At 71.5% G+C, this 859,244-nt stretch carries 770 protein-coding genes, 2 tRNA genes, 1 other RNA gene and 11 pseudogenes (1 of these 784 running past the window's edge); 447 read left to right on the top strand and 337 right to left on the bottom strand.

Features of this window, described 5'->3' with window-relative positions; genetic code table 11:
- The first annotated feature begins 189 nt into the window (after nucleotides 1–189).
- Nucleotides 190–543 (top strand): VOC family protein, encoded by a 354-nt coding sequence (locus tag DFJ67_RS42165; RefSeq protein WP_116075389.1) that lies wholly within the window; start codon nucleotides 190–192, stop codon nucleotides 541–543.
- 112 nt (nucleotides 544–655) lie between these two features.
- Nucleotides 656–1,045, top strand: a complete 390-nt coding sequence (locus DFJ67_RS44295) for an excalibur calcium-binding domain-containing protein (RefSeq protein ID WP_239097019.1) — start codon at nucleotides 656–658, stop codon at nucleotides 1,043–1,045.
- 88 nt (nucleotides 1,046–1,133) lie between these two features.
- Here the strand turns inward: DFJ67_RS44295 and DFJ67_RS42155 are convergent, their stop codons facing one another.
- The 3 genes from DFJ67_RS42155 to DFJ67_RS42145 form a co-directional block, all read right to left on the bottom strand.
- Nucleotides 1,134–1,739 (bottom strand): GNAT family N-acetyltransferase, encoded by a 606-nt coding sequence (locus DFJ67_RS42155; protein WP_239097018.1) that lies wholly within the window; start codon nucleotides 1,737–1,739, stop codon nucleotides 1,134–1,136.
- A gap of 79 nt (nucleotides 1,740–1,818) precedes the next feature.
- A complete protein-coding gene (locus tag DFJ67_RS42150; RefSeq protein ID WP_116075387.1) occupies nucleotides 1,819–2,391 on the bottom strand; it encodes a dihydrofolate reductase family protein in 573 nt (190 codons plus the stop codon).
- 13 nt (nucleotides 2,392–2,404) lie between these two features.
- On the bottom strand, nucleotides 2,405–3,031 hold the full coding sequence (locus DFJ67_RS42145; protein ID WP_116075386.1) for a LysE family translocator: 627 nt from the start codon (nucleotides 3,029–3,031) through the stop codon (nucleotides 2,405–2,407).
- A 72-nt stretch (nucleotides 3,032–3,103) separates the two neighbouring features.
- Between DFJ67_RS42145 and DFJ67_RS42140 the strand changes: the two genes are divergently transcribed.
- On the top strand, nucleotides 3,104–3,964 hold the full coding sequence (locus tag DFJ67_RS42140; protein WP_116075384.1) for a LysR family transcriptional regulator: 861 nt from the start codon (nucleotides 3,104–3,106) through the stop codon (nucleotides 3,962–3,964).
- Between the two features lie 5 nt (nucleotides 3,965–3,969).
- Here the strand turns inward: DFJ67_RS42140 and DFJ67_RS42135 are convergent, their stop codons facing one another.
- On the bottom strand, nucleotides 3,970–4,371 hold the full coding sequence (locus DFJ67_RS42135) for a VOC family protein (protein ID WP_116077300.1): 402 nt from the start codon (nucleotides 4,369–4,371) through the stop codon (nucleotides 3,970–3,972).
- 125 nt (nucleotides 4,372–4,496) lie between these two features.
- Between DFJ67_RS42135 and DFJ67_RS42130 the strand changes: the two genes are divergently transcribed.
- Nucleotides 4,497–4,805, top strand: coding sequence for a hypothetical protein (locus DFJ67_RS42130; RefSeq protein ID WP_116075382.1), 309 nt, complete (start codon nucleotides 4,497–4,499; stop codon nucleotides 4,803–4,805).
- A 175-nt stretch (nucleotides 4,806–4,980) separates the two neighbouring features.
- Here the strand turns inward: DFJ67_RS42130 and DFJ67_RS42125 are convergent, their stop codons facing one another.
- Both DFJ67_RS42125 and DFJ67_RS42120 read right to left on the bottom strand, forming a co-directional pair.
- Nucleotides 4,981–5,982, bottom strand: a complete 1,002-nt coding sequence (locus DFJ67_RS42125) for an AraC family transcriptional regulator (RefSeq protein WP_170216190.1) — start codon at nucleotides 5,980–5,982, stop codon at nucleotides 4,981–4,983.
- A gap of 95 nt (nucleotides 5,983–6,077) precedes the next feature.
- A complete protein-coding gene (locus DFJ67_RS42120) occupies nucleotides 6,078–6,512 on the bottom strand; it encodes a hypothetical protein (protein ID WP_116075378.1) in 435 nt (144 codons plus the stop codon).
- A 437-nt stretch (nucleotides 6,513–6,949) separates the two neighbouring features.
- Here DFJ67_RS42120 and DFJ67_RS42115 point away from each other — a divergent pair, with 437 nt between their 5' ends.
- The 3 genes from DFJ67_RS42115 to DFJ67_RS42105 all read left to right on the top strand — a co-directional run bounded on the left by DFJ67_RS42115 (nucleotide 6,950) and on the right by DFJ67_RS42105 (nucleotide 8,600).
- The gene (locus DFJ67_RS42115) at nucleotides 6,950–7,303 is read left to right on the top strand and encodes an STAS domain-containing protein (protein ID WP_116075376.1); all 354 of its coding nucleotides are present in this window, start codon (nucleotides 6,950–6,952) and stop codon (nucleotides 7,301–7,303) included.
- A 74-nt stretch (nucleotides 7,304–7,377) separates the two neighbouring features.
- Nucleotides 7,378–8,148, top strand: coding sequence for a serine/threonine-protein kinase (locus DFJ67_RS42110; protein WP_147315807.1), 771 nt, complete (start codon nucleotides 7,378–7,380; stop codon nucleotides 8,146–8,148).
- Between the two features lie 8 nt (nucleotides 8,149–8,156).
- Nucleotides 8,157–8,600, top strand: a complete 444-nt coding sequence (locus tag DFJ67_RS42105; RefSeq protein ID WP_116075372.1) for an SRPBCC family protein — start codon at nucleotides 8,157–8,159, stop codon at nucleotides 8,598–8,600.
- 54 nt (nucleotides 8,601–8,654) lie between these two features.
- Here the strand turns inward: DFJ67_RS42105 and DFJ67_RS42100 are convergent, their stop codons facing one another.
- Nucleotides 8,655–9,719: a coiled-coil domain-containing protein gene (locus DFJ67_RS42100; protein WP_116077298.1), complete on the bottom strand. Its 1,065-nt coding sequence runs from the start codon at nucleotides 9,717–9,719 to the stop codon at nucleotides 8,655–8,657.
- 221 nt (nucleotides 9,720–9,940) lie between these two features.
- Nucleotides 9,941–10,855 (bottom strand): cation diffusion facilitator family transporter, encoded by a 915-nt coding sequence (locus tag DFJ67_RS42095; RefSeq protein WP_116075370.1) that lies wholly within the window; start codon nucleotides 10,853–10,855, stop codon nucleotides 9,941–9,943.
- A 327-nt stretch (nucleotides 10,856–11,182) separates the two neighbouring features.
- Here DFJ67_RS42095 and DFJ67_RS42090 point away from each other — a divergent pair, with 327 nt between their 5' ends.
- Entirely contained in the window at nucleotides 11,183–13,720 is a 2,538-nt protein-coding gene (locus DFJ67_RS42090; protein ID WP_147315806.1) for an ABC transporter permease, read from the top strand.
- 28 nt (nucleotides 13,721–13,748) lie between these two features.
- Here DFJ67_RS42090 and DFJ67_RS42085 read toward each other — a convergent pair whose 3' ends face one another.
- Nucleotides 13,749–14,177: a hypothetical protein gene (locus tag DFJ67_RS42085; RefSeq protein WP_116075366.1), complete on the bottom strand. Its 429-nt coding sequence runs from the start codon at nucleotides 14,175–14,177 to the stop codon at nucleotides 13,749–13,751.
- Between the two features lie 115 nt (nucleotides 14,178–14,292).
- Entirely contained in the window at nucleotides 14,293–16,278 is a 1,986-nt protein-coding gene (locus DFJ67_RS42080) for a copper-translocating P-type ATPase (RefSeq protein WP_239097017.1), read from the bottom strand.
- A gap of 58 nt (nucleotides 16,279–16,336) precedes the next feature.
- Here DFJ67_RS42080 and DFJ67_RS42075 point away from each other — a divergent pair, with 58 nt between their 5' ends.
- The gene (locus DFJ67_RS42075) at nucleotides 16,337–16,903 is read left to right on the top strand and encodes a YdeI/OmpD-associated family protein (RefSeq protein WP_239097016.1); all 567 of its coding nucleotides are present in this window, start codon (nucleotides 16,337–16,339) and stop codon (nucleotides 16,901–16,903) included.
- A 60-nt stretch (nucleotides 16,904–16,963) separates the two neighbouring features.
- Complete coding sequence (locus tag DFJ67_RS42070) at nucleotides 16,964–17,884, top strand: SMP-30/gluconolactonase/LRE family protein (RefSeq protein WP_116075360.1); 921 nt, start codon at nucleotides 16,964–16,966, stop codon at nucleotides 17,882–17,884.
- Here DFJ67_RS42070 and DFJ67_RS42065 read toward each other — a convergent pair.
- Entirely contained in the window at nucleotides 17,874–19,982 is a 2,109-nt protein-coding gene (locus DFJ67_RS42065) for a HelD family protein (protein ID WP_116075358.1), read from the bottom strand. The two genes, DFJ67_RS42070 and DFJ67_RS42065, sit on opposite strands and share 11 nt — an antisense overlap.
- Before the next feature lie 154 nt (nucleotides 19,983–20,136).
- On the opposite strand from DFJ67_RS42065, the gene DFJ67_RS42060 reads away from it, so the two are divergent.
- Nucleotides 20,137–21,201 (top strand): saccharopine dehydrogenase family protein, encoded by a 1,065-nt coding sequence (locus tag DFJ67_RS42060; protein ID WP_203783242.1) that lies wholly within the window; start codon nucleotides 20,137–20,139, stop codon nucleotides 21,199–21,201.
- A 13-nt stretch (nucleotides 21,202–21,214) separates the two neighbouring features.
- On the opposite strand, the gene DFJ67_RS42055 is transcribed toward DFJ67_RS42060, so the two are convergent.
- On the bottom strand, nucleotides 21,215–22,144 hold the full coding sequence (locus DFJ67_RS42055) for an alpha/beta fold hydrolase (protein WP_116077297.1): 930 nt from the start codon (nucleotides 22,142–22,144) through the stop codon (nucleotides 21,215–21,217).
- Nucleotides 22,145–22,399: 255 nt separating this feature from the next.
- Here DFJ67_RS42055 and DFJ67_RS42050 point away from each other — a divergent pair, with 255 nt between their 5' ends.
- Both DFJ67_RS42050 and menC read left to right on the top strand, forming a co-directional pair.
- Complete coding sequence (locus DFJ67_RS42050; RefSeq protein WP_116075354.1) at nucleotides 22,400–23,251, top strand: GNAT family N-acetyltransferase; 852 nt, start codon at nucleotides 22,400–22,402, stop codon at nucleotides 23,249–23,251.
- An 11-nt stretch (nucleotides 23,252–23,262) separates the two neighbouring features.
- Nucleotides 23,263–24,381, top strand: a complete 1,119-nt coding sequence (menC, locus tag DFJ67_RS42045; protein WP_116075352.1) for an o-succinylbenzoate synthase — start codon at nucleotides 23,263–23,265, stop codon at nucleotides 24,379–24,381.
- Here the strand turns inward: menC and DFJ67_RS42040 are convergent.
- Together DFJ67_RS42040 and DFJ67_RS42035 are read right to left on the bottom strand one after the other, a co-directional pair.
- Nucleotides 24,333–24,545 (bottom strand): hypothetical protein, encoded by a 213-nt coding sequence (locus DFJ67_RS42040; RefSeq protein WP_116075350.1) that lies wholly within the window; start codon nucleotides 24,543–24,545, stop codon nucleotides 24,333–24,335. The two genes, menC and DFJ67_RS42040, sit on opposite strands and share 49 nt — an antisense overlap.
- Before the next feature lie 63 nt (nucleotides 24,546–24,608).
- On the bottom strand, nucleotides 24,609–25,022 hold the full coding sequence (locus DFJ67_RS42035; protein WP_116075348.1) for a winged helix-turn-helix transcriptional regulator: 414 nt from the start codon (nucleotides 25,020–25,022) through the stop codon (nucleotides 24,609–24,611).
- A gap of 104 nt (nucleotides 25,023–25,126) precedes the next feature.
- Here DFJ67_RS42035 and DFJ67_RS42030 point away from each other — a divergent pair, with 104 nt between their 5' ends.
- The gene (locus DFJ67_RS42030; protein WP_116075346.1) at nucleotides 25,127–25,813 is read left to right on the top strand and encodes a DsbA family oxidoreductase; all 687 of its coding nucleotides are present in this window, start codon (nucleotides 25,127–25,129) and stop codon (nucleotides 25,811–25,813) included.
- Nucleotides 25,814–25,957: 144 nt separating this feature from the next.
- On the opposite strand, the gene DFJ67_RS42025 is transcribed toward DFJ67_RS42030, so the two are convergent.
- The gene (locus DFJ67_RS42025) at nucleotides 25,958–26,938 is read right to left on the bottom strand and encodes an Lrp/AsnC family transcriptional regulator (protein WP_116075344.1); all 981 of its coding nucleotides are present in this window, start codon (nucleotides 26,936–26,938) and stop codon (nucleotides 25,958–25,960) included.
- A gap of 85 nt (nucleotides 26,939–27,023) precedes the next feature.
- Between DFJ67_RS42025 and DFJ67_RS42020 the strand changes: the two genes are divergently transcribed.
- The gene (locus DFJ67_RS42020; protein ID WP_116075342.1) at nucleotides 27,024–28,433 is read left to right on the top strand and encodes an MFS transporter; all 1,410 of its coding nucleotides are present in this window, start codon (nucleotides 27,024–27,026) and stop codon (nucleotides 28,431–28,433) included.
- 880 nt (nucleotides 28,434–29,313) lie between these two features.
- On the opposite strand, the gene DFJ67_RS42015 is transcribed toward DFJ67_RS42020, so the two are convergent.
- A complete protein-coding gene (locus DFJ67_RS42015) occupies nucleotides 29,314–29,643 on the bottom strand; it encodes a hypothetical protein (RefSeq protein ID WP_116075340.1) in 330 nt (109 codons plus the stop codon).
- Between the two features lie 215 nt (nucleotides 29,644–29,858).
- On the opposite strand from DFJ67_RS42015, the gene DFJ67_RS42010 reads away from it, so the two are divergent.
- The 7 genes from DFJ67_RS42010 to DFJ67_RS41980 all read left to right on the top strand — a co-directional run bounded on the left by DFJ67_RS42010 (nucleotide 29,859) and on the right by DFJ67_RS41980 (nucleotide 37,733).
- Entirely contained in the window at nucleotides 29,859–30,350 is a 492-nt protein-coding gene (locus tag DFJ67_RS42010; RefSeq protein WP_116075338.1) for a DUF3145 domain-containing protein, read from the top strand.
- A 148-nt stretch (nucleotides 30,351–30,498) separates the two neighbouring features.
- Nucleotides 30,499–32,223 (top strand): glycoside hydrolase family 3 protein, encoded by a 1,725-nt coding sequence (locus DFJ67_RS42005; protein WP_116075336.1) that lies wholly within the window; start codon nucleotides 30,499–30,501, stop codon nucleotides 32,221–32,223.
- Between the two features lie 60 nt (nucleotides 32,224–32,283).
- Complete coding sequence (locus DFJ67_RS42000; RefSeq protein ID WP_116075334.1) at nucleotides 32,284–33,303, top strand: glycosyltransferase family 2 protein; 1,020 nt, start codon at nucleotides 32,284–32,286, stop codon at nucleotides 33,301–33,303.
- Nucleotides 33,300–35,603 (top strand): hypothetical protein, encoded by a 2,304-nt coding sequence (locus DFJ67_RS41995; RefSeq protein ID WP_147315805.1) that lies wholly within the window; start codon nucleotides 33,300–33,302, stop codon nucleotides 35,601–35,603. Before DFJ67_RS42000 ends, DFJ67_RS41995 begins: the two co-directional genes overlap by 4 nt.
- A 42-nt stretch (nucleotides 35,604–35,645) precedes the next feature.
- Complete coding sequence (locus DFJ67_RS41990; protein ID WP_116075330.1) at nucleotides 35,646–36,494, top strand: class I SAM-dependent methyltransferase; 849 nt, start codon at nucleotides 35,646–35,648, stop codon at nucleotides 36,492–36,494.
- Nucleotides 36,495–36,527: 33 nt separating this feature from the next.
- Nucleotides 36,528–37,085: a TetR/AcrR family transcriptional regulator gene (locus tag DFJ67_RS41985; RefSeq protein ID WP_116075328.1), complete on the top strand. Its 558-nt coding sequence runs from the start codon at nucleotides 36,528–36,530 to the stop codon at nucleotides 37,083–37,085.
- Between the two features lie 12 nt (nucleotides 37,086–37,097).
- A complete protein-coding gene (locus DFJ67_RS41980) occupies nucleotides 37,098–37,733 on the top strand; it encodes a DJ-1/PfpI family protein (RefSeq protein WP_116075327.1) in 636 nt (211 codons plus the stop codon).
- Nucleotides 37,734–37,739: 6 nt separating this feature from the next.
- Here the strand turns inward: DFJ67_RS41980 and DFJ67_RS41975 are convergent, their stop codons facing one another.
- On the bottom strand, nucleotides 37,740–39,185 hold the full coding sequence (locus DFJ67_RS41975) for a fascin domain-containing protein (RefSeq protein WP_116075325.1): 1,446 nt from the start codon (nucleotides 39,183–39,185) through the stop codon (nucleotides 37,740–37,742).
- A 62-nt stretch (nucleotides 39,186–39,247) separates the two neighbouring features.
- Between DFJ67_RS41975 and DFJ67_RS41970 the strand changes: the two genes are divergently transcribed.
- The gene (locus DFJ67_RS41970; RefSeq protein ID WP_116075323.1) at nucleotides 39,248–40,147 is read left to right on the top strand and encodes an ion transporter; all 900 of its coding nucleotides are present in this window, start codon (nucleotides 39,248–39,250) and stop codon (nucleotides 40,145–40,147) included.
- Here the strand turns inward: DFJ67_RS41970 and DFJ67_RS41965 are convergent.
- The 3 genes from DFJ67_RS41965 to DFJ67_RS41955 are packed head-to-tail and all read right to left on the bottom strand — an operon-like array spanning nucleotide 40,144 to nucleotide 43,286.
- Nucleotides 40,144–41,922 carry an ATP-binding protein gene (locus tag DFJ67_RS41965; RefSeq protein WP_116075321.1) on the bottom strand — a complete coding sequence of 593 codons (1,779 nt, stop codon included), beginning with the start codon at nucleotides 41,920–41,922 and terminating at the stop codon, nucleotides 40,144–40,146. The two genes, DFJ67_RS41970 and DFJ67_RS41965, sit on opposite strands and share 4 nt — an antisense overlap.
- Nucleotides 41,923–41,926: 4 nt before the next feature.
- Nucleotides 41,927–42,574: a class I SAM-dependent methyltransferase gene (locus DFJ67_RS41960; RefSeq protein WP_147315803.1), complete on the bottom strand. Its 648-nt coding sequence runs from the start codon at nucleotides 42,572–42,574 to the stop codon at nucleotides 41,927–41,929.
- Between the two features lie 13 nt (nucleotides 42,575–42,587).
- The gene (locus DFJ67_RS41955; RefSeq protein WP_116075317.1) at nucleotides 42,588–43,286 is read right to left on the bottom strand and encodes a class I SAM-dependent methyltransferase; all 699 of its coding nucleotides are present in this window, start codon (nucleotides 43,284–43,286) and stop codon (nucleotides 42,588–42,590) included.
- 41 nt (nucleotides 43,287–43,327) lie between these two features.
- On the opposite strand from DFJ67_RS41955, the gene DFJ67_RS41950 reads away from it, so the two are divergent.
- A complete protein-coding gene (locus tag DFJ67_RS41950; protein WP_116075315.1) occupies nucleotides 43,328–43,546 on the top strand; it encodes a hypothetical protein in 219 nt (72 codons plus the stop codon).
- Here the strand turns inward: DFJ67_RS41950 and DFJ67_RS41945 are convergent, their stop codons facing one another.
- The 6 genes from DFJ67_RS41945 to DFJ67_RS41920 form a co-directional block, all read right to left on the bottom strand.
- Nucleotides 43,547–44,968 carry an acyl-CoA carboxylase subunit beta gene (locus DFJ67_RS41945; protein WP_116075313.1) on the bottom strand — a complete coding sequence of 474 codons (1,422 nt, stop codon included), beginning with the start codon at nucleotides 44,966–44,968 and terminating at the stop codon, nucleotides 43,547–43,549. It lies immediately after the preceding gene.
- Between the two features lie 30 nt (nucleotides 44,969–44,998).
- Nucleotides 44,999–46,225, bottom strand: coding sequence for a beta-ketoacyl-ACP synthase II (gene fabF, locus DFJ67_RS41940; RefSeq protein ID WP_116075311.1), 1,227 nt, complete (start codon nucleotides 46,223–46,225; stop codon nucleotides 44,999–45,001).
- A gap of 1 nt (nucleotide 46,226) precedes the next feature.
- A complete protein-coding gene (locus DFJ67_RS41935; protein ID WP_116075309.1) occupies nucleotides 46,227–46,466 on the bottom strand; it encodes an acyl carrier protein in 240 nt (79 codons plus the stop codon).
- A 46-nt stretch (nucleotides 46,467–46,512) separates the two neighbouring features.
- A complete protein-coding gene (locus DFJ67_RS41930; protein WP_116075307.1) occupies nucleotides 46,513–47,457 on the bottom strand; it encodes a beta-ketoacyl-ACP synthase III in 945 nt (314 codons plus the stop codon).
- Nucleotides 47,454–48,623 (bottom strand): acyltransferase domain-containing protein, encoded by a 1,170-nt coding sequence (locus tag DFJ67_RS41925; protein ID WP_116075304.1) that lies wholly within the window; start codon nucleotides 48,621–48,623, stop codon nucleotides 47,454–47,456. The genes DFJ67_RS41930 and DFJ67_RS41925 overlap by 4 nt, the downstream gene beginning before the upstream one ends.
- A 136-nt stretch (nucleotides 48,624–48,759) precedes the next feature.
- Entirely contained in the window at nucleotides 48,760–49,962 is a 1,203-nt protein-coding gene (locus DFJ67_RS41920) for a PucR family transcriptional regulator (protein ID WP_116075303.1), read from the bottom strand.
- A 24-nt stretch (nucleotides 49,963–49,986) separates the two neighbouring features.
- On the opposite strand from DFJ67_RS41920, the gene DFJ67_RS41915 reads away from it, so the two are divergent.
- Nucleotides 49,987–50,640, top strand: a complete 654-nt coding sequence (locus DFJ67_RS41915; RefSeq protein ID WP_116075301.1) for a phosphatase PAP2 family protein — start codon at nucleotides 49,987–49,989, stop codon at nucleotides 50,638–50,640.
- 28 nt (nucleotides 50,641–50,668) lie between these two features.
- Here the strand turns inward: DFJ67_RS41915 and DFJ67_RS41910 are convergent, their stop codons facing one another.
- Nucleotides 50,669–51,847: a sensor histidine kinase gene (locus DFJ67_RS41910; protein WP_116075299.1), complete on the bottom strand. Its 1,179-nt coding sequence runs from the start codon at nucleotides 51,845–51,847 to the stop codon at nucleotides 50,669–50,671.
- 170 nt (nucleotides 51,848–52,017) lie between these two features.
- Here DFJ67_RS41910 and DFJ67_RS41905 point away from each other — a divergent pair, with 170 nt between their 5' ends.
- The 3 genes from DFJ67_RS41905 (at nucleotide 52,018) to DFJ67_RS41895 (ending at nucleotide 53,676) form a co-directional block, all read left to right on the top strand.
- Nucleotides 52,018–52,569 carry a hypothetical protein gene (locus tag DFJ67_RS41905; protein ID WP_116075297.1) on the top strand — a complete coding sequence of 184 codons (552 nt, stop codon included), beginning with the start codon at nucleotides 52,018–52,020 and terminating at the stop codon, nucleotides 52,567–52,569.
- 142 nt (nucleotides 52,570–52,711) lie between these two features.
- Nucleotides 52,712–53,065, top strand: a complete 354-nt coding sequence (locus DFJ67_RS41900) for a hypothetical protein (protein ID WP_116077295.1) — start codon at nucleotides 52,712–52,714, stop codon at nucleotides 53,063–53,065.
- 53 nt (nucleotides 53,066–53,118) lie between these two features.
- A complete protein-coding gene (locus DFJ67_RS41895; RefSeq protein WP_116075295.1) occupies nucleotides 53,119–53,676 on the top strand; it encodes a TetR/AcrR family transcriptional regulator in 558 nt (185 codons plus the stop codon).
- A 2-nt stretch (nucleotides 53,677–53,678) separates the two neighbouring features.
- On the opposite strand, the gene DFJ67_RS41890 is transcribed toward DFJ67_RS41895, so the two are convergent.
- The 4 genes from DFJ67_RS41890 to DFJ67_RS41875 all read right to left on the bottom strand — a co-directional run bounded on the left by DFJ67_RS41890 (nucleotide 53,679) and on the right by DFJ67_RS41875 (nucleotide 58,612).
- A complete protein-coding gene (locus tag DFJ67_RS41890) occupies nucleotides 53,679–54,365 on the bottom strand; it encodes a hypothetical protein (RefSeq protein ID WP_147315802.1) in 687 nt (228 codons plus the stop codon).
- Between the two features lie 201 nt (nucleotides 54,366–54,566).
- Nucleotides 54,567–55,973, bottom strand: coding sequence for a glutamate--tRNA ligase (gene gltX, locus DFJ67_RS41885; RefSeq protein WP_116075291.1), 1,407 nt, complete (start codon nucleotides 55,971–55,973; stop codon nucleotides 54,567–54,569).
- Between the two features lie 58 nt (nucleotides 55,974–56,031).
- The gene (locus DFJ67_RS41880; RefSeq protein ID WP_116075289.1) at nucleotides 56,032–57,309 is read right to left on the bottom strand and encodes an MFS transporter; all 1,278 of its coding nucleotides are present in this window, start codon (nucleotides 57,307–57,309) and stop codon (nucleotides 56,032–56,034) included.
- Nucleotides 57,296–58,612, bottom strand: coding sequence for a GH1 family beta-glucosidase (locus DFJ67_RS41875; protein WP_116075287.1), 1,317 nt, complete (start codon nucleotides 58,610–58,612; stop codon nucleotides 57,296–57,298). The genes DFJ67_RS41880 and DFJ67_RS41875 overlap by 14 nt, the downstream gene beginning before the upstream one ends.
- 198 nt (nucleotides 58,613–58,810) lie before the next feature.
- On the opposite strand from DFJ67_RS41875, the gene DFJ67_RS41870 reads away from it, so the two are divergent.
- Nucleotides 58,811–60,349 carry a pectate lyase family protein gene (locus DFJ67_RS41870; RefSeq protein WP_409362888.1) on the top strand — a complete coding sequence of 513 codons (1,539 nt, stop codon included), beginning with the start codon at nucleotides 58,811–58,813 and terminating at the stop codon, nucleotides 60,347–60,349.
- Between the two features lie 60 nt (nucleotides 60,350–60,409).
- Here the strand turns inward: DFJ67_RS41870 and aceE are convergent, their stop codons facing one another.
- Both aceE and DFJ67_RS41860 read right to left on the bottom strand, forming a co-directional pair.
- Nucleotides 60,410–63,160, bottom strand: coding sequence for a pyruvate dehydrogenase (acetyl-transferring), homodimeric type (aceE, locus tag DFJ67_RS41865; RefSeq protein ID WP_116075284.1), 2,751 nt, complete (start codon nucleotides 63,158–63,160; stop codon nucleotides 60,410–60,412).
- A gap of 153 nt (nucleotides 63,161–63,313) precedes the next feature.
- The gene (locus DFJ67_RS41860; protein WP_116075282.1) at nucleotides 63,314–63,721 is read right to left on the bottom strand and encodes a YjbQ family protein; all 408 of its coding nucleotides are present in this window, start codon (nucleotides 63,719–63,721) and stop codon (nucleotides 63,314–63,316) included.
- 93 nt (nucleotides 63,722–63,814) lie between these two features.
- On the opposite strand from DFJ67_RS41860, the gene DFJ67_RS41855 reads away from it, so the two are divergent.
- From DFJ67_RS41855 to DFJ67_RS41825, 7 genes are all read left to right on the top strand, one after another.
- Nucleotides 63,815–66,064 carry a thiamine pyrophosphate-dependent enzyme gene (locus DFJ67_RS41855; protein ID WP_116075280.1) on the top strand — a complete coding sequence of 750 codons (2,250 nt, stop codon included), beginning with the start codon at nucleotides 63,815–63,817 and terminating at the stop codon, nucleotides 66,062–66,064.
- Between the two features lie 155 nt (nucleotides 66,065–66,219).
- On the top strand, nucleotides 66,220–66,654 hold the full coding sequence (locus DFJ67_RS41850) for a DUF3052 domain-containing protein (RefSeq protein WP_116075278.1): 435 nt from the start codon (nucleotides 66,220–66,222) through the stop codon (nucleotides 66,652–66,654).
- A gap of 5 nt (nucleotides 66,655–66,659) precedes the next feature.
- Nucleotides 66,660–67,124 carry a peroxiredoxin gene (locus tag DFJ67_RS41845; RefSeq protein ID WP_116075276.1) on the top strand — a complete coding sequence of 155 codons (465 nt, stop codon included), beginning with the start codon at nucleotides 66,660–66,662 and terminating at the stop codon, nucleotides 67,122–67,124.
- A gap of 34 nt (nucleotides 67,125–67,158) precedes the next feature.
- Nucleotides 67,159–67,230: transfer RNA gene (locus tag DFJ67_RS41840), tRNA-Val, on the top strand.
- A gap of 144 nt (nucleotides 67,231–67,374) precedes the next feature.
- Nucleotides 67,375–67,902, top strand: coding sequence for a GNAT family N-acetyltransferase (locus DFJ67_RS41835; RefSeq protein WP_116075274.1), 528 nt, complete (start codon nucleotides 67,375–67,377; stop codon nucleotides 67,900–67,902).
- 67 nt (nucleotides 67,903–67,969) lie between these two features.
- Entirely contained in the window at nucleotides 67,970–68,476 is a 507-nt protein-coding gene (locus DFJ67_RS41830) for a SigE family RNA polymerase sigma factor (protein WP_116075272.1), read from the top strand.
- Nucleotides 68,473–69,858, top strand: coding sequence for a hypothetical protein (locus tag DFJ67_RS41825; protein WP_116075270.1), 1,386 nt, complete (start codon nucleotides 68,473–68,475; stop codon nucleotides 69,856–69,858). Before DFJ67_RS41830 ends, DFJ67_RS41825 begins: the two co-directional genes overlap by 4 nt.
- Before the next feature lie 5 nt (nucleotides 69,859–69,863).
- Here DFJ67_RS41825 and DFJ67_RS41820 read toward each other — a convergent pair whose 3' ends face one another.
- The 3 genes from DFJ67_RS41820 to DFJ67_RS41815 form a co-directional block, all read right to left on the bottom strand.
- Nucleotides 69,864–70,223 (bottom strand): hypothetical protein, encoded by a 360-nt coding sequence (locus DFJ67_RS41820; RefSeq protein ID WP_147315801.1) that lies wholly within the window; start codon nucleotides 70,221–70,223, stop codon nucleotides 69,864–69,866.
- Nucleotides 70,224–70,233: 10 nt separating this feature from the next.
- Nucleotides 70,234–70,434: a hypothetical protein gene (locus DFJ67_RS42475; RefSeq protein ID WP_147315800.1), complete on the bottom strand. Its 201-nt coding sequence runs from the start codon at nucleotides 70,432–70,434 to the stop codon at nucleotides 70,234–70,236.
- A gap of 73 nt (nucleotides 70,435–70,507) precedes the next feature.
- On the bottom strand, nucleotides 70,508–71,083 hold the full coding sequence (locus DFJ67_RS41815) for a hypothetical protein (protein ID WP_116075266.1): 576 nt from the start codon (nucleotides 71,081–71,083) through the stop codon (nucleotides 70,508–70,510).
- Nucleotides 71,084–71,172: 89 nt separating this feature from the next.
- Between DFJ67_RS41815 and DFJ67_RS41810 the strand changes: the two genes are divergently transcribed.
- The 4 genes from DFJ67_RS41810 to DFJ67_RS41795 all read left to right on the top strand — a co-directional run bounded on the left by DFJ67_RS41810 (nucleotide 71,173) and on the right by DFJ67_RS41795 (nucleotide 79,475).
- Entirely contained in the window at nucleotides 71,173–71,949 is a 777-nt protein-coding gene (locus DFJ67_RS41810) for an isocitrate lyase/PEP mutase family protein (RefSeq protein WP_116075264.1), read from the top strand.
- A gap of 63 nt (nucleotides 71,950–72,012) precedes the next feature.
- Nucleotides 72,013–72,552, top strand: coding sequence for a TetR/AcrR family transcriptional regulator (locus DFJ67_RS44515; RefSeq protein WP_116075262.1), 540 nt, complete (start codon nucleotides 72,013–72,015; stop codon nucleotides 72,550–72,552).
- A 1-nt stretch (nucleotide 72,553) separates the two neighbouring features.
- On the top strand, nucleotides 72,554–74,725 hold the full coding sequence (locus DFJ67_RS41800) for an MMPL family transporter (RefSeq protein ID WP_116075260.1): 2,172 nt from the start codon (nucleotides 72,554–72,556) through the stop codon (nucleotides 74,723–74,725).
- 427 nt (nucleotides 74,726–75,152) lie between these two features.
- The gene (locus tag DFJ67_RS41795) at nucleotides 75,153–79,475 is read left to right on the top strand and encodes a galactose-binding domain-containing protein (protein WP_239097015.1); all 4,323 of its coding nucleotides are present in this window, start codon (nucleotides 75,153–75,155) and stop codon (nucleotides 79,473–79,475) included.
- A 72-nt stretch (nucleotides 79,476–79,547) separates the two neighbouring features.
- Here DFJ67_RS41795 and DFJ67_RS41790 read toward each other — a convergent pair whose 3' ends face one another.
- From DFJ67_RS41790 to DFJ67_RS41780, 3 genes are all read right to left on the bottom strand, one after another.
- The gene (locus DFJ67_RS41790; protein ID WP_116075258.1) at nucleotides 79,548–80,318 is read right to left on the bottom strand and encodes a nuclease-related domain-containing protein; all 771 of its coding nucleotides are present in this window, start codon (nucleotides 80,316–80,318) and stop codon (nucleotides 79,548–79,550) included.
- Between the two features lie 97 nt (nucleotides 80,319–80,415).
- The gene (locus DFJ67_RS41785) at nucleotides 80,416–81,096 is read right to left on the bottom strand and encodes a DUF305 domain-containing protein (RefSeq protein WP_116075256.1); all 681 of its coding nucleotides are present in this window, start codon (nucleotides 81,094–81,096) and stop codon (nucleotides 80,416–80,418) included.
- 329 nt (nucleotides 81,097–81,425) lie between these two features.
- Nucleotides 81,426–83,411 (bottom strand): LVIVD repeat-containing protein, encoded by a 1,986-nt coding sequence (locus DFJ67_RS41780; RefSeq protein ID WP_170216189.1) that lies wholly within the window; start codon nucleotides 83,409–83,411, stop codon nucleotides 81,426–81,428.
- 265 nt (nucleotides 83,412–83,676) lie between these two features.
- Here DFJ67_RS41780 and DFJ67_RS41775 point away from each other — a divergent pair, with 265 nt between their 5' ends.
- Nucleotides 83,677–84,255 (top strand): Lrp/AsnC family transcriptional regulator, encoded by a 579-nt coding sequence (locus DFJ67_RS41775; RefSeq protein WP_116075252.1) that lies wholly within the window; start codon nucleotides 83,677–83,679, stop codon nucleotides 84,253–84,255.
- Here DFJ67_RS41775 and DFJ67_RS41770 read toward each other — a convergent pair.
- From DFJ67_RS41770 to DFJ67_RS41760, 3 genes are read right to left on the bottom strand one after another with little or no spacing between them, the layout of a single operon-like run.
- The gene (locus tag DFJ67_RS41770) at nucleotides 84,252–85,025 is read right to left on the bottom strand and encodes an SDR family oxidoreductase (protein WP_116075250.1); all 774 of its coding nucleotides are present in this window, start codon (nucleotides 85,023–85,025) and stop codon (nucleotides 84,252–84,254) included. The genes DFJ67_RS41775 and DFJ67_RS41770 overlap by 4 nt on opposite strands.
- A complete protein-coding gene (locus DFJ67_RS43135; protein ID WP_170216188.1) occupies nucleotides 85,022–85,435 on the bottom strand; it encodes a cupin domain-containing protein in 414 nt (137 codons plus the stop codon). The genes DFJ67_RS41770 and DFJ67_RS43135 overlap by 4 nt, the downstream gene beginning before the upstream one ends.
- Entirely contained in the window at nucleotides 85,432–86,622 is a 1,191-nt protein-coding gene (locus DFJ67_RS41760; RefSeq protein WP_170216187.1) for an aminotransferase-like domain-containing protein, read from the bottom strand. The genes DFJ67_RS43135 and DFJ67_RS41760 overlap by 4 nt, the downstream gene beginning before the upstream one ends.
- A 138-nt stretch (nucleotides 86,623–86,760) precedes the next feature.
- Here DFJ67_RS41760 and DFJ67_RS41755 point away from each other — a divergent pair, with 138 nt between their 5' ends.
- The gene (locus DFJ67_RS41755; RefSeq protein WP_116075246.1) at nucleotides 86,761–87,861 is read left to right on the top strand and encodes an L-dopachrome tautomerase-related protein; all 1,101 of its coding nucleotides are present in this window, start codon (nucleotides 86,761–86,763) and stop codon (nucleotides 87,859–87,861) included.
- Here DFJ67_RS41755 and DFJ67_RS41750 read toward each other — a convergent pair.
- Together DFJ67_RS41750 and DFJ67_RS41745 are read right to left on the bottom strand one after the other, a co-directional pair.
- On the bottom strand, nucleotides 87,844–88,683 hold the full coding sequence (locus DFJ67_RS41750) for an alpha/beta fold hydrolase (protein ID WP_116075244.1): 840 nt from the start codon (nucleotides 88,681–88,683) through the stop codon (nucleotides 87,844–87,846). The two genes, DFJ67_RS41755 and DFJ67_RS41750, sit on opposite strands and share 18 nt — an antisense overlap.
- A 63-nt stretch (nucleotides 88,684–88,746) precedes the next feature.
- Complete coding sequence (locus DFJ67_RS41745; RefSeq protein WP_239097021.1) at nucleotides 88,747–89,088, bottom strand: YciI family protein; 342 nt, start codon at nucleotides 89,086–89,088, stop codon at nucleotides 88,747–88,749.
- A gap of 48 nt (nucleotides 89,089–89,136) precedes the next feature.
- Between DFJ67_RS41745 and DFJ67_RS41740 the strand changes: the two genes are divergently transcribed.
- A complete protein-coding gene (locus DFJ67_RS41740; protein WP_116075240.1) occupies nucleotides 89,137–90,009 on the top strand; it encodes an LLM class F420-dependent oxidoreductase in 873 nt (290 codons plus the stop codon).
- 20 nt (nucleotides 90,010–90,029) lie between these two features.
- On the opposite strand, the gene DFJ67_RS41735 is transcribed toward DFJ67_RS41740, so the two are convergent.
- Entirely contained in the window at nucleotides 90,030–91,073 is a 1,044-nt protein-coding gene (locus tag DFJ67_RS41735; protein WP_239097014.1) for a TRM11 family SAM-dependent methyltransferase, read from the bottom strand.
- A gap of 65 nt (nucleotides 91,074–91,138) precedes the next feature.
- Between DFJ67_RS41735 and DFJ67_RS41730 the strand changes: the two genes are divergently transcribed.
- The 3 genes from DFJ67_RS41730 to DFJ67_RS41720 are packed head-to-tail and all read left to right on the top strand — an operon-like array spanning nucleotide 91,139 to nucleotide 93,788.
- Entirely contained in the window at nucleotides 91,139–91,873 is a 735-nt protein-coding gene (locus DFJ67_RS41730) for a class I SAM-dependent methyltransferase (protein WP_147315798.1), read from the top strand.
- 40 nt (nucleotides 91,874–91,913) lie between these two features.
- A complete protein-coding gene (locus tag DFJ67_RS41725) occupies nucleotides 91,914–92,615 on the top strand; it encodes a permease prefix domain 1-containing protein (RefSeq protein WP_147315797.1) in 702 nt (233 codons plus the stop codon).
- Between the two features lie 12 nt (nucleotides 92,616–92,627).
- Entirely contained in the window at nucleotides 92,628–93,788 is a 1,161-nt protein-coding gene (locus DFJ67_RS41720; RefSeq protein ID WP_116075234.1) for a CaiB/BaiF CoA transferase family protein, read from the top strand.
- Here DFJ67_RS41720 and aroQ read toward each other — a convergent pair.
- From aroQ to DFJ67_RS41690, 6 genes are all read right to left on the bottom strand, one after another.
- Complete coding sequence (gene aroQ, locus DFJ67_RS41715; protein WP_116077288.1) at nucleotides 93,762–94,217, bottom strand: type II 3-dehydroquinate dehydratase; 456 nt, start codon at nucleotides 94,215–94,217, stop codon at nucleotides 93,762–93,764. The genes DFJ67_RS41720 and aroQ overlap by 27 nt on opposite strands.
- On the bottom strand, nucleotides 94,217–95,746 hold the full coding sequence (zwf, locus tag DFJ67_RS41710) for a glucose-6-phosphate dehydrogenase (RefSeq protein WP_116075232.1): 1,530 nt from the start codon (nucleotides 95,744–95,746) through the stop codon (nucleotides 94,217–94,219). Before zwf (DFJ67_RS41710) ends, aroQ begins: the two co-directional genes overlap by 1 nt.
- A gap of 171 nt (nucleotides 95,747–95,917) precedes the next feature.
- Nucleotides 95,918–96,391 (bottom strand): aminoacyl-tRNA deacylase, encoded by a 474-nt coding sequence (locus DFJ67_RS41705; RefSeq protein WP_116075230.1) that lies wholly within the window; start codon nucleotides 96,389–96,391, stop codon nucleotides 95,918–95,920.
- 10 nt (nucleotides 96,392–96,401) lie between these two features.
- Nucleotides 96,402–97,154, bottom strand: a complete 753-nt coding sequence (locus DFJ67_RS41700; protein ID WP_116075227.1) for a MerR family transcriptional regulator — start codon at nucleotides 97,152–97,154, stop codon at nucleotides 96,402–96,404.
- 7 nt (nucleotides 97,155–97,161) lie between these two features.
- Nucleotides 97,162–98,058 carry a DMT family transporter gene (locus DFJ67_RS41695; RefSeq protein WP_116075225.1) on the bottom strand — a complete coding sequence of 299 codons (897 nt, stop codon included), beginning with the start codon at nucleotides 98,056–98,058 and terminating at the stop codon, nucleotides 97,162–97,164.
- A 9-nt stretch (nucleotides 98,059–98,067) separates the two neighbouring features.
- A complete protein-coding gene (locus DFJ67_RS41690; RefSeq protein WP_116075222.1) occupies nucleotides 98,068–98,835 on the bottom strand; it encodes a GNAT family N-acetyltransferase in 768 nt (255 codons plus the stop codon).
- Nucleotides 98,836–98,893: 58 nt separating this feature from the next.
- Between DFJ67_RS41690 and DFJ67_RS41685 the strand changes: the two genes are divergently transcribed.
- Entirely contained in the window at nucleotides 98,894–99,388 is a 495-nt protein-coding gene (locus tag DFJ67_RS41685; RefSeq protein WP_170216186.1) for a septum formation family protein, read from the top strand.
- On the opposite strand, the gene DFJ67_RS41680 is transcribed toward DFJ67_RS41685, so the two are convergent.
- Together DFJ67_RS41680 and DFJ67_RS41675 are read right to left on the bottom strand one after the other, a co-directional pair.
- The gene (locus DFJ67_RS41680; RefSeq protein ID WP_203783239.1) at nucleotides 99,378–100,547 is read right to left on the bottom strand and encodes an agmatinase family protein; all 1,170 of its coding nucleotides are present in this window, start codon (nucleotides 100,545–100,547) and stop codon (nucleotides 99,378–99,380) included. The genes DFJ67_RS41685 and DFJ67_RS41680 overlap by 11 nt on opposite strands.
- Before the next feature lie 15 nt (nucleotides 100,548–100,562).
- Nucleotides 100,563–101,207 carry a hypothetical protein gene (locus DFJ67_RS41675; protein WP_116075218.1) on the bottom strand — a complete coding sequence of 215 codons (645 nt, stop codon included), beginning with the start codon at nucleotides 101,205–101,207 and terminating at the stop codon, nucleotides 100,563–100,565.
- Nucleotides 101,208–101,284: 77 nt separating this feature from the next.
- Between DFJ67_RS41675 and DFJ67_RS41670 the strand changes: the two genes are divergently transcribed.
- The 3 genes from DFJ67_RS41670 (at nucleotide 101,285) to DFJ67_RS41660 (ending at nucleotide 104,953) form a co-directional block, all read left to right on the top strand.
- Nucleotides 101,285–102,544, top strand: a complete 1,260-nt coding sequence (locus DFJ67_RS41670; protein ID WP_170216185.1) for an FAD/NAD(P)-binding protein — start codon at nucleotides 101,285–101,287, stop codon at nucleotides 102,542–102,544.
- A 181-nt stretch (nucleotides 102,545–102,725) separates the two neighbouring features.
- Nucleotides 102,726–103,856 (top strand): YeiH family protein, encoded by a 1,131-nt coding sequence (locus DFJ67_RS41665; protein WP_116075214.1) that lies wholly within the window; start codon nucleotides 102,726–102,728, stop codon nucleotides 103,854–103,856.
- 5 nt (nucleotides 103,857–103,861) lie between these two features.
- Entirely contained in the window at nucleotides 103,862–104,953 is a 1,092-nt protein-coding gene (locus DFJ67_RS41660; protein WP_116075212.1) for an LLM class flavin-dependent oxidoreductase, read from the top strand.
- Here DFJ67_RS41660 and DFJ67_RS41655 read toward each other — a convergent pair.
- From DFJ67_RS41655 to DFJ67_RS41640, 4 genes are read right to left on the bottom strand one after another with little or no spacing between them, the layout of a single operon-like run.
- On the bottom strand, nucleotides 104,847–105,338 hold the full coding sequence (locus DFJ67_RS41655; protein ID WP_116075210.1) for an RrF2 family transcriptional regulator: 492 nt from the start codon (nucleotides 105,336–105,338) through the stop codon (nucleotides 104,847–104,849). The two genes, DFJ67_RS41660 and DFJ67_RS41655, sit on opposite strands and share 107 nt — an antisense overlap.
- The gene (locus DFJ67_RS41650) at nucleotides 105,338–106,207 is read right to left on the bottom strand and encodes an ABC transporter permease (protein ID WP_116075208.1); all 870 of its coding nucleotides are present in this window, start codon (nucleotides 106,205–106,207) and stop codon (nucleotides 105,338–105,340) included. Before DFJ67_RS41650 ends, DFJ67_RS41655 begins: the two co-directional genes overlap by 1 nt.
- Entirely contained in the window at nucleotides 106,197–106,991 is a 795-nt protein-coding gene (locus DFJ67_RS41645; protein ID WP_116075206.1) for an ABC transporter ATP-binding protein, read from the bottom strand. Before DFJ67_RS41645 ends, DFJ67_RS41650 begins: the two co-directional genes overlap by 11 nt.
- The gene (locus DFJ67_RS41640; protein WP_116075204.1) at nucleotides 106,988–108,058 is read right to left on the bottom strand and encodes an ABC transporter substrate-binding protein; all 1,071 of its coding nucleotides are present in this window, start codon (nucleotides 108,056–108,058) and stop codon (nucleotides 106,988–106,990) included. Before DFJ67_RS41640 ends, DFJ67_RS41645 begins: the two co-directional genes overlap by 4 nt.
- A 444-nt stretch (nucleotides 108,059–108,502) precedes the next feature.
- Between DFJ67_RS41640 and DFJ67_RS41635 the strand changes: the two genes are divergently transcribed.
- The 5 genes from DFJ67_RS41635 (at nucleotide 108,503) to DFJ67_RS41615 (ending at nucleotide 114,584) form a co-directional block, all read left to right on the top strand.
- Entirely contained in the window at nucleotides 108,503–110,482 is a 1,980-nt protein-coding gene (locus tag DFJ67_RS41635) for a DUF1800 domain-containing protein (RefSeq protein ID WP_116075202.1), read from the top strand.
- Nucleotides 110,483–110,499: 17 nt separating this feature from the next.
- On the top strand, nucleotides 110,500–111,870 hold the full coding sequence (locus DFJ67_RS41630; protein WP_239097013.1) for a DUF1501 domain-containing protein: 1,371 nt from the start codon (nucleotides 110,500–110,502) through the stop codon (nucleotides 111,868–111,870).
- Nucleotides 111,871–111,949: 79 nt separating this feature from the next.
- Nucleotides 111,950–113,290: a ferredoxin reductase family protein gene (locus DFJ67_RS41625; protein WP_116075198.1), complete on the top strand. Its 1,341-nt coding sequence runs from the start codon at nucleotides 111,950–111,952 to the stop codon at nucleotides 113,288–113,290.
- A gap of 9 nt (nucleotides 113,291–113,299) precedes the next feature.
- Nucleotides 113,300–113,854: an FMN-binding protein gene (locus DFJ67_RS41620; protein ID WP_116075196.1), complete on the top strand. Its 555-nt coding sequence runs from the start codon at nucleotides 113,300–113,302 to the stop codon at nucleotides 113,852–113,854.
- Between the two features lie 19 nt (nucleotides 113,855–113,873).
- Entirely contained in the window at nucleotides 113,874–114,584 is a 711-nt protein-coding gene (locus DFJ67_RS41615) for an FAD:protein FMN transferase (RefSeq protein WP_116077284.1), read from the top strand.
- A 347-nt stretch (nucleotides 114,585–114,931) separates the two neighbouring features.
- Here the strand turns inward: DFJ67_RS41615 and DFJ67_RS41610 are convergent, their stop codons facing one another.
- Nucleotides 114,932–115,594 carry a bifunctional DNA primase/polymerase gene (locus DFJ67_RS41610; protein WP_116075194.1) on the bottom strand — a complete coding sequence of 221 codons (663 nt, stop codon included), beginning with the start codon at nucleotides 115,592–115,594 and terminating at the stop codon, nucleotides 114,932–114,934.
- A gap of 244 nt (nucleotides 115,595–115,838) precedes the next feature.
- Between DFJ67_RS41610 and DFJ67_RS41605 the strand changes: the two genes are divergently transcribed.
- From DFJ67_RS41605 to DFJ67_RS41575, 7 genes are all read left to right on the top strand, one after another.
- Nucleotides 115,839–117,068: a helix-turn-helix domain-containing protein gene (locus DFJ67_RS41605; RefSeq protein ID WP_116075192.1), complete on the top strand. Its 1,230-nt coding sequence runs from the start codon at nucleotides 115,839–115,841 to the stop codon at nucleotides 117,066–117,068.
- Between the two features lie 8 nt (nucleotides 117,069–117,076).
- Complete coding sequence (locus DFJ67_RS41600; RefSeq protein ID WP_116075190.1) at nucleotides 117,077–117,673, top strand: flavoprotein; 597 nt, start codon at nucleotides 117,077–117,079, stop codon at nucleotides 117,671–117,673.
- A gap of 11 nt (nucleotides 117,674–117,684) precedes the next feature.
- A complete protein-coding gene (locus DFJ67_RS41595) occupies nucleotides 117,685–118,524 on the top strand; it encodes a Nif3-like dinuclear metal center hexameric protein (protein WP_116075188.1) in 840 nt (279 codons plus the stop codon).
- Entirely contained in the window at nucleotides 118,521–119,261 is a 741-nt protein-coding gene (locus tag DFJ67_RS41590) for a zinc ribbon domain-containing protein (protein ID WP_116075186.1), read from the top strand. The genes DFJ67_RS41595 and DFJ67_RS41590 overlap by 4 nt, the downstream gene beginning before the upstream one ends.
- Nucleotides 119,258–120,361: a bifunctional RNase H/acid phosphatase gene (locus DFJ67_RS41585; RefSeq protein ID WP_116075184.1), complete on the top strand. Its 1,104-nt coding sequence runs from the start codon at nucleotides 119,258–119,260 to the stop codon at nucleotides 120,359–120,361. Before DFJ67_RS41590 ends, DFJ67_RS41585 begins: the two co-directional genes overlap by 4 nt.
- Before the next feature lie 203 nt (nucleotides 120,362–120,564).
- Nucleotides 120,565–126,003, top strand: coding sequence for an ATP-binding protein (locus DFJ67_RS41580; protein ID WP_409362887.1), 5,439 nt, complete (start codon nucleotides 120,565–120,567; stop codon nucleotides 126,001–126,003).
- Between the two features lie 55 nt (nucleotides 126,004–126,058).
- Nucleotides 126,059–126,604 (top strand): hypothetical protein, encoded by a 546-nt coding sequence (locus tag DFJ67_RS41575; protein ID WP_116075180.1) that lies wholly within the window; start codon nucleotides 126,059–126,061, stop codon nucleotides 126,602–126,604.
- Here the strand turns inward: DFJ67_RS41575 and DFJ67_RS41570 are convergent, their stop codons facing one another.
- Nucleotides 126,605–127,216, bottom strand: coding sequence for a TetR family transcriptional regulator (locus DFJ67_RS41570; protein ID WP_116075178.1), 612 nt, complete (start codon nucleotides 127,214–127,216; stop codon nucleotides 126,605–126,607). It abuts the gene before it with no gap.
- Between the two features lie 74 nt (nucleotides 127,217–127,290).
- Between DFJ67_RS41570 and DFJ67_RS41565 the strand changes: the two genes are divergently transcribed.
- On the top strand, nucleotides 127,291–128,241 hold the full coding sequence (locus tag DFJ67_RS41565) for a quinone oxidoreductase family protein (protein WP_116075176.1): 951 nt from the start codon (nucleotides 127,291–127,293) through the stop codon (nucleotides 128,239–128,241).
- Between the two features lie 33 nt (nucleotides 128,242–128,274).
- Here the strand turns inward: DFJ67_RS41565 and DFJ67_RS41560 are convergent, their stop codons facing one another.
- Both DFJ67_RS41560 and rnpB read right to left on the bottom strand, forming a co-directional pair.
- A complete protein-coding gene (locus DFJ67_RS41560; RefSeq protein ID WP_275407636.1) occupies nucleotides 128,275–128,868 on the bottom strand; it encodes a LysE family translocator in 594 nt (197 codons plus the stop codon).
- A gap of 120 nt (nucleotides 128,869–128,988) precedes the next feature.
- Nucleotides 128,989–129,389, bottom strand: an RNA gene (gene rnpB / locus DFJ67_RS41555) — RNase P RNA component class A.
- Between the two features lie 43 nt (nucleotides 129,390–129,432).
- Here rnpB and DFJ67_RS41550 point away from each other — a divergent pair.
- On the top strand, nucleotides 129,433–130,197 hold the full coding sequence (locus DFJ67_RS41550) for a sulfite exporter TauE/SafE family protein (protein ID WP_116075172.1): 765 nt from the start codon (nucleotides 129,433–129,435) through the stop codon (nucleotides 130,195–130,197).
- Between the two features lie 77 nt (nucleotides 130,198–130,274).
- Here DFJ67_RS41550 and DFJ67_RS41545 read toward each other — a convergent pair whose 3' ends face one another.
- The 9 genes from DFJ67_RS41545 to DFJ67_RS41505 form a co-directional block, all read right to left on the bottom strand.
- Nucleotides 130,275–131,474, bottom strand: a complete 1,200-nt coding sequence (locus DFJ67_RS41545) for an MFS transporter (RefSeq protein WP_116075170.1) — start codon at nucleotides 131,472–131,474, stop codon at nucleotides 130,275–130,277.
- 91 nt (nucleotides 131,475–131,565) lie between these two features.
- The gene (locus DFJ67_RS41540; protein WP_116075168.1) at nucleotides 131,566–131,796 is read right to left on the bottom strand and encodes a helix-turn-helix domain-containing protein; all 231 of its coding nucleotides are present in this window, start codon (nucleotides 131,794–131,796) and stop codon (nucleotides 131,566–131,568) included.
- Between the two features lie 4 nt (nucleotides 131,797–131,800).
- Nucleotides 131,801–132,376: a DUF2975 domain-containing protein gene (locus tag DFJ67_RS41535; RefSeq protein WP_116075166.1), complete on the bottom strand. Its 576-nt coding sequence runs from the start codon at nucleotides 132,374–132,376 to the stop codon at nucleotides 131,801–131,803.
- 63 nt (nucleotides 132,377–132,439) lie between these two features.
- Nucleotides 132,440–134,110, bottom strand: a complete 1,671-nt coding sequence (gene mctP / locus DFJ67_RS41530; protein ID WP_116077282.1) for a monocarboxylate uptake permease MctP — start codon at nucleotides 134,108–134,110, stop codon at nucleotides 132,440–132,442.
- Nucleotides 134,111–134,115: 5 nt separating this feature from the next.
- The gene (locus DFJ67_RS41525) at nucleotides 134,116–134,355 is read right to left on the bottom strand and encodes a DUF3311 domain-containing protein (protein WP_116075164.1); all 240 of its coding nucleotides are present in this window, start codon (nucleotides 134,353–134,355) and stop codon (nucleotides 134,116–134,118) included.
- Between the two features lie 182 nt (nucleotides 134,356–134,537).
- Nucleotides 134,538–135,863: a glycoside hydrolase family 18 protein gene (locus DFJ67_RS41520; RefSeq protein ID WP_116075162.1), complete on the bottom strand. Its 1,326-nt coding sequence runs from the start codon at nucleotides 135,861–135,863 to the stop codon at nucleotides 134,538–134,540.
- A gap of 88 nt (nucleotides 135,864–135,951) precedes the next feature.
- On the bottom strand, nucleotides 135,952–139,053 hold the full coding sequence (locus DFJ67_RS41515; protein WP_116075160.1) for a DUF4062 domain-containing protein: 3,102 nt from the start codon (nucleotides 139,051–139,053) through the stop codon (nucleotides 135,952–135,954).
- A 108-nt stretch (nucleotides 139,054–139,161) separates the two neighbouring features.
- Nucleotides 139,162–139,467 carry a hypothetical protein gene (locus tag DFJ67_RS41510; protein ID WP_116075158.1) on the bottom strand — a complete coding sequence of 102 codons (306 nt, stop codon included), beginning with the start codon at nucleotides 139,465–139,467 and terminating at the stop codon, nucleotides 139,162–139,164.
- Between the two features lie 27 nt (nucleotides 139,468–139,494).
- Complete coding sequence (locus DFJ67_RS41505; RefSeq protein ID WP_116075156.1) at nucleotides 139,495–139,959, bottom strand: MarR family winged helix-turn-helix transcriptional regulator; 465 nt, start codon at nucleotides 139,957–139,959, stop codon at nucleotides 139,495–139,497.
- A 170-nt stretch (nucleotides 139,960–140,129) separates the two neighbouring features.
- Between DFJ67_RS41505 and DFJ67_RS41500 the strand changes: the two genes are divergently transcribed.
- The 5 genes from DFJ67_RS41500 to DFJ67_RS41480 all read left to right on the top strand — a co-directional run bounded on the left by DFJ67_RS41500 (nucleotide 140,130) and on the right by DFJ67_RS41480 (nucleotide 144,105).
- On the top strand, nucleotides 140,130–140,333 hold the full coding sequence (locus DFJ67_RS41500; RefSeq protein ID WP_116075154.1) for a hypothetical protein: 204 nt from the start codon (nucleotides 140,130–140,132) through the stop codon (nucleotides 140,331–140,333).
- 87 nt (nucleotides 140,334–140,420) lie between these two features.
- The gene (locus DFJ67_RS41495) at nucleotides 140,421–141,128 is read left to right on the top strand and encodes a histone H1-like repetitive region-containing protein (protein WP_116075149.1); all 708 of its coding nucleotides are present in this window, start codon (nucleotides 140,421–140,423) and stop codon (nucleotides 141,126–141,128) included.
- 78 nt (nucleotides 141,129–141,206) lie between these two features.
- Nucleotides 141,207–142,649 carry an RNB domain-containing ribonuclease gene (locus DFJ67_RS41490; protein ID WP_116075147.1) on the top strand — a complete coding sequence of 481 codons (1,443 nt, stop codon included), beginning with the start codon at nucleotides 141,207–141,209 and terminating at the stop codon, nucleotides 142,647–142,649.
- Nucleotides 142,650–142,669: 20 nt separating this feature from the next.
- On the top strand, nucleotides 142,670–143,362 hold the full coding sequence (gene npdG / locus DFJ67_RS41485) for an NADPH-dependent F420 reductase (protein ID WP_116077279.1): 693 nt from the start codon (nucleotides 142,670–142,672) through the stop codon (nucleotides 143,360–143,362).
- A gap of 26 nt (nucleotides 143,363–143,388) precedes the next feature.
- Nucleotides 143,389–144,105 (top strand): helical backbone metal receptor, encoded by a 717-nt coding sequence (locus DFJ67_RS41480; RefSeq protein WP_116077281.1) that lies wholly within the window; start codon nucleotides 143,389–143,391, stop codon nucleotides 144,103–144,105.
- On the opposite strand, the gene panB is transcribed toward DFJ67_RS41480, so the two are convergent.
- Together panB and DFJ67_RS41470 are read right to left on the bottom strand one after the other, a co-directional pair.
- Entirely contained in the window at nucleotides 144,088–144,918 is an 831-nt protein-coding gene (gene panB, locus DFJ67_RS41475) for a 3-methyl-2-oxobutanoate hydroxymethyltransferase (RefSeq protein WP_116075143.1), read from the bottom strand. The genes DFJ67_RS41480 and panB overlap by 18 nt on opposite strands.
- Before the next feature lie 1,271 nt (nucleotides 144,919–146,189).
- On the bottom strand, nucleotides 146,190–147,980 hold the full coding sequence (locus DFJ67_RS41470) for an NAD+ synthase (protein ID WP_116075140.1): 1,791 nt from the start codon (nucleotides 147,978–147,980) through the stop codon (nucleotides 146,190–146,192).
- Nucleotides 147,981–148,132: 152 nt separating this feature from the next.
- On the opposite strand from DFJ67_RS41470, the gene glnA (DFJ67_RS41465) reads away from it, so the two are divergent.
- The 6 genes from glnA (DFJ67_RS41465) to DFJ67_RS41440 all read left to right on the top strand — a co-directional run bounded on the left by glnA (DFJ67_RS41465) (nucleotide 148,133) and on the right by DFJ67_RS41440 (nucleotide 153,713).
- A complete protein-coding gene (gene glnA, locus DFJ67_RS41465; protein ID WP_116075138.1) occupies nucleotides 148,133–149,485 on the top strand; it encodes a type I glutamate--ammonia ligase in 1,353 nt (450 codons plus the stop codon).
- Nucleotides 149,486–149,561: 76 nt separating this feature from the next.
- Entirely contained in the window at nucleotides 149,562–150,512 is a 951-nt protein-coding gene (locus DFJ67_RS41460; protein ID WP_116075136.1) for an ABC transporter ATP-binding protein, read from the top strand.
- Entirely contained in the window at nucleotides 150,509–151,300 is a 792-nt protein-coding gene (locus DFJ67_RS41455; RefSeq protein WP_116075135.1) for an ABC transporter permease, read from the top strand. The genes DFJ67_RS41460 and DFJ67_RS41455 overlap by 4 nt, the downstream gene beginning before the upstream one ends.
- A 20-nt stretch (nucleotides 151,301–151,320) precedes the next feature.
- A complete protein-coding gene (locus tag DFJ67_RS41450; RefSeq protein WP_116075134.1) occupies nucleotides 151,321–152,559 on the top strand; it encodes a sensor histidine kinase in 1,239 nt (412 codons plus the stop codon).
- Complete coding sequence (locus DFJ67_RS41445; protein WP_203783237.1) at nucleotides 152,556–153,179, top strand: response regulator transcription factor; 624 nt, start codon at nucleotides 152,556–152,558, stop codon at nucleotides 153,177–153,179. The genes DFJ67_RS41450 and DFJ67_RS41445 overlap by 4 nt, the downstream gene beginning before the upstream one ends.
- Nucleotides 153,180–153,287: 108 nt before the next feature.
- Entirely contained in the window at nucleotides 153,288–153,713 is a 426-nt protein-coding gene (locus DFJ67_RS41440) for a DUF350 domain-containing protein (protein WP_116075133.1), read from the top strand.
- On the opposite strand, the gene DFJ67_RS41435 is transcribed toward DFJ67_RS41440, so the two are convergent.
- Both DFJ67_RS41435 and DFJ67_RS41430 read right to left on the bottom strand, forming a co-directional pair.
- On the bottom strand, nucleotides 153,710–154,858 hold the full coding sequence (locus tag DFJ67_RS41435) for a nitrate- and nitrite sensing domain-containing protein (RefSeq protein ID WP_116075132.1): 1,149 nt from the start codon (nucleotides 154,856–154,858) through the stop codon (nucleotides 153,710–153,712). The two genes, DFJ67_RS41440 and DFJ67_RS41435, sit on opposite strands and share 4 nt — an antisense overlap.
- Before the next feature lie 117 nt (nucleotides 154,859–154,975).
- Nucleotides 154,976–155,851 (bottom strand): S66 peptidase family protein, encoded by an 876-nt coding sequence (locus DFJ67_RS41430; protein ID WP_116077276.1) that lies wholly within the window; start codon nucleotides 155,849–155,851, stop codon nucleotides 154,976–154,978.
- Nucleotides 155,852–155,928: 77 nt separating this feature from the next.
- On the opposite strand from DFJ67_RS41430, the gene DFJ67_RS41425 reads away from it, so the two are divergent.
- The 3 genes from DFJ67_RS41425 to DFJ67_RS41415 are packed head-to-tail and all read left to right on the top strand — an operon-like array spanning nucleotide 155,929 to nucleotide 161,037.
- Nucleotides 155,929–156,690, top strand: a complete 762-nt coding sequence (locus tag DFJ67_RS41425; protein ID WP_116075131.1) for a type 1 glutamine amidotransferase — start codon at nucleotides 155,929–155,931, stop codon at nucleotides 156,688–156,690.
- A 4-nt stretch (nucleotides 156,691–156,694) separates the two neighbouring features.
- Nucleotides 156,695–159,637 (top strand): bifunctional [glutamine synthetase] adenylyltransferase/[glutamine synthetase]-adenylyl-L-tyrosine phosphorylase, encoded by a 2,943-nt coding sequence (locus DFJ67_RS41420; RefSeq protein WP_116075130.1) that lies wholly within the window; start codon nucleotides 156,695–156,697, stop codon nucleotides 159,635–159,637.
- Nucleotides 159,637–161,037 carry a pyridoxal phosphate-dependent decarboxylase family protein gene (locus DFJ67_RS41415; protein ID WP_116075129.1) on the top strand — a complete coding sequence of 467 codons (1,401 nt, stop codon included), beginning with the start codon at nucleotides 159,637–159,639 and terminating at the stop codon, nucleotides 161,035–161,037. Before DFJ67_RS41420 ends, DFJ67_RS41415 begins: the two co-directional genes overlap by 1 nt.
- On the opposite strand, the gene DFJ67_RS41410 is transcribed toward DFJ67_RS41415, so the two are convergent.
- The 3 genes from DFJ67_RS41410 to DFJ67_RS41400 form a co-directional block, all read right to left on the bottom strand.
- On the bottom strand, nucleotides 161,034–161,570 hold the full coding sequence (locus tag DFJ67_RS41410) for a hypothetical protein (protein ID WP_116075128.1): 537 nt from the start codon (nucleotides 161,568–161,570) through the stop codon (nucleotides 161,034–161,036). The genes DFJ67_RS41415 and DFJ67_RS41410 overlap by 4 nt on opposite strands.
- An 871-nt stretch (nucleotides 161,571–162,441) precedes the next feature.
- Nucleotides 162,442–163,707 carry an MFS transporter gene (locus DFJ67_RS41405; protein ID WP_203783235.1) on the bottom strand — a complete coding sequence of 422 codons (1,266 nt, stop codon included), beginning with the start codon at nucleotides 163,705–163,707 and terminating at the stop codon, nucleotides 162,442–162,444.
- An 88-nt stretch (nucleotides 163,708–163,795) separates the two neighbouring features.
- Complete coding sequence (locus DFJ67_RS41400) at nucleotides 163,796–164,341, bottom strand: hypothetical protein (protein WP_239097011.1); 546 nt, start codon at nucleotides 164,339–164,341, stop codon at nucleotides 163,796–163,798.
- Between the two features lie 188 nt (nucleotides 164,342–164,529).
- On the opposite strand from DFJ67_RS41400, the gene DFJ67_RS43130 reads away from it, so the two are divergent.
- From DFJ67_RS43130 to DFJ67_RS41365, 8 genes and pseudogenes are all read left to right on the top strand, one after another.
- Nucleotides 164,530–164,700 (top strand): hypothetical protein, encoded by a 171-nt coding sequence (locus tag DFJ67_RS43130; protein WP_170216184.1) that lies wholly within the window; start codon nucleotides 164,530–164,532, stop codon nucleotides 164,698–164,700.
- A 23-nt stretch (nucleotides 164,701–164,723) separates the two neighbouring features.
- A pseudogene (locus DFJ67_RS44285) lies at nucleotides 164,724–165,254 on the top strand (ATP-binding protein); the annotation flags it as partial.
- 1,835 nt (nucleotides 165,255–167,089) lie between these two features.
- Nucleotides 167,090–167,938, top strand: a complete 849-nt coding sequence (locus DFJ67_RS41390; RefSeq protein WP_116077270.1) for a helix-turn-helix transcriptional regulator — start codon at nucleotides 167,090–167,092, stop codon at nucleotides 167,936–167,938.
- A gap of 10 nt (nucleotides 167,939–167,948) precedes the next feature.
- Nucleotides 167,949–168,644: a DUF4191 domain-containing protein gene (locus tag DFJ67_RS41385; protein WP_116075126.1), complete on the top strand. Its 696-nt coding sequence runs from the start codon at nucleotides 167,949–167,951 to the stop codon at nucleotides 168,642–168,644.
- Nucleotides 168,645–168,914: 270 nt separating this feature from the next.
- Nucleotides 168,915–170,339 carry a type I glutamate--ammonia ligase gene (gene glnA / locus DFJ67_RS41380; RefSeq protein WP_116077268.1) on the top strand — a complete coding sequence of 475 codons (1,425 nt, stop codon included), beginning with the start codon at nucleotides 168,915–168,917 and terminating at the stop codon, nucleotides 170,337–170,339.
- A 456-nt stretch (nucleotides 170,340–170,795) separates the two neighbouring features.
- A complete protein-coding gene (locus DFJ67_RS41375; protein WP_116075124.1) occupies nucleotides 170,796–171,092 on the top strand; it encodes a hypothetical protein in 297 nt (98 codons plus the stop codon).
- Between the two features lie 48 nt (nucleotides 171,093–171,140).
- The gene (locus DFJ67_RS41370; protein ID WP_116075121.1) at nucleotides 171,141–171,725 is read left to right on the top strand and encodes a tetratricopeptide repeat protein; all 585 of its coding nucleotides are present in this window, start codon (nucleotides 171,141–171,143) and stop codon (nucleotides 171,723–171,725) included.
- A gap of 39 nt (nucleotides 171,726–171,764) precedes the next feature.
- The gene (locus tag DFJ67_RS41365) at nucleotides 171,765–172,052 is read left to right on the top strand and encodes a HEAT repeat domain-containing protein (RefSeq protein ID WP_116075119.1); all 288 of its coding nucleotides are present in this window, start codon (nucleotides 171,765–171,767) and stop codon (nucleotides 172,050–172,052) included.
- Here DFJ67_RS41365 and lipA read toward each other — a convergent pair.
- On the bottom strand, nucleotides 172,049–172,978 hold the full coding sequence (gene lipA / locus DFJ67_RS41360) for a lipoyl synthase (protein ID WP_116075117.1): 930 nt from the start codon (nucleotides 172,976–172,978) through the stop codon (nucleotides 172,049–172,051). The genes DFJ67_RS41365 and lipA overlap by 4 nt on opposite strands.
- Before the next feature lie 342 nt (nucleotides 172,979–173,320).
- On the opposite strand from lipA, the gene aspS reads away from it, so the two are divergent.
- Nucleotides 173,321–174,580: an aspartate--tRNA(Asn) ligase gene (aspS, locus tag DFJ67_RS41355; protein WP_116075114.1), complete on the top strand. Its 1,260-nt coding sequence runs from the start codon at nucleotides 173,321–173,323 to the stop codon at nucleotides 174,578–174,580.
- A gap of 3 nt (nucleotides 174,581–174,583) precedes the next feature.
- Here aspS and lipB read toward each other — a convergent pair whose 3' ends face one another.
- Complete coding sequence (lipB, locus tag DFJ67_RS41350) at nucleotides 174,584–175,222, bottom strand: lipoyl(octanoyl) transferase LipB (protein ID WP_116075112.1); 639 nt, start codon at nucleotides 175,220–175,222, stop codon at nucleotides 174,584–174,586.
- Between the two features lie 54 nt (nucleotides 175,223–175,276).
- Between lipB and DFJ67_RS41345 the strand changes: the two genes are divergently transcribed.
- On the top strand, nucleotides 175,277–175,705 hold the full coding sequence (locus DFJ67_RS41345; protein WP_203783233.1) for a hypothetical protein: 429 nt from the start codon (nucleotides 175,277–175,279) through the stop codon (nucleotides 175,703–175,705).
- Here the strand turns inward: DFJ67_RS41345 and DFJ67_RS41340 are convergent.
- Complete coding sequence (locus DFJ67_RS41340; RefSeq protein WP_409362886.1) at nucleotides 175,689–177,488, bottom strand: DUF6311 domain-containing protein; 1,800 nt, start codon at nucleotides 177,486–177,488, stop codon at nucleotides 175,689–175,691. The genes DFJ67_RS41345 and DFJ67_RS41340 overlap by 17 nt on opposite strands.
- An 83-nt stretch (nucleotides 177,489–177,571) precedes the next feature.
- Here DFJ67_RS41340 and DFJ67_RS41335 point away from each other — a divergent pair, with 83 nt between their 5' ends.
- The 3 genes from DFJ67_RS41335 (at nucleotide 177,572) to DFJ67_RS41325 (ending at nucleotide 180,217) form a co-directional block, all read left to right on the top strand.
- Nucleotides 177,572–178,528 (top strand): ATP-binding protein, encoded by a 957-nt coding sequence (locus tag DFJ67_RS41335; RefSeq protein ID WP_116075110.1) that lies wholly within the window; start codon nucleotides 177,572–177,574, stop codon nucleotides 178,526–178,528.
- Between the two features lie 10 nt (nucleotides 178,529–178,538).
- Nucleotides 178,539–178,922 carry an SCO5389 family protein gene (locus DFJ67_RS41330; protein WP_116077263.1) on the top strand — a complete coding sequence of 128 codons (384 nt, stop codon included), beginning with the start codon at nucleotides 178,539–178,541 and terminating at the stop codon, nucleotides 178,920–178,922.
- Nucleotides 178,923–179,017: 95 nt separating this feature from the next.
- On the top strand, nucleotides 179,018–180,217 hold the full coding sequence (locus DFJ67_RS41325) for an extracellular catalytic domain type 1 short-chain-length polyhydroxyalkanoate depolymerase (protein WP_116075108.1): 1,200 nt from the start codon (nucleotides 179,018–179,020) through the stop codon (nucleotides 180,215–180,217).
- Here the strand turns inward: DFJ67_RS41325 and DFJ67_RS41320 are convergent.
- Entirely contained in the window at nucleotides 180,214–181,929 is a 1,716-nt protein-coding gene (locus DFJ67_RS41320; RefSeq protein ID WP_116075105.1) for a hypothetical protein, read from the bottom strand. The two genes, DFJ67_RS41325 and DFJ67_RS41320, sit on opposite strands and share 4 nt — an antisense overlap.
- 47 nt (nucleotides 181,930–181,976) lie before the next feature.
- Nucleotides 181,977–182,876 carry a TIGR01777 family oxidoreductase gene (locus DFJ67_RS41315; RefSeq protein ID WP_116075103.1) on the bottom strand — a complete coding sequence of 300 codons (900 nt, stop codon included), beginning with the start codon at nucleotides 182,874–182,876 and terminating at the stop codon, nucleotides 181,977–181,979.
- 161 nt (nucleotides 182,877–183,037) lie between these two features.
- Between DFJ67_RS41315 and DFJ67_RS41310 the strand changes: the two genes are divergently transcribed.
- Nucleotides 183,038–185,785 carry an ATP-binding protein gene (locus DFJ67_RS41310; protein ID WP_239097009.1) on the top strand — a complete coding sequence of 916 codons (2,748 nt, stop codon included), beginning with the start codon at nucleotides 183,038–183,040 and terminating at the stop codon, nucleotides 185,783–185,785.
- On the opposite strand, the gene DFJ67_RS41305 is transcribed toward DFJ67_RS41310, so the two are convergent.
- From DFJ67_RS41305 to lpdA, 7 genes are all read right to left on the bottom strand, one after another.
- The gene (locus tag DFJ67_RS41305; RefSeq protein WP_211333988.1) at nucleotides 185,693–186,352 is read right to left on the bottom strand and encodes a uridine kinase family protein; all 660 of its coding nucleotides are present in this window, start codon (nucleotides 186,350–186,352) and stop codon (nucleotides 185,693–185,695) included. The two genes, DFJ67_RS41310 and DFJ67_RS41305, sit on opposite strands and share 93 nt — an antisense overlap.
- A complete protein-coding gene (locus DFJ67_RS41300; RefSeq protein WP_116075097.1) occupies nucleotides 186,307–189,624 on the bottom strand; it encodes an NACHT domain-containing protein in 3,318 nt (1,105 codons plus the stop codon). The genes DFJ67_RS41305 and DFJ67_RS41300 overlap by 46 nt, the downstream gene beginning before the upstream one ends.
- 7 nt (nucleotides 189,625–189,631) lie before the next feature.
- The gene (locus DFJ67_RS41295; RefSeq protein WP_170216183.1) at nucleotides 189,632–190,798 is read right to left on the bottom strand and encodes an MFS transporter; all 1,167 of its coding nucleotides are present in this window, start codon (nucleotides 190,796–190,798) and stop codon (nucleotides 189,632–189,634) included.
- Nucleotides 190,795–191,967: an MFS transporter gene (locus DFJ67_RS41290; protein ID WP_116075095.1), complete on the bottom strand. Its 1,173-nt coding sequence runs from the start codon at nucleotides 191,965–191,967 to the stop codon at nucleotides 190,795–190,797. The genes DFJ67_RS41295 and DFJ67_RS41290 overlap by 4 nt, the downstream gene beginning before the upstream one ends.
- Nucleotides 191,964–193,139, bottom strand: coding sequence for an MFS transporter (locus DFJ67_RS41285; protein ID WP_116075093.1), 1,176 nt, complete (start codon nucleotides 193,137–193,139; stop codon nucleotides 191,964–191,966). The genes DFJ67_RS41290 and DFJ67_RS41285 overlap by 4 nt, the downstream gene beginning before the upstream one ends.
- 111 nt (nucleotides 193,140–193,250) lie before the next feature.
- Nucleotides 193,251–195,131 (bottom strand): 2-oxoglutarate dehydrogenase, E2 component, dihydrolipoamide succinyltransferase, encoded by a 1,881-nt coding sequence (gene sucB, locus DFJ67_RS41280; protein WP_116075091.1) that lies wholly within the window; start codon nucleotides 195,129–195,131, stop codon nucleotides 193,251–193,253.
- 42 nt (nucleotides 195,132–195,173) lie between these two features.
- Entirely contained in the window at nucleotides 195,174–196,601 is a 1,428-nt protein-coding gene (lpdA, locus tag DFJ67_RS41275) for a dihydrolipoyl dehydrogenase (protein ID WP_203783229.1), read from the bottom strand.
- A gap of 104 nt (nucleotides 196,602–196,705) precedes the next feature.
- Here lpdA and DFJ67_RS41270 point away from each other — a divergent pair, with 104 nt between their 5' ends.
- A complete protein-coding gene (locus DFJ67_RS41270) occupies nucleotides 196,706–197,029 on the top strand; it encodes a hypothetical protein (RefSeq protein ID WP_116075089.1) in 324 nt (107 codons plus the stop codon).
- Nucleotides 197,030–197,082: 53 nt separating this feature from the next.
- On the opposite strand, the gene DFJ67_RS41265 is transcribed toward DFJ67_RS41270, so the two are convergent.
- On the bottom strand, nucleotides 197,083–198,651 hold the full coding sequence (locus tag DFJ67_RS41265; protein WP_116075087.1) for a leucyl aminopeptidase: 1,569 nt from the start codon (nucleotides 198,649–198,651) through the stop codon (nucleotides 197,083–197,085).
- Nucleotides 198,652–198,801: 150 nt separating this feature from the next.
- On the opposite strand from DFJ67_RS41265, the gene gcvT reads away from it, so the two are divergent.
- On the top strand, nucleotides 198,802–199,911 hold the full coding sequence (gene gcvT, locus DFJ67_RS41260; protein WP_239097008.1) for a glycine cleavage system aminomethyltransferase GcvT: 1,110 nt from the start codon (nucleotides 198,802–198,804) through the stop codon (nucleotides 199,909–199,911).
- Here the strand turns inward: gcvT and DFJ67_RS41255 are convergent.
- Both DFJ67_RS41255 and DFJ67_RS41250 read right to left on the bottom strand, forming a co-directional pair.
- On the bottom strand, nucleotides 199,892–200,680 hold the full coding sequence (locus tag DFJ67_RS41255; protein ID WP_409362885.1) for an adenosylcobinamide-GDP ribazoletransferase: 789 nt from the start codon (nucleotides 200,678–200,680) through the stop codon (nucleotides 199,892–199,894). The two genes, gcvT and DFJ67_RS41255, sit on opposite strands and share 20 nt — an antisense overlap.
- Entirely contained in the window at nucleotides 200,640–202,751 is a 2,112-nt protein-coding gene (locus DFJ67_RS41250; RefSeq protein ID WP_116075081.1) for a bifunctional adenosylcobinamide kinase/adenosylcobinamide-phosphate guanylyltransferase, read from the bottom strand. Before DFJ67_RS41250 ends, DFJ67_RS41255 begins: the two co-directional genes overlap by 41 nt.
- A 94-nt stretch (nucleotides 202,752–202,845) precedes the next feature.
- Between DFJ67_RS41250 and DFJ67_RS41245 the strand changes: the two genes are divergently transcribed.
- Both DFJ67_RS41245 and DFJ67_RS41240 read left to right on the top strand, forming a co-directional pair.
- Nucleotides 202,846–203,052: a hypothetical protein gene (locus tag DFJ67_RS41245; RefSeq protein ID WP_116075079.1), complete on the top strand. Its 207-nt coding sequence runs from the start codon at nucleotides 202,846–202,848 to the stop codon at nucleotides 203,050–203,052.
- Nucleotides 203,049–203,840, top strand: coding sequence for a site-2 protease family protein (locus DFJ67_RS41240; protein WP_116075077.1), 792 nt, complete (start codon nucleotides 203,049–203,051; stop codon nucleotides 203,838–203,840). The genes DFJ67_RS41245 and DFJ67_RS41240 overlap by 4 nt, the downstream gene beginning before the upstream one ends.
- 52 nt (nucleotides 203,841–203,892) lie before the next feature.
- Here the strand turns inward: DFJ67_RS41240 and DFJ67_RS41235 are convergent, their stop codons facing one another.
- Together DFJ67_RS41235 and DFJ67_RS44280 are read right to left on the bottom strand one after the other, a co-directional pair.
- Nucleotides 203,893–204,921 (bottom strand): aldo/keto reductase family protein, encoded by a 1,029-nt coding sequence (locus tag DFJ67_RS41235; protein ID WP_116075075.1) that lies wholly within the window; start codon nucleotides 204,919–204,921, stop codon nucleotides 203,893–203,895.
- A 52-nt stretch (nucleotides 204,922–204,973) separates the two neighbouring features.
- Complete coding sequence (locus DFJ67_RS44280) at nucleotides 204,974–208,135, bottom strand: WG repeat-containing protein (protein ID WP_239097007.1); 3,162 nt, start codon at nucleotides 208,133–208,135, stop codon at nucleotides 204,974–204,976.
- A 156-nt stretch (nucleotides 208,136–208,291) separates the two neighbouring features.
- Between DFJ67_RS44280 and DFJ67_RS41225 the strand changes: the two genes are divergently transcribed.
- The 5 genes from DFJ67_RS41225 to DFJ67_RS41210 all read left to right on the top strand — a co-directional run bounded on the left by DFJ67_RS41225 (nucleotide 208,292) and on the right by DFJ67_RS41210 (nucleotide 213,111).
- Complete coding sequence (locus DFJ67_RS41225) at nucleotides 208,292–209,734, top strand: hypothetical protein (protein ID WP_147315795.1); 1,443 nt, start codon at nucleotides 208,292–208,294, stop codon at nucleotides 209,732–209,734.
- 6 nt (nucleotides 209,735–209,740) lie between these two features.
- Nucleotides 209,741–210,076 carry a hypothetical protein gene (locus DFJ67_RS42465; protein ID WP_147315794.1) on the top strand — a complete coding sequence of 112 codons (336 nt, stop codon included), beginning with the start codon at nucleotides 209,741–209,743 and terminating at the stop codon, nucleotides 210,074–210,076.
- Between the two features lie 395 nt (nucleotides 210,077–210,471).
- Nucleotides 210,472–211,329: an ABC transporter permease gene (locus tag DFJ67_RS41220; RefSeq protein WP_239097636.1), complete on the top strand. Its 858-nt coding sequence runs from the start codon at nucleotides 210,472–210,474 to the stop codon at nucleotides 211,327–211,329.
- A 10-nt stretch (nucleotides 211,330–211,339) separates the two neighbouring features.
- Nucleotides 211,340–212,131, top strand: coding sequence for an ABC transporter permease (locus DFJ67_RS41215; RefSeq protein WP_116075069.1), 792 nt, complete (start codon nucleotides 211,340–211,342; stop codon nucleotides 212,129–212,131).
- Between the two features lie 2 nt (nucleotides 212,132–212,133).
- Nucleotides 212,134–213,111: an ABC transporter ATP-binding protein gene (locus tag DFJ67_RS41210; protein ID WP_116075067.1), complete on the top strand. Its 978-nt coding sequence runs from the start codon at nucleotides 212,134–212,136 to the stop codon at nucleotides 213,109–213,111.
- On the opposite strand, the gene DFJ67_RS41205 is transcribed toward DFJ67_RS41210, so the two are convergent.
- On the bottom strand, nucleotides 213,083–213,649 hold the full coding sequence (locus DFJ67_RS41205; protein ID WP_116075065.1) for a helix-turn-helix domain-containing protein: 567 nt from the start codon (nucleotides 213,647–213,649) through the stop codon (nucleotides 213,083–213,085). The genes DFJ67_RS41210 and DFJ67_RS41205 overlap by 29 nt on opposite strands.
- Before the next feature lie 55 nt (nucleotides 213,650–213,704).
- Here DFJ67_RS41205 and DFJ67_RS41200 point away from each other — a divergent pair, with 55 nt between their 5' ends.
- Both DFJ67_RS41200 and DFJ67_RS41195 read left to right on the top strand, forming a co-directional pair.
- Nucleotides 213,705–214,406, top strand: a complete 702-nt coding sequence (locus DFJ67_RS41200) for an AzlC family ABC transporter permease (RefSeq protein WP_116075063.1) — start codon at nucleotides 213,705–213,707, stop codon at nucleotides 214,404–214,406.
- Entirely contained in the window at nucleotides 214,403–214,711 is a 309-nt protein-coding gene (locus DFJ67_RS41195) for an AzlD domain-containing protein (protein WP_116075061.1), read from the top strand. The genes DFJ67_RS41200 and DFJ67_RS41195 overlap by 4 nt, the downstream gene beginning before the upstream one ends.
- Before the next feature lie 931 nt (nucleotides 214,712–215,642).
- Here DFJ67_RS41195 and DFJ67_RS41190 read toward each other — a convergent pair.
- The 3 genes from DFJ67_RS41190 to nadA form a co-directional block, all read right to left on the bottom strand.
- Nucleotides 215,643–216,233 (bottom strand): DUF3043 domain-containing protein, encoded by a 591-nt coding sequence (locus tag DFJ67_RS41190; RefSeq protein ID WP_116075059.1) that lies wholly within the window; start codon nucleotides 216,231–216,233, stop codon nucleotides 215,643–215,645.
- A 106-nt stretch (nucleotides 216,234–216,339) separates the two neighbouring features.
- The gene (gene murA / locus DFJ67_RS41185) at nucleotides 216,340–217,695 is read right to left on the bottom strand and encodes a UDP-N-acetylglucosamine 1-carboxyvinyltransferase (RefSeq protein WP_116075057.1); all 1,356 of its coding nucleotides are present in this window, start codon (nucleotides 217,693–217,695) and stop codon (nucleotides 216,340–216,342) included.
- Nucleotides 217,696–217,882: 187 nt separating this feature from the next.
- Entirely contained in the window at nucleotides 217,883–219,052 is a 1,170-nt protein-coding gene (gene nadA, locus DFJ67_RS41180; protein WP_116075055.1) for a quinolinate synthase NadA, read from the bottom strand.
- A 68-nt stretch (nucleotides 219,053–219,120) separates the two neighbouring features.
- Here nadA and DFJ67_RS41175 point away from each other — a divergent pair, with 68 nt between their 5' ends.
- The 4 genes from DFJ67_RS41175 to DFJ67_RS41160 all read left to right on the top strand — a co-directional run bounded on the left by DFJ67_RS41175 (nucleotide 219,121) and on the right by DFJ67_RS41160 (nucleotide 222,356).
- Nucleotides 219,121–220,245: a glycerate kinase family protein gene (locus DFJ67_RS41175; protein WP_116075053.1), complete on the top strand. Its 1,125-nt coding sequence runs from the start codon at nucleotides 219,121–219,123 to the stop codon at nucleotides 220,243–220,245.
- A gap of 151 nt (nucleotides 220,246–220,396) precedes the next feature.
- Nucleotides 220,397–220,762 carry an iron-sulfur cluster insertion protein ErpA gene (gene erpA, locus DFJ67_RS41170; protein ID WP_116075051.1) on the top strand — a complete coding sequence of 122 codons (366 nt, stop codon included), beginning with the start codon at nucleotides 220,397–220,399 and terminating at the stop codon, nucleotides 220,760–220,762.
- A gap of 116 nt (nucleotides 220,763–220,878) precedes the next feature.
- A complete protein-coding gene (locus DFJ67_RS41165) occupies nucleotides 220,879–221,856 on the top strand; it encodes a carbohydrate kinase family protein (RefSeq protein WP_116075048.1) in 978 nt (325 codons plus the stop codon).
- Nucleotides 221,853–222,356, top strand: a complete 504-nt coding sequence (locus DFJ67_RS41160) for a P-loop nucleotide/nucleoside kinase family protein (RefSeq protein ID WP_116075047.1) — start codon at nucleotides 221,853–221,855, stop codon at nucleotides 222,354–222,356. The genes DFJ67_RS41165 and DFJ67_RS41160 overlap by 4 nt, the downstream gene beginning before the upstream one ends.
- Here DFJ67_RS41160 and DFJ67_RS41155 read toward each other — a convergent pair.
- Nucleotides 222,353–222,565: a sulfurtransferase TusA family protein gene (locus DFJ67_RS41155; protein WP_116077256.1), complete on the bottom strand. Its 213-nt coding sequence runs from the start codon at nucleotides 222,563–222,565 to the stop codon at nucleotides 222,353–222,355. The genes DFJ67_RS41160 and DFJ67_RS41155 overlap by 4 nt on opposite strands.
- A gap of 2 nt (nucleotides 222,566–222,567) precedes the next feature.
- On the bottom strand, nucleotides 222,568–223,707 hold the full coding sequence (locus DFJ67_RS41150) for a cysteine desulfurase family protein (protein WP_116077255.1): 1,140 nt from the start codon (nucleotides 223,705–223,707) through the stop codon (nucleotides 222,568–222,570).
- A 111-nt stretch (nucleotides 223,708–223,818) separates the two neighbouring features.
- Here DFJ67_RS41150 and ctaC point away from each other — a divergent pair, with 111 nt between their 5' ends.
- Nucleotides 223,819–224,742: an aa3-type cytochrome oxidase subunit II gene (ctaC, locus tag DFJ67_RS41145; protein ID WP_116075045.1), complete on the top strand. Its 924-nt coding sequence runs from the start codon at nucleotides 223,819–223,821 to the stop codon at nucleotides 224,740–224,742.
- A 9-nt stretch (nucleotides 224,743–224,751) separates the two neighbouring features.
- Nucleotides 224,752–225,177 carry a cytochrome c oxidase subunit 4 gene (locus DFJ67_RS41140; RefSeq protein ID WP_116075043.1) on the top strand — a complete coding sequence of 142 codons (426 nt, stop codon included), beginning with the start codon at nucleotides 224,752–224,754 and terminating at the stop codon, nucleotides 225,175–225,177.
- Between the two features lie 1,221 nt (nucleotides 225,178–226,398).
- Here DFJ67_RS41140 and trpD read toward each other — a convergent pair.
- Genes trpD through DFJ67_RS41125 form a run of 3 tightly spaced genes read right to left on the bottom strand, consistent with a single transcriptional unit; the run spans nucleotide 226,399 to nucleotide 228,860 of the window.
- A complete protein-coding gene (gene trpD, locus DFJ67_RS41135; RefSeq protein WP_116075041.1) occupies nucleotides 226,399–227,460 on the bottom strand; it encodes an anthranilate phosphoribosyltransferase in 1,062 nt (353 codons plus the stop codon).
- A gap of 41 nt (nucleotides 227,461–227,501) precedes the next feature.
- Nucleotides 227,502–227,918: a response regulator gene (locus tag DFJ67_RS41130; RefSeq protein ID WP_116075039.1), complete on the bottom strand. Its 417-nt coding sequence runs from the start codon at nucleotides 227,916–227,918 to the stop codon at nucleotides 227,502–227,504.
- A gap of 18 nt (nucleotides 227,919–227,936) precedes the next feature.
- Nucleotides 227,937–228,860 carry a cytochrome c oxidase assembly protein gene (locus DFJ67_RS41125; protein WP_116075037.1) on the bottom strand — a complete coding sequence of 308 codons (924 nt, stop codon included), beginning with the start codon at nucleotides 228,858–228,860 and terminating at the stop codon, nucleotides 227,937–227,939.
- A 103-nt stretch (nucleotides 228,861–228,963) separates the two neighbouring features.
- On the opposite strand from DFJ67_RS41125, the gene ctaE reads away from it, so the two are divergent.
- The 5 genes from ctaE (at nucleotide 228,964) to DFJ67_RS41100 (ending at nucleotide 233,563) form a co-directional block, all read left to right on the top strand.
- Nucleotides 228,964–229,563: an aa3-type cytochrome oxidase subunit III gene (gene ctaE / locus DFJ67_RS41120; protein WP_116075035.1), complete on the top strand. Its 600-nt coding sequence runs from the start codon at nucleotides 228,964–228,966 to the stop codon at nucleotides 229,561–229,563.
- A 73-nt stretch (nucleotides 229,564–229,636) separates the two neighbouring features.
- A complete protein-coding gene (gene qcrC, locus DFJ67_RS41115; protein ID WP_116075033.1) occupies nucleotides 229,637–230,467 on the top strand; it encodes a cytochrome bc1 complex diheme cytochrome c subunit in 831 nt (276 codons plus the stop codon).
- Nucleotides 230,464–231,600 carry a cytochrome bc1 complex Rieske iron-sulfur subunit gene (gene qcrA, locus DFJ67_RS41110; RefSeq protein WP_116075031.1) on the top strand — a complete coding sequence of 379 codons (1,137 nt, stop codon included), beginning with the start codon at nucleotides 230,464–230,466 and terminating at the stop codon, nucleotides 231,598–231,600. Before qcrC ends, qcrA begins: the two co-directional genes overlap by 4 nt.
- Nucleotides 231,597–233,213, top strand: coding sequence for a cytochrome bc1 complex cytochrome b subunit (gene qcrB / locus DFJ67_RS41105; protein ID WP_116075029.1), 1,617 nt, complete (start codon nucleotides 231,597–231,599; stop codon nucleotides 233,211–233,213). Before qcrA ends, qcrB begins: the two co-directional genes overlap by 4 nt.
- A 167-nt stretch (nucleotides 233,214–233,380) precedes the next feature.
- Nucleotides 233,381–233,563: a hypothetical protein gene (locus tag DFJ67_RS41100; protein WP_116075027.1), complete on the top strand. Its 183-nt coding sequence runs from the start codon at nucleotides 233,381–233,383 to the stop codon at nucleotides 233,561–233,563.
- 11 nt (nucleotides 233,564–233,574) lie between these two features.
- Here the strand turns inward: DFJ67_RS41100 and DFJ67_RS41095 are convergent, their stop codons facing one another.
- The 7 genes from DFJ67_RS41095 to DFJ67_RS41065 form a co-directional block, all read right to left on the bottom strand.
- Nucleotides 233,575–234,081 (bottom strand): SRPBCC family protein, encoded by a 507-nt coding sequence (locus tag DFJ67_RS41095; RefSeq protein WP_116075025.1) that lies wholly within the window; start codon nucleotides 234,079–234,081, stop codon nucleotides 233,575–233,577.
- Nucleotides 234,082–234,189: 108 nt separating this feature from the next.
- On the bottom strand, nucleotides 234,190–235,011 hold the full coding sequence (locus DFJ67_RS41090; protein ID WP_239097185.1) for an alpha/beta hydrolase family protein: 822 nt from the start codon (nucleotides 235,009–235,011) through the stop codon (nucleotides 234,190–234,192).
- On the bottom strand, nucleotides 234,998–235,285 hold the full coding sequence (locus DFJ67_RS41085; protein WP_116075023.1) for an Lrp/AsnC family transcriptional regulator: 288 nt from the start codon (nucleotides 235,283–235,285) through the stop codon (nucleotides 234,998–235,000). The genes DFJ67_RS41090 and DFJ67_RS41085 overlap by 14 nt, the downstream gene beginning before the upstream one ends.
- A 33-nt stretch (nucleotides 235,286–235,318) precedes the next feature.
- Entirely contained in the window at nucleotides 235,319–236,134 is an 816-nt protein-coding gene (locus DFJ67_RS41080) for a nucleotidyltransferase family protein (RefSeq protein ID WP_116075021.1), read from the bottom strand.
- The gene (locus DFJ67_RS41075; protein WP_116075019.1) at nucleotides 236,127–236,696 is read right to left on the bottom strand and encodes an NUDIX domain-containing protein; all 570 of its coding nucleotides are present in this window, start codon (nucleotides 236,694–236,696) and stop codon (nucleotides 236,127–236,129) included. Before DFJ67_RS41075 ends, DFJ67_RS41080 begins: the two co-directional genes overlap by 8 nt.
- A gap of 65 nt (nucleotides 236,697–236,761) precedes the next feature.
- Nucleotides 236,762–238,540, bottom strand: a complete 1,779-nt coding sequence (locus DFJ67_RS41070) for a RelA/SpoT family protein (RefSeq protein ID WP_116075017.1) — start codon at nucleotides 238,538–238,540, stop codon at nucleotides 236,762–236,764.
- Nucleotides 238,541–238,728: 188 nt separating this feature from the next.
- Nucleotides 238,729–240,444, bottom strand: a complete 1,716-nt coding sequence (locus DFJ67_RS41065) for a DEDD exonuclease domain-containing protein (protein ID WP_116075015.1) — start codon at nucleotides 240,442–240,444, stop codon at nucleotides 238,729–238,731.
- Between the two features lie 127 nt (nucleotides 240,445–240,571).
- Between DFJ67_RS41065 and DFJ67_RS41060 the strand changes: the two genes are divergently transcribed.
- The 4 genes from DFJ67_RS41060 to DFJ67_RS41045 all read left to right on the top strand — a co-directional run bounded on the left by DFJ67_RS41060 (nucleotide 240,572) and on the right by DFJ67_RS41045 (nucleotide 244,668).
- Nucleotides 240,572–241,948, top strand: a complete 1,377-nt coding sequence (locus DFJ67_RS41060; protein ID WP_116075013.1) for an NYN domain-containing protein — start codon at nucleotides 240,572–240,574, stop codon at nucleotides 241,946–241,948.
- A 73-nt stretch (nucleotides 241,949–242,021) separates the two neighbouring features.
- Complete coding sequence (locus DFJ67_RS41055) at nucleotides 242,022–242,243, top strand: hypothetical protein (protein ID WP_116075011.1); 222 nt, start codon at nucleotides 242,022–242,024, stop codon at nucleotides 242,241–242,243.
- A 37-nt stretch (nucleotides 242,244–242,280) separates the two neighbouring features.
- Complete coding sequence (locus tag DFJ67_RS41050) at nucleotides 242,281–243,537, top strand: M48 family metallopeptidase (protein ID WP_116075009.1); 1,257 nt, start codon at nucleotides 242,281–242,283, stop codon at nucleotides 243,535–243,537.
- Between the two features lie 6 nt (nucleotides 243,538–243,543).
- A complete protein-coding gene (locus DFJ67_RS41045) occupies nucleotides 243,544–244,668 on the top strand; it encodes a glycosyltransferase family 4 protein (protein ID WP_116075007.1) in 1,125 nt (374 codons plus the stop codon).
- Nucleotides 244,669–245,157: 489 nt separating this feature from the next.
- Here DFJ67_RS41045 and DFJ67_RS41040 read toward each other — a convergent pair whose 3' ends face one another.
- Nucleotides 245,158–245,811 carry a class I SAM-dependent DNA methyltransferase gene (locus DFJ67_RS41040; RefSeq protein ID WP_116075005.1) on the bottom strand — a complete coding sequence of 218 codons (654 nt, stop codon included), beginning with the start codon at nucleotides 245,809–245,811 and terminating at the stop codon, nucleotides 245,158–245,160.
- Nucleotides 245,812–245,885: 74 nt separating this feature from the next.
- Between DFJ67_RS41040 and DFJ67_RS41035 the strand changes: the two genes are divergently transcribed.
- Nucleotides 245,886–246,407 (top strand): thioredoxin family protein, encoded by a 522-nt coding sequence (locus tag DFJ67_RS41035; protein WP_239097186.1) that lies wholly within the window; start codon nucleotides 245,886–245,888, stop codon nucleotides 246,405–246,407.
- A 109-nt stretch (nucleotides 246,408–246,516) separates the two neighbouring features.
- On the top strand, nucleotides 246,517–246,963 hold the full coding sequence (locus DFJ67_RS41030) for a DUF4395 domain-containing protein (RefSeq protein ID WP_116077251.1): 447 nt from the start codon (nucleotides 246,517–246,519) through the stop codon (nucleotides 246,961–246,963).
- Here the strand turns inward: DFJ67_RS41030 and DFJ67_RS41025 are convergent.
- The 3 genes from DFJ67_RS41025 to DFJ67_RS41015 are packed head-to-tail and all read right to left on the bottom strand — an operon-like array spanning nucleotide 246,960 to nucleotide 251,129.
- On the bottom strand, nucleotides 246,960–247,628 hold the full coding sequence (locus DFJ67_RS41025) for a response regulator transcription factor (RefSeq protein WP_116075000.1): 669 nt from the start codon (nucleotides 247,626–247,628) through the stop codon (nucleotides 246,960–246,962). The genes DFJ67_RS41030 and DFJ67_RS41025 overlap by 4 nt on opposite strands.
- Nucleotides 247,629–247,635: 7 nt before the next feature.
- Nucleotides 247,636–249,339, bottom strand: coding sequence for a sensor histidine kinase (locus DFJ67_RS41020; RefSeq protein ID WP_116074998.1), 1,704 nt, complete (start codon nucleotides 249,337–249,339; stop codon nucleotides 247,636–247,638).
- Nucleotides 249,336–251,129 (bottom strand): AMP-dependent synthetase/ligase, encoded by a 1,794-nt coding sequence (locus tag DFJ67_RS41015; RefSeq protein WP_116074996.1) that lies wholly within the window; start codon nucleotides 251,127–251,129, stop codon nucleotides 249,336–249,338. The genes DFJ67_RS41020 and DFJ67_RS41015 overlap by 4 nt, the downstream gene beginning before the upstream one ends.
- 122 nt (nucleotides 251,130–251,251) lie before the next feature.
- On the opposite strand from DFJ67_RS41015, the gene DFJ67_RS41010 reads away from it, so the two are divergent.
- From DFJ67_RS41010 to DFJ67_RS40985, 6 genes are read left to right on the top strand one after another with little or no spacing between them, the layout of a single operon-like run.
- Nucleotides 251,252–251,707, top strand: coding sequence for an SRPBCC family protein (locus tag DFJ67_RS41010; protein ID WP_116074994.1), 456 nt, complete (start codon nucleotides 251,252–251,254; stop codon nucleotides 251,705–251,707).
- Nucleotides 251,708–251,720: 13 nt separating this feature from the next.
- The gene (locus DFJ67_RS41005; RefSeq protein WP_116074992.1) at nucleotides 251,721–252,338 is read left to right on the top strand and encodes a hypothetical protein; all 618 of its coding nucleotides are present in this window, start codon (nucleotides 251,721–251,723) and stop codon (nucleotides 252,336–252,338) included.
- Between the two features lie 44 nt (nucleotides 252,339–252,382).
- A complete protein-coding gene (locus DFJ67_RS41000; RefSeq protein ID WP_116074990.1) occupies nucleotides 252,383–253,330 on the top strand; it encodes an ROK family glucokinase in 948 nt (315 codons plus the stop codon).
- Nucleotides 253,327–253,995 carry an endonuclease/exonuclease/phosphatase family protein gene (locus DFJ67_RS40995; protein ID WP_116074987.1) on the top strand — a complete coding sequence of 223 codons (669 nt, stop codon included), beginning with the start codon at nucleotides 253,327–253,329 and terminating at the stop codon, nucleotides 253,993–253,995. Before DFJ67_RS41000 ends, DFJ67_RS40995 begins: the two co-directional genes overlap by 4 nt.
- A gap of 33 nt (nucleotides 253,996–254,028) precedes the next feature.
- Nucleotides 254,029–255,453 (top strand): flavin-containing monooxygenase, encoded by a 1,425-nt coding sequence (locus DFJ67_RS40990; protein ID WP_116074985.1) that lies wholly within the window; start codon nucleotides 254,029–254,031, stop codon nucleotides 255,451–255,453.
- Entirely contained in the window at nucleotides 255,450–256,256 is an 807-nt protein-coding gene (locus tag DFJ67_RS40985) for an alpha/beta hydrolase (protein WP_116074983.1), read from the top strand. The genes DFJ67_RS40990 and DFJ67_RS40985 overlap by 4 nt, the downstream gene beginning before the upstream one ends.
- Before the next feature lie 21 nt (nucleotides 256,257–256,277).
- Here the strand turns inward: DFJ67_RS40985 and DFJ67_RS40980 are convergent, their stop codons facing one another.
- On the bottom strand, nucleotides 256,278–259,685 hold the full coding sequence (locus DFJ67_RS40980) for a galactose-binding domain-containing protein (protein WP_116074981.1): 3,408 nt from the start codon (nucleotides 259,683–259,685) through the stop codon (nucleotides 256,278–256,280).
- A 183-nt stretch (nucleotides 259,686–259,868) separates the two neighbouring features.
- Here DFJ67_RS40980 and DFJ67_RS40975 point away from each other — a divergent pair, with 183 nt between their 5' ends.
- On the top strand, nucleotides 259,869–261,218 hold the full coding sequence (locus tag DFJ67_RS40975) for a GH1 family beta-glucosidase (RefSeq protein ID WP_409362914.1): 1,350 nt from the start codon (nucleotides 259,869–259,871) through the stop codon (nucleotides 261,216–261,218).
- Here the strand turns inward: DFJ67_RS40975 and DFJ67_RS40970 are convergent.
- On the bottom strand, nucleotides 261,215–262,627 hold the full coding sequence (locus DFJ67_RS40970; protein WP_116074977.1) for an alpha,alpha-trehalose-phosphate synthase (UDP-forming): 1,413 nt from the start codon (nucleotides 262,625–262,627) through the stop codon (nucleotides 261,215–261,217). The two genes, DFJ67_RS40975 and DFJ67_RS40970, sit on opposite strands and share 4 nt — an antisense overlap.
- A gap of 1,732 nt (nucleotides 262,628–264,359) precedes the next feature.
- A complete protein-coding gene (locus DFJ67_RS40965; protein WP_116074975.1) occupies nucleotides 264,360–265,199 on the bottom strand; it encodes a DUF308 domain-containing protein in 840 nt (279 codons plus the stop codon).
- Between the two features lie 161 nt (nucleotides 265,200–265,360).
- On the opposite strand from DFJ67_RS40965, the gene DFJ67_RS40960 reads away from it, so the two are divergent.
- Nucleotides 265,361–266,080 carry a lysophospholipid acyltransferase family protein gene (locus tag DFJ67_RS40960; protein ID WP_116074972.1) on the top strand — a complete coding sequence of 240 codons (720 nt, stop codon included), beginning with the start codon at nucleotides 265,361–265,363 and terminating at the stop codon, nucleotides 266,078–266,080.
- A gap of 67 nt (nucleotides 266,081–266,147) precedes the next feature.
- Here DFJ67_RS40960 and DFJ67_RS40955 read toward each other — a convergent pair whose 3' ends face one another.
- Entirely contained in the window at nucleotides 266,148–269,687 is a 3,540-nt protein-coding gene (locus tag DFJ67_RS40955) for an ATP-binding protein (RefSeq protein WP_239097187.1), read from the bottom strand.
- A 151-nt stretch (nucleotides 269,688–269,838) separates the two neighbouring features.
- Between DFJ67_RS40955 and DFJ67_RS40950 the strand changes: the two genes are divergently transcribed.
- Entirely contained in the window at nucleotides 269,839–270,147 is a 309-nt protein-coding gene (locus DFJ67_RS40950) for a hypothetical protein (RefSeq protein WP_116074970.1), read from the top strand.
- A 51-nt stretch (nucleotides 270,148–270,198) separates the two neighbouring features.
- Here the strand turns inward: DFJ67_RS40950 and DFJ67_RS40945 are convergent, their stop codons facing one another.
- Nucleotides 270,199–270,891 carry a Crp/Fnr family transcriptional regulator gene (locus tag DFJ67_RS40945; RefSeq protein ID WP_116074968.1) on the bottom strand — a complete coding sequence of 231 codons (693 nt, stop codon included), beginning with the start codon at nucleotides 270,889–270,891 and terminating at the stop codon, nucleotides 270,199–270,201.
- A gap of 298 nt (nucleotides 270,892–271,189) precedes the next feature.
- Here DFJ67_RS40945 and DFJ67_RS40940 point away from each other — a divergent pair, with 298 nt between their 5' ends.
- A complete protein-coding gene (locus DFJ67_RS40940; protein ID WP_116074966.1) occupies nucleotides 271,190–272,062 on the top strand; it encodes a phosphotransferase enzyme family protein in 873 nt (290 codons plus the stop codon).
- On the opposite strand, the gene DFJ67_RS40935 is transcribed toward DFJ67_RS40940, so the two are convergent.
- Nucleotides 272,059–272,889, bottom strand: a complete 831-nt coding sequence (locus DFJ67_RS40935) for a DUF1028 domain-containing protein (protein WP_116074964.1) — start codon at nucleotides 272,887–272,889, stop codon at nucleotides 272,059–272,061. The genes DFJ67_RS40940 and DFJ67_RS40935 overlap by 4 nt on opposite strands.
- Nucleotides 272,890–272,939: 50 nt before the next feature.
- Here DFJ67_RS40935 and DFJ67_RS40930 point away from each other — a divergent pair, with 50 nt between their 5' ends.
- From DFJ67_RS40930 to DFJ67_RS40915, 4 genes are all read left to right on the top strand, one after another.
- On the top strand, nucleotides 272,940–273,446 hold the full coding sequence (locus DFJ67_RS40930; RefSeq protein ID WP_116077248.1) for a polyadenylate-specific 3'-exoribonuclease AS: 507 nt from the start codon (nucleotides 272,940–272,942) through the stop codon (nucleotides 273,444–273,446).
- 174 nt (nucleotides 273,447–273,620) lie between these two features.
- Nucleotides 273,621–274,649: a 6-phosphofructokinase gene (locus tag DFJ67_RS40925; RefSeq protein ID WP_116074963.1), complete on the top strand. Its 1,029-nt coding sequence runs from the start codon at nucleotides 273,621–273,623 to the stop codon at nucleotides 274,647–274,649.
- A gap of 24 nt (nucleotides 274,650–274,673) precedes the next feature.
- Nucleotides 274,674–275,486, top strand: a complete 813-nt coding sequence (gene proC / locus DFJ67_RS40920; RefSeq protein WP_116074960.1) for a pyrroline-5-carboxylate reductase — start codon at nucleotides 274,674–274,676, stop codon at nucleotides 275,484–275,486.
- Nucleotides 275,487–275,594: 108 nt separating this feature from the next.
- Nucleotides 275,595–275,978 (top strand): hypothetical protein, encoded by a 384-nt coding sequence (locus DFJ67_RS40915; protein ID WP_116074958.1) that lies wholly within the window; start codon nucleotides 275,595–275,597, stop codon nucleotides 275,976–275,978.
- A gap of 83 nt (nucleotides 275,979–276,061) precedes the next feature.
- On the opposite strand, the gene DFJ67_RS40910 is transcribed toward DFJ67_RS40915, so the two are convergent.
- The 4 genes from DFJ67_RS40910 to DFJ67_RS40895 form a co-directional block, all read right to left on the bottom strand.
- A complete protein-coding gene (locus tag DFJ67_RS40910; RefSeq protein ID WP_116074956.1) occupies nucleotides 276,062–276,373 on the bottom strand; it encodes a hypothetical protein in 312 nt (103 codons plus the stop codon).
- 33 nt (nucleotides 276,374–276,406) lie between these two features.
- Complete coding sequence (locus DFJ67_RS40905; RefSeq protein WP_239097188.1) at nucleotides 276,407–277,138, bottom strand: class F sortase; 732 nt, start codon at nucleotides 277,136–277,138, stop codon at nucleotides 276,407–276,409.
- Between the two features lie 10 nt (nucleotides 277,139–277,148).
- Entirely contained in the window at nucleotides 277,149–278,018 is an 870-nt protein-coding gene (locus DFJ67_RS40900; protein ID WP_116074954.1) for a DUF4397 domain-containing protein, read from the bottom strand.
- Between the two features lie 184 nt (nucleotides 278,019–278,202).
- Nucleotides 278,203–278,688, bottom strand: coding sequence for a glutathione peroxidase (locus DFJ67_RS40895; protein WP_116074952.1), 486 nt, complete (start codon nucleotides 278,686–278,688; stop codon nucleotides 278,203–278,205).
- Nucleotides 278,689–278,824: 136 nt separating this feature from the next.
- On the opposite strand from DFJ67_RS40895, the gene DFJ67_RS40890 reads away from it, so the two are divergent.
- The 4 genes from DFJ67_RS40890 (at nucleotide 278,825) to tuf (ending at nucleotide 283,754) form a co-directional block, all read left to right on the top strand.
- Entirely contained in the window at nucleotides 278,825–280,462 is a 1,638-nt protein-coding gene (locus DFJ67_RS40890) for a glycosyl hydrolase family 18 protein (RefSeq protein ID WP_116074950.1), read from the top strand.
- A 128-nt stretch (nucleotides 280,463–280,590) separates the two neighbouring features.
- Nucleotides 280,591–281,013 carry a YciI family protein gene (locus DFJ67_RS40885; protein WP_239097189.1) on the top strand — a complete coding sequence of 141 codons (423 nt, stop codon included), beginning with the start codon at nucleotides 280,591–280,593 and terminating at the stop codon, nucleotides 281,011–281,013.
- Entirely contained in the window at nucleotides 281,013–282,224 is a 1,212-nt protein-coding gene (locus DFJ67_RS40880; protein ID WP_116074948.1) for an RNA polymerase sigma factor, read from the top strand. The genes DFJ67_RS40885 and DFJ67_RS40880 overlap by 1 nt, the downstream gene beginning before the upstream one ends.
- Before the next feature lie 345 nt (nucleotides 282,225–282,569).
- Nucleotides 282,570–283,754 (top strand): elongation factor Tu, encoded by a 1,185-nt coding sequence (gene tuf / locus DFJ67_RS40875; protein WP_116074946.1) that lies wholly within the window; start codon nucleotides 282,570–282,572, stop codon nucleotides 283,752–283,754.
- Nucleotides 283,755–283,784: 30 nt separating this feature from the next.
- Here tuf and DFJ67_RS40870 read toward each other — a convergent pair whose 3' ends face one another.
- Entirely contained in the window at nucleotides 283,785–284,432 is a 648-nt protein-coding gene (locus tag DFJ67_RS40870; RefSeq protein ID WP_116074944.1) for a DUF4389 domain-containing protein, read from the bottom strand.
- Nucleotides 284,433–284,545: 113 nt separating this feature from the next.
- On the opposite strand from DFJ67_RS40870, the gene DFJ67_RS40865 reads away from it, so the two are divergent.
- From DFJ67_RS40865 to DFJ67_RS40850, 4 genes are all read left to right on the top strand, one after another.
- The gene (locus DFJ67_RS40865; RefSeq protein WP_116074942.1) at nucleotides 284,546–285,037 is read left to right on the top strand and encodes a hypothetical protein; all 492 of its coding nucleotides are present in this window, start codon (nucleotides 284,546–284,548) and stop codon (nucleotides 285,035–285,037) included.
- 24 nt (nucleotides 285,038–285,061) lie between these two features.
- Nucleotides 285,062–286,468 (top strand): class II 3-deoxy-7-phosphoheptulonate synthase, encoded by a 1,407-nt coding sequence (locus DFJ67_RS40860; RefSeq protein WP_116074940.1) that lies wholly within the window; start codon nucleotides 285,062–285,064, stop codon nucleotides 286,466–286,468.
- A complete protein-coding gene (locus DFJ67_RS40855; protein ID WP_116074938.1) occupies nucleotides 286,461–287,489 on the top strand; it encodes a threonine aldolase family protein in 1,029 nt (342 codons plus the stop codon). The genes DFJ67_RS40860 and DFJ67_RS40855 overlap by 8 nt, the downstream gene beginning before the upstream one ends.
- Before the next feature lie 85 nt (nucleotides 287,490–287,574).
- Nucleotides 287,575–289,101 carry a GGDEF domain-containing protein gene (locus tag DFJ67_RS40850; protein ID WP_147315793.1) on the top strand — a complete coding sequence of 509 codons (1,527 nt, stop codon included), beginning with the start codon at nucleotides 287,575–287,577 and terminating at the stop codon, nucleotides 289,099–289,101.
- Here DFJ67_RS40850 and DFJ67_RS40845 read toward each other — a convergent pair.
- Entirely contained in the window at nucleotides 289,088–290,104 is a 1,017-nt protein-coding gene (locus DFJ67_RS40845) for an ArsR/SmtB family transcription factor (RefSeq protein WP_116074932.1), read from the bottom strand. The genes DFJ67_RS40850 and DFJ67_RS40845 overlap by 14 nt on opposite strands.
- 59 nt (nucleotides 290,105–290,163) lie before the next feature.
- Here DFJ67_RS40845 and DFJ67_RS40840 point away from each other — a divergent pair, with 59 nt between their 5' ends.
- Nucleotides 290,164–291,387, top strand: a complete 1,224-nt coding sequence (locus DFJ67_RS40840; RefSeq protein WP_116074930.1) for an MFS transporter — start codon at nucleotides 290,164–290,166, stop codon at nucleotides 291,385–291,387.
- 111 nt (nucleotides 291,388–291,498) lie between these two features.
- On the opposite strand, the gene DFJ67_RS40835 is transcribed toward DFJ67_RS40840, so the two are convergent.
- From DFJ67_RS40835 to DFJ67_RS40825, 3 genes are all read right to left on the bottom strand, one after another.
- Nucleotides 291,499–292,347, bottom strand: coding sequence for a deoxyribonuclease IV (locus tag DFJ67_RS40835; protein ID WP_116074928.1), 849 nt, complete (start codon nucleotides 292,345–292,347; stop codon nucleotides 291,499–291,501).
- Nucleotides 292,344–294,338 carry a Stk1 family PASTA domain-containing Ser/Thr kinase gene (gene pknB / locus DFJ67_RS40830; RefSeq protein WP_116074926.1) on the bottom strand — a complete coding sequence of 665 codons (1,995 nt, stop codon included), beginning with the start codon at nucleotides 294,336–294,338 and terminating at the stop codon, nucleotides 292,344–292,346. The genes DFJ67_RS40835 and pknB overlap by 4 nt, the downstream gene beginning before the upstream one ends.
- A gap of 73 nt (nucleotides 294,339–294,411) precedes the next feature.
- Nucleotides 294,412–295,098 carry a hypothetical protein gene (locus DFJ67_RS40825; protein ID WP_116074924.1) on the bottom strand — a complete coding sequence of 229 codons (687 nt, stop codon included), beginning with the start codon at nucleotides 295,096–295,098 and terminating at the stop codon, nucleotides 294,412–294,414.
- Between the two features lie 51 nt (nucleotides 295,099–295,149).
- Here DFJ67_RS40825 and DFJ67_RS40820 point away from each other — a divergent pair, with 51 nt between their 5' ends.
- From DFJ67_RS40820 to DFJ67_RS40810, 3 genes are read left to right on the top strand one after another with little or no spacing between them, the layout of a single operon-like run.
- Nucleotides 295,150–295,515: an Rv2175c family DNA-binding protein gene (locus tag DFJ67_RS40820; RefSeq protein ID WP_116074922.1), complete on the top strand. Its 366-nt coding sequence runs from the start codon at nucleotides 295,150–295,152 to the stop codon at nucleotides 295,513–295,515.
- A 2-nt stretch (nucleotides 295,516–295,517) separates the two neighbouring features.
- A complete protein-coding gene (locus DFJ67_RS40815) occupies nucleotides 295,518–295,841 on the top strand; it encodes a lycopene cyclase domain-containing protein (RefSeq protein ID WP_116074920.1) in 324 nt (107 codons plus the stop codon).
- Entirely contained in the window at nucleotides 295,838–296,194 is a 357-nt protein-coding gene (locus DFJ67_RS40810) for a lycopene cyclase domain-containing protein (RefSeq protein WP_116074918.1), read from the top strand. The genes DFJ67_RS40815 and DFJ67_RS40810 overlap by 4 nt, the downstream gene beginning before the upstream one ends.
- On the opposite strand, the gene mptB is transcribed toward DFJ67_RS40810, so the two are convergent.
- The 3 genes from mptB to DFJ67_RS40795 form a co-directional block, all read right to left on the bottom strand.
- On the bottom strand, nucleotides 296,131–298,263 hold the full coding sequence (gene mptB / locus DFJ67_RS40805) for a polyprenol phosphomannose-dependent alpha 1,6 mannosyltransferase MptB (RefSeq protein ID WP_239097190.1): 2,133 nt from the start codon (nucleotides 298,261–298,263) through the stop codon (nucleotides 296,131–296,133). The two genes, DFJ67_RS40810 and mptB, sit on opposite strands and share 64 nt — an antisense overlap.
- 130 nt (nucleotides 298,264–298,393) lie before the next feature.
- Entirely contained in the window at nucleotides 298,394–299,377 is a 984-nt protein-coding gene (locus tag DFJ67_RS40800) for a polyprenyl synthetase family protein (RefSeq protein WP_116077241.1), read from the bottom strand.
- Nucleotides 299,378–299,693: 316 nt separating this feature from the next.
- Nucleotides 299,694–301,082, bottom strand: a complete 1,389-nt coding sequence (locus DFJ67_RS40795; protein WP_239097191.1) for an NsdA family TPR-like regulatory protein — start codon at nucleotides 301,080–301,082, stop codon at nucleotides 299,694–299,696.
- Nucleotides 301,083–301,329: 247 nt separating this feature from the next.
- Between DFJ67_RS40795 and metF the strand changes: the two genes are divergently transcribed.
- Complete coding sequence (metF, locus tag DFJ67_RS40790) at nucleotides 301,330–302,247, top strand: methylenetetrahydrofolate reductase [NAD(P)H] (RefSeq protein ID WP_116074916.1); 918 nt, start codon at nucleotides 301,330–301,332, stop codon at nucleotides 302,245–302,247.
- Nucleotides 302,248–302,277: 30 nt separating this feature from the next.
- On the top strand, nucleotides 302,278–302,955 hold the full coding sequence (locus DFJ67_RS40785; protein ID WP_116074913.1) for a CDP-alcohol phosphatidyltransferase family protein: 678 nt from the start codon (nucleotides 302,278–302,280) through the stop codon (nucleotides 302,953–302,955).
- A gap of 13 nt (nucleotides 302,956–302,968) precedes the next feature.
- On the opposite strand, the gene DFJ67_RS40780 is transcribed toward DFJ67_RS40785, so the two are convergent.
- Nucleotides 302,969–303,559 carry a GrpB family protein gene (locus DFJ67_RS40780; protein WP_116074911.1) on the bottom strand — a complete coding sequence of 197 codons (591 nt, stop codon included), beginning with the start codon at nucleotides 303,557–303,559 and terminating at the stop codon, nucleotides 302,969–302,971.
- Between the two features lie 16 nt (nucleotides 303,560–303,575).
- On the opposite strand from DFJ67_RS40780, the gene DFJ67_RS43125 reads away from it, so the two are divergent.
- A complete protein-coding gene (locus tag DFJ67_RS43125) occupies nucleotides 303,576–303,776 on the top strand; it encodes a hypothetical protein (protein ID WP_170216182.1) in 201 nt (66 codons plus the stop codon).
- Here the strand turns inward: DFJ67_RS43125 and DFJ67_RS40775 are convergent.
- The 6 genes from DFJ67_RS40775 to DFJ67_RS40750 form a co-directional block, all read right to left on the bottom strand.
- On the bottom strand, nucleotides 303,720–305,192 hold the full coding sequence (locus DFJ67_RS40775) for a phytoene desaturase family protein (protein ID WP_116074909.1): 1,473 nt from the start codon (nucleotides 305,190–305,192) through the stop codon (nucleotides 303,720–303,722). The two genes, DFJ67_RS43125 and DFJ67_RS40775, sit on opposite strands and share 57 nt — an antisense overlap.
- A 15-nt stretch (nucleotides 305,193–305,207) precedes the next feature.
- A complete protein-coding gene (locus tag DFJ67_RS40770) occupies nucleotides 305,208–306,320 on the bottom strand; it encodes a glycosyltransferase family 2 protein (protein WP_409362915.1) in 1,113 nt (370 codons plus the stop codon).
- The gene (locus DFJ67_RS40765) at nucleotides 306,317–307,063 is read right to left on the bottom strand and encodes a carotenoid biosynthesis protein (RefSeq protein ID WP_116074905.1); all 747 of its coding nucleotides are present in this window, start codon (nucleotides 307,061–307,063) and stop codon (nucleotides 306,317–306,319) included. Before DFJ67_RS40765 ends, DFJ67_RS40770 begins: the two co-directional genes overlap by 4 nt.
- A complete protein-coding gene (locus DFJ67_RS40760) occupies nucleotides 307,060–307,614 on the bottom strand; it encodes a GNAT family N-acetyltransferase (RefSeq protein ID WP_116074903.1) in 555 nt (184 codons plus the stop codon). The genes DFJ67_RS40765 and DFJ67_RS40760 overlap by 4 nt, the downstream gene beginning before the upstream one ends.
- A complete protein-coding gene (locus DFJ67_RS40755) occupies nucleotides 307,611–308,303 on the bottom strand; it encodes a monooxygenase (RefSeq protein ID WP_116074901.1) in 693 nt (230 codons plus the stop codon). The genes DFJ67_RS40760 and DFJ67_RS40755 overlap by 4 nt, the downstream gene beginning before the upstream one ends.
- A gap of 368 nt (nucleotides 308,304–308,671) precedes the next feature.
- Nucleotides 308,672–309,163: a YbaK/EbsC family protein gene (locus tag DFJ67_RS40750; RefSeq protein ID WP_116074899.1), complete on the bottom strand. Its 492-nt coding sequence runs from the start codon at nucleotides 309,161–309,163 to the stop codon at nucleotides 308,672–308,674.
- Nucleotides 309,164–309,633: 470 nt separating this feature from the next.
- Between DFJ67_RS40750 and DFJ67_RS40745 the strand changes: the two genes are divergently transcribed.
- The 4 genes and pseudogenes from DFJ67_RS40745 to DFJ67_RS40730 all read left to right on the top strand — a co-directional run bounded on the left by DFJ67_RS40745 (nucleotide 309,634) and on the right by DFJ67_RS40730 (nucleotide 316,407).
- Nucleotides 309,634–310,083, top strand: coding sequence for an SAV_6107 family HEPN domain-containing protein (locus DFJ67_RS40745; protein WP_116074896.1), 450 nt, complete (start codon nucleotides 309,634–309,636; stop codon nucleotides 310,081–310,083).
- An 80-nt stretch (nucleotides 310,084–310,163) separates the two neighbouring features.
- Nucleotides 310,164–310,841, top strand: a pseudogene (locus DFJ67_RS40740) (hypothetical protein); the annotation flags it as partial.
- A gap of 491 nt (nucleotides 310,842–311,332) precedes the next feature.
- Nucleotides 311,333–312,916, top strand: coding sequence for a DNA polymerase Y family protein (locus DFJ67_RS40735; RefSeq protein ID WP_239097198.1), 1,584 nt, complete (start codon nucleotides 311,333–311,335; stop codon nucleotides 312,914–312,916).
- Between the two features lie 128 nt (nucleotides 312,917–313,044).
- The gene (locus DFJ67_RS40730) at nucleotides 313,045–316,407 is read left to right on the top strand and encodes an error-prone DNA polymerase (protein ID WP_116074892.1); all 3,363 of its coding nucleotides are present in this window, start codon (nucleotides 313,045–313,047) and stop codon (nucleotides 316,405–316,407) included.
- 9 nt (nucleotides 316,408–316,416) lie between these two features.
- Here DFJ67_RS40730 and DFJ67_RS40725 read toward each other — a convergent pair whose 3' ends face one another.
- Both DFJ67_RS40725 and DFJ67_RS40720 read right to left on the bottom strand, forming a co-directional pair.
- Nucleotides 316,417–317,058, bottom strand: a complete 642-nt coding sequence (locus DFJ67_RS40725; protein ID WP_116074890.1) for a TetR/AcrR family transcriptional regulator — start codon at nucleotides 317,056–317,058, stop codon at nucleotides 316,417–316,419.
- A gap of 5 nt (nucleotides 317,059–317,063) precedes the next feature.
- Entirely contained in the window at nucleotides 317,064–317,516 is a 453-nt protein-coding gene (locus DFJ67_RS40720) for an ester cyclase (RefSeq protein ID WP_116074888.1), read from the bottom strand.
- Between the two features lie 146 nt (nucleotides 317,517–317,662).
- On the opposite strand from DFJ67_RS40720, the gene DFJ67_RS40715 reads away from it, so the two are divergent.
- The 6 genes from DFJ67_RS40715 (at nucleotide 317,663) to DFJ67_RS40695 (ending at nucleotide 322,509) form a co-directional block, all read left to right on the top strand.
- Nucleotides 317,663–318,406 (top strand): methyltransferase domain-containing protein, encoded by a 744-nt coding sequence (locus tag DFJ67_RS40715; RefSeq protein ID WP_116074886.1) that lies wholly within the window; start codon nucleotides 317,663–317,665, stop codon nucleotides 318,404–318,406.
- Complete coding sequence (locus DFJ67_RS40710) at nucleotides 318,403–319,554, top strand: alkaline phosphatase family protein (protein WP_116074884.1); 1,152 nt, start codon at nucleotides 318,403–318,405, stop codon at nucleotides 319,552–319,554. Before DFJ67_RS40715 ends, DFJ67_RS40710 begins: the two co-directional genes overlap by 4 nt.
- A gap of 36 nt (nucleotides 319,555–319,590) precedes the next feature.
- On the top strand, nucleotides 319,591–320,877 hold the full coding sequence (dinB, locus tag DFJ67_RS40705) for a DNA polymerase IV (RefSeq protein WP_116074882.1): 1,287 nt from the start codon (nucleotides 319,591–319,593) through the stop codon (nucleotides 320,875–320,877).
- A gap of 78 nt (nucleotides 320,878–320,955) precedes the next feature.
- On the top strand, nucleotides 320,956–321,339 hold the full coding sequence (locus DFJ67_RS40700; RefSeq protein ID WP_116074880.1) for an SCO2097 family morphological protein: 384 nt from the start codon (nucleotides 320,956–320,958) through the stop codon (nucleotides 321,337–321,339).
- A 61-nt stretch (nucleotides 321,340–321,400) separates the two neighbouring features.
- Nucleotides 321,401–322,279: a hypothetical protein gene (locus DFJ67_RS43550; RefSeq protein ID WP_203783602.1), complete on the top strand. Its 879-nt coding sequence runs from the start codon at nucleotides 321,401–321,403 to the stop codon at nucleotides 322,277–322,279.
- Nucleotides 322,280–322,281: 2 nt separating this feature from the next.
- Nucleotides 322,282–322,509 carry an N-acetyltransferase gene (locus DFJ67_RS40695; protein ID WP_239097192.1) on the top strand — a complete coding sequence of 76 codons (228 nt, stop codon included), beginning with the start codon at nucleotides 322,282–322,284 and terminating at the stop codon, nucleotides 322,507–322,509.
- 582 nt (nucleotides 322,510–323,091) lie between these two features.
- Here the strand turns inward: DFJ67_RS40695 and DFJ67_RS40690 are convergent.
- Genes DFJ67_RS40690 through DFJ67_RS40680 form a run of 3 tightly spaced genes read right to left on the bottom strand, consistent with a single transcriptional unit; the run spans nucleotide 323,092 to nucleotide 327,885 of the window.
- Nucleotides 323,092–325,533: a transglutaminase TgpA family protein gene (locus tag DFJ67_RS40690; protein ID WP_116074878.1), complete on the bottom strand. Its 2,442-nt coding sequence runs from the start codon at nucleotides 325,531–325,533 to the stop codon at nucleotides 323,092–323,094.
- Complete coding sequence (locus DFJ67_RS40685; protein ID WP_116074875.1) at nucleotides 325,530–326,837, bottom strand: DUF58 domain-containing protein; 1,308 nt, start codon at nucleotides 326,835–326,837, stop codon at nucleotides 325,530–325,532. The genes DFJ67_RS40690 and DFJ67_RS40685 overlap by 4 nt, the downstream gene beginning before the upstream one ends.
- 1 nt (nucleotide 326,838) lies before the next feature.
- Nucleotides 326,839–327,885: an AAA family ATPase gene (locus DFJ67_RS40680; RefSeq protein WP_116074873.1), complete on the bottom strand. Its 1,047-nt coding sequence runs from the start codon at nucleotides 327,883–327,885 to the stop codon at nucleotides 326,839–326,841.
- A gap of 298 nt (nucleotides 327,886–328,183) precedes the next feature.
- Between DFJ67_RS40680 and DFJ67_RS40675 the strand changes: the two genes are divergently transcribed.
- The 4 genes from DFJ67_RS40675 (at nucleotide 328,184) to leuS (ending at nucleotide 334,383) form a co-directional block, all read left to right on the top strand.
- Nucleotides 328,184–329,647: an APC family permease gene (locus DFJ67_RS40675; protein WP_116074871.1), complete on the top strand. Its 1,464-nt coding sequence runs from the start codon at nucleotides 328,184–328,186 to the stop codon at nucleotides 329,645–329,647.
- Nucleotides 329,648–329,680: 33 nt separating this feature from the next.
- The gene (locus tag DFJ67_RS40670) at nucleotides 329,681–330,685 is read left to right on the top strand and encodes an acetamidase/formamidase family protein (protein ID WP_116074868.1); all 1,005 of its coding nucleotides are present in this window, start codon (nucleotides 329,681–329,683) and stop codon (nucleotides 330,683–330,685) included.
- A 29-nt stretch (nucleotides 330,686–330,714) separates the two neighbouring features.
- Nucleotides 330,715–331,341, top strand: coding sequence for a GOLPH3/VPS74 family protein (locus DFJ67_RS40665; protein WP_170216181.1), 627 nt, complete (start codon nucleotides 330,715–330,717; stop codon nucleotides 331,339–331,341).
- 180 nt (nucleotides 331,342–331,521) lie between these two features.
- A complete protein-coding gene (gene leuS / locus DFJ67_RS40660) occupies nucleotides 331,522–334,383 on the top strand; it encodes a leucine--tRNA ligase (RefSeq protein ID WP_116077238.1) in 2,862 nt (953 codons plus the stop codon).
- A 40-nt stretch (nucleotides 334,384–334,423) separates the two neighbouring features.
- Here the strand turns inward: leuS and DFJ67_RS40655 are convergent, their stop codons facing one another.
- Together DFJ67_RS40655 and DFJ67_RS43120 are read right to left on the bottom strand one after the other, a co-directional pair.
- Nucleotides 334,424–335,179 carry an SDR family NAD(P)-dependent oxidoreductase gene (locus tag DFJ67_RS40655; RefSeq protein WP_116074863.1) on the bottom strand — a complete coding sequence of 252 codons (756 nt, stop codon included), beginning with the start codon at nucleotides 335,177–335,179 and terminating at the stop codon, nucleotides 334,424–334,426.
- 69 nt (nucleotides 335,180–335,248) lie between these two features.
- Nucleotides 335,249–335,428: a hypothetical protein gene (locus DFJ67_RS43120; protein WP_170216180.1), complete on the bottom strand. Its 180-nt coding sequence runs from the start codon at nucleotides 335,426–335,428 to the stop codon at nucleotides 335,249–335,251.
- A 75-nt stretch (nucleotides 335,429–335,503) separates the two neighbouring features.
- On the opposite strand from DFJ67_RS43120, the gene DFJ67_RS40650 reads away from it, so the two are divergent.
- Nucleotides 335,504–336,274, top strand: a complete 771-nt coding sequence (locus DFJ67_RS40650; RefSeq protein ID WP_170216179.1) for a TetR/AcrR family transcriptional regulator C-terminal domain-containing protein — start codon at nucleotides 335,504–335,506, stop codon at nucleotides 336,272–336,274.
- Here the strand turns inward: DFJ67_RS40650 and DFJ67_RS40645 are convergent.
- The 3 genes from DFJ67_RS40645 to DFJ67_RS40635 are packed head-to-tail and all read right to left on the bottom strand — an operon-like array spanning nucleotide 336,237 to nucleotide 338,852.
- Entirely contained in the window at nucleotides 336,237–336,935 is a 699-nt protein-coding gene (locus tag DFJ67_RS40645; protein ID WP_409362913.1) for a TVP38/TMEM64 family protein, read from the bottom strand. The two genes, DFJ67_RS40650 and DFJ67_RS40645, sit on opposite strands and share 38 nt — an antisense overlap.
- Complete coding sequence (locus tag DFJ67_RS40640) at nucleotides 336,932–337,642, bottom strand: type 1 glutamine amidotransferase (protein WP_116074843.1); 711 nt, start codon at nucleotides 337,640–337,642, stop codon at nucleotides 336,932–336,934. The genes DFJ67_RS40645 and DFJ67_RS40640 overlap by 4 nt, the downstream gene beginning before the upstream one ends.
- A complete protein-coding gene (locus DFJ67_RS40635; protein ID WP_116074841.1) occupies nucleotides 337,632–338,852 on the bottom strand; it encodes a MurT ligase domain-containing protein in 1,221 nt (406 codons plus the stop codon). The genes DFJ67_RS40640 and DFJ67_RS40635 overlap by 11 nt, the downstream gene beginning before the upstream one ends.
- Nucleotides 338,853–339,372: 520 nt before the next feature.
- Between DFJ67_RS40635 and DFJ67_RS40630 the strand changes: the two genes are divergently transcribed.
- The 29 genes from DFJ67_RS40630 to DFJ67_RS40490 all read left to right on the top strand — a co-directional run bounded on the left by DFJ67_RS40630 (nucleotide 339,373) and on the right by DFJ67_RS40490 (nucleotide 374,466).
- Nucleotides 339,373–340,179: a C40 family peptidase gene (locus DFJ67_RS40630; RefSeq protein WP_239097193.1), complete on the top strand. Its 807-nt coding sequence runs from the start codon at nucleotides 339,373–339,375 to the stop codon at nucleotides 340,177–340,179.
- Between the two features lie 358 nt (nucleotides 340,180–340,537).
- Complete coding sequence (gene mraZ / locus DFJ67_RS40625) at nucleotides 340,538–340,969, top strand: division/cell wall cluster transcriptional repressor MraZ (protein WP_116074839.1); 432 nt, start codon at nucleotides 340,538–340,540, stop codon at nucleotides 340,967–340,969.
- A gap of 197 nt (nucleotides 340,970–341,166) precedes the next feature.
- Nucleotides 341,167–342,276: a 16S rRNA (cytosine(1402)-N(4))-methyltransferase RsmH gene (rsmH, locus tag DFJ67_RS40620; RefSeq protein ID WP_116074837.1), complete on the top strand. Its 1,110-nt coding sequence runs from the start codon at nucleotides 341,167–341,169 to the stop codon at nucleotides 342,274–342,276.
- Nucleotides 342,273–342,842 (top strand): cell division protein FtsL, encoded by a 570-nt coding sequence (gene ftsL / locus DFJ67_RS40615; RefSeq protein ID WP_116074835.1) that lies wholly within the window; start codon nucleotides 342,273–342,275, stop codon nucleotides 342,840–342,842. Before rsmH ends, ftsL begins: the two co-directional genes overlap by 4 nt.
- 590 nt (nucleotides 342,843–343,432) lie before the next feature.
- Entirely contained in the window at nucleotides 343,433–345,109 is a 1,677-nt protein-coding gene (locus DFJ67_RS40610; RefSeq protein WP_409362916.1) for a peptidoglycan D,D-transpeptidase FtsI family protein, read from the top strand.
- 12 nt (nucleotides 345,110–345,121) lie between these two features.
- Nucleotides 345,122–346,687: a UDP-N-acetylmuramoyl-L-alanyl-D-glutamate--2,6-diaminopimelate ligase gene (locus tag DFJ67_RS40605; protein WP_116074831.1), complete on the top strand. Its 1,566-nt coding sequence runs from the start codon at nucleotides 345,122–345,124 to the stop codon at nucleotides 346,685–346,687.
- Nucleotides 346,684–348,072 carry a UDP-N-acetylmuramoyl-tripeptide--D-alanyl-D-alanine ligase gene (locus tag DFJ67_RS40600; RefSeq protein ID WP_116074829.1) on the top strand — a complete coding sequence of 463 codons (1,389 nt, stop codon included), beginning with the start codon at nucleotides 346,684–346,686 and terminating at the stop codon, nucleotides 348,070–348,072. The genes DFJ67_RS40605 and DFJ67_RS40600 overlap by 4 nt, the downstream gene beginning before the upstream one ends.
- The gene (mraY, locus tag DFJ67_RS40595) at nucleotides 348,069–349,205 is read left to right on the top strand and encodes a phospho-N-acetylmuramoyl-pentapeptide-transferase (protein ID WP_116074827.1); all 1,137 of its coding nucleotides are present in this window, start codon (nucleotides 348,069–348,071) and stop codon (nucleotides 349,203–349,205) included. Before DFJ67_RS40600 ends, mraY begins: the two co-directional genes overlap by 4 nt.
- A gap of 65 nt (nucleotides 349,206–349,270) precedes the next feature.
- The gene (locus DFJ67_RS40590) at nucleotides 349,271–350,680 is read left to right on the top strand and encodes an FtsW/RodA/SpoVE family cell cycle protein (protein ID WP_239097194.1); all 1,410 of its coding nucleotides are present in this window, start codon (nucleotides 349,271–349,273) and stop codon (nucleotides 350,678–350,680) included.
- A complete protein-coding gene (gene murG, locus DFJ67_RS40585; protein WP_116074825.1) occupies nucleotides 350,680–351,789 on the top strand; it encodes an undecaprenyldiphospho-muramoylpentapeptide beta-N-acetylglucosaminyltransferase in 1,110 nt (369 codons plus the stop codon). The genes DFJ67_RS40590 and murG overlap by 1 nt, the downstream gene beginning before the upstream one ends.
- Nucleotides 351,790–351,814: 25 nt before the next feature.
- Nucleotides 351,815–353,281 carry a UDP-N-acetylmuramate--L-alanine ligase gene (gene murC / locus DFJ67_RS40580; RefSeq protein WP_116074823.1) on the top strand — a complete coding sequence of 489 codons (1,467 nt, stop codon included), beginning with the start codon at nucleotides 351,815–351,817 and terminating at the stop codon, nucleotides 353,279–353,281.
- Complete coding sequence (locus DFJ67_RS40575; protein ID WP_116074821.1) at nucleotides 353,281–354,066, top strand: cell division protein FtsQ/DivIB; 786 nt, start codon at nucleotides 353,281–353,283, stop codon at nucleotides 354,064–354,066. Before murC ends, DFJ67_RS40575 begins: the two co-directional genes overlap by 1 nt.
- A 190-nt stretch (nucleotides 354,067–354,256) precedes the next feature.
- On the top strand, nucleotides 354,257–355,372 hold the full coding sequence (gene ftsZ / locus DFJ67_RS40570; RefSeq protein ID WP_116074819.1) for a cell division protein FtsZ: 1,116 nt from the start codon (nucleotides 354,257–354,259) through the stop codon (nucleotides 355,370–355,372).
- Between the two features lie 12 nt (nucleotides 355,373–355,384).
- Nucleotides 355,385–356,092: a YggS family pyridoxal phosphate-dependent enzyme gene (locus DFJ67_RS40565; protein ID WP_116074817.1), complete on the top strand. Its 708-nt coding sequence runs from the start codon at nucleotides 355,385–355,387 to the stop codon at nucleotides 356,090–356,092.
- A gap of 204 nt (nucleotides 356,093–356,296) precedes the next feature.
- Nucleotides 356,297–357,034: a cell division protein SepF gene (locus tag DFJ67_RS40560; protein WP_116074815.1), complete on the top strand. Its 738-nt coding sequence runs from the start codon at nucleotides 356,297–356,299 to the stop codon at nucleotides 357,032–357,034.
- A gap of 45 nt (nucleotides 357,035–357,079) precedes the next feature.
- Complete coding sequence (locus DFJ67_RS40555; protein ID WP_116074813.1) at nucleotides 357,080–357,373, top strand: YggT family protein; 294 nt, start codon at nucleotides 357,080–357,082, stop codon at nucleotides 357,371–357,373.
- 51 nt (nucleotides 357,374–357,424) lie between these two features.
- Nucleotides 357,425–358,237, top strand: coding sequence for a DivIVA domain-containing protein (locus DFJ67_RS40550; RefSeq protein WP_116074811.1), 813 nt, complete (start codon nucleotides 357,425–357,427; stop codon nucleotides 358,235–358,237).
- A gap of 146 nt (nucleotides 358,238–358,383) precedes the next feature.
- On the top strand, nucleotides 358,384–359,217 hold the full coding sequence (locus DFJ67_RS44870) for a hypothetical protein (RefSeq protein WP_116074809.1): 834 nt from the start codon (nucleotides 358,384–358,386) through the stop codon (nucleotides 359,215–359,217).
- 52 nt (nucleotides 359,218–359,269) lie between these two features.
- Entirely contained in the window at nucleotides 359,270–359,581 is a 312-nt protein-coding gene (locus DFJ67_RS40540) for a DUF167 domain-containing protein (RefSeq protein ID WP_116074807.1), read from the top strand.
- Nucleotides 359,578–361,077: a potassium/proton antiporter gene (locus tag DFJ67_RS40535; RefSeq protein WP_116074805.1), complete on the top strand. Its 1,500-nt coding sequence runs from the start codon at nucleotides 359,578–359,580 to the stop codon at nucleotides 361,075–361,077. The genes DFJ67_RS40540 and DFJ67_RS40535 overlap by 4 nt, the downstream gene beginning before the upstream one ends.
- Nucleotides 361,078–362,842: 1,765 nt before the next feature.
- The gene (locus DFJ67_RS40525; protein ID WP_116074800.1) at nucleotides 362,843–363,262 is read left to right on the top strand and encodes a TraR/DksA family transcriptional regulator; all 420 of its coding nucleotides are present in this window, start codon (nucleotides 362,843–362,845) and stop codon (nucleotides 363,260–363,262) included.
- 138 nt (nucleotides 363,263–363,400) lie between these two features.
- Nucleotides 363,401–363,988: a signal peptidase II gene (gene lspA, locus DFJ67_RS40520; RefSeq protein ID WP_116074798.1), complete on the top strand. Its 588-nt coding sequence runs from the start codon at nucleotides 363,401–363,403 to the stop codon at nucleotides 363,986–363,988.
- A gap of 38 nt (nucleotides 363,989–364,026) precedes the next feature.
- Complete coding sequence (locus DFJ67_RS40515) at nucleotides 364,027–364,908, top strand: RluA family pseudouridine synthase (RefSeq protein WP_116077233.1); 882 nt, start codon at nucleotides 364,027–364,029, stop codon at nucleotides 364,906–364,908.
- A gap of 27 nt (nucleotides 364,909–364,935) precedes the next feature.
- Complete coding sequence (locus DFJ67_RS40510; protein WP_116074796.1) at nucleotides 364,936–365,883, top strand: hypothetical protein; 948 nt, start codon at nucleotides 364,936–364,938, stop codon at nucleotides 365,881–365,883.
- Between the two features lie 157 nt (nucleotides 365,884–366,040).
- On the top strand, nucleotides 366,041–367,456 hold the full coding sequence (locus DFJ67_RS40505; protein WP_116074793.1) for a MinD/ParA family ATP-binding protein: 1,416 nt from the start codon (nucleotides 366,041–366,043) through the stop codon (nucleotides 367,454–367,456).
- Between the two features lie 1,374 nt (nucleotides 367,457–368,830).
- On the top strand, nucleotides 368,831–372,370 hold the full coding sequence (gene dnaE, locus DFJ67_RS40500) for a DNA polymerase III subunit alpha (RefSeq protein ID WP_116074791.1): 3,540 nt from the start codon (nucleotides 368,831–368,833) through the stop codon (nucleotides 372,368–372,370).
- A 137-nt stretch (nucleotides 372,371–372,507) separates the two neighbouring features.
- Nucleotides 372,508–373,575, top strand: a complete 1,068-nt coding sequence (locus tag DFJ67_RS40495; RefSeq protein WP_116074789.1) for a DUF2567 domain-containing protein — start codon at nucleotides 372,508–372,510, stop codon at nucleotides 373,573–373,575.
- A 4-nt stretch (nucleotides 373,576–373,579) separates the two neighbouring features.
- On the top strand, nucleotides 373,580–373,780 hold the full coding sequence (locus DFJ67_RS44275) for a hypothetical protein (RefSeq protein WP_239097195.1): 201 nt from the start codon (nucleotides 373,580–373,582) through the stop codon (nucleotides 373,778–373,780).
- Nucleotides 373,774–374,466 (top strand): phosphotransferase family protein, encoded by a 693-nt coding sequence (locus tag DFJ67_RS40490; RefSeq protein WP_342353857.1) that lies wholly within the window; start codon nucleotides 373,774–373,776, stop codon nucleotides 374,464–374,466. Before DFJ67_RS44275 ends, DFJ67_RS40490 begins: the two co-directional genes overlap by 7 nt.
- Here DFJ67_RS40490 and DFJ67_RS40485 read toward each other — a convergent pair.
- Nucleotides 374,463–375,233 carry an LON peptidase substrate-binding domain-containing protein gene (locus DFJ67_RS40485; protein WP_116074787.1) on the bottom strand — a complete coding sequence of 257 codons (771 nt, stop codon included), beginning with the start codon at nucleotides 375,231–375,233 and terminating at the stop codon, nucleotides 374,463–374,465. The two genes, DFJ67_RS40490 and DFJ67_RS40485, sit on opposite strands and share 4 nt — an antisense overlap.
- 91 nt (nucleotides 375,234–375,324) lie before the next feature.
- Between DFJ67_RS40485 and hisD the strand changes: the two genes are divergently transcribed.
- The 9 genes from hisD to DFJ67_RS40445 are packed head-to-tail and all read left to right on the top strand — an operon-like array spanning nucleotide 375,325 to nucleotide 382,202.
- Entirely contained in the window at nucleotides 375,325–376,644 is a 1,320-nt protein-coding gene (hisD, locus tag DFJ67_RS40480) for a histidinol dehydrogenase (protein ID WP_116074784.1), read from the top strand.
- Nucleotides 376,641–377,711, top strand: coding sequence for a histidinol-phosphate transaminase (locus tag DFJ67_RS40475; protein WP_116074782.1), 1,071 nt, complete (start codon nucleotides 376,641–376,643; stop codon nucleotides 377,709–377,711). The genes hisD and DFJ67_RS40475 overlap by 4 nt, the downstream gene beginning before the upstream one ends.
- Entirely contained in the window at nucleotides 377,708–378,322 is a 615-nt protein-coding gene (gene hisB, locus DFJ67_RS40470) for an imidazoleglycerol-phosphate dehydratase HisB (RefSeq protein ID WP_116074780.1), read from the top strand. Before DFJ67_RS40475 ends, hisB begins: the two co-directional genes overlap by 4 nt.
- Nucleotides 378,319–378,480, top strand: a complete 162-nt coding sequence (locus DFJ67_RS43115; RefSeq protein ID WP_170216178.1) for a CG2302 family histidine operon protein — start codon at nucleotides 378,319–378,321, stop codon at nucleotides 378,478–378,480. Before hisB ends, DFJ67_RS43115 begins: the two co-directional genes overlap by 4 nt.
- The gene (gene hisH / locus DFJ67_RS40465) at nucleotides 378,477–379,094 is read left to right on the top strand and encodes an imidazole glycerol phosphate synthase subunit HisH (protein WP_116074778.1); all 618 of its coding nucleotides are present in this window, start codon (nucleotides 378,477–378,479) and stop codon (nucleotides 379,092–379,094) included. Before DFJ67_RS43115 ends, hisH begins: the two co-directional genes overlap by 4 nt.
- A complete protein-coding gene (locus DFJ67_RS40460; RefSeq protein WP_116074776.1) occupies nucleotides 379,087–379,407 on the top strand; it encodes a hypothetical protein in 321 nt (106 codons plus the stop codon). Before hisH ends, DFJ67_RS40460 begins: the two co-directional genes overlap by 8 nt.
- 22 nt (nucleotides 379,408–379,429) lie before the next feature.
- Nucleotides 379,430–380,152, top strand: coding sequence for a bifunctional 1-(5-phosphoribosyl)-5-((5-phosphoribosylamino)methylideneamino)imidazole-4-carboxamide isomerase/phosphoribosylanthranilate isomerase PriA (gene priA, locus DFJ67_RS40455; protein WP_116074774.1), 723 nt, complete (start codon nucleotides 379,430–379,432; stop codon nucleotides 380,150–380,152).
- Nucleotides 380,149–380,913, top strand: a complete 765-nt coding sequence (gene hisF, locus DFJ67_RS40450; protein WP_116074772.1) for an imidazole glycerol phosphate synthase subunit HisF — start codon at nucleotides 380,149–380,151, stop codon at nucleotides 380,911–380,913. The genes priA and hisF overlap by 4 nt, the downstream gene beginning before the upstream one ends.
- A 35-nt stretch (nucleotides 380,914–380,948) precedes the next feature.
- The gene (locus tag DFJ67_RS40445; protein WP_116074770.1) at nucleotides 380,949–382,202 is read left to right on the top strand and encodes an MFS transporter; all 1,254 of its coding nucleotides are present in this window, start codon (nucleotides 380,949–380,951) and stop codon (nucleotides 382,200–382,202) included.
- Between the two features lie 127 nt (nucleotides 382,203–382,329).
- On the opposite strand, the gene DFJ67_RS40440 is transcribed toward DFJ67_RS40445, so the two are convergent.
- The gene (locus DFJ67_RS40440; RefSeq protein WP_116074768.1) at nucleotides 382,330–382,755 is read right to left on the bottom strand and encodes a hypothetical protein; all 426 of its coding nucleotides are present in this window, start codon (nucleotides 382,753–382,755) and stop codon (nucleotides 382,330–382,332) included.
- Between the two features lie 80 nt (nucleotides 382,756–382,835).
- Nucleotides 382,836–383,510 carry a membrane protein YczE gene (gene yczE, locus DFJ67_RS40435; RefSeq protein WP_116074766.1) on the bottom strand — a complete coding sequence of 225 codons (675 nt, stop codon included), beginning with the start codon at nucleotides 383,508–383,510 and terminating at the stop codon, nucleotides 382,836–382,838.
- Nucleotides 383,511–383,570: 60 nt separating this feature from the next.
- On the opposite strand from yczE, the gene yczR reads away from it, so the two are divergent.
- The gene (yczR, locus tag DFJ67_RS40430) at nucleotides 383,571–385,025 is read left to right on the top strand and encodes a MocR-like transcription factor YczR (protein WP_116074764.1); all 1,455 of its coding nucleotides are present in this window, start codon (nucleotides 383,571–383,573) and stop codon (nucleotides 385,023–385,025) included.
- 603 nt (nucleotides 385,026–385,628) lie between these two features.
- Entirely contained in the window at nucleotides 385,629–385,856 is a 228-nt protein-coding gene (locus tag DFJ67_RS40425) for a hypothetical protein (protein WP_170216177.1), read from the top strand.
- Nucleotides 385,857–386,108: 252 nt separating this feature from the next.
- On the opposite strand, the gene DFJ67_RS40420 is transcribed toward DFJ67_RS40425, so the two are convergent.
- The 3 genes from DFJ67_RS40420 to DFJ67_RS40410 form a co-directional block, all read right to left on the bottom strand.
- The gene (locus DFJ67_RS40420) at nucleotides 386,109–387,929 is read right to left on the bottom strand and encodes an AMP-dependent synthetase/ligase (RefSeq protein WP_116074762.1); all 1,821 of its coding nucleotides are present in this window, start codon (nucleotides 387,927–387,929) and stop codon (nucleotides 386,109–386,111) included.
- A 157-nt stretch (nucleotides 387,930–388,086) separates the two neighbouring features.
- The gene (locus DFJ67_RS40415; RefSeq protein ID WP_116074760.1) at nucleotides 388,087–389,031 is read right to left on the bottom strand and encodes a terpene synthase family protein; all 945 of its coding nucleotides are present in this window, start codon (nucleotides 389,029–389,031) and stop codon (nucleotides 388,087–388,089) included.
- 57 nt (nucleotides 389,032–389,088) lie between these two features.
- Entirely contained in the window at nucleotides 389,089–389,718 is a 630-nt protein-coding gene (locus DFJ67_RS40410) for a TIGR03085 family metal-binding protein (RefSeq protein ID WP_116074758.1), read from the bottom strand.
- A gap of 170 nt (nucleotides 389,719–389,888) precedes the next feature.
- Here DFJ67_RS40410 and DFJ67_RS40405 point away from each other — a divergent pair, with 170 nt between their 5' ends.
- Nucleotides 389,889–391,763, top strand: coding sequence for an ABC transporter ATP-binding protein (locus tag DFJ67_RS40405; RefSeq protein ID WP_239097654.1), 1,875 nt, complete (start codon nucleotides 389,889–389,891; stop codon nucleotides 391,761–391,763).
- Nucleotides 391,760–393,580: an ABC transporter ATP-binding protein gene (locus DFJ67_RS40400; protein WP_116074756.1), complete on the top strand. Its 1,821-nt coding sequence runs from the start codon at nucleotides 391,760–391,762 to the stop codon at nucleotides 393,578–393,580. Before DFJ67_RS40405 ends, DFJ67_RS40400 begins: the two co-directional genes overlap by 4 nt.
- Here the strand turns inward: DFJ67_RS40400 and DFJ67_RS40395 are convergent, their stop codons facing one another.
- The 5 genes from DFJ67_RS40395 to DFJ67_RS40375 all read right to left on the bottom strand — a co-directional run bounded on the left by DFJ67_RS40395 (nucleotide 393,581) and on the right by DFJ67_RS40375 (nucleotide 399,125).
- A complete protein-coding gene (locus tag DFJ67_RS40395; protein ID WP_116074754.1) occupies nucleotides 393,581–394,327 on the bottom strand; it encodes a class I SAM-dependent methyltransferase in 747 nt (248 codons plus the stop codon). It lies immediately after the preceding gene.
- Nucleotides 394,328–394,337: 10 nt separating this feature from the next.
- Nucleotides 394,338–394,949 (bottom strand): TetR/AcrR family transcriptional regulator, encoded by a 612-nt coding sequence (locus tag DFJ67_RS40390; protein WP_116074752.1) that lies wholly within the window; start codon nucleotides 394,947–394,949, stop codon nucleotides 394,338–394,340.
- A 59-nt stretch (nucleotides 394,950–395,008) separates the two neighbouring features.
- The gene (locus DFJ67_RS40385) at nucleotides 395,009–395,746 is read right to left on the bottom strand and encodes an ABC transporter permease (protein WP_116074750.1); all 738 of its coding nucleotides are present in this window, start codon (nucleotides 395,744–395,746) and stop codon (nucleotides 395,009–395,011) included.
- Complete coding sequence (locus DFJ67_RS40380) at nucleotides 395,746–396,468, bottom strand: ABC transporter ATP-binding protein (RefSeq protein ID WP_116074748.1); 723 nt, start codon at nucleotides 396,466–396,468, stop codon at nucleotides 395,746–395,748. The genes DFJ67_RS40385 and DFJ67_RS40380 overlap by 1 nt, the downstream gene beginning before the upstream one ends.
- 125 nt (nucleotides 396,469–396,593) lie before the next feature.
- Nucleotides 396,594–399,125, bottom strand: a complete 2,532-nt coding sequence (locus DFJ67_RS40375; protein WP_116074746.1) for a midas domain-containing protein — start codon at nucleotides 399,123–399,125, stop codon at nucleotides 396,594–396,596.
- A gap of 667 nt (nucleotides 399,126–399,792) precedes the next feature.
- Between DFJ67_RS40375 and hisI the strand changes: the two genes are divergently transcribed.
- Genes hisI through DFJ67_RS40360 form a run of 3 tightly spaced genes read left to right on the top strand, consistent with a single transcriptional unit; the run spans nucleotide 399,793 to nucleotide 402,193 of the window.
- The gene (gene hisI / locus DFJ67_RS40370) at nucleotides 399,793–400,149 is read left to right on the top strand and encodes a phosphoribosyl-AMP cyclohydrolase (RefSeq protein WP_308442582.1); all 357 of its coding nucleotides are present in this window, start codon (nucleotides 399,793–399,795) and stop codon (nucleotides 400,147–400,149) included.
- Nucleotides 400,146–401,690 carry an anthranilate synthase component I gene (locus DFJ67_RS40365; protein ID WP_116074742.1) on the top strand — a complete coding sequence of 515 codons (1,545 nt, stop codon included), beginning with the start codon at nucleotides 400,146–400,148 and terminating at the stop codon, nucleotides 401,688–401,690. The genes hisI and DFJ67_RS40365 overlap by 4 nt, the downstream gene beginning before the upstream one ends.
- Nucleotides 401,687–402,193 (top strand): Trp biosynthesis-associated membrane protein, encoded by a 507-nt coding sequence (locus DFJ67_RS40360; RefSeq protein ID WP_116074740.1) that lies wholly within the window; start codon nucleotides 401,687–401,689, stop codon nucleotides 402,191–402,193. Before DFJ67_RS40365 ends, DFJ67_RS40360 begins: the two co-directional genes overlap by 4 nt.
- On the opposite strand, the gene DFJ67_RS40355 is transcribed toward DFJ67_RS40360, so the two are convergent.
- The gene (locus DFJ67_RS40355; protein WP_409362975.1) at nucleotides 402,186–402,443 is read right to left on the bottom strand and encodes a hypothetical protein; all 258 of its coding nucleotides are present in this window, start codon (nucleotides 402,441–402,443) and stop codon (nucleotides 402,186–402,188) included. The two genes, DFJ67_RS40360 and DFJ67_RS40355, sit on opposite strands and share 8 nt — an antisense overlap.
- Nucleotides 402,444–402,749: 306 nt before the next feature.
- Here DFJ67_RS40355 and trpC point away from each other — a divergent pair, with 306 nt between their 5' ends.
- From trpC to trpA, 3 genes are read left to right on the top strand one after another with little or no spacing between them, the layout of a single operon-like run.
- On the top strand, nucleotides 402,750–403,610 hold the full coding sequence (gene trpC / locus DFJ67_RS40350) for an indole-3-glycerol phosphate synthase TrpC (RefSeq protein WP_239097539.1): 861 nt from the start codon (nucleotides 402,750–402,752) through the stop codon (nucleotides 403,608–403,610).
- Nucleotides 403,607–404,812 (top strand): tryptophan synthase subunit beta, encoded by a 1,206-nt coding sequence (gene trpB / locus DFJ67_RS40345; protein ID WP_116074736.1) that lies wholly within the window; start codon nucleotides 403,607–403,609, stop codon nucleotides 404,810–404,812. The genes trpC and trpB overlap by 4 nt, the downstream gene beginning before the upstream one ends.
- Nucleotides 404,813–405,616, top strand: coding sequence for a tryptophan synthase subunit alpha (trpA, locus tag DFJ67_RS40340; RefSeq protein ID WP_116074733.1), 804 nt, complete (start codon nucleotides 404,813–404,815; stop codon nucleotides 405,614–405,616).
- Nucleotides 405,617–405,638: 22 nt separating this feature from the next.
- Here trpA and DFJ67_RS40335 read toward each other — a convergent pair whose 3' ends face one another.
- Nucleotides 405,639–406,139 (bottom strand): NUDIX hydrolase, encoded by a 501-nt coding sequence (locus DFJ67_RS40335; protein WP_116074730.1) that lies wholly within the window; start codon nucleotides 406,137–406,139, stop codon nucleotides 405,639–405,641.
- Between the two features lie 138 nt (nucleotides 406,140–406,277).
- On the opposite strand from DFJ67_RS40335, the gene lgt reads away from it, so the two are divergent.
- The 3 genes from lgt (at nucleotide 406,278) to DFJ67_RS40320 (ending at nucleotide 411,895) form a co-directional block, all read left to right on the top strand.
- Complete coding sequence (lgt, locus tag DFJ67_RS40330) at nucleotides 406,278–407,396, top strand: prolipoprotein diacylglyceryl transferase (protein ID WP_239097540.1); 1,119 nt, start codon at nucleotides 406,278–406,280, stop codon at nucleotides 407,394–407,396.
- Between the two features lie 30 nt (nucleotides 407,397–407,426).
- A complete protein-coding gene (locus tag DFJ67_RS40325) occupies nucleotides 407,427–408,626 on the top strand; it encodes an FAD-dependent oxidoreductase (RefSeq protein WP_116074728.1) in 1,200 nt (399 codons plus the stop codon).
- 107 nt (nucleotides 408,627–408,733) lie between these two features.
- Nucleotides 408,734–411,895, top strand: a complete 3,162-nt coding sequence (locus DFJ67_RS40320) for an AfsR/SARP family transcriptional regulator (RefSeq protein ID WP_116074726.1) — start codon at nucleotides 408,734–408,736, stop codon at nucleotides 411,893–411,895.
- Here the strand turns inward: DFJ67_RS40320 and DFJ67_RS40315 are convergent.
- A complete protein-coding gene (locus DFJ67_RS40315; RefSeq protein WP_116074724.1) occupies nucleotides 411,882–414,161 on the bottom strand; it encodes a hypothetical protein in 2,280 nt (759 codons plus the stop codon). The genes DFJ67_RS40320 and DFJ67_RS40315 overlap by 14 nt on opposite strands.
- Before the next feature lie 28 nt (nucleotides 414,162–414,189).
- Complete coding sequence (locus DFJ67_RS40310; protein WP_239097541.1) at nucleotides 414,190–415,029, bottom strand: GNAT family N-acetyltransferase; 840 nt, start codon at nucleotides 415,027–415,029, stop codon at nucleotides 414,190–414,192.
- Between the two features lie 149 nt (nucleotides 415,030–415,178).
- Here DFJ67_RS40310 and gltB point away from each other — a divergent pair, with 149 nt between their 5' ends.
- The 5 genes from gltB (at nucleotide 415,179) to DFJ67_RS40285 (ending at nucleotide 424,246) form a co-directional block, all read left to right on the top strand.
- Nucleotides 415,179–419,735 (top strand): glutamate synthase large subunit, encoded by a 4,557-nt coding sequence (gltB, locus tag DFJ67_RS40305; RefSeq protein WP_116074722.1) that lies wholly within the window; start codon nucleotides 415,179–415,181, stop codon nucleotides 419,733–419,735.
- Complete coding sequence (locus DFJ67_RS40300) at nucleotides 419,728–421,203, top strand: glutamate synthase subunit beta (RefSeq protein WP_116074720.1); 1,476 nt, start codon at nucleotides 419,728–419,730, stop codon at nucleotides 421,201–421,203. Before gltB ends, DFJ67_RS40300 begins: the two co-directional genes overlap by 8 nt.
- A 194-nt stretch (nucleotides 421,204–421,397) precedes the next feature.
- Nucleotides 421,398–422,849, top strand: a complete 1,452-nt coding sequence (gene pyk / locus DFJ67_RS40295; RefSeq protein ID WP_116074718.1) for a pyruvate kinase — start codon at nucleotides 421,398–421,400, stop codon at nucleotides 422,847–422,849.
- A gap of 14 nt (nucleotides 422,850–422,863) precedes the next feature.
- On the top strand, nucleotides 422,864–423,745 hold the full coding sequence (locus DFJ67_RS40290; protein WP_116077223.1) for an acyl-CoA thioesterase: 882 nt from the start codon (nucleotides 422,864–422,866) through the stop codon (nucleotides 423,743–423,745).
- Nucleotides 423,746–423,781: 36 nt separating this feature from the next.
- Nucleotides 423,782–424,246: an RrF2 family transcriptional regulator gene (locus DFJ67_RS40285; RefSeq protein WP_116074716.1), complete on the top strand. Its 465-nt coding sequence runs from the start codon at nucleotides 423,782–423,784 to the stop codon at nucleotides 424,244–424,246.
- A gap of 736 nt (nucleotides 424,247–424,982) precedes the next feature.
- Here the strand turns inward: DFJ67_RS40285 and DFJ67_RS40280 are convergent.
- Complete coding sequence (locus DFJ67_RS40280) at nucleotides 424,983–426,419, bottom strand: pyridoxal-dependent decarboxylase (protein WP_239097542.1); 1,437 nt, start codon at nucleotides 426,417–426,419, stop codon at nucleotides 424,983–424,985.
- A gap of 12 nt (nucleotides 426,420–426,431) precedes the next feature.
- A pseudogene (locus DFJ67_RS40275) lies at nucleotides 426,432–427,597 on the bottom strand (epoxide hydrolase family protein).
- Nucleotides 427,598–427,626: 29 nt separating this feature from the next.
- Between DFJ67_RS40275 and DFJ67_RS40270 the strand changes: the two are divergent.
- The 9 genes from DFJ67_RS40270 to DFJ67_RS40230 all read left to right on the top strand — a co-directional run bounded on the left by DFJ67_RS40270 (nucleotide 427,627) and on the right by DFJ67_RS40230 (nucleotide 438,535).
- Nucleotides 427,627–428,109 (top strand): GNAT family N-acetyltransferase, encoded by a 483-nt coding sequence (locus DFJ67_RS40270; RefSeq protein WP_239097544.1) that lies wholly within the window; start codon nucleotides 427,627–427,629, stop codon nucleotides 428,107–428,109.
- Nucleotides 428,106–428,837, top strand: a complete 732-nt coding sequence (locus DFJ67_RS40265; protein ID WP_116074710.1) for an SDR family NAD(P)-dependent oxidoreductase — start codon at nucleotides 428,106–428,108, stop codon at nucleotides 428,835–428,837. Before DFJ67_RS40270 ends, DFJ67_RS40265 begins: the two co-directional genes overlap by 4 nt.
- A gap of 215 nt (nucleotides 428,838–429,052) precedes the next feature.
- Entirely contained in the window at nucleotides 429,053–434,800 is a 5,748-nt protein-coding gene (locus DFJ67_RS40260) for a ThuA domain-containing protein (RefSeq protein WP_239097545.1), read from the top strand.
- A 14-nt stretch (nucleotides 434,801–434,814) separates the two neighbouring features.
- Nucleotides 434,815–435,339 (top strand): hypothetical protein, encoded by a 525-nt coding sequence (locus DFJ67_RS40255; protein WP_147315792.1) that lies wholly within the window; start codon nucleotides 434,815–434,817, stop codon nucleotides 435,337–435,339.
- Between the two features lie 82 nt (nucleotides 435,340–435,421).
- Nucleotides 435,422–435,847 carry a YbaB/EbfC family nucleoid-associated protein gene (locus DFJ67_RS40250; RefSeq protein WP_116074705.1) on the top strand — a complete coding sequence of 142 codons (426 nt, stop codon included), beginning with the start codon at nucleotides 435,422–435,424 and terminating at the stop codon, nucleotides 435,845–435,847.
- A 4-nt stretch (nucleotides 435,848–435,851) separates the two neighbouring features.
- On the top strand, nucleotides 435,852–436,193 hold the full coding sequence (locus DFJ67_RS40245; RefSeq protein ID WP_116074703.1) for a WXG100 family type VII secretion target: 342 nt from the start codon (nucleotides 435,852–435,854) through the stop codon (nucleotides 436,191–436,193).
- The gene (locus DFJ67_RS43545; protein WP_203784264.1) at nucleotides 436,171–437,268 is read left to right on the top strand and encodes an IQM protein middle domain-containing protein; all 1,098 of its coding nucleotides are present in this window, start codon (nucleotides 436,171–436,173) and stop codon (nucleotides 437,266–437,268) included. Before DFJ67_RS40245 ends, DFJ67_RS43545 begins: the two co-directional genes overlap by 23 nt.
- A 14-nt stretch (nucleotides 437,269–437,282) precedes the next feature.
- On the top strand, nucleotides 437,283–437,552 hold the full coding sequence (locus tag DFJ67_RS40235; protein ID WP_116074701.1) for a hypothetical protein: 270 nt from the start codon (nucleotides 437,283–437,285) through the stop codon (nucleotides 437,550–437,552).
- 239 nt (nucleotides 437,553–437,791) lie between these two features.
- On the top strand, nucleotides 437,792–438,535 hold the full coding sequence (locus DFJ67_RS40230) for a hypothetical protein (RefSeq protein ID WP_116074699.1): 744 nt from the start codon (nucleotides 437,792–437,794) through the stop codon (nucleotides 438,533–438,535).
- 413 nt (nucleotides 438,536–438,948) lie between these two features.
- Here the strand turns inward: DFJ67_RS40230 and DFJ67_RS40225 are convergent, their stop codons facing one another.
- The 5 genes from DFJ67_RS40225 to DFJ67_RS40205 form a co-directional block, all read right to left on the bottom strand.
- Nucleotides 438,949–439,185, bottom strand: coding sequence for a hypothetical protein (locus DFJ67_RS40225; RefSeq protein ID WP_116074697.1), 237 nt, complete (start codon nucleotides 439,183–439,185; stop codon nucleotides 438,949–438,951).
- 68 nt (nucleotides 439,186–439,253) lie between these two features.
- Nucleotides 439,254–439,685, bottom strand: a complete 432-nt coding sequence (locus DFJ67_RS40220; protein WP_147315791.1) for a hypothetical protein — start codon at nucleotides 439,683–439,685, stop codon at nucleotides 439,254–439,256.
- A 121-nt stretch (nucleotides 439,686–439,806) separates the two neighbouring features.
- Nucleotides 439,807–440,103: a sigma factor-like helix-turn-helix DNA-binding protein gene (locus tag DFJ67_RS43540; RefSeq protein ID WP_203784266.1), complete on the bottom strand. Its 297-nt coding sequence runs from the start codon at nucleotides 440,101–440,103 to the stop codon at nucleotides 439,807–439,809.
- A gap of 233 nt (nucleotides 440,104–440,336) precedes the next feature.
- Nucleotides 440,337–440,723: a hydroxyphenylacetyl-CoA thioesterase PaaI gene (gene paaI / locus DFJ67_RS40210; RefSeq protein WP_116074693.1), complete on the bottom strand. Its 387-nt coding sequence runs from the start codon at nucleotides 440,721–440,723 to the stop codon at nucleotides 440,337–440,339.
- 536 nt (nucleotides 440,724–441,259) lie between these two features.
- Nucleotides 441,260–442,279: a LacI family DNA-binding transcriptional regulator gene (locus DFJ67_RS40205; protein ID WP_244940456.1), complete on the bottom strand. Its 1,020-nt coding sequence runs from the start codon at nucleotides 442,277–442,279 to the stop codon at nucleotides 441,260–441,262.
- Between the two features lie 143 nt (nucleotides 442,280–442,422).
- Here DFJ67_RS40205 and DFJ67_RS40200 point away from each other — a divergent pair, with 143 nt between their 5' ends.
- From DFJ67_RS40200 to DFJ67_RS40180, 5 genes are all read left to right on the top strand, one after another.
- Nucleotides 442,423–443,700, top strand: coding sequence for an ABC transporter substrate-binding protein (locus tag DFJ67_RS40200; protein ID WP_116074689.1), 1,278 nt, complete (start codon nucleotides 442,423–442,425; stop codon nucleotides 443,698–443,700).
- On the top strand, nucleotides 443,697–444,584 hold the full coding sequence (locus DFJ67_RS40195; protein ID WP_239097616.1) for a carbohydrate ABC transporter permease: 888 nt from the start codon (nucleotides 443,697–443,699) through the stop codon (nucleotides 444,582–444,584). Before DFJ67_RS40200 ends, DFJ67_RS40195 begins: the two co-directional genes overlap by 4 nt.
- A 98-nt stretch (nucleotides 444,585–444,682) precedes the next feature.
- A complete protein-coding gene (locus DFJ67_RS40190; protein ID WP_239097615.1) occupies nucleotides 444,683–445,483 on the top strand; it encodes a carbohydrate ABC transporter permease in 801 nt (266 codons plus the stop codon).
- On the top strand, nucleotides 445,480–448,122 hold the full coding sequence (locus DFJ67_RS40185; protein ID WP_116074683.1) for a laminin G domain-containing protein: 2,643 nt from the start codon (nucleotides 445,480–445,482) through the stop codon (nucleotides 448,120–448,122). The genes DFJ67_RS40190 and DFJ67_RS40185 overlap by 4 nt, the downstream gene beginning before the upstream one ends.
- Nucleotides 448,123–448,133: 11 nt before the next feature.
- Nucleotides 448,134–450,911 (top strand): discoidin domain-containing protein, encoded by a 2,778-nt coding sequence (locus DFJ67_RS40180; protein WP_116074681.1) that lies wholly within the window; start codon nucleotides 448,134–448,136, stop codon nucleotides 450,909–450,911.
- Between the two features lie 107 nt (nucleotides 450,912–451,018).
- Here DFJ67_RS40180 and DFJ67_RS40175 read toward each other — a convergent pair whose 3' ends face one another.
- The 3 genes from DFJ67_RS40175 to DFJ67_RS40165 form a co-directional block, all read right to left on the bottom strand.
- The gene (locus tag DFJ67_RS40175; RefSeq protein ID WP_116074679.1) at nucleotides 451,019–451,936 is read right to left on the bottom strand and encodes an NAD(+)/NADH kinase; all 918 of its coding nucleotides are present in this window, start codon (nucleotides 451,934–451,936) and stop codon (nucleotides 451,019–451,021) included.
- A 5-nt stretch (nucleotides 451,937–451,941) separates the two neighbouring features.
- Nucleotides 451,942–454,905, bottom strand: a complete 2,964-nt coding sequence (locus DFJ67_RS40170; protein ID WP_116074677.1) for a glycine--tRNA ligase — start codon at nucleotides 454,903–454,905, stop codon at nucleotides 451,942–451,944.
- A gap of 93 nt (nucleotides 454,906–454,998) precedes the next feature.
- Nucleotides 454,999–455,074 (bottom strand) — tRNA-Leu (locus tag DFJ67_RS40165).
- A 99-nt stretch (nucleotides 455,075–455,173) separates the two neighbouring features.
- Here DFJ67_RS40165 and DFJ67_RS40160 point away from each other — a divergent pair.
- The 7 genes from DFJ67_RS40160 (at nucleotide 455,174) to DFJ67_RS40130 (ending at nucleotide 462,320) form a co-directional block, all read left to right on the top strand.
- Nucleotides 455,174–455,800 (top strand): ANTAR domain-containing response regulator, encoded by a 627-nt coding sequence (locus tag DFJ67_RS40160; RefSeq protein WP_116074675.1) that lies wholly within the window; start codon nucleotides 455,174–455,176, stop codon nucleotides 455,798–455,800.
- Nucleotides 455,801–455,833: 33 nt separating this feature from the next.
- Nucleotides 455,834–457,039 (top strand): hypothetical protein, encoded by a 1,206-nt coding sequence (locus DFJ67_RS40155; RefSeq protein WP_147315790.1) that lies wholly within the window; start codon nucleotides 455,834–455,836, stop codon nucleotides 457,037–457,039.
- 206 nt (nucleotides 457,040–457,245) lie between these two features.
- Nucleotides 457,246–458,412: a branched-chain amino acid ABC transporter substrate-binding protein gene (locus tag DFJ67_RS40150; protein WP_116074671.1), complete on the top strand. Its 1,167-nt coding sequence runs from the start codon at nucleotides 457,246–457,248 to the stop codon at nucleotides 458,410–458,412.
- 148 nt (nucleotides 458,413–458,560) lie between these two features.
- Nucleotides 458,561–459,511: a branched-chain amino acid ABC transporter permease gene (locus tag DFJ67_RS40145; RefSeq protein WP_116074668.1), complete on the top strand. Its 951-nt coding sequence runs from the start codon at nucleotides 458,561–458,563 to the stop codon at nucleotides 459,509–459,511.
- A complete protein-coding gene (locus DFJ67_RS40140) occupies nucleotides 459,508–460,698 on the top strand; it encodes a branched-chain amino acid ABC transporter permease (RefSeq protein WP_116074666.1) in 1,191 nt (396 codons plus the stop codon). Before DFJ67_RS40145 ends, DFJ67_RS40140 begins: the two co-directional genes overlap by 4 nt.
- Nucleotides 460,699–460,783: 85 nt before the next feature.
- Complete coding sequence (locus DFJ67_RS40135; RefSeq protein WP_116077222.1) at nucleotides 460,784–461,617, top strand: ABC transporter ATP-binding protein; 834 nt, start codon at nucleotides 460,784–460,786, stop codon at nucleotides 461,615–461,617.
- Entirely contained in the window at nucleotides 461,607–462,320 is a 714-nt protein-coding gene (locus DFJ67_RS40130; protein ID WP_116074664.1) for an ABC transporter ATP-binding protein, read from the top strand. The genes DFJ67_RS40135 and DFJ67_RS40130 overlap by 11 nt, the downstream gene beginning before the upstream one ends.
- 46 nt (nucleotides 462,321–462,366) lie before the next feature.
- Here DFJ67_RS40130 and DFJ67_RS40125 read toward each other — a convergent pair whose 3' ends face one another.
- Nucleotides 462,367–463,209 (bottom strand): SDR family oxidoreductase, encoded by an 843-nt coding sequence (locus DFJ67_RS40125; protein WP_116074662.1) that lies wholly within the window; start codon nucleotides 463,207–463,209, stop codon nucleotides 462,367–462,369.
- Nucleotides 463,210–463,301: 92 nt separating this feature from the next.
- Between DFJ67_RS40125 and DFJ67_RS40120 the strand changes: the two genes are divergently transcribed.
- Together DFJ67_RS40120 and polA are read left to right on the top strand one after the other, a co-directional pair.
- Entirely contained in the window at nucleotides 463,302–463,769 is a 468-nt protein-coding gene (locus tag DFJ67_RS40120) for a MarR family winged helix-turn-helix transcriptional regulator (RefSeq protein WP_116074660.1), read from the top strand.
- 1,376 nt (nucleotides 463,770–465,145) lie between these two features.
- The gene (polA, locus tag DFJ67_RS40115) at nucleotides 465,146–467,833 is read left to right on the top strand and encodes a DNA polymerase I (RefSeq protein WP_116074658.1); all 2,688 of its coding nucleotides are present in this window, start codon (nucleotides 465,146–465,148) and stop codon (nucleotides 467,831–467,833) included.
- A 90-nt stretch (nucleotides 467,834–467,923) separates the two neighbouring features.
- On the opposite strand, the gene DFJ67_RS40110 is transcribed toward polA, so the two are convergent.
- The 3 genes from DFJ67_RS40110 to DFJ67_RS40100 are packed head-to-tail and all read right to left on the bottom strand — an operon-like array spanning nucleotide 467,924 to nucleotide 470,536.
- Nucleotides 467,924–468,127, bottom strand: coding sequence for a hypervirulence associated TUDOR domain-containing protein (locus tag DFJ67_RS40110; protein ID WP_116074656.1), 204 nt, complete (start codon nucleotides 468,125–468,127; stop codon nucleotides 467,924–467,926).
- 39 nt (nucleotides 468,128–468,166) lie between these two features.
- Nucleotides 468,167–469,675, bottom strand: a complete 1,509-nt coding sequence (locus DFJ67_RS40105) for an amino acid permease (protein ID WP_116074654.1) — start codon at nucleotides 469,673–469,675, stop codon at nucleotides 468,167–468,169.
- A gap of 57 nt (nucleotides 469,676–469,732) precedes the next feature.
- Nucleotides 469,733–470,536, bottom strand: coding sequence for a class I SAM-dependent methyltransferase (locus tag DFJ67_RS40100; RefSeq protein ID WP_239097637.1), 804 nt, complete (start codon nucleotides 470,534–470,536; stop codon nucleotides 469,733–469,735).
- A gap of 260 nt (nucleotides 470,537–470,796) precedes the next feature.
- Between DFJ67_RS40100 and rpsA the strand changes: the two genes are divergently transcribed.
- Both rpsA and coaE read left to right on the top strand, forming a co-directional pair.
- The gene (gene rpsA / locus DFJ67_RS40095) at nucleotides 470,797–472,290 is read left to right on the top strand and encodes a 30S ribosomal protein S1 (protein ID WP_116074650.1); all 1,494 of its coding nucleotides are present in this window, start codon (nucleotides 470,797–470,799) and stop codon (nucleotides 472,288–472,290) included.
- A 70-nt stretch (nucleotides 472,291–472,360) separates the two neighbouring features.
- On the top strand, nucleotides 472,361–473,278 hold the full coding sequence (gene coaE, locus DFJ67_RS40090) for a dephospho-CoA kinase (protein ID WP_170216176.1): 918 nt from the start codon (nucleotides 472,361–472,363) through the stop codon (nucleotides 473,276–473,278).
- A gap of 69 nt (nucleotides 473,279–473,347) precedes the next feature.
- On the opposite strand, the gene DFJ67_RS40085 is transcribed toward coaE, so the two are convergent.
- Together DFJ67_RS40085 and DFJ67_RS40080 are read right to left on the bottom strand one after the other, a co-directional pair.
- On the bottom strand, nucleotides 473,348–474,097 hold the full coding sequence (locus tag DFJ67_RS40085) for a Stf0 family sulfotransferase (protein ID WP_116074646.1): 750 nt from the start codon (nucleotides 474,095–474,097) through the stop codon (nucleotides 473,348–473,350).
- Between the two features lie 59 nt (nucleotides 474,098–474,156).
- Nucleotides 474,157–475,893, bottom strand: coding sequence for a hypothetical protein (locus tag DFJ67_RS40080; protein ID WP_147315789.1), 1,737 nt, complete (start codon nucleotides 475,891–475,893; stop codon nucleotides 474,157–474,159).
- 341 nt (nucleotides 475,894–476,234) lie between these two features.
- Between DFJ67_RS40080 and uvrB the strand changes: the two genes are divergently transcribed.
- The 3 genes from uvrB (at nucleotide 476,235) to DFJ67_RS40065 (ending at nucleotide 480,367) form a co-directional block, all read left to right on the top strand.
- Nucleotides 476,235–478,355, top strand: a complete 2,121-nt coding sequence (gene uvrB / locus DFJ67_RS40075) for an excinuclease ABC subunit UvrB (protein ID WP_116077220.1) — start codon at nucleotides 476,235–476,237, stop codon at nucleotides 478,353–478,355.
- Complete coding sequence (locus DFJ67_RS40070) at nucleotides 478,352–479,173, top strand: AraC family transcriptional regulator (protein ID WP_116074642.1); 822 nt, start codon at nucleotides 478,352–478,354, stop codon at nucleotides 479,171–479,173. The genes uvrB and DFJ67_RS40070 overlap by 4 nt, the downstream gene beginning before the upstream one ends.
- 351 nt (nucleotides 479,174–479,524) lie before the next feature.
- Nucleotides 479,525–480,367: an SDR family NAD(P)-dependent oxidoreductase gene (locus DFJ67_RS40065; RefSeq protein WP_116074640.1), complete on the top strand. Its 843-nt coding sequence runs from the start codon at nucleotides 479,525–479,527 to the stop codon at nucleotides 480,365–480,367.
- Nucleotides 480,368–480,452: 85 nt separating this feature from the next.
- Here DFJ67_RS40065 and DFJ67_RS40060 read toward each other — a convergent pair whose 3' ends face one another.
- A complete protein-coding gene (locus tag DFJ67_RS40060) occupies nucleotides 480,453–481,214 on the bottom strand; it encodes an SDR family oxidoreductase (RefSeq protein WP_116077218.1) in 762 nt (253 codons plus the stop codon).
- A 53-nt stretch (nucleotides 481,215–481,267) separates the two neighbouring features.
- Between DFJ67_RS40060 and DFJ67_RS40055 the strand changes: the two genes are divergently transcribed.
- Both DFJ67_RS40055 and DFJ67_RS40050 read left to right on the top strand, forming a co-directional pair.
- Nucleotides 481,268–481,771 carry a GNAT family N-acetyltransferase gene (locus DFJ67_RS40055; protein WP_116074638.1) on the top strand — a complete coding sequence of 168 codons (504 nt, stop codon included), beginning with the start codon at nucleotides 481,268–481,270 and terminating at the stop codon, nucleotides 481,769–481,771.
- Nucleotides 481,772–481,895: 124 nt separating this feature from the next.
- The gene (locus DFJ67_RS40050) at nucleotides 481,896–482,978 is read left to right on the top strand and encodes a phosphotransferase family protein (RefSeq protein ID WP_211333986.1); all 1,083 of its coding nucleotides are present in this window, start codon (nucleotides 481,896–481,898) and stop codon (nucleotides 482,976–482,978) included.
- A gap of 6 nt (nucleotides 482,979–482,984) precedes the next feature.
- On the opposite strand, the gene DFJ67_RS40045 is transcribed toward DFJ67_RS40050, so the two are convergent.
- The gene (locus tag DFJ67_RS40045) at nucleotides 482,985–483,284 is read right to left on the bottom strand and encodes an antibiotic biosynthesis monooxygenase family protein (protein WP_116074636.1); all 300 of its coding nucleotides are present in this window, start codon (nucleotides 483,282–483,284) and stop codon (nucleotides 482,985–482,987) included.
- A gap of 340 nt (nucleotides 483,285–483,624) precedes the next feature.
- Between DFJ67_RS40045 and DFJ67_RS40040 the strand changes: the two genes are divergently transcribed.
- The gene (locus DFJ67_RS40040; RefSeq protein WP_116074634.1) at nucleotides 483,625–484,632 is read left to right on the top strand and encodes a TerC family protein; all 1,008 of its coding nucleotides are present in this window, start codon (nucleotides 483,625–483,627) and stop codon (nucleotides 484,630–484,632) included.
- Between the two features lie 199 nt (nucleotides 484,633–484,831).
- Here DFJ67_RS40040 and DFJ67_RS40035 read toward each other — a convergent pair whose 3' ends face one another.
- Both DFJ67_RS40035 and DFJ67_RS40030 read right to left on the bottom strand, forming a co-directional pair.
- The gene (locus DFJ67_RS40035; RefSeq protein WP_239097314.1) at nucleotides 484,832–485,713 is read right to left on the bottom strand and encodes a C40 family peptidase; all 882 of its coding nucleotides are present in this window, start codon (nucleotides 485,711–485,713) and stop codon (nucleotides 484,832–484,834) included.
- 226 nt (nucleotides 485,714–485,939) lie between these two features.
- Nucleotides 485,940–487,037 carry a mandelate racemase/muconate lactonizing enzyme family protein gene (locus tag DFJ67_RS40030; protein ID WP_116074630.1) on the bottom strand — a complete coding sequence of 366 codons (1,098 nt, stop codon included), beginning with the start codon at nucleotides 487,035–487,037 and terminating at the stop codon, nucleotides 485,940–485,942.
- A 47-nt stretch (nucleotides 487,038–487,084) separates the two neighbouring features.
- Between DFJ67_RS40030 and DFJ67_RS40025 the strand changes: the two genes are divergently transcribed.
- Entirely contained in the window at nucleotides 487,085–487,882 is a 798-nt protein-coding gene (locus DFJ67_RS40025; protein ID WP_116074628.1) for a tyrosine-protein phosphatase, read from the top strand.
- Here the strand turns inward: DFJ67_RS40025 and DFJ67_RS40020 are convergent.
- Nucleotides 487,879–488,691, bottom strand: a complete 813-nt coding sequence (locus DFJ67_RS40020; protein ID WP_116074626.1) for a serine hydrolase — start codon at nucleotides 488,689–488,691, stop codon at nucleotides 487,879–487,881. The two genes, DFJ67_RS40025 and DFJ67_RS40020, sit on opposite strands and share 4 nt — an antisense overlap.
- Before the next feature lie 73 nt (nucleotides 488,692–488,764).
- Between DFJ67_RS40020 and DFJ67_RS40015 the strand changes: the two genes are divergently transcribed.
- Nucleotides 488,765–489,433 carry a class I SAM-dependent methyltransferase gene (locus DFJ67_RS40015; RefSeq protein ID WP_116074624.1) on the top strand — a complete coding sequence of 223 codons (669 nt, stop codon included), beginning with the start codon at nucleotides 488,765–488,767 and terminating at the stop codon, nucleotides 489,431–489,433.
- Here DFJ67_RS40015 and DFJ67_RS40010 read toward each other — a convergent pair.
- Entirely contained in the window at nucleotides 489,423–490,280 is an 858-nt protein-coding gene (locus DFJ67_RS40010; RefSeq protein WP_116077214.1) for a lytic transglycosylase domain-containing protein, read from the bottom strand. The two genes, DFJ67_RS40015 and DFJ67_RS40010, sit on opposite strands and share 11 nt — an antisense overlap.
- Before the next feature lie 29 nt (nucleotides 490,281–490,309).
- Nucleotides 490,310–491,872, bottom strand: a complete 1,563-nt coding sequence (locus DFJ67_RS40005) for a DedA family protein (protein ID WP_116074622.1) — start codon at nucleotides 491,870–491,872, stop codon at nucleotides 490,310–490,312.
- Nucleotides 491,873–492,002: 130 nt separating this feature from the next.
- Here DFJ67_RS40005 and typA point away from each other — a divergent pair, with 130 nt between their 5' ends.
- From typA to gsmA, 4 genes are all read left to right on the top strand, one after another.
- Nucleotides 492,003–493,871, top strand: coding sequence for a translational GTPase TypA (gene typA / locus DFJ67_RS40000; RefSeq protein WP_116074620.1), 1,869 nt, complete (start codon nucleotides 492,003–492,005; stop codon nucleotides 493,869–493,871).
- A 168-nt stretch (nucleotides 493,872–494,039) separates the two neighbouring features.
- On the top strand, nucleotides 494,040–495,509 hold the full coding sequence (locus tag DFJ67_RS39995) for a PhoX family protein (RefSeq protein WP_116074618.1): 1,470 nt from the start codon (nucleotides 494,040–494,042) through the stop codon (nucleotides 495,507–495,509).
- A 36-nt stretch (nucleotides 495,510–495,545) separates the two neighbouring features.
- The gene (locus tag DFJ67_RS39990; protein WP_116074616.1) at nucleotides 495,546–497,204 is read left to right on the top strand and encodes a CocE/NonD family hydrolase; all 1,659 of its coding nucleotides are present in this window, start codon (nucleotides 495,546–495,548) and stop codon (nucleotides 497,202–497,204) included.
- Between the two features lie 145 nt (nucleotides 497,205–497,349).
- Nucleotides 497,350–498,444 carry a sporangiospore maturation cell wall hydrolase GsmA gene (gene gsmA / locus DFJ67_RS39985; protein ID WP_170216175.1) on the top strand — a complete coding sequence of 365 codons (1,095 nt, stop codon included), beginning with the start codon at nucleotides 497,350–497,352 and terminating at the stop codon, nucleotides 498,442–498,444.
- Here gsmA and rsgA read toward each other — a convergent pair.
- Nucleotides 498,441–499,502 (bottom strand): ribosome small subunit-dependent GTPase A, encoded by a 1,062-nt coding sequence (gene rsgA, locus DFJ67_RS39980; RefSeq protein WP_116074612.1) that lies wholly within the window; start codon nucleotides 499,500–499,502, stop codon nucleotides 498,441–498,443. The genes gsmA and rsgA overlap by 4 nt on opposite strands.
- Before the next feature lie 111 nt (nucleotides 499,503–499,613).
- On the opposite strand from rsgA, the gene DFJ67_RS39975 reads away from it, so the two are divergent.
- Entirely contained in the window at nucleotides 499,614–500,312 is a 699-nt protein-coding gene (locus DFJ67_RS39975; RefSeq protein WP_116074610.1) for a maleylpyruvate isomerase family mycothiol-dependent enzyme, read from the top strand.
- 21 nt (nucleotides 500,313–500,333) lie between these two features.
- Nucleotides 500,334–500,990 carry an MBL fold metallo-hydrolase gene (locus DFJ67_RS39970; protein ID WP_116074608.1) on the top strand — a complete coding sequence of 219 codons (657 nt, stop codon included), beginning with the start codon at nucleotides 500,334–500,336 and terminating at the stop codon, nucleotides 500,988–500,990.
- A 229-nt stretch (nucleotides 500,991–501,219) separates the two neighbouring features.
- Here the strand turns inward: DFJ67_RS39970 and DFJ67_RS39965 are convergent, their stop codons facing one another.
- From DFJ67_RS39965 to DFJ67_RS39955, 3 genes are read right to left on the bottom strand one after another with little or no spacing between them, the layout of a single operon-like run.
- A complete protein-coding gene (locus DFJ67_RS39965) occupies nucleotides 501,220–501,648 on the bottom strand; it encodes an HD domain-containing protein (RefSeq protein ID WP_116074606.1) in 429 nt (142 codons plus the stop codon).
- 25 nt (nucleotides 501,649–501,673) lie between these two features.
- Nucleotides 501,674–502,765: an epoxide hydrolase family protein gene (locus DFJ67_RS39960; RefSeq protein WP_116074604.1), complete on the bottom strand. Its 1,092-nt coding sequence runs from the start codon at nucleotides 502,763–502,765 to the stop codon at nucleotides 501,674–501,676.
- Nucleotides 502,766–502,770: 5 nt separating this feature from the next.
- Nucleotides 502,771–503,562 (bottom strand): maleylpyruvate isomerase family mycothiol-dependent enzyme, encoded by a 792-nt coding sequence (locus tag DFJ67_RS39955; protein WP_116074602.1) that lies wholly within the window; start codon nucleotides 503,560–503,562, stop codon nucleotides 502,771–502,773.
- A gap of 122 nt (nucleotides 503,563–503,684) precedes the next feature.
- On the opposite strand from DFJ67_RS39955, the gene DFJ67_RS39950 reads away from it, so the two are divergent.
- Nucleotides 503,685–504,083 carry a VOC family protein gene (locus tag DFJ67_RS39950; protein WP_116077212.1) on the top strand — a complete coding sequence of 133 codons (399 nt, stop codon included), beginning with the start codon at nucleotides 503,685–503,687 and terminating at the stop codon, nucleotides 504,081–504,083.
- A 69-nt stretch (nucleotides 504,084–504,152) separates the two neighbouring features.
- Here DFJ67_RS39950 and DFJ67_RS39945 read toward each other — a convergent pair whose 3' ends face one another.
- Nucleotides 504,153–505,250: a glycosyltransferase gene (locus DFJ67_RS39945; protein WP_116074600.1), complete on the bottom strand. Its 1,098-nt coding sequence runs from the start codon at nucleotides 505,248–505,250 to the stop codon at nucleotides 504,153–504,155.
- A gap of 124 nt (nucleotides 505,251–505,374) precedes the next feature.
- On the opposite strand from DFJ67_RS39945, the gene DFJ67_RS39940 reads away from it, so the two are divergent.
- From DFJ67_RS39940 to DFJ67_RS39900, 9 genes are all read left to right on the top strand, one after another.
- The gene (locus DFJ67_RS39940; RefSeq protein ID WP_116074598.1) at nucleotides 505,375–505,932 is read left to right on the top strand and encodes a dihydrofolate reductase family protein; all 558 of its coding nucleotides are present in this window, start codon (nucleotides 505,375–505,377) and stop codon (nucleotides 505,930–505,932) included.
- Nucleotides 505,929–506,657 (top strand): tyrosine-protein phosphatase, encoded by a 729-nt coding sequence (locus DFJ67_RS39935; RefSeq protein WP_116074596.1) that lies wholly within the window; start codon nucleotides 505,929–505,931, stop codon nucleotides 506,655–506,657. Before DFJ67_RS39940 ends, DFJ67_RS39935 begins: the two co-directional genes overlap by 4 nt.
- A gap of 10 nt (nucleotides 506,658–506,667) precedes the next feature.
- Nucleotides 506,668–507,090 carry an RpiB/LacA/LacB family sugar-phosphate isomerase gene (locus DFJ67_RS39930; protein ID WP_116074594.1) on the top strand — a complete coding sequence of 141 codons (423 nt, stop codon included), beginning with the start codon at nucleotides 506,668–506,670 and terminating at the stop codon, nucleotides 507,088–507,090.
- Nucleotides 507,083–507,514: a GNAT family N-acetyltransferase gene (locus DFJ67_RS39925; RefSeq protein ID WP_116074592.1), complete on the top strand. Its 432-nt coding sequence runs from the start codon at nucleotides 507,083–507,085 to the stop codon at nucleotides 507,512–507,514. Before DFJ67_RS39930 ends, DFJ67_RS39925 begins: the two co-directional genes overlap by 8 nt.
- A 77-nt stretch (nucleotides 507,515–507,591) precedes the next feature.
- A complete protein-coding gene (locus tag DFJ67_RS39920; RefSeq protein ID WP_116074590.1) occupies nucleotides 507,592–508,527 on the top strand; it encodes an ABC transporter ATP-binding protein in 936 nt (311 codons plus the stop codon).
- A gap of 5 nt (nucleotides 508,528–508,532) precedes the next feature.
- Nucleotides 508,533–509,294 carry an ABC transporter permease gene (locus DFJ67_RS39915; RefSeq protein WP_170216174.1) on the top strand — a complete coding sequence of 254 codons (762 nt, stop codon included), beginning with the start codon at nucleotides 508,533–508,535 and terminating at the stop codon, nucleotides 509,292–509,294.
- A 6-nt stretch (nucleotides 509,295–509,300) separates the two neighbouring features.
- Nucleotides 509,301–510,416, top strand: coding sequence for a sensor histidine kinase (locus tag DFJ67_RS39910; protein WP_116074586.1), 1,116 nt, complete (start codon nucleotides 509,301–509,303; stop codon nucleotides 510,414–510,416).
- Nucleotides 510,413–511,069, top strand: a complete 657-nt coding sequence (locus DFJ67_RS39905) for a response regulator transcription factor (protein WP_203783825.1) — start codon at nucleotides 510,413–510,415, stop codon at nucleotides 511,067–511,069. The genes DFJ67_RS39910 and DFJ67_RS39905 overlap by 4 nt, the downstream gene beginning before the upstream one ends.
- A gap of 168 nt (nucleotides 511,070–511,237) precedes the next feature.
- Nucleotides 511,238–511,834, top strand: coding sequence for a M50 family metallopeptidase (locus tag DFJ67_RS39900; protein ID WP_116074584.1), 597 nt, complete (start codon nucleotides 511,238–511,240; stop codon nucleotides 511,832–511,834).
- A gap of 79 nt (nucleotides 511,835–511,913) precedes the next feature.
- Here DFJ67_RS39900 and ptsP read toward each other — a convergent pair whose 3' ends face one another.
- From ptsP to DFJ67_RS39850, 9 genes and pseudogenes are all read right to left on the bottom strand, one after another.
- Entirely contained in the window at nucleotides 511,914–513,545 is a 1,632-nt protein-coding gene (ptsP, locus tag DFJ67_RS39895; RefSeq protein ID WP_116074582.1) for a phosphoenolpyruvate--protein phosphotransferase, read from the bottom strand.
- On the bottom strand, nucleotides 513,538–513,813 hold the full coding sequence (locus DFJ67_RS39890; RefSeq protein WP_116074580.1) for an HPr family phosphocarrier protein: 276 nt from the start codon (nucleotides 513,811–513,813) through the stop codon (nucleotides 513,538–513,540). Before DFJ67_RS39890 ends, ptsP begins: the two co-directional genes overlap by 8 nt.
- 12 nt (nucleotides 513,814–513,825) lie before the next feature.
- Complete coding sequence (locus DFJ67_RS39885; RefSeq protein WP_116074578.1) at nucleotides 513,826–514,860, bottom strand: zinc-dependent dehydrogenase; 1,035 nt, start codon at nucleotides 514,858–514,860, stop codon at nucleotides 513,826–513,828.
- Nucleotides 514,857–515,309 (bottom strand): PTS mannitol transporter subunit IIA, encoded by a 453-nt coding sequence (locus DFJ67_RS39880; protein ID WP_116074576.1) that lies wholly within the window; start codon nucleotides 515,307–515,309, stop codon nucleotides 514,857–514,859. The genes DFJ67_RS39885 and DFJ67_RS39880 overlap by 4 nt, the downstream gene beginning before the upstream one ends.
- On the bottom strand, nucleotides 515,302–515,610 hold the full coding sequence (locus DFJ67_RS39875) for a PTS lactose transporter subunit IIB (RefSeq protein ID WP_116074574.1): 309 nt from the start codon (nucleotides 515,608–515,610) through the stop codon (nucleotides 515,302–515,304). The genes DFJ67_RS39880 and DFJ67_RS39875 overlap by 8 nt, the downstream gene beginning before the upstream one ends.
- Nucleotides 515,611–515,701: 91 nt before the next feature.
- Entirely contained in the window at nucleotides 515,702–516,940 is a 1,239-nt protein-coding gene (locus tag DFJ67_RS39870) for a PTS transporter subunit EIIC (protein ID WP_116074572.1), read from the bottom strand.
- Nucleotides 516,941–517,413: 473 nt separating this feature from the next.
- Nucleotides 517,414–518,235 (bottom strand): annotated as a pseudogene (locus tag DFJ67_RS44510) (1-phosphofructokinase family hexose kinase); the annotation flags it as partial.
- Nucleotides 518,232–518,993 carry a DeoR/GlpR family DNA-binding transcription regulator gene (locus tag DFJ67_RS39855; protein ID WP_116074570.1) on the bottom strand — a complete coding sequence of 254 codons (762 nt, stop codon included), beginning with the start codon at nucleotides 518,991–518,993 and terminating at the stop codon, nucleotides 518,232–518,234. The gene DFJ67_RS39855 and the pseudogene DFJ67_RS44510, both read right to left, overlap by 4 nt.
- Before the next feature lie 118 nt (nucleotides 518,994–519,111).
- A complete protein-coding gene (locus DFJ67_RS39850) occupies nucleotides 519,112–519,939 on the bottom strand; it encodes a helix-turn-helix transcriptional regulator (protein WP_116074568.1) in 828 nt (275 codons plus the stop codon).
- A gap of 102 nt (nucleotides 519,940–520,041) precedes the next feature.
- On the opposite strand from DFJ67_RS39850, the gene DFJ67_RS39845 reads away from it, so the two are divergent.
- Nucleotides 520,042–520,917 carry an oxidoreductase gene (locus DFJ67_RS39845; RefSeq protein WP_116074566.1) on the top strand — a complete coding sequence of 292 codons (876 nt, stop codon included), beginning with the start codon at nucleotides 520,042–520,044 and terminating at the stop codon, nucleotides 520,915–520,917.
- Here DFJ67_RS39845 and DFJ67_RS39840 read toward each other — a convergent pair.
- Complete coding sequence (locus DFJ67_RS39840; RefSeq protein ID WP_170216172.1) at nucleotides 520,914–522,182, bottom strand: GGDEF domain-containing phosphodiesterase; 1,269 nt, start codon at nucleotides 522,180–522,182, stop codon at nucleotides 520,914–520,916. The two genes, DFJ67_RS39845 and DFJ67_RS39840, sit on opposite strands and share 4 nt — an antisense overlap.
- A gap of 244 nt (nucleotides 522,183–522,426) precedes the next feature.
- On the opposite strand from DFJ67_RS39840, the pseudogene uvrA reads away from it, so the two are divergent.
- The 11 genes and pseudogenes from uvrA to DFJ67_RS39785 all read left to right on the top strand — a co-directional run.
- A pseudogene (gene uvrA / locus DFJ67_RS39835) lies at nucleotides 522,427–525,381 on the top strand (excinuclease ABC subunit UvrA); the annotation flags it as partial.
- Nucleotides 525,382–526,852: 1,471 nt separating this feature from the next.
- The gene (locus DFJ67_RS39830) at nucleotides 526,853–527,326 is read left to right on the top strand and encodes a Rieske (2Fe-2S) protein (protein ID WP_116074560.1); all 474 of its coding nucleotides are present in this window, start codon (nucleotides 526,853–526,855) and stop codon (nucleotides 527,324–527,326) included.
- Between the two features lie 69 nt (nucleotides 527,327–527,395).
- Nucleotides 527,396–529,369 carry an excinuclease ABC subunit UvrC gene (gene uvrC, locus DFJ67_RS39825; RefSeq protein WP_116074558.1) on the top strand — a complete coding sequence of 658 codons (1,974 nt, stop codon included), beginning with the start codon at nucleotides 527,396–527,398 and terminating at the stop codon, nucleotides 529,367–529,369.
- A gap of 11 nt (nucleotides 529,370–529,380) precedes the next feature.
- A complete protein-coding gene (gene rapZ / locus DFJ67_RS39820; RefSeq protein ID WP_203783829.1) occupies nucleotides 529,381–530,274 on the top strand; it encodes an RNase adapter RapZ in 894 nt (297 codons plus the stop codon).
- A complete protein-coding gene (locus DFJ67_RS39815) occupies nucleotides 530,274–531,239 on the top strand; it encodes a gluconeogenesis factor YvcK family protein (protein WP_116074556.1) in 966 nt (321 codons plus the stop codon). The genes rapZ and DFJ67_RS39815 overlap by 1 nt, the downstream gene beginning before the upstream one ends.
- 57 nt (nucleotides 531,240–531,296) lie before the next feature.
- Complete coding sequence (gene whiA / locus DFJ67_RS39810; protein ID WP_116074554.1) at nucleotides 531,297–532,277, top strand: DNA-binding protein WhiA; 981 nt, start codon at nucleotides 531,297–531,299, stop codon at nucleotides 532,275–532,277.
- Between the two features lie 143 nt (nucleotides 532,278–532,420).
- Nucleotides 532,421–533,425 carry a type I glyceraldehyde-3-phosphate dehydrogenase gene (gap, locus tag DFJ67_RS39805; RefSeq protein WP_116074552.1) on the top strand — a complete coding sequence of 335 codons (1,005 nt, stop codon included), beginning with the start codon at nucleotides 532,421–532,423 and terminating at the stop codon, nucleotides 533,423–533,425.
- 5 nt (nucleotides 533,426–533,430) lie between these two features.
- Complete coding sequence (locus DFJ67_RS39800) at nucleotides 533,431–534,627, top strand: phosphoglycerate kinase (protein ID WP_116074550.1); 1,197 nt, start codon at nucleotides 533,431–533,433, stop codon at nucleotides 534,625–534,627.
- Nucleotides 534,627–535,418, top strand: a complete 792-nt coding sequence (gene tpiA, locus DFJ67_RS39795) for a triose-phosphate isomerase (protein ID WP_116074548.1) — start codon at nucleotides 534,627–534,629, stop codon at nucleotides 535,416–535,418. Before DFJ67_RS39800 ends, tpiA begins: the two co-directional genes overlap by 1 nt.
- A gap of 83 nt (nucleotides 535,419–535,501) precedes the next feature.
- A complete protein-coding gene (gene secG / locus DFJ67_RS39790) occupies nucleotides 535,502–535,756 on the top strand; it encodes a preprotein translocase subunit SecG (RefSeq protein WP_116074546.1) in 255 nt (84 codons plus the stop codon).
- A gap of 158 nt (nucleotides 535,757–535,914) precedes the next feature.
- The gene (locus tag DFJ67_RS39785) at nucleotides 535,915–536,259 is read left to right on the top strand and encodes an RNA polymerase-binding protein RbpA (RefSeq protein WP_116074544.1); all 345 of its coding nucleotides are present in this window, start codon (nucleotides 535,915–535,917) and stop codon (nucleotides 536,257–536,259) included.
- A gap of 7 nt (nucleotides 536,260–536,266) precedes the next feature.
- Here the strand turns inward: DFJ67_RS39785 and pgl are convergent, their stop codons facing one another.
- The 6 genes and pseudogenes from pgl to tkt form a co-directional block, all read right to left on the bottom strand.
- On the bottom strand, nucleotides 536,267–537,040 hold the full coding sequence (pgl, locus tag DFJ67_RS39780) for a 6-phosphogluconolactonase (RefSeq protein WP_116074542.1): 774 nt from the start codon (nucleotides 537,038–537,040) through the stop codon (nucleotides 536,267–536,269).
- Nucleotides 537,041–537,248: 208 nt separating this feature from the next.
- Nucleotides 537,249–538,220 (bottom strand): annotated as a pseudogene (locus tag DFJ67_RS39775) (glucose-6-phosphate dehydrogenase assembly protein OpcA); the annotation flags it as partial.
- A complete protein-coding gene (gene zwf, locus DFJ67_RS39770; protein ID WP_116074538.1) occupies nucleotides 538,217–539,731 on the bottom strand; it encodes a glucose-6-phosphate dehydrogenase in 1,515 nt (504 codons plus the stop codon). The gene zwf (DFJ67_RS39770) and the pseudogene DFJ67_RS39775, both read right to left, overlap by 4 nt.
- A gap of 28 nt (nucleotides 539,732–539,759) precedes the next feature.
- Nucleotides 539,760–541,367, bottom strand: coding sequence for a phosphoglucose isomerase-related protein (locus DFJ67_RS39765; protein ID WP_239097318.1), 1,608 nt, complete (start codon nucleotides 541,365–541,367; stop codon nucleotides 539,760–539,762).
- 89 nt (nucleotides 541,368–541,456) lie between these two features.
- Nucleotides 541,457–542,614: a transaldolase gene (gene tal / locus DFJ67_RS39760; protein ID WP_116074534.1), complete on the bottom strand. Its 1,158-nt coding sequence runs from the start codon at nucleotides 542,612–542,614 to the stop codon at nucleotides 541,457–541,459.
- 14 nt (nucleotides 542,615–542,628) lie between these two features.
- Nucleotides 542,629–544,680 (bottom strand): transketolase, encoded by a 2,052-nt coding sequence (gene tkt / locus DFJ67_RS39755; protein ID WP_239097319.1) that lies wholly within the window; start codon nucleotides 544,678–544,680, stop codon nucleotides 542,629–542,631.
- Nucleotides 544,681–545,005: 325 nt separating this feature from the next.
- On the opposite strand from tkt, the gene DFJ67_RS39750 reads away from it, so the two are divergent.
- Both DFJ67_RS39750 and DFJ67_RS39745 read left to right on the top strand, forming a co-directional pair.
- Nucleotides 545,006–545,944 carry a heme o synthase gene (locus DFJ67_RS39750; RefSeq protein ID WP_409362944.1) on the top strand — a complete coding sequence of 313 codons (939 nt, stop codon included), beginning with the start codon at nucleotides 545,006–545,008 and terminating at the stop codon, nucleotides 545,942–545,944.
- A gap of 233 nt (nucleotides 545,945–546,177) precedes the next feature.
- Complete coding sequence (locus DFJ67_RS39745; protein ID WP_116077207.1) at nucleotides 546,178–546,510, top strand: hypothetical protein; 333 nt, start codon at nucleotides 546,178–546,180, stop codon at nucleotides 546,508–546,510.
- A gap of 731 nt (nucleotides 546,511–547,241) precedes the next feature.
- On the opposite strand, the gene DFJ67_RS39740 is transcribed toward DFJ67_RS39745, so the two are convergent.
- Nucleotides 547,242–548,315 carry a COX15/CtaA family protein gene (locus tag DFJ67_RS39740; RefSeq protein WP_308442552.1) on the bottom strand — a complete coding sequence of 358 codons (1,074 nt, stop codon included), beginning with the start codon at nucleotides 548,313–548,315 and terminating at the stop codon, nucleotides 547,242–547,244.
- A 128-nt stretch (nucleotides 548,316–548,443) separates the two neighbouring features.
- Here DFJ67_RS39740 and DFJ67_RS39735 point away from each other — a divergent pair, with 128 nt between their 5' ends.
- The 8 genes from DFJ67_RS39735 to DFJ67_RS39700 are packed head-to-tail and all read left to right on the top strand — an operon-like array spanning nucleotide 548,444 to nucleotide 555,041.
- Complete coding sequence (locus DFJ67_RS39735) at nucleotides 548,444–549,211, top strand: helix-turn-helix transcriptional regulator (protein ID WP_239097320.1); 768 nt, start codon at nucleotides 548,444–548,446, stop codon at nucleotides 549,209–549,211.
- A 10-nt stretch (nucleotides 549,212–549,221) separates the two neighbouring features.
- On the top strand, nucleotides 549,222–550,655 hold the full coding sequence (gene sufB / locus DFJ67_RS39730; protein WP_116077204.1) for a Fe-S cluster assembly protein SufB: 1,434 nt from the start codon (nucleotides 549,222–549,224) through the stop codon (nucleotides 550,653–550,655).
- The gene (sufD, locus tag DFJ67_RS39725; protein ID WP_116074528.1) at nucleotides 550,656–551,822 is read left to right on the top strand and encodes a Fe-S cluster assembly protein SufD; all 1,167 of its coding nucleotides are present in this window, start codon (nucleotides 550,656–550,658) and stop codon (nucleotides 551,820–551,822) included.
- Entirely contained in the window at nucleotides 551,819–552,154 is a 336-nt protein-coding gene (locus DFJ67_RS39720) for a non-heme iron oxygenase ferredoxin subunit (protein WP_116074526.1), read from the top strand. The genes sufD and DFJ67_RS39720 overlap by 4 nt, the downstream gene beginning before the upstream one ends.
- Complete coding sequence (gene sufC, locus DFJ67_RS39715) at nucleotides 552,151–552,924, top strand: Fe-S cluster assembly ATPase SufC (protein WP_116074524.1); 774 nt, start codon at nucleotides 552,151–552,153, stop codon at nucleotides 552,922–552,924. The genes DFJ67_RS39720 and sufC overlap by 4 nt, the downstream gene beginning before the upstream one ends.
- Nucleotides 552,925–552,949: 25 nt before the next feature.
- Nucleotides 552,950–554,227 carry a cysteine desulfurase gene (locus tag DFJ67_RS39710; protein ID WP_116074522.1) on the top strand — a complete coding sequence of 426 codons (1,278 nt, stop codon included), beginning with the start codon at nucleotides 552,950–552,952 and terminating at the stop codon, nucleotides 554,225–554,227.
- Nucleotides 554,227–554,685 carry a Fe-S cluster assembly sulfur transfer protein SufU gene (sufU, locus tag DFJ67_RS39705; protein ID WP_116074520.1) on the top strand — a complete coding sequence of 153 codons (459 nt, stop codon included), beginning with the start codon at nucleotides 554,227–554,229 and terminating at the stop codon, nucleotides 554,683–554,685. Before DFJ67_RS39710 ends, sufU begins: the two co-directional genes overlap by 1 nt.
- A complete protein-coding gene (locus DFJ67_RS39700) occupies nucleotides 554,682–555,041 on the top strand; it encodes a metal-sulfur cluster assembly factor (protein ID WP_116074518.1) in 360 nt (119 codons plus the stop codon). The genes sufU and DFJ67_RS39700 overlap by 4 nt, the downstream gene beginning before the upstream one ends.
- Here DFJ67_RS39700 and DFJ67_RS39695 read toward each other — a convergent pair.
- The gene (locus DFJ67_RS39695; RefSeq protein ID WP_116074516.1) at nucleotides 555,038–555,760 is read right to left on the bottom strand and encodes a TetR/AcrR family transcriptional regulator C-terminal domain-containing protein; all 723 of its coding nucleotides are present in this window, start codon (nucleotides 555,758–555,760) and stop codon (nucleotides 555,038–555,040) included. The genes DFJ67_RS39700 and DFJ67_RS39695 overlap by 4 nt on opposite strands.
- Nucleotides 555,761–555,847: 87 nt before the next feature.
- Between DFJ67_RS39695 and DFJ67_RS39690 the strand changes: the two genes are divergently transcribed.
- The 3 genes from DFJ67_RS39690 to DFJ67_RS39680 all read left to right on the top strand — a co-directional run bounded on the left by DFJ67_RS39690 (nucleotide 555,848) and on the right by DFJ67_RS39680 (nucleotide 558,857).
- The gene (locus DFJ67_RS39690) at nucleotides 555,848–557,290 is read left to right on the top strand and encodes an MFS transporter (RefSeq protein ID WP_116074514.1); all 1,443 of its coding nucleotides are present in this window, start codon (nucleotides 555,848–555,850) and stop codon (nucleotides 557,288–557,290) included.
- A 9-nt stretch (nucleotides 557,291–557,299) separates the two neighbouring features.
- Complete coding sequence (locus DFJ67_RS39685; RefSeq protein WP_116074512.1) at nucleotides 557,300–558,076, top strand: maleylpyruvate isomerase family mycothiol-dependent enzyme; 777 nt, start codon at nucleotides 557,300–557,302, stop codon at nucleotides 558,074–558,076.
- A gap of 154 nt (nucleotides 558,077–558,230) precedes the next feature.
- The gene (locus tag DFJ67_RS39680; protein WP_116074510.1) at nucleotides 558,231–558,857 is read left to right on the top strand and encodes a LysE family transporter; all 627 of its coding nucleotides are present in this window, start codon (nucleotides 558,231–558,233) and stop codon (nucleotides 558,855–558,857) included.
- On the opposite strand, the gene DFJ67_RS39675 is transcribed toward DFJ67_RS39680, so the two are convergent.
- Nucleotides 558,850–559,956, bottom strand: a complete 1,107-nt coding sequence (locus DFJ67_RS39675) for an NAD(P)/FAD-dependent oxidoreductase (RefSeq protein ID WP_116074508.1) — start codon at nucleotides 559,954–559,956, stop codon at nucleotides 558,850–558,852. The genes DFJ67_RS39680 and DFJ67_RS39675 overlap by 8 nt on opposite strands.
- 89 nt (nucleotides 559,957–560,045) lie before the next feature.
- Between DFJ67_RS39675 and DFJ67_RS39670 the strand changes: the two genes are divergently transcribed.
- Nucleotides 560,046–560,414 carry a winged helix-turn-helix transcriptional regulator gene (locus DFJ67_RS39670; protein ID WP_239097316.1) on the top strand — a complete coding sequence of 123 codons (369 nt, stop codon included), beginning with the start codon at nucleotides 560,046–560,048 and terminating at the stop codon, nucleotides 560,412–560,414.
- On the opposite strand, the gene DFJ67_RS39665 is transcribed toward DFJ67_RS39670, so the two are convergent.
- Complete coding sequence (locus DFJ67_RS39665; protein WP_116074506.1) at nucleotides 560,411–561,076, bottom strand: DNA alkylation repair protein; 666 nt, start codon at nucleotides 561,074–561,076, stop codon at nucleotides 560,411–560,413. The genes DFJ67_RS39670 and DFJ67_RS39665 overlap by 4 nt on opposite strands.
- A gap of 33 nt (nucleotides 561,077–561,109) precedes the next feature.
- Here DFJ67_RS39665 and DFJ67_RS39660 point away from each other — a divergent pair, with 33 nt between their 5' ends.
- Both DFJ67_RS39660 and DFJ67_RS39655 read left to right on the top strand, forming a co-directional pair.
- On the top strand, nucleotides 561,110–561,772 hold the full coding sequence (locus DFJ67_RS39660; protein ID WP_116074504.1) for an acVLRF1 family peptidyl-tRNA hydrolase: 663 nt from the start codon (nucleotides 561,110–561,112) through the stop codon (nucleotides 561,770–561,772).
- 9 nt (nucleotides 561,773–561,781) lie between these two features.
- A complete protein-coding gene (locus DFJ67_RS39655; protein WP_116074502.1) occupies nucleotides 561,782–562,225 on the top strand; it encodes an Rv0361 family membrane protein in 444 nt (147 codons plus the stop codon).
- Between the two features lie 6 nt (nucleotides 562,226–562,231).
- Here DFJ67_RS39655 and ypfJ read toward each other — a convergent pair whose 3' ends face one another.
- The gene (ypfJ, locus tag DFJ67_RS39650) at nucleotides 562,232–563,131 is read right to left on the bottom strand and encodes a KPN_02809 family neutral zinc metallopeptidase (RefSeq protein WP_116074500.1); all 900 of its coding nucleotides are present in this window, start codon (nucleotides 563,129–563,131) and stop codon (nucleotides 562,232–562,234) included.
- Nucleotides 563,132–563,311: 180 nt separating this feature from the next.
- Here ypfJ and DFJ67_RS39645 point away from each other — a divergent pair, with 180 nt between their 5' ends.
- Nucleotides 563,312–564,916 (top strand): ABC-F family ATP-binding cassette domain-containing protein, encoded by a 1,605-nt coding sequence (locus DFJ67_RS39645; RefSeq protein WP_116074498.1) that lies wholly within the window; start codon nucleotides 563,312–563,314, stop codon nucleotides 564,914–564,916.
- A gap of 7 nt (nucleotides 564,917–564,923) precedes the next feature.
- On the opposite strand, the gene DFJ67_RS39640 is transcribed toward DFJ67_RS39645, so the two are convergent.
- The gene (locus DFJ67_RS39640; RefSeq protein WP_116074496.1) at nucleotides 564,924–566,237 is read right to left on the bottom strand and encodes a hypothetical protein; all 1,314 of its coding nucleotides are present in this window, start codon (nucleotides 566,235–566,237) and stop codon (nucleotides 564,924–564,926) included.
- 139 nt (nucleotides 566,238–566,376) lie between these two features.
- On the opposite strand from DFJ67_RS39640, the gene DFJ67_RS39635 reads away from it, so the two are divergent.
- The 3 genes from DFJ67_RS39635 (at nucleotide 566,377) to DFJ67_RS39625 (ending at nucleotide 569,454) form a co-directional block, all read left to right on the top strand.
- The gene (locus DFJ67_RS39635; RefSeq protein ID WP_085066491.1) at nucleotides 566,377–566,604 is read left to right on the top strand and encodes a helix-turn-helix domain-containing protein; all 228 of its coding nucleotides are present in this window, start codon (nucleotides 566,377–566,379) and stop codon (nucleotides 566,602–566,604) included.
- Between the two features lie 46 nt (nucleotides 566,605–566,650).
- Nucleotides 566,651–567,406 carry an enoyl-CoA hydratase/isomerase family protein gene (locus DFJ67_RS39630; RefSeq protein WP_116074494.1) on the top strand — a complete coding sequence of 252 codons (756 nt, stop codon included), beginning with the start codon at nucleotides 566,651–566,653 and terminating at the stop codon, nucleotides 567,404–567,406.
- A gap of 107 nt (nucleotides 567,407–567,513) precedes the next feature.
- Nucleotides 567,514–569,454: an ABC transporter ATP-binding protein gene (locus DFJ67_RS39625; protein WP_116074492.1), complete on the top strand. Its 1,941-nt coding sequence runs from the start codon at nucleotides 567,514–567,516 to the stop codon at nucleotides 569,452–569,454.
- Nucleotides 569,455–570,669: 1,215 nt separating this feature from the next.
- On the opposite strand, the gene DFJ67_RS39620 is transcribed toward DFJ67_RS39625, so the two are convergent.
- Nucleotides 570,670–571,575 carry an alpha/beta fold hydrolase gene (locus DFJ67_RS39620; RefSeq protein ID WP_116074490.1) on the bottom strand — a complete coding sequence of 302 codons (906 nt, stop codon included), beginning with the start codon at nucleotides 571,573–571,575 and terminating at the stop codon, nucleotides 570,670–570,672.
- Nucleotides 571,576–571,628: 53 nt separating this feature from the next.
- Here DFJ67_RS39620 and DFJ67_RS39615 point away from each other — a divergent pair, with 53 nt between their 5' ends.
- The 4 genes from DFJ67_RS39615 to DFJ67_RS39600 all read left to right on the top strand — a co-directional run bounded on the left by DFJ67_RS39615 (nucleotide 571,629) and on the right by DFJ67_RS39600 (nucleotide 574,146).
- A complete protein-coding gene (locus DFJ67_RS39615) occupies nucleotides 571,629–572,159 on the top strand; it encodes a helix-turn-helix domain-containing protein (protein ID WP_116074488.1) in 531 nt (176 codons plus the stop codon).
- Between the two features lie 40 nt (nucleotides 572,160–572,199).
- On the top strand, nucleotides 572,200–572,961 hold the full coding sequence (locus DFJ67_RS39610) for an SDR family oxidoreductase (protein ID WP_116074486.1): 762 nt from the start codon (nucleotides 572,200–572,202) through the stop codon (nucleotides 572,959–572,961).
- Nucleotides 572,962–573,097: 136 nt separating this feature from the next.
- Nucleotides 573,098–573,643 carry a G/U mismatch-specific DNA glycosylase gene (gene mug / locus DFJ67_RS39605; RefSeq protein ID WP_116074484.1) on the top strand — a complete coding sequence of 182 codons (546 nt, stop codon included), beginning with the start codon at nucleotides 573,098–573,100 and terminating at the stop codon, nucleotides 573,641–573,643.
- Nucleotides 573,640–574,146, top strand: coding sequence for an SET domain-containing protein (locus DFJ67_RS39600; protein WP_116074482.1), 507 nt, complete (start codon nucleotides 573,640–573,642; stop codon nucleotides 574,144–574,146). Before mug ends, DFJ67_RS39600 begins: the two co-directional genes overlap by 4 nt.
- Here the strand turns inward: DFJ67_RS39600 and DFJ67_RS39595 are convergent, their stop codons facing one another.
- The 10 genes from DFJ67_RS39595 to DFJ67_RS39550 all read right to left on the bottom strand — a co-directional run bounded on the left by DFJ67_RS39595 (nucleotide 574,147) and on the right by DFJ67_RS39550 (nucleotide 581,723).
- Nucleotides 574,147–574,533: a RidA family protein gene (locus DFJ67_RS39595; protein WP_116077200.1), complete on the bottom strand. Its 387-nt coding sequence runs from the start codon at nucleotides 574,531–574,533 to the stop codon at nucleotides 574,147–574,149. It lies immediately after the preceding gene.
- Between the two features lie 10 nt (nucleotides 574,534–574,543).
- Nucleotides 574,544–574,840, bottom strand: a complete 297-nt coding sequence (locus DFJ67_RS39590; protein ID WP_116074480.1) for a hypothetical protein — start codon at nucleotides 574,838–574,840, stop codon at nucleotides 574,544–574,546.
- The gene (locus tag DFJ67_RS39585; RefSeq protein WP_116074478.1) at nucleotides 574,837–576,246 is read right to left on the bottom strand and encodes a DUF6297 family protein; all 1,410 of its coding nucleotides are present in this window, start codon (nucleotides 576,244–576,246) and stop codon (nucleotides 574,837–574,839) included. The genes DFJ67_RS39590 and DFJ67_RS39585 overlap by 4 nt, the downstream gene beginning before the upstream one ends.
- Complete coding sequence (locus DFJ67_RS39580) at nucleotides 576,243–576,860, bottom strand: ABC transporter ATP-binding protein (RefSeq protein ID WP_116074476.1); 618 nt, start codon at nucleotides 576,858–576,860, stop codon at nucleotides 576,243–576,245. The genes DFJ67_RS39585 and DFJ67_RS39580 overlap by 4 nt, the downstream gene beginning before the upstream one ends.
- The gene (locus tag DFJ67_RS39575; RefSeq protein WP_116074474.1) at nucleotides 576,833–577,273 is read right to left on the bottom strand and encodes an SCO6045 C-terminal-like domain-containing protein; all 441 of its coding nucleotides are present in this window, start codon (nucleotides 577,271–577,273) and stop codon (nucleotides 576,833–576,835) included. The genes DFJ67_RS39580 and DFJ67_RS39575 overlap by 28 nt, the downstream gene beginning before the upstream one ends.
- Before the next feature lie 143 nt (nucleotides 577,274–577,416).
- Nucleotides 577,417–578,232, bottom strand: a complete 816-nt coding sequence (locus DFJ67_RS39570; RefSeq protein WP_116077197.1) for an MbnB/TglH/ChrH family RiPP precursor modification enzyme — start codon at nucleotides 578,230–578,232, stop codon at nucleotides 577,417–577,419.
- Nucleotides 578,229–579,146 carry a TIGR04222 domain-containing membrane protein gene (locus tag DFJ67_RS39565; protein WP_116077198.1) on the bottom strand — a complete coding sequence of 306 codons (918 nt, stop codon included), beginning with the start codon at nucleotides 579,144–579,146 and terminating at the stop codon, nucleotides 578,229–578,231. The genes DFJ67_RS39570 and DFJ67_RS39565 overlap by 4 nt, the downstream gene beginning before the upstream one ends.
- Nucleotides 579,147–579,240: 94 nt before the next feature.
- A complete protein-coding gene (locus DFJ67_RS39560) occupies nucleotides 579,241–580,176 on the bottom strand; it encodes a TIGR04222 domain-containing membrane protein (RefSeq protein ID WP_116074472.1) in 936 nt (311 codons plus the stop codon).
- 94 nt (nucleotides 580,177–580,270) lie between these two features.
- Nucleotides 580,271–580,855 (bottom strand): TetR/AcrR family transcriptional regulator, encoded by a 585-nt coding sequence (locus DFJ67_RS39555; protein WP_116074470.1) that lies wholly within the window; start codon nucleotides 580,853–580,855, stop codon nucleotides 580,271–580,273.
- A 73-nt stretch (nucleotides 580,856–580,928) separates the two neighbouring features.
- Nucleotides 580,929–581,723, bottom strand: a complete 795-nt coding sequence (locus tag DFJ67_RS39550; protein ID WP_116074468.1) for a thioesterase family protein — start codon at nucleotides 581,721–581,723, stop codon at nucleotides 580,929–580,931.
- A gap of 29 nt (nucleotides 581,724–581,752) precedes the next feature.
- Here DFJ67_RS39550 and DFJ67_RS39545 point away from each other — a divergent pair, with 29 nt between their 5' ends.
- The 6 genes from DFJ67_RS39545 to DFJ67_RS39520 all read left to right on the top strand — a co-directional run bounded on the left by DFJ67_RS39545 (nucleotide 581,753) and on the right by DFJ67_RS39520 (nucleotide 586,490).
- Nucleotides 581,753–582,604, top strand: coding sequence for a carbon-nitrogen hydrolase family protein (locus DFJ67_RS39545; protein WP_116074466.1), 852 nt, complete (start codon nucleotides 581,753–581,755; stop codon nucleotides 582,602–582,604).
- 85 nt (nucleotides 582,605–582,689) lie between these two features.
- The gene (locus DFJ67_RS39540) at nucleotides 582,690–583,049 is read left to right on the top strand and encodes a GntR family transcriptional regulator (protein ID WP_116074464.1); all 360 of its coding nucleotides are present in this window, start codon (nucleotides 582,690–582,692) and stop codon (nucleotides 583,047–583,049) included.
- Nucleotides 583,046–583,924: an ABC transporter ATP-binding protein gene (locus tag DFJ67_RS39535; protein ID WP_116074462.1), complete on the top strand. Its 879-nt coding sequence runs from the start codon at nucleotides 583,046–583,048 to the stop codon at nucleotides 583,922–583,924. Before DFJ67_RS39540 ends, DFJ67_RS39535 begins: the two co-directional genes overlap by 4 nt.
- Nucleotides 583,921–584,619: an ABC transporter permease gene (locus tag DFJ67_RS39530; protein ID WP_116074460.1), complete on the top strand. Its 699-nt coding sequence runs from the start codon at nucleotides 583,921–583,923 to the stop codon at nucleotides 584,617–584,619. The genes DFJ67_RS39535 and DFJ67_RS39530 overlap by 4 nt, the downstream gene beginning before the upstream one ends.
- A 121-nt stretch (nucleotides 584,620–584,740) precedes the next feature.
- Nucleotides 584,741–585,385 (top strand): HAD family hydrolase, encoded by a 645-nt coding sequence (locus DFJ67_RS39525; protein ID WP_116074458.1) that lies wholly within the window; start codon nucleotides 584,741–584,743, stop codon nucleotides 585,383–585,385.
- Between the two features lie 175 nt (nucleotides 585,386–585,560).
- Entirely contained in the window at nucleotides 585,561–586,490 is a 930-nt protein-coding gene (locus DFJ67_RS39520; protein WP_116074456.1) for a serine protein kinase RIO, read from the top strand.
- Nucleotides 586,491–586,741: 251 nt separating this feature from the next.
- Here the strand turns inward: DFJ67_RS39520 and DFJ67_RS39515 are convergent, their stop codons facing one another.
- Together DFJ67_RS39515 and DFJ67_RS39510 are read right to left on the bottom strand one after the other, a co-directional pair.
- Nucleotides 586,742–588,004 (bottom strand): alpha/beta fold hydrolase, encoded by a 1,263-nt coding sequence (locus tag DFJ67_RS39515; protein WP_116074454.1) that lies wholly within the window; start codon nucleotides 588,002–588,004, stop codon nucleotides 586,742–586,744.
- A gap of 10 nt (nucleotides 588,005–588,014) precedes the next feature.
- The gene (locus tag DFJ67_RS39510) at nucleotides 588,015–588,677 is read right to left on the bottom strand and encodes a hypothetical protein (protein WP_116074452.1); all 663 of its coding nucleotides are present in this window, start codon (nucleotides 588,675–588,677) and stop codon (nucleotides 588,015–588,017) included.
- 18 nt (nucleotides 588,678–588,695) lie between these two features.
- Between DFJ67_RS39510 and DFJ67_RS43110 the strand changes: the two genes are divergently transcribed.
- Nucleotides 588,696–588,851 carry a hypothetical protein gene (locus tag DFJ67_RS43110; RefSeq protein ID WP_170216171.1) on the top strand — a complete coding sequence of 52 codons (156 nt, stop codon included), beginning with the start codon at nucleotides 588,696–588,698 and terminating at the stop codon, nucleotides 588,849–588,851.
- On the opposite strand, the gene DFJ67_RS39505 is transcribed toward DFJ67_RS43110, so the two are convergent.
- Complete coding sequence (locus tag DFJ67_RS39505) at nucleotides 588,844–589,353, bottom strand: hypothetical protein (RefSeq protein WP_116074450.1); 510 nt, start codon at nucleotides 589,351–589,353, stop codon at nucleotides 588,844–588,846. The genes DFJ67_RS43110 and DFJ67_RS39505 overlap by 8 nt on opposite strands.
- Nucleotides 589,354–589,436: 83 nt before the next feature.
- Between DFJ67_RS39505 and acnA the strand changes: the two genes are divergently transcribed.
- Together acnA and DFJ67_RS39495 are read left to right on the top strand one after the other, a co-directional pair.
- On the top strand, nucleotides 589,437–592,274 hold the full coding sequence (gene acnA / locus DFJ67_RS39500; RefSeq protein WP_147315787.1) for an aconitate hydratase AcnA: 2,838 nt from the start codon (nucleotides 589,437–589,439) through the stop codon (nucleotides 592,272–592,274).
- 55 nt (nucleotides 592,275–592,329) lie between these two features.
- Nucleotides 592,330–592,575, top strand: a complete 246-nt coding sequence (locus tag DFJ67_RS39495; protein ID WP_116074446.1) for a DUF2630 family protein — start codon at nucleotides 592,330–592,332, stop codon at nucleotides 592,573–592,575.
- Nucleotides 592,576–592,578: 3 nt separating this feature from the next.
- Here DFJ67_RS39495 and DFJ67_RS39490 read toward each other — a convergent pair whose 3' ends face one another.
- Nucleotides 592,579–592,992 carry a VOC family protein gene (locus DFJ67_RS39490; protein ID WP_116074444.1) on the bottom strand — a complete coding sequence of 138 codons (414 nt, stop codon included), beginning with the start codon at nucleotides 592,990–592,992 and terminating at the stop codon, nucleotides 592,579–592,581.
- 84 nt (nucleotides 592,993–593,076) lie between these two features.
- Here DFJ67_RS39490 and DFJ67_RS39485 point away from each other — a divergent pair, with 84 nt between their 5' ends.
- Nucleotides 593,077–593,673, top strand: a complete 597-nt coding sequence (locus tag DFJ67_RS39485; protein ID WP_116074442.1) for a TetR/AcrR family transcriptional regulator — start codon at nucleotides 593,077–593,079, stop codon at nucleotides 593,671–593,673.
- Nucleotides 593,674–593,680: 7 nt separating this feature from the next.
- Here the strand turns inward: DFJ67_RS39485 and DFJ67_RS39480 are convergent, their stop codons facing one another.
- A complete protein-coding gene (locus DFJ67_RS39480) occupies nucleotides 593,681–595,306 on the bottom strand; it encodes a thiamine pyrophosphate-binding protein (protein ID WP_116074440.1) in 1,626 nt (541 codons plus the stop codon).
- A gap of 2 nt (nucleotides 595,307–595,308) precedes the next feature.
- On the bottom strand, nucleotides 595,309–596,085 hold the full coding sequence (locus DFJ67_RS39475; protein ID WP_116074438.1) for a cyclase family protein: 777 nt from the start codon (nucleotides 596,083–596,085) through the stop codon (nucleotides 595,309–595,311).
- A gap of 128 nt (nucleotides 596,086–596,213) precedes the next feature.
- Here DFJ67_RS39475 and DFJ67_RS39470 point away from each other — a divergent pair, with 128 nt between their 5' ends.
- Complete coding sequence (locus DFJ67_RS39470; protein WP_147315786.1) at nucleotides 596,214–597,023, top strand: hypothetical protein; 810 nt, start codon at nucleotides 596,214–596,216, stop codon at nucleotides 597,021–597,023.
- Nucleotides 597,024–597,092: 69 nt separating this feature from the next.
- Nucleotides 597,093–597,941, top strand: a complete 849-nt coding sequence (locus tag DFJ67_RS39465; protein WP_116074434.1) for a hypothetical protein — start codon at nucleotides 597,093–597,095, stop codon at nucleotides 597,939–597,941.
- Nucleotides 597,942–597,978: 37 nt separating this feature from the next.
- Here DFJ67_RS39465 and DFJ67_RS39460 read toward each other — a convergent pair whose 3' ends face one another.
- Nucleotides 597,979–599,217 carry a hypothetical protein gene (locus DFJ67_RS39460; RefSeq protein WP_116074432.1) on the bottom strand — a complete coding sequence of 413 codons (1,239 nt, stop codon included), beginning with the start codon at nucleotides 599,215–599,217 and terminating at the stop codon, nucleotides 597,979–597,981.
- A 62-nt stretch (nucleotides 599,218–599,279) separates the two neighbouring features.
- Between DFJ67_RS39460 and DFJ67_RS39455 the strand changes: the two genes are divergently transcribed.
- The 3 genes from DFJ67_RS39455 (at nucleotide 599,280) to DFJ67_RS39445 (ending at nucleotide 603,833) form a co-directional block, all read left to right on the top strand.
- The gene (locus tag DFJ67_RS39455) at nucleotides 599,280–599,669 is read left to right on the top strand and encodes a DUF6841 family protein (RefSeq protein ID WP_116074430.1); all 390 of its coding nucleotides are present in this window, start codon (nucleotides 599,280–599,282) and stop codon (nucleotides 599,667–599,669) included.
- 28 nt (nucleotides 599,670–599,697) lie between these two features.
- Nucleotides 599,698–602,328, top strand: a complete 2,631-nt coding sequence (gene pulA, locus DFJ67_RS39450; RefSeq protein ID WP_116074428.1) for a pullulanase-type alpha-1,6-glucosidase — start codon at nucleotides 599,698–599,700, stop codon at nucleotides 602,326–602,328.
- Between the two features lie 305 nt (nucleotides 602,329–602,633).
- Nucleotides 602,634–603,833, top strand: a complete 1,200-nt coding sequence (locus DFJ67_RS39445; RefSeq protein WP_203783880.1) for a hypothetical protein — start codon at nucleotides 602,634–602,636, stop codon at nucleotides 603,831–603,833.
- Nucleotides 603,834–604,160: 327 nt separating this feature from the next.
- On the opposite strand, the gene DFJ67_RS39440 is transcribed toward DFJ67_RS39445, so the two are convergent.
- From DFJ67_RS39440 to DFJ67_RS39425, 4 genes are all read right to left on the bottom strand, one after another.
- Complete coding sequence (locus DFJ67_RS39440) at nucleotides 604,161–606,047, bottom strand: DUF2207 family protein (RefSeq protein ID WP_116074424.1); 1,887 nt, start codon at nucleotides 606,045–606,047, stop codon at nucleotides 604,161–604,163.
- Nucleotides 606,048–606,052: 5 nt separating this feature from the next.
- The gene (locus DFJ67_RS39435) at nucleotides 606,053–606,631 is read right to left on the bottom strand and encodes a LemA family protein (protein ID WP_116074422.1); all 579 of its coding nucleotides are present in this window, start codon (nucleotides 606,629–606,631) and stop codon (nucleotides 606,053–606,055) included.
- Nucleotides 606,632–606,691: 60 nt separating this feature from the next.
- Entirely contained in the window at nucleotides 606,692–607,162 is a 471-nt protein-coding gene (locus tag DFJ67_RS39430; protein ID WP_116074420.1) for a hypothetical protein, read from the bottom strand.
- A gap of 179 nt (nucleotides 607,163–607,341) precedes the next feature.
- Nucleotides 607,342–609,084, bottom strand: a complete 1,743-nt coding sequence (locus DFJ67_RS39425) for a RyR domain-containing protein (protein ID WP_116074418.1) — start codon at nucleotides 609,082–609,084, stop codon at nucleotides 607,342–607,344.
- A gap of 151 nt (nucleotides 609,085–609,235) precedes the next feature.
- Here DFJ67_RS39425 and DFJ67_RS39420 point away from each other — a divergent pair, with 151 nt between their 5' ends.
- Nucleotides 609,236–609,721 carry a type III secretion system chaperone family protein gene (locus tag DFJ67_RS39420; RefSeq protein WP_116074416.1) on the top strand — a complete coding sequence of 162 codons (486 nt, stop codon included), beginning with the start codon at nucleotides 609,236–609,238 and terminating at the stop codon, nucleotides 609,719–609,721.
- A 12-nt stretch (nucleotides 609,722–609,733) separates the two neighbouring features.
- Here the strand turns inward: DFJ67_RS39420 and asnB are convergent, their stop codons facing one another.
- Nucleotides 609,734–611,677 (bottom strand): asparagine synthase (glutamine-hydrolyzing), encoded by a 1,944-nt coding sequence (gene asnB, locus DFJ67_RS39415; RefSeq protein ID WP_116077195.1) that lies wholly within the window; start codon nucleotides 611,675–611,677, stop codon nucleotides 609,734–609,736.
- A gap of 212 nt (nucleotides 611,678–611,889) precedes the next feature.
- Here asnB and DFJ67_RS39405 point away from each other — a divergent pair, with 212 nt between their 5' ends.
- Complete coding sequence (locus tag DFJ67_RS39405) at nucleotides 611,890–613,371, top strand: aminopeptidase P family protein (RefSeq protein ID WP_116074414.1); 1,482 nt, start codon at nucleotides 611,890–611,892, stop codon at nucleotides 613,369–613,371.
- Between the two features lie 36 nt (nucleotides 613,372–613,407).
- Here DFJ67_RS39405 and DFJ67_RS39400 read toward each other — a convergent pair whose 3' ends face one another.
- Genes DFJ67_RS39400 through DFJ67_RS39385 form a run of 4 tightly spaced genes read right to left on the bottom strand, consistent with a single transcriptional unit; the run spans nucleotide 613,408 to nucleotide 616,761 of the window.
- On the bottom strand, nucleotides 613,408–614,187 hold the full coding sequence (locus DFJ67_RS39400; protein WP_116074412.1) for an HAD-IIA family hydrolase: 780 nt from the start codon (nucleotides 614,185–614,187) through the stop codon (nucleotides 613,408–613,410).
- The gene (locus DFJ67_RS39395; protein ID WP_116074410.1) at nucleotides 614,184–615,224 is read right to left on the bottom strand and encodes a ferrochelatase; all 1,041 of its coding nucleotides are present in this window, start codon (nucleotides 615,222–615,224) and stop codon (nucleotides 614,184–614,186) included. Before DFJ67_RS39395 ends, DFJ67_RS39400 begins: the two co-directional genes overlap by 4 nt.
- A 22-nt stretch (nucleotides 615,225–615,246) precedes the next feature.
- Nucleotides 615,247–616,029: an enoyl-ACP reductase FabI gene (fabI, locus tag DFJ67_RS39390; protein ID WP_116074408.1), complete on the bottom strand. Its 783-nt coding sequence runs from the start codon at nucleotides 616,027–616,029 to the stop codon at nucleotides 615,247–615,249.
- A 27-nt stretch (nucleotides 616,030–616,056) separates the two neighbouring features.
- Nucleotides 616,057–616,761, bottom strand: a complete 705-nt coding sequence (locus DFJ67_RS39385; RefSeq protein WP_116077193.1) for a beta-ketoacyl-ACP reductase — start codon at nucleotides 616,759–616,761, stop codon at nucleotides 616,057–616,059.
- A 169-nt stretch (nucleotides 616,762–616,930) separates the two neighbouring features.
- Here DFJ67_RS39385 and DFJ67_RS39380 point away from each other — a divergent pair, with 169 nt between their 5' ends.
- From DFJ67_RS39380 to DFJ67_RS39365, 4 genes are all read left to right on the top strand, one after another.
- The gene (locus DFJ67_RS39380; RefSeq protein WP_170216170.1) at nucleotides 616,931–618,196 is read left to right on the top strand and encodes a sensor histidine kinase; all 1,266 of its coding nucleotides are present in this window, start codon (nucleotides 616,931–616,933) and stop codon (nucleotides 618,194–618,196) included.
- Complete coding sequence (locus DFJ67_RS39375; RefSeq protein ID WP_116074404.1) at nucleotides 618,193–618,858, top strand: response regulator; 666 nt, start codon at nucleotides 618,193–618,195, stop codon at nucleotides 618,856–618,858. The genes DFJ67_RS39380 and DFJ67_RS39375 overlap by 4 nt, the downstream gene beginning before the upstream one ends.
- A gap of 83 nt (nucleotides 618,859–618,941) precedes the next feature.
- Nucleotides 618,942–619,829, top strand: a complete 888-nt coding sequence (locus tag DFJ67_RS39370) for an alpha/beta hydrolase (RefSeq protein ID WP_116074402.1) — start codon at nucleotides 618,942–618,944, stop codon at nucleotides 619,827–619,829.
- Nucleotides 619,826–621,286: an acyltransferase family protein gene (locus DFJ67_RS39365; protein WP_116074400.1), complete on the top strand. Its 1,461-nt coding sequence runs from the start codon at nucleotides 619,826–619,828 to the stop codon at nucleotides 621,284–621,286. Before DFJ67_RS39370 ends, DFJ67_RS39365 begins: the two co-directional genes overlap by 4 nt.
- Nucleotides 621,287–622,106: 820 nt before the next feature.
- On the opposite strand, the gene DFJ67_RS39360 is transcribed toward DFJ67_RS39365, so the two are convergent.
- The 3 genes from DFJ67_RS39360 to DFJ67_RS39345 all read right to left on the bottom strand — a co-directional run bounded on the left by DFJ67_RS39360 (nucleotide 622,107) and on the right by DFJ67_RS39345 (nucleotide 625,461).
- Nucleotides 622,107–623,057 carry a VWA domain-containing protein gene (locus DFJ67_RS39360; RefSeq protein WP_116074398.1) on the bottom strand — a complete coding sequence of 317 codons (951 nt, stop codon included), beginning with the start codon at nucleotides 623,055–623,057 and terminating at the stop codon, nucleotides 622,107–622,109.
- Complete coding sequence (locus DFJ67_RS39355; RefSeq protein WP_170216252.1) at nucleotides 623,054–623,986, bottom strand: DUF58 domain-containing protein; 933 nt, start codon at nucleotides 623,984–623,986, stop codon at nucleotides 623,054–623,056. Before DFJ67_RS39355 ends, DFJ67_RS39360 begins: the two co-directional genes overlap by 4 nt.
- A 326-nt stretch (nucleotides 623,987–624,312) precedes the next feature.
- A complete protein-coding gene (locus DFJ67_RS39345; RefSeq protein ID WP_116074392.1) occupies nucleotides 624,313–625,461 on the bottom strand; it encodes an AAA family ATPase in 1,149 nt (382 codons plus the stop codon).
- Between the two features lie 290 nt (nucleotides 625,462–625,751).
- Here DFJ67_RS39345 and DFJ67_RS39340 point away from each other — a divergent pair, with 290 nt between their 5' ends.
- The 5 genes from DFJ67_RS39340 to DFJ67_RS39320 all read left to right on the top strand — a co-directional run bounded on the left by DFJ67_RS39340 (nucleotide 625,752) and on the right by DFJ67_RS39320 (nucleotide 629,250).
- Entirely contained in the window at nucleotides 625,752–625,949 is a 198-nt protein-coding gene (locus DFJ67_RS39340; protein ID WP_116074390.1) for a hypothetical protein, read from the top strand.
- A gap of 141 nt (nucleotides 625,950–626,090) precedes the next feature.
- Entirely contained in the window at nucleotides 626,091–626,480 is a 390-nt protein-coding gene (locus tag DFJ67_RS39335; protein WP_409362951.1) for a PH domain-containing protein, read from the top strand.
- Between the two features lie 3 nt (nucleotides 626,481–626,483).
- Nucleotides 626,484–627,935: a PH domain-containing protein gene (locus DFJ67_RS39330; protein ID WP_116074384.1), complete on the top strand. Its 1,452-nt coding sequence runs from the start codon at nucleotides 626,484–626,486 to the stop codon at nucleotides 627,933–627,935.
- Between the two features lie 5 nt (nucleotides 627,936–627,940).
- Nucleotides 627,941–628,360: a thioesterase family protein gene (locus tag DFJ67_RS39325; RefSeq protein ID WP_116074382.1), complete on the top strand. Its 420-nt coding sequence runs from the start codon at nucleotides 627,941–627,943 to the stop codon at nucleotides 628,358–628,360.
- Nucleotides 628,357–629,250 (top strand): MBL fold metallo-hydrolase, encoded by an 894-nt coding sequence (locus tag DFJ67_RS39320; RefSeq protein WP_116074380.1) that lies wholly within the window; start codon nucleotides 628,357–628,359, stop codon nucleotides 629,248–629,250. Before DFJ67_RS39325 ends, DFJ67_RS39320 begins: the two co-directional genes overlap by 4 nt.
- A 35-nt stretch (nucleotides 629,251–629,285) precedes the next feature.
- On the opposite strand, the gene DFJ67_RS39315 is transcribed toward DFJ67_RS39320, so the two are convergent.
- Complete coding sequence (locus tag DFJ67_RS39315) at nucleotides 629,286–630,371, bottom strand: lytic polysaccharide monooxygenase auxiliary activity family 9 protein (protein WP_116074378.1); 1,086 nt, start codon at nucleotides 630,369–630,371, stop codon at nucleotides 629,286–629,288.
- Between the two features lie 227 nt (nucleotides 630,372–630,598).
- Between DFJ67_RS39315 and DFJ67_RS39310 the strand changes: the two genes are divergently transcribed.
- Genes DFJ67_RS39310 through DFJ67_RS39300 form a run of 3 tightly spaced genes read left to right on the top strand, consistent with a single transcriptional unit; the run spans nucleotide 630,599 to nucleotide 632,834 of the window.
- Nucleotides 630,599–631,531: a carbohydrate kinase family protein gene (locus tag DFJ67_RS39310; RefSeq protein WP_116077191.1), complete on the top strand. Its 933-nt coding sequence runs from the start codon at nucleotides 630,599–630,601 to the stop codon at nucleotides 631,529–631,531.
- Complete coding sequence (locus DFJ67_RS39305) at nucleotides 631,528–632,166, top strand: hypothetical protein (RefSeq protein WP_116074375.1); 639 nt, start codon at nucleotides 631,528–631,530, stop codon at nucleotides 632,164–632,166. Before DFJ67_RS39310 ends, DFJ67_RS39305 begins: the two co-directional genes overlap by 4 nt.
- A gap of 50 nt (nucleotides 632,167–632,216) precedes the next feature.
- A complete protein-coding gene (locus DFJ67_RS39300) occupies nucleotides 632,217–632,834 on the top strand; it encodes a hypothetical protein (protein WP_116074373.1) in 618 nt (205 codons plus the stop codon).
- On the opposite strand, the gene DFJ67_RS39295 is transcribed toward DFJ67_RS39300, so the two are convergent.
- Nucleotides 632,831–633,805 (bottom strand): aldo/keto reductase, encoded by a 975-nt coding sequence (locus DFJ67_RS39295; protein ID WP_116077189.1) that lies wholly within the window; start codon nucleotides 633,803–633,805, stop codon nucleotides 632,831–632,833. The two genes, DFJ67_RS39300 and DFJ67_RS39295, sit on opposite strands and share 4 nt — an antisense overlap.
- A gap of 124 nt (nucleotides 633,806–633,929) precedes the next feature.
- Between DFJ67_RS39295 and DFJ67_RS39290 the strand changes: the two genes are divergently transcribed.
- The 5 genes from DFJ67_RS39290 to DFJ67_RS39270 all read left to right on the top strand — a co-directional run bounded on the left by DFJ67_RS39290 (nucleotide 633,930) and on the right by DFJ67_RS39270 (nucleotide 637,166).
- Nucleotides 633,930–634,673: an SDR family NAD(P)-dependent oxidoreductase gene (locus DFJ67_RS39290; protein WP_116074371.1), complete on the top strand. Its 744-nt coding sequence runs from the start codon at nucleotides 633,930–633,932 to the stop codon at nucleotides 634,671–634,673.
- An 86-nt stretch (nucleotides 634,674–634,759) separates the two neighbouring features.
- Entirely contained in the window at nucleotides 634,760–635,188 is a 429-nt protein-coding gene (locus DFJ67_RS39285; RefSeq protein ID WP_116074369.1) for a hypothetical protein, read from the top strand.
- Nucleotides 635,182–635,415 (top strand): helix-turn-helix transcriptional regulator, encoded by a 234-nt coding sequence (locus tag DFJ67_RS39280; protein WP_116074367.1) that lies wholly within the window; start codon nucleotides 635,182–635,184, stop codon nucleotides 635,413–635,415. The genes DFJ67_RS39285 and DFJ67_RS39280 overlap by 7 nt, the downstream gene beginning before the upstream one ends.
- Nucleotides 635,412–636,383 carry an NAD(P)-dependent alcohol dehydrogenase gene (locus DFJ67_RS39275; protein WP_116074365.1) on the top strand — a complete coding sequence of 324 codons (972 nt, stop codon included), beginning with the start codon at nucleotides 635,412–635,414 and terminating at the stop codon, nucleotides 636,381–636,383. The genes DFJ67_RS39280 and DFJ67_RS39275 overlap by 4 nt, the downstream gene beginning before the upstream one ends.
- 42 nt (nucleotides 636,384–636,425) lie before the next feature.
- Complete coding sequence (locus DFJ67_RS39270; RefSeq protein WP_116074363.1) at nucleotides 636,426–637,166, top strand: maleylpyruvate isomerase family mycothiol-dependent enzyme; 741 nt, start codon at nucleotides 636,426–636,428, stop codon at nucleotides 637,164–637,166.
- On the opposite strand, the gene DFJ67_RS39265 is transcribed toward DFJ67_RS39270, so the two are convergent.
- Entirely contained in the window at nucleotides 637,167–637,949 is a 783-nt protein-coding gene (locus tag DFJ67_RS39265; RefSeq protein ID WP_116074361.1) for an Rv1486c family protein, read from the bottom strand.
- Between the two features lie 162 nt (nucleotides 637,950–638,111).
- On the opposite strand from DFJ67_RS39265, the gene DFJ67_RS39260 reads away from it, so the two are divergent.
- Nucleotides 638,112–638,915, top strand: coding sequence for a DUF3097 domain-containing protein (locus DFJ67_RS39260; protein ID WP_116074359.1), 804 nt, complete (start codon nucleotides 638,112–638,114; stop codon nucleotides 638,913–638,915).
- On the opposite strand, the gene DFJ67_RS39255 is transcribed toward DFJ67_RS39260, so the two are convergent.
- Nucleotides 638,912–640,255: a serine hydrolase domain-containing protein gene (locus tag DFJ67_RS39255; RefSeq protein WP_116074357.1), complete on the bottom strand. Its 1,344-nt coding sequence runs from the start codon at nucleotides 640,253–640,255 to the stop codon at nucleotides 638,912–638,914. The two genes, DFJ67_RS39260 and DFJ67_RS39255, sit on opposite strands and share 4 nt — an antisense overlap.
- A gap of 128 nt (nucleotides 640,256–640,383) precedes the next feature.
- On the opposite strand from DFJ67_RS39255, the gene DFJ67_RS39250 reads away from it, so the two are divergent.
- The 3 genes from DFJ67_RS39250 (at nucleotide 640,384) to DFJ67_RS42460 (ending at nucleotide 645,503) form a co-directional block, all read left to right on the top strand.
- Complete coding sequence (locus DFJ67_RS39250) at nucleotides 640,384–640,857, top strand: NfeD family protein (protein WP_116074355.1); 474 nt, start codon at nucleotides 640,384–640,386, stop codon at nucleotides 640,855–640,857.
- 2 nt (nucleotides 640,858–640,859) lie between these two features.
- On the top strand, nucleotides 640,860–641,972 hold the full coding sequence (locus DFJ67_RS39245) for an SPFH domain-containing protein (protein ID WP_116074353.1): 1,113 nt from the start codon (nucleotides 640,860–640,862) through the stop codon (nucleotides 641,970–641,972).
- A 1,851-nt stretch (nucleotides 641,973–643,823) separates the two neighbouring features.
- Nucleotides 643,824–645,503: a hypothetical protein gene (locus DFJ67_RS42460; protein WP_147315784.1), complete on the top strand. Its 1,680-nt coding sequence runs from the start codon at nucleotides 643,824–643,826 to the stop codon at nucleotides 645,501–645,503.
- A gap of 59 nt (nucleotides 645,504–645,562) precedes the next feature.
- Here DFJ67_RS42460 and DFJ67_RS39235 read toward each other — a convergent pair whose 3' ends face one another.
- Together DFJ67_RS39235 and DFJ67_RS39230 are read right to left on the bottom strand one after the other, a co-directional pair.
- A complete protein-coding gene (locus DFJ67_RS39235; protein WP_116074349.1) occupies nucleotides 645,563–646,255 on the bottom strand; it encodes an SDR family NAD(P)-dependent oxidoreductase in 693 nt (230 codons plus the stop codon).
- Nucleotides 646,256–646,267: 12 nt separating this feature from the next.
- Nucleotides 646,268–647,185: an NADP-dependent oxidoreductase gene (locus DFJ67_RS39230; protein ID WP_116074347.1), complete on the bottom strand. Its 918-nt coding sequence runs from the start codon at nucleotides 647,183–647,185 to the stop codon at nucleotides 646,268–646,270.
- 105 nt (nucleotides 647,186–647,290) lie between these two features.
- Here DFJ67_RS39230 and DFJ67_RS39225 point away from each other — a divergent pair, with 105 nt between their 5' ends.
- Together DFJ67_RS39225 and DFJ67_RS39220 are read left to right on the top strand one after the other, a co-directional pair.
- A complete protein-coding gene (locus DFJ67_RS39225) occupies nucleotides 647,291–647,914 on the top strand; it encodes a TetR/AcrR family transcriptional regulator (RefSeq protein WP_116074345.1) in 624 nt (207 codons plus the stop codon).
- Nucleotides 647,915–647,957: 43 nt separating this feature from the next.
- Nucleotides 647,958–648,764 carry a TrmH family RNA methyltransferase gene (locus tag DFJ67_RS39220; protein WP_116077188.1) on the top strand — a complete coding sequence of 269 codons (807 nt, stop codon included), beginning with the start codon at nucleotides 647,958–647,960 and terminating at the stop codon, nucleotides 648,762–648,764.
- Here the strand turns inward: DFJ67_RS39220 and DFJ67_RS39215 are convergent.
- Nucleotides 648,761–650,101, bottom strand: a complete 1,341-nt coding sequence (locus DFJ67_RS39215; protein ID WP_116074343.1) for a MurL-like N-terminal domain-containing — start codon at nucleotides 650,099–650,101, stop codon at nucleotides 648,761–648,763. The genes DFJ67_RS39220 and DFJ67_RS39215 overlap by 4 nt on opposite strands.
- 58 nt (nucleotides 650,102–650,159) lie before the next feature.
- Here DFJ67_RS39215 and murD point away from each other — a divergent pair, with 58 nt between their 5' ends.
- From murD to DFJ67_RS39155, 12 genes are all read left to right on the top strand, one after another.
- Nucleotides 650,160–651,497 (top strand): UDP-N-acetylmuramoyl-L-alanine--D-glutamate ligase, encoded by a 1,338-nt coding sequence (gene murD / locus DFJ67_RS39210; protein ID WP_116074340.1) that lies wholly within the window; start codon nucleotides 650,160–650,162, stop codon nucleotides 651,495–651,497.
- A 36-nt stretch (nucleotides 651,498–651,533) separates the two neighbouring features.
- Nucleotides 651,534–652,826: an aspartate aminotransferase family protein gene (locus DFJ67_RS39205; protein WP_116074338.1), complete on the top strand. Its 1,293-nt coding sequence runs from the start codon at nucleotides 651,534–651,536 to the stop codon at nucleotides 652,824–652,826.
- A gap of 166 nt (nucleotides 652,827–652,992) precedes the next feature.
- Complete coding sequence (locus DFJ67_RS39200) at nucleotides 652,993–653,919, top strand: MurR/RpiR family transcriptional regulator (RefSeq protein WP_116074336.1); 927 nt, start codon at nucleotides 652,993–652,995, stop codon at nucleotides 653,917–653,919.
- On the top strand, nucleotides 653,916–654,668 hold the full coding sequence (locus tag DFJ67_RS39195; RefSeq protein WP_116074334.1) for a sugar isomerase domain-containing protein: 753 nt from the start codon (nucleotides 653,916–653,918) through the stop codon (nucleotides 654,666–654,668). The genes DFJ67_RS39200 and DFJ67_RS39195 overlap by 4 nt, the downstream gene beginning before the upstream one ends.
- Before the next feature lie 30 nt (nucleotides 654,669–654,698).
- A complete protein-coding gene (gene ngcE, locus DFJ67_RS39190; protein WP_116074332.1) occupies nucleotides 654,699–656,126 on the top strand; it encodes an N-acetylglucosamine/diacetylchitobiose ABC transporter substrate-binding protein in 1,428 nt (475 codons plus the stop codon).
- A 14-nt stretch (nucleotides 656,127–656,140) separates the two neighbouring features.
- Nucleotides 656,141–657,082, top strand: a complete 942-nt coding sequence (locus DFJ67_RS39185; RefSeq protein WP_116074330.1) for a carbohydrate ABC transporter permease — start codon at nucleotides 656,141–656,143, stop codon at nucleotides 657,080–657,082.
- An 8-nt stretch (nucleotides 657,083–657,090) separates the two neighbouring features.
- Nucleotides 657,091–658,044, top strand: coding sequence for a carbohydrate ABC transporter permease (locus DFJ67_RS39180; RefSeq protein ID WP_116074328.1), 954 nt, complete (start codon nucleotides 657,091–657,093; stop codon nucleotides 658,042–658,044).
- A 29-nt stretch (nucleotides 658,045–658,073) separates the two neighbouring features.
- Entirely contained in the window at nucleotides 658,074–659,744 is a 1,671-nt protein-coding gene (locus tag DFJ67_RS39175) for a bifunctional 3'-5' exonuclease/DNA polymerase (protein WP_116074326.1), read from the top strand.
- Nucleotides 659,741–659,986 carry a hypothetical protein gene (locus tag DFJ67_RS39170; protein WP_116074324.1) on the top strand — a complete coding sequence of 82 codons (246 nt, stop codon included), beginning with the start codon at nucleotides 659,741–659,743 and terminating at the stop codon, nucleotides 659,984–659,986. The genes DFJ67_RS39175 and DFJ67_RS39170 overlap by 4 nt, the downstream gene beginning before the upstream one ends.
- Nucleotides 659,983–660,678 (top strand): HAD family hydrolase, encoded by a 696-nt coding sequence (locus tag DFJ67_RS39165; RefSeq protein ID WP_116074322.1) that lies wholly within the window; start codon nucleotides 659,983–659,985, stop codon nucleotides 660,676–660,678. Before DFJ67_RS39170 ends, DFJ67_RS39165 begins: the two co-directional genes overlap by 4 nt.
- A 719-nt stretch (nucleotides 660,679–661,397) precedes the next feature.
- Nucleotides 661,398–662,000 carry a nucleotidyltransferase family protein gene (locus tag DFJ67_RS39160; protein WP_239097245.1) on the top strand — a complete coding sequence of 201 codons (603 nt, stop codon included), beginning with the start codon at nucleotides 661,398–661,400 and terminating at the stop codon, nucleotides 661,998–662,000.
- 32 nt (nucleotides 662,001–662,032) lie between these two features.
- The gene (locus DFJ67_RS39155; RefSeq protein ID WP_116074320.1) at nucleotides 662,033–662,254 is read left to right on the top strand and encodes a hypothetical protein; all 222 of its coding nucleotides are present in this window, start codon (nucleotides 662,033–662,035) and stop codon (nucleotides 662,252–662,254) included.
- Here the strand turns inward: DFJ67_RS39155 and DFJ67_RS39150 are convergent.
- Nucleotides 662,251–663,234, bottom strand: coding sequence for an MBL fold metallo-hydrolase (locus tag DFJ67_RS39150; RefSeq protein ID WP_116074318.1), 984 nt, complete (start codon nucleotides 663,232–663,234; stop codon nucleotides 662,251–662,253). The two genes, DFJ67_RS39155 and DFJ67_RS39150, sit on opposite strands and share 4 nt — an antisense overlap.
- A 26-nt stretch (nucleotides 663,235–663,260) precedes the next feature.
- Nucleotides 663,261–665,915: an MGH1-like glycoside hydrolase domain-containing protein gene (locus DFJ67_RS39145; protein ID WP_116074316.1), complete on the bottom strand. Its 2,655-nt coding sequence runs from the start codon at nucleotides 665,913–665,915 to the stop codon at nucleotides 663,261–663,263.
- A gap of 233 nt (nucleotides 665,916–666,148) precedes the next feature.
- Between DFJ67_RS39145 and DFJ67_RS39140 the strand changes: the two genes are divergently transcribed.
- The 6 genes from DFJ67_RS39140 (at nucleotide 666,149) to DFJ67_RS39115 (ending at nucleotide 674,057) form a co-directional block, all read left to right on the top strand.
- Entirely contained in the window at nucleotides 666,149–667,483 is a 1,335-nt protein-coding gene (locus DFJ67_RS39140) for a glycosyltransferase family 4 protein (RefSeq protein ID WP_116074314.1), read from the top strand.
- A gap of 103 nt (nucleotides 667,484–667,586) precedes the next feature.
- The gene (locus DFJ67_RS39135; RefSeq protein ID WP_239097246.1) at nucleotides 667,587–669,248 is read left to right on the top strand and encodes a serine/threonine-protein kinase; all 1,662 of its coding nucleotides are present in this window, start codon (nucleotides 667,587–667,589) and stop codon (nucleotides 669,246–669,248) included.
- Nucleotides 669,248–669,823, top strand: coding sequence for an ASCH domain-containing protein (locus DFJ67_RS39130; protein ID WP_116074312.1), 576 nt, complete (start codon nucleotides 669,248–669,250; stop codon nucleotides 669,821–669,823). Before DFJ67_RS39135 ends, DFJ67_RS39130 begins: the two co-directional genes overlap by 1 nt.
- A 31-nt stretch (nucleotides 669,824–669,854) precedes the next feature.
- Entirely contained in the window at nucleotides 669,855–672,386 is a 2,532-nt protein-coding gene (locus DFJ67_RS39125) for an ATP-binding protein (RefSeq protein WP_116074310.1), read from the top strand.
- 97 nt (nucleotides 672,387–672,483) lie between these two features.
- Nucleotides 672,484–673,356 (top strand): hypothetical protein, encoded by an 873-nt coding sequence (locus DFJ67_RS39120; protein ID WP_116074308.1) that lies wholly within the window; start codon nucleotides 672,484–672,486, stop codon nucleotides 673,354–673,356.
- Entirely contained in the window at nucleotides 673,353–674,057 is a 705-nt protein-coding gene (locus tag DFJ67_RS39115; protein WP_116074306.1) for a hypothetical protein, read from the top strand. Before DFJ67_RS39120 ends, DFJ67_RS39115 begins: the two co-directional genes overlap by 4 nt.
- Nucleotides 674,058–674,064: 7 nt before the next feature.
- Here the strand turns inward: DFJ67_RS39115 and DFJ67_RS39110 are convergent, their stop codons facing one another.
- On the bottom strand, nucleotides 674,065–674,403 hold the full coding sequence (locus tag DFJ67_RS39110; RefSeq protein ID WP_116074304.1) for a hypothetical protein: 339 nt from the start codon (nucleotides 674,401–674,403) through the stop codon (nucleotides 674,065–674,067).
- A 139-nt stretch (nucleotides 674,404–674,542) separates the two neighbouring features.
- Between DFJ67_RS39110 and DFJ67_RS39105 the strand changes: the two genes are divergently transcribed.
- Nucleotides 674,543–675,787 carry an MFS transporter gene (locus DFJ67_RS39105; RefSeq protein ID WP_116074302.1) on the top strand — a complete coding sequence of 415 codons (1,245 nt, stop codon included), beginning with the start codon at nucleotides 674,543–674,545 and terminating at the stop codon, nucleotides 675,785–675,787.
- Here DFJ67_RS39105 and DFJ67_RS39100 read toward each other — a convergent pair.
- Nucleotides 675,784–676,116 (bottom strand): Imm1 family immunity protein, encoded by a 333-nt coding sequence (locus DFJ67_RS39100; protein ID WP_170216169.1) that lies wholly within the window; start codon nucleotides 676,114–676,116, stop codon nucleotides 675,784–675,786. The genes DFJ67_RS39105 and DFJ67_RS39100 overlap by 4 nt on opposite strands.
- A gap of 197 nt (nucleotides 676,117–676,313) precedes the next feature.
- Between DFJ67_RS39100 and rox the strand changes: the two genes are divergently transcribed.
- Complete coding sequence (rox, locus tag DFJ67_RS39095) at nucleotides 676,314–677,735, top strand: rifampin monooxygenase (protein WP_116074298.1); 1,422 nt, start codon at nucleotides 676,314–676,316, stop codon at nucleotides 677,733–677,735.
- Here rox and DFJ67_RS39090 read toward each other — a convergent pair.
- The gene (locus tag DFJ67_RS39090; RefSeq protein WP_116074296.1) at nucleotides 677,732–678,544 is read right to left on the bottom strand and encodes an SDR family oxidoreductase; all 813 of its coding nucleotides are present in this window, start codon (nucleotides 678,542–678,544) and stop codon (nucleotides 677,732–677,734) included. The two genes, rox and DFJ67_RS39090, sit on opposite strands and share 4 nt — an antisense overlap.
- Nucleotides 678,526–679,407, bottom strand: coding sequence for a sigma-70 family RNA polymerase sigma factor (locus DFJ67_RS39085; protein ID WP_116074294.1), 882 nt, complete (start codon nucleotides 679,405–679,407; stop codon nucleotides 678,526–678,528). Before DFJ67_RS39085 ends, DFJ67_RS39090 begins: the two co-directional genes overlap by 19 nt.
- Before the next feature lie 95 nt (nucleotides 679,408–679,502).
- On the opposite strand from DFJ67_RS39085, the gene DFJ67_RS39080 reads away from it, so the two are divergent.
- Entirely contained in the window at nucleotides 679,503–679,940 is a 438-nt protein-coding gene (locus tag DFJ67_RS39080) for a carboxymuconolactone decarboxylase family protein (RefSeq protein WP_409362933.1), read from the top strand.
- Nucleotides 679,941–679,943: 3 nt separating this feature from the next.
- Here DFJ67_RS39080 and DFJ67_RS39075 read toward each other — a convergent pair whose 3' ends face one another.
- On the bottom strand, nucleotides 679,944–680,957 hold the full coding sequence (locus DFJ67_RS39075) for an alcohol dehydrogenase catalytic domain-containing protein (protein ID WP_116077182.1): 1,014 nt from the start codon (nucleotides 680,955–680,957) through the stop codon (nucleotides 679,944–679,946).
- A 36-nt stretch (nucleotides 680,958–680,993) separates the two neighbouring features.
- Nucleotides 680,994–682,106, bottom strand: coding sequence for an erythromycin esterase family protein (locus DFJ67_RS39070; RefSeq protein WP_239097247.1), 1,113 nt, complete (start codon nucleotides 682,104–682,106; stop codon nucleotides 680,994–680,996).
- A 108-nt stretch (nucleotides 682,107–682,214) separates the two neighbouring features.
- Here DFJ67_RS39070 and DFJ67_RS39065 point away from each other — a divergent pair, with 108 nt between their 5' ends.
- Genes DFJ67_RS39065 through DFJ67_RS39055 form a run of 3 tightly spaced genes read left to right on the top strand, consistent with a single transcriptional unit; the run spans nucleotide 682,215 to nucleotide 686,577 of the window.
- On the top strand, nucleotides 682,215–682,856 hold the full coding sequence (locus DFJ67_RS39065) for a TioE family transcriptional regulator (RefSeq protein WP_239097248.1): 642 nt from the start codon (nucleotides 682,215–682,217) through the stop codon (nucleotides 682,854–682,856).
- 44 nt (nucleotides 682,857–682,900) lie between these two features.
- Nucleotides 682,901–685,327, top strand: a complete 2,427-nt coding sequence (locus DFJ67_RS39060) for a DUF6493 family protein (protein ID WP_116074286.1) — start codon at nucleotides 682,901–682,903, stop codon at nucleotides 685,325–685,327.
- Entirely contained in the window at nucleotides 685,324–686,577 is a 1,254-nt protein-coding gene (locus DFJ67_RS39055; protein ID WP_116074284.1) for an SWIM zinc finger family protein, read from the top strand. Before DFJ67_RS39060 ends, DFJ67_RS39055 begins: the two co-directional genes overlap by 4 nt.
- Here the strand turns inward: DFJ67_RS39055 and zwf (DFJ67_RS39050) are convergent.
- The 3 genes from zwf (DFJ67_RS39050) to DFJ67_RS39040 form a co-directional block, all read right to left on the bottom strand.
- On the bottom strand, nucleotides 686,574–687,953 hold the full coding sequence (gene zwf, locus DFJ67_RS39050) for a glucose-6-phosphate dehydrogenase (RefSeq protein ID WP_116074282.1): 1,380 nt from the start codon (nucleotides 687,951–687,953) through the stop codon (nucleotides 686,574–686,576). The genes DFJ67_RS39055 and zwf (DFJ67_RS39050) overlap by 4 nt on opposite strands.
- A 4-nt stretch (nucleotides 687,954–687,957) precedes the next feature.
- Nucleotides 687,958–689,577: a glucose-6-phosphate isomerase gene (pgi, locus tag DFJ67_RS39045; protein ID WP_244940455.1), complete on the bottom strand. Its 1,620-nt coding sequence runs from the start codon at nucleotides 689,575–689,577 to the stop codon at nucleotides 687,958–687,960.
- A gap of 78 nt (nucleotides 689,578–689,655) precedes the next feature.
- Nucleotides 689,656–690,852 carry an MFS transporter gene (locus tag DFJ67_RS39040; protein ID WP_170216168.1) on the bottom strand — a complete coding sequence of 399 codons (1,197 nt, stop codon included), beginning with the start codon at nucleotides 690,850–690,852 and terminating at the stop codon, nucleotides 689,656–689,658.
- A gap of 101 nt (nucleotides 690,853–690,953) precedes the next feature.
- Here DFJ67_RS39040 and DFJ67_RS39035 point away from each other — a divergent pair, with 101 nt between their 5' ends.
- The 3 genes from DFJ67_RS39035 (at nucleotide 690,954) to DFJ67_RS39025 (ending at nucleotide 692,858) form a co-directional block, all read left to right on the top strand.
- On the top strand, nucleotides 690,954–691,400 hold the full coding sequence (locus tag DFJ67_RS39035; protein ID WP_170216167.1) for a MarR family winged helix-turn-helix transcriptional regulator: 447 nt from the start codon (nucleotides 690,954–690,956) through the stop codon (nucleotides 691,398–691,400).
- 20 nt (nucleotides 691,401–691,420) lie between these two features.
- Nucleotides 691,421–692,128, top strand: coding sequence for a type 1 glutamine amidotransferase domain-containing protein (locus DFJ67_RS39030; protein ID WP_116074277.1), 708 nt, complete (start codon nucleotides 691,421–691,423; stop codon nucleotides 692,126–692,128).
- 64 nt (nucleotides 692,129–692,192) lie between these two features.
- On the top strand, nucleotides 692,193–692,858 hold the full coding sequence (locus DFJ67_RS39025) for a tetratricopeptide repeat protein (protein ID WP_116074275.1): 666 nt from the start codon (nucleotides 692,193–692,195) through the stop codon (nucleotides 692,856–692,858).
- Between the two features lie 17 nt (nucleotides 692,859–692,875).
- On the opposite strand, the gene DFJ67_RS44865 is transcribed toward DFJ67_RS39025, so the two are convergent.
- Nucleotides 692,876–693,190, bottom strand: a complete 315-nt coding sequence (locus DFJ67_RS44865; protein ID WP_409362934.1) for a DUF6082 family protein — start codon at nucleotides 693,188–693,190, stop codon at nucleotides 692,876–692,878.
- A 282-nt stretch (nucleotides 693,191–693,472) separates the two neighbouring features.
- Here DFJ67_RS44865 and DFJ67_RS44860 point away from each other — a divergent pair.
- Nucleotides 693,473–694,144, top strand: a pseudogene (locus DFJ67_RS44860) (alpha/beta fold hydrolase); the annotation flags it as partial.
- A 55-nt stretch (nucleotides 694,145–694,199) separates the two neighbouring features.
- Here DFJ67_RS44860 and DFJ67_RS44255 read toward each other — a convergent pair.
- From DFJ67_RS44255 to DFJ67_RS39005, 4 genes are read right to left on the bottom strand one after another with little or no spacing between them, the layout of a single operon-like run.
- Nucleotides 694,200–695,567, bottom strand: a complete 1,368-nt coding sequence (locus DFJ67_RS44255) for a hypothetical protein (RefSeq protein WP_170216166.1) — start codon at nucleotides 695,565–695,567, stop codon at nucleotides 694,200–694,202.
- Complete coding sequence (locus DFJ67_RS39015; protein WP_116074273.1) at nucleotides 695,564–696,064, bottom strand: SigE family RNA polymerase sigma factor; 501 nt, start codon at nucleotides 696,062–696,064, stop codon at nucleotides 695,564–695,566. Before DFJ67_RS39015 ends, DFJ67_RS44255 begins: the two co-directional genes overlap by 4 nt.
- A gap of 54 nt (nucleotides 696,065–696,118) precedes the next feature.
- Entirely contained in the window at nucleotides 696,119–696,727 is a 609-nt protein-coding gene (locus DFJ67_RS39010) for a CatB-related O-acetyltransferase (protein ID WP_116077177.1), read from the bottom strand.
- 23 nt (nucleotides 696,728–696,750) lie between these two features.
- Complete coding sequence (locus DFJ67_RS39005; protein ID WP_147315783.1) at nucleotides 696,751–696,978, bottom strand: putative signal transducing protein; 228 nt, start codon at nucleotides 696,976–696,978, stop codon at nucleotides 696,751–696,753.
- 83 nt (nucleotides 696,979–697,061) lie between these two features.
- Between DFJ67_RS39005 and DFJ67_RS39000 the strand changes: the two genes are divergently transcribed.
- Together DFJ67_RS39000 and DFJ67_RS38995 are read left to right on the top strand one after the other, a co-directional pair.
- The gene (locus DFJ67_RS39000; protein WP_116074269.1) at nucleotides 697,062–697,586 is read left to right on the top strand and encodes a carbonic anhydrase; all 525 of its coding nucleotides are present in this window, start codon (nucleotides 697,062–697,064) and stop codon (nucleotides 697,584–697,586) included.
- 5 nt (nucleotides 697,587–697,591) lie between these two features.
- The gene (locus DFJ67_RS38995) at nucleotides 697,592–698,410 is read left to right on the top strand and encodes an enoyl-CoA hydratase/isomerase family protein (RefSeq protein WP_239097250.1); all 819 of its coding nucleotides are present in this window, start codon (nucleotides 697,592–697,594) and stop codon (nucleotides 698,408–698,410) included.
- Here DFJ67_RS38995 and DFJ67_RS38990 read toward each other — a convergent pair.
- Nucleotides 698,407–699,000: a CGNR zinc finger domain-containing protein gene (locus tag DFJ67_RS38990; RefSeq protein WP_203783665.1), complete on the bottom strand. Its 594-nt coding sequence runs from the start codon at nucleotides 698,998–699,000 to the stop codon at nucleotides 698,407–698,409. The two genes, DFJ67_RS38995 and DFJ67_RS38990, sit on opposite strands and share 4 nt — an antisense overlap.
- A 71-nt stretch (nucleotides 699,001–699,071) precedes the next feature.
- Here DFJ67_RS38990 and DFJ67_RS38985 point away from each other — a divergent pair, with 71 nt between their 5' ends.
- Nucleotides 699,072–699,461, top strand: a complete 390-nt coding sequence (locus tag DFJ67_RS38985; RefSeq protein ID WP_116074265.1) for a RidA family protein — start codon at nucleotides 699,072–699,074, stop codon at nucleotides 699,459–699,461.
- Nucleotides 699,462–699,664: 203 nt separating this feature from the next.
- Nucleotides 699,665–700,594 (top strand): GNAT family N-acetyltransferase, encoded by a 930-nt coding sequence (locus DFJ67_RS38980; RefSeq protein ID WP_116074264.1) that lies wholly within the window; start codon nucleotides 699,665–699,667, stop codon nucleotides 700,592–700,594.
- 3 nt (nucleotides 700,595–700,597) lie between these two features.
- Here the strand turns inward: DFJ67_RS38980 and DFJ67_RS38975 are convergent, their stop codons facing one another.
- From DFJ67_RS38975 to DFJ67_RS44855, 4 genes and pseudogenes are all read right to left on the bottom strand, one after another.
- Nucleotides 700,598–702,217, bottom strand: coding sequence for a sodium:solute symporter family protein (locus tag DFJ67_RS38975; RefSeq protein WP_116074262.1), 1,620 nt, complete (start codon nucleotides 702,215–702,217; stop codon nucleotides 700,598–700,600).
- Complete coding sequence (locus DFJ67_RS38970) at nucleotides 702,208–702,423, bottom strand: DUF3311 domain-containing protein (RefSeq protein WP_116077174.1); 216 nt, start codon at nucleotides 702,421–702,423, stop codon at nucleotides 702,208–702,210. Before DFJ67_RS38970 ends, DFJ67_RS38975 begins: the two co-directional genes overlap by 10 nt.
- A gap of 105 nt (nucleotides 702,424–702,528) precedes the next feature.
- A complete protein-coding gene (locus tag DFJ67_RS38965; RefSeq protein ID WP_170216165.1) occupies nucleotides 702,529–703,407 on the bottom strand; it encodes a LysR family transcriptional regulator in 879 nt (292 codons plus the stop codon).
- A gap of 13 nt (nucleotides 703,408–703,420) precedes the next feature.
- Nucleotides 703,421–704,272 (bottom strand): annotated as a pseudogene (locus DFJ67_RS44855) (LysR family transcriptional regulator); the annotation flags it as partial.
- A 109-nt stretch (nucleotides 704,273–704,381) separates the two neighbouring features.
- Here DFJ67_RS44855 and DFJ67_RS38950 point away from each other — a divergent pair.
- The 4 genes from DFJ67_RS38950 (at nucleotide 704,382) to DFJ67_RS38935 (ending at nucleotide 711,715) form a co-directional block, all read left to right on the top strand.
- On the top strand, nucleotides 704,382–705,668 hold the full coding sequence (locus tag DFJ67_RS38950; protein ID WP_116074259.1) for a hemolysin family protein: 1,287 nt from the start codon (nucleotides 704,382–704,384) through the stop codon (nucleotides 705,666–705,668).
- A 26-nt stretch (nucleotides 705,669–705,694) separates the two neighbouring features.
- The gene (locus tag DFJ67_RS38945) at nucleotides 705,695–706,693 is read left to right on the top strand and encodes a TerC/Alx family metal homeostasis membrane protein (RefSeq protein ID WP_116074257.1); all 999 of its coding nucleotides are present in this window, start codon (nucleotides 705,695–705,697) and stop codon (nucleotides 706,691–706,693) included.
- A 9-nt stretch (nucleotides 706,694–706,702) separates the two neighbouring features.
- Complete coding sequence (fxlM, locus tag DFJ67_RS38940; RefSeq protein WP_116074255.1) at nucleotides 706,703–707,932, top strand: methyltransferase, FxLD system; 1,230 nt, start codon at nucleotides 706,703–706,705, stop codon at nucleotides 707,930–707,932.
- A 486-nt stretch (nucleotides 707,933–708,418) separates the two neighbouring features.
- Nucleotides 708,419–711,715 carry a type ISP restriction/modification enzyme gene (locus DFJ67_RS38935; RefSeq protein WP_170216164.1) on the top strand — a complete coding sequence of 1,099 codons (3,297 nt, stop codon included), beginning with the start codon at nucleotides 708,419–708,421 and terminating at the stop codon, nucleotides 711,713–711,715.
- Between the two features lie 67 nt (nucleotides 711,716–711,782).
- On the opposite strand, the gene DFJ67_RS38930 is transcribed toward DFJ67_RS38935, so the two are convergent.
- Genes DFJ67_RS38930 through DFJ67_RS38915 form a run of 4 tightly spaced genes read right to left on the bottom strand, consistent with a single transcriptional unit; the run spans nucleotide 711,783 to nucleotide 715,940 of the window.
- The gene (locus DFJ67_RS38930) at nucleotides 711,783–712,982 is read right to left on the bottom strand and encodes an ABC transporter ATP-binding protein (protein ID WP_116074252.1); all 1,200 of its coding nucleotides are present in this window, start codon (nucleotides 712,980–712,982) and stop codon (nucleotides 711,783–711,785) included.
- Between the two features lie 11 nt (nucleotides 712,983–712,993).
- Nucleotides 712,994–713,833, bottom strand: coding sequence for a carbohydrate ABC transporter permease (locus DFJ67_RS38925; protein ID WP_116074251.1), 840 nt, complete (start codon nucleotides 713,831–713,833; stop codon nucleotides 712,994–712,996).
- Nucleotides 713,833–714,783: a carbohydrate ABC transporter permease gene (locus DFJ67_RS38920; protein ID WP_116074249.1), complete on the bottom strand. Its 951-nt coding sequence runs from the start codon at nucleotides 714,781–714,783 to the stop codon at nucleotides 713,833–713,835. Before DFJ67_RS38920 ends, DFJ67_RS38925 begins: the two co-directional genes overlap by 1 nt.
- Nucleotides 714,780–715,940, bottom strand: a complete 1,161-nt coding sequence (locus tag DFJ67_RS38915; protein WP_239097251.1) for an ABC transporter substrate-binding protein — start codon at nucleotides 715,938–715,940, stop codon at nucleotides 714,780–714,782. Before DFJ67_RS38915 ends, DFJ67_RS38920 begins: the two co-directional genes overlap by 4 nt.
- Before the next feature lie 308 nt (nucleotides 715,941–716,248).
- On the opposite strand from DFJ67_RS38915, the gene DFJ67_RS38910 reads away from it, so the two are divergent.
- Nucleotides 716,249–716,668: a hypothetical protein gene (locus DFJ67_RS38910; protein WP_116077172.1), complete on the top strand. Its 420-nt coding sequence runs from the start codon at nucleotides 716,249–716,251 to the stop codon at nucleotides 716,666–716,668.
- Nucleotides 716,669–716,697: 29 nt separating this feature from the next.
- Nucleotides 716,698–716,970, top strand: a complete 273-nt coding sequence (locus DFJ67_RS38905) for a hypothetical protein (RefSeq protein WP_116074246.1) — start codon at nucleotides 716,698–716,700, stop codon at nucleotides 716,968–716,970.
- Here DFJ67_RS38905 and DFJ67_RS38900 read toward each other — a convergent pair.
- Genes DFJ67_RS38900 through DFJ67_RS38890 form a run of 3 tightly spaced genes read right to left on the bottom strand, consistent with a single transcriptional unit; the run spans nucleotide 716,961 to nucleotide 718,986 of the window.
- A complete protein-coding gene (locus DFJ67_RS38900) occupies nucleotides 716,961–717,866 on the bottom strand; it encodes an FAD-dependent oxidoreductase (protein ID WP_116074245.1) in 906 nt (301 codons plus the stop codon). The genes DFJ67_RS38905 and DFJ67_RS38900 overlap by 10 nt on opposite strands.
- A gap of 18 nt (nucleotides 717,867–717,884) precedes the next feature.
- A complete protein-coding gene (locus DFJ67_RS38895; RefSeq protein ID WP_116074243.1) occupies nucleotides 717,885–718,265 on the bottom strand; it encodes a YunG family protein in 381 nt (126 codons plus the stop codon).
- A gap of 34 nt (nucleotides 718,266–718,299) precedes the next feature.
- Nucleotides 718,300–718,986, bottom strand: a complete 687-nt coding sequence (locus DFJ67_RS38890) for an AMIN-like domain-containing (lipo)protein (protein ID WP_116074241.1) — start codon at nucleotides 718,984–718,986, stop codon at nucleotides 718,300–718,302.
- A 63-nt stretch (nucleotides 718,987–719,049) separates the two neighbouring features.
- Here DFJ67_RS38890 and DFJ67_RS38885 point away from each other — a divergent pair, with 63 nt between their 5' ends.
- Entirely contained in the window at nucleotides 719,050–719,517 is a 468-nt protein-coding gene (locus tag DFJ67_RS38885) for an SRPBCC family protein (protein ID WP_116074240.1), read from the top strand.
- Here DFJ67_RS38885 and DFJ67_RS38880 read toward each other — a convergent pair.
- A complete protein-coding gene (locus DFJ67_RS38880) occupies nucleotides 719,508–719,759 on the bottom strand; it encodes a hypothetical protein (RefSeq protein WP_116074238.1) in 252 nt (83 codons plus the stop codon). The two genes, DFJ67_RS38885 and DFJ67_RS38880, sit on opposite strands and share 10 nt — an antisense overlap.
- A gap of 19 nt (nucleotides 719,760–719,778) precedes the next feature.
- Complete coding sequence (gene argS, locus DFJ67_RS38875; protein ID WP_116074236.1) at nucleotides 719,779–721,506, bottom strand: arginine--tRNA ligase; 1,728 nt, start codon at nucleotides 721,504–721,506, stop codon at nucleotides 719,779–719,781.
- Nucleotides 721,507–721,715: 209 nt separating this feature from the next.
- Between argS and DFJ67_RS38870 the strand changes: the two genes are divergently transcribed.
- Entirely contained in the window at nucleotides 721,716–722,408 is a 693-nt protein-coding gene (locus DFJ67_RS38870; protein ID WP_239097252.1) for a class I SAM-dependent methyltransferase, read from the top strand.
- A 12-nt stretch (nucleotides 722,409–722,420) separates the two neighbouring features.
- On the opposite strand, the gene DFJ67_RS38865 is transcribed toward DFJ67_RS38870, so the two are convergent.
- Together DFJ67_RS38865 and DFJ67_RS38860 are read right to left on the bottom strand one after the other, a co-directional pair.
- Nucleotides 722,421–723,059 carry a hypothetical protein gene (locus tag DFJ67_RS38865; RefSeq protein WP_116074235.1) on the bottom strand — a complete coding sequence of 213 codons (639 nt, stop codon included), beginning with the start codon at nucleotides 723,057–723,059 and terminating at the stop codon, nucleotides 722,421–722,423.
- Nucleotides 723,052–723,531, bottom strand: coding sequence for an RNA polymerase sigma factor (locus DFJ67_RS38860; protein WP_116074233.1), 480 nt, complete (start codon nucleotides 723,529–723,531; stop codon nucleotides 723,052–723,054). The genes DFJ67_RS38865 and DFJ67_RS38860 overlap by 8 nt, the downstream gene beginning before the upstream one ends.
- Before the next feature lie 167 nt (nucleotides 723,532–723,698).
- Between DFJ67_RS38860 and DFJ67_RS38855 the strand changes: the two genes are divergently transcribed.
- From DFJ67_RS38855 to DFJ67_RS38840, 4 genes are read left to right on the top strand one after another with little or no spacing between them, the layout of a single operon-like run.
- Nucleotides 723,699–724,979 (top strand): cytochrome P450, encoded by a 1,281-nt coding sequence (locus DFJ67_RS38855; RefSeq protein ID WP_116074232.1) that lies wholly within the window; start codon nucleotides 723,699–723,701, stop codon nucleotides 724,977–724,979.
- Nucleotides 724,976–725,869 (top strand): alpha/beta fold hydrolase, encoded by an 894-nt coding sequence (locus tag DFJ67_RS38850; RefSeq protein ID WP_116074230.1) that lies wholly within the window; start codon nucleotides 724,976–724,978, stop codon nucleotides 725,867–725,869. Before DFJ67_RS38855 ends, DFJ67_RS38850 begins: the two co-directional genes overlap by 4 nt.
- On the top strand, nucleotides 725,856–726,680 hold the full coding sequence (locus DFJ67_RS38845) for an SDR family NAD(P)-dependent oxidoreductase (RefSeq protein ID WP_116074229.1): 825 nt from the start codon (nucleotides 725,856–725,858) through the stop codon (nucleotides 726,678–726,680). The genes DFJ67_RS38850 and DFJ67_RS38845 overlap by 14 nt, the downstream gene beginning before the upstream one ends.
- Nucleotides 726,677–727,597, top strand: a complete 921-nt coding sequence (locus tag DFJ67_RS38840) for a transposase (RefSeq protein ID WP_116074227.1) — start codon at nucleotides 726,677–726,679, stop codon at nucleotides 727,595–727,597. Before DFJ67_RS38845 ends, DFJ67_RS38840 begins: the two co-directional genes overlap by 4 nt.
- Here the strand turns inward: DFJ67_RS38840 and DFJ67_RS38835 are convergent.
- The 6 genes from DFJ67_RS38835 to DFJ67_RS38810 all read right to left on the bottom strand — a co-directional run bounded on the left by DFJ67_RS38835 (nucleotide 727,549) and on the right by DFJ67_RS38810 (nucleotide 733,751).
- Nucleotides 727,549–728,397 carry a hypothetical protein gene (locus DFJ67_RS38835; RefSeq protein WP_116074226.1) on the bottom strand — a complete coding sequence of 283 codons (849 nt, stop codon included), beginning with the start codon at nucleotides 728,395–728,397 and terminating at the stop codon, nucleotides 727,549–727,551. The two genes, DFJ67_RS38840 and DFJ67_RS38835, sit on opposite strands and share 49 nt — an antisense overlap.
- Before the next feature lie 36 nt (nucleotides 728,398–728,433).
- On the bottom strand, nucleotides 728,434–729,051 hold the full coding sequence (locus DFJ67_RS38830; RefSeq protein WP_116074224.1) for a response regulator: 618 nt from the start codon (nucleotides 729,049–729,051) through the stop codon (nucleotides 728,434–728,436).
- On the bottom strand, nucleotides 729,048–730,199 hold the full coding sequence (locus tag DFJ67_RS38825; RefSeq protein WP_116074223.1) for a sensor histidine kinase: 1,152 nt from the start codon (nucleotides 730,197–730,199) through the stop codon (nucleotides 729,048–729,050). The genes DFJ67_RS38830 and DFJ67_RS38825 overlap by 4 nt, the downstream gene beginning before the upstream one ends.
- On the bottom strand, nucleotides 730,157–730,954 hold the full coding sequence (locus tag DFJ67_RS38820; protein WP_116074222.1) for an ABC transporter permease: 798 nt from the start codon (nucleotides 730,952–730,954) through the stop codon (nucleotides 730,157–730,159). Before DFJ67_RS38820 ends, DFJ67_RS38825 begins: the two co-directional genes overlap by 43 nt.
- Nucleotides 730,951–731,769: an ABC transporter ATP-binding protein gene (locus DFJ67_RS38815; RefSeq protein WP_116074220.1), complete on the bottom strand. Its 819-nt coding sequence runs from the start codon at nucleotides 731,767–731,769 to the stop codon at nucleotides 730,951–730,953. Before DFJ67_RS38815 ends, DFJ67_RS38820 begins: the two co-directional genes overlap by 4 nt.
- A 158-nt stretch (nucleotides 731,770–731,927) precedes the next feature.
- Nucleotides 731,928–733,751, bottom strand: a complete 1,824-nt coding sequence (locus tag DFJ67_RS38810) for an anthranilate synthase family protein (RefSeq protein WP_116074218.1) — start codon at nucleotides 733,749–733,751, stop codon at nucleotides 731,928–731,930.
- A 205-nt stretch (nucleotides 733,752–733,956) separates the two neighbouring features.
- Here DFJ67_RS38810 and DFJ67_RS38805 point away from each other — a divergent pair, with 205 nt between their 5' ends.
- The 3 genes from DFJ67_RS38805 (at nucleotide 733,957) to DFJ67_RS38795 (ending at nucleotide 738,558) form a co-directional block, all read left to right on the top strand.
- Entirely contained in the window at nucleotides 733,957–735,297 is a 1,341-nt protein-coding gene (locus DFJ67_RS38805; RefSeq protein ID WP_116074216.1) for an FGGY family carbohydrate kinase, read from the top strand.
- A 199-nt stretch (nucleotides 735,298–735,496) separates the two neighbouring features.
- Nucleotides 735,497–738,139, top strand: coding sequence for a sensor histidine kinase (locus DFJ67_RS38800; protein WP_116074214.1), 2,643 nt, complete (start codon nucleotides 735,497–735,499; stop codon nucleotides 738,137–738,139).
- Complete coding sequence (locus tag DFJ67_RS38795) at nucleotides 738,136–738,558, top strand: roadblock/LC7 domain-containing protein (protein WP_116074212.1); 423 nt, start codon at nucleotides 738,136–738,138, stop codon at nucleotides 738,556–738,558. The genes DFJ67_RS38800 and DFJ67_RS38795 overlap by 4 nt, the downstream gene beginning before the upstream one ends.
- On the opposite strand, the gene DFJ67_RS38790 is transcribed toward DFJ67_RS38795, so the two are convergent.
- From DFJ67_RS38790 to DFJ67_RS43525, 3 genes are all read right to left on the bottom strand, one after another.
- The gene (locus DFJ67_RS38790) at nucleotides 738,555–740,060 is read right to left on the bottom strand and encodes a GH1 family beta-glucosidase (protein WP_116074210.1); all 1,506 of its coding nucleotides are present in this window, start codon (nucleotides 740,058–740,060) and stop codon (nucleotides 738,555–738,557) included. The two genes, DFJ67_RS38795 and DFJ67_RS38790, sit on opposite strands and share 4 nt — an antisense overlap.
- Before the next feature lie 436 nt (nucleotides 740,061–740,496).
- Nucleotides 740,497–741,954, bottom strand: coding sequence for a GGDEF domain-containing protein (locus tag DFJ67_RS38785; protein WP_116074208.1), 1,458 nt, complete (start codon nucleotides 741,952–741,954; stop codon nucleotides 740,497–740,499).
- Nucleotides 741,955–741,957: 3 nt separating this feature from the next.
- On the bottom strand, nucleotides 741,958–743,442 hold the full coding sequence (locus tag DFJ67_RS43525) for a GGDEF domain-containing protein (protein ID WP_116074206.1): 1,485 nt from the start codon (nucleotides 743,440–743,442) through the stop codon (nucleotides 741,958–741,960).
- Nucleotides 743,443–743,622: 180 nt separating this feature from the next.
- Here DFJ67_RS43525 and DFJ67_RS38775 point away from each other — a divergent pair, with 180 nt between their 5' ends.
- Nucleotides 743,623–746,538 (top strand): glycoside hydrolase family 48 protein, encoded by a 2,916-nt coding sequence (locus tag DFJ67_RS38775; RefSeq protein ID WP_409362932.1) that lies wholly within the window; start codon nucleotides 743,623–743,625, stop codon nucleotides 746,536–746,538.
- A gap of 142 nt (nucleotides 746,539–746,680) precedes the next feature.
- Here the strand turns inward: DFJ67_RS38775 and DFJ67_RS38770 are convergent, their stop codons facing one another.
- A complete protein-coding gene (locus DFJ67_RS38770) occupies nucleotides 746,681–747,133 on the bottom strand; it encodes a globin domain-containing protein (RefSeq protein ID WP_116074201.1) in 453 nt (150 codons plus the stop codon).
- Nucleotides 747,134–747,353: 220 nt separating this feature from the next.
- Nucleotides 747,354–747,794 (bottom strand): hypothetical protein, encoded by a 441-nt coding sequence (locus DFJ67_RS38765; RefSeq protein ID WP_116074199.1) that lies wholly within the window; start codon nucleotides 747,792–747,794, stop codon nucleotides 747,354–747,356.
- Nucleotides 747,795–747,909: 115 nt separating this feature from the next.
- Here DFJ67_RS38765 and DFJ67_RS38760 point away from each other — a divergent pair, with 115 nt between their 5' ends.
- Nucleotides 747,910–749,898 carry an MFS transporter gene (locus DFJ67_RS38760; protein WP_203783667.1) on the top strand — a complete coding sequence of 663 codons (1,989 nt, stop codon included), beginning with the start codon at nucleotides 747,910–747,912 and terminating at the stop codon, nucleotides 749,896–749,898.
- Nucleotides 749,899–750,811: 913 nt separating this feature from the next.
- On the opposite strand, the gene DFJ67_RS38755 is transcribed toward DFJ67_RS38760, so the two are convergent.
- Together DFJ67_RS38755 and DFJ67_RS38750 are read right to left on the bottom strand one after the other, a co-directional pair.
- Nucleotides 750,812–751,612 (bottom strand): SDR family oxidoreductase, encoded by an 801-nt coding sequence (locus tag DFJ67_RS38755; RefSeq protein WP_116074195.1) that lies wholly within the window; start codon nucleotides 751,610–751,612, stop codon nucleotides 750,812–750,814.
- 4 nt (nucleotides 751,613–751,616) lie between these two features.
- A complete protein-coding gene (locus DFJ67_RS38750; protein ID WP_116074193.1) occupies nucleotides 751,617–752,600 on the bottom strand; it encodes an LLM class F420-dependent oxidoreductase in 984 nt (327 codons plus the stop codon).
- 119 nt (nucleotides 752,601–752,719) lie between these two features.
- Here DFJ67_RS38750 and DFJ67_RS38745 point away from each other — a divergent pair, with 119 nt between their 5' ends.
- Entirely contained in the window at nucleotides 752,720–753,346 is a 627-nt protein-coding gene (locus DFJ67_RS38745) for a DUF3159 domain-containing protein (RefSeq protein WP_116074191.1), read from the top strand.
- On the opposite strand, the gene DFJ67_RS38740 is transcribed toward DFJ67_RS38745, so the two are convergent.
- From DFJ67_RS38740 to DFJ67_RS44505, 6 genes and pseudogenes are all read right to left on the bottom strand, one after another.
- Nucleotides 753,343–753,939, bottom strand: coding sequence for a cysteine hydrolase family protein (locus tag DFJ67_RS38740; RefSeq protein WP_116074189.1), 597 nt, complete (start codon nucleotides 753,937–753,939; stop codon nucleotides 753,343–753,345). The two genes, DFJ67_RS38745 and DFJ67_RS38740, sit on opposite strands and share 4 nt — an antisense overlap.
- Nucleotides 753,940–754,036: 97 nt before the next feature.
- Complete coding sequence (locus DFJ67_RS38735) at nucleotides 754,037–756,487, bottom strand: transglutaminaseTgpA domain-containing protein (protein ID WP_116074187.1); 2,451 nt, start codon at nucleotides 756,485–756,487, stop codon at nucleotides 754,037–754,039.
- The gene (locus DFJ67_RS38730; protein WP_116074185.1) at nucleotides 756,481–757,614 is read right to left on the bottom strand and encodes a DUF58 domain-containing protein; all 1,134 of its coding nucleotides are present in this window, start codon (nucleotides 757,612–757,614) and stop codon (nucleotides 756,481–756,483) included. Before DFJ67_RS38730 ends, DFJ67_RS38735 begins: the two co-directional genes overlap by 7 nt.
- Nucleotides 757,615–758,007: 393 nt before the next feature.
- Nucleotides 758,008–758,961 (bottom strand): annotated as a pseudogene (locus DFJ67_RS38725) (AAA family ATPase); the annotation flags it as partial.
- Between the two features lie 34 nt (nucleotides 758,962–758,995).
- Nucleotides 758,996–761,686, bottom strand: a complete 2,691-nt coding sequence (locus DFJ67_RS38720; protein ID WP_116077169.1) for a fibronectin type III domain-containing protein — start codon at nucleotides 761,684–761,686, stop codon at nucleotides 758,996–758,998.
- Between the two features lie 239 nt (nucleotides 761,687–761,925).
- Entirely contained in the window at nucleotides 761,926–764,442 is a 2,517-nt protein-coding gene (locus tag DFJ67_RS44505) for a tetratricopeptide repeat protein (protein ID WP_147315782.1), read from the bottom strand.
- Between the two features lie 68 nt (nucleotides 764,443–764,510).
- Here DFJ67_RS44505 and DFJ67_RS38710 point away from each other — a divergent pair, with 68 nt between their 5' ends.
- On the top strand, nucleotides 764,511–765,407 hold the full coding sequence (locus tag DFJ67_RS38710) for an aminotransferase class IV (protein ID WP_116074181.1): 897 nt from the start codon (nucleotides 764,511–764,513) through the stop codon (nucleotides 765,405–765,407).
- Here the strand turns inward: DFJ67_RS38710 and DFJ67_RS38705 are convergent.
- From DFJ67_RS38705 to DFJ67_RS38690, 4 genes are all read right to left on the bottom strand, one after another.
- Entirely contained in the window at nucleotides 765,404–766,099 is a 696-nt protein-coding gene (locus tag DFJ67_RS38705) for a sulfotransferase-like domain-containing protein (protein ID WP_239097253.1), read from the bottom strand. The two genes, DFJ67_RS38710 and DFJ67_RS38705, sit on opposite strands and share 4 nt — an antisense overlap.
- A complete protein-coding gene (locus tag DFJ67_RS38700; protein WP_147315781.1) occupies nucleotides 766,096–766,800 on the bottom strand; it encodes a YqeB family protein in 705 nt (234 codons plus the stop codon). The genes DFJ67_RS38705 and DFJ67_RS38700 overlap by 4 nt, the downstream gene beginning before the upstream one ends.
- A gap of 44 nt (nucleotides 766,801–766,844) precedes the next feature.
- The gene (locus DFJ67_RS38695) at nucleotides 766,845–768,272 is read right to left on the bottom strand and encodes a M1 family metallopeptidase (RefSeq protein WP_239097254.1); all 1,428 of its coding nucleotides are present in this window, start codon (nucleotides 768,270–768,272) and stop codon (nucleotides 766,845–766,847) included.
- 76 nt (nucleotides 768,273–768,348) lie between these two features.
- Nucleotides 768,349–769,398 carry an LLM class flavin-dependent oxidoreductase gene (locus DFJ67_RS38690; protein ID WP_116074173.1) on the bottom strand — a complete coding sequence of 350 codons (1,050 nt, stop codon included), beginning with the start codon at nucleotides 769,396–769,398 and terminating at the stop codon, nucleotides 768,349–768,351.
- Between the two features lie 81 nt (nucleotides 769,399–769,479).
- Between DFJ67_RS38690 and DFJ67_RS38685 the strand changes: the two genes are divergently transcribed.
- A complete protein-coding gene (locus DFJ67_RS38685) occupies nucleotides 769,480–770,325 on the top strand; it encodes a helix-turn-helix transcriptional regulator (RefSeq protein WP_116074171.1) in 846 nt (281 codons plus the stop codon).
- Nucleotides 770,326–770,387: 62 nt separating this feature from the next.
- Here DFJ67_RS38685 and DFJ67_RS38680 read toward each other — a convergent pair whose 3' ends face one another.
- Nucleotides 770,388–772,436, bottom strand: coding sequence for an MMPL family transporter (locus tag DFJ67_RS38680; protein WP_116074169.1), 2,049 nt, complete (start codon nucleotides 772,434–772,436; stop codon nucleotides 770,388–770,390).
- A gap of 65 nt (nucleotides 772,437–772,501) precedes the next feature.
- On the opposite strand from DFJ67_RS38680, the gene DFJ67_RS38675 reads away from it, so the two are divergent.
- Nucleotides 772,502–772,924 carry a MarR family winged helix-turn-helix transcriptional regulator gene (locus DFJ67_RS38675; protein ID WP_116074167.1) on the top strand — a complete coding sequence of 141 codons (423 nt, stop codon included), beginning with the start codon at nucleotides 772,502–772,504 and terminating at the stop codon, nucleotides 772,922–772,924.
- A 4-nt stretch (nucleotides 772,925–772,928) separates the two neighbouring features.
- Here the strand turns inward: DFJ67_RS38675 and DFJ67_RS38670 are convergent, their stop codons facing one another.
- Both DFJ67_RS38670 and DFJ67_RS38665 read right to left on the bottom strand, forming a co-directional pair.
- Nucleotides 772,929–773,723 (bottom strand): alpha/beta hydrolase, encoded by a 795-nt coding sequence (locus DFJ67_RS38670; RefSeq protein WP_116074164.1) that lies wholly within the window; start codon nucleotides 773,721–773,723, stop codon nucleotides 772,929–772,931.
- Nucleotides 773,724–773,831: 108 nt separating this feature from the next.
- Nucleotides 773,832–774,245, bottom strand: coding sequence for a MarR family winged helix-turn-helix transcriptional regulator (locus DFJ67_RS38665; RefSeq protein WP_239097255.1), 414 nt, complete (start codon nucleotides 774,243–774,245; stop codon nucleotides 773,832–773,834).
- Nucleotides 774,246–774,326: 81 nt separating this feature from the next.
- Between DFJ67_RS38665 and DFJ67_RS38660 the strand changes: the two genes are divergently transcribed.
- Nucleotides 774,327–776,099 (top strand): ABC transporter ATP-binding protein, encoded by a 1,773-nt coding sequence (locus tag DFJ67_RS38660; RefSeq protein ID WP_275407661.1) that lies wholly within the window; start codon nucleotides 774,327–774,329, stop codon nucleotides 776,097–776,099.
- A gap of 62 nt (nucleotides 776,100–776,161) precedes the next feature.
- Nucleotides 776,162–776,479, top strand: coding sequence for a hypothetical protein (locus tag DFJ67_RS38655; protein ID WP_116074160.1), 318 nt, complete (start codon nucleotides 776,162–776,164; stop codon nucleotides 776,477–776,479).
- Nucleotides 776,480–776,485: 6 nt separating this feature from the next.
- Here the strand turns inward: DFJ67_RS38655 and DFJ67_RS38650 are convergent, their stop codons facing one another.
- From DFJ67_RS38650 to dinB (DFJ67_RS38640), 3 genes are all read right to left on the bottom strand, one after another.
- On the bottom strand, nucleotides 776,486–777,448 hold the full coding sequence (locus tag DFJ67_RS38650; protein ID WP_116074158.1) for a dihydrodipicolinate synthase family protein: 963 nt from the start codon (nucleotides 777,446–777,448) through the stop codon (nucleotides 776,486–776,488).
- Nucleotides 777,449–777,458: 10 nt separating this feature from the next.
- On the bottom strand, nucleotides 777,459–778,298 hold the full coding sequence (locus DFJ67_RS38645) for an isocitrate lyase/phosphoenolpyruvate mutase family protein (RefSeq protein ID WP_275407663.1): 840 nt from the start codon (nucleotides 778,296–778,298) through the stop codon (nucleotides 777,459–777,461).
- A 558-nt stretch (nucleotides 778,299–778,856) separates the two neighbouring features.
- Entirely contained in the window at nucleotides 778,857–780,047 is a 1,191-nt protein-coding gene (gene dinB / locus DFJ67_RS38640; RefSeq protein WP_116074154.1) for a DNA polymerase IV, read from the bottom strand.
- A gap of 89 nt (nucleotides 780,048–780,136) precedes the next feature.
- On the opposite strand from dinB (DFJ67_RS38640), the gene DFJ67_RS38635 reads away from it, so the two are divergent.
- The 3 genes from DFJ67_RS38635 to DFJ67_RS38625 all read left to right on the top strand — a co-directional run bounded on the left by DFJ67_RS38635 (nucleotide 780,137) and on the right by DFJ67_RS38625 (nucleotide 784,715).
- Entirely contained in the window at nucleotides 780,137–780,538 is a 402-nt protein-coding gene (locus DFJ67_RS38635; protein ID WP_239097256.1) for an NUDIX domain-containing protein, read from the top strand.
- A 165-nt stretch (nucleotides 780,539–780,703) separates the two neighbouring features.
- A complete protein-coding gene (locus DFJ67_RS38630) occupies nucleotides 780,704–783,499 on the top strand; it encodes an alpha-amylase family glycosyl hydrolase (RefSeq protein ID WP_203783672.1) in 2,796 nt (931 codons plus the stop codon).
- A gap of 385 nt (nucleotides 783,500–783,884) precedes the next feature.
- Nucleotides 783,885–784,715: a methyltransferase domain-containing protein gene (locus DFJ67_RS38625; RefSeq protein WP_116074148.1), complete on the top strand. Its 831-nt coding sequence runs from the start codon at nucleotides 783,885–783,887 to the stop codon at nucleotides 784,713–784,715.
- 9 nt (nucleotides 784,716–784,724) lie between these two features.
- Here DFJ67_RS38625 and DFJ67_RS44500 read toward each other — a convergent pair whose 3' ends face one another.
- From DFJ67_RS44500 to DFJ67_RS38615, 3 genes are all read right to left on the bottom strand, one after another.
- On the bottom strand, nucleotides 784,725–784,859 hold the full coding sequence (locus DFJ67_RS44500) for a hypothetical protein (RefSeq protein WP_275407662.1): 135 nt from the start codon (nucleotides 784,857–784,859) through the stop codon (nucleotides 784,725–784,727).
- Nucleotides 784,860–785,036: 177 nt separating this feature from the next.
- Nucleotides 785,037–785,921 carry a helix-turn-helix domain-containing protein gene (locus DFJ67_RS38620; RefSeq protein WP_116074146.1) on the bottom strand — a complete coding sequence of 295 codons (885 nt, stop codon included), beginning with the start codon at nucleotides 785,919–785,921 and terminating at the stop codon, nucleotides 785,037–785,039.
- 52 nt (nucleotides 785,922–785,973) lie between these two features.
- A complete protein-coding gene (locus DFJ67_RS38615; RefSeq protein WP_147315779.1) occupies nucleotides 785,974–786,219 on the bottom strand; it encodes a hypothetical protein in 246 nt (81 codons plus the stop codon).
- A 243-nt stretch (nucleotides 786,220–786,462) separates the two neighbouring features.
- Here DFJ67_RS38615 and DFJ67_RS38610 point away from each other — a divergent pair, with 243 nt between their 5' ends.
- From DFJ67_RS38610 to DFJ67_RS38585, 6 genes are all read left to right on the top strand, one after another.
- Nucleotides 786,463–787,320, top strand: a complete 858-nt coding sequence (locus tag DFJ67_RS38610; protein WP_116074142.1) for a helix-turn-helix domain-containing protein — start codon at nucleotides 786,463–786,465, stop codon at nucleotides 787,318–787,320.
- 23 nt (nucleotides 787,321–787,343) lie between these two features.
- Nucleotides 787,344–787,559 (top strand): DUF397 domain-containing protein, encoded by a 216-nt coding sequence (locus tag DFJ67_RS38605; RefSeq protein WP_116074140.1) that lies wholly within the window; start codon nucleotides 787,344–787,346, stop codon nucleotides 787,557–787,559.
- Nucleotides 787,560–787,704: 145 nt separating this feature from the next.
- Nucleotides 787,705–788,052 carry a PadR family transcriptional regulator gene (locus tag DFJ67_RS38600; protein WP_116074138.1) on the top strand — a complete coding sequence of 116 codons (348 nt, stop codon included), beginning with the start codon at nucleotides 787,705–787,707 and terminating at the stop codon, nucleotides 788,050–788,052.
- Between the two features lie 46 nt (nucleotides 788,053–788,098).
- Complete coding sequence (locus DFJ67_RS38595) at nucleotides 788,099–789,148, top strand: hypothetical protein (RefSeq protein ID WP_116074136.1); 1,050 nt, start codon at nucleotides 788,099–788,101, stop codon at nucleotides 789,146–789,148.
- A 299-nt stretch (nucleotides 789,149–789,447) separates the two neighbouring features.
- Entirely contained in the window at nucleotides 789,448–790,113 is a 666-nt protein-coding gene (locus DFJ67_RS38590; protein ID WP_116074134.1) for a ribonuclease FAU-1 family protein, read from the top strand.
- Between the two features lie 43 nt (nucleotides 790,114–790,156).
- Nucleotides 790,157–790,936 carry a maleylpyruvate isomerase N-terminal domain-containing protein gene (locus tag DFJ67_RS38585; RefSeq protein WP_116074132.1) on the top strand — a complete coding sequence of 260 codons (780 nt, stop codon included), beginning with the start codon at nucleotides 790,157–790,159 and terminating at the stop codon, nucleotides 790,934–790,936.
- Here the strand turns inward: DFJ67_RS38585 and DFJ67_RS38580 are convergent.
- From DFJ67_RS38580 to DFJ67_RS38565, 4 genes are all read right to left on the bottom strand, one after another.
- On the bottom strand, nucleotides 790,897–792,747 hold the full coding sequence (locus DFJ67_RS38580; protein WP_116074130.1) for an amylo-alpha-1,6-glucosidase: 1,851 nt from the start codon (nucleotides 792,745–792,747) through the stop codon (nucleotides 790,897–790,899). The two genes, DFJ67_RS38585 and DFJ67_RS38580, sit on opposite strands and share 40 nt — an antisense overlap.
- Nucleotides 792,748–792,808: 61 nt before the next feature.
- A complete protein-coding gene (locus DFJ67_RS38575; RefSeq protein ID WP_239097483.1) occupies nucleotides 792,809–794,161 on the bottom strand; it encodes an MGH1-like glycoside hydrolase domain-containing protein in 1,353 nt (450 codons plus the stop codon).
- Nucleotides 794,158–794,955, bottom strand: coding sequence for a sugar phosphate isomerase/epimerase family protein (locus DFJ67_RS38570; protein WP_116074128.1), 798 nt, complete (start codon nucleotides 794,953–794,955; stop codon nucleotides 794,158–794,160). The genes DFJ67_RS38575 and DFJ67_RS38570 overlap by 4 nt, the downstream gene beginning before the upstream one ends.
- A complete protein-coding gene (locus tag DFJ67_RS38565; RefSeq protein WP_116074126.1) occupies nucleotides 794,952–795,998 on the bottom strand; it encodes a zinc-dependent alcohol dehydrogenase in 1,047 nt (348 codons plus the stop codon). Before DFJ67_RS38565 ends, DFJ67_RS38570 begins: the two co-directional genes overlap by 4 nt.
- Nucleotides 795,999–796,288: 290 nt before the next feature.
- Here DFJ67_RS38565 and DFJ67_RS38560 point away from each other — a divergent pair, with 290 nt between their 5' ends.
- The 4 genes from DFJ67_RS38560 to DFJ67_RS38545 are packed head-to-tail and all read left to right on the top strand — an operon-like array spanning nucleotide 796,289 to nucleotide 800,772.
- Nucleotides 796,289–797,680: an ABC transporter substrate-binding protein gene (locus DFJ67_RS38560; RefSeq protein WP_239097482.1), complete on the top strand. Its 1,392-nt coding sequence runs from the start codon at nucleotides 796,289–796,291 to the stop codon at nucleotides 797,678–797,680.
- On the top strand, nucleotides 797,680–798,663 hold the full coding sequence (locus tag DFJ67_RS38555; protein ID WP_116074122.1) for a carbohydrate ABC transporter permease: 984 nt from the start codon (nucleotides 797,680–797,682) through the stop codon (nucleotides 798,661–798,663). Before DFJ67_RS38560 ends, DFJ67_RS38555 begins: the two co-directional genes overlap by 1 nt.
- Complete coding sequence (locus DFJ67_RS38550; protein WP_116074120.1) at nucleotides 798,660–799,529, top strand: carbohydrate ABC transporter permease; 870 nt, start codon at nucleotides 798,660–798,662, stop codon at nucleotides 799,527–799,529. Before DFJ67_RS38555 ends, DFJ67_RS38550 begins: the two co-directional genes overlap by 4 nt.
- Nucleotides 799,513–800,772 (top strand): ROK family protein, encoded by a 1,260-nt coding sequence (locus DFJ67_RS38545; protein ID WP_116074118.1) that lies wholly within the window; start codon nucleotides 799,513–799,515, stop codon nucleotides 800,770–800,772. Before DFJ67_RS38550 ends, DFJ67_RS38545 begins: the two co-directional genes overlap by 17 nt.
- Here the strand turns inward: DFJ67_RS38545 and DFJ67_RS38540 are convergent.
- A complete protein-coding gene (locus tag DFJ67_RS38540) occupies nucleotides 800,703–801,881 on the bottom strand; it encodes an EamA family transporter (protein ID WP_308442573.1) in 1,179 nt (392 codons plus the stop codon). The two genes, DFJ67_RS38545 and DFJ67_RS38540, sit on opposite strands and share 70 nt — an antisense overlap.
- Before the next feature lie 68 nt (nucleotides 801,882–801,949).
- Here DFJ67_RS38540 and DFJ67_RS38535 point away from each other — a divergent pair, with 68 nt between their 5' ends.
- From DFJ67_RS38535 to DFJ67_RS38525, 3 genes are read left to right on the top strand one after another with little or no spacing between them, the layout of a single operon-like run.
- Nucleotides 801,950–802,822, top strand: coding sequence for a LysR family transcriptional regulator (locus DFJ67_RS38535; protein WP_203784112.1), 873 nt, complete (start codon nucleotides 801,950–801,952; stop codon nucleotides 802,820–802,822).
- A 4-nt stretch (nucleotides 802,823–802,826) separates the two neighbouring features.
- Nucleotides 802,827–803,510 carry a DNA-3-methyladenine glycosylase family protein gene (locus DFJ67_RS38530; RefSeq protein ID WP_116074114.1) on the top strand — a complete coding sequence of 228 codons (684 nt, stop codon included), beginning with the start codon at nucleotides 802,827–802,829 and terminating at the stop codon, nucleotides 803,508–803,510.
- A gap of 15 nt (nucleotides 803,511–803,525) precedes the next feature.
- Nucleotides 803,526–804,398 carry a Gfo/Idh/MocA family protein gene (locus tag DFJ67_RS38525; RefSeq protein ID WP_116074112.1) on the top strand — a complete coding sequence of 291 codons (873 nt, stop codon included), beginning with the start codon at nucleotides 803,526–803,528 and terminating at the stop codon, nucleotides 804,396–804,398.
- On the opposite strand, the gene DFJ67_RS38520 is transcribed toward DFJ67_RS38525, so the two are convergent.
- Nucleotides 804,388–805,062, bottom strand: a complete 675-nt coding sequence (locus DFJ67_RS38520) for a DUF1345 domain-containing protein (protein ID WP_239097485.1) — start codon at nucleotides 805,060–805,062, stop codon at nucleotides 804,388–804,390. The two genes, DFJ67_RS38525 and DFJ67_RS38520, sit on opposite strands and share 11 nt — an antisense overlap.
- Nucleotides 805,063–806,002: 940 nt before the next feature.
- On the opposite strand from DFJ67_RS38520, the gene DFJ67_RS44240 reads away from it, so the two are divergent.
- Nucleotides 806,003–806,782 (top strand): glycosyltransferase family 2 protein, encoded by a 780-nt coding sequence (locus DFJ67_RS44240; protein WP_244940454.1) that lies wholly within the window; start codon nucleotides 806,003–806,005, stop codon nucleotides 806,780–806,782.
- Nucleotides 806,724–807,737 carry a hypothetical protein gene (locus DFJ67_RS38510; protein ID WP_147315778.1) on the top strand — a complete coding sequence of 338 codons (1,014 nt, stop codon included), beginning with the start codon at nucleotides 806,724–806,726 and terminating at the stop codon, nucleotides 807,735–807,737. Before DFJ67_RS44240 ends, DFJ67_RS38510 begins: the two co-directional genes overlap by 59 nt.
- Here the strand turns inward: DFJ67_RS38510 and DFJ67_RS38505 are convergent.
- The 3 genes from DFJ67_RS38505 to DFJ67_RS38495 are packed head-to-tail and all read right to left on the bottom strand — an operon-like array spanning nucleotide 807,714 to nucleotide 809,370.
- The gene (locus DFJ67_RS38505) at nucleotides 807,714–808,199 is read right to left on the bottom strand and encodes a DnaJ family domain-containing protein (protein ID WP_116074104.1); all 486 of its coding nucleotides are present in this window, start codon (nucleotides 808,197–808,199) and stop codon (nucleotides 807,714–807,716) included. The genes DFJ67_RS38510 and DFJ67_RS38505 overlap by 24 nt on opposite strands.
- Before the next feature lie 17 nt (nucleotides 808,200–808,216).
- Nucleotides 808,217–809,182, bottom strand: a complete 966-nt coding sequence (locus tag DFJ67_RS38500) for a golvesin C-terminal-like domain-containing protein (RefSeq protein WP_116074102.1) — start codon at nucleotides 809,180–809,182, stop codon at nucleotides 808,217–808,219.
- Nucleotides 809,182–809,370: a hypothetical protein gene (locus tag DFJ67_RS38495; RefSeq protein ID WP_116074100.1), complete on the bottom strand. Its 189-nt coding sequence runs from the start codon at nucleotides 809,368–809,370 to the stop codon at nucleotides 809,182–809,184. The genes DFJ67_RS38500 and DFJ67_RS38495 overlap by 1 nt, the downstream gene beginning before the upstream one ends.
- Before the next feature lie 134 nt (nucleotides 809,371–809,504).
- Between DFJ67_RS38495 and DFJ67_RS38490 the strand changes: the two genes are divergently transcribed.
- The 5 genes from DFJ67_RS38490 to lon all read left to right on the top strand — a co-directional run bounded on the left by DFJ67_RS38490 (nucleotide 809,505) and on the right by lon (nucleotide 814,646).
- The gene (locus DFJ67_RS38490; RefSeq protein ID WP_116074099.1) at nucleotides 809,505–810,329 is read left to right on the top strand and encodes a TIGR03619 family F420-dependent LLM class oxidoreductase; all 825 of its coding nucleotides are present in this window, start codon (nucleotides 809,505–809,507) and stop codon (nucleotides 810,327–810,329) included.
- Nucleotides 810,326–810,730: a TIGR03668 family PPOX class F420-dependent oxidoreductase gene (locus DFJ67_RS38485; RefSeq protein WP_116074098.1), complete on the top strand. Its 405-nt coding sequence runs from the start codon at nucleotides 810,326–810,328 to the stop codon at nucleotides 810,728–810,730. Before DFJ67_RS38490 ends, DFJ67_RS38485 begins: the two co-directional genes overlap by 4 nt.
- Before the next feature lie 83 nt (nucleotides 810,731–810,813).
- Nucleotides 810,814–811,317 carry a hypothetical protein gene (locus tag DFJ67_RS38480; RefSeq protein ID WP_116074096.1) on the top strand — a complete coding sequence of 168 codons (504 nt, stop codon included), beginning with the start codon at nucleotides 810,814–810,816 and terminating at the stop codon, nucleotides 811,315–811,317.
- Nucleotides 811,318–811,358: 41 nt separating this feature from the next.
- A complete protein-coding gene (locus tag DFJ67_RS38475) occupies nucleotides 811,359–812,249 on the top strand; it encodes a hypothetical protein (protein ID WP_116074094.1) in 891 nt (296 codons plus the stop codon).
- Between the two features lie 78 nt (nucleotides 812,250–812,327).
- Nucleotides 812,328–814,646 (top strand): endopeptidase La, encoded by a 2,319-nt coding sequence (gene lon, locus DFJ67_RS38470; protein ID WP_116074092.1) that lies wholly within the window; start codon nucleotides 812,328–812,330, stop codon nucleotides 814,644–814,646.
- 11 nt (nucleotides 814,647–814,657) lie between these two features.
- On the opposite strand, the gene DFJ67_RS38465 is transcribed toward lon, so the two are convergent.
- The gene (locus tag DFJ67_RS38465; protein WP_239097484.1) at nucleotides 814,658–815,566 is read right to left on the bottom strand and encodes a phosphatase PAP2 family protein; all 909 of its coding nucleotides are present in this window, start codon (nucleotides 815,564–815,566) and stop codon (nucleotides 814,658–814,660) included.
- A 203-nt stretch (nucleotides 815,567–815,769) separates the two neighbouring features.
- On the opposite strand from DFJ67_RS38465, the gene DFJ67_RS44235 reads away from it, so the two are divergent.
- The 8 genes and pseudogenes from DFJ67_RS44235 (at nucleotide 815,770) to DFJ67_RS38425 (ending at nucleotide 824,436) form a co-directional block, all read left to right on the top strand.
- Nucleotides 815,770–815,931 carry a hypothetical protein gene (locus DFJ67_RS44235; protein WP_239097481.1) on the top strand — a complete coding sequence of 54 codons (162 nt, stop codon included), beginning with the start codon at nucleotides 815,770–815,772 and terminating at the stop codon, nucleotides 815,929–815,931.
- A complete protein-coding gene (locus tag DFJ67_RS38460; protein ID WP_239097480.1) occupies nucleotides 815,928–816,719 on the top strand; it encodes an endonuclease domain-containing protein in 792 nt (263 codons plus the stop codon). Before DFJ67_RS44235 ends, DFJ67_RS38460 begins: the two co-directional genes overlap by 4 nt.
- A gap of 76 nt (nucleotides 816,720–816,795) precedes the next feature.
- Nucleotides 816,796–817,332 (top strand): hypothetical protein, encoded by a 537-nt coding sequence (locus DFJ67_RS38455; protein WP_116074088.1) that lies wholly within the window; start codon nucleotides 816,796–816,798, stop codon nucleotides 817,330–817,332.
- A 44-nt stretch (nucleotides 817,333–817,376) separates the two neighbouring features.
- Nucleotides 817,377–820,622, top strand: a pseudogene (gene fdh / locus DFJ67_RS38445) (formate dehydrogenase); the annotation flags it as partial.
- An 11-nt stretch (nucleotides 820,623–820,633) separates the two neighbouring features.
- Nucleotides 820,634–821,563 carry a 4Fe-4S dicluster domain-containing protein gene (locus DFJ67_RS38440; RefSeq protein ID WP_116074082.1) on the top strand — a complete coding sequence of 310 codons (930 nt, stop codon included), beginning with the start codon at nucleotides 820,634–820,636 and terminating at the stop codon, nucleotides 821,561–821,563.
- Nucleotides 821,560–822,555 carry an NrfD/PsrC family molybdoenzyme membrane anchor subunit gene (gene nrfD, locus DFJ67_RS38435; RefSeq protein WP_409362963.1) on the top strand — a complete coding sequence of 332 codons (996 nt, stop codon included), beginning with the start codon at nucleotides 821,560–821,562 and terminating at the stop codon, nucleotides 822,553–822,555. Before DFJ67_RS38440 ends, nrfD begins: the two co-directional genes overlap by 4 nt.
- A 1-nt stretch (nucleotide 822,556) precedes the next feature.
- On the top strand, nucleotides 822,557–823,792 hold the full coding sequence (locus DFJ67_RS38430) for a YibE/F family protein (protein WP_116074080.1): 1,236 nt from the start codon (nucleotides 822,557–822,559) through the stop codon (nucleotides 823,790–823,792).
- A 32-nt stretch (nucleotides 823,793–823,824) separates the two neighbouring features.
- Nucleotides 823,825–824,436 (top strand): DUF6518 family protein, encoded by a 612-nt coding sequence (locus tag DFJ67_RS38425; RefSeq protein WP_116074078.1) that lies wholly within the window; start codon nucleotides 823,825–823,827, stop codon nucleotides 824,434–824,436.
- Here the strand turns inward: DFJ67_RS38425 and DFJ67_RS38420 are convergent.
- Nucleotides 824,386–825,066, bottom strand: a complete 681-nt coding sequence (locus DFJ67_RS38420; protein ID WP_116074076.1) for an NAD(P)-dependent oxidoreductase — start codon at nucleotides 825,064–825,066, stop codon at nucleotides 824,386–824,388. The genes DFJ67_RS38425 and DFJ67_RS38420 overlap by 51 nt on opposite strands.
- A 60-nt stretch (nucleotides 825,067–825,126) precedes the next feature.
- On the opposite strand from DFJ67_RS38420, the gene DFJ67_RS38415 reads away from it, so the two are divergent.
- Nucleotides 825,127–825,486: a winged helix-turn-helix transcriptional regulator gene (locus DFJ67_RS38415; protein WP_239097479.1), complete on the top strand. Its 360-nt coding sequence runs from the start codon at nucleotides 825,127–825,129 to the stop codon at nucleotides 825,484–825,486.
- A 282-nt stretch (nucleotides 825,487–825,768) separates the two neighbouring features.
- On the opposite strand, the gene DFJ67_RS38410 is transcribed toward DFJ67_RS38415, so the two are convergent.
- Complete coding sequence (locus DFJ67_RS38410; RefSeq protein ID WP_203784108.1) at nucleotides 825,769–826,605, bottom strand: class I SAM-dependent methyltransferase; 837 nt, start codon at nucleotides 826,603–826,605, stop codon at nucleotides 825,769–825,771.
- A 53-nt stretch (nucleotides 826,606–826,658) separates the two neighbouring features.
- Complete coding sequence (locus tag DFJ67_RS38405) at nucleotides 826,659–827,813, bottom strand: ankyrin repeat domain-containing protein (protein ID WP_116074074.1); 1,155 nt, start codon at nucleotides 827,811–827,813, stop codon at nucleotides 826,659–826,661.
- A 32-nt stretch (nucleotides 827,814–827,845) separates the two neighbouring features.
- Between DFJ67_RS38405 and DFJ67_RS38400 the strand changes: the two genes are divergently transcribed.
- The gene (locus DFJ67_RS38400; RefSeq protein WP_116074072.1) at nucleotides 827,846–828,781 is read left to right on the top strand and encodes a serine/threonine dehydratase; all 936 of its coding nucleotides are present in this window, start codon (nucleotides 827,846–827,848) and stop codon (nucleotides 828,779–828,781) included.
- On the opposite strand, the gene selD is transcribed toward DFJ67_RS38400, so the two are convergent.
- Nucleotides 828,778–829,776, bottom strand: a complete 999-nt coding sequence (selD, locus tag DFJ67_RS38395; protein ID WP_116077157.1) for a selenide, water dikinase SelD — start codon at nucleotides 829,774–829,776, stop codon at nucleotides 828,778–828,780. The genes DFJ67_RS38400 and selD overlap by 4 nt on opposite strands.
- 36 nt (nucleotides 829,777–829,812) lie before the next feature.
- Between selD and selB the strand changes: the two genes are divergently transcribed.
- Nucleotides 829,813–831,600 (top strand): selenocysteine-specific translation elongation factor, encoded by a 1,788-nt coding sequence (gene selB / locus DFJ67_RS38390; RefSeq protein WP_116074070.1) that lies wholly within the window; start codon nucleotides 829,813–829,815, stop codon nucleotides 831,598–831,600.
- On the opposite strand, the gene DFJ67_RS38385 is transcribed toward selB, so the two are convergent.
- On the bottom strand, nucleotides 831,597–833,111 hold the full coding sequence (locus DFJ67_RS38385; protein WP_116074068.1) for an Nramp family divalent metal transporter: 1,515 nt from the start codon (nucleotides 833,109–833,111) through the stop codon (nucleotides 831,597–831,599). The two genes, selB and DFJ67_RS38385, sit on opposite strands and share 4 nt — an antisense overlap.
- Nucleotides 833,112–833,218: 107 nt before the next feature.
- On the opposite strand from DFJ67_RS38385, the gene DFJ67_RS38380 reads away from it, so the two are divergent.
- From DFJ67_RS38380 to DFJ67_RS38360, 5 genes are all read left to right on the top strand, one after another.
- Entirely contained in the window at nucleotides 833,219–834,670 is a 1,452-nt protein-coding gene (locus tag DFJ67_RS38380; protein ID WP_116074066.1) for an FAD-linked oxidase C-terminal domain-containing protein, read from the top strand.
- Nucleotides 834,670–835,800, top strand: coding sequence for an FAD-binding oxidoreductase (locus DFJ67_RS43520; RefSeq protein ID WP_203784106.1), 1,131 nt, complete (start codon nucleotides 834,670–834,672; stop codon nucleotides 835,798–835,800). Before DFJ67_RS38380 ends, DFJ67_RS43520 begins: the two co-directional genes overlap by 1 nt.
- Nucleotides 835,800–837,083, top strand: a complete 1,284-nt coding sequence (locus tag DFJ67_RS38370; RefSeq protein ID WP_116074064.1) for a (Fe-S)-binding protein — start codon at nucleotides 835,800–835,802, stop codon at nucleotides 837,081–837,083. Before DFJ67_RS43520 ends, DFJ67_RS38370 begins: the two co-directional genes overlap by 1 nt.
- Nucleotides 837,080–838,654, top strand: a complete 1,575-nt coding sequence (gene aceB, locus DFJ67_RS38365) for a malate synthase A (RefSeq protein WP_116074062.1) — start codon at nucleotides 837,080–837,082, stop codon at nucleotides 838,652–838,654. Before DFJ67_RS38370 ends, aceB begins: the two co-directional genes overlap by 4 nt.
- A gap of 84 nt (nucleotides 838,655–838,738) precedes the next feature.
- A complete protein-coding gene (locus DFJ67_RS38360) occupies nucleotides 838,739–838,945 on the top strand; it encodes a hypothetical protein (RefSeq protein ID WP_116077155.1) in 207 nt (68 codons plus the stop codon).
- Here the strand turns inward: DFJ67_RS38360 and DFJ67_RS38355 are convergent.
- Together DFJ67_RS38355 and DFJ67_RS38350 are read right to left on the bottom strand one after the other, a co-directional pair.
- The gene (locus tag DFJ67_RS38355) at nucleotides 838,902–839,183 is read right to left on the bottom strand and encodes a hypothetical protein (protein ID WP_116074060.1); all 282 of its coding nucleotides are present in this window, start codon (nucleotides 839,181–839,183) and stop codon (nucleotides 838,902–838,904) included. The two genes, DFJ67_RS38360 and DFJ67_RS38355, sit on opposite strands and share 44 nt — an antisense overlap.
- Nucleotides 839,184–839,422: 239 nt before the next feature.
- Entirely contained in the window at nucleotides 839,423–840,892 is a 1,470-nt protein-coding gene (locus DFJ67_RS38350) for a serine/threonine-protein kinase (protein WP_116077154.1), read from the bottom strand.
- A gap of 231 nt (nucleotides 840,893–841,123) precedes the next feature.
- On the opposite strand from DFJ67_RS38350, the gene DFJ67_RS38345 reads away from it, so the two are divergent.
- From DFJ67_RS38345 to ppgK, 5 genes and pseudogenes are all read left to right on the top strand, one after another.
- The gene (locus DFJ67_RS38345) at nucleotides 841,124–842,998 is read left to right on the top strand and encodes a M6 family metalloprotease domain-containing protein (protein ID WP_116074058.1); all 1,875 of its coding nucleotides are present in this window, start codon (nucleotides 841,124–841,126) and stop codon (nucleotides 842,996–842,998) included.
- Between the two features lie 97 nt (nucleotides 842,999–843,095).
- A complete protein-coding gene (locus DFJ67_RS38340; protein WP_116074056.1) occupies nucleotides 843,096–843,593 on the top strand; it encodes a hypothetical protein in 498 nt (165 codons plus the stop codon).
- A 68-nt stretch (nucleotides 843,594–843,661) separates the two neighbouring features.
- Nucleotides 843,662–844,348: a CPBP family intramembrane glutamic endopeptidase gene (locus DFJ67_RS38335; RefSeq protein WP_203784104.1), complete on the top strand. Its 687-nt coding sequence runs from the start codon at nucleotides 843,662–843,664 to the stop codon at nucleotides 844,346–844,348.
- A 30-nt stretch (nucleotides 844,349–844,378) separates the two neighbouring features.
- A complete protein-coding gene (locus tag DFJ67_RS38330) occupies nucleotides 844,379–847,300 on the top strand; it encodes a hypothetical protein (RefSeq protein ID WP_147315776.1) in 2,922 nt (973 codons plus the stop codon).
- Between the two features lie 75 nt (nucleotides 847,301–847,375).
- Nucleotides 847,376–848,041: pseudogene (gene ppgK, locus DFJ67_RS44850) on the top strand (polyphosphate--glucose phosphotransferase); the annotation flags it as partial.
- A gap of 1,460 nt (nucleotides 848,042–849,501) precedes the next feature.
- Here ppgK and DFJ67_RS43095 read toward each other — a convergent pair.
- Nucleotides 849,502–849,900, bottom strand: coding sequence for a hypothetical protein (locus DFJ67_RS43095; RefSeq protein ID WP_170215697.1), 399 nt, complete (start codon nucleotides 849,898–849,900; stop codon nucleotides 849,502–849,504).
- A 415-nt stretch (nucleotides 849,901–850,315) separates the two neighbouring features.
- Here DFJ67_RS43095 and DFJ67_RS38320 point away from each other — a divergent pair, with 415 nt between their 5' ends.
- Both DFJ67_RS38320 and DFJ67_RS42455 read left to right on the top strand, forming a co-directional pair.
- The gene (locus tag DFJ67_RS38320; protein ID WP_116074052.1) at nucleotides 850,316–850,645 is read left to right on the top strand and encodes an STAS domain-containing protein; all 330 of its coding nucleotides are present in this window, start codon (nucleotides 850,316–850,318) and stop codon (nucleotides 850,643–850,645) included.
- A 125-nt stretch (nucleotides 850,646–850,770) separates the two neighbouring features.
- Nucleotides 850,771–853,611, top strand: coding sequence for a hypothetical protein (locus DFJ67_RS42455; RefSeq protein ID WP_147315775.1), 2,841 nt, complete (start codon nucleotides 850,771–850,773; stop codon nucleotides 853,609–853,611).
- 75 nt (nucleotides 853,612–853,686) lie between these two features.
- Here the strand turns inward: DFJ67_RS42455 and DFJ67_RS38305 are convergent, their stop codons facing one another.
- Nucleotides 853,687–854,628 carry a hypothetical protein gene (locus DFJ67_RS38305; RefSeq protein ID WP_409362980.1) on the bottom strand — a complete coding sequence of 314 codons (942 nt, stop codon included), beginning with the start codon at nucleotides 854,626–854,628 and terminating at the stop codon, nucleotides 853,687–853,689.
- A 557-nt stretch (nucleotides 854,629–855,185) separates the two neighbouring features.
- Here DFJ67_RS38305 and DFJ67_RS38300 point away from each other — a divergent pair.
- On the top strand, nucleotides 855,186–855,764 hold the full coding sequence (locus DFJ67_RS38300; protein WP_116074044.1) for a hypothetical protein: 579 nt from the start codon (nucleotides 855,186–855,188) through the stop codon (nucleotides 855,762–855,764).
- Between the two features lie 332 nt (nucleotides 855,765–856,096).
- On the opposite strand, the gene DFJ67_RS38295 is transcribed toward DFJ67_RS38300, so the two are convergent.
- The 3 genes in view from DFJ67_RS38295 to DFJ67_RS38285 are tightly spaced (at most 24 nt apart) and all read right to left on the bottom strand, a layout consistent with a single transcriptional unit that may run on beyond the window.
- Nucleotides 856,097–857,461 carry a pentapeptide repeat-containing protein gene (locus DFJ67_RS38295; protein ID WP_147315773.1) on the bottom strand — a complete coding sequence of 455 codons (1,365 nt, stop codon included), beginning with the start codon at nucleotides 857,459–857,461 and terminating at the stop codon, nucleotides 856,097–856,099.
- A 24-nt stretch (nucleotides 857,462–857,485) separates the two neighbouring features.
- Nucleotides 857,486–858,673, bottom strand: coding sequence for a low temperature requirement protein A (locus DFJ67_RS38290; RefSeq protein WP_239097563.1), 1,188 nt, complete (start codon nucleotides 858,671–858,673; stop codon nucleotides 857,486–857,488).
- 13 nt (nucleotides 858,674–858,686) lie between these two features.
- Nucleotides 858,687–859,244 carry the 3' portion of an alpha/beta fold hydrolase gene (locus DFJ67_RS38285; protein ID WP_239097564.1) on the bottom strand. It continues 243 nt past the right edge of the window, so 558 of the gene's 801 nt are visible here — the last part of the coding sequence; the start codon falls outside the window, past its right edge; it ends in the stop codon at nucleotides 858,687–858,689.

Genomic DNA, 859,244 nt, shown 5'->3' with positions numbered 1-859,244 from the left:
GCCGAACGACTTGCGCAGCCCGGTCACCGCGATCGCCGCTCGTGCTGGAGCGCTGGCCATTGCTGGGTTTTCCTCCCGTTACCGCGGCCTCGGTCCGGCCGCGCTTGTAGGGAGGGTGCACGCTCACGGTTTCACGACGGCTTCATCGCCGCTTCCAAACCGTACGTACGTCTTGCTATTGTGAAACCCATGATCCATCACGTGCAGCTGGCCTGCCCCCGAGGCTCCGAGGCCGCCTCCCGGGCGTTCTACTCAGGCGTGCTCGGTCTGGCCGAGAAGCCGAAGCCGCCGGCCCTGGCCGCCCGCGGCGGCTGCTGGTTCACCGGCGGCGAAATCGAGCTCCACCTGGGGGTGGAGGATGACTTCCGGCCGGCCCGCAAGGCCCATCCGGGGCTGCTGTGGCCCGACCTGGACGCGCTGGCGGAGCGACTGACCGCCGCCGGCTATCCGGTGGTCTGGGGCAACGACGAACTGCCCGGCATGCGTCGCTTCCACACGGAAGACGCACACGGCAACCGCCTGGAGTTCCTGGCTCCACTCTGACCGAACGTTGGCGCGGCGCCACCGACCTGAGCCGGGGAACACCGGACGCCCGAGGGAGCGTCCACCGATCCGCCGCTCCTGACCTTGGTCGCCGACCATCCACACTGGCGCGATGCCCCAAAGGAAGTCCAACCCGCTGGCCGGTCTGGTCGGCCTGGCGGTGATCGCGGTCCTGTGCTGCGGCGGCGGCCTCGCTGTCTACAACGGCGTCGACACCTTTACGCGCGACACCGGCCCGGGCGTCCAGGCGCCCGCCGGCAATAGCGACGACCAGCCCGTCGACGACTCTGTCGACGAGTCCGTCGACGAGCCGGAGGCGCCGGCGGCCGATGAGCCCGAGCCCGTCGTCGAGGAGGAGCCCGCCGACGAGCCGGCGGAGGAGGCCTACTACAAGAACTGCGCCGAGGCGCGTGCGGCCGGTGCGGCGCCGCTGCACAGGGGCGACCCCGGCTACCGCGCCGGCCTCGACCGCGACGACGACGGCACCGCCTGCGAGACGTGACCAGGTCGTCGGGAATCCCGCCGCGGTGTCCGGGGCTTCGGCCGCGGCCGGTCGGCGCGGCGTGCCGCGCCGACCTGGCCACCAACGCTTAGCGGGGGTCGCGCCACATCGGGTAGAGCGACGGCCCGCCCGGCAGGTCGATCGTCGAGGACATCCGCGCGAAGCCGAGCCGCTCGTAAAGCCCCGCGTTCCGCAGGTTGCTCGCCTCCAGGTAGGCCGGCCGCCCGGCGGCGTCGAGCTCGGCGAGCCGGTGCTGCAACAACGCCGCCCCGACCCCGGTCCCCTGGTGATCGGGGTGCACCGCGATGAACGGCAGGTAGGCGTGGCTGCGGTCGTGCGGGTGGCCCGCGGCCATCAGGTCGTCGAGCACCGCGAGCCGCTTCAGGGTCTCGCCGTCGATGCCGGCCTCCAGCGCCGCGCCGAAGGTGCCGTCGTCGTCGGGGTCCGCCGCGTCGACGTCCACGTCGAGCCAGAGCGCCAGGCCCTGGTGCCCGTCGAGCGTGTCGGCCCGGCCGGTGGCCATCGCCACGTCGACGTAGCCGCCGAAGAACACGTGGTGGTGGTCGGGGCGGGTGGCCTCGTCGCGGAAGATCCAGTCGGCGATCGGGTCGGCCATGAACGCGGCCGCGATCACCGATTTCAGCGCCGGGACGTCGGTGGCGGTGGCGGTGCGTACACGATGGATCGTCGACACGTGGGCTCCTGTGGTCCGGGGTGGAGGATCTTCCGGCGGCGAAGGCTAATCCGGTCGGCGCGGGAAACGCAAAAGCCCTTCAGCGGCGTACGCGGTAGCGCAAATGGGTGGCTTCGGGCGTGTCGACCACCCGCACGATCTCCAACTCGATCTCGGCCGGCAGCTCGTCGAAGAGCCGGCGGCCGCGGCCCAGCAGCACCGGGATCTGATGGATCCGCAGCTCGTCGAGGACACCGGCCGCCAGCGCCCGCCGCGCCGTGTCGCCGCCGTGCACCAGCACGTCGCGGTCGCCGGCGGCGGCCTTCGCCTGTGCCATCGCGCTGGCTATGCCGTCGCTCACGTAGGTCACCAGCGGATAGTTGGCAACCGACGGGCCGGGCGGCCGGTGGCTCGGCACGAAGATCGGGCGGCCGTGATGGTCGCCACCCCAGTGGTCGACGATCTCCACCGTGCGCCGGCCCGCGACGACGGCGCCGGTCTCGTTGTATTCGGCCAGCATCTCGCCGGCCACGCCCTCGGACCGGAAACCTTCCCGATCCTCCGTCAGGCCCCAGTAGTGCAGGCGGTTGCCGTCGGGGCCGCCGAGCCGGTCGGCCGGGTCGGCGATGAAGCCGTCGAGTGACATTGACATGAAGAGCACGGATGCGGACACTTCACCCTCCCAATCAGACGGTCTGGTGCGCGGTGACCAGGCGTACGGCGAACGCGACCAGCAGCACCCCGGTGACGCGCTCGATGCCCGCTTTGACCCGGGGCCGGCGGAGCAGGCGGCCGAGGCCGTTGACCGCGGTGACATACAGGCCGAACCAGCCCAGGTAGAGCAGCGCGAACACCGCCGACAGCAGCAGCGCGTGCAGCCGGGTCGCGGCGGCGGTGTCGCCGGTGGACAGGAACTGCGGCAGGAACGTCACGAAGAACAGTGCCACCTTCGGGTTGAGCGCGTTGCTCAGGAAACCCTGGCGGATGGCGGTGAGCGGGCGCAGCCGTACCCCCGTGGTCAGGGTTTCGATCTGCTCGCCCCGGGCCGCGGCGCGCAACGTCTGCACGCCGACCCACAGCAGGTAGGCAGCTCCGACGATCTTCAGCACCGTGAACGCGGTCGCCGAGGCGAGCAGCAGGGCCGACAGCCCGACGGCCGCGGCGGTGGCGTGCACGGCCAGCCCGAGCACGCCGCCGGTCATGGTCAGCAGCCCGGCCGCGCGGCCACCGAGCAGCGTGCTGCGGGTCATCAGGGCCTGGTCCGGACCGGGAATCATGATGAGTACGAGCGCCGCGAGCGCGAACGTTTCCATGTGGACAGCCTGCGGCCTAGCATTCATCAGGTCTAATGCCGAATATCGCGGAAACCTATCGACGGAGTGAATGTGTTGGACCTCGTCCGCCTGCGCGTGCTCGCCGCCGTGGCCCGGACCGGCTCGGTCACCGCGGCGGCCAAGGAGCTGCACTATTCGCAGCCCTCGATCAGCCACCACATCGCCCGGCTGGAGGCGGAGACCGGCGCCCGGCTGCTGCAACGGGTCGGCCGCGGCATCCGGCTCACCCCGACCGGCGAGCTGCTGGCCGAACGCGCCATCGAGATCATCGGCCGGGTCGACTCGGCCGCGGCGGAGCTGTCCACCCACGTCGGCCTCGACGCCGGCCGGGTGCGGCTCGCCGGCTTCTCCTCGGTGCTGAGCACGCTGGTGCCGGCTGCCGCCGCGGCGCTGGCCGCCTCGCACCCCGGCCTCGAGCTCAACCTGACCGACACGCACCCGCCGGAGGCGCTGCGGCTGCTGCGCGCCGGGAAGGTCGACGTCGCCGTGGTCTTCCGCTACGCCGAGTCACCGCCGGAGGAGGAGGGCATCCGGCTGCTGCACCTGCTCGACGACCCGACCTACCTGCTCGGCCCACACGAGAACGACACCCTGGCGGCCCACCGCGACGCCCGCTGGGTGGCCGGCTGCGAACGGTGCGGCGGCCACCTTCTCGAACTCTGCGCGCGGGCCGGCTTCACACCGCACATCGCCTACCGCACCGACGACATGGTGGCGATGCAGGCGATGGTCAGCGCGGGGATGGCCGTCACCACGATCCCCGGCCTGGCCCTGCGCGCCCATCGGGCGGCCGGCATTCACGCGACGGAAATCCCAGGATCGACCCGTCACGTGTACGCGGCCACCTACGGCGAGCCCCCCGACCCGCCGGCCACCACGGCGCTGCTGCACGCCCTCCGCGCGGCGGCCTGACAGCCTCAGCTCTGGGTGTAGAGGCAGAACGGGTGGCCGTCGGGGTCGAGCAGGACCCGCACGTCGTGCTGCGGCTGGAAGTCGGCCACGACGGCGCCGAGCTCGACCGCGTGTGCCACCGCTTCGGCCAGGTCGTCGACCTCGAAGTCGAGGTGCAGCATCTGTTGCTGCTGCCCGTCGGCGGGCGGCCAGACCGGCCGGACATATTGCGGTGAGTCCTGGAACGAGAGGTAGGCGACCCCGTCGGGCGGCAGGATCGCCAGGCCCTGAGGCCCGAGCTCCCAGCCGAGCAGCGTTGCGTAGAAGCGGGCGAGCGCCCGCGCGTCGGTGCTGTCGAGCACCACCCCCCAGTAGTCGCTGCGCGCGTCGCGCGGCGTCGAGCCGTCGTCCTGTGTGCGGCCACGCATCATGCCCACACCGTAATGCGACCCCCCGACAGTTCCGCGCGATCCGGATAGCCCCGGCGTGAACTGGATCGACGCGTGGCGATCACGGGCCTACAGTCCGTCGGATCTGGGGGAGGGGCGCATCCATGCAGGACCTCGAAGGTGACATGTTGCGGGCGGTCGCGGCCCTGCGCCGGGCGGTCGACTTCCTACACGAATATGACAAGCTCCAGGCCGCGCTGCGGATCGACGATGGTGGCGGGCACCCGTCGGCGCTGACGGTCTATACGGAAGACGGTCTGGCGGCAGCGCACCGGGTTCTCGACGGGCTCCGCGACCCCGCCGGCCGCGAGCCTGCCGGCCGCTCGCCGAATGGCCGCGTGCCGACGCGGATCGAGCCGCGCATTCCGGCTCAGCGCATCCCGCACGACCGCCACGGCGACCCGGGGGAGTGAGCCAGCGCATCGCGCGCGACCGCCACGGCGACCCGGGAGTGCGACTCAGCGCATCCCGCGCGACCGCCGGAAGTGAGCCGGGGGAGTGAGCCAGCGCATCCCACACCACCGCCACGGCGGCCCGGGCGCGTGAGTCAGCGCATCCCGCGCGACCGGCGGAAGTGGCCGGCGCGGGTCAGTGTCCGCGCAGGGTCGCCGACGGTGACTCGCCGTAGCGTTCGCGGTAGGCGGCCGCGAACCGGCCCAGGTGGCCGAAGCCCCACGCGTGCGCGATCGCGGCCACCGTGTCGCGCCCGGGCACCGGGTGGCGCAGTTCGTCGCGGGCGTAGCCCATCCGCACCTGTTGCAGGTAGGTCATCGGGGAGACGCCGACGTGCCGGCGGAAACCCTCCTGCAACGACCGCGCCGAGACACCCGCGATGCGGCCCAGCTCGGCCGTGGTGAACGGGTGGGTCGGGTCGGCCTCCATCACCTGGATGGCCCGGCGGACGGTGCGCGGCCGGGCCGGCGCCACGTGCGCGGTCAGCGCGTCGGCGAACTGGTGCTCGACCGCGAAGAGCAGCCCGCCGATCAGGCCCTGCGAGTAGCGCTCGGCGATCAGTGGCTGGAGCAGCGCGCTGTGCGGGTTGCCGCTCTCCGACCGGAGCAGATTGATCATGCGGGTCCAGGTGAGGCCTGGGCCGCGGGTGGTGTCGAAGCTGGCGCCGAACCGGATCGGCCCGCGGACCGGGTGGCCGAGCAGCGCCGCGAGTTCGGCCTCCAGCGCCGCCCGGTCGAGGCGGATGCCGAGGCTGCGGCAGTCGGCCGACCAGCGGCCGGCGTGCACTCCGGCACCCGGGCGGTAGACCGCGGCGCGGCGCGGGCTGGCGACCGTGACGGCACCGCGGTGCTCGCTGCCGATGGCGCCGGCGATCGGCAGGTTGACGTGGTAGGCGTCGAGCACGTCGGTGCCGATGGAGACGTCGGCGCCGAAGCTGATGTCGCCGACGGTGACCGGGCCCAGCCGCACCATGTCGGCCGCGAACGCCAGCGGCCGGCTCCCGTCGAGCAGGTCGAGGTCGACCTCGTAGTAGAACTCCGCGCACAACGCGCGGGCCTCGTCGAGGTCGGTGAGGCGGAAGGAGTGCGCTTCGAGGGGGAGCGGACCCACACGCTCGGTGTCCTCCCGGTGACGCATGACAACGAGCATCGCCCGCGCACAGTCACACGTCAATCGGGCGCAAAGCGGGGTTGCCGGTCTCGCACTTCGGCAACCCCGCGCGCTGTTCCTGACTAGCTGTCGAGCGTCGACTTGGCCCGGTCGGCGTCGATGAACTCGATCTCATCGACCCGACCGTTGTCGGCCCGGTCACTCATCCGGGCGATCGCCGCCCGGGACGCGGAGCCGGCGGCCCAGCCGATCGCGGCACCGAGCGCCGCGGCCGCGACCACGAGGGTCCACGGCATCGGCATCCGGCGCCCGGCCAGGGCGTCGTAGGCAAGAGCGGCCCGCCGGCGGGCCTCGTCGGTGGCACCGCCCACGACGCTCGCCGCGCCACCGACCGCACCGACCGCGCCGCTGACGGCGCTGCCGGCATCGCTGGCCAACCCGGCCAGCCCGGTGGTGCGCGACCGCGCCGAGTCGACGAACGTGCGCAGGTGGTCCCACGCGTCGTCGGTGATCCGCTCGGTCCTGCTCCGGCGGTCCATGAGGTTGGTTCCGAACATCCTGCTACCTCCTCGGTCGCCGAACCCGCCACTTCGGACTCGCGTCCGCTCGCGAGCGAGCGCTGTCCGGCGTCTGGACAGTGCCCGCCGGCCGGCCGGCGCAAACCACAGATCGTCACCGTAACGCGACGGAGGTCGTGCCGTTGCCGACTGTGGACAGTCCGCGTCAGCTCACACAGTGTGACGATCGACACGTGGGGTAGGCTGCTAGCGGCCGGAAATCGGCACGCGTGCCCCGTTGGTCGGGTGCACCCGAGTCGAAGGTCACATATCCATAGTTTGGCCGGCTTTGCCGGTTTCGGAATACGAGAAAGGGGAAAGTACGCGGCGGCAAGACTGGCGACCATGTGAAGCATGCGAATACGCTCGGTCGCGGTCCGCGTACTGTCGAAAGGTCCCCTGGATGCGGACCGAGGTTCGAGCTCGGAGGTAGTTGCGTGAGTCTGTCGATCGTGACAACTCGACGTGCCAACGGAGTCCTCGAAATCGCCCCCCGTGGTGAGATCGACGTCGACTCCGCCCACGAGGTCAAAGAGGCCATCGCCGCGGCGCTGACCGATGACCGCCCCACCCGGATTGAGCTCAACCTGCGCCTGGTGAGCTTCATCGACTCCGTCGGCATCAGCGCGATGGTCGCGGGTTTCCAGACCGCTGAGGTCAGCGGCATCAAACTCGTCGTCACCGAGCCCAGCCGCTTCGTCCATCGCCAGCTCTGGGTCACCGGGCTGCTGGGGCTCTTCGGCGCGCCCGAGCCCTACCTCGGCGACCTCAACACCCCAGCCGGCGCGTAAAACCCTTTAAAAGCTGTTAAAGCCCGCCCGGGAACTCTTGTCCGGGCCACGGCGATCCGGAAGAGTGCCGGGTCGTGGCGTGGTTGCGGATGGGCACGACGTTCCTCCGGCGCTACGTCCTGCTGGGCCCGATCGCGCGTGGTGGTGTGTCGACCGTCTACCACGGCTTCGACAGCCACTCCGCGCGCTCGCTGGCCGTGAAGGTCATCACGCCGGCACACGCCGACGCCGCCGGCCGGGAGGCGGCGATCACCGAGCGGCTGCGCCATCCGAGCGTCCCGCGGGTCTACGACCACGGCGCCCAGGCGCTGTCCGACGGCTCGGTCGTGCCCTACGTCGTGCTCGAGCTGCTCGACGGCGTCGCCCTGGCCGGCCGGCTGGTCGGCGGCCCGCTGCCCTGGCCGGAGGCGGTCCGGATCGCCGCGACCGTCGCCGACGTGCTCGCCGTGGCCCACCGCCGGGGCGTGGTGCACCGCGACGTGTCGGCGCGCAACGTGATGCTCACCCGGGCCGGCGCCAAGATGATCGACTTCGGGCTGGCCGGCCCCGCCGGCGCGCCCGGGCTGCCCGCCGACGACGTGTTCGCCCTCGGCCTGCTGCTGCACGAGATGCTGACCGGCCGGGCTGCCGCCGACGCCCGCCCGCGCACCGCACCGGCACCGGTGCTGGCCGTCCCGGGCCTGCCCCGCGCGGTCGCGGAGCTCTGCCGGGCCAGCATGACCCGGACGCCGACCGACCGCCCGAGCAGCGCCGACGTCGCGATCGGCCTCTGGTCGTCGATCATGCCGGCCAGCGCACCCGCACCCCGCGCCCTCCCGGCGCCGGCACTTCACCACCTCAACTAGGGAGCCCCTTGGCCAAGACCGGCACCTTCACCTACTCGCTGCGGCCGAAGTGCGCGGTCGCCGACGCGGTCGCGCTGCTGTCCAACTTCAGCCGGCACACCGAGTTGCACCCGTTCATCATCAAGGTCACCGAGGTGCCCCCGGTCGACGGCGCGGTGCGCAGCTTCGTGATCAACGACCGGTTCAAGCTCGGCCCGGTCGGCTTCACCACGACCTACACGGCCGACGTCATGACGGTGACCGACGACGAGGTGGTCACCGTCGCGCGCCAGCGGCCCGGCACGACGCTGCACAACCACACCCGCCTGCGCCCCGAGCCCGACGGCACCGTGCTGATCGAGGTGACGATCACGCTGACCGCGCCGACCCTGCTCTTCGGCTACGCGTTCAAGCAGGCCCAGACGGCACATCACGCGCTCGCCGAGCGGCTCAAGAACGTCCTGGAAAGCTGAAACATCCGGGGGTACGCCGCGCGGCGTACCCCCGGATGCTTTTTTTCGGGACCCTCAGTAGACGCTCAGGTGCACGTGGTTGGTGTGGTCGCAGGACGGGTCTCCGCAGGCCCCGCTGTAGGACTTCCAACCGCTGCTGGGCAACCAGATCTGCCGGTACCAGATGACGTAGAGCACGGCCAGCCGGTCTGAGTTGCGGATGAAATAGTTGGCCAGGTTGGTGCCGTAGGTCTTCTCGGCACCGGTCGCGTCGCCCTCGAAGCCGCCCTTCGCGGCCGCGAAGTCACACGCCCGGCCCTTGGGATGCTCACCAGAGCCGCCGTTGCGGTGACACGACACATAGTGTGTGAAGCCGGCCTTCTTGGCCTGTTGCAACGCGTGCAGCGTGCGCGGGGTGATGCAGCCGGTGGCCGGCGTCGGGTCGTTGATGCTGCACGACTCGGTCGGCCAACTGCCGTCGCTGTTGCGCTTGGCCGGCGTGGCGGTGGCCCCGCCGGAGCCGCCGGTGTTGCTGCCGCTGCCGCCGGACTGCGACGCCTTCGCCGAGGCCGCCTTCTGCTGGCGGGCGGCCACGTCCAGCGCCCGCTCGGCCTGGTCCTTGCGGGCCTTCATGATGGCGACCTGGCGCTGCTGCTCGCGTACCTCCTGGTTGATCGCCGCCGTCGCGCGGGCGGCGCGTTCCTTGGCGTCTTCCAGGGCGTGCACCTCGCGCTGCTCGTTGGCGGCGACCATGCCGAGGGCGTTGGCCCGCTCGAGGAAGCGTTCCGGCGAGTCGCTGTTGAGCAGTGCGGCCATCGGGCTGAGCCGGCCGGTGCGGTAGGCGGACCGGCCGATGTCGGCCAGCGCCTCGGTGTGCGTGGTCAGGTCTGTCTCGATGAGCCGCAGTGCGTCTTCCTGCGTCCGCTGCTCGCCCTGCGACGTCCGCAGCGCGGCCTGGGCGTCGAGATAGCCCCGGCTGGCCTTGTCGAGTTGGTCGCGGAGTTCGGCCGAGGCGCCCTCGCCGCCGTCGGGGTCGGCCAGGGCCGGTGTCGCCGGGCCGACCAGGCCGAGGGCGAGGCCGAACAGCAGCACGGTGGCGAGGCGGGTCCATCGTCGTCGGTGGTGCGGAGGATCGATCATCGTCGGCATGTCCTTCCGTCAGCGGCTCGCCGTGACGATCAGGCGGCGACCTCCGCGGGGACCGGGGGAGGCGGTCCAGCGAAGATCGATTTGGAGGGTACCGAGGACTGCCTACGCTGCGCGAGGGCCGCTAAATGCGGATAGGCGGAGCTTGCCCGGATTTATCCGGGCAAATGCCCGCTGAAGGTCACGAAAGTTAAGGCCGCGCTAAATACAAAGGGTCACCAACTGGCGGTACGGCAGTCGCCCGTCGACGCGACCGGCTCCACCTGGAGGGTCGCGTGCTCGATGCCGAAGCCGTCGTGCAGCGTCTCCCGGGCGGCGGTCAGCACCGCGCCGACCTCCGCGTCGCCCAGGATGCTGAGGTGGGCCGACGCCACCTCCATGCCCGAGGTCAGCGTCCAGACGTGCAGGTCGTGCACGTCGCACACGCCCGGCACGGCACCCAGCGAGGTGCGCATCGCCGCGACGTCGAGGTGCTCGGGCGCGGCCTGCACCAGGATCCGCACCGCCTCGCGGCCGAGCTTCCAAGTGCGCGGCAGGATGAACAGGCCGACCGCGACGGCCACCAGCGGGTCGACGATGAACCAGCCGGTGCCGGCGATGATCGCCGCGGCGCCCAGCACGCCGACCGAGCCCACCAGGTCGCCGAGCACCTCCAGGTAGGCACCGCGCACGTTGATGCTGTCCTTGGCGCCCTTGCGGAGCAGCACGAAGGCGATGATGTTGGCGACCAGGCCCAGGCCGGCGACCACCAGCATCGGCCCGGTGCTCACTTCGGGCGCGTCACCGAACCTCCGGACGGCCGCGACCAGCACGTAGAGTGCGACGCCGAACAGCAGCACGGCGTTGGCCAGGGCGGCCAGCACCTCCAGCCGGTAGAGGCCGAAGGTCCGTTGCGGGTCGCTGGCCGCGCGCCGGGCCGCGGTGATGGCAGCCAGTGCCATGCCGATGCCGAGAACGTCGGTGAACATGTGGCCGGCGTCGGAGAGCAGGGCCAGCGATCCGGTCGCGAAGGCGGTGACCGCCTCGATCACCATGAAGACGGCGAGCAGGGCGAACGCGGCCCACAGCCGCCCGCGGTGCTGGGCGGCCGCGTCGCGCGTGCCGAAGTCGTGGTCGTGCCCCGCTCCCACGTGCGCCTCCCTCCGCTGCTGCTCTTAGGGGGTCTCTCGTGGATCAGTGCGGCACTCCGCCGGGCCCAGACGACGCCCGGCCGCACGCGGAGACCGGCCAGATACAACACCGGTATCCGACCGGCCTCCGCGCACGCCCGGACGCCGCCTGGACCTCGCCGGAGCACCACCCTGATCCACGAGACACCCCCTAGTCTTATGCAAACATCGCTATGTATGCAAAGGTGACACCGGGAACCATTCCCATTGTCCGCCCGGCGACCCTGTCGTCATGCCGACAGGCGGGGCGCGGCAAGACGCGTGGGGCGGTTGTTCAGACTGGGCGACGTGAAACGGCCTCTGCTCCGCCTCGCCGTCACCGGTTTCCGGGCGCACGCCGTCCGGCTCGTGCTGACCGGTTTCGCGGTGATGGTCGGGGTCGGCTTCCTCGCCGGCACCCTCGTCTACGGTGACACCGCCCGGGCCGCGTTCTACGACGACCTGGCCCGGTCGGCCCGCGGCGTCGACGTGGCGGTCGAGCCGGCCGCCCTGCTGGCCGAGCGCGACACGGTCGACACCATCGCCGCGCTCGACGGGGTCGCGGCCGTCGACGGCCGGATGGCGGCCTGGCTGAGCATGCTCGACCGCGACGGCAAGCTGATGATGGACCACGGTCACGTCGGCTACGGCCTGTCGGTGCCCGACGTACCGTCGATGGCCGCCTATGACCTGCTCTCCGGCCGGCTGCCGCGCGGCCCCGGCGAGCTGGCGGTGGAGAAGGCCACCGTCGAGCGGGCCGGCTTCACCGTCGGCGGCCCGGTCACGGTGCTCGACGCCGCCGGCCAGCCGCGCACGCTGACCCTGGTCGGGGTGCTCGACCTGGGCGTCAACCGGCTCTACGGCGGCTCGACCGTGGCCGCACTCACCGACGCCGAACTGACCGCGCTGACCGGCACCGAACGCTTCGCCGAGGTGGTGGTCGCCGCGAAGCCGGGCGTCTCCGCGACGCTGCTCCGGGACCGGGTCGCCGCGGCGCTCGGGCACGCCTACCCGGTGCTGACCGGCGCCCAACTGCGCCAGAAGCTGGCCGTCGAGGCCGGCAAGTACGTCACCGGCTTCGTCGCCGTCCTGCTCGGCTTCGGCCTCGTCGCGGTCACCGTCTCGGCGTTCGTCATCTACAACACGTTCGCGATCCTGGCCGCACAGCGCGCCCGCGAGTTGGCCCTGCTGCGAGCGATCGGCGCGACCCGCCGGCAGGTCACCGGGACCGTGCTGATCGAGGCACTGCTGCTCGGCCTGGTCGCGTCGGTGGGCGGCCTGGTGATGAGCGTGGTCATCGGGTACGGCCTGATCTGGGGCCGCGAACTGGTCGCCACCGACATCCCCCTGCACACGCCGGTCGTCCGCTGGCCCACCTTCCTGGTCGCGGTCGGCTTCGGCACCTTCGTGGCGGTGGTCTCCGCGCTGGTCCCGGCCATCTCCGCCGGCCGGGTCGCGCCGCTGGCGGCCCTGCGCGACGCGTCCCTGTCCGAGCCGCGCGCGGTGGCCGGTGGCCGCCGCACCGCCCGGCTGGTCGCCTCGGCCCTGCTCGCCGCGCTGGGCCTGCTGGCCGTCGTCGGCGGCGTCCCGCTCGGCTTCCCCGGCCTGCCGTTGGTGCTCGGCGGCGGGATGCTGCTGTTCGTCGCGGCGGTCGTCGCCGGCCCCCTGATCGTGCCGCCGTTGGTCGCGATGGTCGGCTGGGTCCCGGTCCGGCTGTTCGGCACCGTGCCGGCGCTGGCCGTGGCGAACGCCCGCCGCAACCCGCGCCGCGCGGCCGCGACCACGCTCGCGCTGGTCATCGGGGTGGCGCTGATGTCGCTGTTCGCGGTGCTGCTGGCCACCGCGCGCGACCAGAGCGGCAAGGAGCTGACCGAGAACTTCCCGGTCGAGTTCACCCTCAACCGGGCCCGCACCGACGGCACCTTCGAGTCGATGCGCGCCGGCATGCCGCCCGGCCTGGCGCCGGCGCTGCGCAAGCATTCGGCCTTCGCGACCGTCGCCGAGGTGCGCTCGGAGGCGCCGCTGGCCGGCGATCGCACCCGGGTCTCGGCGGTGCCGCCCGACCAGCTGCGCGGCGCGATCCGCCCGGAGGTGACCGCCGGCACGCTGAACGAGCTCGGGCCGGGCACGGTCGCGCTCAACCGCGGGTATGCCGCCGACCAGGGCCTGACGGTCGGCTCGACGGTGCCGTTCGGCACCCTCGGCCCGCTGCGGGTGGTCGCCCTGTTCGACGACTCACCGCTGGACGGCTCGGCCCTGGTCAGTTTCGACACCTTCACCACGGCGTACGGCGACCGCCCGGCCGTGGAGATTCTGGTCGACCTGGCACCGGGGGTATCCACGGAGGACGGTCGCCGGCTGGTCGACGCGGAGCTGCGCGCCTACCCGGTCGTGCAGGTGACCAGCCGCGCCGCTGAGGCCGACGAACTGGCCGCCTCCCTCGACGAGCTGCTCGGCATCTTCGCCGCCCTGCTCGGCATATCGGTGCTGATCTCGCTGTTCGGCATCGGAAACACGCTCTCGCTGTCGGTGGTCGAACGCCGGCGCGAGTCGGCGACAATGCGCGCCTTCGGCCTGTCCCGCCGCCAGCTGGGCGGCATGCTGTTGCTGGAGTCGGGCCTGATCGCGGTCGTCGGCGCGGTGGCGGGCGTGGCCCTCGGCGGTGGCGTGGGCTGGGTGGCGGCGGCCGCCCTGATCGACACCTACGGCCACGGCGTGCCGGTCATCCCGGTCGGCCAGCTCACCCTGGTCGTGCTCGCCGCGGCGGGTGCCGCTCTGCTGGCCGCGGTCCTCCCGGCCCGCCGCGCGGCCCGCCTACCGGTGATCGCCGCCCTGGCCGACGACTGACGTCATGGCCAGCCGCCCCGGGGTCCGTTCACATGAGGATGACGATGTCTCCCGATTCGGGTCCTACCCACTTCTTGGTTTCGCCGTCGTACTGGGTCGCACGGACGGTCAAGTAATAGCCTTCTTTGAAGTCTTTATTGCAGACCGCCCAGTGATCGGCGCCAAGAGAGTTACGGCAGGTCCCCCAGCGGCCGTAACTGGTGTACCAGCGGGCGACCGACGAGGCGTGGTCGGGCCACAGATCTTTCACGAAGATCTTGTCCCCGTACGGCTCGATACACACAAACGTGTTGCTGGTTTCGACGCAGGAGACCTTCGCGTTTCCCGGCGCGCCGCTGGCAACCCCGTCATCCCACTCATACGAGTACGCCGCGCTGGCCGGTGTGGCGGCAGCGACCATGGCGATCGCCGTGCCGATGAGCCCGGCGGCGACACGCTTCACAATTCTGGCGACCATCGTTCTCCGACCTTCCCGTGGCACCGGCGTCCTTTGCCGCGGCCAACCTCGGGTGATCTTCGCGCTGGTGCCTTGCCACGGCCTTGCCACACCACTGAAGGAAGTCGCGGGCGGGCTACGGCTGTTGGGGAGTCAGCCGGACGCGGCGGAGCAACTGAGCGTTGAGCGCAACCAGGACGGTCGACGCCGACATCAGCACCGCGGCGATGGCCGGGCTGAGCGTCACGCCCGCCCAGAAGAGCACGCCCGCCGCCAGCGGGATCGCCACCACGTTGTAGCCGGCGGCCCAGACCAAATTCTGGATCATTTTCCGGTACGCCGCCCGCGACAACCGGATCGTCCCGACGACGCCGCGCGGGTCCGACGAGGCCAGCACCACGCCGGCGGACTCGATCGCCACGTCCGTGCCGGCGCCGATCGCGATGCCGACGTCGGCCCGAGCCAGGGCCGGCGCGTCGTTGACGCCGTCGCCGACCATCGCCACCCGCAGCCCGCGGGCCCTCAGGTCGGCCACCGCGCGGTCCTTGTCGGCCGGCAGCACCTCGGCGAAGACCTCGTCGATCCCGAGTTCGGCGGCGACCGCCTCGGCCACCGCACGCGAATCACCGGTGATCATCGCGATCGTCCGGATCCCCTCGGCCCGCAACTCGTCGACGGCCTCCCGCGCCTCCGGCCGCACCTCGTCCTCGAGGGCGAACGCGCCCAGCACCCGGGCCGGCCCGCCGTCGCCGGCCAACCGCACCAGGTGCAGCACCGCGGCGCCGCGATCGGCCCAACCCGCGCCGAGGCCGGCCGGTGCCTCCAGACGCAACTCGCGGAGCAGGGCCGGGCCGCCGACGGCGTACGCCGTGCCATCGATCGTGGCCCGCACACCCCGCCCGGTCAGCGAGCGAAAATCCGTGGCCGGGGCCGGATCCCCGGCGGCCGTGACGATCGCCTTGGCCAGCGGGTGCTCGCTGTCGGCCTCGACCCCGCCGCCCCAGCGCAGCACCTGCTGCTCGGTCACGCCGTCGACCGCGGCCACGCCGGTGACCGTGTGGGCGCCCTTGGTCAGCGTGCCGGTCTTGTCGAACAGCACCGCGTCGACGACCCGCATCCGCTCCAGCGCGAGCCGGTCCTTCACCAGGATGCCGGCCCGCGCGGACAGCGCCGTCGACAGCGCGACCACCAGCGGGATGGCCAGGCCCAGCGCGTGCGGACAGGCGATCACCAGCACGGTGACCGAGCGCGACACCGACGCGTCGAGGTCGCCGGCCGCCCACCACGCGACGAAGGTGAGCACGCCGACCGTGGTCGCGACGTAGAAAAGCCAGGCGGCGAACCGGTCGGCCAGCGCCTGGGCCCGGCCGCCGGACGCCTGTGCCTGGGCGACGAGCCGCTGGATCCCGGCCAGCGCGGTGTCGGCGCCGACCGCGTCGACCCGCAGCCGCAGCGCCGCGTCGGTGACCACGGTTCCGGCCACCACCCGGTCGTCGGGGCCGCGCGACACCGGCCTGGACTCGCCCGTGATCATCGACTCGTCCACTTCGGCCGCACCCTCGACGACCCGGCCGTCGGCCGGCACCCGGGCGCCGGGACGCACCAGCACGACGTCGCCGAGCGCCAGCGCGGCCACCGGCACGGTCTCCACCCCGGCGGCGGTCACCCGCTCGGCGTCATCGGGCAGCAGGGCGGCCAGCGCGGCCAGCGCGCCGCGGGCCTGGCCGACCGCCTTGAGCTCCTGCCAGTGGCCGAGCAGCATGATGGTCACCAGCGCGGCCAGTTCCCACCAGAAGTCGAGGTCGAACGCGCCGGCCGCGTTGGCCAGCGACGCCGTGTAGGCCACTGTGATCGCCATCGAGATGAGCAGCATCATCCCGGGCGTGCGGTCGCGGAGCTCCCGGACCGCGCCGGCCAGGAACGGCCAGCCGCCGTAGAAGAAGACGATCGAACCCAGCACCGGCGCGACCCACCCGATGCCCGGAAAGTCGATCGAGTAGCCGAACCAGTCCATCACCGAGTCGCTGGTCACCACGATCGGGATGGTCAGGGCCAGCGACAGCCACAGCTTGCGCCGGAACTGGTCGGGATCGTGCCCGGCGTGCTGGTCGTGCTGCCGCATGAGGTCATGGTCTCCCGGCGAGCGGATCCGGCTCGGTAGGGTCGCCGGCATGGAGCCGATGACCTTTCGTTCCGTGGCCGACTGGGAGGCCTGGCTGGCCGACCACCACGAGAGCGCCGGCGAGGCGTGGCTGACGATCGCCAAGAAGGGCGCCGCCACGCCGACGATCTCCGCACACGAGGCCGGCGACGTCGCGATCTGTTTCGGGTGGATCGACAGCCAGCGGCGCGGGCTCGACGCCGCGCATTTCCTCCAGCGCTACTCGCCCCGGCGCAAGGGAGCCCGCTGGTCACAGGTCAATGTGGACCGCGCCGAGGCGCTGGTCGCCGCCGGTCGGATGCGGGCGGCCGGGTTCGCGCAGATCGAGGCGGCCAAGGCCGACGGCCGGTGGGCCGCCGCCTACCCGGCCCAGCGCGACGCCGTTGTTCCGGACGACCTCGCGGCGGCGCTCGCCGGACACACCGCCGCCGAAACGCGGTTCGCCGGGCTCGACAAGACCAGCCGCTACGCGGTCATCCTCAAGCTGACCAGCGCACCCAGCCCGGCCGCCCGGAAGAAGCGGCTGGCCGCCCTGATCGACCTCCTCGCGAGCGGTGCGCCGATCCCGCCGCCGCAGGTCGGCTGAACCCATCCGGGCTGACGTGCGTGAATTTCTGAACGGAGGTCGTCGAGAGGAGAATCCATCGTGCGCCATCGGCTAGCCACCATCGCACTGGGACTGACCGCGGCTCTGACCGCAACCCTGCTTGGACCGGCCAGCACCGCGACCGCACACGAGAAGACCCTGTTCCCGAGCACCATCGCACTGCCCAACGGGTTCCAGCCCGAGGGGATCGCCATCGGCAAGGTCCCCTACGCCTATTTCGGCTCCCGTGCGACGGGCGCCATCTACCGCGCCAGCCTGGTCACCGGCCGGGGGGAGATCATCAACCCGGGCTTCGGCGCCGGGTCGCTCGGCCTCAAGCTCGACCAGCGGGGCCGGCTGTTCGTCGCCGGCGCCGGCAGCGGCGACGGCCGGGTCGCCGACGCCCGCACCGGCGCCACCCTGAAGATCTGGAACTTCACCGACGCGACCAGCTTCGTCAACGACGTGATCCTGACGCCCGACGCGGCCTGGTTCACCGACTCGCAGAACCCCGTGCTCTACCGCGTGTCCACCAAGCGCGACACGTTCACGACCGTCCCGCTGACCGGCGACTTCGTCTTCACCCCGGGAGCCACCAACGCCAACGGCATCGCGCGTACGCCCGACGGCCGCAACCTGCTGATCGTCCAGTCCAACACCGGCCTGCTGTTCGTGGTCGACCCGGACACCGGCGGCACGAAGCAGGTCGACCTCGGCGGCGAGGTGCTGACCAACGGCGACGGGCTCTGGCTCGACGGGCGCACCCTCTACGTGGTGCAGAACCGGCTCAACCAGATCGCCGTCGTCGACCTCAACCGGGCCGGCACCCGGGGCGCCGTGGTCCGCCGGATCACCAGCCCGGGTTTTGACGTGCCGACCACCATCGCCGCGTACGGCAAGCGGCTCTACCTACCCAACGCCCGCTTCACGACCCCACCGGCCGCGGACACGACCTACACGGCGGTCGCCGTCAGGCAGTGACGTCGACGGTCACCAACCGCTGGGTGGCGCGGGACAGGGCGACGTAGAGCGTGCGTACGCCCGCCGCGCCACCCGCCCGGATCTCGTCCGGAGCGACCAGCACGACGCCGTCGTATTCCATGCCCTTGGCCTGGAGACTGGTCACCACCTGGAGCCGCGGGTCGCCGATCTCGGCCAGCCAGCCGGCGACCTCGCCGACCCGGGCCACCGCCGTGATCACGCCGACCGTCCCCTCGACCTCGCCGAGCACGTCGGTGACCGAGGAGCGCACCGCGTCGGGCAGGTCGGCGGCCGGCACCGCGAGCGCGACCGGCGGGACACCGGTCGACCGCACGGCGACCGGCAGCGGCAGGTCGGGCGCGATCGTGCGGATCTCGGCCGCGGCGACCTCGAAGATCTCCGCCGAGTTGCGGTAGTTGGTGGTCAGCGAGTAGGCGTTGCGGGGTCGCGAACCCAGCGCCCGGTCGCGGGCCCGGTCGAGTTCCTCGACGTCGCCGGTCCAGGCCGTCTGCGCCGGGTCGCCGACGATCGTCCACGACGCCAGCCGCCCGCGCCGGCCCAGCATCCGCCACTGCATCGGGGTGACGTCCTGCGACTCGTCGACCACCACGTGGGCGTACTCGCGGTAGTCGTCGGGCCGTTGGGTCGCGGCGGCCCGGGCCGCGCGGGCCCGCTCGCCGGACGTGCTGACCTCGTAGACGCCGCCCGCCACGTGGAACGGGTTGCGCTGGGCCCGGGCCGGCTGCCTGGGCCGGCCGAGCAGCTCGTCGAGCTCGTCGAGCAGGGCGATGTCGGCGATCGTCGGGTTCTCGATGTCGAAGGCGCCGGCCAGCAGGTCGACCTCGGCCGGTGCCAGCAGGCCCTGCCCGTAGCGGCGCAGCCGGGCCGGGTCGGCCAGCCAGGCCAGCACGTGCCGGGGGCGCAGCCGGGGCCACCACTCCTTGATGAACGAGCGGAAGTCTTCGCGCTCGGCCAGGGTGTCCTCGAACTCGGCCCGCTTCGGCAGGCCCGGGATCTTCTGCTCCAGCGCCTGCGCCCAGAGGGCGTCGAAGAGCCCGTCGATGCCGGCGCGGCGCACCTCGTTGCGGCGGGCGCCGCGGGGCAGCGCCCGGGTCCGGATCCGGTCCAGCGCGTTGCGGTCGAGCCGCAGCAGGGTGCCCCGGTAGAGCAGGCGCAGCGAGGTCGGGCCGTCGGGCACCGCGTCGTGGGAGGCCCGCTCGAGCACCCGGCGGATCCGCAGCGAGCCCTTGACCGCCGCGACCGGGCCCGGGTCGGTGCGGGTCGCCGACCAGCCCGGCACCAGCGTGCCGAGCGAGCGCAGCGTCGCCGACTCCTCGCCCAGCGACGGCAGCACCGACGCGATGTATTCGACGAAGACGGTCGACGGGCCGACCACCAGGATGCCGCCGCCGGCGAAGCGGTTGCGGTCGGAGTAGAGCAGGTAGGCGGCGCGGTGCAGGGCCACCGCGGTCTTGCCGGTGCCGGGGCCGCCGGACACGATCGTGACGCCGCCGCCGGGGGACCGGATGGCCTGGTCCTGCTCCTGCTGGATGGTGGCCACGATGTCGCGCATGCCGCGCCCGGTCGCCTTCGACAGCGAGGCGAGCAGCGCGCCGTCGCCGACCACCCGCATCTGCTCGGGCGCCGCGTCGGGGTCGAGCAGGTCGTCTTCGATGCCGGTGACCTTCTCGCCGGACGACTGGATCATGCGCCGCCGGATCACGCCCTGCGGCTCGGCCGCTGTCGCCTGGTAGAACGCCGCCGCCGCGGGTGCCCGCCAGTCGACCACCAGGGTCTCCGCGTTCTCGCCGCGGACGCCGAGCCGGCCGACGTGGAAGCTGGCGCCGCCGAGCAGGTCGAGCCGGCCGAACACCAGCCCTTCGTGTTCGGCGTCGAGCAGGTAGCGCCGCCGGGCGGCGTGGAAAACGAACGCGTCACGTTCGACCAGCGCGCCGAAATTGCCGACCGACGCCTGCCGGTAGCCCTCGCGCTCCGCGCGCGCGGCCTCCGTGCGCAGCTCGGCGACCCGGGCGTAGACCCGGTCGACGTGCTTCTGCTCGGTCGCGATCTCCTGCTGGAGGGTGGTGACGTCGGTCAAGCGGACTGCTCCTCGCGCGATGGAATCGGCCACGGGTCGCGCGGCCAACCCGAACGAGAGTACGGGTCATCGGGACGGGACGAATCGGTAACCGGGTCGATGTGCCCGTCCTCGCACCTCGATAGGATTGTGGTCGAGCCCTTACGGTGGTGCGGTGTCCCATCAACGATGGATGATTTACGGCGCCAACGGCTACACCGGCGACCTCGTCGCCCGGCTGGCCGTCAGCCGCGGCTCCCGCCCGCTGCTCGCGGGCCGCAACGCCGCCGCCGTCCGTGCCCTCGCCGACGAGCTCGGCCTCGACCACGTCGTCTTCGACCTGCGTGACCCCGCCGCGACCCGGCAACACCTCGCCGAGGTCGACGTGGTCGCGCACTGCGCCGGCCCGTTCGTGGCCACCTCCGGCCCGATGGTGCAGGCCTGTCTCGACACCGGCACCCACTATCTCGACGTGACCGGCGAGCATCCGGTGTTCGAGGCCGTGCTGGCCCGTGACGCCGACGCCCGGGCTGCCGGGGTGGTGCTGCTGACCGGGGCCGGTTTCGATGTCGTACCCACGGACTGCCTGGCCAATCTCCTGCACGCGGCGTTGCCCGACGCGACGGCCCTGGAGTTGGCGTTCGCGGCGCCGGGCGGGCTGAGCCGGGGCACCGCGACCACCGGGCTGGCGATGAACGCCAAGGGCGGCTGGCGGCGGATCGCCGGCACCCTGGTGCCCACCCCGATCGGCACCCCGGCCCGCGACGTGCCGTTCCCGTCGAAGGTCCGCCGGGTCGGTTCCGTGCCGTGGGGCGACCTGGTCACTGCGCACCACTCGACCGGGATCGCCGACATCGTCGTCTACACCCGCACCGCCGCGCCCGGCCTGCTCCAGAAGCTGATCCGCTTCGCCCCGGTGCGGGCGCTGGCCGCCCGGGCGATCAAGCGGCAGCCGCCCGGCCCGTCGGCGGAGACCCGCGCGGCGACGAAGTGCGAGGTCTGGGGCGAGGTGCGCAATGCGGCCGGAGAGGTCCGCACGGCGACGCTGACCGGCCCCAACGCCTACGACCTGACCGCCGACGCGATGCACCGGGCGGCCGAGCACCTGCTGGCCGGCACCGGCGGCCGGGCCGGCGGCGCCGTGGAAGCGGGTGCGCACACCCCGGCGACCGCCTTCGGCCACGATTTCGTGAAAAGCCTCGACCGGGTCCTGGTGAGCGAGCCGTCCGGCGGCCGGTAGGTCGGCTGCGCAGTCAGGCGGCCTGAAGGTCGGCCGGGTCCAGATAGTCGCCCTGGGCCGCCCGGACCACCTCGGCCAGGGCGGCCGTGACGATCGCCGGGCGCTCCAGCATCAACATGTGCCCGGCGCCCGGGCAGACGGTGAGCTCGGCGTCGGGCAGCGCGCCGGCGATCGACTCGGCGCACGCCGGGGGAGTGAGCCGGTCGCGGTCGCCGACCAGCGCCGCGGCCGGCAGGTTGCCGAGCGCGGCCAGGGTGGTCAGCCGCTGCTGCTCGCCGACCGACGAGCGGAACGCGCCGATCGCGGTGAGCTGCGCCCGGGCCACCGCGGCGGTGGTGACGATCAGGTCCTCGGAAGCGCACCGGTTGCCGAACAGCAGCCAGCGCAGCGAGGGGGCCAGCGCGCGCAGCAGGTAGCGGTGCACCCGCCAGGAGCCGCCCCGGGCCAGGATGCCGGCGCCGGTGGTCTCGGCGAGGCGGATGATGCGGGTGATCCGCGGCGGCAGCCCGTACGCCGTGTGGGTGTGTCCTTCAGCGGTTGTCGAGATGAAGACCAGTCCCGCCACCCGCTGCGCGAACATCCGCGGGTGCCCGTGGGCGAACTCCATGATCGTCATGCCGCCCAGCGAGTGGCCGGCGAGGACGATGGGGCCGGTGGGAGCGATCGCGGAGATCACCTCGGCCAGGTCGTCGCCGAGTTGGGCGAGGGTCGCGCCCGGCCGGCTGGTGTCGTCGGAGCGGCCGTGGCCGCGGGCGTCGTAGGCGACCAGCCGCACCGGCGTGCCCAGCGCCTCCGGGAGCCCCGTGAGCTGGCGGTGCCAGGTGCGGGTGTCCAGGGTCCAGCCGTGCAACAGGAAGACCGTCACCGGTGCGTCGTCGGCTCCGCTCACCTCGACGTGAAGCCGCACGCCGTCGGGCAGTGTCACTGTGGTCCGCTCCGGCATGGTCACCTCCCGTGCGAGGATTCCCCACCGATGTTCACCATCACACATACCGAGCAGTAACAATCATGCCTTAAGCTGCGTTCAGGCCGCCAGATTAAAGATCCGGTATCACCCGGTATCGACGAAACTACGCCAAATGGGCAGGTCGGCAGGGCGTAGCAACGTAAAGAAAAGCATCAATTACCGACGGTAGCCTCGACACGAGACCGGTTCACCTGTTGAAGTAAGGACTCGGTCTGCACAACGGGAGGCTGGGTGGACGAGCTGATCGCGGAGGCAAAAGAGGTCGCGACCGCCGCCGCGGCCCGGCTGGGCATCAGCGTGCGGGAGTTACGTGATCCCGCGGCGCATGAGGAAGCGGCCCAGTTGTTCGGCAGGATCTGGCGGGCAGACTCACCCAGCCAGCTACTCGACGCGCGGATGATGCGCGCGCTCGCGTACGCCGGCAACTATGTGGTGGGCGCCTTCCGGGAAGACACGCTGATCGGCGCGGCCGTCGCGTTCTTCGGCATCGACCACCTGCACTCGCACATCACGGGTGTCGACCCGGCGACCCAGAGTCGCGGCGCCGGGCACGCCATCAAGCTGCATCAACGCGCCTGGGCACTGGATCGGCGGATCGAGTCGGTGCACTGGACGTTCGACCCGCTGGTCGGCCGCAACGCCTACTTCAACCTGCACAAGCTCGGCGCCCGCGCGGTCAAATACCTGCCCGACTTCTACGGCCGGATGACCGACGGGATCAACGCCGGCGACGCCACCAGCGACCGCCTCTACATCCAGTGGGACGTCGCGTCACCGGAAGCGATCGCCGCCGCCGCGGGCGACACCCGGGAGATCAACATGCAGGCGGTGTACGCCGCCGGCGCGGAAGTGGCCCTCGCCCGCGACGACTTCGGTCGCCCGAGCCCCGGCAAGGCGATCTACGACGGCCGGCCGCTGCTGGTCGCCGTGCCGCTCGACATCGAAGCCATGCGGGGCACCGACCCGCCACTCGCCGTCGCGTGGCGGAGAGAGGTCGGTGACGCGCTGTGCGCGGCATTCGAAGCCGGTTACCGGATCGCGGGGATGGCCCGCGACGGTTGGTACGTCATGGAAGCTGAATAGAGGACGTCTTAGTGAACCTCCGTGGTCTCGAGCTCCGCCGCATCGCGATGCCGCTGGTGAGCCCCTTCCGCACCTCGTTCGGCACCGAGACCGCACGCGACGTGCTGCTGGTTCGCGCGGTCGGCGAGACCGCGGAGGGCTGGGGCGAATGCGTCGCGATGTCCGAACCGCTCTACTCCAGCGAACACGTCGACGGCGCGGCCGAGGTGATCCGCCGCTTCCTGCTGCCCGAGGTGATCGCGCTCGCCAAAGCCGCCGAGCTCACCGTCCCCCGGCTGGAAGCGGCCCTCGACCGGATCAAGGGCCACCCGATGGCCAAGGCCGCCCTGCTGACCGCGCTGCTCGACCTGTCGCTGCGCGACTCCGGCACGTCGTTCGGCGCCTACCTCGGCGCCGTCCGCACCTCGGTGCCGGCCGGCGTCTCGGTCGGCATCATGTCGTCGATCCCCGCCCTGCTCGACGCCGTCGACGGCTACAAGGCGCAGGGCTACGTGCGGATCAAACTCAAGATCGAGCCCGGCTGGGACGTCGAGCCAGTCCGCGCCGTCCGCGAGCGCTTCGGTGACGACCTGCTCCTCCAGGTCGACGCCAACACCGCCTACACCCTGGCCGACGCCCGCCAGCTCGCCCGGCTCGACCCGTTCGACCTGCTGCTGATCGAGCAGCCGCTGCCGGAAGACGACCTGCGCGGCCACGCCGCGCTGGCCCGGCTGATCCGCACGCCCGTCTGCCTCGACGAGTCGATCACCTCGGCCCGGGCCGCGGCCGACGCGATCGCGCTGGGCGCCACCTCGGTGGTCAACGTCAAGCCCGGCCGGGTCGGCGGCTACCTGGAGGCCAGGCGGGTGCACGACGTCTGCGCCGCACACGGCGTGCCGGTCTGGTGCGGCGGGATGCTGGAGACCGGCCTGGGCCGCGCGGCCAACGTGGCACTCGCGGCCCTGCCCAACTTCACCCTGCCCGGCGACACGTCGGCGTCGGACCGCTATTTCGCCCGCGACATCACCGAGCCGTTCGTGCTCGACGGCGGCCGCGTCGCCGTGCCCAGCGGCCCGGGCCTGGGCGTGTCGCTCGACCTCGACTATCTGGCGGAGATCACCACGTCGACGGAATGGCTGCCGCTGTCGTGAGCCGCGCCCGTCTCACCGCGCCCGAGTTCCAGCGCGGCGAGCACGATGCCGGCCAGGCTGATCACGATCGCCAGCGCCGCGATGACAAGCGCCACCGTCACCAGCAGGCTGCGCTGCTCCTCCTGCTGCTGCGCCGAGGCGACCGGTCCGCGCGGATGGTGCACGAACAGACGCTACGTCCCCCTTGGCATGCCTGGTATTCGCCGTTCGAGTGACACCGCCGGGCCTCAACCGGCGCCGTCGTAGGCCCGCTGGTTGCCCCGGATCTCGGCGTGGTGGTCGGCGGACCAGTCGGCCAGCGCCAGCACCGTCGACAGCAACGAGTCACCGAGCGGCGTGAGCCGGTATTCCACCCGCGGCGGCACCTCGGCGAAGGCCCGCCGGCCGACCAGCCCGTGCCGCTGCAACTGCTTGAGGGTCAGCGTGAGCATCCGCTGCGAGACACCGGGAATCGCGGCGGCCAGGTCGGAGTAGCGGACCGGCCCGTCGGCCAGCGTGCCGATGATCAGCACGCTCCACTTGTCGCCGACGAGATCGAGGATCTCGCGGATGAAGGCGGCATCGTCGTCGCCCCACCGCGCACAGGGCCCGGGCACCCGCCGGACGCTGGCGCGCGAGTTGCTGGGCTGTCGGCCAACCATCTCCGCTCCCTTCCGCGCACACCAATGTGCCTTTTGCAGACGTTCCGACACTAACCCATGATGGGCCTACACACAGAAAGTAAGAATCGTAAGGAGCTGCGCCGATGAAGATCGAATTCTGGTCGGACATCATCTGCCCGTTCTGCGGTCTGACCGATCACCGGCTCCGGCGGGCGATCGAGCGCTTCGCACACGGCGCGTCGGTCGAGGTCGTGCACCGGTCGTTCCAACTCCACCCCGACCTGCCGCGGACCGGCGTCACCCAACGCGAGCTGATCACCATGGCCGGCGCGCCGGCCAGCACCGTCGAGCAGGTCCTGCGCCCGATCGAGCGGGCCGCGCACGCCGAGGGCCTGGACCCCTACCGGGCGGTCGACCGCACCCTCGGCCCGACCGACTTCGCCCACGAGTTGCTGGCCTACGCCACCGACCAGGGCCGCGGCGCCGAGACCTGGGCCGCGATGTTCCGCGCGCACTTCGGCACGGCCCGCAAGCTGTGGACCCGCGAGGAGGTGCTCGACTTCGCCGGGGAAATCGGCCTCGACGGAGCCGGCCCGGCCCTGCACGACCGCCGCTACCGGGACCGGGTCGCAGCCGACCAGCACGCGGCCCTGAGCCTCGGTGCCAGCGGCGCCCCGTTCCTGGTCTTCGACGACACCTACGCGGTCCCCGGCGCCCTGGAAACCGACCGCCTCGTCGCCGTGCTGGAGCAGGTCTGGGCGGCGAGTCACCGAGCCCTCCCGGTGATCGCCGCGTCAGGCGACACCTGCGGAGTCGACGGCTGCTACTGAACGTGGCCATACATGTTTTTACATGTACGCACATGCAAAAACATGTACTCCCGAAAAGGACACCGGGACATCGGCGCGACACGCCGACATCGCCAGCGCCCGGGAGAGCAGCGCCCGCAGAGCGCTCACCCCACAGCGCGCGGGCTAGGTGCGGTGCGGCGGAGCCGAGGTGGTGACGGCTCCGGACTGCTTGATGTGGCGGACCAGGGGAGCGGTTTCGACGCGGTCGACGCCGTCCAGCGCGCCGATCTTCTCGGTCAGATAGGTGTAGAGGCCGGTCATGTCGTGGCAGACCACGGTCGCGACCAGGTTGGTTGGGCCTGTTGTCGCCGCCGCGAAGACGATCTCCTCGTGGCCGGCAATCGCGGCGCCTACCGCCGCCACCCGGGACGGTGCCACCGATAGCCAGAGCAGCACCCGGGCGCGGAAGCCGAGCACGTCGGGGTCGACGTCGACGTCGTAGAACAGCGCGCCCGAGCCGGTCAGGTCGTGCAGGCGGCGGCGGACCGTCGTCTCGGCCCAGCCGGTTGCCGCCGCCAACTCCGGGAAGCCCAGCCGGCCGTCGTGGGCCAGTGCGGCCAGCAGCGGGCGGTCGTCGTCGGTCAGGCGGGGCGGCCCGGGCGCGGTGTGCGGAGCCGGCGTCAGTGCGGCGATCTGGGCCGGGGTCAGTGAGTTGTCGCGCTGGTCGGCGCCGACCGCGCCGCCGGCGAAGTGGTGGATCATGCAGTGCGCGCTCACCGAGATCAAGCGCGGCGTGCGGGGGAGCCGGTCCAGCAGGAGGGCGTCGCGGTCGGCGGTCGCCGGTAGCTGCACGTTGGCGGCGATCTCGGTGCCGCCCGAGGTCAGGCTCACCCAGCCGGTGTCGCTGCGCCGGGCCAGCGCCGCCGCGATCGCTCCCGCCGCGTCGGGGGTGGTGCGCAAACGGAGGAGCCACATCTCGTAGCCCAGCGCGATCGGGTTGGGTAGGCCGGCCACCCGCACGCCGGCGCCCTCGCGCAGCCGCCGGTAGCGCCGGGCGACGGTCTGGTCGGAGACACCGAGCACCGCGCCGATCTCGCGGTAGCCGGCCCGCCCGTTGACCCGCAGCGCGTGGATGATCTGGCGGTCGAGCGCGTCGATTTCCACCCCGCAACCCTAGGCCGTTGTCGAGATCCGCCGGAACCTGCCGCAGATGTGGTGCCGGAGAAGCCATTCTCGGCACCGTTCGCCCATGCGCAAATGGTCACCGCTGATCGCGGTCTGCCTCGGCACCTTCCTGCTGCTCGTCGACGTCACCATCGTGGTCGTCGCCCTGCCCGCCATCGCCGGCCAGTTCGACGCCGGGCTGGCCGACCTGCAATGGGTCCTCGACGGGTACGCCCTCGCCCTCGCCGCCCTCGTCCTCGGCGCCGGGTCGCTCGCCGACCGTTACGGGCGGCGCCGGGCCTACCTCGGCGGGCTCGTTCTGTTCGCCACCGCCTCGCTGCTCTGCGCCGTGGCGCCCAACGAGCAGGCACTGGTCGCCGCCCGGGTGTTGCAGGGCGTCGCGGGCGCCGCGATGTTCGCCACCACCGTGGCCATCCTCAACGTCACCTATCGCGGGCGCGACCGCGGTGTCGCGTTCGGCGTCTGGGGCGCGGTCAACGGCGCGGCGGCCGCGGCCGGGCCGATCGTCGGCGGGCTGCTCACCGAGCACCTCGGGTGGCGCTGGATCTTCCTGGTCAACCTGCCGGTGTGCCTGGTCGCGGTCTGGTTCACCCGGCGCGGCGTGATCGAGTCGCGCGGCGCACAGGGCCGGTTCGACCTGGCCGGCACGCTGGCCTTCACGGTCGCCGCCGGCGCGGTCACGCTCGGGCTGATCCAGGGCGGCAGCGCCGGCTGGACCGATCCGTCGACGCTGGTCGCGTTCGCCGTGAGCCTGGTCGCCGCCGTCGTCTTCGTCGCGGTCGAGCGCCGCTCCGACCACCCGATGCTCGACCTGGGCCTGTTCCGCCGGCCGGCGTTCAGCGCCCTGATCGCGGCGGCGCTGTTGACCCAGGCGGCGGCGTTCGCCTACCTGCCGTACACGATGGTCTGGTTGCAACAGGTCCTCGGCAACGGACCGGTCCGCGCGGGTCTGGTCGGCGCGCTCCCGATGGCGGCCGCGGCCCTGCTCGTCGGCGCGTTCGCCGGGCACCGGCTCCAGCGGATCGCGCCCCGGGTCACCGTCGGCGGCGGCCTGCTGCTGATCGCCGCCGGCAACCTGCTCCAGTCCTTTCTCGACTCCGGCAGCACCGGGAGCGCGCTGGTGCCCGGCCTGATCGTCGTCGGCCTCGGCGTCGGCACCGTCCTGCCGGCACTGTCGTCGGCGGTGCTCGCCGCCGTGCCGCGGGAGCGCAGCGGGATGGCCGGCGGCGCGCTCAACACGTTCCGCCAACTCGGGTTCGCGCTAGGCGTGGCCGTCTTCGGCGCGGTGTTCGAGCACCAGGCCGGCGCGGGCGATCCGGTCGGCGGCCTGACCGCGACCGTCACCGTCGCCGCGGCGACCGCGCTGGCCGCCGGCGTGCTGGTGCTGATCCTCGTCCGCGGCCGGACGGGTCCGGACCAGGTAGGCCGCACCGGCGACGAGCAGGCCAACGCCCCACAGCGTGTAGGCGGGTAGCGCCACCGCGAGGAACCAGTCGCCGTCGATGTCGCCGCGGGCCCAGGCCGCTACTCCGCCGATGCCGAAGTAGCCGGTCAGGCCCGCGCCGACGAACAGGGCCGGACCGAGCACCAGCCAGCGCGGGACGCGGCGGCCGGCCAGCAGCGGTACCCAGGCCGGCCAGATCCGGCCCCAGCCGTGCACCAGCGCCAGCGGCAGCAGCGTGCCGGCCAGGGTCAACAGACCGACGAACAGCAGCAGGTACGCCCACGGGGTGTCCGCCGACCGGCTGCGCAGGAATCCGTGCAGCACCTCGGCACCGAGCCGGGCGACGCAACTGGCCACGACGGTGTACGCCGCGGCAAAGGCCCACCAGGGAGTCGCCGCGACCGCCGCCCGGCGGCCCCAGGCCCGCACCGCTACCGCGCCGGTCAGCCAAGCGAGCACCGCGCCCGAGCCCTGGGCCAGCGTGGTGGCCACGTCCCGGCCGGACACCGGTGCGCCGAACAGGGCGCCGCACACCTGGACGAGCATTATCGGAAACATGAACGAGTAGGCGACGGCCGCGGCGGTCACGGCCCAGCCGAGCAGCGCGCTCCACCGGCCGCGCAGGAACACGGCGACGAGGGCTCCAGCGCCGATGGCGACCGGGAGCCAGCCCGTCGGCAGGAACGACTCGCCCGGCGACCGGAAGTCCGGCGGCCCGGTCACCGCCCAGACGGCGTGCACGACGGTGTAGACGGCGGCCCAACCGGCCGCGACGAACGACAAGCGCCTCATGCCGAGAACTCTCGGTGGCGCGCGGGACCGGGTCACCCCACCGGGGTGGGAACCGCCTCCCCCGGCGGGGGGACACGAAAGAGCGCCCCGGCACTGCCGGGGCGCTCTCGTTGGTGACTCAGGCCTCGAAGATGCCCGCGTCGACCAGACGCTTCTCGGTCACGTCCCAACCGTGCGACGGGAAGGCCGCGGCCAGGCCGTTGAGCTCGGCGCGGATCTTCGCGGCGTGACCGGCACCGGCCAGCACCTTGATCTCCTCGACGAACGCGTCGGAGTCGGTGCGCAGGTGGTTGGTCTTGCCGTTGGTCAGGTTGCGGACGTAAACGAACTTCCCGTTGTTGAGCGGGATCAGGTACTTGAACTCGCCGAGCACGCTCAGAGCGCCGCCGGCACCGGCCTGGCCGGCCCGGACGGACGCGCGCGCGGTCTTGGAGGTGTTGCTCGCCACGGGGGACTCCTTGCAAGGTGCGCGGTACAGGGATTTGGACCGGAGGGGCCCAGTGAAGGGTACACCAGCGGGTGGATCGGCCATCCGGACCAATCGTCCCAACCAGTTTTCCGATTCCCTGGCGCAACATCGGCCCCAGGCGTCATCATGATTGCTGACCACTCGCGGATCGAGGTCGTAGGGGAAGACGCACCTCGGGTCTTCGGGAGGTCACCGTGCCAACGCGTGGCGTCGTTTACGTCCACTCGACCCCGCTCGCCGTGTGCCCACACGTCGAGTGGGCGATCGCGCGCGTCCTCACCGCGCCGGTCACACTGCACTGGAGCGCGCAGCCCGTCGATCCGGGCGCCCGCCGCACCGAGTGCAGCTGGACCGGGCGCGCGGGGACCGGCGCCGAGCTGGCTGCTGCCCTCCGGCAGTGGCCCATGATCCGTTTCGAGATCACCGAAGAGCCCAGCCCGGGCTGTGACGGTGAACGCTTCATGTTCGTGCCCGGCCGCGGCCTGTTCCGGGCCACCGCCGGTGTCGCGGGCGACATCCAGCTCGGCGAAGACCGGCTCCGGGCCATCATGGCGAGCTCGCGCGCCCCCGAGGCGCTCCAGCACGCCCTCGACAAGGCGCTCGGCACGGCCTGGGACGGCGAACTCGAGCCCTACCGCTACGCCGGCGACGGGGCACCGGTGACGCTGCTCACCCGCGTGGGCTGATCGCCCTTGCCGTCCCCGAAGGGACGACCTCGAAACCGCCCACCGCGCACCACCGCCGACCAGGGGCTGCTGCTTCGTGCGAATTCCGGACCGACCGTATTGCCCGGTTGACTTGCTCATTTCGCAACGGTCTGGCCATCATTGCTCGATGGCCTCCCCCCGGAGCCGCCTCGCGTTACTTCTCGCCGCGGTTGTGGCCGCGATCCTTGTGGCCATCACCGCATGCGGCAAGCCGGCGCCCCGCGCGGCAGCACCGTCCTCGTCCCCGCCCTCCGCGGCGGCGACGGCGCCCGCCCCGAGCCCGAGCACCGGCAGCGATCCCGCCAGCCGCGCGGCCGCACTGGTCAAGACACTCTCCGACGAGCAGCTCGCCGGCCAGGTGCTGATGCCCTACGCCTACGGCAGCTCGGCGACCGACGTGAGCGCGGCCTCCGCGGCCGGCAACCAGAAGCTCGGCAAGGTCGACACCCCCGCGCAGATGGTGCAGAAATATCACCTGGGCGGGCTGATCCTGGTCGGCTTCTCCGCCGACGACCCCACGTCGACCAACCAGGCCACCACCAACGTCGACAACCCGAAGCAGATCACCGCCCTGACCGGCGGCGTGCAGCAGGCGGCCGGCGGCCAGGCGCCCATCCTCATCGGCACCGACCAGGAGTTCGGCACGGTCACCCGGATCAAGACCGGCGTAACGGTGCTGCCCAGCGCGATGGCGCTCGGCGCGGCCAACCAGCCCAAGGCGACACAGCAGGGTTGGTCGGTGGCCGGCGACGAGCTGCGCGCGATGGGGCTCAACGTCGACTTCGCCCCCGACTCCGACGTGCTCAGCACCGCCGACGGCGGCGTGATCGGGTCGCGCTCGTTCGGTGGCGACCCGAAGGCGGTCGGCGACCAGGTCGCCGCCTCGGTCAAGGGCCTCCAGTCGGCCGGCGTCGCCGCCACGCTCAAGCACTTCCCCGGGCACGGCAGCACCGCCTCCGACTCGCACACCGCCCTGCCGGTGATCAGCAAGAGCAAGGCCGACCTCGACAAGACCGACCTGGTGCCGTTCAAGTCCGGCATCGACGCCGGGGCGCAGCTCGTGATGAGCGGTCACCTCGACGTGAAGTCGATCGAGCCGGGCGTGCCCGCCTCGTTCTCGCACAAGGCGCTCGTCGACGTGCTCCGCGGCCAGCTCGGGTTCAAGGGCGTCGTGGTCACCGACGCGCTCAACATGGAGCCGGCCGAGCAGTGGCCGGCCGGCGAGGCCGCCGTCCGGGCCCTCAACGCCGGCAACGACCTGCTGCTGATGCCGCCGAGCGTCGACGGTGCCTACAACGGCCTGCTCAACGGGCTGCACGACGGCTCGCTGAAGAAGGACCGGCTGGTCGAGGCGGCGACGCGCGACCTGACCCTGCGCTTCTCACTCGCCGACGCCCAGGCCGGCCCCGACCACAACGTGCTCGCCGCCCAGTCGCACCTCAGCGTCGCCAGCGGCCTGGCCGGCGCGGCGGTCACCCAGCTCCGTGGCCAGTGCGCGGCACCGGTCAAGGGCCCGGTCTCGGTGACCACCTCGGGCGGTCGCGCCACCAGCAAGGCAACCCTGGAGAAGGCGCTGAAGAGCGCCGGCGTCCAGGTCGTGCCGAGCGGCGGCCGGGTGGTGCACCTCGTCGGTTACGGCGACGGCCCGGGCGACCTCAACCCGAAGGCCGACGTGACGGTCGCGATGGACACGCCCTACATCCTCGGTAGCGCCACGTCGCCGACGCTGGTGGCCACCTACTCGTCGACGCCCGACTCGCTGAAGGCCCTCGCCCAGGTGCTTGCCGGAAAGCAGAAGCCGACGGGAAAGTCGCCCGTGCCAGTGCCCGGTTTGCCCCGTAGCGTGTGCTGATTTAACCCTCCGCAACTGATACGGTTCCCCCGTTCGGAGCGCGGAGGGAGCACAGGCGCGATGGGTCAGCAGGATCCGGCACTCTCCGTTGTGGTGCCGATGTTCAACGAGGAAGGCGTGCTGCCGCTGCTCGCGGAGCGGTTGCGCACGGTCCTCGACGGGCTGGCCGAGCCCTACGAGGTGGTCGCCGTCGACGACGGGAGCACCGACGCCACCGCGGCGGGGTTGCACGGGCTCCGGGCCCGCTGGCCGCAACTGCGGGTGATCCGCCTGCGCCGCAACAGCGGCCACCAGGCGGCGCTGATCGCGGGCCTGATGCGGGCCCGCGGCAGCTATGTGGTCAGCATCGACGCTGACCTCCAGGACCCGCCGGAGACCATCGCGGAGATGCTCGCCCTGGCCCGGTCGGAAAACCTCGACATCGTCTATGGCGTACGCGCCGACCGCAGCTCCGACACCGCGTTCAAGCGGCTCACCGCCGGCGCCTACTACCGGATGATGCGCCGCCTCGTCGGCAAGCAGGTGCCCGCGCAGGCCGGCGACTTCCGGTTGCTCAGCCGGGTCGCCGTGGAAGCGCTGCGTGACCTGCCCGAGCGCACCCCGGTGCTGCGCCTGGTGGTGCCCTGGCTCGGCTTCCCGAGCGGCGAGGTGCGCTTCCTGCGCGCCGAGCGGGCCGCGGGCCGCACCAAATATCCGTTCTCCCGGATGCTCGCCCTGGCCGCCGACAGCGTGACCAGCTTCTCGGCGGCGCCGCTGCGGGTGGCGACCTGGCTGGGCCTGGTCGGTGTCGCGGTCTGCGGGCTGCTGGTGATCGCGGTGCTGGCCGCGTTCGTCTCCGGCCGCACGGTCTCCGGCTGGCCGTCGATCCTGGTCGCCGTGCTGTTCCTCGGGGCCGTCCAGTTGCTCTGCCTCGGCCTGCTCGGCGAATACGTGGCCCGGATCTACACGGCGGTGCAGGCCCGGCCGGCCTACTTCGTGGCCACCGACAGCGATCCCGGCGACGCCGGCGACCCTGGTGCCGCACCGGAACAGCGTCGCACCGGCGACGATCCGGCCGTGCTGGCGGACAGCCTGCGGTGACCGCTCCACCCGACCACCCCACGTCCCCGCCGGCACAGCAGAGCGTGCCCGCCCCCGCCGGCTCGGGCTCCTCCGCTGCCGGCGAGGCCGGTCGCGCGTATCCCCTCCTGCGTTTCCTGCCCTTCGTGGCGACGGTGCTCTACGTCGCGGCGGTCCTGATCGCCGCGGACACCGCCGTTCTCGACCTGGTCAAATACGCGCTCTACCTGGCGCTCGCGCTGATGCTGCCGGGCACGCTGGTCTACCGGGCGCTGCGCCGCACGCCGCACTCGCTGATCGACGACCTCGCGATGGGCACGGCCGTCGGCCTCGTGCTGGAACTGCCGGCCTGGACGCTGGTCTCGGTGCTCGACATCCGCGGCGTGCTGTGGGCCTGGCCGCTGGTCGTGGTCGCGCTGTTCGCGGCGGTGCCCCGGCTGCGGCGGCACTTCCTGGTGCGCGACGGCTACACCCTGGCGCCGCTGGGCTTCTCGTGGGCGGTGGGGGGCGCGGTCGCGTTCTTCACGACCTATCTGTCGTCGACGTTCCTCGAGCGCAACCCGATCCTGCCGACCTCCGAGGACACCCGGCAGTATCTCGACCTGGCCTACCAGTTGTCGCTGGCGGGCGAGGCGAAATACCAGTTCCCGCTGCACGTGCCGCAGGTCGCCGGCGAGCCGCTGTTCTACCACTGGTTCGGCTACGCGCACATGGCGTCGACCAGCATGATCGCCGGGATCGACCTGCCCGTGGTCGCGCTGCGGCTGGCGATCCCGTTCCTGTGCGCGCTGGCGATCCTGCTGACCGCGGTGGTCGGCTGGCGGATCAGCGGCCGGGCACTGGTCGGCGCGGTCGCGGCGGCGCTGTTCTTCGTCATCGGCGAAACCAACTTCACCGACCCGGTCACGATGCCGTTCGGCACCCAGAGTTCGTTCGTCATCTGGCACGGCATGTCGATGATCTACTCCTGGGTGCTGCTGATCGCGCTGATCGGCGTGATCTGCGGGCTGATCACCGGGGTCCTGGGCCGGGGCGGTTTCGTGCTCGCGTTCCTGCTGCTGCTCGCCTCCAGCGGCGCGAAGGCCAGCTCGCTGCCGGTGGTGGCGGTCGCCCTGCTGGTGACCTTCGTCGTCGTGCTGGCGGTGCGCCGCCGGGTCCCGTGGACGCTGCTGATCCTCGGCGTGTTGACCGGCGCCGCCCAGCTCTTCGCCCTGGCGGTGCTGTTCCGGTTCCAGTCCTACGGCGTGACGCCCGAGCCGTTCTGGAGCTTCGAGCGGTTCTGGACCCCGGCCGACGGCCCGACCTGGCTCGCGGTGCTCTCGGTGGTGTTCGCGTTCCTGGTCAACATGCAACTGCGCGCGGTCGGCATCGTGCCGCTGCTCTGGCTGCGCCGCGGCCGCCTCGACCCGACCCAGGTGTTCCTGCTCGCGGGCGGCATCGGCGGCCCGCTGATCTACCTGATGGTCAAGCAGCCCGGCGACGGCAACCAATACTTCACCCGCTCCGGCTTCACCTTCGCGGTGCTGCTCTCCGCGTGGGGCTACGCGATGGTCTACGACCGCGCCAAGCTCTCCCGCGCCGGCCGGACCCTGCTGGCCGTCGAGACGCTCGCGTTCGCGATCGTGCTGGTGGTCGCCCAGTTCAAGCTGGCCGGCCCGGCCGAGGCGTCGGTGCCGCCGCAGGCGATCGACCCGCTGACGCCGCTGCTGCGCTGGTCGCTGGTGCTCGCCGCGGCCGGTCTGGTGGTGGCGGCGCTCTGGCCGGCGCTGAGCCGTTGGCAGCCCGCGCTGCGCGGCACCGGCGGCGTGGTCGCGCTGACGGCCATCCTGGTCGTCGGTGCGCCCGGCCTGATCATGGACATGCGCAAGTCGGAACGGTTCTCCAACGGCGGCGCCTACGCCACCGTCTCGCTGCCGAAGTCGCGCGTCGACGCGGCCCGCTGGCTGCGCGACCACAGCGCGCCGACCGACGTGGTGGCCACCAACGCGCACTGCATCAACGCGCCGACCGACGGCTACTGCGACCCTCGGTCGTTCTGGCTCTCGGCCTACGCGGAGCGCCGGGTGCTGGTCGAGGGCTGGGCGTTCGCGCCGCGGGTCTCCTCGTCAGGCTCGTGGGCGTTCTGGGACCCGGCCCTGCTGGCCCGCAACGACGCCGCGTTCACCACGCCCACGGCGGCGTCGCTGACCTCGTTGGCCAACGACGACAAGGTGCACTGGCTGGTCGCCGACCGCCAGGTCGCCATGGAGTCACCGGAACTGCGGATCCTGGCCAACCTGCGCTACGACAACGGCCGGATCTTCATCTACGAACTGCGCTGAAATCCGTTCGCGGCTTTGTGGCGCGCGCTCTAGCGTGCCGTCATGGCGTATCGACACCCGGCCGCGTTCCTGCTCGGCATGGAAGGGCTCGCGCTGCACCGGGCGTTCGCGGGGGAGTTCGACGCCGCGTTCGTCGAAGCCCGGCTCGCCGAGGTGCGGGCCATCCTGGCGGCCGACGAGCGTGGCTCGCTCGGCGCCGGCGATCACGTCGGTGAGACGGACACGGTCGCGGGCTACCGGATCTGGGCGCGCACCTACGACGAGCCCGGCAACCCGCTGATCGACGTCGAGGAGCCCGTCGTGCGCGAGTTGCTGGCCGGGCTGGCACCGGGCCGCGCGGTCGACGCGGCGTGCGGCACCGGGCGGCACGCCTTTTCGTTGGCGGCCGCCGGGCACGCCGTCGTCGGTGTCGACAGTTCCCCCGACATGCTGGCCGTGGCGCGGCGCACCGTGCCGGGGGCGCTGTTCGTGCGCGGCGACGCGCGCCGGCTGCCGGTCGCCGACGGTTCCGTCGACCTGGTCACCTGCGCGCTGGCGCTGACCCATCTGCCGGCGCTGGAGCCGGCGTTCGCCGAGTTCGCCCGGGTGCTGCGCCCCGGCGGGCACCTGGTCACCTCCGACATCCACTGGCAGTCGCTCTACCTGGGCGGCATCGCGTCCACGGTGGACGATTCCGGCGTCGAGTCGCGAATGCCGGCGAGCCGGTTCCGCCCTTCTGACTACGTCACCGCCGCGCTGGGTGCCGGGCTCACGGTGCGGGCCTGCCGCGAGCCGCGCTGGCCGCGCAGCGCCGAGGGCGGCGGGCCGTTCCTGCGCGCCTGGGCGGCCGAGGCGGTCGACGCCGCCTACGAGAACACGCCCGCCGCGATCATCTGGAAGTTCCAGCGGTAGACAGTGTCTACGGCGCTCTGGTAGACACTGTCTATGAGCGATGACGGTTTGCGCGACAAGCTCGTCCGGGTCGGCGTCGAGCTGCTCGCCCGCGAAGGGCTTGCGGCGCTGACGTTGCGCGAGATCGCCCGCCAGGCCGGCGTGTCACACGGCGCCCCCCGCCGCTATTTCCCCACCCACCTGGAACTGCTCTCGGCGATCGCCCGGGAGGGCTTCGCCGACCTGACCGCGCAGGTCGAGGGCGCGCCTGACGGGCCGCCACGGGACCAGTTGATCGCCCTCGGCCGGGCCTACCTGGCCTTCGCCCGGGCCAATCCCGGCATGTTCGAGCTGATGTTCCGGCACGACCTGCTGGCCAGCGGCCACCTCGGCCTGCGCGACACCAGCCTGCCCCTGTTCGCCCGCCTCGCCGACCTGGTGCGGCAGGCCGGCCCGAGGTCGGCGGCACCGGCCCGGGTGGTGGCCGGCGCATTGTGGGCCAACCTGCACGGGATCGCGCAGCTCTGGGCCTGGGGGAGCCTGCAACTCGCCACCGGCGCCGACGACCCGGAGCCACTGCTGCGCGCCACGCTCGACGCCCATCTGACCTGAAGGAGAAACCCGGTGCAGATCGCCATCCTGTTGTACGACCGGTTCACCGCGCTCGACGTCGTCGGCCCCTACGACGTGCTCAGCCACCTGCCCGGCGCCGAGGTGGTGTTCGTCGCCGAGCAGCCCGGGCCGGTGGTCAACGAGGTCGGCAGCCTGCACCTGGTCGCCGGCGCCGCCCTCGCCGACGTCACCCGCCCCGACGTGGTCGTGGTGCCCGGCGGCCCGGGCCAGAACGCACACATGGCCGACGGCCCGGTGCGGCGCTGGATCCAGGCGGTCGACGCGCACAGCACCTGGACGGCTTCGGTCTGCTCCGGCTCGTTGTTGCTCGCCGCCGCCGGCCTGCTGACGGGCCGCCCGGCGACCAGTCACTGGCTGGTGCGCGACGCGCTGGCCGACCACGGCGCCATCCCGATCGCCGACCGGGTCGTCTTCAACGGCAAATACGTCACCGCGGCCGGGGTGTCGGCCGGGCTCGACATGGCGTTCGCGCTCGCGGGCCGGATCGCCGGTGACGCGGTGGCCCAGGCGATCCAGCTCGCGCACGAATATGACCCGCGGCCGCCCTACCGCTCCGGCAACCCAGATACCGCGCCCCGGGCGATCGCGGATGCGGTCCTCGCCCGGCGCGCGTCCATCGTGTCCTGAGCCGGCTCAGAACGGCTCGTGGAACTTCTCCCAGGGGCCGATCGTCGCCCGGTTGGCGATGAGCGGTTTCGTGCCGGCCGACTCGGCCGTCACGTACTTGTTGTTGATGGTCGCCTGGAAACTGATCGACAGGTCGGCGTTGGTGACGAGCCGGAAGGTCTCCCAGGGACCGACGGTGGCCCGGTTGGCGATCAGCGGTTTGGTGCCGGCGCCGTCGGCACACACGTATTTGCCGTTGACCAGGGCCTTGAGCGCCACCAGACCGGCGCCCAGGTCTTCGATCTGGAACTGCTCCCAGTGGCCGACGACCTCGCGGTTGGCGATCAGCGGCTTGGTGCCGGCCGAGTCGGCCGTCACGTAGCGGCCGTTGATCAGCGAGAGCAGCGGGCCCGGCCCGGTCAGCGGCGCGTAGCGCGTGAACTTCTCGGTCACCCCGATGGCATCCTTGCTGGCGACCAGCGGCGCGCCGGTGGGGTCGGCGGTGAGGTATTTCGCATTGGCCTTGGCCCGCAGGCTCACCGTGCCGTCGGCGTTGGTGGTGATCCGGAACTTCTCGTTGTCGCCAAGGATCCGCAGGCTGTTGGGCTCGACCGCACCGGTTTCGGCGGAGACGGTCAGGAAGCGGTTGCGGTCGGTCGCGCGGATGGCGACGTCGCCCGCGCCGGCGTCGTAGAACTCGAAGGTCGTGTCGGCCTCGTGCCCGCCCATCGCCGCCGCGGTCAGCGTGTGCTCGGTGGTCGCCCGGACATAGCGGTAGTTGGCCGGCGCGAACAGTTGGTAGGAGCCGACCGACGGCGGCAGGCAGGTCGCCGGGTTGGTCCAGTTGGCCGTCGCGAGTTGTGTGACGGCGCGGATGTTGACCGTGACGGGATTGGCCTCCTGCCACGGCACCGCGACGGACTGGGCCGGCGCACCGGGCTGCAGTTGCAGGGTGCTGGAGAACAGGCCGCTGCCGGACACCTCGACGTTGACCGGGTAGCCGCCGGCGGGCAGCGCCACCGTGGCGAGCAGGTCGTCGCAGCGGGACTGGAGCGTGACCGTCGGCCGGATGGGGTTGCCGCAGACGCTCGGCAGGTTCACCGTGCCGGCGACGCTGGTCGCGAATCCGCCGCTGCGGAACTTGAGGAGGAGGACGACCTTGCTCGCGGCGTAGCTGTGCACGATGGACGTCGCGATCAGCGGGCCCGCCGACTTCGGCGGAATGAGGTCACCGGAGGCGATGCCGGTCAACGTGCTGACCGGCGCCCCGGGGGTGAGGACGACCTGGTCGATGGGGGTCGGGGTCTCGTCCTGGTTGAGAACGTTCCAGGTCACGGTCCAGTTGCTCGCGACGGCGTCGCAGACGGCGGTGCCGGTGACGGTCGGTATCGCGGCGGCCGCGGGTGACGCGACGGCGACGGTGCCGACCACACCGACCAGGAGGGCGAGGAGGGTGGCGATCTTGCGGTTCATACGCACGAACGCACCGTAGGCGGTCGATGGTCCGCGCGCTGCCCCACGTCTAGGATCCATTGATGATCAAGCCTGCTGTGCCCGCACAGCGTGCGAGTCCCGCGCGGCTCTCGCCGTTCGCCGCCCGGTGCGCGCGGATCGTCGACTCGCGGGCGTTCGACGTGGTCATCGTGGTCGCGATCGGGGCCAACGCGGTGGTGCTCGGCGTCGAGACCTACCCGCACCTGGGCGGGGCCAGGCCGCTGCTGCACGTGCTGGAATGGATGTTCCGGGCCGTCTTCGTCGTCGAGATCGCGGTGCGGATCGGCACGCACGGCCGCCGGCCGCAGGACTTCTTCCGGCACGGGTGGAACATCTTCGACTTCGCGGTCATCGCGGCCGCCTTCATCCCCGGCCTGCACGGCGACTCGACCGCCCTGCGGATCGTGCGGATCGCGCGCGTACTCCGGCTGGTCCGGTTCTCTCCTGGTCTTCGCACGATCGTCACCGCGCTGCTGCGCAGCCTCCCCGGCGTCGGCGGCTTCCTCGCGCTGGCCCTGGTGACCCTCTACGTCTACGGCATGGCCGGCTGGCTGATCTTCGGCGAACGCTTCCCCGACCAGTACGGCTCGCTCGGCCAGGCCGTGCTGACCCTCTTCGTGCTGCTCTCCCAGGAGACCCTGCCGGGCCTGATCGAGCAGGGCCTGACCGTCTCGCCGTGGACGCTGGTCTACTACGTCAGCTACGTGTTGATCACGGCGAACCTGCTGCTCAACATCCTGATCGCGGTCATCGTCAACTCGATGGAGGAGGCCCGTCGGCTGGAGATGACCGAGGGGCTGGCGCCGGGCTACGACAGCGACGGCGACGGGGAGCCCGACGAGGTCGACCGGATCGCCATCGCGCAACGGATCGACGACCTACGCCTCGCTCTGTCCGAACTGGAGCGTGAGCTGCGCATCGACCGCGAGCGGCCAGGCTAGCTCGGGTCGGCCATGCTGTCCTGGTAGAAGCGCACCCGGTCGGCGCACTCGTGGACCACCTCGGACCAGCTCCGGGCCCAGACCCGCACCCGGTTGCCGCCCTCGACCCGGTCCTGCACGCATCCCGGCGGGCGGTCCGGATGGCGGGCCTCCAGCCGGGCTTCGCTGTCGACCTCGGAGCCCACCAGCCACACGTCCCAGTCGACCCGCCGGCCCCGCAACCCGCCGTCGCCGGCGATGGCGTCGGCATACGCGGTCACCCGGGCCAGCTCCTTCAACCCGACCGTCGGCGCGGCGACCACGACCAGGTTCTGGCGGCCTTCGTGCTCGCGGCGGGCCAGCGCCAGCAGCACCTCGACCTCGGCGTGCCGCACCAGCAGCCCGTCGAGGGTGCGGTCGCCGGCCAGCAGGCCGTGCCGCTCGCCGAACACCCACGACTCGTCGGCCAGCAGGGCGCGGAGCGCGGCCGGATCCTCGGCGCGCTCGTCGAGCGCCAGCCGGCGCAGCGCCGCGATGACGCCCAGCCGGTCGGCGACCGTCGTCGCGGCCCGGATCACCCGCGGCGCGGCGGTCCGGCGCAGTGCCTGGTCGAGCTGGCCGCGCTCGTCGTCGGACAGCTTGAAGATGTCGTCGAGCAGGTCGGCGACCCGGTCGGGCTGTGACCGCAGCACCTCGCACAGCAGCCGCAGCGTGCCGCGCCGCTGGTTGCCGCGGCCCGGGAGATGCCGGTGGACGGTGGTGGCCACCAGGTCGAACGTCTCCCGCTCGACCCGCGCGGGCTCGCCGGCCGGTGCGCCGTCGTAGGGGTAGCTGCCCTCCGCCCGCCAGCCCTCGACCAGCTCCCGCCGCCGGTCGTCGGCCCGGCTCCGGAAGTGGGCCCGGAGCTGCTCGCGGGCGACGGCGACCAGGGCGGTGACCTGGCTGTCGTGCGCGTCGCCGAGGTGCACGTCGCCCACGTTGTCGGCCATCGCGTGCCACAGCACGTAGGCCGTGAAGTCGAACCCCGGCGCCCGGATGCCGGCGTCGACCGAGCCGACCGGGATGCCGTGCTGGTCGCACAGGTGCAGCTCGCGGTCGACCGCAGCCGACCACTCGATGACCTTGAGCTGGGCGGTCTCGGCGCCGAAAGCCAGCGGGTAGACCGCCGTCCGCCGGATCGAGGTGCCCGGGTCGACGGGTGTGCCGTCGTAGACGACGGTGACCTCCGGGTAGGCGGTCAGGTAGGGCGCCAGCTCGGTGGTCAGCCGCCGGTGGTTGGCCCGCAACGGCAGCCGGTCGAGCCGCGGCGACTGCTTGCCCCAGGCCTCGACGAGGGTGCCGGTCGGGTCGGTGGTCGGCCGGCTGTCACCGATCAGGAAGTCGTTGCGGGTGGCGGCGTGCGCCGACACCTCGGTGCGGGACCGGCCGCCACCGCCGTCGGCCACTGTCGTCCACCGGATGTGGTCGCCGAGCGCGTACGCCCGCAACCGGCCCTGTCCGTTGCTCCCGTGCAGCGTGCGCTGCTTGAGCAGGGTGCCCGAGGTCCACTTCTTCCACGACCCGCCGATCCGGTCGAACGCGGCGGCCAGCGCCTCGGGCGCCATCCCGGTGCCGTCGTCGTGCACGGTCACCCGTTCGACGGCACCGAGCGGCGAGCGGTGCAACACCACGTCGACCCGGGTCGCGTCGGCGTCGAGCGCGTTCCAGATCAGCTCTTTGACCGCACCCAGCGGGTCGCTCTCACGCGCCAGCCGCTGGACATGATCTTCCGCGGCTTCCAGGTGGACTCGGCGCATGGGTTCAGCCGGCGGTCTCCGACGGCGACGCGGCGACCGCGAGCGGGCTGGCCATCCGCATCAGCCAGAAGCTGGAGGGCACCCGGGTGGCGTCGTCGACCACCTCGCCGGACACGTCGGCGAACGACTCGCGCGCCAGCGCCTCGAACGCGGCCGGCTCGCGGACGTGCTCGCCCCGGTCGTTGTCGCTCATCCACTTGGACACGCGGCCCTGGCCCGGCGCGTAGCAGGTGTCGACGGCGATCACCTTGCCGCCGGGCGCCAGCGCCCGCGACGCGACCCGCAGCAGCGACCGGGAGTCTTCGTCGGAGAGGTGGTGCAGCAGGCCGAGCAGCAGCACCGCGTTGGCCGGTGGGAGCACGCCCAGGTGCTGCTCGCCGAAGATCTCGGTGGAGAACGTCGCCCGCTCCGAGCCGAACCGCGCCGACGCGTGTGCGATGTAACGCTCCGACGTGTCGAAGCCGAAGTAGGTCACCTTCGGCAGCCGGTCGAAGTAGTAGGCCGGCCCGCAGCCCACGTCGATCACCGTGTCACCGTCGTGCAGGTCGAGTTCGGCCAGGCAGCGGTAGCGCAGCCGGTCGGAGCCGAGCGCCTTCTGCAGCGCCACATACATCGTGACGTTGCTGAGCATGTTCTTCAGGGGTGCCAACACGGGAACTGGACTCCTAAGCCGGACGGTGGGCCCGCATCATCAGCGAGACGCCGGGCAATGATTTCACCGGAAGATAGCGTTCGGCGGCGATCACCGCGCGCAGGCCGAGGTTGACGGGGGTGGCGAGGTCGTCGAGGTCGCTGCCGGTGGATTTGCGGCGGCGCCACGCGGCGACCGGGCGGAGCAGCACGTTCCAGCTCCACAGCTCGTCGACCACGAGGCCGGCCTTCTCGACCAGGTCGAGCAGACCCGCCCGGTCGTAACGCCGCACGTGCCCGACCGCTTCGTCGTGCGCCGACCACAACTTCATGTCAGCGGGTACGGCGATCAGCACCGTGCCACCCGGCCGCAGGACCCGCCGGATCTCCGCCGCGGCCTCGTGGTCCTCGTCGATGTGCTCGAGCACGTCGAACGCGGTGACCAGGTCGAGCCGCGCGGCCGGCACGGGCAGGTGCCGGGCGTCGGCGCGGATCACCGACAGGCCGCGCTCGCGGGCCACCGAGGCACCCTCTTCGCCGTATTCGAGCGCGACCGGCTGCCAGCCGTGAGCCCGCAGCACCCGCGTGTTGCCGCCGCCCGCGGCGCCGATGTCGAGCGCCGCACCGGGGGTGCCGAGCTTGCGCAGCGCTCGGGCCAGGAGCACGCGGCGCTCGTAGTACCACCAGTGGCGGTCTTCCAGCGCGGCGAGTTTGCGGATCTCGGTCGCTTCCACGGGCACCACCCTATCGACAGGTCGCCGGTAGGCTGCCCGGCATGCCCGCCCCCCATGGATTCGCCTATGAGGAACGCTCCGACGGGTCTGTCGTGATCACCCACCACGGCCGCCCGGCGACGACGTTGCGGGGCCCGCGGGCCCAGGAGTTCCTGGCCGAGGTCGACGACGACCCGCAGGGCGTGATGGCCCGCTGGACCGGCAACTACCGGCACGGCAACGAGCGCACGGCCAGGAACCACCCGCGCAACCGGCGCTAGCTAGAGCGGGATGTTGCCGTGCGCACCGCGTGCGGCCGGCGCGGCGGCCAGCGCCTCCGCGATCCGCCGGCGGGTCTCGCCGGGCTGGATCACGTCGTCGACGACGCCGATCTCCAGTGCCCGCTGCACGCCGCCGGCCGTCTTCACCTGCTCCTCGATGAGCCGGGCGCGCAGTTCTTCGCGCTCCTCGTGCGGCGCGGCGGCGAGCTTCTTGCGGTGCAGCACGTTGACCGCGGCCGAGGCACCCATCACGGCGATCTCCGCGGCCGGCCAGGCGAACACCGCGGTGGCGCCGAGCGACCGGGAGTTCATCGCGATGTAGGCACCGCCGTAGGCCTTGCGGGTCACCAGCGTCACCCGGGGCACCACCGCTTCGGCGAACGCGTGCAGCAGCTTGGCACCGCGGCGCACCACGCCGTCCCACTCCTGGCCGAGGCCGGGCAGGTAGCCGGGCACGTCGACGAGCACGATCAGCGGCACGCCGAGCGCGTCGCACATCCGCACGAACCGGGCCGCCTTCTCGGCGCTGGCCGCGTCGAGGCAGCCGCCGAGGCGCAGCGGGTTGTTGGCGATCACGCCGACCGTGCGGCCGCCGAACCGGCCGAGCGTGGTGACGATGTTACGCGCCCACTTGGCGTGCAACTCCACGCCGGGCTCGTCGAGCAGCGCCTCGACCACCGGCTTCACGTCGTAGGCCCGGTTGGCCGCCTCCGGCATCGTGCCGGTGAGGTCGTGTTCCGTGTCGTCGGTGCGGATGTCGGCCGGCGAGAGCCGACCCTGGTGGCCCAGCATGGCCGCCAGCCGGCGCGACTCGACCAGCGCCGACGCGTCGTCAGGGGTGGTCACGTGCACCACGCCGGAGCGCCGGCCGTGCGGCTCGGGGCCGCCGAGCCGCTCCATGTCGACCTGCTCGCCGGTGACGCTGCGGACCACCTCGGGGCCGGTCACGAAGATCCGGCCGGCGCCGCTCATCACCACGATGTCGGTCAGCGCCGGCCCGTAGGCGGCACCGCCGGCCGCGGGGCCGAGCACCACCGAGATCTGCGGCACCCGCCCCGACGCCCGCACCATGGCCGCGAAGACCAGGCCGACCGCGTCGAGCGCGACCACGCCCTCGGCCAGCCGTGCACCACCGGAATGCCACAGACCCAGCACGGGTACGCGGTCGCGGACGGCGATGTCGATCGCGTTGACGATGTGCTGGCAGCCCTCGGTGCCCATCGCACCACCCATCCGGGTGGCGTCGGTCGCGTAGGCGACCGCGGGCGTGCCCTCGATCTCACCGCGGGCACAGAGCACACCAGAGCCATCGCGCGGAGCGAGCAGGCGCAGCGAGCCGTCGTCGAAGAGGGCGCGCAGGCGCACCTCAGGATCTCGATGGTCCACGGCCGCCTGTTCGTCCGGCGCGATGGTGCTGGTCATAGTGCTTCTTCCGTCAGGACCGGGTAACTGTCAGGCCCGGGTGAACACGAGTGCCACGTTGTGCCCGCCGAAGCCGAACGAGTTGTTGAGCGCGGCCGGGATGTCGAGCGGCCGCGTCTTGTTGGCGGCCACGTCGAGATCGAGCTTCTCGTCGGGGTCGTCGAGGTTGATCGTTGGCGGCACCACGCTGTCGCGGATCGCCAGGATCGCCGCGATCGACTCCAGCGCGCCGGCCGCACCGAGCAGGTGCCCGGTCATCGACTTCGTGGCGGTCACCACGGGGTGCCCACCGAGCGCGGCGTGCAACGCGACGATCTCGGCCAGGTCGCCGACCGGCGTCGAGGTCGCGTGGGCGTTGACGTGCACGATGTCGGACTTGGCGACGTCGGCGTCGGCGATCGCCTTGGCGATCGCGCGGATCGCACCGCGCCCCTCCGGGTGCGGCTGCACGATGTCGTAGCCGTCGGAGGTCAGGCCGGCACCGGCGACCCGGGCGTAGACCCGGGCACCCCGCGCGGCGGCGTGGTCGGCGCGCTCGAGCACCAGCACACCGGCGCCCTCACCGAGCACGAAGCCGTCGCGGCCCTTGTCCCACGGCCGGGACGCCTTCTCGGGGTCGTCGTTGCGGGTCGACATGGCCCGCATCGACGCGAAGCCGGCGATCGGCAGCGGGTGGATGACCGCTTCGGTGCCGCCGGCCACGACCACGTCGGCCCGGCCGGCGCGGATCATGTCGAGGCCGAGCGCGATCGCCTCGGCGCCGGTCGCACAGGCGCTGGCGACCGAGTGGACGCCGGCCTGCGCGCCGAGCTCGAGGCCGACCCAGGCGGCCGGGCCGTTGGGCATCAGCATCGGCACGGTGTGCGGGGAGACCCGCCGCGGGCCGGAGGCTTCCAGGATGTCGTCCTGGGCGAGCAGCGTCGTGGCGCCGCCGATGCCCGAGCCGATGCTGACCGCGAGCCGCTCCGGGTCGAGCCCGGAGTCGGCCAGGCCGGCGTCGGCCCACGCCTCGTAGGCGGCGATCAGCGCGATCGCCTCGGAACGGTCGAGCCGGCGCAGCTTGACCCGGTCGATCTTCTCGGAGGGTTCGACGGCGAGTTGCGCCGCGATCCGGACCGGCAGTTGGCCGGCCCACTCCTGGGTGAGCGGACCCACCCCGGAGCGGCCGGCCAGCATGGCGTCCCAGGTCGACGCGACGTCCCCGCCCAGCGGGGTCGTCGCTCCGAGCCCGGTGACGACGACGTCGGGGCGACTCATGTCAGGCGTTCGACTCGATGTAGGTGACGGCGTCGCCGACGGTCTTGAGGTTCTGCACCTCGTTGTCGGGGATCTTGACGCCGAACTTCTCCTCGGCCGCGACGACAACCTCGACCATGGACAGCGAGTCGACGTCGAGGTCGTCGGTGAACGACTTCTCCTCGGCCACGTCGTCGGGGTTGACGCCGGCAACCTCTTCCAGGATCTCGGCCAGGCCGGACGTGATCTCGTCACGGGTCATTGCGGTTGTTTCCTCTCGGGTGTGGTGTGGTGATGCTTGTTGCGCGCTACGGGCAGCGAACAACCTGCCCGGCGTACGTTAGACCGCCGCCGAAGCCGAACAGCAGCACCGGTGCACCGGACGGCACCTCGCGTCGCTCGATCAGCTTCGACAGCGCCAGCGGCACGCTGGCCGCCGACGTGTTGCCGGACTCGACGATGTCTTTGGCGACGACCGCCTGCGGCATGCCGAGCCGCTTGGCGATGCCGTCGATGATGCGGCCGTTGGCCTGGTGCGGCACGAACGCGGCGATCTCCTCGGGGGCGATGCCGGCGCGCTCGCAGGCCTGCAGGGCCAGCGGGGCCAGGGCGGTGGTCGCCCACCGGAAGACCTGCTGCCCCTCCTGCTGGATGTAGGGCCGCCAGCCCTCGATCCGGACCGCGTCGGACTTCTCCGGCACCGAGCCCCAGATCACCGGGCCGATGCCGGGCGCCTCGCCCTCGGCCGCGGCGGTGACCACCGCGGCACCGGCGCCGTCGCCGAAGATGATGCAGGTCGAGCGGTCGGTCCAGTCGGTGAAGTCGGAGAGCTTCTCGGCGCCGATGACCAGCGCGTTGCGGGCCGCTCCGGCGCGGATCGCGTGGTCGACGGTGCCCAGCGCGTAGGAAAAGCCCGAGCACGCGGTGTTGATGTCGTAGGCGCCCGGCGCGTTGATGCCCAGCTTGGCGGCGACCCGGCAGGCCACGTTGGGGCTGCGGTCGACGGAGCTACAGGTGGCGACCACGACCAGGTCGATCTCGGCGGGCGTGAGGCCGGCGTTGGCGAGGGCCTTCTCGGCCGCGAAGCCGGCCATGTCGGCGACCGTCTCGCTGTCGGCGATCCGGCGGGTGGCGATGCCGACCCGGTCGCGGATCCACTCGTCGTTGGTGTCGACGATCTGGGCCAGGTCGTCGTTGGTGAGCACCCGCGACGGCTGATAGTGGCCGAAAGCGAGGATGCGGGAGCCTGTCATGCGGGTTGTCCTCCGATGCGCGCGAGCGGCTGGCCCGGTGCGACCGGGTCGTCGTGGTGGGCGAGCCATTCAGTCAGCAGGCCGTCGCTGTGCGCGGCCACGTCGACCGGGCCCTGCCGGGTGATGACGTGCCCGATGACCTGGCCGGTCCGCACGACGTCGCCTTCGGCGAGCCCGTCCGACGGAGCGAACATACCCGCCCCACCAGCGACGACGACGCGGAACTGGGGTGCCGGCTCGTGGCTGGGCGCCACGCCGTGCCGGGCGACGAGGTCACGCGCGGCGGGCAGGTCGTCGGGAGTGTTGAGGGTCACGATCTCGATGCCGTTGGCCTTGAGCTCGCGCTTGACCAGACCGGCCAGCGTGCCGGCGGGCGGCAGCTCGATCACCGCGGTGACGCCCAGGTCGGCCAGCGTGCGCATGCACAGGTCCCAGCGGACCGGCGCGGTGACCTGGCGGACCAGGCGGGTCAGCAGTTCGCGGCCGTGGGTGACCGCGTTGCCGTCAAGGTTGGACAGCAGGATCCGGGTCGGGTCGGCGGGGGTGATGCCGGCCGCGACGGACGCCAGCGCCTGTTCGGCGGGTGCCATGAACGGGGTGTGGAACGCGCCGGCAACCTGGAGCGCGATGACCCGCGCCTTGGCCGGCGGTTCGGCGGCGAGCTTGGCCAGCGCGTCGATCGCACCGGCCGCCACGACCTGACCCGCACCGTTGCGGTTGGCCGGGAAGAGCCCGTGCGCCTCGATGGCGGCGAGCACCTCGTCGGGATCGCCACCGAGCACGGCGGACATGCCGGTCGGCTCGAGCGCGCAGGCGGCGGCCATCTCGCGGCCGCGGACGCCGGCCAGGGTCACGGCCGCCTCGGCCGAGAGCACCCCGGCGAGGGTCGCGGCACCGAGCTCGCCGACGCTGTGGCCGGCGACCAGGGCGACGTCGTGCATCGGCAGCCGCTCGGCGGCGAGCAGCGCGGCGGCGACCAGGAGTGGCTGGGTGCGCGCCGTGTCCTTGATCTCGTCGGCGCCGGCCTCCGTGCCGAGCTGCACGAGGTCGACTCCGGAGAGTGCCGACCACCAGCGGAGTCGGGCCTCGGCACCGGGAAGTTCGAGCCACGGAGCGAGGAAACCGGGCTTCTGCGAGCCCTGGCCAGGAGAGAGTACGGCGAGCACGTTTACGACTCTGCGGGATACTCGTGGGTCATGTGGTTGCCGGCAGGCACCAAACCACACTATTGGTTTTGTAGGTTTTCTACAACGAGTGGCGGCGATCACGTGCGGTATGGAGGGGTTTTTACCAAACGAGCGTTCAGGCGTCTCCCGGAGCCACCGGCGACGCCCCGCCGCGCGGGTCCAGCCGGCCCACCGTCAATGCGATCCGCAGCGCGAACAGGTCGCGCGGCGAGAGCGGCGAGAACCCGGTGACGTCGCCGATCCGCCGCAGCCGGTAACGGACGGTGTTGGGGTGCACGAAGAGCGAGCGGGCCGCGCTCTCCAGCACGCCGCCCGCCGCGAAGAACGCGTCCAGCGTCTCGATCAGCTCGCCGCCGGCCCGCACCAGCGCGCCGTAGACGTCGCGGCGCAGCGCCCGGCGGGCCGCCGCGTCGCCGGCCAGCGCCCGCTCCGGCAGCAGCGCCGCCGCGGCGACCGGCCGCGGCGCGTCGGGCCACGCGGGTGCGGCCCGGAACCCGGCCAGCGCCGCCCGCGCCGACTCGGTGGCCTCGTCGAGGCTGGCCACCGCTGGCCCGACCACGACCGGCCCGGTGCCGAACCCCTCGAGCAGCTTCTCGGTCGCGTTGAGCGGGTCGGCCGCGCCGCCCAGCACCACGACCAGGCGGTCACCGTGCACGCCGCTGATCACCTCGACGCCGATCCGCCGGGCGTGCCGGTAGACCGTGTGCAATACCGGCGCCACCTCGCCGCCGGGGGAGCGCCCGACGGCCACCGCGACCGGCGGTGCGTCGGCCCAGCCCAACGCCGCGGCCCGGCTGGCCAGCACGTCGGTGGAGTCGCCGCGGAGCAGCGCGTCGACCAGCAGCGCCTGGAGCCGGGCGTCCCAGGAGCCGCGCGACTCGGCCGCCCGCGCGTAGACCCGGGCGGCCGAGAAGGCGATCTCCCGGGAGAAGCGCAGCACCTCCTCGCGCAGGTCACGCTCCTCGCCCGGCGCGGCCAGATGGGCCGCCTGCTCCTCGACGACGTCGATGGTGACCTGGATCAGCGCCACCGTCTGCTGGAGGTTGATGCTGCGGGCCAACGCCCGGGGCGCGGCCGCGAACACCTCGTCGGAGACCTCACGGGGCCGGCTCTTCGGGCCCGCGCGCATGAACTCGACCAGCGACCGCACGCCGGCCTGGGCCACCAGCATCACCCACGACCGCTGGTCGGCCGGTAGCTGGCGGAACCAGACCAGGGTCTCGTCCATCCGCGCCACGCTGGCCGTCGCGAGCGCGCCCGCCGACCGCTCGATCCGGCGCAACGTCGCCGCGAGACTGTCTGCTGGCTGGTCGTCCACGCCCTACACCATAGGCTGGGCCGGATGCACCGCCTTCCCGCGCGCCCGCCGGCCGCCCTGCCTGTCGCCGCGTTGGCCGCTTTCGGGGTGCTGCTCGGCCTGGTCGCCGCGGCGTGGCCGCCACTGGTCCGCTGGGACGACGACGTCAGCGCGACGCTGCGGTCCTACGGCCTGGCCCACCCGGTGCTGATCGACTGGCTGCGCGCCCTGACCAGCGTCGCCGCCACGATCCCGTTCATCGCCGTCGGTGCCGCCGCGACCCTGCTGTTCGCCCTCCGCCGGGAGGTGCGCACGGCGCTGTTCTGCGCGCTGGTCACCGCGGTCGTGCCGATCGCCTGGGGCCTGCTGCACTGGCTCCTGCACAAGCCGCGGCCGGTCGACGGCTTCGTCGCGGTGGCGAGTTCGGGCTTCCCGAGCGGCCACACCAGCAACGCGGCGGCGTTCGCCCTCGCGGTGGTGCTGCTGGCCTGGCCCCGGTCCAGCGCGGCCACCCGGGCGGCCGTCTGCTTGGTGTTGGCGGTCTTCGTCGCGTTCATCGGCTACACCCGGGTGGCGCTGCTGGCGCACTGGCCCAGCGACGTCCTCGGCGGGCTGCTGCTGGCCCTTGCGGTGGTCCCCTTCGCCGCCCGCGTCGTCACCCGAACGCGTGTCACCCATTCGGCGGCGAGCCGCCCATAAGCCGCCCCTGGCGCTGCCGGCCGCGACGTCAGATGGCGTCGACCGGGAGAGCCGCGACCACCCGCCACCGGGCGTCCGCGGCCGGGCCCGCGTCGAGCCGCCCGCGCAGCAGCGCCGCCCGCTCGCGCATCCCGATCAGGCCGGCGCCGGCGCCGAGGTGGTCGAGCGGTCCCGGGTCGGCGACCGGGTTGTGCACGGTCAGCCGCACCTCGTCGGTGCCGTAGTCGACCGTGACGCTCGCCGTACCCGTGCCGTGTTTCAAGGCGTTGGTCAGCGACTCCTGGACGATCCGGTAGCCGGCCAGCTCGACACCCACCGGCAGGGCCCGCGGTGAGCCCGTCGTGGTCAGCTCCACCGCCAGCCCGGCCGCCCGCGCCCCGGTCACCAGCCGCTCGACCTCGCCCAGCCCCGGTGCGACCGGGTCGTCGCCCGGCTGCGCCTCCGGGCCGCGCAGCACGTCGATCATCTGCCGCATCTCCGCCAGGCCCTGGACGCTGTTCTCCCGGATCACCCGCAGCGACTCCTCGACCTGGGCCGCCGACAGGTTCGGCACGGTCAGCGCCGCGGTCGCGTGGATCGCCATCACGCTCAGGTGGTTGGCGACCATGTCGTGCAACTCGCGTGCCATCCGGGTGCGCTCGGCGGACACCGCCTGCCGCCGGTCGAGTTCGGCGACCCGCGCGGTCTGCTCGGCCCGGGACCGTTCCAGGGCCGCCTGGTCGCGGTATTGCCGGACGCTGAGCCCGGTCAGGATCGGCAGCACCAGCAGCAGCACGGCCGGGATGCCCAACGCCAGCCCGCGCACCGAGCCCATGGAGACGACGCCGATGATCGCCGTCGCCGCGACCACCGCGATCGCGACCTCCAGCGCCCGCCGCCAGAGCCGGGCCGGGCCGAAGACGCACGCGTCGTAGAGCACCTGGGTGTAGATCAGCAACGTGCCGATCGAACCGCCCATCGTCAGGTCGGCGGCCAGCGCCACGGTGCCGATCGCGAGGCCGGTCAGCGGCGCCCGGCGGCGCAGCGCCACGGCTCCGCTGGCGGCCACCATCGGCAGGTAGATCAACCATTCCGGGCCGTCACCCAGCAGGGCCGGCTGGAAGGTCAGGTAGGCGCCGGAAACGATGATCAGCGTCCCGCCCACCAGCGCGACGGCGGCGAGCGCCAGGTCGCGGGCGAGCGACCCGCGCGGGGGGATGCGGACCATGCCACCGATGGAATCACGGCCCGCGCGCGGCGGCGTCCGCCTGCGAGAGGAGACGCCTCCGCCGCGAGGAGGAGACCGGGTTCGTCAGCGGCGGTGACGCCGTTCCGCACAAACCAGGAAAACCTTGATCTGGTACGCGCGGCCGGGCCCCGCGACCGGGAGGAGAAGACATGATCGTGGCGCTGATCGTGGCCAGCGAGGTCGGTTTCTGGGTGCTGCTCGGCGCCGGCCTGCTCGCCCGCTACCTGCTGCGGTTGCGCCGGCTCAGCGTCGTACTCCTGCTCGGTTCGCCGGTCCTGGATCTGGTGTTGCTCGTCGCCACCACTGTCGACCTGCGCCGCGGCGGCACGGCCGGCCCGATGCACGGACTCGCCGCGATCTACCTCGGTTTCTCGATCATGTTCGGCCACGCCATGATCCGCTGGGCCGACCAGCGTTTCGCCCACCGGTTCGCCGGTGGACCGCCGCCGTGGAAACCGTCGAAGGGCGGCTGGGCGCGGGCCCGCCACGAATGGCGCGAGTGGGGCAAGGCGGTCGTCGCGTGCGGCATCGCGGCGGCTCTGCTGGGCGCCGGCATTCTGATGGTCGGCGACGCGGACCGCGCGGCCGGCCTCGTCGGGTGGTTGCAGAAGTTGCCCGCCGTCGTGGTGATCTGGTTCATCGTCGGCCCCGCGTGGGCGACACTCTTCCCGGGACGGGCCAAAGAGGACGCGGTCCGTTGACGGAGCGGATTGCTGCAATATGCAGGCAGTTACGCCGGCCCCGCGGGCGGGATTTCTGCTGCTCAGCCCATTAGGGTGTGAAGGCCTGATGGGTCATCCGGTGGCGGCCGGGTGGCGGAACGGCGCAGAACAGGAGGCCGTGATGGCGCACGGGGAGGCCGATTCCGGCTGCGCCGACGCGGAGAGCCAACCGCACGATCCGGACGAACTGCTCCCGGCCTCGGCCGGCCGGCCGGTGCGCCGGATCTGTGCCGGCCAGACGGCGGAACGCGTCCGCGCCGACCGTGCCGACGACCCGGCCGACGATGACGACCCGGGCGACTGCCACATCGGCGACCACGTCGCCGACACCGCGTCCGGCCCGATGCTGGGCGGCGGCCGCGCACCGGCCTGCCGCAGCGAGCGCCCGGGCTGGGCCGGCGCCCACCGGCACGGAGCGGTCCGCCCCCGACGCCGCGCCTCCCGCCGCGAACGGCCACCAGACCGCTGGTGTTAGGCCGGGCCGCTTTGCGACCAGGCCCCGACCGCGTCCTGTAGGTTTTGTCCGATATGGACGACAAGCAGCGGCAGATCATCGACCAGGCGATCGTGATCGCCGATGAGCAGGGCATCGCCGCTGTCTCGATGCGCGCGGTCGGCCAGCGGCTCGGGCTGAGCCCGATGGCGATCTACCCCTATGTGGGCAGCAAGGACGCCCTGCTCGACGGGGTTGTTGAGCGGCTGCTCGGTGAGTTGCTGACGGCGGCACCCGGCGCGGGCGGTTGGCAGGACCGGTTGCGGGCCGTGTCGGCCGCGGTGCGGGCGCTGGCGCGGCGGCATCCGGGCGCGTACCCGCTGATCATGGCGCGGCCCGGCGCCACCGCGGAGACCCGCCGGCTCGACGACCTGATCTCCGACATCCTCGGCGGGGCCGGTGTGCCGGCAGCCGAGGTGCCCCGGCTCGAGCGGCTGCTCTCGACGCTGCTGCTCGGCTTCGCCAACTCCGAGGTCAACGGCCGGTTCGGCGCGGGGCCGGCGGCCGGCGACTGGGACGCCGAGTTTGCCGCCGACCTCGATGACGAGATCCGCTTGATCGAGCAGATCATCGACCGCGCGGGGCCGACCTGAGGTCAGCGGGTGCGGTGTCGGATGATCAGTGCGACGCCGGCGAGCATGAACAGCACGACCAGCACCACGCCGCCGTTGAGCAGCATCAGCCGGCGCAACTCGGCCAGCAGCGAGTCGAAGTCGCGGCCGGTGGGCAGCGAGTCTTCGGGAATGACCCGGGTGCCGCCACCGATGCCGCCGCTCATCACGTCGGGCTTCTCCGGGATCGGCGCGCCGGCGATGCGCAGCGCCTCCGACATCGTCATCCGGCCGAGGTACCAGGCGGCGCTGGTCTTCTTCTTGTCCGGCTGCGCCGCCGGGCGGAACGCCTTGGGACCGCCGTTGGCCATCGGGTAGAGGTCGTAGGTGAAGCGCGGCTTGTTGTCGTATTGGATGTTGACGGTGAACTTGCGGCCCAGCGACGCCGGCTTGGGCGCCGCGATCTGGCCGCCGGGCTCACTCAGGAAGCTGACCTCTTTGAGCAGGTCGGCGAAGAGCCGCGGCTTCTCGGCTGCGGTCACCGTGATGTCGGCCATGCCCTCGCTCTTGATGGTGAGCGCGGTGGGCTTGGGCGGCTTGGGCGCCTGACCGACCACTGTGGCCGGCGCACCCGCGCCCGCGGCCAGGGCCGGCGTCGCGACGCCGGACGTGCTGAGTAGGAAGCCGGCGGCAACCACCAGCAACAAGCGTCTGACAAACGATCGCCCCACCACCGTCCTCCTCGCCCCGTTCCGATGGCTGGCTGGTGCTTACTGCATAGACTCCGCGCACGGCCCGTTGGTTGCACTTAACCGTCGGGTTATTTGCAGCTTCTGCCATCACGGTGACCCTTGCGAGGGACCCCGATCGTGATCAAAGGCAGGCCGGCATCGTAACCGGCGAGAGCAATTCGGTGGGGGGCGGGGAGCCCGTCAGAGGCGGGCGCGGGCCGCGCGGATCCGGGCCAGCGTGCGCTCCCGACCCAACACCGCCAACGACTCGAAGAGCGGCAGGCCAACCGAGCGGCCGGTGACCGCGACCCGGACCGGCGCCTGTGCCTTGCCCAGCTTGAGCCCGCGCGCGGCACCGACCTCTTCGAGCGTGTTCTTCAGCGCCTCGGCACTCCAGTCGGTCTGCGCCTCGTATGCCCGGGCCGCGTCGTCGAGCAGGTCAGCGGCACCGTCCTTCATCGCCTTGGCCCAGGCCGCCTCGTCGAACGCCGGCTCGTCGAGGAACAGGAAGTCCACATTGGGCACGATCTCGCTGAGCACCGCGACTCGGGTCTGCGCGAACGGCGCCACGGCCGCGAACAGGGCCGGGTCGAACTGCTCGGGCCGCCACGGCGGCGGCGCGATCGTCGCGGTGCCGGTCAGCCACGGCTGGCAGGCCTCGATGAACCCGTCGACGCTGAGCGCGCGGATGTATTCGCCGTTGAACGCGCGCAACTTCTTCTCGTCGAAGAACGCCGGCGACGGGTTGACGTTCTCGAGGCGGAACTCGTCTTCGATGACCGACCAGGGCACGATCTCCCGGTCGTTGGCCGGCGCCCAGCCGAGCAGCATCAGATAGTTGCGCATCGCGTCGCGCAGGTAGCCCTCGTCGCGGTAGGCCTCCAGGGCCACCTTGTCGCGCCGTTTCGACAGCTTCTGCCGCTTCTCGTTGACCACCACCGGCACGTGGGCCCAGACCGGCGGCTTGACACCGAGCGCGTCCCAGAGCAACTGCTGCTTGGGCGTGTTGGGCAGGTGCTCCTCGGCCCGGATCACGTGGGTGATGCCCATGGTGATGTCGTCGACGACGTTGGCCAGCAGGAACACCGGCGACCCGTCGGCCCGGGCGATCACGAAGTCTTCGATCTTGGCGTTTTCGAAGGTCGGCTCGCCGCGGACCAGGTCGATGACCTTCGTCTCGCCCTCGTCGGGCGTGCGGAACCGCAGTGCCCGGCCCTCGCCCGGCCCGAGGTTGCGGTCACGGCAGAAACCGTCATATCCGGTGTAGGAGTTGCCGGTGCGGGCCTGCACCATCTCCCGCGTGCAGTCGCAGTAGTAGGCCCGGCCGGCGTCGTAGAGCCGGCCGGCGGCGGCGCGCTGCTCGTCGGCGTTGGCCGACTGGAAATAGGGGCCCTCGTAGCTGCCCCGCTCGATGCCGAGCCAGTCGAGCGCCGAGAGGATGCCCTCGGTCCATTCGGGGCGGTTGCGCGCGGCGTCGGTGTCTTCCACCCGCAGCACGAACACACCGCCGTGCTGCTTGGCGTAGATCCAGTCCTGCAGCGCCGTCCGGGCGCCGCCGACATGGAACATTCCCGTCGGGGAGGGGGCGAATCGCACGCGTACCGTCACGCGGTCCAGCCTACGGTTGCCCCCGGGGTGGGCCGCCACCAGGTTTAATGTCCGGTTCTTACGGTACCGAGCGGATCTTCCGGACCAGCACGCTGCCCAGCAGGGTGATCACCGCGGTCGCGGCGAACAGGGTCGGGTAGCCGCCCAGGTAGACCACGATCCAGGCGGCCGCGAACGGCCCGAGCGCCTGCGGTGCCGAGTTGGCGATGTTGATCACGCCGAGGTCCTTGCCCCGGGTGGTCGCCGCCGGCAGCACCTGGGTGATCAGCGCCGCGTCGACGGCCAGGTAGGCCCCGTAGCCCGCGCCGAGCAGCACCGCCGCGACGACGGCCGCCATCCAGACCGGCCAGATCGCCAGGATCAGCGCGGCCACCGCCATGATGATGCCCGACCAGATCACGAACACCTTGCGCTTGCCGGACCGGTCCGACATCCGCCCGGCGACCACGGCCGTGGCCATCATGCCGGCCGTGTAGAGCAGGATCAGGATCAGCAGCCCGCCCTCGGGGTCGGCGTAGTGCACCCCGTCTTCGAGGAAATAGAGCAGGTAGAGGGTGCCGAGCGCGTTGCCGACCTGCACCAGGAACCGGGTGCCCCAGGCCCAGGCGAAGTCCGGGTGCTGCTTCGGGCTGATCCACATGCCGCGCACCAGCGTGCGCAGCGAGAACGGTGGCCGGTGCTCGCGCGGCAGCGGGTCGTCGCCGGTGAAGAACGCGAACGGCAGACCCAGCAGGAGTACGGCGACCGCGACGGCCACGTAGCCCGAGGCGTTGCCGGTGAACAGCGTGGTCACCAGCACCGCGCCGATCACCAGGCCGAGCGCCTGCGGGATGCCGGCCCACCCGGACACCCGGCCCCGCTGGTCGACCGGCACCCGGTCGGGCAGCGCGGCGGTCAGGGCGGCCAGCATGGCGTTGAAGGCGGCCTGCGCGGCGACCCAGGCGAGCGTGACACCGAGGATCGTGTGCTGCTGGGCCAGCAACAGCAGCGACAGCGACCCGAAGACGGCGCCGGCGACGGTCCAGACGTGCCGGCGGCCGAGCACCCGCCCGCCGATGGTCAGGCAGGTGCGGTCGGAGAACGCGCCGGCTAGCGGGTTGGCGACGATCGCCGCCAGCGCGCCGAAGCCCATCGCCCAGGCCAGCGCCGTCTCCTTGTGGTCCGGCGCGATCGCGGCGACCTGGTTGGGCAGCAGGATCTGGATCGGCGTGAAGAATGCCATCCAGACGCCCAGGTTGGCCGAGAACAGCAGCGCGATCCAGCCCCGCCGGACCCGGACCGTCGGCTCGGCCAGCGCCGCCGGTAGGGCGGACGCCTCCGGGTCAACGGTGGTCACGGATGCGCTCCCGCAACCAGGCGAAGGAGCTCTTGGGGGTACGCGTCTGCGTGTCGAAGTCGACGTGCACCAGCCCGAACCGCTTGGTGAATCCCTCGGCCCACTCCCAGTTGTCGAGCAGCGACCAGACGAAGTAGCCGCGCACGTCGACCCCGTCGGCCTGCGCGTCGGCCAGCGCGGCCAGATGCGCGTCGAGGTAGGCGATCCGCTCCGGGTCGGCGCACGAACCGTCGGGACCGACCACGTCGTCGTAGGCGCAGCCGCTCTCGGTGATGTAGATCGGCGGCAGCGCGGCACCGTAGCGCCCGTGCAGTTGCACCAGCAGCTCGCGCAGCCCGTCGGGGGCGACCGGCCAGCCGAAGGCCGTGGTCGGGTAGCCGTCCAGCGGCACGATCTCGAACGGCAGGGGACTCCCGTCCTCGGGACCGCGTACCCCCGTCGGGTTGTAGTAGTTGACCCCCAGCGCGTCGATCGGCGCCGCGATCACGTCGAGGTCGCCCTCGCGGACCACCGACAGGTCGGCGGCGCCCTCGGGGTAGCCCAGGCCGAAGAGCGGGTCGGTGAACACCCGGTTCTGCAGCGCGTCATAGGCCGCGGCGGCCGCCAGATCGGCGGGGTCGTGGCTCGCCGGCCGCGCGGGGGAGTAGTTGTTGGCGATCGTGACCGGGCTGTTGGAGTGGTCGCGCAGCGCGGCGACGGCGAGCCCGTGCCCGAGGAGCTGGTGGTGCGCCACCGGGAAGGCGCCGAAGAGCAACTGCTCGCCCGGCGCGTGGGTGCCCAGCGCGTAGCCGAGCGACATGTGCACGAACGGCTCGTTCAGCGTGATCCACATCCGCACCCGGTCGCCGAGCCGGCCGGCGACCAGGGCCGCGTACTCGCCGAAGCGGTGTGCGGTCTCCCGGGACAGCCAGCCGCCGCGGTCCTGGAGCGCCTGCGGCAGGTCCCAGTGGAACAGGGTGGCGACGGGCGCGATGCCGGCGTCGAGCAGCGCGTCGACCAGCCGCTCGTAGTGATCGAGCCCGGCGGCGTTGGCCGGACCGGTGCCGTCGGGCTGGATCCGCGGCCACGCCACGGAGAACCGGTAGGCGCCGACACCGAGCTCGCGCATCAGCGCGACGTCGTCGGCGTAGCGGTGGTAGGAGTCGGTCGCGATCGCGCCGGTGGTCCCGTCGACGATACGGCCGGGTGTCGCGCTGAAGGTGTCCCAGACCGACGCGCCACGCCCGCCGGCGTGCACCGCGCCCTCGATCTGGTAGGCGGAGGTGGACACCCCCCACAGGAATCCGCCAGGCAGCTCCGGCATCAGCTTCCGCGCCCCCTCAGGTCGTTACCGGCCGGTAAGCCGAGACTGGCTCGGACTTTAACCCCGGATGATCCGCACGTCGAGAGGCACTGCAACAAACCTGCACATGCCAGCTCTTGTGCGTCAGGTAAGCGCTTTCCTAACGTTGACATCGTCAATTTTCGATCCCTTACCCCCGTGTTACGAAGGTGGACGATGATGAGACGAGTCCTGGTGCCACTGGCCGCGACGGCCGCGGCGGCCGTGGTCGGAGCGTTGGTCCTGGCGATCCCCGAGGCGTCGGCGGCGGTCGGCGGCGTGACCGGCTATGCGACGCAGAACGGCGGCACGACCGGCGGCGCGGGCGGGCAGACGGTGCGGGCCACGACCGGCACGGCCATCCACGCGGCCCTGTGCGGCCGGGCCAGCAGCAGCACCCCGATCGTCATCCAGGTCGAGGGCACCATCAACCACGGCAACACGACCAAGGTCTCCGGCGCGAGCTGCAACACCGCCGCAGGGGTGATCGAGCTCAAGCAGATCAGCAACGTCACGATCGTCGGCGTCGGCAGCGGCGCGGTCTTCGACCAGTTGGGCATCCACATCCGCGAGGCCAGCAACATCATCATCCAGAACGTGACGGTCCAGAACGTCAAGAAGTCAGGCTCGCCCACGTCAAACGGCGGCGACGCGATCGGCATGGAGAGCACCGTCCGCAACGTCTGGGTCGACCACGTCAACCTGCTCGCGTCGGGTGGTGAGGACGCCGGCTTCGACGGCCTCTTCGACATGAAGGACAACACGCAGTATGTGACGCTGTCCTACAGCACGCTGCGCAACTCGGGCCGCGGCGGCCTGATCGGGTCGAGCGAGAGCGACCGCAGCAACGGCTTCGTGACGTTCCACCACAACCTTTACGAGAACATCGACTCGCGTACGCCCCTGCTGCGCGGCGGCATCGCGCACATCTACAACAACTACTACGTGAGCCTGCACGAGTCGGGCATCAACTCGCGGGCCGGCGCCCGCGCCCGGGTCGACAACAACTACTTCAAGAACTCGAAGGACGTGCTGGGCACGTTCTACACGAGCGAGGCCGGCACCTGGCAGGTCAACGGCAACATCTTCGACAACGTGACCTGGTCGGCGCCGGGTTCGGACAACAACCCGGCGGGCCCGAACGTCACCTCGAACACGACGGTGAGCATCCCTTATGCGTTCACGTTGGACGGCGCCTCCTGTGTGCCCAGCGTGGTCGCCGCGACGGCGGGCGCGAACCGCGGCTTGCAGGTCTCCAACGGCAGTTGCTCGCCAACCACGCCGCCGACCGGCAACCCGACGCAGAACCCGACCACCCCGCCACCCACGCAGGGCCCGACCAATCCGCCCAGTGGCACGAACCTGAGCATCGGCGCGGGCGCCGACGGCTCGAGCAAGGCCAGCGGCACGAGCTACGGCAACGTCCGCGACGGCGACCTGGCGACCTACTGGTCCCCGGCGGGCGCGACCGGTTCGATCTCCATCAAGTGGAGCGCGGCCACGTCGGTGTCCCGGATCAACATCCGGGAGGCCTCCGGCGCGACGGGCGCGATCGGCAACTGGCGGGTGCTGAACGGCGACACGGGCGCGGTGCTGGCCACCGGCAGCCGGGCCGGGGTCATCACCTTCGCGCGCACGTCGGCGAAGAAGATCACCTTCGACATCACCAGCTCGACCGCCACCCCAAGGGTCGCCGAGTTCGAGACCTACGCCAGCTGACCGGGAACGGAAAGGGCGCCTCGCAAGCAGAAGCGGGGCGCCCTTTTCGAACGAACAGACCTACGAGTCGCCGCCGGTCTCGCCCACGGGTGCGGCGTTGACGTCGTCGATCGCGTACTTGCGGGCCGCCTCGACCGGGATCGCCGGGGCGATCTCGCCGCGGAGGGCCAGCTGCCGCAGGGTCGCCACGGCCACCGACTCGGCGTCGACGTGGAAGTGGCGGCGCAGGGCGTGCCGGGTGTCGGACAGGCCGAAGCCGTCGGTGCCCAGCGACGTGTAGTCGCCCGGGACCCAGCGCGAGATCAGGTCGGGCACCGCGCGCATGAAGTCGCTGACCGCGACCACCGGGCCGTCGGCACCCGCCAGCTTGCGGCGGATGTAGGGGACCCGCGGCTCGCTGCCCGGGTGCATCAGGTTGTATTCCTCGGTCTGCACCGCGTCGCGGCGTAGCTCGGTCCACGACGTGACCGACCAGACGTCGGCCGCGACGCCCCAGTCCTGGGCCAGCAGCTGCTGTGCCTTGAGCGCCCACTGCATGGCCGTGCCTGACGCCAGGACGTTGGCCTTGATGCCGCCGCCCTCGACCGCCGGTGCGGGCGAGTAGCGGTAGATGCCCTTCAGCAGGCCTTCCACGTCGACGTCGACCGGCTCGGCGGGCTGGAGGATCGGCTCGTTGTAGAGGGTGAGGTAGTAGAAGACGTTCTCCGGGTCCTCGCCGTACATCCGGTGCAGGCCGCGCTCGACGATGTGCGCGATCTCGAACGCGAACGCCGGGTCCCAGCCGACGACGGCCGGGTTGGTGGCCGCGAGCAGGTGGGAGTGGCCGTCTTCGTGCTGGAGGCCCTCTCCGTTCAAAGTCGTCCTGCCAGCCGTGGCGCCGAGCACGAAGCCCCGCGTCATCTGGTCGGCCGCGGCCCAGAAGCCGTCGCCGGTGCGCTGGAAGCCGAACATCGAATAGAAGATGTAGAGCGGGATCATCGGCTCGCCATGCGTGGCGTAAGAAGACCCGGCCGCGGTGAACGAGGCCACCGAACCCGCCTCGTTGATGCCCTCGTGCAGGATCTGCCCGCCGAGCGCCTCCTTGTAGGACAGGAACAGCTCCCGGTCGACCGGGGTGTAGTTCTGCCCGTGCGGCGAGTAGATCTTCTTCGTCGGGAACAGCGAGTCCATGCCGAAGGTGCGGGCCTCGTCCGGGATGATCGGCACCCACCGGTCACCGAACGCGCGGTCCTTCATGATGTCCTTGAGCAGGCGTACGAAGGCCATGGTGGTGGCGATCTTCTGCTTGCCGGAACCCCGCTTGACGTCGCCGAACCGCTCGCTGCCCGGGATCTGGAGCGGGATCACCTTGGTGTTGCGCGACGGCAGGTAACCGCCCAGCGCGCGCCGCCGCTCGTGCAGGTATTCCATCTCGTCGGACTTGTCCTCCGGCCGGATGTAAGGCGGCAGGTAGGGGTTGTCCTCGAGCTGCTTGTCAGAGATATCCAGGTAGAGGCGGTCGCGGAACGTCTTCAGGTCGTCGAGCGTCAGCTTCTTCATCTGGTGGGTCGCGTTGCGGCCCTCGAACGACGAGCCCAGGGTCCAGCCCTTGATCGTCTTCGCCAGGATGACCGTCGGCTGGCCGGTGTGCTCCGTCGCCGCCTTGTAGGCCGCGTAGATCTTCCGGTAGTCGTGCCCGCCGCGCTTGAGGTTCCAGATCTCGTCGTCGGAGAAGTTCTCGACCATCTTGCGGGTCCGCGGGTCACGACCGAAGAAGTGCTCGCGGACGTACGCGCCGGACTCGGCCTTGTAGGTCTGGTAGTCGCCGTCGGGCGTGCTGTTCATCAGGTTGACCAGCGCGCCGTCGGAGTCGGCGGCCAGCAGCGGGTCCCACTCGCGGCCCCAGACGACCTTGATGACGTTCCAGCCGGCGCCGCGGAAGTAGGACTCCAGCTCCTGGATGACCTTGCCGTTGCCGCGGACCGGGCCGTCGAGGCGCTGCAGGTTGCAGTTGATCACGAAGGTCAGGTTGTCGAGCTCTTCGCGGGCCGCCAGGCCGATCGCGCCGAGCGACTCCGGCTCGTCCATCTCGCCGTCGCCGAGGAACGCCCATACGTGCTGGTCGGACGTGTCCTTGATGCCCCGGTGCTGGAGGTAGCGGTTGAACCGGGCCTGGTAGATCGCGTTGAGCCCGCCGAGGCCCATCGAGACCGTCGGGAACTCCCAGAAGTCGGGCATGAGCCGCGGGTGCGGGTAGGACGGCAGGCCGCCGCCGAGCCCGGCGTGCGAGAGCTCCTGGCGGAAGCCGTCGAGGCGCTCCTCGGAGAGGCGACCCTCCATGAACGCGCGGGCGTACATGCCCGGGGACGCGTGGCCCTGGTAGTAGATCTGGTCGCCACCGCCGGGGTGGTTGCGGCCGCGGAAGAAGTGGTTGAAGCCGACCTCGTAGAGCGCCGCGGCGCTGGCGTAGGTCGAGATGTGCCCGCCGACGCCGATCTCGGGGCGCTGCGCGCGGTGCACCAGCATCGCGGCGTTCCACCGGATGTAGGCGCGGATCCGCCGCTCGACGAACTCGTCACCGGGGAACCAGGGCTCTCGCTCCGGCGGAATCGTGTTGATGTAGTCGGTGGTGGTCAGCGGGGGGACGCCGATATTGCGCTCGCGCGCCCGCTCCAGCAACCGCAACATCACATATCGGGCGCGCTTGGCGCCGCCCGCGTCGATGACTCCGTCGAGAGACTCGACCCATTCGGCGGTTTCCTCAGGGTCGATGTCCGGAAGCTGGCTCGGCAGGCCGTCACTGATCACCGGGCGCTTGCGTTCCGTAGCCACAGGCATTCCTCAGATTGTGGGGACGACTGACATTTCGGAGCCAAGTGTCCCGGGTGTGGGATTCGTCTCCAACGCCATCCTGCCCCGTTTCACGCCCTGGCGTCACGTCGCGTACTACAGACGCGACACTCGACACAGCTACTGTCCGGTAACTCACCCCGGAAGGAACGAAAACCGGACCTGACGGACAGCGTTGTCACCGTTGGTGTCGACCAGGCAGATGGACTGCCAGGTGCCCAGGGCCAACCGACCACCAAGAACCGGGATCGACGCGTACGGGGCGACGAAGGCCGGAACCACGTGGTCACGGCCGTGCCCGCGGGCGCCGTGCCGGTGGCGCCAGCGGTCGTCGGCGGGCAGGAAACCGTCAATCGCCGTCATCAGATCGGGGTCGTCGGAGCCGGCCCCGCTCTCGATGATCGCGATGCCGGCCGTGGCGTGCGGGACGAACACGTGCAACAGGCCGTCACCCTCGCCGGCGACGAACTGCTGCGCTTCCGCCGTCACATCGCGCACGGCGGGGCGCCGCCCCGTCTCGACGGTGATCACCTGACTCCGCATCCGGACAAGTCTAGAGATCATCGGGCAGTTGCGTGTGCGGGTCCCGCGTGGCGGATGGGGCAGGTGACTGGCCGTGGGTGGCGTGCGTCGGTAATGCTTTTCGGCGTGACCACGCCGCAAGATCTCGACGAACGGTTCCGGACGGCCGTCGGCGCGCTGGTGCCGGGCACCGCCGACCTCACCGACGGGATGACCGCCGAGCTGGCCCGTGCCCTGTTCGACGCCCAGTTGACCAGCCGCCACCTCGACCTGGCCGCCCGCTGGCTGCGCAGCTTCGGCGAGGGTTACTACACGATCGGTTCGGCCGGCCACGAGAGCAACGCGGTGGTCGCCGCCGCGCTCCGGCACACCGACCCGGCCCTGCTGCACTACCGCTCAGGCGCGTTCTACGCCGCCCGGGTCGCCCAGGCCGGCGGTGCCGATCCGGTCGGCGACGCGGCCCGTGACGTGCTGCGCGGGGTCGTCGCCTCGACCCTGGAGCCGATCGCCGGCGGCCGGCACAAGGTCTTCGGCAACGCGGCGCACCACGTCGTGCCGACCACCTCGACGATCGCCTCACACCTGCCCCGTGCGGTCGGCGCCGCGTTCGCGATCGAGCGGCTCCGCAAGGTCAACGGGACCGAGACCTCCGAGGCGCCCTGGCCGCCGGACGCGATCGTGGTGTGCTCGTTCGGCGACGCGTCGGTCAACCACGCCACCGCCACCGCCGCGCTCAACACGGCCGGCTGGATCGACCACACCGGGCTGCGCCTGCCGTTGCTGCTGGTCTGCGAGGACAACGGCATCGGGATCAGCGTGAAGTCGCCGCAGGGCTGGGTGGAGGCGACGCTGTCGGCGCGGCCGGGCCTGCGTTACTTCGCGGCCGACGGCGACGACCCGGCCGGCGCCTACGGGACCGCGGTGCGGGCCGCCGAGCACGTGCGCAGGACCCGGCGGCCGGCCGTGCTGCACCTGAAGACGGTGCGGTTCATGGGGCACGCCGGCGCCGACGCCGAGGTGGCCTACCGGCCGGCCGCCGACCTCGAGCGCGACCTGGCCCGTGACCCGGTCGTGGCGACCGCCCGGATGCTGGTGGAGGCCGGGCTGGCCGTCCCGGAGGAGGTCGTCGCCCGCTACGACGAGGTCGGCTGGCTGGTCCGCAAGGTCGCCGAGGAGGTGCTGGGCGAGCCCAAGCTGACCAACCCCGCCGACGTGGTCGCCACGCTCGCGCCGCGGCATCCGGTGCGGGTCGCCCGTACCCTGGCTGATTTGTCGGTTCTATCGGCTGCCGACCGCTCTGCCGCGTTCGGCGAACGGCTCCCCGAGGACGTCGGCCCGCTGACCCTGGCCCAGACGATCAACGCGGCGCTCGCCGACGGGATGCTCGCCAACCCCAAGATGGCGATCTTCGGCGAGGACGTGGCGATCAAGGGCGGCGTGTACGGGGTGACCAAGGGCCTGCGCGACAAGTTCGGCGCCACCCGGGTCTTCGACACGCTCCTGGACGAGACCTCGATCCTGGGCCTCGCGCTCGGCTCCGGGCTGGCCGGGATGCTGCCCGTTCCGGAGATCCAATACCTGGCCTACCTGCACAACGCCGAGGACCAACTGCGTGGCGAGGCGGCCAGCATGCAGTTCTTCTCGGGCGGCGCCTACCGCAACCCGATGGTGGTGCGGCTGGCCGGCCTGGGCTACCAGGAGGGCTTCGGCGGGCACTTCCACAACGACAACTCGGTCGCGGTGCTGCGCGACATCCCGGGCCTGGTGGTGGCCGTGCCGGCGCGGGCCGACGACGCCGCGCCGCTGCTGCGCACCTGCCTCACGTCGGCGGCGGTCGACGGCAGCGTCTGCGTGTTCCTGGAGCCGATCGCCCTCTACCACACCCGCGACCTTTACGAAGAGGGCGACAACGAGTGGCTGGCGCCCTACCTGGGCCCCGCGTCCTGGTCCGACGCGCACGTGCCGATCGGCCGGGCGCGGGTCTACAACGTGGGCACGGCCGACGATCTGACGATCATCACCTTCGGCAACGGGGTACGGATGTCGCTGCGGGTCGCCGCCCGCCTGGTCGACGAGGGCATCGGGGCCCGGGTGGTCGATCTGCGCTGGCTCGCGCCGCTCCCGGTCGCCGATGTGATCCGGGAGTCGTCGGCGACCGGGCGGGTCCTTGTCGTGGACGAGACACGTCGTTCCGGGGGTGTTGGCGAGGGAGTTCTGGCCGCCCTGGTTGACGCCGGATATGTCGGTTCTGTTAGCCGGATCGCGTCCGTCGACTCCTTCGTCCCGCTCGGTCCGGCGGCCAAGGAAGTGCTGGTCGCGGAGGATGCGATCACTCAGGGTGCCCGAGCGCTCCTGGCACGGTAAGTTTCCCGAGGGGCCCGAAAAGTCCGTGTCAGTAGGCACCTTCGACCCGGCTGGCCGGAAAATCGAGCCGGGATCGGTCGGTGCGCCACTTGCGCGTGAGCGTCTGACTGTGTGGACTTTGCGGGAATCGCAACGAACGAGGGAGGCACGTAACAGTGAGCGCGACCGCTGGTCAGGCCGCCGACGGCGTACGCAGCCTGGCGGACCGGTTCGGGATCGAGCCGGGGATGGTCGTCATGGAGATGGGGTACGACGACGACGTCGACCAGGATCTCCGCGACGCCCTGACCGACCGCTCCGGAGAGTTGGTCGACGAAGACACCGACGAGGTGGTCGACGCGGTGCTGCTCTGGTACCGCGACGGCGACGGCGACCTCTTCGAGATGCTCGTCGACGCACTCGGCCCGCTGGCCGCCAACGGCGTCGTCTGGCTTCTGACGCCCAAGGCCGGCCGCGACGGGCACGTGGAGCCGAGCGAGATCACCGAGTTGGCGCCGACGGCTGGCCTACAGCAGACGTCGACGGTCAACGCCGGCAAGGACTGGAGCGGAGCACGGCTCGTGGTGCCGCGCGGATCCCGCAAGAAGTAGCCACGATGCTCGAGGTCGGCACGCCGGCACCGGACTTCACGCTCAAGGACCAGAACAACCAGGCGGTACGACTGTCGTCGTACCGCGATTCGAGCGCGGTCCTGTTGGTCTTCTACCCGCTGGCGTTCACCGGCACCTGCGGCGGCGAGATGGCCGCCCTCCAGGAGGCGCTGCCGGCGTTCGCCGCCGCGGGCGTCGAGGTGCTGACGGTGAGCGTCGACTCGGCCTACGCGCACAAGATCTGGCTGGGCCGCGAGTCCTGGACGATGCGGATGCTGGCCGACTTCTGGCCACACGGAGCGGTGGCGCAGTCATACGGCGTCTTCAACGAGTCGAAGGGCTACGCCAACCGCGGCACCTTCCTGATCGACCGCTCCGGCGTGATCAGGTGGGCCGAATGCCACGAGCCGAGCGAGTCCCGCGACACGACCGTGTGGCTGGCGGCCGTGGCCAACCTGGACGACGGCTGACCCAGGCCGGGTCGGGTAAGCTTCGCCCGGTCCGGGGCGCGTAGCTCAGCGGAAGAGCACTCGCCTTACAAGCGAGGGGTCGCAGGTTCGAACCCTGCCGCGCCCACAAATGGCTTCCTGGTCCGTGACCGCTTCGCGGGCATGGACCAGGAAGCCATTTGTCATTCCGATTCCGGGGGCGACCCCCGGAGACCCCGCGGTCCGGTGGGCGCGGTCCGCGGGACGGCCCACCCCGGAGGATGCCCCACCCATGCGAACCCACGACGGCCTGGTCACGGAGCGAATTCTGCTGCGCCGCTGGCACGACGACGATCTGGACGCGTTCGCCGAGGTCACCGGTGACCCCGAGGTGATGCGCTGGATCGGCGACGGCCGCGCGTTGGACCGGGAAGCCACCGCGGCGCGGCTCGACGTCTACCGGCGGCACTGGGAAGAACACGGCTTCGGGCTCTATGCCCTCGTCCTGCGGCAGACCGGTGAGCTGGCCGGGTTCACCGGCCTCGCGGTGCCGACGTTCCTGCCCGAGATCCTGCCGGCCGTCGAGATCGGCTGGCGGCTCGGCCAGCGCCACTGGGGACAGGGCCTGGCCACCGAGGCGGCCCGGGCCGTGGTCGCGCACGCGCGCGCCGATCTCGGCCTCGACCGCCTGGTCAGCATCCACCAGGTCGGCAACGACGCCTCCGCCAACGTGATGATCAAGCTCGGCATGCACCTCGACCGCGAGACGCTCGAGCCCGGCTCCGGGCGCGCGGTCCGCGTCTACGCGCTGGACCTCTGACTCAACCTCCCGGCACCCAACCGGCGTCTAACCCCGCGTCCGATGAAGAGGATGACGGGGAGGTGGCGTGGAATCCGGCGATGAACGCTTCCGGCTTTTCGTGCGGGAGCAATGGGGTCCGCTGACCCGGACGGCCTACCTGCTGACGGGCGACCGGGGCACGGCCGAAGACCTGGTGCAGTCGGCACTGGAGAAGACACACCGGCGCTGGGGGCGGGTCGAGTTCCCCGAGGTCTACGTACGCCGGGTGATGGTCAACACCGCCACCTCCTGGTGGCGGCGCCGCCGGCCGATCGAGGTGCCGCTGCTCGCCTCGGACGCGGAGCACACGCCGGACGCCTACGACCGGGTGGAGCAGCGCCAGCAGCTTCTCGCGGCGTTGCGCCAGTTGCCGCCGCGGACCCAGGCGGTCCTGGTGCTCCGCTACTTCGAAGACCTCAGTGAGGCCGACACCGCCCGCGTGCTCGGCTGCTCCATCGGCTCGGTGAAGAGCCAGGCATCGCGCGGCTTGGCCCGGTTGCGGGTCGACTTCGCCGCGCACCCACCCGTGCGACTCCAGGGGGACCCGACATGACGCTGCTCAGTGACACGCTGCGCGAGGCCGCCGCGACGATCGACCCGCCGCAGGACCCGTGGCCGGGATTCGCCCGGCGCGAGCGCGCACACCGCCGCGCGCGCCGGGTCCGCCGGGTGGCGCTCGCCGCCGTGGTCGCCGCCGCCGTCGGGGCGCAGACCAACGTCATCCCGCTGCCCGGCTGGGCACCCGGCATCGCGGTCGCGTCGTCGCCCTGGTCGGCGCTGGCCGGGGAACCACCCCGCGGCTCGCTGACCGCCGACGCGACGTGGTTGGCGGCGTTCCGCGACCGGGTCACCGGCATCCAGAACCCGGACGGTTTCTGGGCGGTGGCCGGCCGCGACCGGATCAAGGTGCTCTACGCCAGCGACGCACCCGGCCGCCGCCTCGCGCTGGTGCTCGTACCGCTGCGGCTCGGCTTCATCACGAGCTGGGAGCTCATCTGGTACGAGGGCCCGGCCGGCGCCGCTCCCGAGCAGATGACCCAGGGCGGCAACGAGGACGCGGGCAACCCGGTCGTGACGCTGACCCAGACCGACGCCGACCACGGCGGCTACGCGCTGGTGATCGGTCCCCGCGACACGACGGTCACGATCAGCGGCGACGCACACTACGCGGCTCGCGGCGTGGTGGAGCGGCGGCAACTCGCGGCCTCCGACGGCACGGGGGTGGGTGTCGCACTCCTGCCGCCGACGCCGCTGCCGCCGGGCCTCGACGCCCGCGTCACCCGCGGCGCGCAGGTGATCTACGAAGGAGCCTTCTCGGGCGGCTGGGGTTCATCGGCCGGTGACCCGTGGCAGCCGAGCACGGCCCAGGTCGCCAGGGCCGTGCACGGCAGCCGCGGTCCCGCGCCGGATCCCGCGATCCTGACCAGCTTCGTGGCGCTGGCCCTCGCCGACAGTCACCTGCCGGCGGCCGGGACGACGGTGCGGCTGCGCTGGTCGGGAACGGTGAACGGGCAGACCGCCGCGCTGCTCACGGTGCAACCGCCGGGCGGCGGCGTGATCGCCTACGCGATGCACGGTGACGCCACGGTCAGCCGCACCGACCTGCGGTTGCTGCTGCCCGCTGACGGCGCCGACCAGCGACCGCTCGGCTGGCGGCTCCGGGCCGAGGGCGGCGACGGCCGCACCGACCAGGTGCGGGTGGCCACGCCGCCGGGCACGGCCACCGCGACGGTGACGATCGCCGGCGGGCCGGCGGTGCCGGTGGCGCTGGACGCGTCGGGCGCCGGCACGGTCGCCATCCCACCGGACCAGCCGGCGACGGTGACCGCGTACGCGCCCGATGGGTCGACCCTGGGCAGCACACCCGTGCCACCCTTCGAGAACGACTCCTCGCGCCTACCCGGCGACACACCGGGCACCCGCATCGTCCCGTGAGTGGCTCAGGCCTGTTCCGGTGGCAGCGCGAAGAGGTCGCCGGTGCGCAGGCAGTCGTAGCCGGGGCGCAACGGTTCGGGCTCGTTGACGGTGATCTGTGAGCGCCAGCCGGCAAGCTCCAGGCCGGGCGTGACCAGCTCGGCGTCGACGGCGTCGCCGACGATCCCGGCGTGCTGCAGGATCGTGTAGATCGCGTCGGCGGCGCAGGTCACCGCCGCCTCGGCGTCGGCGCCCGGCTGCAGTTCGCGATGCAGCCGGCGCGCCTCGGCCAGCAGCCGGGCCGCGTCGGCCACGACGAAGTCGCGGCGGTAGCGCAACGAGATGGTCATGCCGTCGACGAGCGGCTCATCTCCGAGGATGTCCACGGTGGGCACCCTAGCGCTGGTCGCGGTGGGCCCGACACAGCCCGCCGCCGGTGGCGACCGCGCAGCGGGCGCCGTTTCGCTTGGTGCCGCCGCATTGCACGGCGGGGTCGTGCACATGGCACAGGCCGGAGGGGCGCGGCCCGATCGGGCACTGGTAGCCGCGGCGGGTGATCGCCATACAGCGGGCGCGGGTGCGGTGTGGACGGTCCATACGGACGACGCTAGGAACGAGCGGCCGAGACCGAAGCCGGTGCACGGAAAGACGGCCCTACCGACCGGAACCGTTACCGTTCAGCAACCCGGTTCACGTCGCGCTGGACCGGAGCGAGTTTCCCTTCCGCCAACCAGGGCGACTGGGCCACGCTTCCGCCACCCACGGTCAGGCTCGCGCGGGCCGCGACGTAGAACCGGTCCCGGGCGTCATCCACGTCGCGCACCGCGCTGTCCCAGCGCTCCCAGTCGTCGGTGACCCCCAGCGCGAAGAACTCGAGCTGACGCACCGCCTCCCGCCACTCCCGGGCGGCCGCGACGGCGGCCTCGTCGCCCAGCATCAGCACCTTCTCCCACGCCTTCGTGCGTGCCGCGTCGGCGTCGGCCAGCAGGGCCAGGCCCGTCTCGCGGTCGATCCGGTGTGCGAGCGACCCCGGCCGGTCGGCCGCGGTGATCCGGAACAGCAGGGCGTGGATCTCCTTGACCGCCGACGCGTAAGCGACGTACGCGTCCAGGCGGCGCTCGTCCCAGCGCACCGCCAGCGTCCGCCGCCAGCGGGTTCGGTCCGTCAGCGTCGTGGTCAGGATCGTGGCCAGGGTGCCGACGACGACGCCGATCAGGGCCGGAAGCTGAGCGACCAACGTGTCCACACAAGCGAGCGTCGCAGATCACGCCAACCGCGGACGGTCGGGTCCGAAAGCCGCCAGACCCGGGCGGCGGCCGGCGGTTGGCTTGCGGCATGACGAAAACGCATTTCCGTTCGCTGCACCACACCGGACAGCCCCTGGTGCTACCCAACGCCTGGGACGCCGGGAGCGCCCGGTTGATCGAGCAGGCCGGTGCGGCCGCCATCGCCACCACGAGTGCCGGGGTCGCCTGGAGCCTGGGCGCCGGTGATGGCGGTGCGATCGGCCGGCGCGCGGCGGTCGACCTCGTCGCGCGGGTCGTGGCCACCGTCAACGTGCCGGTCACGGCCGACATCGAGGACGGCTACGGCGACGTCGGCGCCACCGTGCGCGGCGTGCTCGACGCGGGCGCGGTCGGGGTCAACCTCGAAGACGGCCTGGCCTCGCCGGCGGAGCACGAGGAACGGATCAGGGCGGCGCGCCGGGTGGGTGACCTGTTCCTGAACGCCCGGGTCGACACCTACCTGCGCGGGCTCGGCGATCCCGCGACCAGGTTGCGGGACACCCTCGATCGGGCGGCCGCCTACGTCGCCGCCGGCGCCGACGGCATCTTCGTTCCCGGCGTGACCGACCGCGAGACGATCGCCGCGCTCGCCGAGCAACTGCCGGCGCCGCTCAACGTGATGGTCGGGCCCGGGTCGCCGACCGTCGACGAACTCGCCGACCTCGGCGTCGCCCGGGTCAGCGTCGGGCCCGCGATCACCTTGGCCGCCTACGCCGCCGCGCGGCGGGCCGCCCGTGAGTTGCTGACCGCCGGCACCTACGACGCGCTCGACGTTGACCTGGGGTTCGCCGAGACGGAGGCGCTGCTGGGTCACCCACACGGGTGACTTGGGTCACTAAACCTGACCGCTCGGTCAGATCCTGACCGAGCGGTCAGGGAGAATGCGTCTGTGGTTCGCATCCGGACACGTGACGAGATCCTTCGGGTCGCGGCGGAGTTGTTCACCCGCTACGGCTTCAAGGGCACGTCGCTGCACGACATCGCCGCCGAGGTGGGGTGTTCCAAAGCGACGCTGCTCTACCACTTCGCGCACAAGGACGCGATCCTGCTGGCTCTGGTCGAGCCGGCCCGGCAGTCGTTGATCGACCTCGTCGCGCGGCTCGCCGGCGTCGACGACAAGGGCATCCGGGTCGCGGCCATCGAAGGGTTCATCGACCTGGTGCTGCGCTACCGGCGCGAGGTCACGTTGATCTACGACGTCACGCCGCAGTTCATGCAGGAGCCGCGGTTCGCCGCGATGCGCGAGTTGACCGACGCGCTGCGCGCCGGGTTCGCCGGGCGCAGTTCCGACCCGGCCGACCAGATCGCCGCGGACGTGCTGCTGGGCGGCATCGCCTCGGTGGCCATCGACGACAAGCGCGACGAGGTGGAACTGCGGCCGGCACTGATCGCGGTGGCCCGGCGCGCTCTCATCCCCGGGAAGGACTGACATGGCAACGCTGCTCTACCGGCTGGGCCGGGCCTCGTTCCGCAGGCGCAAGCTGGTCGTGGTGCTCTGGCTGGTGTTGCTCGCCGCGGTCGGCGGCGCGGCGGTCGCCTTCAAGGGGCCGACCTCGAGCAACTTCACCATGCCGGGCACCGAGTCGCAGCGGGCCATCGACTCGCTCCAGCACGAGTTCCCGGAGGCCAGCGGCGCGGTCGGGGTGATCGTGGTGGCCGCGCCCGACGGGCGCACGCTCGCCGACCCGGCCCTCAAGGCCGCCGTGACAGACCTGGTCACCGAGGCCAAGGGCCTGCCGGGAGTGGTCGGCGCCGTCGACCCGTTCGCCGCGAAGGCGGTCTCGGAAGACGGGCGCTACGGGCTCGTCCAGGTGCAGTTCAACAGCCGGGCAGACGAACTGACCGATGCACAGCGCACGGCGTACGAGCAGACCGGCGCGGGTGCCGAGGCGGCCGGGCTGCGGGTCGGGCACGGCGGTGAGGTGATGAACTCGCCTCCCGAGGTCGGCGGCACCGAGGGCATCGGCGTCGCCATCGCGCTGGTGGTGCTGCTGGTGACGTTCGGGTCGCTGGTCGCCGCCGGCATGACGATGCTCAACGCGCTGATCGGCGTCGGCGCCGGCATGGCCGGGCTGTTCGCGCTGAGCAGCGTCGTCTCGCTCACCAGCGTGACGCCGGTGCTGGCGCTCATGCTCGGCCTCGCGGTCGGCATCGACTATTCGCTGTTCATCACCTCCCGGCACCGCCAGCACCTGGCCGAAGGGCTCGACCCGGAGGACGCGGCGGCCCGCGCGGTCGGCACGGCCGGCTCCGCGGTGGTCTTCGCCGGCATCACGGTGGTCATCGCGCTGGCCGGGCTCGCCGTGGTCGGCATCCCGTTCCTGAGCGCGATGGGCCTGGCCGCGGCCGGCACCGTCGCCGTGGCCGTCCTGGTCGCCATCACGCTGCTGCCCGCGCTGCTCGGGTTCGCCGGCGCGAAGGTGCTGCCGCGCCGCCAGCGGGGTGCGGCGCCGCACGCGCACAAGGAGGGCTTCGGCTTCCGCTGGGCGCGGCTGGTCACCCGGGCCCGGATCCCCGTGCTCGTGATCGGCATCCTCGGTCTCGGCGCGCTCGCGCTGCCGGCCGCCGACATGCGGCTGGCCCTGCCCGATGCCGGCTCGGGTCCGGTCGGCACTCCCGCCCGGGAGGCGGCCGACCTCGTCAAGGAGGGCTTCGGCCCGGGCTTCAACGGCCGCCTGACGCTGGTGGTCTCGAGCCCGTCGGCGGAACAGACCGCCGCGGCGGTCGACAAGGTCGCGCCGGCCCTCGGCGGCACGCCCAACCTGGTCACCATCACGCCGGCGACGTTGAGCGGCGACAAGCGGACCGCCCTGCTGGGCATCATCCCGAAGGAAGGCCCGACCGCGGCGAGCACCGAGACGCTGGTGCACGACGTGCGGGCCAAGACACACGGGCTCGGTGGTGCCGACGTCGCGGTGACCGGGCAGACCGCGGTCGGCGTCGACGTCTCGGAGAAGCTCTCCGACGCGCTCCCGGTCTATCTGCTGATCGTCGTCGGGCTCTCCGTACTCCTGCTGATGGTGGTCTTCCGCTCCCTGCTCGTGCCCTTGAAGGCGGCGCTCGGCTTCCTGCTCACCGTCGGCGCGACCTTCGGCATCACCGTCTGGATCTTCCAGGACGGGCACCTGGCCAGCCTGGTCGGCGTCAGCACGCCCGGGCCGCTGATCAGCTTCCTGCCGATCCTGCTGGTGGGCATCCTGTTCGGACTGGCGATGGACTACGAGGTGTTCCTCGTCTCCCGGATGCGTGAAGACCACGTGCACGGCGCCGGTGCGCAGGAGGCGACGATCTCGGGGATGGGCCACGGTGCGCGGGTGGTGACCGCGGCCGCCCTGATCATGACGAGCGTCTTCGCCGGCTTCGTGCTGATCGACGATCCGATCATCAAGTCGATCGGGTTCGCGCTGGCGATCGGCGTGATGATCGACGCGTTCGTGGTGCGGATGACGATCGTGCCGGCGGTCATGTCACTGCTCGGCCGGGGCGCCTGGTGGTTGCCGCGCTGGCTCAACCGGGCGCTGCCCAACGTCGACATCGAGGGCGAGAAGCTCCGCGCGGAGCTGGACGCCCCGGTCGAGGAGCGGGTGCCGGTCGGAGTCTGAGGGGTCGCCGACCGGACCCGCTCCACGGCCTCAACGGCCGAGCGAAAACAGATCGGTGGGTACGCCCAGGCCGCGGATGATCGTGTCGACGACCCGCGCGGCCTGGGCGTCCACCATGTACGGCCACTCCGCCCCCGGACGGGGCGACCCGCGCGACCACGCCGGGGCCCGCCGCGGGGTCTTTTACCGCCAGGCGAAGCCGGCGGGCATCGATTGTCGTGGACATGTTGACGGTCCCGTAGCACGTCGGTAACCTTTGGCCAACTTGCCGCAAGATTGCGACAAAGCTCTGCAAGCTTTGTCGCGCAGCTCTGGAATTTTCGCGCAGCGCACCGCTCCAAGCCGTTCCACCGGCTCCGTGCCGACTTCCGCCCCTCCCCGGACGCCGTGCGCCCGGGGAGAAGTCCCCACTGCGAAAAGGACAGCGATGAGACCATCCAGACTCCGGGTGGTGGTGGCGACCGCGGTCGCCGCTGCCCTGGTCACCATGGGTTGGCAGGTGCCGGCCGCCGCGGCCGGCGGGCCCAACCTCGCCCTGGGCAAGACCGCCTCGGCCAGCTCGACCAACAACGGCTTCGTGCCCGGCAACCTCAACGACGGCAACGCCGGCAGCTACTGGGAGAGCTCCGGCGCGCTGCCGCAATGGGCGCAGATCGACCTCGGCGCCAGCACCAGCGTCGACCAGGTGGTGCTCAAGCTGCCCGGCGGTTGGGGTGCCCGCAACCAGACCGTCACGCTCCAGGGCAGCACCGACGGCAGCACGTTCAGCACCGTCGTCGGATCGGCCTCCTACGCGTTCAACCCGGCCAGCGGCAACGCGGTGACGATCAACTTCACCGCGACCAGCATCCGGTACGTGCGGGCCAGCATCGGGGCCAACACCGGTTGGGGCGCGGCGCAGCTCTCCGAGTTCGAGGTCTACGGCGCCGGCGGGACCGGCACCGGCAACCTGGCGCAGGGCAAGTCCACGGCCGAGAGCGGACACTCCGACGTGTACGGCTCCGGCAACGTCGTCGACGGCAACCAGGGCAGCTACTGGGAGAGCGTCAACAACTCGTTCCCGGAGTGGGTGCAGGTCGACCTCGGCTCCACCCAGGCGGTCAACCGCGTGGTGCTCAAGCTGCCCACCTCCGGCTGGGGCACCCGCACCCAGACGCTGAGCGTGCAGGGCAGCACCAACGGCACGTCGTTCACCGACCTGGCCGGCTCGCAGACCTACACGTTCAACCCCGCCGTGGCCGGCAACTCGGTGACCATCACGTTCACCCAGGCCAACACCCGCTACGTGCGGATCAACATCACCGCCAACAGCGCCTGGCCCGCGGGCCAGCTTTCCGAGGTCGAGGTGTACGGGCCGACCGGCACCCCGACCGACACCACGCCACCGAGCGTGCCGGGCACCCTGTCCTACTCGGTCTCGGGCACGACGGTCACGCTGAACTGGGGCGCGTCCACCGACAACTCGGGCGGCAGCGGCCTGGCCGGCTACAACGTCTACCGCGACGGCGCGCTGATCGCGTCGGCCGGCACCGGCACGTCCTACCAGGACAGCCAGCCGGCGACCGCCACCGTGTCCTATTTCGTGCGGGCAAGGGACAACGCCGGAAACCTGTCGGGCAACAGCAACACGGTGACCCGCACCGGCACCGCGCCCGGTGACACCACGCCGCCGAGCGTGCCGGGGACGCTGTCCTACTCGGTCTCGGGCACGACGATCACGCTCAACTGGGGCGCCTCGACCGACAACTCCGGTGGCAGCGGGCTCGCGGGCTACAACGTCTACCGCAACGGTGCGCAGATCGCGACGGCCGGCACCGGCACGTCCTATCAGGACAGCCAGCCGGCGACGGCCACCGTCTCCTACTTCGTGCGGGCCCGGGACAACGCGGGCAACCTGTCGGGCAACAGCAACACCGTCACCCGCACCGGCACGCAGCCGCCCGGCTGCACCAACGTGTCCGCGGGCAAGACGATGTCGGCGACCGGCTCGACCTTCACCTTCACCCCGGACAAGGCCAACGACGGTCAGCTCGCCACCTACTGGGAGGGCGCGGCCGCCTATCCGCAGGACCTGACCGTGGCGCTGGGCGCCAACCACGTCATCACCGGCGTCAACGTCAAGCTCAACCCGGACGCGTCCTGGGGCACCCGTACCCAGAACATCCAGGTCCTCGGTCGTGACCAGGCCGGCTCGACGTTCACCAGCCTGGTGGCGGCGGCCAACTACCAGTTCGTCCAGGGCAACAACGTCGTCGCGATCCCGGTCTCGGCGACCACCGCTGACGTGCGGCTGCGCTTCACCTCCAACACCGGTGCCCCGTCGGGACAGGTCGCGGAGTTCGAGGTCTGCGGCACCCCGGCGCCCAACCCCGACCTGGTGGTCAGCTCGGTGAGCTGGACGCCAACCTCGCCCAACGAGACCAGCGCGATCACGCTGTCGGCCACGGTGCAGAACGCGGGCACCGCGGCGGCCGGCGCGACCACCGTCAACTTCAGCCTCGGCGGCCTGGTCGTCGGCTCGGCCAACGTCGGCGCCCTGGCGGCCGGCGCGGCACAGACCGTCACGTTCAACGCCGGCACCCGCGCCCAGGGCAGCTACGCGGTGACGGCGGTCGTCGACCCGACCAACACGGTCGTCGAGCAGAACGACACCAACAACAGCACGACGGCGTCGGCGCAACTCGTCGTCGCCCAGGCGCCGGGCCCGGACCTACAGGTCACCGGGATCACCACGAACCCGGCCAACCCCGCGGTCGGCGCGCAGGTCAGCTTCACGGTGTCGGTCAACAACCGCGGCACCTCCGCGGCGGCCGCGTCGGTGACCCGGGTGACCGTCGGCTCGACCACGCTCAACACCAACACCGGCTCGATCGCGGCCGGCAGCACCGCCACCGTGGCGGTCACCGGCACCTGGACCGCGACCAGCGGTGGGGCGACCATCACGGCGACGGCCGACGCGACCAACGTGGTGGCGGAGACCAACGAGGGCAACAACACGCGTACCCAGGCGATCGTGGTCGGTCGTGGCGCCGCGACGCCGTTCACCTCCTACGAGGCGGAAAACGGCCAATACACCGGCACGCTGATCGAAGCCGACGCGTTGCGCACGTTCGGGCACACCAACTTCGGCACCGAGTCGTCGGGCCGCAAGTCGGTGCGGCTGACCAGCCAGGGCCAGTACGTGCAGTTCACCTCGACCGTGCCGACCAACTCGATCGTGGTGCGCAACTCGATCCCGGACAGCGCGGGCGGCGGCGGCACCACGGCGACGATCAGCCTCTACGCCAACGACCAGTTCGTGCAGAAGCTGACGCTCTCGTCGCGCAACAGTTGGCTCTACGGGCTGACCGACGACACCGAGAGCCTGTCCAACACCCCGCAGGCCAACGCGCGCCGGCTCTTCGACGAGTCGCACGCGCTGCTGGCGCAGTCCTACCCGGCCGGCACCCGGTTCAAGCTCCAGAAGGACAACGGTGACGACGCGGCGTTCTACTACCTCGACCTGGTCGACCTCGAGCAGGTCGCGCCGCCGCTGAGCCAGCCGGCGGGCTGCACCTCGATCACGTCCTACGGCGCGGTGCCGAACGACAACGTCGACGACTCGGGCGCGATCCAGCGCGCGGTCACCGACGACGAGAACGGCGTGATCAGCTGCGTCTGGATTCCCGCCGGGCAGTGGCGGCAGGAGCAGAAGATCCTGTCGCCGGACCCGACCCGCGGGCAATACAACCAGAAGGGCATCCGCAACGCCGTGATCCGCGGCGCCGGCATGTGGCACACGGTGCTCTACACCAACACCGAGCCGCAGAACGTGGTCGGCAACATCAACCACCCGCACGAAGGCAACGTCGGGTTCGACATCGACGACAACACCCAGATCTCCGACCTGGCCATCTTCGGGATGACCACCAACCGGGCCAACCGCGGCCACGGCATCAACGGCCGGCTGGGCAAGAACACGAAGATCAGCAACGTCTGGATCGAGCACGTCAACGTCGGCGCCTGGGTCGGCCGCGACTACTCGGACACGCCGGCCTACTGGAACCCCGGCGACGGGCTCGACTTCTCGGGGATGCGGATCCGCGACACCTACGCCGACGGCATCAACTTCGCCAACAGCACGCGCAACTCGCGGGTCTTCAACTCCTCGTTCCGCACCACCGGCGACGACTCGCTGGCAGTCTGGTCGAGCACCTATGTCAAGGACCAGTCCGTCGACATCGGCCACGACAACCACTTCACGAACAACACGGTGGCGCTCCCGTGGCGGGCCAACGGCATCGCCATCTACGGCGGCTACGGCAACACCATCGAGAACAACCTGGTGTACGACACGATGAACTACCCCGGCATCATGCTGGCGACCGACCACTCGCCGCAGCCGTTCAGCGGCACGACGACGATCGCCAACAACGGGATCTTCCGCTCCGGCGGCGCGTTCTGGAGTGAGGCGCAGAAGTTCGGCGCGATCACCCTGTTCGCACCGGGCCAGCCAATCCCCGGGGTCATCATCCGCGACACGGAGATCGTCGACTCGACCTACGACGGCATCCAGTTCAAGACCGGCGGCGGGCGAGTCACCGCCACGATCACCAACGTCCGGATAGACAAGTCCAACAACGGAGCCGGCATCCTCGCGATGAGCGGCGCCCAGGGCACCGCCACCCTGTCCAACGTCACCATCACCAACTCGGCAACCGGCGACATCGTCCGGGAGCCCGGCACCCAGTTCACCATCACCACGCAGTAGCTCTGCTCCACGGAACGGCGCGCGCCCCGGTGGACGGCACCGGGGCGCGCGTCTGTCTCCGGCGGGCGATGGCTACAGGCGGCGGTCGCGGCGGCGTTGGTGGAAGGCGTGGTCGCGGCGGACCAGGTCGGCGATCTCGGGCGCGGCCAGCGGCGCCGCGTAGCGGGCCAGCGCTTCCAGCAGATGGGTCGGCTCGGTGCCGACCAGGCTGACCGTCGGGTCCTGGCACCGCCCCAGCTGGGCCTGCTCGTGCAGCAGCACGACCGCGGTGCGCACCTGCACGTCGTGGCGGTTGCGGCGCAGCCAGGCCGCGAGGTCGTCGGCGATGTCGTTGACCTGGCGGGCCCAACTCCGCCCGCCGTCGACGGCCCAGCCGGTCTCGATGCTGCGGCCGCGGGCGTCGAGTTTCTCCCACCACCACCGGTCACCGACGGCGTGCAGCCGGATCCGCCGCCGCTTGACCGCCACCGCCCAGATGCCCTGCGGCCCGACCAGCACGTGGTCGGTCTCGCCGCGCCGGTTGCGGTAGCCGCGCAGCATCACCCACTCGTCGGGCAGCACGCCGAGCGCGGCGGTCAGCGGATCCTCGCCCCACCCGGCGCCCGCACGATCCTCCCGGGCGAGCAGGACCTCCTGCCAGCTTCCGCCGGGCGACCCGGGCCGCTCGCCGGCGGGCGCGGCGCCGCGCACCCGCTGCCAGAGCGACTTCGCCCGATGCACGGCCCGCAGATGCGCCCAGGCTTGCTGGTATTCGAGCTGCCACCCCGCGACGGCGCCGCGCAACCGGTCGCGGGATCCCCGCAACAACGCGCCGCCGTGGTCGGAGAGCATCTCGACGCGCATCGGGGCACTCCCTCCGCATCGACGAATCCACGTATTTCTATCACCTTGGGTGGCCAGATCGCTACCCAACGTGACGGATTCGATGCGGAGCGGGGGTTCAGCCAAGCATGTCCTGCATCCGGCGGATCTCGATGGACTGGTCGGCGGTGACCTCGCGGGCCACCCGGTCACTGGCCGACTCGACGCCGCCACCGGCCTGGTAGAGCTGGTTGACCATGGTCAGCGCGCCCTCGTGGTGGCGGATCATCAACTGGAGGAACAGCGTGTCGAAGGCCGGCCCATTGGCCGCCGCCAGCCGGTCGAGGTCGGTGGCGTCGAGCATGCCGGGCATCAGCCCGCCGTGGCCGACGTGGTTCTGGTGCGGCTCGGGAAGCGCCTCGCCGCGGTCGACGAGCCACTGCTGGAGCTGGGCGATCTCGTCCTTCTGCGACACCTCGATCCGCTTGGCGAGCTGCGGGATGTCGGCGCTCGCGCTGCGGCCGGAGACCAGCGCGGTCAACTCCAGGGCCTGGAGGTGGTGCGTGATCATCTTCTGCATGAAGTCGGTGTCGGCCGGCGCGTGCGGCGGCGCGGAGATCCGCGCGACCTCGTCGGGCGACAGGGTGCGCGAGGACGCGCCGGGCGCACCGGGCTGAACCACCCGGACCGGCGGCCCGGCGGCGGGACTGGCGGCGGGGGAGTCATCGCGGGTGACCGCGATCGCGACACCGACGCCCGCGGCGACAACGGCGACGGCGATGAACGAGACGACGGTACGGCGGCTGAGCGGTTGCGGCATGGATCCTCGAACTGTTCCGGAGTGCACGGGCAGGACGGCCTTCACGAGGCTTTGCTCTGCACCCCCGTGGGAAGCGCCCGAGCGCTCGCGCGCTTCCTGCAAGGGTGCAGAGCACTTGCTCTGCACCCTTGCAGGAAGCGGACGAGCGCTCGGATGCTGCCTACAGGGGTGCAGAGCAAAGGTCGGGGCGCCCACCCCGCGGGGGGAGCGGAGCGGGCGCCCCGACCTGGTGCGGACGTCGCTGCGCGGTCCGGGGGGATGGCCCGCGCGGTGCGGCGTCCGCCGCCCACCGGTCGCGGCGCCCCGAGGGAGCGCCGCGACCGGGTGACCTAGTCCAGGCTGGCGCACTGGCCGGCGGCCAGCCCACGCACCGTGTTCCGGGAGCCGACGTTGATCGGCGCCGGGGTGTTGCCGGAGCAGGACAGGATGCCGTTGACCTCGTTGCCGGCGATGACCGGCTCGACGCCCGGCGTGCGGGCGCCGCTCAGCGAGACCGCGCCCCGGATCGTCGAGTCGACGACCGCCAGGCTGCCGGTCGTGCCGCTGACCGAGACGGCACCGTTGACCGACGTGTCGTAGAGGTGCAGCGCCGACGCCGAGGCCGACGAGAGCGCGCCGCTGATCGACGAGTTGATCGACAGCAGCGAGGCACCCGGCCGCACCGTGATCGCGCCGCGGACGGTGGCACCGTCGAGGCAGGTCACTCCGTCGACCACCAGCGCGCCGTTGCGGTTGCCGGTGATCGTCGAGGTGCAGGTGCGGGCGAGCTGGTCGTAGCGGGCCCGTGCGGTCGCCAGGCTCGGCGTCCAGGTGATCTTCTGCTGGTGTTGCGCGTTGACCCGCGGCACCTGCACCTCGCGCGCGGCCTGCACCTCGGCGGCGGTCAGCTCGCCGCTCGGCTTGAGGCCGAAGGTGTCGAAGCCACGGGCGATCTCACTGCCGTAGATCTGGCCGTTGTACCAGTAGGCCGACCAGAAACCCGCGAGCGAGAGCTGGTTGGGGTTGAGCGGCCCACGGTCGAAGAAGGCGATCTCCTTCGGGTGTGCCGAGTCGGTGAAGTCCATCAGCGACAGACCACCCTGGTACCACGCCTGGACCATGATGTCGCGGCCCGGGACGGGAACCAGCGACCCGTTGTGTGCCACGCAGTTCTCCTGCACCGTCTGCGGCACCGGCAGCTTGTAGTAGCTGCGGAACTGCATCTTCCCGTCGACGATGTCGAAGATGGCGTCGGCGCCCCACTCCGGCAGGTCGGTGTCTCGGCACCGGGCACCGGTGCCACCGCCCCACTCGTCGGTGAAGACGACCTTGGTGCCGTCGTTGTTGATCGTCGCCGAGTGCCAGTAGGCGAAGTTCGGGTCGGCGACCTCGTCGAGCCGCTTCGGGTTGGCGGGGTCGGAGATGTCGATCAGGATGCCGTTGCCCTCACAGGCGCCGGCCGCGAGGCCCAGTGCCGGGTAGGACGTGATGTCGTGGCAGGCGTCGGTGACCGGCGACGGGCTCCAGTTGCTGCCCGACGGGTGGCGCGGCGCCGGCGGCTGGTTCTGCAGGCCGTCGACCGCCCCGGTGGTCTCGTCGGCGAACAGCCGCGGGTTGTTGACCACGGCCGCCGTCTCGGGAGCCGCGATCGGCACCTTGATGACGTCGATCCGCCAGCGCGACGGGTTGTCGCCGGCCGCCGGGTTGTTGTTGCAGCCGGCCAGGCCGTCGCCGCGGACACCGGCGGTGCCGGACACGTACACGTAGACGTTTGACGCGTCCTTGGGGTCGGTGACCAACGAGTGCGTGTGCGAGCCACGGCAGAGCTGGACGGCCGCCACCTGCTGCGGGTTGGCGATGTCGCTGATGTCGAAGACGCGGACACCCTGGAAGCGCTGGCCGACGGTCGCGTCGGTGCCGCAGTCGACCCGGCCGCGGGTCTCCTCGACCGACATGAAGAGCAGGTCACCGTAAACGGAGACGTCGCCCTGACCACCCGGGCAGATCACGTTGGAGACGATGGACGGCGCGGACGGGTTCGACACGTCGTAGACGGTGAAGCCGTTGTAGCCGCCCATGAACGCGTGGTTGCCGCTGAACGCCAGGTCGGAGGCGACGTAGGAGAAGTTGGACGGGTTGGCCGGGTCGAAACTACCGGCCGGCTTGTCGACGTGGGCGAGGTGCTCGATGTTGCTCGCCGCCTCTTGGGCATCGAGCCAGCCTCCGCCAAGACCGATCCGTGGATCGGGGTCGGCGGCGGCGACGCCCGGCATCAACGCCAGGGCGAGCAGGGCCGCCGCGGTAACGGCGAAGCCCTTTCTAAGGGAAGGAGCCATGCGGAGCCTCTCGGGGCAGGGGGACCCAACAGTCGCGGTCGCGGTAACGACCGCCTCGCTCCGGGACACGTTATATCGAACAGTGGGCATTCGATAATGCCTACGGGGTAACTTCCTCGGGTTTTGGCACACGTACGCCAGCCGGCAAGCCCGACACTCCGTACAACCGCCAACGAATAACCGCCCCGGGCGCACGCATGATCAGGCCACCGGCCACAAGAGACAGCGGGGCCATCGGGGCGCCGGCCGAAAAGCCTTCTTTGACATGGTCGCGGCGGTGTTATTGGATTCCGGCGTGACGGAAGACGCGCGTAAAAAGCGCAGCCCGCTGGCCGCGATCGCGGATGTGGTGAGCACGCCGGTTCCACCGGCCGCGCTTGACGCCATCGACCTTCGCCTCCTGGAGCTGCTCGTCCAGGATGCCCGCACGAGCCAGCGCGGCCTGGCCCGTGAGCTGCAGATGTCGCCGCCCGCGGTGGGTGACCGGATCGCGCGGCTGGAGCGGCTCGGGGTGATCCGCGGCTATCGCGCCGATATCGACTGGGGCGCGCTCGGCTTTCCGATGCAGGTTTTCCTCTCCGTTATCGCGGCCACCGACCAGGCCGCGATAATTCGCGCGCTGCATGCCATTCCCGAGGTCGAAGAAGTCAGCGTGGTGACCGGCTCGATCGACCTGCTGGCCCGGCTGCGGGTGCGCGACCAGGCCCACCTGCGCGCGATCCTGCTCGAAGGGATCTGGCAGATCCCCGGCGTCTCCCGCACCGAGACGCTGCTCAGCCTCGCCGAGACACCGCGCAAAGACTTCGTCAACGGCCTGATCGCGGAGCTTCGCGAAAACCCCTAGGAATACTTGCCCATGCCGCCCGCGACGTCGATCGAGGTGCCGGTGATGTAGCTCGCCCGGTCGCTGGCCAGGAAGGCGACCAGGCCGGAGACCTCGTCGACGGCGCCGAAGCGGCCCAGGGGCACTTCTTCGGCGGCCAGTTTCGCGAAGAACTCGTCGGGGGTCAGTGAGGGTGCGCGGCGGGCGCGGATGTTCTCCCACTGCGGCGTGACCACGAAGCCGATGTTGACGCTGTTGACCAGGATCTGCTCCGGGCCGTACTGCTGGGCCAGGACCTTGGTCAGGTTGTGGCACGCCGCCCGGTTGACCGAGGTGGCGAAGAACGCCGGGTCGGGATAGCGGGCGTACACCGCGTTGATGTTGATCACCCGGGGAGCGGCGCTGCGCCGCAGGTGGGGCAGGGCCGCGCGGGTGCAGCGGATCTGGGAGAACAGCTTCACGTCGAGGTCGCGCTTCCAGTCCTCGTCGGTCAGGTCCTCGAAGCCGCCGGGATGGGCGCCGCCGGCGTTGTTGACCAGGATGTCGATGCCACCGCGTTCGGCGGCCGCCGCGGCGACCAACGCTTCGACGGCGGCCGGGTCGGTGACATCGCAGACGTGACCCGAGACGGCACCGTCGAGCGACTTGGCAGCAGCAGCAACCTCATCGGGGGTACGCGCGCAGATCGTCACCGCCGCCCCCTCGGCCAGCAACTCCGCCGCTATCGCGTAGCCGATGCCCTTGCTGCCACCGGTGACCAGCGCGTGCCGGCCGGACAGGCCGAGCTTCACGAGTCGCCCTTCTCGATGGCGGCGCGGGCCTGGTCGAGCAGCGTCGCGCGGGGCGGGGTGAAGAAGTCAACCTCCAGGCACGGCGTGCCGGTGGTGCGGGCGCCGTGTGGCACCCACGGCGGGATCACCGCGACATCTCCGGGCGTCAGGATCCGGACCTCGCCGTCGATCTCGAACTCGATCTCCCCTTCCAGGACGAGGACGACCTGCTCCTCCTCGTGGGTGTGCCGGGGTGCTTCGGCGTGCGCGTCGAAGGTGACGAAGTTGAGCAGGCTCTTCTCACCCAACACCGGCTGGAAGTTGAGCCCGGGCAGGATCTCGTAGGGGTCGATCTTGGTGCGGTCGACGAAGCGGCCGGGCGTGGTGGGGGTGCCGCCCTCGCTGCCGAAGTGCGATTCCGCGTTGCTCACAAGGATCCTCCAGAAGACGACAACAACAGGCCGAGCCGCCGGGTGCCTTCGGCGATCTCGTCGGGGGTGGTGGCGCTGAACGCCAACCGCAACGCGTGATGCGTGGAACGGCCGGCGTAGAACGGGGCGCCGGGCACGAACGCGACACCAAGGTCGCGGGCCCGGGGCAGCAAAGCCGCGGTGTCCAAACCAACCGGCCCGGTCACCCAGGCGAAGAACCCACCGCGCGGAGAGGTCCACGAGAACCCCGGCGGCAGGTGCGCGGACAGGCCCGCGTCCATCGCCGCCCACCGCGCCGCATAGGTCCGCCGGGCCAACGGCAACTGCGTGTCGAGGCCACCATCTTGCAGGAACGCTTCGGCCAGCCACTGGCCGAACCCGCTCGCGCACTGGTCGGAGTTCTGCTTCGCCCGCACGAGATGCGGGATCAACGCCGCCGGCCCGGCCGCCCAGCCCAGCCGTACCCCCGGAAAAAGGATCTTCGAGAAGGTCCCGACCTGCACCACGACATCGGGCGCGAGCGACCACAACGACGGCCGCTGCTCGTCGGTGAAACCCAACTCCCGGTAGGCGACGTCTTCGACCACCAACAGGCCATGCTGACGAGCCAGCTCGACCAGGGCATGCCGCCGTTCCGTCGACAACCAGGCACCGGTCGGGTTCTGGAAGTCCGGGATCACGTAGAGCAGCTTCGGCACCGGCCCGGAAGCCAGCGCCGCGGCCAACGCGGCAGGGTCGAGCCCGTCCTCGTCAGCGGCCACCACATCGATCTGGGCCTCGAAACCGCTGAACGCGGTGATCGCGCCCAGGTAGGTCGGCGACTCGACCAACACCCGGTCACCGGGGTCGAGCAGCGTGCGGCAGATCAGCTGAAGCGCCTCGATGCCGCCGCTGGTCACCATCAGCGCGTCCGGGGCGGCGCCCTGGGACGCCTTGATCCAGGACGCCAGCGCCGTGCGGAACGAGGCCAGCCCCTCGGTCGGCGTGTATTGCAGCGCGACCCCGGCCGAACCGCCGAGCTCTTCGAGGACGAGGTCACGCACGAACGACGACGGGAAGATCTCCGGTGCCGGGAAGCCGCCGGAGAACGTGATCAGGCCGGGCGCGTTGACCAGTGACAGAATCGCGCTCAGCTCGTCGCCGCTGCCGGCGGCCCGGCGGGCCAGGCGTAGGTCGAGATCGGTCACGGCGGCCTCCGGAGGAGCAAGCGTTCGGTCGGTGACCGTAACATCGGGCCAACCGAAAGACCAAGAGCCAATACTGCCTTACAGGCAATCAGCAAATTCGCTGGTTACCGCACCCCCGCCAACGGGTAGGCGACGGTGATGGCCAGCGCTGATCAGCCCACCGGCAACCTCGAGCTGGTTGCCACCATCGAACCCCCGATGCCGACCGGTGTCACTGTCTCGCACACCGGCCGCATCTTCGTCAACCACCCACTCTGGGGCGACGACGTCGCGGCCACCGTGGTCGAGCTGCGCGGCGGCGCCCGGGTGCCCTTCCCGGACGCGGCGTGGAACCGGCCCGACGCCGACGACGACCGGCACGCCTTCGTCTCGGTGCAGTGCGTCGTCGTCGACCCGATCGACCGGCTGTGGGTGGTCGACACCGGTGCGCCGATGCTCCAGCCGACAAAGCCCGGCGGCCCGAAGCTGGTCCGGGTCGACCTCGACACCGACACGGTCGGTCAGGTGATCACGTTTCCGACCGGGGTCGCCCTGCCGTCGACCTACCTCAACGATGTGCGGTTCGACCTGCGCCGCGGCGACCAGGGCATGGCCTTCGTGACCGACTCGGCCAACCAGGGTCCCAACGGGATCATCGTCGTGGACCTGGCCACCGGACAGTCGTGGCGGCGGCTGCACGACCACCCGTCGACCAAGGCCCCGTCGCTGCACACCAGCCGACCGGTGGTCGAGGGCCGCTACTTCCTGAGCCGGCCGGGCGACGCGGAACCGGCCCCGCTCACGTTCGGCAGCGACGGGATCGCCATCTCCGCCGACGGCAGCCGACTGTTCTACTGCCCGCTGATGTCCCGGCGGTTCTACAGCGTCTCGGTGGACGCGCTCTGCGACCGGTCGCTCGACGACGCCGGCGTCGCCGCGACCGTCGTCGACGAGGGCGACAAGGGCAGCTGCGCAGACGGCCTGGAGACCGACGACGCCGGGCGTCTCTACATCACGGCGTACGAGCAGAACGCCATCTTCCGGCGGACGGCGGAGGGCGATTTCGAGACTCTGGTACACGACCCGCGGCTGCTGTGGCCGGACACCCTGTCACTGGCGACCGACGGCTACCTCTACGTGACCGCCAACCAGTTGCACCGGGGTGCCGCCTACAACGACGGAAAGGACCTGCGCCAACCGCCCTACGCACTGTTCCGGGTCGCGATCGACGCCGGGCCGGTGCTACTGCGCCGCCCGTAGCAGCTCGTCGAGCCGGGCGGCGAAGGCCGGCACCTGCTGGCCGAAGCCGCCGTGGTCGCCGGGCACCGACGCGGCCGCCGTGCCGAGACGCTCTCCGAGCGCTAACGCCGCCCGGTACGGCGGCTGCCCGATCGAGGCCTCGCCGGCCGCGGGCACGATGCCGGCGCCGCTCAGGGCCGCGTAGTCCGGGACGTAGCGGCTGAACGGCGGAACCTCGTACCCGATGAAGAATCCGAAGTTGTGCTCCAAGCGGCCGAACATGGCCAGCGTCTCCGGGTCGGGTGTCTCGGCCGGGCCACCGCCCGGAGCCCGCTCGTCGTCGGCCGAGTCGGCGGGCCCCATGTCGAGGCCCCGTTGCAGCACCGCGTTGGCGGCGACCGGTCCTTCGGCGGCGAAGGTTTTCTCGACCTCGTCGACCATCGCCATCAGCTCGTCGTGCTCGGGGAGCAGGTCGAACAGCGGCGGCTCGTGCGCGACCAGCCGGCGCACCCGGTCGGGATAGCGCGCGGCCAGGTCGAGGCCGATGATCGCGCCGGAGCTGTTGCCGAACACGTAGGCGGGCCCGGCGGCGGCCACGTCGAGCAGCGCGGCCGCATCGTCGGCGTGCTCGGGCAGCGACTGCGGCCCGTCGGGACCGTCGAGCGGGCTGCGCGAGTTGCCGCGCCGGTCATAGGTGATCACCGTGTAGCGGTCGGCCAGCGCCCGGGCCAGCCCGGCATAGCCGGCCGCGTCATAGACCCCGCCGCAGATCAGCAGGAGGGCCGGGCCGGTGCCCCGCACCTCGTAATACAGCGTGGCACCGGGAACCTTGAGCGTCGTCATCTTTCCTCCATCGGGTGAACTCTCACCCGGGACGTCGGAGCCGCTGGCCACGCTTCGACAGGGTCAGCCCTCGGAACCGCCGAGAATCTCGCGGACCTCCATCGCGCCCCAGCGGGCGTCGGGCCAGCGGGCGGCGATCTCCACGGCCCGCTCGGGCGTCGCCACGTCGACGGCGATATAGCCCGCGAACTGCTCTTTCGCCTCGACGAACGGCCCGTCGGTGGTCGCCACGACACCACCACGCAGGCGTACGGTCTTCGCCTGCGCGGCCAGCCCTTCGCCCCGGATCATCTCGCCCGACGCGGTCAGCTCGGCCATGATCGTGTCGACCTCGGCGAACAGCCCGGTGCGCTCCTGCTCGGACATCGCCTCGATGGCGGCGGGGTTGTTGTAGATCAGCAACATGTACTTCACGGCCGCCAACCCTATCGGCCGGAGGAGCATGATGAGGGCATGCTTGCTGGAATCCACTTCATCAACTTCACCCTCCCCGGGAGTCCGGACTCGCTCGCACCGACCCTCGCCGCGACCGCCCGGGCGGCCGACGAGGGCAACTGCGCGACCTTCACCCTGATGGACCACTGGTTCCAGATGGAGGGCTTCGCCACCGCGCACGACCCGATGCTGGAGGGCTACACGGCGCTCGGCTTCCTGGCCGGGCAGACCAGCCGGATCAACCTCGGCCTGATGGTGACCGGCGTGACCTACCGGCACCCGGGCCTGCTCGCCAAGACGGTCACCACGCTCGACGTGCTCTCCGGCGGGCGGGCCACGCTGGGGATCGGTGCCGCCTGGTACGAGCGCGAGCACCGCGCGCTCGGCGTGCCCTACCCGCCGACCGCCGAGCGGTTCGAGCGGCTCGAGGAGGCGCTGCGGATCTGCCTACAGATGTGGTCGCCCGACGAGGGGCCGTTCGAGGGGAAGCACTATCAGCTCGCCGAGACGATCTGCCAGCCGCAGCCGATCTCGCGGCCGCACCCGCGGATCCTGGTCGGCGGCATGGGCGAGCGCAAGACGCTGCGCCTGGTCGCGCAGTATGCCGACGCGTGCAACCTGTTCGCCCGTGACGTCGAGCAGGTGACACACAAGCTGCGGGTGCTCGACGAGCACTGCGCCGCCGTCGGTCGTGACCCGGCGGAGATCCAGCGCACCATCATCGGCAGCGGCGACCCGATCGACAACCCCGACCAGTTCCTGTCCGACATGGAGGGTTACGCCAAGCTCGGCATCGACCTGGTCGAGATGGTGCCCACCGGGCCCGACCCGGAGGCGTGGGTGTCGGCGTTCTGCGCGAAGGTCGTCCCGCGCCTGGCCGAGATCGGCTAGACCGGCTTGCGCGCGCTCTGCTACCGGTCGCCCGGTTTCCGGGCGATCAACACGTCGCGGCGGATGGCCTGGTCGACGCGGTGCGCGAGGCGGCGGTGGGCTTGCGAGTCGACCACCTCGAGGCCCGCGTCGGCCAGCACCTCCGCCGCGGCGTCGCGGTCGGCCACGTTGGTGTTCCACGACAGGCCGAGCGCGCCGCCGCGGCGCAGCGCGCCGGCCCACACCGGCGCCGCGGCCCGCAGCAGCTCGATCGGGCTGCGGGTCAGGCCGGTCTCCTGGGTACGGCTGCCGTGCTGCACGCCGTAGGGCGCGTCGGCCACGACCAGGTCGACCGAGCCGGCCTTCCAGAACTCCAGCGTCCGGGTGGTGTCGGAGTTGACCATGTCGATCCGCTGGGTGTCGCCGGCCCGGTAGGACTCCTTGTCGGCGGCCAGCGTGATCTGCAGCCGGCGGCCGACCACCTTGTGGTTGCGCCGCACCGGCCCGTTCTCGGCCCGGTGCTTGATCCGCTTCTCCTTGAGCCAGCGCTGGATGAACGTGCTGTAGGCCTCGTAGTCCTTCTGGTCCCGGTCGACGCCGAGCGCGTCGAAGCCATACATCATCGCCTGGTTGAGGGTCGTGCCCCGGCCGGCGAGCGGGTCGAGCACGCTGAACCGCCGGTCGAGCATCCGGTCGGCGAACGCCGAGCCCATCAGGGTCGCGTTCAGCAGCAGCTTGGTGAACTGCTCGTTGGTCTTCCCGGAATACTTCGGGATGGTGATCAGGTCGTCGTCGAAGCGGTCGAGCGGGTGCAGCGGCACCGGGCGCAGCAACCCGCCGTTCTCGACGGCGAACAGCGCGTAGATCGACGACAGGTTGGCCAGGAAGCCGACCGCCCGTTCGTCGAGCGCCGTGGATTCGAAGGTGACATAGGGCACGCCGCCGATCCGCTCGGGTGCGACGTCGGCGAGGTCGCCGCCGAGCACCGCGCCGGCGAAGATCTCCAGCTCGGCGGCGGTCAGGTCAACGGAGGACTCGGCATAGACCCGGTTGGCCGAGGGCAGGATCAGCATCGCGTAGCGCATGGTCCGCCGATTCTAGGTGGCCTACCGGAGTGCGCTCGCGGCGGTCGGGATGATAGGTACGACGGGTGACAGAAGTGCCAGAGCGGATGCGCCGCGCCGGTTCCTACGACCGGCTCCGTCTCGGCTACCCCGACCAGCTCGTCGACGACGTCGTCGAATACGCCCGGCTCGAGGGCCGGCCCGCGGTCGAGGTCGGCGCCGGCACCGGTCGGGCCACCCTCAAGTTCGTCGCCCGCGGCGTGGCCGTCACCGCGATCGAGCCCAACCCCCGCAGCGCCGCGGTGCTCACCCGCAAGGTGGCCGGCGCGGCGGTCCGGGTGTCGGTCGGCACCTTCGAGGACTACGCGCCGGAGCGGACGTTCGGCCTGCTGTTCAGCGCGCAGGCCTGGCACCGGGTCGACCCCGCGGTCCGCTGGCGCAAGGCGGCCGAGGTGCTCGGCCCGAGCGGGGTGATCGCGCTGTTCTGGAACCGCGACCGCACCGCCGACCCCGCCGTGACCGCCGAGGTGCAGGCCGCGCACCGGGTGCACACGCCGGCGATCCGGTTCGACACCGCGATGTTGCCCGACGAGCGGCCCTGGCCGGGGATCCACGGCCTGGTGCACCGCCAGTCGAAGGTCTACCGCTGGCAGGTCACGATGCCCACGGTCGACTTCGTCGCCACCCTGGCCAATAGGTCCGTCTACGCCGCGCTGCCGTCGCCGATCCGCGCCGCGCTGTTCGCCGACATCCTCGCCCGCCTCGGCGACGAGGTCCGGGTGGCCGTCGACACCGAGCTCTACCAGGCCCGTACCCGCTGAAACTGGTCCGCGGCACCGGCGGGCCGGCACAATGGAGCGCGTGACCGCGATCGACAGCTACGTCAGTGAGCTCGACCGCCGGCTGCACGGGCCGCGCCGGCGCAAGGCCGACATGATCGTCGAGGTGCGCGACGGGCTGCACGACGCCGCCGAGGCCGTGCGGGCGGATTCGCCCGAGGTCGACCCGGCCGAGGCCGAGCGGCGCGCGGTCGCCGAGTTCGGCCCGCTGCGCGCGGTCGCGCCGGAGTTCCAGGCCGAGCTCGCGGTCGCGCAGGCGTGGCGCACCGCCTGGGTCTTCGCGGTCGCGCTGCCGCTGGTGATGACGCTGTCGACGCTGCTGTGGCGGTCGACGAGCACCGGCGTCGCACCCACCCCGGGCTACCACGAGCTGGCCCACGCCAACGACCTGTTCCTGGTCGCGGCCAGCGTCGGCTTCGCCGTGGCGCTGCTGCTGATGCACGTGCTGGCCCGGCGCGCCGCCTCGCCGGTGGCGCTGGTGCGGGTCGTCGGCGTCGGCGCCGTGGTCACCGTGCTGGCGATGATGGGCGCCGGCATCGTGCTCGCGATGGGCGCGCCCGGCCGCGGCACGTCGCTGTGGGGTGCGCTGCTCGGTGGCCTGCCCACGCTGCCCGGCTATGGCCTGCTGCTCTATCTCGGGGTGCGCTGCCTGCGGCTGACCCGCCCGCGTGGGCCTGGGGCCGGACGCCCGTCCCGACGCCCGGCCCCAGTCCCTTCAGCTTAAGGCCATCCGCGCATGTCCAGGGGTCCGCTCACCGGCCTGAGTGTCGTGGAACTCACGGGGGTCGGTCCGGCGCCCTACGCCGTGATGCTGCTGGCCGACATGGGCGCCGACGTGATCCGGGTCGACCGGATCGGCGGGCCGCCCGACGAATACCCGCTCAACCCGGTGATCGACCGGGGCCGGCGCTCGATCGCGCTCGATCTCAAGACGCCCGCCGGGGTCGAGCTGCTGCTGCGCCTGGTGGCCCGGGCCGACGTGCTGGTGGAGAGCTTCCGGCCGGGGGTGGCCGAGCGGCTCGGCATCGGGCCGGTGCCCTGCCTCGCGGTGCGACCTGGCCTGGTCTACGCCCGGATGAGCGGCTGGGGGCAGTCCGGCCCGCTGGCCGGCGCGGCCGGGCACGACATCAACTACATCAGCCTGACCGGCGCGCTGGCCACGATCGGCCGGGCCGGCGGGCCGCCGCAGCCGCCGCTCAACCTGGTCGGCGACTTCGGCGGCGGCGCGATGTTCCTGGTCTACGGCGTCATGTGCGCGCTGTGGGCCGGCGGCGGCCGGGTGGTCGACGCCAACGTGCACGACGGCACCACGTCGCTGCTCGCGATGCTCCAGGGGCTACGCGCGAGCGGGCTCTGGTCCGACCGGCGGGGCACCAACCTGATCGACACCGGCTGCCCCTACTACGACGTCTACCGCTGCGCCGACGGCGGCTACGTGGCGGTCGGCTCGATCGAGCGCCGGTTCTACCTCAACCTGCTCGCCGGCCTCGGTCTCGACGGCGACGAGGACCTGGTGGGCGCCCACCGCGACCCGTCCCGCTGGCCGGCGCTGCGCACGGCGCTGACCGCGGCGTTCGCGACCGCGACCCGCGATGAGTGGGCGGAGCTGTTCGCCGACGCCGACGCGTGCGTGACGCCGGTGCTGGAGCCGGGGGAGGCACCGCACACGGCGCAGGCGACCGCCCGCGGGCTCTACGCGCCGGTGGCCGAGCACGCCGGCGCGGCCCAGGTGACCCCGACGCCCCGGTTCGCGACCGACCCCGCCGAGGTGCCGGCGGCGCCGCCGATGCCGTCGACGGCGCCGGCCCCCGGTGAGCACACGAAGGCGATCCTGGCCGAGCTGGGCGTGCCCGACGAGGAGACCGCGGCGCTACGCGCGGCCGGCGTGGTCGACTAGGCCCTGCAGGGCCAGCAGGTAACCGCGCACGCCGAAGCCGACCACGACGCCGCGGGCGACCGGCGAGATGAACGACGGGTGGCGGAACTCCTCGCGGGCGTACACGTTGGAGATGTGCACTTCGATCACCGGCAGGCTGGCGCCCTCGATCGCGTCGTGCAACGCGATCGACGTGTGGGTGTAGGCACCGGCGTTGAGCACCGCGCCGATGCACTCACCGGCGGCGACCCGGGCACCGGCCTCCTGCACCCAGTCGACCAGTTGACCCTCGTGGTTGGACTGGAGGAACTCGAGTTCGAGCCCGAGCTTGCCGGCCTCTTCCCGGCAGAGGTCCTCGACGTCGGCCAGCGTCGCGGTGCCGTAGACCTCGGGGCGGCGCAGGCCGAGCAGGTTGAGGTTGGGTCCGTTGAGCACGTAGACCGATGTCATCAGCGGCCACCGGGGTTGTGCCACGAGCGGCCGTCGCGGGCGAGGAGCTGGTCGGCCTCGTCGGGGCCCCAGGACGCCGCCTCGTAGAGCGGGATCCGGCCGCGGCTGTTGGCCCAGTGCTCGATGATCGGGTCGACGATCCGCCAGCTCTGCAACACCTCGTCGGAGCGGATGAACAGCGTCGGGTCGCCGACCAGCGCGTCGAGCAGCAGCCGCTCGTAGGCCTCCGGCGACTCCTCGCGGAACGTCGACTCGTAGGAGAACTCCATGGTCGCCGTGCGGACCCGGAACGAGTGGCCGGGCACCTTGGCGCCGAATCGCAGCGTGATGCCCTCGTCGGGCTGGATGCGCAGGATCAGCGCGTCGGGCTGGAGCCCGGTCACCTGGGCCGCGCTGATCGGCAGGTGGGGCGGGCGGGTGAACTGGAGCACGACCTCGGTGACCCGGCGCGGCAGCCGCTTGCCGGTGCGCACGTAGAACGGCACGCCGGCCCAGCGCCAGTTGTCGACGTCGAGCCGCATCGCCGCGTAGGTCTCCGTCCGCGACAGCGGGTCGACGCCCTGCTCGTCGCGGTAGCCGGGCATCAGGTCGCCGCTGGTGCCGCCGCGGGTGTATTGCCCGCGCACCGCGATCTTGTCGATGTCGCCGTCGGCCGGGTGCCGGATCGACTGGAGCAGCTTGACCTTCTCGTTGCGCAGCGCCTCCGGCGCGAACGAGGCCGGCGGCTCCATCAGGGCCAGCGCGAGCACCTGGAGCACGTGGTTCTGCACGATGTCGCGCATCGCGCCGGCGTGCTCGTAGAAGCCGCCCCGGCTGCCGACGCCGAGCGTCTCGGCGACCGTGATCTGCACCTGGTCGATCCAGGTGCGGTTCCAGATCGGCTGGAAGATCGTGTTGGCGAAGCGCAGGGCCATCACGTTCTGCACGGTGTCTTTGCCGAGGTAGTGGTCGATCCGGAAGACCTGGTCCTCTTCGAACCCGGCGTGGATCCGGTGGTCGAGGTCGCGCGCGCTGGCCTCGTCGTGGCCGTAGGGCTTCTCGATCACCAGGCGGGCCGAGCCGTTGGGCGTGCCGGGCTGGTTGAGCCCCGCCGCGGTCAGGTTCTCGATTATGGGTACGAACGCCTGCGGCGGGGTGGCCAGGTAGAACAGCCGGTTGCCGGCCGTGCCGGCGTCGCGGTCGAAGCTGTCGAGCAGGTCACGCAGCCGGTGGAAGGTGTCCGGGTTGTCGTAGTCGCCGCTCAGGTAGCGCATGTTCTCCACCAGCCCCGGCGCCTCGGCGGCCGGCCCGGCGGGGAAGCGCTGCCGGAACTCGTCGTCGGACAGGTGGCTGCGGGCGACGCCGACGAGCCGGAACTCGTCGGGCAGGCGCTTGTATTGGGCGAGCCGGGCCAGCGCCGGCATCAGCTTGCGCTCGGTGAGGTCACCGGACGCCCCGAAGATCACCACGACCCCGGGCGGCGCCTTGCGATCGCCGTCGCCGTCTCCGTTGATCCGGATCTCGCTGGTCGGGCCAAGGTCGCCGTTCATGCGTACCCCTCGGTGTTCAGGCGTGGTCGGTGTCGCGTCGGTGTCGCCGCCGTCGGCGCCCCGCAGAACGCTACCGGCCCGGCCGCCCGAGACGGAGCGGCGCGCGCCGATGTGGGACGGACGCCTCTTCCGACCGTATCGCTTCCGCCTGAACTCTCCGGAAACGGTGGGTTATCGCTCTGTTTGTTCCGGATCGGAGACGTCAGCAATCCTCGCATCGAGCGCGCGCAGGGCGGTGTCGGCATCGACCGCGACGGCGACGCCGTGCTCGCCCGCACCCAGCGTGATCTCCCGCCCGGCCATCCGCTCGTCGGCGACCACCGGCCAGGGGACCAGCGAGCCGAACGGCGTGATCGTGCCGCGCTCGTAGCCGGTCGCGTCGAACGCGGTCGCCGCGTCGGGCATCGACAGCCGGCTCACCCCGAGCAGGGCGCGCAGCTTGGGCCAGGAGATCACCCGGTCGCCCGGCACGAGCACGAAGACGTAGTCGCCCTCGCCGCGCCGCACCACGATCGTCTTCACGACGTCGGGGATCGCGACACCGCGGGCCGCGGCGGCCTCGGCGAGGCTGCGCACCGGGCCGTGGCTGACGACCCGGTGCGCGACTCCGGCGTTCTCCAGCGCTTCGACGGCGCGACCAGTCATGCGGCCAAGGTTAGGACCTGGCCACCGCGTTGGCGTGGATCGCCTCGTTGAGGAACCGCGCCATTCCCGGCTTGATCTTCTCGTAGGTCGCGGTGAACCGCGGGTCGTTCACATACATGTCGGCGAGCCCGGTGTGGAGCTCGTACGAGCATTCGTAGAACCAGCGGCCGATCTGCTGCCGGTGCTCCTCGGCGAGGTCCATCGCCGCGCTCCCGGTGGCCGGCTGCCCGGCGTCCATCACGGCGGCGAGCCGGCGGCCCCAGTCGTCGCTCTCGGTGCGGAACCGCTGCCAGTCGGCCTTGCTGTAGCGGCTGGTGCGGCGCTGCGACTCGGCGTAGGCGTCCGTGTCGCCCCAGCGTTCCCGTGCCTCGTCGGCGTGGTCGTCGGGCTCGAAGTCACCGAAGACCTCGAACCGCTCCTCCGGCGTCAGGTTGACACCCACTTTCTGTGCCTCCATTGCGAACTCGATGGCGGTGACCATCTCGGCCAGTTTCTTGATCCGCTCGGTCAGCAACCGGTGCTGGCGGCGGAAGTGCTCCCGTGGATCGGCGGTGTCGAGCAGCGTGGCGATCTCGTCGAGACCGAAGCCCAACTCGCGGTAGAAGCGGATCTGCTGCAACCGCTCCAGGTCGGCGTCTGTGTAGATCCGGTAGCCGGCCGACGTCCGGTCGCTCGGCACCAGCAGCCCGATCTCGTCGTAGTGGTGCAGGGTCCGCACCGTCACGCCGGCCAGCCCGGCGACCCGGCTCACCGAGTAGCTCATCGCCCGCTCACCCCCTTTCCGTCCGCCACGAAACACCCTGCCGTGGCGTGAGGGTCAAGCGCTTTGACCGGGTGGCCGCGACACCGGCCAGGCAGAGCAGACCGCCGCCGAGCGCGAGCGCCGCCGGCACCTCGCCGAGCAGCGCCCACGCCAGCAGCACCACCAGCGGGGGTACGAGGTAGGTCGTGGCGCCCAGCCGGCCGGCACCGGTGCGGGCCAGCGCGTACGCCCAGGTGGTGAACGCCAGCGCGGTCGGCCCGGCGCCGAGGTAGACCAGCCAGCCGGCGGCGGCCGGATGCGCGGCGACGTCGGTCACGAGTTGGCCGGCGAAGGGCAGGCAGCAGACGGTGGCCACCAGCGTGGCCAGGAAGGTGACCGGCAGCGCGTCGGCCCCGGCCAGCAGCGGCTTCTGCGCGACCACCCCGACCGCGTAGCCGACCGCGGCGACCAGGCACAGCACCACGCCCCACGGGTCGGCCCGGGCGTCGCCGGCCGCGGCGACGCCGATCAGCACGGTCCCGGCGAATGCGGTGGCCAGCCCGAGCAGCAGGGTCCGCGGGAAGCCCTCGCCCAGGAACAGCCCGGCGAGGGCCGCGATCAGCACCGGCCCGAGGTTGACCACCATGGCCGCGGTGCCGGCGTCGACCCGCCGCTCGGCCGCGTTGAGCGCGACGTTGTAGACGCCGAGCCAGGCGACGCCGCAGAGCACCAGGCGCGGCCAGGCGCGGCGGTCCGGCCAGCGCGGTCGGCGGACCGCGACCAGCGCGCCGAGCACGGCCGCGGCGACGAGCAGCCGGCCGAGGGCGAGCGCGCCCGGGCGCACGTCGGCACCGACGTGGCGGATGGCGACGAACGCCGAGGCCCAGAGGAAGACGGTGGTGGCGATGGCGGCAGCGGTTTTCACGCCGTCAACCTAGGTGCGGGACCTTTCGGCGCCGGTCGAAACAAAGGTGGCCTCTTCGTAGTCGCCGGCGATCGTGAAACCGATCCGCTCGTAGGCGGCGATGGCGGCGGCGTTGTCGGCCTTGACGTTGAGGGTGACCACGTCGGTGGTCTCGCGCAGCCGGTGGCACAGCGCGGCGGTGACCCGCTGGGCCAGCCCCTGGCCGCGGTGCTCCGGGTGCACGGTGACGTTGCCGATCGCGCTGACCCGGTAGGCCGGCGACCAGACGTGCACGCCGGCGACCGCGACGACCCGGCCGTCGCGCCGGACGCCGACGTACTGGCCGGTCTCCAGCATTCGGCGATCGAACCAGTTTCCCGGGTACGCCGCCGCGTAGAGCGCTTCCAGCTCACCGGCGTCGCCAGGCCCGAGCGGCTCGCCCTCCGCCGGGCCGCGGATGTCGCCCAGGACCATCTTGTGGTGCGGCCCGCCGTAGCCGCGGCGAAACGCCGGCGCCAGGGTGTCGCCGGCGCCGGGGGACAGGTGCGCGTAGAACGTGCGCGGCAGCAGCGGCAGCAGCCGGGTCAGCAGCGCGCGCAGCGGCTCGTCCGGGCCGAACGCGAGCAGGGTGGGCGTCGCCAGCCCGTGGTAGATCAGCGCGACCGTCTCGCCGTGGCGGTACCAGGTCGTGTAGGGCCAGAAGAAGTCGTCCAGGTCGCCCAACTCGTAGGCGTGCAGAGCGGCGTCCTTGCGGAGCAACGCGGCAAGCTCGGCCCGGTCGTGGACGCTGCGCAACATGGCCGCGATCGTGTCACAAGGCTCGCCCGGCCCGGCCCACGGTGCTACTTTCCCGCGCGTGGATTCGGCCCAGTCGCCCCCGCCCGCCCCGGCGCGTGGCCTGCTCGTCTTCGGCCTGCTCTTCGCGGTGGTGATCGTGGTGGCGGCAGTGGTCGGCGCGGCCGTCGCGCTCGGCGGATCGGGCGGCTCGTCGTCCGGCGGCGAGGTGTCGGCGGCCAAACTCGCCGTCGGCCACTGCGTCGACGACCTGCGCGAGAGCGACGACCTCGAGGGGTTGCCGGTGCTGCCCTGCGAGCAGCCGCACGAGGGCGAGGTCTTCGCGATCTTCCAGTTGCCCGCCGGCCCGTTCCCCGGCGACGAGGAACTCGGCCGGCAGGCTCAGCAGGAATGCCTGAAGCAGTTCGAGAACTACGCGCCCTCGTCCGTCGCCGACGACAAGGTCGAGCTGTTCTACCTGCACCCGAGCCAGCTCTCCTGGACCAACGGCGACCGGGGCGTCACCTGCGTCGCGACCGACCCGACGACCAAGCGCACCGGCTCGCTCAAGGGGTGACCGCGGGACCCCAGGCGTGCCGGTCCGTGGCGGCGGCCCGGCGGCCGAGCCGGCCCTCGCGCACCAGCACCGCGAGCGAGTCGAGCACCACTCGGGAACTCAGCAGCGCGGTCTGCTCGGCCCAGTCGTAGGGCGGCGCGCACTCGACCACCTCAAGCCCGGCGAGCCCGGGCGCGGCGATCCGGCGGACGAGGTTGAGCGCCTCGCGCGGCAGCAGCCCGCCGGGCTCGGGCCAGCCCGTGCCCGGGACGAAGCCGGCGTCGATCACGTCGATGTCGAACGACAGGTAGACCGCCTTGGCGCCCTTCCAGGCCGTCTCCAGCGCCACCTCGGCGACCTTCTCGATGCCGACCCGCTCGACGTCGCCGACCGTGATGATCGTGGTGCCCCGTTCCCGGCCGACCTTGACGCCGGCCCGCGGCGACTGCCAGCCGCCAATGCCGACCTGGACCAGGTTGGTCGCCGGCGCGTTGGCGAGGTTGGTCGCGTGGAACCACGGCGTCGTGTGCATCCGCTCGTCGAGGTCGGTCTCCTGGGTGTCGACGTGCCGGTCGAAGTGGATGATGCCGATGTTCCCGTCGACGTGTGGCGCGATGCCCCGGATCGTCGGGTAGCCGATCGAGTGGTCGCCGCCCAGCACGACCGGGAACACGCCGCGGGCGTACACATGGGAGATCGCCTGGCTGATCTGGTCGAACGACTTCTCCAGGTTGCCCGGGATGGTGAACACGTCGCCGATGTCGACCATGTTGAGCTGCTCGCGCAGGTCGACACCCAACTCGTAGCAGTAGGTGCCGAACAGGTTCGTCGAGCGCCGGATGCCCTGCGGGCCGAACCGCGCACCCGGCCGGTAGGTGGCACCCGAGTCCAGCGGCGCGCCGAAGACCGCGACCTCGGCGTCGGCGACGGCGTTGACGTCTTCCAGGTAGGGGCAGTTGAGGAAGGTGCCGCGCTCGCCCGCGAAGTGCGGCAGTTCGCCCCTGGAGAACGTCGGGATGGTCCGGTCGACCAGCGTGGGCGAGCCCGGCAGGCCGAAGGCCAGGCCCCGCTCGATCTCCTCGTCGTGGCGGAACAGCGACAGCCGCTCCTCGGCGAGTTGCGCCCACCGGCCTTCCTGGGTCGCGAACGCGTCGCTGTGCGAGTGGTCGTTCTGCGTCACTTATCCATCTTGTCGCTAAATGGTGAGCGCCACCGCCGCCGCGCCGGAGCCGATCAGCGCCACCGCCCAGACCAGGTCGAGGTTGACCCAGGCCCGCCGCAGCGCGTCGAGCCCGAGCACCCGGTAGACCAGCAGGCCGATCGCGCCCGCCACCGCGACCATCGCGACGGTGTGCACCGCGGTCGCGGCGAGTCCCTGCCAGAGCAGCGCTCCCGGATCCGCCGGGGCGTGCAGCGCGTGGTCGTGGTGCAGGCCCGGCGGGGGATTGGCCACGAGGACGGGCACCAACATCAGACCCGCACCGTGTACGGACGACATCAGGAACGACCAGCCGGTGAGCTGCCACGGCGTCAGGCGCATGCCGGCCCAGGTGAAGTGCCGCTTGGACAGTGCCCGCCACAGTCCGAACCCGACCATCACCAGCCCGCCGGCGATCGCGACCACCCGGGTGGCCAGCACCGACCGCAGTCCTTCGACCAGCGCGGCGACGGCGAGCACCGACAACGCGTGGCCGGCGGCGATCGGCACGAGGGCGCGGAGCACCGCGAGGGCCGAGCGCTCCTGCACCCCGATCGCCACCGCGAACAGCCAACCCATGCCGGGGTTGAGGCCGTGGAACGCGCCGAGGCCGGCGAGCGTCGCGATTTCCAGCCAACTCACGGGAAGCAGTATGAGTCCTTGGTGTGCCTTCGCCGATAACCTACAATGCAGATGGGATTTGAAGGGTGGCGATGGCGATGGACACCGTGATCATCGGTGGCGGCCCCGCCGGGGCGCTGACGGCACTGGCTCTGGGTCGCGCGGCGACCATCGTGGATCCGGCCGCGCGGCTGGGTCCGGGCTCGGCCTACGCGACGCGGGAGCCCCGCCACCTGCTCAACTCGCGGGCCGGGTCGATGTCGGTCGACCCCGCCGACCCCGGTGATTTCGCCACCTGGGCCCGATGTCGACCCGACGCGTTCCTTCCCCGCGGCACCTATGGTGCCTACCTCGCCGACCGCCTAGGAGCGGTGCGGCACCTCGCCCGGCGTGCGGTGCGGGTCCGTCCGGCGGGATCGGCCTGGGCCGTCGAGCTCAGTGACGGCACGACCCGCCCGGCGTCCGCGGTGGTGCTGGCCCTGGGCCCGCCACCGCCGGTCTTCCCCTCGGCCGCGACGGTCGGCGTGCGGCGCGCGCCCGGCTACGTTCCGGTGCCCTGGTCGCCGGGAGCCCTCGACCGGGTGCGGCCCGCGGATCGGGTGCTGTTGCTCGGCACCGGCCTGACCGCCGTCGACGCGGTGCTCACCCTGCTCTCCCGGGGCCACACCGGCCAGATCGTCGCCGTCTCCCGGCACGGCCTGCTGCCCCGCGCGCACACCGACCTGCCCACGCCGGCTCCGGTCCGGGCCTGGGAGAGCGCCCCGCCCGGGCTGCGCGGTTTGCTGCGCGAGGTGCGCGGCAGCGCCGACTGGCGGGCCACGGTGGACGCCCTCCGGCCGCGGGTCGACCAGGTGTGGGCCGGCCTGACCCTGCAGGAACAGCAGCGGTTCCTGCGCCACCTCGCCCGCTACTGGGAGGTGCACCGGCACCGCTGCGCACCCGAGGTGGCGGCCACCATCGCGGCCGCGCGGGAGGCTCGCGCGCTGGTCGTGGCGGCCGGCCGGGTGAGCGAGATCCGGTCCGTCCCGCCCGGCTTCGAGGTGGGGCTGGCCGGTGGCCGGTGGACCTTCGACGCCGTGGTCAACTGCACCGGACCGGGCCACCCGGCCGGCCTTCCGCTGGTCCGCTCGCTGGTCGCCGACGGGCTGGCGCGGGCCGACCCGCTGGCCCTGGGCATCGATGTCGACGCCGCCGGCCGCCCGGTTGGCCGGCACAGCCTCCCGACCGAGGGCCTCTACGTGGTGGGCAGCCTGCGCCGCGGCCGCTGGTGGGAGACCACGGCGATCCCCGAGATCCGCGACCAGGCCTACGCCATCGGCGGTCGGTTGGCCGCCGTGCCGGCACATCACGCCGCCTGAGGACCGAAATCGGGATTGCCCCAGGCATCGATCCATCGTTACCCTATCAATCCGATAGGATAAGAGGGAGAGGCGCCATGAGTAGACCCACGCGCATCAGCGAAGACTGGGCGGCGACCGTCGTCGGCCTCGTGTTGCTGGTGCTGATCCTGACCGGCGTGATCAGCCAGGGAATCCTGCAATGACCACCGTCAACGAGACCGAGGCGCTGGCGCCGGTCGAGACGGACGAGCGAAACGTCAACTGGGCGTGGGTGGGCGCCGGTCTGGTGCTGGTGCTCGCCCTGGCCTGGCTGACCAAATACCTCGACAAGAACGTGTCGGTCTGGCTCGCCGACACCAGCCTCAAGCGGATCGCGAAGTCGGTCGAATACCCGGTCTACGCGATCGTCATCGGCCTGCTCGGCAACGCGGTGCTGAGCGCCACCGGCGTCCGCGACCGGCTGGCACCGGCGTTCCGCACCGAGTTCTTCATCAAGACCGGCCTGGTCCTGCTCGGCGTCTCGATCAACCTCTCGCTGCTGGTCACCGCGGCCGGCCCGGCGATCGTCCAGGCGCTGCTGCTGATCTCCGGGGTCTTCCTGTTCACCTGGTGGCTCGGCGGGAAACTCGGCCTCGACGACAAGCTCCGCGCCCTGCTCGCCTCGGCGGTCTCGATCTGCGGTGTCAGCGCGGCGATCGCGGCGGCCGGCGCGGTGCGGGCCAAGCGCGAGCAACTCGCGTACGCCGCGAGCCTGGTCATCCTGTTCGCCCTGCCCTCGATCTTCCTGCTGCCCTGGCTGGCCGACGTGTTCGGGCTCTCCGACGCGGTGGCCGGCGCCTGGATCGGCGGCAACATCGACACCACCGCGGCGGTGACCGCAGCCGGCACGCTGGCCGGCGAAGACGCGCTGAAGATCGCGACGATCGTCAAGGTCACCCAGAACGCGCTGATCGGCATCGTGGCCGTCGCGCTGACCGCGTGGTTCGCGTTCAAGGTCGAACGCACCGAAGACGCGGCCCGCCCCGGCGCGATCGAACTCTGGCGCCGGTTCCCCAAGTTCGTGCTCGGCTTCGTCGCCGCGTCGGTGATCGGCACCTGGTTCGCCAACTCCGTCAGCGCCGCCGACAACACGGCCGCGCAGGCGGTCGCGACCAACTTCCGCACCTGGTTCCTGATCCTGGCGTTCGTCAGCATCGGCCTGGAGTTCCGGCTGACCGCCCTGCGCGAGGCCGGCTGGCGCCCGATCGCGGTCTTCGCCAGCGCGACCGTGGTCAACATCGGCCTGGCCCTCGCCCTGGCCGCCCTCCTCTTCGCCGACTTCACGGTCTGAGCGGCATGCGCTTCCACTGGTTTCTGCCCACCAGGGGCGACGGCCATCAGGTGCGGCCGGCCACGACCACGACCGGGGCCGACCCCGGTCGTGGGCCGGACCGGCCGGCCACCCTCGGCTATCTGACCCAGGTCGCCCGCGCCGCCGAGGACAGCGGGTTCGGTGCCCTGCTCACCCCGGTCGGCGACGGGTGCCCGGACCCGCTCGTGGTCTGCACCGCGGTCGCACAGCACACCGACCGGATCAAGCTGCTGGTCGCGTTCCGGCCCGGCTTCACCGTGCCCACCCTGTTCGCGCAGCAGACGCAGGCGTTCCAGGCTGTTAGCGGCAACCGATTGCTGCTCAACGCCGTCACCGGAGGAGACCCCAAGGAGCAACGGGGGTACGGCGACTTCCTCGACCACGACCAGCGCTATGACCGCACCGCCGAATTCCTGGACGTGCTCCGTCGCTCGTGGGCCGGCGCACCGTTCGACTTCACCGGCGACCACTACCGGGTCGAGGGTGGCGGCCTGGTGACGCCGCTGACCGACCCACCGCCGATCTACTTCGGCGGCGCCTCACCGGCGGCCGAGCGGGTCGCCGCCGCGCACGCCGACGTCTACCTGATGTGGGGCGAGCCGCCGGCCGCGATCGCCGAGCGGGTCTCCCGGATCAAGGCGGCCAGGGAAAACCTGCGGCTGGGCATCCGGCTGCACGTGATCGCCCGGGAGACCGCCGAGGAGGCTTGGGGCGAGGCCGACCGGTTGCTGGCGGGGATGCAGCCGGCGCAGATCGCGGCGGCGCAGGCCCGCTTCGCCCGGATGGACTCGGTCGGCCAGCGGCGGATGGCCGGCCTCCACAACGGACGGTCGACCGATCTGGAGATCGCACCGAACCTGTGGGCCGGTGTCGGCCTGGTCCGCGAGGGCGCGGGCACCGCGCTGGTGGGCAGCTACGCCGACGTCGAGGAGCGGATCCGCGAGTATGCCGCCCTCGGCATCGACGAGTTCATCCTGTCGGGCTGGCCGCACCTGGAAGAGGCCTACCGGGTGGGTGAGTTCCTGCTGCCCCGGCTGGCCGCGGACCGGCGGGCGGCCCGGCCGGTGCCGGCCTGAGCAGGTCGGCGAGCGTGGTCCGGTCGACGATGTCGGCGATCCGGTCGTGCACGGCCAGCCAGACGTCGCGCAGCCCGGCGGCCGACGCGGGGTAGCCGGCGGTCTCGGTCGGCAGGCCACGCACGGTGGTCAGCGCGCCGTTCACCGCGCGCACCACGTCGCCGACCGAGATCTCGGCGGCGGGGCGGGTCAGCGCATACCCGCCCTCGCCGCCGCGCTGGCCGTGCAGCAGCCCGGCCCGGCGCAGGTCGACCAGGATGCTCTGGAGGAACGCCGGCGGCATCTGCTGGGCGCGGGCCAGCGCGGCCGCGGTGACCCGGCCCGGTGCGTCGGCCACCGCGAGCATCGCGCGCACCGCGTAGTCGGTGCGGGCCGAGACCTGCATCAGTGCCGGTCCAGCAGACCCCAGCGACGCCGGATCGCTTGGTCGGCCTTGGTGAACACCAGGTCGACGACGAGACCGAGGATCAGGATGAGGATCATCACGCTGATCACCCGCGGCGCGTCGGAGAAGTCGCGCGCGAAGGTCAGTTGCACGCCGATCGACGTCGACTTGGAGATGATCACGAGCAGCTCACCGGCCATCAGGCTGCGCCAGGCGAACGCCCAACCCTGCTTGAGCCCGGCCACGATGGCCGGCAGCGCGGCCGGTGCGATGACATAGCGGTAGAGGCTGAACCCGCGGGCACCCAGGTTGCGGCCGGCCCGCACCAGCAACGGTGGCACGTAGTCGACGCCATGGATCACGCCGTTGGCGATCGACGGCGCCGCGCCCAGCACGACGACGAAGAAGATCGCCTGCTCGTTGAGCTGGAAGAGCAGGATCGCCAGCGGGAACCAGGCGATCGACGGCATGGTCTGCAGCGCGGTGATCATCGAGCCGAGCGCGGCCCGCAGCACCTTGATCCGCGCGACCGCGGAGCCGAGCACCAGCCCGACGACGACCGAGGCACCGAAACCGTAGGCGGCGCGCCGCAAGGTGATGAGCAGACCTTCCCAGAGCGCTGAGGTGTTGGCCCACGCCCAGAAGTCCTGCGCGACGGTGAGGGGGGCCGGCAACGCATACTCCGGCCGCCACTCCGCCCAGACCAGCGCCTGCCAAACCGCCAGCACGAGCGCCAGCGCGGTGAGCTTCGGCCAGGTCAGCGACCAGATCCGGGCCGCCCGGCCGGGCACCTTCTGGCGGGTGGCGGTCTCGAGCGCGTCGAGACCGGAGATGGTCTCGTTCTGGGCGACGAGATTGTCAGTGGCCATGGCGTCCCACCTCCGCGCGGAGCCGGTCGGTCACCTCGGCGGCGATGGTCGCCACTTCGGCGGAGTCGATGCGCCGCGGGCGGGCGATCTCGACGTCGGTCTCGTAGATGACCCGGCCCGGCCGGCTGGACAGCAGCACGATGCGGTCAGCGAGCCGGGCCGCCTCGCGCACGTTGTGGGTCACGAACAGCACCGTCAGCGGGCGTCCCGCGGCTTTGCGCGAGGTCCACAACCGTTCGAGCTCGTCGTGCAGGATGTCGCGGGTCATCGCGTCGAGCGCGCCGAACGGCTCGTCCATCAGCAGCACCGGGGTGTCCAGGGCCAGCGTGCGGGCCAGCGCCACCCGCTGCCGCATGCCGCCGGAGAGCTGGTGCGGCCGGCGCTTGCCGAACTCGCCCAGGTGCACGGTGTCGAGCAGCTCCGCGACCCGGGCCTTGCGCTGCGCCGACGGGACGCCGCGCAGCTTGAGGGGCAGCTCGACGTTGGCGTTGACGGTCAGCCACGGGAACAGCGCCGGCTCCTGGAACATCAGCCCGGGCGACGCGTCGCCGGCCACCCGGATGCCGCCGCCGCTGACCGTGTCGAGGCCCGCGACGAGGTTGAGCAGCGTGCTCTTGCCGCAGCCCGATGCGCCGACGAGACAGACGAACTCGCCCGGCGCCACGTCGAGGGAAACCCGATCGAGCGCCACGACGGCGTCCGCGCCCGCGCCGTACACCTTGGTCACGCCCGAGAGCGCGACCGCGGCGGTCGCGCTCCCGGGGGTGGTCGTCGTGCTGGTCATGGCAGGGGGACCTCGGCCTGGCCGTCGGCCTTGAGCGCCTCGTTGAGGTAGCTCAGGTCGTAGAGCCCGGCCAGGTCGACCGGCTCGGTGAGGCCGACGGCGACCGCGTGGTCGAGCCCGGTCTTGAGCGACGACGCGATCGGGTCGTCGGTGAACTTCAGGGTCGGCCAGGCCTGCTTGATCAGCTTGAGGTCCAGCGGCTTGCCGGTGATCTTGCCGATGTGGTCGGAGATCGCCTGCTGCGCCTCGTCGGGCTTCTGGTTGACGAAGTCGTTGGCCGCGACCTGGCCCGCGACGAGGTTCTTGACGACGTCGGGGTGTTCCTTGAGGAACTTCGTGCTGACGATCAGGTTGGTGATCACGAACTGGCCGCCCGGCCACAGGTCGCGCTCGTCGACCAGCACCTTGCCGCCGGCGTTGACGAGCTGGGAGACGAACGGCTCGGGCACCCAGGCGCCGTCGATCGCGCCGCTGCGGAAGGTCTCCAGGGTCTGCGAGTTGGCCTGCGGCACGATGCTGACGTCGCCGCCGCCCTCCTTCGTCGTGGTCAGGCCCTTCTCCTTGAGCCAGTAGCGCACCGCGACGTCCTGCGTGTTGCCGAGCTGGGGTGTCGCGATCTTCTTGCCGCGCAGGCCCTCGACCGAGGTGATGTCGGGCTTGACCACCAGCGCGACGCCGCCGGACGCGGCACCGGAGACCACCCGGACGGCCTCGCCCTTCGACTTGGAGTGCGCGTTGACCGTCGGGTTCGGACCGATGTAGGTGGCGTCCAGGGCGCCGGAGAAGATCGCCTCGACCGCCTCCGGGCCGGCGTTGAAGGTCTTGGTCTCCAACGTGACGTTGCTGCCGAGCTTGTCGGCGAAGATGCCCTTCTCCACGCCGACGATGGCCGGCGCGTGCGTGATGTTCGGGAAGTAGCCGAGCCGGAGCGTCACCGGTTTCCCGGTGGAGGCGCCGTCGCCGCTGTCGTCGCCACTGCCGCAGGCGGCGGCGGTCCCGAGCGTCGCGGCGGCCACGATCGCGACGGTGGCCAGCGTGCCGAGCCGGTGCAGGGGGAGACGTCTCATCGCGCCATCCAATCCATGGTTTTCCTACTTGATTGATAGGAAGGATGGGATACCGCGACGGCCGCGTCAAGGTGACGTCCATCATCTGAGAGGGATCGACGCCGAAGAGTTACTTGCCGCGCGACATTGTTAGCGCTTAGCCGGTCCTTAAGTTTTCCTGTGCCGGTTGCTTAGGCCCGTGGCCTGCCGGGTTGTCGCGCCGGCCCGGCCGGACCGGTCCCGCACGCATCGAGGCAGCGTGCTGCCCTTACCTGCCGGCGCCGGCCGCCGGTTGATCGACTAAGCCGGCCTTAAGTCACCCGATCCGGGCCGCGAAGACTGCCCTTGAGCAGGTCAGGGGGCGTGCCTTAGCTTCCGTGACGACCCTCGACATCAACCGCCGTCGAGGTCGGCCCGCGGCAGCGCGGCCGGCAACGGCGCACTCGCGAGAACCGGGATCCGCACATGGCCAACCGGAACGTGCCGCCACAATGGCCGGGTGACGACGGCCGCTGGGACAGCCGGCCGCACCCCACCACGGACAGGTACCGTGAGCGGCCGGTGCAGCAGCGCGGCCCGCGCTGGGTTGGTCCGGACGGCGGCGTCGAGATCGACTCGGTCGCCGGCCTGCCCGAGATCTATGAGGACGACGACGAAGACGAGGGTCCCGACAAGGGCCGCCGCCGCGCGCTGATCGCCCTCGGCGGTGCCGTCGCGGCGGTCGCCGGCGGTGCCGCCCTCACCCTCACCTCGCAGGGCCGCGGCCTGCTCGACAAGCTGACCGGCAAGGACGGCGTCGACACCACGGCCGCCGATCTCAACAACGCGATCTCCAACGCGCCGGCGCAGCAGCAGCCGAGCACGGTGCGCACCTACACCGAGCAGAACGAGTCCTACATGGGCTCGCGGGCCGGCAACGAGTTGCGCAAGAACACCCCGGCCACCGGCAAGCTCTACCCGACGCCGAGTGCCGCCGCGGCCAACACCAAGGTGACCGTCAAGACCGTCCTCGCCAAGGACCCGATCCGCCACCTGGCCAGCCGCGCCACGTTCGGGCCCAACCAGAAGGTGCTCAACGACATCCGCCGGATGGGCATCGACGAGTGGCTCCGGATCCAGCTCCAGCCGGAGAAGGTCGCGCCGACGGCGGGTGAGCTCAAGCTGGCCGAGCTGTCCACGCTCAAGATGGACATCCCGCAGTTGCGCGCCGCCCGCGACGCCAACAACCAGAAGGGCATCCAGGCCGACCAGGAGGTCATCGACGCCGCGGTCGGTCGGATGATCTTCTCGGAGCGCCAGCTCTTCGAGGTGATGGTCGACTTCTGGAACGACTTCCTGCACGTCGGGCCGTTCTTCGACGGCTCCGACACGGTGCGCTCGAGCTTCGACCGGGACGTGATCCGCAAGCACGCGCTCGGCCGCTACCCGGAGATGCTGGTCGCCGCCAACCGGCACCCGGCGTTGCTGATCTACCTCAACCAGAACCAGTCGTCGAAGGACAACGTCAACGAGAACCTGGCCCGGGAGAACCTGGAGCTCTACTCGGTCGGCGTCGACGGCGGCTACACCGAGAAAGACGTCAAGCAGGCCGCGCTGCTACAGACCGGCCGGGGCGTGCGCGACGACCAGTACGTCTACCAGCCCGAGCGGCACCACGTCGGGCCCATCAAGATCATGGGCTTCAAGCACCCGAACTCGACCGCCGAGGGTGGTGAGGCGGCCAGCGACGCCTACTTCCGCTTCCTCGGCACGCACCCGTCGACCGCGCGCTACGTCGCGATGAACCTGGCCACCCGGTTCGTCTCGGACACCCCGCCGAAGTCGCTGATCGACCGGCTGGCGAAGACCTACCTCGCCAACGCCGGTGCGATCAAGCCGGTGCTGATGACGCTGTTCTGCTCGTCGGAGTTCTGGGCCTCGGTCGGCCAGAAGGTCCGCCGCCCGATGGAATACCTGACCGCGACCTACCGCACGCTGGGCGTCGGGCCGACCCCCAGCCCGGGTTTCCAGCAGGGCAACCAGAACCGGACCCCGTTCGCCGAGGGGCTGCGCCAGATCCGCAACAAGATGGAGGAGCTCGGCCAGTTCCCGACCGGCCAGGCGACGCCCAACGGCTACCCCGACATCTTCGTCGCGTGGACCTCGGCCGGCACGATGATCAACGGCTGGAACGAGGCGCTCGACGTCGTCAACGGCAACCGGCGGATGTTCTCCTACGTCAAGCCCGAGCAGCTCGCCGGCTCGAAGCCGCCGGCCACCGCGGGCGCCTACGTCGACGCGCTGGCCAAGCGCCTGCTGCACCAGACGCTGAGCGCCAAGGAGAAGGCCGCGATCCTCGCCCTCGCCGGCGTGGGCGCCAACACCAAGGTCGACGCGTCGTTCAACGGCGCGCTGACATCCGTCGTGCGGGCGCTGCTCGCATCCCCGCAGCACCACCTCCGGTGAGTCCCTTGGAGAGCAGCGTGTCCTCTTTCCCGATCCACCCCGACTGCCCCGACCTGGCGCGGCTCGCCGACGACCCGGTCGACGCCGCGCTGCGCGCCGAGGCGCTGGCCGTCGAGGCCGAGAACGCGGCCGAGCGCGACCGTTTCAACCAGCTCAACGCGCTCGAGGAGGCACAGCAGGAGGGCCGCGGGGTGACCCGCCGCACCTTCGTCACGGGTGCCGCGGCTACCGCGACGGCGCTGGCCACCACCCAGTTCATCTCGACCCGGGCGTCGTTCGCGGCGACCAAGACCGGCACGCTCGTGCACGTCTTCCTCTTCGGCGGGCTCGACGGCCTGTCCATGGTGGCGCCGGCCGACGACCCGGTGCTGAGCAAGGTGCGCCCCGACCTGCTCATCGCGGAAAACAGCGGTATCGCGCTGCAGCGCGGCTTCCGGCTCAGCGGATCGTTCGCGCCGCTGCGCAAATACCTGGCCGCCGGCCAACTCGGCTTCATCCCGGCGGTCACCGATCCGCGGCTGTCGCTGAGCCACTTCCAGGCCGCCGACGCGTGCAATCTCGGCGGGCTGCCGGCGGAGACCGGCGGTCGGGGGTGGCTCGACAGCCTGGTCGACGCGCTCGGCCCGGGCACCGCCTTCCGCAGCGTCGGCATCGGCAACACGCTGCCCCGCTCGCTGGTCGGCAACAACCCCGCGATCGCGCTGAACAGCGTCGGCTCCTTCAACCTCAACGGGGACCAGCGCTTCAAGGCGGGCACCGCCAAGGCCATCAAGACGCTGTTCACCGGCATCAACCACCCGGTGCAGGACTCGGTCCAGGAAGGGCTCGCGGCGCTGAGCCTGGCGCAGAAGCTGGCCGCCGACGGCTACAAGCCGGCCGCCGGGGTGGAATACCAGGGGATCGGCTTCGCCTTCCAGCAGCTCGCCCACCTGATCAAGGGTGGCGCCAACGTGCGCGTGGCGACCATCGGCATGGGCGGCTGGGACACCCACGAGCAACAGGGCACCCAGGACGGCGGCTACCTGTTCAACCACATGGGCGAGCTGGCCAAGGCGATGGCCGACTTCTTCGACGACCTGGGCCCGGCCGCCGCGGACGTGACCGTGATGGTGTCCAGCGAGTTCGGTCGCCGGGTCAGCCAGAACAACAGTGGCAGCGACCACGGGCACGGTGGCACGGTCGCGCTGCTGTCCGGCAAGAAGCTCGCCGGCAATCTGCTGGGCCGCTGGGACGGCCTGGCCAAGTTGGACGGCGGCAACGTCCCCGAATACAACAACATGTTCAACGTCTACGGCGCCGTCGCACAGGGCAGGTTCGGTCTGACCAACACCGAGGTGGACAAGATCTTCCCCCGACAGAAGTACGCCCCGGTGAAGCTCTTTGCGTGACTACCCCACGGGCGTCGTAGTAGCGGGCCACCGTCGGGCCGGGGACCCCCCGCTCCGGTCCGACGGACGGCCCGCCGCCATGCCCGTCAACGTTCCCGCGCGCCGCGGTGGCACCGGCCGCCGCGTGCTGCTGCTGCTCTTCTGGGTGGGCCTGGTGCTCGCCGTGCTGCCCTGGTGGCTGACCACGCCGGCCGGTTCGCTGGTCGACACCGGCGCGGTGATGCTCGCCGCCGGCCGGATCGTCGGCCTGGTCGCCGGCTACACGATGCTCGTCCAGGTCGTGCTGATGAGCCGGTTGCGGCTGCTCGACCGGCTCGCCGGCGAGGAGCTGATGACCCGCTGGCACCGCGACATCGGCGGTGCGCTGATCGTCGCGGTGCTCGGCCACATGGCGCTGATCCTGGTCGGCTACGGCGCGCTCGACGGGTTCAACCCGCTGGTCGAGGCGAAGGTGCTGATCTCCGGCACGCCCGACATGCTGACCGCGTTCCTGTCCGCCGGCATCCTCACCGCGGTCGGCCTGTTCTCCATCCGGGCCGTCCGCAACGCCATGTCCTACGAGCTGTGGCGCTGGCTGCACATGTCCACCTACCTGGTGCTCTATTTGGCTTTCGGCCACCAGTTCTCGCTCGGCCAGCAGCTGTTCCGGCCGGGCATCGTGCGCACCGGCTGGCTCGCCGCCTACGTCGGTGTGGTGGTCGTGCTCGCGTACGGCCGGGTGATCGCGCCCTTGATCTTCAACCTGCGGTACGCCCTGCGGGTGGCCGACGTGATCGCCGAGAGCCCGGACACCGTCTCGATCTACCTGACCGGCCGCAAGCTCGACCGGCTCAAGGTCCTGGGTGGGCAGTGGTTCCGCTTCCGGTTCCTGTCGCACGGGCTGTGGTGGCAGTCGCACCCGTTCTCGGTCTCCGCCGCGAAGAACGGCCGCTGGCTGCGGCTGACCATCAAGGTGGTCGGTGCCTACACCCGTGAGCTGCGCGAACTCGACGCCGGCTCGCGGGTCTGGGCGATCGGCCCGCGCGGCAACTTCACCGCCGCACAACGCACCGCGGCACGTTCGCTGCTGATCGCCGGCGGCATCGGCATCACCCCGATCCGGGCGATGCTGGAGGAACTGCCGCCCGGCGCGACGCTGATCTACCGGGCCAGCACGCCGGCGGAGGTGGTGCTGCAACGCGAGATCGACTGGCTGGCGCGGGCCCGCGACGTCGACGTCTGGTATGTGATCGGCGCCCGCACCGACCCCGGGCCGCGCCAGGTGATGAGCCCCAACGGCCTGCGCCAGCTCGTGCCCGACCTGGCCCGCCGCGACGTCTACCTGTGCGGGCCGCCGGGCTTCGTCGAGGCGGCGCAGAAGACGGTGCGCAAGGCCGGCGTACCCCGTTCAAAGATCCACCTTGCCGCCTTCGAGCTGTAGGAGAATCTCGTGCGCCGTGCTGTCCTGGCCGTAGCCGGGCTCGCCGCCGGCACCTCGCTGCTGGTCGTGGTCAAGGGCGGCGCGGGCGCGGCCCCGGACACCGTGGCGGCGGCCAACGCCGGACCGACCCCGTCGGCGGGCGCCGGCTCGCCGGACCCGTCGGCGCCGGCGTCGCCGGGTGGGAAGAAGCCCGCGGCGACGCCGTCTGGAACCAAGAAGACCACGAAGCCGAAGCCCGGGAAGACCACCGCCGCACCGCCGCCGGCCGCGCCGAAGTCCAACAAGGTGGTCGGGCCGCGGGTGGAGAACCCGTACGGTGCCGTGCAGGTGGTCATCGAGCTGTCCGGCACCCGCATCACGAACGTGCGCACGCTGGAGATGCCCGACCTGGAGGCGCGCTCCGACCAGCTCAGCTCGCTGGCCGAGCCGCAGCTTCGCGACGAGGCGATCCGGGAGCAGGGCGCCAACCTCGACACCGTGTCCGGTGCGACCGAGACCAGCGAGAGCTACAAGGAGTCGCTGCGGGTCGCCATCGAGCGGATGAAGAAGGGCGAGCGTGACTGAGTTCCGTGCCGAGGAGTGCATGGGCACGGTGATCAGCGTCGAGATCGCGTCGGGCGGGTCGCCGGAACTCCTCGACGCGGCCTTCGCCTGGTTCCACGAGGTCGATGCCCGGTTCAGCACCTACCGCGAAAACAGTGAGGTGAGCCGGTTCGACCGCGGTGAGTTGCTGCTCTCCGAAGCCTCCGACGACCTGCGGCTGGTGCTGGCCCGCTGTGCCGACCTGTGGGGCGAGACCGACGGCTACTTCGACGGTTACGCGACCGGCCGGTTCGACCCGTCCGGGTTCGTCAAGGGCTGGTCCGCGGAGGTCGCCTCCGACCGCCTGCTGGCCGCGGGCGCGACCGACCACTGTGTCAACGCCGGCGGCGACGTGCGGCTGCGGGGTCACTCGCCGGCGGGTCGACCCTGGCGGGTGGGCATCCGCCATCCGTGGAACGCGCAGGCCACCTGCCATGTGGTCGAGGGCACCGACCTGGCCGTGGCCACGTCGGGCGTCTACGAGCGGGGGCACCACGTGGTCGACCCGCGGCGCGGGCGGCCGCCGGAGGGGCTGCGGTCGGTCACCGTGGTCGGTGCCGACCTGGGCGTTGCCGACGCGTACGCGACGGCGGCGCTGGCGATGGGCCGCTCCGGCGCCCGCTGGCTGAACCGGCTCGACGGCTTCGGCTGCGTCGTGGTCACCGACGAGGGGCGGAAGCTGAGCTCCGCGGCACTACCGTCGGCGGCTTAAGACTACTACCATGGTAACTCGTGTATGGTCAGCGCCGAACAGGACGGTGCGTGCCGGCGGGTCGTGAGCCCGTCGGCCGCGAACCGGTGGGACGCGAACCCGAAGGACGGGTTCCGGCCCACCTTTGGCATCGATGTCCGCCGTTCAGGGGGTCGACCTCGGCGGGCCTCGCAGTTACCTTGTCACCTAGCATGTATGCCCCTCGTCGCCGCGCGCCCAAGTGGGCCGCCACCTGCATCAACGACCGGTCCGCGGCCCGGACGTGCGACTCTGCGCGTCCTGTTGACGGGATCATGCCCGGTCTCGTTGGTGGGATCGCCGATTCGCGCAATCCAGCACTGGGCGGGTTATGCGGCCCGGCGGGCCGTGGACAGTTGACGGGGCAGGTGCGGCATGCCGCTCGGCCGGGTGAACACCGAATCGACGATCATGCGCTGCACGGCGTAGGAGTCGGGCAGGGTCCAGGCGACCTCTTCCGGCGCCACCACCCAGCGCACCAGGCCCTCGGGCAGTCGGGTCGGCGGGGCCGGCACCCACGAGCCGGTGCCGTGGCGCACCACGTCGAGCGAGTTCTCCAACTCGGGCCGCAGCGGGTCGCCGGGGCGCACCAGAAACATCCAGCGCCCGAGCGGCGTGGCCGCGACCGGGCCGCGCACCTGGAGCCGGCCGGGGCCGAGCACGCCGGCGTGCATCCGCGCCGCGGCGAGCACCCGGCCGCCCAGCGTGTTGGGCACCTCGAGCACGTCGAAGGCGTGCCCGGTGGCCAGCAGCACCGCGTGCGGTCGCTGCCGCCACCACTTCTCCACCGTGGACGGATCGGTGCTGGCGCGGCGCTCCCAGCCCTCGAGCGCCGGATGGCAGCTCGTCGTCGGGCAGCCCGGGCGCTCGCACGCGAACCTGCTGCCGTCGAGCCACGCGCCGGGCATGACTTCCCAGCGATGATCGGCGTAGCGCATAGCCGAGCGGCGCAGTGTCACTCGTGCGAATGGTGGTCGGATATTCCACCGCATGGTCAGAAACTCCCTACGTCTGGGTCCGACTCGCCCTAGCAGGCCGTCGGCGCCGTATCTCGGATCGACACGCGGTCGTTGCGTTTGACAGATAGCTGAATGCAACTTGCAATCGAAAACTACGAGCGCAGGTGTGACGGACAACGCACTCGATGTGCGATCGGCACAAACGGGTGATAAGAGCAAGACCGCCCAGCAAGCCCCGAATCAGACAGCCCCTGAACGAGCAGGGGGGAGGACGGACATGGACGAGCTCCCCATCGGCCGCCGCGTCGCTTACTGGCGCGCCCGTCGCCGGATGTCCCAGCAGGTTTTCGCCGACCGCTTGGGCAAGTCGAAGAGCTGGGTCGACAAGGTCGAGAGGGGTGTTCGCCGGCTAGACAAGTTCTCGGTCGTCTACGAGATCGCCGACGTGCTCCAACTCGACGTGCAACTGCTGCTGGGCAAAGACCCGGAGCGCCGGCCCGACGCGATCAACTGCATCGACCAGGTCGAGGTCGAGGAGATCCGCGCCGCGCTGGAGCGCTACGACTCGATCAGCGCGTTCTTCGACACCCAGCCCAACCCGCAGCCGCTGACCGAGATGCGCAAGGCGGTCAGCCACGCCTGGCTGACCTTCCAGCACGCGAAATACGGTGTGCTGGCCCGGGCGCTGCCCAAGCTGCTGCGCGACGCACAGGCCGCCGACACGGCGTACGCCGCGAGCACCGACGCACACGACGCGGCGCACCTGCTCGGGCAGGTCTACCAGATCGCCTCGTCGTCGCTGCGCAAGCTGGGTGAGCACGAGCTGGCCTGGCTCGCCGCCGACCGCTCGATCGCCGTCTCGCAACGGGCGGGTGACCCGCTGCTCGCCGGCATCGCCACCCACCGGGTGGGCAGCGCGCTGCTCGCGCTCGGCCGGGCCCGACCGGCCCTCGAGGTCAACGTCAACATCGCCAACCGGCTGGCGCCCGGTGGGGGCAACGAGAGCACACCCGAACGGCTCTCGGTGTACGGGATGCTGCTGCTCCAGGGCGCGATGGCGTCCGCCCGGATCGGCGACGGCGCCACCGTGCGCGACCTGCTCAGCGGTGCCGAAGAGGCGGCCAACGCGATCGGCGACGACCACAACCACTACTGGACCTGCTTCGGCCCGACCAACGTCAAGCTGCACCGGGCCGCCGCCGCGGTCGAGCTCGGCGAGGGGCGCGCGGCGGTCGAGGTGCACGAGGCGATCGACCAGGAGGGCTTCAACAGCCTGCTGCCGGAGCGCCGGGCCCACCACATGCTCGACATCGCCCGCGGCTTCGCCCAGATGGGCGACGTCGAGAAGGCCAGCGAGATGCTCCTCGAAGGCGACCGGCTCGCCCCGTCGGAGATCCGTTGCCGGCCGATCGCCCACGAGGTGATGTCCGACGTCCTGCGCCGCACCCGCGGCACACCGCCACCCGCGGTCGCGGAACTGGCGGAGCACATGGGCGTCGGAGTTTAGTGGCAGGTATGAAAGGGGTTCTCTACGCGATCTGCTGCGGTTCACCCATTTCCCGCGGAGTCGGCCGCCTGGTCGACCTCGCGAAGCAGCGCGGCTGGGACGTCTGCGTCGTCACCACGCCCGACGGCCGCAAGTTCGTCGACGTGCCCGCGCTCGCCGGCCTGACCGGCCACCCGGTCCGCAGCCACTACAAGAACCCGGGCGACCCCGACGTGCTACCCCCGCCGGACGCGATCATCGTCGCGCCGGCCACCGTCAACACGGTCAACAAGTGGGCCGTCGGGATCGCCGACACGCTCGCCCTCGGCCTGGTCGTCGAGGGACAGGGCAAGGGCCTGCCGATCGTCGCGATGCCGTTCACCAACGCGCCGATGGGTGCCCACCCGGCGTTCCGCGAGGCCATGGAACGGCTCCGCTCCTGGGGCATCACCGTGCTGTTCGGCGACGACGTGCTGCCGCTGCGCCCACCCGGCGCGGCCGGCGACCTGGTCGACTCGTTCCCCTGGCAACTCGCGCTCGACGCGCTCGACGCCCGGCTCGGCGACGACCACCGGGTCGCCGCGATCGTCGACACCGTCACGGTCGAAGACACCCCCCGGCGGTAAGATCTGCGCCAATGAGCACGACTGTGGCCGCTGCCGTCGCGGCCCTCGACGAGCGCTATCCGCCCGTCTGGGCGGAAGAGTGGGACCGGGTCGGCCTGGTCGTCGGTGACCCCGTCTGGCCGGTTGCCCGCATCCTCTGTGTGGTCGACTGCGTGCCGGAGACGGTCGCCGAGGCGATCGCCGCCGACGCCGACCTGATCGTGGCCCACCACCCGCTGCTGATGCGCGGTGTCTCCTCGGTGGCCGCGACCAGCTACAAAGGACGGATCGTCCAGAACCTGATCAAGAACGACGTGGCGCTGTTCACCGCGCACACCAACGCCGACGTCGCCAACCCCGGGGTCTCCGACGCCCTGGCCGCCCGGCTGGGCCTGGTCGACCTGCGCCCGCTGGAGCCGGCGGGGGACGATCCTGGCCGCGGCGTCGGCCGGATCGGCCGGCTCCCGGTGCCCCGGCCGCTCTCGGCGCTGACCGCACAGGCCGCCTCCGTCCTGCCCCGCACCGCCTGGGGAGTCCGCGCCGCCGGCGACCCCGACCGGGTGATCACCACGGTCGCCGTCTGCGGCGGCGCCGGCGACTCCTTCCTGGCCACAGCCGCCGCGGCCGGCGTCGACGCCTACCTCACCGCCGACCTGCGCCACCACCCCGTCAGTGAGGCGGTCGCCGGAGGTGGCCCCGCGCTCCTGGACGCGGCACACTGGGCCACCGAGCGTCCATGGCTCGACGACCTCGCGGCCTACCTGCGTGCCAGGCTCGAGGTGGATGTGGTGGTTTCCGACCTCGACACCGACCCATGGACGCTGCACGCCGCATCACCACTTTTCACCCCGTCGAAGGAGTCGCTTCCGTGAAGGCCGAACCACAGGCGCAGCGCCGGCTGCTCGACCTCCAGAAGATCGACACCTCGCTGGCCCAGATCGCACACCGGCGCCGCACCCTGCCCGAAAACGCCGAGCTCGAGGCCCTGGCCCGCGAGCTCTCGGCGCTCGAAGACGAGCGGGTCCGGGCCCAGGTCGCGGTCGACGATCTTGATCGCGACATCGCCCGGATGGAGAAAGACGTCGACCAGGTACGCGCCCGCAAGGACCGCGACCAGGCCCGACTGACCATGGGCAGCGGCCCGGCCCGGGAGCTGGAGGCGATCCAGCACGAGCTGGTGTCGCTGACCCGGCGGCAGTCCGAGCTCGAAGACGCCGAGCTGGAGCTGATGGAGAGCCGGGAGACCGCGCAGGGCGGCCTCGACGAGGTGCTCGGCCGGCTGACCGCGACCCGCGACCGCCGCGGCGACACCGAGGCCCGCCGCGACCAGCTCCTCGCCGAGATCGAGTCCGACGAGCAGGGCCGGATCGCGGCCCGCGGCCCGGCCGCCGCCGAGGTGCCGACCGACCTGCTGACCCTCTACGACAAGATCCGCGAGTCGTCCGGCGGCCTCGGCGCGGCGCTGCTGACGGCCGGCCGCTGCGGCGGTTGCCGGATCGAGTTCTCGGGTGCCGAGCTGGCCCGGATCAAGGCCGCCCCGACCGACGAGGTGCTCCGTTGTGAGGAGTGCCGCCGGATCATGGTCCGCACGTCGGAGTCCGGCCTGTGAGTCGGCCGACCCGGGTCGTCATCGAGGCCGACGGCGGCGCGCGCGGCAACCCCGGCCCGGCCGGTTACGGCGCGGTCGTGCGTACCCCCGCTGGTGAGGTCCTGGTCGAAAGGTCCGAGGCGATCGGCATCACGACCAACAACGTCGCCGAATACCGCGGCCTGATCGCGGGCCTGCAGGCCGCGGTCGACCTGGGCGCCGCCGAGGCCGACATCCGGATGGACTCGAAGCTGGTCGTCGAGCAGATGTCGGGCCGCTGGCAGATCAAGAACGCCGGTTTGCGCCCGCTCGCGGCCGAGGCGGCGGGCCTGGTCAACCGCCTCGACCGGGTGAGCTTCATCTGGGTGCCCCGCGACCGCAACACGCACGCCGACGCCCTGGCCAACGCCGCGATGGACGCGGCGGCCGGCATCGCGCCGGTCTCCTCGGCCGAGCCCGCGGCGGCGTCCGCGCCCCGCTCGTGGGAGCCAAGGCCCACCGATGCCGCGACCCGCGTGCTGCTGGTCCGACACGGCGCGACGGCGATGACCGCACAGGGCCGCTACTCGGGCCGCGGCGACGTGCCGCTGTCGACGATCGGCGAGGCCCAGGCCACGGCGGCCGGGGTGCTGGTGGCGGCCCGGGTGCCCGACGCGGTCGCGGTGGTCACCTCACCGCTGGCGCGCTGCGTGTCGACCGCCCAGGCCATCGCCGAAGAACTCGGTGGCGTCCCGGTCCGGATCGACGAAGACCTGATCGAGTGCGACTTCGGCGACTGGGAGGGGCTGACCTTCGCGGAGGTCCGCTCCCGGTGGGCCACAGAGCTTGACGCCTGGCTGGCCGACCCGTCGGTGGCGCCGCCGGGCGGCGAGTCCTTCACGGCCGTGGCCACCCGGGCCCGCCGGGCCACGTCGGCGCTGCTGTCCGCCTACCCGTCGAGCGCCGTGGTGGCCGTCTCACACGTCTCGCCGATCAAGCTGATCCTCCAGGACGCGCTGGCCGGCGGCCCAGGCTTCCTGCACCGCCTCTACCTGGACCCGGCCGGCGCCTCGACAGTCGACTACTGGCCCGACGGCGGCGTCGCCGTCCGCACCGTCAACGACACCTCGCACCTACGCTGAGTCACGGCCGTCGCATCACTTTTGTGGGGTCTCCACAATGACCGGGGTTTGCCATGCGCGGTGCGGGAGATTGGTGTACCCGGCGGTAATCGAGCAGGGTATGCACAGGTGCAGACGGCGGTCCGAGACCCGGACCTCGTCTTCTATGGGAGGCTCAGCCGGTGTTCAGTCGTGTCGCCATCGTCAACCGTGGAGAGTCCGCCATGCGGCTCATCCACGCGGTCCGGGATCTTTCGGCGGAAACCGGGGCGCGGATCGAGACGGTCGCGCTCTACACCGACGCCGACCGCACCGCGACCTTCGTCCGTGAGGCCGACGTCGCCTACCCGCTCGGTCCCGCCTCGGCGCGCCCCTACCTCGACCACGCGGTTCTCGAACGCGCGCTGATGGAGACCCGGGCCGACGCCGCCTGGGTCGGTTGGGGGTTCGTCGCCGAAGACCCGGCCTTCGCCGAGTTGTGCGAGAAGCTCGGCGTCACGTTCGTCGGCCCCAGCGCCGAGGCGATGCGCAAGCTCGGCGACAAGATCGGCGCCAAGCTGATCGCCGAAGAGGTCGGTGTGCCGGTCGCGCCGTGGAGCCGCGGCGAGGTGGCCACCCTCGACGACGCGCTGCGTGCCGGTGACGAGATCGGCTACCCGTTGATGCTCAAGGCGACCGCCGGCGGTGGCGGGCGCGGCATCCGGATGGTCGCCTCGGCCGAGGAGCTGACCGACGCCTACGTGCGCACCAGCCAGGAGGCGCTGCGCGCGTTCGGCTCCGGTGTGGTCTTCCTGGAGCGCCTGGTCACCGGCGCCCGGCACGTCGAGGTCCAGGTCATCGCCGACGGGCAGGGCACCGCCTGGGCGCTGGGCGTCCGCGACTGCTCGGTGCAGCGGCGCAACCAGAAGATCATCGAGGAGTCGTCCTCGCCGGTCCTGTCGAGCGAGCAGACCGCCGAGCTGAAGGCGTCGGCCGAGCGGCTGGCCATCGCCGTCGGCTACCGGGGTGCCTGCACCGTCGAGTTCCTCTACCACCCCGGCGACAAGCTCTTCGCGTTCCTCGAGGTCAACACCCGGCTCCAGGTCGAGCACCCGATCACCGAGCTGACCACCGGCACCGACCTGGTCAGGCTGCAACTGCACGTGGCCAACGGCGGCAGCCTCACCGGCCCGCAGCCGCCCGAGGCCGGGCACGCCGTCGAGGCGCGGCTCAACGCCGAAGACCCCGATCGCGACTTCGCTCCCGCGCCCGGCCGGATCGCCCGGCTGGTGCTGCCCGCCGGTCCCGGCATCCGGGTCGACACCGGGGTCAGCGAGGGCGACACGATCCCCGCCGACTTCGACTCGATGATTGCCAAGATCATCGCGTACGGGCAGGACCGCGCCCAGGCGCTCGGCCGCCTCCGCCGGGCGATGGCCGAGACCACGGTGATCATCGAGGGTGGCGCCACCAACAAGAGCTTCGTGCTCGACCTGCTCGACCAGCCCGAGGTGGTCGACGCCAGTGCCGACACCGGTTGGATCGATCGCGTCCGCGCCGAGGGCCGCCTGGTCAACCACAAGCACTCGGCGATCGCCCTGGCCGCCGCCGCGATCGAGGCCTACCAGGACGAAGAGGAGATCAGCCGACAGCGGCTGCTCTCCACCGCCCATGGCGGCCGCCCGCAGGTGCACCACGACCCGGGCCGACCGCTCGACCTCAAGCTGCGCGGCGCCGGCTACCGGGTCAGCGTGGCCCGGGTCGGCCAGCGCCGGTTCCGGGTCGACATCTCCGGTGCCGCCACCGCCGATGTCGAGATCGACCGCTACGACGAGCACACCGGCCAGATCGTCGTCAACGGCCGCCGCTTCCGGCTCGTGTCGGCCACCCACGGCCCGATCCACCTGGTCGAGGTCGACGGCGTCACCCACCGGATCAGCCGCGACGAGGGCGGCGTCGTCCGCTCGCCGGCCCCCGCGCTGGTGGTCGCCACCCCGGTGTCGGTCGGCGACGAGGTCGAGTCGGGCGCCCCGATCCTCGTCCTCGAAAGCATGAAAATGGAGACGGTGCTGCGGGCGCCGTTCCGGGCCCGGGTGCGCGAGTGCCCGGTGTCGGTTGGCAGCCAGGTCGAGACCGGCGCGCCGCTGATGCGGCTCGAGCCGCTGGCCGACCAGGGCGCCGACGCGCCCGCTGCCGAGGCCGCCGCGGCCGTCGAGATCGACCTGCCCGCACAGCCCGTGGAGTCGCCGGCCGAGCGCGTCGAGCGCGGCCTGCAAGACCTGCGCGGCCTGCTGCTCGGCTTCGACATCGACCCCAACGGCCACCAGCGGGTGCTGACGGGCTACCTGACCGCCCGCGCCGCGCTCGGCGAGCGACCGCTGGCCGGCGAGCTCGACCTGCTCACCGTCTTCGCCGACCTGTCCGAGCTGAGCCGCAACAAGCCGGGCGGCGAGCTCGACGTCGAGTCCGAGAGCCACGTGCACAGCCCGCGCGAGTCGTTCCACAGCTACCTCCAGAGCCTCGACGTGGAGCGCGCCGGCGTCCCGGAGAGCTTCCAGGCCCGGCTCACCAAGGTGCTCGGCCACTACGGCGTGACCAGCCTCGACCGCACCCCCGAGCTCGAGGCCGCGGTCTTCCGGATCTTCCTGGCCCAGCAGCAGATGAGCCGCAACGTCGCGATCGTCTCCGAGCTGCTGCGGCAGTGGATCGGCGGCGCCCCGCCGGTCGAGGCGCTCCGCGAGCGGGCCGGGCTCACCCTCGAACACCTCGTCGAGGCCACCCAGGTGCGCTTCCCGACTGTGTCCGACCTGTCGCGCGGCGTCGTGTTCCGCTGGTTCGCCCAGCCGCTGCTGCGCCGCAACCGGGCCAACGTCTACGCCGCCGTCCGCGCCGACCTGCGCCACCTCGACCGCAACCCCGACGCGCCCGACCGCGCCGAGCGGATCCAGGCCATGGTCGCCAGCGCCGAGCCGCTGGTCCGGCTGATCGGCCAGCGGATCGGCCGGCCCGGCCGCGACCACGCGCCGCTGCTGGAGGTGCTGACCCGCCGCTACTACGGCAACCGGGGCCTGTCGTCGGTCACCGAGCAGGAGATCGCCGGCTGCCGGTTCGTCACCGCCGAGCACACCGGCGTCCGCGGGGTGACCCGCCTCGTCACGACGGCCGTCGACATCGCCACCCTGCCCGCCGCGATCGGCGCGGTCGGCCGGTTCGCCGCCGACGTCGCCGACCGCGCGCTGGTCGCCGACCTCTACGTCACCTGGGACAACCAGCCCGACGCCGACGCGGTGGCCGTGCGGCTCGGCGAGATCCTGGCCGCGAGCCCGCTGCCGGCGGGCGTCCGCCGGATCACCACGACGATCGCCGGCACCACCGGCGCGGTGATGCACCACCACTTCACCTTCCGCCCCGACGGCGACGGTTCTGCTTTCGTCGAAGACCGGCTGATCCGCGGCCTGCACCCGCAGATCGCGCAGCGCCTCCAGTTGCACCGGCTCCGCGAGTTCGACCTGACGCGGCTCCCGTCCGCCGACGAGGAGATCTACCTGTTCAAGGCGGTCGCGCGGAGCAACCCGGCCGACGAGCGGCTGGTCGCGATGGGCCAGGTCCGCGACCTGACCCCGCTGCGCGAGGCCGACGGCCGGTTGGTCGCGCTGCCCGCGCTGGAAGACGCGATCACCGCGGGCCTCGACGCGATCCGCAACATCCAGGCGCAACGGCCACAGAACAAGCGCTACGACACCAACCGCCTGATGATGTACGTCTGGCCCGCCACCGAACTGTCCGCCGACGAGCTCAACGCCCTGGTCCAGCGCATCCTGCCGACCACCGCCGGCGCCGGGCTCGAAGAGGTGCAGTTCATCGCCCGCCAGCGCAACGCCGCCGGCGAGTTGGCCGAGGTCGCCGTGCGGATCACCCTCGACCCGGGCAACGGCGCGCGGGTGCACGTCGACAAGCCGTCGATGGAGCCGGTGCGGCCGCTCGACGACTATCGCCAGAAGGTGCTGCGGGCGGCCCGGCGCGGCAACGTCTACCCCTACGAGCTCACCGACCTGCTGGCCGGGCGGTCCGGCACCTTCGTCGAGCACGACCTCTCCGCTGATGGCGTGCTCGTGCCGGTTGACCGACCGAAGGGGCGCAACACGGCGGCGATCGTGGCCGGCGTCGTCACGACCCCGACCGGGCGGCATCCCGAGGGCGTCACCCGGGTGGTCTTGCTGGGCGACCCGACCAAGGCGCTCGGTGCGCTGTCGGAGCCGGAGTGCGCGCGGGTGATCGCCGCACTCGACCTGGCCGCGCGGATGCGCGTACCCCTGGAGTGGTTCGCTCTGTCTGCTGGTGCCCGCATCTCGATGAGCTCGGGCACCGAGAACATGGACTGGGTCGCGGCCGCCCTCAAGCGGATCGTCACCTTCACCCAGGACGGCGGCGAGATCAACATCGTCGTCGCCGGCATCACGGTCGGCGCCCAGCCCTACTGGAACGCCGAAGCGACCATGCTGATGCACACCAAGGGCATCCTGGTGATGACCCCCGATTCGGCGATGGTGCTGACCGGCAAGCAGTCGCTCGACTTCTCCGGCGGCGTGTCGGCCGAAGACAACTTCGGCATCGGCGGCTACGACCGGGTGATGGGCCCCAACGGGCAGGCGCAATATTGGGCGCCCAACCTGCCGGCCGCGCGCGACGTGCTGATGGCGCACTATGACCACACCTACGTGGTGCCCGGCGAGGCGGGGCCGCGGCGGGCCGTCACCTCGGACCCGGTTTCCCGCGACGTCTCGTCGTTCCCGCACGAGCTCGCCGGCAGCGACTTCAGCACGGTCGGCGAGATCTTCTCTTCGACACACAACCCCGATCGCAAGAAGCCGTTCGACATCCGCACGGTGATGCGCGCACTGTCCGATCAGGACCATGTTGTGCTGGAACGCTGGGCCGGCATGGCCGACGCGGAAACCTCGGCGGTGCAAGACGTGCACATCGGCGGCTGGCCGGTCTGCCTGATCGGCATCGAGTCGCGATCCGTGCCGCGGCGCGGCTTCCCGCCCACCGACGGGCCCGACACCTACACGGCCGGCACGCTGTTCCCGCGCTCGTCGAAGAAGACCGCGCGGGCCATCAACGCCGCGTCGGGCAACCGCCCGCTGGTCGTGTTGGCCAACCTCTCCGGCTTTGATGGTTCGCCGGAGTCGATGCGCAAGCTCCAGCTCGAATACGGAGCCGAGATCGGCCGGGCGATCGTCAACTTCCAGGGCCCGATCGTCTTCTGCGTCATCTCGCGCTACCACGGCGGGGCGTTCGTGGTCTTCTCGAAGGCGCTGAACCCCAACATGACCGTGCTGGCCTTGGAGGGCTCGTTCGCGTCGGTCCTGGGCGGTGCGCCGGCCGCGGCCGTGGTCTTCTCGGGCGACGTCAACAACCGCACGGCGACCGACCCTCGGGTGACCGAGCTCCAGCGTCTGGTGTCGTCCGCGAGCGGGGCCGAGCGGGCGGCGCTGAACGCGCAACTGGCCGAGGTCACGTCGTCGGTCCGCGCGGAGAAGCTGGGTGAGGTGGCGTCGGAGTTCGACCGGGTGCACAGCATCCAGCGCGCGGTCGAGGTCGGCTCGGTCGACGCCATCATCAGCGCGGCCGAGCTTCGTCCCCGGATCATCGAGGCGATCGAGCGTGGCATGACGCACTGATCGCTGAGTATCCGTGCTCTGCCGGGGTGGCTGTCCGACCGGGACGATCCCCACTGTGGACCAGATTCCTGTTCGGCGGCTCGGTGACCTGGCGCCGATCGTCGGCGGGCTCAGCGCGGTCGTGGGCCTGGTCGTGATCGCGCTTGTCGTGGACAGATCCGGTTGCGGCGGCGGCGAGTTCGACTGCCTGGAGAGATCGATCTACGCCGGGACGATCGCGCTCATCCCGGGCGGGCTCGTGGCCCTCGGTGTGCTCTGGGTCGCCGCCCTCACGCCAACCACCGGCGGCAGCGCGCGGCGTTCGCCGTGGCTGGCGTTGGTGTTCGGCGCCGTCGCCGCCAGCGCGTGGGTCCTCCTGCTGACCCCGCTGGGCTTTTTCCTCCTGTTGGGCGGCGGCGGCGCGATACCGCAGGGCGTAGAACCGATCCGCGCCGATGCGTTGGCGATCTCGGCCATCGTCGTCGGTGCCGTGGTGACGCTGACCGGCAGCATCGCGGCGCGGGCGGCGCGCCGTGGCCCGAAGGCGCTCGGGTGGCTCATGCTCGCCGGCTTCGTCGTCCCGTGCGGTGGCTACCTCGTGCTCCGGTGGTGGCTCGGCTGACTACCGCGTCTCGTCGGGCAGATTCAGCACGAGCCGGGCGATGTCGCGGTAGAGATCGTCAGCGGTGTGGCCGGCGGTGAAGTATTCGGTGATCGCCCGGGTGGCCACCGGGAAGCGGGCCTGGAGCGCCGCGATGTCGACGTCGGGAGCGTCGGGGGCGGGGCTCTGCTCTTCGAGGACGAACCCGACGGTGTAGCGCTCGCCCGCGAGCACCAGCAGCCGGGCATGGTGCAGGTCGGTGCCGCGGTCGACGAGGGTGGCCATGGCCAGTTCGGAGAAGTCGGCGCGGCGCATCGAGTAGCGGGCACCGGAGACGATGCGGGCGCCGTCGCGGTGGCGCAGCATCGCCGCCCGCAACTGGCTGAGGGCGGCGAGCAGCCACTCCCGGCCGTCGCCGTCTTGTGCGGGCGCCGGGATCGCGGCGATGGCCTCGTCCATGATCGCGTCGGCGAGCGCATCGAGCAGCGCGGCCTTGTTCTTGACGTGCCAATACAGCGTCGGTGCCTGGACACCCAAGCGGGCGGCGAGCGCGCGCAGGGTCAGCGCGTCGAGGCCCTCGTCGTCGAGCAGCCGCATCGCCTCGTGCAGAACCTGATCGCGGTTGACCGGCACCCGACTACTCCTTGCGCGACGTCTCGAACAGTGTTAGAGATAGTACCTCTCTAACACTGTTCGAGGAGGCTGGCATGAAGGCAGCGGTGGTCGACCGGCAAGGTGGCGTCCCGGCGTATCGGGACGTCCCGGATCCGCAGGTGGGTGACGGCGAGGTGCTGGTGACCGTGGCGGCGGTCGCCGTGGAGAACGTGGACAAGGCGATCGTGGCCGGCACCCACTACACGGCGGCGGCGTTCCAGTCCGCGCTACCTGCGATTCCCTGTTTCGACGGCATCGGCCACCTCCCGGACGGCACGACGGTAGGTTTCGGCGGCCTGAAACCACCACACGGGGCGCTCGCCGAGCACGTGGTCGTCCCGGCGGCGTACACCGTCCCGATCCCCGACGGGATCGAGCCACCAACCGCGGCGGCCCTGTCGTCGGCGATCACCGCCATGTGCATGCGGACCGCCGGTGGTCTCACGGCCGGCGAGACGGTGCTGGTGCAGGGCGCGACCGGCGTCGCCGGCCGCCTGGCCGTCCAGGTCGCGCGGCTTCTGGGCGCCGGCCGCATCGTTGCCACCGGACGCGACGACGCCGCGCTGAAGGAGGTCGGCGCCGACGCGGTCATCAACACCGCCGTCGACGACGAGCAGCTGGTGCGCGCTTTCCGCGAGAACGCGGGCGAGGGCTACGACGTCGTCGTCGACTACCTGTGGGGCCGCCCGACCGAGTTGCTCGCCCGCGCCCTCGTCCCGGACACGTTCGCCTTCGCCAAGCCCACCCGCCTGGTGCAGATCGGCGAGTCCGCCGGCGCGGACATCCGGCTCACCGGCGACGCCCTGCGCACCTCCGGCCTGGAGATCTATGGCGGCGCCCGCAACGCCGCGACGACCATGCCCGCCGCCTATCAACAGGTCGTCGATTGGGTACGCGCGGGCGCCCTCACCATCCCGATCACCACCATGCCGCTGAGCCAGATCACCGAGGCCTGGAGCCGCACCGACCTACGCGGCCGCCGCCTGGTCATCGTCCCGGACTGAGCCTGGTCCGACATCGTCCCCTGGCGGTTCGCGCTAATCCTTTCGGCCGCTGACAGCCAGACCGACGCCGAGCCCGACCATCGTGAGACCCGCCGCGCCGCCGACCAGGTCCAAGCGCCGCGCCGAGCTTGCGAACCAGGACCGGACCGCGCCCGCGGCGAAGCCCCACACGGAGTCCATCGCCAGGGCGATCGCGGCGAACACCGCGCCCAGGACCAGCATCTGAACGGTGGCATGCCCAGCGGACGGGTCGACGAACTGCGGGAGGATGGCCGCGAAGAACACCACCGTCTTCGGGTTCGTCACGCCCACGATGAACCCTTGCATCAGCGTGCGCCCGCCACCGATCGGGGCGGCCTGGGCTTCGAATGCCTGCCGCAGTCCCCGACGGTGTCGGATCGCCTGAACGCCGAGGTAGATGAGGTAGGCCGCACCAGCGAGCTTGATCGCGGTGTAGATCGTCGCGGAGGTCTGCACGACGGCGCCTATGCCAACAGCGACGGCCGTGGCCGCGGTGAGGCTGCCAACCGCCCCACCGACGACGGTCGTGAGCGCGGCCCGTCGGCCGTATGGCAAGGCACGGCTGATCGCGAAGAGCACTGCGGGACCCGGAATGACAACCAGCACGAACGACGCGAGCGCGAAGGCGGCCAGACGATCAGTTGATGGCACATGGCCACGCTAGACGACCTTGAGGAGGCCGTGAAGACCGGCGGAGGGAACGACCCGCCACAGCAAGGAGGGTGACGGACGAGTCGGCCTGTACGCCGGATTCTGTTCCCGCCGCCTCGCGGCGGTGGGTGGCGGCCATCCATCTAGGCCTGCCGTTGCCGGCAGGCTCGAGCGGCCTACCCGCAGGCTCGGGCGGGCAGCCCTCGAACGCCTGCGCAGATCGTCCTCGCGGACGATCCTTTTGGCCTTGCTCCGGGTGGGGTTTACCGAGCCGCTCCGGTCGCCCGGTGCGCTGGTGGGCTCTTACCCCACCGTTTCACCCTTACCTGGTCCTAGGGACCTGGCGGTTTGTTTTCTGTGGCACTTTCCCGCGGGTCACCCCGGGTTGCCGTTAACAACCACCCTGCCCTGCGGAGTCCGGACGTTCCTCGGCGACGACCCCGGAGGGTCGCCGACGCGACCGCCCAGCCGACTCGTCCGTCGGCAACCATCCTACCGGGGGGCTATTCTGCATCTCCGATGGATCTCACCCATGCCGTTCTGCTGCTCGCCGCCGGGCTGGCTGCCGGGCTGATGAACGCGATCGCCGGTGGTGGGTCGCTGATCACCTTCCCGGCGCTGCTCGGGGTCGGTCTGGCCCCCGTGCCGGCCAACGTCAGCAACAGCGTCGCGGTGTGTCCGGGCTACTTCGCCAGCGTGTACGGGAGCCGCCGCGACCTGCGTGGTCAGGAGCGGCGGACCCTCGCGCTGCTGCCGACCGCGGTGGCCGGAGCGATCGCCGGATGTGTGCTGCTGCTGATCACCCCGGAGGCGGCGTTCGACATCGTCGTGCCGTTCCTGGTGCTCGGCGCCACCGCCGTCCTGGCGTTCCAGGACCAGCTCCGCAAGGTGGTCGGGCATCCGGCGCGGATCAGCGTCGGACGGCAGCGGCTGATGCTGCACGGCATGGTGGCGATCGGCAGTGTCTACGGTGGATACTTCGGCGCCGCGCTCGGCGTGATGTTCGTCGCCGGGCTGGCGTTGGTGCTCGACGAGACGTTGGCCCGGGTCACCGCTGTCAAGAACCTCCTCTCCGCCACCGTTGGGCTGACCACCGTCGTGGTGTTCGCCCTCTTCGGGCCGGTCAACTGGGCGACCGTCGCGGTCCTTGCGCCCGCGACGATCGTCGGCGGTTACTTCGGCGCGCGGCTGGCCCGCCGCCTGCGCAGCGACGTGCTCAAGGTGGTCATCGTCGTGTTCGGCACCGGCATCGGCATCTACCTACTGATCCACGCCTTCATGTGACCGCACCGACGCGGCGACTCACAGAGCCGCCGCGTCGGCCTGGCGACCGACCAGAGCCGCCGCGTCGGCCACGCGACCTAGAGAGCGGTGACCCGCCGACCCGACGGCACGAGCACCCCCGCCGCCGTCAGCAGCAACGGCAGCGCCGCCACGGCGAAACACACCGGCAGTGGCGCGCGGCCGATCAGCAGCCCGATCGCCGCCGTCCCGCCCGACGAACCGGCGTTGAACGCGCTGTTCACCCAGGTGCCGGCCCGGGTCCGGGCAGCCGCCGGCACGGCACCGTCGACCAACAGGTAGGCCGTGGTCAAAGCCGGCGCCACGAACAGCCCAGCGAGCGCCGCCGCGGCCGCCAGCGCGACCACTCCCGGCGCGAAGCCCGCGGTGACCAGCACGGCCGCCAGCGCGAGCGTCAGCAGCGGCAACTGGGTGCGCTGCGACAGCGCCCAGGTGCGCGCGCCGTAGGCGATGCCGCCGATCGCACTACCCGCCGCCAGCGCCGCCTCGACCCAGGCCACCGCCGTCAACTGATCGTGCCGCACCGCGAACGCGACGATCAGCAGGCCGAGCGAGCCCAGCGCCAGGCCCAGGCCGCCGACCACGATCACCGGTTCCCACAAGGCCCGCCCGCCACGCAGCGGGGGAGCGACGGCGGGCGGCGCCGGCCACGCGCGGGCGGCCGGTGACGAGACCATCGCCAGCGTGCCGACCAGCACCAGGACGGCGCTGGTGGCGACGCCGAGGGCGGGCCTGCCGATCGCGATGAACAGCCCGGCCAGCACCGGGCCGGTCACGTACAGCAGTTCCTCGACGACCGTGTCCAGCGCGAACGCCCGCTGCCGGCGGGCCGGGTCGGGGAGCAAATTGCTCCACAACGTACGCATGACCGGTCCGAGGGGTGGTGAACAGACCCCGGCCGAAGCGGTCAGCAGCAGCAACACCCAGCCGGGGGCCGCGCCGGGTCGCCAGGTCGCGAAGGCCAGTGCGGCCAGCAGCGCCGCATAGGCGATGGCCATCGGGGGTAGGGAAAGGCGCGGCCCGTGCCGGTCGATCAGCCCGGCGCGCAACGGCGCGACGAGCACGGCACCGGCGCCGAACAGCGCGATCGCCGCCCCGGCCAGGGAGTAGGAGCCGGTCGCGCTGGTGAGGGCGACCATCAGCGAGACGAAGACGACACCGTAGGAGAGGCGGCCGACGAGGGCCGCGGAGAAGGTCCGCAGCGCATGCGGAGTGGTGAGGACGGCGCGGTAGGACGCCGCCCGCGTGGGCGTGGACATGGGGGATTTCCTCAGGGTGGTAGGGACGCCAAGGCCAGCTAGGGGAGCGGCGGCGTCGTCCTACGCACGGGGGAGGAACATGGGCGTGATCTTAACAGTGCGGCTCGCGAACGGTGAACAGGTCGCCGGGCTGGCAGTCGAGCACTGTGCACAAGGCGCTCAGCGTCGAGAAGCGCACCGCGCGGGCCCGGCCGTTCTTGAGGATCGACAGGTTGGCCAGCGTCAGGCCGACCCGGTCGGCGAGCTCGGTCAGGGTCATGCCGCGTGCGGCCAGCAGCTTGTCGATGTGCACCTCGACCCGGTGCTCCTCGTCCGGCGGCACGGCGTCAGATGACCGTGTCGAGCTCGGCCCGCAGCGCGACGCCGCGGTTGACGATCTCGGCGATGGCCGCCAGGCCGAGGCCCACGACGAGCCAGGCCCAGACGGGCGCGTTGCTCGGGTGGAAGCCGCCTTCGACGAAGCTGGCGGCCAACGCGTCGGCGGCGACCATCTGCGCGACTGCCGCCGCCCCGCCGGCCAGCAGCACGAACACGGTGAGCCGGCGCAGCCGCCGCACCGTGACCGCGGTGAACGGGTCGCTCCGGCGGGCGTCTCTCACGATCCGCCAGAGCAGTGCCGCGGCGACCATGATGACCAGCGGCCACAGGCCCTCCACGAGGAAGGCGTAGACCGACTGGGCGCCGCTCGGCGACTCGGTGCAGACGGAGACGGTGGCGCCGGCGGTGGCGCCGGCGCGCAGGCCGGGAACCGCGACGACCGGCTCCGCGCCGAGCACCTCGGTGCAGACGGCGTTGCCGCCGAGAAGGTAGACCAGCGAACCGACCCCGAACACGGCGAACACCAGGGCGAACGCCGCCAGCGTGAGCTGGAGTTGCCCCAACCAGTCCCGACCGCGGATCATGGCGCCTCCTTATCGAAAGTCGATACATCGATATTCGATAAGGAGGCGCCGGCTGTCAAGCGGTCAAACCTTCGGGGACGGCGCCGGGTCGAGGTCGGGGTCGGTGCTGGTCGCCTGCGCCGGCACCGAGACCCGCGGGTCGCCCTCGTCGGCGAAGTAGTCGTCGGGGTTGGTGTCGTCGCCGCCGTCGGGCACCTTGCCGGCCCGCAGCGCCAGCGTGACCAGAGCCGCGACCGCCAGGTTGACGGCGACGGCGACCAGGCCGACGTAGACGGTGGTCTTCGAGTCGATGAAGGCGAACTTCTCGAGCGGGAACGCCGAGCCGCCGAAGTGCGCGCGCCCGGTGGCCGCGTTGGGGATCTGGTAGAGCATCCAGAAGCCCAGCGCCATGCCGGCGAACCAGCCGGCGATCAGGCCGCCGCGGTGGAACCAGCGGGTGTAGATGCCCAGCGCCACCGCCGGCAGCGTCTGGAGGATGATCACGCCGCCGATGAGTTGCAGGTCGATGGAGAACTGCGGGTCGAGGAAGACGATGCAGGCGACCGCGCCGACCTTCACCACCAGCGAGGTGATCTTCGAGACGCTGGCCTCCTGGGCCGGTGTCGCGTCGCGTTTCAGGTATTCCTTGTAGATGTTGCGGGTGAACAGGTTGGCCGCGGCGATCGACATGATCGCGGCCGGCACCAGCGCGCCGATGCCGATCGCGGCGAACGCGACGCCCGCGAACCAACTCGGGAAGTGCAGGTCGAACAGCAGCGGCACCACGGTGTTGCTGTCGGTCGAACCCGCCTTGGCGCCGGGCAGCGGCTTGACCCCGGCCGCGATGGCCATGAAGCCGAGCAGCGCGATCAGGCCGAGCAGCAGGCTGTAGGCCGGCAGCGCGGACATGTTGCGCTTGATCACGTCGCGGTTCTTGCTGGCCAGCACGCCGGTGATGCTGTGCGGGTAGAGGAACAGGGCGAGCGCGGACCCCAACGCCAGCGTGATGTATTGCCACTGGTTGGCGGCGGTCAGCACGATGCCGTCGTTGGGGTTGGGTGTGCCGTCGAACTTCTTCTGGGCCGCGTCGAAGATCGAGCCCCAGCCGCCCAACTTGTAGGGCAGGTAGATGATCGCCACCAGGATCACGATGTAGATCAGCGTGTCCTTGACGAATGCGATCAGCGCCGGCGCCCGCAGCCCCGACTGGTAGGTGTAGGCGGCCAGGATCGCGAACGCGATGATGATCGGCAAGTGCCGGGCGATCGCGCTGTCGCCGGTCACGCCCATCGTCTTGAGGACGGCCTCGATGCCGACGAGTTGCAGCGCGATGTAGGGCATCGTGGCGACGATGCCGGTGATCGCGATCAGCAGCGCCAGCGTCGGCGACTGGAAGCGCGACCGCACGAAGTCGGCCGGCGTCACGAACCCGTGCCGGTGCGAGACCGACCAGAGCCGCACCAGAACCAGGAAGACCAGGGGATAGATGATGATGGTGTACGGCACGGCGAAGAAGCCGGCGGCACCCGCACCGAACAGCAGGGCCGGCACGGCGACGAACGTGTAGGCCGTGTAGAGGTCGCCGCCGACCAGGAACCAGGTGATCCAGCCGCCGAAGCTGCGCCCGCCCAGGCCCCACTCGTCGAGGTGGCCCATGTCGTTGGGCGCGCGCCACCGGGCTGCGAAGAAGCCGATGCCGCTGACCAGCAGGAACAGGACGGTGAAGACGACGATCTCGGTTACGTGGTCGCCCATCGTGCTCACCGCCGCTTCTTGGTCATCTGGTAGACGACGGTGGTCGTCGTTACGCCGAGGACGATGAACAGCAGTTGCAGCCAGTAGAACATCGGGAAGCCGCCGACCCGCGGCGAGTCATGATTGAACAGCGGGGTCAGCAGCGGGACGACGATCGGCAGGAACAGCAACCAGTTCCACGGACTCTTGTCCTTCGCGCGGGCCACCGCCGGGGCGGCCTCAGCGCGCACTTCCGGATCACTCATGACAAACCTCCGGCCGTCATGGATGCTGGATTATTCAGCGTCCTCAGCCATCGCGAGGCAGGCCTCGCGATGCCTTGCGGTCCTAGACGGCCGGAGGTTATCCGTTCGGTGCGACAGTTCTCGACGTTCTACGGAGCCGACGCGCCGAACGGCGAGTCACTTGCGCCGAGCGGCTGTGCAGGTCAGGGGGTCCACAGTCCCAGGTGGAGCGTGCGGGTCAGGGTGGCGTTGTCGTCGTCGCCGTCGAGCGACCAGACCATCGCGCCGCCGAGCCGCTCACTGCGGATCCACAGCGCCTTCTGCAGCAGCACCGCCGGGTCGTCGTACGTCCAGAAGGTGGTGCCGTTGTAAAGCCATGCCGTGCCGGCCCGCAGGTCGCGGTAGACCTGGTAGCCGTCGGTGCCGGCGAGGTTCTTGAGCACCTTGTAATCCTCGGTGCCGGCGTCGAACGTGGCCGGCGCGGCGCCGCCGGTCGAGGTGCCGAACAGGCCGTTGCGCCCGCCCGTCACACCGGTCCAGCCGTGGCCGTAGTAGGGGATGCCGACCACCAACTTGTCGCGCGGCGCGCCCCGGTCGAGCCACGCCTTGGTCGTGTCGGCCAGCGAGAAGTCGGGCAGGGTGGCGCCCTGCGGGATGCGCAACGCCGACTGCTGGTTGGCGGTCGCTTCCCAGGTGCCGTGGAAGTCGTACCCCTGGATGGTCGCGAAGTCCAGGTTCTTCATGACCTTGGGAACCTCGAAGCCGGCGTCGATGTTCGCCGGGTTGGCCGGGAGGAACGCGGTCAATTCGAAATGCTTCTTCTGGGTACGCCCGTACGCGTCGAGTTGCTTGCGGAATTCGGCGACCAGCTTGGTGAAGTTCTGCTTGTCTTCGGGTCGGTAGACGTTGTCGACGTCACCGGGCATCGCCGGCCACTCCCAGTCGAGGTCGACGCCGTCGAACACGCCCTTGAGCGTGCCCGGCCCGCCCGCGCTGCCGTCGGGGTTGGGCAGGTTGCCCTTGAGGTAGAGGTCGATGCAGGACGCGACGAACTTCTTGCGGGACGCGTCGGTGAGGGCCGCGTCGGAGAAGTGGTTGGACCAGGACCAGCCGCCGAGCGAGATCAGCACCTTGAGGTCGGGGTGCTTGACCTTGAGCTTCTGCAACTGGCCGAAGTTGCCGTTGAGCGGTTCGCCCCAGTTGTCGGCGACGCCGTCGACACTCTCCTCGGCGGGCACCGTCCGCTGGTAGTCGGCCCACGAGTCACCCTCGGGCGCCGCACCGTCGACATAGCACCGGCCGTCGGGGCTGACGTTGCCGAACGCGTAGTTGATGTGCGTCAGCCGCGCGGCCGCGCCGGAGGTGTCGAGCTTCTTGACCGGGAAGGCCCGGCCGTAGATGCCCCACTGGGTGAAATAGCCGACCTGCCGGAAACTCTGCCCCTGACGATCGTGCGCCGAGGCGGGCGCCGCGCCGAGGGCGGTGACGAGGAGCGTTGCTACCGCCGCCACGGCGACAATTCTGCGCATCTGGACTCCTGTCGGGAAGAAACAGTAAGGCTTCTTTCCTGTTGCGTGCGCAAAACGTAGGCTGTCGATCCGTAGCCCGTCAAGCACGTCAGGTGTCGGTCCCGCGTCGCCGTTGAAGCTCTTCGATGGCTCGGTCGATCTCCGCCGTCCACGGCAGCTCCGGATCCTGGACCTGGTCGTAGGGCGGCAGCGACGGCGCCTTGATGTTGAGCGTCGTCAACAGCGCCGTGGCGCGGTCCAGTTCGAACCGTCGGACATACGGCTCGCCGTCGGCCCAGGCCCATCTGTATGCCTCCAATGCGTGCGCGGTCGCCCGTTCCGGGTCGCGCAATGCGTGCCACAGCTCCGCCAGCGGGAGGTGCGGCGGACGGAGCTGGGCGGAGATGCGGGCGGCGGCGTCACGCGCGTCCGCGGATTGTCCGAGGTGGACGGATGCCAGCGCCAGCCACGCCTCGGCTTCCGGAGCGGCCAATGTGGTCTCACGTTCCATCTGCAGCGCGTCGCTGAACGTGTCTGCCGCCTCCGCGTAGCGGCCCTGGTCGAGCAGCCAGCGGCCCCGAAGAGTGTGCAGGGCGCGTCGGTCAGGGCGGTTGCGGCCACCGCGGGCGAGTTCCTCGGCCGAGGCGAGATCCGACTCGGCGAGCAGACCGCGGTGGTACTGAAGGGTCGCGTACGACGTTTCGATGGCGCCGGGCCGCTGGATGCCGAGGTATGACGGCAGGTTCATCGCGCTGATGCTCCGCCACAACTCTTCCGCCTCGGTCAACCGTCCGGTGATGATGGCGACGTCCAGCAGGTTGATCCGCGTGTAGAACATGTGTTCCCGGTCGCCCAGTTCGTCGCCGAGCCGTTGCGCGATCAGCAGATAGCGTCGAGTGGCGGCCAGTCGATTCGTCGCCTCGAAAGCGATCGCCGTGTTGATCAACGTCTTTGTCGCGCGCGACCACTGACCCTGGGCCAGGTTGACCGACAGCGTCGCCGCGTAGATCTCCAGGGCGAGGGATGGCTCGAAGCCGAGAGACAACACGGTCGCGACGTGTGACCTGAGGCTGACGAAGTCGTCGTCACCCAGTTCCGGTGACGGCGAGTTCCAGGACGAGCCGAAGAACGGCCGAACCAGGGACAGAATCTCCGCGTAGGCCTCCAGGTTGAAGAGCAGTGCGTCGCGCAGTTCGCCGCCATAAGCGGCGGCGGCCTGGCGCACCCGGCCCATCCTCAGCAGGGTGCGGATCACTGTGAGCGGAGCGCTGAGGTCATCCAGGGTCTCGGCGCGATCGTAGGGATGGCCGCGTTTCCCGGAGAAGTGGTCTATCACCCGCTGTCCCAGCCGGTCCCGGTCCGAGCCACGTAGGTCAGCGGACGCGATCGCCCGCACGACCGGATGGAGGTCGTAACGCCAGGCCGACCGGTCGAACTGCAAGAGGCCCCGTTGCTCCAGGTCGCGAATGGTGCGGGCCAGAGCGGCCTTTTCCGGCCCGCGGTCGCGTGCCTCCCAGGCCTGTCGCGTCCGGGCCGCCGCGGCATGGTCCGCGCGGATCAGTTGTCGCTCCTTCTCCCTGCGCGAGTCCTGGGCTCCTGTCGCCGGTAGCGGTAGCGGTGTCGGTGTCCGCGGCTCGGCCGGCAGGTGCGGGCTGAGAGCCTCCAGCGTCCGGAAGTCGACGGCCTCGGGCAGCAGCGCCAGCGTCGACAGCAATTGCCGGCTGTTCGTGGAGAGCGACGCGAGGGCCGCGGCGAGGATGTGGTTGCGCTTCTGCGCGAGGTCGAGGTCGGCGAGGTCAAGGCGCCCGCCATGAGCGGTGTCGGCGGCCCACGCGTCGAAGTTGCCGCGGTCCGGTAGGTAGTCGTTGACCAGGCCGGCGACGACGCCACTGACCAGCGGATGACAGTCGCAGTGGCGGCGCAGAAAGTCCTGCATCCGCGCGGAATCACCACGGACCGCGCAGGTCCGCAGCAGGGACTCGGCGTCGGCCGGACGCAGACCGGGCAACCGTTCGTGCAGCACACCCGGGATTGCCTGGCTCGCGGCATTGAGCAGCACCCGGGGCACGAGCCGCGACGTGACGAGCACCTTTGACGGGGCGGCGCCGGCCAGGAGGCGCAGCAGGTCATCGTCGGCCGGCCGGATGGCCGTGCACGGGTCGCGTTCGGCGATCTCGTCCGTGCGCCCGGCTTCCTCGTCGGCAAGCTGGGCGGCGTCGTAGCGGTGGTAGGCCACCAGCACCCGTTCGAGCCCGTCGAGGATCACCAGCCAAGGTCGGGCCCGGAGTTGGCGCACCAGCTGATCGGTCAGCTCGCGCTGGCGCTTCTGGCGCAGGACGTCGAGCGGTTGGCCGGTCATGTAGGCGAGGGCGCAGCGGCAGAAGTCCGCCATCACGGCGCCCTTCTCGTAGAACGAGTACCAGAAGACGCCGGCCCAGTCAGTGCGTACCTTTGGCGCGTGCTGGGTGGTCCATTCCCAGGTCAGCATGCTTTTGCCGGAGCCGCCGATGGCCTCGAACAGGAGCAGCGGGTGCGGGTCGGCCGTCGCGGCCCAGTCGGTGAGCGTGTCGAGTTGGGCGGCCCGGCCGACAAACCGGTGTGACCCGATGTAGTGCGGCTCGGCGTAGAGCTTCGGCGGGGTCGGTATCCCGTCCGAGGGCCTCGGTGCCACCGCCGGCGTGTCCAACAGCCGGCGGAGTTCGGCGACCGACTGGGTCGCGGCGACCTCGAACTCGCCCAGGCTGTTGAAGACCTTGTAGATCCGGTGCACCGGCGAGTCGGGATCGACGCGCTTCGCGTCTTCGCGGAACGCCGCCAGCTTGGCCAGCTTCGCGGCGTCGATCTCCACGGCGCTCGGCTTCACCTCGTGGTCCGGGCCCATCACGAAGAGCAGGATCGGCCGGCCCAGGCGGCGCGCTTCGCGGAACTCCATTTCGGTCAGCGACAGGCCGGCAGGATTGAGGTCGGCCGAATCGGGCACGTTCCCGTAGCGATGACCGATGATCCCGACGTACGCCGCCGCGTCTCGGACCTTCTCCAAAGAGGAGTCGATGACGGTGCCGGCCGGGCGGGCGCTGTCCTGCTCCATGGCGACCGGATGGAGTCCCTGGCCGGCGATCACCCGGATCAGCACCTCGCGGTGCGCGACGAAGTCCTGGAAGGTGCTGGACACCATCACGCCGGGATAGTGGCGCGGTGCGAACGCGGTCATCAGATCGCCAGGCTAGCGAACCCTGGGTGTCGGGAGGACAGCCGAACGTCCACCAAGGACCGAAATCAGTCGAACGGGCACGGACGGGACGGCCGGGTGGATACCTACCTACAGCCTGACCCGGGCCCAGGTGAAGCGCGAGATCCAGTCCGGGTCCTGCCGCGCGTACGCCTGGAACGCCTCGATTATCTCGTCGATCGTCGCGACCTCGGCGCCCACGTGTGTCTCGTCGCCGCCGGCCCGCCGTTCCAGCGCGAACCAGTCCGGCTTGACCGCCACCTGCATGAAGGTGTCGTCATTCTCCTCGAGGATGACGAACCAGTTCTCGATGGTCAGCGCCCGCAGCGCCGTCGCGATCGTGGCGGGATCGGGATCCTCGGTCCGGGCGCCGTCCGCGGCGATCAGCGTCATCATGCCGGGCAGTATGCCCCGCGTGGAGGGTCAGGAGCGCGGGCGGGACTGGCTGCGCGCCGACAGGGCCTCGTTGAGGCGCTTCAACAGCGTCGCGAGCTCGGTGCGGTCGCGGTCGGACCACTCCTTGAGCATGTCGTCATAGAGGACGGCGCGGGCCTCCCGGACCACGCCCATCCGGCGCAGCCCGGCCGGGGTCGCCGAGACCAGGGTGCCGCGGCCGTCGCTGGGGTCCTGTTCGCGGGCGATCAGGCCGTCGCGCTCCATCGCGCTCACCTGACGGGTGACCGTCGAGCCGTCGAGGTTGAGGCGGGCGGCGAGCGCGGACACGTTGGAGGGGCCGGCCTCGTCGAGGTGTCGCAGGATCACGTAGGCCGCGCGGTCCAACGAACGGTGTGCCTCGACCGGGGTGGCCCGCCGGGTCGCTTCGCCGAAGCGCATGAGGAGCGCCACTTCGGTTTCGATCCGGCCGATGACGGAGTCGTCCGCGTTCATGACTGTATGTTACAGCCGAAAAATCGGACAGAATCAGCGCCCTTCACGCGGTAGGGACACGCCACGCGCGATTCAGTCCCTTCCCGACGTAGCCGGTCTACAGTGGATGGGACCCCCTCTTTTTGTGTGAAACGGTGGCGCTTGGCCGTTTTGCGGTGCACAGTGATCCCATGAGCGACAGCGGACGTGGGACGGAGTACTTCTGGTGCACCCGTCATCACAGGGTCGAGACCGATAAAGACGTATGCCCCGCGGTGTACGTGCTCGGTCCCTACCGGTCCAAGGCCGATGCCGAGAACGCCCTGCAATCCGTGCAGGAGCGCAACGAGGCGTGGGACGAAGAGGACCGCCGCTGGGCAGGGGAGGAGAGGTAGGCGCCGCGGCACTCGTCACGGCGAGCAACTCCGCGGTCTCCGCGACGGAGCCGGACCCGACGCACGTCTCGCAAGGAGGAAACCGACATGGCCGAAGCGTTGAAGGCCAAGACACCGAGGGCCGCGAAACGCGCGGCGGGCAAGAAGACCACCGCGGCCAAGCGGTCGAGCGCGTCCCGCGCCTCGGGCACCGCCAGGAAGACCGTTTCCGCGCAGACACCCGCGCGTAAGACGGTGACCACCAGGGCAACCGCCAAGAAGGCGCCCGCGAAACGGGCGACGGCGAAGAAGACGACGGCGAAGAAGACCGCCGCCAAGCGGACCACGGCCACCCGCACCGCTGCGAAGCGCACGGTGGCCAAGCGCACCACGGCGAAGCGGACCACCGCCAAGAAGACCACCGCGCGCAAGACGACGACGGCCAGGAAGGCGACGGCGAAGAAGACGACGCGCCCCACGGCGCGTAAGGCGGCCACCAAGGCCCCCGCGAAGCGGGCCACCACCGCCAAGAAGACCGCCGCGAAGAAGACGACGGCCAGGAAGACCACGGCGAAGAAGACCAGCGCCGCGCGCAAGACGGCCACCAAGCGGGCCACCACCGCCAAGACGGCCGCCAAGCGGGCACCGGCGAAGCGGACTACCGCGAAGAAGGCACCCGCCAAGCGGGCCACCACCGCCAAGAAGACCACGACCGCCCGTAAGACGGCGGCCAAGCGGACCACCACGGCCCGCAAGACCACGGTCCGCAAGGCGGCCAGCCCGCGCAAGACGACCGCCCGCAAGTCCGCTCGATAGTCAGAGTTAGCAGCCGGTCCGCAGGAGCGGACCACGATCAGCACGAAGCGGGGCGCTCGCGACTGGTATGAAGTACCGGTGGTGACCCGACGAGTCCGAGCGCCCCACTTCGACTTCGCCGCGCTGCGTCGCGAGCTGGACCTGCCCGACAGGTTCCCGCCCGAGGCGCAGCGCGAGGCGGAAGACGCCGCCGCGGCACCGCTGCCGGACCGGCCCGACCGCACCGACATCCCGTTCGTCACGATCGACCCGGTCGGGTCCCGCGACCTCGACCAGGCGATGTGCCTGACCCGCCGCCCGGGCGGCTATCGCGTCCACTACGCGATCGCCGACGTGGCGGCGTTCGTGCGTCCGGGTGGCGCGCTCGAGGCGGAGACCTGGCGCCGCGGCCAGACCATCTACCTGCCCGACGGCAACATCCCGCTGCACCCGGTCGCGCTCAGCGAGGGCGCCGCGAGCCTGCTGCCGGAGCGCACCCGCGCCGCCGTGCTGTGGACCATCGACCTCGACGCCGACGGCGGCACCACCGGCGTCACGCTGGAGCGGGCCCTGGTGCGCAGCCGCCAGCAGCTCGACTACGACACCGTGCAGGGCCAGTTCGCCGCCGGCACCGCGGCCGAGCCGATCGCCCTGCTGCCCGAGATCGGCGCCCTGCTCACCGAGCGCGGCCTCGACCGGGGCGCGATCAACCTGCCGCTGCCCGAACAGGAGATCGAACCCGACGGTGACGGCTACCGGCTGGTGCTCCGCGCCCCGCTGCCGAGCGAGGGCCACAACGCGCAGATCTCGCTGCTGACCGGGGTGGCCGCCGCGGGCATCATGCTCGCCGGCCGGATCGGCCTGCTCCGCACGATGCCGGCGCCGGATCCCGAGGCCGTCGGCCGCCTGCGCACCGCGGCAGACGCGCTGGGCATCCCGTGGCCCGACGGCGCGGCGGTGGGCCGGGTGATCGCCGGCGTCGACGCGGCCGACCCGCGCGGCGCCGCCTTCCTCGACCAGGCGGCCGAGCTCATGCGCGGTGCCGGCTACACCGCGTTCGATGGCGCCCCGCCGGAGCAGCCCGGGCACGGCGGCGTAGGGGCGCCGTACGCCCACGTGACGGCCCCGCTGCGCCGGCTGGCCGACCGCTATGCCACGGAGGTCTGTCTGGCCCTCACCGCCGGCGTCAGAGTGCCAGAGTGGGCCCGGGAGGCGCTGCCGAAGCTGCCGAAGACGATGACCGGCACCGACCGGGTGTCGAACGCGGCCGCCCGGGGCGCCGTCGACCTGACGGAGGCCGTGTTGCTGCGGGACCGGGTCGGCGAGACGTTCGACGCCGCGGTGACCGACGTCGACAGCCCGCGCCGCACCGCGCCCGCCCCGGCCGCGCCGAACGGCCGCGAGCCGGGCGGCACCGTCGCGCTCGACGACCCGCCGGTCCGCGCCCGCTGCACCGGCGACCTCCCGCTCGGCGAGCGGGTCCGGGTGACCCTGGTCACCGCCGACCCGGTGAAACGGACGGTGCTGTTCACCCGGAAGTGATCTTTTGGGACGATGCCAGCATGGCCTACGACCCCAGCGCGCTGCCCGACGTTTCCGCCTTGTCGGTCGCCATCATCGGCGGCACCGGCGACCAGGGCAGGGGCCTGGCCTACCGGCTCGCGTGTGCGGGTCAGCGGGTGCTGATCGGCTCCCGCCAGGCGGCCCGGGCGACCGCCTCGGCCGAGGAGATCTCCGCGCTGCCGGGCGTCACCCGCCCGGTCGAGGGCGGCGCCAACGCCGACGTGGCCGCCGCCGCCGACCTCACGATCATCGCGGTGCCGTGGGCCGGCCACCGCGACACCGTGTCCGCGCTGCGCAAGCCGCTGGCCGGCAAGCTGGTCGTCGACTGCGTCAACCCGATCGGCTTCGACAGCCACGGCCCGTTCCCGCTGCTGGTCGACGAGGGCAGCGCCGTCCAGCAGGCGGCCGCGCTGCTGCCCGAGTCGACGGTCGCGGCCGCGTTCAACCACGTGAGCGCGCCGCTGCTGGCCGACCCGGCGGTCGAGTCGATGGACCTCGACGTGATGATCTGCACCGAAGACCGGCACCTGGCCGGCGTCGTCGCGGCGCTGGCGGCGCGGATCCCCGGGATGCGCGGCATCTACGCCGGCCGGTTGCGCAACGCGCACCAGGTCGAGGCGCTGACCGCCAACCTGATCGCGATCAACCGGCGCTACAAGGCGCACGCCGGGTTCCGGGTGACCGACGTCTGAACGACGACCTGGGCACGCCCGTCGAGCTGACGCGGCCGCCGCGCCGGGTGGTCTCGCTGGTGCCGTCGCTCACCGAGGCGGTCGCCCTGACCGTGCCAGACGTGCTGGTGGGCGCCACCGACTGGTGTGTGGAGCCGGCCGGCCTCGACGTGCTCCGGGTCGGCGGCACGAAATATCCGGACCTCTCCCAGGTCAGGGCCGCCGTACCCGATCTCGTGTTGGCCAATGCCGAGGAGAACCGCCGGGAAGACGTCGAGGCCCTGCGGGCGTCGGGCGTGCCGGTCTGGGTGACCTATCCGAGGACCCTGGACGCGGCGCTGTCCTCGCTGGCGCGGTTGCTGGCGGCCTTGGGCGGGGCCGACCCGCCGTGGTTGCGGTCCGCGCGAGAGGCCTGGTCAGAGCCTTTCACGGGGGTACGCCGCCGCGCGCTCATCCCGGTCTGGCGGCGCCCCTGGGTGGTGCTCGGCGCCGACACGTTCGCCGGCGACGTGCTCGCCCGGCTCGGCGTCGACAACGTCTACGCGACGGCGCCGGAGCGGTATCCGCGCCCGCCGCTGGCCGAGTTGCGGGCGGCGGGCGCGGACCTACTGGTGCTGCCGGACGAGCCCTACGCGTTCAGCGCCTCGGACGGGCCATCGGCGTTTCCGGGCCTTCCGTACGCGCTGATCAGCGGTCGGCACCTGACCTGGTATGGACCATCGCTGGCCTCGGCGCGCGCGGTGCTGTCAGAAGCTCTGCTCTGAGGTCGGGAACTGCCCGCCGCGCACCTCGTCGCCGAACTGCGCCGCGGCGTCGCGCAGCACGCCGTGCAGGTCGGCGTAGCGCTTCACGAAGCGCGGCAGCTTGCCGGTGCGCATCCCGGCCATGTCCTGCCAGACCAGCACCTGGGCGTCGGTCTCGGGCCCCGCACCGATGCCGATGGTCGGCACGGCGATCTCGTTGGTGATCCGCTTGGCGACGTGTGCCGGCACCATCTCCAGCACGATGGCGAACGCCCCGGCCTCGGCGACCGCGTGCGCGTCGGCGATCACCTCGTCGGCCGCGTCACCCCGGCCCTGGACCCGGTAGCCGCCGATCGCGTGCTCGCTCTGCGGCGTGAACCCGATGTGCGCCATCACGGGGATGCCGGCCGAGGTGATCGCCTCGATCTGCGCCGCGGTGCGCCGCCCGCCCTCGAGCTTGACGGCGTGGCAGCCGCCTTCCTTCATGAACCGCACGGCGGTGCGCAGGGCCTGGGTCGGCCCTTCCTCGTAGGAGCCGAAGGGCAGGTCACCCACGACGAGAGCGCGCTTTGTGGCCCGCACCACGGCCCGGACGAGAGGCAGCAGCTCCTCAGCGGTCACCGGCACGGTGGTCTCGTAGCCGAACACGTTGTTGGCGGCCGAGTCACCGACGAGCAGCACCGGAATGCCCACCTCATCGAAGATCGCCGCGGTGTATTGGTCGTAGGCGGTCAGCATGGGCCACTTCTCGCCACGCTCTTTGGCGGCGATCAGCTCACGCGTGCGAACCCGGCGGTTGGGGGGCCCGCCGTAGAGGGACGGTTGCTCAGACATCGCGGCTCTCCTCTCGCCTCAAGGCCGCTCCGGTGCGGTCCCTGGGCACCCTCCGATGGTCCCACCGCCAGCCCCCGGGGGAGAGACGAGCGTGGAATCTTTCACACCAGAGGTCAGTGGCGCGCCCTCCTCGATGCGTCGCACCCGCCGGGCCTCCTTTGTGCTCTCTGCAATTTCGGCATGCTCGAACATCAATGGAGGGCACTAATTTGTCGGTGGGCTGGGGGACAATTATCGCATGCGGCAGTTACAGTTGTTCACCTCGGCCGAATTGGCTGGAATGCGTGACCAGACTGCCGCACGTAACTATTCGCCCGCGGGGGTCGAGTTCCGCCGCGAGCACGAGCGCCACCGCGCGTGGGGGCTGATCAAACGCCATAACGAGCGACTACGCCGCCTCCGTCGCGATTCCTCTGCCAAAGGCGAGAATACGCAGAAAAACTGCCGCCAAGAGACCGCCAACAAAGACGACGACCACCCGGCGTCACCCCCCGACAGCCCATCCCAGGCAGCGCCCCCGGCCCCGACCCAGATTCCAACCTCAGCCCCGGCCCTGGCGGCGGTCCCGGCTCCGGCCCAGATTCCAACCTCAGCCCCGGCCCTGGCGGCGGTCCCGGCTCCGGCCCAGATTCCAACCTCAGCCCCGGCCCTGGCGGCGGTCCCGGCTCCGGCCCAGATTCCAACCTCAGCCCCGGCCCTGGCGGCGGTCCCGGCTCCGGCCCAGATTCCAACCTCAGCCCCGGCCCTGGCGGCGGTCCCGGCTCCGGCCCAGATTCCAACCTCAGCCCCGGCCCTGGCGGCGGTCCCGGCTCCGGCCCAGATTCCAACCTCAGCCCCGGCCCTGGCGGCGGTCCCGGCTCCGGCCCAGATTCCAACCTCAGCCCCGGCCCTGGCGGCGGTCCCGGCCTCGGCCCGGATTCCAGCCGCAGCTCCGGCCCTGGTCCCAGCCCCGGCCTCGGCCTCGACTCCAACCTCAGCCCCGGCCCTGATCTCAGCCCCGACTCCAACCTCAGCCCCGCCCCCGGTTCCAACCCCGGCCCCGGCGTTCGCTGCTGCCGCGGTTCCGATTCCGGTTCCGGCGCGCTCGCGGCCTTGGTTTACCCACCATCCCGGAACCTATTTGAGACCACGGCCGGCGAGGCCGCCCATGAGAATGGCAATCCACCGCCAGACGGCGGCCCGACAAAGGGCGGACTCGCGCTTCGCCGTGGGTTTCCAACGCCTGGGGTCGTTGGTGCGAAGGCACGCGAAGCGTGCCCGCGCACCGGCGGTCAGCCGGTTTCGCGCCAGCGGTTGGTGATGGGGAGGCGGCGGTCGCGGCCGAAGGCCTTGATGGAGATCTTGGTGCCGGGTGCCGACTGGCGGCGTTTGTATTCGGCCAGGTCGACCAGGTGTAGGACGCGGTCGACGACCTCTGGTTCGTGGCCCGCCGCCACCAGGTCGGCGCGGCCCTGGTCGCCGTCGACGTAGGACAGCAGCATCGAGTCGAGTTCGTCGTAGTCGGGCAGCGAGTCGCTGTCGAGCTGACCGGGGCGTAGCTCCGCGCTCGGCGGCTTCTCTATCGAACGCTCGGGGATCGGTGGTTCCTCGCCCGTGCGCAGGGCCTCGTCGTTGCGCCACCGGGCGAGTTTCCAGACCAGCGTCTTCGGCACGTCCTTGAGCGGGTTGAAGCCGCCAACCGAGTCGCCGTAGAGGGTGGAGTAGCCGACCGCCAGCTCGCTCTTGTTGCCGGTGGTCAGGACCAGCGGGCCCTCCTGGTTGGAGATCGACATCAGGATCACGCCGCGGACGCGGGCTTGCAGGTTTTCCAGGGCCAGGCCCGAGAGTGACATCCCGGTCAGGAACGTGTCGACCATCGGCTGGATCTCGTGGACGCGGTATTCCAGGCCGGTGCGCTTCGCCAGCTCGGCCGCGTCTTCGCGGGAGTGTGCCGACGAGTGTTGGCTGGGCATCGAGACGCCGATCACCGCGTCGGGGCCGATCGCGTCGACCGCGATCGCCGCCACCACCGACGAGTCGATGCCGCCCGAGAGGCCGAGCGCGACCTGCCGGAAGCCGTTCTTGCGCACGTAGTCGCCCAGGCCCAGCACCAGGGCATTCCAGACCTCGGCCTCGTCGGAGAGTCGCCCGGCTAGGCCGCCCTGGAGCGGGGTCGCCGGTAGCGCCGGGTGCGGGTCGGAGACGTGCACCCGCTCGATGCCCATCTCGTCGCCGACCAGCTCGGCCTTGCTGTGCGCGGCCAGCGCCGGCGTCGACGGTGGCGGCGGGAGCAGGCCGAGCGGCAGGTCGAGGTCGTGGATGAGCAGGTGCTCGGCGAGTTGCGGCGCGCGGGCCAGCACCTCGCCGCCGGGGGCGACGATCATGGAGTCGCCGTCGAAGACCAGCTCGTCCTGGCCGCCGACCATGTTGAGGTAGGCGATCGTCGCGTCGGCCTCGGCCGCCCGGCGGCGGACCAGGGCCAGCCGGGTGTCGTCCTTGTGCAGCTCGAACGGGCTGCCGTTGACGGTGAGCACCAGGCCCACCCCGGCCCGCCGGGCGGCCGCGAACGGGCCGCCGACCTGCCACATGTCCTCGCAGATGGTCAGCGCCACGTCGATGCCGTCGATCCGGACCACGACCAGGGTGTTGCCGGGCACGAAGTAGCGGTCTTCGTCGAAGACGCCGTAGTTGGGCAGGTGGTGCTTGAAGTAGCGGGCCACGACCCGGCCCCGGTGCAGGACCGCGAGCGCGTTGCGGGCGCCGGCCGACGGGTCGGTCGGCGAGTTGACCGCGGGCGGGCCGTCGGCGTCGAGGAAGCCCACCGCGACGGGGGTATCGCCCAGCCCGTCGCCGTCGAGATCGGCTGCCAGCCGCTCCAGCGCGGCCCGGGAGGCGGCGACGAACGACTGGCGGAAGACCAGATCCTCGACCGGGTAGCCGGTGAGCATCATCTCCGGGAACACCACGAGACGCGCGCCGGCGTCGCGGGCGGCGCGGGTCGTGGACCGGACGATGCCGGCGTTGCCGGTGAGGTCGCCGACGGTCGGATTGACCTGGGCGAGCGCTATGCGCAGCGTGGGCATGCCTCAATCCTCCCATCCGCGAGCACGGCCGTCCGGACCCGCAAACCCGTAGAGGGCTGTGCATCGGCGGGCATCGTCCTACCGTAACGTTGGCGTAACGAGACCGAGCAACACTGGTCGGCTAGCACACATGCAGCTCAGAGGGGTTGACCGTGGATCGTCAGCAGGAGTTCGTGCTCCGTACGCTGGAGGAGCGCGACATCCGGTTTGTCCGGTTGTGGTTCACCGACGTGCTCGGCACCCTCAAGAGCGTCTCGGTCGCGCCGGCTGAGCTCGAATCCGCTTTCGACGAGGGCATCGGGTTCGACGGCTCCGCGATCGAGGGCTTCGCCCGGGTCTTCGAGTCCGACATGATCGCGATGCCCGACCCCACGACCTTCCAGGTCTTCCCCTTCGAGGGCGGCGTCAGCGGTGAGAGCGCCCGGATGTTCTGCGACGTGCTGCTGCCCGACCGCACCCCGTCCTGGGCCGACCCGCGCCACGTGCTGCGGCGGGCGCTGTCCCGGGCGGCGGAGAAGGGCTTCACCTTCTACACCCACCCCGAGATCGAGTTCTTCCTGCTCGAAGACGGCCCCAACGACGGCTCGGTGCCGGTCCCGGTCGACGCCGGCGGTTATTTCGATCACACCACCCACGCGGTCGCCCGCGACTTCCGCCGCCAGGCGGTGCTGGCGCTGGAGCGGATCGGCATCTCGGTCGAGTTCAGCCACCACGAGGTCGCGCCCGGGCAGCAGGAGATCGACCTGCGCTACGCCGACGCGCTGACCACCGCCGACAACGTGATGACGTTCCGCCACGTGGTCAAGGAGGTGGCGCTCAGCCACGGCGTCCAGGCCACCTTCATGCCCAAGCCGTTCACCGACCAGCCCGGCAGCGGGATGCACACGCACCTGTCGCTCTTCGAGGGCGAGCGCAACGCGTTCCACGACGCCAGCGACCCGATGAAGCTGTCCAAGGTGGCCCGCGCGTTCATCGCCGGCCTGCTGGTGCACGCCCGCGAATACACCGCCGTGACCAACCAGTGGGTCAACTCCTACAAGCGGCTGTTCCCGCAGGCACTGCCAGACCGGATCACCGAATCACCGGCGTACGTGTGCTGGGGTCACCTCAACCGCTCCGCGCTGGTCCGGGTCCCGGCCTACGGCAAGCCCAACTCGGCCCGGGTCGAGGTGCGGTCGATCGACTCGGCGGCCAACCCCTACCTGGCCTTCGCGATCATGCTGGGCGCCGGCCTCAAGGGCATCGAAGAGGGCTACGAGCTGCCGCCGGGCGCCGAAGACGATGTGTGGGCACTGTCCAACGCGGAGCGCCGCGCGGCCGGCTACGAGACGCTGCCGGAAAACCTGTCCGAGGCGATCGACGTGATGGCCGGCTCGGAGTTGGTGGCCGAAGTGCTCGGCGAGCACGTCTTCGACTACTTCCTGCGCAACAAGCGGGCCGAGTGGGAGCAATACCGCCGCGAGGTCACCCCCTACGAGCGGGAGCGCTACCTCGGCGCCCTCTAGATCACTGACATTTGTCACGGTGGCATCGTGACGCGCGGCCCGAGCCCCAAGCGGTGCCACCGACAACAGTGATCTCATGCAAACGCAAACGCTGGCGGCGAGCCAGTCCACGGGGACCCGCGCTCCGGCCGTACTCCTGCGGGGGTTGACCAAGAAGTTCGGCGCGGTGACCGCCGTCAACCAGCTCGATCTGCGGATCGAGCAGGGCGAGGTGGTCGCGTTTCTCGGCCCGAACGGGGCCGGCAAGACCACGACGATCGACATGATGCTCGGCCTGGCCCGCCCCACCGAGGGCACGGTCGAGGTCTACGGGCACACGCCGACCGAGGCGATCAACCGCGGCAAGATCGCGGCCGTGATGCAGACCGGCGGCCTGCTCAAGGACGTCACGGTCGAGGAGATCGTCCGGATGACCGCGTCCTTCTTCAGCACCTCCCGGCCGGTGGCCGAGGTCCTGGAGCGGGCCGGCATCGCCGACATCGCCGACCGCCGGGTGGCCAAGTGCTCCGGCGGCCAGCAGCAACGGCTCCGGTTCGCGCTGGCGCTGCTGCCCGATCCGGACCTGATGGTGCTGGACGAGCCGACCACGGGGATGGACGTCGAGGGGCGGCGCGACTTCTGGAACGCCATCCGCGCCGACGCCCAGGCCGGCCGCACGGTGCTGTTCGCGACCCACTATCTGGAAGAGGCGGACGCGTACGCCGACCGGATCGTGCTGATCCGCAAGGGCCAGGTGGTCGCGGACGGCACCGCCAGCGAGGTCAAGGCGCTGGCCGCCGGCCGCCAGGTGCGGGCGACCCTGCCCGACGCCGACGAGGTGCGGCTGGCCGCGCTGCCCGGCGTCGACCGCGCCGAGGTGCGTGGCGACACGGTGCTGCTGCACACCAGCGACTCCGACGGGGTCGCCCGCTACCTGCTCACCCAGACGCCGGCCCGCGATCTGGAGATCACCTCGCGCAACCTCGAGGACGCCTTCCTGGCCCTGACCAGCGGCGAAGACGTCGACCTGGAAGGGAAAGCCCGATGACCGCCGCCACCCTGACCCGCACGGATGTCGACCGGCGCCCGCCGATGGGTGGGTTCTCGCTGACCTACCTGGCCCTGGAGATCCGCCGGGTGCTGCGTAACCGTCGCAGCCTCTTCTTCATCCTGGTCATGCCGGCCGTGTTCTTCCTGCTCTTCGGCCTGCCGCAGAAGGGCCAGAACATCGACCAGGCCAACAGCGCCGCGGCGATCGCGTACATCATGATCAGTTTGGCCGTGTACGGCGCGATGACCGCCTCGACGGCGACCGGTGGCGCGGTGGCCGTGGAGCGGGCCCAGGGCTGGAGCCGCCAGCTCCGGTTGACCCCGCTGCGCCCGCCGGCATACGTGGCCACCAAGGTCCTCTCCGCGCTCTCGCTGAGCCTGCTCTCGGTGGTCGTCGAGTTCATCGTCGGCGGGATCGGCGGCGTGCGGATGCCCGCACACGTCTGGCTGCTGGCGGGCCTCGGCGCCTGGCTCGGCTCCCTGGTCTTCGCCGCCCTCGGGCTCTTCGTGGGCTATCTGGCCCCGGCGGAGAACGTGATGCAATTCATGGGCCCGATCCTCGCGCTGCTCGCGCTTTTCGGCGGCCTGTTCGTGCCGCTCGAGGTGTTGCCACACGTGATGCAGACGATCGCCAAGTTCACTCCGGTGTACGGCGTCGGCTCGATCGCCCGCAGCCCCCTCACGCACGACTTCAGCTGGGTGGCGGTGCTCAACGTGGTGCTCTGGACGGCCGGCTTCGGCCTCGGCGCCGCGCTGCTGTTCCGCCGGGATACCGCGCGGGTCTGAGCGGAGCTAGCGTGTCTGGCATGACTGCGACGTCCCCGACGACCGGCCCGGCTCCTGCCGGGCCGGCGTCGGCGCGTCCGGACGAGGACGACGAGCGGCGGCTGCGGCCGGCCGAGGTCCCCGGGATGCACACCTACGGCCCTCGGGTGCCGCTGCCGAGCCCGTTCTTCCAGCGCGGCTTCGGCTGGGTGCTCGGCGGCATCTGGCTGTTCTACCTCAGCCAGCCTCTGGGCACGATCCTGCGCCACCCCGACGGGTTCGCGAAGTGGTTCAGCCTGGGCGCGGAGGTGGCGTTCGGCCTGAGCTACATCCTGGTGTTCCTCTGGATGCGCCGGATGCGGCTCGAACAGCGCGACGGCGGGCTGCGCAAGGCGCTGGCCTGGCTGGCGGTGATGTTCGCGCTGGCGCTCGCGACGATCCCGGCCGCCGGCGGCGACTGGATGGTGGGCCTGGTCTACATCGCGGCCGCGTCGATCATGGTGTTGCCGCCCCGCGCGGCGGTGGCGGTAGTCGGCGGGTGCGCCGCCCTGCCGCTGGTGCTGCCCGAGCTGGTGCCGGCCTGGAAGCCGGAGAACGCGCTGTTCTTCTCGATCGTGCTGGCCGCGTTCGCGATGTTCGGCGTGACCCGGATGATCGACCACAACCAGCGGCTGACCGCGGCCAACCGGGAGATCGCCCGGCTCGCCGTCGCGGAGGAGCGCGCCCGCGCCGCCCGCGACCTGCACGACATCCTCGGCCACTCGCTGACTGTCATCACCATCAAGGCCGAGCTCGCCGGCCGGCTGTTGCCAGTCGCCCCGGAGCGCGCCGAGGCCGAGATCAACGACCTGGAGAAGCTGGCCCGGCAGGCGCTGGCCGACATCCGCCGCACGGTCGGCGCCTACCGCGAGGTGTGCCTCGAGGAGGAGCTGGCCAGCGCCCGGTCGGCCCTGTCCGCGGCCGGCATCGACGCGAAGCTCCCGCGCTCGGTCGCCGACGTCCCGGAGCCGCGCGGCACGCTGTTCAGTTGGGCGGTCCGCGAGGGCGTCACCAACGTGGTGCGGCACAGCGGCGCGACCCGCTGCGTGATCAGCGTCCGCCCCGACCGGGTGGAGATCTCCGACAACGGCCGCGGTCCGAGCGAAGAGGGCGAGCACGGCGGCTCCGGGCTGCGCGGCCTGCGCGAGCGGGCCGAGGCGTGCGGCGCCCAGCTCTCCGTCGGTCGCGCCGCCGACGGGTCCGGCTCCGGTTTCGTGCTGCGTGTGAGCGTGCCCGCGTGACCGACCGCGAGGCACCCATCCGGGTGCTGATCGCCGACGACCAGGCCCTGGTCCGCGGCGCCCTGGCCGCTTTGCTGTCGCTCGAACCCGACCTGGAGGTCGTCGCCGAGGTGGGCCGCGGCGACGAGGTGGTCGACGCCGCCCGGCGCACCGCACCCGACGTGGCCCTGCTCGACGTGGAGATGCCCGGTGGCGACGGGATCGCCGCGGCGGCGGAGTTGGCCGGCGCGGTGCCCAGCTGCCGGGTGCTGGTGGTCACCACGTTCGGGCGACCCGGCTACCTCCGGCGGGCGATGGAGGCCGGCGCCAGCGGCTTCGTCGTCAAGGACACCCCGGCCCGGCAGCTGGCCGAGGCGGTCCGCCGGGTGCACGCCGGCCTGCGCGTGGTCGACCCGTCGCTGGCCGCGGAGACCCTGGTCGCCGGTCGCAGCCCGCTCACCGCACGGGAAACCGACGTGTTGCGGGCCGCGCGCGACGGTGGCACGGTCGCCGACCTGGCCGGTGTCGTGCATCTGTCCGAGGGCACCGTGCGCAACCATCTCTCGGCGGCGATCGGCAAGACCGGCTCGCGTACCCGGGCCGAAGCCGTGCGGATCGCGGAGCAGAACGGCTGGTTGTGACGGCCCGGTCGGGCATTTCCTGACTTGCATGATCGCGCTATCGTCCCTTCGACGCCACGTCGGTGGCATCGACGGCCCTGGTTTCGCTGACCGGAGAGGACGCGCACCATGTGGGAGGACCTGTTCACCGGCGCTTGGCACAGCATCGTCTACGGCATGGTCGGGATCGGCCTGATGGCGGCCGGCTTCATGCTGGTCGACATGCTCACCCCGGGCAAGCTGCGCGAGCTGATCTGGCTACAGCGCAACAGCAACGCGTCGCTGCTGCTCGCCGCCAACCAGCTCGGCATCGCGGTGATCGTGTTCACCGCGATCATCACCAGCTACACCGACTTCGGCCAGGGCCTCGCCTCGACCGTCCTCTTCGGAATCCTGGGTATCGTCCTGATGGGCGTCGCGTTCCTGGTGCTCGACATGCTGACGCCGGGCAACCTCGGCGAGATCATCTGTGACGAGCAGCCGCACCCGGCGGCCAAGGTCAGCGCGGCCAGCCACTTCGGCGTCGCGCTGATCGTCGCCGCCTGCATCGCCTAGCCGCGGTTGCTGGACGCCGTCGTGGCCAACGGGCGGTCCGGGTCGACCGGGCCGTCCGCGACGACGGCGCCGTCGCTCGGGTCGCGCCGCGACCGGGTCATCGACCGGGCGACGAACACGGCGAGCAGGATGGCCAGCAGCAGGATCGCCAGCGGCACGCCGGCCTCGACCAGCGCCTGGCGTTTCCCGTCGTCGCGGGCCGTGGCCGCGCCGTCGACGACCGCGCTGTCGAGCTGCCGCTCGACCTGACGGACCAGCGTGCCGTTGTTGAACAGCGCGCTGTCCCAGATGTCGATGTTGAACGGCGCACCGGACAGATCGCCGCTGGCCGGCATGCTGGCGGCGACCCAGCCGGCGAACGCGGCCGCCTCGCGCAGCTTGGACCCGGTGACGGTGTCCTTGAACTGGTTCATCTCGTCTTCGGTGGCGTTCGCGGAGAACGCCTCCATCGCCTGTGTCCAGCCCGTCTGCGCGGCGATGAACCGGGTCTTGAGGTTGGGGTTCAACAGGCCGGCGGAGTAGTAGCCCTGCAGGACGGTCACCCGTTCCTGCGAGAGGTGTTCCTTGCCGCGCGCGATGGCGGCCGCCGCCCGCATCCGCTGGTTGAGCGCGGGGTCGACAGCCACCTGGGCCGCTCTGTCGCGAAGCCGCAGCAGGTTCTCGACGATGGCGTCGTAGCCGCGGGTGGCGTCGGTGAAGGCGACCTTGGACGTGGCGATGGCTGTGCGCAGGTCGGGCAGGGTGCGCAGCCCGCTGTCGATCCGGTCGAGCGTGATCAGCAGGTCGGCGGGCACCTCGCCGACCGCGGTGCGCCGGGCCGTGTAGTCAGCGGCCGCCGTGGTGACGGCGGAGCGCGCCTCGTCGTAGGCGCCCTCGGCGCGGGTCTGCCCGGCCGACGGCGACGCGAGCAGCAGGGCCGCCTTCGCACGCTCGTCCTGCAGGCCCTCGACGAGCTGACCGGACGCCTGCACCACCGGCGCGAGCCGGGCGGCCTGGTCGGCCTGCTTCGCGGTGTCGGCGTGGTCGAGCAGCCCGTTGGTGACCAGCACCGCCGTCGCGGCGACCGGCAGGACCATGACCAGGCCCACCTTCGCCCAGATGGATGCCCGCGACGGCGAACCCGTCGTTGTCGGCCGCTCGCTCATGCCGTTGCCTTCCCGTTCGGGCGCTCGCGGGCACCGCGAATCGGGCCCCGGGCATTCCACCACGTCGATCAAGGACGTGGGGACCCGTCCGTTTACGCGCGGGACGATAAGGGCCGTTCAGCCGACCGCGGCCTCGACCGTCAGCACACCCGCGGTGGCGTCCACCGTGGCCAGTGCGCCGACCGGAACGCTGAGCTGGCCGGGGCCGTGGCCGATCGGCAACCCACCGAGCACCGGCACGCCCAGGTCGCCCAGCCGGTCGAGCAGCATCGGGACCAGCCCGGTGCCCCAGTCGTCGGAGCAGTCGGTGAACTGGCCGAGCGCGACGCCGGCGAGGCCGTCGAGCGCGCCGGACCGGCGCAGGTGGGTGAACATCCGGTCGATCTTGTAGAGCGGTTCCTGTACCTCCTCGACCAGCAGCACCGCGCCGGTCAGGTCGGGCAGGTCCGCTGTGCCGATCGACGAGGTGATCAGGCAGAGGTTGCCGCCGAGCAGCGGGCCGGCGGCGATGCCGGGCACCCGTACCCCCGCCGTGTCTTCCGTTTCAATGGTCTTGACCGTCACCGGGTCGGTGGTCATCAGCGCCGCGCGCAGCGACTCCGCCGACGCGGCCGGCGTGCGCTCGTCGTTCCAGGCGAGACCGGGGCCGTGCACCGCGGCGAGCCGGGCGCCGCGCCAGAGCGCGAACTGGAGCGCGGTGATGTCGGAGAAGCCGGCGACGACCTTGGGGTCGCGGCGGACGGCGGCCATGTCGATCGCGTCGACCATCCGCTGGGCGCCGTAGCCGCCCCGGGTGCACAGCACACCCCGGATTTCCGGGTCCGCGAACGCGGCGTTGAGGTCGGCCGCGCGGTCCGCGTCACTGCCGGCGAGATAACCATCGCGGGCGTACGCGTGTGGCCCGGGCACCGCCCGCAGCCCCCAGCCGGCCAGCAGTTCGAGCCCCCGGTCGAGCCGTTCCGGGCGGGTCGGGCCCGACGGTGAGACCAGCATCACGGCGTCGCCGGGTTGCAGGGCAGGTGCCTTGATCGCGTGCACGAGCGGAGCCTAGCTCCCGATAAGGTCGAGCTGTGGCTACCGCGCTCGTGATCGAAAATGACCCCACCGACGACCTGCGCCGGCTGGGCGACTGGTTCACCGAGGGCGGCCTGGAGCAGGTGGTGCTCCGCCCCTACGACGACGACCAGCTGCCCGACGACCTGAGCGGCTACGACGCGTTCGTGGTCATGGGCGGCGAGCAGCGGGCCTACCCCGACGACGACGGGGGCTACGACGGCTGGTGGCTGCCCAAGGTCGAGGGCCTGCTGCGCAAGGCGGTCCGCACCGGGCTGCCGACGCTCGGCGTCTGCCTGGGCGCCCAGCTCCTCGCGACCGCGCACGCCGGCACGGTCGAGCGCAGCGCCTCCGGCCCCGAGATCGGCCCGGCCCTGGTCGCCAAACGCGACGCGGCCGACCGTGACCCGCTGTTCCGCTTCGTGCCGATCGCGCCCGACGTGCTCCAGTGGCACAGCGACGAAGTCACCGAGCTGCCCCGCGGCGCGACCCTGCTGGCCGCCTCGACCTACTACCCCAACCAGGCGTTCCGGCTGGGGGAGCGGGCCTGGGGCCTCCAGTTCCACATCGAGTGCGACGAGGCGATGATCGCCGACTGGGCGGCCGGCTCCACCGAGCTGGCCGAGCTGGGGCTGTCCGAGGAGGCGGTGGTCGGCGCCTGCGCGTCGGTGCTGCCCGACCTCGAAGACGTCTGGCAACCGTTCGCCATCCGGTTCGCGTCGCTGGCGCAGGGTGACCTCGACCTGCCCCGGGCGACGCTGCCGCTGCTGGGACGCTGACGCCGTGGGCCGGCCGACCGGTGAGCGCACGAACCGGCTGGCCCGGTTCGGGTTCGGCGACCGCGCCGTCGAGCAGCTCGGCCCGGGCGGGCTGGGGCTCTGGGACCCGGCTACGGGTGAGCCGGTCGGGGAGCCGGCGGCCGAGCTGATCGGCGCACTGTCCCGGGCCGGCGATCCCGACCTGGCGCTGCGTCAGTTGCACCGGTTGGTCGAGTCGCTCAACCGCACCGACTCCGGCTCCCTGCTTCTTGATGCGCTGTTCGACGACGACGGCCTGCGGCGGCGGTTGGTCGCGGTGCTGGGCGCGTCGTCAGCGCTCGGCGACCACCTGGTCGCCAACCCGGCCCAGTGGCTGGCGCTGCGGACTGTCAACGGGCAGGCGCCGGGCGCGACCGGGGTGCTGGAGGCGGTCGACGCGCCCAACGCGGTGGCTTCGCTGCGGCTGGCGTACCGCCTCGCCCTGTTGAAGATCGCTGCGGCGGATCTGACCGGTGGTCGCGGCCTGGAGCAGACGATGGCCGCCCTGTCGGCGCTGGCCGACGGGACGCTGCGGGCCGCCTACGCGATCGCCGCGTCCGAGGTGGGTGCCGAGCCGCGGCTTGGCGTGGTCGCGCTCGGCAAGTGCGGCGGCAACGAGCTCAACTACGTCTCCGACGTCGACGTCATCTTCGTCGCCGCGACCGACGACGACCTGCCCGCCGCCACCGGCATCGCCACCCGGCTGATCGAGATCTGCGGGCTGGTCGCCTGGCCGGTCGACGCCGCGCTGCGCCCGGAGGGCAGTCGTGGCCCGCTGGTCCGCACGCTGGCCAGCCACCAGGCCTACTACCAGCGTTGGGCCCGCACGTGGGAGTTCCAGGCGCTGCTCAAGGCCCGCCCGGCCGCGGGCGACACCGCGCTGGCCCAGGAGTGGATCGACCTGCTGGCGCCGCTGGTCTGGCACGCCGCGGAGCGCCCCGAGGCGGTCGACGACGTGCGGGCGATGCGCCGGCGGATCGTCGACAACGTGCCGGCCCGCGAGCTCGAGCGGGAGATCAAGCGTGGGCCGGGCGGGCTGCGCGACATCGAGTTCGCGGTGCAGCTCCTGCAACTCGTGCACGGGCGGGTCGACGAGACACTGCGGGTCACCGGCACGATGCCGGCCCTGCGGGCGCTGGTCGGCGGTGGCTACGTCGGGCGGGCCGACGGCGAGACGCTGCTGCGTGGTTACCGCTTCCTGCGTACGGTCGAGCACCGCCTTCAGCTCCAGGCCCTGCGCCGGACCCACACGGTGCCGGCCGACCCGGCCGGGCTGCGCTGGCTGGCCGCGGCCCTGGGCTACACCGCACTGCCGGGCCGCGACGCCGTCGAGTCGTTCCGGGCCGACTGGGTGGCGCACGCCAGCGAGGTCCGCCGGCTACACGTCAAGCTGCTCTACCGGCCGCTGCTGGAGGCGGTCGCCCGGGTGCCGGCCGAGGCGCTGCGGCTCACTCCGGAGGCGGCGCGCCGCCAGCTCGAGGTGCTCGGCTTCGCCGACCCCACCGGCGCGCTGCGTCACCTGGAGGCGCTGACCGGCGGCGTCACCCGGACCGCCGCGATCCAGCGCACCCTGCTCCCGGTGCTGCTCCAGGAGTTCGCCGACGCCGCCGAGCCCGACCGCGGCCTGCTCAGCTATCGCCAGGTCTCCGACAAGCTCGGCGCCACACCCTGGTATCTGCGGCTGCTCCGCGACGAGGGCCCGGTGGCCCGCCGGCTGGCCCGGGTGCTCGGCCTGTCCCGCTACGCCGCCGACCTGCTCGCCCGCGACCCGGAGGCGCTGCGGCTGCTGGCCGAGGACGCCGAGCTGACCCCGCGCCCCGGCGACGTGCTCCGCGACGGCTTCGGCGCCGCGGCCGACCGCCACGAGGACCCGGGCGAGGCGATCCGCGCGGTCCGCGGCCTGCGCCGCCGGGAGCTGTTCCGGATCGCCTGCGCCGACGCGCTCAGCCACGGCTCGCTGGCCCCGTCGCCGGTGCTCGACGTGCGCGGCGTCGGCACCGCACTGTCCGATGTGGCCGACGCGACGCTGGGGGCGGCGCTGCGGTCGGCGGCCCGGGCCTATCCGCTGCCGGCCGGGCTGACCTTCGCCATCATCGGGATGGGCCGGCTGGGCGGCGCGGAGATGGGCTTCTCGTCCGACGCCGACGTGCTGTTCGTCTACGACCCACCGCCGGGGCACCCGGATGGCGATTCCAGCGCGGCGGCGCACGCGGTCGCCGAGGAGTTGCGGCGACTGCTCGGCATGCCGGCGCCCGACCCGCCGCTCGGCGTCGACGCCGACCTGCGCCCCGAGGGGCGGCAGGGTCCGCTGGTGCGCAGCCTGGCCGCGTACGCGCAGTACTACGCCCGCTGGTCACACGTCTGGGAAGCGCAGGCGCTGCTGCGGGCCCGGCCGGTGGCCGGCGACATCGACCTGGGCGAGCGGTTCGTGACGATGGCCGACAGCTACCGCTACCCGGCGGCCGGGCTCAGCCAGACGCAGCACGTGGAGATCCGCCGGATCAAGGCGCGGGTGGAGAACGAGCGGCTGCCCCGCGGCGCCGACCCGGCCACTCACGTGAAGCTCGGCCGCGGCGGGCTGTCCGACGTCGAGTGGGCGGCCCAGGTGCTGCAACTGCGGCACGCGGGCGCGCATCCTTCGCTGCGGACCACACGTACCGTCGACGCTCTTGCCGCCGCCGAGGAGGCCGGCCTGCTCGACCCGGCCGACGCCACCGCGCTGGCCGCGGGTTGGCGGCAGGCGGCCCGCGTGCGCAACGCGCTGATGCTCGTCCGCGGCCGCCCCGGCGACCAACTGCCCCGGCACGGCGTCGAGCTGGCGGCGGTGGTCCGGCTGCTCGGCCGCGACGACGCCGGGGAGTTCATCGACGAATATCTCCGCACCGCGCGCCGGGCGCGGGCGGCCATGGAGCGCGTCCTGGAGGGCTGATGGATCCCTTGCACGACGACGGCACCGAGCACGCGCTGCGCGCGGTGTTCGACGCGGCCGGTCCCTACCTCGCGTCGCTCGCCGACCGGCCGGTCTACTCCGGCTCGTCGGAGGTCAAGTCGCTGGGCGGCGAGCTGCCCGCTGTTGGTTCGGGTGCGGCGTCCGTTGTGGACAAGCTGTTGTCCGTGGGTACGTCGTCCGCCACCCACTCGGCCGGGCCGCGCTTCTTCCATTTCGTCACCGGGGGCGTGACACCGGCGGCGCTGGCCGCTGACTGGACCGTCTCGTTGCTCGACCAGAACGCGTTCTCGCGGGCGGCCTCGGAGTTCGCCACGTCCGTGGAGACGGTCGCGTTGTCCTGGCTGACGTCGCTGTTCGGGCTGCCGTCGTCGTTCGGCGGCGCGCTGGTGGGCAGCGCGACGTTCGCCAACTTCACCGCGCTGGGCGCGGCGACGCACTGGTGGGCGTCGCGCCACGGGGTCGACGTGGCGGCCGCGGGACTGGCCGGGTTGCCGCGGATGCCGGTGTTCTCGGGTGGGTATGTGCACGCGTCCGCGCGCAAGGCGTTGCAGATGCTCGGGCACGGGCGGGAGTCGGTGTCGGTGCACGGTTCCGGCCGGGTGGACCTGTCCTCGTTGGACCGTGCGTTGGCGTCGTCGGGCCCCGCTGTGGTGATCGCGAACGCGGGCGAGGTCAATGCGGGCGACTTCGACCCGCTTGCGGATCTGGCCGCCCTGGTTTCCCGGCACGACGCGTGGCTGCACGTCGACGGGGCGTTCGGGCTGTTCGCGGCCTTGTCGCCGCGCACGGCGCACCTGGTGGCGGGCCTCGCGCAGGCCGACTCGATCGCGTGCGACGGGCACAAGTGGCTCAACGTGCCTTACGAGAGCGGGTTCGCGTTCCTGCGGGAACCGGCGCGGCTGGGGGCGGCGTTCGGGATGCCGGGCGCGCCGTACCTCCCCGGCGCCGACTCGCCGCGCGGCGGCTATGGCCTACTGGGGCCGGAGTCGTCGCGGCGGGCCCGGTCACTGCCGATCTGGGCGACGCTGGCGGCGTATGGGCGGTCGGGCTATCAGGCGATGGTGGAGCGGCACCTCGACCTGGCGCAGGAGCTGGCGTCGTTGGTCGATGCCGCGCCCGACCTGGAGCGGCTGGCGGAGGTGCCGCTGTGCATCGTCTGTTTCCGGGTGCGGCCACCCGGGGTGCCGGAGTCGCAGCTAGACGACCTCAACAGGCGCGTCGGTGAGGCGCTCCTCGACGACGGCCGGGTCTTCGCGGGGACCACGGTCTACGAGGGTCGGGTCGCTCTGCGGCCGGCGATCGTCAACTGGCGTACGACATCGCGGGATGTGCAATTGTTCGTGTCGGTGGTGCGCGAGCTGGCGGCGGCGCTGCGTTAGAGGTCGTCGCGGTTGATTGTGATGAGGTTGTCTTCGCTGACCGGGCGGTAGGTGCCGTCCTGCGCGACCTCGTATTGCGCCTGGGTGGGGTTGAGCAGGGAGGCGGCCGCGTCGGGGTAGGTCTCCAGGAAGAGCAGGTAGGTCGTGCCCTCGCGAAGCGGCACGCCGCCGGCCTCCTCGTAGACCACGCCGTCGAGCTGCCCGCCTGTCTGCTTCACGGCGACCACGTCGCCGGGTTTGCTCGATCCCTTGTGGACGGCCTTGACGCTGGCGGACCAGACGGTGATGACGATGCCGGTGTCGTCGTTGGGCTCGGTGCCGTCGTCGCGTGAGGCGTAGAGCTTGTCGACCCGCGGCCCGGAGACCGTCGCCTCGATGATCAGGGTCGCCTTCTCCGTCAGTTCCGCAAGGCTCTGGTAGGAGGGGTAGTCGCCCTGGTAAACAACCCGACCGCCGAACGCCTTACCGCACCCGCCGACGGCCAAAAGCGCGGCGACGGCGATCACCGTCAGCCGACTGATCCGCAAGCCCATGAGAAGTAGACGCTCCAGTGCCCCGCCTCGTTCCGTCGAACCCGGCGACCCCCACCGCTAGCCCGCGCCGCGGCGACTATGTCGCTGGCGTTGCATGGCGTCGGGTTGTTGGGGCAACCCGACGAGAGTCGTCGCGTGGCGCAGCTCCGGGTTGTGCCGCGCGGCCCCGACGAGCGGTCGCCGCTTGGTGTGGCTTCGGCGGCTCGAGTCTGGTCCGGCGCGGCGCAGCGCCGGGTGTCGACGCGGCGATGCCGACCACACCTTCGGCCGTCAGTCGGCCATCGAGGTCGCCGTGCGCTGCCAGCCGGGGTCGGTGATCGTGTGCGCCCGGTAGGCGCCAGCGAGCTCTCGAGTTCGTTGGCCTTCGTCGCCGGTTGCGGCTGGCCGCGTTTCGACTTGGTCTGATGTGCGGATCGGTGATCGTTTGTGCCTGGTCGACATCGGTGACCGCGATCTGCTCGATCGTTTGCAGCCCATCGACAATCGCTGCGGTGTGTCGTGCAGGTCTGGCACACATGATCATGGTGGAGGTCGGGGATCTTGCTGATCTGCTGCACATGATCATGGGCATGGGCGGATCCAGAGGCGTTGCCTGCCGCCGCGCGTGCGGCAGACCGGAACACCCGCCGTGGAACGGGATCGGGTCTAGCCGCGTCCGGCGGCGGGCCTGGCAGGGACGGGCCCCCTCGGGCCCGGCCCGGTCCCCGGCGGGAGCGGCGGTCGTGCCCACGACGGACCCGGGACCGCAGTGCCTCTAGTTTTCGGCGGGAGCGGCGGTCACGCCCCAGGACGGACCCGGGGCCGCAGTGGCTCTAGTTTCCGGCTGGAAGCGGCGGTCGCGCCTCACGACGGGCTCGGGACCGCAGTGGATCTACGCGGTTGCGCCTGAATGTGCGGGCCGTGCTTCACCCGGTGCGGCCTCGGTCGCGGATTCCGTGCGGCGGACGCGGTGGATGGCGGGGAGGGCGAGTAGGAGTGATGCCGAGATGATCTGCCACGCGACGCCGATGAGCAGGATGGTGGGGATGCTCGTCGCGGTGGCGGCGGGGCCGGCCAGGGCGAGGCCGATCGGGCCTACCGAGAAGGAGCCGAAGACCACATAGGAGTTGACTCGCGACATCGCCTCGGTGGGGACGCGTTGGTGGATCGTGGTCATCCACAAGGTGCCGACGATGCCGGCCAGCAGGGCTCCCGCGCAGACCAGCGCGAGTGGGGCCTGGGCGGCGAGCGCGGCCGAGGGGGACGCCCAGAGGATCGTGGCGGCGGTGGCCACCAGGAGCGGGCGCGTCGGCTTCCAGGCGAGCATCACGACGCCCCCGAGGATGGCGCCGGCCCCGTAGACCGCGCTGATCGCGCCCCAGGCTGCGGCGCCGCCGTAGAAGCGGTTGGCGGAGATCGGGCCCAGGACCAGGTAGGGCGCCCAGAGCAGCAGGTTGAAGAGGGTGAACTGGAGGGTGATGGTCCATAGCCACGGTAGGGCCGCGAAGACGCGCCAGCCCTCGCGCATCTCGCGGAGCATTGACGTGTGGCCGGCGCGGGGCGGGTCGGGGACGCGCAGCCAGAGCAGGGCCAGGATGCTCGGCACGTAGGTGATCGCGTCGATGAGGAGGACGGTCGCGGGTGAGGTGGCTACGACCAGGACGGCGGCCAGGGCCGGGCCGGCCACGGTGGCGATCGACTGGATCAGGCCGACGAAGGTATTGGCCTCGTGGCGGCGGTCGGCGGGGACCAGTTGCGGCACCAGGCCGTCGAAGGACGGGCGGAAGGTGGCCTCGCCCAGGCCGCTGAGCGCTGCCAGGGTGAGCAGCAGCCAGAGATCGGGCGTGCCGGCGAAGAACAGCACGGCGATCGCGGCTTGGGCGGCGGCGCGCAGGCAGTCGGCGCTGAGCATCACGAACCGGCGGGGGAGTCGGTCGCCCAGCACGCCGGCCAGGGGTAGGACGAGGACCATCGGGACGATGCGGGCGGCGAGTACGTAGCTGAGGGTCGCCGGGGAGCCGCCGCTGTCGAGGACCGCGAAGACCAGAGCTACGCCGGCCATCTGGGTGCCGAGGGTGGAGGTCGCGTGGCCCGCGACGAAGATGCGGAAATCGCGCAGTCGCAACACCGCGAACCGCGCACTTATCGGGTACGCCACCCGTCCTCCCCAGGACCTTGAGTCGTTGTGGCTCAGATCCTGTGGGACGGGTGTGGGTGGTGTCAACCCATGATTGAGTTCTCGGGGCTCAACTCAGGGCGGTGCGTAGGTCGTCGGCGGCCTTTTGAATCGGCTCCGGGAGGTGCGCCGGTCCCAGGTCGTCGATCACGCTGGTGGCCAGGGAAAACAGGGCGCCTGGGGGAGCGTCCGCGGCGAGTTTGAGGGTGTCGTGGGCCAGGGTGGCGCGGGGGAAGCGGTCGGGCCAGGCCGCGTCCGCCTCGATTCGGCGGAGGAGGGTGCGGGCGGTGGCGCGGAGGTGGGCGATGGCTGGGCCATGCTGAGTGTCAACGGAGCGCTGACGTTGGCGGGTCTGGCGGGTGGGCCGGACGTCGCGGGACTGGTCGCCGGTCAGGCGCAGGTATCGCTGCTCGGCCGCCTGGCGAGTGGCCAGGCCCAGGGCGCCGGCGATGGTGGCCCAGCTCGCGCCGCCTAGGCGGGCCGACTCGATCAGGGCGCTTTCGGTGGCGTCGATCCGGTCGCGGATGGTGCGCAGCAGGGGCAGGGCGTCGAGAGCCGCTCCCGGGTCGTCGCCGGCGGCCAGCAGGGTGCGTACGTCCTGCTCGAGCTTGTCCACGCCGGTCATGGTGCGGGGCGGTTGGACAGGTTGTCAACGGATCATTGACGGCTGAGGTACCTTACCTGCCTCAGCGGCGGGCTGAGCCTCGGTAAGGCAGGCGGGATTAGGGCGGGCGACGGGTGCGCGGCGGGTACCTGCGCGCGAATCGTCAACGTCGACAGCAAAACGACGGCCGAGGAGCCACAGTGATCAACGACCCGTACCTGACCCTGGAACTGCACCGCGCCCACGTCGAATCGCTGACCGCCGATGCCCGTGGCGGCCGGCTGGCCCGTGCGTTGCGTCGCCACGCGTCCTCGACGGACGCCACGGAAGGGACGCCGGCACGGCGGGCACTGCGCCGGCGGTCGGCCTGAGCGCGGGAAATCTCGGCGGCGTCATGTCGTACCCGCATGGCATTCTCGATGGCGTGACCACTCGTGCCCGCAACACCGCGTTCGTCGGCCGTGACGCCGAGATCGCCGGGCTGCGCGAAGCACTCAAACGGGTCCGCACCGACGAGCCGGCGATGGTGCTGGTCGGCGGCGAGGCGGGCGTCGGCAAGACGCGGTTGATCGAGGAGTTCCGCCGCCACGGGGGCGGCGCGAGGTTCCTCACCGGCCAGTGCCTCGAGCTCGGCGAGGAAGGCCTGCCCTACGCGCCGTTCGCCGGCATCCTGCGCGAGCTGGTCCGTGCCGAGGGCGTCGCGGTCCTCGACGGTCACGAGGCCGAGTTCGCCCGGCTCCTGCCGGAGCTGGGCGCCGTCTCGCACGACGCCGACCGCGGCGTGCTCTTCGACCGGGTCGCGACGCTGCTGACCCGGCTGGCCGCCGACCGGCCGCTGGTCGTCGTGCTCGAAGATCTGCACTGGGCCGACCGGTCCACCCGCGACCTCATCGAGTTCCTGGTCCGCGGCGCCCGCACCGCGCGGGTGCTGATGATCTGCACCTACCGCACCGACGAGCTGCACCGCGGCCACCCGCTGCGGGCGTTCGTGGCCGAGCTCGACCGGGCCCGCGGCGTCGAGCGCCTCGATCTCGGCCGGCTCGACCGCGACGGCACCGCCGAGATCCTGGCCAGCATCTTCGGCGGCGAGCCGGCCCAGCGGTCGATCGACAAGGTGCACATGCGGGCACAGGGCAACCCGTTCTTCGTCGAGGAGCTGGCCGCGTCCGGCGACCCGATGGCCTGCGCAGACATCCCGGAGAGCCTGCGCGACCTGCTGCTCGCCCGGGTCGACCGGCTGCCCGAGTCGGCTCAGCCGGTGCTGCGCATCGCGGCCGCCGGTGGCAACCGCATCGGGCACGACCTGCTCGCCACCGTCGCCGGCCTGCCGGAGACCGCGCTCGACACGGCGTTGCGCGCCGCGGTGGCCGCCCAGTTGCTGGTGGCCGACTCCGACGGCGGCTATGAGTTCCGGCACGCGCTGGTCCGCGAGGCGGTGCACGACGACCTGTTGCCCGGCGAGCACGCGCGCCTCCACGCCCGCTATGCCGCCGCCATCGAGGCCGACCCGACGCTGGTCGCCGCCGGGCGCGCACCAGCAGAGACAGCCCATCATTGGTACGCGGCCCACGACCACCCCCGCGCCCTCGTCACCTCCCGGGCGGCGGCGGTCGCGGCGGGTGAGCGCTACGCGCACGCCGAGCAGGCCCGGTTGCTGGAGCGGGTGCTCGACCTGTGGGAGCAGATCCCCGACGCCGGCGAGCGGCTCGGCCTCGACCACCTCACGCTGCTCGAAGAGACGATGGTCGCCACCTACACGGCGGGCGACTTCAAGCGGTCGCTGAGCCTCAACCGGGCCGCGCTGGCCGCCGTCGACCAGTCGGTCGAGCCGCTGCGCGCCGCACGGCTGCTGACCCGGCGCGGCAAGCTGCTCGGTTCGTTGGGCAAGAGCGACGGCACGCACGAGCTGCGGGAGGCCGTCGTCCTCGCCGAGACGGCAACCGACGACGCGGCCCGGGCCCAGCTCCTGGCCGACATCGCCTATCAGATCAGCCGGATCGACCGCGCCGAAGGGGCGCGGATCGCTTCGCTGGCACGGGCCGCGGCCGAGTCGCTGGGCGATGTCGCCGCCGCGGTCAACGCCACGCTGACGCTGGGTCGGGTGTGCAGCCGCCTGGTCGCGGGCGAGATCGGCCTGGCCGAGCTGCGCGAGGCAGAGGAGCGCGCCAGGTCCATCGGCGACGTCGAGCAACTGGTGCACGCCCAGGTCAACATCTCCGACGCGTTGTTCGAGGTCGGCGACTACGCGGGCTCCGCGAAGACCGCGGCCGCCGGAACCAGAGACGCCGCCAAGGTCGGCGTCGACCGGTCGAGCGGCGCGTTCCTGCGCTCCAACCACGCCGAGGCGCTGGTCGCCCTTGGTCGCTGGGACGAGGCCGAGGCGATCTGCGCCGAGTCCGCCCGCTTCGACCCGCCCGGCCATCTCGGCCTGCACTGGCTCCAGATCCGGGCCAACCTCCGCCTCGCCCGCGGCGATGCTTCGGCGCCTGAGGTGATCGGGCGGGCGCTGGCCTTCCTCCGGCGGCCCTACGTCAGCGCCCAGCACCGCCTGCCCCTGCTGGTGCTCCAGGTGGAGGCCGCGCTGTCCGTCGGCGACGCGGCCGCTGCGGCTTCGGCCGCCCATGGCGGCCTCTCCGCTTCGGATCTGATCGGCAACCCGCGCTACACCTGGCCGCTGCTCGCCGTCTCGGCCCGCGCCGCGGTGGCGGCCGACGACGCCGGGTTGCGGTCGTCGATCGAGGCGCTCGCCGCGGAGCTCGAATGCCTATACCCCGCAGACCGCGCCTACGCCGCACAGACCCACGCCAGCTTCGCCGCGGCCCCGCCCGGCTCCGCGGTCGCGGGGGCACGCGCGGCCGGCTCCGCCGTCGAAGTTCCGGGTGGCTCGTTGGGTGCGGGTTCGGCGGCGCCGGGTGGCTCGTTGGGTGCGGGTTCGACCGCGCTGGGGTGGGCTCGTTGGGTGCGGGTTCGACCGCGCCAGGTGGCTCGTTGGGTGCGGGTTCGGCCGTGGCAGCGCCGGGCGCCGCAGGCGCCGCGGGCGTGGGGGCGGCGGCTGGCGCCGCGTCGGGATCTCGTGTCGCTGGGTCCGCGGTGCCAGGCCAGCGCGGCGCACCGGAGACGGCAGCCGCCGCGCGGCGGAGTTGGGCGACCGCGGTTGAGGCGTGGCGGACCGACGGCCAGCCCTACGCGCTCGCTCGCGCGCTGGTGGCGTTCGCCGAGGCGCTGGCCGCGGTGGGCGACCGGGCGGCCGCGGGCGAGGCGCTCGAAGAGGCCGGCGCGCTGGCGGCCGACCTCGACGCCCGGCCGCTGCGTGACGAGGTGGCCCGGCTGGCCCGCCGGGTCGGGCTGCGCGGGGCCGTGGGAGCCGGGCCCGACGTGCTCACCGCCCGCGAGCGCGAGGTGTTGCGGCTGGTGGCGGTGGGGCACAGCAACAGCCGGATCGCCACCGAGCTCTACCTATCGCCGAAAACGGTCAGCGTGCACGTCTCCCGCATCATCGCCAAGCTCGAGGTCACGAATCGGATCGAAGCGGCAGCAGTCGCCCACCGGCTCGGGCTGCTCGGCGCCGACATGATTGCCGGCGGACAGACACCGGCATCCGGACCGTAGACTGCGTGCCATGGCCAAGGCAGAAGAGAAGGTGTCGTTCTTTGGACGCCTGAAGCAGATCGGGATGGTGTTCTCGTTCACCGCCAAACAGGACAAGATGTTTGTCCCGTTGGCGGTCGGCGCGGTTATGATCCCTTTGCTGCTCGCCGCGCTCGCGGTCGTCGTCGGTCTGGGCTTGATCTTCATCCCGATCGGCATCCTGATCGCCCTGCTCGCGCTGCTGATCGTGCTCAACCTGCGGTCCAACCGGGCGATGATGAACGCGGCCGAAGGGCAACCGGGCGCCGCCGCCTCGATCATCGAGAACATGCGCGGTGACTGGCGGGTCCGCCCGGCGGTGAGCTCCACGACGGCGATGGACATGGTCCACCTGGTCGTCGGCAAGCCCGGCGTGATCCTGCTCGCCGAGGGCAACCCGCAGCGGGTCCGCAGCCTGCTCGGCCAGGAGAAGCGCCGCCTCGCGAAGGTGATCGGCAACGCGCCGCTGCACGACTACGTGATCGGCAACGGCGACGACGAGGTGCCGATCCGCAAGCTGCGGATGACGCTGACCAAGCTCCCGCGCGCGCTGACCGGCAAAGACGTCAACGCCCTCGACAAGCGCCTGACGGCGTTGTCCGCGGCCCGTCCGCAGATGCCCAAGGGCGCCATCCCCAAGAACATGCGCCCCTCCAAGGGCGCGTTCCGCCAGACCCGCGGCCGCTGAGCCGAGCACCTCACGAGAAGCCGAGACCAGGGCCTGGTCTCGGCTTTCTCGTTGCCCGGCGAGTCCGTACAACGTGCCGGTCTTGGGGTATATGTTCGGTTTTGGTCGGTAGGAGCGCCGGCCAATCGGGCATTCCTGGCGGCCCGAGGGTGACGTAACACGGCAGAAACTTTTGCGACACGCTCGGGCAACGGCTCAGCCATACCGTCGCTGCCAGCCTTGCTTGAGAGATAACCGCAAGCCATGAAAGCGACGTGCCAGGAGGACGTGTTGTTCGCCAATCCCGAGGAACTCCTGCGATACCTCAAAGACGAGGACGTGAAGTTCGTCGACGTCCGGTTCTGCGACCTGCCCGGCGTGATGCAGCACTTCAACGCCCCGGTCGAGTCGATCGACGACGACATCTTCACCACCGGCCTCGCGTTCGACGGTTCGTCGATCCGTGGTTTCCAGCAGATCCACGAGTCCGACATGCTGCTGCTGCCGGACGTGGCTTCCGCGTTCATCGACCCGTTCCGGGCGCAGAAGACCCTCGCCCTCAACTTCTTCATCCACGACCCGTTCACGCGTGAGGCCTACTCCCGTGACCCGCGCAACGTGGCGAAGAAGGCCGAGGCCTACCTGGCGGCGAGCGGCATCGCCGACACCGCCTACTTCGGGCCCGAGGCCGAGTTCTACATCTTCGACTCGATCCGCCACGAGACGAGCTCCAACCAGGCGTTCTACTACATCGACTCGGTCGAGGGCTGGTGGAACACGGGCAAGGAGGAGCCGGGCGGCAACCGCGGCTACAAGACCGCCTACAAGGGTGGCTACTTCCCGGTGCCGCCGGTCGACCACTACGCCGACCTGCGCGACAGCATCGTCCGCAACCTGATCGACTCGGGCTTCACCGTCGAGCGCTCGCACCACGAGGTCGGCACCGCCGGCCAGGCCGAGATCAACTACAAGTTCTCGACCCTGCTGCACGCCGGCGACCAGCTCCAGCTCTTCAAATACATCGTCAAGAACACCGCCTGGGCCGCGGGCAAGACCGCGACGTTCATGCCCAAGCCGCTGTTCGGTGACAACGGCTCCGGCATGCACACCCACCAGAGCCTCTGGCTCAACGGCGAGCCGCTGTTCTACGACGAGACCGGCTACGCCGGGCTGTCCGACATGGCCCGCTGGTACATCGGCGGCCTGCTGCACCACGCCCCGTCGCTGCTGGCGTTCACCAACCCGACGGTCAACTCCTACCGTCGTCTGGTGCCCGGTTTCGAGGCCCCGGTCAACCTGGTCTACTCGCAGCGCAACCGCTCCGCCTGCACCCGCATCCCGGTGACGGGCAGCAACGCGAAGGCCAAGCGCGTCGAGTTCCGCGTGCCGGACCCGTCGGCCAACGTCTACCTCGCCTTCTCGGCGATGCTGATGGCCGGCCTCGACGGCATCAAGAGCAAGATCGAGCCGCCGGAGCCGATCGACAAGGACCTCTACGACCTGCCGCCGGAGGAATACAACTCGGTCAAGCAGGTCCCGGGCTCGCTGCCCGAGGTTCTCGACTCGCTCGAAGCCGACCACGACTACCTGCTCGAGGGCGGCGTCTTCACGCCGGACCTGATCTCGACGTGGGTCGACTACAAGCGCGAGAACGAGGTCGACCCGGTCCGCCTGCGGCCGACCCCGCACGAGTTCGCCATGTACTACGACGTCTGACAGTTACGCGCACCAGCGACCAGGGCCGCCTCCGTGGCGGTCCTGGTCGCTTCGTCTTCGCCTACGGCCAGAAGCCCAAGCCATAGGCGCAGCCGGCCGTGTAGACAATCACGCACGCGACGACCACGAAGCCGACGAGCACCCCGGAAGACGAATCATCTACAACCGGCGGGTCAATAACCGGTCCTGGGGCCTCGGCACCTGGCGCACCTACACCGGCACCTCGCGGCGCACCGAACACGTGCACGTCAACACCCGCCCATCTCACGAGAACAGCGCCAAGCCTTGGCTCTCGGACACCAACACCAGGACCAACAGGGCGAAGGCCACTCGGGTTGCGCCGGCGGGTGTGCCGTCCTGGACCGAAGTTGTCGAACCGGTCAAATCGCCCACGCGAACCGGTCGTAAGCGGGAAACTGTGGACGCCAACAGAGGCTCCACAACGGGGGAACCGCGATGCGCATGCTCATGACCGTCCAGATGGATACCGAGGCGACCACTCGGGCCATCCATGACGGCACCATGTCCACGTTGGTGGAATCGACAATGGAGCGGTTCCGCCCCGAGGCCGTCTACTTCTCCACCCACCACGGGAACCGGACCATCTACATCGTCTTCGACCTCGACGCCGAGGTGCGGATGATCGAGATCGCCGAGCCGTTCTTCAGTGGGCTGAACGCCAAGATTGACTTCGCCCCCGCCATGACGCCCGATGATGTGCGGCAGGGGTTGGGTCGACTGCCGCAGGCGTAGCGGCGTGGCCCACCGCTATGTTTCAACCGTGAGATCGAAGGCGGAGACATGACCGGTGCGGAGCGGTGGTACCGGCGCGCCGCGGAAGCCGGCGACAGCGACGCGATGGCCGCTGTCGGGCAGATCCTGCAGGACCGGTGGGACCTGGCCGAGGCGGAGGAGTGGTACCAGCGCGCGGCCGACGCCGGGCATACCGGTGCCATGGTCAACCTCGGCGTGCTGCTCACCATGCGCGGTGACGTGGCCAACGCCGAGCTCTGGTATCAGCAGGCGGCCGAGGCCGGCGACACCGACGCGATGCTCAACCTCGCCGGCCTCCAGGCCGAGCGCGAAGATCGGGTCAGTGCCGAGCACTGGTTGCGGCTGGCCGCCGAGGCCGGTGAGACCGACGCGCTGGTCAGTCTCGGTGTGCTGGCCCAGACCGACGGCGACCCGGCCGCGGCCCGGCGCTGGTTCCAGCAGGCGGCCGACGCCGGCAACGCGACGGGCATGTTCAGTCTCGGCGTCCTGGCCGAGGAACTCGGCGACGTGACCGCGGCGGAGCAGTGGTATCAACGCGCCGCCGATGCCGGTGACCACCATGCGCTGATCAACCTCGGCAGCCTCCGCGGCCAACGCGGCGACTCGAACTAACTCTCGCCTAGCGGGCCCGTCGGGGTCTAGCCTGCGACGATGGCGGACGAGTTCGCGCGGGCCCTGCGGCTGATGCGGCGCCGTGACCCGCAGTTGGCCGAAGACGGTTTCCAGCGGCTGCGTGGCATCGCGGCCGAGCATGTCGACGCGTTGATCGATGAGTTCCGGCGCGAGACCGACCACGGTGTCCGCTGCTGGCTGCTCGAGCTGATCGCCGAGGCCCGCTCGCCGCGCGCGCACGACCTGCTGACCGCCCAGGCGCGCAGCGACGACGAATCGTTGCGTGACTGCGCGACGCAGGGCCTGAAACTGCTGAATCAAACCTAGGCGGGCGTACGCGCGGCCAGTGCCTGCTGGTAGAGCCGGCCCGCCCGGTAGCTGGACCGGACCAGCGGGCCGCTCATCACGCCGGCGAAGCCGATCTCCTCGGCCTCCTTCGCCAGCTCGACGAACTCCTCCGGCTTGACCCAGCGCTCCACCGGGTGGTGCCGCGGCGACGGGCGCAGATACTGCGTGATCGTCACCAGCTCGCACCCGGCCGCGTGCAGGTCGCGCAGCGCCTGCGAGATCTCGGCGCGCTCCTCGCCCATGCCCAGGATCAGGTTGGACTTGGTCACCAGGCCGAAAGTGCGCGCCTGCGTGATGACATCCAGCGACCGGTCGTAGCGGAACCCCGGCCGGATCCGCTTGAAGATCCGCGGCACGGTCTCGACGTTGTGCGCCAGCACCTCGGGGCGCGACTCGAAGACCTCGCGCAGCAGCGCGGGGGTGCCGTTGAAGTCGGGGATGAGCAGCTCGACGCCGCAGCCCTCCTGGAGGGCGTGGATCTGGCGGACCGTCTCGGCGTAGAGCCAGGCGCCGCCGTCGGGCAGGTCGTCGCGGGCCACGCCGGTGACCGTCGCGTAGCGCAGGCCCATCGTGGCGACCGACTCGGCGACCCGGCGGGGCTCGTCGGCGTCGAACTCGGCCGGCTTGCCGGTGTCGATCTGGCAGAAGTCGCAGCGCCGGGTGCACTGGTCGCCGCCGATCAGGAAGGTGGCTTCGCGGTCTTCCCAACACTCGTAGATGTTGGGACAGCCAGCCTCCTGGCACACGGTGTGCAAGCCTTCGCGCTGAACCAGACCGTGGAGCGAGGTGAACTCAGGGCCCATCTTGGCCTTGACCTTGATCCACGGCGGCTTGCGCTCGATCGGCGTCTCGGCATTCCGCGCCTCGACGCGCAGGAGCCGGCGGCCTTCTGGAGCGATCGTCACGAATCCGAGCGTATCCCGGTGTTCATCCTTCCTACATACAGGGCGACGGGGTTCACATGTGCGCGGCGTCTGTGAACCCGCTCACGATCGCCTTCCGCCGGCGGGATCCGGTAATCTCGGCCGCAACGGCGCAGACGGAACCAAGTAGCGATCGACCCTGCCGGCCGAGAGAGCCACCAGTTGCTGTGATGGTGGCCCGGCACCGGTCGCGAAGACACTCCCGAGCCGCAGCGCGACCAATGAGGCCCCGGTCAGCCGGGGTGAAGGTGTGGTGGCACCGCGAGGAACCCGCTCGCCCACACCTCCCGGGGATCGCGTTGCGACCGACGAGGAGGTCCACCAATGCAACGCATCCTGTCCAGCCAGCTGCCCGCCCATCCCGGCAGCACCGTCACCGTCGCCGGCTGGGTCCATCGCCGGCGCGTGCTCAAGGCCGTCGCCTTCCTGATCCTGCGCGACCGGGCCGGCCTGGTCCAGGTCGTCATCACCGACCCGCAGGTGCGCGAGCAGCTCGAGGAGCTGACCGAGGAGACCGTCGTCGAGGTCACCGGCCTGGTGACGATCAACAGCGGAGCACCCCTGGGCGTGGAGATAACCGAGCCGGTCGTACGCAAACTGAGCGCGCCGGCCGCACCGCCCCCGTTCGACCTCTACCGGCCGCTGCTCACCGCCACCCTGCCCACGCAGCTCGACCACGCGTCGGTGGCCCTGCGGCACGCGACCCGGCGCCGTGCGGTCACGGCGGCCGCGGCCGCCGCCGAGGGGTTCCGGGCGACGCTCGACGACCGGGGCTTCACCGAGATCTTCACGCCGAAGATCGTCGCCTCGGCCACCGAGAGCGGCGCCAACGTGTTCGGCATCGACTATTTCGGCAGCCGGGCCTACCTGGCCCAGAGCCCGCAGTTCTACAAGCAGCTCATGGTCGGCGTCTTCGAGCAGGTCTACGAGGTCGGCCCGGTGTTCCGCGCCGAGCCGCACGACACCGCCCGGCACCTGGCCCAATACACGTCGCTCGACGTCGAGCTGGGCTTCATCGAGGACCACCGCGACGTGATGGCGGTGCTGCGCGACGTCGTGGCCGGCATGACCGACACGGTCGCCGAGCGGCTGCCGGGCGTCAAGATGCCGGACGTGCCCGCCGAGATCCCGGCGATCCACTTCACGACCGCGCTGGAGATCGCCGGCGCGCCGGCCGACGAGCCCGACCTGGCACCCGCGCACGAGCGGGCGCTGGGCGAGTGGGCCGTCCGCGAGCACGGCTCGGACTTCCTCTTCGTGACCGGCTACCCGATGCGCAAGAGGCCGTTCTACACGCATCCCGAGCCGGGCCGCCCGACCCACTCCAACTCGTTCGACCTGCTGTTCCGCGGCCTGGAGATGGTCACCGGCGGGCAGCGGCTGCACGAGTACGCCGACTACGTCGCCGCGCTCAAGGGTGACCTGACCGGCGTCGAGACGTATGTCGAGGCGTTCCGGCACGGCATGCCGCCGCACGGCGGTTTCGCCATCGGCCTGGAGCGCTTCGTGGCCCGCCTGCTCGGCGCGACCAACGTGCGCGAGGTCGCGGTGTTCCCCCGCGACCTGCACCGGCTTACGCCGTAGAGATCAACCCAGCAGGGTCGGCAGGCGCCGCTCGACGATCGGCAACACGTCGTCGACGGTGACCTGCCGGCCCAGTTCGGCCGTCAGCGAGGTCGTCCCGGCGTCACGGATGCCGCAGGCGATGATGTGGTCGTAGGCGCCCAGGTCGCAGTTGGCGTTGATCGCGAAGCCGTGCTGGGTCACGCCCCGGGAGACCCGGATGCCGATCGCGGCGACCTTGCGGGCCGGCCCGCGGTCGTCGTCGGGCACCCAGACCCCGCTGCGCCCCTCGATGCGGGTCGTCGACAGCCCCACCTCGGCGCAGGTGTCGATCAGCAACTGCTCGGTGCGCCGCACGTAGGCGACCACGTCGATCGGGGCCGGCAGCCGCAGGATCGGGTAGCCGACGAGCTGACCCGGCCCGTGCCAGGTGATCTTGCCGCCGCGGTCGACGGCGATCACCGGGGTGCCGTCGGTCGGCCGGTCGGACTCTTCGGTGCGCTTGCCGGCGGTGTAGACGGAGGGGTGCTCGAGGAGCAGCACGGTGTCGGGAGTGACACCGTCGGCGACCTCTTCGTGGAGGCGGCGCTGCTCGTCCCAGGCCGCCTGGTAGTCGATCATGCCGAGGCGGCGGGCGGTGAGCTTGGGAAGCACGCTGGTCACGCCCAAAAGCGTAGCCCTCGCGGCGCGAACCGACCCGGTGACATGATGCGCGTCATGGTGACCCGGGCGCTGGTCCTCGTGCACGCCGGTGTCGCCGCGCTCTGGCTCGGATCGATGGCCTACAGCCTGTTCACGGTGCAGCCGAAGCTGGCCGCGATGGTCGGGCGGGACGACACCGAAGACGCCCAGCGGATCTTGGCGCACGGCAACCGCTGGCGGGTGGTCGCCCTGATCACCGTGCTCTGGGTCACCGGCACCGCGCTCGCCGTCAGGGAGCCGGGACACCTGGGCCCAACAAGCGTCAAAGCGGCCCTGCTCGCCGCCGCCACCGCCCTCTTCTGGTGGATCTCGTGGCGCGCCTGGCCCAGAAGGGTCTTCGCCCTCCCGGCGGAGATCCCGGCACTCCAGCGCCAGTTCCGGGCCGTCGCGCTCGCGATGTTCGGCCTGGTCGGCGCCGCCTTCGTGATCAGCTACCTCTGGTGACCCGCCAGACCCAGACGTCATCGATCCGCTCGCCCGGCCCGAGCAACTGCCGGGTCGCGGTGAGCAGCGCGTCGTGCTGCACGGGCCACTTGGCGCCGTGGATCCGGTCGGCCAGCACCACCGCGTCGACCCGCCAGTAGGCCAGGTCGGCGCGCGCCGCGGCCTGCTCCGCCGGCCCGATCGCCGGGATGACCCCGGTCTTGGCGACGTCGTAGAGCATCCCGTCCATATAACGCGGAACGGGCCCGATCCGGCCGCGCCCGTCCGGCCCGCCAGGGCCGAGATAGAACCCGGACACCAGCGAGAACTCGCCCTGGCCGTGCGTCCACGCGTACGCCTGCCAGCGTTGCCCGTCCGGAACCGTGTCGAGGGTGAACGGGACGGTCGCGATGACCCCGCCGGCCGGCACCACCGACGCCCAGTCGTCGGACGTGATGAACGTCGGGATCGGCTCGCGCGCCACCGTCAGCAGGTTGACCGGCAACAGCGGCACCAGGGCGACGGCGAACGCGACGGGCCAGACCCGGCCCCGCGGCCGCGCGTCGACCAGGAACGCCAGCAGCAGCCCGACGATCGGGGTGACAACCAGGGCCAGCCGCTGCGGCAGCGCCGCGTTGAAGACCGGAAGCGGATTGAGCAGCGCGTACGGCAGCGGCACGTCGGTGTAGTTCTTGAAGATCTTCACCGCCGGCCCCCAGGACAGCACGGTGAACACCAGCGCGGTGATGCCGAGCGCGCGCAGCGTGGCCCGCCGCCCCGGCGTGGCGACCCGCCACAGATACCAGAACGAGGCCACCGCCAGCAGCACGAGCGGGAGACCGAAGAACGAGTTCTCCTCCGTCTCGTTAGGCGCCAGTGACGTGTCCAACCCGGCGATCCCGGCCAGCGAGCGCTGCGGGAACGCGAAATAGCCGGCGACGTCCTCGCTGTGCACGCGCGCGTCGAAACCGGTGCCGGCGAATCGCTGCGGACCGAAGAAATGCATCCAGATGGGGTACGACAGCAGCGCGAACGCGACGACCGCGGTGACACCGAGGCCGCGCAGCATGGCCGGCAGCGCGGCCCGCGCCTCGGCCCGGGTGACCTTGGCCGCCGACCAGGTGGCGAGGAAGACCAGGCAGGCCAGGGCGATGAAGAACAGGCCCTCGGCGGCGATCGAGAAGGTGATCGCCACCAGCACGCCGAGCAGTGCGCCGTCGCGCAGCCAGCGCCCGTCGCGCAGCCGGATCACCCGCCAGACCACCAGCGGCGCCAGCCAGCCCGCCGTCCAGTTCAGGTGCGCGTTGGCGTGCGAGACCATGCTCGGCGCGAACGCGATGAACAGCGCGCCGGTCGCCGCGGCCAGGCGCGAGCTCACCAGGTGCCGGGAGAGCAGCCAGAACCAGGCATACGCGGTGGCGACCAGGTTCAGCGTCAGGATCACCGCGAACGTGACCGGGGCGCCGAGCAGGAAGGTCAGCGGCGCGAACACCACGGCGTACACCGTGATCGAGGTGTTGACGGCGAGGTTGGCACCGTCGGGGAAGCCGATCAGGTGGGTGAAGAACGGGTTCTCGCCGTGGGTGATCGCCCGCGCGCCGTAGGACAGCAACCACTCGAACAGGGCCTGGTCGCTGGAGTTGACCTTGATGGCCCGCCCGTTCGGGTCGATCCAGAGCCCGCTGGTCACCCACAGCGCGAGCAGCAGCGCGACGCCGGTGACCAGCAGGTCGGCCCGCCAGCGGGAGGCCCGTGCGGGCGGCTCCGCGGCGACGGTCGGGGGAGCGGTTGACGCGATCGACACGGGCGGAGGCTACCAATGGGGACGACACGCCCAGAAGGCGCCTGTTGTTTGCACTCTTATTGGAAATGACTTCCAATACCAGTATGAAAATAGCCTTCGTCGGGAAGGGCGGCAGCGGCAAGACGACTCTGGCCGCCCTGCTCGCCCGCCACCTGGCCGCCGCGCCCGACCGGCCGTCGCTGCTCGCCGTCGACGCCGACATCAACCAGCACCTGGCCGCCGCGCTCGGTGCCGACGAGCGGTCGACGCGGCCCGCGCTGGGCGACCACCTGGCGGAGATCAAGGACTACCTGCGCGGCGACAACCCGCGGATCTCGTCGGCCGCTGCGATGGTCAAGACCACCCCGCCGGGTCGCGGCTCGCGGCTGCTCACCGTGGCCGGACCCAATCCGGTGTACGACCTCGCGGTGCGCGAGGTGGGCGGCGTCCGGCTGGCCGTGACCGGGCCCTTCGCCGAGCGGGATCTCGGTGTCGCCTGCTACCACAGCAAGGTCGGCGCGGTCGAGTTGCTGCTCAACCACCTGGTCGACGGCCCGGGGGAGTACGCCCTGGTGGACATGACGGCCGGCGCCGACTCGTTCGCGTCCGGGCTGTTCACCCGCTTCGACGTGACGTTCCTGGTCTGCGAGCCGACCGTGCGCAGCGTCGGCGTCTACCGGCAGTACCTCGGCTACGCCCGCGACCACGACGTGCGGGTGCACGTGGTCGGCAACAAGATCGTCGACGAGTCCGACGTCGACTTCCTGCGGTCGCATGTCGGCGCCGACCTGCTCACCTGGTTCGGCCGCTCCGACTGGGTCCGGGCCGCCGAGCGCGGTCAGGTGCTCCCGCTGGACGCGCTCGAGCCAGCCAACCACGCGGCCCTGCGGCTGCTGCGGTCTTCCGTGGATAGCACGGAGAAGGACTGGCAGCGCTACGCCCGGCAGGCCGCCGAGTTCCACCGGCGCAACGCCACGGCGTGGGCCAACGACCGCACCGGCGAGGACCTCGCCGCCCAGATCGACCCGGGCTTCGTCCTGGGTGACCAACTCGTTCACTGAGGAGATCAACATGTCCCTGACCGTTCCCGCCGACCTGCTCGCCCGCGCCGAGCAGGGCGCCGTCGACGACGCCGAGTTCGTCGAGTGCGTCCGCACCTCCCTCCCGTACGCCTGGGACGTGGTCTCCGACGTCGCCTCCCGGGCCGGTGACCTGTTCGCCGAGCACGCGGTGCCGCCGCCCAGCGAGACCGAGCGGGGGCAGCTGTTGCGCGCGCTGGCCAGCGACTCGATCCGCGGTGCCCTGGAGCGCCACTTCGGCGTCAAGCTCGCGTTCCAGAACTGCCACCGGGTCGCGGCGTTCGCTCCGGCCACCGTGGACGGCGACGTCTACCGCGAGTTCGTCTCGCCGCTGGCGCAGATCCGCAACCAGACCCCGGAGCTCGTGGACTGCTGAGCCACACTCCCGGTCGTCGATATGTGGTATCGCCGACCATGTCAGATAGATAGTCGCCGATCGTAACCTCACGGAAACCCCGCGAGGAGGTCGCGATGCGACGGTCCATATCCCTACTCGCCGCCGGGGCGGCGCTGGTCATCGCGGCTGTGCTCGCGCTGGCCGCGCCCGCCCAGGCGGCGCAGCTCAGCCCGGTCAGCGGCTTCGGGTCCAACCCCGGGAACCTGGCGATGTACGCCTACCGGCCCGACGGCCTGCCCAGCGGCGCGCCGGCCGTGGTGCTGCTGCACGGCTGCAGCCAGGACGCCACCGGCTACTTCACCAACAGCGGCTGGCGTACGTTCGCCGACCGCTGGCGGTTCGCGCTGATCATCCCGCAGCAGAGCAGTAGCAACAACGCGACGTCGTGCTTCAACTTCTTCGAGACCGGCGACACCACCCGAGGGCAGGGCGAGGCCGCGTCGATCCGGTCGATGGTCGGGTACGCGGTGAGCAACTACGGCACCGCGGCCGACCGGGTCTACGTCAGCGGGCTCTCGGCCGGTGGCGCGATGAGCGCGGTCATGCTGGCCACCTACCCGGACGTGTTCGCCGCCGGTTCGGTCGTCGCCGGGATCGCCTACCGCTGCGCCACCAGCATGGTCAACGCGTTCACCTGCATGAACCCGGGCGTCGACAAGACACCGGCGCAGTGGGGCGACCTGGTGCGGGGTGCGTTCCCCGGTTACACCGGCGCCCGGCCCAAGGTGGCGATCTGGCACGGCACCGCCGACTACACGGTCGCCACGGCCAACGCCAACGAATCGCGCGACCAGTGGACCAATGTGTTGGGTATTTCCGCGAGCCCGACCAGCACCTCCTCGCTGCCGGGCGGGACCACCCAGGAGCGCTACGGCAACGACCAGGTGCGGGTCTACCGGGTGTCCGGGATGGGGCACGGCACGCCGGTCGATCCGGGCAGCGCGGCCGACCAGTGCGGCACGGCGGCGGCGTACTTCCTCGACACGATCTGCTCGGCCTACTACGACGCGACGTTCTTCGGGCTGAACACGGGCGGGCCGACCACCCCGCCGACCTCGGCGCCGCCGACGACGGCACCGCCGACCACCAACCCGCCGACCACCGGGCCTTGTGTGACGGCGACCAACTACGCGCACGTCGTGGCGGGACGGGCCTATCAACAACTCGGCTACGTCTACGCGCGCGGTTCGAACCAGGCCATGGGTCTCTACAACGTGTTCCAGACCAACGGGTTGCGCCAGACCGGCCCGGACTACTGGGTGGTCGGCTGTTAGGCCGCCCGGTCCCGGTCACGCGTGCCGGGGCCGCCGAAGCGGCTGCCGTAGGGCCGGCCCGCTGCCTCCTCCGGAGCGTGCACGATGCCGCCGAGCAACACGGCCTCGAACCCGTCGACCGCCGGTGACCAACGCTCCACGTCGGCGCGCGCCGCGGCCAGTGCCTGGCTACCCAGGGACTGCGCGGCGCGCGCTGCGGCCAGCGCCTCGACCGGCTCGGCCTCGGTGGCCACGGCGGCCTGGCCCAGCTCGCAGCGGGCCGCGAAGAGCCGCGTACGGGCCCGGGCGGCGACCGCGCCGCGCCGGTTGAGCACGAACGCCGCCGCCGCGTCGATCGTCGCGCGGGCCGAGAACATCGCCTGGTCGAGCTGCTCGCGGGCGTGCGCCACCCGGGACGACGGGTCACGCACGGCGCCCAGCGACTCGCCCAGCGGCCCGGAGACCTCCTCCAGCCGGCGCAGCCCGGCGACCGGGTCCGGCCGGGCCACCGCGAGCGTGGTGGCCAGCTCGGTGGCGGCCTCGTCGGCCCGGTGGACGTCGGCGGCCAGGCCCACCTTGTCGCCGCGGGCGTTGCCCGGCGGGCGGCCGGCCATCGCCAGCACCGCCTTGCCGGCGGCGACCTCGGCGTGCAGGTCGGCGAGCAACTCGGCGGCCGCGTCCTCGGCGGTGGCCAGGTCGGCGGCGAAGAGGTCGAGCGCGTCGAGCAGGGCCTCGGCCTGGCCGAGCGCCTGCTGCGCGGTGCGCAGGCCGGTCCGGCGGCCGTCCTGCTCGATCTCGGCACTGGCGAACTCGATCCGGGCGCCGGCCTGGGCGAGGTTGTCGATGACCGGGGCGAGGGCGCTGTCCGCGTACGCCGCGGTCAGTTCCTTCCAGCTCGTTCCCGCCACCGCCAGCCGCGCGCGGGCCTCGTCGCGGCGCACGGTGAGCCGGCTGGCCAGCCGGGCCTCCTCGCTCGCCCGCAGCAGTTCGAACGGCTCGGCCCGGGCGTCGAGGCGGTGGCTCGCGGCGGCGCAGTGCTCGACGATCGCCCGCAGCACCCGCCGCCGGCTGAACTCGTCTTCCGGCTCGTGGTCGTCGAGGTGCTGGCGCACCCGGAAGGCCTCCGAGAGGTCGGCGCGGGCCGCGGTGACCGCCTCGACGAAGGTCACCGTCGCGTCCCGGCCGTGCTGGGCCTGGGCGAACGAGAGTTCCTGCTCGCTCGTGCAGAGGGCGTTGTCGGCGGCGACCAGAGCCGCGTCGGCCTGCGCGAGCAGCCGGGCGGTGGACAGGTCGCCGCCGAGATCGAGGGTGTCGGCGTCGCGGTCCGGGACCGGCGATGGTCCGGCGCGTTCGGCCGGGCCCGCCGGGCTGGCGGTGCGGGGCGGCTTGGTCAGGGCCGGGCCGATTTGGTCCGGCGGCGCCCACGCGGACGCCGGCGGCTCGTCGAGGGCGGCTTCGGCCAGGGTCTCCTCGACCGTCCGGCTGGGTGCCGTCGGCTCGGGCCGGACCCGCTTGCTCTTGCTCTTGTCGGCCACGGGCCGGTTGCGCCGGAAGGGGTTCCTGCGGCGGCGGCGACCGGTGTGGCCGGCGTCCGGTTCGAGGCGGTGCCGGGGCGCGGAACGGTCGGCCGCCCGGCGGCGGGCGACCGCCAGCACGACCACCACCACTCCCACGACGAACAGCACGCACGCCAACAGCGACAGTGCGTTGTTGTCGCCCGATGCCGCCGACATGAGGTGAGGCTATTCGCGAGCGGTCTTTCAGTCTGCCGAATCGGCAGTCACCGATCTTCGAGCGCGTCCTTGAGTGCTGTGCTCACGTCGTTGTGGCGGAAGGGGAACCCGGCCCGGCTCAGCACGGCGGGAACCGCTCGGGTGCTCATCACCGCGAGTTCGGCCACGCCACCGACCGCCGCCCGGACGCCGAACTCCGGGATGGGCAGCACGGCCGGACGGTGCAGGGCGGCACCGAACGCCTTGGTGAACGCGGCGTTGGTGACCGGCACCGGGCTGGTCACGTTGACCGGGCCGGCGAGATCGGTGCGCTCCTGGAGCAGGAAGCCGACGGCGCTGAGCCAATCGTCGAGCGAGATCCACGGCACCCATTGCCGGCCGCCGGCGATCGGGCCGCCGACGCCGAGCCGGAAGGGGAGCATCTGCGGCTTGAGAAAACCTTCGTCCTTTTCCAGGGGTACGCCGCTGCGCAGCAGAACCACCCGCACCCCCGCCTCCTCGGCCGGCCGGGTCGCCGCCTCCCAGACCCGGCAGAGGTCCGGGAAGAAGCCCTCGCCCGGGGTGTCGGTCTCGTCGACGACCCGGTCGCCGGTGTCGCCGTAGATGTTGATGCCGCTCGCGCTGATGAAGGTCGCGGGCCGCGGCGTGCCGTGCTTGGCGATCGCCTCGGCCAGGGTGCGGGTGGGCTCGACCCGGCTGTCCCGCAACAGCCGCCGGAAGGCCGGGGTCCAGCGCTGGTCGCCGATGTTGGCGCCGGACAGGTTGATCACCGCGTCGACGCCGTCGAGCGCTTCGGGGTCGAGCTGGCCGGAGGCCGGGGTCCAGCGGATCTCGTCGGGGCCCTTGGGCGCCCGGCGGACCAGACGGACGATCTCGTGGCCGCGCAGCGGGCCGGTGATGAGCCGGTTGCCGAGAAAGCCGGACGCGCCGGCCATGAGAATCCGCATGGCTCCATTCTCAGGCCTGCCGGCGCCGCGTGGGTGTTCGGCTGGGCCGGTGTTCTGCGGCGCCGGCATTCCGCAGGCCTGGCGTTTCCGCGGTGCCGGCGTCCGCAGGGCCGGCGTTCTGCGGGTCCGGTGTTGTCGGTGGTCGCGGGTAGCCTGTGCGCGTGCGGACGACGCGGGGAGGCGCCAGCCCGGTGATGATTGGGCGCGATCGCGAGCTGCGCCAGCTCAGGAAGCTGGTCGCGGCCCGCCGGTCCGGCGTGGCGATGGTCGCCGGCGAGCCCGGGGTCGGCAAGACCCGGCTGGTCCGCGAGCTGCTGTCCACGCTCGACGCCGACACGGTCGTGCTGGTCGGCCAGGCCGAGCCGGGTTCGCTGTCCCGGCCCTACGAGGTGCTGATGGATGCGCTCGACGGCCGCGACGGGGTCGATCCCGCGCTGCTGGCCGAGCTCGGCGACTCCGCCCGCAGCCCGGTCGAGCGGCTGCACAGCGGCGTCCGGCTGGTGACCGAGCTGATCGCCGGGCGGCCGGCCGTGATCGTCTTCGAAGACCTGCACTGGGCCGACTCCGAGAGCGCCGCGCTCTTCGAGCGGATCGCCGACATCGAGGGCCCGCAGGTGTTGATCGGCTCCTACCGGCCGGCCGAGGTGACCGGCCGCGACCCGGTCACCGCTCTGCTCGCCCGGCTGGGCCGCCGCCACTCGCTGTCCCGGCTCGACCTGCACCCGTTCGACGAGGCCGACACCGCGACCCTGCTGGCCGCCGTGACCGGCCGCCCGGCGCCGCCGCGGGCCGTGGCAGCGCTGCACCAGCGCACCGGCGGCAACCCGTTCTTCCTCGAAGAGCTGCTCCGCGGCCACGAGGGCGACGACCTCGCCGCGGTCTACGAGCAGCCCCTGCCCTGGAGCCTCGCCGAGGTGCTCCGCCGCCAGGTCGACGACCTCGAGCCCGAGCAACGCCGCATCGTCGAGGCCGCCTCGGTGCTCGGCCACCGGGTGCACTTCGACCTGCTGGCCGCGGTGACCACCGCCGGCGAAGACGAGCTGATCCGCGCCCTGGGCGCCCTGGTCGCCCGCGACGTGCTGGTCGAGACCGGCGAAGACGAGTTCAGCTTCCGCCACGCGCTGCTCCGCGAGGCGATCGCCGGCCACCTGATCGGCCGGCAGCGCCGCCGCCTGCACGAGGCCGCGCTCGAAGCGCTGCTCGCCGACACCGAGGGCCGGCTGCCCCACGACCCGGCGATGGTCGCCCACCACGCCCAGGCGGCCGGCCGCTACGACGACATGCTCACGGCGGCCCGCCGCGGCGTCGCGCTCTACCTGTCGATCGGCTCCGCCTACCAGGCGCTCGAGCTGGCCGAGATGGGCCTGGCCGAAGACGCCGAAGACCCGTCCCTGCTGGCCGGCGCCGCCCGCGCGGCCTGGCTGGCCGGCCTGCTGCCCGACGCGATCGGCTACGCCCGCCGCTGGCGCGACCGGGCCCGCTCGGCGACCGACCGCAACGACGCGCTCTACCTGATGATCCGGCTCGCCTGGGAGGCCGACGAGCTCGCCGAGATGGATGAGCTGACCCACGAGGTCGAGCTGCTGATCGCCGAGCTGCCACCGGGCGCCGACCAGGCCCTGGCGATGACCGCGGTGGCCCAGTCGTCGATGCTGCGCGACGAGACCGCCGAGGCGATCGCCTGGGCCGACCGCGCGCTGGCCCTCGCCGACGAGCTCGACCTGCCCCGCACCCGGCTCGCCGCCCTGGTCGAGAAGGGCCTGGCGATGACCGAGTGGCCGTCGACGGCGGCCGAGGGCCAGGCCATCCTGTCGGGCCTCATCGACGAGGCGGAAAAGGCGGGCGAGTGGGTGCTCGCCGCGCGCGCGCTCAACGAGCTGGTCCAGGGCGTGCCACCCAACTCGCCGGCCGAGCACACCGAGCTGCTCGAGCGCATGCGGGTCGATGCCGAGCGGGCCGGCTTCGAGTCCCTCGCGGTGGCGGCCTACTTCCAGGGCCGGGCCCGCATCGCGATGCGCGAGGGCGACCTGAAGACCGCGATCGCCGCGCTGGAGCAGGGCCGCGACCGCGACCGCAGCTACCTGCGCCGCGGCCGCTGGGCCGACTACCACGCGGTCTTCCTGGCGGGCCTCTACCTGGAGTCCGCCGACTACGACGGCGTCGCCGACATCATCGAGTCGCTCCGCTCCGGCCCCAACATCGAGCCGCTGACCGTGCCGGGCCTGGCCTTCCACCTGGCCTGCCGGCGCCCGGGCTACGGCGACGTCGAGACCCTGCTCGGTGAGGTGCTGGTCGCGGTCGCCGACCAGAGCTGGCGCAGCGGCTCACAGGCCCACGACCTGCTGGGCGCGGCCATCGAGGCCGGCCTGCCGGAAGAGCGCCTGATCGAGCTGACCCGGTCCTTGGTCGACGACAACGTCTGGGACGACTACCGCACCCTGGTCGACTCCCAGCTCGCCGAGGTCGGCGGCCGGCTGGCCGAGGCGCTGGCCGGCTACCAGGCGGTGTGCGGCTCGCAGATCCTGTTCCCGTCGGTGCGCGGCACGGCCGCGGTGGGCGCGGCCCGCTGCGCGCTCGCCCTCGGCCACACCGAAGCTGCCGCCGCCGAGGCCAACCGGGCCACCGAGCTGCTGTCCCGTTGGGGCGGCTGGCGGGTGGCCGCGCTGGACCGGGTCCGAGACCAGTTGGGCCTGACCCCGCGCGAAGGCGACCGTTCCGTGACGGGCACGGCGGCACTGACGCCCCGCGAACGCGAGGTGGCGCTGCTGATCGCCGACGGCCTCACCAACGCAGAACTGGCCCGCCGCCTCTACATCTCACCCAAGACGGCGGCCGTGCACGTGAGCAACATCCTCCACAAGCTCGGCGTCTCCTCGCGCACCCAGGTCGCCTCGGTTGTGGGGCGATAGTTCGTCGATCGCGCGCCGCAGCTGATCGACGGGGAGCAGCCCGTCGACAACCAGGTCGCAGCGCTCCCGAGCGGGTTCCACGTGCCGCTCGTGCGCGGCCCGCCGATGGTCGACGTAGTTGGCCAGCAACACCGCGACCGGAAAGTCGCCGACGACACACTTCCGATGGATCTTCCGAGCGAGGCGCAGGTCCGCCGCGAGGTCAACGAAGACGTCGAGGCGCTGGCACGGCTCGGACGGCCGCACGTCGATGGCGAACAGGCCCTCGACCACGACCACGGCCGAGTCGGTCAACGCCTTGTCCACCGCGGCATTGAGGCCGACGAAGTCGATCGACCGCGGGTCGCCCACGTCCAACCGCGGCGTGCCGTTCTCATCCGGAATCCACACGCCCCGACCGCTATCCGCGCAGTGGTAGAAATCGTCGAGATGCACCACGGTGTCGGCGAGCGCGCGAGCAAGCGTCGTCTTCCCCGCGCCCGCCCCACCGGTCAACGTGACCAGAACCGCCGGTCCGCTGGTCATGACGGTGGGGCCGTTGCGGTCTCGATGTTCAGGGCCGTCCACCGGCGGGTGAGGTCTGGACGCTTGGCGAGCGTGCGTTCCACCGCTGGTTGTGTCCACGCCGGCGTCCCCTTGCCGAATATCGGTAGGCCGAGCTCGTGGCATCGAATAATCGCCTCGACCGCGAGATGAGGGTCGGCCGACTCGGCCAGCGACTCCTCGAGGACTTCCTCGAGCACGGCACGCAGCAGCTGGTCGGTTTCGCGATCCCGGCCGAGGAAGAGCAGCAGGCATTTGACGAATCGGTTGGGCAACTCCAACGCGAAATCGATGCCGCGGGCGTTGATCAGGTTCTTCATCAGCTCAGCGGCCAGCACCGGCGGCACCTGGTCGTCGGTCGCGAGGAGGTCGAGAACAAGGCTGGCGAAGGCGACTCGTTCCTGGTGATTCCACTGCGGCCATTCGTTGGCGGCGGCTCTGACCACGCGCTCGTAGACCTCGCGCCGTTCGCCCGGGTCAGGGCGTCTCGTGGGGGCGAGCCAGGCGTCCAGCAGCACGTGCGCGGCGGACGAGGTGATGTCGGGCCGCCCGGCGGCGAAGGTGTTCATGCTGGAGCCGAGGGTGCGGGCCAGCGGTTCGATCGCGTGGCCGATGACGTCGTCGACCCTCTCGCATTCGAAGTTCGCCCGATACAGAAACGCCTCAGGAGCGTCGCCCGAGTCGGCGAAGCCGTGGCCTTCGCGGTTGGGGTCGGGCGGGAGGTTGTAGGTCCAGTTGAGATCGGTGGGCGGATAGTCGAAGTGGGCCGTGCCCCACGTGAGCCGGATCGAGCGCGTTCCCTCGCTCCAGCCGCGTTCCACCCGGATTACCGAGACCAACCCGACCCAAGGGTCGACCGGCAGTTGGGACCGCCACAACAGCGTCTGCCGGCGCCACGCGTCGACGACGTCGTCGGTGCCGGCGCACAGGTCGGAGTAGAACACCTCCCTGGTCGCGCAGAGGGTGAGGAGCAGGAGGTTGGCGCTGTAGGCGGCGAACCGGGCCGCGTCTCGCAGCCGCTGGGGTCGGTAGCCGCCGAAACGCCGCGCGGCGGGTGCTTCCCCCGCGGCCTTGTAGAGCCTGGTCGTGAGGCGGGCGACCTCATCCTGGCCGCCCATCGCGAGTCTCTCCTCGATGAAGCCGGGGATGGCGGTCGAGAACGTCAACGGCGAGTAGGAGAGCAGGGCGTGCAGCAGGTCGTCGTCGACCGGGGCGGCGGCCAACGACGTCATCGTCACCTGCTCGCGGGCCGCCATGTCGTGCAGCACCTGGCAGGTGAGCCGGGCGACCAGGAACTCGCCGAACGTCGCGTGCAGGAACTCGTAGGTTTCCCGGCGGTCGTCGGTGCCGGTGGTAGCGCCGGCGCGGTGGACGAAGAAGAACCGGCCGATCATCAGTTCGGCGGCGCGCAGCGGCACCCGCATGTCGGTGCCCGCCGCCGGAGCGCGGGGGATCCCGAACAGCGCCGGGAGATCGGCCTCGAGTTGCTCTTCGGTGATCCACAGAGTGCCGCGGTTGTGCATCGCGAAGCCGACCACCGACAGCGTCCGCAGTTCCTCCTCGACCGCGTGCGCCAAGGCCGCGTCGGACAACCCCTGCCGGTGTTTCTGGATCTCGCGGCGGGCGAACGTGGTGAGGAGGCGTTCGTAGAGCTCGTATTGGCCGATGCCCGCGCCGAGCTTCTGCAACGCGTTGCCGTCGGCGTCGTAGATCGCGAGCATCAACAGGAGCAGGGGTTGCTCGGCGAGCGCGCGTTGGGCCAATACGACTTCGGCCGACAGCGGCGCCACACCCGCCGCCTTGAACGGGGCCGCGTTGGCGTCGTTCCAGATTCGCAGCCAGGCTTCGATCCGGGGCTTGTCGAACGGTTCCAGCCGGAGCACGACGGTGCCGGACGGCGCGTACGCCCGGTCGGCGACCGCCGTGCGGCTGGTCACCACGACCGCGATCGGGCGGCCCTGCACCGCCTCACGGCGCTGGAACTCCGCCACCTTCTGGAGGTAGTCGGTGTGGCTCACGCCGACGGCTTGGAGCAACTCGTCGAAACCGTCGAGCAGCACGACCGGGAGGGCGTCGCCGGCCGAGGCCGCCAGGGTCGGCCATTCCAGCCGTTCGCCGGTCGCTTTCCGGATCGCCTGTTCCACCTGTTCCTGGAGATCGGCGGCGGCGTGCACTTCGCGCAGCGGCACCCGGACCGGCAGGAAGTCGGCCGCCGGTAGCCGGGCCGCCAGCACCTTGGTGAGCACCGATTTTCCGGAGCCGGGCTGGCCGAGCACGAGCAACGGAGCGTCGAGGGCGACACTCGACGTCAGATGGCCGACCAGGAACTCGTCGAGGTCGTCGCGGACCTCCCGCCCGGCCCACCAACCCTCGTCGTTGGGCTTCTCCGACCCGAAGAGGTCACCGACCCGGAAGCGTGGCGCCAGGTAGGCGGCGCCGAGTGTCGGCACGCGGAGCCCGTCGGGCACCTCACCGCCGCTGACCACCGGAAGATCCAGCTCCGCCCGGTAGGCGCTGGCCAGCCCGCGGCGGCGGGTGTCGGGAGCGTGACCGGCCGAGCTCCGCGCGAGCGCTTCTTCGAGCCGCGAGAGACCGGTTCCCAGCGCGCGTACCTCGGTGCGGGTCGCCGCGTGCTCGCCCAGATTGACCCAGAATCCGACCTCCGGGAACTCCACGGCGAGTTGGCGCAGCAGTTCGGAGTAGCGGCGAATGGCCGGGTCCACACACGAGTCGAGCTGACCGAGGAACCGGCGCTGCGCACCCGCGGACATCAGGTCGGTTACGGCCAACCCGCGGATGAAGTCGCGCACGTCCTCGCACATGTCGTCGTAGAAGTTCTCCAACGCCCGGAGCATGCTGTCCTGACCAACGTGGGCCAGGGGAACCGGCGGCGTGGCCGCGAACAGATCACGCAACGGATCTGTCATCGCCGTGCCGGTCGCGATGGTGAGCTGCTCAGCCGGTGTCAGTTCGAGCTCGGCGAACTGGAACGGAAGAGCGGCCGCCTCGATCGCCTCGAAGAACGCCACGACCACGATGACGGTGTGGGCGGCTTCGAACCGCTGCGTGCGGTCGTAACGGGACAGGCCGCTGCGCCGTTCCGACACACCGCGGATCAACTCGTGCGACAACCTGATGAACTCGGCCTTGGCGTCGAACCAGCTCAGCACCCCTGGAATCGCGATCGACAGCCCGAGCATCAGGCCGCCGGTCGCCTTGTCGAGTGCGTTGATCAGAGGGCTTTCGCCGCCGCCGAGAAGCCGAGCCGCGTCCGCGTAGCCGAGCCTGCGTGCCATCCGTCGACTATGGACCACCCGGCGCCGGGCGATAAGCCCTCGGTCGGATGGTTGCCCAGACCGCCAGCGCCACGCAGCTCAGCACGATGCCGGTCGTGGTGATGGCGGGCCAGCCACCCGAAGGCCAGAGGGTGGTCGCGAGGGCCGAGCCAAGAGCGGCCCCGGTGAAGCTGGCCACGACGAAGGCCGTGTTGAGCCGGCTGCGAGCCGCATGCGACGTGGCCAGGATCCGAGTCTGGTTGAGGATCGCGGTCGTCTGGAACGCGACGTCGAGCAGCACGATCGCCACCACCAGCAGGATGACCGATCCGCCCGCGACCGCGGCCGTGCCAAAGGCGAGCGCGATGACCAGCCACGCCATGCCAGTGGCCGGGATCGACCGGCCAGCGTCGTGCAACCGGCCCGCGTTCCGCGCGGCGACCGCGCCGGCCAGGCCAACCAGCCCGAACAGGCCGATCACCGAGACGGAGAAGGAGAACGGCGGGGCGCTCAACAGGAACGTCAGCGAGGTCCAGAACATGCTGAAGACGGCGAAGCCGAGCGTCGTCAACGCCAGCGTCCGCCGGACCACCCGATCGCGGAAGGCCAGCGCGGGCAAAGAGCCGATCAGCGCGGGATAGCCGATGGAAGCCTTGGGCGGCAGGGACGGCAGGGCGCGGTGCAGCACCGCCGCGAGGACACCCGTGACGACGGCCGCGGCCGCGAACACCGCCCGCCAGCCGGCCGCGTCGGCCAGCAGGCCACTGACCGTGCGGGACCCGAGGATGCCGATCAGCAGACCGGAGGCGACCGTGCCGACCACCCGACCCCGGTGCGCGTCGGAAGCCAGGTCGCCGGCCAGCGGCATCAGGATCGGGCCCGCGACCGTGGTGAGCCCCAACGCCGTCGTGGCGACCAGCAGAACCCCGATCGTCGGCGCCAGCGCGCAACCCAGCAGGGCCACCGCGCAGCACAGCAGCATGCCCGAGAGGAGCGTGCGCCGGTCGCGCACGTCGCCAAGCGGGACGATCAGCAGCACGCCGACGGCATAGCCGAGCTGCGTCGTAGTCACCACCCAACCAGCGGACGCACCCAGGTCACCGGCGATCAGCCCGAGCAGCGGCTGGGCCCAGTAGAGGTTGCCCACCGCCACCCCGGCGGTGACCGCGAACAGCAGCGTCAGGCGGCGGTTCACAGCGGCGCGGCCACGACCAGGGCGCCCCGCCGGCCCACGGCCCAGACGCCGAGGGCGAACACGCTCAACACCACACCGGCCGCGGAGACAGCCGCCCAGTGGCCCAAGGACCACAGCGTCGTCGCGGCCGCCGAGCCGAGGGCGGCGCCGATGAAGTTGCTGAACACGTACGCCGTGTTGAGTCTGCTTCTGGCCTCGTGTGAGACCGCGAAGATGCGCATGCGGTTGAGCAGGGCCACCGCCTGCAACGCCACGTCGAGGGTGACGATGGCGATCAGCAGCAGCGCGATCGACCGACCGGCGAGCCCAGCGAGCACAAAGGACAGCAGGACGACCATCCAGCCGACGCCCGTGGCCGGCATGGACCAGCCGCGATCGTGCAACTGACCGGAGCGTTGCGCGGCCACCGCACCGGCGAGGCCGGCGAGACCGAACAGACCGATGACCGAGACGGGGTACGAGAACGGCGGCGCGCTGAGCCGGAACGTCAACGCCGTCCAGAACATCGCGAACGCCGCGAAGCCGCTGGCGCCCAGCACCAGCGTCCAGCGGACCGAGCGTTCGCGCAGCGCCATCACCGGCACCGAGGCGATCAGCGCCGGGTAGGGCATGCGGGTCTTGGGCGGCAACGGCGGAAGAGCCCGGAACAGCAGCACGGCGAGGGTCACGGCGAGCGCGGCGGCGGCCAGAAAGATGGCGCGCCACCCGGCGGCATACGCCACCAGACCGCTGATCGCTCGCGACGCCAGGATCCCGGTGAGGATTCCCGAGCCCACGGTGCCCACCACCTGCCCACGGTGCTCCGCAGCGGCGAGGTCCCCGGCCAGCGGCGTCAGAAGCTGGCCCGCGACGGTGGTCAGCCCGAGCACGGCCACCGCGCCGAGCAGCACCCCGATCGTCGGTGCGGCCGCACACAGCAGCAGCGCGGGCGCGGAACACAGCAACATCCCCGGCACCAGCCGGCGCCGGTCGACGACATCGCCGAGCGGCACGATCAGCAGCACCCCGGCCGCATAGCCGACCTGTGTGGCGGTGACCAGCAAGCCCGCGGACGACGTCGACGTCCGGAGGTCGCGGGCGATCAGATCGAGCAGCGGCTGCGCGAGGTAGAGGTTGCCGATGGCCGCACCGGCGGCGAGCGCGAAGAGGAACGTCAACCGCCGGGTCATGTGCCGGAGGTGGCGACGACGAGGGCGCTGCGCCGCCCGGTCGCCCAGATGGCCAGGCCGACGCAGCTCAGCACGATGCCCGTCGTCGTCACCGCCGGCCAGCCGCCGTGGGACCAGAGCGTTGTCGCGGCCGCCGATCCCAACGCCGCGCCGACGAAGTTGCAGACCACGAACGCCGTGTTGATCCGGCTCCGGGCCTCGCGGGAGACGGCGAAGACGCGGATCTGGTTGAGGATCATCAGGCCCTGCAACGCCACGTCCAACAGCACGACCGCGACCAGCAGCACCGCGACCGAACCGTCGGCGAGCCCGGCCACGACGAATGACACCAGGACGGCCAGCCACGCGATGCCGGTGGCGGGCAGCGACCAGCCGCGGTCGTGCAGCCGGCCGGCCCGCTGTGCGGCGAGCGCGCCGGCCAGCCCCGCGAGACCGAACAAACCGATGACCGAGACGGGGTACGAGTAGGGCGGCGCACTCAGCAGAAACGTCAACGATGTCCAGAACATCGTGAACGTGGCGAACCCGGTCGCGCCCAGCACCAGCGTCCAGCGCACGGTGCGTTCCCGCAGGGCCAGCACGGCCACCGAGGCGATCAGCGCGCGATAGGGCAGCCGGGTCTTCGGCAGGAGCGGGGGGAGCGCCCGGTAGAGCAACACGGCCAGCGCCGCGGCACCAACCGCCGCCACCGCGAAGATGGCCCGCCACCCGGCCACGTCGGCGACCAGACCGCTGATGGTGCGCGAGGTCAGGATGCCGGTCAGGATCCCGGACGCCACCGTGCCCACGACGCGGCCCCGGCGCGCGTCATCGGCGAGGTCGCCGGCGAGTGGGGTGAGGATCTGACCGGAGACCGTGGTGAGGCCGAGCAGGCTCACCGCGACCAGCAACGCCCCGATCGTCGGCGCCACCGCACAGAACGCCAGCGCCGCCGCAGAGCACAGCAACATGCCGGGCACCAGCCTCCGCCGGTCGACCACGTCGCCGAGCGGCACGATCAGCAACACGCCGGCGGCATAGCCGACCTGGGTCGCCGTGATCAACCACCCGGCGCTGGTGGCGGACGCCCCGAGATCCCGGCCGATCAAGTCGAGCAGCGGTTGGGCCAGGTAGAGGTTGCCGACGGCGACCCCGGCAGCGAGGGCGAACAGGAACGTCAGTCGACGATCCATGGCGGGAGGTCCGGCAGCGGGCACCCCGACATGCTCGCCCGGAAACGGCGAACGCGATAGAGCGAAGGGCCCGGCGCGAACGCGCCGGGCCCTTCAACGAAACAACAACCGTCAGGCGAGGCCGAGGTCAGCCTCGAAGTTGCCGGCCTCGAGCCGCTCCTTGATCGCGGTCAGGAACCGGGCGGCGTCGGCACCGTCGACGATCCGGTGGTCGTAGGACAGCGACAGGTAGACCATCGAGCGGGGCACGATGACCTCGCCCAGGTCGGGGTCGTTGATGACGACCGCGCGCTTGACGACCGCGCCGGTGCCCAGGATCGCGACCTGGGGCTGGTTGATGATCGGCGTGTCGATCAGCGCGCCCCGGCTGCCGGTGTTGGTCAGCGTGAACGTGCCGCCGGACAACTCGTCGGGGCTGATCTTGTTGCTCCGGGTGCGCTCGGCCACGTCGGCGATCCGCCGGGCCAGGCCCGCCAGGTTGAGGTCGCCGGCGTCCTTGATGACCGGAACGACCAGGCCCTTCTCGGTGTCGACCGCGATGGCCAGGTGCTCGGCGTCGTAGTAGGTGACCTCGCCGGCCTCCATGTCGATCTTCGAGTTGACCGACGGGTGGGTGCGCAGGGCCTCCACCGACGCCAGCGCGAAGAACGGCAGGAACGACAGCTTGACGCCGTGCTGCTGCTGGAAGTCGTTCTTGGCCCGCTGGCGCAACTGCGCGATGCGGGTCACGTCGACCTCGACCACGGTGGTGAGCTGAGCCGACACCTGGAGCGACTCGACCATGCGGGTCGCGATCGTGCGGCGGATGCGGGTCAGCTTTTCCACCCGGCCGCGCAGCGGGCTCGGCGCGGCTGCGGCCTTCGGCGCGGCGGCGGGCGCGGCCGGTGCTGCCGGAGCGGCGGCACGGGCGGCCGCCTCCTCCTTGGCCTTGGCCGCGGCGTCGAGCACGTCCTGCTTGCGGATCCGGCCGCCGACGCCGGTGCCGCTCAGCGTCGACAGGTCGACACCCTGGTCGTTGGCCAGCTTGCGGACCAGCGGGGTGACGTAGCCGTTGCTCTCGTCGCCGCCGGGCGCGGCCGACTGCGCTGGGCGGGCCGGCGCGGCCGCGGCGGCTGCCGGGGCCGGCTCACGGGCCGGTGCCTGGCGCGGCGCGGGTGCCTTGGCCGGCTGCGCCTGCGCGGGCTCGGGGGCCGGAGCTTCCTGCTTCGTCTCGGCGGGCTTGGCCTCGGCGGGCTTGGCCTCGGCGGGCTTGGCCTCGGCAGGCTCCGCCTTGGCCGGCGCGGCCGCCTCGGTCGGGGCGGGCGCCGGCGCGGACGAGCCGCCGGTAGCACCACCGGCCGCGCCGATCACGGCGAGCGCCGCGCCGACGTCAGCGGTCTCGTCCTGCGGAACCCTGATCTCCAGCAGCGTGCCGGCGACCGGCGACGGGATCTCCGTGTCGACCTTGTCGGTGGAGACCTCGAGCAGCGGCTCGTCGACCTCGACGGTGTCGCCGACCTCCTTGAGCCAGCGGGTGACCGTGCCCTCGGTGACGCTCTCGCCGAGTGCCGGCATGGCGACCACAGTGGACTCGCCGCCACCCGACTCGCCGCCACCGGACTCGGCGGCCTGGGCCACGGGGGCCGGCTCCGGCTCCGCGGCGGGCTCGGGCTCAGCGGCCTCGGCCTCGGCGTCAGCTTCGGTCTCCGCCTCGGCCGACGGCACCGCGGCCTCGGCGGGCGCGGACTCCGCCGCGGGCGCACCGCCACCGGAGCCTTCCCCGTCGATCACCGCGAGCTCGCTGCCGACCTCGGCCGTCTCGTCTTCGTGGACGACGATGCGGCTGAGCACACCGGCGGCCGGCGACGGGATCTCCGTGTCGACCTTGTCGGTGGAGACCTCCAGCAACGGCTCATCGACCTCGACGGTGTCACCCTCCTGCTTCAACCAGCGGGTGATCGTGCCCTCGGTGACGCTCTCGCCGAGGCGAGGCATGGTGACCGATACCGGCATCTCTCTCAGGACTCCTTTGTCGTGCGACCGGGGACGGGTCGGCTAGGCGTGCGCGTGCAGCGGCTTGCCGGCGAGGGCGAGGTGTGCCTCGCCGAGCGCCTCCGACTGCGTCGGGTGCGGATGGATGAGCTGGGCGACCTCGGCCGGGTAGGCCTCCCAGTTGTAGATCAGCTGGGCCTCGGCGATCAACTCGCCGACCCGTGCGCCGACCATGTGAATCCCGACAACCGGCCCGTCGTCGACCCGGACGACCTTGATGAAGCCCGCGGTCTTGAGGATCTGGCTGCGGCCGTTGCCGCCGAGGTTGTAGTTGTAGGCGGTGACCTTCTCGGCGCCGTAGCGCTCCTTGGCCTTGGCCTCGGTGAGGCCGACCGACGCCAGCTCGGGGTCGGAGTAGGTGACCCGCGGGATGCCGGCCTCGTCGATGACGGCCGGGTTGAGCCCGGCGATCTCCTCGGCGACGAAGATGCCCTGCTGGAAGCCGCGGTGGGCGAGCTGGAGGCCGGGCACGATGTCGCCGACGGCGAAGACGTTGGGCACCGAGGTGCGCAGCCGCTCGTCGGTGATCACGAAGCCGCGGTCGAGCGTGACGCCCTGCTCCTCGTAGCCGAGGTTGGCGGTCGTCGGGCCGCGGCCGACGGCGACCAGCATGATCTCCGCCTCGACGGTCTCGCCGCCGGCGAGGGTCGCGCGCACGCCGTTTTCGGTGCGCTCGACCTTCTCGAACGGCTTGCCGACCTTGAAGTTGATGCCGCGCTTGCGGTAGGCCCGCTCCAACGCCTTCGACAGGTCTTCGTCTTCGGCGGCGACCAGCCGGGGCAGTGCCTCGAGGATGGTCACGTCGGCGCCGAACGACTTCCAGGCGCTCGCGAACTCGACGCCGATGACGCCGCCGCCGAGCACGATCGCGGAGGTGGGCACCCGGTCGAGCTGGAGCGCGTGCTCGCTCGCGATGACCCGCTCGCCGTCGATCTCGAGGCCGGGCAGGCTGCGCGAGTAGGAGCCGCTGGCCAGGATGACGTTGCGGCCGGTGTAGCGGGTGCCGTCGACCTCGACGGCGTTGGGGGCCACGAGCGTGCCGTGCCCCTCGACGTACGTGATCAGCTTGGCGCTCTTCACCAGGCCCTGGAGGCCCTTGTAAAGGCGGCCGACGACGCCGTCCTTGTAGGTGTTGACGCCGGCCATGTCGACGCCGAGCAGCTCGGCCTTGACGCCGAACGACTCGGCCTCGCGGGTCTGGTCGGCGATCTCGCCGGCGTGCAGCAGCGCCTTGGTCGGGATGCAGCCGCGGTGCAGGCAGGTGCCACCGAGCTTGTCCTTCTCGATCAGCGCAACGGACAGATCGAGTTGCGCGGCGCGCAGCGCTGCCGCGTAGCCGCCGCTGCCACCTCCGAGGATCACGACGTCGAAGGTTGCGTCGTTCGGCTGGCTCACAGTCATCTCCCAGGTCGCACGGGCTACCTGGGCCATCTTGTCACTTGTGGAGCCTGGCCGCGTAACGAGGTACCCGCCGATGTTGCGTATGGTCGTACGCTTGCCGCAGTCTTCGATGTCCGTTTCGTAGGGGAGGGTCGGTGTCCTGGTTCCGGCGCCGGAGAACAACCACCGGTCGACAAGGTGAAAGGCCGGCGGCGCAGGCCGATCTCGACCACCTTGAGGGGTTTGTCCGTTCTCGTCGCGGCGTCGAAGCGTTCATCGAGCCGAAGACGACCGTCACGGAGACCACAGTGATGCTGATCGCACACGACGGCGAGTGGACCCGGCGGCGGATCGACGGCCCCGACGGCGCCCGCCGGTTCGCCCACAAGCTGGCGATCCCGATCTACGACGTGCGACTGGTCGGCTACCCGCAGCGGATGCGCGACTACAACGAGCGACGCAAACGCGCCGCCAACTGAAACAGAAAGAGCCCCATCTCGTACGCGATGGGGCTCTTTCGTTTTTGCAAGGCCTATTCGGCCGCGATCCGGTCGACCAGTTCCAGCAGGGTACGGACCGGCACACCGGTGCCGCCCTTGGTCCAGTGCCCGGTCGGCTCGCCGGAGTGGTAGCTCGGCCCGGCGATGTCGATGTGCGCCCACGGCACGCCATCCGCGACGAACTCGCGCAGGAACACGCCGCCCTGGAGCATGTGCCCGGCCCGGTCCATCCCGGCGTTGACCTGCGAGATGTCGGCAACGTCGGAATCCATGCCGGTGCGCACGTCGTCGGGCAGCGGCATCGGCCACGCCTGCTCGCCGACCGCGTCGCCGGCGTCGCGGACCCGCTCGCACATCTCCGCCGAGCCCATCACGCCGGCGATCCGCTTGCCCAGCGCGATCACCTGGCCGCCGGTCAGCGTCGAGGTCTCGAACAGGTAGTCGCACCCGTCGGCGCAGGCCCGCGCGATCGCGTCACCCAGGATCATCCGGCCCTCGGCGTCGGTGTTGAGCACCTCGACCTTCTTGCCGTTGAACATGGTCACCACGTCGCCGGGCCGGTAGGCGGTGGCCGACGGCATGTTCTCCGCCATCGGCAGGTAGCCGGTCACCTCGACGTCGGGCTTGAGCTGTGCGACGGCGAGCAGCGTCGCGGCCACCGCGGCCGCGCCGGCCATGTCGCTCTTCATCTCCCACATGCCCTGCGCGGGCTTGATGGAGACGCCGCCGGTGTCGAACGTGATGCCCTTGCCGATCAGGGCGACCCGCTTGTGCGGCCCGTCACCCGCCGGCTTGTAGCTCAGCTTCACCAGCCGCGGCGGTGCCGCCGAGCCGAGGCCGACCGCGAGGATGCCGCCGTAGCCGCCCTCGCGGAGCTGCTCCTCGTCGAGGACCTCGATCTCCAGGCCGGCCGCGCCGGCGGCGGCGGTGACCGCGTCGGCGAAGTCCGGCGGGCGCAAGTCGTTGGGCGCGGTGTTGACCCAGTCGCGGGTCAGGCCGACCACGCCGGCCACCACCAGCGCTCGCGTGACCTCGTCGAGCGCGGTCTTGTCGGCGGCGTCCGGCACGTGCACGGCGATCTCGCCGACCGGCAGCCGGAGGGCCGGCTTGGTCTTGTAGCCCTTGAACTTGTAGGCGCCCAGCAGCGCGCCCTCGGCGACCGCCCGCAGCGCGGCCGGCGCGTCCTCGTCGTCGGGCAGCGGCAGCGCGACGGCCACCGAGGCGTTGCCGGCGAGGGCCCGGATCGCGGCGGCGGCACCGCGGCGCAAGGTCTCCGGCGCGGGCGCGGCGCCCGTCGGCTCGGGGCCGAGACCGACCACGGCCACCACCGGCGCGGCCACGGTGCCCAGCGTCGCGACCTTGGTCACCTCGCCCGGTGCGCCGGACGCGCCCAGCCGGGCCAGCGTCTCGGTCAGCTTGCCGTCGAAGGCCGCGGCGATGCTCTCCGCGCCGCTGGCCAGCAGCAGGGTGCCGGCGAGCCCGGGCGGCCCGTCTCCGCCGTTGTCGGCGACGCTGTGCACACCGATGACGATCGCGTCGGTGGTCAGTTCGGCCGGGTCGGTGTCGACGAGGCTCAGGGCGGTGGTCTGGGGCGCGGTCACGCGGCGGCTCCGGGCTGGGCTGCGGGTCGGTCGCTCGTAACGGCCGGCCGATCAAAGGGTGGACTTCTTCCGGCCGAAAACCTACCGACCAGGAGACGGGTTGTCCCGCCGATGCTAACCATCGTTGCCGGTCCCGGTAAGTTGCCACCCATGACCGACGCCGTACCGCGCCTTTCTCCGATCCACGACCGGCATGTCGCGCTCGGTGCGAAGTTCGCGCCGTTCGGCGGCTGGGAGATGCCGCTCGAATACCCCGGCGGCGGCGTGATCCGTGAGCACACCGCTGTGCGTACAGCGGTGGGGATCTTCGATGTGTCACACCTCGGCAAGGCCCGGGTGCGCGGTGATGGCGCGGCCGCGTTCGTCAACGCCTGCCTGGCCAACGACCTCGACCGGATCGGCGCCGGTCAGGCGCAATACACGCTGGCGTGCGAGCCGGCGACCGGCGGCGTGGTCGACGACATCATCGCCTACCGCTACGCCGACGACCATGTCTTCCTGATCCCCAACGCGGCCAACACCGCCGAGGTCGTCCGCCGCCTCCGCGCGGTGGCCCCGCCCGCGTTGACGGTGACCGACGAGCACCCGGACTACGCGATCTTCGCGGTGCAGGGCCCGTCGTCGGCGGCCGTGCTCGCGGCGCTGGGCCTGCCCACCGAGCACGGCTACATGAGCTTCGAGCAAGCCACGCTCGAGGGCGTCGACCTGGTCGTCTGCCGCACCGGCTACACCGGCGAGCACGGCTACGAGTTGGTTGTGCCGGCCGCCGGCGCGGGCGTGGTCTGGGACGCGGTGCTCACGGCCGGCGACTCCGCCGGCATCCTGCCCTGTGGCCTCGGCGCCCGCGACACACTGCGGACCGAGATGGGGTACGCCCTGCACGGCCAGGACCTGAGCCCCGACATCACCCCGGTGCAGGGTCGGGTCGGCTGGGCGGTCGGCTGGAACAAGCCCGAGTTCTGGGGCCGCGAGCCGCTGCTGGCCGAGAAGGCCGCCGGCCCGCGCCGCACGCTGCGCGGCCTGGAGGCGGTCGGCCGGGCAATCCCACGCCCACACATGACGGTGTACGCCGGTGACCAGGCGATCGGCGAGGTGACCAGCGGCACGTTCTCGCCGACGAAGAAGGTCGGCATCGCGCTGGCCCTGATCGACACAGCGGCCGGCGTCAAGGACGGCGACGTCATCGAGGTCGACATCCGCGGCCGGCGCGCCGAGATGAAGGTGGTCAAGCCGCCGTTCGTCACGCCTTCGGTGCGCTGACCAGCACCACCAGGGCCACCGTGGTGGCGATCTCGACCGCGGCGCCGAGCACGTCGCCGGTGATCCCGCCGAGGCGGCGCACCGCGTGGCGCACCAGGAGGGCGCTGGCCAGCAGGCCGGCGGCCACCGCCAGCGGGCCCTGCCACGGCCGGCCGGGCACGGCGGGCACCGCGACGGCGCCGACCAGCAGGGTGCCGAGGATCAACGCCGGGGCCCGGACGGTGCCGGCGACCAGCGCGCCCAGGCCGTCGGGGCGGGCCGGTGGCACGCCCCGTCGGCAGGCCCAGGTCACCGCGAGCCGGCCGGTGGCAAGGGCGGCAACCCCGGCGAGGACCGCGTTGGTGCTGGCGAGGCCACCTAGTGAGCCCGCCTGGAGCAGCAGGACGACGACCAGCGCCACGACGCCGAACGGGCCGATGTCGGGGCGCTTCATGATCTCCAGCGCGGCCGGGCCCGAACGGTAGGAGCCCAGGCCATCGACCGTGTCGGCGAGGCCGTCGAGATGCAGGCCGCGGGTTAGCAGGGCGACCAGCCCGATCCCCGCCGCACCGCCCACCAGGCCGGGCGCGCCGGCCGCGTGCAGCAGTGCGGCGGTGCCGCCGGCCGCTGCGCCTAAGCCGGCGCCGACCAGCGGGGCCAGGCCCATCGCCGTCGCGGCGCTGGACCGGTCGACCCGGCCGGCGCGGACCGGCAGGACGGTGAAGGTGGTCAGCGCCAGCCGCAGGCCGTCAGGCACCGCGGGCGGGCTCGTCCTTGTCGCTGTCGTCACGGGCGGGCTTCGGCTGGAACCAGGCGTCCAGCGCCGACGGCTCCGGGTCGGGCTGCCAGGCCAGCGCCGTGCCGTTGTCAGCGGCATCCCGCGGCCCGGGAACCGCATCCGGCGCCGAGGCGTCGTGGGGCAGCGCCGGCTCGGGCGCCGTGCCGTCAACGGTCCCGGCCGATTCCGGCTCGGTCGGTGCGGGGTCGGTGGGCTCGGACCATGCGGGCGCGGTCTCCGCCGGCTCGGTCCAGGTCGTGGTCTCCGCGTCGGCGTCGGCGTCGTCGGACCAACCGGCCGCCGGCACCGTGGCCGGGTCCTCCGGCTCGTCGAGCGAGTCGTGTGCGGCCAGCGTCTCGTCGTCGGGTGCCACCGCCGGGTGCACCGGCAGCGTGGCCGCCAGCGCGATTGCCGACCGGAGCAGCGGCAGGGTGGCCAGGGCCGTCGCGCCCTCGCCCAGGCCGAGCTTCAGGTTGAGCACGGGGGTGAGGCCGAGCACGTCGGCGCCGAGCTTCACGGCCGGGTCCTGGCCGTGGTCGGGCAGCAGGCACCAGTGCCGGGCCTGGCCGGCCAGGTCGCGGGTGACCAGGGCGGCGGCGACGCCGACCGGGCCGTCGATCAGGACCGGCAGGCGGCGCGCGGTGGCGCCCAGGATCAGGCCGGTGGCCACGGCGATGTCGCCGCCGCCCACGTCGGCCAGGACCTGCTTGGCGCTGCGGGCGCTGCGCCGGACCCGGTGCATCGCGTCGCGGACGGCCGCGGTGCGGATCATCCAGGCGTCGTCGTCGATCTCGCTGCCGGGCACGATCACCCGGCCGAGCGCGGCGGCCGGCTCGGCGCCCGTGGTGGCGGCCAGCACCGCCGCGGCGGCGGCCTCGGAGCCGCTGCCGCAGGCGCCGATCACCAGCAGGTCGACGCCGGCGTCGGAGGCCTCTTCGGCGAGCCGCCAGCCATAGCGCAGCGCCGCCTCGACCTCCTCCTGGCTCAGCACCGCGCGCTCTTCCATCGCCGCGCAGGCCGGTGCGTCGACCACCTGGAGGGTGGCGCCCGCGTCGGCGGCGAGCCGGGCGATCGGGCCCTCGCCCGCCCGGGCCTGGTCGGCCCGGCGCCGGGACTCGCCCGGCAGCGTGCCGGCGGCCGCGCCGCCGTTGTGGTCGCCGCGGATCAACACCACGCGGGGTGCGCGCCACGGCTGCGGGGTCGTGCTTGCCTGGGTGGCGGCGGCGAACTCGACGACCGACTGGAGCCCGCCGAAGCCGGCGCCGCCCAGGTCGAGGGTGAGTAGCCGGTCGCGAACCTGCGCCGGGGTGAACTCGTCGGGCATCGGCAGCGCCATGCCCTGCTGGATGACCAGGCCCGTGGCGATCGCCGGCAGCATCGTGGTCGGTGCCGACCAGGCCGGCTGGTCGACCACGCCCGCCGGGGCGGCGTGGGCGTCGGCGGCCGGGGCCGGGGTGAGCACCTCTGGCGACGTCGCGGGCACGACCACTGCCGGCGAAACACGATCAGTCGCCGGCGCGACCGAGACCGCGACCGCCTCCTTGAGCCACACCGTCTGGCCCGCCACGATCAGCGCCACGCCGTCGGCGACCTCGGCGACCGCCTGGTTGGTGGCGCCCAGCGCGTCGGTGTAGACCCGCCCGACCGCACTCAGCGGCACCAGCGAGAGCCCGACCTCGGAGCTGACCAGGATCAGCCGGGCGCTGCTCTCCCGGATCGCGGTGGCCAGGTCGGCGATCGTCGCGAGATCGTCGGCCGGCTGCCGCTCGGGGTCGACCAGCCCGGTGACCCAGCCGCCGAGGTCGTCGACCAGCAGCGTCTCGCCGTCTTTGGCGCTGGAGATCAGCTCGAGCAGCCGGTTGGGGTCGTCGCCGACCTCTTCGGTCGGCCAGGTGGTCGGCCGGCGCTCGCGGTGCGCGGCTATCCGCTCGTCCCAGTCGGGGTCGTCGCCGGCCGTGCCGGACGGCCCAGTTGCGACATAACGGACAGGGCCGCCCTCGCCAACCAGGGATTCTGCAAACTCGGACTTACCAGACCGGATCCCGCCGAGGACGAGAACGGAGCGCCAGCCGCTTACGGACATGCCCCGTACCTTACGGGCGCGAGCTATGGCTCGGGGTAGCGGTGGTGGCCCGACTAGGCTGTGTGGGGTCCAGATCGCGAGGGGAGCAGACACGATGCCGTGGAGCTGGCGGTACGAGGGAGCGGACGGCAAGCCGGTGACCGGCCCTGCCGAGACGTTCGGCAGCCAGGCCGATGCCGAGTCTTGGATCGGTCAGACCTGGCGCGACCTCGCCGGAGCCGGCGTGGCCACCGTGGTCCTCGCCGAAGATGACCGGGTCGAATACCGCATGCCGTTGGCGCCGGCACCGGCGACCGAATGAGCGACTGGGGCCGCGACTATCGGCTGGTGATGGGCGTGCCCAGGGAGGCGTTCCGACCGAGCCCGATCTTCCTGGGCCTGGTGGGGCTGTTCGCCCTGAGCGGCTTCATGGCATGGCACCAGGTCACGCCGCGGTTCGCGGTCTTCCTGTTCGTCGTGGCGGGCTGGCTGGTGTCGCTGTGCCTGCACGAATACGCGCACGCGCTGGTCGCCTACCGGTCAGGTGACCGTGATGTCGCTCACCGTGGCTACCTGACGCTCAACCCGCTCAAATACAGCAACGTGCTGCTGTCGGTCGTCCTGCCGGTGATCGTGTTGCTGCTCGGCGGCATCGGCCTGCCCGGCGGCGCGGTCTGGGTCGACCACGCCTCGATCCGCGGCCGGCTGCGCAAGTCGCTGATCAGCCTGGCCGGCCCCGGCACCAACCTGCTGTTCACGCTGCTGCTGGTGATCCCGTTCGCGTTCGAGCCCAACGTGTTCGCGCACATCGAGTTCTGGTGCGGCGTGGCGCTGCTGGCGTTCCTCCAGCTCACCGCGACGGTGCTCAACCTGCTCCCGGTGCCCGGGCTCGACGGCGGCAACATGATCCAGCCGTGGCTCAAGCCCAACACCCAGAAGGTCTACAGCACGCTGGCGCCCTACGGCTTCATCCTGCTGTTCGCCCTGCTCTGGCAGCCCACGATCAACCGCTACTTCTTCGACGCGGTGTTCTGGGTCGGCGACGGGCTGGGGCTGCCCCAGCAGCTCTACGCGATCGGCTACGAGCTCATCCGCTTCTGGGAGCGCTAGATCCAGACGACAGCGGCGCGGCCCGGGTGGGCCGCGCCGCTATCGGGTGACATCAGGAGCGGATGTCGCGCGGCGACTCGGTCTTGGCCGGGTCGCGCTCGACCAGCCCGCCGATCGCCTCGTCGATCTGCTTGAGGAGGCTCTCCTCGAGCTTCACGCCGGCCGCCTTGACGTTGTCGTGCACCTGCTCGGGGCGGGTCGCGCCGACGATCGCCGAAGCCACGTTGGGGTTCTGGAGCACCCACGCGACGGCGAGCTGGGCCATTGTCAGCCCGGCCTCGTCGGCCAGCGGCTTGAGCTTCTGCACCGCGGTCAGCACCTCGTCGGTCATGAACCGGGAGATGAAGTTGGCGCCCGACTTCTCGTCGGTCGCCCGCGAGCCGGCCGGCGGCGGCTGGCCCGGCAGGTACTTACCGGTCAGCACGCCCTGGGCGATCGGCGACCAGACGATCTGGCTGATGCCCAGGTCCTCGGACGCCGGCACCACCTCGGTCTCGATGACCCGCCACAGCATCGAATACTGCGGCTGGTTGGAGACGAGCGGGATGTGCAGCTCACGGGCCAGCTTGTGGGCCGCGCGCAGCTCCTCGGCCCGCCACTCGGAGACACCGATGTAGTGCGCCTTGCCGGCGTGGACGACGTCGGCGAAGGCCTCCATCGTCTCTTCCAGCGGCGTGCCGTAGTCGAACCGGTGGGCCTGGTAGAGGTCGACGTAGTCGGTCTGCAACCGGCGCAGTGAGCCGTCGATCGACGCCATGATGTGCTTGCGGGACAGGCCGCGGTCGTTGCGGCCGGGGGTGGCGGTGCTGTCCGGGCCCGTGGGGACGGTCGGCCAGTACACCTTGGTGAAGATCTCCAGGCCCTCGCGGCGCTGACCCTTCAGCGCACGACCGAGGACGGCCTCCGCGCGGGTGCCGGCGTACACGTCGGCGGTGTCGAACGTCGTGATGCCCGCGTCGAGCGCGGCCTGGACGCACGCGACGGCGGCGTCCTCCTCGACCTGGGAACCGTGGGTGATCCAGTTCCCGTACGAGATCTCGCTGACCAACAGGCCGGATCGGCCTAGGTGACGGAATTCCATGTGGGACACATTAACCAGACGCGAGAGTGTCACTCATCGGCGGCCGATCTTGTCACAGCACCGGCTTGGTGTCGGCGAGCAACCGGTCGATCTCCTCGGTCACCGCGGCCCGGCTGCCGTGCACGATGTCGATCAGCGGTTCGCCGCGCCGGTCGAGCGCGCCCCACAGCCCCTGACCACCGCCGACGAGGAATGCGACGGGGTGGATGACCAGCGCGGGGAAGCGCGGCGGCACGAGCACCCGGCCGTTGCGGTCGACCACACCCTTGCGCCCGCCGGAGTCCACGACGGCCAGTCCCTCGTCGGTGAACCCGTCGACATACCGCCCGTCGGTGAGCGCGGTCGAGAACCCGCTGTATTGCGGCGGCAACACAGTGCGACCGTTCTTGTCGATCGCGCCCCAGGCACCGCGCTTGACGGCGGCGACCCCGCCGCGGAACGGCCGTACGTCCTCGAAGCCGATGTTGATCGCGACCTCGCCGGACTTCTCGATCGCGAGCCAGTTGCCCCGCCCGTTGTGCGAGACCCAGGCCAGTCCGTCGTGGAACGACCCGACACCGAGATAGCCCAGCGAGGCGAAGATCAGCACCTCACCGGACTCGTCGATCAGCTCCCACGGCTCGGTCTCCGGCCGCCGCACCCAGGCGACACCTTCCTTGAACGGCTGCACCTCGGCGTAGCTCGGCGCGATCGCCCAGTCGAACTCCGCGTCCACGTACCCCCAGCGCTGCACTTTCTCGCTGAAGTGTGGTTTTGGCGGTTTGTGCAGTTGAAGGATCTCGTCTTCGTCGCGCGGGTAGGGACCGAGACCGTTCGTCGCCACCTTGGCCAGCACCGCGTCGAGCGCCTGCTCGGTCCGCGCGATCAGCTCCGGGTCGTCGACCTTGCGCAGGTCGAGCGCCTTCTCGAAGTGGTTGCAGGCCTCGATGTAGCGCCCCTGGTCGTAGCAGGACCGCCCGGCGTGCTCGTGCATCGTGGCCCGCAGCCGATCGGGCAACTCGGGCGAGTTGGCGAGCGCGTTGAGCCGGTCAGCCTCGGCGTAGTCACCGCGCCACTGCAACACGTGCGCCAACCGGGCCTGGGCGATCGAGATCCGGCGCAGCTCACCGGTCGCCTCGGCGTGCGCCAGCGCGAGCTTGCCATCGGACAACGCCTTGCCAAGATCGCCGAGAATCCGCGAGACGACCGCGCGCAGACTGAGTAACCGCGCCCGAGCGGCGTTGTCGGTGGCGACGTCGACCTTGGCCGTGAGCTGGTCACGGATCGACCGCAACTCGTCGGGATCCTCGACCAGTTCGCGCAACGTCTCGTGATGGAACCGCCACTGGTAGGCCGCCAGCACCTGCTCAGGGTCCTTAGGCTGTTCCGGCTTCTCCTCGTCGGGCTCCGGCGTGGCGACGACCGGGTGCAGCATCGTCGGCGCCCGCAGGGCGGTCGCGGCCCCCGCCGCGGTGCCTTCCGGCACCGGCAGCACGGTGTCCGCGGAAGCGATCTCATCGGGCTCTTCGGTGGTTTCGGTTTCATCAGGGGATACGGGCGACGGTGCGGGACTGGTCTCCTCGGCCGCACTGTCGGCCGGGGCGGCGTCCACGATCTCGGCCGTGTCCTTGACGGGCTCGGATGCTGCCGGCTCGGCCTTAGCAGCGGCGACGGGCTCTGCTTCGACCGCCCCCGGGTCCACCTCGTCGGCGCTCGTGGCGACGGACTCGGCAGCCGGCTCCGGTGCCGGTGCTGCTGCCGGTGCCGCTGCCGGCTCCGCCGGCGGGGTGGAGACCGGGCGGGTGGCCTCGTGCAGGTCGAGCCGCAGGCCGTCGACCACTGGCGGCTTCGGCTTGGCCGGCTGGTCCTTCGCGGCTGGCACGGGCTCGACGGGTTCCGCAGCCTTCTCGACCGGGTCGGCCGGCGCGGCCGCTTCGGGTTCCTCGGCCGGCACCGGTTCCTGGGCGACCTCGACCGGCACCTCTGCCGGCGGTGGCTCGACCGGTGCGGCTGCCTTGGGTGGCTCGACCGGTGCGGCCGCCTTGTTTGGCTCGACCGGTGCGGCCGTTTTGGGTGGCTCGACCGGCTGGGCTGCCTTGGGTGGCTCGACTGGCCGGGCCGCTTTGGGTGGCTCGACCAACTGGGCAGCCTTGGGCGGCTCGACCGGCTCGGCCGTTTTGGGTGGCTCAACCGGCTCGGCCACCTTGGGTGGCTCAACCGGCTCGGCCACCTTGGGCGGCTCGACCGGCTGGGCCGCTTTGGGTGGCTCGACCGGCTGGGCAGCCTTGGGCGGCTCCGCGATCTCGGTCGGCTGCTGCGGCTCGGCCGCGGCTGCCGGCTCGACCGGCGCGGCGGCCTCTTCGGCCACCGCTGCCGGCTCGGTCTTCGCGGCGGCCTCTGCTGCCACGACAGGCGACTCGTGCGGCGCGGTCGTCGCCGCGACCTCGTCGGCCGCGGCGGCGAACCAGCCGACGTCGTCGCGGGACGCCGCGGGCTCCGCGGCCGACGACTCATCGCCGACCGAGGCCGCGTGCAGTTCGTCGTCGGCCAGCCGCCGCGGGTAGGCCGGTGCCGAGTCCCCACTGCGCGGTGCCGGAACCCGCACGGCGGCGGTAGCCTCCGCCGCCCCGCTGTCCTCGACCGGCGGCAGGACGTCGCGCTCGACGGCCGGCTCAGGCGCGAACGGCGGCGGCGGTGTCGCGAGCCACGGTTCGGGCGTGCCACCGTCCCGCTCGGGCCGGCGCGGCGGAGGCGGCGACAGCGGCGCGGTCGGCAACTCGTCGACGTGCGCGGGCGGCGGAGCGATCCGTTCGCCCTGGAACGCGGCCGGTCGCCGCTCGCGGCGCGGCCCATCGGGCACGTCGACGACCGGCGGCTGCACCGGCTCCCGGAACGGCACGGGCCGTTCGTCGGCGGGCCGCACCGGCTCCCGGAACGCGGCCGGCCGCTCCTCGGCGTAGCGCGGCGGCACCGGCCGCTCGTCCCGGCGCTCCTCTGGACGCGGCGGCGCGGGCTGCTGGAAGGCGGCCGGCTGCTCCTCGCGGTAGGTCCGGCGCTCCGGCTCCGGAAAACGCTCGCGGACCGGCGGCTCCCCCCGACGCGGTCCATCCGGGTAGGCCGGCGAAACGGGCTCGACCGGCCGCTCCCGGAAGGCGGGCGAAACGGGCTCGGCCGGCCGCTCCCGGTAGGCGGGCGACCCCGGCTCGTCCCGGTAGGCAGGCGAAACGGGCTCCACCGGCCGCTCCCGGTAGCGCGGATCGCGCGGCGGTGGCCCAGCGGCCGTGCCACGCCGTTCTTCCCAGCCGCCCGGCCGATCGGCCCGCCGCGGTCCATCGCGGTCGTCGTAGGGCCCAACTCGCTCGTCGTAGCCCCGCCGGGGCCGCGTCTCGTCATGCAACGCGGCAGGCCGATCCACCTGACGCGGCGGTCCAGCCGGACGCCGTCCCGGCGCGCGCTCGTCGGGGAACGGCGGCGGCGCGTCGCGCGGGTCGACATCGCGCGGGTCGACGTCGCGGGGGTACCCAGGCGACACCGGCCCGGCCGCAACCCGCCGACCCTGCTCCCAAGGCGGCGGCCCGGACCGGTCGTCGAACGCCGGCCCACGCCCGCGTTCGTCGGCAGGACCGCGTCCCCGCTCGTCGAGGAACGCGGCCTCGCGCCCGCGGTCATCGGTGGCCCCGCGTCCGCGGTCGTCGGCCGGTCCGCGTCCGCGCTCGTCGTGGAATGCCGCTTCGCGCCCACGGTCATCGGCTGGTCCGCGTCCGCGCTCGTCGTGGAAGGCGGCTTCGCGCCCACGGTCGTCTGCTGGCCGACTCCGCCGATCATCAACGAACGCCGCTTCACGGCCACGATCGTCGGCTGGTCCGCGGCCGCGCTCGTCCTGGAAGGCGGCTTCGCGCCCACGTTCGTCCGCTGGCCCGCGTCCGCGGTCGTCGTGGAACGCCGCTTCGCGCCCGCGGTCGTCGGCTGGTCCGCGCCGGCGCTCGTCCTGGAAGGCGGCTTCGCGCCCACGTTCGTCCGCCGCTCCGCGTCCGCGGTCGTCGAGGAAGGCGGCCTCGCGGCCACGGTCGTTCGCCGACCCACGGCCGCGCTCGTCGGCACGTCCGCGTCGGCGGTCGTCAAGGAAGGTGACCTCGCGTCCGCGGTCGTCGGCGGGTCCGCGGCCGCGCTCGTCCTGGAAGGCGGCTTCGCGCCCGCGCTCGTCCGTCGGCCCACGCCCGCGGCCGTCGGCGGGCCCGCGCACTCGGTCATCCGCCGTGCCGCGGCCGCGCTCGTCGTGGAACGTGGCTTCGCGTCCGCGGTCGTCGGCGGATCCGCGTCCGCGGTCGCCCGCCGTGCCTCGGCCGCGCTCGTCGTGGAATGCGGCTTCGCGTCCGCGGTCGTCGGCGGGCCCGCGTCCGCGGTCATCCGCCGTGCCTCGGCCGCGCTCGTCGTGGAATGCGGCTTCGCGTCCGCGGTCGTCGGCGGGCCCGCGTCCGCGGTCGCCCGCCGCGCCTCGGCCGCGCTCGTCGTGGAATGCGGCTTCGCGTCCGCGCTCGTCGTGGAACGCCGCCTCGCGCGGCACGATCCGCCGCGTCGGCCCCGCCGGCGACTGCGGCCGGTCGTCCCAGCCGGGACCCGCGGGCGACTGTGGCCGATCATCCCAGCCAGGCCCGGCGGGCGACTGCGGCCGGCCGGCCCACTCCGGCCCGGGCCCCGACGGACGCCCGCCCCGGCTCCCAGGCCGCTCGTCGTAGGCCGGCCCGCGCTCGTCGAGGAACGCCGCCTCCCGCCCGCGGCGAGCGGGTGCGTCGGGAACGCGCCCACGACCTCGCCCGACGCCGTCGACCGGTGAGATCGGGTGTGGCGCGAACGGGTCGGGCATGTGTGGGTCGGTGCTGCTCGGGTCGGCCAGGCGCGGGTCGGCGTTGTAGCCCTCGTCGTCGGCCGGCTCGGGCGCCGCGCCGGCCCGGCCGCGGACCACGGCACGGCCCGCTGGGCGGCCGCCGCGCTGGGGCTTGTCACCCGGGTAGCGCTCGCCGCCGGAGGCCGACCATTCGTCGGTGCGCTCGCGTACCCAGGAAGGTTCGCCCGGCGCACTTCGCTGCGGGCCGCGGGGACCGAAACCTGGTGCTTCCGCCGGGTCGTCGACCCAGCCTGGCCCGCCGGGGCCGGGTGGCACACCGCCGGTGGGTGACCAGCCGGGTGCGGGCGGGCGGTCCTTCGCCCAGGCCCAGGGGTCGTTGGGGTCCTTGTAGCCGCTGCCGCCGCCGGAGCCCGCGTCGTTGCTGCGGCCGAGCTCGCGGAGCCAGCCGTCATCGTCGCCCCATCCGGCGTCTGGCCGGGCCTCTTCGCCGCCGCGCCGGCTGCGGCCGCGGCCGCCGTCGCGGCGCCGGCGCTCGGCGTTTTCGTTGCTCATCCGCGCCGGCCGTTCCGCCCTGCGATCCACGCGCGCGACCCGCAGTAGCGCGGTTCGCGTCGATCAATCACGGCGGGTCACCTCGTCGGAATTTGTGTCGCGCGGCATGCGCCGGCACCCCGATACTGTCATGCGGCCCGATACGGCGTATGTCGCGGATGGAGGGTAACGGCGTGGACTCGCTCACCGCCACTGTCCCTCGCACGCGTTATGCGAATGCCGCTGCTGAAACCCGCACATTCTGGGCATTAACGGTCGCCGGATTCCGCCGATACTCCACCTATCGGCAGGCCACCGTCGCCGGGGCGTTCACCAACACCGTGTTCGGCTTCCTCCGCTGCTACGTGCTCCTGGCCGTCGCGGCCGGCGCCGGCACGGCGACCGTCGCCGGCTACGACCCCGCACGCCTGGCCACCTTCGTCTGGTTCGGCCAGGGACTGCTCACCGTCGTGGCGCTCTGGGGGTGGACCGACCTCGCCCAACGGATCAGCACCGGCGACGTCGTCGCCGACCTGCTCCGCCCGATCAACCCGGTGACCAACTACCTCGCCACCGACGTCGGCCGGGCCGGGCACGCGGTGCTCACCCGCCTGCTGCCGCCGGTGCTGATCGGCCCGCTGTTCTTCCCGATCTACCTGCCGCATCGCTGGTCGACGTGGCCGCTGTTCGTCCTGTCGGTCGTGCTGGCCACCGTGCTCTGCTTCGGTTGCCGGTTCCTGGTCAACGCGAGCGCCTACTGGCTGCTCGACATCCGCGGCCCGATGATCCTGTGGACGCTGCTCTCCGGGGTGCTCGGCGGCCTCTACTTCCCGCTGCGCTTCCTGCCCGACTGGCTCATCGGCCCGCTGTGGCTGCTCACCCCGCTGCCCAGCCTGTTCCAGACGCCGCTCGACGTGCTGGTCGAGGTCGACCCGACGCCGCGCCAACTCGGCCTGATCGCGATCCAGGCCGCCTGGGCGGTCGGCCTGCTGCTGCTCTGCCGGCTGGTGCAGCGGCGGGCCGAGCGCAAGCTGGTGGTGCAAGGTGGCTGAACCCGGGGCGATGCGGGCCTACTGGGCACTGCTGCGTGGCCAGGCCAGCAGCCAGTTCTCCTACCGGGCGTCGTTCGCCGTCGACCTGGTGGCCAACGTCTGGTCCACGGCGCTCGACGTGGTCACGATCCTGGTGCTCTTCGGCGTGACCCGCACCCTCGGCGGCCTCGACCTGCACCAGGCGCTGGTGATCACCGGCATGTCGGCGTGCGCGTTCGCCACCGCCGACATGCTGGTCGGCAACGTCGAGCGGATCACCCTCTACGTCCGCACCGGCCGGTTCGACACCGTCCTCGTCCGCCCGTTGCGCGCTCTGCCCCAACTGCTGCTGCTCGACCTGCCGCTGCGCAAGCTGTCCCGCGCGGCGCTCGGCGCGGGCGTCTACCTGTTCGCGCTCGGCACCGCCGGGATCACCTGGACCCCGGCCCGGGTGCTGCTCGCCATCGTGGCGCCGGTGGCCGGCGTGGTGTTCTTCGGCGCCATGTTCGTGATCACCGCCTCGGTCGCCTTCTGGTGGACCGAGTCGGGCGAGTTCGGCAACGCCTTCACCTACGGCGGCCGCGACTTCACCAGCTATCCGGTCAGCGTCTACAGCGGGTGGTTCCGCACCGCGTTCGCGTACACCCTTGGCTTCGCCTTCGTCTCCTACTACCCGGCCCTGGCGCTGCTCGGCGTGCCCGACCCGATCGGCCTGCCGGGCTGGACCGGTTGGTGCGCGCCGCTGGTCGCGCTCGCGGCGACCGCCCTGGCCACGCTGATCTGGCGGCTGGGTCTTCGGCACTACACGAGCACGGGGTCTTGACGATGACGGTGATCGCGGCGCGCGGGTTGCGCAAGGATTTCGAGGTGAAGGTCCGGGCCGGGTGGCTGCGGCGGACCCGGCGCACGGTGGCCGCGGTCGACGGCGTCGACATCACGGTCGAGCGCGGCGAGATGGTCGGCTACATCGGGCCCAACGGCGCCGGGAAGTCGACCACGCTGAAGATGCTGACCGGGGTGCTGACGCCGAGCGGGGGAGAGGTGAGCGTCTGCGGGCTGTCGCCGGTGCGCCAGCGCACCCGGTTGGCCCGGCGGATCGGGGTGGTCTTCGGCCAGCGTTCGCAACTCTGGTGGGACCTGCCGCTGGCGGCGTCGTTCGACCTGCTGCGCCACGTCTACCGGGTGCCGCCGGCCGAGCACGCCGCCCGGCTGCGCCGCTGCCGCTCGCTGCTCGACCTCGACGCGTTCCTCGACACCCCGGTCCGCCAACTCTCGCTGGGCCAGCGGATGCGCGGCGAGTTGACCTCGGCGCTGCTGCACGGCCCCGAGGTGCTGTTCCTCGACGAGCCGACGATCGGCCTCGACGTGGTCAGCAAGCAGGCGGTCCGCGGTTTCCTGGCCGAGCTGGGCGCCGGCGGCGACGTGACGCTGATGCTCACCACCCACGACCTGGCCGACATCGAGCGGCTGTGCCGGCGATTGCTGGTCATCGACCACGGCCGGGTGGTGCACGACGGCACGATCGAGGCGCTGCACGCCCGTTACGGGTCGCGCCGGCGGGTGGTGGTCGAGCTGGACGAGCCGTTGGCGCTGCCACCCGAGGTGCCGGGCGCGACGCTGGTCGGGATAACCCCACTGCGCATCGAGTACGACCTGGAGACGGCCACCGCCGGCGAGTTGCTGGCCCGCCTGGCCGGGCTGGCGCTGCGTGAAGTGTCCATCGTGGAGCCCGACATCGAAGACGTGGTGGCCAGGCTCTACACGCGGGAGGCGGTCACGGGTGCTCCATCACCAACACCGTGAACGTGCCCGGCTCGAGCGCCTCGTAGCTGTGCGGCACGTCGCCCGCGAACATCGCGTAGTCGCCGGGTTCGAGGTCGACGGTTTCGCCGGCCGGCCCGGTCCGCAGCCGGCCCCGGGCGACCACGATGTGCTCGACGCTGCCGGGGGTGTGCGCCTCGGCAGCGCGTACGGCGCCAGGCTCGATGGTCATGATGTAGATGTCCCGGCGTGCCGCGCGGGAGCCGGCCGCGACCAGGGTGCCCGTGTAGTCGAGTTGGTCCGACTTGATCCGCGGGCCATCGCCGGCGCGGATCACCCTGAGCGCCGGGGCGGGCGGCTCGACCAGCCGGCTGAACGGCACGTCGAGCGCGACCCCGAGCGACCAGAGCGTCTCGACGCTCGGATTGCCGACGCCGTTCTCCAGTTGCGAGAGCGTCGACTTGGCGATGCCCGCGCGGCGGGCCAGTTCGGTGAGCGAGACCCCAGCCCGCTCCCGCTCGCGGCGCAAAGCGGAAGCGATGGTCGCGGCGATCGTCGGCTCGGTCACTGTTCGCTCCATCGGTCTAATCGTTCGACTTGACGAACACTAGCAGCGCCCGGCACGATCGGTAACCATGACCGCCGCCGTGCGCTCCATCCTTAGCGACCGGTCGTTGGTGCGCGACGTCGGCGCGCTGGGCCTGGCCGTGTTCGCGGTGAGCATCTCGTTCGGCGCGATCGCCGTCGCCGCCGGCATCCCCGCCGGGCTCACCATCCTGATGTCGCTGCTGGTCTTCGCGGGCGGCTCGCAGTTCCTGGCCGTCGGCCTGATAGCGGCCGGCAACCCGTTCGCCGCGATCTTCGCGGGCCTGCTGCTCAACGCTCGACACCTCCCGTTCGGCCTGGCGATCGGCGACGTGATCGGCACCCGCTGGTGGCAGCGCCTGCTCGGCGCACACCTGCTGATCGACGAGTCGGTCGCGTTTGCGCTGGCGCAGCAGGACCCGGAGCGCCGCCGCCGGGCCTACTGGGCAACCGGCTGCACCCTCTTCATCCTGTGGAACATCGGCGCGGTGCTCGGCGTCCTGCTCGGCAACGCGGGTGACCCCAACCGGCTGGGCCTGGACGCCGCGTTCCCGGCGGGCCTGTTCGCGCTGTTGCTGCCGACCTTGAAGGACCCGACGACTCGCCTGGTGGCCTTGACCGGTGCCCTGGTGGCGGTGGTCACGACCCCGATCCTGCCGGCGGGGTTGCCGGTGCTGATGGCGTTGAGCGGCCTGCTGCTGGTGGCCGTGCGCCGCCGCCGGGGCCCGCGTTCTTCGGAGGTGCCGTCATGATCCTTGCGGTGATCGTCGGGCTGGCCATCGGGACCTACGCGTTCCGCCTGGCCGGGGTGGTGCTGCGGGAACGGGTCGCCCTGCCGACCCGGGTCCAGGTCCTGCTGCCGATGGCGGCGGCCACTTTGTTGGCGGCGCTGGCGGCCACCGCCACCTTCACGGACTCCGGGGTGTTCGCCGGCGTGGCCCGGCCCGTCGGGGTGGCGGTCGGGGCGGTGCTGGCCTGGCGCCGCGCACCGTTCGTGCTCGTGGTGGTCGCCGCAGCCGCCACCGCCGCTCTGCTCCGCCTCGCCGGCGTGGAGTAGACGGGCGCTGCGCCCGGGTGGCGCGGCGCCCGGGTGGCGCTGCCTCGGCGGTGTCCTGAGGGGGCTGCCCGGAGTGGTGTTGCCTCCGAGCGGCGGTGCCCCGAGCGGGGTTGCGCCCGAGCGGCGGTGCCCCGAGCTAGCTGCCCCGAGTGGTGTTGCCGCCGACCGGCGGTGCCCCGAGCTAGCTGCCCCGAGTGGTGCTGCCTCCGAGCGGCGGTGCCCCGAGCGCGCCCGGCCCGCTTCCTCCTCGCGCTCGCCGACGGCTCGCTGCTGGTCCACCGCCCGAGGGCGGTAGAGATCGCACGGGTGCCGTCCGTCGGCGGCGAACCGACCACATTCCTATCGGGGCTCGATCGACCGCACGACATGGTGCTGCCCACGTCGGCGCGGGCGGTGCCCGGCGCGACGTCCCAGGCGGCATCGCCCGGGCGCCATCGCCCCGAGCGGGCGTGCGGCGCCGCCACGCCGTCCACGACCTACTTGAGAGGGAGATCTAGGTAAATAAATGCAGCTATAGCAGCAACTTTTTACCTAGATCTCTGGATCGGCAGTAGCCGCGCGGCGCCGTGGGGGCTCAAGGTGCCGGCTGGACCGCGGACATCGGCGGGCTTGATCGTTTGCAGCGGATCTGCACGACGGGAAGACGCGCGCATGATCATGTGTGTGGGATCTGCGCGACACGCCGCGCCAGGTGCTGATGAGCTACAGACGATCAAGCACACCCGGCCGGACGGTGCCGGCCAGGTGCAAACGATCACCGGCAGATCCGGCACGTGCGCGCCGGACTCGGCGCGGCCACCACGCTGGGGGGGTCGGCGGCGCAAGGAAGCCGGATTTGATCTCCCCTTGCTCTGCACCCCAATAGGCACCACTTGAACGCTGGTTCAGGTGGTGCGTATGTGAGGAGAGCAGTGGAGGGGGCGAGCGAGGATCAGACCTTCTCGCCGATCTTGACCGCCGGCTTGGGGACGCGCATGCGGCGGAAGGTGATCGACCGCATGATGGCGTACATGTAGAGCGACCCCATCCGCTGCTCCGTCTTCGGATAGCGCTCCCGAACCAGCCGCTTGATCTTGCGGGCGATCAGGATCGCGTCCAGGACCACGGCGATCAGCAGCACGCCCCACAGCGAGGTGGCGACGGTGCGGACCAGGTCGGGCATCGCCCCGTTGGAGCCGATCAGCACGATCAGCGCGCCGCCGAAGAAATAGGTGCCCGCCGTGCGCCGCGAGTCGACCACGTTGCGGGCCAGCTGGCGCTCCGGGCCGCGGTCGCGCGGGCCGCCCTCGGCCCGATACTCCGCCGCCGCCTCCTGGCGCAGCGTGCGCTTGCGCTCCCGGGCCTCTTCCTTGGTCAGCGCCTTCGCGCTGCCAGCGGGCTGGCGCGACGCGCCGGGGCGCTTCGGGGTCTCCCGGCCCTTGGCCGGCGTGTAGTTCTTGGGACGCGCGGAATCCGACGTCTCGGGAGTCCCAGTGGACTCCTCGGTCACGTCAGTGGACTTGCGGCGAAACAGCGACTGCACGGGATGCCCTTCTGCGGCGCGGTGCTTACCAGAAGGTTAACCAAGCCGAAGCCGGCGCGACGAGCCGACCCCAAGATCAGCTCGCCGTGCGTCAATCAATAAAACGTCAAGGCCGCTCGACGTGCGCGCCCAAAGCCGACAGCTTGCTCTCGAAGTCTTCGTAGCCCCGGTTGATCAGGTCGACCCCGTAGACCCGGGAGGTGCCCTCGGCCGCCAGCGCGGCGATCAGGTGGCTGAAACCGGCCCGCAGGTCGGGGATCACCAGGTCGGCCGCGTGCAGCTTGGACGGGCCGGCGATCACCGCGGAGTGCTTGAAGTTGCGCCGGCCGAACCGGCACGGGGTGCCGCCCAGGCAGTCGCGGTAGACCTGGATCGTCGCGCCCATCGTGTTGAGGGCCTCGGTGTAGCCCAGGCGCTGCTCGTACACCGTCTCGTGGACGATCGAAAGGCCCCTCGCCTGGGTCAGCGCGACCACCAGCGGCTGCTGCCAGTCGGTCATGAAACCAGGGTGTACGTCGGTCTCGAGCGCCACCGCGCGCAGCTCGCCGCCCGGGTGCCAGAACCGGATGCCGCCCTCGGTGCCCGGCGAGCCGGCCCGCGGGGGCAGGGTGTCGGTCACCTTGTATTCGCCGCCGATCGAGCGGAAGACGTTGAGGAACGTCATCATGTCGACCTGCTGGGCGCCGAGCACCTCGATCTCGCCCCGGGTGGCCAGCGCGGCCGCGGCCCAGGACGCCGCCTCGATGCGGTCGGGGATCGGCCGGTGGGTGTAGCCGCTCAGCCGCGGCACGCCCTCGATCTCGATCACCCGGTCGGTGTGCACCGTGATGATCGCGCCCATCTTCTGCAGGACGCAGATCAGGTCGATGATCTCGGGCTCGACCGCCGCGTTGCGCAGTTCGGTGACGCCGTTGGCGAGCACCGCGGTCAGCAGCACCTGCTCGGTCGCGCCGACGCTGGGGTAGGGCAGCTCGAACTTGGTGCCGTGCAGGCCCGCGGGCGCGGTCAGGTGCATGCCCTCGGGGGTCTTGTCGACGACCGCGCCGAACTCGCGCAGCGCCTGGATGTGGAAGTCGATCGGGCGCGGGCCGATGTGGCAGCCGCCCAGGTCGGGGATGAACGCGTGGCCCAGCCGGTGCAGCAGCGGGCCGCAGAACAGGATCGGGATGCGGCTCGAACCGGCGTGCACGTTGATCTCGTCGGTCGACGCGCGCTCGACGTTGGCCGGGTCGAGGATGAGCTCGCCGTCTTCGGCGCCGTCGGTCACCTTGACGCCGTGCACGCCCAGCAGGCCGCGCACCACCTCGACGTCGCGGATCCGGGGCACGTCGAACAACCGGCTCGGCTCGTCACCGAGCAGCGCCGCCACCATCGCCTTGGAGACGAGGTTCTTGGCTCCGCGTACCCGGATCTGACCGTGCAGGGGCGTGCCGCCGTGTACGACCAGGACGTCATCGGGCAAGGCAACCTCCGGGGGCAGGCTGCGATCCGACGGAGGGCCGTAACCCTGACGCGGTATCGCGGGTTGATCGGGAGTGGCGCCCGGGCAGCATAGCGCTCGGTGATGGGCGTGGGGCCACACACACCGGGTTGTCTGGCACGAAATCAGGACGACTGTGGCACCCGGTAATGCCGGGCGCCACTGACAGTTATGGCAGGGCGAGCATCTGGTCCAACGCGGACCGGGCCTCGGCGGCGGTCTTCGGATCGACCGTGATCTGGTTGACCAGCCGGCCCTCGGCGAGCTCCTCCAGCGCCCACACGAGGTGGGGCAGGTCGATGCGGTTCATCGTGGAGCAGTAGCAGACCGTGCGGTCGAGGAACATGATCTGCTTGTCGGGGTGCGCGAGCCCGAGCCGGCGAACCAGGTTGAGCTCGGTGCCGATCGCCCACGCCGAACCGGCCGGGGCGTTCTCGATCGTCTTGATGATGTATTCGGTCGAGCCGACGTAGTCGGCCGCCGTCACCACGTCGTAGCGGCACTCGGGGTGGACCAGCACGTTGACGCCCGGCACCCGCATCCGCACCTCGTCGACGGACGACTTGGTGAACCGGCCGTGCACCGAGCAGTGCCCGCGCCAGAGCAGCATCTTGGCCTCGCCGAGCTGCGCCTGGGTCAGGCCGCCCTGTGGCTTGTGCGGGTCGTAGAGCAGGCAGTCGTCGGCGTCGAAGCCCATCTCCAGCACGCCGGTGTTGCGGCCGAGGTGCTGGTCGGGCAGGAAGAGCACCCGCTGGCCGCGCTCGAACGCCCAGGTCAGCGCCGTCTTGGCGTTGGACGACGTGCAGACCACGCCGCCGTGGCGACCGACGAAGCCCTTGATGTCGGCCGACGAGTTCATGTAGGTGACCGGCACCGTCGAGTCGGCGACACCGGCGTCGACGAGCGCCTCCCAGGCCGCCTCGACCTGCTGGAGCTGCGCCATGTCGGCCATCGAACAACCGGCGGCGAGGTCGGGCAGGATCACCTTCTGCGCGTCGGTGGTGAGGATGTCGGCGGACTCGGCCATGAAGTGCACGCCGCAGAACACGATGAACTCGGCGTCGGGCCGGGCCGCGGCCTCGCGGGCCAGCTTGAACGAGTCGCCGGTCACGTCGGCGAACTGGATGACCTCGTCACGCTGATAGTGGTGGCCGAGGACGAAAACCTTCGACCCGAGCTTCGCCTTGGCGGCGGTGGCACGGGCCACGAGATCGGGGTCGCTCGGCGCGGGCAGCTCGCCCGGGCAGTCGACACCCTTCTCCGACGACGGGTCGGCGCCACGCCCGAGCAGCAGCAGGGCGGTCGCCGTGTTGGCGGGTTCGGTCCAGGTCGACGTCACCGATCAATCTTCCCACCGCGACGCCCGCCCTCGGTGGGCCGGCCGCTGTGGGCTGTCACACTGCCTCAATGCGGATTCTGGTCTGCCCCGACAAGTTCGCCGGCACGCTCGGCGCGCCCGCGGTGGCGGAGGCGGTCGTCGCCGGCTGGCGGGAGCAGGCGCCGGCCGACGAGCTGACCGTTCGTCCTCTTTCCGACGGCGGCCCGGGGTTCGTCGAGGTGCTGGCCGGGCCGGTCGGCGGCACCCTGCTCCCGGTGCGCACCACCGACCCGCTGGGCCGCCCGGTCGAGGCGCAAATACTGATAAGCCCGGACAAGCAGACGGCGTACGTGGAGAGCGCGCAAGCGTGCGGGCTGCACCTTGTCGAGGGCGCGGAGCGCGATCCCAAGGTGACGACCTCCTACGGCCTGGGCGTGCTGATCCTGGCCGCCGTCGAGGCCGGGGCCAGGACGGTCGTGATCGGCCTCGGCGGCTCGGCCACCAACGACGGTGGAGCCGGCATGCTGGCCGCCCTGGGCGCCGCGCCGCTGGACGAGACCGGTGCCGCCCTGCCCTATGGCGGTGCCGCGCTGGCCCACGCCGACCGGCTCGGCGGCCTGCCGATGATCCGCGGCGCCATCTTGGTCGCGGCCACCGACGTCGACAACCCGCTGATCGGGCTGCACGGCGCGTCCAGCGTCTACGGCCCGCAGAAGGGCGCCGACCGCGCCGACGTGCTGTTGCTCGACGCCGCGCTCGAGCGCTTCGCCGGCGTACTCGTGAAGGATCTGCCGAACTGCCCACCCGACCTGGCCGCGCTGCCGGGTGCCGGTGCGGCCGGTGGCCTCGGCGCGGCGGTGCTCGCGCTCGGCGGCCGCTGCGAATCGGGCATCGGGCTGGTGACCAGGATGATCGGGCTGGAATCGGCCCTCGACGCCGCCGACCTGGTGATCACCGGTGAGGGCTCCTTCGACCACCAGTCGCTGCGCGGCAAGGTGGTCGCCGGGGTGGCCGGCGGCGCCCGCGACCGGGGCCTGCCCTGCGTCGTGCTGGCCGGCCGGGTCAGCACCGGGCGCCGGGAGGCGGCCAACGCCGGTGTGACCGAGACCTACAGCCTGGTCGAGCACTTCGGCGACGAGGCGGAGGCGATGGCCCGCCCGGCTGATGGCCTGCGTGAACTCGCTTCGCGACTCGCCCGCCAATGGTCCAGGTAGTGACATTGACCTCATCCGGCCCAGGAACGGCCCCGGCGGTAAGATTTGGTGGCGACCCTGATGGGGAATGCCCGGCCAACGGGCTAGCGTTGGTCACAGAGACCACGTTGGTCCGAGGGACCGGCGATCGCAGCGAGCAGGGAGATCCCACGTGACCACTTCAGCGCAGACCGGGTCGGCCGAGACCACGGCTACGACCGTCGTCCTCACCGACTTCGCGGCGGTGAAGGTGAAGGCCCTGATCGAGCAAGAGGGCCGCGACGACCTGCGGCTCCGCGTGGCCGTGCAGCCCGGTGGCTGCTCCGGCCTTCGTTACCAGCTCTTCTTCGACGAGCGCTCGCTCGACGGTGACGTCGTCAGCGACTTCGGCGGTGTCGAGGTCGTCGTCGACCGGATGAGCGCGCCCTACCTGGCCGGCGCCACCATCGACTTCGCCGACCGGATCGACGCGCAGGGCTTCACGATCGACAACCCCAACGCGTCCAACTCGTGCGCGTGCGGCGACTCGTTCCACTAAGTCGCACCAACCTCCAAACGAACGGGGCCGCCTTCTTCGGCGGTCCCGTTCGTCGTGTCTGACCGGCCGGTAAGCTACCCCGCGCTGTGACTCGTCCACTGACCCCGAGGGCCCACATGAAGATCGCCGTTAGCGGCTCGATCGCCACCGACCACCTCATGCATTTCCCCGGTCGGTTCGCCGACCAGCTGCTCGCCGACCAGCTCCACAAGGTGTCGCTCTCGTTCCTGATCGACGACCTGGTGGTGCGGCGCGGCGGGGTGGCGGCCAACATCGCCTTCGGGATGGCCCGGCTCGGCCTGCGTCCGGTGCTGGTCGGCGCGGTGGGCACCGACTTCGACGACTACCGGGCCTGGCTCGAGCGGCACGGCGTCGACTGCGACTCGGTGCACGTCTCCGACGTGCTGCACACCGCGCGCTTCGTCTGCACCACCGACGAGGACATGTGCCAGATCGCGTCGTTCTACGCCGGCGCGATGAGTGAGGCCCGCAACATCGAGCTGGCACCGGCCAACGACCGGGTCGGCGGCTTCGACCTGGTGCTGATCAGCGCCGACGACCCCGCGGGCATGGTCCGCCACTCGCAGGAGTGCCGCTCCCTCGGCTACCGCTTCGCGGCCGACCCGTCGCAGCAGCTCGCCCGGATGGGCGGCGACGACATCCTCCAGCTCATCGACGGTGCCGCCTACCTGCTCACCAACGACTACGAGAAGTCGCTGCTGGAGAGCAAGACCGGCCTCACCGACGCCGAGGTGCTCGACCGGGTCGAGGTGCGGGTGACCACGCTGGGCAAGAACGGCGTGGAGATCACCGGTAGGCACATGGAGCGCATCCATGTGCCGATCGCCCGCGACGTGCAGCCGGTCGACCCGACCGGCGTCGGCGACGGCTTCCGGGCCGGTTTCTTCGCCGGCCTGTCCTGGGGCCTCGACCTCGAGCGCTCGGCACAGATCGGCTCGCTGCTCGCCGGGCTCGTCCTCGAGGGCGCCGGCGGCCAGGAATACGAGCTGCGCCCCGAGATCTTCCTCAAGCGGCTGGGCGACTCCTACGGGCCCGAGGCCGCCGACGACGTACGACCGCACCTCCAGGGGTGAACCCCCGGCTGGTCGTCTTCGCCGGCCTGCCCGGGGTCGGCAAGAGCACCCTCGCGGCGCGGGTCGGCTCCGTGCTGCCCGCGCCCGTGCTCGCCGTCGACGCGGTCGACCGGGTGCTGCGCGGGCACGAGATCGTCGAGAAGCGCCCGGGCGTCGCGGCCTACGGCGTGGTCGCCGCCCTGGCCGAGGCGCAACTGACGCTGGGCCTCGACGTCGTCGTCGACGCGGTCAACGGCGTCGCCGCGGCCCGCGAGAACTGGCCGGCGCTCTGCGAGCGGACCGGCGCGGCGCTGCGGATCGTCGAGGTCTGGTGCGCCGACATGGAGGAGCACCGGCGGCGGGTCGAGGCCCGGCACGCGGCGGCGCCGGTCAACCCCGACTGGGAGCAGGTCGTGCTGCGGATGGCCGACTACGAGCCCTACATCGGCCGCCGCCTGGTGGTCGACACCTCGTCCCCGGGCGACCCCTTGGACGGCACGCTTTCCTGGATCCGCGACTAGCTCTCCCGGCGCACGTCGAAGGCGTGCGGCTCGGGGGAGCCCGCGTAGTGCTGGCCGCGCATCCGGCACCAGGCCGGGATGTCGGAAGCCGCGGCCGGGTCGTCGGCCAGCACCCGCAGCGTGGCGCCGACCGGCAGCTCCGGCAGCCGGCGGGCCAGCGCGATCACCGGCAGCGGGCAGCGCTGCCCACGGCAGTCGAGCGTTTCCAAGATCACAGATTCCCCACCCCCGCCTCGGCGCGCAGGTCGGCGACGACGCCCGGCAACTCGGCCAGGAAGCGGTCGACCTCGGCATCCGTGCTGTCCCGGTGCAGCGAGATCCGTACGTTGCCGTGCGACAGCACACCCATCGCGACCAGCACGTGGCTCGGCGTCAGCGTCGAGCTCGTGCACGAAGAGCCGGAGGAGACGGCGAAGCCGCGCCGGTCGAGCGCGTGCAGCAGCGCCTCGCCGTCGACGTAGAGACAGGAGAACGTCACCAGGTGTGGCAGCCGGTCGACCGGATCGCCGACCACCTCCACATCGGGCACCGTGGCGGCCACCGTGGACCGGATCCGGTCGACCAGCGCCCGGTGCCGCTCCGCCAGCGCGGCCGCCTCCGTGGTCGCCGCCCGCAGCGAGGCTGCGGCCGCCACGATCGCCGGCAGGTCGGCGGTGCGGTCGGTGCGGTCGTCGGTCGGGCCCGGCAGCAGAAAACGAGTGCCCTTGCGCACAACCAACAGCCCGACCCCGGGCGGTCCGCCCCATTTGTGGGCACTCGCGGTGAGCAGCGACCAACCCTCCGGCACCGGCACCCGGCCGACCGACTGCGCGGCGTCCACATAGAGCGGCACACCGTGCTGGCCACACGCCTCAGCCGCTGCCGCGACCGGCTGCACGGTGCCGACCTCATGGCTGGCAGTGATCAGCGCGGCGAGCGCGGTGCCGGGTCGTGCGACGGCCGCCGTGAACGCCTCGAGGTCGATCCGGCCGGACCGGTCGACACCGACCTCGTGCACGCGGCCGCCCGCGGCGACGTGCTGCTCAGCGGCGTGCAGCACGGCCGAATGCTCGATCGCGGAGTGCGCGAAACCGCTGCCCACGCGGGCCCGGCCGGCCAGTCCGCCGAGCACGGCCGCGTGCGCCGCCGCGGTGCCGCCGGCGGTGAACGACAGCTCGTCCGGGCGTACCCCCAGCGCATCTGCCGTTGCCCCTCTGGCCGCGTCGAGCAACTGGCGGGCCCGCCGGGCGCGGGAATAGAGCCGGGCCGGATCGGCCCAGCCGTCGTCGAGCGCCGCCGCGAATGCCTGCCGTGCGGCCGGGTGCAGCGGTGCCGCGCTCGCGGTGTCGAAGTAGGCCTCGGTAACCCCCACGATCAAACGTTATCCCCGGCGCCGCGCCGACCCCCGGAGCGCTATGCGGACCTTGGTCGAGTAATCTGCGACCGTCGGTGACGGCAGGTACGAGAGGGGCAGGACCACAAGGTGTCCGCTAAGCGTTCGAAAGCGCGGCCGGCAGTCGTCCGGTTGGCCGCCTTCGCCGTCACCGGTGCGGTGCTGGTGCTGCTGTCCGGTTGCGACGTCGGCAGTCACGTCGACGGTTTCGGTTGGCCGCAGAATGGCATCACCGAGCAGTCCAAGCGGATGTACGACCTGTGGATCGGCTCGGTTGTCGCGGCGCTGATCGTCGGTGTCTTCGTCTGGGGCCTGATCTTCTGGTGCGTGATCCGCTACCGCAAGCGTGGCGAGAAGCTGCCGGTGCAGACCCGGTTCAACATGCCGATGGAGTTCCTCTACACCATCGCTCCGGTGCTGGTCGTGTCGGTGCTCTTCTACTACACGGCGATCGTGCAGACCGACATCAACCGCACGACCACCAACCCGGCCGTGACCGTCGAGGTCGAGGCGTTCAAGTGGAACTGGCAGTTCAACTACCAGGACGGCCCGACCGAGGGCAGCCGGGTTGGCAAGACCGTCACGTCCACCCTGGGCACCACCGAGATCATCCCGGTGCTGGTGCTGCCGACCGGCCGCACGATCCGGTTCGAGGAGACCAGCCGCGACGTCATCCACTCGTTCTGGGTGCCCGAGCTGCTGTTCAAGCGAGACGTGTTCCCGGGCAACGTGCGCAACGTCTTCGAGGTCACGATCGACCAGACGGGCGCCTACGTCGGCCGCTGCGCGGAACTCTGCGGCACCTACCACTCGATGATGAACTTCGAGCTGCGCGCCGTCTCCGGCGCCGACTACGACAAGTTCCTCGCGGCGAAGCAGGCCGGCCAGAGCACCCAGCAGGCCCTCCAGTCGATCGGCCAGGACCCGCTGGCGTCGACTACGTCGCCCTTCCCGACGCGACGTGACCAGTCGAACTTCAACCCGGGCGGCACCGCCGCCGGCACGGGGAGCTGAGAGGCCGCCATGCGCACCGAATGGAAACTGTTCAGCGTCATCTCGGCGTTCCTGTTCGCCGCCACGTTCGTGTACGCGTTCTGGACCAACGCACAGACCCAGGGCATCGACTGGGTGGGCACGGTCGCGCTGGCGCTGAGCTTCCTGCTCACAACGATGTGCGGCGGCTTCTTCTGGTTCGTCAGCCGCCGCATCGAGCCGCGCCCGGAAGACCGCTCCGACGGCGAGATCGCCGACGGCGCGGGCGAGATCGGCTTCTTCAGCCCGGGCAGCTACTGGCCGTTCGGGATCGCCCTGGCCGCCACGATCGCGGGCCTCGGCCTGGTGTTCTGGCAGGTGTGGCTCCTGGCCATCGGCCTGATCTCCGTCATCATGACCGCCTGCGGCCTGATCTTCGAGTACTACACCGGCACCCGCCGCACCGCGGAGCACTGAGCTTCTTCTTAAAGGCCGGCCCCTTATCGGGCCGGCCTTTTTCTTTGCCCGGGTCCGCTTCGGTCCGGACCGCTGCTCCCGCCGGGGATCGCTTCGCTTGCCTGGTCCGCGGTTTGATGCGGGGCTTCGCCCCGGACCCCACCGGGGCGCTGCCCCGGCCCCGGCCGCTCGAAGAAGATGCCAGCCCGTGGGGGCGGATCTCCTCGTCGGGCTTCGCTTAGGGCACCAGGATCTGCGGATGGGGACAAGGTCGTTCGTCCAGTAGGGCGCTCCACCTTGTCCCCATCCGCAGATCCTGGTTTGTGGGCTGCGCCCGACGAGGAGATCCGCCCTACAGTGCGGGTTGGTGTGTGGTTCTGCTTGACGCTGCCGGCGGGGTGCGACGAAATGTGCGGCGTCTGCCGCGACTCACCGCCACCCGCCACGACCTCGCGTTCGCATTGCCGCTGGGCTGCCTCGCGCGGCCTGCGCCCGAGCGGGCGGCACGACGAGCCGCTTGCCTCGAGCGCCACCGCCCCGCGCGGCTGCGTCGGGCGAGCCGCACACACGAACCGCGGGCTCGCGCCCGCCGGCTCGCGCCTTGCGCGGCTGCGTCGGGCGACCCGCACACACGGAGACGGCTCGCGCCTCGCGCGCCGCCGCCTCCGTGCGGCTGCGTCGGGCGAGCCGCAAGCACGAACCGCCGGCTCGCGCTTTGCTCGGCTGCGTCGGGCGATCCCCAAACACGAGCCGCCGGCTTGCGCCCGCCGGCTTGCGCCCGCCGCTTCGCGCGCGGCCCCGTGCTTAGCGGCTCGCTCCGAGCGGCGTGCCCGGAGCATGCCGCACTGTGCAGCCGCGGGCTTCGCGCGCCGCTGACTTCGCGTGGCCTGGGCACCAGCGCCGGCTATAACGGCGTGGCGGAATCGACACGCCGGGCCTACACGAGATCTAGGAAAATGGATGTAGCTATAGCTACATCCATTTTCCTAGATCTGCAGAATCGGCCGCCGCGGCCCGCTGTGATTGGCGTCCAACACGATTCGCCACGTGTTCTTGATCATGTGTGTCGGGTCTGGGTGGTCCAGGGACTCTGTCGTGATCAGGTGTGCCCGATCTGCGCGAGACGCCGGGCTGGGTGTTGATGAGCTGCAAATGATCATGCGGAGGCGACGTTCCGGCGCTGATCGGATGCAAACGATCACCGACCGTCAGGCCGAGCCGGCCGCCGCCAGGCCCCGCGGGCTACAGGCCTTCGGCGCGGGCAACCTTCGCGACCGACACCCAGTGGTCCAGGAGGGTCGCTGCCGCGCCGGTGTCGACTGCCGTGGCCACGCGGTCCAATGCGGCTGCCAGAGCCGGCTCCAGGTCGCTGGTGGCGCCGGCGTGTGCGACCAGCGCGGCCGCGGCGTTGATCAGGGTGGCGTCGCGGACCGGGCCCTTTTCGCCGGCGAATACGCGGCGGGCCGCGTCGGCGTTGAAGGTGGCGTCGCCGCCGCGTAGGTCGCCGGGCTCTGAGCGGGGGAGACCCAGGTCGACCGTGTCCAGGCGGGTCTCGTGGACCGCGCCCTCGCGGGCCACCCACACCCGGGTGGGCGCTGCCGTGCTGATCTCGTCGAGGCCGTCTTCGCCGCGGACCACCAGCACCGAGTCGCCGCGGGCCGCGAACACCGCGGCCATTACCGGCGCCATCCGGTCGTCGAAGCAGCCGACCAGGCCGGAGCGCGGCCGCGCCGGGTTGCTCAGGGGGCCCAGGAAGTTGAAGGCGGTGGGTACGCCGATCTCGCGCCGGGTCGGGCCGGCGTGCCGCATGCCCGGGTGGAAGCGGGCCGCGAAGCAGAAGCCGATGCCTGCCTCAGTCACGGTGCGGGCCACCCCGGCCGGGCCCAGCTCGAGTGGGATGCCGAAGTGTTCGAGCAGGTCGGCGGTGCCGCACAGGGACGACGCGGCGCGGTTGCCGTGTTTGACGACCCGGACGCCGGCCGAAGCGGCCACGATCGCCGCCATCGTCGAGATGTTGACCGTGTGGGCCCGGTCGCCGCCGGTGCCGACCACGTCGACCGCGTCGGCGCGGATCTCCTCGGGCAGGTCGACGGTGACCGAGGCGGCGAGCATCGCCTCGACCAGGCCGGCCACCTCGCCCGGCGTCTCGCCCTTGGCCCGCAGCGCCATCACGAACGCGGCGATCTGGGCCGGGGTGGCCGCGCCGGCCATGATCTCGCCCATCGCCCAGGCGGTGTCGGGCGTCGCTAGCTCCTCGCCGCGCAGCAGCGCGGTGAGCAGGTGGGGCCAGGTCCGATCGCCCATGCCGGGCCTCCCGTGGCGGGCCAGAGGTGTCGGGTGAAAGGTCAGGCGGCGGTGACCGGGCCGCCGGCCGCGTAGGAACGCAGCATCGCCGCGACGGTGCGGCCGGTCTCGATCGGGTCGAGCGGGAACATCAGGGTGCCCTCGACCTGGGCGTAGGCGGCCAGCCAGCGGTCGGCGGCCCGCGCGATCACCACGCACACGGGCGGGGAGGCGTTGGGGCGGTCGTCCTTGATCTGCCGGGCCAGGCCCAGGCCGCCGGCCGGGGTCGCCTCGCCGTCGAGCAGCATCAGGTCGATCTCGTAGTCGTCGACCAGGCGGACGCAGGCGTCGTAGTCGTCGGCCTCGACGAACTCGACCTGCAGGTCAGCAGCGGGTCGGGTGCCCACGGCCAGGCGCATGCGGTCGCGCACCTTGGGGTCGTCGCTGTAGAGCAGGACGGTGTACGTGCGGTCGGTCATCGAAAGGCTCCCACGTGTTTAGTCGCGCGCCGCCGATCGTACCGTCGCGTCGTTTTGATCTTGAGCCCGCTCCCGGGCCTCCTGGCGATCGAGCTCCCGGTCGACCCGGCGGGCCTCCCGCTCGGAGGCTTTGATCCACTGCACCACCAGCACCGCGATCATCGTCACACTGACGAACTCGCCGCCCGCCCAGAGGATGCCGCCGGCCGCTTTCTGGTCGTCGAACGGGTTGACCCAGTCCAGGTGCAGTGACGGGTAGTAGTCGCCGCCGAGCAGCGTGGTGCTCTGCATGATGGTCAGGCCGAGCACCGTGTGGAACGGCACCGAGAGCAGCATCAGCAGCGCGCGGGCCGGGTAGGGCCAGCGGCCGGGCAGCGGGTCGAGGCCGAGCAGCGGCCAGAAGAACAGGCAGCCGACGAGGATGAAGTGCGCGTGGGTCAGCTCGTGCAGCCAGGTGTGCCGCAGGGTCTGCTCGTAGAGGCCGGTGAAGTAGAGCGCGAACGGCGTGGCGATGAACAGGCCGAACGCCACCAGCGGGAAGGTGAACACCTTGGCGACCCGGCTGTGCACCACGGCGAGCAGCCGGCGACGCGGCGCGCCGTGCAGCGTGCGCAGGGCCAGCGTCATCGGCGCGCCCAGCGCGAGGAAGATCGGCGCGACCATGGAGAGCACCATGTGCTGCACCATGTGGACGGAGAGCAACGTCTCGTCATAGGCGTGCAGGCCACTGACCGTAACCGAGGCGATACCGCCAAGGCCGGGAAACAGGAAGAAAAGCGTGCGCGAGACCGGCCAGCGGTCGCCGCGCGTCCGCAGCTTGTGCACACCGTAGAGGTAGACGCCGGCCGCCACGACCAGCACGACCGCGATCCAGCTATTGAGCCGGATCTCCGTGAAGACCTCCGCCACGCTGAATGGCGGCGGCGTTTCTGCCAGGACCACGTCGTCAGGCTAGTCCGGGGTGGCTTGCGGCAATTTGCCGGGCCGCGACGCGCCGGGCGCACCCCCGCGATCGTCTTCGCTCGTAGGGCGCAATAATGACCGCGTGACTGCGGCCCCAGCGATCGACAAGAGCCGGATCCATTCCCTGACTAGACCAAACATGGTCAGCGTGGGAACCATCGTCTGGCTCTCCAGCGAACTGATGTTCTTCGCGGCTCTGTTCGCGATGTACTTCTCGATCCGCGCCGCGGCGCCACAGCTCTGGGCGGAACATACGCCCGAGTTGAACGTGCCCTACGCGACGACGTTCACGGTCATCCTGGTGCTCTCGTCGATCACCTGCCAGATGGGCGTGTTCGCGGCCGAGCGCGGTGACGTCTTCAAGCTGCGGCAGTGGTTCACCCTGACGTTCCTGATGGGTCTGACCTTCCTGTGCGGCCAGCTCTTCGAATACCACAAGCTGGTCGGCGAAGGCATTAAGATCAACACGGACGGTTACGGCTCCATGTTCTACCTGACCACCGGCTTCCACGGGCTCCACGTGGCCGGCGGTCTCATCGCCTTCATCATCTACATGATCCGGACGACGATGGGGCGCTTCACCCCGGCGCAGGCCACGTCCGCCATCGTCGTGTCCTACTACTGGCACTTCGTCGACGTCGTCTGGATCGGACTCTTCCTCATGATCTACGGTCTCCAGTGATCATGAGCGTCACGTTTCCGACCCCCGCGTCGTCCCAGGGACAAGGTCGCACACCCGTGAAGGACAAAGCCTGATGACATCTCCGCACCGGTCCGGCGGTCTGCTCGCCCGGATGCGCAGTCGGCGCGCCGTGCCGCGGAGCCGGGCCCGCCGCCGGGTGGGTTCGGCCCTCCGGTTGATCGCGGCCCTCGCGCTGGCCGGCGGCCTCTACACCGCGTTCGCACCGGCGATCTCCGCCCAGGACGCGCCGCTGTCGCCGGCCGCCATGGAGGGCAAGGCGCTGTTCGACAACAGCTGCATCAGCTGCCATGGCATGAACGGCCAGGGCATCGAGGGTCGCGGCCCGAGCCTGATCGGCGTCGGCGCCGCCTCGGTCGAATTCCAGGTCGGCACCGGCCGCATGCCGCTCGGCTCGCAGAACGCGCAGGCGCTCGAGAAGCCCCCCGTCTTCGACGAGGAGCAGACCCGGCAGATCGCGCAATACGTGCAGGAGCTCGGCGGTGGCCCGGCGCTTCCGGACGGTGACAACCTGCACTCGGGCGGTGACGTCGCGGCGGGTGGCCAGATCTTCCGGCTCAACTGCTCGTCGTGCCATGCCTTCGGTGGCGGTGGCGGCGCGCTGTCGTCGGGCAAGTTCGCGCCCCGGCTCAGCGACACCACCGACCGGGTCATCTGGGCCGCGATGCTCTCCGGCCCGCAGAACATGCCGGTCTTCGGCGACAACCAGCTCACTCCGGAGCAGAAGCGCGACGTGGTCGCCTATGTGCAGGAGACGCTGAAGGACCGCGACCCGGGCGGCTTCAACCTCGGCCGGCTCGGCCCGACGACGGAGGGCCTGGCGGTCTTCGTCGTAGGCATGACCGCGCTGATCTTCACGGCACTGTGGATTGCGGGGAAGTCATGAGTGTCCAGACCACCGGGTCCAACGGCAACGGCCACGGGTCGTCCGTTCCGGAGGAGATCGATTACGACGACCCGCGTACGACGCGCTTCGAGAAGGTCAAGGCGGCCGCCCGCCAGGACGGCGTCGAGATCGTGCACTACGAGCCGCAATACCCCGAGAAGGGTTCCCGGCTCGAGCGCCGGATGAACCGCACGGTCTCGCTGTTCTTCCTGCTCACCGGCCTGTTCGGCACCGCCTTCGTGGTGCTCTACATCGTCTGGCCCTGGCGCTACAAGACCGGCGACTCGCTTTACAAGCTCTACACGCCGCTGCTCGGCGTGACGCTCGGCCTGATGTTCCTGTTCATCGCGTTCGGCATCCTGACCTGGGGCAAGAAGCTGCTGCCCAAGGAGGTCTCGATCCAGGACCGGCACGACGGCGGCGCCCCCGAGAGCGACCGCCGGGCGGTCGGCCAGACGCTGACCTACATGGTCGAGGAGCTCGGCGTGAAGCGGCGCCCGCTGCTCGGGCTCGCGGCCGCCGCCGGTCTCGCACCGGTCGCGGTGGTGATCGCCGCCCCGATCATCGGTGGCCTGATCAAGAACCCACACGCCGACAACCAGATGTTCACCACCGGTTGGGCGCCGATCAAGGAGCCCAACGGCGGCACCCGGCTGGTCCGGATGACCCGCGACGACGGCACCCCGATCCGCCCGGCCGACGTGAGCGTCGGCGGTCAGATGACGGTCTTCCCCGGCATCCCCGAGGGCGCGACGAACGCACACGCCGACTCGCCGACGCTGCTGATCCACCTGCGGCCCGACGACGCCGCGGTGGCCCGGGCCAGCAACGCGCAGGGCCTGCCGCACGACAGCTACAACCGCACCGGCTTCATGTACGGCGACTTCATCGCGTTCTCGAAGATCTGCACCCACGCGGGTTGCCCGGCGAGCCTCTTCGAGCAGCAGACCAACCGCCTGCTCTGCCCGTGCCACCAGTCGCAGTTCCAAATCACCGAGAACGCCAAGCCCGTGTTCGGCCCCGCGAGCCGGAGCCTTCCGCAGCTTCCGCTCGGGGTGGATGACGAGGGATACTTCGTGGCGAGGTCGGACTACCTGGCTACCGTCGGACCTGACTTCTGGGAGCGGCCGTGAAGCGCCGAAAGATTGACCTGAAGACCCTGCCGGCGAAGGCCGGCAACGAGGTCGAGGACCGGCTCGGCGTAGCCACCCCGCTGCGCGGCATCATCAACAAGGTCTTCCCCGACCACTGGTCGTTCCTGCTGGGCGAGATCGCGCTCTTCTCGTTCATCGTCCTGCTGCTGACCGGCACGTTCCTGACGCTCTTCTTCGAGCCTTCGCTCAAGGAGGTCGTCTACGACGGCAGCTACGCACCGCTGCGCGGCGTGCACATGTCCGCCGCTTACGCGTCGTCGCTCGACCTGTCGTTCGACGTCCGCGGCGGTCTGGTCATGCGCCAGATGCACCACTGGGCCGCGCTGGTCTTCATGGCCGCGATCATCGTGCACATGCTGCGCATCTTCTTCACCGGTGCGTTCCGCAAGCCGCGCGAGATCAACTGGATCATCGGCTCGCTGCTGTTCTGGATCGGCTTCCTCGCCGGCTTCACCGGCTACTCGCTCCCCGACGACGCGCTGTCCGGCACGGGCCTGCGGATCGCCTCGGCGATCCTGCTGTCCATCCCGCTGATCGGCACTTGGGCGACCTCGTCGATCTTCAACGGCGAGTTCCCGGGCGACATCATCATCAGCCGGTTCTTCATCGTCCACGTGCTGCTGATTCCGGCGATCCTGCTGGCGTTGATCACCGTCCACCTGGCGCTGGTGTTCAAGCAGAAGCACACCCAGTGGCCCGGCCCCGGCCGCACCAACACCAACGTGGTCGGCGAGCGGTTCTTCCCGCGCTACACGATCAAGCAGGCCGGCTTCTTCATGGCCGTGGCCGGTGTGATCGCGGTCCTCGCGGGTGTCCTGCAGATCAACCCGATCTGGCTCTTCGGGCCCTACGAGGCCGGTGTCGTCTCGGCGGCGTCCCAGCCCGACTGGTATGTCATGTTCCTCGACGGCTCGACCCGTCTGATGCCGGCCTGGCAGATAAACATCGGCATACCCATCGGCGGCGGCCACGGCTACGTCATTCCACCGATCTTCTGGCCGACGGTGGTGCTGCCTGGAATCTTGACCACGCTGCCGATGATGTATCCGTTCATCGAGGCGCGGCTCAACCGGGACAACAAGATCCACAACCTGCTCCAGCGCCCCCGCGACGTGCCTCAGCGCACCGCACTCGGCGTCATGGCGGTCGTGTTCTTCCTGGTCCTGGTGCTCTCCGGTGGCAACGACGTGATCGCCGACAAGTTCAACATCAGCTTGAACGCGATGACCTGGGCCGGCCGCATCGGCCTGCTGATCCTGCCGCCGCTGTTCTACTGGGTCACCTACCGGATCTGCCTTGGCCTCCAGCAGCACGACCGTGAGGTGCTGGCACACGGCGTCGAGACCGGCATCATCCGCCGCGCTCCCGACGGCCGCTTCTACGAGGTGCACCAGCCGCTCAGCAGCGACCACAAGGAACTGGATTACGCCGGCTGGGTCGTCCCCAAGAAGATGAACCGGCTCGGTGCCCTTGGCCCGTCGCTCAAGGGCTTCTTCCGCCCGCTCGAGCGTCCCGCCGAGGCACCCGTCTCGCCCGGCCACCCGCCGGTCGAGGGTGCGCCGGAGCGGCGCGAGATCGAGGCGAAGCACTAGTTCTCAACCGACGAAAGGCGAGGATCCCCGGCGGATCCTCGCCTTTCGTGCATAAGCGACACGCCGACGCGGTTCCCACGGTGTGGCGTACCCGCGTGGCAGCGTGACCACTGAGCGGTGATGATGGCCGCTCGCGTTCCGGGTTCCGCTCTTCGAAAGGAGACGCCATGCGTGGCGAAGAGGAACTCACCTGTGCCGTGTGCGGCACCGATTTACCGCTCGCGCCTTCCGGCGACGACGACCTGGTCTGCGAAGGCTGCGGCGCCGCACTGGTCATCGCGCCGATGACGGTGTGGCTGAGATCGAGCCGAAAAGGCGGGGTCGCGCCGGAACAGCGGCGCGCGGCCTAGACCGGGCTGGCTCAGGCGGCGGTGGCGGCCTGGGCGAGGCGCTCGACGGCCTGCTGAAACTGCTTGTTCCAGCGGTTGGCGACGAGCGGGCGCACCAGGCCGATGGTGGTGCCGGTGAAGGTCTCGACGTTGCTGATCTGGGTGCCGCCGGTGGCCAGCGGCGTGAACTGCCACGAGTGGCACGACTTCAGGCCGCTCTTGTCGCCGGACCAGCTCACCTGGCGCAGCGTCTCGACATCGTCGAGGGTGACCAGTTGCGTGCTCGTGCCGGCCGGGAACCCCAGCGCCAGCGTCTGGCTGAACTGCGCGTCCTTGACGAAGCCCGGCCGGCTGACCCAGGCGGTCGCCCGGTGCAGCGGTGACCAGCGCGGCCAGGTGGCCAGGTCGCTCCAGACGGCCCAGACCTGCTCCGGAGTGGCCCGGGTGGTGACCGATCCCGCGACGACCAACGTGGACCACCCGGGCCGGGACGCGCCGATGCGGTCGAGACAGAACTGCACGTTGTTGGCCCTCTGCATGATCCAAAGCGTATAGCCGCTGGTCGGACCGGGGATCCGCCGAAATGATCTTCCCCGGCCACGGTCAGGTGGATCTTGCCGGTGTTCGTCGGGCGAAGTCGACGCCCGCTAGCGCAGGGCGGCGAACCAGTCGGCGATCAGGGCGGTGACCGGCTCGGGTGCGCGTACCCACGCGAAATGGGCCGGACGGCCCTCGGCCTCGATCCGCGCGATGCGCTCGCGCCGGACGGTGGCGGCGCGCAGCTTGCCGACCGTGTGGTCGACGGCCGCGTGCGGCGTGTAGATGTCGTGGTCGATGCTGACCGCCAGCACCGGGATGGTCAGCCCGGCGAGCGCGGTGTCGGCGCCCGGGAAGCGACCGGTCCGCGCGGAGCGGGCCCAGTCGAACATCACCCGGCGGGCCTGGCGGCCGCCGAACGACCAACCCGGCCAGACCCGCAGCAGTGCGGCCACCGCGGCGATCCACTGGGTGTAGACGAGGATGGCCAGACCTTGCCGGGGGTACGCGCGCCAGTAGGGCACCGCGGCCGCCACCAGCGCGATGCCGGCGACCGGTGCGTCCGGTGCGGTCGCGAGGTGCAGCAGGCCGGCCTGGCCGCCGAGCGAGTGGCCGACCAGCACGACCGGGCGGTCGGCGTAGTCGGCCTTGAGCGCGTCGACGACCGCGCCCACGTCGTCGGCCAGGTCGGCGTAGCTGTAGCTGGACGCGCGGCTCGGTGGCGGCGTGCTGTCGCCGGTGCCGCGCAGGTCGGCGACCACCACGGCGAAGCCGGCGGCGCCGAGCGACTCGGCCAGCGGCCGGTAGAACCGCCCGGCCGCGCCCATCGCGGGCAGGATCAGCGCGACCGGGGCGGTCGACGACGGCGGCGGGTAGAACCGCAGGGCCAGCCGGTCGGTGCCCCGGTCGACGAACCGGTCAGTCGGACTCACGAAGGCCGATCGCGAAGGCCTCTTCGAGGTCGTGCTGCGAGTAGGCCCGGAAGGCGATGTGCGAGTCGGTGCTGAGCACACCGTCGACCTTGGAGATGCGACCCGCGATCACGTCGGCGATCTGGTCGAACTCGCGGACCCGGACGATGGCGATGAGGTCGACGCCGCCGGCGACGGAGTAGACCTCGCTGACCCCGTCGAGATCGGCGAGCTTCTCGGCCACCTCGGGGATCGAGTCGGCGGCGCAGTCGATCAGGACGATCGCGGTGATCACCGATGGGCTCCTCTCGTCATGCCTGGACGAATGCTAGCGGCCCGCGACGGTCAGGGAACGGCCCGCCCTGATCGCGTGGTCGAGCCGCTCGCCGGCCGCGACGACCGCGCCGGGCCACACGACGCTGTCGGTGACGTCGCCGGCGACCGTCGCGCCCGCGCCGACCACCGACCGGACGCAGCGGCCGGTGACCTCACCCGCGACGAGGTTGCCGCCACCGGCCGCGTGCAGGTTGGCGGCCAGGTAGTCGCGCGGCGTACCCGTGTCGAAGAAGACGCCGTCGAAGGCGACCACCTCCAACTCGCCGGCGGCCTCGGCCGGTCGCCAGACGGTGTGCACGAGTTCGGTCGGGGTCGGTGCGAGGTCGCGTACCCGGCGCCAGGGGAGCAGCGAGAAGCCGACGAACCGGTGCCCGCCGAACAGGCCGGGCCGGCTCTTGTCGGCCACGGGCTGGCCGAGCAGCCGCACGGTCTCGCCATCCCAACCGTCGAGCAGCGTCTGCGGGTCATCGCCGTCCAGGTAGGCGTCGGCGTTGCCGACCAGCACGCCGCGGCCACCGATCCAGTCGCGCAGGTTGCCCAGGCCGCCCGAGGTGCCGAGCGGGTGGTCTGGCTCGACCGAGAGGTGGGCGCGTTCGCCGGTGTGCGCGACCACCTGCGCGCCGAGGTAGCTGGCGTTGACCGCCACGTCGGCGGGACCGGTCAGCCCGAACCCGGCGACCCGCTCCAGCGCGAGATCGAGCAGCGGCGTGTTGCCGACCGGGCAGAGCGCCTTGGGCAGCAGGCTGGTCAGCGGTCGCAGCCGTTGCCCCTCACCGGCCGCGAGCACCACCGCGCACAGGTCAGCCATCGCGCGCTCCCTCTTGCCGCGGCGCGCTGGGCCGCTCCATGCTGGTCGGGTCGTCGGGCGCCACCAGCGGGCCGATGCCGTAGTAGGCGAGCAGCCGCGCGGTCGCCGTGGTCAGCCGCGGCAGGTCGTCGAGCGGGTAGAAGGCGGCCTCGTAGACCTCGGCACCGTCGACCTCGAGCGTGGTCGTCGACGCCGGCACGGACACCTCGAAGACCATGTCGACCCAACCCTTCGCGTGGACGACGGCGTTGGGCGACGCGGGCGTGAGCGCGTGTGGGTCGAGCCGGATGCCGGACTCCTCGGCCAGTTCCCGCGCCGCGCCGACGATGGGCGCCTCGCCGCGCCGCAGCAGGCCGGCCGGCAGCCCCCAGGCCCGCCCCGGCGGCTGGCGCAGCAGCAGCAACCGCCCCGGTGCCGGCGCTTCGGAGTCGCGGACCAGCGTCACCCCGCCCACGATGTATTTGGGTACGAAGGCCCGGACGAGCCGGCGGCGCACCGGGTGGGGCAGCCGGTAGAAAACTCCGTACACGAGGGCGCGCAACGCGCGGGGGCGGGAATCCACGCAACAAGGCTAGAGGCAGTCCACCGAACAGGACTCACGGACCGCCCACACAGGCTGGTCGGGCCCTATTCGCGGCGGTCGACGAGGGCGACCAGGCGGTCGACGACGGTCTCCGGGGTCAGGGCCCGGTCGAAGACGGCGACCAGGAGGGTCTCCAGGTCGGGGTAGCCCATCTCGTCGGCGAGTTGGCGCAGCGGGCGGTCGCTGGCCAGGCCGCGGTCGTGGCGGCGCAGGGCCAGGCCGATCGTCGCGCGGCCGAGGCGGACCTTGTCGGGGATGCTGATGCCGGGCTCGTCGTGGTCGGCGAACCAGCGGTTGATCTGCATCTGCGCCTGCGGCGACTTGACGAAGCCGAGCCACTCCTTGCGCGGCCCGCCCGGGACGGGGACACCCGGCGTCTCGTTTTCGGTGAAGATCTCGATCACGTCGCCGTCGTTGAGCTCGGACGACAGTGGGGCCAGGCGGCCGTTGATGGTGGCGGCGAGGCAGTGGTCGCCGCGTTCGGTTGCCAACTCGTAGGCCAGGTCGACCGGCGTGGAGCCGGACGGCAGGACGATCTGGCGGCCCTCGGCGAACACCTGGATCTGTGCCTCGGCGAGGTCGCAGCGCAGCGACTCGAGGAACTGGCCGGCGTCGGAGGTGGCCTGCTCCCAGTCGAGCACCCGGCGCAGCCAGGTGAGCTGCTCGATGCGGGCCTCGGCCATCGCGACCGGCGTCTTCGGGTAGCGGAACTGCGCGGCGATGCCGTATTCGGCGAGTTGGTGCATCTCCTCGGTGCGGATCAGCACCTCGACCGAGCGGTCGTCGGGGCCGATCACCGTGGTGTGCAGGGAGCGGTAGAGGTTGTTCTTCGGTGAGGCGATGAAGTCTTTGAACCGGCCCGCGACCGGCCGCCAACAGCCGTGTATCGCGCCCAGCGCGGCGTAGCAGTCGGTCTCGTTGCCGTCGACGACGACCGCGATCCGGGGCAGGTCGTGCGGCACCCGGTAGCCGGCCTCGATGGTGTCTTTCCAGATCGAGTAGTAGTGCCGGGGCCGGGAGGAGACGTTGGCGGTCACCCGGTTGCGGCGCAGCGTGGTCTTGGCGCGCAGGGCGACCTCGGTGACGTATTCGTCCCAGCCGGTGCGGGTCTGCACATGCTCGTCGACCGTGGCGTAGCCGTCGGGCTCGAGATGGAAGAGCACCACGTCGTCGAGCTCGCGCTTGAGCAACTGGATGCCCAGCCGGTCACAGAGCGGCACCAGCACGTCGAGGGTCGCCCGGGCGATGCGGGCCCGGGACGCGGGGGAGCGGGCGTCGAGGGTGCGCATGTTGTGCAGCCGGTCGGCCAGCTTGATGATCAGAACGCGGACGTCCTTGCCGGCCGCGACCAGCATCTTGCGGATCGTCTCGGCCTCGGCGGCCTTGCCGTAGAACGCCTTGTCGAACTTGGTGACGCCGTCGACCAGGTGGGCCACCTCGGGGCCGAAGTCGCCGTCGAGCGCCTGGAGCGTGTAGCGGGTGTCTTCGACCGTGTCGTGCAGCAGCGCTGCGACCAGCGTGGTCGTGTCCATGCCCAGCTCAGCGAGGATCTGCGCGACCGCGAGCGGGTGGGTGATGAACGGCTCGCCGCTCTTGCGGAACTGGCCGCGGTGCATGCTCTCGGCGATGCCGTAGGCGCGGCGCAGCATGCCGGCGTCGCCGGCGTGCACCTCGCGATGCGTGCGAACCAGGCGGTTGACCGGGTCGTCGTCGGAGCCTGGCCAGGACAGGAATGTCCGTAGCCGGCGGGAGATGGGCAGGTCGCTTGATTGGACAGGCACCACACGACCCAGCGCGGCGCCGTGACCGGCGTCGACATCCACGCCCGCACACCTCCTGACGAGGCCGGCACCCGAGAATCGTGCCTTCGCCCGGGAAATCGGGCGAGACAGTCACGAGTGCATTTCTCTACCAGACTAAGTCACGCACCGTAGTCCGAATGGTCAGTTGCTTCTGGGCGAACGGGTGAGTCTCGTCGGGATCGTCGGCCGCGAGCGGGGTTACGCAGTGATTAGCCCTGTGCTTCCGCCTTTCGGAGCAACTCCCGGTAGCGCGCCGCACCACGGACGGGCGACGCCCAACCGGTTGAGGCTTCCACCAGGCGGGTGTCTGGGCGTTCCAGCCAGGACAGGATCCGCTCGGTCTCCTCGGCCGTCGCGCTCGGCACCGGGCCGTGGCCCGGCAGCACCGTCTCGGCCGTGGCGCGGAGCACGTTGATGGTCGCCCGTGGATGCACCCGGGGCGGCGAGTTGCCGGCCGCCGCCAGCCGGCCCTGCCGGACGATCGCCAGCTCCCAGCCGCCGTCGCCGGCCCGCCGCGCCGCCACCAGCTCGGCGATCGTGGTCAGCCCGAACAGCCGCTGCATCCGGACGGCCGCCCGGAGCACGGCGGCCAGCCGGCCGCGGACCGTCGCCGCGTCTTCGTAGCGGTGCGCGTCGGACAGCACGGAGATGCGGCCCATCAGCGCGTCGACGACGACACCCGGGTCGCCGGTGGTCGCCGCCCGGAACGGGGCCGCCGCGGTCTCCTCATAAGCCTCCTGACTGATCTTGTGCTCGCAGGGCGCGGCGCATTTGCCCAGCTCAGCCAGGGCACACGCGGGCGTCGTGGTCTTGGTGGAGAGGCGCAGCGTGCACTGCCGGAGCGGGATCGCGTCGTGCACCGCCGCGGCCGCCAGCTCGGCCGCCCGCCGGGACTTGAACGGCCCGAGATAGGCGGTGTCGCCCTCGGCCAGCGCGCGGACCACCGACAGCCGGGGGTAGGCCTCGTCGGTGAGCTTGAGCCAGACCACCCGCTCCGGAAACTTCGACCGCCGGTTGTAGGGCGGGGCGTGCGCCGCGATCAGCCGCAGCTCGCGGATCTCGGCCTCGAGCCCGTGTGCGCACTCGACCGCGTCGACCTTCTCCGCGGCGTTGAGCATCTCGGAGATCCGGGCGCGCTTCTCCGCCGCCGTGAAATAGCTGCGCACCCGGGTCGCGATGTCGACCGAGGTGCCGACATAGAGCGGGCGGCCGTCGGCGGCGCGGAAGATGTAGACCCCCGGGACATGCGGCAGCCCCTCGGCCAGGTGCCGCTTGCGCCGCTGGGTCGGCGTGACCGCCTTGGCGAACTCGATCGCGTCGTCGATCGTGGTCACGTTGTGGCTGCCCAGCCGGCCGATCATCGCGTGCAGCACGTCGACGGTGGCCAGCGCGTCGTCGAGCGCCCGGTGGGTCGGCTGGCGGGGGGTGCGGAAATGCGCGGCCAGGGTGCCGAGCTTGCGGTTGGGCACCTCGTCGCGGATCAGCACCCGGCGGGCCAGCGCGGCCGTGTCGAGCACCCGCGGGTTGGGCCAGGTGTAGCCGAACTTGGCACACGCCGCCTTGAGGAAGCCGACGTCGTAGGGCGCGTTGTGTGCCACCAGCACCGCGCCCTTGAGGAACTCGAGGAACGGCGGCAGCACCTCTTCGATCGGCGGCGCCGGCACCACCATCGCCTCGGTGATGCCGGTCAGCACCGTGATGAACGGCGGGATCGGCTGGCCCGGGTTGACCAGGGTGGCCAGGATGCCCAGCTCCTCGCCGCCGCGCACCCGCACGGCGCCGATCTCGGTGATGCCGCCCCCGTCGGGGGCACCGCCGGTGGTCTCCAGGTCGACCACCACGAAGGTCGTGTCGACGAGACTGGACACCTCGCCGGCCGCCAGGAGGCCGTCGAGAGTGCCCTGGACGAAGAGCTGATCCACCACGGCGAGGACGTTAGAACGCCGGTACGACACTTCTGCCACGCGGGTCGCACGCGCTCCGCCGTACCCGTGGGAAAAGATCGACTACATCGACGGGCGCCGGAGTGGCCGGCGGTGGGAGACTTGCTCCATGTCCGAGCCCGAATCGCGCGACGGCCGCCTTCCCGAGGAAGCGGTCACGCCGTCGTCCGCGGGTTCGGAGCCGGAGATCGAGCCTCTTCTGCCCGAGCCGGTGCGCCTGCGGGTGGTCGCGCTGGCCGCCTCCACGCTGCCCGGCCTGCCGTTCGACGAGCAGCCCGTGCCGCTGCGCCGGGTCGCCAAGTTCGCACCCAACCGCCGGGCCCGGCTCGGCGGTGCCGCCATCGCCGCGCAGCTCGCCGGCGACTCGCTGTTCCGCCAGCGGATCTCGGCGCGGGTGATCACCGAGGCCGGCGACCTGGGCACCGCGGTCACCGAGGGCATCAACCCGGCCGCCGCCGACCCGGTCGAGGTCGCCGCCCTGGCCTACCTGGCCCGCCCGGCCGGCTGGCGCGACCTGGTCGAGGCGGCCGGCGACGCGGTGCGTGCCGAGGCCGACAGCGCCGCCATCGCCGGCCTGGTCCGCGACGCCGAGCAGCGCACCGCCCGGGCCGAGCACGAGCGCGCGGTGGCCCGCAGCGAGGCCGACAAGCTGCGCGACGAGCTGAGCCGGGTCAGCGCCGAGCTCGGCCAGCTCCGTGAAGAGCTGCGGGTGCAGGCGCGCCAGCTCCGCGAGTTGCAGACCCGCGAGCGCAAGGCGACCGAGATGCTGGCCACCGAGAAGGGTCGGGCCGCCCGCGCCACCGCCGACCACGACGCCGAGTTGCGCCGGCTCAAGGCCCGGCTCGCCGAGGCGGAGACCGTGGCCGGCAGCGCGCGGCAGAGCGCCAAGGAGGCCCGTTCGGTCGACGACGCGCGGCTGTGGCTGCTGCTGGAGACGATCGGGCAGGCCGCCGTCGGGCTCCGCCGCGAGCTCGCCCTCGAACCCACCGATCGGCGCCCCGCTGACTATGTCGCCGAAGCGCACGGTGACCAGCCCGGTGCCCCCGCGTCCGCCGCGCGGGCGCTCGACGCCGACGACCCGGCGCGCCTCGACCAGCTGCTCGCCCTGCCGCGCGCGCACCTGGTGGTCGACGGATACAACGTCACCAAACGGGGGTACGGCGAGATGTCGCTCGAACAGCAGCGCAAGCGGCTGATCACGGGTCTGGGCGGCATCGCGGCACAGACCGGCGACGAGGTGACCGTGGTCTTCGACGGTGCCGAGCGGGTGCACGGCCTGCCACCGGCGCCGCGCGGCGTGCGGGTGCTCTTCTCCCGCAAGGGCGAGACCGCCGACGAGCTGATCCGCCGGCTGGTCCGCGCCGAGCCGTCCGGGCGGCCGGTCGTGGTGGTGAGTTCAGACCGTGAGGTCGCAGATGGCGTACGCCGTCATGGTGCTTATCCGCTAGGCGCGGATTCCCTGGTCAGACGCCTGTCGCGGAGCTGAGCCGGGATTTTTGTCAGACCCGCTCGCTAGCGTTTGCGTCACGGAGGGTGTCTTCCTGAGTGAGGAGCCAGTGATGCTCATCGACTGCGACAGCTGCGCGGTGCGCGGCGCGGCGTGCCAGGGGTGCCTCGTGACGGCCCTCTTCGAGGCGCCGGTCGAGGGTCTCGACCCCGACGAGGCGCGCGCGATCGAGGTGTTCGCCCGGGCCGGGTTCGAGGTCGAGGTGCTCAGCCAGCAACCGGCCGCGTTGCGGATGGTCCGGCGCCCGTCGCGATCCGGGTTCCGGGTCGCCTGACCTTTACTATGGTCCGACGCCAGGGGAGGTGCCGGGGATGACGCCACGGATGTGGGCGGTGGTCGCCTTCGGCGTGCTCGCGGTCGCCCTGGCAGTGACCGTCGTGGTGCTGGTGCCCTGGCACCGCCCGCCGGCGCCCCGGGCCGACCAGCTCGCGGCGCTCCGCACGCTGCCGGCCGACCGGGTCGCCGAGGGCCGGGCGTTCCACTCGGCGTTGCGCCCCGCCGGCTACGGCAGCCTGCTGGTCGGCCTGGTCATCGCCCTGGTGCTGGGCCTGACCCCGCTCGGCGCCCGGCTGATCGAGGCGGTCGGCCGGCCGTTCGGCGGCAACTGGGTCGCACAGGCGATCGTCGGCGGCATCGTCGTGGTCCTCGTCGCCGACCTGCTCACCCTGCCGTTCGCCGCGTGGCGGCACACGATCCTGGTCCGCTACGAGCTGTCCACCCAGGGTTGGGGCGGCTGGCTGGTCGACCTGCTCAAGGGCTTCGCGGTGTCGGCCGTGATCGGCGTGGTGGCCCTGCTCGGCTTCTACACGATCACCCACTTCGCGCCCCGCTGGTGGTGGGCCTGGGGCGCGGCCGGCGCCGCCACGCTGGTGGTGCTCATGTCGTTCGTGCTGCCGGTGCTGGTCGAGCCGGTCTTCAACCGCTTCACCCCGATGGCCGACGGCCCGCTGCGCACCGAGCTGATCCAGCTCGCCCGCACCGACGGCGTCCCGGTCCGCGACGTGCTGGTGGCCGACGCGTCCCGGCGCACCCGCCAGGTCAACGCCTACGTGTCGGGCCTCGGCCCGACCCGCCGGATCGTCGTCTACGACACGCTGCTGACCGAAGCGACCCCGCCCGAGGTGGTCAGCGTGGTCGCACACGAGCTCGGCCACGCGAAAGACCGCGACGTGTTCACCGGCACGCTGATCGGCGCCTTGGGCGCGGCGCTCGCGGTGGTCGCCCTGTTCCTGCTGGGCGGCTGGAGCAGCCTGCTCCGCGTGGCCGGCGTGACCTCGATCGCCGAGCCACGGGCCTTCGCCCTGCTGCTCGCGGTGGCGGCGGTCGCGGGTGTCGTCTCGTCACCGGCGCAGGGCCTGGTGTCCCGGCACACCGAGGCCCGGGCCGACGCCCACGCGCTGGCCCTGACCCAGGACCCGACGACGTTCGAGGCGATGCAGGCCCGGCTGTCGTCGGTCAACCTGGGCGACCCCGACCCACCGCGCTGGGAATACCTCTACGCCGCGTCACATCCGTCCACGGTGGAGCGGATGGCGGCGGCCCGCGCCTACGCCCGCGGCGAGAGGTAGGGGCCGATGACCCGCACGCTGCTCGTCACCAACGACTTCCCGCCCCGCCCCGGCGGCATCCAGAAGTTCGTCCACCAACTGGCGGTCCGCCAGCCCCCGGGCTCGATCGTGGTCTACGCGTCGAGCTGGCGCGGTGCCGACAAGTTCGACGCCGACCAGCCCTTCGAGGTGATCCGCGAGTCGACCGGCGTCCTGCTGCCCACGCCGGGGGTCGCCCGCCGGGCCGCCGAGCTGGCCAGGGCCCACGAGTGCGACACGGTCTGGTTCGGCGCGGCCGCCCCGCTGGGCCTGCTGGCCGAGGGCCTGCGCCGGCGCGCGGGGGTGGAGCGCGTGGTCGCCCTGACCCACGGCCACGAGGTCGGCTGGGCGGCGTTGCCCGGCGCCCGCGGCCTGCTCCGCCGCATCGCCCGGGGCGCCGACGTGGTGACCTACCTGACCGACTACCAGCGCACGAGGCTCGAGCGCGCCCTGCACGGCCTGACCGACCTGCGCCGCCTGGCGCCCGGCGTCGACGTCGACCTGTTCCACCCGGGCGTCGACGGCAGCGCGATCCGCGCTCGCCACGGCATCGGCGACCGCCGGGTCATCGTCTGCGTCTCCCGCCTGGTCCACCGCAAGGGCCAGGACGCCCTGATCCGCGCCCTGCCGGCGATCCGCGAGCAGATCCCCGACGCCCTGCTCCTGCTCGTCGGCGGCGGCCCCAACCACGCCCGCCTGCGCCGCCTGGCCACCGCACTGGGCGTGGCCGACCACGTGGTCATCACCCGCGGCGTCCCCTGGGAGGAGCTACCGGCCCACTACGCGGCCGGCGACGTCTTCGCCATGCCGTGCCGCACCCGCAACCACGGGTTAGACGTCGAGGGCCTGGGCATCGTCTATTTGGAGGCCTCAGCGACCGGCCTCCCCGTCGTGGCCGGCGACTCGGGCGGCGCCCCCGACGCGGTCCGCGACGGCGAAACCGGCTACGTCGTCGACGGCCGCGACCTGACCCAGCTCGCCGACCGCCTGACCACGTTGCTGGCCGACGCCGACCTGGCCCACCGCATGGGCCAGGCCGGCCGAGCCTGGGTAGAACGCGACTGGCGCTGGCAAACCCAGGCCACCCGCATGCGCGCCCTCCTGACCCCCTGACGAGGGCGACGCTCGTCCAAACAGGACGACTTCAGCCCGGATCCCGACGCCGGCGCCCGCACGCCGCGAGATCGCGGCCATCGGGCCTGGCGTGCGGGCGCGGTGGGCTTGGATCGCGAGGCGTGCGCTGGGCTGCTGGCGGTGGGATCGCGGCGGCTTTGGCCGCCGGTCAGCGGAGCAGCCTCCACATCAATCGGCACCGTGAGCCCGGTTCCGGCGCCGCCGCGTGGAGTTGGTTCGCCGCCGTCCGGCAGCGGGGCCGCGAGTGCCCTGAGCGGCGTCACGGACGCCTGCTGAGTGCTTCCCCTGCAGATCCCCCCGCGCGACCGCGGATCGCGCCGCCATTTCGGCGGCGATCCGCGGCTCAGCGTTCCGGTGGCACAGCGCGTCGCGTGGGCTCCGCCCAGTGGTGGGTGCGAATCCGCGTACATGTTTTGGCATGTAGGTACATAAGAAAACATGTAGCTCGCGGGAGACAGCCCCTGCCGGTCAGAGGAGGTCGGAGTCCGGGCGTTTGCGGGCCAGCAGGGTGGCGAAGCTGGTCAGCTCTTCGGGTTCGGGTTCGCGCACGATGGTGGCCCGCACGTCGAAACCGGCCGCTAACAGCAGCTTCGCCACCTGGTCCGGCTGGCGGCGGCGGAAGACCAGGTCGACCTCGTGGCCCCAGGCGTCGGTCATGATGCGCGGCTCGTCGCCGACCTGGAAGGCCACCCACAGGTAGCCGCCCGGGCGCAGGACGCGGTGGAAACCGGCCAGGACCTCTGGCAGCCTCTCGTCGGGGATGTGGATCAGCGAGTAGTTGGCCAGCAGGCCCGCGAAGGTGCCGGGCGGGTCGGGGAGCGCCAGCATCGAGCCCTCGTCGAAGCGGATGCCGGGGTTTTCGGCGCGGGCGATGGTCAGGAACTCGGGGGAGAGGTCCAAGCCGGCGATGTCGACGCCCAGCGCGTGCAGGAAGCCCGCCGTGCGGCCGGGGCCGCAGCCGACGTCGAGGACCGGGCCGTCGCCGACCAGTTCGGCGAACCAGGTGAGCAGGGCGCGTTCCAGCGGGCGCTGCTGCAGATCGGAGGCGAACCTTTCGGCGTAGTCGGCCGCCAGCGTGTTGTAGGACGCTCGGGTGGTGGTGACGAAGTCCGGTTCGATCATGACCGAGCACCTTACGCCGTGAGACGTGGGCCACGTCATGGCGCTGGTTCGGGTGATCGTGGCACCTTAGATCGGTGGGCTCCGCTGTGACCGGGATCGTCGTGGCCGTCGCCGTGCTTGTCGTGGCGACCGTCTTCGGCGTGTGGCATAACCGCCGCGACGGTCGGCTGCGGACCGTCGCCGACGGAGGTACCGGTCAGATGGACGCGGATTCGCACGGTGGCACGCTGCCCAGCGACAACGGGCCGGCGACGCTGGCCGCCGATGACCATGCCGCTGGCGATCAGACGTTGCGGGACCTCGGCGTCGACCCCGCCACACCGGTCACCCTCGTGCAGTTCTCGTCGGCCTTCTGTGCCCCGTGCCGGGCCACTCGCCGCGTGCTCGGCGACGTCGCCGGGATGGTCGACGGGGTCACCCACCTCGAGGTCGACGCCGAGAGTCACCTCGACGCCGTGCGGGCGCTGGACATCTGGCGTACCCCGACGACCTTGGTCGTCGCCAACGGGCGGATCGTGCAGCGGGCCAGCGGTGTCCCGGCCAAGGCCCAGGTGCTCGCCGCCATCGCGCCGATGCTGGAGAACGCCGCGCGATGAACGACAAGCTCACCCGCCGCCGCATCGTCGATCACGGCCGCCTGGCCGCCAGCCTCTGTCGCTGACGAAGACCCAGGCCCGGACCGACGAAACCCCCAAGGTGGGAATGATGCTGCTCGACCCCCGTGGCCCGCGCTTCGCCGCCGGCCTGACCGCGATCGTCTTTGTCCTGATCCTGGTGACCGGCGCCTGGTGGCTCGCCCTCGCCCAGGCCGTCGTCTTCGCCATCACCGCGATCGACCCGCGCAAGGGTCCCTACTCGCTGATCTACCGCACCGTCGTCGCGCCCAGGCTCGCGCCGCCCACCGAGAGAGAGCCGGCCGAGCCGGTCCGGTTCGCCCAGGCGCTCGGCGGCGTGTTCGCGATCACCGCGGCCATCGCCTTCGGTGCGGGTGGCACCGCCGGGACCGCGGTGGGCATCGTCGCCGCCGCGTTCGGGTTGGCCGCCGCGTTTCTCAACAGTGTGTTCGGGCTCTGCCTCGGGTGCGAGCTCTACCTCGCGGCACGCCGGATGACCGGACGGCCGATGGCCGCCCGGATCCAGACGAACGATTAGAACTTCGGGGCGTCGGGGGCTTCGAGCAGGCCCAGCCGCAGCGCGGTCATCAGGGCCTGGGCCCGGTTGGCGGCGCCCAGCTTCTCGTAGAGCTTCGAGATGTGGGTCTTCGCCGTCGACTCGCTGACGAAGAGCTGCTTCGCGATGCCGGCGACCGACATGCCGTCGGCGAGCAGGCGCAGCACCTGGCCCTCGCGGGGGGACAGCTGCGGGCCCGACGGGGCGAGCCGGCGCTTCATCGCCTCGGCCAGGTCGGCCGCGGTGAACGCCGACGGCGACGACGCCGCGTGCCGGGCGGCGGCCACGACCTCGTCGGCCGGCGCGGTCTTCGGGACGAACGCGCTCGCGCCCGCCTCGAGCGCGCCGAAGAGCTGGTCGTCGCCCGCGTACATGGTCAGCACGACGATGCCCATCGTGCTGCTCGACTTGCGCAGCGCGCGGGTGGCTTCGAGGCCGCTGCCGTCGGGCAGGCGCAGGTCCATGATCACGACATCGGGCTGCAGCGCACCAGCCTGGCGGACGCCCTCGGCGGCGGTGGCAGCCTCACCCACGACCTCGAACTGGCGGTCGCGCTCGAACGCGTGCCGAAGTCCCTTGCGGATCAGGTCGTGATCATCCACAAGGAGAACCTTGGTGCGCGTGGTCGGCGATGGGCTGGTCGTCATGCTCGGGTTACTCCCCTTCTGATGCGGTGACGCTATCGCGCACGCTATCGCGCCGCGGTGACGTCCCGACTACCACCGCCACGGTCGTGCCGGACGGACTCCGCGGACTGATCTCCAACCGGCCTCGGATACGTTCCGCTCTCTCCGCCATGATCGCAAGGCCGTAGCGCCCGTCCGGACGCTGGTCGGCGATGCCCTGACCGTCGTCGGAGACTTCGATCTGGGCGTAGGGCGGATCGATGGAACACGAGACCCACAGGTTAGTGGCTCCGGCGTGCTTTCGGGCGTTCGTGATCGCTTCCTGTGCTATCCGGAGCAACTCGGCCTCCGTGGCGGCGGGCAGCCGCGCGGTCGAGTCGTCCAGTGTGACGTGCACCCGCAGGCCACCGGAGGCGCCGATGGTGCGGGCGTATTCGGAGATCGCGGCGGCCAGGCCGCCCTGCCGGTCGACCTCGGAGCGCAGCTCGAAGAGTGACAGCCGTAGCTCGGTGATCACCCGGGTGACCTCGCCGCGCAGCGTACGCAGCTCCTCGGCGGTCTCCTTGGCGTCGTCGGGCAGCGTGGCGAGCGCGTTGTCGATCCCGTAGCCGACCATGACCAGTTCCTGCGCGACCCCGTCGTGGATCTCGCGGGCCAACCGCTGCCGTTCCTCGTTGGTCGCGAGTGACCGGACCTCGTCGAAGAGCAGCGCCGCCTCCAGCCGCAGCGCGGCGGGGCCGGTGAGCGCGGTCACCCGCTGGACCACGGCGGGCGGGTAGAGGCCGGCGGCGTCGGCCTCGATGATCACCAATCCGATGGTGCGGACGCCGGCCACCAACGGCACCACCAGGGCCGAAACCTCACCCCGGCGGTGGGAGCGGGCCTGTGACCGGCTCGCGGTGTAGGGCTGCTGGCTGGCCCACGCCTCGGCGATCGCCGAGTCGGCATCGAGGCTGGTCTCCCAGTCGACCCGGTCGACGCCCGCCTGGGCGAGCACCACCAGCCGGCCCCCGCCGCTGGCCGAGAGCACCGCGGCGCGGTCGGCGCGGGTCACTGCGCGCAGCTCCTCGACCAGGTGCTCGGAGATGCCGCCCGGGTCGAGCGTGGCGCCGGGAAGCTGGCGGGCGACGCTGCGCAACTGGGTCAGCAGCCGGGTCGCCTCCGCGTAGGGCTGTGGTCGCCCGGCCTTCTCGCGCTGCTGCATGATCCGCTGGAGCGTCGAGGCCGCGAGGGTGCCGAGCGAGGCCAGGATCAGCCACTGCGCGGCGACGACCAGGTAGACCGGCTCGGCGATCAGCGGATTGCCGTCGCTGGAGCTGATCACCCCGCCCAGGACCAGTGCCAGGGCGGCCACGCTGAGCAGCGCGGCGCTCTCCCGGGACAGCCGGCGCAGCGCGGTCACGGTCAGCGGCACCGACAGGTAGGGCAGCAGCGCGGCCGCACCGACGCCCTGGCCGATCGAGGTGTTGGCGGTGTGCTCAGCGACCTGTGCGGCGCCGAGGCCGACGATGATCACCTCGGCGAACCGGCCGAGCGGGGCCAGCACCGGGTGCCGGGGCACGATCACGGCCGGCACGCCGGCGATGATCAGCAGCCCGATCCACCAGAGCTGCGCGAGTTGCTGGGTGGTGAGCAGCACGAGGACGGCGACGAGCGCGAGCATCACGATCCGCGCGGCCACGGCGAGCGGGTGGGCGCGGATGGGGGTAGGTGCGGTCGCGTCCGACGTCATCGGCGATAGATCTCGTCAATCTCGGCCTGGTTTGCCTTGATCACGACACCGCGCTTGACCTTGAGGGACGGGGTCAGTTCCCCGGTCGCCTCGGTGAAGTCGGCGGGCAGGATGCGGAACTCCTTTATCGCCTCGGCGTGCGAGACGGCCTTGTTGGCGTCGTCGATCGCGGCCTGGATCTCGGCGCGCAGCTTCTCGTCGGTGCGCAGGTCGGCCACCGAGGTGCCGGCCGGCAGACCCTGGGTCTCCAGCCAGCGGGGCAGCGCCTCGGGGTCGATGGTCACCAGGGCGGCGATGAACGGCTGCCGGTCGCCGATCACTAACGCCTGGCTGACCAGCGTATGCGCGCGGATCCGGTCTTCGAGCACGGCCGGGGCGACGTTCTTGCCGGCCGCGGTGACGATGATCTCCTTCTTGCGACCGGTGATCGTCAGGTAGCCGTCGTCGTCGAGCTCGCCCAGGTCGCCACTGCGGAACCAGCCGTCGCTGTCGAGCACGTCGGCGGTCGCCTCGGGGTTGCGCCAGTATTCCTTGAACACCAGCGGGCCCTTGACCAGGATCTCGCCGTCGTCGGCGACCCGAACGGTCACGCCGGGCAGCGGCCGGCCGACGGTGCCGATCCGGGTGGCGCTCTCCAGGTTGACCGCGACCGCGGGGGAGGTCTCGGTGAGGCCGTAACCCTCGTAGACCGTGACGCCGATGCCGCGGAAGAAGTGCGCGAGCCGGGCGCCCAGCGGCGCGCCGCCGGAGATGGCCCGGGTGCAGTGGCCACCCAGCGCGGCGCGCAGCTTGCCGTAGACCAGCTTGTCGTAGAGGGCGTGCTGCATCCGCAGGCCGAGGCCCGGGCCGTCGCCCTCGAGCGCGGTCGAGTAGGCGATCGCCACCTGCTCGGCCTTGTCGAAGATGCCGCCCTTGCCGTCGGCCGCGGCGCGCTGCTTGGCCGCGGTGTGCACCTTCTCGAACACCCGGGGCACCGAGAGCAGGAACGTCGGCTGGAACACCTTGAGGTCGTCGACCAGCGTCTTGGTGTCGGGCAGGTGCCCCATCGTGGCGCGGGCCTGCACCATGCCGATCTGGATCAGCCGGGCGAACGAGTGGGCCAGCGGCAGGAACAGCAGGGTCGAGGCGCCCTCGTGGAACAGGTCGGGCAGCACCGGCACCGCGTTGGTGATGTCGGAGAGCAGGTTGCGGTGGGTCAGCACGCAACCTTTGGGGCGGCCGGTCGTGCCGCTGGTGTAGATGATCGTGGCGACGTCGTTGGCGGTCGAGGTGCGCCGCTGCTCGTCGATCACCGCGGCGTCGACCGTCGCGCCCTGCTCGCGGAGCAGGTCGAGGTCGCCGCCGTCGATGTGCCACACCTCGGTGAGGGCGCTCAGGTCTTCGCGGACGCCGGCGACCAGCAGCGCGTGGGCCTCGGTCTCGACGAACACGGCGACGGCGCCCGAGTCTTCGAGGATCCAGCGCACCTGCTCGGCGCTGGACGTCTCGTAAACGGGCACGGTGACGGCGCCCACTGACCAGATCGCGTAGTCGATCAGCGTCCACTCGTAGCGCGTGCGGCTCATCAGCCCCACCCGCGCACCGGGTTGGACGCCGGCCGCGACCAGCCCACGGGCCAGCGCGACGACCTCGTCGCGGAACTGGCCGCAGGTGACGTCGGCCCAGGCACCGTCCCGGCGCCGCCGGAACTGCACCGTGTCGGGCGCCACCACGGCGTTGTCCCACACCGGATCGGTCAGGTTGGCCGCGTCCCCGATCGTCACGACCGGGGGTACGGAGAATTCGCGCACCTGGCCTCCTAGCAGAACGCGATCAGCTAAATGCAACCTACCCGTATCGACATCGAGTCCGATCCCCGGGACCAGCGAGCCGTCAGCCGGTCGGGCGGGCGCAAAGGGGTAGCCTGCCCCACATGGCGGACTCCTCCACCCAGTCGATCCAGATCGACGCCACCCCGGCGCAGGTCGCGGCGGTGATTTGCGACTTCGCGCGCTACCCGCAGTGGACGACGGCAATGCAGTCGGCCGAGGTGGTCGAGGAATACGAAGACGGCTACGCCAGCCAGGTGCGCTTCGTGATCGACGCCGGCGTGCTGATGGACGAATACACCCTCCAATACGAGTACGCCGAGGACATCTCGCGCATCGAATGGCATCTGGTCGCCCCCTCGAAGATGCAGAAGACGCAGAACGGCTCCTACGACATCGAACCGGTCGGCGACGGCGCGAGCGAGGTCACTTACACGCTCGAGGTCGACCTCGCCGTGGGCATGCTTGGCATGTTCCGCAAGAAAGCCGAAAAGATGATCATGGATGCCGCGCTGAAGCAGCTCAAGGGACGGGTGGAGTCGCTCTACCCGCGCGACTGACAGGAACACAGAGATGGCACCGCAACCCGACCCATCGTCCGCCCGCGGCGAGGCCGAGCGCCTCGTCGCGACCGCGCTCGCCATGGCCCGCCGGGCCGCCAACGACGGGCCGGGCCTCGCCGCCGGCCTGGGCGCCCTCGGCTCGCTCACCGATGTGCTCTCCAGCGCCTTCGGACAGGACCATCACCCATCCGGGGGTACGCGCACGGCTGGCCCGAAGGTCGCCACCGGTGACCCCGAGTGCTGCGTCTGTCCCATCTGCCGGGTGATCGTCGCGTTGCGGGATCCGAGTCCGGAGTTCGCCGAGCGGCTGGCGACCGGCGCCGGCGACTTCGCGGCCGGTGTCGCCAGCCTGTTGCGGGCGGTCAACAGCTCCAGCGCGGTCCGCGAGCAGCCGCCGCCGGCACCGGCCCCGCGCTTCTCCGACGACGAGATCTGGCGCGCGGCCACCCGTACCCGCGATGATGTTGGACCGGCCCCCACGGCCGGAGACGTCTGGGCGGAGGCCACCGCCGCGGGCCGGGCAGCCGACGACGAGGTCGAGACCCCACCCAAACCGGCCAAACCGATGGCCCGCAAGGCCGTCAAGCGAACGGCGCCGCCGGCGCCACGGTCCGACGACGACGCCTGAGCGCGTCGCCGGACAGCAAAGCACAGCAGAGGGGAGCGGCAGCGGTGACGCTGACCATCGGAGTCGACGTCGGGGGCACCAAGGTCGCCGGCGGGGTGGTCGACGAGAACGGCACGATCGTGGCGACCACCCGGCGGGACACGCCCGCCGATGACGTCGCGCGCACCCGCGACACGATCGTCGAGGTCGCCGCCGAACTCGCCGCCGGCCACCCGGCCGTCGCGGTCGGCATCGGCGCGGCCGGCTGGATCGACGCGTCCCGCTCGACCGTGCTGTTCGCACCCAACATCGCCTGGCGCGACGAGCCGCTGCGCGACTACGTCAGCGACAAGGTCGGGCTGCCGGTCATCGTGGAGAACGACGGCAACGCGGCGGCCTGGGCCGAGTTCCGGCACGGCGCCGCGCACGACGCCGAGGACTCGATGGTGATGTTCACGATCGGCACCGGGGTCGGCGGCGCGATCGTGCTCGGCGGCGAACTGGTCCGCGGCACCAACGGCATCGCCGCCGAACTGGGTCACATGGGCCTGGTGCCGGGCGGCCACAAGTGCGGTTGCGGCCGGCTCGGCTGCATCGAGCAATACGCGAGCGGCAACGCCCTGGTCCGGTTCGCCCGGGCCGGCGCGCGCCAGGAACCGCAGCGGGCGGAGCGGCTGCTCGGGCTGGCCGGCGGCGACCCCGACCGGATCAACGGCCCGATGGTCACCGCCGCCGCCCGCGACGGCGACGCCGTGTCCCGCGAGGCGTTCGCGCAGATCGGCAGTTGGCTGGGCATGGGTCTGGCCGACATGGTGCAGGTGCTCGACCCGCAGGTGCTGGTCGTCGGCGGCGGCGTGGTCGACGCCGGTGAGCTGCTGATGGGACCCGCGCGCGAGTCCTACCAGGAGTCGCTGGCCCAGCGCGGCCGCTGGCCGGTCGCCGACCTGCGGGTCGCCAAGCTGGGCAACAGCGCCGGCATGGTGGGCGCCGCCGACCTGGCCCGGCGTCGATGACAGCCCGCGTAAGGGTCGTTTCGTACAACATCCACAGCTTCAAGGACGACCTCGGCGCGCTCGCCGCCGTCGTCGCCGACCTCGCGCCCGACGTGCTGATCGTGCAGGAGGGCGCCCGCCGGTTCCGCTGGCGGCAGAAGAACGCGTCCCTGGCCGACCGGCTGCGCATGGTGGTCGGCGGCGGCGGGCTGTGGTCGCTGGGCAACCTCGTGCTGACCACGCTGCGGGTCCGGGTGCTGGAGACGCACGACGTGCGGTTCCCACTGGTGCCCGGGCACCACCTGCGCGGCGCGGTGTTCGCGACCTGCGAGGTGCCGGGCGCCCGGTTCGTGGTCACCGGCTCGCACCTGTCCACCGACCCCTCGATCCGGCCCACGCAGGGAGCGGCCTGGCGGGCGGCGATCGGCACCCACGACCTGCCGGTGATCGCGGCCGGCGACCTCAACGCCGAGCCCGGCGAGTCGACCTGGGGAGTGGTGGCCGACGGCCTGCACGTGGCCGGCATGGCGCCGACCCATCCGGCGTCCGGCCCGAACCGGCAGATCGACGGCGTCTTCGTCGACAAGCGGATCGAGGTGACCAGCTTCCGCGTGGTCGACACGCCAACCGCCCGCCGCGCCAGTGACCATCTGCCTATAGCCGTCGATCTGGTGATACCGGACTAGACAGAACCGGCCGGGAGTCGGAAGGATCGCACGGTGTCCTCCCCCTCCACGGCCAACCAGCGCTTCGACCCTTCCACCACGCTCTGGCGTGACGGCCGCCCGGTCTACGACCGCCGCGACACCGTCTGCGTCATCGGTGCCGGCGCCAGCGGGCTCGCCGCCGTCAAGAACCTGCGCGAGCACGGGTTCGGCGTCGACTGCTACGAGCGGGAGACCAGCGTCGGTGGGGCGTGGAACTGGCGGCACGACCGCAGCCCGGTCTACGCCAGCACCCACCTGATCTCGTCGAAGCCGTTCACCCAGTTCCCCGACTTCCCGATGCCGGACACCTGGCCGGACTACCCGCACCACAGCCAGTTGCTGTCCTACCTGGAGCGCTACGCCGACCACTTCGACCTCAAGCCGCACGTCTGGTTCGGCACCGAGGTGGTCAAGGTCGAGCCGGCCGACGACTCGACCTGGGACGTGACCACCCGTAGCAGCGGCGGCTACGGCTCCGAGCGCACCCACCGCTACCTGGCCGTGGTGGTGGCCAACGGGCACAACTGGGCGCCCAAGGTGCCGACCTACGAGGGCATCGACGAGTTCCGCGGCCAGACCATGCACGCGTCGGCACACAAAGACGCCAAAAAGTTCCCTGGCCGCAAGGTGCTGGTGGTCGGCGGCGGCAACACCGGCTGCGACATCGCGGTCGAGGCGGCCACGGCCGCGAGCCAGACCTGGCACTCGACCCGGCGCGGCTACTGGTACCTGCCGAAATACCTGCTCGGCCGCCCCACCGACCAGGTCAACGACCGGATGCTGGCGGCCGGCCTGCCGCTCGGGATGCGGCAGTGGCTGGCCGCCCGCACGCTGCGGCTGACCGTCGGCGACCAGACCCGGTTCGGGCTGCCCAAGCCCGACCACAAGGTCTTCGAGACCCACCCGATCGCCAACAGCCAGCTGATCTACCACCTCGGCCACGGCACGATCACGCCCGTGCCCGACATCCGCCGCTTCCACCGCGGCTCGGTCGAGCTCACCGACGGCCGGCACATCGAGCCCGACGTGGTCGTGTTCGCCACCGGCTACCTGCCCCGCTTCGAGTTCCTCGCACCGGAGATCCTCGGCGCCGACGAGCACGGCCGGCCCACCCTCTACCTGCACGCGTTCCCCCGCGAGCACCCGACCCTCGCGGTCGCCGGCCTGCTGCAACCCGACTCGGGGCTGTTCCCGCTGGTGCACTGGCAGACCGTGCTGATCGCCAGCTGGCTGCGGCTGCGCGACCGCGACCTTGAACGGGCGGCGGCGTTCTGGTCGCGGGCCTCGGCCGACGTGGGCAAGCGCTGGAATCGGGCCCGGGTCAAGGACTCCACCCGGCACTGGTTCGAGATCAACCATCTCGACTACCTGAAGGCGCTGCAAGGTGCCCTCGACGAGCTGACCCCGGCGACCGCGACGGCAAGGAGCGGGCGATGAGCGTGCGGATCATCCGAACCCAGGACTGGGCCGACCCGGTCCCGCCGGCCCGCCGTGAGGTGCGCACCGCGACGCCGGAACTGCCCGACGACACCAAGCCGCCGGTGCTGTTCGTCCCCGGCTTCGGGCACGGCGCGTGGGCCTACGCCGAGCACTGGATGGAGCACGCCGCCGGGCGCGGTTTCGCGGTGCACGCGGTCAGCCCGCGCGGCCACGGCGGCAGCGAGCCGGCGCCGCGCGCGACGCTGCGGGCCTACGCCCACGACGTGGTCCAGGTCGCGGCCGCCCTGCCGCACCAGGCGGTGCTGGTCGGCCACGGCGCCGGCGCGCTGGTGGTGGCGCACGCGCTGGCCCGCTACCCGGCGCGGGCCGGTGTGCTGGCCGCCCCGGTGTTCGGCGGCTGGGCGACGCTCGGCCTGGCGCTGCGCCGCAACCTGTTCGGCACGCTCCCGGCGGCGTTCGGTGGCCGGCTGCGGCTGACCCGGCGGCAGCTCTTCAGCCGCGACCTGCCGGACCCGGCCGCACGCGGCTACCTGGGCCGGATCGGCCACGCCTCGGCCCGCGCCCAGTGGGAGTTGTTGCGCGCCCGCCCGCCGGAGCAGCCGGTCGGTGACCCGCCGGTGCTGGTGGTGGGCACGCCCGACGACCGGGTCGTGCCGCGCACCGCCCTCGACAACGTGGCCCGCCGTTACGGCGGCGCGCCGCTGCTGTTCCCCGGCATGGGCCACGACCTGATGCTCGACGCCCGCTGGCAGGAACCGCTCGACGCGATCCTCGACTGGCTGGAGAAGGGCGACCACTGAGGCCGCCCTTCCCCGAGAACGTCACCGATAGATGCCGAACTCCCAGAGCGAGTAGCCGTACGCGGTGGCGCGCGTCTGCCCGTTCATCCGGACATACCGCCCGGTCCCGTTGACCACGAGGTCGTCGAAACCGCCGTTGCCCGACGTTGTCGCGTACACCGTGGTCCAGTTTGTCCCGTCGTTGGAGGTCTGCAGCTGATAGCCGGAGGCGTAGGCCGCCTCCCACGCCAACTGCACGCGGTTGAAGGACTGCACCGAGCCGAGGTCGACCTGCACCCACGCCGTCGGCACCCACTCGCTGGCCCAGCGGGTGTTGTAGTCGCCGTCGACGGCGTACGCCGGCAGCTGTGGTCCGTTTGTTCCTGTCGGTTGGTAGGTCGAGGCGGTCACCGGCCGGCCGCGGGCGATATTGGTGCCCGGGACCGTCGGCGGCACGACCTTGAACGAGCGCTGCTCGATGCCCACGTTGCCCTGGCCGTCGAACGCGTAGACGTAGACCTTCCAGACGCCGAGTTGCTCGGGCGCGCGGACCGAGAACTGGCCGTTGCCGGTCTCGGTGAACGTGACGTTGGAGAAGCCAGTGCCCCCGGTGACGTACTTGTTGCTGAACATCAGGTTGTAGCGGATCAGGTCGCCCTGCGGGTCGGTCGCCGCGACCGAGACCGGGAACGTGCCACCCGCCGGCACCGCCGTCTGCGAGCCGACCGTCATGGTGCTGATCTCCGGTGGCGTGTTGGCCGACGGCTGGCCGGTGTAGGCCTGCCGCAACGCGTGGAAGCCGAGCCGCCGCCAGCCGCCGGTCGTCACGTTGAGCCAGACGCCGCCGAAGTCGTTCTCCAGTCCATAGTGGAACTCGGTGGCGCCGAGCGCGACGCCCGGATGCGACTTGATGGCCGCCCAACTCGCCGTGTAGCCGGCGCGCTTGGCCAGGTCGCTGGGCTCGTTGGGCACCCCGTTGACGTCGTTGGGCACCTCCCACTCGCCGTCGGGCCCGGCCTCGGTGACGATGTAGGGCTTGGTGTAGCCGCCCGCGATCCAGTCGCCCTTGACGCCACCGATGGCGCCGTAGGAGTTGACCGCGAGCAGGTCCAGGGCCGGCGAGTAGGGCTTGTAGTAGGTCCAGGCGTGCGTGTAGGCGTCGGTCGAGGTGACCGGGTGGTTCGGGTCAGCGGCATGGATCGCCACGGCGACCTCGTTGACGAATTTCGCGTACGCCACCCGCCGCGCCTCGACCACGTCGGCCGCGAGGCCGTGGTCCTGCATGGTCAGGATCACCTCGTTGCCGACGTCCCACATCAGCACGCCCGGCTTGCCCTTGAGCGCGTTGACCCGGGCCACGATCTCGGCCTTGACCGAGTTCTTGTACGCCGTGTCGTTGACATAGTCGGCGCCCTGGTTGAGCCAGTGCCCGACGATCACCTTGACCCCGTGCCGGGCGGCCGTGTCGAGCAGCACCGGCGTCTGCGCGTCGTCGACACCCCAGGTCCGGATGGTGTTGACGCCCGCGTTGGCGAGGTCGCGCAGGTAGCCGTCGGCGGCACCCTGCGGCGGGCCGTAGGTGAGCCCGCGCACCTCCCACAGCGCACCGTTGACCTGGAGTTGCCAGTTGCCCTGGGTGCCGGTGACCCGCACGACGCTCGGCCCGGCCGGGATCGCCGGGTCGGTCATCGCCGGCGGCGTCGTGCCGGTGGCCCGGGCGACGGTGACCGAGTCGACGCTGAGCACGCCGCCCGAGGTGGTGTCCGGCGTCGGGACGGTGATGCCGGCGATGCCACTGGGGTAGAGCCCGCCGATGGCCAGGTCAAACCGCAGATAGAAGCCATGGTGTACGGCGGCATTCCAGGCCGTGACACCCACCTGGCTCTCCCGCACGACCCAGGTCTGCCGCCCGTCGAGGTAGAACCGGATCTCCTCGTCGGTCTTCGTGCGGTCGATCACCTGGCTGTATTCGTGGTAGCCGGTCTGGCAGCCGGAGCACGACGCCAGCCCGCTGGTGCGGCCGTTGTATTCGGCGCAGGGGCCGTCGGGCGCGGTGCCGCAGTGCAGCGTCTGCGACAACTGGTTGCGGCCGTTGACGCCGCTCATGATGTCGGTCTCGCCGATGCCCGGCCAGTTGGTGAAGTTGCCCCGGAACGCGGCACCGGTGGCCCGGAACGCCGGCCAGTAGCCGAGCCCGTTGGCCACATCGGGCTGCTTGAGCACGGCGCTGAACCGGGTGAGCTGGCCCGCCTGCGGCGCGAAGTCGGCCCGCTGGGTCTCGATCCGGCCGGAGGTCCAGTTGCCGGCGCCGTCCTTCGTGGCCCGGATCGAGAGCCGGCCTGCGCCGTCGAGGCCGACGTTGCTGGTGGACGCGCTGGCCGTCTCGACCGAGCCGGTGCCCCAGTTGGCCGCGCCGCCGGGATACTGCGTGCCGGTGCGCAGCAGCCAGTTGGCGGCCGACGGCGAGGTGTTGGCGGCGCCGGTGAAGTCGTCGCTCCAGACCGTCTGCCAGGTGCCGGGGTCGGGGTCCGGTGGTGGCGTGGTGCCGCCGGTGGTAAAGACCTTGAGCTCCCACAGCGAGTAGCCGTAGCCGGACCCGCGCGCGGTGCCGTACATCCGGAGGTAGCGCCCGGTGCCGGTCACGTTGAGCGTCTGCGTGCCGCCGGCGCCGGTCGTCGTCGTGTAGATGTCGGTCCAGGCGTTTCCGTCGGGCGAGGTCTGTAGCTGGAACGCGCGACCGTAGGCGCCTTCCCACTGCAACACGACCTGGCAGATGCTCTGGCTGGAGCCGAGGTCGACCCGGATCCACTGTGGATCGGCGAAGAGGCTCGACCAGCGGGTGCCGGCGTCGCCGTCGACGGCCATGCTCGCCGCGACCCCGGCGCCCTCGACGGAGGAGGCGGTCGCCGGGCGGCCCTGCGCGGCGTTGGCGGTGCCGCAGTTTTGTGGCGGCGGGTTGCTGCCGCCGAAGGTGCCGTGCACCTGGAACTCCCACAGGGAGTAGCCGTAGCCGCTGTTGCGGACGGTGCCGTACATCCGGACGTAGCGGCCCGATCCGGTGACCGGCAGCGTCTGGACGCCGCCCGGCCCGGTCGTGGTGGTGTAGATGTCGGTCCAGGTGGTGCCGTTGGCCGAGGTCTGGAGCTGGAACGCCTTGGCCGAGGCGCCCTCCCAGTTGAGGGTGATCTGGGTGATGGTGGCGGTCGCGCCGAGGTCGACCTGGATCCACTGGGGATCCGACCAGGCCGAGCCCCAGCGGGTGCCGGCGTTGCCGTCGACGGCGGCCGCGGCGGACAGGTCGGCGCCCTGCGCGGACGACGCCGTAGCGGGTTTGCCCTGGGAGATGACGGCGTCGGCGGCGCTGGCCGGCGACGCGACGACCGCCACCGAGGCGATGACGAGCGCGCCGGCCGCGACGGCCGCGAACAGGCGGGACGGGCGGGGGTTCACAGGTGCCCTGCCTTTCGGAGTGGGGACGGGACTCCGTTGGAGAGCGCTCTCCAGACGTTGGCAGTGTTGCGCCACCGTTTCATCGATGTCAAGCCATGTGTTGCTTGACAGGCGTACTTGGCGTGCCGGAACCTGGATGCGGTTGGAGAGCGCTCTCCAGAGAGGTGGTCCGGTTTGGACACGATCGCGGTGCCCGCGGCGCAGGCCGAGGTCGGATTGCGGTTCCCGCCCACGTTCTGGTGGGGAGCGGCCACGGCCGCCTACCAGATCGAGGGCGCCGTGACCGAAGACGGCCGGGTGCCGTCGATCTGGGACACCTTCGCGGCCCGGCCCGGTGCGATCGCCAACGGCGACACCGGCGAGCGGGCGACCGACCACTACCACCGGTGGGCCGACGACGTGGCCCTGATGGGTTCCCTCGGGCTCAACGCCTACCGGTTCTCGGTGGCCTGGCCGCGCGCCGCCAACCTCGACTTCTACGACCGCCTCGTCGACGCGCTGCTGGCCCGGGGCATCCGCCCGGTCGCCACGCTCTACCACTGGGACCTGCCGCAGTGGGTGGAAGACGCCGGCGGCTGGGCCAACCGCGACACCGCCTACCGGTTCGCCGAGCACGCCGGTCTCGTCGGTGCCCGCCTCGGCGACCGGGTCGCGATGTGGAACACGCTCAACGAGCCGTGGTGCTCGGCGTTCCTCGGGCACGGCATCGGCGTGCACGCGCCCGGCCGCCGCGACGACCCCTTCGTCGCCGCACACCACCTGCTGCTGGCGCACGGGCTCGCGGTGCCGGTGCTGCGCGGTGCGTCACCCGGTGCGACGGTCGGCATCGCGCTCAACGCCGGCACGGTGCGGCCGGTGACCGACGCCGACGCCGATGTCGACGCGGCCCGGCGGATCGACGGCCTGCTCAACCGGATCTTCTTCGACCCGCTGTTGCGCGGCAGCTATCCCGCCGACGTCGTGGCCGACACGTCGCCGTTCACCGACTGGGGCTTCGTCCAGGCCGACGACCTCGCGACGATCAGCGCGCCGATCGACGCGATCGGGGTCAACTACTACCAGCCCGACCTGGTCGGCGCCGCCGCGTCGCCGGTCGACGACGGCAGCCCGTATCCGACCGGTGGGCAGGTGGTGCATCACCCCGTGCCCAGCCCGGTGACCGACATGGGCTGGCCGATCGACCCGACCGGGCTGCGCGACATGCTGGTGCGGGTGACCACCGACTACGGACCGATTCCGTTGTACGTGACGGAGAACGGCGCGGCCTTCACCGACACGGTGGTCGACGGGCGGGTGGCCGACCCGGCGCGGATCGACTATCTGCGTGGCCACCTGACCGCCGCGCACGAGGCGATCGCGGCCGGAGTCGACCTGCGCGGCTATTTCGCCTGGTCGCTGCTCGACAACTTCGAGTGGGCGTTCGGCTATGGCAAGCGCTTCGGGCTCGTACACGTCGATTATCGGAATTTTGCCCGGACGCCGAAGGACAGCGCCCTCTGGTATCGCGACGTGATCCGCCGCGGTGGCCTCTAGGTCGTCAGCCGGGCGGCCAGGCCGCCGGTGCGGTCGAGGGCGAGCAGGTAGCTGCGGGCCCAGGCCCGGATGTCGTGCACCCGCAGGTGTTCGCGCATCGCCCGCATGCGTTCCTCGACGTCGTCGGGGGCGGCCTTCATCGCGTCCATCAGCACCGCTTTGAGCCCGTCGAGGTCGTGCGGGTTGCACAGGTAGGCCTGCGGAAACTCGGCCGCGGCGCCGGCGAACTCGCTGAGCACCAGCGCGCCGGTGTCGTCGACCCGGGACGCGACATATTCCTTGGCGACCAGATTCATCCCGTCGCGCAGCGGGGTGACCGCCATGATGTTGGCGACCCGGTAGAGCGCGGCCAACTCGGCCCGGTCGAACGGCTGGTTGAGATAGTGGATGGCCGGCTCGCCGACCCGCCCGTATTCCCCGTTGATCCGGCCGACCTCGCGCTCGACCCGCTCGCGCAGCGCCTTGTATTGCTCGACCCGCTCCCGGCTCGGCACGGCCACCTGCACCATCACCGCGTCGCGGACCTTGATCTGGCCACTGTCGAGCAGCTCGCTGTAGGCCTTCAACCGCTGCTCGATGCCCTTGGTGTAATCCATCCGGTCGACGGACAGAATCACGTGCTTCGGGTCGCCGAGGTCGGCGCGCAGCCGCCGGGCCCGGGCGACGACCGCCGGGCTCGCCGCGAGCGACTCCATGTCGGCGGTGTCGATCGAGACGGGGAACGCACCGACCCGCACGATCCGGTCGTCGATCGCGATCCGCCGGTCGCTGGCCTGCAACCCGAGCACCTTGACGCAGAGCTGGGCGAAGTTGTGCGCGGCCTGCGCCCGCTGGAACCCGACCAGGTCGGCGCCGAGCATCCCGCGCAGCAACTCGGCCCGGCGGGGGAGCTGCATGAACAGCTCCGGCGGCGGGAACGGCACGTGCATGAAGAACCCGATGGTCAGGTCGGGCCGCAGTTCACGCAGGATCCCCGGAACGAGCTGCAGGTGGTAATCCTGAACCCAGACCACGGCGCCCGGCTCGGCCAACGCGGCGGCGGCCTCGGCGTAGCGCTGGTTGATCAGCTGGTAGGCCTCCCACCAGCGCCGGTGGTAGACGGGCTGCTCGACCGCGTCGTGGTAGAGCGGCCACAGCGTGGCGTTGGCGAACCCTTCGTAGTGCTCGGCGATGTCTTCGGTGCTCAGCGGCACCGAGTGCATGTGGACGCCGTCGATGTCAGGGACCTGGCGCGCCGGCCCGGTCTGCCCGGCCCACCCGACCCAGGTCGCGGGACTGCGGCGCAGGATCGGATGCAGGGCACTGACCAGCCCACCCGGCGACCGCCGCCACTCACAGGCGCCATCGGGCGCGATGCTGTCATCGACGGGCAGGCGATGTGCGACGACGACGAAGGCGCTTCTACGCATGGGGCAGCAGGCTCCGCTCAGCGGTGGCGAGGGGTTTCGTCACCATTCCTACTGACGCCACGTTACGCGACGATTACCAACGGGCGTGTCGCGGGTGACCTGAGTGTCCTATTTGTACAGGATGGAGGATTTGGCTTCGGTTGGGTCGTCTGCTTTCGCTTGTTTTTTGGTTGCGGTTGAGGTCCGGGGAGGGTGTCATGCGCTGGAGCTACGGGCTGGGGGTGAGCGCTTTTACGCTCCAGCGCATGACACCCTCCCCGGACCTGACCTACTCACCGGGCGCTTCCGCGATCACGGTTCGGGGGACACAGTCCACTGGGTGATGTCCGCTGTGGGATATCCGCGGTGGCTCAGCCCGGTGGGCACGCCACCCGCCGAACTCCCCGGCGGCGTGGGTGCGATTGGTTCAGCACGCACCTGTTCGCTCGAGTTGAGTGCTGTGGGCCGGGGGTGTGTCGTGGAGGGTGGGCGACAAGTCCGAAATAACGGATGTGCGCTTCGGTCGTCCGAGATCTAGGAAAATTAGTGTTGCTATAGCAGCACTAATTTTCCTAGATCTAAAAGGCTCGCTGACAAAACGGGCAACTCCGCCCGCTATCGGCTCACCACGGGTTGGCCGACACCATCGCTTCGCGGGCCGTCGGGAGCAGGCGCGCTCCGCACACACGGCGACCAGTTCGGCCACACCGCTGCACGCAGACGGCGGCCGTCCACGCGACGCGGGAAGCCCACCGGCTGATCAGTTCGACCAAAGCGCCGCCAAGGCCAACAGCCTCAGTGGCAATGGGGTGCCCCGCGGCGCACTGGCGGCTCGCATGCCTCCGATGCGTCGCTGGAGCTCCGCCAGCGCAGCGGACCGGCACCAGGCGATCCGAGGCGGATGTCGCGCGCGCGTGGGGCAGGGTGGCGAGCGTCGCCATGCGTTGACGAGGTCGGGCGAGCGGCGTGGCGCATCGGGCAGCGCGTCGGATGCCCCGTGGGCCCGGTGCGGCCCAGTCGGCCAGTGCCGCCCAGCCAGCCACGACGGATGCTTCGCCGCGCGCACGGTGCGGTTTACGGCTGTCTCGACTGGGCTCGCGAGGTCGGCTGGGCCGATGGGGCCCGTCGTGCGGTGCGGTTGGCGGCGCGGTTGGCCGGGCTCGCGAGGTCGGCTGGGCCGATGCGGTCCGGGCTGCGGTGCGGTTGGCGGCTGTGTCGACGGGGCTCGCGCGGCCGGCCGGGCCGATGCGGCCCCACGTGCTGTGCGGTTGGCGGCGCGGTTGGCTGGGCTCGCGAGGTCGGCTGGGCCGATGCGGTCTGGGCTGCGGTGCGGTTGGCGGCTGTGTCGACGGGGCTCGCGCGGCAGGCCGGGGCCGATGCGGCCCGTCGTGCGGTGCGGTTGGCGGGGCTCGCGAGGTCGGCTGGGCCGATGCGGCCCGTTGTGCGGCGCGGTTGGTAACTGGCTCGACGGCGCTTGCGCCGTCGGCGGGGGCCGATGCGCGGCTGGCCCACCGGGCTCAGCCACCGCGGAGGTCCCACAGCGGAGGCCGACCAATGGACTGTGTCCCCCGGACCGTGATCGTGATCGCGGCCGGTGAGTGGGTCAGGTCCGGGGAGGGGGTCGTGTGCTGGAGCGTAAAAGCGCTCTCCCCCAGCCCGTAGCTCCAGCGCACGACCCCCTCCCCGGACCCAAACCGCAACCAACGACGGCCGAAGCCAGCAAACGCGGAGCCGGACCGATAGTGCGGATGGGTTAGACCCGAGCCCCGTCATCAGGGTCGAAGTCGTCGTCGCCACCATGACGGAGGCGGGAGACCAACGTGATGAAGCCGGCCAGGATGGCAAGGAAGCCGAATACCGTGACGACGGCGCGGTCGATCGGGATCAGCTCCGGGAACAGGAAGAGCACTAGGCCGCCGATGATGCCGAGCAGGCCGGCCACCGCGTATTTGGAGATGCGGGGGAGCGGCGGGGGTGGAGGCGGGGTGTAGCCCTCGTCGTCGGTGGCCTCGCCGGGCAGATCGTTGCCGAACGTATCGAGGCCGTCGAGCAGGCTCGGCCCGTCGTCGGTGCGGGGGCTGAGCGAAACGCCGGAGAAGTCGGCGGCCGACGGGCGGCGGGTCGGCGACGGCGGCAGGTCGGCGGGCCGGGTGGGGTCGGCCTGGATGGTCAGGGTGCCTGCGGTCGGGTCGGGGAGGTTCTCCGCGGCGGGCCAGGGCTGGGCCGCCGCGGGCTCGGGCTCCTTGTCGTAGCCGGCGATGATCTTGGCCCAGGCGGCCTCTACGTCGGGGTCGTGCCCGTTTGTCCGTTGCGGGGGTTCTTCCTCGGACGCCAGCTTGGCCAGGTAGCCACGGGCGGTCTCGAGGTGGGTGCTGTCGACGTAGAGCCGGTCGACCGGCCGGGGCGGCATGGTCGTGGTGCGGGTCACCGGGTTGAGGTCGGACGACGGTTGGAGATAGGCGGCGATGCCGCCGGCGCCGAGCACGTCGAGGAGGTGCTCACCGATTCTCGGGTCGACGTCGCCGGCAACGGCGAAGTCGGCCGCGTCGAGACCGTTGTCCCGCCGACCACGACGGGCGCCACCCGCAGACACCGCATCCCCTCCTCGCTGCGCGCGGGGATCGCCCACGCGCGTGCCGCCAATCGTGACACGCGCGCCGCCGGTTCCAGTAGTCCGTTGTGGCATGGCGTACGCGCTTCGTAGGCTCAATGTCGTAGCGTCAGGTCGGCGAGGTCGAGGTGGAAGGACATCGGTTGCTGTACTGGCTGCTGAAGTACGTGATCCTCGGCCCGTGGCTGCGACTGGTTTTCCGCCCGGTGGTCGAGGGTCGTGACAACGTGCCGGCGACCGGTGCCGCGATCATCGCCAGCAACCACCTGTCGTTCTCCGACTCGATCTTCATGCCGTTGATGGTTCGGCGAAAAGTCACCTTCGTGGCGAAAGCCGAGTATTTCACCGGCAAAGGGATCAAGGGTTGGCTGGTCAAGATGTTCTTCGTCGGCACCGGCACGATCCCGGTCGACCGGGCCGGCGGGCGGGCCGCGCAGGCCGCGCTCGACACCCAGCTCCGGGTGCTGCGCGCCGGCAATCTGGCGGGCATCTATCCCGAGGGCACCCGTTCGCCCGACGGTCGCCTCTACCGGGGCAAGACCGGTGTGGCGCGGCTCGCACTGCTCAGCGGTGCCCCGGTGGTGCCGGTTGTGATGCTCAACGCAGACGAGATCCAGCCGCCGGGCAAGGTCATTCCCAAGATCAAGCGGGTACGCATCCGGTTCGGCGAGCCGATCGACTTCTCCCGCTACGCGGGCATGTCCGGTGACCGGTTCGTCGAGCGGGCCGTGACCGACGAGATCATGTATGAGCTGATGGAGCTCTCCGGCCGCGAATACGTCGACATCTACGCGCAGAAGGCGAAGAACCTCGCCGCCCGGGTGCCGGCCCCGGCCGAGCCCCCGACAGCAGTAGCGGCCTAACTCGCGAGCGTCGCCTCCGGCGTGGGGGCGCCGGTCAGCCGGAGCAGTCCGGGCGCCCGGTTGCGGCCTAACTCGCCAGGGTCGCCTCGGGCGTCGGTGCCCCGGTCAGCCGGAGCAGCCCGGGCGCCCGGTTGCGGTTGGCGAACGCGCGCACCTCGGTCAGCGCCACCTCAGCCGCCGCGCTCTCGTCGGCGACCAGGAAGCTGCGGGCGGCCAGCGCGAGGGCCAGCATCCGGTCGGTGACGTCGGGAATCTGACCGTAGATGCCGGCCGCCGCGGCGTAGAGCTGGCCGGCCCGGCCGGCGTCGTCGTCGGCCGCAGCCAATGCCGCGCTGACGATCCGCAGCGCCGCCTCGGCCCACGGGGTGCGGTGGTTGACCCGGTCGAGCATGCCGCGCACCCGCACGGCCGCGGCCCGGCCGGTCAGCGCCGCCCCGAACGCCGCCGCCGAGACCCACTCGCCGCTGGCCAGTGCCGGCACCGCCGACCATGACTCGGCCAGCTCGTCGAGCAGTTCGCCGGCCTCGCCGGTGCGGCCCTGGAGGGCGCGGACCTGGGCGGTCAGCCCGAGCGTGGTCCAGCGGGGCCGGTAGAACCCGCCGGTGCGCGCGGTCGCCAGCGCGTCGCCCACGTCGTCGTTGTCGCCGACGGTCAGCACCGGCTGGTCGCGCAGCACCCGCAGGCAGGCCCGCAGGCCGCGGACCTGGATGTCCCAGCGCCCGTCGGGGGTGTCGACGAACGCGTCGGCGGCGGCCAGCAGCTTGTCGAACTCGCCGGCGAAGTAGGCCCGCATCGCCTCGCCGGAGTAGCCGGTGTTGAGCGTGTGGCCGCCCTGCACGGCGCTGGCGGCCTCGGAGAGCAGCTCCTTGGAGCGGATCCAGTCGCCCTCTTCGCTCAGCGCGTAGGCCAGGTTCTGGATCGCCCGGTTGAGTGCCAGCAGGCCGTGTGTCCGGCAGAACTCGGTCACCGCGTAGAGCTCGGCCAGCGCGCCGCGGTCGCCGGCCTGGTAGAGCGACATCGCGACGGTGATCCGGGCGTTGGTGCGGGTCTCCACGCTGCCCAGCCGCTCGGCGATGTCGGCGGCCGCGCCGGCCGCGGCGATCGCCGGGTCGCGCTCGTAGTTGAGCATGTGCAGCCGGCCCAACTCGGCGTAGGCGTCGGCCTTCTCGGTGCTGTCCGGAACGCCGTCGAACAGCTCGACCGCGCGGTCCAGGCAGGACAGGGCCGCCCGGCGGTCGGTGCGCAGCCAGGCGGCCTGGCCGAGCAGGGTCCAGGCCCGGGCCGCGCTGGCCGCGTCGTCGTGGGCGTAGAGCCGGTCGGCCAGCGTGACGAGCTGGTCGGGGCCGCCACCGGTGAGGAAGTCGGTGCGGTCGCGGTAGAACGTGATCTCGGTGCGCAGCAGCTCGAGTTGCAGCCGGCTGACCGGGTCGGACTGGTCGGCCAGGACGAGCGCGCGTTCGACGTGGTTGGCGGCCGCGTCGAGGGCGTGCAGGGCGTAGGCCCGGCGGGCGGCCCGGTGCAGCGCCTCGCGGGCCGGCGGTGCGAACGGGCTCGGGTCGACGCCGAGCGTGCGGGCGATCTCGTGAGCGGCCCAGCGGTGGTGGGCGAGCACCTCGGCCAGGTCGGTGTCGCGGCTGCGGGACAGCGCGTCGAGCCACTCGGCGGTGCGCTCGTGCCGGGCCACCCGCTCGGTGCGCGGCAGCCGCTGGTAGCAGACGTCGCGGACCAGCACGTGGCCGAACCGGAACTCCGCCTGACCGGCCATCGTGGACGCGGCCTGCTCGTGGACGAAGTCGCGCTGCTCGAGCCGGCGCAGCGACCGCTCGACCGACTCGACGTTGCGGCCCAGCGCCGCGGCGACCGCGCCCGGCCAGAACACCATGCCGACCACCGAGGCGGCGAACAGGACCGTGCGGTCCTTGGGGTCGAGCAGGTCGACGCGGTTGGCGATGACCGCGTGCACGCTGTCGGGCATCGGCAGGTCGAGCCGCTTCTCCAGCGACCAGCCCCGGCCGGACTGCCGCAGCGCGCCCTGCTCGATCAGCATCCGCACGTATTCGTGTGCGTAGAGCGGGTTGCCGTCGGCGAGCTCGACCAGCGGGCTGAGCATGTCGGCGGAGAACGCGGCCTGCCCGAACATGTGCGCGTAGAGGGTGGCGATGCCGGTCGCCCGCAGCGGCGGCAGGGTGATCGTCAGCGAGCCGCCCAGCGACCCCGCCCAGCCCGGGTCGCGGTCGGCGAGTTCAGGACGTGCGGTGCAGAGGATCAGCAGGGGTACGTCGCGGGCGGACGCGCCGAGCAGCTCGACGAACCGCAGCATGCTCTCGTCGGCCCAGTGCAGGTCTTCGAAGACCAGCACGGTCGGCCGGCGCGCGGCGAGCGCCACCAGGAACCGTCGCCAGGCGGACTCGGCCTCCTCGGCGGCGAGGCGGTTGGCCGGCAGCCCGACCAGCGGGCGCAGCGCGTCGATCAGCCGCTCGGCCTCGCCCGGCCCGACCAGCTCGGAGACGGTCTTGGTGAGCCGCTGCGCGGCGGCCGCGGCCGGGTCGGTGTCGAGGATGCCGGCCTCGGCCTTGACGATGTCGGCCAGCGCCGCGAACGCGACGTTTTCCCCGAACGGCGGGCAGCGCCCGGTGCGCCAGGTGACCGGGTCGTCGATCAGCCGCTCGGCGTGCTTGAGCAGCTCGCGGACCAGCCGGCTCTTGCCGATGCCGGCCCGGCCGAACACGGTGACCACCTGTGGCAGCTTGTCGCGCAGCGACCGGTGCAGCGCGTTGACCAGCAGGCCGAGCTCGTGCTCGCGGTCGACCAGCGGGGTGGAGTCGGGCTCCCGGTCGACGTGTGGCCGGCGGCGCGGCGCGACCGCCAGCCAGACCTCGGTCGGCGTCGAGCGGCCGCGCAGGGTGACCGCGGGCTGGTCCTGGTAGCGGACCGCGTCTTTGGTCAGCGCGTAGGTGTTGCCGCAGACCAGCACGCCGCCGGGCGGTGCGGCCGACTGCAGCCGGGACGCGGTGTTGACCACGTCGCCGGCGACGATCGCCTGCCCGCCGTCGCGGGCCGCGGCCACGTCGACCAGCGCCTCGCCGGTCGCGACGCCGACCCGGAAGCGCATGCCGCCCGCGTCGGCACCGTCGGGTGCGAAGCGGGCCAACACCCGTTGCAGCTCGAGGCCGGCGCGGACGCAGCGCAGCGGGTCGGTCTCGGTGGCGACGGGGGCGCCGAACAGCGCCATCACCGCGTCGCCGATGTATTTCTCCACCACGCCGCCGTATTGGCCGACGACCCGGCGCGCGGCCGAGAAGAAGCCGTTCTGCATCGCCCGGACCTGCTCCGGGTCGGCGCGCTCGGCGTAGGGCGTGAAGTCGATCAGGTCGACGAACAGCACGCTGACCCGGCGCCGGTCTTCCTGCTGCTCGGTGCGCGCCTCGCCGCGCGGGCCGCCGTCGCGGGCGGTGCCGCAGTTGGTGCAGAACGAGGCGTCGGCGCCGATCGGCCGGCCGCACTGACGGCAGGGTGGAGCCAGCTCCGCACCACAACCGCCACAGAACCGGTCGTTCTCGGCGGGGGTCCGGCCGCACCGGGCGCAGGCAGCGGAGATGGCGGACACTCCCTTTGCGAATCCCCATCGGTCAAGGGCTCGCAGCTTATCCAGTCAGCCGACTGTCAGGAACTGTCCTGTTGGCTAGTGGACAGTCCATAACGGCTGGCCGTGGGTAGAGTCGGCCGCGGCCGAGATCGACTCATGAAGGAGTGCTGCGATGGTTTTCGTCCGGCTTGAGAAAGACTGGACCGACGGTTCCGGTGTCGAGCACGCCGCGGGGGCGAGCGTCGACGTCGACGCCGCCACCCTGGCGCAACTACAGGCCAAGGGGATCGTGGGTGACGGTGCCGAGGCCCAGGGCTGGGTCGGCCCGACGTCGTCGCCGGAAGACGTGAAGGCGCAGGGCTGGGTCGGCCCGACGTCGTCGCCGGAAGACGTGAAGGCACAGGGGTGGGTGGGCCCGACGGCGCCGCCGAAGGACACCAAGCCGCAGGGCTGGGTCGGCCCCACGAGCACCGAGCCCTAACTCGACCGCTTTTCGTGAGGCCCCTGGCGGAAGCCGGGGGCCTCGCGCGTTTCAGCGGTCGGGCATCCCGGCGCGCCGGCGCAGGGCGGCCACGTCGGTCACGACGATCCGCCGGCCCTCGGTGCGCAGCCAGCCGCGGTTGGCGAACGAGCCGATCGCCTGGTTGACGCTCTGCCGCGAGCCGCCGGCCATCTCGGCGAGCTGGCTCTGGTTGAGCTCGATGGTGATCATCGGCGCCTGGCTCTCGCCGGCCAGCCGGACCAGCGTCTTGGCCACCCGACCGGGCAGGTCGAGGAAGACGTGGTCGGCATTCTGCTCGGTGAGGCGGCGGATCAGCGCGCCCAGCGAGCGCATCACCGCGTCGAGGATCCGCGGGTTGGAGTGCACCAGCTCCATGAACGCCGAACGCGACAGCGCGAGCGCGGTGCAGTCTTCGATGGCCTCGGCCGAGGTCGACCGGGTCGAGGCGTCCAACAGCGACACCTCGCCGAGCGTCCCGGGTGGACGGACGACGGAGAGCACGGCCCGCTCGCCGGTGGGCGCGGTGACGAACACCGCGACAGCGCCCCGGCGCAGGATGATCAGCGACTCGCCCGGGTCGTTTTCGACGAACAGCAACTGACCCTTGCGGTAGGTGCGGGGAACGGCGGCCGCGATCACCCGCTGCCGCACTTCAGGCTCAAGCCCGGCGAACAGCTCGACCCCCGTCAGAGCGTCGCCAGGATCTGGCAGGCGACCCTCCACGACCCGACCCCTCCCTAGGACACATCCCACTGACCGACCCATTAGCCGGCAACACATCAGATCATGTCGTTCCTGTCGCGTGCTGTACACCCCTCAAATCGCTTCCGTGACAGTCCCGTGTTGTCCGTTCGGGCAGGCTGAGTGCCAGACCCGCTGCTGGTAGGGGCCAATACGGGGGAACGGCGGGCCGGCAGGGGGTGGGGGCGGACCGGTCGGAAGAGATCACTGGGGGGTGTCTCTTCCGACCGTTCGCTCATTTCCGGGACGCGCACCCACCAGCGGCGGATAATTCCGCTCCGTGGCAGACGACGACTCGGTCGCGCTCGCGGCCCTGCGCGGTGGATGGCAGCACGTGCCGTCCCGCCTCGATCCCGTCTCGCTCGGCGGCACCGCGGCGACCACCTGGGTGGCCACCATCGACGGCGCGTGCCACCTGGTGACCCGGGTGCCGCTCGGCAAGCGGCTGCGGCTCGAGGCCGGGCTCACCGCCGTGCGCCATCTCGTCGAGCGCGGGCTGCCGGCCGGCGAGCCGGTCCGCACGCTGTCCGGCGCGCTGGTCGCCGACCACGATGGCGCGGCGTACGCCATGGTCCGTTGCCCTCCCGGCCGACCGCTGGTCCCGCGCGACCCGATCGACCAGCAGTGGTGGGGCGACGCGCTGGCCCGGCTGCACGCCGGAATGGACGGTTTCGCGCACGCCGGCCTGGCACCGTGGCACCGGGTCCGCGCCGACGCGCCGCATCTCGACGCCGAGCCGTGGTTGCGCCCGGCCGTCGCGAGCGCCTGCGCCGCGCTGACCCGGCTGACCGTCACCGACCGGCTCAGCTACGGGGTGCTGCACGGTCGGCCGCGCGCCGCCGCGTTCCGTCTCGATCCGGCGACGGGCCGCACCGCGGTGATCTGCTGGGGGCCGGCGGCGACCGGGCCGCTGGTCGCCGACCTCGCCGCCGCGGTCACCCACGCGCACGACGAGCCGACCGCCGAACTGGTCGAGGGCTACGCCGCCGCGGGCGCGGTGCCGCGCGACGAGATCGACGCGGCGCTGCCGGTGCTGCTCCGCTTCCACTGGGCGACCCGGGCCGACGCGGCCGCCCGCCGCCTGGCCGCCGTGCCCACCGACGAGGCCGCGCGGGCGACCTTGACAGCCGCCCGCGAGCCCCTGACGAGCTAGTCGGCCTTGCGCAGGTGCGCGAGCACCAGCGGGTCGATCTTGCCAGGCACGATGCGTTCCTCGAGGTTCTCGACGCCGGCCCAGCTCGCCAGCGCGTCGTCGAGGGTGGCGCCTTCGTGGCCGGCGGCGACCAACCGGCCGCGCACCTCCGCGGCCAGCGGGCCGTCGAGGGCGAGCAGCGTGGCCGGGTCGGGCTTGCCGAACAGCAACTCGTGCATGTGCAGCAGCCGGGCCAGCTCCGGCACCGGCTCCGCGTGATCATCGACCCGCAGGTCGACGACCACGTCGCTGGTGCCGCCGTAGCCCTCGCCCCGGGCCACCACCAGCAGCGCCGCGCTCTGCCGGCCGCGCTTGTCGCCGCCCGCCTCGTCGCCGGCCCGCAGCGCCGCGAGCAGCCGCCGGGCCAGCGGCGCGGCCGGGTCGGAGCCGAGCCAGGCCGCCTTCATCTCGTCGACCACCTCGGGACCGACCAGGATGTTGCCCTGGATGGCGAAGCCGTCGCCGGCCACACCGCCGGCCCAGTCGTGGCAGTCGGCCCCGGTGTAGGTGGCGCCGGCGCCGGTCGCACCGACCACGCCGACCTGCCGCTGCGTGCGGCCCTCGTCGGCGGCGGTCAGCCCGGCGACGACGCCGGCCGCGTCGACCCCGGTCCGCAGCAGCGCCAGCGCCTGCGGCCGGTAGGCCAGGTTGGCGTAGGACTGGGTGGCCACGGCGCCGATCTCGGCCTCGGCGGCGGGTACGGCCGCGCCGACCGCGAGGAACTTGCTGGCGACAGCGATGCCGTGGGAGTGCCCGTCGGCCGACCGCGCCACGATCGAAAACGTCATGACCGGGCACGGTAACGAATCTCCGGGTGGATGGGCCAGGATGGATGCCGATGACCTACCGCTACTTCTACGACTGTGAGTTCATCGAGGACGGCCTTACGGTCGACCTCGTGTCGATCGGTGTTGTCGATGAGCACGGCCGCGAGTTCTACGCCGTGTCCACCGAGTTCGACGACTCGCGGGCCGTGCCCTGGGTACGCCGCAACGTGCTGGACAAGTTGCCGTCCCCCTCCGACCAGGCCTGGCGCTCGCGCGAGCGGATCCGCGACGACCTCTACGAGTTCCTCGTCGCCCCGCTGCGGGCCACCTCCGGCGAGACGCTGGAGCTCTGGGCCTGGTACGCCGCCTACGACCATGTGGTGCTGGCCCAGCTCTGGGGCGCGATGCCGGCGCTGCCGCGGGCGATACCGCGGTTCACCAAGGAACTCCGGCAGCTCTGGGACGATCTGGGCAAACCGCCCTTGCCGCCGGCCGGCGCCGACCAGCACGACGCGCTCGCCGACGCCCGGCACAACCTGGCCCGCTGGAACGCCATGCGGGCACCCGCCGGACCCTGACAGTTCACCGGGTGGTGGGTGGGTCGCGCTGGTCGGCCCTCCACCCGGCGACTACAGTGCGCAGTTGGCGGCCCGCCCCGGGCCGGCAATGACGCCGATGATCGATCCTGGGGCTTTCTGGCCATGTGTGCGCCCCTTTGGGGCAAGGATCGCAATCAGGAGGATGAGCAGATCATGCGAATCGGCGTGCTTACCGGCGGCGGTGACTGTCCCGGTCTGAACGCGGTGATCCGGGCGGTCGTCCGCAAGGGCGTCTCCACGTACGGCCACGATTTCGTGGGTTTCCGTGACGGTTGGCGCGGTCCGCTGGAGGGCCTGACCATGCCCCTGGGCATCCCCGAGGTCCGCGGCATCCTGCCGCGCGGCGGCACCATCCTCGGCTCCTCCCGCACCAACCCGTTCAAGATCGAAAATGGCGTCGAGCAGATCAAGAACAACCTGCAGGCGATGAACGTCGACGCGCTGGTCGCGATCGGTGGCGAGGACACCCTCGGTGTCGCCACCAAGCTCGGCGAGCTGGGCGTGCACGTCGTCGGCGTGCCGAAGACGATCGACAACGACCTCAACGCCACCGACTACACCTTCGGCTTCGACACCGCGGTCAACATCGCGATGGAGGCCATCGACCGGCTGCACACCACTGCGGAGAGTCACCACCGCACGCTCGTCGTCGAGGTGATGGGCCGGCACGCCGGCTGGATCGCCCTGCACGCGGGCCTCGCCGGTGGCGCCAACGTGATCCTGCTGCCGGAGCGCAACTTCGACGTCGAGCAGGTCGCGGGCTACGTCGAGAAGCGCTTCCAGCACCAGTACGCGCCGATCGTCGTGGTCGCCGAGGGCGCGCAGCCGCTCGACGGCCAGATGGTGCTGCACAACCAGGAGCTCGACTCGTTCGGCCACGTCCGGCTCGGTGGCATCGGCCAGTGGCTGGCCGAGCAGCTCGAGGCGAAGACCGGCAAGGAGGCCCGCACGGTCGTCCTCGGTCACATCCAGCGCGGCGGCACGCCCACCGCGTTCGACCGGGTCCTCGCCACCCGCCTGGGCCTGCACGCGATCGACGCGGTGCACGACGGCGACTGGGGCAAGATGGTCGCCCTCCAGGGCACCGACGTCGTCCGGGTGCCGCTGATCGAGGCGACCAAGGAGCTCAAGACGGTTCCGCTGGAGCGCTACACCGAAGCGGAAGTGTTCTTCGGCAGCTGATCCACAGACGAGGGGCGGGCAGCCATGAACGACAAGACGGTCGCCGTGATCGGCGCGGGCAAGATCGGTGAGCTGATGCTCTCCGGCCTGTTGCGCGCCGGCTGGCCCGTCGACCGGCTGCTCGCCACCTCGCGCCGCCCGGAACGAGCGGAAGAACTGCGCCAGCGCTATGGCGTACGCGTGGTCGACAACCTCACCGCGGTCGCCGAGGCCGACGTGCTGGCGATCTCGGTCAAGCCGCAGGACGCCGCCACCCTGCTGGCCGACATCGGCCCCAAGGTGCCCCGCGACAAGCTGGTCATCTCGCTCTGCGCCGGCCTGCCGACCAGCTTCTTCGCCAAGCGACTGCAAGACGGCGTGCCGATCGTCAGGGTGATGACCAACACCCCGGCGCTGGTCGACGAGGCGATGACGGCCATCTCCGCCGGCCCGCACGCGACCGCTGCCCACCTGAGCCTCGCCGAAGAGATGTTCAAGCCGCTCGGCGTGACGCTGCGGGTGCCCGAGTCGCAGCAGGACGCGGTGACCGCCCTGTCCGGCTCCGGCCCGGCCTACTTTTATTTGCTGGTCGAGGCGATGGTCGACGCCGGCATCCTGCTCGGCCTGCCCCGGCAGGTGGCACACGACCTGATCGTGCAGACCGCGATCGGCTCGGCGGTGATGCTGCGCGACTCCGGGGAGCACCCGGTCAAGCTCCGCGAAGCGGTCACGTCGCCGGCCGGCACGACGATCTCGGCGATCCGCGAGTTGGAGAACCACGGCGTCCGCGCGGCCCTGCTCGCGGCCCTCGAAGCCGCCCGCGATCGGGCGCGTGAACTGGCTGAACAGAACGCCTGAACACCCTTTCGTGGAGATTCATTCACGCCGTCGAGCCTTTCGCGCTCCTGCGGGCGGGCCTTACCTTCATTACAGATGGTGAAGCCCCGACTGCAAGGAGGTACGGCCATGCGACGTCTCGCCACCGTTCTCGCCGTGACCGCCGCGGCTCTGTGGGTCGCCGCACCCGCCTCCGCATTCGCTCACGCCAACGTCGCCAACCCCTACGCACACGCCGCGCTCGACGTGCTCACCCTGGCCGTCGTGACCGCGCCGCTGTGGACCGCCTACCTGTGGACCGGTCGCCGCCTCGCCCTGCTCGGGCTGGTCGCGATCGTCCAGCTGCCGGCGGCCGTGCTCGGGTTCGCGCCGATCCCGGACCCCCGCTGGCACGCGGCCGGCCTGGTCCTTTCGCTCACCCTGACGTTGTTCTCGCTCGTCACCGTGCGGCGGCTCGCCACCGCCCACGCGGGCCCGACCGCCGCGGAACCCGCCGCCGCGCCGGTCGACTAGCCCGGGCCCGGGACCGGTGCCCTGCCGGGGAACGCCGGCGCCACGATCGGGGATTCGCGGTCTCCGAGCCGACACACGTGGCGTCAGCGGGGATCGGGCACCGGCCCCAGGGTGGCCAACAGGTCGCGCACCGCGTCGACGGAGGGGCAGCCCCGGCGCGGTGCGCCCCACCCATGCTCATCGGCGTACGCCGTGAACCGGCAGTGCGCTTCGTCCGCGTACCCCCAGGCCATGAAGATCTCGATGCCGGCGTAGCGGTAGACGCCGACGGACTCGGTGCGCGACCCGGCCGGGCGGCGGTGGAACGTCGCGTGCAGGCCGGGCATCGGCGTGCCGTCGAGGTCGACGTCGGCGGCCTCCCGGTGCATCTCGAAGCGCGACAGGTCGGGCAGCACGCCTGGTCAACGATCACGGTCGGGCCGGCGTCACTACCAGCTCGTCGGCCCGTCGCCCTTCGTCTCGGGTAGCGAGAGCTGGCGCGCGTCGACCGCGTAGACCACCACGTTGTCGCGGTAGGAGCGCTTGCTGTGGTCGAACTCGCCGCCGCAGGTGATCAGCCGCAGCTCGGCTCCGGGTGTGGCGCCGTAGACCCGCGAGGTGGGGAACTTGTTCTTCGGGTAGTGGCCGGTGGCGACCACCCGGAACGGTAGCCACTCGTCGCCGCGGCGCACCTCGACGGTGTCGCCGGGGCGCAGCTCGCGCAGCCGGTAGAAGACCGCCGGGCCCTTGTGCGAGTCGACGTGGCCGGCGATCACCGCGGGGCCGGGCTCGCCGGGCAGGGTGCCCTGCTCATACCAGCCGGCCTTGGCGAAGTCGGCCGGCGCCTCGAGCTCGCCGGCGCTGTCGAGATCGAGACCCACCAGGCTGGACCGGATGTCGACCCGCGGGATGCGCACCTCGGACGGTGGCGGCAGGGCGGCGAGCGGGTCGACGACCTCGGTCAGCTCGACCGGCCGGGCGCAGGTGGTGAGGCAGCCGACGTGCCAGCGCAGTGCGGTCTGTGGCGCCGCCGCGTTGCCGGCCGCGAAGCCGAGCGTCGTGCCGGCCGCCGTGCACAGCGCCAGGGCCGCCGCGGTGAGGCCGACCGTGGTCCGGCGCGTCGGCCAGCCCCAGCGGTGCCGGATCACCGCTGAGGCCGGCCGCTCGTCGCGTGCGCTCAATCCCGCCTGCCTACCAGGTGCGGCGCGCCCTGCGGCGCAGGCCGAACGCGCCGACGCCGACCAGCGCGGCCAGCACGACCAGGCTCAGGCCAGCGATCAGCGCGATGCTGGTGCCACTCGTGCTGCCGCCGGCACCGGTCTCGACGCCGCCGACCGGGGTGATCTCGCCGGCCTTGGCGTCGACCTTGAGATCGGTGGTCAGCCCGTCCTTGCCGTCGAGCACGAACAGCGAGTAGGTGGTGCCGCCGGCCAGCTTGCAGCTCGCCTTGGTGGCCGAGCCGCCCTGCGGCGTCATGTCGATCGTCCAGTTGCCCGGCTTGACGTCGCGGTAGTTGCTCGTGGTGGCGAACTTGAGCCCGGCGCCGATCTCCTGGCCGCCGGTGGTCTTGATGTCGAGCACCGGGGCCTTGACCGACGCCTGGAGCACCCGCACCTTGGCCTGGTCGGCCGGCGGCGCGGAGATGTCGTCGTCGATGACGGACAGGCCGAGGTCGGCGAACCGGCCGGTGCCGGCGACCGTGTGGGCGCTGCCCTCGGTCACCTTGACCTCTTCGGTCAGCACGGGCGGCGACTTGGCGTCGGCGCCCACCTTGCGCATCGACACCGCGTAGGTGCCGGGTTTCATGGACAGGTAGTCGGACACGACGCCGTAGGGCACGGCGTCCAACTTGATGCCCTTGGTCTTTCCGCCCAGGTCGTCGACGTAGACGTCGACCGGCGGGGTGTCGGGGGACAGGTGGGCGAGGCGCACGTAGCCGACTCCGGCCTCGGCGGAGGCAGGGGCGGCGATCGCGGCGGTCAGGCCGGCGCCGATCAGGATGGCACCGGCGGCACCGGCCAACCGGCGAAGCGCGTGGGGGGCAGGACGCGCAGAGGTCATCGAATCTCCTCCTGCGGACGAGGATCGCAGCACGCGAACAGAGTCCCGTCAGTCGGACCGGACCGCAAGGCCTGAAAGGTGGAAAAAATCTGACAATGCACAGATCATGTCCGGTTGGACAGCCGGGCCGTCCCCCGTCGGCCCGACCGCCCGCCCGAACGGTGTCCCCCGAGCGGACCTCGCGTCAGGCGAGGTGCTGCTCGATCGCCGCGACCACCTCGGGTGCCTCCGGCGTGACCTGCGGGCCGAACCGCGCGGCGACCGTGCCGTCCGGCGCGATCAGGAACTTCTCGAAGTTCCAGCGGATGTCGCCGGTGTAGCCGTCGGCGTCGGGCGCGTCCACCAGCGCGGCGTAGAGCGGGTGCCGGCCGGCGCCGTTGACCTCGACCTTGGCGGTCAGCGGGAACGTGACGCCGTAGTTGACCGAGCAGAACTCGGCGATCTCCTCGGCGCTGCCCGGCTCCTGGCCGTGGAACTGGTTGCACGGCACGCCGAGCACGACCAGGCCCCGGTCGCCGTAGGTGTCGTAGAGGTTCTGGAGGCCCTCGTACTGCGGGGTGAGACCGCACTTCGAGGCCACGTTGACGACGAGCACGGTGCTGCCCGCGTATTGCTTGAGGTCGGCGGGCCCGCCGGCGAGGGAATCGATGTCGGTGTCGAGCACTGTCATGCGCGCGACGTTACCTCCTGCGGGTGAAATGATCATCCTCAAGAAATCGATACATGCACATCTTGACGAGGTGTTGAGGTGATGAGTAGCGTCTCCTCAACTATTTGGAAACTTTCCTAACTATAGGGAGCGTCCTATGAGAACCTCGGTGCGCCGGGCCCTCTGGGCCGGCGTCGCGGCGGTGGTGGTCGGTGCCGCTGTCCCGGTCGCCGCCGCGTTCGGCGCCGGCACGGTCACCACGACATTCGCCGCGAGTTCCGACTGGGGCAGCGGCCACGAGGCGCGGGTGACCGTGGCCAACGGCTCCACCGCGACGCTGTCCACCTGGCGGATCGAGTTCGACCTGCCCGCCGGCACGACGATGAGCAGCTTCTGGGACGCCGACGTGGTGCGCACCAACAACCACTACGTCGCGACGCCGAAGAGCTGGATGGGCCCGCTCGCCGCGGGCGCGTCGGTGAGCTGGGGCTACGTCGGCACCGGGGCCTACAAGGCGCCGCTGAACTGCACGATCAACGGCGCGTCCTGTTCCGGCGGCACCACGCCGACGAACCCGCCGACCGGCAACCCGACGAACCCGCCGACGGGCAACCCGACCAACCCGCCCACCGGCAACCCGACGAACCCGCCGACCAACCCGCCCACGAACCCGCCGACCGGCGGCAAGAAGCTGATCGGCTACTTCGCGGACTGGGGCGTCTACGCCCGCAACTACCACGTCAAGAACATCGCCACGAGCGGCTCGGCGGCGAAGCTGACGCACATCCTCTACGCGTTCGGCAACACCACCGGCGGCCGGTGCTCGATCGGTGACTCCTACGCCGACTACGACAAGGCCTACACCGCCGCGGACAGCGTCGACGGCGTCGCGGACACCTGGGACCAGCCGCTGCGCGGCAACTTCAACCAACTGCGCAAGCTCAAGCGGATGTACCCGCACCTCAAGGTGATCTACTCGATCGGCGGCTGGACCTGGTCGGGCGGCTTCACCCAGGCGGCACAGAACCCGGCGGCGTTCGCCGAGTCCTGCTACCAGATGATCGAGGACCCGCGCTGGGCCGACGTCTTCGACGGCATCGACATCGACTGGGAATACCCCAACGCCTGCGGCCTGTCCTGTGACGCCAGCGGACCCAACGCGTTCAAGAACCTGATGGCCGCGCTGCGCACCCGGTTCGGCTCGTCGGCCCTGGTCACCGCCGCGATCACCGCGGACGGCAGCGCCAACGGCAAGATCGACGCCACGGACTACGCCGGCGCCGCCAACAGCGTCAACTGGTACATGCCGATGACCTACGACTTCTTCGGCGCCTTCGCGGCGCAGGGCCCGACGGCTCCACACTCGCCGCTGACGTCGTACACCGGAATCCCGACCCAGGGCTTCAACTCCGACGCGGCGATCCAGAAGCTCAAGAGCAAGGGCGTCCCGGCCAGCAAGCTGCTGCTCGGCATCGGCTTCTACGGCCGCGGCTGGACCGGGGTGACCCAGGAGGCGCCGGGCGGCAGCGCGACCGGCGCGGCACCGGGCACCTACGAAGCGGGCATCGAGGACTACAAGGTGCTCAAGAACACCTGCCCGGCAAACCGGACGATCGCCGGCACGGCGTACGCCAAGTGCGGCAGCAACTGGTGGAGCTACGACACCCCGGGCACGATCGCCGGCAAGATGTCGTACGCCAATGGCCAGGGTCTCGGTGGCAGTTTCTTCTGGGAGCTGTCCGGCGACACCACCAACGGCGAGCTGATCTCGGCGATGAAGAACGGCCTGGGGTAACCCCTCAGCCGACGCAACACCCCACGAGGAGCGGAGGGCCGGTCGACGGCCCTCCGCTTCTTTCTTTCTGTTGGAAGATGTCCGGAGGAGCTTCTCCGCGCCGACGTTCCAGGTGAAGGGAGATGGTGATGATGAAATACATGATCATGTTGGCGGGCTCGCAGCGTGACTTCGACATGCTGACCGGCAACACCACCGACGGCACCGCCTGGACCCCGGACGACCTGGCGGCCCTGCACGATTTCATGACCAAGTGGAACAACGAGCTCGTCGAGTCGGGCGAGTTCGTCGACGGGCAGGGCCTGGCCCCGCCGGTGCACACCCGCCGGGTGTCGCTGCGCGACGGTGTCCCGGTGGTCACCGACGGCCCCTACGCGGAGACCCAGGAGGTGCTCGCCGGCTACACGATCGTCGAGTGCGCGAGCTTCGACCGGGCCACCGAGATCGCCGCGAAGCTGGCCGACACCCCGCACCCGGCCGGCGCCCAACTCGCCAACGAGTGGCACGTCGACGTGCGCCCCATCGCCGGAGCGCCCGAATTCGGCGAGTAGTGCCGGGGTCGAGCTCGGGGGAGGACCTGCTGCGCGAGTTGGCGCCGCAGGTCCTCGGCGCGCTGGTGCGTCGCTACGGCCACTTCGACACGGCGGAGGACGCGGTCCAGGCGGCGCTGCTGGCGGCGGCGCAGCAGTGGCCGGTGGACGGGACGCCGGACAACCCGCGGGCGTGGCTCATCCGGGTCGCCGCCCGCCGCCTGACCGACCTGCTCCGCGCCGACCAGGCCCGCCGCCGCCGCGAGGACACGGTGGCCGCGTGGCCGGTCCCGTCACCCGGCGCGGCGACCGACGACTCGCTGGTCCTGCTGTTCATGTGCTGCCACCCGGCACTGTCGGCGGCATCGCAGATCGCACTGACCCTGCGCGCCGTGGGTGGCCTGACCACCGCCGAGGTGGCCCGGGCGTTCCTGGTCCCGGAAGACACGATGACCCGCCGCATCACGAGGGCCAAGCGGACCATCAAGGACAGCGGCGTCCCGTTCGGCCTACCCCCGGCCGCCGACCGGGCGGCCCGCCAGGCCGCGGTCCTGCACGTGCTCTACCTGATCTTCAACGAGGGCTACGTCGGCACGGCCGGCCCGTCGTTGCAGCGCGTCGAACTCTCCACCGAGGCGATCCGCCTGGCCCGACTGGTGCACCGCCTGCTGCCCGACGACACCGAGGCGACGGGCCTGCTCGCTTTGATGCTGCTGACGGACGCGCGGAGGGCGGCCCGCACCGCCCGCGACGGCACCCCGGTGCCGATGGCCGAGCAGGACCGCACACTGTGGAACCGCGACCAGATCGCCGAGGGCGTGGCGTTGATCTCGTCGGCCCTGCCCCGCGGTCACGCCGGCCCCTACCAGATCCAGGCGGCGATCGCGGCGCTGCACGACGAGGCCGCGCGCCCCGAGGACACCGACTGGCCCCAGATCAAGCTGTTGTACGAGGTGTTGCTCGGCCTGGCCGACAACCCGGTGGTGGCCCTGAACCACGCGGTGGCCGTGGCGATGGTGCACGGCTTGGAGGCCGGCCTGACCCTGCTCGACCCGCTGGGCAAGGACGACCGCCTGGCGGCCGACCACCGCTGGCACACGGCCCGGGCCCATCTGCTGGAACTGGCCGGCGACCGCGAGGCCGCGCGCGCCGCCTACCTGACAGCGGCGACCAAGACGATGACCCAACCCCAGCAGCGCTACCTCCACACCCGAGCCGCCCGGCTGGCCTAGCGGAATACGTTCGACGGGGGCGGCGTTGCTCCGTACCGTGATGGTCATGTTCTTCAGCAGCCCCGTGCGGCCCGCAGGTTTCTTCCTGCGTTGCGCCGCCGACGGCGCTGATCTCTGACCCCTTCCCGCAGCAGCAGAACCCGCGGGGAGGGGTTGGTCCCGGCCCGGTTCTGGCGCGGAGTCTTCTGTCATCACGGCCTGCTAACGCGGCCCCGACGCGGGGTGGCGCCCGCCCGCGCACGATCACGGCCCGAAGGGCCGAGGGTTCTCCATGCCGACTGATAGTCCAGGCATCGGTAGCAGCCCTGCCCTCCTTTCATCCAGTTCAGGAGGACTGAAACCACCATGGCGAAGACGCAGTACCTGCGCACCAAGCCACACCTCAACATCGGCACGATGGGGCACGTCGACCACGGGAAGACGACCCTGACCGCCGCGATCACCAAGGTCCTCGCCGAGGCCGACCCGGTAACCAACCGGTTCGTCGCCTTCGACGGGATCGACCGGGCTCCCGAGGAGATCGTCCGGGGCATCACCATCAACATCGCGCACGTCGAGTACGAGACCGCGACCCGGCACTACGCGCACGTCGACATGCCCGGCCACGCCGACTACGTGAAGAACATGATCACGGGCGCGGCTCAGGTCGACGGTGCGATCCTGGTCGTCTCCGCCCTCGACGGTGCGATGCCGCAGACCCGTGAGCACGTCCTGCTCGCGCGCCGGGTCGGGGTGCCGCACCTCGTCGTGGCCCTCAACAAGGCCGACGCGGTCGACGACCCCGAGCTGCTCGACCTGGTCGAGCTCGAGATCGCCGACCTGCTCGCCGAGTACGGCTTTCCGGCCGACACACCTGTCGTGCGGGTGTCCGCGCTCAAGGCGCTGGAGGGCGACCCGCGGTGGACCGCGTCCATCGTGGAGTTGCTCGACACCGTCGACCGGTATGTGCCGGTGCCGCCGCGGGCGGTCGACGAGCCGTTCCTGATGCCGATCGAGAACGTGCTGACCATCTCGGGTCGGGGGACCGTGGTCACCGGCGCGATCGAGCGCGGCACGCTGCGGGTCGGTGAGCAGGTCGAGGTCGTGGGCCTGGGCGACACGCTGACCACCGTGGCGACCGGGCTGGAGACGTTCGGCAAGTCGCTGCCGTCGGCGCAGGCCGGCGACAACGCGGCGATCCTGCTCCGCGGCGTCAAGCGCGACCAGGTGCAGCGCGGCCAGGTCGTGGCGGCGCCCGGTTCGGTGACACCGCACCGGCGGTTCACGGCGCGGCTGCACGCGCTGAGCGCCGACGAGGGCGGGCGGCACACGCCGTTCGTCGCCAACTACCGGCCCCAGTTCTACTTCCGGACCACCGACGTGGCCGGGTCGATCGAGCTGGGTGACGGCGTCGACATGGTCATGCCCGGTGACACGGTCGACGTGACCGTCGAGCTGGCGCGGCCGGTCGCGATGCACGTGGGCCTCGGCTTCGCCGTCCGCGAGGGCGGCCGGACCGTCGCCGCAGGCACGATCACCGAGCTGCGCTGAGAGACCGCCGTTCCGGCTGGACCGAGAAAACTACGGGTCCAGCCGGAACGGCGGGTAGCGGTCGGTGACCAGCGTGAACGCGTACGCGATGACCCGGTTGTGCCAGCGCAGCACGCCCTCGACGAAATCGAACAGCGGGCGCGGGTAGCGGCCCGTGAACAGGATCGCGAACCAGGTGATGATCACGCACACCACGCTGGCGATGTGCAGGAAGAACAGCACGATGTAGTGCGGGATCGCGAGCAGCCATTTGACGATCGGCAGGAAGCGGTTGAGCGTCCCACCGGGGTAGGCGTAGTCGAGCCGCACCGACTGGTGGTCGTCGGTCGACGGGTAGCGGTCGTCCATCAGCACGAAGTAGGCGGTCACCCGGTTGGCGAACCGCTGGAGTTCCAGGTTCCAGTCGAACCACCAGCGCGGGTATTTCTTCCGGAACAGGATCATCAGCAGCGGCCCGAAGAACAGCACCCCGCCGAAGCCGGCCGCCACGTCGGTGGCGTGGCCGCCGTCGTCGCCGCCCCAGCGGCCCCAGTCCGCGCCGCCGCTGTAGACGGTGCCGAGCACGATCGCGATCGGGATCGTGGTGAAGAGGCGGAAGAAGCTGGTGAGCCGGTTGAGTGGCCGGTCGGGATAATCGATGGCGAAGTTGACGGGGTACGCCGGACCGGTCGGTTGCATCGGCTCGTCCCTCCGTACGCTGAAAATCCCATTTTGCGGGTTTTGCCGGGCTCAGGGGTCCGAATCGGCACGGGAGAGCGCGCCGGTTCGAACATGTGCCAGACTCACGAACCGTGTTGTTCCGACGTCGCGCACTGGCCGTCGCGGCCCTGACCGTCGCCCTCGTGGCGCCGCTGGGTGGCTGCTCGATCGCCGACAAGATCGTCGGGGAAGACCCGAAGCCGATCGACGAGAGCCCGCAGAAGGCGCGCGAGAAGGTCGAGGCCTACCTGGCCGCGATGACCAAGCGCGACGCGGCCGCCGGGCGCAAGCAACTCTGCCCGACGCTGGCCGGCACGTTCGACAAGACCGCAAGCGGGGTCGACGGCGACTTCTACAAGAAGACCAAGGTGTCCGGTGCGGTGGTGACCGACGTCCGGGCCGAGGCCACCGGGCAGAAGGTGACCACCGCGATGCTGGTCACCTTCTCCGGCAAGAAGCCGGTGCCGCTCGGGGTCAGCTTCCTGGTGACCAACATCGATACGGGCTGGTGCATCGCCGGCGAGGACCCGGCCGTAGTGCTCCCGTCGATGCCGTCCACCACAAGCCCCACGCCTTCCCAGTGACCGGACAGCCGTAGTCTTGCGGGCATGCGCCAAGAGTGGCATCAGCTGAGCTACCCGGGGGTAGCGACCCTCGGCCCACAGACCTCCAGACCGGCCGCCGACTCGGCCGAAGACCAGGCGCTCGGTCTCGACCGGTGGCGTGAGCTGCCGCGCGACCAGATGCCGCCCTGGCCCGACCCGAAGGTCGTCACCGAGGTCTGCCAGGTGCTCGACAACGTGCCCTCGGTGGTCGCGCCCTACGAGGTCGACCAGCTCCGCGAGCGGCTCGCCCTGGTCTGCGACGGCCAGGCGTTCCTGCTCCAGGGCGGTGACTGCGCCGAGACGTTCGACGCCAACACCGAGAGCCACCTGCTGGCCAACGCCCGCACGCTGCTCCAGATGGCGGTCGTGCTGACCTACGGCGCCTCGCTGCCGGTGGTCAAGGTGGCCCGGGTCGCCGGGCAATACACCAAGCCCCGCTCGTCGGCGACCGACGCGCTCGGGCTGCCGACCTACCGCGGCGACATGATCAACTCGCTGGAGACCACGCCCGAGGCGCGGATCGCCGACCCGCAGCGGATGATCCGGGCCTACGCCAACTCCGCGGCCGCGATGAACATGCTCCGGGCCTACCTGGCCGGTGGGCTCGCCGATCTGCACGCCGTCCACGACTGGAACAAGGGTTTCGTCCGTGACTCGCCGGCCGGTGAGCGTTACGAGGCGATCGCCCGCGAGATCGACCGGGCGCTGGCGTTCATCCGGGCCTGCGGGATGACCGACGACGAGGCGCTCCGCACGGTCACCCTCTACTGCTCGCACGAGGCGCTCGCGCTGGAATACGACCGCGCGCTGACCCGGGTCTCCGACGGCAAGGCCTACGGACTTTCTGGGCATTTCCTGTGGATCGGGGAGCGCACCCGCCGCCTCGACGGCGCCCACGTCGACTTCCTGTCCCGGGTGGTCAACCCGATCGGCGTCAAGCTCGGCCCGACCACCACCCCCGAGCAGGCGATCGAGCTGTGCGAGAAGCTCAACCCCGGCAACGTGCCGGGCCGTCTGACGCTGGTCTCCCGGATGGGCAATCATCGGGTACGCGACGCGCTGGCGCCCATCGTCGAGAAGGTCACCGCGGCCGGCGCCCGGGTGGTCTGGCAGTGCGACCCGATGCACGGCAACACCCACGAGTCGTCCAACGGCTACAAGACCCGCCACTTCGACCGGATCGTCGACGAGGTGCTCGGCTATTTCGAGGTGCACCGCGGGCTCGGCACCCACCCCGGCGGCATGCACGTCGAGTTGACCGGCGAAGACGTGACCGAATGCCTGGGCGGTGCCCAGGGCATCGAAGATCTCGACCTGCCCGGCCGCTACGAGACGGCCTGTGACCCCCGGCTCAACACCCAGCAGTCGCTGGAGTTGGCCTTCCTCGTTGCGGAGATGCTGCGTGGCTGAGTTCGTGGACCTGCGGTCCGACACCGTTACCCAACCGACCGAGGGCATGCGTGCCGCGATGCTGGCGGCACCGCTCGGCGACGACGTCTACGGCGAAGACCCGACGGTCAACGCCCTCGAGGCGTCGGTCGCCGCGCTGTTCGGCCACGAGGCGGCGATGTTCGCGCCGTCCGGGTCGATGGCCAACCAGATCGCCATCCAGCTCTCGGTGCCGCCCGGCGAGGAGTTGCTCTGCGACGCCGACGCGCACGTGGTGACCTACGAGGTCGGCGCCGCGGCGGCGATCGGCGGCGTGTCGACCCGCACCTGGGCTCCGGTCGGCGCCGACATCGACCCCGACGTGGTGGTCGACATGATCCGCCCGGCGGGCTACCACGCGGTGCCCACCCGGGCGGTCGCCGTCGAACAGACCCACAACCGGGGCGGTGGCGGAGTTATCCCGTTGTCCACTCTGGAGGGCTTGCGGGCGGCGACCACGTCGGCCGGTGTGGCGTTGCACTGCGATGGTGCCCGGATCTGGCACGCGCACGTGGCCGACGGGGTGCCACTGGCCACCTATGGCGCGCTCTTCGACACCATGTCGGTCTGCCTGTCCAAGGGGCTCGGTGCCCCGGTCGGCTCGTTGGTGGTCTCCTCTTTTGAGAAGATCGAGCGGGCCCGGGTGCTCCGCAAGCGGATGGGTGGCGGCATGCGCCAGGCCGGCATCCTGGCCGCGGCGGGCGCCTACGCCCTGGAGCACCACATCTCCCGGTTGGCCGACGACCACGCGAAGGCGGCCCGGCTGGCCGAGGCGCTGGCGCCGTTCGGCGTGGTGGCCGGCGCGGTCCGCACCAACCTCGTGCCGCTCGACCTGCGCAAGTCGCCGATCGACGCGCACGCCCTGGCGGCGGCCGCCCGCGAGCGCGGCGTGCTGGTCTCGGTGCTCGGCCCGCGGGTCGCCCGTCTGGTGACACACATGGATGTCGACGACGCCGCGATCGACCGCGCGGTCAGCGTCCTCCCAGAAATCTTTCGCCGCTGACAGGTTCGCGTGCTTTGCTGAATAGTTGAGCCCCGACCGGCTGGCCGGCCGGAACGGGGAGTGCGACTGGTCAGCGGGGGTTGTGATGACCGCCACAGGCCCCCGGCGTTGGCCGGCGTGGGCCTTTCTCGTGGCCGGGGGCGCGCTGGTTGGCACCGCCGCGCTCCTGGCGGCACCCGTCTACACCGCGGTGGTGGCGGTCGTGGCCTTCTTGGTCGCCGTCGTCATGCTGGTGGTCCGCCGCCCAGCCCGGCTAGCGGCGTGGTCGACGCTCACTCTCACCTCGGCCTCGATCGCCGTCTCCCGGGTGTGGGCCGCCGTCGCCGGCCGCCCGGTGGTCGCCGACCGCGGCCTGGCCACCGGCGACATCCGGGCGATTGTGCTCTATCCGACGCTCGCGGTGGGGCTGGTGTTGCTGGGCGGCACCGGCAAGGTGGCCCACCTCGCCGACAGTCTCGACGCCGCGGTGGTCACCCTCGGCGTCTTCGTCCTCCTCTGGCTCTTCCTGCTGCACGGCCACATGGCACCGTCCGGATCCCGCCTGGTGCTCGCGTCGCTGCGCCCGATCGGCGTGGCGGTGGTGGTCGGGATGCTGCTGCGGCTGCTGTTCATGGTCGGCCCGCGGGCGCCCACCATCCGGTTCGTGACCGCCGGCGTGACGACCGCGATGCTCGGCGCGCTGGCGCTGGTCGGCCACTCGGTCGGCTACCCGGTCGACGGCCGGGTCAACGGCACGGGCGTGTTCTTCACCGGGTACGCCCTCCTGCTCGCCACCGCCCTGCTGCATCCGTCCGCCGGTGAGCCGCTGCCGGTCCGGGACCGCGGGGCCCCGTCGGGCCGGTTGAGCCGTGGCCGGGCCGCCATGTTCGTCGGACTCACGCTGCTGGGCCCGCTGGCCTGGCTGCTCGCGGCCACCATCGGCCGCTTCAACCCCGGTTCCCCGACCGACTTCGGCCTGGTCGTCCTGGCCGGTGGCCTGATCTCGCTGTTGCTCCTCTGGCGCCTGTCACTGGTCGCCCGGGTGGCTGATCGCCGGGCCGGCCAGCTCGGGGAGGCGGTCGGGGAGCTTCAGGTTCTCCAGACGGAGTTCGCCTACCGGGCCGCGCACGATCCACTGACCGGGCTGGCCAACCGGTCGGTCCTGGACGAGCGGTTGTCGTCGCTGCCGCACGACCGGCCCTACGCGCTGCTGCTGATCGACCTGGACGGCTTCAAGGAGATCAACGACTCGCTCGGCCATCCCACCGGCGACGAGTTGCTGGTGGCGATCGGGCGACGGCTGACGTCACTGGCGCCGGCCGGCAGCACCTTGGTCCGGCTCGGCGGGGACGAGTTCGCGGTCCTGCTTCCGGAGGCCGGGCAACAGGAGGCGATGGCGCTCGGTAGCGCCGTGTGCGAGGAGCTGCGGCTGCCCTATCCGTCGGCGGTCGGTTCGCTGACGATCAGCGCGAGTGTCGGGGTCACGGCGCGGGCACGGGCGGCTCGCGGGCCGGGGGAGGTGCTGCGGGAGGCCGATCTGGCGCTCTACGCGGCCAAGGCGGCGGGGAAGGACCGGGTGGCGGCTTATCGCACGGGTCTGGCGCCGCGGGGCCGGCGCGTCAGGCCGGCCTGAGCTCGTCGAGGTCCGGTTCCTCGTCGGGGTCCGGGTCCAGGAGTGCCAGGAGGTCGGTGCCTCGTTCGGTCAGGCGGTAGACCACCGCCCGGCCGACGCGGGCGCCGGCCACGATTCCCGCTTCGCGCAGCACCGCCAGATGGGTGCTGACCGTGCCGAGGGAGATGTCGAGGGCGTACCCGAGTTGGGTGCTGGTCGCCGCCAGGCGTAGTTCGCGGACCACCCGCGCCCGGCCCGGACCGAGCAGCGTGGCGAGCGGGTCGCCTTGTGGCGCGGTGATCGGCGCGGCCGGGCCGCGGACCGGGTAGACCAGCGCGTAGAGCGGCGGCCGCTCGCAGGTCCACGAACCGATCGGGCCGGTCTTCGGCACGAAGACCAGGCCCTCATCGGTGATCCAGCGGTCGGGATAGTCCTGGTCGCTGAAGCGGATCGCGTCGTCACCGACCCATTCGGAGCGTGGGGTCATGGTGCGGACCGCTTCTTTCCAGCCGTACGCGGCGAGCAGCCCCGCGCGGTGCATGATGTCCCGCTCCATCAGCGCCCGGCGCCTCGGCCAGTCCGGTGCGACATAGCGCCGCCAGCCCTCGGCGAGCACGGCGGCGATCTTCCCGGCCAGGTCGGTGGTGGCGAGCCACTCTGTCGTCTGCGGTTGCCAGCTCGCCGCGACCGCGAGGGCGATGGTCGACCGGGTCTCGGTGTCGGAGAACCCGGCGACCACCGCGAGCTCGTCGGCCAGCCTCGTGTCGGTGCCGCCGGCCGGCGGGACGGCGACCAGATCGGGCAGCCACTTCGTGGCGGCCACGAGTGACATCAGCCCGGCGGCGACCGGGTCGCGGGCCAGCCAGGCCCGGTAGTCGGCGTGGTGCCGGTCGTGCCAGGCCCGCACCCACGGTTCGGGCGCCGGTCGTTGCAGGGTGATCAGCGCGCTGAGCGTCTCGGCGAGCGGGGAGATCGCGAAGCGGCAGCGGGACAGAGCGGTGGGGGTCAGCCGCAGCAGGGTCATGGTTACGCCTTTCGCCGCAAGGTTAGCGGGCGGCGCCCGCGAGCCGGCAGGCTCCCCGCGTGCTCCTCGTCCCGCCGTTCCGCGCCTTCTACCTCGGCCGCCTGGTCTCGCTCGCCGGCAGTGCGATGACCCCGGTCGCGCTGGCGTTCGCGATCCTCGACGCCAGCGGCCGCCCGGGCGATCTCGGCGTCGTCCTGGCCTGCCAGATCGTGCCGCACCTCGCGCTGCTCCTGGTCGGCGGCGCGGTCGCCGACCGGTTGCCACGCCGGCTGGTGCTCGTCGTGGCCAACCTCGGCGCGGGCCTGACCCAGGGCGCGATCGCGGTGGTGCTGATCGCCGGCGCCTACCGGCTCCCGCTGGTGGCGGGCCTGGCGCTGGCCGCGGGCGCGCTGGAGGCGTTCACTTCGCCGGCACTGCGCGGGATCGTCCCGGAACTGGTCGCCGGCGACGACCTCCAACGGGCCAACTCGCTGCTCTCGGCAACCAGCAGCGCCGTGAAGATCATCGGGCCGACCGTGGCCGGCGTGCTGGTCGTCGCCGTCGGCGGCGGTTGGGCGATCGCCGTCGACGCGGTCAGCTTCGTCCTGGCCGCCGTTTTCCTGATCCGGTTGCCGCGGGTCAGCCCGGCGCCGGCCGTCCGGGCCGGCCTGCTGCGCGAAATCCACGACGGCGGGCGGGCGTTCCTCGCGATCCCGTGGGTGTGGCCGGTGGCACTGGCGTACGCCGTGATCAATCTGGTCAATGTCGGGCCGTGGCAGATTCTCGGGCCCTCGTTGACCCGCGACCGCTCGGGCGAGGCCGTCTGGGGCCTGGTGCTCAGCGTGCGCGCCGTCGGGCTGCTGATGATGAGCGTGCTGATGTACCGGCTGTCGCTGCGCCGGCCCCTCCGCTTCGGGCGGCTGGTCGGCGCGCTCGGTGCTTGCTCGCTGATCGCGCTCGGCCTCGGGTTCGACCCGTTCTGGCTCGCGGCCTGCGCGTTCCTGGGCGGGGTGGGCTTCGCAGCGTCCGGGATCACCTGGGACAGCGCGCTGCAACGACACGTCGGCGCGACCCACCTCGGCCGGGTGTCCTCGATCGACGAACTGCTGTCGTTCGCGGCGATCCCGATCGGCCAGCTTCTGGTCGGCCCGGCCGCGGCGGCGTGGGGTGGCGAGAGGGTGGCGTTGGCCTGCGGGATCGCGTTCGCGGTCGCGGCGCTGGTGCCGCTGACCGCCCGCGCGGTGCGCTCCCTGCCCGGCGCGCCGCGTCCGGCCGCCGAGCCCGCGCCGGTCGCCGCGCCCTGACCCGCCGCGGGCTGGCCCCGCACGGCGGTTCAGCTGGAACCGGCACGCGGTCCGGCTGACCTGGCGGCGGCCGGTCCGTCGGGCACTGCGTCGCGTCCGCGAGCGGCGCGGTCAGGCGAGCAGGCCGCGCAGGGTCGCGATGTCGGCGGCGTGGCCCTCGTGGGCCTTGCCCGACGGGGTTTCCACGATCACCGGCAGGCCGGCGGTGGACGGATGCCGGAGCAATTCGGCGAACGCGGCCGTGCCGATGGTGCCCTTGCCGATTGTCTCGTGGCGGTCGCGCAGTGAGCCGCAGGTGTCCTTGGAGTCGTTGGCGTGCACGAGCTTGAGCCGGCCCGCGCCGACCGTCGCCGTCAGCAGGTCCAGCGTCGCCGTCATGCCGCCCGGGGTGGCCAGGTCGTGGCCGGCGGCCCAGGCGTGGCAGGTGTCGAAGCAGACGCCGAGCCGCGGGTGCCAGTCGACCGCCTCGAAGTAGGCCGCCAGGTGCTCGACCTTCGACGCCAGGGAGCGGCCGCCGCCGGCGCTCGGCTCGACCAGTAGCAAGGGGCCGTCGCGGTCGAGCAGCGGGAGCAATGCCTCGCGGACCTGCTTGAGCGCGGCGTCGTAGTGGGTCGGGTCGACCGCGCTGCCCGCGTGGAAGACCACCGCGGTGGCGCCGATCGCTGTGCCGCGGGTCAGCGAATGGGCCAACGTCGCCGTCGAGCGGTCGACCGTTTCCGGGGTCGGGGAGCCGAGGTTGACCAGCAGCGAGGAGTGCACGTACACCGGGATGGCCCGGTCTGAACAGCCCTCCCGGAACAGCGCGTCCTGCGCCGGGTCACCCGGCGGCAGGGCCCAGCCGCGCGAGTTCGAGACGTAGACCTGGGTCGCACCGGACCCGGCCGCGTCGATGTAGGGCAGCGCGGTCTTCGCGATGCCCCCGGCGGTCGGCGTGTGCGAGCCAAGCGGGCGGTCGGTCACTGGCAATAGAGGACGACCTGGCTCTGCGGTGCCACCGGCGTGTTCTCGTTGGGGTTCTGCGCGAACACCGTGCCGTTGGGGTTGAGCTGCGGGTTGGCCTGGAGGTTCATGCCCTGGAGCTGCTGCACCGCCTGCTGGCAGGGCAGGCCGATCAGCCGGGGCACGACCACCTGCGGCGGGCCCTCGCTGACCTCGAGTTCGACCTTGGCGCCCTTCTCGACACCGGCGCCGTCTTCGGGGGTCTGCTTGGTCACCGTGTCGCGCGGCTGGTCAGAAGCCTTGTAGGCGATCAGCGGCTCGAGACCGAGCCCGATCAGCTCGTTGCGGGCCTCGTTGACGTTCTTGCCGACCACCCGCGGCACGGTCAGCGGCGCCTTGCCCTTGCTGACGAAGACGGTCGCCTTGTCGCCGGGCTTGGTCTCGGTGCCGACCGGCGGGTCGACCGCGATCACGACGCCCTTGGGCAGGTTGTCGTCGTAGCGGTCGGGGCCCTTGGTCACCTGAAGCTTCGCGTCTTCGAGCTGGACCGTGGCGAGGTCGAGCGTCATGCCGGTCACGTCGGGCACGGTGTAGCGCTCGGCGCCCAGCGAGAGCACCAGCGTGATTTTGCCGCCCTTGAGGATCCGCCCGGCCGCCGGCGGGTCCTGGGTGAGCACGACGTCCTTGTCGATCTTCTCGTCGTAGCGCCCTGGACCGAAGGTCACCGTGAAGCCGCCCCGGGTCGCCTGCTCCTGTGCGGCGGCCTTGGTCATCGCGGTGAGCTGCGGCGCGACCGTGTAGCGGCCCATCCCGAACCACCAGCCGCCGATCGCGGCGACCAGACCGATCACCACGATCGCGGCGGCCACCGCCATCCGGCCGTTGGGGTGGGCCATCACCATGCGGTAGCGGTCGCCGATCGCCGAACCCCGACGGTCGGGGCCGTCGTCGTCATAGTCGTCGTAGGCGGGCTCGGGGGCCCGGCGCCGGCCGGACGGTGCCGGCGGCTCGGCCTGGCCGGGCAGGCGCGCCCACGACGGCCGCGCCGGCTCCGCGGTGGTGGCGGAAATGCGGGGGATGACTTCGGTACGCGGGGAGACCTGCCGCAGCACGGCGGTGTTGGCGTTGGCCGCGCCGAGGTCGTCGCGGGCGTTCTGGACCTCGGAGAGGAACGCGCCGGCGTCGGTCGGGCGGGACTGCGGGTCGCGCCGGGTGGCCCGGGCGACCAACTCGTCGACCACCGGCGGGATGCCGGGCACCAGCGACGAGGGCGCCGGGACGTCGCGGTCGACGTGTTGCCAGGCGACCTCGACCGGCTGCGCGCCGTCGTAGGGGACCCGGCCGGTGAGCATCTCGAACAGCACGATGCCGGCCGAGTAGACGTCGCTGCGCGGGTCGGCGCGGCCCTCGGTGACCAGTTCCGGCGCGACGTAGGCGACGGTCGCCATCAACTGGCCGCCGTCGGCGTCGGTGGCGCTGGCCTCGACCGCGCGGGCCAGGCCGAAGTCGGCCACCTTGACCACGCTGTCGACCAGGTTGCCGGGGCCGCCGCTGGGCGCCTCGGCGACCAGCACGTTCTCCGGCTTGACGTCGCGGTGGACCAGGCCGGCGCGGTGGGCGCCGAAGATCGCCGCGAGCATCTGCTCGAGGATCGCGAGCGCCTCGCCCGGGTTGAGCCGCCGCCGCTGGGCCAGCACGTCGCGCAGCGTGTGGCCGCGTACGTATTCCATGACCAGGTAGGGCAGCCCGTTGTGGTGGCCCTGGTCGTAGACCGCGACCACGTTGGGGTGGGTCAGCCGGGCGATCGTCTTGGCCTCGTCGGTGAACCGCTCGAGGAACTGCGGATCACGGGCCTGCGCCGGGTGAATGATCTTGAGGGCAACGGTGCGCTCGAGGCGTTCGTCGGTCGCCGTATATACGGTCGCCATGCCGCCACGGGCCACCCGGCCACGGATGCGGTAACGCCCGTCGACCAGGGTGCCCAAGAGCGAGTCAGCGACCTGGATGTCCATCGGCAGGCAGTCTATGTGGCCATCCGGTGACTGCGACACAGCCGTGCCGGCAACTTCGTCGATAACCCCGCATTCAGGCGCCTTCGTCCTGGTCAGGGCGGTGGTGTCGGTGCCGGCGCCGCCCCTCGTCGTGGCCGTCGTCACCGTTCGGGTCGGCCGAGACGGACGGGTCGGGGCTCGATGTCGCGCTCGGTGACTCCGTGGGGTCGGTCGTCGGGGTGGGCGTCGGCGGTTGGGTGGGCGGGTTGCCGGGCGGTTCTTCGGACTCTTCGGGTACGGCTCCGCCCGGGTGCCGCACCGGTCCCGGAGGGCCGCCGAGGTCGCCCGGGACACCGCCGCGCGTATCCGATGAACCCGCTCCACCGGCTCCGGCCTGGCGGCCGGCGACGGTGAGTGGCCCACCCTGGCGGGCGATCCGGACCGTTGGTTTCTCGTCCGCGTCCGGCGACGAGCGCTGTCCGGTGCCCGCGGCGCCGGCTATCACCGGTTTGGGTGATTCCGCGGCGCTGGCGTCGGTCTCCAGGAGCGCGCCGAGGCCGCTGACGACCGCGAAATAGGTGGCGGCCGCGCCGGCCAGGCTGGCCACGGCGAAGGCCCCGGTCGCGGCCAGGCGGCGCGGCGGGCGGGCGTGCTCGGGGAAGATGAGTTCCGTGGTCTCCTCGCCGTCTGAGCGGCGGCGTGGCCGGAGGCGGGCGAGGTCGTACTGGACCGAACGCCACGCGCCCACGAGTTCCTTGCGCAGACCTCGCCAGGTGGTCACGGTGCAGATCCCTTCGATACCCCATACCGGGTGGTTAAGTGGTGTCACGCCATGCCGGCGTGGCAATGTGAGCGGGTGACCGAAACCGTTCCCGCTCAGTGGCTGCCGTTGCCCGACGTGGCGGAGCGCCTTGAGCTGACGATCAGCAAGGTGCGCCAGATGGTGCGCGACGGCTCGCTTCTCGCGGTCCGGCGCGAAGGCGTCCTGCGGGTGCCGGCTGAGCTCGTTGCCAACAAGACCGTGCTCAAGCACCTGCCGGGCGTCATCACGTTGCTGCACGACGCTGGGTACAACGACGAAGAGTGCCTGCGGTGGCTCTACGAGCCCGACGAGACGCTCCCCGGCCTGCCGGCGGTGGCACTCGGCGGCGACCAGGCCACCGAGGTGAAGCGCCGCGCGCAGGCGCTGGGCTTCTAGGCTTGAGGTTCGTCTACCTGGCGGTCCTGCTGGGCTGCCTGGCCGGTGCGCTGTGGCTGGAGCCCGCGCTGCGGGTCAACGTCCTGCGCCGGTGGCGTCGCCTGCTGCTCACCATCGTGCCGGTGATGGCGATCTTCGCGCTGTGGGACATCGCGGCGATCGCGGCCGGCCACTGGTCGTTCGACCCGATGCAGACCACGGGCATCCTGCTGCCCGGCCGCCTGCCGCTCGACGAACTGCTGTTCTTCCTGGTCGTGCCACTGTGCGCGATCCTCGGCTTCGAGGCGGTCCGCGCCGTGCTGCGCCTGCCGGCGGGAGACGAGTGACCTACACAACGGCGGCGTTGCTGGGCGCGATCGGCGCGCTCGGCGTCGACCTGTTCGTGCTGCGCACCCGGCTCGTGCTGCGGCCGGTCTTCTGGGCCACGTACCCGATCATCCTGTTCTTCCAGCTCCTGGCCAACGGGGTGCTGACGGGCCGGAACATCGTCCGCTACGACCCGGGGGCGATCATCGGACTGCGTCTGGTGTACGCGCCCGTCGAGGACCTGGTCTTCGGGTTCGCGTTGGTGTTGTTGACGTTGTCGCTGTGGGTGTTCTGGGGGCGGGCAGGGGTTCAGCGCTCGCCGGCGGCCGGGACTGGGTCGTCCTGGCTGCTGCGGTGGCTACGGAAGCGGTAGATGAGCGCGGCGACGATCGCGACGTCCAGGAACGCGCCCGGGAGTTTGGTCAGGACGGCGAGGCCCAGGCCGTTCGGGATGATCAGCGCGGTGATCGCGATGGCCGTTGCCGCGAGGGCGGTTCGGGTTCTGCCTGGTGGGGTCGCGCAGGCCAGGACGGCCAGCGGGGCGATCGCGTACCAGGGGTAGAAGACCGGCAGCAGGATCGCGGCGGCGGCGAGCGTCCAGCCCGCGGCGGCGATCACCTGGCGGCGGTGGGCGGTGGCGTTCGCTTGATCGTGGGTGGCGGCGGGTTTTGGTTGGTCGTAGCTCGCCAGGGCGGCCTGGTGGGGTCGGTCGTGGCCGGCTGTCGAGACGTCCGTGGCGCGGACCGGTGTGGGGCCTGGGTCGGCGAGCGGGATCGCCACGGATGGTGCGATGACCTCGTCGTTCCCGGCGGGTGCGGTGTCAGCTGACGTGGCCGCTCGGTCCGGGGGTTCGTTGTCCCTCAGGCCGCGGAGAGTTGCCTGGAGTGCCCGCCAACCGAGGGCAGCGGCGATTACGGCCAGGGCTACTACGCCGCAGATGCGGGCTGCGTAGACCGCGGTGTCTGCGGCGCCCGGCCAGCCCGCTGCCCTTAGGAGGTAGCCGACCGCCATGCCGATGCCGGTCGGCAGGGAGGTCCATTGCACCAGGCTGCCGGTGTCGGAGAGGGCGCCGAACCAGCCGAGGTCGAGGCCGGTGGCCAGGCTGGCGGCGGCGAAGACGAGCGCTCCCGTCGCGGTGACGGTGATCGCGGCGGCGGTGATGGCGGTGGTGGGGCGGCGCTTCGTCCGCCAGCCGGCTACCAGCAGGATGACGAAGGGGAGCGCGATGATCGCGGTGACTTTGACCGCGACGGCGAGGCCGATGAAGGTCCCGGCCGCGATCGCTGCCCGCCACGGCGGTCCTTCCGCCAGCCCCAGGGGTCGCGAGCCCTGCGCGGGGCCGTGCGATGGCAGGCCTTCTACTCGGCCGTGCGATGGCGGGTCTATTACGAGGCTTTGCGATTGCGGGCCTACCGCGGCGTCCCGCGACGGCGGGCCTGCTGCGAGGCCTTGCGATTGCGGGCCTACCGCCACGTCTTGCGACGGCGGGTCTGCTGCGAGGCCTTGCGATTGCGGGCCTATCACGGCGTCCTGCGACGGCGGGCCTATTACGAGGCCTTGCGATCGGAGGCCTGCTACGAGACCTTCCGATCGCGCGCCTGCCGCGGCGTCGTGCGACGGCGGGCCGGAGGAGCCGTCCTCGATTGGTGCCGGATGGTCGGTTGGGGACTGCCCCCCGTTTGTTCGGCGGCTCGCGTTCGCGCTGGTCGCGACCGCCAGTGCCGCCACGGTCAGACCGGCGGTGAGCGCGTCGTTGTGTGCTCCCGAGACCAGATGGACTGCGACTAGTGGCGAGAGCAGTGCGAGCCAACGTGCGGCGGTCGGTGCGATCCCGGCGGCGGTGGCGAGCCGCCCGGCGTAGATCGCGATCAGCACACCGCCGATGAGGGCGACGATCCGGAGGACGGTGACCGCCGCGAGCAGTTGATGCCCGGCCGGCCCGCCGACGGCCCGACCGACCGCGGCGGCGGCGCCGGACAGCGCGACCCCGACCGGCCCGTAGGGCGCCGGCGTGTGCAGCCACAGGTCGGGCACCGAGCCGGCCCAGGAGCAACCGCCGTCGGCGGCACCGACCGCGTAGGGGTCGAGGCCGGAGTTCCAGATCTGGCCCTGGCAGGCGTAGGAGTAGACGTCGCGGCTGGCCAGCGGTGGTGCGAGCAGCAGGGGCAGCGCCCAGAGCGCACCCGTGCCGATCAGCCAGCGGCTGCTGACGGCGCTGAGCCGCTTGCCGAGTCGCCACCAGGCGGTGGACAGGATCGTGAGCCCGACCACCCATCCGGCCAGCCCGAGCCAGAAGCCGACGCCCGGAGTGCCGGCACCACGCAGCCCCGCGCCGGGATCTCTCCCCGGCAACGCCCCCGCTCCGTACGCCCCAGCGGCGACAACCGCGACCCCGACAAGCCCGGTGACGCGCAGACCCCACGGGCTGTCCAGGCCACGCACGTCGTCGATGATCCCACGCCGGCCACCGCCACCCCACCGCCGCCGGCGGGCGCCGGGACGCGGGGGTCAGTCGGTGCGGGTGGTGGCCAGGTGGGCGAGGCCGGTGAGGGCGATGCGGGCCGGGCCTGGCTCAGTCGGTGCGGGTGGTGGCCGCGTGGGCGAGGTCGATCAGGGCGCCGCGGGCTTCCGGGTCGATCGGTGCCGATTCGATCGCCGACAGGGCCGAGGTCAGCAGCGCGTCGATCCGCTGCTCGGTGCGGTCGGCGGCGCCGCTGGCCACGATGATCTCGCGGAGGTGGGCGATGCCGACCGCGTCGAGGTCGCGGGAGCCGAGCAGGCGGCGGAGGTCGCCGCGGCCGGCCTCGTCGGCCGTTTCGAACGCGGCCGCGACCAGGAATGTGCGTTTGCCCTCACGGAGGTCGTCGCCCGCCGGTTTGCCGGTCTGCGCCGGGTCGCCGAACACGCCCAACATGTCGTCGCGGAGCTGGAACGCCTCGCCGAGCGGCAGCCCGTAGCTCGAGTAGGCCGCGCCGACCTCCGCCGGCGCCGCCGCGAGCGCTGCGCCGAGCAGCAGGGGTCGCTCGACCGTGTATTTCGCCGACTTCAGGCGCGCGACCTTGCCGGCGCGCTCGACGGAGGTGTCGCCGGTCGCCTGGGTGAGGACGTCGAGGTATTGGCCGATGGTCACCTCCGTGCGCATCTCGTCGAAGACCGGGCGGGCCCGGGACAGCGCTGCGGGGTCGAGCCCGCCGGCGTGCAGCAACTCGTCGGACCAGACCAGGCACAGGTCGCCGAGCAGGACCGCGGCCGAGTCGCCGAAGCCGTCGGCGTCGCCGGACCAGCCGTGGGCGCGGTGCCGGCCCGCGAAGCGGCGGTGCACCGCGGGCTCGCCGCGCCGGGTGTCGGAACGGTCGATGAGGTCGTCGTGGATGAGGGCGCTCGCCTGGACGAGCTCGAGCGCCGCGAGCGCGGTAACCACCTGGTCGGAGTCGTGGCCGCCGGCCCCGCGGAAGCCCCAGTAGCCGAACGCCGGCCGTAACCGCTTGCCGCCGCGCAGGACGAAGGCCTCGATCGCGTCGGCGACCGGCGCCAGCGCGCTGTCGACCTGTGCCATCCAGGCCCGCCGGTCGGCCAGGAACCAGGCCAGCGACTTGTCGACGCGCTGCCGCAGCCCGACCCGGTCGGTGATGGGAAGGCCGGCACCGGCGATCGGGCGGACGGTGTCGGAAGGGTCCGGGCCGGCGGCGTCGGAAGGGCTGGTCGGCTCGGTCACGCCACGACGCTAGGGTCAATCGGCGCGAACGACAACCGGGCCGGTAACGGCCGGGTCCGCCCACCGCCACGGACGGTCGCGGCACCCCACGGCGGGCGGCGCGCGACCGCGGGCCGCCCGGACCATGCCGGAGCGGCACCCCCATCGACGCCCCTCACTAGTCATCGCCTGCCACCCGATCACCGGCGGACCGCTCGTCGCGCACCGGGCGGGGCAGGTAGGGCCGGGCCGCCACCAGCAGGTCGGCGTAGTCGCGTGCGGCGGGCAGCCGGGCGTGTGGAGCGAGCCGGTCACCGAACGTGGTCAGCACGTCGAGCGCCCGCGTCGACCCGGACCGGATCGTGTCGAGCAAAGCGCCGCTGGCCGCCAGCAACGCACCGTCGGCCTCGCCGGCACCGAGCCGGGCATGGGCCAGCCAGGCCTGGTCGAGCGCGGCGGTGCGTGGCTGGCCGGAGCGCGCCGCCGCCCGGGAGAGCAGTGGCAGCGCCCGGGCCGACCGGCCGAGGGCGGCCAGGCACCGGCCGGCCAGCGCGTCGAACTCGCCATCGTCGAGCCAGTAGAGCCACGGCGGGTCATGCTCGGCGGCCCGACGCTCGGTCGCGCGCTGCGCGGCCGTAAGTGCGGCCTCGGCGGCGCCGCGCAGCCCGGCCGACGCGGCCGCGAACGCGATCCGGTGCAACAGCAACGCCCGCCCGGAGGCCGACAGCGCCCGCCGCGAGCCCGCATAGGCGGTGCGGGCCAGCAGCAGCGCGGGCGCCGGATCGCCCGAGCCGGCCAGCAGGTGGCTGGCCGAGCCGAGCACGTGGCCGGCCAGCGGCCGGTCGCCGGCGACCGCCGCCGCGCCCAACGCCGTGCGGTAGGCGGACAGCGCACCGACCGCGTCACCGGCGTCGCCGAGGGTCCAGCCGCGGAGCTGGGCCACCTCGGCCCGTAGCCGCGCCGCCTTGCGGGTCGGCGTCGTGCCGGGCGGCGAGGTCGTGGCGTGCGCCGCGGCAGCCGCCAGCCCGTGCACCGTGGCCGCCAGGTCGGCGCCACCGATCACGTCGTCGAGCCGGCGGGCGGCGACCAACCGGGCGGTCACCTCGGCCACGGACGGCCGCTCGGGTCGTGCCGCGCCCGATGGTGCGACCGGCGCCGGACCGATCAGCGCCGTCTCGTCGCTGGTCAGCCAGGTGTGCGCGAGGCCGAGCAGGTCGAGCCCGACCCGGTCGCGGGTCTCCCGCCGGCCCGGACCGGCGCGGCCGGGTGGCGCGACCAGCCGGTGGCGGACCCGGCTGCGCTCGGCGGCGGCGGCCAGGCCGTCGGCGGGCGCGTCGAGCACCGCAGCGAGCCAACCCAGCCAGAAGTCGGCCGGCAGGCGCTCCTCGCGCTCCCAGCGACTGACCTCGTGGCGGGTCACCGTCGAGCTGCCCGAGGCGGCGCAGAGCTGCTCCGCCAGGCGTAGTTGGCTCCAACCCCGGCGTAGCCGGAGCTGGGCCAGATAGGCACCGAATGGTGGGCGCGGACCCGCCGCGTCGAACGGGTGTGGTGGCAGGGCGGACATCATGGAACCTCCCCGAGCAGCGGTGCGGCGGTGCACGCCTGCGGCCCCCGGACGCCGTGGCACGGCATCCCCGCGCGCCGACCAGTGGACCGTGGGGGCGGCCCGCGGCGCGTAGAACATATGTACCCCACAGGCCCGACGTTTTCCCGTACCCATCCCGCCGCCAACCCCGTCACCAGCGCGAACCCGCGTTATCCACAGGCGCTCGGTGCGCCGCCCCGCCAACACCCCCAGCCGGTACGCTCGACCCGTGGCGCTAGGACTCCCTTCGATCCTTCCGGGATCGCAACCGTCGATCGGCGACCTCGTTCGCGACGAGGCCCCGACCTTCTCTTTCGAGTTCTTCCCGCCCAAAACCCCCGAAGGCGAGGTGCAGCTGTGGCGGGCGATCCGCGAGCTCGAGCCGCTCCAGCCGTCCTTCGTCTCGATCACCTACGGCGCCGGCGGCACCACCCGTGACACCACGGTCGCGGTGACCGAGCGGGTCGCGACCGAGACCACGCTGCTCCCGATGGCCCACCTGACGGCCGTCAACCACTCCGTTGCCGAGCTGCGCAACGTGATCGGCCGGCTGGCCGGTGCCGGCATCCGCAACATCCTCGCCGTCCGCGGCGACCCGCCCGGCAACCCCAACGGCGAGTGGGTCCGCCACCCCGAGGGCGTCGACTACGCCGAAGACCTCGTCCGGATCATCCGCGAGTCGGGCGACTTCTGCGTCGGCGTGGCCGCCTTTCCTTATAAGCACCCGCGGTCGCCCGACATAGCGAGCGACACCGAGCACTTCATCCGCAAGTGCCGCTCCGGCGCCGACTTCGCGATCACCCAGATGTTCTTCGACGGCGACGACTACCTGCGGCTCCGCGACCGGGTGGCCGCCTCCGGCTGCGACACCCCGATCCTGCCCGGCGTGATGCCGGTGACCAGGCTGAGCACGATCGCCCGGTCCGAGCAGCTCTCCGGCGCGCCGTTCCCGGCGGCGCTGGCCGAGCAGTTCGCCCGGGTGGCCGACGACGACGAAGCGGTCCGCAAGCTCGGCATCGAGCAGGCCAGCCGGATGTGCCAGCGGCTGATCGACGAGGGCGTGCCCGGCATCCACTTCATCACCCTCAACCGCTCGACGGCGACCCGCGACGTGTGGCAAAACCTCCGGGTCGAAGCCCGCGTGTGACCTCGACCGCCGACAGACGGTTGAGCTGACGTGGGCACACGGCTGGGTTGGAACGAATACGCGTCCAGGTGGGCGGCGTTGCACGGCGGCTTCGACCCGCGGCAGGCGGGCACGGCCGTCCGCGGCTGGGTCCGACTGTCCTATGAGATCGGTTCGCGCCTGGGCCGCCTCGGGATCACCCCGACCCCGGTCACGGTGGTCGGCCTGCTGCTCTGCGCGCTGGTCCCGATCGCCGCGACCCGCGCCCCGTCGGGCCTGTTCGCGGCCGCGATCCTGGTCCTGCTGGCCGCGGTGGCCGACAGCGTCGACGGCGCCGTCGCGGTGGCCACCGACCGGGCCACCCGCCTGGGCTACGTCTACGACTCGGTGGCCGACCGCCTCGGCGAGATCTGCTGGCTGGTGGCCTTCTGGGTGGCCGGCGCGCCCGCACCCCTCGTCTTCACCGCCGGCGCGCTGTCCTGGCTGCACGAATACATCCGCGCCCGGGCCACCGCGGCCGGCATGACCGAGATCGGCACGGTCACGGTCGGCGAACGCCCGAGCCGGGTCAGCGTCACCGTCGTGGCCTTCGTCGTCGCGGCAGCGGCCGGCGGCCTCGACAAAGACCTGACGCCGGGCACCCTGACCGTCTTCCTGGCCATCTGGGTCCTGCTCGCCGCCTTCGGCCTGACCCAACTCTTCCGCGCGGTCCGCCGCCTGCTCCGCTGACGCGTGCGCGCCTCTAGCGCAGCCCGGCGCGGTGCAGGACGTCGATGATGACGGTGGACTTCAGGGCCGCGTATTCGGCCATGTAGGTCAGATTCGCGGCGGCGATGCGGCGTTTCTCGGCCGCGTAGCGGTCGCGGTCTTCCGGGTGGGCCCGGAGCCAGTCCCGGAAGATCAGGTGGCGGAGGTGTTCGTCGCAGTCGGGGCCGAAGACGTGCACGTTCGCCATGGGGGAGAAGCCGTGCAGGCAGCGGTGGTCATACCAGTCCGGTTCGCGCACCCGCAGCACGTAGCCGGCCGACTCCAGCGCCGGTAGGTAGGCGGGCTCGTCGCGCGGGTCGGCGACGATCACGTCGATGTCCAGACGCGCCTTGGCCGCCAGACCGGGCACCGACGTCGACCCGACGTGCTCGATAGCCAGCGCCGCTGGGCCGAGTGCTGAGCGGATGGTGGCGGCGTGCTTCTCATACAGCGTCGGCCAGGCGGGGTCGTAGGGCACGATCTCGATGGGCCCGGGCAATCTGGTCACGTTGTCGTCCACGTGCCGCTCGCGCAGCCACTCCTCGGTAACCGGCGGCGACGGCTCAGGCAACGGCGGCAAACGCATCCCGCGACCCTAACGGGTGCCGGCCCTGCGCGGTGGCGGCCGTGCGCGGTCGCAGTCCTGCGCGGTGCCGGCCCTGGCGTTGGCCCGCACGGCGTTGGCCCGCACGGCGTTGGCCCGCACGGTGCTGGGCCTCGCGGCGCTGCGCCTCGCGGTGCCGGCCCTAACGGGTCCCGACCTGGCGCGCCGGCCCGACGGACTCGGCGACGATCTTGGCTGAGAGGGCTACCATCGGCAGCCCGCCACCCGGATGCGCGGACCCACCGACCAGAAACAGCCCCCGCACCGGCCCACGGTTAGCCGGCCGCAACAACCCGCCGGCCGTCCCGTAGATCGCCCCACCCGGCGCCCCCGCGCTGCGTTCCAGCGAAGCCGGCGTCAGCACCTCCCGAAACAGCACCCGATCGCGAACGTCAAACCCCCGCGCCGCGAGCACCGACAGCACCCGATCTGCATAGGCATCGGCCAACCCCGGCCGGTCCCAGTCAACGGCCCCCGGACCGATCCCGTGTCGCGGCGCGTTGACCAGCACGAACCACGCCTCGTGCCCCTCCGGCCGGACCAGCGGATCGTCAGCCACGGTCACGAACACGGTCGGATCCGCGGCGGGCCGGGCCGGCGCGCCGAAGATCGCGTCGAACTCCGCGTCATAGTCAGTGGGAAAGAGAACCGTGTGGTGGGCCAGCCCGGGCGTCCGCCCTCGCAACCCCAACAGCACGACGAACCCCGCGAGGCTGCGGTCGGCCAGCCGCCCGAGCCGTCGCGGCGCCGGCAACAGGTCGCGATACAACGTCAGCGCATCCACATTGGACACCACCACGTCGGCGGGCACGAACGCCGAACCCACCCGCACCCCGTTGACCCGCCCGCCGGCGGCCGAGATCCGGGTCACCGCCGCCCCGGTCCGCACGGAAACGCCCAGCGCCTCGCACCGCGACAGCAGCGCGTCGGCCAGCGTCGCCAGGCCGCCGGGAAGATACCAACCACCGAAGGACAGCTCCGCGTACGGCACCGCCACCAGCGCGGCCGGCGCCCGCCGGGGGTCCGCTCCCGTATAGGTCGCGTAGCGGTCCAGCAGCATCCGCAGCCGCGGATCACCCAGGTGCCGCCGGCCCAGCCCGCGCAACGACATGCCGGGCGCCACCGCAGCCAGGTCGCCGAACCGCCACGCCAGCCCGGCCAGCGCCGCCGGCGAGTCGAGCGGCCGCCGCAGAATGTCCCGCCACGACGCCGTCCAGACCCGACCGGCCCGCCGCCACAACGTCGCCCAGTCAGCTGCCGCATCCGACCCGAAAGCCGCGTCGATCCGATCAAGAAACACCCCGGGATCAGCCGACGAGTCCAGCACCGTCCCGTCCGGGAACACGTGCCGCACCACCGGATCCAGCGGCACCAGCTCCGGCGCGCCGCCGCCGAGGTCGGCGAACAGCTCGTCGAAGACCTGCGGCAACGTCAGCAGGCTCGGCCCGGTGTCGAACCGGTAGGTGCCCTCCGGCCGCTCCACCACGAGCCGCCCGAGCTTGCCACCGACCACCGTGGACCGCTCGTACACCGTGACCCGATGCCCGCCCGCCGCGAGCCGTGCCGCACAGGCCAGCCCACCCACGCCCGCGCCGATCACCACGACCTCAGCCATGCCCGCCTCCACCCGTCACCACGGCACCACCGGCCGGTCCCGCCAGCGCAGCACCCCGGCCCGGCGGAGCCGGTAGGAACGCGCGACCAGCCACCCGAACAACAGCACTGACACCGGCTGCCCCAGCGGGTCGGGCCACCGCCGCCCGCCGGTCGCCGCCGCGCTGATCACCCGGCCGAACACCCCGAGCAGGTAGCCGACCAGCCCGGCCAGCACCAGGCGCGGCGAGCCGGCAACGACCCCACCGAGGAACAGCGGCACGGGCACGACGTACACCAGGCACAACAGCAGGACCACCGCCGCCGCACCGACCCGGGACCCGAAGGACGCCCACAGCGACTTCGTATACCCGTCGACGAGCGAGTGCCACGACTCGTACATCCGGCACGACGCGATCCGCGATCCGTCGGCCAGCGCGATCCGCCCGCCGGCCCGCTTCACCGCGCGCGCCAGGGCGATGTCCTCGAGCACCGAGCCGCGTACCCCCGCATGCCCGCCTGCCGCCCGATAGGCCGACCGGTCCGCGACCAGAAACTGCCCACCGGCCGCGGCCAACGACGGGCGCGCCGAGCGCTCCATCGCCCGCAGCGGCAGGAACGTCAGCCACGACCACTGCAACAGCGGCTGCACCAGCCGCTCACCCCACGACCCCACGACAATCCGGGGGTACGCGCTGAGCAGCCCGACCTTCGACGACCGGAGCAGCGCGGCGGCACCCGCGACCGCGTCCGGTGCCAGCACGACGTCGGCGTCGACGAAGACGAGCACGTCGGCGTCGGTCGCGTCCGCGAGTTGCTGGCAGGCGTGCGGCTTGCCGAGCCAACCCGCCGGCAGCGGCGCACCGGTCAGCAGCCGCACGCGCGGGTCGTCGCCGGCCAGCGCGCGCACCAGGTCTGCGGTGCCGTCGGTCGAGTCGTCGTCGAGGACCAGGATGGACAGTCCGGGTACGCCGCGCTGTGCGAGCAGCGACCGCAGGCACGGACCGACCCGGGCCTCCTCGTCGCGCACCGGGAGCAGCACGGCCACCGGGTCGGTGAACGACGCCGCGACCGGCCGGCGCAGGAGCCGGGCGTTGACGAGCGCGTGCAGGGTCAGCAGGCCGGCCAGCGTCGCCGGCAGCCAGATCAGCGTGGCCATGCGCGTACCCGAAAAGTCAATGGCACTGCGACCAGGCCCATGGCCAGCGCGCCCCAACCCGCAGACGCGGGCAGGCCCAGGAACGCGGCGTGCGCGAGGATGCTGGAGTAGTAGGTCCAGAGATAGAGGGCATACATCGGCGCGTCGCGGCCGGGGGAGGTCGGGCCGGCGAGCCCGGCGAACAGCGCCATCATCAGGACCGCGACGACCAGCCAGCCGGCGTAGTTGCCCAGCGGCACGTCAGGCACCCCCGGCAGGCTCGGCGACGGGTCGGACCAGGTCCAATAGCCCTCGGCGACCATCTGCGGGTCGAGGAAGAGGTCCCAGGCGGCGAGGCCGACGCCGGCGACCAGGATTCGCGCGGCCGGGTGGCGGACCAGCCGGACCGCCGCGAGCCAGGCCGGCCAGGCCATCCAGGTCCAGGCGAGCGGGATCACCACGGGCACACCGGCGATCTTCGGGCCGAGGGCGTCCGAATACGCGTAGTCACCGAACGGGAAGCCGCTGGACACGCCCGCCGCTTCGACCAGGAGCCCGCCGCCGGTGGTGACCAGCACCAACGCGGTGGCGACGCGGGGGCCGCGGGTGAGCGCGGCGTGCGAGACCGACAGCAGGTAACCGAGCGCGACCGTGGTGATGGTGAGCGCCGCCCGTGCGCCGCCGCCGGTCAGCGGGTAGCAGATCTGGGCCAGGATCAGCAGGCCCAGCCCGAGCCAGGGCAGCCCGCGGGTCATTCCCCGGACGGCGCGGCCAGCGGCAGGTCGCGGCCGAGCACCGCGAAGGCCCGCTCGTCGCCGGGGAAGCGGAAGTGGCGCAGCACGTCGACGAACCCGAAGCTGCGGTAGAGCCGCCAGGCGCGCGACTTCTGCTCGTCGGCCTCCGGGGTGGACAGCAGGGTGGTCGCACCCGGCGCCATCCCGAGCAGGGCGCGCAATTGGCGGGCGCCGACCCCGTGCCCCTGCGCGGCCGGGCGCACGTGCAACTCGACGACCTCGAAGCAGTCGGTCAGCCAGCGCTTGCGATGCTCCTCGCTCAGCGCGGACCGGACCTGGTCGTGCCACCACTGCCCGGCGCCGGAGACATAGCCGTAGCCGAAACCGGCGAGCTGACCCTCGGTGGTCAGCGTGGCGACGGCACGGAACCCGGACCGGCGCACGTGCGTGGCGATGATGCCGCGCCGGGCCTCCATCAGCTCCGGCCGGTAACCCATCGCCTCGCCGTAGACGGCCACCACGTCGTCGAGCCGACGTGCCAGGTCGTCCGGCTTCCACGGCACCAGCCTCATGCCGGATCGCTCCTTGTCATCTCTGCCCAGCCGAGCACCTCGCGGTCACCCATGATGCCGCACACCGCGAACCGGGCGAAAAGCTCCTCGGAATACCAGCCAACCTGAGTCGTCCGGGCGATGGCGGCGCGATGCTCGGGCCGACGGTACGCGAAGGCCACCAGATCTGCCGCGTTTCGCCACACGGTGACGGTGCCCTGCCAGCCGATCGGCGCCTCGCCGATGCCGAACCGGGCGAGCAGGCCGGGTGCGTCTCTCAGGGCTGCCGCCACCGGGGGGATGGCCCGCCAGAAGGTCGCGGTCCGCGCCGGCTTGAGCCGGGCCCGGGTCAGAGCGAGGACCATTCCGGGTGTACGGGCGGTGCCCGCGAACGGCTCCCGCCCACTCCAGGTGCCCCGGCTGGAGATCGGGGCGAGGTCGATCCGGGCGTACCCGATGCTCCGCCTGGTCCAGCCGGCGATGGCCGGCGGTTCCGATGCTTCCCGGTCGTGCACGAGCAGCGCCGCCCAGCGGGTCGCGTCGACGTCGCCCGGGCCGAAGCCGGTGCCGGTACCCGTGCCGAGAAGCTTGGCGAACCGAACGCCGGGGTGCCGCCGGAGACGGCGCCGGTCGATGGCCATGCGGGCGAGCACCTCCGGGAGGGCCCGCCTCGGCATCCGCCAGACGTGCAGGGTAACGACCGTGTCCATCGGGTCCCAGTCTCCACCCAGCGTGCTCGGCCCGGGTGTTCAGGCGGCCCGTTCGGGCGGGCCGTTCGGGCGGCCCGTTCGGGCGGGCCATCGGTGGCCGGTTCGGGCGGGTCGTTGGGCAGCCGGTTTGGGTGGTCGTTGGGCGGCCGGTTTGGGCGGGTCGTTGGTGGCCGGTTCGGGCGGCCGGTTCGGACGGATCGTTGGTGACCGGTTCGGGCGGGTCTTGGAGCGGACGGGGGGTCTTGGAGCGGCCGGGCGGGTTGTCGAGCGACCGGGTCGCGTCGTCGGGCGGCCGAGCGGGTCGTTGGGTGCCTCGTTCGGGCGAGCCGTTGGACGGCCGGTTCCCGGCCCGCCGTTGAGCGGGCCGGTCAGGCGACGTCGGTGACCGTGCCGCCGGTGAGGCGTTCGAGTTCGGCCGGGGTGATCGGGAAGACCGCGTGCGGGATGCCGCCGGCGGCCCAGACCTCGTCGAAGGCGAAGAGCGCGGTGTCGACGAGCGTGCGCATGGCCGGCAGGCCGGGGTGGATCGGTGCGACGCCGCCGATCACCTGGCCGGTGTGTGCCCGGACGAAGTCGGGCGAGGCCCGCTTGACCTTCTCGATTCCGTGCTCCTTGGCGACCCGGGCGGTGTCGACCCGGTGCGCGCCGCTGGTGAGCACCAGCAGCGGCGCGCCGTCAGCGTCGAAGACCAGTGAGTTGGCGATCGCGCCGACCTCGACGCCGACCTGGGCGGCGGCCGCGGCGGCGGTGGGTGCGGCGTCTTCGAGGATGCGGACCTGGCTGGGCTGGCCGGCGGCGTCGCGGGCACCGGCGGCGTCGAGCGCGTCCTGGACGGCGCGGACGTTGGCGTGCGGTTGCATCTGGACACGTTCTCACGCCGGGCCCGATGGGCGCGCCTGGGTTTCTGCTCGGGGTGTTCACGCTGGTGGGAGCCGTTTTCCGGCCCCCGCGAAACATCAGCGGATGTCACCTCGCGTCGCGTTGCTTTTTTGTCGGACCCAAGGTGTACTCTTCTTGTAGTTAGAACGCGTGTTCGATTAGCTCGCACACTCGTTCTGGCGATCCGGGAGACCCACGATTCGCGGCGTGGCTCCCGGGAGGTGCGGCTTCGCGGGCCGCACATCAGGCAGGACCGTCGTCCGCCGCCCTCGACCCCCGGGCGGCGGACGACGGACCAGCCGACCCTTGCCGGTCGGGTGTGGTGTGGGGAAGCGTCACGCCCGACCGGCAACTCGGAAACACCGCTGCGTCTTCCTCCGCGGCGGGCAACGTCCCGCGGGTCCTCCGGGCCCGTGCGCAGGCTTTGCATACGCGGAGGAGACGAAGTTCCATGACGACCAGCCCGGCCCAGGCGCCGACCGTGCCGGCCCACGTGCTGCCGCACCGCACGCCGGCCCAGCTGCTCGCGATCGCCCGGCACGGCCTCGCGGAGGCGGCACAGACCCGCCCCGACGGCCTGCGCTACGCCGCCGCCCACCTCGCCGCCCTGCGCGCCGCGGCGGCGATGCTCGCCGCCCGGGCCCGTCCCTCGCCGACCCGGCGCAACCGGATCACCAGCGTCTGGGCACTGCTGGTGATGGTGGCGCCCGAGCTCGACGAGTGGGCCACCTACTTCGCCGCCGGGGCCACGAAGCGCGCCGCCGCCGAGGCGGGCATCCCCCGGGTGGTGACCGCCCGCGAGGCCGACGACCTGCTCCGCGCCGCCGAGCAGTTCGTGGCCGTGGTCGAGGTCGCGCTCGGCATCGCACACCAGCCGTCGCTCGACGGTCTGGCCGCCTGACACCGCCACCTCGCACGGCCGGCAAGCAGCACAACCAGCAACCAGCACAACCAGCACGAAGGCACGACGGGGGTGAGCGCATGGCCGGTCAGATGACGCTGGGATCAGCAGCACTGTCAGGTCTGGTCCGCCCGGCCAGCGCCGCTCCCGACGACGCCCACCGCACCCTGCCGGTGCCGGCCGAGCTGCGTGGCCTGCTGCCCGGCCGCGGCCTGCGCCGGGGCAGCACCGTGGCGGTGGGCACCGGGCCGCGGTCACCCAGCGGCGGCACCTCTCTGGTCTACGCCCTCATCGCCGAGGCGTCCCGGGCCGGCTCCTGGTGCGCGGTGGTCGGCGTCCCCGCGTTCGGCGCGGTCGCGGCCGCCGACGGCGGCGTCGCCCTCGACCGCTTGGCGCTGGTGCCCAACCCGGGCCCTGAGTGGGCCACGGTGGTCGCCGCCCTGATCGACGGCGTCGACGTCGTGGTCCTCGCGGTCCCCGGCCCGGGCGCCATCTCCGGCCCGGTCACCGCCCGCCTGGCGGCCCGCGCCCGGCAACGCGGCAGTGTCCTGGTCCCTTACGGCCACTGGGACGGCGCCGACCTCACCTTGCGCGTCACCCGCGGCCGCTGGGAGGGCCTGTCCGACGGCCGTGGCCGCCTCCGCCGCCGCGAGGTCACCGTCGTCGCACAGGGCCGCGGCGCGGCCACCCAACCCCGCGAGATCACCGTCTGGATGCCGGGCTTCCGCCCGCTGACCGGCACCGTCGCGATCGCGCCTCTCGAGCCCATCGCCCTACCCGCCCTACACCCGGTCCCCGACCCCGCTACCTCGGCGGCCACCACACCCGACACCGGCCGGGCAAAGGACGCCCAGCCAACTCCGGCCGGCGAAGGCCGGTCGAAGCCGTCCCGGTCCGCGGGCGGCGACCCGCGATCCAACGACGAGCCCGCGGTCGATGCCGCGGAGCCCGTCGACCCATGGGCAGTCGTCACCGACGGCCTGACCGACGGTCAGGAGCAGCAGCGACCACGACTCACCCTGGTCGCGGGAGGCGTCGGATGACCAGAAGCCGGCGTGCCACCACTGCGGGAAACACGAACGGGGATCCGCATGGCGAGAGCGAAGACCTGGGCGGGGGGCGTCGTGGCCTTAGCCGCGCAGCCGGCGACTCAGACCGTGTAACCGACGCTCGCCGCGCGAGCGGCGACCCAGGTCGGGCGGCCGGGGACCGCCGTGCGGCCGGCGATCCGGGCCACGGGCAGGGCAGCATCGCTGGCCGGGCTGGCCAGGAGGGCGCGGTCGCGCGTACCGCCGTGCTCTGGTGTCCGGATTGGCCGGTCATCGCGGCCGAGATCGTTGACGGGGTGCCGGCCACCGGGGCGGTCGCGGTCATGCACGCCAACCGGGTGGTGGCGGCGTCCGAGTCGGCGCGGGTCGACGGGGTGCGGCGGGGGCTGCGCAAGCGGGAGGCGCAGAGCCGGTGCCCCGGCCTGGTCGTTGTCGACCATGATCCGGCCCGTGACGCGCGGGCGTTCGAGCCCGTCGTCGCCGCGGTCGAGGAGATGGTCGCGGGCGTCGAGGTGGTGCGGCCCGGTGTGTGTGGGTTCGCCGCGCGGGGGCCGGCCCGCTACTTCGGCGGTGAGGAGGCTGCGGCCGAGCGGATCGTCGAGCATGTCGCGCAGAGCTGTGCCGTGGAGAGCCAGGTCGGGGTCGCCGACGGTGGGTTCGCCGCCGCGCTCGCCGCCCGCGAAGGGGTGATCGTGCCGAGCGGCCAGACGGTCGCGTTCCTGGCCAGGCGGCCCGTCGAGGCCCTCGCCCGGCCACAGCTCACCGAGTTGCTCCGCCGGCTCGGCATCAGCACCCTCGGCGCGTTCGCCGGGCTGGCGCGTGGTGACGTGTTGGCCCGGTTCGGGTTCGACGCCGCGCTGGCGCATCGGCTGGCCTCGGGCGGCGACGAGCGGCCGCTCGCGGTTCGGCGGCCGCCACCTGACCTCGAGGTCAGCGAAGACTACGGCGACGATCCGCTGGAGCGGGTCGACACGGCCGCGTTCGCCGCGCGGATGCTCGCCGAGCGGCTGCACGAGCGGCTGGCCGGCTACGGGCTGGCCTGCACCCGGCTTTCCATCGGAGCGGTCACCGCGCACGGCCAGGAACTGCACCGGGTCTGGCGGCACGACGGGCTGCTGACCACCGCCGCGATCGCTGACCGGGTGCGCTGGCAGCTCGACGGCTGGCTGTCCGGCACCACCCGCCCGGGCGCCCGAACGGCACCGGCCAAGCCGACCGCCGGGATCATCCGGCTGCGCCTGGTGCCGGAGGGGGTGCTGCCGCACGCCGGCCTCCAACCAGGACTGTGGGGTGAGACGGGGGAGGAGAAGGAGCGGGCGCACCGGGCGTTCAACCGGATCCAGGGCATCCTCGGTCCCGAGTCGGTGGTCACCGCCGTGCTCGGGGGTGGGCGCTCGCCGGCCGACCAGGTACGCCTGGTGCCCTGGGGTGACGAGCTGACCCCGACCCGGCCGACCGCGCCCTGGCCCGGTCGGATGCCGGCGCCGGCGCCCGCGTTGGTCCTGCCGGCGCCGCTGGCGGCCACCGTGCGCGATGCGGCCGGGGAGCCGGTCGGTGTTTCCGCCCGGCTGCTGGTCACCGCCGCCCCGGCCCGGCTCACGATCGGCACCGGTCAGCCCGTCGAGATCGTCGGCTGGACCGGGCCCTGGCCGGTCGACGAGCGCTGGTGGGCGCCGGCCGAGGCCCGCCGCCGGGCCCGGTTCCAGGTCGCCCTGGCCGACGGGAGCGCCTTCCTGCTGTCCTTGGCCGCTGGGCAGTGGTCGGTGGAGGCCATCTATGACTAGCCAGAACCGATCCGCAAGGTCATCTCGATGTAATGGGTGTGATGGCGCGGAGCTGGCAGCGGAGCGGAGCGAGCGGTCCCCGGCGGGAGCGACGGTCCGGACCACCACGGACCCGGGAGAGGCTTCTAATGGGCTTCAATAATCCCGGGATTCCGTGGTCGCAGCTCGAGGGGACCCTGTCCGGGCGGCGCCACCTGCATGTCGTCGACCCGCTCGCGGTCGACGCCGACGGTGGCGACTCGCCGGCCTGGACCCGCAAGCGGCCCCAATATGAGGCGCCGCCAGAGCCGCCGCAGCCCGAGCAGGACACGGTTCCCTATGCCGAGCTGCACTGCCACTCCAATTTCAGCTTCCTCGACGGGGCCAGCCACCCCGAGGAGCTGGCCGAGGAGGCGCGGCGGCTCGGGCTGACCGCGCTGGCCATGACCGACCACGACGGCTTCTACGGCGTCGTGCGCTTCTCCGAGGCGGCCCGGGCGCTCAAGCTGAAGACCATCTTCGGCGCGGAAATGTCACTTTCCGAGGGGGTACGCGGCAAGGACACCGTGATCCGCTCCGGTGAGCCCGATCCGCACGGCCGGCACCTGCTGGCGCTGGCCCACGGCACCGAGGGCTACGCCCGGCTGTCGTCGGTCATCGGGCAGGCCCAGCTCGATGGCGGGGAGAAGGGCCGGCCGGCCTATGGCTCCTTGGAAGACGTCGCGGAGCAGCTGCGTGACCACGTGCTCGTGCTCACCGGGTGTCGCAAGGGGACGGTGCCGGCGGCGCTGCTCACCGAAGGGGTCGACGCGGCGGCGCGCGAGCTCGACCGGCTGGCGCGGCTGTTCGGGCCCGACAACGTGGCGGTCGAGCTGACCGACCACGGCGACCCGACCGACGGCGACCGCAACGACGCGCTGGCCGCGCTCGCCGCCCAGCGTGGGCTGCCGACCGTCGCGACCAACAACGTCCACTACGCGACGCCGGCGCGGCGGCGGCTCGCGACCGCGGTCGCGGCGGTCCGGGCCCGGCGCAGCCTCGACGACATCGACCCGTGGCTGCCCGCCGCGGCCACTGCCCACCTGCGCTCCGGCGCCGAGATGGCGCAGCGGTTCGCGGCCTACCCGGGCTCGGTGGCGCGGGCCGCGGAATACGGGCAGGACCTGGGCTTCGACATCCAGCTCGTGGCGCCGAAGCTGCCCGACTACCCGGTCGACCCGGGCGAGTCCGAGATGGACCACCTGCGCAAGCTGACCATGGCGGGCGCGCTGGTGCGCTACGGGCCGCGGGAGGCCCACCCCGACGCCTACCGGCAGCTCGACTACGAGTTGAACATGATCGGGCAGCTCGGCTTCGCGGGCTACTTCCTGGTCGTCTACGACATCGTCAAGTTCTGCCGGGACAACAGGATCTACTGCCAGGGCCGCGGCTCCGCCGCCAACTCCGCCGTCTGTTACGCGCTGTGGATCACCAACGTCGACGCCGTCCAGCACGGGCTGCTCTTCGAGCGCTTCCTCGCCCCGGAGCGTGACGGGCCGCCCGACATCGACGTCGACATCGAGTCCGACCAGCGGGAAAAGGTCATTCAGCACGTCTACGAGAAATACGGCCGGCGGCACACGGCCCAGGTGGCCAACGTTATCTCCTACCGGCCGCGGTCGGCCGTACGCGACATCGCCAAAGCATTTGGCTTCTCGCCCGGGCAGCAGGACGCGTGGAGCAAGCAGATCGACCGGTGGGGTTCGGTGGCCAAGGTCGACGTCGACGACATCCCGGAGCACGTCGTCGACTTCGCCAACGAGCTGCAGACGTTCCCGCGGCACCTGGGCATCCACTCCGGCGGCATGGTGATCTGCGACCGGCCGATCATCGAGGTCTGCCCGGTCGAGTGGGGCCGGATGCCGGGCCGCACGGTGCTTCAGTGGGACAAGGACGACTGCGCCGCCATCGACCTGGTCAAGTTCGACCTGCTCGGGCTCGGGATGCTGTCGGCGCTGCGCTACGCGTACGAGATGATCGAAGATGACCTTGATATCAGCACCATGCCGCTCGACGATCCCGAGATCTACGACATGTTGTGCCGGGCCGACTCGGTCGGGGTGTTCCAGGTGGAGAGCCGGGCCCAGATGGCGACGCTGCCGCGGCTGAAGCCCCGCGTGTTCTACGACCTGGTGGTCGAGGTCGCGCTGATCCGGCCGGGCCCGATCCAGGGTGGCTCGGTGCACCCCTACATCCGGCGCAAGAACGGCCAGGAGACGTGGCAGCACGACCATCCGCTGATGGCGAAGGCGCTCGACAAAACGCTCGGCGTGCCGCTGTTCCAGGAGCAGCTGATGCAGCTCGCCATCGACGTCGCCGGCTTCGACGCGTCCGGCGCCGACCAGCTCCGCCGGGCGATGGGTTCCAAGCGGTCGACCGAGCGGATGGCCGAGATCCGCGACCGGCTCTACGCCGGCATGGCCGAGCGGGGCATCAGCGGCGCCCTGGCCGACGACATCTTCCTCAAACTGTCGGCGTTCGCGAGCTACGGCTTCCCGGAAAGCCACGCGATGAGCTTCGCCTATTTGGTGTACGCGAGCTCCTGGCTCAAGCGCTACCACCCCGCGGCGTTCCTCGCCGCCCTGCTCAACGCCCAGCCGATGGGCTTCTACTCGCCGCAGACCCTGGTCGACGACGCCCGCCGGCACGGTGTCGAGGTGCGCCGCCCCGACATCAACGCCAGCAACGCCCAGGCGGTCCTGGAGTCCACGAAGGACACCCGCTGGGGCAGCGGGCCCAACGAACCGCCACACCAGTGGGGCCTGGGCGGTCCCGCGGTCCGGGTCGGCCTGGCCGGCGTCCGCACGATCGGCGCCGACCTGGCCGAGAAGATCGAGCAGGAGCGGGTGGCGACCGGCCCCTACCGCGACATGTCCGACCTGGCCCGCCGGGTGGGCCTCACCACCGCCAACATGGAGGCCCTCGCGACCGCCGACGCGTTCGCCTGCTTCGGGCTGAGCCGTCGCGAGGCGCTCTGGGCGGCCGGCGCCGCCGCACAGGAACGCCCGGGCCGCCTCCCCGGCACGACCGCCGCGACCCAGGCGCCGCTGCTGCCCGGCATGGACCAGGTCGACCGCCTGGTCGCCGACGTCTGGGCCACCGGCCTGTCACCCGACAGCCATCCCGCCCAGTTCATCCGCCCGCAACTGGAGATGATCGGCGCGGTCCCGATCGCCCGCCTGGGCCGCTGCGAAAACGGCCAGCGGGTCCGCGTCGGCGGCATCGTCACCCACCGCCAACGGCCCGCGACGGCCGGCGGGGTCACCTTCATCAACCTCGAAGACGAGACCGGGATGCTCAACGTCACCTGCTCGCCGGGGCTGTGGCAGCGCTACCGGCGGGTGGCCCGCACCAGCGCGGCCCTGGTCGTCCGGGGCCGCCTGGAGATGGCCGAGGGGGTGATCAACCTGCGCGCCGACCGCCTCGACGGGATCACGCCCCCGGTCACCTCGGCGTCCCGCGACTTCCGCTGACGTTCGATCTCAGGCCGGGCCGAGCAGCGTGTCGGCCATCGTCTCGCCGAGCCAGTGCTCGAACCGGTCGAGGGTCCACCGGCGCCGGCGGACCAGGCGGTGCACGACGTCCGGCGCGGTCAGCGTCCACAGCACGTCGGCGGCCTCCTCGACCGACAACCCGGCCCGCAGCCCGAACCGCTCGGCGACGTGCCGGGCGACCCCCGCCGTGCCGATCGCCCGCTCGTTCTCGATCGCGTCGATGAACCCGCGAACCTCCCGGTCTCCCGCCGCCCCCTCGGTCAGCAGGATCGGCACCAGCGGCCCGATCCGTTCGTGGATCTCGCGGCCCATCCGGGCATACAGCGCCAGGCACTCGCGGGCGTCGTCGGTGGCCAGCATCGCCCGGGCCGTCGGCCGCTCGATCATCGGGATGGGCTCGGTGTCGCCGGCGATCGTGGCGTCGTACACCGCCTTGAGCACCGCCGCCTTGCCGCCGACCGTGTTGTAGACGGTCTGCACACTCACCTGCGCGCGGGCCGCGATCGCCTCGACGGTCGTGCCGGTGTAGCCGCGGCGGATGAACAGCGCGCGGGCCGCGTCGAGCACCCGCTGCCGGGTGGCGCGGGCCTGCTCGGCGCGGACCGTGCTCTGATACCGCCGGGTGGTCACGCCCGTCAGTCTCCCAGCGGCGCGCCGGCGGGCAGCCCGAAGCCGGTCGGGCGCGGCGGCGTCAACGCGCCCACCTGCCAGAGCACGCCGAGCTCGTCGCGGATGCCCCAGTGCTCGACCAGCACACCGCCGGACTCCCGGTAGAGATGCATGGTGTGCATCGCGTAGGGCTTGCCGGTCGGCGCGAACCCCAACGTGTCGACCGTGTTGACACCGTGCGCGGTGGCCCGGATCGCCACCTTGTCGCCGGCGGCCACGATGTCGTGCACCTCGTAGCTGATCTGGAGCGCCTGCGTCACGTACCCCAGGATCTGGAGATATCCGCTCCGCCCCTGTGGCGCCCACGGCGGCGCGCCATGGTCGACGAAGTCCTCGGCCACCAGCGGGCCGATCGCCTCGACGTCGCCGGCGTTCATCGCGTCGAGCACTCCGCGGGCGAGCTTCTCCGCGAGCGTCATGATGGTCTTCCTTTCGATGGAATGAGGTTCAAATCGATAGAACAACCATCCAGCGAATGTACGGCGGTCCGCAACGAAACTGGAGTGATCCGCGCCCGGCTTCCACCGAACCGGCCTGGCCGGCGCGCGACCGTTAGGCTCGGCCCGTGGAGCGAACAACGGTCCGTCCCGGCCCCCGCACCGCGGTCGTCTGGCAGGTGCTACGCCGCGAGCTCGACCGCGCGCCCGAGGGCGGGTTCACCATCCTCGACGTGGGCGGCGGCACCGGCGGCTTCGCCGTCCCGCTGGCCGAAGCCGGCCATCGCGTGACCGTCGTCGACGCCAGCCCCGACGCGCTCGCGGCCCTCAACCGCCGCGCCAACGAGGCCGGCGTCGCGCCCCGGGTCCGCGCGGTCCAGGGCGACGGCGACGCGCTCGCCGGCCTGGTCACCCCCGGGACCGTCGACCTGGTGCTCTGCCACGCCGTGCTCGAGGTGGTCGACGACCCGGCCGGCGTCGTCGCCGCCATCGCCGCCGCGCTGCGCCCCGGCGGTGCCGCCTCGGTGCTGGTCGCCTCCCGCGCCGCCGCGGTGCTGGCCCGCGCCACCGGGGGCCATCTCGCGGCCGCGGCCGCGCTGCTCGCCGACCCCGACGGCCGCACCGGGCCGCGCGACCTGCTGCGCCGCCGCTACGACGCCGACGGCGCCACCGACCTGCTGCGCGGCGCGGGGCTGACGGTCGAGGGCATCCACGGCGTACGCGTCGTCGCTGACCTGGTCCCCGCCGCCGCGGCCGACGCCGACCCGCGCACGCTGCTCGACCTCGAACTGGCCGCCGCGGCCCGCCCGCCCTACCGCGACATCGCCGCCCAGCTCCACCTGCTCGCCCGCAGGCCCGCCGACCTCGCATGAGCGAGCGCGACCAGGTGCTGCCGCGGTACGGCGCCGACAGCCTGATGGATGTGTTGCCCAGCGCCCTCGCGACGCTCGGCGTTCCCGGTTTCGACGACATCCTCGGGCTGCGGCTCGACGGGGTCCGGCGGATCGCGGTCCTGTTGATCGACGGCCTCGGCTGGCACCAGATCCCGACCGCGGCGCCGTTCGCGCCGAACCTGGCCGACCTCGCCGCCCGGGCTCCTCGGATGATCACGACGGGCTTCCCGTCGACGACACCGACCAGCCTGGTCTCCCTCGGCACCGGGGCCAGCCCGGGCACCCACGGCGTGCTCGGCTTCCGGGTCGCCATCCCCGGCACCGACACGGTCCTGACCCACACTCACTGGCGGCACGACCCGGACCCCGCGACGTGGCAGCCGGTGCCCACCCTCTTCGAGCGCGCCGCCGCCACCGGGCTGGCGGTCTCCGTGGCCAACCGCCCCGAGTTCACCCACAGCGGCCTGACCATGGCGGCCAACCGGGGTGCCGACTACCGGCCCGCCTCCGACGTCGACGAACTCGCCGCGGGCGTGCTGGCCGGCCTCGGCCATGCCGGCGGGCCACCGGCCCTGTCCTACGGCTACTTTCCGGACCTCGACCGCTACGGCCATGTCTTCGGCGTCGACTCGGAGCCCTGGCGGGCGGCCGCGGTCCAGGTCGACGCGCTGCTCGACCGGGTGCTCGACGGGCTGCCGGCCGACGCCGCGCTGCTGGTGACCGCCGATCATGGCCAGCTCGACGTGCCGGCCGAGCACCGCTTCGACTTCGACGCTGACCCGCGACTACAGGCCGGCGTACGCGTCGTCGCCGGCGAGCCCCGCGTCCGCTACCTGCACACCCGGCCCGGCGCGACGCAGGACGTGCTGGCCACCTGGACGGAGATCCTCGGCGACGCGGCCTGGGTGGCCCACCGCGAGGAAGTCATCGCCCAGGGCTGGTTCGGACCGGTGCCGGAACGCAACCTGGAGCGCATCGGCGAGGTGGTCGCGATCTGCCACGGCACCCACGCGGTCGTCGCGCCGACCTCGGAACACGCGATCAAGGCGATGCTGATCGCCTACCACGGTTCCTACTCGGCGGTGGAGATGGAAATCCCGCTGCTCGTCTCCCGCGCCCGCGGGTAGCGCCGTTTCGTCGTACCCCCTCGTTAGCCTCTGTCCGTGGGACGTAGTCAGGTGGTGCCGCGCGGCGGTGACGCGCGGTTCGGGGCGGGTGCCGATGACACCGGCTGCACGATCCTGCATGTCGACATGGACGCGTTCTACGCGTCGGTCGAGGTGCGCAAGCGGCCCGACCTGGCCGGGCGGCCCGTCGTGGTGGGCGGCATCGGGCCGCGCGGGGTGGTGAGTTCGGCCAGCTACGAAGCCCGGACCTATGGCGTACGCAGCGCGATGCCGACCGGTCGGGCCCGCGCGCTGTGCCCGGGTGCGGTGTTCCTCCCGGTCGACATGGCCGCTTACGCGGAGGCGTCGAGGGCCGTCATGGCGATCTTCAACGATGTGACGCCGCTGGTCGAGCCGCTCTCGGTCGACGAGGCCTTCCTCGACGTGGCGGGCGCGGCGCGGTTGCTCGGCCCGCCGGCGTCGATCGCGGCGTTGATCCGCCGGCGGGTGTCCGAGGAGCAGGGGCTGAGCTGCTCGGTGGGGGTCGCGTCGACCAAGTTCGTGGCCAAGCTCGGCTCGACGCGGGCCAAACCCGACGGCGTGATCGTGGTGCCGCGCGACCAGGTGCTCGACTTCCTGCACCCGTTGCCGGTCGACGCGCTGTGGGGCGTGGGCGAGAAAGCATCCGAGACGTTGCGCCGGCTGGGGCTCGCGACCGTGGGCGCGGTGGCCGAGGCACCGGTCGGAATGCTGCGGTCCGCGCTGGGCGAAGCGGCCGCCGCGCACCTGCACGAGCTGTCCTGGGGGCGCGATCCCCGGCAGGTTTCCGTCGAACACGTGGAAAAATCGATCGGCGCTGAGGTTACTTTCGACACTGACGTCGCCGATGTCGAAGTGATCAAGCGGGCGTTGCTCGATCTGTCGACCAAGGTCGGTGCCCGGCTCCGCCGGGCCGACCAGGCGGGTCGCACGGTGTCCATCAAGGTCCGATTGGCCGACTTCCGCACCGTCAACCGCTCCCGCACCCTGGGCACCGCGACCGACGTCGCGCACGAGATCTTTGCCACCGCTTGGGCGCTCTACCAGGCACTTCGTCCCGGTGACCGGATCCGCCTGGTGGGTGTCCGGGTCGAGGGTCTGGCGGTCGCGTCCGGTTCGGCCCGGCAGCCCGAGTTGGGTGCGCCGGAGCACGGGTGGCGAGAGGCAGAAGCGGCGGCTGATGCCGCTGCTGCCCGATTCGGGCGCTCTGTCGTCCGCCCGGCCAGCCTCCTCACGGGCGAACGGATGGAAATTCGACCCCGGCCGTCGGTCGTCCCGCTTTCCGACCCGCGAAGCCCCTCGTAGACTTGCGGGTAAGCAGTCGGTTGACTGTCACGGTCTGTCGGCCCGCCCGGGTCGACCGCACGACCGGGGAGGAGTGCCGTGCCGCTCTCGGAGCACGAGCAGCGGCTGTTCGAGCAGATCGAGCGGTCGCTTGCCGAGGATCCCAAGTTCGCCTCGGCCGTGCGCGCCAGCGACCCGCGTTTCCACGCGCGGCGTCGTCTGCTCTTGGCCGCCGCCGTGATCATCGCTGGCCTGGCCCTGGTTGTCTTCGGCACGGTGAACAAGACACCGCTGCTCGGCGTGGCGGGTTTCGTCATCATGCTGGGTGCCGCGGCGTTCGCCATGCAGTCGCACCGCAAGGGCCAACAGCCCGACCTGCACGTCGTCGGTGGCACCGCCAGCCGCCGCACCCGCGCGCGCAGATCAGGCCTGCTCGACCGTCTCGAAGAGCGCTGGAAGCAGCGCCCAGAGGGACACCGCTGACAATCCGCTGCGGCGGCACCCGGGCCGCCACATCGGGCCATATCTCTGGTGGCGTCGGACCATGCGTCCGACGCCTTTTTGCGTCCATTCCCCGGCGCGCGCCGTGCTCTTCAGACCGGCGCTGACCAGCGACGCGGCGGCCGTGGCCGCCCTACACGCGGCCAGCTGGCGCCGCTACTACCGAGGCGCCTACGCGGACGCCTACCTCGACGGCGACATCGACGCCGACCGCTTGGCGGTCTGGACCGCCCGCCTGGCCGCGACCGACCCCCGCCGCGTGACGATCGTGGCCGAGGCCGACTCGGTCGCCCAGGCCAGCGCGGGTCCAGCACCCGCCGGCGCCGGGCCGGTGACCGTTGTGGCGACGATCGATGCGGTCGCAGGCGACCATCGGCCGCAGGTCAACACGCTCCCTGTTGCTGACGAAGTGGAGGTGCCCTTCCACCGCCTGCCGCAGGTCAGCACGCGCCCTGCTTGCGGCGAAGCGGTGGTGCCCTTCCACCGCCTGCCGCAGGTCAGCACGCGCCCTGTTGCCGGCCAAGCGGTGGTGCCCGACCACCACTTGCCGCAGGTCAGCACGCGCCCTGTTGCCGACGAAGTCGCGGCGCCCTACCACCACGTGCCCCGGGCTCGAGACGGCGCCGTGCCGACCGGGGGAGAGACGCGGCGGTGTGGTGCGGCTGGCGATCATGACCCGCCGCTGACGGCCGTGGGCGACTTAGCCACGCCGGGCGATGACCGATTGGTCGCGATCACTAGCGATACGGCGTGGCGGACCGGCGCGGCGGGTGAGTCCGATACCCGACACATGGCCGCGGCGGCATCGACGCTCGTCGGATTCGTCCACCTTGTCGTTGATGACGATCCGCGCTGGGGCTCCTTGATCGACAACCTCATGTCGCCACCGACCGGCACCGCGGTGGGGTCGGTTCGCGACTGATCATGCGCGCCGCCGCGGTAGCGGCCGAGCGTGGCGCCACCCCGGCGCTTTACCTGTGGGTGCAGGAGCAGAACACCGCGGCCCAGGCGTTCTACGCCGCCCACGGCGGCCAGGTCGTGGAGCACGCGCTGATCTCCGCCCCCGGCGGCATCCCGGGCCGGCTCAACGGCAATCCCCGCAAGCTCCGCGTCGCCTGGCCGGATGCCCGAGCCATCGCCCAGCCGGGCTGACCCCCGACCGCCAGCCGGACCGCTCGAAGCGCGCGCCGCGCGCGACCACCGCGGACTGCGCGTCGTGGGCGACCACCGCGAAAGGCGGGCGACCACCGCGGACGGCGCGCGACCGCCGCGGGCCGCGCGACCATCGCGCGTCGTGGGCGACCGCCGCGGGCGACGCGCGACCGCCGCGGGCCGCGCGACCACCGCGGACGGCGGGCGACCACCGCGGGCCGCGACTATCGCGCTTCGTGGGCGACCACCGCGGGCGGCGCCCGACCACCGCGGGCGGCGCCCGACCGCCGCGGGCCGCGCGACCACCGTGCGTCGTGGGCGACCACCGCTGGCGACCACCGCGCGCCGCACGACCACCGCAGACCGCTACAGCCCGGCCGGCTGAGAGGCAGCGCTTGCCTGGGCGCGTGGATGGCCGCTGCACCGCTCGCCGGTCGCTGGGAAGGAGCCAACGGCCACCGCGCCGATGCCGCTGCGGGTCGCCCTGCCGCGCCTACCGCGACCGCGTGGATGGCGGCACTCACCCCTGCCAGACGAAAGGCCGCGCCACCAGAAACGGTGGCGCGGCCTCATGAACCGCCGTCAGCGGGCCCGGTTGGTCAGCAACCGCCGCGGGCTGAGCCGCCCCAGTCGCTCGCGCAGCCGGGACACCGTGGTCACCGCCGACGTCGACACGTCGACCACCGCACCCCGCCAGCGGGCCACGACCGACGGCGGGAAGAGCGCCGCCACCACGCGGACCCGTCGGGTCGCCCGGCCGGACAGGCCGCGGCGGACCGAGCGGACCGCCTCGGTCAGGCCCGGCCCGGTCAGCGGGCTGCGGGCGTAGCGCGCCCGTTCCTCCGCCTGCCCCAGCAGTCGCACGCCGTCGATCGCGCCCGTCGCGTCGCCGCGCAGCTCTGCCACTGCCAGGCGTTCGGCCGTTGCCCGAGGGGTTTCGGTCAGGTCGATCGGGACCCGGTAGTCGACCAGCGTGTCGATCAGTTCGTCCCACGCCGCGTGGGCGTGGGCCCGGCTTCTTCGGGCCTCGTCGCTCGTCGGGAGGACCGTCGCTGCTCCTGGTTGTAGCTCGGCCGTGGCGCTCGCCGTGGCCAGGATGCGACGCCGGCGGCGCAGGGTGGACCGGCGGAACGCCGGTGCGCCCAGGAAGATCAGCGCCAGCAGCACGCCGGCGCCCGTGTAGAACGGCCACATCGGCATCGTCGGTGCTGGGCCCGATGGCAGGGCCTCGTTGCCGCCCGGGTCTTCCTTGCCCGGCAGGTCGCTCGGGTCGTCGCTGCCCGCGCCCGCCGCTGACGACGGGGTCGCCGACGGGGTCACCCGCACCTGGTCGGGGTCGGGTGCGTAGTCAGGGCGCAGCGCGCCGGGCACGCCGGTGCGCGGGGTCGCGTCGAACGGCACCCAGCCGTATTCGGGGCCGAAGTAGACCTCGGTCCAGGCGTGCAGGTTGTAGTTCGTCAGGACCATCGCGTCGCCGTCGCGGGAGGTGCCGTTGGTGAAGCCGAAGGCCACCCTCGCCGGGATGCCGGCCTGGCGGACCATCCAGGCCATCGTCGCCGCGTATTGCTGGCAGTAGCCCTTCTTGTTGGTCAGGAAGTTGACGATGTCCTCACCGGAGGTGCCGCCCTCGGTCTGCAACTCGTAGCGGAAGCCGTTGGCCGACGAGAAGTAGCGGTAGATCGCCATCACCCGGTCGTAGGTGTTGGTCTTGCCGACGATCAGCTCGTTGACCTTGGTGCGCACCTGTTGGACCTGGGGCACCTGGGTGAAGCGCTTGACCTCGAGGCTGTCGGGGTCGGGCGCGTCGGCGGCCCGCAGCGCGTCTTCGGTGAAGTTGGCCCGGACGAAGTCGAACCGGTAGTCCTTGTCGCGCGCGGTCGCGCGGTTGGAGAAGATGACCTGCTGGTTGGTGTCGTAGAGCCACTGGTTGTCGAGGCCCTCGGTGCCGATCGGCACGCCGTAGACCGGTGCGAACTGCATCTGGTAGTCGGTCGACATCTCGACCTGCGCCGAATACTGCTCGTAGCTGACCCCGGCGCGGGGCGCCGCTCGCGGGTCTTCGAGCTGGCGCAGGCTGCGGCCCTGCGGCGAGCGGCTGCGGAAGCCCTCGGAGGTGACGTCGTCGGCGACCGCGAAGCGCAGGTAGAACGGGTCGGGGTCGGTGGTCGTCACGCGCGCGAAGGTGATCACCTTGTTCTGCCGGAGCTGGCCCTGCAACGCCGCGAACAGGTTGATCCGCCCGGGGCGGCCGGAGCCGTCGCCGAGGCCGGCGCCGTCGCCGGAGCCGTTGTTGAAGCGCGACAGCAGGCCCGAGGTCATGCCGGGGATGGCGACCGGCAGCGCGACCGCCAGGATCACGCCGACCACCGCGAGCCGGCGGCCGGCCGCGGCCAGTGGTGACGGCTCCCAGACGTCGACGTCACGCCCGTCGCCGGTGAACCGGCGGCCGAAGCGGCGCACGCCGTCGACCTTGTCGGCGACCAGCAGCCAGAGGAAGCCCATCGCGCCGACCACGAAGGGCAGGAACGAGACGCTGTCGGCGTAGACCGCGACGGGCACCGAGTAGATGGCCAGCATCGGCAGGCCGGCCAGTGCCGGGCGGCGCAGGCCGACCACCGCCAGGTCGACGATCACCGCGACCGAGCCGATGCCCAGCACGGTGACGAACAGCAGCGGGTCGCTGTCGGGCACCAGGACGGCGAAGGTGCGCATGTCTTCGCCGGACTGGGCGAGCAGCGCGCCGAAGTGTTCGAGCGTGCCGGTCCACGGCAGGATCCCGAGGATCTCCTGGCCGCTGGGGAACAGCCAGGTCAGCGCCAGCAGCAGGGTCACCGCCATCGCGATGAACTGGGCCCACACCGGTGCCCGCGCGGTGCGGGCCAGGGTGGCCGCGCCGGCGATCAGCGCGACCGCGATGGTGCACTGGATCAGCCAGGTCCACTGCTCGAAGATGGTGCTCAGGGGAGCCGCGGCCATCAGCGTGGCGACCGCCGCCACCAGCCCCATGTGCCGCCGGCTCCTCATCGCGCCACTCCCAACGTTCCGGCGACCGTCTCGGCCATGGTGGCCCGGTAGGCGAAGCCCTGCGAACCGCGCGCGGCCTGCGGCCACAGCGCCGGCAGCTTGGCGCCGTGTGCGGCACCGACCACCCGCCAGCCGCTGCTGAGCAGGCCGAGCGCGGCGGCCTCCTGGGCCGCGTCGGCTTCGGCCCGGGCCTCGGGTGCGAGGTTGAGCCAGGTCGACGTGTCGACCAACACCGCGATGCAGGTGGCGTTGTTGCCGCGCAGGGCGGCCAGCAACTCGGTCTCGCCGGGTTCGAGGCCGCCGAGGACCGCGATCACCAGACCGCCGTCGGAGCGCCGGCGGACCCGCTCGACCAGCAGCCCCACGTCGCCGCGCGGGGTCAGCTTGACGTCGGCGAGGTGGTCGAGGAGCGTGCCCTCGCCGCCCGCCTCACCCGCGTCGACGTCGACGCCGGCGTCGGTGACCAGCCGCAGCTTGTAGCCCGCCGCGCGCAGGTGCACCGCGATCGAGGCGGCGGCCGAGACCGCCCACTCGAAGCTCGACGTCGGGCCCTCGCCCCGGTGCCCGTATTGCCGGGTGTCGAGAACGACGGTGGCCCGGCTCTCCCAAGGCTGCTCCTCGCGGCGGACCATCAGCTCGCCGACCCGCGCGGTCGACTTCCAGTGGACCCGCCGCAGGTCGTCGCCGCGCCGGTATTCGCGGGTCGCCGCGTCGTCTTCGCCGTGCACGGCGACCGAGCGGGCCCGGCTGTCGCCGGTGCCGTTGAACTCGCCGACCAGGCGCACCGGCGGGAGCGGCACCACCTGTGGGATGACGGTGAGCCGGTCGACCGAGGGGAACGACCGGGACAGCTCGCACAGCCCGAACGGGTCGGTCAGCCGGACCACCAGCGGGCCGACCTCGTAGCGGCCGCGGACGTCGGCCCGCACCGTGTAGGCCACGGAGCTGGCCTGGTGCGCGCCGAGCCGTTCGAGCACCACCCGGGGCCGGCTGCCGAGCGCGTAGGGCAGCCGGTCTTCGAGCAGCAGGGTGCCGGTCGGCAGCCGGGACAGGTTCTGCAACCGCAGGATCACCCGCGAGCTGGCGCCGACCTGCACCCGGTGCGGGTCGAGCGACCGGCTGCAGGCCAGCTTGTAGCGGCTGCGCCCGACGTAGGCCGCGGCGAGCAGCGGCAGGACCGCCAGCAGCACCGCGACCCGGAGCAGGTCTTTCTCACCAAGGATCAACGCCGACAGGGCGGCCGCGCCGCCCGCGGCGAGGAACGAGCGACCGCGCGTGGTCAGCCCGCGCAGCGCCTCGCGCACGTCACATCCTCCGGTAGTCGCCGCGGCCGTCGGTCTGCGGTGCCCTGGTGTCGTAGGGGGACTGGCCGCGGTGGTGGGGGAGCGGCAGCCGGTGCACGATGTCGGCGACGATCGCGTCGGTCGTGCGCCGGGCGAGCTGGGCGTCGGCCGTCGGGATGATGCGGTGCGCGAGCACCGGCACGGCCAGCGCCTGTAGGTCGTCGGGGAGCACGTAGTCGCGGCCCTCCAGCGCGGCGACCGCGCGAGCGGTGCGGATGAGCTGGAGCGCCGCGCGAGGTGACGCGCCCAGCCGCAGGTCGGGCGCCTCGCGGGTGGCGGTGACCAGGTCGACCGCGTATTGCTTGACCGCCTCGGCGACGTGCACGTCGCGAACGGTCGCGATCAGCCGGCGCACCGTGACGGCGTCGGAGACCGCGCGCAGGCCGTAGATCGGGTCGTGCGCGCCGTGCGCGTCGAGCATCTTGAGCTCTGAGGCCTGGTCGGGGTAGCCCATCGCGATCCGGGCGGTGAACCGGTCGCGCTGCGCCTCCGGCAGCGGGTAGGTCCCCTCCATCTCGATCGGGTTCTGGGTCGCGATCACCATGAACGGCGTCTGCAGCTCATAGGTGGTGCCGTCGACGGTGACCTGATGTTCTTCCATGCACTCGAGCAGCGCCGACTGGGTCTTCGGCGACGCACGGTTGATCTCGTCGCCGACCACCAGGTTGGCGAACACCGCGCCCGGCTTGAACTCGAAGTCGTGGTTCTCCTGGTTGTAGACGCTCACCCCGGTGACGTCGCTGGGCAGCAGGTCGGGGGTGAACTGGATGCGTCGCACCGAACAGTCGATGGACCGCGCCAGCGCCTTGGCCAGCTTGGTCTTGCCGACGCCGGGCACATCTTCGATCAGGAGGTGGCCCTCGGCGAGCAGGACGGCGAGCGCGAGCCGCACCGTGGCCGTCTTGCCCTCGATGACCTGCTCGATGTTGGTCACGATGGCATCGCTGGCGGCTCGGAACTCGGGACCGGGCAGCGGTGCGCCCAACTCGTCCCAGGTTTGTTGTGTCACGGGCCTCCTCCTCGGGGGTGCTGCGGCTTCATACTCAAGAGCGTCTGGGCCCGTGGTTTGGTTCACCCGGTGCGGGGGGAATTCGGCAAGCCGCCGCAACACCGCCGGCCCCACCCGTCCCATCAGGCTATCTGGATTTTTCGGCGGCGCCGACCCGCGTGCCTCCGCTGTCCAGGTTGGGTGAAATGACCGTGCGGTGGGCCCTTGAGCGGATAACTGAAAACAACGACAAACCGCGCCATGAAATGGCGGATCGATATCTTTCATAAACGATCATCGACCACTATCGTGACGCCTCATGGCTTCCCCTCAGGCGGACGTGAGTCCGCAACCGGCAGAGGGACCGGCATCCCTCGAAAACTTCGGCTATCGCCAAGAGCTTCGGCGGGAGCTCCGCTTCATCGACATGCTGGCCTACGGCCTCGTGTTCATGGTGCCGATCGCCCCCTTCGCCATCTTCGGCTCGGTGTTCCAGGTGTCCGGCGGCATGGTCGCGCTGACCTATGTCGTGGCACTGGTGGCGATGCTGTTCTCGGCGAACTCCTACGCGCAGATGGTGAAGGCCTTCCCGATGGCCGGATCGGTCTACAACTACGCGAGTCGCGGAATCGCACCGCCGGTCGGATTCGTCGCGGGCTGGGCGATCCTGCTCGACTACATCCTCGTGCCGAGCCTGCTCTACGTGGTCGCGGCATTCTCGATGAACGCCATCATCTCCGCCATTCCCACCTGGCTCTGGCTGGTGCTGTTCGTTCTCGTCAACACCCTCGTCAACTACCTCGGCATCAAGATCACGGCGACGGTCACGCGCTGGTTCCTGATCGCCGAGCTGATCGTGCTGGCCCTGGTCGTCGTCGTCTTCCTGATCGCGCTGGGTCAGGGCAAGGGCAACGGGCTCTCCGCCGGCACCGCGCTGTTCAACGGTGACCTGTTCGGCTGGTCGCTCATCTTCGCCGCGGTCGGCGTAGCCATGCTCTCCTTCCTCGGCTTCGACGGCATCTCGATGCTGGCCGAGGAGAACCGCGAGGAGGCCAGCAAGATCGGTCGTGCGATGGCCGGCGCGCTGATCGTCGCGGGCGTGCTGTTCGTCCTGCAGACCTGGCTCGCCTCGATGCTCGTGCCCGGCGCCGACGGCCTGCTCAGCGGCGGCGCGGTGGTCGGCGACGAGTTCGCGCAGGCGGCCGAGGCGGCCAGCGGGCACTGGATGTATGTGCTGACCTCGCTCGCCACCGCTCTGGCCTGGGGCATCGCCAACGCGATGGTCGCGCAGGGCGCCACGTCGCGGCTGCTCTTCGCGATGGCCCGCGACAAGCAGTTGCCGGCGTTCCTGGCCAAGGTCTCGCCGAAGCACGCGGTGCCGACCAACGCGGTCTTCCTGGTCGCCGCCCTGTCGCTGGTGCTCGGCCTGACGCTGTGGTTCACCCGCGAGGCGCAGGCGATCACCGACCTCGGCCGGCTGGTCAACTTCGGCGCGCTGATCGCGTTCATCGTGCTGCACGTGACCGTGTTCTGGTGGTACGTGATCCGCAACGGCAGCCGCGACTGGCTGCGGCACCTGATCCTGCCGGCCCTGGGCCTGGCGATGCTGGTCTACGTGGTGATCAACCAGAAGATCTTCGCGCAGCTCATCGGCGGGATCTGGGTCCTGATCGGCATCGTGGTGGTCAGCGTCCTGGTCGCGACCAAGCGCACCCCGATGCTCTCGGGCCTGTCCGAGGAGACGACGGTGGACCCCGACGACAACCTCACCGCGGCTCCCTAAGATCACGAGCACCAACATCCGGAAGGCGGAAGCGTGACCGACGTCCTCCGCTACCGGCCGACGGCCGCCGAACTGAGCTACACGTTCGGCGGCCGCGAGCCGGTGGCCCGCATCAAGCCCGGCGACATCCTGGAGACCTACACCGAAGACTGCTTCGGTGGAGCCGTCCGCGGTGTCGGCGACCTGCCCTCGCAGGTCTGCGAGTTCCCTTTCCTCAATCCGGTCAGCGGGCCGTTCCACGTGGAGGGCGCCGAACCCGGCGACACGCTCGCGCTGCACTTCATCTCGATCACCCCGGCCCGTGACTGGGCCATCTCATCGACGTTCCCGCACTTCGGCGCGCTGACCACGACGCACAACACGGCGATGCTGCACGAGCCGTTGGAAGAGCGGGTCTGGGTGTACGAGGTCGACAAGGCCAACTCGCTGGTCCGCTACACGGCGCGCAACAGTGACTTCACCGTCGATCTGCCGCTGGACCCGATGCACGGCACGGTCGGCGTGGCGCCGGGCGCGTTCGAGTCGCGGATGACGATCGTGCCCGACGCGCACGGCGGCAACATGGACACCCCGGAGCTGCGCGCCGGCAGCACCGTCTACTTCGGCGTCAATGTGCCCGGCGCGCTGTTCGCGCTCGGCGACGGGCACGCCCGCCAGGGCCAGGGCGAGGTGAGCGGCGTCGCGGTCGAGGCGGCGATGGACACCGTCGTCGCGGTCGAGCTGATCAAGGGGGTGGCCACGCCGTGGCCGCGGCTCGAGACCGACGACCATCTCATGTCGACCGGTTCGGCCCGGCCGCTCGAAGACGCGTTCCGGATCAGCCAGCACGACCTGGTCACCTGGGTGGCCGACGCGGGCAAGCTGGACGTGCTCGATTCCTATCAACTGATCAGCCAGGCGGGCGAGGCACCGGTGGGCAACGTGGTCGACGCCAACTACACGATGGTCGCGAAGGTGGCCAAGCGCTACCTTCCCTCCGTCGACATGTATCAGGGCGCCCACGCCCGACTACGCGCCCTCGCCGACAGCTATCGCTGAGCGCCCGTCGAGGGGGAGGGACGGACGCGGTGCGGCTGCGCGAAGAGCTGTTCCTGCTCGGCTACGACAACGCCGGGCGGCCAGCCGTACACGCTGACAGTCTTGATATCGGTGTCGCCGGGGCCCGGCTGATCGAGCTCGTGCTGGCCGGCCGGGTCGGCGTCGCCGCCGGCCGGCTCAGCGCGGTCGACACGCCGGCCACCGGCGACGCCGAGGCCGACGGGCTGCTCACCGCGATCGCCCGGTCGCCGCAGCCGCCGCCGCTGGCCGGCGCCCTCTCGCAACTGCGCACCGGGGCCATCGACGCGGTGAGGGCCGAGCTGCTGGCCGAGGGCGTGCTGACCAAGGCCGTGCAGCGCCGGCTCGGCCTGGTGCCGGTGACCCGTTACCCGGCCGACGAGGCGGTGGTCCGCACGATCACCGTCCGGCTCTGGTACGCGGCGCACGGCCGCTCGCAGCCAGACGAGCCGACCGCCGCCCTGTGTGGCCTGGTGCACGCCGTGCTGCTGCACGAGCACGTGTTCACCACGATGCCGATGGCCGGCCTGGAGCCGCGGCTGCGCGACATCCGTTCCCACCTGGCCCCGCCGGTGCGGGAGATCGTCGATGGCGTCGGCACGCTGGTGAGCAGCGCCGCGTTCGCGATCTATCGCTGATCCGGGTACACTGCGGTCATGGCCAGGGCCTTCCTGCTCCTTATCGAGCCGTGCTGACGCGCTGACGCGTCGCACGGCTACCCCTCCTGTGTGAGGGGCTTTTTTATGCCCTGATGACCCCTGAAGACCCCCGCGCGCCACACCCCTGGCCCTGACGATGAAAATACCGAGGTGGCGAAGATGAGCGAGGCAGCCGAGCGTCCCGAGCACGACGTTCCGCCGTTCCGATACACGGCCGCGCTGGCCGGCGACATCGAGCAGCGGTGGCAGGACTACTGGGAGGCCCGTGGCACGTTCCGGGCGCCCAACCCGGTCGGCGAGCTGGCCGACCCCGAGCACCCGCGGGCCGGCGCCCCCAAGATCTACGTGCACGACATGTTCCCCTACCCGTCCGGCGAGGGCCTGCACGTCGGTCACCCGCTGGGCTACATCGGCACCGACGTCTACACCCGCTTCAAGCGGATGACCGGCTTCAACGTGCTGCACCCGATGGGCTTCGACGCGTTCGGCCTGCCCGCCGAGCAATACGCCGTGCAGACCGGCACCCACCCGCGGATCACCACCGAGCGCAACATGGTCCGCTTCTGGGCCCAGCTGCGCCGCCTGGGCATGGGCTACGACGAGCGCCGCAAGATCGCGACCAGCGAGCCCGAGTTCTTCCGCTGGACCCAGTGGATCTTCCTGCAGATCTTCAACTCGTGGTACGACACCGACGCTGGCAGAGCGCGTCCCATCGACGAGCTGGTCGACCAGTTCGCCGCCGGCACCCGCCCGACGCCCGACGGCCGCCCGTGGTCCGAGCTGTCCGGGGTGGAGCGGCGCGCGGTGCTGGACGAGCACCGGCTGGCCTACGTCTCCGAGGCACCGGTCAACTGGTGCCCGGGTCTGGGCACCGTGCTGGCCAACGAGGAGGTCACCCCCGACGGCCGCAGCGAGCGGGGCAACTTCCCGGTGTTCAAGCGCCGGCTGAAGCAGTGGATGATGCGGATCACGGCGTACGCCGATCGCCTGGTCGACGACCTGGACACGCTGGACTGGCCGGAGCCGGTCAAGCTGATGCAGCGCAACTGGATCGGCCGCTCGACCGGCGCGCACGTCGACTTCCCGTTCGAGACCGCGGCCGGCGCCGAGGGCGAGATCACCGTCTTCACCACCCGCCCCGACACGCTGTTCGGCGCCACCTACATGGTGGTCGCGCCGGAGCACCCGATCGTCGACACACTGACCGCCCGGCACTGGCCCGAGGGCACCCACGAGCCGTGGAAGGGCGGCTACGCGACGCCGGTCCAGGCCGTCGCCGAATACCGGCGCGCCGCCGCCCGCAAGACCGAGGTCGAGCGGGCCGCCGAGACGCGTGACAAGACCGGCGTCTTCACCGGCACCTACGCGGTCAACCCGGTCAACGGCGCGCGGGTCCCGGTGTTCATCGCCGACTACGTGCTGGCCGGCTACGGCACCGGCGCGATCATGGCGGTGCCCGGCCAGGACGAGCGCGACTGGGAGTTCGCCGAGGTCTTCGAGCTGCCGATCATCCGCACGGTGCGGCCGACCGACGGGTTCGACGGCAAGGCCTTCACCGGCGACGGTCCGGCCATCAACTCCGCCGCACCCGACCGCGGCCTGGTTCTGGACGGCCTGGGCGTGGTCGAGGCGAAGGCCACCATGATCGCCTGGCTGGAGGCGCACGGCGCCGGCACGGGCGCGACCACCTACCGGCTGCGCGACTGGCTGTTCAGCCGGCAGCGCTACTGGGGCGAGCCGTTCCCGATCGTCTACGACGAGACCGGCCTGCCGGTCGCGCTGCCCGACTCGATGCTGCCGGTGTCGCTGCCCGAGGTCGACGACTTCGCGCCGCGCACCTTCGACCCCGACGACGCCGACAGCAACCCCGAGACGCCGCTGTCCCGGGCCCGCGAGTGGGTCGACGTCGAGCTGGACCTGGGTGACGGGCCCAAGCGCTACATCCGCGACACCAACACGATGCCCAACTGGGCCGGGTCGTGCTGGTACGAGCTGCGCTATCTGGACCCGCGCAACGACAAGCAGCCGGTCGACCCCGAGAACGAGGCCTACTGGATGGGCCCGCGGCACGAGGGCGACCCCGGCGGCGTCGATCTGTATGTCGGGGGCGTCGAACATGCCGTCCTGCACCTGCTGTATGCCCGGTTCTGGCACAAGATCCTGTTCGACCTGGGTTACGTCTCGTCGGTCGAACCGTTCCGCCGCCTGTTCAACCAGGGCTACATCCAGGCGTACGCGTTCCGCGACGCGCGCGGCATCATCGTCCCGGCCGAAGAGGTCGAGGAGCGCGACGGCGCCTGGTTCCACGAGGGCGTCGAGGTCAAGCGCGAATACGGCAAGATGGGCAAGTCGCTGAAGAACGTGGTGACGCCCGACGAGATGTGCGAGGCCTACGGGGCCGACACATTCCGCGTCTACGAGATGGCGATGGGTCCGCTGGACGTCTCCCGGCCGTGGGAGACCCGGGCGGTGGTGGGTGCGCAGCGCTTCCTGCAGCGCGTCTGGCGCCTGGTGGTCGACGAGGAGACCGGTGCGACCCGGGTCAGCTCCGAGCCGGCCGACGAGCCGACCCGCCGGCTGCTGCACCGCATCATCGACGGCGTCCGCGGCGACCTGGACGAACTGCGCTTCAACACCGGCGTGGCCAAGCTGATCGAGCTGACCAACGGCCTGACCGCGCTGGGCGGCCCGGCGCCGCGGGAGATCGTCGAGCCCCTGGTCCTGATGACGGCGCCGTTCGCACCGCACGTGGCCGAGGAACTGTGGCAGCGGCTGGGCCACCCGTCGTCGCTGGCCTACGCCGACTTCCCGGTCGCCGACCCGGCCCTGCTGGTGGCCGAGGAGGTCACCTACCCGGTCCAGGTCAACGGCAAGGTGCGGGGACGCGTCTCCGTTTCCGCCGACGCGGCCGACGACGAGGTCCGGTCCGCGGCCCTGTCAGAGGTGGCCGACGTCCTGGGCGGCAAGGACCCGAAGAAGGTCATCGTCGTGAAGGGACGCATGGTCAGCGTCGTGGTGTGACATTCCCCGGGCCGCGACCACGGTCGCCGGCCCGGGGCCGTCACGCGGTGGCGCCGCCGTCGACGACCACGTCGTGGCCCACCACGAAGCTGGACTCGTCGGAAGCCAGCCAGAGCACGACCGCCGCGACCTCGGCGGGGTCGCTGACCCGGCCGGCGGGGACGGCGGTGCGCACCCGGGCGTCGCGGTCGGCCCTGCTTTCGCCGGGCCGGTAGGACATCGGAGTGTCGCTGGCGCCGGGGCTGACCGCTTTGATGCGGACGCCGTCGGCGATGTGGTCGCGCGCCGCGGCGCGGGTCAGGGCGCTCACGGCGGCCTTGGTGGCCGCATAGGCGGCCAGGCCCGGTCGGCGCCCGTGTGCGCCGATGTTCGACGCGATGTTGACGATCACCCCGCCCCCGTTGGCGCGCATATGCGCGATTTCGTGCTTCATCGCCAGGAAGACGCCGGTCAGGTTCACGTCGACGTGCCGGGCCCAGTCGGCCTCGTCGAGGTCGGCGAGCGGCACCGGGGCGGTGAAGACACCCGCGCTGTTGACCGCCACGTGCAGCCCGCCGTGCCGGCCGACGACCTCGACGACCAGGCCGGCGACCTGCCGGCTGTCGGTCACGTCGGCCGCGATCCAGTCGACCTTGCCGCCGCCACCACCGATGCGCTCCGCCGCCGCGGCGAGGTTGCCGGCGTCGCGGCCGGCCAGCACGACGGTCGCGCCCTCGTCGGCGAACGCCCGTCCGGTGGCGCCGGCGATGGCGCCGGCCCCACCGGTGATCAGCACAACCCGGCCGTCAAATCTCATGGACCAAGTCCTACCGCGTCGTGCCGGGCCGCCCTCCGCCGATCACGCCCGGGGTGAGCAGCGTCTCGGTCAGACCCGCTGGCCGAACAGCGCGGCGATGCGTCGTTGCCAGGCGGCCAGGACGCGGGGCGGCCGGCCGGGTGAGTGGTTCCACGATGGACCGCGCAGCGCCGGCTCGGAGCCTTGATGACCCGGCTGCTTGTCCTCGTGCGGCGGGACCAACGGGATCCGGTGGGTGAGTTTGTGCATCTCGAACCTCCACACGTACGGCATACGTCCTTACGTACGATGTACGTCCTTGAGGTTAGAAGTACGGTGTACGTCATGTCAAGGGATACCGCCGGCGGGCCGATCTGGGCGCGGCCGGAGCCCCGCGGGCGCGGTCCGCGGTTCAGCCGCGCGCAGATCGCCGACGCCGCGCTGGCCATCGCCGACGCCGACGGCATCGACGCGGTGTCCATGCGCAACGTCGCGACCCGGCTGGGCGCGGGAACCATGACGCTCTACAACTACGTCCGGACCAAGGACGAACTCGTCGCGCTGATGGACGACGCGCTGATGGCCGAGGTGCTCGTCCCGGCCCGCGAACTGCCCGGCGACTGGCGCGAGGCGGTCGCCACCATCGCGCGCCGCACCTGGGCCGTGCTGCTGCGCCACCCCTGGGCGGTCGCGACCGGCCGCGGCGGAGCGTCGCTGGGTCCCAACGCGATGCGCCACTTCGAGCAGTACCTGGCCGTGCTGGCCGGCACCGGGTTGGACAGCGCCGCCACGTTCGACCTGCTCGCCGTGGTCGACTCCTATGTGTTCGGCAGCGTGCTGCGCGCCGGCGAGAGCCGGCGGAGCGCCACGGGCCAGGATCCCGAGACGGTCGCCGCGATCATCGACTACGGGCTGGCCCAGTTGCGTACGGGCGAGTTCCCGCACACCGCGGCGTTGCTCGGCGACCGCGACCCCAGAGACCCCGACGCGCCGCGCCCGCCGATCGACGAGCAGGGCCTGGTGGATCAGTTCGAGCGGGGTCTCCAGGCGATTCTCGACGGCGCGGCGGCCCGGTTCGTCACGCCCGGGATGCCGAACGACGCCAGCGCCAGATGATGATCGCGGTGGCGAAGAGGCCGAACGACGCCGGTGCCACGGCGAGCCAGTTGACCGAGCCGGGTGAGACCACCGCCGACCCGATCGCGGCGTAGCCGAAGGCCGACGGGATCGACGCGATCACGCTGCCCAGCAGGTAGGGGAGCAGGCGTGCGCCGGTCGTGCCGTAGCCGTAGCTGACCAGGCCGAAGCCGCCGATCGGCAGCAGCCGCACGGTGATGACGCCGAACACCGACTGGCGGGTGAACCAGCCGTCGAGGCGGGCCAGCCGGCCGCGCAGCCGCTCCGCGACGAAGTCGCGGCCGAGCCAACGGCCGACGGCGAAACCCAGCAGCGCGGCCAGAAAGGCCGCCGCGAGCGTGTAGCCGGCGCCGCCCAGCGGGCCGAACAGCGCGCCCCACGCCACCGTGATCAGCGTCCGCGGCACGAGCACGACCAGCAACGCGGCACCGACGCCGACCGCCGCCACCGGTGCCAGCGGGCCGAGCTGGTCGACCGCGTCCGGGATGGCGCGCAGGTCGGGCGGCGCGAGCAGCAGGAGCAGGCCGAAGGCACCCAGGAGGGCGACCAGGATCGCGAACCGCAGGGCCGGGTGCCACCGGGCCTTCGATGGCGGCGCGGGCGGTGCCGGCGGGCCGGCGATCGCCCGCTGCCCGGTCACGGCTGGACGGCGAGCTCGCGCTCGTGGCGCAGCCGCTCGGCCCAGGTGTCGTCGAGCGGTGGCAGGTAGCCGGCACCGGTCGCCCAGCGCAGCAGTAGGTCGGCCAGGGCCGGATTGCGGGACAGCGCCGGGCCGTGCGAGTAGGTGCCGAGCAGGTTGCCCCGCCAGGCGCCCTCGCTGGTGCCGTCGTTGCCGATGCCGGTGGTCACCTGGGCCAGCGGCGAGACGCCCGGGCCGAGGTGGGTGCGGCCGCCGTGGTTTTCGAAGCCGGACAGCGGCGGCAGGCCCAGCCGCGGGTCGATCGCGCCGTGCAGCTCGCCGACGGCCCGCGACGGGCCGCGGTCGGAGTTGAGGTCGAGCAGGTTGAGGCCCGGGTATTTGGCGCCCTTGGCGAAGAACGAGCCGCCGAGCAGCTGATAGCCGGCGCAGACCGCGAACACGACCGAACCGCGGGCCACCGCCCGGTGCAGGCCGCCGTCGGCGTTGAGCCGTTGCGCGGCCAGCGCCTGGGGGCCGTCTTCGCCGCCGCCGAGCAGGTAGAGGTCGGCCGAGTCGGGCAGGGCCTGGTCGGAGCGGACCTCGATGGTCTCGACCGGGATGCCGCGGGCCTGCGCCCGGGCGGCCAGGATCAGCATGTTGCCGCGGTCGCCGTAGGTCGACAACAGGTCCGGGTAGATCCAGACGATCCGCAGGTCTTCAGTTGACACGGTCAAGCTCCGCTCGGATGTCCTGGAAGGCGGTGTAGTTGGCGATCACTTCGAGCCGGCCCGGCGGCACCGCCGCCACGGCGTCGGCGAACGAGGTCACATGTTCGAAGTAGACCCCGTTGACCTGGAGGCGCACCGCCAGGTCGAAGGCCCGGTCGCCGGTGATCAGCACCCGCCGGCCGCGCAGGGGCGCGAAGTCGACGTCGAACAGCCACGACGTGTCGAGGCCGTCGGGGTCGCGGGCGTTGATGGACAGCAGTGTCGGCGCGGCCTCGGCCATGTCGAACGCCTCCAGCCAGCTCGCCGGGTTCTTCGCGAGCAGCAGCCGGATCAGCCGGCCGTCGCGCTCGACCTGGGCGTAGCGGCCGGCGACCGAGGTGACCGCGCCGAGCCGCTTGACGGCGTCGGCGGGGCGGACGCCGAAGTGGGCGGCGACGGCGAGCGCGGTGGCCGCGTTGCCCACGTTGACGGTGCCCGGAAGCTGGAGGTGGACCTGGTGCCACGCGCCGGTCGGGTCGATGACGCCGTCTTCCTCGACCACCCAGTCGGGCTTGGGGCGGCGCAGCGGGCAGTTGGTGCACCGCCAGTCGCCGTTGGCCCGCTCGATCGCGCCGCCGCACTCGGGGCAGACCCAGGAGTCGTCGTGCCAGCGCTGGCCCGCGCTGAACCAGGTGACCGCGGGGGAGCCCAGGGCGGCCCAGGTGACCATCGGGTCGTCGGCGTTGGCGACGATCTGCACGCCGGGATGCGCGGCGAGGGCGGTGCGCCACATCTGCGCCATCATCGCCACCTCCTTGGCCCGGTCGAGCTGGTCGCGGGAGAGGTTGAGCAGCGCGACCACCCGCGGCTGGGTCTCGTCGAGGACCCGGGCGAGGTAGTGCTCGTCGACCTCGAGCACCGCGTAGGGCGTGGTGCCGGCCTTGGCCAGCGCGGAGGTGTGGCCGGTCGGCATGTTGGCGCCGAACGCGTTGGTGGCCACCCGGCCGAGCGATTCGAGGGCCGCGACCGTGAGCTTGGTGGTCGTCGTCTTGCCGTTGGTGCCCGAGACCAGCGCCACCGACCGGCCGGCGGCGAGGTGGGTGAGAAGCTCGGGGTCGATTTTGAGGCCGATCCAACCGCCGATCACCGAACCGTCGCCGCGCCCGGCGGCACGGGACAGCGCCGCTGCGGTGCGCGACACCGAGCTGGCCACCTTTGCCCGCAGGGGCATTTTCGCGTCAGTCACGCGAGCGAGGTTACCGGACAGGACATAGCACGTGACCGGTCGCGCGCGGGCGCGGGGGCCACCAAAAATGCCCGATTCGTCCCTTCACCACGAACGAGTTGTGTGCGCATCGTCACTGATCGTTATTACGCACGGCAGACCGGACAGTCACTCACTGTCGGTCATGAATCGGGCACGCGTCGTCGTACGGGGCGAGACGGCGCGTGCCAACTTCAATACGTAGTCGGGTGACTCCAGCGGGTATAACGCGTGATCGGCTACAAATCGATGGCGGTCGCGCAGCGTTGCGTGACCACCGCGCCGCGTGGGACACGTCGAACCCCGCTCATCCCCGTGGCGTCGTCCCTGATGCCTACCTACGGCAAACCAGAGCGGGGATGGGGGGACCAGCTTCGCCACGCCGCGGCCAGCGGCAGGGGCGACGCCGGGTGTCGAACGGTGCGGCGAGAGCCGCGCCAGCACACCGGGCGGCTCCTCCCGCAGGCGTGCCGGAGGGATTTCGTTCGTGCTCGAACTCCGTTCACGCCGGCCCGGGCGGTCCACTGCCCGTGCCGGAAGGATCGCCGCGACCACCGCCGCCGCGTGCCTGTGCGCCGGCCAACTGATCGGCATGTCGCCGGCGCAGGCGGCCGAGGCCGCCGCGGCCGCCGCGCCACGGCCGGTGATCACGGCAACCAACACCCGGCCCAAACTGCCCTGGGGCGCGACCGGCAATTTGCGGATCTTCGCCAAGGACCCGCAGACGGGCAAGCCGGCCGGCGCGGGGACGGTGGTGGCGCTCGAGGAATACACCGCCGCCTCGCGGTCCTGGAAGACCCGGGCAACCAAGAAGTTGTACGCCAACGGCTACAACTGGTTCGCGGTCAAGCCGGGTGCCACCACCTCCTACCGCTTCGTGTTCCGCGGCGGTGGTGGCTACGCGCGTTACTGGTCGCAGGTCATGCGGGTCACCGTCACGCCGAGTGGCGCGAAGGTGCTCGCCGAGGCCAAGCGGCACGTCGGGAAGCCGTATCGATACGCGGCAGCGGGACCGTCCGCGTTCGACTGTTCCGGCTACACGATGTACGTCTACCGCAAGGCCGCCGGTAAGAAGCTGCCGCACAAGGCGAACAGCCAGCAGCGCTACGGCCGCCAGGTGTCGAAGTCGGCCGCCCGTCCGGGCGACCTGATCATCGTCCGCAGCGGTTCCTATGGAACACACGCCGGCGTCTATGCCGGTGGCGGCTACATGTACGACGCACCGCATCCGGGAACCCGGGTCGGCAAGCACAAGATCTGGGCCCGGAACTACGTGGTCCGCCGGCTCGTCTGACCAACGCGCGAAGTCCGGGGCACGGCGGAGCCACCGCCGTGCCCCGAACCATCTCCACTTCCCTCCACCGCCTGCCCGTTTTCCGCAACGGGAGTGGCTAACGAGGCGATTGAGCAAATCGTTACGCGCCTGAATGGAGCTTGTCGGCATTTGGACAAGCACCCCGGCCGCTTCGCCCTCCACCCCGCCCCACCCCCTTTGACGTGCGGTTTTACCCGCGATGCGGCGGGATGTGAAGGCGGATTCTGGTTGCGGGTGGAGGGAAGTGGAGTAGAGTGGGGATCAATGGCGGGGCCGAGAGGGTCCGCCGGCCTCGGGTGGACCGCGAATCCGCCCGCCGCGCGAGGGGGTGGGCCGAATGTTTCTCGGCACGCATACCCCACGCCTGGACGAAAAGGGCCGGTTGATCCTGCCGGCGAAGTTCCGGGACGAGCTGGCGGGAGGTGTCGTGATCACCAAAGGGCAGGAGCGCTGTCTCTATGTCTTCCCGACGCCCGAGTTCCAGCGGATCGCCGGGCAGTTGCGCGAGCAGCCGATGACCCACAAGGCCGCACGGGCCTATGGCCGGGTCTTCTTCGCCAGCGCGCATGACGAGGTGCCTGACAAACAAGGTCGGGTCACCATCCCGGCACACCTGCGGGAATACGCGGGTCTTTCCAGGGAGCTGGTCGTGATCGGCGCCAGCACCCGGGTCGAGATCTGGGACAAGCAGGCCTGGGACACCTACCTCGCGGAGAGCGAAGACGACTTCGCCGACATCGAGGAGGGGGTGCTGCCCGGCGGACTGTAGGGCGACGTCGCACCGGGTTCCGCGAAAACCCGGAACGACCGCCGTTCGCCCGTCGTACCGCGAGATCTCCACCCGCTCCCGTCCCTGGCGTCCCTTCCCCGGTGCCAGGCATGGCGGCGGATGGGGATCTGGCGGTACGGCGAGCGATGCAGCCGCCTGGCACGGCGGAAGACGGCGGGTCACTGGGGGGACAACCGATGCAGGAGCCACGCGGCACGCATGTGCCGGTGCTGCTCGAGCGGACGCTCGAGCTCCTCGCTCCGGCGCTCGGCCGTCCAGCCGGAGAAGGTCCGCGGATCCACGTCGACCTCACCCTCGGTCTCGGTGGGCACGCCGAGGCGGTGCTGACCGCCTTTCCCGACGTCATCCTGATCGGGCTCGATCGCGACACCGAGGCGCTGGCGGCGTCCCGGCAGCGGCTGGCCCGGTTCGACAAGCGGGTGCGGCTGGTGCACTCCGTCTACGACGAGCTGCCCGAGGTGCTCGACGACCTGGGCATCGCGACGGTCGACGGGGTGCTGATGGACCTCGGCGTCTCCTCACTTCAGCTCGACGTGCCGGACCGGGGCTTCTCCTACGCCCAGGACGCACCGCTGGACATGCGGATGGACCAGACCCGCGGCAACACGGCGGAGACGGTCGTCAACACCTACAGCGCGAGCGAGCTGACCCGGGTGCTCCGGGTCTACGGCGAGGAGAAGTTCGCCAACCGGATCGCGGCGGCGATCGTGCGGGAGCGGACGAAGCAACCGATCACCTCGTCGGCGCGGCTGGCCGAGCTGGTCCGGGACGCGATCCCGGCGGCGGCCCGGCGCACCGGCGGACACCCCGCCAAGCGCAGCTTCCAGGCGTTGCGGATCGAGGTCAACGGCGAGCTCGAGACGCTCGAACGCGCGGTGCCGGCCGCGCTCGACGCGCTCGGCCTGGGCGGCCGGATCGTGGTGCTCTCCTACCACTCCCTGGAAGACCGGATCACCAAGCGGGCGATGGCGCCCCGGTCCAAGTCGTCCGGGCCGATCGACCTGCCCGTCGAGCTGCCCGGCACCGGGCCGACGCTGCGGCTGCTCACGCGCGGCGCCGAGTTGCCGACGGAAGACGAGGTGACCGCCAACCCGCGGGCCGCATCGGTGCGGCTGCGCGCGGCGGAACGGATCGATCCCGACGCGGTCGTGCGCACCGACCGGCCACGCCGGGTCAAGGCATTGCACCAACCCGCCGCGCGAACGGCGGGCCGGTCCAGGGGCGGAGACCGCCGCACCCAGGCCGAGCAGTCCCACGAGGACGAGCACAAGGGGGAGGGAACATGACAGATCAGAAGCGCGCACCGCGATCGGGGGGCCGGACCGCGGAGCGCCAGATCGGCCGGAGCACCCGACCGCACCGCAGCGACCCGCGACCGCGCGATGGGGGTCGCGCGGCGGCCGCCGCACGGGAGTTTCCCACGGAAGGCACCGCCGCCCTGCGCCTGAAGGAGCGGTCGACCAAGCCGGCGGCTGGCGGGCCGCGGCTGAAGGTCGCACCGCCACCGCCGGTGACCGGGCCGCGGGTGCCGTTCGTGGCACTGCTCCTGGCGCTGGTGATCGGCGGCGTCCTGGGCATCCTGGTGGTCAACACCAAGATCGCCGAGAACGCGTTCCGGATCGAGCGGCTAAAGCAGAACGGCGCCGCGCTCGACATCCAGCAGCAGGAATTGCAGCGGGAGATCGCCCAGGCCGAGGCGCCGGGCAACCTCACCGCGGCGGCTCGGAAGCTGGGCATGGTGGCCGGCGGCAACCCGGCCTACATCCGGCTACAGGACGGCAAGATCATCGGAATCCCGAAGCCGGGTGATGGCGCGCCGTCGGTGACGAGCGACCAGATCCCGGGGCGGTAACCGTGCCGCCGCGGACGCCGGACCCCCGGCGCACTCCGCCCCGCAGTGGTCGCCCGTCCACCGAAGACGCTTCCGCCCCGGCCCGCAGTGGCCGGGGCGGGATCTTCGAGGCGCAGGCCTACACGCCGCGCGGCCGGACGGTGCGCGAGCAGGCGCGCGGACGGGCCCGCGAGACGCCGGAACCGCCACCGCCCGCGCTGCGGGTGGTCGACGGCGGCCGGGCCGACGAGCCACGCACCTCGCGCACGGCGGCCGCGACGGCGGGCACCGCGGCGAAGAAGAAGACGGCGGCGCCGGGCCGGCCGCGGTCACCCCGCGACGACGACGACGTTGACGCCGCACCCCGCCGTCGCACGCCCGCCAGGGCAGCGGCCGCGCCGACCCGCACCCGATCCACCGCCGCGCCGACCCGCGGCCGATCCACTGCCACGCCGACCCGCGGCCGGTCCACCGGTGCGCCGGCCCGGTCCGGCGGTGCCGCGAAGGGGCGGCCGACCGCGCCACGCCCGCTGCGCCGCAAGCCACGGCCGCGGCCGAAGCTGGCCGACCCCAACCGGCGGTTGCGGCTCGGCGCGTTCCTCGCCCTGGCCATGTTCGCCTGCATCGGCATCCGGCTGGTGACGCTCCAGATGCTGCCGACTCCGGCCTACGCCGACGGCGGGGTCAACGACCGGCTGCGTACCGTCACGCTGTTCGCCTCCCGGGGTGGCATCTACGACCGGTCCGGCGTCCCGCTGACGCACAGCGTCGAGGCCCGCTACGTCTTCGCCGACCCGACGCTGGTGAAGGACCCGAAGGCCGCGGCGGCCAAGCTGTCGCCGCTGCTCGGCGTCGCCCGTTCCGACCTGGAAGCCCGGATGGCGAAGCGCAACCTGCCCGGCGGCACCCCGTCGCGGTTCGAGTGGCTGGCCCGCGGCGTGCCGATCGAGAAGGCCAACCAGGTGATGGCGCTCAACATCCTGGGCATCGGTGTCGACCACGACGAGCGCCGGGAGATCCCGGGCGCCGACCTGGCCGCCAACCTGATCGGCATCACCGGCGAGGACCTCACCGGCCTGGAAGGGCTGGAGATGCGCTACGACGACGTGCTGCGCGGCACCAACGGCAAGCACCGGTTCGAATACGGCAAGAACGACCTCAACGCCCCGATCCCGGGCGGCTACAGCCAGGTGGTGCCGGCCAAGCCGGGCAGTTCGCTGACGCTGACCATCGACCGCGACCTGCAATACGAGATCCAGCGGTCGCTGAGCGCCAACGCCAAGGAGCACAAGGCCAGCATGGCCGCGGCCGTCGTGCTGGACATCAAGACCGGTGAGGTGCTGGCCCAGGCCAGCCAGCCGACCTTCAACGCGGCCGACTGGGAGGACTATCCGCCGGTCGATCGGGAGGACGCGGCGACCTCGTTCGTCGTCGACCCGGGCTCGGTGCACAAGGCGATCATCTTCGGCGCCGGCCTGGAGGAAGGCGTGATCACCCCGAAGACGGTCTGGAAGATCCCGTCGACGATCACCAAGGCCGACGTCACCTACGCCGACACGCACCCGGCCAACAACCAGAAGATGTCGATGGCCGGCGCGCTCGCCTACTCGTCGAACGTCACGACGATCAAGATCGCGGACAAGCTCGGACCCCAGAAGGTGTACGACTACCAGCTCAAGTTCGGCCTCGGCAAGCCGACCGGCGAGGGCATGCCGGGCGAGGCGTCGGGGCACGTGCTGCCGCCGGACGAGTGGAACGGCTCGTCGCCGGGCTCGATCCCGATCGGGCACAGCGTCGACGTGACGCCGTTGCAGATGGCGGCCGTCTACGCGGCGATCGCCAACGACGGCAAGTGGGTCCAGCCGCACCTGATCAAGGACACGGTCAACGCCGACGGCAGCCACGTGGCACCGCCCGCGCCGGAGACCCGCCAGGTGATCAGCCCGCAGCACGCCGCGGACCTGCGTTACCTGATGGAGGCGGTCACCACGATCCCGGGCGCGACCGGCGTCAACGGCCGGATCAAGGGCTACCGGGTGGCCGGCAAGACGGGCACCGGCAAGCGGGTGGTCAACGGCGAGTACGCGCCCGGTGACGTCGCGTCGTTCATCGGCATGGCGCCGGCCGAGAACCCGCGGTATGTGGTCGCGGTGTTCGCGTACACCCCGGGCGGGGGTGGCGGCGACGTCACGGCGCCGGCGTTCCGCGAGATGATGCAGTACACGCTGCAGCATTACCGCGTGCCGCCGAGCACCAAGGCCGCACCCAAATACACGGCCTTTCCGTAGATCAGCGTGGGTATGCGGAAGCCGGGCGCGGACCGGGTAGGGTCTGACGCCGTGCCCGGCAATCCGCGCCCTCGCGCCGTCGTTCCCGTCCGGCTCGCCGAGCTGGCGACCCTGGTCGGAGCCGCTTTGACCGCGCCCGATGTCGAGGTGACCGGGATCACCCACGCGAGTGGTGAGGTGCGTCCCGGCGATCTCTACGCGGCGTTGCCCGGCGCCCGCCGGCACGGTGCCGAGTTCATCCCGGCCGTCGCCGCGGCCGGCGCGGTCGCGGTGCTGACCGACCCGGCCGGCGCACCGGCCGCCGTCGCGGCGGGCCTGCCGGCGATCGTGGTCGACGATCCTCGCGAGGCCCTGGGTCCGGTGGCCGCGGCCGTCTACGGCGACCCCACGGCCGATCTGGTGGTCATCGGGCTCACCGGCACGGCGGGCAAGACGTCGACCGCCTACCTGGTCGAGTCGGGCCTGCGGGCCGCCGGCCACGTCACCGGGCTGATCGGCACCGTGGAGACCCGCCTCGGCGACTTCGTGGTCGAGAGCGTGCGCACCACGCCGGAGGCCACCGACCTGCACGCGCTGCTGGCCGCGGCCCGCGAGCGCGGCGTCACCGCGGTGGTCATGGAGGTCTCCAGCCACGCCCTGGCGATGGGCCGGGTCGGCGGCGTGCACTTCGCGGTCGGCGGCTACACCAACTTCGGCCAGGACCACCTCGACTTCCACGCCGACCGCGACGACTACTTCGCCGCCAAGGCCAAGCTCTTCGACGGCCGTTGCCGGGTCGAGATCCTCAACCTCGACGAGCCGGCCCTGGTGCCCCTGCGCAAGCCCACGACGGTCACCTACTCGGCCGCCGGCGACCACGCCGCGACCTGGTGGGCCGACGGGGTCGCCGACGCGGGCTACGGCCAGGTGTTCGTCGCGCACGGGCCCGAGGGCACCACCGTCGGCGCCGGTATCGCCCTGCCCGGCCTGCACAACGTCGCCAACGCGCTGCTCGCCCTGGCGTCCCTGGTCGCCGTCGGGGTCGACCCGGCCACCGCCGCCCGGGGCATCGCCGACTGCGCCGGCGTGCCCGGGCGCCTCGAGGTGGTCACCGCGCCCGGCCCGGTGCTCGGCGTGGTCGACTACGCGCACAAGCCCGACGCGATCGTCGCGGCGCTGCGCGCCCTGCGGGCCAGCGCCACCTCCCGTGGCGGCCGGCTGATCTGCGTGATCGGCGCGGGCGGCGACCGCGACCGGGGCAAGCGCCCGCTGATGGGTGCCGCCGCGGCCGAGGGTGCCGACCTGGTGCTGGTCACCGAGGACAACCCGCGCACCGAAGACCCGGCTTCGATCCGGGCCGAGGTGCTGGCGGGAGCCCGGGCGACCGGGCCGGCGGTGGTGGAGGAGATCACCGGCGGCCGGCGGGCGGCCATCGACGAGGCGGTGCGCCGGGCCGGCGCCGACGACGTGATCGCGGTGCTCGGCAAGGGGCACGAACGAGGGCAGGAGGTGGCCGGCGTGACGCACCCGTTCGACGACCGGGTCGAGCTCGCGGCCGCACTGCGGGCCCGGTTCGGCCACCTGGTGGGCCAGCGATGATCAAGATGCGCCTCGACGAGGTCGCGGCGGCGGCCGGCGGCCGGCTGGCCGGCGCCGACCCCGCGGCCGTGCTGACCGGCGACGTCGAATACGACTCCCGCAAGGTCGCGCCCGGCGGGCTGTTCGTCGCGTTCGCCGGCGAGAAGGTCGACGGCCACGACTTCGCCGCCGGGGCGGTGGCCGCCGGTGCGGTCGCCGTGCTGGGCAGCCGGCCGGTCGAGGGCGTGCCGATGGTGCTGGTCGACGACCCGCTCGCGGCGCTGGCCGGGCTGGCCCGCACGGTCGTGTCGCGGCTGCCCGACCTGTCGGTGATCGGGCTGACCGGCTCGTCCGGCAAGACCACCACCAAGGACCTGGTCGCACAGCTCGCCGTCCGGCTCGGCCCGACGGTGGCGCCGGCCGGCAGCCTCAACAACGAGCTCGGCTACCCGCACACGGTGCTGCGGTCCGACGAGGCGACCCGCTTCCTGGTGCTGGAGATGGGCGCCCGGGGTGCCGGGCACATCAGCTACCTCGCCGACATCGCCCGGCCCCGGGTCGGCGTGGTGCTCAACGTGGGCACCGCGCACATCGGCGAGTTCGGGTCGGTCGAGGGGATCGCCGCCGCGAAGGGCGAGCTGGCCGAGGCCGTACCCGTGGATGGGGTCGCGGTCCTCAACGCCGACGACGAGCGGGTCCGCAAGATGGCCGTGCGCACCCGCGGCAAGGTCGTGCTGTTCGGCGAGTCGCCCGACGCCGACGTGCGCGCCGACGACGTGACCCTCGACGAGCGCGGCCGGGCCTCCTACACGCTGCGGGTGGCCCGGGGCAGCGTGCCGGTGCGGCTGCGGGTGCCCGGGCGGCACCAGGTCGGCAACAGCCTCGCCGCCGCCGCGGTGGCCCGCGAGCTGGGCATGCCGCTGCGCGAGCTGGGCGAGGCGCTGGGCGAGCTGGAGCTGCGCTCGGCCCGCCGGATGGACCTGTTCGACCGGCCCGACGGGGTGACCGTCATCGACGACTCCTACAACGCCAACCCGGCGTCGACGGCGGCGGCGTTGCGGGCGCTGGCGGCGGTCGGCGAGGGGCGGCGTACCGTCGCGGTGCTCGGCTACATGGCCGAGCTCGGCGAGTTCGAACGGTCCGGCCACGAAGAGGTCGGGCGGCTGGCCGCGGAGCTGGGCGTCGACCGGTTGGTCGTGGTCAGCGAGGCGGCCGGGCCGATCCACGACGGCGCGACTGCCCATCCGGGCTGGGAAGGTAGGTCGGTGGTGGTGGGCGACCAGGCGGCGGCGATCGACATGCTCCGGGCCGAGCTTCGGCCGGGCGACGTGGTGCTGGTCAAGGGCTCCCGCTACCGCACCTGGGACGTGGTCGACGCTCTGCGCGCAGACGGGCACGCCGCGTGAGGGCGGTCATCGTCGCCATGGCGGTGGCGTTCCTCGTCTCGCTGTTCGGCACGCCGCTCGCGATCAAGGTGTTCACCAAGCTCAAGGCCGGCCAGCCGATCCGCGCCGACGGCCCGCAGATGCACATGGGCAAGAAGGGCACGCCGACGATGGGCGGCGTGGTCTTCATCGTGGCCACGATCATCGCCTACGTCGCCGGCCACATCGCCCTGACCACCCTGCCCAGCCAGCAGATCTTCCAGGTCGGCCCGACGATCACCGCGCTGGTGCTGCTCGGCCTGCTGGTGTTCTGTGGCGCGGTCGGCTTCATCGACGACTTCCTGAAGGTGCGCCGGCGGCACAGCGGCGGCCTCAACAAGCGCGGCAAGCTGCTCGGCCAGCTCCTGGTCGGCGCGACCTTCGGCGTCATCGCGCTCTACTTCCCGAGCACCATGCTCGACAGCACCGGCGGCCGCACCAACTCGGAGACCGTCGGCAGCACCACGATCTCGTTCATCCGCGAGGTGAGCTGGCTCGACATCGGCAAGGTCGGCTCGGTCATCCTGTTCGTCGCGGTGGTGCTCAGCGCGACCAACGGCGTCAACCTGACCGACGGCCTCGACGGCCTCGCGACCGGCGCCTCGACGATGGTGCTCGGCGCGTACGCCCTGATCGCGTTCTGGCAGTACCGCCACTGGTGCGCCGACCCGAGCTACGTCAAGGCCGGTGCCAACACCTACTGCTACGCCGTCCGCGATCCCTTGGAGATAGCCCTGATAGCCGGGGCCGCCGCCGGGGCGTGTGTCGGCTTCCTGTGGTGGAACACGTCCCCGGCGCGGATCTTCATGGGTGACACCGGCGCGCTGGCGCTGGGCGGCCTGATCGCCGGCATGGCGATGTCGACCCGCACGATCCTGCTGCTGCCGATCATCGGCGGGCTCTTCGTGATCATCACGATGTCGGTGGTCATCCAGATCATCTCGTTCCGGACCACGGGTAAACGGGTGTTCCGGATGTCGCCACTGCAACACCACTTCGAACTCGCGGGGTGGAGCGAGGTCAACATCGTGGTCCGCTTCTGGATCATCGCCGGGATCGGCGTCGCGATGGCCCTCGGCCTCTTCTACAGCGACTTCCTGGCCGCCGTAACCTGAGGGTTTAACCGACACGCCGAGGTTTTCTCCGGTGTGTGGGCGCGGCGAGCGTCGATGATGGGCCGGTGGGGGAGGAAGCGAAACCGGCCAAGGCCGCCGCGCAGGCGCGCCGCTCGCTGTTCGACGGCGGGCTGGCGGCGCTGCGCGGGTTGCTCGCACGCCCGCTGGCCTCCTACTACCTGCTGATCTCGAGCGCCGGCCTGCTGCTGGTCATCGGCCTCACCATGGTCTTCTCCGCGACCGGCCCGCGCGACATCGCCGACGACGGCAACGCGTTCGCCGCGCTGGCCAAGCAGGGCATGTTCGCCGCGATCGGGCTGGTGGCGTTCTGGGTCTGCCAGCGGTTGCCGGCGAGCACCTTCCGGGCGCTGGCCCGGCCGGTCCTGGGCATCTCCATCGCGGTGCTGCTGTTCCTCAACGGGCTCAACGCGCTGGCCGCGGTCCGGGGTGTCACGGTGGTGCACCTCGGCCCGATCCAGAACGACAAGCTGTGGCTGCACATCGGCTCGATCCAGGTGCAGCCCTCCGAGTTCCTCAAGCTCGGCCTGATCCTCTGGGCGGCCGACGTGATCGCCCGCAAGGGCCCGACGCTCAACCAGTGGCGCGAGCTGGCCATGCCGCTGTTCCCGGTCGTCGCGCTGCTGTTCCTGCTGGTCGGCTACGAAGACCTGGGCACCATGCTGATCCTGCTGGCCATCGTGGTCGGCCTGCTGTGGGCGGCCGGCGTGCGGATGCGGGTCTTCGCCAGCCTGTCGCTGGTCGGCCTGGTCGGCATCGGCGGCCTGATCGCGGCGGCGTCCGGCACGGGTTCGGAAGGGGAGGGCGGCAACTACCGCTTCGCCCGGTTGCTGACCTTCTTCAACCCACCGACCAACTGCGCCGACAGCGGCTGCTACCAGGGCATCCAGGCCCGTTACGCGATCGACAACGGCGGCTGGTTCGGGGTCGGGCTGGGTGAGGGCCGGCTCAAGTGGAACTGGCTGCCGGCGGCCGACAACGACTTCATCTTCGCCGTGATCGCCGAAGAACTCGGCGTGATGGGCTGCGTGGTGGTGCTCGCCCTGTTCGGCGTGATCGCCTACACCGGCCTGCGGATCGCCCGCCGGATCAACGACCCGTTCCGCCGCCTCGTCGCGGCCGCGCTCACCACCTGGCTGGTCGCACAGGCGCTGGTCAACATCGGTGGCGTGGTCGGCCTGATCCCGATCACCGGCGTGCCGCTGCCGTTCATCTCCGACGGCGGCAGCGCGCTCGTGGCCAACCTCGCCGGCGTCGGCATCCTGGCGTCGTTCGCCCGCGCCGAACCCGATGCCGCCCGTGCCCTGCATGCCCGCCCGCCGGCCCGGTGGGTCCGGCTACTCTGGGCCCCGCTGCCTCCGATGCCCTCGGCACCGGCGGCGAGCCGTCCGGCGGTGCCCGCCGCCGGGCGTGCCACGCGGGAACGCGCTGGCGTGAGCGGCGAGAGGAGACGGTGATGGGTCCGCTGCGGTCGGTCGTGCTGGCTGGTGGAGGGACGGGTGGCCACATCTATCCGTTGCTCGCCTTCGCCGACTGTCTCCGGCGGCACGATCCATCGGTCCGGATCACCTGCCTCGGCACGCCCAAGGGCCTGGAAAACGAGCTCATCCCGCCGCACGGCTACGACCTGCGGCAGATCCCGGCGTTCCAGCTCCCCCGGTCGATCAACATGGCGCTGCTGCGTACCCCTGACCGGATGTTGAGCTCTTCCCGCGCGGCCGGCAAGGTCCTCGACGAGGTCCGCGCCGACGTGGTGGTCGGTTTCGGCGGTTACGTCTCGGTGCCCGGCTACCTGGCCGCGTGGCGCCGCGAGGTGCCGATCGTGATCCACGAGGTCAACGTGCCGCCGGGGGTCGCCAACCGGATGGGCATGCGGTTCACCAAGCACGTCGCGGTCGGCTTCCCGCACCAGCCCAAGCAGGCCGACTCGCTGAAGGACGCCCGGGTGGTCGGCGTGCCGCTGCGCACCTCGATCTCCCACCTCGACCGGCGGACCGCGTCGGCCGCCGCCCGGGCCCACTTCGGCCTGCGGCCCGACCTGCCGGTGCTGTTCGTCTCCGGCGGCTCACAGGGCGCCCGGTCGATCAACCTCGCCGTCGCCGGTGCCGCCAAGGAGCTGTCCCGGGCCGGCGTGCAGGTGCTGCACGTGATCGGCGCGCGCAACGAGCCGGTCTCGGTGCCCAACGACCTGCCGGTGCCCTACGTGACCGTGCCCTACCTGAGCGAGATGGAGCTCGGGTACGCGGCCGCCGACCTGATGCTGAGCCGGGGCGGCGCGATGACCGTGGCCGAGGTGTGCGCGATCGGCCTGCCGACCATCTACGTGCCCTACCCCTACAGCAACCAGGAGCAGAGCCGCAACGCGCAGCCCGTGGTCGACGCGGGCGGCGGGCTGCTGGTCGAAGACGGCGAGATGACGCCGGCCTGGGTCGAGCGCACCATCATCCCGTTGCTGCGCGACCCGCACCGGCTGGCCGCCATGGGCCACGCCGCCGCGGGCTACGGCCGGCGCGACGGTGACGAGGCACTGCTCGACTTCGTTTACGAAGCGGCGACGCACGGCTGAGAGTGACTGACGAGAGCGAGGCACGGTGGCAGGGCTCAACATCGCGGACTTCACCCCGGCAGGCACCCTGGCCGCGGAAGACCTGGGCAGGGTGCACCTGATCGGCGTGGGCGGTGTCGGCATGAGCGGGCTGGCCCGGCTGCTGCTGACGCGGGGCATCCCGACGTCCGGCAGCGAGCTGCGCGAGTGGCCGGCGCTGGCCGGGCTGCGGGCCCTGGGCGGCACCATCCACATGCGGCACGTGCCGGAAAACCTCGACGACGTCGACACCGTGGTCTACTCGACCGCGATCCCGCAGGACCACCTCGAGCTCGAAGAGGCGCGCCGGCGCGGGCTGCGGATCATGCACCGCTCCGAGGCGCTCGCCGCGGCGATGACCGGGCGGCGCACCGTCGCGGTGGCCGGCACCCACGGCAAGACCACCACCACCTCGATGATCACGCTGATCCTCCAGCACGCCGGGTTCGACCCGTCGTTCGTGATCGGCGGCGAGATCTCCGAGGTCGGCTCCAACGCACACCACGGCAGCGGCGACCTGTTCGTGGCCGAGGCCGACGAGAGCGACCGGTCGTTCCTGCTCTACCGGCCGTTCGTCTCGATCATCACCAACATCGACGCCGACCACCTCAACACCTACGGCGACCTGGCCGGGCTCGAGGCCGCCTTCCTGGAGTTCGCCCGGCTGACCGACCCGGCCGGCTTCGTGGTGCTGTGCGCCGACAACGACGGCACCCGGCGGCTGGCCGAGACGCTGCGCGCCGAGGGCCGCAAGGTGCTCACCTACGGCACCGCCGACGACGCCGACCTGCGGCTGTCCGACATCTCCTCGTCGGTGCTCGGCGTGCGCTACCAGGCCGCCCTGCACGGCCGGCCGGTCGGCGAGGTCCGGCTGCCGGTGCCCGGCGGGCACTTCGGGCTCAACAGCGCGGCCGCCGTGCTGGCCGCGGTCGAGCTGGGCGTGTCGCTGCCGGTCACGGTGGAGGCCCTGGCCGTGTTCCCCGGCGTACGCCGCCGGTTCGAACGCCGGGGCGTTGCCAACGGCGTCGTCGTCTACGACGAATACGCCTACCACCCGGTGTCGGTGACGGCGGCGCTGGAGACGCTGCGCGAGGTCGCCGCTGGTGGCCGCCTCGTGGTGGTCTTCCAGCCCTACCGGGTCTACCGCACCCGCGACATGGAGACCGAGCTCGCCGCGGCCCTCGCGCTGGCCGACGAGGCGATCATCCTCGAGGTCTTCGGCCCGGGCGAGACCCGCGGCCCGGGGGAGGGTGGCGTCGCGCTGACCGCGGCGATCGGCCTGCCACCCGCACACAAGGTGTTCGTGCCCGACTGGGACGCCGTGCCGGGCGAGGTGGTCCGCCGGGCACACCCCGGCGACCTGGTGGTGACGATGGGCGCACCGCCCAGCTCGCTGCTCGGTGACGAGTTGCTCGCCGCCCTGACGGCGGCCGACCCGGCCGTGGGCGGTTCGGTGTCGCCGGTCGCCGGCTGATGACCGTCCGGCCCGGCGGCGGCGCGCCCGAGCGGCGCCGCTGGACCCTGGTCCGGGCCGGCAGCGACGCGATGCCGTCGTCGGTGCGCCGGTTCATGCGCCGGGCCCGGCGCCGGCGGGTGCGTGCCGCGCTGCCCTGGGCGGTGGGCGCGGCCAGCCTCGCCGTGCTCGGCCTGCTGGCCTGGGCGATCTTCGGCTCCAGCCTGCTCGGCGTCCGCGCGATCGCGGTCGACGGCACGTCGCTGGTCGCTCCCGACGAGGTGCGGGCCGCGGCGGCCGTCCGCTCCGGCGCACCGCTGGCCCGACTCGATCTCGACGCGGTCGCCGCACGGGTGGGCGCGCTGCCGGCCGTGGAGAAGGCGACCGTCACCCGCGACTGGCCCGGCGGGCTGACCATCGTCGTGCTGGAGCGCACGGCCGAGGCGGTGGTGCCGCAGGGCAAGCGGTTCCTGGTGGTCGACCGCTTCGGCGTGGTGTTCCAGGACCTCAACCGCCGGCCGGCCCACCTGCCGCTGCTGCGGCTGGCCGACCCGCGGGGCAACCCCGACGCGGTCAAGGGTGCGGTGGCCGTGATCGCGGCGCTGTCGCCGGCCGTCCGCCGTCAGTTGGTCGACGTGAGCGTGGCCGGGCCGGCGCAGATCAGCCTCAAGCTGGCCGGCGGACGCACCGTGGTTTGGGGCGACGCGAGCCGCAACGCCGACAAGGCGACGGTGACCACGGCGTTGCTGCAACGCGACGGAAAGACGATTGACGTCAGCGATCCCGAGGTCGTCACGATCCGCTGAAGAAATACCGCGTGGCGACACGCCGTAGCTGGTCCTTGGATCACGGTCGTGTCCCGCTTACGTTGCCCCAGAGGCCGAGCAGTTGACATAACTCTAAGCCTCTAGTAGAGGGTGAGGGTTTCCTCCCTTGCCCTTCGCGTAGCGGCGGCATGCCGCGTCCGGCCGCACACGGGAAGGGAAGGCACCCCCGATGACACCTCCGCACAACTACCTGGCGGTCATCAAGGTCGTCGGCATCGGTGGCGGTGGCGTCAACGCCGTCAACCGGATGATCGAGGTCGGCCTCAAGGGCGTCGAGTTCATCGCCATCAACACCGACGCGCAGGCGCTGCTGATGAGCGACGCCGACGTCAAGCTCGACGTCGGCCGCGAGTTGACCCGGGGCCTCGGCGCCGGCGCCAACCCCGACGTCGGTAAGAGCGCCGCCGAAGACCACCGCGACGAGATCGAAGAGGTGCTCAAGGGCGCCGACATGGTGTTCGTGACCTGTGGCGAGGGCGGCGGCACCGGCACCGGCGGTGCCCCGGTGGTGGCCAACATCGCCCGCAAGCTCGGCGCGCTGACCATCGGCGTGGTGACCCGGCCGTTCTCCTTCGAGGGCAAGCGCCGCCAGGTGCAGGCCGAGGCCGGCATCGACGAGCTGCGCAACCAGTGCGACACGCTGATCGTGATTCCCAACGACCGGCTGCTGGCGCTCGGCGACCGCGGCATCAGCATGATGGACGCGTTCCGCCAGGCCGACCAGGTGCTGCTCTCCGGTGTCCAGGGGATCACCGACCTGATCACCACGCCCGGCCTGATCAACCTCGACTTCGCCGACGTGAAGAGCGTCATGAGCGGTGCCGGCAGCGCCCTGATGGGCATCGGCAGCGCGCGCGGCGACAACCGCGCCGTCGAGGCCGCCGAGGCCGCCATCTCCAGCCCGCTGCTGGAGCAGAGCATGGACGGCGCGCGCGGCGTGCTGCTCTCCATCGCCGGCGGGTCCGACCTGGGCCTGTTCGAGATCAACGACGCGGCACAGCTGGTCACCGACGCGGCCCACCCCGACGCCAACATCATCTTCGGCGCGGTCATCGACGACGCGCTCGGCGACGAGGTGCGGGTCACCGTCATCGCGGCGGGCTTCGACGGCGGCACGCCCGCCTACAAGCCGGCCGAGCAGGTGCGCAAGACCAGCCAGCCGCAGCCGGTGGTGACCAGCACGGTCACCGAGTCGGTGCCGCCGCCGGTGACCCCGGCCCAGCCGGCCCGCCGGGTGCTCTTCGACGACGTGGATGTCCCTGACTTCCTGAAGAACGGCTCTTAATAGCCTGTCAGGGTGAGTGCAGACGACATCCGGCGCGCCGAGCTGGCGGCCAACCTGGCGCGCGTGCGCGCCCGGATCGACGCCGCCCGCTCGACGGCCGGACGGACCGACGAGGTCACCCTGGTCGCGGTGACGAAGACCTACCCGGCCAGCGACGTCGCGTTGCTCGCCGACCTCGGCGTCACGGAGGTCGGCGAGAACCGTGACCAGGAGGCGGCGCCCAAGGCCGCCGAGATCGGTGACCGGGTCCGCTGGCACTTCGTCGGCCAGCTACAGCGCAACAAGGTCAAATCAGTCAGCGGGTACGCCGACGTCGTGCAGTCCGTCGACAGCGTCCGGCTGGCGACGGCGCTCGACCGCGCCGCCGCCGCGCACGGCCGGATCGTCGACGTGCTGCTCCAGGTGAGCCTCGACGCAGACGCGCACCGGGGCGGCGCGGTGCCCGGCGACGCCGACCCGGACCGGGGGCTCGACCCGACCGCGGCGGCCGTGGCCGACGCCGGCGCGCTGCGCCTCGCGGGCCTGATGGCGGTCGCGCCACTGGGTGTGCCGCCGGAGAAAGCGTTCTCCCGGCTGGCCGAGATCGCGGCCGCGTTCCATGTCGATCATCCGACAGCCACGGTCCTGTCGGCGGGAATGTCCGATGACCTGGAAAGCGCCGTTTCATACGGCGCGACACATGTGCGGATCGGTAGCGCGTTGCTCGGTAAGCGTCACTAGCTGGGGTAGCCTGGCGGCGGACACCAAACTACATCGGTGTTGTTTCCAAGCTGACCTTCGCAGCGCCGGGGGGCGTGCCGTCAACCGGGAGGATGACGGCGCAGGAGGGTCGGCCTGGTGCCGATGCATAGGCGGAGTCCACGCGCGTGACAGTGGCTCGAGCAGGGGGGCGCGTGCCACACGGCGGACGGAGGGGCGCGGCACATGGGAGCGTTGCGAAAGGCGGGCGTCTGGCTCGGGCTGGTCGAAGAGGAAGACGACGACCGGGGCTATGACGACGGCTACGAGGGCCGGTCCGGCGGAAGCCGGTCCGGTGATGCCGGCTACCGCGAATCACGCTACCGGTCCAACCGGTACGCCGACGAGTTCGCCGATGAGGAAGAAGAGGCCGACGACGTGCCGGCGGTGCCGCGGGCGCGGTCGACCCGGCACAGCGACCGCACGCCGAGCCGCCTCGAGGCGGCCGAGGCCGAGCTGGCCGAGACGCGCGACGCCCGGGAGGCCCGCGCCGAGCGGGCGCTCGAGCGGTCCAGCGTGCGTTCGATCACCCGGTCACCGGCTCCGGAGAGCGCGGCGCCGGTGAGTTACCCCACCCGCGACAACCTCGCGCTGGCACCGCAGGTGCAGCTACGTGAACGCGCTGTAGTCGCCGACGACGAGCAGCGTTACCAGATCACGACGTTGCACCCGACCACCTATCGCGAAGCCCGCACTATCGGCGAGCATTTCCGGGACGGCGTTCCGGTGATCATCAACCTCACCGAAATGGATGAGTCGGATGCCCGCCGTCTGGTGGATTTTGCGGCGGGGTTGGCGTTCGGTCTGAGGGGTACCATCGAGCGCGTCACCAACCGGGTGTTCCTGCTTTCACCGGCCAACGTCCAGGTCACAGCCGAGGACAAGGCGAAGATCGCTGAAGGCGGTTTCTTCACCCTGCCATAGCCCTTGAGCAGGGCAGAGTCGGCCAGACGGAGGGTCCTGCGAGCCGTGATCTCGATTGTGTTCCAGGTTCTCTACCTGCTGTTGTACTTCTTCCTGATCACTCTGCTCGCACGATTCGTATTGAGCGCGGTGCTCCAATACGGCCGTCGTTGGCAACCAAGTCGAGGTGCGGCCGCCGGACTCGAAGTGGTGTGGAGCGTCACCGATCCGCCCCTCAAGGCGTTGAGGCGTGTGATCCCACCACTGCGGATCGGTAACCTGAGCATCGACCTCGCTTCCCTTGTGCTCTTGGTTATTCTGTTCGTGCTGATGACGTTCGTGGTGGAGCGCTGGATCTGACACCGTGTCTGACCAGGAGCTACGCGGCCGCAACTGACCCGAGGAGTTTCGATGCCGCTTACCCCGGCCGACGTGCATAACGTCGCCTTCAAGAAACCCCCGATCGGCAAACGGGGGTACGACGAGGAGGAGGTCGACGCATTCCTCGATGAGGTCGAGCGCGAGCTCGCCCGGCTGATCGAGGAGAACAACGAGCTGCGCGCCCAGGTCGAGCGTGGCGGACCCCGAGGCGGCGCGCCAGCCGGCCCGGGTGCCGACCCGCGACTGGCGGCGGAGCTCAACGACCTCAAGGCCCAGCTCGACCGGATCCAGCGTGACAAGGCCGCCGCTGAGCAGGCCGCCCGTGCCATGCAGGGCGAGCTCGAGCAGATGCGCGCCCAGGGCGCCCCGGTTGTGGGTGGCGATGGCGAGCAGCAGGCCCTCCGGGTCCTGATGATGGCCCAGCGCACGGCAGACGACCACGTGTCCGACGCCCGGCGCGAGGCCGACAAGCTGCTCTCCGACGCGCGCACCAAGGCCGAAGAGGTCACTCGCGAGGCGCGGGCCAAGGCCGACGCGCTCGAGCGTGACGCGCGGCAGCGGCACCAAGAGGCCATGGGCGGTCTCGACGCCAAGCGCACGGCGCTGCAGAAGCACATCGAAGAGCTCAAGCAGTTCGAACGGGAGTACCGCACCCGGCTCAAGGCCTACCTGGAGAGCCAGCTCCGCGACCTCGACGGTCGTGGGCAGGGGCTCGAGGCCGAGATGACCCGGACCGACGGCAATCGGTCTGTGGCGTCCGGCGCACCTGGTCTGGCCACCGCCGGTCTCGCGGGCTCCTACGGCGGCGCGGGACGCTCCGGCTCCCTCGAAGCCGGCCGCTAGGGCTCTTCGAACCGACAACGGTTCCGTAAGCCCAACCGGGGGCGGGCATGCGTCCCCCGGACGGTGCCGTGTCTCCGGCGTTCCCGGGTCCCCCCGGGGGCACGCCGGACCCACGACATCTATACAGAAAGCGGCGGGGGTGAGCCGTGATCGTTGCAAGTTTGGTGCTCATCCTCGGTGCTGTCACGCTGCTCGTGCTCGGACTCGCAGGTGGTTCGAGCGTGTTGTTGGTCCTGTCGATCGCGGCGAGTCTGCTCGCCGCCGTCGCGCTCGTCGTCGGCGCCCGCCAGGCAGCCGCCGCCCGCGCACAGACGCAGACCAGCTACACCGATGACGAGCGCTTTCCGCGTGCCGGCGACGAGGATGACGCGAGAGTGTTCCACCACCGCTCGACGGTCCGGGGCGACGAGCCCCGCCGCCGGCGGGCGACCGCATGGGGGGCAGACGAGACGTCTGTCGCGGTCGCTGACCCCGTCGCTCCACCGAGCGTGCCCACCCAGGGCACCTACCGGTCGGGCGAGGGCACCGAATACGGTCGGCGCAGAGCGGCGACTTCGACAGTCGACGAGCCGGGGGGCCTTGTCGACGATCGGACCGGTCAATACGACCAGGGTTTCGCCGACCTCCGCGCCGCACCGGCGGCACCGGGATGGCCCGGCCAGCAGCAGCAGGTTTCCCCGCAGCAGGCCTACGCCCCACCCGGGCTCGACGACGACGATGACGATGACGACGACGAGGATCCACCGGACGAGCCGGCGGCCCAGTTCGTCTCGGCCGCTGACGCGGCCCGGGTGGCGCGGATGTCCGCGCCGGTCCTGGTGATCGACGGACGCCCGCGATACCACATCACGGGTTGCGTGCACCTGCTCGGCCGCGAGAGCGAGCCGTTGCCGGTCAGCGAGGCGGCGGATCTCGGCTTCACGCCGTGCAGCCTCTGCGAGCCCGACAGCGCTCTGCTCGCCGGAGCGCGCCGGGTCTGATGCGATAAGAAGGGCACCCGCCTGGCGGGTGCCCTTCTTGGCACAATGAGGCATGGTCAGCAGGTCTGTCGTGGTAGCCGTCCGGGTGAAGCCGGGGGCTTCGCGTGCCCGGGTCGGGGGACGCCACGACGGTCCACATGGGCCGGCCCTGGTGGTGGCGGTGACCGCGCGGGCGGTCGACGGCGCGGCGACCTCGGCGGCGTGCCGGGCGGTGGCCGAGGCGCTCGGGCTACGTGACCGGGCCGTGTCGCTCAAGACCGGCGCGGCGAGCCGCGACAAGCTGTTCACCGTCGAACTCCCCGACGGCGCGCCCGGTGACACGGCGCTGCACCGGGTGGCGCTGCTCCGTCAGACGGAGACGTGACCGAGGATCTGAACCTCGCCCTGCTCCTCGGGGCGGGGGTGCTGCTCGTGGCGGTGGCCGCGGTGCGGCTGTCGACCCGGCTCGGCCTGCCCAGCCTCCTGGTCTACCTGGGGCTCGGCCTGCTGATCGGCGAGTCCGGGCTGGGCATCCAGTTCGAAGACGTGTCGCTGACCCGCACCCTCGGCTTCGCCGCCCTGATCGTGATCATCGCCGAGGGCGGCCTGACCGCGCGCTGGTCGACCCTGCGCCCGGTGCTCGGCGTCTCGCTCACCCTGGCCACGGTCGGCGTCGCGGTGAGCATCGCGGTGGTCGGGCTCGCCGTACACCTGCTGCTCGGTCTGGGTTGGCAGTTGTCCCTGCTCTATGGGGCGGTGGTCGCGTCGACCGACGCCGCGGCGGTGTTCGCGACGCTGCGCAAGCTGCGCCTGCCGGCGCGCCTGGTGGCCACCGTCGAGGCCGAGTCCGGCATCAACGACGCGCCGGTCGTGCTGGTCGTCGTGCTGCTGTCCACCGTCGGGCCGTTCGTCCACCCGTGGTGGTGGGAAGTCCTCGTGATCATCTACGAGCTGGTGGCCGGCGGGGCGATCGGTTTCGTGGTCGGCATCGGCGGGCGCTGGGTGCTGCGCCGCGCGGCCCTGCCGTCGTCGGGCCTCTACCCGATCGCGGTGATCGGGCTCACGGTGCTGGCCTACGCGGCCGGTTCGGTCGCGCACGCGTCCGGCTTCCTGGCCGTCTACGTCGCCGGCGTGGTGCTCGGCAACGCCCGGCTGCCACACCGGCAGGCCATCCTGGGCTTCGCCGACGGTCTGGCGTGGCTCGCTCAGATCGGCCTGTTCGTGCTGCTCGGCCTGCTCGCCTCGCCCGCCCGGCTCGACAACGTGCTGATCCCGGCGCTGGTGGTCGGCGTCGCGCTGGTCTTCTTCGCACGGCCGCTGTCGGTGCTGGTCTCGGCGATCCCGTTCGGCGTGCCGCTGCGCGCCCAGGCCTTCCTGGCCTGGGCCGGCCTGCGCGGTGCGGTCCCGGTCGTGTTGGCGACCATCCCGCTGTCGGCCAACTACCCGGGGGCGGAACGGCTGTTCGACGTGGTCTTCGTGCTGGTGTTGATCTTCACCGCGCTCCAGGCGACGACGATCGCTCCGGTCGCCCGGGCGCTGCGGGTGATGGCGCCGGGGGAGGCCGCGGAGCTGTCGGTGGAGACGGCGCCGCTGGAGCGGATGGGTGCTGACCTGCTCCAGCTGGAGGTGCCGCAGGGCTCGATGCTGGCCGGGGTGCACCTCGACGAGCTGCGCCTGCCGGTCGGCGCCTCGGTGACCCTGGTGCTCCGCGACGGCACGGGCATCGTGCCGGGCCCCGACTTCCGCCTGAAGGTCGGCGACAGCATGTTGATCGTGGCGACCGCCGCCGTGCGCGACGCGGCGGAGCGCCGCCTGCGGGCAGTGAGCCGGCGCGGACGATTGGCTCGCTGGTTTGCCGAGTACGGGGAGGAAAGGCGCTAACCATCAGTTAAGGTTCCTTTTGCCCCGATTAACGGCCAATCAGTGGCGGAACTGTCGGAATCGGTGCGGCATGTTGTCGGACGTCTTCACGTTCCGTATTCTTGCCAACCTCCGGAGTGCGCGGCGGCCCGCCGCGCGCCCGTTTTGCACGTGGGGGAACGTGATGGCCGACCGCGCGAGCATGACCCGGAAAGCACCGGCCGCAGCCGGCGCGCCGGGCAAGCGCGCCGCCGGACCCAACACCGACCCGACCCGCGACCGCACCCGCCGCCGGGCCGAAACCGGCCGCGCCGGGCGTGTCGCCGGTCCCGTCCAGAAGACCGCAACCACGTCCAACCGCAAGGCTTCGGGATCGAGCCGCGCCGCTACGAACTCGCCGCGCGCCGTCGGACCGGTGGGCGGCGGCGAGCGCCGGAACCGGTCGGCTTCTTCGCCGCGGGCCGAGTCGGCCCGGCCCGACCGCGTCGCCGACGGCGTGGGCTCGGCTCCGCCCGAAACGCCGGCGAAGACGGTCGCCACCGCGCGGATCGATCCCGAGCCCAGCTCGGCCCGGCGGTCCGGAGCTGGCCGCAAGAGCGTGATCGCGGCCCAGTCCGGATCGGGTCGTAAGGCGGTCTCGACGGCCAAGACTGGCGCTGCTAAGAAGGCGAGTCCGCCGAAGCGAAGCGCCGCTAAGAGGGCTGGGCCACCGGAGACCGAGCCCGCGGCGGCCGGAGAGGCGGCGTTGAACGGCCGCAGGGCGGCCGCGCGGAAGGCCAAGGCCGGTGCTCCCGCTGAGGACCGGTCCGCTGCCGCGGAGGCGGCGCCCGCGACCAAGGCCACCTCGGTCAAGAAGGCCAGCACGGCCCAGACCACATCCGCCGAAGACGCGGCGAAGGCCGCGCCTGCGAGGAGTGCGGCCAAGGCCGCGAAGAGTGCGTCGAAGACCGCGCCCACGAAGGCTGCCGGCCAGGCCGCGTCGGCCAAGACCGCGAGTAAATCTGCGAAGGCGGCGCCCGCGAAGGCGGCGCCCGCGAAGGCGGCGCCCGCGAAGGCGGCGGGCGAGACTGCGTCTGGCCGGAGCGCGGCGAAGGCTGCGCCCGCGAAGGCGGCGGGCGAAGCTCCGCCGGCCAAGAAGGCGACCAAGGCCGCGCGTGCGAAGAGTGCGGCTCCGGCGGCGCCCGCGGAAGGCGCGGCCGCGGAGGGCGCGGCCCAGGATGCGCCCGGGAAGCGTCCGCCTGGCAAGGCCGCGAAGAAGGCTGCGCCAGCCAAGACCGCCAAGAAGGCCGCGCCGGCCAAGAAGGCGGCTGCCAAGGCGACTGCGCGGAAGGCGAGTAAGGCGACCGCGGCGGAAACCCGCCCAAGCGCAGGCGCTTCCGAGGGGCCGGCGGCGAAGGCGGCGTCCGCGAAGAAGGCGCCCGCGAAGAAGGCTGGCAGTCCCGTAGCCGGGACTGAGGCGGCGCACGAAGGTGTCGTCGCCAAGAAAGGCGGCCGGCGGGCCGTGGAGGCCGAACCGGCCCCCGCGCGGCCGGCGGCACGGAAGAAGGCCGCGCCAACGGCGGCGCCGGCGTCGGGGCGCGGAAGTGGCCGCAAGGCCGCCGGTGCCTCGAAGGCAGGGTCGTCGACCCGCGCCACCAGGTCGGAGGTGGGCGCGCCGAGCGCGCCAGCCGGAGCCGACACCTCGATCCAGACCGGGTCTGCCGACCCGGTCGCGTCGCGGAGGAAGCGTTCCTCCTCCGCGGCGGCAGCACAAACCGCCGCGGGGGCCGCGGCTGAGGGAGAAGCCATGGTGAAGCCAGCCGACACGAAGACCGCCGCCAGCAGGAAGGCGCCGAGGGGCACCCGGTCCGCCGCGGAGACGGAGAAGATCCGTGCGGCCCTCTCGTCACGGCGGGATGAACTGACGATCGAGCACAGCCAGACGCTGACCGAGATCACCGTCTTGCAGCGCGACCGGTTCACCGACTCGGCGGGCGACGACCAGGCCGACACCGGCACCAAGACCTTCGAGCGTGAGCAGGAGATCTCCCTCGCCAACAGCATCCTCGACCGGATCAGCCAGGTCGAGCGGGCGCTGGAACGCCTGGACGAGGGCGGCTACGGCTGGTGCGAGCGGTGCGGCAACCCGATCCCGGTGGAACGGCTGGCCGCGTTCCCCTCGGCGACCCTGTGCGTGACCTGCAAGCAGTTGGAGGAGCGCCGGTAGCCGCGGCGCGCCGGCGTTCGCGTAGAGTTGCCCGGCCGGGCCGTGCCAGCACGGTCCGACCGGGCACTGCCTTATGGCACCCGGCGAACCCAGCCGACGAGGAAGCAGGCCGAGCTGAACGCCGCCGAAGAGGGACAGATGACCGCGACCACGCCTGCGGACCAGACCCCGGCGCCGCCCACGCGCGCCCGCCGCGCGGCCGTCTGGATCCTGGTCGGCGTCGCCGCCTTCATCATCCTGCTCGACCAGCTCACCAAGCACTGGGCCCTCCAGGAGCTCACCGACCGCGGGCCGGTCCGGATCCTCGGCGGGGCGGTCTACCTCAGCCTGATCCGCAACGGCGGCGCCGCGTTCAGCCTGGCCAGCGGCCACACCTGGATCTTCCCGCTGGTCGCCCTCGGCGTGGTCAGCTGGATCACCTGGATGGCGTTCAAGCTGCGCTCGATGCCCTGGGCGATAGCCCTCGGCCTGGTCGCCGGCGGTGCGCTCGGCAACGTCACCGACCGGCTGTTCCGCGCGCCCGGCCCGTTCGAGGGCCACGTCGTCGACATGATCAGCCTGTTCGCGCCCTACGGCGAGCGGTTCGCCGTCTTCAACATCGCCGACAGCGCGCTGACCTGTGGCGTCGTGCTGGCGATCATCCTGGAGTTCACCGGCCGGCAGCGCGACGGCTCGCGGGTGCCGCTGCGTAAGGCCAAAGCCAAGACCGACGCGGGCGACAAGTGACCTCCCGCGCCCTGCCCGTCCCCGACGGGCTCGACGGTATGCGCCTCGACCAGGCGATCTCCCGGCTGTTCGGGCTGTCCCGCACCGCCGCCGCCGCGATCGTCGAGGCCGGTGACGCGGTCGTCGACGGCACGCCGCGGCCCAAGTCCGACAAGGTCGCCGCCGGCGCGTGGCTCGAGGTGCGGCTGCCCGAGCCGCAGGCACCGACCGACGCGATCGTCCCGCAGGCCGTCCCCGGGCTGCTGGTCGTCTACGCCGACGACGACATCGTCGTGGTCGACAAGCCGGTCGGCGTCGCCGCACACCCGAGTCCGGGGTGGACGGGGCCGACCGTGGTCGCCGGGCTGGCCGCCATCGGGCACCGGATCTCCACCAGCGGCGCCGCCGAGCGGCAGGGTGTCGTGCACCGGCTCGACGTCGGCACCAGCGGGCTGATGGTGGTGGCCAAGAGCGAGCGGGCCTACACCGGGCTGAAGCGGGCGTTCAAGGTGCGCGAGGTCGACAAGCGCTACAGCGCCGTCGTGCAGGGCCACCTCGATCCCCTGCGCGGGACCATCGACGCGCCGATCGACCGGCACCCGCACCACGACTACCGGTGGGCGGTGGTCTCCGGCGGCAAGCCGAGCGTGACCCACTACGACACGGTCGAGGCGTTCCCGGCCGCGAGCCTGGTCGACGTGCGGCTGGAGACCGGGCGTACCCACCAGATTCGCGTGCATTTCTCGGCTTTGCGGCATCCGTGCGTGGGTGACCTGACCTACGGCGCCGACCCCACGCTCTCCGCCCGAATCGGGCTGAGCCGACAGTGGCTGCACGCCCGCGCGCTCTCGTTCGTCCACCCTGGCACGGGCGACGAGGTGCTCTTCGAGAGCGGCTACCCTGACGACCTGCAGCACGCGCTGGACGTGCTGCGCGACTGAGCCGCGACGGGTGGTGGGGGAGGGATCGTGCGCGTCGACGACCTGTTCCGCCGCCTCGACCAGGCCGTCGTGCCGCCGCTGGGTCGCCTGCTCGACCGGCTGCGCCGGCCCACCGGCCACACCGGCCTGCTCACCGCGGTCGCGCTGGCCTCGGTCACCGCGGTGCTGGTGACCGCGGTCTGGGTCGCGGAACGCCCGCGCGACACGCCGGCTGACACCGAAGTGGTCCGGGTCGGTGTCCCCGACGGCGAGTCGGTGCCGAGCTATCTCGCCGAATCCCGCCGCGAACTCGACCAGCTCCCCGCGAAGGCGTCGGGCGACGGGTCACCGTACGCCCTCGTGATGTTCTCGGCCTATCTCGCTCCTGACCGGCTGCCCACAGTGCTCGACGGCGCACCGGTCGCCGAGGTCTTCACCCGGGTGCCGCTGCCGGGGATGCAGACCCAGATCGCCCGGATGCCGGTGCACAAGGTTCCCGACGACGTGGTCGCCGGCATGCTGCTGTTCGCCGAGCGCAAGGAGCGCGAGGCGCACGACTACCAGGAGCGCGCCGTCGAGGTCACCGGGACCAAGGACGAAGAGCGACTGCGTCCTGTGTACGAGACCGCCGCGCAAGTGGCGATCGCCGAGGCGACGGCATACCGTACCCATTGCTCATGTGTCTACGCGGCGGTCCTGCGCGCGGCGGCCCCCGATCTCAAGCGGCTGGCCGCCCGCCCCGGCGTGCGCGCGGTCGACCCGGCGCCCGAGGTGCGCGCCCTGGACCGGGCGGTGTTCCTGCCGCCGCTGCCGGAGCCGCACCCGGCGGCCAACCCGGTCGCCGCCGACCCCACGCCGACCGGGCAACCGGCCGCGCCGACGGCGTCGGCACCACCGCCCGAGCCGCCGACGCCGGAGCCCGTCGGTCCGACCGGCGAGCCGCCGACCGCCGCGCCGACCGAGGCCGCGCCAACCGGTTCACCGGAGCCGGGGTAATCGTGTGGTGGCCCACATCCGGTGACCGGTCCGGCACGTTGGACCAGTCTGACGGTGTGCCATGTGCACAGTGGGGATATGCGTGCTGGTGCGGGCCGCATAGGGTTGCGTCGTAGCCGGATCTGTCGAGCGGGAGTACGCGTCGGGAGGGCGAGGCGTGGAGGGCACCGAAACCGGATGGGGTCGACCGGCTGAGCCGGCCCCACGGTGGCGAGCACTCCTCGACCGCGCGCTGCTCGGGGGTCGCACCGGCGAAAACCATGAAGTCCGGGAAGCCAGAGTTGCCGCGCCGCGGGCGCCGGTGGAGCGTCAGGAGCAGCCGATCGCGCCGGTCAACGGGTTCCAGGGCCGCGCTGTCGCGCCGGTTGCCTACCCGCCCGAGCGGCGCTACCCGCCCGCGCAGGAGAGCTTCCCGCCGCCGGTGCCGGAGAGCTTCCCGCCCGCGCAGCCGCCGGTTCGGGAGCCCTTCCCGCCCGCCCAGCCACCCGCTCCGGAGCCCTACGAGCCCGGCGCCTACCGCTCCGGCGCCTACTACAGCGGCGAGCCTGACTACGCCTACGGCGCCGGTTACACCGACGACCGCTACACGGGCGACAAGTTCGACGGTGGCGACTACACCGAGGGCTACGCCGGCGGCGGTTACAACGGGTTCGCCCGCACCGAGCCCCGGCTGGTCGAGCCGCCCCCGCCGCCACCTCCGCCACCGCTTGCCGCGCCGCCCGACCCGGGTGGCCTGGAGTGGCGGGCGCCGGCGGCCGCCAACCTCGAGGTCGAGCGGGCCGTCGGGGTGCTCCGTCGCGAGCTCGGCGGCTCGCGGGTGGTGGCGTTCGCCAACCCCAAGGGCGGCGTGCACAAGACCACCGCGACCGTGCTGGCCGCCGCGACCGTCGGCAGCGTCCGCGGGCAGGGCGTGCTGGCCTGGGACGACAACGAGCTGCGGGGCACGCTCGGCCTGCGCGCCGGCAGCGCCCGGCACGCCCGCACCATAAGGCACCTGATCGCCGATCTGGCCGAGGTCGAGTCGCAGCACGGCTACGGGCTGACCGAGGTGCTCGACGCCTACCTGCGGCACGCCTCCGACGGCACCTACGACGTGCTGGCCGGCGAGGAGAGCCCGCGGTTCGCCCAGCGCCTCGACCAATACACCGTCCGGCGGGTGATCGAGCTGCTGCGCCGCACCCACGACGTGATCTGCGTCGACACCGGCAACAACGTGGAGAGCGCCAACTGGCAGACCGTCCTCCAGGCGGCCGACCAGCTCGTGATCACCACCGTGCCGCGCGAAGACGCCGCGTTCACCGCCGACTGGATGCTCGACCTGCTCTACGACGTGGGCATGGGCGACCTGGCGACCAACGCGGTGACGCTGCTGTCCTGCCCGACGCCGGGCAAGTCGCCGCTGCTCGACGACTTCGCCGCGCACTTCGCGACCCGCACCCGGGCCGTCGCCGTGGTGCCCTACGACCCGGCTCTGGAGACCGGCTCGTCGATCGAATACCAGCAACTCCAGCCGGAGACCAGGGACGCCTGGCTCAAGGCCGCCAGCATCATGCTGGAGCCCTTCGCCCGCTGATCTCCGGTGCGCTTCCTGATGTTTCCGCGAAGGTCGTGGTCGGCGGCACCGCGCCCGGTGCGGGCGTTGTCAGGGTTTGGCCGGCGAGCATGGTGGAGCTGGGTGATTGCGCGGAGGCCGCCACCTCGGCCGCAGTGGGACCGGGCGCTGGGGTAGTTGTCGACCAGTCGAAGCTCGGCCAGACCGCCACATTGCGGAGACCTCGCGCCGTTGGACCGTCGTGACCCGCGACGGGATCGTTGTCGACGAGGCGGAGCAGCTCGGTCGGGTCGCGCACCTTCGAGACCTCGTGCCGCCGGATCGTGCGCTCCCTTGACGCAGCGACGACCGACCTGCTCTTCGCCCCGCGCGGGAGGTCATCGGGGCCGGGCTGAATCCCGGACCACCGTCTCTGAATGCGCCGCGGCTCCGTTCGTGACGGGGCTTTGTCCTAGGATGCTTTAGGGAGTGTGTCCTGCGGACCGGGCAGCGGAGCAATCGTCGGCGGGACGACCGGGCCGGGTGGGAGCGGATCCGCTGAACGCCGGCACGGGTGGGTGGCTTACCCACCTTGCGAGCCGGCTCGGAGTCTTTCTTGCTCGGCTGGGGCGCCTGCTCGTCGGCTTGTGGTGGGCCGCGGTGGGCGGTCCTGGTGCCGCTCGGAGGGCGTCGAGTCTTACTCGGGGCATCGGTCTGTGGTGGGCCAGGGCGGGCGGACCCAGGGAAGGGGCCCGGAACGCGTCGAGTCTTGCTGGGCTGGGGCGGTCGGTCTGTGGTGGGCCGGGGCGGGCGGTTTCTGGATCTGGTGGGGGGCCGGCCCGTGTTGAGGGCCAGCGAGCCGTCTCCGGAACCGCTGGACAGGTGTTGTGAGGATTGGATTCGGGTCGTCCCGCAGGCCTGGCGTGCACCTACTGCCGGTGGCCGGTCGCGGCGACAGGATGGTGATCGTGTGCGTCTGGTTGAGACGGGCGAGCCGGTTGTCCTTGATCGTGTGTGTCCATCGACCGTCGTCGCGGCGTGTCGTTCAGACGTGGCACACATGATCATGGTTTAGGCCTGGAATCGAGCTGACCTGATGCAGACGATCAAGGAACTCGCCGGCCGAGACCAGCAAGGGTTACCGCGGCGCCGGGGCCTCCGGGCCAGCGGGTGGCCGGCGGGCCCGCGGGCAAGCGAAGCAGAAACCACCGAGGTTGGGGCGGCGCGGGGCGAAGGCCCTGATCCCACCGCGGACCTGGCAAGCGGAGCGATCCCCGGCGGGAGCATCTGTCCGGTCCACCGCGGACCGGGGAATGCCAAATGAATTTGATCTTAAACTCACCGGGCGTCGGCGGGTGCTTCTCGTCGTATCCCCGGACTAGGGTGGTCGCGGCGCTTGGGTGAAGGGGGTCTTGGGTGTCCGACTCTTTCGTGCATCTGCATGTGCACACGGAATACTCGATGCTCGACGGTGCCGCCCGGCTCAAGGAGCTGTTCGCCGAGGCCAACCGGTTGGGCATGCCGGCGCTGGCGATGACCGACCACGGCAACATGTACGGCGCCTACGACTTCTTCAAGCAGGCCACCGGCGCCGGGATCAAGCCGATCATCGGGGTTGAGTCCTACGTCACGCCCAACACGGCCCGGCAGGACCGGGTCCGGGTGCGCTGGGCCGACGGTGGCGAGAACGACGTCTCCGGCGGTGGCGCCTACACCCACATGACCATGCTCGCCGCCGACGCCGACGGGTTGCGCAACCTCTTCCGGATGCAGTCGCGGTCGTCACTGGAGGGTTACTACTTCAAGCCGCGGGCCGACCGTGAGCTGCTGCACGAGCACGGCAAGGGGATCATCGCGACCACCGGGTGCCCCTCTGGCGAGGTGCAGACCTGGCTGCGGATCGGCGACTTCGAGAAGGCCTGCGCGTCGGCCGCCGAGTTCGCCGACATCTTCGGCAAGGACAACTTCTACCTCGAGCTGATGGACCACGGGCTCGGCATCGAGACCCGGGTCCGGCAGGACCTGCTGCGCCTCGGCAAGCGGCTCGACCTCAAGCCGGTGGCCACCAACGACCTGCACTACACCTACGCGAAAGACGCCGACGCGCACGAGGTTCTGCTCTGCGTGCAGTCGGGTTCCACGATGGCCGATCCCAAGCGCTTCAAGTTCGACGCGCGCGACTTCTACCTGAAGTCCGCCGACGAGATGCGCGCCGTGTGGGAGGCCGAGGTGCCCGGCGCCTGCGCCAACACGCTGGAGATCGCCGAGAAGATCGGCGACTACTCGTCGGTGTTCGCCTCGCGCAACCTGATGCCCTCGTTCCCGGTGCCCGACGGCTACACCGAGGAGTCGTGGCTGCGCGCCGAGGTGCACCGCGGGCTGCGCGAGCGGTTCCCCAACGGGGTGCCCGACGACCGGCTGCGGCAGGCCGACTACGAGCTCGACGTCATCTGCAAGATGGGCTTCCCGGGCTACTTCCTGGTCACCGCCGACCTCTGCGAATACGCCCGCAAGGAGAAGATCCGGGTCGGTCCCGGTCGTGGTTCGGCGGCCGGCGCGCTGATCGCCTACGCGCTGAAGATCACCGAGCTCGACCCGATGGACCACGGCTTGCTGTTCGAGCGGTTCCTCAACCCCGACCGCATCTCGATGCCCGACATCGACATGGACTTCGACGAGCGCCGGCGCGGCGACATGATCCGCTACGCGACGGAGCGCTGGGGCGAGGAGCGGGTCGCCCAGATCGTCACCTACGGCAAGATCAAGGCGAAGGCGGCGGTCAAGGACGCGGCCCGGGTGCTGGGTTACCCGTTCGCGGTCGGCGACAAGATCACCAAGGCGATGCCGCCGCCGGTGATGGGCAAGGACATGCCGCTCGCCGGCATCTTCGACCCGTCGCACAACCGCTATGCCGAGGCCGCCGAGTTCCGCACGCTCTACGAGACCGACCCCGACACCAAGAAGGTCGTCGACACCGCCAAGGGCATCGAGGGCCTGATCCGCCAGCCCGGCGTGCACGCGGCCGGCGTGATCCTGTCCGGCGAGCCGCTGATGGACGTGCTGCCGATCTGGCGGCGCGACAACGACGGCGCCATCATCACGCAGTGGGACATGGGCGCCTGCGAGTCCATCGGCCTGCTCAAGATGGACTTCCTGGGCCTGCGCAACCTCACGATCATGGACGACTGCCTCGACGGCATCGCCGACAACCGGGGCGAGACGGTCGTCCTGGAGAAGCTGCCGCTGGCCGACAAGCCGACCTACGAGTTGCTGGCGCGCGGCGACACCCTGGGCGTCTTCCAGCTCGACGGCGGCCCGATGCGCTCGCTGCTGCGCTCGATGATCCCCGACAACTTCGAAGACATCTCCGCGGTGCTCGCGCTCTACCGGCCCGGCCCGATGGGCGCCAACGCACACAACGAATACGCCGACCGCAAGAACGGCCGCAAGCCGGTCGTGCCGATCCATCCTGAGCTTGCCAACGATCTGGAAGACATTCTGGGCGACACCTACGGGCTGATCGTTTACCAGGAGCAGGTCATGGCGATCGCGCAGAAGCTCGCCGGCTACACGCTCGGCGCGGCGGATCTGCTTCGCCGGGCGATGGGCAAGAAGAAGAAAGAGATCCTCGACAAGGAGTACGTCCCGTTCTCGCAGGGGATGCGGGACAAGGGGTTCTCCGAGGCGGCGATCAAGACGTTGTGGGACATCCTGGTCCCGTTCTCCGACTACGCCTTCAACAAGGCGCACACCGCCGGCTACGGGCTGGTCTCGTTCTGGACCGCCTACCTCAAGGCCAACTACCCGGCCGAATACATGGCCGCCCTGCTCACCTCGGTCGGCGACGACAAGGACAAGGCCGCGATCTACCTCGCCGAGTGCCGCCGGATGGGCATCAAGGTCCTGCCGCCCGACGTCAACGAGTCGGTGGCCCGGTTCGGCGCCGTCGGCACCGACATCCGGTTCGGCATGGCCGCCGTCCGCAACGTCGGCGTCAACGTGGTCGAGGCGATCGTGCGGGCCCGCAAGCAGCACGGCGCCTACACCGACTTCTACGACTTCCTCCGCAAGGTCGACGCGGTCGCCTGCAACAAGCGCACCATCGAGTCTTTGATCAAGGCAGGCGCGTTCGACTCGCTCGGCCACAGCCGCAAGGGCCTCCTGGCCATCCACGCCGACGCGATCGACGCGTTCATGGGCGTGAAGAAAAACGAGGCGGTCGGGCAATACGACCTGTTCGGCTCCGCGTTCGGCGACGCGGCCGAACCGTCGATGATCGTCTCGCCGCCGATCCCCGACGGCGAGTGGGACAAGCCCGACAAGCTGTCCTTCGAGCGCGAGATGCTCGGCCTCTACGTCTCCGACCACCCGCTGTCGGGCCTCGACCGGGCGTTGTCGGCGGCGGCTGACACGTCGATCGCGGCTCTGGCCGAGGAGGGCGCGGTCGCCGACGGTGCGGTGATCACGCTGGCCGGCATCCTGACCGGCGTGCAGCGGCGGATCACCAAGCAGGGCCGCCCCTGGGCGTCGGCCTCGATCGAAGACATCACCAGCGGCGTCGAGGTGCTGTTCTTCCCCAACACCTACGAGCTGGTCGGCCAATACATCGCGGAAGACGCCATCGTGGTGGTGAAGGGCCGCGTCGACCGCCGCGACGACCAGGCCCGCATCATGGCCATGGACATGTCCATCCCCGACATCTCGGCGGCCGGCGCCGACGGCAACCAGCCGGTGGTCATGAACATCGCCACCAACCGCGTCACGCCGCCCCTGGTCGAACGCCTCCGCGAAATCCTCAACACCCATCCCGGGCCGTCCGAGGTGCATGTCCGGTTGGTCAACGGCTCCAAGGCCACCGTGTTGCGGCTGAGCCCGTTGCGGGTGGCGCCCACGACGGCGCTGATGGCTGATCTCAAGGCCCTGCTCGGGCCGTCGGCGGTCGAGTTGGCGCGCTGATCCGGCATGGCGGCGTGACGGAGTTCATCGCCGCATGCCGTTGAGGCTGGGGCTGGTGTGGTCGGTGGGTTGGGTGGCTTGATCGATTGTGGCGGGGTGCGGTAGGCGTTGGGCGGTTCGCCTGAGAGGATCGGGCGGTGACCGCCGCCAGCCCAGAACCGACCGACGGGCCGTGGACGGCGCCCGCCGCGTCCGGCGCAAACCCCGCCTCAGGCGACGGAACGTGGGCGCCGCCACCCAACCCGCCGACCGGTGGCGCGGTCCCGCCGCCCAACCCGCCGACCGCTGGCGCGGTCCCGCCGACCAACCCGCCGACCGCTGGCGCGGTCCCGTCAGGCGACGCTCCTCACGCGGGCGGGGCCTGGACGACGCCCGACCCGCTGACGGCGGGAGAATCGCGGGCGAGCTGGCCCACCGGCGGGTCCGACCAGAAGCCGGGCCACCCCGCAACCGATGGGATGTCCGCGCCGGCGGGCGCCGATCCGGCGGTGGTCGACGGAACGTTCACGCCGGCTGAGATCGACTCCTACGGGCCGTTCGTGCCTGAGGCGCCGCCGGTGCCGTTGAAGCAGCGGCTCGCGGCCGCGGTGCTGACGGCGGCCGTCGTCGCGGTGATCGGGGCTCCGCTTGGCCTGCTCTGGTCGGTGGTCGCGCCCGGAGTGCCCATCATCAAGACCGATGACGGTGCCGTGTTCGCGACGCCGAGTCCGGAGGAGTTCATCGCCTCCGACGGGTGGTTCACCATCCTGCTGTTCTCGCTCGGGCTCCTCGCCGCCCTGGTCACCTGGGTCTTCTTCAAGCGCTTCCGTGGGCCGTGGACCCTGGCCGGCCTCGTGGTCGGCACCGTCGGCGCGAGCATCCTGGCCTGGCAGGTCGGGCGGCGGATCGGGATCGGCGCCTTCCACGACGCGGTGGCGGCCGCGCACTCGGGCGACCTGATCATCCGGCCGCCGGATCTGCGGGCCGGTGGCTTCACCAAGCTCTGGGACGTCATCCCGTTCGTGCACGGCGACCTGCTGATGGCCACCTTCGGCGCGGTGATCATGTATACGTTGCTCGCCGGCTGGTCGCGCACGCCGAGCCTGCGGCCGGAGCCGGCGGCACAACCGCAGCCCGCCGTGGTCAACCCGTTCTACACCCTCGGCGAGGTGCAGGGTCCGCAGGCGCCGCCCCCGGCGGGAGAGCTGGCCGACCCGGGACGCTAGCGCCGTGCCCCTCGAGCCCGGCACCCTCGCCTGGCTGGCGACCACCCTCGGCCCCGGCCACGAGGTGCGGGCCAGCACCGCCCTGCGGGGTGGCTGGACCTCGCGGATGCGCCGGCTCGACATCGACGGCCCCGACGGGTCGTACGCCCTGGTCCTCCGCTCGTTCCAGAGCCCTTCTTCAGGAAACACGCCCCCGGCCTGCTGACCCGCGAGGCCGACATCCTGCGCCTGCTGGCCGGCACCGACGTTCCCGCCGCGCGCCTTCACGCCGTCGACGCCACCGCGGCACACTGCGCGCACCCGTCGCTGCTGATGTCGCTGCTGCCCGGCGAGGTCCGCCTCGCCGACGACCTGTCGCAACCGCTGGCCCGGCAACTGGTCGACATCCACCGCCTGGCCGTGCCGGAGCATGCCCGGCCGCGGGTCTACCAGGCCTGGACGAGCCCCGACCGGGTCCCGGCGCCCACCGCTCTCTGGCGGCGGGCCGTCGACGTCATCCGCCGCGATCCGCCGCCCTACACCGGCACGTTCCTGCACCGCGACTTCCACCCCGGGAACGTGCTCTTCGAGCGCGAGACGATCACCGGCGTCGTCGACTGGGTCGAGACCTCCTGGGGTCCCGCGGACCTCGACGTCGCACACTGCGCCACCGCGACCGCCCTGCTGCACGGCCCGGACGCCGGCCTGAGGTTTCCCGAGCACTACCGCGAAGCCGGCGGCCGGCTCGCCGAGGACCCGGAGGATCGCCGCTACTGGTGCCTGCTCGACGCCCTGGGATTCGCCCCCGACGCGGAGAAGGTCGCCGGGCCCTGGCGGGAACTCGGCCGCAGCGACCTGACCCCGGGCCTGTTGACCCGGCGGCTGACCGACTACGTGGCGGCGCTGGCCTAGTTGGGGCTCGCCGGCACGGCCAGCTCCCGCAGCGGCACCGGCACCGCCCGCACCTGGCGCAGCAGCGCGGCCTCGCGGCTCAGCAACCGCAGCTCCGCACCGAGCCGCCCGGCCGTGTCGACCGTGGCGAGCAGCCGCTGGCGGTCTTCCAGCGTCAACGCCGCCGTTGCCGCCACGAGGTGGGACAGCACCGTCGGGTCCTCCGGGAGCTGCTCGGTCAGCTCCTGGTCGTCGTCGCGGATCAGCGTCAGGTATTGCCGGAACACCGCCAGCACCCGCGGCGCCAGCAGGTCGGCGAGTTCTTCCTGGCCGTCGGGCTCGGGCAGCCACTCGACCTCGGCCATCAGGTAGGGCTCGGACGACCGGTCGATTGACACGACCCGGAAGCGCCGCCGGCCCACCGTCACGATGTCGTAGCGGCCGTCGGGCAGCTCGGTCACCTGCCTCAGCTCGGCCGTGCAGCCCACCTCGTGCAGGGCCACGTCGTCGGGCACCGCCACGGGCACCGACGGCGGGGACACCGGCGTGGTCGGGACGGGGCCCAGCCGCGGCGGCGTCGACGGGAACGGGCCCGGCGCCGGTGTGGTGGGCAGAGTTTCCGCGTCCTGCCGGATCGCCACGACTCCGAACTCGCGCGGATCACCGTCGGGCCGGCTCAGCAGATGCTTCACCAGATCGCGGTAGCGCTCCTCGAAGATGTGCAACGGCAGCACCAGGCCTGGAAAAAGCACCGCTCCGAGGGGGAAAACGGGCAGCCGCGACGTCACCCGCCGAGCCTAGCGCCTGACCGGGCACCCGTACCCGAACCGTGCGAACGGCGCCGGAATCCCGATTGCTGGGACGCCTAGACTTTGCAGGGTGTTGAACCGGATCGACCTGCGCGGAGTCGACACCGACCCGCGCGGTCTGTTGCCCCGTGCCCGGCTCGATGTGTCGCAGGCCGTCGAGACCATCCGCCCGCTCGTCGAGGCGGTGCGCGAGCATGGGTTCACCGCGGTCCGCGACGCCACCGCGCGGTTCGACGGCGTCGAGATCGACGAGCTTCGCGTCCCGATCGAGACGATCAAGGCCGCCGAGCACAGCCTCGACCCCGACGTGCGCGCCGCGCTGCTGGAGGCGATCAGTCGCGCCCGCACAGTGCACGAAGATCAAAAACGACACGACACCACCACCCAGGTGGTACGCGGCGGCACGGTCACCGAGCGCTGGGTTCCCGTCGAGCGGGTCGGCCTCTACGTGCCCGGCGGCCTCGCCATGTACCCGTCGACCGTGGTCATGAACGTGGTGCCCGCCCAGGTCGCCGGCGTCGAGGCCCTGGTGGTCGTCAGCCCGCCGCAGAAGGACAACGACGGCCTGCCCGACCAGCGGGTGCTGGCCGCCTGCGCGCTGCTCGGCGTCGACGAGGTCTACGCGGTCGGCGGCGCACAGGCGATCGCCCTGCTCGGCTACGGCGGCACCACCAACGCGGAGGGCACCGGCTACTGCCGTCCGGTCGACATCATCACCGGGCCCGGCAACGTCTGGGTCACCGCGGCCAAGCGGCTGCTGCGCAGCGGCGGCGCCGTCGGCATCGACGCCGAGGCCGGCCCCACCGAGATCGCCGTGCTGGCCGACGACACCGCCGACCCCGGCCACGTCGCCGCCGACCTGATCAGCCAGGCCGAGCACGACCCGCTGGCGGCCAGCGTGCTCGTCACCCCGTCGAAAGACCTCGCCGACGCGGTCGACGCCGAGCTGAAGGCGCGCGTGGGCCGGACCAAGCACACCGAGCGGATCGCCACCGCCCTGTCCGGGGAGCAGTCCGGCACGGTGCTGGTCGACGACCTCGAGCAGGGGCTGCGGGTCGTCAACGCCTACGCCGCCGAGCACCTGGAGATCCAGACCAGAGATGCCAGGGAGATCGCCATGCGGGTACGCAACGCCGGCGCCATCTTCGTCGGCCCCTACGCGCCGGTCTCGCTGGGCGACTACTGCGCCGGCTCCAACCACGTGCTGCCGACCGGCGGCTGCGCCCGGCACTCCAGCGGCCTGTCGGTGCAGTCGTTCCTGCGCGGCATCCACATCATCGAATACGACGAGCCGGCGCTGCGCGAGGCCGCGCCGCACGTGGTCACGCTTGCCAATGTCGAAGACCTGCCGGCACACGGCGAGGCGGTCACGGCGAGGTTCCCGGCATGACCCACCTCGACGACCTCCCGCTGCGGGCCGACCTGCGCGGGCTGACCCCCTACGGCGCGCCGCAGCTCGACGTGCCGGTGCGGCTCAACACCAACGAGAACTCCTACCCCGTACCCGATGATGTGGTCGAAGCGATCGGCAAGGCTCTTCAGGACGAGCTCCGTGACCTCAACCGCTACCCCGACCGCGACGCCGTGGCGCTGCGGTCCGACCTCGCGGCCTACCTCGGGCACGGGCTGACCGGCGCCAACGTGTGGGCGGCCAACGGCTCCAACGAGATCCAGCAGCAGCTCCTCCAGGCGTTCGGCGGCCCGGGGCGCACCGCGCTCGGCTTCACGCCCGCCTATTCGATGCACCCACTGCTCGCGGTCGGCACCGGCACCGCGTGGGTCGACGGCCACCGCGGCGCCGACTTCACGCTGACCGCCGCCGACGTCGCGGCCCAGGTGCGGGCGCACGCGCCGGATCTGGTCTTCCTCTGTTCACCCAACAATCCGACGGGTACGGCGCTGCCGCCCGACGTGGTGACCGCGGTGCTCGACGTGGCGCCGGGCATGGTCGTGGTCGACGAGGCCTACGCCGAGTTCGCCCGGCCCGGCACCCCGAGCGCGCTGACCGTGCTGCCCGGCCACCCGCGGCTGGTCGTGACCCGCACGATGAGCAAGGCGTTCGGCTTCGCCGGCGGCCGGCTGGGCTACCTGGCCGCCGACCCGGCCGTGGTCGACGCCGTGCAACTCGTGCGGTTGCCCTATCACCTGAGCGCGCTGACCCAGGCCGCCGCCCGCGCGGCCGTGGCACACCGCGACAGCCTGCTGGTCACCGTCGAGGCGATCAAGCGGCAGCGCGACCGCATCGTCGACACCCTGCGCGCCCGCGGCCTGACCGTGGCCGACAGCGACGCCAACTTCGTGCTCTTCGAGGTGGGCGGCGACCAGAAGGCGGTCTGGCGGGCGCTGCTCGACCGCGGCGTGCTGGTCCGCGACGTCGGCCTGCCCGGCTGGCTCCGGGTCACCGCCGGCACTCCCGCCGAGACCGACGCCTTCCTTGCCGCCCTGGAGGACCTGTGAGCAACCGCGTTGCCCGTGTCGAACGCACGACCAACGAGACCAAGGTCAGCGTCGAGATCGACCTCGACGGCACCGGCCGGGGCGAGATCTCGACCGGCGTCGGCTTCTACGACCACATGCTCAACCAGATCGCCCGGCACGGCGGCTTCGACCTGACCGTGCAGACCGTCGGCGACCTGGAGATCGACGCCCACCACACGATGGAGGACACGGCGATCGCATTGGGCACGGCGTTCGCCGAGGCGCTCGGCGACAAGGCCGGCATCCGCCGTTACGGCAGCGCCACCGTGCCGATGGACGAGGTGCTGGTCCGGGCCGCGGTCGACCTGTCCGGTCGGGCCTACGTGGTGCACGACGAGCCGCCGCTGGCGCCCTACATCGGGCCGGTCTACCCGACCAGCATGACCCGGCACATCTTCGAGTCGTTCGGCCTCGCGGCGCGGGTCACCCTGCACGTCGACGTGCTCCGGGCGGCCCGACCGGGCGGCAACCCCGACGCCCACCACGTGGTCGAGGCGCAGTTCAAGGCCGTCAGCCGGGCCCTGCGCGAGGCGGTCGCGATCGACCCCCGCGCCGGCGGCGCCGTACCGTCCACAAAGGGTGCCTTGTGAGTTCGATCGTCCCCATTCTGCTGCTGGCGCTCGCCGGAATCCTGAGCGGCGGCGCGTTCTCGCTCTTCAAGCAGGGCGCCAAGCTGCCCGGTGGCGTCGTCGCGGTGCTGGCGGCGTTCGCGCTGTTGGGCGGGATCCTCTGGCTGGTGCCGTCGTGACCGCGCGTTCGGTCGTGGTGCTCGACTACGGCTCCGGCAACCTGCGCTCCGCGCAGCGCGCGCTCGAGCGGGTCGGCGCCACCGTCACCGTCACCCCTGACCTGGCCGCGGCGGCCGCGGCCGACGGCCTGGTGGTGCCCGGCGTCGGCGCCTATGCGGCCTGCATGGCCGGGATCGACGCGCTGCCCGGCTCGGCCGGCCGGGTGATCGCCGAGCGGGTCGCCGCCGGCCGCCCGGTGCTCGGCATCTGCGTCGGCATGCAGGTGCTGTTCGAGGCCGGCGAGGAGCACGGCGTGGTGACCAAGGGGCTGGGCCTGCTGCCCGGCACGGTCAGCCGGCTCGCCGCCCGCCGGGTCCCGCACATGGGCTGGAACACGGTCACCCCGCCGGCCGACTCGGTGCTGTTCGCCGGGCTGCCGGCCGGCACCCGGTTCTACTTCGTCCACTCCTACGCCGCGCACGACCCGATCCCTGGCGCGACCACCTGCGTCCACGACGCGCCGTTCGTGGCCGCCGTCGAGCGCGGGCCGCTGTCGGCGACCCAGTTCCACCCGGAGAAGTCCGGTGACGCGGGGGCAACCCTGCTCGGCAACTGGCTGGCCACCCTTGGCTAAGGAACGCGCCCTGCGCCGGGCCGCCCGCGAGGCCGAGGCGGCCAAGCTGCGTGCCAAGCGGGCCCGCACGGTCGCCCGCCGGCAGCGCCGCCGGGCCGTCGTCGCGAAGCTGAGGCCCAAGCAGCGCCGCACCGGCCGGCTGTTCGCGCGGCGCAGCCGCGGCGAGCGGGCCGGGATCGTGGTCATCACGATCGTGCTGCTCGCGCTCGTCTGGTTCCTGGTCGACGACCCGGGCCTGAAGATCGTGTTGACCCTGTTGACCGTGCTCTGCCTGCCCGCCCTGGTTATCGTCGCCCTGGGCCGCCGGACCTGAAGAAGCATCTGAGGAGACCACCGTGACGCTCACCCTGCTGCCGGCCGTCGACGTCGCCGACGGCCAGGCCGTCCGCCTCGTGCAGGGCGCCGCCGGCACCGAGACCGGCTACGGCGACCCGCTGGAGGCGGCGCTCGCCTGGCAGCACGACGGGGCCGAGTGGGTGCATCTGGTCGACCTCGACGCCGCCTTCGGCCGCGGCTCCAACGCGGCGCTGCTCGCCGACGTGGTCGGCCGCCTCGACGTCAAGGTCGAGCTGTCCGGGGGCATCCGCGACGACGCCTCGCTGCGGGCCGCGCTGGCCACGGGTGCGGCCCGGGTCAACATCGGCACGGCCGCGCTCGAGGATCCCGAGTGGTGCGACCGGGTCTGCGGTGAATTCGGCGAGCGGGTGGCGATCGGGCTCGACGTGCGCGGCCGTACCCTCTCGGCCCGGGGCTGGACCCGCGACGGCGGCGACCTCTTCGAGGTGCTGGAGCGGCTCGACAAGGCCGGCGCGGCCCGCTACGTGGTCACCGACATCACCAAGGACGGCACGATGCGCGGGCCCAACCTCGACCTGCTGCGCGAGGTCTGCGACCGCACGCCGGCGCCGGTGATCGCCTCCGGCGGGGTGTCCACCCTCGACGACCTGCGCGCGCTGGCCACCCTGGAGAGCGCCGGCGTCGAGGGCGTGATCGCCGGCAAGGCGCTCTACGCCGGCGCGTTCACCGTGCGCGAGGCGCTGGCGGTGCTGTCGTCGTGAGCGTCGCCGTCCGGGTGATCCCGTGTCTCGACGTCGACGCGGGGCGGGTGGTCAAGGGCGTCAACTTCGTCGACCTCCGCGACGCCGGCGACCCGGTCGAGCTGGCCGCCGCCTACGACGCGGCCGGCGCCGACGAACTGACCTTCCTCGACGTGACCGCGTCCTCCGACGACCGGGGGACGATGCTCGACGTGGTCCGGCGTACCGCCGAATCGGTCTTCATCCCGCTGACCGTCGGCGGCGGCGTGCGGTCGGTGTCCGACGTGGACACCCTGCTGCGGGCCGGGGCCGACAAGGTCGGCGTCAACACGGCGGCCATCGCGCGGCCGGAACTGGTCCGCGAGATCGCCCAGCGGTTCGGCAACCAGGTGCTGGTGCTCTCCCTCGACGTGCGGCGATCGGCGTCGTCGGCGTCGTCGGGCTTCGAGGTGACCACCCACGGCGGCCGTCGTGGGACCGGGCTCGACGCGGTCGAGTGGGCGCGGCAGGTCGCCGAGCTCGGCGCGGGCGAGATCCTGCTCAACTCGATGGACGCCGACGGCACCAAGGCCGGCTTCGACCTGGAGCTGATCCGGGCGGTCCGGGCGGTCGTCGACATCCCGGTGATCGCGAGTGGCGGTGCCGGCGCGACTTCCGACTTCCCGCCGGCGGTCGACGCCGGTGCTGACGCGGTGCTCGCGGCCAGCGTGTTCCACTTCGGCGAGTTGGCGATCGGCGACGTGAAGACCGCCCTGCGGCAGGCGGACTACCCGGTGCGCTGAAACGGGGTCGAAAGATCAACCGCTGACGTGGTGGGATGCCTGTCATGGGCGTGCGGGAGAACCTGGTGCCTCCGGCGGGCCTACCCCGGGCGTACGCCCTCGTCAGCTTGATTTTCGGGGTTGGCATCGGGACCTTCAGCACGGGCAGCGCGGTGTTCTTCACCCGGGTGGTCGGCCTCGCGCCGCACGAGATCGGCATCGGCCTGTCGGCGGCGGCAGGCGCGGTGCTGGTCTGCTCGGTGCCGCTGAGCGCGCTGGCCGACCGCTGGGGGCCGCGCACCGCCTGGCTGGTCGGCGTGGCCGGCAGCGCCGCTGGCTTCCTGCTGTGGCCGTTCGCGCGCGGGTTCGTCAGCTTCCTCGCGATGATCGTCTTCTTCGAACTGGTCAACGGCATCGGGCAGGCCGGCCGCAACGTCTACCTGATCGAGGCGGTCGAGCCGGAGACCCGGGTACGCACCCAGGCGTTCGCCCGCTCCTGGCTCAACGTCGGCTGGTCGGTCGGCGCCGGCCTGGCCGCCCTGGCCCTCGCCATCGACACCCACGCCGCCTACCTGGCGCTGCCGCTGGCCAACGCGGTCGTGCTGCTGGTCAACCTGCTGCTGATCCTGCGCCTCCCGGCCGGTCCGGCGGGCCGGGCCCGGCAGCAACGCCCGGCCGGCCAACGGCACGTGTTCACCGACCGGCCGTTCCTGGCGGTGACGGTGCTGTGCGCGGTGCTGCTGGCCTACGGGACGATCGAGCTCGAGGTCGCTCCACCGTGGCTGCTCACGCACACCGACGCGCCGAAGTGGTGGATCGGCGTGCTGACGCTGGTCAACACCCTGATGGCGACGACGCTTCAGGTGGCGATGACCCGCGGCGCGCACACGGTCGACGGCGCCGCCCGGGCGTTGCGGCTCGGTGGGCTGGCGGCCGCGCTCGGCTGCCCGGTCTTCTACCTGGCCGGCGCGACCTCGGGCGTGACCACGATGCTGGTCTTCGTCGTGGCGACGGTGCTGTTCACACTCTCCGAGATGTGGCAGTCGGCGGGCTCGTGGACGCTGGCCGCGGAGCTACCCCCGGCGGAGCGGCGCGGCGAATATTTTGGCGCCTTCCGGATGGGCAACTCGGCGATCCAGATGGTCGCGCCGGCGTCGCTGATCGCGCTGGCGGTGACCACCGGCGGGTGGGGCTGGCTGCTCATCGGCGGCCTGTTCCTGGCGGCCGCGGCCGTGACGGTGCCGCTGGTCGGCTGGGCCGCCCGGCACCGCGCGGCGCTGCCGGCCGAGCCGACGCCGGTGCTGACCTGACGATCCGCGTCCGCGCCCGAGGGCAGGAACCCCTTGCTCGCCGCGGCCCAGGTCCTTGCTCTGCACCCCGGTAGGAAGCCACCGCGGCCTGGGGCGCTGCGCACGTACCCCTGGGAGCGGTTTTTGATCAGTCTTCGGTGGGTTCGACGCGGCCCGCGTATTCGAGGATCGCGGCCGCGTGGTCGGCGTCGTCGAGGGTCCAGTCGGCGTCGACCGGCAGCGGGCGGCGTTGCAGCCGGGCGAACAGGCTGTCGACCGCGCCCATCCCGACCGGCCGGGCGCGCCACAGCACCTCGCCGGCCGGGGTGACGCGGAACCAGCCGTCGCCCACAGTGATCAGGCCGGCCCCGGTGAGCCGCCGGACGGCTTCCTCGACCTCGCGCCGGTCGGGTAGGGACTGGCGGAGGTGGTCGGCCATCGAGAGCACGTCAGCGAGCCGCACGCCCTCGGGCCGCCGGGTAGTCGCCGAGCGCATGTGTCGCCCCGCGCCGTTGGCCATCACCACCGCGACGAAGATCCAGGCGTCGGATCTCCGCCAGCCGTCCTGCCCCATGACCCCAATGATGCCAACGTCAACGGCCCATGAACATTGGCGTGATCTTTCGTTTACCTGAAACCTTCTTCGTCGATGCGTCAGGTCGCGGGATCCGGCAGCGGCTCCGGGCCGAGCCGCGGACCCGACGGACGCACCGCGAACAGCAGGATGAACAGGTGGTTCAACGGTCCGATGAGGAGGGCGTACGCCACCGTGCCCACGCCGATCGTGCCCCCGAGCAGCACCCCCGCGCCGAGCACGGTGAGTTCGATCACTGTGCGGGTGACCCGGATCGAGCGGCCCGGCCGGCGGGCCACCCAGCCCGTCATCAGCCCGTCGCGCGGTCCCGGTCCGAGCCGGGCGCCGATGTAGAGCCCGCCGGCGACCCCGTTCAGCAGGATGCCGAGCACCAGGAAGGTGATCCGCACCGGCAGCGCGTCGGGCGTCGGCAGCAGGAACAGGGTCGCGTCGACCGCGAGACCGATGAGGACGATGTTGCTGACGGTGCCGATGCCCGGTTTCTGCCGCAGCGGGATCCACAGCAGCAACACCACCGCACCCACGATGATCACGATGGTGCCGAACGAGAGCCCGGTCTTCTCCGCGAGACCCTGGTGGAACACGTCCCAGGGGTCCAGTCCCAGGGTGGCCTCGATCTGCAGGGCCATGCTCGCGCCGTAGAGGACCAGCCCGAAGAAGAGCTGGACCAGCCGCCGAGGTAGCCGGTCACGCAGGTCGAGGTGGGAGTGCGGATGGTTGCTCTCAGACGCCATGCATGCCACTCTGAATGCCAATTGGTTCGGTGCTGAAGAGCCAATTCGCGAGGAGTGGATATGACAAGCCTGGTCCGCGGAAGCCAACTCGCCCGCCTGCTCGGCCACTGGCACGCCTTGCCGGGTCGCCGCCGCAACCCCGACTACGCGGCTCTGGCCGGCGCGGTCCGCGGCCTGCTCGCCGACGGCCGCCTCCCGCTGGGCATCCGGCTCCCGGCCGAGCGCGAGCTTGCCGAGGCGCTCAAGGTCAGCCGCACCACGGTGACGGCGGCCTACCGCGAGCTGCGCGAGAGCGGCCACCTGACCAGCCGGCGCGGCGCCGGAAGCTGGACCACGCTGCCCGGCGGCCACCGAGTGGCCAGCACCGGCCTGTGGACCCCACTCAACGACCTCGACATGATCGACCTCGGCTGCGCCGCCCTGGCCGCGCCGCCCGAGCTGATCCCCGCAGCCCGCGCCGCCGCCGATGAGCTGCCGCGCTATCTGGGCGACGCGGGCTACCACCCGACCGGCCTGGTCGAGCTGCGCGAGGCGGTCGCCCGCGGCTTCACCGACCGCGGCCTGCCGACCAGCCCCGACCAGATCATGGTGACCAGCGGCACCCAGCAGGCACTCGACCTGGTGCTGCGGCTGACGGTGCAGGCCGGCAACGGCGTACTCATGGAATCGCCCACCTATCCCAACGCGCTGGCGGCGCTGTCCGCGCGGCGCGCCCGCATCACCACGCACGGCCTCGACACCGACGCCGGCTGGGACGGCGAGCTGCTGCTCGGAGCGTTGAGGCAGAGCACACCCCGCCTGGCGTACGTGATTCCCGAGTTCCACAACCCCACCGGCCACCTGATGCCGGCCGACCTACGCGAGCGGATGGTCGCGACGGCCCACTCGACCGGCACCGACCTGGTCGTCGACGAGTCCTTCGTGGACCTACCTCTGGACGGCGTGGAGATGCCACCGCCGGTCGCGTTGTTCGACCGCCACTCCCGAGTGATCACCATCGGCGGCATGAGCAAGCCCTACTGGGGCGGCCTGCGAATCGGCTGGGTCCGCGCGTCGGCGCCGACGGTGCAACGCCTGGCCGCCCTGCGCGTCGGCGTCGACATGGCCAGCCCGGTGCTCGACCAGTTGGTGGCGGCACAGCTCCTCGACCGCGCCGACACGATCGTCCCGGCCCGCCGGCTGCAACTCGCCGCCCAGCGCGACGCGCTGCTGGCGGCGCTCGCCGAACACCTGCCCGAGTGGCGGGTCCGCCCGCCACAGGGCGGCGTGACGCTGTGGGCGGAGCTGGACGGCCCGATCTCCAGCGCCCTGGCCCGGGCCGCGGAGGAGGTTGGCGTGCGCCTCGCACCGGGGCCGCGGTTCGGCTTGGACGGGACGCTGGAGCGGTTCCTACGGCTGCCCTACACCCTGCCGGCGGGCGAACTGGTCGACGCGGTCAAGCGGATCGCGACGGTCCGCTACGACCTCGACCACACCCCCCACCCCGGCTGGCGTAAGCCAGTGGTCATCGCCTAGGAGCGCGACCGATCCGCGCGGCTCGGTCGACGGTGTCTTGCCGGCCGTCGTCTGGCATCAGCGCGCCGCGCGTGGGCGAGCCCTACGTCAGCTACCTGGACCCGCGCTAAGCGCAACCGCGGCCTGGCCACCCCTCCTGCTCGACCGCCTGGCCACCCCTCCTGCTCGACCGCTTGGTCGACCAGCCGATCGAGGCCGGAGCGACCGAGATCCGCCTCGGGGCGATCCGCGGCAACGTGCGCGGCGCTCCTGTTCTACCCGTGCCCGCGGCTCCGAGGTGACCGAGACGGTCAAGGCGTTCGCCTCGCTTCCCGATGAGGACCCTCGGCGTGGCCCGTCCCGCGAGATCTAGGTAAATGGATGTAGCTATAGCTACATCCATTTACCTAGATCTGGTCGAAGGCGGCGTGGCGAATGCGCCGCGCCGGCGGAAACCGCGGCCGGGCTCGTCCCGGCCTGCCTGCCGGCGCGGCGAAGGCGCGAGATTGGCGAGCCAGGTTCAGGGAATCCGGACCGGCGTGCGGCCTTGACGGGCGTGCGGCCTTGACGGGCGTGCGGCCTTGACGGGCGGGCGGCCTTGACTGGGCGGGCGGCCTGGACCGGGTGGGCGGCCTGGACCGGGTGGGCGGCCTGGACCGGGTGGGCGGCCTGGACCGGGTGGGCGGCCTGGACCGGGTGGGCGGCCTGGACCGGGTGGGCGGCCTGGACCGGGTGGGCGGCCTGGACCGGGTGGGCGGCCTGGACCGGGTGGGCGGCCTGGACCGGGTGGGCGGCCTGGACCGGGCGTGCGGCCTGGACCGGGCGTGCGGCCTAGACGGGCGGGCGGCCTAGACGGGCGGGCGGCCTTGGCGGGCGGGGCGGCCTACACCGGGCGTGCGGCCTAGACGGGCGGGCGGCCTTGACGGGCGGGCGGCCTGGACCGGGCGTGCGGCCTAGACCGGCGTCCGACACGGACCGGCGTGCCGCCCAGGCCCCCGCCGCCGAGGGCGGCCGGAGCGACCGAACCTGCGGAACCACGCGATCGAAAGAGACGGCCCGTCGGGAGCGAGGGATCGCTCCCGACGGGCCGGCTGAAGCTGGCGGTCAGATCTCCGCGAGAGTCCCCTCGTACATCTTGTTGATCTCGCTCTGGAAGTTGGCCTCGACGCCGCGGCGCTTGATCTTCATGGACGGGGTCATTTCGCCGTCTTCGATGGTCAGGTCACGGGGGAGGATGGTGAACTTCTTGATGGTTTCCCAGCGGTTGAGTTTCGCGTTGAGCTCGGCCACATAGCCCGCGACCATCGCCTCCGCCTGGGTCGACGCGACGATTTCCGTGTAGGAGCGGCCGGCAAGCTCGCCGCCCGCGGCCCATGCCGTCACCGCGTCGGGGTCGAGGGTGATCAGCATGGTGCAGAAGTTGCGGGCCTGGCCGATCACGATCGCCTGGGAGGTCAGCGGGCAGATGGCCTTGAACAGGCCCTCGATGTGTGACGGCGCGATGTATTTGCCACCCGACGTCTTGACCAGGTCTTTCTTGCGGTCGGTGATCTTCAGGTAGCGGTCTTCGGCCAGCTCGCCGATGTCGCCCGTGCGGAAGAAGCCGTCTTCCGTGAAGGCGGCCGCGGTCTCTTCCGGCAGGTTGTGGTAGCCGCGCATCACCGGGGCGCCGCGGAGCAGGACCTCGCCGTCGGCGTCGATCTTGCACTCGAGGTCGCCCAAGGGCTGGCCGACCGTGCCGATCCGCAGGCCGCCGGGGCGGTTGACGAAGTTGCCGGCGCTGGTTTCGGTGAGTCCGTAGCCTTCCGAGATCGGCAGGCCCGCGGCCGCGAAGAACTCGGAGATGTCGACGCTCAGCGGCGCCGCGCCGGAGACCAGCGTGCGGATGTTGCCGCCCAGGCGGGCCTGGAGCTTGCTGAAGACCAGCTTGGTGGCGATCGCGTATTGCACCTTGAGGCCCGCGGGCACCGGCTGGTCGGCCTGCTCCAGCGTGACCTTGCGCTTGCCGGTCGCCACGGCCCAGGTGAAGATCTTGGCCTTGGCCCCGCCGGCCGAGGTGCCGTTGGTGATCGCGGCGTTGTAGACCTTCTCGAAGATCCGGGGTGCGCCGCACATCAGCGTCGGCTTGACCACACCGAGTTGGTTGACCAGCACGTCGATGCGGCCGTCGACATAGGTCGGCAGGCCGACGTGGATGATGCCGCAGAGCAGCGTCTTGCCGAACGAGTGCGACAGCGGCAGCCACAGGTATTGCAGGTCGTCGGAGCGCAGGATGCCCAGGTCGGCCTGTGCCACCGCCTCCCAGCACCAGCCCGCGTGCAGCAACTCGACGCCCTTGGGGCGGCCGGTGGTGCCCGAGGTGTAGATCAGCGTGGCCAGGTGGTCGGGCGCGATGTCGGCGACCAGCCGCTCGATCAGCCCGGGCTCGCCGGCCAGCGCCGCGGCTCCTTGCTTCTCGAGGTCGGCGAGGGTGAGCTGCGGCGGGCTCGCGGCCGGGTCGGCGTCGCCGTCGATCAGCACGACGTGGCTGACGTCGGGGAGCGTGGCGCCGCTGAGCTTGCCGGCCTGCATCGGGTTTTCCGCGATGACCACCTTGGAGCCCGAGTCGGCGATGATGAACGTCGCGTCTTCCGGCTCGGTGGTCGGGTAGACGGTGGTGGTGGCCGCGCCCGCGCACATGATGCCGAGGTCGGCGATGACCCAGTCGAGCCGCGTGTTGGCCAGGATGGCGACCCGCTCCTCGGCGCCGACGCCCAGGCCGTGCAGGCCCGCCGCGACCGCCTTGGCCCGCTCGCCCACCTGCTGCCAGGTCATCCACTGTGGGCCGGCATCGCCCGGGTAACCGAAGGCGCGGGCGTCGGGCGACGCGGTGACACGCTTGAGGAACATGTCGGGGATCGACCGGTAAGGGACATCGAGCGACATATCCGGAAACCCACCTTTAATTGGTCGTGTGATCGCGGTCACCTCAGCGCTTGCTACCGAAGAGTATGGCGAAGAACCGCGCGGATGCCAGCCCCCGCGTGCACGTGTCGATCATGGGACTGACCAGGGTCTTTAACCAAGACTCAGGGGGTACGGGTCAGGAATAGCGAAGAGCGCCGAGCGACCAGTCGTACGTGCCGCGCAGCCACCGCCGCCGGGCCAGCAACATCCTGGTCAGCCGGCCGTCGGCAGCAAGGAGCACCTCGGCCTCCAGCGTGCCGTAGGCGGCCAGCCCCGCGTTGTAGCGCGCCGCCGCCTCGGCCAGCGCCGCGCGTTCCGGCCAGCCCAGCTCGTATGCGATGACTGTCGCAAGATTTTGACCGTCGTGCAGTCGCTCCTTGCCATAGGAGAAGACGTCGTTGCACCAGCAGACGAGATCGGCGGCGAGCAGCTCGAGCCGGACCACCCGCGGGTCGATCCGGTCGACCGTGCCGGCCAGCCCGTCGGTGGCCAGGTCGGTGAGGGCGAAGCTGGGCAGCACCGCGCCGGTGTGCCGGCGCATCTGCACATACTCGGCGAACCGGGGCACCCTTCGTAACTGCCGGTTGGTCGCTTCCCAGAGCAGCGCGAACAGGTACTCCCGCATGGCGGCCGAGAAACGGAGCAGCCCGCCGGGCTGGCCCAGTGCCCGGACCCGCCGGCACAGGTCGTGCAGCGCGGCCGCGGTCGGCCCTGCCGGTTGATAGTCGGTGTGCGCGGCGGTGCCGAACCGGTCGACCACCTCGAGCAGCGGCGCCAGCGCCGGTGCCAGCCGGCCCGGGTTGGTGCCCAGCTCGTCTTCGTCGCACCGGTCGTCGAAGGCGAACAGCCAGGTGATCAGGTCAGCCAGCAGCCGGACCGCGCTGACCGAGACCTCGGGGCAGGCCCGCGCGGCGAGCTCGGCGGCGTTGGCCCGGGACAGCCGGGCCCGGGCCGCCGGCGTCGGTGCCAGCCCGAACGCGTCGGCCCAGTCGGCGGAGTGGGCGGTGACCTCGTCGACCGCCTCGTGGACGAGGGCCTCGTAAGGCGGCGCGATCAGCGCCGCCACGGCGAACGTCCGCATCCCATCGATGATGCGGGCCGCGAAGGGGCCGGGGGAACCAGTGGTTCGGCTACGGACTCAGATCTTCAGCGGCGTGCCGCGCAGCCGATCGGCCAGCGCCGGCGGCCCGTCGATCTGGACCCGGGTGGCCCGCTGCCGGCCGGACAGGAAATAGGCCAGCTCACCGGGTGCGCCGACCAGCCGGAGCCGCTCGCCACCGGCGCCGGTGGTCACCTCGCCGAAGCCGGGCGCTTGCACCAGCAGCGCGGCCGGGAACTTGCGCAGCCGCAGCCGGGCGGTCAGCGACGCCTGCTTCCAGAGCGCCGTCTGGTCTTCCTTGGGCAGGTCGCGCGGGTGCCAGTCGGGCTGGGCCCGGCGGACGTCCTCGTGGTGCACGAAGAACTCGAGCGTGTTGGTCAGCCCCTCGGTCAGCGGGTTGCTGACCGGGCTCCACAGCGGTGGGTTGCGCACCAACTCGACCAGGTCGGGGTAGGGCCGGGCGGCGAACGCGCGCTGGGTGGCCTTGGCATGCGGGCGCAGGGGAGGGAGGAACATGCCCAGGCTCGCGTCGGGCCGGCGCTCCCGCAGGACCAGGTGGGCGGCGAGGTCGCGGGCGGCCCAACCGGTGCACATCGTCGGCGCTTCCGGACCGACGGTGACGAAAAGGTCGGCCAGTTTCTGCCGTTCGGAGCGTACGAACCGGGACATGGCGAGAATCGTACGCATGGTGTCTGAAACGTCCCTGTGAGCGTGGACACAGGGAATACCCGCTCGCACACAGGGCTTGGTTCGGTAAGGATAAGTGTGAATTCCGTGGCTTACCCCAGGTCCGCGCGGGGAGCCATCGAGCTGAGTCGACAAGCTAAAGGGGCACCAACGTGGCGAGCGTGACCAGCCGGGACGTGCTCGCCCGGGGTTTCCGCGTGCTCGGCCGGGCGATCCGCGACGAACCGCGGATCTTCACTTTCGCCGTCGGCGGCAGCGTCCTGTTCGGCGGGCTGGTCGTCGGCAGCGCCTACGTGATCGGCCACATCGTCGGCAAGATCATCGTGCCGGCCCTGGAAACCGGCGAGGTCAACGACGCACTGCTCTGGCTCGGCGCGGCCGCGCTCCTCGCGATCAGCGCGTTCCGGGTGGTCGGCATCTTCGGCCGCCGGCTCGGCGCCGGCTACATGCAGTTCCGGCTCCAGGCCCGCTACCGGCGGCTGGTCACCGGCCGCTACCTCGACCTGCCGCTGTCCTGGCACCACCGGCACGCGACCGGCACCTTGCTGTCCAACGCCAACTCCGACGTCGAGGCCGCCTGGTTCCCGATCGCGCCGCTGCCGTTCGCAGTCGGCACGATGGTGATGCTGTTCGGCGCCGTCGGCTCGCTCTTCTTCACCGACTGGGTGCTGGCTCTGGTCGGTGTGGCCACGTTCGTCGGCCTGGCCCTGATCAACGTCTTCTACTCGCGCCGGATGGCGCCGCGGCAGGCCCGCGCCCAGTTGATGCGGGGCGAGGTCAGCGCGATCGCGCACGAGAGCTTCGACGGCGCGCTGGTGGTCAAGACGATGGGCCGCGAGGGCACGGAGACCGACCGCTTCGCCGCGCACGCCCGCGAACTGCGCGACGCGCTGATCTCGGTGGGCCGGCTGCGCGGCCTCTTCGATCCGTTGATGGAGACGCTGCCCAGCCTCGGCACGCTGGCCGTGCTGGTGGTCGGCACGCTGCGCCTGCGGGCCGGCGACATCACCGTCACCGACCTGGTCAGTGTCGCGTTCCTGTTCACCGTGCTGGCGTTCCCGGTGCGGGCGATCGGCTGGGTGCTGGCCGAGTTGCCGCGCAGCGTGGCCGGCTGGGACCGGCTCCAGCACGTGCTGACGGCGACGGGCGAGATGCGTTACGGCACGATAAATCCGGAAAAATCGGACGAGCCCGCGCGGCTCGCCTTCGACGGCGTCGACTACGCCTACCCGGCCGGCGCCGACACCGCCAACGACGACATGGTCGCCACCGCCACCGCCGAGGAGCAGGGCCCGACCGTCCTGCACGACATCAGCCTGGTCGTCCCCGAGGGCCGCACGGTCGCCCTGGTCGGCCCGACCGGCTCCGGCAAGTCGACGATCGCGTCGCTCGCCGTGCGCCTGGTCGACCCCGACAAAGGTCGCGTCATCGTCGACGAGCACCACCTGCGCGACCTGACCGCCGCCGCGCTGGCCGGCACGACCGCGCTGGTCGCGCAGATCCCGTTCATCTTCGACGACACGGTCCGGGCCAACGTGGCCCTCGACCGCGAGGGCGTCGACGACGAGGTGGTCTGGGCGGCACTGCGCCTGGCCCAGGCCGACGGTTTCATCCGCAGCCTGCCCGAGGGGCTCGACACGATGGTCGGCGAGCGCGGCACCTCGCTCTCCGGCGGCCAGCGCCAGCGCCTCACGCTGGCCCGGGCTCTGGCCGGCAAACCCCGGCTGCTGATCCTCGACGACGCCACCAGCGCGGTCGACCCGCGGGTCGAGGCGGCCATCCTGGCCGGCCTGCGCGGCGGCGAACAGCCCACGTCGATCCTGGTGGTCGCCTACCGGCGGGCCACGATCGCGCTCGCCGACGAGGTCGTCTACCTGGAGCACGGCCGGGTGGTCGCCGCCGGCACCCACCAGGAGCTGCTGGCCAGCACACCGGGCTACGCCGACCTGGTCACCGCCTACGAGCGCGCCGAGGCCGACCGCGAGCGCGAGCACGTCTACGAAGACGAAGGGGCGGTGACCGCATGACGACCGCCGCCGCGACGGCCGAGAAGGCCGCGACCGAGCCGGCCGAGGCCACCACGCCCGAGCCTGTCGCCAAGACCTGGGCCACCATCCGGCGTGGGCTATCCCTCTCACCCGAACTGCGCACCGGCCTGGCCGGCACGCTGTTCTTCGCCATCGTCTCGATGGTCGGCCGGGCCGCCGTGCCGGTCGCCATCCAGCAGGGCATCGACAAGGGCATCGCCGGATCCAACGGCCTCGACGTCGGCTTCGTCTCCACCGTCGTGGCGATCACCGCGGGCGTCCTGGCCATCACCACGCTCTGCGGCTATCTGATGATGCGCCGCCTCTTCACGGTCAGCGAGACCGCGCTGGCCAACGTGCGGGTGCGCACCTTCCGCCACATCCACGATCTGTCGATGCTGCACCAGCAGTCGGAACGGCGCGGCTCGCTGGTCTCCCGGGTCACCAGCGACATCGACCAGATCACCCAGTTCCTCCAGTGGGGCGGCGTGATCCTGCTGATCAGCGCCGGCCAGGTGCTGGTGACGACCGCCGTGATGGCCTACTACTCGTGGCAGCTCACGATCGTCGTGCTGGTCGCCTTCGCCCCCGCCGTGTTCGTGATCCGGGCCTTCCAGAAGCGGCTCGCCGTCACCTACGGCACGGTCCGGCGGCGGATGGGCACGCTGCTCGCGGCGGTCTCGGAGAGCGTCGTCGGCGCGCCGGTGATCCGGGCCTACGGGGTCTCCGACCGCACCCGCGCGCGGCTCAACACGGCGATCGACGACTACCGGGTGGCACAGATGCGCGCCCTGCGCACCAGCGTCACCGGCTTCTCCAGCGGCGAGCTGGCCGCGGGCCTGGCCACGGCCGCCGTGGTCGTGGTCGGCGTGCAGCTCGGTATCGGCGGCACGCTGTCGATCGGGCAGCTCACCGCCTACCTCTTCCTGGTCACGCTCTTCATCCAGCCGGTGCAGATCGCCACCGAGGTGCTCAACGAGGCGCAGAACGCCGTGGCCGGCTGGCGCCGCGTGCTCGACGTGCTCGACGTCAGTCCCGACGTGGCCGACCCGGGTGAGCAGGGGCTGGTGCTGCCCGACGGACCGATCGACATCAAATTCCAGGACGTCTCCTTCTCGTACGGTGGCCCGATCGTCCTCGACGACGTCAACCTCGACATCCCGGCGAAGACCCGGGTCGCGGTGGTCGGCGAGACCGGCAGTGGCAAGACGACGTTCGCGAAGCTGCTGACCCGGCTGATGGACCCGACCACCGGCTCCGTGAAGCTCTCCGGGGTGCCGCTCGACCGGATCCGCTTCGACTCGCTGCGGTCCCGGGTCGTGATGGTTCCGCAGGACGGGTTCCTGTTCGACGCCACGGTCGCCGACAACGTCCGGTTCGCCCGCCCCGACCTGACCGACAAGGACCTGGAACTGGCGTTCACCGAGCTGGGCCTGATCGACTGGGCCGAGGCCCTGCCCAACGGGCTGCAGACCCGGGTGGGCGAGCGCGGCGAGGCGCTCAGCGTGGGCGAGCGGCAGCTTGTCGCGCTGGCCCGGGCCTACGTCGCCGATCCCGACCTGCTGGTGCTCGACGAGGCGACCAGTGCCGTCGACCCGGCAACCGAGGTGCGGCTCCAGCGCACGCTCGACGCGGTGACCCGCGGCCGCACCACGGTCGCCATCGCCCACCGCCTCTCCACGGCACAGGGCGCCGACGAGGTGATCGTGGTCGACAAGGGCCGCGTCGTGCAGCGCGGCCCGCACGAGGAACTGCTGCGCTCGCCGGATTCGATCTACGCCAAGCTCTACGCGAGCTGGCTCGAGCAGACGCGCTAGCTAGGGCCGTTCGAACACGGATAGCTGGAAGGTCAGCGGGCGGTCGCGCGGGTCGTCGGGGTCGGGGAGATCGCGCAGACCTCGCACGACCGGCATGACCGTGCTGGCCCAGACCGCGCCGTCGACGTTCCAGAGGTTCGACCAGGCGCGGGTCTCGATGATCTCGGCGAGCCGGTTCGGTGACTCGGTCAGGCTGCCTACGGTGACCTGGCGTCCCTCGATGGCCCGCAGCCCGGCTGCCGTGGCGGCGGCGAGCACCGCCTCGGGGTTGTCCAGCCGGTCGCTGCCAGGTAGCCCGGCCAACAGCGGCGCGAACTCGTCGCGGCGGTCGCGGGCGGGTGGCGCCGACAGCACCACGACCCGGCCGCCGGTGCGGACCACCCGGTGCGCCTCGGTGAACGCCGCCGCCAGGTCGACGATGGCGTGGAGCGCGGCGACGAACAGCGCGTTGTCGACGCTCGCGTCGCGCACCGGCAGCGACCGGGCGTCGCCGACCGCCACCCGGGCCCCCAGCCGGGCATGGGCCCGGGTCAGCATCGCGGGGGAGAGGTCGACGCCGACGGCGGGCACGCCGTGTTGCTTGACCAGCGCCGCGGAAACCAGGCCGGTGCCGACGCCGATTTCCAGCGACCGGCCGGGCACCAGGTGCGGCGCGAGCACGGCGGCGACCTCCCGGCCGCGCTTCTCGCCACCGCGGGTCTGGTCGTAGCGATCGGCGACGCGGTCGAACGGCAGCGACTCGGGCATGCGCGCCAGACTAGCTGTCGGGCCAGACACCGGGCAGATCGCCGAACACGTAGCGCTGGATGGTCGGGCCGATCGCCGCGACCAGCACCTCGGGCGGCGCGGACGCGAGCGGCTCCACCTTGATCACATAGCGGGCCATGGCCAGCCCGGCGAGCTGGCTGGCCACCAGGCTGACCCGCATCTGGGCCTCTTCGGGCCGCAGCGGCACGACGGCCCGCACCCGGCGCAGCACCTGGCTGACCACGAACTCGCGGAACAGCCGGGCCGTCCACTCGCTGCTCACCGCCGAGCGCAGCATCGCTACGCCGGCCTTGCCCGCGGGCGAGTCCCAGATGCCGAGGAAGAACCGGACCAGCCGCTCGCCGACGAGGTCGGGATCGCCGGCGAGCGCCTCCGGGATGACCACGCTGGGGTCGATCGGCGAGTTCATCGCGGCCAGGAAGAGCTTGTCCTTGGTGCCGAAATAGTGGTGCACGAGCGCCGGGTCGACGCCCGCGACGGTCGCGATGTGGCGGATGGAGGCGCCGTCGAAACCCTTCTCCGCGAACGCGGTGCGGGCGGCACCGAGGATCGCGTCACGGGTGTCGGGGTTGCCCGGGCGGCGGCCGGTCCGTCGTACCATTGCGAGCCTTTCTTTCGGGTCGGGCGCCTCTAGCTTGCGACGCCCGACCCCAGGGTGGGTCAGGCCGTGCGGCGGCGCAGGGTGGTGGCGCCGAGGACGAGCGCGAGGATGATCGCGCCGATCACGATGCCAAGGTCACGCCACATCGTGCCGGTCGGGTCGGCATGGGCGCCGACCTCGGTGAGCGCCTCGACCGAATAGGACAGCGGCAGCACGTCGCTGATCGTCTGAAGCCAGCCGGCCATCGAGTCGCGGGCGACGAACAGGCCGCAGAGCAGGATCTGCGGGATCGCGACCACCGGCATGAACTGCACCGCCTGGAACTCGGTGCGGGCGAACGCGCTGCACAGCAGCCCGAGCGCGACACCGAGCACCGCGTTGGCCACCGCGATCACGATGACCAGCCAGAGACTGCCGGCGGTGTCCAGATCGAACAGCCAGTAGGCCAGGCCGGACGCGACCGCCGCCTGGAGCGTGGCGACCAGGCCGAACGCGATGCCGTAGCCGAACAGCAGGTCGAGCTTGCCGACCGGGGTGGTGAAGAGCCGCTCGAGCGTGCCGCTGGTGCGCTCCCGCAGCATCGCGATGCTGGTGATCAGGAACATGATGATGAACGGGAAGATGCCGAGCATGACCAGCGCGATCTTGTCGAACATCAGCGGCTGCTCGTCGAACATGAAATAGAGCAGGGTCAGAAGCAGCAGGGGTACGACGATGATGAGCCCGACCGTGCGCCGGTCGTGCCGCAGTTGCCGGACGATCCGGCCGATCGTGCTGGCGAGGATGTGCGGAGACATCACGCGGCCGCCTTCTCCTGTTGACGGATGATGCGCAGGAACGCCTCGTCGAGGTCGTCGGTGCCGGCCGTGGCCTTGATCGCGGCCGGGGTGTCGTCGCCGATCAGGTAGCCGTCGCGGATCAGCAGCAGCCGGTCACAGCGGTTGGCCTCGTCCATCACGTGGCTGGAGACCAGGATGGTGGCGCCGTCGGCGGCCAGGGCGCGGAACTGGGCCCAGAGGTCGTCGCGGAGCACCGGGTCCTGCCCGACGGTGGGCTCGTCGAGCACGAGCACCTCGGGCCGGCCGACGATCGCGCAGGCCAGCGAGGCCCGGCTGCGCTGGCCACCGGAGAGGTTGCCGACGAGCTGGTGCGCGGCACCGGAGAGCCCGACCCCGTCGAGGGCGGCGTCGGCGTCGGCGGCGCCGAGGTCGTAGAGCGAGGCGAAGTAGCGGGCGTTCTCCCGGACCGTGAGGTCGTCGTAGACGCTCGGCGCCTGCGTCAGATAGCCGATCTTGCGTCGCAGCGGTGGGGATCCGGCCGGCTCACCGAGGACGGTGACCCGCCCGGATTTCACGACCTGCACGCCGACGACGGCCCGCATGAGGGTGGTCTTGCCGCTGCCGCTGGGCCCGAGCAGCCCGGTGATGCTGCCGCGCGGGATGGCGCAGGTGAAACCGTGCAGCACCTCCCGCTTGCCGCGGTTGATCACGAGGTCGGTGACCTCGATCGCGGTCTCCATCAGTCCTCCGTCTCTGAAATTCAACGCTTGTTGAACTCAACGGTAGATGAAATAGACGGGTGTACGCAAGCAGCAGCCCCGGCCCCCCAACGTTCGGGGGACCGGGGCTGCCGGTTTTGTTTGCTTTAGAGAGCCAGGATCCGATCGAGGAAGTCGCGGTAGCGGCGCATGGCCACCCGCATCGCCTCAGTGTCGGGGGCTTCCTCTTCGCGGCGCGGGTCGAGTTCGACCTGCTCGGCGAGGAGCGTCTCGGCCAGCTGCTGCACGGCACGGGCCACCACGGCCTGCGCGTGGTCGAGGGCCTCGGCCGGCTCGTCGACGAACTGCGCCTTCACCTCGTGCCACTCGGCCCGCAACGCGTCAGCCGACTCGGCACTCCAGACGGCGATCCGCGTCTCCGGCACATCACCGGGCCGCAGCGGCGGCCCACTGACCGGCCGCACGTCGGCGGCCGGCGACCCGATGTCAGCGAGCGTCGGCGCGGCGACCACGGCGGCCGCCATCTCGTAGGAGCTAGGCGGGAACTCGACCGTGTCCCCGCTCTCCTCTTCCTCGCTCACCGCCCGCGGCGCCTCGGCGGTCTCGACCAACCCCTCGTCGTCGGCAGCTTCCTCAGCCGGCGGCGCGTCAACGGCCACGGTCTCGACCAGGTCGGCCTCGGGCTCTTCCGCGGCTTCGTCCTCCGCGTCAGCCGCAACCTCGGCGACAGGCTCGTCGTCGGAGGCCTCTTCGACCTCAGCGACGGGCTCTTCCTCGGCTTCGTCCTCTGCGTCAGCCGCAACCTCGGCGACAGGCTCGTCGTCGGAGGCCTCTTCGACCTCAGCGACGGGCTCTTCCTCGGCAACGTCTGCCGCGGCTTCGTCGTCGGCGACATCCTCGGCCACGTCGGCTTCGGCAGCGGCCTCTTCCGCGGCCTCGGCCGCCGGTTCGTCGGCGCTTACCTCGGCCTCGGCCGCCGGCTCGTCCGCCGCGACCTCGTCGGCCTCGGCGGTCGGCTCGTCTTCCCCAGCCTCGTCGGCTTCCGCGGCGGGTTCGTCCTCAACCACCTCGGCAGCTTCCGCCGTGGGCTCCTCCTCGGCGGCTGGTTCGTCCTCGGCAACCTCAGTGGCTTCCGCCGCCGGCTCGTCCTCGGTGACTTCGTCGACGTCGGCCGTCGGTTCGCCTTCGGTGACTTCGTCGACCTCGGCGGTCGGCTCGTCCTCGGTGACTTCGGCGGCGGGTTCGTCGTCGGCGGCATCTTCGGCCTCCGCGGCGGGCTCCTCTTCGACGACTCCGACAGCCTCGGCGGTCGGCGCGTCCTCGCTGACTTCGGCCTCCGCCTCGTCTTCGGCGGCTTCGCCGACCTCGGCTTCTGCCACCGGCTCATCGGCGGCGTCGCCGTCGGCTGCCGCGGCTTCGTCCTCGACTGCTTCCTCGCCATCGGCGGCGAGCGCTGCTTCGGTGACTTCGTCGGCCTCTGCCGTGGGCTCGTCTTCGACGGTGTCCTCGGTCTCTGCCGTGGGCTCGTCTTCGACGGTGTCTTCGGCTTCGGCCGTGGGCTCGTCTTCGACGGTGTCCTCGGTCTCTGCCGTGGGCTCGTCTTCGACGGTGTCGTCGGCTTCGGCCGTGGGCTCGTCTTCGACGGTGTCTTCGGCTTCGGCCGTGGGCTCGTCTTCGACGGTGTCGTCGGCTTCGGCCGTGGGCTCGTGTTCGACGGTGTCCTCGGTCTCTGCCGTGGGCTCGTCTTCGACGGTGTCTTCGGCTTCGGCCGTGGGCTCGTCTTCGACGGTGTCCTCGGCTTCCGCCGTCGGCTCGTCGTCGGCGGCCTCGCCGGTCTCTGCCGCGGGCTCGTCCTCGGCGACCTCCGTGATCGCCGTCGGCTCGTCTTCGGCAGTCTCCTCGGCCTCTGCAGTGGGCTCGTCTTCGACGGTGTCTTCGGCTTCGGCCGTGGGCTCGTCTTCGACGGTGTCCTCGGCTTCCGCCGTGGGCTCGTCTTCGACGGTGTCCTCGGCTTCCGCCGCGGGCTCGTCTTCGACGGTGTCCCCGGCTTCCGCCGTCGGCTCGTCTTCGATGGCCTCGTCGGTTTCTGCGGCGGGCTCGGCTTCGAGGACCTCGGCTTCCGCCGTCGGTTCGTCTTCGGCGGTCTCGTCGGTTTCTGCGGCGGGCTCGGCTTCGAGGACCTCGGTGGTCGCCGTCGGCTCGTCTTCGGCGCCCTCGTCGGTCTCTGCCGCGGATTCGTCTTCGACGACCTCCGTGACCGCTGTCGGCTCGTCTTCGGCGGCCTCTGCGGCGGGCTCGTCTTCGACGACCTCCGCGATCGCCGACGGAGCTTCGTCGGTTTCGGCGTCGACCGCTTCCGCGGCGGCCTCGGGCTGTTCGTCGGTCTCGACGTCCACTGTGGCGGCGGCGGTGGGTTCGGCGATGGCGGCTTCCTCGGCGAGGAGGGCCTGCCACTCCTTCTCGAACTCCGGGTCGTCGGCCGCCGCGGCCGCGGCAGCCGCCTCCGGCGCCTCGGTGCCCACTTCGGCGCCCTCGACCTCGTCGGTCTCCAGCGCCGCCGCGTCGGCGTCGGCGACCGCCTCGGCCTCGGCCTCGTCGAGCGCCACGTCTTCAGCCGCCACGTCTTCAGCCACGTCGTCAGCCGCCACGTCTGCAACGGCCTCGTCTTCGACCGCCACGTCTTCGACCGCCTCCGGTGCGTCGGCGGCGGTGTCCGGCGCGGACTCCGCGGGGACGGACGGCGCGGTCGCCCAGGGCGACAACGGCGACAGCGGCGCGGTGCTGCTCAGGAACTGGCTCGCCAGCGGCGGGATCGGTTGCGTCGCCGCCGATTCACCCGGATGGATGACGGGGTTTTCGATCGTTGTTTCGGTCAGCGCGGCAGAGATCGGGGCCGACTCGATGGGCTCGGCCGTCGCCTGTGCCGCGGCGAGGGCGTCGAGCGCCGATCCCGGCACCTCGTCGCCAGGGGGGCGCTGCCCTGGCACGGCGAATGCGGGCTCGCTCTGGTCGGGCTGGGGTTGGGGCTGCATGCGGTGTCCTCCGTCCGCTCCGTAACGACACCCGGCCGGGCGATGCCAGGATGGGGCGCGCCGGACGGGTGGGGGAGACGGGACGCGACTGCCGGAACGGAACGCGTCGGACCCGTGCGCCGGCGCAGAAAGTGAGCCGGGGACGGGTGTCGGCACGGACGCGCGGGGATAAGGCAGGGAAGCGCCCCGCCGGTGAGGAAAACCCGGGCGGCGCACGCACAAACTACCGCCCACGGCGCCCGAGCACAGCCCCCGATTTCGCTCAGATATCCCCCGGAACGTCGCCGGGCGCGGGTGAGGAAGAATTGTCCGGGTGGCCGCAACCGAAGACCGTCTCGACCCGGCGATCGCCGCCCGCTTGAAGCGCACCGCCGACGGGCTGGTGCCGGCTGTCGTGCGCCGGCACGACGACGGTGAGGTGCTGATGCTCGCCTGGATGAACGACGAGGCCCTGCACCGCACGCTCACCACCGGCCGGGCCACCTACTGGTCGCGCAGCCGCAACGAGCTCTGGGTCAAGGGCGCCACCTCCGGCAACCACCAGTTCGTCAAGGCCGCCTCCCTCGACTGCGACGGCGACACCATCCTGCTGACCGTCGAGCAGGTCGGCCCGGCCTGCCACACGGGCACGCCCACCTGCTTCTCCGACGAGTTGCCGGTGCGGGCATGACCACCGGCGCGGTCACACCGACCCTGGCGGAGTTCGCCGACCAGGCCCGCTCGGGCCGGGTCGTCCCGGTCACCCGGCGGCTGCTGGCCGACGGCGAGACCCCGGTCGGCGTCTACCGCAAGCTGGCCGGCGGCCCGGGCACCTTCCTGCTGGAGTCGGCCGAGCAGGGCGCCGGCAGCGCCGGCACGGCCTGGTCCCGCTATTCGTTCATCGGCGTCCGCAGCGCGGCCACGCTGGTCGAGCGCGGCGGCCGGGCCGAGTGGCTGGGCAGCCCGCCCGAGGGCGTGCCGACCACCGGCGACCCGGTCGACGTGCTGCGGGCGACGGTCGACGCGCTCACCGGCCGGCGGCACGACCCCGACGGCCCGCCGCTGACCGGTGGCATGGTCGGCTACCTGGCCTACGACCTGGTGCGCCGCTTCGAGAAGCTGCCTGAGCTGGCCGACGACGACCTCGGCGTCCCCGAGCTGGGCATGATGCTGGCGACCGACCTGGTGGTGCTCGACCACTACGCCGGCTCCGCGATCCTGGTCGCCAACGCGATCCTGCCCCCGGAAGGCCCGGGAGGCCCGGAAGCCGATGAGAAGGCGGTCGCCGCCGCCTACCACCACGCGGTGGGCCGGCTCGACGCGATGACCTCGGCGCTGTCCCGGCCAACCCCGCCGATGATCTCCACGATCGATCGCCCGCCGGCCGAGCCCCGGCTGGAGAGCCGCACGCCGGAGGGCGGCTACCCCAAGGCGGTGGAGCTGGCCAAGGAGGCGATCCGGGCCGGCGAGTGCTTCCAGATCGTCGTCTCGCAGCGCTTCGAGCGCCGCACCAACGCCGACCCGCTCGACGTCTACCGGGTGTTGCGCACCACCAACCCCAGCCCTTACATGTATCTGCTGCGCTTCGACGACTTCGACATCGTCGGCTCGTCGCCGGAGGCGCACCTCAAGGTCAGCGACGGCCGGGCGCTGCTGCACCCGATCGCCGGCACCCGGCCGCGCGGGCGCGACCCGCAGCACGACGGGCAGCTCGCGACCGAGTTGCTGGGCGACCCCAAGGAGCGGGCCGAGCACGTGATGCTGGTCGATCTCGGCCGCAACGACCTGGGCCGGGTCTGCGTGCCGGGCACGGTCGAGGTGCCGGAGTTCGCCACCATCGAGCGCTACAGCCACGTCATGCACATCGTCTCGACCGTGGTCGGGCAACTCCGCGACGACCAGAGCGCGTTCGACGCTCTGGCGGCCACGTTCCCGGCGGGCACGCTGTCGGGCGCGCCGAAGGTCCGGGCGATGGAGATCATCGAGGAGCTCGAGCCGACCCGGCGCGGTGTCTACGGCGGGACCGTGGGCTATCTGGGCTTCGGCGGCGACCTCGACATGGCGATCGCGATCCGCACCGCGCTGATCCGCGACGGCCGCGCCTACGTGCAGGCGGGCGCCGGCATCGTCGCCGACTCCGACCCGGCCGCCGAGGAGCGCGAGACCCAGAACAAGGCCGCCGCGGTGCTGGCCGCCATCACCGCCGCCGAGACCCTTCGGGCCGCGCGATGAAGAACCCCCGGCGGCAGCTCACGATGGCGGTGCTGTTCTGCGTGGTCGGCGCTGGGCTCGCGTTCATCGCGGCGGGCCGCACCTGGGAGACCGGCTACACGCACAGCGTGTCGCCGCTGCCACCGTCGAGCTTCAACCAGTCCGGCGGCGACCTGATCCCCGGCCTGTCGGCGCTGGCGATCGTGGGGCTGGCCGGCGCCGGCGCGCTGCTCGCCACCCGCGGGCTGGGTCGCGGCGCCGTCGGCGTACTCGTGCTGCTTGTCGGTGTGGCCCTGGTGGGTCTCGCGCTCGACCGGGCGTTCGACGCCAGCACCGCGTGGCCGGCCCTGACCGTGGTCGGCGGGGTGCTGGTGGTGGTCGGTGGGCTGGCCGCCGTCGTGGCCGGGCACCGCTGGCCGGGCATGGGCGCGCGCTACGACCGGTCGCCGGACAAGAGCTCTACCGGGGGTACGACCGACGCCTGGAACGCCCTCGACCGCGGTGAGGACCCGACGGTCAGGTGAGCGAGCGGGCCGTGGCCTTCCGGCGCGGCGGCATCGTCACGATCATCGCTACGTGACGTCGGACCTCGTCGCGCTGATCGGCCCGCGCCCGGTCGGCGCAGATCGCCTCCCAGGCGTTGCCCCGCGCCGTGCGCATGCGCTCGCCGACGACGACCCGCTGCGCGGTGTCGATGACGCCGAATGCCGCCGAGAGGACAGCCCGCGGAAGGTCCGCGATCCCGCCTTGCTGCCGTGACAGTGTGTCGTCCATGCCCCGCCCCGATGAACAAGTCCCCTGTGGTCGGTGCGCTAATGGCACCGTCGACCAGTTTGCCCGACCACATCCTCCCGGAGGGCTGTTTCGCCAGAGTGTCCGCCCCGTGGCGAATGCGGCCTGCGTCACCGGGGTGAGCAGCCGGCGGAGCACCACGTAACCAGGCCCCCGGGGGCCCACGCCGGGACGGGCCGGGCATTATGCCCGACCACGCGGCGTGAGACGGCCCATACCCCGGACGCCGTCCGCGGTCCGGCGGGCCATAGCATCGGGCGCATGACACCCGGAAAGGGGAGTCCGTTGGTGAGTGCTGATCAACCGCAGGGTGACGACGGCGCCAACCCGGCGACGCCGGTGAGTGTCCTCGACGAAATCATCGCGGGCGTGCGCGAAGACGTCGAAAGTCGGCAGCAGCAGGTCCCGCTCGACGAGGTCAAACGCCTCGCCGCGGCCGCGCCGCCGGCCCGTGACGCCCATGCCGCGCTGCGCCGCCCCGGCGTCGCGGTGATCGCCGAGGTCAAGCGCGCCTCGCCGTCCCGTGGGCAGCTCGCCGACATCCCGGACCCCGCCGACCTGGCCAGTGAATACGCGGGCGGTGGCGCCCGCTGCATCAGCGTGCTGACCGAGGGCCGCTGGTTCGGTGGCTCCCTCGAAGACCTGGCCGCCGTGCGGGCCGCCGTCAACGTGCCGGTGCTCCGCAAGGACTTCGTCGTCTCCAGTTATCAGGTGCACGAGGCGCGGGCGCACGGCGCCGACATGGTGCTGCTGATCGTCGCCGCGCTCGAGCAGAACGTGCTGACCGGTCTGCTGGAGCGGATCGAGTCGCTCGGCATGACCGCCCTGGTCGAGGTGCACGACGAGGAAGAGGCCGACCGGGCTCTCGAGGCCGGCGCGCGGGTGATCGGGGTCAACGCCCGTGACCTGCGCACTCTCGAGGTCGACCGGTCGGTGTTCGAGCGGATCGCCCCTGGGCTGCCCAACAACGTCGTCAAGATCGCTGAATCGGGCGTACGCGGACCGCACGACCTCATCCGCTACGCCTCCGCCGGCGCCGACGCGGTGCTGGTCGGCGAGGGCCTGGTGACCCAGAAGAGCCCCCGCGACGCGGTCGCCGAGCTGGTCAACGCCGGCAACCACCCCGCGACTCCGAGGCCGGTGCGATGACTGACCTGTTGCTGCCCGACGCCACCGGGCACTTCGGGCCCTTCGGCGGCCGGTTCATCCCGGAGGCGCTGGTCGCCGCGCTCGACGAGCTCGACGCCGCCTACCGCAGCGCCAAGGCCGACCCCGAGTTCGTGGCCGAGTTCGACCGGCTGCTCCGCGAATACGCGGGCGCTCCGTCGATGCTCTACGAGGCCGGCCGGTTGAGCGCTCACGTGGGCGCGCGGATCCTGCTCAAGCGCGAAGACCTGCTGCACACCGGCGCGCACAAGGTGCGCAACGTGCTCGGCCAGGCGCTGCTCACCAAGCGGATGGGCAAGCGCCGGGTGATCGCCGAGACCGGCGCCGGCCAGCACGGGGTGGCCGCCGCGACCGCCGCCGCCTATCTCGACCTCGAGTGCGTGGTCTACATGGGCGAGCTCGACACCGAGCGGCAGGCGCTCAACGTCGCCCGGATGCGGATGCTGGGCGCCACGGTCATCCCGGTGACCAACGGTTCCCGCACCCTCAAGGACGCGCTCAACGAGGCCCTTCGCGACTGGGTCGCCTCGGTCGACGAAACCCACTACCTCCTGGGTACGGCGGCCGGCCCGCACCCGTTCCCGGAGCTCGTCCGCGACTTCGTCTCCGGCATCGGCCGGGAGGCCCGCGCGCAGTCGCTCGAAACGCTCGGCGGGCTGCCCGACGCGGTCACCGCCTGCGTCGGCGGCGGCTCCAACGCGATCGGCATCTTCCACGCGTTCGTCCCCGACGAGTCGGTCCGGCTCTACGGCTTCGAGGCCGGCGGCGACGGGGTGGCCACCGGCCGCACCGCGGCGTCGATCACGGCGGGCTCGAAGGGCGTGCTGCACGGCGCCCGCACCTACGTGCTCCAGGACGCCGACGGGCAGACCCTGGAGTCGCACTCGATCTCGGCCGGCCTCGACTACCCGGCCGTCGGCCCGGAGCACGCCTGGCTGCACGACACCGGGCGGGCGACCTACCTGCCGGTCGACGACGCCGAGGCGATGAGCGCGTTCCAGCTCCTCTGCCGCACCGAGGGGATCATCCCGGCGATCGAGAGCGCCCACGCGCTGGCCGGCACGCTGCGGATCATCCCGGAGCTGACCGAGACCCTCGGCCGCCAGCCGACCATCGTGGTCAACCTGTCCGGCCGCGGCGACAAAGACGTGCACACCGCCGGCAACTACTTCGGGATCTTGTAAATGAGCATTGCTGTCGCGTTCGAGAAGGCCCGCGCCGAAGGCCGGGCGGTGCTGGTCGGCTGCATGCCGATCGGTTTCCCCACCGTCGACGGCAGCATCGCCGCGATGAAGGCGATGGTCGAGTCCGGCGTCGACGTCATCGAGTTGGAGATCCCCTACAGCGACCCGGTGATGGACGGCCCGGTGATCCAGAAGGCCAGCGACATCGCACTGGCCGGCGGAGTCCGGGTGGCCGACACGATGCGGGTCGTCGAGGCCGTCGCCGCCACGGGCGCACCGGTGGTCACGATGACCTACTGGAACCCCATCGAGCAATACGGTGTCGACCGGTTCGCGCGCGACTACGCCGCCGCCGGTGGCACCGGGCTGATCACGCCCGACCTGATCCCCGACGAGGCGCACGACTGGCTGGCCGCCTCCGACGCGCACGGGCTCGACCGCACGTTCCTGGTCTCGCCCTCGTCGACCGACGCCCGACTGGCGATGACCGTGGCGCACTGCCGCGGCTTCGTCTACGCCACCGCGCTGATGGGCGTCACCGGCGCCCGCGAGCAGACCTCGACGGCCGCACCGGCCCTGGTCGCGCGGATCCGCGCGGTCAACTCCGAGCTGCCGGTCGGTGTCGGGCTCGGCGTCCGCGACGGTGCGCAGGCCGCCGAGGTCGGCTCGTTCGCCGACGGGGTGATCGTCGGCAGCGCGCTGGTCCGCTGCGTGCTCGACGCCGACGACGAGGCGTCGGGCCTGGCATCGCTGCGGCAGTTGTCGGCGGAACTGGCCGCCGGGGTGCGTGGGGTCAACCGCTGAGGGATCAGCCGGCCAGACCGACTCAGCCGGCCAGACCGACCACGACGTCCTGGCTGGCCTGGTCGGCCGTGTCGCCGGCGTCGGGATAGTCGGGCTCGGGATCGCGCTCGACCCGCGACAGCACGCCGGCCCGGCCGGCAACCGCGTCGGCGATCGCCATGCGGGTGGTCGGCGTCATCGGCTGTGGCAGGTCGTCGGTGTCGTGCCAGCTCAGCCGACAGATCCGCTGCGGCGTGTGTAACAGGGCCTCGCCGCGGGCGTCGTGACACCGGAACACGTGCACCACGAGTTCGGGCAGATCCTGCCCGCACAACTCGTAGATGCCGACCAGGTCGATGATCTCGACATCCGTGCCGATCTCCTCGCGTACGTCGCGACCGATGGCATGGATGGGACTCTCGTTCTCACGGACCTTCCCGCCCGGCAGCCCCCACCGGCGGTGTCCCTGGCTCTGCTGGCAGAGCAGCACGCGGCCGGCGTCGTCGGTGACGATCGCGGCGACCGCGGATGTGAGGGAGTTCATACCCTTGGACCGTACGCCGCGAGCGCGCGAACGTCAGCCGTCGTGCCGGCTCATCGCTCGATGCGTGCGGTGTCCGGATAGATCCGGGACGAACCCGGGGTGCCGCTTGCACCATGCGCGACGGTACCGTGTTGTCCCGTGACCCTCGCCGCGATTCCGAGCCCCACTCACGCCGTGTGGCAGATCGGCCCGGTTCCGATCCGGGCATATGCCCTCTGCATCATCCTGGGCATCATCGCCGCCGCCGTCGTGGCCGAATACCGGCTCCGCCAGCGCGGCGCGCACAAGTGGGCGATCCTCGACATCGCGGTGTGGGCGGTGCCGTTCGGCATCATCGGCGCCCGGATCTATCACGTGATCACTTCGCCCGGCGCCTACTTCGGCGAGGGCGGTGACCCGCTCGAGGCCCTCCAGATCTGGAAGGGTGGCCTGGGCATCTGGGGTGCGGTGGCCGGCGGCGGCGTCGGCGCGTGGCTGGGTGCCCGCCAGCTCGGCCTGCCGCTGACCGTGGTCGCCGACGCGCTCGCGCCCGGGCTCCCGCTGGCCCAGGGCATCGGCCGGCTCGGCAACTGGTTCAACAACGAGCTCTACGGCCGGCAGACGACCCTGCCGTGGGGCCTCGAGGTGCACGAGATGGACTCGGCCGGCCGGCCCACGCTGGTCGACGGCGAGCCGGTGCTGCGCCCTGGGCTCTACCAGCCGACGTTCCTCTACGAGCTGGTCTGGGACGTGCTCATCGCCGGCGTGGTGATCGCCCTCGACCGCAAGTTCAAGTTCGGCAAGGGGCGCGCCTTCGCGGTGTACGTGATGGGCTACACCCTCGGCCGGTTCTTCATCGAGATCCTCCGCGACGACACGGCGACACACATCGCCGGTGTGCGGATCAACGTCTTCGTCGCCGCGATCGTGTTCGTCGGCGCGCTGATCTACTTCCTGCGGGTCAAGGGCCCGCGCGAATACGTCATCCCGACCGGTCTCGACGTGCCCACCCCGGCGCCGGCCGCCGGCGACATCTCCACCGTCGACGTCTCGTCGAAGCCAACCGCCGCGGCGATCCCGACCGGCTACCGGGTGGTCAGCGAAGAGCAGTTCCGGGCCTACCAGGAGACCGGCGCGGTGCCCGACGATGACCCGGACGGGGTCGTCGTGGCCGCGACGGACGGCGAGTCCGCCGACGCCGGCACCGACGACCCGGATGATGAGCACGACAGCGACACCACGGCCGCCGGCGCGGGCAGCCGCGCCGACGACCGCTGATCCGACCAACCACCCCGGAGAGGCGGTGCCATGCGTACGGCCGTGGTGGTGGGCGCTGGCATCGGCGGCCTGGCGGCGGCCGGGGCGCTGGCCCGGTCAGGTTGGCAGGTCACCCTCCTCGAGCAGGCCGACCGGGTGCGCCCGGGCCGCACCGCGCTGGTGCTCTGGCCCAACGGCATCCGGGCCCTGCGCGCCCTCGGGCTCGGTGACGGCCTCGACGCGATCGGCACCCCGCTCGGCGAGACCGGCGTCCGGCGCCCCGACGGCCACTGGCTGGTGCAGCCGCGGCCCGTCGCGGCCCACCGCGCGCCGGTCGTCGTGCACCGCGAAGACCTCCACGACGCGCTGATCGCCGGGCTCGGCGACCGCATCGACATCCGCACCGGCATCCAGGTCGGCGACGTGCGCATCGGCGACAGCGAGCGGCCCGTGGTCACCGCCGGCCGGCAGCCGTTCGCGGCCGACCTGGTGGTCGCCGCCGACGGCATCGACAGCGCGGTCCGGTCCCGCCTCGCGCCGGAGTCGGCCGTGGTCAGCTCCGGCTGCACGGCCTGGCGCGCGGTCATCCCGTGGTACCGGGCACCGAAGAGCCTCGCCGGCCGCCCGGTCGGTGGCGAGACGCTGGGCGCCGGCTACCGGTTCGTGGCCGCGTCGCTGGGCGAGCGCGGCTCCTCGGGCGGCTCCACCCGCGGTGGCGTCTACTGGGTCGCCACCGCCGCCGGTGCGCCCCGCCCCGAGCCGCCGCCGACCCAACTCGGCCTGCTCCGCCGGTGGTATGCCGGCTGGCCCGAGCCGATCGCCGACCTGCTCGAGGCGACCGAGCCCGACGACCTGGTGCAGCAGGAGGTGCGCGAGTTGCGCCCGCTGCCGCGCTCCTACTCGTTCGCGTCCGGGCCGGGCGGCGTGGTGCTGCTCGGCGACGCCGCCCACGCCATGCCCCATCACCTCGGCCAGGGCGCCTGCCTCGCGTTCGAAGACGCGGCCACGCTCGCGGGCGCGGTCCGCGACGCGACGCCGGGCCTCGCGCTGCGCCGGGCCATCGAGGGCTACGACCGGGAGCGCCGGCCGCGCGCCGCGACGATGGTGCGGCAGACCCGGCGGATGTCGGCGGTGCTACAGACCCGCGGCCGGCTCGCCCTGCGGGCCCGCGACGCGGCGCTCGGCCAGATCACCCCGCGCCTGATGGGCAGCGCCGCGACCACCGCCGCACAGTGGCGGCCCCCCGCGTGACCGATCAGTAAGCGGCCGAGCAACCCGGCCCAGGGGGGCCGAACGTGCCATAACCCCACGGTCGCCGGGCGGGCAGACTACCGGCTACCGAAACAGGGGGTTCGTGCGTGGAAGACGGCGGGGCAGGGGCGGCGGTCGACGGGCAACGCCCGGTCCGCGCCGAAGCCTGTCTGCTCGGCCCGGTGCGGCTGCTGGCGGACGGCGTCGACGTGCCCCTCCCGGCGGCCGCGCGCGACCTGCTCGGTGTGCTCGCGCTCCGTCCAGGTGAGACGGTCCCGGCCGACCAGCTCGGCAGCGCACTGTGGACGGTGCCACGGCAACGCGGTGCCGGCGCCGGCGACCGGCTCGACGCCGCCGCGGCCGCGCTCACCGAGGCGCTGACCGACGCGGGCCTGCCGGAGCTGCTCGGTCGCGTGCCCGACGGCTACGTGCTCCGGCTGCCCGGCCGGGCCGTCGACGCCAGCCGCTTCACCCACCTGCTGCGCCGCGCCCGCGAGCTGATGACCGACGGCGACCTGGCCGGCGCGTCCGCCCGGTTCGCCACCGGGCTGCGGCTCTGGCAGGTCGACCTCGACGGCGACCCGCTGGCCGGCAGCGCGGTCAACCCGCTCGGCTGGGTCCAGGCCGAGCGCACCCGGCTGGTGCAGATGCGCGCCGCCGCGATCGAAGACCGCTGGGAGTGCCTGCTGCGCCGGGTGGCCGCCGCGCTGACCGCGGCCGGCGCGCCCGCCGCCGACCCCGAGACGGTGGCCGCCGGCACGGCCGCGATCACCGCCGCCGAGGAGGCGGTCGCCGGCCTCGAACACGCGCTCGACCGGCACCCGCTGCGCGAGCGGCTCTGGGAGCTGTTGCTGACCGCGACCGCGTTCGCCCGCGGCCGGCGCGCGGCGGCCGCGGTCTACGACCGGGCGGTGCTCGCCGTCGCCGACAACCTCGGCGTCGAGCCGGGCCGTCGGCTCGGCGAGATCGCCGCCCTGGTCCGGTCCGGTGGGCTGGCGAGCTGGTGGGAGCAACCCGAGCCGTGCCCCGAGCCGGCGCCGGTCGTGGCCGCGCCGTCCCGCACCGGGCTGCCGGTGCCGCTGACCCCGCTGATCGGGCGCGACCGGCTGGCCGGGCAGGTCAACGGCCGGCTGGCCGACGAGCGGCTGGTCACCCTGACCGGGCCGGGCGGCAGTGGCAAGACCCGGCTCGCGGTCGCGGTCGCCGCCGACCGGGCACCGGTCTGGTTCGTCGACCTGAGCGTGGTCGACGAGCCGGCGCGGGTGGCCGTCGCGGTCGCGGCGGCGCTGGGCGTACGCGACGAGCCGGGCCGGCCGATCGCCGACACGCTGGCCAACGCGCTGGGCACCGGCGACGGGCTGCTGCTGCTCGACAACTGCGAACACGTCGTGGCCGGCGCCGCCGAACTCGCCGGCATCCTGCTCGACCGGTGCCCGTTGCTGCGCATCCTGGCCACCAGCCGGATCGCGCTGCGGCTGCCGACCGAGGTGACCGTGCCGGTGCCGCCGCTGGCCGGCCCGGCGCCCGAGGGCAACCACACGATCGCCGGGCTGGCCGCCCATCCCGCGAGCCGGCTCTTCCTGGAGCGCGCCCGGGCCCGGGCCGGCCGCCCGGTGCCCGAGTCCGACGCCGACGCGGTGGCCCGGCTCTGCGCCGAGCTCGACGGGCTGCCGCTGGCGATCGAGCTCGCCGCCGCGCGTACCCCCGTGTTGTCGGTGTCGGAGATCGTCGCCCGGCTGTTGGCCGACCACAGCGTGCTGCGCAGCCCCGACCCGACCGCCCCGGCCCGGCACCGCACCCTGGCGGCCGCCGTCGAGTCCAGTGTGGACCAGCTCGACCCGCCCGCCCGCGCGCTCTTCGACCGGCTCGCGGTGTTCGCCGGCGGCTTCGACGCGGAAGCGGCCGTGGCGGTCGCCGGCCCGGCCGCGGCCGAAGGGCTGGTCGCGCTCGTCGAGGCGTCGCTGGTCGAGGCGCAGCGGCCCGGTGCCGACGCGCGCTACCGGATGCTGATGCCGATCCACTGGCACGCCCTGGCCCGGCTGCGCGGCGCGGGGGAGGAGGGCGCGGCCCGGCGGGCACACGCCCGGCACTTCCTGGCGCTGGCCGAGCGCGCCGGTGGCGGGCTGCGCGGCTCGGCGCAGGGCTGGTGGCTCGGCCGGCTGCGCCGCGAGGCGGCCAACCTGCGCGCCGCGATGGTCTGGCTGGCCGGCCCCGGTGCCGCCGTCGAGCCGCACGGCGACCTGCGGCTGGCCGGCGCGCTGGCCAACTACTGCCGGCTGGAGGGCTACTACCGTGACGGCCGCGGCTGGCTGGTCGACGCGCTGGCCCGGCACCCCGACGCACCGGCCGCGCTACGCGCCCAGGCCCTCGCCGGCGCCGCGATGCTCTCGATGCTGCTGTGCGACTACCCGGGCGCGGCCACGCACGCGGCGGCGGCCCGCACCGCCTGCCGCGCGGCCGGCGACCCGCTGGGGGAGGCCCGGGTCGAGCTCACCCTCGGTTCGGTGGCCCGCGAGCGCGCCGAATACAAGGTCTCCGCCGCTCACCTCGACGCGGCCGCGCGGCTGTTCGCGGTGCACGGCGACGCGTGGGGGATCGCCCAGTCGGCGCTGCTGCGCGGCTTCACCGCCTGGCTCGGCACCGACCTCGACCGCGCGGAGGCGAAGCTGCGCGCCAGCCTCGACGGCTTCGAACGGCTCGGCGACCCCGAGGCGGCGGCGACCGCACTGATGAACCTCGGCGCGGTCGCGCTCTACCAGGGCGACGCCGACCGGGCCGCGTCGCTGCTCGACAGCGCCCTCGAACGCTTCTCCGCGCTGGCCTTCCCGGAGGGCCTGGGCTGGGCACACAACCTGCGCGGCCTGGTCGAGCTGCGGGCCGGCCGCACCGGCCGGGCGGTCTCCCACCTGACCCGCAGCCTGGCGACGCACCGCCAGGTCGGCGACCGCTGGCGCACCGCGAGCGTGCTGGAAGCCCTGGCCGAGGCGGCCCGGGTGGTCGGCGTGGCCGAGCGCGGGGCCGCGCTGCTCGGCGCGGCCGCGACGATCCGCACCGAGCTGGGCACCCCGGTGCCGGCCTGCGAGCTGCACGAGTTGGCCGCGACCGCGGCCGGGCTGCGGGCGCTGCTCGGCGAAGACGCCTACGCGGCGGCACACCAGGCCGGCCGGGTCGCCAACATCGACACCCTGGTCACCACCTCGGCCGAGCCGTCGGTGGTGGCCCTGCCCCGGGCCGCGACGGCCGATCCCGGTCGGTTCACTCCCAGCTGAGCGCCGGCTCGTCGGTCAGCGTCAGCCGGACCGTCGCGCTGGATCCGTTGCCGCAGGCGGGGCAGTCGCCGGTGAGCGTGGCGGCGAACCACCGCTCCACCCGCCCGTAGCCGTCGTCGTCGACGTGGGTCGACGGGACCGGACCCTGCACGGTCAGGTCGCCGCCGCAGTGCGCGCAGCGCACCGACCGGCCCGCCCGTTCCGGCCACGCCCGGCTGGTCATCAAGACCGGCCGGCCCGGCGTCAGCGGGACGAGCGCGCCGTTGGACAGCCGCACCAGGTCGCCCGGCTCGTCCAGCGGACGGGCCGGGTCCAGCAGGTCCGGGCCGAACGGCTCCGTCCGGGCCGGTGGTTCCCCGGCCAGGGCGGCACGCGCGACCTCGCGGTGCCAGTGCGCCACCCGTTCCTCGGCGATCAGCCGGAACAGCCGCTCGAGGTCGGTGTCATCGCGGCGCCGGCGGAGCAGGTCGTCGGCCGCGCCGGGCCGGATCGGGCCGGTCGGGCGGCCGTCGCGCAGCCAGACCGCGGCCCGGTCCACCGCGTAGGCCCGGGCGGCCGGGCCGAGGGGCGCCGGCGCGGTCCTGCCGGCCACACCGGAGAACCGCAGCGGCGCCCGGCCGTCCACGACCAGCGCCGCCAGCCAGGCGCGGACGGCGTCGCCCGCATGCTCGACCAGCCGCCGCACGGCGGTGGCCCCCAGGTCGGGGTCGTCGGCGCCCAGGCCCGCGGCGGCGGCCAGGACCCGGCGATAGGCCGCGTCCTCGTCGGGGCGCATGCCGAGTGACAACCGGGCGGGACTGTCGTCGGGTCCGAGCGTCTCGCGGAACGCCTCGACCAGGTCCTCACCCGCGCGGACCAGGTCGACCAGCGGCCCGGGTGCCGGTGGGTCGACGCCGGCGGCCAGGAGCACGGCGAGCAGCCGGTGTGCCAGTTCGGCGAGCGCGGTGGCCCGTGCGGCGGCGACGAGCGGGCCGCGGGCCGGATCCTGCCCGCGGGCGGTCGCGTCGAGGCGGCCCTGCTCGGCGGCGGCCGCCAGACCGATCCGCCGGGCCCAGGCGAGGTCGGTGGCGCGCGCGGCACCCGCGATGTCCCAGACGGGCGTGAGCTTGGCCGCGTGCGGGTCGGTGTGCCAGAGGTTCTCCTCGGCCAGCGACACCCGCCGGAGCAGGTCGTCGTCGCCGCCGGCGAGCCAGATCCGGATCAGTTCCCGGGCATCGGCCTCGCCGTAGTCGTAGCTGGCGGCGACCACCGGCTCCAGCATCGCGACCGCCCAGCGCAAGACCGGGCGGAGCAGCCCCGCCGGATCCGTGACCGGAGCCGGTGCCGCCGCCTCCGGCGTGGCCAGCGCCCGGCCGAGCGACCAGTGCTCGCCGTCGTTGACCGGGGTGCGGGCCCACCGGGTGAGCACGTCGCGCAGTTCCGGCACGTGGGTCAGCAGCCGCTGGTGTGCGAGCAGCGCCGACCGGGCACTGCGATCGGGCTCGACCAGCAGCCGCAGCCCGATCGCGGCCGCCGCCACCGGATCGTCCACGTCGGACAGTGCCTGGGCGGCGTCGCGGCGCAGGTAGGCGGCCGGCTCGGCGAGGAAGCCGACGATGGCGGCGACGTTGGCGCGGTCGTGCCGGCGGCGGGCCAGGCAGGACAGCAGCATCGCCCGGGCGGCCGGGTCGCGCTCCACCAGGGCGGCGGCCGCGAACGGCTCGCTGCCGACCTGCGGCGCGAACCGCAGCTCGCGGGCCGCCACCAGGCGCACTTCCGGCGAGGGATCGTCGCGCAGCAGGCGCAGGCAGGTGTCCCGGTCGGGGCGCGGCCCGCGCAACCCCTCCACCCGGATCGCCGCCGACGGGTCCGCCAGGAGCCGTGCGCTCAGCTCCGGGCGGCGCTCGGTGGACAGCACGGCGCGGACGGCACGCAGCCGCAGCCGCCCTTCGGGCTGCTCCAGCAACTCCCGGCGGAGCGGCTCGTAGGGCGTACCCAGGTAATAGAGCAAGGTGGCGACCCGGTCGTCGTCGTGTGCGAGGTCGAACGCGACCGCCCGCACCCGCGGGTCGACCCCGCTGCGCCGGCGCAGGATCCGGCCCAGCGCCTCGGCGGCGGCGTCGCCGACGTGCTCGTAAACCTCGGCCAGCCCGCCCTCGGTGCGCACCTCGCTGGTGTCGTGCAACGCCAGGTCGAGCAGGTCGTCGAACAGCCCGACCTCGCCCGAGGTGGCGGCCCGACGGATCGCCGCCAGCCGGACGGCGTCGTCCGCGTCGCGCAACGACATGCCGCCACGATAAGAGAGCTGTCCAGCTTTACGGAGCCTCGACCGCCGCGGGCTCGGCGATGCAGGCGGTGCCGACCCGCCGGAAGCCGACCTTCAAGTAGACCCGGGCCACGTCGAGGCTGCTGGCCGACAGGAACACCACGCCGGCACCCGAGTCGAGGGCCTGCCGGGCCAGCGCCAGGGTCAGCGCGGCTCCGAGCCCCCGGCGGCGGAACGCGGGCAGCGTCGCCACCCCGGCGATCTCCACCACGTCGCCGGCCCGCATGCCGATGCCGCTGGCGACCGGGCCGGTGTCGGGCAGTTCCGCCACGGCGGTGAACCGGCGCCCGGCCGCGATCGCCCGGCGCTCCTCCTCGACCGCTCCGGCGTCGAGCTCGATCCGGGTCGCGTCGCGCTCCGCGACACCGCCGGCGCCCGTTTCCGTGCCGGGTGTGCCGAATCCCACTGCCGCCACCGCGCGGGACAACTCGGTGTCCGCGGCGAAGGTGGTCGACGCCGGGTCGAGCAACCGGACGCCCGGCGGCGTCACGTCGGGCAGCTTGGCCGGGTCGAGCACCATCAGCGGGGCCTCGAGCACGGCCAGCCCGGCCGAGCGGGCGACCGCGAGCAGGTCAGGGGTGGTCTCGTGGACCCATTCGAAGGCCTCTGGCAGGCCCAACTCGCGCTGCCGGGCCCGGGCGGCCATCACGTCGGCGGCCGAGGGAGGCTCGTCACCGCCGAGGCGCGGACGGGCATAGAACGGCCAGCCGGCACCGTCCCGGACGAACAGGACGAGGCCGCCGAACTCCTCCGCATGCGCGGTGAACCGGGGCAGGCCGTCGTAGAAGGCCTCTAGCCGGTGCAGGAGTGCAGGATCGGGGATGGTCACCGCGCGAGAGTACACATCTCAGATCCTGGGCGTGTGATCAATACGTCCTGGCGGATGAGGGCCGCTATTCACGTAAACTCAGAAGACCCAGCAGGGCCGACGTCGTCCCGAACCTGAAATCTGTGTGACCAGACGACCGTGGAGGCCCGGTGGCATTCCCGCATCCCCAGGGTTTATACGACCCGGAGAACGAGCGTGACTCCTGTGGTGTCGCGTTCGTCGCCGACCTCGCCGGCCGCCGCTCCCACGATGTCGTGGCGAAGGGGCTTTCGGCGCTGTGCCGGCTCGACCACCGGGGTGCCCGAGGCGCGGAACCCAACACCGGCGACGGCGCCGGCATCATGATCCAGGTGCCCGACGAGTTCCTCCGGGCCAGCGTCGACTTCACCCTCCCGCCGGCCGGCTTCTACGCCACCGGCCTGGTGTTCCTGCCCACCGAAGACGTCGAGGCCGCCCAGGCGGTCACCGTCGTGGAGAAATACGCGATCGTCGAGGGCGCCGAGGTGCTCGGCTGGCGTGACGTGCCCGTCGAGCCCGACGGCCTGGGCACCACTGCCGAGCTGGTCCGGCCGCGCATCCGGCAGGTCTTCCTGGCCGCGCACCGGCTGCACGACGGCCCGGAGGGCCCGGCCGGCACCCCGATCAGCGGCCTCGACCTCGACCGGGTCGCCTTCTGCGTGCGCAAGCAGGCCGAGCGCGAGACGGCCGAGCGCGGAATACCGGCCTACTTCCCGAGCCTGTCCGCCCGCACCCTGGTCTACAAGGGCATGCTCACCCCCGACCAGTTGCCCGCGTTCTTCCCGGACCTGACCAACCGCCGGGTCCGCAGCGCGATCGCCCTGGTCCACTCCCGGTTCTCGACGAACACGTTCCCGTCGTGGCCGCTGGCCCACCCCTACCGCTTCATCGCGCACAACGGCGAGATCAACACCATCCGGGGCAACAAGAACTGGATGAACGCCCGCGAGGCGCTGCTCGCCTCGGCGAAGCTGCCGGGCAACATCCGCCGGCTGTTCCCGGTCTGCACGCCGGCCGCGTCCGACTCGGCCAACTTCGACGAGGTGCTCGAGCTGCTCCACCTCGCCGGCCGCGACCTGCCGCACGCCGTGCTGATGATGATCCCGGAGGCCTGGGAGAACGACACCGCGATGGACCCGGCCCGCCGGGCCTTCTACCGCTTCCACGCCAGCCTGATGGAGCCCTGGGACGGCCCGGCCTCCGTGGCGTTCAGCGACGGCACCCTGGTCGGCGCCGTGCTCGACCGCAACGGGCTGCGCCCCGGCCGCTGGTGGCGCACCGAAGACGGCCTGGTCGTGCTCGGCAGCGAGGCCGGCGTCATCGACCTCGACCCGGCCACGGTGGTCGCGAAGGGCCGGCTCCAGCCCGGCCGGATGTTCCTGGTCGACACCGCCGAGGGCCGGATCGTCGAAGACGACGAGATCAAGGCCGAGCTGGCCGCCAGCAACCCCTACGACGACTGGCTGCACGCCGGGCTGATCGACCTCGAAGACCTGCCGGCCCGCGACCACATCGTCTACACGCACGACTCGGTGCAGCGCCGGCAGCAGACGTTCGGCTACACCGAGGAAGAGCTCAAGATCCTGGTCGGCCCGATGGCGCGGTCGGGTGCCGAGCCGCTCGGCTCGATGGGCACCGACACCCCGATCGCGCCGCTGTCCACCCGGCCGCGGCTGCTCTACGACTACTTCCACCAGCTCTTCGCCCAGGTGACCAACCCGCCGCTCGACGCGATCCGCGAAGAGCTGGTGACCAGCCTGTCGTCGACCATCGGCCCGGAGGGCAACCTGCTCGACCCGGGCCCGGCGAGTTGCCGGCAGATCGTGCTGCCCCGGCCGGTGCTCGACAACGACGAGCTGGCCAAGCTGCTGTCCGTCGACGACGACGGCGACCTGCCCGGCTTCAAGGCGGTCCGGGTCTCCGGCCTCTACCCGCTGCGCAACGGCGCCGCCGGCATCAAGGCCCGGCTCACCGAGATCTGCCGGCACGTCTCCGAGGCGATCGAAGACGGCGTCCGCGTGCTGGTCCTCTCCGACCGCGACTCGACCGCCGACCTGGCGCCGATTCCGTCGCTGCTGCTCACCGCGGCCGTCCACCAGCACCTGGTGCGCGAGCAGACCCGCACCCAGGTCGCGCTGGTGGTCGAGTCCGGTGACTGTCGCGAGGTGCACCATGCGGCACTGCTCATCGGGTACGGCGCGGCGGCGCTCAACCCCTACCTCGCGTTCGAGTCGGCCGAGGACCTGATCGCGACCGGCGCGCTGACGGGGGTCGCGCCGGCCGACGCGATCCGCAACTACGTCAAGGCGCTCAGCAAGGGCGTACTCAAAATCATGTCCAAAATGGGCATCTCCACCGTCTCCTCGTACTGTGGCGCCCAGGTCTTCGAAGCCGTTGGCCTCGACGACCGGCTGGTCCAGCGCTACTTCGCCGGCACGCCCGGCCGGATCGGCGGCGCCCGGCTGGCCGACATCCACGCCGAGATCGCCGCCCGGCACGCCCGCGCCTACCCGGCCAACGAGGCCGAGCGCAGCCACCGCCGGCTCGACGTCGGCGGCGAATACCAGTGGCGCCGCGAGGGCGAGCTGCACCTGTTCAACCCGGAGACGGTGTTCCTGCTCCAGCACGCCACCCGCAGCCGGCGCGACGACATCTTCGCCCGCTACACCGCGACCGTCGACGGGCTGGCCGAGAAGGCCGGCTCGCTGCGCGGCCTGTTCCGGCTGCGCACCGGCGACCGCCCGGCGGTGCCGATCGACGAGGTCGAGCCGGTCAGCACGATCGTCAAGCGGTTCGCCACCGGCGCGATGTCCTACGGCTCGATCTCCGCGGAGGCGCACGAGACCCTCGCGGTCGCGATGAACCGCCTGGGCGGCAAGTCCAACACCGGCGAGGGCGGCGAAGACGTCGAGCGCCTCTACGACCCCGAGCGCCGCTCCGCGGTCAAGCAGGTCGCCAGCGGCCGGTTCGGCGTCACCACCGAATACCTCGTCAACGCCGACGACCTCCAGATCAAGATGGCGCAGGGCGCGAAGCCGGGCGAGGGCGGGCAGCTGCCCGGCAACAAGGTGTGGCCGTGGATCGCCAAGACCCGGCACGCCACCCCCGGCGTCGGGCTGATCTCGCCGCCGCCGCACCACGACATCTACTCGATCGAAGACCTGGCGCAGCTCGTGCACGACCTCAAGATGGTCAACCCGGCCGCCCGGGTGCACGTCAAGCTGGTCTCCGAGGTCGGGGTCGGCACCGTCGCGGCCGGCGTCGCCAAGCTCAAGGCCGACGTCATCTTGATCTCGGGCCATGACGGGGGTACGGGCGCCAGCCCGCTCAACTCGCTCAAGCACGCCGGCACCCCGTGGGAGCTGGGCCTGGCCGAGACACAGCAGACGCTGCTGCTCAACGGCCTGCGTGACCGGGTCACCGTGCAGGTCGACGGCCAGCTCAAGACCGGGCGCGACGTGATCGTCGCGGCGCTGCTCGGCGCCGAGGAGTTCGGCTTCGCCACCGCGCCGCTGATCGTGTCCGGCTGCGTGATGATGCGGGTCTGCCACCTCGACACGTGTCCGGTCGGCATCGCCACCCAGAACCCGAAGCTGCGGGAGAAGTTCACCGGCAAGCCCGAGTTCGTCGAGACGTTCTTCGAGTTCCTGGCCGAAGAGGTCCGCGGCTACCTGGCCCAGCTCGGCTTCCGCACCATCGACGAGGCCGTCGGTCACGCCGAGCTGCTCGACCTGGTGCCGGCGATCGACCACTGGAAGGCCAACGGGCTCGACCTGTCGCCGGTCCTGCACGTGCCCGACCTGCCGGCGGGCGCGGCCCGGCGGCGGATCCAGGCGCAGGACCACGGCCTGGCCAAGGCGCTCGACAACGAGCTGCTGAAGCTGGCCGAGCCGGCGCTGAAAGACGGCACGCCGGTGCGGGCCACCGTCGCGGTCCGCAACGACCAGCGCAGCGTCGGCGCGATGCTGGGCGGCGCGGTCGCCCGGCGGTTCGGCGGCGACGGGCTGCCCGACGACACGATCGAGCTCGACCTGGTCGGCACCGGCGGCCAGTCGTTCGGGGCGTTCCTGCCGCGCGGCGTGACCATCCGGCTGCACGGCGACGCCAACGACTACGTCGGCAAGGGCCTGTCCGGCGGCCGGGTCATCGTGCGCCCGCACGTCGACGCGCCGTTCGAGGCGGAGACCCAGATCATCGCCGGCAACACCATCCTCTACGGCGCGACCGGCGGCGAGCTGTTCCTGCGGGGCCGGGTCGGCGAGCGGTTCGCGGTGCGCAACTCCGGCGCCACCGCTGTGGTCGAGGGCGTCGGCGACCACGGCTGCGAATACATGACCGGCGGCACCGTCGTCGTGCTCGGCCCGACCGGGCGCAACTTCGCCGCCGGCATGTCCGGTGGCACCGCCTACCTGTGGCAGGCCGACACGACCCGGGTCAACCCGGAGCTGGTCGAGCTGACCCCGCTCACCGACGACGAGCAGGTCACCCTCCAGGAGCTGGTGCAGCGGCACTTCGAGGAGACCGACTCGGCCGTCGCCGAAGACCTGCTCAAGCGCTGGCCGGAAGCGGCCCGCGAGTTCACCGCCGTCGTGCCGCGCGACTACAAGCGCGTCATGTCGGTCATTCGGGCCGCCGAGGCTGCCGGCCATGACGTCGACGCGGCTGTCATGGAGGTAGCACGTGCCTGATCCGCAAGGTTTCCTGCACCACGACCGTCAGCTCCCCGCGCGGCGGCCGGTGCCGGTCCGCATCCAGGACTGGCGCGAGGTCTACCCGTCGGCCGACGACGGGCTGATCCGCGAGCAGGCCACCCGCTGCATGGACTGCGGCATCCCGTTCTGCCACCACGGCTGCCCGCTGGGCAACCGCATCCCGGACTGGAACGACCTGGTCCGCACCGGGCAGTGGGCGGGTGCGGCCGAGTCGCTGCACGCGACCAACAACTTCCCGGAGTTCACCGGCCGGCTCTGCCCCGCGCCGTGCGAGGCCTCCTGCGTGCTCAGCATCGCCGGCGGCGCGGCGGTGACGATCAAGCAGGTCGAGGTGGAGATCGCCAACCGGGCGTTCGAGCTCGGCCTGGTGACGCCGCAGCCGGCCGGGCACGCGTCCGGCAAGCGGGTCGCGGTGGTCGGCTCGGGCCCGGCGGGCCTGGCCGCGGCACAGCAGCTCGCCCGCGCCGGGCACGCCGTCACGGTCTTCGAGCGCGACGACCGGGTCGGCGGCCTGATGCGCTTCGGCATCCCCGACTTCAAGCTGGAGAAGGAGCACATCGACCGGCGGCTCGAGCAGCTCGTCGCCGAGGGCGTGGTCTTCGAGACCGGCGTCAACGTCGGTGTCGACGTCACCGCCGACCAGCTCCGCGCCGAATACGACGCGGTGCTGCTGGCCTGTGGCGCGCTGCTGAGCCGCGACACGCCGGCGACACCGGGGCGCGGCCTGCGCGGCGTACACCTGGCAATGGATCATCTCGTGCCCGCCAATCGGGTGGCCGCCGGGCTCCAGCAGACCACGCCGATCGACGCCGCCGGCAAGCACGTCGTGATCATCGGTGGCGGCGACACCGCGGCCGACTGCCTCGGCGTCGCCCACCGGCAGGGCGCCGCGGCGGTCTACCAGCTCGACCTCTACCCGGAGCCGCCCGCGGTCCGCGACGAGGCCCGCGACCCGTGGCCGACCTGGCCGTGGATCCTGCGCAACTACCCGGCACACGAAGAGGGCGGCGAGCGCGACTTCGCGGTCGGCGTGCAGGAGTTCGTGCACGACGGCACCGGCGCGGTGCGGGCGGTGCGGATCGCCGAGGTGTCGGTGACCAAGGTCGACGGTCACCGCCGCATCCACATCGTCCCGGGGACCGAGCGCGAGCTGCCGGCCGACCTGGTGCTGCTGGCCATCGGTTTCGACGGCACCGAGCCGCAGCCGCTGCTCGACCAGTTCGGGCTCGACCGCAACCAGCGCGGCGCGATCGACGCCCGCCCCGACTGGCAGACCGGCACCGACGGTGTGTTCGTCGCGGGCGACATGCACCGCGGCGCCTCGCTGATCGTGTGGGCGATCGCGGAGGGCCGCGCGGCCGCGTCGGCGATCCACTCCTACCTGGGCGGCGAGGGCGAGCTGCCGACGCCGGTGGACCCGGCCGCGGAGCCCCTCGCGGCCTGATCCACTGTCATTAAGTGAATACGCTACGTGATCGGATTTGGACCTTCGGCACGGATCACCCGAGGTGCCGTCGGCGGGGCTGCGCGAGTAGGCTCGCTGACGGTCACCGGCGGTAGATGACGGCGGTGACGGCAACTGTTCGGATTCCCGACAGAAGCCGGTTACGAGGACGATCCGGGAAAGAGACTAGCCTCATGGGCGTGACACGCCGCGCGAAAATTGTCTGCACGCTTGGGCCCGCAGTCGCATCACCAGAGCGGATTCGCGGTCTCGTAGACGCCGGGATGGACGTGGCACGGCTCAACTTCAGCCACGGCGACCACGCCGACCACGAAGCGGTCTACAAGCTCGTGCGCGAGGCCGCCGACGCGGCCGGCCGCGCGGTCGCGATCCTCGCCGACCTGCAAGGCCCGAAGATCCGCCTCGGCCGCTTCGCCGACGGCCCGCACATCTGGCGCACCGGCGACTCCGTCGTGATCACCAGCGACGACGTCGAGGGCACCGCCGACCGGGTCTCCTGCACCTACAAGAAGCTGCCGCAGGAGGTCAAGCCCGGCGACCGGTTGCTGATCGACGACGGCAAGGTCGCGGTCGAGGTCACCGAGGTCACCGGCAACGACATCCGGGTGCTCGTGATCGAGGGCGGCCCGGTCTCCAACAACAAGGGCGTCTCGCTGCCCAACGTCGCGGTGAGCGTGCCGGCGATGTCCGAGAAGGACACCGAAGACCTGCGCTTCGCGCTGCGCCTCGGCTGTGACCTGGTGGCGCTGTCGTTCGTCCGCTCGCCCGACGACGTCAAGCTGGTCCACCACATCATGGACGAGGTCGGCGTGCGCCGCCCGGTGCTGGCCAAGGTGGAGAAGCCCGAGGCCGTCGAGCGGCTCGAAGAGATCGTCGACGCGTTCGACGGCGTCATGGTCGCCCGCGGCGACCTGGGCGTCGAGCTTCCGCTCGACCAGGTTCCGCTGGTGCAGAAGCGCGCCGTGCAGATGTGCCGCGAAGACGCCAAGCCGGTCATCGTCGCCACCCAGATGCTCGACTCGATGATCGAAAACGCCCGCCCGACCCGCGCCGAGGCCTCCGACGTCGCCAACGCGGTGCTCGACGGCGCCGACGCGCTGATGCTCTCCGGCGAGACCAGCGTCGGCAAATACCCGGTGCTCGCGGTCAGCACGATGGCGAAGATCATCTCGACCACCGAGGGCGGCGGCATGCCGGTGCCCCGGCTCCAGCACGACCCGCGCACCCACGGCGGCGCGCTCACCATCGCGGCCTCCAACGTGGCCCGCGCGGTCGGCGCCAAGGCCATGGTCGCGTTCTCGCAGACCGGCGACACGGTCCGCCGCCTCGCCCGGCTGCACTGCGAGCTGCCGCTGCTGGCCTTCACCCCGGTCTCCGAGGTGCGTGCCCAGCTCGCGCTGTGCTGGGGTGTGGAAACCTTCCACATGCCGTTCGTGCAGCACACCGACGACATGTTCCGCCAGGTCGACCAGGCGCTGCTGGGCCTCGGCCGGGCCGAGCCGGGCGACTACGTGGTGGTCGTCGCCGGCAGCCCGCCCGGCACTCCCGGCTCGACCAACACGCTGCGCGTCCACCTGATCGGCTCGCTCGTCGACCCCGCCACCGTGGCCCGCCACACCCCGTGACCGGAGACGTCCCCATGCCCGATGGCGTGGCCTCCGGGCAGGCGGCCGTCGACTACCTGATCAGCCTGCTCGACCTGGAACGGCGCGACGACCACACGTTCGTCGGCATCACCCCGGTCGTCGGGCTCCAACGGGTCTACGGCGGCCACGTGGCCGCCCAGGCCCTGGTGGCCGCCGGCCGCACGGTCGACCCGAGCCGCACGGTGCACTCGCTGCACGGCTACTTCGTGCGGCCGGGCGAGTCGGGCCAGCCGATCGAATACCAGGTCGAGAACATCCGCGACGGCCGCTCGTTCTCGGTCCGCCGCTCGGTCGCGGTCCAGAACGGCAAGACCATCTTTTTCATGTCGGCGTCCTTCCACCGGCACGAAGAAGGCCTGGACCACCAGGCGCCGGCGCCGCTCGCGGTGCCCGGCCCCGAGGAACTGCCGACGATGCGGGAGAAGCTGGCCCGCTACCCGGAGCGGCTCGGCATCTGGACCGCGGCCCCTTGGCCGCTCGACGTCCGCTACGTCGGCGAGCCCGGCTGGGTGCCACCCGGCGACCGCCTGCCCGATCCGCACCAGCGGGTCTGGATGCGGATCGACGGCAAACTGCCCGACGACCCGCTGCTGCACGCCTGCGCGCTGGCCTACGCCTCCGACATGACGCTGCTCGACTCGGTCCTGTCGGTGCACGGCGAGGTCTGGGGCCCGGGCGGCGTGATCGGGGCCAGCCTCGACCACGCGCTGTGGTTCCACCGCCCGTTCCGGGCCGACGAATGGTTCCTCTACGACTGCTGGAGCCCCTCCGCCTCCGGCGGCCGCGGCCTGGCAACGGGCCGCATGTTCACGGTCGAGGGCGCCAACATAGCGACGGCGGTCCAGGAGGGCCTGCTCCGCCGCGTGGGTGCATGATCCTTTCGTTTCTATCCACCCGATAGGCTTAGTGCCATGCGATTGTCCGCACGGGTCGACTACGCGCTACGCGCGATGGCGGAACTGGCCGCGAGCGCGGACCGGAACGACGGCCCCACGCCGATGACGGCGGAGCAGGTGGCGAAGGCACAGGACATCCCACCCAAGTTCCTGGAGAGCATCCTGTTGCAGACCCGCCGGGCGGGGCTGGTGCACGCCCAGCGGGGCCCTGAGGGTGGCTATTGGCTGGCCCGGCCGGCCCGCGAGATCACGCTGGGGCAGGTGATAAGGGCGATCGACGGCCCGCTGGCCAACGTCCGCGGCCAGCGCCCGGAAGACCTGGGCTACCGGGGCGCCGCGGCGGCGCTCCAGGAGGTCTGGATCGCCCTGCGGGCCAGCGAGCGCGAGATCCTCGACCTGGTCTCGATCCACGACGTGGCAAACGGCAAACTGCCCGACCGCGTACGCGACCTGACGGCCGACCCGGCCGCCTGGGCCTGATCTTTTCGACCGTTCTGTCCGGGGCTGGGTCGGTGGTGGTGGCGGTCTGGGCTTGATCCCGACTGTTCGGTCCGGGCCTCGGCCGGCGGTCCTGGCCTTTCGGTCTGATGCCGCCCGCTCGGTCGGTGGCCCGGGTCCGCGGTCCTGGCTGCCTCGGCCCGATTTCGCCCCTGGTTGGAGGCCCGGGCCGGCGGTCCTGGCGGTTGCCGTTGCTTTGCAACGAGGCTGGGTGGCCTTGCATTGGCCCGCGGCGGTGCCGACCCTCTTGTCGCGGCCTACATGACAAATCATGTGGCTACATGTTTTGTTATGTAGGGCCTGCGCGGACATGCCCTACCGCGGCGAGATCGGCCGCGGGTCGCAGGCCGGGCTCCACCGAGCGCGCCAGTCCGCGTCGGCGGCTCATTTGCTGCTCGACCTGGCCGCGCAGCAAATAGGGCCACGGCAATCGCGATCGGAGACCGGCGCAGGGGCTGCCGTCGCCGGGCACTCAAGGGCCGGAAGTTGGCCCACGACGGTCCGGAGGTCGCATCTCGGACCGCCGCGGGTACGGACATCGAACCATCTCCGGCCCGGCTCCGATCCCGATTGACCGGTTGCGTCTGATCGACGGTTCCGTGCCCAACGTCCCCGCCGTCCCTTTCGGCCCTGCTGAGCGGCCCGCCGCCCAGGTCTCTCGCTCTGCTGCCAAATAGGCGACACCTCCTCCCGGGGGTGAGGCCTAGCTGGCAACGGCCTACTGCGCCAGGATCTCGGTCGCGGTGCTGGCGAGCAGGTCCCACACGGCGTCCACATGGGACTCCTCGGTTTGTGGCGCCCCGATCGCGAGGCGCAGGACGTAGGCGCCGTTGACCTTGGTGTGGGTCAGGTAGAAGCGGCCCGTCGCGTTGACCCGCTCGAGCAGGGCCTCCGATGCCTCGTCGCCGGCGCGTAGCCGGAAGCAGACCAGCGAGAACGGGTGCGGCGCCACGATTTCGAAGCGGTCGTCGGCGGCCACCGACGCCGCGAACCGCTGTGCCAGCGAAACCCCGGATCGGATGTGGTCGCGCAGGCCGGCGGCGCCGTACCAGCGCAGCACGAACCAGAGCTTGAGCGACCGGAAACGGCGGCCGAGCGGCACGCTCCAGTCGCGGTAGTCGATCACCGCGCCGGTCTCCGTGGCCGCGTTGCGCAGGTATTCCGGCATCACCGTGAGGGCGGAGACCAGGGCCTCGCGGTCGGCTACCCAGAAGGCGTCGCAGTCGAAGCCGGTCAGCAGCCACTTGTGCGGGTCGAAGCAGTAGGAGTCGGCGTATTCCAGGCCAGCGTGGCTCCACCGCAACTCCGGGCAGACCGCGGCCGCGCCCGCGTAGGCGGCGTCGACGTGCAGCCAGACGCCGAACTCCTGGCAGATCCGGCCGATCTCCGGCAGCGGGTCGACCGCGGTGGTCGACGTGGTGCCGATTGTCGCCACGACGACCGCCGGCCGGGCGCCCGCGGCCACGTCGGCCGACAGCGCGGCGCGCAGTGCCGCCGGGTCCATCGCCAGCGTGGCCTGGTCGACCGCGATCTGCCGGACGGCCGCGGAACCGATCCCGGCGATCCGGGCCGCCTTCTCGATCGACGAGTGCCCCTGGGTCGAGGTGTAGACCGTGTAGCGCGCCGAGCCGATCCCGTCGGTGCGCCACGCACCGCCGCCGGCGCGGTGCAGCCCGGCCAGGGTCGCGACCAGCGCCGCCGACGACGCCGAGTCCTGGATCACGCCGCCGCCGGTCGAGGTCGACCGGAACCGCGCCGGCAGGTCGAGCAGCGTGGCCAGCCAGTCGAGCATCACCGTCTCGACCTCGGTCGCGGCCGGCCCGGTGGCCCAGAGCATGCCCTGCACCCCGAGGCCGGCGCCGACCAGGTCGCCCAGCACGCTCGGCCCCGACGTGTTGGCCGGGAAGTAGGCGAAGAACCCCGGGTGCTGCCAGTGCGTCATCCCGGGCAGCACCACCCGGTCGAGGTCGGCGCGCAGCCCGGCGAAGCCGTCACCCTCCGAGGGCGGGTCGGAGGGCAGCCGCGCGGCCACCGCACCCGGTGGGTCGGTCGGCCGGACCGGGAGCGAACCCACCGACTCCCAGTAGTCGGCCACCCAGTCGACCAGGTCGTGCCCGTGCCGGCGGAACTCGTCGGCGGTCATGTGCCCTGCCATGGGTTGAGTCGATCAAGCATCACCCCCGTCGCGCAACACGGTCGCGAAGAACGCCGCTATGTCTCCCGCCACCAGGTCGGGCTCCTCGACCGCGGCGAGTGCCCGCCGCGCGGGAACACCGTGCGGCGGCGGACCTCGTAGAGCCGGGACGACCACGACGGCGGCGGCAGCCCCTCGGGCACGAACTCGTTGGCGAACGCCGCGATCGCGGTCGGGACGGCCACCCGCGTGCCCGGCCCGACGGATGGGCCGTGCCAGCGGTTGTCGTAGTAGTCGCGGATCGACGTGGTGATCGACCCGGTCGCCCAGTAGATCGTGAGCAGCGTGAGCAGGAAGTCGCGGCCGAACCGGCCCGAGACGTCGCCGCCGGTGTCGCCCCAGGACCGCCACTTCTCCACGATCCAGGCGGCCAGCCCGGCGGGGGAGTCGGTCAGCCCGTAGCCCAGCGTCTGCGGCCGGGTGCTCTGGATCGCCGAGTAGCCCCGCTCGGTGCTGTCCCACGCCGCCACCTGGTCGGCATAGGCCCGCTCAGCCTCGCTCAGCGGCGCCGAACCCGGCCCGAGGTAGGGCGAGACCTCCGGCGTGGTCAGATGGATGCCAGTGACCCGCTCAGGCTCGGTGAGCGCCATCCAGGTCGCCACCCCGGCACCGAAGTCGCCGCCGTGCGCGCCGTAGCGGGGATAGCCCAGCGTGGCCATCAGCCCGTGCCACAGCCCGGCGACGTCGCGTGTGGTGACGGCGTGGCCGGCGGGACGCGGCGTGAAGCCGTAGCCCGGCAGCGACGGCACCACGACGTCGAACGCCGGCCCGGCGATGCCGTGCGCCACCGGATCGGTCAGCCGTGACACCAGCGGCAGCAACTCGACGAAGGCGCTCGGCCAGCCGTGGGTCAGCACCAGCGGCACCCCACCGCCGCCGACCGCCCGTTGGTGGACGAAATGGATCTCGACCCCCGAAACCGAGGCGACGAACTGGGGGTATGCGTTCAAGCGGCGTTCGGCGTCGCGCCACGAGAACCCGGACGCCCAGTAGTCGAGCAGATCGCGCAGGTAGCCCAGATCGGTGCCCTGCTCCCAGGGCGCCCCGGGCGCGGGCGGCGGCCAGCGCGTGGCCCGGATCCGGGCCCGCAGGTCGTCGAGCACGGCGTCGGGGACATCGACGAGAAATGGCCGCGTCATGCACCGAACGCTAGTTCTAAGGTGTGACAGTGCAGCTGACTCCGCTCGACGACGCCCTCACCGAGCGCTTACTGGCGGTGGCCGTCGCCGAGGCCACGCCCGAAGAGGTCATCCCGCCGGTCGAGGGCCCACCGGGCTGGACCGGCTCCCGCCAGGAGTTCTTCCGGGCGTTCCACCGCGAGCGCCAACCCGGCCTTGCCGGCCCGTTGCGCACGGTGATGTTCGCGATCGACGTCGACAGCACGATCGTCGGCATGATCCGGCTGACCCTCGACGACGACGGTCACACCGCCGAGACCGGCATGTGGCTGGCCCGCTCGGCCCGCGGGCAGGGGCTGGGCACCAAAGCCCTCACAGCCCTCCTCGACGAGGCCCGGCGCGCCGGCGCGCGTACCGTCAGAGCCGACACGACGCCCGCGAACCGGGCCGCGCAGGCGGTGCTGAGCCGCGCGGGCGCGGCGCTCGAACCGCGCGGCGACAAGGTTTACGCACGGTTGGAGCTCGGCTCATGAAGGTCACCATCGTCACCGGCGGATCCCGCGGCATCGGGGCGGCCACCGCCCGCAGGCTCGCGGAGGCCGGCCATGCCGTGGCGGTCGGTTACCGCAGCGACGCGGGCGCCGCGAAGACAGTGGTCGACCAGATCACCGGAAACGGCGGCCGGGCACGCGCGATCGCCGTCGAGACCGCCGACGCCGCACAGGTCGAGAAGCTCTTCGCCGAGGCGGCCGAGACGCTCGGCCCGGTCACCGGCCTGGTCAACAACGCCGGCGTCGGCAGCCGGATCGGCCGCTTCGCCGATCTCGACGAGGCCGACCTGCGCCGGGTCGTCGAGGTCAACGTCGTCGGCGCCATCCTCTGCGCCCGCGAGGCCGCCCGCCAGCTCAAGAGCGGCGGCGCGATCGTCAACGTCTCCTCGGCGGCCGCGACGCTCGGCAGCCCGTTCGAATATCCGCACTACGCCGCCAGCAAGGCGGCCCTCGACGCGCTCACGCTGGGCCTGTCCAAGGAGCTCGGTCCCGAGGGGATCCGGGTCAACACGGTGTCACCGGGAATCATCGACACGGACTTCCACGGGAGCCAGAGCGGCGAGCCCGGGCGGGCCGACCGGCTGGGCCCGAACGCCCCGCTCGGCCGCGCCGGCCAGCCCGACGAGGTCGCCGCGGCCATCGCGTGGCTGCTCAGCGACGAAGCGTCCTATGTGACCGGTGCGACGATCCGGGTCGCTGGCGGACGGTGACGTTACTCAAACGTTACATGGAAATACATCGTTGGAGACTTGTCTTCACCTTGATCTACAAGGGTTAATCGACGGGCAGCAACCCTTCAACCCGGGAATTCGGTCTTCGGCGAGCCGAGCATCCGGGCCATCACCGCATACGGAGGAGCGCCTTCGTGCCCGTCATTCGCCGATCTTTCAGACCTCTGATCAGCCTCGCAGCCAGCCTCGCCCTGGTGCTCGGCGTGCTTGTCGCGGGCCCCGCGCCCGCCCGCGCCGCAGCCGCACCCGGTGAGCCCTACAACGTGCTGGTCTTCTCGAAGACCGCGGGCTTCCGGCACGACTCGATCCCGGCGGGCATCGCCGCGATCCAGCAGCTCGGTGCTGAGCACAACTTCTCCGTGACGGCCACCGAGGACGCGGCGGCCTTCACCGACGCCAACCTCGCCACCTTCGCCACCGTCGTCTGGCTCTCCACCACCGGCGACGTGCTCAACGCCGACCAACAGGCGGCCTTCGAGCGCTACATCCGGGCCGGTGGCGGCTACGTCGGCGTGCACGCGGCCTCCGACACCGAATACGACTGGGCCTGGTACGGCCAGCTCGTCGGTGCCTACTTCTCGGCGCACCCGAGCAACCAGAACGCCACCATCAAGGTCGAGGACCCGGCGCACCCGTCGACCGCGGGCCTGCCGCAGAAGTGGAACCGCTTCGACGAATGGTACAACTTCCGCACCAACCCGCGGGGCACCGTACACGTGCTGGCCAGCCTTGATGAGACCAGCTACGCACCCGGTTCCGGCGCGATGGGCGCCGACCACCCGACCGCGTGGTGTCAGGACTTCGACGGTGGCCGTTCCTGGTATACGGGCAGCGGGCACACCATCGAGTCCTACTCGGAGCCCAACTATCTCAACCACCTGCTCGGTGGCATCGAGACCACCGCGGGCGTGGTCGACGCCGACTGCTCGGCCAGCAAGACCAGCAGCTTCGAGAAGGTCACGCTGGACAGCAACACGCAGAACCCGATGGAGCTCGACGTGGCGCCCGACGGCCGGGTGTTCTACGCCGAGCGCGACGGGCGGCTCCAGGTCATCTCGCCGACCACCGGCCTGACCACGACCGCGGCCACGCTCGACGTGTTCACCGGCAACGAAGACGGCCTGATCGGCGTACGCCTGGATCCAGATTTCGCCACCAACAACTGGATCTATCTTTACTACGCGCCGGACGGCGGGGCGCCGCGCAACTACGTGTCGCGCTTCACCGTCAGTGGCAACACCGTCGACCTGGCCACGGAGAAGGTGATCCTCCAGGTCGACACGCAGCGCAACACCTGTTGCCACGCGGGCGGCAGCATGGTCTTCGACAGCGCCGGCAACCTCTACCTGGCCACCGGTGACAACACCAACCCGTTCGAGTCCAACTCGTTCAACCCGATCGACGAGCGGCCGGGTCGGCAGGACTTCGACGCGCAGCGGTCCGCGGGCAACACCAACGACCTGCGCGGCAAGGTGATCCGGATCCACCCGGAAGACGACGGGACCTACACGATCCCGGCGGGCAACCTGTTCCCGGTGGGCACCGCGCAGACCCGTCCCGAGATCTTCGCGATGGGCTTCCGCAACCCGTTCCGGCTCGGCATGGACCCGAAGACCGACACGCTGGTCCTCGGTGACTACGGCCCGGACGCCGGCGCCGCCGACCCCAACCGGGGTCCGGAGGGGACGGTCGAGTGGAACATCGTGGCGCAGCCCGGTTTCTACGGCTGGCCCTACTGCCACGGCAACAACTACGCCTACAACGACTACACGTTCCCGAGCGGCCCGAGCGGCGCGAAGTTCAACTGCGCGGCGATCGTCAACGACTCGCCCAACAACACCGGCCTGCGTAACCTGCCGCCGGCGATCGCACCGACCATCGACTACGACTACAGCGGCAACCCGCTGTTCCCGGAGATCGGTGGCGGCGGCGCGCCGATGGGTGGCCCGGTCTACCGCTACGACGCGGCGAGCACGTCCGACCGCAAGTGGCCGGCCTACTACGACGGCAAGGCCATGTTCGGTGAGTGGAACCAGAACAAGATGTACACGTTCCAGCTCTCCGACGACGCACACTCCGTGGTCGACATCAACCAGTTGCTGACCGGGATGTCGTTCCTGCGGCCGATGGACTTCGAGTTCGGCACCGACGGCGCGCTCTACATGATCGAGTGGGGCACCGGGTTCGGCGGCAACAACGACGACTCCGGCATCTACCGGATCGACTACGTCGCCGGCGACCGGGCACCGATCGCCGTCGCGTCCGGGACACCCACGTCCGGGCCGAGCCCGCTGACCGTCCAGTTCTCCAGCGCCGGGTCGCGTGACCCGGACGAGGAGGAGATCACCTACGCCTGGACCTTCGGTGACGGGGGCACGTCAACCGAACCCAACCCGTCGCACACGTACGCGGCACCCGGCGACTACACCGCACAGCTCACGGTCACCGACCCCGGCGGCCGCACCGCGGTGGCCAACGTGCCGGTCACGGTGGGCAACACGGCACCGACCGTGTCGATCACGTTCCCGCCCGACGGTGGCTTCTTCAACTGGGGCGACCAGGTCGAATACACGGTCACCGTGACCGACCCGGAAGACGGCACGATCGACTGTGCCCGGGTGAAGCTCCAGTACTACCTGGGTCACGACGAGCACGCCCACCCGTTGCAGAGCCAGATGGGCTGCACCGGCACGATCCAGACGGCGCTCGCCTCCGGCCACGGTGCCGACGCCAACGTGTTCGGCGTGTTCGAGGCGACCTACACCGACAACGGCGGTGTCGGCGGCTCCAGCCCGCTCACCGGTCGCGACCTCGAGCAGCTCCAGCCCAAGCGCAAGCAGGCGGAGTATTTCGCGGAGACCGGCCGGGCACCCAACGGCATCGGCGGCGGCGACCCGGGCGTGCAACGGGAGACCACCGCCGACAGCCAGGGCGGCTTCCAGAACATCGGCTTCATCGAAGACGGTGACTACTGGACGTTCGACCCGGCCAACCTGACCGGCATCACCAGCCTGCGGTTCCGCACCGCGTCGGCGGTCAACGGCGGCCGGATCGAGGTCAGGTCGGGAGCGGTCGACGGCACGCTGGTCGGCACCGTCGCGGTGCCGGGCACGGGCGGTTGGCAGTCCTACGTGGACACGACGCTGGCCCTGACCGACCCGCCGACCACCAGCGGGCCGCTGTTCTTCATCGCCCGCAACCCCGAGGGCGACACGGGCCAGGGTTCCGTGTTCAACGTCAACTGGGTCGACTTCCTCGGCCGCGGCGTGACCGACAACGCGCCGCCGGTGATCACCGCGTCCGGCAACCCGACGACCGGCACCACGCCGTTGGTCGTCGAGTTCAGTGGCACGGCCACCGACGAGGAGGGCGACAACCCGCTGACGTACGCGTGGGACTTCGGTGACGGCGGCACGGCCAACACGGCCAACGCCTCGCACACCTACACCACGCCCGGCACGTTCACGGCGACCCTCACCGTGACCGACAGCCGCGGCGCCAACGCGTACGCCACGGTTCCGGTCCGGGTCGAAGCGCCGAACACGTCCTGCTTCGGGGCGCGCTCGGACAACTTCGACGGCACCACGCTCGACCGTGACCGGTGGAGCACGATCGTCCGGGAGACCCAGGCCTACTCCGTCTCCGGTGGCGCGTTGCGGCTGCCGACCCAGGCGGCCGACCTCTACGGCACCCGGGCCGACGCCGGCAACATCGTGTTGCAGCCGACCCCCGGCGGTGCCTGGCAGGCCACCACCAAGGTGACCCTGCCGCTCACCGCCAACTACCAGCAGGCCGGGCTGATCCTCTACGGCGACGACGCCAACTTCGCCAAGCTCGACTTCCTGTTCGCCGATTACAAGCGGGTGGAGTTCATCCGCCAGACGGCCAGCGTGCCGCGCAACGAGGCGGCCGACAGCGCGCCGACCCCGACCGACATCACCACCGTGTTCCTGCGGCTGACGTCCGACGGCACCAACCTGACGGGTGCGTTCTCGACCGACGGCGTGACCTACACGCCGGCCGGCCGCTCCGCTTCGCTCGCCGGGATCAACAACCCCAAGATCGGGCTGTACGCGGTCAACGGCGGCACCGCCGCGCCGGTGACCGACGCCCAGTTCGACTGGTTCCAGATCTCGCCGGACGAGCTCGGTGAAGACGCCGACCCGAACGACGAGTTCGACGGCAGCGCACTCGACAAGTGCCGCTGGGACGCGGTCGTCCGCGAAGACGCCACCGCCTACCAGGTCGGCGGTGGGCAGCTCACGATCAACGTGCCCAACGGCGACATCTACACCGGCAACAACACCGGGCCGACCAACTTCATCCTGCAGGGCGCGCCCGCCGGAGACTGGACGCTGGAGACCAAGGTCGACGGCAGCCAGCTCAGCGAGCAATACCAGCAGGGCGGATTGATCGTGTACGGCGACGACGACAACTACATCAAGTTCGACTTCATCGCCGACAACACGGTCGGCCAGCCGGTCGCGCGGCGGATCGAGTTCCGCAGCGAGATCGCCGCTGTGGTGCAGAACCCGCAACCGCAGGTCACCAACCTGACCAACGCGGTGTGGTATCTGCGGCTGGCCAAGGTGGGCGACACCTATACGGCGTCCTACTCCGCGGACGGCACCACCTGGACCACGTTCCCGGAGACGCTGACCAACGCGGCGGTGGCGGGCGCGCCGAAGATCGGTGTGTTCAGCCTCGGTGCGGCGCAGACCGCGTCGAAGCCCATCTCGTTCGACTACTTCCACGTCTCGACGGGCGCTGAAGAGCCCGACGACACCACCGCCCCGGTGACGACGGCCGCGGTGTCGGGCACGGCGACCGCGGGCTGGTACACCGGTCCGGCGACGGTCACGCTGACGGCGGCTGACGAAGCCGGCGGCAGTGGGGTGGCCAGCACCGAATACCAGCTCGACGGGGCGACAACCTGGACGGCGTACGCCGGTCCGGTGGTCGTGTCCGGCGATGGTGCGCACGAGGTGCGGTTCCGCTCCACCGACGTGGCGGGCAATGTGGAGGCCGGCAAGTCGGTCGCGGTGAAGATCGACAGCACCGCACCGGTGACCGCGGCGACCTTCGCTCCGGCGACCGACGACGGCTGGCACAACGGTGCCGTCCCGGTCACGCTGACGTCGACCGACGCCGGCTCCGGAGTGGCTTCCATCCAATACGCCTTGGACGGTGGCGCCTGGACGCCGTACACCGTGCCGGTTGATGTCTCTGGTGACGGCTCACACGAGTTGCTCTACCGGGCCACCGACACGGCCGGCAACGTGGAGACGCTCAAATCGGCGATCATCAAGATCGACGGCGTTCGCCCGACGGTCATCATCGGTGGCCTGGCCGACGGCCAGCTCTACGGTGACAGCCAGGACGTGCGGGTCACCTACCAGGCGGTCGACCCGACGTCGGGGCTGAAGAGCGTGGTCGGCACGCTCGACGGCGCGGCTTACCCGGCCAACAAGCTGCAGGCCATGTTCGAGCTTCCGCTCGGCCTGCACGACCTGACCGTGACCGCGACCGACAAGGCCGGCAACGTCACCACGTCGACCGTGCGGTTCTACGTCGCCACGTCGTTCCGCGACATGCAGTTCCTGCTCGACCGCTTCAAGGCGACCAGTTGGCTCACGCAGAAGGCGCACAAGCAGCTCGGGGCCAAGCTCCAGGCGGCGCGCGACGCCGAGGCCAACGGCAACGACAACAAGGCGATCAAGCAGTTGGTGGCGTTCCGGGAGCTCGCGTCGGACACGTCGCTGGTGCCCAACGCGGAGGTGCGGGCCGTCCTGGTCCGCGACGCCGACGCGATGATCGTGCGGCTGGGCGGCACGCCGCCCAACGGTGCGGGCAAGAAGGCCAACGGCGGCAAGTCGCTGGCCGGCACCGGTCGCGTCGACGGTGATCCGGCCCGGCAGGTCGCCGGCGGACCGCTGAAGTAGTGAGGAGGCCCGGGATGAGGGTGTTACGACTCGCCGCCGCCGCCGCCGTTGTGGTGGCCGCACTGATGGCCCTCGTCCCGGGCCTGCCCGCTTACGCGCACGACGGACCCGTCACGCTCGACGTCGCCGGCGACGGCGCGGGGGGCGTGACGGTCCGGGCGCTCTACACGCAGGACAAGCATCCGGTCGAGACGGGCGTCCGGCTGGTGTTGACCGCGACCGGCGAGGGCGGCCGGACGGTCGGGCCGATCCAGCTCAACCCGTCGGCCGAGGGGCGTGGTTTCTACACCAGCGGCGCGGTGCTGACGCCGGGTTCGTGGAACGTGGCGGTGACCGCGCCGGCGCCACACGCCGGCAAGGCATCGGCCAAAATCGAGGCCCGGGTCGCGCAGCAGATGCCGCCGGTGCCGCCGGCCGAACGCAAGGCGAGTTCCGCGCTGACCGGCCGTTTTGGCTGGTTGTGGTGGCTGGGCGGGGTTGTCCTCGTGGTTCTCGTCCTCGGCGCGATCGCACAGTCCCGCACGCGGCGGCGGGTTTAGGCGTCGTTAGCCGTGCCGGCCGTGATCAGTCCACTGTCGGCCATTGATAGTCTCCTTCCCGTCATCGGGGGAGGGTGAGCCAATGAGCATGCCGGGCATCGATCCGTCCGGGCTGGGCCGGTCGCTGGAAGAAGCGATGCGGCTGTTGAACCAAGCCAGTGGCGGGGGTACGCCGCCGGCTGATGCGCCACCACTCGAGCTCTTCGGGCACGGCTCGGCCGCCGACGGCCAGGTGGAGGCGGAGGTGTCGGCCTTCGGCCGGCTCGAGTCGCTCGTCATCGACCCGCGGCTGTTGCGTGCGGGTGGTGCCGACGTCGCGGAGTTCGTCGTGGAGGCCGTGCGGGCGGCGCAGGACGACGAACGGACCCGACGGACCGCGGCAGTGGGCACACCCGACACCGCGGCCCTGACCAAGCAGCTCGAGCGCGTCTCCGAAGACGCCTACCGCGGCTTCAACAAGATGATCGGCGACCTCGACGCCATCACGCGACGGATGGACCGGGGCTGACGCGATGTCCGACGGGATCCGGGTCGACATCATGGCGCTGCGCTCCGCGGCCGGCTCGCTCGGTGCGACCGGCCAGCAACTCGGCACGTCGGTGACCGGCCTCGACGGCACCGTCACCGGCTCCGGCAACCCCTGGGGCTCCGACGAGGCCGGCTCCATCTTCGGCGCGGTCTACGTCGAGGTGCTGACCCACGCCCTCGACTGCTACCGCTCGATGGCCGACCAGTTGCTCGAGGCGTCGGAGAACCTCAACTACGAGGCCGACTCCTACGAGCAGGTCGAGACCGAGAACACCGACCTCTTCACCAGGATGGAGCTGCCCAGTGGGCCTGCAGCTGCCATCTGAGCTCGCCGAGGCGCTGGGCTGGGTCGGCTTCACCTGGCCCACCGCCGACGAGGAGCTGTTGTTCCAGGCGTCGCAGATGTGGATGACGTTCGCCGGCCAGTTGCGGGCTTCCGCCGGTCAGGCGGACGCGGGCGCGGCCCAGGTGTTCAGCACCAACAGCGGCGACGACGTCACGGCCTTCTCGGACCTGTGGCGGGGCGAAGAGGGCGCGCCTCGCCGCATCGCGGACGGCGCCGAGGCCGCCGAGCTCATCGGCATGGCGCTGCTGGTGATGGCGATCATCACGCTGACCCAGAAGATCCTGGTCATCGTCCAACTGACCATCCTGGTGGTCCAGGTGGCGATCGCGGTGGCGGCCGCGGTGCCGACGCTGGGCGCGTCGATGGCCGAGGTCCCGATCTCGATCGGCATCGCGCGGGCCGCGATCCAGCGCATCACCAAGGAGGTCGTCGAGAAGGTCACCAAGGAGATCATCCCGCGGCTCCTGAAGCGCGCGAAGACGTTGCTGCGCCGCTTCACCCGCAAGGGCAAGGGCCCCGGCGGCCGCGTGCCGCGCCCGCGCGGCGGCGTGCCCGGCCCGCACACCACGCCCCGCTACCACAACACCAAGCCGATGCTCGACAAATACAAGAACGAGCACCTGCCCGGCGGAGGCCCGTTCGCGACGCCGGTGCGCCGCCTCAGCCCCGAGGAGCTGGAGCAGCACCGCGTCTTCATCGACGACAACGGCATCATGCGAAGCGCCAAGGACGGCAAGCCGTTCGACACGCAGAACTCGAACACCGCCTTCAGCGGCAACAACCAGGCGATCTTCGTGATGGACAAGAACGGCAACATGTACGCGTCGACCTACCAGAAGGTCGGCGACTTCCACCACTCGACCCTGGGCGGCGGCCAGCCGGTTGCGTCCGCGGGAGAGCTGGTGGTCAAGGACGGTAAGGTCATCGAGGCGACGGCTCGCAGTGGCCACTACCAGCCCGACCCGAGCCACATGGCCAACCTCGACGCCGAGTTCAAACGCAACGGCCTCACCAACGTCCCGATCAAAGGCTGGGACGGCGGCCGGCTCTTCTAGGAGGAACCCGCACCATGACCACCGGCGCCTGGAAGGGCCACATCAACGGCATCCTCTACGGCATCCAGTTCGACCCGGCCCTCGACGACACGGTCGTGAACCGCGTCGCGGACGGGGTGGTGGGTGGCATGTATCCCGGCGACCGGGCCGTGACGCTGGACGCCGTCAACGAGGCGCTGCGCTCGTCGGGGCCGCTCAACGACGTCATGGAAACGCCGCACTCGGAGGAGAGCATCCGCGACTTCCTCGGCAAGCTCGCCGCGGCGCTCGCGGCCCGCGCCTGAGAGAGCAGGTGCGTTTGCGTCCTAGGGCACAGGCTGGGTGGCCTTGGCGCAGCAGTATCGCCCACTCCCTAACCATCAACCCCTGCAACGTAGGTCGATGATCGGATCCGGGAGAGCGAAATCGAAGTCACATCTGCTCTCTGGCCAGCGTGATCGACGAAGTAGTCACTTGAGAAGGTGAACGCCACTCCGTATCCTTCGTTCGTCCAAGATGGAACGACGGGAAAGAGGCTCGCGGCGTGGCCACGGTCGTGACGGCAGACGAAGGGCCGTTCACCTATGTCGGGGTGGCGGCATATGGAGGGTTTATTGAGCTGGCATCGGAAATCTCTGCTGCGCAGTATCTCTCTTTTGCGCGCGCCGACTATGCCTCGGGCCTGGAACAGGGATTGGTCAACGCGCTAGGCAACGCCAAGCGATCGTTTCATCTGATGATCGACACAGTTCTGCACAACTACGGGCTGCTTGCGTGCAACAAGCGCTTAAGCTTCGCCGCCAAACTCCAGTTGTTGGACTCTTGCGATCTCATCTCGCTCCGGATCCTTCGAAAGTTGAACGTCGAGCGCAACATCATGGAGCACGAGTACAGGCTGCCTCCTTCGGAGGTCGTAAGCGACGCCATCGATGTGTGCCAGCTGCTCCACCTTGCCATCGACAGGCTTTGCGAGATTGTGCCCCTCGACGCTACGGTCGGCATGCGTGACTCAGGCATCCACGCTGTGTTTCACCTCGATCAGACGGCTGGGAGAATCACGGTTACGGAATTGTTGAGTCCGAACCTGATGAAATCACGTGACGGGCAGTCCGACTACGTAATGCCGCTCGTGTCTGCAGGCGAGCTCCGTGCTTCCCAGGGGACTCTGGCAAGGGAGCCACTGATCGATTTGCCGCTGAAATCTAGAACCGTTAACGAGTGGCTGCCGTACTTGCGTGCTGTCCGCGAATGCGGAGCCTTTCTTTCTAGTCGTTGGCACGGTAGGTGAGTTGGTGAACCGGCGCTAGCACAACACCCATGGCTAGCCCATCGCTGAATGTCCGAGGCGGAAGGCGAGAAGACGTTGGTGCCGCTCAACACATGCGGCTAGCCAGAAAGCGTGCGGCTCTGGCCGAGGAACTCGCCCACAGGCGATTCGCGCAGCGAACGGTGCCGTCGTCGAGGTATTCCATCCACAGCGTGCCTTCGGCGTTCCAGCTATGTTGCACGATCGCGCGACGGTGAAGTCCAGCTCCCGCAACGAACCCGGGTGAGCCGCGAGGCGGCCGGTTCGCCGCCGTTACCTCATTGCGCGTGTCGGTCGAGCCGTCCCACCGCGGGGCAGTCCTTGGCACCGCAACGCTTCCACCATCCCGCAGGCAAAGGCCACGTTGGTCCGGCCCAGCTCGAGAAACGCGACGCTCAGCCGGTCGCTGTCGGTGGCGCCGGCCAGTCATTCTGCGCGGCGAGGTGCTCGGCGAACAGAGCGTCCGTCGCATCCCACACCGTCCGGGCGATGGCCTTCTCGTCGACGGTGCCGCCGTCGCTCCGGATCCCGTCGGTCAGGCAGTCCACGCCGACCCACACCACGACGTCGAACGGCTCCCGGGCAAGGGCCACCTGCGTTCGCAGGACCTCGACGACGCCGTAGTCGGTCACTATTGCGGACACCCTAACCAGGCGGCGCCGCCCGCCAGTCAACGGAGGCGGCGCCGCGCCGTGGCCGGCTAGGCGGTTAGCGTCATCCGGTCCGGCCACGCCAGGCCGAACGCGATCGGGCGGTCGGATGACGGGTGGCGGTAGCCGATGGCCACCACCGCGCCCTTCGGGATGGCCGCAGGACTGATCACCAATGCCCGTCCACTGCTGGAGAACACCCGATCCTGCCCGGCCGGGGCAGGCACGGAGAAGCAGGCCGAGCCGATCCTCACGTCGGCCGGCACGCCGGCCGCGGTCAGCGCCTCGCGGACCGCGCCCGGGTCGGCGAGTTGCTCGCGCGACAGCTCGAGGGTCACCGTGCCGTTCGCGTTGCTGACCACGGAGAACGCGGCCAGCTCCACCGGGGCCGCACTGCCCGGCTGGGCCGCGATCGGCGCCGCGGTGGGTGCGGAGCCACCCAGCGCCGGAATCGCCACGGCCAGCCCTGCGGCGAGCGACACCCAGGCCCCGGCAACCGCCGCCGGCGCCGCGAGGTGCCCGCGGCGATGATCTCCTCTGACGGAGTGTGCAGGTCGAGGCCGGACAGGTCGTCGGACACTACTTGAAGGACGTCTTCGTCTCTCACCGCTCGATCTCCTGGGTCTTCGCCGGTACGAGATGGTCGCGCAGCGTCGCGACGGCCCGGGACAGGTGAGCAGTGACGGTGCCCGAGGCGATCCCGAGCACCTGCGCGGTCGTCTCGGTGTCCAGGTCCAGGAACGTCCGCAGCGCGATCACCTCGTGTTGCCGGGCTGGCAGCCGCCGCAGCATCTCCAGCGGGGTCGCGTCGACGCCGCCGATGTCCAGGCCGGCCGCCACGTCGTGGTCGTCGGCCAGCGCGACCTCGCGCCGGCGCCGCCGCCACGTCGAAACCCGCACGTTCAGGGCCGTGCGGGACCACCCACGCCTGCGGGGCCGGGTGCCGGCTGACTTTCCGCCAGGACATCCAGGCTCTGGTGAACGCCTCGGCGACCAGATCCTCTGCACCCTGGCGGTCACGCGTGCCGGCCACCACCGCCTTTACACAGGCGGCGCGGTGGGCGCGGTAGAACTCTGCGAACTGCGCCTGCTCACTTCTCACATCCCGTACACGCCTAAGATCCGCGAGCCACTTACGCGGCCAGCGTGCGGCTCAGGCCGCGGAACTCGGCCACCAGCCGTTCGCCGCAGCGGACCGTGACGTCGTAGATCCCGGACCGGCCGGCGCGATGGCGTTCGACCGCCGTGGCGGTCAGGCGTTCGCCCTCGCGGGCGGGTGATACGAACACGATCTCCGCTGACGCCGCCACGGTGACCGCGCCCGGGTAGTTGCAGGCGCCCGCGAACGCGGAGTCCGCGAGCAGGAAGATGAACCCGCCGTGGGCGATGCCGTGGCCGTTGACCATCAGGTCCGTCACGGTCATCTCCAGGACCGCGCGGCCCGGCTCCAGCTTCACGACCGACATCCCGAGCGACTCTGACGCCCGGTCGCGTGCGAACATCTCGGCGGCACCGTCCATCACCGCACCCTATGCGCATTCCGGCATCCCGCACAGCAGGGATAACGTTATCGCGCGTTCAGCTCAGGACGGTCCGCCGAAGCCGCATGCGACGAGCCCGGCCCGGCACGTTTCGCCGTCGACACGGCGCCGGCACCTCTGCCGCAGCCGGCGGTGACGGGCTCGGGCCGCCCGCCTCGGGCCAGCAGGTTGCCACGACCGCCGGTGATGGGCTCGAGCGCCGCCGGCGCTGCGCGGCCGGGCGTGTCGCGGAGGGGGCGGACCACGTCGTCGCGGCGTACATAACAAAACATGTAGCCACATGTTTTGTTGTGTACGCCCGCGCGGACCTACCCGCCCGCGGCGCGACACGCCCGGTGGTAGGCACGTGCCCCATCCGCCGAGGTCGCCCGCCGTGTGGCGCGGTTCGGGGCCAGGACGGCGCAGGCATCTCGCCCGACCGGCGAGCGATGAGTCTGGGGGCGCGCCTGGGGATCAGGATGGCGCTGGCAGTTCGCCCGAGCCGCGGGCGATGAGTCTGGGGGCGCGCCTGGGGATCAGGATGGCGCTGGCAGTTCGCCCGAGCCGCGGGCGATGAGCTCGACCGGCACCGTCACCGTCTGCACGGGCCGGGCCGGGTCCGCGGCCCGCGCGACCAGGAGGTCGATCGCCGTCCGGCCGATCACCGCCGTGTCCTGCGCGACCACCGTCAACCCGGGCCGCAGGATGTCAGCCAGCGGAAAGTCGTCGAACCCGACCAGCGCCAACCGCCCCGCATCGGCCCCGAGATAGCGCAGCGCCTCAATGGTCGTAGCCACGTTCCCGGTGATCAGCGCCGTCGCCGGCGACGCACCCGACAACACCGACGCCAACGCCGAAGCGACCCGCGCGGTCGTCACCACCCCCGGATGCACCATCCCGGTCAACGGCCCACCGCTGGCCGCGACACAGGCACGGAAGGCAGCCGCCCGCTCGCGCCCCGTGAAGATCCGCTCGTCGTCGCCGATGTAGGCGATCCGGCGATGCCCGTGCACCGAGAGCTGCCGATAAGCCATCCCTATCCCCGCGGCGTTGTCGGACAGCACCGCATCGGCCTCGACGCCGGCGCAGGGCCGGTCGACCGCGACCACCGCCAAACCCCCCGCCACCTCGGCGGACAGGTAGTCGTGACTAGGCCCTATCGGCTCGATGACGATCCCGTCCACCCGCCGCCGGCACATGGACATGACCGCCTCGCGCTCGCGGGCCTCGTCATCCTCCGTCGACATGGCCAGGACGCCGAGACCGCGCGCCCGCGCCGCGTTGTCGACCGCGGACAGCACCGGGTGCGCGTCGGCCAGATTGCGGACCGCGGCCCCGATCGTCCCGGACGTGCCCCGGCGGAGCTGCTGCGCCCGCTCGTCGGGCGCGTAATCCAGCGCGGTGATCGCCGCCTGGACGCGGCTGACCAGGTGCGCACCCACCGTCGGATCAGCGTTGACGACGCGGGACACGGTGCGCAGCGCGACGCCGGCCTCGCGGGCCACGTCCCGCATGGTCGGGCGCTTTCTGCGTACGCCGCTAACCCGATCGGTCATCGCCTGATCCTCCTCTTCGGACGCTCGCCAGAGCGACCCGACAACACTCTTGACACGTGAGTGAAACTTCCTATGCTTCGGGATAACGTTATCCCGGACTGATCAACTTGACTAGACCCAAACCCAGTCCCCAGGAGGACCCCTTGATACGGAAGCCGCTGCTAGCGGCGTGCGTCGCCGGTCTCCTCGCCCTCACCGCCGCATGTGGAAGCGGCGACGGCGGAGGGAACGAAAGCGGCGAGACCGCTCTGACCTACCTTGTCTTCGAAACGCCCAGCCTCGACGCGAAGTTCTGGGACGCCTCGATCGCCGCCGCCACCGCGCAGACCCCCGGCGTGAAGATCAACAAGATCGTCGCACCCAGCACCGACCGCGATGGCTACGCCAAGCAGCTCCAGCAGTCCGGTCAGTTCCCGGACCTGCTTCAGTCGATCACCCCGTCCAACTTCGTCGGCGCCGGGCTGCTCAAGCCCTACGACAAGACGTGGATCGACGCCAACTTCCTGCTGCCCTCGGCCAACTCGCTCAAGGGCGAGGTCTACATCCCGCCGACGAACTCGCAGATCGTGCCGCAGGTCTACTACAACAAGAAGCTGTTCGCGCAGGCCGGCATCGCCGCGGCGCCGAAGACCTGGGCCGAGTTCCTCGACGCCTGCGCCAAGCTCAAGGCCAAGAACATCAATCCGATCGAACTCGGTGGCGCCGACCCGTTCGCCGCGAGCATGCCCCTGGTCGGCATCATCTCCGCCGACATCCTCGGCAAGAACAAGAACTGGCTGCAGGACCGCTACGCCGACAAGGTGAAGTTCGCCGATCAAGACGTCGTCACGGCAGTGCAGAAGTACCGCACGCTCGTCTCCAGCGGCTACTTCGACAAGGGTGCCCTCGGCGTCAAATACGCCGACTCCATCACGCGATTCACCAGCGGCAAGTCGGCCATGTACCCGATGGGTAGCTGGTTCCTCGGCTCTGTACCCAAGGACACCGCCGACGACTTCGGCTCCTTCCCGTGGCCGACCGACGACGGCAGCGTCGTCGTCCCGTTCGTCGGCGGCGGCTCGATGGCCATCTCCGCGAAGGCCAAGGACACCGCGCTCGCCGAGAAGTTCGGCCAGGCCTGGTCGCTCAACCCGGCCAACCTCAAGGCGCTGATCGAGACCGACGGCGCGTTCCCGATGCTCAAGGGCAAGACCCTCGACGACTACGGCGTCACGGTGACCCAGGTCTTCAAGGACTCCTACGCCTACGTCGGCCAGGACAACAACAAGGTCAACGCGATCGGTTGGGCGACCAACGACGACGCGCTGCCGCCGGGTCTCAACGACGCGTTCTACGCCGCCGCGCAGGCCCTGTTCAGCAAGGACGACGTCGCGGGTGAGATGAAGAAGCTCGACGACGCATGGAAGACCGCCGTTCAGTGAGAAAGAAGCACCTCAAGGCCGGCGAGCGGGGCCTGACCCTGCTCGCCGCCCTCGCCCTCCTGCTCTACCTGGTCTTCCTGGTGCTGCCGCTGCTGCTCAGCCTGCGCAGCAGCTTCACCAACGAAAACCCGCTCAAGGCGACCAACGACTTCGTCGGCTTCGCCAACTACACCGAGATGGCCAGCGACGACGCGCTCAAGGCCAGCCTCACCTTCACGCTGATCCTCGCGTTCGGCGTGACCGTCGCCGCCAACGCGCTCGGGGTCGGCTTCGCGATGCTGCTCAACCGCACGAGCCTGAGCTACCGCGTGATGCGTACCCTCGCATTCCTTCCCCAGGTTCTTTCCGGGGTGATCGTCGGGTTCGTCTGGCAGACCATCCTGACCCAGAACGGCCTGCTCAACACCGCGCTGCTGAAGGTCGGCATCCTCGACGAGCCCTACCCGTGGCTGGGCAGCCCGCACGCCGCGTTGTTCTCCATCGGCCTGGTGGTCACCTGGGTGATGAGCGGCTTCACCACCGTCGTATACCTCGCCGCGCTCCAGAGCATCCCGCTCGAGCTCAACGACATGGCCTCCCTCGACGGCGTCCGCGGCACCCAACGCTTCCGCAAGATCACCTGGCCGATGCTGGCGCCGGGCACCACGATCAGCGTGACCATCTCGCTGATCACCGTGCTGAAGCTCTACGACATCATCACCGTGCTCACCGGCGGCGGCCCGGCCAACTCCACCCAGTCGACCGCGCTCTACATCGTCAAGCTGGCGTTCACCAGCGACCGCGTCGGCTACGCCAGCGCCGTCGCGATGCTCCTGCTGGCGATCTCCGCGGTGGTCGCCCTCGTCGTGACCGGCGCGCTCCGCCGCCGGGAGGTCTCCCTATGACAACCCTTTCCAGGGATACGCGCGACCGTGCGGCCGCCGGCGGGAGGAGCACGGTGGAACCGGGGCGGAAAACACCCCGGCGCAGCGGCAGATTCCGGGTGCTGGCAGCCGCCGCCGTCACGCTGGTCTTCGTCGCGCCGATCTACCTGATGCTGGTCAACGCGTTCAAGCCGCAGGACAAGATCCTGGCCAACCCGGTCTCGCTGCCCTGGCCGCCGACGCTGGACAACCTCAAAGAGGCGCTCACCCGCCCCGACAACCTGATCCCGCTCGGCCTGCGCAACTCGCTGATCGTCGCGGTCATCTCGGTGGCGCTGATCATCCCGCTCGGCTCGGCGTTCAGTTTCTACATCGCGAGGCGCAGCGGTAAGGCCAAGGCGGCGATCCTGCTCGCGCTGAGCGCCGGCCTGATGATCCCGCCGCAGGTGACGCTGCTGCCGACGATCCGGATTCTCACCTGGATCGGCCTCGACCACAGCTACCCGGGCCTGATCCTGGCCAACCTCGGCGGCGGCTACCTCTCGTTCGCCGTCTTCGTCTACGTCGGCTTCATGCGCTCGGTGCCCGACGAGATCATCCAGGCGGCCCGCCTCGACGGCGCCAGCGGCCTGCGGATCTGGTGGCAGATCGTGATGCCGCTGGTGCGGCCGGCCACCGCCACCGTGGCGATCTTCCTGACCCTGTGGATCTGGAACGACTTCCTCAACCCGCTGTTCATCCTCGGCCCGTTGCAGGGCCAGACCATCACCACCGGCCTTTACCTGACGATCGGACAGTACTCAGTGGACTACGGCCAACTCTTCGGCATCATGTTCCTTGCCGGAGTCCTGCCGGTGATCGGCTATCTCACGGTGCAGAAGCAGTTCGTCGCCGGCCTGACGTCGGGCGCGACCAAGTGACCCACGAAGCAACCGGGGTGCCCGACCTCGACGACGTCGCGGGGGAGTGGGTTGCCGCGGGCGACCTGGGCCACCTGCCGTCGTTGCGCAACCAGCGCGGCCAGGCCCACGTCAACCACGACCTCACCAGCGTGTCCTGGCTGGCCGCGCCACCGTTCGCCGGCGGCTACCACACCGGGGTGCTGCGGGTCGACGGCGTCGTGCCCGGCGTGCAGCACTACCGCTGGAAGCCGTGGGGCACCCGCCGCACCTACCGCGACGCCCATGTCAACATCGCCACGGACACCAGCCTGGCGTACGACGCCGACCGGCTGCTGTGGCGGATCGAGGTGACCAACACCCGCCCGCACAACGCCACCGTCGAGCTGACCCAGGACCTGTTCGCGCCGGTCGGCCACGCCGAGACCGGTTGGGGTTGGCTGCACACGGTGCCGTGGAACGCGTCCGGCGAGCACGACTACCACGCCCTCGAGCGGATCCGGGAGACCACCCGGCCCGGTGCGCAGGGCGCGCCCTACCTGCTCGGCCCGGGCCCGCGCCGGCTGCGGCTGGGCCGGCCGCGCCCGCCGGGCATCCAGCGCGACGAGGACAGCGCGCCGATGCTGCTCGAATACGAGCTGCCCCGGCACGTCAGCACCGACTGGGTCTACCCGCACACCAGCGCCGCCCGCGGCACCGTCCGCGCGCTGACGGTCAGCACCGGCCTCACCTTCGCCGGCCCGCTCCTGCTCGACGACGGCGTCGAGGTGGCGCTCGACGCGTTCGAGCTGACCCCCGGCAGCTCGCTCGAGCTGGAGTTCCGCACCGACGACCCCGGCCACGACGGCGTGCTGCTGACCCACGGCAACCACCCCGACTCGCTCCAGCTCGGCATCGAAGGAACAAGGCTCTGGCTGGGCATCTGCGGCGAGCGGGAAATCGCTGGCGAGCCGCTGGAACCCGGCCGCTGGCACCGCATCCGGGTCGAGGTCGACGCACACGAGGCCCGCCTCATCAACAGCGGGAAAGAGGTGGCCCGCACCGGCCACTGGACCCGCCCGGTCCGCTGGCGGTCCACCGTGGACGACGGGCTCGTCGCGATCACCGACACCGCCTCACCGGCCCGCGCCGCCTACGCGTTCGCCGTACCCCCGGATGAACTGGCACCGCACGGTGCCGGCGCCCGCGCCACCTGGCGGCTCGACCTGGCACCCGGCGCGACTGCCGTCGTCGGCTTCGCCCTCGCGTTCGGCACAGACGCGGTCGAGACCGCCGCCCAAAATGCCGCGCACCGCCTCGACAACGAGCTGAGCGACACCGCCGACGCGTGGCGACGCCTCTGGGCGCACGCGTTCACGCCCGGCAACCCCGACTTCAGCGGCCACCTGCCGACCCTGCGAACGGAGGACCGCGAGCTGGCCCGCGCCTACTACATGGGCGCCCTGCTGGTCGTCTACATGCGCAACATCCGGGTCGGGCGGACCGGCCCGGTGTTCCTCACCGGCGGCCCGCGGCTCGGCGCGACCACCACGTTCTACTGGGACCACACCGAGTGGAGCCGGATGTACGCGATGCTCGACCCGGCCGGCCTGCGCGCCTGGCTGCTGGCCGGCCTCGCGAGCCCCTACCACGAGAGCTTCGGCTACGACGTGCGCGGCGGCGGACCGCTCGGCAACTACTACATCTCCAACGAGTACGCGCTGTTCCGCCTGATCGAGCACTACGTCGGCGTGACCGGTGACGTGGCGTTACTGTCCGAGCCGGCCGGCGGGCGGACGGTCCTCGAGCACGTCGAGGGCCTCGCCTACGGGGTCGCCGGCCGGACCGGCACCGGCGTGCTCGCCGACTTCGGCCCCGACGCCTGGCGGGTGCTGGAGTGCGTGCCCAACTACGTCGACGCGATGGCCTCCTTCAACGCGGCGTACGTCGGCATGCTCCGCTCCTATTCCGCCCTGTTGCGTTTCCTGGGCCGGGACGCCGACGCGGACCGCACCGACACCGACGCCGAGGCGCTCGCCGCAGCCGTCCTCGACCTCTACGCCGGCGCCGGCCGCTGGCACATCCAGCACCCGCACGGCCGCGACACGATCGGCCACGTCCTCGACTTCGGCCTGGTCGCCGCCGAACTGGCCGACGACCTGACCGCCGACCAGCGCGCCGAGCTGGTCGCGTTCGTCGAGGAGAAGCTGCTGGCCGGCCCGTGGATGCGGGCGCTGGCGGCCGACGACCCGATCGCGCCGTTCTCCGACCGGCCCGACCACGGTGCCGGCGGCGCGTTCGGCGCCTGGCCCGGCGTCACCGCCTACGGGCTGGCCAAACTCGGCCGCCCCGACCTCGCGGCCGGCGTGCTCAGACGGACCCCGCGCGCCGCCTCCGGCGGCCTGTGGGGCCAGGCGATGGAGATCCTCCCCGAAACGGGCGACGGGCAGGTCCGGGTGCGCGTCGCCGGCCGCGGCGTCGCCAACCGGGACTCCATCGCCGGCGCGGCCATCGCCGAAGCGGTCATCTCCGGCCTCTTCGGCGTGGAGCCCGGTTTCACCGCACTGCGTTCCACCAGCCCCCGCACCGATGTGGTCACCGCCCCCGACCTCGGCACGCTGGAGAACCTCAACCTGCGTCCGGCTCCCGAGCCAGTGGGAACGGTGTCCCTACCGCACTAGAAAGGACACCCGTGGCAACCCGACCGTCCCGCCGGGTCAGCGCCGCAGCTCTCGCTGCCTCGATCGTCGTCGCCGGGCTGGGCTTCGCCGCCAGCCCGGCACAGGCCGCGACACCCACCCCCGACCAGCAGTGGGCGGCGATCCAGTCGCTGCTCGCCACCATCAAAGGCCGCTGGACCGACCAGTCCTATGTGAACTCCATCGTCAACGGCATGCCGAGCACCGCCCTGCTGGGCAACGGCGACATCGGCATCACCTCGTCGGGCAGCGCCGGCGTCAAGACGTTCCTCGTCTCCAAGGGGAACTTCTGGCGCGGCAACCCCGGCCCGGCCGTCGCACCGGTCGGCGGCGTGACGCTGGCCGCCGCCAGTGGCGGCACCGGCTCGACCAACCTCGCCCTCGGCGCGACCGCCACCGCGACCAGTTCGCACCCGTCGTTCCCGCCGTCGCGTGCGGTCAGCGGCCAGTGGGGCTCCGGCTACGAGGGCTGGGTCTCCGACATCGGCAAGCCGCAGACGCTGACCCTCGACCTCGGCACCGCGAAGACCTTCACCCGCTATCTGGTGCGACACGACAGCGCGGCCCGGCCGGCCGAGACGGCCAACAACACGAAGAACTTCCAGGTGCAGACCTCGACCGACAACCAGAACTGGTCGACCTGGGACACCGTCACCAACAACACGGCCGCCGTCACCGACCGGACGCTCGGGTCGCGTACCGCGCGCTGGGTAAGGCTCGTCGCCAGCGAACCGACCCAGGGCACGACGGCCGACTCGCAGCAGAACCCAAGGGCCAGGATCGGACAGTTCGAGTTGTACGGCGCGGGCGGCGGCCCCGGTAGCCCGAGTGGCACGTTCCTCGAGGAGCAGAACATCCTGCGCGGCGAGGTCGACACCACGATGAGCCTCGGCGGGCAACCGCTGGTGCTCAAGACCTGGGTCGCCGCCAACGACAACCTGCTGGTCACCCAGATCCGGTCGACCGGCACGGCCGCGGTCCGGCTGGAGGCCCGCACCTGGTCCGGCGCGACCTCGCCGATGGGCGGGTTCGCACAGACCTCCGGTGTCTCCGGCAACACCACCTGGGCCGCCCGCACCACGCCGAGCGGCTCCCGCTGGGTGTCGCGGGCGGCGCTGGCCAGCCGGCTGGTCGGTGCCAACCCGGTCGCGGCACCGACCGCGTCGGGCAACACGGCGCGGTTCCAGTTCGACCTGGTTCCGGGCCAGACGCTGCGGCTGGTGACGGCCGTGGCCGGCGGCGGCGCCAACAACGCCGACCCGGCACCGGGCGCCCGCTCGCTGGCCGAGGCGCAGACCGGGTCGGGGCTCGACGGCCTCTACACCGGACATCTCGACTGGTGGCAGCAGTACTGGATGCGGTCCTACGTGGACCTCAACGACGACGTGCTGGAGCGCTACTACTACGCCGCCCAATACTTCCTTGGCTCGGCGTCGCGCAACGGCAAGACGGCGCCCGGGCTCTACGGGCTGTGGATCACCAAGGACGATCCCTACTTCAACGGCGACTACCACCTCAACTACAACTTCGTCGCCAACTTCTACGGCGCCTACTCGTCGAACCGGGCCGACCTGGCGCTGCCGATGATCGACGCGGTCATCTCCTACCTGCCGGAGGCCCGCCGCCGGTCCACCCAGGAGCTCCAGCAGGTCAAGTCCGACTACGTGACGCCGCGCTTCGGCACCGGCGGCATCAGCGGCGGCGTGCTGTTCCCGGTCGGGATCAGCCCGTTCGGCGGCACCCCCGACGGCAACTACTGGCAGCAGGTCGGCAACTCGCTGTTCAACGTCACCCAGTTCATCGCCTACTGGGACTACACGCGGGACCGGAGCTATCTCCAGACGAAGGCGTACCCCTTCATGAAGGAAGTGGCGACGTTCTTCAGCCGCTGGATGGAGTACGACGCGTCGACCGGCCGCTACACCACCTGGGGCGGCCCGCACGAGGGCACCTGGGCGCGCAACCCCAGCCTCGACGTGGGGATGCTGCGCTATCTGCTGACCTCGCTGCTGGCCGCGAGCAACGAGTTGGGCGCTGACACCGGCTCGCGTCCGCTGTGGCAGCAGATGCTCAACGGCCTGCCGCCGATCGCGACCACGACGGTCAACGGCAAGTCGGTGTACGCGTTGGGCGACCCGGGCACGGTCTCCGACGGTCGGGCCATCCGGCCCGGCGACAACACCGTCAACCTGGAGTTCATCCACCCGGGCGAGGGCCTCGGCCTGAACTCCTCGGCCACCGACCGCCAGCGGGCGATCGACACGCTGGACGCGATGAACTCGTGGGGCCAGGACAACAGCTTCCCGAAGGTGTTCACCCAGGCGGCCCGGGTCGGCTATCCCGCGCAGAGCCTGATCGACAAGCTGAAGGCCCAGATCACCGCGAAGAGCGACGCCAACCTGCGGATCCGCGACGAGTTCCACGGTTTGGAGAAGTCGGGCGCCACCGAGGCGGTCAACAACCTGCTCCTCCAGAGCGACGACGGCATCGTCCGGGTCTTCCCGGTCTGGCCGGCGACCCGTGACGCCAGTTTCGTCAAGCTTCGCGAGAAGGACGCGTTCCTGGTCTCCAGCGCGCTGTCCGGCGGTCGGGTGTCCTACGTCGACGTCACCAGCGAGCAGGGCCGGCAACTGCGCCTGCTCAACCCGTGGCCCGGCCGCCCGGTCGTGGTCACCCGCGTCGGCGGCGGAGCCGTCACCCCCACGGTGACCGGCGACGTCATCTCGTTCGCGACCGCGGCGGGCGCGACCTACACCGTCACCTCGCCCTAGGCCCCCTGGGTAGGGGAAGGCCGCCGGCCCGGGTCGTTCCGGGCCGGCGGCCGCTGGCTAGAACCCCGCGAAGTAGTCGCGAAGGTGGCTGATCCGGCCGTCGCGGATCACATCTGCCGGCCATCCGGTCCGTCGATGGCCGCGGCCACGTTGCGGCGCAGTTCGAGCGGGATCAGCTCGAGCAACTGGTCCGGGCGCAGCGGCAGGTCGAGCAGGCTGAGCCGGACCCGCCGGCGGCTCGCGTAGTCGCTGGCGGACAGGCGCACGACCTGCGCCGCGTCGGCCAGCAGCGCGACGCCCAGGGTGGCGCCGGCGGCCAGCGGCGTCGCGCCGGTGCCGTCGGCCTCCACCGTCAGGGCACCCTCGGCCTGGAACGAGATCCGGTCGCCGCCGCCGAGCACCACCGGCCGGCCGATGCCGGACATCGAGGCGACCGGGGTGACCACCATCGCGTTCGACGACGGCGACAGCACCGGCCCGCCGGCGGAATAGTTGTAGGCGGTCGAACCGGTCGGGGTGGCCACGATGACCGCGTCGGCGCGGTAGTAGCCGTAGTGCACGTCGTTGACCGTCAGGTCGACGGACATCGTCCGCCCCGCCTCGGTCCGGCCGAGCACCACGTCGTTGAAGGCCACCCGGTCGCCGTCGTCGGTGCGCAGGGTGAGCCCCGCGTGCTGCTCGATCGTGTAGTCGCCGGCCGCGAGCCTGGCCAGCGCGGCGGGCAGGCCGGCCGGGGTGACCTCCGTCAGGAACCCGAGGTTGCCGTGGTTGACGCCCAGGATCGGCACGGGCCGCTCGACCATCAGCCGCATCGCCCCGAGCATGGTGCCGTCGCCGCCGAGCGCGACCACGCCGTCGACCGCCTGGAACTCCTCGTCGGAGACGATGTCGACGCCGGCCGGGACGCGGCCGCGGTCGAGCTCGCGGGCGACGATCCGCACCGGATCGCCGGTCGAGCCGACGATCACGGCCAACGACTGGTCGACTGGCTTCGTCGGGTGCAGCACCAGACCGACGGAGATCATTGAGCTCACATCCGGAGGTGGTCCCAGTCGAGGATGCCGTCGCCCAGGTCGCGGACCGTGGCCAGCAGGCCGAGGCGGGCCTTGCGCAGCTCCGGCTCCTCGGCCATCACGAAGACCTCGTCGAAGAACGTGTTGACCGGCTCGGTGACCTTGCCGGCCGCCGCGAGGAACGCGGTCAGGTCGGTGCCGGGCACCTCGATTCCGCGGACCACCTCGTCGAGGCGGCGCTCGGCCGGCTCGACCAGGGCCGCCGCGTCGTATTCCGCCGGGGTGCCGGCCGGGACGATCCGCCGGGCCCGCTGGATCGCCTCGACCAGCGCCCGGAAGCGCTCGTCCTTGACCAGCTCGTCGAGCTGGTGCAGCAGCCGGTCGGCCAGCGCCGGGCGGGCGGCGTGCGGGAGGACCGCGCGTACGCGATCGATCGGGTGCCCTTCTTCGACCAGCACCTGCTCGAGCCGGCGGGTCAGGAACTCGCCCGAGTCGGCCAGCACCTTCGGCGAGACCTCGACGGGCTGGAGCGCGGCCGCCTCGGCCAGCGCCTCGGTCAGGCTGACCGGCACCAGGCCGGTGCGGTGCACGGCGAGCAGGCCGAGCACCGCGCGGCGCACCGCGAACGGGTCGCTGCTGCCGGTCGGCAGGCCGACCGTCGCCGCGAGGCCGGCGACCAGGTCGAGGCGGTCGGCCAGGGACAGCAGGGCGCCGGGGACGTGGGTGGGCACGGCGTCGCCGGTGTTGCGCGGCAACTCGCTCTCGAAGACCGCCTCGGCCACGGCGGCCGGCTCGCCGGCGTGCGCGGCGTAGTCGCGCGCCATCACGCCGGCCAGGCTGGTCATCTCGGTGACGAGCTGGGCGCCCAGGTCGAACTTGACCAGCTCCGCGGCGCGGCCCAGGGTGTCGCGTTCGGCGCCGCTCAACCCGATGGAGCTGGCCAGGGTGCGGGCCAGCGTGCTGATCCGGGCCGCCCGGTCGGCCATCGACCCGAGCTTGTCGGTGAACGTGAGCCGCTCCAGCCGGGCGCGCATCGCGTCGAGCGGGGTGTCCCGGTCGGCGCGGTAGAAGAAGGCCGCGTCCTCGTAGCGGGCCCGCAGCACCGCCTCGTTGCCGGCGCGGACCAGGTCTTCGTCGATGTCGCCGTTGGCCACCGCGACGAAGCAGGGCAGCAGCGCGCCGTCGGCGCCGCGCACCGGCAGGTAGCGCTGGTGCTTGCGCATCACGTTGGCCAGCACCGCCTCGGGCAGCCGCAGGTAGCTCTCGTCGAACCGGCCGAGCAGCGGCGTCGGGGTCTCGACCAGGTAGCTGATCTGGTCGATCAGCGCCCGCTCGCCGTCGACGTCGACCTGGCCGCCGGCGCCCGCGGCGAGCCGTTCGGCCGCCGCGACGATCTGCGCGCGACGCTCGTCAGGGTCGGCCACGATGCCGTGCGCGGCCAGCGTGTCGAGGTGCGTCTCGGCGCTGTTGACGGTGACCACCGGCGTCGCGGCCTTGCGGTGCACCCGGGTCTCGCGGCCGGAAGCCAGCGCCGAGACGGCGAACGGCACGACCTCGTCGCCGCGCAGGGCGAGCAGCCAGCGGACCGGGCGGGTGAACGACAGGGCCGGGTCGTTCCAGCGCATGTTCTTCGCCGACCGCAGCGCGGCGACGACCTTGGCCAGCACGTCGGCCAGCACCTCGGCGGCGGGCCGGCCGGCCTCGTGCTTCACGACCGTCACGTGCGCGGTGCCGTTGACGTCCTGCTCCTGGAGGTCGGCCACGTCGACGCCCTGGCCGCGGGCGAAACCCTGGACGGCCTTGGTGGGCTCGCCGGCCGCGTCGTAGGCCGCCGAGACCTTCGGGCCGCGGACCGTGCGGACGTGGTCCTGCTCGCGGTCGGCGACGCCGTCGACGATCGCGACGAGCCGGCGCGGGGTGGCCAGCACCCGGATGTCACCGTGCGCCAGCCGGGTCGCGGCCAGCCGCTCGGTCAGCTCGCGGCGCACCTGCTCGCGCGCGGTGCGGGCCTCGGCCGGCGGCATCTCCTCGGTGCCGATCTCGAAGACCAACTGCCGGCTGCCGGTGGACGCCTCGGTCTCGGTGGGTGCGGTCGCGGCCGGCGTCGGCGGGACCACGCCCAGCGGGTGCCCGAGCTCCTCGCGGCGGGCCATCCAGAGCTGAGAGACCTCGCCGGCCAGCCGGCGCATCCGGCCGAACTCGGCGGCCCGGTCCGATGTGGAGACGGCGCCGCGGGCGTCGAGCACGTTGAAGGCGTGCGAGCTCTTCAGCACGTAGGTGTGCGCGGGGACCGGCAGCCCGGCGTCGACCATCCGCTGCGCCTCGGCGGCGTAGAGGTCGAGGAGCACCCGGTTGGTCTCGACATCGGCGTCGTCGAGGTAGTAACGGGACATCTCGTATTCACCCTGGCCGAAGACCTCGCCGTAGCTGACGCCCGGTGCGTACGCGATCTCCTTGAAGTGCCGGACGCCCTGAAGCGCCATCAGGATGCGCTCGATGCCGTAGGTGATCTCCACCGAGGGCGGGTCGAGGGTCACCCCGCCGGCCTGCTGGAAATAGGTGAACTGGGTGATCTCCAGCCCGTCGAGCCAGACCTCCCAGCCCAGGCCCCAGGCGCCGACGCCCGGCGCGGCCCAGTTGTCCTCGACGAACCGCACGTCGTGTGCCGCGACGTCGATGCCGAGGGCGGCGAGGCTGTTGAGGTAGAGCTCCTGCGCGTTGCCCGGCTCGGGCTTGAGGATGACCTGCACCTGGGTGTGCGTCTGGATCCGGTTGGGGTTCTCGCCGTAGCGCGAGTCGTCGGGGCGCACGGAGGGCTCGACGTAGACGACCCGCCACGGCTCCGGCCCGAGCACCCGCAGGAACGTCGCGGGGTTGAGCGTGCCGGCGCCGACCTCGGTGTTCATCGGTTGGACCGTGAGGCAACCCTGGTCGACCCAGTAGGCGGTGAGCCGCGACAGGGCGTCCTGCATGGTCAGCATCGATGACTCCTTGGTGGGGATTTGTCCCGTCAAGCCTACGCAGGTGGCGGGCGAGCCCTTTCGGGCGGCGACACCTGGGGCCAATGGGGCCAGTGGTGCCCCCGGTCGGATTCGAACCGACACTGTCGGAGGTTTGAGCTCCGTGCCTCTGCCATTGGGCTACGGGGACCGACACCGCGCGGGTGAAGTGCGTTCAGACTACCCACTACGCTAAGGGGCGCGACACCGGACAGGCCGGTCGCGGATTGCACACCTGGGGAGAGGCTTCGTGGGCGAGTCGCAGACTGCCGAACGTCGGCGCGTGCTGATCGCCGAGGACGAGGCGCTCATCCGGCTCGACCTGGCGGAGATGCTCGTCGAAGAGGGCTATGACGTGGTCGGCGAGGCCGCCGACGGCGAGACCGCGGTGCGGTTGGCCGAGGACCTCAAGCCCGATCTGGTCATCCTCGACATCAAGATGCCGATCATGGATGGGCTCGCCGCCGCCGAGCGGATCGCCGGCGGCCGGATCGCGCCGGTCATCATCCTGACCGCGTTCAGCCAGCGCGACCTGGTCGAGCGGGCGCGCGCCGCGGGCGCGATGGCCTACCTGGTCAAGCCGTTCCAGAAGAGCGACCTGGTGCCGGCGATCGAGATCGCGCTGTCCCGCTACTCCGAGATCTCCTCGCTCGAGTCGGAGGTCGCGGGTCTGGCCGACCGGCTGGAGACCCGCAAGAGCGTCGAGCGGGCCAAGGGCGCGTTGATGACGACCTACGGGATGACCGAGCCACAGGCCTTCAAGTGGATCCAGCGCACCGCGATGGACCACCGGATGACCATGCGCGAGGTCGCCGACCGCATCGTGGCCGAGGGCGCCGGCGGCCCGGCCGCGGAGACCCCGACCGACGCGGGGTAGCCCGTCGCCGCGTCCGGCGGCATGCTGTGATCCATGCCCGGCTCCTCCCGGCCACGTCGGTTCGTGGCGATCGCGCTGCTGCTCCTGCTGGCCGCCTGCGACTCGGGCGGCACCGCGCCGGCCCCGCCGGAGCCCGTGCATCCACAGTGGAAACAGCTGACGCTGCCCGCGCCGCCCGGCGCCGCGGGCCGCAACCTGGTCCGCGACACGATCAGGTGCGGATCCAGGTGGTACGTCGCCGGCGGCGTCGCCACCCCCGCGGGTGACACCCGGCCGGCGCTCTGGTCCACCACCGACGCGGCCGCCGCGACCGGCTGGGCCCCGGTGCCGATCGACACCGTCTCCGACTACTACGCGATCCGCAGCGTGCTCTACGCGCTCGGCTGCTTCGACGGGCGGCTCGCCGCGATCGGCGCGAAGACCGGGGGCGCGCACGGCAACCCGCGGGTGCGCACCTTCTACTCCAGGGCCGACGGCACGCTGGTCGCCGTACCCTCCACCGATTTCGAGCTCTACGGCGGCGGGCGCCAGGTCAGCACCAACCGGATCGCCGGCGGCGGGCCGGGCGGCTGGCTGCTGGCCGGCAACCGGGCGGGCGGCGCGACGGTCTGGACCTCGCCCGACGCGACCCTGTTCACCATCCACGAAGACGTGGCCCCGCTGGCCAGCACCCCGGAGTTGGGCACCTCCGCGCAGGACGCCGTCGCGGTGCCGGCCGGGTGGGTGGTTGTGGGTGGCGGCCGGCCGAAGGGGCGGATCGACCGCGATCCGTTCGTGTGGACCTCGGCCGACGCGCGCGCCTGGACCCGCGTCCCACTTCCTGGGACGCCCGACGACGAAGAGGCGCAGCGGGTGGTCCGTACCCCCGATGGGATCGTCGCCGTCGGCGTTGCTGGCAGCGCTTTCGCGGCCTGGCGCGGCGACGCGGCCGGCGCGGGCGGCTGGTCCGGCGCGAGCCGGTTCGGTGCCACCGGTGCTGGCGTCATTTCGGGCATCGATGCTGTTACCGTGCTCGATGGGGCGTCCCGGCTGGTCGCGGCCACCACGGGAGCTGACGGCCATCGGTTGTGGACAGCGGATCTTGGCGGTAAGGAGTGGCAGAGCGTGGCCACCCCTGTCCAAGTCGGACCGGGCGGCACGACGGCCACGGCGGTCGGTGGTTCTGGCCAGACTTTGGTGCTGCTGGCCGACGACGGCACCGCCAGCACCGCCTGGGTGAGCCAGTTTCCTCGGCCGTGACCTCGGCCGACGACCGTCGACTGTGACACCACGCGGGCCAATTCCGACACCCTAAGTAACGGTTGCGTCAACGCGCCTAGTGAGGCCTTACGTTGGTCGCTGTAGTGGGATAACGTCCCGGCCCAGACCGGGTGAACGGTCCGGTTCGTCGTTGCAACCTCCTGGCCCGCGACGGCGGGCTGATGGATGGAGAAGGGGCTTCAGCCTTGAGGCAGATTTTCGTACGCGCTATCGGCGGGGTCGCGCTTGCGGCACTCGTCATGGGCGGCGCGGCCGCATGTAAGCAGGACGAGGGCGGATCCGGCAGCACCGAGGCCGGCAAGGTGTGCGACCTCAAGATCGGCTTCTTCGGCGCGCTTTCCGCCGCTGACTCCGGTCTGGTGCTCCCTGGCAAGCAGGCCGCCGACATGGCGGTGAAGCAATACAACGCGAAGCACGCTGACTGCAAGGTCTCGATCCAGCCCTATGACTCGCAGGGCAAGCCGGAGCTCGCCGGCGGTCTGGCCACCAGCGCGGTCGGCGACACCAAGGTCGTGGCGATGGTCGGCCCGGCGTTCTCCGGTGAGTCGGAGACCGCCAACCCGATCTTCCAGCAGGCTGGCCTGCCGGTCATCACCCAGTCCGCGACCCGGCCGAGCCTGGCCGACAACAGCTGGACCATCTTCCACCGCGGCGTCGGCAACGACTTCTCGCAGGGCCCGGCGGCGGCGGCCTACATCAAGGGCCTCAACGCCCAGAAGGTGTTCGTCGTCGACGACCAGTCGGCCTACGGTGCCGGCCTGGCCGACGAGGTCAAGAAGGCGCTCGGCCCGCTGGTGACGGCGACCGACAAGGCGACCGACAACCAGCAGGACTTCAGCGCCATCGTCACCAAGGTGACCTCGAGCGGTGCCACCGCGCTCTTCTACGGCGGTTACACCGAGGAGGCCAGCCCGTTCCTCAAGCAGCTTCGGGCCGCTGGCTACAAGGGCACCTTCGTTGGTGGCGACGGCATCTACGACGCCAACATGCTGTCGGTGACCGGTAAGGCCGACGTGGAGGGTGCGGTCGCTACTTGCCCGTGCGCCCCGGCGACCACCGCCAAGGGCACCTTCGTGCAGGACTTCCAGGCGGAATACAACGCCGCTCCGGGTGTCTACGCCGACGTTGCCTACGACCTCACCAACATCTTCCTCGAGGCCATCGGCGAGGGTAAGTCGACCCGCGCCGACATCCAGGCCTTCCTGACGAGCTACAACAAGGCCGGCTCGGCCACCGGTGTCACCTACAAGTGGGACGCCAAGGGCGAGCTCGACCCGACCCAGGTTCGCGTCTGGGCCTACGTCGCCAAGGACGGCGCCTGGGCGCCGGACAAGGAGATCCCGAAGGCCTGATCCATGGTTGAGCCGGCTCGGCAGCACCCCTTCCCGAGCCGGCTCTTCTCATCAGGCAAGACGGTCGCGTCAACCCATTGCCGGTGCGGCCGGGCGCGCAAGCCCCGGCCGCATCTGCCTTGACTGAAGGATCTCCCGGGAGAACCTGTTGCAATTCAATGACTTGATCCATGGTTTCCCGGTGCTGACGATCACCGGGTTGACCCAGGGCGCGATCTACGCACTCGTCGCGCTCGGATACACGCTCGTCTACGGCGTGCTGCGCCTGATCAACTTCGCGCACTCCGACGTCTTCATGATCGGCACCTTCGGTGCCATCTGGACCTGGTCGGCGTTCGGTTTCGACGCCAACTCGGCCCGACCGTCCCTCGGTGAGGCACTCGGTCTGATCGCCCTCGCGATCGTGGTGGCCGCGATCCTCTGTGGAATGTTCGCGATGCTCGTCGAGGTGACCGCCTACCGGCCACTGCGGGCGCGCAACGCACCACCCCTCGCCTTCCTGATCACCGCCATCGGCGCGTCCTTCGTGCTCTCCGAGGGCATGGGCGCGTTCACCAACCGCCGCCAGTTCGGCGTGCCGGCCATGCTGCCGACCGACCCGGTCATCAACCTGGGTGGGTGGTCGCTGACCCCGCTCCAGATCTCGACGCTGGCCGTCGCGATCCTCGCGATGATCGGGCTCGACTGGTTCGTGCAGCACACCCGCTTCGGGCGTGGCATCCGGGCCGTGGCGCAAGACGGCAACACGGCCGCCCTGATGGGTGTCAACAAGAACCGCGTGATCCTCCTGGTCTTCCTCATCGGCGGCCTGATGGCCGGCGTCGCGGCGGTGATGTCCGACATGAAGGCGGCCAGCACCCGCTTCAACGTCGGCTTCCTGATCGGCCTCAAGGCGTTCGCGGCCGCCGTGCTCGGCGGCATCGGCAACCTGCGTGGCGCCGCCCTCGGCGGGATCCTGCTCGGCCTGGTCGAAAACTACGGCTCGGCGGTGTTCGGCACGAACTTCCGTGACTTCATCGGGTTCCTCGTGCTGATCCTGCTTCTGATGTTCCGCCCGACCGGCCTGTTGGGCGAGTCGCTCGGGAGGGCCCGCGCATGACCGACCTTCGTACCCGGTGGCGCGGCTTCCGCAGCGGCATGAGCCAGCGTTGGGACCGCCTGCCGAAGGCCAGCAAGATCGGCCTGATCGTGGTCTTCATCGTGTTCCTCTACGCCCTGCCCAACAAGGGTTTCTACGAATACCTGGGCCTGCCGCTCGGCGAATACATCCCTCTCTACACCACGCGCAACGACATGGCGACGGTGCTGTTCCAGTGCGGCTACTACATCCTGCTGGCGCTGGGCCTCAACATCGTCGTCGGCTACGCCGGCCTGCTCGACCTCGGCTTCTTCGGCTTCTTCGCCGTCGGCGCCTACACGGTCGCGACGCTGACCTCGCCCACGAGCAAGATCTTCACGGAATACAACTGGCTCGACAGCCCGTGGCCGTGGCTGGTGGCGCTGCCACTGGCGATCGCCCTGTCGCTGCTGGCCGGCGTCATCCTCGGCTGGCCCGTGCTGAGATTGCGCGGTGACTATCTGGCGATCGTGACACTTGGCTTCGCCGAGATGATCCGGATCGTGGCGCAACAGAACGACTGGATCTTCAACGGCGACCGGGGCATCACCCAGATCGCCCACCCGCCGGGCTCCAGCGGCGGCAAGCCGATCTTCGCGTTCGACGCCAAGCCCTATTACTGGCTGGTGCTGACCGTGATCATCGGCATGGTTTTCCTGATCCGCAACCTGGTCCGCAGCCGGGTCGGCCGCGCCTGGGTCGCGATCCGGGAAGACGAGGACGCGGCCGAGCTGATGGGCGTGCCGACCTACAAGTTCAAGATCTGGGCGTTCGCGATGGGCGCCGGCATCGGCGGCTTCTCCGGAGCGCTGTGGGCCGGCCAGGCCAACTTCGTCAACTCGTCGACGTTCCGGCTGGAGCAGTCGATCCTGGTGCTCGCCGCAGTGCTGCTCGGCGGCGCCGGCAACATCTTCGGCGCGATCCTGGGCGGCTTCCTGGTCATCTACGTGCCGGAGTGGCTCCGTTCGATCGGTGACGTGTTCGGTCTGCCGGAGCAGGTGCGCATCGCCGGCGAGCCCTACGACGTCAGCGCGACCAACCTGCGTTATCTGTTCTTCGGCATCATCCTCATCGTGGTCATGATCTTCCGACCACAGGGGTTGTGGCCCAACCGGCGGCGTGCCGCCGAAATCAAGGATCGCGAGAAGGAGGCGATGGTCGGTGCCTGAGACGCCTCCGGAGCCGCAGGACGCCAGCGAGCGCGACGTCACCAGCGAACGCGACGCGGCGCCCGACGCCCGCACCACGGTCGGCGTGCCGGCCGAGCCGCCGACCGGCGACTCGACCGCGCACCCGGCACCGACCGACCTGGCGGGGCGCAAGGCCCTGCTCGAGGTCGACAACGTGACGCTCCGCTTCGGCGGCGTCGTCGCGCTCGACCAGGTCAACTTCAACCTCTACGAGGGCGAGATCCTCGGTCTGATCGGCCCCAACGGCGCCGGCAAGACCACCTGCTTCAACGCCATGACCGGCGTCTACGCCCCGACCTCGGGCGAGATCCGGTTCCAGGGCAAGAAGCTGAGCGGCCGCGCCCGCTACAAGATCACCCAGCTGGGCATCGCCCGCACGTTCCAGAACATCCGGTTGTTCCCCGAGATGACCGCGCTGGAAAACGTGATGGTGGGCGCCGACGCGCACCACAAGACGAGCGTGCCCAGTGCCCTGCTGCGGCTGCCGCGTTACTGGCAGGAGGAGCGCAGCGGTCGGGAGCGGTCACACGAGCTGCTCGACTTCGTCGGCATCCGCCGGCACGGCGAGGCGGCCCGCAACCTCTCCTACGGTGAGCAGCGGCGGCTGGAGATCGCCCGCGCGCTGGCGACCAGCCCGGCCTTGCTCTGCCTCGACGAGCCGGCGGCCGGCTTCAACCCGGCCGAGAAAGACTCGCTGCTCCAGCTGATCCGCGACATCCGCGGCACCGGCGTCACCGTGCTGCTCATCGAGCACGACATGCGCCTGGTCATGGGCGTCACCGACCGGATCGTGGTGCTCGAGTTCGGCAAGAAGATCGCCGAGGGTTCGCCGGCCGAGGTCCGCGACAACCCGAAGGTGATCGCCGCCTATCTGGGGGTGCCAGCAGATGCTGCTTGAGGTCGACAACATCACCCTGCTCTACGGGCGGATCCAGGCGCTGCACGGCATCTCCGTGACCGTCGACCAGGGCGAGATCGTGGCCCTGATCGGTGCCAACGGTGCCGGCAAGACAACCACCATGCGGGCGATCTCGGGCCTGCACGCGGTGGCGTCGGGCCGCATCCGGTTCAACGGCACCGACATCACCCGGATGCGCGCCGACCTGCGGGTCATCCAGGGCATCTGCCAGTCGCCGGAAGGCCGGGGCGTCTTCCCGGGCATGTCGGTGAAGGACAACCTGGAGATGGGTGCCTACACCCGTCGCGACACGGCCAACATCGCCAAGGACATCCAACATGTCCTGGAGCTGTTCCCGCGGCTGCGCGAGCGCTTCAAGCAGCCGGGCGGCACCCTGTCCGGCGGTGAGCAGCAGATGCTGGCGGTCGGCCGGGCCCTGATGAGCCGGCCGAAGCTGCTCCTGCTCGACGAGCCGTCGATGGGCCTGGCCCCGATGCTGATCCAGCAGATCTTCGAGATCATCACGGAGATCAACGAGCGCGACGGCACGACCATCCTGCTCGTGGAGCAAAACGCCCAGCAGGCGCTGTCCCGCGCCCACCGGGCCTACGTGCTCGAGACCGGAAAGATCGTGAAGGAAGGCTCGGGTCGCGAGCTGCTCAACGACCCGGCGGTCAAGGACGCCTACCTCGGCGTCGCCTGACGGGCGCTTCGGAGGCCCGGCCCACCGGGCCGGGCCTCTGGCGTATTTAGCTCTCTAGCCGGTCGCGGTGGTCGCGGATGAAGTCGGCGAGGCTGTGTGGCTCCCGCCCGACAACGGTGGCGACGTGGTCGTTGGTGAAGTCGCCCCACCCGGAGCCATAGGCGGCCCGGTATTCGGTCAGCGCCGCCGCCATCCACTCGTCGAGGCCGGCGTCCCGCAGCGCGGCGTGGGTCTCCTCCGGACTCTGTGGCACGTAGCGCACGGGCTTGCCGAGCGCCCGCCCGATCTCCTCCGCGGCGTCGTGCAGCGAAACGCTGGCCGGGCCGGTAGGCGTGTAGATCTTCCCGGCGTGCGGCTTCGGGTTGGCGAGCACCTCGGCGGCGACAGCGGCTATGTCCCGCACGTCGACCACACCCACCCGGCCGTCACCGAACACGCCGTAGAGCTCGTTGCCGTTGACCGCGCCGAACAGGTTCTGCATGAAGTTGCTGGGCCGCAGGATCGTCCAGGGGATGCCCGACTGCTGCAACTCGGCGTCGGAGAGTGCGTGCAGCCGCCCGTTGCGAGTGGGCGCGTCGTGCGCCGCGCCGATAGCGGAGAGCCGCACGATGTGCTCGACCCCGGCCTGCCGGGCGGCCCAGAGCGCGTTCATGCTCTGCGCCGGTGCGTGGGCACCCATCGGCGTCAGCAGGAACAGCTTGTCGACGCCGTCGAACGCCTTCGCGAGGGTGTCGGGCCGGTCCAGGTCGCCGACGACGAACTCGACGCCGTCGAGGTCGGGCGCACGCGACTTGTCGCGCACCAGGGCCCGCACGGGCTCCCTGCCGGCGAGCGCGCGAAGCACCTCCCTCGAGACGGTGCCGTTCGCTCCGGTCACCAGAATGGTCATGGCTGTTCCTCCCAGTTCCGCGGACCTCCACACGGCCGCGCAGCACCGAAGATATAGTCCAAGAGTGTGACCGTCCAATGAATGGACCAAATATGAAGCGCAGCACACGCAAGGAGCAGGACCCGGACCTCGGCATCCTGGCGGTCCAGCTCTCGGCGCGCGTCCAGCGCGAGATCTTCGCGCGGGCGGCGGCACAGGGATTCAGCGACGCCCGCCCCCGACACGGCGCGGTGCTGGCTTTTCTGGACGAGGAAGGCACCCGCCCGAGCGAGCTGGCCCGTCTGGCTGGTCGCAACAAACAGACAATGGGCGCGATCATCGACGAACTGGAACGCCTGGGGTACGTCCGCCGCGAGCCCGACCCCGCCGACCGCCGGGCAAAACTGATCGTCCCGACCGAGCGCGGTCTGCGTTTCATGAACCTGACCGACGACTTCGTAAGCCAAATCGAGCAGGGCCTGGCCTCGCTGCTCGGTGCCGATCCTTACCGCTCGTTCCGCGCGGCTCTGGGCCAGGCCACGACGAGCCTCCCGGCGGCCGGCCCCGACACCGAGGGCTAGCCCGGGGCAGATCTTAGATCTCCCACGGCCTGGTCCAGGACCGGCGTGGCGCCGTCGACTCGCCGGCGGATGGCGGCGCCGGGTTCTGATCGGCGATCGTTTGCATCTGGTCGATACCGCCCGGTCGGCCGCGCTTGATCGTGTGCGCCCCATCGACACCTGGCGCGGCGTGTCGTGCAGATCCGACACACATGATCATGCCGCAGGGCCCGAATCGTGCAGCTCCGCTGCAAACGATCATGGGTGTCCGGCGTCGACACCGGCGCGAGCCCTCGGACCGGGCGGCCCGCTGCCCGCGGCGCCCGCGCCGGGCAGCGGCGGACCGTCAGCGGCGGCGCGGGCAGTTGCCACCCCGTGAGGTGCGGCTGGGTGAACGCCGCCCGCACCGGGGAGCATTCCAGCAGGCGCGAGGCCTACGGCGCCGGTCTTTCCGCGATGGCTTCATCAGACGCCATCGCCGGCCGCGCGGGACCTCTGCCGCCTCCGGCGGTCGTGACCTGCTGCCTCGGGCGGTCGTGACCTGCTGCCTCGGGCGGTCGTGACCTGCTGCCTCGGGCGGTCGTGACCTGCTGCCTCTGGCGGTCGGACCTGGTGCCTTCGGCGGTCGGTCGTGACCTGCTGCCTTCGGCAGTCGTGACCTGCTGCCTCTGGCGGTCGGACCTGGTGCCTTCGACGGTCGGTCGTGACCTGCTGCCTTCGACGGTCGTGACCTGCTGCCTTCGACGGTCGTGACCTGCTGCCTTCGACGGTCGTGACCTGCTGCCTTCGGCGGTCGGACCGGGTGCCTTCGGCGGTCGGTCGGGACTTCTGCTCTCTTCGGCGGTCGTGACCTGCTGCCTCTGGCGGTCGTGACTTAGTGCCTCCGGGGGTCGGTCGGGACCTGCTGCCTCTGGCGGTCGGACCTGCTGCCTTTGACGGTCGGGTGGGACCTCTGCTGCCTTCGGCGGTCGTGACCTGCTCCCTCCGGCGTCGGACCTGGTGCCGGGCGGTCGGGCGGGACATGCTGCCTTCGGCGGTCGGACCTTTGCCGCATTCGGCGGTCGGGACCTCTGTCGCCATCGCTGGCCGTGCGGGACCTCCGCCGGCAATGCCCGCACGTCCCAGCCCGGCCACCGACGCCCGCTCGCTGTTGCCTGGCGCCCAGGACACTCGGCCAGCACCCCACGCGGCGCGCCGGCCACGATATTGAGGGCTGACAGGAGAGGAAGCGTTCGTGTCGCGGGCCTGGCAGCGACGCGTAGCGAGCGGTCCCCGGCGGGAGCGACGGTCCGGACCGGGACGGACCCGGGCCAGCAATCCCTTGATCTGGACATCGCGGACGAAACTGCGCGGGACCGCCGGACAACTTGTCGTACCCGGCGACTAGCATCGCTCGGGTGAGCGACCAACCCCGGATCCTGCTGCTCGATGGCCACTCGCTGGCCTACCGCGCGTTTCATGCCCTGCCGGTGGAGAACTTCTCCACCGCGACCGGGCAGGCGACCAACGCGGTGTTCGGGTTCACGTCGATGCTGATCAACATGCTGCGCGACGAGAAGCCGACGCACATCATCGTGTCGTTTGACGTGTCGCGGCAGTCGTTCCGCACCGAGCGTTACGCGGAATACAAGGCCGGGCGGTCCGAGACGCCCAAGCCGTTCCAGGGGCAGGTCAGCCTCGTCAAAGAGGTGCTCGCCGCGCTGCGCATCCCGGTGGTGGAGAAGGCCGGCTACGAGGCCGACGACGTGATCGGCACGCTGACCAAGCGGTCGCGCGACGCCGGCATGGAGGTGATCATCAGCTCCGGTGACCGCGACGCGTTCCAGCTGGTCGATGAGCACGTGACCGTGCTCTATCCGGTGCGGGGGGTGTCCGAGGTCTGGCGGATGAATCCCGAGGCGGTCGAGGCCAAATACTTCGTGCCGCCGGAGCGCTACCGCGACAAGGCCGCGCTGGTCGGCGAGACCAGTGACAACCTGCCGGGCGTGCCCGGGGTCGGCGACAAGACCGCGGCTAAGTGGATCAAGGAGTATGGCGGCCTCGACGGGGTGATCGCCAATGCCGACAAGATCAAGGGCAAGGCCGGCGAGAGTCTGCGGGCCAACCTCGCCAACGTGATCCGCAACTACGAGCTCAACGCGCTCGTCTGCGACCTCGAGCTGTCGATGGGTCCCGAAGACGCGCGCTGGCACGGGTGGGATCGCGAGGCCGTGCACCAGGTCTTCGACGCCCTCGAGTTCCGGGTGTTGCGCGAGCGGCTCTATCAATACCTCGACGCCGTCGAGCCTGAGGCCGAGTCCGGGTTCGACCTGTTCGGCGAGGTCCTCGCCGCCGGTGCGGTCGGGCCCTGGCTGGCCGAGCACGTGCGGCCCGGCGTGCCGACCGGCGTGGCCGTCGCGGGGCACTTCGGGCGGGGCACCGGCGAGCTGACCGGCATCGCGCTGGCCACCGCCGACGGGCCGGCCGCCTGGTTCGACCCGACCCAGCTCGAGCCCGGCGACGAGAACGCGGTCGCGGCGTGGCTCGTCTCCGAGGAGCACCCCAAGGTGCTGCACGACAGCAAGCCCGCCCGGCTGGCCTTCGCCGCCCGCGGCTGGGAGCTGCGCGGCGTCGCCCGTGACACGGCCATCGCCGCTTATCTGGCCCGGCCCGACCAGCGCACCTACGACCTGGCCGATCTCGCGCTGCGCTATCTGCACCGCGAGCTGCGGGTCGACACGCCGGAGACCGGCCAGCTCACCATCGACGGCCTGGGCGCCGACGAGGGCATCGTCGAGCAAAACCTGATGCTGCACGCCCGCGCCACGCTCGACCTGGCCGAGGCGATCGACGCCGAGCTGTCCCGCGACGGTGAGCTCTCCATCCGCCTCATGGCCGACGTCGAGCTGCCGCTGTCTGAGGTGCTCGCCCGCATGGAGCAGGTCGGCATAGCGGCCGACACCCACTACCTCTCCGACATCGAGGCGCACTTCGCGGCCGAGGTGAAGGCGGCGGCCCAGGCGGCCTACGCGGTGCACGGGCGCGAGTTCAACCTGGGCTCTCCGAAGCAGTTGCAGGAGATCCTGTTCACCGAGCGCGAGCTGCCGAAGACACGGCGGATCAAGTCGGGCTACACCACCGACGCCGACGCGTTGCAGGGGCTGTTCGCGCAGACCGGCGACCCGCTGCTCGAGCACCTGCTGCGGCACCGCGACGTCGCCAAGCTCAAGTCCACTGTCGACGGGCTGCTCAAGTCGGTGTCCGACGACGGCCGCATCCACACGACCTATTTCCAGACCGTCGCCGCTACCGGCCGGCTCTCGTCGACCGACCCCAACCTCCAGAACATCCCGATCCGCACGGAGGAAGGCCGTCGCATCCGGCGGGCGTTCGTGGTCGGCGAGGGGTTCGAGACGCTGCTGACGGCTGACTACAGCCAGATCGAAATGCGCATCATGGCCGACATGTCGAAAGACGAGGCCCTGATCGACGCGTTCAACTCGGGCGCCGACTTCCACGCGGCCACGGCGTCATCGGTCTTCACGCTTCCGCTCGCGGAGGTCACCGCCGACCACCGGCGCAAGATCAAGGCCATGAACTACGGCCTGGCGTACGGGCTGAGCGTCTACGGCCTGTCCCAGCAACTCGGCATCGGCGCCGACGAGGCGCGCGGCCTGATGGACGAATACTTCGACCGCTTCGGTGGCGTCCGCGACTACCTGCGGGCCGTCGTCGACCGGGCCCGTCAGGACGGCTACACCGAGACCATCCTCGGCCGCCGCCGTTACCTGCCCGACCTGATCAGCGACAACCGCCAACGCCGCGAGATGGCCGAGCGGATGGCGCTCAACGCACCCATCCAGGGCTCCGCCGCCGACATCATCAAGGTCGCGATGCTCCGCGTCGACGCGGCGATCAAGGAGGCCGGCCTCGGCTCCCGGATGCTCCTCCAGGTCCACGACGAGCTGGTGTTCGAGGTCGCGCCGGGGGAGCGCGAGCAACTCGAGGCGATCGTCCGCGAGGCCATGGGCGGCGCCTACCCGCTGGCGGTGCCGCTCGAGGTCTCGGTCGGCCTGGGCCGCGACTGGAACAGCGCCGACCACTGACGGGTGCGGCTGCCTGGTAGGGGTCGACCGGAGCGGGCGGCCCGTCGAACACGACGGGCCGCCCGCGGCTGGATTTCGCCAGCGCCGGGGTTACTCGCGGTGCAGAGCGTCCTCGGTGTGCACGGCGTCCTGACCCGTGTGGACGCTGCGCACGCGATACTGCGGCTCGTCCTCCGACGCGTCCACTGTCCGGCCGGCCGCCGAGGTGCGCTTGGTGATCTTCTCTTCGACCGTGCCCATGACCTGCTGGCCGTGGCTCTTCCAGCTGACCTTGTCGCCCTTCTGGAGTCCCATGTGCAGCCGGATACCCGGGGAAGAACCCGCCAAACCGCCTCACACCCGGTCGTGCGGTTCGGGAGCGGGGGAGACCGCCGTCGGCTCCTCCGCCTCCGCCTCCGCCGCGCGCCGGCGGCCGGCGGCGTGCATGCCGTAGGCGAAGTAGAGGACGAAGCCGATCGCCATCCAGACCACGAACCGGATCCACGTATCGACCGGCAGATTGATCATCAGCCAGAGGCACGCGATGACCGCGACGATCGGCAGCACCGGCACCCACGGGGTGCGGAAGGCGCGGGGCAGGTCGGGCCGGGTGCGGCGCAGCACCACCACGCCGATCGCGACGACGACGAACGCGAACAGCGTGCCAATCGACGTCAGCTCCGACAGCTTCGACAGGGGAACAAACCCGGACACGAGCGCCACGAGTACGCCCGTCCCGATCGTGATCAGCCACGGCGTGCCGAACCGCGGGTGCACCCGCGCCACCGCTGGCGGCAGCAGGTGGTCGCGCGACATCGCGAACAGCACCCGCGACTGGCCGAGCAGCAGCACCAGGATCACCGTGGTGATGCCGCAGACGGCGCCAACCGAGATCACCTTCGACGCCCAGTCGACGCCGACGTCGGTGAACGCCTTCGCCAGCGGGGCGCCGGTGTCCAGCGACGAGTATTTCGACATCCCGGTCACCACGAAAGCGACCGCCATGTAGAGCACGGCGCAGATGCCGAGCGACCACAGGATCCCGCGGGGCACGTCGCGTTGCGGGTTGCGGGTCTCCTCGGCCGTGGTGGCGACGACATCGAAGCCGATGTAGGCGAAGAAGACGATCGACGCCGCCGCCACGATGCCGAAGACGCCGAACTGCTGCGGCACCACGCCGAGCAGCGCCTGGAGCAGCGGCTCCTCGCCACCGGAGACACCGGGCGCGGGCTGGCCCGGCGGCACGAACGGGCTCCAGTTGTCGGACGTGATGTAGAACAGCCCCAGGCCGATCACGAACAGCACCACCGCGACCTTGATCGCGACCAGGATGCCGGTGACCCGCCCGGACAGCTTCGTGCCGACCACGCCGACGACGGTCAGCAGGGCCACGATGAAGATCGCACCCCAGTCCGGGATGGCGTCGTCACCGGCCAGCCAGGTGGGCAGACCGAAGAGCGTCTGGAGGTACGCGCTCCAGCCGCGCGCCACCACCGCCGCGCCGAGGCCGAGTTCCAGCACCAGGTCCCAGCCGATGATCCAGGCGACCAGCTCGCCGAGCGTGGCGTAGCCGAACGTGTAGGCGCTCCCCGCCACCGGCACCGTCGACGCGAACTCCGCGTAGCAGAGCGCGGCGAGCGCGCAGACCACCGCGGCGAGCAGGAACGAGATGACGATGGCCGGGCCGGCGTTGCGGGCCGCCTGCTGGCCGGTCAGCACGAAGATGCCGGTACCTACGATCACGCCCACGCCGAAGACGGTCAGGTCCAGGGCGCTCAACTCGCGCTTGAGCTTGTGCCCGGGCTCGTCCGTCTCCTGAATGGACCGCTCGATGCTCTTGGTGCGGAAGACAGGGAGGGCCATGAATGTGATTCTCGACCCGCACGCGCCGCGCCGCAGCGCGAGCGGGCGGCGGTGGCGCTAGGGCCTGGCGGCGACGAAGATCGCGGTCCCAGGGAAGAGGCGGCCGCGCAGCGGGCTCCACTGGCCCCAGATCTGGGTGTGCCCCTCGGGCCATTCCGGCTCGATCAGGTCTTCGAGCACGAACCCGGCGGCCACCAGTTCGCGGATGCGGTCGCCGAGCGTGCGGTGCTGCTCGACGTAGGTCGGCGCCCCGCCGGCGGCGGTCTCGACGTAGGGACGGCGGTCGAAGTAGGAGTGGACGGCCACCAGGCCGCCCTCGCCCGGGTCGTCCAGGAAGATCCACCGCATCGGGTGGGTCACCGCGAACACCCACCGCCCGCCCGGTCGCACCACCCGGAACACCTCGCGCATCAGTGCGCCGGAGTCGGCCACGAACGGCACGGCGCCGAAGGCGGTGAACGCGATGTCGAACGCCTCGGTCCGGAACGGCAGCGCCAGCGCGTCGGCCTGGACCAGCGGCAGCCGTACACCCGATGCTGTGTTCTGGGTCACAGCGTGCCGGAGCATGCCGCCGGAGAGATCGGTGGCAACGACCTGCGCACCCTGCGTGGCGAGCCAGCGCGCGGCGGCCGCGGCGCCGGCACCGACCTCGATGATCCGCCGCCCCGCGATCGGGCCGAGCAGGTGGGCGTCGGCCTCCCGCAAACCCTCCGGGCACCAGCGGAAATCCACCTCGCCGAGGAAGCCACCGTGCTCGGCCTGGTAGGCGTCGGCATCCTTGTCCCACCAGCCCCGGCTGGCCCGGCGGGCTTCGGCGTCGGTCACCGTGCGTCGGCCCACCCCGGGATCGTCGTCAGACACCACTTAACCCCATCACGCGGTACGAACCCGGCGCGGCTTGGGGAGGGCTTGCACGCTGTGGTAATGCGCACGGTAAGCTAGTCGATGCGCACGCGGATTGTGTGCCTCGGCAGGGAGCAGGCGTCCGCGGTCAACGGACACCATCAATGATCATGGGCGATCGTTGCGGTGTGCCCGACGACCAATTCGTGGGCGCACACAGGTCATTAGCTACCCGCATCGCAGCTGTGACACACCATCCGACCGGAGCAACCGCCCACATGACGAGCAGCATCGAGGCCACCTCGAGCGCCAACAAGGTCACCATCGACGACCTCGGTTCCGAGGAGGCATTCCTCGCCGCGATCGATGAGACCATCAAGTACTTCAACGACGGCGACATTGTCGAAGGCACCGTCGTCAAGGTCGATCGGGACGAGGTCCTGCTCGACATCGGCTACAAGACCGAGGGGGTCATCCCCTCTCGTGAGTTGTCGATCAAGCACGACGTCGACCCCGCCGAGGTGGTGTCGGTCGGTGACCACATCGAGGCCCTGGTCCTCCAGAAGGAGGACAAGGAAGGTCGCCTGATCCTCTCGAAGAAGCGCGCGCAATACGAGCGGGCGTGGGGCACCATCGAGAAGATCAAGGAAGAAGACGGCGTCGTCCGCGGCTCCGTCATCGAGGTGGTCAAGGGTGGTCTGATTCTCGACATCGGTCTCCGGGGCTTCCTGCCCGCCTCCCTTGTTGAGATGCGGCGGGTCCGTGACCTTCAGCCCTACGTGGGCCGTGAGCTCGAGGCCAAGATCATAGAGCTCGACAAGAACCGCAACAACGTGGTTCTGTCGCGCCGGGCCTGGCTCGAGCAGACCCAGTCCGAGGTGCGCACCGAGTTCCTCAACAAGCTCCAGAAGGGCCAGGTCCGCAAGGGCGTGGTCTCGTCGATCGTCAACTTCGGCGCGTTCGTCGACCTGGGCGGCGTCGACGGTCTGGTGCACGTCTCCGAGCTCTCCTGGAAGCACATCGACCACCCGTCCGAGGTTGTCGAGGTCGGCCAGGAGGTCGAGGTCGAGGTTCTCGACGTCGATCTCGACCGCGAGCGGGTGTCCCTGTCGCTCAAGGCGACCCAGGAAGACCCGTGGCGCCAGTTCGCCCGCACCCACGCGATCCAGCAGATCGTGCCGGGCAAGGTCACGAAGCTGGTTCCGTTCGGTGCGTTCGTGCGGGTCGACGACGGCATCGAGGGCCTGGTCCACATCTCCGAGCTGGCCGAGCGCCACGTGGAGATCCCGGAGCAGGTCGTCCAGGTCGGTTCCGACGTCATGGTCAAGGTCATCGACATCGACCTCGAGCGCCGGCGGATCTCGCTGTCGCTCAAGCAGGCCAACGAGGGCTTCGTCGAGGGTGAAGAGCACTTCGACCCGACCCTCTACGGCATGGCCGCGACCTACGACAACGAGGGCAACTACATCTACCCCGAGGGCTTCGACCCGGAGACGGGTGAGTGGCTCGAGGGTTACGACAAGCAGCGCGAAACCTGGGAGACGCAATACGCCGAGGCGCGCCAGCGGTGGGAGGCGCACACCAAGCAGGTTGTGTCGTCCCGCGCCGCCGACGCCGAGGCCGCCGCGGCTCCGCCCGCGCCGGCGGGCCAGAGTGGTGGCGGGGCTTCCTCCTCGTCCTCCACGCCGACCCGTCCGGCCGAGGAGCCGGCCGGCACGCTGGCGACCGACGAAGCGCTCGCCGCGCTTCGGGAGAAGCTGGCCGGCAAGTAAGCACGGCACGTCCAACGAACGGCCCCGCACCGCAAGGTGCGGGGCCGTTCGGCTTGTTAGCCTGGCGCGCGTGTTACGAGTGGGGCTGACGGGCGGCATCGGGGCGGGCAAGAGCGCGGCGGCCGCGCGGTTCGCCGCCAACGGCGCGGTGGTGATCGACTCCGACCGGCTGGCGCGTGAGGTGGTCGAGCCCGGCACGCCCGGGCTGGCCGAGGTGGTCGCCGCCTTCGGGTCGGGGGTGCTGCGCGACGACGGCGCGCTGGACCGGCCCGCACTCGGCCGGATCGTGTTCGGCGACGCGGCCGCCCGCAAGCGGCTCGAAGGCATCCTGCACCCGCTGATCCAGCGGCGTAGCGCAGCCCTGGCGTCCGCCGCACCAGCGGGCGCGATCATCGTCAACGACATCCCGCTGCTGGTCGAGGGCGGGGTAGCGGCGGCCTACCACCTGGTCGTGGTGGTCGACGCCGCGCCCGCGGTGCGGGTCGAGCGGCTGGTCCGCGACCGGGGGATGACCACCGACGACGCGTCGGCCCGGATCGCCGCCCAGATCGACGACGCCACCCGCCGCGCGGCCGCCGACGTAGTGCTCGACAACAGCGGCGCACCGTCGGCATTGGACTCGGCCGCCGATGCCCTCTGGGCCGACCGGCTGGTGCCGTTCGCGCGCAACCTCGCCGAGGATCGACCGGCTGCCTGGGCGCCCGACGTCGTCGCTTACGACCCGGCCTGGCCGGCGCAGTTCGAGCGGCTCGCGGCGCGGATCCGGCACCGGGTCGGCGACCGCCCGATCGCGCACGTCGGGCCTACCGCCATCGTCGGCGCGGCCGCGCCGGACGTCATCGGCATGTCGCTGACGGCTGGGTCGGCCTCGCAGGTCGACGATTTGCGGTCGCCGCTGGGTGCCGCCGGGTTCCTGCCGTCGGCCGGCGGCACGTATGCCAACGCCGACCCGGGGCGGCCGGCCGAGGTGCGCGTGCTGGTCGGTTAACGGTCCTGGCCGGCTAGCACCTAGTAGCGCCGACCGGGGCCGGGCGGCCGAGGTGGCCGTGCTGGTCGGTTAGAGGTGCTGGCCGGCGAGCGCGTGGTAGCGGCTGACCCAGTCGCGGTTGAGCTGGTCGGCCTGCCTGCGGTGCCGCGGGACGAACGCGTGCCCGGCCGGGAGATCGAGCCCGAGGAAGCCGATGATTCCGCTGGTGACGCCATCGATGTCGGTGGTCAGGTCTTCATAGCGCACGCTGTGCGGCTGGATGTCGTAGGTCGTGAACCAGGTGCGCCAGGCGTCGTTGTGTTGGCGGATGGTCCGGACGAGGGTGTCGATCTGCGCGAAGTCGAAGCGGGGCTCACGGTCGGGCAGGGCGACGTCGTCGTGCTGCCAGAACTGGGTCTGCTCGGCGCGCGCCCAGGACACGGCCTGCGCCACCGTGTCGTCACGCCAGCAATGCACGAAGCGGAGCCGGCCGAAGGCGCGGGTGAGCAGGTCGAGGTCGGTGTGTGTCGAGCCGTGCGCGGCGGCGAGCTTGGCGACCAGCTCGTCGAGCGTTCCCCACATCACCCGGGCAGCGAAGATGCCGTTGGGAGTGCTGCCCTCCGCGATCGCCGCTCGGACGTAGTCGCGGTAGTCGAACGATCCGGTTTCGTCGTGGGGCAGGCGCCAGCGATCGACCCACAACTCCTCGCCCGGCACCCGGAAGTAGGACTCCGGCCGGCCGGCGACCCCGGTGTCGCGGAGCAGCCCGCACAGCAGCGTGCTCCCGGTCCGCGGTGTGCCGCAGAGCAGGTAGGCGTCGATGCCTTCGCCGGTAGCCATGGCCGACAGTCAACCAGCGGTGCCGCCGGCACCGCACCAGGATTTCCCGGTAGCGGCCGCTAGCCGAGCGGTGCGGTGGGCAGGGTCGGCACGGTGTCGTCGGTCAGGTCGAGCTGGGCCCACGTGCCGGAGCGGGTGCGCGCCTCCAGCCGGCGGACCGCGCCGGTCTTGTCCAGCCAGTAGCGCATCCGGGCCTGGCCGCGGCCGATGATGCCCTGCTCGGCCGGCTTGGCGATCTCGAAGACGGTCATGCCGGCCCCGTCGATCTTGTCCTTGCGCAGGAAAGAGGCGTGATCGATGAAGTACGACGCGCTGTCCTTGCTGGTGGCAGCCGACGCGAGCGCCTCGCCGAGCAGCAGGTCGATGTCGAGGCTGCCGCGCGCGTCGGTGCGCTGGGCCCAGGCCTGGAACTGCCAGCCGTTGTCCGGCGCCGGCAGCGGCGGGGTGTCCATCGCCTTACCGGACTTCGTCTGATAGGCCACGCCGGCCGCGTTGGCCCGCAGGAACGCCACGTCGGTCGGCTTCGCGGTGTCGGAAACGGCCAGGTAGGCCACCGTCGAGGTCCAGTCCACCCAGCCGCCGCCGCGCAGGTTGGCCGTCGGCACCGTCGGGACGGCGATGGTGAGCCGGGCCCCGCCGCGCTCCAGGCTGCGCTGGCGCATCTTGGCCAGCAGGGCGGCCTCCGACTTGCTCGGGGCGCGCGGCGTGATCGGGGCACCGCCGAACGCGGCGACGGCCGTGAGGTCGGGGCGGTTCTCGCGGTCGAGGTCGGCGCGTACGGACAGGTTGCCCGGCAGCAGCGCCTCGAAGCGGCGGAGCTTGGCGCCGCTGTCGAGCCAATAGCGAACGGTGCCGCCGAGTTCGCTGAGGGCGGTCGGCGGGGCGGTGCGCGCCGGGCTCGGGCTCGCCGTGGCCGTCGCCGGAGCGGCGCTCTCGGTGGCCTTCGCGCGTTCCGGCTGGCGGGTGGTGTCGTCCGTGGCCTGGTCGGCGGCGGTCGGCTGGCCGCCGTTCGGCGCGTCGCCGTTCGGCTGGTCGGTGGTCGACCCGTTCGTGCTCGGCTCGGCGGAGCTCGGCTGGGACTTCTTCGGCTTGGCGGCCGGCGGGGTGGCGGTCGGGAACGGCTGGGGTGGCACTGCCGGGCCGAGGAGCACGTCGACCGTCGTACCCCCGATGCGTTCCTGGCCCATCCACCGCGATTCGGTCTTTGCCAGCAGGTCCGCGGGGTCGGGCTTGGTGCTGGCCATGACGAACACGAGCGACAGGAACGCGTCCAGTGGCTTGGCCGTCTTGCCCGACGCTGACCAGGTCCGGACCTGCCAGCCGTCGGCCGGCGGGGTGGCGGGCGGCTCGGCCACCGGCGGCGCCGGCTTGGTGGCGTCCGTCGACTGCGCGGGGTTGGCCTCCTCGGCCGCTTCACCGGGCGTCGCGGAACGGGTCGCCACCACACCGGGTACGGACTGGAGCAGCCCCCGCATGTCGCCGGCCCCGGGCCCACCGACCCGCAGGTAGGACAGCCCCTTCTTCCAGTCGACCCAGCCGGCGACGCGGACCTGGGCGTCGCCGTCGCCCCAGGTGGCGTGCAGGCCGGCGCGCTCGTCGCGGTAGTTGGTGACCCGCATGTCGCCGAGGCGGCTGGCCTCGCTCGCGGACAGCGGCCGGGCCTGCACGGCCTGCTTCTCCGGTGCGCAGGAGACCATGCCGCCGACCAGGCCGGCGATCGAGCCGAGGGAGAGGCAGGAGAGCACGACCAACGCGACAACGCGGCGCCGTTCGGCTGGACGACGGGAAAGGGTCACGCGTGGTTGAACGGCTGAAAGTGGCAGAGGTGACGTATATCGGGAGTGTTGGCAGCGCCCTTTGCGACTGGTGAGGTCAGGGCGCTCGCGGCGGCCGGTCTGCGCATCGCGCGACCGCGTCGGGTGCGCACGCCGACGATGTGCCGGGGCTGCAACCACAGCGCCGGGGATGACCGGCCGGTGTGGAGGCCCGGTCATTGCTCCCGGTCGGCCGCCGCGAGCGGCCTACGCTCAAACGGTAGCGCGGTGACCTATCCCACACAATGACAATATTGAAGCCGATCACCTACGGGGAGTTGGCGCGTGGGAACATGTCGTACCCCCGACGTAGTTTTATGGGCATGACGCTGGACATCCCCCGCACCGACGGCCGGTTCGAGGTCGTCAGCGATTACAAGCCGGCCGGCGACCAGCCGGCTGCCATCGACGATCTTGAGCGTCGGGTGCGTCAGGGCGACCGGCACACGGTGCTGCTCGGCGCGACCGGCACCGGCAAGAGCGCGACGACGGCCTGGCTGATCGAGCGCCTGCAACGGCCGGCCCTCGTGATCGCACCCAACAAGACCCTGTGCGCCCAGCTCGCCAAGGAGTTCCGCGAGCTGCTGCCCAATAACGCCGTCGAATATTTCGTCTCTTACTACGACTACTACCAGCCCGAGGCCTACATTCCGCAGACCGACACCTACATCGAGAAGGACTCGTCGGTCAACGAAGAGGTCGAGCGGCTGCGCCACTCGGCGACGATGTCGCTGCTGACCCGCCGCGACGTGGTGGTGGTCGCGACCGTCTCGGCGATCTACGGTCTGGGCACCCCGCAGGAATACCTCGACCAGTCGGTGCACCTCAAGCGCGGTGCCGAGATCGACCGCGACAAGGTGCTGCGCCGGCTCGTCGACATCCAATACACCCGCAACGACATGTCGTTCACCCGCGGCACGTTCCGGGTCCGGGGCGACACGCTGGAGATCATCCCGGCCTACGAGGAGCTCGCCGTCCGGGTCGAGCTGTGGGGCGACACGATCGAAAACCTCTACTACCTGCACCCGCTGACCGGCGACGTGATCCGCGAGGTCGACGAGCTGATGATCTTCCCGGCGTCGCACTACGCGGCCGGCGCCGAGCGGATGGAGCGGGCGATCGGGCGGATCGAGAGCGAGCTGGCCGAGCGGCTGACCGAGCTCGACGGGCAGAACAAGCTGCTCGAAGCGCAGCGGCTGCGGATGCGCACGACCTACGACATCGAGATGATGCGGCAGGTCGGCTTCTGCAACGGCATCGAGAACTACTCGATGCACATCGACGGGCGCACCTTCGGCGACCCGCCCTACTGCCTGCTCGACTACTTCCCCGACGACTTCGTGACGGTCATCGACGAGTCACACGTGACGGTGCCCCAGATCGGCGCGATGTATGAAGGCGACGCGTCCCGCAAGCGGCTCCTGATCGAGCACGGTTTCCGGCTGCCGAGCGCGGCCGACAACCGGCCGTTGCGGTTCGACGAGGTCCTCGACCGGGTCGGCCAGATGGTCTTCCTCTCCGCGACCCCCGGGCCGTGGGAGATGCGCGAGGCCGGCGGCGAGTTCGTCGAGCAGGTCATCCGGCCCACCGGCCTGATCGACCCCGAGGTCGTGGTCAAGCCGACCAAGGGCCAGATCGACGACCTGATGCACGAGATCAAGGTGCGCGCCGACCGCGACGAACGCGTCCTGGTCACCACGCTGACCAAGAAGATGTCCGAAGACCTGACCGACTACCTGCTCGAGCACGGCATCCGGGTGCGCTACCTGCACTCCGAGGTCGACACGCTGCGCCGGGTCGAGCTGCTGCGCGAGCTGCGCAAGGGCGACTACGACGTGCTGGTCGGCATCAACCTGCTGCGCGAGGGTCTCGACCTGCCCGAGGTGTCGCTGGTGTCGATCCTCGACGCCGACAAGGAGGGCTTCCTGCGCAGCGGCCGGTCGCTGGTGCAGACCATCGGCCGCGCGGCGCGAAACGTCTCCGGCCAGGTGCACATGTATGCCGACAAGATGACCCCGTCGATGGCCGAGGCGATCGACGAGACCAACCGCCGGCGGGCGAAGCAGGTGGCGCACAACGAGGCCAACGGCATCTCACCCGAGCCGCTCCGCAAGAAGATCCACGACATCCTCGACGACATCTACCGCGAGGCCGCCGACACCGAGGGCGCCCTCGGCCCGGCGACCGTCGGCGGTGGTGGCCGGCAGATGTCGAGGGGCAAGGGCCCGGTGCCGGAGACCCGCTCGAGGGGCAAGGCCGCGGAGGCCCGTCCGTCCCGCGAGGGCATGGCCCGCCACGACCTGGCTCGGCTCATCCAGGACCTCAACGACCAGATGCTGGCCGCGGCCCGCGAGCTCCAGTTCGAGCTCGCCGCCCGGATCCGCGACGAGGTCCACGAGCTCAAGAAGGAACTCCGCGGCATGGACGTGGCCGGGGTCAAATGACCGCCTACACCGTCGGAGCGCCAGGTGCCGCGCTCCGACGGGCCGTCGGCCCCTACGTCGGCTACGCCGAGCGGGCCACGGCACCGCTCGCCCGCCGCGAGGTGGCGGTCTCCCGCTGCGTCCTGGTGATCGGCTGGGGCGCCTCGCTCGACGTGCACGACCCACGCGGCCCGGCCGGCGGCGCGACCTCGGTCGCGTCCTTCGCGGCGGGCCTGGCCGACACCTACGTCGACACGGTCACCGCACCCGGCCAGGCCGAGGGCGTCCAGGTGATGCTCGACCCGCTGGTCGCCGCCCGCATCCTGGGCCGCCCGTTCGGCGAGGTCGCCAACCGGGTCGTCGCCCTCTCCGACCTCGACGGCGCCGCGCTGCGCGACCTGCGCGCCCTGCCCGCTCGGCTGGGCGCCGCGGCTGGCTGGGGCGAGCGGTTCGCACTCCTCGACCAGGCCTTCGGCGCCCGCCTGTCGGCGACGCCACCACCAGACCCGCGGCTGGCCGGCGCCTGGCGTCAGCTGCGCACGACGGGCGGCGCCGTCCCGGTCGAGGCTTTGGCCGCGGCCACCGGTTGGAGCCGCCGCCATCTGGGGGCGATGTTCCGTCGGGAGCTAGGCCTGCCGCCCAAGGTGCTGGCCCGGCTGGTGCGCTTCGAGCGCGCCCACGCCCAGGCCGCCCGGGCGTCGTCGGTCGGCTGGGCCACGGTCGCGGCCGACGCGGGCTACTACGACCAGGCCCATCTGATCCGCGACTTCCGCGCCTTCGCCGGCGCGACCCCCGCCCGGGTCCCCGCCCTTGGCCCAGCGCTGACGGCCGCGACCTGACGGCGGCTGCGCTGCGCCGGTCGCCGGTGGTGACTGCCGCGATCTGACGGCGACTTCTCCGCGCCGTTTCCGGCTGTGACCGCTGTGCTGACGGCGACTTCGCGCCGGTCCGGCGCTGACCGCTCCGATCTGACGGCGACCCCTGCGCCGTTCCCGGTGCTGACCGCGGCGATCTGACGGCGACGCCCCCTCGTCGTTTCCGGCGGTGACCGCAATGGTGACGGCGACTTCGCGCCGGTCCGGCGCTGACCGCTCCGATCCGACGGCGACTACCTCCGTGTGGATGTTGGCCCGTCGCCGGGCGGTGGGTGCGATGGTGGGTCGTGGCGTGTTGATGGATCGGGGGATCTGATGGCTGGCAATGCAACGCGGGTCTGGCTGGTGACCGGGGCGACCTCCGGGTTCGGCCGGGCGATCGCGGAGGAGGCGGCGGCTCGCGGCGACACCGTGGTGGGTGCCGCCCGCACCACCGACCGCCTCGACGATCTCGCGGCCGCTCACCCGGGCCGGGTGCACGCCGTCGCGCTCGACGTCACCGACACAACCCGGTGCGCGGCGGTCGTCGACGAGGTGGCCGACCGGTTCGGCCGGATCGACGTGCTGGTCAACAACGCCGGCCGTACGCAGGTGGGCGCGCTGGAGGAGACCACCGACGACGAGTTGCGCTACCTGTTCGAGCTGCACTTCTTCGGCCCGGCGGCGCTGACCCGGGCGGTGCTGCCGCACATGCGCCACGCCGGCGGGGGCACGGTGGTGCAGATGTCGAGCGTGGGCGGGAAATACAGCGGACCCGGCTTCGGCGCCTACTCGGCCACGAAGTTCGCGCTGGAAGGTCTCACCGAGGCGTTGCGGCAGGAGGTCGACTTCGGGGTGCGGTTCCTGATCGTCGAGCCGGGCTCTTTCCGCACGGGCCTGTTCGGTCCGGACGCCGCCTACGTCTCCGAGCCACACCCGGCCTACGCGGCCACCGTCGGCCCTACCCGCGAATATCTGGGCACCCACGGCAGCCAACCCGGCGACCCGGCCAAGGCGGCCCGCGCGATCCTGGCCGTCCTCGACGCACCGGATCCACCGCTCCGCCTGGCCCTGGGCGCCGACGCCGTCGAATCGATCGGTGCCGTGCTGGCCGAACAGACCGCGGAGCTGGCGAAGTGGGCGGACCTCAGCCGCGCCACCGCCATCGACGGGAGCTGACGGGCCCTCAGCCGCGGCACCGCCATCGACGGGAGCTGACGGGCCCTCAGCCGCGGCACCGCCATCGACGGGAGCTGACGGGCCCTCAGCCGTAGCGGTTGAAGCCGCCCTCGGAGTCGATCACCTGGCCGGTGACCCAGCCGGCGTCGGGGGAGCAGAGCCAGGCGACGAGGCGGGCCGCGTCGTCGGGGGTGCCCCAGCGCCCGCCGGGGAACAGCTCGGCGACGGCGGTCTGCGTGTCGGCCGACGCCCAGCCGGTCTCGGTCGGTCCCGGGTTGACGCAGTTGATCGTGATGCCGCGGCGCATCAGGGTCGTGCCGAGTTGCTGGGTCAGGCTTTCCACGGCGGCCTTGCTGACCGCGTAGGGCAGTTCGCCGATCATCGGACCCAGCCGCTGACCGCTGGAGAACAGCACCACCCGCCCGGCGCCGGCCTCGTGTGCTGCCGCGAACGCCTCGACCAGCAACATCGTGGCGCGGATGTTGACGACCAGGTGCCGGTCGATCTCCGCGGCGTCGAGTGCACCGAAGGTGTTGCCGGTCGAATAGGTGTGCACGGCGACCAGGGTGTCGACCCGACCGAAGCGCTCGACCGCGTCCTGGACCAGTGCGCCGGGCGCGTCGGGGTCGGTCAGGTCCGCGGGGGCGTAGTGATGCGGTCCCGCGCCCAACTCCGCCATGATCGCCGCGATGCCGTCGGGATCGCCGCCATAGGGCTGCTCGTCGTCATAGGAGGGCAACCCGCTCAACAGCAGGCGATGCTCACTGGCGGCCAGCCGCCGGGCGACCGCCGCGCCGATGCCGATGCGCCGACTCACCCCGGTCACGAGCGCCACCCGTTGCGTCACGCCGGACACCTAATCACATATCGGCGAACGCCGGTCACCTTTACGATGGCGCGATGCCCGAGCTTCAGCGCCTCGACGCGGGCCACGCCACTGCCCTGCTGCGCTTCGAGCGCGAGAACCGCGCCTACTTCGCGCGCTTCATCTCCGACCGGGGCGACGACTACTTCGCCGAGTTCGACGCCCGCCACGCGACCCTGCTCGCCGAGCAGGCGGCCGGCGAGCACCACCTCCACGTTTTGGTCGACGAAGCCGGCGACGTGCTCGGTCGCTTCAACCTGTTCGACGTCGCCGACGGCACGGCCGAACTCGGCTTCCGGCTCGCCGAGCACGCGACCGGCCGCGGCGTCGCGACAGCCGCGGTCGGCCAGGTCTGCGAACTGGCCCGCGACAGCTACGGGCTGCACCGCCTGACCGCCGTCGCGGCCCTGACGAACGCCGGCTCGCTCGGGGTGCTCCGCCGCAACGACTTCACCCCCACCGGCGAGGTCCACATGCACGGCAAGCCCTGCCTGCGGCACATCCGCGACCTCGTCTCACCCGCCGCTGCTGTTGCCTGAGGCCGCCGATACGCGTGAAGAGAGAGACGCCAACTCGGAGGTGGGATGCTCCGATGCCGCGCCCGAGCAACCTCGCCGGAGATATCCCAGGCGCGTGCGGCCGTTCCCATGATGAGGTGGCACGGTGACCGACCAGGATGAGGCGGCGGCTGTCCTGCCGTTGACGGTGGCTTGGGTGAACCGGCACCTGGAGGTCGGCGAACGGATCGTCAGGACCGAAGTGCTGCACGGCGGCATCACCGCCGACGTGCGGAAGCTGACCGTCGGCAGGCACGACGAAAGCACGCGCGACGGAAGCCCGCGCGACGGAAGCCCGCGCGACGGAAGCCCGCGCGACGGAAGCCCGCGCGACGGAAGCACCCGTGACGGAAGCACGCGCCACGGAAGCACGCGCGACGCAAGCACGCGCGACGCAAGCACGCGCGACCTGGTGCTGCGGAGCTACGTCGACCCGTTCTACCTGGGCTACGCCGAGGATCTGCTGACCCGCGAGTCCGGCGCCCTGTCCCTGCTCCCGGGCACCGGCGTGCCGGCTCCGGCACTCGTCGCGGTCGACCCCACAGCCGAGCATTGCGAGTATCCGTCGCTGCTGATGACCCATCTGCCCGGCCGGACGGTCCTCGACGACGAGGGGTTGGCGACGCGGGTCCCGCTGCTGGCCCGTCAACTCGTGGCGATACACGCGTTGCGACCTGCCGAGCGGCCCAGGAAATACGTGACCCTGACGACCGCCGACACCGTCGTGACTCCGCAGGGCGCCGACGCGGCCACCTGGGCCGCCGCGATCGACGTGATCCGCAGCCCCGCGCCGCGCTACCAAGGGCGATTCCTGCACCGAGACTTCCAACCCGGCAACGTGCTGTTCGACGCCGAAGGGTCGCAGCAGGTTCGGATCACCGGCGTCGTCGACTGGGCAGGCACCTCCTGGGGCCCGGCAGACCTCGACGTGGCGCACACCTCCACCAATCTCGCGCTCCTGCACGGCCCGACCTGGGGCCTGGCCTTCGCCGCGGCCTACGAGGAGGCCGGCGGAGTCCTGGCCGAAGCCAAGAGCGAGCGGCTCTACTGGCTGGTCCGCGACGCGCTGGCCTTCTCCGAGGAGCTGGAGTTCGTGGCGCGGCCATGGCGCAAGGCAGGCAGGACCGATCTGACGACCCGAGCCGTGGAGGAACGGCTGGACGCCTACGTCACCACCCTGATGGGCTAAACCACGTCAGGCGTCGGTCGAGATGTCGGTGAAGTGCTCGACGACCGGGGGAGAGGCGAAGTAGGGCCCGATGTGGCCGCGCCACTGGGTGAAGCGGTCCGTCTCCCGGAAGTTCTCCAGATGCGCTTCGACCGTGTCCCACTCGACGAGCAGGACGAACCGTGACGGCGACTCCACGCCGCGGGTCATCCGGATGGAACGGAAGCCCGGCGTGCCCCTGACCAGGGTGTGTGCGGTCCGGTAGGCGGCGGTGAACGCCTCCTCCTCGCCCGGCCGGATGTCGATCAGCGCAACCTCGAGGATCATGCGAGAGAGCCTCCCATGATCGGCCAGGAGGCACCGAAACATCCTAGGATGCACTACGCGGTGTGTCATGTTCACCAAGATCACGGGTGACTTGTGCTGGTCGATGTGTCAAATCGGCATGTGATGGGTGACAATGGTGCGCAGAGGAGGGGAGTATTCCCCCGCGGCGTTGTCGTCAACACGGCAGTCGTCCAGCGTCAGCTGGGCGTCCACCCGGCAGCGTCGGTCACCAAGGCCTTGGGCCCGGTGGTGGAAGAGACCTCCCGACAGTCACCACCCTGCACGTCGCCTGACGGCGATAGTCGTGTGCCTGCCGGAGGTCTATTTGAACGCGCCTGCTTTGCACGTGTCCCCGCTCGTCTGGGCCATCACCTTGATCGTGATGGTCGCGGTCCTACTGGCCGACCTGTTCATCATCGGTCGCCGACCCCACGAGCCGAGCATCAAAGAGTCGACGATCTGGGTATCGATCTATGTAGGGCTCGCCCTGCTGTTCGGTCTCGGCTTGTGGCTCACCTCAGGCGGCGTGTTCGCCGGCGAGTTCTATGCCGGCTGGCTGACCGAATACAGCCTCTCCGTCGACAACCTGTTCGTCTTCGTGATCATCATGACCAGGTTCGTGGTGCCGCGGCATCTGCAACAGGAGGTGCTGCTCGTCGGCATCATCCTGGCGCTGGTGATGCGTGGCGCCTTCATCGCCGCGGGTTCGGCGCTGATCAGCCAGTTCTCCTGGGTCTTCTACATCTTCGGCGCGTTCCTGGTCTACACGGCGATCAACTTCGCGCGTCAGGGCGAGCCGAGCGAAGAAGAGTTCAAGGAAAACATCGTGATCCGGTGGGTACGGCGAGCCGTGCCCTTCTCTCGCGACTTCGACGGAGCGAAGATCACCACCCGGGACAGCATGGGTAAGCGGCTGTTCACCCCGATGCTGGTCGTGATGATCGCGATCGGCACCACGGATCTGATCTTCGCGCTCGACTCGATCCCGGCCATCTTCGGCGTGACCAAGGAGCCCTACCTGGTCTTCACCGCCAACGTGTTCGCGCTGATGGGCCTGCGCCAGCTCTACTTCCTGCTCGGCGGCCTGCTCGACCGGCTGGTCTACCTCAACATCGGCCTGGCCGTGGTGCTGGCGTTCATCGGCGTGAAGCTGGTGCTCGAGGCGCTGGCCGACAACAACCTGCCGTTCCTCAACGGCGGCGAGCACATCAGCTGGGCACCGCACATCCCGATCTGGCTGTCGCTCTCGGTCATCCTCGGAACCCTGCTGATAGCGACGGTGGCGAGCTTGGCCAAATCGGCCCGGGACAAACGCAAAGAGCGCGAGCTGACCAGCGTGGGCAGCTAGCGCAGAAACAGAAACGCCGCTCCGGCAGCTATGCCGGGGCGGCGTTCTCATGTCGGTGTGCAGGTCGCCTCTCGGCGAGTGGCGCGACGCGGCTCCAGCCGAACGGTATTCCGCGAAGGCAATTTAGGTGAGGCCCGGGGACACTGAACACACCGACAAATACGTCAACCACGGACCCCCGCCGGGCATTCCCGGGAGCTCAGCCAACCCGGTGCGCCGCGACCAGGGTCGCCGCCCGCGCTTCCGACATCGGCTCCTCGACCACCCGCCGCTGGGTGTAGCAGGCGTGCAGCATCCGCCCCGGCTGACCGGTCACGATGCCGACGTGGTGGATGCGACGGCCGGGACGCGCGAAAAAGTAGAGGTCACCGGCCCGCTCGGAGCCCAGCGGCACGGACCGGGTCGCCGCGGCCTGGTCGGCGGCGTCGCGGGGGAGGGTCACCCCGAACCGGCGCCAGGACAGATGGACCAGACCGGAACAGTCGATCCCGTACGCCGAGAGCCCGCCCCAGACATAGGGCACCCCTTGCAGCCGTGACGCCACATCGAGCGCGGCGGCCGGCTGCCCACCGTCGCCGTCGAACGTCACCACGTCGGCGGCCGCGACCCAGTGCGGCTCGTCGCCATCGACCGCGCGCACCGGCAGCCAGCCGGAGACGGCGACACCCGTGAGCACCAGCCGGGTGCCCAGCACCACGTTGGCCACGGCCACCGGCCCACCCGGTGAGACCCGCAGGTCGGTCGAGGTCGCGTCGACGACAAGGGTGGTGTCGTCGACCGAAGGGGGAGCCGGTGCCGGAGCGAGTTGCGCATCCGGGATCCACCCCGGGTAGCCACGCCGGTCACGGACGCCGGGCTGCTGAAGCGCCACGACGCGGGCCCAGCCGTCATCGCGGACCTCGTCGACCCGGACCCGCTCGCCCAGCAGCAACTGGCTCAGCACGCCCTCGCCGATCTGCTGCTCGACGGACATCGACGCCACCCAGGAGGGGATGTCGGCGGTGCGCCCGAGCGCGCGGCTGTCGATCGGACGGACCGCGTCGGGTGTGGACCACAGGGTCGCGACGGCCACTCGCACCATCGCGTCACTGCCTGCCCGCACCGCCCGTTGCCTGTCCGCTCGCATCGTCGCCCGCCCCCCGTCCGCACCGCCGACGGGGTCCCCACCCCTTCAGCCAGGCTACGAAACTCTTCGCCGGTGCTCAATCACCCGCTGGAACTCTCCTTCATTCTGACCGCTCGGCCGACCCCGACGGGCCGACCGTCCAGATCCTCGGCCGCAAACCCCATTGACCGATTTCGGACGATCAGCGTGGGGCGGCGCCGTTGGCCGACGGGGGCAGCGTGAGGCCGAGGCCCGGCGCGTCTGGCAGCACGACCGTCGATGCCTCATAGGTCAGGCCGCCGATCACCGGCGACGACGCCAGCCACCAGGCGGCGTCGAGGTCCGGGACCGCGGTGGTGCCGCAGGCGGCGACCAGGCTGGCGGCGGCGCCGACGCCGACCGCGCTCTCCATCATCGTGCCGACGATCGTGCCCATGTCGTGCGCCTCGGCCAGCGCCAGCAGCGTGCGGGCGGGCGCGAGGCCGCCGCACTTGGCCAGCTTCACGTTGACCATGTCGGCCGCCCGGTTGCGGATCACCGTGACCAGGTCGCGGACCCCGTAGACCGACTCGTCGGCGAGGATCGGCACGTCGACCCGGTCGGTGACCCAGCGCAGGCCCTCGATGTCGCGATGGTCCACCGGCTGCTCGACCAGCTCCAGATCGGCACCGGCGTCCTGGGCGCTGCGGATGATCCGTACCGCCTCCTTCGCGGTCCAGCCCTGGTTGGCGTCGAGCCGGATGCGCGTCGCGGCGCCGGCGGCGGCGCGGACGTCGCGGATCCGGGCCAGGTCGGTCGCCGGGTCGGCGCCGACCTTGACCTTGAGCACGGTGAAGCCCTCGGCGACCCGGAAGCGCGCCGAGTCGGCGACGCTGACCTCGTCGGCCGCGGTCAGCGTCACGTCCGTGGGCACCCGCCGGGTGCTGCCGCCGAGCAACCGCGCCAGGGGTACGCCGAGCCGGCGCGCCGCCAGGTCGTGCAGCGCGACGTCGACCGCGGCCTTGGCGGTCTCGTTGCCCGCGACGGCGCCCGCGGTCGCCCGGCAGAGGGCGACCAGGTCGTCCGGGTCGCGCCCGATCAGCAGCGGCCGCAGCATCGTCATGACGCACGCCTCGGAACCGGCCAGCGACGCCCCGGTGACCTGCCAGACCTGCGGCGCCTCGCCGAAACCGGACCGGCCGTCGCCGTCGACGATCTCGACGATCAGCGTCTCCACGGAGGTCGCCCGGCGCAGCGCCGTCACGAAAGGCGTGTGCAGTGGCGCGCGTACCCGGTGGGTCCTCACATCCTCGATCGTCATGTGCGGCACCCTATCCGGAGGACCTGTGGGCGGCGGAAGGCGAAGGTATGACGGCGGAGTGGTCGTTGACGGGCGCGCCGAACGCCCGTGACCTGGGCGGATTCGTGGGTGCCGAGGGGCGCTTGGTGCGGGCCGGTGCCCTGATCCGGGCCAGCGGGCTGGGCCGGCTGGTCGACGACGACCTGCCGACGCTGGGCAAGCTCGGCATCGCCTGCGTGGTCGACCTGCGGGCGGCGTCGGAGATCGAGGTCGCGCCGCCGGACCGGCTGGTCGGCGAGCCGCGGGTGGTGCACATCCCGGTGCACGACCCGGCGCACCCGGTCTTCACCTACGTCTCGGCCGTGATGCTCGGGCACGACCTGGCCGCCTACGAGGCGCTGGCCCGGGAGGGCACCACCGGCGCGATGGAGGCGATCTACCGCTGGTTCGTCGCGTCACCGGTCGCGACCGAGGCGTTCACCCGGGCGGTGCGCGAGGTGGCCGAGCCCGGCAACCTGCCGCTGCTCTACCACTGCAGCGCCGGCAAGGACCGCACCGGCTGGCTCTCGGTGATCCTGCTGACCGCCCTGGGCGTCGACAAGGACGCGATCCGCGCCGACTATTTGCGCACCAATGACCTGGCCGACGGCGTCAACGAGTCGATCATGGGGGCGATGCTGGTCCGCCGGCCGGGCCTCGACCTCGACGCGATCCGGCCGGTGCTGGAGGCCCGCGGTTCCTACCTGGACGCGGCCTACGACGAGGTCGCCAAGCGGCACGGCGACATGGACAGCTACCTGCGCGACGCTCTCGGCATCGACGACGCCATGGTCACCTCACTGCGCGAGCGACTGCTGGAGGCCTAACGCGCTCGCCAGGCCGCCGCCGAGACGCCCGCGACCAGCGCGCACGCCGCGTCGTCGGTCAGGGTGGTCGAGGTGCAGACCACCACGGTGTACGGCGGCGCGTCGGCCGGGAACACGACGCCGGCGCCGTGCCGTACCCCCGTGATCCAGCCGTTCTTGTGTGCCACCCGGGTGCCCTCGGGCAGGCCGGCGACCAGGTCGTCGCGGTGTTCGTTGGCCTCCAGCAGCGCGAGCACCTCGGCGCGGGCGCCGGCCGGGACCAGGTCGCCGGCGACGATCGCGCCGAACAGGGCGGCGAGGTCGCCCGCGGTGACCAGGTTGCTGATCCCGGCGCGGCGGGCGGCGTCGTCCTCGATGCCGCGCGCGGTGACGCTGTGGGTCGCGCCCGCGAGCCGCCACACCTCCTGCGCCGCGGGCAGGCCGACCGCGCCCAGGCACAGGTTGGTCGCCAGGTTGCCGGAGCGCACGATCATCTGCCGGGCCAGTGCCCGCGCCGTGCTGGTGCCGCCGAGCAGCGCCCAGGTGGTCGCGTCGGCGTCTTCGGCCGGATCGTTGCCGTAGGGCTCTGCGTTCGGCGCGGCCGAGGGATGTCTGTTGTGGACGGTGATCGGTGCGTCGAGGTCGAGGTGGCCGGCCGCGGCGGCCCGGTGCAGGGCGACCAGCACGCCGACTTTCATCGTGCTGGCGGCGTAGTGGGTGGCGTCGGCGAGCCGGGCGTAGGCGGGCGGCCCGCCGACCGGGCCGATCCACGCGGACGCGACACCCGGCGCGGCGGCCAGCGCGCGGTCGACGTCGGTAAGGCTGTCCATCGGGCTCGACCATAGTGTGCGCTGTCCGCGAACAGCGCCCCGACCACCCTTCGCGTGGGGTTAGCGTGCCCGGATGACGGCACCGGCCTATGACGCGTACGCCGACTGGTACGAGACCTACACCCATGGCGTCTCGGGCTTCATGGACCGGGTCCGCGAGCACCTCGCCGACCTGCTCGGCCCGGGCCGCGGCCGCTGCCTCGACCTGTGCTGCGGCGGGGGAGCGCACGCCACGACGATCCGCGACCTGGGCTGGACACCGCTCGGCGTCGACCTGTCCCAGGGCCAGCTCCGCTGGGCCAGCGGGCGGCTGCCGGTGGCGGCCGGCGACGCGACGCGGTTGCCGCTGGCCGACGCCGCCGTGCCCGCGGTGGCCTGCGTGCTCGCGCACACCGACCTGCCGGACTGGGCGGCGGTGCTGCGCGAGGCGGCGCGGGTGCTGGCGCCCGGCGGCCGGCTGGTGCACGTCGGGGTGCACCCGTGCTTCGTGGGGGCGTTCGCCGACCGCTCCGACGCCGCGCGGATCACGATCGACACCCGTTACGCGGACCGGTCGCACACTTTCCACGCCTGGGCGCCGCACGGCGTGCGGGCCCGGGTCGGCGCGTGGCACGTGCCGCTGGCCGACATGCTCAACGCCGTCACCGCCGCCGGCCTGCGGATCGAGCGGGTGGCCGAGTCGGGCGCGAACGGCATCCCCGACGTCTTCGCCTTCCTCGCCCGGAAACCGGCTACCAGTTGAGGCAGACGCAGTTGGTCATCAGCGACCGCACGTTGTCGACGTATTGCGGGTTGGGGATCTTCAGGCCGGCGTCGGTGTCGACCGCGCCCGGGCCGAAGTTGTAGGCCGCGATCACCGCGTTGAGCAGGCACAGGTCGCTGTGGTCGGCGCAGTCGTCGGGGTCGACCGAATAGTCGCCCTCGAAGTAGACGTCGCCGAAGTATTTGATCAGCCAGGCCAGGTAGTTGGCGCCGAGGGCGGCATTGTCCTGGTATTTGTCGATGTCATAGCTCTGGTCGAACCGGTTGTTGACGAACGTCGCGGTGTCTTTCATGACCTGCATCAGCCCGACCCCGCCGTCGCAGGCGACGATGTTGGACTGCCAGCCGCTCTCCTGGTAGGCGGTGGCCTTGACCAGGTCGAGCGGCACCCGCAGGCTCGGCGCGCTGCTCGGCCAGTAGGTGCGGCCCGCGGCGTCGGTCAGCGCGGCCTTGGCGTCGGCCCGGCTCGCCTGCGTGCCGACGTAGCGCGGCTTGGTGCACCCGGCCGCCGGCTTCGGCGGGGCCGGCGGCAGCTTCTCGGTGGTCGAGTGGCGCGGCGGGCTCTTCTTCTTGGGGGTCTTGCGGGGCGTCGGCGCCTTGGTGGTGGTCGGCGGCTTCGTCGGCGCGGCGCCGAGGCCGACCGCGGCGTCGGCGGCCGCTTCGTCTTCCGGCGCGTCGGGCGACTCGACCACGTCGGACGTGTCGCTGCCGGCCTGGGCGCTGGTGGTCTGGCCGCTGCCGGCGTCGGCCGGCTGGCCGCACCCGCCGGCGAGCAACAGAGTGCCGACCGCGCAGAGCGCGACCAGATGGCGGGCGTAGCGGACCATCGCACCTCCCCGTGACGGGAGGGACGTTATCAGCCGGCCCGGTTTCCTACTGTCCCGCTTTCGGCGGACCGCGGCGCGGCGGGATCGGCCTCGACGGCCGGCGCGGCCAGTTCCGCCGCCTGTGCGGTGGCAGGCGCGGCCGCTCCCCCAGGCACTGCGGCGGCCGGCGCGGCCGGTCCTGCCGGTAGTGCGGCGGCCGGCGCGGGCGCTTCTGCCGGCACTGCGGCGGCCGGCTCCTCGCTCGTGGCGTCGCCGCGGCTGGCCCAGGCGACCATGAAGAAGAGCGTCCACATCCCGCCCACCAACACCGAGGTGGCGGTCTCGCTGGAGGTGCTCCAGCCCAGGTAGAGCCGGGCCCCGCTGAGACTCGCGATCGCCGCGGCCGCCACGGTCCACAGCGCCACCCGCAAGGGCCAGTGCCGCCGCCGGGACAGCAGCCAGGCCAGCGTGCAGAACCCGGCCGTCAGCACCGCGTTCTGGCTGGGGAACAGGCCGGAGACCGAGGCGCTGGCCGGAGTGATCTTGCCGGCCAGGGTCACGTCGGTGATCACCGCGAGGACCACCAGCGGCACGAACGCGCCGGCCGTGCTGACCAGGGTGACCAGGTCGCCCCGCCAGGACCGGTGCCGCCAGGCCAGCAGCAGCGCGACCAGCGCGACCACCAGGATCAGCAGCGAGCCGCGCAGGACGCCGAGGGTGTCGCGGGCGAGGTCGACGACGTGGTCGGTGCGGCGCGGGGCGAACCAGCCGGCGATGTTGTCGTCGATGACGCTCAGCCCGCTCTGGTCGACCGCCCACTTCATCACGAAGGCGAGCCCGAAGCCGATGCCGAACAGCAGGGCCACGCCCGCCACCAGGTTGGCGACCAGCGCCCAGCGGCGGCCGACGCGCATCGTCATCAGGAAGAACAGCACCCCGAAGTGCTGGTTGAACCAGCGCAGCGGCGGCAGGGCGCCGGCCCGCGCGACCAGCGCCCGCCACGGGTCGGGGTTGCGGCCGAGCCAGCGGCCGACCAGGACGATCGCGATGATCGTGGCGACCAGGATCAGCACGGCGCCGGTGGCCTTGCCGAAGTATTCGGAGACCGTCTCGTATGACTCGCCGGCGGCGTAGCCGACCAGCACCGAGGCGCCGACGAACAGCACCACGCCGGGGGCGTTCCAGACCGCGAAGCGCCGGTAGGGCATCTCGGCGGCACCGGCCAGGCGCGGCACGAGCGTACGCGCAAAAGCGACAAATCGGGCAACTAGCACGCCGCGGCCACCGAGGCGGTGCAGCAGGCCCTCGGCCTTGGCCCAGCGTTCGGGGCCGACCCGCGCTCCCCACCGCCCCTCGCGCAGCCGAGCGCCGTAGCGGCGGCCCGCGCGGAACGCCAGCGAGTCGCCGATCAGCCCGGCGACGACCATCAAACCGATCGTCAACGGCAGGTCGAGCGTTCCCCGGAATGCGAGAAAGCCCACTAGCAGTAACGTCGCCTCGGCCGGAAACACCAGCCCCAGCAACACCGCGGTTTCACCCGCGATCAAGATGAATGCGACCACGTAGATCACGGCGGGTGGCAGATCTGCCAGCCGTGTCAGTAGATCGACCATTGCGTCCCCCGGCCCACGGGACCAGCATGCCAGTGCGGTGCTGCACTAAAACAGGCAATAAGCAGAGATCCGGGCCACCTCCGGGATACCCCGACGGGGTTCGAGTTGGTGCAACCTGGAGGATGGAGACATGCCGACCCGTTCCGATCTCCGCAACGTCGCCATCGTGGCCCACGTCGACCACGGCAAGACAACTCTTGTCGACGCGATGCTGCGCCAGGGCGGCCAGTTCCATGCCCGCAACGAGCTCACCACCGACCGCATGATGGACTCGATGGACCTTGAGCGCGAGAAGGGCATCACCATTCTCGCCAAGAACACCGCCATCAGCTATGCGCCCGCCGACGGCCAACCGGTGGTCATCAACATCATCGACACCCCGGGCCACGCCGACTTCGGTGGCGAGGTCGAGCGCGGCCTGACCATGGTCGACGGCGTCGTGTTGCTGGTCGACGCCAGTGAGGGCCCGCTGCCGCAGACCCGGTTCGTGCTGCGCAAGGCGCTCAAGGCCCGGCTGCCGATCATCCTGGTGATCAACAAGGTCGACCGGCCCGACGCCCGGATCAAAGAGGTCGTCGACGACACCTACGAGCTGTTCCTCGACCTCGACGCCGACGACGCCCAGATCGACTTCCCCATCGTGTACGCGTGCGCCCGCGACGGCATCGCCTCGCTGACCCAGCCCGCCGACGGCACGGTGCCGGCCGACAGCGACTCGTTGCAGCCCCTGTTCCAGACGCTGCTCGACACCATCCCGGCGCCGTCATACGAGGAGGGCGCCCCGCTCCAGGCGCACGTCACCAACCTGGACGCGTCGCCGTTCCTCGGCCGCCTGGCGCTGTGCCGGGTGCGGGAGGGCACGATCCGCAAGGGTCAGACGGTCACCTGGTGCAAGATCGACGGCAGCACCGAGAAGGTCCGGATCTCCGAGCTGCTGATGACCGAGGGCCTGGAGCGCAAGCCGGCCGAGTCCGCCGGCCCCGGCGACATCATGGCCGTCGCCGGCATCCCGGAGATCATGATCGGCGAGACGCTGGCCGACGCCGACGACCCCCGCCCGCTCCCGCTGATCACCGTCGACGAGCCGGCGATCTCGATGACCATCGGCACCAACACCTCGCCGCTGGTCGGCCGGGTCAAGGGCGCCAAGGTCACCGCGCGGATGGTCAAGGACCGGCTCGAGCGCGAACTGGTCGGCAACGTGTCGCTGCGGGTGCTGCCCACCGATCGCCCCGACGCGTGGGAGGTGCAGGGCCGCGGCGAGCTGGCGCTGGCCATCCTGGTCGAGCAGATGCGCCGCGAGCAGTACGAGCTGACGGTCGGCAAGCCCCAGGTGGTGACCCGGGAGATCGACGGCAAGATCTGCGAGCCGGTCGAGCGGCTCACGATCGACGCCCCCGAGGAATACCTGGGCGCGATCACCCAGCTCCTGGCGACCCGTAAGGGTCGGATGGAGCAGCTGGTCAACCACGGCACCGGCTGGATCCGGATGGAGTGGCTGGTCCCGGCGCGCGGCCTGATCGGCTTCCGCACCGAGTTCCTGACCGACACCCGCGGCACCGGCATCCTGCACCACGTGTTCGAAAACTACGAGCCGTGGTTCGGCGAGCTGCGCACCCGCGGCAACGGCTCGCTGGTCGCCGACCGCACGGGCGCGGTGACCGGGTTCGCGATGATCAACCTCCAGGAGCGCGGCTCACTGTTCGTCGAGCCGGGCACCGAGGTCTACGAGGGCATGATCGTGGGTGAGAACTCCCGCTCCGACGACATGGACGTCAACATCACCAAGGAAAAGAAGCTGACGAACATGCGGCAGTCGACGTCGGACGAGACGGAGAAGGTCATCCCGCCGCGCAAGCTCTCGCTGGAGCAGGCCCTCGAGTTCTGCCGCGAAGACGAGTGCGTCGAGGTCACCCCGGCCGCGGTGCGCATCCGCAAGGTCATCCTCGACCAGACCACCCGCGGCCGCCAGGCCGCCCGCCGCAAGCACGCCGGCTGACCCGGCTCGCACAGCGCCGACGACGTGCCCGACTCCAACCCGGAGCCGGGCGCGTCGTCGTCTGTCCTGGTTCGGTAGGTGGACGGCAGGTTAACTCAGGGCCAATGGACGGTTGCGCGGGTCGCTAGGCGCGATGAGGATCGATGGATTCCCGACAAAGGAGTCTCGATGTCTGATCTCGATCGCCGGACGGTGTTGCGGGGTGCGGCCGCCGCGGCCGGTGGCGCCGTGCTCGGTGGGCCGTTCCTCGGCTTCGTCAACCGTGACACCGCCGCCGCGCACGGCAGTCAGCGCGCGCCGCTCGTCGACACCGTGGCCGACCTGCGTGACGGCAAGGTCCGGCTGCACGTGCCGGCGGGGTTCCACTATCGCTCCTTCCACGACACCGAGGCGCCGGTCGTGCTCGACGACGGCACGGCGCTGCCCGGCCGGCACGACGGCATGGGCGCCTTCCGTGACCGCGGCGACGATGTCGTGCTGGTCCGCAACCACGAGGTCAACAACCCGGGACCCGCCTTCGGCCCGCGTACGCCCTACGACGCGCAGGCCCGCGGCGGCACCACGACCGTGCACGTCAGCCGGACCGGGGAGGTGCGCCGGGCCTACACCAGCATCAACGGCACGATGATGAACTGCTCCGGCGGGCGGATGCCGTGGGGTTCGTGGGTGACCTGCGAGGAGACCGTCAACGGGCCCGACGTCGGCCCCGACTTCACCAACGCGTCCAACGTGCCGCTGACCCAGCCGCACGGGTTCGTCTTCGAGGTGCCGGTGCGCGGCGAGGCCAGCGGTGAGCCGATCACCGCCGCCGGGCGGTTCACCCACGAGGCGGTCGCCTACGACCCGCACTCCGGCTATCTCTACCTGACCGAGGACAGCTTCGAGTTCCCGTCGGGTTTCTACCGCTACAAGCCGCGCCGCGATCCGATGAAGCTCGGCTACCTCGACAACCGGGGCCGCCTGCAGATGCTCGCCGTCCGCAAGCGCCCCAACATCCATCTCGAGGGCAACCAGCGGCGCGGAGACACGTACGACGTGAAATGGGTCGATATCGATGATCCGGCGCCCCGCTTCCCCTACACGCCCGGGGAAACGGCACCGACCACGAACGACGATGCGACGGTGTACGTGCCGAAGCAGGGTTGGGAGCAGGGCGCGGCCTACTTCTCCCGGTTGGAGGGCGCGGTCTACGACGACGGCGTCATCTACTTCACCTCCACCCAGGGCGGCGGTGAGGCGGAGACCGAGCTCGGCCCGCACGCGACCGGCGGCTACGGCAACGGGTCCGGCCAGATCTGGGCCTACTACCCGAAGCACCAGGTGCTGCGCGCGATCTACCAGTCGCCGGGTCCGGACACGTTGGACTTCCCCGACAACGTCACCACCAGCCCGCGCGGCACGCTGGTGGTCTGCGAGGACAACACCAACGACAACTACCTGCGCGGGCTGACCCGGCAGGGCGAACTGTTTGACATCGCGCTCAACCGGCTCACCTCGAGCACCGGCACGTCGCGGTTCAACGACGAGTTCGCCGGTTCGACGTTCAGCCCCGACGGGCACACGCTGTTCGTCAACATCCAGGCCGGCGCCGGGATGACGTTCGCGATCTGGGGCGACTGGCGCAAGATCGGCGTCTGAGGCGCGCGACGGGCGGCGGCTGGGTACGGTGGGTGCGTGCTCGCCCAGGTCGCGACCTTCGCCGCCGCCCGCGCTCTGCGCCTTCCGCCGGCCGTCGCCGGCAAGGTCAGCTACCGGCGGCACCAGCGGGTGCGGGCGCGTGACGGCGTCGTGCTGATGACCGACCACTACGCCACCGACGTGCCCGACGCCGGCACCGTGCTGATCCGCACGCCCTACGGGCGGGGCGGGCCGATCACCCTCTTCGGGCGGCTGATCGCCCAGCGCGGGCTGCACACGGTGATCCAGTCGTGCCGCGGCACCTACGGGTCCGGCGGCACCTTCGATCCCATGCTGCACGAGCGCATCGACGGCATCGACACGATCGACTGGCTTCGCCGGCAGCCCTGGTACAACGGCAACCTGGCGATGTTCGGGTCCAGCTACCAGGGCTTCGCGCAGTGGGCGGTGGCGCCCTACGTCGGCGACGAGTTGCGGGCGATGGTGCTGGTCTGCACCACCTCGTCGGCCCGCGACTCGACCTACGCCGGCGAAGCGTTCTCCCTCGACACGGTGCTGACCTGGGCCGAGTTGCTCAGCGCCGAGGGGCAGCCGTTCTTCACCCGGCAGCGCGAGCTCAAGCGCGGGCAGCCCAAGCTGCTGCGCGGCCTGGCGACACTGCCGCTGGAGACGGCCGACCGGGTCGCCGTCGGCGCGCCGGTGCCGTTCTACCAGGACTGGCTGCGCGAGGTGGAGCCCGAAGCCACCTACTGGGCCGACCGCCGCTTCGACGACGGCGTCCCGACGGTGCGCGCGCCGATCGCGATGATCACCGGCTGGCACGACATCTTCCTGACCGCCCAGCTCCGCGACTACGCGGCGCTGACCGCGGCCGGGGCGTCGCCCTACCTGATGATCGGCCCGTGGACGCACGGCAGCCCCGGCCTGTTCGCCGCCTGGATGCGCGAAGGGCTGGCGTTCCTCTGCGACCGGATGCCGGGCGGCACCGACGCCGCGGCCGCGTTGCGCAACTCGGCGACGGCGCCCCGCGCCGGTGGCGTGCACCTACACGTGGCCAACGACGGGTGGCGCGAGTTTCCGAGTTGGCCGCCGCCCGGCACGCCCGGCGAGGTGTTCCTGCACCCCGACGGCGGGCTGGGTGCGGGTCCTGGAACCGGGGAGCCGTCCACGTTCTACTACGACCCCGCCGACCCGACGCCGTCGTTGGGCGGTGCGGTGCTGGCGGCCAACAAGGCCGGCCGGGTCGACAACCGGCCCGTCGAGGCGCGGTCCGACGTGCTGGTCTTCACCGGCGAGCCGGTGGAGACGCCGCTCGACCTGGTCGGTGAGGTGTCCGCGACCATCCACGTGCACGGCGAGCCCGAGTTCTTCGACGTGTTCGTGCGGCTCTGCGACGTCGACCCGAAGGGTCGCTCGTGGAACGTCTGCGACGGGCTGGTCCGGGTGGTGCCGGGCCGCTTCCCGCGGGACGCCGACGGGGTGACCCGGGTGACCGTGCCGATGTTTCCGACCGCACACCGGTTCGCGCCCGGGCACCGGATGCGGGTCCAGGTGACCGGCGGTGCGCACCCGCGGTGGGCCCGCAATCCGGGCACGGGCGAGCCGCTGGGCAGTGCGGTCGCCCTGCGCGGCGGCCGGCGGTGGGTCTTCCACGACGAGGCACGGCCGTCGTCGGTGCGCTTCACGGTCGCCTAGCTCGACCCAACCGGACAAACCGGATTAACGCGACGATGTTTCGCGCCTTTCTCACTTTTCCCACGAGTCCCATTTACGGCAAATAGCCTGAATCCGGCCGATGGCGTCGGGATCGTCGGCGGTTGGTCGGAAGGGGGACCGGACGGTGAAGTCTGCTCTGACCCGCGCGCTCGTCACCGGTGTGCTGGCCGGCGCCGCGGCGGTCGCCCTGCTGCCCGGGGTGGCCATGGCCGCACCGACCGCCACGGTCTCCGCCGGCGGACCGCTCAACCTGCGCGCCGGACCGTCCACGGCCGACAGCCGCACCGGCTCGGTCGCCGACGGCAGCAAGGTCACGGCCGCCTGCCAGGAGTTCGGCGAGCAGATCAAGGGCACCCAGCGGACCAGCCCGTACTGGGACAAGCTGAGCAACGGCAGCTATGTCGCGGACGCCTACCTGCGCTGGTCGCCGTCGCGTCCCGCCCTGCCCTGGTGTTCGGCCAAGGGCGCCAGCGTCGCCACCGTCAGCAGCGGCGGCGGGCCGGCCAACATCCGGGCCGGCGCCAGCACCGGGACCGCCCGGATCGGCACGCTGGCCAACGGTAGGACGCTCGCGGTCAACTGCCAGGTGTGGGGCGAGAAGGTGGTCGGCCACGTGCGCACCACCAACGCCTGGGACCGGCTGACCGACGGGCGATTTATCTCCGACGCCCTGGTCGCGTACAGCAAAGGCATGCCGGTGTTGCCGTGGTGTGGCCAGGTGCCGCCGGTGGTGCCGCCGGCGGGCTCGGCGCAGTTCCTCGCGCGGGTGGCCGAGCCGGCCAAGGCGGGCTTCACGAAATACCGCGTCCCGGCGTCGGTGACCATCGCGCAGTCGATCCTGGAGTCCGGCTGGGGCCGGTCCTACCTGTCGCGGCGCGACCACAACTATTTCGGCATCAAGTGCTTCGGCGATCCGGGCACGATCGCGCTGGGCTGCCGCTCCTACGCGACCCGCGAGTGCGAGGGCTCGAAGTGCTACGACACGACGGCGACCTTCCGGGCCTACAAGAACGTGACCGCGTCGTTCGCCGACCACGGCTATTTCCTGACCGTCAACGACCGCTACGCCAACGCCTTCAAATACAGCACCAACCCGAACCAGTTCGCCAAGGAGATCGCCAAGGCGGGGTATGCGACGACCCCGTCGTATGCGACCGACCTGATCGACCTGATGAAGGAGTACGACCTCTACCGGTATGACCCGGCGGCGCGCTCCTAGAGGTGGCGGCTGGTGTCGCGGACGCGGTGCTGTTTGAGCCTGGCCCGCTCGACGGCCGCCTGGCGGGCCTCGCGGCGCCGGGTCTCGTAGGCGACTTCGCGGTTCAGCCGCTGCCAGCTCTCCCAGCGCCGCGGGCTGAGGTCGCCGGACTCCAGCGCCGCGCGGACCGCGCACGCCGGCTCGGCCTGGTGGGTGCAGTCGGCGAACCGGCAGGCCGCGATCATCTCGGCCACGTCGGCGAACGCCCGGTCGAGGCCGACGGCGCCGTCGAGCAGGCCGACCTGGCGCATGCCCGGCGTGTCGAGCACCGCGCCGCCGCCGGGGATCGGGATCAGCGCCCGGTAGGTGGTCATGTGGCGGCCCTTGCCGTCGGTCTCGCGGACCGCTCGGGTGCCCATCACCTCTGCCCCGGCGAGCGCGTTGACCAGCGTCGACTTGCCGGCGCCGGACGGGCCGAGCAGGCCGAGCGTGCGGCCGGGCGCCACCAGCGGGCGGACCTGGTCGAGGCCGGTGCCCAGCCGGGCGCTGACGGTCAGCACCTCGACGCCGGGCGTCGCGCGGGCCAGGTCGGCGGCCACCGCCGCGGGGTCGCGCACGGCGTCGCTCTTGGTGAACACGACCAGCGGGCGGGCGCCGGAGTCCCAGGCCAGGGCCAGCAGCCGCTCCACGCGGCCGATGTCGGGCGACGGGTCGAGCGGCTCGACCACGGCGGCGACGTCGAGGTTGGCCGCCAGCACCTGGCCGGACGAGTCCTTGTCGGCGGTGCGCCGGACGATCGCGGTGCGCCGGGGCAGCACCGCCTCGATCGTGACCCGGTCGTCGGGCCAGGTGCGCACCAGCACCCAGTCGCCCGCGCAGGGCAGCCGCACCGCGTCGCGGGACGCGGCGGCGAGCACGGCGCCGGCCAGGCTGGCGCGGACCGGGCCGTCGGCGGACAGCACCGTGCAGACGCCGCGGTCGACCCGGGCCACCCGGCCCGGGACCACGTCGGCGTCGAGCACCGGCAGGTCGGCGGAGAACGCGGCGTCCCAACCGAGGGACGCGAGATCAAAGGTCATGGGTGCCTTTCGTTGTTGGCATCGACGGTAGGCCGCCCTCGGTGGGGCCGAAACCGAATTCTGGTGGGGCCAACGGCTAGGGTGGTGCTGCGCGTCGTTAAGGGGGCTTTCGTGAGCACGGATCCGCTGTCACTCATGGCGGAGGTCAACCGCGCGACCGAGCGGTTGATCGCCACAGCGGAGGGATTCGACGACGCTGCCGTGGCGGCACCGTCCGCGCTGCCCGGCTGGACCCGCGGCCACGTGCTGGCCCACGTCGCCCGCAACGCCGACGGCATGCGCAACCTGCTGACCTGGGCCCGCACCGGTGTGGTGACCCCGCAATACCAGCCCGGCCAGCGCGAGGCCGACATCGCCGCCGACGCCGACCGGCCGGCCGCGGTGCACCTGGCCGACATCCGCGAGTCGGCGCTGGCCTACGCGGCGGCCGCGGACGCGCTCACCCCTGAGCAGTGGGCGACCATCCTCGACATCCCCGGCCAGCCGCAGGCGGCCGTGTTCGGCGTCTGGCGCCGGCTGCGCGAGGTCGAGGTGCATCACGTCGACCTGGCGGCCGGCTACGGCCACGACGACTGGCCCGACTGGTTCGGCCACCGGCTGCTGCACGAGGTGACCAGCGGGCTCGGCGACACGCCCCCGCTCGTGCTCCGGCCGCTCGGCGCCGGCCACCCGCTCGAGGTCGGCACCGGCGGCCCGGTGGTGTCGGGCTCGGCCTGCGCGCTCGCGGCCTGGGTCACCGGCCGCTCCGACGGCGCCGGCCTCACCGTCTCGCCCGACGGTCCGCTGCCCACCCCGCCCGCCTGGATCTAACCGCTTCTTGGGAGACCCGCCATGTCCTCGTACACCGGAAACGTCGAAACCGGCGGTGCGCCGGCCGTCCGCGAACTGCCCGGCCTGCGCATCACCAAGGTCTCGGTCGGCCCGATGTCCAACAACGCCTACCTGCTGGAATGCCTGGGCACCGGCGACCTGCTGCTGATCGACGCGGCCAACGAGGCGCCGCGCCTGCTCGAACTCGTCGGTGGCCGCCCGCTCTCCGCGGTGGTGACCACCCACCAGCACATGGACCACTGGGTGGCGCTGGAGGAGGTCGTGGCCGCGACCGGCGCCCGCGCGCTGGCCCACCCCGACGACGCCGAGGGCCTGCCGATCTCGACGTCGCCGGTGGCCGAGGGCGACCGCATCCCGGTCGGCGACTGCGAGCTCGAGGTCATCCACCTGGTCGGCCACACGCCGGGCTCGATCGCCCTGGTCTACCGCGACCCGTCGGGCACGCCACACCTCTTCACCGGCGACAGCCTGTTCCCGGGCGGCGTCGGCAACACCCACGACGACCCGGTGGCGTTCGCGTCGTTGATCGACGACGTCGAGCACAAGCTCTTCGACGCGCTCCCCGACGAGACCTGGTTCTACCCGGGCCACGGCAACGACTCCACGTTGGGCGCCGAGCGCGGTTCGATCCCCGAGTGGCGGGCTCGCGGCTGGTGATGCCGCTCGGCGATCTCGTGCAGTGCTCCTCCGTGATGGCGAACCCATCGTAGGCCGATTGCTGGAACCCGCCCTGTCCGAGATGAAGGCAGAGCCCGCGATCCTCGATGGCGATCGGGGCTTCTACGAACGGCTCGGGGCCAGGAACGAGACCGAATCCGAGGCGTGGACCGACTACTTCGCGGGACGCGGACTGCGGCCTGGCTAGCGGCACCTCCCATGACCGCTGCTAGGCGAGCAGCACGGCTCGCGCCTCCGCGTATTTCGTCCGCAGCCGGTCCGCCGTCGCCGCGTCGAGCAGGGCCAACCGCTCCTCATCGCTGTTGGTCGCGTTGTCCGACAGCTTGACGAGCCGGCCCAACGGATCGGCTGCCGCACGGCGGACCGCGTCCAGATAGGACTCGCCGGCACGGTGCGTCACAGAATCCACCGCCGAGACCACCCGCTCCGGGTAGCCCATCGCCCGCAGCTCGTCGAGGGTCACGCCGCAGTCCTCGACGACGTCGTGGAGCAGCCCGGCCATGACCGCCTCGTCGCCGTGTTCGACCAGGGCCGCCGCGACCGCGCGCGGGTGCGCGATGTAGGGCAGCCCGGCCTTGTCGACCTGGCCTTCGTGGCAGCGCGCGGCGAACGCGTCGGTCTCCTCAACGGTCGGCATCCCGGTGGGCCCTTCATCCGTGGTCTCAGAGGCGCCCGGCGAAGGCCTTCAGCTCCTCGACGAACAGCTCAGGCTGCTCCCAGGCGCCGAAGTGGCCCCCGCGGAGTGGCTCTCCCCAGTGGACGATATTGGGGAAGCGGCGCTCCGCCCAGCGGCGCGACGGGCGGGGCACCTCCTTGGGGAAGATCGTGCAACCGGTCGGCACGCGTACGACATCGTCGGTTGACGTTGTGAACCAGCGCGACACCTCGGCGATGCTCTCCCAATAGAGGCGGGCCGATGACGCACCGGTCCCCGTCAGCCAGTAGAGCGTGACGTTGTCGAGGACCTGGTCGCGGGTGAGCACGGTGGCCAGATCGCCGTCGTGGTCGGACCAGGCCCAGATCTTCTCGACGATCCAGGCGCACAGGCCGGCGGGGGAGTCCACAAGGGAATAGCCGAGCGTCTGCGGCCGGGTGGCGTGCACGGCCGAATAGCCGGAGCCGTCCCGTTCCCGGTCGGCCAGGTCGGCCAGGGCGCTGGCCTCCGCCGGTGTCAGGTCAGTGCGGATGGGCGCCACCAACGGGGGTACGAGGTGGATGCCCAGCAACCGCTCCGGCGCCTGCAGCGCGAGGCTGGTCGAGATGCTGGTGCCCCAGTCGCCGCCGGCCGCGATGAAGCGGGGATAGCCGAGCGCGGTCATCAGCTCGGCCCACGCCCGCGCGATCCGGTGGATGTCCCACCCCGGTGCGGTGGGTTGCCCGCTGAAGCCGTAGCCGGGCAGCGACGGCACCACCACGTCGAAGCCGGCTTTGGCCAGGGGTTCGACCACGGCCTCGTACTCGAAGAATGATCCGGGCCAGCCGTGCGTGAGGATGATCGGCAGGGTGCCGGTCGAGCGCCGGTGCAGGAGGTGGATCTCCAGGCCGTCGACGGTGATGCGGCGCTGCTCGATCTGGTCGACCCGGGTCTGCGTCGCCCGCCAGTCATGGTCGTCGGCCCAATAGGCGACAAGATCTTGAAGATATTCCAGGGGTACGCCCTGGTCCCAGCCGTCGACCGCCGCCGGCTCCGGCCATCTCGTGGCGCGGAGCCGGCGGCGCAGGTCGTCGAGCGCCGCCGGCGGCGTTGCGATCATGGCGATCAGAAGCCGGGGAACACCCGGCGCAGCTCGTCGAGGCTCAGCGGACCGTCGATCTTGGCCGTCGACGCAGCGAACTCCGGCTTGAGCCGGCCGCTGACCAGCCGCAGCCAGGTCTCCGCCGGCAGCCGCAGGGTGCCGTCGGGGTCGGCCGGGGCCTCGGCCAGCGAGATCTCCGGGCCGAGCACCAGGCCGAACGACTCGGGGACGTCGGTCAGCTCGACGGCCAGCGTCGCGGTCTTGCCCTCGAGGTGCTCGGGCTTGGCGACCCAGGCGAACATGTGGGCCATCTGGCCGAGCAGCAGCGGCGCCGCGTCGGCCGCGACGGTCGCCGCCGGGTCGAAGGCGACCGCGACGTCCCAGGCGTGCAGCGCGAACTCGGAGAGCCGCATCGTCGCGGAGGCGGCGACGTCGACCGGTGCCGGCATCCAGGCGTAGCTGACCCGGACCGACTCGCGCTCCGAGTCACTGAGCGACTCGTAGCGCTTGACCAGGGCCTCGTTGGCCGTGACGACCCACTCGGCGCGCTCCTCGCGGGACGCGTTGTCCCACTTGGCCCAGACGCTCTTGTTGAACTCGCCGTCGGGCGCGGCGCCGCCGGTGATGCCGGCCTCCAGCGTGGCCAGGTTGATCTCGGCGCCGCTGCCGAGGTGGCTGAGCACCTGCGAGACGTCCCACTCGCTGGCGCCGGAGGGGCGGGCGAGGTCGACGGGGGTGAACCGGGCGACCTGGGCGACGAGGTCGTCGTGGCCGGTACGCAGCACCGCGATGACGCGGTCAGCGGAGGATGCCATGCGGATTGCTCCAAACACGAGGGGTGCGTTCGCGATCGAGACTATGCCGCCGCCGCGCCGACCCGGAAATGTCAGAGGTCGCCGATAGCGTCGGCATTGACACCGACGAAAGGAGTGGGGCCATGTTCCGGGGGATCGCGACGGTCAACTACTGGACCGACGACCTGGCCGCGGCAAAGAAGTGGTACTCCGAGGTGCTCGGGATCGAGCCTTATTTCGAAGTGCCGGGTGGTTACGCCGAGTTCCGGCTCGGTGACTATCAGCAGGAGCTCGGCCTGATCGACCGCGCGTTCGCGCCCGACGACGCGGCGACCAGGTCCGGCGGGGTGGTCGCCTACTGGCACGTCGACGACATCGACGCCGCCCTCGACCGGCTGACCAGCCTCGGCGCGACGGTCCGCGAGCAGCCCCGCGACCGCGGCAAGGGCTTCATCACGGCCACGGTCACCGACCCGTTCGACAACATCCTGGGCATCATGTTCAACCCGCACTACGTGGATGTTCTGGGCGGCAAGAGTTAGGCCGCGTTCTGCCGATCGTCGCGGCCCGCGACGGGCGGTCTCGGCTCACGATGATCGGCAGGACCCGGCCTAGCCGAGCTTGGCGAAGACGATCGCGACGATCTCCTCGGGCGCCGGCATGGCCGCGATCTCGGTCGACACCTCGACCGCCGCGGCGCGCATCGCGGCGTCGTCGACCAGGCGGTTGAGGACTGCGGCGTCGATCTTCTTGACCGCGACGGCCAGCCCGGCGCCGCGGGCGGCGATCACCTCGCCGTTGTGGGCGCGGTCGCCCGGGCCCGGGGTCATGAGCTGCGGCACGCCGGCCGCCAGCGCGGCGAAGATCGTGCCGGCGCCACCGTGGTGCACGATCGCGCTGGCCGTCTCCAGCGCCTCCGGCAGGGGCGCCCAGCCGGTCGCCCGCACGTTCGGCGGCAGGGTCCGGCCGCTGAGCCGGTCGGCGGCCCGCAGCAGCACAAACTCGGCGTCGACGGCGGGCGCCAGCCGCACGATGCGGTCCAGCACCGCGGTCGACCCGGGCCCGGCGATGGTGCTGTGGCTGACCAGGATCCGGGGGCGTTTCCCCGGCTCGCGCAACAACGAAGGGAGGCTCGCGCCGCCGCCATACCCGACCGGTCGCATGGGCTGAGCGTCCACGCCGGGCACCAGGCTGCCGGGGCAGATCCGCAACACCGCGGCGCTGGCCGGCACCTCGGGCCGCGGCCGCATCTTGTCGGTCGTCACGGCCAGCAGCAGCGCGTCGTCGAAGAGCGTGTTGCCGTGCAGCACGGCCGGCACGCCGTGCCGCGCCGCGGCCACCGCGCCGGCGCCGGCCAGCGGCTCGTGCACGACCACGTCCGGGCGCCAGCGGGCGATCAACTCCGACGTGGCGCCGACGAGTTGGTCGTTGACCGCGCCGAAGATGTGCCCGACCGCGCTGGTGCCGGCCTTGCCGACGATCTCCTTGGCCATCACCCGCGGGTGCCGGAGCATGGCCCCGATGGCGATCCGCCCGAAGTTGAAGGGCCCGGCGACATCCTCGACCGGGAAACCGGCCGGCGGCCGGGTCGCGGCGTCGCCGCCGGAGGCCACCAACACCTCGTGCCCGGCGCCGCGCAGGGCCTCGGCGAGCGGGATCATCGGATAGAGGTGACCGATCAACGGGGCTGCCACGAACAGGATCCGCACGGATGGTCCTCTTCTCCATATGGGCCGGGCTCCTTCCCAATATTGCCCCTCGATCGCCAGCCGGCCGGCGACGAGGTGGGTGAACAACCGGGTGCCCCACGACCGCGCTGGTAGGTTCGAGCCCATGGCCAGGGTGATCTTCGGAATGACCATGTCGATCGACGGCTACGTGGCCGACACCGAGGGCAGCGCCGCGGCGCTCTACCCCGACCTGGCCGAGTTGCGCCCGACCCACTACATGACCGAGATGATCGACGAAACCGGCGCGGTGCTGATGGGCCGGCACACGTTCGCGATGGGCGACCCCGACAGCTACGCCGGCCGCTACGAGTTCCAGGTGCCCATCGTCGTCGTGACCCACGAGCCGCCGCCGGTCCACCCGCGCGAGTCCGACAAGCTGACCTTCACGTTCGTCACCGACGGCGTCGAGGCCGCGGTCAGCGCGGCGAAGAGCAGCGCGGGCGACCGCGACGTCACCTGCGTCGGCGGCGTCGACCTCGGCCGCCAGTTGCTGACCAAAGGCCTGGTCGACGAGTTGCGCCTCGACGTGATGCCCGTGCTCCTCGGCGCCGGCCAGCGCCTCTTCGAACCCGACGCCGACCTGGCCGCCCTCGGGCTGCGCAAGAAGTCGGTGCTCGAGGTCGGCCCCCGCACGTCGCTGCGGTTCACGGTGACCCGATGAGGCACATCGCCTTCGACCGGCTGCACAACTTCCGCGACGTCGGCGGCTATTCCACATCGGACGGCCGCACGGTCCAGTGGCGCCGGCTCTACCGCTCCGACGGGCTGGGCAAGCTGGCCGGCGCCGACTGGGCGAAGTTCCAGACGCTGGGCGTCAAGACGGTGATCGACCTGCGCTACCCGGAGGAGATCGTCCGCCGGGGCCGGGTCCCCGACTATCCGGGCCTGACCTACCACAACCTGTCGATCGAGCACCGCCCCTACAAGCAGGCCACCATCGCCCCCGACGTCGAGCCGGTCCGCTTCCTCGCCGACCGCAACGCCGAGGTCCTGGATGACGGCGTGGTCGAGCTCGGCCAGGCCCTGGCGGCCATCGCCGGCGCCGACAGCACCCCTGTGGTGATCCACTGTGCGGCCGGCAAGGACCGCACCGGCCTGCTCGCCGCGCTCGTGCTGGCCCTGGTCGGCGTCGACGACGAGGACATCATCGCCGACTACGCCCTGACCGAGTTGGCGGCGCACAAGTTCGTCGCCGACTGGCAGGCCAACCCGGCCAACCCACCGATCACCTGGCCGGCCTACGGCCGTTCCCCGGCCGAGTCGATGCGCCTGACGCTCAAGGAACTGGCGGCCACGCACGGCTCGGCCCACGACTACGCCCGCGACCGGCTCGGCGCCGACGACGCCCTGCTGGCCGCGCTGAGGGCCCGACTGCTCGACCCGTAGGGTGGGCGGTATGCGGGTGGCGTACGGAGCCGACGACGCGAACGAGACCACACGGGCGGTGCGGCAGGCGCTCGCCGACCGGGGCATCGAGGTCGTCGACGTGACCGCCGACCAGGCGTGGCCCGACATCGGCGCCGCCGTCGGCCGCGCCGTGGTCACCGGCGAAGCCGACCTCGGTGTGGTGCTCTGCTGGACCGGCACCGGCACGGCCATCGCCGCCAACAAGATCCCCGGCGCCCGCGCCGCGCTCGCCTGGGACCCCTGGATCGCCGCCGGCGCGCGCAGGTGGAACGACGCCAACGTGCTGGCGATGAGCCTCAAACGGCTGGCCCCCGACGTGGCCGTCGAGGTGCTGTCGGCCTTCCTCGACACCACCGCGCCCGACCCCGACGAGGCCGCCAACATCGCCCGGCTCGGTGCCCTCGATGCCTGAACTACGCCGCGCCACCCCGACCGACCTGGCCGCCATCCTCGCCGACCTCCCCGCCTACTGGGGCGACCGCGACGTCCGCCACCTGCACCACCCGATGTTCGTCCGCGAGTTCGGCGACACGGCGTTCGTCGCGGGCACGGTCGACGGCTACCTGTTCGGCTTCGTCGCCCCGGCCCACATCGGCTACATCCACGCGGTGGCTGTCCACCAACGCCAACGCGGCACCGGCCTGGGCCGCCACCTGCACGCGGCGTTCGCCGACGCGGCCCGCGCCCGCGGCGCCACCCGGCTCAAGGCGATCACCGGCCCGGCCAACACGGAATCGATCCGCTTCCACGAACGCCTCGGCTTCACCGCCTGCCTGATCCCCGACTACAGCGGCCCCGGCCACGACCGCGTCGTCCTGACCCGCGACCTCCCATAGCGTCCCCCCGTGGGCACACCCCGGGTTCTGCCCGTGGGTAGATGTGCCGGCGGAGCGTTCCGCGAAGGATTGGCGTCATGGACGGATCCGAAGTGCTGACCGTGCGCGGTCTGCGGAAGGTCTACGGCGACCGGGTCGTCGTAGACGGTTTGGACCTCACGGTCGAGGCGGGCGAGATCGTCGGCCTGCTCGGCGCGAATGGCGCGGGAAAGACGACGACCGTCGAGTGCGTCCAGGGCCTGCGCCGGCCCGACGGCGGGTCGGTGCGGGTGCTCGGCCTCGATCCGGCCCGCCAGGCCGACCGGCTGCGTCCGCAGCTCGGCAGCCAGTTGCAGGACTCCGCGCTGCCGGACCGGCTCCGGGTCGGTGAGGCCATCGCGTTGTTCGCCAACGATCGGGCCCGGGACGCTGGGCCGCTGCTGGCCCAGTTCGGCCTGACCCACCTGCGCCGGTCGGCGTTCGCCGGGCTCAGCGGGGGTGAGCAGCAACGCCTCTTCCTGGTGTTGGCGCTGCTCAACCGGCCCAGGTTGGTCATTCTCGACGAGCTGACGCAGGGCCTGGACCCCGCCGCCCGCCGCGACGTGTGGTCGGCCATCGCGCGACTTCGCGACTCGGGGACGACCGTGCTGCTGGTGACACACGAGATGGGCGAGGCGGAGGTGCTGTGCGACCGGGTCGTGGTGCTGCGGGCCGGGCGGGTGCTGGACGCGGGGACGCCCCACGAGGTGGTCGCCCGGCACGCCGGCGGCGCGACCGTCCGGTTCAGCTGGCCGGGGGTGGAGCGGGACGCGATGATGGCCGGCCTGCGGTCGCTGCCCGGGGTCCGGACCGTGTCCGACAGCGGTGGAACCCTGAGCGTGCAGGGCGATCGGCAGGCCATCGCGCACGTCGGCGCCGCGCTGGTCTCCCGTGGCCACATTCCGGCCGACCTCACCGTCGAGATCCCCAACCTCGAGACCGCGATGCTCGGTCTGTTGAGTGATGAGCGCGTCCTGATCGGAGCGTCACGATGACAACGATGACGATCGAGGGGTCGCGGCGGTCGCTCTCGCCGGTCGCCCGGCTGATCCGCTCCGAACTCGTGCTCATGGTCCGGGATCCGTTGACGCTGACGTTCGTCTTCGCCTTCCCCGTGGTGACCATGCTGATCATCGGCGGGTCGTTCGGCACCACACCCGACGCGGCGTTCGAGAACACCAACCCGGCACATTGGTACGTCGCCTCCTACCTCAGCGTGGTGATCGCGGCCACCGGCCTGGTGACGCTCCCCGTGCACATGGCCGCCTACCGCGAACGCGGGGTGTTGCGGCGCTTCGCCGCCGCCGGCTTCCCGCGCTGGTCGTTCGCGCTCGCGCAACTGGTGCTCGGGCTGACGACGATCCTGCTGTCGGTCGCGCTGCTCCTCGCGGTCGCGGCGCCCGTCTACGGCATCCCGCCGGTCGCACACCTCGGGCCGGCGCTGCTCGGCTTCGCGTTCGGCGCGGTCGGCTTCGTCAGCGTCGGTGTGCTGCTCGGGTCACTCCTGCCGTCGGCACGGTCGGCCCAGGCCGTCGGACTGCTGCTGTTCTTCCCGTCCTTCCTGCTCGGCGCGGGCGGTCCGCCGCCCAACGTGATGGGATCGGCGCTGCAGCGGATCGCCGACGTGCTGCCGTTGACCCTGGTCACCAACTCCATCCGGGTGCCCTGGCTCGACCTGGGCAGCGCGACGGGCACGCTCGCCACCGTGATCGGGCTGTCCGTGGTGGCCTGTGTGGTCGCCGCACGGCGGGCAAGGCTCTAAGACCAGATGACCGCATTGGTACGCCACCTGCCGCCCACCCACCTCGTGCGGTGGGCGGCGCGGGCCGTCGTGACGCTGTTCGCGCTGGCCGCCGCCGTCCAGCCGGTGCGCCAGAGCCCGCTCGTGACCGGGTGCGCCCTGGCGGTGACCGTCGCCGCGGCCCTGCTGATCGCCGAGGGCCGGCGCGGCCTGCTGGCCTTCTTCGTCGTCTCGGGGGCTGGAGTGGTGGTGCTCGGCAACGGCACCCCGTCGAAGGTCGGCTGGTTCGGGCTGTGCGTTCTCGTCGGCTGGTGCGCGCTCGTCGGAACGACCCGCGCGACGGTCGCGCTCTGGGCGGCCACCGTCGGCACGCTCGCCGTCGAGTGGGCTGTCACGGTCGGCGACGCCGGCTGGGGGGCGTGGATCGCCGGCACCACCTTCTCCGCGTTCGGCTGTCTGCTCGCGCGGCGGGAGCGGGACCTGGTCAAGCGCCTGCGGATCGCGCAGGAAGGGCTGGCCGACCGCGTACGCGCCGAGGAACGTGACCGCATCGCCCGCGAACTGCACGACGTGATCGCCCACTCGCTGACCATCTCGCTGTTGCACGTCTCGAGTGCGCGGCTGGCGCTCGACGAGGACCCCGTGGAAGCCGACCGCGCGATGCGGGAAGCCGAGCGCCTCGGCCGCCAGTGCCTCACCGAGGTGCGCCAGGTCGTCGGCCTGCTCCGCCACGACGAGGCCGGCACGATGGCGCCCCTACCCGGCGCGGCCCAGCTCAGCACGCTCGTCGACCAGTTCCGCCGGGCAGGTGCCGACGTCGCCCTCACCACCGACGGCGACGTGTCCGTGCTGCCCAACACCCTCGGGCTCGCCCTCTACCGGATCCTCCAGGAGTCGCTGACCAACGCGGCCCGCCATGCACCCGCGGCGCGGACCGCGGCTCTCCTGGCCGTCACCTCGACGGGCGCCGTGCTGGTCGTGGACACTGCGGGGGTGGGCGGAAGCGTCGTCGGCGCGGGCTCCGGGCTGCTGAGCATGCGGGAACGAGCCCAGATGCTCGGCGGCACCTGCGTCGCCGGGCCGGTCGACGGCGGCTGGCAGGTCCGGGCCGAGCTTCCCCTGCGACCCGGGACGCACCCGTGATCCGCGTCCTGCTGGTCGACGACCAGGAGCTCATCCGGGCCGGGTTGCGCGGCATCCTGCGTACCCGATTCGGGTTCGAGATCGTCGGCGAGTGTGCCGACGGGCGTGACGTGCCGGCGGCCGTGGCCCGGCTCAAACCCGACATCGTCCTGATGGACGTGCGGATGCCGGTCGTCGACGGAGTCGCTGCGACCGCCGCGTTGCGCCGGTCCGACAACGCGCCACCGGTCCTCATGCTGACCACGTTCGACGACGACGAGGCCCTCGCGGGCGCGCTGCACGCCGGCGCGTCCGGCTTCCTGCTCAAGGGCGTTCCGGCAGACGATCTCCAGCGGGCCGTGCGCGCGGTCGCCGACGGCGGCGCCTGGCTCGACCCGCTCGTTACCGGACGGGTGCTGTCCGCTTATCGCCGGACGCCGCCTACGGTCCGGGCGGAGGCGGCGGTCAGCGCCCTCACGCCCCGGGAGCGCGAGATCCTCACCCTGATCGGCCGGGGGCTGACCAACGGCGAGATCGCGGCCGCGCTCGTGGTCGGCGAGGGAACCATCAAGACGCACATCGGCCGCGTCTTCGCCAAGCTGCACCTACGCGACCGGGCGGCCGCGATCGTCTTCGCCTTCGACCACGGCCTGGTCACACCCGAGCCGCGCTGACATCGTTACTCCGCCGGAGCTCTGCCATTGCCGTCGAGCCGCGCGACACGTCGCGGGTGACCGTGCCGCGTTCCTCGGCCGTGACCTCGCGGGCTGGCTCGGCGTGCCACCCGAGGACGACCTTCCGTAACCCGTTGACGGGGTTCAATCGCGTCCTATGCTGCCCAAATGGGCCAGCCATCGACTACGTTCGTTGTCCTGACACTCTTCCTTGGCCTGCTGTGTTCGCTCTTCTGGCCGGCGACCAAGCATTTGATCACCATGGCCCACGAGGGCTCACACGCGATCGCCGGGTCGGCAACCGGGGGCAAGGTCGTGTCCGTGCGGATGCGACCCAATGGCAGCGGAGAAACCGAAACCATTGGTGCGAGCCCGTTTCTCACGGCCCTCGTCGGCTATGTCGGCCCATCCGTCTTCGGTATCAGCAGCGCGACAGCGCTGTCCAACGGCCTGGATCCGAGCGCCATCCTCTGGGTGACCGTGGTGATGATGGCAGTCGTCCTCCTGCGGGTCAGAAATCTCTTCGGCCGGCTGGTCATCCTCGTGGCCGGGTCCCTGTTCGTCCTGGTCGCACTCAAGGGCTCACCGACCACACGGCAGGTGTTCGTCTACACCTGGACGTGGTTTCTGTTGCTCGGCGGCTTCGTCCACACTGTCGAGACCAACGTGAAGAGTGTCGGGTGGTCCGGCGACGCCAACTCGTTGCGAGAGCTCACGAAGTTGCCGCGCGGCATCTGGGTGGTCTGTGGTGGCTGGCGACCATAGCCGCACTGGTCTACGGGGGTGGGGTCCTGGCCGGCGTGATCGATCCCCCGATCGGCACGCACCTTCGGTAACGCCGCCGTCAGGTGGCCGCCGCGCGGGCCGTCAGGGGGTCTTCGGCCGCCAGCACTGCCGTGGCCAGGCGCTCGCAATCCGCCCGCGTGTGTGCGGCCAGCGCGTCGCGGACCGCCGGGATCGCCCGTGCCGGCATCGACAGGCTGCTGATGCCCAGACCGGCGAAGACCGGCGCCAGCCCCGGATCGGCCGCCGCCTCGCCGCAGATGCCGACCGGCTTCCCGGCCGCACGGCCCGCGCGGGCGCAGGCCGCCACCAGGTCGAGCAACGCCGGCTGCCACGGGTCGAGGAGCTCCGCCAGCTCCCCGCACATGCGGTCGGCCGCGAACGCGTACTGGCTCAGGTCGTTGGTGCCGATGCTGACGAAGTCGACCTCGCGCAGCAACGCGCGGATCCGCAGCGCGGCGGCCGGGACCTCGACCATCACCCCCGCCGACGCCAGGCCGGCGGCGCGGGCTCGGGCCACGAAGTCGCGGGCCTCGGCCGGGGTCGCGATCATCGGTGCCATCACCCAGGCGGTCGCGCCGGTGCGGGCGGCCGCCGCGGCGATCGCCGACAACTGACCGTCGAGCAGGGCCGGGTCGCGGCGGGCCAGGCGGACGCCGCGGACGCCCAGCGCCGGGTTGGGTTCGCCGGCCTGGTCGAGGAAGGGGAGTGGCTTGTCGGCGCCGGCGTCCAGCGTGCGAACCACGACCTTGCGGCCGCCCAGGGCGGCGAAGACCGCCGCGTAAGCCTCCACCTGCTCGTCGTGGCCGGGTGCCTTCTCCCGGTCGAGGTAGAGCAACTCCGTGCGGAACAGGCCGACGCCCTCGGCGCCGGTCACCAGATCGGCGGCGGAGCCCACATTGGCGAGCAACTCGACCGCCCAGCCGTCGGCGGTGCGGCCGGGGCCGGTCGACGCGGCCGCCCGGGCCCGGCGTTCCTGCTCGCGGCGGCGGGTGTCGGCGACAGTGGCCTCGTCGACACCGACCCGCACGGCGCCGGCGGTGCCGTCGACGGCGACGACCACCCCGTCGGAAAGGTTGGCCGCCTCCGCGCACCGCACCACGGCCGGGATGCCCAGTGAGCGGGCCAGGATCGCGGTGTGGCTGGTCGGGCCGCCGGCCACCGTCACCAGCGCGAGCACCTGCTCGGGGTCGAGGCCCGCCGTGTCGGCCGGGGCCAGGTCGGTCGCGACCAGCACGAACGGGTGGCCCGGCGACGGGATGCCGGGCATCGGTGCGCCGCTCGACACGGCCACCGCGCGGTCGCGCAGGTCGTCGAGGTCGGCCACCCGCTCGGCGAGGTAGCCGCCGGCCTCCAGGAAGGCCTGCCGGTGCACGGCGAACGCGGCGTCGATCGCGTGCGGTGCGTCGGAACCGGCCCGGATCGCGTCGGCCACCGCCTCGTCGAGCACCGGGTCCTCGGCCATCATCACCTGGGCGCGCAGGATCTCGGCGGCGGTGGCGTCGGGCGTCGCCTCCGCGCGGCGGGCCAGTTCGGCGGCCACGGCGCGCAACGCGTCGGCGGCCAGCGCCAGCTCGGCGTCGACATCGGACACCGCTCGCGGTGAGGGCAACTGCGGCGCGGCGCCGGCGCGGCAGACCGGGCCCGCCGCGAAGCCGGGGGAGACGCCGATCCCGTGCAGTGGCTCAGCCATCGGACGCGTCGAGGTCGCGGGCCAGCAGCGCGGCCAGGTCGTCGAGCACCGTGTCGGCGCCGTCGCCCTCGGCCGTGATGGTGACGGCGGTGCCGCACTTGGCGCCGAGGGACAGGACCGAGAGCATGCTGTTGGCGGGTACGGGTTTGCGGCCCTCGACGTTGATCTTCACGGGCAGCGGGGCGGCGGTGGCCGCGGCGACGAACAGGGCCGCCGGGCGGGCGTGCAGGCCGCTGGTCGAGCCGACGGTCACGGTGCGGGACGGCATGGGTCAACCCCCTCAGGGCTCGATGGTGACCTTGATGGCGGCGCCACGCGCGACGATGTCGAAGGCGTCCAGCGCCGCCGTCACGGGCAGCCGGTGAGTGATCAGGTCGGCGACCGGCACCGCGCCCGAGGCGATCAGCTCGAGCGCCTGCTTGTTGTGTGCCGGGCTGGAGCCGTTGGCGCCGACGATGGTCAGCTCCTGGTAGTGCACGACGTTGCTGTCGACCCGGATCACCGGATCGTCCTTGGGCAGGCCGCCGAAGAAGCTGATCCGGGCCTGCCGCGCGGCGAGGGCGAACGCCTGCTCCTGCGCCGCCTTCGCCGCCGCGGCGGTGATCACCACGTCGGCACCACGGCCGTCGGTGAGCTTGCGCACCTCGTCGACCACGTCGGTGTTGGCGCCGCAGATCGCGGCGTCCGGCTGGACCCGGTCGGCCGACAACGCGAGCCGGTCGGGGTTGAGGTCGACCAGGAACACCCGCTGTGCGCCCCTGGCCCGGGCCAGCCGCACGTGCAGGCAGCCGATCGGGCCGGCGCCCATCACGACCACGTCGTCACCTTCGCCGACCCGGGCCAGGTTCTGCCCGTTGAGCACGCAGGCGAGAGGTTCGGCGACGGACGCTTCGGCGTACCCGATGCCGTCCGGGATCTTGTTCAGGCCGTCGACGGCGAGGACCTTCGCGGGTACGAGCATCAGTTCCGCGAAACCGCCGTCGTAGTGGTAGCCCATCGACTCCTGGTTGGGGCAGACCGTCATCCGGCCGCGCCGGCACTCGCCGCACTGTCCACAGGGGATGGCGGCGATCACCTGGACGCGGTCGCCCGCGCGCCAGCCCGTGTCGCCGCCGTCGACGACCTCGCCGGCGATCTCGTGGCCCATCACCCGGGGCGGCCGGATGTGGTGGTGCCCGAACTTGAAGATCTTCACGTCGGTGCCGCAGGTGGAGCAGTTGTGCACCCGGATCAACACGTCGCCGCCGGTGCGGGTGGGTTCGGGAGCGTCTTCGACGCGAACGTCGCCGGGCGCGTGGAAGCGCACGACCTTCATGCGGTCTCCTCGATCGGGGTCAACAGGTCGTAGACCGTCGCACTGTCGGTGGCCGCGCGCAGCGCCGCGGCCCGGTCGGGGTCGAGCAGGATCTGGGCGAGCTCGCCGAGCACCTCGACGTGCCCGTCGCCGCGGGCCGCGATGGCGACGCAGACGGCGACCGGCTGGCCGCCCCAGTCGACGCCGTCGGGGAAGCGCACGACCGCCAGCGCGTCGCGCAGCACGGTCTCCTTGCCGGCGAGGGTGCCGTGCGGGATGGCCACACCCTCGCCGACGTAGGTGGAGATCGACTGCTCGCGGGCCAGCATCGCGTCGACGTACGCCGGTGCGACCGCGCCGACGTCGACCAGCACCTCGCCGCAGCGGCGGATGGCGGCGTCGCGGTCGGCCGCGACCTCGGTGAGCCGGATGGCCCGCGGGTCGAGCAGCGCGCCGAGCCCCTCAGCCATTGAGCTCGCCGCCGGACTCGACGACCTTCACCAGCTTGGTGATGGCCGGGTCGCCGATGAACACCTGCACCGGCACGATGACCTTGTCGGGCGCGCTGCCCCGGGCGCGGCTGGCCAGGCCGGCGTGGCAGACCACCACGTCGGCGTCGGCCGGGATCGAGTTGACCGGGGTGTGCTCGACGGTGACCTGGTGCTTCTTGAGCTGCCGCCGGAGCTGGCTGGCGAGCATGACGCTGCTGCCCATACCGGCGTCGCAGGCCACGACGACCTTGTGGATGTCGCTGCCCTTGATGGTGGCCATGTCGTCAACCTTTCGGGGGTGGGGGTTAAGGAAGGGCCCCTTGTCAACGCTTTCTGCATAGGAAGGGCCCCTTCCTAACGCGGTGCCGGGTTCAGGGGTTGGCGGTGCGTTGCTCGGGGACGCTGCCGGCGACCGCGGGCTCGCGCTCGCGGGCGGGCTCCGGCTGGGTGCCGGGCTGGGGGTCGGCGTCGGGCGCGATGACGGCGGCGTCGCCGTCGGCGGCCAGCGGGTTTTCCTTGGGTTCGAGGCGACCGAAGCCGAGCAGGGCCGCGGCGACCGCGAACGTCACGCCGGCCGCGATCACCACGCCGAGGATCATCGGGATGTAGCCGCCCCGCGGCGTGACCGCGAAGTAGGCGAAGATGCTGCCCGGCGACGGCGTCGCGGTCAGCCCGGCGCCGGTGATCATGAAGGTGCCGACGCCGGCCGCGCCACCAGCGATCATCGCGATGACCAGGCGGGGCTTCATCAGCACGTAGGGGAAGTAGATCTCGTGGATGCCGCCGAGGAACTGGATGATCATGGCGGCCGGGGTGCTGGCGCGCAGATTGCGCGGTCCGAAGAAGAAGAACGCCAGGAGCAGGCCGAGGCCGGGCCCCGGGTTGGACTCGATCATGAACAGGACGGACTTGCCGGTCTCCGCGGCCTCAGCGACACCGAGCGGGCCGAACACGCCGTGGTTGATGGCGTTGTTGAGGAACAGCACCTTGGCCGGTTCGACCAGCACCGATGCCAGCGGCAGCAGGTTGCGGTCGACCAGCCAGCTCACCCAGTCGCCGGCCGTGTTGGTGACGGTCCGCATGACGGGGCCTATCGCCCAGGCGCCGATGAGCGCCATGCCGCCGCCGATGATGCCGGCGGAGAAGTTGTTGACCAGCATCTCGAAACCGGGCCGGATGCGGTCTTCGACCAGCGCGTCGAACTGCTTGAGCAACCAGGCGGTCGCCGGCCCGATGATCATCGCGCCGAGGAACATCGGCGACGCGTTGTTGAGTTCGGTGCCCATCACGGCGCCGGCACCGACCGCGATGCCCACGGTCGCGACGGCGCCGACCACGGCACCGCGCTGCCCGTGCACGAGCCGGCCGCCGGTGTAACCGATCAGGATCGGCAGCAGGAAGAAGATCATCGGGTTGACGAGCTGCCCGAAGTCTTCGTTGGGTATCCAGCCGGTCGGGATGAACAGCGCGGTGATGAGGCCCCAGGCGATGAACGCGCCGATGTTGGGCATCACCATCGCGGCCAGGTTGCCACCGAACCGCTGCACGGTGGCGCGGAATCCGGTGCCCTGCACCGGAGGCGTGTAGCTGGTTTCCTCGGTCGTTGTCACCGAACGCTCCCTTCGGGGGTGGGGGAGGGCATCCGTCAGCCGGGCTGAGCCAGGCTCCGGACGAGATCGGAATCGGAATCGGGATGGATCACGACGGCGTCCCGCCGCAGGTCGGACGGGCCCGGCATACGGCTGCCCGGCAGGCTCACCGCCGCCGCACCCCACGCCAGCCCTTCGGCCAACGCCGCGACCAACTCGGCCCGCCAACTCTCGGACCGGCCGTCACCGCCGCTGTCGCCGGCTGTGCCGGCTGGGCCTGAGGTTCCGGCCGTGCCGGCGTCGCCGCTGTCTCCGGCTCCGCCGGCTGGGCTGGACCGGGCCACGCTGGCTTCGCCGTTGGTTTCGGCTGTGCCGGTTGGGCCGGGGCCGGTCATGCCGGCTTCGCCGTTGCGTCCGGCTGTGCCGGTTTGGCCGGTGGTAGCGGTCTGGCCGCGGATGGCACCAGGTTTGGTTGGTGCCTGGTTCGTGGTGCCGCTCAGATTCGCGGTCCGGGCGAGGCCGGACCGGGTCAATGCGGCCAGGAAGCCCGCGAGCAGGGCGTCGCCGGCGCCTACGGAGCTGCGGGGGTGGGTGACGGGTGCGGTGCCGCTGACGACGGTGTCGGCGGTGACCAGGATGGCGCCGTCGGCGCCGAGGCTGGCGAGGACGGCGCCGGCGCCCCACGTGCGGACCCGGTTGGCGGCCTCGACCACGTCGGTGCGGGCGGTGAGCCCGCCGCCGACCACTTCGGACAGTTCTTCGCGGTTGGGCTTGACCAGGTGTGCGCCGGCCTCGGCGGCTGCCCGCAGCGCCGGGCCGCTGGTGTCGACGGCCAGCTTGACGCCGGCCGCCACGATGCGCCGGCAGAGCCGGCCGAACGCCTCGGTCGTGACGCCCGGTGGCAGGCTGCCGCAGACCACCACCCAGCCGGCGCTGCCCGCCGCGGCCAGGGCCTGGCCGGTCACCGCGTCGAACTCGACCGCCGACAGGGTCGGACCGGGTTCGTTGACCTTGGTGACCGTGCCGTCGGGCTCGGCCAGGGTGATGTTGGAGCGGGTGCGGCCGCCGATCGGCACGGCGACCAGGTCGACGCCCTCGGCCGCGAGCAGGCGGACGAGTTGGCCGCCCTCGTCGCCGCCGCACGGCAGCACCGCCCGGGACGCGACGCCGTTGGCGAGCAGCGCCCGGGAGACGTTGACGCCCTTGCCGCCCGGGTCGAGATGGCCCGAGCGGGCGCGGATCACGTCACCCCGGGCCAGGCCGTCGATCTCGATCGCCCGGTCGAGGCTCGGGTTGAGTGTGACGGTGACGATCATGCGCGGACCACCCTCACCCCGGCGGCCTCGACGTCGCCCGCCAACTCGGCGTCGACGCCGGTGTCGGTGATCAGCACGTCGAGGTCGTCAAGCGCGCCGAACCGGGCCAGGTAGTCGTTTCCGATCTTCGTGTGGTCGGCGAGCAGGACCACCCGGCGGGCCGCGGCGATCATCGCCCGCTTGACCGTCGCCTCGGCCGGGTCCGGTGTGGTCAGTCCGCGTTCGACCGAGCAGCCGTTGGTGCCCATGAACGCGACGTCGACATACATGTCGGCGAGCGGGCGCAGCGCCCAGTCGTCGACGGTGGCCAGCGTCTTGCCCCGGACCCGCCCGCCGAGCAGCAGCACCGTGAGGTTGGCCCGGGTGCCGAGCACGGTGGCCAGGACCGGCGAGTTGACCACGACGAACAGCTCGCGGTCGGCGGGCAGCGCCTGCGCCAGCCGGGCCGTGGTGCTGCCGGCGTCGAGGATCACCGCACCCTCGTCGGGCAACTCGGCCAGGGCCGCCTTGGCGATCCGCTCCTTCTCGGTGATCAGCACCGAGTCGCGGGCCGCCAGCGCCGGCTCGAAACCGATCCGCTCGACCGGGATCGCGCCGCCGTGCACCCGGCGGAGCACGCCGGCCCGCTCCAGGACGGTCAGGTCGCGGCGGATGGTCTCGGCGGTGACCCGGAAGTCGTCGGCCAGCGCGGTCACGTCGACCCGCCCCTGTGCCCGGGCGACCCGCAGGATCTCCTCTTGCCGCTCCTCCGCGTACATGTTGCTTTGCCTCCGCATCATTTTGTTTCGCTTCTGTTTACGCTTGACTATGTGGGAAGTCAAGACATGGAAATGCCCCGACCTGGGGTACGGGCCGGGGCAGCGGAAGCGAACGGGGCTAAGTGGACGCGGCGAGCGAGCCGAGCAGTGCGAGCGAGCGGGCCGACTCGCTGCCGGGCTCGGCGTGGTAGACGTTGAGCACCAGCCCGTCGGTGCCGCCGATGGTCAGCTTGTCGCCGAACAGGTCGAGGTCGCCCACCTCGGGATGGCGCATCAGGCTGAACCGGCCCTCCGGTCGGCGCACGTCGTGTCGCGCCCAGAGCTGCCGGAACTCCTCGCTCTTGAGCGACAGCTCACCGACCAATGTGGCCAGTTGCGGGTCGTCGCCGTGCCCGATCGCGTCGGCACGCAGGCCGGCGACCGCGCGGGCGACCGCTTCCGGCCAGTCGCGGTGGAACGCGCGCTCGGCCGGGTCGAGGAACGCCGCGCGCAGCCGGTTGGTGCCGGGTGCGAGGTTGGGCGACAGCGCGAGCGCCATCCGGTTGGCGGCCAGCACGTCGAGCCAGCGGGTCTGCACGATCGCGGGCGAGATCAGCTCGTCGAGCAGGTGCCGCACGCTCTCCGGGACGGTGGTCGCGGTGGCCGCCGGGCGCGTGGCGGTGCGGGAGGAGGGCTGACTGAGACTGATCATGTACGCCGTCGCGTCGGCGTCCAGCCGCAGCACCCGGGCCAGCGCGTCGAGCACCTGCACCGACGGACGCCGGTCGCGCCCCTGCTCCAGCCGCAGGTAGTAGTCGGAGCTGATGCCCGCGAGCATCGCGACCTCCTCGCGGCGCAGGCCGGGCACCCGCCGCACGCCGACGCCCTTGCCCAGGCCGACCTCCTCGGGCGTGATCTGCTCGCGGTGGGCGCGCAGGAACTCACCGAGCGCGTTGCGGGTCTCCACAAAACCGACGATAGGCGGACCCGGCGCGCCGCGGGTGGTCCCCGCACACCCAGGAACAGCGGGACTCTGCCTGGCCGGCCGGGTCGGGCGCACGGTGGAGACATGACGACGACATCGATCTCCGGAGGCGTGCTGCGCCTCGCTGACGGACTCACCATCACCCGCATGGGCTACGGCGCGATGCAACTGGCCGGACCGCAGGCGTTCGGCCCGCCGCGCGACCACGACGAGGCCCTCGCCGTGCTGCGGGAGGCGGTCGACCGCGGCGTCACCCACATCGACACGAGTGACTATTACGGACCCGTAGTGGTCAACCGGCTGATCCGCGAAGCTCTGCACCCGTACCCGGACAATCTGGTTATCGCCACCAAGGTGGGGTCGCGCCGCCTTCCGAACGGCGCCTGGATGCAGTCGCTGCACCCCGAAGATCTCAAGGCTCAGGTGTACGACAATCTGCGCAACCTTGGCGTCGACGCGCTCGACCTGGTCAATCTGCGGGTCGGCGGCGTCGAGGAGACCCGCGACGATCCGCTGGCCGCGCCGTTCGGCGCCCTGGCCGAGTTGCGCGCGCAGGGCCTGATCCGGCACCTCGGGCTCAGCGGCGTCACGATCGGCCAACTCCGCGAGGCGCAGTCGATCGCGCCGGTCGTTGCGGTGCAGAACCTCTACAACCTCGCGAAGCGGTCAGACGACGCACTGGTCGACACGGTCGCCGCGGAGAACATCGCGTTCCTCGGATATTTCCCGCTGGGCGGCTTCTCGCCGCTCCAGTCGACCACCCTGCACTACGTGGCCGGCCGGCTGGGCGCCACGTCGCAGCAGGTCGCGCTGGCCTGGCTGCTCCAGCGGTCGCCGACGATGGCGCTGATCCCCGGCACCTCGTCGGTGGCGCACCTGCGCGACAACCTGGCCGCGGCCGACCTGGTGCTTCCGGCCGACGCGGTCGCCGAGCTGGACGGGTTCGCCGCGGAGGGCTAGTTGACGCTGGCCGGGGCGAGCGGCCAGCGCAGGGCGCGCGAGGCCGGTGCCGGGCGACCCAGGTGGAAGCCCTGCGCGTAGGGCATGCCGAGGGCGGCGAGGGTGCGCACCTCGAGGGCGCTCTCCACGCCCTCGGCGATGATGTCGGTGACCCCGGCGCCGGCCGCGAGCAGGCGGACCGCGCGTACGACGGTGGGGTCTGGCAGTCCTGGCTCTTCGTCGTGGAGCAGTTCGCGGGAGATCTTTATGCCGTCGATCGGCAGCCGCCGCACGCTGGCCAGCGACGAGAAGCCGGTGCCGAAGTCGTCGACGAGCACCCTGATGCCGGCCCGGCGCAGCTCGATCAGCTGGGCGCGGGACCGGGCCGAGGCGAGCAGGGCCGACTCGGTGACCTCGATCCGCAGCTGCTCCCCACTCATGCCCTCGTCGGCCATCGCGCGCAGCACCTGGTCGGCGAACGTGTCGTCGTCGAGCTGGACGACGCTCACGTTGACCGACAGCCAGGTGTCGAAGCTGCCGCCGTAGCGCCGCTTGTCGCGCAGGGCCTGCCGGAGCACCCGCAGGCCGATGTCGCTGATCAGGCCGTTGCGTTCGGCGGCCGGGATGAAGGCGTCCGGCGAGACCCAGCCGCGCTCCTGGTCGGGCCAGCGGGCGAGGGCCTCGTAGCCGACGATCCGGCCGCCGTCGAGCGCCACCACCGGCTGGTAGTGCACGGTGAGCCGGTCGGCCTCCACGGCTCGGCGCAGGTCGATGTCGAGGGAGACCCGCTGCTGCGCGGTGGCCATCATGGGGGAGCTACATACGGTGACGGCGCCGGGCGCGCGCCGGCTGGCTTCCTCGAGGGCGAGGCTGGCCCGGGACAGCACGGTCTCGCCGTCTTCGCCCGGGCGGGCCGCGGCGGCGCCGGCGCTGAGCTGCCCGTATACCGCTGAGGTCCAGCCGCTGCCGCGGGCAACGAGTTCGCGTAGGCGCTGGTCGAGGTGGTCGGTGTGGTCGAGGACGATGAGCAGGTCGCCGTCGGGGAGCACCGAGACCGCGTCGCGCTCGTCGAGGCAGTCGGCGATCCGGGCGCTGATCCGGTCGAGCAGTTCGGTGGCCACAGCGGGGCCGAGCGAGCTGCGGATCTCGCGATAGTCGTAGATGCCGAGGCGGGCGACGGCGAAACCGGTCCGTCGCTCGCGGGCCAGCGTAGCGACGTGATCACACAGAGTAGCCGGCTCGACGAAAGTGCCGGCAGGCACGCACGTCGTCAGGTCCGCTGTCACATTTCCCCCTGAGCACGCGGGACCGCCCCAGCCGACGATCCCGGCGCACTTGTGATGGCCGGACGCCCAACGGTACGGGATAGGTCGGGCAAATCGCGTACCCGGAATGACCGAAATCACCCGCATCCAACATCTCCCCTGTTTGGGGGAATGCGCCGGGCCCAAAACTTGTCATACCCCGCGGCTAGAGTTGCCGAGGCAGAGATTCTGCAGGTCTTCCATCATGTCAGGAGTGGGCTGGGCAGTGGCCGACCGACTGATCGTCCGCGGTGCGCGGGAGCACAACCTGCGCGACGTCAACCTGGATTTGCCCCGTGACGCCATGATCGTCTTCACTGGGTTGTCGGGCTCCGGCAAGTCGAGTCTCGCGTTCGACACGATCTTCGCAGAGGGCCAGCGTCGTTACGTAGAGTCACTTTCTTCGTACGCGCGGCAGTTCCTCGGCCAGATGGACAAGCCCGACGTCGACTTCATCGAGGGCCTGAGCCCGGCGGTGTCGATCGACCAGAAGTCGACCTCGCGCAACCCGCGCTCGACGGTCGGCACGATCACCGAGGTCTATGACTACCTGCGGCTGCTCTACGCCCGCGTCGGCGAGCCGCACTGTCCGGTCTGTGGTGAGCCGATCGCCCGGCAGAGCCCGCAGCAGATCGTCGACCGGGTGCTGAGCATGCCCGAGGGCACCCGCTTCCAGGTGCTCGCCCCTGTGGTCCGCGGTCGCAAGGGCGAATATGTCGACCTCTTCGCCGAGTTGCAGTCCAAGGGCTTCGCGCGGGCCCGGGTCGACGGCGTCGTGCACCCGCTGACCGAGCCGCCCAAGCTCAAGAAGCAGGAGAAGCACACCATCGAGGTGGTCGTCGACCGGCTCGCGGTGAAGGCTTCGGCCAAGCAGCGGATGACCGACTCGATCGAGACCGCCCTGCGGCTGGCGGCCGGCGTGGTGCTGATCGAGTTCGTCGACGAGCCCGACGACTCGCCGACCCGTGAGCGGGTCTTCTCCGAGCACCTGGCCTGCCCCAACGACCACCCGCTCGCGATCGAAGACCTCGAGCCCCGGGTGTTCTCGTTCAACTCGCCCTACGGCGCCTGCCCGGAGTGCACGGGCATCGGCACCAAGAAAGAGGTCGACCCCGAGCTGGTGATCCCCGACCCGGAGCGCACCCTGCGCGAGGGCGCGATCCAGCCGTGGTCGACCAACCAGACACTCGAATACTTCCTGCGGCTGCTCCAGGCCCTCGGCGACGCCGAGCACTTCGACCTCGACACACCGTGGCGGGCGCTGTCCAACCGGGCGCAGAAGACGATCCTCTACGGCTCCAACGACCAGGTGCACGTGCGCTACCGCAACAAATACGGTCGCGAGCGCTCCTACTACACGGGCTTCGAGGGCGCGATCCAGTGGATCGAGCGGCGCCACGGTGACACCGAGTCCGAGTGGTCGCGCGACAAATACGAGGGCTACATGCGCGACGTGCCGTGCCCGGTCTGCGGCGGCGCGCGGCTCAAGCCCGAGGTGCTGGCGGTCACCATCGACGGCAAGAACATCGCCGAGGTCACCGGCATGTCCGTCGGCGACTGCGCCGACCTGCTCGGCGGCATGGTGCTCAACGACCGGCAGAAGCTGATCGCCGAGCGGGTGCTCAAAGAGATCAACGCCCGGCTGCGGTTCCTGGTCGACGTGGGCCTCGACTACCTCTCGCTCGACCGGCCGGCCGGCACCCTCTCCGGCGGCGAGGCACAGCGCATCCGGCTCGCCACCCAGATCGGCTCCGGCCTGGTCGGCGTGCTCTACGTGCTCGACGAGCCGTCGATCGGCCTGCACCAGCGCGACAACCACCGGCTGATCGAGACGCTGGTCCGGTTGCGCCGGCTGGGCAACACGCTGATCGTGGTCGAGCACGACGAAGACACCATCCGCACCGCCGACTGGGTCGTCGACATCGGCCCGGGCGCGGGCGAGCACGGCGGCGAGATCGTCCACAGTGGCTCCTTCGACGACCTGCTGAAGAGCAAGGAGTCGATCACCGGCGCCTACCTGTCCGGCCGCCGGCAGATCCCGACGCCGATGATCCGCCGGCCCGCGACCCCGGGCCGCGAGCTGGTCGTGCAGGGTGCCCGCGAGCACAACCTGAAGAACCTGACCGTGCCGTTCCCGCTCGGCCAGTTCATCGCGGTCACCGGGGTCAGTGGCTCGGGCAAGTCCACCCTGGTCAACGACATCCTCTACACGGTGCTGGCCAACCAGCTCAACGGCGCGCGCCTGGTGCCGGGCCGACACCTGCGGGTCACCGGCCTCGACGACCTCGACAAGGTCGTCGGCGTCGACCAGTCACCGATCGGCCGCACCCCGCGCTCCAACCCGGCCACCTACACGGGCGTCTTCGACAACATCCGCAAGCTGTTCGCGGAGACCACCGAGGCCAAGGTCCGCGGCTACGGCCCAGGCCGCTTCTCGTTCAACGTCAAGGGCGGCCGCTGCGAAAACTGCGCGGGCGACGGCACGATCAAGATCGAGATGAACTTCCTCCCCGACGTCTACGTGCCGTGCGAGGTCTGCAAGGGCGCCCGCTACAACCGCGAGACGCTCGAGGTCCACTACAAGGGCCGCACGATCTCCGAGGTGCTGGAGATGCCGATCGAGGAGGCGTCCACCTTCTTCGAGGCGATCCCGGCGATCCACCGCCACCTCAGCACGCTGGTCGACGTCGGCCTGGGCTACGTCCGGCTGGGCCAGCCCGCACCCACCTTGTCCGGCGGCGAGGCCCAGCGCGTCAAGCTGGCGTCCGAGCTACAGAAGCGGTCGACCGGCCGCACGGTCTACGTCCTCGACGAGCCCACCACGGGCCTGCACTTCGAAGACATCCGCAAGCTGCTCAAGGTCCTGGAGAGCCTGGTCGACAAGGGCAACACGGTCATCGTCATCGAGCACAACCTCGACGTCATCAAGACCGCCGACTGGATCATCGACATGGGCCCGTCCGGCGGCCACCGAGGCGGCCTACTGATCGCGGCCGGCACCCCGGAGGAGATCGCCGAGGTCCCGGAGAGCGCGACCGGCGAGTTCCTGCGCCACACGCTCGGCCTGACCGGCCCACCGAAGGGCTCCGACAAGGCACTCGCCCGGGCGGCCAAGGCCAACGGCAACGGCAAGACCAACGGAAACGCCAAGGCCGCGGCGGCCAAGGCCGCGGTTGCCGAGCCCGAGCCAGCCGCCGCCGGCAACGGCAGGGCGGGTTCGACGCGGGCGAAGACGCTCGCGGCGGCGAAGGCCGCGCCGGCGCGCAAGACCACCGCGGCCGCCAAGGCAACGCCAGCGAAGAAGGCGACCCCGGCCACCAAGCCGGCGGCGACCAAGACGACGACGGCGGCCAAGACGACGACGGCGGCCAAGACGACGACGGCGGCCAAGACGACGACGGCCAAGGCCACGACGGCCAAGGCGACATCGAGCGGCACCCGGTCTAAGGCGGCCGCAGGCGCCGAGGAGAAGCCGGCGGCGAAGACCGCACCCCAAGCCCGCAAGGCGTCGAAGACCGCCACCCGGGCTCGCGGCTGACGTGCCGGCGTCCGGCCGCAGGCGCGGAGGAGACGCCGGCGGCGAAGGCCGCATCCCGGGCGCGTAGGGCGTCGAAGGCCGCCGCCCGGGCTGGCGGCTGACCTGCCGGGCGCGGCGGCTGGCGTCGAGGAGTAGCCGGCGGCGAAGGCCGCATCCCGGGCGCGTAGGGCGTCGAAGCCCGCCGTCCGGGCTCGGGGCTGACCTGCTGGCCTCGGCCGCTGGCGTCGAGGAGTAGCCGGTGGCGAGGACCGCATCCCGGGCGCGCGAGGCGTCGAAGGCCGCCAGCCGGGCTCGGGGCTGACCTGCCGGCCTCGGCCGCTGGCGCCGAGGAGAAGCCGGCGGCGAAGACCGCGCCCCAGGCCCGCGAGGCGTCGAAGGCCGCCACCCGGGCTCGCGGCTGACCTGCCGGCCTCGGCCGCCGACAACGGCCCGGGCCGGGTGGGTGCTTGTCGGGGCGTACATGTTTTGTCATGTAGCTACATGACAAAACATGTACGCGCGAACGGACACCCCCGCCGCCAGCCGTCCCTCGGCAGCGCGGAATTTCGGCGGCGCTGAACCGGCCGCACGGCCCTGGGGGCAGGGGTGCGTGCCGAGCTTCGCCGTCCGGACCGCAGGTTGCGGCGGCGGGCGTCTTTGGTCGTCGTGGCCGTGGCCGTGGCCGTGGCCGTGGCCGTGGCCGTGGCCGTGGCCTGTTGCGTGTCGCGGTTGCCAGACCGGCCCGATCGGGACATGTTGGACAGCATCGAGGTTGCGGGGTATCGCGGGTCGGTGACGACCACACGCGGGACGGGAACTCACCGCGCCGCTTCTGGATCGGCTCTGCCGCCGCCGTCACCCTCGACGGCCGGCCGCTCGACCTGGTGCGGCACCCAGGCATCGACCCCACCGCGCGACCCCACCGCGGCTCGCTGGTCGAGGCCGTGGTCGTTGCTGGCGGCGACGCGGATCTCTTTCAAAGAGGGGCCACAGCAGGTCACAAGCTCGGCTCAGTATGGTGCCGGAACGAAATGTCCGACCCGCGCCGGCTGAACCGGGGGCGGCAAGTGTTCGTGTGACTTGGCGGGGAAGTCAAACATTCAACTGACCGTGCGGCCGAGGAGAGGCATAGCGGATGAGTAAGGAAGAGACGGTGACGAGCCGGCGCACGCTGCTGGCGGGCGTAGGAGCGGTGGGGGCAGTGACCGTTCTGACCGCCTGTGGCGCCGACAGCGACGCCGGGTCGGGAGCGACCTCGGGGCAGACCGCGGGGCCGGCCGATCCGACCGACGAGCCGACCGGCGATGCCAACGAAGGCGGCGGCGAGGTTCTCGGCAAGGTCGCGGACGTGCCGGTCGGTGGCGGCGCGATCTTCGCGGCCTCCCAGATGGTCGTGACGCAGCCGACCGAGGGCCAGTTTCACGGGTTCCGGGCGGTGTGCACCCACCAGGGCTGCCCGATCGCCAGCGTCGACAGCGGCACGATCAACTGCAGTTGCCACGGCAGCAAGTTCGCGCTCGACAGTGGTGAGCCGCGCAACGGGCCGGCGACCCGGGCCCTGACCGCCCGCGAGGTCACGGTCAAGGGCGACGACATCGTCCTGGCCTAGACGTAGGGCCGGCGGGTCGGCCACCAAGATCAACCGATCTTGACGGAGGTGAGCGTTACGCTTGCCGCCGTGGCTGACCCGTCGACCTACCGCCCCCCATCGGGCTCGATTCCGGAGCTTCCGGGCGTCTACCGGTTCCGTGATGCGACCGGCCGGGTCATCTATGTCGGCAAGGCCAAGAGCCTGCGCAGCCGGCTCAACTCCTACTTCGCCGATCCCTACGGCCTGCACCAGCGCACCCGCCAGATGGTCACCACGGCGGCGTCCGTCGACTGGATCACCGTCGGCACCGAGGTCGAGGCGCTCCAGCAGGAATACACCTGGATCAAGGAATACGACCCGCGGTTCAACGTCCGCTACCGCGACGACAAGTCTTATCCCTATTTGGCCGTCACCCTCGACGAGGAGTTCCCGCGGCTCCAGGTGATGCGCGGCGCCAAGCGTAAGGGCGTCCGCTACTTCGGTCCTTATTCACACGCCTGGGCCATCCGCGAGACGCTCGACCTGCTGCTGCGTGTCTTCCCGGCGCGCACCTGCTCCAAGGGCGTCTTCAAGCGCGCCGGCCAGATCGGCCGTCCTTGTTTGTTGGGCTACATCGGCAAGTGCTCGGCGCCCTGCGTCGGCTCGGTGTCCGCGGCCGAGCACCGGCAGATCGTCAATGATTTCGTCGACTTCATGGCCGGCAAGACCGACACCCTGATCCGCCGGCTCGACCGCGAGATGATGGCCGCCAGCGAGGAGCTCGAGTTCGAGCGCGCGGCCCGGCTGCGCGACGACCTGGCCGCCCTGCGCCGGGCGATGGAGAAGCAGACCGTCGTGCTGGGCGACGGCACCGACGCCGACGTGGTCGCCTTCGCCGAAGACCCGCTGGAGGCCGCGGTGCAGGTCTTCCACGTGCGCGGCGGCCGGGTGCGGGGCCAGCGCGGCTGGGTGGTCGAGAAGACCGAAGACCTCAGCACCGGCGACCTGGTGCACCACTTCTGCTCCCAGGTCTACGGCGGCGAGCAGGGCGAGACCGACGTGCCGCGCGAGCTGCTGGTCCCGGCGCTGCCGCCCGACGACGACGCCCTCGCCGACTGGCTCAGCCAACACCGGGGGAGCCGGGTGAGCCTGCGGGTGCCGCAGCGCGGCGACAAGAAGGCGCTGCTCGAGACCGTCGCCCGCAACGCGCACGAGGCTCTGGCCCGCCACAAGCTCAAGCGGTCGGCCGACCTGACCACCCGCAGCCAGGCGCTCGAGGAGATCGCCGAGGCGCTCGGCATGGAGACCGCACCGCTGCGCATCGAGTGTTACGACATTTCGCAGATCCAGGGCACCGACGTGGTCGCCAGCATGGTCGTCTTCGAAGACGGGTTAGCCCGCAAGAGTGAATATCGCCGCTTTGTGATCAGAGGCGCGACCGACGACCTGTCCGCGATCTCCGAGGTGCTGCGCCGCCGGTTCGCCCGCTACCTCGACGCGCGCGCCGAAACCGGCGAGCTCGGTGACGAGATGGAGATAGATCCAGACCGACCCGGAATCGATCCGCGTACGGGTAAGCCGCGCCGGTTCGCGTACGCACCGCAACTGGTCGTGGTCGATGGCGGTGAGCCACAGGTGCGCGCGGCCGCCGCGGTGCTGCGCGACCTCGGCATAGACGACATCGCGCTGTGCGGCCTGGCCAAGCGGCTCGAAGAGGTGTGGATCCCCGACGACCAGTTCCCGGTCATCATGCCGCGCACCTCCGAGGGCCTCTACCTGCTGCAACGCGCCCGCGACGAGGCGCACCGGTTCGCCATCACGTTCCACCGCGAGCGACGCTCGAAGCGGATGACGGCGTCGCAGCTCGACGGCATCCCGGGGCTCGGCGAGATCCGGCGCAAGGTGCTGCTGCGCCACTTCGGTTCGGTCAAGCGGCTGACCGCGGCGACCGTCGAGGAGATCGCCTCCGTGCCCGGATTCGGCCTGCGCACGGCCGAAGCGATCAAGGCCGCGCTCGGTGGCGAGCCGGTCCCGACAGCGACAGAAGAGGGCGATGAGTCCGATGTTTCCCGCGATGCCTAGGATTTCGCGTCGTGGGTGAGCGGGAGAACGACGAGCTGGACAGGTCCGACACCACGCTCGTGATCGTCACTGGCGTCTCGGGCGGTGGTCGGAGCACGGTCGCGCGCGCCCTGGAGAACGTCGGCTTCTACGTCGTCGACAACCTGCCGCAGACGCTGATGCTGGAGATGGCCGAGCTGGCCTACGCGGCGGGCGGGCCGGCGCGGCTCACCGCGATGGTGCTCGACGTGCGCAGCCGGGCCTTCTCCGCCGACCTCACCGGCGCGGTGCACGCGCTGAAGAAGCGCGGCTTCAACCCGCACGTGGTGTTCCTCGACGCCGACGACGACGTGCTGATCCGGCGCTTCGAGAGCGTCCGCCGGTCCCACCCCCTCCAGGGCGACGGCCGGCTCGCCGACGGCATCGCGGCCGAGCGCAAGCTGCTCGAAGACTCGCGCGACCAGGCCGACGTGATCATCGACACCAGCCACCTCAACGTCAACCAGCTCCGCCGCCGGATCGAAGAGATGTTCGGCGGTGAAGACGCCCGCCGGCTCAAGGTGACCGTGCTCAGCTTCGGCTTCAAATACGGCCTGCCGCCCGACGCCGACTTCGTGCTCGACGCCCGCTTCCTGCCCAACCCGTTCTGGGTGCCGGAGCTGCGCGACCTGACCGGGCGCGATGAGGCGGTCAGCGGCTACGTGCTCGGCCAGCACGGCGCGGTCCCGTTCGTGGAGACCTACTCGCGGCTGATCGTCGGCACCGCGCCCGGCTTCGAGCGCGAGGGCAAGCGCTACCTGACGGTGGCCGTCGGCTGCACCGGCGGCAAGCACCGCAGCGTCGCCATCGCCGAGGAGCTGGCGACCCGGCTGCGCGAGGCCCGGGTCTCCGCGTCGGCGCAACACCGCGACCTGGGGCGTGAGTGATGCGGGTTGTCGCGTTCGGAGGCGGCCACGGCCTGTCCGCCTCGCTGCGCGCCCTGCGTGGCCTCAGCACCGACCTGGGCACCGACCTCGACATCACGGCGGTCGTGACGGTCGCCGACGACGGCGGCTCGAGCGGCCGGCTGCGCGCCGAGCGGGCCGCGCTGCCGCCGGGCGACCTGCGCCAGGCGCTGGCCGCGCTGGCCGCCGAACGGCCCGACACGCAGGCCACGGCCGAGCTGTTCCAGCACCGGTTCACCCCCGACGGACGCGACCACAGTCCACTCGACGGGCACACTGTCGGAAATCTGGTACTCGTCGGGCTGATGGAACAGCTCGGCGATCCGGTGTCCGCTTTGGATCACGCGGCCCGGATGGTCGACGCCGCCGGCCGGGTGCTGCCGATGGCGGTCAAGGCGGTCGGCATCGAAGCCGACATCCGGGGCGCCGACCCACGCCGGCCGCAGACCCTGTTGACGGTGGAGGGCCAGCACGCGGTGGCGGTCGCGCCCGGTCACGTGGAGGCGGTCCGGCTCACGCCGGCCGACCCGCCCGCGTGCCCGGAGGCGGTGGCCGCGGTCGAGCGGGCCGACTGGCTGATCTTCGGGCCGGGCAGTTGGTACACGAGCGTGATCCCGCACCTGCTGGTGCCCGATCTGGCCGCCGCGATCGTGGCCAGCGCGGCGCGCCGGTTGGTGACCCTCAATCTGGCGGCCGAGCCCGAAACCTGGGGACTGTCGGCTGCTGATCACCTGGCCGCGCTGCATTGGTACCTGCCCGGCCTGAAAGTTGACACCGTTCTCGCCGACGGGACCGCCGTCGGTGACCCCGAACCGGTCCGTCGTGCGGCAGAATCGCTGGGTGCGCGGCTCGTCCTCGCACCAGTGGCGGTGGCAGACGGCAGTCCGAGGCATGATCCTGCTGCTCTCGGGGCGGCCCTGGTGCCTGTCCTGGGCGCCAGTCGTTAAGCACGTGAGACCCACCGGCTCCGGGCCGGAGACCAGCACGCGAGGTGACGAAGAGTTATGGCGATGACCGCCGCGGTCAAGGACGAGCTGAGTCGGGTCGACGTGCCCAAGCCGTGCTGTCGGCGGGCCGAGATGGCGGCGCTGCTGCGCTTCGCCGGCGGCCTGCATATCGTCTCGGGCCGGGTGGTGGTCGAGGCCGAGCTCGACACCGGCGCGGTCGCGCGCCGGCTGCGCCGGGAGATCGCCGAGGTCTACGGCTACCCGAGCGAGATCCACGTGCTGGCGTCCGGCGGCCTGCGCAAGGCCAGCCACTACATCGTTCGGGTGGTCAAGGACGGCGAGATCCTGGCCCGCCAGACCGGCCTGCTCGACGTTCGCGGCCGTCCGGTGCGCGGCCTGCCGCAGCACGTCGTTTCCGGCAACGTCTGCTGCTCGGTGGCGGCCTGGCGGGGGGCGTTCATGGCACACGGCTCGCTGACCGAGCCCGGCCGCTCCAGCGCGCTCGAGATCACCTGCCCGGGCCCGGAGTCGGCGCTCGCGCTGGTCGGCGCCGCCCGCCGGATCGGCATCACCGCCAAGGCGCGCGAGGTCCGCGGCGTCGACCGGGTCGTGGTGAAAGACGGCGACGCGATCTCCGCGCTGCTCACCCGGATCGGCGCGCACAGCAGCGTGCTGGCCTGGGAGGAGCGCCGGGTCCGCCGCGAGGTGCGGGCGACCGCCAACCGGCTGGCCAACTTCGACGACGCCAACCTGCGCCGTTCGGCGCGCGCGGCGGTGGCGGCCGCGGCCCGGGTGACCCGGGCCCTGGAGATCCTCGCCGACGACGCGCCGACGCACCTGACCTCGGCCGGCAAGCTGCGTCTCGACCACCGACAGGCGTCCCTCGAAGAACTCGGTGCGCTCGCCGATCCGCCGCTGACCAAGGACGCGATCGCCGGCCGGATCCGCCGGCTGCTGGCGCTGGCCGACAAGCGGGCGCGTGATCTGGGCATTCCCGACACTGAGGCCGCTGTGACGCCCGACATGCTTGTGGTCTGACACCCCACCTGCCGCGCAGGTAAAGCACGCACTCAGATAGTGTCGTTGAGTACGGCGACGGGGCCGGCAACCGGTTCTAACACCGGCCGGCGTACGCGATATTCGCGGCGGCCGGCAATCTCATCATCGAGGAGATGAAACCTGTGACCATCCGGGTTGGCATCAACGGGTTCGGCCGCATCGGCCGCAACTTCTTCCGGGCCGTCCTCGCTTCCGGGGCGGACATCCAGCTGGTCGGCGCCAACGACCTCACCGACAACGCCACCCTGGCACACCTGCTGAAATACGACTCGATCCTCGGCCGGCTGCCGTTCGAGGTCAAGGCCACGGCCGACGAGATCTCGGTCGGCGGGCAGTCGTTCAAGGTGTTCGCCGAGCGCGACCCGGGCAAGCTGCCCTGGGGCGACCTGGGCGCCGACGTCGTGATCGAGTCGACGGGCCTGTTCACCGACGCCACCAAGGCGCGGGCACACGTCGACGGCGGTGCGAAGAAGGTCATCATCTCCGCGCCGGCCAAGCACGAAGACTTCACCGTGGTCATGGGTGTCAACGACAACCTTTACGACCCGGCGAAGCACACGATCATCTCGAACGCGTCGTGCACCACCAACTGCCTCGCTCCGATGGCAAAGGTGCTCAACGACACGTTCACGATCGAGCACGGTCTGATGACCACGATCCACGCCTACACGCAGGACCAGAACCTCCAGGACGGTCCGCACAAGGACCTGCGCCGGGCCCGCGCGGCGGCACTCAACATCGTGCCGACCTCGACCGGTGCCGCCAAGGCGATCGGCCTCGTGCTGCCCGAGCTCAAGGGCAAGCTCGACGGCTACGCGCTGCGGGTGCCGATCCCGACCGGCTCGGCGACCGACCTGACCGTCAACGTCGCCCGTGAGACCTCGGTCGAAGAGGTCAACAACGCGATGAAGGAAGCGGCGGCGGGTGCGCTCAAGGGCTACCTGACCTACACCGAAGACGAGATCGTCTCGACCGACATCGTCACCGACCCGTCGTCGTGCATCTTCGACTCGGGCCTGACCAAGGTGATCGGCAACCAGGTCAAGGTCGTCGGCTGGTACGACAACGAGTGGGGCTACTCCAACCGCCTGGCCGACCTGGTCAAGCTCGTCGGGACCTCGCTCTGACCATCATGAAGACGCTTGACGATCTCCTCGCGGAGGGAGTCGCGGGTCGGCGCGTCCTGGTGCGCGCCGACCTGAACGTCCCCTTCGCCAAGGACCAGCCCGGTCTGATCACCGACGACGGTCGGATCCGGGCGGTCCTGCCCACCATCAAGGCGCTCCGCGACGCGGGCGCCGCGGTGATCGTGATGTCCCACCTGGGCCGCCCCAAGGGCGCGCCCGACCCCAAATACACGCTGGCTCCGGTCGCCACCCGGCTCGGCGAGCTGCTCGACGGCCCGATCGTCTTCGCGGAAGACACGGTCGGCCCGTCGGCACAGCAGAGCGTCGACGCCCTGGCCGGCGGCCAGGTGCTGCTGCTGGAGAACCTGCGCTTCAACGCCGGCGAGACCAGCAAGGACGACGCCGAGCGGGGCGCGTTCGCCGACCAGCTCGCGGCGTTCGCCGAGGCCTACGTCGACGACGCGTTCGGCGCGGTGCACCGCAAGCACGCCAGCGTCTTCGACGTGCCCGCGCGGCTGCCGCATTTCGCGGGCGGCCTGGTGCTCCGCGAGCTCGAGGTGCTCGACCGGCTGACCACCGACCCCGACCGCCCCTACGTGGTGGTGCTCGGCGGTGCCAAGGTCTCCGACAAGCTCGCGGTCATCGAGGCGCTGCTGCCCAAGGTCGACCGGCTGCTCGTCGGCGGCGGCATGTGCTTCACCTTCCTCAAGGCCCAGGGCCACGGGATCGGCAAGTCGCTGCTCGAAGACGAGATGGTCGACACCTGCCGCGACCTGCTCGCCCGCGGCGGCGACAAGATCGTGCTGCCGACCGACGTGGTGGCCGCCACCGCGTTCGCGGCCGACGCCGACCACGAGGTCGTTGGCGTCGACGCGATCCCGGCCGACCGGCTCGGGCTCGACATCGGCCCCACCAGCGTGGCCGCGTTCGCAGGCGCTCTCGCCGACGCGCACACGGTCTTCTGGAACGGCCCGATGGGCGTCTTCGAGCTGGCGCCGTTCGCGGCCGGCACCCGGGGCGTCGCTGAGGCGATCATGAAGGTCGACGGCCTGACCGTCGTCGGCGGCGGCGACTCCGCGGCCGCGGTCCGCGCGCTCGGGCTCGACGACGACGCGTTCGGCCACATCTCCACCGGCGGGGGAGCCTCGCTGGAATACCTGGAGGGCAAGAGCCTTCCGGGCATCGCCGCTCTGGAGTCCTGATGGCGCCGCACGCACGCCGGCCGTTGATGGCCGGCAACTGGAAGATGAACCTCAACCACCTCGAGGCCATCGGTCTGGTCCAGAAGCTGGCGTTCAGCCTCAACGAGCAGCAGCTCACCGACGTCGAGACGGTGGTGATCCCGCCGTTCACCGACCTGCGCAGCGTGCAGACCCTGGTCGACGGCGACAAACTGCTCATCGGGTACGGCGCGCAGGACCTCTCGCCGCACAAGGGTGGCGCCTACACGGGCGACATCTCCGGCCCGATGCTCGCCAAGCTCGGCTGCTCCTACGTCGTGGTCGGGCACTCCGAGCGCCGGCAATACCACCACGAAGACGACCAGGTGGTGAACGCCAAGGTGCAGGCGGCGCTGGCCAACGAGCTCACGCCGATCTTCTGCATCGGCGAGGGTCTCGACGTGCGCGAGGCGGCCGAGCAGGTGGCGCACTGCACCTCGCAGCTCGACGCCGGGCTCGACGGGCTCAAGGCCGAGCAGGTCCGCAAGGTCGTCATCGCCTACGAGCCGGTCTGGGCGATCGGCACCGGCAAGACGGCGACGCCGGAAGACGCGCAGGAGGTCTGCGGCGCGGTCCGCAGCCGGCTGGCGGAGCGGTTCGACACCGAGACGGCCGAGGTCACCCGCATCCTCTACGGCGGCTCGGTCAAGGCCAACAACGTGGCCGGGATCATGGCCCAGCCCGACGTCGATGGTGCTCTGGTCGGTGGCGCCAGCATCGACGCCGACGAGTTCGTGCAGATCGTCCGGTTCCCGGAGCACATCAAGAAGTAGTAGGGCACCGGCCGGGTCCGCACTCCGCGGACCCGGCCGCTATCCTTGCTGAGTTGCGCCCCCACGAGAGGATCACGACCGCCATGCCGATCGCATTCGCCTACACGTTGATCGTGTTGCTGATCATCACGAGCGTGCTACTGACGATGCTGATCCTGCTGCACCGCGGCAAGGGTGGCGGCCTGTCCAGCATGTTCGGCGGCGGCGTGAGCACCAACCTCGCCGGCTCTTCGATCGCTGAGAAAAACCTCGACCGCTACACCCTCCTGGTGGGAGTCGTGTGGTTCGCGTGCATCGTGGGTCTGGGCCTCTGGCTCAAACTCGCCGTCGGCAGCTGACCCCGATTTCGGCCAAACAGTCGTAAACTCGTGCGCGGTCCGGGACGGTTGTTCCGGGCCGCGCACTGTTTTTCCAGCTCAGGTTAGTTCCGCTTCACCGCGTCAGGAAAGCCGCATCCCCCGCGGCCGACACCGCACGACGACAGGAGCGAGATACCGTGCCAAGCGGCAGCGCAATCCGAGGCACCCGCGTCGGTTCCGGCCCGATCCGACCGACTGAGCGGTGCGAGCCCGCACCCCGTCACCCGGTGACCTACTGGTGCGCCAACTCCCACCCCACCGAGGTCTCCCTCGCGGCCGACGTCACCCCACCGGTGACCTGGGACTGCCCCCGCTGCGGGCAGCCGGGCGGCCTCGACGCGGCCAACCCACCCGGGCGGCCGCGCGCCGAGCCTTACAAGACCCACCTGGCCTACGTGAAAGAACGGCGCAGCGACGCCGACGGCGCCGCGATCCTCGCCGAGGCGCTGGCCAACCTGCGCCAGCGCCGCGGCGAAAACTAGCCGCCGGTCAGGTCCGCACGCTGCGGAAGGTGCGGCGCACCTGGGTGGCGGCAGCGCTGTCGAGCTGCCAGATCGTGCGGTTGACGCCGCGCACGCCCGCCGCCGGTAGCTGCACCGGGCCCGCGCCGGCCAGGGCCATGCCCACCGCGCCCGCCTTGTCTGGGCCGGCCGCGACCAGCCAGACCTCGTCGGCGGTGTTGATCGTCGGCAGGGTCAGGGTGATCCGCACCGGTGGCGGCTTCGGGCTGCCCCGCACCGCGCTGACCGGGCGGGTCTCGTAGGCGACCGGGTGCTCCGGGAACACCGAGGCCACGTGGCCGTCTTCGCCCACGCCGAGCATCAGCACGTCGAAGTGGGGGAGCGGCGCCGTGCCCGGGCGGGCCGCCCGGGCCAGTTCCTGCGCGTAGCGGGCCGCCGCCGCCTCCGGGTCGTTGCCGTCAGGCCCGTCGGACGGCGGCATGGCGTGCACCCGGGCCGCGGGCACCTTCAGCGCGTCGAGGATCTGCTCGCGCGCCTGGGTCTCGTTGCGGTCGGGGTGGCCGGCAGGCAGGAACCGCTCGTCGCCCCACCAGCAGTCGACCCGCGACCAGTCGACCGCGTCGCTGGCCGGCAGGTCGCGCACGGCCCGGTGCACCGCGCCCGCGATCCGGCCACCGGTCAGCACCCACGACGCCGCACCACGCTCGGCCTGCGCGTCGATCAGCGCCACCACCAACCGTGCCGCCACCGCGTGCGCCAGCACGTCAGCGTCCGAATGAACGATGACGCTCGTTTCGCTCACGCTGATGCCTCGCTTCGCTCAGCGCCGGATGACCGAGACCCGCTGAGCGGGCTCACGAGTCGGCACCCGGCGACGGAGTGGTCGGTGCGGAGCCCTGTGCGGTGCCGGCGCCGGCGGAGGCCGGGGTGACCCGGTCGCCGGTGCGCGGGGGCATGTCTTCCACCTGGGTGGGTGGGCCGCCGCCGACGATGCCGGGGCCCATGCCGGGTGCGTGGCCGGCGGTCACCGGGTCTTTCCAGACGTGCACCCGGTGTGCCGGACGCGTGTCGAGGCCGGTCTCGCCGGACATCGCGCTCAGCGCCTCGGCGTAGACCTGGTCGGGGTCGAGCCGGCGCAACTCCTCGGCCAACTCCTCGCCGAGCGGCCGGCGGACCAGCGGCAGCAGCCGCTCGACCTGGTGTGTCCGGGTGAAGACGGCCAGGTCCTGGTCGCGCACGAGTTTGACCTCGTCGTTGTTGGCCGCCACCATCGCGACCGACCGCATGATCCGGTAGTCGTTGGTGGTCTCCCAGCGCGGCTCGATCTTGAGCCGGGCGGCCAGCCAGCCCGACATCAGCGCCGCGGTCGGGTCGTGCTCGGGTGCCTCGACCGTCGCGCCGACGAGTTGGGCCTCGGTGGTGTCGAACGCCGACGCGACCAGCGTGCGCCACGGGGTGATCCGGGTCCAGGCCAGGTCGGTGTCGCCGGGTGCGTAGTCCTTGGCCCGCTGCCGCAGCGCGGTCACCGGGTCGGGGGTCTGTGCCACGTCGGTGATCCGGCGGTCGGCGACCACACCGAGGAAGTCGTTGGCGATCCGGTCCGGCGGCTCGCCGTGCCACCAGGTGACCACCGGCACGTCGGGGACGAGCAGCGGCATCACCACCGACTCGGCGTGCAGGGCCAGCCGGCCGTACATCCGCATCACGACCGCTTCGCACGGGCCGAGCCGGCCGCCGACGACCACCTCGGCGTCGAGGCGGTTGCTGGGGCGCTCGACGTCGGCGCGGACCACGATCAGCAGCCGGCACGGGTGCATCGCCGCGGCGATCGTGGCCGCCGCCTCCGCCTCCCGAACCCGCTTCTCGTCGACCACGACGATCAGGGTCAGCGCCATGCCGCTGGCCACGCCGCCAGCCGACCGGCGTTCGGTCGCCAGCGCCTTGACCACCTCGTTGCCGGTGGTGTCCCAGAGCCCGATCATGCCCGCCTCCAGTGCCGGCCGTCGCGCCGCAGCAGCTCGTCGGCCGCGTGCGGTCCCCATTCGCCGGCCCGGTAGGGCTCGGGTGCGGTGCCGGCCCAGGCCTCTTCCAGCGGGTCGATCACCCGCCAGCTCTGCTCGACCTCGGCCGCATCGGGGAACAGGGTGCGGTCGCCGATCAGCACGTCGCGGACGAGCCGCTCGTAGGCCTCGGGGCTGGACTCGGTGAACGCGGCGCCGTATTCGAAGTCCATCGCGATGTCGCGGACCTCCATCGTGGTGCCGGGCACCTTGGAGCCGAACTTGAGCACCACGCCCTCGTCGGGCTGGACCCGGATGACGAGTTGGTTGGCACCCAGCATCTCGATGTCGTAGGGGTTGAACGGCAGGTGCGGCGCCTTCTTGAAGATGATCGCCAGCTCGGTGACCCGGCGCGGCAGCCGCTTGCCACAGCGCAGGTAGAACGGCACCCCGGCCCAGCGGCGGTTCTGCACGCCCAGCTTCACCGCGACGTAGGTCTCGGTGGTGGAGTCGGACGGCACGTCCTTCTCCTCGAGATAGCCGACCGCGCGCTCGCCGCCGACCCAGCCGGGCAGGTATTGCCCGCGGACCGTCTCGCCGCGTACGTCGTGCGGCACCTTTATCGCCCGCAGCACCTTGAGCTTCTCGGTGCGGATCTCCGACGCGTCGAAGCTGGTCGGCTCCTCCATCGCGATGAGCGTCATCAGCTGGAGGAGGTGGTTCTGCAACACGTCTCTCGCCGCGCCGGCGGCGTCGTAGAAACCGGCCCGGGCACCGATGCCTACGTCTTCAGCCATGGTTATCTGCACCGAGTCGACGTATTTGCTGTTCCACAGCGGCTCGAACAGGTTGTTGGCGAACCGCAGGGCCAGGATGTTCTGGACCGTCTCCTTGCCCAGGTAGTGGTCGATGCGGAAGACGTCGTCGCGGGTGAACACGTCGTCGACCAGGTCGTTGAGCGACTTGGCCGAGGGCAGGTCGTTGCCGAACGGCTTCTCCACCACGACCCGCCGCCAGCCGCCGGACTTGCGGTTGTCGGCCATCCCGGTGCGGGCGAGCTGCTTGAGCACTATCGGGAACGCCGGTGGCGGGATCGCGAAGTAGAACGCGGCGTTGCCGGCGATGCCGTGCGTGTCACGCAGTTCGTCGAGGGTCGACGCGAGCGTGTCGAACGCCTCGTCGTCGTCGAACGCGCCCGGCACGAACTTGATGTTGCCGACGAGCCGGGCCCAGACCTCTTCCCGCCATGGGGTACGCGCACCGCGCCGCGCCGCCTCCATCGCCAGGGACTCGAAGTCGCCGTCGCCCCAGTCGCGCCGGGCGAAGCCGAGCACCACGAAGCCGGGTGGCAGCAGCCCCCGGTTGGCGAGGTCGTAGATGGCCGGCAGCAGCTTCTTGCGAGACAGGTCGCCGGTCACGCCGAAGATCACCAGAGCACAGGGCTCGGGGATCCGCGGCAACCGGCGGTCCTGCGGATCACGCAGCGGGTTCACTCATACCACCTAGGATTTCGCACTGCCTCTAGTCTCGGTCCTGCCGGGCGGGCAGGCCCGACAACGCGCGCAGCAACTCGTCGACCCCGGTCGCGCGGTCGGTGAGGTGCAACCGGACAACCGGCCGGCCCCGGTCGATCATCGCTTTCCGGTCGCCGGCCGCCTGTGCGGCCTGGAGCTCGGCGAACGAGTAGGGCTTGCCCGGCACCGCCAGGTCGTCGACGACCGCGCCGGTGACCTGGAGGAACGAGCCGACCTGGGGCCCGCCCTTGTGGTATTGCCCGGTCGAGTGCAGGTAGCGCGGCCCCCAGCCGAACGTCACGGGACGCCCGGCCGCGGTGGCCAGCAGTGCCCGCGCCTGCTCGGCCCGGGCGTCGGTGAGCCGGTCGAGGAACGCCAGCACGGCCAGGTAGCCGTGCGGGTCGATGCCGTCGACCAGCGCACCGAGGACGGCCGCCAGGCTGTCGCCGCTGCCGCCGTACACCTCGATCGCGCCCTCGGTGAATGACGGTGTCTCGGCGGGCAGCCCCTCGGCCAGGATCCGGGTCGTGTTGTTCTTCGACTCGGTCACGTTGGGCTGGTTGAACGGGTCGATGCCGATCGCCCGGCCGGCGATCGCGGTCGCGAACTCCCAGACCAGGAACTGCCCGCCGAGCGGGCCGTTGACGGCCACGTCGGGCCGGACGCCGCCGCCCGGGACGCCGTGCGGCGGCTGCGCGCCGCCGACCGTCACGGTGAGCACGTCGCGGCCGTGCGCGCCGGGGCTGTCCGGCGTCTCGATGACAACCGGCAGGATGCCCTTGCCGTCTTTGCCGGTCGACTCGGCGATGAGCTGCTCGGCCCAGTCGCCGAGGCCGACGATGCCGGTGCCGTCGGAGATCAGCGCCACCTTGTCGCGACCGCCGGCGACCGCCGCACCGAGCGCGGCGCCCAGCGCGAGGCCGGGGTTGCCACTCTCCTCCGACAGCGCCGGCAACAGGTCTTCGGCCTGGTCGAGCAGCTCGGCGACGTCGACGCCGGCGAGCGCCGACGGCACGACCCCGAACGCGGTCAGCGCCGAGTAGCGGCCGCCGACCTCGGAGTCGGCCAGGAAGACCTGGGCGCCCAGCTCGTTGCCGGTGGTCTCCAGCGGCGAGCCCGGGTCGGTGACCACCACGAAGTGGCGGGCCGCCTCGGACTCGCTCATGCCGGCGTCGAGGAACGCCTGCCAGTAGGCCCGCCGGTGGCTGTCGGTCTCGACGGTGCCGCCGGACTTGCTGGACACCACGAGCAGCGTGCGCTCGAGGCGGTCGGCCAGCGCGGCCCGGATCTGGCCGGGGTCGGTGGTGTCGAGCACGGTCAGCTCGACACCCAGGGTTCGGGTGATCACCTCGGGTGCCAGCGACGAGCCGCCCATGCCGGCGAGCACGACGTGGTCGAGGTCGGCCAGCTCGGTGCGCAGCTCGGCCAGCCGGACCAGCAGCTCCCGGCTCTGCCGGAAGGTGTCGACCCAGCCGAGCCGGATCTTCGCCTCGGCCTCCGCGTCGGGACCCCACAGCGTGGCGTCCTTGGCGACCAGCTTGGCCGGGACGTCGGCGCCGACCAGCGACGAACGGATCTCCGCCGCCTCGGTGCTGCCGGCGCCGTAGACCGCGATGCCGGCCGCGGCGACGACGCCGTCGGCGAATGCCGGACCGGCGTCGTCGTCGTTGGCCGGAACCCCGTCGGACCCGAACCCGTACGTGCTCACCTGCTACCCACGCTCCCCTTCGCGGCGTCGGTCGGCTTCGACGACCCCTCGCTCGCCGCCTTCAGCGACTTGTCGACGCCGTCGATCAGTTCCTGCCAGCTCGCCGCGAACTTCTCGACGCCCTCGTTCTCGAGCGTGTCGAACACGTCGTCGAGGTCGATGCCCACCCGGGTCAGGTCGGCCATCACCTGCCGCGCGTCGGCGTAGTTGGGCGTGACCGTGTCGGCCTGCGTCTCACCGTGGTCGGCCCACGCGTGGATCAACGACTCCGGCATGGTGTTGACGATGCCCGGGGCGATGAGGTCGGAAACGTAGAGCGTGTCCGGGTAGTCGGGGTTCTTCGTCGAGGTCGACGCCCAGAGCGGCCGCTGCGGCTTGGCGCCGGCGTCGGCCAGGGCCTGCCAGCGCTCGCCGGCGAACACCTCGGAGTAGCGCTCGTAGGCCAGCCGCGCGTTGGCGACCGCACCCTTGCCGCGCATCGCCTTGGCCTCGTCGCTGCCGATCTTCTCCAGCCGCTTGTCGATCTCGGTGTCGAAGCGGGAGACGAAGAACGACGCGACCGACGCGAGGTTGGTCAGGTCGTGGCCGTTGGCCTTGGCCTGCTCCATGCCGGCCAGGTAGGCGTCCATCACCTGGCTGTAGCGGTCGAGCGAGAAGATCAGCGTGACGTTGACGCTGATGCCGGCGGCGAGCACCGCGGTGATCGCCGGCAGCCCCGCCTCGGTGGCGGGGATCTTGATGAACGCGTTGGGCCGGTCGATCAGCCACCAGAGGCCCTTGGCCTCGGCGATGGTCTTCTCGGTCTCGTTGGCGAGCCGCGGGTCGACCTCGAGCGAGACCCGCCCGTCGACACCGTCGGAGGCGTCGAAGGCCGGGCGCAGCACATCACAGGCCCAGCGCACGTCGTACGACGTGAGCATGCGCACGGCCTCTTCGGTGGAGACACCGCGGGTGGCCAGGTCCTGGACCTGACCGTCGTAGGCGGTGGCGTCGGAGAGGGCCTTGGCGAAGATGGTCGGGTTGGTGGTCACGCCGACGACGTGCTGCTCGCGACGCAACTGGTCAAGGGTGCCGGTGCTCAGCCGTACGCGGGAAAGGTCGTCGAGCCAGATGGCGACGCCCGCGGCGGCGAGCTCGGCCAGGCGGTCGGTCATTATCCTTCGCTCCCTCAGTTGCCCGTGGTGGTGCCGGTGATGGCGCCGACCCGCGCGAGCGAGGCGTGTGCCTTCGCGACGACGTTGTCGGCGGTGAATCCGAACTGTTCGAAGAGCACCGTGTGGGGCGCGCTGGCGCCGTAGTGCTCGATGCTGACGCTTTCGCCCTGGTCGCCGACGAGGTCGCGCCAGGACATGGCGATGCCGGCCTCGACGCTGACGCGGGCCTTGACCGAGTTGGGCAGCACGGTCTGGCGGTATTCCTCGTCCTGCGCCCGGAACCACTCCTGGCAGGGCATCGACACCACCCGGGTGGGCGTGCCGTCGGCCTCGAGCCGCTCCCGGGCGGCGAGGCAGAGCTGCACCTCGGAACCGGTCCCGATGAGGATCACGTGGGGCTGTGCGTCGGACGCCTCGGCCAGGATGTAGCCGCCGCGGGCCACGCCGTCAGCCGGGGCGTAGCGCTCGCGGTCGATGGTCGGCAGCGCCTGGCGGGTCAGGGCCAGCGCGGTCGGCCGGTCGGTGTGCTCCATCGCCAGCCGCCACGCCCACGCCGTCTCGTTGGCGTCGCCCGGCCGCACCACGTCGAGGCCCGGGATGGCCCGCAGCGCGGTGAGGTGCTCGATCGGCTGGTGGGTCGGGCCGTCTTCGCCGAGGCCGATGGAGTCGTGCGTCCAGACGTAGGTGACCGGCAGTTTCATCAGCGCGGCCAGCCGCACCGACGGTCGCATGTAGTCACTGAACACGAGGAACGTGCCGCCGTAGGGGCGGGTCGCGCCGTGCAGCACGATGCCGTTGAGGATCGCGCCCATGCCGTGCTCGCGGATCCCGAAGTGCAGCGTGCGGCCGAATTCGTCGCCCGGGAACTCCTTGGTCGCGTGCTCGGCGGGCACGAACGACGGCTCGCCCTTCATCGTGGTGTTGTTGCTCTCGGCGAGGTCGGCCGAGCCGCCCCACAGCTCCGGCAGCACCGGCGCCAGCGCCTCGAGGACCTTGCCGGACGCGGCCCGGGTGGCGATGCCCTTCGGGTCGGCCGGCCAGACCGGCAGCGCGTCGGTCCAGCCCGCCGGCAGGGCGCGGGAGGTCAGCCGGTCGAACAGCGCCCGGCGGTCGGGGTTGTTGGTCGACCAGGTGCCGAAGGCCTTGTCCCACTCGGCGTGCTCGGCCTGGCCGCGGGCGACCGCCGCGCGGGTGTGCTCGAGCACCTCGGTGGAGACGTCGAAGCTCTTGCCCGGGTCGAAGCCGAGCACCTTCTTGGTCGCGGCGACCTCGTCGGCACCGAGCGCCGAGCCGTGGATCTTGCCCGTGTTCTGCTTGTTGGGCGCCGGCCAACCGATGATCGTGCGCAGCGCGATGAACGACGGCCTGTCGGTCACCGCGTTCGCCGCCTCGATCGCGCGCCAGAGCGCCTCGGGGTCTTCGCGGTAGTCGCCCTCGTCGGCGTGGCCGGTGCGGAAGTCGACCGTCTGCACGTGCCAGCCGTAGGCGGCGTAGCGGGCGGCCACGTCTTCGCTCTTGGCGATCCGGGTGTCGTCTTCGATCGAGATCTCGTTGTCGTCCCAGATCGCGGTCAGGTTGCCCAGCCGCTGGTGCCCGGCGAGCGAGCTCACCTCGTGGCTGATGCCCTCTTCGATGTCACCGTCGGAGACGATCGTGTAGACGTTGTGGTCGAACAGTGACCCGGCGGAGCCGTCGGCGTCGAACAGGCCCTTCTCGCGGCGGGCGGCCATCGCCATCCCGACCGCGTTGCCGATGCCCTGCCCGAGCGGGCCGGTGGTGGTCTCGACGCCCTTGGTGTGCCCGTGCTCCGGGTGGCCCGGCGTCAGCGAGCCCCACTGCCGCAGCGACCGCAGGTCATCCAGACCGAGGCCGTAGCCGGTCAGGTAGAGCTGGATGTAGAGGGTCAGGCTGCTGTGCCCCGCGGAGAGCACGAACCGGTCACGGCCCGGCCAGTGCGGATCGGTCGGGTCGTGCCGCATCACCTTGTTGAACAGCAGGTAAGCGGCCGGGGCGAGGCTCATGGCGGTGCCCGGGTGTCCGTTGCCGGCCTTCTCGACCGCGTCCATCGCGAGGACGCGGATCGTGTCGACCGCCTTGCGGTCCAGCTCGGACCAGTTGAATGAGGCTTGCTCTGAGTTGCTGGCAGGCACGATGTATGCGCTCCTCGGCGAGTGTTTCCGGTCCCTCCCCTCTGACCCTAGCGACCCGTGCTAAACGCGTGCCGCCGGATCTGGCCCTCGGCGTTGCGATGTGGGCGGAGAGACACCGGCCGAGTGGTTCCGGCCGCACCGCGTCGGGTCGACGATCAGCGCGGATACGCGCCGCGTACGCTGTCGATCGGCCTGTTGACCGTCGCCGGTCTGCGGTCCGACGAGAAAGGTGGACACGGCCTTGAGCATGGTCACGGAACGCCCGACGCCGACCCTGGAGCCGGGTCCGGTTCCGGTGCCAGCCCGGCGCGACCCCCGTGCCGTCGTCGGTGCCTATGTGGCCCTGACCAAGCCGCGCATCATCGAGTTGCTGCTGATCACCACCGTGCCGGCGATGCTGTTGGCCGCCAAGGGCATCCCGTCGGTCTGGACGATGGTGGTGGTGCTGGTCGGCGGTTCGCTCGCGGCCGGCGCGGCCAACGCGCTCAACTGCTACATCGACCGCGACATCGACCAGTTGATGCGGCGCACCAAGCGGCGCCCGCTGCCCACCCACGCCCTGGCGCCGCGCAGCGTGCTGGTGTTCGGGCTGGTGCTGGCGGTGGTCTCGGTCGGCCTGATGGCCGGCTTCACCAACTGGCTCGCGGCCGCACTGACCGCCGGCGCGATCGCCTACTACGACCTCGTCTACACACTGTGGCTCAAGCGCACCACGCCGCAGAACACGTTCTGGGGCGGCGCCTGCGGCGCGGCGCCGGTGCTGATCGGCTGGGCGGCCGTCACCGGCGGGCTCTCGCCGCTGGCCTGGGCGCTGTTCGCGGTGGTCTTCTTCTGGCAGATGCCGCACTTCTATGCGCTGGCCATCAAATACAAAGACGACTACGCCCGCGCCGGCATCCCGATGCTGCCCGTGGTGCGCTCGGCGACCCGGGTCAACCGGGAAATTGTGATCTTCACCTGGCTGACCGTGGCGGCGTCGTTGGCGGCCTGGCCGCTCGGCCTGGGCCCGCTCTACGGCATCACCGCGGTCGTCAGCGGCGCGGTGTTCCTCAGCGAGTCGCACAAGCTGGTCGGCCGGTCTAAGGCCGGACAGCCGCTCAAGCCGATGCGGCTGTTCCACTGGTCGATCACCTATCTGACGATCGTGTCGCTCGCGGTCGCCCTCGACGCGCTGCTCTGAGCGCTTGTCGGAGATGAGCGTTTCACCCCAGAAACGCGGAATTTCTCGGCGGCGACAGGCCGCCACGGACGAGGGACGCCAGTTGTCCGAGATGTCATCCGGAATTAACCGGAAATGTCTAACTTTCGCCTCTCAAACTTCCTGTGGCCTGTCTTAAATCAGCCGATGACAGGAGTCACAAAACACGATCGGATGGCACGCGGAATCCGGTAGGCGTGCTTACGCTCTCGGGCATGGCAGATGGTTCCGATACGACGCTGACGACCGAGCAGCCCGAAAAGGAGACCCCCGCGGGTCTCGTGACCGGGATCCGGTCGTTCGCCGCCGACCACGGCGGCGCCAGGGCGGTCATCGAGTACGTCGGCAAGCGTGGGGCCCGGATCGTCCTTGTCGGCACGGACGGCACCTGGGCAGACCAGTTCGCGGATGGCACCGACGTGGCCCGGGCGGCCTGTGTGAGCGCGGGTGTCACCGTCGAAAACGAGTGGGAGCGGGAGCTGATGGACCAGATGCGGCCGAGCAACGACCTGTGGCGGTCGATGGCCCGGCGCACGCTATCCCGCTGACCTCGGCTTCGGCAGAAAGCGACACCTTGCCCTCCACCACATCCACGCACGAGCAGGCGGCGACCCGGGAGACATCCCGGGTCGCTCTTGTTACCTGCGATCAAATTCCTGACCTCGAAGACGACGACCGCCTCGTGCTGGCACCGCTGGCCGCGCACGGCGTCGCCGGCGAGCCGGTGGTCTGGGACGACCCGACCGTCGACTGGGCCGGCTACGACCTCGTGGTGCTCCGGTCGCCCTGGGACTACGCGCCCCGCCGGGCCGAGTTCGTCGCGTGGGCTTCCCAGGTGGGCAACCTGGCCAACCCGGCCGACGTGGTCACCTGGAACACCGACAAGCGCTATCTGACCGAGCTGGCGGAGGCGGGCGTCCCGATCATCCCGACGACGGTCGTCGAGCCCGGCGCCTCGCTCGACGGCGACCTGCCACCGGACGTCGTCCTCAAGCCCGCGATCGGCGCCGGAAGTGTCGATGCGGGCCGCTATCGCCTGGGCGACGACGCCGACGCCTTTGCCGCGCACCTGAAGCGGCTCAGCGACGCCGGCCGCGCGGCGCTGCTCCAGCCGTTCCTCGGCGGGATCGAAACGGCGGGGGAGACCGCGCTGGTCTACCTCAACGCCGGCGCCGGGCTGCGGTTCAGCCACGCGGCCCGCAAGGGCGCCATGCTCAGCGGCCCCGACGAGGGCGTCAGCGGGCTCTACAAGGAGGAGCGGATCGACCCGGCCGCCGCGTCAGCGGCCGAGCTGGCCGTCGCCGAGCGGGCTCTCGACGCCGTTCCGGGTGGCCGCGACCGGCTCCTCTACGCGCGGGTCGACCTGGTGCCCGACGACAGCGGTGCGCCCACCCTGATCGAGCTGGAGCTCACCGAGCCCTCGCTCTTCCTGGGCATGGCCGCCGGCGCCGCGCAGCGGCTCGCTGACGCCATCGCCGCCGCCACTCGCGCGGGTTGACCAGAGCACGGCCAGCGTGGCCAGCCAGACCAGGCAGGCTCCGAGCATGTGGAAGCCGACCAGCACCTCGGGCAGCCCGGTGAAGTATTGGATGAAGCCGATCAGGCCCTGCGACAGCTCGACCACGACCAGCACGAGCGCGGCCCGGGCGGTGCGCCGGGCGCCCAGCGCGCGGGCGGTGAACCAGACCGCGACGGACAGCCCGATCAGCAGGAACACGATGTCGGCGTGCACCTGGGAGATGGTCTCCGGGTTCAGGCCGGTGCGGTGCGCGTCGACGTCGCCGGCGTGCGGCCCGCTGCCGGTGACGACCACGCCGAGCGCGATGACCGCCAGCGAAACGCCGGTCAGCACGGCGACGAGCTGCCGGACCGGCCCCGCCGCGGCCGCCCGGCGGGGGGCGCCGCCGTCGACGGTGCGCCGCCAGAGGGCGTAGGAGGCGGCCAGCACGCCGATCGAGGCGAGGAAGTGCAGGCCGACCACCCACGGGTTGAGGTCGGTCAGCACGGTGATCCCGCCCACCACGCCCTGTGCCGGGATGCCCAGGAACACGCCGAGCGCCAGCAGCCTCAACCGGCGCGCCTCAGGCGTGCTGGTGCGCCGGAAATGCAGGAAGGCGGCGACCAGCACCGCGAACGCGACCGCGCCGACCACCCAGCCGAGCATCCGGTTGCTGAACTCGATCACCCCATGGATGCCCATTTCGCCGTTCGGCGTGTAGGACGCATCGGTGCATTTGGGCCAGGTCGGGCAGCCGAGGCCGGACCCGGTCAGCCGGACCGCCCCGCCGGTGACCACGATGGCGACGTTCGCGATGATGTTGGCCAGCGCCAGGCGGCGGAGCAGGGGGATCACGCGCGAGATCCTACGGACCGTAGGAGAGAGATCCGTCTCCGGCCCCACACGGTGATGTCGATCACTGGTGTGCCGGTTTGCTCCGGCCGGTGGAATTACGTAACGTTGTGGTAGTGAAATACGTCGCGATGCTGCCTCCGCAGGTGGAGACGCCCGGTTCCCCGGTCGTCCCCGCGGATCGGCGCACCCGCGACCGGGTCCTCGCGCTCCTGCTGGAGCGGGGCACCGCCACCGCCGCCGAACTCGGCGCCGCGCTGCAGCTCAGCTCCGCCGCCATCCGGAAGCACCTCGACGCCCTGCTCACCGAGGGCGACGTGGTCGCCCGGCAGCGCCCCGTGCGCGCCGGCCGCGGCCGGGGCCGGCCGGCCAAGGTGTTCACGCTGACCGATGCCGCCCGGCTGCGTTGCGGCCGGCACACCTACGACAACATGGCCAACGCCGCCCTGCGCTGGATCGCCGCCAACGGCGGCGACGGTGCGGTCGGCGCGTTCGCTGCCGAGCAGGTCGCCGCGCTGGAGAGCCGCTGCCAGGAGGCCATGGCCGGGGCCGGGGAAGACCCGATCGCCCGGGCCGAGGCACTCGCCGGCGCGCTCACCGCCGAGGGCTACGCTGCCAACGCGTCCACGATCGCCACGGGCGGGCAGCTGTGTCAGCACCACTGCCCGGTGGCGCACGTGGCGGCCGAGTTCCCCGAGCTGTGCGAGGCCGAGACGGCGGTCATCTCCCGCCTGGTCGGCACGCATGTTCAGCGACTGGCCACCATCGCACACGGTGACGGGGTATGCACAACACACATCCCGGCACAGCAAGCTGGCTCTCGAGGGCACGGGATCTCCGTGCCGACCGAAGGTCCAGGCATCGGAAGCCAGCACAGCCAGAACCGACAGGAACTGTGAGGACAGATATATGACCGAGCAGATCGTCCAGCCCGTCACGACCCAGGAGGAGCACCTCGCCGCCCTGGGCAGCTACCAATACGGGTGGGCCGACTCCGACACCGCTGGCGCCGCGGCGCAGCGTGGGCTCAGTGAGGCGGTGGTGCGCGACATCTCCGCCAAGAAGAACGAGCCCGAGTGGATGCTCGACCTGCGCCTCAAGGGCCTGCGGCTGTTCGGCCGCAAGCCGATGCCCAACTGGGGTGCCGATCTCAGCGGGATCGACTTCGACAACATCAAATACTTCGTGCGTTCGACCGAGAAGCAGGCGGCGAGCTGGGAAGACCTGCCGGCCGACATCAAGAACACCTACGACAAGCTGGGCATCCCGGAGGCCGAGAAGCAGCGGCTGATCTCGGGCGTCGCGGCGCAATACGAGTCCGAGGTCGTCTACCACAAGATTCGTGAAGACCTCGAAGAGCAGGGCGTCATCTTCCTCGACACCGACACCGCCCTGCGCGAGCACCCGGAGCTGTTCAAGGAATACTTCGGCTCGGTGATCCCGGTCGGCGACAACAAGTTCGCCGCGCTCAACACCTCGGTGTGGTCCGGTGGCTCCTTCATCTACGTCCCGCCAGGCGTCAACGTGGAGATCCCGCTCCAGGCCTACTTCCGGATCAACACGGAAAACATGGGCCAGTTCGAGCGGACGCTGATCATCGTCGACGAGGGTGCCTACGTGCACTACGTCGAGGGCTGCACCGCGCCGATCTACTCGTCCGACTCGCTGCACAGCGCGGTCGTCGAGATCATCGTGAAGAAGAACGCCCGCTGCCGTTACACGACCATCCAGAACTGGTCCAACAACGTCTACAACCTGGTCACCAAGCGCGCTGTGGCGCACGAGGGCGCGACCATGGAGTGGATCGACGGCAACATCGGCTCCAAGGTCACGATGAAATACCCCGCCGTCTGGATGATGGGCGAGCACGCCAAGGGCGAGGTGCTCTCGGTCGCGATGGCCGGCGAGGGCCAGCACCAGGACGCCGGCGCCAAGATGGTGCACGCCGCGCCGCACACCAGCAGCACGATCATCTCCAAGTCGATCGCGCGTGGCGGTGGCCGCACCTCCTACCGCGGCCTGGTGCAGGTGCTGGAGGGCTCGTCGCACTCCAAGAGCACCGTCAAGTGCGACGCGCTCCTGGTCGACACGATCTCCCGCTCCGACACCTACCCCTACGTCGACATCCGTGAAGACGACGTGTCGATGGGTCACGAGGCGACCGTCTCCAAGGTCAGCGAAGACCAGCTCTTCTACCTGATGAGCCGGGGCATGACCGAAGACGAGGCGATGGCGATGATCGTGCGCGGCTTCATCGAGCCGATCGCCAAGGAACTCCCGATGGAATACGCCCTGGAGCTCAACCGGCTCATCGAACTTCAGATGGAAGGGGCCGTCGGCTAAATGCCCACGGAAACCGAGGTGGCACTGACGCCGCCCAACACGTCGAGCCTGCCCAAGACCAAGGCGCAGAGCCTGCGCTCGACCGATGTCGCCGACTTCCCGGCCCTCACGGGCCTGGAGGAGGAGTGGCGCTTCACGCCGCTCAAGCGGCTGCGCGGCCTGGCCACGGCGACCCCTTCGGCCGAGACCGCCCTGCGCTACGAGCACGGGGTCCTGCCGACCGGCGTGACCGTGTCGACGCTGGCCAAGGGCGACCCGCGGATCGGCCGCGTGCTGGTCCCGTTCGACCGGGTCAGCGCGCTCGGCTTCGGCAACGCCGACGGCGCGACGCTGATCGCGGTCGCGCCGGAGGCGGAGGTCGCCGAGCCGGTTTCGGTCCAGGTGATCGGTGGCGGTGCGGGCGTCGCCTACGCGCACACCGTCATCGAGGTCGGCCGGTTCGGCAAGGCCACGCTGGTGGTCGAGCAGGTCGGTTCGACCACGCTGGCCGACAACGTCGAGGTCGACATCGCCGACGGCGCCCAGCTCACCCTGGTCACCGTCGCCGACTGGGCGTCCGACACGGTGCAGGCCCAGCACGTGAAGTTCCGCCTCGGCCGCGACGCCAAGGTGACCCACGTGCAGGTCAGCCTCGGCGGCGACCTGGTCCGCCAGTTCACCAGCGTCGAATACACCGGCCGCGGTGGCGACGCCGAGCTGTTCGGGCTCTACTTCGCCGACGGCGACCAGCACCTCGAGCACCGCCAGTTGGTCGACCACAGCGTTCCCGACTGCCGCAGCTACGTCGGCTACCGCGGCGCGCTTCAGGGCGCCGGCGCGCACACCGTCTGGGTCGGCGACGTGCTGATCCAGGTGGCCGCGACCGGCACCGACACCTACGAGATCAACCGCAACCTGGTGCTCAGCGACGGCGCGCGGGCCGACTCGATCCCCAACCTGGAGATCGAGACCGGCGAGGTGGCCGGGGCCGGCCACGCCAGCGCGACCGGCCGGTTCGACGACGAGCAGCTGTTCTACCTGATGGCGCGGGGCATCACCGAGCACGAGGCGCGCAAGCTCGTGGTCCGTGGCTTCTTCGCCGAGCTGTTGCAGAAGATCCCGCTGGAGTCGCTGCGCGACCGTCTCGGCGACGCCATCGAGGCCCGGCTGGCGAAGGGCGACCAGTGAACTTCGTCCGTCTGTGCTCCGTCGAGGACGTGCCGAAGGGCACGGCGATCCGGGCCGTCACCGACGACCTGGAGCTCGCGATCGTGCACGGCCAGGACGACAACTTCTACGCCGTCTACGACGAGTGCTCGCACGCCGCCGTGGCGCTGTCCGAGGGCGAGGTCGACGGCTGCACGCTCGAGTGCTGGCTGCACGGGTCGCGTTTCGACCTGCGCACCGGCGAGCCCACGGGCCTGCCGGCGACCGAACCCGTACCCGTTTATCCCGTCGAAGTCCGCGACGGCGACGTCTACGTCGCCCTCACGCCTAGCAATGGAGTCATGCCCGCATGAGCACCCTGGAGATCCGCGACCTGAGGGTCTCGGTCAAGCTGCCCGACGGCCAGCTCAAGCCGATCCTGGCGGGCGTCGACCTCACTGTCCGCGCCGGGGAGACCCACGCCATCATGGGCCCCAACGGGTCGGGCAAGTCGACCCTGGCCTACTCGATCGCCGGCCACCCGAAATACCAGATCACCGGCGGCTCGGTCACCCTCGACGGCGTCGACGTGCTGTCGATGACCGTCGACGAGCGGGCCCGGGCCGGGCTCTTCCTCGCGATGCAATACCCGGTCGAGGTGCCCGGCGTCTCGGTCGCCAACTTCCTGCGCACCGCGAAGACCGCCATCGACGGCGAGGCGCCCAAGCTGCGCACCTGGGCCGGCGAGCTGCGCGGCGCCATGGAGCGGCTCCAGATGGACCCGGCGATGGCACAGCGCAACGTCAACGAGGGCTTCTCCGGCGGTGAGAAGAAGCGGCACGAGATCGTCCAGCTCGAGCTGCTCAAGCCGAAGATCGCGATCCTCGACGAGACCGACTCCGGCCTCGACATCGACGCGCTGCGCGTCGTCAGCGAGGGCGTCAACCGGGTCGGCGCGACCGGCGAGACGGGCCTGCTGCTGATCACCCACTACACCCGCATCCTGCGCTACATCACGCCCGACTTCGTGCACGTCTTCGCCCGCGGCCGGATCGTCGAAGAGGGCGGCCCGGAGCTGGCGGAGAAGCTCGAGGCCGAGGGTTACGAGCGCTACCTGGCGGAAACCGGTCCGGCTACGGCCTGATCCACGCACGAAGGGCTGCCCAGTCATGACGTCTCTCGCGATCCCGTCGACGTTCGACGTCGCCGCGCTCCGCGCTGACTTCCCGATCCTCGGTCGGGAGATCAACGGCCACCCGCTGGTCTATCTGGACAGCGCCAACACGTCGCAGAAACCACGCCAGGTGCTCGACGTCATGCGTACGCACCACGAGTGGCACAACGGCAACGTGTCGCGCTCGGTGCACACGCTGGGCACCGAGGCGACCCTCGCCTACGAGGGCGCCCGGGAGAAGGTGGCCGCGTTCATCAACGCGCCGGCGGCGTCCGAGGTGGTGTTCGGCAAGAACTCCACCGAGGCGATCAACCTGCTGGCGTACGCCTTCTCCAACGCCTCGGCGACCCCCGGCAGTGACCCGCGCTTCCGGATCGGCCCCGGCGACGAGGTGGTGATCTCCGAGATGGAGCACCACTCCAACATCGTCCCGTGGCAGTTGCTGTGTGAGCGCACCGGCGCGACCCTGCGCTGGTTCAGCCTCACCGAGGAGGGCCGGCTCGACGAGTCGGCGCTGGACACGTTGGTCAACGAGCGCACCAAGCTGGTGTCGCTGGTGCACATGTCCAACATCCTCGGCACCATCAACGACCCGGCCCGGATCATCGCGCGGGCACACCAGGTCGGCGCGCTGGTCCTGCTCGACTGCTCGCAGTCGGTGCCGCACCTGCCGGTCGATGTCCAGGCGCTCGGCGCCGACTTCATCGCCTTCACCGGCCACAAGATGCTCGGCCCGACCGGCATCGGCGTGCTCTGGGGCCGCGCCGAGCTGCTCGAGGCGATGCCTCCGGTGCTCGGCGGCGGCTCGATGATCGAGACCGTGACGATGGAGAAGTCGACGTTCGCGCCGGCACCGGCCCGCTTCGAGGCCGGCACGCCGCCGATCGTCGAGGCGGTCGGGCTGGGTGCCGCGATCGACTACCTCGACGGGGTCGGCATGGCCGCGGTCCAGGCACACGAGCAGGAGATCACGGCGTACGCGCTGGAAGTGCTCTCGTCCGTGCCCACCCTGCGGATCTTCGGGCCAACGACGCCGGAGGGCCGCGGCGGCACCATCTCGTTCGCCCTGGAGGGCATCCACCCCCACGACGTGGGCCAGGTGCTCGACGACGAGGGTGTCGAGGTGCGGGTCGGTCACCACTGCGCGCGGCCGGTCTGCGTGCGTTACGGGGTGCCGGCGACCACGCGTGCCTCGTTCTACGTCTACACGACGACCGAGGAGGTCGACGCCCTCGTGCGAGGGCTCGAGCGGGTCCGAAAGGTGTTCGGCTGATGCAGTTCGACCAGCTATACCAGGACATCATCCTGGAGCATTACAAGCGGCCGCACGGCCGTGGGCTGCGGGAGCCGTTCGGCGGCGAGGCGCACCACGTCAACCCGACCTGCGGCGACGAGGTGACCATCCGGGTCGCGGTGGCCGGCGAGAAGCTCGCCGACGTGTCCTACGAGGGGATGGGCTGCTCGATCAGCCAGGCCTCGGCGAGCGTGCTGCACGACCTGCTCGCCGACCTGCCCGTCGGCGAGGCGCTCAAGGTGCACGACGCGTTCGTCGAGCTGATGCAGGGCCGCGGCCAGGTCGAGCCGGACGAGGAATTGTTGGGCGACGGCGTGGCGTTCTCCGGAGTGGCGCGCTATCCGGCGCGCGTGAAGTGCGCCCTGCTGCCGTGGATGGCGTTCAAGGACGCGGCCGTACGCGCCGGCGTCACGGTCGGACCCGAGGTGAAGGCATGAGTGAGGAAACTGTGAGCACACCCGCTCCGTCGAAGGCGACGATCGACGAGGTCGAAGAGGCGATGAAGGATGTCGTCGACCCCGAGCTCGGCATCAACGTGGTCGACCTCGGCCTGGTCTACGGCGTCCACGTCGACGAGGAGAACGTCGCGACGCTCGACATGACGCTGACGTCGGCGGCCTGCCCGCTGACCGACGTGATCGAGGACCAGACCCGGGCGGCGCTGACCACCGGCCCCGGCGGCGGCATCGTCACCGACTTCCGGATCAACTGGGTCTGGCTGCCGCCATGGGGCCCCGACAAGATCACCGACGAGGGCCGCGACCAGCTCCGCTCGCTCGGCTTCAACGTCTAGCTTTCGGTGTAGGTCGCCAAGCTTCGGATGAGCATGTCCAGGCCGAACGCGAAGCGTTCGTCGCTGTCGGCCTGGATCAGCTCGTCGACGTGTGTCGTCAGCGACGGGAACTTGTCGCGCGGCAGCGTCCGGTAATACTCGTGGATCTCTTTCAAGCGGGCCTGGAAGCGCTCGCTGGCGTCGGCCGCGTCGAGGCCGTGGCGCGACACGATCAGCGCCCCCTCGTAGGAGTCGGCCGCGACGTAGAGGGCGATCCGGTCGGTGGCCAGGGCCGCCACGTTCGGCGGCACGCCGCCGGCGAGCATGATCGCGAGCAGCCCCTCGCCCATCCGCAACGCGTGATAACCCACCGGAATCGTGCCCAGGCTCAGCCGGGCGATGTCGCGGTGGTTGGCGTATGCCCGCTGGATCTCCGACGCCACCTCGCGTAGCTGCTGCTGCCAGCGCGCCGGGTCGGGCTCGGGCAACTGGATCTCGCTGAGCACCCGCTCGCGGATCAGTTCGAGCAACTCCTCCTTGTTGGCGACGTGCGCGTAGAGCGACGCCGCGCCGGTGTTGAGCTCGTCGGCGACCCGCCGCATGCTCACCGCGTCGAGCCCCTCGGCATCGAGCACCTTGAAGGCCGCGTCGACGATCTTGTCAGCGCTGAGCGGCTCCCGCGCGGGCGACGGTGCGCGGCGGGGCTTCTTCCACGGCGGCGGCGGCAGAACATCGGTCACCCGAACATCGTACTTGACGCGAACGGCGTTCGAGCGTAGAACAGTGTTCGTAAGCAATCGAACGCCGTTCGTCAGGAGCCCTCTCGGATGTCTGTGACCACCGCCCCCGAAGCCACCACCACGAGCGATCCACCCGCCTTCCGATGGCGCTGGGTCGCCCTGTTCGTGATCCTGATCGCCGAGGTCATGGACCTGCTCGACGCGCTGGTCACGACGATCGCCGGGCCTACCATCCGCGCCGACCTGGGCGCGCCCGAGAGCACGATCCAATGGCTCGCCGCCGGCTACACGCTGGCCATGGCGGTCGGCCTGGTCACCGGCGGCCGCCTCGGCGACCTCTACGGGCGCCGCCGGATGTTCCTGATCGGCACGGCCGGCTTCGTCGCCGCGTCCCTGCTCTGCGCGCTGGCACAGGGCGAGACCACGCTGGTCACCGCGCGGGTGCTCCAGGGCCTGTTCGGCGCCGTACTCCTGCCACAGGGTTTTGGTCTGATCAAGGAGATGTTCCCGCCCCGCCAGGTGGGCTCCGCGTTCGGCTTCTTCGGCCCGATCATGGGCCTGTCCGCGGTCGGCGGCCCGATCCTCGCCGGCTGGCTGGTCGACGCCGACCTCTTCGGCCTGGGCTGGCGGATGATCTTCCTGGTCAACCTGCCCCTCGGCCTGCTCGGCCTGTTCGGCGCGCTGCGCTTCCTGCCCGAGTCGCGCTCTCCCGGAGCGCCCCGCCTCGACCTCGGCGGTGTCGGCCTGATCTCGGCCGCCATGTTCCTGCTGGTCTTCCCGATCGTGCAGGGCCGGGAACTGGGCTGGCCGTCGTGGACGTTCGCGTCGATGGCCGTGGCCCTGGCGCTGTTCGGCGTGTTCGGCTGGTTCGAGGCCCGCCGCCAGCGCCGCGGTCTCGACCCGCTGGTGGTGCCGACCCTCTTCCGCAAGCGGGCGTTCACCGGCGGCCTGGTCGCGGGCACCGCCTACTTCGCCAGCATGCTGGGCTTCTCCCTGACGCTGAGCCTCTACCTCCAGCTCGGCCTGCATTTCTCGCCGCTGCGCACGGGCCTTACCACGGTGCCGCAGGCGGTCGGCGTGATCGCCGGTTTCGGCCTGTCGGCCGTCGGCGGCCTGGCACACAAGCACGGCCGGGCGGTCCTACAGGGCGGCATCGTCGTGATGGCGTTGTCGGTGCTCGGCTTCGTCCTCACCGTGCACGGCACGTCGACGGTGACCTCGTGGCAGCTCGCACCGGTCCTGGGCCTGTTCGGCCTGGGCATGGGCTTCGCGATGGCGCCGTTCTTCGACATCATCCTGGCGGGCGTCTCGCCGGAGGAGAGCGGTTCGGCGTCGGGTGCGCTGAACGCCGCGCAGCAGTTCGCGGGCGCCCTCGGCGTGGCGACGCTGGGCACACTGTTCTTCAACCGCGCGGCCGGCGGTGCTGGCGTGACCGGCGCCATCGAGACGGTGCTGTGGGCGGTGGCCGGGCTGCTCGCGCTGACCTTCGCCCTGACCTTCCTGCTGCCGAGGGTGGCCAGGTCCGAATAGGGTGCAGCGATGGAGACGTCCGCGTATCTGAATGGTGTCGTCGAACAGACCAGCACGTTCGCCGGCTGGGTGGACGGCGCGGATGCGAAGGCACCGGTGCCGACCTGTCCGCAATGGACGCTGGCGGATCTGGTCGACCATGTCGGCTCGACACAGCGCATGGTGGCCATGCTCGTGAGCGAGCGGATGAGCGACCCGGGCGAGGCGTTCGCCCGCTACGTTCCGGCCCCGAGCGACCCGACCCGGTGGGCCGCCTGGCTGACCGACGGCGCGTCCGAGGCGAAGCAGGCGTTCGAGTCGGCCGCCGACGACACTCCGGTGTGGGATCCGTCCGGCGGTGCCGCGGGCGTGCCGTTCTGGTCGCGCCGGCTGTTCGGCGAGGCCAGCGTGCACCGCGCGGACGCGGCCGCGACGCTCGGCGTGCCCTACGCGCTGGCGCCGGAGTATGGAGTCGCGGCCATCGAGGACTGGCTGGACACGATGACGTCCGAGGGCTACTGGGAGAACCGGCCCGACTTCGCCGACGCGATGCGTGGCGACGGCCAGACGCTGCATTTCCACGCGACCGACGCGCCCGGGGAGTGGGTGGCCCGCCGGGAACCGGACATGGTCGTCCTCGACCGCACGCACACCAAGGCCGATGTCGCGGTGCGCGGCCCGGCCGCCGATCTCCTGCTCGCGCTCAGCCGGCGGCGCCCGGTGGATGCGCTTCCCGAGCTGGAGATCCACGGCGATCGGGCCCTGCTGGACCACTGGATCGGGCACATGGACTGGGTCACCGGCTGACCCGCGCGAAAAACCCGATGCGGGCACGCGACCCCGTACCCGATGATGTGCGGGTGATCGAACTGACTCGGACCCAGGTTTCTGTCGCGACGGCCATAGCCGGCCGCCGACAGCAGCGTGGCTCCGGGTCGGCGTCGATCCCACCCGATCCGCGATGAGCGACGCCTTCCTCGCCGGCCTGGTCGCCGGCTACGGCGTCGCGATCCCGGTCGGCGCCATCGCGATTCTGATCATGGGGCTCGCCGCCCGCACCTCGTTCAAGGTCGGCGCGTCCGCCGCGCTCGGCGTGGCCACCGCCGACGGGCTCTACGCCGCGGTCGCGGTGCTCGGCGGTGCCGCCCTGGCCGGCGTCATCGAGCCGGTCGCCACGCCGCTGCGCTGGGTCGCCGTTGTCGTGCTGCTGGTGCTCGCTGCCCACACCGCGTGGTCCGCGCTGCGCCACCACCGCGATCCGGCCCGGGCCGCGCGTTCGGGTGCCGGTTTGGCGACCCCGATGCGGGCCTACGGCGGCATCCTGGCCCTGACCCTGCTCAACCCGATGACGATCGTCTACTTCGCCGCGCTGGTGCTCGGGCGGCAGGCCAGCGACGGGCTGACCGCCGGCGGCGAGGTGCTGTTCGTGTTCGCCGCGTTCCTCGCCTCGGCGAGCTGGCAGTTGCTGATCGCATCCGGCGGCTCGCTGGTCGGTCGGTTGCTGACCGGGCCGCGAGGGCGGCTCTACACCGCCCTCGCGTCCAGCCTGCTGATCGTCGTCCTGGCGATCAACCTGGTGGTCAGCTAGCCCGCTCCGGCGCGTCGAAGTGCACCGAATACATGTCGACCAGCATCGAACCGCCCTTGATCGACGAGGCCTGCTCCGCGCCGCCGATGCCGGTGGGGAGCATGGTCGCGCCACCCTCCGGGCCGAGCGGGACGACGATCATCACCGGGCCGGCCTCGTAGGCCTGCGGTGCGCCCTCCCCGGTGATGTCGGCCTTGATGTTGGTCACGACCACCTCGGCCTGGCGGCCGGCGGCACCCGCGGTGTCCCGGTCGGCGGTGGAGATGTCGCCCAGGGCGTACACCCCGTCGCCGCCCTTGACCCGAAGCTGCTCGTCGACGGCCACGTAGCCCTGCTCGTCGACCGCGGAGGCCAGCGCGCCGCGCAGGTAGCCGGTCGCCGGCCGCACGCCGAACGCGCGGAACCAGATGTCGGCCTCCACGGTCTCGCCGGCCTCGGTGGTCACCGAGATCGGTGCCACCGTCGCCGGTTCGGCGGACGGCAGCGCGTGCAGCGGGCTGCCGAGCACCAGCCGGACGCCCATCTTGTCGAGCTGGCGGCGGAGCTCCTCGCGCAGCTCCTGGTCGAACGGCCCGTGCAAAATGTCCGGGTTGACGTCGACGACGGTCACGTCCTTCTCCGGGAAGTAGGCCTTGATCTCGCCGGCGAGCTCGAGCCCGGCCGGGCCGGCACCGACGATCAGCGCGCGCCCGGCGCCGAGCAGCGCGTCGTGCGCGGCCTGAAGCTGGGCCTTGGCCCGGCCCTGGTCGGACTCGGCGGCCTTGGCCGGGAACGGATAGGACGAGCCGGTCGCCAGCACCAGGTAGTCGGGTGCCAACTCGGCCCCGGACTCGAGCGTGACCGTGCGGCCGTCGACGGCGACGGCCCGGTCGCGCACATAGCGGCCATGGTGCAGGAGCCGGTTGAGTGGCATGAAGATGCGGTCGATCCAGGCCGGCTCGACCAGCGCCCGCCAGGCGGCGACGTTGTGCTGGAACGCGTCGGACGGGTCGACGAGCGTGACGTCCGCGACGTCATCGAGCGCCTTGGCAGTGCGAAGACCGCCATAGCCACCGCCGAGTACGACGACAGAAGGGCGCTTGACCTCGGTGTCGGTCACCAGTGTTACCTCCGTTAAAGGGCTAGCCGCACTCAGATGGCTAGCTGCTTCGGAAATACTAGCGACCTCGATCGCGCTAGCATGGCACCGTGGGGGATAGTTCGGAAAGTCACACGGAAGATCTGCGCGAGCGGTGCTCGCGGGGCGACATCGCGCTGGCCCGTGCCTTCAGCATCCTGGGCAAGCGGTGGACCGGGCTCGTCGTCGGCAGCCTGACCGTGGGCCCGGTGGGGTTCCGCGAGCTGTCCCGCGCGATCGGTGGCGTGAGCGATTCGGTGCTTTCCGACCGGCTGGCCGAGTTGTGCGAGCAGGGGATGGTGGAGCGCCTGGTCAACCCGGGGCCGCCGGTGACGGTCTCCTACTCGTTGACCGAGGCCGGCGAGGGCCTCATCCCGGCGCTCACCCTGATCGCCGAGTGGGCCGACAAGTTCATGCCCGAGCCGCCGACCGCCTGCTAGAGGTTCTTGCTCGCCTCGCGCCGGGAGAGCCCCGAGAGCGACGAGGTCGCCGCCACATACGCGCGTACCCGATCCGGATCGGTCTTGGCGTATTCGCGCAGCGCCCAACCGATCGCCTTGCGGATGAAGAAGTCGGTGTGCCCCGCCTGCCGGGTGCAATAGCCGAACAGCCGCTCCGCGTCGGTGTCGCTCTTGTAGAAGAGCTGGTGCAGCAGCGCCGTCCGGATCACCCAGATGTCGTCGTCGGCGATCCAGCCGTCCATCGCCGCGCCCAGGCCGTGCTGCCTGACCATCGGCCCGACCACCCGGCCGGCCAGCACGTCGATGGTGTCCCACCAGGGCTTCGTGGTGATCAGGCGGCGCACCGCGGGCAGCGCGGCCGGCGTCAGCACCGCGACGTGCCGGCGGAGGTAGCCGCAGGCGAAGTACTGGTATTCGCGCTCGTCGCGGGCCCAGCACGCGTCGGCCAGGGCGAGCAGGTCGGCCTCGGTCGGCCGGGCGGCGCCCGCGGTCGCCGCGCGTGCCAACTCCCGCTGGCGCGGCGCCATGATGCCCAGAAACCCGAACTGATCACGCATGTACGCGCGCATCGCCGCCGCTCTCGCGGGGTCACGGTCGGCCTCGAACAGCGTGGTCAGGCGGGCCAGCACCGGCTCGGTCATCCCGCCATTCTGGCGTGCCGTAGCGTCCGGGGAATGACCACCAGCCGGCCGGCCGCGGGCGGCGGGCGCTGGGTCGACGTCGACCCCGACCGCCTGACCCGCTGGGTCGACGGTTTCCGCGAGCGGCACGGCGACTACGCGCAGCGGCCCACCGAAGACGGCGTGCTGCTCGCGGCGTTCGACGGTGCGACCGCCACGCTGCACCCGCCACCGGGCGCGCCGCCCGCCACCGACCTGGCCGACCTCGTCGAGGCCGCCCGCACGCCTCGCCGGATCGGCCTGCTGCTGGCCCGCAAGTCGGCCGTCGCGGTCGGCGTGGCCGCCGGCGCCAAGCTGCAATCGTCCAAGGTGGACAGCTCCTATGTGCAGGGCCGCACCGCCGCCGGTGGCTGGTCGCAGCACCGGTTCGCCCGGCGCCGCGACAACCAGGCCAAGGCGGCCGCGCGGGAGGCGTCCGACCTCGCGGTGCGGATCCTGCTGCCGGAGGCCGGCATGCTGGCCGCCCTGGTCTGTGGCGGCGACCGGCGGGCCGTCGACGCCGTGCTCGCCGACCCGCGGCTGGCGCCGCTGCTGCCGCTGCGCGCCGACCGGCTGCTCGAGGTGCCCGAGCCGCGGCACGCCGTGCTGGTCGAGGCGATCGCGGCCGCCCGGGCCGTATCGATCCTCGTGCGCGACCCCACGCCGCCGCCGGTGTAGCCTCCCGCCATGGTTTCGCGGTGGACCGTCGACGACACCCTGCGCCAGCCGTTGCGGCGGGCCGGCGTGCTCGCGGCCGTGCTGGTCGTCGCCGGCCTGGTGGTCGGCGGCTTCTTCCTCTTCCGCGGGCAGCGGGCGCCCGAGCAGGGCGCCCGGCTCGCGGCCGACGCGTTCCTCACCCGGCTCGCGGCCGGCAACATCGCCGGCGCCTACGACCAGCTCTGCAACGACACCCGGAGCCGGGTCGAGCGGGAAGACTTCGTCGCCGGGATCGGCGGCCGGCCGGCGGTGCGCAGCTACCGCATCGACGGCGTGGCCGCCACCGGCCCGCACGACGCCACGGTCAGCGCCGCGCTGCTCGACCCGACGGGGGCGAGCAGCGCGTACGAGATGCGGGTGACCGTCGACCGGGGCACCTGGCGGGTCTGCGGCAACCCGCTCGATGCCGGCTGAGCTGCCTTACTTGGCGAACGTGTCGCAGGCCTTCGGGTCGCCGCCGTCGTAGCCGGTGCGGAACCACTGCTGCCGCTGCGCCGACGTGCCGTGCGTGAAGGCGTCCGGGTTGACCTGCTGCCCGGCCTGCTTCTGCAGGGTGTCGTCGCCGATCGCGGCGGCCGTGTCCAGGCCTTCCTTGATGTCCTGGTCGGTGATGCTCTTGAAGATCGGGTCACCGTCGGCGTCGGCGGTGCCGGTCGCGTTCTTGGCCCAGGCGCCGGCGTAGCAGTCGGCCTGTAGCTCCAGCTTGACCGACAGCTCGTTGGCGTCGCCCGGGTCGCGCTCCTGCTGGCGGCGCATCGTCGCCTCGGTGCCGATCAGCGACTGGATGTGGTGCCCGTATTCGTGTGCCAGCACGTAGGGCTGCGCGAACTCGCCCTTGGCACCGAGCTGGTCGGCGAGCACCTGGTAGAAGGTCAGGTCGATGTAGACCTTGTGGTCGGCCGGGCAGTAGAACGGCCCGACGCCGGAGTCGGCCGCGCCGCAGCCGGTGTTGACCTGCTGGTCGAAGAACACCGTTGGCGCGGGCTGGTATTGCTCGCCGAAGCTCTCCGGCAGGCGCTTGGTCCACCACGCCTGGATCGAGTTGACGTAGAGCGTGTTGCGGCAGTCCAGCTGCTCCAGCTTGTCGGCCGCGTCACAGTGCTGCTGGATCGCGCCATTGTCGGCCGGCTCGTCGCTGGTGATGGCGTTCACACCGAACCCACCGCCGACCAGCACCGCGATCAACGTCACGATCAGGCCGACGATGCCGCCGCCGCTGGTGGGGATGGGGAAGCGGCCGCCGCCACCACCTCCTCCGCCGGAGCCGCGCCGGTCCTCGATCTGGCTGGTGTCGACATCGGCTCTCTCGTTCAGTTCCACGGGCGTGGATGTACCCGATGATCTTCGCGGTTAATCCGGTGGGGATTCGCGCCAGTCAACCGGTACACTTCCACCGTGCTGCTCTGCGAAGACTGACCTGCCCCGGCGCCGACGGGATTCCACCCGATCGGCGCTCTTGCGTGCCCAGAGTCAGCCTTCCTCACAGAGAGAGCGTTCCTGATGATCACTGCCACCGGGCTGGAACTTCGCGCCGGTTCGCGGATCCTGCTGTCCGACACCACCCTGCGGGTGCAGCCCGGCGACCGGATCGGCCTGGTCGGTCGCAACGGCGCGGGCAAGACCACCACCCTGAAGGTCCTGGCCGGCGAGGGCACCCCCTACACGGGCGCGGTCGAGCGCACCAGCGTCGTCGGGTATCTGCCGCAGGACCCGCGTACCGGAGACCTCGAGGTCACCGCCCGCGACCGGGTCCTGTCCGCCCGCGGCCTGGACGCCCTGCTGTCCGAGATGAACGCCGTCGAGGCCAAGCTCGCCGAGGACCCGACCGACGCCCTGGTCCGCCGCTACGGCTCACTCGAGGAGCGGTTCGCGTCGCTCGGTGGCTACGCGGCCGAGGCCGAGGCCGCCCGGATCTGCGCCAACCTCGGCCTGCCCGACCGGGTGCTGGCCCAGACCATCGGCACCCTCTCCGGTGGCCAGCGCCGCCGGATCGAACTCGCCCGCATCCTCTTCCAGGACGCGGGGGAGGAGGGCACCGGCATCCTGCTCCTCGACGAGCCCACCAACCACCTCGACGCCGACTCGATCGTCTGGCTGCGCGGTTACATGGCCGCGCACAAGGGCGGCCTGATCGTGATCAGCCACGATGTCTCGCTGCTCGACGCGGTGGTCAACAAGGTCTGGTACCTCGACGCCAACCGATCAGTGGTCGACAGCTACAACGTCGGCTGGAAGACCTACCTGGAGCAGCGCGAGACCGACGAGCGGCGGCGCCGCCGGGAGCGGGCCAACGCCGAGAAGAAGGCCGGCGCGCTCAAGGCCCAGGCCGACAAGATGCGGGCCAAGGCGACGAAGGCGGTCGCCGCGCAGAACATGGCGAAGCGGGCCGAGAAGCTGCTCTCCGGCCTCGAAGACCAGCGGGTCAACGACCGGGTCGCCAAGGTGCGCTTCCCGGAGCCGGCGCCCTGCGGGCGTACCCCCTTGACGGCTGCTGGTTTGTCCAAGTCTTACGGGTCGCTGGAGATCTTCACCGATGTTGACGTGGCCGTCGACAAGGGCTCCCGGGTCGCCATCCTCGGCCTCAACGGTGCCGGCAAGACCACCCTGCTGCGGATGCTGGCCGGCATCCTCACTCCCGACACCGGCGAGGTGGTCGCCGGGCACGGGCTGCGGCTGGGCTACTACGCCCAGGAGCACGAGACGCTCGACGTCGACCGCACCGTGCTCGAGCACATGCGCTCGGCGGCGGCCGACCAGACCGACGGCGACCTGCGCCGGATCCTCGGCGCGTTCCTGTTCAGCGGCGACGACGTGAGCAAGCCGGCGGGCGTGCTCTCCGGTGGCGAGAAGACCCGGCTGGCGCTGGCCACGCTGGTCTGTTCCGGCGCCAACGTGCTGCTGCTCGACGAGCCGACCAACAACCTCGACCCGATCAGCCGGGAGCAGGTGCTCGACGCGATCGCCCGCTACCCGGGTGCGATCGTGCTGGTCACCCACGACCCGGGCGCGGTGCTGGCCCTCAAGCCCGACCGGGCGATCCTGCTACCCGACGGCGACGAAGACGCCTGGAGCGACGACCTGCTGGAGCTCGTCGAGCTCGCCTAGCTTTTCGCTAGATCAAGATCGCTTTGATGATGATCGCGGTCACGGCGCCGGTCGCCACGAGAAGCAAGGGCGTCGGTATCGTCTCGCCGCCCTGGTGGCGAGGTGCCACCGACGCCATCGTCAGCCAGGGGAAGAACGGCAGCCACGACGTCTCCGCGCCGCCCCGGGCGAGGCCGGTCACCAGCGTGAAGAGCACCGCGATGCCGGCCGCCACCAGGAACGGCCAGCCCGGCGTATTGCGCGACTTGCGCAAACTGGCATAGAGCGCAGGTCCGGCCGCCAGCAGCAGCACGACCAGGCTGATCCCGCTCCACCAGAGCACCGAGCGGTGCGGCTCGACCCGCACCGCGAAGTCGTGCCGCGCGTCCATCACGCCGTCGAACCAGTTGAAGCCGAGCCGCTCGGCGACCACCACCGGGATCAGCGCGGCCAGGCCGGTGAACAGGTTGAGGGCCGCGCGCCGCCGGGCGAAGTAGAGGAACGCCGCGGCCAGGCCGAGCCAGGGTGCACCGTAGGCGAACAGGGCCGCGACGCCCAGGAGCAGGCCCGACACGCTGGCCCAGATGCCGGCCCGGACCCCGGTGCGGCGCTCGTCGGAGGCGTGCACGCCGGCCGCGATCAGCGCCGCGCCGAGCACCGCCACCACCCCTTCGACCCCGGCGGCGAGCCAGACCGCGTAAGGAGCGAGGGCCAGCACCGGCAGATAGCGGCGGGCCGCCAGATCACCGCAAACACCCCGGACAGCGAACAGCACCAGGGGTACGACGGCCGCACCCACCGCGGTCAGCAGGAGGCCAAGTCCGATACGTTCCGTGATACCGATGCGCATCAACGCCCAGAGCAGAAGGATCGGTCCCGGTGGATGCCCTCGGGCGACCACGGAAGGGATCATCCCTTCGGTGGTGTAACCCCGCAGATAGTGAAGAGGATCGTCACCCACTCGGGTGGCGTCGGCGAGGTAGTCATCGGGGATCGTCAATGCGTTCGCGAGGTCGTGGTGGCCCTGCACGAGGGCCAGCGAGAGGGTCCAGAAGACCGCGACCAGCCACCCGGAAAGCAGCACGAGCGGCCATTTCATGCGCTCCCACCAGCCCCGGTAGGCCCCCGCGACGACCGCCGCGGCGACCGTCGGCGCAAGCACGCTGGCCAGCGAGATCGTCAGCGTGTAGGAGCCGAGGAAGGGCGCTCCGGCGGTGCCGAGCCGGGCACCGCCGCGCACCGCGAGCCACGTCGCGAGGGCGCCGACAGCGGCCAGGACGAGCCACCCGACAAGGTCGGTCCGCTCGTCCCGATGGGCGGCTCGGGCCTCCTCAGGCGTCACGGGCCAACACGGTATCGGGTTGCCGACAGTACCGTGCGTGTCGGTTGGCGAAGAGTTGATATCTAGCGCATGATCGTCCGAGGCGGTCTAATAGGTGGGACCGCATGAAACCGCACAGTCTGGGACGTGAGGAATCAACATGGCAGCCACCGGCACAGCCACCAGCACTGAGAAGGGTCGCCGAATCGTCGGGGCCGAGCGGCAGACGCTGGCCAAGGACCTGGTCAAGCGGTACACCTCCGGTGAGAGCATCCGCGCGCTCGCGGCCTCGACCGGTCGTTCCTACGGTTTCGTCCACCGGGTGCTTACGGAGTCGGGCGTTCAGCTTCGCCAGCGCGGCGGCGCTCGCCGTCGCAAGAAGGCCTGATCCCCGTCCCACCCGGTTTTCCGCCGCCCGTGGAGCACGGCCCTCGATGACCACCAGTGGGGTAGATGTCAGCCACGCCGGGCCGGTCGCGACGGTGACGTTGCGCCGGCCCGACGTGCTCAACGCACAGACCCCGGCGACCTGGATGGCGCTGCGCGACATTGGTCGCGAGCTGCCCGGCGACGTGCGGGTCGTCATCGTGCGAGGCGAAGGCCGGGCATTCTCGGCCGGCCTCGACATCTCCGGTGGCACCGGCGCGGGCTTCCTGGCCGAGATCGGCCGGTTGAGTCCCGAGGCCGCCGCCGATCGGGTCCGCGAATACCAAGAGGGCTTCACCTGGCTGCACCGGCCCGACATCGTCTCGGTGGCCGCGGTGCAGGGGCACGCGATCGGCGCGGGGTTCCAACTCGCGCTCGCCTGTGACCTGCGGGTGCTGGCCGATGACGCGAAGCTGACGATGGCCGAGGTCACCCTCGGGCTGGTGCCCGACCTGGCCGGCACGAAGCGGCTCGTCGAGCTGGTCGGATACGCCCGGGCCCTGGAGATCTGCCTGACCGGCCGGCGCGTCGGCGCCGACGAGGCGTTGGGGCTCGGTCTCGCGACGGTGGTCGTCCCCCGTGATGATCTCGATTCGGCGGTTTCCGACCTGGTCGCCGCGTTGCTCGCCGCGCCCCGCGACGCCGTCGTCGAGACGAAGGCCCTGCTCACCGGCGCGGTCGCGCGCTCGTGGGAAGAGCAGCTCCGGGCCGAGCGCGAGGCGCAGGTGCGCCGGCTGCGCGACCTGGCCGGCCTGGGAGAGTAAGGAGCCCTCGGGAAGATCCCGTTTACTCCCAATGTTGTCGTACCCGTCAGGGAGACTTCCCCTGTCGAAACACGGCACGGAGGTGCGGGGTGACTTCTCCCGGTGGGATGAACGCGTGGACCATGCTCCGCGCGGAGCGTGATCGCGAGTCCATTCGTGCCCACCGACTGGCCAGCGGCACCTGGCGGCGCATCATGCGGTTCGCCCGGCCCTACCGGGTCGACATGACGATCTTCCTGATCACGGTCGTGATCGGCGCGGCGATCGGCGTCGCGACCCCGATCCTGGCCGGCCGGGTGGTCAACACGATCACCGGTGGCGCCTCGGGCGCGGCCACCGAGGTGATCCGGATCGCGGTGCTGATCGGCATCCTGGCGGTCGCCGACGCGCTGCTCTCGCTCGCACAGCGGTGGTATTCGGCACGCATCGGCGAGGGCATCATCCTCGACCTGCGCACCCGGGTCTACGACCACGTCCAACGCATGCCCCTGGCGTTCTTCACCCGCACCCAGACCGGCGCGCTGGTCAGCCGGCTCAACAACGACGTGCTGGGCGCGCAGCGCGCGTTCACCTCCACGCTCTCCGGCGTGGTCAGCAACACGATCCAACTGGTGCTCACCGCGGTCGTGATGTTCACCCTCTCCTGGCAGATCACCCTGCTGTCGTTGGCCCTGCTTCCGCTGTTCATCATCCCGGCCCGCCGGGTCGGGCGGAAGTTGGCCACGATCACCAAGGAGTCCTACAACCTCGACGCCAAGATGAACGCCACGATGACCGAGCGGTTCGGCGTCGCCGGCGCGATGCTGGTCAAGCTGTTCGGCAGCCCCGAGCTCGAGGCCAAGCGGTTCGGCGAGCGGGCCGAGCGGGTCCGCGACATCGGCATCCAGCAGGCCATGTTCTCCCGCACCTTCTTCGTCGCCATGCTGCTGGTGGCGTCGCTGGCCCAGGCGCTGACCTATGGCCTGGGCGGCTACTTCGCGGTGACCGGCGCGGTCAGTGCCGGCACGGTGGTCACGCTGGCGCTGCTGCTGACCCGGCTCTACGGCCCGCTGACCGCGCTGTCCAACGTGCGGGTCGACGTGATGGGCGCGCTGGTCTCCTTCGACCGGGTCTTCGAGGTGCTCGACCTGACCCCGGCGATCACCGAGAAGCCCGACGCGGTCACCATCCCGCGCGGCGCCGGCTCGGTCGAGTTCCGCGACGTGACCTTCCGCTACCCGTCGGCCGCCGAGGTCTCGCTGGCCTCCCTCGAAGACGTGGCCACCCTCGACCGCACGGTCTCCGAGCCGGTCCTGCACGGCATCTCGTTCGCCGTGCGGCCCGGCGAGATGGTCGCGCTGGTCGGCCCGTCCGGCGCCGGCAAGTCGACCACGTCGATGCTGGTCTCCCGGGTCTACGAGGCGACCGGCGGAGCGGTCCTGGTCGGCGGCGTCGACGTCCGTGACGCGACGCTCGCCTCGCTGCGCGACACGATCGGCGTCGTCACGCAAGACGCCCACCTGTTCCACGAGACGATCGCCGAAAACCTGCGCTACGCCAAGCCCGACGCCACCGACGACGAGATCTGGGCGGCCCTGGCCGGAGCCCAGATCGGCGACCTGGTCCGCGAGCTGCCCGACGGCTTGGAGACGATGGTCGGCGAGCGCGGCTACCGCTTCTCCGGCGGCGAGAAGCAGCGCATCGCCATCGCCCGCCTGCTGCTCAAGGCCCCGTCGGTAGTCATCCTCGACGAGGCCACCGCCCACCTCGACTCGGAGTCCGAGGCCGCGGTGCAGCGCGCGCTGGCCACGGCCCTGGCGGGCCGCACTGCCCTGGTCATCGCCCACCGCCTGTCAACGGTCCGCGACGCCGACCAGATCCTGGTCCTAGACCACGGCCGCATCGTCGAGCGCGGCCGCCACGAGGACCTGGTCGCGGCCGACGGGCTTTACGCCGAGCTCTACCGCACCCAGTTCGCGGTAGCCGACTCGCCAACCCCCTACGTCGAGGCCGCCCTCGACGCAGCCGAGGTCATCACGGTCCCCGACACCGCCTCAGCCCGCGACTAGCTCCAGCCCCCAGCCCATCCCGTCCAGCCCGACCGGACTGGTCCGGCCCGGTCGCGCCCACGCTGGGCCGAGCCGGGGCTCGGCCCAGCCTGGTCCGGCCCAGTCCCCTGCAGCCCAACCGAACCGCGGCCCGGCGCGGCCCGGCTCGGCCCGGCCCGGTCCCGCGCAGCCCGACCGAGCCGCGGCCCGGCCCGGCCTGGTCCGACCCGGCCCGGCCCGGCCTGGTCCGACCCGGTCCGGCGCAGCCGAATCGAGCCGCGGCTCGGCTCGGCTCGGCCCGGCCTGGTCCGACCCGGTCCCGCGCAGCCGAATCGAGCCGCGGCCTGGCTCGGCTCGGCCCGGCGTGGTCCGACCCGGTCCCGCGCAGCCCGCCGAGCCGGGGCTCGGGTCGGCCTGGCTCGGCTCGGCCCGGCGTGGTCCGACCCGGTCCCGCGCAGCCCGCCGAGCCGGGGCTCGGGTCGGCCTGGCTCGGCTCGGCCCGGCGTGGTCCGACCCGGTCCCGCGCAGCCCGCCGAGCCGGGGCTCGGGTCGGCCTGGCTCGGCTCGGCCCGGCGTGGTCCGACCCGGTCCCGCGCAGCCCGCCGAGCCGGGGCTCGGCTCGGCCTGGCTCGGCTCGGCCCGGCGTGGTCCGACCCGGTCCCGCGCAGCCCGCCGAGCCGGGGCTCGGCTCGGCCTGGCTCAGCTCGGCCCGGCCTGGTCCGACCCGGTCCCGCGCAGCCGAACCGAATCGCGGCTGGGCTCGGCCCGGCTCGGGCTGGTCCGACCCGGTCCCGCGCAGCCCAACCGAGCCGCGCCTCGGCTGGGCTCGGCCGGGTCCGGCCCAGTCCCGCCCAGCCCGGCTGAGCGGCGGCTCGGCCAAGCCCCAGCCAGCGGTCGCTGCGTTGGGCAGTTGTCGCTTTGGGCACGGCCGTCGGCCTGGGTCGGTGAGGCGGTCAGGTCCGAGGCGCTCAAGGCCTCGCACGTTGGCCCGTCCGCCACGATCGCGGGCGGCGGATCCGGGGGAAACGAAGACCAAAATCAGACGTGGCCGCGGATTGCCGGATCTTGCAGCGCGCGACTCGGCGATCTGGGGCGGCAGATCAGTAAGTTTGATCTTTGTTTCAGCAGATCTGGCGCCCCAGATCGCCTCGAACCATGCTTCGGGGTCCCACGCGGGAGGAGTCGCGGCTGATGGCGCGGCCCGGTTCGCCGTTGCGAGCGCTCCTCATCGTGCGGTCACGGACGCGGACCAGATCCCGCGTCGCGCCCCGTGGTGGCCCGTCCGCGAAGGGTCTCGACGGCGTCGGCGATCTCGGGCGCCTGCCGCATGGGCAGGAAACCGTGCGCCGCGTCGGGCACGACCCGGTGCTCGCCGCGCGGCACGGCGGCGGCCATCGCCGCGTGCATGGCGTCGATGCCCCGGTGCGCGCGGGTGACCAGGTCCGCGTCGGCGAAGTGCGACCAGAAGGGGTTGCGGGCGCCGGCGGTCAGCACGATCAGCGGCACGTCCGGCAGTGGGCCGCCGCCGCGCAGCTCGGCGTAGATCTCCGTGTCGAAGTTGCGGGTCTCCTCGATCGCCGTGCGCCAGTGGTCGAGGTGATAGTCGATCAGCGCCGCTCTTTCTTCCGGGGGCCAGGCGGCGTAGAGCTGCGCGTACTGGCCGCGGGCCGCCGTCAGTTGGTCTTCCGTCAGGTCTGGCATCGCGTCGGTGTGCCGCTTCATCTCCTCGTCGAGCGCCTTCGCCTCGGGCGGTAGGAAGTCGAGGATGTCCTCGTGGCCGGGGTCGAGCAGGAGCAGCGCGGCGACCTCGGTGGGGAAGAGTTGGGCGTAGCGGCGGGCGTAGAAGGCGCCGAGCGAGTGGCCGGCGAGGATGACGGGGCCGGTCACGTGCGCGGCTTCTAGCAGCGTGTGAAGTTCCTCGGCGACCGCGGCCGCGCTGCGCGGCAGGGCGGCCGGGTCGCTCCATCCGGTGCCGGCGCGGTCGTAGATCACGGCGGCGCTCGTCGCGGTCTGCGCGGCCAGGAAGTCGAGGCCGACCAGGCCGGCTCCGGGGAGGAAGACGACCGGTAGGCCCGCGCCGGCTGTGCGGTGCAGCCAGAGTGCACGGTTGCCGAGGTCGTAGCGCTGCCCGAGGGTGGTCATGCGACCAATGTTCGCACGGATGCGAACAGTGTCAAGTGTGAGACAATTCGCGAATGGACACGGTCGAGCTGTTGGTGCATCCCGTACGGCTGCGGATCGTGCACGCCCTGTCCGGCGGCCGGGTGGTGACCACGGGCCAACTCGTCGCGCGGATGCCCGACGTCTCGAAGGCCACCGTCTACCGCCACGTGGGCGTGCTGGCCGACGCCGGGATCATCGAGGTCGCCGGCGAGCAGCGGATCCGCGGCTTCGTCGAACGCAGCTACCGCCTGCACCGCGACCGCGCCACCATCCCGGCCGACCGGGTGGCCGCGGCGACCCCTGCCGAACTGCGCGCGGCCTTCGCCGCCGCGATGGCGACGCTGATCGCCGAGTTCGACGCCTATCTCGACGGCGCGGCCGCCGACCCGGTCGCCGACCTGGTCGGCTTCCGCCAGCACGCGATCTGGCTCTCTGACGACGAACGCGCGGACCTGGTCGAGGCCATGCGCGCGGCGCTGGTCACCCGGATCGGCAACCCACCCGCGCCCGACCGCCGACCCCACCTGCTGAGCCCGATCCTGTTCCCCATCACCGGCGACTGACCGTTTGTCGGGTGCCGCGGGGTGGGGCAGGATCAACGACATGGATCTGGGCCTGGCCGACCGCGTGTACGTGCTCACCGGCGCCACCCGCGGCCTCGGCTTCGCCACGGCCCGCTGCCTGGTCGCCGATGGCGCTCGGGTGGTCGTCTCGTCCCGCCACCCCGCCCACGTCGAAACGGCGATCGCCGAACTCGGCGGCGTCGGCAAGGTCCAGGGTGTGGTCGCCGACCTGGCCCACGACGAAACCCCGGCCCGCCTGGTCTCGGCGGCCCAGGAGGCCTTCGGCCGGCTGGACGGCGCTCTCGTCTCCGTCGGCGGCCCACCACGCGGCACGGCCCTTGACGTCTCCGACGCCGACTGGCGCACGTCCTTCGAGACGGTCTTCCTCGGCGCGGTTCGCACCGCCCGGGTGATCGCCGCGGCCCTCCCGCCCGGCGGCGCGATCGCGCTCGTGCTCTCGTCGTCGGCCCGCAACCCGATCCAGAACCTGGGCATCTCCAACGGCTTCCGCCCGGGCCTGGTCGGCGTGGCCAAGGACATGGCCGACGAACTCGGCCCGCGCGGCGTGCGGGTGCTCAGCCTGCTGCCGGGCCGCATCCTGACCGACCGCACCAGGGACGCCTACGGCGACCCGGCCGACCCGACCAGGCCCCGCGCCGACGTCGCCGAAGACGTCCCACTGCGTCGCATCGGCGACCCGGCCGAGTTCGGCCGCACGGCCGCCTTCCTGCTGTCACCGGCAGCGTCCTACGTGACCGGTTCGTCGATCGCCATCGACGGCGGCCTGATCCGCGCGCTGTGACCGCCCCCGACGGCCCACGGGCGATGGCGGCGAGCGTCCCGGCGACCAGGATCGGCCCGGGCGGCAGCCGGGCAAGGCCGTTGTTGCTCGCGGCAGCGGCCACGATGCTGGCGGTCGGCAGGGCGGCCGTGGCACCGTGACCCGCCCGACCAAAGCCGACCTGGCCGCCGCGGCCGACCTGCTCCTGCCCGACGTGATCGGGCCTGACCTGCGGGTGCTCTTCGTCGGCATCAACCCTGGCCTGTACTCCGCGGCGACCGGCCACCACTTCGCCCGCCCGGGCAACCGCTTCTGGCCGGCCCTGCATCGCTCCGGCTTCACCGACCACCTCTTCGAACCTGCCGAGCAACTGTCCCTTCTGGACCTCGGCCTGGGCATCACCAACATGGTCGACCGGGCCAGCGCCCGCGCCGACGAGCTCACCGCGGCCGAGTTGGTGGCCGGGGGAGAGGCGCTGGCGGCGAAAGCGGCACGCTGGCGCCCCCGCTGGGTCGCGGTGGTCGGGATGACCGCCTATCGGACCGCCTACCGCCGTCCGAAGGCCACCGTCGGTCCGCAGGACCACCGCCTCGGCCCGTCGCGGGTCTGGGTGCTGCCCAACCCGAGCGGCCTGAACGCCCACTACACGCCGGTCACGCTCGCGGCCGCCTTCGCCGAGTTGCGGGTGGCAGCCGAGCGATGACGGTCGCACCCGAGCCTGACTGTTGGCTGCACCCAGACGTCGCGGTGCGCGACTCGTCGATCGCTGGCCGCGGCCTGTTCGCCACGGCGGCCATCCCGGCCGGGACGGTGGTCTCACGGCTCGGCGGCCGCCTCGTCTCAGACCAGGAGCTGCGCGACCTTTTCGCGGCGGCCACCGGCTACGTCGACACCATCACGGTGGACACCGACCTACACCTGGTGCTGCCACCACGACGCCCCAACGGCTTTGGCAACCACAGTTGCGACCCGAACCTCTGGTGGGTCGGCGCCTACGAACTGGCCGCCCGCACCACCATCGCGCCCGGCGACGAGTTGACCAACGACTACGCCACCAGCACCGCGGACCCGGACTTCACCATGACCTGCGCGTGTCGCTCACCGCTCTGCCGCGGAACGGTCACCGGCAACGACTGGCGCCGCGCCGACCTGCGCGAGCGCTACGGCACCCACTGGGTGCCAGCCCTGGCGTCGCGCGCGGTTTGATCAGGCGGCGGCGATGGCCTCGATCTCGACGAGCCAGGCGCTGTCGAGGGTCTGCGCGACGACCGCGGTTGTCGGCACCGCACGGCCACCCAGGGCGGCCACTCGGGCCGCGGCGTTGGCCTCCGCGTAGGCCGGATCGCGCAGATAGCTGGTCAGCCGCACGATGTTGTCGACGGTCATGCCGGCCGAGGCCAGGATGGTGCGGATGTTGTGCCAGATCAGGTCGAGCTGCTCGGCGAGCGTCGCGCCAGGCTTCCCGGAGGCGTCCAGGCCCATCGTGCCCGCGATGAACAGCATCCGGGAGGCACCGCGCACCTCGATGGCGTGGACGTAGTCGTCGCTGGCCGGATAGATACCCGACCGGGGATTGTGCGAGATACTCTCCACTTTGGTCACTCTACTGTCGGTGCCGGCCAAGGCGTTCGCGGACCAGCTGCCCGAAGACGCCGTTGGGCTGGCCGCAGGACAGGCAGGTGAACGTCTCGTCGAGCCGGCCCGTCACGCACTGGTCGCAGGCGCCGTGGTCGCGCGGGTCGTGATAGGACCGCAGCGCCGCCACCAGAGCCGCTGCGGCCGCCGGGCTCAGCGACGCCGACACCGCCACCGGCACCGGCAGGCCGCCGGAATCCGGCGCCAGGGCGTCGATCCGGGAGGCGAACTCCGCCAGTGCCGCCGAAACCTCGGCGGCCGTCATCGGACCAGGATCTGCACGGCGATCAGGATCGCCAGCACGTCGGGGCCGCGGACCACCTGGCGGATCAGGTCGACCGGCATCGAGCCCATCGGGGATTCAGCCACCGAGCCACCGTAGATCATCGGGCCGCGGGTCGAGGTCCGGTATACGGCCGCGGCGACGCCGACGATCAAAAGCACGGTCAGCCAGCCCGGGCCGGCGCCGACCGCGGGCACGGTCGCGAGCCAGAACAGGATCGCGGCCAGCGTGGGTACGAGCAGGTGGGTCATCTTCAGGCTGGCGTCGGTGCCGCCGATCGCGCGGCGTAGGCCGGCCGAGCGGGCGATCCCGCGCAGGCCGCCGGCGAACCGGTCGGCGGCCAGGAACGCGGCGATCACCTGCACCGACGGGGCGACGGCGGGGAGGGCGACCTGCACGGCGTACACCGCCAGGACGAGAACCGCCCACCAGGCGGACGCGGCCGGATTGCGGCCGATCCGGCGGAGGTCGGCCTGGAGCAGCACCCACCATTGCGGGCCCGACCGGAAGCGGCCCGTGCGGACCCGGCCGACCGCGCGCCAGCGCTGGTTCTCGACGACCGCGGCCAGCATCGACGGGTCCAGCAGGAGCAGCGCCGACGACGCGGCCGACGCGAAGCGGGCGCCCGTCGACAGCGTCGAACGGTCGATCCGCGGCAGCGCGCGCACGGCCAGGACCAGGAAAATCATCGCGGGTACGACGCCCGCCAGCGCGACCACCGGCAGCACCGCGACCGGTGGCTGGGCCGGCGCGTGGCTGAACAGGCCGTGGTCGAGCACCACCCCGAGCACCAGCAGCCCGCCCACCCCCGCCAGCACCACGGCCGGCCAGCGGGTCCGGCGGCCGAAGAACGCCTGTGCCGTCACCGCGCCGGCGGCGAACGCGGTGCCCCAGGTCAGGCCCGCCACCGCCGCCCACACGTAGCCGCCGGAGCGGCCGATCGCCGCGGCCACCGCGGCCAGCACCGCCGCACCGCCGGCCGCGGCCAGGGCCAGGCCGGCGAACCGCGGCGCCAGCACGGCCCGGCGGGAGATCGGGGTGCTCGCCAGCCAGCTCTGCACGGCCGGGCCGACCTGGAGTGGGCCGACCGCCGTGAGGCCCTGCCAGACGAAACCGGACAGCGCGATGCCGGCGCCGACGCCGATCCAGTAGCGGGCGGCGGGATCGGCGGGGGAGGCCTCCACCTGGCGGTGCAGGAAGTCGCTGAACGAGTCGATGCCGGCCCAGCCGTAGATCGCGATCAGGAACGCGATCATGTAGAGGTCGGTGAGCAGGTCGCCGATCGAGCGGTCGCGATGCTGGCGGCGGGCGCGGCGCAGTCGGGCCTTCAGCTCGCCGGCCGGTGGGGGTGCCGCGCCGGGTGGCGGCATCAGCGCGGTGGTGGTCACCCGCCGATGCCGATCCGGACGTCGGCGACCGCGTCGATGAGCTCCGCGTCGTGGGAGGCCATCAGCACCGCCGTGCCGGCCGCCTTCTCGCGGCGCAGCCGGTCGGTCAGCCAGGCCCGGCCGTCGACGTCGAGGCGCTGCTCGGGCTCGTCGAGCACCAGCACCCGGCGCGGGCGGACCAGGCAGGACGCGAGCGCGAGGCGGCGCCGCTGGCCGCTGGACAGGGTGATCGGCAGTTGGTCGCGGGCCGACTCCAGGCCCAACTCGCTGAGCACCTCGTCGACGGGGTCGCCGCCACCGCCGTGCGCGTAGGCCAGCAGCCCGAGGTGCTCGGCCACCGACAGATCCGGGAAGAAGTCGATGTCGTCGAGCGCCGCCGCCATGATCGAGCGGGCCCAGGCGTCGGTCTCGTAGATCCGGCGCCCGCCCACCGTCACCACGCCCTCGTCGGGGCGGTCGGCGCCGATCACGCAGCGCAGCAGGGTGGTCTTGCCCGAGCCGTTGGCGCCGAGCACGGCACCGACCTGGCCGGGTTCGACGGTGAAGGTGACGGCGTCGAGCACCACGAGGTTGCCGAACCGGCGGGTCAGCCCTTCGGCCTTAAGCGCGTCCACAACCCGCCACTCTCCCAGAGCGACCCTGAGCGGACGCTGCGGGCCCAGCCGGACAGCCGGCCGCGGGCGACCGGGGCGGACCCGCCGTCGTAGCGCCAGGCCGCCTCCCGCGCCGCCAACTCGGCCCCGGCGGGCCCGGTCAGCGGGGCCAGCGAGCGCGCCAGGTCCCACCCGTCACGCAGGGAGCCGTTGGTGGGCCGGGCGGCGGCCCACTCGATGAACACGGCCGGCCACCGGTCGCCCTGGGCGGTCGCGAGCATCGGCCACGCCCGGGCGACCTCACCGGCCCGCTTGCGCAACAGCGCGTCCTGGGCCATGCCGACCAACCGCGGATCGAAGCCGGGCGGCACGGCCGCACCGGAAGTCAGCGCCGCGACCAGCGCCGCCTGCCGGGCCGCGAGGTCGCCGGTCACGTGACCGCCCGCGGGTCGAACCCCGCCCTCACGGCCGCCGGTCACGTGACCGCCCGCGGGTCGAACCCCGCCCTCACGGCCGCCGGTCAGGTGACCGCCCGCGGGTCGAGCCTCGGCCTCACGGCCGCGGGCGTGGTCGCCGGTCATGTGACCGCCGGATAGCCGGACGCCGTCGCGATCGCGTCGAGTTCGGCCCGCAGGGTGTCGGCGGCCGGGTAGTCGCCGTCGCGCTCCAACAGCAGTGCCGGTGGTCGGCGCCGCGCGCAGAGGGCCGAGACCAGGTCGAGCACCGGCTCCGGCACCGGGTGGGTGTGCGTGTCGTGGTAGATCCCGCCGGCTTCCGCACCCCCCGCGACGTGGCAGTAGGCGACCCGGTCCAGCGGCAGCGCGTCGAGCAGCTCGAGCGGGTCGGTGCCGCGGTTGCGGGCGTTGGCGTACACGTTGGCGATGTCGAGCAACAGCAGCGCGTCGGTGCGCTCGAGGATCTCGGTCAGGAAGTCGGCCTCGGTGAGGTCGTCGTCGGGCCAGTCGAAGATCGCGGCGATCGGCTCCAAAGCGATCGGGACCGGAAGATCGGCTTGGGTACGCGCGACGTTGGCCACGACCGCGTCGACCGCCTCGCGGCTGCGCGGCAGCGGCAGCAGGTGCCCGGCCTCGACCCCTCCGGCCCGGACGAACGCGATGTGCTCGCTGACCAGCGGCGCGTCGAGCAGCTCGGCGACGGCGGCGAGGTGCCTGACCCGGTCGGCGTCGACCGGCTCGGCGCCGCCCAGCGAGAGCCGCACGCCGTGCGGGATGACGGCCACGTCGCGGGCCCGCAGCGCGGCCAGGCCGGGTGGCACCGGCGCGTCGGCGTGCACCGACTCGGCGACCACCTCGACGAAGCGCAGCCCGGGCAGCTCGGCGACGAACCCGGCGATCTCGGGCCGCCAGCCGATGCCGACGCCGTAGGACGTCATCCGCCGCACCCGCCGCCGCCTCCACAGCCGCCACCGCCGCCGCAGGAACTGCCGCCGCTGCACGAACTGCCGCTGCTGCCACCGCCGCACGAGGTGCCGCTGCTGGTGCCGGCCGAGCCGCTGACCGCCCGGTTGATCTCGGCCTCGGCGGCGAACGCCGGGTCGACCATGTAGAGCGTCGAGGCGCCCCACAGCGCGATGCCCATCGCGGCCGCTCCCGCGCCGTAGGTCGCGTAGCTCGGCGACTGTCCGGGTGACAGGTGGTTGTGCTCGATCCGCAGGCCCACCAGCGCGGTGTCGCCGGCCTTCGTCCGGGTCTTCGCCCGGGCGAGGCTGATCAGCATCCAGACGACGGTGACGATCACCAGGATGGTGAGGAAGTCGACCGGCCGGTCGTTGGCCATGCCGGCCGAGATCCGCGCGCCGCCGAGCACAGCCACCGGCAGGAGCAGCAGCGCGGCCAGGTGGGACTGCCGGCGTTGCCCGTGGGACAGCAACAGCCCGCTGCGTTCGAGGTAGGCCCGGATGTCGTCGAGGGCGCTCGCCACCCACGGGTCGCCAGTCAGGTCGCGGGTCCGCAGCCGCTTGCCTGCGGCGTTGTAGACCGCCGTGTCCAGCGGCGTCGACCCGGCCGGCAGCGGCCCGGTCGGCAGCAGCGTGCGGTCGGGGTTGGCGCCGATCGCCCCGGCCCGGCGCAACCCGCCGAGCGCGCTGTAGGTGGTGAGCTGCCGGCCGCCGTTGAGGAACGCGACCTGCTCCGGGGTGAGCCGCTGCCACGGTTCGGTGTGGCCGCGCGCGAGCCGCGATCGCACGATCGCCGTGGCGACGATGGCGAGCACCGCCAGCGCCAGGTAGATGCCGAGGAAGCCGGGGCCGGAGATGCCCCAGGTGTCGCCGGGTGCGGCCAGTGTCATCGTGGACTCCCGTTTTCGCAGGGCGCTTGCGCCCATTGTGGATTGACCCCGCCATCGGGGCCGAATTCGGTCGCGATCCCGACGCCGCGGCGGGTCATCCTCCGCACCCGCCTCCGCCACAGCCGCCACCGCCGCCGGATCCGCCGCCGGACCCGTAGCCGGCGGCTCCGGTGCCGGAGCCCGTGGCGAACGGGCCCGGCGGGTAGCCGGCCGCACCGGACACGAGGGCGTCCGACGCGGCGGTCCAGGGTGCCTCCGCCGCGACGGCGAAACTGGGATCGAGCAGGAACAGCGCGGAGGCGCCGAAGAGCGCGACCCCCATCGCGGCCTTGGCCGGGTCGTAGGTCCGGTAGCTCGGGTGATGAGCGGGGGCGAGGTGACCGTAGCGGGCCCGGAGCCGAAGCACCGCCGTGTCGCCGGCCTTGGTGCGCCACGGCGCCGACGCCAGCAGGCTGGCGATCAGCCAACAGGCCGACGCGACGAGCAGGAGGATGAGGATGCCGGCCGGTCGGTTGGCGCGAGCACCGGCGGCGACTCGCACGCCGCCCAACACGATCACCGGCAGCAGGATGAGCGCCGCCGCACGGTAGCCCCAGGAGCTCGTGCGAGAGACCAGGAGCCGGCCGCGCTCCAGTTCCACGCGCAGGTCGTCGAGTGCCCGCTGGACGGACGGGTCGCCACTGAGCCGCGCCACCCGCGTGCCGTCACCTGCCGCGGCGTGCACGGCGCGGTCCAGGTCTCCGGCGCCGGCCGGCAGCGGCCCGGTCGTCCGCGGTCCGCGGCCCGGACGCGGTCCGACGGCGCCGGCCCGGTGCAGCGCGGCCAGCGCGGCGTACACCGCGAGCCGGCGGCCACCCGCGAGGAATGCCACCTGCCGCGGGTCGAGCTTGTCCACGTCAGGGTTGGCATCGCCGCGCCTGATCGCCACCCGCAGGAGCCACGTGACCAGGACGGCGGCGGCGGCCAGCACCAGGTAGATCACCAGGAAGGCAGGGCCGGGAATCCCCCAGGTGGACGAGGCGATCGTCATCGGGGCTCCTCCCCGTCGGCGCCGTTTCGCCCATTGTGGAGTCGCCGGGCCACCGTCCGTAAGGCCGTCCGGAGCCGTTATAGGTAACGGTGAGCTATGGCGTGCGGCCGGCGCGGCGGACCGCTTCCTCGACCAGGTCGAGCACCCGGCCGAGGTCGCCGGCCGGGCGGCCCATGGCCAGGTGCAGCACCAGGCCGTCGTAGGCCAGCTCGAGGAACTGGGCCAGCACGTCGAGGTCGACGTCGTCGCGCAGCACGCCGGCGGCGCGCTGGCGGGCGAGGCGGTCGCGGGTGGCCTCGGCGATCGCCGCGGAGTGCATGGCCCAGCGCTTGGCGAACTCCGGGTCGGTGCGCAGCCGGCGGGAGACCTCGAGCTGGCTGCCCAGCCAGCCGGTGGTGTCGGGCGAGGCGGCCTGGTCGAGCAGGTCGCGCATCACCTGGACGAGACCGTTGCGGGCGACCGTGGCGACCATCGCGGCGGCGTCGTCTTCCGCCACGGCGAGAAACAGGGAGTCCTTGTCACGGAAATGGTGGAAGATCGCGCCCCGGGACAGCCCGGTTTCCTCTTCCAGGCGCCGCACCGTGGCACCCTCATAGCCATAGCGCGCGAACGCGGCGCGCGCCGCCGTCAGAATCTCGTGGCGGCGGGCGTCGAGCTGGTTCTGGCTCACGCGGGGCACGTGTCGATCGTGTCAGGTGGCCCTCCGTCATGCAATCCGTACGTACGGCTTGCGTGTCACGGTCAAACCAACGTCACGGCCGCGGCCCCACCAGCAACGCCTGCGCCCCCTGCCCGACCGGCCCGTGTTCGTCGTAGAGCAGGGTCGTCGCCAGCCCGGTGCCGCCCTCGGACAGCGTGGTGCGGGCCCGCACGCACATCCAGTCGCCCACCGGCGGGCGGTGCAGGTGCACGGTCAGCTCGGTGTTGATGAACCACCAGGTGGCCATGTCGAGCACCCGGCTCAGCCCGTTGCCCGAGTCGGCCAGGGCCACCAGCCGCTGCGCCGGCGACATCTTCTCGCCCGCCACCAGCGGGATCCGCGGCCGGGCCCAGACCAGCGCCGGGCCGGGCTTCTCGAAGTGCCCGGAGATGAACCGCCACTCGACGGCGCCGAGGTAGCCGATCCGCCAGGCCGGGTCGGCGAACGCGGTGGCCACCGACGGCCGCATCGGCGCCGGGTCGTGGTGTGGCCGCGCCGGTCGGGGCAGGTCGAGCTCGGTGCGCCGGATCCGCCAGCCGCGGGCGACCATCACCGCACGGCCGCCGGCCGACGCGGTCGCCTCGACCAGCTCGACTGAGCGGCCGGGCCGCAGCACCTCGGCGGTAACGGTCAGCTCCGCGACCGGCACCGCGCCGAGGATGTCGACGGTCAGCCGGGCCAGGTGTGCCTCGCCGGTCACGGTGCTGGGCAGCGCCTCGATGGCCCGGACCAGCAGTGCCGACGGCGGGCCGGCGTGCTGGAGCCCCGGACCCCAGGGCCCCTGGGTGTGCTGGGTCGACTCGAACCGGGACGGGTCGCCGGTCGGCCGGTAGAACGAGTCATCCACGGCACCGATTCTCGCCGTAGGATGCCGCCGTGGACACCCCGCCGGCGACTCCGTTGCCGGTTGCCGCTGCCCAGGCGACTCCGGCGCCCGGCGATATCGCACACAACGCGTCGCTCGCGGCCCGCCTGGTCGGGCAGGCCGCCGACGCCGGCGCCCGGCTCGTCGTCCTCCCCGAACTGTTCCTCTGCGCCTACCACCCGCCGACCCTGCACGCCGATCCCGCCGCCACCGACCTGGCGGCGGGGGAGGCCGGCGAGATCGACGACGGCCGCCTTGACCCGCTGCGGGTCGCGGCGCGCGAGCGCTCCGTCGTGGTCGTCGTCGGCGCGTCCGTGCGCCACGGCGACGGCCGGCGCACCTGCTCGGCGGTGCTGGTGGAGCGGACCGGCAAGACCGTCACGGCGTACGACAAGCAGCTGCTCTGGGGTCCTGAGGAGAACGCGCTGTTCACCCCCGGGACCAGCGGTGCCACGCTGCTGGTCGACGGCTGGCGGCTGGGGCTGGGCATCTGTTACGACGGCTGTTTCCCGGAGCATGGCCGGGCCGCCGCCGACGACGGTGCGCACGGCTACCTGGTGCCCAGCGGCTACGTGGTCGGCTCGGCGCACCGGCGCGACGTCTACTACGCCGCCCGGGCCCTCGACAACACGATGTACGTGGTCTTCGCCAACTCGGTCGGCGGCGATCCGGACTGGTCGTTCAACGGCGGTGCGGCGGTCTACGACCCGGAGGGCCGGCCCCTCGTCCGGGCCGCCGACGAGGGTGAGTCGGTCGTCGTCGCGACCCTCGACCCGGCCGAACTGGCTCGCGTGCGGGCCGCCCACACGATGCTCCGCGACCGCCGTGAGCTGGGCGAACGCCGCATTCTGTCAGCCAACTGACGCATCTCTGTTACAGGCACCACTTGACTTCCTGGCTTCGTCGGTTGCATGGTTAGTTACATGAGTAATGAACCAACGAGGCCAGATGGATGACGACCGCCCGATCTTCGTCCAGATCGCGGAGCTGATCGAGAACTCGATCATCGACGGGACGCTCGCGGAGGAGACCCAGGTGCCGTCCACCAACGAGCTGGCGGCGTTCCACCGGATCAATCCGGCGACCGCCGCCAAGGGGATCAACCGCCTGGTCGATGACGGAATTCTCTACAAACGCCGGGGAATCGGAATGTTCGTGGCAACGGGGGCTCGCGAAACGCTCCGGGAGCGTCGCCGGCTCGACTTCTCCACCCAGTACGTGCGTCCGCTCATCGAGGAGGCCCGCAAGTTGGGCATCGGCACCGATGAGCTCAAGAAACTGATCGAAACGTGGGAGGACGTCCGATGACCGTGGTGACGGCATCCGGCCTGACCAAGCGGTACGGCGACGTGACCGCGCTCGACGACGTGAGCTTCACGCTGACGGAGAACGTCATCTACGGTCTGCTCGGCCGCAACGGCGCGGGCAAGACCACCCTGATGCAGCTGATCACCGGTCAGAACTCGGCGACCTCGGGGGAGCTGCGGCTCTTCGGCGAGCACCCCTACGAGAACGAGCGCGCCCTGCAGCAGGTGGTCTTCGTCAAGGAGAGCCAGAAATACCCGCAGGCCTACAAGGTCTGGCACGTGCTGAGCCTGGCCAGCCACCTGTTCCCCAACTGGGACAAGGACTTCGCGGAGTCCCTTGTAGACGACTTCAAGCTGCCCCGCAAGCGCGACGTGCGCAAGCTGTCCCGCGGCATGCTCTCCGCGCTGGGTGTCACGGTCGGCCTCGCCGCACGGGCGCCGCTGACCTTCTTCGACGAGCCCTACCTGGGCCTCGACGCGGTGGCCCGGCAGTTGTTCTACGACCGGCTGCTGGCCGACTACGCCGAGCACCCGCGCACGGTCGTGCTCTCCACCCACCTCATCGACGAGGTCGCCGACCTGATCGAGCACGTGCTGCTGCTCGACGGCGGCAAGCTGGTGCTCGACGCCGACACCGAGGAACTGCGCGGCGAGGTGATGGACGCGACCGGCCCGGCCGGGGCGATCGACGAGCTGGTCACCGGGCGCGACGTGCTGCACCGGCAGCAACTCGGCGGCACGGTCCGGGTCACGGTCCGCGGCGCGTTCGACAACGCCGAGCGGTTGCGCGCCAAGAAACTCGGCATCGACCTGGAGCCCGTCTCGCTCCAGCAGGCCGTCGTGCGCCTGACGATGGAAAGGACCGCCGCGCGATGAACCGCATCCTGGAAGCGACCCGGCTGCACACGATCGTCTGGAAGCAGACGATGCTGTGGCCCTGGGCGATCATGGGCATCTCGTTCCTCGTCAACATCCTGATCTTCGCCTCGATCGGCGACGTGAACCGCTCGGGTGGCAACACCACCGGCGGGCTGGCCAGCATCTACTCGGTCGTGGCGATCGTGGGGGCGATCGTGATCAACCAGGTGTTCCCGTTCGCGCTCGGCATGGGCATCACCCGGCGCACCTTCTACCTCGCCACGGCGCTGGTGATGGTGGTGCAGGCATTCGCGTACGCCATCGTGCTCTATTTCTTGAAGCTCATCGAGGGTGCGACCGACGGCTTCGGAGTCGACCTGCGGTTCTTCCGGGTGCCGTTCGTCGACGTCCACAACGGATTCCTACAGATCCTGGTGTACGCCGTTCCGTTCCTGTTCGTCAGCTTCCTGGCCATGTTCGCGGCCACCACGATCGTGCGTTGGGGCAACAACGGCTTCTTCGCCGCCGGTGCGGCCGCGCTGCTGGTCCTGGGCCTGCTCGCCGCGCTGATCACCTGGCAGGGCTGGTGGCTCGCGATCTGGCACTGGCTGACCGACCAGTCGGCCGCCAGCCTGCTGGTGGGCTGGCCCGCGTTGATCGCCGGAATCGCCGCTCTCGGGGGGTTGGCGGTGATCCGTCGGGCCAATGCCTGACGCCCGCCGCCACGGCGATCGCCGGTCCGCCAACCGCGGCCGGCGATCGTCTGTAGCCAGCCCAAGATTGTTTACATTGCGGGGGTTTTGAGAGATCGGCGCTGTCCCGTACTGTGCGCGAGTGCCCCTCATGTTCCTCGACCTGGACAACACTGTTCTGGACCGCACAGGTGCCTTCCGCACCTGGGCCGAGGGGTTCCTGACCGGGATCGGGGCGCCGCCACCCGACGTCGACTGGCTGATGTCGGTCGACGCCGACGGGCTGACCGACCGGTGGGACATCGCCGACCAGATCCGCGACCGCTACCGGCTGAGCACTTCGTCGGTCGAGTTGGTCGACGAGATGCGCGAGGGCGTCGTGGCCAACAGCCGGCTCGACCCGCTGGTCGCGTGCGCGCTGCGGATCGCCGACGACGCGGGCTGGGTGCCGGTGCTGGTGACCAACGGGGCGACCCGGCAGGAAGACACCACCATCCGGCGTACGGGCCTCGACCGCTACGTCGCCGACTGGGTGATCTCCGAAGAGGTCGGCGTCAGCAAACCCAATCCGCGCATCTTCGCGCTCGCCGCGGAGCGGGTCCGGATGCGGATGCGCGGCGCGTGGGTGGTCGGCGACAGCCCGGAGACCGACATCGGCGCGGCGGCCGAGATGGGCCTGCCCAGCGTCTGGCTGCACCGCGGTCGCCGCTGGATGGAGTCGCGCTTCGAGCCGACCGCCACGGCCGGCGGGTTCCTGCCCGCGATGGCCGCCGTCCTCGCCGGATAATTCGGTTGCGTCGCCGGCTCCGTGCCGGGAGACTCCCGAGCTAGTTGGAACCAGACCAGCCCGCGCCTGACCCGCGCCGGCCGGTCATCGAGATGGAAGGGGTGAGTCCTGTGGCTGTCGTTGTCGCTCGCTTCTCGCTGCCTTCCTCTTCCTTCTCGATCCAGGAGTTCCTCCGTTGCGTGAGCACGAATTCGAGCCGGCACCGCGTGGCCGTTCCGGCAAGCGTCGTTTCGACGACGACGATCCGCAGTTCCTGAAGCGCGCGCGTCACCAGACGCCCGTCGCCTTCGACACCAACGCCGACACCGACACTCCCGAGACCGGCGACGCCTGGTCGACCTGGGACGACGCCCTGCACGGCCCGAAGCCCCGCCCTGACTGGGTGGTCACCGAGCTGGCGGCGATCGATGTCGAGCTGGGCATCCTGAAGACGGGCAAGGAAGCCGACGTCTTCCTGGTGCGGCGCGGCATCCCCGACACCGATCGCAGTTGCCTGCTCGCGGCCAAGCGCTACCGCGAGCCGGAACACCGGATGTTCCACCGCGACGCCGGCTACCTCGAGGGCCGCCGGATGCGGCGGTCCAGGGAAAACCGGGCCATGGCCGGGCGTACGTCGTTCGGCCGGCAGCTCATCGCCGGCCAGTGGGCGGCGGCCGAGTTCGACGCGCTGTCCCGCCTATGGGAGGTCGCCACCAGCTACGGCGCGATCTCCGTGCCGTATCCCGTGCAACTCCGCGGCACCGAGCTGATGCTGGAGTTCATCGGCGACGCCGCGGAAGGCCTGGCCGCGCCGCGGCTGGCCCAACTGCGCCCGGAGCCGGCCGAGCTCAAGTCGCTGTGGGATCAGCTGATGGACGCGCTGACGGTGCTGGCCCGCACCGGTTTCGCCCACGGCGACCTGTCGCCCTACAACCTGCTGGTCAACGACGGCCGGCTGGTGGTGATCGACCTACCGCAGGTGATCGACGTGATCGCCAACCCCAACGGGCCGGCGTTGCTGGCCCGCGACGTCAAGAACGTGACGAACTGGTTCGCCGCCCGCGGCCTACCCCAGGACCACGACGAGATCACCCGCCGCCTGCTCGACGAGGCCGGCGTCCGTTGACGGCCGGCACCGGTGCGGCCGCTTCCCGCACAACCGGGAAGCGGCCCGCGCCGCGCCCACTGCGATCCGGCCGCCGGCCCGGGCTAGCCTGGCCAGGCCGCTGCTGGTGATCGCGACGCTGTCGAGGAGGAACCGATGGGCGCCATCCGCCCCTGGCACCTGGTCGTCCTGTCGTTCTGCTGCCTCGGCTCCACCGCGATCATCGCCGCCGCGGTCCTCCTGGTCGTCCGCCGCCGCAAATAGCAGGATCGTCAGATCCGGCCGGCGGCCATGTCCATCAGGCGGGCCAGGACGCGGCCGCGGGAGACGGCGCTGCCGTCGTGTTCGTACTCGTTGGTGACCCAGACCTTGGTGTTGCCGACCTCCCGGGCCGTTTCCAGTGAGAGGTCCGCGTCGACGTACATGTCGTCGAAGTAGACGACCGCCGCCACGGGGACCTCGTTGGCCGCCAAGCGCGCCGGGTCGTAGAGGTCCGGCCAGTCGTTGGCCTCGGCCAGCAGGTCGGCGGCGCCGGCGAACGGGCGGAGCGCGGCGATGTCGCGGAACATCCAGGGATACATCATCTCGCCGGTGAAGAGCAGCGGCGTGGCGTCGGCGGCGAACTCGTCGCGGTCGCGGATCAGGCGGTCGGCGGCCCAGCGGGTCGGGCGGCCCGACTGGGCGTAGCAATACTCCTGCAGCGCGTAGAGCGGCGAGTCGATGAAGCCCGTGCGAGTCATCACCTCGTGCCGGAACAGGTCCGACAGCGAGTCGCCGTGCCAGGCGTCGTCCAGCAGCCAGTGCAGCCGCTCGTAGCCGTCGCCCATGCCGAAGGCGCTGCCCAGGAAGCGGAAGCGGTCGACCGTCAGCCGGTCGCCGTCGGGCAGGCGCACGTCGGTGTCCCGGAGCACGTCGGCGACACGGCGGATCGCCGCCACGTCGTCGGGATAGCGGGCGTAATAAGCCGCGTTCTTCGCCGCCACGCGCGGGTAGGTCCGGGCGTACACGTCGTCGGCCGTCGCGTGCAGGCCAGCCAGGCCGCCGGTGACGTAGCAGGCCCGCAACCCCTCCGGCGCCAGGCTGAGATAGGTCAGCGTGACGAAACCGCCGTAGCTCTGGCCGAGCGACTCCCACTGGCCGTCGCCGAGGAGGCGGTGTCGGATCAGCTCCGCGTCACGCACGATGCTGTCGGCCCGGAACAGGCGCAGGTAGTCGGCCAGCGCGCGGTCGGTCATCCCGGCGACCGTGCGGGCGCTGATCGGGGTGCTGCGGCCGGTGCCGCGCTGGTCGAGCAGCAGCACCCGGTGGGTCTTCAGCGCGCGGCCCAGCCAGCGCTCGTCAGCAGCCGACGGCCGGGGTGACTTGCTGCCCGGGCCGCCCTGGAAGAAGACCAGCCAGGGCAGGTCGTCGCCGGCCCGGTCGGCTGCCACCACCTCGCGGGCGAAGACCTCGATCGTGGGGCCGCCGGGCGAGGCGTGGTCGAGCGGCACCGTGAACGTGTGGTCGGTCAGCGCGAGACCGGGGATGCGGATCACCGAGCCAACGCTACGGGATCTCCACCGCGATCTCCTCGCCCAGCTCGGCCCCGCCCTCTAGGCGCAGCTCGTCGCCGCTCCAGAAGCGGCCCGGGTCGTACCAGTTGGGTCGCTTCCCATCCGGCAGCAGGCCCATCGCCTCGTAGGTGACCGCGACGACCTCGGCGCAGTAGGCGGTCTCCAGCCGCGCGTCGCGTTCGGGGGATGGGGAGCTGACCTGCTTGTCGCCCGCGAAGAAGCCCGTGCGCAGGTCGGGCACCCGGCCGCGGGCCCAGCGCCAGGCCAGCCGGGCGGTCGACGGGAACGGGGTGCCGTCGAGCCGGGCCACCGTGCGCAGCACCGCGTTCTCCATGTCGGCGGTGACCGGCGTCTGCAACTGGCGCAGCCAGGCCCGCTGGCCGTAGCGGCGGCCCCAGAGCAGCACCGCGGCGCGCAGGTCGTGCAGTTGGACGCCGCGCTGGAAGCTGCCCGTCCAGTGGTCGCGCAGCGACTTGCCCAGCTCGGCGTGCCACATCAGGGCCGGCAGGTCTTCGATCACCACCGACATGCCGACGTGGTTGACCGGGCTGTTGGTGGCGATCCGGATCGCGCGGTCGGGGACGGAGCTGCCGCGAAAGAGCCACACGTCGCCCGTGCGCGCCAGCTCCACCGCCGCATCGAGGGTGATGGCCATGCCATTACCCTATGTGGAATGCGGTGGTGGAAGGTGCTGGGCGTGGCGGGGCTCGTCGGAGTAGCGGCGACGGGCGTGGTGGTGGCGCGCGCCGAACGGAAGCGGCGGGCCTACACGCCCGACGAGGTCCGCGACCGGCTGCGCCAGAAGCTCGCGGAGACCGAGGTCAGCTGATCGCCGGCACGCCCTCGACGTCGTCGACCAGGTCGTCTTCGTCGACGGCGCCCTTGCGCTTGAGCGCGATCGGGTCGCAGACCACCGTCACGCGGTAGGACAGCGCGACGTTGGAGAGGATCTCGCCGCGGATCCACAGGCAGATGCCGACGCCGTCCTCACCCTCGGGGTGGTCGTAGAACTCGACCTCGGGGCTGGTCAGCGCGCCGAGCAGGCCCTGGGTGCGGCGATCGGTGAGAGCGACCTGGAGAATGCCGGCCGTGACCTGCACCTCGACGCTGTCGAGCTCGTCGGCGTCATACCAGTGGGTGTCCGGGAGAAAGAGCCGGGTGTCGACCTGCCGGCGGGAGTATTCGCCGCCCATCAGGCCGGTCTCCGGGTCGGGCTGGTCGCCGATCCAGGCCACGCCGACATAGTCGGTGCGCAGTCGCCGATCCTCGGTTTCGAAGTCCGTCACCAGGACGTCGATACGCGGCTGCGGCTGAAGATGCACGTCGGTCACGCGCCGCACGATAGCACCGGCCCCGGGTTGACCGGAAAACAAGACGGACGTACGGTTTAAATGAATGCGGTTAGCCGAACCTAATGCCGGCCCGCGGAGCCAGTTGCGAAACACTGGGGCATACACAGGCGGAGAAGGAGTACGACGTGGCGAGCCTCGACACCTTCGGTGCGAAGAGCCAGCTACGCGTCAACGACGCGAGCTACGAGATTTTCAAGATCACGACGGTCGAGGGGCACGAGCGGTTGCCCTACAGCCTCAAGATCCTGCTGGAGAACCTGCTCCGGACCGAAGACGGCGCCAACATCACCGCCGACCACATCCGGGCGCTGGCCGGCTGGGACGCCGACGCTGACCCGAGCGTGGAGATCCAGTTCACCCCGGCCCGGGTGCTGATGCAGGACTTCACCGGCGTGCCCTGCGTGGTCGACCTGGCCACCATGCGCGAGGCGGTCCGCGAGCTCGGCGGCGACGCGACCAAGGTCAACCCGTTGGCGCCGGCCGAGCTGGTCATCGACCACTCGGTGATCGCCGACCTGTTCGGCCGGGAAGACGCGTTCGCGCGCAACGTGGAGCTGGAATACCAGCGCAACCGCGAGCGCTACCAGTTCCTCCGCTGGGGCCAGACCGCGTTCAACGAGTTCAAGGTCGTGCCGCCCGGCACGGGCATCGTGCACCAGGTCAACATCGAATACCTGGCTCGCACGATCATGGAGCGCAACGGCCAGGCCTACCCGGACACGGTCGTCGGCACCGACTCGCACACCACGATGGTCAACGGCCTGGGCGTCGTCGGCTGGGGCGTGGGTGGCATCGAGGCCGAGGCCGCGATGCTGGGCCAGCCGGTGTCGATGCTGATCCCGCGGGTGGTCGGCTTCAAGCTCTCCGGCGAGATGCCGGCCGGCACCACGGCGACCGACCTGGTGCTGACCATCACCGAGATGCTGCGTAAGCACGGCGTGGTCGGCAAGTTCGTCGAGTTCTACGGCCCCGGCGTGGCCGCGGTGCCGCTGGCCAACCGGGCCACCATCGGCAACATGAGCCCGGAATACGGCTCGACCATCGCGATCTTCCCGATCGACGCCGAGACGATCAAATACCTGACGCTGACCGGCCGCGAGGCCCAGCAGATCGAGCTCGTCGAGGCCTACGCCAAGGAGCAGGGCCTCTGGCACGACCCCGAGCGTGAGCCGGCCTACTCGGAGCGCCTCGAGCTCGACCTCGGCACCATCGAGCCGTCGCTCGCCGGCCCGAAGCGCCCGCAGGACCGCGTACCCCTGGCCAGTGCGAAGCCGATCTTCCGCTCGGTGTTGACCGACTACGTCAGCCAGTCCGGTCCGGCCGACGAGGCCTCGGAAGAGTCCTTCCCGGCCAGCGACCCGCCGGCCAACGAGGTCGACGACCCGGCCGACCAGCCGACCGACTACGAGTCGGCCGCGCGCGGCGCCAACGGGCGGGCCTCGAAGCCGGTGCGGGTCACCGGCGACGACGGCACGGAATACGAGCTCGACCACGGTGCCGTCGTGATCGCCGCGATCACCTCCTGCACCAACACGTCCAACCCGCAGGTGATGATCGGCGCCGCACTGCTCGCCCGCAATGCCGTCGACAAGGGGCTCAACCGCAAGCCGTGGGTGAAGACCACGCTGGCGCCGGGCTCCAAGGTCGTCATGGACTATTACGAGCGGGCCGGCCTCACGCCCTACCTCGAGAAGCTCGGCTTCCACCTGGTCGGCTACGGCTGCACGACGTGCATCGGCAACTCCGGCCCGCTGCCGGAGACGATCTCGGCCGCCGTCGCCGAGCACGACCTGTCGGTGGTCTCGGTGCTGTCCGGCAACCGCAACTTCGAGGGCCGGATCAACCCCGACGTCAAGATGAACTACCTGGCGTCGCCGCCGCTGGTGGTCGCCTACGCGCTCGCCGGCTCGATGGACGTCGACCTGGTCAACGAGCCGATCGGCGTCGGTGCCGACGGTAAGGACGTCTACCTCAGCGAGATCTGGCCGTCGGCCGCCGAGATCGAAGAGGTCATCGGCCGGGCGATCGCGAGCGAGATGTTCACTCGCGACTACGCCGACGTGTTCGCCGGCGACGAGAAGTGGCAGAGCCTGCCGACCCCGAGTGGCGACACGTTCGCCTGGGACGGCGAGTCGACCTACGTGCGCAAGCCCCCCTACTTCGAGGGCATGGCGCGCGACCCGCAGCCGGTGGTCGACATCCACGGCGCCCGGGTGCTGGCCAAGCTCGGCGACTCGGTGACGACCGACCACATCTCGCCGGCCGGCTCGATCAAGGCCGACTCGCCCGCGGGCGAATACCTGGCCGCCCACGGCGTGGCCCGGCACGAGTTCAACTCCTACGGCTCGCGGCGCGGCAACCACGAGGTGATGATCCGCGGCACGTTCGCCAACATCCGGCTGCGCAACCAGCTCGTGCCCGGTGTCGAGGGCGGCGCTACGGTCAACCACCTCGACGGCTCACAAACAACGATCTATGACGCTTCTGTGGCGTACGCCGAAGCGGGTGTGCCGTTGGTCGTTCTCGCCGGCAAGGAGTACGGCTCGGGCTCGTCCCGTGACTGGGCCGCGAAGGGCACGATGCTGCTCGGCGTGCGCGCGGTGATCGCCGAGTCCTACGAGCGGATCCACCGCTCCAACCTGATCGGCATGGGCGTGCTGCCGTTGCAGTTCCCGCAGGGCCAGACCGCCGAGTCGCTCGGCCTGACCGGCACGGAGACGTTCGAGTTCACCGGCGTCGAGGCGCTCAACGACGGCTCGACGCCGCGCACGGTCAAGGTGACCACCGACACCGGCGTCTCTTTCGACGCGGTCGTCCGGATCGACACACCGGGCGAGGCCGACTACTACCGGCACGGTGGCATCCTGCAGTTCGTGTTGCGCAAGATGCTGGAGAGCTGACGGCTTAGGGCCCCCTGGATCACAGGGGGCCCTTCGCTGTGCAAGGCTCGATGCTATGGACGACAAGACCGTGATGAGCCGGATCAACGACTTGGTAACCGAGGAGCACCAGCTCCGCACCCAGGTGCAGTCCGGCCAGATCTCCTCCGACGACGAGCGCCAGCGCCTGCGCGACCTCGAAGAGTCCCTGGACCAGTGCTGGGACCTGCTACGCCGCCGCCGGGCCGCCCGCGCGGCCGGTGCCGACCCCGACGCCGTGAACGCGGAGCCGATCTCCGAGGTCGAGGGCTACCTCCAGTAGCGGTTATGCCGCCGGTGCGGGCTGGATGAGTTCGAGCAGATTGCCCTCCGGGTCCTTCACGTAGGCGAACTTCATCCCAGCCCGCACCGCGTCGGCGGGCGCCGAGACCTCCCGGGCGCCGGCGTCGAGCACGGTCGCGAACGCCGCGTCGAGGTCGTCGACGTAGACGGCCCAGTGGAAATACCCCTGGGTTCCGGCGCCGTCGTAGGGATCGGCGAACTCCTGCGCTGCCGAACCCCCGCGCTCGATCAGCTCGATCTTCAATCCGTTTTCGGCGCGCAGGATCGCCGTGCGGATGTGTGCGGCGGGCATCTCGACGGTTTCCTCGACCTCGGTGAGGCCGAGCGCGGCGGCGTAGAAGCGGCGCTGGCGGTCGAGGTCGGCTACGGAGAGCCCGACGTGGTCGAAGACCGGCATGGTGCCTCCCTCGTGTGGTTAATGACGCTAACCAGGTTAGCGCCATTAACCATGCCCGCCAAGTGAATGACGTTAACCTTGGGCATGCCCAGCACACGGCCGTCCGGCCAGCATCACGGTGACCTGCGCAACGCCCTCCTGGCGGCGGCCCTGGACCTGGTGGCCGAGCGGGGCGCTCAGGGTTTCACGCTGGCCGAGACGAGCCGCCGGGCGGGCGTCAGCGTCGCGGCGCCTTACAAGCACTTCGCCGACAAGGACGCGCTGTTGGCCGAGTTGGCCCGGCTTGGCTACGAGCAGCAGCACACGCGCTTCGCCGCCGCCATGGCCGGCTCGGACGACCCTGCCGAGCAGCTGGCCGCGTTCGCCGCCGCCTACGTGCAGTTCGCTTCGGACAGCCGGGCGCTGTTCGAGATCACCTTCGCTGGCGGGCTGGACAAGGCCGCCTATCCCGACCTGGCACTCGCCGGAGACCGGGTGCTGGCGCTGCTGCGGGAGCCGGCCGCGCGGCTGGCCCCCGATCCGGATGAGGCGCTCGACCTCGTGCTCGCGGTGGGCGCGACTGCGCACGGGTTCGCGGCCTTTCTCGCCGAGGGCGTCTTCGGCGACCCGACGTCGTCACTAGAGTCGGCCAAACGCCGCGCCCGCGCCGCGGCGCTCCGACTCGTCGTCAGCGACGCCTGACAGCTCCTTAGTGGCCCTTGAACGCCTCGGCGAGCCACCATGAGCCGCCGTCCGAGACGATTTTCGCGTCGACGACGAGCGGGCGGTTGGGCTTCGATTCCAGCCAGGTGGTGATGCCGCGCAGGTCCGCGGTGGTCCGGACCGTCAGGCCCTGCGCGCCGAAGCCCGTCGCCAGGGCAGCTATGTCGGTGTCCGGGAACGTGACCGTGCCTAGGTCGGCGTCTGGGCCGAAGTGGTGCACCTCGGCGCCGTAGGCCGCGTCGTTGTAGATGACGCAGAGCAGCGGGAGGCCCAGGCGCACGGCGGTCTCGAGTTCGGCGATCGACATCAGGAAGCCGCCGTCGCCCGAGGCCAGCACCGGCAGCCGGTCGGGTCGGGCCAGCGCCGCGCCGATCGCGGTCGACAGACCCAGCCCGATCGACTGGAACGCCTGGGTGAAGCAGAAGCCGAACTCGTCGGGCACCCGCAGATAGGCACTTGGATAGCCCATGAAGTTGCCGGAGTCGATCGAGACGATCCGCTCGGCCGGCAGCAGCGCGTCCAACTCGCGGCTGAGCGTGCGCGGGTCGATCCGGTCGCCGGTCGAGAGGTCGTCCGTCGGCTCGTCGTTCCAGCGTCCGGTGCTGGCGATGCGGTCGGCGATCTCCTGGGTGCGGTAGCCGCCGCGGCCTTCCAGGACCGCGATCAGCGCCTCGGCGGTCGCGGCGCTGTCGCCGACCACGCCCAGGTCGATCGGGCGGTGCACGCCGAGCGCGGCGCCGTCGAGGTCGACCTGGGCGACGGTCGCGTCGTCGGCGATCAGGCGGCCGTGGCGCATCGTCCACATGTTGAGGGCGCAGCCGAAGCCGACGATCAGGTCGGCCTGGGAGATCAGGGTCGCCGCGGTGGGCGAGGCGAAACCGCCGGAGATGCCCAGCGCGTAGGGGTCGCCCTGGAACAGGCCGTTGGCCACCGCCGACGTGGCCAGCAGCGAACCGGTGAGCTCACCAAGGCGGCGGAGTTGCGGCCCCGCGCCGCGGGCACCCCGGCCGGCCACGATGACGGGCCGCCGGGCCTGCTGGAAGAGAGCGGCGAGCGCGGCGACGGCTTCCGTCGTGGGCTGGACCGGTGCGAGACCTGGCCCTGCCTGCCGCGGTTGCCCGCCGGCTTCCTGAGCCTGCACGTTGAGCGGCAGGTTGAGCACCACGGTGCGGCGCTCGTCGCGGGCCCGCCGCCAGGCCCGGACCGTGTCCTCGACGGCGGACTCACCACTGTGGACCCGCTCGGCGATGGCACCGAGGCTCTGCGCGAACCCGGACTGGTCCATCGCGAAGTTGGACGTGGCGCCGGCCGCTTCCGCGGCCAGCACCACCAGCGGGGTGCGGCTCTTGGCCGCCTCGCAGATCCCGGTCGCGGCGTTGGTGAGGCCGCAACCCTGGTGCACGGAGAGCAGGGCGACCTGACCCGACATCCGGGCGTACGCGTCGGCCATCGTCGCGGCCCCCGCCTCGTGCCGGGTCGCGGTGAATGGGACACCGGCCGCCCGCAGGGCGTTGGTCACCCGGAAGTTGCCGCTGCCGACGACGCCGAAGCAGTGCCCGACGCCGAGCGTGGCCAGCGTCTGGCCGACCACGTCGGCAACGGTGCCGGCCATGGCTAACGACCGTCCACAAGGGCCAGCACGCGGGTCGGGCTGCCGGTGCCGCCGACGATCGGCAACGGTGCGACGACGAGCAGCGCGCCCGTGGCCGGCAACTGTGCGAGGTTTTGCAGCGAGGTGATGCCGTATTTGTCGTTGCCGAGCAGGTGGAAGTGGGCCGGGAACGGCGGCTCGAGCCCACCCGCGTTGCCCGCGTCGATGCCGACGGTCTCCACGCCGAAGCCGGAGATCGGGGTGTTCTTCGCCAGCCACTCGGCGCAGGCCGCGGTCATGCCGGGCGTGTGCGAGCCGTTCTCGTCGACGTTGAGGAACTGGTCCTGGTCGTGCGCGTATTGGTCCCAACCGGTGCGGTAGAGCAGCCAGGTGCCCTCGGCGAGCGCGCCGTGCTCGGCGATCCACGCCTCGACGTGGTGCACGTCGAGCAGGAAGTCGGGGTCGGCCGACGCTTCCGCGCTGAAGTCCATCACCGCGGCCGGGCCGACGAGCCGCGACGGCGGGATCTGCGAGACATCGTGGCCGTCGCGGCCGGTGACCCAGTGGACGGGCGCGTCGAGGTGCGTACCAATGTGCTCACCGGTCGTGATGTTGTGGTGTTTCCAGAACGGCCCGGGCGCGTCATAAGCGCTGACCTGCTCGAGGCTGAAATCGACCAGGTTGGCGAACGGCTCCGGCAGGCGCAGCGTCGGCGTGCTCGCCGACAGCGGGTTGGTGAGGTCGACGACCCGGATCGTGCCGGATCCGAGCGCGGCGACCAGATCTGCGACAGAGGTCATGGCAGGCGCCCTTCGATGATCTTTCTGGCCATGGGCGACATCCTGCCACCACCCGCCGACATAACCACCCCCAAGAACGGCGAATGTCTTGATACATTCGCCGTTCTCGCTGAACGGAAGGAATGCGGATGACCAGCACGGGGGATGAGTCGGAAGCTGAGCCAACGGATCCGGACAATGGGTGGGGCGCACTGTCGAGCGCCTTCGACGAGCAACCTCCACCGCCGGGTCGCAGCCGCACCGGCGTGATCGCCGGGGTGATCGTGGGCGTGCTGGTGCTCGGCGCGGCCGCCGGCGTGGCCGGCACGGCCTTCGTGCTGCGCTCCGACGACACCAGCGCGTCGGCGTCCGGCCCGACGTCACCTCCGGCGACGGGCGGCCGCAGCGCGACCGCGAAGCCGACGCCGACCGAGGAGCCGCCGCAGGAAGGGCCGCAGGCCAGCGCTTATCCCGCCGAGGAGATCCACGATCTCAACCGGGTGTGCGACGAGGACGTCTACTATCCACAGTCGCCGAAACGCGCGGGCAAGGCCCCGCACCCGATCGTGCTGCTCACGTCGGACAATCCTGGCTTGCGCTCGCAGGACGGGACCTACTACCTCGACGAGGGCACGTCCAGCAAAGCCGAGCAGACCTGGGCGGCCGACCACCCCAAGAAGGTGCAACTCGTCGCCTGCCTCGATCGGGTCAGCACCGGCTCGAAGATCCGCACCTGCAAGTTCGACGACCCGAAGCCCGACACGCTGACCCTGTTCCGGTCTTCGTGGCGGCTGCGCGTCTACGAGGTGGCAACCCGCCGCCGGCTGCTGGACAAGCGCATGACCGGCGACGACCAGGCCTGCCCCTTCGTCACCCTCTACGGCCCGGACAAGAAGATCTACGCCAAGGTCAGCGACCGAGCGGCAATCCGCGCCCTGCGTGGCTTTGTCAACAAGTGACGAAGCGACGCCGAGGGGAAGACGAGTGTCCTGCTACATTCGCGCTTCGCTTCAATGGGAGGAACGCGGATGACAGGCACGGGGGCCGAATCCGAGGCAGGACAACCGGATCCGACGCCGGATCACACGCCGGATCACACGCCGGGGTGGCCGCCACCGGCCGACCCCGGCTGGGCCGGCATGTCGGCGGGCTTCGACGGGCCACCCGCGGAACCCCGGCGCAGCCGCGTCGGCCTGATCGCGGCGGTGATCGTCGGCGTGTTGGTGCTAGGTGTGGGCGCCGGCGTGGCCGGCACGATGGTCCTGCTCAGGTCAAACGAGACGGCCGCGGCCGACGCGTCCCCACGACCGGCGATCGGTCGCGGCCCGTCCACAGAGCCCACCCCCACCGAAGAGGCGGCCCAAGAGGGGCCGGTGGCCAGCGAATATCCGGCGACCAAGGTCGATGATCTCAACCGGGTGTGCGACGAAGAGGTCTTCTATCCACAGTCGCCGAAGCGCTCCGGCAAGGCACCGCATCCGATCGTGCTGCTCGTCTCGGACACCCCGCACGTGCGTTCCCAGGACCAGGGCTATTACTACGACGAGGGCCTTTCCACCAAGGACAAGCAGACCTGGGCAGCGCAGGACGCCAAGAAGGTGCAGCTGGTCGCCTGTCTCGACCGGGTCAGCACCGGGTCGAAGATTCGCGCCTGCAAGTTCGACAACCCGAAGCCGGACACGCTGACGCTGGCCCGAGCGACGTGGCGCCTCCGCGTCTACGAGGTGGCGACCCGCCGCCAGCTCCTCGACAAGCGCATGAGCGGCGACGACCAGGCCTGCCCGTTCGTCGCGCTCTACGGTGCCGACAAGAAGATCTACGCCCCGGTCAGCGCCCGCGCGATGCTCAACACCCTGCGCGGCCTCGTCACCAAGTGACCGCCGTCGAGGGTGCGGCCGACGTCCTTCGCCGCGTCTACTCCGCCGCCTCGGTCGGCTCGGCGATCCAGGCGGAGAAGACCGGGAGCGAGAGCCAGGCCGCGCCCTCGGTGATGTCGGGCTGCCAGCCGTCGCGCCATGGGCGGTCGGCCAGTGCCACCACCGCGTAGGGGTGGCCGAAGCGCAGCTCCGCCGTCCGCCGGACGCCGTCCTGCGGGATCGGCATGCTGACCCCGGCCATCATCGCCGAGATGGCCGCCGCCTCGAAGCCCAGTCGCGTGTAGCGGGCCATCGCCACCTGCCGAGCCTCGTGCCACCCGTCGGGAATGCCCAGCGCGTGTTTGGCCGCGGCCGCCGCGGCGGGGATGCCCAGATCAGCGCGGTTGAGGTCGTGCCGGCTGAAGACCGACCACGCCGGCAGCACCGCCTGGTGGAGTTCCTCGCGACCGCCCGGCGCCGCCGTCTGCACCCGCTCCTCGGTGATCGTCCACAGCGGACCTTCGCCGAGCGGCAGGTCGAACAGCGAGCGCCGGTCGACCGCGCCGCGGGTGGCGGAAGCGACGGCCAACTCGTAGGCGGCCGCGATCACCTCGACCGGCGGCGTCCCAGGCTGCGCGATCACCGACGTCACCCGCAGCCCCTCGGTGGCATACCCGGTGTGCACCGCCACGTCGCCGATTCCCGGCACCCGGGCGACGTACGCGTCGTGCCCATGTGAAGGGGTTTCCAACACCTGGCCGACGGCCTCGCGCCATGGCGACGTCGCGCCGAGGCGGGTGGCCGGGACCAGCGTGAACGGGCGGGCCCAGGAGACCCGGGTGGCCAGTGCGGTCACCAGCAGGAGCAGCGTCTCCGGGCGGATCTGGAGCGGCATCTCCTTGATCAGGCCGAGCGTGTGCTCATGGGCCCAGGAGTCGGCCTCGGCCTGCGTCGGCAGCGGCCCGGTCTCGACCGTCGCCGGCAGTTCCGCGATCCACTCGTCGACCGCGGGGATCGGCGGGCCGGCCAGCCACAACGCCGCGGCGGACAGGACCGCCGGGTGCGGGTCGTCGAGCAGCGCCGTCGCCAACTCGCGGGCGGTGATCAGCTCGACGCCCAGGGCCCGCTCCAGGTCTTCGGCGACCTGGCCGCCGACCGTGGCCGCGGCCGGTGCGCACAGCGCACCCAGCAGCCAGGCACCGAGCGGCGAGGCGACGTGGTGCCGGTCGCCGGCGGGAGCGTGCAGCAGCGTCGCGTAGCGGGCCAGCGGCGCGCGCAGGTCGACGGCGGTGGTCATGTCGTCCACTCTGCCAGGCTCCGCGGGTTTGCGCGGGCGTCGCAGCGGCAACTTATCGGACCGTGAACGCCAAGACCGACCTTGACGTCCTGTCCGACTTCTTCGACCGGTACGGCTCCGCCCTGACCACGGGCGACCTGGCCGCGCTCGCGGGCTGCTACGCGCTGCCGGGGAGCGTGGTGGCTGACGCGTACACCTTCACCTTCTCCTCGCCCGCCTCGGTCGCGCTCTCCTTCATCGGCGCGGCGCCCGACTACCAGGAGCGCGAGCTCATCGCGGCGCATGCCGGCATCGATGACGTGCACCGGCTGAGCCCGGCGCTGATGCTGGTCACCGTCGAGTGGGAGTTCCTCGACAGCCAGGGCCGCTCGGTGCCCGGCGAGCGCTACGTCTACCTCGTCCGGATCACTTCGGCCGGCCCCGCCATCTGCACGGTCATCCACGCCGCTTGAACGGCCCCGCGGGTGAGAGGATCTTCGGATGGATCTGACCCGGCAGCGGGCTCATTGGATCGACCGGTCCACGCTGGTCTGGCGCTTCGAAGGGCCGGTCGGCGACCGCCGCTGCGACCTGGTCTGGTCGCCCGACGCCGCGTTGGAGATCATCGACGGAGCGCTGGTCGGGCCGCATGAGACGCTGCCGCTGCGGGTCCGGCCCGGGGGCCTGAGCACCGAGCAGCGCAGCCGGTGGCCGCACCTCGCCGACCACACCGCGTTCACCGTCGAGGCCGACGTCGACACGATCAAGACGGCGCTGCGCGGCCAGGTCGCGGTCACCGCGCGCGACGAGGGCGGCTGGCTGCTCGTCGCCACCGGGGCACAACTACCAGGCGTTCTTGACGATGTGTACGCCGACGCGGTGCACGCCGACCTCGGCTGCCGTTTCCACGACGACGGCGGCGTCACGATCTCGGTCTGGGCGCCGACGGCACACTGGGTGGCCCTCGAGTGGTGGCCGCCGGACGGCACCGACGGCGACCCCGAGGTGCTCGGCATGTGGCGCGACGACCGCACCGGCGTCTGGCGGGTCGACGGCGACTGGGGCTGGACAGGGCGGCGCTACCGCTTCCGGGTCGAGGTCTACCACCCGGCGACCCAGCGGATCGAGACGATGAGCGTCACCGACCCGTACTCGATCGCCTTGACCGCCAACTCGACACACAGCATCGTCGCCAACCTGCTCGACCCGCTGCTGATCCCGGCCGACTGGACGGCACTGCGCAAGCCGCGCGCGGTGACACCAGCCAGGGCCCAGGTGTACGAGGTATCCGTCCGCGACTTCTCCAGCTACGACCGCAGCGTGCCGGAGCCGCGGCGCGGCACGTTCGCGGCGTTCGCCACGCCCAACAGCGCCGGGATGCGGCACCTGCGCCGGCTCGCCGACGCCGGCACCACCCACCTGCACCTGCTGCCGGCGTTCGACTTCGCGACCGTGCCGGAGCTGCGCGCCGAGCAGGCGGAGCCGTCGGGCGACCTGACCGCGTTGCCGCCGGACTCCGCCGACCAGCAGGCGAGGATCGCCGAGATCCGCGACCGCGACGGCTACAACTGGGGCTACGACCCGCTGCACTACTCGGTCCCCGAGGGCAGTTACTCGACGGACCCCGACGGCCCGCGACGGATCACCGAGTTCCGCGAGATGGTCGCCGCGCTCAACGGGGTGGGCCTGCGGGTGGTGATGGACGTGGTCTACAACCACACCGTCGCCGGTGGGGTCAACCACCACTCGGTGCTGGACCGGATCGTGCCGGGCTACTACCACCGCTTGCTGGCCGACGGCCGCGTCGCCGACTCGACCTGCTGCGCCAACACCGCGCCGGAGCACGCGATGATGGGCAAGCTGGTCGTCGACTCGGTGCTGCGCTGGGCGGTCGACTACAAGGTCGACGGGTTCCGCTTCGACCTGATGGGCCACCATCCAAAAGCCAACATCCTCGCCGTACGCGCCGCGCTCGACCGCCTGACCCCACAGCAGGACGGCGTCGACGGCCGGGCGGTGCTCATCTACGGCGAGGGTTGGGACTTCGGCGAGGTGGCCGGCAACCAGCGTTTCGTGCAGGCCAGCCAGCACCAGTTGGCCGGCACCGGCGTCGGCACCTTCAACGATCGCCTGCGCGACGCGGTGCGCGGCGGACAGGCATTCGAGAACAACCCCCGATCACAGGGGTACGCCACGGGCCTGTTCACCGACCCCAACGGCGATGATGTGAATGGCCCGCCGGACCACCAGCGGGCCCGCCTGCTGTTCCAGCACGACCTCATCAAAATCGGCCTGACCGGCAATTTGGCGTCCTACCGTTTCGTGGCGAGCAGCGGCCAGTCGGTGACGGGCGGGTCGTATTACTACAACGGCTCACCGGCCGGCTATTGCGCGTCGCCGGGGGAGTGCGTCTCCTATGTGGACGCCCACGACAACGAGATCCTGTTCGACACGCTGGCCTTCAAGCTGCCGCCGTCGTTGGCTCCGCTGGAGCGGGCCCGCATGCAACTCCTGGCCCTGTCATTCACGGTCCTGGGCCAGGGCATGGGCTTCGTGGCGGCCGGCTCAGAGCGCTTGCGGTCAAAGTCATTGGACCGCAACTCGTTCGACTCAGGCGACTGGTTCAACGCGATCCGCTGGGATCCTACGGAAGGCAATGGTTTCGGCCTCGGGTTGCCGCCGGCCTGGGACAACCAGGACAAGTGGTCGTTCGCGGGCCCGCTGCTGGCGGATCCGCTCTTGGTCCCCGATCCGGACGTGATCGAGTGGACGGTCGCGCGCTATTTGGAGTTGCTGCGGATCCGCCGCGACTCGCCATTGTTCGGCCTGGACACCGCGGTCGAGGTGCAGGACCGGGTGTCCTTCCCGCTCTCGGGCCCAGCCGAAACCCCCGGCGTCATCACCATGCGCCTGTCCGGGGTGGAGGACGTGGTCGTCGTCTTCAACGCGGTGCCGGCCACGGTCACGCAGAAGCTCCCGCGCCTGCGCGGCGGCGCCTTCGACCTGCACCCCCACCAGAAGGCGGGCGGCGACGAACGCCTCTCCCAGTCAGCCTTCGACCCGGCCACCGGCATCTTCACAGTGCCGGCCCGCTCGGTCGCGGTCTTCACCGGCACGTCGCTCCGGGGATAAGCGCCTGCCGAGCTGCTGCGGGGTTAGAGGTGGCTTACCACCTCGGACTCCGTCGGGAGAACGCGCTGAATCTCCTCGGTGATCACACCATCGCGCGGAGGAATGAAGACACGCGGCGAAGCCTCAATCGGGTTTGCAGCTGCCAGAACGTGAAACCGTATGTATGCGACATCGGCGTCCGAATTGGATGACCCGGCACCTTAATCAATGCCCTAGTCGGCATGTCGCCGTGCCTGGCTGGACGTGCAGTCCTACGGTGCCATTCGGACACGTCCATCGAACAAAAGATCGCGCAGGAGCGACCCATGACCGACCCGCAGCCGGATGCCACTAACCCGGACCGAATCGACGTCGCTTCCGAGACAACTAACGAGGTACCCCGACAGCGAGCCGAGCCGAAGAAAGCGCCGCCGACGAAGCGGTCTCCCGCGAAGAAGACTCCCGCGAAGAAAGCTCGGATCAAGAAGGTCGCGGCAAAGAAGTCCGCGTCAGGCAAGCGGGTGGCGAGCGCCGCGGCGGCTCACACGATCAAGTACCCGAGGCACAGTGTTGAACAGGCCCTGCGCATCCCGCGGGCCATATATCAACAGAACGCTGGGCGGCCAGCCACGCCGAGTGAGGCCGTGACCTATGCCGGGGGTGGCACGCTAAATGGCCAGTGGAACGTCGAAATCAGTTCGGGCAAGAAGTACGGGTTCCTCGCCACTGATGGCGGTCGCCTCGTCCTGACTGAACGAGCCCGTCGCGCGCTCGCGCCGCAGTCTGCCGTGGATCGAGTGACCGCCCTACAAGAGGCGGTGTTGGCGGCACCCGACATCTCGGATGTCTATAACCACTACCGTGGTGAATATCTGCCGGCGAACACTCAGTTCTTTGTCAACGCGTTGGTAGATCGCTTCAAGATTCCGCCGGACAAGGTAGACGACTTCATCAAAATCTTCATGGAGTCGATGAGGTCGGCAGAGTTGCTTGACGACCACGACGACCAGACGCGCCTCATCGACGCAGGCCGCGATGAGGCGCATCGACCGGCCGATGGAAAGCCCGCACCGAAAGCGAAGGTGGCCGCCGGCACGAGGTGCTTCGTCATGCAGCCGTTCGCGGCGCCACTCGGCACCTATTATGAAACGATCTATAAGCCTGCGATTGAACAGGCTGGCCTTGAGCCCGTACGCGCTGACGACAGCATTTTCGGAGCAGGTAAGATCATTGATCAAATTTGGCGAGGTATTCGCGGAGCGAAGGTGCTCATCGCCGAGCTAACGACGAAGAATCCCAACGTCTTCTATGAGCTAGGGTTGGCGCACGCACTACAGAAGCCGGTAATCCTGGTCTCATCCAACGACGACGATGTACCATTCGACCTTCGGCATCTGCGCTACATCAAGTACGACAAGGAAGATCCCTTCTGGGGACCTAAGCTCATCGACAAGATCGCCGACAACATCAAGTTGGCCATCGCCGATCCCGAGGAAGCAATTTTTCCGTTGGACGAATCTGCTTAGTTTCCTGGACGAACTCCAGCGCTGGTAGCAGATGCCTAGGTTAGGTTTGCCCGCCGCTACGACGAGCTGAAGCCCTTGACTGCCGACTTTGACCAACGCGGGCGCCAGCACGCAGTTGGCGACGAACGCATCTCGCAGTCGGCTTTCGGCCCGGCCACCGGCATCTTCACGGTGCCGGCCCGGCACAGTGGTGGTCTTCACCGGTGCGTCCCTACTGTGGCAGGTGCCTTTCGGCGCGTACATGAAAGAACATGTACCTACATGTTCTTTCATGTACGCCCACGAACATCACCTCACCTCGAGGCGACACGCCCGAGCGCTGGAACTTCAAAGCCGCGTGGCGACCTGGCCCATCAGCCAGGGCAGGTGGGGTGCCGCCGCGCGGCCGCCGCGGTGTAGCACCAGGATCACCACTGCGTCGCCCTTGCGGACGGCCGCGCCTGTTTCGCTCAAATAGGCCTCGTCGCCCAGGCCCGGTAGTGGGGTGCCGCGTTTCGCGGCCGCCCACCAGAGCTTCGCCATCGGGCCGCGTTGCATTTGGATCATCGCTACCGGCTTTCCGGCGGCCGTTGTCTCGTAGAGGCCGTTGATGGGGCCCAGTTCGCGGACCCGGACCGGCTCGCCGACCGCTCGGGCGACCTCCTCGGCCGTGAGCACCGTCGAGGCCACCGCGGTGCGTAGCGAGATCGGGGCGTTCTTGCGCTCGCCCAGCGCCTCCGCCACCAGGTTCTCCGTGTTGTCGTCCGTGTCGAAGCCGCGGTGCAACGAGTGGCCGCCGCCTTCCCGGAGGACCTTGATCGCGACGACCCGGCGGGTCCAGCGGCGCACGCTGATCTGCACCAGGTCGCCCGGTGACGAGCGGCTCGACCACTCCGACGGGAGGCCCCAGGCCACCGTGCGGTCGGTTGTGCCGTCGTCGACCGCCAGGTGGTGGAGCCAGGGGATCGACGGGCTGTCTTCGCCCTGCGACGCGCTCTTCCAGACCGAGATCCAGAGCACCTCGCCGGTGATCTCGACAGGGGTGTGGTGGTCCACCGTCGCGCGGACGATCCGGTAGAGGCCCGAGACGATCAGCAGGGTTGCCAGCAGCGCGGTTACCAGGCGGGTCGGTGAGGTGAACATGGAGATGTCGTTGCCGGCCCAACTGCTGTCCAGCGAGCCGACCTTGTCCGGGACCGCGTCGGGCAGGGTGCGGCTGATCAGCGCGAGGCCGAAGCCCAGGACCAGCCGCCACACGCCGCCCTTGACCAGGGCGCTGGTCTGCCGGCCGTAGCGGTCGAAGAAGCGTGGGTAGCGGACCTTGACCCGGCGCCAGCTTCCGCCGTAGGACGACCAGACCAGGTATTTCGAGCCCATGCCGAGGTCGAGGGCCGCGGTGGCGGCGTGTGCGGCGTGCAGGGCGGCTCCGTACCCCAGATAGCGGTCCCAGACCATGACCGCGGCCGGCGGCAGGTCGGCGAACGCGTCGTGGCCGGCCAGCCAGCCACGGACGCCGAGCCAGCGGGCGGCGGCCGCGCGGCCCTCCGGAGTGGACCGTTCGCCGCGGTAGCGGCCGGCGATGTAGGCGAAGATCGAGATGAAGATGGGGATGGTCGCGACCATCGAGGCGTAGCCGCCGCCCTTGTCGTCGGCGTCGGCGTTGCGCTCGATCCCCATGGCCACCGCCAGCGCGATCGCGACGCCCGGCACTGTGGCGGCCACCGACAGCAGCGAGATCTGGCCCTTGCTGATCCGGCGGCGGGAGACACCCAGGCGGCGGGCGTGGGCGACCACCTCGGCGTTGAACCGTCTGGCCCAGCCCTTCGCCTGGTCGGCGTCGCGGAACGTGAGGGCGGTCAGCGGCACCACGCCGCCGACGGCGGCGGCCCGGATCCGGGACAGCAGGCGTTGCTCGAAGGGGAGCAGGTCGGGGCCGGCGGGCGGGTTGGGGTTGAGGTGGATGGTGCTGTGCACGGGGTCGTCGGACGCCTGCCGGATCTCGTAGTAACGCCGGCCGGCCAGGTCGAGCAGGGTCGCCTCGGCGGCGTCCTCGTCGGGGCGATACCAGCGGTTGGCGAGGAGGTTGACCACGGCCGGCGGCTCGGGGCCGAGGTCCATGGTGGCCGGAGCCGGCTCGGGGAAGGACGAGCGGGTGATCAGCAGGACCAGGCCGAAGAGGGCGGCCCAGGCCGCCGTCGCCAGGACGGCGACGGCGATGACTACGGTGAGCGACATGGAGGTCAGAAACGGACCTGGACCGGGGCCTGCTCGGCACCGGACGCCTGGAAGTAGCCGGCTGGCCTGATGCCGGCGATCGAGGCGACGAACATGCTCGGGAACGAGTGCGCGGTGTTGTCGAGCGTCTGGACGGCCGTGTTGTAGAACTGGCGGGCGTACGCGATCTTGTCTTCGGTGTTGGCCAGTTCGCTCTGTAGGTGCAGGAAGTTCTGGTTGGCCTTGAGGTCCGGGTAGGCCTCGGCGAGCGCGAACAGCCGGCCCAGGCTCTGCGTCAGCATGCCCTCCGCGGCGGAGCGCTGCTCGACCGACGGGCTCGCACCGGCCGCCATCGCGCCGGCCCGCGCCGCCACCACCGCGTCGAGCGTCGCGCGCTCGTGGCCGGCGTACCCCTTGACGGTTTCGACCAGGTTTGGCACCAGGTCGTGGCGGCGCTTGAGCTGCACGTCGATCTGGGCCCAGGACGCCCGGACCTGGTTGCGCTGGCGGATCAGGACGTTGAATGTGCGCACCGCCCAGAACAGGACCAGAACGGCGATGACGGCGATCACGATGATCGCGATAACCAGGGGACTGAGGCTCATGGCGCATGGTGAACCGGGATTCATGAACAAGGGGCAAACCTGTCAGGCAACTGACAGAAGCTAGGCGCGCCGTGCACCCGCCGGCCAGAGCACAGTCACCGGGAGGCCACGCTCCTGGGCGGTGCGCACCACGTTGGCGGTGCTGCTGACCACGTCGGACGGTGCGCCGTCCCAGACCGCGATCAGGTGGTCGACCCGGCCGAGCAACTCGGCGCTGGCGGCGAAATAGGCCGCCGGCCCCGCCTCGGGATAGGGCAGGTAGTCGACCCGGATCGCCTTGCCGAGCAGGTCGTCGAAGGCCTTGGGGTCGGCGACCAGGTTGCGATAGTCGGCGGCGGGCAACACGACCTCGTAGGTGCCGCCGAGTTCGGCGACCGCGCGGGCGAAGAGCTGGTCGGCGCCGTCGGCGAGGCAGGTGACCCCGTGCAGCGGCGAGTCGTGCGCGGCGAGGGCGGCGGTCAGGCCGGCATAGACCAACTCGGCGGTGCCAGCCGCGAGGCGCACGTGCCCAGTGACCCCGATGCGGGGCATGCCCGTCCCCTCCTTTTAGGCCCTATCCGGCGGATCAGCGCGGCCTGCGACGGGCCCAGCCGCCGCCTGGCGGCGTCCCGGGATCACCGACATACAACACCGGTATGCCGACAATCCCGGGCCACCACCAGACGACACCTGGACTCCGTCTCGGCTCGCACTGATCCACCGGATAGGGCCTACGTCCGCAGCCGGACTATGCGGAAGCCGGCATCCGCGAGAATAGCCGGCAACTGGCGGATTTCATCGAGATTGCGGTTACGCATCTCGTCGCGGAGCGCGGGCCAGCCGGCCATCGCGGGATGCAGCTTGTGCTCGTCGTCGCGGACCGCCGCGAAGCGCCAGCCGTGTGCCGCGCGGTCCTTCCGCCAGCGCTCGTGTTCCATGATGGCCAGCCGCTCGACCTCGTCGTCTTCCAGCGAGTGCTCGCGGCCGGGGCCGACCCGGGGGGAGAGCGTGCAGCCGATCGCGCGCAGCTTGCGGCCGATGTCGTCGGCCTGCGCCCGGTTGGTCAGCCGCAGCCGGTCGGGCAGCTCGTGCCAGGGCAGCAGGGCCGGGTTGTCGTCGGGCCGGGCGCCGCGGCGGATCAGGTCGAGCACGTAGCGTTCGTGGATCACCCGGGCCAGCCGCTCGACCAGGTCGTCGCCGATCAGAGCCGGATCACACGCCGCGTGTACGACGCCGAAGAGGCGCAGCGTGCCCGACAGCTCGTCGAGCACCCGGTCGCCGCCGTCGAACGCCTCGCGCAGGCTGGCCAGCCGGTCGAGCCGGACCACCACCGAGCCGGGCTCGCCGGGCCACACCTGCTCGGCGGTCAGGGCGGCCTTGAGTGCCTGCTGCTCGTCGTCGTAACAGATGAACACCCGGTCCGGCACCGGCCCGTCGGACGGCGTGGCCAGCAAGCGGTCGAAGCCGAAGTCGTGCGGCGTGATCTTGCAGACCCGGGTCAGGAACGGGTAGCGGTCGGTCAGGTGGGTCACCGCCGCGGTCGCTTCCGGGTCAACGATCTCGATCGGCAGCGGTGCGGCGTCGGGGTCGCGGATGCGCCACTGCCGGGCCAACTCGACCAGCACGGCACGGCCGAACGCGGTGCCGCCGAGGATCGCGACGGTCGGCGGGCGCGCGCCGGGCAGCGCCAGCGGCTCGCGGGACACCAGGTGTCGGGCGGCGAGATCGTCGATGTTGAAGAAGTCGAGCCGGGTGCCTTGCCTGGTCGGCGCGCTCAGCAGCCGAGCCTGTAGGGCGGCGCACACTTCCGGGTCGGCGACCTGCGCGTAGACGGCGAGGGTGTCGCCGTTGCGCCGCGGCCGGGCGGCGGCCAGCGCGATCGCGGTGTTGGCGGCGCTGTCGTCGGTGCAGGCGTAGACCGCTTTGGCCCGGCCGACGCTGGCGGCCCGCAGGATGTCGGGGTCGCGCGCGGCGCCGGCGACCCGTGGGGCCGGCCCGGTCTCGGCGACCCCGCTGGGCACGGTCACCACCTGATGGCCGGCCTGCCGCAGCCGCCGCGCGAGCGTGGTGGCGACCAGCGTGTCGCCGACGACGATGACATGGCCGCGGGCGGTGCGGGCCTTGAGTCGCCGGATCTCCGCGGCGAAGAGCAGCCGAGAGGCTTCGATCAGGGCGTACGCGGTGACGGTCGGCGCCGCGAACCGCGCGAAGTCGAGGATCGCCGGGAACGGCCCGCCCGCGTCGAGCGGCGGCGAGCCGAGCACGAAGAGTTGCAGCGCGTAGTAGAGGACGTCGAGCGGCTGGCCGCTGTAGCCGAGGTCGGGGTTCTCGCGGAGGTATTGCTCGAGCCCGATCAGGCCGCAGCCGAACGAGATGACCGCGAGGATCGCGAAGGCCAGCCAGAGCACCGGCGCGACCGGCGGCCGAGGCGAGTCACTCAGCCCGCCGGTGCCGCTCCCGCTCCGGCCCGCCATGGGGCCATGCTATCGGCCACAGTAGATGTTGATCGCATTCACTCAATGCCGCCGCTTCGTCGACCGGGCGTGACCCGTCCGGCGGATGGCGATCAACGCGGGCCGCTGGTGAGAATTTGATCTCCGCTGGGACTCCCCATGAGGAGAGGCGATGAACCTCGACGAGGGCGTGGAGTTCGCGCGCCTGCTGGCCGAAAGCCATCACGAGGGCCGCTGGCAGGCGCTGGCGACGGGCCAGGCCAACGCCTACGCGATCGTCGGGAGCTCGGCGATCTGCGTACTCGCGCCGCGGTGGGGTTCGCAGCCCGACCCGTTTCTCTCGCTGGTCTGCGGCCTGGCGACCGCGGTGCAGGTGACCCCGAAGGCCCATGAGCTGGTCAACGGGCTCAACAAGGAGGCCTACTTCGGCACGTGCCACATCGAGGCCGACGACCGTGGCCGGGGCTCGATCCTGGCCCGGCTGCTGATCCCGCTGGAGCCGATCACCTGGGACAACCCGCCGTCGACCCGGTGGGCGGCGACCATGGTCAACACCGTGGTCGCCGCCGCCGAGCGTGCCTCACCGTCGATCGTCAGCCAACTCGGAGGCCAGCACTTTGCCCCGAACGCGATCAACGCGCTCTGGTCGATGAGCTGACCAGCGCGCGGCCTAGGCCACCATCGAGCCGACGACCGGCTTGGTCAGCAGGGCCGACTGGTTGCGCTGGATGCCCGGGTCGAGCGTGCGGGCCACGTAGATCGCGTGCCAGATGCAGAAGACCAGCACCGTCCACACCTTGCGGGAGTAGTCGACGTCGCCCTTCTTGTGCTCGTCGAGCAGGCGCAGCGCGTAGTTGAGGTCGATCAGGTCGCCGGCGCCCGAGGTGGCGATGATGTGGCGGGCCCATTCATACATCTCGCCGGCCAGCCAGACCCGGGTCGGGGTCGGGAAGCCCAGCTTCCTGCGGTTGACGATGGCCGGCGGGACGACGCCCTGCAACGCCTGGCGCATCGCCCACTTCGTGGCGTCGGAGCGGGGCGGAAGCTTCAGGTCGACCGGCAGGCGGGCGGCCACGTCGAAGACCTCGCGGTCGAGGAACGGGACCCGCACCTCCAGCGAGTGGGCCATCGAGATGCGGTCGGCCTTGACCAGGATGTCGCCGCGCAGCCAGGTGTAGAGGTCGATGTATTGCATCTTCGTGACGTCGTCGAGGTCGGCGGCCTCGGCGTAGAACGGCGCGGTGACGTCGGTGTAGCGCACCGACGGGTCGTAGCGTCGGAGCAGGCTCTGCTTCTCTTCCTCGGTGAACATCCGCGCGTTGCCGTAGTAGCGCTCCTCGATCGGGGTCGTGCCCCGCTCCAGGAAGCTCTTGCCCTTCACGCCCTGCGGGATGACCTTGGAGACGGCCCGCAGGCCCTTCTGCATCGGGTCGGGCAGCGAGTTGACCGCGTTGAGCGACAGCGGCTCGCGGTAGATCGTGTAACCGCCGAAGAACTCGTCGGCGCCCTCGCCGGACAGCACCACCGTGACGTGCTCGGCGGCCTTGCGGGCCACGAAGTAGAGCGGCACCAGCGCCGGGTCGGCCACCGGGTCGTCGAGGTGCCAGATGATCCGCGGCAGGGCCTCCATCATGTCCTGCGGCCCGATCTTGGTCGGGATCGTGGTCACGTCGAGGTGCCGCGCCGAGTCCTGGGCGACCTCGATCTCGGAGTAGCCGGGGACGTCGTACCCCACGGTGAAGGTCAGGATGTTGGGGTTGAACTCTCGTGCGAGCGCGACAACCGCGGTGCTGTCGATGCCGCTGGACAGGAACGAGCCGACCGGCACGTCGGAGCGCATGTGTAGGCGCACGCTCTCGCGGAGCGTCTCGCGGATCTCGGTGAACACCCGCTCCTGGTCGGTGACCGGGGTGGGGTTGAAGACCGGGCGGTACCAGCGGCGGACCTCGGGCTGGTAGCCGGGCGTCCAGTTGAGGTATTCACCCGAGCCGATCCGCGAGATGCCCTGGTGCAGCGTGCCGGGCTCGGGCACGTATTGCAGGGTCAGGTAGTGCGAGAGGCTGGCGGTGTCGACGCCCGCGTCGCCGGCGTGCGCGGCGGGGGCGAAGGGGAGCAGGGCCTTCTTCTCGGAGGCGAGGTAGACCCCGTCGACCGTCTGTAGGTAGTGCAGCGGCTTGATGCCGAAGTAGTCACGGGCGGCGAACGCGCGGCGCTCCTGGCGGTCCCAGATCACGAACGCGAACATGCCGCGCAGGCGGGTGAGCACCTTCTCGCCCCAGAAGTGGTAGCCGGCGACGATCACCTCGCCGTCACCCTGGGTCGCGAAGGTCGCGCCGTAGTCGCGGGCCAACTCCTCGCGCAGCTCGATGTAGTTGTAGATCTCGCCGTTGAAGGTCAGCAGGTAGCGCCCGCCCGCGTAGGGCAGCGGCTCGTGACTGAACGCCACATCGATGATCGAGAGCCGCTTGTGGGCGAACACCGCGTCGTTGCCGATGACCTCGATGCCGGTCTCGTCAGGGCCACGGTGGTGCACGCACTCCAACGCGTCGGCGATCGCGTCGCGGTGGGCGCCGGCCGCGCCGTGCGCGCTGAAGAAGGCCAGGATTCCGCACATGGCGGCCATCTTTTCATGGGTGGCCCAGCGGGCGGTCGCCTCCCATCGGATTGGGGTGGCGTGGCGGGGTAGCTTGTCTGCGGAAGCGCGATCAATGGGGAGGCGTGATGGGTGAGTCTGCGGCGGCGGCTGCGGGTTCCGGTGCGGGTTCGGCTGCGGGTTCGGCCGCGGCTTCGGGTGCGGCTTCGGGTGCGGAACCGACCGAGCCGGTCATGAGCGAGAGCACCGCCAAGGTGGAGGCACACGACCCGGCCTTCCCGGCGAAGTTCCTCGAGTTCATGCGCACCGGCTGGGCCGAAGACTCGCTGGCGGTCAAGCCGTCGCCGGGCACCCCCCGTTACGCCGAGCGCCGGGCGGCCCTGTCGGCGCAGTTCCCCGGTGAGACGTTGATCATCCCGACCGGTCGCGAGAAGGCCCGGGCCAACGACACCGACTACCCGTTCCGCGCGGGCAGCGACTTCGCCTACCTGACCGGCGACCTCGACCCCGACAGCGTGCTCGTCTTCCACCCGGTCGGCGACGGCCATGACCCGGTGCTCTACACGAAGCCCCGCAACTCGCGCGAGACCGACGATTTCTTCCGCAGCCGCGACGGCGAGCTGTGGGTGGGCCGCCGGGCGACGCTGACGGAGAAGTCGGCGTCGCTGGGCGTCGAGACGACGGTGATCACCGATCTGGAGCGGGTGCTGGCTGACTGCGCGCCGCGCCGCACCCGGGTCCTGCGCGGTTTCGACCCGGAGGTCGACGCCGCTGTCCGGCCGTGGACAGAAAAGGACGAGAAGGACCAAAAGGCACGAGATGGGCGTACGCGGGATCAGGAGCTCGCGATCGCCATCTCGGAGCTGAAGCTGGTCAAGGACCCGTGGGAGATCGAGCAGCTCCAGGACGCGATCGACGCGACCGTGCGGGGCTTCGAAGACGTGGCCCGGATGCTGCCGGCCGACCGCGGCGTCCGGGAGCGGCTGATCGAGGGCGTCTTCGGGCTGCGGGCCCGGTATGAGGGCAACGACGTGGGCTACAGCTCGATCGTCGGGGCCGGGCGGCACGCGACGACGCTGCACTGGATCCGCAACGACGGTGTCACCGTGCCCGGTGAGCTGTTGCTGATGGACATGGGCGTGGAGAACCAGAACCTTTACACCGCTGACGTCACGCGTACGGTCCCGGTGTCAGGGGTCTTCTCGTCGTTGCAGCGCGACGTCTACGACATCGTGTATCGCTCGCAGCAGGCGGGCATCGACTTCATCAAGCCGGGCGTCAAGTTCGAAGACATCCACCTGACCTGCATGCGGGTCCTCGCTGAAGGTCTCTTTGATCTGGGCGTGCTGCCGGTGAGCGTCGACGAGGCGATGGACAAGGAATCGACGATCTACCGGCGGTGGACGCTGCACAGCTTCGGCCACATGCTCGGCATCGACGTGCACGACTGCTCGAACGCCCGGAAAGAAAACTACCGCGACGGTGTGGTCGGCGAGAACTATGTGCTGACCGTCGAGCCGGGGCTCTATTTCCAGGCTGAGGACGAGCTGGTGCCGGCGGAGCTGCGCGGGATCGGGGTCCGGATCGAGGACGACGTCCTGGTGACGGCGACCGGCACGCGGGTCATGTCTGATGGGCTGCCGCGGTCGTCGGCCCAGGTCGAGGAGTGGATGGCGGCCCAGCGCGCCGCCGGCCCGCGCCTGCCGGGCGCCTAGTCGGTTGTTGGGCCGGCGAACTCGCCGGCCCAACTCCTAGAGTTCGTCGATCAGGTCGGCGACCGAGTCGACGATGCGGCTCGGGCGGTAGGGGTAGCGCTCCGCCTCGACGCGGTTGCTGATGCCGGTCAGGACCAGGATCGTCTCCAGGCCGGCTTCGAGCCCGCAGAGGATGTCGGTGTCCATGCGGTCGCCGATCATGGCCGTGCTTTCCGAGTGGCCGGCGATCGTGTTCAGGGCCGACCGCATCATCATCGGGTTGGGCTTGCCGACGAAATAGGGCGCCTTGCCGGTGGCCTTCTCGATCATCGCGGCCACCGACCCCGCCGCGGGCAGCGCGCCCTCGGTCGACGGGCCCGTCGGGTCCGGGTTGGTGCAGATGAAGCGGGCGCCGTCGTTGATCAGGCGGACGGCCTTGGTGATGGCCTCGAAGCTGTAGGTGCGGGTCTCGCCGAGCACCACGTAGTCCGGCGCGTAGTCGGACAGCACGTAGCCGACCGCGTGCATCGCCGTGGTCAGGCCGGCCTCGCCGATCACGTAGGCCGAGCCGCCCGGGCGCTGGTCGCTCAGGAACTGGGCCGTGGCCAGGGCCGCGGTCCAGATCGACTCCTCGGCCAGGTGCAGGTCCATCCGGGCCAGGCGGGCCTGGAGGTCGCGCGGGGTGTAGATCGAGTTGTTGGTCAGCACCAGGAACGGCTTGCCGCTCGCGCGCATCCTGCGCAGGAACTCGGGCGCGCCGGGGACCGGCTGACCCTCGTGGATGAGCACGCCGTCCATGTCGGTCAGCCAGCTCTCGATCGCCTTGCGCTCGGTCATGACGGTCTCCTGGCTGGTGGCGTGCAGCAGTCGGCGGGACAGGTGTCCCAGAACGGAAGGCTACCGAGCCGTCGTTGCGTCTCGGTGTCTTCGACCCGCTCGAGCACCAGCTCGCGGACCATCGCGACGAATCGGGGGTCGGTGCCGGGTGTGGCGGCCCTCACGAAGTCCAGGTTTCGGCTCTTCGCGGTCGCCGCGGCCTCGTTGTCGAGGTCCCAGATCACCTCCAGGTGGTCGGAGACGAAGCCGATCGGGCTGACCACCACCCCGGTCACCCCGGTGTCGGCCAGCGCGGCCAGGTGGTCGTTGACGTCGGGCTCCAGCCACGGCACCTGGGGCGGGCCGGAGCGGCTCTGCCAGACCAGGTCCCACGGGAGGTCGGGTGCGGCGGCCGCGGCGACCAGGGCGGCCGTCTCGCGCAGCTGGGCGACGTAGCGGCCGGGCGGCGTCACCGGCGGCGGGCCGGCTGTCACGGCCATCCCGGTCGGGATCGAGTGCGCCGTGAACACCAGGCGGGTCGTTGCCCGCCGGGCCGGGTCGAGCGTGCCCAGCGCGGCCCGGACCGCGTCGGCGTGCGGCTCCACGAAGCCGGGATGGTCGGCGAAGTGCCGCAGCTTCTCGATCACGGGGGCGTCCGGCCCGACCGCCGCGCGGGCCTTGGCGATGTCGTCCTGGTATTGCCGGCACGACGAGAAGCCGCCGTAGGCGCTCGTCACGAACGCCAGGGCGTGCTGGACGCCGTCGGCCTTCATGGTCGCCACGGTGTCGGTCAGCATCGGGTCCCAGTTGCGGTTGCCCCAGTAGACCGGCAGGTCGAGGCCGTTGGCCGCGAAATCGCCCTCGATCGCGGCCAGCAGCTCTCGGCATTGCTGGTTGATCGGGGAGACCCCGCCGAAGTGGTAGTAGTGCTCGGCGACCGCGGCGAGGCGTTCCGGAGGCACGCCCCGGCCCCGGGTGACGTTCTCCAGAAATGGAATCACGTCTTCCGGGCGTTCCGGGCCGCCGAACGAAACCAGGACCAATGCGTCGTACGGCATCAGACGATTGTGCCTTGTTGGTCTAGACCGGTGCGCTCTCGGCACCCAGGGCGTGATATCCGCCATCGACGTGGATGATCTCGCCCGTGGTTGCCGGGAACCAGTCGCTGATCAGCGCCAATACGGCCTTGGCGGCCGGCTCCTGATCCTGCAGGTCCCAGCCCAGCGGAGCGCGCCGGGTCCAGGCGTCTTCGAACTGCTCGAAGCCGGGGATGGACCGCGCCGCCATCGTGCGCAGCGGCCCCGCCGACACCAGGTTGCTCCGGATGCCCTGCTTGCCCAGGTGTAGCGCGAGGTAACGGGACGCCGACTCGAGCCCGGCCTTGGCCACGCCCATCCAGTCGTAGACCGGCCACGCCTTGGTCGCGTCGAAGGTCAGGCCGACCACCGAGGAGCCCCGCTGCATCAGCGGCAGCGCCGCCATCGCGAGCGACTTGTAGGAGAACGTCGAGACGTGCAGCGCGGTGGCCACGTCTTCCCACTTGGTCTCCAGGAACTGGCCGCCGAGCGCGGTCGCGGGGGCGAACCCGATCGAGTGCACCAGGCCGTCGACGCCGTCGAGGTGCTTGCCGACCTTCTCGGCGAGCGTGTCGAGGTGCTCCTGGTTGGTCACGTCGAGCTCGATCACCGGCGCCTCGGCGGGCAGCCGCTTGGCGATCCGCTCGACCAGCGACATCCGGCCGAAACCGGTCAGCACCACGGTGGCGCCGTTTTCCTGGGCCAGCTTGGCCACCGAGAACGCGATCGACTGGTCGGTGATCACGCCGGTGATCAGGAGTCGCTTGCCCTCCAGCAGTCCTGCCACGGTGCAGCCTTTCTGTTCGTTAGAAGATCAGTGACCCATGCCGAGGCCGCCGTCGACCGGGATCACGGCGCCCGAGATGTAGCCCGCGTGGTCGCTGGCCAGGAAGGTGACCGCCGCGGCGATGTCGTCGGTCGAGCCGAAGCGACCGGCCGGGATCGACTCGACGTATTTCTTCTTGAGGTCGTCGGGCAGGTTCTCGGTCATGTCGGTGGTGACGTAACCGGGCGCGACCACGTTGGCGGTGATGTTGCGGGTGCCCAGCTCACGGGTGATCGACCGGGCGATGCCGACCAGCCCGGCCTTGCTGGCCGCGTAGTTGACCTGGCCCGGGTTGCCGGACAGGCCGACCACCGAGGAAATGAAGATCATGCGGCCGAAGCGGGCGCGCAGCATCGTCTTCGAGGCGCGCTTGGCGACCCGGAACGCGCCGGCCAGGTTGGTGTCGACGACGCTGGTGAACTGCTCCTCGGTCATCCGCAGCAGCAGCGTGTCAGCGGTGATGCCGGCGTTGGCGACCAGCACCTCGACCGGGCCCAGCTCCTGCTCGACCTGCGCGAAGGCCTCGTCGACCGAGTTGGAGTCGGTGATGTCGCATTTGACGCCGAGGACCCCTTCGGGCGCGCCCGTGCCACGGTGCGTCACCGCCACCTTGTCGCCCTGCGCGGCGAAGGCCAGCGCGATGGCCTTGCCGATGCCGCGGTTTCCGCCGGTCACCAGCACCGTGCGCGCCATTTTTGATCTCCCAACTGCCCAGCCCTGCAATCGGAATGGACATTACGGCCTACTGAGCGGTACTGCGAAACCGCCATGCCCAGCTGTGATTCTCATACCCGGGTATGACACTCGGGATGGCTCCGCAGGGGCACGCGTCCTGTCGTACCCGCCGCGTAGCGTCCTGATGGTGAACGAGAGCCTCCCCCAGGGCAGCCTGCGGGACCTGCGCCGGGTGCTGATCGGGAAAGACTTCCCGCCGACGCCCGGGCGTCGGCCGCTCTCGCCCCGGCTCGACCGGTGGTGGCAGCGCTGGCGCTCGCTGGTCGTGCCGCTGGCCCTTCTCGCCGTGCTCGGCCTGGGCGTGGCGGCCACGCAATATCTGATCGGCGCCCGCCACATCCAGGGCCAGGTCGCCGGTCTGCTCGGCTTCGCCAGCACCCTGCCGATCCTGCTGGCCTACCACCGCCCGCTCTGGGCCTGGCGGCTGTCGTTCGTGATGCTGTTCTTCGGCACGATGCAGGCTCCGTCGACCGACGCCTGGCCGTGGAATCCGGTGCAGATCGTCTTCTTCCTGATCGTGCTGTTCGCCCTGGCGCTGCGCGCCAACTCCGGCGTCGTCGCCTGGGCCGGGCTGCTCACGCTCGCCCCGGTCTTCTTCTACGTCAACGCCGCCAACGCATGGGGCGTCTCGATCCTGTTCCTGCTCGTGCTCATCGTCGGCGACCAGATCCGCCGGCAGCGCGAACGCGCCCGCGCGCTGACCGCACAGCTCGCCGACCAGGAGGAGCAGTCCGAGCTGGAGAAGGCCCGCCGGGCGGTGCTCGAGGAGCGCACCCGGATCGCCCGCGAGATGCACGACGTGGTCGCACACCACATGTCGATGATCGCCGTGCAGGCCGAGACCGCGCCGTTCCGGCTGCCGGGCATGGATGACCCGGTGCGGCAGGAGTTCGGGTCGATCGCCGGCTCGGCCCGCGCCGCCATGACCGACATGCGCCGCCTGCTCGGCGTGCTGCGCAGCGAGGCGGCGCCCGCCCTGACCGCGCCCCAGCCTGGCCTGGCCGACATCACCGAGCTGGTGGAGACCGCCCGCCGCGCCGGCGTGCCGATCACCCTGCACGGCTCGGTGCCCGACGAGGAGGGCCCGGTCGCGCTGGCCGCCTACCGGATCGTGCAGGAGGCCCTGGCCAACGCGGCCCGGCACGCGCCCGGCGCCGCGGTCCGGGTGGCGGTCACCCGCGACGCCGACGCCGTGGCGGTGCGGGTGGAAAACGACCCGCCGGCGACGCCGACCGAGCCGGGCGACGGGCACGGGATCGCCGGCATGCACGAACGCGCCACGCTGCTGGGCGGCACGTTCGACGCCGGGCCTACGGTGTTCGGTGGGTTCGCGGTGGCGGCGACGCTGCCGGCCGCGGCGCGCGAGGTGATACCGGAAGGGCAGGACGCGTGATCAAAGTCCTCATCGCCGACGACCAGGCGATGGTCCGCGAGGGCTTCGGCGCGCTGCTCGCGGCCCAGACCGACATGGTGGTGGTCGGCGCGGCCGCCGACGGGGCACAGGCGGTCGCCGAAAGCCGCCGCCTCGACCCCGACGTGGTGCTGATGGACATTCGGATGCCGGTGCTCGACGGCCTGGAGGCGACCCGCCGGCTGCTCGCCGGCCGGCCAGCCGACGCGCCGCCCAGGGTGCTCGTGCTGACCACCTTCGACCTCGACGACTACGTCTACGAGGCGCTGCGGGCCGGCGCCAGCGGCTTCCTGCTCAAGGACGCGCCCGCCGCCGACCTGGTCAACGCCGTGCGGGTGGTCGCCGGCGGCGAGGCGCTGCTGGCACCCTCGGTGACCCGCCGGCTGATCGCCGAGTTCACCGCCCGCCCGGGCCCGGCCCGGCCGCGGCCGACCGCGCTGTCGTCCCTGACCCCGCGGGAGACCGAGGTGCTGCGGCTGATCGCCCGCGGCCGGTCCAATCAGGAGATCGCCGCCGACCTCGTCGTCGCCGAGCAGACGGTGAAGACCCACGTCGGCCGCATCCTGGCCAAGCTGGCCCTGCGCGACCGCGCCCAGGCGGTCGTCCTCGCCTACGAGACGGGCCTCGTCGCCGCGGGGGAGTAGCCCCCGTAATCCTGAGGTAGCACAACCAAGACCACGCTCCGGTACGACGATTCACCACCGTTCACACCGGCATCGTTCGCCGCATGAAACGACGGACACTCCTCTTCGGCGGCCTCGCCGCGACGCTCGGCGCCGGCCTGCTGGTCCCCAGTTCCACCCCGGCCGTGGCCGCGCCCGCAGCAGGTGCGACGCCCGCGGCGGCCTACCCGGCGGCAGCGGCGGCGATGCGGGCGGCCGGTGGCGCGTACGCCGGTTGGGTCGGCTCCGGTCGCCGGTTCCTCGAGTTCGACCCGCGCGGCGACGGCACGGCGGTCGAGGTGGTCGGCGACCTGGCCACCGCCGACCGGATCGCGGTCGTGGTGCCCGGCGTCGATACCACACTGGCGACGTTCACCAGCGGCCTCGGCGGCGTCGAGCGGCGGGCACCGGCGACCCAGGCCCGCGAGGTCTACTCCGCGGCCGCCGCCGCCGACCCGGAGGCGAAGATCGCGGTCGTCGCCTGGCTCGGCTACGACCCGCCGGAGGGCATCGGCCTGGAGGCGGCCCGCGAGGTCCGCGCGCACGCCGGAGCCCGCAACCTGGACGCGTTCACCCGCTGGCTGGCCGACCGCCGGCCGGACGCCCGGATCACCCTGATCGGCCACAGCTACGGCGCCGTGGTGGTCGGCCTCGCCGCGCCCGCGCTGCCGCCGCAGGTGACCGCGCTGGTCGCGCTGGGCGCGCCGGGCATGGGCGCCGACGACGTGGCCGACCTGCACACGCGAGCGGCCGTCTACAGCGCGCTGGCGCCCACCGACTGGATCCGCCGCATACCCCAGGTGCGCCTGCTCGGCCTGGGCCTGGGCACCCGCCCGTCGAGCGACTCGTTCGGCGCCACCGCGCTGCCCACCGGGGGAGTGCAGGGACATGATTTCTACTTCTCACCGGGTACGGCCAGCCTGGCCGCCATCGCCGCCGTGGTGACCAAATGACCGCCCGCCGGGACGCCGGAATCGACGCCGTGCGGGCAATCGCCATCGCCGGCGTGGTGCTCGGGCACTGGCTGGTCACCGCACTCGTGCTCGGCGACGACGGCGCCCTGCATGTGAACAGCCCACTGGCCGCGCTACCCGCGCTCCAGCCGGTGAGTTGGCTGTTCCAGACGCTGGGCCTGTTCTTCCTGGCCGGCGGATACGCCGCCGCGGCGTCGGCGGCCCGCCCACGCCCGGCGCCGGCGGCCGGTGTTGGTGCGCCGGTGCGTTGGCGGTTGCCGCGCCGGCTGCGCGTCCTGGCGGTGCCGGTCGCCGCCCTGCTGGGTCTGCTGGGCCTCGCCCTGACCGCCGGCGCGCTGGCCGGGGTGCCCGAGGCGACCCTGCGTACCGTCGGCAAGCTGGTCCTGAGTCCATTGTGGTTCCTGTTGCCGTTCCTGGTGCTGACCGCGTTGGTCGGCCCGATCGCCCGGCTGGTCCGCCGGTGCGGCCCGGTCCCGCTCGTCGTGGCGGCGGCCGCGGTCGTGCTCGCCGCCGACCTCGGCTACGGCTTCCTGCCCACGACGCTGGTCGCCGCCTGGTCGGTGCCGTTCGTGCTCGGCGTGGCGCTGGCGTCCGGGCGGCTGGCCGGCCGGCGTACCGGCTGGGCGTTGCTGGCCGGCGGCGCGCTCGCGGTGGTCGCGCTGGTGATGTTCGCCGGCTACCCGGCCAGCGCCGTCGGGGTACCCGGCGCGGGACGCTCCAACCTGGACCCGCCCTCGCTGGCCGCACTGGCGCTCGCGTTCGCGCAGACCGGCGCGGTGGTCCTGCTGCTGCCCTGGCTGCGGCGGGTCGGCACCTGGCGCCCGGTGCGCGCCCTGAACGCCGCCGCGCTGCCGGTCTATCTGTGGCACCAGGCCACCATGATCTCCGTCACGGTCGCCGTCGCCTGGCTCGGCGGCCGCCTGCCCGGGCTGCTCGCCGCGCCGGATGGATACGCGTGGGCCGCCGCCCGGTTCGCCTGGCTTCCGCTGTTCGCGGCCGCCCTCGTGCTGGTCGTCCGGCTCGCGACAATGGCGCCGGATCGCGGCGCGGATCGCGGTCAGCCGCGCCGCGTGGCCGCGCTCGGTGCGGTCGCCTGGCTCAGCGCGATGGCGGCGGATCGCGGCCGGCTGCTTCGCCTGGCCGCGCTCGCCCTGGTCGCCTGGCTTGCCGCGGTCGGGTCGGGCGCTCGGGCCACCACCAGTCGGTTGCCGCGGCCCGCGACAGCGGCCGCCAGCGTGGCGGAGCGTCCGGCGGGCGGCCGACCGCGGCGACCATATCGGACGGTGCCCGGCCAACCTTCCGGCCTATGGCACGGTGGCGGCGGGCACAGGATAGAATCACGGATGGTTCGTGTGCCCGGCCGACGTATGGAGGTGATCGCCGTGCGAGACAGCGATCCTCCGAGTCGCAGCCGGGCCGCCGTCCGGTCCCGCTAACAGCTGCGACCGACGACAGCCAGAAATCCCTGCCGGCACCCCGCCGCGCCGCGCCCGCTTCGGGCCCGGCCTCGGCGTGACGCCGTCCGGCTGCGACTCTCCTCCGCCGCGATTCCCTGCACTCCCAGTCCCACCGTCGCATCGGAGAGCCGTGATGAACCGTCGTCTGATGGCACCACTGGGTTTCACCCTCGCCGCCGTCTGGGTTGTCGTCGTCGTGATGCTGGTCAACAACGCGAGTTGACCGGCATCCGCCGTCAGCGCGGCCCACGCCACCCGTCGCCTGCCGGCGCCGCGGGATCACCGGGACACCACGCGGGCATCGACGCAAGCCCGACCTCGGGTGCGGCGCAGGCCGGCCAATCCGAGGCCGCCGGCCGCGAGGCCGGCATCGGGCTTGGCTCCGCCCGTGGGGCGCGAGGCCGGTACCCGGCTTGGCTCCGCCCGTGGGGCGCGAGGCCGGTACCCGGCTTGGCTCCCCCCGCCGGCGTGCGGCCCGCATCTGGCTAGGCCCCAATGGCCGGTTGTGACGCAGGTACCCGGCTTGGCCTCGTCGCCGGCCCTCAAGCCGGCATCCGGCTTGGCCCGCCCCGGCCTCCGGTCGGGCTGCCGGCGTGCAGCTTGGCCCGGTCGCTGGCCGTGAGGCGGGCATCCGGCTTGCCGGTCGCCAGTATCTGGCCATCCCGGGCCGCCGGCTACTGCGCCGCTATTCGGCTAACCCCAGCCCCGGTCGGTACCCCATGGCCGGCTCAGTTTCACCCTCCGCTGGATAGGTCCACCGACTCGCAGGACCAAGCGGGCGGAGTGCCGGCTGGCCCGGTCAGGGCAGTCGCGACGACCAGATCAGGCTGAGACCGGCCGCGATCAGGCCGAAGAGAAGTGCGAAACCCGCATACCAGTGGGTGACCTCGCGGGGCTCCACCCGATGGCCGATCGAGCTGCCCATATCTTCATAGACCCGCTTGAGCTCAGCCGCGCTGGCCGCCTCGTAGAAGAACCCACTCGTCGACTCAGCGAGCTGCGCCAGCGCGAGCCGGTCGACCGGCACCCGCTGTAGCTGACCCCCGATGTCGACCGTGCCATTGTCAGTGCCGAACGCGATCGTCGACACCGGCACGTTGGCCGCCTGCGCGGCCCCGGCCGCTTCCTCCATCGGGCGCCCGGCGGTGCGGAAGCCGTCGGAGAGCAGCACGATGCGGGCCGGTGGCGCGCCGTCGGCGCCGTCGGCGGGCACCGTGCGGATCGCGTCGAGGCAGGTGAAGACCGCCTCGCCCGTCGCGGTTGCCTCGGCCAGGGTCAGCCCGTCGATGGCCGCGGTGATCGCGGAGCGGTCCTTGGTCGGCGCGACCAGCACGTTGGCCGACTTGGCGAACGAGACCAGCCCCAGGTTGTAGGTCGCCGGCAGTTCCTCGACGAACTGTTTCGCGGCCACCTGCGCTGCCTCGAGGCGAGTCGGCGCTACGTCGCTGGCCTCCATCGACAGCGACACGTCGATGGCCAGCATGATCGTCGCGCGCTCCAGCGGTAGCTCGCGGTCGACCGACGGGCGGGCCATCGCCAGCGCCAGAGCGAGCAGGCTGAGCAGCAGGGCGCCGGCCGAGACGTGCTTGCGCCAGCCCAAGCCGCGCGGCGCGAGCGACCGGAGCAGCTCGACGTTGGTGAACCGCATCGCGTAGTCCTTGCGGCGCAACTGCCGCCAGACGTACGCGGCGGCGACGAGGACGACCGGCACAAGGGCCAGCAGCCACCACGGTTGCAGGAAACGGATCATCGTGTCGTACCCCGGGTGCGTGCGTGTCGCTGTGCGGCGACGAACCTGACGATGTCGAGGAGCCAGTCGGAGTCGGTGCGCAGCCGCAGGTGTTGGGCGCCGGCGGCGCGTAGTTCGTAGGCGATCGCGGAGCGCTGCGCGGCGGCGCCGGCGGCGTATCGGGCGCGCAGTTTCGCGTCGCCGGTGTAGACCTCGTGCAGCGCGCCGGTCTCCGGGTCGGCCAGCACGAGCACGCCGACGTCGGGCAGTTCGAGCTCGCGCGGGTCGACCACCTCGATCGCGAGCACGTCGTGCCGGACGCCGAGCTTGCGCAGCGGCCGGCCCCAATCGGCCGGCGGCGCCATGAAATCGGAGATCACCACGGCCATACCCCGGCGGCGCGGTGGGCGGTTGAGCATGTCGATCAAGGCGCCCAGGTCGGTGCGGCCCGGTTTTATGGGGGTACGCGCGACCGCGCGCAACAAACCCTGCGCCTCCTTGCGGCCGGGGCGGGCCGGCAGTCGGGAGGTGTAGCCGCCGCCGGTGCCGACCACGGCACCGATCCGGTTGCCGCCGCGGACCGTCAGATGGGTGACCGCCGCGGCCGCCGCCACCACCAGGTCGCTCTTGAGCATCTGGGCCGTGCCGAACGAGAGGCTCGCCGACAGGTCGATCGCCAGCCAGGTCTCGAGCTCGCGGTCGGACACTGTCTGCCGGGTGTGCGGGACCGTGGTGCGCGCGGTGACCGGCCAGTCCATCCGCCGCACGTCGTCGCCCGGCCGGTATTCGCGGGACTCGCCCGGCTCCGTGCCCGGGCCCGGCAGCAGCCCGATGTAATCGCCCTGGAGCAGCCCGTCGAGCTTGCGGGTGATCAGCAGTTGCAGCCGCGAGAGCACCTGCTCGGCCCGTGCCGTCGCCACGCCGCCGCTGGCCGCGGCCCCGGCATGCAGCCCGGCCGTGTCGGCGATCCGGTCGGCCCTGGTGCGCCCGGACCCGGACCGCCCCGGCTCCGCGCCGGGCCGCAACGGCTCCGCGCCAGACCGCGCCGCATCCGCGCCAGAGGCCGCGCCGGACCGCGCCGCATCCGCGCCAGAGGCCGCGCCGGACCGCGCCGGCTCCGCGCCAGGGGCCGCGCCGGACCGCGCCGGCTCCGCGCTGGGGGCCGCACCGTGCTGCCACGGACCCGAGCCAGACGCTCCGGACGCGGCGCCCGGGTGTGGCGGTGTGCCGGCGGGGCCGGACGTGTCCGGCCGGCGCCCAGGCTCCGCGGGTGCGGTCACGGCAGGCGGCCCGGCCAGGCGCCGGCGGGCTGCGCGGGTGGCTGGGGTTGCGGGCCCGCAGTGGCGTGCTGCCGGGGTGCGACCGAGGGCATCGGGACCGCGTGCATCAGCCGGGCCACGATCTGGTCGGCCGGCACGTCGTCGGCGAGTGCGTCGTAGCTGAGCACCAGGCGGTGCCGCAGGATGTCGGGTGCGATGTCCTGCACGTCCTGCGGCAGCACGTAGTCGCGGCCGCGGAGCAGGGCCAGCGCCCGGGCCGCCCGGACGATGCCGAGCGAGGCGCGCGGGCTGGCGCCGTATTGGATGAGCTGCGCGACGTCGGGCACGCCCGACTCGGTCGGGTTGCGGGTGGCCAGCACCAGCCGCACCGTGTAGTCGACCAGCGCGTTGTGCACGAACACGCCGTCGGCCTTGGCCTGGAGCGCGACCAGGTCGGCCGGGCTGAACACGACCGCCGGCTCCGGCGGCTTGACGCCCATCCGGTAGACGATCTCGCGCTCTTCGGCGTCGGACGGGTAGCCGACCAGGATCTTCATCAGGAAACGGTCGCGCTGTGCCTCGGGCAGGGGGTAGACGCCCTCCTGCTCGATCGGGTTCTGGGTGGCCATCACCAGGAACGGGTTGGGCACCCGGTGTGTCACGCCGCCGATCGAGACCTGCTGCTCCGACATCACCTCGAGCAGCGCCGACTGCACCTTGGCCGGCGCCCGGTTGATCTCGTCGGCGAGCAGGAAGTTGACGAACACCGGGCCGAGTTCGACGTCGAACTTCTCGCTCGACTGCCGGTAGATCCGGGTGCCGATCAGGTCGGCCGGCACCAGGTCGGGGGTGAACTGGACCCGGGCGAAGGTGCCACCGACCACCGTGGCGAGCGTCTCGACGGCGAGCGTCTTGGCCACGCCGGGCACGCCTTCGAGCAGGCAGTGGCCGCGGGCGAGGAGCGCGACGAACATCCGCTCGACCATCCGGTCCTGGCCGACGATCACCCGCTTGACCTCGAAGAGCGCGCGTTCGAGCAGCGTCGCGTCTTGCGCGGGAGTGGTCGCCGGCGGATCTCCGGGCTGCCCACCGGTCGGCATGACCGGGCCCGCGCCGTTGGGAGCGGCTTCGGGTTGCGGGGAGTCGGGTGCGGTCGGCTGGGCCACGGGTCCTCCACAGACGCGTTGCGTGGGTCGGCGGCGGCGCCCCCAGCGGGTCGCCACACCAGAGTCTGGCGGTCGAACCTGGGAACGCCGCAACAAGCCTTGCATGCCGGCCGGCGCGGCGTGCGCGCAGAACCGGATTCGCGTCGGGAATGCCGCTCCGCGACTCTCTGCAAACATGGGTAGACAAGCAGGGGAACGTCGCGTGTACGATTCCTCCACGCCGGGCGACTTCCCCCGTGGTCGCCCGGCCCTTAACTCTCTCGATGCCGTGCCGCCGTAGACTTCGGTGAGTGGAACCCGAGATCGAGCCGATCTGCTCGGCCAAGGGCTGTCGTCAGCCGGCCGTCCACGAGATCCGCTGGAACAATCCCCGGATCCATCCGCCCGAGCGGCGCAAGGTCTGGTTGGCCTGCGAAGACCATCGGGAGAGCCTCGCCGACTTCCTCGACCGCCGCGGCTTTCTCCGCGAGGTGGCGCCGTTCCGGTGATCGCCTACCCTCATAGAGGTGGATATCGCCGCGGCCGAGCCGAGCAGCCCCCTGGAACCGTGGCCCGACACCGTCGAGTGGCAGCCGGTCTCGCGTGACCTGATCTGGGTCGAGCTGATCCGGTGGGGTGCGTCCGCGGCGATGCTGCTGCTCCCGCTCGGCATCCTGTGGGCCATCTTCGGCATCTGGCCGCTCGGCCTGGCGTTCGTCGTCGTGTTGGTGCTGATGCTCTGGCGGTTCTGGGCGATCTTCCGGGCGGTGCGGGCCTGGGGCTACGCGGAACGCGACCACGACCTGCTGGTGCGGCACGGCCTGCTGGTCCGCCGGCTGTCGATCGTGCCCTACGCGCGGATGCAGTTCGTCGACGTCAGCGCCGGCCCGCTGGAGCGCGCGTTCAACCTGTCCACGGTGCAGCTGCACACCGCCGCCGCGGCCAGCGACGCCCGGGTGCCCGGTTTGCGGCCGGCCGAGGCGTCGCGGCTGCGTGACCGCCTGACCGCGCTCGGCGAAGACCGCGCCGAAGGCCTCTGAGCGATGACAAGCCCGCCCGCAGAGACTCCGCCCGCAGAGACTGCGCCCGCAGTGACCCCGCCGATAGCGACCACGGGAGAAGAACCGCGCCGCCGCCTGCATCCGCTCAGCCCGCTGCTGCACGGCGCCCGGGCCCTCGTGCTGATCGTCGCCGCGCTGTCCTGGCAGGCCCTCCGCGAGGTCGGCGTGGGCTGGTTCGCGCTGATGGTGCTCGTGCTGGTGTTCGGCGCGACGATCTGGTCGGTGATCACCTGGGCCAACACCGGCTATCACATCGTCGGTCACGAGCTTCGGGTGTACGAAGGCCTGCTCTGGCGCCGCACCCGCGCGATCCCGCTGGAGCGACTCCAGTCGGTCGAGGTCGTGCGCCCACTGTTGGCGCAGCTCACCGGCCTGGCCGAGCTGCGACTGGAGGTGGTCGGCGGCGGCAAGACCGAGGCACCGCTGGCGTTCCTGTCGGTCGCTGACGCGGCGGCCCTGCGCGACCGGCTGCTCGCCATCGCGGGCCGGTCGGCGCCCAGCCCCGAGGCCGCACCGGGCGACAGCCCCTCCTTGGTCGAAGGCGCCGCACCGCCGCGCGTATCCGATGAGCTTCTGGTGGTTAAAAACCGGGATCTGGTGATCAGTCAGCTCCTCACCCCGCAGGCGATCTCGCTGCCGATCGGTGTGGCCATCGTGGTGCTCCAGTTCGGCTACAACCCGTCGTGGTCGTTCATCGGCGTGGCGAGCACGATGACCGCGATCGCCGGCGTGCTGCTGCAGCCGGTGCGGCGGGTGCTCAGCGACTGGAACTTCCGGCTGTGGCGTGACGCCACCGCGCTGCGGCTGCGGTTCGGGCTGGTGGAGACCCGCGCGCAGACCGTGCCGGTCGACCGGGTGCAGGGCGTGACGGCGACCTGGCCGCTGCTCTGGCGGACCCACGGCTGGCTGCGGCTGACCCTCGATGTCGCCGGTGTCGCCGGGCAGGAGGGCGGCAACCGCGCGGAGACCGATCGGTTGCTCCCGGTGGGTACGCCCGACGTGGCCGACCGGGTAGCCGCCGCGGTGCTGCCCGGCGTGGTGGTGAGCGCGCTGGCCTTCGCGCCGCCGCCGCCGCGGACCCGGTGGTTCCACCCGCTGGCCCGGCCGAAGCTCGGTGTCGCACTGACCGACCGGATCGTCGCCACGCGGGAGGGGCTGCTGACGCGAACCGTGCTGATGCTGCCGTATGCCCGGATCCAGAGCGTCCGGGTCGTTCAGGGCCCGTTGCAACGCCTGCTCGGTGTCGCCACCGTTTACGCCGACACGGCCCGGGGGCGGTCGGCCGCGCTGCGCGACCGCGACCTGGCGGAGGCCTGGTGGCTCGCCGCCGAGCTGGCCGAGCGCGGCCGGGCGGCCCGGCTGGCCGCGCCCGACCGCGGCTATCCACAGGTGGGCGGGGCTCGTAGCTTGAGCGTGGTCGAGCGCCTACCCTGAGAGTCATGGAGCAGCAAGCGGAAGCGCCCTTCGCGCCGGGCTTGAGTGCACGGGTGGAGCTGACGGTCACCGACTCCGACACCGCACAGGCGCTCGGCTCCGGCGACGTGCCGGTGCTGGCCACGCCGAGGGTGTTGGCGCTGGTCGAGGCCGCGACGGTCGCCGCGACGGCGACCCGCATGCCGACCGGCATGACCACCGTTGGCACCCGGGTCGAGCTCGACCACAAGCTGCCGACGCCGATCGGCCGCACCGTCTACGCGGTGGCCAAGCTGGCCAAAGTCGACGGTCGCAAGCTCCTCTTCGAGGTCACCGTCGCTGACGGCCCCGGCGGTGAGTCCGCGGCCGTGGTCGCCGAGGGTCGGGTCGAGCGGATGTTCGTCGACCGGCACCGGTTCGTCGAGCGCGCCGTCGGCGGGTCATGACCCGGTCGTCCGAGCCCGGCTTCGTCGAGATCGCCGACCGGGTCTACCTGCTGCGTTATCCGGTCTACGACGTCAACGTGACGCTGATCGTCGGCGACGAGGCCGCCGTCGTGGTCGACACGCTCTCGACCCCGACCCAGGCCGCCGAGCTGCTCACCCTGGCCCGGCGGGTGACCGGTGCGCCCTGGGCCATCGTCAACACCCACCACCACTTCGACCACGCGTTCGGCAACGCCACGCTGGCGCGGCAACTGCCGCCGCCGGCCGAGCAGTTCCCGGTGTTCGGCGACCCGGGCGCGCAGGCGGCGGCCGAGACCCGGATCTGGGCCCACGAGGAGACCGCTCGGCTGCTCGGTCACGAGGAGACCGCCCGCCGGGAGGCCTGGGAAGCCGTGCAGGCCGGTTCGCGGCCCGAGCTGGCCGACGAGGTGGCCAAGACCGAGCTGTTGCCGCCCAACGAGATCGTGCTGACCGACGCGACCCTCGACGTCGGCGGCCGGCTGGTCGTGCTGGCGCATTACGGCCGCGGCCACACCGGCGGTGACCTGGTGGTGCACGTGCCCGACGCCGACGTGGTGATCGCCGGTGACCTGGTCGAGGAGAGCGGCCCGCCCGCGTTCGGCGACTCGTTCCCGCTGGAATGGCCGGGCACGGTGGCGGCGATGTTGCGGCTGACGACGCCGCAGACGCTGGTGGTGCCGGGCCACGGCGCCCCGGTCGGCCAGGGCTTCGTGACCGGCCAGCACGAGGAGCTGACCGAGCTCGAGTGGCTGATCCGCAACGGCCACGCCGAGCGGGTCCGGGTCGACGACCTGGCCCGGCGGGCCCCGTTCGGCGAGGCCGCCCACGTCGCGATCAAGCGGGCCTACACGCTCCTCGACGGGGAGTGAGCGGGCCCCGGCGACGCCGGGACCCGCCCGATCCTTTACGAGCCGACGCAGCTGACCACCGGGATGCCGTTGGTGGCGCCGGTGTAGGTGCCGAGGAACCCGAACGACGCCGTGCCCTCCGGCGCGATCGTGCCGTTCCAGGCGGCGTTGCGCACGGTCACATTCGTTCCCGAGCCGCCAGAGGTGCCGTTCCAGACCTGCGCCAGGCTCTGCCCGGACGGCCAGGCCCACGAGGCGGTCCAACCCCCGTACGCCCGGCTGCTGTGGTTCATGATCGTCACTTCGCCCTGGAAGCCGCCGCTCCACGCGCCGACCACTCGGTAGACCGCCATGCAGTCGCCGCTGCCGCTCGGCGGTGGTGTGGTCGGGTTGCTGGTCGGCCCGGTCGTGGGCCCTGTCGTCGGGCTCGGGCCGCCGGGATCGGTCGGGTTCTCGCTGCCCGGACCGACCCCGGTCACCGCGCCGTTGCCGCCGTCGAAGACCACGTCGGAGCAGCCGAAGAAGTTCTCGTTGCTGTCGGAGCGGACCCAGCGCGAGTAGATCAGGTGCCGCCCGCTCTTGCCGGCCGGCAGGTTGCCGCTGAAGTAGTAGTGCCCCTCGTTGGTGCCCGGCCCACCGTTCTGCGGCGGGTTGGTCACCGTCAGGAACGGCTGCGTCTCCAGGTCGGCCCAGGCCAGCGCCCGGGTCGGGCTCCAACTGTCGCGGGTCACATAGAAGTAGAACGTGCCGGGATGGTGGGCCCAGTTGCTGTATTTGAAATCGAACCGGGCGCCTGAGGTCAGGTGGGTCAGTGGCCAGTCGTTGCGGGCCTGGTTGTAGGCGGCGAAGGTCGGGTTGCCGCCGCCGCACAGCTCACCGTCGTTGATGAAACCGACGGTGCGGCCCGCGGCGTCGGAGCGCAGCACGCTGAACCAGTTGTAGAGCGGGTTGGTGCCGCCCTGCTGGACCGCGGCCGCGCAGGCCGGGTTGTGCGGCTGGATGTCGCCCTGTTGCGACAGCCCGTCCTTCCAGCACAGGTAGGTGCGGCTACCCGGTGCGATCGGGGTGCCGTGCCCTTCGGCGGGCAGTTGGCTGACCACGGTGACCACGCCGGCGGCGAGGATGGCAGCGGCGCCGAACATGGCGGCCCTGCGGATGAGTCTCACGATGGCTCCTCGGGTTGGGCACGCCGATGGGCGCGCCGTTGTCGACTCGGGGAGCGCGGGCTCGCGGGCATGCCGCGGCGCGCGCGTGACCCACCTGTGCCTCCACCTGGTGGGCGGCGCCAATCGCGAAAAATTGCCCGGCTTCGATATCGCACCACGACCGGGTGCGCGCCGGCAAGAGCCGCGCTGACAAGATGCTCCCCATGTCATACGCGGTGGTCCTCGGTGAGGCGTTGATCGACCTGCTCGACGGCGAGTGCGCCGGCGACCGGGTGTTCCGGCAGGTGATCGGCGGCGGCCCGCTCAACGTCTCGGTCGGCGTCGCCCGGCTCGGTGGCGACGTGTCGTTCGCGGGCTCGATCGGCGACGACGCGCTCGGCACCCGAATCGTCGATTTCCTCACCAGCGCCGGTGTCGACGACCGGGCGGTGGTACGCGCACCGGTGCCGACGACGCTCGCGGTGGTCACCTTCGCGGGTGCCGACCCGGAGTTCCGCTTCTACGGCACGCCGCCGTCCTACTCGCTGCTGACCGAGGTGCCGCGCGACCTGGTGGCCGGCTCGGCGGTTGTCTACTGTGGATCAATCGTGCTGCTGCACGCCGAGTTCCTGGCCGCCGCCCGGTCGGCCTGGTCGGCGGCCGGCGGCCTGCGCGTGTTCGACCCCAACGTGCGCCCGTCGCTGCTGCCCTCGGCCACAGACGTTGACCACCTGCGTACCGTCGTCGAGGAGTTCTGCGCCACGGCCGACCTGGTCAAGCTCAGCCACGCCGACGCGGCCGTGCTCTATCCGGGCCTGTCGCTGTCGTCGATGGCCGGTGATCTGCTCTCGCTCGGTGCCGGCGCGGTCGTGGTGACCCGCGGCGCCGCGGGCGCGCTGGTCGCGGTCGGCGACGAGCGGGTCGAACTGCCGGCGCCGGTGGTCGAGGCGGTCGACGCGACCGGCGCCGGCGACTCGGTGATGGCGGCATTGATCGCGGGCCTGCTCGCCGAGGGCCGGCCGGACGACGCCGAAGGGTGGTCCCGGCACGTGTCGTTCGCGCTGCGGGTGGCCGGGCTGGTCTGCGAGCGGCCCGGGGGAGCGGTGGCGATGCCGACCCGCGCCGAGGTGGCCGCGCGCTACGGTTCGGCGGTATGAACCAGTCGTTCTTCTCGGATCCCGGCAAGCACGCGGCTCTCCTCGACGACCTGCCCGAAGACTTCGCAGCGCAAGGCGACGGACCTGACTGGCACCGGGTCGCCGACCTGCTCGACGCCGACCAGCGGCGCCACCCGGGCCGCCCGCTGTCCGCACCGCGCGCCCACCCGTTCGGCGCGTCGACCCGCGCTGCGAGCCTGCTGGTGGTCGCGGCGCTGCGCCGGCGCGGCGTGCCGGCCCGCTGCCGGGTCGGTTTCGCACCCCGCCGTGGCTACGCGCCGCAGGTGATCGCCACCCCGGGCGGCCGGGCCGACGACGGCTTCGTGCTCGCCGGCGAGGTCTGGCTGGCCTACCGGGACGGCGTGGTCGACGCGTCCCGCTACGGCGGCGGCGCCGCCGTCCGCGACGCCGTCCTGCGCGACCTGGCCCACGCCAACGCCGACGAGGTGCCGCTGGCCGAGACCTGGGGCCCGATGGGCCCGGACCTGGTCGGCGACCTCGACGTGATCGACGACCTCGCGGCCCTGCTGGTGGCCACCTTCCTGGGCGACGAGGTGGCCGAACGGGAACTGGCCGAGCGCTACGCCACCGACCACCGCATCCGCCCACCCCACGCGCTGGCCAGGGCGGCTTAGGCCCGAACGGCGGACGCGGCCCGTCAGCGCATCAGCGAGGATCGGTTTCCGTGGGGCTCTTCTGCCGGCTGGGCTGGCACGGTTGGACCGGCGCCGACGGGCAGGTCGCGTGCGGGCGTTGCCGTTCGGTCGCCGTCGCGGCGCGGCCGGTCCAGGTGCGGATCGTCTGGTGGTCGCTGGTCGGCATCATCGTCGTGTCGCTCGCCCGGGCGGCGGCGGCGCTGGCCGTGCGGGCCGACGTCGAGGCGTTCGCGGCGGTGTGGTGGCCGCGGCACATCTACCGGGCGCAGATCGCCGACACGCGGTCGGTCGTCTCCTACAGCGTGTTCGTCGGCGTGATCCTCGCCGTCGTGCTGGTGCCGCTCGTGGTCGCGCTGCGCGGGCCGCTCGCCCGGGCCCACTGGATCACGTTCGGCGTGCTGTGCGCGTCGCTGCTCACGCAGGTGGTCTACATCAGCAACGACGTGGCGCAGGTCGTGCCCGGCTGGTATCCGCTCACCCAGCAGTTGCTCGAACTCGTCCTGCTGGTCGCCTCGGGTGCCGTGCTCGTGCTGCTGCTCCACTCGGCCAGCGGGCTCTACTTCGACGAGGGCGTGGGGCGGCGCGACGCGTCCGACGACGACTTCGACCGTGCGGTGGCGGCCATCCGCAAGAGCAGGGAGCTCTAGAGCGGCCCCTCCGGTGTGGACCCCAGCACCGGCACGGCGCCGGCGGTGATCTTGTCGATCTCGACCAGGTCGTCGTCGGTCAAGGTGAGGTCGGCGGCCTCGGCCGCGGTCTGGATGTTCTTCGGGCGGCGGGCGCCGACGATCGCCACGTTCACGCCCTCCTGCGCCAGCACCCAGGCGACCGCGAGCTGGGCGACCGTCATCGACCGGCGCGCCGCGAACGCCGCCAGGTCGTCGACGATCGCCAGGTTGCGGGTGAAGGTGTCGCCGGTGAACGCGCTCGCGCCGGCCCGCCAGTCGGGGTCGGTGAAGCGGGTCGTCGGCTCCAGCGCGCCGCTGAGCATGCCGCTGCCCAGTGGGCTGTAGGCGAGGAAGCCGAGGTCGAGGCGGCGGGCGTACGGCAGGATCTCGTCCTGGACCTCCCGCTGGAACAGGTGCAGCGGCGACTGGAGCGTCTCCACCGGCCGCACCGCCTCGAACGCCGCGAGTTCGGCGACGTCGTAGTTGGACACCCCGACGTGGCGGATCTTGCCCTCGTCGACCAGCTCCTGGAGCGCGGTCGCGGTCTCCTCGGCCGGCGTCGCCGGATCCGGCCAATGCACCTGGTAGAGGTCGATGTAGTCGACACCGAGGGCGCGCAGGCTCGCCTCGACGCCGGCCCGCAGATAAGGAGCGCGCGCGTCGCGGGTGCGGTCGCTGCCCGGGTTGATGCCGCCCTTGGTGGCCAGCACCACCGACTCCCGGTCGGTGTCCAGTGTCGACCGCAGCGCCCGGCCGAGCAGCTCCTCGGCGCTGCCGAAGCCGTAGCCCTGTGCGGAGTCGAACAGGTTGATCCCGAGCTCGTGCGCGCTCCGGATCGCCGTCAGGACGGCGGACTCGTCGACGTCGCCCCAGTCGCCGCCGAGCTGCCAGGTGCCGTAGGCGATCCGGGAGACCTCCAGCCCCGACCGTCCGAGTGTCGTGGTCCGCATAGATCCAGCCCACACCCGGGCCGAGCGGCCGGTGACCCGTTCGGCGGTATTGAGAAGCAGATCACCGAACGCGACGTCCGATCGCCGCCAGACGCGTCGGCCGTACCCGATCAAGCTCTTGACCATGGAAAACACACTTGATGGCAAGGTGGCCCTCGTTACCGGCGGTGGCCGCGGGATCGGCGCGGCGGTGGCGCTGCGGCTGGCGCGAGAGGGCGCGGCGGTGGCGCTGACCTTCCAGCGCGACGAGGTGCGGGCCGACCAGGTCGTGCGCGACATCGCCGCGGCCGGTGGGCGGGCCGTCGCGGTGCGGGTCGACAGCGCGGACCCGATCGCGCTGGTGGCGGCCGTCGACCGGGTCGCGGCGGAGTTCGGCCGGCTGGACATCCTGGTCAACAACGCCGGCGCGTTCCTGCTGGGCCCGCTGGAGGAGCTGAGCCTGGCCCAGTTCGACCAGACCGTGGCCGTCAACGTGCGGGCGCCGTTCGTGGCGTCGCAGGCGGCGGCCCGGCACATGGCGGCCGGCGGCCGGATCATCAACATCGGCAGCAACGCGGCCGAGCGGGCGGTCTTCCCGGGCTTCGCGCTCTACTCGCTGAGCAAGACCGCCCTGATCGGACTGACCAAGGCGCTCGGGCGCGAGCTGGGCCCGCGGGCGATCACGGTCAACCTGGTCAACCCCGGCCCGACCGACACCGAGCTGAACCCGGCCGACGGCCCCAACGCGGCCGTGATCAACGGGTTCACCGCCCTGGGCCACTACGCCGAACCGGCGGACGTGGCCGCGGCGGTCGCGTTCCTGGCCGGCGGAGGGGGCCGCTACATCACCGGCGCGACCGTCAACGTCGACGGCGGTTTCACCATCTGAGTCGATGTAAAACATTCTCGACATGAGGTCAAAGATTTGCTACCTTCGTGTTGTCAAAAATTCTTAACACACGAAGGAGTACGTCGATGACTCTCGAACAGCGACGGGCCTGGGTCAGGTTGGTGGTGGCGCTCCCGGCCTACGCCGCCTACCTGGTCGTCGTGCTGGGCGGGCTCGACGGCCGGCCACTGGCCGAGGCGTCCTACGCGGGCCCGCTGTTGTGGACGGTCGGCGGGGCCATCGTCGCCGCGATCGTCGCCGAGGTCGTGGTGGCGGCGGCCAACCCGAAGGCGAGCCAGGTCAAGGACGACCGCGACCGCGAGATCGGCCGCCTCGGCGACCAGGTCGGCCAGCCGTTCGTGGTGATCGGCGCGGTCGCGGCGATGCTCATGGCGGTCGCCGACTGGTCGCCGTTCTGGATCGCCAACGTGATCTACCTGGGCTTCGTGCTCTCCGCGGTCGTGGGCGGCGTGGCCAAGGTCGTCGTCTACCGCGGGGGCGTCCCGCAATGGTGAAGGCGACCCGGGTCACCAACCGCATCCGCGCGCTGCGCTTCGCCAACGCCGAGATGACCCAGGCCGACCTGGCCGACCGGATCGGCGTGACCCGGCAGACCGTCATCGCCATCGAGCAGGGGCGCTATTCACCGTCGCTGGAGATGGCCTTCCGCATCGCCCACGTGTTCAAGGTTCCGCTCGACGACGTCTTCCAATACCCCGATCAGGAAGAGGAAGCCCGATGAAGGCGATCACCCAGACGGTGTACGGCTCAGCCGACGTCCTCGAACTACGCGAGGTGGCCCAACCGGCGATCGGTGCCGGCGAGGTGCTGGTCGAGGTCCGCGCGGCCGGCGTCGACCCGGGCGTGTGGGTCGCGATGACCGGCCGGCCGTGGGGCGTCCGGGTCGCGTTCGGGCTGACCCGGCCGAGGGTCCAGGTGCGCGGCCGGGCGCTGGCCGGCGTGGTCGCGGCGGTCGGCGCCGACGTCACCGGCTTCAAGCCCGGCGACGAGGTCTACGGCACTTCCACCGGCGGCACGTTCGCCGAATACGCCGCAGCCAGCCCGCGCAAGCTGGCCCGCAAGCCGGTGCGCCTGACCTTCGCACAGGCCGCCGCGGTGCCGATCTCGGCGGTGACCGCGCTCGAGTCGGTCCGCGCCGGCCGGGTCCAACCTGGACAGAGGGTGATGGTGATCGGCGCGGCCGGCGGCATCGGCGCCTACGCGGTGCAGCTCGCGAAGTCCTGCGGCGCCACGGTGACCGGCGTCTGCGGCGCCGACAAGGTGGCGCTGGTCCGCTCGCTCGGCGCCGACGACGTCATCGACTACACCACGGCCGAGGTCGACCGCGACGGCGGTGTCTACGACGTCATCATCGACACCGCCGGCTGCCGGCCGCTGTCGCTGCTGCGGCGCGCGCTCACCCCGCGCGGCACCCTCGTCATCGCCGGCGGCGGCCACGACCTCCCGGGCCCGGTCGGCGGCTTCACCCGGCAGCTGCGGGCGCCGTTCGTGTCGATGTTCGTCAGCCAGCGGTTGCACGGGCTCACGTCGAGGGAGCGGGCGGCCGAACTCGACGACCTGACCCGCCTGATCGACGACGGTGCGCTCACCCCCGTGATCGACCGCACCTACCCGCTCGCGTCGGCGCCCGACGCGATCCGCTATCTCGCCCAGGGGCACCCCGCCGGCAAGGTCGTCGTGACGGTCTGACGGGGCCTCCGGTTTCGCGGTCGGCGGCGAATAATGCGGCGCATGGAGAACTCCCGCTATCTCGACTGCCTGGCCGCCGACTTCGAGCGGCTCCGCGCGGTCGCGGGGATCGATCCCGCGGCGCCGGTGCCGAGCTGTCCGGGTTGGGCGGTCGCCGACCTGACCCGGCACGTCGGCGAGGTCTACCTGCACAAGACGCTCGCCATCCGCGACGGCGCCGAGCCTGAGCAGTGGCCGCCGGCCGAGCTGGCCGCCGAGGCGCCGATCGCGTTGCTCGACCGGGCCTACGCGGCGCTGCGCGGCGAGCTCGAGTCGCGCGCGCCGGGCGACCCGGCCGGCTCCTGGTATGCACCGGGCCAGACAGTCGGCTTCTGGATCCGCCGGATGGCGCAGGAGACGGTCATCCACCGCGTCGACGCCGAGCTGGGCACGGGTCAGCCCGTCGCACCGATCCCGACCGACCTGGCCATCGACGGCGTCGACGAGCTGCTGAAGGTTTTCGTCGCATACTGCGTCGGCGAGTGGACGAGCGACTTCAAGGAGATCCTCGACCGCTCGCCCGGCCGCACCTACGCGCTGCGCACCGACGGCGCCGCGTGGCGGGTGCGCACCGGCCCTGACACGTTCGTGGTGGAAGACGGTGCCACCGACCACGCCGACGTGACGATCAGCGGGCCGCCCGCGGCGCTGTTGCGCTGGGTCTGGCACCGGCTGCCGGAAGGTGTCACGGTCGACGGCCCGACCGACGAGCTGAACGCCTGCATCACCAAGGCGACCCAGTAGCTAGATGAGCGGGGCGTTGCAGGCGGCGACCAACGCGCCTCGGCACGCCGCCGCCAGCGGGCGCAGGGCCGCGTCACGGGCCTGTGCCTCGAAGCCGTTGACCGCGCCGCCCGGCGCGACCTCGTCGGCCAGCGCCAGCACGTGGTCGAGCACGTTGGCCCGGGCGAAGAGCCGGCGCGACCGCGGGTCGAACCCGGGCGGCAGCTCGTTGGCGCTGTCGGGCCGGCGGATCGCGGCCAGTGCGCCGGCCAGCTCCGGCCGCCACTGTGCGATGTCGAGCCGGGCGAGGGTGTTGGTCGCCTCGGCCAGCATCAGGTTGAGCTCACCCTCGGCCTCGCTGACCGTGATCGGCACCGGCGGCGCCGTCTCGGCCGGCAGCGGGAAGACCCGCCACAGCACCGTCTCGAAGGTCATGCCGGATCCCGACGTGTGCGTGCGTACCTCGGGAATCAGGCCCAGCTCGCCGGCGATCACGGCCTCGCCCGCGAGCAGCGCCGCGCCGGTGAAGTCACCCGGGCCGGGCAGGCCGCGCGGGTCGCCGGGCGCCGGCAGCACGAGCCGGATCTGGTCGGGGGTCAGTTTGGAGAACGCCGTCAGGCCCTCGCGCAGCGGGACATCGGTCCACGCGCCGGGCGCATCGGCGACGAGGTGCTCCTCGTCGCGGGCGACTTCTTCGGCGACCTCGTCATAGGGGACCAGGCCGGCGCGCCACGAACGCACCCAGGCCACGAGCCGGCTCGACCGGCGCGTCGCGAGGGTGGTGGCACCCGCTGCGGTGGACATGCAGGAAAGGGTACGTGCTGACCGCGTCGCTGTCTCGATCGTGCGACGTGCGGTACCCGCGAGGAACACCACACCAGGCCGACCTGGACACCTCCCACGGAACCGGTCGATCCGGCGCGTCGGGTGAGGACGGTGCCGGACGGGCGGCTAACGTCCGGACACATGTATGGGGAGGATGTGCTGGCGGGCGACTGGCGCCGCCGCAAGGTGACACCCGAGGTCGACGCCGAGCCCGACCTGGTCGTCGAAGACGCCGATTCCGGCTTCTGCGGCGCGGTGGTGGGCTTCGAGATGGGCGCGGTCGTGCTGGAGGACCGGTTCGGCAAGCGCCGCAACTTCCCGCTGCTGCCGGCCGCGTTCCTGCTCGACGGCCAGCCGGTGACCCTGCGGAAACCGGCCGTGGCCGCCGGCCCGCCGAAGCAGACCCGCACGGCCAGCGGCTCGGTCGCGGTCGCCGGCGTCACCGCGCGGGTGGCCCGGGCGAGCCGGATCTGGGTCGAGGGCATCCACGACGCCGCGCTGGTCGAGCGGGTCTGGGGCGACGACCTGCGGATCGAGGGCGTGGTCGTGGAACCGCTCGACGGGATCGACGCCCTGGCCGCCGAGGTCGCCGCGTTCCGGCCCAGCACGTCGCGCAAGCTCGGCGTGCTGGTCGACCACCTGGTACCCGGCTCCAAGGAGAGCCGCATCGTCGCCGGGGTCACCTCACCGCACGTGCTGGTGACCGGGCATCCCTACGTCGACATCTGGCAGGCCGTGAAGCCGGCGGCGGTGGGCATCCGGGAATGGCCCGTGGTGCCGCCGGGACAGCCGTGGAAGGAGGGCATCTGCGCCGCCCTCGGTGTCGCCGAACCGGCCGACATGTGGCGGCGGATCCTGCGCACGGTCCGCTCCTACAAAGACGTCGAAACGCCCTTGATCAACTCGATGGAGCGGCTGATCGATTTCGTGACCGTGGAGGGTTAGGGCCCCAGCCGGTCCGGGTGGCGGGTGAAGATGAAGGTGGCGATCTCCAGCGCCGCCGGCACGCCGTGCTCGTCGCGCCGCACGGTCAGCACCTCGCCGTCGTTGGGGCCGCCGCGGCCACGCCAGCGGTCGGTCGCCTCGGCCGTGAACCGGGTCGGCTTCGGCGCGCCGGTGCGCAGCTGCGACAGCACGAACTCGCTGGTCGCGTCGTGCCACGCCAGGTCGTATTCGATGCCCATCCACCACCAGCGGCCGGTCAGCGGCGCGAGCGGCGGCGGTGGCGCGCCGGCCGGGCGCCAGGCCTCCGGCAGGTCCGGCTCGCGGTCGAGCACATCGGTCAGCACCGCCCGGCCGAGCTCGCTGATCGAGCCCTGCCGGAAGCTGTAGGCGTTGGCGAAGCCGACCACTCCGGTGCGCGACCTGCGGTGCACCGCGAGGCAGGCCAGATAGCCGGGCATCGAGCCGCCGTGTCCGACGTAGACCCGTTCGCCGACGCGGTAGAGCTCCAGCCCCAGGCCGTGCCCGCCGGTCCACGCCTCCAGGTCGCTGATCACCACCGGCGCCGACATCTCGGTCATCGTGTCGTTCGCCAGCACCTCCGGCTTGGGCGCCGCCAGGAAGGCGGCCCATTTGGCCAGGTCGGTCACGGTCGACCAGAGCTGGCCGGCGGGCGCCATCGCGCCGGTGTCGGTCCGCGGTTCTTCACGCAGGGTCGACGACCACGGGTGTACGACGTAGCCGCGCGCGAACGGCTCGACCGGGTGGTAGGTCGTGGCGCGCATCCCCAGTGGATCGAAGAGCCGCTTGCCCAGCAGCGTCGTCCAGTCTTCACCGGTCGCCCGGCGCAGCACCGCACCGAGCAGCCCGTACGCCAGATTGGAGTAATGGTAGGTGCGGTGTGGTGGGAATGCGATCTTGTCGGGCGTCAGGCCCGCGAGCAGCGCGTCGATGTCGTCGCCCTCGTGCCGCTCCCACCACTTGCCCTCCGGCTCGCGTTGCAGGCCGGCGGCGTGCCCGAGGAGTTGGCGCAGCGTCACGCTGCCGACCGGCGTGCCCGGCAGGTGCCGGTAGAGCAGGTCGTCGAGCGCCAGCCGGCCCTCGTCGCGGAGCTGGAGGACCAGCGTCGCGGTCATCGTCTTGGAGATCGAGCCGATCCGGTAGCGGGTGTCCGGGCCGGGCGGTGCGTCGCCCGGTGTGGCGGGCCCGCCGGCGGTCGCGACGTGCACGAGCTCGCCGTCGCGGACGACGCCTAGGGAGATCGACGGGACCCGGCCGGCGGCCTGGGCGTGTGCGACGGCGGCGTCGACCGAGCGGGCGGTCTCCGGCAGCAACGACGTCATCTCGGGTGGGCTCCTCGGGCTGGCGGCGGGGCGGTTCCGGAGGGTCAACTGATGCTTTCGTCCCGACGTTACCGTCGCGGGACCGTCGCGCTGTCGCAATGGGTGCGCCGCCGTGACACGCTAGATGTGTGGATGTGGTTCTCTGGGTCGTTCTGGGAGTGGTGCTCGCGGTGGCGGAGATGTTCACCGCGACCCTTTTCCTCCTGATGATCTCGGTGGGTGCGCTAGCGGCGGGTGCCGCGGCGGCACTGGGCGCGCCCGCGATCGTGCAGGCGATTGTTTTCGCCGCCGTTTCGGGACTGACCGTTTTCGCGGTCCGCCCGATCATCCAACGACACCGGCTTTCGGCATCGGAGACCCATACGGCGCCGATCGGCCTCGAGGCAATGGAAGGTTCGAGCGCGTTGGTGCTCGAGCAGGTCGACGCCGAGCAGGGCGTCGTCAAGATCGACGGAGAGACGTGGCGCGCCCGGTCATACGATTCGCTTCAGGTGTTCGCGCCAGGAGAGCGCGTACGCGTGATCGAAGTGAAGGGTGCTACCGCCATGGTGTGGCGGGATGAGGTGCCACACGGGGACAACACCGGAGAAAAGGTGAACTGAGGATGGAAATTGCCATTGCGATCGTGGTAGCGGCGATTGTGCTCGTCGCGATCATCACGGTCGTGCGCTCGGTGCGAATCGTGCCGCAGCAGCGGATGGACGTCATGGAGCGGCTCGGCAAATACAAGCGGACGCTGTCGCCGGGGCTCAACCTCCTGGTGCCGTTCGTCGACGCGGTGCGCACCAAGGTCGACATGCGGGAGCAGGTGGTCAGCTTCCCGCCCCAGCCGGTGATCACGTCCGACAACCTGGTCGTCTCCATCGACACCGTGCTCTACTTCCGGGTCGTCGACCCGGTCCGCGCCACCTACGAGATCGCCAACTTCCTCCAGGCGATCGAGCAGCTCACCGTGACCACGCTCCGCAACGTGATCGGCTCGCTCGACCTGGAGAAGGCGCTGACCAGCCGCGAGGAGATCAACCGCCACCTGTCCGGCGTGCTCGACGAGACCACCGGCCGCTGGGGCATCAAGGTCACTCGGGTCGAGATCAAGGCCATCGAGCCGCCGCCGAGCATCCGCGACTCCATGGAGAAGCAGATGCGGGCCGAGCGCGACCGGCGGGCCGCGATCCTCAACGCCGAAGGCCACAAGCAGGCGGCGATCCTCACCGCCGAGGGCGAGAAGCAGTCCCTCGTGCTCCGCGCCGACGGTGACCGGCAGTCCCGGATCCTCCAGGCCGAGGGACAGGCGAAGGCGATCCGCACCGTCTTCGACGCGATCCACACCGCCAACCCGAGCCAGAAGGTGCTGGCCTACCAATACCTGCAGGCGCTGCCGCAGATCGCCAACGGCACGGCCAACAAGGTCTGGATCATCCCGACCGAGCTGACCAAGGCGCTCGAAGGCATGGGCGGCGCGCTCGGCGGGCTGGCCGGCATGGTCGGCGACCAGCCGACGCAGTCGGTCGACGCGAGCGCCGTCCAGCGCGAGGCCGACGAGGCGGCACAGGCCGCCGCGGAGGCCGCGGCCGCCGTCAACCAGGAGGTACGCGACGCGGAGCAGCAGGTTTCCGGCTCGCCCGGTCTCCCGCCGCAGACGCCCGGCATCACCGCCGGCGACCCGGTGCCACCGTCCACGGTGCTCGGCGAGGAACGCGACCGCGAACGCGGTTAGCCCATCTGAGGAAGGGCCCCTTCTGGTATGGAAGGGGCCCTTTCTGGCGTCCGGTGAAAGTTCCTCACGGTTTCTCCGATCCAACGCGAAAGCCCCTCGCAAGCTGTCACGATTCGCGTAGGTAACGCACGGTCACCCTATGGTCACGCGTTCCATCACCTGGGTTGATCGTGGTCCGTTCCGCCGAGAATCGAGGTGACGGCGATGGGTCACGTGGCGAAGCACTCCGCCGGCGCGGGTTCCAACAGGGACCGCTCCGAGCCGGCGAGCCAGCCGGGCGAACCCGCGGAGACACCGGCCGAGCCGGTCGCGGTCAAGCCGGGCGAGAGGGCGGCCGATCCGGCCGAGTCCGTCGTGGTCGAACCGATGGACGAGCCCGCTGCGCCGCAGCGCCCATCCCGCCGCGACGACCCACCGCCGGCCCGCCCTGGGCGTGGGGGTATGGGTGAGACGCCGATGGGCCGCCCCATGCGCGGAGCCGCGGCGGACACGCCGGGCCACTCTGCGCGCGGGGCCGGGGCGGACATGCCGGGCCACTCTGCGCGCGGGGCCGGGGCGGAGGCGCCGGGTCGCCGTGAGCGCGGGGCCGGGGCCGACATGCCGGGTCACCGTGAGGGCGGGGCCGGGGCCGACATGCCGGGTCACCGTGAGGGCGGGGCCGGGGCGGAGGCGCCGGGTCACCGCGAGCGTGGAGCCGCGGCAGATATGCCTGGCCACCGTGAGCGCGGAGCCGCTGCGGGGGCGCCGATGGGCCGCCGCGAGCGCGGCGAGGCGCCGGTGGGCCGCTCTGGCTCTGAGCGGCCGGCGGGCGCGGAGACGCCGGTGGTCCGCCCGATCATGCCCGACCGCAGCGGCCGCCGCTGGTGGCGCCTCGGGCGCGGCGACGACCAGCAGCGGCCGGTGTCGCACGCCGCCGGGGCGAAGTCGCGCGCCAAGCCGGACGACCGCCGTCCCACCGATCGTGACCTGGCACCGGGCGTGTCGGGCGACCGTCCTGATGAGCAGCAGTCCCGCCGCCCGGCTTCGGGCGCTGGCTCCGGCCGCATGGGCTGGGAACGCGGCCCGGACGCCGCAGGTGGCCCCGCCGCCGAACCGGACGCCTCGGCCTGGAGCCGCTCCGGCTCGCGCGGTGCCGGCTCGCGTAGTCCGGCCACGCCGACGGCGGGCGCCGCCCGGTCGACCGCGGACCGCTCCGCGGCCGCTGAGCCGGCGCGCGGCCACAGCGCAGCAGGCGAGCCGCCGCGCGGCGGCAACGGCGACCGCCCGTCGCGCGGCGATCGTTCCGACTCGGCCAAAGGCGGGCTGGAAACCTTCCGCGGTGATTCCCACCGGCCGGAGAGCGCCCGTTCCGACTCCGCGGCCGAACGCCTCGACGCGGTGAGCGGCGATCGAGAGGCCGGCCCCACCGGCGGAAGCCTCGACGCGCTACGCGGCGGGGATCAAACAGGCGGCGACCGCTCGGGCGGAGGCTTGGGCGCGGTCCGTCGGGATCAGTCGGGCAGTGACGGCTCGGGCGGAAGCTTGGGCGCATTGCAGGCGGATCAAGCGGGCGATGACCGCGCTGGCGCGTTGCGTGGGGATCGCGAGGTCGGCGCTGTTGGCGGCGGCCTTGACCTCTCACGCGGGGATCGAGCGGGCAGTGCCGGGTCGTCTCCGTCGCATGGGGATCGGGCGCGGTCGGATGGTGCCGGGTCTGGCTGGCCCAGGGGTGCGGCGATCGGCCCGGAGCCGGCGCCGTCCTGGAATCGGGTTGGCTCGGTCGACGGCCGGTCGACCGAAGTTGACGCGGTCGCGAGCGGTGCGGGATCGAACATCCCTGGTCTCGACGCCGACACGGCGGAGCACGTCCTCGTGGCCACTGGGCCGGCGGGCCTGACCGACCACGACGGCGGCTTCGACGTGGACGAGCCCAGGTCGTCGCTGCGGCCGACGGTGCCGCTGGGGACGCCTACCTACGAGGGGACGTCCGCCGACGACACGGCGCAACTGCCGCGGATCGGGCACGCGATCCAGGCCGAGCGGATCTGGACCACCCGGCCGGAGGCCGACGCGGAGAACAAGCCGAACGAGGCCCAGACCGAGACCAAGAAGGCCAACGACGGCAAGAATGCTAAGCACGCCAAGAAGATCGACGTGACCAGCTTGACCGACGTCGGCATGAAACTGCTGCCGGAGATCGAGCCGGGGGCGCCGGACGGACCCGTGACCAACGCCCGTTGGGCGGCTCTCGTGCGCGCTGTCTCGCGCCGGCTGACCTGGACCCTGCCGGCCGCGGGTGTGATCGCGGCCGCGGCGTCGATCGGTGCGATGGTTCGTGGTGGGCCGGCGCACTACCTGACCGGTGCCGAGCCGTTCCGGCTCTTCGCCTGGGTGACCAGTGTCTGGCTCGGCGTCGTGGCGATGGCCTGCCTGGTGGGGCTGCTCGCCGCGGTACGCAGCCGCGGCACCGCGTTCACCGGCCTCATGCTCGGCATCCTGGGTGGCGTCTCGATGCTGATGTTCGCCGCCGTGCCACCAGCCACCCCGCTCTGGGGGCTCAGCGCGAAGACCCTCGCGCTGACCTGCGGTGGCATCTACAGCGCCGGCTGGATGGCGATGGGGTGGGCGGTCTTCCGGTCGCGGATGTTCAGCCGTGGCGACGGGTTGCTGCTCGTGCTGTGCGGGCCGATGGTCGGGTTCGCCGGCCTGTGGATGTCGCCCTTCCACACCGCGGGCGCCCTGCTGATGATCGCCGCTGGGCTGGGCATCGCCTGGAAGTCCAACAGCACCCTGCGGGCCGTTCGCGCCGGGCGGGCGGAAGACGCGGAGGACGTGCGCCTGGACGACGTGGTCACCAGCCGCCGGCGCGAGCGGGAGCGGGACGCGAAGGAACGGGCGGCGCAGAACAAGGACGTGAAGGGTCGGGGCGCGAAGAAGCGGGGCAACCGGAAACGCGGCGCCCAGGAGGACCTGACCGCGAAGAGCCAGGAGGCTGAGCGGCTGGAGGCGAAGTACCGCAGCCCCCAGGACCTCGACGCGAAGGCCCGGGAAGCGAACGGCTGGAATCGCGCCGCCCGCGATCCGAACCTGAAGGACCCGAACGCGAAGGACCCGAACGCCAACAGCTGGGACGGTCGCAACCGCGACACCCACGAGCCGAACGCGAACGGCTGGGACGGGAAGAACCGCGGCGACACCCACGAGCCGAACGCGAGTGGCTGGGACGGGAAGATCCGCGACACCCACGACCCGAATGCGAAGGACCGCGGCACCGCGGCCGTCCGCGACGGCCGGAAGCCGGAGGCCACGAACGACCGGGACGAGAAGGCGGGGCGCCGTCGACGCTTCGGCTGGGGCCGGAAGCCGGAGGCGGCCAAGCAGCCGGAAAAGCCCAAGCCCACCACGCCGGCCAAGCCCGCGAGCCCGTCCCAGTCCGCGACACCAAAGGACAAGGACGAGAAGCAACCCCGGCGCCCGGGCAAGCGCCGGCTCCGGATCGGCGCCGTGACCGAGGAACCGACCACATCGGACAAGAAGCAGCCGAAGCGCTGACACCCTAAAGACCCGGGCACAGCCGGCACCGCCCACCCGGCGCCGGCTGTGCCCGCTTTCTACGACTCTTCGGTGCGGGGCGCGGCGCGCAGGACGTCGCCCGACAGCAGGTGCTCGGCGCCTTCGCCCCGGGTGTGCAGGTTCCAGTAATGGGGTGCGATCGTCTCCGGGTCGGCCTCGTCGGCGGAGAGGGAAAGCGGCACGTGTGCGGCGTACACCCCTTTGCTCGCCAGGGTGTCGTGCAGGTTGAGCACCCAGTTGCGCAACGCCGCGCAGGCGATGCCGACGTTGCCCATCGCCGGTGACGGCTCCACCGAGGACGGGCCGGTGGTGAAGAGCAGCGTGCCGGTGCCGCGTTCGATCATGTCGGGCAGCACCTGGCCAGTGGCCGTGATCGCGCCGTGCACGTAGAAGTCGATGTGCGGCTGCACGTTTGCCACGCTCACGTCGAGCGGCCCCGCCAGCACCAGCCCGGGCTGCGGGCCGCGCGGCGCGGGGGAGAACTCCAGCACCTCGACCGGGCTGTGGTTGGCCGCGATGTCCTTGAACGCCTGCACCAGGCTGGCCCGGTCCATGATGTCGGCCTGGTAGCCGCCCGCCGGGATCTCGAGTTCACCGAGCCGCCCGACCATGTCGTCCAACGTGGACCGCCGGCGGGCGATCAGCGCGACCTCGAAGCCCTGCTGGCCGAACACCTTGCCGATGGAGAAGCCGAGGCCCGGCCCGGCGCCGACGATCGCGATGGTCGCCATGGCGACAACCCCTCAGCGCCGCGTGTCGACCACAAGCTTGCCCAGCTTGTGGCCGCGGAAGTCGGCGAGCGCGCGGGGCGCCTCGGACATCGGGTAGGTGTGCGTGATCGGCACCTGGAGGGCGCCGGAGGCGATCGCGTCCAGGATGCCGCCCACCGTCGCGGGCGTCGCGGTCGAGGTCACCGGCGTCACGGTGATGTCGGTGCGGCCGACGGCCTCGGCGGTGGCGCCGTTGGCCGACGCGAAGCGGCCGCCGGCCGGCAACAGCGCGGCCAGCGCGGCCGCGTCACCGGCGGCGTGCACGATGGCGGTCAGTCCGGGCGGGGCCGCGATGCCATCGGTGTAGTCGACCGTGCCGGCGGCGCCCAGCGCGCGGATGAACTCCTCGGGCTCGCCGGGGCGGGCGGTGGCATACACGGTCGCGCCCGTGGCGCGCGCGAGTTGCACGGCGAAGACCCCGACGCCGCCCGTCGCGCCGGCGATCAGGACGGTGTCGGAGGAGCTCAGCGCCAGCACGTCGACCAGCGCCTTCGCGGTGACGGCGGCGAGGCCCGCTCCGGCCGCCTGTTCCTCGCTGATGCCGGGCGGCAACGGTGCGACACCGCGGGCGTCGAAGATGATCGTGTCGGTCAGCGCGCCCCGGGCCAGCGAAGTCCCGGTGATCACGCCGGCGACCCGGTCGCGGGGCCGGATGGTGGCGACGCCGGGGCCGACCCGTTCGACGGTGCCGGCGAAGTCGCGGCCGAGCACGACGGGGAAGTTGTGCGGTACGGAGTCCCAGAGCAGGCCCGCGCCGGTCGCGGCGTCGATTCCGTTGAGCGAGGCGGCTTCCACCGCTACCCGGATCTGCCCCGGTCCCGGGTTGGGCACGGACACGTCCATGACCGTCGGGTTCTGGTCGCGGGCGGCGACCGCCAGTGCTCGTGCCATCGCGAGACCACCTCACCTAACCGGGGGATTGTCCCTGCTTAGCTCCTTCTGCGACGCTAGCACGACTGGGGATCAACCCCCGGTTACCGCCGTAAGGTATCTGCCATGTCTCCCGGGAGCCTGCGGGCCGACGCCGAGCGCAACCGCCGCCAACTGGTCGACGCCGCCCGGTCGGTGTTCGCCGCACGCGGCCTCGACGCACCACTGGACGACATCGCGCGCCACGCCCGGGTCGGCAACGCCACCCTCTACCGGCGTTTCCCGCGCCGCCGCGACCTGGTGGGCGCGGTCTTCGTCGAGCCGTTGCGCCAGGTGGTCGCGGCGGCCAGGCTGGCGCTCGACGACCCAGACCCGTGGTCGGCCTTCGCCGGCCACCTGACCTATCTGTGCGAGTTGCAGGCCGGCAACCGCGCGCTGGCCGAGTTGCTCACCGCCCGGATGTCCGAAGTGGACGAGCTCGACGACCTGCGCGACATCGCGTTCGACTATCTGACCGCGCTGATCGACCGGGCCCGGGAAGCCGGTGCCGTGCGCGCCGAGGTCACCCACGCCGACGTGGTGCTGATCCTGATGGCCAACGCCGGGCTGGTCGAGCGCACCGTCGCGACCGCGCCCGACGCGTGGCGGCGGCACCTGGCCTACGTGCTCGACGGCCTCCGGGCGACCGGCGGGTTGGCGGCGCCGCCCCCACCGCGCCACTACGCCGACGCCGAACCTCTGGCCGGCTGACCCGGGGAAACACCGCCCGGCGGGGCAGCGGAGAATGGCCGGCGTGCCGGTCACCATGATCACCGAGCCCGGAGACGAGCGGCTCGCCGACTACCGGGCGTTGACCGACCTCGAGCTGCGCACCCGCTGGGAGCCGCCGCACGGCCTGTTCATCGCCGAGGGTGAACTCGTGCTGCGCCGCGCCCTGCGGGCCGGCTACCGCCCGCGGTCGTTCCTGGTCGACGAGAAGCGCATCGACCAGTTCAAAGATCTGATCGAGACCGCTCCGGTGTACGCCGCCGGCCAGGCCGTTTTGGAGCAGGTCACCGGTTTCCACGTGCACCGCGGCGTGCTGGCCAGCTTCCACCGCCGCCCGCTGCCGGAGTTGGCCAGCCTGCTGGCCGATGCCCGGAGGCTGGCCATCCTCGAAGACGTCAACAACCACACCAACATCGGTGCCGTGTTCCGGGGTGCCGCCGCCCTCGGTGTCGACGCCGTGCTGCTCTCGCCGACGTGCGCCGACCCGCTCTACCGCCGCAGCGTGCGGGTCAGCATGGGCGAGGTGTTCGCGGTGCCCTACGCGACCCTGGCGCCCTGGCCCACCGCGCTCGCCCAGGTGCGGGAGGCCGGCTTCACCGTGCTCGCGATGACCCCGGCACCCGACGCGGTCCCGCTGCAACGGCTCACCGACCAACAGCGGGGCAAGGCCGCCCTGCTGCTCGGCGCCGAGGGGCCGGGCATCACCCCGGCCGCGATCGAGGCCAGCGACGTGCGGGTCGCCATCCCGATGCGCAAGGGCGTCGACTCGCTCAACGTGGCCGCGGCCGCCGCCGTCGCCTTCTGGGAGCTGGGCCGCGGAGACGAGCTCTAAGGCAGCAGCTTGGCGTAGGGCGCCGGCACGAAGTGTGGGCCGCCCGGGGTGAACACCTCGGAGTCGGACGCCGCCGCCCACGCCTCCTGCGGGACGGCGCCGACCAGCGCCATCACCACCGGTGCACCGGCCCAGGCCGGCTGGCGGGACAGCAGGCCGAGCGCGACCAGCGACTCTTCGACCTCGCCGACGCACTCGAACGGCTTGTGCCCGTCGATGCCGAGGATCTCCAGGTAGCCCGGGATCTGCGCCGGGTCGGCGAACAGGTCGGTGCCGAAGATCCGGACCAGCCGCTCCGGCGACATGAACGGCGCCATGGCCAGGAACACGAACCGGCACTTCGGGCAGTGGCCGCACCAGCGGGTGGTCGCGTTGCTCAGCTTGAACGCCTGGTTGCAGCTCGTCACCACGTCGTCGTAGCCGGTGAACCCGGCGAACAGCTTCGCGATGTGCAGCTCGGAGAGCGTGCGCAGCAGCGAGAAGTAGGGGTCGACCAGCCCGGCGTGCGCGGCCAGCGCGTCGCGCAGCAGCCCCTCGGCCTCGACGCCCTTCGACCACTGGTGGTTGATCTCGTGACCGTTCCAGATCAGGTTGGGGTCGGACGCCGAGCGCTCGTTGGACATCACCACCGGCCCGAGCCCGCGAAGCACCGCGGTGGCCACCGCGATCAGCGAGTTGATCGCCGTGACCGGGATGTGGCCGTTGCGCGCGCCTTCGGCGTTGAGCTCCAGCAGCAGCGGGTCGAGCCGGCGCCGGGCGGCCAGCGCCGGCGCCCCGGAGGCCTCGTTGACCGCCGTGATGATCGGGTTGGGGTTGACCGAGAACGGCACCGGGTCGAACCCGCCGCCCCGCAGCGTCTCCAGCGTGACGATCGAGTCCTTGCCGCCGCCGACCGCCGACAGCGGCCGTCCCTCGGTCAGCTCCGGCACCGCCGGGACCGGCTCGGCCGTGCCGGGCACGGCCGGGACCAGGGACAGCACGTGTGGCAGGTCGTTGCGGTAGGCGTACTCCGCGAGCCCCTTGGTGTAGATCGCCGTGATGTAGTCGACCACCGCGGTGGCGACCGGCGCGGGCAGCTCGAGCCGCGGCGGCGCGGCCGCCTTGTAGTAGCTGACGCCGGCGACCAGGTGCAGCAGCGACAGCACCCGGTGGAAGGCATCGAGCCGGGCCGCGGTGGGCGCCACCGCCGGCATCGGGAACGTGACGGTCTCCGTGAACGTGAGCGTTCCGGTCGGGCCGTCGAGCTCATAGTCGAACGAGGCGACACCGGTGGTCGGGTCGAACGACGAGGACGGGAACCGGAAGGTCGCCATCTGGCCGAGCTGGTCGTTGCGCACAGGCCATACTAGGTCGGCGTCCGCCACCGGGCGGCTCGACACCACGAGGAGCACCAGTATGAGGCTCGCCGACCTGCGGGGACGCCGGGTTGCCGTGTGGGGCACCGGGCGTGAGGGGCGGGCCGCCGTGCTGGCCGTCGCCGCTCACCAGCCGGCCGACCTGGTCGCCGTCGACGACAGCGGCAACTTCCTCAGCCTGCCCTGGGAAGGCCCGCTCGCCGCTGCCGCGCCGCTCACCGACCGTTACGAGGCGCTCGCCGCCGCCGACGTCGTGGTCCGCTCGCCCGGCATCCCGCAGACCCATCCGTGGATGCGCGAACTGCGCGCGGCCGGCGTTCCGGTCACCCAGGGCACCGCGCTGTGGATGGCCGACCACGCCGACCGCACCGTCGGCGTCACTGGCAGTAAGGGCAAGAGCACCACGTCGAGCCTGATCAGCCACCTGCTCACGGCGGTCGGCCGGCCCAACGTCTACGGCGGCAACATCGGCGTGCCCCTGCTCGACCTGCCCGGCGACGCCGAGCGCTACGTGCTGGAGCTGTCCAGCTACCAGTGCAGCGACCTGACCGACTCGCCGGAGATCGCGGTGCTCACCGCCCTGTTCCCGGAGCACCTCGACGCGCACGGCGGCGAAGAGAACTACTACCGCGACAAGCTCAACCTGATCGCTCACGGACCGAAAGCGATCATCTATAACGCGGCCGACGCACGCCTGGCCAAGCGGGTGCGGGACCGGCCCGGCGCGATCCCGGCCAACGATCCAGCCGGCTTCCACCTCGACGGCGACGACGTGGTCGCGCCCGACGGCACGGTGCTGTTCCCGCGGTCCGCGCTCAACCTGCCCGGCCGGCACAACGCCGGCAACCTCTGCGTCGCCCTCGCGGTGCTGACCTCGCTCGGCATCGACTGCGTCGAACGAGCTGACGACCTGCGGGAGGCGGCAAGAGACTTCGAGCCGTTGCCGCACCGGTTGGCCGAGATCGCCGACCCGTCCGGCCTCACCTTCGTCGACGACACGCTGGCGACCAGCCCACACGCGACAACCCATGCGATCGACGCGTACGAAGGCAAGCCGTTGACCGTGATCGTCGGTGGCAACGACCGGGGCGTCGACTACACGGTCCTGCGCGACCACCTCGAACGGCTCGACGCGATCACCGTGCTCGGCATCCCCGACAGCGGCCCGCGCATCGTCGACGCCCTCAAGGGCCTCGACCACGTGCACGCCGAGGTGGTCGACGACCTCGCGGCGGCGGTCCGCCGGGCCCGGGAGCTGACCCCGGCGGGCGGCGTCGTGCTGCTCTCGCCGGGAGCGCCCAGCTACGGCCAGTTCCGCAACTTCGAGCACCGCAGCGCCGTCTACGTCGAGGCGATCAGGGAATCCGCGCCTTCCTGAGTCCCGTCCCAGGTCGCGGTGTGCTAGACCGTGAGGATGACCGACGACCTGTTGGCCCGGCACCGCGCCGTGATGCCGAGCTGGATGCCGATTTACTACGCCGAGCCGCTCGAGATCGTGTCCGGTTCCGGGCGGCGGGTGACCTGCTCCGACGGCCGCACCTACCTCGACTTCTTCGGCGGCGTGCTGACCACCATGGTCGGCTACGACATCCCCGAGATCCGGGATGCGGTCGAACGGCAGCTCCGCACCGGCGTCGCGCACACCTCGACGCTCTACCTGATCCGTTCGCAGGTCGAGCTGGCCGAGAAGATCGCCCGGGTGTCCGGCATTCCGGACGCGCGGGTCTTCTTCACCAACTCGGGCACCGAGGCCAACGAGGCCGCGCTGCTGATGGCCACCAACCACCGGCGGTCCAACCAGATCCTGGCGGTGCGCAACAGCTACCACGGTCGGTCCTACGCGGCCATGGGCATCACCGGCCACCGGAGCTGGTCGTCGAGCTCGCTCAACCCGCTCCAGGTGAGCTGGCTGCACAGCGGTGACAAGCTGCGCGGGCTGATGTCCCGGCTCGGCACCGACGACCAGGTCGACGCGGCCGTTGACGACCTGCGCGAGGTGCTCGCGACGCAGACCGCGGGCGACGTGGCGGCGCTGATCGCCGAGCCGGTGCAGGGCGTCGGTGGCTTCGTGTCGGGGCCCGACGGGCTCTTCGGCGCGCTCAAGAAGGTGCTCGACGAAACCGGCATCCTGCTCATCTCCGACGAGGTGCAGACCGGCTGGGGCCGCACCGGCGACCACTTCTGGGGCTATCAGGCCCATGGCGTGGTGCCCGATCTGCTCACGTTCGCGAAGGGCATCGGCAACGGCTTCGCGCTCGCCGGCGTGGTCGGCCGGGCCGAGGTGGTCAACCAGGTGCCGGCGATCTCGTTCTCCACCTTCGGTGGCAACCCGATCTCCACGGCGGCCGGCAACGCGACCCTCGACTACGTGCTCGACCACGACCTTCAGGGCAACGCGGCGCGGGTCGGCGCGATCCTGCGCGAGGGCCTCCAGGCCGCCGTCGGTGACAGCCCGATCGTCGGCGAGATCCGCGGCCGGGGCCTGATGCTGGCCATCGAGTTCGTCCAACCGGGCACCACGGAGCCCGACGTGGCGGCGACCGTCCGGGTTTTCGAGGAGTGCCGCAAGGGCGGGCTGCTGGTCGGCAAGGGCGGGCTCTACAACAACGTGCTGCGGATGGGCCCACCGCTGACGCTGACCGAGGAAGAGGCCCGCGAGGCCCTGAACATCCTGGTCAACGCGATTGAGGTGGCAGCCGCCGCGTAACCGTTACCGCATCGAGAACCCCGCCGGAGAGCATCTCCGGCGGGGTTTCGTGTCCGTGTCGGCGCGTAACAGTTTGAAAACTTCACCCAAAGTCTTGACACGAAGGGGGGTTCAGTAAGAACTTTTACCACTAACAGTAAAGACTCCTTTTTGAAAGGCGGGACCCATGCTGGAGCGCGAGGCCGACTCGACCGCCACAGCGGTCGTCGATGCCTCGCCCGCCGATGGGGTCCTGCTCCGGGTGCGTGCGGGTCTTCCGGAGTTCACCGGCGCGTTGCAACGGGTGGCCGAGCAGGTGCTCGCCGACCCGGCCGCCGCCGCCCGCGCGACGATCGTCGAGCTGGCCGAGCGCAGCGGCACGTCGCCCGCCACGATCACCCGGTTCTGCCGGGCGCTGGGCTTCGACGGCTACGCCGACCTGCGGCTCGGGATCGCCGCCGAGACCGGGCGGGCCCGCTCGGCGGGCTGGACCTACGACATCGGCCGGGAAATCCAGCCGACCGACCCGCTCGACCGGGTGCTCGGGCAGATCATGGCCGCCGACACCCGGGCCATGCACGACACCGCCGCGCTGCTCGACCTGGCCGAGGTCGAGCGGGCCGCCGACTCGATCGCCGCCGCCACCCGGGTCGACATCTTCGGCGCCAGCGGCAGCGCCCTGGTCGGCGAGGAGATGCAGTTCAGCCTGCACCGCATCGGCGTGGCCGCGTGGGCCTGGACCGACGTGCACAACGGGCTGGCCAGCGCCGCGCTGCTGCGCGCCGGCGACGTCGCCCTCGGAGTCAGCCACAGCGGCGGCACCCGGGAGACCATCGAGATGCTGGCCGAGGCGGGCAGCCGGGGCGCGACGACGATCGCGCTGACCAGCTTCCCGCGCTCGCCGCTGGCCGAACTCGCCGACATCGTGCTGCTGACCGCGGCGCAGGCGACGACGTTCCGGCCCGACGCGCTCTCCGCCCGGCACCCACAGTTGGTGGTGCTCGACCTGCTCTACATCGCGGTCGCGCAGCGCACCCACGACCGGGCGCACGCCTCCTTCCAGCGCACCGCGCAAGCGGTCGAGGGCCACAAGACGGCCAAGGGGGCGGCGTGACCATCTCCGCCCGCGGCTACGCCGACGCCGTACTCCCTCTGCTTGATGGGCTGCTCGACGCGCAGGCCGACGAGCTCGCGCGGGCCGCGGACCTGATCGCGGAGAGCCTGCGGGCCGGGGGAGTGCTCCAGGCGTTCGGCGCCGGCCACTCCGCCGCGTTCGCCGCCGACCTGGTCGGCCGGGCCGGCGGCCTGGTGCCGACCAACCGGCTCGACATCCACGACCTGGTCCTGCACGGCGACGCGCACCGCGACGTGCTCGGCGACCCCAAGCTCGAACGCGACCCGGGCATCGCGCACCAGATCTACGCGCTGGCCCGGCCGCAACCCAATGACGTGTTCGTGGTGGCCTCGCAATCCGGGATCAACGGCTCGGTCGTCGAGCTGGCGGCCCTGGTGAAGGAGCGCGGTCACCACCTGATCGCGGTCACCTCGGTGGCGCACACGACACGGGTGGCACCACGCCATCCGTCCGGTCGGCGGCTGGCCGACCTCGCTGACGTCGTGCTGGACAACGGCGCGCCGTATGGCGACGCACTGCTGCCGACGCACGACGGCGGCACGGTCTGTGCGGTCTCGTCGGTCACCGCTGCGCTGCTGGCGCAGTTGTTGACGGCCGAGGTCGTACGACGGTTCCACCAACTCGGAGAGGTTCCCCCTATCTACCTCTCCGCCAACGTCCCCGGTGGGGACGCGCACAACCACGCCCTCGAATCGCGATATGCCGGGCGCCTCCGGCGTACCGCTTGACCCCGATCTCTAATGAATCGAGGAGACAAGATGTCGCAACTCCCCGACAGCACGTCGGACCTCAGTCGCCGTTCGCTGTTGCGCGGTACGGCGGCCGCCGGTCTGCTCGCCACCCCCGCCGTCGCACTGCTCTCCGCATGCGCCGGTAGTTCAAGCGGGGACGACAAGGCCGACACCGGGGCCAAGACCGACGACAACCCGCTCGGCGTCGCCGACAGCGGCAAGGTCGACGTGGTCGTCTTCAACGGCGGTCTCGGCGACGCGTACGCCAAGTTCGACGTCACGGTGTTCAACAAGAAGCACGCGGGCGTCACGGTCAACCTGAGCTCGACGCAGAAGATCAAGACCGAGCAGCAGCCGAAGTTCAGCACCACCCCCGCCGACCTGATCAACAACGCCGGCGCCGACATCATGGCGCTCGACACCCTGGTCAACGAGGGCGCGCTGACCGAGCTCACGCCGCTGCTGGACGCGCCGAGCTGGGACGACCCCAGCAAGAAGGTGCGCGACACCCTGCTGCCGGGCACCGTCAACGACGGCACGTTCGACGGCAAGGTGTTCGTTCTCAACTACGCCTACACCGTGTTCGGCATGTGGTACAACCAGGCGCTCTTCGACAAGAACGGCTGGACCGCCCCGACGACCTTCGACGAGTTCTTCGCGCTCGCGCCGAAGATCAAGGCGGCCGGCACCGCGCCGTTCGCGTTCGCGGGCAAATACCCGTACTACATGCGCTGGGCCATCATGTCCTGGATCTGGATGTCCGGTGGCAAGCAGACGGTGGTCGACATCGACAACCTGAAGCCCGGCTGCTGGAAGACCCCCGAGGTCATGGCCGCCCTCGAGGCGACCGAGAAGCTGGTCAAGGACGGTTACACGCTGACCGGCAGCGCGACCCTGAGCCACACCGAGTCGCAGCAGGCGTGGCTCGATGGCAAGGCCGCACTCCTGCCGTGTGGCACCTGGCTGGAAAACGAGATGCGCCAGACCATCCCGTCCGGCTTCCAGATGAAGCTGGCCAACTTCTGGGGCGTCAGCGCCAACGACAAGGCCAAGGGTGCGGTGTACGCCGGTTCGGGCGAGAACTGGATCGTCCCGAAGAAGGCGGCCAACGCGGCGGCCGGCATGGAGTTCCTCCGTGCCATGCTCTCCGTCGAAGGTGCCGGCAAGTTCGCCGAGCTCACCAGCTCGCTCTCCTCGCGGGCCGGCTCGGGCGACAAGGTCACCAACTCGACCGCGCTGGTTTCGGCCGGTGAGGTCATGAAGAAGGCCAGCGGTGACCTGATCTCCTTCAAGCACCCCGACTGGTACGCCGACATCGACAAGGCGGAGCAGAACGCGATCGGCGAGCTCATGGCCGGCCGTATGACCGCGGCGAAGTTCGCCGATACGCTCCAGGCGGCCACGGACAAGGTGGCCAAGGACAGCTCCATCAAGAAGTTCACCCGCGACGCCTAGAACGGACCATCGAGATGCGGCACGGTAAAGCCCGCTTCGTCGCGAGTTTCCTGGCAGTGCCAGTGGTCCTGTACGCGTATTACGTGCTGTGGCCCTACATCCAGGACATCTTCTACTCGCTCACGAACTGGGGCGGCTACTCCGACACACAGGAGTTCGTCGGGCTGGACAACTACGTCCGGCTGATCCACGACGAGCTGATCCGCAAAGCCTTCTGGCATAGCGTGTTCTTCCTGGTCACCGTGCCGGTCTTCACGATCGCGCTGGCCCTGCTCTTCGCGTTCCTCCTCAATGTGGGAGGGCGCGGGAGCAGGGCCGGGGTCCGCGGCGTCTGGGGCTCCAACGTCTACAAGGTGATCTTCTTCTTCCCGCAGGTGCTCTCGCTGGTCCTGATCGCCATCATGTGGGGGGCCATCTACCGGGGTGACGGCCAGGGCCTGCTCAACGGGCTGCTGATCAAGATCGGCCTGGTCGACGCCGACAAGCCGTTGGCGTTCGTCGCCGACCCGACACCGTTCCTCGGCGTACCCGCGGTGCTCTGGTGGTTGCTTTTGATCGCGGTCTGGGGTGGCACCGGTTTCTACATGGTGCTGTTCTCGGCAGCGATGCAGTCCATCCCGAAGGACATCTTCGAGGCCGCGACGCTCGACGGCGCCTCCCGGGTGAAGACCTTCTTCCGGGTCACGCTGCCCCTGCTGCGCGACTCGGTCTCGGTCGCCTGGGTCTATCTGGGTTTCATCGCGCTCGACATGTACGCGCTGGTCTACGTGATGACGCCCAACCAGGGTGGGCCTGACAACGCGAGCGAGGTGTTCGCCTCGGTCATCAACTTCACCGCGTTCAGCAAGGGCCAGTTCGGCTACGCCTGCGCGATCGCCGTCGCCCTCGGCATCTTCACCCTGCTGCTGGCCGCCGTGCAGCTACGGGTCACCCGTCGCGAGCGGATCGAGTACTAGGAGTCGGCATGAGTACCGTCACCACGCCTCCCACGTCCGGCGTCGCCGGCGTGAAGCCGGCACCGGCCGGCAAGCCCCGCCCCACCGGCGGTCGCGCCTCGGCCGGCGACGTGGCCCTCAGCGGTTTCTCGCACCTGTTCCTGCTGGTGTGGGGCGCCATGGTGGTGCTGCCGCTGCTGTGGGTGGTCATGTCGTCGCTGAAGTCCGACGCCGAGATCATCAAGAACCCGCTGTCGCTGATCCCCGACTCGCTGCACTGGGACAACTTCACCCGGGCCTGGACCAAGGGCGGCTTCTCCGGCGTCTTCCTCGACACGGTCATCATCGTGGGCGGCGGCGTGCTGCTCACCATGCTGCTCGGTTCGATGGCGGCGTACGTGCTGGCCCGCTACGAGTTCCCCGGCAACCGGGTCATCTACTACCTGTTCCTGGCCGGCTTGACGCTGCCCGTCTACATGGCCGCGGTGCCGCTCTTCAAGGGCACCGAGCTGCTCGGCAACTCGATCCCGTTCCTCGGCTACAACCAGTACGTGATGCTGATCCTGGTCTACACGGCCTGGTCGCTGTCGTTCACGATCTTCTTCATGCACTCGTTCTTCCGCACGCTGCCCACGACAGTGGCGGAGGCGGCCCTGGTCGACGGCGCTTCGCACACCTCGCTGTTCTTCCGGGTCATGCTGCCGATGGCCAAGCCCGGCCTGATCAGCATCGGCATCTTCAACGTGATCGGCCAGTGGAACCAGTGGTATCTGCCGGTCCTGCTGATGCAGCCCGCCGGCGGCGAGGAGAAGCACGCGCCGATCGCGCAGGCCCTGATCGGCCTGTCGGTCAACCAGGGCTACAAGTCAGACTGGTCGGGCATGTTCGCCGGCATCACGATGGCGATGCTCCCGGTGCTCGCGGTCTACATCATCTTCCAGCGCCAGGTCCAGGCGGGCCTGACCGGAAGCATCACCAAGTAGTTGTCATACCGGTCGGGTTGAATAGGCCCGTGCTGGTAGCGGCGGTTCCGGGGGAGGGCGGGTCGGGTCGGCTTCTGCCGCTCGACGACGGGGGCCGCCCAGCCGGGGCCGCCGCGACCGTGCCATCCCTGGCCGCGGCGGTCGCGTCCTGGGAAGCGGCCGAAAAGCCGCGCTGGATCTGGCCGTCGACCATGGCGGTCTACCCGCCGCTGCTCGCCGCCGGGGTGCGGGTCGAGCGCTGCCACGACGTCGAGCTGACCGAGGCCCTCCTGCTCGGCTCCGAGGGCACCTGGGGCGCACCCCGCTCGGTGGCCGCCGCGCTCGCCCGGTTGCGCGGCACGCCGGTGCCGCCCGACCCACCACCGGTCACCGCCGAGCCACCCGGCGGCGGTCAGGACGCGCTGTTCGCGGCGCCCGCGGCCACCCCGTCGGTCACTCTCGAAGATCTCCTCATGGCATACGCGGACCAGCGCGCCAGAATGTCCGCCGTCCCGTCATCGCCGGGCCGCTTCCGCCTGCTGGTGGCCGCCGAGTCGGCGGGCGCCCTGGTCGCGGCCGAGATGGGCGCGGCCGGCCTCCCGTGGCGTGCCGACGTGCACGACGCTCTCCTGCGCGAGCTGCTCGGCCCCCCGTCGGCGGTCGGCGGCCCACCGGCCCGCCTGGTCAGCCTGGCCGCCGAGATCGCGGCGGCCTTCGGCGTCCGCCACCTGCACCCGGAGTCACCCGGCGAGCTGCTCAAGGCCTTCCACCGCGCCGGGGTCGACGTGCCCAACACCAGGTCCTGGACGCTGCAAAAGGTCGACCACCCGGCCGTCCCACCGCTGCTGGCCTATAAGGAGCTCTTCCGCATCTGGACGGCACACGGCTGGGCCTGGCGCGACGCGTGGATCCAGAACGGCCGCTTCCGCCCGGAGTATGTCCCCGGTGGCGTGGTCTCCGGCCGCTGGGCCAGCCGCGGCGGCGGAGCGCTCCAGATCCCCAAGGTGGTCCGCCGAGCGGTGATCGCCGATCCCGGTTGGTGCCTGGTGGTGGCCGACGCGGCCCAGCTGGAGCCGCGCGTGCTGGCGGCCGTGTCCGGCGATGCCCGCCTGGCCGCCGCAGGCCAGGCCGGCGACCTCTACGCCGCACTGGCGACCGACGCCTTCGCCGGCGACCGCGCGAAGGCCAAGGTCGCCCTGCTGGGCGCGATGTACGGCCAGACCGGCGGCGCCGCGATCCCGGCCCTGGCGGTGCTGCGCAGCAACTACCCGACGGCTTTCGACTACGTCGAGAGCGCGGCCCGCACCGGCGAGGGCGGCGGCCTGGTCCGCTCGTGGCTGGGCCGCACCTGCCCACCGTCGTCGGTGTCGGTCTCCCTGGCCGATGCCGGCTACGAGTCCGGCGACGGCGGCGCGCCGGACAGCGGCCGCTCCCGCGCCCGCGGCCGCTTCACCCGCAACTTCGTCATCCAGGCCACCGCGGCCGAGTGGGCCCTGGCGCTGCTGGCAACGCTGCGCACGGCGCTGGCCGGCACGCCGGCCGAGCTGGTCCTGTTCCAACACGACGAGGTGCTCGTGCACTGCCCGGCAGACCAGGCCGACTCGGTCATCGAGGCGGTCCACGCGGCAGGCATCAAGGCGACCGCGGCCTTGTTCGGCGACACCGAGGTCCGCTTCCCCATGGAGGCCTCGGCGGTCGAGTGCTACGCGGAGGCCAAATGACAGCTTCCGTTAGCTCGCGCGACGGCACGACCGTCGCCTTCACCAGCTCCGGCGCAGGCCCGCCGCTGGTGCTGGTCGGCGGCGGCCTCGACGACGGCACCGAAAACGCGTTCTTCACCCCGGCGGCCGACGCGCTGGCCGCGGCCCTGCCGACGGCGCGGCGGCTGGTCCTCGACCACCCCGGCCACGTGGCTGACCCGGCGATCCTGGCTCCCGCGCTGCGTCGCTTCTATCTGTCATGACGCCCTTCGCAGCCGTGGTCTTCGACTTCGACGGCCTCCTGATGGACACCGAGACCACGCTGGTCGAGGCATGGCGTGCCGAGTGGGCCTTCCACGGGCTGAGCCTCGACCTGACCGACACCTTCTGGCCCGGCCACGGCGGCGACATCACCCAGCACCGCCTCGACCGCCTGGGTGCCCTGGTCGGCCCTGGCTTCGACCGCGCCGCCAGCCACGCCCGTTTCCTGGCGCACCGGGAGCGTCTGCACCGCACGCTCGCGCTACGCCCAGGCATCGCGGCCTGGCTGACCGAGGCCCGCGCGGCCGGCCTGACCTGCGCGGTGGCCAGCAGCTCACCCCTGACCTGGGTCCAGGGCCACCTGTCCCGGGCCGGCGTCTTCGACACATTCAAGGCGGTCGCCACCGGCGACGAAGTGGCAGCACACAAGCCCGACCCGGCGATCTACCGCCTGGTCCTCGACCGACTCGGCCTACCACCAGCATCCGCCGTGGCCATCGAGGACACCCCACACGGCATCGCGGCCGCGCGGGCAGCGGGCATACCGGCGGTCGCCATCCCCAACCCCTTCGTCAAGGCCGCCGACTGCGCCGGAGCCAGCCTCGTGCTGTCCACCGCCGCGGACCTGCCGCTGAGCGAGATGCTCGCGTGCTTGGCCAGGACCGCAAGCGCTCCGCCTGCGCAGCCTCGGTAGCGGGCCGCTAGCGCGGCGCTCGCTGCGGGGCCGCCCCGGTTGCGCGGCGTGGGTCGCGGTGGTTAGCGCGGGGCTGCTTCGGGCCGCGTGTTTGTGCGGTCTCGGGGGTTGGGGGTGGTTGGCGCGGCGTCCGCTCGGGCCGAGCGCGGTTGGCGCGGCGTCCGCTCGGGCCGAGCGCGGTTGCGCGGCGTCCGCTCGGGCCGAGCGTGGTTGCGCGGCGTTCGCTCGGGCCGAGCGCGGTTGCGCGGCGTTCGCTCGGGCCGAGCGTGGTTGCGCGGCGTTCGCTCGGGCCGAGCGCGGTTGCGCGGCGTTCGCTCGGGCCGAGCGTGGTTGCGCGGCGTTCGCTCGGGCCGAGCGCGGTTGCGCGGCGTTCGCTCGGGCCGAGCGCGGTTGCGCGGCGTCGGTCGCGGCCGCTGCGCGGCGCTTGGTCCGCGCCGCCGAGCAGGTTGCGGGTTGCCCGCGGCAGCCACGCGGGGTCGGCGGCACCGCCGCCCGGGCGTGTCGCCTTGCCGGCGGGTGGTGTTGTCGCGCGCTACATGTTCTGGCATGTGCGTACATAACAAAACATGTAGGCGCGGACGACATCCCTCACCTCTGGTCCGACACGCCCGGGATGCGGGCTGAGCTGGCGTCAGATAGGCGACTGGCGGGGTGTGTGGGGCGGGTGGGTGTGGTGAGACTGGCGTTGTATCGATTCTGCTCGCCGTGCGGAGGCTGGCGTGGCTCGGATCGCAGGACTTGTCATTGCCGCCAGTGGCGGTCGGCGCATTGGCGGACCGGAGGCGTTGCTGCGGCGCGGCAACGCTCTGCTGGTCGACGCCGTGTGCGACGTCGCCCGTGAAGTTGGGTGTGCGCCGCTCGTTGTGGTGCTCGGCGCCGCCGCCAATCAGGTGCGCGGCACTGCCGCGCTCACCGGGGCGACCGTCGTCGTCGACAAGGCGTGGGGGACCGGCCTTGGCTCCAGTCTGCGGGTCGGGCTGGAGGCAGTCGAGGCGCTCAACGCTGACGCCGTTCTCGTGCTGACCGTCGACATGCCGGGGGTGACCGTCGAGGCGGCCCGGCGGGTCGCGTTGCTCCCGCATCCGGGTGCGCTGGTCTGCGCCACCTACGACGGGTTGCGCAGCTATCCGATGCTGCTCGGCCGCCAGCACTGGGCCGGTGTCAACACGCTGGCCAAGTCTGATGTCGGGGCGCGGCCCTACCTGCTCGCGCACAAGGACGAGATCGTCGACATCGCCTGTGACTCGATCGCCGACGGCAACCGGCTCGACAACCCGGAGCTGGTGGCCGCGTTCGGGCTCACCCGGCCCGCGGGGGAATGATTTCCGCCGCTGACCGGGGGTAAGCAGGTCAGATGGGTCAGAACGACACAGCAGACGAGCCGGAAGAGCCCAACGAGCCGAACGAGTTCGGGTTTGCCGGCGCCGGCACCGGGCCCGAGCCGAATCTCGCCCCGGAGGACAAGGCCGCCGAGGAGGGTGACGAGATCGCCGTCCCGGCCGGGGACATCACCGGGGCCATCGTGAGCGCGATCGAGGGCGATCGGGAAGCCGGCGACGACGACGAGAACGGCTAGAGCTCGAAGCGGGTGCCGACCGTGTTGGGCCGGGTTGCCGCGGGCATCGCGGTGGCCAGGGCGTGCTGTGCCTGCCACGACGTGCAGTGGGAGGGCACCAGCAGGGTCGGCGACTCCAGAGCCAGGGCGGCGACCGTTTCGTCGACCACCGGGCCGGCGCGGAGGTGGAAGCCGCCGAGGACGGCGTACACCTGGGTGATTCCGGTCAGTTTTTTCGCGTAGCGGACGATGTTGACCACGCCGGCGTGGCCGCAGCCGGTCAGGATGACCAGGCCCTTGCCGGCGACGTGGAGGATCATCGCCTGGTCGTCGTGGATCAGTGGGTCCGGCTGCCATGTGCCGTCGACGAACGCCTGGTGGTTGGGGATGCCCTGCTCGAACGGGACCGTGCGGTCGACCTCGCCGGTGATCAGGAGCATGCCGTCGAGGAGGTAGGACGGCTGCCGGCCCTCGATGATCTCGAAGCCGACGCCCTCAATCGCGGCGCGTGACGGTACCGGCAGCTCGAAGGCGCGGTCCGGGCCGGAGACCAGTCGGCGCTGGCGCCAGAAGTCGGGGTGCAGATAGACCGGCATGTTTGTCGAGCCCAAGCGGCGGGCGACCCCGTCGAGGCCCATCACGTGGTCGAAATGCCCGTGGCTGAAGACGATCGACTCGAACGAGTCCGGGCGCAGTTCCAGCCGGTCGAGGTTGCCGATCAGGCCGTCCGGGGTCACGCCCGCGTCGAACAGGATGCGCCGCGCGGCGCCGTCGACGCGGAGTTCGACCAGCGCGGAGAAGCCGTGTTCCGCCCGCAGGCCGTCGACGGCCTGGCCGGTCACCGAGATCGAGTCGGGCACCGGTGCGGCGCGGCCGCCGCTGCCGGCGGCACCCCAGCGGCGGATCGGGCCCTCGTCGGGCAGCAGCACGTCGGTGTAGTTGTCGATCAATGTCGTGACGTGCACGCCGTCGATCGGACGTAACGCGACGGACGCCTCCATCCAGCCATCATGCCGGAAATATGAGCTTATGGCCGGCGTACGGTGAGGATCAGGTCGGCCACCAGCGCGGTCCAGCCGGTCTGGTGCCAGGCGCCCAGGCCGGCCCCGTTGTCGCCGTGGAAATACTCGGGGAACGAGATCAGGTCGCGCCAGTCCGGGTGGGTCTGGAAGAGGTCGCAAGCGCCGTAGATCGGCCGCCGGCCGGTGCGGTCGCGGGTGAACAGGCTGATCAGGCGCCGGGACAGGTCGTCGGCGATGGTGTGCAGCGGCAGCTTCACGCCCGAGCCGGTCGGGTATTCGACCAGCAGGTCTTCGCCGAAGAACGCGCCGAACTCGCGGAGCGCGCCGATCAGCAGATAGTTGGTCGGCAGCCAGATCGGGCCGCGCCAGTTGGAGTTCCCGCCGAACAGGCCGCTGGTCGACTCGGCCGGCTCGTAGCCGACGGTGAACTCCTGCCCGCCGAGCGAGACCGTGAACGGCTTGTCGAGGTGCTGCCGGGACAGCGTGCGCAGCCCGTAGGGCGACAGGAACTCGGTCTCGTCGAACATCCGGGCCAGCATGCGTACGAGCTGTTCCGGCGCGACCATTGACAGCAGCCGCTGCTGCCGGCCGTCACCGGAGCGGCGCCGGCTGCCGACCACCAGGCCGTACTCGGGGCGGTTGTGCAGGAACCAGCGCAGCCGCAGCGAGAGTTCGGGCAGCCGGTTGATCGTCATGGCCGACAGCGAGGCCGTCGCGGCCAGCGGCAGCAGGCCGACCACCGAGCGCACCTTCAGCGGCACCCGCGAACCGTCGGGCAGCCGCAGCACGTCGTAGAAGAACGCGTCCTCGGTGTCCCACAACCCCTGCTCGTAGGCCCCCGCGGCGATGTAGGCGAAGTGCTCGAAGAACTTCGTGGCGATGTCCTCGTAGGCGGGCTCCTTGACCGCGAGCGTCAGCGCCATGTCGAGCAGGTTGAGCGCGTACATGCCCATCCAGCCGGTGCCGTCGGACTGCTCGAGCACGCCGGCGACCGGCAGCGCCGCGGAACGGTCGAACGGGCCCACGTTGTCGAGGCCGAGGAAGCCGCCCTCGAAGACGTTGTTGCCGGTGACGTCCTTCCGGTTGACCCACCAGGTGAAGTTGAGCAGCAGCTTGTGCATCACCCGGGCCAGGAAGTCGACGTCGCGGCCACCGTCGATCTCGAAGATGCGCAGCGCCGCCCAGGCGTGCACGGGCGGGTTGACGTCGCCGAACGCCCACTCGTACGCCGGGATCTGGCCGTTGGGGTGCATGTACCACTCGCGGAGCAGCAGGAGCAGTTGCTGCTTGGCGAAGGCCGGGTCGACCCGGGCCAGGGTGACGCAGTGGAACGCCAGGTCCCAGGCCGCGAACCAGGGGTATTCCCACGGGTCCGGCATCGAGATCACGTCGAAGTTGGTCATGTGCCGCCAGGCGCTGTTGCGTCCGTGCCGGCGGCCTGGCGGCGGTGCCGGCGAGCCCGGGTCGCCGTCGAGCCATTGCCGCACGTCGAAGTGATAGAACTGCTTGCCCCACATCAGCCCGGCGATCGCCTGCCGGAGCACCGCCGCCTCGTCGGCCGAGGCGCCGCGCGGGGTCAGCGTCGAGAAGTAGGCGTCGGCCTCGGTGCGCCGGTCGGTGAACACCGCGTCGTGCTCGGCGCCCAGCGCGAGGGCCGGCGCGCGGCGCTTGGGCCCGCCGGGCGGCCCGGTCGCGCACAGCCGCAGCCGGATGGTGACCGCCGACCGGGCCGGCACGTCGAGCACGTAGTGCAGCGCGCCCTTGGTGCCGGTGCCGCTCGGGTTGACCGTCGGCGCGCCCTGCACGACGTGGTCGTTGATGCCGTCCTTGGGGTATCGCGTGCCGCCGGGCAGGCCCCAGAGCCGCTTGGCGTTGGACTCGTTGTCGCAGAGCAGCGGGACCGGCGAGCCGTCGCCCTCGAGCACCAGGTCGCCGAGCACCCAATGGCTGCCGACCAGCCGGTTGTGGCCGTCGGCGGCCAGCGTCGGCACCGCGTCGCGCCCGGGCAGCCCCCACGACCAGGTGTTGCGGAACCATAGCGTGGGCAGCAGGTGCAGGATCGCCGGGTCGGGGCCGCGGTTGGCGGCGGTGATCCGCACGCACATGTCGGTCGGGCCGGCCTTGGCGTATTCGACGGTCACCGCCCAGAACCGGTCGTCGGCGAAGACGCCGGTGTCGACCAACTCGTATTCGGGCTCGTCGCGGCGGCGCAGCGCGTTGACGGCGACCAGCCGGTCATAGGGGAACGGGGCCTGCGGATAGTGGTAGCGCCAGCGCATCGTGGAGTGGGTGGGCGTGGACTCCTCGTACCACCAGTATTCCTTGACGTCTTCGCCGTGGTTGCCGCCGTCGCCGCCGAGCCCGAACATCCGTTCCTTGAGGATCGGGTCGACGCCGTTCCACAGCGAGAGCGCGAAGCAGAACGTCTGCCGGTCGTCGCAGATCCCGGCCATCCCGTCGTCGTTCCAGCGGTAGGCGCGGGACCGGGCGTGGTCGTGCGGGAAGTAGTCCCAGGCGGTGCCGTGCTCGCTGTAGTCCTCGCGGACCGTGCCCCAGGCGCGTTCGGCCAGGTAGGGGCCCCAGGAACGCCACGGCCGCGCACCACTGTCGGCCTCTGCCAGCCGTGCCTGTTCGGCCAGCACCTTGGCGTTCACCTCCATGTCACTGATCTTCCCTGATCATTCTGCGACGCCCGTGTTACGACCCGAGTCCACCCGAGTCCACTAGGGACCGCATCTTGCCCGATGGCGCGCCGGTAAACGACATATTTCGCGGCATTGAGGCGCATTTCGATCAGATTGCCCTAGGCTCCCAAACGACCCACTTGGCGCGCCGGCACCCGCTCGGGTGCCTATTGCCGTATGTCCAGGGTTGACCGCGAGGGGGCCGGGCCATGAAACGCACCGCCGACGTTCTCGACAACGGACCGGTCACCGGTCCGGGCATCAGGCGCGTCCTGATGCTGTCCTGGGAATACCCGCCGGTGGTGGTCGGCGGCCTCGGCCGGCACGTGCACTCGCTCGCCACCTCGCTCGCCGCGGCGGGACACGAGGTCACCGTGGTCACCCGGCACGCGGCCGGCGCGCCACTGGAGGAATACATGGAAGGGGTACGGGTGGTCCGCGCGCCCGAGGACCCGCCCAACTTCCCCCTCGCGACGCCCTCGCTGCTGGCCTGGACGATGGCCTTCAACCACACCCTGACCCGGGCCGCGCTGCGGGCCACCGAGACCGGCGAGTACGACGTCATCCACGCCCATGACTGGCTGGTCACGCACACCGCGGTCACTCTCAAGGAACACCTCGACCTGCCGCTGGTCGCCACCATCCACGCCACCGAGGCCGGCCGGCACCAGGGCTGGCTGCCCGACGAGATGAACCGCTGCATCCACAGCGTCGAGTGGTGGCTGGCCCGCGAGGCGTGCCGGATCCTGGTCTGTTCGTCCTACATGAAGTGGGAGGTGTCCCGGCTGCTGGAGTTGCCGGCCGAGCGGGTCGAGGTGATCCCCAACGGGGTCAACGACCGGGTCTGGCGGGCCGGCCCGCGGGCGGTCGCGACCGCACGCAAGCAGTTCGCCGGCGAGGGACCACTGGTCGGTTTCGCCGGGCGCCTGGTGTACGAGAAGGGCGTCCAGCACATCATCCGGGCCGTGCCGCGGCTGGCGTCGCAGCACCCGGGCCTGCGCGTGGTGATCGCCGGTGACGGCCCGTTCCGCGGCGAACTCGAGTCCGAGACGCACCGCCTCGGCATCCCCGACAAGGTCAGCTTCGTCGGCTTCCAGAGCGAGGCGACCCTGCCCGCGCTGCTCGCCGCGACCGACACGACCGTGGTGCCGAGCCTCTACGAGCCGTTCGGCATGGTGGCCCTGGAGGCGGCGGCCGCGGGTGCGCCGCTGGCCGTGGCGGCCACCGGCGGGCTCGCCGAGATCGTCGAGTCCGGCGTCACCGGCGTGACCTTCCCGCACAGCGACCCGGACGCGCTGGCCGGCGCGGTCGACTCGCTGCTCGGTGACGCGGTGTTCGCCCGCAAGGTGGCCAAGAAGGCGCGCACGATGGTGACCAAGCGATACGGCTGGTCCACGATCGCGGCCCGCACGGCGGCGGCCTACAGCAGCGCGATCCGCCAGTCACCGTCGTTCCTCACCCAGGAAGCCGCCGCGCGGATGGCGTACGGGCAGCCCAAGTTGGTCGTACCCGCGGGTAACTTGCTCGGTCTCGACGTGGCATAGCGGCTCGGTCCCATCCGCGGGACAATCACTCCATCGACCGGGGCTTCATCAACTCGGCTACGGTCACTATGGTTGATTCGCGGACCAACAGGGATCGGACGGTGTGCACCGGCTACTGATCGCCGAGCGTTACCGGCTGCTTGAATCGGTGGGCAGCGGGGGGATGGGTCGTGTCTGGCTCGCCCGCGATGAGATGCTGCATCGCGACGTTGCGGTCAAAGAGGTCCAACCACCCGAGTGGATGAGCGCCACGGAGCGTGAGGAACTCGGCCAGCGCACCCTCCGCGAGGCGCGCACCGCGGCCCGGCTCAGCCACCCCAACGTGGTGCAGATCTACGACGTGGTCTACGCCGAGGGCAGCCCCTGGATCGTGATGGAGTATGTCCGGTCCCGCTCGCTGCACCAGGTGATCGAGAGCGAGGGGCCGCTGGCGCCGGCCCGGGTGGCCGAGATCGGCCTCAAGATCCTCGACGCGCTCTGCGCCGCACACGCCCGCGGGGTGCTGCACCGCGACGTCAAGCCGCACAACGTGCTGATCAGCGACGACGGCCGGGTGGTGCTGACCGACTTCGGGCTGGCCACGTTCGACGGCGACAGCGCGGTCACCCGGGCCGGCCTGGTGATGGGCTCGCCGCAGTATGTGGCTCCCGAACGCGCCAGCGACGGCACCTCGACCGCCGAGGCCGACATGTGGTCGCTCGGCGCCACGCTCTACGCCGCCGTCGAAGGGCGTTCGCCGTTCTTCCGGCGCACCACGCTCGGCACCTTGACCGCGCTGGCCACCAGCCCGCCCGACCCGGCCAAGCTGGCCGGCCCGCTGCGCCCGGTGCTGACCGGCCTGCTGCGCAAGGATCCCCGGCACCGGCTCACCGCCGACGAGGTCGACCGCCAACTCCGCCGGGTGATCGACCCGAGCGTCAAGCCGCGACCGCGCCGGCTGCCCCGGCCCCGCCGCCCCGAGGGCGCCCCGGAGGTCGAGCCGTCGTCGGCACCGACCGTGGCGCTCGACCCTGACGGGCGGCCCCGGGCGGCCGCCTGGTTCGGCCGCGGCGTGACCGAGCACCTCGGCACCGGCCGGCGCGGCCGCAAGCGGGTCGCGGTGATCGGGGCGGGCCTGGTGGTCGCCCTCCTGGCCGCCGGTGCCGCCTGGGCGATGAACCGGCCCGACAACGACACGGTGGCCGGCGGAGCCACGCCCTCGCCCAGCGCGACCGTGCCCGCCGGCGGCGTCGGTGGTGGCCTGATGCCCTGCCAGAACCCCGGGAACGCGGTGACCAACCCGGTCGCGCCGGAGCCGGTGCCGGCGGGGGAGTTGGCCCTGAACGATGGCTTCACCTGGTATACCGGCTCGCCGGCCGGCTACCGCTTCGCGGCCGTGATCGGCTGGCGGGTCTACACCGAGGGCCTGACCACCACGTGCCTCTACAGCGGCGACTTCGAGCGGATGATGAGCGTGGAGGAACTGGTCGTGCGACCGAAGGACCCGGTCGCCTACTGGAAGACGATGGCGCGGCAGGCGCGGCTGCCCAACTACCACGAGGTCACGATCGAGCCGTTCGACGTGCTCGAGGGCGGCGCCGAGTGGCAGTTCGACTTCACCCAGGACAACGCGCCCCTCAAGGCCGCCCGCTTCCTCTACAACGACGGCGACCGGGCCTACATCGTCACCTGGATCTGCCCGGCCATCGACTGGAACGCGCGGCTGCTCCCGACGATCAAGCTCAGCTTCCGCCCGCCGGGCTTCGAGGCCCGGATCGCCGACTGATGCGCTTCGAGCAGCGGTTACGCGACGGGATCTCCGACGGCACGATCACCGTCGCGCTGCGCCGCTGGCGCCGGCCGCAGGTGGTCGCGGGCGGCCACTACCGCACCGGCCAGGGCATGGTGGAGATGCTCTCCGTCGAGCCGGTCGCCGCGTCGAAGCTGCGCGCCGCCGACGCCCACGCGGCCGGCTTCCCGACGCTCGCCGCGTTCCTGGCCGACGTGCCCGCCGGCGAAGGCCGGCTCTACCTGCTGCGCTTCCGCCGCCTCGACACGCCCGACCCGCGCAGTGTGCTGGCCGCCGACGCCGACCTCGACGACGCGGCCCGGGCCGCCCTCGACGCCCGCCTGGCCCGGCTCGACAAGGCCAGCCCGCACGGCCCCTGGACGGCCACCACGCTCGGCCTGGTCCGCGATCACCCGGGCGTACGCGCACCCGACCTCGCCGCGTCGGTCGGCCGCGACACCCTGCCGTTCAAGATCGACGTGCGCAAGCTCAAAGCCCTCGGCCTGACCGAGAGCCTGCTCGTCGGCTACCGGTTGTCGCCACGCGGCCGCGCCTACCTCGAAGCGGGCTAGGGCCAACCTCGGAGCGGGCTAGCCTCGAAGCGTGACGGGGGCAAATCACATCAGAACGCCCGATGACCGACTTCGGGTGTTCATCAGCTCCACGCTCCAGGAGCTGGCCCCCGAGCGCCGGGCCGTGCGCGACGCGGTGCTGGGGCTACGGCTGATCCCGGTGATGTTCGAGAGTGCCGCCCGACCCCACGCGCGCCGCGATCTCGTCGAGGCCTACGTGGCCGAGAGCCACCTCTTCGTCGGCGTCTACTGGCAGAGTCACGGGTCCACGCCTGGCGAACGCGACGGCGTCGAGGCGGAGTTCGACCTGGCCGGCGAGCTGCCGAAGCTGGTCTACGTCAAGGAGCCGGCGCCGGACCGGGAACCGCGGCTGGCCGCGATGCTCGACCGGATCCGCCGCGACGGGCGGATCTCCTACCGGACCTTCGCCACGCCGGGCGACCTGCGCCAGCTCGTCCGCGACGACATCGCCCTGCTGCTCAGCGAGCGGTTCGAGGCCGACGCGGGCGAACCGGCCGTCGAGCAGGCGTCGGTGCCCGCCCCGGCCACCCCGATCCTCGGCCGCGACGCCGAGATCGAGCAGGTCGGGACCCTGCTCACCGATCCGGGGGTACGCCTGGTCACGCTCACCGGACCCGGCGGGGTCGGCAAGACCCGGCTCGCCACCGAGCTGGCGACGACGCTGGCCGGCGCGTACCCGGACGGGGTCCGGTTCGTGGCGCTGTCCACCGTGACCACACCGGACCTGGTCGGCGCCATGATGGCCCAGGCGCTGGGGTTGCGCACCACCGCCGGCCGGCCGCCGATCGACGACGTCCAGGCCTATTTGCGCACCCGCGCCCTGCTCCTGGTCATCGACAACTTCGAGCAGGTCGCCTCGGCCGCACCGATGATCAGCACGCTGCTCGCGGCGGCTCCCCGGGTCACCGCCCTGGTGACCAGCCGGGCGCCGTTGCGGCTCACCGGCGAGCACACCGCCGAGGTGCCACCGCTGCCGCTGCCCGATCCGGAGAGCGACTACAGCGACGCGCGTACCGGCGCGGTCGGGCTCTTCGTCGAGCGGGCCCGCGCGGCCCGGCAGGACTTCGCGCTGACGCCGGAGACCACCCCGGCGGTGATCGAGATCTGCCGCCGGCTCGACGGTCTCCCGCTGGCCATCGAACTGGCGGCGGCGAAGGTTCGGGTCCTGTCGCCGCAGACGCTGCTGGCCCGGCTCCGCGAAGGCGTCAGCACGCTCGGCGGCGGCGCCCGCGACCTGCCGGTCCGGCAGCGCACCCTGCGCAACACCATCGCCTGGAGCTACGACCTGCTGGCCGACCCGGAGCGGGTGCTGTTCTGCCGCCTCGGCGTGTTCGCGGGCGGCGTCGACTTGGCCGCGGTCGAGGCCCTCCCGGACTCCGACGGCCTCGAAATGCTCGACGTCCTGGTCTCCAACAGCCTGGTCAAGCAGGAGCTACGGGAGGACCAGGCACGGTTCCGGATGCTGGACAGCATCCGCGAGTACGCACTGGGTCGGCTACGGGACATCGGTCGCTGGCACGAGGCGCACGCCGCGTACGCCGACTATTTCCTCGATCTGGCTCAGCGGCTCGAACCGCTGCTGGGCCGCGAGACGTCGGCGATCGCGCGGCTGGAGACCGAGCACGAGAACCTCAAGGCGGCGATGAACTGGTTCCTCGACGAGCGCGAGTGGGAGAAGGCGATCAGTTTCGGCTTCGCGCTCTGGGGATTCTGGTGGCTGCACGGCCACGTCGAGGAGAGCGCCCGATATATGAACCAGGTGGCCGACGAGGCTCGGGGGCTCTCCGAGGAGGCGACCGCGCGCCTGCGGGTCGGCACCGGCGCGACCGCCTTCGTCAGCGGCGACATCGACCGGGCGGAGTCCGACCTGGCGGCGGCGCGGGTGGCGCTGCGCGCACTCGGCGACGAGCAGAACGCGGCCCTGGCCGCCGGCATGCTTGGCATGATCGCCATGCGGCGCCAGCACTTCGCCCGCGCCCGCGAACTGCTCGAGGAGACCCGGCGGCTCGGCGAGCGCACCGGCGCCGACTGGGTGCGCTCGCTCTACTACAGCCAGCTCGGGCTGATCGCGCTCCGGGGCGGCGACACCCTGACAGCCGCACGGATCTTCCGGGACGGTCTGGAGACCGCCCTGCGTTCGCACGACCGGCTCGGCACCGTCACCAACCTCTACAGCCTCGCGGCCACGGTGCTGATCGACGGCGACCTGGACGCGGCCGAGCGCCATCTGCGCGAGGGGATGACCTTCGCCGCGGAGGCCGGCGACCGGGGAAGCGTGACGGTCTACCTGGCGGCGCTCGCCGACCTCGGCGCGCGGAGGGGCGAATACGCCCGCGCGGTCCGGTTGACTGCCGCCAGGCGAGCGCTGCGCACCTCGTCGGCGGCCTGGCTGGAGACCTATGTGCCGGACTGGCCCCGGGGCCTCGACGGCCTGCGGGCGCTACGTGAAAAACTCGGAGATCAGGAGTTCACGGCGGCCTGGGCCCGGGGCAGCGCGGACGATCTCCGTTCGGCCGTTGATTTCGCGATGGCTGGCCCCTGATTTCGGGGCAAACCGGACGAACGGCCAAGAGCAGGTCCGATGACTGGCCCCCGGGTTACGGTCGATGAAGCTAGGCGCCCCGGGGGGAGGACGCGCCATGTCCGATGTGGAGAGTCACGGCCCGGCGTTGTCGGGTCAGGAGACCGAACAGGTCCGGACCCGCGTACGCCTGTTGATCGAGCTCACGTCCCGAACGAACGAGTATCGCCGTGGCCTGAGCGCGGCGGCGCGCCGGCTCAGTCCGGAGGAAGCCGCGGTCCTGGTCGACCTCGAGAAGCACGGCATGCAGGTGCCACAGCTACACGACGTGCTGTGCGGCGGCCACGTGCTGGTCGACAACCCGCAGCTCTACGAAGACTGGCGGCACGCCAAGGGCGCCCGCGAGCGGATCTCCAGCCACCACAAGCAGATCGACAAGAAGCGCTGGCCCGACATCGGCATGCGCGGCTCGGTGGTGCGCGAGAAGCTGCACGGCCGGACCGCCGCGGGCACCTGGGTGCAGTTGGAGAAGACGCCGGCCGCGTTCGGCAAGAAGAAGCTGCCGAGCCTCGACGACCTGCGGCACCTGGTCGACTATTTCACTTACAAGATCACCAGGTCCAACGTCGGCCCGTGGGGCCTGTCCCGCAAGACCGAACGCCGGCCGATGTATCTCTCGCCCGACATCGCGATGCCGCAGAGCCTGCCCCCGGCGATCGCCGACTCGCTCGGCAACGCTCTCAAGAAGCTCGAGGAGGGCGACGACACGACGGCGGTCTCGGAGGACCTGGCCCGGCTGTTCCCGCCGCCCGAACGCGAGGACCCGACCGACGAGCTCGGCCGGTCGATGGCCAACGGCGCCGGCCGTGGGCTGTTCGGAAACTCCAACGTCTGGATCTCCGAAACCAGATCCGGTACGGCAGCCGCGATCCGCGGCCGAGATGGCGGGCACGAGTCACAGTCGGTGCTCGCGGAGATGGGGTTGTCGTGAGCAAAGCCGCAGAGGTTCCCGGAAATCTGGTCTCCTCCGTCGTCGACCTGGTCGACACCGGCCCGGTCCTGCTGGGCGCCTACACGTCGGCCGAGCTGACCGCCGTCGACGCGGTGGTCGACTTCCTGGAGGCCCGCCCGTCCGACGACGTGCTGGCCGAGGCGGTCCGCTCACTGGCGGCCCGCGAGCTGCTGGTGGCCAGCGACGGCGACGAGCAACTCCAGGTCCGCGGCGACCTGGGCATCGCGGTCGCGTTCCAGCAGCGGGCCCGGCAGGTCCTCGACGCGCGGGTCACCGGCACCGAGCCGGGCGAGCCGTGGCGGATGCTGATCCTGCCGCAGCCCGAGCTGATCACGCTGCTGATCCGGATCGACGCGCTCGGCGTACACGATCTCGGTCTGTTCCCGGCCGATGACGCCCTCGACCAGCTCGTCGAGTGGTTGCCGCGCGGCGACTACGAGAAGGGCGGCGACGCGGCCGAGGTGCTGGCGGCGAGCTCGCGGTCGGCGCTGGTGACGGTCACCGACTACACCTCGGAGGGTTCGGCCGAGACGGCGGGGGAGAGCGAAGACCTGGTGCTGGCCCGGCGCGGCGGCGACCTCTACGCGTTCGGCCGCGACGAAGCCGACCGCAGCCACCTGGTGCCGCGCCGGCTCGAGGACAACAAGGTCGACGACACGATCAAGGCGATGCTGGCCTGATCCCGTTTCATCGACGCGGGCGCCGGACCGGCGCCCGCGTCGGCGTGCGCGGCAGCGGCGGCATGGGTAGCTGTTCCTGGCGCCGCTTCAGCAGCCCGTTGAGGTAGAGCAGGGCCAGACCGAGCACGCCCATGTCGTCGAGGTAGATCGGGTCGGGCAGCAGGTCGACGGGGAAGATCGTGAAGATCAGCGCGCCGTAGAAGGCGACCTTGCCGCCGAAGCCCAGTGCGCCGAGTTGGTTGCGCACCTTCACCAGGCGGATCGCGAGCACGATGGTGCCGATCAGCGCCGCGATCAGGATGAGGCCGCCGACCACGATCACGGCAATCCACGCCTCACGCGACATAGCGCCACGGTAGCCCCCGCCGCCCGTTGGCGCGCGTCGATCAACCGCGGGTTGTGGCTCGCCCGTCATGGAGTTGTTTGCTCCCGCTGCCGCCGCGTTGCTTTGATCAACTCTCGGTTGTTCGAACGGGGGAGGCGCCGTGGCTCGACGGTCGTTGGGGCGGGGGTTCGGCTGGCTCTGGGCGGCGTACGCCGTGAGTGCCTATGGCTCGGGGTTGGGTTTCGGCGCTTTCCCGCTGATCGCGGTGCTGGTGCTGCACGCCAGCCCTGCGCAGGTGTCCGCGCTGGCGGCGGTCGGGCCGGCGGTGGGTGCGCTGATCGCGCTGCCGCTGGGCCCGTGGGTCGAGTTCCGCCGGAAGCGCCCGGTGATGATCGCGACGGATCTGGTCCGGTTCGCGGTGATGATGAGCATCCCGCTGTCTTACGCTCTCGGCCGGCTCAGCTTCGCCCAGTTGCTGGTCGTCTCGGCCGTGGTCGCGGCGGGCAAGATCGCGTTCAACGCGGCGAGCGGCGCCTACCTCAAGTCGCTGGTCCCACCCGCCGACCTGCTGGTGGCCAATGCGCGGTTCGAGTCGACGACGTGGAGTTCGATCGCGGTCGGGCCACCGTTGGGCGGTGCGGCGATCGGCCTGTTCGGCCCGGTGACCACTGTGGTCGGTGACGCGGTCAGCTACCTGCTGTCGGCGCTGGGCATCACCGCGATCGGCGGTCGCGAGGAACCGTCGCGGCGCACCGGATCGGGCCGGCTCCGGGCCGGCGACCTGCTCGACGGCTGGCGGCACATCCTGGCCCAGCCCGGGCTGCGCGCACTCTTCCTCAACCAGCTGCTCGTCAGTGGACTGATCATGGCCACCGAGCCGCTGCTGGCCGTGCTCCTGGTGGGCGAACTCGGTTTCGCACCCTGGCAGTACGGCCTCGCCTTCGCGGCGCCCTGCGTCGGCGGGCTGATCGGCTCGCGCCTCGCCCGGCGGGTGGTGGCGCGGTATGGCCAACACCGGATCCTGCGGGTGGTCGGCACGTTGCGCGCGGTCTGGCTGATCGGGCTGGCCTTCGTCGGCCCCGGCACGACCGGCCTCGTCACGGTGATGGTGGTCGAGTTGGCGATCATCATCAGCATGAGCCTGTTCAGCCCGGTGCTGGCGACCTATCGGCTCGAACACACGCCGACGGACCGCGTCGCCCGCACGCTGACGGCCTGGTCGATCAGCAGCAGCGCCAGCATCGCGCTGCTCGCTCTGCTGGCCGGCGTGCTGGCCAGCGCCACGAGCCCACGCACGGCGATCGCGGTCGCGGGGGTGCTGATCCTCGCGAGCCCGCTGCTGTTGCCGCGCCGCGAGCCGGCGGCCCCGGTCGCTGAGACCCTTGCCACGACCCACGCGCGCTAGAAGGACTCCCACCGCACGCGTGGTGTCAGCTCCCCGGTGGCCACGTAGTGCCGGATCGCGTGTCGAGCCAGGGCCACGTCGATCCACAGTCGCCGGGGGACTTCGCTGACCTGACCGCCACCGGCGAACTGGACGACGCCGTCGTCATCTGCACTGCTGACCTGGCAATCCCAAGGCTCGTCGCGCGTCCACTGCACGACGGCCGCGGGTCCGCCGATGACGATGCTCATCGAGGTGCCGTCGCCCGGGTCGACGCTTACGTCGAAGGGGTCCTGGGCCTGCGCGGTCAGCGCGTCGAGCAGCTGATCGAGGTCGTCGACCGAGGCCACGGCTGCGGTCTCCAGCCGGTCGGTGGACCCGGCGAACCACTGCGCATGGCAAAGGCAGGGAGCGTCTGCATTCCCTGCCACTACCAACATATAGCGCATTGGGGGGCTTGCGGCAAGGGCGGGGGCATGGCGCAGAATCTCCGGCGGATGCCAGAACCTGGGGAAATCAGGGATTCGCGCGCTTTCGGGGGTTTTCGATGTTTGACGTGATCATTGCTGGTGGCGGACCGACCGGCTTGATGCTGGCCGGCGAGGTGCGGCTGCACGGGCTGCGGGTGGTCGTGCTGGAGAAGGACGCCGAGCCGACCCCGGTGGTCCGCTCGCTGGGCCTGCACATGCGCAGCGTCGAGATCATGGACCAGCGCGGCCTGCTGGAGCGCTTCCTCGCGCACGGCACGCAGTTCCGGGTCGGTGGCTTCTTCGCCGGCCTCACCAAGCCGTGGCCCGACCGCCTGGACACCGCGCACGCCTACACGCTCGGCATTCCGCAGACGATCACCGACCGCCTGCTGGCCGAGCACGCCGTCGAGGTCGGTGTCGAGATTCGCCGCGGCGCCGAACTGGTCGGCCTCGGCCAGGACGACGACGGCGTGACCGCCGAACTGGCCGACGGCCAATCGGTGCGCGGGCGCTACCTCGTCGGCTGCGACGGTGGCCGCAGCACCGTGCGCAAGCTGCTCGGCGTCGGCTTCCCCGGCGAGCCGAGCCGGGTCGAGACGCTGATCGGCGAGATGGAGCTCGGCGTTCCACTGGAGACGATGACCGCGGTGGTGACCGAGGTTCGCAAGACCCACCTGCGGTTCGGCGCGATGCCCCTCGGCGACGACCTTTACCGGGTCATCGTGCCCGCCGACGGCGTGTCCGACGACCGTGCGACCCCGACGCTCGATGATTTCAAGCGGCAGCTCGTCGCGTTGTCCGGCACCGACTTCGGAGTGCACTCGCCGCGCTGGCTGTCGCGGTTCGGCGACGCCACCCGGCTGGCCGAGCGCTACCGGACCGGGCGGGTGTTCCTCGCCGGCGACGCCGCGCACATCCACCCGCCGACCGGCGGGCAGGGGCTCAACCTCGGCGTGCAGGACTCGGTCAACCTCGGCTGGAAGCTGGCCGCCGCGACCGCGGGGTGGGCGCCGGAAGGGCTGCTGGACAGTTACCACACCGAGCGGCATCCGGTCGCCGCCGCCGTGCTCGACAACACCCGCGCGCAGATCGAGCTGATGTCCGTCGAGCCCGGTGCGCAGGCGGTGCGCCGGCTGCTGTCGGAGCTGATGGACTTCGAGGACGTCAACCGCTACCTCATCGAGAAGATCACCGCGATCGGGATCCGCTACGACTTCGGCGACGGGCCCGACCTGCTCGGCCGGCGGATGCGCGACCTCACGCTGAAGCGGGGCCGACTCTACGAGCTGATGCGCGGCGGCCGCGGGTTGCTTCTCGACCAGACCGGCCGGCTGAGCGTGGCGGGTTGGGCCGACCGGGTCGACCACGTCGTCGACGTCAGCGAGGAACTCGACGTGCCCGCGGTGCTGCTGCGTCCCGACGGCCACGTGGCCTGGATCGGCGACGACCAGCGGGACCTGACCGACCACCTGCCACGGTGGTTCGGCGCCGCTGCCTAGAGGTCGGCGGTCGCGGCCGTCTCCCGCTGGGCCTCGACGTCGGCGAGGCGTTGGCGCAGCGCGCCGGTCATCAACGTCCACGCGTCCGACCCGAGCACCAGCCGGCGGGGCGGCTCGGGGGAGTCGGCCGCGGCGATGATCGCCGCCACCGTCTTCTCCATGCTGTCGGTCAGCTGCTCCACCGGCACCGGTGGCCGGTCGGCCGGGCCGCCCCGGTAGGGCCCACTGACCGGCACCCGGGTGGCGGCGTCGAAGAAGCCGGTGCGCACCATCCCGGGCTCGATCAAGGTGGTCGCGATGCCGAACGCCGCCACCTCGGTGGCCAGCGCCTCGTAGAAGCCCTCGATGCCCCACTTCGCCACGTGGTAGATCGAGAACGCCGGGAACGCGATCTGCCCACCCATGCTCGACATCTGCATCAGCCGCCCGCCGCCCTGCGCCCGCAGGCCCGGCACCACCGCCCGGGCCAGCTGGATCGACGCGGTCAGGTTGGTCGCGATCATCTGGTCGATCTGCTCGTCGGTCAGATCCTCGGCGACGCCGAACACGCCATATCCGGCGTTGGAGACGACCACGTCGATCCGCTCGTGTTCCGCGAAGGCCGCATTCAGCACGGTACGCAGCTCCGCCGTGTCCGTGACGTCGAGCGCCCGGCGCCAGAGCCGCTCTCCGTGCCGCGCCGCGAGATCGTCGAGTTGACCGGGTTGCCGCAGTGTCGCCGCGACCCGGTCACCGCGTTCCAGGGCCTGCTCGACCAACTCCCGCCCCATTCCGCGGGACGCACCGGTGATCAGCCAGGTCTTCGCCATGTGCTGTCTCTACCCCTGCCGGCCCAGTCCATCCGCGCGAGCGTGGCCGGGTCGGCCACACCCTCGATCTCGGTGATCCGGCCTTCGACGACGGTGAACATCAGCAGCGCGACCGGCGAGCCGTCCGGCCCCCAGGAGACGATCGCCGGCCGGCCGTTGACGAGCGCCTCCCGGCCCCGGGTCGCCGCGGCGGCCGCCAACCGCGCGCCCGCGGCCACCTTGGTGGCGCCGAGGACGACGACCGCCCCGCCGGGGGTGTCCACGGTCAGTTTCACCTCGGGGTCGAGCACCCGCAGCAACCCCTCGAAGTCGCCGCCCCGGGCCGCCGCGAGGAAGGCCTGGACCACCGCCCGCTGCTCCGGCCCGGCGCCGGCGGGTGGGTCGGTCGCGCGTACCTTCCGGCGCGCGCGGCTGGCGAGCATCTTGGTGGCCGCGGTCGACTTGCCGAGGATCTGGCCGATCTCGTCGAACCGCACGCCGAACAGGTCGTGCAGCACGAACGCCAGCCGCTCGCTGGGCCCGAGCGACTCGAGCACGACCAGCAGCGCGAGCCCGACCGAGTCGGCGAGCGCCGCGTCGTCGTCGGGGGCCTGGCCGTCGTCGAGCGTCACCACGTACTCCGGCAGGTTTGTCTCCGGGTGGGCCTTTCGCGAGCGCAGCACGTCGAGGCTGATCCGCCCGACCACGGTCGTCAGCCAGCCGCCGAGGTTGGCGATGGTCTCCGGGTCCTGGCGGGAGAGCCGCAGCCAGGCCTCCTGAACGACGTCTTCGGCGTCGGCGTGCGACCCCAGCATGCGGTAGGCGACCGCGCGCAGCCGGTCCCGCTGGGCCTCGAACGCCTCGACCACCGGGTCTGTCGACATCTGGTTACCTTCCCTGGAGCCGCTCCGTCATGGGTGATGACGAGCCGAACGGGGCTCGGGTAACCGATGAAGGAGCAGTTCCGATGGAAGCACGGATGAAGAGCGCGGCGAACCCCGACGTGTTCACCGCGATCAAGCATCTGCACAAGGCGATCGCCGCCGGGGGAGTCGACGAGCGACTGCTGTCGCTGGTGCACCTGCGGGCCAGCCAGATCAACGGCTGCGCGCCGTGCGTGTTCGCCAGCATCGCCAGTGCCAGGAAGGCCGGCGAGACCGAGGACCGGCTGCACCACGTGGCCGCGTGGCGCGAGACACCGTTCTTCACCGACGAGGAGCGGGCGGCGCTCGCCCTGACCGAGGCGGCGACCCGACTCCAGGACGGCGCGGCGGGCGTGACCGACGAGATCTGGGACGCGGCCGCCGACCAGTTCACCGAGGAGCAGTTGTCGGCGATCATCCTGGAGATCGCCACGACGAACTTCTTCAACCGGATCAACCGTACGATCCGGGAGCAGGCCGGCAAGACCTGGTGAGCCTCAGGCGAAGGTGATGATCGACCGCTTGCTGGACTGGCCATGTGCCATGGCGTCGAGCGCGGCGTTGGCGTCGCGCAGGCCGATCGGCGTGAAGTCGGGCAGGATGCCGTGCGCGGCCGAGAACGCCAGCGTTTCGCGGGCGTTGTGCGGCGAGCCGGACGGGTTGCCAAGGGCGTGCAGGCGGTTGAGGACCAGCGGATCGGTGGCCAGGCTCAACGGCTCCGGGCTGTAGCCGCACAGCACCAGGGTGCCGTCAGGCGCCAGGCCGCCGAACGCCGCTGAAGCGGCCGCGGTGGACGGTGCGGCGTTGAGGATGATGTCCGCACCGCCCTCCCAGGCCTTGAGCGCGTCGGCCGGGTCGGCGTTCTGGGTGGCGATGAACCGCTCGGCGCCGACCTCCCGGGCCGCCGCCTCGCCCCTGTTCGACCGGCCGACCGCGGCGACCCGCGCGCCCATCGCCACGGCGTAGCGGATGGCCAGCGTGCCGAGCGTGCCGCTGCCGCCGATGACCGCGACGCGCGAGGTGGGCCTGATCCCGGCCTGCCGCAGCCCGTTGAACGCGGTCAGCCCCGCGCACATCAGCGGAGCCGCGCCGACCGGGTCGAGCGCGTCCGGCAGCGGCGAGACGAAGCCGGCCTTGAGCACGGCGTACTCGGCGTAGCCGCCGTCGAAGTCGATGCCGGTGAAACGCTTTCGCAGGCAGAGGATCTGTTCACCGCGTACGCAGTAGTCGCAGTGACCGCACGAGTCGCCGAGGATCTGCGCGCCGACCGGAGTGCCGACGGGCGGCCACGCGACGCCAGGACCCGTGGCCGCCACGACGCCGGTGATCTCGTGGCCGGGGATGTTCGGGAAACGGGCGTGGGGCCAGTGACCGCGGAGCACGTCGAGGTCGGTGTAGCAGACGCCGCAGGCCGTGATTTTGACGAGCACCTCGCCCAACCCGGGCTCTGGCACTTCCCGCTCGGCGAACGCGAGCGGCTCGTTGACCCCCGTGGCGATGGCCGTCTGCATGAGCGCCATCACCGGTTGTACCCCGGCCGGCGGTGACTACGCGTCCTTCACGAATACGATCCCGTCGGTGTTGGTTACCTGGGCCGGGTCCAGCGGGGCGTAGCCGAACCAGGGGGAGACGCGCGGAAGCAGAGTGTCGAAGCCGCCGGCGTCGACGATGAAGCGGTCGTCGGGAAGCGCGTACAGCCGGCCTTCGATCGTGTCCGGGGGTGGGGTGTCCACGCCCTGGTCGCGGAACGTGCCGAGGGCCGTGGCCAGGAAGCGATAGCCGTCGCCGAGGTGGGCGTTGACGATCGCGCCGGCGCTCCACCAGCGCGGCCGTAGGTCGCCCATCCGCATGCTGCTCCGGTTGCGCTGGAAGTGCGCGTTGTGGCCGTTCGCCAGCACCGGGCCGCGGTCAGCGAGGGCTAGCAGGTTGGCCGCCATCATCGAGTCGCGCACGCTCAGCAGCCGTGCCATGCGGTTCGGCGACGGGTCGGCCATCCAGCGGTGGTAACGCAGCAGGCCGGTGGCCGTACGCGCGTGGAGCCGTGCCTCCGCCATCCCGGCCGAGTCGGGCGTCTCGGCGTCGAGGAGAGTGACCAGGTCGTCGGCGAGCAGTCGCAACTGGTTGGCCTCGGCCGTGCGCCCCACGGACTGCGACGGGTCCATCATCGCGGCGGGGTTGGTCCAGCGGTCGTCGGCGCCGAGCAGGTCGTCGAGGGCATCCGCGGTGTGCGGCGGATCGGCGAGGTAACCGTGCAGCGCCATCAGGGACTGCCGCGGGCTGGCCGCGGCGTGGATCTCGAGCGGGCCGTCGAACCCGGCGAAGCGCACCTGCTCTTCCGCCGGCCGGGCATCGTTGTGTGCGCGCATCCACCGCACCAGGGAACGGTTGCCGGGGAAGGCGCCCCACTCGTGGCTGAAGCCGCGCGCCAGGACGTCGTCGAGGACGCCCGCGCCCGAGGTCACGTAGTCGTCCACGATCCGGCCCATCAGGCAGTCGCTCTCGATCGCGATCGTCCGGTAGCCCTCCTGCTCGACCAGGTGCCGGAACAGGTCGTTACGCAGTTCGAGCAGCACGTCCGAGCCGTGGGTGGGCTCACCCAGGGCGAGCAGCCGTGGCCGGGCCGGGAACAGGTTCAGCACTCCGGTGATTCCAACAGTCATACCCATCAACGGTATCGTTGAACTGACGGTTGAGACTTCTCGGCGATGGTGAGCGCAGGGGTGACGCCAAACCTTCAAAGGCCCGTAGACCTGGCTCGCGCGCACGGCGTGTCGACCCAGGCGGTCCGCAACTACGAGGCGGCCGGGATCCTGCCGCCGGCCGACCGCACCCCGAGCGGCTACCGCACCTACACCCAACGGCACGCCTTGGCCCTGACCGCGTTCCTCGCGCTCGTGCCCGGCCACGGCCATCAAACGGCAACGGCGATCATGGCGGCCATCAACGGGTACGCGATCGAAGAGGCGCTGACGCTCATCGACCGCAGCCATGCCCAGTTGGTCGACGATCGCCGCACCCTGCACGCCGTCGAGGCCGCCCTGCGCGACCTCGCGCCTGTCACCCCGGAGCCGGCCGGCGACACGTTCGTCGGCCCGCTGGCCCGGCGGCTCACCATCCGGCCGGCGACCCTGCGCAAGTGGGAACGCGCCGGCCTGGTCCAGCCGCGCCGCGACGCGCACACGGGCTACCGGGTCTTCAGCGCGGCCGACGTACGCGACGCGCTGCTGGTCCACCAACTCAGGCGGGGTGGCTACCGGCTCGACCAGATCGCCCCGCTGATCGCCCAGGTCCGCTCGGCCGGCGGCGTCGCACCGCTCGAGTCGGCGCTGCGCGACTGGCACGCCCGCCTCTCGGCCCGGGGCCGCGCCATGCTCGCCGGCGCCGCCGCCCTGGACGCCTATCTGGGCTGACGTCGGGGGTGTCGGCGGCTCTGCGGCGCTGGCACACTCCCGGTGTGCTGCCACTGGATCAGCTCCTGAACGAACTGCGGGACCTCCCGGCGAAGGCCCGGCCGCCGGTGTGGGTGCTGCGCAGGTTCTTCGAGCTCGGCGAGGTCAGCGAGCCGCCGACGGTGGAACCTCCACGCTGGTTGCGACCGGCCGTCGTCGAGGCGCTGGAATCCGTCGCGGAAGGCTGGCCGCAGAGCGACTTCTTCGGCGCCGTGCGGATGCTCGAGCGCTTCGGCCTGGTCACGCTGGAGCACGACGACACCTACGTGCTCGCCATGGTGTCGTGCCTCGGCGATCCGTGGGAAGGCAGTGTCCGGGCGGACGCGCTGCGCCGCGACCCCGAGCTGCGCGACCTGGTGTGGCGGGTGTTCGAGGTCGAAGGCGGCGGCGAGGTCAGTCTGGCCAATGTGGACAAATTTAGTGCGCCCGACGCGTCCTGGACACAGACCTTCCTCACGCTCGTCGCCGACGGCACGCTCCCGCGCGACCGAGTGCTGCGGAGCTGCCTCCAGGCGCTCGGCCGCGACTTCAGCGCCTACCGGGCAGGCTGGTTCTCCGGCACCTACCGGGGCCTCGAGCCGACGGCGGCCGAGTGCGTCGCGGACCAACCGCTGCTGCTGCGGCTGCTCCACTCGACGGTGCCGGCGACGGTGTCGTTCGCGGTTCGCCACCTGACGGTCGTCGCCAAGGCCGGTGCCCTCGACGACGAGGACTACGTGGCCGAGTGCGCCGCCGCCATGGTGGTCCCGGCCAAGTCCACGGCCCTCGGCGCCATCAACCTGGCGGCCGCGGTGGCCGGACGACGGCCCGACCTCGCGCCCGCCGTCGCGGAGGCGATCGGCGCGGGACTCGGGCACGCCCACCGCGACGTGCAGTCCCGGGCGTTGGCGGTGCTGCGATCGCTGGCCGCGAACAAGATCGTCGAGGCCCGGCTCGACGAGTTGGAGCCCAGCGTGCGCCGCGCCGCCGCGGAGTGGCTCGACGTGCCGGCCGCGCCCAGCCCGCCGGTCGAAACCGCCGCGGCCGTGTCCCCGGCCGGCCCGGCAGCGGCCGCGACAGTGGCCGAGCGCGGCGCGCGGCTGCTCGCGGGCCACCTCGACGCGATGGACGTCGAGATGTTCCTGGCCGCGTTGGCCGTCAACGACACCGCGGGGCTCGACGCCTTGCACAAGCAGGCCGCGAAGATCCTCTCCGACCCGCGGTGGCAGGGGAGCCTGCGGCAACACCTCGCCGGGCTGATAGCCGCGAAACCGGTCACCGGTCCGGACACCTTCCTCCGCCGCCGGCTCGCCGAGGTCGGCCACGTGCTGAAGGGCCGGCGGGCACCGGCCCCGCTGCTGGCCACGCCGACCGACCCGGCCGGCTGGCTGGATCCGCGCGTCTTCGTCGACCGGCTCGCCGCCAACCCCGACCCGCCGCCCTTCGACCTGGCCGCCGCGTTGCTGCGCCTGGCGCCCGAGGGCCGAGCGGACGCGCTCCGGTCGGCCCGCACGCTGCCGGGCGAGCCGGGTGCCGTGGCCCGCTACGCCCTCGGTGGCGAGCCGGCCGAGCTGACGACCCCGGCGCTGTGGGTCGCGGCGGCCCGCGCGCGTGCGCCGCTGGCCGACGACCCACACCTGCTCGCCGCTGGACTCGACCAGGCGGGCCAGGGCCGGCCCGCGACCTACGGGTTGCTGTTCGAACCGGAGCATTACCAATACGAGGGCCGGGCCCGCACCTACTACCGCCCCTCGCTGGAGGTGACCCCACCGGGCGCTGTCGAACAAGCCGACCAACCGACCGTCGTCGCCGTCTGGGTGAGCGGGCCCGGCACGTCCAGCGTGTGGCAGGACCTGGATCCCGACTGGATCCCGTGGCACGCGCACATCTGGCCGCACGACGCCGAGCCGTTCTTCGCGGTGCGCCTCGACGAGGTTCTGCGGGCCTCGACGTCCTATCCGATGGTCACCTACGGGACCACCGAGACCCTCGACGCCCTGGTGACGCACCCCGGCCGCCTCGGCCCGATGGCGGCGGCGACCCTGGCGGCCAGCCTGTCGGCGTCGGAGGTGCGGCACCGGGTGCTGGCCGCCGAGGCGTGCGCGCGGCTCGTGCCGGCCGCCCGCATCACGGCCGCCGAGTTGGCGACCGCGATGGCCGGGCTGGCCAGGCACTGCACCGCCACCCGCTGGGCCACCACCCTGCGCGACGCGGCGCGGATCGGCCCCGACGCGGGGTCGGCTGTCATCGACGTGCTCGACGACCTGCTCCCGCGGCTCGGCGCTGACCAGCCCGGCCTGCACGCGCTGCTGGAGACCCGCTACGAGGAGGCCGTGCGGCTGGGCCGGCGAACCGTGAGCGGTCCCGCCACGACGTGGCTACAGGCTCTTGCCGGCAGTTCCAAGGCGGCCCGCACCGCCCGGCTCATCCTGGCCGAGGCGACAGCGACATGAGCGACGACATCGCGTACGCGTACGCCTATCGCCACGAGTCCACGGTGAGCCGCTCGTCGGTGCTGCTCGCCACCTCCGGCGGCGCGGCGCCGCATCCCTACTTCTTCGACGGGTTCGTCGAGCGGGCTGAGATCGTCGCGGTGGCCCTGCTCGTCGTCGCCCGGGTCGCCCGCACCCGCTTCTACACGCCGCCGGGCATGCTCGCCGCCGTCCTGCGCTCGGCCGACCCGGTGGTGACCAGCGACGGTGAGCGGTTGCGGTTCGAGAGCTTCTCGGCGTGCTGCGGTGTCTACTGCCGGCTCGACCTGCTGCCCGACGGGCTCGACCGGCCGCCGCTGGCGTCCGGCACGACCAATGTCGACTTCAACCCGCCGATGCGCGACGCCCTGGCCGGCGTCGGCGGGATCGACCCGGTCCGCGTCGCCGTTGGCGCCGACGAGGTGCGGGTCACCACGCTCGACGCGTCGGTGGTGGAGCGGCGCGTTCCGCTGCCGGCCCGCTGGGTCAACGGCTTCGGGGAGGTGCAGGCGGTGGCGGCCGGGATGCGCCCGCGGCTGGCCACCTCCGGCGTCGCGCTGCGCCGGTTCCTCCAGGCGCTGCCGCGTACCCCACAACGCGGTGTGCTCTTCGCCGTGCCGTCGGCGGGTGGGCTGCGGCTCGCGTCGCGGCCGTCGACCGACGCCGTGCCGGTCTCGGCCGTCGAGCGGTTGCGGGTGGTCGAGCCGCTGCTGCGCCACGCGTCGGCCGTGCGCGTCTACGCGCCACCGGGTGCCGGGGAGGCGGCCAGCGCCTGGCAGGTCGACCTGCCGGGAGCCCGGATCACGGTCACCCTGAGCCCGAGCGCGAGCCGCGGCTTCTCCGGCGAGGGCGGGCTGCTGACCGACCTCGCCGACGCCACCGCCGCCGAGGAAGCCGCGACCACACTGGCGGGGGCGAGCGGGCCCGCGCTGACCTATCTGGCGGCCGCCGGCCGGGTCGGCTTCGACCTCGCCACCGGCACGTATTTCCACCGGGAGTTGCCGTTCCGCCCGGCCACCCTCCAGGCCCGGCACCCGCGGCTGCGCGATGCCCGGGCCCTGGTCGAAGGCGGCCACGTCGACCTGCGCAGTGCCGACGCCCTGGTCAACACCACCTACGTCGTGCGGTCCGCACCGGACGGCGACCGCTGCACGTGCCAGTGGTTCGCCACCCACGGCTCGAGCCGCGGGCCGTGCAAGCACATCCTCGCCGTTCGGATCGCCCGCGGTTAGCTAGTCGAGGCCACCGGGTCGTGCCAGCCGCCGTGGCTGGCGGCCAGGCGTTGTGCCTCTTCCGGGCCCCAGGTGCCGGGGGCGTAGCGGTGCGGCGCCGTCGTGTCTTCGAGCACCGGGTCGACGACCGCCCAGGAGGCTTCCACGCCCTGCTCCGTCGCGAACAGCGAGGCGTCACCCACCAACGCGTCGCCCAGGAGTCGTTGGTAGGGCGGCAGGTCGAAGTGGGACGGACGCTCCACGGCCGCTAGTTCGACGTCGTTGGCGTGCATCGATTCGCCCGGCGCCTTCACGGTCACGCCGAACGCGATCCCGCCGTCTGGGCTCAGCCTGAACCGCACGTAGTTGGGCGGGTGGCCACGATCTGTCCCGGCCAGCGCCGCCGGCGGCCGGCGCAGGCGGATCACCGCCTCGGTGGCCGTCACGGGCAGCTTCTTGCCGGCCCGGATGAAGAACGGCACCCCGGCCCAGCGCCAGTTGTCGATGTGGGCGCGCAACGCCACAAACGTTTCCACTGTGGAGTCAGCGGCGACGCCGTCTTCGTCGAGGTAGCCGGCGAACTGCCCGCGGACCACGTCGTTGGGACGCAGCGGCGGCATGGCCCGCAGCACCTTGGCCTTCTCCGGCCGGATGTCCTGATGGCCATACCCGCCCGGCGGTTCCATCGCGAGCAGGCTCAGCACCTGGAGGAGGTGGTTCTGCACCACGTCGCGGATCACGCCGGTCTTGTCGTAGAACGCGCCTCGGCCGGCGACCCCGAACGTCTCCGCCATGGTGATCTGCACGGAGTCGATGTAGAAGCGGTTCCAGAACGTCTCGGGGAAGGCGTTGGCGAAGCGGAAGTAGAGCAGGCCCAGCACGGCTTCTTTGCCGAGGAAGTGGTCGACGCGGTAGATCGCGTCTTCGGGGAAGATCTGGTGCAGCAGGGCGTTGAGCTCCTGCGCCGACGCCAGGTCGTGGCCGAACGGCTTCTCCACGACGACCCGGCCGCCCTTGGCGAAGCCGGCGTCGCCGAGCGCCTTCGCGACCGTGCCGAACAGCGCCGGCGGGATCGCGAGGTAGAACAGCGGTGCCTTCGCGGATCCCAACTGTTCGCGGAGCTTCTGGAAGGTGGCGGGGTCGCGGTAGTCGCCGTCGACGTAGCGCAGCGCGGCGACCAGCGGGCCGACCGTCGCCTCGTCGGTGATGCCCTGCTCCGCCAGGCTTTCCCGGGCCCGCTGGCCCAACTGTTCGTCGTTCCAGCCGGCCTTGGCGACCCCGATCACCGGCATGTTGAGGCGGCCGTCGGCGATCAGGCCGGCGAGGGCTGGGAAGATCTGCTTGTAGGCCAGGTCGCCGGTCGCGCCGAAGAACACCAGTGCGTCGGAGTTGCTCACCCGGTCAGCCCTTCAAGGCGCGGTAGCGACGGATCAGTGCCGCGGTCGAGGAGTCGAGGTCGGCCGACACGTCGCCGGTGCCGGTCAGCTCTGGAGTGATCTGCACGGCGAGGACCTTGCCGAGCTCGACGCCCCACTGGTCGAACGAGTCGATGCCCCAGATCGTGCCCTGGGTGAAGACGCTGTGCTCGTAGAGCGCGATCAGGGCGCCGAGCAGCCGCGGGCTGAGCCGCTCCGCCAGCAGCACGTTACTGGGCCGGTTGCCCTCCATGACCCGGTGCGGCACGACATCGGCGGCGGTGCCCTCAGCGCGTACCTCCTCCTCGGTCTTGCCGAACGCCAGCGCCTGCGCCTGTGCGAACACGTTGGAGCTGAGAATGTCGTGGTGCTCGCCCAGCGGGTTGAGGGTCTTGCCGAACCCGATCAGGTCGACCGGGATGAGCCGGGTGCCCTGGTGGAGCAGTTGGTAGAAGCTGTGTTGCCCGTTGGTGCCCGGCTCGCCCCAGTAGACCGGCCCGGTGTCGTAGTCGACCTGGCGCCCGTCGATGGTGACGTGTTTGCCGTTGGACTCCATCGTGAGCTGTTGCAGGTAGGCCGGGAACCGCTTCAGGTATTGCTCGTAGGGCATCACGCCGACGCTCTGCACGCCGAAGAAGTTGACATACCAGACCGTGAGCAGGCCCATCAGCGCCGGCAGGTTTTTCTCCAGCGGCGTCTCGCGGAAGTGCTCGTCCATCTCATGGAACCCGGCCAGCAGGTCGGCGAAGCCCGCCGGACCGACCGCCAGCATGGTGGACAGGCCGATGGCGGAGTCCATCGAGTAGCGGCCGCCGACCCAGTCCCAGAAACCGAACATGTTGGCGGTGTCGATGCCGAACTCGGCGACCCGCTCGGCGTTGGTGGACACCGCGACGAAGTGTTTGGCGACCGCGGCCTCGTCGCCGAGTTGGCCGACCACCCAGTCGCGTGCGGAGTGGGCGTTGGTCAGCGTCTCCAGCGTGCCGAAGGTCTTCGAGGAGATGATGAACAGCGTCTCCTCGGCGGACAGGTCGCGGGTCGCCTCCACGAAGTCGGTCGAGTCCACGTTGGACACGAACCGGAACGTCAGGTCGCGGTTGGTGTAGTGGCGCAGTGCCTCGTACGCCATCACCGGTCCGAGGTCTGATCCGCCGATGCCCACGTTGACGATGGCGCGGATCGGCTTGCCGGTGTGGCCGCGCCAGTCACCGGACCTGACGCGGTCGGCGAACGCGGCCATCCGGTCGAGCACCTCGTGCACCTGCGCCACCACGTCGACGCCGTCGACCACGAGCGAGGTGCCCTTCGGCATCCGCAACGCGACGTGCAACACCGAGCGATGCTCGGAGGTGTTGATCGGCGCACCGGAGAACATCAGATCGCGGCGTTGCTCGACCTCGCACTCGCGGGCCAACCCGATGAGCAGCCGCAGCGTCTCGTCGGTGATCCGGTTCTTCGAGTAGTCGAGGTAGAGGCCCGCCGCCTCGGCCCGCAGCCGCTCGCCGCGCCCCGGATCGTCGGCGAAGAACTCCCGCAGGTGTCGACCGCCGATCTCCGCGTGGTGCGCGGCCAGCGCTTTCCAGGCAGGACGCTCGCGGAGCGGCATCGTCGACATCGTTCCCCCGATCGGGTCGGACGGCTGCGTCGGTGGGTGGGGTCACCCCGGAGCGAGCCCCGCCCGATGTTACCGGCGCGCCACAGCGCTGCTGGCGGTTCGCCACGCCGACGGAGCGCGTGCGACAACCATCACCACGATGCCCACGGCGGCCAGCGCGATCGAGAAGACGACGATCGCTCCCGGTAGCCCCCACGCGGTGGCGGCCAGGCCGGCAAGGGTGGCGACCAGGCCCTGGCCCAGGTAGCCGACCAGGTAGAACGAGGAGATCAGGGCGGCCCGGTGATGCGCCGGTGCCTCCCGCTGGATCAGGCCGATCCCACCGAGCAGGGCGAAGCCCATGGCGGCACCGCCGAGGATCTGCGACGCGAGGTAGAGCGGCAACGAGTGGTCGAGGCTGGACGGCACGAGGGCGGCCAGCGCCAGCACGCCACTCGCGCCGCCGAGCATGATCGACGTCCGTGGTGGCAGCGAGCGGAACAGCAACGCCACGAGCCCGATGACTCCCGACGAGATGCCCAGCAGCAGCCCCTGGACCAGCACGTTGTGCGTGTGGATGAGGTCTCGGGAGATCTGCGCGCCGAGCGACAGGATGATCGATCCGAGGCCCAGGCCGCTGAAGATCGAGAGAGCCGCGGCGGCGAACGCGGCGCGGGTCCCGGCCGGCACGGCGATCGGGCGCGGTCGCCAGCGGACGCCGGCTGTCCGGCGCTGTCCCGGCCCGAGGGCCACCCAACCACCGACCAACAGCGACAAGATCAACATGACGAGGTACGGCAGTCGGGTCGGCCCTGGCGCGTACTGCACGAGCGCGCCGCTGACGATCGAGGCGCCGAGCAGCCCGACCGAACTGCCGATCGTGTTGACCGCGCTCGCCCGGGCCGGCGATTTCGAGCGGTTGAACTCCACCAGGGCCGCGCTGGCGGCGCCGACGGAGATGCCGGTGCCCGCCCCGGAGATCCCGCGGCCGACGTAGAGCCAGAGCTCGGACGGTGCGAACGTGAACACGATGGCGCCGAGGCCGATCAGGGCGGCACCGGTGAGCATCGCGAAGCGCCGCCCGAGCACGTCGGAGACGCTGCCGAAGATCAGCAACGCGATCACGAGCAGGGTGGGGTAGACCGCGAAGATCGTCGTCGTCGTGACCGGCGAGAGGTGCCATCGGGCCCCGTACACCGGATAGAGCACTGATGGTGCGGTCCCACCCCATTGACCCAGGGCGATCACGCTTCCGGCCGCCCAGAACGGCGCACGTCGCATTCGCATCGGCCCACCATCTCCGGGTAGGGGCATATTCCCCTAGTGATTACGGGCACATGCCCCTAATTCTCGGCATGGTCGTGCCCCGGCGGTGGTTGGCTGTTCACGTGGAGCTGCGCGAAGAGACGACCCGGAAGTGCTACGCCACGGCGCTGCGCATGGCGTCGCGCCGCCTGACCTCGCTGTATGACGAGGTGATGGCGCCGGCCGGCCTGCGGTCGACGCAGTTCGCGATCCTCGGCGAGCTGGCCCGCGGCGACGGGATGACGATCAACGAGCTGGCCCGCGCGCTCGTGCTGGACCGCTCGGGGGCCGGGCACTCGTTGCGGCCGCTCGAGCGCGACGGCCTGGTCAGCATGACCAAGGGCACCGCCGACAAACGCAGCGTACGCATCACCCTCACCGACGAGGGTCGCCGGCGCTACGAGCAGGCGACGGTGCTGTGGCACTCGGCTCAGGACCAGGTCGCCGAGGTGCTCGGAACGGCGGTGGCCGACGAGCTCCGCGCCCAGCTCAGCGACATCGCACAGGACGACCGGCTCACCACCCGGTGAGCCCTGGGAAGGACATGTCAATGGCAAACGTACTGATCGTGCTCAGCGGTGCCCGGGTCTGGACCCAGACCGACGGCACCCAGCACCCGACCGGCTTCTGGGGCGAGGAGTTCACGGCGCCGCACCGGGTCCTCTCGGACGCCGGCGTCGCGATCACCATCGCCACCCCCGGTGGCCGGGTCCCGGTCGTCGACGCCCGGAGCCTGACGGTCGAGGCCAACTTCGGCGACGCGGAGAAGGCGGCCGAGGTCGCCGACTACCTAGAGGCGACCAGTCACCTGCTGGCCGCACCGGTCCGCCTGGAAGACGTGAACCCGGCCGACTTCGACGCCGTGCTGGTCCCCGGCGGCCACGGCCCGATGCAGGACCTCGCCGTCAACCCCGACATGGGCCGGGTCCTGGCGACGCTGCTACCCGACCCGACCAAGGTCGTCGCGGCGCTCTGCCACGGCCAGGCCAGCTTCCTGTCCGCCGGAAACCCGGACGGCAGTTGGCTTTTCAAGGGCCGCACGCTGACGGGCTTCAGCGACGACGAGGAGCGGCAGGCCGGGCTGGCCGACAACGCGCCCTGGCTGCTGGAGAGCCGGTTGCGCGCCGGCGGGGCGGCCTACGAGTCGGGCCCGGCGTGGGGCACCTACGTCGTCGTCGACGGCAACCTGATCACCGGCCAGAACCCGGCGTCAGGCGAGGCGGTCGCCGAGGCCGTCGTGAAGGCGCTCGCGAGCTGACCAAAGACTCCGTGCTGGCCGCGGCTGCCCCCCACCGCGGCCAGCACGGTCGTACGCTGCGGCGGTGAGCGCCGACGATCGGTTCGCCCGCGTCACGACGGCCTACGACCAGACGGTGTTCGGCGGCGACGCCAGCGGTCTGGCCGAGGCCGAACGCGGCCTCGACGCGGTGGAGGCCGACGCCGCGCTCGCCCGCGGCCGCATCCTGCACGCGCGATTTCTCGACGAGCGGGCCCGCTCGTCACCGTCTGAGGACCCGGCGGAGCTGCCGCTGTTCGAGCGCGCCGCCAAGCTCTACCAGGCGTTGGGCGACGTACGCGGCGAGGCCGAGGCGTTGTTCTGGATCGGCTGCCTGCACCAGGTCATCCGGCGTGACAACGAGACCGCGGTCCCGCGACTGGAGCGATCCCGCCAGTTGGCCGCGCAGGCCGGCGATTCGCTGACCGAGTCCGAGGCGTTGCGGCACCTGGGTGTCGCGGCACACCAGGCCGGTCGTCTCGACGAGGCGCGGGAGCGGCTGGAGGAATCGTCCCGGCTGCGGCGCGCAGCCGGGTCGCTGCCGTTCGTGGCCGCCAACCTGGTCGGGCTGGCTTACGTCGCCGCCGCACAGCACCGCTCCGCGGACGCGGCAGCGATCCTCGACGAGGCCGACGCGATCGCCCGGGCCCACGCTGCCCACGCCATCGTCCGGCAGATCGATCAGGCCAGAACCGAGATTGCCGCTGAGTGAGGTGGCCGCGCGTCGGCTCACTCACTAGGGCGATCACCCGTCCGGCTCGCTGCGGAGCTGTCGTCAGCCAGATATGTGGATCGCGCGGCGGCCCAGAAGGCCCGCGTCCGGGGGTTTGTGAAGATCGCCGGCGTAGCGGCTCTGAGCTCCTGCTCCGCGAGACCACCGACAACGAGAGCCATCTTCAGGTACGCAAAGATCATGCTGATGTAGGCGACGACGCGGGCCTCGTCGCCGCGACCTGCGTTTGCAGGCGTTGTAGCCGCAACGACGACAGCACTCCGAAGAGGGCGATCGCGGCGAGCAGCCGATGTTGCTGAGCTTTTCGAGATCGTCCGCCTCGGCCGTGGCTAGCCACAATGTGAGGGCTAGGGAAGCGACGAGCGCTACCGACGTGGCGGCTACCCGCCTGACGGTTCGGGAAGATCGCCATGGACCATTCACTGGGAACTCCAAGGATGTGACTGGCTGACTCCAGAAGAACACCGCCGGTCAATGAAGGCTTCGTCGGAGGGGTGGAGTCCGTGACCGCGACCTTGGTCGAGCTGGATGACGGTGTGCGGCTGCGCACCTGGACAGTGGGCGACCCGACCGCGCAGCGGGCGCCGGTGGTCATGATTCACGGCGGTCCTGGGGTGCCCGACTATCTCGCACCCGTCGCCGACCTCATCACCGACCTGTGTCTGGTGCATCGCTATGACCAGCGCGGCACCGGCGGGTCGCGCTGGGAAGGCGAGCACACGATCGCCCGCCACGTCGCGGATCTGGTGCGGTTGCTCGACGTGTGGGGGCACGAAAAGGTCGTTCTGGTCGGGCATTCGTTCGGCACCAATATCGCCAGCTATTTCTTGCTCGCCCATCCCGAGCGGGTCGCCGGGCTCGTGCTGATCGCCGGCCCGTTCCTCGACCCCTGGCGCGAAGCGGACCTGGCGGCGCAGCGCGCGCGCCGCACCGATCGGCAGCGGGCCAGGCTCGACGAACTCGGCGCGATCCAGGCCCGCACCGACGCCGAGGAGATCGAGTTTCTCGCGCTGTCCTGGTGCACCGACCACGCCGACCGCACCCGGGCGTGGGATTGGGCGCTCGCCTCGGCCCGGACCCTGCGGCCCGTCAACTATGCGATGAACAGCCAGCTCAACGCCGCGAAACGGACCGACCCGCTGGAGTCGCGGGTGGACGACCTTCGCGAGCGCCTACCGCCCGGCACGGTGATCATCGGTGGCGCCGGCGACAGCCGGCCGGTGGCCGCGCTGCGGCGGCTCGGTGCCCGCCTCGGGTGCGAGGTCGTCATCATTCCGGACGCGGGGCACAACCCATGGCTCGAGGCGCCGGAGCTCTTCGCTACAGCGCTGCGCGACCGCGTCGGTGCCCGATCCGCCGCCACAGCAGCCAGGCCGTGCCGAGGAGGGCGATGGCCGCGAGCGCGGTCAGCAGCGTGGGCCAGGGGCCGCCGCGTTGTGGGCGGCCGGCGTCGCGGACCGCCAGGTCGGGCAGCAGGCCGGTGGCGAGGTGCAGGTCGAAGAGCTGGCAGGTCTGGGTGTGCAGCTCGCAGCTGTGACCGGTGTCGAAGCGGGACAGCGTGCGGCGGGCGCCGGTGTCGCGGTGCACCTCGACGATCGCCGCGTGGCCCACTGCGTCGATGGTCGCGACGATCACCATCTGCGGCGTACGCCAGCCAAGCAGTTGAACGACGTCTTTGACTGCCGTCGGCGGTGGTGTGCCGTCGGCGGTGAGGGGCACGAAGGCGAGGTCGCCGTTCTTCCACAGGAAGGTGCCGTGCCCGGTGTCGCCACCGCTCCTGCCGTTGAAGGGCCCTTCCGCGAGCCAGGGCACGGTGGCGAGGAACTGGCCGTCGGGGGACCAGCCGACCTCCGCGGCGAGTTCCCGGCCGGCCGGGATGTCGACAGTGGCCTGCTCAGCGCCGCTGAGGTCGATCAGGTGTGCCCGCTGGCCGACCTGCACGGCGACGCTGCGGCTGTCCGGTGCGAACGCCGCCGTCCACGCCGGTTGCAGGGTCGGCACCTCGGTGCTGCGCCCGGTCTCCACGTCGAGAATCCGCAGCGTGCCGGTCCGGGCGACCTCGGCTTCGACGACGTTGACGGTGCCGAACTCGCCGGTGTTGCGGAGGGGTGCGGCGCTGTAGGCGACGTAGCGGCCGTCGGGCGACCAGGCCAGCAGCCGCACGCCGACCGGCGCGCCCAGCGGGATCGACCGGCGCTCCCCGGTGCCCAGGTCGACGAGAAGCAGGTCATCGGTCGCGCCGCGGTCGTCGCCGAGCAGGACCTTGGTGCCGTCCGGGGCGAGCAGCGCGGACGGGCGGTCGCGCTCCTCCATCGCGTCGACCCGCCGGTAGGTGTCGCGGTCGGCGCCGACGACCAGCGACTGGAACATGTTGAACAGCTCGCCGTTGCCGTAGCCGTAGAGGGCGATCGCACGGCCCGGCGGCGCCTTCGCGACGGTGCTGGTGAGGGTCGAGTACCCGGCGAGGGTGTCGGGCAGGCTCGGCGTCGTGGCCGGTGCGGCGGTCTGAAACGGGACCACGGAGGTAGCGAGGCTGGCGAGGAGCAGCACCGCGAGCGCCGCCAGCGCGGTGGTGCCCAACCGCCGGCGACGAACCGAGCGGCGCCCCCGGGCGAGGGCGGTCTCCAGGTAGCCGGGCGGCAACGGCGGCGTCGGCTCGTCGGGCAACGTCGCGAACAGTTCTCTCATGCCGTGTCCGCATCCTCGGGCTCGTGGTTCGGCAGCAGGCGACGCAGCGCTTTGATGGCGTACGAGGTCTGGCTCTTGACGGTCCCGGTCGAGCAACCGAGGATCGCCGCGGTCTGCGCGACGTCGAGGTCTTCCCAGTAGCGCAGCACGAGCACGGCCCGCTGCCCACGGGAGAGCCGGTCGAGCGCGGCCCGCAGGTCGATCCGGTCTTCCGCACCGGCCAGCGGCACGGTCGCGCGTTCGATCACCTCGGCCACGGGCTGGAGGCGGCGCGACCGTTTCCGCTCCGCCAGGAAGGCGTGCACCAGCATCGCCCGGACGTAGGCGTCGAGCGAGTCCGCGGCGGCCGCCCTACGCCAATGCACATAGAGCGCGACGAGGGTGTCCTGCACGAGGTCGTCAGCGGCCGGCCACTGCCCACACAGCCGGTAGGCGAGTTGGCGCAGGCGCCCGATCCGCGCCCGCACGTACTCGACGTAGTCCTGTTCATTCCGCAACCCGGCCTCCCACCCCAATAGGAGTGGTAGCGACCCCGTTTCGGTTGTGCCCGGCTACGGACGTGTTGGTGCGGCGGCTTCGAGGTCGTCGACCGTGCCGGACATGATCGTGCGGAGGTGCTCGGTGATGTGCTCGGTCGGCCAGTCCCACCAGGCCAGGGCCAGCAGGCGGGTCACGGTCTCGTCGCTGTAGCGCCGGCGGATCAGTCGCGCGGGGTTGCCACCGACGATGCCGTAGTCCGGGACATCGTCGACGACCACCGAGCCCGAGGCGATGATCGCGCCGCTGCCGATGCGTACACCTGGCATGACCATGGCTTGATAGCCGAACCAGACGTCGTGGCCGACCACCGTGTCGCCCCGGCCGGGCAGGCCGGTGATGAGATCGAAGTGGTCGGCCCACGAGCCACCCATGATGGGGAAGGGAAACGTCGACGGGCCGTCCATGCGGTGGTTGGCGCCGTTCATGATGAAGCGGACGCCCTCGCCCAGGGCACAGAACTTGCCGATGACCAGCCGCTCGGGACCAAAGTGGTAGAGCACGTTCCGGGTCTCGAAGGCCGTCGGATCGTTGGGGTCGTCGTAGTAGGAGAACTCGCCGACCTCGATCAGCGGCGACGTGACCAGGGGTTTGAGCAACACCACGCGTGGCTGGTCGGGCATGGGATGCAGGACGGTCGGATCGATCACTCGGGCCCCGGGTCGTCGAGGTCCGCGAGGATGCGCCGGGCGGTGGCTTCGTCTTCCGGTGCGACGATGACGCGTACGCCGTCCTGTTGCAGCTGCGGCTCCTGCCCACCGACATCGTCCGCGATGAAGGCCGCCCGCAGGCCCTGGCTGCGCAGCAGGCCTACCGCCAGTTCGGCCTCGATGCGGCTCCTGACGATCGCCACGGTGACCGGCCCACTATCCACGCCATCGACACTAGGCCGGCACGGCGCCGGACCCAAGCGAGATCAACGCAAAATCTGGGCAAAGCGGGCGTACGATCGGGATTGTGATCGACACCGACGAGTTGGCTCGGCGCAACGCTGAGTTCGTCGCCAGCGGGGTGTTCGCCGATCTGCCGCTCCAGTCCACCGGCAACCTGCGGGTGATCGGCTGCGTCGACCCGCGGGTCGACCCGAGCATTGTGCTGGGTCTGACGTTCGGCGACGCCGTGGTGATGCGCAACATCGGTGGGCGGGTGACGCCGGCGACCCTGCGTTCGTGGGTGATGCTGGCCAAGGTCGCACAGGCGCGCAGGCCGGGACCGCCCCAGCCGGGAGGGCACCTGGTCGTCCTGCACCACACCGACTGCGGCATCAGGGATCTCGCGGCCTACCCCGAGCAGCTGGCCGAGTATTTCGAGATCCCGGTCGCCGAACTCGAAGGCAAAGCCGTGATGGACCCGCGGGCCTCCGTCGCAATGGACGTCGAACTCATCAAACGGGCGCTCCCGCCGGGGCTTCCCGTGTCCGGACTGGTCTACGACGTCCACACCGGACTCGTGGAAACCGTTGTCGCACCCACGGGGCGGTGACCGGCGTGGCACAGCTCAACGTCAGTAAGGAGTCGCCGTCGTTCTGGCGCGTCTCGTTCGACAACCCGCCGGTCAACCTGTTCGACGCCCAGACGATCATCGAGACGCGCGCTCTGATCGACGCGGCCGAGAAGGATCCCGCGCTGACCGTCATCGTGTTCGAGAGCGCCAACCCCGACTACTTCATCGCGCACTGGGATCTCAACGAAGACCTCGCGCGCCTGGCCGACCAGCCGCCGCCGGTCACCGGGCAGCACCCGTTCATCGACATCCTGGTGCGGCTGAGCAAGCTACCGGTGCTGACGATCAGCAAGATCCGCGGCCGGGCCCGCGGCGCCGGGAGCGAGTTCCTGCTGGCGACCGACGTTCGCTTCGCCAGCCGCGAGCGCACCCTGATCGGTCAGTTCGAGATGGGCGCGGGCAGCGTGCCGCCCGGCGGCGGGGCTCCGGCCCGGTTGCCGCGCCTGGTCGGGCGCGGTCGGGCTCTGGAGATCCTCGCGGGTGCCGACGACTTCGACGGCGACCTCGCCGAGCGCTACGGCTATGTCAACCGCGCCGTTCCGGACGCCGAACTCGACGACTTCGTGACCGCGTTCGCCAACCGGGTCGCGCGCGCCGACCGCGCCACGTTGGCCGAGCTGAAGGCCTGGGTGGACGCCCTCACGCTGCCCGACGAACGCGAATACCCGCCGCAGGCCGCGGCCTTCGCGGCCCGGCTCGCCACCCCGCGGGTCCAAAGCTGGGCGGCGGCGACCTTCGCGGCCGGCCTGCAACAACCCGGCGACCTCGAAGAACGCCTCGGCACTCGCGCTTTCGAGTTCTAGGCGCGCCGGGCCCGGAGGGCACGGAGCTTGTGGCGATTGCCGCACCGTTCCATGGCGCACCAGCGGCGGGCGTTGGGGCGCGAGGAGTCGACGAACACCAGCGGGCAGTTGTCGCTCGCGCACTCGCGGATGCGCTCGGCGAGCGGCCCCGATAACAGCTCGATCATCTCGCGGGCCAGGGTGGACAGTGCCTGCGTCGCGCTCACCGGCGACGCCCACTCCGCGGTCGTGCCGTCAGCCGCCAGCGCGGGCAGCAACGGCGCGGGCGTCGCGGCCTGGTTGATGGTCGCGACGGCCGTGGCCGTCAGGGGCCGACCCGCCGCCCGGTCGTGCGCCACCTCCCAGATCGCCTGACGCAACGTCTTGGCTGCGGTCAGCTCGCCGGCCGAGACCGGGACCGAGACGACCACGCCCAGCGGTGGCGCGGCCAACCATTCGCCGAGGTCAGCGGGCCGGTGAAGGCTCTCGAACACCGCGTATTGCCCCTCGCCGCCGGTGTGCGCGAAGTCGAGACAGATGGCGCCGGCATCGAACCAGAACGAGCCCCCCTTGGGGTCGTTCAACAGCCGTCCGGTTGCGCTCCCTCGCATGACACCACTATAACTAGTGTTGTTGGGTAACCGCTATTACCGGTGTCAGCCATCGATCAGGAGGCAAGGCAATGGGTGTACGGCACATCAACCCCGAAGGACTCCACCGCAGCCCCGCGTTCAGCCAGGCGGTCGTGGTCGAGCAGCCGACGAAGACCATCTACATCAGCGGTCAGAACGGCGTCGACTCCGACGGCAAGGTCGTCGGGCCGACCGTGGGGGAGCAGTCCAAGCAGGCGTTCCTCAACCTCGCCACAATCCTGGAGAGCGAGGGCGCGACCCTGGCCAACATCGTGCACTGGCGGATCGCCACGGTGGCCGGCCAGTCGTTCGACGACGGCGTGGCCGCGTTCCAGGAGGTCTGGAACCGGGAAGACCCGCCCCCGGCCATCACCGTCCACGTCGTCGCCGATCTCGGACCGGGCTTTCTCGTCGAGATCGACGCCGTCGCCGTCGTCTGACCGCGGGCCGGGAAAACCGGGTTGCGGCGCGGTCGTCTGGTCCGGTATCTCTGTGCGTCGAACGGTTCCGTGCGTGCGGGCCGCAGGAAACGAGAGGAGGGACGAGCAGATGAACGCCATCGTCGTGCCCGTGCCTTCGCTCGCGTCGCCGACGCGCTGACGCGAGATCCGGAGACGGGCACACCCGAGCAAGGAATGTGCCCATGACAACAGTCCTGCGCCCGATCACCGGGCCAGACGAACTGCCCCTGTTCTGCCAACTCCGCTATAAACTCGACCAGGAACTCGCCCGCGACCTCGCCGAGGGCCGCCGCCGGCCGCAATGGCTGTGGGTGGCACTGCGCGACGACCAGGTGGTCGCCCGGGTCGGCTGGTGGACCTGGCGCGAGGGCGAAGACCCCTACGCGCTGGATTTCTTCGATTTCGACGACTCGCCCGGCAGCGTCGACGTTGCCCTGAAGCTGTTCGAGGCGGCCACGGCCGCGGTCTTCCCGGAGGGCGCGACCCTGCCGCAATACATCAGGTTCACCCCACTCGACTGGCTCGACGACCCGGCGGCCAACCGGGTGGTCACCGAGCGGGTCGCCGCGCTCGAACGCACCGGCGCGAAGCTGCTGGTCGAGCGGCTCCGGCTCGAGTGGCTGCCAGAGCGCGGCGTTCCTGAAGTCGACAACCGGCGCCTGACCTTCCGGCCGGTCGCCGACCGCGCCGACCTGGTCGCCCTGATGACCGATGTGCTCGACGGCACGCTCGACGCGCACAGCCAGGCCGAACTCACGCGGATGAGTGCGGCCGAGCAGGCCAACCAGCAATACGACGAGGAACTGCTCGGCTACCAGTCACCGCGCGAGTGGTGGCGGATCGGCGTGCTCGACGACGGGACACCGGTCGGTTTCGTCATCCCGGCCCGCAACTCCTACAACCCGATCATCGCCTATATCGGCGTCGTGCCCGCCCACCGCGGCAACGGCTATATCGCCGAACTGCTGGCCGAGGGCACCCGCCTGCTCGCGGCGGAGGGTGTCCCGCGCATCCGCGCGGCCACCGACGTCGGCAACATCCCGATGGCGAAGGCGTTCGCCCGGGCGGGCTACGAGGTCTTCGAACGACAGGTCGACATGACCTGGGAGTGACGCTCAGCCCGGTCGGCGTGCGTGGGCGCCGACCGGTCTGGTCGGCAGGCCGTCGAGGATCTCGTCGAGTCGCTTGATGGTCGGGTCGTCGACGTCGGCGACGTAGTCCTCCGGGCGGGTCGCGTCCACGCCCCGCGGCACCCGCATCAGCCGCAGCAGCAGGGTCAGCACGATCACGACGAGCAGGTTGACCGCCAGCGCGACGATGCCGACGTAGATGGTCGCGCCCGTGTCGCCGACCGGCATCGTCGAGCCGCCGAAGTGGGCCTTGACGACGGTGCCGCCGGGGCCGAGTTGCTGGATGTCCCACAGCAGGGCGATGCTCGCGACCAGGCCCGTCACCAGCCCGCCGATCAGGGCGCGCCAGTCGAACCACGCCGTTGCCAGGCCGAGGAAGACGGCCGGGATGGTCTGCAGGATGATCACGCCGCCGATGAGTTGGAGGTCTACGGCGTACGACGGTTGCAGTGCCAGAATGAATGCCACCGCACCGAATTTGACCACCAGTGACGCCCAGCGGCTGACCCTTGCCTCCTCGCCGGGTGACGCGTCGGGGCGCAGGTAGGTGCGGTAGATCGAGCGCGTGAACGCGTTCGCCGCGGAGATCGACATGACCGCCGCCGGGATGAGGGCGGCCACGCCCAGCGCCGCCAGTGCGATTCCGGCCGACCAGGCCGGGAAGAGTTGGTGGAACATCTGCGGCATCACCGTGTTGAGGTCACCGTTCACCGGCCGCACGCCCTCCGACAGGGCGAAGAAACCCAACAGCGCCATCAACGCGAGTACGAGGCAGTAGATCGGCGACGCGGCGATGTTGCGGCGGATCGTCGAGCGGTCCTTGGCCGCCAGCATGCCGGTCAGCGCGTGCGGATAGGCGAAGATCGACAGCACCGAGCCCAGGATCAGCGTGACGAAGCCGAGTTGGCCCGTCGGCGCGAGCAGCAGGCCATCGCCCGGCGACGGGGTGCTGGCGAAATAGCCGCCGGCCCGCTGGAAGATCTGCTGCCAGCCGCTCGACATCGTCACGACCAGCAGCGCCGACACCACGACCCAGGCCAGCAGGATGTCCTTCGCGATCGACAGCAGCGCCGGCGCGCGCAGACCCGACCGGAACGTGCTGAGCGACACGACCAGGACCGCGATCAGCAGCGGCCATTCGCCGGTCACGCCGACCGTGCTGAGGACCGCTTTCAGCGCCAGCAACTGCACGGCCACGTAGGGCATCGTCGCGATGATGCCAGTCACCGCGATCAGCGCGCCCAGGCCCGGCGAACCGAACCGGGCGCGGGCGAACTCGCCGGGCGTCAGCAGGCCGTGCCGGTGTGCCACCGACCAGATCCGCGCCGTGAACACGAATGCCAACGGCGTCGTGATGATGGCGAACGGCACCGCGAAGAACCCGATCGCGCCGGCGCCATAGGTCAGAGCCGGAACAGCGACAAAGGTGTACGCGGAATACATGGTCCCGCCGAGCAGGAACCAGGTGACCCAGTTGCCGAACGCCCGGCCGCCGACGCCCCATTCCTCGAGGCTGTGGATGTCATGCGGGCGGCGCCAACTCGCCGCCGCGAAGCCGAGCACCAGCATGGCGCCCAGCAACGCGATGAAAACCGTTACTTCCATGCCGGCCCCCGCTCACGGGTGGCGAGGTGCACCACGGTGAGCAGGACCATCGAGAGGACCGCGCACATCAACTGCCACCAATAGAAGAACGGCAGTCCCCACAGCGTCGGTTCCAACCTGTTGTAGAGCGGCGTGAGCAGGGGAGCGACCGTCGGCGGAACCAATAGCAGATACCAGATGCGGGATGGACGAGCGCGCCGCGTCATCGGCTCCTCCTCGATGTCAACCGACGGGACGCGGTTGATCACAAACCGTGTGCACCGAGAAAGCAAAGACGAATTGTCACTGTCCCCATAGGCGGGTTACATGCATCAATGCCCGCGGACCATCAGGTCGACCAACAGCCGCGCGGCCGGCGACAGCCCACCCTCGCGGAACAGCAGCCCGAAGGTGATGTCGATCGGCGGGTCGAGCCGGCGGACCACCGCACCCGCCGCGGCCGCCTCCTGGGCATACCGGTCGGACACGAACGCCACGCCGGCGCCGCCGAGCACCAGCGGCACGATCGCCTCCCGATGTGCGCTGCGCACCGCCGGCCGCATGACCACGCCGTGCGCGACCAGCGCGGCCCGGATCGCGGTGCGGGCCGCGGAGAATTCCTTCAACGTGTCGACGACGGTCATCCCGGAGAGGGCGGCGAGCGGTAGCGGGTCGGGATAGGCGGCGCCGCTCGCGGGCAGGGCCAGGCTGACCGACCGCGTGCGCAACGGCCGGCTGCGCAGGTCGGGATGCCGCACCGGGAGATAGGTCAGCCCGACCTCGCAGTGCCCCTCGACGAGCACCCGGACGAGATCGTCTTCGTCGCTCGGCGCGAACAGCCGGACCGCCATGTCGGGCCGCGCCCGCCGGAAGTCGGCGAGGGCTTCGGTCAGATCCAATGCCAGCACGTCGTGTACGGCCAGGTTGAGCACACCGAGCGTGGACAGATCCGGACCGCGTACGGCGGCCCGCGCGGCATCGGCGTCGTCGAGCACCCGCCGCGCGGGGTCGAGCAGCGCCTTCCCGTCGGCCGTCAGCGTGAGCCCGCGGTGCTGCCGCTCGAACAGCGTCACCCCGAGTTCGCGCTCCAGCGCCCGGATCGACTGCGACAGCGATGGCTGCGCCACCCGCAACGCCGCCGCGGCCCCGCTCACGCTGCCGTGCTCGACCACGGCCACGAAGTAGGCCAGGCGGCGGATGTCCACGGTCACCGCGCACGTGCTCGACGAACGCCGCCGCGATCGCGGTGAGCTCGACCGGCCGGTGCACCAGCCCGTACGCGATGTGCAGTGGCGGGTCGACCGCCCGCACGACCGCACCGCGCGCGGCGACGGCCGCCGCGGCGGCGTCGGGCAGGAACGTGGCGCCCACCCCGGCGAGCACCAACGCGGTCGACAGGTCACGCTGACCGTTCTCGACCACGAGGTGCGGCCGCACGCCGGAGGTGTTGAGGGCCGCCTTGATCACCCGGCGCTGGCTCGACCCGGGCGGCACGCTGATCAGCGGCCGGCCGTCGAGCACGCTCAGCGGCACCTGCCGGTCGGGCAGCCGGGTGCCGGGCGGGAACGCCAGCACGAACGCGTGCCGGCCGAGTTCGATCGCGCGCAGATCGTCGAGCGGCGCGGGCAGGTAGGCCAGGCCGACTTCGCTCACGCCGTCGCGGATCCTCGTGACGACCGGGTCGTCGTCGGCCGACCGGTCCGGTGCCCGGTCGAGGTGCACCCGCACGTCGGGATGCGCCGCGACGAACGAGCTGACCAGCCCCGCGCCGGGATGGGTGGCCAGCGGCGCCCCGGCGACCAGCTTCAGCACCGGCTGCTCGTGGCCGCCGACCGACGCGCCGAGCCGGGCGATGTCGTGCATGAGCTGCCGGGCCGGCCCGACGAGCCGGCGCCCGGCCCCGGACGGCACGACACCGTGCGACGCGCGGCGGAACAAGGCGACGCCGAGTTCGCGCTCCAACGCCTTGACCGACTGCGACAGCGTCGGCTGCGCGAGACCGAGCGCGGTGGCGGCCCGACCGAACCCGCCGTGCTCGACCACGGCGAGGAAGTTGCGCACCTGCCGCGGGTCCATTGCGACAGTGTTACGCCCACGGGTCCGGCACGGAAGGCCCGGCGTTTGCCGCGGCGCGGGTCGGGCATGGGAGTCTACTGTCGTTGGGCCGGACGGTGGAGGGGACGCTGTGGGGGGTTACGGGCTGCAGGTCGCCCTCGTACTCGTGCTGGTTCTGCTCAATGCGGTCTTCGCGGGCAGCGAAATGGCGCTCGTGTCGCTGCGGGAGAGCCAGATCCGTCGCCTTGAGCGCACCTCGCGGGCGGGCCGGGTGCTGGCTCGCCTGGCCGGCGACCCCAACCGCTTCCTGGCCACCATCCAGATCGGCATCACCCTCGCCGGCTTCCTCGCCTCCGCCGCCGCGGCCGTCTCGCTCGCCCAGCCGCTGATCAAGCCGCTCGGCTTCCTCGGCAACGGCGCCGAACCCGCCGCGATCGTCGTGGTCACCATCGTGCTGACCTTCGTGACGCTGGTCTTCGGGGAGTTGGCGCCCAAGCGGGTGGCCATGCAGCGGGCCGAGGGCTGGGCGCTCGTGGTGGCCCGGCCGCTCGATGTCCTGTCGACGGTTTCCCGGCCGCTGGTCTGGCTGCTCGGCAAGACCGGCAACCTGGTGGTCCGGCTGGCCGGGGGAGACCCCGACGCGGGCCGCGAGGAGGTCAGCACCGAGGAACTGCGCGACATGGTCGAGGCGCAGCAGACCATCCCGGCCGACCAACGCATGATCATCAGCGGCGCGTTCGAGGTGGCCGACCGGGTGCTGCGCGAGGTGCTGACCCCGCGCGGCCACGTCTTCACGCTGCCGGCGGGCACCCCGGCCGACGCGGCGCTGCGGCTGATCGCCGGCGCGGGTCAGTCCCGGGCGCCGGTGGTCGGTCCGGACGGCCTCGACGACGTGCTCGGCACGGTGCACATCCGCGACCTGGTCGACGCCGACGGCACGGTCGCCCAGCACGCCCGCCCCGCGCTCTTCCTGCCCGAGACCCTCAAGGTCACCGACGCGATCCGGCAACTGCGCCAGCAGCGCCAGCAACTCGCGGTCGTGGTCGACGAGCGCGGCGCGGTCGACGGGATCATCACCATGGAAGACCTGGTCGAGGAGATCGTCGGCGAGATCTACGACGAGACCGACCGCGACGTTCAGGCGGTCGTCCGAAACGCCGACGGGGAAATGCTGCTCGTCGGCACGTACCCCATCCATGATCTGCCTGATATCGGTGTTGACCTGGGCGACGACGAGCCGCGTGACTACATCACGGTGGCCGGTCTCCTGCTCGCCCGGCTGGGGCACATCCCGAAGGCGCCGGGGGAGACGGTGGAGTTGCCGGGCTTCACGGCGGAGGTCGCCGAAGTGACCGGCCGGGCCATCACCCGGGTCCGCCTCCGGCCGAGAGTGGACGCGGTAGGGCAAGCTAGCTGATCAAAGGCGACGGAGGAGAGGACCGAATGCTGGAGGTCAGCGCCCTCGGGTGGACGATCACGATCCTGGTCATCCTCGCGCTGCTGGCGCTGGACCTGATCATCGGCACGCTCAAGCCCCACGCGGTCGGCTTCAAGGAGGCGGTCGCCTGGTCGGTCTTCTACATCGGCGTGGCCGTCGTCTTCGGCGTCGTGTTCGCGTCGATCTCGGGCTGGGAGTTCGGCACCCAGTATTTCGCCGGCTGGCTCGTCGAGAAGAGCCTCTCGGTCGACAACCTCTTCGTCTTCGTGATCATCATGACCACGTTCGCGGTGCCGGCGGCCCATCAGCAGCGGGTGCTGACGTTCGGCATCGTCCTCGCCCTGGCGTTCCGGGTGGTCTTCATCCTGCTGGGCGCCGCGCTGCTGTCGCTCTTCTCGGTCATGTTCCTGATCTTCGGCCTGATCCTGATCTACACGGCGGTCCAGCTCTACCGACACCGGGACCAGGACCCAGACGCCGACAACGCATTGGTACGCGCGACCCGGCGCATCGTCCCGATCACCGACGACTACCGCGACGGCAAGCTCTTCACACGCGAGAACGGCAAACGCGTCGCGACGCCGTTGTTCGTGGTGCTGGTAGCGATCGGCAGCACCGACCTGCTGTTCGCCCTCGACTCCATCCCGGCGGTGTTCGGGGTGACCTCGGAGACCTTCATCGTCTTCGCGGCCAACGCGTTCGCGCTGCTCGGCCTCCGAGCGTTGTTCTTCCTTGTGCAGGGTTTGCTGGATCGGCTGATCTACCTGTCGACCGGGCTGGCGCTGATTCTCGGGTTCATCGGCGTCAAGTTGGCGCTGCACTGGGCGCATGAGGACATCTCCAAGAGCGTCTGGGAGATCTCGACGAACCTCTCGCTGGTGGTGATCGCCGTCGTCCTGACGGTCACGACGGTTGCCAGCCTGATCGCGGTGAAGCGGGATCCGAGCAAGAAGGCACACGCGGGTTCGCTCCGCGGCCCTCGCGAGCCGCACGAGCCGGAGTAGGCAGCTTCGGTGGACGCGCTACGCGAGCAGCTCGTGACGGTGCTCAAGCAGAACGGCCACCTTCGTTCGACCGCCGTCGAGCGCGCGTTTCAGGCGGTGCCCCGCGAGCGGTTCCTCCCAGGCGTCGAGCCGGAGACCGTCTACCGATGCCGCCAGATCGTCGTCAAGCGCGACCCTGGCGGTGCGGCACTGTCGTCGGCGTCGAACCCCGCCCTCGTCGCGGACATGCTCGAACAGCTCGACCCCCAGCCCGGCCACCGCGTACTGGAGATCGGCGCGGCCACGGGCATCAACGCGGCCCTGCTCGCGGAGCTGGTCGGCCCCGTGGGTGGTGTGGTCACCGTCGAGTTCGATCAGGACCTCGCCGACTCGGCCCGCGCTCGGCTCGCCGGCTACCGCAATGTCGAGGTGATCCGCGGTGACGGCGCCCTCGGCCATCGCCAGGCGGTGCCCTACGACCGGATCATCGTCACCGCCGGCGCGTGGGACATCTCGGCCGCGTGGTGGGACCAACTCGCCGCCGATGGGCGCATCGTCGTCCCGTTGCGCGTGCACGAGAGCGGGCTGACCCGATGCTTCGCGTTCGACCGCATCGCCCCGCACCACCTGGTCAGCACCACGGCGCCACTGGTCTGCGGCTTCGTTCCCATGCGGGGGATCGCGCGGCACGCCGACGAGCGGGTCGGCCTCGGTGCCGGGGTGGTCCTCAACCTGGACGCCGCCGACGAACCTGACAGCGCGGCCCTCAGCCGCGCCATGCGGCATCCGCGGCACGAACGCTGGACCGGCATCCAGGTCGATGACACGGACCCGGTCGGCCATCTTGACCTGTGGCTGCTCGCGCACGCCGACAAGCCTTTCGGTCGTCTCGACCCGGGGGAGAGCGATCTGGTTTCCCCCGCCTACCGCTGGGCGGGTGCCGCCCTTTATGACGGCGGCACCATCGCCTACGTCGCTTTCCGGCCGGTCGGCGACAGCCGCCACGAGATCGGCGCCGTCGCGCACGGACCGGACGCCGACCAGCTCGCCGCCGAATTGGCGGGTCTCCTCGAGCGCTGGGAAAGAGCCGGCCGTCCCAACCAAACCGCCGTCGCTGCCTACCGAGCGGGAACCCGACCGGTCCAGCCGGGCGACATCGCCCGGCCCGACACGATCCTTACGATCGCCCTGTCTCCAATGTCGTCTGGTTTGGAGACAGATCGGCTATCCGCGGCGGCGCGTCAGGCAGGTTCACGGTGAAGCTGAGCCAGCGGTGCTGCCAGTGCTGGAAGCGCGCGATCAGAACCTTGGCCCAGCCAAGTAGCGCTCGCCGGCGTCCGCGGCACAGGTCGAGCCAGGCCACTGATTGGCGGTCGGGCAGCCGTTGCAGGAGGCGATAAAAGGGGGTCGAAGCGGACCTCGCAAGCGTAGCTGTTGGGTCTGGCCAACTGCCGCTCACGGTTCATCGCGGAGTTGGCCACGACCGCCGAGGCGGCAGCGTCGTCTCGTCCGGCAACCCATCCACCCCGCGAGGCTGCCAGGGGAGGATGTCGGATGTTTGCCCTTCGGGTGGCCCAACCTCACAACTATACGATCCACAATCACGGATGGCTATCGTTCGATTGCGCGTTGTATCGATGGACGCGTAGCGCTCATTCTGAGGAACCAGAGCTCGCGGCCGCAGGGGGTTCCATGGCGCACCCCGCCCGTCGTCCACCGCCAGGTCAGCGCCGCTCTACCCTGCGCGTGGTTGGCGACCCTGTCGCTGACATCGTGGCGCAGTTTGGTGCGAGCGTTGCCGAGAAGCTCGGCCGGGGCGGTGAGGACGAGGATCAGCTCCGAGCACCATTCGAAAGGTTGCTGCGAGACATGGCCCGCAACATGGGTCTGCGTGCGGTGCCCTATGGAGAGGTCCGACTCAAGTCAGTCCGCGCACGACCTGATTTCGCGGTCGACATGGCGGGTGGCCGTGTCGGCTATATCGAGCTGAAGGCGCCGGGGCATGGCACTCCATCAACGTGGCGCCGAGCGCGCCGGTCCGATCGCGACCAATGGGAGAAGCTCAAGGCCCTACCCAACCTGCTGTACTCGGATGGAATCACATGGGCCCGCTACTCCTATGGGGAGCTGGCTTCACCCGTGGTTGAGCTTGAAGGGGACCTGCGCGACCGACGTCGGCGTCTGGAGATGTCCGGGACGGCCTTCGAAACTCTGATAACCGACTTCCTCACCTGGAAGCCGGATCAACCGCGAAGCCTTACCCAGCTCATCGGCATCGTGGCGGGACTGTGCCGATTACTCCGTGATGAAGTAGCGGCGATCCTTACAGATCCTGCCCGGGATCTAGCGCATGAAGAGCTGACGCTACTTGCCGATGACTGGCGCGACCTGCTGTTTCCTGACCTTGACGACATCGGCTTCGCCGATGCCTACGCCCAGACAGTGACCTTCGCGCTCCTGCTCGCACGCATCGACGGCGTCTCGTTCGACGAGACTCCGTTGCACGAGATCGCACGACTGCTCGGCAAGAAGCACTCCCTCATGGGGCGCGCCCTCGCTGTGCTCACCGACAGCGAGGCCACCGACGAACTCCGGATGCTCACGACGCTCATCCGGGTCATCGGCCGGGTGGATTGGGCGCTGCTCGAGGGCAATACCGACGTACACGCGGACCTCTACGAGCGGTTCCTCGCCTCGTACGATCCTGACCTGCGTCGACGAAGCGGTTCGTACTACACGCCTCAACCAGTTGCGGGTGCGGTCGTAAACTTTGTCGATGACGTTCTGCGAACTCGCTTCGACCGATCGTGGGGGTTCGCAGCAGACGACGTCGTTGTCGTCGATCCAGCCATGGGAACTGGAACATTTCTCGTAGAAGTATTGCGGCGGGTTGCCGAAGCCGCAGAGGCGAAACAGGGGCGGGGTGCTCGAGCCGCGCGGGTCCGCCAGTTCTTTCGAGAGCGTCTTGTCGGTTTCGAGATCCAGGCCGGACCTTACGCGGTCGCGGAACTTCGCCTGCACGAAGCGATGAGAACGGAGTTCCGAACCGAGCTACCTCCGTCGGAACTTCGCTTCCTTACCGATGCGCTGGAAGACCCCGTGCGCCAGCAAGGCAGATTACGAGCCGGATACCGGGTGATCGAACGGGCACGACAAGAAGCGAACCGGATCAAGCGTGACGTCCCTGTGATGGTCGTGGTGGGCAATCCGCCTCACGTAGAGAACACCAGAGGCCGAGCACCCTGGATCGAGAGCCGCCGAAAGATCCCCGTACAGCCCGGAGAGTTTCCGCAGCGACCTTCGTTGGACGAATTCCGAACGCCTGGCGGTGGTCGTTACGAGTCGGACCTCTACGGCTTACCTTGGTGCTTCTGGCGATGGGCGTTGTGGAAAGCCTTCGAAGCACATCCCGACCACCCGCAAGGCGTAGTCGCCTTCATCACGCCGTCCAGCTTCATCAAGGGCAAGTCCTTTGAGGGGATGCGTGAGTACCTTCGCCGCACGTGCGACGAAGGCTGGATCATCGAGCTGTCCCCGGAGGGCAACCGGCCACCGCAGGACACGAGGCTCTTCGGGCCCGATGTCGGCCGGCAACTGTGTGTCGCTGTGTTCGCTCGATACAGTGCAGGGGACCCAACCGCAGCGGCGACGGTCCATCGTGTCGCGCTTACCGGGTCTCGTGAAGCAAAGCTCGCTCAGCTCGAAAGCCTGCGACCGCGCGACGAGAGGTGGGTTAGTTGTCGTGCGGACTGGAAGGCGCCCTTCCTCGCCGGAGGTGAGACCGCATGGGACAGCTATCCCGGTCTCAAGGATCTCTTTCCGGAGTCATCGCGTGGCGTGACGACAGGCCGCACGTGGGTGTATGCACCGGACAGGGAAACCCTTGAGCGTCGCTGGCGAACCTTCACCCGGGCCCGCACCGGCGATCGCCGACGGATGCTGCCCGAGTCACGCGATCGCACGGTGGCAACAGTCGTTGGACCACTTCCGGGCTTCCCAGCATCTGAACGCACGCTGGCCGACGATGTCGGCCCCCCGCTGACGCCGGTTCGAGTTGCCTACCGGGCGTTCGACCGCCAATGGCTGATCCCCGACAGCCGGCTGATGGTCATGCCGCGGCCCCCGTTATGGGCGGTCCGTTCCGCTGAACAGATTTATCTCACCGAGCAGAACAGCCAAGCGATAGACAGTGGCCCCGGAGTTGTTTTCACCCAACTGATTCCTGATCTGCACCACTACAACGGGCGAAGTGGCCGGGTGTTCCCGCTGTATTGCAGCGCCACTAGGACGTCGCCGAACGTCACTCCGGGCCTTGACGACATTCTCCTGAACGCACACGGAAGCAGACCGAGCGCGGCCGACTTGTTCGCGTACGTCGCTGCTGTCGTGGCACACCCGTCGTACACCAGGAGATTTGCGACGCAACTACAGAACCCCGGTGTGCGGGTTCCGCTTACCGCGGACGCCGGGCTCTGGCGAGAGGCGGTGGCGCTCGGCAACGACATCCTCTGGCTCCAAACCTTCGGCGAGAGCAGAACCGACCCGGAAACGGCAAGACCCCCTTTCCGATCGTTCGTCGACGCGCACACACCCAAGGTCGTAGCAGAGATTCCTGATGCCGAGGGAAACCTGCCCATGGATATCAGTTATGACCTCGCGAGCAGGACGTTGGTTGTCGGCACGGGTAGGATCCATCCTGTTAGCCCAGAGGTGTGGGACTACGACGTTGGCGGCATGCGGATCGTCAGACACTGGTTCAACTACCGCAGCGCCGACCAACGCTACCGGCGACGATCATCGGTCCTTGACGACGACACCAGTCAGTCGTGGAGCGCCGAACTTACCAACGAGCTGCTCGAGATCATCACTGTCCTTGAACAATTGGTCGCCCTTGAGTCGAGACAGTCAGTCATTCTCAATCGAGTCTGCGCTGGTCCTCTGATTTCGTTTGCTGCCCTTACGGAAGCTGCCGTCCTCCCCGTCTCGCCCCGAGCGCACAAGCTCACCGCGACTGTCGACAAGCAACCTCCCGGCTTGTTCTGATCAGCTTGCACATACGCACCACCTGAACCTGGGTTCAAGTGGTGCGTATATGGGTGCAGAGCAAGGACTAGGCGGTCACGCCCGAGGACTTGCCCTCGTGCAGGGTGATGTTGCGCCCGGTCGACGGGTCGAACAGGTGGATCTTGTCGAGGTTGATCCAGACGCGGGCGGTGTCGCCTTCCTTCACCCGGGACTCCGCCGAGAAGCGGCACACCAGGTTGGAGCCGCTCGCCGGCAGGTCGCTGCTGCCTACATCGGCCGCCAGTTCCTCGAGCTCCGCCGCGCTGGCCTTCTCGCCCTCGACAGTGAAGTAGACATACTTGTCCGACCCCATCGACTCGACGAGGTCGGCGGGCGCCTCGAACTCCACGCCGCGCTGGCGGATCGAGTCTTCGATCAGCGTCGCGTCTTCGAAGTGCTCCGGCCGGATCCCGACGATCAGGTCCCCGGATTCCGAATCGAGTGCACCCCGCATCCGCTCCCCCAGCGGAAAGTCACCGAGCGCCGTCCGCAACCGACCATCGGCAACCGACGCGACCAGGAAGTTCATCGACGGCGAGCCGATGAAGCCGGCCACGAACAGGTTGTTGGGGTGGTCGTAGAGATGCTGCGGCTCCCCGACCTGCTGGATCGCCCCGGCCCGCATGATCACGACCCGGTCGCCGAGGGTCATCGCCTCGGTCTGGTCGTGGGTCACGTAGACCGTGGTCGTGCCCAGCTTCTTCTGCAGCCGCGACACCACGGTGCGCATCTGCACCCGCAGCTTGGCGTCCAGATTGGACAGCGGCTCGTCCATCAGGAAGGCCTTCGGCGACCGCACGATCGCCCGACCCATCGCGACCCGCTGGCGTTGACCACCGGAGAGGTTCGCCGGCTTGCGGTCCAACAGCGCCGTCAATTCCAGGACCTTCGCCGCCTCGTCGACCTTCCGGTCGATTTCCTCCTTCGACATCTTCGCCAGCTTCAGCGGGAACGCCATGTTCTCGCGCACCGTCATGTTCGGATACAGCGCATACGACTGGAAGACCATGGCGATGTCGCGGTCGCGCGGTGCCTTGTCGTTGACCACCTGGCCGTCGATACGCAGCTCGCCCGAGGTGATGTCCTCCAGGCCGGCGATCATGTTGAGGGTTGTCGACTTGCCGCAACCCGAGGGGCCGACGAGGATCACGAACTCCCCGTCGGCGATTTCCAGGTTGAACTCCTGGACCGCGAGCGTGCCGTCGGGGAACGCCTTGGTCACTTTGTCCAGAACGATGTCAGCCACGTGATACGCCCCTAACCCTTCACTGCGCCGGAGGTCAGGCCGGAGACGATGCGGCGCTGGAAGAACAGCACGAACAGGATGATCGGGATGGTGATGACCGCGGCGGCCGCGCAGATCGCGCCGGTCGGGTCTTCGAACTGTGAGGCGCCCTGGAAGAACGACAGCGCGGCCGGGACCGTGCGGGAGCGTTCGGTCGAGGTCAGCGAGATCGCGAACAGGAAGTCGTTCCAGCAGAAGATGAAGACCAGGATCGCGGTGGTGAAGATGCCGGGCATGGCCAGCGGGGCGATCACCCGGCGGAACGCCTGGCCCTGCGTGGCGCCGTCCATCTTGGCCGCCTTCTCCAGGTCCCACGGGATCTGGCGGAAGAACGCGGACAGGGTGTAGATCGCCAGCGGCAGGCCGAACGTGATGTAGGGCAGGATCAGGCCGGGCCAGGTGTCGAACAGGCCGATGCTCCGCTCGATCTCGAACAGCGGCGACACCAGCGACACCTGCGGGAACATCGCGATCAGCAGCGAGATGCCGATCAAGAGTCCCTTACCGGGAAAATCGAGACGGGCGATCGCGTACGCGGCCATCGTGCCCAGCACCACGGCCACCAGGGTCGAGATCAGCCCGATGCCGATCGAGTTGATCAGTGCGCGTACAAACTGGTCGGTGTTGAAAATGTTCCGGTAGTTCTCCAGCGTCCATTCCCGCGGGATGAAGTTGCCGTCGGTGATCGTCGCGGGGGTCTTGAACGACAGCGACGCGATCCACAGCACCGGGATCAGCGCGAAGACGACCACGACGAGATCAAGAAACCCCCAGCGCCACTTCGCTGCTGCGGATTGGCCGATGGCCGTCATCAGCGCCTCCCTTCGTCGGAGCTGCCGGGTGCGGCGGTGCCGAAGAGCTTCACGAAGATGAACGCGATGATGGCGACCGAGATGAAGATCAGCACCGACATGGTCGACCCGATGCCGAGGTTGAGCCCGCGGATCAGGTTGTTGTAGGCCAGCATCGACACCGACGAGGTGTTGTTGGAGCCGGCGGTCAACACATAGATGTTGTCGAACACCCGGAAGGCGTCGAGGGTACGGAACAGCAGCGCGACCAGGATCGCCGGCTTCATCACCGGCAGCATCACCTTGGTGAACCGCTGCCAGCCGGAGGCACCGTCCATCGACGCGGCCTTGAGCAGGTCGTCGGGCACCAGGGCCAGGCCGGCCATCAGCAGCAGCGCCATGAACGGCGTGGTCTTCCAGATCTCGGCCAGCATGATGATCGCCAGCGAACTGGCCCGCTCGGTCAGCGGCGCGCCGTCGGTGAACAGCTTGGCGAGATAGCCGGTGTCGGGCGTCCACGCGTATTTCCAGGAGAACGCGGCGACCACCGTCACGATGCCGTAGGGGATCAGCGCCGCGGTGCGCACCAGCCCCCGGGCGACCAGCGTGCGGAACATGATCCAGGCCAGCCCCATGCCGAGCACAAGCTCGACCGCGACCGTGACCACGGTGATCAGCACGGTGACGCCGAACGCGGTCCACCAGTATTGGTTGCTCAACACGGTGATGTAGTTGCCCAACCCGATGAACTCGCGCTGGTCGGGAAACTTGAGGTCGAAGCGCTGGAAGGAGAGCCAGACCGAATAGATGATGGGGTACGCGGTGACCGCGAGCATCACGATCGCCGCCGGCGCGCAGAGCAGCCAACCGAGCTTCCGTTCGGCCTTCTTGCCCTCGCTCAGATGCGCTTTGGCTTTCTTCTCCGCACGTACCCGATGGGTAGTGGGTTTTTCGGCAGTCCCAGCGGTCACGGCAGGACACCCTTCGACTCGAGCGCGTCCTGGATCGAGCCGCGCAGATCCTTGGCGTCCTGTTCCGGCCGGATGTCGGCGGGTGGCGACAGCGTCGCCGAGAGCACCGTGGACACGTTCTGGTAGGCCGGGGTGATCGGCCGGTTGGCGCCGTCCTTGACCTGGGCCAGGATGTCGGCCTTGAACGGGTAGGCCTTGTCCATCTGCGGGTCGGAGTAGACCGACTCGATGGTCGGCGGCACGCCGTCGTTGATCGCCGAGAAGAGTTGGTGCTCGGGCGAGCGCAGGCACAGCGCCGCGGCGAAGGACTCTTCAGGATGCTTCGTGTACGCCGAGACGGCCAGGTTGTAACCGCCGATCGTCACCTTGCTCGGCGTGTTGGCGTCGATGCCCGGGTAACGCGCCCACTTGACCTTGTCTTTCAGGTCGGGCGCGCCCTCCTGCAGCGCCGGCCAGACGAACGGGTAGTTGAGCTGGAACGCGCCGCTGCCGCCCTGGAACTGGAGGCGCGCGTCGTCTTCCTGGGTGTTGGTGAACGACGGGTTGGTCACGCCGGCCGACGCGAACTTCTGGAGCGTGGCGAGCGCCTTGACGGCGCCGTCGTCGAACTCGACCTTGTTGCCGTCGTCGTTGAGGATCTTGCCGCCGTCGCTGGCGACCATGTTGTTGTAGAGCACCACGAGGCCCTCGTACTGCGCGCCCATGGTGTCGATCTCATAGGGCTTGCCCTGGCTCTTGAGGTCCTGCGACATCTTGATCATCTCGTCCCACGTCTTGGGTGGGTTCGGGACGAGGTCGCTGCGATACCAGAGAAGCTGGGTGTTGGTGTTCTTCGGCGCGGCGTAGAGCTTGCCCTCGTAGGTCGCCGACTCGAGCGGCTGCTCCAGGGTGCCCTTGGACGCCTCGTCCTTCTCCGCGCCGGTCCACTCCTTGATCCATTTAGCACTGGCGAACTCGGCGGTCCAGGTCACGTCGAGCCCGAGCACATCCATGCCGTCGTCCTCGGCGGCCAGCCGGCGCACCATCTGCACCCGCTGGTCATCGGCGCCGCGCGGCAACACCTGGTAGTCGATCCGGTATTTCCCCTGGGCTTCCTGGTTGCAGTCGTCGACGACCTTCTGGAAGTTCTCCTCGGGCGCGTAATAGACATTGATCACTGGTACGCCGCCGTCATCACTCCCGCTGCACGCCGCGGCCGTCGGTGCCAGGAGCGTGAACGCCGCGAGCGCCGCCACCCCTCGCCGTCGCCGCCGTCCAGGTCCTCGAGATCGTTCCGCCATATCCGACCTCCGTTCCCGCATCATCGCGGTCTGGTGCCGGTCGCTGCCTGGCACCGATCACGGACCATGCCCAACGTGCGGGAAAAACAAACGTGGACCTCACGTACACCTCGTGGACGGGCGCGCGACACGGTACGGTCGCTTTACGTAGCGTCGCCCCCGCCCGACCCGCGGAGGTAGTGCCCGTGCACGACATCACTTCGGCGCTGAGCGTCACCTTCGAGGTGCGCGGTCACCCGCCACAGAAGACCGAGACCCTGTCGATCCTGTCCGCCGGCCACCGTCAGGCCGAACGGGTCCGCACCCTGCTGCTGGCCGCCCTCGGCGCCGCACAGCAGACCGGCTGGACCCCGTTGCGCGCGGCGGTCGCCCTCGACATCGTGGTCCGCGGCCCGGAGCAACACGTGGGCTCCGCACCCAGATTCCTGGCCGGCGTCGCCGACGTGCTCAGCGACAAGCGCGGCCGGCTGACCGGCACCCACCTGGGCGTGCTCGCCGACGTCACGCTCTTCGCCGACGAGCGACAGATCCGATCGATGAGCTACCGCGAGGAACTCGGCGACGAGCCGTCCTACCTGGTCCGCGTCACCGCGCTGGGCGTGTAGCCGCCGGCGGCGTGGGGTACTGCCCGGCCATGGCCGAACCGCACGTCACGCTGGAGCCCGACCCCGACGACCCGGTGCAACGCAAACTACAGGGCCCGCTGGAGGACCAACTCACCTCCGCACTACAGGCCGCCACTGATCGGGTCCGGTCGTCCTATCGGGGTGAACCGGTCGACGTCGTCTGCCAACAGCTGCTCGACGAGACGAAGGCCGGCCTGCACCCGGACATCGCGGCGGGCTTCGACCCGGACATGGACGAGATGTCCCGGCTGGCGGTGGCCATCGTGCGCGGTCAGGCCTGAGCTGCCACCTCGGCGGCGGTACCCCAGCAGAGGGTCATGCCGGCGCCGCTGTGCCCGTACGCGTGGATGATCTTCATGGGGTCGCGCTCTTCTTTCTCGACGCGCGGGCCGCCGTGGCGGGCCGGTCTCAGCCCGACGAGATGCCGGCGAACCGTGGCGCCCGCGAGGCGGGGCTCGACCTGGGTGGTGCGGGCGATGATGGCTTCCGCGGTGGCCGGGCGGACTTCGGGGCTGGCGTCGCCGACCTCGAACGTGCCGCCGAGCACGACGTCGCGGCTACGGGGGTGGATGTAGACCGGACCGAGCGGATGGTCCTCGTCGCGGATCGACGTGGTCAGGCCCGGGTTGTCGACGATGACCACCTGGCCCCGGATCGGGTAGAGACGGTCGTCGCCGGTGAGCGCCCGCGCGGCCAGCCCGGTGGCGTTGACGACCACGCGGACGTCGAGCTCCTCGAAGCGCCGCACCCGCCGCCGCTCGAACGCGCCGCCGTTGGCGCGGAAGCGGTCGAGCAGGTGCGCCATGTAGGGCACCATCTCGACCGCCGGCACGGTGAACCGCCACTCATCGTCGACCGCGGCGAAATCCGGAACGGCTGAGGCCCACCACGGCGGCTCGTCGACGGGATGCCGGACGATCATCCGGGTCGGGCGCATGGTCACGCCCGGGACGCCGTCACCAGCCTCGCGGGCGAAGATCTCGAAGGTCCGCGCACCCCAGCCGAGCACGCGCGGGTCGGCGTCTATCCGGGTGGGGTACCAGACGGCGGCGGCGACGGCCGAGACCGTCTCGCCCGGCTCGTCGGCCGCGACGATCGTGACCTCGGCGCCGTCGGCCTGCAGCTCGAGGGCGGCGGCCAGCCCGATGATCCCGGCTCCCAGCACGACGACATCCACCCCACCATCGTGCCCCGGTCAGCCGAGCCGGGCGTCGACACGTTGCCGCAGCAGCTCGTATTCCGCGTAGCGCCGTTTCGGTCGCCCGACCGGCCGCGGCACCGGCCGGGCACCGCTGATCACCTGTCCGAGCCGGAACTGCGAACGGGTCAGGTCGATCTCGATCCCGCCGGCCAGCCTGTTCCACCAGTGGTAGCCGTGCTGTATGCCGTCGAGGTGCACCTCGCCCAGCATTAGGTCACCGCCGAAGACGTCGCTGACCAGCAGCGCGGTGATGTCGCAGTGGCCCCAGGCCGGATTGTCGGGTGTCCAGGCGGCGCGGGCCACGTCGTCGGGCGAGCAGGTGTCGGCGGCCCAGCTCGCCCGCACGGCGCGTTCGATGTCGCTCAGGGTCAGCATGGCGCCGATCCTGGGCCCTCGACCTGGTTGAGGCTCAAGCCCGCCGCACGTCGACCGCCACCACATAGGTGCCGTCGGCGCGGACCAGCTCGCCGACCCGGATCGGGAGCGCCTGGTCGCTGCCCGGTGCCGCCTGGATGCCCAGGCCGTAGGTGACGTGGCCTTCGAAGTCGCCGGCTACGGCGTACCCCTTGAGGGTTGGAAAGCCCAGTTTTGTGCCAGGTCGTTTGGTGGTGCGGCCCTGGTCGTCGTGGGCCTGCGCCTGGGTGAAGGTGATCCGCAGGACGCTGTTGCCGGGCAGCGACACCGGGTCGCCGCTGCCGTCCTGGGTCAGCGACCGCTCATAGGCGACCTCATAAGAAGGCCAGGCCCCTTCAAAGGCGAAGGTCACCCGGGTGTACGCCGGCGCGTCGCCCGGATGGTCGCCGACCTCGACCCGGGCCAGGAAGGGCAGGGGTGCCGCGGGTGGCGGCTGCACGGGCACGTCGAACCGGTGCGCGACCGTGGCGGGCCGCGCCGGCACCGCCCAGCCGTAGGTGACCCGGTAGGCCCGCGCCGGCCCGCTCTTGGTGGCGACCGGCGCACCATGCGTGGCCGGACTAGAAGCCGCGGGCGCGGAGGGCGGGGCGGTGCCGATGCCGCTGGCGGTCGCGCCGGGCGCGCACCCGCCCGCGCCAAGAGCGGCAAGCAGAGCCAGCAGGGGTACGAAGGAGCGCCTCATACGGATTCGACGCGCCAGACCCCGATCCGGTTTACCCCGATCGCGAGGCTAACGTGGGGAGCCATGTACTCCACGCGAGTTCTGCAACACATCAACGCACCGCGGTCGGCCGTCTACGCGGCGCTGCTCGACCCCGACGCGATCGCGCGGTGGCGGGTGCCGGCCGGGATGACCAGCGAGGTGCACAGCTTCGAGGCGCGCGAGGGCGGCACGTTCCGGGTGTCGCTGACCTACGACGACCCGGGCAGCGCGGGCAAGTCCGGGTCGCACACCGACACCTATCACGGCCATTTCGCCCGGCTGGTGCCCGACGAGCAGGTGGTCGAGGTGTTCGAGTTCGAGACCGACACGGCGGCCCTGCACGGCGAGATGACGATGACCACCACCCTGACCGACGCCGAGGGCGGCACCGACGTCCTGATCGTCCACGAGGGACTGCCCGACGACGTGCCGGCAGAAGACAACGAAACCGGCACCCGGATGGCCCTGGCCAACCTCGCCCGCCTGGTGGAGAGCAACGCTCAGTTCTGACACATGATGATGAAGGCGCCGGTCGAGACGTCGACCTGCACGAGCTGATCGATCGGCACGTCGGTCTCCACCGCCTCGCACACCGGCACGGGGGTGACGGGCACCGGCGTCGCCCGGTAGGGCTCGCCCGGCACGGCCAGCACGAGACCGACCGCGACCAGCACCGCCAGCTTCCGCATCAGGGCGACTGCGGCCGAGCCGGCCGGCGTTGGCGGCGGGCTGTCGAGATCGATCAACGCCATCGGTCCACTTTAGTGGCGTCTACATGCGGGCCGGTGTCGTGATGCCCAGCAGCGCCAGTCCTTGCTCGATCACCCGGCCGGTCAGGGCGCAGAGTGCGAGTCGGCTCGCGCGGGTTTCGTCGTCGGCCGCCTTCAGCACCGGGCACTGGTCGTAGAAGGTCGTGAACGCACCCGCGAGGCCCTGCAGGTAGCCGGTCAGCGTGTGGAACAGCAGCGTCTCGGCCACCTCGTCGATGACCGCTGGGAAGGCGAGGAGCTCCAACGCGAGCGCGTGCTCGGCCGGCTCCACCACCCGGATGGCCCCGCCGCCGCTTTCGGGCGTCATCCCGCCCTTGCGGAAGATCGACTGGATGCGGGCGTACGTGTATTGCAGGTAGGCGGCGGTGTCCCCAGTGGTGGCCAGCATCCGGTCCCACGCGAAGACGTAGTCCTTGATCCAGTCGCTGGACAGGTCCGCGTACTTGATCGCGCCGGTGCCCACCGCCCTTGCGACCGCCGCCCGGGTCGGCTCGTCGAGGTTGGGGTTCTTCTCCGTGATGATCGCCGCGGCCCGGCTGATCGCCTCGTCGAGGAGGTCGGCGAGTTTGACCGTGTCGCCGGCCCTAGACGCGAACTTCTTGCCGTCGGCACCCAGCACCTGGCCGAAGCCGACGTGGGTCGCCCGGGCCGGCGGGGTGAGCCAGCCGGCCTCCCGCGCCGTCTGGTAGACCATTTCCAGGTGTTGGTGCTGCGGTGCGCCGACCACGTAGAGCAGCCGGGTCGCTTTGAGGTCCTGGGTGCGGTAGCGGATCGTGGCAAGATCCGTCGCCCCGTAGCCGTAGCCGCCGTCACGCTTGCGCACGATCAGCGCCATCGGCTCGCCGTCGCGACCGGTGAACCCGGCGGGGAAGACGACCTTCGCTCCGTCGCTCTCGTGGAGCAATCCCAGCCGATCGAGTTCGTCGACAACCGGGGCCAGCATCGGGTTGTAGAAGCTCTCCCCGAAGAAGTCGGCACCGGTCAACATGACGTCGAGGCTGTCGTAGACGGCCAGGAAGTATTTCTCGCTCTCACCCACCAGCAGCTTCCACAACCGCAGCGTCGTCGGGTCACCGGACTGCAACGCCCCGACCCGGGCCCGCGACCGGTCGGCGAAGCCGGGATCGGCGTCGAACTTGACCCGGGCCGCCCGGTAGAAACCGTTGAGATCCCCGACCGACAGCTCGTGGGCGGCCGTGGTCTCGCCGAGATCGAGGAGGTGCTCGATGAGCATGCCGAACGGCGTACCCCAGTCTCCGATGTGGTTCGCCCGGTGCACGTCGTGACCCAGCCAGGTCAGCAAGCGGGTGACGGCGTCGCCGATCACCGTCGAGCGCAGGTGCCCGACGTGCATTTCCTTCGCGACGTTGGGCGCCGAATAGTCGACGACCACCGTCTCCGGCGCTGCCGCCACGGGCACACCGAGCCGGTCGTCGGCCTGCATCTCCGTCAGGAAGCCCGCGAGCGCGGTCGCCTCGATCGTGACGTTGATGAAGCCGGGCCCGGAGATGGTCGCCGACTCGGCCAGGCCGGCCAGGTCGACGCGGGCGAGCACATCGGTCGCGATCTCCCGAGGGGAGCGGCCCAGCTTTCGGGCGAGCGGCAACGCACCGTCGGCCTGGAAGTCGGCGTGCTGCGACCGTCGCACGACCGGGTCCACCCGCTCACCGGCAACCGCCGCGAAGGCGACCGCGAACCGCTCAACGAGAAGCTTTTCCAGGTTGGCCACGACTAACTACTTTCTGGGGGTACGCGAAATGCTGACAGCGCTGGCTCAGCGAGCTGCCCAAAATCGTCGTCGCGTTACGGAGCCCGCCCGGAGCCGCACAAGCGAAACGCCGGACGGGCGTTCGAGGGGCATCACGGGCATGGACATCGGGGTGAAGCCTACCGGTTCAAGGGCGCCGGCCGGTCCTGGTTTTCTGGCAGGCTCGCCGGGTGGATCGGTTGCTGGACGACACGACGCTGGCCGCCTCGGCGGTCGTGGCCAACTCCGCGATGAACCGGGAGCGGCAGCTGGCCGGGCCCAACAGCTACGCCCGCGAGCTTGGCTTCGACCCCCTCGACCGCCTCCTGCAACGGCTGCCCGCACAGGAATCGGTGGCCTGGCTCGATCTGTGCTGCGGGCGCGGGCGGGCGCTGTTGCAAGCCGGCGCCCAGGTCGAGGCCCGCGGCCTCGAAGACCGTGTCGAGCTGATCGGCGTCGACCTGGTCGACTACTTCGATCCGGCGACCACCGCAGTCACCCTGATCTGCGCGCCGGCCACGACCTGGGATCCATACCGCCGCTTCGACCTGATTACCGTGGTGCACGGGCTGCACTACGTCGGCGACAAGCTCGGCCTCCTGCAAAGAGCCGCGAGCTGGCTGACCGACGACGGCCACCTGATCGCCGACCTCGACACGAACAGCATCCGCCGCAACGACGGCGAACCGCTCGGCCGCGGCCTGACCACGCACCTGAAGAAGGCAGGCTTCGCCTACGACGGGCGGCGAAAACGGATCACCAAGACCGGACCGACCCACGAACGGCTGCCCTACGACTACCGCGGCGCCGACGACCGGGCCGGGCCCAACTACACCGGCCAGCCCGCCGTCCATTCCTACTACGCGCTCGCCGGCAGAGACTGATTGCGCTAGCGCCTATTCGTCGATGATGTCGTTGGTGATCAGCCAGGCGTCGCCGTTGACGTCGTTTCGCATGACGGTGCCGGCGTCCCACGCGACGTAGACGTTCACCGTCTGCTTGCCGGCCGGGACCTTGAGGTCGACGGTTGAGGTGATTGGCGGGACTCCGCAGGCGACCTTGCCGGCCGCGTCTGTCCCGTCGGGCTTGGTGTAGGTGCCCGGCGATACGTCGAGCCGCAGTTCTCCGGTGCCGGTTCCCCGGCAGGTGACCCCGAACCGATAGGTGCCCGCGCGCTCGACGGCCGTCGCCATTTTGAACGGCATGTCCGCCGACGCGGCCGCGCCGACCACCCAGGCGTTGTTGGGCATGTCCTTCCTCAACGGGGAGTCGGTGGGCTGCGGCGTCGCCTCGCCGCTTTGCTGGATCGCGGGCACCGGGGCCTTCGCGCCGACGATGGCGGCGGCACCGACCGTGAGGCCGACGAGCGAGGCCGCCGTGACGACCATGGCAACCTGGCGGCGTCGGCGTAGCGCGCGTCGGGCAGTCGCGGCGCCGCGGGGCCGTAGGTCGGCCAGAATCGACTGGCGCAGTTCACCGAACGCCGCGTGGATCTCGTCGTCGGTCAGGTCTTCGTCGCGGAAAGTCTCAGGCATGGTTTACCTCCGCTTTGAGTCGGGCGGCGAGCGCGATGCGCCCCCGGTGCAGCCAGGAGCGGACCGTCGCTTCCGGTACGCCTTCCCGCGCGGCGATCTCGGCGATGGGAAGGTCCACGAGATACCGCAGGGCCATCGCGCGGCGCACCCGGTGTGGCAGGGTCGCGAGTGCTTCGACGATGGCCAGGCGTTCGGCCCCGGGTGGTTCGATCACCGGCTCGTCGCGTTGCGACTGCAAGAACGCGTGCGCCGTACGCAACCGGCGCCAGCGGCTCGCGGCCAGGTTGAACGCCACGCGGCGGACCCACGCGGCCGGATCGTCGTAGGAGTCCAGGCGCTGCCAGCGTGCCAGCGCCCGGACGAACGCCTCCTGGGCGACGTCTTCCGCGTCCTGGCGATCACCGTAGGCGGCGAAGACCTGCACCACGATCTCGGCGTAGTGCGCGGCGTAGAAGTCATCGAAGTCATGCATCGGCGACTACACGCCTGGACTCACCGAAATGTTGCGCCGGAACCCGGAGAGACGCTGTCTCCAAACCCACCGCTATTGGAGACATAGATCAACCCTTGTGCGTTCAAATGCGCCGGGGCTACCGTGCTTGCGTCGGGTACTGGACGGTACTCCCGTAAGGAGGCCATATGGGCCCTCCCGTCGTGCGCCTTCCCAGAGCGGCGCAGACCCTCGGCATGGTGTTGGTTCGGCGCCGGTTTCTGATGTCGCTGCGCGACCGCCACGGTTCCGCCTTCGTGCTCGACGTGCCGCCCTTCGGCAAGACCCTGGTGATCAGCGACCCGGCCATGCTCAAGCAGCTCTTCACCGCCGGCCCCGACGTCGCCGGGACGCCGCAGCCCAACCTTGGGCGGATGCTCGGCTCCGGCTCGATTTTCGGGCTCGACGGTGAGGAACATCGGCAACGGCGCAAGCTGCTGGTGCCGCCCTTCCACGGCCGCCGGATGCAGGCGTACGCCGGGCTGATCGAAGAAGAGTTCCGCAAAGAGGCCAGCACCTGGCCGATCGACAAGGAGTTCGAAACCCTCACCCCGTTCATGCGGATCACCCTCAACGTGATCCTGCGCGCGGTGTTCGGGGCCGAGGGCGACGAGTTCCGTGCCCTGCGCGAGATGCTCCCCGTGTTCGTCACCTACGGCTCGCGGCTGACCGTGTTGCCGGTCAGCGACCGGGGAATCGGCCCGTGGAACCCCTGGCGCAAGTTCCGCGAATATCGCGACCGCTATGACCGCACCGTTCAGACGATCATCGACCGGGCCCGCAGCGACGAAGAGCAAGGCGACGACATCCTCTCGATGCTGTTGCAGAGCCACTACGACGACGGCGCCCCGATGTCGGACAAGCACATCAAGGACGAACTGCTGACGCTGCTCGCCGCCGGGCACGAGACGACCGCGACCACGCTGGCCTGGGCGGTCGAGCGGCTGAGCCGGCACCCGGCTTTGCTGAAAAGGCTGAGCGACGACCTCGATGAGGAACTGCTCCAGGCCACCATCCTGGAGATCCAGCGGACCCGGCCGGTGGTGATCAACACCGCTCGGAAGGTACGCGGTGATGGCCTGCTGATCGGCGACTGGCCCGTCCCTCGTGGCTGGACGGTGCTGGCCGGCATCGACCTCGCGCACACCGACGACACCGTGTTCGACCGCGCGAGCACGTTCGATCCGGACCGGTTCGTCGGCGTCAAACCGGCCACCTACGCCTGGATTCCGTTCGGTGGCGGCACCCGGCGTTGTGTCGGCGCCGCCTTCGCCAACCTGGAGATGACCGTGGTGTTGCGCACCCTGCTGCGCGAGTTCGACATCCGCCCGACCGACGCGCCGCCCGAGAAGTGGCACTCCCGGGGCGTCGCCTACGCGCCCGGCAAACGTGGCCGGGTGGTTCTGCGACGAAGGGAGACGGCCGCATGACCGAGGAGCTTTTCGCCGACGTCGGCCGGGGTATCGAGCTGTGCTACACGGAGACCGGTGACCCCGCCGGCCGCCCGCTGCTGCTCGTCATGGGGCTCGGCCAGCAGCTGATCGCCTGGCCGGACGGCTTCGTCGACCTGCTCGCCAGCCGCGGTTTCCGGGTGATCACCTTTGACAACCGCGACGCGGGGCGCTCGACCCACGCCGGCTACCGCCCGCCGCCGCTGATGGCGATCCTCCGCAACCGGATCCCGGCCGACGCCTACAACCTGGGCGACCTGGGCCAGGACACGGTCGGCCTGCTCGATGCGCTCGGCCTGGAGAGCGTGCACATCGCGGGCGTGTCGATGGGCGGGATGATCGCGCAGACGGTGGCCGCCCGGTTCCCGCAGCGGGTCCGCACGTTGACGTCGATCATGTCGACCACCGGGGCCCGTAAAGTCGGCCGCCCGGCGCTGTCGACGTGGATCAAGATGGGCGGCCAACCGCCGCGAAGCCGCGACGAGGCCGTGGCCCGGGCCGTGCGGATGTTCCGGCACATCGGCTCGCACGGCTTCCCGTTCGACGAGGAGAGCCTGCGGGCCCGGGCGGGCGCGGCCTGGGACCGGGATCGATCACCGGCCGGGCTGGGGCGGCAGCTCACCGCGATCTTCGCGTCCGGCGACCGCACCGATGAGGTACGCCGGATCACGGTGCCGACTCTCGTCGTGCACGGTGATCGTGACCGGATGGTGCACCCGAGCGGCGGGCGGGTGACCCATCAGGCGATCGCCGGCTCCCGGCTGGTCACCATCCCGGGCCTCGGCCACGACTGCCCGGCCGGCGTGTGGCCGCGCCTGGTCGACCTGATCGACGAGCACGCGCAGGACAGCACCCATGCCCCGGCCTGAGCCGCTGGCCGGCCGCACGGCGGTGATCACCGGGGCCGCGTCCGGGATCGGCCGTGCGCTGGCCCAGCGGCTGTCCGCCGCCGGCTGCCCGGTCGCGGTCGCCGACATCGACGAGAGCGGACTGAAGGAGCAGTTCAACGGCCCCGTGCTGCGCCGGGTGCTCGACGTGCGCGACGCCGCGGCCGTCAAGGAGTTCGCGGGTGAGGTGCGGTCGTGGGCGCCGGGCCGGATCGGCGCGGTGTTCAACAACGCGGGCGTCGCGATCGGCTCGACGGTGCTCGGTGCGGTCGCCGAAGACGACGACTGGCTGCACTCGATCAACTTCCAGGGCGTGGTCAACGGCGTGCGGGCGTTCCTGCCGATCCTGGTGGCCCAGGACAGCGGGGCGATGGTCAACACCTCCAGCGTGTACGGGCTGATCGGCGTACCCAACCAGAGCGCCTACTGCGCCGCCAAGTTCGCCGTCCGCGGCTTCACCGAGGCCCTCCGGCAGGAGTTGCGCGGCACCGGGGTGCGGGCGGTGACCATCCATCCGGGCGGGGTGAAGACCAACATCGCCCGCAACGCCCGGTTCCGGGCCGACCCCGAGGGGCGCGGGCGCACCCACGAGCAGATCGCCGCGGAGTTCGACGCGATCGCCCGCACCACACCCGAGCGCGCCGCCGAGATCATCCACAAGGGAGTCGACCGGGGCAAGGCGCGCATCCTGGTGGGTCCCGACGCCTACCTGGTCGACGCCCTCGCCCGGCTGGCGCCGACCCACTATTTCGACATCATCGCCCGGCTGCGGCCGCGCAAAGCAAGCCCGTGACGGCGGTGGCCGCCCCGACCGACCCCGTGCGGGACCGGCTGCTCAAGGGGCTCCACCGGGCGATCGAGGAGCGCGGCTACCGGGAGACCACGGTCGCCGACATCGTGCGGCACGCCCGCGCCTCGCGGAGCACCTTCTACCAGGTGTTCGCGACCAAGGACGAGTGCCTGCTGGCGCTGATGGAGGCGGCCAACCGGTCGCTGATGCGCCGGATCAGCGCGGCCGTCGACCCGGCGGCGCCCTGGCCGGCACAGACCCGGCAGGCCGTGACGGCCTACATCGACCACGTCGCCGCCAGCCCGGCGCTGTCGCTGTGCTGGATCCGCGAGTTCCCGTCGCTCGGTCCGATCGCCGGGCAGGTCCGCCGCGAGTCGATGAACGCCCTCGCCGACCTGGTGCAGCGGCTCAGCGCCAACGAGCCGTTCCGCCGCGCCGGCCGGGCGCCGCTCAGCCGCGAGTTGGCCCTGGTCATCCTCGGCGGCCTGCGCGAGCTGACCGCGACCGCGGTGGAGGAGGGCGCCGACGTGCGGGAGCTGACCGAAACCGGGGTCGCGGCCGCGGTGGCCTTCCTGGGCGCCGCGCCGCCGGCACCGGTCGCGGCCCGACCCGCACCGCGCGGCGGACTGCTGCTTACCGACGAGCAATGGGCCCGGGTGCGACCGCTGCTGCCGCCGGCCAGGGCAGCGGTCGGCCGCCCGCCGGCACCGCAGCGCCAGGTGGTCGAGGCGATCGTCTACCGCGACCAGGCCGGCATACCGTGGCGCGACCTGCCGCCGCGGTTCGGCGCCTGGCAGACCGCCTGGAAACGGCACCGCCGCTGGTCGGAAGACGGCACCTGGGACCGCATCCGCGAGGCGATCGGGGAGGACTACACCGGCTCCAGGAAGCCGGTGAGCACCACGGTGTCCGGGCCGTAGCGGGCCGCGAGTTCCTGCCGACGGGCCTCGGTGGCGACGTAGACCTCGGCGGTCACCTGATTGGCCAGCGTGTCGATCCCGGTGCTCAAGACGCCCGGTAGGGCGGCCAGTTCGGCCTGCACCCGGGTCAGCTCCGCCGTCGTGCGGGTCGCCGACGACACGCAGAGGGCGCCGCCCCACAACGAACGCAGCCGCGCCTCGTGGCCGGGCAGGTCATCGGTGAACCGGGCGTTGAGGACCAGCTTCTTCGGGTCGTTCTCGCCACCGTTCTGGTCGATCCAGACGCCGGCCCCGGCCGGCAACGACGAGGCCAGCGAAATGGCCGCCTTTAGCGCGTCGTCGGTGGCCGTCGCGTCGTCGACGACCTGCCAGCCACCCGCCGGCTCCGGGCAGGCGCTGCGGAACTGGTCGGGTGGAGCCGGCCTTCGCACCGTCGGCGGCGCGGGCGGCTCGGTGAGGGTGAAGCGCTTGCCGTCATACGTTCCGACCAGCTCGAACGAGCCGTAGCGGACGTCGCCGGCCGAGCTGTGCTCGAGCCCGTCCCAGCTCCAGCCGACGATGTCGGGCCCGCCGCACGTCGGCGGCAGCGACATCGCGACGGTGTGGCAGAGCTGTGGCCCGTGTGAGGCGTTTTCCAGCACCAGCCCCGACGCCCGGAACACGCCGGGATAGGTCTCGGGAGCGAACGGCTCGGGCTCGACCGGATCGGTGCCGACCGGCGTGCCGTCGGGGTCGGCGCAACCGGCGAGCGGGGTGAAGAAGAGCCCGGCGAGAACGAGGGCGAGCAGACGAGGTTTCACCTCCAATGCGACGCGGCCGCCGCCGTGCCGGTTCCGTCACAACAGATCGGCCGCCATCGCTGTCGTGACGGCAGCCGTGCGGTCGTTGACGCCCAGCTTCGCGAACGTACGCAACAGATGGGTCTTCACCGTCGCCTCGCTGATGTGCAGCGACGTCGCGATCTCGGCGTTGGACAGCCCACGGGCGACCAGCCGCAGCACCTCGGCCTCCCGGGCGGACAGGCCGGCGAGCCGCGGCTGCCGCACCCGGTGCAGCAACCGGGTCGCCACCGACGGGCTCAGCACCGTCTCGCCGCGGGCCGCCGCCCGCACCGCGGCCAGCAGGTCGGCGCGGGAGGCGTCCTTCAGCAGGTAGCCGGCCGCACCGGCCTCGACGGCGCGCAGGATGTCGCCGTCGGTCTCATAGGTGGTCAGCACGACGACGCGGGTGGCCGGCAGTTCGTCCAGGATGCGGGCCGTCGCACCGACCCCGTCGAGCCCGGGCAGCCGCAGGTCCATCAGCACCACCGACGGGCGCAACGCCCGGGCGGCCGTCAGCGCCTCGGGCCCGGACGCGGCCTCGCCGACCACGGCGAGGTCGGGTTCGCCGGCCAGCAGGCCGCGCACGCCCGCCCGGACCACCGGATGGTCGTCGACCAGCAGCACCGTGATCATGCCGGCACCTCGACCCGCACCGACGTGCCGGCACCCGGCGCGGAGGTCACCGTCAGCGTGCCACCGACCTGGGCGACCCGCGCGCGCATGCCGGCCAGCCCGTAACCGGCCGGGACGGCCGCCGGGTCGAAGCCGGGACCGGCGTCGCACACCGACAGGGTGACGGCCGCGGCACCGTAGTCGAGCAACACGTCGCCCGCCGCGGCGGCGTGCTTGCGCGCGTTGGTCAGCGCCTCCTGCGCGGCCCGCAACAACACCACGTCGACACCGGTCGACAATGGACGGACGGTGCCGCGGACCGCGGTCGACGGTGCCAGGCGGCGGATCGCGTCGACCAGCGAGCGGCCGTCGAGCAGCGCCGGCGTCAGGGCCGCGACCAGCGCACGGGCCTCGTCGAGGTTGTCGCGCGCCGTGTCGAGCGCCAGCGTCAGGTGCCCGTCGGCGCGCGCCGGGTCGGGCTCGGCCCGGGCCGCCTGGATCAGCAGCACCACGCTGGACAGGCCCTGCGCGATGGTGTCGTGGATGTCGCCGGCCAGCCGCTGCCGCTCGGCGAGCGTGCTGAGCCGGGCGACCTCCGCGCGGGACGCGTCGAGCGCGCGGATCAGCTCGGCCCGCTCCTGGCTCTGCTCGAGGATTCGCTGCGACCAGGTGCCGAAGATCGTCGACATGACTACGATCACCACCGCGGTCGGCAGCAGGTCGCCGAGCAGGATCGACAGGTCACCGTCACGGATCCAGAAGACCACCAGGTGTGCGCCGGTGAACGCGATCGTGGGAAGAACGGCGGCGGGGGACGGCAGCACCATGAAGCACTGTGGACAGAGGGCGAACAGCGCGAACGAGGCCCCGCTGACCAACCAGACCGCCGCCGCGTAGCAGGCGAACGTCAGGACCAGGTAGGTCACGCCCCGCCAGCCGGTCTCCTCGTCGCGCATGAACCGCCGGCCGATCAGCACGTAGAGGAGCGCGATCGCGACCAGGAGGCCGGCGGCGCCGAGCCCGGCGGACCGAGATTGCGCGCTGCGCAGCACGAACGCGATCACGCCGAGCCCGACGACCGCGTAGTAGGCGTCGAACCAGTGGAACCGGGTCACCCACGCCGAGCTCAGCGCGTCTGCCGGCCGCGCCAGCGGAACGTGGTCAGGCATAGCACCAGTCCTCCGATGCACCAGGCGGCGAGCACGAGAGCGGTGCGCCCATGCTCCCACGACGGCACGACCTCGTAGGGAAGGATCGTGTCCGGCAGGAACGCCGAGCGGAAGCCCTGCGCCATCCACTTGAGCGGAAAGAGCGAGCCGCCCTGGATCACCCAGTGCGGCAGCGCGCCGACCGGCGAGAAGTAGATGCCGGAGACGAAACACAGCACGACGTAGGGCAGGTTCAGCACCGCGGCCGCGCTGCGCGACGAGCGCGCGAGCGTGCTGGCGACGACCCCGAGCAGCGCGCAGGCGACCGTGCCGAGCAGGAACACCCAGCCGAACGTCAGCCAGCGCGCCGGATCCCGCGGCAGGTCGACGGAGAACAGCCCGACACCGATCGCGACCAGCACCAGGACCTCGGCCAAGGTCACGGCCACGACCAACAGGATCTTTCCGATGAGGTACGCCAGCGGCGGCATCGGCAGCCCGCGGAGGCGCTTGAGCGTGCCGTCGTCGCGGTCGGTCGCGATCCCGATGCCGAGGTTGACGAACGTCGTCGACGCCACCCCGGCCGCGATCATGCTGGGCACCAGGTATTGGGCGGGGGTCACCGTACTGCCGTCGTAGACGCCGCTGAACAGCGAGCCGAGCAGCGTGAGCAGCACCGCCGGCAGCGCGAAGGTGAACACCACGGCGTCGCGCTCCCGCCAGAACTGGCGCAGTTCGACGCCGGCCCGGGCCGCGCCGAGGGCCAGGGTGCTCATCGGTCGGCTCCGATCAGGTCGAGGTAGACGTCTTCCAGCGACGGCCGGGTGATCTCCAGTCCCGGCACGGCACCGCTGTAGACCGCGGTGAGCCGGGCGACCAGCGCCGCCGGGTCGGCGGTCCGTTCCCGGCCGTCGCGCCAGGTGACCGTGGCGAGGTCGCGCGCGCCGAGCGTGGCCGGATCGCCCTCGGCGAGCACCCGGCCGGCGTCGATCACGGTGACCCGGTCGGCCAGCGCCGCCGCCTCGTCGAGATAGTGGGTGGTGAGCAGGATCGTGGTGTCCAGCCCGCGCACCGTCGACCAGAACTGCCGCCGCGCGACCGGGTCGAAGCCGGTCGTCGGCTCGTCGAGGAACAGCAGCCGGGGCCGGCCGACGATGCCGAGCGCGACGTCGAGCCGCCGCCGCTGCCCGCCGGAGAGGCGCCGCACCCGGCTGTCGCGTTTCTCGGCGAGCCCGACCAGGTCAAGGGTCTCGTCGAGCGACCGCGGCCGCGGGAAGTAGCGGGCGACGTGCCGGATCGTCTCGGCCACGGTCAACTCGGCGGCGTCGGCGGTCTCCTGAAGCACGATCCCGATCTCCCGCCGCCAGGCGATGCCGGCGCGCGCCGGGTCGACGCCGAGCACCGAGACCGAGCCGCCGTCGCGCGACCGGTGCCCTTCCAGGATCTCCACCGTGGTGGTCTTGCCGGCGCCGTTGGGCCCGAGCAGGGCCCGCACCTCACCGTGCGCGATGTCCAGGTCGAGCCCGTCGACCGCCGTCGTGTCGCGATAGGACTTGCGCAGCCCTCGTACCCGTACCGCGTCGTCTGTCATGTCTTGATGGTTCGCCGCGCGGCGGGTCGCGCGGGACGACCGGGCGACGGACCGGGGCTGTCAACCGGTCGACGGACAGGCGAGCCGGTGGGCCAGGCGGGGGCTCTCGGACCCGCCCGACCCACCGGTGCCGTAAGGCGTACCCCGGACGCCCGGGTTTATGCGGACGCGACCGGTGCCAGCACGTGCAGCAGCAGCGCGGTCAGCGCCGCGAGACCGTCTTCGCTGAGCACCGACTCCGGATGGAACTGCACGCCGGCGAAGCGTGGGCCGCGCAAGGCGTGCACCGCGCCGTCCGTGGAGCGGGCCACCTCGACCGGGCCGTAGGGAGTGGACAGTGCGTCGGCCGGCGCGGTCGGCGTGAACGTCGAGTAGAAACCCACCCGGGCCGGGGTGCCGAACAGGTCGATCTCCTTCTGCACACCCTGGTAGGGCGAGCGCCGCCGGTGCATCCCGAGCCCGAGCACCGACGAGAGGATCTGGTGGCCGAGGCAGACGCCCAGCAGCGGGCGGCCGTCGACCAGCCGCGCGGTGGCCACGGCCCGCATCGCCGCCATCTTCGGCGAGGCCGGGTCGGTCGGGTCGCCGGGGCCGGGACCGGCGATCACCAGGTCGGCGTCGCCCCAGGCCGGCGCGGTCCAGGGGAGCACCGACACCCGCAGGCCGAGCGCGCGCAGTTGGTGGGCGAGCATGCCGGTGAAGGTGTCCTCCGCGTCGACCACCACCACCCGGCGGCCGGCCAGCGCCGGCACGACCAGGGCATCGGGTGCCGGGCGGGCGTCGAGCCAGAAGCGCGCGAGGTGGTCGTTGCGGGCGGCCAGGGCGGCCAGCACCCGCTCGTCGTCGACGCGGGAGACCGGCTTGGGCCGGTCGCCCGAGCCGGGCACCAGGCCGAGCGCGCTGAGGATCCCGGCCGCCTTGGCGTGCGTCTCGGCGACCTCGCCGGCGGTGGTGGAGTGCCGCACCAGGGTCGCGCCGACCGGCACCCGCAGCGCGCCGTCGGCGGTGATCTCCGCCGCGCGGATCAGGATCGGCGCGTCCAGCGTCTGCCGCCCCTCGGCGTCGTGCCCGAGCAGCGCCAGCACCCCGGCGTAGTAGCGCCGGCCGCGCCGCTCGTGCCGGGCGATCACCCGGCACGCGTTCTCGATCGGGCTCCCGGTCACGGTCGGCGCGAACATCGTCTCGCGCAGCACGTCGCGCACGTCGCGGGTGCACCGGCCGGCGAGCAGATACTCGGTATGCGTGAGATGCGCCATCTCCTTGAGATAGGGCCCGACCACCTGGCCGCCGGTCTCCGCGACGGTGGCCATCATCTTGAGCTCCTCGTCGAGCACCATGTAGAGCTCGTCGATCTCCTTCGGGTCGGCGAGGAACTCCAACAGGTCGACGCCCGAGCCGTGCCGGTGGGTCCCGGAGATCGGGTTCATCATCACCAGCCCGTCCTCGACCGAGACGTGCCGCTCCGGCGAGGCGCCGACAATCGTCCGCGCGCCGGTGTGCACGACGAACGTCCAGTAGGCGCCCCGCTCGTCGAGCAGCAGCCGGCGGTAGGCGGCCAGCGCCGCGGCCACCGGGGAGCCGTCGACCTGGGCGGTGTGCGCGCGGTGGATCACGAAGTTGGCGCCCTCCCCGCGGCCGATCTCGTCGGCGAGCACCCGGGACACGGTCGCCGCGTAGTCGTCGTCGCTGACGTCGAAGCCACGGGGGCCTCGGGTGCGGACCGGCGCGTCCGGCAGGGCCGCGACGGCGTCCGCCAGCGGCACGCGGTCGTGCGTCTCGATCGACAGGAACTCCAGGGGTACGCCGTCGTCGACGGCGTCGAAGCCGCGCTCGGCGACCTGCCGGTAGGGCACCACGGCCAGCGCCGGGATCGGGAGCTCGGCGAGCGTGGCGACGGACCGGACCGGCCCGGCGTAGACGTCGACGTGGTCGGCGCCCTCGCGGCGGATCAGGGCGAACGGGGCGGAAAGATCGAGCAGCATGCGGTTTCCTCGGGCTCTGGGCGGGTGCCGTCGAGCGGAAACCGGATGAGCGGGCCGCCTCGAGGGCGGCCGCGTCGATGGTTACGCGCGGAAGTGGGCCGCCGGGTCGGCGGGCCACCACATGCTCAATCGCGCGTGCATGGCCAGGAAGCTACCCGCTGCGCGCCGGGTTCGGAAGAGGCCGCGCGGGGTACCGTGGCGGGCGATGAACGTTCTAGCCCTTGACCTGGGCACCTCTTCGGTGCGCGCGATGGTCTTCGACGACCGGGTTCGGGCCCGCCCGGAGGCGCTGGCCCGGCGCGGGTTCGACCTGTCGATCGCCGCCGACGACAGCGGCACCGCGACGCTGGACGCCGACGAATACCTGGCCGCCCTGATCGCCTGCATCGACGAGCTGGCCAAGGCCGGCCACCTCGACGACATCGGCCTGGTCGCCGCTTCGGCACAGTGGCACTCGGTGCTGCCGATCGACGCCGCCGGCCGCCCGCTCAGCCCGGTGATCACCTGGCTCGACACCCGGCCGGCGCCACCCGACGGCGCCACCGGCCCGCTCGACCCGGAGGCCTTCCACCAGCGCACCGGGGCCTGGTGGCACCGGTTCTACTGGACCGTCAAGCTGCCCTGGCTGCGCGGCTCCGGGCTGGCCCCGGCCCGCTACACCGGCCTGGTCGAATACATCCTCACCGAGTTGCTCGGCGCGGCGCCGATGTCGGTGTCGCAGGCCTCCGGCACCGGGATGCTCGACCTGGCGACGATGGAGTGGGACCCCGAGGCGCTCGACATCGCCGGCGTTTCCACCAGCCACCTGCCGGAGTTGGCCCCGCTCGGCTGGCAGGGCCGGCTCTGCGCCGAATACGCCCGCCGCTGGCCGCAGCTCGCCGGCGCGCTCTGGTCACCGGCGATCGGCGACGGCGCGGCGTCCAACATCGGTTCGGGCTGTGTCGACGAGAGCCGGGCCGCGGTCACCGTCGGCACCTCGGCCGCGGTCCGCCTGGTCCAGCCCGCGCCGCGCGGCGCCGCCCTGCCGCCGCTGCCGCACCGGCTCTGGCGCTACCGGGTCGACGACCACCGGGTGGTGACCGGGGCCGCCTACTCGGCCGGCGGCAACCTCTTCGCCTGGGCCCGGCGCGAGCTGCGGCTGCCGGATGGGCCCGAGCTCGAGCAGAAGCTCGCGGGCATCACACCCTTTTCCGGGGTACGCGCCGACCCGCGGCTGGGCGGCGACCGGCCACCGGGCACGGCTCCGGCCGGCTCCGGCGAGCTGCGCCACCTCGGCTTCGGCACCACCGCGGTCGAGATGTTCGCCGGGCTGATGGAAGGCGTCTGCACGATGGTGCACGCCGACCTCCAGGTCATCGAGTCCACCGTCGACCACCCGGTCGCGGTCACCCTCGGGGGTGGCGCGATCGCCGCCTCACCGTGGTGGCGGCGGGCGTTCGAGTCGACCCTCGCGCCGCGCGAGGTGGCACACGTCGACGACCCGGAGGTGGGCTGCTCCGGCGCCGCGCTGGTCGCCCTCGGCCGGGCGGACCAGACTCCCGGGTGACTCGACCGCGCCACGATCACTCTGCGAGGATGGCTCAACCGGACGGACGAGGCACCTGCGCCGGACGGGCGGCTGCTCCCTCCACCTCGCGTTCAGCGTGACCACACTGGGCGGTTGCCCGCGTGCGCGGCGCTGCCACGCCTGGTTGGATGAACGGGTTTCCCGGTGTGGCCGGCGCCGGGGCGACTAGGAGGAATGGGTGGCAGGAGCGACCGGGCAGCCGAACGGCGCCGTGCCGCACCATCGCCGGCCGCAGGGCGATGTGCGGGTGTCGCCGCATCGCCGGAACAACCGCTACCGCCTGCGCGACTGGCGCATCCGCACCAAGCTGACCGCCGTCCTCATCGTCCCGTCGCTGGCGTTCCTGCTGCTCGCCGGCTTCCAGGCGCGCGCCCTGTTCACCCAGGCCAACACGCTGGGCCAGTTCTCCGCCGAAGTGGGCGTCGCCGACGAGATCGGCGGCCTCGTCGACGCCGTCCAGCAGGAGCGTGACCGCACCGCCGGCGAGTTGGCCGCACCGGGCGACGCGACCGGCCGTCCCGACTTCGGCCGGCTCACCAACGTGCTGCGCCCCTATGAAGACGCTGTCGACGCCGCCGCGACGAAGTTCCGCGCCGCGGCCGACCCCACCGTCGGCGGCGATGTCTCCTGGCAGGTCGCCTACGGCCGCACGGTCGAGCTGATCGACCAGTTGCCGACGCTGCGCACCGCGGCCACCGGCAGCGCGACGCCGCAGACCGTGTTCGACACCTACACCCGGCTGGTCGACGCGTTGCTCACGCTGCTGGCCGAGCCGTCGCCGGGCGCCGACCATCCCGAGCTCTCCCAGGCGGTGCTGCGCTCGGTGCAGCTCGCCCGGGTCAAGGAGCTGGGCTCCAAGGTCCGGGCCCGGATCTTCGCCGCGGCGGTGGCCGGCGGCTACGGCCCCGACGACCTGGTGACCCTCTCCGACCTGCGCGCCCAACAGCTCGCGGCGCTGGCCGACTTCCGGCTCGCGGCCACGCCCGATCAGGTCACGCTCTACGACGACACCTCCGCCCTGCCGCAGTTCGTCGAGGCCACCCGGCTCGAGGAGCAGACCTTCGGCACAGCTCGGGCGCCACAGGTGCTGGGCGCCGAGGAATGGTGGGCGGCCAGCCAGAACCGGGCCGAGCAACTGCGCAAGGTGGAGCAGCGGGTCGCGGCCGACGCCGACCGGGCCGCCCGCGACCGCAGCAACACCCAGCTGCGCGACAGCCTGCTGGTCGCCGGCGGCATCCTGCTGGTCCTGGTGATCGCGGTGCTGACGTCGATCGTGGTCGGCCGGTCGATCGCGCGCTCGCTGCGCACCCTGCGCACGCACGCCCTCCAGGTCGCCCAGGTGCAGCTGCCCGACGCGCTCGAACGGTTGCGGGCGATGGGCCCCACCGTGCCCCGGATCGACGTCTGGCCCACGCCGGTCCGGTCGATCGACGAGATCGGCGAGGTGGCCGAGGCGTTCGTCGCCGTGCACCACAGCGCCATCGCGGTCGGCGTCGAGCAGGCCACCATGCGGCGCACCGTCAACGCGATGTTCGTCAACCTGGCGCGGCGCAGCCAGGTGCTGGTCGAGCGGCAGCTCGAGCTGCTCGACGAGCTGGAGCGCGAGGAGAGCGACCCGGAGCAGCTCGACAACCTCTTCAAGCTCGACCATCTCGCGGCCCGCATGCGCCGCAACGACGACAGCCTGCTGGTGCTCGCGGGCATCGAGTCGTCGCGGCGGTGGAGCGACCCGGTCGCGCTGCCCGCCGTCGTGCTCGCCGCGGTCGCCGAGATCGAGTCCTACCCGCGGGTCCGGCACGACGCGATCGACCCGGTGTACGTGCTCGGGCACGCCGTCGGCGACCTGGTGCACCTGCTGGCCGAACTGCTGGAGAACGCCACCGTGTTCTCGCCGCCGACGACCACGGTGCACGTGTTCGCGCACGGCGGCGCCCGGGTCGGAACGGTCATCGAGATCGCCGACGACGGTCTGGGCATGTCGGAGGCGGGCCTGCGGGAGGCCAACGACACGCTCGCCGCGCCGCCGACGGCCGACGTCGCGGCGTCGGAGCGGATGGGCCTGTTCGTGGTCAGCCACCTCGCGGCCCGGCACGGCATCCGGGTCGAGTTGCGGTCCGGCCGCAGCGGGGGCGTGATCGCCCTGGTCCGGTTGCCGGCAAACCTCCTCGCGCACGAGCACGCCGAGCTGCCCTACCGGCCGGCCCGGCCGATGCTGGCCGCGGTCGCGGCGGTCTCGGGCGCGGCGCCGTCGCTCCAGCCGGCGCCGCGGGCCGGTGGTCCGCTGATGCCAGGCGCCGCGGTCGGCGCCCTCACGATGTCCACGCCGGGCGCCGGCATGCCGGCCGTCGCCGCGCCCGTGGTCGGCGTGCCCGCGGTCGCCGCACCGGCGATCCCGCTGCCGATCGAGCCCAGCCCGGCCCGGCCCTACCCGGCACCGGCCTCGGGTGTGCCCGCGCCGGCGGTGCCGGCACCCGCCGTGCCGGCGCCGGCTGTCCCCCCGCCGGCCGTCCCCGACGGCGAGGTTTCCTGGTTCACCAGCACGGGCGCGCCGGCGCCCGTCGCGGCAACCGTGGGCGCCCCGCCCGCGACACCGGTGACCGGGGGAGTGGGCCCTGCCGGCCTGCCCCTGCGGGTCCCGATGGCTCAGCTCCCGGGCGGCAACGGTGCCGCGCCGGTTGCCGCTCCCCGCGTCGACGCCGACCCCGACGCGGTGAGCAGCCTCCTCAACCGGTTCTACGGCGGCGTCCGGCGCGCCGAGGCCGAGGATCCGCACGACCAGACGAGCGCGCCGCAGTGGCGCGGAGAACGGGAGCAACGATGACGACGCTCAGCCGCGAGGCACGCGACCTGAGCTGGCTGGTCAGCGGCTTCGCCCAGCGGGTCCCGGGCGTCTCGCACGCGATCGTGGTGTCCTCCGACGGCCTGCTGATCGCGGTATCCGACCACCTGCCGCGAGACCACGCCGACAAGCTGGCCGCCGTCACCTCGGGCGTCATGAGCATCACCAGCGGCGCGGCCCAGATGTTCGACAACGACTACGTGAAGCAGACGGTCGTCGAGATGGGCCGCGGCTATTTCCTGGTGATGCACATCCGCGACGGCTCGATCCTGGCCACCCTCGCCGGTTCCGACGCCGACATCGGTGTGGTCGGCTACGAGATGGCGCGGCTGGCCAAGCAGGCCGGGGAGATGCTCACCCCGGCACTGCGGGCCGAACTCCAGCAGGCACTCCCGCGTTAGACGGTGTTCTCGCGGATTACCCCTTCATACCAGCGGGCGCTGCGCTTGGGGATGCGGCGCTGCGTCGGGTAGTCCACGTAGACCAGTCCCCAGCGCTGCTCGTACCCCTCGGCCCATTCGAAGTTGTCCATCAGTGACCACACGTGGTAGCTCTCCAGCGGCACGCCGGCCTCGATCGCGCGGTGTGCCGCCGCGAAGTGGTCGCGCAGGAACTCGACCCGGCCCGGGTCGTCGACCGCGCCGTCGGAGCCCAACTCGTCCGGGCAGGGCAGGCCGTTCTCCGTGATGGTCAGCGGGACCCGGCCGTAGTCGCGGGTGATCCGGGTCAGCATGTCGAAGAGCCCGTCCGGGAAGATCTGCTGCCAACTCGCCTCCGAGGTCGGCCAGCGCACTTCGGTGTCGCCGCCGCCGGTGACGTAGTAGGGCGTGTAGTACTGCACGGCGAGCAGGTCGACCGGCGCCGAGATGATGTCGAGGTCACCGTCGCGGATGCCGCGCACCATCCGGCTCTCCGGCCCGAGGTCGTCGAGCACGTCCTGCGGGTAGGCGCCCTTGAAGATCGAGTCGAGGTAGAGGCGGTTCTCGTAGCCGTCGTAGAGCCGGGTCGCGGTGGCGGTCTCGGCGCTGTCGTCGACCGGGTAGCAGGGGTGCAGGTTGAGCGCCGGCCCGATCCGCGCGTCGGTGGTTGACCGCAGCGCCTGGACCGCGAGCCCGTGCGCGAGTTGCAGGTGGTGCGCGACCAGGTAGGCGGCGGACGGGTCGCGCAGCCCCGGCGCGTGGTGGCCGCCGAGGTAGCCGTTCTGCACCACGGTCTTCGGCTCGTTGATGGTCAGCCAGTCGGGCACCGCGGCACCGAGGGCCTCGAACACCGCCGCGGCGTAGTCGGCGAACCGGTAGGCGACGTCACGGTTCTCCCAGCCGCCGAGGTCTTGCAGCGCCTGCGGCAGGTCCCAGTGGAACAGCGTCGCCATCGGCTCGATGTCGCGGTCCCGCAGGCCGTCGACCAGCCGGCGGTAGAAGTCGAGCCCGCGCTGGTTGGCCTTGCCGGTGCCGTCGGCCTGCACCCGCGGCCAGGAGATGCTGAACCGGTAGGTGCGCAGGCCCAGGTCCTTCATCAGGTCGAGGTCGCTGGCCCAGCGGTGGTAGTGGTCGGCCGCGACGTCGCCGGTGTCGCCGTTGCGGGTGCGGCCGGGCGTGTGACTGAACGTGTCCCAGATGGACGCGCCGCGGCCGTCTTCCTTGGCGGCACCTTCTATCTGGTACGCGGACGTCGCGGCGCCCCAGCGGAAGCCGTCCGGGAAGCGCAGCCCGAGCCGGCGTTCCGGGTTCGGATCGGCGTCGGGTGAGTCCGGGTCGCAGGCGGCGGCGAGCAGGGACGCCGCTGAGATGGCGGACGCGGCGGCCGGTCTCGCTGCTGCCGACAGGGACGCTCGTGCGGCGGTCGCGGCGGTGGCCGAGAGCGCGGCCCGGCGCAGCAGGCGCCGTCGGGTCAGCACGGTCATGTCGCAGGTCTCCTCGGGGTGGGATCTGGGAGCGCTCCCAAGATCGTACAGCCGAACTCTTTGTTCTGGAAGTGGCGTGCAAAACAGACGGCCGACCGGTTGGGCGTCGCCGCCTGTCCTGTCGACCGATTCATGCCCGTAACAATCGAGGGCTAGCGTTGGGGGCGGGGAGGGCAACCCCACCCCCAACCTCAGTTACATACACGCACGGCGGTTGGCACCAGAGTGCGTGTCGCGCGGGAGCCGGGCCACGCGAGTGGCGGTGGTTCCACCTCCTCTCGAGGGGGGAGAGCGGAGACCGGCGACGGAGTCCGGGCTGGCCCGTCGCCGGCCTACTCTGACGTTCATCAATGGAAGCGCTCCCATCGACGTTGGTCAGACTGTAGCTGTCGGCGCGCGGGTCGGAAACCCCCCGGACATGATCGAAACTTTCGGTTTACGCCAGGTGAAAGCCCGAGTTCCGGCGCTTGGCCTCATACATCGCCTCGTCCGCGTCGCGCAGCAGGGTCTCGAATGGCTTGTCGGGGCTGGCCGCGATCCCGACGCTGGCCGATGGCCGCAACGTCCGGCCGGCGATCCGCGCCCGCTTGGCCACTTCACCCATGATCCGGTGTGCGGCGGCCACCGCGTCCGCCGTCGAGGCGTTGGCCAGCAACACGCTGAACTCGTCGCCGCCCAGCCGGGCGACCAGATCGTCGGGCCGCACGCAGCGCTGGAGCCGGTTCGCGACGACCTTGAGCAGGTCGTCGCCGGCGTGGTGGCCGTAGGTGTCGTTGACCGTCTTGAACTCGTTGAGGTCGAGCAGGAGCACGGCGCGGCCCTGGCTGTCGCGAGCGCCGAGGCTCTTGGCCCACTCATCGAACGCCGCCCGGTTGGGCAACCCGGTCAGGTGGTCGTGGCGGGCCGCGTAGCGCAGGCGCGCTTCCTGCCGGCCCAGCTCGGCGACGGTCTCGTCGAGCCCGCGCACCAGGCGCGCGTTCTCCATGAACACCAGGTGCTGCCGGGCCATCACCAGCCCCGTCACGATCACCGTGCCGGCCAGTGCACCCCAGGCGCGCTGGGTCAGCCCGCTGGTCGCCAGCTCGACGATCAGCACGACCTGTGGCGCCGCCACCGCTACAAACGGCAGCCCGGCCATGGCCCGATGGGTGCGGTCCCGGGGAGCCGGGTTGCGGAGCTGTTCGAACCGCGCCCCGGCCACCAGCAGCAGCGCCGGAACCATCCGGCCCACCAGCACCGCGCGGACGTCCGGCACGTTCTGGAGCTGCGCGTTGACCACGTGGCCGATGCCGAAGAGCACGATCGCCATGATCAGCGTCAGCCCGGCGAGCCGGCGCACCGGCGCCGACCGGGCATAGATGAAGCGCACCAGTGCCAGCGCGGCCACCAGCAGGATCGCGGCGCCAGTCATCGTCCAGACCAGCTGACCCGGTCGGTGCGCGTCGCCGCGGCCGATCAGCGTCACGATCCAGACCGCGAACGCCGCGCCTATCAGCACGATCGACATGTCGAGCCAGAGCCGCTTCCGCACGCGGCCGCCGGATCGCCACGGGCGGGCCAACAGGAATGCCAACAAAACGCCGGCGCCCGCGGTGAGCAGGATCGTCGGCACGGTCGCGAGTCCGCCCACCGTGGCGGGGTGATTCGCCGAGATCGCGGTGCGCAGCACCGCACCGGCCGTGAAGATCAGCCCGGCCACCGCGGCGGCGTCCCAGAACCGCTGCGCGACGGTGTCCTGGTCCCGCCGCTGGGCGAGCTGCCAGGACAGGGCCGCGAAGGTCACTTCGAGCACCGCCTGGGCCACCCAGGCGGTGACGCCCGGGTCGGGTGCGACGGCGACCAGGATCGCGGCAACCCCGAAGACGAGGAGCGCGGCACCCAGGATGCGATCCACTCGTCAGGCCGCCGACTCGGGGTGCAGGTAGAAACCGGAGTTGCGGCGCTTGGCCTCGTACATCGCCTCGTCGGCGTCGCGCAGCAGCGCCTCGAACGGCTTGGTCCCGCTCGCCGCGATGCCGACGCTCGCCGACGGCCGCAGGGTCTGGCCGTGCAGCCGCACCGGATGGGCCAGCGCGCCGAGGATGCGGTGGGCGGCCGCGACCGCGTCGTCGGACGTGGCGTCGGCGAGCAGCACGCTGAACTCGTCGCCGCCCAGCCGGGCCACCGTGTCACCGGGTCGCACGCTGCGTCTCAGCCGCGTCGCGGTGAGCTTGAGCAGGTCGTCGCCGGCGTGGTGGCCGTAGGTGTCGTTGACCATCTTGAACTCGTTGAGGTCGAGCAGCAGCACGGCCCGCCCCCGCCCGGCATCGCTGCCGGCCAGGTGCTGGGCGTGGTGGTCGAAGAAGGCCCGATTGGCCAGGCCCGTGAGATGGTCGTGGTTGGCCGCGTGGCGCAGCTTCTCCTCCTGCCGGCCCAGGGCCTCGACGCTCTCGTCCAGGCGCCGCACCAGCCGGTCGTTCTCCATCAGCACCACGCTCTGCCGCGCGGCGACCACGGCGGTGAGCACCGCCGAGCCGACGACGGTGCCCCAGCTCATCAGGTTGAGCCCGCTGAGTGGCAACTGGATCAGCAGCATGATCTGCACCGCGGCCACCGCCAGGAACGGCAGCCGCACGGTCACCCGCGTCCGCCTGGGCGGGTCGACCGTGCGGGTCAGCTTTCCGTATCGCCGCTCGACGCACGGCGCGATCACCAGGACCAACGCCGGCACCACCCGCAACACGTAGCTGCCCCGCGAGTCGGCGTTGGCGAGTTGCGGGTTGAGCGCGTGCTCGACGCCGAAGAGCGCGATCGCGATGGTCAGGATCACCCCGGTGGCGCGGGTGAACGGCGCCTCCTTGGTCATCAGCAGCCGGACGACCGCGAACGCCGACACAATCATGATCACCGAGCCGATCAGCGTGAAGGCGAGCTCGCCGGCGTCGCTGGCGCTCTCGCTGCCGGTCAGGGTGATGCTCCAGACGAAGACCGAGGCCGCCACCAGCACGGTGGTGGCGTCGAGCCACAGGCGTAACCGCTCCCGGCCGATCATGTCGGGTGGTCGGGACAGCAGGAAGAACAGCAGCACCAGGGAGCCGGCCACGACCAGCAGCGTCGGCGCGGTGCGGTTGACGTCGGGTTGGCCGGGCTCGATGCCGAACTGGACCGCGCGCACGACCCCGCCGGCGGTCTTGAGCGTGCCGGCGATGGCGGCGGCGGCCCAGAACCGCCGGCAGAGCGGATCCTGACCCGGGCGGCGCCACAGCCGCCACGACAGGTAGGCGAAGGTGCCCTCGAGCACCGCCTGCGTCGACCACGACGTGATCGCCGGGTCTGGACCCAGCCCGATCAGGAGCGCCGCGACGGCGAAGGTGATGAGCACCCCGCTCAGGACGCGGTCCATCGACCCATCGAACCACGCGGGCCACGCAGCGTAGGCGGTTCGCGCCGGGCGGTGCACTCCGGCTTGCTCGCGGGAGCGCTCCCATGCAAGACTGTCGATCCTAGGGAGCCGACCTTCGCGCACGCGTCCCGGGCAGGACGCGTGGCCCACCCCTGCTTTTCGCGAGGAGACAACGCTTCCATGAAAATTCGCCTCAGAGGGCCCAGACGCGCCCTGGCGATGTTCGCCGCCGGCACGCTGGTCGCCGCGGCGGTCGCCATCCCGGCCGGTCCCGCCCAAGCGGCCGTCGCGTGCGACGTGGTCTACGCGACCAGCGACTGGCCCGGCGGCTTCACCGCCAACCTCACCATCAAAAACCTCGGCGACCCGATCAACGGCTGGACCCTCGGCTTCACGTTCCCCGGCAGCCAGCGGGTCACCCAGGGCTGGTCGGCCACCTGGACCCAGAGCGGCAACCAGGTCACCGCGGCCAGCATGCCCTGGAACGGCAGCCTGCCCACCGGTGGCTCGACCGGCATCGGCTTCAACGGCAGTTGGAGCGGCAGCAACCCGAAGCCGACCTCGTTCACCGTCAACGGCACGACCTGCGGCGGGACGCCCGCACAGCAGCCGCCGACGGTGGATCTGACCGTCCCGTCCGGACCGTTCGAGGCGCCGGCCGACGTCGCGCTCAGCGCCACCGCCGGCGACCCGGACGGCACCGTCAGCAAGGTCGAGTTCTACCGCAACGGGATGCTGGTCAACACCGACACCACGTCGCCGTACGGCTACACGCTCGAGGACCTGCCCGCCGGGTCCTACACCGTGCAGGCCAAGGCCTACGACAACGCCAACCTGACCGCCACCGACGAGGCCAGTTTCACCGTCACCCAGGCCAGCGGGCCGGTGCTGCGGGCCAACCCGTCGTCGGTCTCGGTCGCCGAAGGCGGCACCTCGTCGACCCGGTTGACGCTCAGCGCCGCCCCCTCGTCGGCGGTCACGGTGGCACTGGCCCGCACCGGCGACACCGACGTCTCGGTCAGCCCGACCAGCGTCACGCTGAACAGCTCCAACTGGAGCACGGGCGTGCCGGTGACGATCACCGCGGCGGAGGACACCGACACCGTGGGCGGCTCGGCGACGGTCACCGCGACCGCCTCCGGGTACGCGCCGGTGGCGATCACCGTTACCGAGATCGACAACGACGGCGGCACCGGCGACAACGTCTACATCGAGCGGTTCCTGGACCAGTACGGGAAGATCAAGAACTCCGGCTACTTCAGTCCGGAGGGCGTCCCGTACCACTCGATCGAGACGTTGATCGTCGAAGCTCCCGACTACGGTCACGAGACCACCTCGGAGGCGTTCAGCTTCTGGATCTGGCTCGAGGCACAGTACGGGCGGGTGACCGAGAACTGGGCGCCGTTCAACAACGCCTGGACGGTGATGGAGAAATACATCATCCCGTCGCACAACGACCAGCCGACCGCCGGCGTCAACGGGACTCCGCAGTATGCCGCCGAGTTCAACCTGCCCAGCCAGTACCCGTCGGCCCTACAGCCGAACGTGCCGGTCGGTCAGGACCCGTTGCGCTCCGAGTTGCAGTCGACCTACGGCACCGGCGACATCTACGGCATGCACTGGCTGATCGACGTCGACAACACCTACGGCTTCGGCCGGTGCGGCGACGGGACCACCCGGCCCGCCTACATCAACACCTTCCAGCGCGGCCCCCAGGAGTCGGTGTGGGAGACCGTGCCGCAGCCCTCGTGTGAGACGTTCGCCTTCGGTGGCCCCAACGGCTTCCTGGACATCTCGATCAAGGACAGCGGCACGCCGGCGAAGCAGTGGAAATACACCAACGCGCCGGACGCCGACGCGCGGGCGATCGAGGCCGCCTACTGGGCGCTGACCTGGGCGACCGAGCAGGGCAAGGCCGCCGACGTGTCGGCCACCGTGGCCAAGGCCGCGAAGATGGGCGACTACCTGCGCTACGCGATGTTCGACAAGTACTTCAAGAAGATCGGCAACTGCGTCGGCGCGTCGACCTGCCCGGCCGGCTCCGGCAAGGACTCGGCGCACTACCTGCTCTCCTGGTATTACGCCTGGGGCGGCGCGACCGACCCGAACGCGGGCTGGTCGTGGCGGATCGGCTCCAGCCACAACCACTTCGGCTATCAGAACCCGATGACCGCGTGGGCGCTGACCAACGTCAACGAGCTCAAGCCGCGCTCGGCGTCGGCGGTCTCCGACTGGCAGAAGAGCTTCGACCGGCAACTCGAGTTCTACCAGTGGCTCCAGTCGGCCGAGGGCGGCATCGCCGGCGGCGCGACCAACAGCTGGGACGGCTCCTACGCCCAGCCGCCGTCGGGCACGCCGACGTTCTACGGCATGTACTACGACGTCGACCCCGTCTACCACGACCCGCCGTCGAACCAGTGGTTCGGCATGCAGGCCTGGTCGATGGAGCGGATCGCGGAGCTCTACTACGCGACCGGCAACGCGAAGGCCAAGGCGCTGCTCGACAAGTGGGTGCCGTGGGCGCTCGCGAACACCACGATCGGCGCCGGCGGTGCCTTCGAGATCCCGTCCGACATGAGCTGGAGCGGCGCGCCGACGACCTGGAACCCCTCGTCGCCGGCGACCAACACCGGCCTGCACGTGACGGTCACCAAGAAGGGCCGTGACGTGGGCGTCGCCGCCGCGTACGCGCGGACGCTGATGTACTACGCCGCCAAGTCCGGCAACGCGGCGGCGAAGACCGGGGCCAAGGGCCTGATCGACGCGTTGTACGCGAACCGGGACGCTCGTGGTGTCGTCACGACCGAGACCCGCGAGGACTACAACCGGTTCGACGACGTCTACAACGCCAGCACGGGCCAGGGCCTCTACCTGCCGCCGGGCTGGACGGGTGACATGCCCAACGGCGACGCGATCGCACCGGGCAAGACGTTCACCGACATCCGGTCGTTCTACAAGCGGGACCCGGACTGGGCCAAGGTTCAGTCCTACCTGGACGGTGGTGCGGCACCGAGCTTCACCTACCACCGATTCTGGGCGCAGTCCGACATCGCGATGGCGTACGCCGACTATGGCCATCTATTCCCGAATGGTTGATCGACCCCGCTATCCATAAGGGGCAGGACGGAGTATCGTTCTGCGCGGAGAGGCCGCTTCCCCCGTGGCGGCCTCTCCACCTTTATCGCACGCGAAAGCCCGGGCCACCCGCCCGGGCTTTCGCGTCTGTTGTGCTCGTGCCCTAGGCCGCGCGGCTCTCGGCCACGCCTACGGCCATGCCCTGCATCATCGTGCCCGCGGCCCAGGTGTAGGCCCGCACCCACGCACCCTCGACCTCCGGCGTGAACGCGTCGCCCGCATACTCGCGCAGCGTCGCGAGCAGGCAGCCGGCTACCGCCGTGAAGTGCTCGGGTTGCACGCCCCAGCCGGCGTGCTTCTCGCCCAGCGCCAGCAGCGTCGGGCGCAGCGCTTCGGGGGTCTCGTAGTGGGTCACCAGCGCGACGATCGCGCCCAGGAGCTTGTCCTCCTGCGGCTTCATGTCCGCGGGGAACATGGGCCGGACGGCGGGATACTCCGCGAAGAGCCGCTCGTAGAACGACGCGATGAGCGCGTCGGCGCGGTCGGCTACGACCTCGAGGCTGGCTTGCAGGAGCTTGGCGTCGGCCTGATTGCTGGAGCTGGTCTCCTCGGTCATTTAGGGTCCTCCCCGGCTTGTGGGCCGTGAGCGCCTGGAGGGGTTCCTGAGGCGCCTTCGTCACTCAGAGCGTAGGGATCAGCACAGCACGTCACAAGACTCACGTGAATATGGCACAGATAGCGACAACTGCCGATTGCAACATGCGGCCAGTTGTGGTAAGCCAGGTCGCCAATGGCCGGTTGGCGGCGAGCCACCTGGCGATTCGTTTTCGCCCCGGTCAGTCCCGATGTGGCCAGGCGGAGGCGGCGACGACCACGCCGTAGAGCAGATGGTCGGCCAGGAGAGCGGCTTCTTCCTCGGGCTTCCACCGGTGGGCCTGCGGCAGCCCGAGGAGCGGCGCGATGCCGACCTCGAAGGCGGTCCAGAACAGCGCGCCGTAGATCAACCCGGCCAGCGGGCGCCGGCGTACCTTCCTCGGCAGCAGTCCGAAGGCAGCACCACCCAACGTGCCGTACGTCCAGTGGACGGCCTCGACGATGACTGGGCGGCGCTCCTCGGGGATCCGGTCGAAGATCCCGGGCAGCGTGGCTTCCACGATCGCCTCGGGTGGGGTGTCGGCGACCAGTTCGAGGGTCGTGGTCACCCGGCGCAGGCCCGACATCGCCATGGCGGCGACCAGCCCGCGCGCGGCGCCGCTGATCACGCTGCTTGTGGTCATGTGGGGTGGGTACCCGCGTCCCGCCCGAACACGCGCCGAGGATGCGACCCAGTTCACGCGCCAGCGGCATACCCGGGGGAATATGCTTAGTACAGCTAATGAAGTGGGGAGTGCGATGGCAATCCAGGCCCGGCCCGGCGGCCGGATCCCGCACAAGTGGTCGGTGCTGTCCAACACGACGCTCGGCATGCTGATGGCGACGGTCAACGCGTCGATCCTGATCATCTCGCTGCCGGCGATCTTCCGCGGCATCCACCTCGACCCGCTCGCGCCCGGCAACGTCAGCTACCTGCTCTGGATGCTGATGGGCTACCTGCTGGTGACCGCCGTACTGGTGGTGTCACTAGGGCGGCTGGGCGACATGTTCGGCCGGGTGAAGATCTACAACGCCGGCTTCGCCGTCTTCGCCTTCGCCTCGGTCGCGTGCCTGCTCACTCCCGGTTCGGGCCGCATGGCCGCGCTCTGGCTGATCGGCTGGCGGATCGTGCAGGGCGTCGGCGGCGCGATGCTGATGGCCAACTCGACCGCGATCATCACCGACACGTTCCCGGCCCGGCAACGCGGCACGGCCCTGGGCGTCAACCAGGTCGCGGGCCTGGCCGGCAGCTTCGTCGGCCTGGTCCTCGGCGGCCTGTTGTCGGCCTGGCACTGGCGCTCGATCTTCGGCGTCAGCGCACTGGTCGGCGTGATCGGCGCGGTCTGGGCCTACCGGAACTTGCGCGAGACGGTGGTACGCCGCTCTGGGGTGAAGATCGACTGGTGGGGCAATGCCACGCTGGCGGTCGGCCTGACGGTCCTGCTGGCGGCGCTGACCTACGGCATCCAGCCTTACGGCGACCACGTCGAAGGCTGGGCGAACCCCTTGGTCTTCGGCGGCCTGATCGCGGGCGCGGCGCTGCTGGTCGCGTTCTGCGTCATCGAGACCCGAGTGGCCCAACCCATGTTCCACCTACGCCTATTCAAGATCCAGGCCTTCTGGGCAGGCAACTCGGCCGCGCTGTTCAACGCTATCGCCCGCGGCGGCCTCCAGTTCATGCTGATCATCTGGCTACAGGGCATCTGGCTGCCGCTGCGCGGCTACGACTTCGAGGACACCCCACTCTGGGCCGGCATCTACCTGGTCCCACTGACCATCGGCTTCATCGTGGCCGGTCCGCTCAGTGGATACCTCTCGGACCGCTACGGCGCGAAGCTGTTGGCCACCGGTGGCCTGGTGGTGATGGCACTTACCTTCGTCGGCCTACTGCTGATCCCGGTCAACTTCAGCTACCCCTTGTTCGCGATCCTGCTGTTCTTCAACGGCGCGGGCTCGGGCCTGTTCTCGGCCCCGAACACGACGGCGGTGATGAACGCGGTGCCGGCGGGGGAGCGAGGCGTCGCCTCGGGCATCCGGGCCACGTTCCAGAACGCCGGCATGGTGTTGTCCATCGGCCTGTTCTTCTCGCTGCTGATCGCGGGCCTGTCGTCGTCGCTCCCGTCCGCGCTGCACAGCGGTCTGACCGCCCAGGGCGTGCCGGCGTCCGCGGTGTCGTCGGTGGTGGCGGTCCCGCCGGTGTCGCTGATGTTCGCGGCCTTCCTGGGCACCAACCCGATCGGATCGCTGCTGGACCAGGCGGGCGTGACCGGCCAGGTCCCACCGTCGACCCTGGCCCACCTGACCGACCGCACGTTCCTGCCGGGCCTGCTGAGCGGCCCCTTCCACGACGGCCTGCTGGTGGTCTTCATCCTGGCGGCCGCTCTGGCCGCGGCCGGCGCGGTCGTCTCCCTGTTCCGCGGCGGTGTCTACATCCACGAAGACGCCACCGCCCCAGCCACCGCTGCCCCGTCCCCGACCAACGGGCGCGGTTCGCGCCCGACCGGCACCCCATCGGGGCTGCCAGCCGGTGACGGGGCAGCGGCTATCACTTCGGCAGCGACCGACACCAGCACGGCCGGGGCAGGCAACGGCAGTGCCGGCGGCGCCGCGGCTAATCCCCCGGCAACGACCGGCACCAGCACGGCCGGGGGAGGCAACGGCAGTGCCGGCGGCGCCGACGATGCGCCAGGCGGCGACGACCGCCCGGCCCGCGGCCGGCCGGTGCGGCGGTGGACGCGCCGGGGGTGATCGGCTTACTCGCCGGGCGCGAAGCAGTTCCATGCAACCACTTGTTCGCGCAGGTCATCGCTCCGACCCGCTCTGCCCTCCGGAGACTTTGCTCTGCACCCCTGTAGGCAGCACCTCTAACCGTTAGATGTTGCCTACAGGGGTGCAGAGCAAGAGGGGCCAGGCGCTTCGCAGGCCGGTCAGTCGAGAGAGATCTAGGTAGATTCTGGTCGCCAGAGGAGCAAGATTTTTCCTAGATCTCCACGGGAACCGGACCGATGCGGCGCGTCGCGCGAGGCGCGCCGGGCTGGCGGGAGGTCGGCTTGGGGTGTGGGGCCCTGACCTCGGCCCGCGGTCGCTCCTCGGGGATCCCTCTCGACCCTTTGTCACAAGGTCAGCGCAACGAGCCGTAGCGGGGCGCGGTCCTTTGTGCGAACCAGCCATGATCATGTGCGTCGCATCAGCAATGTGGGCGCTCTTGAGCATGATCATGTGTGCTGGATCGGCAATAGCGACGGCGTGTCATGCTGATCCGGCACACACGATCATGATCGGACGGCAACGCCGAACAGGTGGAACGCAAACGATCAACGATCAGGGCGCGACACCGGGAGCAACGACCGGGTTAGCGCGCCGATCGACGGCCTACACGGGGAGCTGACCGCGCCGCCGGTCGGTTGATCGCCGAGTCGGCGACCACGTTCGCCGTGGAGTCGGTCAGCGCGCCGATCGACGGCCTATGCGAGGAGTTGACCGGGCCGCCGATTGGTTGGTCGCCGAGTCGGCGAACGCGTTCGCCGTGGAGTCGGTCTGCGCGCCGATCGGCGGCCTACACGAGGAGCTGACCGGGCCGCCGGTCGGTTGGTCGCCGAGTCGGCGAACACATTCGCCGTGAAGTCGGTCAGCATCCGCGGGCTACCGCCGCGACTACCGGTCAGGCGGTCGATGAAACCCGGGTGATCAGTTTGCGCATCGAGGTGAGCCAGCGGTCCGGGTCTTCGGCCTTGCGCTGCTGGTAGGTGGCCACCTCGGGATGCGGCAGGATCAGGAAGCGCTCCGCAGCCAGACCGGCAACCACCGCCTCCGCGACCTGCTCCGCGGTCAGCACCTCGCCGGCCGCGGCCGTGACCAGGGCACCGGCATGACCCTGCGTCAGGCCGTGCTCCAGCATCGGGGTGGCCACGCCCTGCGGGCAGAGGGCGCTGACCTTGATGCCGCGGTCGCCGTAGGTCATTGACAGCCACTCGGCGAAGCCGACCGCCGCGTGTTTGGTCACCGCATACGGCGCGTCGCCCACCGCGGTCAGCAGGCCGGCCGCCGAACACGTCTGGAGCAAATAGCCGGCGCCGCGGTCGAGCATCGACGGGAGCACGGCCCGCGCGGCGACCACGTGTGCGTGCACGTTGATCGACCAGGCCCGTTGCCAGGCGTCGTCGGTGGTGTCGAGGCCTGTGCCGGTGGTGATGCCGGCGTTCGAGCAGAACAGGTCGACCGGGCCGAACGACTCGTGTGCGGCCTCGACCAGGGCCTCGACCTGGGCCGGGTCGGTCACGTCGCAGTGGATCGCGCGGGTCCGGACGCCGTCGATCGAGCGGGACAGTGACTCGACCGCTGGCGCGTCGAGGTCGGCCAGCAGCATGCCGGCCACGCCCGCGTCGGAGAAGCGTCGGGCCATCGCGGCGCCGATGCCGCCGGCCGCGCCGGTTATCACGACGACTTTGCCACCCAGGTCCATCCGGTCAGCCTCTCTCCACGCTGGACGGTGCGGCCAGCTCGCCGATCAACGTGATCAGTGCCTCGACCCCGCCGGCGGTGAGGTCCGGGGTGGGCAACGGGGCCATCATGGGCGTGGTGACGCCGGCTTCGACGTACGCCATGATCTGCTCTTTGCACTGGTGTGGTGTGCCGTGGATGACCAGCGCGTCGACGAGTTCGTCGGGCACGGCGGCCAGCGCGCCGCGGCGGTCGCCGGCCGCCCACGCCGTCCAGACCGGCTCCAGCAGGTCCGCGTTGCCGAGCCAGCGGTGGAACTCGGCGTACGCGGGGACGGTCAGGTAGCTCGTGATCATCCGGCGGCCGAGGGCGCGGGCGTGGTCGGCGTCGTCGGTCGGGCACATGAAGATGCGGGCCGCGATGTCGAAGCCTTCCGGGCGGTCGCCCAACGCCGCGAGCACCTTCGGGACGTCGGTGGCGGCCAGCCAGTTGAGGATCGTGCCGTCAGCCTCGGCGGCGGCCAGCCGGAGCATCGCCGGGCGCAGGGCGGCCAGCAGGATCGGCGGTGGGGTCGCCGGCGGGCGTTCGAGGCGGAAGCGGCGGACCGCGAACGTGTCGAACTCGCGGTCGACCGTCTCGCCGGCCAGCGCGGCCCGCAGGAACCGCAGCATGTCGTGGCTGCGCTTGAACGGCTCGGTGAACGGCACCGCGTTCCAGTCGCCGACGACGACCGGTGACGAGGCGCCGATGCCCAGCACGAACCGGCCCGGCGCGGTCTCCGCCAGCGCGCCGGCCGTCATCGCCAGCAGGCCCGGGCCGCGGGTGAACACCGGCGCGACCGCCGTGCCGAGCCGCATCCGGGGCGTGGCGATCGCGCCGATGGTCAACGGGGTGAAGGCGTCGGTGCCGGCGACCTCGGAGGTCCACAGGTCGGTGAAGCCGGCATCATGCAACAAGGCGTAGAGCCGACCGTGGTCGGCCAACGGGATCCCGCTGAAAGGGACCGTCATTCCCCAACGGTGGCTCACGTCTGAAGAACCTACCGGTTACGCGGCCATCGGTCGCGTGCTGTTTCTCATCGTCTGGTTAGGGTAGCCTCACCGCGGGTTCGGGTAGTGCGGGAGGTTCGATGGCCCAGGAGTCGCTCAACGACCTGCTCGGCGGCCGTCGCGGTGCGATCGAGGCGTCGCTGCCGCCGCTGGCTTTCGGGCTGGGCTGGGCGTTGTCCGGTCGCTCCAACCTGGCCGGTGTGGTGGCCGCGCTGGTCGTCGGCGCCGCGGTCGCGATCTGGCGGGTCTCCCAGGGTCACCGACCGATGGCCGTGGTGATCAGCCTGTTCGGGGTGTGCCTGGCCGCGCTGGTCGTGCTGCGCACCGGCCACGCCGCCGACTTCTTCCTGCTCCAACTTGTGTCCAACGCGGTGAGCGCGCTGGCCTGGCTGGTCAGCATCGCCATCCGCTGGCCGCTGCTCGGCGTGGTCGTCGGGTTGGCGCTCGGCCAGAAGACCCGGTGGCGCCGCGATCCGGCACTTGTGCGCGCGTACAACTGGGGCAGTGCGGTCTGGGTCTTGCAGTATGTCGTGCGGGTGGCCGTGTTCCTGCCGCTCTACGCGGCCGACAAGGTGCTCGCGCTGACCGCGGCCCGCGTCGCGCTGACCTGGCCGCTGGTCGCGGCGTGCGTCGCGGTGAGCTGGTGGGTGGTCCGCCGCGCGCTGCCGCCCGACCACCCCGGCCTGCGCAACCCTGTCGCCGCCTAGCCCTTCGCCAGCATGTTGTGCAGTTCGGCGCTGTCGATCACGGTCGCGCGCCGGCCGAACACCTTGTTGAGCAGCAGGTCGTGCAGGTCAGGATCAAAGTCGGCGACGCAATCGGAGAGTACGTAGACCCGGTAGTCGCGGTCGGCCGCGTCGATCACCGTGGAGAGCACGACGCCGCTGGTGCTGACGCCGGCGAGCACGACGGTGTTGACGCCGCGGGCGCGCAGCCGCTGGTCGAGGTCGGTGGTCGACATGGCACCGATGCGTACCTTGCGGACCACAATGTCGCCCTGCTCCGGAGCCAGCGCGTCGACGATCGCGGTGCTCGGGTCGTCGGCGCCCATGGCCCGGCTCTCGGCCGCGGCGGCGAACGTGACGTTGGTGGCCGGCACGGTCGAGTAGTCGTCGTCAGTGAACGCGACCCGCACATAGCCGATGGTGCCCTCGTGTTCCCGCACGTCGGCGATGGCGTCGCGGACCCGGCCGATCAGCGGCTCGGGCTCCGGCAGCCGCCCGACGATCCCGTTCTGGTAGTCCATCACCAGCAGCGCGGTGCGTTTCGGATCGAAGAGACCGTTCGTCGGCGCGGGCATGCTGTCTCCTTGCGGGTCGTGCGGGCCGCCAGCGCGCGCGGCGCGAGCCGGCGCTTTCGTTCGCCAAGCTACCCGCACGGGGCGGTGGGTCGCCGCCCTACCCCTCGGGGTGTTCTCTGTTCCAGCGCAGTGGGCCGGGGTGGAATGGCCAGAGCAGGCGTCGCCAGCGGGACTGGGCCGCCCGGAGCCGTGCGTGGTAGGCGCGGGCCGCCGTGCCGGCCTTCGCGGCGTCGGCCTCGCCGACCTGGTCGGGCGCGAACGCGTCACGGTTGACCAGGTCGACGAGGGTGGCGAGCTCGGGCGGCGGTGCCACGGTCGTGGCCGGCTCGACGGCGGGCCGTGGCGTGGAGCGGACCTGCCACTCCTCCGCGCGGACCGCTGTGGCGCGGTCTTCCCGGTTGGCCTCGGCCGCCGGCGTGGCCCGGTCTCGCGACGGGTCCGCAGCGGCGCGCGTCGCGCGGTCTCCTGGGCGGTCTGCGGCGCCGGGCTTCGCGCGGTCTCCTGGCCGGTCCGCGGCGCCGGGCTTCGCGCGGTCCCCCGGCCGGTCGGCCGCGGCTAGCGTGGCGCGGTCTGTGACCGCTTGCGCCGCGTGGGCCGCGAGTTCGGTCGCCGAAAGATGCGGCGGTGCGGGGGAGCCAGCGAGCCGAAGCGCGTCGCGGACCTCCAGCCAGGCGCCGGCCACCCGGTCGCCGGGCGTGCCGGTGGCCAGCCGGCGCCGGCTCAACCCGCGCCGCATCAGCATCAGCGCGCACACCGCCGCGACCACGAGCAGCAACACACCGCCACCACCGATCGTGTACGCCGGTGCCACGCCGGACCCACCCGGCCCCGCCGCCACGATCGGTGCCGCCGTCGGCGAGACCGTGGGCTCGACCGTGGGCAGTGGCGCCTCGGACGGCGGCTGGGTCGGTGGCTCCGGCTTCGGCGGCTCGCTCTCCGGCGTCTCCGGGGTCTGGTCGGGCTTGGGCAGCGGATCGAAGGGCACCCAACCGACGTCGTTGAAGTAGATCTCCGGCCAGGCCTGCGCGTCGGCGCCCCGGACGGGTCCGGTGCCGGTCTCGCTCCGGAAGCCCACCACGACGCGTGTCGGGAGGCCCATCATCCGGGCCAGCACGGCGTAGGCGGCCGCGAACTGCTCCGACGTGCCCCGCTGCCCGCCGCCGTTGGCCGGGCCGAACAGGAAGAACGCCAGGTTGGGGTAGGCGTGCCCGCTCGGCGCGTCGGCGACCATCCGGTAATGGGTCGCCAGGTAGTCCTCGATGCCCAGCGCCCGCTGGTAGGCACTGCCGCCCGCGTCGGCGGCCAGCCGGTCGGCCAGCTCGCGCATCTGGTCGGGTGCGCCGGGGCCGAGCCCGAGCATCCGGGCGATCCCGTCGCCGAACGGCACGTCGGCGGCCGTCAGCAGGTTGAGGTCTGGCTGCTCGGCCTCCGACGCGACCGTGTAGGCCAGCCCCGGGTGCAGCCCGTCGGGCTCGATCATCGTGCCGGTCGACGGGTCGTAGGCGACCCGGACACCGTCCACACGCGACGGTGTCGGCACGGCGGGCAGCAGCCGGCCGGACAGGTCGCCGATCGTGATCTGCTGGGTCACCGGCTCGACCGTGTTGTCGGGCAGCGTCGCGGGCGCCGGCAGCACCCGGCCCGCGCCCCGGTAGACGGCGCCGACCCGCCAGGTGATCCCGTCGTAGTCGCTGAGCACCGCCAGCCGGATCCTGACGGGCCCATCGCGGTCGCTGCGCACGTCGAACAGCTTCTGGTCGGGGTTGAGCGCCCAGCCCGAGATGCGGATCAGCGGGTTCTCGTCGAGGCTGTCGACCTGCGGCGGCTGCACGTATTGCCGCGGGTCGACGGGGGTCGCCTCGACCCGCTGGGTGATCAGCGGAGCGGTCGCGGCCACGAGGGCGATCGCGGCGAGGGCGGCCAGCACCGTGCGGAGCTGCAACGCCATCCGGGCCGCGCGGGGGAGTGCGGCGGCCGGCGCGGGCGGGCGGCCGGTGACCGCGAGACCGAGGGCCGCGGCGACCACGACCATCAGCACCGGGGCCAGGGCGGTCGTCGCGTTGGGACCGACGACGTAGAGGGCGCCGGCGAAGAGCAGGACGGGTGGGCCGTACCCGATGAGCAGTCGTCCCCAGCGCAGGCCGAGTTCGGCGCCGGCGAGACCAGCGAGCCAGGCCGCGACCACCGGCACGATGACCGTGTCGGGCGTCGGCTCGACCGGGATCAGCGCGGTGAGCAGGCGCGGGATGCCGTTGCGGGCGGCTTCGACGATCAGGTCGCGCAGCGGCCCCGGCAGGCCCGCGCGGTTGGCCGACCACCACACCGCGCCGAGCGTGTAGCCGGCCAGGCCGACCACCGACAGCGGCGCGACCAGCCACGACGGAGAGCGGCGGGCGGCAACGGAGATCAGCACGGCGGCCGCGCCGGCACCCCCGACCAGCGGAACCAGAACCGAGCCGGAATAGACCCGGCCGAGCGCCAGCGCCGCGGCGGCGATCATGACGATCAGAGCCAACGGGGGTACGGCGGCCCGCGCGAACCTCACCATCCGCGCACCGTGTCCCAGGCTGCGGCGAACGACTCGCCGTCGGTGGCGTCGAGGACGACCATGCCCTCGGCCGCGGAGGGTGTGCCGCCCTCGCCGAAGACGGCCACCACGATCGCGGCGTAGGGCCCGCGGAGCGAACCGATCAGCCCGAGGTCGACCCGGCCGCCGGCACCGGTCAGGAAGATCACGGTGTCGCCGGCGCGCTGCTGGCGGAGCCGGTCGGTGGCGGCCTTGAGATCGCCGGCGACGAGGTCGGCCTCGGCGAGCCGGTCGAGCGGGTGCGGCGCGGGCGCGGTCTCGCCGGCGACCAGCAGCAGGGTGACGTCGACGTCTTCACGCGCGGCGGCGGTGACCACGGACGCGGCAGCCTCGCAGGCGGCCTCGAAGCTGGGTGCCTCGCCGCCGGCGCGGTCGGGGTGGGCGGTGGCGCGGTTGTCGAGCAGGACGACCAGCTTCGGGAGGCTGGTGTCGAGTTGCTCGCGGACCATCAGCTCGCCGATCCGGGCGCTGGTGCGCCAGTGCACCCGGCGCAGTTCGTCGCCGACGACGTATTCGCGCAGCGAGTCGAACGTGATCGTGCCGTGCGGGACGCTGTCGACCCGCCCGTCCAGGCTGCGCATGGCGCCGGCCGGCACGGCCGCGAGCGGGTGGATCCGCGGGTGCACCCAGACGGTGCCGGTGCCGCCGTGCGACCGGGCCGCGGTGACCAGGCCGAGCGGGTCGCGGCGGGACACGCGCAGCGGCCCGACCCGCACCACGCCGCGCCGGGTGGTCGGCACCGGGTAGTCCACAGTGGTGTCTCGCCCGGGGCGCAGTCGTAGCACCGGAACCGGCACGGCGGCGGCGCCGCAGCGGTCGTGGGCGACCAGGTTGGCGGCGCGCAGCCGGGCGCTGTTGCGCACGGTCAGCGTGACGCCCGCCGGCTCGCCTCGGCCGACCCGGTCGGGTTCGACCTTCCTTGATACGTCGAGACGTGGCCGCCATGCCGCGTGCAACACGGCGAAGACGACCGCGACCAGGGCGGCACCGCCGAGCGCGGCCAGTTCGGGGTAGCCGAAACGCCAGCCGGCGGCTGCTAGTGCGACGCCGGCTATGGCCAACCCGACCCCGCGGGCGGTGGGCCGCACGGATCAGCTCCCGGGTAGCGGCCGCAGCCCGCCGAACCCGAACGTCCCACCCTGACCAGCGCGGGCTTGTGGGGAAGCGCCATAGCCGGCCGGGCCTGCGCCGTTGGCTTGGCCCGACGTGCCATAGCCGGGCGGGGCCGCGCTGGCGCCGTTTCCCTGACCCGATATGCCGTAACCGGGTTTGGCCGCGCTGGCGCCGTCTCCCTGGCCCGATGTGCCGTAATCGGGCGTGGCCGGCGCCGCATGGGCGACGCCGTTGGCCTGTGCCGGCGTGCCGTAGCTGGCCGTGGCCGGTTGCGCCGAGCCGACCGGGTTGGCGCGCCCCGAGGACGCGCGCCCGGATGCGCCGGGCCGACCTTGTGCCGGAACCCCGGCACCGCCCGACGGGCCGCCACCGCCAGGGAGCGGGACCGGGACGGCGCGGATCGCCTCGGCCAGGACCTCGTCGGCCGTCGTGCCGCGGAGTTGGGCGTCGGGGGTCAGCAGGATGCGGTGGGCGAACACCGGGCCGAGCAGGGCCTTGAGGTCTTCCGGCAGGACGTAGCCGCGGCCCTGGATCAGGGCGTAGGCGCACGCCGCGCGGGTCAGGGCGATCACGCCGCGGGGGCTGACGCCGACCCGGACGTGCGGGTGGGCGCGGGTGGTGGCGGCCAGCCGGACCGCGTAGGCGTAGAGCGGGTCGGCGACGTGCACCTGCTGGGCCATGCGGACCATCTCGCCGACCGTCGCCGTGTCGGTGACCGGCTCGATCGCGTCGGGGGAGCGCAGGTTGGCGCCGCGCAGCACCTCGATCTCGACCGCCTCGTCGGGGTAGCCCACCGACAGCTTCATCAGGAACCGGTCGAGTTGGGCCTCGGGCAGCCGGTAGGTGCCGTCCATCTCGACCGGGTTCTGCGTCGCGACGACCAGGAACGGGCGGGGCACGCCATGGCGGACGCCGTCGACGGTGACCGTGCGCTCTTCCATCACCTCGAGCAGGGCCGACTGGGTCTTCGGCGACGCCCGGTTGATCTCGTCGGCGATGACGATGTTGGCGAACACCGGGCCGGGGTGGAACTCGAACCCGCGGGTCGCCTGGTTGAAGATGGTCACACCCGAGACGTCGGACGGCAGCAGGTCGGGCGTGAACTGGATGCGCCGCCACTGGCCGTGGACGCTCGCCGCCAGCGCCCGGGCCAGCGTGGTCTTGCCGACGCCGGGCACGTCTTCGAGCAGCACGTGCCCCTGCGCGAACAACGCGGTCAGCGTCAGCCGCACGACCTCGTCCTTGCCGAGCACGACCGCGCCGATCGACTCGGCGAGCCGAGCGGCCAGGGCCGCGAAGCCCTGGATGTGCCCGGCCGGCAGCGGCTCGTGCTGTGGTTGCGTCACCGAAGGATCCTCACACGCACGTCGGCAAGCCGTTGATGTTGTCGCCGTTGTTGAGATTCAGCCACGCGAACGGGATGTAGCGGGCGTTGTTCTTGAAGGTGATCTGCACCCACCACGTGCTCGCCTTGTTGTTGTTGTATTGCACGGCCTTGATGTTGGTGCCGGCTTTCTTGCACCAGGCGCCGTAGCCGGTGCCGTTGGGCGTGTCACCGACCGCCTCGGCGAGCACCTGGCGGGTGCCGGTGTAGACGCCGATGCCGTCGTCGCAGTAGGTGCCGCCGCTGTCGTTGCAGGCCACCGTGCCGTTGACCGCACCGGTGTTGACGTTGCGCGCGCCGCCACCGTTGGCGGTGCCGGCGTTGTTGCGCGCCTCCACCGTGTAGGAGTAGGTCGTGCCGGCCCGCCAGGCGTCGATCGTGATGGTGCCGCAGGTGGTCCAGCCGCTGGCCACCGTGCGGCCCTCGCCGCTGAGGGTGACCTGGCACTGCGACGCGCTGCCGTGGGTGTTGACCGTCATCGGCACCGAGACCGCCGTCGTCGTGGCCGTCGCCGCACCGAGGGTCAGCGTCGGCACGTCGATCGTCGTCGCGGTGGCCGTCGCCGCGGGACCCTCGCCGGCCTCGTTGACCGCCGTCACCGAGGCGGTCGCCGGCTGGCCCGCGGGCAGCCCGGTGATCGTCTGCGACGTGCCCGCGGTCTGCGTGGTCTTGCCGCCTACGGTCACGGCGTAACCCGTGATCGGTCGTCCGTTGTCGGTCGGCACGCCCCAGCTCACTGTGATGGTGCCGGCGGCGTCGGGTGCGACGGCGGAGATGTTGAGCGGCTTGCCCGGCACCGTGAACGGCACCACGGTGTCGCTCGACGGCGACGGTGTCGACGCCGCGCCCTTGTCGCTGACCGCCACCACGGTGAACGCGTATTGCGTGCCGTAGTCGAGGTCGCCCGCCGGCACGATCAGCTCGGTCTTGGCGGTCTCGCCGGCCGGCGCGGTGGCACCGGCGGTCGACGAGGTCACCGCGTATTTCGCGATCTTGTTGCCCTGGCCGTTGGCGGCGGGCCAGCTCACCCGCACCGTGCCGTCGGGCCGGGCCTCGGCGGTCACGCTGGCCGGCGGGTCGGGCACGTCGGCGGTCGGCATCACCGGGTTGCTGTTCTTCACCGGGCCGGCGCCCTTGCCGTTGACCGCGTGCACCGCGAACCGGTAGGTCTCGCCGTTGGTCAGCCCGGCGATCTCGATCGACCGCTGCCGCGCACCGACCTCGACCGGCTGCGGGCCGCCCTCGACCACGTATTTGGTGATGGCCGAGCCGTTTTCGTTGGCCGCGCGCCAGCTCACCCGGGCCAGCTTGTCACCGGCCGTCGCGGTCACCGCCTTCGGCGCACCCGGCTTGCCGACCACCTTCTCCTTCACCGGCGGCGGCTTCGGCGGGTCCTTCGGCGGGTCGTCGCCCAGCACGTCGTCGGCGTATTTGTCGACCACCCGCACCTGGTTGTGGTCGTCGACGACCCGTGCGGTCGACGAGTTGGGCGCGTTGATGAACAGGTAGTTTTCGCGCACCTCGAGCTCGAGCGGCCCGTTGGCGCCCTTCACCTCGATCGTGTCGACGAGCTGACCGTGCTCGTCGAACACGTGCACCGTGCCGGTGCGGTCGTCGGCGCAGTAGAAGCGGCCCGCCCAGGCCACCGCCGGACGCAGTTGGTCACCCTCGCCGGGCACCACGAACTGGGTCGTCGGGCCACTCTCGCCGACCACCACGACCTGCCGCCCGTCGGCGACCGTGACCGGAACCTCGCCGCCGTTGGTGCGCGGCGGCACCGCGCCGATGCCGGACAGCGTGAGGACCACCTTGTGCTCGCGCTCGCCGCGCACGGTGGTCAGCGCCCCGCTGGTGCGGTCGAGCACGGCGACGCCGTCGTCGAGTGTGGTCACCGCGAGGTCGTGGCTCGGGTCGGCCACCGTCACGGTCTTGACCAGCGCCGGGCTCACCCCACCGCCGGAACCACCGCTGCCCGGATTGGACACGCCGACCAGCGCCGCGGCCCCGGTGGGCAGCGGATCGGCCGGCGCGCTGGGCAACGGCGCCGGCGTGATCGCGGACACGGTGCCCTCGCTCGGCACGGCGACCCAGAGCCGCCCGGTGCCGTCGAACGTGCCGCCCGCGATGCCCGGTGGATAGCGAACCGGCTCGCCGATCGGCACCAGCGAACGCGGGTCGAGCTGGCGCACCACGCCCTGCGGCGCGTCGACCACAAAGGCCGCGTCGTCGCGCATCGCGATGCTCACGCCCAGCCCAGAGGTGGTGCGGGTGGTCGCCATGACCTGAAGCGTCGCGAGGTCGAGGGAGCTGACCTGGCCGGTCGTCAGGTCGCGCAGAATCAAAAAGCGATCGGTCTGGGTGACCTGCATCGAGTGGTTGCGGGCCTGGCCGACCTCGACCCGGGTGTCGACCCGGCCGGTCAGCCCGTTGACCCGGGCGACCTCGCTCTTGGCCCGGCTCCACAGCCAGGAACTCGCGTCGTAGTTGGCCACCGCGTTGTCGGCCACCCCGAGCCCGAGGACCGTGAAGCCCATCGCGGCCACCAGGGCGATCACCACACCGCCGGTCACCAGCCCGCCGCGCGGAATGCGCCGCCGCGGTTTGGCCAGCGCCTCGTCGAGCGCCTTGCCGAGATCCGGTGCGACGCCGTCGCCGCCTGTCATGGTGCCGTTGTCTGTGGTGGCCACAGCCGGCTAACCCTCCCACCCCGTGTGTAGGCGACCAATGGTCGCCCAGGCGTTCCTCCCCGAAAGCCAGGGGCCATCATATTGGGCTGTCAATGCGGGTGCGCACCCGTTGTGGTCGGCTGTGGACAGTGCGCGCGTGCCCTGTGGACAACGGCGAGCCAACTTCGCGTTCGTGCAGGTCGCCGCAGTTGCGCGCGGCACCGACCCATTGTGGATTAGCCCGGAGAACGGGCCGAACGGTTGGTACACACCTGACCGGACGTGGCATAGCGGTCGGTCGAGTAGACGGCTACGACGGTGAAGCAGTAGTCGGCCTCGGTGGCCAACCCACTCGCCAGATACCGGGTCACACCGGGCTCAACCGGCCCCATCGCCCGCAACTGCGTCCCGGCCTTCCCCGCGGCGACGATGAACGGCACCGTGCCCGCGGTCGGATCGCGCCAGGTCAACAGCAGCCCGTCGCCGTCTTCCCGCACGGCCAGGTCGGTCGGCGGCTCGCCACCGAGCGCCGGCCCACTCGGCACCGGTGCGCCCGCGCTGATCTCCGGCAGCGCATCGACCCGCGAAGGGTCATTGTGGTCCCGCAGCACGACGAACATCACCAACACGGCGGCCACGACCGCCGCGGCGGCGGCGACAAACGCGGCCACCGTCGCACTGCGCCCCCGCGTCCGCTCCCGCGCCGCGGCGGCTGCCATCGGACCATGCAGGGATACGGGCGCCACCTCGATCGCCGAGGTAGGAGAGGCGCCAGGTTCGTGGCGGTTTCCCAAGCCCTGCGGCATCCGCGGCCGCACCGGCTCCAGCTCCCGCCCCCACGGCCCGGGAGGGTTTCCGCTGGGCGCGCCACCAGGCGGTCCCCAGCCAGGAGCGGCCGTCGGCTGTCCACCCCATCCGGTCACGCCCTGCCCGTTGGCGGCCTGCCAACCGTTGCCCGCCTGCCCATTCGCGGCTTGCCGGCCATTGCCGGCCTGGTCGATTCGCGGTTGGCCGGGGGCGGCTCCGCGCTGGCCGTCGGCGGCCGGCCAGCCAAGGCCGGGTTGCCCACCCGACGGCGGCCAGGTGCCACCGTTCCCGCCCTGATCGCTGGCGTTGCCGCCAGTTTGCTGCCATGTGCCGGTGTTGCCGCCCTGGTCGGTGGCGTTGCCGGCAGCTGGTTGCCACGTGGCGGTGTTGCCGCCCTGGTCGGTGGCGTTGCCGGCAGTCGGTTGCCACGTGGCGGTGTTGCCGCCCTGCTCGGTGGCGTTGCCGCCAGTCGTCTGCCACGTGGCGGTGTTGCCGCCCTGGTCGTTCGGGTTGGTGGCCGGGCCGCTCCACCCGATCGGGTTCATCGAACCGCCGGCGACCTCCTGCGGCGTGCCCGACGCGGCAGACGTGCCGCGCCTGGCTTCGTTCCGGTTCGACCAACCGTCCTGTTGCCCCGGTGCAGCCCCGGTCCGCGGCGGCTGGGTAGGCAAAGCCTGGGTGGGAGCGTTGACGGCGGCGCGGGTCGCCGCAACTCCGTCTGCCGCGCCACCGGCGGGTGCGACGACGAACACCCCGGGCGCCACCTCGCGGCCCGGCCCACCCGGGGGCATCCCACTTTGCGGAGCAGACCCTGGGCCGAAGGAGGCCCCATCCGGTCCTCGGTCGCCCCCAGCCGGCACCACTCGCGGAGAGTGCGTCACCTGTCCTGGCCCGCCGGCGGCGGCAACCGGTGCGGGCGACTGTGGCTGCCGCGGGACACCGCCACTGGCGCCGGCCGGTGGCGGCCAGGTCGTGGGCGGCCCCGATGGCGTTCCGCCCGCCGCCGATGTAGCGCCGCCACCCGGCGAGAACGCGGTAGCCCGCGGCCCGCCGGTCGACGATCCGACGCCAGGAGCGCCGGCCTGTGCCTGGCGGGATACCGCTGGTCCCGGCGGTGCCGTCGGGGGCGGCCCGAAATCCTGCGGACCAGGCCCCGCGAAAGCGTCGGGGCCGGCGGGACCTGGGCCCGAGGGTGCGAAGTTCTGTGGCGGATAACCCTGGGAGCCCGCAGGACCCGGGCTCGGCGGCATCGGACCTGGTGTCGACGGGCCGAAGCTGTGTGGACCGGCCGGCATCTGGCCGGGCGGCGTGGCCACCGGCGGCGGGAAACCCTGGGAACCGGCAGGACCCGGGCCGGACGGCATCGGTCCGGGGGCGACAGGCCCGAATCCCGGCCCGCCGGCAGCCGGCGGCGCCGTGGGCGAAGGTGCGAACGGGTCGTAGCCGGGAGACTGTGGATAACCCGGAGGCGGCGGGGCCACGGCCGACTGGAGCGGCGGGATCGGGGGGACCTCGACGCCGGCGGCGGATAGGTACGCGGCTGCTGTGCGTACCATGTGATGATCTTCACCGAAAGCGGATGGGCCGTAGGTCGCGACGCGGGTGAAGTTGCGGCGGGCCTCGTGGCGGTTGCCTAGCTCTTCGGCTACGTGGCCCAGGTCGAAGGAGAGCGCCAGCATCAGCGGGTTGGCCTCGCCCAAGTGCAGTTCGCCCGCGGCGATCGCGTCCTCTAGCACCCGCCGAGCCGCAGCGGGGTCATCCGCCTCGCGGTGCATCGTGGCCAGCGCGTGTTGGCCGCCGAGCAGCTCAGGGTGGTCGTCGCCGAGCATCGGGCGGGCGCGGTCGAGTGCGTCGGCCAGCATGGCCCGGGCCGTGGTCAGGTCGCCGGCGTCGCGTAACGCGTGGGCCTGGCGCAGCGCGGCGGCGAGCGGGGAGGGCAGCGACACGCAGGACACTCTGCCCTTGTGGCCGCCCTCGGCGCTAGTCGTGTGGACAGCCGTGATCTGCTGGGTGAATGCTTCAGAGGTACGACGCGCGGAACGCTGAGATCCGCTATTGGGTCAACGGCGTGCTTCGGCACCGCGATGAGCCCGGTTTGTCGCCGTTCGACTCGGTTGTCCAGGGTGGCGACGCGGTCTGGGAAGGGCTCCGGCTCTACGACGGCAAGATTTTCGCCCTCCAAGCGCACCTGGCAAGGCTGCGGCGGTCCGCCATCGCGCTCGCCTTCACCAACATTCCGTCCGATTCGGACATAACAAGCGCCGTCCAGGAAACACTGACAGCCAACGACATGCGTGACGGTGTGCACGTCAGGTTGACCCTCACCCGCGGCGTCAAGCTCACCAGCGGCATGGACCCGCGGCTCAACACCGCCGGCTGCACGCTCATCGTGCTTGCCGAGCACAAGCCACCGGTGTACGACACGAGCGGCCTCACCCTGATCACGGCGAGTGTCCGCCGTCCCGGCGCCGACGTGCTCGACCCGAAGATCCACCATGCCAACCTGCTCAACTCGATCCTCGCGAAGATCGAGGCCAACGTGGCCGGCGCCGACGACGCGCTGATGCTCGACCCGCGCGGGTTCGTCGCCGAGACCAACGCCACCCACCTGTTCGCCGTCACCGGTGGCGAGCTGGTCACCCCGCGTACGGTCGCCTGCCCCGAAGGGATCACCCGCGACACGGTGCTCCACCTCGCGCCCGCAGCCGGCATCCCGGTCACCGTCCGCGACGTCTCGCTGGTCGAGATGTATACCGCCGACGAGGTGTTCTGCACCGGCACGATGGGCGAACTGGCCGCCGTCACCACGATCGACGGCCGGACGATCGGCTCGGGCCAGGCCGGACCGGTGACCGGCAAGCTCGCCGCGATCTACCAGGAGCACGCGAAGGCCCACGCCACCGCGATCTAGAGGCGGTGCGCGGCCAACTCGTCGTAGAACGGCTGCGCGGCGACCACCAGCGGGGCCAGGTGCGCCGGCACCGGCGCGGGCGAGTCGCGATAGGGCGCGAAACCGGTCGACTGCTCGACGGCGGCATACCAGTGCGGCGCCCACACGCCGTCGGTGTCCCGCGGGCCCGACTCCCAGCGCAGCATCGCCTCGTCGAACGGGATCCCCAGCGCCGCGCACAGCTTGCTGAGCTGGCCGGCCGGGTCACGCAGCAGCGCCGCCGAGTCGAGCACCGGGCCGCCGTGCCGGCGGAAGATCTCGACCTGTTGCGGGTAGCCGAGGTCTTCCAGCGTCGGTTCGCCGCGCACCTTGGCGTAGGAGGCGACGACGTGGGCCGGGTCGCGGATCAGGTAGGCGTTGGTCACCCGCCCGAGCCAGCCGCGGCCGACCTCGGGCAGCAGGTGGTGCGCCATGTGCTTCTCGTATTGCAGCGCTTTCCCGGAAGGCCGCTCCAGCGCGGCGACCGCGGACGACCAGCGCGTCGGCTGGCTGGCCAGCACCTCGGCCCGGCCGGGATGGTCGAGCCCGGTCGCTGCCAGGTAGGACGCGTAGAGCGGCTCGTCGACGACCGCGCAGTCGGGGCGGGCGCCGAAGCTGCGCATCAGGGCCGTCGAGACGTTGCGCGGCCCCGACCACATCGCGATCCGGGTCACGCCAGCTCCCGCCGATCGCGCCGCCATTGCTGTTTCCTCTTCTCATCGCGTACGACGATGCCCAGTTTCAGCAGTTGTTCGCGAAGTTCGGCGGCGTCGTCAGTCTTGCCCTTCTCCAGCGCGGCGGCCCGGTCGATCAGGAGGCCGTGTGCGACACCCGGGAGGTCGTCGTCGAGCCGGGTCCAGATCCGGAACTCGTCGCGGTGCGGGTCGCCGTCGGCCCGCCAGGGATAGCCCTTGCTGGTGAACGCTTCCGCGATCCGGGTCTTCGACAGGTCGGTCTTCTCCCGGGCCAACTCGCGCGCCTCCCGGCCGATCAGCACGAGGTAGTCGCGATCGAAGAACACCGCGGTGATGTCACCACGGGCGACCCGGCGTTCCTTGGACCCGCCCCGGGTCAGCGTGACCTCGCCGGTGCCGACCCGCACCACCAGCATGTCGGCGACGGCCAGCACCGACACGACCAGGCCGACGACCGCGCCGACGCCGATCGCGACCAGCGTCGCCTGCGGGTCGGGTGCCTCGTCGATCGCCTTGAAGACGGCGTGCAACGGCGCGACCGGCAGGTCGGCGATCCAGCCGGCGGCCCACTGCAGCACCCAGCCGAGCCCGGCGCCGAGCACCGGGAACAGCACCCAGAACAGAATTCGGGCACCCGGGTCGTCGACAACGGTCTCGTCGAACGACGAATCGGCGGCCACGCCGCAGATTGTGCCCGATGACCGGGTTCTCCCGCCGCCCCGCATCACGCCGGCAGCGGCCCGGTCTCCGGCGGCGTGGTCGGCGAGTCCAGCCACGCGTCGATCAATGAGGTGAAGTCGTGGCCGGTCGTCTTGTTCACGTACGCCGTGAAGCTCGCCCGGCTCTGTTGGGTGTTCAGGTGTTCCCGCACCCAGCCCCGCGCCAGCGCGTAGAACCGCTCGTCGCCGAGCGCCTGGTGCAGTTGCCGGAGCATGGCCGCACCGCCGTAGTAGACGTTGCTCGCACCGAACTGGTTGCGCGCCGGCCGGCTCGGTGGGCCGTATTTCTCCCGTAGCTCGCCGTCGCGCTGCCGGCTGGCCCGTACGAAATCGGCTTCGCTGATGTTGTAGGTCTCTTTTTCGTAGAGTTTCTGCGCGTAGAGCGCCCAGCCCTCGTTGAGCCAAATGTCGCGCCAGTCGGTCAGCGTGACCGCGTCGCCGAACCACTGGTGCGCGAACTCGTGCAGCGTCGTCAGGTCGAACCACCGCGCGTCGACCATCGAGAAGAAGTTGCCGAGCGTGACCATCTGCTGGGTCTCCATCGCCGAGCCCGACTCGACCACGACGACGCCGGCCGACTCGAACGGATAGGGCCCGAAACGCTTGTCCAGCCAGGAAAGCAGCGTGGTCGAGCGTTTGAGGTGGGTCAGCACGGCGGGATCGTCGGCGCGATACCAGTAGGTGACGGGAATCCCGCGCGGCCCCTTGGCGGTCGACTTCCGGAACTTCCCGACCGCGAGCGTGGTCGCGTAGGACGCCACGGGAACGGTGCTGCGATAGCGGAACGTGTTGCCGTCCTGCCCGACCGGCGTGCCGCTGGCCACCCCCGACCAGCCCGTCGGCACGGTGACCGCGATGTCGTAGAGCGCCTCGTCGGAAGGGTGGTCATTGGCGGGATACCAGGTGAACGCGCCGAACGGCTCCTGCATCGTCCAGACCCCGCCCTGGCTGTCGACGGTCAAACCGAGCGGGTGCGTGTCGCCGCGCTGTGACGGCATCGGTGTCTGTGACGGCTTGCCGTGGTAGCCGACCACGAGGGTGACCGGCACGTCGGCCCGCACCGGGGTTTCCACGACCAGCTTCTCCCTGGTCACCGCGCCGGTCACGGGTCGCGCGTCAAGAGTCAACACATCGATGGTGTACGGCTTGAAGTCGAGCGTCAGCGAGTGGGCGTCTTTGGTCGGCCGGATGCGCAGCGTCGCCGTGCCGGTCAGCGTCCGTTTGGTCGGTGACCAGTCCAGCGCGAGCCCGTAGTGCAGCACGTCGAGCGCGTCGGTGCCGTGTTCGGGGTAGATCGGGTCGAGCACGGGCGTGGACCGCCCGGCGGCATATTCCTCGGTCTGGGTGGTGATCGGCGCGGTCGGGCCCGGCCTCGCCGCTGGTGTTTCGGCGGTGCAGCCGGCGAGCAGGGCGACCAGGGCGAGGCCGGCCACGCCGCATCGGCGCGTCGAGAGGTTCACGCGCCTTCAGACGCGGCGTGACCGGCACCCGGTTGTCGTGAACGCGAACTCAGCTCTCGTCGGCGAGCATCTCGCGGACCAACGGCGCGACCTTCGTCCCGTACAGCTCGATGTTGCGCATGACCGCGTCGTGCGGCACGCCGGCCAGGCCGTACTTGAGGTCGAACCGCTCGGTACCGAGCGTCCGCAGGGCCTTGACGATCTTCGGGGCCACGGTCTCGGGCGAACCGACGTACCAGGAGCCGTGCTCGATCTCGTGCCGGAGCTGGTCGGCGGTCGGCGGGCGCCACCCGCGCTGCCGGCCGATCCGGGTGAGCACCTCGAGGTAGTGCGGCACGAGCTGCTCGTAGGCCTCCTGGTCGGTGTCGGCGATGTGACCAGGCGAGTGCACGCCGATCGGCTTCGCCGGCTGCTCGAGCCGGCGCTGCGCCTCGCGGAACAGGTCGGCGAACGGCGCGAAGCGCTCGGCCGGCCCACCGATGATCGCCAGCATCAACGACATCCCGTACGTGGCCGCCCGGATCACCGATTTCGGGCTGCCCCCGACGCCGATCCAGGTCGGGATCGGGCCGCCCGCCGTGTGCGGCACCACGTCGGCGTTGACCAGCGGCGCCCGCAGCCGGCCGGACCAGGTGACCGGCTCCTCCGTGAGCAGCCGGGCGAAAAGGTCGACCTTCTCCTCGAACAGCTCCTCGTAGTCGGCCAGGTCAAAGCCGAACAGTGGGAACGACTCGGTGCTCGACCCGCGCCCGAGGATCACCTCGGCGCGCCCGTTGGAGAGGCTGTGCAGGGTCGAGTAGCGCTGGAAGACCCGGACCGGGTCGTCGGAGCTGAGCACGGTGACCGCCGAACCGAGCCGGATCCGGCTGGTCCGCGCGGCGATCGCGGCCAGCACCAGGTCGGGCGCCGACAGCGGCATGTCGAAGGTGTGGTGCTCGCCGATCCCGAAGAAGTCCAGGCCGACCTGGTCGGCCAGCACGGCGTGCTCGACCAGCCCGCGGATGGTTTCCGGGTGACTGACCGGTTTGCCGGCGTTGTCGGACAGGACGTCGCCGAAGGTGTCCAGGCCCAGGGTCACTGGGTTCGAATATTTGCTCACGCAACTAGGTTGCAACCCGGTGAGGGCGGCGACCACACCCTGTGGTGGGTACCCACGCCGACGAGAGGAAGAATTCGGCCCATGAGCAGCGAACTCGGCGATTTCCTGCGATCCCGCCGGGCGGCTTTGACCCCGGCGGCTACCGGCATCCGGACATATGGCGCATCCCGCCGCGTCCCCGGCCTGCGCCGCGAGGAGGTGGCCCAGCTCGCGGGCGTGAGTGTGAACTACTACACCCGGATCGAGCAGGGTGAAAGCCACCAGATGTCCGACTCGGTGCTGGACGCCCTGGCCAACGCGCTCCGTCTGGACGAGACCGAACGGCTTCATCTCGTACGGTTGGCCCGCCCCGCCGCCGTCCCGCGTCGCCCCGCCGGCCCGGAGACAATCCGCGACTCGGTGCTCGCGCTGGCCGAGAGCACCACCGACCAGGCGGTGATCGTGGTCGGCCGGCGCACCGACCTGCTCGGCGCCAACCGTCTCGGCTACGCCCTGCTCGGGCTGCGCACCGACGAACGCCCCAACATGGCCCGGCAGATGTTCCTCGAGCCGGCGATGCGCGATCTCGTCGTCGACTGGGAGCGCGAGGCCCGCAACACGGTCGCCTACCTGCGCAACGCGTCGAGCGACGCCCTCGACGACCCGATGCTGGCCGAGTTGGTCGGCGACCTGAGCATCCGCAGCCCGGAGTTCGCCCGCATCTGGGCCACCCATCCGGTCGCCGAGTGCCTGCACGCCGTGCGCGACTGGGACCACCCGCTGGTCGGCCGCCTGACCCTCAACGAGGAGAGCCTGCGGCTCCCCGACGACCCGGGCCAACGCATCATCTTCAACGGCGCCGCCCCGGGCTCCGCGTCCGCGGAACGACTCCGGCTGCTCGCCTCGCTGGTCACCTCGCCGCCGGACGGGCTCGTGCTTCCTGAGTAGCGTGCCGGCGGTGAGCGTTTTGCGCCGCAACCCGGATGAGCGGGAGCGGGCGCGGGCCGCGATCACGGCAATCGGCGGGCGGGCCACCACCAGTTGACCCGGCCGAATGCCGCGACCAGGGCCGGTGTCAGGACGCCGCGGACGATGGTCGCGTCGAGGGCGATCCCGAGGGCGAGCGTGCTCGCGAAGATCTTGACGTCGACCACCGGCACCGTCGACAGGGCGACGAAGGCCAGCACCAGGATCAGGGCGGCCGAGGTGACCAGCCGGCCGGTGTAGCCGATGCCGTGCACCGTGGCGTCGTCGGTGGACAGGCCGTCGTCGTGGCCCTCGCGGATCCGGGACAGGATGAAGACCTCGTAGTCCATCGACAGTCCGAAGAGGAACGAGAACGCGGCGATCGGCACCCAGACGGTGATCGAGCCGCTCGCCTCGGTCCCGAACAGCGCTTCGCTGCCGTAGCCGCGTTGCCAGATCAGGACCGTCAGGCCGTACGCGGCGGCGATCGAGACGACGTTGAGCAGGAGCGCCTTGATCGGCAGCCAGACCGATCGCAGGGCGCGGGCGAGCAGGGCGAAGGTGACCAGCACGACCAGGGCGAGCACCCACCAGCTGTCGCCGTAGATCGCCTTGACCGAGTCGGCGTCCTGTGCCGCGGTGCCGCCGACCTCGCCGGGCGCGACCGCTCGGATCCGCTCGACCGTGGCCGCTCCGGCGGGGGTGGCCGGGTCGGCGTCGAGCAGCACCGGCAGCAGCCGCTCGTCGCCGGCGGTCCAGCCCGGGCCGGTCGGGGTGACGACGGCCAGGACGCCGTCGACCCGCGCCACCTCCGCCGCGCCGTCGGTGGTGAGCACCTGGACGGGGCGCAGCACGCCGGGGCTGATCCCAGCGTCGACCAGGTTGCGGTAGCCGACCGCCGCGGGGCTGTCGCCACCCGCGATCGCCGCGATCTCCGGCGAGCCGAGGCGCAGGCCGAAGACCGGCAGCGCGAGGACCACCAGCGCGGCGGTGGCGAGCACGATCGCGACCCAGCGGTGCCGCAGGACCGACCGGCCGATGGCCAGCCAGGCCCGGCTCTCCGTCGCGGGTGGGCGCCGGCGCGGCCACTCCAGCCGGGGGCCGGCCGAGGCGAGCAGCGCGGGCAGCAGGGTCATCGCGACCAGCACGCTGACCAGCGGGATCAGCAGGCCGCCGAGGCCGATGCTGCGCAGGAACGGCAGCGGCAGCACGACCAGGGCGAGCAGCGAGATGGCGACGGTGACGCCGCTGAAGACCACGGCGCGGCCGGCGGTGGCCATCGCCGTGCGCACGGCCTGCTCGTTCTCGGCGCCGTTGGCGCGCTCCTCCCGCCAGCGCATAACGATCAGCAGCGCGTAGTCGATCGCGACGCCGAGGCCGATCAGGCCGACCAGGTATTGCACGATGAACGAGACGTCGACGCCCGCGGTGAGCCCGAGGAGCAGCAGAAACGTGGTGGTGATCGCGACGGCGGCCATCAGCAGGGGTACGAACGCCAGCAGCGAGCCGAACGCCAGCGCCAGCACGATCAGCGCGCCACCGGCGCCCAGCGCGATCTCGACGATGATCGGGCGATCGGAGCCGCCGCCGCTCTCGTTGAGCGGGTCGACGCCGGTGACCAGCAGCGGCGCGCCACCGACGCTGGTGCGGGCCAGCGCTTCCTCGATCCGCGGCAGCGCGGCGGCGTAGGGCCCGGGGCCCGGCGTGTAGGGCGGGTAGACCAGCGCGAACGTGGTGCGGCCGTCGGCCGAGACGAACGGTGCCGGGTCGGCCACGTCTAGCACGGACGCGACCCGCCAGCCGGGCTGGTTCAGCGCGCCGAGTGCGGTGCCCAACTCCTCGCGGATGGCCGGATCGGTCACCGCCCGCCCTTCCGGCAGCGTGACGGTCACGACCAGCGGGTCAACGCCGCCGCCACCGCCGAAGGTGCGCTCGATCCGCTGGTTGGCCTCGTAGGCCGGCTGCCCAGGGAAGCTGAACTCGTAGCTCAGCCGGTCGATCGTCCGCGGCGCCAGGGCGCCGCCGATCACCGCGAGCACCAGCCAGCCGAGCATGATCAGTCGTCGGTGCCGCAGGATCCACTCGGTCCACATCGTCGCCGTCCGGGGGATTGGGTATAAGGATCCTTATGGTTAGCCGGAACCCTACGCTACTAAACATGGACTTCGACGACGACTCCGTCGTCCCCTGGACGGTGGTGCGGGCCAGCCACGCGTTGAGTCGCGTGTTCACCGCGGAGCTGGCCGAGGTCGGGCTGAAGCCACACCTCTTCGGGATCCTGGCCACGCTGCACCGCGACCCCGGCATCTCCTCGGCCGACCTGGCCCGCCAGGTGCGGGTCACGCCGCAGAGCATGGGTTCGCTGCTGCGAAGCCTGGTCGCCGACGGTCTCGTCGAGCACCCGGAGCCCCGCCGCGGCCAGTCACTGGCGTTGCGCCTCACGTCGGCGGGCGAGGAGTTGCTCGGCCGGGCCTGGCCGGTGATCGCGCGGATGAACCAGCCCGCCGCGCTCGGCCTGACCGCCGCCGAGGCGGCGACCCTCAACGCTCTCCTGCACCGGGTCCTCGCGGCGACCGACTAGGGCCCTATCCGGCGTGCGCCGCGAGGAAGGCGTCCACATCGGACTTGATGGCGCCGAGCATGTCCCAGCCGTGCAGGCTGGCGTCCTTGAGCTCGATCTCTTTCTTGTCGGTCGTCGCCACGGCGGCCAGGAACTCCTTGGCCTGGTCGCCGCAGAAAGCGGACGGATCGTTGTCGGCGCAGGCGAACAGCAGCGGCACCTTGAGCGCTGGCGCGGCTTCCTCGGGGGTGATCGGCGCGGTGGCCGACGCCGAGTAGCGCGGGTCGTGTGCCGAGAGGGACACCACGGCGTCGACGTCGCTCTCCGGGTGGGCGGCCGCGACGAGGGAGATCGCGGCGCCGCGGGAGGCGCCGATGAGCTGCACGGTCTTGGCGCCGGAGCGGCGCAGCTCGGCCACGGCGGCCGGCACGTCGGTCGCCTGGTCGGGCCCGCCGCACTCGCTCTCGCCGTCGCAGCGCTGGTCGAAGGCGAGCACCTGGTAGCCCTCGTCGGCCCACGTGTCGGCCTGCGGGTACCAGCCGCAGAGGTCGCTGTCGAGTTGGTGGACGAGCACCAAGCCGCGGGGGCCGCTGCCGAACCGGGCGGCGGCCAGCTCGACACCGTCGGACGTGGTCAGCACGACCTTCTCGATGGTGTCCTTGGACCGGAACCCGCACCGCTGCTCGGGTTCGGGCGCCTGGTCGGCGCTCGATGGCGGAGCCGGCGGCGGCTCGTCTTTTCCGCAGGCGGCCGCGAAGCCGACCGTCAGCATGGCGCAGCAAACGATGGCCGCGACACGGCGGCGTGGGAGCGATGCCATGGGCGGGACTCTATCGGGGACGGACGATTCGCGGTGTCCCGCTCACGCTCAGTCGCGGGCCAGGCCGCTGCGTCGTGGGCGGGGCCGCTGCGTCGCGGGCCAGGCCGCTCAGTCGCGGGCCAGGCCGTGCAGGATGCGGCTGAGGTCGTCGCGGTCGCTGGGCGAGAGGGCGCCGAAGAAGCGGGCGGCCTCGGCGGTGCGGGCTTCCTGGATGGCGGTGGCGGCCGCGTGCCCCGCCTCGGTCAGCCCGACCAGGATGGCGCGGCGGTCGGCCGGGTCTGGGTGGCGCTCGACCAGGCCGCGCTGCTGGAGGTCGTCGACCACCTCGGTGGTCGAGCGGGGTGCGATGTGCAGCTTCTCGGCCAGGTCGCCGAGGCGGATCGGGCCGTTGTCGACCAGCGCGTTCAGCGCGCGCCACATGCCCGGCGTCACGTCCCAGGGCGCCATCGTCTGCCGGTTGAGGTGCCGCAGGCGGCGGGCCACGCCCCAGAAGGCTTCGGAAAGGCTCTCGCCGTCATCCACGGGAATACCGTACCAACGGATCAGGTTGTAACCTCATGTTGAGGGAACCTCAGCAATCTCGTCCAGGAGGACCACCGGATCTTGCCTTCCTACGAACGTGGCCGTCGCGCCAGCGAGGCCGAGAAGACCCAGGCCCGCGAGGTGTCGCTGCGCCGGATCGGGCGCCTATTCGGCCCCCACCGCTGGCCCCTCGCGGTCGTCACCCTGATCATCATCGCGTCGTCGATCATCGCGATGGCATCGCCGTTCCTGCTCCGCGCGGTCATCGACCAGGCCCTGCCGCGGCAGGACGTCCGGCTGCTGGTGTGGCTGGTCATCGGCATGATCGGCGTCGCCGCCGCGACCGCCGCCCTCGGCGTCATCCAGACCTGGATATCGACCGCTGTCGGGCAGAAGGTCATGCACGGCCTGCGTACGACGGTCTTCGCCCACCTGCACCGCCAGTCGGTCGGCTTCTTCACCCGGACCCGCACCGGCGAGGTGCAGTCGCGCATCACCAACGACATCGGCGGCATGGAAGCGGTCGTCACCACGACGGCCACGTCGGTCGCGTCGAACCTCACCACCACCATCGCCACCATGGCGGCCATGGTCGCGCTGTCCTGGCGCCTGTCGCTGGTCTCGCTGATCGTGCTGCCACCGGCCATCTACCTGACCCGCCGGGTCGCCCGGATGCGCCGGGCCATCACCGAGCAGCGCCAGCGCGAACTCGCCGACCTCAACGTCACCATCGAAGAGGGCCTCTCGGTGAGCGGCGCGCAGCTCAGCAAGACGCTGTCCACCGGCAGCGCGCTGGTCGAGCGGTTCACCGCCTCGTCGCGCCGGCTGATCGACCTGGAACTGCGCTCCGAGCTCGCCGGCCGCTGGCGGATGGCTTCGATGAGCATCATCTTCGCGGCGATCCCCGCGCTGATCTACCTGAGCGCCGGCCTGCCGTTCTCCGCCGGCGCGCTGAGCATCGGCACGCTGGTCGCGTTCACCGCGTTGCAGGCCGGCCTGTTCCGGCCGCTGATGGGGCTGCTCAACGTGGGTGTCACGCTGACCGCTTCGCTGGCCCTGTTCGGGCGGATCTTCGAGTATCTCGACCTGCCGGTCGAGGTCGACGACCCGCCGTCGCCCGTCTCGCTGGAGCACCCGGTCGGGCACCTGCGCCTGGAGGATGTCAGCTTCACCTACCCGGGCAGCCCGACCCCGGCGGTCGCCGGTGTCACGCTCGACGTGCCGGCCGGAACCTCGCTGGCGCTGGTCGGCGAGACCGGGTCCGGGAAGAGCACGATCGCCGGGCTGATCGCCCGCCTCTACGACCCGACCGCCGGCCGGGTGACGATCGACGGGGTCGACGTGCGCGACCTGCGGCTGGCCGACCTGGCCGCGATCGTGGGCGTGGTCAGCCAGGAGACCTACCTGCTGCACACCACGATCCGGGAGAACCTGCGCTACGCGGCTCCGTCGGCCAGCGACGCCGAGATCGAGTCGGCGGCGCGGGCGGCCCAGATCCACGACGTGATCGTCTCGCTTCCCGATGGCTACGACACCACCGTCGGCTCGCGCGGCCACCGGTTCTCCGGTGGGGAGAAGCAGCGCATAGCGATCGCTCGTACCCTGCTGCGGGATCCGAAGATTCTCGTTCTTGACGAGGCGACCAGTGCGCTGGACACCTCCACGGAACGGGCGGTGCAGCAGGCGTTCGACCGGCTGGCTCAGGGACGCACGACCGTGACGATCGCCCACCGCCTGTCGACCATCCGCGACGCCGACCAGATCGTGGTCGTCGACCACGGCCAGGTGCTCGAATCGGGTACGCACGAGACGCTCGTCGACTCGGCGGGCCGATACGCGGCGCTGGCTGCCTGATCTCGTCGCTTGGCCCGCCGGTTCGCGGGCGGGTGGCCGCCGGTCGGGGTAAGACTGGATGGATGGCTAGGGAAGAGGACTTCACCACCGAGGCGGCCGAGGGCCAGCGGGACCGGCGTTTCCACGGAGGCGCGCCACAGCGGCTCGACGACGACGAGCTGGCGCGCCGCACCGAGGAGGAGCGGGTCGACGCCGGGACCAGCGACTACGACCCCGACGACGTGCCACCCGCGACCGACGACCCGGCGCCCAGCGACCTGGGTGACTCGGCGCTCGTGCAGGACATCGAGGGCATCGGCGCGCGGCAGGAAGACGAGGGCGAGACCCGCCCGTTGAGCGCGGACAACCCATTCCCGCCGACGCGGTACGAAGAGTCCTAGCTCTCGTTACAAGGGGTCGAGGCCGGCGGCCCGCAGGTTCGAGACGGCCTGGCCCACCTCGTCGGGGCCCGGTGCCGGGATGGGCACCCGTGGCGTGCCGCCGGATTGCCCGTACGCGCCGCGCAGCGCTTTGATCAGCCCGAGCGGCGTCTTGCCCTCACGCAACGCGGCACCGTGGGCGAACTCGCCCGCCTGCATGATCCAGCCGAGCCGCTTCTGCGCGTCGTGCCACTGTCCCTTCTCGACGGCGACGAAGAACTCGTGCAGGTAGGGCTGGCGCGGCGTTTGGAGGAACAACGCCCGGCTCGACCCCATCACCACATCGGGCGCCACCTCGGGATAGATCATCCGGGCGACCAGGAAGTATTCCTCGACCGGGCTGGTCACCATGATGTCCTTGCCGACCGCCGCCAGTGTCTCCAGGAACACGTCGAGCCGGATCGCGCCGCTGAGCAGCAGCGCCATCTGCGGCCGCTCGGCGAGCTCGCGGATCACCGGCAGACTGATCTCGTAGCCGACCTCGGTGATGGCCGTGTTGTAGATCCCGAACGGCGCCGGCACCCGGCCGAGCACGTAGTCGAAGAAGGCCAGCACGCCGTTCTCACCACGCGGCCCGAAGAACGGCGGCCAGAGCATGATCAGACCGGCCCCGGACTCGGCCGCGTGCGTGGCGATATCCACCGCGTCGTCAGGCGCCGTGTGCGTCGCCGAAACGGCGACCGGCACCCGCCCGGCGACGGCGTCGAGCACGATCGCGGCGAGCCGCTTGCGTTCCGGAACGGTCAGCAGCCAGAACTCCGCCCAGACCGAGCCGACGTAGAGGCCGCCGACTCCGGGCAGGCTCAGCGTGTAGTCGACGTCTCTGCGCAGCGCGGCCTCGTCGATGGTGCCGCTCTCCGTGTAGGGCGTGAACGTCACCGGGATGTAGCCCGACAGATTCGTGCGGGCCCACGTCTTAGCGTCGGTCATGTCTCTCTTCTCACCATCGGTTCTCGAGCCATCGGTCGACGCCGGTGAGCGTCGCCAGGTCGACGGGTGTGAGCAGCGGCAGCGGCCCGGGTTCGTCGGTGAGCGCGGCGGCCAGTTCGCGGGCCATCCCGGTCACCGAGGCGGCGATCAGCAACTGCGACATCAGGTAGAGCCCGAACCCCATCCGCCGCGCCTCGTCGACCGGAAGGTGCCGCCCGGTAGGGGAGTGCACCACGATCCGGCCGGCCGGAACCCGGTCGACCAGAAACTGATAAGCGGACATCCGCCGCTCCCGATCGGCCGGCGAGTCGGGATAGCTGAGGTAGCGCGTCATCAACGGCAACACGAGATCGGCCCCAGCGTCCAGATAGGACTCACACCGGTTGCGCGCGTCGTCGACCGAGTCACGCACGGCGTCGGTCCGCACGATCACGGTGGTTTCGCGCCCGAGCTCCCGCCGGACCACGGCGATCTCCCGCCCCATCTCGACCATCGTCCGCAGCGGCCGATCCTTGCCGAACCCGAGCCGATCCTCGACCACGAACGCGGCCGCCCCCGCCGAGAACGCATCGGCCGCCCGCTCCTCGGCGCTGCGGTCACCTTCCAGGCCCGTCTGCCCGTCGACGATCATCGCGAGGCCGGCGGCGTCGACGAGTTCCCGCGCCCGATCGAGGTAACGCTCCCAGGGATCCTGCGAGGCGTGCGGCGAGGGCGCGTCGGCAGCCTGAAACCCGAACGGCGTCAGGTAGGCGGCGTCAATCCCCGCCGATTCCAACACCCGAGCCCCGACCACGTCGTAACACCCAGGCGCCACCACAAGATCCCCGGAAGCCAACGCATCCCGCAACATGGCCCGCGGCACCGGAGCCACGTCCACCCCATCCACGGCACTGGGATGCCCATGCTCCGGGGCGGCCTCGCCCCCGCTGGGGTGCTGGTGCTGGCGATGCGCCGGCGGGGTCGGGTCGTGGCGGTCGCGGCTGGCCGTTGTTTCCGGTTGACGGTGGTCGCGGCTGGCCGTTGATTCGGGTTCGTGGCGGTCGCGGGTGGCGGTTGGTTCCGGTTCGCGGTGGTCGCGGCTGGCCGTTGATTCGGGTTCGTGGCGGTCGCGGGTGGCGGTTGGTTCCGGTTCGCGGTGGTCGCGGCTGGCCGTTGATTCGGGTTCGTGGCGGTCGCGGCTGGCCGTTTGTTCCGGTTCGCGGTGGTCGCGGTCTGCCGCGGAGCCCTGCTCGCGGCTCGGGTCTGTGCCGACCCGCCGTCCGCCGTGGTGGCGGCCGTCTCCGCCCCGCACGATCACCAACTCGTCACCGAGCACTTACGGAACGCTACGCTGTCGCGCCTTCAGCTCGCCATAAATGGGACAATTTTGAGCTAGTGGTGACGGCCACTAATCAGGTGCGGCGTGGTGTCAGTCGGGGAGCATAGGCATCTCCAAACCGGGGTTGTGCCCCACCAGGACCCCGCGGGTGATCGCGGCGGAGCCGAAGCGGTCGCGGACCGCGTCCAGTGCCGCGTCGAGGGCCACCCCGTCCTGCTCCACGAAGGGAAGCGGGAGTTGGAGGTAGTGGTCGTCGAGGTTGCCGACCGAGATGCCGATCAGGGTGATGCCGCGCTCCTCGATCATCGGCAGCGCGCCTGCCAGCAGCCGGCGCGTGGCGTCGAGGATCGTCTGGGTGTGTGAGGTCGCGCGGGCCAGGGTGTGCGACCTTGTCGCCCGGGTGAAATCGGTGAAACGCAGGCGCAGCACAACCGTGCGGCCCGTGCGGCCGGCGCCGCGCATACGTCGAGCCACCCGGTCGACCAAACCGGCCAGCATGCCGTCGAGCGCCGCTGGGGTGCGTGGCCCGCGGCCGAGGGCCCGCTGGGCGCCCATCGAGCCACGCCGCTTGCCGGTCTGCACCGCGCGTGGGTCGCGGTTGTGCGCCAGCGCGTCGAGGTGCCGGCCGGCGCCCTGGCCGAGCAGCGACACCAGCGTCGCCTCGCCGAGGCCGGCGAGTTGGCCGACCGTGAAGATCCGTCGGTCGCGGAGCTTCGCGGCGGTCACCTGGCCGACGCCCCACAACCGCTCGACCGGCAACGGATGCAGGAACTGCAACTCCTTGTCGGTCGGCACGACCAGCAGGCCGTCGGGCTTGGCGACAGCGCTCGCCACCTTGGCCAGGAACTTGGTGCGCGCCACGCCCACCGTGATCGGCAGCCCGACCTGGTCGCGCACCGCCCGCCGCAGGCCGGCCGCGATCTCCGACGGTGGCCCGGCGATCCGCCGCAACCCGCTGACGTCGAGGAACGCTTCGTCGATCGAGAGGCCCTCGACCATCGGGGTGGTCTGCCGGAATACCTCGAAGACCGCCCGGCTCGCCCTCGTGTAGGCGGACATCCGCGGCTCGACCACGATCGCCTCGGGGCACAACCGCCGCGCGGCGTGGCCGCCCATCGCCGTGCGTACGCCAGCAGCCTTTGCCTCATAGCTCGCCGCCAGGACCACGCCGCCGCCCACGATCACCGGACGGCCCCGCAGGCTGGGATCGTCGCGTTGCTCGACCGACGCGTAGAACGCGTCGAGGTCGGCGTGGAGGATGGTCCCTTCTGACACGAACATATGTTCGCATGGGCAGCTCAGGCCCTGTCCAGAGCGTGCGGCGATAACGCGGTCAGAATTTTGGCGAGGCGCCGATATCCTGGCAACCGGTGACCGAGCCCGGCGGTGGCGTCGAGGCCGGCGAGTCGCTGGCCGAGGCGGCGGCGCGTGAGGTGCGCGAGGAGGTCGGGCTCGTGGTCGCGCCGGCCGACCTGGGCGCTCCGGTCGCGCAGGTCGGCGGATTTGCCGATCTCGGCTTCGCCGCGGGCTTCTTCCGCGACCACTTCTTCGCGCTGCGGGTCGACGCGTTCGAGCCCGACACTGCCGGCATGCTGGACCACGAGGTGGCGGCACACGCCGGGCATCGATGGTGGACGGTGGCGGAGTTGCGGGAGCCGGCGGAGACCGTCATCCCGTTGGGGCTGGCCGGGCTGCTCGCGGATCTGGCGGCCGGGCGCCGTCCGGTGTCGCCGGTCGCGTTGCCGTGGCATCACGGGCCGGCCGTCAGGTAACGATCCTGTGAAGGAGACCCCACCGTTTCCGTGTAATCGTTGCCAACGGTTGTCTGTTGAGGACGTTTGTGCCCGCGTACCCCTGAATTGTCCTTCTGATTCACGCGCTTGCAATGTCGTAGCCCTTCGGTAACGTCCCCGTCGGTCGATGTCCGAGGGGGGAAGATGTCCATATCTGGATCTATCCGGCGAGGGCTCGGCATGGTCGCCGCGCTGGTGCTCGTGGCCGCCCTGCCAGCCAGTCCCGCGATCGCCGGCGGCCGCGGCGACGATCTGTCCGCGCGCCACTCGCTGCGCGAGCCGGTGACCGACGAAAACTTCTACTTCGTGATGGCCGACCGGTTCGCCAACGGTGACACCGCAAATGACCAGGGCGGTCTCGGCTCAGATCCGCTGGTCTCCGGCTTCGACCCGACCCGCAAGGGTTTCTACAACGGCGGCGACCTCAAGGGCCTGCGCTCGAAGATCGACTACATCAAGGGCCTGGGCACCACCTCGATCTGGCTGACGCCCAGCTTCAAGAACAAGGCGGTCCAGCTCGAAGACGGCCCGTCGGCGGGCTACCACGGCTACTGGATCACCGACTTCACCCAGATCGACCCCCACCTCGGCACCAACGCCGACCTGCGCGCCCTGATCGACACCGCACACAGCAAGGGCATGAAGGTCTACTTCGACATCATCACGAACCACACCGCAGACGTCATCGGATACGAGGAGGGCGCGCGCAAGGGCTACGTCAGCAAGGACGTGGCGCCCTACAAGACGGCGTCCGGCGCGACTTTCGACGACCGCGATTTCGCCGGCCAGCCGTCGTTCCCGGCGCTCGACCCGGCGACCTCGTTCCCCTACAAGCCGGTGCTCGACCCCGCGGAGCAAAACCTCAAGGTGCCGGCGTGGCTCAACGACGTCACGCTCTACCACAACCGGGGCGACACGACGTTCGTCGGAGAAAACTCCTACTACGGCGACTTCTTCGGCCTCGACGACCTGTTCACCGAGAACCCGCGGGTGGTGCGCGGGATGATCGACATCTACAAGACCTGGATCCGTGACTTCGGTGTCGACGGTTTCCGGATCGACACGATGAAGCACGTCAACGACGAGTTCTGGCAGACGTTCGGTCCGGAGATCCTCGACTACGCCCACCGCCAGGGCAAGCCCGAGTTCTTCATGTTCGGCGAGGTCTTCGACACCACGAAGAGCTTCACGTCGCAGTTCACCACCCGCGACCGGATGCAGTCGGTGCTCGACTTCCCGTTCCAGGACGCGGCCCGCAACTTCGCCTCGCGCGGGCAGCCGGCGGCCGCGCTGCAGACCTTCTTCGCGGGCGACGACTGGTATACCGACGCCGACTCCAACGTCTACGAGCTGCCGACGTTCCTCGGCAACCACGACATGGGGCGCATCGGCGGTTTCGTTCGCGGCGACAACCCTGGTGCGACCGACGCCGAGTGGGTGTCCCGCGACCGCCTCGCCCACGAACTGATGTATCTCTCGCGCGGCAACCCGGTCATCTACTACGGCGACGAGCAGGGCTTCACCGGGCCCGGCGGCGACCAGGACGCCCGGCAGACGCTGTTCGCCAGCCGGGTGCCCGACTACCTCGACGACGACCTGCTCGGCACCGACGCGACGCACGCGACGGACAACTACGTCACGACGCACCCGCTCTACGAGTCGATCGAGGGGCTGGCGGCGCTGACCAAGCGCAACCCGGCGCTGCGCGACGGTGCCCAGCAGCACCGCTACGCGAGTGAGGGCCCGGGCATCTACGCGTTCTCCCGCATCGACCGGCGCGACCAGCGCGAATACCTGGTCGCGCTGAACAACAGCGAGACCGCGCAGACGGCCGCCGTCCCGACCTACGCGTCCGGCCGCGACACCTTCAAGAGCGTCTACGGCGACGGTCCGCGAACGCTGCGCGCGGGCAACGACGGCCGGTTGACGGTGACGGTTCCGCCGCTGTCCGCGGTGGTCTACGAGGCCAACGGCAAGGTGGCCGGGTCCCGCTCGGCGCCGTCGGTATCCCTCGCGCAGCCGGCCCCGGCGCCCGGCGCCCGCGGCCGGCTCCAGGTGACGGCCAACGTCGGCGGCTCGTCGTTCTACGAGGTCACCTTCTACGCGTCCGACAACGGTGGGCCGTGGCGCCCGGTCGGCACTGACGACAACGCGCCCTACCAGGTCTTCGACGACGTGAGCGACCAGCGCGCGGGCTCCTCGGTCCGCTACCGCGCGGTCGTGCTCGACAACAAGGGCCACACCCGCGAGTCGGCGGCGCGGTCGGCGACGGTGCCGGCCCCGCTGGTGACCATCGAGGCACCGACCGAGGGCAGCGGCGTCCGCGGCACCGTCGAGGTGCGCGCGGTCGTCGACCCGGAGCGGGCGACCAACGTGGTCGCGATCGAGCGGCGCGTCGCCGGCGGCGCGTGGACCCGGGTCGGCACCGACTCCTCGTCCCCGGCCTACACGGTGTTCGACGACCTGACCCCGCTCAACTTGGCGGCGAACACCCCGGTCGAATACCGGGCGGTCCTGCTGCCCGGCGGCCTCGCCGGCCCGGGCGCCACGTCCGCAGCGCGCAACGTGCGTGCGGCCGGCCCACCGGCGACATCGGCGACGGTCCACTACTACCGGCCGGCGGGCGACTACGGCGACCCGGCGGCAGCGGGTTGGGGCCTGCACATGTGGGGCGACGCGGTCGCGCCTGACGTGCTGGCCCAGATCGCGTGGGACAAGCCCTGGCCGCGTGCGGGTGTGACCGACGGCTGGGCCGACTACCCGATCCCGCTGGTCGACGACACCAAGCCGGTCAACTTCATCATGCACCTGCCCAGCGGCGACACGGTCCCGACGAGCCGCGAGCCCGGTGGCGACCGATCGTTCCTGCCCATCAACGCGCCCGAGATCTGGCTCATAGCGGGCGACCCGACCATCTACACCAGCAAGCCGGCCGTCTGATCACCTCGCGCCACCCGGTCCCGGCGCGCCATCGCGCCAGGACCGGGTGACGCAAGCGACCAACGAGACCGCGAAGCAGCGCGGGCCGTCTGCGCCCATTGACGCGCCGATGCCTGGCGAGCCGGGACTTCGCGGGCCAGGAGCGCGGGTAGCTGCGCGATCCGGGGTGGTGGATCTGTTGGATCAGAGATCAACTCGACAGATCTGCCGCCCCAGATCGGGCCACCACGAAGGGTGTCCCTCCTGGAAACGGTCCAGCGCACCGTGTCGGGCGCGTGGGCCCGGAGCGCATCGGCCCGCTGCCGCGTCCCGCCACCACGAGGCGACGCGAGCGTGGTTTGCTCGAACCGACACGAATGTGCCCGGATCGAGGGGGATCGCACCGATGACCGAGCCCGAACCGCCCGACGCCGGCGCGTTCAGCGACATCGACGCGCTGCCGGAGCCCGTCTTCGAACTGCTCTTCGGCGTGCTGCGCGGGATGGCCGAACACCCGGAGATCCAACGTGTACGCCGCACCGCCTGGGACGCCCTTCAGCCCATGCCGGGCCAGCGGCTGCTCGACGCCGGTGCCGGCGCAGGTGAGGTGGCCCGCGCCCTTGCCGCCGCGGTCGGTGAGCAGGGCGAGGTCGTGGCAATGGACTCGTCGGCCCGCACGCTCCAGGCCGCGCGTGCGTTGACGCCCCCGGAGCTGCCGATTCGTTTTGTGCAGGGCAGCGTCACGGATCTCGAGTTCCCGGCGGAGACCTTCGATGGTGTACGCAGCGAGCGCGTCCTCCAGCATGTTCCCGACCCGGACCGCGCCGTGCGCGAACTCGCCCGGGTCACCCGCCGCGGCGGCCGGGTCTGTCTCGTCGACACCGACTGGGAATCGGCGGCGCTCGACGGCGTCCCGGCCAACCTCGCGACCGCCGTGCGCGAGCGGATGCTCAACGTGGCGCCCGGTCACCACAACGACATGGGCCGCACCCTGCGGCGGCGCCTCCTGCGGGCCAGCCTCGACGACGTGACGGCTACGCCGGTGACCTGTCTGTTCCTCGACCCGGCCTCGGCCGCCGTGGTGCTGCCGGTCATGGACCCGGCCATCCCGCCGGAAGCCGGCATGATCCCCGACGACCTGCGGGAACAGTGGTTCACCGCGATCGCCGCCGCAGGGGAGCGGGGCGAGTTCCTGGCCGTGCTCACGATCTGGGTGGCTGCCGGCGTCCGTCGCTGACGCGATCGGCTACCTGCCGACGAGCTTGTGCAGCGCGGTCAACGCGGCCAGAAAGGCGCTCAGGCCCGCGACTGCCGCGCTGGCGGGTTCGAGGCCGCCCGCGTACGAGAGCCCTCCGGCCAGCAGGCCGGTGCCGGAAGACACGGACAGAAGTACCAGCGCGCGCAAGCTCAGCAGTGCCTCGGTCCTCCGACGTTCGGAATGGCCGCTTGCACGGCCTGAACCTGCGGTAGGCGTTCGGCGGCCCATTGGCTCCTCCCAGATCGGGTCCGTCGGTCGATCAGACGAAGATCGGGCTCGATGCCGTGCGCGGTCCCCGTCTCATGAAGCCCGCATCTCGTCGATTATTCGATCAAGGACAAGGTCGAGCTGATCCTCACCGGTTGCGGCCTGTTCAAGATCCCAGAAAGCCTCCAGGTACGGCCGGATCTCGGCGGGATCTTCCCGGCTGATGTAGTCGCCCTTGGCGCCCTCCAGATACAGCAGCTCTCCGATGTCGGCCTCGGCGAACTCGAGGATCGTGAAGGGCCCCTTCATCCCCTCGTGCGAGCCGGCGGTGAATCGCAGGACCTGCACCGTCACCCCGGGACGGGCGGCCACAACCTTGAGGTGCGCGAGCTGCCGGCACATCACGCCCGGACCATCGCCGCCTTCTGCGCCAACCCATCTCTGGATGACGGCCTCGTCGAGAATGAAGAACATCTTGGGCGGATCACGGCGTTCCAGCAGAGTCTGGCGAGCCATCCGGGCCGCGACGCGTCGCTGGATCGTTCTTGCCGAGTCGGTGGGTGCGGCGAACTGTCTCAGGATCGCGCTGGCGTACTCCTCCGTTTGCAGCAGGCCGGGGACGACCATGTTCTCGAACTGCCTGATGACGGACGTCGAGCGTTCGTACCTCCGGAGCATTTGGACTTCTCGGCTCAGGACAGCGTCGTAGGGGCCCCCACCCGGTTGCCGGCTGATCTCGGCGACGCGCACCAGGTGGTCACGCTCGGGACCATCTCTCACGTCGTATACGCGGAGCAGCGCGCGCAGGTCGCGCAGCCCGATGGCCTGTTCGCCAGCTTCGATCTTGAGAAGCTTCGAAACGGGCCAGCCGACTTTCGATGCGGCGACCTGCTGCGTCATGCCGGCTCCGATGCGAAGCCGGCGCAGTCGCATTCGGAGCGCGAGTCGCTGCACCACGGGATCCAGATCGTCGAGCATTGCGATTCCTCCTCCTAGGGCGGCGCCGTGCGGTCAGTCGGGCCTCCGCGACCTATGTGTCGGCCAGGCTCAAGATCAGCGCACCGACCACGACGGTGAGGACGGCGACGATCAGCAGCACCACGACGAGCGCGGTAGCGACCGTTCGCAGGAGTTCGTTCAGGGGCTGGAACATGAGCCGTGCCGAGCGCAGGGCCAGCACCAGCAGAAGGGACGCGACGACGATCAGGACGCCGCGCGTTGCGTTCGCGGTGGCTTCGGTCTGTGCGGCGAGTGGGCTCAGCATTAAGCTGGACATGACCGTTCCTCTCGATGGTGGGATCCGTCTGGAGTTCGGTTGCCTTGGAAGCCCTTCTGGTGTCCGCCGGAAGGGCTTCTTCATTCCGTCCTACAGCGACAGTGGCGGCCGCCAATTTAGAGTGTGCGGCGTGCCGCGCCGCGTGGCAATTGCCAAGCCCCCGGTTGACACACTATGTTTGTCGACGCCGGTCTTGCCATCGAGCACTTGACACCCTGTGTTTGATCAGATAACGGAGGGGACATGGCGACTACTGCGCGCAGCAGTCCCACCGTGCGCCGCAAGGAATTAGGGAACCGTCTTCGCCGCTACCGCGACGAACGCGGTCTCACGGCGAGCGAGGTTGCCCAGCGGACCAACATCGATCCAGCCCAGCTCAGTCGGCTGGAAACCGGTGGGCGGGCGCCCGTCGTCCCTTACGTGCGTGAGTTGTGCCTGCTTTACCAGCTGGACAAGGCAACGACCGACGAACTGCTGGCCATCGCCGTCGAAGGGCGGCAGACAGACTGGTGGCAGCGATTCAAGATCGAGGGGCCAACCGCTAACTACCTGAGCTATGAAAGTGCCGCCAGAACGATCTCCAACTTCGAGGCCATGGTCGTGCCGGGGCTGTTCCAGACGGAGGCCTATGCGAAGGCGGTCATCGTTCGCGTGCGGTCGGACTTCACCGCGGATCAGCTCGCCCAGGCGGTCGCGGCCCGGCTCGCTCGGCGGCGGATCCTGACGGACGAGCCCGATGTGGATGTTCACGCGATCCTGGACGAGGGTGTGCTCCATCGGATCGTCGGTGGCCCAGACGTCATGTTGGCGCAGCTGGCCAAGCTCGTCGAGTTCGGAGAGCTGTCCAACGTGACGTTGCAGGTGTTGTCCTTCGCTGCTGGCTCCCATCCGGGCATGCAGGGAACGTTCTCGGTGTTTACCTTCGCCGAGCACTTGATCCCCGACACCGCCTATACGGAAGGCCAGCTCGGCCAGAACTTCACCGACAAAACGGACGAAGTTATACGCTGCCAGCAGGCTTTCGATCGCTTGGCTGATCTAGCGGAAGACCCCAGGCGAACCCTAGAGATCATCAAGAAGCGCGTCAGCGCTCTCTCCTGACTGTCATCGAGGACAGGTGCCAAATGACCTATGTAAAGCTCGACCGCGACGCACTCGCCTGGCGTGTCGCCACTCGGAGTGCGGGCGGAAACTGTGTCCAGGTTGCTCCCGCTGCCGACATGATCGCCATACGGCACTCCCGCAGACCTGACGCCGAGATGATCGTTTACACCAGGGCGGAGTTCCAGGCCTTCATCGACGGCGCCAAGGACGGCGAGTTCGACGACCTCGTGAAATAGGCGGCAACCGCGGCGGTGCCTCGCCGCGTGGGCCAGCGGGCCTGACACAAGCGGAGCGGCGTCGATGACGCCGCTCCGCTTGTTTGCCTTGGCTGACTGAAGGCCGTCTGTCGGCATATACCGCGACGCGGTATATTCATCGTCCATGAGCGACCGTCCCATGTCCGAGCCCACGTTCCTGATCCTCACCGCCCTGGCGGCGACGCCGCAGCACGGCTATGGCGTGATCGAAGACGTTCGGCAGATCTCCGATGGGCAGGTGCGGCTGCGGGCCGGCACGCTTTACGCGGTGCTCGACCGGCTCCGCGCCGACGGGCTCATCGAGGTCGACCGCGAGGAGGTGGTGCAGTCCCGGCTGCGCCGCTACTACCGGCTGACCGCCCTGGGCGAGCGCAGCCTGACGGAGCAGACGGCGCGACTGCGCCGCAACGCCAGCGCCGCCGCCGCGCGGCTGCGGCGCACGGACCTTCGGCCCCAGGAGGGTGTGGCGTGAGCGAAGTCGACCTGGAAAAGCGCTTTCGGCCCCGGGAGGGTGTGGCGTGAGCGAGGCGGACCTGGAGAAGCGCTACCGACGGCTGCTCGCCTGGTATCCGTGGTCGCACCGCCGGGTCTACGAGGACGAGATGCTCGCCGTCCTCGTCACCGGCGCACGACCCGGCCAGCGGTGGCCGAGCCTCGGCGAAGCCGCCGACCTCATCGCGTCGGGCCTGCGGGCCCGCGCCGGCGCGGCCGTGCCTGCCGTAGCCGGTCCGGACTGGCGCACCGCCGCCACCGCGTTCGGCTTGCTCGCCTCGATCCTGCTGCTGTCTCAGCGGGTCGCCCGGTTGTTCGACGTCCCTCCGGCCAATCCCGCCACCTACCTGCGCGCGATCGGCTGGGGCGCGGTGGTGCTCGCGGTCCTGTTCGGGCTTCGCCGTTCCGCGGCCGCCCTGGCGTGGGTGACAGTGCTGGGTGAGGCGGTCCTGGTGGCCCAGCGCTACGACACCGACCCGCTCGCCGCCGTCAACCTGTTGTGGCCGCTGGCACTGGGCCTGCTCGCCGCCGCGGCGCTCAGCGTGTCGGGCCCGCCGGTCACCACGGTGGTGCGGCCGGTGCGCGTGCTCGTCTTCGTCGGCGGCATCGCCGTGCCGCAGATCATCGCGCTGGTCAGCCATCACCAGGCGCGACACTTGCGATTGACCGGCGGCCGCACCGTGTACGCCTTCCACGAGCTTTACACCTCGTCGGAGCTGGTCCTGTACGTCTGGATCTCGGCGATCGCGGTCAGCGTCCTGGGTGCGGCCCTCGCCGTGCTGACCATGCCCGCGGCCCTTCGCTGGCGGGTCGCCACGCTCGCCGTGCCAGCGCTGGCTCTCGCGGCAACGGTCAAGCTGGCGCTGTCCGGCTGGGCCTACTCCAACATGGACCTGGGACGCCCGATCTATCTGGTGCCGATCCAGTGGGCGCTGCTGGTCATCCTGCCGTTGGCCGCGCTCGGCCTCGCCGCCGCCCTGGTCCAATGGCACGAACAGGCAACCCGGCTGGCCGAACTCGGTCGCGCCGCCGACCGGCAACGGGCCGCCGACCGGCAACGGGCCGCCGACCGATAAGGGGCCGCCGACCGATAAGGGGCCGCCGACCGATAAGGGGCCGCCGACCGATAAGGGGCCGCCGACGGGCAACGGGCCGCCGACGGGCAACGGGCCGCCGACGGGCAACGGGCCGCCGACGGGCAACGGGCCGCCGACGGGCAACGGGCCGCCGACGGGCAACGGGCCGCCGACGGGCAACGGGCCGCCGACGGGCAACGGGCCGCCGACCGGCAACGGGCCGCCGACCGGCAACGGGCCGCCGACCGGCAACGGGCCGCCGACCGACAAACGGCAGCCGGGGTGGATATCGTTCCCGGATGATTTTTGAGCACGGGCGGACGATCGTCCGCCGGCATCTTCTCCCGGACGGCCGGGTCAGTTCGGTGCTGTGCGGACGGGTGGTCAGCGACGACGAGCGCGGGCTGGCGATCTGGATCGAGGCTGGCTCGCAGGCCCTCCGCCGGGTCGACACCGCCGGCCGGCCGACGCGGGAGCTGTCGCTGCTCACGTCGCTGCGGATGACGACGCTGCTCGATCTGACCACCTGGCAGCCCTTCCGGACGCTGATGCTGATGCCGCCCGGCGCGGCGCATTCGATCTGGTGGGGCTGGCTGCCTGGCAGCGGTTTCGAGCGTTGGTACGTCAACCTGGAGCGTCCGGTCAGCCGTTGGGCCGGCGGGGTCGACGTCTACGACCAGGAGCTCGACCTGCTCGTCTACCCAGACGGCAGGTGGTCGTGGAAGGACGAGGACGCGTTCGCCGAATACACGGGCGAACCGGCGTTCTGGGATGAGGTCGAGGCCGCCGGGGTCAGGGCCGAGGGTGAGCGGCTGCTTGCCCTGGCCCGCGCCGGTGCCGCGCCGTTCGACGGCCGGTGGATGGATTTCCAGCCGGACCCGGCATGGCAGCCGACGCTGATGCCGCACTGGTGGGAATTGCCGGCGGACGCGACCTGTTGGGGTCCCGACTACTTCCAGGCCTGAAAATCAGAATGCGCTTGTCGGAGCGCGGTGGTAGAAAGCCGGCGTGCGAGAGACCTTGGAGTTCCCCGATCTGCTGCGGCTGATCGACGACCGATCGACCGCCTTCCGGGCCGCGATCGCCGCCGCGCCCAGTCTCGACGTGCAGGTGCCGACCTGCCCCGAGTGGACGCTCTTCGATCTGGCGGAGCACATCGGGGAGGGGCGGCGTGCCTGGGCGGCCACCATCGCCGCTGGGCCGACCGCCACGACCAAGGCCGCCGCAGAGGGCGCTCCGGCCGCGCCTCGCGAGCGCGAGGCCCTGCTCGCCTGGTTGGCCGAGTCCACCCAGGAGCTGGTGAGCGCGCTGCGCGAGGCCGGCCCGGATCGTGGCTGCTGGAGCTGGTGGGATGATTCGCAGTCGCCGTCGACCTGTGGTGCCGTCGCGCGGCACCAGCTTCAGCAGATGGCGGTGCACACCTACGACGCCCAGGTCACCGTGGACGCGGCGGAGCCGCTGCCGGCGGAGGTGGCACTCGACGGCGTCGAGGAGTTCCTCTTCACCTGCGTCGCGACGACCGTGGCCTGGCCGCACGAGCCCGCCGACATCGAGTTTCACGCCGTCGAGGGCCGATCCTGGCGGCTCTCGCTCACCCCCGCCGGCGCACGGACCACCCGCATCGCCACTGCTGCCGGCGATGACCCGGACGCGGCCGGCACTGCCATCCGGGGCACCGCCGGTGAGCTGGTTCTAGCCCTCTATGACCGGATTCCGCTGGACTCTCTCAAGCTCGACGGCGACCGGCGTCACTTCGACCGGCTCGCCGCGTGGGATCCGTCCGAATAGGTCAAGACCGTGCGCAGCAGCAGGGGCGCGGCCGCCGCCCAGGCCTGCGGGGAGCACGAGTGCGGATAGGGGACCGGTGGCTGCCCGGGCTTGCGATCGAGCCCGGTCAGCACCTCGGGTAGCCGCCCACCCGCCGCCGCGGCGGCCGCGACCAGACCCGACGCCACCCGCGCCGCGGCGTCGGTGTGCCCGACCCGCGCCAGCCCGGCCACCGCCAGCGCGGTGTCGTGCGGCCAGACGCCGCCGCGGTGGTAGGAGAGCGGGTGGTAGGGCGGCTGCCCCGCCGCCAGCGTCCGGATTCCCCACCCGGAGAAGAAGTCGTCGGCCACGAGCCGGTCCGCGACCAGGGCCGCCCAGGAGTCGTCGAGGATGCCCGACCAGAGGACGTGGCCGGCGTTCGAGGCGAGCGCGTCGACCTGCCGGTCCCCGCCGTCGAGGGCCAGCGCGACGAAGGCGTTCGGCAACCGGAAGTCGGCCGAGAACACCTGCTGGAGAAGGTCGGCCCGCTGGTCGAGCGACGCGGCCCAATCCGGGTCACCCCAGGCCCGCCGGGCCAGCTCGGCCGTGCCGCGCAGGGCCCGGTAGGCGTAGGCCTGCGCCTCGCTCACCGCGATCGGCCCGGACGCGGCCGTGCCGTCGGCGAAGACGATCGAGTCGGCCGAGTCCTTCCAGCACTGGTGCACCAGGCCGGCGCCGTCGGTGCGGTAGCGCAGGTAGCCGGTGGCCAGCATCCCGCCGTCGTCGAGCATCCATCCGATCGCCGCCCGGGCGGCCGGTTCGAGGTCCTTGGCCAGGAGCTCGTCGCCGGTGAGGTCGAAGTGTGCGGCCAGCAGCACGAGAAACAGCGGTGTCGCGTCGACGGTGCCGTAGTAGCGGCCATAGGGGACCTCGCCGAGCGTGGCCAGCTCACCCTGGCGCATCTCGTGCAGGATCTTGCCCGGCTCCTCCAGATGCGCCGGATCATGATTCCGGCCCTGGGTCGCCGCCAGCACGCGCAGCGTGCCTTCGGCCAGCTCCGGCCGGTAGGGCAGGGCGAACAGCGACGTCAGCAGGCTGTCGCGGCCGAACAAGGTCAGGAACCACGGTGCGCCCGCGGCCGGCACCACCGTGCCCGAGGGTAGATCGGCAACCAGGTCGGCGGCCGCGATCCGCAAACTGTCGAGGTCGGCGAGCCCCTGTGCCACGCACCGGTCGAGGTCGTCGCCCCGCGCCGACGCCGGCACCGGAGCCAACGCGACCGTCCCCGCCGACGAGGCCGACACCGTCGCCCGCAGGGTCACCGAGCCCTGTGGCGGCAAGGTCACCGTCCACTGCGCCCCGTCGGCCGACAACCGCGCCGGCGGCGATGTGGTGAGCTGCGTCGAGCGGCTGAAGCCCCGGCGCGAGTAGGAGAAAACGACCGCCGAGTCGGTCGCCGACACCGAGCGGTCAGCGTCCGACTTGTCGAACAACCGCGACGACCGCAGCTCGAACTGGTCGCTGAAGTCGGCCTCGACCGACAGCGCCACCCGCACCGTCTGCGGCGCCGACACGAAGCTGGTCAGGGTCAGCTCCTCGACCAGCACCCCGGACCCGAGCAACTGCCCGCGGCGGAGGACGAACGGCGGATTCTCGTTGCGTACGGTCGGCGGCGCCAACACCACCTCGTCGGTCGACGACGAGAGGGCGCGCAGGGCGCGGCCGTGCACGGTCAGCACCCACCGGGACAGGTGTCGAGTGTCCGCGACGAAGAACCCGCCGGTGTCGGTCACGTTGCCACCGGCGTCGGTCAACAGGCAGGTCTGTCCGGACACCACGGTGCGCAGGGTCATCTCGCCACCTCACGGGCCTGCGGGGAGGGCACGGCACCCGCCGCTTGCTGGGCTCAACGACTCAACGGCGCGGCCCGGTGCGGATGAGGTCGAGGGTCAATGCGGCCGTCCAGCTGAAGTCGTCGGTGCCGTAGCCGGCGCCGGTCAACGGGTCGACGTATTCGCGGAAACCGGCCGCGCGCACCCGGGCCAGCAACCGGTCGCGCAGGTCGTCGGCCAGGCCGGTCTCACCGTGCAGGCGCAGGCCGTACCAGAAGAGCCAGCTGGTGTTGATCCACCCGGGGCCGCGCCAGTAGCGGCCGGGCTCGTGGTCGGCGGCCGTCAGGTCGTAGCTCGGCACCGGGCACGCGTCGGCCAGCCGGAACCGGTCGCCGAGCGCCGTCTTCACCAGGTCCGTCGCCACCGGCAGGTCCGGCACGATCAACGGCAACAGGCCCGCGATGGAGTACGACCGGAGCGAAGCGGAACCGACAACGTCGTACGCGAAGAAGGTCCCGGCGGTGCCGTCCCACAGTTCCGCCATCAGCGCGTCGGCGACCTGCTGCGCCCGCGAGATGTGCCGCGCCGGGTCGAGCCCGAGCTCCGCGGCGATCGAGGCGAGCGCGTGCTCCCCGGCCGCCAGCAGCGCGTTGCACAGCGGATCCTCGACCGCGAACCCGGGCGTCGACACATAGCGCGAGTCGCGGTAGTCGCGGGCGATCCGGATGTAACGCCCATAGTCGGTGTCGGTAGGTCGCTCGGTGGCCGCCGCGTGGGCCAGGTCGCGCCGGGCCAGCGCGGACGGCGGCAACGGGACCACCCGGGACAGCGGCTCGTCCCAGGCCGGGCTGTTGTCCATCCCGGACTCCCACGGGTGCACCACCGACACGAGCCCCCGCCCGCGCAGGTCACGCGCCGTCAGCAGCCAGTCGTGCCAGGCAACCAGGCGCGGGTAGAGCCGCGGCAGGAACCGCCGGGACCGGGCCACCGCCGGCGCGGCCTTGAAGGTCTCCCACGCCGCCAGCGCGTGCACCGGCGGCTGCACGATCCCGGAGGTCGGCACGCCCGGTGTGCCCGTCAGGTCGGACGAGCGCCAGAACGACGGGCCGGGGAAGTAGGCGTCCGCCGGCACCAGCGGGTCGAACACGATGTGCGGCACCCGGCCGTCGGTCCACTGGGCGCCGAACAGCGACTCGAGTTCGCGCTGTGCCCGCACCGGCGAGAAGTGCCGCAGCCCGAGCGCGATGAACGCGGAGTCCCAGCTCCACTGATGGGGGTAGAGCCCACCGGCGGGCACGGTCGCGCCGCGCCGCCAGTTGGCGGCCAGCACCCGGCGCGCCGCCCGGTCGAGCGACGCCGAAGGAGCGATCACCGAGGGAGCGAAGACCGGGGGCGCGACAACCGACGCCACCGAAGGCGCGATCACAGTGGTCACGACCACCGCCGCAGGAATCCGGGGATCGCCGCCACGGCCGCCGACGGCTCGCCGCGCAGCCGGCACTCGACCGCCAGGAAGCCGTCGTAGCCGACCGCGTCCAGCGTGCCGAGCAGCGCACCCCAGTCGATGTGACCGGCGCCGGGTTGAAACCGGTTGGAGTCACTGACCTGCACGTGTCCGAGGTGGTCGGCCGCCTTGACCAGCGCGCTGGTGGGCTCGTCCTCTTCGATGTTCATGTGGTAGGTGTCGGCCAGCACCCGCACCGAGCGCAGCCCGACCTCGTCGACCAGCGAGACCGCCTCGTCGAGCCGGTTGACCATGTGGTCCTCGTAGCGGTTGAGCGGCTCGAGCACCAGCGTCACGCCCAGCGACGCGGCGTGGGCGCCCAGCTCGGCGAGCGCCGCGAGCAGCACGGCCCGGTCGGCGTCGGGGGAGCGCGGCGGCTCGAACGGCGGCAGCCGCCGGGAGAACATCCCGTAGGACGCGGGTGTGCACGCCACCGAACCGCCGATCTCGGCGATCACGGACAGCTGCGAGCGGAGTTGGGCCACTGCGTCGCGGCGCAGCTCGGCGTCGAACGCGCCGATGAAGTGCAGCATGTCGACGCAGACCGACGGCATCGGCACGCCGTCGCGGGCGGCCTGGCGCAGTTCGGGCAGCCGGTCGCGGAACGCGAAGTCGCCCTTGGCCCGCAGCTCGATGCCGTCGTAGCCGGCCCGCGCCGCGAAGTCCCACTTCGCCTGGAGGCTCTCGCCGGGGAGCAACTGCTCCTGGCAGGAGATCTTGATCATGAGAACTTCAACACCACCTGGAGTGCTTCCTGAGGACGGTGGTCGAGCATGGCGAAGGCCGCCGCCGCTTCTTCCACCGCGATGACGTGCGTGACGAGGCCGACGGGGTCGACCGCGCCCTGCTGGGCCAGACCGAGGAACGCCTGGTTGAGGCGGGCCTGGTTCCAGCGCCCGGCGAGCTCCGGCGGCACGCCCCCGATCTGGGAGGAGACGATCCGGACCCGGTTGTGATGGAACTCGTCGCCGAGCCGCAGCCCGGCGCCGTCACCCTGGTAGAAGCCGGAGGCCACCACCCGGCCGTCGACCGCGACCGCGCGGATCGCGTCGTGCAGGGCCGGGTAGTGGCCGCTGATCTCGATCGCCACGTCGGCGCCGCGCCCGTCGGTCAGCCCGCGCAACGCCAGGGCGACGTCGTCGGCGGCCGCGTCGATGGTGTGCGCCGCGCCATACTCCTTGGCCTTCGCCAGCCGGGACGGCAGCGTGTCGACCGCGACGACGGTGGCGCCGGAGAGCTGGGCCAACCGGGTGGCGAGCAGCCCGAGGACGCCCTGGCCGAAGATAGCCACGACCTCGGAGAGGTGGATGTCGGCCGCCAGCACCCCGTTGAGCGCGACGGCGCCGACCCGGGCGAACGTCGCCGCGACCGGGTCAAGACCCTCGGGCAGGACACAACCCCGGACCTTTTCAAGCGGGAGTACGGCTTCGCCGCGGTGCCCCCAGATCCCCCAGACCTGCTGGCCGACCTCGGGGTCGCCGGGAGCGGGCTCGTCGGCCAGCACCTCGACGACCTCGCCGACCTCGGAGTAGCCGAGGCCGGCGATCGGATAGCGCAGCCCGCTCGTGCCGGCGACGAACAGCCGCAGGTCGGCGTCCCAGTCGCGGTTGAGGTAGGGGTTGGTGCCGCGGTACGCGGTCAGTTCGGTGCCCGCCGATATCCCGGAGTAGCTGGTCCGGATGCGCACCTGCCCGGGGCGCAGGTCGACGTGCGGTTGGTCGACGACCTCCACGTGGCGTGGGGAGGTGAACTGCACTATCTGCGGCACGACGGCCTTCCGCCCATGATCGAAGAGAGAAGTGCGCGACATAACGACCCGATGTTCGGCCGAGATGTTACGCACTTATGTCTGGCAATCAAGTATAAGTCCGGATCCGCATCTGTCCGTCATATGTGGACAAAAGACGCGCGAGCCTGTTCAAGATCGTCCGTTACCCACCCGAGAGGCCGAACGTTACGTAGTTATGTCTTGCCTTCACGTATAAGACCTTGGTGTGATTCGTCCGAGATCGGTTAACAAAGGGAGAGATCGATATATCGGACGAAGGAGCCATCCGCGTGAACGCGAGAAGACTGCTCACCGCCGCATTCGCGGCGACGCTGGTGACCACCGCGCTGAGTGCGTGCGGCAGCGACGACCCGGACGACGACGCCACCGGATCCATCACCGTGTGGAGCCTGGAGAACCAGACCGACCGGGTCCAGGCGACCCAGAAGATCGCCGACGAGTTCACCGCCAAGACGGGCATCGTCGTCAAGATCGTCGGAACCGACGAGAACCAGTTCACCAGCCTGATCACCTCGGCCGCCGCGGCCGGCAAGATGCCCGACGTGGTCGGCGCGCTGCCGCTGGCCGCCGTCTCCCAGATGGCGACCAACGACCTGGTCGACACCGACGCCGCCAAGGCCGTCGTCGACGAGCTCGGCACCGGCACCTTCTCGCCGCGCGCGCTGGAGCTGACCACGCAGGACGGCAAGCAGCTCGGGGTGCCCAGCGACGGCTGGGCCCAGCTCCTCTTCTACCGCAAGGACCTGTTCGACAAGGCCGGCCTGGCCGCGCCCGACACGTTCGACAAGATCCGCGCCGCCGCGCAGAAGCTCAACACCGGCGGGGTCGCCGGCATCACGATGGCGACCGTCCCCAACGACGCCTTCACCGAACAGACGTTTGAGAACTTCGCCCTCGGCAACGGCTGCGAGCTGGTCGACGACCAGAAGAACATCACGCTCGACTCGCCGGCCTGCGTCGCGACCTTCGAGCTCTACAACGACCTGATCAAGAACTATTCGGTGCCCGGTGCCCAGGACGTCGACACCACCCGGGCGACCTACTTCGCCGGCAAGGCGGCGATGGTGGTCTGGTCGTCGTTCCTGCTCGACGAGATGGCCGGGCTCCGCAACGACGCGCTGCCGACCTGCCCCGAGTGCAAGGCCGACCCGGCGTTCCTGGCCAAGAACAGCGGCATCGTGACCGCGGTGGCCGGGCCGAGCGGGCAGCCCGCGCAGTTCGGTGAGATCACCAGTTGGACGATCACCAGGGACGGCCCCAACACCGACCAGGCCCGCAAGTTCGTTGCCTACATGATGAACGAGGGCTACCCGGGCTGGCTCGGCATCGCACCCGAGGGCAAGTTCCCGGTGCGCAAGGGCGACGCGACCGATCCGGCGAAGTTCACCACGGCCTGGAACACGCTGCCGGCCGGCGTCGACACCCGCAAGCCGCTGTCCGACAGCTACCCGGCCGACGTGCTCGACGCGTTGCGCAAGAGCCCGGACACGTTCCAGCGCTGGGCGTTGCCACAGAAGCAGGGCGCGTTGCTCGGTGCCACGTTGGGCGAGCTGCCCGTACCCAAGGCGGTGAACGCGATGACCGGCGGTGAGCTCGATCCCGCCGGCGCGGCGAAACGCGCCGCGGACGACGTGCGGGCGATCCAGAAGTCGTTGAACTGATGGTCGCCACCCGCGACAAGCGGCCGGCGGCGCCCGAACAGCGCCGCCGGCCGGCCCGGCCGCTCACCCGCCGCCAGCGGGAGAACCGCGCCGGACTGGCCTACCTGTCGCCGACGTTCATCGTGGTCCTGGTCGTGGTCGTTGTCCCGATCCTCTGGACGATCATGCTGGCATTCCAGCGGATCCGGCTGATCAACATCCGCCGGGCCGGCCTGTTCGGCGAATACACGCTGCGCAACTTCGAATACGTGTTCTCGTCGCCGGGCTTCTGGAGCTCGCTGTGGACCACGCTGGTCTACACGGTCGGCGGCACCGCGCTGTCGATCATCTTCGGCCTGATCGCCGCCCTCGCGCTGCGCAAGCGGTTCCCGGGCCGGACGCTCGTGCGGGCCAGCGTGCTGCTGCCCTACGTCGCGCCGGTCGTCGCGGTCACCTTCGTCTGGGAGATCATGCTCAGCCCCCAGTTCGGCGTGGCCAACGACTGGGGCGGGCGGTTCCTCGGCTGGGACCGGCCGATCGCGTTCCTCAGCCAGCGCGAATACCACGTCTGGGGCGTCGACATCCCGCTCGCGCTGTTCACCGTGATCGCGTTCGAGGCGTGGCGCTATTTCCCGTTCGCGTTCCTGTTCATCCTGGCCCGGCTCCAGGCGGTGCCCAAGGACCTGGAGGAGGCCGCGACTGTCGATGGCGCCGCGCCGACGCAGCTCTTCCGGCACATCCTGCTGCCGCAACTCGGCGCCGTGATTGCCCTGCTCAGCGTGTTGCGGTTCATCATGACCTTCAACAAGTTCGACGACGTCTGGCTGCTCACCGGCGGCGGCGCGGGCACCCAGGTGGTCAGCGTCCGGGTCTACGACTTCCTCACCTCGCGGCTCGACATCGGCGCCGCGGCCGCGCAGGGCCTGGTGCTCGCCGCCGGGCTGGTCATCCTGCTGCTGGTCTACCTGCGCTTCTTCGCGCCGAAGCTGGACGGTGAGTCGTGACGGACCGGGCGACCTTCGAGACCCGCCTCTTCGGCGTGCTGCGCTGGGTCGTGATCGCGGTGCTGGTCGTGGTCACGCTGTTCCCGTTCTACTACATGGTGCTGCTGTCCATCCGGCCGATCGAGCAGGTGCTCCAGGACCCCGGCGGCATCTGGGCCGGTCCGGCGGAGTGGACCTTCTCGACCTACCGCGAGGTGCTCACCTCGGTCGACGACGGCGGGCAGGGCTTCCTGCGGCTGCTCGGCAACACGGCCCTGGTGGCGGTCTCGGCCACGCTGCTGACGCTGCTGGTCGCGCTCCCCGGCTCGTACGCCGTGAGCAGGTTGCAGTTCGTCGGCCGCCGCCAGGTGCACTTCCTGTTCCTGGCGGTCTACCTGTTCCCGGCGATCCTGCTGGCCATCCCGCTGTTCACCGTGTTCACCCGGCTCGGCCTGCGCGGCTCGCTGGGCGGCCTGGTGATCGTCTACATCGCACAGACCATCCCGGTCTCGGTCTACATGCTGCGCAACTACCTGAGCACGATTCCGGTCAGCCTCGAAGAGGCCGCGGCTGTCGACGGTTACACACGGTTACAAACCCTGCGTAAGGTAATCTTGCCGCTCGCGGCACCGGCCGTGATGGCGAACGCACTCTACGTTTTCATGATCGCCTGGAACGAGTATCTGTTCGCCCTCCTGTTCCTGGTCGAGAACCGCCCCAACTGGACGGTCTCCCTCGGCCTCGCCCAGCTCGCCGGAGGCATCGAAGTGAGTAAGACGGTTTTGATGGCCGGGTCGGTGGTGCTTACCCTGCCCATCGTGATCATCTTCTTCGCCACCGAACGCCTGCTGACGGAGGGACTGACCGCCGGTGCCGACAAGGGATAGGCCACCCGCCCAGGCCGGCCCGCCGGGCTCGCCGGTCGCTGTCCGTGGCGGCGCCTCCGGCAACCAGAACTCCGCCGGGCACCTGCTCTGGCTGGTCCGCACGGGCCGGGCGCGGACCCGGTCGGAGCTACAGGCCTACACGGGGTTGTCCCGCTCGACGCTGGTCGCCCGGATCGACGCCCTGCGGGCCGCCGGCTACCTGCGCAGCTCCGGGGTGGAGGAGTCCACCGGGGGCCGGCCGGCGGAGTTGCTCGAGTTCGACACCGACCACGGCGTCGTGCTGGTCGCCGACCTGGGCGCCAACCACGCCCGGGCGGCGGTCCTCGACGTCGGCGGCACGCTGCTGCACGAGGAACACGAACACATCAAGATCGGAGAGGGTCCGGCGTACGTGCTGGACTGGGTCGACGCCGCCTTCGGCCGCCTGCTGGCCGCGGCCGGCGAGTCGCGCGAGCGGGTCCGGGGGATGGGCGTCGGCGTGCCGGGCCCCGTCGAATACGACGCCGGCGTGGTCACCGAGCCGCCGATCATGCCGGGCTGGGACGGGGTGCCGATCGCCGACCGCCTCCGGGCGACCTGGGGCTGCCCGGTCTTCGTCGACAACGACGCCAACCTGATGGCCCTCGGCGAGCAGGTGGCGTTCTTCCCCGACTGCCCGGCGCTGCTGCTGGTCAAGGTCGCGACCGGGATCGGCGCCGGCATCGTGATCGACGGCCGGGTCTACCGGGGCATCGACGGCGGCGCCGGCGACATCGGCCACATCCGGCTCGCGTCGTTCCCGGACGCCCGCTGCGAGTGCGGCCTCTACGGCTGCCTGTCGGCGGTGGCCAGCGGCCTGGCCCTGGCGCAGCGGCTGACCAGCGGCGGCACGCCCACCCAGTCGGGGCCGGAGCTGATCGAACGGATCCGCGAGGGCCACGGCGAGGCGGTGCACCTGGCCCGGGAGGCCGGCCGCCTGGTCGGTGAGGTGCTGGCCACGGTGGTCTGCCTGGTCAACCCGGGCGTCCTGGTGATCGCCGGCGACCTGGCCGAGACCCACTTCGTCACCGGGGTACGCGAGATGCTCTACCGCTATGCCCTACCGCGGGCGACCCGGCACCTGGAGGTCACCACGAGTCGGCTCGGCCCACAGTCGGCGGTGACCGGCGCACACGCGATGGTGATCGACGAGATCTACTCGCCGAGCGCCGTCGACGCCGAACTCGCCGCCGTCCCCACGGCCGACCTGTCCCGGGGCCGCTGACCCGCCCGCACCGCGCCGATGCTGGCCGCGATGACGAGCGTGCCGGCCAGCACCTCGGTCCCGGTGAGGTGCTGGCCCAGGACGACAAAGCCGGCGAGCGCGGCCACGGCTGGGCCGAGGCTCATCAGCACCGCGAAGGTTTCGGTGGGCAGCCGGCGCAGGGCCAGCAGCTCGAGCGTGTAGGGCACGATCGACGACAGCACCGCCACCGCCGCGCCTATCGCGAGGACCGGCGGGCCAAGCAGCGCCCGTCCCGAACCGGCGATGCCCAGCGGCAGGGTCAGCAGCGCGGCGGCCGCCATGGCGAGCGCCAGGCCGTCGACCTTCGGGAACCGACCACCGACCCGGGCGCTGAGCACGATGTAGGCCGCCCACATGACGCCGGCGCCCAGGGCGAACCCGATCCCGGCCGGATCGAGCCGGCCCGCGCCGCTGCGGCCCAGCAGCGCGACGCCGGCGAGCGCCAGGCCGGCCCATAGCCAGTTCGCCGCCCGGCGGGCGGTCACCACCGACAGCACCAGCGGTCCCAGCACCTCCAGGGTCACGGCCAGGCCGAGCGGGATGCGGTCGATCGCCTGGTAGAAGAGGGTGTTCATACCGGCCAGGGCCAGGCCGAAGGCGCCGACCGCGGCCCAGTCCGCGCGGGCGTGGCCGCGCAGGCGGGGCCGGCACACCACCAGCAGCACCGCGGCGGCGATCCCCAACCGCAGCGTCACGACGCCGGCCACACCCGCGCGTGGGAACAGCGACGTCGCCAGCGCGCCGCCGAACTGCACCGACAGCGCGCCGCCGAGCACGAGGCCGACCCCGGCGCGCCGGCCCGACCTGGCGGCGGCCTGTCCGGGGCCGGCGGGCGTGGCGGCGGCCTGGCCGGGGTCAGCGGGCGCGGCGGCGGGCTGGCCGGGGCCGGCGGCGGGTGCGGTGGTGGCCTGGCTGGGACTGGCTGCGGGCGCGGTGGTGGCCTGGCTGGGACCGGCGGCGGTCTGGCCGGGGCCGGCTGCGGGCGCGGTGGTGGCCTGGCTGGGACCGGCGGCGGTCTGGCCGGGGCCGGCGGCGGGTGCGGTGGTGGCCGCGGTCGGAGTCGGGGTCGGGCTCAGCGCGGCGCTCACGGCTCGACGTTAGGAGCGCCGCGACCGCCACGGAAATGCCGCTTCCGCTGCGGTTATGCTCCATGGTTATGACCGTCGAGGTGCGGCATCTGCGGGCGTTCCTGGCGATCGCCGAGGAAGGCACGATCACCCGGGCCGCCGCCAGGCTGCACCTGACCCAGCCGGCCCTGTCCCGCACGCTGCGCCAGTTGGAAAGCCATCTCGGCCTGCGCCTCATCGAACGGTCGACCCACCATCTGCGGCTGACGGCAGCCGGCGACGCCTTCCGTGACCGGGCCGCGGCCGCCGCCGCCGCCGTCGACGATGTTCTCGATCCCGCGCGGGCCGGCACCTGGCCGCTGCGGCTCGGCCACGCCTGGTCGGCGCTGGGCGCGCACACCACGCCGCTGCTGCGCGGCTGGCAGCGGGAGCACCCACGGATCCCGCTCGAACTGTTGCGCATCGACGAGCGCTCCGGCGGCCTGGCCCGCGGTGCCGTCGATGTCGCCATCCTGCGCGGGCCGGTCGACCTGCCCGGCGTACACGCCGAACCCCTGCTCAGCGAGGCCCGCGTCGCCGCGGTTCCGGCCGACAGCCAGCTCGCCGGGCGGGCCGCGCTCAGCCTCGCCGACCTCGCCGCCCACCCGATCGCCGTCAACTCCCTGAGCGGCACCACCACGCTCGACCTCTGGCCGCCGGAGCAGGGCCCGGCCGAGGTGATCGAGGTGGCCAACACCGACGACTGGCTGGCCGCCATCACCGCCGGGCGCGCGGTCGGCGTGACCACCGAGGCGACCGCGATCATGCACCCGCAGCCGGCCGTGGCCTACGTGCCCCTGGCCGGCGCCCCGGCCGTCACCGTCCACCTCGCCTGGCGGCTGCCGCCCAGCCATCCGGCCGTGCCCGACCTGGTCGCCCTCGCCCGTTTGGTGGTCCGGGAGGGGTCGGGGCGGGCAAGGTAAGGGCGTGGGCACGAGCAAGGTCACCTTCCGCCAGGCCGCGGCGCTGCTGGCCGAGCGCGACCCGGTGATGGCGCGACTCGTCGAGAACGCGCCGGCGCCGCGGATTCCGTTGTGGAAGGAGAGCAACTTCGAGTCGCTCGTACGCGGGATCGTCTTCCAGCAGTTGGCCCGGCCCGCGGCGGTGGCCATCCTGGGCCGGTTGATCGACGCCGCCGGCGGTGAACTGACGCCGGAGAGCGTGCTGCCGTTGTCGGACGCGGTGCTGCGCAAGGTCGGGCTGTCCGCGCGGAAGGTGATCTCCCTGCGCGACCTGGCCACCAGCGTCCGCGACGGCACCGTCGTGCTCGACAACCGGCGCCTCGGCCACCTCAACGACGACGAGATCATCCGCCGGCTGTCGACGGTCAAGGGCATCGGCCCGTGGTCGTCGCAGCTCTTCATCATGTTCCAACTCCGCCGCCCCGACGTGTGGCCAGTCGGCGACCTCGGCATCCGCCGCGGCTACGGGGTGGCCTACGGCATCCCGACGCCGACCGAGAAGGAGTTGGAACCGCTCGGCGACCAGTTCCGCCCCTACCGCACCACCGCGGCCTGGTACTGCTGGATGGCCGAGGCCGTGTTCGCGGGCCGCACCCCGACCCTGCCGATCGCCGACGACCCGATCCTGCGCGCCCACAAGGTCGTGTGACCACGGCGTGGTGCAATGTCGACTGTGGGGGAATCGCCGGTCCGGGTCGGTCTCGTCGGCGCCGGACACTGGGCATCGGTCATGCACGGGCCCACGTTCGCCGCTGGGCCGGAGACCACATTGGTCGGCGTCTGGGCCCGGCGATCTGCGGCGGCCACCGAGCTGGCCACCCGTCTCGGCACCACCGCCGCGTCCTCCTTCGACGACCTGCTGGACCGCTGCGAGGCGGTCGCGTTCGCGGTGCCGCCCGACATCCAGGCCGACCTCGCGGTGCGGGCGGCGGCGGCCGGGCGCGCGTTGCTGCTCGACAAGCCGGTAGCGCTCACCGTCGACGGCGCCGAACGGGTGGCGGCGGCCGTCCGCAAGCACGGCGTGGTCAGCCAGATCGTGCTGACCAAGCGCTACCACCCGGCGACCCGGGCCTTCCTGGCCGCCGCCGCCGGGTTCGCGGCGGTTGGTGGCCGGGCCCGCTACCTGCACGGCGGCTTCCTCGACGGCCCGTTCGCCACCGGCTGGCGGCTCGACCACGGCGCCCTGCTCGACCTCGGCCCGCACCTGCTCGACCTGGTCGAGGCGGCGCTGGGCCCGATCGAGTCAATCGACCGGCACGGCGACCCGACCGGCTGGCTGGAGCTGACCTGCACGCACCGCGGCGGCGCGGTCAGCCAGCTATCGCTCTCCGGCGCGGTCGGGCTGCCCCGGTCGCGGGCAGGGGTCGAGCTCTACGGTCCTGCGGGCGTCCTCGAGATCGATTTCGGCACGGTGGACCACGCCGAATGCTGGCCGGTGCTGCGCGCCGAGTTCGCTCGGGCGGTGCGCACCGGCACGCCGCACCAGCTCGACGTCGAGCACGGCGTACACCTGCAGCATCTTCTTGCTAGTTGTTGACCAGGCCGGCGAGCAGGTTGATCGCGCCCGCCACGATCGCGACGCCGAAGACGTAGGACAGCAGGGCGTGGCCGAGGACGCTGCGGCGGATCGGTGAGCTGCGCAGCGTGGTGTCGGAGACCTGGTAGGTCATGCCGATCGTGAACGCCAGATAGGCGAAGTCGCGGTAGGTCGGTCTGTGCTTCGGCTCGCCGAAGTCGATGCGGCCGCCCTTGCTCAGGTAGTCGAGCTTCGCGTAGTGCAACGTGTAGACGGTGTTCATGGTGACCCACGCGCTGGTCACCGTGAGCACCGCGACGCCGATCAGCACGCCGCGGGCGGTGCCGTGCTCCTTGGCGGCCCGACCCAGCGCGAACGCCACGCCGAGCAGGCTGACCAGGCACGCGGCGGCCAGCAGGGCGGTGGCCGAGCCGTGGCTCTGGTCTTCGCGGGAGGCCACCCGCTCGGTCTTCTCGCCGTCGGCGCGCAGGAAGAGCGGCCACACCGAGCCGAGGAAGACCACCGCCGCGGCATCCCAGCCGGCGATCACCGCGAGCTCCCAGTTGACGGTCGCCGCCGCCAGGCCGCCGGCCACGATCACCCACAGCGCGAGCACCGCGACGGCCCGCCGGATCGCCGGCGCGCTCCAACCCAGCATGGGCGGGCGGTCTGACCACTTTGACATGCTGCTCACGAATGCAGTCTCGCAGGCGACCGCCCGGGCGATCTAGACACGCCGGGGCGCGCCAACCGGACAAAACGGGCGGCTATGCGGGAGCATCGGGCCATGGTGCATCCGGAGTCGCTGGGGCCGCTGCTGCTCGACGCCGGGCTGGTCACCCCGGAGCAACTCGCCGAAGCCGAAACCTCAGCCGACCGTTGTGGTGCACCGCTTGGTTCGGTGCTGGTGGCCAACGGCGTGCTGGCGCGGCGCGACCTGTTCCGGACCTTGGCGGCCGCCTGGAACTGCGGCTATCTCGACGTCAGCACCGAGTGGCTCGACCCCGACCTGCCGCGGCACGACCCGGCGATGCTGTTCCGCGACGCCTGGCTGCCGCTGCACCACGACGACGAGGGCTACGTGCTGGTGGCCACCTCCCAGGAGCCCACGCCGGAACGGGTGGCGATGATCGAGGCGGCGGTCGGCGTGCCGGTCTGCGTCGGCGTGACCACCGACTGGGACCTCGACGAGGCCATCCAGCGGGCCTATCGCCCGTCGCCAACGCCGGCGCTCTCCACCTCGGGTGGGTTCAACCGGGCCTGGCTGGTCATCGCGGTGGCGGTGCTGGCCCTGATTTTCGCGACTGGGCCGGCGATCGCCGCGCTCGTGCTGCTGGCCAGCGCGGGCTATCTGCTCTATGCCGGGTTCACGTTCGCGGTCTGCCTGCGTGGTGCGCGGGCCGGGCGGCCGGTGACGGCGGCACTCGACGAGCGCGACCTGCCGGCGTACACCGTGGTGGTTCCGCTTCTCGACGACGCCGACGCGGTGCCCGACCTGATCGCCAACCTCGGCGCGATCGACTATCCGGCCGCGAAGCTGGAGATCATCCTGCTGCTCGCGGAAGACGACCACGAGACCATCGACGCCGCGCACGCCGCCGAGCCGCCGGCGACGACGAAGTTTCGTGCTCGTGCCGGCCGGTGCGGCGGCGACCGGGGTCGGGCTGTCGTTCGCGCGTGGTTCGCACGTGGTGTCCTACGGTGCGGCCGACCGGCCCGAGCCCGACCAACTCCGCAAGGCGGCCGCGGCGTTGCACCACGCCGGCGCGGGCACGGTCGGTGTGCAGGCGGCGCTCGACCAGTTGCTGCCCGGCCTCGACGACGTCCCGGTGCGCGCGACCTCGAGCCACTTCCGCACCGACGCGCTGCGCCGGCTCGGTGGGTGGGACGCCGATCTGGGTGTCCGCGTCGCCGCGGCGGGCCTGCGGGTCGGCGCGCTCGACAGCACCACCTTCCAGCCGGCGTCGGTGCCTCGCCCGCGCGCCCCGTTCCGGGCACTCGGCGCGCGGCGCGCGCTCGGCTTCCTCCTGCTGACCGGCGGTCCATCGGCGGCGGTGCTGCTGAGCCCCGTCCTCTACCTCGTGTTCGTCGCGGCCCTCCTGCTGCCGGTTCATCTGCTCGACGGGGTGCTCCCGGGGTGGGTGCTCGGCACCGCGCTGGCCAGCCTGCTCGGCGGCGTCGCCCTGACGATCTACACCTCCATGATGGCCGCGTTCCACCGGCGCCACTACCGGCTGGTGGCGCGGGCGTTGCTGAGCCCGCTCCACTCGTCGCGCCGCACCGCCGACACCTACCGGGCGCTCTGGCAGTCGCTCGTCCGCAGATCCGACGGGGAGAAGAGCACCCATGGCAGTCGCACAGTCCACAGTGGTGACCGGTCGGTGGCAACGGCAGACCTGGGCTGAGCAGCGCTGGCCGCACACCGCGGGTACGCGGTGGCTGCTGCGCCTCGGGCTGGCCCTGCCCTTCGCGGGCCTGACGCTGTTCGCCACGGGGTTCGACACCCGGACCGACGGGCTTGCGCCGCTGCCCGCGCTGATCGCGGGCCTGGTGCCCGGTGGTGCCGTCGGCGTCAGCCTCGCCACCTGCCTGGTCACCGGGATCGTGCTGGCGGCGCTGGGGGAGCGGCTGATCGGCTGGAACGTGCCGGTCCGGATCGCGGTGCCGCTGCTGGTGCCGGCCATGGGGTTCGCCGGCTCGCAGGACCTGACCGCGATCCTCACCGTGGCGTTCCTCGCGTTCGCGCTGGAGGCGTTCGTCCAGTTCGCGGTGGCCGGCCAGACCGAGGGCGCGTTCCACGCCGGCCTGCTGCTCGCCGCCGCGGCGCTGTGCACCCCGCTGGCCGTCGTCTTCGCGGTCGCGCTGGGCGTGGTGGCGCCGTTCGTGGCCGCCGAACGCGGCCGCGCCGAGCCGGCGACCTGGCTGGTGCTGAGCTTCCCGGCGCTGGCGGCGCTGGCGGGCTGGGCGTTCCTGGACTGGATCTTCACGGGCGTCGGCGACCTCGGCCTCGACCCGGCCTTCGGGCCGGCCTTCGAGGGTACGTTGCTGGCTGTCGCGCACACCCCGCTCTACGTGGCGGTCGGGGTTCTCTTCGCGGTACGCCGCCCACGCGCCCTGGCCGGCTACGTCGTGCCCGTGCTCGGAATCCTCGTGGGCCTGCTGGCCGGCCTGCCGTCGTCCGGGGTCACGGCCTACCTGCTGCTGACGGTCGTCGCCCTGGTCGCGGTGCCGAGGTCGCCGAGCCGCCGGCTCGCGACGTTCCTCGGCGCGGTGGCGCTGGCGCAGTGGGCGCTGGCCCTGTCGTGGCCGCCGACCAGCGCGGCCTACGAGGACTGGCTACGGGTGGTCTGGGGTCTCTGACCGGCCGCGTCGCAGCCACCGCCGTTTCCTACGGTCGGCGGCGGGCGGCGGCTGTTGGCGGGCCGCCTCGAAGCGGGCCTCCAGGGCCTCGCGCCAGAGCGTCACCATCGCTTCGACGTCGACCCGCTTGATCGGGAGGAACGGCTGCGACGGGTGGATCTGGTAGTCGAGGATCTCGCGGTTGAGGTCGGCCACCGTCTCGCGGACCCGCTGCTCGGAGGGGAGCCGGCGCACCTCGTCGGGCAACTGCTCGACCAGCCGGGCCAGTTGCACCGACAGCGGCAGCAGGGCCGCGGCGGAGATGCCCTCGCGGCGGGCGAACTCCTTGAGCCACCACTGCTCGTCATAGGGCTCGGCGTGGCCGGGCAGCGGCTTGCCGGCGCCCGGGAGATCGTCGAACTCGCCGTTCTCCCGGGCCGCACGGATCCGCGCGTCGATGAGGGACTCGATCCGGTCGCTCACCGATCAAAGATAGCGGGTCAGAGCCGGGTGAGCCGAACCGCGTCGGCGATCACCAGGCCGGTCCCGGAGGTCCAGCGGCTGACCGCGACCCGGTTGGCGTCGCCCGCCGGGAGGCTGAACGTGCCGATCGAACGCCAGGCGCCGCCGCCCGTACGCTGATCGACGTTGACCGTCTGATTGCCGTTGCTCGTGGCGACGATGTAGGGCGCCGCGGTGTTGTAGCCGGCATTGGCGGCATACCAGACGTCGACCCGGTAGGAGCCGGCCGTCGGGACGGCGAACTTGAACCAGGCCGGGTCGCTGGCGGCCACCGGGTCGGCGAACCGGTAGTCGCTGCCGTAGCGCTGGGTCGAGTAGGACGACGTGCCCCAGTTGGCGCTCGCCGTGAACCGGCCGGCGGTCGTGTTGTCCACGATGGACGACCAGGTGCCGCCACCGCCGGACATCTTGGCGGCCACGTCGGCGCGCATCACGTCGAGGTCGATGAACGACGGGTCGATCTTGCCGGTCGTGCTGGTCTCCCGGTGGCCCCGGGCATAGCTGGAGTTGCGGCCGAGCCGGGTCAGCACCGCGGCGGTGGCGGCGATCGACGCGTTGTATTGCGCCGCCGTCATCTCCTGGTTGACGCCGTTGTAGTCGATCTCCCAGCCGATCATCAGCGTGTTGCCGTCACCGGCGGGGATCGGCCCGCTGCCGCGGCTCGCGCCGGCGTGGTTGGCCCGGCCGGCGGAGATCAGGTGGAAGACGCCGTTGTAGTCGACCAGCGCCTGGCACAGCGGCCCGGTCAGGTCGGGCCGGCCGTTGATGCAGACGTTGAGCGCCGGGTGCGGGTTGCTCGCGCTCGACGTCGCCGCGGTGTGGTGCCAGAGCACCCCGATCGGGTCGAACGAGCCGGGCCGGTAGCGGTTGACCCAGTCGCCCTCGGTCACGACGGACACGCCGGCGCCGCGCAACACGTCCAGGAGCCAGGGAACGTTGGGCATCAGGCACCCCTGGCCAGGCTGGGCTCGGCGGTGATCAGGTCGGCGACGCACTCGGGTGCGGCCGCGCGGGCGGTGGGTGCGGCCGCGGCGGCGGCCGGGCGGGCGGCGATGGTCACCGCTGCGGCGGCCAGAGCCGGCACGCCGAGCAGCGCCCGTCGGCGCAGCCGGTGGGGTGGGTTTTCGGTCACGACGCTCCTTCAATCGGCGCGGGTGAGGCAGGTGAGGCGCACGCTATACCGTGAAGACTGTCTATGTCGATAGTTGCCGATCTCTTGGTGGATGCTGAAAGATATCTTCAATGGCGTCGTGGTAGACCATTCATATGGAGTTCGGAATCGGTTACTTCCCCACGTACGACGGCATGAAGCCCGGCGAGGTCGCCCGCCTGGCCGAGGAGCGCGGCGCTGACGCGATCTACTTCGCCGAGCACACGCACATCCCGGCGGCCGAGACGGATCGCTACCCCGGCCAGCCGCTGCCCAACAAATACTGGAAGACCTACGACCTGTTCGTCGCCCTGACCGCCGCGGCCGCCGCGACCAGCCGGCTGCGCGTCGCCAGCGGCATCTGCCTGGTCATCGAGCGCGACCCGATCACCACGGCGAAGGCGGTCGCGAGCGTCGACCACCTCTCCGGCGGCCGCCTCGAGTTCGGCGTCGGAGCGGGCTGGAACCGCACCGAGATGCGCAACCACGGCACCGACCCGCGAGTGCGGATGCGGGTGCTGAAGGAGCGCGTCGAGGCGATGAAGGAGATCTGGACCAACGAGGAGGCCAGCTACGCCGGCCGTTACGTCACCTTCGAGAACATCTGGTCGTGGCCGAAGCCGGCCCAGAAGCCCCACCCGCCGATCCTGGTCGGCGGCACCGGCCCCACGGTCCTCGACCGCGTGCTGGCATTCGGCGACGCGTGGTTCCCCAACTACCACGACGGCATCCTCGACCGGATCGCCGAACTCCAGGCCCGCGCCGAGCGGCCGATCGAGGTCCAGGTGATGAGCGTCCCCGCCGACCCCAAGATCTTCGCCCAACTCCGCGACGCCGGCGTACGCCGGGTGGCGCGCTGGTTCCCGTCGGGGCCGCGCAGCCGGGTCGAGCGGGCGTTCGACGAGTGGGAGACGGCGATCGCGGAATACAACCCGGAGTGACACCCGCCGAGGCCCGCGGCCGCTTCACGGCGGCCCGGGTCGCCTATCTCGCGACCGTCTCCGCGGAAGGCCAACCGCACCAGGTCCCGGTGACGTTCGCCATCGCTGGCGACGTGGTCTACACCGCCGTCGACGCCAAGCCCAAACGCACGACGGCCCTGCGCCGGTTGGCCAACGTGGCGGCCAACCCGCGGGTGTCGTTGCTGGTCGACCACTACGACGACGACTGGTCCCAGCTGTGGTGGGTCCGCGCCGATGGCGTCGCCCGGATCCTGCCGGGTTCGTCAGCGTCGGCCGGGCGGGCGGCAGCCCTGCTGGGAGATCGCTACCCGTCCTTCGCCCTGCGCGGCGACGTGCTGGCGGTCGATGTCGCCCGCTGGACCGGCTGGTCGGCGGCCTGATCATGTGCGGATGCCGTGAACGTTCCGAGCGGGTTCGGTAAGGAGACCCGGCGGGGCCCGCACCCGTAGCTACGCTCGCCGACGTGCGCGACATCAGAACGGCCCGCTTCTGGCTCGTCCTCTTCATCGCGGGTCTGGTCGTGAGCGGGCTGACCGCCTTCCCGCTGGAGACCGAGTTGCGCCTCGCGAGCCGGCTGCTCGATGGCTGGCTGGGCACCGTGACACCCGACGGCGTGGTGCTCTGGGTCGACCGGGTTCACGCCGGCCTGCGGGAGACCAACGATCGTTACCCCTTCATCGCGTACGGCACAGACTGGCTGGCGTTCGCCCACCTCGTCATCGCGGTCGCGTTCTGGGGGCCGCTGCGGGATCCCGTACGCAACATCTGGGTCATCCACTTCGGAGTCATCGCCTGCCTCGCGATCGTGCCGCTTGCGCTGATCGCGGGCCCGCTGCGCGGCATCCCGTGGGAATGGCGCCTGATCGACATCTCGTTCGGCGTGGTCGGCGTCATCCCGCTGCTGCTCGCCCTCCGCGCCATCCACCGGGTGGAGGCCAGCCCGCGGGCGGTGCCGGCGGAGCGGTAGCCGGGGCAGCGTCCTCATCGCACGACTGCCATCCTGGGTGGATGCGGTGGCTACGCATCGTGCCCGTGCTCGCCCTGGTGGTGGCGGCGGGCTGTGCCACGGCCGGCCCACGCGAGCTCGATCCCGAGGCGACGCTGGCGACGGTGCGGCCGACCGCCGACAACGTCCTCGCCCGCTGGGACCGCGCGGCCACCAGCAACGAGATCACGGTCTACCAACCCCTCGGCGCTTTCCGCCAGGTGGGCGACTGGGAGCCCGCCCTCGGCGACAGCAAGGCGGCGCTGCTCGCCGGCCTGGTCGAGGCGGCCGGCGCGCTGCCCGCCGCGCCCGACCGCCGCGACGTCCGGCTCCACGACGGCCGCACCCGGCCGGTGCGGCCGCTGTCCGCCGCCGAGACCCTCGACCGCGCGAAGCGCCTCGCGATGCGGGACGCACCGAGCGCCTGCCCGACCTGCAGCCCCTTGCGGGTGGCCGGCGCCCGCCTAGTCAGCGCCGCTCTCGGCACGGTCGGCGGCCGGGCCACCGCGCCCGCCTGGGAGCTCCGCCTCGAAGGCAGCGCGGTCCGGCTCGTCGCCGTCGCGGTTCCCGACAGCGCCGTCACCGAGCTCGAGGCGTTCGGCCGGCCCGAGGGGCAAAACGCCGGAAGCTGGATCGAGCGCGCCGACCCGGTCGACGGTCCCGCCCTCGCTGTCGTCTTCCCGGCCGCGCCCTACGGCGCGGACAAGCCCTGCGGTGCCGACTACACGGGCGAGGCGGTCGAGTCGGCGCGCGCGGTCGTGGTGCTGCTCGCCACGATCCGCTACTACGAGAAAGAAGGCCCCGATGACTGCCCCGCCGGTGTCCAACAGCTGACGATCCCGCTCCGCCGGCCGCTCGGCGACCGGGTGGTCCTTCAGCTATTCACCGGCGTACCCGTGGAGAAAATGGGATGAACGCCCCCAAATAACGAGTGGCCTGGGTCACATCGCGGCCCGGGAACAGAGTGCATGCTTTGTAACTTGAGTACGTACATGGCAACTCTTCCCGTCCTGCCGTTGACCGATGCCGTCTTGCTGCCTGGCATGACCATCCCGGTCACCCTCGATAACAACACTCAGGCCGCCGTCGACGCCGCACGCGCCTCCGGCGACAACCGCGTGCTTGCCGTGCCCCGTGTCGACGGCGAGTACGGGTCGGTCGGCGTCATGGCGCTGATCGAGAAGGTGGGCCGCCTGCCCAGTGGCGAGCCCGCCGCCGTCATCCGTGGCCTTTCCCGGGCGAAGGTCGGTTCCGGCGTCTCCGGTCCCGGCGCCGCCCTCTGGGTCGAGGCCACCGAGCTGGACGAGACCCCGCCGGCCGGCAAGGCCCGCGAGCTCGCCACCGAATACAAGGCCCTGGTCAAGTCGCTGCTCCAGGAGCGCGGCGCCTGGCAGGTCATCGACGCCGTCGAGCGGATGACCGACCTGTCCGAGCTGGCCGACTCCGCCGGTTACGCGCCGTGGCTCACGCTCGAGCAGAAGATCGAACTGCTGAACGCGCAGGACGTCACCGCCCGCCTCGAGCTCCTCGTCGGCTGGGTGCGCGACTACCTCGCCGAGCAGGAGGTCAACGAGGGCATCGCCAACGACGTCCGCGAGGGCCTGGAGAAGTCGCAGCGCGAGTTCCTGCTCCGCCAGCAGCTGGCCGCGATCCGCAAGGAGCTGGGCGAAGACGAGCCCGACGGCTCGGCCGACTACCGGTCCCGCGTCGAGGCCGCCGACCTTCCCGAGAAGGTCCGCGAGGCCGCGATGCGCGAGGTCGGCCGGCTCGAGCGGGCCAGTGACCAGTCGCCCGAGAGCGGTTGGATCCGCACCTGGCTCGACACCGTACTCGAAATGCCCTGGTCAACGACGACCGACGACAACACCGACCTGATCGCGGCGCGCGAGGTGCTCGACACCGACCACGCCGGGCTGTCCGACGTGAAGGACCGAATCCTCGAATACCTGGCGGTCCGCAACCGTCGCGCGGAGCGCAACCTCCAGGTCGTCGGCGGTCGTGGCTCCGGCGCGGTGCTCGCCCTCGGTGGGCCTCCCGGCGTCGGCAAGACCAGCCTCGGTGAGTCCGTGGCGCGGGCCCTGGGCCGCAAGTTCGTCCGGGTCAGCCTCGGCGGCATCCGTGACGAGGCCGAGATCCGTGGCCACCGGCGCACCTACGTCGGCGCGGCTCCGGGCCGGATCGTCCGGGCGCTGAAGGAGGCCGGTTCGATGAACCCGGTCGTCCTGCTCGACGAGGTCGACAAGATCGCCGTGGGCTACTCCGGTGACCCGGCCGCGGCGCTGCTCGAGGTCCTCGACCCCGCGCAGAACCACACCTTCCGCGACCACTACCTGGAGGTCGACCTCGACCTCTCGGACGTGCTGTTCCTCGCGACCGCCAACGTCGTCGAGAACATCCCTGGCCCGCTGCTGGACCGGATGGAGCTCGTGACGCTCGACGGCTACACCGAGGAGGAGAAGGTGGCCATCGGCCGCGACCACTTGTGGCCGCGCCAGGTGGAGCGCGCCGGCCTGACCGCCGAGGAGGTGTCGATCACCGACGCCGCCATCGGTGCGATCGCCGCCGAGCACACCCGCGAGGCCGGCGTCCGGCAGCTCGAGCGGGCGTTCGCCAAGATCCTGCGCAAGGTGGCGGTCTCGCTGGCGGCGTCGTCGGACAAGGTCGACATCGACGTCGAGGAGCTGAAGACCTACCTCGGCCGTCCCCGGTTCACGCCGGAGTCGGCGGAGCGCACGGCGACCCCGGGCGTGGCAACGGGCCTGGCGGTCACCGGTGCGGGTGGTGACGTGCTGTTCATCGAGGCGACCTCGATGGAGGGCGAGCCCGGCCTGACCCTGACCGGTCAGCTCGGCGACGTCATGAAGGAGTCGGCGCACATCGCGCTGTCCTACCTGCGCTCCAACGGCAAGCGGCTGGGCATCGACCCCAACCAGCTCGCCGCGAAGCGGATCCACCTGCACGTGCCGGCGGGTGCGGTGCCGAAGGACGGCCCGTCCGCGGGCATCACGATGGTCACCGCCCTGGCGTCGCTGGCAACCGGTCGCCCGGTGCGTCCGGAGTTCGGCATGACCGGCGAGGTCACCCTCTCCGGCCGGGTCCTGCCCATCGGTGGCGTCAAGCAGAAGCTGCTGGCCGCACACCGGGCGGGCCTGACCGAGGTCATCGTCCCGGCCCGCAACGAGCCGGACCTCGACGACCTGCCGCAGGAGGTGCGCGACGCCCTGACCATCCACGTGCTCGGTGATGTGAGCGACGTGCTGGCCCTGGCCCTGCGCCCCGCCGACGAGCGCGAGCTCCTCACGGCCGCCTAACCGCAAGAAGATCAAAGCCGCCCAGGGTGTACGTACGCCCTGGGCGGCTTCGTCTTGTCCGCCTCTGGTGCGTTGGCCGTCGGCCGGGTGAGCCGCAGGGCGACCCAGACGACCGCCATGGTCAGGCCGATGATGGCCGCGATGGCGGCGACCAGCGGCACACCCGCGTCGGGGGCGACGGCGAGCAGCGGCACCATCAGCAACGTCCCGCCGGACACCAGCGCGACCCCGTTGCCGGCGGACAGTCGCTCGGTGTCGGCTGCCGGCGCGGCTCCGGCGGCGGGCGCGGCTCGGACTGGTGGTGGCGCGGCCCCGGTCGGTGGCACGGCTCGGGGTAGTGGTGGTGCGACCCCGGCTGGTGGCGCGGCGCCGGGCGCGGGTGCGGCCAGCCAGCGGTTCAGGACCGCGGCCGCCAGGAAGTACAGCGTGGCGACCAGCAGCAGGCTGCCGACCACGTCGCTGAACCGGTGCCAGCCCGCGACCATCGTGGCCGCGGCGATGCCCGATGCCCCCATGGCACCGGGCACCGCTACCCACACCCGCGCCCGGGGCGGCACCACCAACAGGACACTCAGCAGCAGCGCGGCGGCGACGGCCGCGTGTCCGCTGGGGAAGCTGTTGTGCGTCGACGAGCCGACGACGCCGAGCTCCGGCCGGCTGATCACCTGCTTGGCCAGCCCGGCACCGCCCGCGGCACACACGAACAGCAGGAAGGCGACGACCGCCGCCCGAATCCGCCCGGCGAGCACGCCCACCATGACGATCACGATGACGAGCAGCCCGATCAGCAGCGGGTTGCCGAACCGCCCCAGCACCAGGTCGGCCGGCCCGGCGAGCATGGTCGGCGAGGCATAGCCACCACCCCGCTCGGCGCGGGGGAGCAGCGCACCGTCGAGCCACTGCCCGGCCGAGGTCCGCACGAACAGCAACCAGGTAGCCCCAAACCCGACAGCACAAACAGCGGCGGCCGCGAACAGTCGGCGTCTGGCGTCAGCGGAGGTCTGCACCCTGCCCATCCTGGGCCGCCCCCATCCGTATCCCGTCCGCGACATGTCATGGTTCTGTCACAACACCTCGCCGCACCGGGACAGCGCCCAACGGGCCGCGTGGCTCTACTGATCCGATGCCCATCCCCACCGACGACGCCACGCCCTTGGACTGGCTGCTCTTCGAACAGGCCGGCGTCCTCACGTTTCGGCAGGCGGTTGCCCACCTGGGGGTGGGTGCGGTGCGCCATCGGGTGGCGACGAATCGCTGGCGCCGCCCTCGGTCGGTCTACTCGTGACGCGGCCGGGCCCGCTCGGACCGGAACAACATGCCTGGGCGGCCGTTCTCGCGGCGGGCCCCGGTGCGTTGCTCGCGGGCATCGCCGCCGCCACCGCCGGCGGCCTGCGTGGACGGTGGCAGCGCACTGCCCTGGACGTTCTCGTTCCGGGCGATCGAAGGCCGCCGAACCTCCTGCGGCGGCTGCCCGCCGACCTTCCCGCTGTCAAGGTGCGCCGCACGACGAGTCTGCCGGACGAGGATCGGCAACCGGCCCGCCCGGACCGCACGACCATGGCGCGGTCGGTGGTCGATGCGGCACAGTGGGCGCCGAACGACGACGAGGCCCGGGCGGTCATCGCCGCCGCGTGTCAGCAGGGCCGAGCGACCCCGGCGGAGATCCTCGCGGTCGCCGCCAGAATGCCGCGCGCACGGCGTCGCCAGTTGGTGCTCACTACGGCGACCGACGCCGCCGGCGGCGCCAGTTCCCTCGCGGAGATCGACTTCGTCCGGCTCTGCCGCGCATTCGGCCTACCCAGGCCGGACCTCCAACGCAAACGCACCGACGCCGCCGGCCGCGTTCGTTACCTGGACGCGTACTGGGAGCACTTCGGCATCCACGTCGAGGTAGACGGCGGCCACCACACGGACGTCGGCCAGTGGGCGTCAGACATGCGCCGCCAGAACGACCTCTGGATAGCCGGCGACATAGTCCTCCGCTTCCCAGCAACCCAAATCCGACAAAACCCCCAGGAAGTGGCAGCCCAGCTGATGCGCGCGCTCCGCTCGCGCGGCTTCCCTGAGATCTAGGAAAACCGATGTAGCTATAGCTACATCGCTTTTCCTAGATCTCGAAGAGACGCGCGCACTCCGGCAGGATGGGTCGATGTCTTGGCTGCCGGTTGTCGCCCTGGTGTCCGGTTTGATCGCTGGGTTCGTTCCGGGTCAGCTCGTTGAGCGGCGCAAGGAGCGCCACATTCTGCGGACCCGGTGGGATGCTTCGCTGAGCATCGACTTCGTATCGGCGTGTCAGCGATACCAACGCCTGGTCGGGCGCCTGGGCTCCGCAGTGGATGGTGATGCGCACCGGGTCACCATCGAGACGGAGCGGGAAGCAATGGGCGCACTGCTCGTGCAGTTGCGCTTGGTTGGCAACGTGCGGGTGCAGCGGGCGGCGCGGATGATGATCCGGCACGCGTGGGCGGTGCTGCGGGTTGCCGAGGGGCATGAGGATCCCCGTGCGGCCGAGTTCGGTGGGGCGCCGCCCGGGGAGCGGATGCGAGAGGCCGAGCAGGAGTTCATCCGCGCCTGTCGGGTCCAGCTCAGGGTGGCGGAGGCGGAGGATCTGGCGGCCGATGAGCCATCGCAGTGGCCGGTGGCCGAAGCGCCCGGGCGCCCGTGGTTGCCCGCAGGTTGGCGGTAGGCGCAACCCGTGCGTGCCGAGCGACCCTGATCTAGGGTGAGTGCGTGGGGGTCCGGACGTGGATCGAGGGGTGGCCGGTTTACCGGCAGCTCACGGGCACTGACCCGCTTGGGCGGGGGCATGCCGCCCGTTCCGCGCGCACCGAGAGCCTCACCCCGCGCACCAAAGAGGCCGACTCCGTCGCGAAATCCGTGTGTCCCTACTGCGCCGTCGGGTGTGGGCAGCGGGTGTTCGTCAAGGATGGCGAGGTCACCCAGATCGAGGGTGATCCGGACAGCCCGATCTCGCGCGGCCGGCTCTGCCCCAAAGGGTCGGCCAGCAAGAGCCTGGTGACCAGCGACCGGCGGATCCGCACGGTGCTCTACCGCCGGCCCTACGCGAAAGACTGGGAAGAGCTCGACCTCGACACGGCGATGGAGATGATCGCCGACCGGGTGGTCAAGGCCCGCGCCGACACGTGGGAAGACAAGGCCGACGACGGCCGGCCGCTCAACCGGACCCTGGGCATCTCGAGCCTGGGTGGCGCCACGCTGGACAACGAAGAGAACTATCTGATCAAGAAGTTGTTCACCGCGATGGGCGCTATCCAGATCGAGAACCAGGCGCGTATTTGACACTCCTCCACCGTCCCCGGTCTGGGGACCAGCTTCGGCCGTGGCGGGGCCACCGGGTTCCAGCAGGACCTGGCTAACGCCGACTGCATCGTCATCCAAGGGTCCAACATGGCCGAGGCACACCCGGTCGGGTTCCAGTGGGTGATGGAGGCGAAGAAGCGCGGTGCGACGGTGATCCATGTCGACCCGCGGTTCACCCGGACCAGCGCGCTGGCGGATCAGTTCGTGCCGCTGCGCGTCGGCTCCGACATCGCGTTCCTCGGCGGGGTGATCAACTACATCCTGCAGAACGAGCTCGAGTTCCGGGAGTACGTGCTCGCCTACACCAACGCGGCCACCATCATCCGCGACGACTACCTGGACACCGAGGACCTCGACGGGCTGTTCTCCGGCTACCACGAGGAGACCGGCACCTACGACCCGAAGAGCTGGCAATACCAGGGCCACGACACGCGCGTGCCGACCCACGGTGAGATGCACACCCAGCGGGAGACCGGTGCGGCGCTGCGGCACGAGTCGCACGGTGCCCCGGTCAGCAACATCTCCGAGCGCGACGAGACGCTCCAGGATCCGCATTGCGTCTACCAGATCCTCAAGCGGCACTACGCCCGCTACACCCCGGAGGTGGTCGAGCGCGTCTGCGGCGTACCCCCGGAGCAGTTTCAGAAGGTCTGTGAGGCGTGGACCCGCAACTCGGGGCGCGAGCGCACCACGGCGTTGGTCTACTCGGTCGGCTGGACCCAGCACAGCGTCGGGGTGCAATACATCCGGGCCGGCGCGATCATCCAGCTCCTGCTCGGCAACATGGGCCGGCCCGGTGGCGGCGTCATGGCGCTGCGCGGGCACGCCAGCATCCAGGGCTCCACCGACATCCCGACGCTGTTCAACCTGTTGCCGGGCTACCTGCCGATGCCGCACTACAAGCAGCACGAGACGTTCAGCCTCTGGGTCGACTCGATAAGGCACCCGGGTCAGAAGGGTTTCTGGTCGCAGGCCCGCAGTTACGCGGTCAGCCTGCTCAAGGCCTATTTCGGCGACAACGCCACACCGGAGAACAACTGGGGGTACGGCTACCTGCCCCGGCTGACCGGCGACCACGGCACCTACCAGCAGGTGCTGAACATGATCGACGGGAAGGTGAAGGGCTACTTCCTGCTCGGCCAGAACCCGGCGGTCGGCTCGGCGCACGGCCGCGCCCAGCGGCTCGGCATGGCCAACCTCGACTGGCTGGTGGTCCGCGACCTCTACATGATCGAGAGCGCCACCTTCTGGAAGGACTCGCCCGAGATCGAGACCGGCGAGATCGTCACCGAAGACTGCCGCACCGAGGTGTTCTTCATGCCGGCGGCGTCGCACGTGGAGAAGGAAGGCACCTTCACGCAGACCCAGCGGATGCTCCAGTGGCGGGAGAAGGCCGTCGACCCGCCGCAGGACTGCCGCTCGGAGCTGTGGTTCTTCTACCACCTGGGCCGGCTGGTCCGGGAGCGGCTGGCCACGTCCACACTGGAGCGCGATCGCGCGGTCCTCGACCTGGCCTGGAACTACCCGATCAGCGGGCAGCACGACGAGCCCAGCGCCGAGGCGGTGCTCAAGGAGATCAACGGGTACGAGGTCGCCAACGGCAAACCCGTCCCCGGCTTCACCGCGCTCAAGGACGACGGCTCCACGGCCTGCGGCTGCTGGATCTACAGCGGGGTGTTCGCCGACGGGGTCAACCAGGCCGCGCGCCGCAAGCCCGGCTCGGAGCAGAGCTGGGTCGCGCCGGAGTGGGGCTGGGCCTGGCCGGCCAACCGGCGCATCCTCTACAACCGCGCGTCGGCCGACCCGCAGGGCGTGCCGTGGAGCGAGAAGAAGGCCTACGTCTGGTGGGACCCGGACAAGGGGGAGTGGACCGGCCACGACGTGCCCGACTTCGAGAAGACCAAGGACCCGTCCCACCGGCCGAAGCGCGGCACCGGTGGCATCGCCGGTCTGGCCGGCGACGACGCGTTCATCATGCAGGGCGACGGCAAGGGCTGGCTGTTCGCGCCGGCCGGCCTGATCGACGGGCCGCTGCCGACGCACTACGAGCCGGCCGAGTCGCCGCTGCGCAACCCGCTCTACACCCAACAGGCCAACCCCACCCGCAAGGTGTACGACCGCCCCGACAACCTGCTCAACCCGTCGCCGCCGGACGCGCACTCCGACGTGTTCCCGTTCATCTTCACCACCAGCCGGCTCACCGAGCACCACACCGCGGGCGGGATGAGCCGCCAGCTCGCCTACCTCTCCGAACTCCAGCCGGCCATGTTCGTCGAGGTCTCGCCGGCCCTGGCCGAGGAGCGCGGGCTCGAGCACATGGGCTGGGCACACGTGGTCACCGGTCGGGCGGCCGTCGAGGCCCGGGTGATGGTCACCGCCCGGCTGCGCCCGCTGCGGATCGACGGCCGGGTGATCCACCAGATCTGGCTGCCCTACCACTGGGGTGGCTCCGGCCTGACCACCGGCGACTCGGCCAACGACCTTTTCGGCATCACGCTCGACCCCAACGTGCTCATCCAGGAAAGTAAGGTCGGCACCTGCGACATCCGCCCCGGCCGCCGCCCGACCGGCCCGGCCCTGCTCGACTACATCGCCGACTACCTGCGCCGGGCCGGGCTCGACGCCTCGCACTACGCGCCGCTGGAGACACCCGAGACGGGGGAATGATGGCCGGTCCCAACAGTTTCTTCGGGCCGATCGACCCGGCACCGGACGCGGGCTACGTCGACGCGCCGCCCCGGATGGGCTTCTTCACCGACACCAGCGTCTGCATCGGCTGCAAGGCGTGCGAGGTGGCCTGCAAGGAGTGGAACGCCATCCCCGAAGACGGTTTGAATCTGCTCGGCCGGTCCTACGACAACAGCGGCGGCCTGTCCGCCAACACCTGGCGGCACGTCGCGTTCATCGAGCAGGAGTCGCCCAGCGAGGCGTCGATGGACGTGCTCCGCGAGGCCGAGGCGACCGTGTCGACCCAGTTCCTCGGCATGCCGTCGTCGACGCTGCCGGGCTCGACCGGCCGCGACGACCGCGACCTGCGCTGGTTGATGATGTCGAACGTGTGCAAGCACTGCACGCACGCCGCCTGCCTCGACGTCTGCCCGACCGGCTCGCTGTTCCGCACCGAGTTCGGCACCGTCGTGGTCCAGGAAGACATCTGCAACGGCTGTGGCTACTGCATCCCGGCCTGTCCCTACGGCGTCATCGACCAGCGCAAGGACGACGGCCGGGCGTGGAAGTGCACGCTCTGCTACGACCGGATCGGCGAGGGCATGACGCCCGCCTGCGCGCAGGCCTGCCCGACCCAGTCGATCCAATACGGCGAGCTCGACGAACTCCGCGACCGGGCCGCCAAGCGGGTCGAGGTGCTGCACGAGCGGGGCGTATCCGAGGCCAAGCTCTACGGCCACGACCCGTCCGACGGCGTCGGCGGCGACGGCGCGTTCTTCCTGCTGCTCGACGAGCCCGAGGTCTACGGCCTGCCCCCGGATCCGGTGGTCACCACCCGTGACCTGCCATCCATGTGGAAGCATGCGGGCGTGGCAGCGTTGACGATGGCCGCCGCGGCGGTCGTGGCCTTCCTGGGCCGGCGGCCGTGAGCGAAGGCGAGCGGCGCAAAGGCGGCAAGGGCAAGGGCGGCAAGGGCGACCGGGTGATGGTGCCGCCGGCCGACTTCCGGTCCTACTACGGCCAGCAGGTGGTCAAGACCCCGGTCTGGCGGCACGACATCGCCGCCTACCTGTTCACCGGCGGGCTGGCGGCCGGCTCCGCGCTGATCGCCGCCGGCGCCGACCTGACCGGCCGACCGGCGCTGCGCACCACCGGCCGGGTCACCGCGCTGGCCGCCCTCGGCGCGAGCGCCTACTTCCTGGTCAACGACCTCGGCCGGCCCGCCCGCTTCCACCACATGCTCCGGGTCGCCAAGCCGACCTCCCCGATGTCGGTCGGCACCTGGATCCTCAGCGCGTTCGGCGCGGCGGCGGGCGTGGCGGCGGTCGCCGAGGCCGCGCCCTGGCTGCCGCGCGACGGCGTGGTCGGGCTCGCCGCCCGCGCGCTGCCGGTCGCCGGCCGGGTCGGCGGGCTGGCCGCCGCGGCCACCGCACCGGCGTTGGCCACCTACACGGCCGTGCTGCTGTCCGACACGGCGACGCCGTCCTGGCACGAGGCCTACCCCCGGCTGCCCTTCGTCTTCGCCGGCAGCGCGCTGGCCAGCGGCGGAGCGGCCGGCCTGATCGGCGCCCCGGTCGCGCAGGCCGGCCCGGCGCGCACGCTCGCGGTGGCCGGCGCGGCGCTCGAACTGACCGCCACGCACGGCGTCGAACACAAGCTGGGCCTACTCAGCGAGCCGTTCCGGCAGGGCAAGGCCGGAAAGCTGCTCCGCGCGGCCCGGCTGCTGACCGCGGCCGGTGCCGCCGGCGCGCTGCTCGGTGCCCGCAGCCGGGTGGTGTCGGCGCTGGCCGGTGCGGCGCTGCTGGCCGGCTCGGTGGCCACCCGCTACGGCGTTTTCGAGGCCGGCAAGGCGTCGGCCGCCGACCCGAAATACACGGTGCTGCCGCAGCGCGAACGCATCGCCGCCCGCCAGGACAGCTGAGTTGGGGCACGACCATCCGCCCGCACCGCGGGCGCCCCGCCGCCTGCGGGTCATCCTCGCCGCCGTCCTGATCCCGGCGTTCCTGGCGACCGGCATCGCCACCGTCCTGCTCTGGCCCGGCCCGGTGGCCAAGGTCAAGGAGGTCGACCCGGTACCGCGCTTCCACGCCACGGTCACCAAGGTCGTGACGGAGGCCTGCCCGCCAACCGTGGAGGGCCCACCCGACCCCGGCCCGTGCGGCACGGCGACGGTGAGGCTCGAATCGGGGCAGACGCAGGACACGGATCTCCCGACCGGCCCCGGCGCACCACACGTCGAGGTCGGCGACAAGGTGCTCGTCACCCCGCTGACCGATGCCGAGGACCCGACCCTGACCGTCTACACGATCGCCGACCACCAGCGCGGCTCATCCCTGCTCTGGCTGGTCGCGGCGTTCGCGGCGGCGATCGTCGCGTTCGGCCGCTGGCGGGGCCTCGCGGCCCTGGCCGGTCTCGCGGTCAGCTTCGCGGTGCTGCTGCTCTTCGTGCTCCCGGCGATCCTGGGCGGCGGTCCACCGTTGCTGATCGCGGTCACCGGCTCGGCCCTGATCATGTTCGTGGTCCTCTACCTGACCCACGGCATCAGCGCGCAGACCTCGGTCGCGGTGCTCGGCACTTTGGTCAGCCTGGTGCTCGCGGGAGCCATCGGCTCACTGGCGATCGCCATGACCCACCTGACCGGGTATGGCGACGAGAACGCGATCACCCTCTCCCTGCTGCACGCCGACGTCGACCTGCACGGCCTGCTGCTGGCCGGCATCATCATCGGCTCGCTCGGCGTGCTCGACGACGTGACGGTGACCCAGGCCGCCACCGTCGGCGAGTTGGCCCGCGCCAACCCCGCGCTGACCCGGCGGGAGCTCTACCGGGGTGGCGCCCGCGTCGGGCGCGCGCACATCGCCTCGACGGTCAACACCATCGTCCTGGCGTACGCCGGTGCCTCCCTGCCCGTGCTCCTGCTGGTGATCGCCGGCGGCCGGGGCGTCAGCGAGGTGCTCACCGCGGAGTTCATCGCCCAGGAGATCGTCCGCAGCGTGGTCGGCACGCTCGGCCTGGTCGCCGCCGTGCCGGTCACCACCGCACTGGCCGCGTTCGTCGCAACCGCCGCACACCGGCCACCCCGCCCACCGCGCCCACCGAGGCCCCGCGCCGACCGCTCCGAGGTGCTGGAAGCACTGGCCGACCCCAACCCTCGATAAGAGGAAATATCGTATCTGTACACTCGCGCGCTGTGCAGGTTGACCGTCGACTGATCCCCGCCGCCGTCGTGTGCGGCATCGCGCTGGGTTTCCTCGACTTCGTGTGGATCAAGTTCCTGCCCTACCCGTTCGCGGACCTGGGCAACTCCAGCGCGGTCTGGGCGGTGGCCGCGTTCGCGTTCGGCTACCGGGTGCGCTCGGGCCAGGCCCGCGCCGCCCTGGGAGCCGCGGTGCTGCTGGTGGTCGCGGTGCCCAGCTACTACCTCGCCGCCGCCCTCATCCAGCACGACGCCGTCGCGGTCCTGTGGGCACCGTCGTCGCTGCTGTGGATGTTCTTCGGGATCATCGCCGGGGCGCTCTTCGGCGCCGCCGGCGTCTGGGCCCGGATGTCGGGCTGGCGACAGCGGGTGGGTGTGGCGCTACCCAGCGCGGTGCTGTTCGCCGAGGCCGCGGTGCAGGCCCGCCGGATCGGCGACCCGAACTACGACAACCCGCTCTGGCTCGTCGTCCTGCGCGCCGCGCTCGGCCTGCTGGTCATCCTCCTGACCGTCCGATCGACCAGGCAACGCGCGATCGTCCTGGGCGTCGCGTTGCTACTGGCCGTGGTCGGCTTCGCCGCCTTCAGCGTTGCCGGGTTCGGCTAGCGGGCCGACGGCGATGATCGCGCGGTGGTGGCGCGGGCGGTCGATCTCGTCGACCACGGCGACGGCCAGATCCGCATACGGGAAGAGCGCCGCGCCGGCCGGCAGGACCGTTTCCGCGCCCGTCCGGTAGCTGCCCGTGCCGCCGGTCGTGTCGTCGAGCAGCGTGGGCGGCGGCACCAGCAGCACCCAGTCGAGGCCGCCCGCCCGCAGGACGTCGATCTGGGCGGCGTGGCCCAGCGAGAACGCGCGGTACTCCGCCGGGAAATCGGCCGCGTCGTGAACGGCCACCCCCGGTGTCACCTCCAGCGTCGTGCCGATGCCGATCGCCACCAGGCGGGGCACGTCGGCCTTGGCCAGGCCGTCGGAGAGGGCGCGGGCCGCTGCCGGGAAGAACTCGGCGGCCGGCACGTCGAGGCGCGCCGCCGCGTTGACCGCCGCGTCGTGCCCGGCGGCGAGGGCCGCGATGGTCGCGGTGTCGGTCACGTCGCCGGACACCACGGTCCCGCCCAGGTCGCCGTGCTTGGCGGGGTCGCGGACGACCGCCGTGACCCGATGGCCCCGGCGCAGTGCCTCGGTGACCACCCGCCGGCCGGCCCGTCCGCCGGCACCGAAAACGATGATGCTGCTCATGCGGCGGACGGTAGCCCCCGATGTATCGGTTACCGCAACGAAACTGACTACGGTTGGTGGGTGACCATCGCACTCGACCCGGACCTGTTCGCCGGCTGCGGCACCGACCGCCCGCTGATCCGCATCGGTGACAAGTGGACGATGAAGATCATTGTGTGCCTCCGCGACGGCCCCCGCCGCTTCGGCGAACTCGCGATCCCGCTGCGCGGCATCACCGCCAAGGTGCTGACCGAGTCGCTGCGCTCAATGGAACGCGACGGCCTCATCACCCGGACCGCCTACCCGGAAATCCCACCCCGCGTCGAGTACGCCCTGACCCCACTCGGCCGCACCCTCCTCGAACCGCTGGCCGCCATCTGCGCCTGGAGCGCCGCCCACCTCCCCGAGGTCCTCCGCCAGCGCGACGAGCGGGTGGCCTAGCTCCTCCGACGCCGGCGTCGGTCCCGGCGCCGCCGCCGGCCTAGCGCCCGCCGCCGCCTCTGGCCCAGCGCCCGACGCCGGCCCACGCCTTAGCGCCCGACACACCTTGGCCTAGCGCCGCACGCCGGCCCGGCGGCTGGCTTCCGGGCGTGTCGCGCCCGGCCAGGGTGTGGTGTTCCGGCCGTACATGTTTTGGCATGTAGCTACATGCCAAAACATGTAGGCGCCGAGAGACCTACCCCTTCCGGAGCCCGAGCGCTCACAGTCGAGCCCGCGCCGGAGTCAGTTCTCGAGGCGGGCGTGGGTGAGGGACGCGAGCCCCAGCGGGCGCAACGCGTCAGAGCGGGTCCACATCGCGGCCGGGACCGCAGTGCGGGTGTCCGGCTGGGCGAGCACCTGCCAGCCGTGCCGCGTCAGCATGGCTGCCGCCGAAGCAGGGGACCAGGTCGAGCGCCACGGTTCGCCGCCGGCCGCGGCGACCGCGCTCACCTGCGCGGCGTAGTTGTTGCCCTCGGCGTCGCGGAGGTCGGCCGGGAGCATGTGGTCGAAGACCAGTTCGGAGCCCGGCGCGAGGGTGGACGCCAGCTCCGCCACGGTCTGCTCGACTTCGGCCGGCGACAGGTACATCACCACGCCCAGCCAGGTGACGAACGTCGGCCGAGCCACGTCGAAGCCGGCTCCCACGAGGGCCGCCGGCAACGGCCCGCCGGCCGGGACGAACGTGACGTCAGCCGCGGAGATGCCAGCAGCCGCCAGGGCCGCCCGCTTTGCCGCCTGCGTCGCCGGCTGGTCGACCTCGAAGACCGGCACCCCGGTCAGGTCGAGCCGGTAGGCGGAGCTGTCCAGGCCGGCACCGAGCAGCAGGTACTGCGACGGTCCACGGTGGACGAAAGCGGCCAGGGCCGTCTCCGCGAACGCCGAGCGCACCACGGTCTGCGCCCGGGCGCCGGCCAGGATCGGGTGGTCGCCGTGCTGGCGGTGGTAGGCCAGCAGTTCCTCGGCCCGCGAGCCGAGCAGCGGGGCGGCGAGGTGGTCGTCGAGGATGCGGGGCGCGCCGTCGACGATGCGATGGGCGGCGCGGGCGGCGGTGGCCAGGAAGGCGGTCTCGGAGGTCTGCACGAGCCGAAGGCTAGCCACCAACTCGGACATCATAGCACAAAGCGGAATTTATATCAAGACCCGGATGGCTCCGATGGGGTCAGCAGAGCGGCCAGCGCGGGCCGGTCGAAGTAGCGGGCCCAGTCGCCCGGCGTCGCACCGAACCGGGCGTCGCGCACGCCGGGGTCGGCGCCGCGGGCCAGCAGCTCGCGGGCCAGCGACTCGTCGCCCGCCTCCGCCGCCGCGTGCAGCGCGGTCTGCCACGGGTCGTCCTGCGGCACGTCGGTGCGGCCGAGCGCGTCGACCGCCCACCCGGCGTCGAGCAGCAGCGCCACCGCGCCGGGCCGGCCGTGCGCGGCCGCCCACACCGCCAACCCGGGGCGCGCCGCGCGCAGGTCGGCGACCACCGATGGGTCAGCGAGCGAGCATGTCGCGTGGTCGGCCGCCAGCGCGGCCGCGACGAACGCGTCGGCCGGCGCCAGGTCGGGTGCCGGCACGCCGAGCGCCGCCACGATCTCCGGGTAGCCGGAGGTCAACGCCAACGCGGCCGGGGTCGGCCCGGCGTCGAACGGCGACGTCACGTCGACGCCGTGCGCCGCGAGCAGCCGGACCCGGTCGGTCATCCCGTGCGTCACCGCCCAGCGGAGCTGGTCGCGCAGGAGGGCGGTCGCGCTGCCCAGCCCGTAGCGGAAGAGCAGGTCGAGGTGGCTGTCGTCGCTCGTGAACATCCGGTTGTAGAGCGCCTGCCCGTCGTCGGGGTGGGCGCCGGCGTCGAGCAGGACCCGGGCGAGCGCGATCGCGTGCGGGTGCGGCGGCTGGCCGCGTTCGCCGCCGCCGAGCGCGCCGGTCAGCGCCGTGAACGGCGGGTCGAGGCCGCGCCACCGGAAGCTCGCGTTGGGGTCGGCGCCCGCCGACAGCAGCAGCCGGGCCGAGCCCAGGACCGCGGCCTCGTCGAGGGCCGGGTCGTGCCGCGCGTAGCAGAGGTAGAGCAGCGGCGGCCAGTCGTGCGGGCCCCCGGGACGGTTGGCGGCGCCCGGGTCGGCATCGAGGAGCGCCGCGAGAGCGTCTACATCGGACGCGGCGGCCGCGACGTGCGGATCGGTGCGGGTCAGCTCCGGGTGGTCGGCCAGCACCCGCGCGGCCGCCGCCGCCCGCCGGGGCGCCTCGTCGTCTTCCTCGGCGTAGGACAGGCAGGCCAGGAGCAGGTAAGCATCCGAGTGCGGCTGCACGTACCCAAGGTAGCGGGTCTAAGGTCGGCTTCGTGACCAGCACCGCCCTTGATCTGGTGACGCGCGCGGAGATCGCGCGGGTTGCCGACCTGATCCGCCCGCACGTCCGGGAAACCCCCGTGCTGACCCTCGACCGGGCCGACTTTGGCCTGGCTCCCGGGCCGATGGCCGTGAAGCTGGAGTTCCTCCAGCACTCCGGCTCGTTCAAGGCCCGGGGCGCGTTCGCCAACCTGCTGCTGCGCGACGTCCCGCCGGCGGGTGTGGTGGCCGCGTCCGGTGGCAACCACGGCGCGGCGGCCGCCTACGCCGCCCGGGCACTCGGCGTGCCGGCGCACGTGTTCGTGCCGACCGTCTCTTCACCCGCCAAGATCGCCAGGATCCGGGGGTACGGCGCGGAACTCGTCGTGGAGGGCGACAGCTACAACGACGCGCTGGCGGCCAGCGAGCGCTTCCGGGCCACCTCGGGCGCGCTGCGGCTGCACGCGTTCGACGAGATCGAGACGATGCTCGGCACCGGGACGATCGCCGTCGAGGTGGCCGCCCAACTGCCGGGCCGCACCACCCTGCTGGCCGCCGTCGGTGGTGGCGGGCTGCTCGGTGGGCTGGTCGCCGGCCACGACGGTCCGGTGATCGGTGTCGAGCCCACCGGCGCGCCGACGCTGCGCCGCGCGCTCGACGCCGGCGAGCCGGTCGACGCGCCGGTCGGCAGCGTCGCGATCGACTCGCTGGCACCGCTGCGGGTCGGCGTCAACACCTACCCGGTGATCGCCGCGGGGGTCCACGACGTGCTGCTGGTCGAAGACGACGAGATCGTGGCCGCGCAACAGGCGCTCTGGGAGACGCTGCGGGTGGCGGTCGAACCGGGCGGCGCGACCGCCTTCGCCGCCCTGCTCAGCGGCCGCTACACACCGGCACCCGACGAGGTGCCGGTGTTCGTGCTCAGCGGCGCCAACCGGAGCATCGGCTAACGGACCTCCAGCGTCACCCCGTCGGGCCGGCCCGGCACCAGCGAGCCGATCACCGGGTAGCCCGGCACCTCGCCCGCGATCAGCAGGCCGCCCGAGGTCTGTGCGTCGGCCAGCAGGAGCAGCTCGTCTTCCATGGCCATGCCGGGGTCGAGGTGCGGGCGGACCCAGTCGAGGTTGCGCCGGGTGCCGCCGCTGACATAGCCGGCGGCCAGGGCGTCCCGGGCGCCATCCAGGTAGGGCACCGCCGCGGCCGAGATCCGCGCGGTGACCCGGCTGGCCCGGGCGAGTTTGTGCAGGTGGCCGAGCAGGCCGAAGCCGGTCACGTCGGTCGCGCAGACCACGCCGGCCTTGAGCGCCGCGGCCGCCGCGTCGCGGTTGAGCGTGGTCATCGCCGCCACCGCTTCCGGGAACACCTCGCCGGTCTGCTTGTGCCGGCTGTTGAGCACGCCGACGCCGAGCGGTTTGGTCAGCGTCAGCGGCACCCCGGCCACGCCGGCGTCGTTGCGCATCAGCGCGGCCGGGTCGGCCAGGCCGGTCACCGCCATCCCGTACTTCGGCTCCGGATCGTCGACGCTGTGCCCGCCGGCCACGTGGCAACCGGCCTCGCGGGCCACGTCGAGGCCGCCTTGCAGAACCCGGGCGGCAAGTTCCATCGGGAGTACGTCGCGCGGCCAGCCCAGCAGGTTCACGGCGACGACCGGGGTGCCGCCCATCGCGTACACATCGGAGAGCGCGTTGGCCGCCGCCACCCGGCCCCAGTCGTAGGGGTCGTCGAGCACCGGGGTGAAGAAGTCGGCGGTCGCGACCACGGCGGTGTCGCCGTTGATCCGGACCACCGCCGCGTCGTCGCCGTCGTCGAGCCCGACCAGCAGTTCCCCCGGACCCTCCGGGGGAGTGGTGCCGACCAGGCCGGCGACCACGCTCTCCAACTCGCCGGGTGGGATCTTGCAGGCACAGCCGCCGCCGTGCGCGTACTGGGTCAGCCGGTAGGTCATGCCGCAATCCTGCCTCGCCGGTGGCAGAGTTGCGCTGTGCACGTCGTCGCCACGGCGGGTCACGTCGACCACGGCAAGTCGACGTTGGTCCGCGCCCTCACCGGGATGGAACCCGACCGCTGGGCCGAGGAGCGGCGGCGCGGCATGACCATCGACCTCGGGTACGCGTGGACCGACCTGCCGTCCGGAGCCACGCTCGCGTTCGTCGACGTGCCGGGCCACGAGCGGTTCGTGCCCAACATGCTCGCCGGGGTTGGGCCGGCACCGGCCGCGATGGTGGTCGTCGGCGCCGACGAGGGCTGGATGCCGCAGTCGGCCGAGCACCTGGCCGCGCTCGACGCGCTCGGGGTGACCCACGGGCTGCTGGTCGTCACCCGGTCGGATCTGGCCGACCCGGCGCACGCGATCAGCCGGGCCCAGGACGAGCTCGCGAAGACCTCGCTCGGCGCGGTCGAGGCGGTGGCCGTCAGCGGCGCGACCGGCGCCGGCCTCGACGACCTGCGCGCCGCCCTCGACCGGTTGGTCGCCGGGCTGCCGCCGGCCGACCCGCACTCGCCCGTCCGGCTCTGGGTCGACCGCTCGTTCACCATCCAGGGCAGCGGCACCGTGGTCACCGGCACGCTCGGCGCCGGCACGCTGCGGGTCGGCGACACGCTCGTGGCCGGCGACCGCGAGGTGCGGGTGAAGGGTCTCCAGTCGCTAAGCCGACCGGAGACGGCCGTGGCCGCGGTCGCCCGGGTCGCGGTCAACCTGCGCAACGTGCCCAAGGACGCGCTCGCCCGCGGCGCCGCGCTGCTGACCCCGGCCGCGTTCCGCCACACCGACCTGGTCGACGTGCGGGTGCACGGCGACCCGGTCGCCGACCTGCCGGCCACCCTGGTCCTCCACATCGGATCCGCCGCGGTCGCCGCGACGGTCCGCCCGCTGGGCACCGACACCGCCCGGCTGCGCCTGCGACAACCGCTGCCGCTCCGGATCGGCGACCGCGCGCTGCTCCGCGACCCGGGCCGGCACCACGTCGCGGGCGGCGTGACCGTGCTCGACCCGCTCCCGCCGTCGCTGCGCCGACGGGGCGCCGCCAGGACCCGCGCGCTCGAACTGACCACCATGGATGGACGCCCGGACCCGGCCGGCGAGCTGCGCCGGCGCGGTCTGCTGACGGGCGCGGATCTGCGCACGCTGGGCGCACCGGTGACCACGCCCCCGGTCGCCGGCGACTGGCACGCCGACCCGGCGCATTGGGATGATCTGAAACTTCGCCTGACGACCGAAATCGACCGGCACGCCGCGGCGCACCCGCTCGAACCCGGTATGCCGGTGGAGGCACTGCGCCGCGCGCTCGACCTGCCCGACCGCGCGCTGGTCGAGGCCCTGGTCGAGCCGCCGTTGGTGGCCCGCGACGGCCGCGCCGCCCGCCCCGGCGGCCCGGCCCTACCGGCACCGATCCAGCAGGCCCTCGACCACCTCGCCGAAGACCTCGCCGACCGCCCGTTCCACGCGCCCGACGCCGACCGGCTACGCGCGCTCGGCCTCGGCCCGCGGGAACTCGCGGCCGCCACCCGGGCCGGCGCCCTGGTCAAGGTCGCCGACGGCATCGTGCTGCCGCCGGAGTCGGTGACCCGGGCCGTCGAGGTGCTGCGCGGCATACCGCAGCCGTTCACGCTCAGCGCGGCCCGGCAGGCCCTCGACACCACCCGCCGGGTCGCCGTACCCCTGCTGGAGTTGCTCGATCGTCGAGGCGCCACCGTCCGCGACGCCGACGACCGGCGGACCGTCGCGGGTCCGCCGGCCGGCGGGTCGTTCCCGGGGGCGGGAACGGACTAGAAGACGACGAGCGGGTCGCCGAAGAAGTCGGCGATGAAGTTGATGAAGAAGAAGCCGAAGAAGACCACGTTGCAGCCCAGCAGCACGTAGTGCCAGGAGCGCGGCCGCGCGGCCCGGGGGAGCCGGGCGTTGAGATACATCAGCATGAACGGGTAGATCAGCGCGCCGAGGTTGGACATGTTGGCCGACCACTGCACCAGGTTGACCGGCACCGCGAGGTGCAGGATCACCCCGATGACGACCAGCAACAGCAGCATGAACGGGTAGTAGAAGCGGCGCGGGTCGCCCGCGAGCAGGCGCCGCAACCGCGGGCTGGTGGCGTTGGCCGCGTCGGTGGTCACCCGCACCATGCCCTCGAAGATGCCGAGTTGCGTGCTGAACAGCACCAGCACACCGAGCACCAGCGCCAGGTAGAACATCCATCGGCCGTATTCGGCGTCGAGCGCCGACGCGACGAAGGTCGGCACGTTGGCGGTGGTCGGCTTCTCGCCGGAGATGTTGACGGCGTGCGCCATCAGGATGGTCGGTAAGAGCATGCCGAGCATCGCGCCGATGAAGAAGACGCCCCACATGTCGGTCAGCAACAACCGGTACCAGCGCTTCCAGCGCGCCGTGTTGGCCGCGTCGTCGGGGAAGGTGACGCCGGAGGCCAGCACCGCACGTCGCTCGCCGCGCAGGCCGGAGAGGTAACCGGTGCGGAAACCCATCCCGTAGCCCTTGTCGCGGTAGTGGCCCATCACATACCAGTTGAGCCCGGACGCGAGGGCGGTGAAGCCGGCCAGCCCGCCGAGTTGGGTCGCGGAGATGCCGGCCGGCGGCGCGGCCGGCGTGAAGAACCCGCGGATCCCGTCCCACCACAGGTCGAACGGCACCACGAACAGGTCGATCAGCAGCAGGCCGAGCAGGATGGCGCTGACCATCACCCAGTTGGCGAGTTCGAGGGCCCGGCTGATCCGCTTGGCCGCGACGGTGATCAGGAAGACCAGCAGCAGCAGGCCGATCGCCCACAGCCGCGGCTCCTCGGCGCCGGCCTTCGGGACGGCACCGTGGACCAGGGCGTAGACGCCCTGCCCGGCCGAGGCCGCCCAGCCGCCCGCGATGAACGCGAAGATGACCACGAAGACGGACAGCGGCACCCAGAGCTTGAAGCCGGGCGGCACCCGGCCCCAGCCGACCACCGGCGCCTCGCCGGTCGCCAGCACGTAGCGCGAACTCTCCACGTTGTAGAACGTCTGGAGCACGGCCGAGACCAGGATGACCCAGCCGACCCCGACGAAGCCGTATTGCCCCACGGCCTGCGGGCCGAGCAGCCACTCACCGCTGCCGATCGAGATGCCGAGCGCGATCAGGCTCGGGCCCAGCGCGTATTGGATCAGCTCACGGGGCCCGATCTTGCGGACCCCGAACACCTCCTCGGGGTCGGGCAGATCGGCGATGGCCAGCGGTGGGCGGCTGACGCCGAGCTGGGTCGTTCCGGGTGAATCGGGACGGACGTCGAACGCTTGGTCCATGGCGCCTCCTTGAATGGAAGAGCCCCCGGGGACAGACATTTATCTTCGTGTATGGATGGTGGCAATGGCAACAGCCAGATCACGGTCGAACGGCGTAAGGTCAGGTGATGGACGGGCACGGTCTGGTGGAGCGGCTTCGCCGGGTGGTCGGCGACCGCTGGCTGCTGCTCGACGAGCATGACCTGCGCACCTACGAGTCCGACGGGCTGCTGCAATACCAACAGGTGCCGCGGCTGGCCGTGCTGCCCGGCACCGGTGACGAGGTGCGCGAGTGCGTCGCCGCCTGCGCCGCGGCCGGGGTGCCCTGGGTGGCCCGCGGTGCCGGCTCCGGACTGTCGGGCGGCGCCCTGCCGATCAAAGACGGCGTGCTGATCGTGCTGTCGCGGCTCAATCGGATCCTCGAGGTCGACCTCGACAACGGCCGCATCTGTGTCGAGCCCGGCGTCACCAACGCGGCCGTGTCGGCGGCCGTCGCGCCCGACTTCTTCTACCCGCCCGACCCGTCCAGCCAGATCGTCTGCACGATCGGCGGCAACGTCGCGGAAAACTCCGGCGGGGCGCACTGCTTCAAATACGGGTTCACCACCAACTACGTGACCGGGCTCGAGGTGGTGCTGGCCGACGGCGAGCAGGTGACCATCGGCGGCAAGGCGCTCGACACTCCCGGCTACGACCTGCTCGGCGCCTTCGTCGGCTCCGAGGGCACGCTCGGGGTGGCGACGAAGATCTGGCTGCGGGTGGTGCCGGTGCCGGAGGCGACCCGTACCCTCGTCGCGTTCTTCGATTCGACCCGCCAGGCCGGCGAGGCGGTCTCGGCGATCGTGCAGGCGGGCATCGTGCCGGGCGCGATCGAGATGATGGACGCGACCACCATCCGGGCGACCGAGGAGATGGCCCACGCCGGCTATCCCGTCGGCCGCGGCGCGGCGCTGCTGGTCGAGCTCGACGGCGCCGAGGCCGAATGCGACGCGCAGTTCGCGCAGGTCACCGCGATCTGTGCCGAGCAGGGCTCCGACGACGTGCGGGTCAGCCGCGACGAGGCCGAGCGGCAGCTCTTCTGGAAGACCCGCAAGGCGGCGTTCCCGGCGATGGGTCGCATCTCGCCCAACTACTTCGTGCAGGACGGCGTGGTGCCCCGCACGACGTTGCCCGACGTGCTGGTCCGGATCGACGAGCTGGCCGCCGAATACGGTCTCGTGGTCGCCAACGTCTTCCACGCCGGCGACGGCAACCTGCACCCGCTGGTCTGCTTCGACGCGGCTGTCGAGGGTCAGGCGGCGCGGGCCGAGGAGCTGGCCGGCCGCATTCTCGACGTGTGCCTGGAGGCCGGCGGCTCGATCACCGGCGAGCACGGCGTCGGCGTCGACAAGCGCAAGCACATGGGCAAGATGTTCGCCGAGGCCGACCTGGCCGCGTTCCAGCGGCTGCGGTGCGCGTTCGACCCCGACGGCCAGGCCAACCCGGGCAAGGTGATGCCCACACCGCGGCTGTGCGGCGAGGTGCCGGGGGTCTACCGGCAGCACCCGCTGGAAGCGGCGGGCCTGGCGGAGCGCTTCTGATGGGTCCCACCAGCATCGAAGAGGCGGCGTCCGCGGTCGCCGAGCTTTCGAAGCAGGGCGCGCGCGTACGCCCGGCGGGTGCCGGCAGCCGCGCAGAGTGGGGTGGCGCCGACGCCGACGGCACCGTGACCGTCCACACCGGAGGGTTGGACCGGATCGTCGCGCACAACCCCGGAGACTTCACCGCGATCGTCCAGGCCGGCGTGCCCCTCGCCGCGCTGCAACGGCAGCTGGCCCGCGAGGGGCAATGGCTCGCGCTCGACCCGCCCGACCTCGGCGGCACCGTCGGCGGCCTGGTCGCCACGGCCGACTCGGGCCCGGCCCGGCACCGCTACGGCGGCGTCCGCGACCTGGTCATCGGCATCACCGTGGTGCTGTCCGACGGCTCGGTCGCCCGGTCCGGAGGCACGGTCATCAAGAACGTCGCCGGGTACGACCTGGGCAAGCTGTTCGCCGGCTCCTACGGCACCCTCGGGCTGGTCGCCCAGGTGGCGCTGCGGCTGCACCCTTTGCCGGCCGGCACCGCGACCCTGGTGGCCACCACCGGCGACCCGGCCACGCTGGCCGCCGCGGTCCGTGCGATGTCCCGGCACCCGCTGGAGGCGCAGGCCCTCGACGTCGCGTGGCGGGCGGGGGAGGGCCGGCTGCTGGTCCGCTTCGGCGGTGTCACCGCGGCCGCCCGGGCCGGCGACGCGACCAAGCTGCTGAGCGACGTCTCGGGCTCGCCCGCGGCGAGCCGTGGCTTCGACGTCGACGTGGTGCTCGACGACGAGGCGATCTGGGCCGCGCAACGGGCCGCCCAGCGCGGCCCGGCGGTGGTCAAGGTCTCCGCGCTGCCCACCGACCTGCCGGCCGTGCTCGCCGCCGCGGGCGACGCCACCGTGGTGTCCCGGGCCGCGCTCGGCGTGTCCTGGCTGTCGTTCCCGGAGGGCACCGACCTGGCCGGGCGGGTCACCGCCGCCCGCACCGCGCTCGCACCGCATCCGACCGTGGTGCTCGACGGCGCCCGCCTGGTCGCGGAGCCCTGGCCGGCCCCCGACCCCGGCGTGGGCGCGCTGATGCGCCGCGTCAAAGAGCGCTTCGACCCGACGGGCACCTTCCGGCCCGGCAGCTACGTGGGAGGCATCTGATGACCGACACCGCGTGGGACGCCCGCCGACCGCCCGACCCGGAGCTCATCAAAGACTGCGTCCACTGTGGCTTCTGCCTGCCCACCTGCCCGAGCTACGCGGTGTTCGAGAACGAGATGGACTCGCCGCGCGGGCGGATCGTGCTGATGAAGGTGGGCCACGAGGCCGAGTCGGTGCTGTCACCGTCCATGATGGAGCACTTCGACCGCTGCCTGGGCTGCATGGCCTGTGTGACCGCCTGCCCGTCCGGCGTGCAATACGACCGGCTGATCGAGCAGGTCCGGCCGCAGCTCGAGCGGAGCCCGCTGCGCTCGCGCACCGAACGGCTGCACCGGGCCGCCATCTTCGCGCTGTTCACCCACCCCGCGCGGCTGCGGGCGATGGTGCCGGCGATCGCCGCGCAGGGTCGGCTCCGGCTGGCGTCGTTGTTCGGTGACCGCGCGTTGCGTACCCGGATAGGTGCGATGTTGTCCCTGGCTCCCAAGGTGCCGATGCGGGCGGCGACCCGGCAGTTGGCCGTGGTCACCCCGCCTGCGGCCGGAGTCGAGCGGCGCGGCCGGGTGGCGTTCATGCAGGGCTGCGTGCAGCGGGTCCTCTACGGCGACGTCAACGCGGCCACCGTGCGGGTGCTCGCCGCCGAGGGCTGGGAGGTGCACGCGCCCCGGCGACCGCGCTGCTGCGGCGCGCTGCCGCTGCACTCCGGCCTCGAACCCGAGGCGCTGAAGCTGGCCCGGGCGACCATCGCCGCCTACGAGGGCTTCGACGAGATCGCGGTCAACGTGGCCGGCTGTGGCTCGGCGATGAAGGACTACGGGCACCTGCTCGCCGACGACCCGGCCTGGGCAGCCCGCGCCGCGGCGTTCTCGGCGAAGGTGCGCGACGTGCACGAGGTGCTCGACGCCCACCCGGCGCAGGCCACCCGGCACCCGGTCGAGCTCAAGCTGGCCTACCACGACGCCTGCCACCTGGCCCACGCCCAGGGCGTGCGGATCCCGCCCCGGGCGCTGCTGCGCGGCATCCCCGGCGTCACGCTGGTCGAGCCGCGGGAGTGGGAGCTGTGCTGCGGCTCCGCCGGCATCTACAACCTGCTCCAGCCCGAGGCCGCGGCCAAGCTCGGCAAGCGCAAGGCCGACAACCTGGCCGCCACCGGCGCCGACGCGATCGCCGCCGCCAACCCCGGCTGTGCGCTACAGATCACCGCCCACCTGGGCCGCGACCGGGCGGTTCCGATCTACCATCCGATGACGCTGTTGGACGCATCGATCCGAGGAGTCGCACCATGACGCTCCGCCCCGTCGACCACCCCGACCTGAGCGAACGGGGGCGCGAAGAGATCCTCTCCGGCGCGGCGCTGGCGTTCCTCGGCGAGCTGCACGACCGCTTCGACGCCCGCCGGCGCGAGTTGGTCGCCGCGCGGCGGTCGCGCACCGCACCCAGCGACTTCCTGCCGGAGACCGCCGACGTGCGGGCCGGCGACTGGCGGGTGGTGCCGCCCCGGCCCGACTACGCCGACCGGCGCGTCGAGATCACCGGCCCGACCGACCGCAAGCTGGTCATCAACGCGCTCAACTCGGGCGCGAAGGGCTTCATGGCCGACTTCGAAGACGCCAACAGCCCGACCTGGAACAACCAGGTCGAGGGGCAGGCCAACCTGGCCGACGCGGTCCGCGGCACGATCTCCTACGACGCCTCCGACGGCCGGCACTACGCGCTGCGCGAGCAGATCGCGACCCTGCTGGTCCGGCCGCGCGGCTGGCACCTGCCGGAGAAGCACCTGGTCGCCGCGTCCGGTGAGCCGGCTGCTGGCTCGCTGGTCGACTTCGGGCTCTTCGCGTTCCACAACGCCCAGGCGCTGCTCGACCGGGGCAAGGCGCCCTACCTCTACCTGCCCAAGATGGAGCACCACCTGGAGGCCCGGCTCTGGAACGAGGTGTTCGTGTTCGCCCAGGAGGCACTGGGCCTGCCGCACGGCACCTTCCGCGCCACCGTGCTGATCGAGACGCTGCCGGCCGCGTTCCAGATGGAGGAGATCCTCTTCGAGCTGCGCGACCACTCCTACGGGCTCAACGCCGGCCGCTGGGACTACATCTTCTCGATGATCAAGTCCTACCGCGACAACCCGGCGTTCGTGCTGCCCGACCGCACCTCGGTGACGATGACCGCGCCGTTCATGCGCGCCTACACCGAGCTGCTCGTGGCCACCTGCCACCGGCGCGGCGCGTTCGCGATGGGCGGCATGTCGGCGCTGATTCCGTCGCGCACCGACGCGGCCGCCAACGAGCGGGCCGTCGACGCGGTCCGCGCCGACAAGCGCCGGGAGGCCGGCGCCGGGTTCGACGGCACCTGGGTGGCCCACCCCGACCTGGTGCCGGTCGCGACGGCGGAGTTCGACGCGGTGCTCGGCGACCGTCCCAACCAGATCGACCGGCAGCGCGACGACGTCACGGTCAAGCCCAGCGAGCTGCTCGACGCGGCCGCCACGCCCGGCGCGATCACCGAGGCCGGGCTGCGCAACGATGTCAGCGTGGGCTTCCGCTACATCTCGTTCTGGCTCTCCGGGCGCGGCGCGGCCGGCATCAACAACCTGATGGAAGACGCCGCCACGGCCGAGATCGCCCGCAGCCAGCTCTGGCAGTGGATCCGGCACGGCGTCGCCCTCGACGACGGCCGGCCGGTCACCCGCGCGCTGGTCGAGCGGGTGCTCGAGGAGGAGATGGCGGCGATCCGGGCCGAGGTCGGCGAAGACGTCTGGCAGAAGGGCCGGCCCGACGAGACCCGGGCGGTGTTCACCGCGGTCACGCTCGGCGACACCATGCCGGAGTTCCTGACGCTGGAGGCCTACGACCGGTTGTAAAACGCGATTCGCGTTTGCCGCACCGCACAGATCGGGTATCAGGGCTCACCCGCGCACCGCGGGAACATGACCTGGGAGGAACCTGTGCGGACAACCGGGATCGGTGGATTGATAGTCGTGATCTGGCTGATCATTGGCGCGATCGCGGCGGGACAGCGCGGCTACTTCAGCAACGACGACACCAACTGCGCCGAGGCGAGCAACACGATCGTGACGATCATCGCCGGCCCGCTCAACTATTTCGGCGTCAACCCGAAGGTCGACTGCGACCTTCCGCAGCCGTCGAAGTAGCCGTCACGTCGGCCCACCGGATCGTCGGGCGCGTCCAGTCGGCGTGCACCGTCACGCCGCGCAGATAGGTGTCGACCAGGTGGGCCTCGTCGCAGAGGCGCACCGGGTCGGCCCGGCCCGTCGACCGTCTCCGGTCATAGACCCGGCCGAGCACCAGCACGTCGAGCTCGTCGGCCGGCACGGCACGGCTGCACCGGCAGATGTAGCGCCGGAGCCCCCGGATCGTCTCGGCGGTCATGTCGGCGCCACAGGTGCCACAGTGGACAAGGCCATTCAGGAGCCCGCGGGCAACCGCGGGCTCCTGCGCTGATTCGGTTCCCATTGGTCCCCAGGCTATTCACCCGGCGTTCATCATCACAGTGGGTCGCCGCACCCATGGCAGTCTGTCGCCCTATCGCGTCCGCGCGGACCGCCGCGGACGCCGATCAACCGATCCCAGATGGGTGCTGACCAGGCGCAACTTGCAGATTGGAAGTGCTAGACGCCGGGCCCCGGGCCCCCGGTCGGCTCGTCCGTCGGCTCACTCGTCGCCGGGTCCGTGGTCGGGTCCTGGGTGGGCGGGTTCTTGGTCGGCTCGTTGTTCTGGGTCGGGGTGGCTCCGCCGGTCGGCTTGGTCGGTGCGGTGGGCTGGGTGCCGTTGCGCGGCGAAGTGCTGGTGCGCGGCTTGGTGGTGCTCACCGTCGGTCCGGGGGGCGCGGCGGGACCGGTGCTCTCCGGGCCGGCGCTCACCTCGGCCGGCTGCGACGGCACCGTGCCGCCGTCTTTGGTCGTGTCGTCGCCGAGGTTGGCCAGCGCGAACGCCATCACCACGGCGGCGACGCCGATCAGCACGGCCGCCACGATGCCGGCCCGATGGGTGGTGGTCAGCCGCTTGCGCCGGCCCGGTGGGGTCGGCGGCGGGCCGCCGGGCACGCCCGGGAAGCTCGGGTGCACCGGCCGGGTGGCGGTGCCGGTCAGGCGCGGGTCGCTGCCGGCGAACGTGTCGCCGGGGCCACGGCCGACCGGCGCCGCGCCGGGTGCGTACCCCCCTGGGCGTGGGCGGGTCGTCGCCGGGCCGCCGGCCAGCAGGGCGGTCGTGCCCGCGCGGGTCATCGAGGTGGTCGTCGCCTCGGCGGATGCCGGCCCGAGGGCGGCTTCGGCGATCTGGGCCATGGCCGCAGCGTTCTTGAACCGGTCGGCCGGGTCCTTGGCCATCGCGGTCGCGATCACCGTGCGGACCGCGTGCGGCACCTCGTCGGGCAGCGGCGGCGGCTCCTCGTCGAGGTGCGAGAGGGCGATGGTCAGGGCGTTGTCGCCCATGAACGGCGGGTGCCCGGCCAGGCAGTGGTAGCCGACCGCGCCGAGCGCGTAGATGTCGGTGGCGGGGGTGATCGCCCGCTTCGCGACCTGCTCGGGCGCCATGTAGAGCGCCGTGCCGACGAGTTCGTTGACGCCGGTCAGGCTGGCCGCCTCGGCCGAGCGGGCGACGCCGAAGTCGACCAGCACGACCTGGCCGTCGGGACGGACGATCAGGTTGCCCGGTTTGACGTCGCGGTGCACGACGCCGGCCTCGTGTGCGGCCTGGAGGGCGTGGGCGGTCTGGGCCACGATGGCCATCGTCTCGGCCGGGCTGAGCCGCTCGGCGGTCTTGATCCGCTGCGACAGCGGCTCGCCGTCGACGAACGCCATCACCAGGTAGACGACTGTCTTGCCGTCGGGGTCGGTGTCTTCACCGAAGTCGTAGACGTCGACCACACCGGGGTGCCGGAGGGTGGCCATGGTGCGGGCCTCGCCGCGGAAACGGGCGCTGAAGCCGGGGTCGCCGACGGCACGGGGATGGAGGACCTTGACCGCGACGGTGCGGCCCAGGACCTGGTCGATGGCGCGCCAGACTTCGCCCATACCGCCGCTGGCGATGGGCTCCTCCAGCCGGTAGCGCCCGCCAAGCGCGTCTCCGGGATTGAGCATCATGCCTCCGTACCCCGTGTTGCGAGGTGTTACGCCCCGCCAGGGCAAGACCGTGCCCTCCCCCGGGCAACCTTAGCGGCCCGGCCGGGGCCGGCGCTGCGCGCGGGGGTCCGACCGTAGGGACAGCGTCGCCCACCCGCGTGCTGTCACGGCGGATGTCCGATCCGTGACTGCCGTCACGTTCGCGCGCGTCTAGCGTCGGTCCGTCCACAGGCGAAGGCGGGTGCCCCGGTGAGTGCGATCTTCGGCGAGACCTTGCGGTTCCAGCAGCGTGACGGCGACGACGTCGCCCTGGTCGTCCTCGGCGACGAGATGTACGCGCGCTACGAGACCCCAGACGGCTACACCGCCGTCTACGACCACGACAGCGGCGCCTACTGCTACGCCGACCTCGACGCGGGCCAGTTCGCCTCCACCGGGCAGCGGGTCGACGCCGGGCCGCCACCGGCCACCGTGCAGCGGCACCTGCACGAGGCCGCCGAGGTGCGCAACGACCGGGTCAAGGCCCGGCACGAGGCGATGGTGCCGCCGGGGGAGGCGGCCGGCGGGCGGGAGAAGTTCCTGACCTTCGGCCCGAGCGGCGGGCTGCTGCCCGGGCGGCGGCTCAGCTCCGGCACGGTCACCGGCCTGACCATCCTGATCGACTTCCCCGACACCCCGGCCGCGGTCGGCACCGCCGAGGTCGACGCGCTGCTCAACGCGCCGGCCTACCGCGGCGGCGGCAACGCGGCCTCGGTGCGCGGCTATTTCCAGACCATGTCGACCGGCCGGCTCGACTTCGGCAACGTGGTCGTCGGCCCCTACCGGATGAGGCGGCCGCGGCTGGCCTACGCCAACACCGAGGGCCTGCTGGTGCCCGAGGCGATCCAGCTCGCGGTCGACGCCGGGGTCGACCTGTCCCGGTTCGACTCGTGCGACGAGGGCATCGTCGACTCGCTGTGCATCATGTATGCGGGCCAGACCGAATACAAAGGCGACCTCTGGCCGCACAACTTCGTGCACCGCAAGGAATACAACGGGGTCCGCACCGAGCTCTACATCGTGACCAGCGCCGGGCGGACGGCCGACGACCTCAGCATCGGCACCTTCTGCCACGAGGCCGGCCACATGCTCTGCCGCTTCCCCGACCTCTACGACTACGGCCTGGCCGAGCGCGAGGGCGACGACTTCAAGAGCGCCGGGGTCGGTATGTATTGCGTGATGGGCGCCGGCAACCACCTCGACCGGGGGCGCACGCCGGCCCCGATCAGCGCCTACCTGCGGCAGCTCGTCGGCTGGGCCGGCACCGAGGTCGACCTGACCGCGGGCGGGCGGTTCTCGGCGAAACAGGGTGACTACGACACCGTGCTGCGCTACCAGACCGGGCTGGAAAACGAATACTTCCTGGTGGAAAACCGGTCCCGGGCCGGGTTCGACCAGTTCCTGCCGTCCAGCGGGCTGGCCGTTTACCACTGCGACGTGCGGGGCTCCAACGAGTTCCAGCAGGGCACCCGCGAGCAGCACTACCAGTGCGCCGTGCTCCAGGCCGACGGCCACCTCGACCTGGAGGGCAACGTCAACCAGGGCGACGGCGGCGACCTGTTCGGCCGGGTCGAGGGCACCGCGGTCTCGCACGCCACCCGGCCGGCGACCCGCCGCTGGGACGGCACCGAGTCCGGGCTGACCATCTCCGACGTGTCCGCGCCCGGCGAGGTGGTCACGTTCCTGGTGGGCGAGGTCGGCGACGCCGGCGCCACGGTGGTCGGCAAGTCCGAGCCGGCGCTGTCGATCCCCGACGGTGGCGAGGGCGGCGTGGCCGACACGATCACCTTCGACTCGCCCGGCACGGTGCGGGCGATGACGTTCGAGGCCGACATCACCCACCCGTTCGCCGGCGACCTGCGGATCGTGCTGCTCTCGCCGACCGGTCGCCGGGCGGTGCTGCACGACCGGGCGCGCACCGGTCGCAATCTGCACCTGGAGCTCGACACCGAGCCGCCGTCGGCGCTGGCGCCGATGGTCGGGCAGCCGGTCGCGGGCACCTGGTTGCTGCGCGTCACCGACGCGTCACAGGACGACGCGGGCACGTTCGACCGCTGGCGGATCGAGATCACCGTCGGCACATAGCCGGATTTGCCAGGAAATTCATAGCCGATCCCCATAGTCCCCCCAGCGGGATGACGCAGAGTGCTCCGAGTCCCCTATTGGCTTGGAGTGAATTCACATGCGACGACCCAGGAAGCTCGCGCTTGTCGGGGCCGGTGCTGCCGGTGTTTTGGCGATCGGTCTCAGCGTGCCCGCGTTCGCGGCGAGCAACGACAGCCCGTCACCTTCGCCGTCCACGTCTACGTCTTCGTCCGCACCCGCGGACAAGAGCACGGACTCGGCGAAGCCCGACCGCGCGCAGGCGATGAAGGACCGCCAGGAGAAGCTGGCCGCCGCGCTCGCGAAGGAGCTCGGCATCGACCAGCAGAAGGTGTCCGACGCGCTCACCAAGGTCCAGAAGGACCTGGCCGGTGACGCCAAGACGCAGCGGGCCGACCAGCTCAAGAAGCGGCTCGACCAGGCCGTCAAGGACGGCAAGCTGACCCAGGCCCAGGAAGACGCGATCATCGCGGCCGCGTCGAAGGGCGTGCTGCCCGGTGGCGGCGCCTGGGGCGGCGGCAACTGGGGTGGCGGCGGCCACTGGCGTGGTGGCCCGGGCGGTCACGACTCGAAGTAGCGACAACACCGTCCTCAGGGACGCCGAACCCGCGCGCGACCGGTGCTCACCCCCCGACACTGGTTCGCGTGCGGGTTCGGTGGTTGGTGGCGGTGGTCGCGGCGCTGGGCGTCGCGAACTATCTGAACAACGTCGCGCTCCGCTGGACGTACCCCTGGATCTCGGTTCTCGAGACCCTCGTTCTGTTGGGCCTGGCGCGGGCGGCCGGCCTGACCGCCGCTGATCTCGGCCTGGCCCGCTCGACCTGGCGGCGCGGCCTGCGCTGGGGCGGCATCGCGGTGCTCCTGGTGCTCGCCGGTTATCTGGTCGCGCTGACGCTGCCGGCCGGCCGGGAACTGTTCCTCGACCGCCGCGCCCATCTCGGCGTCGGCGGTGCGATCTACGCGGCCTTCGTCGGCGTGCCGGTCGGCACGGTGCTGCTGGAGGAGGTCGGCTTCCGCGGCGTGGTCTGGGGCATGGTCGCCCGGATGCGCGGGCCGGGCTGGGCCACGGCGGTCTCGTCGGTGCTGTTCGGTTTGTGGCACGTGTTGCCCTCGCTCGGGCTGGGTCGCAGCAACCAGGTGGTCGGCGACGTCTACGGCTCGGCGGCCGGGGCGGTGACCATCTCGGCGGTGTTCGCCACGATGCTGGCCGGCGTGGTGCTCGCGTCGTTGCGCTGGCGCACCGGCAGCCTCCTGGCACCGGCCGGACTGCATTGGGCGACGAACGGATTGGCGTACGCCGTGGGCGCAGCACTTTGGGCTCTTTCGGGGTAAAGGCCCGTCATTCTTTGGTACGAAGAAGTCGTGGGCGATCGCCTGGTGCGCTGGGGGCTCCCACGAGCCGCCAATGCCGTGCCCCTACTGATGGAGTTCCTCGTCGTCGCCGTGGCGACGGTACTTTCCATCCGATTCGCCCTGTTCCTAACTGGCTATCCCCAGTTGGGCGGTAACGGCCTGCACATCGCGCACGTCCTGTGGGGCGGTCTGCTGATGGCGGTCGGCGTGATGGGCCTGCTCTCGTTCAACGGGAGGGTGATCAGACCCGTCGGCGCGTTCCTGGCCGGCGTCGGCTTCGGACTGTTCATCGACGAAGTAGGCAAGTTCCTGACCAGCGACAACAACTACTTCTTCACACCGAGCATCGCCATCATCTACGTGCTGATCGTGCTGCTGGTGCTCGGAATCCACGCCCTGCACGGCCGGCGCCCGCTGGGCAAGCGGGAGCTGTATGTCCAGGCACTGAACGCCGCCGCGGCCGGCGCGTCGAACGGGATGACCGACAACACCCGGGCCCTGGCCCTGCGCCGGATCAACGCGGCGGCGGACCTGCCCGGCGCGGCACAGGCGGCGGCCCTGGTCCGGGAGATCCCGACCGGCCGCGCCGAACGCTACGACGTGAGCCAGATCGGCACCCGGGTGGCCCGCCGGATCGCCCGCGCGCTGCGCACCCGACCCGCGATGATCACGACGGTGGTCCTGCTCTTGCTCCAGACGGTGGCGACCCTGGGCGTCGCCCTGCTGATCGTGTCGGCGCTGCTCGCGCGCGAGGCGGGGGCGAACGCGGACCTCCGCTTCACCGACCCGGTACCGACCGCGGTCGGCGGCGCGAGCGCCATCCTGTCGGCGGCCTGCGTCGTCTACGGCGTGGTGCGGTTGCGGCAGAAGCGCCGGGTGACCGGTTTACGGTGGTTGCAGCGGGCGGTGCTGATCGATCTGCTGTTGGTCCGGGTGTTCGAGTTCGCGGTCTACCAGTTCGCGGCCATCCCGTCGCTGGTGATCGACCTGTTGCTGCTCGCGGTGCTGGAGTTCGCGATCCGCGACGCGGTCACCAAGGAGGAGGCCGTCGACGACGGTTCGGCCGAGGCGGAGGAGGCGGGCCACTGGTCGCCGTCGCCGTCGCCCGCGCGGGCAGCGGCTAGTGCGGGTGTGGCGGCTGGTCTCGGTGCGTCGCGGTTGCCTGGGTCGGGGTCGCCGCTTCCGGCGGGCGCTGTGGCGATGGGGGCGCTCGGCGACGACGGGGTGGTTGATTCGGCCGGTGTCGGGCCGGTCCCGGCGGGGTCGCCGGGTGCGTATCCGGGGGCGTTGAGCCCGTCGATGCTCGCTGCGGGGTCGCCGATCGTCACCGGGCGGCCGTCGGCGGTGGCGGAGCCGTCGCCTGGCGGTGAGCCGTTGCCGGCTGAGCCTTCTCCGTTGGGCGGGCCTGCGGCGGCGCCGGCTGTGCTGCCGGGCGCCTCTGTCGGCGGACCAGGCCCGGACTTCGCGACGCTGTCCGCAGCCGGTCCCGCTGGGCGTCTGTCGCCTGGGCTTGGCACGGCCGCCGGTGCCGGCGGCGCTGAGCGCCTGGCGGCTGGGGATGCGGCGGCGCCCGGTTCCAGCGGCGCTGGGCGCGTGTCGGTCAGGGATGGTTCTGGTTCCGCGGCGGCGTCCGGGTCGGGCGGCGCCGGGCGTCCGTCGGCCGTCGCTGGCGCCGGGCGTGGCGCTGTGTCCGGGTCTGGCGATCCGGCGTCCGGCGTTGGGCCTTCGTCGGCTGGCGATGTGCCTGGCTCTGGTTACACGGCTGGCGCGGGGCCGGCTGGGTCTGGTGGCGCGGGGTCGGCTGGGTCTGGTGGCGCGGGGTCGGCTGGGTCTGGTGGCGCGGGGTCGGCTGGGTCTGGTGGCGTGGGGTCGGCTGGGTCTGGTGGCGTGGGGTCGGCTGGGTCTGGTGGCGTGGGGTCGGCTGGGTCTGGTGGCGTGGGGTCGGCTGGGTCTGGTGGCGTGGGGTCGGCTGGGTCTGGTGGCGTGGGGTCGGCTGGGTCTGGTGGCGTGGGGTCGGCTGGGTCTGGTGGCGTGGGGTCGGCTGGGTCTGGTGGCGTGGGGTCGGCTGGGTCTGGTGGCGTGGGGTCGGCTGGGTCTGGTGGCGTGGGGTCGGCTGGGTCTGGTGGCGTGGGGTCGGCTGGGTCTGGTGGCGTGGGGTCGGCTGGGTCTGGTGGCGTGGGGTCGGCTGGGTCTGGTGGCGTGGGGCTGGCCGGGTCTGGTGATGCCGTGGCGGCTGGGTCGGGTGATGCGGGGCCGGCTGGGTTCGGTGACGTCGTGTCTCGTGCGGCGGGTGGCTCGGATGGCGACAAGCCCGATTCGGGGCCGGGGCTTGCTTCCCGGATGCGGTTGGCGTTCACCGGCGGGTGCCGGTCGCATGCCGGCGTCATCGGTGGCGCGCTTTCGGCCGGTTGCGGCGCCATCGCCGGTGGGCTGGTCGCCGGCGTGTCGACGCGCTCGGCGGCCGTGCACGGTGACAGCGCGGCGGAGGCTGGCGGTGACGCCAGCGAGATCGTCGGCGAGGTGCTTGACGATTCCGCCAGCGGCGACCACGACACCTTGCCAACGCTGGATGGTGCGGCAACCGGCGCTGGGGGCTTGGCCCTCGATCGCCCGTCCGGTGAGCGCGAGGCGGCGCCGACGGCGGGTGGCGCGGCCAGCGATGGGGATGCCGGCGAGCCAAGCGGGTCCGGCGAGGGCGATAGGTCGCGGAGCGCGGGCGCGGGCTCGGACGAGGCAGGGCGGTCGCCGCGGAGCGTGGGTGGGCAACCGCCGACGGCGACGTGGATCGGGAGCCGGACCGGCAACGCCGGAAGTGGGCGCTACCGCGCGGCGGAGCGTGGCGAGCGGGCGGAGAAGGCGAACGCGCGGGGGCGTACCGTCAAATCCAATGTGGAATCGCAGCGGCGGATGACGCCGCCACCCCTGTCCTGAGTGGGTTTTCCGGGCGCCGGCGGGCTGCCGGCGGGAAACCCTGCGCGGCAATCGCCCCGGGCGTAACGTGAGTTCATGGCGGTTATCGGCATCGACATCGGCGGCTCGGGCATCAAGGGCGCCATGGTCGACATCAGGCGGGGCGAGCTCACCGGCGAACGCTTCCGGGTGGATACGCCGCAACCCTCCAACGTGAAGAGCGTCGTTTCGGCGGTCGGTGAAGTGGTTCGCCACTTCGGCGGGCGCCCGGAGCGGGTCGGGATCACCTTCCCCGGCGTTATCCAGAACGGCTTTGTCCGCACGGCGGCCAACGTCGACAAGTCGTGGATGAACACGCCCGGCGCCCAGCTCTTCGCCGAAGAGCTGCGCAGCCCGGTGGCGCTCATCAACGACGCCGACGCGGCCGGCATGGCGGAGATGGCCTTCGGCGCCGGCAAAGGCCGCAAGGGCAAGGTCGTCATGCTGACCTTCGGCACCGGCATCGGCAGCGCCGTCTTCATCGACGGGATGCTGGTGCCCAACACCGAGTTCGGCCACATCCGGATGCACGGCGTCGACGCGGAGAAGCGCGCGGCCGCCCGGGTGCGCCAGGACGAGGATCTGGGCTGGGGCGCGTGGTCCAAGCGGGTCAAGAAATACCTCCAGCACCTGGAGCAACTCCTCAGCCCAGACCTGTTCATCGTGGGCGGCGGCGTGAGCCGCAAGTCCGACAGCTTCCTGTCGCGCATCGAGGTCGAAACCGAAGTCGTGCCGGCGATGCTGCTCAACAACGCGGGCATCATCGGCGCCGCGCTCGCGTCCCCGCAGGCCCGCAGCGGCCGCACCACGGCGACCAAGGCAAGCGCCGACGGCCGCAAATCGACGCCCAGCAAGTCGTCGTCGACCGGCGGCGCCCGCAAGGCATCGACGGCGCGGAAGTCATCGAGCGCCCGCAAGTCGACGTCCGGCCCGAGCGCCTCGACGCCGCGCAAGGCAACCAAGACATCGACGGCCCGCAAGGCGACCAAGTCGTCCACGGCCCGCAAGTCGACGACGGCGCGCAAGGCGACGAAGTCGTCCACGGCCCGCAAGTCGACGACGCCGCGCAAGTCGACCGGCACGGCCGCGACGGCCCGCAAGTCGACGACCGCAAGCAAGTCGGCGACCGCGAGCAAGTCGACGGCAGCGCGCAAGTCGGCGACGCCGAGCAAGTCGACTGCGGCGAGCAAGTCCACGACGGCACGCAAGTCGACCTCGGCCCGCAAGTCGACGACGGCGCGGAAGTCGACCGGGGCCCGGAAGGCAGCGACGCCACGCAAGTCGTCGACGGCGCGCAAGGCGCCGGCCACGCGCAAGTCGACCACGGCGCGCAAGTCGACCGCGCCCCGCAAGGCATCGACGGGTCCGGCCCGCCGGTCCGCCGGCTCGACCCGGAAAGCGACCAGCGCCCGCTCGACCACGGGACGTAAGTCGACATCGGCGCGTAAGTCGACCTCGGCGACCCGGAAATCGACGAGTGCGGCCCGCAAGCGGACCTCGGCGGCGCGGAAGAGCACGAGCGCGGCGCGGTCGACGGCGGCGAGGTCGCGGGTGACGGCGACGGGTGCGGTGCGTAAGTCGGCGTCGGCGGCGCGGAAGGGCACGAGCGCGGCGCGGTCGGCGACGGCGAGGTCGCGGGTGACGGCGACGGGTGCGGTGCGTAAGTCGGCGTCGGCGGCGCGGAAGAGCGCGAGCGCGGCGCGGTCGACGGCGGCGAGGTCGCGGGTGACGGCGACGGGTGCGGTGCGTAAGTCGGCGTCGGCGGCGCGGAAGGGCACGAGCGCGGCGCGGTCGACGGCGGCGAGGTCGCGGGTGACGGCGACGGGTGCGGTGCGTAAGTCGGCGTCGGCGGCGCGGAAGAGCGCGAGCGCGGCGCGGTCGACGGCGGCGAGGTCGCGGGTGACGGCGACGGGTGCGGTGCGTAAGTCGGCGTCGGCGGCGCGGAAGAGCGCGAGCGCGGCGCGGTCGACGGCGGCGAGGTCGCGGGTGACGGCGACGGGTGCGGTGCGTAAGTCGGCGTCGGCGGGGCGGAAGAGCGCGAGCGCGGCGCGGGCCACGACGGCCAGGTCGCGGGTGACGGCGACGGGTGCGGTGCGTAAGTCGGCGTCGGCGGGGCGGAAGAGCGCGAGCGCGGCGCGGGCCACGACAGCGAGGTCGCGGGCGACCGCGACGGGCACCGTCCGTCAGTCGAGCTCGGCGGCCCGGAAGCCGGCGAGTGCGGCTCGCAAGGCGACCAGTGCCGCGCGCAAGGCGACGTCGGGGGCGAGCCGGAGCACGAGCGCGGCGCGGGCCACGACGGCCAAGTCGCGGGGGACCGCGACGGGCACTGTGCGTAAGTCGGGCTCGGCGGCCCGGAAGCCGGCGAGTGCGGCCCGGAAGATGGCGTCTGCAGCGCGCAAGAGCGCTGGCGCGGCGACTACCGCTCGGTCGCGCGCCACCGCGGCTGGCTCGGTGCGTAGGTCGGCCGCGGCCGCGCGGAAGTCCACAGGTCCGGCACGTAAGGCGGGCTCGGCGGCGCGGGGGGCGACGTCGCGCAAGACGACGGCGGCGGTGCGGAAGTCAGCGACGAGTCGTGGGTCCACGCGAAAGAGCGTGGCGCGGGCGAGTCGGTAGGCGATTGTCGGATGGCGGGGTGTCGCGCGGCGGCACCCCGCCAGCGACGTCCGCCACCGATCCACCTCATCCACTGTGGATCGGGTGTGTCGAGATCTGGGTGTGACGCTGTAGTGTCCGGATAGGACAGAGGGCGTGTCTCGACGGGCTCCGACGTCAGGCTCGTCCCGCCGTCTGGTCGGCGCTGGGCGGGGCTAGGTGCGACGGTCACCTCGGCGATGGGGCCGGGTGGGGCCGGATACGGTGTGGTGTGTGATCGTCCCAGATCGAGCGTGCGAAATGGGCGGTGAATCGGCCGGTCGCGGGCGCGCGTAACCGGCTGGTAACGGAGCTCGTGCCCGTGGCGCGGGCGGTCGGGATGGGTTATATGCTTGCAGGGTGGCAATGATCGACGACGCCTCCGTCACATTGAGGGTGAGCCGGGTGGACCGGCCCGATGTGGTGGTTTTGCGGCTCGCGGGGGAGCTCGACCTGAGCACCGCCCCCTACCTCAGTGAACGCATCGACGAGGTGGTGGGCGATGGGCGTACGACAATTGTCATTGATCTTCATGATGTGACGTTCTGTGACTCGACCGGGATGTCTGCGTTCATCCGGGGCCACCATCTCAGCTCGGCGGCCGGGGGTTCCCTGCGGTTGACGGGCGCGCGGGGGGTCGTGGCTCGGGTACTGAAGATCAGTGGGCTGGACACGTTGCTCAGCGACGATTCCTGAGCTGTCAGGTCGACACACCCGACCGCGGGCCAATGTGGAATTAATTCCGCAAAACGGCCCGAAACGGGTTATGCCTCGGGAGGATGGCCGGGAGGGGAAACGACTGGCTACCTGGGGGCGAGCTAATGGACTTCTCCATCGTCGAATCCGGCTACGACCGCGACGAGGTCGACAGTTGCCTTCTGGATCTGGGCGAGCAACTCGCGAGCGCGACGGCGCAAGCTGAGGGCGCCGCCGGCATGCGGGTCGAGTTGGGCATGGTCCGCGCCGAGGCCGAGCGCCTGCACGAGATGCTGCGCGCCCGCCCGGCCGTCTACCGCAACACCCTCCGCATCCAGCAGATGGTCACGCTCGCCGAGGAAGAGGCGGCCGACATCGTCGCCGAGGCCCGCGAGACGCTCGCCAAGGCCCGCGAAGACGCGCAGCGCATCCGGGCCGAGGCCTACAACGACGCGCTGAAGGCGCGGCGCGACTTCGAGCTCGCCCTCGCGGCTCGCCGGCGCCGCCAGGACGGCGCGGAGAAGGTCCTCGCGCAGATCAGCTTCGAGCCCGCGCCGGCCGGCGCGGCCGTGGGCATGGAGGCAACCCCCGCCGCCGCCGCGCCCGCCAAGACAGGCCGTGCGGCGGCCGGGAGCAAGGCCGCGAACGTCCGGGCGACCGGCACGGCGCCGGTTGCCAAGGGCGCACCGCAACGCAACGACGGTGCCCACCACCAGGAGTCCGGCCAGGCCGCCGTGAAGGGCAACGCCGCAGCCGGCAAACACGACGCGACCCCGTCGGGACGCCCCTCCCCGACGCCGGTCAATGGCGAGATCGCGCCCGTACGCGACGCCGTCCCCGTCAGCGAACCCACCCCGCCGGAGAAGCCGAGCAAGGGTGGCCTGTTCGGCAAGGGTGGCCTGTTGGGCAAGGCTCGCTCGAAGGGTGGGTCGGGCAAGGACGCCAAGCCGAACGCACCGGCGGGCAAGGGCCGCAACGCGGGTCCGGAGCCCTCGCCCAACGGTGGCGCCGCGCCGAAGGTCACCGGTCGTGCCGGTGTGGCCGGGGGCGGCGTGCAGCCGCCGGCTGATCGTGCGGCGGCGGGTAGCGCCGCGGCGCCGGGGGGCGCTCCGGCTGCGGCCGGGAGCCCGCGCTCCAACGGCAGCGGTCCGCGGCCGGCTTCGAGCCCGAGTGAGGCCCCGGCTGCCGGTGCCGCCGCGGGTCAGGCGAATTCCAACGGTGCGGCGGCCTTGCCGGCCAGTGGCAAGGCTCCCGCGGCGGCGAATGGTAGCGGGCCGGCTGGCTCCGGTGGCCGTGTTGGCGGGTCGGCTGGTTCCGGCGGCGTTGCGGCTGGGTCGGCTTCGAGCCCCAGCGGTGGGAAGGCGCCTGCCGCGGGTGCGGCGGCTCGGTCTGGTGAGGCGGGGTCCAACGGCAGTGCGCCGCGGCCGGCTTCGAGCCCGAACGGGGCGAAGGCCCCGGCGGCCGGTGCCGCCGCTTCGGGCGGGTCTGGGCAGGCGGGCTCCAACGGGTACGTCGGGCAGCCGGCAGCCAACTCGCGTGCCGCGTCGACGCCTAATGGCGCCGCGGCGAGCGGTAAGGGCTCGGCGGCCGGTGCCAAGCCTGCGACCTCGGGCAGTGGTGCTGGTCCCGCGAGCAGCGGGAACAAGGGCGGGGCGGCAACTGCCGGCAACGCTGGTGCGCCTTCTTCGGGCGGTGCGCGTAGCGCAGCCGCGACCCAGGGTGGCGCGGCAGGTGTGGCGAGTAGTGGCGGTGCTGCCGGTGGCGCAGCGCGCGGTCCGGCGGCGTCCGCTAACGCCGGTGCGGCTGGTGCCGCAACGGCTGGCAACGGTGTCCGGCCTGCCGCGGGTGGCGCTGGTGGTGCGGCGGCGGGTGGCAACGCGGGTGGTTCGGCGGGGGCCGGCAGCGGTGGCCGTCCGGCGGCCGGCGGTGCGGCTGGTGCCGCAACGGGGGGCAACGGTGTCCGGCCTGCGGCCGGCGATTCCGGTGCCGCAGCGGGTGGCTCGGCCGGGTCGGGCAACGGTCGCGCGGCGGCCGGGAACGGCTCTCGTGCGGGAGCGGCGGCGGGCGCTGGTGGCGCTGCCGCGGCAAACGGCCCTCGGGCCGGGGCCGGCGGCCCTGCCGCTGGGGCTCCGGCGGCGGCCGATGGTGCCCGGTCCGGCGCTCCGGCCACCGGCCGGGGAGCCGGGAGCGCAGCCAACGGTGGGCGCGGCAGCCGGACCGGTGCGAACAGCGGACGGCCCGCCAACGGAGATGGCCGCAACAGCGGCGCCGGGCGACCGGCACACAGCGGTGGCAGCCGGCCAGGCGACGGCGGGTCGCGGCAGAGCGGCTCGTCCGGTAACGGCCAGTCCGCGGGCGGCTCTGGTAACGGCGGCAGCAAGCCGGCCGGTGGGGCTTCGGGCAACGGCAAGGCGGTCGAGAACGCGGATAAAAGCCCAAGTGGCCATACCGCCGCCCGTCGGGCGTCGGAGGTACCGGTAGGAAACGGCCCACGAGCCGCAAGCACGCCAAGCAACGGCGTCGCTGGTAGGGCGACCAGCACCGACGTGCCGCTGCCCCCGCACGATGAACCTCCGGGGCCGCGCGGCCTGTCCGCCAAGGCGGACGTCGGCGACAACGGCGCGCCGGCGCAGCTACCTACGCTGCGCTCCGGGGCACCAGCGGCCGAGTCCGGCACAGGTCGCCCCGCCGCCAGTAAGCCGGAAGCGACGACTACCCCAAAGACACCCAGGTCCGCGACCCCGGCCACGCCAGACGACGGCAACGAGACCGACGACGGACCCGGCGCCAAGGCCAAGCGGAGCAAAGCCAAGGGAAACGCCGCGAAGGGAAGCGACGCCAAGGAAAGCGGCGGCGACGAGACGGACGAAGCCGAGAACGCGGAAGCCGGCGAGGGCGACAAGGACGGCAAGGGCAAGGGGCGGTGGCCGCGCCTGCGGGGCCGGCGTACGGCCGTCATCCGCTGAACGCCGCATCCCGAGAACGAGAAGACCCGGGCGGCCGGATGGCCGCCCGGGTCAAACACCCTTGAGTGGGCTCGGTCAGGTGAGCGCCTGCACCACCGTGGTGGCGGCCAGTTCATGCTGGGCGTACGCGTCGGGGAACGCGGAGACCTGCACGGCCTGGGCGGCGCCGGCGATCGACATGTTCTGCCAGCCGATTATCTGCTCGAGCGCGTTGAAGAACTTCTGGGCCGAGATCGCCGGCGTCATCAGTTCCTGCACCGTGCCCCAGCCGCTGCTGGTGCGCTGCTGGAACAGGCCGACCGAGTCGTGGTCGTACCCGGTGCCCTCGTTGGGGTAGTTCAGCGACTCCGGCAGGCCGGTGTTGGCCAGGTTGAGCAGGTTGCTCTCTTGCATCGAAGTCGCGATCGCGACGATCAGACCGCGCTGGGGGATCCCCATGCTGACGCCGGTCTTGACGATCGTGGCGGCGTTGTTCATTTGGGCCTGGGTCAGGCCCGCGACCGGCGCGACTACGGCCGGTTTCGGCTTGGGCGCCACCGTGGTGGCCCTCTTGGTGGGGGTGGTCGCCCGCTTGGTGGGCGTCGTCTTGCGGGGGGTTGGCTTACGGGTTGGGGGAGTGGTCTTGGTGGGTGCCGGCGGCGCGGGGGTCGTGGCCGTCGGCGTGGGGGATGGGGCTTGCTGGGGGGTGAACGCCTCGCGGACGCTCGACCGGGACGCGCGTTGCTGCGTCTCGTCGAGCGAACGGTTCGCGGCGGCCTGGGCCGCCGCCTGTTCCGCGGCCGCCACCGAGGTGGCGGTGCGGGCCGGTGAGCCGGCGTCGCGGGTCTCCACCGCGGCCGCGAGGCCGAGGCAACACACGAGACCGGCAACGAGGCCGACACGCGCGGCGGGCGTGGCGAAAATCGGTTTGAGTCGGGTCCGCAGCTTGGTCAGCTCGGTCGACTCGATCTCTCGTCTATGGCGTCCGGTTGGCTGACCGCCTGGGGTGACCTCAACCGAACGGGTAGTCGGGCTAATTCCGTCATGTCGATGTTTTCCTATGTCCTTGCGCGGCACCCGAAGAGGTTAGACAGGGCTCGCCCAGGTTTGACCGGCCAGATTTGTGGCCTGCGCCACATTTGTAGGGGACCCACCTAGTCAGGCGGGACGACCCCGGGAGGGCTCGGGCCGGCAAGGTGCCATACCGGCTTGTCCGTCAAGCCCATGCACGCGCGGACAAGCCTGGCAATTCGGAAGCGTCCAGTCGCAATCGGGGCCGAAGCCACCGCCTCGGTCGAACGGTGGAGCAACGGGGGCCGTGCGGATGAGCGCGGGCTCGGCTCGGCGGACATCCGTTGCCGGATCGCCCCTTGCCGTTCATTCGCAGCGGGGTGGCGTGGCGATCATGTTTATCCGTAATGGACGATCCATCGGGTACGCAAGAAATGCCGGCTTTGTCCTGGCTGCCACGGCGTGCGCCAAGCTGGACGGCGGCCCGAAAATCTTATGTGGAGTCGTGCCCCGCTGGGGCTGATTGCCTGAATTGAGCTGTTAGCCGCGCTTTTCTGGTGTCCTGGGGCTACCGGAGGTGCGGAATGCGCGATCAGGAAGCGTCGCTCGCGGCGGCGGATGCTGCCAGCGCGCGGCGTCGGACCGCCACCGCCGACCGCCCGCCGGCCCGGCTCCGGCTGGCCTCCGGGGTAGCCCTGTTCGGCGTCTCCGTGGTCTCGTTCTTCGTCCTGGCCGGCGCCGCTCCGGCTGCGGCCGACGCGACGGTGTTCGCGCCCAAGGCGATGCCCGGCCGGACCACGGTGATCGACGTCTGGTGCGGCACCCGCGCGACCTCGGCGAGCGTCGACGTGACCCCGTTCGGCGGCCCGCCGGAGTTGCCGCTGGCGCCCTACCCGGCCGGCGGCCCGGGCGCCTTCCGCGTCTCCTACCGCGTGCCGGCCGACGCCGCACCCGGCAGCTACGACCTGGTCGCCGAGTGTGACAACGGCCAGGCCGGCGACGCCGCCCTGCTGGTCGGCCTGCCGACCGCCCCGGACCAGACGAAGCCCAGCGGCGGCCGCACGACGGCCGCGGTGCTGGCCACCCTCGCGGTCCTGGCCGCATTGGTCGGCGGCGTGGCGCTGGCGAAGCGCTACGGTCCCCGCTCGCGCCTACACACCTGACCATCGCTCTCCCGCGCCCGCTACGCGGTGGTCCCGTTCGATCGCGACGAGCTGCCTTTCTCCCCACGGACCTGGCCGTCCCGTCACGCGGTGCAGAGCCGACGAGGAGCCGCATCAGGCGCTTCCTGCCGGCGCGGTTGGTGCCGAGGAGGCCGCACCTGCTTCAGAAGGACACGGACTTGGCCCGATCCGGGGCGCCGTATCTGTTGAGTCGATTCTTCTTTGACAGATCTGTCGCTCCAGATGGCCGCAGGTTGGGTGCGGCCCGCATTGCTGGCCGCGCCCCGCCGCCGCGGACCGTGCCGACCGTTGCGGAACGCGTGGCTGGTGTCCTAGGCGGGGTGGTGGTCGATCAGGACGATCCAGTGGTCGTCTTCCTTCTCTGTGGTGGTGCCTGCGGGCCAGACGTGGGCCTGGTCGGCCGCGGCGCGGACGTGGTCGATGTTGGGGCGGCGGCGCATCGTCGCGCCGGCGAAGCTGGCCCGGCCGTGGAACTCGGCCCGGCCGAGGTTCACCGCGCCGCCGAAGGTGGCGTTTTCGAAATAGGCGTCGCCGTGGAAGGCGGTCCAGCGGAAGAACGCCATGTCTTCGAAGGTGACCGTGCGGAAGCCGGCGTAGGCCGCGAATGAGCCGCGCTCGATCGAGAATCCACTATGGAACGTGGCCCTGCGGAACGAGGTCGTGTCGGCGAAGGTGCTGTGGTCGAGCGTCACCGTCTTCTCGAAGGCCGCCTCCGCGAACGATGCGCCCTGGAAAACGACGCGACGCGCGGACACCTCGCCGCCGAAACGGGACCGGGCGAAGGTGGCCGCGCCGGAGAAGCGCGCGCCGTCGAGGACGAAGGCGCCCGCTGTGGTCAGTTCGTCGAAGGTGGCGTTGTCGAACGTCGCGCCCGATAGCGTCACCCCGCCCTCCACGTGGGCGCCCACGAAGCGGGCGTCGCCGGCGAACTGAGCCCCGGTGAAGTCGGCCGCTATCAGGGTGCAGCCGCTCGCGTCGAAGTTGGTCAAACGGGTGTGGGCCAGGTCGAGCCGGACCTCCGGCCACCAGGCGTCGGCCTGATCGGCGTGCAGGTGACGGGTGAGGAGGCGTTGTGCGCTGCGGCGGATCTCGTCGTCGCCGGCCGGGGGAGTGCCGTCGGTCATCCGCAAATAGGCGCAGACCACCGCCACCACGGTCTGGCGGTGGCGGGGGTTGTCCTGTGCCAGGCGCTCCAGTGCGTAGAGGCCGCCCAGCCGGACCGCGGCCTTGTCGCTGCCGAGCAGGTCGACGGCCTTGGTGAACAGGTCGGTGACGCGGCGCTCGGTGGCGTCGTATTCCGCCAGGCGGGCCTGCTCCTCCTGGTTTTTGTGGGTGGTCGCGGCGACCCGCTCGGTGTGTGCCTGGACGAGCTCGCGGTGGGAGTGGTCGCGGCCGGCGGTGAACTCCTGGTGGCGCTGGGCCCGCTCGCTCAGCCACTGCCGGCGTGCGGCCAGCAGCAGGGCCAGGCCGCCGCCGGTGCCGGCCACCACGGTCAGGGCCGTGCGGATCGCGTCGACCCGCAGCGTGGCCCGCGTGTCGATGCTGGTGGCGCGGTTGGCCTCGGCCAGCAACCAGTCGAGGACCAGCCAGCCGAGGGCGATGGCCAGCAGCACGCCGACGAGCACATACCACCACGGCATCACGCGGAGGTCGTCGGTGCGTTTGGGGGCTGTCACGGCGGACAGCATGTCATTGAAGGGTCAGGCGGGGGGTGTGGCCTGTGGATAACTTTCGCTTGTGGACAGGGCGGCGGCCCGCCGCGACGGAGCGACCGTGATCGCCACGACCAGCGCCATCAGCAGCGCTATCACCTGGGCCGTCGCCGGCACGAGCGGGGCGAGCAGGATCAGCACCGCGCCCAAAGGCGCGGTCACCAGCAGCAGGCCACGCTCGTGGGGCAGGATATGCAACGCCCAGACGCTGACGAGGTAGGTCGCGACCGGGATCGCGAGCGCGTAGCCGGCGGCGGTGTCGGAGATGTGTGCCTCGCCGGTGTGGAACGCGACGTTGACGACCAGCCCCGCACCGACGGCGGCCGCCGACGCGAACACCAGATAGTGGGCATAGCCCCAGACGAAGCTGCTCAGGCCCCCGAGCCCACCCTCGCGGTCGAAGTAGAGCCACCACATCGCGAAGACGATCACGATGCCGGCCGCACCGAGCCAGATCACGTCGGCGTTGGCGTCGCCGCCCAGTCCGTTTTCGAAGGCCACCGATGCGGCCAGCACCGTTTCGCCGAGCACGATCAGGGTGAAAAGGCCGTAGCGCTCGGCGATGTGGCCAGGGTGCCACTCGGTCATGCCCGGCCGTTCGGCCCACACCGGGACCATCAGCTCGGCGACGACCAGGATGCCGAACGCCCAGTAGACGGCGTCGCCGCTCGCGAGCAGCCACAACCACCAGCCGACCTGGACCGCGGCGACTCCGATCGCGTAACGCGTCGCGTTCGTCCGGTGGATCGGGTCTGACACGGCGGCCCGGATCCATTGGCCGACGTTGGCGAGCCGCATGATCGAATAGCCGATGGTGACCAGCAGGAAGTCGCCGTCGAAAGCGCGCGGCACACCCGCGGCGATGATCAGCGCACCCACGATCGCGATCAGCACCGACAGCCGGAAGATGTCGTCGTCGGCGTCGTACGCCGACGAGAACCAGGTGAAGTTCATCCACGCCCACCAGATGGCGAAGAAGACCATCGCGTACGCGGAGACGGCGTGCCCGAAGTGGTGCTCGGCGACCGCGTGCTCCAGCCCCGTGGCCGACTGGGCGACCGCGACCACGAAGCACAGGTCGAACAGGAGCTCCAGGGGCGTCGAGGCGCGATTCGGCTCGGTCGCGGACCGGGACCGCATCGGCCGGTAGAACGTGCGGCGCGGGGCTGTCGTCACGCAGGAAACTGTGTCACAGCCCGCCGGCCGGAGGGGGTAGGGCGCCGGTGGTGGCCAGGATCAGATCGGCCACCAGGTCGGGGTCGTCGCTCATCGGGACGTGCCCGCAACCGGGCAGGTCGACGTGTCGGGCGTGCGGCAGACCGCGCCGGGCGACCGCGGCCTGGCGGTAGCGCAGGATCAGGTCCCGGGTGCCCCAGCCGATCGTGACCGGCACGGTCGGCGCGCCGCTGAAGGCATACCCGCGGCTGGCCCGGGCGACCGCACGGAACGCGACACCGTCGCGCAGCGCCGCCGTGTCGGCGAGGCACCGTTCGAGCGTGATCCGCCCCGGCCGCGACAGCAGCATGCCGAACGCCAAAGAGCGCAACCGCGAAGATCGCATCACGGTACGCACGACAGGGGTGGGCAGGCGCGACACGAGTCGATGGGCGGTCAGCACGACAACCGCATAGCGCAACTGACCCGCGCTGGCGAAACCGGCCGGCGACAGGGCGGTGGCCGACGCGACATGCCCGGCCGCGGCGAGTTCCAACGCGAGCGCGCCGCCGAGACTGTTCCCCGCCACGTG

This window comes from Asanoa ferruginea (assembly GCF_003387075.1).
In the GTDB taxonomy this organism is placed as follows: Bacteria; Actinomycetota; Actinomycetes; order Mycobacteriales; family Micromonosporaceae; genus Asanoa; species Asanoa ferruginea.
This window is presented reverse-complemented; position numbering and strand designations above follow the sequence as displayed.

Coding starts and splice junctions, on each gene's coding strand:
- DFJ67_RS41030 (WP_116077251.1), top strand. CDS start 246,517: ATGCTGCTCGACCCCCGTGGCCCGCGCTTCGCCGCCGGCCTGACCGCG.
- DFJ67_RS39890 (WP_116074580.1), bottom strand. CDS start 513,813: ATGCCGTCCCGCACCGTGACCGTCGGCTCGACCAGCGGCCTGCACGCC.
- DFJ67_RS39030 (WP_116074277.1), top strand. CDS start 691,421: ATGGCAAACGTACTGATCGTGCTCAGCGGTGCCCGGGTCTGGACCCAG.
- pknB (WP_116074926.1), bottom strand. CDS start 294,338: ATGGACATCCAGGTCGCTGACTCGCTCTTGGGCACCCTGGTCGACGGG.
- trpD (WP_116075041.1), bottom strand. CDS start 227,460: ATGGGCGATCGGACCTGGCCCCACCTGCTCACCGCGCTGCTGCGCGGC.
- DFJ67_RS40400 (WP_116074756.1), top strand. CDS start 391,760: ATGACGACCGCCGCCGCGACGGCCGAGAAGGCCGCGACCGAGCCGGCC.
- DFJ67_RS40205 (WP_244940456.1), bottom strand. CDS start 442,279: ATGACCGATCGGGTTAGCGGCGTACGCAGAAAGCGCCCGACCATGCGG.
- DFJ67_RS38820 (WP_116074222.1), bottom strand. CDS start 730,954: ATGAGCACCCTGGCCCTCGGCGCGGCCCGGGCCGGCGTCGAACTGCGC.
- DFJ67_RS42100 (WP_116077298.1), bottom strand. CDS start 9,719: ATGATCGATCCTCCGCACCACCGACGACGATGGACCCGCCTCGCCACC.
- DFJ67_RS39335 (WP_409362951.1), top strand. CDS start 626,091: ATGCTGCTGCTCCCGCTCGGCATCCTGTGGGCCATCTTCGGCATCTGG.
- DFJ67_RS41595 (WP_116075188.1), top strand. CDS start 117,685: ATGAGCACGACTGTGGCCGCTGCCGTCGCGGCCCTCGACGAGCGCTAT.
- DFJ67_RS38790 (WP_116074210.1), bottom strand. CDS start 740,060: ATGACCGTGCTGACCCGACGGCGCCTGCTGCGCCGGGCCGCGCTCTCG.
- DFJ67_RS39315 (WP_116074378.1), bottom strand. CDS start 630,371: ATGTTCGGCGCCGCTGCCATCCTCGCCGCCGGCGTGGTCACCGTGGTC.
- typA (WP_116074620.1), top strand. CDS start 492,003: ATGCCGACCCGTTCCGATCTCCGCAACGTCGCCATCGTGGCCCACGTC.
- DFJ67_RS41985 (WP_116075328.1), top strand. CDS start 36,528: ATGAGCGATGACGGTTTGCGCGACAAGCTCGTCCGGGTCGGCGTCGAG.
- DFJ67_RS41565 (WP_116075176.1), top strand. CDS start 127,291: ATGAAGGCAGCGGTGGTCGACCGGCAAGGTGGCGTCCCGGCGTATCGG.
- DFJ67_RS42020 (WP_116075342.1), top strand. CDS start 27,024: ATGCGCAAATGGTCACCGCTGATCGCGGTCTGCCTCGGCACCTTCCTG.
- DFJ67_RS39610 (WP_116074486.1), top strand. CDS start 572,200: ATGGATCTGGGCCTGGCCGACCGCGTGTACGTGCTCACCGGCGCCACC.
- trpA (WP_116074733.1), top strand. CDS start 404,813: ATGAGCATTGCTGTCGCGTTCGAGAAGGCCCGCGCCGAAGGCCGGGCG.
- DFJ67_RS41455 (WP_116075135.1), top strand. CDS start 150,509: ATGACCGCCGCCACCCTGACCCGCACGGATGTCGACCGGCGCCCGCCG.
- DFJ67_RS41320 (WP_116075105.1), bottom strand. CDS start 181,929: ATGTCGGCGGCATCGGGCGACAACAACGCACTGTCGCTGTTGGCGTGC.
- DFJ67_RS41505 (WP_116075156.1), bottom strand. CDS start 139,959: ATGAACGCGGACGACTCCGTCATCGGCCGGATCGAAACCGAAGTGGCG.
- ngcE (WP_116074332.1), top strand. CDS start 654,699: ATGTCGCAACTCCCCGACAGCACGTCGGACCTCAGTCGCCGTTCGCTG.
- DFJ67_RS38535 (WP_203784112.1), top strand. CDS start 801,950: ATGACCGTCGAGGTGCGGCATCTGCGGGCGTTCCTGGCGATCGCCGAG.
- ptsP (WP_116074582.1), bottom strand. CDS start 513,545: ATGGCTGAGCCACTGCACGGGATCGGCGTCTCCCCCGGCTTCGCGGCG.
- DFJ67_RS39400 (WP_116074412.1), bottom strand. CDS start 614,187: ATGACCGAGCGCAAGGCGATCGAGAGCTGGCTGACCGACATGGACGGC.
- DFJ67_RS39165 (WP_116074322.1), top strand. CDS start 659,983: ATGACGCCCTTCGCAGCCGTGGTCTTCGACTTCGACGGCCTCCTGATG.
- DFJ67_RS38555 (WP_116074122.1), top strand. CDS start 797,680: ATGGTCGCCACCCGCGACAAGCGGCCGGCGGCGCCCGAACAGCGCCGC.
- DFJ67_RS38815 (WP_116074220.1), bottom strand. CDS start 731,769: ATGACAGACGACGCGGTACGGGTACGAGGGCTGCGCAAGTCCTATCGC.
- tal (WP_116074534.1), bottom strand. CDS start 542,614: ATGACCGACCGCCTGGCCGAGCTCGCCGCCGCGGGCGTCGCCATCTGG.
- DFJ67_RS41435 (WP_116075132.1), bottom strand. CDS start 154,858: ATGAGCGAGCGGCCGACAACGACGGGTTCGCCGTCGCGGGCATCCATC.
- DFJ67_RS41165 (WP_116075048.1), top strand. CDS start 220,879: ATGAAGATCGCCGTTAGCGGCTCGATCGCCACCGACCACCTCATGCAT.
- DFJ67_RS39855 (WP_116074570.1), bottom strand. CDS start 518,993: ATGTACGCGGAGGAGCGGCAAGAGGAGATCCTGCGGGTCGCCCGGGCA.
- DFJ67_RS39260 (WP_116074359.1), top strand. CDS start 638,112: ATGTATGGGGAGGATGTGCTGGCGGGCGACTGGCGCCGCCGCAAGGTG.
- proC (WP_116074960.1), top strand. CDS start 274,674: ATGAACGACAAGACGGTCGCCGTGATCGGCGCGGGCAAGATCGGTGAG.
- DFJ67_RS41240 (WP_116075077.1), top strand. CDS start 203,049: ATGAGCGACTGGGGCCGCGACTATCGGCTGGTGATGGGCGTGCCCAGG.
- DFJ67_RS41020 (WP_116074998.1), bottom strand. CDS start 249,339: ATGACGTCGGACGCGACCGCACCTACCCCCATCCGCGCCCACCCGCTC.
- tkt (WP_239097319.1), bottom strand. CDS start 544,680: ATGGACGCGGTCGAGAAGGCCGGCAACGGACACCCGGGCACCGCCATG.
- DFJ67_RS38830 (WP_116074224.1), bottom strand. CDS start 729,051: ATGATCACGGTGCTGCTGGTCGACGACCATCCGGTGGTCCGGGCGGGC.
- mctP (WP_116077282.1), bottom strand. CDS start 134,110: ATGGGCGACCACGTAACCGAGATCGTCGTCTTCACCGTCCTGTTCCTG.
- DFJ67_RS40265 (WP_116074710.1), top strand. CDS start 428,106: ATGAAGGTCACCATCGTCACCGGCGGATCCCGCGGCATCGGGGCGGCC.
- aroQ (WP_116077288.1), bottom strand. CDS start 94,217: ATGACATCGGTCTACGTGCTCAACGGACCCAACCTCAACCTGCTCGGC.
- DFJ67_RS39295 (WP_116077189.1), bottom strand. CDS start 633,805: ATGCGGACCACGACACTCGGACGGTCGGGGCTGGAGGTCTCCCGGATC.
- DFJ67_RS40410 (WP_116074758.1), bottom strand. CDS start 389,718: ATGTCCCGGTTCGTACGCTCCGAACGGCAGAAACTGGCCGACCTTTTC.
- DFJ67_RS39950 (WP_116077212.1), top strand. CDS start 503,685: ATGTTCCGGGGGATCGCGACGGTCAACTACTGGACCGACGACCTGGCC.
- DFJ67_RS39930 (WP_116074594.1), top strand. CDS start 506,668: ATGCGGGTGGCGTACGGAGCCGACGACGCGAACGAGACCACACGGGCG.
- DFJ67_RS39130 (WP_116074312.1), top strand. CDS start 669,248: ATGCGCTTCGAGCAGCGGTTACGCGACGGGATCTCCGACGGCACGATC.
- DFJ67_RS42055 (WP_116077297.1), bottom strand. CDS start 22,144: ATGCCGGAGCGGACCACAGTGACACTGCCCGACGGCGTGCGGCTTCAC.
- DFJ67_RS39560 (WP_116074472.1), bottom strand. CDS start 580,176: ATGACGATCGCCTCGTCCACCTGGGGGATTCCCGGCCCTGCCTTCCTG.
- DFJ67_RS39320 (WP_116074380.1), top strand. CDS start 628,357: ATGACCCGGTCGTCCGAGCCCGGCTTCGTCGAGATCGCCGACCGGGTC.
- DFJ67_RS38985 (WP_116074265.1), top strand. CDS start 699,072: ATGGGTGTACGGCACATCAACCCCGAAGGACTCCACCGCAGCCCCGCG.
- DFJ67_RS41935 (WP_116075309.1), bottom strand. CDS start 46,466: ATGACCCGTGACGAGATCACGTCCGGCCTGGCCGAGATCCTGGAAGAG.
- DFJ67_RS41895 (WP_116075295.1), top strand. CDS start 53,119: ATGGACGACAAGCAGCGGCAGATCATCGACCAGGCGATCGTGATCGCC.
- DFJ67_RS38475 (WP_116074094.1), top strand. CDS start 811,359: ATGCGGTGGCTACGCATCGTGCCCGTGCTCGCCCTGGTGGTGGCGGCG.
- DFJ67_RS39700 (WP_116074518.1), top strand. CDS start 554,682: ATGAGTGAGGAAACTGTGAGCACACCCGCTCCGTCGAAGGCGACGATC.
- ftsZ (WP_116074819.1), top strand. CDS start 354,257: ATGACACCTCCGCACAACTACCTGGCGGTCATCAAGGTCGTCGGCATC.
- DFJ67_RS39995 (WP_116074618.1), top strand. CDS start 494,040: ATGTCTGATCTCGATCGCCGGACGGTGTTGCGGGGTGCGGCCGCCGCG.
- DFJ67_RS38775 (WP_409362932.1), top strand. CDS start 743,623: ATGAAAATTCGCCTCAGAGGGCCCAGACGCGCCCTGGCGATGTTCGCC.
- DFJ67_RS39290 (WP_116074371.1), top strand. CDS start 633,930: ATGGAAAACACACTTGATGGCAAGGTGGCCCTCGTTACCGGCGGTGGC.
- DFJ67_RS41200 (WP_116075063.1), top strand. CDS start 213,705: ATGACCGCCGCCGTGCGCTCCATCCTTAGCGACCGGTCGTTGGTGCGC.
- lspA (WP_116074798.1), top strand. CDS start 363,401: ATGACCGCGACCACGCCTGCGGACCAGACCCCGGCGCCGCCCACGCGC.
- dinB (WP_116074154.1), bottom strand. CDS start 780,047: ATGTTCGTGTCAGAAGGGACCATCCTCCACGCCGACCTCGACGCGTTC.
- DFJ67_RS41440 (WP_116075133.1), top strand. CDS start 153,288: ATGTGGGAGGACCTGTTCACCGGCGCTTGGCACAGCATCGTCTACGGC.
- DFJ67_RS38745 (WP_116074191.1), top strand. CDS start 752,720: ATGGCCCAGGAGTCGCTCAACGACCTGCTCGGCGGCCGTCGCGGTGCG.
- DFJ67_RS41460 (WP_116075136.1), top strand. CDS start 149,562: ATGCAAACGCAAACGCTGGCGGCGAGCCAGTCCACGGGGACCCGCGCT.
- DFJ67_RS40650 (WP_170216179.1), top strand. CDS start 335,504: ATGTCAAGGGATACCGCCGGCGGGCCGATCTGGGCGCGGCCGGAGCCC.
- DFJ67_RS39365 (WP_116074400.1), top strand. CDS start 619,826: ATGACCGCCCGCCGGGACGCCGGAATCGACGCCGTGCGGGCAATCGCC.
- DFJ67_RS38370 (WP_116074064.1), top strand. CDS start 835,800: ATGACCGACACCGCGTGGGACGCCCGCCGACCGCCCGACCCGGAGCTC.
- DFJ67_RS41025 (WP_116075000.1), bottom strand. CDS start 247,628: ATGACGACCAGCCCATCGCCGACCACGCGCACCAAGGTTCTCCTTGTG.
- DFJ67_RS41140 (WP_116075043.1), top strand. CDS start 224,752: ATGCGCACCGAATGGAAACTGTTCAGCGTCATCTCGGCGTTCCTGTTC.
- DFJ67_RS41175 (WP_116075053.1), top strand. CDS start 219,121: ATGCGGATTCTGGTCTGCCCCGACAAGTTCGCCGGCACGCTCGGCGCG.
- DFJ67_RS38510 (WP_147315778.1), top strand. CDS start 806,724: ATGGCAGTCGCACAGTCCACAGTGGTGACCGGTCGGTGGCAACGGCAG.
- DFJ67_RS39565 (WP_116077198.1), bottom strand. CDS start 579,146: ATGACACTGGCCGCACCCGGCGACACCTGGGGCATCTCCGGCCCCGGC.
- DFJ67_RS38650 (WP_116074158.1), bottom strand. CDS start 777,448: ATGACCGACGCTAAGACGTGGGCCCGCACGAATCTGTCGGGCTACATC.
- DFJ67_RS39625 (WP_116074492.1), top strand. CDS start 567,514: ATGAACGCGTGGACCATGCTCCGCGCGGAGCGTGATCGCGAGTCCATT.
- DFJ67_RS40675 (WP_116074871.1), top strand. CDS start 328,184: ATGGCTTCCCCTCAGGCGGACGTGAGTCCGCAACCGGCAGAGGGACCG.
- DFJ67_RS39880 (WP_116074576.1), bottom strand. CDS start 515,309: ATGGCTGAGGGGCTCGGCGCGCTGCTCGACCCGCGGGCCATCCGGCTC.
- DFJ67_RS41800 (WP_116075260.1), top strand. CDS start 72,554: ATGGCAACGCTGCTCTACCGGCTGGGCCGGGCCTCGTTCCGCAGGCGC.
- DFJ67_RS41665 (WP_116075214.1), top strand. CDS start 102,726: ATGACCACCGTCAACGAGACCGAGGCGCTGGCGCCGGTCGAGACGGAC.
- DFJ67_RS38580 (WP_116074130.1), bottom strand. CDS start 792,747: ATGACCCTGCGCACCGTGGTGTCCGGACAGACCTGCCTGTTGACCGAC.
- DFJ67_RS40655 (WP_116074863.1), bottom strand. CDS start 335,179: ATGAGATTTGACGGCCGGGTTGTGCTGATCACCGGTGGGGCCGGCGCC.
- DFJ67_RS38490 (WP_116074099.1), top strand. CDS start 809,505: ATGGAGTTCGGAATCGGTTACTTCCCCACGTACGACGGCATGAAGCCC.
- DFJ67_RS41045 (WP_116075007.1), top strand. CDS start 243,544: ATGACCCGCACGCTGCTCGTCACCAACGACTTCCCGCCCCGCCCCGGC.
- DFJ67_RS38590 (WP_116074134.1), top strand. CDS start 789,448: ATGATTTTTGAGCACGGGCGGACGATCGTCCGCCGGCATCTTCTCCCG.
- DFJ67_RS38355 (WP_116074060.1), bottom strand. CDS start 839,183: ATGACCGCCGAGACGATCCGGGGGCTCCGGCGCTACATCTGCCGGTGC.
- DFJ67_RS41510 (WP_116075158.1), bottom strand. CDS start 139,467: ATGATGACGCTGATCGCCGCGGACGGCGCCCGGACCGAGGATCCCGAT.
- DFJ67_RS41250 (WP_116075081.1), bottom strand. CDS start 202,751: ATGTCCGTAAGCGGCTGGCGCTCCGTTCTCGTCCTCGGCGGGATCCGG.
- DFJ67_RS39645 (WP_116074498.1), top strand. CDS start 563,312: ATGATCACTGCCACCGGGCTGGAACTTCGCGCCGGTTCGCGGATCCTG.
- DFJ67_RS40440 (WP_116074768.1), bottom strand. CDS start 382,755: ATGGGGCAGGACGGCTGGCGGAGATCCGACGCCTGGATCTTCGTCGCG.
- zwf (WP_116075232.1), bottom strand. CDS start 95,746: ATGAACGGCGACCTTGGCCCGACCAGCGAGATCCGGATCAACGGAGAC.
- DFJ67_RS41855 (WP_116075280.1), top strand. CDS start 63,815: ATGCTTTTCGGCGTGACCACGCCGCAAGATCTCGACGAACGGTTCCGG.
- DFJ67_RS42135 (WP_116077300.1), bottom strand. CDS start 4,371: ATGCGTGGCCGCACACAGGACGACGGCTCGACGCCGCGCGACGCGCGC.
- DFJ67_RS42165 (WP_116075389.1), top strand. CDS start 190: ATGATCCATCACGTGCAGCTGGCCTGCCCCCGAGGCTCCGAGGCCGCC.
- DFJ67_RS41410 (WP_116075128.1), bottom strand. CDS start 161,570: ATGGGCTTGCGGATCAGTCGGCTGACGGTGATCGCCGTCGCCGCGCTT.
- DFJ67_RS39630 (WP_116074494.1), top strand. CDS start 566,651: ATGACCACCAGTGGGGTAGATGTCAGCCACGCCGGGCCGGTCGCGACG.
- DFJ67_RS41660 (WP_116075212.1), top strand. CDS start 103,862: ATGCGCTTCCACTGGTTTCTGCCCACCAGGGGCGACGGCCATCAGGTG.
- DFJ67_RS41635 (WP_116075202.1), top strand. CDS start 108,503: ATGGCCAACCGGAACGTGCCGCCACAATGGCCGGGTGACGACGGCCGC.
- DFJ67_RS39245 (WP_116074353.1), top strand. CDS start 640,860: ATGGAAATTGCCATTGCGATCGTGGTAGCGGCGATTGTGCTCGTCGCG.
- DFJ67_RS39225 (WP_116074345.1), top strand. CDS start 647,291: ATGTCTCCCGGGAGCCTGCGGGCCGACGCCGAGCGCAACCGCCGCCAA.
- DFJ67_RS41100 (WP_116075027.1), top strand. CDS start 233,381: ATGCGTGGCGAAGAGGAACTCACCTGTGCCGTGTGCGGCACCGATTTA.
- uvrB (WP_116077220.1), top strand. CDS start 476,235: ATGACGCTGGACATCCCCCGCACCGACGGCCGGTTCGAGGTCGTCAGC.
- DFJ67_RS39955 (WP_116074602.1), bottom strand. CDS start 503,562: ATGGCATCCTCCGCTGACCGCGTCATCGCGGTGCTGCGTACCGGCCAC.
- DFJ67_RS41500 (WP_116075154.1), top strand. CDS start 140,130: ATGAGCGACAGCGGACGTGGGACGGAGTACTTCTGGTGCACCCGTCAT.
- DFJ67_RS39885 (WP_116074578.1), bottom strand. CDS start 514,860: ATGAAGGTCGTGCGCTTCCACGCGCCCGGCGACGTTCGCGTCGAAGAC.
- DFJ67_RS41040 (WP_116075005.1), bottom strand. CDS start 245,811: ATGATCGAACCGGACTTCGTCACCACCACCCGAGCGTCCTACAACACG.
- DFJ67_RS38770 (WP_116074201.1), bottom strand. CDS start 747,133: ATGACCGAGGAGACCAGCTCCAGCAATCAGGCCGACGCCAAGCTCCTG.
- DFJ67_RS41525 (WP_116075164.1), bottom strand. CDS start 134,355: ATGAGTGATCCGGAAGTGCGCGCTGAGGCCGCCCCGGCGGTGGCCCGC.
- DFJ67_RS39425 (WP_116074418.1), bottom strand. CDS start 609,084: ATGGCGGGCCGGAGCGGGAGCGGCACCGGCGGGCTGAGTGACTCGCCT.
- DFJ67_RS40610 (WP_409362916.1), top strand. CDS start 343,433: ATGTTCGCCTGCATCGGCATCCGGCTGGTGACGCTCCAGATGCTGCCG.
- DFJ67_RS39385 (WP_116077193.1), bottom strand. CDS start 616,761: ATGGCGCGCACGGTGCTGGTGACCGGCGGAAACCGCGGCATCGGCAAG.
- DFJ67_RS44255 (WP_170216166.1), bottom strand. CDS start 695,567: ATGAGAGAACTGTTCGCGACGTTGCCCGACGAGCCGACGCCGCCGTTG.
- DFJ67_RS39070 (WP_239097247.1), bottom strand. CDS start 682,106: ATGACTGTTGGAATCACCGGAGTGCTGAACCTGTTCCCGGCCCGGCCA.
- DFJ67_RS38420 (WP_116074076.1), bottom strand. CDS start 825,066: ATGAGCAGCATCATCGTTTTCGGTGCCGGCGGACGGGCCGGCCGGCGG.
- DFJ67_RS40420 (WP_116074762.1), bottom strand. CDS start 387,929: ATGTCGCTCGATGTCCCTTACCGGTCGATCCCCGACATGTTCCTCAAG.
- DFJ67_RS39430 (WP_116074420.1), bottom strand. CDS start 607,162: ATGCCCCGCATCGGGGTCACTGGGCACGTGCGCCTCGCGGCTGGCACC.
- DFJ67_RS40025 (WP_116074628.1), top strand. CDS start 487,085: ATGACGGCGGAGTGGTCGTTGACGGGCGCGCCGAACGCCCGTGACCTG.
- DFJ67_RS41795 (WP_239097015.1), top strand. CDS start 75,153: ATGAGACCATCCAGACTCCGGGTGGTGGTGGCGACCGCGGTCGCCGCT.
- yczR (WP_116074764.1), top strand. CDS start 383,571: ATGACAAGCCTGGTCCGCGGAAGCCAACTCGCCCGCCTGCTCGGCCAC.
- DFJ67_RS39090 (WP_116074296.1), bottom strand. CDS start 678,544: ATGGCGAAGACCTGGCTGATCACCGGTGCGTCCCGCGGAATGGGGCGG.
- DFJ67_RS41580 (WP_409362887.1), top strand. CDS start 120,565: ATGCGGCTCATCCACGCGGTCCGGGATCTTTCGGCGGAAACCGGGGCG.
- DFJ67_RS39040 (WP_170216168.1), bottom strand. CDS start 690,852: ATGCGAATGCGACGTGCGCCGTTCTGGGCGGCCGGAAGCGTGATCGCC.
- DFJ67_RS41615 (WP_116077284.1), top strand. CDS start 113,874: ATGGGCACGGTGATCAGCGTCGAGATCGCGTCGGGCGGGTCGCCGGAA.
- DFJ67_RS40750 (WP_116074899.1), bottom strand. CDS start 309,163: ATGCAACCGCACGCCAACGTCCGCGCCGTCCAGGACGCGCTCGACGCC.
- DFJ67_RS38600 (WP_116074138.1), top strand. CDS start 787,705: ATGAGCGACCGTCCCATGTCCGAGCCCACGTTCCTGATCCTCACCGCC.
- DFJ67_RS38810 (WP_116074218.1), bottom strand. CDS start 733,751: ATGCTGCTCGATCTTTCCGCCCCGTTCGCCCTGATCCGCCGCGAGGGC.
- DFJ67_RS41945 (WP_116075313.1), bottom strand. CDS start 44,968: ATGACCAGCACCATCGCGCCGGACGAACAGGCGGCCGTGGACCATCGA.
- rox (WP_116074298.1), top strand. CDS start 676,314: ATGTTTGACGTGATCATTGCTGGTGGCGGACCGACCGGCTTGATGCTG.
- DFJ67_RS38970 (WP_116077174.1), bottom strand. CDS start 702,423: ATGACGCGGCGCGCTCGTCCATCCCGCATCTGGTATCTGCTATTGGTT.
- DFJ67_RS39230 (WP_116074347.1), bottom strand. CDS start 647,185: ATGGCACGAGCACTGGCGGTCGCCGCCCGCGACCAGAACCCGACGGTC.
- DFJ67_RS44235 (WP_239097481.1), top strand. CDS start 815,770: ATGCCCATCCCCACCGACGACGCCACGCCCTTGGACTGGCTGCTCTTC.
- DFJ67_RS40925 (WP_116074963.1), top strand. CDS start 273,621: ATGCGAATCGGCGTGCTTACCGGCGGCGGTGACTGTCCCGGTCTGAAC.
- DFJ67_RS39285 (WP_116074369.1), top strand. CDS start 634,760: ATGACTCTCGAACAGCGACGGGCCTGGGTCAGGTTGGTGGTGGCGCTC.
- DFJ67_RS38680 (WP_116074169.1), bottom strand. CDS start 772,436: ATGTGGACCGAGTGGATCCTGCGGCACCGACGACTGATCATGCTCGGC.
- DFJ67_RS42085 (WP_116075366.1), bottom strand. CDS start 14,177: ATGGTCGCCAGAATTGTGAAGCGTGTCGCCGCCGGGCTCATCGGCACG.
- DFJ67_RS41335 (WP_116075110.1), top strand. CDS start 177,572: ATGAAAATAGCCTTCGTCGGGAAGGGCGGCAGCGGCAAGACGACTCTG.
- DFJ67_RS41785 (WP_116075256.1), bottom strand. CDS start 81,096: ATGCCGCAACCGCTCAGCCGCCGTACCGTCGTCTCGTTCATCGCCGTC.
- DFJ67_RS41650 (WP_116075208.1), bottom strand. CDS start 106,207: ATGGCCACTGACAATCTCGTCGCCCAGAACGAGACCATCTCCGGTCTC.
- DFJ67_RS41060 (WP_116075013.1), top strand. CDS start 240,572: ATGTCCGAGCCCGAATCGCGCGACGGCCGCCTTCCCGAGGAAGCGGTC.
- pgi (WP_244940455.1), bottom strand. CDS start 689,577: ATGCCGCTCCGCGAGCGTCCTGCCTGGAAAGCGCTGGCCGCGCACCAC.
- DFJ67_RS38905 (WP_116074246.1), top strand. CDS start 716,698: ATGGCCGAACCGCACGTCACGCTGGAGCCCGACCCCGACGACCCGGTG.
- DFJ67_RS40560 (WP_116074815.1), top strand. CDS start 356,297: ATGGGAGCGTTGCGAAAGGCGGGCGTCTGGCTCGGGCTGGTCGAAGAG.
- DFJ67_RS41905 (WP_116075297.1), top strand. CDS start 52,018: ATGATCGTGGCGCTGATCGTGGCCAGCGAGGTCGGTTTCTGGGTGCTG.
- DFJ67_RS39310 (WP_116077191.1), top strand. CDS start 630,599: ATGTCATACGCGGTGGTCCTCGGTGAGGCGTTGATCGACCTGCTCGAC.
- DFJ67_RS41010 (WP_116074994.1), top strand. CDS start 251,252: ATGGCGGACTCCTCCACCCAGTCGATCCAGATCGACGCCACCCCGGCG.
- DFJ67_RS39615 (WP_116074488.1), top strand. CDS start 571,629: ATGGACACGGTCGAGCTGTTGGTGCATCCCGTACGGCTGCGGATCGTG.
- DFJ67_RS40065 (WP_116074640.1), top strand. CDS start 479,525: ATGGCTGGCAATGCAACGCGGGTCTGGCTGGTGACCGGGGCGACCTCC.
- murD (WP_116074340.1), top strand. CDS start 650,160: ATGAGGCTCGCCGACCTGCGGGGACGCCGGGTTGCCGTGTGGGGCACC.
- tpiA (WP_116074548.1), top strand. CDS start 534,627: ATGGCGCCGCACGCACGCCGGCCGTTGATGGCCGGCAACTGGAAGATG.
- DFJ67_RS38845 (WP_116074229.1), top strand. CDS start 725,856: ATGCCCCGGCCTGAGCCGCTGGCCGGCCGCACGGCGGTGATCACCGGG.
- DFJ67_RS40365 (WP_116074742.1), top strand. CDS start 400,146: ATGACCACCGGCGCGGTCACACCGACCCTGGCGGAGTTCGCCGACCAG.
- DFJ67_RS40760 (WP_116074903.1), bottom strand. CDS start 307,614: ATGAGGCTGGTGCCGTGGAAGCCGGACGACCTGGCACGTCGGCTCGAC.
- DFJ67_RS41740 (WP_116075240.1), top strand. CDS start 89,137: ATGCTTGCTGGAATCCACTTCATCAACTTCACCCTCCCCGGGAGTCCG.
- DFJ67_RS41950 (WP_116075315.1), top strand. CDS start 43,328: ATGCCCGCCCCCCATGGATTCGCCTATGAGGAACGCTCCGACGGGTCT.
- panB (WP_116075143.1), bottom strand. CDS start 144,918: ATGTCTGAGCAACCGTCCCTCTACGGCGGGCCCCCCAACCGCCGGGTT.
- DFJ67_RS42125 (WP_170216190.1), bottom strand. CDS start 5,982: ATGCGTCACCGGGAGGACACCGAGCGTGTGGGTCCGCTCCCCCTCGAA.
- DFJ67_RS38340 (WP_116074056.1), top strand. CDS start 843,096: ATGCGACGACCCAGGAAGCTCGCGCTTGTCGGGGCCGGTGCTGCCGGT.
- DFJ67_RS41875 (WP_116075287.1), bottom strand. CDS start 58,612: ATGCCGGAGCTGCCTGGCGGATTCCTGTGGGGGGTGTCCACCTCCGCC.
- DFJ67_RS40415 (WP_116074760.1), bottom strand. CDS start 389,031: ATGCGGACGTTCGCCGTGGCGGCGCTGATCGCGCCGCCTTACGAGGCC.
- DFJ67_RS40380 (WP_116074748.1), bottom strand. CDS start 396,468: ATGGAGACCGCGATCGAGGTCACCGACCTCGTGATCAACCGCGGCAAG.
- DFJ67_RS41790 (WP_116075258.1), bottom strand. CDS start 80,318: ATGCGCGTCGAGATGCTCTCCGACCACGGCGGCGCGTTGTTGCGGGGA.
- DFJ67_RS38520 (WP_239097485.1), bottom strand. CDS start 805,062: ATGTCAAAGTGGTCAGACCGCCCGCCCATGCTGGGTTGGAGCGCGCCG.
- DFJ67_RS38990 (WP_203783665.1), bottom strand. CDS start 699,000: ATGCGAGGGAGCGCAACCGGACGGCTGTTGAACGACCCCAAGGGGGGC.
- DFJ67_RS41005 (WP_116074992.1), top strand. CDS start 251,721: ATGGCACCGCAACCCGACCCATCGTCCGCCCGCGGCGAGGCCGAGCGC.
- DFJ67_RS40030 (WP_116074630.1), bottom strand. CDS start 487,037: ATGACGATCGAGGATGTGAGGACCCACCGGGTACGCGCGCCACTGCAC.
- DFJ67_RS43525 (WP_116074206.1), bottom strand. CDS start 743,442: ATGGACCGCGTCCTGAGCGGGGTGCTCATCACCTTCGCCGTCGCGGCG.
- DFJ67_RS38735 (WP_116074187.1), bottom strand. CDS start 756,487: ATGGTGAGGTTCGCGCGGGCCGCCGTACCCCCGTTGGCTCTGATCGTC.
- DFJ67_RS41720 (WP_116075234.1), top strand. CDS start 92,628: ATGTCCAGGGGTCCGCTCACCGGCCTGAGTGTCGTGGAACTCACGGGG.
- tuf (WP_116074946.1), top strand. CDS start 282,570: ATGGCGAAGACGCAGTACCTGCGCACCAAGCCACACCTCAACATCGGC.
- DFJ67_RS38850 (WP_116074230.1), top strand. CDS start 724,976: ATGACCGAGGAGCTTTTCGCCGACGTCGGCCGGGGTATCGAGCTGTGC.
- DFJ67_RS40235 (WP_116074701.1), top strand. CDS start 437,283: ATGACCACCGGCGCCTGGAAGGGCCACATCAACGGCATCCTCTACGGC.
- DFJ67_RS39265 (WP_116074361.1), bottom strand. CDS start 637,949: ATGTCCACCGCAGCGGGTGCCACCACCCTCGCGACGCGCCGGTCGAGC.
- DFJ67_RS39170 (WP_116074324.1), top strand. CDS start 659,741: ATGACAGCTTCCGTTAGCTCGCGCGACGGCACGACCGTCGCCTTCACC.
- DFJ67_RS42030 (WP_116075346.1), top strand. CDS start 25,127: ATGAAGATCGAATTCTGGTCGGACATCATCTGCCCGTTCTGCGGTCTG.
- sufB (WP_116077204.1), top strand. CDS start 549,222: ATGACCGAGCAGATCGTCCAGCCCGTCACGACCCAGGAGGAGCACCTC.
- DFJ67_RS41750 (WP_116075244.1), bottom strand. CDS start 88,683: ATGACGACGCTCAAGGTTCCCGGTGCCACGCTGTATTACGAGGTGCGG.
- DFJ67_RS40780 (WP_116074911.1), bottom strand. CDS start 303,559: ATGCGTTTGCCGCCGTTGCCTGAGCCGTCGCCGCCGGTTACCGAGGAG.
- DFJ67_RS39680 (WP_116074510.1), top strand. CDS start 558,231: ATGAGCGACGCCTTCCTCGCCGGCCTGGTCGCCGGCTACGGCGTCGCG.
- DFJ67_RS41975 (WP_116075325.1), bottom strand. CDS start 39,185: ATGAACCGCAAGATCGCCACCCTCCTCGCCCTCCTGGTCGGTGTGGTC.
- DFJ67_RS38740 (WP_116074189.1), bottom strand. CDS start 753,939: ATGCCCGCGCCGACGAACGGTCTCTTCGATCCGAAACGCACCGCGCTG.
- DFJ67_RS41970 (WP_116075323.1), top strand. CDS start 39,248: ATGATCAAGCCTGCTGTGCCCGCACAGCGTGCGAGTCCCGCGCGGCTC.
- DFJ67_RS43110 (WP_170216171.1), top strand. CDS start 588,696: ATGCGGTGGTGGAAGGTGCTGGGCGTGGCGGGGCTCGTCGGAGTAGCG.
- rsgA (WP_116074612.1), bottom strand. CDS start 499,502: ATGACCTTTGATCTCGCGTCCCTCGGTTGGGACGCCGCGTTCTCCGCC.
- DFJ67_RS40105 (WP_116074654.1), bottom strand. CDS start 469,675: ATGGCCCTCCCTGTCTTCCGCACCAAGAGCATCGAGCGGTCCATTCAG.
- DFJ67_RS38610 (WP_116074142.1), top strand. CDS start 786,463: ATGGCGACTACTGCGCGCAGCAGTCCCACCGTGCGCCGCAAGGAATTA.
- DFJ67_RS40175 (WP_116074679.1), bottom strand. CDS start 451,936: ATGATCTCCGTCGGTCTGGTGCTGCACCCGACGAAGCCAGTCGACCAG.
- DFJ67_RS41520 (WP_116075162.1), bottom strand. CDS start 135,863: ATGCGCAGAATTGTCGCCGTGGCGGCGGTAGCAACGCTCCTCGTCACC.
- pyk (WP_116074718.1), top strand. CDS start 421,398: ATGGGCGTGACACGCCGCGCGAAAATTGTCTGCACGCTTGGGCCCGCA.
- DFJ67_RS38615 (WP_147315779.1), bottom strand. CDS start 786,219: ATGTCCAGCTTAATGCTGAGCCCACTCGCCGCACAGACCGAAGCCACC.
- DFJ67_RS41290 (WP_116075095.1), bottom strand. CDS start 191,967: ATGACCCGGCGGTTGACGTTCCTCTTCGCGCTCGCCGCCGGTGCGGCC.
- DFJ67_RS39660 (WP_116074504.1), top strand. CDS start 561,110: ATGACCACCAGCCGGCCGGCCGCGGGCGGCGGGCGCTGGGTCGACGTC.
- DFJ67_RS40280 (WP_239097542.1), bottom strand. CDS start 426,419: ATGGCAGGGCACATGACCGCCGACGAGTTCCGCCGGCACGGGCACGAC.
- DFJ67_RS41515 (WP_116075160.1), bottom strand. CDS start 139,053: ATGACCGCGTTCGCACCGCGCCACTATCCCGGCGTGATGGTGTCCAGC.
- DFJ67_RS41390 (WP_116077270.1), top strand. CDS start 167,090: ATGCCTATACCCCGCAGACCGCGCCTACGCCGCACAGACCCACGCCAG.
- DFJ67_RS41315 (WP_116075103.1), bottom strand. CDS start 182,876: ATGCGGATTCTCATGGCCGGCGCGTCCGGCTTTCTCGGCAACCGGCTC.
- DFJ67_RS40020 (WP_116074626.1), bottom strand. CDS start 488,691: ATGGACAGCCTTACCGACGTCGACCGCGCGCTGGCCGCCGCGCCGGGT.
- DFJ67_RS38750 (WP_116074193.1), bottom strand. CDS start 752,600: ATGACGGTCCCTTTCAGCGGGATCCCGTTGGCCGACCACGGTCGGCTC.
- DFJ67_RS41640 (WP_116075204.1), bottom strand. CDS start 108,058: ATGAGACGTCTCCCCCTGCACCGGCTCGGCACGCTGGCCACCGTCGCG.
- DFJ67_RS42035 (WP_116075348.1), bottom strand. CDS start 25,022: ATGGTTGGCCGACAGCCCAGCAACTCGCGCGCCAGCGTCCGGCGGGTG.
- DFJ67_RS41690 (WP_116075222.1), bottom strand. CDS start 98,835: ATGTTGCGCAGCGTCCACGACCGGGCCGAGCTTGCCGCGTTGCTCCGC.
- DFJ67_RS40130 (WP_116074664.1), top strand. CDS start 461,607: ATGCTGCTTGAGGTCGACAACATCACCCTGCTCTACGGGCGGATCCAG.
- DFJ67_RS39330 (WP_116074384.1), top strand. CDS start 626,484: ATGACAAGCCCGCCCGCAGAGACTCCGCCCGCAGAGACTGCGCCCGCA.
- DFJ67_RS40250 (WP_116074705.1), top strand. CDS start 435,422: ATGAGCATGCCGGGCATCGATCCGTCCGGGCTGGGCCGGTCGCTGGAA.
- DFJ67_RS40930 (WP_116077248.1), top strand. CDS start 272,940: ATGACCTACCGCTACTTCTACGACTGTGAGTTCATCGAGGACGGCCTT.
- DFJ67_RS42130 (WP_116075382.1), top strand. CDS start 4,497: ATGCAGGACCTCGAAGGTGACATGTTGCGGGCGGTCGCGGCCCTGCGC.
- DFJ67_RS41645 (WP_116075206.1), bottom strand. CDS start 106,991: ATGACCAGCACGACGACCACCCCCGGGAGCGCGACCGCCGCGGTCGCG.
- DFJ67_RS40795 (WP_239097191.1), bottom strand. CDS start 301,082: ATGATGTCCGCCCTGCCACCACACCCGTTCGACGCGGCGGGTCCGCGC.
- DFJ67_RS40745 (WP_116074896.1), top strand. CDS start 309,634: ATGACGACCAGCCCGGCCCAGGCGCCGACCGTGCCGGCCCACGTGCTG.
- DFJ67_RS41550 (WP_116075172.1), top strand. CDS start 129,433: ATGGATCTCACCCATGCCGTTCTGCTGCTCGCCGCCGGGCTGGCTGCC.
- leuS (WP_116077238.1), top strand. CDS start 331,522: ATGAGCGAGGCAGCCGAGCGTCCCGAGCACGACGTTCCGCCGTTCCGA.
- DFJ67_RS41600 (WP_116075190.1), top strand. CDS start 117,077: ATGAAAGGGGTTCTCTACGCGATCTGCTGCGGTTCACCCATTTCCCGC.
- DFJ67_RS40970 (WP_116074977.1), bottom strand. CDS start 262,627: ATGCGTAGAAGCGCCTTCGTCGTCGTCGCACATCGCCTGCCCGTCGAT.
- DFJ67_RS41210 (WP_116075067.1), top strand. CDS start 212,134: ATGACGGTGATCGCGGCGCGCGGGTTGCGCAAGGATTTCGAGGTGAAG.
- DFJ67_RS39470 (WP_147315786.1), top strand. CDS start 596,214: ATGACCAGCACGGGGGATGAGTCGGAAGCTGAGCCAACGGATCCGGAC.
- DFJ67_RS41870 (WP_409362888.1), top strand. CDS start 58,811: ATGAGACGAGTCCTGGTGCCACTGGCCGCGACGGCCGCGGCGGCCGTG.
- DFJ67_RS40900 (WP_116074954.1), bottom strand. CDS start 278,018: ATGACCTCTGCGCGTCCTGCCCCCCACGCGCTTCGCCGGTTGGCCGGT.
- DFJ67_RS39620 (WP_116074490.1), bottom strand. CDS start 571,575: ATGACCACCCTCGGGCAGCGCTACGACCTCGGCAACCGTGCACTCTGG.
- DFJ67_RS41670 (WP_170216185.1), top strand. CDS start 101,285: ATGGACACCGTGATCATCGGTGGCGGCCCCGCCGGGGCGCTGACGGCA.
- DFJ67_RS41810 (WP_116075264.1), top strand. CDS start 71,173: ATGACGAAAACGCATTTCCGTTCGCTGCACCACACCGGACAGCCCCTG.
- DFJ67_RS41415 (WP_116075129.1), top strand. CDS start 159,637: ATGGATCCCTTGCACGACGACGGCACCGAGCACGCGCTGCGCGCGGTG.
- DFJ67_RS40720 (WP_116074888.1), bottom strand. CDS start 317,516: ATGACGCTCGCGGAGAAGCTCGCCCGCGGAGTGCTCGACGCGATGAAC.
- DFJ67_RS39085 (WP_116074294.1), bottom strand. CDS start 679,407: ATGTCGACAGACCCGGTGGTCGAGGCGTTCGAGGCCCAGCGGGACCGG.
- DFJ67_RS38525 (WP_116074112.1), top strand. CDS start 803,526: ATGTCGACTGTGGGGGAATCGCCGGTCCGGGTCGGTCTCGTCGGCGCC.
- DFJ67_RS39480 (WP_116074440.1), bottom strand. CDS start 595,306: ATGGCCGGCACCGTTGCCGACGTGGTCGGCCAGACGCTGGCCACGCTC.
- DFJ67_RS41910 (WP_116075299.1), bottom strand. CDS start 51,847: ATGGTCCGCATCCCCCCGCGCGGGTCGCTCGCCCGCGACCTGGCGCTC.
- DFJ67_RS40775 (WP_116074909.1), bottom strand. CDS start 305,192: ATGGCTGAGGTCGTGGTGATCGGCGCGGGCGTGGGTGGGCTGGCCTGT.
- DFJ67_RS39970 (WP_116074608.1), top strand. CDS start 500,334: ATGTCCTCGTACACCGGAAACGTCGAAACCGGCGGTGCGCCGGCCGTC.
- DFJ67_RS39200 (WP_116074336.1), top strand. CDS start 652,993: ATGCTGGAGCGCGAGGCCGACTCGACCGCCACAGCGGTCGTCGATGCC.
- DFJ67_RS41990 (WP_116075330.1), top strand. CDS start 35,646: ATGGCGTATCGACACCCGGCCGCGTTCCTGCTCGGCATGGAAGGGCTC.
- DFJ67_RS41450 (WP_116075134.1), top strand. CDS start 151,321: ATGACTGCGACGTCCCCGACGACCGGCCCGGCTCCTGCCGGGCCGGCG.
- DFJ67_RS39270 (WP_116074363.1), top strand. CDS start 636,426: ATGGAGAACTCCCGCTATCTCGACTGCCTGGCCGCCGACTTCGAGCGG.
- DFJ67_RS38765 (WP_116074199.1), bottom strand. CDS start 747,794: ATGACCACAAGCAGCGTGATCAGCGGCGCCGCGCGCGGGCTGGTCGCC.
- DFJ67_RS39235 (WP_116074349.1), bottom strand. CDS start 646,255: ATGGCGACCATCGCGATCGTCGGCGCCGGGCCGGGCCTCGGCTTCTCC.
- sucB (WP_116075091.1), bottom strand. CDS start 195,131: ATGCCGGTATCGGTCACCATGCCTCGCCTCGGCGAGAGCGTCACCGAG.
- DFJ67_RS39655 (WP_116074502.1), top strand. CDS start 561,782: ATGGTTTCGCGGTGGACCGTCGACGACACCCTGCGCCAGCCGTTGCGG.
- DFJ67_RS40285 (WP_116074716.1), top strand. CDS start 423,782: ATGCGATTGTCCGCACGGGTCGACTACGCGCTACGCGCGATGGCGGAA.
- DFJ67_RS40170 (WP_116074677.1), bottom strand. CDS start 454,905: ATGCTGACCATGCAGGACGCCCTGTCGCGGCTCACCGCCTACTGGGTC.
- DFJ67_RS38925 (WP_116074251.1), bottom strand. CDS start 713,833: ATGACGGCCATCGGCCAATCCGCAGCAGCGAAGTGGCGCTGGGGGTTT.
- DFJ67_RS41225 (WP_147315795.1), top strand. CDS start 208,292: ATGCAACGCGGCAGGCCGATCCACCTGACGCGGCGGTCCAGCCGGACG.
- DFJ67_RS40575 (WP_116074821.1), top strand. CDS start 353,281: ATGACCGTCCGGCCCGGCGGCGGCGCGCCCGAGCGGCGCCGCTGGACC.
- DFJ67_RS39495 (WP_116074446.1), top strand. CDS start 592,330: ATGGACGACAAGACCGTGATGAGCCGGATCAACGACTTGGTAACCGAG.
- DFJ67_RS41195 (WP_116075061.1), top strand. CDS start 214,403: ATGATCCTTGCGGTGATCGTCGGGCTGGCCATCGGGACCTACGCGTTC.
- DFJ67_RS39635 (WP_085066491.1), top strand. CDS start 566,377: ATGGCAGCCACCGGCACAGCCACCAGCACTGAGAAGGGTCGCCGAATC.
- paaI (WP_116074693.1), bottom strand. CDS start 440,723: ATGGACGGTGCCGCCGAGATGTTCGCACGCGACCGGGCGTCAGAGTCG.
- DFJ67_RS38885 (WP_116074240.1), top strand. CDS start 719,050: ATGTACTCCACGCGAGTTCTGCAACACATCAACGCACCGCGGTCGGCC.
- DFJ67_RS39800 (WP_116074550.1), top strand. CDS start 533,431: ATGAAGACGCTTGACGATCTCCTCGCGGAGGGAGTCGCGGGTCGGCGC.
- DFJ67_RS43120 (WP_170216180.1), bottom strand. CDS start 335,428: ATGCACAAACTCACCCACCGGATCCCGTTGGTCCCGCCGCACGAGGAC.
- DFJ67_RS39665 (WP_116074506.1), bottom strand. CDS start 561,076: ATGACCGAGCCGGTGCTGGCCCGCCTGACCACGCTGTTCGAGGCCGAC.
- DFJ67_RS41375 (WP_116075124.1), top strand. CDS start 170,796: ATGCGCATGCTCATGACCGTCCAGATGGATACCGAGGCGACCACTCGG.
- DFJ67_RS41245 (WP_116075079.1), top strand. CDS start 202,846: ATGCCGTGGAGCTGGCGGTACGAGGGAGCGGACGGCAAGCCGGTGACC.
- DFJ67_RS38890 (WP_116074241.1), bottom strand. CDS start 718,986: ATGAGGCGCTCCTTCGTACCCCTGCTGGCTCTGCTTGCCGCTCTTGGC.
- DFJ67_RS41735 (WP_239097014.1), bottom strand. CDS start 91,073: ATGCGCTACGCGATGCTGATCCTGCCCTCGGCCAACCGGGTCTATGCC.
- DFJ67_RS41605 (WP_116075192.1), top strand. CDS start 115,839: ATGGACGAGCTCCCCATCGGCCGCCGCGTCGCTTACTGGCGCGCCCGT.
- mraZ (WP_116074839.1), top strand. CDS start 340,538: ATGTTTCTCGGCACGCATACCCCACGCCTGGACGAAAAGGGCCGGTTG.
- DFJ67_RS40935 (WP_116074964.1), bottom strand. CDS start 272,889: ATGACGTTTTCGATCGTGGCGCGGTCGGCCGACGGGCACTCCCACGGC.
- qcrA (WP_116075031.1), top strand. CDS start 230,464: ATGAGTGTCCAGACCACCGGGTCCAACGGCAACGGCCACGGGTCGTCC.
- DFJ67_RS39180 (WP_116074328.1), top strand. CDS start 657,091: ATGAGTACCGTCACCACGCCTCCCACGTCCGGCGTCGCCGGCGTGAAG.
- DFJ67_RS39055 (WP_116074284.1), top strand. CDS start 685,324: ATGAGCGACGACATCGCGTACGCGTACGCCTATCGCCACGAGTCCACG.
- DFJ67_RS40120 (WP_116074660.1), top strand. CDS start 463,302: ATGAAGCGCAGCACACGCAAGGAGCAGGACCCGGACCTCGGCATCCTG.
- DFJ67_RS41050 (WP_116075009.1), top strand. CDS start 242,281: ATGACGCCACGGATGTGGGCGGTGGTCGCCTTCGGCGTGCTCGCGGTC.
- DFJ67_RS39120 (WP_116074308.1), top strand. CDS start 672,484: ATGTCCGATGTGGAGAGTCACGGCCCGGCGTTGTCGGGTCAGGAGACC.
- DFJ67_RS38350 (WP_116077154.1), bottom strand. CDS start 840,892: ATGCTCAATCCCGGAGACGCGCTTGGCGGGCGCTACCGGCTGGAGGAG.
- DFJ67_RS41835 (WP_116075274.1), top strand. CDS start 67,375: ATGCGAACCCACGACGGCCTGGTCACGGAGCGAATTCTGCTGCGCCGC.
- DFJ67_RS40035 (WP_239097314.1), bottom strand. CDS start 485,713: ATGGTGCGAGTGGCCGTCGCGACCCTGTGGTCCACACCCGACGCGGTC.
- DFJ67_RS41845 (WP_116075276.1), top strand. CDS start 66,660: ATGCTCGAGGTCGGCACGCCGGCACCGGACTTCACGCTCAAGGACCAG.
- DFJ67_RS38670 (WP_116074164.1), bottom strand. CDS start 773,723: ATGGCATCGCTCCCACGCCGCCGTGTCGCGGCCATCGTTTGCTGCGCC.
- DFJ67_RS40355 (WP_409362975.1), bottom strand. CDS start 402,443: ATGGACGACACACTGTCACGGCAGCAAGGCGGGATCGCGGACCTTCCG.
- DFJ67_RS39150 (WP_116074318.1), bottom strand. CDS start 663,234: ATGGAGGCGTCCGTCGCGTTACGTCCGATCGACGGCGTGCACGTCACG.
- DFJ67_RS40525 (WP_116074800.1), top strand. CDS start 362,843: ATGGTGAAGCCAGCCGACACGAAGACCGCCGCCAGCAGGAAGGCGCCG.
- DFJ67_RS39080 (WP_409362933.1), top strand. CDS start 679,503: ATGAAGAGCGCGGCGAACCCCGACGTGTTCACCGCGATCAAGCATCTG.
- aspS (WP_116075114.1), top strand. CDS start 173,321: ATGCAACGCATCCTGTCCAGCCAGCTGCCCGCCCATCCCGGCAGCACC.
- DFJ67_RS38620 (WP_116074146.1), bottom strand. CDS start 785,921: ATGCTCGACGATCTGGATCCCGTGGTGCAGCGACTCGCGCTCCGAATG.
- DFJ67_RS38455 (WP_116074088.1), top strand. CDS start 816,796: ATGTCTTGGCTGCCGGTTGTCGCCCTGGTGTCCGGTTTGATCGCTGGG.
- DFJ67_RS40385 (WP_116074750.1), bottom strand. CDS start 395,746: ATGTCTCCGCACATCCTCGCCAGCACGATCGGCCGGATCGTCCGGCAA.
- whiA (WP_116074554.1), top strand. CDS start 531,297: ATGGCGATGACCGCCGCGGTCAAGGACGAGCTGAGTCGGGTCGACGTG.
- DFJ67_RS39010 (WP_116077177.1), bottom strand. CDS start 696,727: ATGCCCGACCAGCCACGCGTGGTGTTGCTCAAACCCCTGGTCACGTCG.
- DFJ67_RS39920 (WP_116074590.1), top strand. CDS start 507,592: ATGGACGGATCCGAAGTGCTGACCGTGCGCGGTCTGCGGAAGGTCTAC.
- DFJ67_RS39935 (WP_116074596.1), top strand. CDS start 505,929: ATGAGGCACATCGCCTTCGACCGGCTGCACAACTTCCGCGACGTCGGC.
- DFJ67_RS42475 (WP_147315800.1), bottom strand. CDS start 70,434: ATGGACCGTCCACACCGCACCCGCGCCCGCTGTATGGCGATCACCCGC.
- sufU (WP_116074520.1), top strand. CDS start 554,227: ATGCAGTTCGACCAGCTATACCAGGACATCATCCTGGAGCATTACAAG.
- DFJ67_RS43550 (WP_203783602.1), top strand. CDS start 321,401: ATGCGTCCGACGCCTTTTTGCGTCCATTCCCCGGCGCGCGCCGTGCTC.
- DFJ67_RS40005 (WP_116074622.1), bottom strand. CDS start 491,872: ATGGTCGATCTACTGACACGGCTGGCAGATCTGCCACCCGCCGTGATC.
- DFJ67_RS41205 (WP_116075065.1), bottom strand. CDS start 213,649: ATGGAGCGAACAGTGACCGAGCCGACGATCGCCGCGACCATCGCTTCC.
- DFJ67_RS39570 (WP_116077197.1), bottom strand. CDS start 578,232: ATGACGTCCTACGGCGTCGGCATCGGCTGGCGGCCCGAGATCGCCGGG.
- DFJ67_RS39275 (WP_116074365.1), top strand. CDS start 635,412: ATGAAGGCGATCACCCAGACGGTGTACGGCTCAGCCGACGTCCTCGAA.
- DFJ67_RS39075 (WP_116077182.1), bottom strand. CDS start 680,957: ATGCAGACGGCCATCGCCACGGGGGTCAACGAGCCGCTCGCGTTCGCC.
- DFJ67_RS38895 (WP_116074243.1), bottom strand. CDS start 718,265: ATGCTGACCCTGAGCGACATCGAACGCGCCGTGCGGGCGAGCTGGGCC.
- DFJ67_RS38645 (WP_275407663.1), bottom strand. CDS start 778,298: ATGTTGCGGGATGCGTTGGCTTCCGGGGATCTTGTGGTGGCGCCTGGG.
- DFJ67_RS39875 (WP_116074574.1), bottom strand. CDS start 515,610: ATGGCCACCATCAAGGGCAGCGACATCCACAAGGTCGTCGTGGCCTGC.
- acnA (WP_147315787.1), top strand. CDS start 589,437: ATGCCGGCCCGCGGAGCCAGTTGCGAAACACTGGGGCATACACAGGCG.
- DFJ67_RS43520 (WP_203784106.1), top strand. CDS start 834,670: ATGGGTCCCACCAGCATCGAAGAGGCGGCGTCCGCGGTCGCCGAGCTT.
- DFJ67_RS40885 (WP_239097189.1), top strand. CDS start 280,591: ATGATGAAATACATGATCATGTTGGCGGGCTCGCAGCGTGACTTCGAC.
- DFJ67_RS38675 (WP_116074167.1), top strand. CDS start 772,502: ATGGACTTCGACGACGACTCCGTCGTCCCCTGGACGGTGGTGCGGGCC.
- DFJ67_RS40695 (WP_239097192.1), top strand. CDS start 322,282: ATGCGCGCCGCCGCGGTAGCGGCCGAGCGTGGCGCCACCCCGGCGCTT.
- DFJ67_RS41285 (WP_116075093.1), bottom strand. CDS start 193,139: ATGGATCGTCGACTGACGTTCCTGTTCGCCCTCGCTGCCGGGGTCGCC.
- pulA (WP_116074428.1), top strand. CDS start 599,698: ATGGATCTGACCCGGCAGCGGGCTCATTGGATCGACCGGTCCACGCTG.
- DFJ67_RS41860 (WP_116075282.1), bottom strand. CDS start 63,721: ATGCGGAGTCAGGTGATCACCGTCGAGACGGGGCGGCGCCCCGCCGTG.
- DFJ67_RS39460 (WP_116074432.1), bottom strand. CDS start 599,217: ATGACCACCGCCGTCGACCTGCGCGCGCCGCTGGCCCGCTACGCGACG.
- DFJ67_RS41655 (WP_116075210.1), bottom strand. CDS start 105,338: ATGCAGGTCTCGGCCCGCACCGACTACGCGGTGCGCGCGATGCTCGCG.
- DFJ67_RS40985 (WP_116074983.1), top strand. CDS start 255,450: ATGAGCGTGCGGATCATCCGAACCCAGGACTGGGCCGACCCGGTCCCG.
- DFJ67_RS41370 (WP_116075121.1), top strand. CDS start 171,141: ATGACCGGTGCGGAGCGGTGGTACCGGCGCGCCGCGGAAGCCGGCGAC.
- DFJ67_RS40325 (WP_116074728.1), top strand. CDS start 407,427: ATGCGTACGGCCGTGGTGGTGGGCGCTGGCATCGGCGGCCTGGCGGCG.
- DFJ67_RS41325 (WP_116075108.1), top strand. CDS start 179,018: ATGCGACGGTCCATATCCCTACTCGCCGCCGGGGCGGCGCTGGTCATC.
- DFJ67_RS38300 (WP_116074044.1), top strand. CDS start 855,186: ATGCGCGATCAGGAAGCGTCGCTCGCGGCGGCGGATGCTGCCAGCGCG.
- rpsA (WP_116074650.1), top strand. CDS start 470,797: ATGACGAGCAGCATCGAGGCCACCTCGAGCGCCAACAAGGTCACCATC.
- DFJ67_RS40635 (WP_116074841.1), bottom strand. CDS start 338,852: ATGCCCCTGCGGGCAAAGGTGGCCAGCTCGGTGTCGCGCACCGCAGCG.
- DFJ67_RS38685 (WP_116074171.1), top strand. CDS start 769,480: ATGAGCAGCGAACTCGGCGATTTCCTGCGATCCCGCCGGGCGGCTTTG.
- DFJ67_RS39485 (WP_116074442.1), top strand. CDS start 593,077: ATGCCCAGCACACGGCCGTCCGGCCAGCATCACGGTGACCTGCGCAAC.
- DFJ67_RS39280 (WP_116074367.1), top strand. CDS start 635,182: ATGGTGAAGGCGACCCGGGTCACCAACCGCATCCGCGCGCTGCGCTTC.
- DFJ67_RS39185 (WP_116074330.1), top strand. CDS start 656,141: ATGCGGCACGGTAAAGCCCGCTTCGTCGCGAGTTTCCTGGCAGTGCCA.
- DFJ67_RS40475 (WP_116074782.1), top strand. CDS start 376,641: ATGACCCACCTCGACGACCTCCCGCTGCGGGCCGACCTGCGCGGGCTG.
- DFJ67_RS39685 (WP_116074512.1), top strand. CDS start 557,300: ATGGAGACGTCCGCGTATCTGAATGGTGTCGTCGAACAGACCAGCACG.
- yczE (WP_116074766.1), bottom strand. CDS start 383,510: ATGGCGTCTGAGAGCAACCATCCGCACTCCCACCTCGACCTGCGTGAC.
- DFJ67_RS40540 (WP_116074807.1), top strand. CDS start 359,270: ATGGTCAGCAGGTCTGTCGTGGTAGCCGTCCGGGTGAAGCCGGGGGCT.
- DFJ67_RS40315 (WP_116074724.1), bottom strand. CDS start 414,161: ATGTCGTTGCGCGACGCGGACGACGCCGTCCGGCTGGCGGCGATCCGT.
- DFJ67_RS39445 (WP_203783880.1), top strand. CDS start 602,634: ATGACCGACCCGCAGCCGGATGCCACTAACCCGGACCGAATCGACGTC.
- DFJ67_RS39155 (WP_116074320.1), top strand. CDS start 662,033: ATGGGTCAGAACGACACAGCAGACGAGCCGGAAGAGCCCAACGAGCCG.
- DFJ67_RS42120 (WP_116075378.1), bottom strand. CDS start 6,512: ATGTTCGGAACCAACCTCATGGACCGCCGGAGCAGGACCGAGCGGATC.
- DFJ67_RS42145 (WP_116075386.1), bottom strand. CDS start 3,031: ATGGAAACGTTCGCGCTCGCGGCGCTCGTACTCATCATGATTCCCGGT.
- DFJ67_RS39405 (WP_116074414.1), top strand. CDS start 611,890: ATGAGCGAGAGCACCGCCAAGGTGGAGGCACACGACCCGGCCTTCCCG.
- DFJ67_RS41930 (WP_116075307.1), bottom strand. CDS start 47,457: ATGACAGGCTCCCGCATCCTCGCTTTCGGCCACTATCAGCCGTCGCGG.
- DFJ67_RS38795 (WP_116074212.1), top strand. CDS start 738,136: ATGACGACGCTCAGCCGCGAGGCACGCGACCTGAGCTGGCTGGTCAGC.
- DFJ67_RS41780 (WP_170216189.1), bottom strand. CDS start 83,411: ATGGCTCCTTCCCTTAGAAAGGGCTTCGCCGTTACCGCGGCGGCCCTG.
- DFJ67_RS39590 (WP_116074480.1), bottom strand. CDS start 574,840: ATGACGGCCGCCGAGGTTTCGGCGGCACTGGCGGAGTTCGCCTCCCGG.
- lon (WP_116074092.1), top strand. CDS start 812,328: ATGGCAACTCTTCCCGTCCTGCCGTTGACCGATGCCGTCTTGCTGCCT.
- DFJ67_RS42455 (WP_147315775.1), top strand. CDS start 850,771: ATGGACTTCTCCATCGTCGAATCCGGCTACGACCGCGACGAGGTCGAC.
- DFJ67_RS40155 (WP_147315790.1), top strand. CDS start 455,834: ATGCCCGGCTCCTCCCGGCCACGTCGGTTCGTGGCGATCGCGCTGCTG.
- DFJ67_RS40010 (WP_116077214.1), bottom strand. CDS start 490,280: ATGGTCCGCTACGCCCGCCATCTGGTCGCGCTCTGCGCGGTCGGCACT.
- DFJ67_RS40110 (WP_116074656.1), bottom strand. CDS start 468,127: ATGGGACTCCAGAAGGGCGACAAGGTCAGCTGGAAGAGCCACGGCCAG.
- DFJ67_RS38720 (WP_116077169.1), bottom strand. CDS start 761,686: ATGACAGGCGGCGACGGCGTCGCACCGGATCTCGGCAAGGCGCTCGAC.
- DFJ67_RS40335 (WP_116074730.1), bottom strand. CDS start 406,139: ATGAACTCCCTCACATCCGCGGTCGCCGCGATCGTCACCGACGACGCC.
- DFJ67_RS38385 (WP_116074068.1), bottom strand. CDS start 833,111: ATGGACCAAGCGTTCGACGTCCGTCCCGATTCACCCGGAACGACCCAG.
- DFJ67_RS38975 (WP_116074262.1), bottom strand. CDS start 702,217: ATGGAAGTAACGGTTTTCATCGCGTTGCTGGGCGCCATGCTGGTGCTC.
- DFJ67_RS38630 (WP_203783672.1), top strand. CDS start 780,704: ATGTCCATATCTGGATCTATCCGGCGAGGGCTCGGCATGGTCGCCGCG.
- DFJ67_RS39370 (WP_116074402.1), top strand. CDS start 618,942: ATGAAACGACGGACACTCCTCTTCGGCGGCCTCGCCGCGACGCTCGGC.
- rsmH (WP_116074837.1), top strand. CDS start 341,167: ATGCAGGAGCCACGCGGCACGCATGTGCCGGTGCTGCTCGAGCGGACG.
- DFJ67_RS40730 (WP_116074892.1), top strand. CDS start 313,045: ATGGGCTTCAATAATCCCGGGATTCCGTGGTCGCAGCTCGAGGGGACC.
- DFJ67_RS41535 (WP_116075166.1), bottom strand. CDS start 132,376: ATGATCCGCGGTCGGGACTGGTTGGGGCAACTCCAGCTCACGCTGGCG.
- DFJ67_RS40085 (WP_116074646.1), bottom strand. CDS start 474,097: ATGGCTACCGGCGAAGGCATCGACGCCTACCTGCTCTGCGGCACACCG.
- DFJ67_RS40690 (WP_116074878.1), bottom strand. CDS start 325,533: ATGAGGAGCCGGCGGCACATGGGGCTGGTGGCGGCGGTCGCCACGCTG.
- DFJ67_RS40070 (WP_116074642.1), top strand. CDS start 478,352: ATGACCGCCTACACCGTCGGAGCGCCAGGTGCCGCGCTCCGACGGGCC.
- DFJ67_RS38855 (WP_116074232.1), top strand. CDS start 723,699: ATGGGCCCTCCCGTCGTGCGCCTTCCCAGAGCGGCGCAGACCCTCGGC.
- DFJ67_RS41300 (WP_116075097.1), bottom strand. CDS start 189,624: ATGGCACGCAGGCTCGGCTACGCGGACGCGGCTCGGCTTCTCGGCGGC.
- DFJ67_RS39535 (WP_116074462.1), top strand. CDS start 583,046: ATGACCGTGGTGACGGCATCCGGCCTGACCAAGCGGTACGGCGACGTG.
- fabF (WP_116075311.1), bottom strand. CDS start 46,225: ATGAGTCGCCCCGACGTCGTCGTCACCGGGCTCGGAGCGACGACCCCG.
- DFJ67_RS40895 (WP_116074952.1), bottom strand. CDS start 278,688: ATGACAGTGCTCGACACCGACATCGATTCCCTCGCCGGCGGGCCCGCC.
- DFJ67_RS40870 (WP_116074944.1), bottom strand. CDS start 284,432: ATGCAACCGACCGGTCCGGCGTACCCCGTCAACTTCGCCATCGATTAT.
- DFJ67_RS40045 (WP_116074636.1), bottom strand. CDS start 483,284: ATGATCCTCGAGGTTGCGCTGATCGACATCCGGCCGGGCGAGGAGGAG.
- DFJ67_RS39960 (WP_116074604.1), bottom strand. CDS start 502,765: ATGATCGCAACGCCGCCGGCGGCGCTCGACGACCTGCGCCGCCGGCTC.
- DFJ67_RS40055 (WP_116074638.1), top strand. CDS start 481,268: ATGCCCGAGCTTCAGCGCCTCGACGCGGGCCACGCCACTGCCCTGCTG.
- DFJ67_RS40140 (WP_116074666.1), top strand. CDS start 459,508: ATGACCGACCTTCGTACCCGGTGGCGCGGCTTCCGCAGCGGCATGAGC.
- DFJ67_RS39255 (WP_116074357.1), bottom strand. CDS start 640,255: ATGACGTCGTTGCTGCCGGAGACCGCCCGCTCGGTCGACGCCGCCGTC.
- DFJ67_RS40390 (WP_116074752.1), bottom strand. CDS start 394,949: ATGGTACGACGGACCGGCCGCCGCCCGGGCAACCCCGACACCCGTGAC.
- secG (WP_116074546.1), top strand. CDS start 535,502: ATGCCGATCGCATTCGCCTACACGTTGATCGTGTTGCTGATCATCACG.
- DFJ67_RS39530 (WP_116074460.1), top strand. CDS start 583,921: ATGAACCGCATCCTGGAAGCGACCCGGCTGCACACGATCGTCTGGAAG.
- npdG (WP_116077279.1), top strand. CDS start 142,670: ATGGCCTACGACCCCAGCGCGCTGCCCGACGTTTCCGCCTTGTCGGTC.
- DFJ67_RS39305 (WP_116074375.1), top strand. CDS start 631,528: ATGAACCAGTCGTTCTTCTCGGATCCCGGCAAGCACGCGGCTCTCCTC.
- DFJ67_RS40015 (WP_116074624.1), top strand. CDS start 488,765: ATGACGGCACCGGCCTATGACGCGTACGCCGACTGGTACGAGACCTAC.
- DFJ67_RS38755 (WP_116074195.1), bottom strand. CDS start 751,612: ATGGACCTGGGTGGCAAAGTCGTCGTGATAACCGGCGCGGCCGGCGGC.
- DFJ67_RS39940 (WP_116074598.1), top strand. CDS start 505,375: ATGGCCAGGGTGATCTTCGGAATGACCATGTCGATCGACGGCTACGTG.
- DFJ67_RS38320 (WP_116074052.1), top strand. CDS start 850,316: ATGATCGACGACGCCTCCGTCACATTGAGGGTGAGCCGGGTGGACCGG.
- asnB (WP_116077195.1), bottom strand. CDS start 611,677: ATGTGCGGAATCCTGGCCTTCTTCAGCGCGCACGGCGCGGCCGGCGCC.
- DFJ67_RS38860 (WP_116074233.1), bottom strand. CDS start 723,531: ATGCATGACTTCGATGACTTCTACGCCGCGCACTACGCCGAGATCGTG.
- DFJ67_RS40245 (WP_116074703.1), top strand. CDS start 435,852: ATGTCCGACGGGATCCGGGTCGACATCATGGCGCTGCGCTCCGCGGCC.
- DFJ67_RS40395 (WP_116074754.1), bottom strand. CDS start 394,327: ATGCCCGAGTCGCTGCCGTTCGACCGCGTCGCCGATCGCTACGACCAG.
- DFJ67_RS39745 (WP_116077207.1), top strand. CDS start 546,178: ATGGCAGATGGTTCCGATACGACGCTGACGACCGAGCAGCCCGAAAAG.
- DFJ67_RS41215 (WP_116075069.1), top strand. CDS start 211,340: ATGCGGGCCTACTGGGCACTGCTGCGTGGCCAGGCCAGCAGCCAGTTC.
- qcrC (WP_116075033.1), top strand. CDS start 229,637: ATGACATCTCCGCACCGGTCCGGCGGTCTGCTCGCCCGGATGCGCAGT.
- DFJ67_RS40915 (WP_116074958.1), top strand. CDS start 275,595: ATGCGACGTCTCGCCACCGTTCTCGCCGTGACCGCCGCGGCTCTGTGG.
- DFJ67_RS40255 (WP_147315792.1), top strand. CDS start 434,815: ATGAGGGTGTTACGACTCGCCGCCGCCGCCGCCGTTGTGGTGGCCGCA.
- DFJ67_RS39710 (WP_116074522.1), top strand. CDS start 552,950: ATGACGTCTCTCGCGATCCCGTCGACGTTCGACGTCGCCGCGCTCCGC.
- DFJ67_RS41365 (WP_116075119.1), top strand. CDS start 171,765: ATGGCGGACGAGTTCGCGCGGGCCCTGCGGCTGATGCGGCGCCGTGAC.
- lpdA (WP_203783229.1), bottom strand. CDS start 196,601: ATGGCCCAGGTAGCCCGTGCGACCTGGGAGATGACTGTGAGCCAGCCG.
- DFJ67_RS39475 (WP_116074438.1), bottom strand. CDS start 596,085: ATGACCTCTGTCGCAGATCTGGTCGCCGCGCTCGGATCCGGCACGATC.
- DFJ67_RS41385 (WP_116075126.1), top strand. CDS start 167,949: ATGGCCAAGGCAGAAGAGAAGGTGTCGTTCTTTGGACGCCTGAAGCAG.
- gcvT (WP_239097008.1), top strand. CDS start 198,802: ATGACCGACGCCGTACCGCGCCTTTCTCCGATCCACGACCGGCATGTC.
- DFJ67_RS41705 (WP_116075230.1), bottom strand. CDS start 96,391: ATGACTGGTCGCGCCGTCGAAGCGCTGGAGAACGCCGGAGTCGCGCAC.
- DFJ67_RS38380 (WP_116074066.1), top strand. CDS start 833,219: ATGGACGGGCACGGTCTGGTGGAGCGGCTTCGCCGGGTGGTCGGCGAC.
- DFJ67_RS38980 (WP_116074264.1), top strand. CDS start 699,665: ATGACAACAGTCCTGCGCCCGATCACCGGGCCAGACGAACTGCCCCTG.
- DFJ67_RS39465 (WP_116074434.1), top strand. CDS start 597,093: ATGACAGGCACGGGGGCCGAATCCGAGGCAGGACAACCGGATCCGACG.
- DFJ67_RS39845 (WP_116074566.1), top strand. CDS start 520,042: ATGACGACGACATCGATCTCCGGAGGCGTGCTGCGCCTCGCTGACGGA.
- DFJ67_RS40710 (WP_116074884.1), top strand. CDS start 318,403: ATGAGCGAGCGCGACCAGGTGCTGCCGCGGTACGGCGCCGACAGCCTG.
- DFJ67_RS39360 (WP_116074398.1), bottom strand. CDS start 623,057: ATGATCCGTTTCCTGCAACCGTGGTGGCTGCTGGCCCTTGTGCCGGTC.
- DFJ67_RS41700 (WP_116075227.1), bottom strand. CDS start 97,154: ATGAGCTACTCGGTGAGCCGGGTCGCCGGGCTGGCCGGCGTGACGGTG.
- DFJ67_RS40515 (WP_116077233.1), top strand. CDS start 364,027: ATGCGCCTCGACCAGGCGATCTCCCGGCTGTTCGGGCTGTCCCGCACC.
- DFJ67_RS40360 (WP_116074740.1), top strand. CDS start 401,687: ATGAAGAACCCCCGGCGGCAGCTCACGATGGCGGTGCTGTTCTGCGTG.
- DFJ67_RS41745 (WP_239097021.1), bottom strand. CDS start 89,088: ATGTTGCTGATCTACAACAACCCCGCCGCCATCGAGGCGATGTCCGAG.
- DFJ67_RS40820 (WP_116074922.1), top strand. CDS start 295,150: ATGCCGGCGTGGCAATGTGAGCGGGTGACCGAAACCGTTCCCGCTCAG.
- DFJ67_RS39325 (WP_116074382.1), top strand. CDS start 627,941: ATGGAGCAGCAAGCGGAAGCGCCCTTCGCGCCGGGCTTGAGTGCACGG.
- DFJ67_RS38605 (WP_116074140.1), top strand. CDS start 787,344: ATGACCTATGTAAAGCTCGACCGCGACGCACTCGCCTGGCGTGTCGCC.
- DFJ67_RS39145 (WP_116074316.1), bottom strand. CDS start 665,915: ATGGAGGTGAACGCCAAGGTGCTGGCCGAACAGGCACGGCTGGCAGAG.
- selD (WP_116077157.1), bottom strand. CDS start 829,776: ATGACCTACCGGCTGACCCAGTACGCGCACGGCGGCGGCTGTGCCTGC.
- DFJ67_RS40950 (WP_116074970.1), top strand. CDS start 269,839: ATGGTTTTCGTCCGGCTTGAGAAAGACTGGACCGACGGTTCCGGTGTC.
- DFJ67_RS38760 (WP_203783667.1), top strand. CDS start 747,910: ATGGCAATCCAGGCCCGGCCCGGCGGCCGGATCCCGCACAAGTGGTCG.
- DFJ67_RS39420 (WP_116074416.1), top strand. CDS start 609,236: ATGAACCTCGACGAGGGCGTGGAGTTCGCGCGCCTGCTGGCCGAAAGC.
- DFJ67_RS39830 (WP_116074560.1), top strand. CDS start 526,853: ATGAGTAAGGAAGAGACGGTGACGAGCCGGCGCACGCTGCTGGCGGGC.
- DFJ67_RS39600 (WP_116074482.1), top strand. CDS start 573,640: ATGACGGTCGCACCCGAGCCTGACTGTTGGCTGCACCCAGACGTCGCG.
- DFJ67_RS41080 (WP_116075021.1), bottom strand. CDS start 236,134: ATGGCTGACCTGTGCGCGGTGGTGCTCGCGGCCGGTGAGGGGCAACGG.
- DFJ67_RS38825 (WP_116074223.1), bottom strand. CDS start 730,199: ATGCCTGACCACGTTCCGCTGGCGCGGCCGGCAGACGCGCTGAGCTCG.
- DFJ67_RS41915 (WP_116075301.1), top strand. CDS start 49,987: ATGCACCGCCTTCCCGCGCGCCCGCCGGCCGCCCTGCCTGTCGCCGCG.
- trpB (WP_116074736.1), top strand. CDS start 403,607: ATGACTGACCTGTTGCTGCCCGACGCCACCGGGCACTTCGGGCCCTTC.
- DFJ67_RS41470 (WP_116075140.1), bottom strand. CDS start 147,980: ATGCCCACGCTGCGCATAGCGCTCGCCCAGGTCAATCCGACCGTCGGC.
- murG (WP_116074825.1), top strand. CDS start 350,680: ATGGGTCCGCTGCGGTCGGTCGTGCTGGCTGGTGGAGGGACGGGTGGC.
- DFJ67_RS40445 (WP_116074770.1), top strand. CDS start 380,949: ATGCCTGTCATGGGCGTGCGGGAGAACCTGGTGCCTCCGGCGGGCCTA.
- DFJ67_RS39440 (WP_116074424.1), bottom strand. CDS start 606,047: ATGTCGCTCACCGTAGTCATCGCCGTCGCCGTCCTGGCGACGGCGGCC.
- DFJ67_RS41430 (WP_116077276.1), bottom strand. CDS start 155,851: ATGCTGGTCTCACCGTCGGGCCCGACCCGCCCGGAACGGCTCGACCGG.
- DFJ67_RS39510 (WP_116074452.1), bottom strand. CDS start 588,677: ATGGCCATCACCCTCGATGCGGCGGTGGAGCTGGCGCGCACGGGCGAC.
- DFJ67_RS38945 (WP_116074257.1), top strand. CDS start 705,695: ATGCTGGAGGTCAGCGCCCTCGGGTGGACGATCACGATCCTGGTCATC.
- DFJ67_RS39690 (WP_116074514.1), top strand. CDS start 555,848: ATGTCTGTGACCACCGCCCCCGAAGCCACCACCACGAGCGATCCACCC.
- DFJ67_RS40765 (WP_116074905.1), bottom strand. CDS start 307,063: ATGACCCGCGGGCTGCCCTGGCTCGGGCTGGGCCTGCTGATCCTGGCC.
- DFJ67_RS44295 (WP_239097019.1), top strand. CDS start 656: ATGCCCCAAAGGAAGTCCAACCCGCTGGCCGGTCTGGTCGGCCTGGCG.
- DFJ67_RS38625 (WP_116074148.1), top strand. CDS start 783,885: ATGACCGAGCCCGAACCGCCCGACGCCGGCGCGTTCAGCGACATCGAC.
- DFJ67_RS39900 (WP_116074584.1), top strand. CDS start 511,238: ATGGGCCAGCCATCGACTACGTTCGTTGTCCTGACACTCTTCCTTGGC.
- DFJ67_RS41095 (WP_116075025.1), bottom strand. CDS start 234,081: ATGCAGAGGGCCAACAACGTGCAGTTCTGTCTCGACCGCATCGGCGCG.
- DFJ67_RS40845 (WP_116074932.1), bottom strand. CDS start 290,104: ATGACCCTGCTGCGGCTGACCCCCACCGCTCTGTCCCGCTGCCGCTTC.
- DFJ67_RS39965 (WP_116074606.1), bottom strand. CDS start 501,648: ATGCCGACCGTTGAGGAGACCGACGCGTTCGCCGCGCGCTGCCACGAA.
- DFJ67_RS38880 (WP_116074238.1), bottom strand. CDS start 719,759: ATGGCGTTGATCGATCTCGACAGCCCGCCGCCAACGCCGGCCGGCTCG.
- DFJ67_RS41775 (WP_116075252.1), top strand. CDS start 83,677: ATGGTCGCGGCGGTGTTATTGGATTCCGGCGTGACGGAAGACGCGCGT.
- DFJ67_RS38710 (WP_116074181.1), top strand. CDS start 764,511: ATGCTTCAGAGGTACGACGCGCGGAACGCTGAGATCCGCTATTGGGTC.
- DFJ67_RS42000 (WP_116075334.1), top strand. CDS start 32,284: ATGGGTCAGCAGGATCCGGCACTCTCCGTTGTGGTGCCGATGTTCAAC.
- DFJ67_RS42075 (WP_239097016.1), top strand. CDS start 16,337: ATGACCTTTCGTTCCGTGGCCGACTGGGAGGCCTGGCTGGCCGACCAC.
- DFJ67_RS42005 (WP_116075336.1), top strand. CDS start 30,499: ATGGCCTCCCCCCGGAGCCGCCTCGCGTTACTTCTCGCCGCGGTTGTG.
- DFJ67_RS38440 (WP_116074082.1), top strand. CDS start 820,634: ATGGCCGGTCCCAACAGTTTCTTCGGGCCGATCGACCCGGCACCGGAC.
- DFJ67_RS41625 (WP_116075198.1), top strand. CDS start 111,950: ATGCCCGTCAACGTTCCCGCGCGCCGCGGTGGCACCGGCCGCCGCGTG.
- DFJ67_RS41755 (WP_116075246.1), top strand. CDS start 86,761: ATGGCCAGCGCTGATCAGCCCACCGGCAACCTCGAGCTGGTTGCCACC.
- DFJ67_RS39110 (WP_116074304.1), bottom strand. CDS start 674,403: ATGTCGCGTGAGGCGTGGATTGCCGTGATCGTGGTCGGCGGCCTCATC.
- DFJ67_RS41330 (WP_116077263.1), top strand. CDS start 178,539: ATGTCCCTGACCGTTCCCGCCGACCTGCTCGCCCGCGCCGAGCAGGGC.
- DFJ67_RS39395 (WP_116074410.1), bottom strand. CDS start 615,224: ATGCCGTACGACGCATTGGTCCTGGTTTCGTTCGGCGGCCCGGAACGC.
- DFJ67_RS38500 (WP_116074102.1), bottom strand. CDS start 809,182: ATGCCCAACGTTCCCTGGCTCCTGGACGTGTTGCGCGGCGCCGGCGTG.
- aceB (WP_116074062.1), top strand. CDS start 837,080: ATGACGCTCCGCCCCGTCGACCACCCCGACCTGAGCGAACGGGGGCGC.
- DFJ67_RS40995 (WP_116074987.1), top strand. CDS start 253,327: ATGACAGCCCGCGTAAGGGTCGTTTCGTACAACATCCACAGCTTCAAG.
- ftsL (WP_116074835.1), top strand. CDS start 342,273: ATGACAGATCAGAAGCGCGCACCGCGATCGGGGGGCCGGACCGCGGAG.
- sufD (WP_116074528.1), top strand. CDS start 550,656: ATGCCCACGGAAACCGAGGTGGCACTGACGCCGCCCAACACGTCGAGC.
- DFJ67_RS40125 (WP_116074662.1), bottom strand. CDS start 463,209: ATGACCATTCTGGTGACCGGAGCGAACGGCACCGTCTCGAGGGAGGTG.
- DFJ67_RS40600 (WP_116074829.1), top strand. CDS start 346,684: ATGATCAAGATGCGCCTCGACGAGGTCGCGGCGGCGGCCGGCGGCCGG.
- DFJ67_RS41055 (WP_116075011.1), top strand. CDS start 242,022: ATGCTCATCGACTGCGACAGCTGCGCGGTGCGCGGCGCGGCGTGCCAG.
- DFJ67_RS39915 (WP_170216174.1), top strand. CDS start 508,533: ATGACGATCGAGGGGTCGCGGCGGTCGCTCTCGCCGGTCGCCCGGCTG.
- DFJ67_RS40755 (WP_116074901.1), bottom strand. CDS start 308,303: ATGGACACGGTCGTTACCCTGCACGTCTGGCGGATGCCGAGGCGGGCC.
- DFJ67_RS41965 (WP_116075321.1), bottom strand. CDS start 41,922: ATGCGCCGAGTCCACCTGGAAGCCGCGGAAGATCATGTCCAGCGGCTG.
- DFJ67_RS39490 (WP_116074444.1), bottom strand. CDS start 592,992: ATGCCGGTCTTCGACCACGTCGGGCTCTCCGTAGCCGACCTCGACCGC.
- DFJ67_RS39140 (WP_116074314.1), top strand. CDS start 666,149: ATGAAACGCACCGCCGACGTTCTCGACAACGGACCGGTCACCGGTCCG.
- DFJ67_RS38805 (WP_116074216.1), top strand. CDS start 733,957: ATGAACGTTCTAGCCCTTGACCTGGGCACCTCTTCGGTGCGCGCGATG.
- DFJ67_RS40800 (WP_116077241.1), bottom strand. CDS start 299,377: ATGGCACAGGTCGACAGCGCGCTGGCGCCGGTCGCCGACGCGATCGAG.
- DFJ67_RS40550 (WP_116074811.1), top strand. CDS start 357,425: ATGCCGCTTACCCCGGCCGACGTGCATAACGTCGCCTTCAAGAAACCC.
- DFJ67_RS39540 (WP_116074464.1), top strand. CDS start 582,690: ATGGATGACGACCGCCCGATCTTCGTCCAGATCGCGGAGCTGATCGAG.
- DFJ67_RS40860 (WP_116074940.1), top strand. CDS start 285,062: ATGCGCCAAGAGTGGCATCAGCTGAGCTACCCGGGGGTAGCGACCCTC.
- DFJ67_RS39435 (WP_116074422.1), bottom strand. CDS start 606,631: ATGAGCCTCAGTCCCCTGGTTATCGCGATCATCGTGATCGCCGTCATC.
- DFJ67_RS41235 (WP_116075075.1), bottom strand. CDS start 204,921: ATGGAATTCCGTCACCTAGGCCGATCCGGCCTGTTGGTCAGCGAGATC.
- DFJ67_RS39735 (WP_239097320.1), top strand. CDS start 548,444: ATGCTGCCTCCGCAGGTGGAGACGCCCGGTTCCCCGGTCGTCCCCGCG.
- DFJ67_RS39910 (WP_116074586.1), top strand. CDS start 509,301: ATGACCGCATTGGTACGCCACCTGCCGCCCACCCACCTCGTGCGGTGG.
- DFJ67_RS39205 (WP_116074338.1), top strand. CDS start 651,534: ATGACCGACGACCTGTTGGCCCGGCACCGCGCCGTGATGCCGAGCTGG.
- DFJ67_RS41545 (WP_116075170.1), bottom strand. CDS start 131,474: ATGTCCACGCCCACGCGGGCGGCGTCCTACCGCGCCGTCCTCACCACT.
- DFJ67_RS41495 (WP_116075149.1), top strand. CDS start 140,421: ATGGCCGAAGCGTTGAAGGCCAAGACACCGAGGGCCGCGAAACGCGCG.
- DFJ67_RS40890 (WP_116074950.1), top strand. CDS start 278,825: ATGAGAACCTCGGTGCGCCGGGCCCTCTGGGCCGGCGTCGCGGCGGTG.
- DFJ67_RS41900 (WP_116077295.1), top strand. CDS start 52,712: ATGGCGCACGGGGAGGCCGATTCCGGCTGCGCCGACGCGGAGAGCCAA.
- DFJ67_RS40605 (WP_116074831.1), top strand. CDS start 345,122: ATGCGGAAGCCGGGCGCGGACCGGGTAGGGTCTGACGCCGTGCCCGGC.
- DFJ67_RS38655 (WP_116074160.1), top strand. CDS start 776,162: ATGGCTAGGGAAGAGGACTTCACCACCGAGGCGGCCGAGGGCCAGCGG.
- DFJ67_RS39925 (WP_116074592.1), top strand. CDS start 507,083: ATGCCTGAACTACGCCGCGCCACCCCGACCGACCTGGCCGCCATCCTC.
- DFJ67_RS41345 (WP_203783233.1), top strand. CDS start 175,277: ATGGTGACCCGGGCGCTGGTCCTCGTGCACGCCGGTGTCGCCGCGCTC.
- DFJ67_RS41130 (WP_116075039.1), bottom strand. CDS start 227,918: ATGACCGACCGCACGTACACCGTCCTGCTCTACAGCGACGACCCCAAG.
- DFJ67_RS38865 (WP_116074235.1), bottom strand. CDS start 723,059: ATGCCTGAGACTTTCCGCGACGAAGACCTGACCGACGACGAGATCCAC.
- DFJ67_RS40290 (WP_116077223.1), top strand. CDS start 422,864: ATGCCCGATGGCGTGGCCTCCGGGCAGGCGGCCGTCGACTACCTGATC.
- DFJ67_RS38570 (WP_116074128.1), bottom strand. CDS start 794,955: ATGATCAAGATCTCCTGCCAGGAGCAGTTGCTCCCCGGCGAGAGCCTC.
- sufC (WP_116074524.1), top strand. CDS start 552,151: ATGAGCACCCTGGAGATCCGCGACCTGAGGGTCTCGGTCAAGCTGCCC.
- DFJ67_RS40850 (WP_147315793.1), top strand. CDS start 287,575: ATGACCGCCACAGGCCCCCGGCGTTGGCCGGCGTGGGCCTTTCTCGTG.
- DFJ67_RS41825 (WP_116075270.1), top strand. CDS start 68,473: ATGACGCTGCTCAGTGACACGCTGCGCGAGGCCGCCGCGACGATCGAC.
- DFJ67_RS39815 (WP_116074556.1), top strand. CDS start 530,274: ATGCGGGTTGTCGCGTTCGGAGGCGGCCACGGCCTGTCCGCCTCGCTG.
- DFJ67_RS41610 (WP_116075194.1), bottom strand. CDS start 115,594: ATGCGGTGGAATATCCGACCACCATTCGCACGAGTGACACTGCGCCGC.
- DFJ67_RS42080 (WP_239097017.1), bottom strand. CDS start 16,278: ATGCGGCAGCACGACCAGCACGCCGGGCACGATCCCGACCAGTTCCGG.